General features: G+C 70.7%; 680 protein-coding genes, 7 tRNA genes, 1 other RNA gene and 7 pseudogenes (2 of these 695 only partly in view). 332 read left to right on the top strand and 363 right to left on the bottom strand.

The features are described 5' to 3' along the window. A protein-coding gene (locus tag I3V78_RS16075) for a hypothetical protein (RefSeq protein WP_204488890.1) crosses the window boundary here: on the top strand, window positions 1-539 show its 3' portion. It extends 55 nt beyond the left edge of the window; the window shows 539 of its 594 coding nt (coding positions 56-594); the start codon falls outside the window, past its left edge; it ends in the stop codon at window positions 537-539. On the opposite strand, the gene I3V78_RS16070 is transcribed toward I3V78_RS16075, so the two are convergent. Both I3V78_RS16070 and I3V78_RS16065 read right to left on the bottom strand, forming a co-directional pair. Then, the gene (locus I3V78_RS16070; RefSeq protein ID WP_204488888.1) at window positions 524-1,015 is read right to left on the bottom strand and encodes a VOC family protein; all 492 of its coding nucleotides are present in this window, start codon (window positions 1,013-1,015) and stop codon (window positions 524-526) included. The genes I3V78_RS16075 and I3V78_RS16070 overlap by 16 nt on opposite strands. Before the next feature lie 56 nt (window positions 1,016-1,071). Then, window positions 1,072-1,692: a hypothetical protein gene (locus tag I3V78_RS16065; protein ID WP_239576452.1), complete on the bottom strand. Its 621-nt coding sequence runs from the start codon at window positions 1,690-1,692 to the stop codon at window positions 1,072-1,074. A gap of 84 nt (window positions 1,693-1,776) precedes the next feature. Between I3V78_RS16065 and I3V78_RS16060 the strand changes: the two genes are divergently transcribed. After that, window positions 1,777-2,127, top strand: a complete 351-nt coding sequence (locus I3V78_RS16060; RefSeq protein WP_204488886.1) for a DUF2845 domain-containing protein — start codon at window positions 1,777-1,779, stop codon at window positions 2,125-2,127. A 26-nt stretch (window positions 2,128-2,153) separates the two neighbouring features. On the opposite strand, the gene I3V78_RS16055 is transcribed toward I3V78_RS16060, so the two are convergent. Further along, on the bottom strand, window positions 2,154-3,470 hold the full coding sequence (locus tag I3V78_RS16055; RefSeq protein WP_338023610.1) for a pectin acetylesterase-family hydrolase: 1,317 nt from the start codon (window positions 3,468-3,470) through the stop codon (window positions 2,154-2,156). Between the two features lie 103 nt (window positions 3,471-3,573). Between I3V78_RS16055 and I3V78_RS16050 the strand changes: the two genes are divergently transcribed. The 4 genes from I3V78_RS16050 to I3V78_RS16035 all read left to right on the top strand — a co-directional run bounded on the left by I3V78_RS16050 (window position 3,574) and on the right by I3V78_RS16035 (window position 6,879). After that, window positions 3,574-4,278, top strand: a complete 705-nt coding sequence (locus I3V78_RS16050; RefSeq protein ID WP_204488884.1) for a hypothetical protein — start codon at window positions 3,574-3,576, stop codon at window positions 4,276-4,278. Between the two features lie 84 nt (window positions 4,279-4,362). Beyond that, a complete protein-coding gene (locus tag I3V78_RS16045; RefSeq protein WP_204488882.1) occupies window positions 4,363-4,680 on the top strand; it encodes a hypothetical protein in 318 nt (105 codons plus the stop codon). Window positions 4,681-4,858: 178 nt separating this feature from the next. Further along, a complete protein-coding gene (locus I3V78_RS16040; protein ID WP_275583488.1) occupies window positions 4,859-6,238 on the top strand; it encodes an L-serine ammonia-lyase in 1,380 nt (459 codons plus the stop codon). 50 nt (window positions 6,239-6,288) lie between these two features. After that, window positions 6,289-6,879 carry an SRPBCC family protein gene (locus tag I3V78_RS16035; RefSeq protein ID WP_204488880.1) on the top strand — a complete coding sequence of 197 codons (591 nt, stop codon included), beginning with the start codon at window positions 6,289-6,291 and terminating at the stop codon, window positions 6,877-6,879. Between the two features lie 3 nt (window positions 6,880-6,882). Here the strand turns inward: I3V78_RS16035 and I3V78_RS16030 are convergent, their stop codons facing one another. After that, entirely contained in the window at window positions 6,883-7,365 is a 483-nt protein-coding gene (locus I3V78_RS16030) for a tetratricopeptide repeat protein (RefSeq protein ID WP_204488878.1), read from the bottom strand. A gap of 63 nt (window positions 7,366-7,428) precedes the next feature. Continuing rightward, a complete protein-coding gene (locus I3V78_RS16025; protein WP_204488876.1) occupies window positions 7,429-8,979 on the bottom strand; it encodes a hypothetical protein in 1,551 nt (516 codons plus the stop codon). A 363-nt stretch (window positions 8,980-9,342) separates the two neighbouring features. On the opposite strand from I3V78_RS16025, the gene cglD reads away from it, so the two are divergent. The 6 genes from cglD to I3V78_RS15995 all read left to right on the top strand — a co-directional run bounded on the left by cglD (window position 9,343) and on the right by I3V78_RS15995 (window position 20,116). Continuing rightward, the gene (gene cglD, locus I3V78_RS16020; protein ID WP_204488874.1) at window positions 9,343-12,189 is read left to right on the top strand and encodes an adventurous gliding motility lipoprotein CglD; all 2,847 of its coding nucleotides are present in this window, start codon (window positions 9,343-9,345) and stop codon (window positions 12,187-12,189) included. Window positions 12,190-12,394: 205 nt separating this feature from the next. Further along, complete coding sequence (locus I3V78_RS16015; RefSeq protein ID WP_239576451.1) at window positions 12,395-14,584, top strand: glycoside hydrolase family 44 protein; 2,190 nt, start codon at window positions 12,395-12,397, stop codon at window positions 14,582-14,584. Between the two features lie 121 nt (window positions 14,585-14,705). Then, window positions 14,706-17,828, top strand: coding sequence for a TonB-dependent receptor (locus tag I3V78_RS16010; protein WP_204488871.1), 3,123 nt, complete (start codon window positions 14,706-14,708; stop codon window positions 17,826-17,828). Between the two features lie 29 nt (window positions 17,829-17,857). Then, window positions 17,858-18,526 carry a hypothetical protein gene (locus I3V78_RS16005; protein WP_204488869.1) on the top strand — a complete coding sequence of 223 codons (669 nt, stop codon included), beginning with the start codon at window positions 17,858-17,860 and terminating at the stop codon, window positions 18,524-18,526. Between the two features lie 56 nt (window positions 18,527-18,582). Then, window positions 18,583-19,500 carry a MaoC family dehydratase gene (locus I3V78_RS16000; RefSeq protein WP_204488866.1) on the top strand — a complete coding sequence of 306 codons (918 nt, stop codon included), beginning with the start codon at window positions 18,583-18,585 and terminating at the stop codon, window positions 19,498-19,500. Window positions 19,501-19,555: 55 nt separating this feature from the next. Next, on the top strand, window positions 19,556-20,116 hold the full coding sequence (locus I3V78_RS15995; RefSeq protein ID WP_204488864.1) for an NADPH-dependent FMN reductase: 561 nt from the start codon (window positions 19,556-19,558) through the stop codon (window positions 20,114-20,116). 10 nt (window positions 20,117-20,126) lie between these two features. On the opposite strand, the gene I3V78_RS15990 is transcribed toward I3V78_RS15995, so the two are convergent. Then, window positions 20,127-21,461, bottom strand: coding sequence for a cytochrome P450 family protein (locus I3V78_RS15990; RefSeq protein WP_204488862.1), 1,335 nt, complete (start codon window positions 21,459-21,461; stop codon window positions 20,127-20,129). Between the two features lie 188 nt (window positions 21,462-21,649). Here I3V78_RS15990 and I3V78_RS15985 point away from each other — a divergent pair, with 188 nt between their 5' ends. After that, the gene (locus I3V78_RS15985; RefSeq protein WP_239576450.1) at window positions 21,650-22,924 is read left to right on the top strand and encodes an SGNH/GDSL hydrolase family protein; all 1,275 of its coding nucleotides are present in this window, start codon (window positions 21,650-21,652) and stop codon (window positions 22,922-22,924) included. 15 nt (window positions 22,925-22,939) lie between these two features. Here the strand turns inward: I3V78_RS15985 and I3V78_RS15980 are convergent, their stop codons facing one another. The 4 genes from I3V78_RS15980 to I3V78_RS15965 all read right to left on the bottom strand — a co-directional run bounded on the left by I3V78_RS15980 (window position 22,940) and on the right by I3V78_RS15965 (window position 25,751). Further along, window positions 22,940-23,920 carry an MBOAT family protein gene (locus I3V78_RS15980; RefSeq protein ID WP_204488860.1) on the bottom strand — a complete coding sequence of 327 codons (981 nt, stop codon included), beginning with the start codon at window positions 23,918-23,920 and terminating at the stop codon, window positions 22,940-22,942. A gap of 8 nt (window positions 23,921-23,928) precedes the next feature. Then, entirely contained in the window at window positions 23,929-24,138 is a 210-nt protein-coding gene (locus I3V78_RS15975) for a hypothetical protein (protein ID WP_204488857.1), read from the bottom strand. Between the two features lie 117 nt (window positions 24,139-24,255). Beyond that, on the bottom strand, window positions 24,256-24,987 hold the full coding sequence (locus I3V78_RS15970; RefSeq protein ID WP_204488855.1) for a protein kinase: 732 nt from the start codon (window positions 24,985-24,987) through the stop codon (window positions 24,256-24,258). Between the two features lie 131 nt (window positions 24,988-25,118). Then, window positions 25,119-25,751, bottom strand: coding sequence for an NAD(P)-dependent oxidoreductase (locus tag I3V78_RS15965; protein WP_204488853.1), 633 nt, complete (start codon window positions 25,749-25,751; stop codon window positions 25,119-25,121). 121 nt (window positions 25,752-25,872) lie between these two features. Here I3V78_RS15965 and I3V78_RS15960 point away from each other — a divergent pair, with 121 nt between their 5' ends. Beyond that, window positions 25,873-26,784, top strand: a complete 912-nt coding sequence (locus I3V78_RS15960; protein ID WP_204488851.1) for an NmrA/HSCARG family protein — start codon at window positions 25,873-25,875, stop codon at window positions 26,782-26,784. Between the two features lie 21 nt (window positions 26,785-26,805). Here the strand turns inward: I3V78_RS15960 and I3V78_RS15955 are convergent, their stop codons facing one another. Continuing rightward, window positions 26,806-27,468 carry a hypothetical protein gene (locus I3V78_RS15955; RefSeq protein ID WP_204488849.1) on the bottom strand — a complete coding sequence of 221 codons (663 nt, stop codon included), beginning with the start codon at window positions 27,466-27,468 and terminating at the stop codon, window positions 26,806-26,808. A gap of 277 nt (window positions 27,469-27,745) precedes the next feature. Between I3V78_RS15955 and I3V78_RS15950 the strand changes: the two are divergent. Beyond that, window positions 27,746-28,231: pseudogene (locus tag I3V78_RS15950) on the top strand (Ppx/GppA phosphatase family protein); the annotation flags it as partial. 45 nt (window positions 28,232-28,276) lie between these two features. Here I3V78_RS15950 and I3V78_RS15945 read toward each other — a convergent pair. Then, on the bottom strand, window positions 28,277-29,056 hold the full coding sequence (locus I3V78_RS15945) for a crotonase/enoyl-CoA hydratase family protein (RefSeq protein ID WP_204488846.1): 780 nt from the start codon (window positions 29,054-29,056) through the stop codon (window positions 28,277-28,279). A gap of 90 nt (window positions 29,057-29,146) precedes the next feature. Here I3V78_RS15945 and I3V78_RS15940 point away from each other — a divergent pair, with 90 nt between their 5' ends. Together I3V78_RS15940 and I3V78_RS15935 are read left to right on the top strand one after the other, a co-directional pair. After that, on the top strand, window positions 29,147-30,025 hold the full coding sequence (locus I3V78_RS15940) for an alpha/beta fold hydrolase (RefSeq protein ID WP_204488844.1): 879 nt from the start codon (window positions 29,147-29,149) through the stop codon (window positions 30,023-30,025). Window positions 30,026-30,248: 223 nt separating this feature from the next. After that, entirely contained in the window at window positions 30,249-31,514 is a 1,266-nt protein-coding gene (locus tag I3V78_RS15935; protein WP_204488842.1) for a PQQ-dependent sugar dehydrogenase, read from the top strand. Between the two features lie 34 nt (window positions 31,515-31,548). Here the strand turns inward: I3V78_RS15935 and I3V78_RS15930 are convergent, their stop codons facing one another. After that, window positions 31,549-32,253 carry a Coq4 family protein gene (locus I3V78_RS15930; RefSeq protein ID WP_204488840.1) on the bottom strand — a complete coding sequence of 235 codons (705 nt, stop codon included), beginning with the start codon at window positions 32,251-32,253 and terminating at the stop codon, window positions 31,549-31,551. A gap of 135 nt (window positions 32,254-32,388) precedes the next feature. On the opposite strand from I3V78_RS15930, the gene I3V78_RS15925 reads away from it, so the two are divergent. The 8 genes from I3V78_RS15925 (at window position 32,389) to I3V78_RS15890 (ending at window position 45,813) form a co-directional block, all read left to right on the top strand. Continuing rightward, window positions 32,389-33,006 (top strand): O-methyltransferase, encoded by a 618-nt coding sequence (locus I3V78_RS15925; RefSeq protein WP_204488838.1) that lies wholly within the window; start codon window positions 32,389-32,391, stop codon window positions 33,004-33,006. A 47-nt stretch (window positions 33,007-33,053) separates the two neighbouring features. Further along, complete coding sequence (locus tag I3V78_RS15920; RefSeq protein ID WP_338023608.1) at window positions 33,054-35,465, top strand: protein kinase domain-containing protein; 2,412 nt, start codon at window positions 33,054-33,056, stop codon at window positions 35,463-35,465. A gap of 135 nt (window positions 35,466-35,600) precedes the next feature. Next, window positions 35,601-37,505: a hypothetical protein gene (locus tag I3V78_RS15915; protein WP_204488835.1), complete on the top strand. Its 1,905-nt coding sequence runs from the start codon at window positions 35,601-35,603 to the stop codon at window positions 37,503-37,505. A 349-nt stretch (window positions 37,506-37,854) separates the two neighbouring features. Next, entirely contained in the window at window positions 37,855-41,166 is a 3,312-nt protein-coding gene (locus I3V78_RS15910) for a CARDB domain-containing protein (RefSeq protein ID WP_239576449.1), read from the top strand. 68 nt (window positions 41,167-41,234) lie between these two features. After that, the gene (locus tag I3V78_RS15905) at window positions 41,235-41,810 is read left to right on the top strand and encodes a tRNA-uridine aminocarboxypropyltransferase (RefSeq protein WP_204488830.1); all 576 of its coding nucleotides are present in this window, start codon (window positions 41,235-41,237) and stop codon (window positions 41,808-41,810) included. A 252-nt stretch (window positions 41,811-42,062) separates the two neighbouring features. After that, window positions 42,063-43,679, top strand: a complete 1,617-nt coding sequence (locus I3V78_RS15900) for a family 43 glycosylhydrolase (protein ID WP_338023606.1) — start codon at window positions 42,063-42,065, stop codon at window positions 43,677-43,679. 61 nt (window positions 43,680-43,740) lie between these two features. Further along, window positions 43,741-44,541, top strand: a complete 801-nt coding sequence (locus I3V78_RS15895; protein ID WP_204488825.1) for a hypothetical protein — start codon at window positions 43,741-43,743, stop codon at window positions 44,539-44,541. A gap of 6 nt (window positions 44,542-44,547) precedes the next feature. Continuing rightward, on the top strand, window positions 44,548-45,813 hold the full coding sequence (locus I3V78_RS15890) for a PKD domain-containing protein (RefSeq protein ID WP_338023605.1): 1,266 nt from the start codon (window positions 44,548-44,550) through the stop codon (window positions 45,811-45,813). On the opposite strand, the gene I3V78_RS15885 is transcribed toward I3V78_RS15890, so the two are convergent. From I3V78_RS15885 to I3V78_RS15850, 8 genes are all read right to left on the bottom strand, one after another. Beyond that, window positions 45,803-46,297, bottom strand: coding sequence for a hypothetical protein (locus I3V78_RS15885; protein WP_204488822.1), 495 nt, complete (start codon window positions 46,295-46,297; stop codon window positions 45,803-45,805). The two genes, I3V78_RS15890 and I3V78_RS15885, sit on opposite strands and share 11 nt — an antisense overlap. Before the next feature lie 3 nt (window positions 46,298-46,300). Next, window positions 46,301-46,906: a hypothetical protein gene (locus I3V78_RS15880; RefSeq protein WP_204488820.1), complete on the bottom strand. Its 606-nt coding sequence runs from the start codon at window positions 46,904-46,906 to the stop codon at window positions 46,301-46,303. A 112-nt stretch (window positions 46,907-47,018) separates the two neighbouring features. Further along, on the bottom strand, window positions 47,019-48,512 hold the full coding sequence (hflX, locus tag I3V78_RS15875; RefSeq protein WP_204488818.1) for a GTPase HflX: 1,494 nt from the start codon (window positions 48,510-48,512) through the stop codon (window positions 47,019-47,021). An 18-nt stretch (window positions 48,513-48,530) separates the two neighbouring features. After that, complete coding sequence (locus I3V78_RS15870; protein ID WP_204488816.1) at window positions 48,531-48,731, bottom strand: hypothetical protein; 201 nt, start codon at window positions 48,729-48,731, stop codon at window positions 48,531-48,533. A gap of 57 nt (window positions 48,732-48,788) precedes the next feature. Then, on the bottom strand, window positions 48,789-49,742 hold the full coding sequence (gene uvsE, locus I3V78_RS15865; RefSeq protein WP_204488813.1) for a UV DNA damage repair endonuclease UvsE: 954 nt from the start codon (window positions 49,740-49,742) through the stop codon (window positions 48,789-48,791). Between the two features lie 99 nt (window positions 49,743-49,841). Beyond that, window positions 49,842-50,531 (bottom strand): CHAP domain-containing protein, encoded by a 690-nt coding sequence (locus I3V78_RS15860; protein WP_204488811.1) that lies wholly within the window; start codon window positions 50,529-50,531, stop codon window positions 49,842-49,844. 32 nt (window positions 50,532-50,563) lie between these two features. Continuing rightward, window positions 50,564-51,235 carry an HAD-IA family hydrolase gene (locus I3V78_RS15855; RefSeq protein WP_204488809.1) on the bottom strand — a complete coding sequence of 224 codons (672 nt, stop codon included), beginning with the start codon at window positions 51,233-51,235 and terminating at the stop codon, window positions 50,564-50,566. 2 nt (window positions 51,236-51,237) lie between these two features. Further along, window positions 51,238-52,962, bottom strand: a complete 1,725-nt coding sequence (locus tag I3V78_RS15850; RefSeq protein WP_204488806.1) for a metallopeptidase TldD-related protein — start codon at window positions 52,960-52,962, stop codon at window positions 51,238-51,240. Between the two features lie 106 nt (window positions 52,963-53,068). Here I3V78_RS15850 and I3V78_RS15845 point away from each other — a divergent pair, with 106 nt between their 5' ends. Then, window positions 53,069-53,827 carry an SDR family oxidoreductase gene (locus tag I3V78_RS15845; protein WP_204488804.1) on the top strand — a complete coding sequence of 253 codons (759 nt, stop codon included), beginning with the start codon at window positions 53,069-53,071 and terminating at the stop codon, window positions 53,825-53,827. Between the two features lie 36 nt (window positions 53,828-53,863). Here the strand turns inward: I3V78_RS15845 and rpsD are convergent, their stop codons facing one another. The 4 genes from rpsD to I3V78_RS15825 all read right to left on the bottom strand — a co-directional run bounded on the left by rpsD (window position 53,864) and on the right by I3V78_RS15825 (window position 59,724). Further along, the gene (gene rpsD, locus I3V78_RS15840) at window positions 53,864-54,496 is read right to left on the bottom strand and encodes a 30S ribosomal protein S4 (RefSeq protein ID WP_204488802.1); all 633 of its coding nucleotides are present in this window, start codon (window positions 54,494-54,496) and stop codon (window positions 53,864-53,866) included. Window positions 54,497-54,604: 108 nt separating this feature from the next. Then, window positions 54,605-56,062: a flavin-containing monooxygenase gene (locus tag I3V78_RS15835; RefSeq protein WP_204488793.1), complete on the bottom strand. Its 1,458-nt coding sequence runs from the start codon at window positions 56,060-56,062 to the stop codon at window positions 54,605-54,607. 201 nt (window positions 56,063-56,263) lie between these two features. Then, window positions 56,264-57,589, bottom strand: coding sequence for a nucleotide sugar dehydrogenase (locus tag I3V78_RS15830; protein WP_204488790.1), 1,326 nt, complete (start codon window positions 57,587-57,589; stop codon window positions 56,264-56,266). A 59-nt stretch (window positions 57,590-57,648) separates the two neighbouring features. Continuing rightward, a complete protein-coding gene (locus tag I3V78_RS15825) occupies window positions 57,649-59,724 on the bottom strand; it encodes an alginate lyase family protein (RefSeq protein ID WP_204488788.1) in 2,076 nt (691 codons plus the stop codon). A 200-nt stretch (window positions 59,725-59,924) separates the two neighbouring features. Here I3V78_RS15825 and I3V78_RS15820 point away from each other — a divergent pair, with 200 nt between their 5' ends. Beyond that, window positions 59,925-60,941, top strand: a complete 1,017-nt coding sequence (locus I3V78_RS15820; RefSeq protein WP_204488786.1) for a histidine kinase dimerization/phospho-acceptor domain-containing protein — start codon at window positions 59,925-59,927, stop codon at window positions 60,939-60,941. 3 nt (window positions 60,942-60,944) lie between these two features. On the opposite strand, the gene I3V78_RS15815 is transcribed toward I3V78_RS15820, so the two are convergent. The 7 genes from I3V78_RS15815 to I3V78_RS15785 all read right to left on the bottom strand — a co-directional run bounded on the left by I3V78_RS15815 (window position 60,945) and on the right by I3V78_RS15785 (window position 68,791). Then, window positions 60,945-61,577, bottom strand: a complete 633-nt coding sequence (locus I3V78_RS15815; protein ID WP_204488784.1) for a VTT domain-containing protein — start codon at window positions 61,575-61,577, stop codon at window positions 60,945-60,947. Between the two features lie 86 nt (window positions 61,578-61,663). Beyond that, window positions 61,664-64,189, bottom strand: a complete 2,526-nt coding sequence (locus tag I3V78_RS15810; RefSeq protein ID WP_204488782.1) for a hybrid sensor histidine kinase/response regulator — start codon at window positions 64,187-64,189, stop codon at window positions 61,664-61,666. Window positions 64,190-64,203: 14 nt separating this feature from the next. Then, entirely contained in the window at window positions 64,204-64,782 is a 579-nt protein-coding gene (locus I3V78_RS15805) for a chemotaxis protein CheW (protein WP_204488779.1), read from the bottom strand. Between the two features lie 12 nt (window positions 64,783-64,794). Then, window positions 64,795-65,172, bottom strand: a complete 378-nt coding sequence (locus tag I3V78_RS15800) for a response regulator (protein ID WP_095975951.1) — start codon at window positions 65,170-65,172, stop codon at window positions 64,795-64,797. A 31-nt stretch (window positions 65,173-65,203) separates the two neighbouring features. Next, on the bottom strand, window positions 65,204-66,820 hold the full coding sequence (locus I3V78_RS15795; RefSeq protein WP_420840420.1) for a methyl-accepting chemotaxis protein: 1,617 nt from the start codon (window positions 66,818-66,820) through the stop codon (window positions 65,204-65,206). Between the two features lie 28 nt (window positions 66,821-66,848). After that, complete coding sequence (locus tag I3V78_RS15790) at window positions 66,849-68,231, bottom strand: CheR family methyltransferase (RefSeq protein ID WP_338023603.1); 1,383 nt, start codon at window positions 68,229-68,231, stop codon at window positions 66,849-66,851. After that, window positions 68,228-68,791 (bottom strand): chemotaxis protein CheW, encoded by a 564-nt coding sequence (locus I3V78_RS15785; protein ID WP_204488777.1) that lies wholly within the window; start codon window positions 68,789-68,791, stop codon window positions 68,228-68,230. Before I3V78_RS15785 ends, I3V78_RS15790 begins: the two co-directional genes overlap by 4 nt. Before the next feature lie 234 nt (window positions 68,792-69,025). Between I3V78_RS15785 and I3V78_RS15780 the strand changes: the two genes are divergently transcribed. Further along, window positions 69,026-70,999, top strand: coding sequence for a TonB family protein (locus I3V78_RS15780; protein ID WP_204488774.1), 1,974 nt, complete (start codon window positions 69,026-69,028; stop codon window positions 70,997-70,999). On the opposite strand, the gene I3V78_RS15775 is transcribed toward I3V78_RS15780, so the two are convergent. Genes I3V78_RS15775 through I3V78_RS15760 form a run of 4 tightly spaced genes read right to left on the bottom strand, consistent with a single transcriptional unit; the run spans window position 70,965 to window position 74,092 of the window. Beyond that, entirely contained in the window at window positions 70,965-71,663 is a 699-nt protein-coding gene (locus I3V78_RS15775) for an HAD family hydrolase (protein WP_204488772.1), read from the bottom strand. The two genes, I3V78_RS15780 and I3V78_RS15775, sit on opposite strands and share 35 nt — an antisense overlap. Window positions 71,664-71,679: 16 nt before the next feature. Further along, a complete protein-coding gene (locus I3V78_RS15770; protein ID WP_338023602.1) occupies window positions 71,680-72,612 on the bottom strand; it encodes a myxosortase-dependent metalloprotease, MXAN_2677/MXAN_2678 family in 933 nt (310 codons plus the stop codon). Beyond that, a complete protein-coding gene (locus I3V78_RS15765) occupies window positions 72,609-73,514 on the bottom strand; it encodes a myxosortase-dependent metalloprotease, MXAN_2677/MXAN_2678 family (RefSeq protein ID WP_204496650.1) in 906 nt (301 codons plus the stop codon). The genes I3V78_RS15770 and I3V78_RS15765 overlap by 4 nt, the downstream gene beginning before the upstream one ends. After that, entirely contained in the window at window positions 73,514-74,092 is a 579-nt protein-coding gene (locus I3V78_RS15760) for a hypothetical protein (protein ID WP_204488770.1), read from the bottom strand. Before I3V78_RS15760 ends, I3V78_RS15765 begins: the two co-directional genes overlap by 1 nt. A 114-nt stretch (window positions 74,093-74,206) precedes the next feature. On the opposite strand from I3V78_RS15760, the gene gltX reads away from it, so the two are divergent. From gltX to I3V78_RS15735, 5 genes are all read left to right on the top strand, one after another. Continuing rightward, window positions 74,207-75,646, top strand: coding sequence for a glutamate--tRNA ligase (gltX, locus tag I3V78_RS15755; RefSeq protein ID WP_204488768.1), 1,440 nt, complete (start codon window positions 74,207-74,209; stop codon window positions 75,644-75,646). Window positions 75,647-75,705: 59 nt separating this feature from the next. Next, window positions 75,706-76,125, top strand: a complete 420-nt coding sequence (locus tag I3V78_RS15750; RefSeq protein ID WP_204488766.1) for a hypothetical protein — start codon at window positions 75,706-75,708, stop codon at window positions 76,123-76,125. 70 nt (window positions 76,126-76,195) lie between these two features. Beyond that, window positions 76,196-76,266, top strand: a tRNA-Gln gene (locus I3V78_RS15745). Between the two features lie 24 nt (window positions 76,267-76,290). Then, window positions 76,291-76,362: transfer RNA gene (locus I3V78_RS15740), tRNA-Glu, on the top strand. Window positions 76,363-76,393: 31 nt separating this feature from the next. Continuing rightward, window positions 76,394-76,465: transfer RNA gene (locus I3V78_RS15735), tRNA-Glu, on the top strand. A 99-nt stretch (window positions 76,466-76,564) separates the two neighbouring features. Here the strand turns inward: I3V78_RS15735 and I3V78_RS15730 are convergent. Beyond that, window positions 76,565-77,539 (bottom strand): response regulator, encoded by a 975-nt coding sequence (locus tag I3V78_RS15730; protein WP_204488764.1) that lies wholly within the window; start codon window positions 77,537-77,539, stop codon window positions 76,565-76,567. Between the two features lie 66 nt (window positions 77,540-77,605). On the opposite strand from I3V78_RS15730, the gene I3V78_RS15725 reads away from it, so the two are divergent. Then, window positions 77,606-78,196, top strand: a complete 591-nt coding sequence (locus tag I3V78_RS15725; RefSeq protein ID WP_204488762.1) for a hypothetical protein — start codon at window positions 77,606-77,608, stop codon at window positions 78,194-78,196. Here I3V78_RS15725 and I3V78_RS15720 read toward each other — a convergent pair. Both I3V78_RS15720 and I3V78_RS15715 read right to left on the bottom strand, forming a co-directional pair. Then, complete coding sequence (locus I3V78_RS15720; protein ID WP_204488760.1) at window positions 78,168-79,325, bottom strand: sensor histidine kinase; 1,158 nt, start codon at window positions 79,323-79,325, stop codon at window positions 78,168-78,170. The two genes, I3V78_RS15725 and I3V78_RS15720, sit on opposite strands and share 29 nt — an antisense overlap. Window positions 79,326-79,503: 178 nt before the next feature. After that, window positions 79,504-79,791: a DUF2795 domain-containing protein gene (locus I3V78_RS15715; protein WP_338023601.1), complete on the bottom strand. Its 288-nt coding sequence runs from the start codon at window positions 79,789-79,791 to the stop codon at window positions 79,504-79,506. Window positions 79,792-79,953: 162 nt separating this feature from the next. Between I3V78_RS15715 and I3V78_RS15710 the strand changes: the two genes are divergently transcribed. Next, window positions 79,954-80,160: a hypothetical protein gene (locus I3V78_RS15710; RefSeq protein ID WP_204488758.1), complete on the top strand. Its 207-nt coding sequence runs from the start codon at window positions 79,954-79,956 to the stop codon at window positions 80,158-80,160. 51 nt (window positions 80,161-80,211) lie between these two features. On the opposite strand, the gene I3V78_RS15705 is transcribed toward I3V78_RS15710, so the two are convergent. From I3V78_RS15705 to I3V78_RS15675, 7 genes are all read right to left on the bottom strand, one after another. Next, window positions 80,212-81,819 (bottom strand): pyruvate dehydrogenase complex dihydrolipoamide acetyltransferase, encoded by a 1,608-nt coding sequence (locus tag I3V78_RS15705; RefSeq protein ID WP_204488756.1) that lies wholly within the window; start codon window positions 81,817-81,819, stop codon window positions 80,212-80,214. 7 nt (window positions 81,820-81,826) lie between these two features. Further along, on the bottom strand, window positions 81,827-82,813 hold the full coding sequence (locus I3V78_RS15700) for a pyruvate dehydrogenase complex E1 component subunit beta (RefSeq protein ID WP_204488754.1): 987 nt from the start codon (window positions 82,811-82,813) through the stop codon (window positions 81,827-81,829). 47 nt (window positions 82,814-82,860) lie between these two features. Further along, window positions 82,861-83,985: a pyruvate dehydrogenase (acetyl-transferring) E1 component subunit alpha gene (pdhA, locus tag I3V78_RS15695; protein WP_204488752.1), complete on the bottom strand. Its 1,125-nt coding sequence runs from the start codon at window positions 83,983-83,985 to the stop codon at window positions 82,861-82,863. A gap of 146 nt (window positions 83,986-84,131) precedes the next feature. Then, window positions 84,132-84,875, bottom strand: coding sequence for an HAD family hydrolase (locus I3V78_RS15690; protein ID WP_204488750.1), 744 nt, complete (start codon window positions 84,873-84,875; stop codon window positions 84,132-84,134). Window positions 84,876-84,924: 49 nt separating this feature from the next. Then, window positions 84,925-86,478: a hypothetical protein gene (locus I3V78_RS15685; protein WP_204488748.1), complete on the bottom strand. Its 1,554-nt coding sequence runs from the start codon at window positions 86,476-86,478 to the stop codon at window positions 84,925-84,927. Window positions 86,479-86,594: 116 nt separating this feature from the next. Beyond that, the gene (locus I3V78_RS15680) at window positions 86,595-87,989 is read right to left on the bottom strand and encodes an MFS transporter (RefSeq protein ID WP_204488746.1); all 1,395 of its coding nucleotides are present in this window, start codon (window positions 87,987-87,989) and stop codon (window positions 86,595-86,597) included. Window positions 87,990-88,045: 56 nt separating this feature from the next. Next, on the bottom strand, window positions 88,046-88,720 hold the full coding sequence (locus I3V78_RS15675; RefSeq protein ID WP_204488745.1) for an NUDIX hydrolase: 675 nt from the start codon (window positions 88,718-88,720) through the stop codon (window positions 88,046-88,048). A 120-nt stretch (window positions 88,721-88,840) separates the two neighbouring features. Between I3V78_RS15675 and I3V78_RS15670 the strand changes: the two genes are divergently transcribed. The 7 genes from I3V78_RS15670 (at window position 88,841) to I3V78_RS15640 (ending at window position 107,287) form a co-directional block, all read left to right on the top strand. Continuing rightward, on the top strand, window positions 88,841-91,213 hold the full coding sequence (locus I3V78_RS15670; protein ID WP_204488744.1) for a bifunctional metallophosphatase/5'-nucleotidase: 2,373 nt from the start codon (window positions 88,841-88,843) through the stop codon (window positions 91,211-91,213). Then, window positions 91,213-93,222 (top strand): hypothetical protein, encoded by a 2,010-nt coding sequence (locus tag I3V78_RS15665; protein WP_204488743.1) that lies wholly within the window; start codon window positions 91,213-91,215, stop codon window positions 93,220-93,222. The genes I3V78_RS15670 and I3V78_RS15665 overlap by 1 nt, the downstream gene beginning before the upstream one ends. An 89-nt stretch (window positions 93,223-93,311) precedes the next feature. Further along, entirely contained in the window at window positions 93,312-94,847 is a 1,536-nt protein-coding gene (locus tag I3V78_RS15660; protein WP_204488742.1) for a hypothetical protein, read from the top strand. Between the two features lie 156 nt (window positions 94,848-95,003). Continuing rightward, window positions 95,004-98,960 carry a serine/threonine-protein kinase gene (locus I3V78_RS15655; RefSeq protein ID WP_204488741.1) on the top strand — a complete coding sequence of 1,319 codons (3,957 nt, stop codon included), beginning with the start codon at window positions 95,004-95,006 and terminating at the stop codon, window positions 98,958-98,960. Window positions 98,961-98,986: 26 nt separating this feature from the next. After that, window positions 98,987-102,943: a serine/threonine-protein kinase gene (locus tag I3V78_RS15650; protein ID WP_204488739.1), complete on the top strand. Its 3,957-nt coding sequence runs from the start codon at window positions 98,987-98,989 to the stop codon at window positions 102,941-102,943. Window positions 102,944-102,947: 4 nt separating this feature from the next. Next, entirely contained in the window at window positions 102,948-106,901 is a 3,954-nt protein-coding gene (locus tag I3V78_RS15645; RefSeq protein ID WP_204488736.1) for a serine/threonine-protein kinase, read from the top strand. 14 nt (window positions 106,902-106,915) lie between these two features. Next, window positions 106,916-107,287: a VOC family protein gene (locus I3V78_RS15640; protein WP_204488734.1), complete on the top strand. Its 372-nt coding sequence runs from the start codon at window positions 106,916-106,918 to the stop codon at window positions 107,285-107,287. Window positions 107,288-107,303: 16 nt separating this feature from the next. On the opposite strand, the gene I3V78_RS15635 is transcribed toward I3V78_RS15640, so the two are convergent. From I3V78_RS15635 to I3V78_RS15595, 9 genes are all read right to left on the bottom strand, one after another. Then, complete coding sequence (locus I3V78_RS15635) at window positions 107,304-108,647, bottom strand: TldD/PmbA family protein (protein WP_204488733.1); 1,344 nt, start codon at window positions 108,645-108,647, stop codon at window positions 107,304-107,306. Between the two features lie 12 nt (window positions 108,648-108,659). After that, window positions 108,660-110,147: a TldD/PmbA family protein gene (locus I3V78_RS15630; RefSeq protein WP_239576448.1), complete on the bottom strand. Its 1,488-nt coding sequence runs from the start codon at window positions 110,145-110,147 to the stop codon at window positions 108,660-108,662. An 87-nt stretch (window positions 110,148-110,234) separates the two neighbouring features. Beyond that, a complete protein-coding gene (locus I3V78_RS15625; protein ID WP_239576447.1) occupies window positions 110,235-112,082 on the bottom strand; it encodes a GspE/PulE family protein in 1,848 nt (615 codons plus the stop codon). Beyond that, window positions 112,067-113,059, bottom strand: a complete 993-nt coding sequence (locus tag I3V78_RS15620) for an MYXO-CTERM sorting domain-containing protein (protein ID WP_204488731.1) — start codon at window positions 113,057-113,059, stop codon at window positions 112,067-112,069. Before I3V78_RS15620 ends, I3V78_RS15625 begins: the two co-directional genes overlap by 16 nt. Window positions 113,060-113,102: 43 nt before the next feature. Continuing rightward, window positions 113,103-113,864, bottom strand: coding sequence for a uroporphyrinogen-III synthase (locus I3V78_RS15615; RefSeq protein ID WP_204488729.1), 762 nt, complete (start codon window positions 113,862-113,864; stop codon window positions 113,103-113,105). Between the two features lie 10 nt (window positions 113,865-113,874). Next, complete coding sequence (hemC, locus tag I3V78_RS15610) at window positions 113,875-114,813, bottom strand: hydroxymethylbilane synthase (RefSeq protein ID WP_204488727.1); 939 nt, start codon at window positions 114,811-114,813, stop codon at window positions 113,875-113,877. After that, window positions 114,810-116,117 carry a glutamyl-tRNA reductase gene (gene hemA / locus I3V78_RS15605; RefSeq protein ID WP_204488725.1) on the bottom strand — a complete coding sequence of 436 codons (1,308 nt, stop codon included), beginning with the start codon at window positions 116,115-116,117 and terminating at the stop codon, window positions 114,810-114,812. The genes hemC and hemA overlap by 4 nt, the downstream gene beginning before the upstream one ends. Before the next feature lies 1 nt (window position 116,118). Next, window positions 116,119-116,928 carry a cytochrome C assembly family protein gene (locus tag I3V78_RS15600; RefSeq protein WP_204488723.1) on the bottom strand — a complete coding sequence of 270 codons (810 nt, stop codon included), beginning with the start codon at window positions 116,926-116,928 and terminating at the stop codon, window positions 116,119-116,121. 29 nt (window positions 116,929-116,957) lie between these two features. Next, a complete protein-coding gene (locus I3V78_RS15595) occupies window positions 116,958-117,329 on the bottom strand; it encodes a hypothetical protein (RefSeq protein WP_204488714.1) in 372 nt (123 codons plus the stop codon). A 196-nt stretch (window positions 117,330-117,525) separates the two neighbouring features. On the opposite strand from I3V78_RS15595, the gene trxA reads away from it, so the two are divergent. After that, window positions 117,526-117,861 (top strand): thioredoxin, encoded by a 336-nt coding sequence (gene trxA, locus I3V78_RS15590; RefSeq protein WP_204488711.1) that lies wholly within the window; start codon window positions 117,526-117,528, stop codon window positions 117,859-117,861. A 7-nt stretch (window positions 117,862-117,868) separates the two neighbouring features. Here trxA and I3V78_RS15585 read toward each other — a convergent pair whose 3' ends face one another. Next, window positions 117,869-118,456 carry a PilZ domain-containing protein gene (locus I3V78_RS15585; RefSeq protein WP_338023599.1) on the bottom strand — a complete coding sequence of 196 codons (588 nt, stop codon included), beginning with the start codon at window positions 118,454-118,456 and terminating at the stop codon, window positions 117,869-117,871. Window positions 118,457-118,710: 254 nt separating this feature from the next. On the opposite strand from I3V78_RS15585, the gene mgtE reads away from it, so the two are divergent. After that, on the top strand, window positions 118,711-120,090 hold the full coding sequence (gene mgtE, locus I3V78_RS15580; protein WP_204488707.1) for a magnesium transporter: 1,380 nt from the start codon (window positions 118,711-118,713) through the stop codon (window positions 120,088-120,090). Here mgtE and I3V78_RS15575 read toward each other — a convergent pair. From I3V78_RS15575 to mreC, 6 genes are all read right to left on the bottom strand, one after another. Next, on the bottom strand, window positions 120,065-121,600 hold the full coding sequence (locus I3V78_RS15575; protein ID WP_204488705.1) for a glycosyltransferase family 39 protein: 1,536 nt from the start codon (window positions 121,598-121,600) through the stop codon (window positions 120,065-120,067). The genes mgtE and I3V78_RS15575 overlap by 26 nt on opposite strands. 109 nt (window positions 121,601-121,709) lie before the next feature. After that, window positions 121,710-124,922, bottom strand: coding sequence for a lantibiotic dehydratase (locus tag I3V78_RS15570; protein ID WP_204488703.1), 3,213 nt, complete (start codon window positions 124,920-124,922; stop codon window positions 121,710-121,712). Window positions 124,923-125,013: 91 nt separating this feature from the next. Further along, window positions 125,014-126,165, bottom strand: a complete 1,152-nt coding sequence (gene rodA, locus I3V78_RS15565) for a rod shape-determining protein RodA (protein ID WP_204488701.1) — start codon at window positions 126,163-126,165, stop codon at window positions 125,014-125,016. Continuing rightward, window positions 126,149-128,161, bottom strand: coding sequence for a penicillin-binding protein 2 (gene mrdA / locus I3V78_RS15560; protein ID WP_239576445.1), 2,013 nt, complete (start codon window positions 128,159-128,161; stop codon window positions 126,149-126,151). The genes rodA and mrdA overlap by 17 nt, the downstream gene beginning before the upstream one ends. Then, window positions 128,158-128,664, bottom strand: a complete 507-nt coding sequence (locus I3V78_RS15555; RefSeq protein WP_204488699.1) for a hypothetical protein — start codon at window positions 128,662-128,664, stop codon at window positions 128,158-128,160. Before I3V78_RS15555 ends, mrdA begins: the two co-directional genes overlap by 4 nt. Further along, the gene (gene mreC, locus I3V78_RS15550; RefSeq protein WP_204488697.1) at window positions 128,661-129,518 is read right to left on the bottom strand and encodes a rod shape-determining protein MreC; all 858 of its coding nucleotides are present in this window, start codon (window positions 129,516-129,518) and stop codon (window positions 128,661-128,663) included. Before mreC ends, I3V78_RS15555 begins: the two co-directional genes overlap by 4 nt. 231 nt (window positions 129,519-129,749) lie before the next feature. On the opposite strand from mreC, the gene I3V78_RS15545 reads away from it, so the two are divergent. Next, entirely contained in the window at window positions 129,750-131,315 is a 1,566-nt protein-coding gene (locus I3V78_RS15545; RefSeq protein ID WP_204488695.1) for a peptidylprolyl isomerase, read from the top strand. A gap of 69 nt (window positions 131,316-131,384) precedes the next feature. Here I3V78_RS15545 and I3V78_RS15540 read toward each other — a convergent pair whose 3' ends face one another. Beyond that, window positions 131,385-132,476, bottom strand: coding sequence for a GGDEF domain-containing protein (locus I3V78_RS15540; protein WP_204488693.1), 1,092 nt, complete (start codon window positions 132,474-132,476; stop codon window positions 131,385-131,387). A 45-nt stretch (window positions 132,477-132,521) separates the two neighbouring features. Here I3V78_RS15540 and I3V78_RS15535 point away from each other — a divergent pair, with 45 nt between their 5' ends. Next, a complete protein-coding gene (locus tag I3V78_RS15535; protein WP_204488690.1) occupies window positions 132,522-133,118 on the top strand; it encodes a Maf family protein in 597 nt (198 codons plus the stop codon). Further along, window positions 133,115-133,780: a YggS family pyridoxal phosphate-dependent enzyme gene (locus I3V78_RS15530; RefSeq protein WP_204488688.1), complete on the top strand. Its 666-nt coding sequence runs from the start codon at window positions 133,115-133,117 to the stop codon at window positions 133,778-133,780. Before I3V78_RS15535 ends, I3V78_RS15530 begins: the two co-directional genes overlap by 4 nt. Before the next feature lie 10 nt (window positions 133,781-133,790). On the opposite strand, the gene I3V78_RS15525 is transcribed toward I3V78_RS15530, so the two are convergent. After that, on the bottom strand, window positions 133,791-133,997 hold the full coding sequence (locus tag I3V78_RS15525) for a hypothetical protein (protein ID WP_204488686.1): 207 nt from the start codon (window positions 133,995-133,997) through the stop codon (window positions 133,791-133,793). Window positions 133,998-134,307: 310 nt separating this feature from the next. Between I3V78_RS15525 and I3V78_RS15520 the strand changes: the two genes are divergently transcribed. The 3 genes from I3V78_RS15520 to I3V78_RS15510 are packed head-to-tail and all read left to right on the top strand — an operon-like array spanning window position 134,308 to window position 137,754. After that, the gene (locus I3V78_RS15520; protein WP_204488683.1) at window positions 134,308-135,120 is read left to right on the top strand and encodes a DUF3108 domain-containing protein; all 813 of its coding nucleotides are present in this window, start codon (window positions 134,308-134,310) and stop codon (window positions 135,118-135,120) included. A 36-nt stretch (window positions 135,121-135,156) separates the two neighbouring features. Then, window positions 135,157-136,836, top strand: a complete 1,680-nt coding sequence (locus tag I3V78_RS15515) for a DUF4091 domain-containing protein (RefSeq protein WP_204488681.1) — start codon at window positions 135,157-135,159, stop codon at window positions 136,834-136,836. Window positions 136,837-136,872: 36 nt separating this feature from the next. Further along, window positions 136,873-137,754: a DUF3108 domain-containing protein gene (locus tag I3V78_RS15510; protein ID WP_338023597.1), complete on the top strand. Its 882-nt coding sequence runs from the start codon at window positions 136,873-136,875 to the stop codon at window positions 137,752-137,754. On the opposite strand, the gene I3V78_RS15505 is transcribed toward I3V78_RS15510, so the two are convergent. From I3V78_RS15505 to I3V78_RS15480, 6 genes are all read right to left on the bottom strand, one after another. Beyond that, window positions 137,744-138,076 (bottom strand): hypothetical protein, encoded by a 333-nt coding sequence (locus tag I3V78_RS15505; RefSeq protein ID WP_338023596.1) that lies wholly within the window; start codon window positions 138,074-138,076, stop codon window positions 137,744-137,746. The two genes, I3V78_RS15510 and I3V78_RS15505, sit on opposite strands and share 11 nt — an antisense overlap. 106 nt (window positions 138,077-138,182) lie before the next feature. Then, window positions 138,183-139,670, bottom strand: coding sequence for a hypothetical protein (locus I3V78_RS15500; protein ID WP_204488674.1), 1,488 nt, complete (start codon window positions 139,668-139,670; stop codon window positions 138,183-138,185). 95 nt (window positions 139,671-139,765) lie between these two features. Continuing rightward, window positions 139,766-140,284: a DUF507 family protein gene (locus I3V78_RS15495; protein ID WP_204488672.1), complete on the bottom strand. Its 519-nt coding sequence runs from the start codon at window positions 140,282-140,284 to the stop codon at window positions 139,766-139,768. Window positions 140,285-140,421: 137 nt separating this feature from the next. Beyond that, window positions 140,422-142,359: an excinuclease ABC subunit UvrC gene (gene uvrC, locus I3V78_RS15490; RefSeq protein WP_204488670.1), complete on the bottom strand. Its 1,938-nt coding sequence runs from the start codon at window positions 142,357-142,359 to the stop codon at window positions 140,422-140,424. 6 nt (window positions 142,360-142,365) lie between these two features. Further along, window positions 142,366-144,531: an excinuclease ABC subunit UvrB gene (uvrB, locus tag I3V78_RS15485; protein ID WP_204488668.1), complete on the bottom strand. Its 2,166-nt coding sequence runs from the start codon at window positions 144,529-144,531 to the stop codon at window positions 142,366-142,368. 59 nt (window positions 144,532-144,590) lie between these two features. Next, window positions 144,591-146,273, bottom strand: coding sequence for a M28 family metallopeptidase (locus I3V78_RS15480; protein WP_204488666.1), 1,683 nt, complete (start codon window positions 146,271-146,273; stop codon window positions 144,591-144,593). Window positions 146,274-146,600: 327 nt separating this feature from the next. On the opposite strand from I3V78_RS15480, the gene I3V78_RS15475 reads away from it, so the two are divergent. Beyond that, window positions 146,601-148,433 (top strand): M4 family metallopeptidase, encoded by a 1,833-nt coding sequence (locus tag I3V78_RS15475; protein ID WP_239576443.1) that lies wholly within the window; start codon window positions 146,601-146,603, stop codon window positions 148,431-148,433. Here the strand turns inward: I3V78_RS15475 and pheA (I3V78_RS15470) are convergent, their stop codons facing one another. The 6 genes from pheA (I3V78_RS15470) to I3V78_RS15445 form a co-directional block, all read right to left on the bottom strand. Beyond that, window positions 148,434-149,576: a prephenate dehydratase gene (gene pheA / locus I3V78_RS15470; RefSeq protein WP_204488664.1), complete on the bottom strand. Its 1,143-nt coding sequence runs from the start codon at window positions 149,574-149,576 to the stop codon at window positions 148,434-148,436. Between the two features lie 6 nt (window positions 149,577-149,582). Continuing rightward, complete coding sequence (gene pheA / locus I3V78_RS15465; protein WP_204488661.1) at window positions 149,583-150,419, bottom strand: prephenate dehydratase; 837 nt, start codon at window positions 150,417-150,419, stop codon at window positions 149,583-149,585. Further along, window positions 150,416-151,981: a sensor histidine kinase gene (locus tag I3V78_RS15460; RefSeq protein ID WP_204488659.1), complete on the bottom strand. Its 1,566-nt coding sequence runs from the start codon at window positions 151,979-151,981 to the stop codon at window positions 150,416-150,418. Before I3V78_RS15460 ends, pheA (I3V78_RS15465) begins: the two co-directional genes overlap by 4 nt. Next, window positions 151,978-152,439: a response regulator gene (locus I3V78_RS15455; protein WP_204488657.1), complete on the bottom strand. Its 462-nt coding sequence runs from the start codon at window positions 152,437-152,439 to the stop codon at window positions 151,978-151,980. The genes I3V78_RS15460 and I3V78_RS15455 overlap by 4 nt, the downstream gene beginning before the upstream one ends. Before the next feature lie 15 nt (window positions 152,440-152,454). Continuing rightward, window positions 152,455-155,460: a PAS domain-containing protein gene (locus I3V78_RS15450; protein ID WP_204488654.1), complete on the bottom strand. Its 3,006-nt coding sequence runs from the start codon at window positions 155,458-155,460 to the stop codon at window positions 152,455-152,457. 82 nt (window positions 155,461-155,542) lie between these two features. Next, window positions 155,543-156,508, bottom strand: coding sequence for a lysophospholipid acyltransferase family protein (locus tag I3V78_RS15445; RefSeq protein ID WP_338023595.1), 966 nt, complete (start codon window positions 156,506-156,508; stop codon window positions 155,543-155,545). Window positions 156,509-156,604: 96 nt separating this feature from the next. On the opposite strand from I3V78_RS15445, the gene I3V78_RS15440 reads away from it, so the two are divergent. From I3V78_RS15440 to I3V78_RS15410, 7 genes are all read left to right on the top strand, one after another. Further along, on the top strand, window positions 156,605-157,180 hold the full coding sequence (locus I3V78_RS15440; RefSeq protein WP_204488646.1) for a hypothetical protein: 576 nt from the start codon (window positions 156,605-156,607) through the stop codon (window positions 157,178-157,180). A 63-nt stretch (window positions 157,181-157,243) separates the two neighbouring features. Further along, complete coding sequence (gene gntA / locus I3V78_RS15435; protein ID WP_338023594.1) at window positions 157,244-158,062, top strand: guanitoxin biosynthesis heme-dependent pre-guanitoxin N-hydroxylase GntA; 819 nt, start codon at window positions 157,244-157,246, stop codon at window positions 158,060-158,062. Then, entirely contained in the window at window positions 158,059-158,643 is a 585-nt protein-coding gene (locus tag I3V78_RS15430; protein WP_204488641.1) for a DUF1989 domain-containing protein, read from the top strand. Before gntA ends, I3V78_RS15430 begins: the two co-directional genes overlap by 4 nt. 32 nt (window positions 158,644-158,675) lie before the next feature. Then, window positions 158,676-160,607, top strand: coding sequence for an FG-GAP-like repeat-containing protein (locus I3V78_RS15425; RefSeq protein ID WP_204488639.1), 1,932 nt, complete (start codon window positions 158,676-158,678; stop codon window positions 160,605-160,607). Between the two features lie 74 nt (window positions 160,608-160,681). Further along, complete coding sequence (locus I3V78_RS15420; RefSeq protein WP_204488637.1) at window positions 160,682-163,231, top strand: hypothetical protein; 2,550 nt, start codon at window positions 160,682-160,684, stop codon at window positions 163,229-163,231. Between the two features lie 42 nt (window positions 163,232-163,273). Further along, window positions 163,274-164,611: a DUF418 domain-containing protein gene (locus I3V78_RS15415; RefSeq protein ID WP_204488635.1), complete on the top strand. Its 1,338-nt coding sequence runs from the start codon at window positions 163,274-163,276 to the stop codon at window positions 164,609-164,611. Window positions 164,612-164,686: 75 nt separating this feature from the next. Further along, a complete protein-coding gene (locus I3V78_RS15410; protein ID WP_338023593.1) occupies window positions 164,687-166,888 on the top strand; it encodes a M4 family metallopeptidase in 2,202 nt (733 codons plus the stop codon). 63 nt (window positions 166,889-166,951) lie between these two features. Here I3V78_RS15410 and I3V78_RS15405 read toward each other — a convergent pair whose 3' ends face one another. Together I3V78_RS15405 and cysS are read right to left on the bottom strand one after the other, a co-directional pair. Continuing rightward, window positions 166,952-167,536 carry a hypothetical protein gene (locus I3V78_RS15405; protein WP_204488632.1) on the bottom strand — a complete coding sequence of 195 codons (585 nt, stop codon included), beginning with the start codon at window positions 167,534-167,536 and terminating at the stop codon, window positions 166,952-166,954. A 226-nt stretch (window positions 167,537-167,762) separates the two neighbouring features. Continuing rightward, window positions 167,763-169,220: a cysteine--tRNA ligase gene (cysS, locus tag I3V78_RS15400; protein ID WP_204488630.1), complete on the bottom strand. Its 1,458-nt coding sequence runs from the start codon at window positions 169,218-169,220 to the stop codon at window positions 167,763-167,765. A gap of 141 nt (window positions 169,221-169,361) precedes the next feature. Between cysS and I3V78_RS39235 the strand changes: the two genes are divergently transcribed. Next, on the top strand, window positions 169,362-170,543 hold the full coding sequence (locus tag I3V78_RS39235) for an FHA domain-containing protein (RefSeq protein WP_239576440.1): 1,182 nt from the start codon (window positions 169,362-169,364) through the stop codon (window positions 170,541-170,543). Window positions 170,544-170,641: 98 nt separating this feature from the next. On the opposite strand, the gene I3V78_RS15390 is transcribed toward I3V78_RS39235, so the two are convergent. Next, window positions 170,642-171,136, bottom strand: coding sequence for a CarD family transcriptional regulator (locus I3V78_RS15390; protein ID WP_204488628.1), 495 nt, complete (start codon window positions 171,134-171,136; stop codon window positions 170,642-170,644). Window positions 171,137-171,367: 231 nt separating this feature from the next. On the opposite strand from I3V78_RS15390, the gene I3V78_RS15385 reads away from it, so the two are divergent. Further along, complete coding sequence (locus tag I3V78_RS15385; RefSeq protein WP_204496642.1) at window positions 171,368-173,773, top strand: DNA internalization-related competence protein ComEC/Rec2; 2,406 nt, start codon at window positions 171,368-171,370, stop codon at window positions 173,771-173,773. Between the two features lie 5 nt (window positions 173,774-173,778). Beyond that, window positions 173,779-174,033: a hypothetical protein gene (locus tag I3V78_RS15380; RefSeq protein ID WP_204488626.1), complete on the top strand. Its 255-nt coding sequence runs from the start codon at window positions 173,779-173,781 to the stop codon at window positions 174,031-174,033. Between the two features lie 14 nt (window positions 174,034-174,047). Here I3V78_RS15380 and I3V78_RS15375 read toward each other — a convergent pair whose 3' ends face one another. From I3V78_RS15375 to I3V78_RS15355, 5 genes are all read right to left on the bottom strand, one after another. Then, on the bottom strand, window positions 174,048-174,938 hold the full coding sequence (locus I3V78_RS15375; protein ID WP_204496641.1) for a glycine betaine ABC transporter substrate-binding protein: 891 nt from the start codon (window positions 174,936-174,938) through the stop codon (window positions 174,048-174,050). 26 nt (window positions 174,939-174,964) lie between these two features. Next, window positions 174,965-175,795: an ABC transporter permease gene (locus I3V78_RS15370; protein WP_239576439.1), complete on the bottom strand. Its 831-nt coding sequence runs from the start codon at window positions 175,793-175,795 to the stop codon at window positions 174,965-174,967. After that, on the bottom strand, window positions 175,795-177,057 hold the full coding sequence (locus tag I3V78_RS15365; protein ID WP_204488622.1) for a quaternary amine ABC transporter ATP-binding protein: 1,263 nt from the start codon (window positions 177,055-177,057) through the stop codon (window positions 175,795-175,797). The genes I3V78_RS15370 and I3V78_RS15365 overlap by 1 nt, the downstream gene beginning before the upstream one ends. After that, a complete protein-coding gene (locus I3V78_RS15360) occupies window positions 177,038-178,258 on the bottom strand; it encodes a hypothetical protein (protein ID WP_338023591.1) in 1,221 nt (406 codons plus the stop codon). Before I3V78_RS15360 ends, I3V78_RS15365 begins: the two co-directional genes overlap by 20 nt. A 225-nt stretch (window positions 178,259-178,483) precedes the next feature. Next, window positions 178,484-179,689, bottom strand: coding sequence for a carbohydrate-binding family 9-like protein (locus I3V78_RS15355; protein WP_204488620.1), 1,206 nt, complete (start codon window positions 179,687-179,689; stop codon window positions 178,484-178,486). A gap of 141 nt (window positions 179,690-179,830) precedes the next feature. Between I3V78_RS15355 and I3V78_RS15350 the strand changes: the two genes are divergently transcribed. Further along, complete coding sequence (locus tag I3V78_RS15350; RefSeq protein WP_204488618.1) at window positions 179,831-180,643, top strand: FHA domain-containing protein; 813 nt, start codon at window positions 179,831-179,833, stop codon at window positions 180,641-180,643. Window positions 180,644-180,646: 3 nt separating this feature from the next. Here I3V78_RS15350 and I3V78_RS15345 read toward each other — a convergent pair whose 3' ends face one another. The 4 genes from I3V78_RS15345 to I3V78_RS15330 all read right to left on the bottom strand — a co-directional run bounded on the left by I3V78_RS15345 (window position 180,647) and on the right by I3V78_RS15330 (window position 189,486). Next, a complete protein-coding gene (locus I3V78_RS15345; RefSeq protein WP_204496639.1) occupies window positions 180,647-181,009 on the bottom strand; it encodes a PH domain-containing protein in 363 nt (120 codons plus the stop codon). 197 nt (window positions 181,010-181,206) lie between these two features. Further along, the gene (locus tag I3V78_RS15340; protein ID WP_204488616.1) at window positions 181,207-182,514 is read right to left on the bottom strand and encodes an adenylosuccinate synthase; all 1,308 of its coding nucleotides are present in this window, start codon (window positions 182,512-182,514) and stop codon (window positions 181,207-181,209) included. 47 nt (window positions 182,515-182,561) lie between these two features. Further along, the gene (locus I3V78_RS15335) at window positions 182,562-186,221 is read right to left on the bottom strand and encodes a UvrD-helicase domain-containing protein (RefSeq protein ID WP_204488613.1); all 3,660 of its coding nucleotides are present in this window, start codon (window positions 186,219-186,221) and stop codon (window positions 182,562-182,564) included. Beyond that, a complete protein-coding gene (locus I3V78_RS15330) occupies window positions 186,214-189,486 on the bottom strand; it encodes a PD-(D/E)XK nuclease family protein (protein WP_204488611.1) in 3,273 nt (1,090 codons plus the stop codon). The genes I3V78_RS15335 and I3V78_RS15330 overlap by 8 nt, the downstream gene beginning before the upstream one ends. 169 nt (window positions 189,487-189,655) lie before the next feature. On the opposite strand from I3V78_RS15330, the gene I3V78_RS15325 reads away from it, so the two are divergent. The 3 genes from I3V78_RS15325 (at window position 189,656) to I3V78_RS15315 (ending at window position 191,906) form a co-directional block, all read left to right on the top strand. Then, window positions 189,656-190,441 carry a phosphatase PAP2 family protein gene (locus I3V78_RS15325; protein WP_239576438.1) on the top strand — a complete coding sequence of 262 codons (786 nt, stop codon included), beginning with the start codon at window positions 189,656-189,658 and terminating at the stop codon, window positions 190,439-190,441. Window positions 190,442-190,459: 18 nt separating this feature from the next. Further along, complete coding sequence (locus I3V78_RS15320; RefSeq protein ID WP_204488607.1) at window positions 190,460-191,134, top strand: TFIIB-type zinc ribbon-containing protein; 675 nt, start codon at window positions 190,460-190,462, stop codon at window positions 191,132-191,134. Between the two features lie 133 nt (window positions 191,135-191,267). Continuing rightward, window positions 191,268-191,906, top strand: a complete 639-nt coding sequence (locus I3V78_RS15315; protein WP_239576437.1) for an imm11 family protein — start codon at window positions 191,268-191,270, stop codon at window positions 191,904-191,906. Here I3V78_RS15315 and I3V78_RS15310 read toward each other — a convergent pair. The 11 genes from I3V78_RS15310 to I3V78_RS15260 form a co-directional block, all read right to left on the bottom strand. Beyond that, window positions 191,844-192,881 carry a hypothetical protein gene (locus I3V78_RS15310; protein WP_204488604.1) on the bottom strand — a complete coding sequence of 346 codons (1,038 nt, stop codon included), beginning with the start codon at window positions 192,879-192,881 and terminating at the stop codon, window positions 191,844-191,846. The genes I3V78_RS15315 and I3V78_RS15310 overlap by 63 nt on opposite strands. Before the next feature lie 267 nt (window positions 192,882-193,148). Next, window positions 193,149-193,550: a DUF4180 domain-containing protein gene (locus tag I3V78_RS15305; RefSeq protein WP_239576436.1), complete on the bottom strand. Its 402-nt coding sequence runs from the start codon at window positions 193,548-193,550 to the stop codon at window positions 193,149-193,151. After that, complete coding sequence (locus tag I3V78_RS15300; protein ID WP_204488602.1) at window positions 193,547-193,972, bottom strand: helix-turn-helix domain-containing protein; 426 nt, start codon at window positions 193,970-193,972, stop codon at window positions 193,547-193,549. The genes I3V78_RS15305 and I3V78_RS15300 overlap by 4 nt, the downstream gene beginning before the upstream one ends. Window positions 193,973-194,088: 116 nt before the next feature. Further along, window positions 194,089-197,028 carry a discoidin domain-containing protein gene (locus I3V78_RS15295; protein ID WP_204488599.1) on the bottom strand — a complete coding sequence of 980 codons (2,940 nt, stop codon included), beginning with the start codon at window positions 197,026-197,028 and terminating at the stop codon, window positions 194,089-194,091. Between the two features lie 133 nt (window positions 197,029-197,161). Then, entirely contained in the window at window positions 197,162-198,460 is a 1,299-nt protein-coding gene (locus tag I3V78_RS15290; RefSeq protein ID WP_204488597.1) for a protein kinase domain-containing protein, read from the bottom strand. Further along, window positions 198,451-199,263, bottom strand: coding sequence for a PP2C family serine/threonine-protein phosphatase (locus I3V78_RS15285; protein ID WP_204488595.1), 813 nt, complete (start codon window positions 199,261-199,263; stop codon window positions 198,451-198,453). The genes I3V78_RS15290 and I3V78_RS15285 overlap by 10 nt, the downstream gene beginning before the upstream one ends. After that, window positions 199,250-199,948, bottom strand: a complete 699-nt coding sequence (locus I3V78_RS15280) for a vWA domain-containing protein (protein WP_204488593.1) — start codon at window positions 199,946-199,948, stop codon at window positions 199,250-199,252. Before I3V78_RS15280 ends, I3V78_RS15285 begins: the two co-directional genes overlap by 14 nt. Before the next feature lie 25 nt (window positions 199,949-199,973). Next, window positions 199,974-202,238 carry a hypothetical protein gene (locus tag I3V78_RS15275; RefSeq protein WP_204488591.1) on the bottom strand — a complete coding sequence of 755 codons (2,265 nt, stop codon included), beginning with the start codon at window positions 202,236-202,238 and terminating at the stop codon, window positions 199,974-199,976. Then, the gene (locus I3V78_RS15270) at window positions 202,238-203,344 is read right to left on the bottom strand and encodes a hypothetical protein (RefSeq protein WP_204488589.1); all 1,107 of its coding nucleotides are present in this window, start codon (window positions 203,342-203,344) and stop codon (window positions 202,238-202,240) included. The genes I3V78_RS15275 and I3V78_RS15270 overlap by 1 nt, the downstream gene beginning before the upstream one ends. Beyond that, on the bottom strand, window positions 203,341-206,562 hold the full coding sequence (locus I3V78_RS15265; RefSeq protein WP_204488586.1) for an AAA domain-containing protein: 3,222 nt from the start codon (window positions 206,560-206,562) through the stop codon (window positions 203,341-203,343). Before I3V78_RS15265 ends, I3V78_RS15270 begins: the two co-directional genes overlap by 4 nt. Next, window positions 206,559-207,416: a nucleotidyltransferase domain-containing protein gene (locus I3V78_RS15260; RefSeq protein WP_204488584.1), complete on the bottom strand. Its 858-nt coding sequence runs from the start codon at window positions 207,414-207,416 to the stop codon at window positions 206,559-206,561. The genes I3V78_RS15265 and I3V78_RS15260 overlap by 4 nt, the downstream gene beginning before the upstream one ends. A 265-nt stretch (window positions 207,417-207,681) precedes the next feature. Here I3V78_RS15260 and I3V78_RS15255 point away from each other — a divergent pair, with 265 nt between their 5' ends. After that, complete coding sequence (locus I3V78_RS15255; protein ID WP_204488581.1) at window positions 207,682-209,082, top strand: ferritin-like domain-containing protein; 1,401 nt, start codon at window positions 207,682-207,684, stop codon at window positions 209,080-209,082. A 12-nt stretch (window positions 209,083-209,094) separates the two neighbouring features. Here I3V78_RS15255 and I3V78_RS15250 read toward each other — a convergent pair whose 3' ends face one another. Further along, window positions 209,095-210,747, bottom strand: coding sequence for a glycoside hydrolase family 43 protein (locus I3V78_RS15250; RefSeq protein WP_204488579.1), 1,653 nt, complete (start codon window positions 210,745-210,747; stop codon window positions 209,095-209,097). A 132-nt stretch (window positions 210,748-210,879) separates the two neighbouring features. Between I3V78_RS15250 and I3V78_RS15245 the strand changes: the two genes are divergently transcribed. From I3V78_RS15245 to I3V78_RS15235, 3 genes are all read left to right on the top strand, one after another. Then, window positions 210,880-211,797, top strand: coding sequence for a methionyl-tRNA formyltransferase (locus I3V78_RS15245; protein ID WP_204488577.1), 918 nt, complete (start codon window positions 210,880-210,882; stop codon window positions 211,795-211,797). A 61-nt stretch (window positions 211,798-211,858) separates the two neighbouring features. Then, window positions 211,859-213,187, top strand: coding sequence for a ferritin-like domain-containing protein (locus I3V78_RS15240; protein ID WP_204488574.1), 1,329 nt, complete (start codon window positions 211,859-211,861; stop codon window positions 213,185-213,187). A gap of 48 nt (window positions 213,188-213,235) precedes the next feature. After that, window positions 213,236-214,771, top strand: a complete 1,536-nt coding sequence (locus tag I3V78_RS15235) for a family 10 glycosylhydrolase (RefSeq protein ID WP_204488572.1) — start codon at window positions 213,236-213,238, stop codon at window positions 214,769-214,771. Window positions 214,772-214,780: 9 nt separating this feature from the next. Here the strand turns inward: I3V78_RS15235 and I3V78_RS15230 are convergent, their stop codons facing one another. After that, on the bottom strand, window positions 214,781-216,316 hold the full coding sequence (locus I3V78_RS15230; RefSeq protein ID WP_204488570.1) for an AMP-binding protein: 1,536 nt from the start codon (window positions 216,314-216,316) through the stop codon (window positions 214,781-214,783). A gap of 64 nt (window positions 216,317-216,380) precedes the next feature. On the opposite strand from I3V78_RS15230, the gene I3V78_RS15225 reads away from it, so the two are divergent. Continuing rightward, window positions 216,381-217,757, top strand: coding sequence for a pyridoxal-phosphate dependent enzyme (locus I3V78_RS15225; protein ID WP_204488568.1), 1,377 nt, complete (start codon window positions 216,381-216,383; stop codon window positions 217,755-217,757). A gap of 7 nt (window positions 217,758-217,764) precedes the next feature. Here I3V78_RS15225 and I3V78_RS15220 read toward each other — a convergent pair whose 3' ends face one another. From I3V78_RS15220 to I3V78_RS15200, 5 genes are all read right to left on the bottom strand, one after another. After that, window positions 217,765-219,027, bottom strand: coding sequence for a hypothetical protein (locus I3V78_RS15220; RefSeq protein ID WP_204488566.1), 1,263 nt, complete (start codon window positions 219,025-219,027; stop codon window positions 217,765-217,767). Between the two features lie 33 nt (window positions 219,028-219,060). Beyond that, complete coding sequence (locus I3V78_RS15215; protein ID WP_204488564.1) at window positions 219,061-220,002, bottom strand: methyltransferase domain-containing protein; 942 nt, start codon at window positions 220,000-220,002, stop codon at window positions 219,061-219,063. A gap of 161 nt (window positions 220,003-220,163) precedes the next feature. Continuing rightward, on the bottom strand, window positions 220,164-221,225 hold the full coding sequence (locus I3V78_RS15210) for an SDR family oxidoreductase (RefSeq protein ID WP_204488561.1): 1,062 nt from the start codon (window positions 221,223-221,225) through the stop codon (window positions 220,164-220,166). Window positions 221,226-221,319: 94 nt separating this feature from the next. Then, complete coding sequence (locus I3V78_RS15205; RefSeq protein WP_204488559.1) at window positions 221,320-222,042, bottom strand: TetR/AcrR family transcriptional regulator; 723 nt, start codon at window positions 222,040-222,042, stop codon at window positions 221,320-221,322. A 64-nt stretch (window positions 222,043-222,106) separates the two neighbouring features. Continuing rightward, window positions 222,107-223,111: a hypothetical protein gene (locus I3V78_RS15200; protein ID WP_204488557.1), complete on the bottom strand. Its 1,005-nt coding sequence runs from the start codon at window positions 223,109-223,111 to the stop codon at window positions 222,107-222,109. 641 nt (window positions 223,112-223,752) lie between these two features. Between I3V78_RS15200 and I3V78_RS15195 the strand changes: the two genes are divergently transcribed. Both I3V78_RS15195 and I3V78_RS15190 read left to right on the top strand, forming a co-directional pair. After that, window positions 223,753-224,586: an oxidoreductase gene (locus I3V78_RS15195; RefSeq protein ID WP_204488555.1), complete on the top strand. Its 834-nt coding sequence runs from the start codon at window positions 223,753-223,755 to the stop codon at window positions 224,584-224,586. 52 nt (window positions 224,587-224,638) lie between these two features. Then, window positions 224,639-225,862, top strand: a complete 1,224-nt coding sequence (locus I3V78_RS15190) for a TCR/Tet family MFS transporter (RefSeq protein ID WP_204488553.1) — start codon at window positions 224,639-224,641, stop codon at window positions 225,860-225,862. Window positions 225,863-225,868: 6 nt separating this feature from the next. Here I3V78_RS15190 and I3V78_RS15185 read toward each other — a convergent pair whose 3' ends face one another. Next, the gene (locus tag I3V78_RS15185) at window positions 225,869-226,213 is read right to left on the bottom strand and encodes a histidine triad nucleotide-binding protein (protein ID WP_204488551.1); all 345 of its coding nucleotides are present in this window, start codon (window positions 226,211-226,213) and stop codon (window positions 225,869-225,871) included. A 61-nt stretch (window positions 226,214-226,274) separates the two neighbouring features. Continuing rightward, window positions 226,275-227,984 (bottom strand): hypothetical protein, encoded by a 1,710-nt coding sequence (locus I3V78_RS15180; protein ID WP_204488549.1) that lies wholly within the window; start codon window positions 227,982-227,984, stop codon window positions 226,275-226,277. Between the two features lie 161 nt (window positions 227,985-228,145). Here I3V78_RS15180 and I3V78_RS15175 point away from each other — a divergent pair, with 161 nt between their 5' ends. Further along, window positions 228,146-228,961 (top strand): GNAT family N-acetyltransferase, encoded by an 816-nt coding sequence (locus tag I3V78_RS15175; RefSeq protein ID WP_204488547.1) that lies wholly within the window; start codon window positions 228,146-228,148, stop codon window positions 228,959-228,961. A 12-nt stretch (window positions 228,962-228,973) separates the two neighbouring features. Here I3V78_RS15175 and I3V78_RS15170 read toward each other — a convergent pair whose 3' ends face one another. After that, a complete protein-coding gene (locus I3V78_RS15170) occupies window positions 228,974-229,891 on the bottom strand; it encodes a metallophosphoesterase family protein (RefSeq protein WP_204488545.1) in 918 nt (305 codons plus the stop codon). A 227-nt stretch (window positions 229,892-230,118) separates the two neighbouring features. On the opposite strand from I3V78_RS15170, the gene uvrA reads away from it, so the two are divergent. Both uvrA and I3V78_RS15160 read left to right on the top strand, forming a co-directional pair. Then, window positions 230,119-233,004 carry an excinuclease ABC subunit UvrA gene (uvrA, locus tag I3V78_RS15165; protein WP_204488543.1) on the top strand — a complete coding sequence of 962 codons (2,886 nt, stop codon included), beginning with the start codon at window positions 230,119-230,121 and terminating at the stop codon, window positions 233,002-233,004. Window positions 233,005-233,058: 54 nt separating this feature from the next. Next, window positions 233,059-233,529: a hypothetical protein gene (locus I3V78_RS15160; protein ID WP_204488541.1), complete on the top strand. Its 471-nt coding sequence runs from the start codon at window positions 233,059-233,061 to the stop codon at window positions 233,527-233,529. 2 nt (window positions 233,530-233,531) lie between these two features. On the opposite strand, the gene I3V78_RS15155 is transcribed toward I3V78_RS15160, so the two are convergent. Next, window positions 233,532-235,586, bottom strand: a complete 2,055-nt coding sequence (locus I3V78_RS15155; RefSeq protein ID WP_204488539.1) for a DUF8189 domain-containing protein — start codon at window positions 235,584-235,586, stop codon at window positions 233,532-233,534. 38 nt (window positions 235,587-235,624) lie between these two features. Next, window positions 235,625-236,230, bottom strand: coding sequence for a hypothetical protein (locus tag I3V78_RS15150; protein WP_204488531.1), 606 nt, complete (start codon window positions 236,228-236,230; stop codon window positions 235,625-235,627). 243 nt (window positions 236,231-236,473) lie between these two features. Here I3V78_RS15150 and I3V78_RS15145 point away from each other — a divergent pair, with 243 nt between their 5' ends. Beyond that, window positions 236,474-236,839 (top strand): Spx/MgsR family RNA polymerase-binding regulatory protein, encoded by a 366-nt coding sequence (locus I3V78_RS15145; protein WP_204488529.1) that lies wholly within the window; start codon window positions 236,474-236,476, stop codon window positions 236,837-236,839. A 239-nt stretch (window positions 236,840-237,078) separates the two neighbouring features. Further along, entirely contained in the window at window positions 237,079-238,551 is a 1,473-nt protein-coding gene (locus I3V78_RS15140; RefSeq protein WP_338023587.1) for a Do family serine endopeptidase, read from the top strand. Between the two features lie 24 nt (window positions 238,552-238,575). Here the strand turns inward: I3V78_RS15140 and I3V78_RS15135 are convergent, their stop codons facing one another. Next, on the bottom strand, window positions 238,576-240,027 hold the full coding sequence (locus tag I3V78_RS15135) for a glycoside hydrolase family 5 protein (protein ID WP_204488521.1): 1,452 nt from the start codon (window positions 240,025-240,027) through the stop codon (window positions 238,576-238,578). 206 nt (window positions 240,028-240,233) lie between these two features. After that, window positions 240,234-241,496, bottom strand: a complete 1,263-nt coding sequence (locus I3V78_RS15130) for a patatin-like phospholipase family protein (RefSeq protein WP_204488519.1) — start codon at window positions 241,494-241,496, stop codon at window positions 240,234-240,236. A gap of 146 nt (window positions 241,497-241,642) precedes the next feature. Here I3V78_RS15130 and I3V78_RS15125 point away from each other — a divergent pair, with 146 nt between their 5' ends. Next, window positions 241,643-242,539, top strand: a complete 897-nt coding sequence (locus I3V78_RS15125) for a hypothetical protein (protein WP_204488517.1) — start codon at window positions 241,643-241,645, stop codon at window positions 242,537-242,539. Between the two features lie 46 nt (window positions 242,540-242,585). After that, on the top strand, window positions 242,586-244,046 hold the full coding sequence (locus tag I3V78_RS15120; protein ID WP_204488515.1) for a POT family MFS transporter: 1,461 nt from the start codon (window positions 242,586-242,588) through the stop codon (window positions 244,044-244,046). Window positions 244,047-244,130: 84 nt separating this feature from the next. Here the strand turns inward: I3V78_RS15120 and I3V78_RS15115 are convergent, their stop codons facing one another. The 4 genes from I3V78_RS15115 to I3V78_RS15100 all read right to left on the bottom strand — a co-directional run bounded on the left by I3V78_RS15115 (window position 244,131) and on the right by I3V78_RS15100 (window position 251,794). Continuing rightward, a complete protein-coding gene (locus tag I3V78_RS15115; RefSeq protein ID WP_204488514.1) occupies window positions 244,131-245,528 on the bottom strand; it encodes a peptide MFS transporter in 1,398 nt (465 codons plus the stop codon). Window positions 245,529-245,655: 127 nt separating this feature from the next. Beyond that, window positions 245,656-248,580 carry an ATP-binding response regulator gene (locus I3V78_RS15110; protein WP_239576434.1) on the bottom strand — a complete coding sequence of 975 codons (2,925 nt, stop codon included), beginning with the start codon at window positions 248,578-248,580 and terminating at the stop codon, window positions 245,656-245,658. Beyond that, the gene (locus I3V78_RS15105) at window positions 248,577-249,368 is read right to left on the bottom strand and encodes a methyltransferase domain-containing protein (protein WP_204488511.1); all 792 of its coding nucleotides are present in this window, start codon (window positions 249,366-249,368) and stop codon (window positions 248,577-248,579) included. The genes I3V78_RS15110 and I3V78_RS15105 overlap by 4 nt, the downstream gene beginning before the upstream one ends. Then, on the bottom strand, window positions 249,365-251,794 hold the full coding sequence (locus I3V78_RS15100) for a PilZ domain-containing protein (protein WP_204488509.1): 2,430 nt from the start codon (window positions 251,792-251,794) through the stop codon (window positions 249,365-249,367). The genes I3V78_RS15105 and I3V78_RS15100 overlap by 4 nt, the downstream gene beginning before the upstream one ends. Before the next feature lie 333 nt (window positions 251,795-252,127). Between I3V78_RS15100 and nadA the strand changes: the two genes are divergently transcribed. After that, window positions 252,128-253,060: a quinolinate synthase NadA gene (gene nadA, locus I3V78_RS15095; protein ID WP_204488507.1), complete on the top strand. Its 933-nt coding sequence runs from the start codon at window positions 252,128-252,130 to the stop codon at window positions 253,058-253,060. Window positions 253,061-253,164: 104 nt separating this feature from the next. Next, window positions 253,165-253,752 (top strand): hypothetical protein, encoded by a 588-nt coding sequence (locus tag I3V78_RS15090; protein ID WP_204488505.1) that lies wholly within the window; start codon window positions 253,165-253,167, stop codon window positions 253,750-253,752. Between the two features lie 10 nt (window positions 253,753-253,762). Here I3V78_RS15090 and I3V78_RS15085 read toward each other — a convergent pair whose 3' ends face one another. After that, window positions 253,763-254,095: a metallothionein gene (locus tag I3V78_RS15085; protein WP_204488503.1), complete on the bottom strand. Its 333-nt coding sequence runs from the start codon at window positions 254,093-254,095 to the stop codon at window positions 253,763-253,765. 129 nt (window positions 254,096-254,224) lie between these two features. Here I3V78_RS15085 and I3V78_RS15080 point away from each other — a divergent pair, with 129 nt between their 5' ends. After that, window positions 254,225-255,787, top strand: coding sequence for a hypothetical protein (locus I3V78_RS15080; RefSeq protein ID WP_204488501.1), 1,563 nt, complete (start codon window positions 254,225-254,227; stop codon window positions 255,785-255,787). Window positions 255,788-255,885: 98 nt separating this feature from the next. Then, window positions 255,886-257,136 (top strand): hypothetical protein, encoded by a 1,251-nt coding sequence (locus I3V78_RS15075; RefSeq protein WP_204488498.1) that lies wholly within the window; start codon window positions 255,886-255,888, stop codon window positions 257,134-257,136. Here the strand turns inward: I3V78_RS15075 and I3V78_RS15070 are convergent. After that, entirely contained in the window at window positions 257,133-257,933 is an 801-nt protein-coding gene (locus tag I3V78_RS15070) for a hypothetical protein (protein ID WP_239576433.1), read from the bottom strand. The genes I3V78_RS15075 and I3V78_RS15070 overlap by 4 nt on opposite strands. A 158-nt stretch (window positions 257,934-258,091) precedes the next feature. Next, window positions 258,092-260,203 carry a serine/threonine protein kinase gene (locus I3V78_RS15065; RefSeq protein WP_204488496.1) on the bottom strand — a complete coding sequence of 704 codons (2,112 nt, stop codon included), beginning with the start codon at window positions 260,201-260,203 and terminating at the stop codon, window positions 258,092-258,094. Window positions 260,204-260,506: 303 nt separating this feature from the next. Here I3V78_RS15065 and I3V78_RS15060 point away from each other — a divergent pair, with 303 nt between their 5' ends. The 3 genes from I3V78_RS15060 to I3V78_RS15050 are packed head-to-tail and all read left to right on the top strand — an operon-like array spanning window position 260,507 to window position 262,663. Further along, window positions 260,507-261,328 (top strand): glycerophosphodiester phosphodiesterase family protein, encoded by an 822-nt coding sequence (locus tag I3V78_RS15060; protein ID WP_204488494.1) that lies wholly within the window; start codon window positions 260,507-260,509, stop codon window positions 261,326-261,328. Window positions 261,329-261,341: 13 nt separating this feature from the next. Continuing rightward, window positions 261,342-262,115 carry a deoxynucleoside kinase gene (locus I3V78_RS15055; RefSeq protein WP_204488492.1) on the top strand — a complete coding sequence of 258 codons (774 nt, stop codon included), beginning with the start codon at window positions 261,342-261,344 and terminating at the stop codon, window positions 262,113-262,115. A 29-nt stretch (window positions 262,116-262,144) separates the two neighbouring features. Then, on the top strand, window positions 262,145-262,663 hold the full coding sequence (locus I3V78_RS15050) for an acyl-CoA thioesterase (RefSeq protein WP_204488489.1): 519 nt from the start codon (window positions 262,145-262,147) through the stop codon (window positions 262,661-262,663). Window positions 262,664-262,693: 30 nt separating this feature from the next. Here the strand turns inward: I3V78_RS15050 and I3V78_RS15045 are convergent, their stop codons facing one another. Beyond that, window positions 262,694-263,080 carry a HesB/IscA family protein gene (locus I3V78_RS15045; RefSeq protein ID WP_204488487.1) on the bottom strand — a complete coding sequence of 129 codons (387 nt, stop codon included), beginning with the start codon at window positions 263,078-263,080 and terminating at the stop codon, window positions 262,694-262,696. A 120-nt stretch (window positions 263,081-263,200) separates the two neighbouring features. Between I3V78_RS15045 and moeB the strand changes: the two genes are divergently transcribed. Together moeB and I3V78_RS15035 are read left to right on the top strand one after the other, a co-directional pair. Then, window positions 263,201-264,361 carry a molybdopterin-synthase adenylyltransferase MoeB gene (moeB, locus tag I3V78_RS15040; RefSeq protein ID WP_204488479.1) on the top strand — a complete coding sequence of 387 codons (1,161 nt, stop codon included), beginning with the start codon at window positions 263,201-263,203 and terminating at the stop codon, window positions 264,359-264,361. 11 nt (window positions 264,362-264,372) lie between these two features. After that, complete coding sequence (locus tag I3V78_RS15035; protein ID WP_204488476.1) at window positions 264,373-264,705, top strand: rhodanese-like domain-containing protein; 333 nt, start codon at window positions 264,373-264,375, stop codon at window positions 264,703-264,705. Here I3V78_RS15035 and I3V78_RS15030 read toward each other — a convergent pair. After that, the gene (locus I3V78_RS15030) at window positions 264,699-267,044 is read right to left on the bottom strand and encodes a serine/threonine protein kinase (protein ID WP_204488474.1); all 2,346 of its coding nucleotides are present in this window, start codon (window positions 267,042-267,044) and stop codon (window positions 264,699-264,701) included. The genes I3V78_RS15035 and I3V78_RS15030 overlap by 7 nt on opposite strands. Window positions 267,045-267,149: 105 nt before the next feature. Between I3V78_RS15030 and I3V78_RS15025 the strand changes: the two genes are divergently transcribed. The 9 genes and pseudogenes from I3V78_RS15025 to I3V78_RS14985 all read left to right on the top strand — a co-directional run bounded on the left by I3V78_RS15025 (window position 267,150) and on the right by I3V78_RS14985 (window position 279,859). After that, window positions 267,150-267,887 carry a hypothetical protein gene (locus tag I3V78_RS15025; RefSeq protein ID WP_204488472.1) on the top strand — a complete coding sequence of 246 codons (738 nt, stop codon included), beginning with the start codon at window positions 267,150-267,152 and terminating at the stop codon, window positions 267,885-267,887. Between the two features lie 199 nt (window positions 267,888-268,086). Continuing rightward, on the top strand, window positions 268,087-269,187 hold the full coding sequence (locus tag I3V78_RS15020) for a porin family protein (RefSeq protein ID WP_204488469.1): 1,101 nt from the start codon (window positions 268,087-268,089) through the stop codon (window positions 269,185-269,187). A 20-nt stretch (window positions 269,188-269,207) separates the two neighbouring features. Beyond that, window positions 269,208-269,921 (top strand): VTC domain-containing protein, encoded by a 714-nt coding sequence (locus I3V78_RS15015; protein WP_204488467.1) that lies wholly within the window; start codon window positions 269,208-269,210, stop codon window positions 269,919-269,921. 5 nt (window positions 269,922-269,926) lie between these two features. Next, window positions 269,927-271,627 carry a dTMP kinase gene (tmk, locus tag I3V78_RS15010; RefSeq protein WP_204488465.1) on the top strand — a complete coding sequence of 567 codons (1,701 nt, stop codon included), beginning with the start codon at window positions 269,927-269,929 and terminating at the stop codon, window positions 271,625-271,627. 20 nt (window positions 271,628-271,647) lie between these two features. Then, window positions 271,648-272,367 (top strand): DUF4956 domain-containing protein, encoded by a 720-nt coding sequence (locus I3V78_RS15005; protein WP_204488462.1) that lies wholly within the window; start codon window positions 271,648-271,650, stop codon window positions 272,365-272,367. Next, window positions 272,364-273,125 carry a hypothetical protein gene (locus tag I3V78_RS15000; protein WP_204488460.1) on the top strand — a complete coding sequence of 254 codons (762 nt, stop codon included), beginning with the start codon at window positions 272,364-272,366 and terminating at the stop codon, window positions 273,123-273,125. Before I3V78_RS15005 ends, I3V78_RS15000 begins: the two co-directional genes overlap by 4 nt. A 269-nt stretch (window positions 273,126-273,394) precedes the next feature. Further along, a complete protein-coding gene (locus I3V78_RS14995; protein ID WP_338023584.1) occupies window positions 273,395-278,194 on the top strand; it encodes a myxosortase-dependent M36 family metallopeptidase in 4,800 nt (1,599 codons plus the stop codon). An 81-nt stretch (window positions 278,195-278,275) separates the two neighbouring features. Further along, window positions 278,276-279,058 carry an ATP-binding cassette domain-containing protein gene (locus I3V78_RS14990; protein WP_204488449.1) on the top strand — a complete coding sequence of 261 codons (783 nt, stop codon included), beginning with the start codon at window positions 278,276-278,278 and terminating at the stop codon, window positions 279,056-279,058. Beyond that, window positions 279,055-279,859 (top strand): annotated as a pseudogene (locus I3V78_RS14985) (ABC transporter permease). Before I3V78_RS14990 ends, I3V78_RS14985 begins: the two are co-directional and overlap by 4 nt. A 28-nt stretch (window positions 279,860-279,887) precedes the next feature. On the opposite strand, the gene I3V78_RS14980 reads toward I3V78_RS14985, so the two are convergent. Then, window positions 279,888-280,532: a translation initiation factor IF-2 gene (locus I3V78_RS14980; RefSeq protein ID WP_204488447.1), complete on the bottom strand. Its 645-nt coding sequence runs from the start codon at window positions 280,530-280,532 to the stop codon at window positions 279,888-279,890. Between the two features lie 437 nt (window positions 280,533-280,969). Here I3V78_RS14980 and I3V78_RS14975 point away from each other — a divergent pair, with 437 nt between their 5' ends. Together I3V78_RS14975 and I3V78_RS14970 are read left to right on the top strand one after the other, a co-directional pair. After that, window positions 280,970-282,004 carry a hypothetical protein gene (locus I3V78_RS14975; RefSeq protein ID WP_204488445.1) on the top strand — a complete coding sequence of 345 codons (1,035 nt, stop codon included), beginning with the start codon at window positions 280,970-280,972 and terminating at the stop codon, window positions 282,002-282,004. Window positions 282,005-282,124: 120 nt separating this feature from the next. After that, window positions 282,125-284,824: a M16 family metallopeptidase gene (locus I3V78_RS14970; RefSeq protein WP_204488443.1), complete on the top strand. Its 2,700-nt coding sequence runs from the start codon at window positions 282,125-282,127 to the stop codon at window positions 284,822-284,824. 11 nt (window positions 284,825-284,835) lie between these two features. Here the strand turns inward: I3V78_RS14970 and I3V78_RS14965 are convergent, their stop codons facing one another. Continuing rightward, window positions 284,836-286,662, bottom strand: coding sequence for an N-acetylmuramoyl-L-alanine amidase (locus I3V78_RS14965; RefSeq protein ID WP_204488441.1), 1,827 nt, complete (start codon window positions 286,660-286,662; stop codon window positions 284,836-284,838). Between the two features lie 122 nt (window positions 286,663-286,784). Continuing rightward, complete coding sequence (locus tag I3V78_RS14960; RefSeq protein WP_338023583.1) at window positions 286,785-287,435, bottom strand: HAD family hydrolase; 651 nt, start codon at window positions 287,433-287,435, stop codon at window positions 286,785-286,787. A gap of 91 nt (window positions 287,436-287,526) precedes the next feature. Between I3V78_RS14960 and I3V78_RS14955 the strand changes: the two genes are divergently transcribed. Next, window positions 287,527-289,242 (top strand): DUF6311 domain-containing protein, encoded by a 1,716-nt coding sequence (locus tag I3V78_RS14955; RefSeq protein ID WP_204488437.1) that lies wholly within the window; start codon window positions 287,527-287,529, stop codon window positions 289,240-289,242. On the opposite strand, the gene I3V78_RS14950 is transcribed toward I3V78_RS14955, so the two are convergent. The 6 genes from I3V78_RS14950 to I3V78_RS40155 all read right to left on the bottom strand — a co-directional run bounded on the left by I3V78_RS14950 (window position 289,239) and on the right by I3V78_RS40155 (window position 299,769). After that, window positions 289,239-290,639: an NHL repeat-containing protein gene (locus I3V78_RS14950; protein ID WP_338023582.1), complete on the bottom strand. Its 1,401-nt coding sequence runs from the start codon at window positions 290,637-290,639 to the stop codon at window positions 289,239-289,241. The two genes, I3V78_RS14955 and I3V78_RS14950, sit on opposite strands and share 4 nt — an antisense overlap. 121 nt (window positions 290,640-290,760) lie before the next feature. Further along, window positions 290,761-291,960 (bottom strand): cytochrome P450, encoded by a 1,200-nt coding sequence (locus I3V78_RS14945; protein WP_204488433.1) that lies wholly within the window; start codon window positions 291,958-291,960, stop codon window positions 290,761-290,763. After that, on the bottom strand, window positions 291,953-293,467 hold the full coding sequence (locus I3V78_RS14940) for a condensation domain-containing protein (RefSeq protein WP_204488431.1): 1,515 nt from the start codon (window positions 293,465-293,467) through the stop codon (window positions 291,953-291,955). The genes I3V78_RS14945 and I3V78_RS14940 overlap by 8 nt, the downstream gene beginning before the upstream one ends. Further along, window positions 293,464-298,608 (bottom strand): non-ribosomal peptide synthetase, encoded by a 5,145-nt coding sequence (locus tag I3V78_RS14935; RefSeq protein ID WP_204488429.1) that lies wholly within the window; start codon window positions 298,606-298,608, stop codon window positions 293,464-293,466. Before I3V78_RS14935 ends, I3V78_RS14940 begins: the two co-directional genes overlap by 4 nt. Window positions 298,609-298,694: 86 nt before the next feature. Then, window positions 298,695-299,453 carry a DUF5953 family protein gene (locus I3V78_RS14930; protein WP_204488427.1) on the bottom strand — a complete coding sequence of 253 codons (759 nt, stop codon included), beginning with the start codon at window positions 299,451-299,453 and terminating at the stop codon, window positions 298,695-298,697. Between the two features lies 1 nt (window position 299,454). Next, window positions 299,455-299,769 (bottom strand): DUF6310 domain-containing protein, encoded by a 315-nt coding sequence (locus I3V78_RS40155; protein WP_338023580.1) that lies wholly within the window; start codon window positions 299,767-299,769, stop codon window positions 299,455-299,457. An 827-nt stretch (window positions 299,770-300,596) separates the two neighbouring features. Here I3V78_RS40155 and I3V78_RS14920 point away from each other — a divergent pair. The 3 genes from I3V78_RS14920 to I3V78_RS14910 are packed head-to-tail and all read left to right on the top strand — an operon-like array spanning window position 300,597 to window position 303,273. Further along, complete coding sequence (locus tag I3V78_RS14920) at window positions 300,597-300,992, top strand: hypothetical protein (protein WP_239576432.1); 396 nt, start codon at window positions 300,597-300,599, stop codon at window positions 300,990-300,992. Window positions 300,993-301,024: 32 nt separating this feature from the next. After that, window positions 301,025-301,981, top strand: a complete 957-nt coding sequence (locus I3V78_RS14915; RefSeq protein WP_204488425.1) for a bifunctional helix-turn-helix transcriptional regulator/GNAT family N-acetyltransferase — start codon at window positions 301,025-301,027, stop codon at window positions 301,979-301,981. A 32-nt stretch (window positions 301,982-302,013) separates the two neighbouring features. Next, a complete protein-coding gene (locus tag I3V78_RS14910; RefSeq protein WP_204488423.1) occupies window positions 302,014-303,273 on the top strand; it encodes a DUF4303 domain-containing protein in 1,260 nt (419 codons plus the stop codon). Window positions 303,274-303,276: 3 nt separating this feature from the next. Here the strand turns inward: I3V78_RS14910 and I3V78_RS14905 are convergent, their stop codons facing one another. Next, complete coding sequence (locus I3V78_RS14905; RefSeq protein WP_204488421.1) at window positions 303,277-303,681, bottom strand: winged helix-turn-helix transcriptional regulator; 405 nt, start codon at window positions 303,679-303,681, stop codon at window positions 303,277-303,279. Between the two features lie 102 nt (window positions 303,682-303,783). On the opposite strand from I3V78_RS14905, the gene I3V78_RS14900 reads away from it, so the two are divergent. Both I3V78_RS14900 and I3V78_RS14895 read left to right on the top strand, forming a co-directional pair. After that, window positions 303,784-304,758, top strand: a complete 975-nt coding sequence (locus I3V78_RS14900) for an alpha/beta hydrolase family protein (RefSeq protein WP_239576431.1) — start codon at window positions 303,784-303,786, stop codon at window positions 304,756-304,758. A 138-nt stretch (window positions 304,759-304,896) separates the two neighbouring features. Next, window positions 304,897-306,195: a hypothetical protein gene (locus tag I3V78_RS14895; protein WP_204488420.1), complete on the top strand. Its 1,299-nt coding sequence runs from the start codon at window positions 304,897-304,899 to the stop codon at window positions 306,193-306,195. A gap of 4 nt (window positions 306,196-306,199) precedes the next feature. On the opposite strand, the gene I3V78_RS14890 is transcribed toward I3V78_RS14895, so the two are convergent. Then, a complete protein-coding gene (locus tag I3V78_RS14890; RefSeq protein ID WP_204488419.1) occupies window positions 306,200-306,640 on the bottom strand; it encodes a ribosomal maturation YjgA family protein in 441 nt (146 codons plus the stop codon). A gap of 124 nt (window positions 306,641-306,764) precedes the next feature. On the opposite strand from I3V78_RS14890, the gene I3V78_RS14885 reads away from it, so the two are divergent. The 10 genes and pseudogenes from I3V78_RS14885 to I3V78_RS14840 form a co-directional block, all read left to right on the top strand. Beyond that, on the top strand, window positions 306,765-307,277 hold the full coding sequence (locus tag I3V78_RS14885; RefSeq protein WP_204488418.1) for a putative signal transducing protein: 513 nt from the start codon (window positions 306,765-306,767) through the stop codon (window positions 307,275-307,277). A gap of 121 nt (window positions 307,278-307,398) precedes the next feature. Continuing rightward, on the top strand, window positions 307,399-308,811 hold the full coding sequence (locus I3V78_RS14880; protein ID WP_204488417.1) for a purple acid phosphatase family protein: 1,413 nt from the start codon (window positions 307,399-307,401) through the stop codon (window positions 308,809-308,811). 126 nt (window positions 308,812-308,937) lie between these two features. After that, entirely contained in the window at window positions 308,938-310,383 is a 1,446-nt protein-coding gene (locus tag I3V78_RS14875) for an RsmB/NOP family class I SAM-dependent RNA methyltransferase (RefSeq protein ID WP_204488416.1), read from the top strand. Between the two features lie 34 nt (window positions 310,384-310,417). After that, a complete protein-coding gene (locus I3V78_RS14870; protein ID WP_204488415.1) occupies window positions 310,418-312,184 on the top strand; it encodes a M61 family metallopeptidase in 1,767 nt (588 codons plus the stop codon). Window positions 312,185-312,205: 21 nt separating this feature from the next. After that, the gene (locus I3V78_RS14865; protein WP_204488413.1) at window positions 312,206-313,651 is read left to right on the top strand and encodes a hypothetical protein; all 1,446 of its coding nucleotides are present in this window, start codon (window positions 312,206-312,208) and stop codon (window positions 313,649-313,651) included. A gap of 26 nt (window positions 313,652-313,677) precedes the next feature. Beyond that, window positions 313,678-314,082 carry a carboxypeptidase regulatory-like domain-containing protein gene (locus I3V78_RS14860; RefSeq protein ID WP_204488411.1) on the top strand — a complete coding sequence of 135 codons (405 nt, stop codon included), beginning with the start codon at window positions 313,678-313,680 and terminating at the stop codon, window positions 314,080-314,082. A 67-nt stretch (window positions 314,083-314,149) separates the two neighbouring features. Further along, window positions 314,150-315,016, top strand: a complete 867-nt coding sequence (locus I3V78_RS14855) for a ribonuclease HII (protein ID WP_204488409.1) — start codon at window positions 314,150-314,152, stop codon at window positions 315,014-315,016. After that, entirely contained in the window at window positions 315,013-315,642 is a 630-nt protein-coding gene (locus tag I3V78_RS14850; protein WP_204488408.1) for a hypothetical protein, read from the top strand. The genes I3V78_RS14855 and I3V78_RS14850 overlap by 4 nt, the downstream gene beginning before the upstream one ends. A gap of 616 nt (window positions 315,643-316,258) precedes the next feature. Beyond that, window positions 316,259-316,606: pseudogene (locus I3V78_RS40335) on the top strand (helix-turn-helix domain-containing protein); the annotation flags it as partial. A 16-nt stretch (window positions 316,607-316,622) separates the two neighbouring features. Continuing rightward, window positions 316,623-317,219 (top strand): annotated as a pseudogene (locus I3V78_RS14840) (IS630 family transposase); the annotation flags it as partial. A gap of 183 nt (window positions 317,220-317,402) precedes the next feature. On the opposite strand, the gene I3V78_RS14835 reads toward I3V78_RS14840, so the two are convergent. Next, complete coding sequence (locus I3V78_RS14835; protein ID WP_204488404.1) at window positions 317,403-318,158, bottom strand: hypothetical protein; 756 nt, start codon at window positions 318,156-318,158, stop codon at window positions 317,403-317,405. Window positions 318,159-318,588: 430 nt separating this feature from the next. Between I3V78_RS14835 and I3V78_RS14830 the strand changes: the two genes are divergently transcribed. The 4 genes from I3V78_RS14830 to I3V78_RS14815 all read left to right on the top strand — a co-directional run bounded on the left by I3V78_RS14830 (window position 318,589) and on the right by I3V78_RS14815 (window position 324,589). Beyond that, window positions 318,589-318,912, top strand: coding sequence for a hypothetical protein (locus I3V78_RS14830; protein ID WP_204488403.1), 324 nt, complete (start codon window positions 318,589-318,591; stop codon window positions 318,910-318,912). A gap of 125 nt (window positions 318,913-319,037) precedes the next feature. Beyond that, window positions 319,038-320,261, top strand: a complete 1,224-nt coding sequence (locus I3V78_RS14825; RefSeq protein ID WP_338023579.1) for a TolC family protein — start codon at window positions 319,038-319,040, stop codon at window positions 320,259-320,261. After that, the gene (locus I3V78_RS14820) at window positions 320,258-321,481 is read left to right on the top strand and encodes an efflux RND transporter periplasmic adaptor subunit (protein ID WP_204488402.1); all 1,224 of its coding nucleotides are present in this window, start codon (window positions 320,258-320,260) and stop codon (window positions 321,479-321,481) included. The genes I3V78_RS14825 and I3V78_RS14820 overlap by 4 nt, the downstream gene beginning before the upstream one ends. A 15-nt stretch (window positions 321,482-321,496) precedes the next feature. After that, window positions 321,497-324,589, top strand: a complete 3,093-nt coding sequence (locus I3V78_RS14815) for an efflux RND transporter permease subunit (protein WP_204488401.1) — start codon at window positions 321,497-321,499, stop codon at window positions 324,587-324,589. On the opposite strand, the gene I3V78_RS14810 is transcribed toward I3V78_RS14815, so the two are convergent. From I3V78_RS14810 to I3V78_RS14800, 3 genes are all read right to left on the bottom strand, one after another. Then, window positions 324,582-325,244, bottom strand: a complete 663-nt coding sequence (locus I3V78_RS14810; RefSeq protein ID WP_204488400.1) for a hypothetical protein — start codon at window positions 325,242-325,244, stop codon at window positions 324,582-324,584. The two genes, I3V78_RS14815 and I3V78_RS14810, sit on opposite strands and share 8 nt — an antisense overlap. Window positions 325,245-325,405: 161 nt before the next feature. Further along, entirely contained in the window at window positions 325,406-326,362 is a 957-nt protein-coding gene (locus I3V78_RS14805) for a sigma-70 family RNA polymerase sigma factor (protein WP_204488399.1), read from the bottom strand. Next, window positions 326,359-327,642: a phytoene desaturase family protein gene (locus tag I3V78_RS14800; protein ID WP_204488398.1), complete on the bottom strand. Its 1,284-nt coding sequence runs from the start codon at window positions 327,640-327,642 to the stop codon at window positions 326,359-326,361. Before I3V78_RS14800 ends, I3V78_RS14805 begins: the two co-directional genes overlap by 4 nt. 136 nt (window positions 327,643-327,778) lie before the next feature. Here I3V78_RS14800 and I3V78_RS14795 point away from each other — a divergent pair, with 136 nt between their 5' ends. The 4 genes from I3V78_RS14795 (at window position 327,779) to I3V78_RS14780 (ending at window position 332,270) form a co-directional block, all read left to right on the top strand. After that, window positions 327,779-328,756, top strand: a complete 978-nt coding sequence (locus I3V78_RS14795; protein WP_204488397.1) for a YndJ family transporter — start codon at window positions 327,779-327,781, stop codon at window positions 328,754-328,756. Beyond that, window positions 328,753-329,343, top strand: a complete 591-nt coding sequence (locus I3V78_RS14790; RefSeq protein WP_204488395.1) for a hypothetical protein — start codon at window positions 328,753-328,755, stop codon at window positions 329,341-329,343. Before I3V78_RS14795 ends, I3V78_RS14790 begins: the two co-directional genes overlap by 4 nt. Before the next feature lie 104 nt (window positions 329,344-329,447). Beyond that, window positions 329,448-330,458 (top strand): hypothetical protein, encoded by a 1,011-nt coding sequence (locus tag I3V78_RS14785; protein ID WP_204488394.1) that lies wholly within the window; start codon window positions 329,448-329,450, stop codon window positions 330,456-330,458. Between the two features lie 57 nt (window positions 330,459-330,515). Then, a complete protein-coding gene (locus I3V78_RS14780; RefSeq protein WP_204488393.1) occupies window positions 330,516-332,270 on the top strand; it encodes a GIY-YIG nuclease family protein in 1,755 nt (584 codons plus the stop codon). A gap of 184 nt (window positions 332,271-332,454) precedes the next feature. Here I3V78_RS14780 and I3V78_RS14775 read toward each other — a convergent pair whose 3' ends face one another. From I3V78_RS14775 to I3V78_RS14760, 4 genes and pseudogenes are all read right to left on the bottom strand, one after another. Continuing rightward, complete coding sequence (locus I3V78_RS14775) at window positions 332,455-332,802, bottom strand: DUF3969 family protein (RefSeq protein ID WP_239576430.1); 348 nt, start codon at window positions 332,800-332,802, stop codon at window positions 332,455-332,457. 313 nt (window positions 332,803-333,115) lie between these two features. Then, window positions 333,116-334,118 (bottom strand): annotated as a pseudogene (gene sitA5 / locus I3V78_RS14770) (SitA5 family polymorphic toxin); the annotation flags it as partial. Window positions 334,119-334,568: 450 nt separating this feature from the next. Further along, entirely contained in the window at window positions 334,569-336,104 is a 1,536-nt protein-coding gene (locus I3V78_RS14765; protein ID WP_204488390.1) for a Ca2+-dependent phosphoinositide-specific phospholipase C, read from the bottom strand. A gap of 54 nt (window positions 336,105-336,158) precedes the next feature. Next, window positions 336,159-337,454, bottom strand: coding sequence for a M20/M25/M40 family metallo-hydrolase (locus I3V78_RS14760; RefSeq protein WP_204488389.1), 1,296 nt, complete (start codon window positions 337,452-337,454; stop codon window positions 336,159-336,161). A gap of 86 nt (window positions 337,455-337,540) precedes the next feature. Here I3V78_RS14760 and I3V78_RS14755 point away from each other — a divergent pair, with 86 nt between their 5' ends. Continuing rightward, window positions 337,541-338,575 carry a hypothetical protein gene (locus I3V78_RS14755; RefSeq protein ID WP_204488387.1) on the top strand — a complete coding sequence of 345 codons (1,035 nt, stop codon included), beginning with the start codon at window positions 337,541-337,543 and terminating at the stop codon, window positions 338,573-338,575. A gap of 27 nt (window positions 338,576-338,602) precedes the next feature. Here the strand turns inward: I3V78_RS14755 and I3V78_RS14750 are convergent, their stop codons facing one another. The 5 genes from I3V78_RS14750 to I3V78_RS14730 all read right to left on the bottom strand — a co-directional run bounded on the left by I3V78_RS14750 (window position 338,603) and on the right by I3V78_RS14730 (window position 344,723). Further along, window positions 338,603-339,301 (bottom strand): hypothetical protein, encoded by a 699-nt coding sequence (locus I3V78_RS14750; protein WP_204488386.1) that lies wholly within the window; start codon window positions 339,299-339,301, stop codon window positions 338,603-338,605. After that, window positions 339,298-340,326 carry a hypothetical protein gene (locus tag I3V78_RS14745; protein WP_204488384.1) on the bottom strand — a complete coding sequence of 343 codons (1,029 nt, stop codon included), beginning with the start codon at window positions 340,324-340,326 and terminating at the stop codon, window positions 339,298-339,300. The genes I3V78_RS14750 and I3V78_RS14745 overlap by 4 nt, the downstream gene beginning before the upstream one ends. Before the next feature lie 98 nt (window positions 340,327-340,424). After that, a complete protein-coding gene (locus I3V78_RS14740) occupies window positions 340,425-340,916 on the bottom strand; it encodes an SH3 domain-containing protein (protein WP_204488382.1) in 492 nt (163 codons plus the stop codon). Window positions 340,917-341,085: 169 nt separating this feature from the next. Further along, window positions 341,086-343,110 carry an adventurous gliding motility protein AgmC gene (agmC, locus tag I3V78_RS14735; RefSeq protein WP_204488380.1) on the bottom strand — a complete coding sequence of 675 codons (2,025 nt, stop codon included), beginning with the start codon at window positions 343,108-343,110 and terminating at the stop codon, window positions 341,086-341,088. Next, window positions 343,107-344,723 carry an OmpA family protein gene (locus tag I3V78_RS14730; protein ID WP_204488379.1) on the bottom strand — a complete coding sequence of 539 codons (1,617 nt, stop codon included), beginning with the start codon at window positions 344,721-344,723 and terminating at the stop codon, window positions 343,107-343,109. Before I3V78_RS14730 ends, agmC begins: the two co-directional genes overlap by 4 nt. Window positions 344,724-345,023: 300 nt before the next feature. Here I3V78_RS14730 and I3V78_RS14725 point away from each other — a divergent pair, with 300 nt between their 5' ends. Then, window positions 345,024-346,739 (top strand): serine/threonine protein kinase, encoded by a 1,716-nt coding sequence (locus I3V78_RS14725; RefSeq protein WP_204488377.1) that lies wholly within the window; start codon window positions 345,024-345,026, stop codon window positions 346,737-346,739. Here I3V78_RS14725 and I3V78_RS14720 read toward each other — a convergent pair whose 3' ends face one another. Further along, window positions 346,740-348,107 (bottom strand): class II 3-deoxy-7-phosphoheptulonate synthase, encoded by a 1,368-nt coding sequence (locus I3V78_RS14720; RefSeq protein WP_204488376.1) that lies wholly within the window; start codon window positions 348,105-348,107, stop codon window positions 346,740-346,742. 48 nt (window positions 348,108-348,155) lie between these two features. After that, window positions 348,156-348,710, bottom strand: a complete 555-nt coding sequence (locus I3V78_RS14715; RefSeq protein WP_204488374.1) for a hypothetical protein — start codon at window positions 348,708-348,710, stop codon at window positions 348,156-348,158. Between the two features lie 162 nt (window positions 348,711-348,872). Between I3V78_RS14715 and I3V78_RS14710 the strand changes: the two genes are divergently transcribed. Both I3V78_RS14710 and I3V78_RS14705 read left to right on the top strand, forming a co-directional pair. Next, window positions 348,873-349,334: an SRPBCC family protein gene (locus I3V78_RS14710; RefSeq protein WP_204488372.1), complete on the top strand. Its 462-nt coding sequence runs from the start codon at window positions 348,873-348,875 to the stop codon at window positions 349,332-349,334. Between the two features lie 58 nt (window positions 349,335-349,392). Continuing rightward, on the top strand, window positions 349,393-350,610 hold the full coding sequence (locus tag I3V78_RS14705) for a glycosyltransferase (RefSeq protein ID WP_204488370.1): 1,218 nt from the start codon (window positions 349,393-349,395) through the stop codon (window positions 350,608-350,610). A gap of 51 nt (window positions 350,611-350,661) precedes the next feature. Here I3V78_RS14705 and I3V78_RS14700 read toward each other — a convergent pair whose 3' ends face one another. From I3V78_RS14700 to I3V78_RS14690, 3 genes are all read right to left on the bottom strand, one after another. Beyond that, complete coding sequence (locus I3V78_RS14700; RefSeq protein ID WP_204488368.1) at window positions 350,662-351,417, bottom strand: DUF5953 family protein; 756 nt, start codon at window positions 351,415-351,417, stop codon at window positions 350,662-350,664. Beyond that, complete coding sequence (locus I3V78_RS14695; protein ID WP_204488366.1) at window positions 351,414-352,340, bottom strand: DUF6310 domain-containing protein; 927 nt, start codon at window positions 352,338-352,340, stop codon at window positions 351,414-351,416. The genes I3V78_RS14700 and I3V78_RS14695 overlap by 4 nt, the downstream gene beginning before the upstream one ends. A gap of 733 nt (window positions 352,341-353,073) precedes the next feature. After that, window positions 353,074-354,474 (bottom strand): protein kinase domain-containing protein, encoded by a 1,401-nt coding sequence (locus I3V78_RS14690; RefSeq protein ID WP_204488364.1) that lies wholly within the window; start codon window positions 354,472-354,474, stop codon window positions 353,074-353,076. Window positions 354,475-354,598: 124 nt separating this feature from the next. On the opposite strand from I3V78_RS14690, the gene I3V78_RS14685 reads away from it, so the two are divergent. Further along, window positions 354,599-355,129, top strand: a complete 531-nt coding sequence (locus I3V78_RS14685; RefSeq protein WP_239577746.1) for an Imm21 family immunity protein — start codon at window positions 354,599-354,601, stop codon at window positions 355,127-355,129. Between the two features lie 19 nt (window positions 355,130-355,148). On the opposite strand, the gene I3V78_RS14680 is transcribed toward I3V78_RS14685, so the two are convergent. Then, entirely contained in the window at window positions 355,149-356,042 is an 894-nt protein-coding gene (locus tag I3V78_RS14680; protein WP_204488360.1) for an aldo/keto reductase, read from the bottom strand. 188 nt (window positions 356,043-356,230) lie between these two features. Between I3V78_RS14680 and I3V78_RS14675 the strand changes: the two genes are divergently transcribed. After that, window positions 356,231-358,693, top strand: a complete 2,463-nt coding sequence (locus I3V78_RS14675; RefSeq protein ID WP_204488358.1) for a CBM96 family carbohydrate-binding protein — start codon at window positions 356,231-356,233, stop codon at window positions 358,691-358,693. A 296-nt stretch (window positions 358,694-358,989) separates the two neighbouring features. After that, window positions 358,990-361,407, top strand: a complete 2,418-nt coding sequence (locus I3V78_RS14670) for a penicillin acylase family protein (protein WP_239576428.1) — start codon at window positions 358,990-358,992, stop codon at window positions 361,405-361,407. 15 nt (window positions 361,408-361,422) lie between these two features. Here I3V78_RS14670 and I3V78_RS40150 read toward each other — a convergent pair whose 3' ends face one another. The 5 genes from I3V78_RS40150 to I3V78_RS14645 form a co-directional block, all read right to left on the bottom strand. Beyond that, a complete protein-coding gene (locus tag I3V78_RS40150) occupies window positions 361,423-363,144 on the bottom strand; it encodes an immunoglobulin-like domain-containing protein (RefSeq protein WP_204488348.1) in 1,722 nt (573 codons plus the stop codon). Window positions 363,145-363,235: 91 nt separating this feature from the next. After that, the gene (locus I3V78_RS14660) at window positions 363,236-364,969 is read right to left on the bottom strand and encodes an immunoglobulin-like domain-containing protein (RefSeq protein ID WP_204488346.1); all 1,734 of its coding nucleotides are present in this window, start codon (window positions 364,967-364,969) and stop codon (window positions 363,236-363,238) included. Window positions 364,970-365,040: 71 nt separating this feature from the next. Beyond that, window positions 365,041-365,856, bottom strand: a complete 816-nt coding sequence (locus I3V78_RS14655) for a shikimate 5-dehydrogenase (protein ID WP_204488344.1) — start codon at window positions 365,854-365,856, stop codon at window positions 365,041-365,043. Window positions 365,857-365,936: 80 nt separating this feature from the next. Continuing rightward, window positions 365,937-367,901 carry an acetate--CoA ligase gene (acs, locus tag I3V78_RS14650; RefSeq protein ID WP_204488329.1) on the bottom strand — a complete coding sequence of 655 codons (1,965 nt, stop codon included), beginning with the start codon at window positions 367,899-367,901 and terminating at the stop codon, window positions 365,937-365,939. A gap of 58 nt (window positions 367,902-367,959) precedes the next feature. Then, complete coding sequence (locus I3V78_RS14645) at window positions 367,960-368,463, bottom strand: hypothetical protein (RefSeq protein ID WP_204488327.1); 504 nt, start codon at window positions 368,461-368,463, stop codon at window positions 367,960-367,962. Window positions 368,464-368,556: 93 nt separating this feature from the next. On the opposite strand from I3V78_RS14645, the gene I3V78_RS14640 reads away from it, so the two are divergent. Continuing rightward, entirely contained in the window at window positions 368,557-369,681 is a 1,125-nt protein-coding gene (locus I3V78_RS14640) for a M50 family metallopeptidase (protein ID WP_204488325.1), read from the top strand. A gap of 82 nt (window positions 369,682-369,763) precedes the next feature. Then, window positions 369,764-370,426 carry a hypothetical protein gene (locus I3V78_RS14635; protein ID WP_204488323.1) on the top strand — a complete coding sequence of 221 codons (663 nt, stop codon included), beginning with the start codon at window positions 369,764-369,766 and terminating at the stop codon, window positions 370,424-370,426. A gap of 28 nt (window positions 370,427-370,454) precedes the next feature. On the opposite strand, the gene moaD is transcribed toward I3V78_RS14635, so the two are convergent. From moaD to I3V78_RS14610, 5 genes are all read right to left on the bottom strand, one after another. Continuing rightward, on the bottom strand, window positions 370,455-371,123 hold the full coding sequence (gene moaD / locus I3V78_RS39905; protein WP_204488321.1) for a molybdopterin converting factor subunit 1: 669 nt from the start codon (window positions 371,121-371,123) through the stop codon (window positions 370,455-370,457). 10 nt (window positions 371,124-371,133) lie between these two features. Further along, window positions 371,134-372,957 carry a PKD domain-containing protein gene (locus tag I3V78_RS14625; RefSeq protein WP_204488319.1) on the bottom strand — a complete coding sequence of 608 codons (1,824 nt, stop codon included), beginning with the start codon at window positions 372,955-372,957 and terminating at the stop codon, window positions 371,134-371,136. Window positions 372,958-372,963: 6 nt separating this feature from the next. After that, on the bottom strand, window positions 372,964-373,677 hold the full coding sequence (locus I3V78_RS14620) for an MXAN_2562 family outer membrane beta-barrel protein (protein ID WP_204488317.1): 714 nt from the start codon (window positions 373,675-373,677) through the stop codon (window positions 372,964-372,966). Continuing rightward, on the bottom strand, window positions 373,662-374,552 hold the full coding sequence (locus I3V78_RS14615) for an MXAN_2561 family MXYO-CTERM-anchored protein (RefSeq protein WP_204488315.1): 891 nt from the start codon (window positions 374,550-374,552) through the stop codon (window positions 373,662-373,664). The genes I3V78_RS14620 and I3V78_RS14615 overlap by 16 nt, the downstream gene beginning before the upstream one ends. Before the next feature lie 126 nt (window positions 374,553-374,678). Then, on the bottom strand, window positions 374,679-375,707 hold the full coding sequence (locus tag I3V78_RS14610; protein WP_204488313.1) for an aspartate-semialdehyde dehydrogenase: 1,029 nt from the start codon (window positions 375,705-375,707) through the stop codon (window positions 374,679-374,681). 169 nt (window positions 375,708-375,876) lie between these two features. Between I3V78_RS14610 and I3V78_RS14605 the strand changes: the two genes are divergently transcribed. Together I3V78_RS14605 and I3V78_RS14600 are read left to right on the top strand one after the other, a co-directional pair. Beyond that, on the top strand, window positions 375,877-376,293 hold the full coding sequence (locus tag I3V78_RS14605) for a hypothetical protein (RefSeq protein WP_204488305.1): 417 nt from the start codon (window positions 375,877-375,879) through the stop codon (window positions 376,291-376,293). Further along, window positions 376,290-377,747: a DUF3943 domain-containing protein gene (locus I3V78_RS14600; RefSeq protein ID WP_204488303.1), complete on the top strand. Its 1,458-nt coding sequence runs from the start codon at window positions 376,290-376,292 to the stop codon at window positions 377,745-377,747. The genes I3V78_RS14605 and I3V78_RS14600 overlap by 4 nt, the downstream gene beginning before the upstream one ends. Window position 377,748: 1 nt before the next feature. On the opposite strand, the gene tsaB is transcribed toward I3V78_RS14600, so the two are convergent. From tsaB to I3V78_RS14575, 5 genes are all read right to left on the bottom strand, one after another. After that, window positions 377,749-378,483, bottom strand: coding sequence for a tRNA (adenosine(37)-N6)-threonylcarbamoyltransferase complex dimerization subunit type 1 TsaB (gene tsaB, locus I3V78_RS14595; protein WP_204488301.1), 735 nt, complete (start codon window positions 378,481-378,483; stop codon window positions 377,749-377,751). Between the two features lie 12 nt (window positions 378,484-378,495). After that, a complete protein-coding gene (locus I3V78_RS14590; RefSeq protein ID WP_204488298.1) occupies window positions 378,496-378,960 on the bottom strand; it encodes a septal ring lytic transglycosylase RlpA family protein in 465 nt (154 codons plus the stop codon). Window positions 378,961-378,978: 18 nt separating this feature from the next. Next, window positions 378,979-380,613: an RIP metalloprotease RseP gene (gene rseP / locus I3V78_RS14585; RefSeq protein WP_204488296.1), complete on the bottom strand. Its 1,635-nt coding sequence runs from the start codon at window positions 380,611-380,613 to the stop codon at window positions 378,979-378,981. A 79-nt stretch (window positions 380,614-380,692) separates the two neighbouring features. After that, window positions 380,693-381,520 carry a phosphatidate cytidylyltransferase gene (locus tag I3V78_RS14580; protein ID WP_204488293.1) on the bottom strand — a complete coding sequence of 276 codons (828 nt, stop codon included), beginning with the start codon at window positions 381,518-381,520 and terminating at the stop codon, window positions 380,693-380,695. Further along, window positions 381,517-382,314: an isoprenyl transferase gene (locus tag I3V78_RS14575; RefSeq protein WP_204496631.1), complete on the bottom strand. Its 798-nt coding sequence runs from the start codon at window positions 382,312-382,314 to the stop codon at window positions 381,517-381,519. Before I3V78_RS14575 ends, I3V78_RS14580 begins: the two co-directional genes overlap by 4 nt. Window positions 382,315-382,513: 199 nt before the next feature. Between I3V78_RS14575 and I3V78_RS14570 the strand changes: the two genes are divergently transcribed. From I3V78_RS14570 to I3V78_RS14560, 3 genes are read left to right on the top strand one after another with little or no spacing between them, the layout of a single operon-like run. Beyond that, the gene (locus tag I3V78_RS14570; RefSeq protein ID WP_204488291.1) at window positions 382,514-383,680 is read left to right on the top strand and encodes a serine/threonine-protein kinase; all 1,167 of its coding nucleotides are present in this window, start codon (window positions 382,514-382,516) and stop codon (window positions 383,678-383,680) included. Then, window positions 383,677-384,615 (top strand): RluA family pseudouridine synthase, encoded by a 939-nt coding sequence (locus tag I3V78_RS14565; protein WP_204488289.1) that lies wholly within the window; start codon window positions 383,677-383,679, stop codon window positions 384,613-384,615. The genes I3V78_RS14570 and I3V78_RS14565 overlap by 4 nt, the downstream gene beginning before the upstream one ends. Before the next feature lie 45 nt (window positions 384,616-384,660). Beyond that, on the top strand, window positions 384,661-385,866 hold the full coding sequence (locus tag I3V78_RS14560; protein WP_204488287.1) for a DNA polymerase IV: 1,206 nt from the start codon (window positions 384,661-384,663) through the stop codon (window positions 385,864-385,866). Window positions 385,867-385,885: 19 nt separating this feature from the next. On the opposite strand, the gene pcnB is transcribed toward I3V78_RS14560, so the two are convergent. Continuing rightward, window positions 385,886-387,577, bottom strand: a complete 1,692-nt coding sequence (pcnB, locus tag I3V78_RS14555) for a polynucleotide adenylyltransferase PcnB (protein WP_204488285.1) — start codon at window positions 387,575-387,577, stop codon at window positions 385,886-385,888. Between the two features lie 228 nt (window positions 387,578-387,805). On the opposite strand from pcnB, the gene yjjX reads away from it, so the two are divergent. Further along, window positions 387,806-388,363, top strand: a complete 558-nt coding sequence (gene yjjX, locus I3V78_RS14550) for an inosine/xanthosine triphosphatase (protein ID WP_204488282.1) — start codon at window positions 387,806-387,808, stop codon at window positions 388,361-388,363. Window positions 388,364-388,369: 6 nt separating this feature from the next. Here the strand turns inward: yjjX and I3V78_RS14545 are convergent, their stop codons facing one another. The 7 genes from I3V78_RS14545 to I3V78_RS14515 all read right to left on the bottom strand — a co-directional run bounded on the left by I3V78_RS14545 (window position 388,370) and on the right by I3V78_RS14515 (window position 395,653). Continuing rightward, complete coding sequence (locus tag I3V78_RS14545; RefSeq protein WP_204488280.1) at window positions 388,370-388,966, bottom strand: hypothetical protein; 597 nt, start codon at window positions 388,964-388,966, stop codon at window positions 388,370-388,372. Window positions 388,967-389,112: 146 nt separating this feature from the next. After that, the gene (locus I3V78_RS14540; RefSeq protein ID WP_204488278.1) at window positions 389,113-389,895 is read right to left on the bottom strand and encodes an NAD-dependent epimerase/dehydratase family protein; all 783 of its coding nucleotides are present in this window, start codon (window positions 389,893-389,895) and stop codon (window positions 389,113-389,115) included. Further along, window positions 389,892-390,938, bottom strand: coding sequence for a phosphatase domain-containing protein (locus tag I3V78_RS14535; protein WP_204488276.1), 1,047 nt, complete (start codon window positions 390,936-390,938; stop codon window positions 389,892-389,894). Before I3V78_RS14535 ends, I3V78_RS14540 begins: the two co-directional genes overlap by 4 nt. Then, a complete protein-coding gene (gene plsX, locus I3V78_RS14530; RefSeq protein WP_204488274.1) occupies window positions 390,935-391,963 on the bottom strand; it encodes a phosphate acyltransferase PlsX in 1,029 nt (342 codons plus the stop codon). Before plsX ends, I3V78_RS14535 begins: the two co-directional genes overlap by 4 nt. Window positions 391,964-392,043: 80 nt before the next feature. Beyond that, window positions 392,044-393,954 (bottom strand): adventurous gliding motility protein GltC, encoded by a 1,911-nt coding sequence (gene gltC, locus I3V78_RS14525; protein WP_204488272.1) that lies wholly within the window; start codon window positions 393,952-393,954, stop codon window positions 392,044-392,046. Then, complete coding sequence (locus I3V78_RS14520) at window positions 393,951-394,817, bottom strand: outer membrane beta-barrel domain-containing protein (protein ID WP_204488270.1); 867 nt, start codon at window positions 394,815-394,817, stop codon at window positions 393,951-393,953. The genes gltC and I3V78_RS14520 overlap by 4 nt, the downstream gene beginning before the upstream one ends. Continuing rightward, window positions 394,814-395,653, bottom strand: coding sequence for an outer membrane beta-barrel domain-containing protein (locus I3V78_RS14515; protein ID WP_204488268.1), 840 nt, complete (start codon window positions 395,651-395,653; stop codon window positions 394,814-394,816). Before I3V78_RS14515 ends, I3V78_RS14520 begins: the two co-directional genes overlap by 4 nt. Window positions 395,654-395,968: 315 nt before the next feature. On the opposite strand from I3V78_RS14515, the gene cglC reads away from it, so the two are divergent. The 5 genes from cglC to ybaK all read left to right on the top strand — a co-directional run bounded on the left by cglC (window position 395,969) and on the right by ybaK (window position 400,145). Continuing rightward, window positions 395,969-396,460: an adventurous gliding motility lipoprotein CglC gene (gene cglC, locus I3V78_RS14510; protein ID WP_338023577.1), complete on the top strand. Its 492-nt coding sequence runs from the start codon at window positions 395,969-395,971 to the stop codon at window positions 396,458-396,460. A gap of 76 nt (window positions 396,461-396,536) precedes the next feature. Beyond that, window positions 396,537-397,922, top strand: coding sequence for a vWA domain-containing protein (locus I3V78_RS14505; protein ID WP_204488264.1), 1,386 nt, complete (start codon window positions 396,537-396,539; stop codon window positions 397,920-397,922). Between the two features lie 141 nt (window positions 397,923-398,063). Further along, window positions 398,064-398,525, top strand: coding sequence for a 5-(carboxyamino)imidazole ribonucleotide mutase (gene purE, locus I3V78_RS14500; protein ID WP_204496630.1), 462 nt, complete (start codon window positions 398,064-398,066; stop codon window positions 398,523-398,525). Beyond that, window positions 398,522-399,664, top strand: a complete 1,143-nt coding sequence (purK, locus tag I3V78_RS14495; RefSeq protein WP_204488262.1) for a 5-(carboxyamino)imidazole ribonucleotide synthase — start codon at window positions 398,522-398,524, stop codon at window positions 399,662-399,664. Before purE ends, purK begins: the two co-directional genes overlap by 4 nt. A gap of 4 nt (window positions 399,665-399,668) precedes the next feature. After that, entirely contained in the window at window positions 399,669-400,145 is a 477-nt protein-coding gene (ybaK, locus tag I3V78_RS14490) for a Cys-tRNA(Pro) deacylase (RefSeq protein WP_204488259.1), read from the top strand. Between the two features lie 6 nt (window positions 400,146-400,151). Here ybaK and I3V78_RS14485 read toward each other — a convergent pair whose 3' ends face one another. After that, on the bottom strand, window positions 400,152-400,670 hold the full coding sequence (locus I3V78_RS14485; protein WP_338023576.1) for a DUF192 domain-containing protein: 519 nt from the start codon (window positions 400,668-400,670) through the stop codon (window positions 400,152-400,154). Further along, the gene (locus I3V78_RS14480) at window positions 400,667-401,062 is read right to left on the bottom strand and encodes a TIGR02266 family protein (protein ID WP_204496628.1); all 396 of its coding nucleotides are present in this window, start codon (window positions 401,060-401,062) and stop codon (window positions 400,667-400,669) included. Before I3V78_RS14480 ends, I3V78_RS14485 begins: the two co-directional genes overlap by 4 nt. Before the next feature lie 25 nt (window positions 401,063-401,087). On the opposite strand from I3V78_RS14480, the gene I3V78_RS14475 reads away from it, so the two are divergent. After that, the gene (locus I3V78_RS14475) at window positions 401,088-403,442 is read left to right on the top strand and encodes a tetratricopeptide repeat protein (protein WP_204488250.1); all 2,355 of its coding nucleotides are present in this window, start codon (window positions 401,088-401,090) and stop codon (window positions 403,440-403,442) included. Between the two features lie 75 nt (window positions 403,443-403,517). Beyond that, window positions 403,518-403,985, top strand: a complete 468-nt coding sequence (locus I3V78_RS14470) for a DUF4440 domain-containing protein (protein WP_204488248.1) — start codon at window positions 403,518-403,520, stop codon at window positions 403,983-403,985. Window positions 403,986-404,007: 22 nt separating this feature from the next. Here I3V78_RS14470 and I3V78_RS14465 read toward each other — a convergent pair whose 3' ends face one another. Further along, complete coding sequence (locus I3V78_RS14465; protein WP_204488246.1) at window positions 404,008-404,979, bottom strand: homoserine kinase; 972 nt, start codon at window positions 404,977-404,979, stop codon at window positions 404,008-404,010. Between the two features lie 141 nt (window positions 404,980-405,120). Here I3V78_RS14465 and I3V78_RS14460 point away from each other — a divergent pair, with 141 nt between their 5' ends. Beyond that, window positions 405,121-406,716: a tetratricopeptide repeat protein gene (locus I3V78_RS14460; protein ID WP_204488244.1), complete on the top strand. Its 1,596-nt coding sequence runs from the start codon at window positions 405,121-405,123 to the stop codon at window positions 406,714-406,716. Here I3V78_RS14460 and I3V78_RS14455 read toward each other — a convergent pair. From I3V78_RS14455 to I3V78_RS14445, 3 genes are read right to left on the bottom strand one after another with little or no spacing between them, the layout of a single operon-like run. After that, a complete protein-coding gene (locus I3V78_RS14455) occupies window positions 406,713-407,204 on the bottom strand; it encodes a hypothetical protein (RefSeq protein ID WP_204488242.1) in 492 nt (163 codons plus the stop codon). The two genes, I3V78_RS14460 and I3V78_RS14455, sit on opposite strands and share 4 nt — an antisense overlap. Continuing rightward, the gene (locus I3V78_RS14450) at window positions 407,201-408,538 is read right to left on the bottom strand and encodes a cyclic nucleotide-binding domain-containing protein (RefSeq protein WP_204488240.1); all 1,338 of its coding nucleotides are present in this window, start codon (window positions 408,536-408,538) and stop codon (window positions 407,201-407,203) included. The genes I3V78_RS14455 and I3V78_RS14450 overlap by 4 nt, the downstream gene beginning before the upstream one ends. Before the next feature lie 43 nt (window positions 408,539-408,581). Further along, on the bottom strand, window positions 408,582-410,591 hold the full coding sequence (locus I3V78_RS14445; RefSeq protein WP_204488238.1) for an FHA domain-containing protein: 2,010 nt from the start codon (window positions 410,589-410,591) through the stop codon (window positions 408,582-408,584). Between the two features lie 225 nt (window positions 410,592-410,816). Here I3V78_RS14445 and I3V78_RS14440 point away from each other — a divergent pair, with 225 nt between their 5' ends. From I3V78_RS14440 to I3V78_RS14350, 19 genes are all read left to right on the top strand, one after another. Continuing rightward, window positions 410,817-412,406 (top strand): sensor histidine kinase, encoded by a 1,590-nt coding sequence (locus I3V78_RS14440; protein ID WP_204488236.1) that lies wholly within the window; start codon window positions 410,817-410,819, stop codon window positions 412,404-412,406. A gap of 7 nt (window positions 412,407-412,413) precedes the next feature. Further along, the gene (locus tag I3V78_RS14435) at window positions 412,414-413,427 is read left to right on the top strand and encodes a ParB/RepB/Spo0J family partition protein (RefSeq protein WP_204488234.1); all 1,014 of its coding nucleotides are present in this window, start codon (window positions 412,414-412,416) and stop codon (window positions 413,425-413,427) included. Window positions 413,428-413,451: 24 nt separating this feature from the next. Further along, window positions 413,452-414,870: a sigma-54-dependent transcriptional regulator gene (locus I3V78_RS14430; RefSeq protein ID WP_204488232.1), complete on the top strand. Its 1,419-nt coding sequence runs from the start codon at window positions 413,452-413,454 to the stop codon at window positions 414,868-414,870. A gap of 192 nt (window positions 414,871-415,062) precedes the next feature. Further along, window positions 415,063-415,974 (top strand): type II secretion system protein GspC, encoded by a 912-nt coding sequence (gspC, locus tag I3V78_RS14425; RefSeq protein ID WP_204488230.1) that lies wholly within the window; start codon window positions 415,063-415,065, stop codon window positions 415,972-415,974. A 22-nt stretch (window positions 415,975-415,996) separates the two neighbouring features. Beyond that, on the top strand, window positions 415,997-418,561 hold the full coding sequence (gene gspD / locus I3V78_RS14420; protein WP_204488228.1) for a type II secretion system secretin GspD: 2,565 nt from the start codon (window positions 415,997-415,999) through the stop codon (window positions 418,559-418,561). 3 nt (window positions 418,562-418,564) lie between these two features. Then, entirely contained in the window at window positions 418,565-420,358 is a 1,794-nt protein-coding gene (gspE, locus tag I3V78_RS14415) for a type II secretion system ATPase GspE (protein WP_204488226.1), read from the top strand. Window positions 420,359-420,396: 38 nt separating this feature from the next. After that, a complete protein-coding gene (gspF, locus tag I3V78_RS14410) occupies window positions 420,397-421,650 on the top strand; it encodes a type II secretion system inner membrane protein GspF (RefSeq protein WP_204488224.1) in 1,254 nt (417 codons plus the stop codon). A gap of 20 nt (window positions 421,651-421,670) precedes the next feature. After that, complete coding sequence (locus I3V78_RS14405; protein WP_204488222.1) at window positions 421,671-421,817, top strand: hypothetical protein; 147 nt, start codon at window positions 421,671-421,673, stop codon at window positions 421,815-421,817. A gap of 33 nt (window positions 421,818-421,850) precedes the next feature. Beyond that, window positions 421,851-422,270, top strand: a complete 420-nt coding sequence (gene gspG / locus I3V78_RS14400) for a type II secretion system major pseudopilin GspG (protein ID WP_204488220.1) — start codon at window positions 421,851-421,853, stop codon at window positions 422,268-422,270. A 31-nt stretch (window positions 422,271-422,301) separates the two neighbouring features. Continuing rightward, entirely contained in the window at window positions 422,302-422,778 is a 477-nt protein-coding gene (locus I3V78_RS14395) for a type II secretion system protein GspG (RefSeq protein WP_204488218.1), read from the top strand. Beyond that, the gene (locus I3V78_RS14390) at window positions 422,775-423,470 is read left to right on the top strand and encodes a pilus assembly FimT family protein (protein WP_204488210.1); all 696 of its coding nucleotides are present in this window, start codon (window positions 422,775-422,777) and stop codon (window positions 423,468-423,470) included. The genes I3V78_RS14395 and I3V78_RS14390 overlap by 4 nt, the downstream gene beginning before the upstream one ends. Further along, window positions 423,467-424,261 carry a prepilin-type N-terminal cleavage/methylation domain-containing protein gene (locus tag I3V78_RS14385; protein ID WP_204488208.1) on the top strand — a complete coding sequence of 265 codons (795 nt, stop codon included), beginning with the start codon at window positions 423,467-423,469 and terminating at the stop codon, window positions 424,259-424,261. The genes I3V78_RS14390 and I3V78_RS14385 overlap by 4 nt, the downstream gene beginning before the upstream one ends. Continuing rightward, entirely contained in the window at window positions 424,261-424,938 is a 678-nt protein-coding gene (locus I3V78_RS14380) for a prepilin-type N-terminal cleavage/methylation domain-containing protein (RefSeq protein ID WP_420840419.1), read from the top strand. The genes I3V78_RS14385 and I3V78_RS14380 overlap by 1 nt, the downstream gene beginning before the upstream one ends. 2 nt (window positions 424,939-424,940) lie before the next feature. After that, window positions 424,941-426,296, top strand: coding sequence for a type II secretion system minor pseudopilin (locus tag I3V78_RS14375; RefSeq protein ID WP_204488207.1), 1,356 nt, complete (start codon window positions 424,941-424,943; stop codon window positions 426,294-426,296). 2 nt (window positions 426,297-426,298) lie between these two features. Then, a complete protein-coding gene (pilM, locus tag I3V78_RS14370) occupies window positions 426,299-427,882 on the top strand; it encodes a pilus assembly protein PilM (RefSeq protein WP_204488201.1) in 1,584 nt (527 codons plus the stop codon). 3 nt (window positions 427,883-427,885) lie between these two features. Then, window positions 427,886-428,446, top strand: a complete 561-nt coding sequence (gene gspM / locus I3V78_RS14365) for a type II secretion system protein GspM (RefSeq protein WP_204488199.1) — start codon at window positions 427,886-427,888, stop codon at window positions 428,444-428,446. 2 nt (window positions 428,447-428,448) lie between these two features. Beyond that, on the top strand, window positions 428,449-429,429 hold the full coding sequence (gspN, locus tag I3V78_RS14360; protein WP_204488191.1) for a type II secretion system protein GspN: 981 nt from the start codon (window positions 428,449-428,451) through the stop codon (window positions 429,427-429,429). A gap of 139 nt (window positions 429,430-429,568) precedes the next feature. Continuing rightward, window positions 429,569-431,209, top strand: coding sequence for a sigma 54-interacting transcriptional regulator (locus tag I3V78_RS14355; RefSeq protein WP_204488189.1), 1,641 nt, complete (start codon window positions 429,569-429,571; stop codon window positions 431,207-431,209). Between the two features lie 125 nt (window positions 431,210-431,334). After that, window positions 431,335-431,844, top strand: coding sequence for an RNA polymerase sigma factor (locus I3V78_RS14350; RefSeq protein ID WP_204488187.1), 510 nt, complete (start codon window positions 431,335-431,337; stop codon window positions 431,842-431,844). Between the two features lie 4 nt (window positions 431,845-431,848). Here I3V78_RS14350 and I3V78_RS14345 read toward each other — a convergent pair whose 3' ends face one another. The 4 genes from I3V78_RS14345 to I3V78_RS14330 form a co-directional block, all read right to left on the bottom strand. Beyond that, the gene (locus I3V78_RS14345) at window positions 431,849-432,514 is read right to left on the bottom strand and encodes a hypothetical protein (protein WP_204488185.1); all 666 of its coding nucleotides are present in this window, start codon (window positions 432,512-432,514) and stop codon (window positions 431,849-431,851) included. A 1-nt stretch (window position 432,515) separates the two neighbouring features. After that, on the bottom strand, window positions 432,516-434,687 hold the full coding sequence (locus I3V78_RS14340) for a S46 family peptidase (RefSeq protein ID WP_204488183.1): 2,172 nt from the start codon (window positions 434,685-434,687) through the stop codon (window positions 432,516-432,518). A 61-nt stretch (window positions 434,688-434,748) separates the two neighbouring features. Next, the gene (locus I3V78_RS14335) at window positions 434,749-435,984 is read right to left on the bottom strand and encodes a serine hydrolase domain-containing protein (protein ID WP_204488180.1); all 1,236 of its coding nucleotides are present in this window, start codon (window positions 435,982-435,984) and stop codon (window positions 434,749-434,751) included. A gap of 86 nt (window positions 435,985-436,070) precedes the next feature. Beyond that, window positions 436,071-436,730, bottom strand: a complete 660-nt coding sequence (locus I3V78_RS14330) for an MBL fold metallo-hydrolase (RefSeq protein WP_204488178.1) — start codon at window positions 436,728-436,730, stop codon at window positions 436,071-436,073. Window positions 436,731-436,869: 139 nt separating this feature from the next. Between I3V78_RS14330 and I3V78_RS14325 the strand changes: the two genes are divergently transcribed. The 11 genes from I3V78_RS14325 (at window position 436,870) to I3V78_RS14275 (ending at window position 453,035) form a co-directional block, all read left to right on the top strand. After that, on the top strand, window positions 436,870-437,502 hold the full coding sequence (locus I3V78_RS14325) for a hypothetical protein (protein ID WP_239576426.1): 633 nt from the start codon (window positions 436,870-436,872) through the stop codon (window positions 437,500-437,502). A gap of 381 nt (window positions 437,503-437,883) precedes the next feature. Beyond that, entirely contained in the window at window positions 437,884-440,268 is a 2,385-nt protein-coding gene (locus tag I3V78_RS14320; protein ID WP_204488176.1) for a DNA gyrase/topoisomerase IV subunit A, read from the top strand. 15 nt (window positions 440,269-440,283) lie between these two features. Next, a complete protein-coding gene (locus tag I3V78_RS14315; RefSeq protein ID WP_204488173.1) occupies window positions 440,284-442,221 on the top strand; it encodes a DNA gyrase/topoisomerase IV subunit B in 1,938 nt (645 codons plus the stop codon). Between the two features lie 71 nt (window positions 442,222-442,292). Then, window positions 442,293-443,660: a PEGA domain-containing protein gene (locus I3V78_RS14310; RefSeq protein ID WP_204488171.1), complete on the top strand. Its 1,368-nt coding sequence runs from the start codon at window positions 442,293-442,295 to the stop codon at window positions 443,658-443,660. Window positions 443,661-443,686: 26 nt separating this feature from the next. After that, window positions 443,687-444,919, top strand: a complete 1,233-nt coding sequence (locus I3V78_RS14305) for a PEGA domain-containing protein (RefSeq protein WP_204488169.1) — start codon at window positions 443,687-443,689, stop codon at window positions 444,917-444,919. A gap of 47 nt (window positions 444,920-444,966) precedes the next feature. Beyond that, window positions 444,967-447,429: a signal peptide peptidase SppA gene (gene sppA, locus I3V78_RS14300; protein ID WP_204488166.1), complete on the top strand. Its 2,463-nt coding sequence runs from the start codon at window positions 444,967-444,969 to the stop codon at window positions 447,427-447,429. A 265-nt stretch (window positions 447,430-447,694) separates the two neighbouring features. Further along, window positions 447,695-449,254: a transcription termination factor Rho gene (rho, locus tag I3V78_RS14295; protein ID WP_204488164.1), complete on the top strand. Its 1,560-nt coding sequence runs from the start codon at window positions 447,695-447,697 to the stop codon at window positions 449,252-449,254. Between the two features lie 96 nt (window positions 449,255-449,350). After that, window positions 449,351-451,075, top strand: a complete 1,725-nt coding sequence (locus I3V78_RS14290; protein WP_204488162.1) for a serine/threonine protein kinase — start codon at window positions 449,351-449,353, stop codon at window positions 451,073-451,075. A 27-nt stretch (window positions 451,076-451,102) separates the two neighbouring features. Beyond that, window positions 451,103-451,987 carry a DUF2381 family protein gene (locus I3V78_RS14285; RefSeq protein ID WP_204488160.1) on the top strand — a complete coding sequence of 295 codons (885 nt, stop codon included), beginning with the start codon at window positions 451,103-451,105 and terminating at the stop codon, window positions 451,985-451,987. A 29-nt stretch (window positions 451,988-452,016) separates the two neighbouring features. After that, window positions 452,017-452,391, top strand: coding sequence for a glutaredoxin domain-containing protein (locus tag I3V78_RS14280; protein ID WP_204488158.1), 375 nt, complete (start codon window positions 452,017-452,019; stop codon window positions 452,389-452,391). Window positions 452,392-452,420: 29 nt separating this feature from the next. Continuing rightward, on the top strand, window positions 452,421-453,035 hold the full coding sequence (locus I3V78_RS14275) for a hypothetical protein (protein WP_204488156.1): 615 nt from the start codon (window positions 452,421-452,423) through the stop codon (window positions 453,033-453,035). A gap of 63 nt (window positions 453,036-453,098) precedes the next feature. On the opposite strand, the gene I3V78_RS14270 is transcribed toward I3V78_RS14275, so the two are convergent. Both I3V78_RS14270 and I3V78_RS14265 read right to left on the bottom strand, forming a co-directional pair. Further along, window positions 453,099-453,172, bottom strand: a tRNA-Arg gene (locus I3V78_RS14270). A gap of 19 nt (window positions 453,173-453,191) precedes the next feature. Further along, window positions 453,192-453,265 (bottom strand) — tRNA-His (locus I3V78_RS14265). Between the two features lie 222 nt (window positions 453,266-453,487). On the opposite strand from I3V78_RS14265, the gene I3V78_RS14260 reads away from it, so the two are divergent. After that, complete coding sequence (locus tag I3V78_RS14260) at window positions 453,488-454,528, top strand: NAD(P)-dependent alcohol dehydrogenase (RefSeq protein ID WP_204488153.1); 1,041 nt, start codon at window positions 453,488-453,490, stop codon at window positions 454,526-454,528. Between the two features lie 6 nt (window positions 454,529-454,534). Here the strand turns inward: I3V78_RS14260 and I3V78_RS14255 are convergent, their stop codons facing one another. Continuing rightward, on the bottom strand, window positions 454,535-455,353 hold the full coding sequence (locus tag I3V78_RS14255; protein ID WP_204488151.1) for a methyltransferase domain-containing protein: 819 nt from the start codon (window positions 455,351-455,353) through the stop codon (window positions 454,535-454,537). A gap of 209 nt (window positions 455,354-455,562) precedes the next feature. Here I3V78_RS14255 and I3V78_RS14250 point away from each other — a divergent pair, with 209 nt between their 5' ends. Genes I3V78_RS14250 through I3V78_RS14240 form a run of 3 tightly spaced genes read left to right on the top strand, consistent with a single transcriptional unit; the run spans window position 455,563 to window position 474,277 of the window. Continuing rightward, window positions 455,563-471,843, top strand: coding sequence for an SDR family NAD(P)-dependent oxidoreductase (locus tag I3V78_RS14250; RefSeq protein WP_204488149.1), 16,281 nt, complete (start codon window positions 455,563-455,565; stop codon window positions 471,841-471,843). A gap of 14 nt (window positions 471,844-471,857) precedes the next feature. Beyond that, complete coding sequence (locus I3V78_RS14245; protein WP_204488140.1) at window positions 471,858-472,664, top strand: hypothetical protein; 807 nt, start codon at window positions 471,858-471,860, stop codon at window positions 472,662-472,664. Beyond that, window positions 472,661-474,277, top strand: a complete 1,617-nt coding sequence (locus I3V78_RS14240; protein WP_204488138.1) for an FAD-dependent monooxygenase — start codon at window positions 472,661-472,663, stop codon at window positions 474,275-474,277. Before I3V78_RS14245 ends, I3V78_RS14240 begins: the two co-directional genes overlap by 4 nt. A 1-nt stretch (window position 474,278) precedes the next feature. On the opposite strand, the gene fabD is transcribed toward I3V78_RS14240, so the two are convergent. Then, window positions 474,279-476,516 carry an ACP S-malonyltransferase gene (gene fabD, locus I3V78_RS39210; RefSeq protein ID WP_239576425.1) on the bottom strand — a complete coding sequence of 746 codons (2,238 nt, stop codon included), beginning with the start codon at window positions 476,514-476,516 and terminating at the stop codon, window positions 474,279-474,281. A 147-nt stretch (window positions 476,517-476,663) separates the two neighbouring features. Here fabD and I3V78_RS14225 point away from each other — a divergent pair, with 147 nt between their 5' ends. Further along, entirely contained in the window at window positions 476,664-477,881 is a 1,218-nt protein-coding gene (locus I3V78_RS14225) for a cytochrome P450 (protein WP_204488136.1), read from the top strand. Window position 477,882: 1 nt separating this feature from the next. On the opposite strand, the gene I3V78_RS40145 is transcribed toward I3V78_RS14225, so the two are convergent. Continuing rightward, window positions 477,883-483,189, bottom strand: coding sequence for a beta-ketoacyl synthase N-terminal-like domain-containing protein (locus I3V78_RS40145; protein ID WP_338023574.1), 5,307 nt, complete (start codon window positions 483,187-483,189; stop codon window positions 477,883-477,885). A gap of 331 nt (window positions 483,190-483,520) precedes the next feature. Between I3V78_RS40145 and I3V78_RS14215 the strand changes: the two genes are divergently transcribed. Further along, window positions 483,521-484,795: a chymotrypsin family serine protease gene (locus I3V78_RS14215; protein WP_204488132.1), complete on the top strand. Its 1,275-nt coding sequence runs from the start codon at window positions 483,521-483,523 to the stop codon at window positions 484,793-484,795. A 72-nt stretch (window positions 484,796-484,867) separates the two neighbouring features. After that, window positions 484,868-485,290, top strand: a complete 423-nt coding sequence (locus I3V78_RS14210) for a VOC family protein (protein WP_204488130.1) — start codon at window positions 484,868-484,870, stop codon at window positions 485,288-485,290. 25 nt (window positions 485,291-485,315) lie between these two features. On the opposite strand, the gene I3V78_RS14205 is transcribed toward I3V78_RS14210, so the two are convergent. From I3V78_RS14205 to I3V78_RS14175, 7 genes are all read right to left on the bottom strand, one after another. Next, window positions 485,316-487,154: a HAMP domain-containing sensor histidine kinase gene (locus I3V78_RS14205; RefSeq protein WP_204488128.1), complete on the bottom strand. Its 1,839-nt coding sequence runs from the start codon at window positions 487,152-487,154 to the stop codon at window positions 485,316-485,318. Further along, entirely contained in the window at window positions 487,151-488,311 is a 1,161-nt protein-coding gene (locus I3V78_RS14200) for a sensor protein KdpD (protein ID WP_204488126.1), read from the bottom strand. The genes I3V78_RS14205 and I3V78_RS14200 overlap by 4 nt, the downstream gene beginning before the upstream one ends. Window positions 488,312-488,339: 28 nt before the next feature. Continuing rightward, window positions 488,340-488,933, bottom strand: a complete 594-nt coding sequence (gene kdpC, locus I3V78_RS14195) for a potassium-transporting ATPase subunit KdpC (protein ID WP_204488124.1) — start codon at window positions 488,931-488,933, stop codon at window positions 488,340-488,342. A gap of 13 nt (window positions 488,934-488,946) precedes the next feature. Continuing rightward, window positions 488,947-491,007 carry a potassium-transporting ATPase subunit KdpB gene (kdpB, locus tag I3V78_RS14190; RefSeq protein ID WP_204488122.1) on the bottom strand — a complete coding sequence of 687 codons (2,061 nt, stop codon included), beginning with the start codon at window positions 491,005-491,007 and terminating at the stop codon, window positions 488,947-488,949. A gap of 3 nt (window positions 491,008-491,010) precedes the next feature. Next, entirely contained in the window at window positions 491,011-492,729 is a 1,719-nt protein-coding gene (kdpA, locus tag I3V78_RS14185) for a potassium-transporting ATPase subunit KdpA (RefSeq protein WP_204488120.1), read from the bottom strand. 7 nt (window positions 492,730-492,736) lie between these two features. Further along, complete coding sequence (gene kdpF, locus I3V78_RS39890; RefSeq protein ID WP_204488117.1) at window positions 492,737-492,826, bottom strand: K(+)-transporting ATPase subunit F; 90 nt, start codon at window positions 492,824-492,826, stop codon at window positions 492,737-492,739. A gap of 104 nt (window positions 492,827-492,930) precedes the next feature. Next, window positions 492,931-494,022, bottom strand: coding sequence for an outer membrane beta-barrel protein (locus tag I3V78_RS14175; RefSeq protein WP_204488115.1), 1,092 nt, complete (start codon window positions 494,020-494,022; stop codon window positions 492,931-492,933). A gap of 340 nt (window positions 494,023-494,362) precedes the next feature. Between I3V78_RS14175 and I3V78_RS14170 the strand changes: the two genes are divergently transcribed. The 4 genes from I3V78_RS14170 to I3V78_RS14155 all read left to right on the top strand — a co-directional run bounded on the left by I3V78_RS14170 (window position 494,363) and on the right by I3V78_RS14155 (window position 547,730). Further along, entirely contained in the window at window positions 494,363-495,742 is a 1,380-nt protein-coding gene (locus I3V78_RS14170; protein WP_204488113.1) for a cytochrome P450, read from the top strand. Between the two features lie 145 nt (window positions 495,743-495,887). Next, a complete protein-coding gene (locus tag I3V78_RS14165; RefSeq protein ID WP_204488111.1) occupies window positions 495,888-515,228 on the top strand; it encodes a non-ribosomal peptide synthase/polyketide synthase in 19,341 nt (6,446 codons plus the stop codon). Further along, window positions 515,221-546,087: a non-ribosomal peptide synthetase gene (locus tag I3V78_RS14160; RefSeq protein ID WP_204488109.1), complete on the top strand. Its 30,867-nt coding sequence runs from the start codon at window positions 515,221-515,223 to the stop codon at window positions 546,085-546,087. The genes I3V78_RS14165 and I3V78_RS14160 overlap by 8 nt, the downstream gene beginning before the upstream one ends. Then, window positions 546,084-547,730 (top strand): cyclic peptide export ABC transporter, encoded by a 1,647-nt coding sequence (locus tag I3V78_RS14155; protein WP_204488099.1) that lies wholly within the window; start codon window positions 546,084-546,086, stop codon window positions 547,728-547,730. The genes I3V78_RS14160 and I3V78_RS14155 overlap by 4 nt, the downstream gene beginning before the upstream one ends. Window positions 547,731-547,778: 48 nt before the next feature. On the opposite strand, the gene I3V78_RS14150 is transcribed toward I3V78_RS14155, so the two are convergent. After that, window positions 547,779-549,368: an MBL fold metallo-hydrolase gene (locus I3V78_RS14150; RefSeq protein ID WP_204488097.1), complete on the bottom strand. Its 1,590-nt coding sequence runs from the start codon at window positions 549,366-549,368 to the stop codon at window positions 547,779-547,781. A 95-nt stretch (window positions 549,369-549,463) separates the two neighbouring features. Here I3V78_RS14150 and I3V78_RS14145 point away from each other — a divergent pair, with 95 nt between their 5' ends. From I3V78_RS14145 to I3V78_RS14130, 4 genes are all read left to right on the top strand, one after another. After that, window positions 549,464-550,030 (top strand): hypothetical protein, encoded by a 567-nt coding sequence (locus I3V78_RS14145; protein ID WP_204488095.1) that lies wholly within the window; start codon window positions 549,464-549,466, stop codon window positions 550,028-550,030. Window positions 550,031-550,059: 29 nt separating this feature from the next. Then, window positions 550,060-551,052, top strand: a complete 993-nt coding sequence (locus I3V78_RS14140; RefSeq protein WP_204488092.1) for a M28 family peptidase — start codon at window positions 550,060-550,062, stop codon at window positions 551,050-551,052. After that, on the top strand, window positions 551,049-551,582 hold the full coding sequence (locus tag I3V78_RS14135; protein WP_204488089.1) for a hypothetical protein: 534 nt from the start codon (window positions 551,049-551,051) through the stop codon (window positions 551,580-551,582). Before I3V78_RS14140 ends, I3V78_RS14135 begins: the two co-directional genes overlap by 4 nt. Window positions 551,583-551,659: 77 nt before the next feature. Then, complete coding sequence (locus I3V78_RS14130; RefSeq protein WP_204488087.1) at window positions 551,660-553,249, top strand: MBL fold metallo-hydrolase; 1,590 nt, start codon at window positions 551,660-551,662, stop codon at window positions 553,247-553,249. A gap of 76 nt (window positions 553,250-553,325) precedes the next feature. Here I3V78_RS14130 and I3V78_RS14125 read toward each other — a convergent pair. The 10 genes from I3V78_RS14125 to I3V78_RS14080 form a co-directional block, all read right to left on the bottom strand. Then, window positions 553,326-553,399: transfer RNA gene (locus I3V78_RS14125), tRNA-Arg, on the bottom strand. Window positions 553,400-553,419: 20 nt separating this feature from the next. Beyond that, window positions 553,420-553,493 (bottom strand) — tRNA-Pro (locus tag I3V78_RS14120). 63 nt (window positions 553,494-553,556) lie between these two features. Beyond that, window positions 553,557-554,165: an RdgB/HAM1 family non-canonical purine NTP pyrophosphatase gene (gene rdgB, locus I3V78_RS14115; protein ID WP_204488085.1), complete on the bottom strand. Its 609-nt coding sequence runs from the start codon at window positions 554,163-554,165 to the stop codon at window positions 553,557-553,559. A gap of 3 nt (window positions 554,166-554,168) precedes the next feature. Next, window positions 554,169-554,885, bottom strand: coding sequence for a ribonuclease PH (gene rph / locus I3V78_RS14110; RefSeq protein ID WP_204488083.1), 717 nt, complete (start codon window positions 554,883-554,885; stop codon window positions 554,169-554,171). Between the two features lie 96 nt (window positions 554,886-554,981). Next, window positions 554,982-555,791 (bottom strand): N-acetylmuramoyl-L-alanine amidase family protein, encoded by an 810-nt coding sequence (locus tag I3V78_RS14105; protein WP_204488080.1) that lies wholly within the window; start codon window positions 555,789-555,791, stop codon window positions 554,982-554,984. A gap of 73 nt (window positions 555,792-555,864) precedes the next feature. Then, window positions 555,865-556,917 (bottom strand): selenide, water dikinase SelD, encoded by a 1,053-nt coding sequence (selD, locus tag I3V78_RS14100; protein WP_204488077.1) that lies wholly within the window; start codon window positions 556,915-556,917, stop codon window positions 555,865-555,867. Between the two features lie 12 nt (window positions 556,918-556,929). Continuing rightward, on the bottom strand, window positions 556,930-557,874 hold the full coding sequence (locus I3V78_RS14095) for a DUF4388 domain-containing protein (protein WP_204488075.1): 945 nt from the start codon (window positions 557,872-557,874) through the stop codon (window positions 556,930-556,932). A gap of 99 nt (window positions 557,875-557,973) precedes the next feature. Then, window positions 557,974-558,693 carry a hypothetical protein gene (locus tag I3V78_RS14090; RefSeq protein WP_204488073.1) on the bottom strand — a complete coding sequence of 240 codons (720 nt, stop codon included), beginning with the start codon at window positions 558,691-558,693 and terminating at the stop codon, window positions 557,974-557,976. Beyond that, window positions 558,690-559,469: an outer membrane protein assembly factor BamD gene (locus I3V78_RS14085; RefSeq protein ID WP_204488071.1), complete on the bottom strand. Its 780-nt coding sequence runs from the start codon at window positions 559,467-559,469 to the stop codon at window positions 558,690-558,692. Before I3V78_RS14085 ends, I3V78_RS14090 begins: the two co-directional genes overlap by 4 nt. A gap of 13 nt (window positions 559,470-559,482) precedes the next feature. Further along, entirely contained in the window at window positions 559,483-559,989 is a 507-nt protein-coding gene (locus tag I3V78_RS14080) for a regulatory protein RecX (RefSeq protein WP_204488068.1), read from the bottom strand. 34 nt (window positions 559,990-560,023) lie between these two features. Between I3V78_RS14080 and I3V78_RS14075 the strand changes: the two genes are divergently transcribed. Then, the gene (locus I3V78_RS14075) at window positions 560,024-560,764 is read left to right on the top strand and encodes a hypothetical protein (protein WP_204488066.1); all 741 of its coding nucleotides are present in this window, start codon (window positions 560,024-560,026) and stop codon (window positions 560,762-560,764) included. Between the two features lie 21 nt (window positions 560,765-560,785). Here I3V78_RS14075 and I3V78_RS14070 read toward each other — a convergent pair whose 3' ends face one another. The 4 genes from I3V78_RS14070 to I3V78_RS14055 form a co-directional block, all read right to left on the bottom strand. Beyond that, window positions 560,786-562,219 carry a type IV pilus twitching motility protein PilT gene (locus tag I3V78_RS14070; RefSeq protein WP_204488063.1) on the bottom strand — a complete coding sequence of 478 codons (1,434 nt, stop codon included), beginning with the start codon at window positions 562,217-562,219 and terminating at the stop codon, window positions 560,786-560,788. Window positions 562,220-562,376: 157 nt separating this feature from the next. Beyond that, window positions 562,377-562,778: a 30S ribosomal protein S9 gene (gene rpsI, locus I3V78_RS14065; protein WP_204488061.1), complete on the bottom strand. Its 402-nt coding sequence runs from the start codon at window positions 562,776-562,778 to the stop codon at window positions 562,377-562,379. A 43-nt stretch (window positions 562,779-562,821) separates the two neighbouring features. Then, complete coding sequence (gene rplM / locus I3V78_RS14060) at window positions 562,822-563,268, bottom strand: 50S ribosomal protein L13 (RefSeq protein ID WP_204488058.1); 447 nt, start codon at window positions 563,266-563,268, stop codon at window positions 562,822-562,824. Between the two features lie 144 nt (window positions 563,269-563,412). Continuing rightward, a complete protein-coding gene (locus I3V78_RS14055; protein WP_204488056.1) occupies window positions 563,413-565,497 on the bottom strand; it encodes an ATP-dependent helicase in 2,085 nt (694 codons plus the stop codon). A gap of 34 nt (window positions 565,498-565,531) precedes the next feature. On the opposite strand from I3V78_RS14055, the gene I3V78_RS14050 reads away from it, so the two are divergent. Together I3V78_RS14050 and I3V78_RS14045 are read left to right on the top strand one after the other, a co-directional pair. Continuing rightward, window positions 565,532-566,125 (top strand): hypothetical protein, encoded by a 594-nt coding sequence (locus I3V78_RS14050; protein WP_338023572.1) that lies wholly within the window; start codon window positions 565,532-565,534, stop codon window positions 566,123-566,125. Next, window positions 566,122-566,628 (top strand): caib/baif family protein, encoded by a 507-nt coding sequence (locus tag I3V78_RS14045; RefSeq protein WP_204488054.1) that lies wholly within the window; start codon window positions 566,122-566,124, stop codon window positions 566,626-566,628. The genes I3V78_RS14050 and I3V78_RS14045 overlap by 4 nt, the downstream gene beginning before the upstream one ends. Window positions 566,629-566,669: 41 nt before the next feature. Here I3V78_RS14045 and I3V78_RS14040 read toward each other — a convergent pair whose 3' ends face one another. From I3V78_RS14040 to I3V78_RS14005, 8 genes are all read right to left on the bottom strand, one after another. Beyond that, the gene (locus I3V78_RS14040; protein WP_204488052.1) at window positions 566,670-567,872 is read right to left on the bottom strand and encodes an RsmD family RNA methyltransferase; all 1,203 of its coding nucleotides are present in this window, start codon (window positions 567,870-567,872) and stop codon (window positions 566,670-566,672) included. Continuing rightward, on the bottom strand, window positions 567,869-568,984 hold the full coding sequence (locus tag I3V78_RS14035) for a metallopeptidase family protein (protein WP_338023570.1): 1,116 nt from the start codon (window positions 568,982-568,984) through the stop codon (window positions 567,869-567,871). The genes I3V78_RS14040 and I3V78_RS14035 overlap by 4 nt, the downstream gene beginning before the upstream one ends. Before the next feature lie 199 nt (window positions 568,985-569,183). Then, window positions 569,184-573,725, bottom strand: a complete 4,542-nt coding sequence (locus I3V78_RS14030) for a PilC/PilY family type IV pilus protein (RefSeq protein ID WP_204488047.1) — start codon at window positions 573,723-573,725, stop codon at window positions 569,184-569,186. Window positions 573,726-573,735: 10 nt separating this feature from the next. After that, entirely contained in the window at window positions 573,736-574,287 is a 552-nt protein-coding gene (locus tag I3V78_RS14025) for a hypothetical protein (RefSeq protein ID WP_204488045.1), read from the bottom strand. A gap of 5 nt (window positions 574,288-574,292) precedes the next feature. Continuing rightward, window positions 574,293-575,486 (bottom strand): prepilin-type N-terminal cleavage/methylation domain-containing protein, encoded by a 1,194-nt coding sequence (locus I3V78_RS14020; RefSeq protein WP_204488043.1) that lies wholly within the window; start codon window positions 575,484-575,486, stop codon window positions 574,293-574,295. Window positions 575,487-575,494: 8 nt separating this feature from the next. Then, a complete protein-coding gene (locus tag I3V78_RS14015; protein WP_204488041.1) occupies window positions 575,495-576,112 on the bottom strand; it encodes a prepilin cleavage protein in 618 nt (205 codons plus the stop codon). Window positions 576,113-576,132: 20 nt separating this feature from the next. Continuing rightward, on the bottom strand, window positions 576,133-576,801 hold the full coding sequence (locus I3V78_RS14010; protein WP_204488038.1) for a pilus assembly FimT family protein: 669 nt from the start codon (window positions 576,799-576,801) through the stop codon (window positions 576,133-576,135). 365 nt (window positions 576,802-577,166) lie between these two features. Continuing rightward, on the bottom strand, window positions 577,167-578,126 hold the full coding sequence (locus I3V78_RS14005) for a DHH family phosphoesterase (protein WP_204488036.1): 960 nt from the start codon (window positions 578,124-578,126) through the stop codon (window positions 577,167-577,169). Between the two features lie 235 nt (window positions 578,127-578,361). Here I3V78_RS14005 and I3V78_RS14000 point away from each other — a divergent pair, with 235 nt between their 5' ends. After that, window positions 578,362-578,601, top strand: a complete 240-nt coding sequence (locus I3V78_RS14000) for a hypothetical protein (RefSeq protein WP_204488033.1) — start codon at window positions 578,362-578,364, stop codon at window positions 578,599-578,601. A gap of 3 nt (window positions 578,602-578,604) precedes the next feature. Here the strand turns inward: I3V78_RS14000 and I3V78_RS13995 are convergent, their stop codons facing one another. Further along, a complete protein-coding gene (locus I3V78_RS13995) occupies window positions 578,605-578,871 on the bottom strand; it encodes a hypothetical protein (RefSeq protein ID WP_204496967.1) in 267 nt (88 codons plus the stop codon). 173 nt (window positions 578,872-579,044) lie between these two features. Further along, window positions 579,045-580,523 carry a TolB-like translocation protein gene (locus I3V78_RS13990; RefSeq protein ID WP_204488030.1) on the bottom strand — a complete coding sequence of 493 codons (1,479 nt, stop codon included), beginning with the start codon at window positions 580,521-580,523 and terminating at the stop codon, window positions 579,045-579,047. 134 nt (window positions 580,524-580,657) lie between these two features. Between I3V78_RS13990 and I3V78_RS13985 the strand changes: the two genes are divergently transcribed. The 3 genes from I3V78_RS13985 (at window position 580,658) to I3V78_RS13975 (ending at window position 583,755) form a co-directional block, all read left to right on the top strand. Then, a complete protein-coding gene (locus tag I3V78_RS13985; RefSeq protein WP_204488027.1) occupies window positions 580,658-581,455 on the top strand; it encodes a TatD family hydrolase in 798 nt (265 codons plus the stop codon). Window positions 581,456-581,482: 27 nt separating this feature from the next. Next, window positions 581,483-582,343, top strand: coding sequence for a tRNA threonylcarbamoyladenosine dehydratase (locus I3V78_RS13980; protein ID WP_204488025.1), 861 nt, complete (start codon window positions 581,483-581,485; stop codon window positions 582,341-582,343). A 116-nt stretch (window positions 582,344-582,459) separates the two neighbouring features. Beyond that, window positions 582,460-583,755: a hemolysin family protein gene (locus tag I3V78_RS13975; protein WP_204496623.1), complete on the top strand. Its 1,296-nt coding sequence runs from the start codon at window positions 582,460-582,462 to the stop codon at window positions 583,753-583,755. Between the two features lie 12 nt (window positions 583,756-583,767). Here I3V78_RS13975 and I3V78_RS13970 read toward each other — a convergent pair whose 3' ends face one another. Then, complete coding sequence (locus I3V78_RS13970) at window positions 583,768-584,715, bottom strand: PD-(D/E)XK nuclease family protein (RefSeq protein ID WP_204488022.1); 948 nt, start codon at window positions 584,713-584,715, stop codon at window positions 583,768-583,770. 116 nt (window positions 584,716-584,831) lie between these two features. Here I3V78_RS13970 and I3V78_RS13965 point away from each other — a divergent pair, with 116 nt between their 5' ends. The 3 genes from I3V78_RS13965 (at window position 584,832) to I3V78_RS13955 (ending at window position 586,922) form a co-directional block, all read left to right on the top strand. Continuing rightward, window positions 584,832-585,350 (top strand): SDR family NAD(P)-dependent oxidoreductase, encoded by a 519-nt coding sequence (locus tag I3V78_RS13965; RefSeq protein WP_239576423.1) that lies wholly within the window; start codon window positions 584,832-584,834, stop codon window positions 585,348-585,350. Next, complete coding sequence (gene mutY / locus I3V78_RS13960; protein ID WP_204488017.1) at window positions 585,347-586,492, top strand: A/G-specific adenine glycosylase; 1,146 nt, start codon at window positions 585,347-585,349, stop codon at window positions 586,490-586,492. Before I3V78_RS13965 ends, mutY begins: the two co-directional genes overlap by 4 nt. 121 nt (window positions 586,493-586,613) lie before the next feature. Next, window positions 586,614-586,922 carry a DUF2934 domain-containing protein gene (locus I3V78_RS13955; RefSeq protein ID WP_204488014.1) on the top strand — a complete coding sequence of 103 codons (309 nt, stop codon included), beginning with the start codon at window positions 586,614-586,616 and terminating at the stop codon, window positions 586,920-586,922. Here the strand turns inward: I3V78_RS13955 and I3V78_RS13950 are convergent. Next, window positions 586,919-587,977 carry a uroporphyrinogen decarboxylase/cobalamine-independent methonine synthase family protein gene (locus I3V78_RS13950; protein WP_204488012.1) on the bottom strand — a complete coding sequence of 353 codons (1,059 nt, stop codon included), beginning with the start codon at window positions 587,975-587,977 and terminating at the stop codon, window positions 586,919-586,921. The two genes, I3V78_RS13955 and I3V78_RS13950, sit on opposite strands and share 4 nt — an antisense overlap. A gap of 64 nt (window positions 587,978-588,041) precedes the next feature. Here I3V78_RS13950 and I3V78_RS13945 point away from each other — a divergent pair, with 64 nt between their 5' ends. Further along, window positions 588,042-589,130, top strand: a complete 1,089-nt coding sequence (locus I3V78_RS13945) for a hypothetical protein (protein WP_204488010.1) — start codon at window positions 588,042-588,044, stop codon at window positions 589,128-589,130. Here the strand turns inward: I3V78_RS13945 and I3V78_RS13940 are convergent. Beyond that, window positions 589,127-590,572 carry a prenyltransferase/squalene oxidase repeat-containing protein gene (locus I3V78_RS13940; RefSeq protein ID WP_204488007.1) on the bottom strand — a complete coding sequence of 482 codons (1,446 nt, stop codon included), beginning with the start codon at window positions 590,570-590,572 and terminating at the stop codon, window positions 589,127-589,129. The two genes, I3V78_RS13945 and I3V78_RS13940, sit on opposite strands and share 4 nt — an antisense overlap. Before the next feature lie 542 nt (window positions 590,573-591,114). On the opposite strand from I3V78_RS13940, the gene I3V78_RS13935 reads away from it, so the two are divergent. Further along, window positions 591,115-591,990 (top strand): patatin-like phospholipase family protein, encoded by an 876-nt coding sequence (locus I3V78_RS13935; protein WP_204488005.1) that lies wholly within the window; start codon window positions 591,115-591,117, stop codon window positions 591,988-591,990. Window positions 591,991-591,997: 7 nt separating this feature from the next. On the opposite strand, the gene I3V78_RS13930 is transcribed toward I3V78_RS13935, so the two are convergent. Both I3V78_RS13930 and I3V78_RS13925 read right to left on the bottom strand, forming a co-directional pair. Continuing rightward, window positions 591,998-592,438 (bottom strand): CoA-binding protein, encoded by a 441-nt coding sequence (locus I3V78_RS13930; RefSeq protein WP_204488003.1) that lies wholly within the window; start codon window positions 592,436-592,438, stop codon window positions 591,998-592,000. Continuing rightward, window positions 592,428-593,300, bottom strand: coding sequence for a hypothetical protein (locus I3V78_RS13925; protein ID WP_204488000.1), 873 nt, complete (start codon window positions 593,298-593,300; stop codon window positions 592,428-592,430). The genes I3V78_RS13930 and I3V78_RS13925 overlap by 11 nt, the downstream gene beginning before the upstream one ends. 128 nt (window positions 593,301-593,428) lie before the next feature. On the opposite strand from I3V78_RS13925, the gene I3V78_RS13920 reads away from it, so the two are divergent. Beyond that, complete coding sequence (locus tag I3V78_RS13920; protein WP_204487998.1) at window positions 593,429-593,689, top strand: acyl-CoA-binding protein; 261 nt, start codon at window positions 593,429-593,431, stop codon at window positions 593,687-593,689. Between the two features lie 45 nt (window positions 593,690-593,734). On the opposite strand, the gene I3V78_RS13915 is transcribed toward I3V78_RS13920, so the two are convergent. After that, window positions 593,735-594,964 (bottom strand): glycosyl hydrolase, encoded by a 1,230-nt coding sequence (locus tag I3V78_RS13915; RefSeq protein ID WP_239576422.1) that lies wholly within the window; start codon window positions 594,962-594,964, stop codon window positions 593,735-593,737. A gap of 120 nt (window positions 594,965-595,084) precedes the next feature. Beyond that, window positions 595,085-595,405, bottom strand: coding sequence for a DUF2795 domain-containing protein (locus tag I3V78_RS13910; protein WP_204487993.1), 321 nt, complete (start codon window positions 595,403-595,405; stop codon window positions 595,085-595,087). Between the two features lie 178 nt (window positions 595,406-595,583). On the opposite strand from I3V78_RS13910, the gene I3V78_RS13905 reads away from it, so the two are divergent. The 4 genes from I3V78_RS13905 to I3V78_RS13890 are packed head-to-tail and all read left to right on the top strand — an operon-like array spanning window position 595,584 to window position 598,934. Further along, a complete protein-coding gene (locus I3V78_RS13905) occupies window positions 595,584-597,167 on the top strand; it encodes a YiiX/YebB-like N1pC/P60 family cysteine hydrolase (RefSeq protein WP_204487990.1) in 1,584 nt (527 codons plus the stop codon). Between the two features lie 20 nt (window positions 597,168-597,187). Continuing rightward, window positions 597,188-597,466, top strand: coding sequence for a hypothetical protein (locus tag I3V78_RS13900; RefSeq protein ID WP_204487988.1), 279 nt, complete (start codon window positions 597,188-597,190; stop codon window positions 597,464-597,466). 51 nt (window positions 597,467-597,517) lie between these two features. Then, a complete protein-coding gene (locus I3V78_RS13895) occupies window positions 597,518-598,375 on the top strand; it encodes a transglutaminase family protein (protein ID WP_204487986.1) in 858 nt (285 codons plus the stop codon). Between the two features lie 4 nt (window positions 598,376-598,379). Beyond that, window positions 598,380-598,934, top strand: a complete 555-nt coding sequence (locus I3V78_RS13890; RefSeq protein ID WP_204487984.1) for an NUDIX hydrolase — start codon at window positions 598,380-598,382, stop codon at window positions 598,932-598,934. A gap of 13 nt (window positions 598,935-598,947) precedes the next feature. Here I3V78_RS13890 and I3V78_RS13885 read toward each other — a convergent pair whose 3' ends face one another. After that, a complete protein-coding gene (locus I3V78_RS13885; RefSeq protein WP_204487982.1) occupies window positions 598,948-599,940 on the bottom strand; it encodes an alpha/beta hydrolase in 993 nt (330 codons plus the stop codon). A 227-nt stretch (window positions 599,941-600,167) separates the two neighbouring features. Between I3V78_RS13885 and I3V78_RS13880 the strand changes: the two genes are divergently transcribed. The 4 genes from I3V78_RS13880 to I3V78_RS13865 all read left to right on the top strand — a co-directional run bounded on the left by I3V78_RS13880 (window position 600,168) and on the right by I3V78_RS13865 (window position 605,748). Continuing rightward, the gene (locus I3V78_RS13880; protein ID WP_338023569.1) at window positions 600,168-600,974 is read left to right on the top strand and encodes a 1-acyl-sn-glycerol-3-phosphate acyltransferase; all 807 of its coding nucleotides are present in this window, start codon (window positions 600,168-600,170) and stop codon (window positions 600,972-600,974) included. Further along, a complete protein-coding gene (locus tag I3V78_RS13875) occupies window positions 600,971-601,951 on the top strand; it encodes an SDR family oxidoreductase (protein WP_204487979.1) in 981 nt (326 codons plus the stop codon). The genes I3V78_RS13880 and I3V78_RS13875 overlap by 4 nt, the downstream gene beginning before the upstream one ends. Window positions 601,952-602,017: 66 nt before the next feature. Next, complete coding sequence (locus I3V78_RS13870; protein WP_204487977.1) at window positions 602,018-604,198, top strand: DUF4139 domain-containing protein; 2,181 nt, start codon at window positions 602,018-602,020, stop codon at window positions 604,196-604,198. Beyond that, window positions 604,198-605,748, top strand: a complete 1,551-nt coding sequence (locus I3V78_RS13865; RefSeq protein ID WP_204487975.1) for a DUF4139 domain-containing protein — start codon at window positions 604,198-604,200, stop codon at window positions 605,746-605,748. Before I3V78_RS13870 ends, I3V78_RS13865 begins: the two co-directional genes overlap by 1 nt. Here I3V78_RS13865 and I3V78_RS40330 read toward each other — a convergent pair. The 6 genes from I3V78_RS40330 to I3V78_RS13835 are packed head-to-tail and all read right to left on the bottom strand — an operon-like array spanning window position 605,745 to window position 611,039. After that, window positions 605,745-606,434 (bottom strand): thrombospondin type 3 repeat-containing protein, encoded by a 690-nt coding sequence (locus I3V78_RS40330; RefSeq protein ID WP_204487973.1) that lies wholly within the window; start codon window positions 606,432-606,434, stop codon window positions 605,745-605,747. The genes I3V78_RS13865 and I3V78_RS40330 overlap by 4 nt on opposite strands. A 45-nt stretch (window positions 606,435-606,479) precedes the next feature. After that, a complete protein-coding gene (locus I3V78_RS13855) occupies window positions 606,480-607,733 on the bottom strand; it encodes a hydroxymethylglutaryl-CoA synthase family protein (RefSeq protein ID WP_204487971.1) in 1,254 nt (417 codons plus the stop codon). A 45-nt stretch (window positions 607,734-607,778) separates the two neighbouring features. Further along, window positions 607,779-608,819: an alcohol dehydrogenase catalytic domain-containing protein gene (locus tag I3V78_RS13850; protein WP_204487969.1), complete on the bottom strand. Its 1,041-nt coding sequence runs from the start codon at window positions 608,817-608,819 to the stop codon at window positions 607,779-607,781. 35 nt (window positions 608,820-608,854) lie between these two features. Further along, a complete protein-coding gene (locus I3V78_RS13845) occupies window positions 608,855-609,589 on the bottom strand; it encodes a CoA-transferase subunit beta (protein WP_204487968.1) in 735 nt (244 codons plus the stop codon). Further along, window positions 609,586-610,386 (bottom strand): CoA transferase subunit A, encoded by an 801-nt coding sequence (locus I3V78_RS13840; RefSeq protein ID WP_204487966.1) that lies wholly within the window; start codon window positions 610,384-610,386, stop codon window positions 609,586-609,588. Before I3V78_RS13840 ends, I3V78_RS13845 begins: the two co-directional genes overlap by 4 nt. After that, entirely contained in the window at window positions 610,383-611,039 is a 657-nt protein-coding gene (locus I3V78_RS13835) for a TetR/AcrR family transcriptional regulator (RefSeq protein ID WP_204487964.1), read from the bottom strand. The genes I3V78_RS13840 and I3V78_RS13835 overlap by 4 nt, the downstream gene beginning before the upstream one ends. 341 nt (window positions 611,040-611,380) lie before the next feature. Between I3V78_RS13835 and I3V78_RS13830 the strand changes: the two genes are divergently transcribed. The 4 genes from I3V78_RS13830 (at window position 611,381) to I3V78_RS13815 (ending at window position 626,463) form a co-directional block, all read left to right on the top strand. Then, the gene (locus I3V78_RS13830) at window positions 611,381-612,478 is read left to right on the top strand and encodes a DUF3800 domain-containing protein (protein ID WP_204487962.1); all 1,098 of its coding nucleotides are present in this window, start codon (window positions 611,381-611,383) and stop codon (window positions 612,476-612,478) included. A 628-nt stretch (window positions 612,479-613,106) separates the two neighbouring features. Beyond that, the gene (locus I3V78_RS13825) at window positions 613,107-623,960 is read left to right on the top strand and encodes a non-ribosomal peptide synthetase (protein ID WP_204487960.1); all 10,854 of its coding nucleotides are present in this window, start codon (window positions 613,107-613,109) and stop codon (window positions 623,958-623,960) included. Further along, a complete protein-coding gene (locus tag I3V78_RS13820) occupies window positions 623,957-625,735 on the top strand; it encodes a class I adenylate-forming enzyme family protein (protein ID WP_204487958.1) in 1,779 nt (592 codons plus the stop codon). The genes I3V78_RS13825 and I3V78_RS13820 overlap by 4 nt, the downstream gene beginning before the upstream one ends. Further along, window positions 625,732-626,463 carry a hypothetical protein gene (locus I3V78_RS13815; RefSeq protein ID WP_239576421.1) on the top strand — a complete coding sequence of 244 codons (732 nt, stop codon included), beginning with the start codon at window positions 625,732-625,734 and terminating at the stop codon, window positions 626,461-626,463. Before I3V78_RS13820 ends, I3V78_RS13815 begins: the two co-directional genes overlap by 4 nt. A gap of 437 nt (window positions 626,464-626,900) precedes the next feature. On the opposite strand, the gene I3V78_RS13810 is transcribed toward I3V78_RS13815, so the two are convergent. The 5 genes from I3V78_RS13810 to I3V78_RS13790 all read right to left on the bottom strand — a co-directional run bounded on the left by I3V78_RS13810 (window position 626,901) and on the right by I3V78_RS13790 (window position 631,838). Continuing rightward, the gene (locus I3V78_RS13810) at window positions 626,901-627,380 is read right to left on the bottom strand and encodes a response regulator (RefSeq protein ID WP_204487956.1); all 480 of its coding nucleotides are present in this window, start codon (window positions 627,378-627,380) and stop codon (window positions 626,901-626,903) included. Then, window positions 627,377-629,509 (bottom strand): ATP-binding protein, encoded by a 2,133-nt coding sequence (locus I3V78_RS13805; protein ID WP_204487954.1) that lies wholly within the window; start codon window positions 629,507-629,509, stop codon window positions 627,377-627,379. The genes I3V78_RS13810 and I3V78_RS13805 overlap by 4 nt, the downstream gene beginning before the upstream one ends. A 213-nt stretch (window positions 629,510-629,722) precedes the next feature. Next, window positions 629,723-630,094 (bottom strand): nuclear transport factor 2 family protein, encoded by a 372-nt coding sequence (locus tag I3V78_RS13800; protein ID WP_204487952.1) that lies wholly within the window; start codon window positions 630,092-630,094, stop codon window positions 629,723-629,725. Between the two features lie 10 nt (window positions 630,095-630,104). Further along, window positions 630,105-630,956, bottom strand: coding sequence for an enoyl-CoA hydratase/isomerase family protein (locus I3V78_RS13795; RefSeq protein ID WP_204487950.1), 852 nt, complete (start codon window positions 630,954-630,956; stop codon window positions 630,105-630,107). Window positions 630,957-630,983: 27 nt separating this feature from the next. Continuing rightward, window positions 630,984-631,838: an alpha/beta fold hydrolase gene (locus I3V78_RS13790; RefSeq protein WP_204487947.1), complete on the bottom strand. Its 855-nt coding sequence runs from the start codon at window positions 631,836-631,838 to the stop codon at window positions 630,984-630,986. 113 nt (window positions 631,839-631,951) lie between these two features. Between I3V78_RS13790 and I3V78_RS13785 the strand changes: the two genes are divergently transcribed. After that, the gene (locus I3V78_RS13785) at window positions 631,952-632,938 is read left to right on the top strand and encodes a GlxA family transcriptional regulator (protein ID WP_204487945.1); all 987 of its coding nucleotides are present in this window, start codon (window positions 631,952-631,954) and stop codon (window positions 632,936-632,938) included. On the opposite strand, the gene I3V78_RS13780 is transcribed toward I3V78_RS13785, so the two are convergent. The 4 genes from I3V78_RS13780 to trxB form a co-directional block, all read right to left on the bottom strand. Continuing rightward, window positions 632,935-633,846, bottom strand: a complete 912-nt coding sequence (locus tag I3V78_RS13780) for an NAD(P)/FAD-dependent oxidoreductase (protein WP_204487943.1) — start codon at window positions 633,844-633,846, stop codon at window positions 632,935-632,937. The two genes, I3V78_RS13785 and I3V78_RS13780, sit on opposite strands and share 4 nt — an antisense overlap. Window positions 633,847-633,997: 151 nt before the next feature. Beyond that, window positions 633,998-634,441 (bottom strand): cyclic pyranopterin monophosphate synthase MoaC, encoded by a 444-nt coding sequence (gene moaC / locus I3V78_RS13775; protein ID WP_338023566.1) that lies wholly within the window; start codon window positions 634,439-634,441, stop codon window positions 633,998-634,000. Beyond that, window positions 634,438-635,625 carry a PLP-dependent transferase gene (locus tag I3V78_RS13770; protein WP_204487941.1) on the bottom strand — a complete coding sequence of 396 codons (1,188 nt, stop codon included), beginning with the start codon at window positions 635,623-635,625 and terminating at the stop codon, window positions 634,438-634,440. Before I3V78_RS13770 ends, moaC begins: the two co-directional genes overlap by 4 nt. Further along, on the bottom strand, window positions 635,622-636,581 hold the full coding sequence (gene trxB, locus I3V78_RS13765) for a thioredoxin-disulfide reductase (protein WP_204487939.1): 960 nt from the start codon (window positions 636,579-636,581) through the stop codon (window positions 635,622-635,624). The genes I3V78_RS13770 and trxB overlap by 4 nt, the downstream gene beginning before the upstream one ends. A gap of 82 nt (window positions 636,582-636,663) precedes the next feature. Between trxB and I3V78_RS13760 the strand changes: the two genes are divergently transcribed. The 16 genes from I3V78_RS13760 (at window position 636,664) to cysK (ending at window position 657,158) form a co-directional block, all read left to right on the top strand. Then, complete coding sequence (locus I3V78_RS13760) at window positions 636,664-637,122, top strand: cyclic nucleotide-binding domain-containing protein (RefSeq protein WP_204487937.1); 459 nt, start codon at window positions 636,664-636,666, stop codon at window positions 637,120-637,122. Window positions 637,123-637,577: 455 nt separating this feature from the next. Continuing rightward, on the top strand, window positions 637,578-638,777 hold the full coding sequence (locus I3V78_RS13755; protein WP_204487935.1) for a heparin lyase I family protein: 1,200 nt from the start codon (window positions 637,578-637,580) through the stop codon (window positions 638,775-638,777). A gap of 7 nt (window positions 638,778-638,784) precedes the next feature. After that, window positions 638,785-639,114 carry a peroxiredoxin family protein gene (locus I3V78_RS40130; protein WP_338023565.1) on the top strand — a complete coding sequence of 110 codons (330 nt, stop codon included), beginning with the start codon at window positions 638,785-638,787 and terminating at the stop codon, window positions 639,112-639,114. Continuing rightward, window positions 639,108-639,332: a TlpA disulfide reductase family protein gene (locus tag I3V78_RS40125; RefSeq protein WP_338023564.1), complete on the top strand. Its 225-nt coding sequence runs from the start codon at window positions 639,108-639,110 to the stop codon at window positions 639,330-639,332. Before I3V78_RS40130 ends, I3V78_RS40125 begins: the two co-directional genes overlap by 7 nt. A 144-nt stretch (window positions 639,333-639,476) precedes the next feature. After that, on the top strand, window positions 639,477-640,040 hold the full coding sequence (locus I3V78_RS13745) for a ferritin-like domain-containing protein (protein WP_204487930.1): 564 nt from the start codon (window positions 639,477-639,479) through the stop codon (window positions 640,038-640,040). A gap of 254 nt (window positions 640,041-640,294) precedes the next feature. Further along, on the top strand, window positions 640,295-641,068 hold the full coding sequence (locus I3V78_RS13740; RefSeq protein ID WP_204487929.1) for a 2,3-dihydro-2,3-dihydroxybenzoate dehydrogenase: 774 nt from the start codon (window positions 640,295-640,297) through the stop codon (window positions 641,066-641,068). An 86-nt stretch (window positions 641,069-641,154) separates the two neighbouring features. After that, a complete protein-coding gene (gene dhbC / locus I3V78_RS13735; protein ID WP_204487928.1) occupies window positions 641,155-642,357 on the top strand; it encodes an isochorismate synthase DhbC in 1,203 nt (400 codons plus the stop codon). Beyond that, entirely contained in the window at window positions 642,354-643,976 is a 1,623-nt protein-coding gene (locus tag I3V78_RS13730) for a (2,3-dihydroxybenzoyl)adenylate synthase (RefSeq protein ID WP_204487926.1), read from the top strand. Before dhbC ends, I3V78_RS13730 begins: the two co-directional genes overlap by 4 nt. 38 nt (window positions 643,977-644,014) lie before the next feature. Next, entirely contained in the window at window positions 644,015-644,923 is a 909-nt protein-coding gene (locus tag I3V78_RS13725) for an isochorismatase family protein (protein ID WP_204487925.1), read from the top strand. Between the two features lie 29 nt (window positions 644,924-644,952). Then, window positions 644,953-649,272, top strand: a complete 4,320-nt coding sequence (mxcG, locus tag I3V78_RS13720; protein WP_204487924.1) for a myxochelin non-ribosomal peptide synthetase MxcG — start codon at window positions 644,953-644,955, stop codon at window positions 649,270-649,272. A 35-nt stretch (window positions 649,273-649,307) separates the two neighbouring features. Next, window positions 649,308-650,654, top strand: a complete 1,347-nt coding sequence (locus tag I3V78_RS13715) for a 3-deoxy-7-phosphoheptulonate synthase (protein WP_338023563.1) — start codon at window positions 649,308-649,310, stop codon at window positions 650,652-650,654. Between the two features lie 124 nt (window positions 650,655-650,778). Beyond that, on the top strand, window positions 650,779-653,202 hold the full coding sequence (mxcH, locus tag I3V78_RS13710; RefSeq protein WP_338023562.1) for a TonB-dependent siderophore myxochelin receptor MxcH: 2,424 nt from the start codon (window positions 650,779-650,781) through the stop codon (window positions 653,200-653,202). Between the two features lie 41 nt (window positions 653,203-653,243). Then, complete coding sequence (locus I3V78_RS13705; protein WP_204487918.1) at window positions 653,244-654,479, top strand: hypothetical protein; 1,236 nt, start codon at window positions 653,244-653,246, stop codon at window positions 654,477-654,479. Between the two features lie 129 nt (window positions 654,480-654,608). Further along, window positions 654,609-655,325 carry a hypothetical protein gene (locus tag I3V78_RS13700; RefSeq protein WP_204487916.1) on the top strand — a complete coding sequence of 239 codons (717 nt, stop codon included), beginning with the start codon at window positions 654,609-654,611 and terminating at the stop codon, window positions 655,323-655,325. Between the two features lie 19 nt (window positions 655,326-655,344). Next, window positions 655,345-656,190, top strand: a complete 846-nt coding sequence (gene epsC / locus I3V78_RS13695; RefSeq protein WP_204487913.1) for a serine O-acetyltransferase EpsC — start codon at window positions 655,345-655,347, stop codon at window positions 656,188-656,190. Window positions 656,191-656,237: 47 nt separating this feature from the next. Beyond that, entirely contained in the window at window positions 656,238-657,158 is a 921-nt protein-coding gene (gene cysK / locus I3V78_RS13690; protein WP_204487911.1) for a cysteine synthase A, read from the top strand. A 3-nt stretch (window positions 657,159-657,161) separates the two neighbouring features. Here cysK and I3V78_RS13685 read toward each other — a convergent pair whose 3' ends face one another. The 5 genes from I3V78_RS13685 to I3V78_RS13665 form a co-directional block, all read right to left on the bottom strand. Then, window positions 657,162-658,313, bottom strand: coding sequence for an aminotransferase class V-fold PLP-dependent enzyme (locus I3V78_RS13685; RefSeq protein WP_204487908.1), 1,152 nt, complete (start codon window positions 658,311-658,313; stop codon window positions 657,162-657,164). Between the two features lie 20 nt (window positions 658,314-658,333). Continuing rightward, window positions 658,334-659,563 (bottom strand): efflux RND transporter periplasmic adaptor subunit, encoded by a 1,230-nt coding sequence (locus tag I3V78_RS13680; RefSeq protein WP_204487906.1) that lies wholly within the window; start codon window positions 659,561-659,563, stop codon window positions 658,334-658,336. Between the two features lie 8 nt (window positions 659,564-659,571). Continuing rightward, the gene (locus I3V78_RS13675; RefSeq protein WP_239576418.1) at window positions 659,572-662,862 is read right to left on the bottom strand and encodes an efflux RND transporter permease subunit; all 3,291 of its coding nucleotides are present in this window, start codon (window positions 662,860-662,862) and stop codon (window positions 659,572-659,574) included. Between the two features lie 138 nt (window positions 662,863-663,000). Further along, a complete protein-coding gene (locus I3V78_RS13670; protein WP_204487901.1) occupies window positions 663,001-665,055 on the bottom strand; it encodes a dipeptidyl-peptidase 5 in 2,055 nt (684 codons plus the stop codon). A gap of 124 nt (window positions 665,056-665,179) precedes the next feature. Continuing rightward, entirely contained in the window at window positions 665,180-665,854 is a 675-nt protein-coding gene (locus I3V78_RS13665; protein ID WP_204487899.1) for an SET domain-containing protein, read from the bottom strand. An 80-nt stretch (window positions 665,855-665,934) separates the two neighbouring features. Here I3V78_RS13665 and I3V78_RS13660 point away from each other — a divergent pair, with 80 nt between their 5' ends. The 9 genes from I3V78_RS13660 to I3V78_RS13620 all read left to right on the top strand — a co-directional run bounded on the left by I3V78_RS13660 (window position 665,935) and on the right by I3V78_RS13620 (window position 679,883). Beyond that, entirely contained in the window at window positions 665,935-666,306 is a 372-nt protein-coding gene (locus I3V78_RS13660; RefSeq protein WP_204487890.1) for a DUF423 domain-containing protein, read from the top strand. 74 nt (window positions 666,307-666,380) lie between these two features. Beyond that, window positions 666,381-666,845, top strand: a complete 465-nt coding sequence (locus I3V78_RS13655) for a DUF2267 domain-containing protein (protein ID WP_204487888.1) — start codon at window positions 666,381-666,383, stop codon at window positions 666,843-666,845. A 125-nt stretch (window positions 666,846-666,970) separates the two neighbouring features. Further along, window positions 666,971-667,360: a helix-turn-helix domain-containing protein gene (locus I3V78_RS13650; RefSeq protein ID WP_204487885.1), complete on the top strand. Its 390-nt coding sequence runs from the start codon at window positions 666,971-666,973 to the stop codon at window positions 667,358-667,360. 223 nt (window positions 667,361-667,583) lie between these two features. Next, window positions 667,584-669,782 carry a response regulator gene (locus I3V78_RS13645; RefSeq protein ID WP_204487883.1) on the top strand — a complete coding sequence of 733 codons (2,199 nt, stop codon included), beginning with the start codon at window positions 667,584-667,586 and terminating at the stop codon, window positions 669,780-669,782. Window positions 669,783-669,822: 40 nt separating this feature from the next. Beyond that, entirely contained in the window at window positions 669,823-675,702 is a 5,880-nt protein-coding gene (locus I3V78_RS13640) for a HAMP domain-containing protein (protein ID WP_204487880.1), read from the top strand. Window positions 675,703-675,715: 13 nt separating this feature from the next. Further along, a complete protein-coding gene (locus I3V78_RS13635; RefSeq protein WP_204487878.1) occupies window positions 675,716-676,570 on the top strand; it encodes a CheR family methyltransferase in 855 nt (284 codons plus the stop codon). A 78-nt stretch (window positions 676,571-676,648) separates the two neighbouring features. After that, window positions 676,649-678,067, top strand: a complete 1,419-nt coding sequence (locus I3V78_RS39200) for a hypothetical protein (RefSeq protein ID WP_239576416.1) — start codon at window positions 676,649-676,651, stop codon at window positions 678,065-678,067. A gap of 470 nt (window positions 678,068-678,537) precedes the next feature. Next, the gene (locus I3V78_RS13625) at window positions 678,538-679,107 is read left to right on the top strand and encodes a TetR/AcrR family transcriptional regulator (protein WP_239576415.1); all 570 of its coding nucleotides are present in this window, start codon (window positions 678,538-678,540) and stop codon (window positions 679,105-679,107) included. Window positions 679,108-679,142: 35 nt separating this feature from the next. Further along, window positions 679,143-679,883, top strand: coding sequence for a CerR family C-terminal domain-containing protein (locus tag I3V78_RS13620; protein ID WP_204487873.1), 741 nt, complete (start codon window positions 679,143-679,145; stop codon window positions 679,881-679,883). Between the two features lie 15 nt (window positions 679,884-679,898). Here I3V78_RS13620 and I3V78_RS13615 read toward each other — a convergent pair whose 3' ends face one another. The 4 genes from I3V78_RS13615 to I3V78_RS13600 all read right to left on the bottom strand — a co-directional run bounded on the left by I3V78_RS13615 (window position 679,899) and on the right by I3V78_RS13600 (window position 686,369). After that, window positions 679,899-681,725 (bottom strand): M4 family metallopeptidase, encoded by a 1,827-nt coding sequence (locus I3V78_RS13615; RefSeq protein WP_204487871.1) that lies wholly within the window; start codon window positions 681,723-681,725, stop codon window positions 679,899-679,901. Between the two features lie 296 nt (window positions 681,726-682,021). Beyond that, the gene (locus tag I3V78_RS13610; RefSeq protein WP_420840418.1) at window positions 682,022-683,692 is read right to left on the bottom strand and encodes a sodium:solute symporter family protein; all 1,671 of its coding nucleotides are present in this window, start codon (window positions 683,690-683,692) and stop codon (window positions 682,022-682,024) included. A 23-nt stretch (window positions 683,693-683,715) separates the two neighbouring features. Next, window positions 683,716-683,886 (bottom strand): hypothetical protein, encoded by a 171-nt coding sequence (locus I3V78_RS13605; RefSeq protein WP_204487866.1) that lies wholly within the window; start codon window positions 683,884-683,886, stop codon window positions 683,716-683,718. Next, window positions 683,883-686,369, bottom strand: coding sequence for a PIG-L family deacetylase (locus I3V78_RS13600; RefSeq protein WP_204487864.1), 2,487 nt, complete (start codon window positions 686,367-686,369; stop codon window positions 683,883-683,885). Before I3V78_RS13600 ends, I3V78_RS13605 begins: the two co-directional genes overlap by 4 nt. 84 nt (window positions 686,370-686,453) lie before the next feature. Here I3V78_RS13600 and bshC point away from each other — a divergent pair, with 84 nt between their 5' ends. Genes bshC through bshA form a run of 3 tightly spaced genes read left to right on the top strand, consistent with a single transcriptional unit; the run spans window position 686,454 to window position 690,075 of the window. Beyond that, window positions 686,454-688,082, top strand: coding sequence for a bacillithiol biosynthesis cysteine-adding enzyme BshC (gene bshC / locus I3V78_RS13595; RefSeq protein WP_204487862.1), 1,629 nt, complete (start codon window positions 686,454-686,456; stop codon window positions 688,080-688,082). Further along, window positions 688,079-688,885, top strand: a complete 807-nt coding sequence (bshB1, locus tag I3V78_RS13590; protein ID WP_204487860.1) for a bacillithiol biosynthesis deacetylase BshB1 — start codon at window positions 688,079-688,081, stop codon at window positions 688,883-688,885. The genes bshC and bshB1 overlap by 4 nt, the downstream gene beginning before the upstream one ends. Next, window positions 688,882-690,075: an N-acetyl-alpha-D-glucosaminyl L-malate synthase BshA gene (gene bshA / locus I3V78_RS13585; RefSeq protein ID WP_204487858.1), complete on the top strand. Its 1,194-nt coding sequence runs from the start codon at window positions 688,882-688,884 to the stop codon at window positions 690,073-690,075. The genes bshB1 and bshA overlap by 4 nt, the downstream gene beginning before the upstream one ends. Here bshA and I3V78_RS13580 read toward each other — a convergent pair. Further along, window positions 690,026-690,877, bottom strand: a complete 852-nt coding sequence (locus I3V78_RS13580) for a DUF2911 domain-containing protein (RefSeq protein ID WP_239576413.1) — start codon at window positions 690,875-690,877, stop codon at window positions 690,026-690,028. The genes bshA and I3V78_RS13580 overlap by 50 nt on opposite strands. Window positions 690,878-690,948: 71 nt before the next feature. On the opposite strand from I3V78_RS13580, the gene I3V78_RS13575 reads away from it, so the two are divergent. Continuing rightward, window positions 690,949-692,055 (top strand): alpha/beta hydrolase, encoded by a 1,107-nt coding sequence (locus I3V78_RS13575; RefSeq protein WP_204487853.1) that lies wholly within the window; start codon window positions 690,949-690,951, stop codon window positions 692,053-692,055. Between the two features lie 31 nt (window positions 692,056-692,086). On the opposite strand, the gene I3V78_RS13570 is transcribed toward I3V78_RS13575, so the two are convergent. Further along, window positions 692,087-693,271, bottom strand: a complete 1,185-nt coding sequence (locus I3V78_RS13570) for a lactonase family protein (RefSeq protein ID WP_204487850.1) — start codon at window positions 693,269-693,271, stop codon at window positions 692,087-692,089. 105 nt (window positions 693,272-693,376) lie between these two features. On the opposite strand from I3V78_RS13570, the gene I3V78_RS13565 reads away from it, so the two are divergent. Both I3V78_RS13565 and I3V78_RS13560 read left to right on the top strand, forming a co-directional pair. Next, the gene (locus I3V78_RS13565) at window positions 693,377-694,543 is read left to right on the top strand and encodes a DUF3089 domain-containing protein (RefSeq protein ID WP_204487848.1); all 1,167 of its coding nucleotides are present in this window, start codon (window positions 693,377-693,379) and stop codon (window positions 694,541-694,543) included. A 43-nt stretch (window positions 694,544-694,586) separates the two neighbouring features. After that, window positions 694,587-695,144: a tetratricopeptide repeat protein gene (locus I3V78_RS13560; protein ID WP_204487846.1), complete on the top strand. Its 558-nt coding sequence runs from the start codon at window positions 694,587-694,589 to the stop codon at window positions 695,142-695,144. A gap of 22 nt (window positions 695,145-695,166) precedes the next feature. Here I3V78_RS13560 and I3V78_RS13555 read toward each other — a convergent pair whose 3' ends face one another. The 6 genes from I3V78_RS13555 to I3V78_RS13530 all read right to left on the bottom strand — a co-directional run bounded on the left by I3V78_RS13555 (window position 695,167) and on the right by I3V78_RS13530 (window position 700,014). After that, on the bottom strand, window positions 695,167-696,258 hold the full coding sequence (locus I3V78_RS13555; RefSeq protein WP_204487843.1) for a Circumsporozoite protein: 1,092 nt from the start codon (window positions 696,256-696,258) through the stop codon (window positions 695,167-695,169). A gap of 208 nt (window positions 696,259-696,466) precedes the next feature. Beyond that, complete coding sequence (locus I3V78_RS13550; RefSeq protein ID WP_204487841.1) at window positions 696,467-696,652, bottom strand: hypothetical protein; 186 nt, start codon at window positions 696,650-696,652, stop codon at window positions 696,467-696,469. A 104-nt stretch (window positions 696,653-696,756) separates the two neighbouring features. Further along, entirely contained in the window at window positions 696,757-697,065 is a 309-nt protein-coding gene (locus I3V78_RS13545) for a hypothetical protein (protein ID WP_204487838.1), read from the bottom strand. 18 nt (window positions 697,066-697,083) lie between these two features. Further along, window positions 697,084-697,521, bottom strand: a complete 438-nt coding sequence (locus I3V78_RS13540; protein WP_204487836.1) for a hypothetical protein — start codon at window positions 697,519-697,521, stop codon at window positions 697,084-697,086. A gap of 65 nt (window positions 697,522-697,586) precedes the next feature. Next, window positions 697,587-699,509, bottom strand: coding sequence for a YgiQ family radical SAM protein (locus I3V78_RS13535; RefSeq protein WP_204487834.1), 1,923 nt, complete (start codon window positions 699,507-699,509; stop codon window positions 697,587-697,589). Between the two features lie 73 nt (window positions 699,510-699,582). Continuing rightward, window positions 699,583-700,014 carry a hypothetical protein gene (locus I3V78_RS13530; RefSeq protein ID WP_204487833.1) on the bottom strand — a complete coding sequence of 144 codons (432 nt, stop codon included), beginning with the start codon at window positions 700,012-700,014 and terminating at the stop codon, window positions 699,583-699,585. A 138-nt stretch (window positions 700,015-700,152) separates the two neighbouring features. Between I3V78_RS13530 and I3V78_RS13525 the strand changes: the two genes are divergently transcribed. The 3 genes from I3V78_RS13525 to I3V78_RS13515 all read left to right on the top strand — a co-directional run bounded on the left by I3V78_RS13525 (window position 700,153) and on the right by I3V78_RS13515 (window position 703,082). Continuing rightward, window positions 700,153-700,794 (top strand): HAD family hydrolase, encoded by a 642-nt coding sequence (locus I3V78_RS13525; protein WP_204487831.1) that lies wholly within the window; start codon window positions 700,153-700,155, stop codon window positions 700,792-700,794. A gap of 250 nt (window positions 700,795-701,044) precedes the next feature. Continuing rightward, window positions 701,045-702,433 (top strand): styrene monooxygenase/indole monooxygenase family protein, encoded by a 1,389-nt coding sequence (locus I3V78_RS13520; protein ID WP_204487828.1) that lies wholly within the window; start codon window positions 701,045-701,047, stop codon window positions 702,431-702,433. A 145-nt stretch (window positions 702,434-702,578) separates the two neighbouring features. Continuing rightward, entirely contained in the window at window positions 702,579-703,082 is a 504-nt protein-coding gene (locus I3V78_RS13515; RefSeq protein ID WP_204487826.1) for a hypothetical protein, read from the top strand. Between the two features lie 54 nt (window positions 703,083-703,136). Here the strand turns inward: I3V78_RS13515 and I3V78_RS13510 are convergent, their stop codons facing one another. Further along, on the bottom strand, window positions 703,137-703,529 hold the full coding sequence (locus I3V78_RS13510) for a LysM peptidoglycan-binding domain-containing protein (RefSeq protein ID WP_204487823.1): 393 nt from the start codon (window positions 703,527-703,529) through the stop codon (window positions 703,137-703,139). A gap of 287 nt (window positions 703,530-703,816) precedes the next feature. On the opposite strand from I3V78_RS13510, the gene I3V78_RS13505 reads away from it, so the two are divergent. The 4 genes from I3V78_RS13505 to I3V78_RS13490 all read left to right on the top strand — a co-directional run bounded on the left by I3V78_RS13505 (window position 703,817) and on the right by I3V78_RS13490 (window position 707,591). Continuing rightward, entirely contained in the window at window positions 703,817-705,136 is a 1,320-nt protein-coding gene (locus tag I3V78_RS13505; RefSeq protein ID WP_338023560.1) for a hypothetical protein, read from the top strand. A 166-nt stretch (window positions 705,137-705,302) separates the two neighbouring features. Continuing rightward, complete coding sequence (locus I3V78_RS13500) at window positions 705,303-706,214, top strand: DNA/RNA non-specific endonuclease (protein ID WP_204487819.1); 912 nt, start codon at window positions 705,303-705,305, stop codon at window positions 706,212-706,214. Window positions 706,215-706,280: 66 nt separating this feature from the next. Further along, complete coding sequence (locus I3V78_RS13495) at window positions 706,281-707,090, top strand: phytanoyl-CoA dioxygenase family protein (protein WP_204487817.1); 810 nt, start codon at window positions 706,281-706,283, stop codon at window positions 707,088-707,090. Window positions 707,091-707,183: 93 nt separating this feature from the next. Next, complete coding sequence (locus I3V78_RS13490; protein WP_204487815.1) at window positions 707,184-707,591, top strand: hypothetical protein; 408 nt, start codon at window positions 707,184-707,186, stop codon at window positions 707,589-707,591. 42 nt (window positions 707,592-707,633) lie between these two features. Here I3V78_RS13490 and I3V78_RS13485 read toward each other — a convergent pair whose 3' ends face one another. Both I3V78_RS13485 and I3V78_RS13480 read right to left on the bottom strand, forming a co-directional pair. After that, a complete protein-coding gene (locus I3V78_RS13485; RefSeq protein WP_204487812.1) occupies window positions 707,634-708,083 on the bottom strand; it encodes a hypothetical protein in 450 nt (149 codons plus the stop codon). Window positions 708,084-708,219: 136 nt separating this feature from the next. After that, window positions 708,220-709,035, bottom strand: a complete 816-nt coding sequence (locus I3V78_RS13480) for a sterol desaturase family protein (RefSeq protein ID WP_204487810.1) — start codon at window positions 709,033-709,035, stop codon at window positions 708,220-708,222. Window positions 709,036-709,148: 113 nt separating this feature from the next. On the opposite strand from I3V78_RS13480, the gene I3V78_RS13475 reads away from it, so the two are divergent. From I3V78_RS13475 to I3V78_RS13460, 4 genes are all read left to right on the top strand, one after another. Beyond that, the gene (locus I3V78_RS13475) at window positions 709,149-709,943 is read left to right on the top strand and encodes an SDR family NAD(P)-dependent oxidoreductase (protein ID WP_204487807.1); all 795 of its coding nucleotides are present in this window, start codon (window positions 709,149-709,151) and stop codon (window positions 709,941-709,943) included. A 36-nt stretch (window positions 709,944-709,979) separates the two neighbouring features. Next, window positions 709,980-710,489 carry a DUF4442 domain-containing protein gene (locus I3V78_RS13470; RefSeq protein WP_204487805.1) on the top strand — a complete coding sequence of 170 codons (510 nt, stop codon included), beginning with the start codon at window positions 709,980-709,982 and terminating at the stop codon, window positions 710,487-710,489. A gap of 96 nt (window positions 710,490-710,585) precedes the next feature. Then, on the top strand, window positions 710,586-711,023 hold the full coding sequence (locus tag I3V78_RS13465) for a DUF2383 domain-containing protein (RefSeq protein WP_204487803.1): 438 nt from the start codon (window positions 710,586-710,588) through the stop codon (window positions 711,021-711,023). Window positions 711,024-711,055: 32 nt separating this feature from the next. Continuing rightward, a complete protein-coding gene (locus I3V78_RS13460; RefSeq protein WP_204487801.1) occupies window positions 711,056-712,024 on the top strand; it encodes a hypothetical protein in 969 nt (322 codons plus the stop codon). Between the two features lie 3 nt (window positions 712,025-712,027). Here I3V78_RS13460 and I3V78_RS13455 read toward each other — a convergent pair whose 3' ends face one another. From I3V78_RS13455 to I3V78_RS13430, 6 genes are read right to left on the bottom strand one after another with little or no spacing between them, the layout of a single operon-like run. Next, complete coding sequence (locus I3V78_RS13455) at window positions 712,028-713,281, bottom strand: response regulator (RefSeq protein WP_204487799.1); 1,254 nt, start codon at window positions 713,279-713,281, stop codon at window positions 712,028-712,030. Beyond that, entirely contained in the window at window positions 713,278-714,360 is a 1,083-nt protein-coding gene (gene cheB / locus I3V78_RS13450; protein WP_204487797.1) for a chemotaxis-specific protein-glutamate methyltransferase CheB, read from the bottom strand. The genes I3V78_RS13455 and cheB overlap by 4 nt, the downstream gene beginning before the upstream one ends. Next, window positions 714,357-716,462, bottom strand: a complete 2,106-nt coding sequence (locus tag I3V78_RS13445) for a hybrid sensor histidine kinase/response regulator (RefSeq protein WP_204487795.1) — start codon at window positions 716,460-716,462, stop codon at window positions 714,357-714,359. Before I3V78_RS13445 ends, cheB begins: the two co-directional genes overlap by 4 nt. Beyond that, the gene (locus I3V78_RS13440) at window positions 716,459-716,959 is read right to left on the bottom strand and encodes a chemotaxis protein CheW (protein WP_239576412.1); all 501 of its coding nucleotides are present in this window, start codon (window positions 716,957-716,959) and stop codon (window positions 716,459-716,461) included. Before I3V78_RS13440 ends, I3V78_RS13445 begins: the two co-directional genes overlap by 4 nt. A gap of 14 nt (window positions 716,960-716,973) precedes the next feature. Beyond that, window positions 716,974-718,374, bottom strand: a complete 1,401-nt coding sequence (locus I3V78_RS13435) for a CheR family methyltransferase (RefSeq protein ID WP_338023559.1) — start codon at window positions 718,372-718,374, stop codon at window positions 716,974-716,976. Beyond that, complete coding sequence (locus tag I3V78_RS13430; RefSeq protein ID WP_204487790.1) at window positions 718,371-718,850, bottom strand: chemotaxis protein CheW; 480 nt, start codon at window positions 718,848-718,850, stop codon at window positions 718,371-718,373. Before I3V78_RS13430 ends, I3V78_RS13435 begins: the two co-directional genes overlap by 4 nt. A 113-nt stretch (window positions 718,851-718,963) precedes the next feature. On the opposite strand from I3V78_RS13430, the gene I3V78_RS13425 reads away from it, so the two are divergent. Continuing rightward, window positions 718,964-720,850: a biosynthetic peptidoglycan transglycosylase gene (locus I3V78_RS13425; RefSeq protein WP_204487788.1), complete on the top strand. Its 1,887-nt coding sequence runs from the start codon at window positions 718,964-718,966 to the stop codon at window positions 720,848-720,850. Between the two features lie 12 nt (window positions 720,851-720,862). Here I3V78_RS13425 and I3V78_RS13420 read toward each other — a convergent pair whose 3' ends face one another. From I3V78_RS13420 to I3V78_RS13400, 5 genes are all read right to left on the bottom strand, one after another. Next, window positions 720,863-721,345, bottom strand: coding sequence for a hypothetical protein (locus I3V78_RS13420; protein WP_204487786.1), 483 nt, complete (start codon window positions 721,343-721,345; stop codon window positions 720,863-720,865). A 46-nt stretch (window positions 721,346-721,391) separates the two neighbouring features. Continuing rightward, window positions 721,392-722,312, bottom strand: coding sequence for an AAA family ATPase (locus tag I3V78_RS13415; RefSeq protein WP_204487784.1), 921 nt, complete (start codon window positions 722,310-722,312; stop codon window positions 721,392-721,394). 31 nt (window positions 722,313-722,343) lie between these two features. Beyond that, the gene (locus tag I3V78_RS13410; protein WP_338023558.1) at window positions 722,344-722,559 is read right to left on the bottom strand and encodes an AAA family ATPase; all 216 of its coding nucleotides are present in this window, start codon (window positions 722,557-722,559) and stop codon (window positions 722,344-722,346) included. Between the two features lie 76 nt (window positions 722,560-722,635). Next, the gene (locus I3V78_RS13405; protein ID WP_204487780.1) at window positions 722,636-724,150 is read right to left on the bottom strand and encodes an FAD-dependent oxidoreductase; all 1,515 of its coding nucleotides are present in this window, start codon (window positions 724,148-724,150) and stop codon (window positions 722,636-722,638) included. A gap of 77 nt (window positions 724,151-724,227) precedes the next feature. Further along, window positions 724,228-725,421, bottom strand: a complete 1,194-nt coding sequence (locus I3V78_RS13400; protein WP_204487778.1) for a metallophosphoesterase — start codon at window positions 725,419-725,421, stop codon at window positions 724,228-724,230. Window positions 725,422-725,522: 101 nt separating this feature from the next. On the opposite strand from I3V78_RS13400, the gene I3V78_RS13395 reads away from it, so the two are divergent. The 3 genes from I3V78_RS13395 to I3V78_RS13385 are packed head-to-tail and all read left to right on the top strand — an operon-like array spanning window position 725,523 to window position 727,873. Further along, window positions 725,523-725,840: a putative quinol monooxygenase gene (locus I3V78_RS13395; protein ID WP_204487775.1), complete on the top strand. Its 318-nt coding sequence runs from the start codon at window positions 725,523-725,525 to the stop codon at window positions 725,838-725,840. A 1-nt stretch (window position 725,841) separates the two neighbouring features. Further along, window positions 725,842-727,008 carry an iron-containing alcohol dehydrogenase gene (locus I3V78_RS13390; RefSeq protein ID WP_204487773.1) on the top strand — a complete coding sequence of 389 codons (1,167 nt, stop codon included), beginning with the start codon at window positions 725,842-725,844 and terminating at the stop codon, window positions 727,006-727,008. A 16-nt stretch (window positions 727,009-727,024) separates the two neighbouring features. Then, window positions 727,025-727,873 carry a polysaccharide deacetylase family protein gene (locus I3V78_RS13385; RefSeq protein ID WP_204487771.1) on the top strand — a complete coding sequence of 283 codons (849 nt, stop codon included), beginning with the start codon at window positions 727,025-727,027 and terminating at the stop codon, window positions 727,871-727,873. Here the strand turns inward: I3V78_RS13385 and I3V78_RS13380 are convergent. Together I3V78_RS13380 and I3V78_RS13375 are read right to left on the bottom strand one after the other, a co-directional pair. After that, window positions 727,870-728,346 (bottom strand): GNAT family N-acetyltransferase, encoded by a 477-nt coding sequence (locus I3V78_RS13380; protein ID WP_204487769.1) that lies wholly within the window; start codon window positions 728,344-728,346, stop codon window positions 727,870-727,872. The genes I3V78_RS13385 and I3V78_RS13380 overlap by 4 nt on opposite strands. A gap of 36 nt (window positions 728,347-728,382) precedes the next feature. Then, window positions 728,383-729,246 carry an NAD-dependent protein deacetylase gene (locus tag I3V78_RS13375; protein WP_204487767.1) on the bottom strand — a complete coding sequence of 288 codons (864 nt, stop codon included), beginning with the start codon at window positions 729,244-729,246 and terminating at the stop codon, window positions 728,383-728,385. Window positions 729,247-729,493: 247 nt separating this feature from the next. Between I3V78_RS13375 and I3V78_RS13370 the strand changes: the two genes are divergently transcribed. Continuing rightward, a complete protein-coding gene (locus tag I3V78_RS13370; protein WP_204487765.1) occupies window positions 729,494-730,585 on the top strand; it encodes an SGNH/GDSL hydrolase family protein in 1,092 nt (363 codons plus the stop codon). Window positions 730,586-730,651: 66 nt separating this feature from the next. Beyond that, window positions 730,652-731,455: an SDR family NAD(P)-dependent oxidoreductase gene (locus I3V78_RS13365; RefSeq protein ID WP_204487763.1), complete on the top strand. Its 804-nt coding sequence runs from the start codon at window positions 730,652-730,654 to the stop codon at window positions 731,453-731,455. Between the two features lie 69 nt (window positions 731,456-731,524). Here I3V78_RS13365 and I3V78_RS13360 read toward each other — a convergent pair whose 3' ends face one another. From I3V78_RS13360 to I3V78_RS13335, 7 genes and pseudogenes are all read right to left on the bottom strand, one after another. Further along, complete coding sequence (locus I3V78_RS13360; RefSeq protein WP_239577689.1) at window positions 731,525-732,010, bottom strand: hypothetical protein; 486 nt, start codon at window positions 732,008-732,010, stop codon at window positions 731,525-731,527. 53 nt (window positions 732,011-732,063) lie between these two features. Further along, window positions 732,064-732,166: pseudogene (locus tag I3V78_RS40325) on the bottom strand (type IV pilin protein); the annotation flags it as partial. 126 nt (window positions 732,167-732,292) lie between these two features. Continuing rightward, window positions 732,293-733,696 carry a hypothetical protein gene (locus I3V78_RS13355; protein ID WP_204487759.1) on the bottom strand — a complete coding sequence of 468 codons (1,404 nt, stop codon included), beginning with the start codon at window positions 733,694-733,696 and terminating at the stop codon, window positions 732,293-732,295. A gap of 4 nt (window positions 733,697-733,700) precedes the next feature. Beyond that, a complete protein-coding gene (locus I3V78_RS13350; protein ID WP_204487757.1) occupies window positions 733,701-734,987 on the bottom strand; it encodes an SPFH domain-containing protein in 1,287 nt (428 codons plus the stop codon). Between the two features lie 124 nt (window positions 734,988-735,111). Beyond that, window positions 735,112-736,167: a patatin-like phospholipase family protein gene (locus I3V78_RS13345; RefSeq protein ID WP_204487754.1), complete on the bottom strand. Its 1,056-nt coding sequence runs from the start codon at window positions 736,165-736,167 to the stop codon at window positions 735,112-735,114. Between the two features lie 21 nt (window positions 736,168-736,188). Further along, window positions 736,189-736,860: an HAD family hydrolase gene (locus I3V78_RS13340; RefSeq protein WP_204487753.1), complete on the bottom strand. Its 672-nt coding sequence runs from the start codon at window positions 736,858-736,860 to the stop codon at window positions 736,189-736,191. 81 nt (window positions 736,861-736,941) lie between these two features. After that, window positions 736,942-738,708, bottom strand: coding sequence for an ATP-binding protein (locus I3V78_RS13335; protein WP_239576409.1), 1,767 nt, complete (start codon window positions 738,706-738,708; stop codon window positions 736,942-736,944). Between the two features lie 213 nt (window positions 738,709-738,921). Here I3V78_RS13335 and I3V78_RS13330 point away from each other — a divergent pair, with 213 nt between their 5' ends. From I3V78_RS13330 to I3V78_RS13315, 4 genes are all read left to right on the top strand, one after another. Further along, window positions 738,922-739,350 (top strand): hypothetical protein, encoded by a 429-nt coding sequence (locus tag I3V78_RS13330; RefSeq protein ID WP_204487750.1) that lies wholly within the window; start codon window positions 738,922-738,924, stop codon window positions 739,348-739,350. Window positions 739,351-739,439: 89 nt separating this feature from the next. Next, a complete protein-coding gene (locus tag I3V78_RS13325) occupies window positions 739,440-740,216 on the top strand; it encodes a thioesterase II family protein (RefSeq protein WP_204487748.1) in 777 nt (258 codons plus the stop codon). A gap of 36 nt (window positions 740,217-740,252) precedes the next feature. Further along, complete coding sequence (locus I3V78_RS13320) at window positions 740,253-741,242, top strand: hypothetical protein (RefSeq protein WP_239576408.1); 990 nt, start codon at window positions 740,253-740,255, stop codon at window positions 741,240-741,242. After that, entirely contained in the window at window positions 741,239-742,519 is a 1,281-nt protein-coding gene (locus tag I3V78_RS13315; protein ID WP_204487746.1) for an ATP-binding protein, read from the top strand. Before I3V78_RS13320 ends, I3V78_RS13315 begins: the two co-directional genes overlap by 4 nt. Before the next feature lie 19 nt (window positions 742,520-742,538). Here the strand turns inward: I3V78_RS13315 and I3V78_RS13310 are convergent, their stop codons facing one another. Further along, complete coding sequence (locus I3V78_RS13310) at window positions 742,539-743,411, bottom strand: alpha-ketoglutarate-dependent dioxygenase AlkB (protein ID WP_204487744.1); 873 nt, start codon at window positions 743,409-743,411, stop codon at window positions 742,539-742,541. A 156-nt stretch (window positions 743,412-743,567) separates the two neighbouring features. On the opposite strand from I3V78_RS13310, the gene I3V78_RS13305 reads away from it, so the two are divergent. After that, complete coding sequence (locus I3V78_RS13305) at window positions 743,568-744,389, top strand: methyltransferase domain-containing protein (RefSeq protein WP_204487741.1); 822 nt, start codon at window positions 743,568-743,570, stop codon at window positions 744,387-744,389. 69 nt (window positions 744,390-744,458) lie between these two features. Then, window positions 744,459-745,304 (top strand): alpha/beta hydrolase, encoded by an 846-nt coding sequence (locus tag I3V78_RS13300; protein WP_204487739.1) that lies wholly within the window; start codon window positions 744,459-744,461, stop codon window positions 745,302-745,304. Between the two features lie 8 nt (window positions 745,305-745,312). Here the strand turns inward: I3V78_RS13300 and I3V78_RS13295 are convergent, their stop codons facing one another. Next, window positions 745,313-745,960: a hypothetical protein gene (locus I3V78_RS13295; RefSeq protein WP_204487737.1), complete on the bottom strand. Its 648-nt coding sequence runs from the start codon at window positions 745,958-745,960 to the stop codon at window positions 745,313-745,315. After that, complete coding sequence (locus I3V78_RS13290) at window positions 745,957-746,565, bottom strand: RNA polymerase sigma factor (RefSeq protein ID WP_204487735.1); 609 nt, start codon at window positions 746,563-746,565, stop codon at window positions 745,957-745,959. The genes I3V78_RS13295 and I3V78_RS13290 overlap by 4 nt, the downstream gene beginning before the upstream one ends. A 299-nt stretch (window positions 746,566-746,864) precedes the next feature. Here I3V78_RS13290 and I3V78_RS13285 point away from each other — a divergent pair, with 299 nt between their 5' ends. Genes I3V78_RS13285 through I3V78_RS13270 form a run of 4 tightly spaced genes read left to right on the top strand, consistent with a single transcriptional unit; the run spans window position 746,865 to window position 754,832 of the window. Continuing rightward, a complete protein-coding gene (locus tag I3V78_RS13285) occupies window positions 746,865-748,508 on the top strand; it encodes a SulP family inorganic anion transporter (RefSeq protein WP_204487732.1) in 1,644 nt (547 codons plus the stop codon). A gap of 45 nt (window positions 748,509-748,553) precedes the next feature. Beyond that, complete coding sequence (locus tag I3V78_RS13280; protein WP_204487730.1) at window positions 748,554-751,925, top strand: YbcC family protein; 3,372 nt, start codon at window positions 748,554-748,556, stop codon at window positions 751,923-751,925. Further along, window positions 751,912-753,339, top strand: a complete 1,428-nt coding sequence (locus I3V78_RS13275) for an NADH-quinone oxidoreductase subunit 5 family protein (protein WP_204487728.1) — start codon at window positions 751,912-751,914, stop codon at window positions 753,337-753,339. Before I3V78_RS13280 ends, I3V78_RS13275 begins: the two co-directional genes overlap by 14 nt. Next, a complete protein-coding gene (locus I3V78_RS13270; protein WP_204487725.1) occupies window positions 753,339-754,832 on the top strand; it encodes a complex I subunit 4 family protein in 1,494 nt (497 codons plus the stop codon). The genes I3V78_RS13275 and I3V78_RS13270 overlap by 1 nt, the downstream gene beginning before the upstream one ends. Window positions 754,833-754,856: 24 nt before the next feature. On the opposite strand, the gene I3V78_RS13265 is transcribed toward I3V78_RS13270, so the two are convergent. From I3V78_RS13265 to I3V78_RS13250, 4 genes are all read right to left on the bottom strand, one after another. After that, a complete protein-coding gene (locus I3V78_RS13265; protein WP_204487723.1) occupies window positions 754,857-755,384 on the bottom strand; it encodes a hypothetical protein in 528 nt (175 codons plus the stop codon). A gap of 2 nt (window positions 755,385-755,386) precedes the next feature. Continuing rightward, window positions 755,387-756,412: an LLM class flavin-dependent oxidoreductase gene (locus tag I3V78_RS13260; protein ID WP_204487721.1), complete on the bottom strand. Its 1,026-nt coding sequence runs from the start codon at window positions 756,410-756,412 to the stop codon at window positions 755,387-755,389. Beyond that, window positions 756,409-757,344, bottom strand: a complete 936-nt coding sequence (locus tag I3V78_RS13255) for an ATP-grasp domain-containing protein (protein WP_204487720.1) — start codon at window positions 757,342-757,344, stop codon at window positions 756,409-756,411. The genes I3V78_RS13260 and I3V78_RS13255 overlap by 4 nt, the downstream gene beginning before the upstream one ends. A 100-nt stretch (window positions 757,345-757,444) precedes the next feature. Beyond that, window positions 757,445-758,569, bottom strand: a complete 1,125-nt coding sequence (locus I3V78_RS13250; protein ID WP_204487719.1) for a fatty acid desaturase family protein — start codon at window positions 758,567-758,569, stop codon at window positions 757,445-757,447. Between the two features lie 216 nt (window positions 758,570-758,785). Here I3V78_RS13250 and I3V78_RS13245 point away from each other — a divergent pair, with 216 nt between their 5' ends. The 8 genes and pseudogenes from I3V78_RS13245 to I3V78_RS39190 all read left to right on the top strand — a co-directional run. Beyond that, window positions 758,786-759,640 carry a hypothetical protein gene (locus I3V78_RS13245; RefSeq protein ID WP_204487718.1) on the top strand — a complete coding sequence of 285 codons (855 nt, stop codon included), beginning with the start codon at window positions 758,786-758,788 and terminating at the stop codon, window positions 759,638-759,640. Window positions 759,641-759,671: 31 nt separating this feature from the next. Further along, window positions 759,672-760,724, top strand: coding sequence for a hypothetical protein (locus I3V78_RS13240; protein ID WP_239576407.1), 1,053 nt, complete (start codon window positions 759,672-759,674; stop codon window positions 760,722-760,724). A gap of 107 nt (window positions 760,725-760,831) precedes the next feature. Beyond that, window positions 760,832-761,317, top strand: a complete 486-nt coding sequence (locus tag I3V78_RS13235; protein WP_204487717.1) for a hypothetical protein — start codon at window positions 760,832-760,834, stop codon at window positions 761,315-761,317. Between the two features lie 93 nt (window positions 761,318-761,410). Beyond that, on the top strand, window positions 761,411-762,523 hold the full coding sequence (locus tag I3V78_RS13230; RefSeq protein WP_204487715.1) for an isopenicillin N synthase family dioxygenase: 1,113 nt from the start codon (window positions 761,411-761,413) through the stop codon (window positions 762,521-762,523). A gap of 18 nt (window positions 762,524-762,541) precedes the next feature. Then, on the top strand, window positions 762,542-763,678 hold the full coding sequence (locus tag I3V78_RS13225; RefSeq protein WP_204487714.1) for a BMP family lipoprotein: 1,137 nt from the start codon (window positions 762,542-762,544) through the stop codon (window positions 763,676-763,678). 5 nt (window positions 763,679-763,683) lie between these two features. Then, entirely contained in the window at window positions 763,684-764,637 is a 954-nt protein-coding gene (locus I3V78_RS13220) for an ABC transporter ATP-binding protein (protein ID WP_204487713.1), read from the top strand. Beyond that, window positions 764,634-765,389, top strand: coding sequence for a hypothetical protein (locus I3V78_RS13215; RefSeq protein ID WP_204487712.1), 756 nt, complete (start codon window positions 764,634-764,636; stop codon window positions 765,387-765,389). Before I3V78_RS13220 ends, I3V78_RS13215 begins: the two co-directional genes overlap by 4 nt. After that, a pseudogene (locus tag I3V78_RS39190) lies at window positions 765,376-765,771 on the top strand (thioredoxin family protein); the annotation flags it as partial. The gene I3V78_RS13215 and the pseudogene I3V78_RS39190, both read left to right, overlap by 14 nt. Window positions 765,772-765,796: 25 nt before the next feature. Here the strand turns inward: I3V78_RS39190 and I3V78_RS13210 are convergent. Further along, complete coding sequence (locus I3V78_RS13210) at window positions 765,797-766,840, bottom strand: fatty acid desaturase family protein (protein WP_204487711.1); 1,044 nt, start codon at window positions 766,838-766,840, stop codon at window positions 765,797-765,799. Further along, entirely contained in the window at window positions 766,837-767,481 is a 645-nt protein-coding gene (locus I3V78_RS13205; RefSeq protein WP_204487710.1) for a phosphatase PAP2 family protein, read from the bottom strand. Before I3V78_RS13205 ends, I3V78_RS13210 begins: the two co-directional genes overlap by 4 nt. Before the next feature lie 151 nt (window positions 767,482-767,632). Between I3V78_RS13205 and I3V78_RS13200 the strand changes: the two genes are divergently transcribed. Then, window positions 767,633-767,980: a CBS domain-containing protein gene (locus I3V78_RS13200; RefSeq protein ID WP_204487709.1), complete on the top strand. Its 348-nt coding sequence runs from the start codon at window positions 767,633-767,635 to the stop codon at window positions 767,978-767,980. 95 nt (window positions 767,981-768,075) lie between these two features. Here I3V78_RS13200 and I3V78_RS13195 read toward each other — a convergent pair whose 3' ends face one another. Next, window positions 768,076-768,963: an RNA polymerase factor sigma-32 gene (locus I3V78_RS13195; RefSeq protein ID WP_204487706.1), complete on the bottom strand. Its 888-nt coding sequence runs from the start codon at window positions 768,961-768,963 to the stop codon at window positions 768,076-768,078. Window positions 768,964-769,235: 272 nt separating this feature from the next. Here I3V78_RS13195 and I3V78_RS13190 point away from each other — a divergent pair, with 272 nt between their 5' ends. Beyond that, entirely contained in the window at window positions 769,236-769,952 is a 717-nt protein-coding gene (locus tag I3V78_RS13190; protein WP_338023554.1) for a pentapeptide repeat-containing protein, read from the top strand. Between the two features lie 10 nt (window positions 769,953-769,962). Here I3V78_RS13190 and I3V78_RS13185 read toward each other — a convergent pair whose 3' ends face one another. The 7 genes from I3V78_RS13185 to I3V78_RS13155 form a co-directional block, all read right to left on the bottom strand. Continuing rightward, entirely contained in the window at window positions 769,963-771,555 is a 1,593-nt protein-coding gene (locus tag I3V78_RS13185; RefSeq protein WP_204487705.1) for a sensor histidine kinase, read from the bottom strand. Window positions 771,556-771,664: 109 nt separating this feature from the next. Beyond that, on the bottom strand, window positions 771,665-772,450 hold the full coding sequence (locus tag I3V78_RS13180) for a hypothetical protein (RefSeq protein WP_204487704.1): 786 nt from the start codon (window positions 772,448-772,450) through the stop codon (window positions 771,665-771,667). Window positions 772,451-772,501: 51 nt separating this feature from the next. Then, window positions 772,502-773,863 carry a sensor histidine kinase gene (locus tag I3V78_RS13175; RefSeq protein ID WP_204487703.1) on the bottom strand — a complete coding sequence of 454 codons (1,362 nt, stop codon included), beginning with the start codon at window positions 773,861-773,863 and terminating at the stop codon, window positions 772,502-772,504. Window positions 773,864-773,999: 136 nt separating this feature from the next. After that, window positions 774,000-774,203 (bottom strand): YbdD/YjiX family protein, encoded by a 204-nt coding sequence (locus I3V78_RS13170; protein ID WP_204487702.1) that lies wholly within the window; start codon window positions 774,201-774,203, stop codon window positions 774,000-774,002. A gap of 1 nt (window position 774,204) precedes the next feature. Then, complete coding sequence (locus I3V78_RS13165) at window positions 774,205-776,268, bottom strand: carbon starvation CstA family protein (RefSeq protein ID WP_204487701.1); 2,064 nt, start codon at window positions 776,266-776,268, stop codon at window positions 774,205-774,207. Window positions 776,269-776,370: 102 nt separating this feature from the next. Continuing rightward, entirely contained in the window at window positions 776,371-777,861 is a 1,491-nt protein-coding gene (locus I3V78_RS13160; RefSeq protein WP_204487699.1) for a right-handed parallel beta-helix repeat-containing protein, read from the bottom strand. Window positions 777,862-778,007: 146 nt separating this feature from the next. Continuing rightward, complete coding sequence (locus tag I3V78_RS13155; protein WP_204487698.1) at window positions 778,008-778,589, bottom strand: DUF1360 domain-containing protein; 582 nt, start codon at window positions 778,587-778,589, stop codon at window positions 778,008-778,010. A 272-nt stretch (window positions 778,590-778,861) separates the two neighbouring features. Here I3V78_RS13155 and I3V78_RS13150 point away from each other — a divergent pair, with 272 nt between their 5' ends. From I3V78_RS13150 to I3V78_RS13140, 3 genes are read left to right on the top strand one after another with little or no spacing between them, the layout of a single operon-like run. Beyond that, the gene (locus I3V78_RS13150; protein WP_204487697.1) at window positions 778,862-779,155 is read left to right on the top strand and encodes a hypothetical protein; all 294 of its coding nucleotides are present in this window, start codon (window positions 778,862-778,864) and stop codon (window positions 779,153-779,155) included. Beyond that, window positions 779,152-779,439 carry a hypothetical protein gene (locus I3V78_RS13145; RefSeq protein WP_204487695.1) on the top strand — a complete coding sequence of 96 codons (288 nt, stop codon included), beginning with the start codon at window positions 779,152-779,154 and terminating at the stop codon, window positions 779,437-779,439. Before I3V78_RS13150 ends, I3V78_RS13145 begins: the two co-directional genes overlap by 4 nt. Continuing rightward, complete coding sequence (locus I3V78_RS13140; RefSeq protein WP_204487694.1) at window positions 779,436-780,953, top strand: PepSY-associated TM helix domain-containing protein; 1,518 nt, start codon at window positions 779,436-779,438, stop codon at window positions 780,951-780,953. The genes I3V78_RS13145 and I3V78_RS13140 overlap by 4 nt, the downstream gene beginning before the upstream one ends. A gap of 42 nt (window positions 780,954-780,995) precedes the next feature. Here I3V78_RS13140 and I3V78_RS13135 read toward each other — a convergent pair whose 3' ends face one another. From I3V78_RS13135 to I3V78_RS13115, 5 genes are all read right to left on the bottom strand, one after another. Further along, complete coding sequence (locus I3V78_RS13135) at window positions 780,996-783,137, bottom strand: TonB-dependent siderophore receptor (RefSeq protein ID WP_204487693.1); 2,142 nt, start codon at window positions 783,135-783,137, stop codon at window positions 780,996-780,998. A 129-nt stretch (window positions 783,138-783,266) separates the two neighbouring features. Then, on the bottom strand, window positions 783,267-784,601 hold the full coding sequence (locus I3V78_RS13130; protein ID WP_204487691.1) for an amidohydrolase: 1,335 nt from the start codon (window positions 784,599-784,601) through the stop codon (window positions 783,267-783,269). Further along, window positions 784,598-785,092, bottom strand: coding sequence for an SRPBCC family protein (locus I3V78_RS13125; protein ID WP_204487690.1), 495 nt, complete (start codon window positions 785,090-785,092; stop codon window positions 784,598-784,600). Before I3V78_RS13125 ends, I3V78_RS13130 begins: the two co-directional genes overlap by 4 nt. 18 nt (window positions 785,093-785,110) lie before the next feature. Continuing rightward, window positions 785,111-786,082 (bottom strand): aldo/keto reductase, encoded by a 972-nt coding sequence (locus I3V78_RS13120; RefSeq protein WP_204487688.1) that lies wholly within the window; start codon window positions 786,080-786,082, stop codon window positions 785,111-785,113. Between the two features lie 67 nt (window positions 786,083-786,149). Continuing rightward, window positions 786,150-786,413 (bottom strand): DUF504 domain-containing protein, encoded by a 264-nt coding sequence (locus I3V78_RS13115; protein WP_204487686.1) that lies wholly within the window; start codon window positions 786,411-786,413, stop codon window positions 786,150-786,152. A 142-nt stretch (window positions 786,414-786,555) separates the two neighbouring features. On the opposite strand from I3V78_RS13115, the gene I3V78_RS13110 reads away from it, so the two are divergent. Both I3V78_RS13110 and I3V78_RS13105 read left to right on the top strand, forming a co-directional pair. Then, window positions 786,556-787,146 (top strand): SRPBCC family protein, encoded by a 591-nt coding sequence (locus I3V78_RS13110; RefSeq protein ID WP_204487683.1) that lies wholly within the window; start codon window positions 786,556-786,558, stop codon window positions 787,144-787,146. Further along, complete coding sequence (locus tag I3V78_RS13105; protein ID WP_204487681.1) at window positions 787,143-787,895, top strand: 2OG-Fe dioxygenase family protein; 753 nt, start codon at window positions 787,143-787,145, stop codon at window positions 787,893-787,895. The genes I3V78_RS13110 and I3V78_RS13105 overlap by 4 nt, the downstream gene beginning before the upstream one ends. 12 nt (window positions 787,896-787,907) lie before the next feature. Here I3V78_RS13105 and I3V78_RS13100 read toward each other — a convergent pair whose 3' ends face one another. After that, window positions 787,908-789,179, bottom strand: coding sequence for an RNA polymerase sigma factor (locus I3V78_RS13100; protein WP_338023553.1), 1,272 nt, complete (start codon window positions 789,177-789,179; stop codon window positions 787,908-787,910). Window positions 789,180-789,333: 154 nt separating this feature from the next. On the opposite strand from I3V78_RS13100, the gene I3V78_RS13095 reads away from it, so the two are divergent. Together I3V78_RS13095 and I3V78_RS13090 are read left to right on the top strand one after the other, a co-directional pair. Then, entirely contained in the window at window positions 789,334-790,656 is a 1,323-nt protein-coding gene (locus I3V78_RS13095) for a ThuA domain-containing protein (RefSeq protein ID WP_239576406.1), read from the top strand. Between the two features lie 91 nt (window positions 790,657-790,747). Beyond that, complete coding sequence (locus tag I3V78_RS13090; RefSeq protein ID WP_204487677.1) at window positions 790,748-791,101, top strand: YciI family protein; 354 nt, start codon at window positions 790,748-790,750, stop codon at window positions 791,099-791,101. A 46-nt stretch (window positions 791,102-791,147) separates the two neighbouring features. Here the strand turns inward: I3V78_RS13090 and I3V78_RS13085 are convergent, their stop codons facing one another. Further along, the gene (locus I3V78_RS13085; protein WP_204487675.1) at window positions 791,148-792,623 is read right to left on the bottom strand and encodes a catalase; all 1,476 of its coding nucleotides are present in this window, start codon (window positions 792,621-792,623) and stop codon (window positions 791,148-791,150) included. 355 nt (window positions 792,624-792,978) lie between these two features. On the opposite strand from I3V78_RS13085, the gene I3V78_RS13080 reads away from it, so the two are divergent. Genes I3V78_RS13080 through I3V78_RS13070 form a run of 3 tightly spaced genes read left to right on the top strand, consistent with a single transcriptional unit; the run spans window position 792,979 to window position 796,497 of the window. Then, window positions 792,979-794,331: a class I adenylate-forming enzyme family protein gene (locus I3V78_RS13080; RefSeq protein WP_239576405.1), complete on the top strand. Its 1,353-nt coding sequence runs from the start codon at window positions 792,979-792,981 to the stop codon at window positions 794,329-794,331. After that, a complete protein-coding gene (locus I3V78_RS13075) occupies window positions 794,324-795,058 on the top strand; it encodes an SDR family NAD(P)-dependent oxidoreductase (protein WP_204487673.1) in 735 nt (244 codons plus the stop codon). The genes I3V78_RS13080 and I3V78_RS13075 overlap by 8 nt, the downstream gene beginning before the upstream one ends. Beyond that, window positions 795,052-796,497 carry an SDR family oxidoreductase gene (locus tag I3V78_RS13070; protein WP_204487671.1) on the top strand — a complete coding sequence of 482 codons (1,446 nt, stop codon included), beginning with the start codon at window positions 795,052-795,054 and terminating at the stop codon, window positions 796,495-796,497. Before I3V78_RS13075 ends, I3V78_RS13070 begins: the two co-directional genes overlap by 7 nt. On the opposite strand, the gene I3V78_RS13065 is transcribed toward I3V78_RS13070, so the two are convergent. The 4 genes from I3V78_RS13065 to I3V78_RS13050 form a co-directional block, all read right to left on the bottom strand. Next, window positions 796,458-797,714 carry a macrolide family glycosyltransferase gene (locus tag I3V78_RS13065; protein WP_204487664.1) on the bottom strand — a complete coding sequence of 419 codons (1,257 nt, stop codon included), beginning with the start codon at window positions 797,712-797,714 and terminating at the stop codon, window positions 796,458-796,460. The genes I3V78_RS13070 and I3V78_RS13065 overlap by 40 nt on opposite strands. Window positions 797,715-797,724: 10 nt before the next feature. Next, on the bottom strand, window positions 797,725-798,489 hold the full coding sequence (locus tag I3V78_RS13060) for an esterase family protein (protein WP_204487661.1): 765 nt from the start codon (window positions 798,487-798,489) through the stop codon (window positions 797,725-797,727). A 68-nt stretch (window positions 798,490-798,557) separates the two neighbouring features. Further along, window positions 798,558-799,697, bottom strand: coding sequence for a hypothetical protein (locus tag I3V78_RS13055; RefSeq protein WP_204487659.1), 1,140 nt, complete (start codon window positions 799,695-799,697; stop codon window positions 798,558-798,560). An 8-nt stretch (window positions 799,698-799,705) separates the two neighbouring features. Next, window positions 799,706-800,104: a hypothetical protein gene (locus tag I3V78_RS13050; protein ID WP_204487657.1), complete on the bottom strand. Its 399-nt coding sequence runs from the start codon at window positions 800,102-800,104 to the stop codon at window positions 799,706-799,708. A gap of 468 nt (window positions 800,105-800,572) precedes the next feature. On the opposite strand from I3V78_RS13050, the gene I3V78_RS13045 reads away from it, so the two are divergent. Beyond that, window positions 800,573-804,268 (top strand): CARDB domain-containing protein, encoded by a 3,696-nt coding sequence (locus I3V78_RS13045; RefSeq protein WP_204487655.1) that lies wholly within the window; start codon window positions 800,573-800,575, stop codon window positions 804,266-804,268. Between the two features lie 49 nt (window positions 804,269-804,317). Continuing rightward, window positions 804,318-805,640, top strand: coding sequence for an aminotransferase-like domain-containing protein (locus I3V78_RS13040; protein WP_204487653.1), 1,323 nt, complete (start codon window positions 804,318-804,320; stop codon window positions 805,638-805,640). A 24-nt stretch (window positions 805,641-805,664) separates the two neighbouring features. On the opposite strand, the gene hppD is transcribed toward I3V78_RS13040, so the two are convergent. From hppD to I3V78_RS12990, 10 genes are all read right to left on the bottom strand, one after another. Next, a complete protein-coding gene (gene hppD / locus I3V78_RS13035; protein ID WP_204487650.1) occupies window positions 805,665-806,756 on the bottom strand; it encodes a 4-hydroxyphenylpyruvate dioxygenase in 1,092 nt (363 codons plus the stop codon). A gap of 27 nt (window positions 806,757-806,783) precedes the next feature. Continuing rightward, entirely contained in the window at window positions 806,784-807,902 is a 1,119-nt protein-coding gene (locus I3V78_RS13030; protein ID WP_204487648.1) for an alpha-hydroxy acid oxidase, read from the bottom strand. Window positions 807,903-807,996: 94 nt separating this feature from the next. Next, window positions 807,997-810,276: a M28 family peptidase gene (locus I3V78_RS13025; RefSeq protein WP_204487645.1), complete on the bottom strand. Its 2,280-nt coding sequence runs from the start codon at window positions 810,274-810,276 to the stop codon at window positions 807,997-807,999. Then, window positions 810,273-812,804 (bottom strand): carbohydrate binding family 9 domain-containing protein, encoded by a 2,532-nt coding sequence (locus I3V78_RS13020; RefSeq protein WP_204487643.1) that lies wholly within the window; start codon window positions 812,802-812,804, stop codon window positions 810,273-810,275. The genes I3V78_RS13025 and I3V78_RS13020 overlap by 4 nt, the downstream gene beginning before the upstream one ends. Before the next feature lie 29 nt (window positions 812,805-812,833). Next, the gene (locus tag I3V78_RS13015) at window positions 812,834-814,246 is read right to left on the bottom strand and encodes an aspartyl/asparaginyl beta-hydroxylase domain-containing protein (protein WP_204487641.1); all 1,413 of its coding nucleotides are present in this window, start codon (window positions 814,244-814,246) and stop codon (window positions 812,834-812,836) included. Next, window positions 814,243-824,472, bottom strand: a complete 10,230-nt coding sequence (locus I3V78_RS13010; protein WP_204487639.1) for an amino acid adenylation domain-containing protein — start codon at window positions 824,470-824,472, stop codon at window positions 814,243-814,245. Before I3V78_RS13010 ends, I3V78_RS13015 begins: the two co-directional genes overlap by 4 nt. Then, on the bottom strand, window positions 824,469-834,005 hold the full coding sequence (locus tag I3V78_RS13005; RefSeq protein ID WP_204487637.1) for a non-ribosomal peptide synthetase: 9,537 nt from the start codon (window positions 834,003-834,005) through the stop codon (window positions 824,469-824,471). Before I3V78_RS13005 ends, I3V78_RS13010 begins: the two co-directional genes overlap by 4 nt. A 67-nt stretch (window positions 834,006-834,072) precedes the next feature. Continuing rightward, window positions 834,073-834,345, bottom strand: coding sequence for a Rieske 2Fe-2S domain-containing protein (locus I3V78_RS13000; RefSeq protein ID WP_204487635.1), 273 nt, complete (start codon window positions 834,343-834,345; stop codon window positions 834,073-834,075). Next, window positions 834,342-835,718 (bottom strand): iron-containing redox enzyme family protein, encoded by a 1,377-nt coding sequence (locus I3V78_RS12995; protein WP_204487628.1) that lies wholly within the window; start codon window positions 835,716-835,718, stop codon window positions 834,342-834,344. Before I3V78_RS12995 ends, I3V78_RS13000 begins: the two co-directional genes overlap by 4 nt. A 16-nt stretch (window positions 835,719-835,734) precedes the next feature. Continuing rightward, window positions 835,735-836,754: a fatty acid desaturase family protein gene (locus I3V78_RS12990; RefSeq protein WP_204487626.1), complete on the bottom strand. Its 1,020-nt coding sequence runs from the start codon at window positions 836,752-836,754 to the stop codon at window positions 835,735-835,737. A 182-nt stretch (window positions 836,755-836,936) separates the two neighbouring features. Between I3V78_RS12990 and I3V78_RS12985 the strand changes: the two genes are divergently transcribed. Then, window positions 836,937-837,629: a B3/B4 domain-containing protein gene (locus I3V78_RS12985; protein WP_204487624.1), complete on the top strand. Its 693-nt coding sequence runs from the start codon at window positions 836,937-836,939 to the stop codon at window positions 837,627-837,629. Here the strand turns inward: I3V78_RS12985 and I3V78_RS12980 are convergent. After that, the gene (locus I3V78_RS12980; protein ID WP_204487622.1) at window positions 837,624-838,499 is read right to left on the bottom strand and encodes an arginase family protein; all 876 of its coding nucleotides are present in this window, start codon (window positions 838,497-838,499) and stop codon (window positions 837,624-837,626) included. The genes I3V78_RS12985 and I3V78_RS12980 overlap by 6 nt on opposite strands. A gap of 10 nt (window positions 838,500-838,509) precedes the next feature. Beyond that, window positions 838,510-839,853, bottom strand: coding sequence for an MFS transporter (locus tag I3V78_RS12975; protein ID WP_204487619.1), 1,344 nt, complete (start codon window positions 839,851-839,853; stop codon window positions 838,510-838,512). A gap of 131 nt (window positions 839,854-839,984) precedes the next feature. Here I3V78_RS12975 and I3V78_RS12970 point away from each other — a divergent pair, with 131 nt between their 5' ends. Together I3V78_RS12970 and I3V78_RS12965 are read left to right on the top strand one after the other, a co-directional pair. After that, window positions 839,985-842,054, top strand: coding sequence for a fused MFS/spermidine synthase (locus I3V78_RS12970; RefSeq protein ID WP_204487617.1), 2,070 nt, complete (start codon window positions 839,985-839,987; stop codon window positions 842,052-842,054). Window positions 842,055-842,171: 117 nt separating this feature from the next. Further along, window positions 842,172-843,191 carry a helix-hairpin-helix domain-containing protein gene (locus I3V78_RS12965; protein WP_204487615.1) on the top strand — a complete coding sequence of 340 codons (1,020 nt, stop codon included), beginning with the start codon at window positions 842,172-842,174 and terminating at the stop codon, window positions 843,189-843,191. A 27-nt stretch (window positions 843,192-843,218) separates the two neighbouring features. On the opposite strand, the gene I3V78_RS12960 is transcribed toward I3V78_RS12965, so the two are convergent. Together I3V78_RS12960 and I3V78_RS12955 are read right to left on the bottom strand one after the other, a co-directional pair. Beyond that, complete coding sequence (locus I3V78_RS12960) at window positions 843,219-845,606, bottom strand: helicase-related protein (RefSeq protein ID WP_204487612.1); 2,388 nt, start codon at window positions 845,604-845,606, stop codon at window positions 843,219-843,221. 81 nt (window positions 845,607-845,687) lie between these two features. Continuing rightward, complete coding sequence (locus tag I3V78_RS12955; RefSeq protein ID WP_204487610.1) at window positions 845,688-847,406, bottom strand: B12-binding domain-containing radical SAM protein; 1,719 nt, start codon at window positions 847,404-847,406, stop codon at window positions 845,688-845,690. Window positions 847,407-847,549: 143 nt separating this feature from the next. Here I3V78_RS12955 and I3V78_RS12950 point away from each other — a divergent pair, with 143 nt between their 5' ends. From I3V78_RS12950 to I3V78_RS12940, 3 genes are read left to right on the top strand one after another with little or no spacing between them, the layout of a single operon-like run. Further along, entirely contained in the window at window positions 847,550-848,539 is a 990-nt protein-coding gene (locus I3V78_RS12950; protein ID WP_204487608.1) for a cysteine synthase A, read from the top strand. Between the two features lie 29 nt (window positions 848,540-848,568). Continuing rightward, window positions 848,569-849,114 (top strand): GNAT family N-acetyltransferase, encoded by a 546-nt coding sequence (locus I3V78_RS12945; protein ID WP_204487606.1) that lies wholly within the window; start codon window positions 848,569-848,571, stop codon window positions 849,112-849,114. Then, window positions 849,111-850,088, top strand: a complete 978-nt coding sequence (locus tag I3V78_RS12940; RefSeq protein ID WP_476756488.1) for an alpha/beta hydrolase — start codon at window positions 849,111-849,113, stop codon at window positions 850,086-850,088. Before I3V78_RS12945 ends, I3V78_RS12940 begins: the two co-directional genes overlap by 4 nt. Window positions 850,089-850,125: 37 nt before the next feature. Here the strand turns inward: I3V78_RS12940 and I3V78_RS12935 are convergent, their stop codons facing one another. After that, a complete protein-coding gene (locus I3V78_RS12935) occupies window positions 850,126-851,211 on the bottom strand; it encodes an aldo/keto reductase (protein ID WP_204487604.1) in 1,086 nt (361 codons plus the stop codon). A gap of 93 nt (window positions 851,212-851,304) precedes the next feature. On the opposite strand from I3V78_RS12935, the gene I3V78_RS12930 reads away from it, so the two are divergent. From I3V78_RS12930 to I3V78_RS12920, 3 genes are all read left to right on the top strand, one after another. Next, window positions 851,305-851,712 (top strand): MarR family winged helix-turn-helix transcriptional regulator, encoded by a 408-nt coding sequence (locus tag I3V78_RS12930; protein WP_204487602.1) that lies wholly within the window; start codon window positions 851,305-851,307, stop codon window positions 851,710-851,712. Window positions 851,713-851,956: 244 nt separating this feature from the next. Next, window positions 851,957-853,957 carry a protein kinase domain-containing protein gene (locus I3V78_RS12925; RefSeq protein ID WP_204487600.1) on the top strand — a complete coding sequence of 667 codons (2,001 nt, stop codon included), beginning with the start codon at window positions 851,957-851,959 and terminating at the stop codon, window positions 853,955-853,957. Window positions 853,958-853,971: 14 nt separating this feature from the next. Then, window positions 853,972-855,561, top strand: a complete 1,590-nt coding sequence (locus I3V78_RS12920) for an adenylate/guanylate cyclase domain-containing protein (RefSeq protein WP_204487598.1) — start codon at window positions 853,972-853,974, stop codon at window positions 855,559-855,561. Between the two features lie 8 nt (window positions 855,562-855,569). Here the strand turns inward: I3V78_RS12920 and I3V78_RS12915 are convergent, their stop codons facing one another. Next, complete coding sequence (locus I3V78_RS12915; RefSeq protein ID WP_204487590.1) at window positions 855,570-856,250, bottom strand: Crp/Fnr family transcriptional regulator; 681 nt, start codon at window positions 856,248-856,250, stop codon at window positions 855,570-855,572. Between the two features lie 119 nt (window positions 856,251-856,369). Further along, window positions 856,370-857,317 carry an aldo/keto reductase gene (locus tag I3V78_RS12910; protein ID WP_204487588.1) on the bottom strand — a complete coding sequence of 316 codons (948 nt, stop codon included), beginning with the start codon at window positions 857,315-857,317 and terminating at the stop codon, window positions 856,370-856,372. Between the two features lie 106 nt (window positions 857,318-857,423). Here I3V78_RS12910 and I3V78_RS12905 point away from each other — a divergent pair, with 106 nt between their 5' ends. The 3 genes from I3V78_RS12905 (at window position 857,424) to I3V78_RS12895 (ending at window position 860,064) form a co-directional block, all read left to right on the top strand. Further along, complete coding sequence (locus I3V78_RS12905) at window positions 857,424-858,314, top strand: AraC family transcriptional regulator (protein ID WP_204487585.1); 891 nt, start codon at window positions 857,424-857,426, stop codon at window positions 858,312-858,314. Further along, a complete protein-coding gene (locus I3V78_RS12900) occupies window positions 858,299-859,240 on the top strand; it encodes an alpha/beta hydrolase (protein ID WP_204487583.1) in 942 nt (313 codons plus the stop codon). Before I3V78_RS12905 ends, I3V78_RS12900 begins: the two co-directional genes overlap by 16 nt. An 89-nt stretch (window positions 859,241-859,329) precedes the next feature. Next, window positions 859,330-860,064 carry a glutathione S-transferase gene (locus tag I3V78_RS12895; protein WP_204487581.1) on the top strand — a complete coding sequence of 245 codons (735 nt, stop codon included), beginning with the start codon at window positions 859,330-859,332 and terminating at the stop codon, window positions 860,062-860,064. Between the two features lie 70 nt (window positions 860,065-860,134). On the opposite strand, the gene I3V78_RS12890 is transcribed toward I3V78_RS12895, so the two are convergent. After that, on the bottom strand, window positions 860,135-861,046 hold the full coding sequence (locus I3V78_RS12890; RefSeq protein ID WP_204487578.1) for a LysR substrate-binding domain-containing protein: 912 nt from the start codon (window positions 861,044-861,046) through the stop codon (window positions 860,135-860,137). 127 nt (window positions 861,047-861,173) lie between these two features. Here I3V78_RS12890 and I3V78_RS12885 point away from each other — a divergent pair, with 127 nt between their 5' ends. Then, window positions 861,174-861,935, top strand: a complete 762-nt coding sequence (locus I3V78_RS12885; protein ID WP_204487576.1) for an SDR family NAD(P)-dependent oxidoreductase — start codon at window positions 861,174-861,176, stop codon at window positions 861,933-861,935. Window positions 861,936-861,968: 33 nt separating this feature from the next. Here I3V78_RS12885 and I3V78_RS12880 read toward each other — a convergent pair whose 3' ends face one another. Beyond that, complete coding sequence (locus tag I3V78_RS12880; RefSeq protein ID WP_204487573.1) at window positions 861,969-864,047, bottom strand: molybdopterin-containing oxidoreductase family protein; 2,079 nt, start codon at window positions 864,045-864,047, stop codon at window positions 861,969-861,971. 63 nt (window positions 864,048-864,110) lie between these two features. Here I3V78_RS12880 and I3V78_RS12875 point away from each other — a divergent pair, with 63 nt between their 5' ends. Next, entirely contained in the window at window positions 864,111-864,644 is a 534-nt protein-coding gene (locus I3V78_RS12875; RefSeq protein WP_239576403.1) for a PH domain-containing protein, read from the top strand. Next, the gene (locus I3V78_RS12870; RefSeq protein WP_204487570.1) at window positions 864,641-865,393 is read left to right on the top strand and encodes a PH domain-containing protein; all 753 of its coding nucleotides are present in this window, start codon (window positions 864,641-864,643) and stop codon (window positions 865,391-865,393) included. Before I3V78_RS12875 ends, I3V78_RS12870 begins: the two co-directional genes overlap by 4 nt. Window positions 865,394-865,437: 44 nt before the next feature. On the opposite strand, the gene I3V78_RS12865 is transcribed toward I3V78_RS12870, so the two are convergent. Then, window positions 865,438-866,256 carry an endonuclease/exonuclease/phosphatase family protein gene (locus tag I3V78_RS12865; RefSeq protein WP_204487568.1) on the bottom strand — a complete coding sequence of 273 codons (819 nt, stop codon included), beginning with the start codon at window positions 866,254-866,256 and terminating at the stop codon, window positions 865,438-865,440. Between the two features lie 169 nt (window positions 866,257-866,425). Here I3V78_RS12865 and I3V78_RS12860 point away from each other — a divergent pair, with 169 nt between their 5' ends. The 4 genes from I3V78_RS12860 (at window position 866,426) to I3V78_RS12845 (ending at window position 870,592) form a co-directional block, all read left to right on the top strand. Next, complete coding sequence (locus tag I3V78_RS12860; protein WP_338023551.1) at window positions 866,426-868,141, top strand: cytochrome P450; 1,716 nt, start codon at window positions 866,426-866,428, stop codon at window positions 868,139-868,141. A 37-nt stretch (window positions 868,142-868,178) separates the two neighbouring features. Then, entirely contained in the window at window positions 868,179-869,186 is a 1,008-nt protein-coding gene (locus I3V78_RS12855; protein ID WP_204487559.1) for a terpene synthase family protein, read from the top strand. 76 nt (window positions 869,187-869,262) lie between these two features. Then, on the top strand, window positions 869,263-869,724 hold the full coding sequence (locus tag I3V78_RS12850) for a carboxymuconolactone decarboxylase family protein (protein ID WP_204487556.1): 462 nt from the start codon (window positions 869,263-869,265) through the stop codon (window positions 869,722-869,724). After that, window positions 869,714-870,592: a sigma-70 family RNA polymerase sigma factor gene (locus I3V78_RS12845; protein WP_204487554.1), complete on the top strand. Its 879-nt coding sequence runs from the start codon at window positions 869,714-869,716 to the stop codon at window positions 870,590-870,592. The genes I3V78_RS12850 and I3V78_RS12845 overlap by 11 nt, the downstream gene beginning before the upstream one ends. Window positions 870,593-870,597: 5 nt before the next feature. Here the strand turns inward: I3V78_RS12845 and I3V78_RS12840 are convergent, their stop codons facing one another. Beyond that, window positions 870,598-871,059, bottom strand: a complete 462-nt coding sequence (locus I3V78_RS12840) for an SRPBCC family protein (protein ID WP_204487552.1) — start codon at window positions 871,057-871,059, stop codon at window positions 870,598-870,600. A gap of 83 nt (window positions 871,060-871,142) precedes the next feature. Between I3V78_RS12840 and I3V78_RS12835 the strand changes: the two genes are divergently transcribed. Continuing rightward, on the top strand, window positions 871,143-872,084 hold the full coding sequence (locus tag I3V78_RS12835) for an alpha/beta hydrolase family protein (RefSeq protein ID WP_204487550.1): 942 nt from the start codon (window positions 871,143-871,145) through the stop codon (window positions 872,082-872,084). A gap of 225 nt (window positions 872,085-872,309) precedes the next feature. Beyond that, window positions 872,310-873,497 (top strand): hypothetical protein, encoded by a 1,188-nt coding sequence (locus tag I3V78_RS12830; protein WP_204487548.1) that lies wholly within the window; start codon window positions 872,310-872,312, stop codon window positions 873,495-873,497. Between the two features lie 90 nt (window positions 873,498-873,587). Here the strand turns inward: I3V78_RS12830 and I3V78_RS12825 are convergent, their stop codons facing one another. The 4 genes from I3V78_RS12825 to I3V78_RS12810 all read right to left on the bottom strand — a co-directional run bounded on the left by I3V78_RS12825 (window position 873,588) and on the right by I3V78_RS12810 (window position 878,786). After that, entirely contained in the window at window positions 873,588-873,782 is a 195-nt protein-coding gene (locus I3V78_RS12825; protein ID WP_204487545.1) for a hypothetical protein, read from the bottom strand. A 179-nt stretch (window positions 873,783-873,961) separates the two neighbouring features. Beyond that, the gene (locus I3V78_RS12820) at window positions 873,962-877,051 is read right to left on the bottom strand and encodes a tetratricopeptide repeat protein (protein ID WP_204487543.1); all 3,090 of its coding nucleotides are present in this window, start codon (window positions 877,049-877,051) and stop codon (window positions 873,962-873,964) included. Between the two features lie 139 nt (window positions 877,052-877,190). Next, window positions 877,191-877,553 (bottom strand): hypothetical protein, encoded by a 363-nt coding sequence (locus tag I3V78_RS12815; RefSeq protein ID WP_204487541.1) that lies wholly within the window; start codon window positions 877,551-877,553, stop codon window positions 877,191-877,193. A gap of 534 nt (window positions 877,554-878,087) precedes the next feature. After that, window positions 878,088-878,786 (bottom strand): DNA-binding protein, encoded by a 699-nt coding sequence (locus I3V78_RS12810; protein WP_239576402.1) that lies wholly within the window; start codon window positions 878,784-878,786, stop codon window positions 878,088-878,090. Between the two features lie 262 nt (window positions 878,787-879,048). On the opposite strand from I3V78_RS12810, the gene I3V78_RS12805 reads away from it, so the two are divergent. Next, complete coding sequence (locus I3V78_RS12805) at window positions 879,049-879,927, top strand: hypothetical protein (protein ID WP_204487539.1); 879 nt, start codon at window positions 879,049-879,051, stop codon at window positions 879,925-879,927. Between the two features lie 138 nt (window positions 879,928-880,065). Here the strand turns inward: I3V78_RS12805 and I3V78_RS12800 are convergent, their stop codons facing one another. Together I3V78_RS12800 and I3V78_RS12795 are read right to left on the bottom strand one after the other, a co-directional pair. Next, on the bottom strand, window positions 880,066-881,115 hold the full coding sequence (locus I3V78_RS12800) for an IS630 family transposase (RefSeq protein ID WP_338023550.1): 1,050 nt from the start codon (window positions 881,113-881,115) through the stop codon (window positions 880,066-880,068). 551 nt (window positions 881,116-881,666) lie between these two features. Next, a protein-coding gene (locus tag I3V78_RS12795; RefSeq protein ID WP_204487537.1) for an IS5 family transposase occupies window positions 881,667-882,460 on the bottom strand; the annotation gives its coding sequence in 2 pieces (ribosomal slippage) (window positions 881,667-882,124 and window positions 882,124-882,460; 795 coding nt in all). Between the two features lie 290 nt (window positions 882,461-882,750). Between I3V78_RS12795 and I3V78_RS12790 the strand changes: the two genes are divergently transcribed. Continuing rightward, the gene (locus I3V78_RS12790; RefSeq protein ID WP_204487535.1) at window positions 882,751-886,950 is read left to right on the top strand and encodes an immunoglobulin-like domain-containing protein; all 4,200 of its coding nucleotides are present in this window, start codon (window positions 882,751-882,753) and stop codon (window positions 886,948-886,950) included. A 308-nt stretch (window positions 886,951-887,258) separates the two neighbouring features. On the opposite strand, the gene I3V78_RS12785 is transcribed toward I3V78_RS12790, so the two are convergent. From I3V78_RS12785 to ssrA, 3 genes are all read right to left on the bottom strand, one after another. Next, the gene (locus I3V78_RS12785) at window positions 887,259-887,741 is read right to left on the bottom strand and encodes a transposase (protein WP_275583484.1); all 483 of its coding nucleotides are present in this window, start codon (window positions 887,739-887,741) and stop codon (window positions 887,259-887,261) included. Next, a protein-coding gene (locus I3V78_RS12780) for an IS3 family transposase (RefSeq protein ID WP_204487530.1) occupies window positions 887,686-888,857 on the bottom strand; the annotation gives its coding sequence in 2 pieces (ribosomal slippage) (window positions 887,686-888,602 and window positions 888,602-888,857; 1,173 coding nt in all). The genes I3V78_RS12785 and I3V78_RS12780 overlap by 56 nt, the downstream gene beginning before the upstream one ends. Before the next feature lie 147 nt (window positions 888,858-889,004). Next, window positions 889,005-889,369: a transfer-messenger RNA gene (gene ssrA / locus I3V78_RS12775) on the bottom strand. 215 nt (window positions 889,370-889,584) lie between these two features. On the opposite strand from ssrA, the gene I3V78_RS12770 reads away from it, so the two are divergent. The 3 genes from I3V78_RS12770 to I3V78_RS12760 all read left to right on the top strand — a co-directional run bounded on the left by I3V78_RS12770 (window position 889,585) and on the right by I3V78_RS12760 (window position 894,413). After that, on the top strand, window positions 889,585-890,943 hold the full coding sequence (locus I3V78_RS12770; protein WP_204487528.1) for a M16 family metallopeptidase: 1,359 nt from the start codon (window positions 889,585-889,587) through the stop codon (window positions 890,941-890,943). Then, window positions 890,943-892,553 (top strand): M16 family metallopeptidase, encoded by a 1,611-nt coding sequence (locus tag I3V78_RS12765; protein WP_204487526.1) that lies wholly within the window; start codon window positions 890,943-890,945, stop codon window positions 892,551-892,553. The genes I3V78_RS12770 and I3V78_RS12765 overlap by 1 nt, the downstream gene beginning before the upstream one ends. Window positions 892,554-892,634: 81 nt before the next feature. After that, window positions 892,635-894,413, top strand: coding sequence for an OmpA family protein (locus tag I3V78_RS12760; RefSeq protein ID WP_204487523.1), 1,779 nt, complete (start codon window positions 892,635-892,637; stop codon window positions 894,411-894,413). 15 nt (window positions 894,414-894,428) lie between these two features. Here the strand turns inward: I3V78_RS12760 and I3V78_RS12755 are convergent, their stop codons facing one another. The 3 genes from I3V78_RS12755 to I3V78_RS12745 all read right to left on the bottom strand — a co-directional run bounded on the left by I3V78_RS12755 (window position 894,429) and on the right by I3V78_RS12745 (window position 897,197). After that, a complete protein-coding gene (locus tag I3V78_RS12755) occupies window positions 894,429-894,893 on the bottom strand; it encodes a hypothetical protein (RefSeq protein WP_204487521.1) in 465 nt (154 codons plus the stop codon). A 658-nt stretch (window positions 894,894-895,551) separates the two neighbouring features. Further along, window positions 895,552-896,130: a TlpA family protein disulfide reductase gene (locus I3V78_RS12750; protein ID WP_204487519.1), complete on the bottom strand. Its 579-nt coding sequence runs from the start codon at window positions 896,128-896,130 to the stop codon at window positions 895,552-895,554. Then, window positions 896,127-897,197: a CFI-box-CTERM domain-containing protein gene (locus I3V78_RS12745; RefSeq protein WP_239576401.1), complete on the bottom strand. Its 1,071-nt coding sequence runs from the start codon at window positions 897,195-897,197 to the stop codon at window positions 896,127-896,129. Before I3V78_RS12745 ends, I3V78_RS12750 begins: the two co-directional genes overlap by 4 nt. Before the next feature lie 114 nt (window positions 897,198-897,311). Here I3V78_RS12745 and I3V78_RS12740 point away from each other — a divergent pair, with 114 nt between their 5' ends. The 3 genes from I3V78_RS12740 to I3V78_RS12730 all read left to right on the top strand — a co-directional run bounded on the left by I3V78_RS12740 (window position 897,312) and on the right by I3V78_RS12730 (window position 899,294). Continuing rightward, on the top strand, window positions 897,312-897,629 hold the full coding sequence (locus tag I3V78_RS12740) for a hypothetical protein (protein ID WP_204487515.1): 318 nt from the start codon (window positions 897,312-897,314) through the stop codon (window positions 897,627-897,629). 77 nt (window positions 897,630-897,706) lie between these two features. Then, window positions 897,707-898,912 carry a S1C family serine protease gene (locus tag I3V78_RS12735; RefSeq protein WP_204487513.1) on the top strand — a complete coding sequence of 402 codons (1,206 nt, stop codon included), beginning with the start codon at window positions 897,707-897,709 and terminating at the stop codon, window positions 898,910-898,912. 118 nt (window positions 898,913-899,030) lie between these two features. Next, the gene (locus tag I3V78_RS12730) at window positions 899,031-899,294 is read left to right on the top strand and encodes a vegetative protein (RefSeq protein ID WP_204487511.1); all 264 of its coding nucleotides are present in this window, start codon (window positions 899,031-899,033) and stop codon (window positions 899,292-899,294) included. Here the strand turns inward: I3V78_RS12730 and I3V78_RS12725 are convergent. After that, complete coding sequence (locus I3V78_RS12725) at window positions 899,291-900,076, bottom strand: RNA methyltransferase (protein ID WP_204487508.1); 786 nt, start codon at window positions 900,074-900,076, stop codon at window positions 899,291-899,293. The two genes, I3V78_RS12730 and I3V78_RS12725, sit on opposite strands and share 4 nt — an antisense overlap. A 72-nt stretch (window positions 900,077-900,148) precedes the next feature. Between I3V78_RS12725 and I3V78_RS12720 the strand changes: the two genes are divergently transcribed. Together I3V78_RS12720 and I3V78_RS12715 are read left to right on the top strand one after the other, a co-directional pair. After that, on the top strand, window positions 900,149-900,715 hold the full coding sequence (locus tag I3V78_RS12720) for a hypothetical protein (protein WP_239576400.1): 567 nt from the start codon (window positions 900,149-900,151) through the stop codon (window positions 900,713-900,715). A 50-nt stretch (window positions 900,716-900,765) separates the two neighbouring features. Further along, window positions 900,766-901,725: a phosphoribosylaminoimidazolesuccinocarboxamide synthase gene (locus tag I3V78_RS12715; RefSeq protein ID WP_204487504.1), complete on the top strand. Its 960-nt coding sequence runs from the start codon at window positions 900,766-900,768 to the stop codon at window positions 901,723-901,725. Between the two features lie 40 nt (window positions 901,726-901,765). Here the strand turns inward: I3V78_RS12715 and purB are convergent, their stop codons facing one another. The 16 genes from purB to I3V78_RS12635 form a co-directional block, all read right to left on the bottom strand. Next, window positions 901,766-903,079 (bottom strand): adenylosuccinate lyase, encoded by a 1,314-nt coding sequence (purB, locus tag I3V78_RS12710; RefSeq protein ID WP_204487502.1) that lies wholly within the window; start codon window positions 903,077-903,079, stop codon window positions 901,766-901,768. Further along, window positions 903,076-904,020 (bottom strand): ABC transporter substrate-binding protein, encoded by a 945-nt coding sequence (locus tag I3V78_RS12705; protein ID WP_204487500.1) that lies wholly within the window; start codon window positions 904,018-904,020, stop codon window positions 903,076-903,078. Before I3V78_RS12705 ends, purB begins: the two co-directional genes overlap by 4 nt. Beyond that, the gene (locus I3V78_RS12700) at window positions 904,017-906,209 is read right to left on the bottom strand and encodes a bifunctional serine/threonine-protein kinase/formylglycine-generating enzyme family protein (protein ID WP_204487498.1); all 2,193 of its coding nucleotides are present in this window, start codon (window positions 906,207-906,209) and stop codon (window positions 904,017-904,019) included. Before I3V78_RS12700 ends, I3V78_RS12705 begins: the two co-directional genes overlap by 4 nt. A 118-nt stretch (window positions 906,210-906,327) precedes the next feature. Further along, the gene (gene dut, locus I3V78_RS12695; RefSeq protein WP_204487492.1) at window positions 906,328-906,783 is read right to left on the bottom strand and encodes a dUTP diphosphatase; all 456 of its coding nucleotides are present in this window, start codon (window positions 906,781-906,783) and stop codon (window positions 906,328-906,330) included. Between the two features lie 48 nt (window positions 906,784-906,831). Further along, on the bottom strand, window positions 906,832-907,866 hold the full coding sequence (locus I3V78_RS12690) for a M23 family metallopeptidase (protein WP_204487491.1): 1,035 nt from the start codon (window positions 907,864-907,866) through the stop codon (window positions 906,832-906,834). 9 nt (window positions 907,867-907,875) lie between these two features. Beyond that, the gene (locus tag I3V78_RS12685; protein WP_204487490.1) at window positions 907,876-908,607 is read right to left on the bottom strand and encodes a hypothetical protein; all 732 of its coding nucleotides are present in this window, start codon (window positions 908,605-908,607) and stop codon (window positions 907,876-907,878) included. 112 nt (window positions 908,608-908,719) lie between these two features. Continuing rightward, entirely contained in the window at window positions 908,720-910,906 is a 2,187-nt protein-coding gene (gene pnp, locus I3V78_RS12680) for a polyribonucleotide nucleotidyltransferase (protein WP_204487488.1), read from the bottom strand. A 372-nt stretch (window positions 910,907-911,278) separates the two neighbouring features. Further along, window positions 911,279-911,551 carry a 30S ribosomal protein S15 gene (gene rpsO, locus I3V78_RS12675; protein WP_204487486.1) on the bottom strand — a complete coding sequence of 91 codons (273 nt, stop codon included), beginning with the start codon at window positions 911,549-911,551 and terminating at the stop codon, window positions 911,279-911,281. Between the two features lie 123 nt (window positions 911,552-911,674). Next, the gene (locus tag I3V78_RS12670) at window positions 911,675-911,974 is read right to left on the bottom strand and encodes a hypothetical protein (protein ID WP_338023549.1); all 300 of its coding nucleotides are present in this window, start codon (window positions 911,972-911,974) and stop codon (window positions 911,675-911,677) included. 34 nt (window positions 911,975-912,008) lie between these two features. Next, window positions 912,009-912,875 carry a tRNA pseudouridine(55) synthase TruB gene (gene truB / locus I3V78_RS12665; RefSeq protein WP_204487480.1) on the bottom strand — a complete coding sequence of 289 codons (867 nt, stop codon included), beginning with the start codon at window positions 912,873-912,875 and terminating at the stop codon, window positions 912,009-912,011. 5 nt (window positions 912,876-912,880) lie between these two features. After that, window positions 912,881-913,240, bottom strand: coding sequence for a 30S ribosome-binding factor RbfA (gene rbfA / locus I3V78_RS12660; RefSeq protein ID WP_204487478.1), 360 nt, complete (start codon window positions 913,238-913,240; stop codon window positions 912,881-912,883). Then, the gene (locus tag I3V78_RS12655; protein ID WP_204487477.1) at window positions 913,237-913,833 is read right to left on the bottom strand and encodes a DUF503 domain-containing protein; all 597 of its coding nucleotides are present in this window, start codon (window positions 913,831-913,833) and stop codon (window positions 913,237-913,239) included. The genes rbfA and I3V78_RS12655 overlap by 4 nt, the downstream gene beginning before the upstream one ends. A gap of 87 nt (window positions 913,834-913,920) precedes the next feature. Beyond that, window positions 913,921-917,115 (bottom strand): translation initiation factor IF-2, encoded by a 3,195-nt coding sequence (gene infB / locus I3V78_RS12650; RefSeq protein WP_204487475.1) that lies wholly within the window; start codon window positions 917,113-917,115, stop codon window positions 913,921-913,923. Between the two features lie 71 nt (window positions 917,116-917,186). Continuing rightward, window positions 917,187-917,525: a YlxR family protein gene (locus I3V78_RS12645; protein ID WP_204487474.1), complete on the bottom strand. Its 339-nt coding sequence runs from the start codon at window positions 917,523-917,525 to the stop codon at window positions 917,187-917,189. A gap of 39 nt (window positions 917,526-917,564) precedes the next feature. Next, a complete protein-coding gene (gene nusA, locus I3V78_RS12640) occupies window positions 917,565-919,250 on the bottom strand; it encodes a transcription termination factor NusA (protein WP_204487473.1) in 1,686 nt (561 codons plus the stop codon). A 61-nt stretch (window positions 919,251-919,311) separates the two neighbouring features. After that, window positions 919,312-919,794 (bottom strand): ribosome maturation factor RimP, encoded by a 483-nt coding sequence (locus tag I3V78_RS12635; protein ID WP_204487471.1) that lies wholly within the window; start codon window positions 919,792-919,794, stop codon window positions 919,312-919,314. 227 nt (window positions 919,795-920,021) lie between these two features. Between I3V78_RS12635 and I3V78_RS12630 the strand changes: the two genes are divergently transcribed. From I3V78_RS12630 to I3V78_RS12615, 4 genes are all read left to right on the top strand, one after another. Continuing rightward, window positions 920,022-920,825, top strand: coding sequence for a carbon-nitrogen hydrolase family protein (locus tag I3V78_RS12630; protein WP_204487470.1), 804 nt, complete (start codon window positions 920,022-920,024; stop codon window positions 920,823-920,825). 95 nt (window positions 920,826-920,920) lie between these two features. Then, entirely contained in the window at window positions 920,921-921,385 is a 465-nt protein-coding gene (locus I3V78_RS12625; RefSeq protein ID WP_204487468.1) for a FecR domain-containing protein, read from the top strand. Beyond that, a complete protein-coding gene (locus I3V78_RS12620; protein WP_204487467.1) occupies window positions 921,382-922,158 on the top strand; it encodes a LysM peptidoglycan-binding domain-containing protein in 777 nt (258 codons plus the stop codon). Before I3V78_RS12625 ends, I3V78_RS12620 begins: the two co-directional genes overlap by 4 nt. A gap of 22 nt (window positions 922,159-922,180) precedes the next feature. Then, on the top strand, window positions 922,181-922,746 hold the 5' portion of the coding sequence (locus tag I3V78_RS12615) for an HD domain-containing phosphohydrolase (RefSeq protein ID WP_204487466.1). It continues 1,135 nt past the right edge of the window; the window shows 566 of its 1,701 coding nt (coding positions 1-566); its start codon is at window positions 922,181-922,183; its stop codon lies beyond the right edge, outside the window.

Genomic DNA, 922,746 nt, shown 5'->3' with positions numbered 1-922,746 from the left:
CGACTCCCGCCGCCAGCACCGTCGCGCCCCGCGCGGCCACCGCGCCCCAGGCGAGCGCGCGTCCGGTGGACACCTTCGCGCCGGCGCTCCAGCGCACGGCGAACGTGGCGCTGGCGCCCAAGGTCAATGACGCCCAGCGGATGAACGAGTACCTCACGGGTGCGCGTCCTCCTCCGGCCGATTTCGAGAAGGTGATGGGCTACAAGCCCTACCAGCTGCAGACGCCCAACGGCCCCCGGATGCAGGATCCGCTGGGCTTCGCGTCGTCTCCCGGTGGCATCGGCCCCGTGGAGGACTTCGACGTGATGGCCAAGACGCACGACTACGGCTACGACCTGCTGCGCTACCACGCCAAGGTGGGCCAGCCCCTGGGCCCCGACGCGCGCAAGGCGGCCGACGCGATGTTCCGCGAGGACCTCTTCGCGCACGCCAACGCCAAGTCCGGCACCCTGGACCGCTTCAAGAGCCGCGCCTGGGCGCAGATCTACGCCACGGCGGTGGAGCTCAACTCCAAGGTGCAGAACTACCGGGCGCCCTGAGCCCGCGCGAGCGTCTCGAAGGCGGAGATGACCTCGGGGGGCGCCTGCACCAGCTCGATGAGCACGCCCTCGCCGCCCAGCGGGAAGGGCTCGTTGCCCTTGGGGTGGATGAACGTCACGTCGAAGCCGGCCGCGCCCTTGCGGATGCCGCCCGGCGCGAAGCGCACGCCCTGCCCCTCCAGCCAGCGCACCGCCGCGCCCAGGTCGTCCACCCACAGGCCCAGGTGGTTGAGCGCGGGCTCGTGCACCCGGGGCTTGCCCTGGGGATCCACCGGCTGCATCAGGTCCACCTCGACGCGGAAGGGGCCCACCCCCGCCACGACGATGTCCTCATCCACGTTCTCGCGCTCACTGCGGTAGGTGCCCACGGGCTCCAGGCCCAGCACGTCCACCCAGAGCTTGCGCAGGGGTGCCTTGTCGGGCCCCCCGATGGCCACCTGCTGCAGACCCAGGATCCGAAACGGTCGAGTGCTCATGGCGGCGCACGCTCGCAGAGCCTCCCCGCCCAGACAAGCGCCGCGGCCCGCGGGGCTCAGTAGCCCGCGGGAATCCGCCCCCCCAGACAGGTGATGGTGCGCGGCTCGCGAGGGCCCGACCACAGGGCCCGGGGCCGCGCGGGATCCGACCCCGGCACGACGCCCTCCTCCACCGACCAGGAGGGCTCCTCGCCCGCGCGCAGCGAGTGCAGCCCGCTCTGCCAGGGCCCGATGATGTAGGTGTGTCCCGCCGCGCGGCAGCCGAAGAACCGCGTCCAGGCCCGGGCGAAGTCATGGCCCCGGGCCGTGCCGAACGTCTCGCACGTGCGAAACCACCAGAGCGCCTCGCCCCCGGGCGTCATGCGCTCGCGCAGCGCCGCCAGGCGCGCGTGCCACGGATGTCCCGGGCGCAGGGCCGTCGCGTCCAGGGACGTGCGATCGACGAGTACGCGGCCCCAATGCCCATGTCCCCAGTACTGCACCTCGTCGATCGGCTCCGCCTCGGAGCGCGCGAGCAGCCAGTCCAGGGCCTCGGGCCAGCCCGTCACGCCGTGCCGGTCATCGAGCCGGCCCAGTCCCCGGTACAGCACCCCGCCGACCCGCCAGGAGGCGGTGAGCCCGGGCAGGCCCCAGCGCCCCGCGCAGGTCCGGTCGTACACCATCAACCTCAAGCCCATGGACCGCCTCCTCGCGTTGAATATCCTCCCACGCGCGGGCGTCCGGCGCATCCGCGACCCCCCTCCGCCCAAGGACGGCCTTCCATGCGTGCCCTGCTGCTCTCCACCCTGCTGCTCTCCACCCTGCTGCTGCCCGCTCGCGGGGACGCGGCCACCCTGCGCTGCGGCAACCAGCTCGCCTCGGACGGCGCCTCCAAGAGCGACGTCCTCATGCGGTGCGGCGAGCCCCTCGCCAAGGACACCCGCACCGAGTCCGTGGGCGCGAGCACGCGCACCCAGGACAGCGACTCGGGCACCACCACCTCGCAGCGGCACGTCGTGCACAAGACGATCGAGGAGTGGACGTACAACTTCGGCCCCTCGCGCCTCATGCAGATCGCCGTGTTCGAGAACGGCGTGCTCGTCGACGTGCGCAGTGGCGGCTACGGCCGCTGAGCCCCTGACGGAGGGGCTCGGGCGCCTCACCCGCTCAGCGCTTGATTGATGAGCGGCGCGAGCAGCCGCATGCCGGGATCCTCGGCGTTGAAGCCATTGGCGGGCTCCACCACGCGCACGCGCTCGCCGTCCTTCACGAAGCGCTCGAGGAAGTCCGCCATGGACCACGACTCGCCATAGCACTTGTAGCTCTGCCAGGGCTCGGCGGCGTACTCCCAGAGCGAGCGCTTCTTCTCCATGCGCGCACAGGCCTGCGCCCCCACGAAGGTGATGAGGGTGCTGCAATGGCTGGCGTTGATGTCGCGCTGGTGGGGGATGAAGTAGCTGTAGTTGGTGTAGAGCTTCAGCTCGGCCACCAGCTTGTCCTGGTCCTCCTTCCAGTAGCGCAGGAGCGACGCCTCGTCATGCGGGGACAGGAAGCGCTCGTAGGAGAAGCGCGAGTAGCGCACGTCCCGGGTGTAGCCCGTGTAGGCGAGCTGATCCTGGGGGAACTCCGTGGCGAGCATCCGGTTGATGCTCCCCAGGTCCTCGCGCTGGAACGAGGCCGGCAGCCGCGCGAACACCGAGTCGAGCGCCCACGCCTGGCGGATCCGCTCATGCAGGCCGCGCGAGCGGTCCTGGAGCTGGCGTGACAGGTGGATGGGCCCCGAGTCGTTGAGGAGGTAGCCCCGGGCGGGGTTGATGGCGCGGCGCACGAAGTAGTACGCGGCGGAGCTGCCCGTGCCGCCCGCGCTGAAGCCGGTGACGAGCAGCTTCTGCACCCGCGGGAAGCGCGTCTGGGCGTACTGGGCCGCGGCGAGCACGTTCGCATGGCCCGCGTGATGCCAGCGCAGGGGCGGCTCCTGACCCGTGGGGTCCGCGTAGAGCGCCACGCTGTTGCCCGTATGAACGTCCCCCGTACAGTAGGGCAGGTAGACGATGTTCCAGTCCCGGGTCACCAATTCGGTGCGCTCCTTGAAGGGCAGTCCGGGATCCGCGCCATTGACCAGGGGCGAGACGTACTTCGCGGTGAAGCGCTCCATGTAGTCGTCCGCGAGGCCATTGGGATTGGCCGCGCCGAGCATCCCCACGCGGCCCGAGCAGGTGTCGTAATCCCAGCACGCCCCTCCTCCCTCGAGGAAGAAGAGCAGGTCGCGCGAGCCCGTCGTGCTGCGGTGGACGAAGAACTTGTATTGCGAGCCATCACCGCACCGGGTTCCCGGTAATTCCAGCCGTTCCCAGCTGTAATTGTTGCCCCCGTCCACGAGCACGTCGACGAGCGTGGACACCAGGACCTGGGCGCGCGCCCGCCCCGGCATGACCATCGCGAACAGAAGACCCACCACCAGCAGCGACTTTCTCACTCTTGCGTCCTCGGCTTTCGTTCCCGCGAAAGACAGCCAACACCCGTCTGCTTCCGAAGTGCTTGCACCCCACAGACGGTGCGCGGCATCCCCCGGGCGCTGGTTGCGAAGCACGTGCCGCGCGGCCTATTTCATGGGCATGGGCGAGGATCTCCGTTCAAAGTCACTGCTCTGGCTCGCCGTGCTGACCATCCTCGCGTTGATTGCCGCACCGTGGATCCTGCGCTTGCGGCAGGAGCGTTCGCTGCAAGGCATGGAGACGCCCGCGCCCCGGCTCTCGACCTTGATTCCCGCCGCGGGCCCCGCGGACGAGACCGCCACGGGCGGCGGCGGCGGAGCGGGGACCTCGGACGTGACGCCCCCGTCCGACGCCGCGTCCACGCCCCGCCCCCACCCCGTGGACCTCTCCCACCTGCGTGAGCGGCTGCCCGACAACCTCTACTGGCGCATGGGCGCGCCCACGACGGACCCCGAGGAGCTGCGCCAGCGCGAGGAGGAGGAGCGCTCCTGGAACACGCTCTACGGCAAGGTGCTGTCCAACACGGCCTCCGAGGCGGAGATCCACGCGTACTACGCGCACCGCCGCCAGGTGTCCGAGGACTTCATGGCCTTCGCCGCCCTGGTCCTCGAGGAGTACGGCCCCCGGCTCCCCGAGACCGAACGGGGGCTGTACGAGCTGAGCATTCGCATGCACCACAGCCGCCTCGAGGAGCTTCCCCAACGCATCGACGAGGCGCTCGCGCGCAAGCACGTCCAGGAGCGCCGCCGCGAGTCCTGGAGGCGCTCGGCGCCCTCGGGCCTGGAGTAGCAGGCAGGCCACCGAGCCCCCGCTCCTCGATGCCAGACGGGAAGGCCCTTCCCTCCTCCGGGCCGCCATCCCACCTTGTGGGCCATGAACCTCTCCCAGACGATGAACCGGGCGGGCCACCGCCGCTGGCTGAAGACCGCGGGTCTGCTCTCCCTTCCTCTCTACGCCGCGCCGGTGGGCCTCTGGGGCGTTCGGGGCCTGCGGCCTCGGATGGTCCAGAACGCCGTGTCGGGCGCCATCGCCCTGGGCATGGTCTCGCTGGCCACGTGGGCGCTGGCCCGCTGGAGCCGCTCACTCAACCCCGACAGCGCGCGCGCCCGGGCCAAGAAGCGCTGGCAGCTGCCCATCCACGGGCCCTTGCTGCCCGAGGAGGCCATCGCCTCGGCCGCGTCGGGACACTGAGGCCCTCGTCCCACCGTTCCTTGGGGCTCCAGGTTTGGGGCCTCTTTTCGCCGGGGGTGCGTTGACGCGAGCGGTCAGTCGAGGACTGGCCGCCAGCGGTGGGGGACCGGGCACGCGCGCCTGCGCGGCGCGTGGGCTTGGGGTATAGGTTCGCCAGCCTTCGGGCGGGAGGCGGTCCTTGTCCCTCAGCGTCCTCGACATGTTCAGCATTGGCATCGGTCCCTCGAGTTCCCACACCGTGGGACCCATGCGCGCCGCACGGCAGTTCGTGGAGGCCCTCGCGCAAGAGCCGGGAGGGCTGGCCGCGGTGGTGTCCGTGAAGGCGGAGCTCTTCGGCTCGCTCGGTCACACGGGCAAGGGGCACGGCAGTGACGTGGCCGTCATCCTCGGACTCGAGGGCGAGCGCCCCGAGAGCGTGGATTGCGACGCGGTGCCCGGCCGCATCTCGACGGTGGCGGAGTGCGCGCGGCTCACGCTGCTCGGCGAGCAGGGGGTGAAGTTCAAGCCCTCCGAGGACATCGTCTTCCACAAGCGCCAGTCCCTGCCCCGCCATCCCAACGGCATGCGCTTCACGGTCCAGCGCGCCGCGCCCGCGGCCCCCTTCTCGCGCACGTACTACTCGGTGGGCGGGGGCTTCGTGGTGAACGATGACGGGAGCGTGAGCCCGGCGGCCCAGAGCGCCGAGACGCGGCTGCCCTACCCCTTCAAGACGGGCGAGGAGCTGCTGTCGCTCTGCCAGCGCCACGGCCTGAGCATCAGCACGCTGATGATGGAGAACGAGAAGGCGCTGCGGCCGGAGGCGGAGGTGCGCGCGCGCCTCGTGCGCATCTGGGAGGTCATGCAGGCGTGCGTGAAGCGCGGGTGCGAGCGCGAGGGGATTCTCCCGGGCGGTCTCAAGGTGCGGCGGCGCGCCGCGGCCATCCACCGCAAGCTCAAGGGTGACATGCGCGGCGGAGCGGATCCGCTGATGGCCATGGACTGGGTGAACCTCTACGCCCTCGCGGTGAACGAGGAGAACGCGGCGGGCGGTCGCGTGGTGACGGCACCCACCAACGGCGCGGCGGGCATCGTGCCGGCGGTGCTCCACTACTACCGGCGCTTCGTGCCCAACGCGGACGACGAGGGCGCCGTGCGCTTCCTGCTCGCGGCGGGCGCCATCGGCATGCTCTACAAACTCAACGCCTCCATCTCCGGCGCCGAGGTGGGCTGCCAGGGCGAGGTGGGCGTGGCCTGCTCCATGGCGGCCGCGGGCCTCGCGGAGGTCATGGGCGGCACGCCGGAGCAGGTGGAGAACGCGGCGGAGATTGGCATGGAGCACAACCTGGGCCTCACCTGCGATCCCATCGGCGGGCTCGTGCAGGTGCCCTGCATCGAGCGCAACGCCATGGGCTCCATCAAGGCCATCAACGCCGCGCGGCTCGCGCTCCAGGGGGATGGCAAGCACAAGGTGTCGCTCGACAAGGTCATCGCCACCATGCGTCAGACGGGCGCCGACATGATGACGAAGTACAAGGAGACCGCGCGAGGCGGCCTCGCCGTGAACATCATCGAGTGCTGAGCGTCGCTGGATTTGCCGAGCCTCCGCGAGAGGCATACGGTTCCAGCGGCATGCTCAAGAAGGCCCTGCTCGTGTTGCTCGTGCTCGGGATGGGCGGAGGCGCCCTGGTGGCGTCCCGGCCCACCACCACCCGGGTGGAGCGCTCCGTCACCATCGCCGCGCCCGCCGCCATCCCCTTCGGCCTGGTCAACGACTTCCACCGGTGGAAGTACTGGGCCCCCTGGGAAGTCCTGGACCCGGACGTGCGGCGCAAGTTCGACGGCCCCTATGCCGGTCCGGAGGCCCTCTATCTCTGGGAGGGCAAGGCCCAGGCGGGCAAGGGCCGGATGACCCTCTTGGAAGCCGTTCCCTACGAGCGCATCCACATCCGCCTCGAGCGCGAGGTGCCCTACCGGGCCACGAGCCTCTACACCTTCACCTACGACGCCGACCCGGAGAACGTCACGCTGACCTGGGCCGAGGAGCAGCACCACTCCTTCCTGGACAAGGCCCGCCTGCTGCTGTCGGACGTGGACGAGGGCGCGGGCGACGAGTTGGAGCAGGGGCTCAAGGCGCTGCGCACGCTGTCCGAGGACGAGGTGCGCAACCGCCTGGAGCGCGATGCGTTGATCAAGTCCCGGCAGGCGGTCCCCGGCCCCTGAGGCTCAGAGGCCGCCCAGGTTGGCGCAGGCCCGCTTGTCGCCGCCCTCGCACGCGCGCTTGAGCAGCTTCGTGGCCTCGCCCTCGCTCTTGGTGGCACAGGAGCCGGTGCGGTGGCAGATGCCCGCGCTGAAGCAGCCCGCCGCGTCGCCGCCCTCGCACGCGCGCATGTAGAGCGTGTACGCGCGCGCGGGATCCGCGGCCACGCCCCGCCCCTGCCACACGAGCACGCCCAACTGATTGCATGCCCGGGCCACGCCCGCGTCACACGTCCGGGAGAACAACTCCACCGCGCGGGGCTCCTCGCCCCGACGCTCGGCCTCGAAGGCCGCGTCGAAGCACCCCTTCACCGTGCCCTCGGGACAGGTGGCGTCCTGGGACGCCAGGGCCAGGGTGGACTTGTCCGGGGCCGGGGCCTTCTTCGCCGGCTGCTCCGAACACCCCAGGCCCACGGCCGCGATCAACATCCCCGTCCAGACGCCCTTCATCCGTCACTCCTCGAACGATGATCTCGCGCGCGACAAGCGCACATCCCGCGCGAAAACACAACCCTACTCTCCCGAGGCGTCCGCCAGGAGGTGGCGCCCCTGCCACCGGCGCGACACGGTGAGCCAGAGCGCGCCCGTGGACGCATCGAAGGACGCGAAGTAGTCCACCCCCGCCTGGAGCGGCTCGCCATCCAGCGTCACCCCGCGCGGCGGTCCCCGCGCGCCCTGGATGAGGAACACGGGGTGGAGCAGCGCGCCCCCGGCCGCATCCAGCTCCACGGCGAAGCCACCCGCCGCGTCCGCCCGCAGCTCATGGACGCCATAGACGCTGTTGTACCCGGACACCGCGTAGCGCACGGAGTCCGCGCGGGCCACGCCCCCGGGCCCCTCGCTCACCTCCGCCCCCCGCACCACCCGCAGGCGGGCCTGGAGCGCATGCTCCACCTCCACCCCCTGCGCCCGCACGGGCTCGAGACTCCAGGCGCCCAGGACCACGAACAACGAATAGCTTTGATAGGGATGGCCCGTCAGCACCCGATCCAGGCCATAGCCTGAATAGGCTGTCTTTCCCACGGCGCCATACATCAAGCCCCAGGCCAGACGCTTGCTCCGGGTGGGATGGAGTGAATCCATCTCGTATTGACAGACTTGATAGGGCCAGTTCCAGTCCGGCGGCATCCGCCAGTCCCGAAAGAGATCTCCATGCGCCCGGGTCGCGGCGGTCCGCCCCCAGTTGTCATGGAACCAGGAGCCCCCCGTGTTGTGTTGAACCCAGTCGAGGGTTTGCACCATGCCCATCTCCGCGTCGGCGGCGCGGGAGTAGACCGAGACGAAGGGCACCGTGTTGGGCTGGCTGTAATCCCAATCACTCGCGGCGGTCAGCGGCTCGGTCCGCGAGGCGAACCGGTACCGGTCCCCCCAGCGCACGCCATCCACCCAGGCCTGGGTGCCGTCCCCATCCCAGGCGATGTCCCCATAGGGCGTACGGGAATCCGCGTTGATCCGCAGCCCGCTGGAGCCCGCGGCGCTGGAGTCGAAGGTGACGGCGAACACGGGGTGGTCCCGGCCCGTGGCGAAGAACCAATGGGCGGTGACCCGCACGGGCACCCCCGCGAGCGGCAACGTCCAGGAGAACTCGTGCACCGCGTGGTTCGCCCCCAGGAAGACGTGCCGCCAGGCGCCGGGCAGCCCCGCGGAGTGGCTCACCGCCGCGCCATCGTCGGCGTGGCTCACCACGTACCCCCACCCGTTCCACAACCCATGGGCCCCGGTGCCCGTGGCCACCCGCTCCCCCGCGCCCACGGGAAAGCGGTAGCGCCGCAACATGCCGCCATGGCTGCCCCCCGGATCCCGCATGTCGTTGCGGGTCAACACCGCCACGCGCGGCCGACCGGCCGAGTCCAACCACCGGTACACATCCGAGTCGTATCCGTCCGGGGTCTCGTGCGTCCACGCCAGCGCGCCCTGGACCTCTGGCGCGGGCGGCGGCGCCTCGGGCCGTGGCGCCTCGGGGACGGGGGCGACCGCCTCGGCCTCCGGCGGTGTTTCTCGCGCACATGCCGACCCGATCAACACACCGAGTGACAGACAGACGACCCCAGGACTCCGGCGCATCGTGCTCCTCCCCCCTCAGACTCCATGGTGCGCTTTTGTCGGCCAACTCAGCACCTCGCGGCAATGCGACCCCCGCGCGGCGCTCCGCGAGCATCCACCAGTGGATGTCCTTTCCTGTGGGAACCGGACAATTCCAACCAGACTGCTCGCTTCCGAGCGAACGGTCCGCTCGCCGAGGACTCGCTCCATGGCCCGGCTGAATGCTTGCCCATCCGAATGGACGCGTCGGGGAGCATGGGGGCGATAAAATCCCATCCCGAACGAAACACGCCCGGCTGCCTGCTTCCGGCGCGTATGATTGCCTCACCGACGGGGGGGCGGTTCGTACCGGTACGCCCAACAGACCCTGGAGAACGCAACCCCATGAGTCCGAGACAACTGATCAGCGCCGCCCTGTTGGCGGTATGTATGGTGGTCACCACCGCCTGCCCGGACAGCTCGGGCACGGCGCCCGGAACCAGGCCTGGCGACAACACCAACCCCGGGGGTCCCGGCGGCCCGGGTGGCCCGGGCGGCGGCCCCGGCGGCGGCGTCTACCCGGATCCCTCGGGCCTGCCCACGGATCCCAACGACCCGAACAACGCCCGCAAGGACACCGACTGCGACGGTTTGAGCGACAAGTACGAGTTCGAGACCGTCTACGAGAACGGCCTGCGCACGGATCCCGGCGTGGCGGACTCGGACCATGACGGCCTGCCGGACGGGCTCGAGCTGGGCATCGACAAGCCCGTGGCGGGCACGTCCTGCGTGCTGCCCCAGGACGCGGACCTCCAGACGAACACCAGCCCCGTCATGGCGGACACGGACGGTGACGGCCTGCCCGACGGCGTCGAGGACGCCAACCACAACGGCCGCGTGGACGAGGGCGAGACCCACCCGCTGCTGCGCGACAGCGACTGTGACGGCCTGCTCGACGGCCCCAGCCAGGGCAGCGTGAAGGGCGAGGACCTCAACGGCAATGGCCGCGTGGACAAGGACGAGACGGATCCCCGCCACTTCGACACGGACGGCGACGGCATCTCCGATGGCGTGGAGCTGAGCGTCACCGTCAACCTGGACGAGGCCAACTGCAAGGACGTGTTCCGGCCGGACATGGATCCCAGCTCCTCCACGGATCCCACCAATGAGGACACGGACGGGGACGGCATCAGCGATGGCGCCGAGGACACCAACCAGAATGGCCGCGTGGACGAGGGCGAGCTCAACCCCAACGATCCCACGGACGCCAAGGGCCCCGTGGCCGAGGCCTGCAAGGCCGAGAACCTGCGCCCGGTGACCTTCCAGGACCACAAGGGCCCGGACATCAAGCTCGCCCTGCCCCCCACCTTCACCGAGGTGACGCCCATCACGGTGGGCGGAGAGACCCGGGGCCTGGTGGGCTATGACAGCACCCAGCAGGTCGCCTTCCTCGCCTACCGCACCACGCCCAAGGCGGGTGACACGGATCCCCTCGGCGACGAGGAGACGCTGCGGCCGGAGATCGAGAAGCGGGGCGCGCTGAGCAACCGCACCGCGCAGCTCTTCACCACGTGGGATGGCTTCAAGGCCCTGCAGGCCATCTACCAGCAGAGCGGCGGCACCACGGACCTCAAGCGCCGCACGGATCAGCTCGTGGACACGCTGCTGCCCGGCAGCTCGGGGCGGTTGAGCAGCGCGGCCGCGAACGTGGTGGGCGACTTCCGCGTCCAGGCGCTCTACGTGCACCGCTCGGACAAGAGCCTCGTGGTGCTCATCGCCGTGACGAAGCTGACCATGGTGACCAACGCCAACGCGGGCTCGCCCACGGCGTTCTCCGCCAAGGACCTGGCCAACGGCTCGGCGCTCGCGCAGTTCAACGAGTCCACGGCCGTGCAGTGCGAGCGCTTCCAACTGCCCAGCGCCCGCGTGGACTTCATCTTCGTCGTGGACGACAGCGGCTCCATGGCCACGTCCCAGCAGGCGCTGGCCAAGACGGCCTCCACCGCGGTGGACGCGCTCAACGCCTCGTCGCTCGACTGGCGCATGTCGCTCGTGACGTCCAGCTACCACATCTCCGCCAGTGGCGGCGGTCCCAACCGGGGCGCCATCCGCCGCTTCACCCGCAACGTGAACAAGGTGAAGGCGTGGCTCACGCAGAACAGCACGTGCGGCAGCAACAAGATCTGCTCGATCGTGCCCACCACTCCCGAGTCCGCGACCTGCCCCGGCGACACCTCGCAGGGTGACAAGGGCGGCTGCTGGGTGGCGCTGGCGGGCAATGGCTCCGAGGGTCTGCTCGGCGCGGCCAAGAAGGTCGTCACGGACATGGCCCCTGGCACCGAGCCCGAGCAGCCCGAGAAGGACAACGAGCTGCGCAAGGGCGCCGCCGTGGTCGTCGTGCTGCTGGGCGACGCGGATGACCAGACCTCGGGCGACGCGACCACCGTCGCCAACTGCGGCTCGGGTGGCAGCAAGGACAAGGCGGGCAGCCAGTGCGTGCCGGTCCCCACCTACGTGCGCTTCTTCGGCGATGGCTCGGAGCTGCCGCCCACCAACCCCACGGGCCGCAAGGTCGCCGTCCACGGCATCGTGTGCCCCTCGGGCAAGGCCTGTGGCTGCGACGCCGGCAAGACCTGCACCATCACGGAGGCCACCCGCGAGTTCAACCCCCTGCCGGTGAACAACGTGGCCCAGCAGCGCCACGCGTCGGTGGTCAACGCCTCGGGCGGCATCCTCGGCTCCATCCTGGATGACAACTCCATCCAGGCCTCCATGGACGCCATCATCGACTACACCATCGGCCGCTCGGGCTATAAGACGCTCAAGCCGCCCATCGGCGCGTCCATCAAGGTCGCCGTGGCGCAGGTGCGTGAGCCGGGCGTGTGCACGGCCCGCGCGGACGTGCCGCGCAGCACCAGCAACGGCTACGACTTCGACGGCAGCGCCGGCTCGCTGTCCTTCTTCGGCGCCTGCCGTCCCCAGGTGGGCCCCACCGAGGTCGCCGTGTCCTACCGCTACTGGATCGACACGGTGAAGAACCCCAACGGCGGCGTGCCGTGCGAGCTGGATCCCAACTACACCCCGAGCGAGCCGGACCACTGCGCGGGCGCCAAGCTGGGCTGCAACGAGGAGACGAACACCTGCGTCTGCAAGCCCAACTGCGGTGACGTCTGCGGCACGGGCTCGCGCTGCGACATGAACACCTGCGCCTGCCGGGTCATCATCACCTCGACCCCCGGGATGTCTCAGTAGTCCCCCCTCGCGCGCTCCGGGCCCCCACCGCGGGGTCCGGAGCCGCGATGGCCGCATCAAACATTTACACAGACACTGGGCGACAAGTGATTGACGCCCAACTCAGCAGGCGGGCCCGTCCGTAAATCCTATCAACGGGAAGACACCGCCCCCTCCCCCCTGTACATTGCACTCTCGCCCCTCGCGGGGCCTATCAGGAGCGCACATGTACGCCCATGTCTGGAAATTGCTCGCGGGAGGACTGGCCATTGTCTCGCTGCCAGCGCTGGCGCAGACGTCCCCCGTGACCATCCAGATCGATGCGAGCGCGGGCACGCATGCCATCAGCCCGCATGTCTATGGCGTGGCGCATGCGACCCCGGCGCAACTCAGCGAGCTCAACACGCCGCTCAATCGCAGCGGTGGCAATGCCACCACCCGATACAACTGGCAATTGAATGCCACCAACCGCGGACGGGATTGGTATTTCCAAAGCCTGCCCTACACCAGCACCCAGGCCGGCGCGGAGGTGGACGACTTCATCACCAACGCCCGCGGCGCGGGAGCCCAACCCCTCATCACCCTGCCCATGGTGGGGTGGGTGGCGAAGCTCGGGCTCAACCGCTCGCGCCTGTCGAGCTACTCCATCCTGAAGTACGGCCTGCAGTTGGACCGCGACTACCAGTGGTTCGCGGACGCGGGCAATGGCGTGCTGTCCAACGGCCAGTTCGTCAAGAACGATCCCAACGACGCCAACGTCCCCGCGGGGGTGGGCTTCCTGCAGGGCTGGGTGCAGCACCTGCTCGGCCGGTGGGGCGCGTCGGCGCAAGGCGGGGTGCGCTTCTACACCCTGGATAACGAGCCCAGCATCTGGCACCTCAACCACCGGGACGTGCACCCGGTGGGCGCCACCATGGAGGAGGTGCGGGACAAGCACCTGGACACCGCCGCCATGCTCAAGAACCTGGACCCCGCCGCGCTCACCTTCGGGCCCGAGGAGTGGGGCTGGGATGGCTACTTCTACAGCGGGTATGATCAACAGGTGCTCGGGCTCCGGGGCGCGGGCAACACGCCGGACCGGGACAGCCATGGCGGCGCGGACTACCTGCCCTGGCTGCTCGGCCAGTTCCGGCAGCGCGAGCAGGAGACCGGACGCCGCCTGCTGGATGTCTTCACCGTGCACTACTACCCGCAGGGCGGGGAGTTCAGCCAGGACACCTCCGCGTCCATGCAGGCGCTGCGCAACCGCTCCACGCGCGCGCTCTGGGACGCCACCTACCTGGACGAGTCGTGGATCAAATCCCGGGTCTCGCTCATCCCCCGCCTGAAGGGCTGGGTGCAGGCGAACTACCCCGGCACGAAGATTGGCATCACCGAGTACAACTGGGGCGCGGAGGGCCACATCAACGGGGCGCTCGCGCAGGCCGACATCCTGGGCATCTTCGGCCGCGAGGGGCTGGACTACGGCGTGCGCTGGCAGACGCCCGCGGCGACCACGCCCACCTTCAAGGCCATGAAGCTCTACCGCAACTACGACGGGCAGAAGTCGGCCTTCGGAGACACGAGCGTGTCGTGTGGCGTGCCCAACCCGGACCTCCTGTCCGCGTTCGCGGCGACCCGCTCCACCGACGGGGCCCTCACCGTCATGGTCATCAACAAGGCCGGGACGAGTACCTCCGTCGCGCTGAGCCTCGCGGGGTTCAAGCCCGCGGGCACCGCCCAGCCCTGGCAGCTCACCGCGTCCAACACCATCACCCGGCTGGCGGATGTCTCCGTGACGTCCACCGGGCTGAACACCACCGTGCCCGCCCAGAGCCTCACCCTGTTCGTGCTGCCCAGGGGCACCGCCAGCAACCAGCCGCCCATCGCCCGCATCATCGCCACGCCCATCTCGGGGGTCGTCCCCCTGCCGGTGGTGCTCGATGGCACGACGTCCAGCGATGCGGATGGCGCCGTGGCCTCCCATGCCTGGAACTTCGGGGATGGCACCCAGGGCACCGGCTCGCGGGTGAGCCATACCTATACCCAGGCGGGCAGCTACGCGGTGACGCTCACGGTGACGGACACGAGCGGCGCCTCCTCCTCCGCCTCCACGACCCTCACGGCCACCGCCAGCACGACGCCCAATCCCCCCAATGCCTCACTTGGAGCTCCCAGTAACTTCTATACCCAGAGTTCCGGAACGAGCGTCACGCTGCGCTGGACGGATAATTCCAGCACGGAAGACGGATTCATCCTCGAGCGCTCGCCGGGCACCTGGCCGCAGCAGTTCGTGGAGGTGGGCCGGGTGGGTGTCAATGTCACGAGCTTCGTGGACAAGAACCTGGCCCCGGGGACCTATGCCTATCGGGTGCGGGCCTATCAGGGGGGCGACGTCTCCGAGGCCTCCAATCAGGACAGCTCCCAGGTGCGTTGACGGGGGCGCGGGCCCGGGGATTTCGCGCATGGGAATTTGACATCCCAGGGGATGGGGCCTTTCTACCCACCCCGAGGAGTGCCCATGGATTTCCCTTCCTCCCCGGGCACCAAACACCCCCATGACAAGAAGAAGCATCCCGCGGCATCTTGGCCTGCTCGGGCTGGCCCTGTGCCTGGTGAGCCCTGTCGCGCTGGCGCAGGGCACCTCCGTGCTGCTGGGCACGGTCACCGATGCCGCCAACCGTCGGCCCGTCGCGGACGTGGTGGTGACGGCCACCGCGCCCACCCTGCAAGGCGAGCAGACGGTCGTCACCAACGCGGCCGGCGAGTACCGCATTCCACAATTGCCGCCGGGCACGTACACGCTGCGCTTCGACAGCGAGGGCTACAAGCCCCTGGCCCGTGAGCGCATCAGCGTGCGCCTGGACTACTCGGTCCGCGTCAACGTGGAGCTGCTCCCGGACGCGCTGAGCGAGGAGATCGCCGTGGTGGCCCAGACGCCCACCGTGGACATCGGCTCGGCCTCCACCGGCGTCAACGTCAGCACGGACTTCCTGCGCAACATCGCCGTCGTCTCGCCCAGCGGCAAGGGCGCCGCGTCGCGCTCCTTCGAGTCCCTGGCCGAGCTGGCGCCCGGCGCCAACGTCGACACCTACGGCGTCTCGGTGGCCGGCTCCACCTCCCCGGAGAACCAGTACATCGTCGATGGCGTGTCGGTGAACGACCCGGGCTTCGGCATCAACGGCACGCCCTTGAGCGTGGAGTTCATCGGGGAGGTGAACGTCATCAGCGGCGGCTACCTGCCCGAGTACGGCCGGTCCACGGGCGGCGTGGTCAACGCGGTGACGAAGTCCGGCTCCAACGAGTTCCACGGCTCGGTCTTCGGCAACATCACCCCGGGCGTGCTGGCCACGCGGGGCACGGAGATCCGCCAGGAGGCGGGCACGGTGTCCGGCCGCAGCGCCCTGTGGAACCTGGGGGACGTCGGCTTCGAGCTGGGCGGTCCCATCCTCAAGGACAAGCTGTGGTTCTTCGCGGGCGTGGCGCCGTCCTTCACCCGCTACCAGCTCGAGCGCAACCTCAACGCCCTGGTGCTGGACGCGAGCGGCAACACCGTGCAGGACGCCACGGGCTTCACCCAGACGGAGACCATTCCGGGCACCCGGCGCACCTACTTCGCCGATCAGCGCAACTTCCAGTTCATCGGCAAGCTCACCTACCTGTTCAACCAGGACCACAACGTCGCCGTGTCCGTGACGGGCACGCCGTCCACGTCGGGTGGGCTCGGCCGCTTCTCCATCAGCGAGCGCACGGGCGCGCCCGAGGTGGAGCGCATCCAGGGTGAGCAGGGCGCGCTGGCCACCCAGCGGCTCGCCAGCTCGCTGGACGCCAGCCTCAAGTGGTCTTCGTCCTTCCTGGACAAGCGCCTGCTCTTCAACGCCACCCTGGGCTGGCACCACCAGGATCTCGGCATCCGGGCCTCGGACGGCACCATCGCTGGCTCCAACCAGGGGCTCGCGGGCGTGCAGAACGTCCGGTGGCAGCGCACCGAGGGGGGACAGCACTCCATCACCGAGTTCGAGTCCATCGCCAACGCGTCCCTCTGTCTCGCCCCCACGGCGGAGAACGCCAACCGCTGTCCGGTGCTCGGCTACGTCACGGGCGGCCCGGGCCGTCTGGACGAGAGCAAGTTGGACCGCTACCAGGGCAAGCTCGTCGGCACGCTGCTGCTGCAGGGCGGGGGGCAGCACGTCATCAAGGCGGGCGTGGACCTGGAGCAGATGCGCTACGACCACATCCGCGCGGTGACGGGCCGCAGCATGCTCATCGAGGACGACAGTGGCCGGTTCTTCTATGACTACCGCCAGTTCGGCTTCCTCGTGGGCCCGGACCAGGTCGTCATCCAGGACACGCAGCACCCGGTGTCCACGTCCAACGCGGTGGGCGGCTTCGTGCAGGACAGCTGGACGCTGTTCAACAACATCGCCACCCTCAACGTGGGCGTGCGCTACGACGCGCAGTACCTCTACGGCGGGGACAACCTCGCCATGGTGCTGGCCAACCAGTGGTCGCCGCGCCTGGGTGTCATCGTCGACCCGACGCGCTCGGGCCGCGCCAAGCTCTTCGCCAACTACGCGCGCTACTACGAGAGCGTGCCCCTGGATCTCGTGGACCGCTCCTTCCCCGGCGAGCCCGGCGTGCGCTCGCACAAGAGCGCCGACGTGTGTGACCCGCGCGACCCCGCGCAGCAGCAGGGCATCTGCAACAGCGACGAGGCGCGCCTGACGGACCGCCCGGGGCTCGATGCCAACCGCCTCTGGGACACCGTGGGCGCGGGCGCCACCATCGTGGACCCCTCCATCCTGCCCCAGTCCACCGACGAGTTCGTGGTGGGCGGCGAGTACGAGCTGTTCGCCAACGCGCGCGGCGGCGTGACCTATACCCACCGCGTCCTCAACGTGGCCATCGAGGACATGAGCCGCGATGACGGCTCCACCTACTTCATCGGTAACCCGGGCCGCGGCTTCGCCACGGACTTCGTGAAGCCCCAGCGCAACTACGACGCCTTCACGATCTTCTTCCAGAAGAACTTCGCCAACCAGTGGCTCGCCCAGGCCAACTACACGGCGTCCTTCCTGCGCGGCAACTACGAGGGCCTGTTCCGCTCGGACACCGGCCAGCTGGATCCGAACATCAACTCCGACTTCGACCTGGTGTCCCTGTTGCCCAACCGCTCGGGCCCCCTGCCCGCGGACCGCACGCACCAGTTCAAGGTGTTCGGCGCCCGGGAGTTCACCCTGTCGCGCGACATCAGCCTCAACCTGGGCCTGTCCTACCGGAGCACGTCCGGCACGCCCTACAGCTACCTCGGCGCGCACCAGGACTACGGCGCGGGCCAGGCCTTCATCCTGCCGCGAGGCGACGCGGGCCGCCTGCCCTGGTCCCACCGCATCGACAGCCGCCTGGCGCTCAACTACCGGCTGAGCCAGTCGCTCACCGCCTCGTTCAGCGTGGACGTGTTCAACCTGTTCAACTTCCAGGCCCCCGTGGCCTATGACCAGAACTACACCTACGCCGCGGTGCTCCCCATCGAGAACGGGACCGTGGCGGACCTGGGCACGAAGCTCGTCGCGCCGGATGGCACGCCCATCTCGTCCGACTCGCTCAACAAGAACTTCGGCCGGCCCACCGCCTACCAGTCTCCGCGCTCCATCCGCTTCGGCGCCCGGGTGGCCTTCTGATGACCCCGGCCCGACAAGGACAGACACACATGACTCGACACATTCTTGGATGGGGACTGGCCCTGGTGCTCGGCGCGTCCTGTGACTCGGAGCAGCCGCCCATCGGCTGTCCGGTGCAGAGCCTGGAGTGGTCCGCCGTCTACAAGCCCAAGCCCGGCAACACGTGTCCCGTGAAGGCCGCGGAGATGCTCGGCGTGCAGAAGTTCACCACGCCCGCGTACGACGAGCAGCTGTCCATCAAGCCCCAGACGCTCGAGGACCTGGACGGGCGGGATCCCTCGCGGGCGCCCTACTCGCTCGGCAAGCTGCCCAAGGCGTCCAACGCCGAGGGCTTCTGCGCCGCCACGGAGATGGCCGTCGCGGAGAAGCACGCGCCGGCGGTCATCGCGGGGGATGACATTCCCTTCCAGCCCGCCAAGGACATCGTCTACCGCTGGAGCAACGTCCAGGTGCTCGCCATTCCCCGGGCGCCCGGCACCCAACTGGTCGCGGACCTCGAGTACACCGAGGACGGCTGCACCGCCCAGTACGAGGTGTGGGCCATGTGGCCCGGGGACGTGGAGTGCGGAAACGAGGACGGCGCGCCGGACGACAGCCTGTGCGCGAGCGCCGGGAGCATCAACCCCGACTTCGCCACCGTCTGCGCGCCCACGCTCCTGCGCTGCGTCCCCGCGAAGCGCCCGCCGTCCTTGAAGTAGTCTGGGTCCCACGAGCGGGGGAGGCACTCCAGAGGCCTCCCCCTCCCGAGGATCCCATGACGACCTCCGTTCCCTCCGTCCTCCAACTCGCCACCGCCCCCTCCCTGGCCACGGAGCTGCTTCGCGCCGCCGTGGACCGCCGTCCCGCGCGTCCCGGCGAGGTGCCCTCCCTGGCCGTCTACGTCCCGCGCCTGAGCGCCCGGCCAGACGCCCTGGCCCGCTACCGGGAGGAGTGTGGCTTCCAGGCGGACGGCTTCCTTCCCCTGCCCTATCCCCAGGTGCTCGCCGCGCCCTTGCACCTGGCGCTGCTCAACCGGCCCGAGTTCCCCTACCGGCTGCTCGGGATGATCCACGTGCGCAACCACATCCAGCAGGAGCGCCGCCTGGAGGAGCACGAGCCCTTGAGCATCCGCGTGTGGCTGGAGGGCCAGCGGGAGGTGCGCCAGGGCCGCGAGCTGGACCTGCACACGGAGGTGGAGGCGGACGGGCGGCGGGTCTGGAAGGGCCTCACCACCATGCTGCGGCGGCTGCCGGGAGCGGCCGAGCGCACCCGGGAGGAGCGCCCCCGGGAGGCCACGGACGAGGAGGACCCGTCCTTTCGCGACAGCTTCCCGACGACCTGGAGCGTGGCCGAGGACACCGGCCGACGCTACGCGCGGGCCTCCGGGGACTACAATCCCATCCACCTGCATGCACTCTCGGCCAAGGCCTTCGGGTTTTCCCGTGCCATCGCCCACGGCATGTGGACGGTGAGCCGGTGCGTGGCGGAGCTGGGCGACCGGGCGCGGGCCCCCGCCCTCACCCTGACGTCGGAGTTCAAGCGGCCCCTGCCGCTCCCCTCCCGGGTGGTGTTCCAGAAAGCCCCGCGCTCGGAGGCCGCGGTGGCCTACCGGGTGCGGGGCGAGGACGGCACCCCCCACGTGAGGGGCGAGCTCGTGACGGGCACGCCCAACCCGCGTGCCCGGAAATCATGAAGGTGCCCTGCCTGTTGAGGGCGTGAGAGAGCGCATCCCCCTTCAAGGAGCGGTCATGCTCAGAGTCGCCATCATCGTGGGAAGCACGCGTCCGGGCCGGAACGCGGAGGCGGTTGCCCGCTGGGTCCACGAGTGCTCCAGGAAGCGGACGGACGCCGAGTTCGAGCTGGTGGACCTGCTGGACTTCTCGCTCCCCCTGCTCGACGAGCCGATTCCCCCCTCCCAAGGCCAGTACACCCACGCGCACACGAAGGCCTGGTCCGCGAAGATCCAGTCCTTCGACGCCTATGTCTTCGTGACCCCCGAGTACAACCACAGCACGTCGGGCGCGCTCAAGAACGCGCTCGACTACCTGTATAAGGAGTGGAACAACAAGGTGGCCGGGTTCGTGGGCTACGGCAGCGCGGGGGGCACGCGCGCGGTGGAGCAACTGCGGCTCATCATGGCCGAGCTCCAGGTCGCCACCGTGCGCGCCCAGGTCGCGCTCTCGCTGCGCACCGATTTCGAGAACTACAAGACCTTCACGCCCGCCGCGCACCACGAGAAGACCCTCGACTCCCTGCTGGACCAGGTCATCGCCTGGGGCGGGGCCTTGAAGACCCTGCGCCCGGGCTGAAGCACCGCGACTAGAACAGGACGGGCAGCTTCGCGAAGCCGCGCAGGAAGGAGTTGCTCCAGCGCACCTCGTCGGAGGGAACGGCGAGCCGCAACGCCGGCAGGCGCCGGAACAGCGTCTCGAAGGCGATCTGTCCCTCCATGCGCGCCAGGGGGGCGCCGATGCAGATGTGGATGCCCTTGCCGAACGCGACGTGCTTGTCGGCGTCCGGGCGGGTGATGTCGAATTCATCCGGATGGGAGAAGCGCTGGGGATCCCGGTTGGCCGACGCCAGACCGAACATCATCGGCTCTCCCTTGGAGAAGTGCGTCCCGGCCAGCTCCATGTCTTCCTTGGCGATCCGCCGCGAGATGAAGTCGACCGGGCCCCAGTAGCGCAGGGTCTCCTCGACCATGCCCTTGACCAGACCGGGGTCCGCCTTGAACTTCGCGAGCTGGTCCGGGTGGTGGAGCAGCGCGAAGACACCGTTGCCGATCAGGTTCACCGTCGTCACGTGCCCGGCGAGGTAGAGGATGAAGACCGTGGACAGCGTCTCCTCCTCGTTCAGCGTGTCGCCGTCCTCCTCGATGCGCAGCAACTGGCTGATCATGTCGTCCGCGGGCTGCTTGCGGCGGACCGCGAACAGCCTGCGCAGGTAGTCGGTGAACTCCCGGATCTTCGCCCGGTTCTCCGGATCCATCATCCCCCGGCCGTTGTTGTTCCGGACGAGGTTCTCCGTCCATGCCTTCACCAGGTCCCGGTCCTCGGGCGGAATGCCGAGCATGTCCGAGATGACCTTGACCGGCAGCGGATAGGCGAACTCCGCGATGAGATCCATGTGCCGCTCGGGCCCGGTCTCGCCGCGCTCGGCCGCCGCGCGCTCGGCGGCGTCCACGAGGTCCTCCGCGATCCGCTGGATGCGCGACCGCAGCGCCTCCATCGCGCGCGGCGTGAAGCTCGGCTGGATGAGCTTGCGCAGCCGCGTGTGATCCGGCGGATCCAGGCTGAGCAGGCTCCGGGCGATGGGCCGCATCTCCTCGGGAACCTGGGGCAGCTTCTTCTGCTGCTCCGGCGTCATCGCGGTGCGGGGATCGGAGGAGATGCGGGAGTCGAGCAGGGCGGCGACCACGTCGTCGTAGCGCGAGACGAAGAGGTGCTCCTGCTTCAGGAAGTCGCGGATGTCCGACTCCGGCGCCACGCCCGTCTTGTCCCCGAGCACGAAGGACACCCGGGCGACGCGGCCCTGCTCGCGCATCCTCGCGTAGTCCTCGGGGGAGACGTGCGGGTCCATGGGAATGGAGACCGGGCCTGGGGGCGAGGCCTCGGTGGATGCCGACTCTCTGGAATGGATGTCACTCGCTGACATGTCGTCCTCCTTCGCTCATCGGGGGGTGCGTCGGGAAGTGTGCCTCGGGGAGACTTTACGTCGTAAATGATATCCACCACGAAGCACCCATCAAGCCTCGGCCCCCGCGGGAGGTCCGAGAGGCGACAGCCGTGCGTAGTACCCTGATCCAGGCCACTCACGCGGTCCGCTCCCGAGGAGAATCCTTCATGCGAAACACCCCCCCGACAAACGTCTCGCCTCGACGCTTCTTCAGCGTCGTGGCCGTCGCGTGCCTCGCCGCCTGCCTGGGCGCCTGCGACGACGCCGACGACGCCGACGACGCGCGGAAATCGCAGGCCACCTGGACGGCCGCGCCGCAGGACTACAACGAACGCGTTCCGATTGAAGGGTTTCCGCCGCCGACTCCGCGCTCCTTCCAGGATCAATCCATCCGCCATGTGATGCGGGTCTCGGCCGGCGGGGACAAGGTCCGGGTGCGGGTGTCGAACCTCTTCGGCGCCACGCCCCTCACCCTCGGCGGTGTGCACATCGCCCGGAGCACCGGCGGCGCGTCCATCGAGGCCTCCACGGATACCGCCCTGCGCTTCAACGGGCAGGCGTCCGTGACCGTCTCCGCCGGGCAGGAGTCCTGGAGCGACGAGGCGCCCTTCTCCCTCCCCGCCCAGACGGACGTGGCGGTCACGGTGTACGTGCCTCAAGCGACCCCCGCGGCGACCGAGCACTCGCAGGGTCAGCAGACCAACGCGATCGTGTCCGGAAACGCCCTGGGCGCCGCGACCTTCACCCCCACGGAGACGCAGCCGTCCTACTCCTGGGTGACCGGCATCGACGTGAGCTCCGCCGAGGCGCGCGGCGTCATCGTCGCCTTCGGGGACTCCATCACGGATGGCGCGGCGTCGACCGTGGACGCGGCCCACCGCTACCCGGACTTCCTCTCGCGTCGCGTCGCGGCCGACCCGGCGCTCGAGGGGTTCAGCGTGGTCAATCAGGGCATTGGGGGCAACCGGGTGCTCAACGCCACCATCGGGCCCAAGGGCGTGGATCGCTTCGAGCGGGATGTGCTGGGCACGACGGGGGTCACCCACGCCCTCATCCTGATCGGCATCAACGACATCGGCTTCGGCGGCTTCGTGCCGGCGCAGGCGGTGACGGCCAACGACATCACCGCCGGCCTCCAGACGATGGTGGACCAGGCGAAGGCGCGCGGCGTCAAGGTGTTCCTGGGCACCCTGCTCCCGTTCAAGGGAACGGCCGCCCCGTATTTCAGCGAGGAGACCGAGGCCAAACGGCAGGCGGTGAATGCCTGGATTCGCGCCAACACGGCCCGGGCCCAGGGCATCATCGACTTCGAGGCGGCCACGCGCGACCCGGCCGACCCGCTCCGACTGCGCGCGGAGTACGACAGCGGTGACCACCTCCATCCCAACGACGTGGGCTACGAGGCCATGGCCCAGGCCATCGACCTGAGCGCGTTCCGGTAGGCGAACCCGTCCGCCTCACGGGCCCGGGGCCATCCCAATCAGGGGCCAGACCACCCCCGCCAGGAACGGGGGGTGGAACAAGAGCGGGAGGGGCGCGGCCAGCCAGAACCAGGCCCACGCCCGTCCCGTCCAACCCTTCAGGACGTGGCCCCGGGTCGCGAGTCCTCGCTCGAGCAGCACGAGCCCTCCGTGGAGGAGGAAGTAGAGAAAGGGAAGGCCGAGGCCCGCGCGCACGGGCACGCTGAGCGCCATCTCGTGCAGCAGCCCGGACAAGGCGAACCCCCCCAGGAGCGCGGGGCCGCGCCCCAGACGCGCGACGAGGGGGCGGTACACCGCGATCACCGTCATCTCGGAGAACGCCAGGTTCCAGCGGCGTGACCAGAAATCGCCCAGGTTCTGGCACAGCAGGGGGGCCCGGAACAGGGGGTCACAGGCGACGCCCCGCAGCCGCCACGCCCCCGAGAGGACGTTGCACAGGCCGAAATGGATGAGCAGGCTGAGCCCGGGAAGGAGCCACAGGGAGGCGAGCCACCGCGACCCGGTCTCCCCCCACGTCACCCGCGCGAGGCCCACCAGGACCGCGCCCAGGAGCGCGTACAGGGCGCCCTGGCGAATGAGCGCGCCCGCTCCGCGCAAGGGCCCGGCCTCCGCGGACACGAACAGGCGAGGTCTCATTCCCAGCCAGGCCCCGGCGAACCCCAGCCAGGCCCGGAAGGTCAGGGGCACCATGCCGCGCGCCCGCTCCTCCACCACGACGATGACCTTCATGACGAGCAGCGCGAACAGGATGAGCGCGAGCATGCGGACCCCGGGAGGTTCCCGGGCGGTCAGCCGTTCCACGCTCCACGTCCCCAGCACGAGGATCGTCCACGCCCCCCCGCGCACGAGGCGGAGGGGCCCGCTCCACGCGAGCGCATGCCCCGCGACGAGGACGCAGAGCAGGAGGGCTCCGAGGACCCAGAGGACCCACGCTTCGGACGGGATGTACGCGGACATCGTGTGCCTCAGGCCATCGCCGCGCAGCCGTAGATGGCGGTCAGGGAGATGAAGAGGCCGACGAGTGCCACCTCGGCCAGCGTGGAGAAGGCGCCCGGCGGAGCCGCCGAACGGTCGAAATGGAAGAACTGCACGAGCACGCGCGACGCCCAGTAGGCCGTGATGTACCCCGTCACCGCCCGCGCGAGCGGCGAGGGGTCGAGGAGCTGGTCGGGCATGAGCACCGAGAGGACGCCAAAACAAACGTTGGTGACCCAGATGTAGGCCGCAATTGAATCGGGCTTCCATATGGGGACAGCCTAACCCTCTCCCAAACATCCCCACGGAGTGTTGTCTCAAGGGTGGATGACATTGGGCTTGGGGGTCTTCCGCTTGGACGGCATGTAGCAATGCCCCTCGTACTCAGCGGAGCTGGGTGGGCACGGTGCGTCGTGCTTCATCTGCACCCAGCATCCGCCCCGGAGCTCCGTTTCAGTGACCGGAATGCAGGGAGGCCGTTTCTGCTCGTCGAAGGGCTTCTCCGGCATGGCGTAGCCAATGGCGGAAAACAGAGTGTCTTCCACGTCGGAATAGTTCACGGCTTCACGCGCCAGTGACGCTTCCGGCGTCTCGGCTCGGTGAGACCAGAACGACGACAGACACACGACGAGGGTGGCCGCCATCGCGCCCATGCGCAGATGCCGCTGCGTCCTGGTCTTCGTCTTGACGGGAACGGACCGGCGGATGAGGTGCTGTCGGACGTCGGGACGGTCCTCGAGGAGGGACAGTCCGCCGCTCATTCGGTACACCATCAGCGTCAATTCCTGGAGCGCCAGGTCGTCGAAGGAGGGGGCGCCCTCGACCTCCAAGGCGATGAACGGGTACGCCTCGCGGCTGACGATGCGCACGGTCCAGTCCAGGCGTTGATTCCAATCATCGAGCTTGTCGGGAACCATCAGGAGCGCTGGGGCACCCGTCTCGGTGTTGTGGCCCTCATAGAGGCGGTCTCGCGAGGGGAGATGACGGTAGCGTCGGCCCACGTGATAGGGCCCCAGCTTGCCGCCATTCCAACGCACAGTGTCACGCATGTCCTCACCCCTCCCATTCATGGGTCAACACAAGATGACCCAAGGAGCCCTGCTCTCGCAGACTACCTTGGATGTCATGTGCGGGGCAATGACGCCGCTCCACCTCTGCCTGTGTGGGCGGCGGCGAAACTTCAGGTCCAGACGAAGGGCGCGCCGCGGATCCACTGGCCCTTCTCCGCCTCGTCGATCATGAAGGTGGCGAGGTCCGCGCGGCTGATCTTCGCGAAGCCGCCTCCGCCCTGGCTCGGCTTGGTCTGGTAGCGCCCCACTCGCGGCTCGTCCGTGAGGCGGGGAGGCCGCACCAACGTCCAGTCGAGCCCGGTGGCCGAGATGATCGCCTCGGCGCGGTCCTTGTCCTCGAAGATCGTCTGGTACACCGGTCGGGCGAGCAGCCGGATGAGGGGGAACACCCACTTCATCATGCCCGCGCTGTCCCCCGCCCCCGCCGTGGACAGCAACAGCAGGCGCTTCACCCCGTGCTTCGTCATCGCCTCGACCAGTGGGCGGGCGGACGTGGAGACCAGGAACTCGGCGGTCTTCAACTGCGAGGCGCCAATGCAGGTGATGACCGCGTCCTGTCCCTGCACGGCCTTCTCCACATCCGCGAGGTTGCGCCCGTCTCCCTGGACGACACGGAGCTTCGGCGAAGCCTGGAGCTTCGCGGGATCCCTGACGAGCACCGTCACCTCGTGCCCGCGCTCGAGCGCCTGATCGACGACATGCTTGCCCGTGCCTCGGGTCGCCCCAATCACCAACAGCTTCATTCGGGTTCTCCTCCTCGGCCGGAGTCTAGCGGCGGAACGGATGTCTGGCCCCTGCGCGAAAATCTTCCAGTTGAAATAAATCTTCCAGTTGGAAGATATTGGGCGAATCCAGGGAGGACCCATGACGAATCAGATCGAGTCGACGCCGGTGTTGGTGGTGGGAGCGACGGGCAAGCAAGGGGGGGCCGTGGCGCGGGCGTTGCTCGCGCGCGGCCAGGCGGTGCGCGCGTTGGTGCGAGACCCCCACTCCCCGGGCGCCCAGGCCCTGAAGGCCCTGGGCGCGGAGCTCGTCCGAGGCGATCTCCAGGACACGGCCTCCCTGCGCGAGGCCTGCGCTGGCGTCCGGGCGGTGTTCTCCATGCCCCCGCTCACGCTCGAGACCGTGGGGACGGATGCCGAGCGGGTGATGGGCGCGAATCTGGTGCGGGCGGCGAAGGAGGCCGGGGTGCCGCAGTTCGTCCACACGTCCGTCTCGGGCGCGGGGGACTTCCAGCGCAATGCCCCGGGTTGGAAGGAGGGCCGGTGGGACGTCCACTACTGGGAGAGCAAGGCCTCCATCGAGGCGCTCGTGCGCGACGCCGGCTTCCGGTCCTGGACCGTGCTCAAGCCCGCCTTCTTCATGGAGAACTTCGTGCGGCCCTCGGCCCTGTTCGCCCACGGGACGGGGGACCGCCTGATGACGGTGCTCAAACCCCAGACGGTGATCGCCTTGATCGCGGTGAAGGACATCGGCGAGGCGGGGGCCGCGGCGCTCCTCGCGCCGGAGAAGTTCCACCGGGTGGAGCTCGAGCTCGCGGGGGAGCGGCTGACGATGACGGACATCGCCCGGATCCTCGGTGAGGCCTGGAACGTCTCGCCCGAGGCGCCAGACATCACGCCCGAGGAGGCCCTCGCCCAGGGCATGCCGCCCGCGTTCGTGAAGAACTACCAACAGCTCAACGAGGTGGGCAGCCCCGCGACGCCAGAGCAGGCGCGGAGCCTGGGACTGCCCTTGACCGACTTCAAGACCTGGGCCCACTCCGTGGCGGGTTGAGCCCACGCCCGTGACAGGACGTCAGTAGATGACGATGCTCGGGGGCTGCTGGGGCTGGCCGAAGAAGTCGAGGTAGCCCGCGATGAACTGGGAGCCCGAGCCCGTCCGCGTCGTGCCGCCCCCCCAGATCAGGGTGCCTTCCACCCCGCCCCGCACCTCGAGGGACGTCGAGTGGATGGTCACCTCGGACAGCGAGAGCCGGCCGGGAGCGTAGTCCGAGGCATCCGGGTTCTGGCCATAGCGGGCGTAGAGGTCGGTGGCCTTCAGCGTGGACAGGTCGACCGGATCGAACTGCTTGATCTCGATGACCCGGAGGTAGCCCGTCCACGGGTGGTAGGCGCCCCGGGAGTAGGCCACCGCGAGCCCCGCGTCATTGACCGTGATCGCGAGGTCCGGAACCTCGAACGCCTTGCTCAGCTCGACGGTCCGCGGCTGAATCCGGCACAGCGAGCGCATGCCAGACACGATCTGGAGGGTGATCTGGTACTTGCCGCTCGTCTGCCAGGGGGGCCCGATCGGATACGTGGACTGCGAGCCCGCGGCGGAGTCATCCAGCACCTTGAGCTTGTAGGCACAGCCGCGCCAGGAGGCCTCGGCTTCCTTGACGACGGGCAACTCACTGGCACTCGCCACGCTACCCAACAACGCCAACAGTCCGGCCGCGACGGATTGAATGTGTTGCATGTGTGTGTGTGTTCTCCGGGGGGGATGGGGGCTGCGGTGAACTCAAACAGAATAAAAGCAATTCCATTGGAATAGCCAGTGGAAAAGCAGCCAGACACACGGCATTCGACAATTCCTGTCGGGCATGTCTGGCTGAACGAATGAAACCATGGAGAACACCTATGACTTGAATTACCCGAGCTGATGGATGTGATCGCCTGTGCGGGCCCCTCCCACGTCATGTTGGTTCGTGAGACAAATACAGACATCGCGCGGCGCGGATTGCTAGGCTTCGCCCATGCCTCGCTACGCCGCCATCGACATCGGCACCAACGCGGTCCTCCTGCTCGCCGCGGAGCGGCAACGGGAGGGCCGCTTCCAGGCCGTTCTCGAGCGCGCGGAGATCACCCGCCTGGGCCGGGGCGTGGATCGGACCCGTCGCCTGTCACCCGAGGGCATGAAGGACACCCTCGAGGTGCTCTCCACCTTCGTCGCCGAGGCCCGGAGCCTGGGTGTGGAGGCGCTCGCCGTGTCCGCCACCAGAGCGGTGCGCGACGCGGACAATGGCGCGGACTTCCTCGCCACCGCCCGACAGCGCGCCGGCGTCCCCGTGGACCTGCGCTCCGGAGACCTGGAGGCGCGGCTGTGTTTCGCCTCGGCCCAGGCGGATTTCGGAGGAAACGCCTCGGGGCCCCTCGTGGTGATGGACACCGGCGGTGGCTCCACCGAGTTCATCTACGGCGATGCGCGGGGCCACGTGTCCTTCTGCCACAGCTTCGATGTCGGGGCTGCTCGCGCACCGCTTTGGCGGCCTCCCCGACCCTGGAACCTAGCGCCCGTGGAAGGTGGCGGGCCTGCGCTCCAGGAAGGCCTGAAGGGCCTCGCGGGCGTCCTCCGTCATGGCCAGCCGCGTGATGGCGGGCAGCAGCTTCTCCGCCGCGGCCCGCTCGCCCTCCAGCACGGCGGTCCGCGCGCTCTCGAGCGTGGCCTTGATGGCGAGGGGCGGCTTCGCTGCGATGCGTCTGGCGAGACCCATCGCGGTCTCCAGGAGCGCGTCCCGGGCCACGACCCGCTGCACGAGGCCCAACCGATGCGCCTCGCGGGCGTCGAGCGCCTCGCCGGTGAGGAGGTACTGCATCGCGTTGCCCCACCCCATCGTCTGGACCCAGCGCGCGGTGCCTCCACCGAAGGGGAAGATGCCGCGATCGATCTCGATCTGCTCGAAGGTGGCGTCCTCGGAGGCGACGGTGATGTCCCCCGCGAGCATCAGCTCGATGCCGAGCGTGAGGCACTTGCCGTGCACCGCGACGATCAACGGCTTGGTGCGCGCGGGCCCATGCGTCCCCCAGGGGTCCACCCCCGAGGAACGAAAGAGGGTGTCGGCATCCCCGAGACGGGGCAACACATCCATGAGGTCCAGGCCCGCGGTGAACATGGGGCCGTGCGCGAAGAGCACCGTGGCCCGAATGGCCGCGTCCTCCTCCACCCGGGCGAAGGCCGCCGAGAGCTGCTCGATGAACGCGATGTTCATCGCGTTGCGCTTCTCGGGGCGGTTCAGGCCCAGTTTGCGGACAGGGCCCTCGGTCTCTTCGGTGACAAGCACGGTCATGGTGACGCTCCACTCCAGACAGCGAGGCGATGCGGCAGCATGACATGACGAGCGCCGGGCGGACGGCCACTCCAGGAGGTGGAGGGTCCGATGTCCTACGATGGCGTCATGAATGATCCCGCGGCCGACCTTGGTGAGAGCATCCGCATCCCCCAGCCGGAGGGAAGCTTGCGTGTCATCCGGCGGGGGGACCACGGCACCCCGGTGCTGCTGCTGAGCGGCGCGGGCAATGACAATGCCTCCCTGAGCTGGCGGCGCGCGATTCCCGTGCTCGCCGAGCGGCACCGGGTCTTCGCGCTGGACTGGCCGAAGCAGGGCGGCAGCGTTCCGTGGACAGGCATCGTCGACCATCCCCGGATGCTCGAGGTCATCACCACCGTGCTCGATCATTTCGGCCTCGACCGGACGAGTCTCGTCGGGCTCTCACAGGGAGGCGCGCTCGGCCTCGCCTATGCGATCGAGCGGCCCGAGCGGGTAGCGCGGCTCGTGGTGCTGGCGCCCGCGGGCATCCTCTCGTTTCCACCCGTCGTGCATCAGGCCCTGTGGCTCATGGCGCGGAGCCGACTGCTCGGCACCACCCTGCCCTCCCTGCTGTTTCGCAGTCGCGCCGCGTGCGCCTGGCTCGCCCGCACCGCGCTCTTCGCCGGGCCCGTCGACGACTTCGACGCCATCGTCGACGAGTACCACGCCGACGTGCTGCGCAAGGGCGCCGGCGCGTCTGACTGGCAGAACCACTCCATCGGCTGGGGCCGGATGAACGTGGACCTCCGTCCCCGCCTCGCAGACATCCGCTGTCCGACCCTCTTCATCCAGGGCAGCGAGGACGTGGGCGTGCGGCCCGAGCAGTCCCGGGCGGCGGCCCAACGGATTCCGGGGGCCCGGTACGAGCTCATCGAGGGCGCGGGGCATTGGTCGAACCGGCAGTGCCCGGAACGGGTCAATTCGCTCATCTCGGAATTCCTTGCTTGATTCCCGAGAAAGCAGTCGTCCGCCCGACAAGCCTCACGGGACATCTTCATTCCCAGCGGACTTCTCCCCGCGGGACATCCGACAGATGGAGGGCCAGCGGTGCACTCGCCGCTTGGTTATTGGTTCAGCAAGGAGCAACCTCCGCCGCTCCCGCCGGGGCGCCGGATCGTCACCGTTCCACCGCTCCGGGCAGGACCTTCACCCCCCCTCTGGAGAGCGTTCCATGCGCACTTTGTCGATGACCCTCGTTCTCGCCGCGCTCGTGTCGGGCTGCAGCGGCAAGACGCCCAACCCGCCGGAGAGCACGCCGCCGGAGAGCACGCCGCCGGCGCCCGAGCAGCCCTTGCCCAGCGGGCCTCCGGTCCAGACGGGCCCGCCCAACGTGCCCGAGTTCCAGCCGGCCTTCCCCCAGCAGACGCGGGCCCCGGAGATCCACACCCAGACGGCCCTGCAGGTCACCGAGATCGCCTCGGGCTTCAGGAACCCCTGGGCCATCGCCTTCCTGCCGGACCAGCGCATGCTGGTGACCGAGAAGCCCACCGGCAAGCTCTACATCGTCACGCCCCAGGGCGCGAAGTCCCCCGCCATCGAGGGCCTGCCCGTCGTGGACGGCCGCAACCAGGGCGGTCTGCTCGACGTGGAAGTGGGCCCCGACTACGCCCAGAGCGGCCTCATCTACTGGACCTACTACGAGCCCCGCGAGGGCGGTAACGGCCTGGCCGTGGCGCGCGCGAAGCTCGTGGACGGGGCCCAGCCGCGCGTGGAGAACCTGCAGGTCATCTTCCGCATGATGCCCACGCTCGAGTCCACGCTGCACGCGGGCGGCCGGCTCGTGTTCACCCCCGACGGCAAGCTCTTCGTCACGCTCGGCGAGCGCTCCATCCTGGAGGGCCGCGTGCAGGCGCGCGACGTGAAGAGCCACTTCGGCAAGGTGGTCCGCATCAACCCGGATGGCTCGGTGCCCCAGGACAACCCCTACCTGAACACCCCGGACGCCAAGCCGGAGATCTGGTCGGTGGGCCACCGCAACATCCTGTCGGCGGCGCTCGACGGCCAGAACCGGCTGTGGACGGTGGAGATGGGCCCCAAGGGCGGTGACGAGCTCAACCGTCCCGAGGCGGGCAAGGACTACGGCTGGCCCACCATCGGCTACGGCGAGGAGTACTCGGGCGCGCCCATCCACGACACCACCCAGGGCGCGGGCATGGAGCAGCCCGTGTACTACTGGGATCCGGTCATCTCCCCCTCGGGCATGACCATCTACAGCGGGACGCTCTTCCCCGAGTGGCGCAACGACGTCTTCATCGGCGGCCTGTCCAGCAAGGCGCTGGTGCGGCTCATGGTGCGCAATGACCTGGTGGTGGGCGAGGAGCGGCTGCTCACGGAGCGCAACGCCCGCATCCGCGAGGTGGTCCAGGGCCCCGAGGGCGCGCTCTACCTGCTCACCGACGACACCAACGGCAAGCTGCTCAAGGTCACGCCGCGCTGAGGCGACGCGGCCCTGGGCGAGCGGATGAACGCCGTCAGTTCATCCGCTCCGCGGGCGCGAGCCACCGCTCGCGCAGCGCCGTCACGGGCTGCTCCCAGAAGTGCTCGAACCAGACGTCCAGGAACAGGCGGGACGCGCGGCCCCGTCGATAGGCGTCGCGCACCCGTCGCAGGTACTCGGACCGCGTGACGCCCGTCTGCGGCGTCTTGAGTTGACCGAGCGTGCCCAACGCCAGGATGAGCCGCGCGGTGTGGATGCCCAGGTTGCCCAGGGCATAGGCCTGCAGCTCCATCTCCCCCACCACGTCCGTGCCGTAGCCCGTCAGCAGGTGCAGCACGTCGTGCGTCTCGCGGTAGCGCTTGCCGATGTAGTCCAGGTCGCTCTTGAGCTCGAGCGTCGTCTGGAAGGGGGAGATCTCGTTGTCGCGGTAGTAGCGCACCAACTCGTGGCCGAGCGTGCCCTCGGGCAGCCGCGCGAGCGCGTCCAGGTCCACATCACCCGCCTCCAGCGAGGGGCGCTCGGACAGCAGGCGGCGCCCGTCCTCGCTGCCCCGCAGGCGCTCGACGAGCGTGGCGTAGACGCCCTGGTCCAGGCAGAGGTTGATCGTCTGGCCGTAGACGGGGTTGCCCTCGTTGCCCTTGATCACCCGCAGGATGCGCGTGGCCAGATGCAGGCGGGTGAGCAGGGAAGCGTTCTCGGGCAGCTTCAGGGTCGCGGGATCGAGCGCGGCGGTGGTCATGGGGCGCCTCCAGGCCTACGAGCGGAACGAACGCCCTACAATTAAGTCGACCGACTGATGAAGTCAACCGACTTAAAAGCCCGCGAGGCCGTGGGCACGCGGTTAACTCCCCAGCCCACGACAGGAGGAGCGACCATGGACGAGAAGATCACGGCGGTGCTCGACGCCTACCACGAGCGCATGCGCGAGGAGGACCGGCGCTGGCACGCGGCCCCCCCGGACGGCTCGCGCGGCTGGCTGGATCAGGTGTTGCTCGCCGTCGGGCCGGAGACGGGCCAATTGATCAACATCCTCGCGCGCAGCCTCCAGGCCCCGCGGATCCTGGAGATCGGCACGTCCTACGGCTACTCGGGCATCTGGCTGGCGGAGGCCGCGCGGGCCAGCGGTGGCCGGCTGACCACGCTGGAGCTCCAGGACTACAAGTCGGCCCATGCGCGCGAGATGGCCACGAAGGCGGGGCTGGCCGAGCACATCGACTTCCAGGTCGGCGACGCGCTCCAGCTCATCGCCGCCCTGCCCTTCACGCTCGACTTCGTGCTGCTCGATCTCTGGAAGGACCTGTACGTGCCGTGCCTCGAGGCCTTCCTTCCGAAGCTCAACCCGGGGGCGATCATCGTCGCCGACAACATGCTCCGGCCCGGTGGCGAGGAAGTGAAGCGCTATGGACGGGCCGTGCGCGCCACGCCCGGGATGACGAGCGTCCTGTTGCCCGTGGGCAGCGGGGTGGAGATCAGCCGGTACGAGCCCACCTGACGCGCACCGTGCGCACCTGGGGCGGGCGCGCTACACTGGCGCCCGCCGTGCCCGACCCCGCTCCGCCCGCCCCCCCCGGCCCCGACATGGATGACCGCACCGTCGTCCGTCCCCTGGCCACTCCCGCCCCCTCCCCCTCCTCCTCGCCCGCGACCCTCTTCGCCGGGCGCTATGCCCTCACGCGCCTGATTGGCCGGGGCGGCATGGGCAGCGTGTACCAGGCCCTGGACACGCTCGTCGGCGACACGGTGGCGCTCAAACAACTGGAGCTCGGCCGCGAGGCCAGCGCGGACGCCCTGGAGCGCTTCCGCCGCGAGGTGCGCCTGGCCCGCCGCATCACCCACCCCCATGTCGCGCGCATGCACGACCTGGGCACCCACGAGGGCCAGGCCTTCCTCACCATGGAGTACGTGGAGGGCGGGGACCTGCGCGAGCTCATCGCCCACCGGGGCGCGATCGCCGCGCCGGATGCCGCGCGCATCGCCCTGGCCGTCAGCGAGGGACTGGCGGCGGCCCACGCCGCGGGGGTCGTGCACCGGGACCTCAAGCCCGCCAACATCCTGCTGGAGGCCGGCGGGCGCGTCGTCCTGACGGACTTCGGCATCGCCCGGGCCCTGGTGGAGGAGCGCGCCGCCCGGACCCAGGGCGCCATCGGCACCCCGCTCTACATGGCGCCCGAGCAGGTGGCGGGCGAGCCGGTGGACGCCCGCGCGGACCTCTACGCCGTGGGCCTGCTCCTGTACGAATTGCTCACCGGCCGGCAGCCCTTCTCCGCGGAGACACCCTGGGCCATCGCCCTGGCCCGCCTGAACCAGGCCCCTCCGGACCTCCGACAGGACACCACCGTGCCCGCGCCCCTCGCGCGGCTCTTGAGCCAATGCCTGGAGCGCCACCCCGCCGCGCGGCCCCAGAGCGCCGACGAGCTGGCGCGCGTCCTGCGCGAGTGGCTCCGAGGCGAGGGGCAGACGACCGCCCCCCAGGCGCTGCCGCCCGCGTCGCGACCCGAGGGCTTCGCCCCCCTGACGCCGCGGCCCACGCTCGGGACCGTGCCCGCCGCGTCCTCGTCCATGGCGGTGCCCCGGGGCATCGCCTTCCTGCCCCTGCGCCACCAGGGTCCCCCGGACACCGCCTGGCTGGCGGACACGCTGACCGAGGCGCTCATCGATCAGCTCTCCCGCACCCGGGGCTTCCGGGTGCTCGGCAGCGGGGTCATGGCGCGCTTTCGCGACACGCGGGACCCCCGCGCCGTGGGGGGTGAGCTGGGCGTGGACTGGGTGGTGGATGGCACCCTGCAGAGCGCGGGCCCCTCGGCGCGCGTCTCGGTCCGGCTGCTGGAGTCCCGCACGGGCGCGCAGCTCTGGAGCGGCCGGTTCGACGGCGCGTCCGAGGGCTTCGCGCTCCAGGATCGCCTGGGGCCCCGCATCGCCGAGGAGCTGCGCTTCGAAGCCGTCCTCGCCGCCTGGCGCGATCGGGTTCCCCCCGATGTGCTGGTGCTCTACCGGCAGGCCAACCAGCACCTGCACCGCGAGCGGCGCTCGGCGAGCGACGGGGCGAGTCCCCTGCTCGTGCGCTGCCTGGAGCTGGCCCCCGCCTTCCTGCCCGCCGTGGCCCTGTACGCCCTGTCCACCGTCCGGGCCTGCTTCTCGAGCCGCGAGGACACCGGCCCGCAGCTGCGCCAGCTCGCGCGCGAGAGCGTCGAGCGGGCGCTGCGGCAGGCGCCCGAGTTCGCCGAGACGCACCTGGCCCGGTCGATGCTCATGGCCCAGGACGGCGACTGGCGCTCGGCGGTCACCCATGTCCGGATGAGCCTGGACATCGCCCCCTTCCATGCCTTGTCCCTGCAGTACCTCGGCAGCATCCAGTGCGAGGCGGGCCACTCGGCCGAGGGCCTCGAGCGCCTGCGCCTCGCCCATGCCCTGGCGCCCGACATGGGCGGCGCGCTCATCGATCTGGCCCGCACGAGCGCCCTGCTCGGCCGCATGGAGGACTACCGGTGGGCGCTCGGGCAGCTCGCCCCGTCCCAATCCCACCGCCCCGTGGTCGACTTCCTGCGCGTGCGGGTCGCCGGGTGGACGGGGGACCTGGCCGAGGCGCGCCGCGCCCGCGAGGAGTTCCGCCTGGGCGATGAGTTCCTGACGCGGCTCGCCCACCTCTACGCCGAGGTGGTGCTCGGAGAACTGGACGCGTCACGGTTCACGGCCGCGGCGCGGGCCGTCCTCTCGACCCACGACAACCCCCGCTTCGTCTCCATGGCCTGCCAGTTCGTCGCGGAGATGGCGTGTCTGGCGGGCGATGCCCCCGCGGCCCTCGGCTACTTCCAGCGGGCCGCGAACACGGCGCTCATCGACCTGGACTGGGTCGAGTTCTGCCCGGTGCTCGGACCCATGCGGGCCCTGCCCGGCTTCATCGAGGGTCGCGCCCTCGTGCGCCGCCGCGTGGAGGCCATTTGGAACAGCTGAGCCCAGGGAAAAAGCCCCCGTGTTGATTCCTGGATACAAGCTTGTCATGATTATCCAGGGGAATCGGAGTTATTAGCCCTTCCAAGGGCTTCACGAATTCGTACGCCGGTCCCCTCCCCGTGAAGGAGCCGTCGTATGACGCAGAAGAAGAATCCCCTGGTGTGGAGCCTGCCTTCGGGACTCGCCCTGTCCCTGGTGGCGGGCATGATGGCCTGTGGTGAAGGCACGGAGCGCCTGCCCCACGAGCCCGAAGCGCCGCGGATGCCCGAAGCGGACCTGCCCACCCTCGTCCAGAGCGCCTATGACGACCTGGCGCGCACCTTCCCCCAGGGCAGCCTCCAGGTCCACGCGCGGGTGCGCACGGAACTGCTCGATCCGCGAGACGCCTGGGACGCGACGGCGAAGTACATCCAGGAGCCCGCCGAGGACGTCTACTTCCGCCCCGAGCGCGATTCGTCGACGGGGGCGCTGTCCGTGGCGCGCATCCCCATGCGGCGCGTCTACTTCGAGTACGCGCGCGGCTCGGCGATGACGGGCTTCGCGCTCGTGGGCATCGAGCTCACGGTGGGCGCCGAGCACTTCACCTACGACGCGATGCTCGTCCGTCAGGACTCGCCGGAGCGCGGCTGCGAGCTCTCGCTGATGGATCCCCTGCTTCCCATGCCGAAGCTGCCCGCGTCGCTGTTCAAGCTGTTCCCCGGGTGCGCGCCGCTCGGCCAGACCTTGAGCCCCGTCCTGAGCGTCCAGGCCCAGGGCACGGACGGGCACGTCCATGACCTCGCCTCCAGCGGGGACGCCCCCACGCAACAGCCCGCCCTGGCGGGGGGCAACTGCCCCTCGTTCCCCGCGGTCGTCTCCTCGTTCGCCTCGGAGTCGGACATCCTGTGCGGCTCGCCAGGCTGCGGCGTGTACTGGACGCACACGGGAAGCGGCTCGGCCCAGGTCGTCTGCGGCGAGAGCAACCGCTCCCGTGAGACGTCACCCGGCTCGGGACTGTTCCGGCGCAAGAAGGACTGCGCGGCGAGCACCCAGTACAGCAACCAGCTCCGCATCTCGGGGCCCACGCAGATGCCCCTGGGGTGCAGCCTGCCCCGGGACTGCAATGCGCGGGATTACGGACAGGACGTGCCCGCCAACATCGCGGCGGTCACGCTCACCGAGGAGGATGCCTTCTGGGGATCCTGGCCCCGGGGTGGACACATCTCGGTGGACATCCGCGCGAGCGCCTTCAAGTACGTCTCGAAGAACAAGCGCGTGGGCTGGTCCTTCAAGGGAAGCTGCGGCGGAAAGTATGACAAACCCAATCACTCCGCCGAGGCGACCGCCAGTCTCGACTGGACCTGGGAGCGCAAGGAGGAGTTCGACCAGCGCGAGATCGCCAACGCGATCTACAGCCAGGCCAGCATCCTGTCCTGCATGCCCCAGGACAGCCAGGAGTGCGTGGACACGTGCAAGCCGGGTGAGTCGCAGTGCGTGGGAGACACCAAGCAGACCTGCCAGCAAACCAACGGCCTTTGCTACACCTTCCAGGACGAGACGAACTGTGCCCTCAATGGCAAGGCCTGCCAGAGCGGAGGCTGCGTCGACAAGCCCGATGCCGGGACCGATGGCGGGACGGGCAATGACGGCGGCCCGGGCACGGATGGTGGCCCCGGCACCGACGGCGGCCCTGGTACGGACGGCGGCCCAGGCACCGACGGGGGTCCGGGCACCGATGGCGGCCCCGGCACCGATGGCGGTCCTGGCACCGACGGCGGTCCTGGCACCGACGGCGGCCTCGACGGAGGGCCGCGCCCGGACGCGGGTCCGATCGACGGAGGCTTCGATGGTGGACTCGACGCGGGCCCGGGCATCGACGGAGGCTGCGGGGGTGATGGCGGCTCCGATGGTGGATGCGGCGACGGCGGCTCGGATGGCGGTCTCGACGGCGGCTCGGATGGCGGACCCGATGCAGGTCCCGACGGAGGCTCGGATGGTGGGCCCGTCGTGAGGGATGCCGGCCTGGAAGTCCAGGACGCATCGGTCATCATCCGGAATTGACATCCAGTTCGCGCGGTCAGGGCCCCGGATCTTCCCGATCCGGGGCCTTTGTCTTTTCCAGGGCAAGGCAAGACAGGCCTCGATGGCTTGACCTGGAGAAACATTCAGCCCTTGTTCAATTCCGCACGACCGTGCGCCCTTATTCTTCATCAGGAACGGAATAACGGGTTTTCCCTTATTGACGGGAAAGGGGATGGGGTGCCAAACCATGGCCGACACGATGTCTCTCATCCAGGCGGGACTCATGATCCATCACGAACAACCCAGGCGCCTCCTTCGTGGCGCCTGCGCGATGCTGCTCTTCACGAGCGCGTGTACCCCAGCGGTCGATACCGCGCCCCCAGGCGCCATGCACACCGAGCGGCGCGCGCTCGCATCCGTGCTCTCCACGGGCAAGTCAGCGTCCGCGAGCAGCAGCAATGCGCCCTACACGCCGAACAACCTCACCGACGGCAACGCCAGTTCCTATTGGGAGTCGGCCAACGGAGCCTTTCCGCAGTGGGCCCAGGTCGATCTGGGCACGGCCGCGCTCGTCGAGGACATCGTCCTGCGACTGCCCTCTGGCTGGGGCACGCGGCAACAGACGCTGACGGTCCAGTCCTCCACCGACGGCGCGGCCTTCACCACGCTCAAGGCGAGCGCGGTCTACACGTTCGATCCGTCCACTGGCAACGCCGTGACGATCGACGTGCCGGACACGTCCGCGCGCTACGTGCGTGTCACCCTCACCGCCAACACCGGCTGGGGGGCGGGCCAGTTGTCCGAGTTCGAGGTGCGCGGCACCGCCAGCCCCCCGCCCACCGAGCCGCCGACGACTCCGCCCTCGGGGACGAACCTCGCCCAGGGCAAGCCCATCGTGGGCTCGTCGACGGAATGGCAGTACGTGGCCGCCAACGCCAATGACGGCCGCACGGACACCTACTGGGAGGGCGCGGGCGGTCAGTACCCGAGCCACCTGACGGTCTCGCTCGGCGCGAGCGTGGACCTCTCGGGCGTGGTCGTGAAGGTGTCGCCCGCCTCCGATTGGGCGACCCGGACCCAGACCTTCGAGGTCCAGGGCCGCGGGGCGTCCGGGAGCTCCTGGGCCACGCTCAAGGCCTCCGCCGCGTACACCTTCAACCCGGCGACCGGTAACACCGTCACCGTGCCGCTGAGCGCCACCGCCGCCGAGGTCCGCCTCGTCTTCACGGCCAACACCGGCTCGAGCAACGGGCAGGTCGCCGAGTTCCAGGTCTACGGCGCCCCCACGGCCAACCCCGACCTCACCGTCACCGCCGTTACCTCGACCCCGAGCGCGCCGGTCGAGACCGATGCCATCACCCTGTCCGCCACGGTGAAGAACATCGGCACCCGGTCCTCGGCGACCACCTCGGTGGACCTCACCCTGGACGGCGTCGCGGTCGCCTCGGCCTCCGTGTCCGGGCTCGCGGCGGGTGCGACCACGACCGTGTCGGCGTCGATCGGCAAGCGGGGCGCGGGCGCCTACACGCTGGGCGCCGTCGTCGATCCCCAGAACACCGTGGTGGAGCAGAGCGAGGGCAACAACGCGTACAGCAACCCCACCCGCCTCACCGTGTCCGAGGCGCCCGGGCCCGACCTCCAGGTGCTGAGCATCAGCCCGACGCCCGCGAACCCCGCCGTGGGCGCCGCGGTCAAGTTCAGCGTGGCGGTGAAGAACCGCGGCAGCACGGCGGTCACCGCGGCCACGGTCACGCGCGTCGTGGTGGGCGGGAGCACGCTCGACACCTCCACGGCCGCCATCGCCGCCGGAGCCACCCTCACCGTGACCACCAGCGGGAGCTGGACCGCCACGAGTGGCGGCGCCACCGTCACCGCCACCGCGGACGCGACCAACGTCGTCGCCGAGACCAACGAGACCAACAACACGTTCTCGCAGGCGATCGTCGTCGGCCGTGGCGCGGCCGTGCCCTGGGTCTCCTACGAGGCCGAGGCCGGCCGCTACCAGGGCACCCTCTTGGAGACGGATGCCCTGCGCACCTTCGGGCACACCAACTTCGCCACCGAGTCCTCGGGCCGCAAGGCGGTGCGGCTCAACAGCACGGGCCAGTACGTCGAGTTCACCGCGCTCCAGCCGGCCAACGCCATCGTCGTGCGCAACGCCATCCCCGACGCGCCGGGCGGCGGCGGGCAGGAGGCCACGATCAGCCTGTATGCCAATGGCACCTTCGTGCGGAAGCTCACGCTCTCCTCGCGCCACAGCTGGCTGTACGGCAACACCGACGGCCCGGAGGCGCTGACCAACACGCCCCAGACCGATGCCCGGCGGCTGTTCGACGAGGCCCAGGCGCTGCTCACGCAGACCTACCCGGCGGGCACCGTCTTCCGGCTGCAGCGCGATGCGAACGACACGGCCGCCTTCTACATCATCGACCTCATCGACCTCGAGCAGGTGGCACCCCCCACGAGCAAGCCCGCCGAGTGCACCTCGATCACGAACTACGGCGCGGTGCCCAATGACGGCCTGGATGACACGGACGCCCTCCAGCGCGCGGTGATGGACGACCAGAACGGCGTGATCGCCTGTGTGTGGATTCCGGCGGGCCAGTGGCGGCAGGAGAAGAAGATCCTCACCCCGGATCCGCTCCACCGCGGCATGTTCAACCAGGTGGGCATCCGCGATGTCTCCATCCGGGGCGCGGGCATGTGGCACTCCCAGCTCTACTCCACCCTCCAGCCGCACCTGCAGACGGCCAGCATCAACCACCCGCACGAGGGCAACTTCGGCTTCGACATCGACGACAACGTGCAGATCTCCGACATCGCCATCTTCGGCTCCGGCCGGATCCGGGGCGGTGACGGCAATGCCGAGGGCGGCGTGGCGCTCAATGGCCGGTTCGGCAAGAACTCGAAGATCACCAACGTGTGGATCGAGCACGCCAACGTGGCCGTCTGGGTGGGCCGTGACTACGACAACATCCCCGAGCTGTGGAACCCGGCGGATGGCCTGCAATTCAGTGGCATGCGCATCCGCGACACCTACGCGGACGGCATCAACTTCAGCAATGGCACGCGCAACTCGCGGGTGTTCAACTCGTCCTTCCGCACCACCGGCGACGATGCCCTGGCCGTCTGGGCCAATCCGTACGTGAAGGACCGGACCGTGGACATCGCCCACGACAACCACTTCATCAACAACACCGTTCAGCTGCCCTGGCGCGCCAACGGCATCGCCATCTACGGCGGCTATGGCAACACGATCCAGAACAACCTCGTCTACGACACGATGAACTACCCCGGCATCATGCTGGCCACGGATCATGATCCGCTGCCCTTCTCGGGCACGACGCTCATCGCCAACAACGGGCTCTACCGGACCGGAGGCGCCTTCTGGAACGAGGACCAGGAGTTCGGGGCCATCACGCTGTTCCCGTCGACCCGGGACATCGTCGGCGTCACCATCCGCGACACCGACATCGATGACTCGACCTACGACGGCATCCAGTTCAAGAACGGGGGCGGCAACATGCCCAACGTGGTGATCAGCAACGTGCGCATCAGCAACTCGCGCAACGGCGCCGGCATCCTGGCCATGAGCGGGGCCCGCGGCAACGCGACCCTGACGAACGTCACCCTCACCAACTCCGCCGACGGGCACATCACCAAGGAGCCGGGCTCGACGTTCGTCATCACCGGCAACTAGCCCCACCCGCTTGGCGGTCATGCCTTGGGACTTCTCTTCCCAGGGCCACCGGACGAGGATGCGGGAAGATGTCTTCCCGCGTCACGCCCCCGCCCCGTTGTCCCCGCTGCAACCTGCCCCAGCAGCTCTGCCTGTGCGCCGAGCTGCCCCGGGTGGAGACACGGACCCGGATCCTCCTGGTGCAGCACCTCATGGAGATCGGGAAGAAGAGCAACACCGGGCGCCTGGCCGTGCAGGCCCTGGTGAACGCCCGGCTGCTCACCCATGGCTCGCCCCATGAGCCGCTGGACAGCGCCGTGCTGCGCGAGCCCGGCACCTGGTTGCTCTACCCGGATGGCACCCCGCCGCCCCCCGACACGCCGCCGCCCCGGCAGTTGGTCGTCCTGGATGGCAGCTGGTCCCAGGCCCGGAAGATGACCCAGCGCATCCCCGAGCTGCGCGCGCTGCCCCGGCTGACCTTGCCGCCGCTCGCCCCTGGAACGCTCCGGCTGAGAGATCCCTCGCACCCCACCGGCATGTCCACCCTGGACGCCATCGCCCAAGCGGTGGCGCTGCTCGAGGGGCCCGAGGTGGCCGCGCCCCTGGAACGGCTGGCCGCGCTGCGCGTGCGGCGGATCGCCGAGTGCGGCACGCTGATGGGCTGAGTGGCGTTACCTCCAGGACGAAGCATCAATCCAGGAATAAACCGCATTTCACTTGAAGGGTTCTGGGGGGCGGCGCAGGATGGGCGCATGAACCCCCCATTCCATCTGGGAAGACTGGCATTGGCCCCCCTGCTGTTGAGCGCCACGGTTCACTGTGGTGAGGGAACGGCCGCCCCCGCGAGCACGGCCGAGGGCATGGCGGTCGCGCCCTTGGCGTCCGCATGTACGCCCGGCTCCGCCGGAAATCCCTTCGTGAGCGGTTGGTACGCGGACCCGGACATCAAGATCTACAATGGCGTGTATTGGGTCTACCCGACCTACTCCGCCCCGTACAACTCGCAGACCTACCTGGATGCCTTCTCGTCCACGGATCTCGTCCGTTGGACGAAGCACTCACGGGTGCTCGACAAGGCGAACATCTCCTGGGCCACCCGGGCCATCTGGGCCCCCTCGCCCATCTTCCGCAACAACACCTACTACCTCTACTTCGGCGCCAACGACATCCAGAATGACAGCCAGATGGGGGGCATCGGCGTCTCCAAATCCAACCACCCGGCCGGCCCCTACGTCGATGCGATCGGCCGCCCGCTGATCGCCAAGTTCATCAATGGCGCACAGCCCATCGATCAGAACATCTTCATCGACGATGACGGTCAGGCCTATCTGTATTACGGCGGCTGGGGTCACTGTAACGTCGTCAAGGTCAACAGTGACATGATCAGCCTGGACACCTCGTCCTTCAAGGAGATCACCCCCTCCGGCTACGTCGAGGGCGCGCTGATGTTCAAGCGCAAGGGCAAATACTATCTGATGTGGTCCGAGGGCGGCTGGACCGGCCCGGACTACCGCGTGTCCTACTCCATCGCCAACTCGCCCCTGGGACCCTTCCCCAAGCTGGGCACCATCCTCAGCCAGAACGCCACCCTCGCCACCGGCTCGGGCCACAACTCGGTGGTCAACGTGCCGGGCACGGATGACTGGTACATCGTCTACCACCGGCGACCGCTCGGGGCCACGGATGGCAACCACCGCGAGCTGTCCCTCGATCGCATGTCTTTCAATGCCGATGGGACCATCAAACCCGTGGAGATGACCACCCAGGACAACTTCTGTGATGGCAATGCCCTGGGCTGGAGCACCTACGGCGGCGCGTGGAGCGTGACCAGCGAGAGGTACGCCACCACCCAGCAGCCCGACGCCAAGGCCCTGCTGAACACGAACTTCTCCGCGCTGGCCTTCGAGGCCGACGTCACTCCCGGCGCGTCCGGTGACGCGGGCCTGATGTTCCGCGTGAGCAGCCCGGGCTCGGGTTTGGACGCCTACAAGGGGTACTACGCCGGCCTCGCCGCCGGCAGCGACCGGGTGGTGCTCGGCCGCGCCAACGGCGGCACCTGGACCGAGCTCGCCAGCGCGCCCGTGGCGATCGACGCGAACGTCACCTACAACCTCAAGGTCGTGGCCAGCGGCTCGCGCCTCTCGGTGTACCTCAACCGCTCGGCCACCCCCCTCGTCACGGCCACCGACGCCACCTATGCCTCGGGCGCCCTCGGCCTGCGCGCCCACGACAGCGCCGCCGCGTTCGACAACGTGAACGTCACCCAGCCGCCCGGCGCCACCTTCTACGCGGACGGCAACTACGGCGGGCTCGGTATCTCCCTGCAGCCAGGCGGCTATACGCTCGCCCAGCTCAACGCCGCGGGCATCCCCAACGACTGGATGAGCTCGCTGCGCGTCCCCACGGGCTGGACGGTCCAGGTCTTCGACGACAACGACTTCGCCGGGACGATGTGGACCTTCACCTCGGACACGCCCCTGGTCCCCTCCGCGGCCAACGACAAGATGTCGTCGGTGCGGATCCTCGCCCCGTAGGCCGCTGGGGCCCGGCGCGGCTCCCGGTTAGCATGGGCGCTCCCGACCCCGGAGCTTCCCCATGCACCGCAGCCTGGCCCCCGCCCTCGTCGCGCTGGGACTCATCCTCCTGCCGACGACCCCCGCCCTCGCCGATGGGCTCGGACACCTGCCCTACGGCGACAACTGCTGGGCGAGTGGCAAGGACGCCGACCGCGATGGGCTCGAGGACGACTGCGAGCACCAGCTCGCCTACGCGTTCATGCCCCTGTTCTGGTTCGACAGCGGCGAGAGCGGCCACGGCCGACGGCCCTACTACGCCGTGAAGAGCGTCAGCTTCGCCACGCGCACGCTGCGCATCTTCTACCTGGACACCTTCTTCGACGACACCGGCGTCACCACCGGCCACGACGGCGACCCCGAGTTCCAGATCTTCGAGGTCCACTACTCCGCGGGCCGCTGGTACCTCGACTGGGTCTACATGTCCGCGCATCGGCTGAGCAGCTGTGACTCGTCGGCCTGGTACTCCTACGATCAGCTCGAGTACGACACCGTGACGAGCGCGCTCAATGCCTACCGGGGCTGGCCCACGCTCTACGTCGCCGAGGACAAGCACGCCACCTACAACACCCTGAGCACCTGCGACCGGGGCTGCTTCCTCCAGGACTACTGCAGCCGCCATGCGTCGCAGTACCTCGACCCCACGGACCGGCTCGTCTCGCGCAACGTGGGCTCGACCACCGTGCAGCTCATCAACGCCGTCACCCTCCAGGGCAAGACCGAGCGTCTGCTCGATGACGCCGAGTTCAAGGGCTGGGATGACCAGTGGTACCGGCCCAACTCCAAGGGCTATGGCCGCCATCTGAAGGAGTTCGGCTTCTAGCGCCCCGTGCGTCCCTCGCCCGTGTCCGCTCGCCCGTCCGGACGTCGCCGCGCCCTGCTCGCCCTGGGGGTCGCGGGAGCACTGCTCGTGCTCGCCCTCCTCGTGTGGCCCCGCCCCGAGGCCCCGCCGCCCGCGCCGCGTCCCGTCGAGGTGCCCCCGCCCGCCTCGCCGCCCCTGCCCGCGCCTGATGCTCCCGCCGCCCCTTCCACGACATCCCTGTCAGGGTCCCCGCCCCTCGTGTCCGGGGAAACCCTCGCCGCGGCGCTGGGCGAGGAACGGGTGGTCGTGCCCTCCCGCGTCCGCATCGAGGGCGTGGAGCAGGACCGGGCCTGGGTGTGCACGGGCGAGGTGATGGGGTTGTCCGCCCGCGTGGGAGGCCCTCCCGAGCCCGGAAGTGTGTCGCGCTGGGTCTGGCCCGTCGACTCGGGCGCCGAGTTGCAACCCGGCCCGACCCTGCGCTGGCGGGCCCCACCGGTGGCGGGTCGGTATCCCGTGCGCTTCCAGGTGTGCTCCGACCTGGGGGGCCGACGTGTCGGGGTGCTCGCCGAGCGCGAGTTCCTCATCGACGTGCGGGCCTGTGGCTCGGACGGAGGGCCGCGGCGGGAGCCCCTGCGCATCGGGGTCGAGCAGCGCGGTCCGGGCCGGTTCGCCTTCCAGGCGGTGCACGCGGACGACGCGCGGGTTCGCGCCTACCGGTGGTCCTTTGGCGATGGCGCCCAGGCCGACACGGCCGAGCCCCGGGCCGAGCACACCTACGCGCTGACGGACCTGGCGCCCCACGAGCCCCGGAGCTTCACCGTGCGGCTCCAGGCCCGTCTGGCCCAGGGGGACGTCCTGGAGGCCACCGCCTTCGCGCTCACGCGGGGGCCGCCGCCCAGCATCCCGCCCCCGGTCCACCTCGAGGTCTCCCGGTGGCGCCCGAAGGAGGACGGTGAGGGCTGGTGGAGCGACGTGGTGGTGCACGTCCCCGAGGGCACGCAGGTCACCTGGGAGCGTCTGGAGCGTGTGACTTTGCGCTGGGACGGCGAGGCGGACAGCGACACGCGGCCCTGGAGCGAGCGCATCCAGGTGGACGCGGACCTGGGCCGGGGCGGCTTCCGGGGTCACGTCACGGTGAGCGCCGCCGAGGCCCCGCCCGAGGTCAAACAGCTCCTCGACTTCCTCCATGGCCGCGACGCGGAGGGCACGGAGGTGGTGGTGTCCTGGTCTCCGTTCAAGCGCGAGGCGCCCCCGCCCCGGCCCGACGCGCCGCCTCCTCCCGTCAAGGAGTAGCCTTCCCGCGCCGCCAGCCCAGCCCCAGGGACACGAGCACGGCGGGCAGCGTGAGCAGGTCGGTGACGTCCATCGTGTGCCGCACGGGGCTCACCTCCGGAAGCGAGCGCCCCGAGAGCAGCGCGAGCAATCCCCGGAAGGGCCACTGCAGCGCCCCGAGTCCCCACCGCCAGCCCATCGCCGCGAGCGGGAAGAGCTTGATGGCCGCGAAGCACAGCGCCGTCAGCACCACGCACACCACCAGCACCCGGCGAGACGGGTGGAAGGCGGCGTCCCGGCGTGTCGCCACCTGCTCCCAGAGCGCCTGGAGCAGTAGCGGGAACATGGCGAGCCCCGCCACGTCCGACAGCTTTCCCGTCCACCACGAGGGCCAGGCCGCCTTGAACCAGTGATCGTTGAGGAGGAGCAGCCCCACCGCGCCGAGCACGAGGGGGTGCAGCATGCCACTGCCGGGGAAGGCCCGGGGCATGGGGGCCGCGTCCATGGCTCACTCCTCGGTGATGCGCAGCTCGATGCCCTCGAGCGGCTCGTCCTTGCCCTCGTTCGTGATCTCGGTGGCCCGGGAGGTCAGCTTCCACGCCACCTCGGCGACGCCCGGGGCGCCGTTGGGGATGAGCTCGACCTCGAGGGTGCCGCGCCACTCGCAGGTCGAGGAGGACTCGCACACCGAGGGATGGGTGTACAGGGACAGCGTCGTGGGCCGAGCGGCCTCGCCCGGCCGGGTGGCGAGAAGCGGCATCGACTCGCTCCAGGGCGAGCCGTATCCGTCATCCCCGGCGACGTACACCCGCGCGCGAACGAGCGTGGAGGCGGACTGCACGGACGGATCGTCCTGGCGCCAGTGCACCTCGAGCTGACCGTCGAGGCCCACCTCCATCCGGTGCGGCGTGTCCTCCTGGAGCAGTTCGAGCCGGAACGTGCGCGTGGCCTTGGGCGCCTCCGAGCGGATCAGGAAGGGCTTGCCGTCGAAGGTGGTCTGCGCCGAGATCGGAGGGGGCGCCATGGAGGTCGCGATCGAGCCGAGGCCCGCCACGAGCACGGCGAGACGAACAGCCCAGAGACGCTTCGGGGGGATGGCGGAGGAGGTTTCCATGGGCGACCCCGATAGCAAGGCACATGCCGACGCCTCCTCCGGGTGAATCCAGGGCCCCACGTGCCGTGAACCCTGACGCGTGTGTCAGAGGCACGGGGGGGCCCGGACGGCTCTACGGGGTCTTGAAGGCGTGGGTCAGCCGCGCGACCGCCGCCGGCAGCGCGCGGATCCGCAGCCGCCGCCCGTGCTCGTCGTATTCCTCGGCGATGACCCGGGCGTGCTCGTACACCTCGCCGATGCGCCCCTGGCGGGCATAGGGAATCACCAGCTCCGCCTCGACCATGGAGCGCTCGAAGTAATCCAGCACGTGCTGGCGCAGCGCCGCGACGTCCTCGGGCGCGTGCGCCGAGAGCAGGAGCGCCTCGGGGTAGCGCTCGCGCAGGGCCTCGCGCTGCTCGGGCGAGAACCGGTCCGCCTTGTTGAACACCAGCCGACTCGGCACCTCGTGGGCGCCGATCTCCCGGAGCACCTCCCGGGTGACCTCGAGCTGGGCCTCCCAGGTGGGATCCGAGCCGTCCACCACGTAGAGCAGCAGCGAGGCCTCCAGCGCCTCGTCCAGCGTGGAGCGGAAGGAGGCCACCAGGTCGTGCGGCAGCTTCTGGATGAAGCCCACCGTGTCCGAGACGAGCACCCGGGGCCTCGTCTCCGGGTGGAGCGCGCGCACCGTGGTGTCCAGGGTGGCGAAGAGCTGATCGGCCACCAGCACCTGACTGCCCGTCAGGGCGCGCATCAGCGAGGACTTGCCCGCGTTGGTGTAGCCCACGAGCGCCACGCGCAGCTGATCCCTCCGCGCGTAGCGCCGCTGCGCCTGGTCCTGCTGGATGGACGCGAGCCCCTCGCGCAGCTCGGCGAGCCGGTCGCGGATCTTCCGGCGATCCAGCTCCACCGCCGAGTCACCCGAGCCCCGGCCCTGTTGCCGCTCGCTGCGGCCCGTGGACTCGCGCAGGCGCGGCGCCAGGTAGTTGAGCCGGGCGATCTCCACCTGCATCCGGGCCTCGCGGCTGCGCGCGTGCCGGTGGAAGATGTCCACGATGACGCCGGTGCGGTCGAGCACCGTCACGCCCGTGGCCCGCTCCAGGTTGCTCAACTGGCTGGGCGACAGCTCCTGGTCCACCACCACCACCGAGGGCCGCTCGCCGGCGGGCAGCCCCTGCTGGACGTCCTCCTCACCATCGTCCTCGGGCGCGTCGTCCCGCGCCTCCTCGGAGAGGTCTTCGTCGGAGAGGTCGTCATCGTCGGCCTCGGGAGACACGGCCTCGGGTGCCTCCTCGTCGGACGGCGCCTCGCCAGGCGTCTCCTCGCCAGAGGACTCGGCCGCGGCCTCCCAGCGCACGCGGGCCTTGGACTTGTGGAGGTTGGCGCCCGTGGGCACGGTGCCCCGGCCACCGGTGAGCTCGGCCAGCTCCTTGAGCTTTCCGCTGCCGAGCACCGTGCCCGACGCGACCCGGTCGCGCCGTTGGGACACGGTCGCCACGACGTCATAGCCGAGGGTGTGCACCAGCCGCCCGAGCTCGGCGAGATCCGCGGCATGTTCGGTGTCGGAGATGCCCGGGAGCTGGACGCTCACCAACACGGCCCGAGGGCGCTGCGAGGGGGATTGAGACATGTCCCCCTCGTAGCACGGCTACTCGGTCGCGAACGCGCCGCAATAGCCCGGCGCGGGCTGGGTGTGCCAGGCGCACACCTTCGGGCAGTACTGCTGGGTCTTGTAGCTCCGGCACCAGGAGTCCGACGCCCCCTGCTGCTGCACGGACGCCTCCTCCGCCACCTCGGGACCACAGCCGCCGAGCATTCCCAGGGTTCCCACCAGCACGAGCCAACGCATGCAAACCTCCCTCGCGAAATTGCAAGCCCCTCATTACCAGAGAACCCCGGGGCGGGCCTATTCGCGCGTCGGGGCCTGCACGTCTCGCGGCGCCCGCGAGCGCTTCCGGGGCGGAATGTTCTGCTCGCGCAGGGCGAACAGCGCCAGGTCCTTGTCCTTGGCCTCCAGCATCAGGTCCGCGGGGCCGTCCAGGGCGGCCACCACGGCCCGGAAGTCCTCGGGATCGATCCGGTCCGCGTGGGCGCCGGGTCGGCCGCCGGGCGCCTGGCTCGCCAGGTGGAACTTGGGGCGGAGGTCCAGCACGCGCCAGGACGCCGCCGAGGCGCGCAGCAGCTCGTCCAGCGGCATCACCGGGTCCGAGGGCTCCAGGGCGTTGTGCAGGTTGTCCGCGAGCATGGGCAGGCCATGGGCCCGCGCCAGGGCGAGCGTCTCGCGCGCGCTCCACACCTTGTCGTCGTGTTCGAGCACGATCCGATCGCGCAGCTCCGCGGGCATGCCGTCCAGGAAGCGGTGCGCGGTGTCGAGCGCCTCGGGGCGGCTCGGCGCCGCGCCCCCGAGGTGGAGGACCACCCGCGCCTCGGGCCCCTGCCCCAACAGGTCCAACACGCGGGCCGAGTAGCGCAGCTCGGCGAGCGCGGCGTCCCGCACCCGCTGGTGCACCGACGTCAGGGACGCCGCCGCGGGGGACGGGTGCAGGGACAGCCGTTGGCGCGAGCGCCGGGCGATGTGGCCCAGGCGATCGAAGTCCCGCGCGTGGGTGCTCCACCACGGCAAGGTGTTGACGGGATGGGAGCCGAACGGAATGAGCGAGGAGCCGATGCGGAACAGCTCGATGCCGTGCGCCTCGTTGAAGAGGAGGAGCTGCTCCAGCTCGGCCAGGTTCTGCGCGATGAGCGCCGTCAGCCGCTCGGGCGTGGCGCTGGCGAGCCGGCACGTGTGGCTCGCTCCCACGCCGAGGGTGAGACTCTGGGCGACGTAGCCAAGGCGGTAGGCGGAGGGTTCGTCTCGCATCCACCCAATCTGGGAGTGGACTTCTGGACGAGCCCGCGCGCTTGGACGCCCTTCCCGCTCGCCCGCCTGGTCAGGGAACGGCCACGCGGGGGAAAGGCGTCAGCGGGCCGACGTCAGCCGCTGGGCCGAGCCGTAGCCCACGAAGAGTTCGCCCGTGAGCCGCGCGCGCTCGCCCTGCTCGGCCCGGCGCAGGTAGTCGTTGAGGAGGTGGCCCTTGGCGCTCTTGTGTTGGGACTGGCGCAGGTTCATCCGCGCGCGCGCCACGCTCTGGCCGCCCCGGTGCACGAAGACCACCGTGCCGTCCTTGGCCACCGACTCGATGACCCCCACGTGCGTCACGCCGTCGTTGCGCAGGCCATCGCGGTTGCGGTCGTACGTCTCGTGGAAGAAGACGATGTCGCCGGGCCGGGGCGTCTTGCGGTGCAGCGCGCCCGTGCGCTGGGCCCGCCGGTACATGGCGCTCGCCGCGTTCTCGCCCGGGCGGAGGCTGCCCTGGGTCAACAGCTCGACGCCCACGGCCTGGTACGCCAGCCGCACGAGCCCCGAGCAGTCATCCGTGACGGCCTGGTTCGCCAGCGAGCGGCCCACGAGCCCCGACGCCCGGGCCGCCACGCGCTTGCCCCGGGAGGGAGGCTTGGCCTTCGTGGCCCGGACCGGGGTCCGCTTCGCCTTGGACGGGGCCTTGGCCTGGGCCACCGCGGGCTTCGCGGCGACCCGCGGCGCCCCCAGCACGGGGGGCGCGAGGAAGACGCCCAGCAGGCAGGCCAGCAGGAGCGGTCGTCTCGTCATGGCGTACTCAACGGCCGCGACCCGCCGGGCATTCAATGACCCACGCGCAGCACGAGTTGGCCCCGCGCGTCCCGTCCTTCATAGGACAGTGTGGAGAAGTCCGGAATCCAGTCCACGTCGTCGAGGTGCTCGGCGCGCTCGGCGCCCGCGATGGCGAGCACCCGCGCCCCGGCGGCGCGTCCGGCGAGGATGCCCACGCGCGCGTCCTCGAACACCAGCGTGTCCGAGGCCGCGCAGCCCAGGGCCTCGATGCCCAGGGCATAGCCCTGCGGATCCGGCTTGCCGCGCTGGATTTCATCCCCCGGCAGCAGCCGGCGCGGACGCGGCAGTCCGGTCAGCGCGAAGCGGTGCAGGGCCAGGGCCCGCGTGGCCGACGTCACCACCATCCAGCACTCGGGCGGCAGGGACTCCAGGAAGGCCCGCGCCCCGGCGATGGGCACGATGCCGTCATCGGTGGTGAGCTCCGCCTGCTCCACCCAGGCGCATTCCTGGGCCACGTCCACGCCCGGGGGCGCGAAGCGCTGGATGGTGTCCACCATGCGGCGGCCATGCAGGTTCGCCAGCAGGTGGGGCCAGTCGATGCCCACGCGCGCGGCCCAGCGCTCCCAGGCCTTCTCCACGCCGAGGTGCGAGTCGATGAGCGTGCCGTCCACGTCGAACAGCAGGCCCCGGGCGGTGAGCCGGCTGCCCTCGGGCAGTCGCATGGCTAGCGCGCCTCCTTGCTGGCGGCGCCCGCGTCCGTGGGCCGCGGCAGCAGGGGCGGCCGATCCTTGCCCTCCTGGGTGCGCTGCAGCTCGATCTCCTGCAACAGCAGCGCGGGCGCCACCGTGGACACGGGCACGTGGCCGCTCTCCGCGCCACAGAAGCCGTTGAAGATGCCCGACTTGCGCCCGGTGACCTGGATGCGGTTGATGGCCGACAGGGGCGTGCCCACGATCTCCACGCCCCGCACCAGCGACTCCTCGCCCGTCTTCACGTCCACGCGGAACACCATGCGCGGCACGCCCTTGAACGCCTGGTAGCCATAGCTGGAGGTGTTGGTGTTGCCCCCGGTGATGTCGCGGATGATGAGCCCGTAGGGGCGGCCCTGGCGCTTGGCCTCCGCGATGAGCTGCCGCTTCAGCTCGGCGTCATCCACCTGCTTGGTGGACTCGACGATGAGGTTGGCCATGCGCGCCACGGGCTTGGCCGAGCCCTGGCTGCGGCCGTGGCCGTTGGACTGGAGGAAGCCCTCCACGGGCCGACGCGACAGCAGGTAGCTCTTGAGCACGCCCTTGTCCACGAGCACCGTGCGCTGCCCCTTCACGCCCTCCTCGTCGTACTCGTAGAAGCCGTTGAGCGGCTCGCCCTGGAGCGTGCGCATCGTGGGGTCGTCCACGATGCTCAGGAACGCGGGCAGCACCGCCTTGCCCACCTGGCCCCGGAACGTCTTGCCCTCGCCCTCCCCGTCCTGCCGGTCCCCTTCCAGCCGGTGGCCCACCGCCTCGTGGAAGAGCACCCCCGCGGCCTCCGGCGCCAGGATGGCCGGGCCCGTGTAGGGATCGATGGCGGGCGCCTGGCGCAGCGCGCGCAGCTCCTCGATGACGCGGGTGGCCGCCACGTCCAGCGCCTTCTCGTCCGGCAGGCCCGCCTCGGTGGGCGCGTAGTAGTTGCGCGCGCTGTTGAGCAGCTGGCCGTCCTCCGCGCGCGTCACCGCCGTCACGTGCAGGCCGTACATCACCTCCTCGGACACGATGCGGCTGCCCTCGGTGGACACGAAGAGCCGCGTCACCTTGTCCGCGGTGATGCGCACCTCCGAGTCGAACAGCTCCGGGTACGGGGCGAAGCGCGCGGACAGCTCGCGCGCCACCCGGGACCAGCGGGCGCGATCGAAGGGGAAGGCCAGCGGCGGCTGCACCGCGCGCACCGGCTTCTCCCGGGAGAAGGACGGCGGGCGGTTGGGATCCTCCACCATGTAGACGTGCTCGCCCTTCTTCTTGAGCAGCTGGCTGAGCGAGGCCTTGTACTTCTCGTCCGTGGCGAGCCAGAGCGCGGTGCGCAGCGCCAGGGGCGAGTCGTCCAGGGGGCCGTCCTTGTTGACGACGTAGCTGGTGCCCGGGCTGCCATAGAAGGCGTACTCCTCCGGGCCCGAGTTGTCGAAGTCGTACGCGCCCACGCGCGTGTCCACGTACAGCCGGCGGTGGCGCGAGGTGTCGTCGAGGAAGATGGAGCCGTAGCGCGCGATGAGGACGGCCTGGTCCGTGTCCTTGAGCTGGTAGCTGATGAAGTACGGGGCCTCGTGGTTGCGCAGCTTGAGCTGTTGCTGGTTGCGCTGGAGCTCCTCGGCCATGGCATCCACCAGGGTCACCCGCGCATCGGGAGGAGGGGCGGCCGCGGTGAGCAGGACGGAGGTGGCGAGCAGCGTCAGGACGGAGCGGTTTCGGATTCGCACGTCCAGAACTCTACCCCCGCCCCCCCTGGCACGTCCCGCGCCACTCGCCCGGCTGGCCGGGTCTCGCCCAAGGCGATAGAGAGACCCCCAGACAAGGGGTTTTCACATGAACGACAAGGTCGTGGTCATCACCGGGGCCAGCGGGGGCATTGGCGCCGCCCTGGCGCGTCAGGTGGCGGGACAGGCAGGCCGCGTGGTGCTCGCCGCGCGGCGCGAGCCGGAGCTGCGGCAGGTGGCCGCCCAGTGCGGGCCGGACGCCCTGGTCGTCCCCGCCGACGTCACCCGGCGCGAGGACCTCCAGCGCGTGCTGGACGCGGCGCTCGGCCGCTTCGGCCACGTGGACGTCTGGGTGAACAACGCGGGCCGGGGCATCAGCAAGCTCGTCTCCGAGCTCACCGACGAGGACTTCGACGAGATGATGCGCGTGAACGTCAAGTCGGCGCTCTACGGCATGCAGGCGGTGCTTCCCCACTTCCAGGCGCGCGGCCGGGGCCACCTCATCAACGTGTCGTCCATGCTCGGCCGCGTGCCCTACGTGCCCTTCCGCTCGGCCTACAACGCCGCCAAGCACGCGCTCAACGCCCTCACCGCCAACCTGCGCATGGAGGTGCGCGAGCGCTTCCCCCACATCCACGTGTCCACCGTGCTGCCGGGACCCGTGGCCACCGACTTCGGCGTGAACGCGCTGGGCGGCGGACCCGACTCGCGCCGCCTGCCCAACGCGCAGACCCCCGAGGAGGTCGCCGCCGTCATCCAGGAGCTCATCGCGCGGCCCCGGGGTGACGTGTACACCCGGCCCGAGTACCACGACCAGGTTCTCGCCTGGTACGCCACCGCGGACCAGGGCGCCCCGGACAAGGCCTGAGCGGACGCCCTCGCCGTCCCGCCGCGCGCGGCGGGCTCACACCCGCTGCGCGTAGAACTCCACGATGAAGGGCGCGTTGACGTTGACGGGGATCTCCTCCCGCTCCGCCTCGCGCACGAAGCGCACGCCCTTGCCTCCGTCCACCACCTGCAGGTAGGCCGGCACCTGGCGATCCTTCATCCGCTCGTGGCTCGCCACCACGATGGGCAGCGCCGCGTGCGTGGGCGCGAAGCGGACCTCGCCGCCGTTCTTCACCCGGAAGCTCGGGATGTTCACCCGCCCGCCGTCCACCTGCAGGTAGCCGTGGCGCACGAACTGCCGTGCCTGACGGATGCTCGTGGCCAGGCCCGCGCGCAGCACCACCACGTCCAGCCGCCGCTCCAGCAGTTGCAAGAGCACCGTGCCCGTGTTGCCCGGCGAGCGCCGCGCCTCCATGAACGCCCGGCGGCACTGCTTCTCCAAAAGCCCGTAGAACAGCTTGAGCTTCTGCTTCTCGCGCAGCCGCTGCGCGTAGTCACTCACCGAGGGCCGCGCCGTGGCGCCGTGCTGACCGGGGGGATAGGGCCGGCGCAACACCGGATCCTTGTCCGGATCCTTCGCGGTGATGTTCGACAGCGCAATCCCCAGCCGACGGCACACCCTGCCGCGAGGTCCCGTATTCCGCGCCACGTCCCGCTCCTTGCTTCCCGGCTCCTGTCGCCGAGTTGAAATTGATAATCAGTATCAATATCAATTACCGGAAACCCCTCGTGCCGTCAAGGGACGCGCGGCGCGACTTCAGGCGGTGAGGTACTCGGCGGGATTGAAGCGCTGGACGCGGCGCCGGTAGGTGAAGGTGAAGCCGGGCCAGAGCGCGGAGTTGCGGCCCGTGGCATCCAGGTACCAGCTCGTGCAGCCGCCCGTGGTCCACACGCCCTCGCGCGTGGCGGCCTCCACGGCGGCGACGAAGGCCGCCTGGGCCTCGGGGCGCGGCTCCACGCGGGTGAGCCCCCGCGCGCGCAGGAAGTCCAGGGCGCCGAGCAGGTGCGCCACCTGGGACTCGATCATCAGCACCACGGAGTTGTGGGCCAAGAGGGAGTTGGGCCCCATGAGCAGGAAGAGGTTGGGAAAGCCCGCCACCGTCACGCCCAGGTGCGCCTGGGGGCTGTGGGCGAAGGTCTCGGCGAGCGAGCGCCCGTCGCGGCCGCGAATGCGCTGGTAGGCGGGGTGCTCGGACACGCGAAAGCCCGTGCCGAGGATGAGCGTGTCGGCCGGGTACTCGGTGCCCGCGCGCGTGACGAGGCCGTGGGGGCGCACCTCCACCAGGGGATCCGTGACGAGCTCCACGTTGGGCCGGGTGAGCGCCGGCAGGTAGTCGTCCGAGACGAGCACGCGCTTGCAGCCCATGGCGTAGTCGGGCGTCAGCCGCGCCCGGAGCATGGGGTCCGGCACGCCGCGCGCCAGGTGGCGCAGCGCCATCCACCGCACCCCGCGCATGACGGCGGCATGGCGGAAGGCGAGCAGCAGGGACTCCTGCCGCACGAACAGGCCCGCGCGCAGGAGCAGCCGCGCCAGGGGCAGCCGCTCGAGGAGGCGGCGCGTGCGCGGGGCGAAGGGCCGGTTGCCGCGGGGGAGGATCCACGGCGGCGTGCGCTGGAAGAGCGTCAGGCGCGCCACCTCGGGTTGGATGCGCGGCACGAACTGGATCGCCGAGGCCCCGGTGCCCACCACCGCGACCCGGCGGCCCGCGAGCGCGTGGGCATGGTCCCACCGCGCCGAGTGCATGACCTTGCCCTGGAACGTCTCCAGCCCGGGCAGCTCGGGCGCCGCGGGCTCGCTCAGGGCCCCCATGGCGGACACGAGCACGTCCGCGGTGAAGTCCCCCCGCGACGTGCGCACCCGCCAGCGCCGCGCGTCCTCGTGCCACGTGGCCTCGAGCACCTCGTGGCCCAGGCGCAGGTGGGGCCCGAGGCCGAAGCGCGCGACGCACCCGTCCAGGTACGCCTGGATCTCCTCCTGGGGCGAGTAGTCCTGCGTCCAGCGCGGGTTGGGCGCGAAGGAGAAGGAGAAGAGGTGCGACTGCACGTCGCACGCGCAGCCTGGATAGGCGTTGTCGCGCCAGACGCCGCCCACGGCCCCGGCGCGCTCCAGCACGAGGAAGTCCTCGCGCCCCCGCTGCTTGAGCCGGATGGCGGCGCACAGTCCGCCGAAGCCGGCGCCAACGATGAGGATCTGGACGTGACGCGGGTCCGACATGGACGGCTCCGAGGCTCGGGCGACGCGGCCCACCCGCGTGGCCCCCCCGGGTCTACAGGCCACGCCGCACGCCAGCAAGCGCCCGCAACGAGAAGAGGCCCCGCCCTGACGCCTCGGAGCGAGGCATCACGACGGGGCCACGAGCGCTTCCGGACGGGGACCCGCCCCGGCCGGAGTCACGCGGAGTTCAGGAGTGGACGGCTAGGCCTTGGTGACCTTCTCGCGGCCCGGGCCCACGTTCTTGCAGGCGTTGCGCGTGTCGACCACGACGCTGGAGTGCTTGACCACCTCGACGTAGTCGATGTTGGAGTGGTCGGTGAGGATGACCACCGCGTCGTACTTCTCGAGCGTCTCGGGCGAGAGCGGCACGGACGTCATGTTGAAGTGGAAGCCGTGGCCCTCCTCCAGCTTGGGCACGTACGGGTCGTGGTAGTCCACCTCGGCGCCCGTGCCCTTGAGCAGGGTGATGACGCGCAGGCTGGGGCTCTCGCGCATGTCGTCGATGTCCTTCTTGTACGCCGCGCCGAGGCAGAGCACCTTGGAGCCGTTGAGCGTCTTGCGCTGCTTGTTGAGCGCCTCCATGGTGCGCTGCACCACGTAGTAGGGCATCTGCTGGTTCACCTCACCGGCCAGCTCGATGAACTTGGTGTGGAACTCGAACTCGCGCGCCTTCCACGTGAGGTAGAAGGGATCGATGGGGATGCAGTGGCCGCCCAGGCCCGGGCCCGGCGTGAAGGGCATGAAGCCGAAGGGCTTGGTGGACGCGGCCTGGATGACCTCCCACACGTCGATGTTCATGCGGTCGCAGAGCATCTTCATCTCGTTGACCATGGCGATGTTCACGCAGCGGAAGATGTTCTCCAGGAGCTTGGAGAGCTCGGCCACGCGGGTGCTCGACACGGGCACGGTGTCCTTGAGGGCGCTGGAGTAGAGCGCCTGGGCCACCTCGAGGCACGCGGGCGTGTGGCCGCCCACGATCTTCGGGATCGTCTTGGTGTTGAAGTTCTTGTTGCCCGGGTCCTCGCGCTCGGGGCTGAAGGCCAGGTGGAAGTCCACGCCCGCCTTGAGGCCGCCCTTCTCCAGCAGGGGCTTGAGGACCTCGTCCGTGGTGCCCGGGTAGGTGGTGGACTCGAGGATGAAGAGCTGGCCGCGGCGCACGTGCGGCGCGAGCGCCTCGCCCGTCTTGATGATGTAGCTCATGTCCGGCTCACGCGACGCGGTGAGCGGCGTGGGCACGCAGATGATGATGCAGTCGAGCTCCTTCGCCTTGGCGAAGTCGTTGGTCGCCTTGAGCTTGCCCGAGTCCGTCAGCACCTTGAGCGGCTCGCTCTTGATGTGCTTGATGTAGCTCTCGCCCTTGCCGATGCTGTCCACCTTGCGCGTGTCCACGTCGAGCCCCGTCACCGGGAAGCCCGCCTCCGCGAACGCCATGCCCAGCGGAAGACCCACGTAGCCCATCCCCACCACACCGACCTTCGCCTCACGCTGACGGATCTGATTCAGCAACGGGCTCACCATAACGCGCATCTTCTCACCCTCCACCTGAGGGCATGCGGGCCTCCCCGTCATGCCCATCCACAAGACCTTCACCCGAAAACAACAACCCACCGCAAACACGCCGGAGGCGACAGCGTCGCTCCGAACACCACCACCCGCGATTCCACCAGGAGGCCGTAGCCCGGCGAGTACCGGGACGTCTCCAACCGCGGACAGACACCTTCTTGAAAGAGCACCATCGCCACGGGGCTGTCCTCCGGCCCCAGCTCCACCGCGATGGCTTCGAAAGAACGCGGGGCTTCCGGCACTCGACTCGCCCGCGCCAGCTGCCCGGCGGTGGGCTTGCTCAATCTCGCCTCGCGGTCCGGAAGGTGGAGTCTCCCAGTCACTTCGTGAAGCCCCACCCCCACCAAAGTTTCGACGATTCCCAGCGCGCGCTCTCGTTTGTCGAGCAAGAACGTGCGCTCCACGGCCACGGGCGCGGAGAGCACGCGGTAGCCGTCGTGCCGCGCGTGCAGCCGCTCCAATTCGCCGCCCGTCTGGAACACCTGCACCCGCGCGCGCGCCGACTCGGGCAGCGCGAAGAGCCGGTGCGGCTCGAGCGGCGCCTGCTCCGTGCCGTCCACCTGCAGCGTGTTGTGCGACGCCGTGGAGCGCAGGGCGTTGCGCACCGCGGGCTCCCGCGTGTACGTGCCCGTGCCCGGATCCACGATGACGGGGCGCCCGTCCAGGTGCAGCTCGAAGGAGAGCTTGTCGTTGTGGCTGTGGCCGCCCACCCCACCCTGTCCCTGGGCGCCGGCGCTCACCGTCACCACCGCCCCGGCCCCGCGCAGCACGTGGAAGCCGCCCTCGGGAAAGCTCGTCGACACCGGCGCGGGCGCGGGCCGCGACGCGCGGAAGCGCTCGAGGCCGGGCCGGCCCAGGAGCCACGCCGCCTCGTCCGGGAAGTCCCCGCCCCCGAGGCCCACGTCCCCGAAGAGCGCCGCCCCCAGGGGCGCCAGGTAGCCCTGCTCGCGGCCCTCCCGCTCCCGGAAGGGGAAGACGCGGCCGGAGTCGTTGTCGCCCACCTGCGGCGCCAGGCCGTGCTCGGACGTCCAGCAGCGCGAGGCCTTGAACATGCCGAGCAGCCGCTGCTCGTAGACGCTCCCCAGGTCCACGCCCCGGGTGCGCGCCACCACGAGCGCCAGCGTGAAGAGCTCCACCGACAGGCGGTGGTAGGGAATGGAGCCCTCGAAGGAGCTGCCATCCGCGTGCACCTGCGCCGCCACCTGGGTGCGCAGCCCCGCCACCGCCAGCGCCGTCTGGCGCTCCGCGTCCGGCAGCTCGGGGAACAGGAGGCCCATGACCAGCAGGCCCACGAAGTTGGAGACGAGGTGGTTGTTGGGCACCGCGCCGCCATCCTCGAGGTGCGTCTCCACCCAGGCCGCGTGCTCCGCGATCGCTTGCAAGACGGGCACGAGGAACTCAGGCCGCCGGGCCTCGGGGGCATCCGCGAACAGGCGCAGCGCCTGGGCCAGGTTGGCGCCCCGCAGCGCCACGTCCATGGGGCACGTCCACTGCACGCCCTCGCCCACGGGGTTGGCCTGGAGGAAGTCGAGCGCGCGCAGCACGAAGGCGCGCGCGAACGCCCGCCGCCGCGCCTCGTCCCGGGCCACCCAGTAGCCCTGGCCGAGCGCCACGAGGCAGTCCAGCCGGCCCAGCTCCCAGGGGAACTTGGGATCCACGCCCGGCTGGGCCAGCTTCAGCCGCTCCACCGGCACCACCGGGTAGCGGTAGCCGCTGCCCACATCCAGGGACCAGTCCACCGGCTGGCCCTCACCGAAACACACGGGGACACCAAAGACGTGGTACTCGCCGCGCAGGGCCGCCTCGGCCCGCTCCAGCGCGCGCTCCACCCCGCCCTCCACGGCCTCGAGCGCCGTGCGCGCGGAGTCCCGCTGCCCGACCTCGCACCAGGCCCCGCCCGGACGCACCGCCAGCGCGCGCTCGGCCAGCGCCTCGGCGCTCGTCACCCCGAAGGCCGCCAGCACGCCCCGCTCGTCGAGCCGCTCGCGCTGCTTGTAGAGCGCCTGGCGCGCCTTGCCGTGGACCCGCCGCACCATGCCGCGTGCGAGTCCCACCGGAGCCAGTCGTGCGATCGTCGAGTAGTAGCCCAGCGTGCCCATTCGCTCTCCGTCCCCTTCCGGAAGCTTCCTTAAGCAAAGGCTCTGCCAACCTTTTTCCCAGGGAAGGACAGCGTCCGGGCCCGGAGAACGCCTGGAGATCGGTAAAAAGGTGGGCGGGGCTTTACCCCCGGAGTGGAAAGGTTTTCATTCCCGCGCACCGCGCATGCCCACCCAGAGGTGCGTTGCACCCTCTCGTCCCCATGCGCATTCCTCTGGATGTGCTGGACGGTGCTTGGAGTGGGCAAGAAGTGGGCATGGGCGTGGGCGCCTCCGGGGTGGAGCGGCTGCTGGCGGTGATCGCCGAGCAGTCCCTGCACCACGGCGCGAGGGTGGGCTTGAATGCCCTCGTGGAGGCAGTTGTGCGTCTTTCGGGGACGAGCGGCGCCGCCTTGTATACAGATGACCGCCGGGTGGTCCTGTCGGGCCGGGCGCCTCCTGGCGCGGCGCGGGAGCACCCCTGGCAGTGCTTCCAGGTGGGGTCCACCACCCTGGTGGTGGGCGAGCCCTGCCGGGACGCCGAGGAGCGGCAGGCGCTGCTGCGGCTCACGTCCTTCGGGGGCGCGCTGCTGGCCAGCCTGGCCCGGGAGGAAGCCGCCCGGAGCGAGCGCGATCAACTGCGGTTGGATCGCCAGCGGATCAAGGAACTGCTCGCCCACCGGGAGCGGACCTGGGCCCGCGCGGCGCACGACCTGCGCACGCCCCTGCTCGTGTTGCAGGGCTATATCGAGATGATGAACAAGGGCATCGCCGGGGCGCTCACCCCGCCGATGCAGCGCTACCTGGATCGCATGCGCCAGTCCGCCGCGGATCTCAACACGCGGCTGCAGAACCGGCAGCGGGGCGAGGCGGTGACGACCGCGGACCTGCGGCCCCTGCTGCACGCGGCCTTCGGGCCGGGCCGGCCGGGTGCCGCGCGCCTGGAGGTGCCCGAGGAGCCCCTGCGCGCGCGTGTGCCCCGGCCGACGCTGGTGCTGCTCATGCGGGCCCTGGAGCGGGTGCTCGTGGGCGCGGGCGCGTCGGGCCTGGAGATGCGGGTGGACGTGCCGGACGACTGCCAGGTGTGGCGGCTGAGCATCCTCGGCCAGGGGGAGCGGCCCGTGCCCGAGCGCGCGCTGGCGGGCCTGGAGCGGCTCGTGCGCCGGAGCGAGGCCCGGCTCGAGGTGAAGAGCGAGGGGGGCCTGGCGCTCACCCTGCTGCTGCCGCGCGTGGCCGCCTGAGGCTCAGACCTCGGGGGGCCGCGGCTCCACCACGCGGGCCGCGGCGCGCACCAGTCGGCGCTGCTTGAGCCAGCGCTTGACGAGCCAGCCCACGCCCACGCCGAGCGCCGCGAGCAGCACCCAGCGCAGGCCGCCCTGGATATGGGCGAGCGCCGTGGGGCCGAAGCGGAAGCCCAGCCACGTGACGCCGAGGGCGGGAATCCACGCCGCGGCCCCGTCCGCGAGGACGAACTGCCGGTAGGGCAACTGGGTGGCGCCCGCGAGCAGGTAGGCCGGGGCGCGCAGGCCGGGCAGGAAGCGCGAGAAGAACACCGCCAGGGCCCCGCGCCGCATGTACATCTGCTGCAAGAGCTCGAGCCGCTGGGGCGGCAGCATCTTCGAGAGCCGGGGATGGGAGAAGACGCGGGGCCCGAGCGCGTAGCCGATGCGGTACAGGGCGCTGTCCCCGGCGAGGATGCCCAGGTAGGCGGCCAGGGCCATGAGGGGAAAGCTCGCGCCGCTGCGGGACACGAGGATGCCGCCGGTGAGGATGACCAGCTCCTCGCTCAGGGGCGCGCCCACACCACACAGGAGCAGCAGGAAGAAGACGGCGGGGTACGAAAAACCACTGATCCACAGTGCGATCTGCTCGTCCACCCGACCTCCTGCCGTTCCCGCTCAGGGTGCGCACCCCGAGCGGTGGGGAAAAGGGCGGAGCGCGGCGGCCCCGGTCCCCTGCCTGCTCAGGAATGAGTGGGCAGGAGCTGACGTACCAGATCCAACAACTTGCCGCGCTCCACCTCGCGCTTGACGAGGTAGCCATCGGCGCCCGCCTCCAGGCCGGCGGCGCGCTCCTGCGGGGTGTCCAGCGAGGTACAGAGGATGACCGGGATGTGGGACAGGCGCGGGTGGGCGCGGATGCGGCGGGTGAGGCCGATGCCGTCGAGCCGGGGCATCTGCCAATCACTCACGACGAGCTGGCACGCGGTGCGCTCGAGGATGCCCAGGGCCTCCTGACCGTCGGCGGCCGTCACCACCGAGTAGCCGGCGATTTCCAAGAGGGACTTGATGGCGAAGCGCGTGGTGAGCGCGTCGTCGCACACGAGGATGTGGGGGCGGCGCGTCTCGGGAGCGGCGCGCAGCACCACGGGCGTGGCGGCGGCGCGCAAGAGCTCGGGCGCGTTGAGCACGGGCACCACGCTGCCGTCGTCCAGCACGGCGGCGCCCGCCAGGTGCGTCACGTGGCGCAGGTGACGGCCCAGCGAGCGCACCACGATCTCCTGCTGGCCCACCACGGCGTCGATGGCGAACACGGCGCGCACGCCACCGAGCGCCAGCACCATGGCCGTCTGGGGCTTGCCGGACTCGAGCGCGAGCGGCAGCCGCGGCATGTGCAGGGACACGGAGAGCGGATGGAAGGGCAGCTGCTCGTCCTCCACGCGCGCCACCACGTGGCCGGCCACGGTGCCCACGTCGTCCGGGGCCAGGCGCAGCACGCGCTCCACGGCGTCCGAGGGAATGGCGACCACCGCGGTGCCGGCGCGCACGAGCAGCCCGAGGGCGCCGGCGAGGATGAGGGGCAGATCGATGGTGAAGCGCGTGCCCTGGCCCCGGGTGAAGGCGATGTCCACGGCGCCCTGCAGCCGCGTGGCGGTGCTCTGCACCACGTCCAGGCCCACGCCCCGCCCGGACGTCTCCGTCACCTGCTCGCGGGTGGAGAACCCGGGCTCGAAGACGAGCCGCGCGGCCTGCATGTCGGTGAGCTTGGCGGCCTCCAGGTCGCTGAGCATCCCCCGGCGCACGGCCGTGGCGCGCACGTTCTCCGGGGACAGGCCCGAGCCGTCGTCCTCCACCACCACCGCCAGGCGCGTGCCCCGGGGCTCCACCCGCACGGACAGCTGCCCGCGCGGCGACTTGCCCGCCGCCACGCGCTCGGAGGTGGACTCCAGCCCGTGGTCCAGGGCGTTGCGCACCAGGTGCTGCAGGGGATCCTTCAGCACGTCCACGATGCGCCGGTCGATGCGGACATCGCCTCCGGCGAGCACCAGCTCCACGTCCTTGCCCAGCCGCGCGGCCACCTCGCGCACCGTGCGCTTGAGCGGCTCGAGCATCTGCGAGGCGGGCACCATGCGCAGATCCCGCAGGTCATCGCGCACCACCTGGGCCACCAGCGCGAGCTGCTCGCCCTCGCGGTGCACGTCCTTGGACAGCTGCAACAGCTGCTTCTGCACGCCGCGCACCTGCCCCACGCCGGCGCGCAGGGACTCCAGGGCGCCGCCGCCCCCGCCGGACAGCGCGAGCTGCTGGGCCGCGCGCTCCAGTTGCAACAGGGCGTTGTTCGTCTGCTCCATCAGCTCGCGGTGCGCCTCCGCGCGGCGCAACTGCTGGGCGCGTCCCGCCGCGAGCTGCTCCACCTGCAGGGCCAGCGAGTCGAGCGTGCGCACCGACACGCGCACCGCCCGGTCCATGTCCTGCTGCTGCCGCCGGCCGGAAGCCGAGCGCGCCGTCACCTCGGGCTCGGCGGGGGCCACCGCGGGCTCGGGCGCCATCTCCTCCAGCGCCTCCAGCGAGCCGCGCAGCTGCACGAGCGCGCCCGCGATGTCCGAGGCCGCCACGCTGGCGCCAACGCCCGCCTCCTCCATGCGCGCGAAGCCGGCCCGGATGGAGCTGGCCAGCGACTCCACCGCCGTCACGCCCGCCACGTTGGCCGCGGCCTTGAGCAGCTCGGCGAGGCCCACCGCTTCCCACACCGCCCCGGGCCGATCCTCCAGCCCCGGCGAGCACAGCCGGCCCAGCGCCGCCTCCAGCTTCTCGAGCGTCTGCAGGCCCTCGCGCCGGAACTGCGCCGGAACGCGGGGCTTGGTGTCACTCGCCTGCGCCAGCCCGCCCCGGCCGAGTCCCGCCAGCAAACCGGACAACCCCTCGATGGCGGGCGGCTCCCCGGCGTCCCCCCGGTTGAGCGCCGCCTCGATGGCCGACAGGCTGCGCAGCGTGGAGTCCACGAGCCCGGGCGGCGGCACATGGCCCGGAGAGCAGCGCGCGAGCCCGTCCTCGATGGCATGCACCAGCTGCTCGATGTCCGTCAGGCCGAGACTGGCCGCGGAGCCCTTGAGGCTGTGCACCTCGCGCTTGAGGGCCGTGAGCTGCTCGGCGGCCTGCTCGGCCGTGCCCTGCTCCAGCCCCAGCACCGCGGTGCCAATGGTCTGCAACTGTTCGCGCGTCTCCGCGGCGAAGATGGGCCAGAGGCTGCGCAACACCCGAGGATCCATCGCGTCTTCCGCCCCTATCCCCGTCCCGCCACGGCGGGATCACTCAACTGCACGAGATCGAGCACCATGACCCGGTTGCGGGTGAGGAAGGTGAAGGGCCCCGGCGGCGGCTGGGAGAGGTCCGCGCGCGGCAACTCCTGCCGGCCGTCCACCTCCTCCACCGCCAGTCCGAAGAACTCCTCGGAGACCTCCACCACCACGACCCGACTCAAATCCGACATGCCCCCGCCCTCCAACCCCAGCACCTGACGCAGGTCCAGCACCGGCACCACGCGCGAGCGCGACACCAGGGCCCCCAACACATAGCGCGGCGCGCCCGGCAACGGGCACAGGCCGCGCGACTCCAGCACGTGGTCCACCGCGTCGATGGGCACCGCGTAGCGCTCGCCGCCCACGCGGAAGGACAGCACCGACATCGTCTCGCGACGCTCTTCCTGACGTGACTCGGCGAGCACCCGCGCGCGTTCGGCCAGCACCTCGCGGCGGCGCTCGGCGCTGAGCACCTGCGCGCCCTCGAGCACCGCCTGCGCCTCGTCCAGCTTGCGGCGCAAGAGCGTGTAGTCGATCTTCTCCCGCGACTCGTCGCCGGCCATGACCCTCCCCCTCTAGAATTTGCTGGCGGGCAGCTTGAGGATGCTGCGCACCTTCTCGCGCAGGTCATCCACCACCACGGGCTTGTTGAGGAACGCGCTCGCGCCCACCAACCGGCCCCGCTGACGGCTCGCGTCGTCCTTGAGCGACGTGAGCATCACGAACGGTGTGGAGAACAGGATGGGATCGGCCCGCACGGCGGCGCACAGGGCGAAACCATCCATCTCCGGCATCTGCACGTCCGAGATGATGAGATCCGGCTTGACCTCCCGGGCGCGGGCGAGCCCCTGGACTCCATTGCCCGCCTCGAAGAACTCCAGTCCCCAGCCCATCAGGTAGACCTGGATGAGGTGGGTGATGGTCTTCGTGTCCTCGACGATGAGTACCTTCATACTTCCTTTCCCTCCACGAACAGCCCCCCGGTCATAGTTGGTACTTCCCGACGAGATCGGAGAAGCGCCTGGACAGGTTGGAGAGGTTTCCCGCCACCTGCTCGATGCGTTTCGTCCCCTCCACGTTGTCCTGCATCGCCACCGTGAGCTCGTTCATCGCCGCGGCGATCTGCTCCACGCCAATGGTCTGCTGGCGCGTGTTGCCGGCGATCTGCCGGGCCGCCAGGGACGAGTCCCGGATGAGGTCGGACAGGCCCTTGATGGCCGAGCCGGCGCTCTGCGCGAGCTCCATGGCGGCCAGGGCGCGGCGGCTGCCCTCCTCGGTGGCGGACACGGCGGCGCGCGTGCCCTTCTGCACCTCGCCGAGCAGGGCGCGCACCTGGTTGGCGGCCATCTTCGACTGCTCGGCGAGCGTGCGCATCTCCATGGCCACCACGGCGAAGCCGCGGCCCTGGTCACCCGCCTTGGCCGCCTCGATGGAGGCGTTGAGCGCGAGCAGGTTGGACTGCTCGGCCACGTCCTTCACGGTGCTGATGATGTCGCCGATCTGCAGCGTCTGCTCGTTGAGGTCGGTGATGGCCAGGGCGATGGCCTTCACCTGCTCGCTGAGCTTCTCCATGGCGGCCACGCTCTCGTCGACGACCTTCTGGCCCTCGGCGCTCAGCGAGTCCGAGCGGCTCGCGCCGCTGATGACGGTGTCGGCGAAGGCGGTGGCCTGGCGGGACGTCTGGGCGATCTCCGCCACGGTGGCGCTCGTCTCGTGGATGGCGCTGGCCTGCTCGTTGGCCATGGCGGACTGCTGGGCGGAGGTGGCCAGCACGTTGGTGGCCTCGCGCTCCATGTCCGCCGAGGCGCTGCGCAGGTCCTTGAGCAGGTTGGTGAGCATCTCCGCCATGGTGGCGAAGCTGCGCGCCAGGTCCCCCACCTCGTCGATGCCGCTGGCGGCGATCTGCTGGCGCAGGTCCCCCGCGGCGAGCCCCGCGGCCGCGCGCGCCAGGCGCTCGAGCGGGATGATGAGCATGCGGCACAGCAGGGCGACGACCACCAGGCAGCCCACGAGCGCCACGATGCCCACGCCCACGCCGCGCCAGGCCATGCGCGACACGGACCGCTCGAGCACGCGCAGCTCCAGCCCCACCTGCACCGAGCCCACGCGCACGCCGTCCGCGCCCGGCGCGGCCCCGGGCGCCGGGGCATTCACCCCGGCGGACGTCTCCAGCACGGGCTGGCCGCCGACGTACAGCTCGTGCACGCCGCCCTGGGGGGACATGGCGGGCAGCTGGGCGGTGCTCACCAGCCGGGGCGCCTTGTCGTGGCCGAGCAGTTCCCCCCGCGGCCCGCGCACCACCACATAGGCGATGTCGGGCTGGTGGCGCAGGGTGGCGACGGTGGCCTGGCGCAGGGACTCGGTGTCCCCGGAGGACAGCGCGGCGGCCAGGTGGTGCGACAGCTCCTGGCTGGTGGCGGTGGCGCGCTTGGTGAACTCCTCCTTGAGCGCCTCGCGCATCTGCAGGGAGAAGGCGGCCACGAGCAGGGTCATCACCAGCGCGCCCGCCGCGCCCGTGATGAGCAGGATGCGGGTGCGCAGGCTGAAGCGGCGCATGTCCAGCCGCTGGATGGTGAGCGGTCTCAGACCCTGGCCGTCCACGGGGCCTCCTCATTCAAACGCGTGTCCCTCATCGCGCACCCGGTCTTCCCTGCTTCACCGCGGGCTCGAGCGCGCGCCGCAATCCACCCACTGTCATCGCCTCCACGCCTCGGAGCATGGTTTCGTCATCCAGCCCCTCCAGGGCGCGCAGCGCGTTGCGCCGTGCGCGCTCCGCCTCCTCGGGCTGGCCCAGCTTGCCGTAGAGCGCCACGAGCATGGCATGCCCGATGGCCAACTGGGGCTCCAGATAGAGCGCCTTGCGCACGGCGCCCACCGCGCCCGCCACGTCGCCGCGCGACTCGGCCATCATGGCCAGGAGCAGGTAGGCGTCGGGGGACAGCTCCCGCGCGGCCCGGCGCGCGAGCGCCTCGGCCTGCTCCACCTGCCCGAGGCTCGCCGCGATCCGGGCCCGCTGCAGCACGTCCAACACCGAGAGCGTATTGGCCTCCACGGGCGGCGAAGGGGCGGGATTCGACGGGGGCGCCCCCTCCGGCCGGGCGGCGGGCACGCCCCGGGCGGGAGACGGCGCGCGACGCAGGGGGCTCTGGGGCCGGGACACGAAGCGGATGGGGCCGGGGACCGGGGCGCGCACCGGCGGGAGCTCGGCCCGGGGCTTGCGCAGCACGGGGTGCCCGTCCACCGACGACTCCTCCAGACCCAGGCCCCGGACGAAGGGCAGCTCCGCCGGCGCCACGAAGAGCCACCCCCCGGGGGCCAGCGCTTCCACGAGCCGCGCCACCACGCCGGGGATGACCTCGGGGGGGAAGTAGATGAGCACGTTGCGGCAGAAGATGGCGTGGGCCCCGGACAGCGGGGGCGGATCCGTCACCAGGTTGTGCCGCCGGAACTCCACCCGGGCCCGCACCTCGGGCGGTACGGTGACACGCTCGGACTCCACGCACAGGAAGCGCTTCTCGAGCCCCATCTCCATGCGCCGCACCGACCAGGGCGAGTACACCCCCCGCCGCGCCTTCTCCAGGGCCCGGCCGGACACGTCCGTGGCCACCACGCGGATGAGCTCGGGCGTCAGCCCCGCCATCAACAGGGACATGACGATGCTGTAGGGCTCCTCCCCGCTGGCGCACCCCGCGCTCCAGACGAGGAAGGGGCCGGTGTGCACCGCGGCCGCGCGCGCCAGCTCGCGCAGCTGCTCCGGGTGGCGGAAGAAGTACGTCTCGCCGATGACGGCGTAGCCGAGGAAGGCTTCCACGGCGGCGGTGTCGCGCGCGAGCAGGCGCTGGAGGAAGTCGGCGGTGGGCAGGCCCTGGGACTCGGCGGCGCGGGTGAGGGCGGTGCTCAGCGAGCGGCGCACACTGGGCGCGAGCACCATCCCGCACGCCGAGCGCAGCACGGACTCCAGGCCGCTGAGCGCCGCCTCGTCCAGCCGCTCCACCCGCCCGGGCTCCTTCACGTGCCCTCCGGCACCGACAGCAGGGCCGAGGTGCGCAAGAGCGGCCGGACGCCCTCGGCGGTGCGACACAGGCCCGCCAGCAGGCCCGTGCGGTCCCACTCCAGGGCGGACTCGCCCGAGCCCGAGCCCTCCACCAGGACCGGGGACTCGATCAGATCCCGCACCCGGTCCACGAGCACCGCCACCAGCCGCGCGCCCCCACAGATGACCAGGTGGGCGTCCAACTCCGGCTCGCGCCGCACGCCCAGCAGCGCCGCCAGATCCACCACCACCGCGGGGCTGCCCCGGTAGAGCATGGTTCCGCGCACATGCGGCGCCGTGGTGGGCAGGGGCTCGATGGCCACCAGCCGGACCACCTCGAGCACCGCCTCCACGGGCAGCAGGGCCGTGGAGCCCGCCACCTCCACCGTGAGGTAGAGGCCTGGCAGGCGCTGATCCACCCCCAGGGTGCTCAACTCCCTTCGCAGCCGGACGATTTCCTCTTCCAGCGCCGACAAGCGCTTCTGGACCGACGCACGTCTCGCCTGGGCTTCAGCCGTCATCGGAGGGGAACCGAGCATGGACGTACGAGCGCGCCCCTGGGGGCGCACGGGAGGGAGGAAAGGGTATGCCGGCCGCGTGGACCCGTCAATGCGGGCGATAGGTCCGCCAGGACCCCGGGCGCACGACAAGAGGTGTGCGCAGGGAACGGGCAGGCGACTCGCACTGAGGTCGCGTGTTTCCGGGAGATGTGGTTTCATGGCGAGTCAGATGGAAGGTTTCCACCCAGGCGCAGTCCGGCGGAGCACGACGAAATGGTGACCGGCGACTCACAGGGTCCAGGTGATACGGGGGCGGACCCACTCATTGGCCGGACGCTCAATGGCCGCTTCAGCATCCTCGAGCCCATTGGCGTGGGCGGCATGGGCCGCGTGTACCGCGCCCAGCAGACGCCCTTGGATCGCGTGGTGGCGCTCAAGGTGCTCAACCCGCACTTCCCCACCAGTCGGGACCCTGGCTTCCAGAAGCGCTTCCTGCGCGAGGCCTCGCTGTCCTCCAAGCTCCGCCACCCCAACACGGTGACGGTGATCGACTACGGGCAGACGGACGACGGCATCTACTACATCGCCATGGAGTACCTGGAGGGTCGCACGCTCGGCCAGGCCGTGGCGGAGTCGGGCCCCCTGCCCTGGGCGCGCGCCCTGAGCATCGCCCAGCAGATCTGCCGCTCGCTGCGCGAGGCGCACAACCAGGGAATCGTCCACCGCGATCTCAAGCCCGCCAACATCATGCTGCTCAACGAGGCGGATCAGGACCTCGTGAAGGTGCTGGACTTCGGGCTGGTGAAGTCCATCGCCGCCGCCGACGACACGCCCAACCCGGAGATCACCCAGAGCGGCACCTTCCTGGGCTCGCCGGCGTACATGGCCCCCGAGCAGGCGCGCAACGAAGCGGACGTGCGCAGCGACGTGTACTCGCTGGGCGTGGTGCTCTACCAGATGCTGGTGGGCCGGCCGCCCTTCGTGTCCAAGGATCACATCGAGCTCATCTTCGCCCACCATAAGGAGCTGCCCCCCGCGTTCAGCTCCGTGCGGCCGGACATCACCGTGCCCGCGGGCATCGAGGAGGTGGTGCGCCGCTGCCTGGAGAAGCAGCCCGCGCGGCGCTACCAGACGATGGACGAGGTGCTCGACGCCATGCGCGCGGCGAGCATGGCGGCCGGCGGCCACAGCGGCATCTTCAAGCACCCCAACGGCCAGCACACCACCGGCCCGCACAAGACGCCCATCTTCGCGGGCATCACCGGGGACTCGTCCTCGGGCGGGGACACGCTCGCGGTGGACATCAGCGTGGAGGTGCCGCCCGACATCAAGAACGCCCGGCGGCGCACGCTCTTGATGGGCGGCCTGCTGGGCGGTGGCATCGCCGTGGCGATCACCGGCGGCCTGCTCTGGTACACGGGCGCCTTCAAGCACCGCGCCCCGGAGAGCCCGACGGCCCCCGTGGCCGCCGTGGCCGAGCCCACCAGCGAGCCCGCCGCCACGCCCGTGGAGGCCGAGCAGGTGGTGCGCTTCCGGCTGATGAGCCAGCCGACGGGCGCGCACGTCTATTACAAGGGCGAGGAGCGGGGCACGACGCCCCTGCTGCTGGAGATTCCCAAGCCCAAGGGCCAGGACACGCTCACCGCCGAGTTCGAGTTCATCCTGGACGGCTACCAGCCGGACACGGTCATCACCGGCGGCTCGGGGGAAGTGGTCTTCACCCAGCGCATGCAGCGCATGCGCGCGTCGGCCACCCGGGGCGGCTCCAACCGCATGGAGCGGGATCGGGGCTCGAACGCGGGGGATTCTCGCTCGGGGGTTCCCATCAGCGCGCCGGTGATGATGGAGTCCGACCCCGCGCCCAGCGCCCGGGCCGACGCCAAGGCGCCCGCGGGGGAACTGCCCGTGCCGATGATGGGTCTCACGCGCGGCGCGGAGACCCGGCGCAGCGGGCCCATGCCCTTCCAGGAGGGCATGCCCCGGCCGGTGGAGGTCCAGGGCAAGGACATCGTCTACACGCGCGAGGCGCTCGCCGCGCGGGTCGAGGGGACGATGCTGCTCAAGTGCATCATCACGACCCAGGGCGGCGTGGAAGGCTGCCGCGTCATCAAGGGCCTGCCGCACATGAACGAGGCGGTGGTGGATGCGCTGCAGTCGCGCACCTACAAGCCCATCCTCGTGCAGGGCCAGGCGGTGGCGGTGGACTACCCCTTCACCATCCGGATCGTGGCGCCCCGGCGTCGCTGAGCCGTCCAGGCACGCCCCAGTCCACCACGCGCCAGCCGCGGCGGGAGGCCTCCCGCCGCAGGCGACGGTCCGGGTGGACGGCCACGGGGCGACCCACCACCTCCATCACGGGCAGATCCGAATACGAGTCCGTGTAGAAGGCGCAGTCGGAGAGCGCCACGCCCAGCCGCGAGGCGCAGGCCTCCGCGTGCACGCGCTTGCCGTCACCGAAGCACAGCTCCCCGCGCAGCCGGCCGGTGTACACGCCCCGCGCATCCACCTCGAAGCGATTGCAGAGCACCTCGGCCAGCCCGAGCTCGCGCGCCACCAGCTCGGACATGTACTCCGAGGACGAGGTGAGCAGCACGAGCCGATCTCCCGCCGCGCGATGCGCGTCCAGGGTCCGCAGGGCCCCGGGGCGGAACTGCGAGCGCACCTGGGTCTCGTAGAACTGGGCGGTGCGCTCGCGCAGCCGCGCCTCGCTCGTGCCCTGGAGGGTGGCCAGGGCCCGCGCGAGCGCGTTCTTCATGGGGGCGAAGCCCAGGTGGTAGCGGGCGAGCCAGACACTGGCGAGCAGGGCCTGGGAGCGGGAGATGTGCCCCTGGGCGAACTCGTCACGCACCCAGAGGGAGGCCGAGTTCACCGCGAGCAGCGTCTTGTCCAGATCGAAGAAGGCGATGCCCATGGGTCCCCGCCCCTCCTCACCCACGCGGCGCGCCGGAGCCCTGGCGCCGTCGACGCCAGGCCACCACCGTCAGCCCCGAGGCCAGGGGCAGCAGGACGCCGGGCCCCGCGCCGCATCCGTTGGCCACCCCCTTGGTCACCGCCTGGAAGCCGCGGCCCAGTTGCGGATTCTCGCCGCATTGGACGGGGGGCAGGCCCCGGGGGTACGCATCACAGAACCCCGCGGCGCTGCCCACGTCGATGATGCGTTTGCTCGTCTCGCCCGGGTGCGCGGTGGGCTCCATGGTGGAGCCGGGAACCTCGGGCACGTGGTCGAGGCCCACCACATGGCCGAGCTCGTGCGTCACCGTGTTCTGCAGGTCCATGCCCACGCACGCGGTGGTGCGCACGCTGTCGCACAGCGGCGAGTCGGCGGTGGTGAACTCGTAGCCCCTGCCCGTCCCGGACGCGTTGAGCTCGATGTCGGCGTCGAGGATGTAGCCCGTGCGGAAGCTGAACGTGGTGGTGGTGAGCCCGATGGTGGCGTTGCCGTGCTCCCAGCAGCCGTAGTCGTTGGCGCAGGTGTCGGCCTCGAGGCAGGGGTCTCCAGGAGGCACGGCATCGTTGCAGTCCCGCTCGCGGAAGGTGATGACGTTGTCGTTGGGCCCGCCGTCCTTGTCGTAGCCCACCTGGGGATTCGGCAGGTCCGGGCCGCGGGTGAAGACGTAGTCGCTGCAGGTGTTGGACACCGCGCGCCAGGAGGCCACGGCGGCATCGATGGCGGCGAACTCGGAGTCCCCCGGGGTGCGCGCGCTGCCGGCGGGATCCAATCGGTAGAGGAACTCCCGGCCGGGCCAGACGACACAGAAGGGTCGGCCAGGCACCAGGGTGCGCCGGTAGTCCTGGGCCTCCGCCCCGGACGAGGCCAGGGCGAGCACCGCGAGCGGAGCCCATGCGAGGCGCCGCGTCACGAGCGAAGGCCTCCCCGCCGACGACGTCCCAGGAGCAGCCCCCCGGCGCCCAGCGCGAGCCACCCGGGGGCGGCGCCGGTGCTGGCGCATCCCGAGGAGACCGGGCCGAGCACGACGGCGCTGGGCGTGCTGACCGGGGTCGTGAAGCAGCTCTGGCTGGCGCCGCCCTTGGGGTAGGCGCCGCACACGAAGTCGCGCGAGCCCGCGTCGATGGTGCGCTTGGAGATCTCCCCCGAGGGGGCGCGGGGGTACATGACGGAGCCGCTGGCCAGGGTGTGATCCAACCCGAGCAGGTGGCCGAGCTCGTGCGTCATGGTGTTCTGCACGTCGGTGGCCACGCAGTTGCGCTGGGTGGCGCCCGGCTGGACGCACACCGGCGCATCCACGGTGGTGAAGGTGAAGCCGCTGGCGTTCAGCTGGATGTCCGAGTCGTAGATGATGCCGGACTTCTCGTCATAGGTGGTGAGCGTGAGGGCGATGGTGCGCTCGTCGCTGTCCCAGCAGTCGTAGGCATTGCCGCACGTCTCGTCGCGCCAGCACGCATCGGTCGAGGGCGCCACGTCGGCGCACCGCCGCGACCGGAAGAGGAAGAGGTTGCGGTTGTCCCCCTTGAGCACGTAGCCCACCTTGCGATCGTCCACGAGCGGCCCCTCGGCGAAGCCCAGGTTGCCGCAACCGTCGAACACGTCCTGCCAGCTCTTCACGGACGCGCGGATGGCCTGGAACTCCGCCTGCCGCTGGGCGTCGGTGCTCTGGGGGTTGCCCACGCTGCTCAGCTGCCAGGGGATGGTGGGCACCGTCCAGAAGAGGCACTGGGATTGCGAGTCACTCGCCGTCACGCGGCTGCGGACGTACGGGTCGCTCTGACCGAGCGCGAGCGCGAGCACCAGGGCGGAGATCATCACGGCCTCTTCTCCTGGGTCGCCGGAGACACGAGCGCCGCGCGGATGGCCGCCTTGAGCTCCGCGAGCGGCAGGCTCCGGGCCGGGGCCTCCACGGGCTCCTGGGTGGCCGGGTCGAGGACGAGCGTGTCCCCCAGGGACTCCGGCACGGCCTGGGCCTTGCGTCCCCCCTCGGGGGGCTGGACCTTGTACTTGCCCTGCGCCATCCCGGACACCCGGAAGGCATCGGCGCCCTGCCGCGCGAGGAAGACGACCACCTCCTCGCCTGGCGTGAACGTGGCGAGCCCACTGACCCGCTGGCCAATGTCCCCCACCCGCCCCCCGGGCTGCGTGACGAGCACCGTCGCGCCCGGCTGACCCTTGAGCGACTCGGTCACCTGGATCTCCACGTCGGTGACGATGCGGCGCCCGTCCCCGCTCCAACGGCTCTCCACCCGGCGCACCGTGCCGTGCACGATGGCGTCGGAGGACTGGGCGAGCTCGGGCAGTTCGGCACGCAACAGGGTGGTGGCGCCCGCTGGCCCACAGGGCAGGAGGACAGCCAGGAGCAACACGCGAAGCGACGTGGACAGTGTCATGCGAAGGCCCTCGAGGTGCGTCAGTTTAATGCATTGGCCCGGGAAGCGGGACGGAGAACCCGGCCGTTCGTTGACCACACAAGCCCGCTCCTGCTATCCGCGCCCTTCCGACCTATGGCCTCCGCTCCTCGTGTCCGATTCGCCCCGTCCCCGACCGGCTACCTGCACATCGGGGGCGCTCGCACCGCCCTGTTCAACTACCTCTACGCGAAGCGCCACGGTGGCGTGTTCATCCTGCGCGTCGAGGACACGGACCAGGAGCGCTCCACGCCCGAGTCCGTCAAGGCCATCCTCGACGGGCTCATGTGGCTGGGCATCGACTGGGACGAGGGCCCGGGCAAGGAGGGGCCCGCCGCGCCCTACTTCCAGACCCAGCGCCTGGACCTCTACAAGAAGTACGCCGATCAGCTCATCGCCGAGGGCAAGGCCTACCGCTGCTACTGCACGCGCGAGGAGATCGACGCGCGCCGCGCCGCCGTGGAGAAGGCCACGGGCAAGCCCGGGACCTACAAGTACGAGGGCACCTGCCGCGAGCTCAAGGAGCCGCCGCCGGGCCGCACCTCCGTCATCCGCTTCAAGATGCCCTCCCAGGAGGGCGAGGTGACGTTCGACGACAAGGCGCTGGGTCCCATCACCAAGGCCTACTCGGACCTGGATGACTGGGTGATGCTGCGCGCGGACGGCATCCCGCTCTACAACTACGGCTGCGTCATCGACGACCACACCATGGACATCACCCTGGTGGGCCGGGGCCAGGAGCACGTCAACTCCACCTTCCCCCAGCTGATGCTCTACCAGGCCCTGGGCTGGAAGCCGCCCGAGTTCGCCCACTTCCCGCTCATCCTCGGCCCGGACCGCGAGAAGCTGTCCAAGCGCAAGCACCCCGAGGCGGACGTGATGCTGCACAAGCGCCACGGCATCCTGCCCGAGGCCCTGCTCAACTTCGTGGTGCGCCTGGGCTGGAGCCACGGCAACGACGAGGTCATCTCGCGCGAGCAGATGATCGAGTGGTTCGACTTCGACCACGTGGGCACGACGTCCGGTGTGTGGAACCCGGAGAAGCTGCAGTGGCTCAACCAGCAATGGCTCAAGCTGCTGGCCCCCGCGGTGGTGGCCTCCACCCTGGCCGACTTCCTCGTGGCCAAGGGGGTGCAGATCAAGCCGGGCGATCCGCGGCTCGAGCGCGTGGTGCTCGCCTTCCGCGAGCGCGCCAAGACGCAGCAGGAGATGGCCGACATGGCGCTCAAGTACTTCCAGCACGGCGTGACGCTGGAGGAGAAGGCCGCGGCCAAGCACCTAACGGCCGAGTCCAAGCCCCTGCTCACCCAGGTGCGCGAGCAGGCCGCCGCGCTGCCCGAGTGGACCGCCACGGCGCTGGACGAGGTGGTGAAGAAGGTCAGCGAGCAGGCCGCGGTGGGCATGGGCAAGGTGGCCCAGCCGGTGCGCGTGGCCGTCACCGGCGGCACGGTGAGCCCCGGCATCGGCGAGACGCTGGAGCTGCTCGGCCGCGAGGAGTCGCTCCACCGCCTGGACGCCGCGCTCTCCCGGCCGTGACGGGCGGGGCCCAGGTTGGAGTGGACACCACTCCGCCCGGGCCCTATTGTTCCGGGCCGATGACACGAGTGCTTGACAGCCTGAAGGGCCTTTTCTATAAGGCGCGCCCGTTCGGGGCGGTTGCGGCGGCCCTGTGGACGGTAGTGGCGGCGGCGGAGGTGGTCAGCGGAGCGCAACTGCCCGATGGCTCGCAGAAGGTCGGCGAGAACAGGTATCGGGCACCGGGCGACTTCGAGAAGACGCTGGAGTATTACAAGACGGTCTACCCGGCGGGTTCGTATCCTCGGCGGGCGATCATCAACCAGCCGGGCGTGAAGGCGGTCCATATCAGCAACCCCTCGGGGAAGAATTTCGAGGGGCTGAACATCTACGAGGCGAATGATGAGGTTCGCGTCTATGTTGTTCCCCTGCAGTCGGTGCCCGGTGGTAGTAAGCCGGTGAAGAAGCCGGAAGCGAAGCCCGGGAAGAAGTCGCGGTAGACGGGCGGTAGGAAAAAAGGTAGTTGAAGTGGGCAGGTGGTTGCGGTAGGGAGAGGCAGCACAGCGGTCTTGGGGAATCGTCTAACGGCAGGACAGCAGACTCTGACTCTGCTTATCTAGGTTCGAATCCTAGTTCCCCAGCTCGTCGTACCCCGGTGTCAGACCGGCCCTGTCGTCTAGCGGTTAGGACGGAGCCCTCTCACGGCTCAAACTCGGGTTCGAATCCCGGCAGGGTCACTGTAGTACCAGTACCGCAGCGCCGCAGTCAGGCCCTGTCGTCTAGCGGTTAGGACGGAGCCCTCTCACGGCTCAAACTCGGGTTCGAATCCCGGCAGGGTCACACCGGAACGCCCGCTTCTCTCTTGAGAAGCGGGCGTTTCGCTTTTGCGGGCTCCGCCCGAGGGAGGCAGCGGGCGGACCCGCTCCTCCCCTCCCCACGTCAGCGGCCGCTGTTGCCGAGGCTCTCGCGGAAGGCCGTCAGCGCCGAGGCGAGGTTGGTCTGGGCCCGCTGGAGGTTGCGGCGCATCAACAGCGTGCGCACCCGCTCCGGCAGCGCCCGCGGCGACGAGGAGCCAAAGCCCACCAGCTCCAGGCGCAGCGTGATGGCGTCCAACAGGTCCGCCAGGTCCGCGTTCGGGCCCGCCAGCAACACTAAGTCCGACGACGCCGACTGCAGGCGCTCGGCGATCTCCCACCAGCCCGGGGAGCCCGTCTCCAGCACCACCACGGCCGCGCCCAACAGCGCGGGGGAGTCGGGCGGCAGCGGCACGGCCTCCAGCCCCTCGTCCAGCAGGGTGCGCAAGGCCGAGTTGCTGCCCACCACCGCCACCTGCCCTCCTGGGGCCACGCGGCTGGCGAGCTCGTAGGCCCGGAGCTGGGCCTCCATTTGCTGGCGGGCCGTGGGCGAGGCCTGTCCGCCGGCTTGCAGCAGCTCCGCCGCCTCACGCGCCACGCGGCGCGCCTGCTCACGGCCCTGGATGCGGCCCGCGCGGCGCTCCAGCGCGGCGCGCACCTTGGCCCGCACCAGCCGCAAGTCCTCGAAGGGCTTGAGGATGTAATCGCTCGCGCCCGCGGCGAAGGCGGCGATCACCGACTCCGAGCTGGAGTAGCCGGTGATCATCACCGCCTCCAGCGAGGGCTGGAGCGCACGCGCCTCGGCGATCAGCTCCACGCCACCCATGCCCGGCAGGTTCTTGTCGGTGATGAGCACGTCGAAGCGCTGCCCGCGCAGCATCTCCATCGCCTGCTCGGCGTCCTCGGCCAGGCTCACCACCAAGTCCGCCTCACGCGCCAACAGGCGCGCGCACACGTCCCGCACCACGGGCTCGTCATCCACGACCAGCACGGTCGAGGCGAGGGTTCCGCCACGCCCCTCACTCGTGCTGCCCTCGTCCGTCTCGAAGGGGAGGTCCATGCGCAGGAGAATCGCACAGCTCGCAACGGACTTCGAGCAGCGCCGAGAGGGACTTATGTTGGAGACGTGGCGAGCTTCACGGAAGCCCTGGAAGAGAACCCCGCTCCGCGTCGGCTGGGAGACGTCTGGCTGAACTACGAGCCTGGCCGCCTGCTCGGAGTCTCCCGGACGCCCTCCGCCTGGCAGCGGCAAGGCCCCCCCCTGCTCATGGCCCTGGCCGCCGTGCTCGCGGTGGGGGCCCTGGCGGCATTGATGGGAGGAGGTAGGGATTCCGCGGCGTCGCTCGTCCCCCTCGTGTTGGGGCTGGGCGCGGGCGCGCTGGTGGGCGTGGCCCTGCGCCTGGAGGCCCACCTGGGCCGTCGGCGCTTCGTGCTGCACTTCCGCTCCGAGCGGCTCCGCCTGGAGCGGCTGCGGTGGGCCCCGGGGGCCACGCGCCGCGAGTGGGTGCCCTTCGACAGTGTCACCGCCGTGGAGGTGGTGGAGCGGGCCTCGGGGCACCGCGCGCTGGTGGTGGTGTGGCGCGAGGGCGAGTCACACACCCGGCGCGAGGTGGTGGTGGATCACATCGGCCCCCGGGAAGACGAGGCGTTGGTGCGCGTGTGGCGCCTGCTGCACAACGCCTTCGGGCTCAGGGGGGCGGGGCTCGCCGGAGAGTGAGCTCCACCTCGGTCCCCGTGCCCTGCGTCGACGACAGGCGCATGACGCCCCCGGACTGCACCACCAGCTCCTTGCAGATGGACAGGCCCAGGCCCGTGCCAATGCCCACCGGCTTGGTGGTGAAGAGCGGCTGGAAGACCTTCTCCTGGAGCTCCGTCGCGATGCCGCAGCCGTTGTCCGTCACCGTGAGCAACACGTCCTGCTCACGCGACGACCAGCGCACCTCGATGCGCCCCGGCCGGCCCGTGCCTTCCATGGCCTGCGCCGCGTTGACGATGAGGTTGAGCAGCACCTGGCACAACTTCACCGGACCGAAGGCCACCTTCACCGGCTCGCCCATGGTGGTGATGCGGGCGCGGTCGCGCACCTCGGCGCGCGCCAGCTTCACCGCGAACGACACCACCTCGGCCACGTCCGCCGAGTTCTCCATGTCCTCGCCCCGCGCCTGGGCGCGCAGGCCCAGCGCCACGCCCCGCAGGTGGTCCGCGCCCGACGCCAGGTCCGTCAGCAGCGAGGGCAGGTCCTCCAGCACGCTCGCTACCTCGGGCGAGGGGTCCGTCGCCAGGTGCTTGGAGGCGTACTGCACCACGCACTCGAGATCCCGGCGCAGCGAGGCCACGTTCTGGGACAGGTAGCCCACCGGGCCCATCAGCTCGTGCGCGATGCCGGTCGTCACCTGGCCCAGCGTGGCCAGACGCTCGGCCTTCATCATCCGCCCTTCCACCTCGCGGATGCGCAGCTCCAGCCGCGCGATGCGCAGCCCGTCCTCGAGCGCGGCGAGCACCTCGGCCCGGTCCCACGGCTTGACGAAGTAGCGGCTGACCTGACCCCGGTTCACCGCGTCGATCACCGCCTGCATGTCGGAGTAGGCCGTGACGAGCATGCGCTTGGCGTCCGGCGCCAGCGTGCGCGCGCGCTCCAGCAGCTCCACACCCGTCATGCCCGGCATGCGCTGGTCCGACAGGATGACGCCAATCTCACTGCGCTTCTGCTCCAGCAGCGTCAGGGCTTCGGCGGGGGTCGAGCAGCGGAAGATGCGGAACTTCTGGCCGAAGTTCGCCTCGAACACCCTCAAGTTGAGCGCGTCGTCGTCGACATAGAGGACGGCGGGGAGGTCAGACGGATTCATGGAGTTCCTCTCTGGGCCAGGCCGACCGGCACACACCCACCCTTCCAACCCACTGCGCCCACGCCCCAAGAGATACCACGTCGCGCGCCAAACCCCATGGGCCGTGTTTCACGGTCCAACGGTGCACGGGCCTCGGGGGGCAGCACCCTGTCCGGTGTCCAGCCTACCTGGGAAAAGCTCAGCGAGGGGAAGAGGAGGAAGGCCGTGAATCCACGGTGCGCTCCGCCGTCCCGCGTCCCTGGGGTTCCAGGGCTCCGCGCACCGCGGCCACCGAGCCGAACGAGCCCTGGCCCAACGCGCTCAACCGCGACAACAGGGGCGCCGGCGCGTCGTTCTCCCGGGCCAGCCAGACGAGTTGACGACAGGACAGAGGGAACACGGCCCCCTGCAGGGCCTGGGTCAGCGCCGCGTCGTTCTCCGACCCCTGCGCCTCTGGAGAGAAGGGTTTCATATCGTCGTCGCTCACGGTCTGAAGTTAATCCATTCACCTGCGCGAGGCGCGTTCTTCTCCGGCCCTTTTGACCAGGCGGGCGGCCGGTCGCTCGATGCTCTCGCCCGCCCCCACTGGTGCCAGGCCTCGTCGGCCCCATTCTATGCGGGCACTCCCACACCGCACGCGGAGGAAGACATGGCGAAGAAGAGCCCGGGCTATTCGGAGAACATCGAGCACGTGGAGGCCACCCGCCCCGAGCCGTGGCCCGGCATCAAGGGCCGCTCGGAGGACAAGGAGGAGGAGCTCCCCACCGGCACCCGGCGCGCGGAACAGGCCGACGTCACCGAGGCCCAGCGCAAGCTGGAGCACGACGTCGAGGACGCGCAGAAGACGCGTGAGTAGGCCCCCGTGCCCCTGGCGGGCCGCCCATGAAGGCGGCCCGCCCGGACAACGCTAGAACAGCAACCGCATCGGGTGCTCGAGCAGCGCCCGGAGCTCCCGCAGGTACTCGGCGCCGATGGCCCCGTCGATGACGCGGTGGTCGCCCGAGAGCGTCACCGTCATCACCTTGCGGATGACCATCTGCCCGTCGCGCACCACGACCTTGTCGGCCACGGAGCCCACCGCGAGGATCGCGGCCTGGGGCGGGTTGATGACGGCGATGAACGAGTCGATGCCGTACATGCCCAGGTTGGACACCGTCAGCGAGCCGCCCGTGTACTCCGCCGGCTTGAGGGCCCGCTTGCGCGCCCGCTCGGCCAGGTCCCGTGCCTCGGCGGAGATGGCCGACAGGCCCTTCTTGTCCGCGTCGCGGATGATGGGCGTGATGAGCCCGTCCTCGATCGCCACCGCGATGCCGACGTCCACCGACTCGAAGTGCAGGATGGCGTCGCCATTGAGCGCCACGTTCATCTTCGGGTAGCGGCGCAGCGCCATCGCCGACGCCTTCACGATGATGTCGTTGACCGAGACCTTGGACTCGACGGCCTTGGCCTCCTCGCGGATCTTCAGCGCGGCGTCCATCTCCACGTCCACCGACAGGTAGAAGTGGGGCACTCCGGGCTTCACCTCGGCCATGCGCTGGCTGATGACCTTGCGCATGGTGGAGACGGGCACGGACTTCGGCTCGGGACGCGTGCCCGGAGCCGCGGCGGCGGCGGTCGGCTTGGACGCGGCGGCGGCCTTGGGGGCCTCCGCGCGGGCCGACTCGACGTCCCGCTTGACGATGCGACCCAGCGGACCCGAGCCCTGGATGCGCGACAGGTCGAGCCCCTTCTCCTGGGCGATCCTGCGTGCCAGCGGACTGACGCGCAGACGGCCACCGGGCGTGGACACCGGCTCCTTGGCCTTGGGGGCCTCGGTGGCGGCGGCGGCCGGCTTGGGCGCGGCGGACTTGGACTCGGCGGGCGCCTTGGACTCGGCGGCCGGGGCCGGCTTCGCCCCACCCTTGCCCGCCAGGTACGCGATGGGCGCGCCCACCTTGGCCGTCTCGCCTTCCTTCACCACGATGCGCGCGAGCACACCGTCGTCGTAGGCCTCGACCTCGAGGTTGGACTTGTCCGTCTCCACCTCGGCGATCGCCTCGCCGGAGGAGATCTTGTCCCCCTCCTTCTTGAGCCACTTGACGATCTTGCCCTCGGTCATCGTGGGCGACATCGACGGCATGGCGATGGCGATGCCCTCGCCCCCTCCGGACGCGGCGGGAGCCGACTCGGGCTTCTTCTCGTCCTTCTTGGGCTCGGCCTTGGGGGCCTCGGCCTTCTTGGGCTCGGCCTTGGGCGTCTCGGCCTTCTTCTCGGCCTTGGGGGCCTCGGCCTTCTCACCCTTCTCGCCGAGCATGGCGATGGGCGCACCCACGGTGGCCATCTCGCCCTCGGCGACGAGGATCTTCAGCAGGATGCCGTCATCGTAGGCCTCGATCTCGAGGTTCGACTTGTCGGTCTCGCACTCGGCGATCGCTTCGCCGGAGGAGACCTTGTCGCCCTCCTTCTTGAGCCACTTGACGATCTTGCCCTCCTTCATCGTCGGAGACAGGGAGGGCATCTGGATGGGCGTAGCCATACGGGTCTCAGGCTCCCTCGCGGTAGAGGACCTTCTTCACGGCGGCGATGATCTTGGGCGCGTCCGGCTGGATCGCGTTCTCCAAGTTGGCCGCGTAGGACATGTTCACGTCGAGGCCGGTCACGCGCACCACGGGCGCGTCGAGGTCATCGAAGGCCTTGGACTGGATGATGTCCACCACCTGGGCTCCCACGCCCGCCAGCGGCCAGCCCTCCTCCACGATGACGGCGCGGTTGGTCTTGCGCACCGAGGCGAGGATGGCCTCCTCGTCCAGGGGCCGCAGCGTGCGCAGGTCGAGGATCTCCACGGAGATGCCCTCGGACTCCAGCTGCTTGGCGGCCTCCTCGCAGAAGTAGTACATGCGCGACCAGGTGATGAGGGTGACGTCCTTGCCCTCGCGCTTCACGTCCGCCTTGCCCAGCGGAATGACGTGCTCGCCCTCGGGCACCTCGCCCTTGATGGCGTAGAGGCGCTCGCCCTCGAACATGACGACGGGGTTGTCGTCGCGGATGGCGGCCTTGAGCAGGCCCTTGGCGTCCGCCGGGGTGGCGGGGGCGATCACCTTGAGGCCCGGGAAGTGGGCGTAGGTGGACTCCAGCGCCTGGCTGTGCTGGCTGGACAGACGGCCACCGGCGCCGCCCGGGCCGCGGAACACGATGGGGCAGCGCAGCTGGCCGCCCGACATGTGCCGCAGCTTGGCCGCGTTGTTGACGATCTGGTCCATCGCCAGGATGGCGAAGTTCCACGTCATCATCTCCACCACCGGACGCAGGCCGACCATGGCCGCGCCCACGCCCAGGCCCGTGAAGCCCAGCTCGGAGATGGGCGCGTCGATGATGCGCGCGCTGCCGAACTTGTCCAACAGCCCCTGGGACACCTTGAAGGCGCCCTGATAGCGACCCACTTCCTCACCAATGAGGAAGACGTTGGCGTCGCGCTCCATCTCCTCGGCGAGCGCTTGATTGAGCGCCTCGCGGTACATCAACTCGGCCATGGTGTTGGCTCCGAAATGCGAAAGGGTTCAGTCAAACAGCGGGACGACTAGCTCTTGAGACCGGCGGCCTTGTCGGCCTTCTCCGCCTGCTCGCGCGGCTCCAGGTCCCACGTCACCTTGAGGTCCTTGCCCGAGGGGTACGAGGGCCAGTTGTCCACCTTCTCGCCCAGCACGCGCGCGCGGGGGCGAACGTCCTCCTCGCCCTCCTCCACGATGGTGTCGCGCCACAGCTCGTCGAGGCTCGGCTCGGGCGACTCGTCGGCGAACTTCACCGCCTCGTCCACCTGCTCCTTGATCTCGTTCTCGATGGCCTCGAAGTCCGACTCCTTGGCCAGGCCCTCCTTGAGGGCGTAGTGCATGAGCCGGGGGATCGGGTCGTTCTTGCGCTCGTCCTCCACCTCCTGCTTGGAGCGGTAGGTGGCGGGGTCCACCACCGAGTGGCCGCGGAAGCGGTAGGTGTTGGCCTCCATGAGCACCGGGCCGTTGCCGGCGCGGATGTAGGCGGCCGCGTCCTTCACCGCCTCGTACACCTTGAGCGCGTCCATGCCGTCCACGGCCTCGTGGCGCATGTTGTAGCCGGCGCCACGCTTGTGGATCTCCGGCACCGCGGACACGCGCGCGATGGCCGTGCCCATGCCGTAGCGGTTGTTCTCGCAGATGTAGAGCACGGGCAGCTTCCACTTCACCGCCATGTTGAGCGTCTCGTGGAAGGCGCCCTGGTTGGCCGCGGCGTCACCGAAGTAGCACACGGTGATGCGGTCCTCGTTGCGGTAGCGGCTGGCGAACGCCATGCCCGCGGCGAGCGGAATCTGCCCGCCCACGATGCCGTAGCCGCCGTAGAAGTGATGCTCGATGTCGAAGATGTGCATCGAGCCGCCCTTGCCCTTGCTGTAGCCGCCCGTGCGGCCGAAGAGCTCCGCCATGATCATGCCGGCGTGCGAGCCGCGCGCGAGCGGCTGGGCGTGATCGCGGTAGCCCGAGAGCATGTAGTCGTCGGGGCGAACCGCCTCGTTGACGCCGACCGCCACCGCCTCCTGCCCGATGTAGAGGTGGCAGAATCCGGCGATCTTCCCCAAGCCGTACTGCTGCTGGGTGCGCTCCTCGAAGCGGCGCATGAGGTACATCTTCCGGTACATCGTCAACAGCAGGTCTTTCGAGTAAGCGCTGGCCACCGCCACTCCTCCGTACAGTTGAGACCGCCCCCATCCGGGACGGAAAACGCCAAGCGCCTCACATAGCGCGCGGCAAGGGGACTGCAAGGGCTTTTGTCTGCCCGTAGAACAAACTACGCGGACAATCCGGGTTCAGCCGCACCGCGTCAAGCGTCGGGGTCGAAATGCGGGACCGAAACGATGGTCTCCAGCAGCGGCACGGGCCGACCCGAATGGTCCGTGGCGAGGTGGATGACCCGCGCGTCGGGGAAGCGCCGCGCGTAGTCGTTGACGTGCGTGGGCTCGTTGTCGAAGGCGGCGATGAGCGTGCCCCACGAGCCCAGGCGCGCATGGGCCTCGCGCTTGAAGGCATCGTCGTCATCCTCCGGGCGGGGCTTCATGAGCAGGTGGACACGCGCGTCGTCGGGCACGGCCAGCCCATGGCGGCGCATGCAGGACTCGGTGCCCGCGCGCATGCCCTCGTGGCGGCCCGTCACGTAGACGAGGTGCGCGCCCGCCTCCACCACCGCGCGGGTGAAGGCCGCGGCGCCGGGAACGACCGTGTCGTCCACGCAGTAGTCGCTCGTGAAGAAGCGCTCGAGCCAGAAGGTCCGGGCCGCCGCGAAGTGCGCCTCCACCTCCGGCTCGGACAGGCCGCAGTTGCGCATGGCCCCCCGCATGTCGAAGCCGCTGTCCCAGTGGCGCGGCTCGCACAGGCCCAGGGCCTGTTGCGACACGGAGACGCCGAACTCGCGCAGGATGCGCGCCTGCCGGGGCCGGTTGTCGAAGAGCGTGGAGTCCAGATCGAAGGCGAGCACCGCCCGCGGGCCGAGCGCGCGTGCCCGCTCCAGCACCTCGCGCAACGCGAGGCGCCAGCCCTCGCCCACCCTGCTCTTGAAGTCGGAGACCATGGGCCCTCTATAGGGCACATGGCCTGGCGGCGTTCGGGAATTCGCTCCCTCAGGCGGCCGATCGGAGGGGCTGGGGCCGAGGAGGCTGCTCCTCGGGGTACAAGCGCACCATGCGCTTGATGCCATTGCGGTCCAGCACCAGCCGCGCGAGGTGCAACGACACCCGCTCCTCGCCCGCCTCCTGGACGGTGAACCGGAAGGCCAGGTCCACCTGGTAGCTCTTGGTGCCCCGCACCCGGCCCACGGAGAAGTCCTCCAGGTCCACGTACTCCAGCGCGTACTCCGGCTCGTCCATGTCGCGCAGGAAGCGGCCCACGTTGATGCGGATGATGTCGGTGATGCCGCTCACGCCCCGCTCGGTGCGCGGCAGCAGCTTCACGTCCAGCACCACCTGCTTCTGGTAGCGCAGCACCGTCTCGGACAGTTCGCCCTGGGACGCGGTGATGAGATCGTCCCGGAAGCGCAGCGCCACGAGTTCCTCGGGCACCCGCACCGCGCGCCCGTAGTCCACCTTCTCCTCGCAGACCCCCAGGCACTTGCCCGACACCGGCTCCACGATGCGCGCCATGCGATCATAGAGGTGCCGCGCCGCCACCTGGCTGAACATGCGCCGCATGCCTTCCTTGATGCGGTCCTTCATCATGTAGCCGCCGATCATGATGAGGAAGAAGTTGAGGCTCGCCTCGGTGAAGCGCACCTGCGCCCAGAAGGCCACCACCGAGGCGAACGTCATGGCCACGCCCGCGGCGAGCGCGAAGAGCACCTCTTCCCAGCCCTGGCGCTTCTGGGCCCGGCGCGCCGACAGGAAGAGGATGTTCATGCAGAACTTCTTGAGGAAGCCGAAGCGGTGCAGGTACTCCTCGTTGTCCCCCGTGGGGCTGATGACCGAGCGCAGCGCGTGGGCACGCCGGTACTGCTCCTCGCGCAGCACCTCGTCCATCAACTCCTTGCGCAGCTCGAAGGACAGTCCCGCGCGTGGCAGCGCGGCCATGTCCGCCACGGCCTTGCGCAGGAACTGCTCCACCGTGAGGCTGAGGTACTCGTCCACCAGCCGGATGGAGGCGCACGTCTTGTCCTGCAGCCGCCGCCGTTGCACCTCGCGCGCCCAGACCCGGAAGCGGTCCAGGATCCGCCGCACGCCCTCGCGCGTCGCCACCGCCTCACGCTCCATGGCCGCGCAGTTCGAGGACACGTGACCGTCCTCGCACCGTGACTCCACGTCCCGGGCGAAGCGCCGCAGCACGCCGCGGAAGACACACGACAGCAGCTTCGCCTGGTGGATGAGCGCGGCCTCGCTCTCGGTCCCCGCGCGCAGCGCCTTCTCCAGCCGCACCAGCGGCGAGCCGTCGGAGAACTGCAGCTCCTCCAGGCTCATCACCGGTGTCTTGAAGCGCACGTAGTTGTGGATGTCCGCGTAGAAGTTCGCGCGCGGGTACGTCTCCGCGTCGATGTTCAGACTCGCCGGCAGGAAGACGTACGTCTCCACGAGATAGCGCGTCTCGGCGTCGCTACCCGAGGGCTGGTACTCGAGCTTGAGCTCGAACTGCTTCCGGTCGTGCACTTCCAACCGGTTCTGCAGCAAGGGAGAAGATGCCGGGGACACGCGGAGGAGTCTACGTCACGACTCCGTCACACCCTAGTGGCCCTCGGTCCGCGACGCCCTGCAGCGGACGTTGTCCGGGGCCCGGGCGCTCGTTTGGTGGCGCAACCTTTTCGCGCCTAGCCGCCGGTGCCCGTGCGGGACGAGGGCGGCGAGGAGGTACCGCCCGGGGTCAGGGACTCCACGGGCGCCGCCGGGGCCCCGTGCGCCTTGGGGCGGGCGTTCCACAGGAAGAGCATCAGCACGCCGCCCACCGCGGAGAAGCCGATCATGCTCGGGCCCCAGGCGCCCCAGCCGAAGTTCTCCAGCAGCCAGCCCATGCCCACGCCCACCACCGAGCCGCCCACGTACTGCATGCCGTCGAACATGCCCGCGGCGGTGGCCGCGGCCTTCTTGCCGCCGAAGTCCATGGACGAGGTGCCCGAGAGCATGGAGTGCACGATGCTGATGGAGAACGAGTTCACCACGAAGGCGGCGATCACCAGCTCCAGGCTCGGCGCCTTCCAGATGATGGCCATGCACACCACCTGCAGCACGTAGCCGATGAAGGCCACGGGCGGCCGACGCGCCTTGAAGAGCAGGTCGGACAGGAAGCCCGCGGAGAACGCGCCCGCGATGCCCGCGACCACCACGCCAAAGGCGCCCTTCTGGAACACGGGGCTGTCCAGCGGCAGCTTCTGCGCCTCCTGCATGTAGCGCGGGAACCACTGCTCGAAGCCGTGGCGCACGAAGCCCGTGCAGAACTCGGCCGCCGCGATGGTGAGGGTCACGGGGTTGGTGAACACCACGCGCGCCACGTAGGACAGGTCCACCTTGCCCGTGTACCCGCTGGAGGCATCCGCCGTGTCCAGCGCGGGCAGGCCCGCCTCGTCCGGCGCGTCGCGCACCCACAGGAAGGTGAGCACGCCCAGGGTCGTCATCACCAGCGCGGGCACGAAGAAGACGAACTGCCAGGGCAGCGTGGCCACCAGGAAGGGCGCGATGAGGAAGATGAGCGCCCGGCCGCCCTGGATCATCGAGCCGAAGATGGCGGAGAACACGCCGCGCTCGCTGATGTGGAACCAGCCCGAGTTCACCTTGATGAGCGCCAGGGCCGAGTACGACTGGAAGTACATGTTCAGCGACCAGACCGTGGCCAGGTAGCCGAGCAGCACCGTGCCCGTGCCGAGGAAGCCCAGGTACGCCCCCAACCCGAAGGCCAGGTTGAACACCACCGCGCCCACGGCGCCCAGCAGCATGGCGCGGCGCCCCCCGATGCGGTCGGCGAAGGGGCCGTTGAAGATGGCCGAGATGCCGTAGATGAGCGTGGCGGCGCTGATGATGGCGCCCACCTGCGTCTTGCTCCACCCGTACTTCCCCGACAGCGTCGCGTTGGCGAAGGAGAAGTTGTAGCGGCCCATGTACATGGCCGCGTACATGGTGCCCAGGGTGAGCCAGTTCTGGGCGCGGCGCAGGCGGAAGGCCCGCGAGTACTCCGGCCGCGGGGGCAAGGACGAAGGAGCAGCGAGGTGCATGTCGTGAGGCACCCTATCCGTCTTGGCGCCCCGCCGCCAATCACCCGCCCCCCGATTCACGCCTGCTCGGCCAGGAGCCGCAGCAGACACAGCTCCGTCTTCGCATCGGGCACCTGGCCCGCGCGGCACAGCGCGAGCAACTCGCCGAACGGCCGCCACCGCACGTCCCCGCCCTCCTCCAGCGGCGAGCCATCCCCCGAGGGCGGCTCGGGCACGAGGCCCGTCACGTCCACCGCCGCGGGAAACACCTTCTCCGACAGGATGCCCGGCGCCACGAAGAAGCCCGCGCCGAGCAGCCGGACGTCCTCGGGCCGCACGACGTAGCCCGCCTCCTCGCGCACCTCCTCGGCCGCGCGGTGGCGCAGGCCCGCCTCGCCGCGATCCTCGGGCTCGAGCAGCCCCGCGACGATCTCCTCCACCCGCAGGTAGGACGCACCGTCCGGGAGCACCATCGGCTTGTCACGCCGGAAGTACGCGGCGGGCCGCAGGTTCATCCGCGTGAGCACCTCCAGGCCCGACGCACCGCGCCGAAACACCACCACCGCCACCGCGTCCAGGCGCGGGCGATCCACCACGTCCACCCGGTACACCTCCGACGTCGAGCCGTCCGCGCGCCGGTTGCGGCAGCGCAAGCGCTTGAGGCGCAGGAAGCCCTCGTCGCACCGCGCCGTCGAGGAGAAATCCTCGATGATCTCGATATCCGTGACCGCGCTCCCCGTGTCCGTACGCATGCCTGCTCCTTGAGCGATGAATCGACGTCGGGGCGTTGCTTGCCCACCCCCAGAGGATCCCGTACCTTGCGCCGTCTTGTAGCAGTCAAATTCCTCACTGCCCCTGGATCGCCCCCTCGAATGCGACGCCTCCTGCCCGGACTTCTCTCCGTCCTGCTCTGTGCTTCGTGCATGCCCGTCATGGAGGGCAATGACATCGACCTGTCGGGGCAGGAAGTCCGCCTCACGCTGCTGCACACCTCGGACATCCACTCGCGCCTCATCCCCTACGACTTCTCGCCGTTGAAGACGGACACGGACCTGGGGATCGTGCCGGAGGCGGGCCCGTTCGGCGGCGCCACGCGCATGGGCGCCATCCTCAAGCGCGAGCGCAAGCGCTCCGAGCGCGTGATGCACCTGGACTCGGGTGACTGCTTCCAGGGCGCGCCCATCTTCAACCTCTTCAGTGGCGAGGCCGAGTTCAAGTTCCTGTCGCGCATGTACCTGGACGCGGCGGTGATCGGCAACCACGAGTTCGACGCGGGCCTGGGCAACTTCGTGCAGAAGGCGCGCGACTTCGCGAGCTTCCCGCTCATGGCGGCCAACTACGCCTGGGACAGCCCGAAGGATCCCGGCAACAAGCAGGCGCTGCTCAACAGCGTGCCCTACGTCATCCGCAACATGCAGGGCCTGCGCGTGGGCATCATCGGCATGGCCAACATCTCCTCGCTCAACTCCCTCGTGGAGGGCGGCAACTCGCTGCAGGCCACGCCCCTGGAGCAGAACGAGGTGGCGCGCGCCTACGTGCAGATGCTGCGCCCGGTGGTGGACCTGATCGTCGTCGTCAGCCACCTGGGCCTGCACGAGGACCAGGATCTCATCCGCGGCTACGAGGCCTTCTACGAGTACGAGCGCGCCAAGCCCTTCATCGAGCGCGCCCAGGAGCCCTGGCAGATCCTGGAGTGGGCGGATCCCGCGCTCGCGGGCCAGCCCAAGGCGGTGGTCAAGGTGCTCATCCCCGGCGTGTCCGGCCTGGACGTCATCCTCGGCGGTCACCTGCACGTGGTGCTCAACCCGCCGCAGCAGCTGAGCGACCCGAGCGGCCGCAAGGTGGTGCTGGCGCACTCGGGCGCGTTCGCCAAGTACGTGGGCCGCCTGGACCTCATCGTGAAGGTGCCCACCGCCGAGGAGCGCGGACCGGATGGCGCCGAGGTCGTCAGCCAGACCTTCAAGGCCTTCCCGGTGGACGGCCTGTGGTGCGACGACGCCATGCGCGCCTACTACAAGGACAACTACTGGAACCCCGGCCAGTTCATCAACGCGCCCGGCGTGCGCGAGGCCCTGGCCAAGTGCCAGGCCCAGGAGGACCGCGAGACCACGGATCTCATGCAGTCCTACCTGCTGGGCATGGACTTCAAGCTGCAGCTGACGTCCATCTTCTCCTACGCGCCGCGCAACCTCGAGCGGCGCAACAACTCCTCGGGCGGTGACTCGCCGCTGGGCAACATCACCGCGGACTCCATGCGCAAGCGCCGCGCGGTGGAGGCGGAGATGGCGCTCACCAACTCGCTGGGCATCCGCGACAACCTCTACGCGGGCGCGGTCACCCAGGAGTCCATGTTCAACGTGTTCCCCTTCGAGAACACCATCAACATCATGAACCTGTCGGGCTCGGAGATTCAGGAGATGCTCGACTTCGTGACCGAGCGCTCGGCCGAGCGCGGCTGCGTGAGTCAGGCGCAGATCTCCGGCGCGCGCTTCACCATGGATTGCGCCCAGGTGCAGATCAACGACCTGCGCATCGCGTGCGAGCAGAGCCAGGGCGCCAAGGACTGCCCCCAGACGGGTCGCGAGGGCCATGCGCCCTGGCAGTGCCTGTCGGACGTGGACGGCAGCCGGTGCTATGCCCACCCCGCCATCGACATCTCCATCAACGGCAACCCGCTCAACCCCAACGGCATGTACCGCGTGGCGGTGAACGACTACATCGCCAAGGGGGGCTCGGGCTTCAACGTGCTCAAGCGCAACACCACGCGCCAGGAGACGGGCATCTCGCTGCGCGACTCGCTCATCGGCTACATGCAGGGCTTCTGCACCTGTGACGACATCAACGCGGGCCGCACCACGTCCGCCACCGGCGAGCACTGCGGCGCGCTGCGCGACGGCAAGTGGACGGTGGACGAGCAGCTGCGCAACGTGTGCCGTCAGGCCCAGGAGTTCCAGGACGCCCTGGCCAAGAAGGTGGGCGAGTGCACCTGCCTGCAACTGCTCCAGTCTCCGGCCAACGCCTCCGAGCGCTGCCAGGTGCAGGGGCTCACGCCGGAGATCATCCAGGCCACGTGCGGCGTGCCCCCGGGGCCGTACGCCGGCCGCTGCAACTGCCGCGAGGTGATCGCCGGAGCGCAGGAGTGCGGCTCGGTGACGGGCCAGCTCAAGCGCTTCTGCGAGAACCCGGTCAAGATGCCCCTGGCCAACGCCTCCGAGGACGGCCGCATCGGCCGCAAGGTGAAGTGATGAAGACGACCCAGCTCCTCCTGGCCGCCACGGCGGCGGCCGCCGTCTCCGGGTGTTACGCGGTGGAATCCCCCCCGCTGTCCGGCGTGGGCGCGTTCCGGGTGGACGTGCAGCGGCTGTCCACGGTGGCCGACGACGGCACCCTGCAGCCGCTGAGCGTGGTGCCCACCTGCCTCAAGCGCTACAACGACACGCTCGAGCAGGTGCCCGCGGACCAGCGCGGCAAGTCGGACTGCCGCTACGTCATTCCCACCGGACAGGTGGAGATGCAGGTGAGCGTCACCGCCCTGGGCAAGAGCGGCGAGCCCATGGACTTCAATGGCCCGGTGAGCTTCAAGATGGACCCGGGTGAACTCGCCGGGGACTACGGCTACGCCTGGGTGCAGATCACCAAGGGCGTGGGCGTGGGCACGCTGCGCGCCCAGCACCTCTTCGGTGAAGTGCGTGTGCTGGTGGCCGACGAGCCCGTCAAGCTGCACTACATCAACGGCGCCGTCGCGGGGGACCCCACCAAGCTGCCCCAGGAGCCCACGACGCGCAGCTATGCGTCCAGCGCCTCGCTGCCCATGTACTTCCAGGAGCCCTCGCTCGCGGCGATCCAGACGCCGCAGGGCTTCGACAACCGCACCTCGCCCTTCGTCAACCAGTTCGTCACCATCGGCCGCATGCCGGAGGCCGGTGGCGCCCTCAAGCGCGACTGTCCGGGCATCGACGACAACCAGGACGTCACGCTGCTCGTCACGGGCACGGACCCCTCGGGCTTCTTCGTCACCGACATCACCGCGTGCCCCGTGCCGGAGAACACCTCCTCGGCCTCGGGCGTGCGCGTGGCCGAGCCCAACGGCTACCTGCCCGGCACGTACGGCTCCATGTTCGTCTACAACTACAGCTTCCCCGAGGGCCTCTACCCCGGGGATCTGCTGTGGACGCTCGCGGGCTCCATCCAGGAGTTCACCTCCACCACGCAGCTCACCTTCCCGTCGTGGACGGTGCGCGAGCACGTGCGCCTGCGGCCCCAGGACGAGTGGGAGATCCACCTGGCCAAGAACCCGCCGGTGGAGCTCAACCTGCGCCACTGCTTCCTGGACAACGTGCTCTCGCCGTTCATCACCGACATTCTGTGCGGCTACAACAACAAGAACCTGAAGATGGAGAGCCTGGAGTCGGGGCTCGTGAAGATGCGCCGCGTGCGCTTCCCCCAGGTCTTCAAGACGTGTGACCTCAACGGCGACGCCACCGTGCCCTCCTTCTGTCAGACGAAGGACGCGATGGGGAACTGGATTTGGGGCAACTGCGACACGTCCAACCCCGGCGTGGATCCCAACGCCGCCGAGCGCCAGTGCAACGCGGACTGCACCACCGGCACCGGGACGTACGCCAACACGGTGTGCGCCGAGCGCACCCAGTACACGGGCTTCGGCCAGTTCGTGGTGGAGATGGCGGGCCCGGGCCCCCGCGAGGCGGGCCTGGATGACACCCTGCCCGCGCGCACCCAGGTGGTGGCGCTGTCGGGCGGCGCGTCGCGCAAGACGCCCATCGGCTACGACACCGGCACCCAGGTGAGCGTGTGGTGCGAGGAGGCCGCCCACGTGCGCTTCGGGGACACCACCGTCACCGCGAGCACCCAGGACGAGCTGCTGCCCGCGCGCCAGCGCAAGGACGTCATCACGAGCGCCAATGGGGGCTTCGTGGCCTTCCTGGCCCAGACGACCCCCGAGGGTCAGGCGCCGCGCTGCCACGTGGCCGCCAACACCCACACCCGCATGCTGCTCATCACGCGCGACGCAGTGCCGGATCTGCGCGTGGACTGCGACGAGAGCGACACCGACGCCGAGCGCGCCCGCCAGTGCCGCTTCCTGCACGGCGCCACCTATGACGTGGTGGGTCATCTGCGCCAGGTGCAGGCCGCCCGGCCCCGGTGGATGGTGATGCCGCGCGACGCCGACGACCTGTGCTGCCACCCCGGCGTGGGCTTGGAGTGCCCAAAGCCCGTCCAGCCGTGTAAGTAGCCAAAGAGAAGACGTGAATCGGATGTGAGCGCCCCACTCATTGGGGCGCCGGAAGGAGCGGCGTCCCCCCCGCCGCGCCTGGAGGGAATTTGAGAACGCTGCGTACCCTGGCCCTCACCGGGCTGATGACCCTATCCGCACCCGCCTGGGCCGGAGATTTCGTCGACACCCGCCTCTCCTTCGCGTTCGCGGATGACAACGTCTTCGCCAACTCGGGAGAGACCACGCCCAACAGCCCCACGGCGCGCTTTGGCGGCGGTCTGCAGAACACCCAGTTCTACGACAACTTCAACACGCGCTTCTCCGGCTTCGAGACGCTGTCCAACATCGTCCTCTACAAGCGGATGCCGGCGTTCTTCGAGGGGCTCACCACCGAGGCGGCCTTCACCGTGCTCGTGCTGGAGAACCCCTCGGGCGACATCTCGCTCCGGGACAACTCCAGCTACATCCGCCTGCAGTACCGGCCCCAGGGCTGGGGCGAGAACGAGGGGCTGTCGCTCACGGGCTTCCCCGTGTCCGCGGACCGCTTCCGGCTCGGCTACGCCTACCGCATCTCCTGGGGTGGCAGCGGCGTGTTCACCACGCGCGCCGCCCAGGCGGGCGTGCCGGGCGCCAAGCTGCAGCTCACGCGCGACCGTTGGTACGCCTACGCGGGCGCCAAGACGGCGCTCGTGTTCAACGATCTCATCAAGGAGCAGGAGTCGCTCTACGGCTTCATGGCCGGCGCCGGTTGGGACGTGCTGGAGACGCTGCGCCTGGAGGCCGGCGGCGGCTACTTCCAGAAGGGCATCGTGCCGGGCCTGGCCGCCCAGAGCGTGCGCGCGCCGGTGAACTCCGCGGGCGTGTCCGCGCAGGGCGTCTACCACGTGGGCGTGCCCGTCGGCACGAGCATCGACTTCCGGCTCTACAAGAACGATCCGGACGTCTACCAGCGCTTCTTCGCCCCGGAGCAGTACCCGGGCGGCCTGTCCTACTCGGTGTCGCTCGAGGGCAGCTACCTCGTGCAGACGCTGTCGGATCCGGACGTGTTCGGCCGCACCGTGCCCCAGGGCGCCACGGCGCTGGCGCTCCAGGCGCGCGCCAAGTGGAACTACTGGCGCTTCCACCTGCTGGGCCTCTACCGCAGCCTGTCCTTCATCCAGTTCGAGGTGCCCGGCCTGCCGCCCTTCAGCGAGTTCCCCAAGGGCACCGAGGTCAGCCCGGAGATGTTCCTCGCCGCGGGCGCGGACTACAACATCCCCGCCTGGCACCTGACGCCGGGCTTCATCATCGGCGTGCAGCAGCCCTCCTCGTTCCGCAGCCCGGATCCCCTGCTCGGCGGCAACATCCCGCCCCAGGGCTTCACCGGCACGCGCACCGTGGTGGTGCGCGACGTGAGCACGTTGAGCATCCTGCCGACCACGTGCGGCCCGACCAACGCCATCTGCCTCGCCGAGCCCATCCTCTCCGCCAAGGGCACGTTCCGCTGGGATCTGTCCGAGACCGTCGCCACCGTGGGCGAGCTCTATTACACCTACGATCCGAACCGGACGACGTTCCGGGATGACGCCGTGGGCATCGCGCAGCCGAGCTTCCAGATGCCCCACGCGCTCGGCTTCAACCTGCTGCTGCAGGCGCGCTTCTAACGCTCCGCGGTCCCCGCACGAGGCCGGACGTCCCGGGCAGTCCGCCGGGGCCTCCGGCCTTTCGTGCGTCCGGGGTCGGCTTTGAGGCGGCTCCAAACGGCATGGTAGGTTGAGGGTCCGCGATGTAGTTCGAGGGGGCGGACGCCAGCGCACACCATGGACCACGACAAGACAGCGCCTTCTTCACTGCCTGCCGGAGTCCTCGCCCCGGACACCCTCATCCAAGGCCGCTTCACCCTGGGCGAGCTCGCCGGCCGTGGTGGCATGGGCCATGTCTACCGGGCCCGCGATGGCGTGTCCGGTCGGCCCGTGGCCCTCAAGGTGCTGCACTCGCCCATCTCCCCGGAGGTGGTCTACCGCTTCAACCGCGAGGCCGTGCTGCTCGAGTCCCTGCACCACCCGGGCATCGTCGCCCACGTGGCCCACGGTACCACCGAGCGCGGCCAGCCCTTCCTGTGCATGGAGTGGGTGGAGGGCGAGGAGTTGTCACGCCGCCTCGCGCGCCAGCCCCTGTCGCTGCCCGAGACGCTCGCCCTGCTGCGCCGCGCCGCCGAGGCCCTGGCCCACGCGCACCAGCGCGGCATCGTCCACCGGGACATCAAACCCTCCAACCTGCTGCTGCGCGGGGGCCGGCCCGAGGACGTGGTGGTGCTCGACTTCGGCCTGGCCCGTCACACCGAGCCCACCCTGGTGGGCGTCACCGGCACCCACACCGTGGTGGGCACCCCGGGCTACATGTCCCCGGAGCAGGCCTCCAGTCAGTCGGAGATTCCTCCCGCCGCCGACATCTTCTCGCTGGGCTGTGTGCTCTACGAGTGCCTCACCGGCAAGCCTCCCTTCTCCGCGCCCCACTTCGCCGCCGCCCTGGCCAAAATCCTCTTCGCCGACCCGGAGCCCCTGCACTCCGTGCGGCCGGGACTACCCGTCGGGCTGCAAGTCCTCATCGACCGGATGCTCGCCAAGGACCCCCGCCGCCGCATGCCCGACGCGGACCGGCTCCTGGAGGCCCTGAATGCCCTGGAGGCCGTGCCCGAGTTGCTGCTGCCCCGCGCCGAGCCCCAGGCGGCGCCCATCCGCTTGCCGGACGCCGAGCAGCGGCTCGTCAGCGTGCTGCTCATCTCCCTGCGCGGCCTGGAGGCCGAGGACAAGACGGCCCTGCGCGGTGAAGGGGCCGCGGTGCTCGACTCCCTGCGCACCACGCTCTGGCCCCAAGGCACGCGCGTGGAGTTGCTCGCCGACGGCTCGCTGGTGGCCACGCTCGCCCCCGACCGCGGCACCGCCACCGACCAGGCGGCCCTGGCCGCGCGCTGCGCCCTGACGTTCAAGGAGCGCTGGCCCGAGGCCTCGGTGGTGTTGGTGACGGGCCTGGGCGTGCTCAACGAGCGGCTGCCCGTGGGTGCCGCCATGGACCGCGTGGGCTTGCTGTTGAGCAAGGTGCAGCGCATGCCCGGCCCGGCCCAGGTGGTGCTCGACGAGGTGACGGCGGGACTGCTCGGCCCGGGCTTCCAGCTCTCCCGCATCGACGCCAGCATGTACCTGCTGCACGCCGAGCGACTGGGGACCGATGAGTCCCGGCCGCTGATGGGCAAGCCCACCCCATGCGTGGGCCGCGAACAGGAACTGGCCCTGCTGGACTTCACCCTGTCCGCCAGCATCGATGACCCACAAGCACGGGTGGTGCTGGTGATGGCGCCGCCGGGCGTGGGCAAGTCACGGTTGCGCCACGAGTTCCTGCGCCGACTGGAGCGGCGAGCCGAGCCCGTCCAGGTGATGCTGGGCCTGGGCGACCCCCTGAGCGCGGGCGCCTCCGTCAGCCTGCTCGGCCAGGCCCTGCTCCGCTGGTGTGGCCTACCCGAGGGCGCCAACCTGGAGGCACGTCGCACGCGGCTCTACCAGCGGGTGACCGCGCACCTTCCCGAGGCCGAGGCCCAGGACACGGTGGAGTTCCTCGGGGAGCTGTGCGCCATCCCCTTCCCCGACGAGTACAGCCCCCGCTTGCGCGCCGCCCGGAGCGACCCCCGGCTCATGAGCGCCCAGCTCGGTCCCGCCCTGGTCGCGTTCCTCAAGGCCGAGTGCGCCCATCAACCGGTGCTGCTCGTACTGGAAGACCTCCACTGGAGCGATGCCGTCACGGTGAAGCTCGTGGACGAATTGCTGCGAGAGCTGGCGGACCAGCCCTTCATGGTGCTGGCGCTGGCGCGGCCCGAGGTGAAGGAGGTGTTCCCCGGGCTGTGGTCGCGGCACGTGCAGGAGGTGGTGCTCAAGGGCTTGAGCCGCAAGGCGTGCACGGGCCTGGTGCGCGAGGTGCTCGGCCCCCAGATGCCCGCCGCCCTCGTGCAGCGCGCCGTGGAGCAGTCCGACGGCAACGCGCTGCTGCTGGAGGAACTCATCCGCGCCATGGCCGAGGGTCACGGCGTGGCCGTGCCCGGCACGGTGCTGGCCGTGCTCCAGACGCGTCTGCTGCGCATGCACCCCGAGGTGCGCCACGTGCTGCTGGCCGCCAGCGTCTTCGGCCACACCTTCTGGTTCCACGGCTTGAAGGAGCTGCTGGGGACGCCGCCCGACGCGCTGACGCTCCAGGTGCGGCGACTCGTGGAGGAAGAGGTCATCGTCCTGCAGTCCACCAGCCGCTTCGCCTCCACGGACGAGTACCACTTCCGCCATGCCCTGGTGCGCGACGCGGCCTATGCACTCGTCGCCGACAGCCACCGGGTGTCCGCCCACCGGCTCGCCGCCCTGTGGCTGGAGCAGATGGGCGAAACGGATGCCCTGGTGCTCGCCGCTCACCACCAGAGTGGCAAGCAGCCCGAGCGCGCCGCCCACTTCCACCTGCTCGCGGCCGAGCAACTCTTCGAGCGCCATGACCTGGTGGGCACCCTGCGCTGCGTGGATGCCGGTCTGGGGGATGGCGCGAGCAGGAGCGTGCGCGTGCGACTGCGCGCGCTCAAGGCCGTGGTGCTCGCCGCGATGCACCAACTCGCCCGAGCGATGGATGTCGGCGGCCCAGCGCTGGACGAGCTCGAGCCGGGCAGTCCCCTGTGGTGCCGACTGGCGGCGGCACTCGTCACGGGCCACCTCTTCCTCCGCAATCAGACGCAACTGCACCGGGTGAGTCAGGAGCTGATGTGGGCCGCGCCCCATTCCGAGGCCATGTCCACCTATGTCGAGGCCTGCACCTATCTGGGCGGCACGGCCCTCTGGTCCGGGGAACGTGAGTGGATCGAGCTGCCGCTGGCACGCATCCAATGCGTGGCCGAATCGGAAATCGAGAGGGATCCGGTGGTGCGCGGCTGGGCCCTGAACTTCAAGGGTCAATACCTCCACTACTTCGAGCCCTGTCCCTGGCAGGGCTACCAGCTGACGGAACAGGCGAAGACGAGCTTCCTGACCGTGGGCATGGGTCACCAGGCCATGGTGGTGCTCGCCCAGCAGGGCGTGTGCTTGAACGCGCTGGGCGACATCTCCGGTGCGCTCGAGCTGCTGCGCCAGGCGGAGGCGCTGTCCCAGCACATCGAGAACCGGCTGTTCACCACCTTCGTGCACTACTTGCGGCTGCGGACGCTGACCCTCAGCGTCGATCCCCAGGACTGGAAGGAGGCCCAGGACCGGGCGAGTGAGCAACTGGGAGGTGAGGACGCCGATCCCTTCCGCCAGGGCCTCGAGCACCTGGTGCTCGCGCGGGTGGCCCTCGTTCAGCAGCTGTACACCGAGGCCGCGGAGCACGCGCGCCTGGCCTGCGATGCCTTGAGCCTGATCCTCACCTTCCGGCTCGATGCCCGCGCCACCCTCAGTCAGGCCCTGCTCGCGCGCGGCGCGGTCGCGGACGCGCTCCAGGTCGCGACCGAGGGCGTACGGGAACTGGAAGAGCGGCGCATCCGGGGCACCTACGCGGTGGCCATGCACCTGGCGCTCGCCGAGGCCCGCTTCGCCGCGGGAGACACCCCGTCTGGGGAGCTGGCCCTGCGCGAGGCCCTGGACCTCGTGCATGTCCGCGCCGCCGACATCCCCGAGCCCCAGGCCCGCGAGCGCTTCCTGCGCCACGTGCCCGAGAACGCTCGCACGCTAAAGTTGGCGCGTGAGCGATGGGGAGAAGCCATGCCCGCCTTGGGGTGAGCAAGGTGGTACGCTGGTTCCGTCACATGGACCACGACAAGACAGCGCCCTCCTCACTGCCTGCCGGAGTCCTCGCCCCGGACACCCTCATCCAAGGCCGCTTCACCCTGGGCGAGCTCGCCGGCCGTGGTGGCATGGGCCATGTCTACCGGGCCCGCGACGGCGTGTCCGGGCTGCCTGTCGCCCTCAAGGTGTTGCACTCGCCCATCTCCCCGGAGGTGGTCTACCGCTTCAACCGCGAGGCCGTGCTGCTCGAGTCCCTGCACCACCCGGGCATCGTCGCCCACGTGGCCCACGGCACCACCGAGCGCGGCCAGCCCTTCCTGTGCATGGAGTGGGTGGAGGGCGAGGAGTTGTCGCGCCGCCTCGCGCGCCAGCCCCTGTCGCTGCCCGAGACGCTCGCCCTGCTGCGCCGCGCCGCCGAGGCCCTGGCCCACGCGCACCAGCGCGGCATCGTCCACCGGGACATCAAACCCTCCAACCTGCTGCTGCGCGGCGGCCGGCCCGAGGACGTGGTGGTGCTCGACTTCGGCCTGGCCCGTCACACCGAGCCCACCCTGGTGGGCGTCACCGGCACCCACACCGTGGTGGGCACCCCGGGCTACATGTCCCCGGAGCAGGCCTCCAGTCAGTCGGAGATTCCTCCCGCCGCCGACATCTTCTCGCTGGGCTGCGTGCTCTACGAGTGCCTCACCGGCAAGCCTCCCTTCTCCGCGCCCCACTTCGCCGCCGCCCTGGCCAAAATCCTCTTCGCCGACCCGGAGCCCCTGCACTCCGTGCGGCCGGGACTGCCCGTCGGGCTGCAAGTCCTCATCGACCGGATGCTCGCCAAGGACCCCCGCCGCCGCATGCCCGACGCGGACCGGCTCCTGGAGGCCCTGAATGCCCTGGAGGCCGTGCCCGAGTTGCTGCTGCCCCGCGCCGAGCCCCAGGCGGCCCCCATCCGTCTGCCGGACGCCGAGCAGCGGCTCGTCAGCGTGCTGCTCATCTCCCTGCGCGGCCTGGAGGCCGAGGACAAGACGGCCCTGCGGGGCGAGGGCGCCGCGGTGCTCGACTCCCTGCGCACCACGCTCTGGCCCCAAGGCACGCGCGTGGAGTTGCTCGCCGACGGCTCGCTGGTGGCCACGCTCGCCCCCGACCGTGGCACCGCCACCGACCAGGCGGCCCTGGCCGCGCGCTGCGCCCTGACGTTCAAGGAGCGCTGGCCCGAGGCCTCGGTGGTGTTGGTGACGGGCCTGGGCGTGCTCAACGAGCGGCTGCCCGTGGGCGCCGCCATGGACCGCGTGGGCTTGCTGTTGAGCAAGGTGCAGCGCATGCCCGGCCCGGCCCAGGTGGTGCTCGACGAGGTGACGGCGGGACTGCTCGGCCCGGGCTTCCAGCTCTCCCGCATCGACGCCAGCATGTACCTGCTGCATGCCGAGCGGTTGAGTACGGACGAGTCTCGTCCCCTCATGGGAAAGCCCACGCCGTGCGTGGGCCGCGAGCAGGAACTGGCCCTGCTGGACTTCACGCTCTCGGCCAGCATCGAGGATCAGCAAGCGCGGGTGGTGTTGGTGATGGCACCGCCGGGCGTGGGCAAGTCACGGTTGCGCCACGAGTTCCTGCGCCGGCTGGAGCGGCGAGCCGAGCCCGTGCAGGTGATGCTCGGCTTGGGTGACCCCCTGAGCGCGGGCGCCTCCGTCAGCCTGCTCGGCCAGGCCCTGCGGCGTTGGTGTGGTTTGCCCGAGGGCGCCAACCTGGAGGCACGTCGCACGCGGCTCTATCAGCGGGTGAGCGCGCATCTGCCGGAAGCGTTGGCCCAGGACACGGTGGAGTTCCTCGGGGAGCTGTGCGCCATCCCCTTCCCCGACGAGTACAGCCCGCGCCTGCGCGCCGCCCGGAGCGATCCCCGGCTCATGAGCGCCCAGCTCGGTCCCGCCCTGGTCGCGTTCCTCAAGGCCGAGTGCACCCACCAACCGGTGCTGCTCGTGCTGGAAGACCTCCACTGGAGTGACGCCCTCACGGTGCGACTGATCGAGGAGTCCGTTCGAGAGCTAGCGGACCAGCCCTTCATGGTACTGGCGCTGGCGCGGCCCGAGGTGAAGGAGGTGTTCCCCGGGCTGTGGTCGCGGCACGTGCAGGAGGTGGTGCTCAAGGGCCTGAGCCGCAAGGCGTGCACGGGCCTGGTGCGCGAGGTGCTCGGACCCCAGGTGTCCGCCGCCCTCGTGCAGCGCGCCGTGGAGCAGTCCGACGGCAACGCGCTGCTGCTGGAGGAGCTCATCCGCACCATGGCCGAGGGTCACGGGGTGGCCGTGCCCGGTACGGTGCTGGCGGTGCTCCAGACGCGTCTGTTGCGCATGCACCCCGAGGTGCGCCACGTGCTGCTGGCCGCCAGCGTCTTCGGCCACACCTTCTGGTTCCACGGCTTGAAGGAGCTGCTGGGGACGCCGCCCGACGCGCTGACGCTCCAGGTGCGTCAACTCGTGGAGGAAGAGGTCATCGTCCAACAGTCCACCAGCCGCTTCGCCTCCACGGACGAGTACCACTTCCGCCATGCCCTGGTGCGCGACGCGGCCTATGCACTCGTCGCCGACAGCCACCGGGTGTCCGCCCACCGGCTCGCCGCCCTGTGGCTGGAGCAGATGGGCGAAACGGATGCCTTGGTGCTCGCCGCTCACCACCAGAGTGGCAAGCAGCCCGAGCGCGCCGCCCACTTCCACCTGCTCGCGGCCGAGCAACTCTTCGAGCGCCATGACCTGGTGGGCGCCCTTCGCTGCGTGGAGGCCGGCCTGGAGCACGGTGTGGGCGGACACCTCGGGGTGCGGCTGCGGGCCCTGCACTCCGTGGTGCTCACCTCGATGGATCAGCTTCCCCGGGCGATGGAGATCGGAGGCCCGGTGCTGGACGAGCTCGAACCGGGCAGTCCCCTGTGGTGCCGACTGGCGGCGGGCCTTGTCACGGGCCACCTCTTCCTAGGCCATCAGGCGCAACTGAACCGGGTGAGCCAGGAGTTGCTCTGGGCCACCCCCCACCCCGAGGCCATGGCCACCTATGTCGAGGCCTGCGCCTATCTGGGCGGCACGGCGCTCTGGACGGGGATGCGGCAGTGGATCGAGCTGCCCCTGGCGCGCATCCAGAGCGTGGCCGCGGCGGTGATGGAGAAGGACCCGGTGGTGCGCGGTTGGGCCCTGAACTTCCGCAGCCAGTACCTCCACTACTTCGAGCCCAGTCCCTGGCAGGGATACCAACTCTCCGAGGGGGCCCAGCGGAGCTTCCTGAGCGTGGGCATGCAGAATCAGGCCAGCGTGGGGCTCGCGCAGATGGGCGTGAGTCTGGCCGCGCTGGGGGATGTCCCGGGCGCCCTCGAGTTGCTGCGCGAGGCGGAGGGGATGGCCCGGAGCATGGAGAACCGGCTGCTCACCACCTTCGTGCACTACGCGCTGCTGAGGACCCTCACCTTGCGCGCCGATCCTCAGGACTGCGAGGAGATCCGGGCGCGGGTGGGCGAATGGCTGGGCGGCGCGGACGCCGATCCCTTCCGACGGGGACTGGAGCACCTGGTGCTCTCGCGGGTGGCGCTCATCCAGGGGCTGTACGCCGAGGCCGAGGACCACGCGCGGCAGTCCTGCGACGCCTTGCGCATGGTCCTCACCTTCCGGCTCGATGCCCGCGCGTCCCTCTGTCAGGCCTTGCTCTCGCGAGGCGCGAGCGCGGAAGCGCTCCAGGTCGCGACCGAGGGCGTGCGGGAGTTGAAGGAGACCAAGCTTCAGGGCGCCTACGCGGTGGCCATGCACCTGGCGCTCGTGGAGGCCCACTTCGCCCTGGAAGACACCGCGTCGGGGGAGCGAGCCCTGCGCGAGACCCTGGACCTCGTCCACTTGCGCGCCGCCGACATCCCCGAGCCCCGGGCCCGCGAGCGCTTCTTGCGCCAGGTGCCCGAGAATGCACGTACCCTGCAACTGGCCCACGCCCGTTGGGGAAGTCCCCCCTCCGCCGTGGGGTGACGGCATGGATTACGACAAGACCGCCCCGGCCACTTCGGCCTCCAGCTACCTGCTCGCCGGCACCCGGTTCCACGGCCGCTTCACCGTGGTGGAGCCCGCGGGGCACGGGGGCATGGGCAACGTCTATCGCGCGCGCGACGAGGTGACGGGCCACCCCGTGGCCCTCAAGGTGCTGCACGCGCCCGTCTCTCCGGAGGTGGCCTACCGCTTCAACCGCGAGGCCATGATGCTCGAGGCCTTGCACCACCCGGGCATCGTCGCCCACGTGGCCCACGGTCTCACCGAGCAGGGCCAGTCCTTCCTCATCATGCAGTGGGAGGAGGGCGAGGAGTTGTCGCGCCGCCTCGTGCGCCAGCCCCTGACGCTGCCCGAGACGCTCGCCCTGTTGCGCCGCGCCGCCGAGGCCCTGGCCCACGCGCACCAGCGCGGCATCATCCACCGCGACATCAAGCCCTCCAACCTGCTGCTGCGCGGGGGCCGGCCCGAGGACGTGGTGGTGCTCGACTTCGGCCTGGCCCGGCACACCGAGCCCTCGCTGATGGGCGTGACGAAGAGCCACACCGTGGTGGGCACCCCGGGCTACATGGCGCCGGAGCAGGCCTCCAGCCAGTCGGAGATTCCCCCCGCCGCCGACATCTTCTCGCTGGGCTGCGTGCTCTACGAGTGCCTCACCGGCAAGCCGCCCTTCGCCGCGCCCCACTTCGCCGCCGCCCTGGCCAAGATCCTCCTCACCCACCCCGAGCCCCTGCACACCGTGCGTCCGGGATTGCCCGCGGGGCTCCAGGTCCTCGTCGACCGGATGCTCGCCAAGGACCTCGGTCGGCGGATTCCGGATGCGCCCCGGCTGCTGGAGGCTTTGTCCGCCCTGGAGGCCGTGCCCGAGTTGCTGCTGCCCCAGGGCGAGACGTCTCCGGCGCCCATCCGGCTGGCGGACGGGGAGCAGAAGCTCGTCAGCGTGCTGCTCGTGACGCTGCGTCCCCCGGGGACGGCGGACGAGACGGCCCGGCGCAAGGCGGGCGTGGAGGTCCGCGACGCGCTGCGCACGGCGCTCTGGCCCCATGGCATCCACCTGGAACTGCTGGCGGATGGCTCGCTCATGGCCACGCTGGCCCCCGAGCATGGCACCGCCACCGACCAGGCGGCCCTGGCGGCGCGCGGCGCGCTCACCATCCGCGAGCGCCACCCCGAGGCCTCGGTGGTGTTGGTGACGGGCCTGGGGGTGCTCAACGAGCGGCTGCCCGTGGGCGTGGCCATGGACCGCGTGGGCCTGCTGCTGCGGCGCACCCAGCGGCTCCAGGGTCCGGCGCGGGTGGTGCTGGACGAGGTGACCGCGGGACTGCTCGGCCCGAGCTTCCAGCTCTCGCGGGTCGAGCCGGACATGTACCTGCTGCACACCGAGCGGCTGGGCGCGGACGAGTCCCGGCCGCTCATGGGCAAGCCCACCCCGTGCGTGGGCCGCGAGCATGACCTGACCCTGCTGGACTTCACCCTCTCGGCCTGCATCGAGGAGCAGCTCGCCCGGGTGGTGTTGGTGGTGGCCCCGCCGGGCGTGGGCAAGTCCCGCCTGCGCCACGAGTTCCTGCGCCGACTGGAGCGTCGGCCCCAGCCCATCCAGGTGATGCTGGGCCAGGGAGATCCCCTGAGCGCGGGCGCCTCGGTGAGCCTGCTCGGTCAGGCCCTGCGGCGGCTGTGTCACGGGGACGAGGGCGATTCACTGGAGGCGCGCCGGGCCCGACTGACCCGGCGCGTGACGGCGCACCTGCCCGAGGCCGAGGCCCAGGAGACGGTGGAGTTCCTCGGGGAGCTGTGCGCCATCCCCTTCCCCGACGAGCACAACCCCCGCCTGCGCGCCGCCCGGGGGGATCCCCGGCTCATGAGCGCCCAGACGAGCCGGGCCCTGGTGACGTTCCTCAAGGCCGAGTGCGCCCACCAGCCGGTGCTGCTCGTGCTGGAGGACCTGCACTGGAGCGACGCCCTCACGGTGCGGCTGATCGACGAGGCCCTGCGGGAGCTGACCCATCAGCCCTTCATGGTGCTCGCCCTGGCGCGGCCCGAGGTCAAGCAGCTCTTCCCGGGCCTGTGGTCGCGGCACGTGCAGGAGGTGCCGCTCAAGGGCCTGAGCCGCAAGGCGTGCACGGGTCTGGTGCGCGAGGTGCTGGGCGCCGAGGTGCCCGAGCCCCTCGTGCAGCAGGCCGTGGAGCAGTCCGACGGCAACGCGCTGCTCCTGGAGGAGCTCATCCGCGGCATCGCCGAGGGCCGGGGCGTGGCCATTCCCGGCACGGTGCTGGCGGTGCTCCAGACGCGCCTGCTGCGCATGAGCCCCGAGGTGCGCCACGTGCTGCTGGCCGCCAGCGTCTTCGGCCACACCTTCTGGGCGCAGGGCGTCCGGGAGCTGATGGGGCCCCAGCACGCCCTGCTGGAGACCCACTTGCGGCGGCTCGTGGAGGAGGAGGTCATCGCCCAGCAGCCCAGCAGCCGTTTTCCCGCCACGGACGCGTATCACTTCCGCCACTCGTTGGTGCGCGACGCCGCGTACGCCCTGGTGCCCGAGGCCCAGCGCACCACGGCCCACCAACACGCGGCCGCGTGGCTCGAGCGCATGGGCGAGACGGACGCGCTGGTGCTCGCCGCCCATCACCAGCGCGGCCAGCAGTCCGAGCGCGCCGCGCACTTCCACCTGCTCGCGGCCGAGCAGCTCTTCGAGCGCCATGATCTGGTGGGCACCCTGCGCTGCGTGGAGACCGCGCTGCAAGGCGGCGTGCGCGGTGAACCGGCGCTCCGATTGAGCGCGCTGCAGGCCGTGGCCCTCGTCTGGAGGGATCAGATGCCCCGGGCGCTGGAGATCGGCGGCCCGGTGCTGGGCGCGCTCGAGCCGGGCAGCGCGCTGTGGTGCCGCCTGGCGGGAGGACTCGCCACGGGCTACCTCTTCAGTGGAGACGTGGCGCGGATGAGCAAGGTGAGCGAGCTGCTGCTGCACGCCCAGCCGCGCGCCGAGGCGGTCGCCGCCTATGTCGAGACGTGCGCCCTGCTCGGGGGCACCGCCCTCTGGACGGGCGTGCGCGAGTGGACGGAGGGTTACGTGAAGCGCGCCAGCCAGGTGGGCACGGACGTCATCGCGCACGACGCGGTGGTGTGCGGCTGGCTGATGAACCTCAAGTGCCAGTACCTGCACTACTTCGAGCCGCGCCCCTGGCAGGTGTTCCTGGACGCCGAGCTGGGACGCAAGAGCTTCAGCGCGGCGGGCATGGAGCACCACGCCACCGTCGGCCGGGCCCAGGCGGGGCTCGCCCTCGCCGCGCTCGGAGACCTGAGCGGCGCGCTCGAGCGGCTGCGCGGCGCGGTCGCCCACATTCCCAGCGCGGAGAACCAGCTCTTCGCCGCCCTGGTGCGCTACTACCTGCTGCGCACCCTGGCCAGCAGCCCCGAGCCCACCCACTGGCGGGAAGCGCGGACGCAGGTGGACGCGTGGCTGGGCGGCGACGACGCGGACCCCTACCGGCGGGGCCTGACCCAGCTCGTGCTCGCCCAGGTGACGTTCGCCCAGGGACAGGCCGCCGAGGCCGAGCGCCACGCGCGCCAGGCCTGCGAGCTGCTGGCCCCCCTGCGCACCTTCCTCATCGACGCGCGCACCGTGCTCGCCAACGCCCTGCGCCTCCAGGGCCAGGCCGCCGAGGCCCAGCAGGTGGCCCTGCGGGGCGTGCGCGAGGTGGAGGAGATGAAGACCGAGGGCGTGTACGCGGTGGCCATGCACCTGGCGCTCGCGGAGGCCAGCTTCGCCGGGGGCGACGTCCCCACGGGAGAGAGCGCCCTGCGCGAGGCCATGCGGTGCGTGCGGGCCCGTGCCTCCGACCTGCCCTCCCCCGAGTTCCACGCGCGCTTCCTGCGCCGGGTGCCCGAGAACGCCCGCGTCCGGGAGCTGGCCCGGGAGCGCTGGGGGACGGCCGACACCCCGGAGTGATACAGACGCCCGCCATGGAGACTGACAAGCTGCTGTCGTCGTTCGTGAAGGTGCTCGTGTCCGACGCCGAGCGCTCGTTGAAGTTCTACGAGGCCCTCGGCTTCAAGCGCCTGAACGCGGATCCCCCCTTCACCCACCTGCGCTGGGAGCAGCAGGCCGAGGTGTACCTCGTCGCCGTTCCCGCCGCGGCCACGCTCAAGGAGCGCCGGGGCGTGGGCGTGCTCATCGGCATCCGCGTGGGCGCGGTGGGCCTCGAGGAGATCGCCACCCGCGCCCGGGAGCTCGGCACCTCCGTGGAGGGCCCGACCCGGCAGCCCTGGCACACGCGGGAGCTCACCGTCGAGGATCCCGACGGCTACCGGCTCAACTTCATCGAGCCGGCCTGAGCCCCGCGGGCGTCCGTCAGCGGCCGGCGAACTGCACGCCCTCGAAGACGAGCGAGGGCGTGCGCGCGGAGCTGAACGGATAGGGATCCGCGCCCACCGCCACCAGCCGCTTCCACAGGTCGAGCTGGTTGCCGGAGATGTTCATCTCGCTCACGGGCTCGGCGAGCTGTCCGCCGCGCACGCGGAAGCCCTGCACGCCCAGGGAGAAGTCGCCCGTGACGGCGCTCGAGTTGCCCCCGAGGAAGCCCGTCACCAGGATGCCGTCGCGCAGGTCCTCCAGGAGGCCCGCCCGCGCCTTGGTGCCGAGCGTCCAGGCGAGGTTGGAGGGCGAGCTCGTCGTCGGACGGCGCTGCAGCTTGCGGCCGTAGTAGCTGTCGATGAAGTACGAGCGCAGCACGCCCTGCTCGAAGAGCGTCAGCTCGCGCGCGGCGATGCCCTCGCCGTCGAACAGGCGCGAGCCGAGGCCCCGCTTCACGTGCGGCTCGTCCTTGAGCGTGAGCAGGTCGCTGCCCACCTTCTCGCCCTCGCGGCCCTCCAGGAACGAGCGCTTCTGCTGGATGGAGGCGCCCGACATGGAGCCGAGCAGCATGGACACGAGCCGCCCGGACACCTTGTGGTCCACCGCCATGGGCAGCACCGCCGACTCGCCCTTCGTCGCGCCGATGCGGCCCAGGGCCCGCTCACCCGCGCGGCGGCCCAGCACGTTCGCGGCCGGCAGATCCTCGAAGAAGCGCGCGAAGCCCGAGTCCGACTCCTCGGGGCGACGGCCGTCCGGATCCTGCACGCTCACCTCCGCCGAGGCGACGAACTGCGTGCCCCGCGCCCCGCCCTCGAAGCCGTTGGAGGTGACGCGGTAGGACTCGCGGAACAGGTCCCCGAAGCCCGTGGTGACGGACAGGATGGCGCCCGTCGTGTCGGCCGAGCGCGCGCCCTCCTCCAGCTCCCGGGCGAAGCGCTGGCGCTCCTCGGCGCTCAGCTGCCCCTGACGGGGATCCTCGATGGACAGGTCCAGGGCGGCGCGCCCCGCGTAGAGCTCGGCATCCGGCAGCCGCCGGTGCTCGTCGCGCGCCAGGGCCCGCGTCATGGCCAGGCCGTCCGCGATGAAGCGGTCGAGCGCCTCGGGCCGCAAGTCACTCGTGGACACCGAGCTGTAGCGTCCGTCCAGGTAGAGCTGCAGCGACAGGCCGCGCGTCGTCGCCTCGGACACCTTCTCCAGCCGGCCGTCGCGCCACTGCACCTCCACCTCGCGCATGCGGCCCGCGGTGGCCGAGGCCTCGGTGGCCCCGTGCGTGCGCGCCAGCTCCACCGCCCGGCGCGCCGTGTCCTTCAAGTCCTGATCGATCTCGATGGTCGTGCTCATGGAAGGCCCCTCTCAGGCGTTGCGTCCGCCCACGGTGATGGATGCGACGCGCACGGTGGGGATGCCCTGGGACACCGGCACGCCCTGCCCGTCCTTGCCGCACGTCCAGCCGCCCTCGTCGATGACCAGGTCGTCGGCCACCATGTCCACCTGCTCCAGCACCTTGGGCCCGTTGCCGATGATGTTCACGTCCTTGATGGGCCGGGTGAGCTTGCCGTCCTCGATGAGGTAGCCGTTCTTCACGTAGAAGGTGAAGTCCCCGGCGCCGATGTTCACCTGGCCGTTGGTGAAGTTGGAGCAGTAGATGCCCTTCTTCACCGAGGCGATGATCTCCTCGGACTTGTGGGGCCCGGGCAGCATGTAGGTGGAGCGCATGCGCGGCAGCGGCGCGTGCCGGTAGCTCTCGCGGCGGCCGTTGCCCGTGGGCTTCACCTTGTAGTGCCGCGCGGAGATGGAGTCGTGAAGGAACGTGGTGAGCACGCCGTTCTCCACGAGCATCGTCTTGTCCGGCACGTTGCCCTCGTCATCCACGTTGATGGCGCCGCGCGCGTACTCGTTGGTGCCATCGTCGACGATGTTCACGAAGGGGTGGGCGATGGGCTTGTTGATCTTGTCCGCGTAGATGGACGTGCCCTTGCGGTTGAAGTCCGCCTCCATGCCGTGGCCGATGGCCTCGTGCAGCAGGATGCCCGAGGAGCCCGCGGCGAGCACCACCGGCATCTCCCCGGCGGGCGGCTGCGAGGACTCGAAGAGGATGGTGGTGCGGCCCACCGCCTCGCGCACGATGCGATCCAACCGCTCCTCGCCATAGAACTCCATGCCGGAGCGGCCCGCGACGCCGTAGGCGTTCTGCTCGCGCTTGCCGTTCTGCTCGGCCACGCACGACAGGTAGAGGCTCGTCATGGGCTGCACGTCCTCCACGAGCCGCCCGGTGCTGTCGGCCACGAGGATGGCGCCGTGCTCGTCGGAGAACGACACGGTCACCTTGGAGACGCGGCCGTCGGCCTTGAACGCCGCCGCGTTGAGCCGCTCCAAGAGGGGCAGCTTGCGCTCGGGCCGCACGGCGTCCCAGTTCGTCTGGAGCACGTAGCGCTTGGGCACGTCCTTGAAGACATGGAAGTGCTGGGGCGCGGTGCGCGAGGGCCCGTCCGCGATGGCCGCCGCCGTGCGCGCCGCGCTGCGCATGGCGTCGCGCGTGAGGTCCTCGGTGTAGGCGTAGCCCGTCTGGTCGCCCTTGATGACCCGCACGCCCACGCCGAGCTCCACCTGGCTGGAGGCCCGGCTCACCACGCCGTCCTCCAGGCCCATGGCGGTGGAGACGCGGTGCTGGAAGAACAGGTCGCAGTAGTCCCCGCCCCGCGACAGGGCGGCGGCCAGGGTCTCGCGGATGAGGCCCTCGGTGATGCCGAACCGGGAGAAGTAGCCGATGGAGGCCACCGGACCTCCCGCGCCCGCCGTTGAATCCGCCAGCGCCTCACCCATCAAATCGCTCCGCGTCATCGCGCACCTGCCTCCTGTCGTCCGGCTCTCGAGTGATGTGCTCCACCCACACGCCCTCCTGCTCTAACGGGCGGCGGTCCTCCGCGCTCACGCCACCGACGTCATCCGCACCACCTCGTCGAAGGACGTCAGCCCCATGGCGAGCTTGCGCACCGCCGCCTCACGCAGCGTGCGGGTGCCCGCCCGGCGCGCCGCGTCCAGCATCTGCGCGTGGTTGGCGCCGCGCGAGATGAATTCGCGCAATTCGTTGGTGAGGTTGACGATTTCGAACGCACCGGTCCGGCCCCAGTACCCCGTGCCCCGGCAGCGCACGCAGCCCGCGCCCTTGACGATCTTCACCCCGCCCGGCAGCAGGGGCAGCGGCGTGCCGAGCATGGCCAGCTCGTCCTGGGAGAGCTGGGCGGGCTGGGCGCAGTGCGGGCACACCCGCCGCAGCAGGCGCTGGGCCATCACGCCGATGAGGCTCTGCGCGAGCAGGAAGGGGGGCACGCCCATGTCCTTGAGGCGGGCCACCGCGCCGATGGCGTCGTTGGTGTGCAGCGTGGAGAGCACCAGGTGGCCCGTGAGCGCGGCCTGCACCGCGTTCTCCGCCGTCTCCTCGTCGCGGATCTCGCCCACCATGATGACGTCCGGGTCCTGGCGCAGGATGCTGCGCAGGGCGTTGGCGAAGTCGAGCCCCAGCTTGGGCTGCACCTGCACCTGGTTGAAGCCGTCCCACACCATTTCGATGGGATCTTCAATGGTGGTGACGTTCACGTCCTGGCCCGCCACCGCCTTGAGCGCCGAGTACAGGGTCGTCGTCTTGCCGCTGCCCGTGGGGCCCGTGACCAGGATGATGCCGTGGGGCTGGTCGATCCACGACTCGAAGACGGACTTCTCCTGCGGGTCGAAGCCGAGCTGGGCGATGTCCTGCACGAGCGTCTCCGGATCGAACACACGGATGACGATCTTCTCGCCGAAGGCGGTGGGCAGCGAGGACACGCGCAACTCCACCTCGCGCCCGTCCTTCTCCGTCTTGATGCGGCCGTCCTGGGGCTTGCGCTTCTCGGAGATGTCCATGCGCGAGAGCGTCTTCACGCGCGACACGATGGGCGGGTGCACGCCGGAGGGCAGCGTGTACACGGGGTGCAGCACGCCGTCGATGCGCAGGCGCACGAGCGAGCTGTTGCGCTTGGGCTCGATGTGGATGTCCGAGGCGCGGTTGTCGAAGGCGTAGCGCAAGAGGTAGTCCACCGCCTGCACCACGGGCTGGTCCGCCGCGTCCAGCTCCTGGCGGTTGCTCAGCGAGACGAGCTGCTCGAAGTTGTTGACCTGCCCCACGTTGCCGGGATTGGCGTTGAAGTCATCCGCCGCCTTGGCCAGCGTGCGCTTGAAGCCGTAGATGTCCGCGATGGCCCGGAGGATGTCCGTCTTCGACGCGAGCACCGGATCGATCGCCATGCCGGTGAGCACGTGCATGCTCTCGAAGAGCTCCTTGTCGAAGGGGTTGGCCACCGCCACCACCAGGCGGCCGTCCTGGGCCTTCTCCAGGGGCAGCAGCACGTGCTTCTGCGCGAAGGGCCGGGACACGGTGCGCGTGGCCAGGGACATGTCGAGCTTGAGCGGATCCACCTTCTTGTAGGGGACGCCGGCGGCGCGCGCGGCGATCTCCGTCACCCGGTCCTCGTCCAGCGAGCCGCGGCCATCCGCCAGGGGCACCTGGAAGGCGGCGACGATCTCCACCGGGGACACCTCGTAGCGCGCGGCGTCCTTGCCCACCACGCCCTGGTTCTTGAGGACCCGGGCGCGCGCGGCCGACTCGCGGGTGAGGATGTTCTGGCCCTGATCGGCGGTGAGCACCCGCTGGGAAACGAGCGCCTCGAGCACGAAGGGCAGGGAGAAATCGGTCTTGCTCCGGTTGCTACCGGAAGCGGGCGGGGTCACGGGCGCTGGCAACGGCGTCTCCTTGCGGCCACGAACAACACGGCGAGGGCACCGAGGAATCCCGGCGCGTTCACGGCGGAGCCCTGACAACCACAGCCCGGGCCCATGACGGTGCCCGGGCCTGTCCCCCCGCCGGGCGACGGGGACGGGGGCGTGCCCGCGTCGCGGGGCCCCTCGCACGACGGGCAGCCCGCGTCCACCGGCTCGGGGCCCACGCATTGGCCGGAGGCGGAGCAGGTGGAGCCCGCGGGACAGTCTTCTTGTGCCCGGCAGGGAGGCAGGCAGCCACGGGCTCCCTCCGGGAAGGCGGCGCACTGGAGCGCGGGATGGCAGGTGCCCTGCTCGCAGGCGCGCACGCACAGGAGCGCCTCGTCACCGCCCACCTTCTGGCAGCTCGAGCCGTTCGGACAGGCCGAGGCGCACGTGCCGGCCTCGGTGCCACAGCGCTGGGAGCAGACCCCCTGGGGGTTGCCATTCACGAACAGGCAGAACTCGCCCGTGCCGCACCCGGCATCGGTGTCACACGTCTGGCCGATCCGCACCCCCGGGTTCTGCGTGGGCACGCATTGCTTGTCGCACGCGCGGCAGACGAAGCCCGCCGCGCAGTCGCGCTCCGCGCTGCACGCGGGCACACAGGCGTCGCCCCCGGTGGACACGCCGCCACAGACGTACTGGGCGCGGCACTGCCCGGCCGCCTCGGGCGCGCAGGCCTTGAGGCAGTAGGCGGCCGCGCGTCCGGCCACGGTGGCGGAGACACACAGCGCGCCCGAGGGACAATCCCGGGCCGCGGCGCACGGGCGCGAACAGTAGCCCCCCACCCAGGCCACGCTCCCCGAGGGACGTTGCTCGGGATCGATGCAGACGGCGGGCGCGGGACCACACTCGGAATTCAGGGAGCAGGGCTCGCCCAGGGGCGTCGCCGCGAGCGCGGTTGCCCCCAGGAGCCACACGCCCCAGATCAGCACCCCCAGCCAACCACGACCCCGCATCGACCCTCCCTCTCGTGAACGGCGCGAACGAAAGGGGCGCAGTCTACCCGCGAATCGCCCGGATGGTGGCCTCCACCAGCGCCTCGGGCGTGGGCCGCTCGGCCACGGCGGCCACCGCGAGGCCCAGGTGCGTCAGGGCCGTGGCGGTGGTGGGCCCGATGGCCACCAGCCGCGCCGCGCCCAGGCCCGCCCGGCCCGCCTCCTCCAGGAAGGCCTCCGCCGTGCGGGGCGAGGCGAACAGGGCCACGTCCGGCGGCGAGGCCTCCAGCTCCCGCCGCGTCTCGTCCGCCAGCGCCGTGCCGCGCGAGCGGTACGCCGTCACCCGCGTCACCCGGGCGCCCTGCTCCCGCAAGGCCTCCTCCAGCTCGCGCCGCCCCTCCTCCGCCGCCGGCAGCAGCACCTCGTCCCCGGGCCGCAGCGCGGGCCGCAGCACCTCGGCGAGCGACTCCGCCGTGCCCGCGGGCGCCTCGGCGGCCACCGTCAGGCCGTGGCCCTCCACGGCGCGCGCCGTGCGCGGTCCCACCACCGCCAGGCGCACCGCCGAGAGCATGGCCGTCGTGCCCGCCTCGCGCAGCGCGTCCATCAGCGCATCCACCGCCGAGGGGCTGGCGAACGCCACCCACGCGTAGCGTTGGATGGACTCGGCGGCCGCGAGCAACGGGCGCACGTCCTCCGGAGGCACCAGCTCCAACAGGGGAACATGCATGACGTGCGCGCCCTCGTCCTCGAGCAGGAAGCACAGCTCCTCCGCTCGCTCACGCGGGCGCGTCACGAGGACGCGGATACCTTCGAGTCGCTTTTCCACGCCCCGGACTCTAGGGCTCCGGCGCGGATGCGCGACCAAAATCACGCAGGATGTCCGCCGCGCCCCGCGCGAGCAGCTCCTCGGCGAGTGCGTCGCCCACCGTGAGCGCCGCTTCCACCGGACCGCTGCGCTCGCCCTCCACCACCTTCGTGCCGTCCGGACGGCCCACGAGTCCACGCATGTGGACGGTCTGGCCCACCACCGTGGCATGTCCCGCGAGCGGGACGGTGCAGCCGCCTTCCAGCCGCGCCATGAAGGCGCGCTCGGCCGTCACCGCCACGCGCGTGGTGGCGTCCTCCAGCGGCGCGAGCAGCGCGCGCACCGCGACGTCCTCGGTGCGGCACTGGATGGCGAGCACGCCCTGCCCCACCGCCGGCAGGCTCAGGGACGTGGGCAGCACCTCGGCGACCTCGGACTCGAGCCCCAGGCGCTTGAGGCCCGCGAGCGCGAGCACCGCGCCGTGCAGCTCCAGCTCGCGCATGCGCGTCAGCCGCGTCTGCACGTTGCCGCGCAGGCTGACGATCTCCAGGTCCGGCCGGCGCGCGCGCAGGATGCAACTGCGGCGCAGTGACGACGTGCCCACGCGGGCGCCGCGCGGCAGCCGCTCGATGGACAGGCCGGCGGGGCCACAGAGCGCGTCGCGCGGATCCTCGCGCACGGGCAGCGCCGCGAGCAGCAGTCCCGCGGGCAGGATCGACGTCATGTCCTTGAGGCTGTGCACGGCCAGGTCCGCGCGGCCATCGAGCAGGCACTGCTCGATCTCCTTCACGAACAGGCCCTTGCCCCCCACGGTGGACAGGGGCCCCGCGAGGAAGCGATCCCCCGCGGTGGTCATCTCCACGAAGGAGACCTCGAGCTCCGGGTCGAGCCGGGTGAGCAGCGCGCCCACGTGACGGGCCTGCCAGAGCGCCAGTGGACTCTGCCGGGTGGCGATACGAACGGCCTTCATCCCTTGCCTCCCTGGATCAGCACGTTGGGGCCTTGCTTGTTCGGCGGCGTGGACTCGTCGAGCCCGAAGAGCTCGGCGGCGGCCCCCGCCAGCCGGTTGCCCTCGTGCTCGGGGCCCACCGCGCGCAGGCGCGCCGTGGGCTCGTGCAGCAGCTTGTTGACGATGGCGCGCGCCATGGCCTCGATGCTCTTGCGCTGCTTGTCATCCAGGCTGTCGCCCAGCGCGGAGAGCGTGCGCTCCACCTCGGCGCGGGCGATGGCCTCGCCGCGCTGGCGCAACTGCGCGAGCACCGGCACGCCCTGGCGCACGGCGCGCTCGCGCACGAAGCGGGCCACTTCCTGCGCCACCAGCACGCCCGCCTTCTGCGCCTCCTCGACGCGCGCGGCGGCGTTGTCCGCCACGAACTTCTGGATGTCGTCCAGGTCGTACGCGTGCACCCAGTCCAGCTGGCCCACGTCCAGCGCGATGTCGCGCGGCACCGCCAGGTCCACCATGAAGAGCGGGCGGAAGCGGCGCGCCTTGCCCACCGCGCCCACGTTCTCCTGGGTGAAAATGGGCAGGGGCGAGGCCGTGCCGCACACCACCACGTCCGCCTGGGTGAGCAGCGAGAAGAGCTCCTCGAAGGGCCGCGCGGTGGCGCCCACCTCGGCCGCGAGCGCCTCGGCGCGCGCGAGCGTGCGGTTGGTCACGAACATGCGCGAGGCCCCGGCCTGCTTGAGGTGCCGCGCGGCCAGCTCCGACATCTCGCCCGCGCCCACCAGCAGCACCGTCTTGTCCCCGAGCCCGTCGAACACCTTGCTCGCCAGCGCCACGGCGGCGCTCGCCATGCTCGTGGCCGAGCGGCCGATGGCCGTCTCCGTGCGCACGCGCTTGGCGCAGCCGAACGCCGCGGCGCACACGCGCGTGAGCTCCCCGCGCACCGCGCCCGAGCCCTGGCCCCGCTCGAAGGCGTCCTTCACCTGCCCGAGGATCTGCGCCTCGCCCAGCACCATGGAGTCCAGGCTGGCGGCCACCCGGAACAGGTGCACGAGCGCGTCCTCGCCCCGGTGCTCATAGAGGTGCTCGAGCGTCTCGGGGCCGCCCCAGCGCGCCAGTTCCTCCAGGGCGCCCGCCCGGGCCCGGGCCACGTCCGGCGAGGCCAGGTACAGCTCCACGCGGTTGCAGGTGGACACGAGCAACGCCTCGTGGGGCGCCTGGGCCAGGCGCCGCAGCAATTCCACCTGCTGGGTCTCCGCGAGCGCGAGCCGCTCGCGAACGGAGAGCGGCGCGGTGCGGTGTGACAGCCCCATGCACAGGAACTCCATGCTAGCGCCACCCTCCGGCCAGATGCGTGAAGTCATACGACGAGAGGAAGCAGAGCAGCAGCAAGCCGAACCCCGTCATGGTCAACAGCGCGACGCGCCGCCCCCGCCACCCGCCAAAGGCACGGGCGCCCACGAGCGCGGCGAACACCACCCAGGCCACCAGGGTGGCGATCTGCTTGGACTGCCAGGCCCAGATGAACCCCGGCGCCGCGCTGGAGAAGAAGGCCCCGGTCACCAGCGTCACCGACAGGGCGATGAAGCCCACCACCACGAGCCGCTGGTTGAGCGTGTCCAGGAACTCCAGCGAGGGCAGCCGCGCGAAGAGCAGCCCGAAGCGCTTGCCCTTCACCTGCCGCTCCATGAGCAGGTACATCACCGCCACGCCCGCGGCCACCGCCGAGGCGGCCACGCCCAACAGCGCGATGGTGATGTGCACGGGCAAGAGCGGCCGCTTCATGTCCGGGGGCAGCGGTCCGCCCGCGTCCAGGAGCAGGCCGGGCAGGAGCACCGCCACCGCCAGCGGGGTGATGAAGGCGCCAATCACCGGCCGCCGGTAGCGCACGTCCACCACCAGGAAGATGGCCAGCAGCAGGAAGGCGAAGGTGGAGAAGCCCTGGGCCACCCCCACCGGCCGGCCGCCCTGGGCGCCGAAGAGCCCGAAGAGCGCCACGCCGTGCAGGGCCAGCCCCGTGCCCACGAGCACGCGGCCCGCCGTGGCGAGCGCGTCCCATTGGCGGACGAGGTAGACGAGGTAGATCAACGCCGCGACGACATAGGCGTGGCAGGCGAGAGAGACCAGCGCGTGATTCATGGCGGCTACAACCCACGGGGCCCGGTGCGTCAGCCCATCTTGTTCAAAAGGAAGGCGGCGAGGAGATCGGTCTCGGAATCGGGCCTGGCCGCCTCTGGCTCGTCCGAGGGGGCTTCGGGCACCTCGGCGACATAACCGGGGACGACTTCGTATGCCGTATCTCCGAGCAACACCGAGTCGGCCATCTGCTCGGCGCCCAGGGACTTGAGCTGCTCCTCGGTCTTCACCTTGGTGACCAGGCCATGGGTGTCCTCGCCTGTCACCAACTGGAGCACATGGACCGCGGGCGTCACGGGGTACACGCCCTCCTCGCCCGTCACTTGGAGCACCCCGTCGCGCACGTCCGCTTTGTCCTCCAGGGCCCACTCCTCGAGCTGGGTCTGGGGAAGAAAGAGCCTCATCACGGCGGGCAGTCTACACCGCCCCGCCCGGGTCCGAAGCGCCAACTGAGCCCTCCGCCGCCCGGGGCGCAACGCCCGTGCTCCGTCCGCATCTCACCAAGCGAATAACCACGAGGGGACGCCTGCTTGCAGGCCCTGGGGGCCCGTATTACAGCAGGCCCCGTCCCGGATGGTTCATGGACCGGAGGAGAACAACATGGCTGGCGCCGACGTGGTGAACGTTAAAGACGGGGATTTCAAGAAGGAAGTGCTGGATTCCGCCGAGCCCGTGCTCGTGGACTTCTGGGCCACCTGGTGCGGGCCCTGCCGCGCCATCGCGCCGTCCGTCGATGCCCTGGCCACCCAGTACAAGGGGCAGGTCAAGGTGACCAAGATGAACATCGACGAGAACCAGGGCACGCCGCAGAACTACGGCATCCGCTCCATCCCCACCCTGCTCATCTTCAAGGGCGGCCGGGTCGTGGAGACGATCATCGGCTCCGTGCCCAAGTCGAAGATCGAGGACGCGATGAAGAAGGCCCTCAACGCCTGAGGTGGCCCTACTCGCCCCGCCACGAATCCGTGGCGGTGTGCGCCTTGAGCAGCTCCCACGCCGCGAGCGCGTCCACCACGCGCTCCAGCTCGTTGGACAGGCCCCGGGCGCGGGGTGAGCGCAGGAACTCCTCGGCGAACGCGCGCAGGCGCGTGTCCAGGAAGAGCCGCGCCAGCGCCACCTCCGTCTGGCCGTAGAACTCCTCGAAATGCACGCCGAACCCCGAGGGCTCCCCCTCGCGGCGGGGCCGCTGCTCGCGCACCACCCGGGCCCGGGCCTCCACCGGCGCCGCGCCCGGCTCCAGCGAGAAGCGCACGCGCACCTCGGTGTCCAGGGGCAGGAAGAAGGTGCTCTCCAGGAAGGCGCCCCCCACGCTCACGTTGGTCGAGCGCAGCGTGGCGGTGAAGCGCCGCTCGCCGTCCCGCTCCACCCACACCTCCACGCTCGTGGCGAGGCTGGCCCGGGGAAAGCTCCGGTGCTCGGTCTCCTCGGCGCTCCCCTGGGCGATGACGGGCGAGAAGAAGGGGCGCGGCGCGGCCGGGGCGGGCGCCGGGGCGAAGCGCGAGGCGAAGGGCGCGGGCCGAGGCGCGGACACCGGGGCCGCCGGGGTCGGCGAAACGGTCGCCGCGGACCGTGGGGGGAGCAAGGGTTCCGGGCGGGGGGCGGGCGCCGGGGCCGCCGGGCGGGACGGAGGGGCCTCGGCCCCCGGGTTTTTCAGCGGGGCGGATGTCTTCCTGCGCGAGCCCTTGCCGTCCATCGTCTTCCTCCGCGGGCGCGGGAGCGATTTGCGTACCCCCGGCGACGGGTTTCATACACCATGCGCCCCTTCGTCCGCGCCTGGAGATCGCGATGTTGGGAAACCTCCTCAAGCCCGAGTTCGACGAACTCATCGCCGCCAAGAATTGGAGCGCGCTGCGCGACGCCTTCTCGGAAGTGGACCCGGCGGACATCGCCGAGGTGATCGAGGATCTGCCCGCCGACGAGAGCGGCATCATCTTCCGGCTGCTGCCCCGGGACGCGGCGGCGCAGGTGTTCGAGTACTTGCCGCCCTCCCAGCAGACGGAGATCGTCGACACGCTGGGCCGCGAGCAGCTCAAGAACCTGCTGGACGAGATGGCGCCGGACGATCGCACGCGCCTGTTGGAGGAGCTGCCGGCGGAGGTGACCAAGCGGCTGCTCACGTCGCTGTCGCCCGAGCAGCTCAAGCTGGCGCGCAGCCTCTTGGGCTACCCGGAGAAGAGCGCCGGCCGGTACATGACGCCGGAGTACCTCACCCTGCCGGGCAACCTCACGGCGGGCGCCGCGCTGGACTACGTGCGCACCCACGGCCAGGGCCGCGAAACCCTCCACGTGCTCTACATCGTGGACGAGAAGGGCCGGCTCCTGGACGACGTGCGGCTCGCGGCGCTCGTGATGGCCGTGCCCAGCACCCCCGTCACCGACATCCATGACCGGCAACTGGTGAGCATCCCCGCGACGGCCGAGCGCGAGGAGTTCATCAGCATGTTCGAGAAGTACGACCGGGTGGCGCTGCCGGTGACGGACTCGCGGGGCGTGCTGGTGGGCATCATCACCGTGGACGACGTGCTGGACGCGGCCGAGGAGGAGGCCACCGAGGACATCCAGCGCATCGGCGGCATGGAGGCGCTCGAGGCGCCCTACATGGACATCGGCATCGTGGGCATGCTGCGCAAGCGCGTGGGCTGGCTCACCGTGCTCTTCGTGGGGCAGATGTTCACCGCCACCGCCATGGCGCACTACCAGGACGCCGTCGCCCAGGCGGTGTTCCTGGGCACCTTCGTGCCCCTCATCATCTCCTCCGGCGGCAACTCGGGCTCCCAGGCCACCTCGCTCATCATCCGCGCGCTCGCCGTGCGCGACGTGTCGCTGCACGACTGGTGGAAGGTGGCGCTCCGGGAGATGATCAGCGGCCTGACGCTCGGCGTGTTCCTCGGACTGCTCGGCTTCTTTCGCATCCTGCTGTGGCCCGAGCGGGAGATCCTCTACGGGCCGCACTTCGCCTGGGTGGGCGTGGCGGTGGGCCTGAGCGTGGTGGGCGTGGTGACCTTCGGCACGCTGTGCGGCTCGATGCTGCCCTTCCTCTTGCGGCGGCTCGGGTTGGATCCCGCCACCGCCTCGGCGCCCTTCGTGGCCACGCTGGTGGACGTCACCGGCGTGGTCATCTACTTCACCGTCATCACCCTCATCCTGACTGGCCGGGCGCTGTAGCCGCCCGCGCCTCGCGCCGCCAGTCCAGGCAGTGCCAGAGCCGGTAGGTCGTCACCGGCCGCTCCCCCCGGCGCACCGTCACGGGGGGCAGCGCGCGCACCTCGCCGCAGTGGGCCGCCAGGCGCGTGGCCTCGTCGCGCATCGGCTGCCGGTCATCCACCACCACGAGCGCATCCGCGTGGGGCCCCACCCGGTCCCACCAGAAGTCATAGGCGAGCCCCGTGCCGCCCAGGGCCGGATCCGACTGGGTCTCGGGTCGGTCCGGCAGGTAGAAGGCCAGCTCGCTCGCCGTCTTGTAGCCCCACCCCACCACCAACGGCGGCGAGCCCGGCCGGGCCACGCGCTGGCGCCAGTCCTGGACGTGCTCGGCCAGTTGGCGCCAGCCGCTCACCAGGTTGTCCTTCTCCTTGAAGGGAATGGCCGGCCACAGGGGCATCAGGTACATGCCCAGCACCAGGAGCGCCCCCGTGCCCAGCGCGAGGCCCGGGTAGAGCCCCTGGCCCCGCGTGTGCCACCGCGCGTGCCACCGGGCCGCCGTCGCCACGAACACGCCGATGTACGCGGGCGCCACCCAGTTCATCTTCACCCAGTGCAGGGGGCTCACGGCGGAGAAGACGAGCAGCCCCGGCAGGCTCGCGAGGCCCAGCAGCCGGGCGCGGGGATCGCCCCGGAGCGCGGGTCCCACCAACAGGCCCGCCGACAGCAGCAGGGACAGGTAGAGCAGCGGCCCCACCGCCACGGCCTGCAGGCCCAGGTAGCGCCCGAGCAGGTGGGGCTGGAAGCCGTGCACGGTGCGCGCCCGCCCCCGCGTCTGGAAGGCGAACGAGGCCCAGTCATGTTGGGCGTTCCAGATGAAGACGGGCGCGAAGACGGCGAGCGCCACGAGCAGGGCCAGGTACGGATGGGGCGAGCGCAACGAGGCCCGGCCCCGGGGCGACAGCAGCGCGGTGAGGAGGATCTGCGGAGGCAGCAGCGCGGCGGTGTACTTGGACAACATCGCCAGGCCGCAGAGCGCGCCCAGGACGTACCAGCGCCAGCCGCCCCGCCCCGCCCCCTCCCCGTCCGGCAGCACCAGCTCGCACAACACGCGCAGCGCCGCCGTCCAGAAGAGCACCAGGGGCACGTCCGGCGTCATCACCACCGCGCCCAGGCCGAGCAGCACCGTGGCGTTGGCCGCGAGCGCCGCGAGCGCGCCCACCGCCGGCGAGTACAGCCTCCGGCCGAGCGAGTAGAGCAGCCACGTCAGCAGGGTCGCCGACACCACCGCGGGCACGCGCACGCCCAGTTCGCTCGGGCCCAGCAGCTTCACCGACAGGCCGATCCACCACGCGCACATGGGGGGGTGGTCGAAGTACGACCAATCCAGGTGACGCGCGTACTGCCAGTAGTAGGCCTCTTGCGGCGCGAGCTCCACCCGGGCCGCGTAGACGAGCCGGAGCAGGGCCAACACCCCACTGAGCCCCACGACCCGCCGTGTCCAGACTCCGGAGGACTCCTCCGACCACGTCATCACGTACTCCTCATCCGCTCCAGGTGCCGGGCCTTGCTCCCGGCGGCGGGCGAGGGGGGCGAACCATGCCCCAGGCGCGTGCCTGAAACCAGCACCCGCCGGACGGGGCTCACGTCCCCTTGAGGAGCCGGGCCCGCCGGGAGCGGTACAGCCGGGTCAGGAAGTCCTGGAGGATGAGCTCCTGGATCCGCTGCTCACTCGGGAGCATGCGGTTGACATGCAGGTGCAGGCAGCGCTCGGCCAGGTCCTCCAGGCTCCGCGTGAGCCGCCCCTCCCCCTCCGCCTCGCGCCACCGCGCCACCGCCTCGCGGCCTCGCGCCCTCCGCCGCTCGAAGGCGCGCATGCCCGGAGGCGCCTCGGCACCGCTCGGGGGCCAGAGCAGCCGCTCCAGGACACGGCTCTCGCGCCGGTAGCGCTCGCCCAATTGCGCCTCGAAGGCCTTGTCCACGTGGAGCCCGGCGCCGAGTCGGGCGCGGGCCCGGCCCACCACGGCGAGCTTCTCCTCCAGGCAGAAGCCCAGGTCCTCCAAGAGCGCGTCCATGCCCAGCAGGGTCCACCGCCAGCGCGCCTCCGGCCGCGCCGTGCCCTCCCCGCGCAGCAGGGTCAGTACCGCCTCGCTGTCCGCGTGGAACAGCGCCTCGGCCAGCACCACCCCCTCGGCGCCCCCGAGGTGCTCCACCTCGCGCTCATAGGTATCCAGTTGCAGGCGCCACCCGTTTCCCTCGGCCATCGCCGCGGCGCAGACCGCGCGCACCCGGGGCCAGACCTCCCCGTCCAATCGACCGGGCTCGCCCTGGAACCGCAGGCGCAGGTGGCCGTCCGGCTCCGGGGCGCGCACGAAGAACCAGCGCTCCACCGCGCCCGAGGCCTGGAGCCGCTCGAGGAGCGCTCCCACCGGACCCGCGAGCAACCGGTCCAGGGTCGCCGGACCCGCGTGGAACTTCACGTCGAGCCACTCGGTGCCCGGAGGGAAGGTGCGGCGTACTCCGGGCGGCGGCAGCGGGGCCACGCGCGTCGGCGGCGAGGGCTCGACTCCCGAGCGCGTCCGCACGAAGGGCACCACCAGCTCGTGCTGATAGCCCCCCTCCTCGCCCCGGGCGCACAGCGCCTCCGGTCCGGGAAACAGCTCCTCCAGGACCGCGTTCGCGCGCTCCTTGACGGCGTGCACGAGCGTCTCCACGCACAGCACGTTGTCCAGATCGATGGGGAGCTGGTTGTCCGCGTCCCGCAGGCAGATCCACCGGGGCAGCCGCGCCTCGTGGCGGAAGGCTTGGACGGCCTCGAAGCGCCCGGCGCCCTGGAGCGCGCCCCAGGCCCTCAGCTGGCGGGCCTCCACATTCCAGCGCGCGAGCGACAGCACCGCGCGTCCCCACACCACCCGCGGCAGGAAGGCCGCCGTCGCCAGGGGTCCCCAGCTGAACTGGAGCCCCGAGACCTGCCCGTGCTGGAGCAGACCCAGGAACCGGTAGAGGCCCAGGCCGTAGGCCGAGTAGTTGTGGGCATTGCTCAGCCGGGGGACGACCTCCCGGTCCAGGCGCCGCGAGCGCAGGACGATGCGCTCCCCCTCCACGCCCACCCACAGGTCCTCGAGGGCAATGCGGTGCGCGTCATCCGCGCCCGACGCGCCCAGGAAGACGAGGTCGTACGGGCGCAGTTGGGGACGGCAGGTGACGTTGCCCATGCGATCCTGCGGCAGGTGGACGACCTCGGCGAAGAGGACGTCGGGGCGCAGGGCCTCCTCGGCCCGCAGGTGCGCCTGGACCTGCGCCTCCAGCGCGGGCGAGCCATGGCAGAAGCGGCCCAGGTAGGAGCCGGCCGAGGGCGCGTGGAGGTTCTCCACCAGCACCTGGAAGTCCCCTCGGGCCACCGCCTCCGCGGAGGCGCCCACCAGGGTGGCCAGCACCCCGAAGGCGTCCGGCAACGGAGGCGGCTCGCGGCCCGCCGACAGCGTCTGGAGATCCTCCGGCGTGAGCCGCAGCTCCTGGAGGCCCGCGCCCCGCAGGGCCTCGAGCCGTCGCGACAGGTGGGCCCACTTCTCGCTCCAGCGCCCCCGCTCCTCTTGAGGCTCCCGGGGAAGGACGAAGCCCTCCAGCAGGGGGCCCGTTCCCCGTCCCGGCCCCTGGGAGAGGACGGCGCCGATGCCGTTCTCCTCGTCCAGCGCCTCCGCGAGCGGCACGGCGCGGCCCTGGTAGCGCTCCAGGAAACGCTGGCGGAAGCGCTCCAGCGGGTGGGGGCGTGGGGTCATCAACCGGCGCAGGGCCTCCACGCCGCGCAGCAGCTCGTCGAGCACGGGCGCGGACACCGTGGCCTCGGGCGTGGCGCGGAACATGTCCACCTGGAAGAGCCGGGACAGCTCCACCGGCACGGGCAGCGACTCCAGGGCATGCGCCACCTCGCGGTAGGCGTCCGGGGACAGGCCCAGGGGCTGCGCGTCCATGAGCGCCAGGGACGTCTGGACCGAGGCCAGCCGCTCGCCCACGGCGTGGAGCTCGGGCACGTGCCGGGCCTCCGCGAGCAGGTGCGGCACGGGCTCGGGCCCCGTGAGCGTGGGCGCCCAGGTGGGCAGCAGGAGCTGCTCGGCCGCCAACGTGTCCACGTACGCGAGCGCATCGTCGAGACCGACGCCCGTCTCCTCCGCCAGCGCCCGGGCCAGGGCGGGCAGCGTCAGGCCTGGACGCGCGCGCTCGAGCGTGGCGTCCAGGTGGGGCGCGGTGTCGACGGCGACCAGGTGATAGGCGCGCGAGCGGCCCCGCGACGACATCTCCAGGTAGCGCAGCCGTCCGGCGAGCCGGTAGAGGCTGGAGTTGGGCACGTACCGCAACGCGCGCCGCACCTCGGGCTGTTGGCGCACCTGCTCCACGAGCGCGCAGACGTAGTCCATGTCCAGGCGCGTGTGCCGGCCGAGCGCCCCGCGCCCGGGGATGTCCAGGCGCGTGTGCTCCGCCACCCGCCCGAGGGACAGGCCCGCGAAGAGTCCGAAGGGCGTGGCGCGGCCCGCCATGCGCGCCAGGTAGCGCACCAGGGTGCGCTCCACCTTCTGTCCCCGCTCCGACTCCGGCGCGGACTCCCACACCGGCAGGCTCTCCACGAGCAGGGGCGAGGCCACGAACAGCGCCTCGCGCACGACGGGCAGCGCCACCCAGCGGCGCAGTCGCTCCCGGAGCACGGCGCGGTCCCGGACGAGCGCGGCCTCGCGCGCCCCGGCCTCCGCCCGCGAGGCCTCGAGCCCATCGCCCCACTCCACCAGGACGTCGAAGGACAACAAGGGCGTGCGCAAGGCGAAGAAACCGGACGGAACGGCGCCTGACTCGTGCTCGTGCATGGACTCCCCCCGAGGGAGGACCCTAGCAGGCGCCCCGAGACGGCTCCGTCACGCCCCCCGGCCTCTGTCGGGCCGAGGACGGCGCCGGGGCTCAGAACATGTGGCGGCGCATGCTGATGTTCACGAGCAGGCCGATGCAGAGCATCACGCTCACCAGCGACGAGCCGCCATAGCTCAACAGCGGCAGGGTGATGCCCGTCACCGGCAGCAGGCCAATCACCATCCCGATGTTCTCGAACACCTGCCAGAAGATCATCGCCACCACGCCCACGGCAGCGAAGGCGCCGAAGCGGTCGCGCGCGGTGAAGCCCACGCCCAGGCCCAGCACGAAGACGAGCCCGTAGAGCACCAAGAGCAGCACGCACTTGAGGAAGCCGTGCTCCTCGGCCCACACGGAGAAGATGAAGTCCGTGTGCTGCTCGGGCAGGAAGGACAGACCCGTCTGGGTGCCCTCCTTCCATCCCTTGCCATGCAGGCCGCCGGAGCCCACGGCGATCTTCGACTGGGCGGCGTGGTAGCCGCTGCCGCGCAGGTCCGACTCCGGATCCAACCACCCGGAGATGCGCTTGCTCTGGTGCGGCTTGAGCAAGTGGCGCACGACGGTGGTGCGCGGCTCGGGCATCTCGCGCACGTAGTCGTTCCAGATGATGCCCGCGCCGGAGAGGAAGCCCACGACGATCACCGCCACCAGGTACCAGCGCACCTTGCCGAACAGGATGACCGTGGCCGAGGACAACAGCATCATCAACGCCGTGCCCAGGTCCGGCTGCACCAGCACGAGCGTGGTGGGCACCATCACCACGAGCACCGGCTTGATGAGGCGCTTGATGCCGTAGGAGCCCTCCCCCGGCTTGAAGTCGTCGTGGTAGACCTTGGCGAGCATGAGCAGCACGCCGATCTTCATGAACTCGGCGGGCTGGATACGGATGGGGCCGACGACGAACCAGCTCTCCGCGCCCTTGGCCTTGTGCCCGAACAGCCGCAGCGCCAGGAGCGCCACGATGTTGAGCACGTAGATGGGCAGCGCCATGTTCTTGATGACGCGGTAGTCCACCAGACACACCACGAGCGCGGCCAGGATGCTGACGCCCACGTAGGCCGCCTGGCTCGTCCACACCGGCGAGGCCTGCGAGCGCGAGGCCGAGGCCAGGTTGAAGATGCCCAGCCCCATCACCGCCAGCACGCTGAGAATCAGGCCCCACGGGACGTGGGGCAGCATGCGGCGCTCAATGCGCAACTGCATCCGAGCCTCCCGTTCCGGCCGCCGGGGGCTGCGTGCCCCGGGACAGCGTGCCCTGGTTCTGGATGGGCGCGGTCTCCAGCGCCGGGGCGGACGTGTCCGCCTTGGCCCTCGCGGCGTCCTCCTTCTTCAGCTCGAAGTACTTCTGCAGGACGATCATGCCGCCGGGCGCGGCGTCGGCGCCACCGTGGCCGCCGTGCTCGTTGAGCACCACGATGGCGATCTCCGGATCATCTGCCGGGGCGATGCCCGCGAACCACGCGTGGTCGCGCTGGAAGAAGTCCATCTGGTGCTCCTTGAGACGCACCGCGCCGATGGCCGCCACCTGCGCGCTGCCCGTCTTGCCCGCGATCACCACTTCCTTGAGGTGCTCGCGCACGCCCGCGGCGGCGCGATAGGCCGTGCCGCCCGGCTCGTTCACCGTGGCCACGAGCGCATCCATCACCGCCTTGCGGTGCGCCTCGGGGATCGTCACCTTGCGCACCACCTGCGGGTCGAACTTCTCCACCACGCTGCCATCCAGGCCCTCCACACGCTCGACGAGCTGGGGCTTGAACAGCGTGCCGCCGTTGGCGATGGCCGCGTAGAGCATCACCACCTGCAGGGGCGTGGCGTTCACGTCGCCCTGGCCCATGACGCTGTTGAGCGCCATGCCCTTGGTGTAGCCGCCGGGGGACACCTTGTCGTGGTACTCGGTGGACGGCATGATGCCGGGCACCTCGGCGAGCACGCCAATGCCCGTGGGCGAGCCCATGCCCAGCGACTTGGCCATGTCCGCGATGGGATCCAACCCGATGGTGTCCGCCACCTTGTAGAACCACGAGTCGCACGAGTACTGCAGCGCCGTCTTGCCGTTGACGGGGCCGTGGCCGCTGTCCTTGTGGCAGCGCCAGGCCCGCGCGCCGAGCCGGTAGCTGCCCGTGCAGGTGACGGTGCTCTCCGGCCGGAACAGGCCCGACTTGTAGGCGGCCAGCGTGGAGATGACTTTAAAGGTGGAGCCGGGGCTGAAGTGGTTGGCCGAGACGCGGTTGACCATGGGCTGGAGTGGATCGCGCGCCAGGGCGTACATCTGCGAGGGCGTGATGCGGCCGGTGAGCAGGTTGGAGTCGAAGCCGGGGCGCGACACCAGCGCGCGGATGAAGCCCGTCTTCACGTCCACCACCACCATGGCGCCCGCGGAGCCCGGGAATGCCTGCTCGGCGGCCTCCTGCAGGCGCATGTCCAGCGACAGCACCAGGTTGTTGCCCGGCCGCGAGGGCAGCATCGTGTCCTGGCCCAGCTTGTTGTTGAACTCCTCGAGCACCCGGCCGCGCGCGTTGACGACCTCCTTGCGCACCCCGTCCGTGCCGCACAGCGCGTACTCGAACGAGCGCTCCAGGCCGCGTCGGCCGACGTAGTCGCCCAGCGCGTAGTGGCCGCCCTCGGCGTTGAGCCGCTCGAGCTCCTCCGGATTGATCTCGTTCATGTAGCCGAGCACGTGCGACAGCACGCTCCCGGTGCGGTAGTTGCGGTGGGGCACCGGCACCACTTCCACGCCGTCGAGCATGTCGCGCCGGGCATTGATGCGGTCGTACTCGTCCCGGGTGAGGTCCACGCGCACCGGCAGCGGGATGAAGGGCGCGGCGCGGCGGGCGATGCGGATCTGATCCTCCATGCGCTTGCGCGTGGGCTCGTCCCAGCCGAGCAGCTCACCCAGGCGCGGCAGCACCTCGTCGGCGCAGTTGGTGCAGAAGGCCGGGGTGATGAAGGCGTCGAAGGAGGGGCGGCTGTCCACGAGGATGGCGCCGCGGCGGTCCTTGATGAGGCCGCGATCGGCGCGCAGGCGCACCTCCTTCACGAAGTTGGCCACGCTCTTGGCCGCGTACTCCTCGCCCTGGGTGATCTGCAGCCGGTAGAGCTGCACGGAGAGCACCACCATGCCCAGCACCATGGCCAGGCCCAGCCAGACGAAGCGGCGCTTGAGGTCGCGCCCGGGGGTGGTCTCGGAGAGGGTCGTCAACGCAAGAGTCCCGCGGAGGAGGAACGATCCTGCGACACCTCGAAGCGCCGCAGCAGGGGATAGAGCAGGGCCGCCGCCACGCCCGTGAGCGCCACCTGCAGGGGCAGGCCCGGGAGGATCGCCGAGGCCGAGCCATCCTTGGTGGTGAGCCAGGTGAAGAAGCCCGTGAGCGCGCCGTGGGTCACGTCACCCCCCATGGCGAAGAGCACGAAGGACGCCCGGCCCCGCACGTCCGTGAGCCGCGCCACCAGCCGGCCGATGAGGAAGATGAAGACGGCCAGGAAGGTGAACAGCCCCGTGGGCTGGCCGCTCATCAGGTCCAGCAGGTAGCCCACGGCGAACGAGGAGATGGCGCCCTCGATGGTGCTGGCGCGCAGGGCCAGGAAGGCCACGAGCACCACCGTCACGTCGATGCGGCTGATGGCCAGGCCCAGCTGCTGCACCAGCACCGACTCCAGCGTCAGCAGCACGAGCGCCAGGGCCACGGTGACCAGGAACTTCATCGCGTGCCCCCCTCCTGCTGGGACTGGGCCATGGAGCCAAAGGCGTTGCCGCGCACGAGCACCTCCTCCAGCCGCGTGGTGTCCACCGCGGGAACGATGTCTCCGCCCAGGAACATGCCGTGCTCGGTCTTCTCCAGGTGCGTCACCGTGCCTACCACCAGGCCCGGCGGATACACCCCGTCCGTGCCCGAGGTGATGATGAGGTCGCCCTCCTGGATGTCCTCGGTGCGCAGCATGTTCTCCAGTTGCAGGGGGCCCTTGCCCGCGCCGGCCGCGGTACCCCGCGAGCGCGAGCGCTGCACCCGCACGCCCACCCGGCTCTGCGCGTCCGTCACCAGCACCACGTCCGCCCAGCCGCCCGTCGTGCGCACCACCTGGCCCACGATGCCGTCGGGCGTCACCACGGACATGCCGCGGAACACCCCGTCCGACTCGCCCCGGTTGATGCGCACCGACAGGAGCTTGCTCACCGGGTTGACCCCGATGACCCGCGCGGCGATGTCCGGCCCCGGCGAGGACTCCGAGTAGCCGAGCAGGCCCCGCAGCCGATCATTCTCCACCCGGGCCTCGCCCAGTGCCTGGACGCTCGCCCTCAGCTGGAGGTTCTCCGCGCGCAGCTGCTCGTTCTCCTGGCGGACCTCCCGCAGGTCCAGGTAGCCGAACACCATGGCCTTCACCCCATCGATGAGGCCCACCAGCCCGCGCTGCAAGGGAGCGGTCAGGCCGATGACGGCACGGTCCAAGACATTGGGCTCCCGGCCGCGTCGCCCCGTCGTCAGGAAGGACCCGAACGGGTAGAGCAGCAAGGCTCCCACGATGAGTAGCGTCCGGTAGCGCTTGAGAAGCGACAACACTTCGTGGAGGTCCGTGTGGGAGAGGGGGAGCGGGAGGCGGCGGGGGGAGGCGCTAACTACTCTGAATCGCTTGCTTTATCCGGGGTGTTGCTCTAGGCAGTCAAGGCCTTCACGGAGGGGGACGTCACAACTTCCCACTTCCGACCGGGCACCCAACACACGCGCTTCGGGAAACCTTCCAATCCGGGGGCGTTCCCGTCGCATTCAAGTCACGGAAACGGTCACGGCATCATGGGCTCTCTGGATCCGCGCAAGGTCTTCTCGCTCCTCTTCATCATCGCGATCGCGGTGGTGTTCACCGTCCAGTTCGGCCCGGGCAACAACGGGTTCGCCAACACGGGAGGGGGCGCGGCGCCCTCGGCCGCCGCGGTGGTCAACGGCAAGGAAATTCCCGCCAACGAGTTCCTGCGGGAGTACGCGGGTCAGCTCCAGTACCTGCGGCAGCAGGGCCAGCCCATCACCGAGGCGGTCGCCCGGCAGTTCGGCCTGCCCAAGACGGTGCTGGACCGGCTGGTGAACACCGAGCTGCTCTCCCAGGCCGCCGCCCAGCACGGGGTGCGCGCCTCGGACGAGGAGATCCTCAAGATCCTCCAGCGCAGCCCCGAGTTCCAGAAGGACGGCCAGTTCGACTACCCCACCTACACCCAGGTCCTGCGCGACTACTTCCGCCAGACCCCGGCGGACTACGAGGAGTCGCTGCGCAAGCGCCTGACCGCCCAGAAGATGCTGGGCGTGGTGCAGAACGGCGTGGTCGTCTCCGACGACGAGGTGCGCACCCGCTTCGAGAAGGAGGGCAACCAGGCCCGCGTGGTGTTCGCCCGCTTCCTGCCGAGCATGTACGCGGACAAGGTCGCCGCGCCCACCGCCGCCGAGCTCGCCGCCTTCAAGCAGGGCCACGAGAAGGAGATCAAGGAGTACTACGAGACCAACCGCTTCCTCTACCAGCAGCCCGAGCGCATCCGCGCCCGGCAGATCCTGGTGAAGCTCGCGCCCGAGGCCACGCCCGAGCAGAAGTCCCAGGCGCTCGCGCGCGCCCAGGCCCTGCGTCAGGAGCTCGAGGGCGGCAAGGACTTCGCCACCGTGGCGAGCGCCAGCAGCGAGGACCCGGGCACCAAGGCCAGCGGCGGCGACCTGGGCTGGGTGGAGCGCGGCAACTGGGATCCGGCCCTGGCCAACGCCGCCTTCGCGCTGGAGGCCGGCAAGGTGACCGAGCCGGTGGAGACGCGCTTTGGCGTGCACCTGGTGAAGGTGGAGGAGAAGAAGCCGGCCCAGGACCGCACGCTCGAGCAGGTGCAGGACGAGATTGCCACCTCGCTCTACAAGAAGGACAAGGCCCAGGGCACGGCGCGCGCCGAGGCGGACAAGGCCCTGGCCGCGGCCAAGGGCGGCAAGACGCTCGCCACGCTGTTCCCGCCGGAGAAGGAGGGCCAGCCGGCGCTCCTGCGCTTCGAGACCGAGACGCGCCCGGAGGCCGTGCAGACGGACACCTTCACCGCCGCCGCCTCCAACATCCCCCACCTGGGCCCGGCGCCGGACCTCGTCACCGCCGTGTTCGCCACCAAGGGCCCCGCCCTGCTCGAGCAGGCCTACCCCGTGGGCGAGGGCTTCGTGATCGCCCAGGTGACCGAGCGCCAGCTGCCGGATGACACGAAGTTCGCCGAGAAGAAGACCGAGCTGCGCCAGCAGGCCGAGCAGGCCAAGCAGTACGAGGTGGCCGACTCCTTCCTCAAGGCGCTGCGCCAGAGCGGCAAGGTGGAGACCAACCCCACCGTGCTCGACCAGGCCGTGGGCGGCTAGTCACCCGGGGCCCGTCCCCTCCGAGGGCCCCACCGGGCGCCGTCTCCCCCACGGGAGCGGCGCCCGTCGTCATTTCCGGCCGATGCGCGACGCCACGCCCGCGGGCCGGTCCATGTGGGGCACGGCCACCCGGATGTCGTCCCGGCCCCGGGCCTTGGCCTCGTACATGGCGAAGTCCGCCGCCCGCACCAGGTCCACCGCGGACAGGGCGTGCTCGGGGTAGGTGGCCACGCCCAGGCTCGCCGTCACCATCAGGTCCAGCTCCGCCGCCTGCTGGAAGCGCTGGTTGCGGAAGGCATCGCGGATGCGCGTGGCCGTGATCACCGCGCCGTCCGTGCCCGTCTCCACCAGCAGCAGGGCGAACTCGTCCCCGCCGTAGCGAAAGACGTAGTCGAGCTGGCGGCAGCACGACATGAGCAGATCGCCCACCTCGCGCAGCACGGCGCTGCCCACCAGGTGCCCGTGCGCGTCGTTGATGGACTTGAAGTGATCCAGGTCCAGGAAGACGAGCGACACCGGGTGGTGGAAGCGCTGGGAGCGGCGCACCTCGTGCTCGAGCTGGGCGCGCAGGTGGCGGGCGTTGTAGACGCCCGTGTGCTCGTCCTTGATGGTGAGCTCCTGCACCCGCCGGAAGTTGCGCGCGTTCTCGATGGCGATGGCCGCGAAGTCCGCGATCGCCGTGAGCGCCATCAAATCTTCCTGGTTGAAGGGCCGATCCGACAGCCCGTTGACCAGCTCGATGACACCCAGCACCTGGCCGCGCGCGATGAGCGGCACGGCCACGATGGAGCGGGTGCGGAAGGTGGAGGCGGCATCGAAGCGGGCGGCGAAGGCCGGATCATGCGATACGTCCGCCACCAGCCGCGCCGCGCCCGTGGAGAACACCGTGCCAGCGATGCCCTCGCCTGGAGCGAGCTGCAGGCCCTTGAGGACCTCGGCCCCCTCCCCCACGGCGATCTCGAAGTACAGCTTTCCCGTCCGCTCGTCCTGCAGCAGCAGGGACCAGTTCCGAGGCCGCAGCAGGCTGCGCACCTTCTCCATCATCAAACTGAGGACCTCGCGCAGTTCGAGCGTGGAGGTCAACGCCTTGGCGATGTCGTTGTAGGCGGCGAGCTGCTCCACCGTGCGCGTCATGGCCGCGAGCAGGTCCGCGGGATTCATCCAGATCCACTCCAGGGCGCAGTTCTGCTAGAGCCGAGCCGTAACATGCACACACCAGTGGGTCAAACCCAGCTCGTTCTCGCCTCGGCCTCGCCGCGGCGGCGGGAGTTGCTCGGCCAGCTTGGCCTCGTCTTCGAGGTGTCGGCCGCGGACATCGACGAAACCCCCACGGCGGGCGAGGAGGCGGGAGCCTACGTGCTGCGGCTGGCGCGGGAGAAGGCCCGGGCCGTGGCCGCCCGGCGACCCGGCGCCTGGGTGCTGGCCGCCGACACCACCGTGGCGCTCGACGGCATGCTCCTCGGCAAACCCCAGGACGAGGCCGAGGCCCGGGGGATGCTCACGCGATTGTCGGGCAGGACACATGAGGTGCACACCGGCGTGGCGCTCGTCGGAGCGCGCATGACGTCCGTGCTGGTACGCACCCGCGTCACGTTCCGTTCCCTGGGTTCCGAGGAAATCGCCTGGTACGCGGCGACGGGGGAGCCCCTGGACAAGGCGGGCAGCTACGCCATCCAGGGCAAGGGGGGATTCCTGGTGGCCTCGGTGGAGGGCAGCCCCACCAACGTCATTGGCCTGCCGCTGGGGGAGACGCTGGCGCTGCTCGGCCAGGCCGGGGTGCCCCTGCCCTGGAGCCCGCGATGAGCCCCCTGGCCGAGCGACTCGCCGCGGTGCGGGCCCGGATGGAGGCGGCGTGTGCCCGGGCGGGCCGGGCGCCTGACTCCGTCACGCTGGTGGCCGTGTCCAAGCTCAAGCCCGGGGCGCTCATCCGCGAGGCGTATGCCGCGGGGCAGCGCGACTTCGGGGAGAACTACGCCCAGGAGCTGCGCGACAAGGCCGTGGAGCTGGCGGACCTGGAGGGGGTGCGCTGGCACGCCATCGGGCCCCTGCAGACGAACAAGGTGAAGTACGTGGCGAAGGTGGCGCACGCCTACCACGCGCTGGAGCGGCTCGAGGTGGCCCAGGAGCTGTCGCGCCGCCGGCTGGAGGCGCCCCTGCCCTGTCAGGTGGAGGTGAACGTGGGCGGCGAGGCGAGCAAGAGTGGCCTCGCCCCGGAGGCCCTCGGCCCGTTCCTCGACGCCGTCCGGGCGCTGCCGGGCCTGCGGGTGGAGGGGCTCATGACGCTGCCGCCGCCCACGGAGCACGAGGACGAGGCCCGGGGTTACTTCCGCGCCCTGCGGGAGCTGGCCCGGACGCATGGCCTCGCGGGCCTGTCCATGGGCACCACGCACGACTTCGAGCTCGCCATCGAGGAGGGGGCCACCCTGGTGCGCGTGGGCACCGCCCTCTTCGGCGAGCGCGCGTGAGCGGCGCGGCTCAAATCTCCCGGAACTTGAAGCGCCCGTTGTCCCCCACCTTCACCAGGAACTCGCAGCCGCAATAGTTGCAGTGCAGTTCCTGGCCGTCCGTGAGCGCGTCATCCAGGGGGTTGTTGGCGTTGCACTCCGGACAGTCGAAGTCCCGCCGCGCGGTCTTGTTGCCGGAATCCGCCTCGTCGTCGTCGTCGTAATGGTCCAGCGGCATGTGGTCCCTCCGGCCCCGGACGTCGGCGTGCCGGGGGGGCCCGAGGCTAGCAGCCCCCCGGACCGAATGCCGCACCGCTTGCGACATTCCGGGCGCCTGCCCGCCTGGTCGCCGCACGAACGGCGGAAGGTGCCTCGGCGTCGGATGGACCACGGGGGGGCGATCAGGGATTGAATGGGCCTCGGGACGATTCGTCCACGAGCATGCAGCCGCGACATGGGACGCTGGCGGGGCAGTTGGCACGCCAGGACGCGGCACCTACGTTGCGCGCCGGCCAACCCGCCGGCCGCGCGCCCGAGCCAGGAGTCATATGCACACGCAGCGCAAGGCGATGTTGACCGGAATGATGTTGGGCCTCCTGGGGTCGGGGGTGGCTCTGGCACAAGGCAACTCGCCCTCCGCGTTTGGTCCCGGGGAGCAGGCCAGCTACCGCGTGCAGTACCTGGGGCTCACCGCGGGCACGGCCCAGGTGACCGTGGGCGCGCCCATGCGCCAGTGGGGCAAGGACGTGTGGCCCATCGTCTCCCTGGCGCGCTCGGAGGCCGTGGCGGGCGTGTGGCCCGTGAAGGACAAGTACGTGTCGTACTGGGACTACAACACGTCGCGGGTGCTCGGCTCGGACATGATGGAGGACCAGAACCACAAGCGCCGCCGCGTGCGCGTGAAGCTCAACGACGACGGCAAGAGCGCGATGGTGGTGCGGCAGAAGGAAGGCGAGGCGCCCGCGGAGAAGCAGATGGACGTGCTGGAGGGCGCGCTCGACGTGGCGGGCGCCACCTTCGCGCTGCGCAACCGCGACCTGGAGGTGGGCCGGGAGTACGCCTACCCCGTCTTCACCGGCTCCAAGAGCTTCCACATGAAGGCGCGGGTGGAGGCCAAGGAGGTGCTCTCCACGAGCAAGGGCAAGCAGGAGGTGTACCGGCTGCGCGTGTACACCGAGTTCTCCGGCAACCTGGCCTCCAAGCGCGACCTGGTGGCGTGGCTGACGACGGATGCGCGGCACCTGCCCGTGCGGCTGGAGGCGGAGCTCGCCCTGGGCTCGCTCGTGGCGGAGTTGACGGAGTACCAGCAGGGCAAGGTCGTCACGCCAGCGCCGGCGGTGACGGCCCAGAACGAATACTAGCCCGCGGCGGGCCGGCGGCCGCGAACAGGGGACGGCATGGTGGTGGGCACGGTGGGGTGGCTGCTGGTGGGCGTCTTGGCGGGGGCTCCCGAGCCCCGGGTGGTCTCCGCGCTGGAGAAGGTCCGACCCGGAGCGCTGCCTCCGGGCGAGAAGCAGGCCCGGCTGAGCCTGGCGCGCGGCGAGTGCGAGGGCGTGCAGGTGGTCCTGCCGCCGGGCACCACGCGCGTGAAGGCCGCGCCGCTCGTGCTCAAGGGCGCGGGGGCGACGCTGGAGGCCCAGGTGTGGCGCGAGGCCTTCCTGGATGTGCGCATCCCCTCCAACTCGCAGGGCGCCCCGGGGCCCTGGCCGGATCCGCTCGTGCCGGTGGAGACGCCCTCGACGGACAAGAAGGCGCCCACCGTGCTCTACGTGGAGCTGTGCGCGCCGGAGGCCCAGCGCCCCGGGACGTACCAGGGCGCGCTCGAGCTCCAGGCGGACGGCGTGGCGGTGAAGGCCGTGCCCTTCACGGCGGAGGTGCAGCCCTTCGCGCTGCCCGCCACCTCGTCGCTGCCCAACAGCTTCGGCATCTCGCTCTACAGCATCGCCAAGGGCCACGGCCTCAAGCCCGAGTCCCCCGAGGCCCAGGCGCTCCTGCGCGACTACGTGGCGGCGCTGCTCACCCACCGCGTGAGCGCCCACGGCATGAGCATGAATCCGCCCCCGGTGCGCTTCGACGAGAGCGGCGGCGCTCAGGTGGACTTCCGCGCGTACGACGCCGAGGTGGGCCCCTTCCTGGACGGCACCGCCCTGTCCTCCGGCGCGCGCTTCACCACGCTGGACGTGCGCGACTCGAAGGCCGCGCGCACCGACGCCGAGAAGTCCGCGTACTACCGGGCCCTCGCCGCGCACGCCAAGGAGAAGGGCTGGCGCGCCCAGCTCTTCTTCTACGCCAAGGACGAGCCCAAGCCCGAGGACGTGGCGCTCGTGCGCACCCAGGCCCTGCGCGTGCGGGCCTCGGGCAAGGACGTGCCGGTGCTCGTCACCTCGCCCCTGGACGAGGCCCTGCGTGGCTCGGCCGACATCCTCGCGCCCACGCTCAACTGCTTCTTCACCCGCCCCGGGCCCCAGACGTGCCGCAACGTGGTGCCCCTGGCCACGCTGCGCGGCAAGCTCGGCCCCCAGGTGAAGGTGTGGTGGTACCAGAGCTGCAACTCGCACGGCTGCACCGGCGGCGCCACGTCCGATGCCGCCGTGGAGAAGGCCTACTCGGACTGGGCCTCGTACATGGTGGACCACCCCGCCCCGCTCAACCGCGCCATGGGCCCCCTGGCCTTCCTGTCCGGCGTGGACGGCGAGCTCTATTTCGACACCGTCTTCGCCTACAACACGAAGGATCCCTGGGCGGATCTCTTCGAGTTCGGCGGCAACGGGGACGGCACCTTCTTCTACCCCGGCACGCCCTCGCGCCCGGGCTTCGAGCGCCACGCCCCCGTGCTCTCCCTGCGCCTCAAGCACGTGCGCGACGGCCTGGAGGACTACGAGTACCTGCGGTTGCTGGAGTCGCTCGGAGAGCGCGCGTTCGCCCAGGAGGCCGTCCGGCGGCTCGTGCGCTCGGGCTATGATGTCCAGCGAGATCCCCGCCAGTGGGAGCAGGTGCGCCGCGACATGACGGCCCGGCTGCGCCAACGATGGGAAGCGGTTGAAGAAGCGAAGCGTTCCGGCGTCCGGTCGAAGTGACGTGGTGTCCCCCCACCCGAACCGAGGATGAACCCCATGCGCAGCGCTCTCGCCCCCCTGCTCTTCTGCCTGTCATCCGCGGCCTGGGCCCAGATTCCGGACACCGAGCCCACCGCGGAGCACGCGGCCGCGCCCGCCGCGCCCGCGGAGCAGGCGGCGAGTGTGCCGCAGTGCGTGCAGACCCTGCCGCCCCTGCGCGCGCCCCTGGCGTTCACCACCGGCGAGCTGCTCGAGTTCGACCTGGACGCCCTGGGCGCCACGGCGGGGAAGATGAGCATGCAGGTGCAGAAGAAGCAGAACGGCTCGCTGCCCGTGCAGGTCAAGGTGCAGACCAACTCCTTCTTCTCCAAGGTGCGCCGCGTGGATGCCACGGCCATGAGCTACCTGCATCCCAAGACGCTGCGCAGCTTCCGCTATACCGAGGACGCCACCGAGAACGAGGTGCACCGCACGGTGGACGCGGCCTTCAACCCCAGCAAGCGCAGCGTCCGCGTGGACTGGATGCAGCGCGGCAAGCCCGGCCGCAACGACGTCTCCTACCAGCACGAGGGCCTGGACGTGGCCGGCGCCATCTACATGATGCGCCAGCTGCCCATGAAGGAAGGTCTGCCCGTCTGCTTCGACGTCTACGGCGTGCGCCGCATGTGGCGCATGGCGGGCACGGTGCTCAAGCGCGAGCACGTGTCCCTGCCCATCGGCGAGTTCGAGGCGTGGCACCTGTCGGGCACCGCGGTGCGCCTGGACAGGCCCTCCATGAGGCGCGAGGTGCACGTGTGGATCACCGACGACGAGCGCCGGCTGCCGCTCGCGGCCCTGGGCGCCATCGACCTGGGCACGGTGCGCGCGACGCTCACCTCGTACTCGCGCCCGGGCGAGAAGAGCCAGCAGGCCGAGGGCAAGGAGTCCCTCAAGTGGTAGGCGGCTGACGCATCAACCCCGCCGCCTGGGACATCCGGCGGCGCAGGCGCAGCACCACGTCCTCCAGCAGCACCAGGCGCTTGAGCACCAGCGCCTCGTCACTCGCGTCCACCAGAGTCCGGGGACTCAGGGCGCCAGGCCGCAGCGCCGCGAGCAGCTCCGTGAAGTGCGACTCCACGTCGCCCAGCGCGTCGAGCCCCTCGCGCAGGTCATCCTCCAGGAAGTCCAGCAGCACGGTGGCGTCCGCCCGCCGGGGCAGACGCTCGCCCAGGTGCTCGATCGACTGGCGGAGGGGATCCACGCTCACGCGACGCAACGTCACGGGAGCGGCACGTCGTGCGAGCGCGAGTGTCGTCATGCACGGCACGCTACAGGCCCGTAGCGGGGGGTCAATTTTTCGCCCCCCCCCGCTCCGGGCCCGTGCGCCGTCACTGGATGGGGGCGAAGGGATTGGGCCCCGCGGGATTCGTCACCACCGTGGGCGCGCCTGGCAAGGCGCCCGACAGGGGCGCCGCGTTGAGCGGCTGCGGCGTGGAGATGAGCGGCACCGCGCCCGTGGCGGTGACGGACGGCGGCGTGGCGACGAAGGGCACCGGCTGCAGACCGTTGAGCGGCTGCGGCGTGGAGATGAGCGGCACCGCGGTCGTCTGCGCGTTGAGCGGCAGGGGCGTGCTCACCAACCCCGCCGACAGGCGCGCCCCGCCGAAGGCGAACTCCGGTCCCGACACGCCCGGCGCCAGGGGCACGATGGTGTACGAGCCTCCAGCGCCCACCGCGGCGGACGTCGGGTTGAGCGGCACGAAGCCGGTCGTCGGCGTCTGGGTGGACTGCGTGGCGATCTGCACGCGCTCGGGGCTCTGGAAGGCCTCCGGAATGCTCGGCGTCCCCGTCGCCGGGAGTGACACCGGATCCGGCTGGCGGCCGAGCTGGGTGGACAACGACACGCGCTCGGGCGACTCGAAGGACTCCGGCAACGTGCGGATGCGCGCCGCGACACTGGGCAGCGTGGTGTCGGCGGTGGGCGCCACCTGCTGCGTCAGCGTGGGATCCGCCAGACCATCCTGGGACGACGGCGTCGTCGTCGTGAAGCCCGAGCCCCCCGTGCCCTGCGCGGCGCCCAGGGACGATTCGGGCACGAAGCCCAGCGAGGCGCCGAACGCCACGGGCGCGGTGGGCGCCGGCACCCCGGTGAACGAGCCCACGGTGGGAATGGAGGCCACCGCGGTCACGGGAATGCCGTTCACCTCGATGCTCACGTCGTCGAAGTCGAACTGGACGAAGCCCCGCGGCTCGAGCTCGCGCGGGATGTTCCACACCAGCACGCTCAGCTCGGTGTCCCCCTGCCGCGCCACTGGCAACACGCGGAAGGTGTCATCGTCCGCGTGCGCCCCGCTCTCCAGGGCCGCGGCGTGGATGATGGCCGTGTCCGTGAGCAGCTGGCCGTTGCGCCACAGCCGACCCACGCCCCACACCGCCGCCGTGGCCTTCACGCGCGTCATGTTGGCGAAGCCCACGGGGGCGCCCCCATGAAGCTCCTGGTTCACGACCACGCCTCCGGCGATGGGCTGCGCGGGAGGAGGCGGTCTCGCCGCCGTGGCCTGGGAGCCGCCGGACGCGGGCGGGAAGCCCGCCTGGTCCAACTCCACCCGGTACGTCGTGGCGCCCAGGGTGAAGGTGGCCTCCAGGCGACCCACGTCACCGTAGGTGGCCCGGGGATCCGCGATGCGCTCCTGCACGGACAGGTCCGCCGAGCCACGGCCGCGCTCGAAGAGGTCCGCGTAGGGCAGCGCCCCATGCGTGAAGAAGCCGACGCTCCCCACCGTGCGAGCGGTGACCTTGGGTCCATCGAAGGTGAAGCCTGCGGGGCTGGCGGTGAGCAGCCCGGCGAACACGACACTGGAGATGATTCCGACCATCGACGCTGCCTCCTCTCCTTGGAGGGTAAGCAGCGGAGGCGCGGGGGACACGGGCGGAGCGAGCAGCCCACTAGGGCCTCGCTTCGCCCGCTCGCTTAGATGAGGCCCCGGGCGCGGCGGATCTGCTCCACCGTCTTGTTGTACTCGATGTCGAAGGCGCTGGTGCCCTCCTGCAGGTGGCGCAGCCGCGAGCGCGCCTCGCGGTCGATCTCGTCGTCCACGTCCAGGTGGCGCTTCATGCCCGCGAACATCTTCTGCCGCAGCACGTTGTCCGGAGAGTAGACCTCCTCCACGTTGCGGCTGATGAGCAGGAACTCGATCATCTGGTTGATGACATACTCGATGCCTTCGTCGCCCATCTTGAAGCCGCGGACGTCGGCCATCTCACGCTTGACCTGGTTGAACTTGGAGTAGTCGTACCCGCGACGCTCCAAGGCCTCGCGCGTCGCCTGGTTCACGCGCTCTTCGTTCGCCAGGTACTCGCGCATGATGGCCGACAAATCCATCTCGGCATCGGCCACGCGGGTCGGTTCGACTTCAATGTCTCCGTCCTGCATCAGCTGCTGGACGCACTCCCGGGAGATGATTGGGATCACCTTCGGATAGAGCCTCATATCGGTCCCTCGCCCTTGAAGACGGCTCGACTGGCCCCGTTCGCTATAAATCAGCGCTGAGTCCCGTCGCAATGGAAAACCCCAAGAACATCGCGGATTCAGCGGCCTCATCGGCCCCGCGTTAAAGCGGAAATTAATCACGGCGAGCCGGGTGGCGAGCCTTCTTCTGACTTTTCGTCGCTCAAATCGCCCGCGTCCTCCAGGGAGGCTTCCCGGATGGGATCCACTTCGTCCTCCTCGGGATGGCCGTGCAGCGCGGCATGGACGCGCTCGGACACGGTGGGCCCGAGCACCTCGACCAGCTCCTCGATGCTTGCCTCGCGCACGCGCTTGAGCGAGCCGAAGTGCTTCAGGAGCGCCTTCTTGCGCACCGCGCCCACGCCGGGAATATCGTCCAGGACCGAGGTGAAGTTGTTCCGCCGCATGCTCTTCTGTTGGAAGGTAATCGCGAAGCGGTGGGCCTCGTCGCGCAGCCGCGCGAGCAGGTACAATTCCGCCGAGTTCTGCCGCAGCACGATGGGATCCTTGCGGCCCGGAATGAACACGCGCTCGGGGCTCTGGGCACGCTCGGCGTCCCGGTCGTGCACCTCCTCGTCGCGGCTCTTGGCCAGCGAGATGATGTCCACCGTGTCCACGCCCACGTCCTTGGCGGCCGCGAGCGCGCTGGCGAGCTGGCCCTTGCCTCCGTCGATGACGAGCAGGTCCGGCAGGTCCCCCTCGTCCTGGCCGCGCTTGAGCCGGCGGCTGATGACCTCGTGCATGCTGGCGAAGTCGTCCTGCTTCTCCAGGGTCTTGATGCGGTAGCGCCGGTAGCGCGACTTGTCGATCTCCCCTTCCGTGGCGGCCACCTGCGAGGCCACGATGGACGCGCCCTGGAAGTGCGAGATGTCGAAGCACTCCATGCGCCGGGGCAGGCGCTTGAGGGACAGCCGCTCCTGGAGCCGGCGCAGCACCGCCTCGGTCTCGTCCTTGGTGCGGCGCCGCTCGATGGCCGCCTGCTCGGCGTTGCGCTGGGCCATGTCCACCAGGTCGCGCTTCTCGCCGCGCTTGGGCACCATCACCCGCGCCTTGTCGCCCTTGCGCTCGCTCAGCAGCGCCTCCAGGCCCTCGCGCTCCTCGATGTCCAGGGGCATGAGGATCTCCTCCGGCACGAAGTTGCCCTGGTCGTAGTAGAGGTTCACGAACGAGGGCAGCAGCTCCTCGTCCGGGAACTCCTGGCTGCCGAGCGGGAACGCCTGGCCCCCGTTGAGCCGGCCCTGGCGCACGTAGAGCACGTACACGAGCAGCCGGTCCCCCTCGCGGTGGAACGCGAAGACGTCCTGGTCCTTGAAGTCGCTCGTGGCCACCTTCTGCCGCTCCAGGCTGCGCTCGATGGCGCGCAGCTGGTCGCGGATGCGCGCGGCCTCCTCGAAGCGCATCTCGCTCGAGGACTGCTTCATGCGCGCGCGCAGGCCCTCCACCAGCTCGCTCGCCTTGCCCTCCAGGAAGAGCACCACCTCGTCCACGCTCTTCTTGTAGTCCTCGGGCACCACCGGGTAGACGCACGGCGCCGGGCAGCGGCCGATCTGGTGCAACAGGCAGGGCCGCTTGCGGTTGGCCAGCACGTGGTCCGTGCAGGTGCGCAGGTGGAAGTAGCGGTTGATGATGCGCAGCGTCTCGCGGATGGCGCTCGCGCTGGAGTACGGGCCGAAGTAGCGCGCCCCGTCCTTCTCGTAGCGCCGCACCACCTCCAGCCGCGGGTAGGTCTGCGTCTTGTCCAGCCGCAAGGAGATGTACTGCTTGTCGTCCTTGAGCAGGACGTTGAAGCGCGGCTTGTGCTTCTTGATGAGCTCGTTCTCGAGGAGGAGCGCTTCCTTCTCGTTGTGGACGATCACCGTCTCGATGTCGGCGAGGAACTTGTCCAAGAGCGACACGAAGGCGCGCGTGTCCCCGGTGCGCGTGAAGTACGAGCGCACGCGGTTGCGCAGGTTGATCGCCTTGCCCACGTAGATGATCTCGTCCCGGCGGTCCTTCATCAGGTATACGCCGGGCTCGGTGGGCAGCGACTCCAGCTTCGCTTCGAGCTTCGCGTCCATGGGGGGCTAGCGGCTCCTGCGGGGTCCGATGCCCGTCTTGCCGTGGGGCGGTCCGCCTCCCCCACCCTTGCCCTTGCCCCCACCCCGGCGGCCCTTGGCGCCGCGCGAGCCCGGGGTGCCCGCCTTGGGCTCGTCGTCCGTCTTGGCCGGCGCCCGGAGCAGCGCGCGGCTCGGGGGCTTGATGCCCAGGTCCATGTCCTTGAGCAACAGGAGCCGGTCGCGCATCTGCGCCGCCTTCTCGAACTGCATCTCGTCGGCGAAGTGCTGCATCTCCTTGGTGGTCTCGGCGATGAGGGCCCTGATCTCCTTGGGCTCCAGCGCGTCGTTGGCCGAGTCGGCCGCCAGGGGCAGCGCGTTGGGGTTCTCCGCGTCGTAGAGCTGCTCGGACAGGTCGAGGATGTGGCTCTTGACCGCCTGGGGCGTGATGCCGTGCTCGGCGTTGTGGGCCTTCTGCACCGCGCGGCGGCGGTTGGTCTCCTCGATGGCCAGGTTCATCGAGTCCGTCATGTTGTCCGCGTACATGATGACGTGGCCGTTCATGTTGCGCGCGGCGCGGCCAATGGTCTGGATGAGCGACACGTGGCTGCGCAGGAAGCCCTCCTTGTCCGCGTCGAAGATGGCCACCAGCGACACCTCGGGGATGTCCAGGCCCTCGCGCAACAGGTTGATACCCACGAGCACGTCGAACTCGCCCTTGCGCAGGTCGCGGATGATGGCGGTGCGCTCGATGGCGCCGATGTCCGAGTGCAGGTAGCGCACCTTGACGCCCACCTCAGTGAGGTACTCCGTCAGGTCCTCCGCCATGCGCTTGGTGAGCGTGGTGACGAGCACCCGCTCGTTCTTCGCCACGCGCAGGCGCACCTCCTCCAGCACGTCGTCCACCTGGTTGCGCGCCGGGCGCACCTCGACTTCCGGATCCGTCAGGCCCGTGGGGCGGATGATCTGCTCCACCACGACGCCGTTGGACTTCTGGAACTCGTACTCGGCCGGCGTCGCCGACACGAAGACGGCCTGCTGCACCATCTCCTCGAACTCGGTGAACTTGAGCGGCCGGTTGTCCAGCGCGCTCGGCAGCCGGAAGCCGTGGTCCACCAGCGTCTCCTTGCGCGCCCGGTCTCCGCGGTACATGGCGCCGATCTGCGACACCGTCTGGTGGCTCTCGTCGATGAGCACCAGCATGTTGCGCGGGAAGTAGTCGATGAGGCACGGCGGCGGCTCGCCCACCGCACGCCCCGAGAAGTGCCGCGAGTAGTTCTCGATGCCGTTGCAGTAGCCGATCTGCTCGATCATCTCGAGGTCGTACATCGTGCGCTGCTCGAGCCGCTGGGCCTCCAAGAGCTTGCCCTCGCGCTGGAACTGCTGGAGCCGCTCGGTCAGCTCGTCGCGGATGGTCTGGATGGCGCCCTTGCGGGTGTCCGCCTGGGTGACGTAGTGGCTCGCGGGGAAGATGACGACCTTGTCCAGCGCGCCGAGCGTCACGCCGCGCAGCGGATCGAACTCGGAGATCTTCTCCACCTCGTCGCCGAAGAAGCTCACGCGCACCGCGCGCTCCTCCTCGTAGGCGGGGAACACCTCCACGGTGTCTCCCCGGGCGCGGAACGTGCCGCGGTGGAAGTCCAGGTCGTTGCGCTCGTACTGGCTCTCCACCAGCCGGCGGATGAAGCCGTCGCGGCCCAGCTCCGCGCCCACGTTCACCGTCACCGCCAGGTCCACGTAGGAGCGCGCCGTGCCGAGGCCGTAGATGCAGGACACGCTGGCCACGATGAGCACGTCGTCGCGCGTGCGCAGCGAGTGCGTGGCCGAGTGGCGCATGCGCTCGATCTCGTCGTTCACCGAGGAGTCCTTCTCGATGAACGTGTCCGAGGTGGGGATGTACGCCTCGGGCTGGTAGTAGTCGAAGTAGGAGACGAAGTACTCGACGGCGTTGTGCGGGAAGAGCGCCTTGTATTCCCCGTAGAGCTGCGCGGCGAGCAGCTTGTTGTGCGCGATGAGCAGGGTGGGCCGCTGCACGTTGGCGATGAGGTTGGCCATCGTGAACGTCTTGCCGGACCCGGTGACGCCGAGCAGCGTCTGGTAGCGGTCCCCGCGCAGCACCCCCTCGGTGAGCTCCGCGATGGCGCGCGGTTGGTCTCCCTGGGGCTTGTAGTCGCTGACGATCTGGAACTCAGGCATGGCTGCTTCGTTTAACACCCGCCGTGCGAGAGCGCCGTCGAAGAATCAGGGAGCGTCGGCTATTGCGCTCCCCCGGATTTCAGGAGTTCGAGCGAGCGCAGCCGGGGCGCCTCGAACTCGTCCCCCGGGTTCCAGCGGGGCGGCTCCCGGGTGCGCGCCACCTGGGCGCCCAGCAGGAAGAAGAGCTGGACGTCCTCCACCGCGCCCTCCAGGTTGGTCTCCGGCCCCAGCTCGTCCGAGGGCTGGTGGTAGTGCTCGCGCTCCCAGAGTTCCCGGCGGGCCTTCCCCCAACCCGCCGGGCGGCCGATGAAGTCCACGCCACTGCTGAAATAAACCGTGGGGATGCCCTTCTTGGCGAAGCTGAACTGGTCCGAGCGGTAGAAGAAGCCCCGGTCCGGCAGCTGGTCCGGCTTGACCCCCCGCCCCTGGGCCCGCACCAGGGCGGTGAGCGGCTTGTCCAGCGAGCTCTTGCCCAGTCCGATGACCGTCACGTCCCGGGTGCGGCCGTGGATGTTGAGCCCGTCCATGTTGATGTTGGCCGCCACCCGGCCCGCGGGCATGGGCAGGTGCTCGGCGAGGTAGCCCGAGCCCAGCAGGCCCTGCTCCTCGGCCGCCACGGCGGCGAAGAGGATGGAGCGCGCGGGCGCCTGGGGCAGCAGCGTGAAGGCGCGCGCCACCTCGAGCAGCGCCGCCACGCCGGACGCGTTGTCCACCGCGCCGTTGTAGATGGCGTCCTCGCCCGGCTTCGCGTCCGCCTTGAGCCCCAGGTGATCGTGGTGCGCGGTGTAGAGCACCACCTCGCGCGCGAGCGCGGGGTCACTGCCCGGCAACAGGCCCAGCACGTTCGCCGTGGCGCGGCGGCGCACCTGGTTGTCGAAACCCGTGGAGACCGTGATGCCCAGGGCCACCGGCTGGAAGTCGCGCCGGTTGGCCGCCAGGCGCAGCGCGTCCAGGTCATGCCCGGCGAGCTGGAACACCCGGCGCGTGGCCTCCTCCGTCGTCCAGCCCCGCACCTGCAGGCGCTCGCCCTCGCCGCCCGCCGGGGCCGGCAGCTCGAACTGCTCGCCCGTCCACGACGTGCGCACCACCTGCCACGGATAGCCCGCGCTCGGCGTGGTGTGCAGGAGGATGGCGCCCGCCGCGCCCTGCTTGCGCGCCTGCTCGTATTTGTAGTCCCACCGGCCGTACCACAGCCGCGTCTTGCCCCCGAAGAGCGCGGGGTCGTCCTCGGGATCGTTGTTGAGGATGAGGAGCGTCTTGCCCCTCAGGTCCATGCCCTTGAAGTCGTCCCACTGATACTCGGGCGCCTGGATGCCGTAGCCCACGAAGACCAGGGGCGAGGCCTTCAGCTCACTGCGCTCGGACGAGTGGCCGGAGCTGGCGATGAAGTCCGCCCCGAAGGCCAGGGCGGCCGTGTCCGTGCCCGCGCGGAAGGTCATCGTGTCCGGATGACCCGTCACCCCCACCAGCTCGAAGGGCTGGAGGTAGCCCCCCTCCGGCGCGCCCGGCCGGAGGCCCAGCTCCTGGAAGCGCGTGGACAGGTAGAGCTGCGTCAGGGCATCGCCGCGGGTGCCCGGCCCCCGCCCCTCCAACAGGTCCGAGGCCAGGAAGTCGATGTGGGCCCGGAGCTTGTCCGCCGCCAGCGTCTTCGCCGCCGACACCTCCGAGGCCCGGGGCGACTGGGCCCGGGCGCCGCCCACGAGGAGCACCCAGGACACGAGGACCACCAACGAGCGCGTCATGCACGAGCCCTACCATGGGGCACGAAGCCAGCACACGCCGCCGCGCGCGCTTCGTGACGGGACGTAACAACCGCAGTCACCGCCCGGTGACACCTGTCACCAGGCCCCTTCTCCGAGGCACGGACGCGTGGCGACAACGTAGGTGTGATGACCACAGTCACCACCTGAATCCCTCCGTGTGCGGGCGTCCGAGAACAAAATCAAGTATTTGGCGCGGGAGTCGGTGGGATGCGGTGCATGGCACACATCATGCTCTACATGGCGCACATCAACCACACAGGGTGACTCCCTCCCACCCTGGGTCGACCATCGAAAGAAGGCGCCGTCATGATCGTCTCCAACAAGCAGACCCCGGTCTCCGCTCCCGCCGTTGCCGCCACGCCCGCCGCGCCCGCCGCCCCCCAGGCGCCGGCCGCCGCCCCCGCCGCCGCGGCGCCCAAGGCCGCCCAGGGCTTCGCCCAGGTCTCCACCTTCACCACCGCCGCCGCCACGCCCGCGGTGAAGCGCTCGGCCGCGAATGTCGCCTCGGCCGCCCAGAGCACCGGCCCCCTGTCCCTGGACAGCCAGCAGGCCCAGTCCGCCATCCAGAAGTCGGTGGACTTCCTCCAGGCCACCCGCCTCAACCAGCGCGGCATCGTCCCCGGCGCCCCGGTGGCCGCCTCGGTCAAGCCCAACCAGGTCTTCACGGATGACCTCGGCATGACGCACGTGCGCCTGGACCGCCAGAGCGAGGGCGTGAAGGTGTTCGGCGAGCAGGTCATCAGCCACCTGGACAAGGACGGTCAGGTGGCGGGCGTCACCGGCGCCCTGTCCAACATCCCCGCCGGCCTGGGCTCCTCCTCCACGAAGCTGTCCGCCCAGGACGCGCTCGCCGTGGCCCAGAAGGCCTTCGGTCAGGAGTCCACCCGCGCGCCCTCCTCCGAGCGCGTCATCGTCAAGGGCAACGACGGCCAGTACCACGCCGCCTTCCACGTCAAGCTCGACAAGCTCTCGGACTTCAAGGCCGGCGAGGAGCCGCGCCGCATGAACTACTTCGTGGACGCCAACAGCGGCGAGCTCGTGCGCAGCTTCGACCAGATGGGCGGCTTCGCCCACGAGGTGGAGGCCGCCAAGGCCCGCGCCTCCACCCCCGGCGCCGCCACGCCCTCCTCGCCCTCCTCGCCCTCGCTGCCCACGACGGGCAAGGCGGACGACACCACGCTCTACAGCGGCAAGGTGGACCTCTCCACCACGAAGCAGGCCAACGGCACCTACACGCTCGAGGACAGCTCGCGCGGCAACGGCGTGGTGACCTACGACGGCAACAACAAGGCCAACGCGAGCGGCAAGACGCAGTTCACCGACAAGAACGACGTGTGGGGCGAGTCCGGTGACAACGCGCGCACCAAGGCGGCGGTGGACGCGCACTACGGCGCGGAGATGACGTACGACTTCCTCAAGGACGTGCTCGGCCGCAACTCCCTGGACGGCAAGGGCGAGAAGCTCGTGTCCTACGTCCACGTGGACAAGAACCTCGTCAACGCCTTCTGGGATGGCGAGAAGATGAGCTACGGCGATGGCGACGGCAAGGACGCGGGGCCGCTCACCACGCTGGACATCGCGGGCCATGAAATCGCCCACGGCCTGACCGAGCGCACCGCGGGCCTCGTCTACGAGGGCGAGTCCGGCGGCCTCAACGAGTCCTTCAGCGACATCATGGGCGCGGGCGTGGAGTGGTACGCCTCGCAGAAGAACCCGAGCGTCAAGTTCGACTGGAAGGTGGGCGAGGACGCGTGGACGCCGGGCAACGGCACCGACGACGCCCTGCGCTACATGGACGACCCGACCCAGGACGGCTACTCGGTCGACAACTACAAGAACTACCCGAAGCAGACCGAGGTCCACGGCTCGAGCGGCATCGCCAACAACGCCTTCTACCTGCTCACCGAGGGCGGCAAGAACCGCACCTCCGGCCTGTCGGTGAAGGACGGCATCGGCATGGACAAGAGCCTGAAGATCTTCGGCCGCGCCCTCACCACGTACATGACGCCGGAGACCACCTTCGCCCAGGCGCGGGAGGCCACCATCAAGGCGGCCACGGACCTGCACGGCGCCAACTCGGTGGAAGTGCAGAAGGTGAAGGACGCCTGGAGCGCGGTGGGCGTCGAGTCCAAGAAGTAATCAGCCCGGCAAGAGGTCCACGCGCGGGTAGGTGCCCAACAGGCGCATGGACTGGGTGTAGGGTTGCAGGTCGCGCAGCACCGCCTCGATGGGCGCCGAGGCGGCATGCCCCTCCAGGTCCAGGAAGAAGCGGTAGGCCCAGGGGGAGCCCGGCAGCGGCCGGGACTCGAGCCGGGCGAGGTTCACCCCTCGCTCGGCCAGGGCGAGCAGCGCCTTGCCCAGGGTGCCCGGCTTGTTCTCCAGCACCATGACGAGGGACGTCTTGCAGGGCACGTCCGCGGGCAGGGGCGTGGGGGCGCGCGCCACCTCCACGAAGCGCGTGAAGTCCCCCTTGCGGTCCTGGAGCTCACGCGCCAGGACGTCCAGGCCGAAGCGCTGCGCCGCGGAGTCGCTCGCGATGGCGGCGATCCCCGGATCGTTCGCCTCACGCACCCGCTGCGCCGCGCCGCCCGTGTCCACGTCCGGCAGCAGGCGCACGTGCGGCAGGTGCTCGCGGAAGAAGGCCTCGCACTGGATGAGGGCCTGGGGGTGGGAGCGCACGGTGTGCAGCGTCTTCAGGGTGGCGCCCGGCAGGCCCAGCAGCCGGTGCTGCACCTGGTCCACCAGCTCCGCGATGAGGGTGACGCCCTCCTCCGCGAGCGCGTCGTAGGTCTCGTACATCGCGCCCGCGGTGGTGTTCTCGATGGGCAGGAGCGCCAGGTCCACCTCGCCCTGGCGCAGCGCATCCACCGCCTGGCGGGGCGTGTCGAAGCCGGACAGGAACACCCCGCCCTGCCGGCCCGCGTAGCGCTTGTGGGCCATCAGGTGGCTGTAGGAGCCCTCCATGCCGGGGTAGGCCACGCGCAGGGGCGTGCTCTCCAGCCCCGTCACCCACGCGTGCTGCCGCGCCACGGACATCTCCATGATGAAGCGGTAGAGCCGCTCCACTTCGTGCGGATCCAGCTTGCGCGCCATGGCGGCGGTCCGGATGCGGCGCAGCAGCAGATCCTCGCGCCGCTGGTCGCGGATGGGCGAGGCGGTGGAGAGCTTGGAGCGGGCGATGTCCTCGGCCAGGTCCATGCGACGGCGCAGGGCATCGAGGAGATCCTCGTCCACCTGCTCGATGGCGACACGCAACTGCTGCAGATCCACAACATCCGACATGGCGGCCTAGACTCCGTGGCTGAGGTAGGACCCCAGCACCCGCACCGAACAGCCGAGGGACTCGATCTCGGACAGGGCCTCGGGCATGGGGGGCGCGGACAGGGGCGAATCGACGTCGATGAAGAAGAAGTAGTTGCCCAGGCGCTTGCGCGTGGGCCGCGACTCGATGCGCACCAGGTTGATGCGCTGGCGCGCGAACACGGACAGCACCTGGTGCAGCGCGCCCGGGAAGTCCGCGGGCAGCGTCACCAGGAGGCTCGTCTTGGCGCGGCCCGGACGCGCGAGCGCCAGGGGCTCGGGGCCCACCAGCAGGAAGCGCGTGGCGTTGTCCGGATGGTCCTCGATGTGCTCGGCCAGGGTGTCCAGGCCATGGAGCGCCGCGGACGCGGCACTGCCGATGGCGGCCAGCCCGGGCTCGGACGCGCGCTGTTTCACCAGCCGCGCCCCCTCGGCCGTGGAGCTCACCGGAATGGCCTCCGCCTGGGGCAGGCGCGCGCGCAGGAACTCGCGGCACTGGCCGAGCGCCACCGGGTGGGACAGCACCTCGCGGATGGCCTCCAGGGGGCCCGCGCGACCCATCAGGTTCATGGTGATGGGGTACACCCACTCGGCCTGGATGGGCAGCGCCACGTCATGCACCAGCCAGTCCAGGTGCTGGCTGACCGAGCCCTCCAGCGTGTTCTCGATGGGGATGACGCCCAGGTCCGCGTGGCCCGCGACGACCGCCTGGAACACCTCGGCGATGAGCTTGCAGGGCTGGAGCACGTACGGCACCGCCCCGAGGAAATGGCGCGCGGACTCCTCGGAGAACGTCCCCGGCCCCAACAGCGCGATGCGCTTCATGACCCCTCGGGGGATAGCACGGAGGCCTGGGCGGCGGAGGCGGGAGGCACGCGCGGCAGGCGCACGGTGAACGTGGTGCCCTCGGCCGCGGAGGAGCGCACCTCCACCGTGCCCCGGTGGGCCAGGACGATCTGCCGGACGATGAACAGGCCCAGGCCGATGCTGCGGTCGGAGGGGGAGAGCCGGGTGCCGCCGCGCGTGAGCGGCTCGAAGAGCCGGGGCAGCAGCTCCGGGGGAATGGGCGTGCCCTGGTTGTGGACCCGCAGCAGTACGTGTTCGCCCTGGCCCTCGCTCTCGATGCGCACGGGCGAGCCCTCACGGCCGTAGCGCAGGGCATTGCCGAGGATGTTGGAGAGCACCTGGGCGATGCGGTCCGAGTCCCAGACCCCCGCGCCGTCCCCCTGGTGGACGAAGGACAGCTCGCGCTCGGGATGGGCCGTGCGCGCCTCCTCCACCACCTGGTGCGCCAGCTCGTGCAGGTTGAGCGTCGCGGGCTGCAGGGGGATGCCCGAGCCCATGCGCGCCTGGGTGAAGTCGAGCAGGTCGCGGATCATCCGCTGGGCCCGCTCCGCCGAGGACACGATGCGCGAGACCGTCTTGGTGAGCCACGGCGAGGCGTCCTCGCGCCGCAGCACCAGCGCGGCCGCCATGAGGATGGCGCTCAGGGGGTTGCGCAAATCGTGGCTCACGATGCCCATGAGCTGCTGTTCGAACTCGGCCCGGCCCCGGGCCTCCTGCAACAGGCGCTGTCGCTCGCGCTCGGCGCGCTTGCGCTCGGAGATGTCCTGCATGGCGCCCACCATGCGCAGCGCCTGGCCGCTCGCGTCCCGGACGATGTAGCCGCGGTCCGCCACGTCCCGCCAGGCACCGTCCTTGTGCAGGATGCGGTACTCCTCGGCCCAGCGCTCCTCGCGCGAGGCCACGGCGTCCCGGAGGCCGCCGAGCACCCGCTCCCGCTCCTCGGGGTGGAGCAGCCGCGCCCAGTCCTCCACGGAGGGTCCGAGCTCCTCGGGCCGGTAGCCCACCACCTGCTCGAGCGTGTCGTCCCAGTGCAGGGTGTCGTCCCGGGGATTCCAGTCCCAGATGGCGTCGAAGGTGGCGCGGCTGGCCAGCACGTAGCGCTCCTCCGAGGCGCGCAGGGCCTCCTCGGCGCGCTTGCGCCACCGCTCGCCCTCCGCCTCGCGCAGGGCCCGGGTCACACACGGCACCAGTCGCTCCAGACGCTCCTTGAGCACGTAGTCCGTGGCGCCCTGCTTGAGCAGCTCGATGGCGCGCTCCTCGCCCAGCGCCCCCGATACGAACAGGAAGGGCGTGTCCGGACACCGCTCGCGCGCGGCGGCCAGGGCGCTCGCGCCATCGAAGCCCGGCACGTTGTAGTCCGACAGGATGAGCTCGAAGCCGCCGTGCTCGAGCGCCTGGAGGAAGCCGGTCCGGTCCTCCACGCGCCGCGCCTGGAGCGACCAGCCCACCTCCTCGAAACGCGCGAGGATGAGCTCCGCGTCCAGGGCACTGTCCTCCAGCAGGAGCAGGGACAGGGCGGGGCCGCTGGAGGACTCGCTCATCGTCCCGCGCTCGGAGGCAGGGAGCCCGGAGGCGGTTGATTGAGCACGCCCCAGAACAGTCCCAGGTCCTTGAGCGCGCGCACGAAGTCGGCGAAGACCACCGGCTTGACCACGTAGGCGTTGACGCCCAGCCCGTAGCTGCTCGCCAGGTCCCGCTCCTCGCGCGAGGAGGTGAGCATCACGATGGGGATTGTGCGCAGCTCGGGATCGCCCTTGATCTGGGCGAGCACCTGGGTGCCATCCAGCCGGGGCAGCTTCAGGTCGAGCAGCACCACGGCGGGATGGGCCACGGGGCGGGTGGCCCAGGCGCCCCGGCGCTGGAGGTAGTCGAGCGCTTCCTGGCCGTCGCGCACCACCACCACCTCGTTGGCCAGGCGCGTCTCCGCCAGGGCCGCCAGGGTGAGGTCCACGTCGTTGGCGTTGTCTTCCACCAGGAGGATTCGTTTGAGTTCGCTCACGAAGCCACCTCTCTATCAGGTCGAGACCCGAGGCAGGGTGAAGTGAAAAGTCGCGCCCCCCTCCAGGGCTCCTTCCGCCCAGGTCCGCCCCCCGTGACGCGAGATGATGCGCCGGACATTGGCCAGCCCGATGCCCGTCCCCTCGAATTGTTCGGAGGTGTGCAATCGCTGGAAGACGCCGAAGAGCTTGTCCACGTACTTCATCTCGAACCCCACCCCGTTGTCGCGCACCCAGACCTCGGTCTCGGTCTCGGTCTGGAGGGTGCCCACCTCGATGCGCGCGGGATCGCGGGTCCGGGTGTACTTCACGGCGTTGGCCAGGAGGTTGTGCAGCACCTGGCGCAGCAGGGAGGGATCGGCGTGCAGGCGGGGCAGCGGGGCCACGTTCCACTCGATCCGGCGGCCCTTGAACTCGGGCTCCAGGTCGCGGCGCACCTCCTTCACGAGCGCGGTCAGGTCCACCTGGGTGAAGCGCGGCTCGGCGCGGCCCATGCGCGAGAAGGCGAGGAGATCATCCACCAGGGTGCCGCCCTGGCTCGCGGCCCGGGCAATCTTGCGCAGGTAGTCCCGGCCCTGGTCGTCCAGGGAGGGGCCCGCGCGCCGCTCCAGCAGTTGGGCGAACCCGAGGATGTGGCGCAGGGGCGCGCGCAGGTCGTGGGACACCGAGTAGCTGAAGGACTCCAGCTCCTGATTGGCTTCCTGCAACTGGGTGGTGCGCTCGCGCACGCGGGCCTCCAGCCCCGCGTTGAGCCGGCGGATCTCCTCCTCGGCCTGGCGCAGGGTCTCGAGCATGCGCCGCTCGTCGTCGATGTCCGTGTTGGTGCCGAACCACTGGACGATGCGCCCCTCGGCGTCGCGCACGGGCATCGCCCGGGTGAGGAACCAGCGCGGCGTGCCGTCCACCGAGCGCAGCCGGAACTGCTCCTCCCAGACCTCGCCGCTGGAGACCGCCTGGCGCCAGGACTCCGCCACCCACGGCAATTCCTCCTCCATGTAGATGCGCCGCCAGTCCGTGGTGAGCATCTGCTCGGCGGTGAAGCCCGTGTACGCGGTCCACCGGTCGTTGTACCAGGGCACCTGGCCGTCCGGCTCGGCGATCCAGACGAGCTGCGGAATGGAGTTGGCCAGGGCCCTCAGGCCCTTCTCGCTGCGGCTCAGCCGCTCGGCCAGGGCCTCCACCTCGGTGCGGGCCCGCACCTGCGCGGTGACGTCGAAGGCCACGGAGATGATGCCCTCCACCCTCCCCTCCGAGTCGCGCAGGGGCTGGTAGGAGAGGTTGAAGACGCCTTCCTGGAGCGTGTCCTCCGAGGCGTTGCGCCAGCGCAGCACCACCTCCTTGAGATGGATGGACACCCCCTCGCGCCAGGCGCGCTCGATGGGCTCGAAGAAGGACTGCGACTCCAGCTCCGGCAGGGCCTGGCGCGCGGGCAGCCCCACCAGCACCCGGTCGCCCAGGGCCTGCTGGAAGCGGGTGTTGACCATCTCGTAGACGAAGTCCGGCCCGCGCATGACGGCCAGGGGCTCGGGCACGCCCATGAGCGCGGCGAACATGTTCTCGCGCTGGATGCGCAGCCGCTCGACCAGCCGACGATCCTCCACGGCCACGCTGGCGATCTGCGCGAGCTGCACGACGATCGCCTCGTCCTCCGCGGAGAACTCCCCCCACACCTTGTCGGACAACTGGAGCAGCCCGAGGTTGCCGCCCGCCCGGCTCAAGAGCGGCACGGCGAGCCAGCCCCGCATGGGGGGATGGTGGGCGGCATGGGCGCCGAAGCCCCGCCACGCGGGGTGGGCCTCCAGCTGGGCCTGGGTCATGCGCAGGGGTCGGTTGGCGCGGCAGACCTCGGCGTAGATGCCCGAGCCATCCGACGGGCTGGTGTAGTCCCGCCAGGCCGCGTACTTGTCCGACAGCGACACGGCGGAGACGACCTGCGTCCAGCTGGGCCCCTGGGTCAGGCTGACCACGCACTGGTGCGCGCCCACGATGTCGCGCGCCCGCTCGGCCAGCAGCGACAGGATGGCGGGCAGGGCCTCCGTGGTGTGCAAGGACACGGACGCCTCGGCCAGTCCGCGGAGCTGCTCGGCCCGCCGCCGCGCCTCGGCCAGCAGCCGGCTGCGCTCCTGCTCGGCGTTGCGGGTCGCGGAGATGTCGCGCAGGGTGCCCAGGAAGCGCACCGCGCGCCCCTCCTCGAAGATGGCCCGTCCCGTGGCGCGCAGCCACCGGGGCGGCTGTCCCGGCTCGGTCACCGCGCGGTACTCCACGTCGTAGAGCCCCTGACTGTCCGGCTCGAGCGCGCGCGTCACCGCGGCGTGCGTGGCCGCGCGGTCCTCGGGATGCAGACGCGCGTCGAAGAGCGCGTAGGTGACGTTGGCATCGGGCGAGACCCCGAACAGCTCCTTGCAGCGCGCATCCCACCCCAGCCGCTGGGTGAGGGGATCGAAGTCCCAGATGCCGAGCGCCGTGGCCTCCACGGCCAGCCGCAGCCGCTCGTCACTGGAGTTGAGCGCCTCCGTGCGCGAGTGCAGCTCCGCCTCCAGCCGCTGCTCGCGGCGCCGGACGCTGCTGTGCTCCGCGTCCCACTGGCGCCGCTCGTGGGCGCGCTGGTGCTCCTCCTGGAGCCGCAGCCGCTCCTGGGCACGCCGCAGCTCCACGAAGGTGCCCACCTTGGCGCGCAACACCTGGGGGATGAAGGGCTTGGTCAGGTAGTCCACCGCGCCGTGTGCATAGCCGCGCAGCAGCTCCTCGTGGTCCACGTCCGCGGCGGTCATGAGCAGCACGGGGGTGCGCCGGTTGCGCTCGCGCTCGCGCAACAGCGCCATCACCTCCAGGCCGCTCATGTCCCCCAGGCGGACATCCAGGAGGATGACGGCGAAGTCCTCCTCGAGCACGCGCCGCAGCGCCTGTTGTCCGGAGTCCGCCCAGACCAGGCGTTGGCCGAGCGGCTCCAGCACGGCCTCCAGGGTCGCCAGATTGGCGGGGTCATCGTCCACGAGAAGGACACAGGTCTGGAGTGTCTCCACTTCCCAAGAAATACAACATCCAGACGCGCCGCGCGCTCCTTCCGGTGCCCCGCCCCGGCGCTCAACGGCCCGGGCCGTTGGCTCAGGTGGGCGGCTGGACCTTCCAGCGCCGGTGCAACCACAGCCACTGGTCCGGGTAGCGCCGCACGTACTGCTCCAGCACCGCCGTCACCGCCGCCGTGTGCGCGACAAGGGCCTCCTGCTCCGTCGCGGCCTCGGGCGGCGCGATGGGCCCCTGGATCTCCAGCCGCAACCGCTGGCCGCTCTCGTCGCGCACGCCCATCACCACGAACACCGGCGCCCCGGTCCGCCGCGCCACCACCGCCATGGCGGGCGTCGTGGACGCTGGCTGGCCGAAGAAGGGCACGAACACCGCCGATTTCGCCGGCAGCGATTGATCCAACAGCATCAACACGGTCTCCCCGTGGCGCATGGCCTCCTGGGCCTGGGCGATGGCGCCCTTGGGGTAGATGAGGCCCACGCCCGCGGCGACGCGGCCATCCACGATGCGCATGTTCAGCGCGCCCTTGAGGGGGCGGACCAGGGCGTTGAGGGGAATGCCGCGCCGGATCACCATCTTTCCCGCGCGCTCCCAGTTGCCGAAGTGCGCCGTCACCAGCAGCGCGCCCTGTCCCCGGGCGATCGTCGCCTGGAGCGCCGCCCACGCCTCGCCCCGCACCTCCGGCTCCTCCCACGCCGGGTCCACGTGGTCCGCCTGGTCGATGGACTCGAGCACCACCCGCGCCATGGAGATGTAGGCCCCTCGGGCGATGCGGTGCCGCTCGGCGTCACTCATGTCCGGGTAGGCCCGGGCCAGATTCTCCAGCGCCACCCGACGACGGATGCCCAGGGTGTACGCCAGCCCCCCCACGAACCGGGCGAGCCCGTCCCGCGTGGACGCGGGCAGCGCGCACACCGCGTCCATCAGCCGGTTGGCGAACCAGCCCACCACCGGTGAGGGACGCACCCCCTGGACCTCGGCGAGCCGGGGGGGCGGAAGCGGGACGGGCAGCCGCGTGGACTCGGGAGCGGAAGGAGGGGCGGACACGGCGGCGCACTCCACCCGGAAGCGGGACCCCAGGCAAGGGGGCTCGCGAGACAATGCGCTAATGTCCCGGGCCTTTCCCTGGAGCCTTTCCCACCCATGTCACGCCCGTCCGCGTCCGCTCCCTCCCGCCTTTCTCCTCCCCTCCGCGCGACCCTGCTCGCCCTGCTCGGCACCGTCACCATGGGCAGCGGCTTTGGCGCCTCGGGCGGTTGTGGCTTGTTCGAGGGCAAGTTGCCCACCTGTGACAAGGCGTGTGACGCCGTCGCGGGGACCTACACCCTGGCCTACCCGGAGCAGCCGCCTGTCTCCGCGGAGTGTGAACAGTTCCAGTGGAAGTTTCCCCAGCGGGCCGAGTTCTTCCGGGACGGAGACGCGCTCGGGGTCCGGCTCGACGGCCAGACCGAGGGCCTGGAGTACCGGGGGCACTACGACCAGGGGGGATTCAACCTGTACACGTCGTACGACCGCGAGTCGGATGCGTTCCTCCTCGCCGATGGGCGCGCGCACCCGGTCGTGATCGGCTTCTCCGGAAGCTTCGAGACGCGGCCCGCGAATGCCCAGGCGCCCGCGACCGCCTCGGGCTCGTACACGGTGACCATCAAGCCCGTGGAGGGCGCGTCCAGCACCACTCCGGCCTGCTACATGAGCCGCAAGTTCACCGCGACGCGCTGAACGCCGACCCGGCAACGCGAAACCCCAGGCGGACCTGTCGAGTTCCCACCACTCGCTCCGGACATGCCCCCACGAGCGCGGACATGGACGGAGGCCACCTGCTATCGGTTTAGGATGATGCGATTTCAAGCCTCGGCGCATCTGCATCAGCCGAGCGCGGATGGATTGAAGCCCTTGGGTGACGCATCGCGTGAAGTCACCACGCCCTCCCGTCAGGACGTGCAGACCGCGATGCGTGATTGGTTGGACCCCAAATCATATCCTTGCATCCCCGCGGTCCAATCCATGACGAAGCACGAGTATCTGGTGGGCCTCTATGGCGCACTGGGTCAAGGACGGCACAACCGGGCGCTGGCGCAGGATCTGCTCTTCTTCCGCGAGCAGCAGCGGCAATCCCAGTCGCTCTACCTGAGCTTCTGGGCGGTGTTCGCGCCGGAGCCCTCGCTGAGCGAGGAGGAGTTCGAGGCGCGCATGTGGCGCGAGCTGTCGTTCCTCACCTCGCACACGGATCTCCAGGAGCCGTGGGATCCCCTCTTCAGCTCGGATCCGGCGGATCCCCGCTTCTGCTTCAGCCTGGGCGGGGACGCGTTCTTCATCGTGGGGGCGCATCCGCGGAGCTCCCGGCTGGCGCGCCGCTTCCCCTACCCGGCGGTGATCTTCAACCTCTACGATCAGTTCGAGGAGTTGGACCGCCGGGGCCAGTACACGGCCATCGTGCGCAAGAACCGCGAGCGGGACGTGAAGTTCCAGGGCTCGGTCAACCCCATGGTCGAGCAGTACGGCGACAAGTGGGAGTCCATCCAGTTCTCGGGACGGCAGAACACCTCGGAATGGAAGTGCCCCTTCCAGCACGGGTTGAAGCCGCCGGAGAGCACGTCGTGATCGAGATTCCCCCCCAGACCGGCGTGGCCTTCCGGCTGGAGCGCGGCCAGCGCCTGCGGGTGCAGGATCCGCGGGGTCAGCAGGTGTCGGACCTCTTCTGCTTCAGTGCCGCGGACGCGGGCGAGTGGCTGTCCTCGGGGCGCTCGGTCGATTACGCGGACACCCTGCTGCTGACGACCGGGCACGCGCTCTACTCCAATCGCAGCCGGGTGATGCTGCGCATCGTGGAGGACGAGGTGGGGCGCCATGACTTCCTCATGACGCCGTGCAGCCTCGCCATGTTCCAGATCGTGGCGCGCGACGAGGCGTGGCACCCGAGCTGTCACGAGAACCTGGCCAAGAACCTGGCGCCCTTCGGCATCTCGCCGGATCAGATCTCCACCACCTTCAACATCTTCATGAACGTGGTCTTCGAGCCCTCGGGGCGCATCCACATCGAGCCGCCCCTGTCCCGCGCCGGCCAGTCCATCCTCTTCGAGGCCGAGATGGATCTGCTCGTGGGGCTCACCGCCTGCTCCCACGAGGAGACGAACAACGGGCACTGCAAGCCCATCACCTACACGATTCAAGACACGCGCTGAGAATCCTGGTTTTCCGGCTATGTTCCGGAGCCATGAAAATCTCACGGCTGTCGTCGGTGCTCGTGGCGGGGGTGTGTGCCTGCGGTCCTCATGAGGGAGTCCCCGCGGAGGTCCGGGAGTCGGGCGTGGGGGAGGCCCACGCCGCGGCGTCGACGGGGCACCGGGCCTTCCGGGTGATGACGTACAACGTGCGGGGGCCGCTCGACACGGGCGTGCGCGCCTGGCCCAACCGCAAGGCGGCGGTCATCGAGCGCATCCTCGCGAACACCGCGGACATCGTCGGCGTGCAGGAGGCCCAAGCCCCCGCGGGCGGCCCCAGCGTCCCGGCGGATCTCATCGCGGGGCTCACGGGGAGCGACAAGCCCTATGCCGTCTACAACCCGGGCGGCGGCAGCCCCAAGCTCATCTTCTACAAGAAGAGCCGCTTCGCGCTCGCGCCCGAGGTGGGCCAGGGCAACGAGGCGCTCGTCAACCCCTACGCCAGCAGCGCCGAGTGTTACAGCCACGCCGAGGGCAAGAAGATCTCCTGGGTGGGGCTGCGTGATCTGACATCCGGCAAGGCGTACTTCGTGGCGAACACGCACTTCGCCTATTCGGCCATCTGTTCCCTGGGCCGGCTGAAGGAAGCCGAGCAGATGGCCACGTTCCTCGCCACGCGGCCCGCGGGCGTACCCGTGGTGGCCATGGGCGACTTCAACGTCGATGCACAGAGCAAGTCGACGCCCGGGGAGACGACCATCGAGGACCTGGAGAGCGGCGCGCGGCTGTTCCGCACGGCCCGGTTCGACGGCACGACGGGCGTGGACGACGCCACCTTCAACAACGCCTGGAACGGCTCGACGTCCACGAACTACGCGCGGCTGGACTACATCCTCCACACCGGCGGAGAGCTCACCTCCTCGGCACCCGCCATCGACCGGACCCAGAGCGGTGGCAACACCCCCTCGGACCACTACCCGGTGCTCGCCACGATCCGGCCCGCCTTCTTCTCCGCCGGCTCCACCCTGTCCCCGACGCCCAGTGGCACCTCCGCGGACACGCAACTGTTCTTCGCGGACGTCACGGGGGATGGGTGCGCGGACCGCATCTCGTGGAACGCCGCCGCGGGTGAGGGCGAGACGTGGGTGGCCATCTCGCGGTGCGACGGGGGCTTCGCCCCGGCGGTGAAGAACGAGGGCGCGGTCAGCGTGGTGTCCACCACGCGCTTCTATTTCGCGGACGTCACCGGGGATGGCTGCGCCGACAAGGTGCTCTGGCGGCCCACCCTGGGCGATGGCGAGGTGCGCATCTACCCGTCCCGGTGTGATGGCACCTTCGGAGAGCGTGTGTCCGTCACCCAGGCCGCGAGCAAGAGCGAGTCCACGCGCTACTTCTTCGCGGACGTGACGGGGGATGGGTGCGCGGATCTGATCCGCTGGAATCCCACGGAGCGGGGGGGCGCGTTCGTCACCTACGTGGCCCGGCGTGGCACGACCCCGTCCTTCGGCGCGGCGGTGCAGAGCAGTGACGGCCCGAACACCAGCGAGGGCACGCGCGTGTACTTCGCGGACGTGGACGGCGACACGAAGGAGGACCGCATCGTGTGGAATCCCGACCAGGACGGAGGCCGCACGCGCGTCTACCGCTCCACCGGCGCCGGGGCCTTCCCCTTCGCCTTCGCGCACGACGCGGGAACCAGCGGGGTGGACACCTCGCGCTTCTACTTCGCGGACCTGGATGGAGACGGCAAGGCGGACAAGATCTTCTGGCGCCCCACCTTCCGGCAGGGGCGGATGCAGATCTACCCGAGCGCGGGCACCCACTTCGCGGGCAGCCCCGTCATGGACAACACGGGCTTCAGTGGCTCGGAGAATACCCGCTTCTTCTTCGCGCCCATCGACGGGACGCCCGGGGCGGACAAGGTGTACTGGAACCCCGGCGCCTACGAGGGCGACACCAAGGTGTTCCGCGCCCAGGAGCCGTGAAGCCCACCGGGACACGGGCGTTGCGGCGCCGGAGGGGCTGACCTATGACGCGAGGCTTCGCCCAGGAGCCTCGCGTGGCCGGAGCCGCTGACACCCCCACCCCGTCCCCCGCTGGCCCTCCGGGTCGGTGGGGAACGCTCGCGAGGGAGGGCGCGGTCCTGCTGCTGTTCGCGGGGCTCACGGTGGCCATGACGTGGCCCTTCGCGGCGCACCTGTCCACGCACACGGTGGACGTGGGGGTGGATGATCCACTGCTGTGCGCGCGCATGCTGAACCACCAGCTCGCGTGGCTCGCGGGACAGCGCCGGCTGTTCGACCTCGATCTCTTCTTTCCCCATCCCAACGCGTTCACCACGACGGATGTGTCGCTGGGCTTTCTCTACGGCGCCCTGCCCTTCCTGCCCTTCACCCAGGACCGGTTGACGCTCGTCAACCTGGGCACGCTGCTGAGCTTCACCCTCACGGGGCACGGGACGTTCCTCCTCGTGCGTCGGCTCGCCCGGCACCCCGCCGGAGGGCTGGTGGCGGGCGCCGCCGCGGCCTTCTGCCTCTGGCGCATCCACCAGTTCGATCACTGGCACGTGCTGCAGACCCAGTGGTGGGTGTACCTGGCCGTCGCGCTCCTGGCGCTCCGGGACAGGCCCACGCCCGGCAGGGCCCTGCTCGTCTCGGTGCTGACCTTCGCCGCCTTCAGCGCCAGCGTGAGCGTGGGCATCTACTCCGTGACGCTGTCCCTGATGTTTGGGCTGTACCTGCTCACGACCCTGCCCCGGGAGTCCTGGCGGCGCGGCCTGCTGTTCCTGGTGGGCGCGGTGGCCCTGGGCGGGTTGCTGCTCGTGCCCGTCTACACACCCTACCTGTTGCAGGCGAAGGTGTACGACGTGCAGCGGAAGGTGGTCGATATCCAGGGCTACTCCGGCAACGTCGAACAGCTCAAGGCCGCGCCCGCCTTCCATCCGCTGTACGGCGCGGCGAATCCGATCCGCCCGGGCGGCGAGAGCCTGACGTTTCTCGGCGGGAGCGTGCTCCTCCTCGCGCTCGGGGGGCTCTTCTTCCCGGAGCGGGAGCGAAAGATCCTTCGCGTTGGGACGTGGCTGCCGCCTCTCCTGCTCGGAGGCGGCGCCTTATTGCTCGTGCGGCTGGGAATCGAGCGGCGGGAGTTCGCGGTGGTGGCGGTGCTGGTGCTGCTCGCCGCCGCGCTCGGAGGCCGCCGACTCGGCATGGGCGAGACCCGGCGCGTGGCCTGGCTGTTCGCGAGCGTGGCGGTGTTCTACTTCTTCGCGTCGCTCGGGCCGGAGGTGTACTGGCGGGATCATCAACGGGCGGGGCCCGGGCTCTGGGCGTGGCTGATGAAGCTGCCAGGCTATGGCACGGTGCGCACGCCCGCGCGCTTCCACTTCTTCACGTCCCTGGCGGTCGCGATCCTCGCGGGCCTGGGCGTCTCGGCGGTGCTGGACCGGGTGACGTCTCGCGGGGTCCGAGGCGTGCTCGGCGCGCTCGCGCTCGTGGGCGTCCTCCTCGAGCTGAACTGCGCGCCCCTGCCGCTGCGCCGGATGATGACGCTCGCGCAGGCGCCCGCCTACTACACCTGGCTCGCGCGACAGCCGGGCAAGGGCGCGGTGGTGGAGCTTCCCGTCATCGAGTCGCGCGAGCGCTACCGCATGTTCTTCGCCATGATCCACGGCCGCCCCTCCGTGGATGCCGAGAGCGGCTTCACGCTCCCCGCCTGTGAGTGGGTCCGGCCCGCGAACATGATGAAGGACGAGGCGATGGCGCGGATGGAGGCCCTGAGCTGGGCGGGGCTCGAGTACGCGGTGCTGCACTCCGACGAGTTGGATCCCGTGGCGGGGGTGCGCTACCGCCAGGTGCTGAAAGGCGCGGGGGCACGCCTCGTCCAACGGTGGCCGGGCGTGGAGCTCTGGCGCTTCGCCTCGCCCGGAGTGTCCCTGCCCTTCCAGCCGGAGAACGTGCGCGCGACCGTGTCCACCGGCCCCGCGTGGAACGCCCTCCAGCCCCTGCCCGTGCGTGTCGAGCTGGCGCCCCGAGGCGATGCCGCGGTGTTCGAGCAGGAGGTGCGCCGGCTCACCGTCATCGTGGAACACGAGGGCCGGACCTCCCGAGCCCCCCTGTACCTCTCGCCGCCGTTGCTGATTCCCTCGCAGGTGGACGCGCACCGGGTCGACGTGCCGGTGGCCCTGAAGCCGGGTAGCACGCGGCTGTCGCTCCGGGTGGAGGACGAGCGAGGCCAGGTGCTCGCGAGCGCGGAGGGTGGGCTGCTCGTCACCACGCATGCCCAATGGAACCAGAAGGAGCGGACCCTGCGCATGGCGGCCTGTGAGCTCCAGGTGCTCTCGCGCACCCGGACGCCCAGCGGGGAGACCCGCCTGCTCGTGCGCGCGGGCAACCGGGCCCCAGAGGCCTGGGCGGGCGCGTCGCTGCCCCGCTTGCGCTGGACGGTGGTGGGCCGCGACGCAACGGGCAGCCTGTCGTCCCCCGCGCTCGCCGCGGGTGAGGACGTGTTGCTCACCGTGAAGGTCCCCGCGGGCACGGAGGACGCCATCCGCGTGCGCCTGGACGATCCGAACGGCACGGAGCACTGCGCCACGGTCAGCGAGGCGCCCTGAGCGTGCATTGACGGCGGGGCCCGAGGACCGTCTGCTAGGCGGATGTCCGACCCCTCTCTTCCCGTGCCCGCCGCCGAGCGGGTGACGCTCCTGGACGCCGTGCGCGGCTTCGCCCTGTGTGGCGTCTTCGTCTCCAACAGCGTCATGTGGTTCAGCGGTCGGGTCCTCCTGCCCCGCGAGCGGTTCAAGGATCTGACGGCGCCTCCGATCGAGAGCAGCGTCATGGCGCTCTACGACTTCTTCGTGAACCAGAAGTTCGTCACCCTCTTCGCCTTCCTCTTCGGACTGGGCTTCTCCATCCAGCTCACGCGCGCCCAGGCACGAGGCGTCTCCCTGGTTCCGCTGTATTCGCGGCGGCTGCTGGTGTTGCTGGGAATGGGCCTGACGCACCTGTTCGCGATCTGGGTGGGCGACATCCTCGCCACCTACGCGGTGGTGGGCTTCGCGCTGCTGTTCTTCCGGCACCGGTCGGATCGCACGGTGCTTCTGTGGGTGCTCGCGCTGATGGTGGGGGTGCCCCTGCTCGTCTCCGCGCTCCAATACTTCGGCCCCCGGTGGCTCTGGGGCGTCCAGGCGGCGCTCGAGGCGGCGCAGGCGCGGACCGCGCTCGACAACGCGGCGAAGGCCCGGTTCCTCGAGGGGCTCCTGGCGGACAGTCCGTGGACGACCCAGGTGGCGAACGCACGCCATGGCGTCTACATGCTCCCGCAGGTCAAACGGCTCATGTGGATGAGTCTCATCCTGGGCCGATTCCTGCTGGGACTGCTCGCGGGCCGCTACCTGCTGCTCCAGGAGGTGGAGCGGCACCGGGCCTGGCATCGTCGGCTGCTCGTCTGGGGGTTGGTGCTCGGCGTGCCAGGCAACATCGTGGGCCTGGTGATCCAGCGGCTGCGCATCATGGGCGTGGTGGATCCCGCGAAGAGCGATTGGATGTTCCTCGTGCCCACCCTCCAGGAGGTGGGCCACCTGGGTCTGGCGGCCGCGTACCTGGCGGCCTTCGCCCTGCTCTTCCAGCGCGAGCGCTGGCGCGCGGGGATGCGACTGCTGGCGCCCGTCGGACGCATGGCGCTCTCGCTCTACCTGATGCAGAGCCTGGTGAGCCTGTGGCTCTATGACGGATGGGGGCTGGGCCTCGTGGGCCAGACGCCGCCCTCGCGCAGCGTGGCGATGGCCCTGGGCATCTTCGCGCTCCAGATTCCCTTGAGCCATGTCTGGCTGTCGCGCTTCCGCTTCGGTCCGGCCGAGTGGGTCTGGCGCTCGCTCACCTATGGTCGCGCGCAGCCGATGCGCCTCACGCTCGCCCGTCCGCTCGACCCGGGCCTCTTACAGAACCAGAAAGAAGGTGGCGCCCAGGAACCATCCCCGCGTCTCCGGCGGTGATTAAGCTGAAGGGTGCAAGGGCATTCTTCACGGGGGTGGGCGTTGGCGAAGCGGTGGTGGCAGGCGATTGGGGGCGTGTGGCTGGGCGTTGGCATCGCGGCGTGCGGCTCGCCGGTGGAGATGAACGGGGAAGCGGTCCGCGAGGGCCAGAAGGACGTGGACATCCAGACAGCGCTGTCGCGCTTCGACGATGCGCGGGCCGTCCTGGGTGACTCGGGGGTGCCCTACTTCGTGAAGGGCCGATTGGGACGACTCCCCACGTCCGTGGGGGGCGCGCTCGCGAACGGGAAGGAAGCCGAGCCCGCGCTGGAGGGCATCGCGCCCATCTTCCGGCTCGAGGCGGAGAACCTGCGGTTCCAGCGGGCCGCCGTGGATGCCCAGGGTCATCAACACCTGCGCTACCAGCAGACCCTGCACGGTCGGCGCGTGGTGGGCGGAGAGCTCGTCCTGCACGTGGATGCCCACCAGGACATCTACGCGGCCAATGGCTCGGCCCGGCTGGGCGCCGAGCCCGTGGCCCTGGAGGCCCGGATCGACGCGGGCGCGGCCCGGCAACAGGCCGCGCGCGAGTCCAAGGCGCTCCAGGCCCGCGCGGCGGAGGGCGGCGAGCTCGTGTACGTGCTGCTCGCGGACGCGGCCTCGCCCCGGCTGGCCTACGAGGTGCGCGTGACGGGCGAGCGGGACGGCGCCCCGTCCGAGGATCTCGTCTACGTGGACGCCGAGCGGGGCGAGGTGCTGCTCGTCAATCCCCGCGTCCACTCGGCGCTCCAGCGCAAGGTGCACACCGCGAACAACACCACCACCACGCCCGGAACGCTCCGGCGCTCCGAGGGCCAGGCGCCCGTGGGCGACAACCACCTCGACACGAACTACGACCGGTTGGGGGAGACGTACGCCTGCTACAAGACGCTGTTCAACCGGGACTCGCTCGACAACGCGGGCGCCCCGCTCTTGAGCACCGTCCACTACGCGCGCAACTACGTCAACGCCTACTGGGACGGCACCCAGATGGTGTACGGCGACGGCGACAACGTGAACTCCATCGCGCTCGGGCTGGACGCGGACGTGACGACGCACGAACTCACCCACGCCGTCACCCAGTTCGAGTCCAACCTCGTGTACTCGGGCGAGTCCGGCGGGCTCAACGAGTCCATGTCCGACATCTTCGCCGGCGTGTGCGAGAGCTGGTCGCGCAACTGGTCCACGGACGACGATGTCTTCAAGGTGGGCGAGGACATCTGGACGCCCGGCACGCCCGGGGACGCGCTGCGCTACATGGACGATCCGGCGAAGGATGGCATCTCGCTGGACAGCTACGCGGACTACTACACGGGCGTGGACGTGCACTACAGCTCGGGCATCAGCAACCTGGTGTTCGCGCTGCTGTCCAAGGGCGGCGCGCACCCGCGGGCCCGGACGAGCAACGCGGTGCCCGCGATCGGTCCGGAGAAGGCGGGCCGGATCTTCTACAAGGCCAACACGGACTTCTTCACGTCCACGACCACCTTCGATCAGGCGCGCACGTACATGCTGCAGGCCGCCGCCTCGCTGTATGGCGAGGGCTCGCCCGAAGTCACGGCCGTCAACGAAGCCTGGAAGGCGGTGGGCCTGCCGCTGGCGCCTCCGCAGACCACGCCCCTGAGCAACGCGGTGCCCGTCTCCGGCCTGTCGGGCAGCGCCGGCAACAAGAAGTACTACACGCTCGAGGTGCCCGCGGGGCACTCGCGGCTGAACATCGCCATGAGCGGGGGCACCGGAGACGCGGACCTGTTCGTCAAGCTGGGCGCCGCGCCGAACACCAGCGCCTATGACTGCCGTCCCTACAAGAGCGGCAACTCCGAGACGTGCGCGTTCACCAATCCGCAGGCGGGCACCTGGTACGTGATGATCAACGCGTACTCGGCCTATACGGGCGTCACCCTCAAGGCCACCTACAGCGGCGGCGCGTTGGATGAGCCCGGGGGCACGCCCGTGTCCCAGACCCTCACCGGCACCGTGCTGCGCAACGTGAGCGCCCACCACGGGCCCTTCAACGTGCTGCCCGGCAGCCCCTTCGAGGTGGTGATGTCGGGCACGTCGGATCCGGACCTCTACGTCCGCTTCGGCGAGCAGCCCACCACCACGGCCTACCACTGCCGACCCTTCCTGTCCGGCGCCACCGAGCGGTGCGCGCTGCCGGTGCCGCCGGGACAGGACAAGGCGTTCATCATGGTGCGCGGTGACACCATCCCCGCCACCTACTCGCTCAAGCTGCAATACACCCAGCCGGTGCCCTGAGCGCCGGGGGGCCTCGTCCGGGGCGCCGTCTTTTTGACGGCGCCCCGGTGGCGTTTCACGGGCTCAGGGAACCTCGGCGAACACGAGCAGGGAGAAGGCGTTGGTCTCCGGCAGGCCGGTGTCGCTCGCGCAGCGCGTGGTGAAGTCCGCGTTCAGGTAGGTGAGCGAGCGCACCACGGACAGGCCCTGGTAGCGGCCCGACACCACACGGCCCTCGTAGGAGACGGTGGTGGTGGTCGCCTCCTCGTCCACCTCGGAGGGCTGCAGTGACAGCACGGACTGCTCGCCATTGCTCCAGGTGACCGTCACGGTGTCCGAGGCCACGCCCAGCGCGTCCGAACAGGTGAAGTTCTGGTAGGCGCTCGTGGTGGTGACCACGTTCGCCCAGGACGCCCCCTGCCCGCCCATGGACAGACACCCGCCATAGCGCGAGGACAAGGTCATGCTGCCGGACTGGGACGTGGGCGACAGCGCGGGCGAGAACACCGTGCGCGCCGAGCCCACGCAGGTCAGGCGCACTTTCGGGGGAGGCTCATTGCCCGCGGGCGAGGCCCACCCCTGCCCCCCCACGAGTCCCACGCCCAGCAGCGCGAGGCCCCCCATGTTCCGGGTGACCGCGCGCGCACTCCACAGGTGACGTCTGCTCATCCATCCGCTCCTTGGCCCGGTGCAGCCGCGCCAGGTGCATTCCGGGAGGGAAGGGACGTGGGGGGCGCGCTCACCGGGAGTGGCTCGATCCCTCCCGAGCGCGAGGGTGGGCACCCCGGAAAGAGCGGACAAGACAGGACAGCCCGGAGGGCGGTTCAAGCGTCGGGTGCGGCGGGCCGCTCCATCCGCCAGCGGCCAGGAACCGGTCCCCAGGGGAGGCGCGTCTTCACGCCACCTTCCAGACGGTGCCTCCGGCGGTGTCCATGATCTCCACGCCCAGGGCCTTGAGTTCACCGCGCAACCTGTCCGCCTCGGCGAAGTCCTTGGCCTTGCGCGCCTCCACGCGGGCGGCCATCAGCCCTTCCACGCGCGCCACGTCCAGGCCGCGCTCCTTGACGGCCCGGTCGCGGCGGCGCAAGAGCCAGCCCGCGGGCTCGTCCTCGAAGAGCCCCAGCACCCCGGACACGTTGCGCACGTCCGCGCGCAGGGCCTGGAGCGTGCGGCCCGCCAGGGCCTTGTCCTTGACGGGCGGCTTGTCCGTCCACTCGTTCATGGCGGCGAACAGGCCCGAGAGCGCGCCCAGCGCCCCGGCGGAGTTGAAGTCGTCGTCCATCTGCGCCTCGAACTCGCGCAGGAAGCGGCCGGGCTCGCCGTGCAGGGGGCCGGGGGCGAACTCCTTGCCGCCCACGCGCTCGTCCACCTTGCGCAGCGTCTCGTAGAAGTACTCCATGCGCAGCTCCGCGTCCGCCAGGCCCTTGTCGGAGAAGGTCAGCGGGTGGCGGTAGTGCGTGGACAGGAAGAAGAAGCGCAGGGCCTCGGCGTCCACCTTCTCCAGCGCTTCGCGCAGGCGCACCACGTTGCCCAGGGACTTGGACATCTTCGCCCCCTCGAGGTCGAGGAAGCCGCAGTGCATCCAGTAGCGCGCGAACGTCTTGCCGCTGGCCGCCTCGCTCTGGGCGAGCTCGTTCTCGTGGTGGGGGAAGATGAGATCCAACCCGCCGCCGTGGATGTCGAAGGTCTCCCCCAGGTAGCGCTCGCTCATGGCCGAGCACTCGATGTGCCAGCCCGGACGGCCCTTGCCCCAGGGGCTGTCCCAGGACGGCTCCCCGGGCTTGGCCGCCTTCCACAAGGCGAAGTCGGCCGGCTCGCGCTTCTGCTCGCCGGGATGCACGCGCTCGCCCATGCACAGGTCTTCCAGGTTTCGCTTGGAAAGCTTGGCGTAGTCCGGGTAGGCGCTCACGGAGAAGTACACGTCGCCCTGGGACGCGTAGGCGACGCCCTTGTCCACCAGGGTGCCGATGATGCGCAGGATTTCCGGGATGTGGTCGCTCACCTTGGGCGACACGTCCGGCTCCAGCAGGTGCAGCGCGCGGGCATCCTCGCGGAAGGCCTCGACGAAGCGGGCGGCCAGGGCCACCGGCTGCTCGCCCGTCTCGTGGGCGGCCTTGATGATCTTGTCGTCCACGTCGGTGTAGTTGCGCACGTAGCGCACCTCGAAGCCGCGGGAGCGCAGGTAGCGCACCACCACGTCGAAGGAGGTGAACGTCCGGGCGTTGCCGATGTGCACGTAGCTGTAGACGGTGGGACCACAGACGTAGACCCCCAGCTTGCCCGGGACCTCGGGCACCAGGGTCTCCTTCTGCATCGTCATCGTGTTGAAGAGGCGGATGGATGCCGCGGCCACGTGCACGAACCTCCTGGGTTTCCGGATCGAAGGAGCGACTTTCGCCAGGACGGGCCGAGGCAGTCAACACAGACCGCCCGGGCACCCTGCGCAGGAGGCCGAAAAAAGACTATCCTCGGGACCCCGGAGCGAATGTCCCCCATGAGTCCTCCCAATCCCAAGCGCCCGCCCCGCTCCCCTCTTCCGACCCCGGGGGACACGACGGCGCGCTCGGACGACGTGGAACTGCCCTTCGACGACGACGAGGTGGCGCCGCTCCAGGCGGATGATCCCCGCCCCCAGCGCGTTCCCCAGTTCCCCGTGGGCTCGCGCCGCCGGGGCCCCCGGGGAGGCGCGGGCGCGTCCCGGGAGAGCAAGGACCGCGAGATGCCGCCAGCCCGCTTCACCTCGGGCGAGTACGAGGACGCGGGCCATGCGCGCGCGTTCCTCTACGTCGAGCGGGGACCGGGCAGCGGCCAGCTCGTGCCCATCCATCAAGGCGTCCTGCGGCTGGGTCGCTCCTCGGCGTCGGACCTGCGGCTGCAGCACCCGTCCATCAGCCGGCGCCACGCCCAGCTCACGCGGCACGGGGACCGGCTGCTGCTCAAGGACCTGGGCAGCCAGAACGGCACCTACGTCAACCGCGTGCGGCTGCACACCGAGCGCGAGCTGTTCTCCGGCGATGAGATCGCCATGGGCAACGCCCTGCTCCGCTTGCGCGGTCCCGGGCCCGTGCCCGAGCGCCCCGCCCGTGCCTACAGCCGCAAGCCCTCGTCGCTCCGGGTGCGCATGAGCAACCAGCGCATGCTGCTGCTGGCCTCCGCCACGGGCGCCCTGGTGGCCGTCTTCCTCATGCTGCCCCTCATGCGGGTGATGCGCTCCATGTCGGCCGCGTCCCAGGCGTCGGCCGCGCACGCCGAACACCCCGGCTTCTCGGAAATCACCGAGTCCATCGAGGAGGTGCCGCCCACGCCGGTCCGGGTGGCCCCGCCCCCGCAGCCGACGACCCGGCCCCCCGTGCCCACCGCGGACAAGGGCGACACCGGACGCGAGGCGCGCAGGCGGACCGAGGCCGAGGTCCTCACGCACTACATGCAGGGGCGGCTCGACGAGGCCCTGGCCCTCGCCCGCGCGGGGCAGCTCGACACGCAGGCCGCCCTGCTCACCCGCTTCCAGGCGGAGTGGACCGCGGGCCGCACCGCCCTGGAGGACGGTGACTCCCGGGCCGCCGTCACCCACCTCACCTCGGCGCTCGCGCTCGACCAGGAGATCGCCCGGGGCAAGGGCGTCCTGGCGCGCCAGGTGCGCACGCGCCTGAACGAGGCCCAGCGCGCGAGCCCATGAGCGCTCCGGCGCGGGGCGCCGCGCCTGGAACTCCCAAACAAAAACCCCGGTCCCTCACGCGGAGGGTCCCGGGGTTCTCGACTCCAGCCTGAGGCGGCTCAGGCCAGGTTGAAGATCTTCTTCAGGTCCGACTCGATCTCGTCCTCGGAGCAGTCCTTGGCCAGCGACAATTCCTTGATGAGCAGCGAGCGCGCGGTGTCCAGCATCTTGCGCTCACCGAAGGACAGGTCCTTGTCGCCCTTGAGGAGGTAGAGGTCGCGCAGCACCTCGGCGATCTCGAACACGGAACCGGTCTTGATCTTCTCCATGTACTCCCGGTAGCGACGGTTCCACGTCGTGGAGTCGACCGAGATGTCCTTCTCCCTCAGGATGGAGTAGACCTGCTTGACGTCCTCCTCGCTGATGATCTCGCGGAGGCCAACCGAGCCCACCTTGTTGATCGGGATCATGATGCGCATGCCGTTCTCCAGGATGCGCAACACATAGAAGGACTGACGCTGCCCAGCGACCTCGGTGTGCTCGATACCCATCACCTCGCCGACGCCCTGGCCAGGGTACACAGCCTTATCACCGGTCTTGAAGCTCGTCTGCACTCGTCACCGCCTCCTCTAGGATGGCTTGGTCTCGACAACCGGCCTCGGAAAGCCGCTCACTGGTACCACAATCCAACCCATCCGGCAACATTGGCGTCTTGACCCGCCCGGTTTGTCCTGATTAGCCTGCGCGGCTTTGGCCGGGTGGATGGGTGTTGGGGGGGTGTGGTGAGCCGTTTTTCCTGGCGTGATCTGACCGTGCGCCCGCTGTTCTTTCCCGCCGTGAGCCTCATGCTCGGAGCGGGTCTGGGGATTCAACAGACAGCGCGGAGCGGGTTATTCCAACTTCTGTTGGCTTCAACCCTCGGAGTGGGCCTCGTGGGGCTCGCCCGCCTGCCTGGTGCCCATCTGGGCGTGCTGGGGATGCTGGCGCTCACCGGGGGCTGCCTGGCGTCGCTGGAAGCCCAGGTGGACGTGCCCGAGGCCCTGCGCGAGGGCGGCACGGCCCTGATGGAGGGCGAGGTGGAGCGCGTGGAGCGCTTTGGGGACACCACCCGCCTGTTGCTGGATGTGGCACGCGTGGGCCCCGGCGAGGGCGTCGCGGCCCGCTTCCTGGCGAACCTCTCCGCGCGCGGCGAGCCCCCGCCCCTGCTGCCCGGCCAGCGGGTGCGGCTGGAGGCGCGGATCCAACCGCTCGCGCCCGCGTCGAACCCAGGAGAAAAGGATTTGTCGGAGAAGCGCTTCCGGCAGGGCATGGCCTTCACGGGCGGGTTCCAGGCGGAGCGGCTGGTGGTGTTGTCGCGGCCCGCGCGCTGGCGTCAGGAGTTGGCGCGGCTGCAGGCGGAGTTGAGCCAGGCGGTGAACGCCGTGGCCCCGAGCCCCGAGGCCGCGGCGCTCTTCCTCACCCTGGCCGCGGGGCAGCGCGCCTCGCTGGACGCGGGGCTTGAGGAGGACTTCTCGCGCAGCGGGCTCGCGCACGTGCTGAGCGTGAGCGGGCTGCACGTGGCGGCGCTCGCGCTCATGACGCTGGCGCTCTTGCGCGGGGGGCTCGTGCGCCTGGGCGCGGTGGTGCGTCCGCTGCGGCGGCTGGAGGCGCGCCGGCTCGCCGCGCCCGTGAGCGTGCCCTTCGTCTGGGCCTACGTCGTCTTCACCGGGACGCAGCCCCCGGCGGTGCGCTCGGCGGTCATGGCCTCGTGTGTGTTGCTGGGGCTCGCGCTCTGGCGGCGGGCCGATGGGCTCAACAGCCTGGCCGCCGCCGCGGCCGTGCTCGTCGTGTGGGGGCCCTCCAGCGTGGCGGATCTCTCCCTCCAACTGTCCTTCCTCGCCGTCTTCAGCCTGCTCCTGCTCACGCCCGCCCTGCGCGAGGCCCTGCCCGTGCCGCCGCCGGATCCCCGCGAGTCGCGCTGGCTCGCGCGGCACGGGGGAAAGCTGCGCGAGACGGTGCTGGAGACGTTGTGCGCGAGCGGCGCGGTGACGCTGGCCAGTCTTCCCCTGGTGGCCGCGACGTTCGGGCGGGTGAGCCTGGCGGGCTTCGTGTCCAACATCGTGTGTCTGCCCTTGTGCGGCGTGCTCACGGGCTTCGCCGCCGGCGGCGCCGCGCTCCAGGTCGTGTCGCCCTGGCTGGCCACGCCGCTGCTCTGGGGCGGCGCGTGGGCCTCGTGGGTGCTGCTCGGGCTCACGCGCTTCTTCGCCCACGTGCCGCTGGCCACCGTGGACGTACCCGCGTTCGGCCTCGCGGCGTCGCTGCTGTACGCGGCGGGGCTCGGGTTCTGGGCGCTGGGCGAGCGGCGCTGGCGGTGGGGCGGGCTGCTGGTGCCTGGCGCGCTGGCCCTGGCGCTCGTGTGGCCCCACGTGCGCCCCGAGCCCGGACTGCGTCTCACCTTCCTGTCCGTGGGCCAGGGCGACGCGCTGGTGCTCAGCTCCCGCGGCCACCATGCCCTGCTGGATGGCGGCGGCGTGCCCGGCGGCGCCGATCCCGGCCTCCGGGTGGTGGTCCCCTTCCTCCAGGCCGCGCGCATCCCGCGGCTCGACCTGGCCGTGCTCTCCCATCCCCATCCGGATCACGCCCTGGGGCTCATCTCCGCGCTGGAGAAGGTGCCCACCGAGCGGCTGTGGCTGCCCGCGGGCAGCACCCACGGGCCCCTGTCCCGGCGGCTCATCGCCGTGGCCTCGGGGGCGGCCATCGAGGAGGTCCAGCGCGGCCGGGCCGTGTACGCGCTCGGCGAGGCCACCGTGGAGGTGCTGGGGCCCCCCGAGGAGCGCGAGTGGCTGGAGGGCGTGAACGACCAGAGCGTGGTGCTGCTCGTGCGCCATGGCGACGTCACGGTGCTGCTGCCCGGAGACATCGAGGAGGCGGGCGAGGCCGCCCTGCTGGAGGGTGCCCGGCTGGGGCCGGTGACGGTGCTCAAGGCGCCCCACCACGGCTCGCGCACCTCCTCCACGCCGGAGTTGCTCGCGGCGGTGCGGCCCCGCTACGTCGTGTTCTGCGTGGGCCGCCGCAACCGCTTCGGCTTCCCCCATCCGGAGGTGGCGGCGCGCTACCGGGACCTGGGCACCGAGTGCCTGCGCACGGACCTCCAGGGCGCCATCACCCTGGAGAGCGACGGGCACGACGTCCGCTTGAGTGCCTTCCTGCCCTCCCCCTCGCCCGGCGAGCGGGATGTCGTTGCCGGTCCCCTGTCTCATCACCAGCCTTAGCGGTGATGATCTCCGACGACCTCGACCTGCAGCAGTTGACCGCCGAACTCAAGCGCCTGCTGCCCCACGGAGAGCCCGTGGGTTACTTGCGCGGCAAGTCCCTCATGCGCGACATGGTGCTGCGCCTGGGCCGCTTCTCGGAGCTGGAAGCCGAGGAGCTCATCGACACCCTGGAGGCGCGCGGCTTCCTGCGCTTCCTCGGCGACCCGTCCGAGCGCTCCGTGGCGGACTCCCATTGGGAGATCTCCCCGCACTCGTAGCGCCCGGCGCCCGCTCAGGAGCGCGGCACCCAGCCGTCCACGAGCGCCGCGTGGCGCTTCATCCACTCGCGCACGGCCTCGGACGGATCGCCCTTGGCCTCGCTCACGGCGCCCATCAGGTCGCCCAGCTGCGCGTCATCCAGCTTGAAGGCCCGGAGGAACCGGGCCACCTCTGGCTTGTCCTTCTCCAGGCCCGGCCGGGTCAGGGTGTGGATGTTCTCCGCGCTGCCGTAGACGCCCTGGGGGTCGTCGAGAAACTTGAGGTCCCACCGGGCGAACTTCCAGTGGGGCTTCCAGCCCGTCACCACCACGGGGCGCTCGCGCTTGATGGCGTCCTGGAGGCTCGCGGCCATGGCGGGGCCACTGGACGACATGAGCCGCAGGTCCAGCGTGTAGGCCTTCAGCGCCTTCTCGGTGGTGTTCATGATGCCCGCGCCCGAGTCGATGCCGACGATCTGCCCGTCCAGCGCCTTCTTCATGCCCGCGAGGTCCGCGATGCTCTGGGCCTGTACGTACGCGGGCACGACGAGGCCGATGCGCGCCCCCTCGTAGTTCGTCCCCAGGTCCTCCACCTTCCCCTGGAAGCGCTCCATGTAGTCCTTGTGGGTGAGCGGCAGCCAGGCGTCGAGGAAGGCATCGCTGTCGCCTTCCGCGAGCGAGGTGAAGACGGGGGCCACGTCCGCCATGGTGAGCTGGACCTGGTAGCCCATGCGGTCCTCGAGCACGGCCTTCGCCAGGTGCGTCATCGCCACGCCCTCGGCCCAGTTCACGTAGACGAGCTTGAGGGTCTTGGCCGGAGCCTGGGCCTGGGCGGCGGCCTCGGGGGCCGGGTCCTTCTTGCAGCCGGTGCCCAGCAGCAGGCTGCCAGCGAGCGCCAGGCACAGGGCGGGCGCGTGTCGGTTCATCGCGTTCACGGGGGGACTCCGGGGGTTCACGTGGGACGCGACCGGGGCTGGCCCAGCGCGTTCGTCAGGCGGTCGAGCACGATGGCCAGGATGACCACCGCGATGCCGCTCTCGAAGCCCAGCCCGATCCGCAGCTGGGTGATGCCCTTCAACACCTGCTCGCCCAGCCCGCCGGCGCCGATCATCGCGGAGATGACCACCATGGAGAGCGACAGCATGAGGGTCTGGTTCACCCCGGCCAGGAGCGTGGGCAGGGCGATGGGCAGCTGCACGTTCCAGAGCAGCTGGCGCGGCGTGGAGCCAAAGGCGAGGGCCGCCTCCACCACGTCACGCGGCACCTGCTGGATGCCGAGCTGGGTGAGCCGCACCGCCGGCGGCATGGCGAAGATGACGGTGGCCACCACGCCCGGCACCTTGCCCAGGCGGAAGAAGAGCACCGCGGGGATGAGGTAGACGAAGGCGGGCATCGTCTGCATGGAGTCCAAGAGGGGCCGCAGTCCCCGCGCCAGCCAGCGGTTGTACGAGGCCACGATGCCCAGCGGGATGCCCAGGAGCAGCGACACGCACGCCGAGCTGAGCACCAGCGCGAGCGTCTCCATCGTCGCCTGCCACAGGCCCATGCCGACGATGAGCTCCAGGCCCAGGGCACACAGCACCGCGGAGCCCAGGCCACTGAGCCGCCACGAGGCCAGCGCCACCAGGCCGATGAGCACGTGGCTCGGCGCGAGCAGCAGGAGCCCCTCCAGCGCCCGGATGGCGGCGGTGAGCCCGTCGGCCACCGCGTGGAAGAAGGGATCGAAGCGATCCTTGAGCCCGTCGATCAGCCGCTCGAAGACGTCTCCAATGCGCAGGTCCATCACGCCACCTCCCCGGCGATGCACGACAGCAGCGAGGCCCGGTCCACGAGGCCCTGGAACGTGCCGTCCTCCGCCACCACGGCGATGGGGATGCGCGTGCTGGCCGCCACCGCCACCAGCTTCGCCAGGGGCGTGTCCGGCGTGGTGGTGGGCACGTCCGTGCGCAGGATGCGTCCCAGGTCATGCACGTTCTCGCCCACCAGCCGCAGCGCGTCCTCGATGTGCACCAGCCCCAGGAAGCGGCGCTGGGGGTCCGTCACGAAGAGCGTGGAGGAGCCCAGCTCGCGCATGCGCTTGACCGCCAGCGCGGGGCCGTCCTTGGGGTGGATGACCACCTCCGAGCGCTTCTTGATGGCCCCCGCGGTGATGATGCGCGTGCGGTCCACGTCCTGGATGAAGGCGCGCACGTAGTCGTTGGCCGGCCGGGAGAGGATCTCCTCCGGCGTGCCCACCTGGACGATGGCGCCATCGCGCATGATGGCGATGCGACCGCCAATCTTGAGCGCCTCGTCCAGGTCGTGCGTGATGAAGACGATCGTCTTGTTCATGCGCGCCTGGAGGTCGAGCAGCTCGTCCTGCATCTGCTTGCGGATGAGCGGATCGAGCGCGCTGAAGGCCTCGTCCATGAGCAGGATGTCCGGGTCCGTGGCCAGCGCGCGCGCGAGCCCCACGCGCTGCTGCATGCCGCCGCTCAGCTCGCGCGGCAACTTGTCCGCGTAGCCCTGGAGCCCCACCAGCCCGAGCGCGTGCAGGGCCTTGGCCCGCCGCGTGGCCTTGTCCACGCCCTTCATCTCCAGCCCGTACTCCACGTTGTGCACGAGGGTGCGGTGCGGCAGCAGGCCGAAGTTCTGGAAGACCATGGCGATCTTCCCGCGGCGCACCTCGAGCAGCCGCCGCTTGTCCGCGCGCGTGACGTCGATGCCGTCCACCACCACGCTGCCGGAGCTCGGCTCGATGAGGCGGTTGAGGCAGCGCAGCACCGTGGACTTGCCGCTGCCCGACAGGCCCATGACGACGAAGATCTCCCCACGGCGCACGTCGAAGCTCACGTCCTGGATGGCCACCGTGCAGCCCGTGCGCGCGAGGATCTCCTCCTTGGAGACCCCCTGGGCGAGCAGCGCCTGGGCCTTGTGCGCGTCACCGCCGTAGAGCTTGCGCAGGCTCCGCACGGCGATGGCCGTGTCCGGAGCAACCCCGCGGGTGATGGCCTCCTCGCGGACGGAGGTGGCGGTCGCGAACGTGTCAGAAGTAGTAGCCGACATTGACGTTGAACCTCATTTCCCAGGGAGCGGTGGAGGAGCCCTCGGCCAGCGCGTCGCCGTAATTCGCGCCGATCCAGGGTTGGTTCTTGCCGGTGACCACGTCCACGTACGTGTAGACGGGCCCCGCGGTGATGAGCGAGCCGAGCGCGTTCTGGTAGGAGTCCGCGTACCCGGCGCGCGTCTTCTTGAGCAGGCTGAAGTCCTCGTGAAAGGAGATGCGGGTGATGGGACCCCAGGACGTCAGGGGAATCCCATACGAGACGCCCGCGGCGACGACCGTGCCCTGGCCCGCGACCTTGTAGGGCGCGTCATAGGCGCCCATCGTCACGAAGCCGTTGTCCGAGCCCTCGGGGTTGGCGGGCCTAAAGGCGTAGTGCAGCGCCTGCAGCTTCACGTTCCACCGCCCGTAGTCGCCCTCCAGGTGCACGGCGGCCGCGCCCCTCAAGCCCGAGCGGCCCGTGACGGCGTTGTACAACTGGCCCGCCTGCAGCGACGCGCCCAGCTGCGTGGTGAAGCCCACCGCGTGCGTGAACGTGTAGGCGGCGCGCGCGTTGAGCTGGTTGGTCTCCGAGTTGGCCTGGTCCACGCCGAGGTAGGCCTCGACGGGGTTGGTGGAGCTCACCGGCACGACGTCATAGGAGTAGCGCGCGCTGGCGGTGCTGCGGCCCGTGAAGCTGCCCTCGTCGTTCTTGTAGAAGGCGACCTGGAGGTTCCACGGGCCCCGCTCGTGCACCAGCATGAGCCCCAGGTCGTGGTCATCCTCGAAGCCCAGGTAGTACGGCAGCCCGAAGAACCAGTTGTGCGAGGCATAGGGCTGCAACCCGAAGGGCGCCCGGTGCACGCCGAACTGCAGCTGGGTGGACTCGGAGAAGGCGTAGCCCACGTAGCCGTGGTGCAGCATCGAGTAGCCCGCGTAGAAGCGGTACTCGGCCGACAGCAGCATCTGGGACAGCCGACCGTCGGCGTTGACCCGGAAGGTGTCGAAGGCCACGTCGCCCCAGCGCTGACGGTTGCTCTCCTGCCCTTCCCAGCTCTTGACGAAGTAGTTGAAGCGCAGCGCGCCGCCCACCCGGAAGTGGTCCGGAGTCGGGGACTCCTCGGCGGAGGCCCCGAGCGGCAGGAGCACCCCCCCCAGGGAGCACACGGCGGCGAGCGCGATGACACGAGACGAATGGGACGACAGGGCGAGGCTCCAGCCCACGCGACGGACACGACAGCGCGTGCCCCCGACGGGGAGTGACAGGTGCGGAGCACCCGGGTGGTGAGGTCGCGAGACGCCCTGGCCGGCGGCCACTCCCTCAACACGTCCCAGCGGGGATCATGAAGGTGCGGCGAGTCCGTCCGACGTCCTTCGGACTCTTTCTACTTAGCACCCCAACTATCTGCCCGTCCAGCCCTATCGTTTGCCTTCAAACGAAAATGCGGCTCAGTCGAACACCAGCCAGCCAAAGCGCGGCAGGGCGTGGAAGTCCCCCACGAAGAGCGGGGCGAAGGACTGGCCCTCCTCTCCTCGCCTGCCCGGGTGCTCCAGCCGGTAGAGGTTGAAGCGCCAGCGCTCGCCCTTCTGGGGCGGGACGTGGGGCACCTCGGCGAGGCGGGCGAAGGGAATCTGGAGCTCCACCCGCCAGCCCTCGTCCCGGTCGGAGGGGTCGTCCAGCGTGCCGCGCACCTTCACCGCGCTGCGCATGCCCGAGTCCCAGCCCAGGTCCATGCCCTGCCGACGCGCCGGGAAGTAGGCGTCGAAGTGCACGTTGTGCGGGGACACCTGCAGCTCGTTGTACGTGCGGCCGTCCGCGTTGGCGTCGAGGAAGACCTCCACCACCTCCTGCGTGTAGAGCGGCTGGTCCTTCTCGCGCAAGGTGCCCCAGACGTCGGGGTCCTCCACGTCGAAGGCCACGTAGAGGTGCTGATCGTCGTAGGTGAGCCGGGCCTCGGTGCGCAGCGCCACGGGCCGGCCATCGAAGCTGCCGCGCAGCACCACGGGCGTGGCCGCCTTCCAGGCCGCGTCATCGAGCGCGCCGTCGATCACCGGCGGCCGGGCGGCGCGGTGGACGATGTACTCGGGGGGCGGCGGGAGACTCCCTCCCAGCTCCGGGCCCCACATCCGGTTGTCCCCCGCGTGCACCTTGGGATCGTCCACGCCCAGCCGCTCGTCGCCCTTCCAGAAGCCGAGCACCACCCGGCCCGGCGTGGCCGGCAGGGTGAGGGTGTGCACGTCCTCCACCACCTTGCCCACGGGCCAGGAGCCCAGGGGCGCCAGGCCCCCCGCGAAGCCATGGTCCGCGTTGACCAGCATCTGCCCGGTGGAGGGGTCCACCACGTGCACGAAGAACTCCCAGCCCTGGGGCGGAGGCTGGAGGGCCTCGAAGTAGTGGGAGAGCTGCACGGGCTGGCCCGGGGCGGCGCCGCGCGGGGAGACGCGGGTGCCGAGGTAGCGCACCGTGCCGTGGGCGAAGGTGGTGCCCGCGCGCCAGGTGAGGTCCGCGGGCGCCGCGTCCAGGAAGCGCACCTGGGTGGGGGGCGGCAGGGCCGGCGTGCGGGGACGGGGGCCCGCCTGTTCATCCCGGCAGGCCGAGGCCAGGAGCACGAGCGCGGAGAGGAGCAGCGGCGAGGGGCGGAGGACGGAGCGCATCGCGGGGGAGAATCCCAGAAGGCCGGGCCCGGCGCATCCCTCCGGGTGGACCCTGGCGCCCCGGACGGGATGGGGGCGGCGCGCCAACCCCGCGCGAGCCCCCGTGTCCCGTCCGGCATCGGGTTTGCCACGAACGGCCCCATGCACTTCGAATTCGAGCACCTGGGCACACCGACCTCCTTCGAGCTCGCCGAGGGGGAGCACCTGTTGGGCGGAGGCGCGGACGACCAGGTCCGCCTGGAGGGCCTGCCCCCCGGCTGGCTCACCCTGCGCATTCAAGACGGGCGGCTGATGGTGGAGGCCCGGCGGTCCTTCACGGTGGAGGGGGTGCCCGTCCCCCCGGGTGTCCCGCGCCTGGTGTCGCCCGGTGAGGTGGTGGGGCTGGGCGAGGGCATGCACCTGCGCCTCCCCTCCGCGGGGAGGGAGCAGGCGCGGCAGGTGGGCACCGTGGCCGTGCTCAAGCACCTGCTGGTGGACCTGGACGCGCCCCTGAGTTCCCGGGCGGCGACCCTCCAGTGCCTCACGGGCGCGGAGGTGGGGCGGACCTTCGCCCTCGCCGAGGCCGTGACGGTGGTGGGCCGGGGCTGGGAGGCGGCGGTGCGGCTGAGGGATCGGGCCGTCTCGCGCCGCCACGCGTGCATCCGCGCCGAGGCGGACGGCTTCGTGGTGGAGGACGAGGACAGCCCCAATGGGGTCTTCGTCAACGGCCAGCGCGTGGACGCGCCCCGGGTGCTCCGGCAGGGCGACGTGCTCGAGGTGGGCCGGACCCTGCTGCGCTTCCAGGCCGCCGTGGAAGACCAGGCGCCGCTCCCCGAGGCATCGCCTCCGGAGGAGCCCGCCCCCGTCCCCCTGCCCCCTCCCGCCAAGTCGAGGGCGTGGGAGCCCTGGGTGCTGGGGCTCGGAATCGCCTTGTCCCTGATGGGCGGGGCGGCGACGTGGGCCCTGACGCGGTGAGGCTCAGGCGCGCTGGGGAGTCAGCCCCGCGCGCTCCACGAGCAGGCGCGCCAGACGCTGGTGGTGCGTGAACAGGCTGGTGAAGTGCATGAGGCCCCGGCTGCCGCGCACCGCGTAGACCGTCAGCGGGCCGGGCAGCACGTCCACCTTGCGGATGTCGTCGAAGGTGAAGCGGCGGGTGCGCACCATGCCCCGGTACGTGAGGCCATTGGCGTCCACCACGATGCGCGTGCGGCCGTAGTAGGTGACCGACACCGCGAAGAAGAGGACGAAGAAGAGCGCCGACAGGAACGTCTGGACGGGCACGCCGTCGTAGCGCAAGAGGAAGAGCAACACCCCCAGCCAGAGCAACGTCGCGGCGCCCATGATGGCCGCGAGCACGGCGTGGGGGCGGAATACCTGCTTTCCTGCCTTCGATTCGCCCGGGTTCATGCCCATGCCTTGAAAGCTAAGGCACGTCCCTGACAGGTGCTACCGGCCCCCCTGCCCTCCCGTCGGGGAAGTCCAGGTCTGGACTTCCCGGTCTCCCCGACTGTTCGGGGTCCGCCAGGACGGGCGGTGGCTCAGCCCCGGAAGGGGTTTTGCAGGAGCACCGTCTCGCCGCGGTCCGCGCCCACGGAGATGCAGGTGACGGGCACGCCGCTGATCTCCTCCACGCGGCGCACGTAGCGCTTGGCGTTCTCGGGCAGCTCGTCGAAGGTGCGCACCCCGGCGAGCTTGTCGTCCCAGCCCGGGAGGGTCTCGTAGAGCGGCTTGACGCGCGCCAGGTCCTCGTAGTCCCCGGGCAGCTCGGTGATGCGGCGGCCGTCCAGCTCGTAGGCGTTGCAGATCTGCAGCGTCTTGAGGCCGGAGAGCACGTCCAGCTTGGTGAGCGCCAGGCCGTACAGGCCGTTGACGCGCACCGCGTAGCGCAGCACCACGCCATCCAGCCAGCCGCAGCGGCGCGGACGGCCCGTGGTGGCGCCGAATTCGTCGCCCACCTTGCGCAGCCGCTCGCCCACGTCGTCCGTGAGCTCCGTGGGGAAGGGACCGCCGCCCACGCGCGTGGTGTAGGCCTTGCTGATGCCCATCACCCGGTCGATCGCCGTGGGGCCCAGGCCCGAGCCCACCGCGGCGTTGCCCGCCACGCAGTTGGAGCTGGTGACGAACGGATAGGTGCCGTGGTCCACGTCCAGCAGCGTGCCCTGCGCGCCCTCGAAGAGGATGCGCGCGCCGCGCTGCACCTGGCCGGCGAGGTAGAGCGACACGTCGCTCACGTAGGGTTTGAGCCGCTCGCCCAGCGCCGCGAAGTCCTGGTGCACCCGCGCCGCGTCCAGCTCCGGCGGCGTCTCGCCGTTGGCGCACAGCTCGCGCAGCTCGTCGCGCACGCCCGGCAGCCGCTCGTCGATGCGCTTGCGCAGCCGGTCCGCGTTGAGCAGGTCCCGCACGCGGATGCCCCGGCGCGCCACCTTGTCCTCGTAGGCCGGACCGATGCCGCGGCCCGTCGTGCCGATGGCGCCCTCGCCCCGGGCCTTCTCCCGGTAGGAGTCCAGGCGCTTGTGCCAGGGGAAGATGACGTGGGCGTTGTCGGAGATGAGCAGCTGGCTGTCCTCCTTGAGGAAGCCGCGCTCCTTGAGGGCGTCGATCTCCTTGACCAGCACGGCGGGGTCCAACACCACGCCGTTGCCAATGACGCACGTCTTGCCCTGATGGAGGATGCCGGAGGGAATCAGGTGGAGCACCGTCTTCTGGCCCCCCACCACCAGCGTATGGCCGGCGTTGTTGCCTCCCTGGAAGCGCACCACGACCTGGGCGTGCTCCGTGAGCAGGTCCACGACCTTGCCCTTCCCCTCATCTCCCCACTGCGCTCCGATGACGACGACATTGGGCATAGGGCGCCCCGCTTAGCACGCTTCCCCACGGCCCGTCATCGGGAGGTTCAACCCGGGTGACATTGCCGCGCATAACCGCACGCCAGGCGGGCACAGACACTCGCGTCCCGCCCCGCCCAGCGGCCTCCCGCCTCGGTGGCCACCAGGGCCCGCGCCGCCTCGCGCCACCGCTCGGCCTGGCGCGCGGAATCCTCACCCGTCGAGAAGAACTCCGGCTCCAGCACGTCCTCGACCAGGAAGACGAGCCCCACACGGACAGGCGTGTCCTCGCGCACCAGTTCGCGTGACGCCCGCTGGACCACGGCCAGCCATTCCGCGTGGGCCTCGACGCCCCGGGGCGAGCGCCGGCCCGGCTGGAAGAGCACCACCTCGGCCTCGCCCTCGGGCGTCTCCCAGAGCAGGTCCACCACGCCCTCGAGCGCCGCGGGCGCTGGGCCCGGCAGGGGCAGCACGAAGGGCAGCGCGCGGTGCACCTGGGCCGCGCGCGCTCCGGCCAGCCGCCGGGCGAAGTCCGTGTCCAGCAAGCGCACGAGCGTGGCGAGCGCCTCCTCCACGCCGTCCTCCGCCGCGTCCCAGCCCACCTCGCGCACGAGCGCCTCCAGGCGCGAGCGCCGCTCGGCCCCGGGCGTCTGCGCGAGCCGGAAGTCCACCCGCCGCAGCAGCGCCAGCACCCGGTCCGGGACGTCCGGCGCCGACTCGCCCCAGGCCTCGCGCTCGACGTAGGCCGCGGACTGACGCGGTGGGGACTCCCACGCCACCCCGCGGGCGCGCAGGCCCAGCCGGTGGATATAATGATAGCGGCGCGGACAGGCGATGAAGTCCTGCACCGCGCGCGCCTCCACGCTGACGACCTCGGGCAGGGCGGGCGCGCCCGGCTCGTGCACCCGCTCCCACGCGGCCTCCACCCGGGCCTCCTGCACCGCTGGCTCCGCGTCCTCGCGCGTGTCCAACTCCGGCGGCTCGGGCAGGGCGAGGACATCCACGTCCTCCACCAGGCCCCGCAGCCGCGGGTCCGCGAGCAGCCGTTCGTCGAGCAGACACCACCAGGAGTCCTTGGCCTGGGACTCCTCGGCGCCGGAGAGCAGCAGTCGGTCCCTCGCGCGGGTGAGCGCGACGTACAGCAGGCGGCGGTACTCCGCGGTCTCGCGCCGTCGCAGTTCGTCCTTCACGGCGTCGAAGCGGGGCGCGCGGTACTTGCTGTCCACGCTGCCGCTGATTTGCGTGGGCAGCCAGGGGCGCAGGCTCAGCCCGTGCGAGCGCTCGAAGAGCACCCGTCCCGTCGTGGCGCGCCGCTTTCCCCCGAGCGCGGGCACCACCACCACGGGCCACTCCAGGCCCTTGGCGCGGTGGATGGTGAGCAGTTGCACCGCGCGCGGGTCACCCGCCTCCAGCAGGTCCGCCTGGGCCTCGGTGGGCTCCTCGTGCGCCAGCCGTTGCAGCTCGCGCGCGAACGTCACACAGCCGCCGGTGCCCCGCTCGTCGCGGCGGCCCGCCAGCGCCAGCAGCTTCTCCACGTTGGCGCTCGCCTGCTCCGCGTAGGGCGTGCCCGCCAGGGCCTCGCGGTAGCCCGTGAGCTCCAGCGTGGCCAGCAGCAGCGCGCGCACCCCGAGCCGGTCACGCTCCTCGCGCAGCCGGGGCAGCGCCGCGAGGAAGCGCTCGAGCCGGGCGCGCTCGCCCTCGGGCAGGGACTCCAGGAGCGCGGCGCCCGCCTTCACCACGGCGGGGAGCGACAGGCCCTCGGGACCGGCGAGCCGGAAGAGCGAGGCGTCCGACAGGCCCACCAGCGGCGAGCGCAGCACCGCGGCGAAGGCGAGCGCGTCCTCGGCATCCGCCAGCAGGGACAGGAGCGAGGCCAGGTCCAGCACCTCCTGGGCGCCATAGAAGCCCCGCCCGCGCAGCACCCGGTGGGGAATGGCGTGGCGGATGAGCGCCTGGCGGTACACCTCCAGATGGCTGAAGGTGCGAAAGAGCATCGCCACGTCACCGCCACGCACGGGGCGCTGCTCCTCGCCTTCGGTGCGCACCGCCACGAGCGGCTCGGCGCCCGGCGCCAGCATCACCTTGAGCCGCCGCGCCACCGACTCCGCGTCCGCCAGCCGCAGCTCGCCCGTGGTCAGGCCCTCGTCCTCCAGCACCAGGCGCTCCACCACCGGGGCGGGCCGCGGCGCCGGACGCACCGGCTGGAGGTCATCCTCCGCGGGCACGTACACCACCTCGTAGGGCCGCGCCCCGCCCTCCCCCGGCACCAGCACGCCCGCGAAGGCCTGGTTGAAGAAGCCGAGCAGGGGCGGCACCGAGCGCCGGTTGTGCTGGAGGAAGCCGCGCGCCCCACCCTCCTCCTCGATCTTCCGCGCCAGCACCTCGAAGACGGACACGTCCGCGCCACGGAACTCGTAGATGGACTGCTTGCGGTCTCCCACCGCGCACAGGAAGGCGGGCTCCAGGGGAATCGACGCCACCACGTCCGCGTCCGGCGCCAGGGGCCGGGGGCCGCCCTCGCGCCGCTCGGCCAGGAGCAGCACCAGCTCCAGCTGCAGGCGGTTGGTGTCCTGGAACTCGTCCACCATGAGCGCGCCCAGGCGCTCCTGCATCTGCCGCCGGAAGTCCGGCAGGTCACGCAAGAGGTCGCGCGTGCGCACCAGCAACGAGGTGAAGTCCAGGGCGTTGCGCCGCGACAGCTCCTCGGCGTGGCGCGTCTCCACCTGGGCGAGCAAGGCACGGAACGACACCTCGAACGGAGCGGTGCGCCAGCCGGCGTACAGGTCCGTCAGCGTCATCACCGTGTTGTCGCTCTTGCCGAAGACCGACCAGTACACCGCGCGCATCGGCAGCCCCGCCCCGCTGCGCTGGGACGACAGCTTGCGGCCATCGGCCAGGAAGGCCGCCTCCAGCGCGGGCACGCCCTCGGGCGAGAAGCAGTTGTCCACCGTGAGGCCCCGGAGCACCGTCTCCAGCTGCCCGCGCAGCGCGCCCCACGCGCCCTTGGCATCCAACCCGGCCGCCTCGTCGCACAGCTCCAGGCAGTGGGCGACGAGGGCGTCGAAGGCCTCCCGCGCCTGCTCCGGCGTGGACAGCGGCACCTGGGCGGCCCGCAGACCTTCCTCGCGCAGCTTGCCGTAGATGCCCGCGAGCGAGGCCACCAGGCCCTCGGTGAAGTCCGAGCCGGAGAAGGTCAGCTCCTCGCACAGCTCGCGCACGTTCGCGCTGGTGTCCTCCAGGGCGTCGAGCACCACGCGCTCGCACACGTCCAGCACGAGCGAGCGCGCCTCCATCTCGTCGAGCACCTCGAAGGACGTGTCCAGGCCCGAGCCCGGCGGGGCCCGGCGCAGCATCTGGCCGCACATCGAGTGGAAGGTGCCCACGGTGGCGCCCCCCAGCTCCTCGCGCAGCGCGCGCCAGGTGTCCCGGGTGGGAAACGGCAGCCCCAGCCGCTCGAGCGACGCGCGCAGCTCCGGCTCCAGCAGGGCCTTGGGCTCGGCGTGCACGAGCGCGTCCAGACGGGCCCGCACCCGGGCGCGCAGCTCGGCGGCGGCCTTGTCGGTGAACGTCACCATGCCCAGACGCGAGGGCCGCAGGGGCTTGAAGCCCTCGCGCGCCCCGGAGAGCAGGTGCAGCGTCATGGTCACCAGGCTGTACGTCTTGCCCGCGCCCGCGCCCGCCATCAGCGCGAGGTTCTTCTCCAGGGCCAGCAGGAAGGGCTCACTCATGGCCGCCCTCCTCGCCTACCAGCCGCCGCTCGGTGATGCGGCACACGGCCTGATAGCCGCAGCGCGAGCAGTCCTTGGGCCGCATGGCGAACTGGCCCTCGCGCACCGTGCGCACCAGCCGCTCCACCGCGTTGGCCAGGTTGGGCTTCTGCTCGGCCGCCATGCGCTCGCGCACGGCGGGCTCCGTGGACAACAGCTCGTCCAGGTCGAGCGTCAGCTCCGGCTGCCGCTTGTCGGCCAGCACGTCCGCGAGGAGGATGGCCTTGCCCGTGCGCAGGGAGAACCAGGCCGCGTGCCGCGTGTCGCGGTGGCCACTGACGCGCGCGGCGTACAGGTAGAGCGGGAGCTGGAAGTCCGAGGCGTCCATCAGCTTGCCGCGCAGCACCGAGCGCGACAGCTCCCCGGACTTGTAGTCGATGACGCCCACCTCGCCCCCGGCCATGTCCAGCCGGTCGATGGTGCCCTCGAAGTGGATGAGCTCCTCGCCCACCTCGAGCGTCACGGCCTCCCAGCCCTCGGCGGGATTCTTCGGCCCGAAGCGCAGCTCGAAGCCCGAGGGCTCCAGCCGCTCGAAGGGCAGGCCCCGCCGCTCGTCCAGGAGCACGCGGCGCACCATGTTCTTCGCCCGCTCGCGCGCGAGCCGCCACAGGGCGGGATGGCCCACGTAGTGCCGCTGCTCGAAGTGCGCCCGCACCTCGTCGAGCACCGTGTCCAGCAAGGCCTCGGGCAGCTCGTGGAAGCCCCGGCCGAGCAGCTGCCGCTCCTTGAGCCGCTTGAAGAACTCCTCCAGCACGCGGTGCCAGAAGACGCCCTGCCCCCGGCTGTCGAACTCCTCGCCGGGCCGCTCCGGCTCGGGCACCTTGAGGCCGTAGGAGAGGAAGCCCTGGAAGCCGCAGTTGCTGAAGCGGGCGATGGACGAGGCCGACAAGGGGCGCTCCGCGTCGAAGCGGAATGCCTCGCGGATGGCCTCGCCCAGGTCCGGCGCTCCGACGAAGCCCGTGTAGCGGCCCGCGTCCGAGCGCGTGCCCCCGAAGAAGTGCAGCCGCTCGATCTCCACCGCCTTCATCTCCGCGGCGGCCTGGAGCCAGGGGCTGTCCTGGAAGCGGTCGTGCAGCACATGTCGGGCGGGATCCGGCTCGGACACGCGCAGCCGCTCGAGCGCGAGCGTCTCGAGCACCACGCGCTGGCGCAGCTCCGCCGGGGTCAGCACCTCGTCGAGCGGCACGATGGCCGGCAGCGCGCGCGCCTCCCACTCCAGGCCCGTGAGCCGACGCACCTCCTCGAGGAACGCCGAGGGCGCCTGCTCCTGCCCGCCCACGCCCGCCACGGAGAACGACAGGCTCACCGACTCCTCGGCCGTGGCCAGCGCGCTGGCGAACAAGAGCCTGTCCTCGGTGAGCCGCCACGGCGCCCGGTCCTCGAACTCGCCGCCCGTGAGGCGGAAGACGTCCCGGCCCAGGTGCTTGTTGAGCGCCTGGCGCTCGGAGTCCCCCAGGAGCGCGTTGGGCACCTCGCGGCCCGGGAAGCGGCCCTCGGCGACGCCGCCCACGAACACGCGCGCGAAGGTGCGGCCCTCCAGCTCGCGCACGTCCAGCACCTCCACGGCGCCCGAGAGGGGCCCGCGCGCGGGCAGGTGCACGTCGCGCACCGCGTCCTGGAGCCAGCGGCCGAAGGTGCGTCGGCCCAGACGGGCGCCGCCTCCCACCTTCACGAGCGCCCGCTCCAGCTCCCGCACCCGCGTCGCCAGCGCCTCGCGCGCCGCCTCGTCCCGGGCCCGGGCTTCCAGCACGAGCGCGCCCAGGCCCTCGTCCGCGGGGGCCTCCGGCGCGCCCTCCGAGTCGAGCAGCCCGAGCCGCCGCACCACCTGCCACCACGCGGCGAGCAGCTCCGAGGCCTTGCCCTGCTCGGGGATGCGGCGGCAGGACTCGATCAGGAGCAGACAGCGCTCGCGCAACAGCCGGGCCTCGTGGGCGCGCCGCTCCTCGCGAGGACGCACCTGCCCGGGCAAGGGCTGCGAGCGCCGCGCGAGGGCCTCCAGCCGCACGTCATACGCGCCCTTGCCGCGCGAGGCGCCCAGCCGGTCATCCCGCACGGCCGCGAGCGACAGCAGGGTGGCGGGCGCATCGGGCGCGCCCCGCGAGAGCGCGGGCACGTAGCGGCTGGCGAGCAGCTCCGCCACGCGCTCGGCGGGAAAGCCATCCTCCGCCAGGAGGGGCAGATCCAGCGCCAGACGCACGGGCCCCGCCAGCGCGAGCGGCTCGCCGAAGGGCAGGCGCACCGGCACGCCCAGCTCGCCCAGGGCCTCGGCGACCCACGCGGCCTCGGGGCCCAGGTCGCGCCAGGCCACGGCGATGCGCTCGGGCGGCGTGCCCTCGGTCACCGCGCGGCGCACGTCCCGGGCGATGAGCCGCGCCTCGTCACGCGCGGAGCCCGCGCTCCACACCCGCAGGCCCTCCACCTCGCCCGCGAGCAGCGCCTTGGGCGCGTGGGGCGAGAACACGCGGCGGCCCAGCTCCCCGAGGGGCCGCGCCTCGAAGGTCACGTCCGCCTTGAAGAGGTCCACGTGGGTGAGCACGTCGCCCCGGTTCTCGAAGGCGCGGAAGAGCCCCGCCAGGGCCGCGTCCGCCACGGGCGAGCCGCCCACGGGGGTCTGCACGCGCAGGCCCACCTTGCGCGCGTCACACGCGGCCGCCAGGGCCAGCAGCAGCTCCAGCGTCGAGGGCCGCACGTCGTAGATGCCGTGCAGCACGAGCGCGCCCACGTCCGCCCAGGCCTCGGGCCACTCGCCGCGCTCCAGCGCCTCGCGCGCGCCCCGGACGCCGTCCTCGCGGTCGGCCAGGCCCAGCTCGGCCATCTTCTGCTCGTAGCCGTGGTGCAAGAGGGCGAGGAGCCGCACGCGCTCGCGGCGCTCGGGGGGCAGCACCTCCAGCGCGTCCTGCAGGTCGCGCGGGGACAGCCGCCCGGCCTTCATGTCCAGCACCACCTCCAGCGCGGCGCGCGCGAAGGCGGGCTCGTGGACGAAGTCCCCCAGCGGCGTGGGCCCCAGGCCCTGCGCGAGCGCCCCCAGGAGCGTGCGCGCCACGAGCGGCGTGCCCTTGCGCCGGCCCAACTCCCGCGCGCCCCCGAGCGCGTCGAGGAAGCCCTCCCAGGTGAGGAAGAAGTCACCTCGCACGACACCCTCGACGCTCCGCGTCGCGCGCAGCGCGGCCTGACGGCGTCCGGCATCGGGGAAGACCTGGAGGGTACGGCGAAACTCGGGGGGCATACGGGGCGGTGGAGTCTAGAACGACGCGGGGGGCGCATTTATGCTCGACGCCATGCCATCCGCCCTGACTTTTCTAGCAATCGCCTCCCTGGTTGCTTCCTCTCCCGTCCCCGACGCCGCCCTCCCCCCTCGGGCCCAACAGGCGACGGACGCGCCCCGGCTCCAGTCCTTGGACTTCAACTGGACGCGCGAGGGCCTCATCACGGGCGTGGGCGGGGCGTTGTGGATCACCACCGAGGCGGTGTTCAAGTCCCAGCTCGCCCCGAGCGCCTGCCGCTGGTGCGACCGCTCGCCCGACGGCACGGACACGCTCAACGCCGTGGACCGGTGGGGCCGGGGCGTGGCGGCGCGCACCGAGCAGGGCCGGCACACGTGGAACACCTGGAGCAACGTGGTGGACTTCGGCGTGCTGCCGGTGGGCGTGCTCGGCGCCCAGTACCTGCTGGGGTCGAGCAACGGCGCGTCCATGCGCCATGCCGCGGAGGACGCCACCATCATCGTCGAGTCGGCGGTGGTGGCGGCGGTGGTCAACCAGGCCGTGAAGTTCGCCGTGGGCCGCGAGCGCCCCTTCGTCCACGTGCTGGACGAGGCGCAGAAGGCGCGCACGGAGAAGCCCTCGGACAACAACCTGTCCTTCTACAGCGGGCACACGAGCCTGGCCTTCTCGCTGGTGACGGCGGCGGGCACGGTGTCCGAGCTGCGCGGCTACGACAAGAGCTGGCTCATCTGGGCGGTGGGCCTGCCCGCGGCGGCGTCGGTGGGCGTGATGCGCATGGGCGCGGACAAACACTACTTCTCGGACGTGGTGGTGGGCGCGGCGGCGGGCTCGCTCTTCGGCGTGGCGGTGCCCCTGCTGCTGCACGGCCGGAGGAGCGCGACCCCGGACATGGGCCCGGGCGTGTCGATGCGGATGTCTGGCAATCTGGGCGGCATGTCGCTGTCTGGCACGTTCTGAGAGAAAAGAACCCCACCCATGAGCACCTGCGCCTTCTGTCCGGGTCCCCTGCTGCCCACCTTCTCCGATAGCCTGCCGCGCGAGCGCTGTGGCCGCTGCGCCTCCGTGTGGATCGAGGGCGATGCCCTCACCAAGGTCATGGGCGGCTCGGCCGCGGAGGCGCTCGTGCGGCGGGCGCGCGGCAAACATGGCCTGTGCAAGGACTGCCAGGCGCCGCTCTCCCAGGTGCCCCAGTGCGAGCAGTGCCACCGGCCCGCGCCCACGTGTCCCCGCTGCAACATCGCGCCGCTGGCCGTGACGAAGGTGCACGACGTGGAGGTGGACGTCTGCACGACCTGCCAGGGCGTGGCGCTCGACGCCGGGGAGTTGGAGCAACTCCAAAAGCTCGCGCGCGCGGATCGGGACCGGGAGTTCGACCTGAAGCCGCGGCTCGAGCCGGAGACCCTCTCCAAGTCCCAGTGCGCCACGTGCAAGCGGACCGTGAAGCTCAAGCACGCCTTCACCGTGAATGATCAGCTCTACTGCGGCAGCTGCGCGCCCGCGGGGTCAGCGCCCTACGATCCCACGCTCACCCGCGCCAGCCCCAGCATGGAGGAGTCCACGAGCGTGGCCGTCATGAAGAACGTGCGCTGGAGCCCCGTGGATCCCATCTCCTCCGCGCTCGACTGGCTGTTCTCACGCCTGGGAAACTGAAGCTCCCTGTATCGGGGTCCGCTCCCGCCCCTGGGCATTTCAACTTCCTCGGGGTTCAAGGGCTTCGCGGCGGGTCAACACCCAGACAACCCAGTGGCGGAAGCTGGTCACGAAGAATCCCGAGGCATGACCCATGGAGCGCCGCTTTTTTCGGCTAGGCATTGATGTGGATGTGGCGGGGCGCTGGTACCTGGCAGAACCAACTCTCCTGACCGGGCAGGAGTTGGAAGACGTTTGGGAGTTCAGCTATGGCCGACCCGTCGACATCCGCGAGAGACTCCGCGTCCCGATTGATCGCCCCGGGACCCCACTGGACTTTGATACAGCCGGAGTTGGACAAGTCCCCATCGTCAATGCACGTGTTGCCTCTGTCTTCCGCGAGATGGCCTCCAGCGATGTTCAGCTCATCCCGGTCGAGGTCCAAGGACAGGCCGAGCCCTACTATCTTGTGAACGTGGCGCGGACGGTCCGGTGCATTGACGAGAAAGCATGCGCGGAAGTTCTGCTCTACAGTGCGGAGGATGGGCGGCCAGAGCGAGTCGGGGAGTACCGCTCGGTGATTGGTCTGCGTATTGATGAATCCAAGGTAGGCAATGCTCGCGTGTTCCGGATCTGGGGGTGGCCCCCACCGGTCATCGTTGCTCAGGAGATCAAAACAGCCTTGGAACGAACCGGCGCGGTGGGGGGGCGATTCGACGAAGTGTCTGGCTCAATAGGCCCAGACCTCGACGGCATAGGCATGGGTGACCGCGTGGTTGAGCCCCACGAGTAGCACCGCCACCGTCCAGCGCAGCCAGACAGGCCGCTCGGCGAGCCCGTCCCCCACCAGGAACAGCAGGGGGAAGAGCACCGTGTTGTAGCGGAACGCGTTCCCCAGGTCGCCCTGGGGCAACATGATCAACAGCGACAGCAGGACATAGAGCCCCAGGGCCCGGTGGCGCCGCCCCAGCGCCAGCGCGGCCACCAGCCACAGCGCGGCATACCCGTGCCGGAGCTTCATCCACAGGGGCACGCCCGTCGCGTGCCAGGGATTGCCAAACCAGATCCCCCGAATGGCGCCCCACACGGAGTCGACGTAGCGCCACTCGGTCTGCGCGTGCATGAACGCGAGCGGATCTCCCGCCATCCTCCACTCGAAGAACAGCAGCCCGCCAAAGGACAGCAGGGCCCCCACGCCCACGGTACCAAAGCGCAGGAGGCGCTCACGCCACGTGGACGCATTGCCGGCGAGCAGGAGCGCGGCGGTGATGGCCACGAGGCAGCCCTGGTTGCGCGTCCAAACACACAGCATGCACAGGAGCACCGTGGGCCCGAGCGCCCCCCGCGAGGCGCAGGCCAGCGCGCCGAAGGATAGCAGGAGGAAGAGGGCCTCGGTGTGGTGGGAGTGCAGCGAGAAGCTCGCGGGGCCGTAGAGCAGGAGAAACCAGCCCCAAGGTGTCCGGGGAGACAGGGGCGGAGGCAGTACGCCCTGGCGGCTCCAGCGCGTGTTCCAGGCCACGAACCCGAGTAGGAACAGGGTGGACACGCCACAGCCGACGACCTGGGGAGGCAGTCCCCCGCCCAGCGCCGCGCGAACGAGCCACACGAGGCCCGGATAGAGCGGGAAGTAGACCCAGAGGGGCCACTGGTACCCCTCGGCCACGATGATGCTGTAGAGCATCGAATCCCAGCGATCGAGCAGGGCGAGCGGGGAAATGTCCTCGCGCCAGGACGTCACGGCCCACACGCCGACGTGATGGACCAGCATCAGCGTCAGGAGTCCCCAGGGGACCCAGGACGCGGCGGGAGACGAGGGACGCGCGTGAGGAGATTCCACCGGGAGCGGGGCTGTACTCGGGGTCCTTCACCCAGGCAAGCCCCCTCCCCGAGCCTTCGCTCCGAAGTCACGGCGCCAAGGCGCTCGTTGGAGCACCTCGCTCCGAGGTGTGGCGGCCGTCGCGTGCCGCCCTGCCGCACACCTCCTGGCCCTCGCCCCCCGTGGCTGGGATTGAGCCAGAGGGGCCGCGCTGGACGTTCAGGACAGCCGCGCCACGAGTGCCTCACGGTCCGCCACGAACCAGAGCGAGGCCCCGCGGTTCGACTCGTAGACGAAGCCGTGCAGCGCCTTGCTGTGGGCCACATGGGCCGAGATGTCGCCCAGGATCGCCAGACGCATGCGGTAGTTGACGAACTTCTGGGCCAGTTCCCCAGCCACGCCCGTGGCGAGCTTGAAGAAGTCCTCGCCCAGCCGCACAGCGGGAATGGCGACCAGCGTCGCCTCATGCTCCCACGCCAGGCTGAGCAACTCGGAAGCATCCCGGATCCGCGGCCCCTCCGGTGACAGTTCGAGGACACGCACTCCGTTCACCTCCAGGGTCTGTCCTGTCAGCGGGCGGCCCTCCGTCGGTGATGCCTCGGACACGTTGACTCCGGTCATGACTCACTCTCCAGGTAGAGGGCAACGAGTTGCAGCAAACGGGTGTTGGCCCCGAGCGGTCCGGTCACGATGAGCTTCAAGCGCTCGCGCTTCGGATCGTAGAGCGTGTCGACGCGCAGGGGACTCTCGCCTTCGTCCGAGCTGTTGGAGGCCGCCACCAGACCGTTCGCGATCCGCATGGCCGCATCGCGCTCGATGTCCTCGATCTCGACGATGCTGGAGACCTCCACGTGGCTCCGGCGGCGCTCGGGCGGAGACATCGACCGGCCGGTGAGCGCCTCGATGGCCTCGCGGGTGATCCGGTACTGCTTGCCGATACGCGTGGCCTTCAGCCGCCCTTCGCGGACGTAGACCCGGACCGTGCGGACATGCAGGTCCAGGAGGCTGGCGACCTGTTCGACCGTGTAGAGGTCCTGGGACATGGACGCATCCTACCCCAAAACTACCTTTCAAACCAACTTTTCTTCCCGGATAGGGAAGGATAGGGAAGTTCCTACCCTCCCCCCCTGAGTGCGCCCCCCATCGCGCGGCGTCCGCTCTAGTCCACGCCGAGCACCGTGTACCCGTACGCCGGCAGCGTCACCGAGTAGCTCGCGGAGGAGATGGCCGGAGCCGTGCTCCCGGTCAGCAGGTCCACGGGCGTCTGGGGAATCTGGAGCCCGGTGTGGGTCAGGTTGACGGTGACGGTCTGGCTGGAGGCCTGGTAGTTCAGGATAACCAGCGCCTTGACGGAGCCGTCCTTGTTCGTGCGCGTGAAGGCGTAGAACTTGCGGTTGTCCTGCGTGGGCAGCTTCACGCGCGCCCCCGTGGGCGCCAGGGCCTTGTACGAGGCCTGGGCACGCATCAGGCTCCAGAGCTTCGCCTGGTCCGCCTGGGACCAGTTGGGGATGACGGACTCGTGGGGCAGGAGCGTGTGCTGGCCGTTGTGCAGGTAGAACAGCGTGCCCACCGTGGTCAGCGTGGCGATCTCCAGGAGCCGCTTGTTCGCGGGCACCCCGGCGACCTCCCAGCTCGGCGGCGTCTGGGTGATGCCGCCCGCGGCGTTGATGGCATCCCGGTTGTTCTTCAGGATGTTCTCCAGCCCGTCCGGGTTCTGGTTGTCGATGGCGGGGATGATGGTGCTGAAGCCCGCGCCGCCCCAGTTCGTCAGCTCGTAGTCCTGGATGCTGTTGTAGTGCCACTCCGTCACGTAGCCCGGCCCCGGGGCGCCCTCGGAGTTGGCCCACGTGTCGTAGGCGCGCAGCACGTCCGTGATGTGCGCGTTGTTGATGGCCGGGGTGATGCCGTCATAGACGGCGGGCGCGTCCAGGGCGAAGCCATCCAGGCCCTTGTCCATCCAGAAGCGGATGTACTTGCGCGTCTCGTCCCGCCACTCCTGGGTGTTGAAGTTGTAGGACGGGATGTTCTGACCCCAGAACGCGTAGTAGTAGGCCCCCGCGCGGCTGCTCCAGTACCAGCGCTCTCCGCCCGTGGCGCGGAAGTGGAACCACATGCGCTCCTTGCTATACGTGTTGGTGCGGTTGTCGTCCTGCGCCTTCACGAAGAACGAGGCCGTGTCCCGCGCGTAGCCGACGTTGCCGAACATCAACACGCGCATGCCGCGCGCGCGGGCCTGGGTGAGCAGGTTCTGGAAGTCCGACATGCTGCCGATGGACGGATCGATGCTGTAGTTGTCCGTGGCACCCAGGCCCGCCCACACGTCCGCCGGGCCGGTATAGGGCGCCATGAGCTCGATGGCCCCGTAGCCCCGCGCGCGCAGGTCATCCAGCTCGCTCGCGATCGTGTTGAGGGTCTTGTTGTAGTACTTGGGGTAGTAGCGCATGACGCCCGCGCCCTCCTCCCACCACCGGGCCCGGAGCGGCGAGCCCACGCCGATCACCTTCAGCGTCTGGCTGCTGGCCCAGTGGCCCGCCGCCGAGCCCAGCACGGTGAGCCGGATGTAGCGCCAGGTGCCGTTCACCTCCTGCGCGAAGTCCTTGCCCGCGGCCCCCGAGGACCGGTCCAGCAGCGTCGTCCAGGTGCTGTTGTCCGTGGAGCCCTCGAGCTTGAAGCGGTGGGTGTCGCTGTTCACGAAGGACTGCTCCACGCGCCGCACGAGGCTCGGCGTGCCCAGGTCCACCTTGAGCCACTCGGGCACGCTGGGGCTGCTCGCGCACCAGTAGGACGTCCCATTGCCATCCACCGCCTTGCCCGGCTCGTACCCGGGCGCGAGCGACGAGGCGGACGCCGAGGCCCCCAGGGCCAGGTCGCGCTCGAGCGGCGTGCCGAACACCCGGAACTCCTGGCTGCTGGCCCAGTGGCCCGCGGCGGAGTGGCTCACGGACAGCCGCAGGTAGCGCCAGGTGCCGCGCACGTCCTGCCCGAACGTCTGGCCCGAGGCTCCGGTGGACTTGTCGAGCAGCGTCGTCCAGGTGCTGTTGTCCGTGGAGCCCTCGATCTTGAACCGGTAGGTGTCCACGTCGACGAAGTTCTGCTCCACCCGCCGCACGTCGGCCAGCACGCCCAGGTCGATGGTCATCCACTGCGGCATGCTCGCGCTGGTGGCGCACCAGTAGGTGGCCGCGTTGGAGTCCGTGGCCCGGGTGATTTCATAGCCCGGGGACACGGTCGACGCCGCGCCCGAGCGGCCCAGCGCCAGGTTGGCGAAGCCATACACCTTGAACTCGGTGCTGCTCGCCCAGTAGCCCGCCGCCGAGCCCCGCACCGTCAGGCGCACATAGCGCCAGGTACCGCTCACGCGCCGGGAGAAGGCCTGCCCCGAGAGGCCCGCGCTCCCATCCAGCAGCACCGTCCACGTCTTGTCGTCCAGCGAGCCCTCGATCTGGAAGCGGTGGGTGTCCACGTCCTTGAAGTTCTGCTCCACCCCGGTGACGAGGCTCGGGGAGCCCAGGTCCACCTTCAGCCACTGCGGCAGGCTCGCGCTGCCCGCGACCCAGTAGGTCGCCGTATGGATGTCCGTGGCCTTGCCGGGCTCGTAGCCCGCGAGGCTCGACGAGGCCGTCACGGACCGGCCGGGCGCGAGGTTGTCGCCCTCGTCGGTGCCGAAGACACGCAGCTCCCGGCTGGAGGCCACGAAGCCCTCACGCGAGCCCGTCACCGTCAGGCGCACGTAGCGGAAGGTGCCCTGGACGCCCTCGCCGAAGATCTGCCCCGCCGCGCCCGTCGTGCGGTCCACCAGCGTGGCCCAGCGCGACCCATCCAGCGACGCCTCGAGCTTGAAGCGCCAGGTGCCGGACTGGGTGAAGGACTGCTCCACGCGGCTCAGGGAGTGCAACCCGCCCAGGTCGTACTGGAGCCACTGCGCGCTCGCCGTCGTGCTGGCGGTCCACGCCGTCGCCAGACTGCCGTCACGGGCATTCCCCGCGACCCCGGACGACGCCGTGGCCGTCGCCGTGAGCGCCAGATTCCCGCTCGCGGCCCGGGCCTCCCCGGGCCCCAGTGCCAACCACCCCGCGCCCAGCAGCGCGAGGGGCCACACCCACCCCCTTGATGTCGTCGTGCCTTGCCGTGTCATGTCCCTGTCCCCGTTGAACGAACCGGAAACACGGATAACATGAATTTCCAACAAAATGGGAAAGACGGCGTCCGCCCTGGAGCGCGCCCCTCGCGTCTCACTCCCGGATCTCTCCCCGCGCCATGCCGAAGTGCACGACGTTGCCCGTCTTGAGCGGCACGCTCGCACCGGGGGGAACGTCCGCGATGCTTCCGTCCGGACGGGTGAACGTCCACTTGTCGGTCGTCAGGTTGCGCAGGCCCCAGCGGCCCGGGTCCCCCGGCTTCTGGCTGACCTCGGCCACCACCTCCTCGAAGTCCTGATCCTCGTGGAGGTGATCCCGGTAGAGCCGGGTGTCGTGGTTGAGCAGGATGAGGCGCTGGCCCACCCGGAGGCGGGGCGGCAGTCGGACAGGGGCTCCGCAGGACCAGCACCGCAGCGCGCCCCCTGGCGACTCCCCATCATGGAAGCACTGCCTGGCGCACTGGGCGCAGTAGACGAGGGCATCCCGTGCCCGCGGCAGCTCCCGGCACCACACGCTCTCCATCACCCGGCGATGGGGCGAGCGCAGTCCCTCGGAGAAGGACTGGAGGAACAGCCGACGCAGCGCCTCGGGATAGAGGGGATGGAAGGCCAGCGGGTTGTCGTGGATGCCCGGCACGGGGCGGTTCGAGTCATCCGCCGGATCGTGGATGTAGAGAGGCTCGGTGCCATACAGCTTGTTCATGGCGGGCAGATCCAGACAGCGGATGCCCGCCTCGCGGGCGCCCTCCAAGGGGTGCCCCCCTTCCAGCAGGTAGAAGAGCAGCACGGCCAGGGAGTAGCGATCCGTCTCGGACGAGGGCACCGCCTCGCCGCGAACCACCTCGGGGGCCATGAACCGAGGCGTGCCGAGCACGCCGCCCTGGCCGCTGCCCGTGATGTCGACGTTGTCGTTGTCGCAGATGCGCACATCGCCCGTGCGCGGATCGAAGAAGACATTGCCAAAGGAGATGTCGCGGTAGCACAGCCCGCTGGCGTGGAGCTTCAGGAACGCGGACGCCAGCTCGTAGCCCGCGGTGATGAGCGCACGGAAGCCCGGCACCACACGCCGCGCCATGAAGTCCTCGGAGGAATGGAAGCGCGGCTCGCGCAGCGCCATCACGTAGCCGAAGCGGGGACCCGAGGGCGCCACCACCAGTTGCAAGGGCCAGAGGAAGTGCGGGGTCGGCGGCCCCTTGAGCACCAGCCGCTCGATGTCCCGCCGCTGGGAGGCCGTGGCCATGTGCGCGTGGTAGAGCTTGAGCGCGCGGGTCTGACCGCCCACGCGGACCCGGTAGACCTCGCCCTGTCCGCCGGCGCCGAGCCGCTGCTCCACGTCCACCCGTTCGCCCGAGACCGTGGTCAGTCCCCGGGGCAGCTCGTCCGTCACTCGCATGGGTCTTCTCCGTGTCCGGCGCGCGGGAGGTGGATCATCCCGAGCGTGATGTCGTCTCCACTGCCGCGCTCCGAGGTCAGCGAGAGGAGGGCTTCCAGCTCCGCGGCCACCTGGGAAAGGCCCCGCTCGCGCACCCGGGCGAGGTAGTCCGGGCCAATCCGCTCGAAGTCCGCCCGGTTCTCGAAGGAGTTGGAGTAGCCGTCCGTGCCCAGCAAGAGGAGCACCTCGCCTTGCGGACGTGGCCAGACCGCCACCCGCAGGGCCAGCCACGCCTGGGGGCCGCACAGCGAGTCCGTCTCGTCCGCGAAGTGGCGCTCATCCGGCTCCACCCCCCGCATGACCTGGCCCGAGTCCTGGACGACGAGGATGTCGCCGTCACCCAGCTGGGCGAAGAGCACGAACTCGGGCGCCACCAGCACCGCGAGCAGCGTGGTTCCGTGCGCCCGCAGGACGTCGCCCTCCGGGGGCGACTCACCCACGGACTCCCGCACGCGCCGGCTCCACTCCCCCACCAGCTTGCGGGCGAAGGGCTCCCGGGCCCACTCCCGCACCGTGGCGGGACGGGTCCGCTGTTCGGGGGTGAGCCGCGCGTGGAAGTCGAGCAGCCACTCCACCGCCACCTCCACGGCGAGCTGGGCGCCCTCTCCGCCCCGGGGACTGGAGCCATGGCCATCCGCGACGGCCAGCACCCAGGTGTCCGCGCGCCGCGCCCAGGCGATCGCGTCCTGACAGGGTCGACCCTCGCGCTGGTGCCGCGCGCCCGTCACGCGGCGGCCCTCGATGCGGGGCTCACCAGACGTCATTGGCGTCCGGGGGGGTCGGCGAGGGCGCGGGCGGAGCGGGCAGCGGCACGTTGACGTTCGGGTTCAGGCGCGCCTGGCTCGCGGGAGCGGAGGCGGACTGGAGCACCGCCGTGGAGGCCCAGCGGATGAACTTCACGAGATCCCTCGCGGTTTGGGCCACGAGCGGCCGCAGCTCCGGGTGACCCATGAAGCGCTGGAGCACGTCCAGGTTGGCGTCCTCGCCGATCGCGATGGCGATGCGGACCGCCTTCTTGCCCCAGCCCTGCGCCATCAGATCCTTGAGACCGCTGTTGAAGTCGTCCGTGGGCGAGCCATCACTCAGCAGCACCAGCACGGGCGGCAGGGCCCGCTCGCTCATGGGCGGCGTCTTGAGCGCCTCGGTCACCAGCTTCAGCGCCAGGCCCATGTCCGTGGAGCCATCGGCGGACAGGTCCGTCCACGAGAACTCCTCCACGGGCGTGGGTTGGGAGACGTGCCACTGGGCACCCGAGGCGAAGCGCACCACGCGCACGAGCACCCGGGCGTTCGGGTTGCCCTTCGCCACGTCTTGCATGTGCGGCAGGGCCTCGCGCACGGCCTGGTTGAGCGATTGGATCTTCCCGCCCGCCATGGAGCCCGAGCAGTCCGCGATGAAGATGAAATGCAGGGGCCGCGTCGCGATGGGCCCACCGGGTAGTTCCGTCATGTCCGTGTCTCCTCGTGAAATCGAATCACCGTGTCGGGGCCACCAGCCGCGCGCCCAGTCGCTGGGCGTCCGCCTTCGCGCGCGCGGCCTCCTCCCAGGTGCGCACCGCGAGATAGCGACGCTCGCCGTGCTCCAGCAGCTCGCCCACCTCGGGGAGCGGCTCCCGGGGAATCACCACGGGCTTGTGCGCGGCGGCCTTGTGCCCGGGCCTCGCGGAAAGCGTCGGCGGCTGGAAATGGAAGGCCGCATCGGCCGCTCGGGCCAGGGCGTCCAGGGCCGCCTGTCGTCGCGCCGCCTCGCGCTCGAGCGCCGTCACGTCCCGACGCGAGGCCTCGAGCTGTTCTTCCAGCCGGGCCAGCGCCTCGTCTGGACCCGGACGCTCCGCCCCGGGTTGGAAGGGGGCCTCGGCCGCGCGGCGATGGGTCTCCTTCTCGCTCGACAGGCGCTTCAGGTCCTTGTCCAGCGCGTAGAGCTCCTTCTTGCGCCGCTCGATCTCCTTCTTCTCCTTCTTGGGCAGTGCATCCAGGGCCGCCTGGAGTTCCCCTCGGCGCCCCGTGTGCTCCTCCAGCCGTGCCTGGCACGCGTCCAGCTGTTCCCGGGCCCGCGCCGTCCGGGCCGCGTGCGCGGCGCGAAGCACCTCCTCGGACCGGGCGCGCCAGCGCTCCTCCAGCGCGGGCAGCGCGTCGCGTGCCTCCTGGAGACGTGTCTGGTGCGCCTCCAGCTCCGGAGCCAGTCGCGCGTGCTCGAGCCGCGCCCGCTCCACCTCCCGTGCATGCGCGGCGCGCTGGGCCTCCTCGGCCAGCCGCAGCTCCTCCTGCGCCTCCTGCTCCGCGCAGAAGCGATCCAACGCCAGAAGCTCCTTCTCCTGATCCTCCAGCAGCGTCACCAGCCGCGCCGCGTCGTCGGGCCGCCGCGAGAGCGGCTGCTCGCGCACCTCGTCGAGCGCGTGGCGCAGGCGCTTGCGGCGGCTGTTCACGTCCTTCCAGCGGGACACCAGGCCCGTGAGCCGCGCGAGCAGTCCGCGCTTCCCCTCCTCCTGTTCCTGCTTCTCCAGGACGCCCACCGCGCTGTTCGCGCGGGCCTCGATGTGCGCGTCCAGCTGTTCCCACTCGGTCAGCAGCTTCGCGGCACGGGCCCCGGGAGGCGCCTGAGGAGGCACCACCCGCCAGCGGTAGTGCACGCACCGGGTCAAGGCGGGGGGCTCCCGCCAGCTCGTCGGTCGCGCGTCGTCCAGCGCCAGCAGCTCCGCGGCCCCCACGTCGCCCAGGTCCACGGGCAGCGTGTCGTGCACGCGCTGCTCGGCGGCCGAGCCCTCCAGCCGCACGGGCCCGCGCACCGCCCCCAGCGCTCGCGCCGCGTGGAAGCGCCAGGCCCCCGCGCTCGCCCCCAGCTCCAGCAGGTGCTTGATCCGGATGGCCTCCTCCGCCTCGAACTCCAGCCGCAGCCGGCTCGGGCCCTCCCCCAGCTCCATCACCATCCGCCGCCGCGTGAGCGCCAGCCTCGGCAGGCCCCTGTCGAACCAGGCCAGCGCCGTGCCCTGCCCGACCCGCTCGCGCAGGCGCGTGAAGTCGTCGCTCGTGGGCGGGGTCAACAGCAGCCGCGGCGTGCCCTCCACGGGAAGCCGCCGGGGTTCCACGGCGAGCTCCGCATCCGGCAACAGCGGCACGGGGGGCTCCGCGCGCGACAGGAGCTGACCGCGCGTCAGCGCCGGCCCGGCCTCTCCGGGGGCCGGGAAGGGAGACGGCGGGCATTCCCGGAAGCGCCCCTCCGGCCCGGATTCGCGCCGGGCCTGGTGCCAGAAGAGGTGCACGAACAGCTCGTGCAGGTCATGCGCCAGCGCGGGACCGAGCGGCAGCAGCCAGCGCCGGGGCTGACCGGGCGCGCCCAGGACGAGCCAGCCCCGCTCACCGTCCGCGACGAGGAAGTCCGCCGGGGGCTCGGCGCCCAGCCGCGTCAACAGGCGCGCGCCACCCGCCTTCACCAGGGATTGGAGCTCCGGAGCGGACACCCAGGGCTCGGGTCCGAACAGATAGGTGCGGCACTGGGCCGTCTGGCTGCTCCAGCCAAGCGCCTCGCGCATCCACGCGGGATGCAGGGTCGTGCACGCCGCCACCACCGAGCGCGCGCCCTGGAGCACGGTTCGCCAGTCGTCGGGGCGCAGCGTGTCCTGCCGCGGCCAGGGCGGCGTGGCGTCACCTGGCGCCGGGTCCTTCTCCCAGAGCGGGAGCTCGCGCGTGGAGCGGTCGTCCTGTCGCTCCCGGGACTCCGCCAGGATGGGTCCTTGTCGCATCACCCGCCTCCTCTCGGCCGCAGATCGAACGGCGCGGCCAGCATCCAGAACAACCGCTCGTCGCTCGCCACGGACCGCAGCTGGGCCTCCGGTTCGGCGGGGGCCACGGGGAACAGAGCCAGGGGGGTGTCGCGCACGCGGGCGGCGAAGAGCGCTCGCCGACGCGAGTCCGGCACGTAGCCGGCCTCCTTCTTCAACGCCGCGAGCAGCAGGGCGTCCGCCCACCGCTGGGCCTGGGCGGCGGAGCTCGGGCCCACGGGCACCTCCAGCAGCTCCACCTTCTCGTAGGTCCCCCGGCCGGGGACGGTGACGGAGGGATGGCGCAGGGAGCGCAGGAAGGGCGCCGCGTCGTCCACGTGCCCATCGAAGTCCATGGCCACGAAGCCGCGCGCGTCGTCCCAGCGCGGCTCCCACGCGGAGAGGAGCGCCCGGGCCTCCAGGTCGGGGACGGTGGCGTCGGGCGTGGTGAAGGGGGCGCGGCGCGGCTGGCCGTTCTCGCTCCACGCCACCTGCCCCGAGAGCCGCCAACGGTTGTCGCCGGAGGGAAACGTCACCTCCCACGCCACCTGACACGGCGGCGCGGAGGCCCACCGGCAGCGCACGGGCTGACCCGCGGGGCCCAGCAGCGCGCGCAGGCAGAAGCGCAGGCCCGGTTCCACCACGGAGGCCCAGACGTGGTGCCGGTCCGCGCGCAGCCACTCGGGGACGGGCTCCAGGCTCTGGAAGTCCGAGTCCCGAGGCTCCACCTGCTCGCGGCGCACGTGCAGCAGGCGCACGCCGCACAGCGGGTGCCGGGCCACCCAGAAGGTGTAGACGCCCTGCTCGGGCACCGGCACCTCGGAGTCCTCCGCGCACCGCCGTCCCAGCGCCGTCAGCCGGCCCGCTTCGTCACACAGCCCGAGGTACTCGCAGTGCCGCCGCAGGTTGGCGCACGCCGTCTCCGACAGCCCGGGCAGCACCTCGGCCAGCGTCCGGACGTCCAGGGCGTCCCGCGCCAGCGCGGCCCGACACACCCGTCCCAGCTCCGGGCGGGACTCCAGCAGGGCCAGCTCGGCCAGCACGGTGAGGGTGAAGAGCTCCACCGGAGCACGCAGGGTCGTTCTCATGAGGGCCTCCCGTCCTGTCGCTCGGACACGAGGAGCGGGGTGTCCTGGGCGAGCGTCTTCAGCTCCTCCACGTCGCTCTTGAGGAAGAAGCCGCGCGTGCCCACCACCACCAGGAGGTGTCGGGCGCGCGTGAGCGCGACGTTGAGCCGGTTGGGACTGTCCAGGAAGCCCTCGCGGTGGGTGTTGCGCAGGGACAGCAGCACCACGTCCGCCTCCCGGCCCTGGAAGCGGTCCACGGTCCCCGAGGTCAGCTCCACGCCCGGCAGCTCGAAGCGCGTCTCCCGGGACTGGCCCGTCACCTCGCGCAGCATGTCCCGGAGGGCCAGCTCCTGCCGGACGTAGAAGGCGAGGCACGCCACCTCCCAGCGGCCCTCCCGGCGGGGGTTCTTCCGGGCCCAGGCGAGGAAGGCCTCGAGCTGCTGGCGCAGCATGCGCACCTCCTCGCGGTTCACCCCCCGCGTCTCCCGGCCCTCCACGTGGCACCACATCCGCCGCGCGGCCAGTGCCTTCCCGTAGCTCCACCCCACCCGCTCCTCCCGTCCCTCCAGCGTGTTGGCGTCCTTCAGGGCCTGCTCCGCGTAGAAGCTCTTGCGTGGGAAGGAGGACAGGCTCGGGTGCATGCGGTGCTGGTGGTCGAGCCGCACGGCCCGGGACGCCCAGACCGGGAGCGGCAGTCCGGCGGCCAGGGTGCTCGGCCGACGCACCCGACCCGTGCCGGAGCCTCGCTGCAGCACCTCGAGGGCGCTGCGCAGACCGATGTCCAGCACCGCCGCGACGGCGTCTGGCACCCAGCCCGCCTCGGGCGCCGCCCGGGGCAGCAGCGCTTCCAACTCCCGCTGGGGCTTGCGGGAGCGCGCCGGGCTCAGCTCGTGGACCCGCACCAGGCGCCAGCCCACCTCGACCGCCCAGTCCTTCTCCTTCAAGAAGGCGGCCTCGTTCGCCTCCACCGCCTCCAGGGTGGACAGCTCCTGGCCCCGCTCCCGCACGGGGAGCGGCAGCGCGTTGCGTGCCCGCCGCCAGTGCGCGCCCCGGTATGGCGCGAGCACCTGCCTCGACCTGAGCTCCTCCCGCGTCCAGCACGGGTCCGGGGGCAGCCACCGCTCGACCTGGCCCAGGAGCGCGGGCTCGACGAGCACCCAGCGCGCCCCCAGCACCCGCAGGGCCTCGGGAGCGCCCCGGCGCAGCTGCTCCACGGAGACCTCGGTGTACAGGACGGAGGGCGGCGCGGGCACCCGCGAGACGATGCGCACCACCTCCAGGCCCGAAAGCGCCGGGTCTCCCGCGCGGGAGGCGAGCTCGCGCGCCAGGAACTCGAGGACCTCGGACTCCTCCGGCAGGAGCCAGCGCACGGCCTTGCCTTGGAGCGAGGGCCGCGTCAGCCGATGCAGCAGCAGGCACGCGCGCTGGTGGGCGGGCATGAACCGGTCCGCGCGGCGCTCCCCCGGGGCGACGTCCCGGAGCGCCGCCTCCAGGTCCTCCCGGTCGGTGAAGGGCGGCAGCTGGCGCACGTCCCCCACGACGATCCAGCGCTCGGCGGAGAGCGCCGGGACGAGCATCTCCTGGAAGGTCGTCTTGCTCGTCTCGTCGAGGATGAGCACGTCGAAGCGCGGGGGCTTGGAGCGCGACTGCGCCTCGTCACGCAGCGCGGGGTGCGCGAGGATGCCCAGGGTGGTGCCGCAGGTGAGGTTGGCCGAGTCCAGCACCACGCCCTGGGCCATGCGCTCGAGCGCCTCGTCCCCGAGTCCCTCGAAGCCGGGCTGATCGCGCCAGCGCGCCACCAGCTCGGCGATGCGCGCGTCGATCTGCCGTCCGCGCACCCGGGGGTCCACCCGCTCCGCCTTGCCAATCCGCAGCGCCTCGACCTGGGGGAAGTGACCCACGAGCCGCTCCAGCACGTTGTCCACCGCCACGTGCGTGGTGGAGCACAGGAGCACCCGCCGCCCGCGCGCCACGAACTGGAGGATGAGCTCGCAGATGGCGTGCGTCTTGCCCGAGCCCGGAGGCCCCTCGAGGAAGGCGAAGTCCGGCGTGGCGAGCGCCTTGGCCACGAACTCGCGCTGCTGGAGGGTGCCGCTGGCGTGTTCCTTCTGGAGGACGAACCAGTTCGAGACGGGCGCGGGCGTGACGGTGTCCCAGCGCGACAGCCGGGGATCCTCCAGCAGGCGCACCAGCCCGCGGTGGTGCGGCAGGGGCGCCTGGCGCAGGGACTGGAGCGCGTCCATCTGCCGACGCAGGTTCTTCAAGTCCACGGGCAGTTGCAGCACGCTGCCCTCGGGCGGCAGCCGCTCGAGCAGCAGCTGGTAGCTGTCGCGCTGGAAGCCGCGCACCCGGAACGACGCGCGCGCGTCCCGTACGCCCTCGACCCGCACCTCGGAGACCCCCTCCTCGCAGAAGGCCGCGCGCGGATCCACCGAGGCATCACGCTCCACGTCCTCCGAGGCGAGCAGCTGGATCCACGTGCCCGGCCGCTTGCGCTCCCGGCCCCGGACGGGCGCCCACGCGAAGCGCACGCCCTGGTCTCCGAGCAGGGGGCCCTCGGCGGGCAGCCGGGCCAGCTCCAGCTCGGCATCACCGGACCAGGGCACCGGCAGGCCCGCGGCATCCTCCAGCCGGGTCAGCTCCGTGAAGGCCTCGCGCGGATGCGCGGCCACGGGCTGGCCCCGCGCATCGAACAGCGCGTCCACGCGCCCTTCCAGCACGAGCCACCGCCGCTCCCCCCGCGTGAACTGGCGCCGGAGCGTGAGGGGTCGGCGCTCCGCGTCGAACAACCGCTCGGGGAGCGTGGACGCGCGCGTGGCCACCAGCCGGCACGGCGTGTCGTCCCAGAACACCCGGTCCTCGGGCAGCACGGGCTCCTCCAACGTGACGAGCGGGCCCTCGGGCGAGGCCACCACCGACAGCACCGTCACGAGCCGCGCGCGATTGACCACGACGAGGGGCCTGGTGGCGTCGGGCGGGGCCTCCTCGGGCCACTCCTCCACCCGGTAGAGCAGCGGGACGGACTCGAGCTCCAGCAGACTGTCCAGGGCCCGCAGCCGGATGTGCTCGGGCTCTGGAACGACCCGCCAGGACACCCGGTGGCGCACCTGTCGGGCGCGGGCGGCGTCGATGGCCGCCCCGACATAGGAGACGAAGGGCCGCAGGGCCTCGTACGCCTGGGCCTGGACCGCGGGCGCGGCCCGCTCCGGCACGAGCGCGGCGAAGTGGAGCGCCTTCATCCGCGATCCCGGTAGAAGTCGCCGAAGAGCTCCTTGAGCCGCGCATGGGCCTGGGCGGGCTCGGACACACTCGCCTCCCGGGCGAGCCGCACCTGCCGGGCGGCGCTCGACAGCACCTGCCGCGCCGATTCCTTCTGCGACAGCTTCATCCGCGCGTCCACGGGCGGCCCCAGTCCCGCGGGATCCGGGCAGGGGCCCATCACCCCCTGGGCCAGGTGCGCGAAGAGCTTCTCCAAGCCCTCCAGGTAGTCCTTCGGGGCGGAGGTGAACGCCCCATAGCTCAGCACCTCCAGATGGAACGAGCGCACGGGCAGCTCCGGGCGCCGCCTCCTCCAGTGCTTGACGACCTTGAGCAGGGGCTTGAGCTTCTTGCCCGAGCGCTCGTTGGCCGCGGTGCTCAGCCGCTGGTGGAGGGTGGGGTTGGACAACACCCACTGGCCCGTCTCCCGCTCGGGCACCTGGTAGGCCTCGCGGCCGGGCACCTTGAAGGCGGGCACGACATCGAACTCGAGCCCGCTCTTGGAGAAGCCCACGTGCACCGAGTGCTGCTGGAGGATGCCCAGGGTCTTGTTGGGCCACTCGGCGTGCAGCGCCTGCCGCAACCGCTTGAGCGCCGCATCCGCCGTGAGCGCGCCGGGACTCGACTCCCCCAGCACGACGAACACGTCGATGTCGTGCAGCGGCCGGATGGCGGTGTTGCGGCTGTAGGAGCCGGACAGGAAGTCCGTGGTTCCCAGGCGCTGGCGCAGGCACTCGCGCAGCCGGGTATGTTGACCATTGACCTCTTCCCGCTGCCCCGGTGTCAGCTCCAGGGATTGGATGAACTTCTCCAGCCCCTCACGCACGCTCCACATGTCCGCTCCTGGGTTTCACTCGCCCAGCAAGAGAGACGGCAAAAGACGGGGCAATCCATCGCGGCCCCGGTGCTTTTTTTCCCGCGGGCGCGCGGCCCCAAGGATTCCGGCACCTTGGAAAAACCCCACGTCCCCCTCAGTTTTCCGAGCCGGAGCGACTCGACTGCCCAGTCCTCGTCAGCGTCGCGCCTCGCGCGCGCGAAGGCATGGCCCTGGCATCGGCATTGCTCTGACATGCGCGTCCCCAGCGATTCCAGGAGCGCCCATGAATCCGTCCCGGCTGCGCCAGTTGTTCGCCCGAACCCTCCGCGTCACCCTCGCCGCGCCACTGGTCCTCACGGGGTGCGGCATCGTCGATCCGGTCCTCACCCCGCCGCCCACCCAGCAGCCCCCCGTCGAGCCCGTGCCCGAGGAAGGCCCGGGCGAGGATCTGACGGGCTACAGCACGTTCGAGTGCGACAAGGGTCGGCCGGCGGTGCGGGGCTTGATGCCGCCCACGCGTCCGGACGTCGTGGAGCTGCGCGGGGAGACCTCCGCGCCCGGCGCGCCGCCTCCGTCGGAGACGCGCCCCGTGGTGTCCTCCGAGGGGACCGCCTGCGAGACGGCCACGGATTCCCAGACGTGTCAGTCGGCGTTCGCGGCCCTCAAGGGCCAGCCGGGCTTCCATCGCAGGTGCGAGGCGCTGTGCGGCTCCTACTTCCTCGCCACGACGCTGGGCGACACCGTGACGGCCTACACGAGCCTGGAGGGCCTCAAGAGCTTCCTCGGGCGCATCGACACGCCCCAGGAGGCGGTGCTGGTCGCCTTCGGCCAGGGCCTGGAGCCGTGGTGTGACGGGACGCTGAGCCACGGCGCGGTGCGGCCCAACCCGGATGGCACCTACAACGTCGTCGGCACCGCGGGCAGCACCTGCGGGCCGGGCACCCAGCTGGATCAGATCGTGGTGGCCGTCACGCCCACGGGCGAGGTCTCCGAGCTCAAGCGCACCCTGCTGCAGAAGGGCGATCCCAACTGCGCCGTGGGCCGGCGGCCCGAGGGCCTGCATGCCGCGGCGGACGTGGTGTGTGACAGCGCCCTGGGGCGCTACTTCGCCCAGGCCGCGCACCTGGAGGCCGCCTCCATCCAGGCCTTCCTGCGGCTGCACGAGGAGCTGGCCCGGCACGGCGCGGACGAGGACTTGCGCGACGCGGCCCTGGCGAGCGCCATGGACGAGGTGATGCACACCGATGTGAGCACCCGGCTCGCGCGCCGCTTCGGCGCCACGCCGCCCCCGCCGCGCGTGGAGACGCCGGTCGCGCGCGGCCTGTTCGAGCTGGCACTGGAGAACGTGGTGGAGGGCTGCACGCGCGAGACCTACGGCGCGCTGGTGGCGCACTACCAGGCGCTGCACGCCCGGGACGAGGAGGTGCGCGGCGTGATGACGCGCATCGCCGAGGACGAGACCCGGCACGCCGAGCTGTCCTGGGCCATCGACCGCTGGGCCCACGAGCGGCTGACGGACGCGGAGCGCGCCCTGCTGCGCGACGCGCGGCGTCAGGCCGTGGAGACCCTGCGCGAGGAGCTCGCCGCGCCGCTGGACGAGGCGCTGCTCACCCAGGCCGGCATGCCCCCGCCCGAGGTGGCCGCGTCCCTGTTGGACACGCTCGAGCGGGAGCTGTGGGCCTGAGGTCCGCCCCGCTCAGGGGATGACGACGGGCACGTGCATGGCCTGGCCGTTGTAGGCCGCGCCGCCGCAGGTGGCGCGGCTCCAGTCCCCGTTCACCGCCGAGCAGATGCGGAAGGAGGAGATGTTGGACGGGGCCACGTCGATGCCCGGCGTGGTGCAGCGGCCGCCGTAGGTCCACGCCAGGGCGCGGTCCACCGAGCCCACGCCGATGCAGGGGCCAATCCAGGCGCCCGTGTCCTTGCGCTGCACGTCGATGGAGTACTGGGCGCCCGTCTGCTTCTCGTTCCAGGTCAGGTCCACGAAGGGCGTCACGCCGCCGGGCAGCGCCACGAAGACGTCGTCGGAGAAGCCGTCATAGGCCGTCTCCACCGAGGGGCCCCAGGTGTTGTTGTTCGAGTAGTAGATGCGCAGGGCGGCGATGTCTCCCTTGTTCACCAGGCGGCTGCTCGCGCTCGCGCACACGCCGTCGAAGGTGACCTTGTTGGACGTGCCCAGGCGGTTCACGTCCAGGCAGGGGCCCACCACCGAGCCGTCGCGCAGCACCAGGTCCAGCGAGTAGCTGTAGCCCGCCTTCTGGTTCCAGCGGATGTTGATCTGGTTGAGCGAGTGCATCGTGCCGTCCGGCTTGAAGGCCACGCGCTGCTTGTAGGTGTTGCGCGAGGTGAAGGTGCCGGCGGGCTGGAACACGCCCTGGTGGAAGAAGTTGAAGTACTCGCCCCGGCGCTCGACGATCGCGTTGTGGCCGTGGGTCTGCACGAGCTGGCCGGCGGCGTTGCGCATGGGCTGGGACAGGCGGCGCACGGCGCGCGCCCGGGTGAGCTGCGGCAGCGAGTCCGCCATGATGTAGCTCATGGCGTACTGGCTGTTGAACCAGCCGTGGCTGAAGAGCAGGTAGTAGATGCCGTTGCGCTGGAAGATCTCCGGCGCCTCGTTGATGGTCTCCTCGTGCGCGGGGATGGACTGGAGCGCCGGGCCGGCGACGTTGTAGACGGTGGCGGGCGCTGCGGTGTTGATGGCGGAGATGTTGTTGCCCCGGTCGAACCACACGTAATAGAGCCACGAGCCGGACGGATCATTGTACGTGGCGGCGTCGATGCGGATGGTCCGGTTGCACCCCTCCTTCACGCACCCGGTGGTGATCAAGCTGCGCGGCAGGGTGGTGTTGGGGTTGATGAGCTGGGGCACGCCAAAGCGCAGGTTGAGGTCGGGCGCCGTGGCGCGGAAGGTCGTCACCTCCTGGCCGGACGCGGGGCAGGCCGCGCCGTTGGGCACGCGCTGGGCCGAGAACGTCAGCGCGTACACGCCGTTGAGCTTGTTGAGGTCCGGCGCCCACAGCAGGCAGTAGTCGTAGGTGGGATCGACCGTCGAGGGGTTGTAGTCCAGCTTGAAGCGGAACGTCGTCAGGTCGTTCGTCTCGTAGATGGGCAGCATCCGCGAGTTGCCCGTGCCCGTGAGGAAGAAGAGATCGTCGTTCTCCTTGTAGACCTCGGGGTCGGCCATGCCCGACACGACCAGGGCCCGCTCGTACCCACTGGCGGCCAGGGGCGCCTGGACGGACGCGGGCACCGGCTCCGCGCCAGGGCTCATGTCCTCCGCGCCCGCGCAGCCGAGCAGCGGCAGGACGGAGACGAGGGAGAGGGACTTCCAAGAGGGTCTCGAACGCATGTGCATCTCCAAGCGCCCTGACGCGAGGGGGTTCCGGGCGGCACCCTGTAAATCATGAATTCACCTGAAATGCGGGTGGAATGGGAGAACACGCCGAAAAACCCCGGGAGCCGTCGGATAGAGTGCGCGCGAATGACTTCCGTCTCGGCGCAGGGTTGGCGCATCGCGTTGCTCACGGTGTCCACGGACGTGGTGCGCGGCTTCCATCAGGTCTTGAGCGAGCGGGGCCATGAGCTCGTGGCGCTCGTGCTGCCCCCGGGAGCGGACGGCGCGCGGCCCCGGCACCCCTCGGTCTGGAACCTGATGATGAGCGCGCTCCAGGCCGTGCCCCCGGGCACCGACGTGCTGATCGCCAGCCGACGCGACCGGCTCGCGCCCCTGCTGGCCGCGACGAAGCCGGATTTGATCCTCAGCTTCTTCTTCCCGTGGCGCATCCCCCCGGAGGCGCTCGCCGTGGCGCCCCTGGGCGCCGTCAACGTCCACCCCTCCCTGCTGCCCCGTCACCGGGGGCCCAACCCCCTGGGCTGGACGCTGCGCAACCGCGAGCCGGAGCTGGGCATGACGCTGCACCGCATGGACGCGAACTTCGACACCGGCCCGGTGCTCGTCCAGGGGTCGCGGCCCGTGCGGGACGAGGACAGCGCGGAGGACGTGGTGCGCGGCGCCCTGGAGCTGGCCGCGGAGCTGCTGCCAGACGCGCTCTCGCGCGTGCAGTGGGGAGACGTGGGCGAGACCCAGCCCGGCCCCGGCGCCAGCTACGCGGGCATGTTCGAAGATGCCTGGCGGGAGGTGGACTGGAACGCCCCCGCGCGCGAGGTGCACCTGCGGGTGCGCGCCTGCGCCGTGGCCGCCTGGAAGGGCAGGCCCCACGTCGCGTTCGCCACCCTCGAGGGCCAACGGGTGCGGGTCCAACGCACCCGCCTCGCCCAGGAGTCCTCGGACGCGTCCGCCGCGCCGGGCACGGTGCTGGAGCGGCAGGGAGACCTGCGACTCGTGCGGTGCGCGGACGCGCCGCTCTGGGTGACGCTCCTGCCCCTGGACGAGGACTGACACCTCCTGGCATCCGGGTTGCTTCTGGAACGGGCTCACCCGCATCCCCTCGGAGCCTTGGATGACCGCCTCCCGTCTGCGTCCCCTCTTCACCCGTACCCTGCGCGCCACGCTCGCCTCGCCCCTGCTGCTCGCGGGCTGCGATGGCGAGGGCACGGAGAATCTCACCGGCTACGCCGCCCCCGCCTGCGAGGACCACCAACTCGCGGTGACGGGCCTGTCCCCCGCTCGGGCCGTGGACTTCGTGCAACTGCGGAGCGTCCTCGAGTACGGCGCGCCGGACGTGGGCCCGCAGCAGAAGGTGTCCTCCACGGGAACGGCCTGCGCGAGCGCCAGCGACCCCGCGGCCTGCGCCTCCGCGCTCGAGGCGCTCACCGCCCGCTCGGGCTTCGGCAGGTCCTGCTCGGACATCTGCATGTCCTACTACCTGGCGACGACCCAGGGCGATGAGGTCCAGGCCCATGATTCCCTGGCGGCGCTCAAGACCTTCCTCGGCCCCATCGACACGCCGCAGGAGGCCGTGCTGCTCGCCCTGGCGAACGAGTACCGGGTGTCCTGCGGCGCGCGGGAGTACGGCGCGGTGAAGCAGGTGGACGCGGGCACCTTCCACGTCATCGGCACCCAGGGCTTCGCCTGCGGGGCGGGCACCCAGGTCACCCAGTTCGTGCTCGAGGTGTCCACGACGGGCGAGGTGAAGCCGGTGCGCAGCGCGGTGCTCGCCCGGGGCTCGCCGGGGTGCGCCGTGGGCCGACGGCCCGAGGGTCTGCGCGAGAGCACCCCGGGGTCTCGCGCGGGGGCGCTGGGGCTGCACTTCGCCCAGAGCGCGCACCTGGAAGCGGCCTCCATCCTGGCCTTCCTGCGCCTGCGCGAGGAGCTCGTCCATCACGGCGCGGACGCGGCCCTGTGCGACGCGGCGCTGGCGAGCGCCATGGACGAGGTGCTGCACACCGACGTGAGCACCCGGCTGGCGCGCCGCTTCGGTGCCGAGCCGCCCCGCCCCGAGGTGGCCGGGCGGGCGCCGCGTCCGTTCATGGCGATGGTGCTGGACAACGCCGTGGAGGGCTGCACGCGCGAGACGTTCGGCGCGCTCGTGGCCCACCACCAGGCGGCGCACGCGCAGGACGACGAGGTGCGGGGCGCCCTGGCGCGCATCGCCGAGGACGAGACGCGGCACGCCGAGCTGTCCTGGGAGATCGAGCGCTGGGCCTGGAGCCGGCTGTCGGACACGGAGCGCGCCCAGGTCCATGCCGCACGGCGTCAGGCCATCGCGGAGCTGCGGGAGGAGCTGGCGCGACCGGTGGCCCCCGAGCTCGTCACGCACGCGGGAATGCCCACGCCGCCAGTGGCCCAGGCCCTGCTCGCCTCGCTCGAGCGCGAACTCTGGGCGTGACGCCTTCCGGATCGACGGAGCGTGAAACGGCCCGCTACATTGCCGCGCGTGAACAAGCCCCTTTTGAGCACCGCGCTGCTGTGGCTCGCCACCGCCTGTGGCACGCCGTCCCTTCCCTCCGTGGAGCCCCAGCCCCCGTCCGAGGCCGACGCGGGGGTGCCTGGCCCGGGTGAGCCCGACAGCGGCACGCCCGGCCAGGAGGCGCCCGAGAAGGTCACGGTCACCCATGCCCGCGAGATGCGCGGCGTCTGGGTGGCCACCATCTCCCGGCTGGATTGGCCTCCCTCCACGACCCTGACACCCGAGCAGGGTCGGGCCTCGCTCGACGCCCTGGTGGAGGGTCTGGCCGGGATGGGCTTCAACGCGCTCTTCTTCCAGGTACGGCCCGAGTCGGATGCGCTCTATGCCTCCACGCTGGAGCCCTGGAGCCGGTTCCTCACCGGGACGCAGGGCACCGGGCCGGGGTGGGATCCCCTGGAGTACCTGCTGCACACGGCCCACGCGCGGGGTCTGGAGGTGCACGCCTGGGTCAACCCCTACCGAGCCCTGGCCTCCCCGTCGGTGGTGGCCGCGCCGGGCCACGTGACGAAGCGGCTGCCGGAGCACGCGGTGACGTACAACAACGCGGTGGTGATGAACCCGGGCGAGCCCGCGGTGCGGCGGCACGTGCTGGCGGTGGTGAAGGACGTCCTCGACCACTACGACGTGGATGGCCTGCACTTCGACGACTACTTCTACCCCTACCCGGACGCCTCCAGCACGCCCTTCCCAGACGACGCCACGTACGCGCGCTACCAGGAGGGCGGCGGCACGCTCGACAAGGGCGACTGGCGCCGGGACAACGTCAACACCCTGGTGCGCGAGGTGATGGCGCTCATCCGCGCCGAGCACCCGTCCGTGCGCTTCGGTCTGTCCCCCTTCGGCATCTGGAAGAGCGGCGAGCCGGTGCCGGGGCTGGATGCCTACAGCGCCATCTCCTGCGACGCGGTGACGTGGATGAAGGAGGGGTGGATCGACTACCTCGCGCCGCAGCTCTACTGGCGCGAGTCCTCCCGGCAGTCCTACTCGGTGCTGGCCCGCTGGTGGGCGGAGCGGCCCAAGGGCGGCGTGCACCTGTTCCCCGGCCACGCGGTGCACAACCTGTCCGCGCAGAACTGGCCCCTGTCGGAGCTGGCGGATCAGGTGGCCTTCACCCGCTCGCTGCGCGACCGCGACGCCCTGGGCGACTTGCACTTCCGCGCGCGCTTCCTCCTGGATGACGTCCAGGGCGTGAAGGGCCTCTTGCGCGACGAGCTGTATGCCCGGCCCGCGCTCCCGCCCGTGCTGCCCCGGGAGGGCGCGGCGGTGGCGCCCCCCGTGCCCTTCGTCGTGCGCGAGGGCCACCAGGTGCACGTCACCAACCCCCAGCCCCTGCTCGCGCGCTTCCACCTGCTCTACCGCGAGCGCGCCCCCGGGGAGTGGGAGCTCGCGCGCGTGGTGGGCGGGGCCCGGGCCACGTTCGAGCTGACGCCGGGCACCTGGGCCGTGAGCGACGTGGGCCGGGGCGGCGCGGAGAGCCAGGGCGTGCGCGTCTCCGTGCCGTGAGGCGCGGGCTCAGCCCTGGAGCCGCTCGCGCAGCACGTGCTTCTGCACCTTGCCGAGCGCGTTGCGCGGCAGGGCCTCCACGACGACGACGCGGCGCGGCTTCTTGAAGCTCGCGAGCCGGTCCTTGCAGAAGTCCACCAGCGCCTGGGCCTCGGGGGGGGCCTCCGGCCGGGGGACGATGACGGCCACCACCTGCTCGCCGAAGTCCGGGTCCGGCAGGCCGAGCACCGCCACCTCCGCCACGCTCGGGTGGAGGGCGAGCACCTCCTCCACCTCGCGCGGGTAGACGTTGAAGCCCCCGCTGATGATGAGCTCGCGCGCCCGGCCGGTGATGCGGAAGTAGCCGTCCGCGTCGCGCTCGCCCAGGTCCCCCGTGCGAAACCACCCCTCGGCATCGAAGGCCTCGGCCGTGGCGTCCGGGCGGCGCCAGTACCCGGCGAAGACGTGGGGGCCACGCACCTCGATCTCCCCCGTCTCGCCCGCCCCGAGGGGCGCCCGGGTGCGCACGTCCACCACGCGCGCCTCCTGGCCGGGGTATGGCAGGCCCACCGTGCCGGGACGTCGCTCGCCCTCATAGGGGTTGGTGGTGTTCATGATGGTCTCCGTCATCCCGTAGCGCTCGAGGATGCGCTGGCCGAACGTCTCCGCCACGTCCTCGAAGAGCTGGGGGCTGAGCGGCGCCGAGCCGGACACGAGCAGGCGCAGGGGCCGCACGCGCGCGCCCGTGCGGCGCGCCTCCTCGACGAGGCGCCCGTACATGGTGGGCACGCCGAAGAACATCGTGAGCGAGGCGTCCTCGCTCAGCGCGGCGAGCGCCTCGGAGGCGACGAAGCGGCGGCGCAGGTCCACGCTCCCGCCCGAGTAGAGCGTGCCGTGCAGGCCCACCATGAGCCCGTGCGTGTGGAAGAGCGGGAGCGCGAGCAGGAGCCGGTCCGCGTTCGTCCACCGCCACGCCTCGGTGACGGCGCGCACGTTGGCCAGCACGTTGCGGTGCAGCAGCATCGCGCCCTTGGAGCGGCCCGTGGTGCCCGACGTGTAGCCGAGCACCGCGAGCGCGTCGCCCTCGGGCAGGCGCAAGGCGGCGGACGCGGGAGCGCTGGCGAGCAGCGCGTCGAAGTCGTGCGTGGGCCAGGGCATGGGGCCCGGGGGCGGCTCCACGGTGACGAGCCACTCCAGCGCGGGCAGACGCGCCTGGAGCGGCGCGAGCTCGGCGGCGCCCTCCGCGCCGGTGACGCACACGCGCGCCTCGGCGTCGGAGAGGATGTGGCCCAGCTCCACCTGCCGGTACTGGGTGTTGACGAGCACCACCACGCCCCCGGCGGACCAGGTCCCCAGGTACGCGATGACGAACGCGGGGCTGTTCTCCAGGAACAACGCCACGCGCTCGCCGGGCTTGAGCCCGTGGTGCACGAGCGCCCGCGCGAAGGCGGACACCCGCTGCGCGAGTTCGCCCGCGGTGAATCGTTTCCGCTCGAAGTCCAGGACTGGCCAGTCCGGTTGTTGGCGGGCACGCGTGAGAAAGGTCTCGAGGAGCGAGGTCTCCATATCTGGAGGACAGACTACGCAAGAAGACCGGCAAGCGTCAGCGCATCGGGTACTGTGTCGCCCCATGCCATCCTTACCCCCTCCCATTGATCTTCTTGGCCTCATCGGCAACACGCCCATGGTGAAGGTCACCCAGCTGGACACCGGCCCGTGCGAGCTCTTCCTCAAGATGGAGAGCCAGAATCCGGGCGGCTCCATCAAGGACCGCATCGGCCTGTCCATGATCTCCGCCGCCGAGCAGGACGGCCGGCTCGGGCCCCACCAGAAGCACATCGTCGAGGCGACGGCCGGCAACACGGGCCTGGGCCTCGCCCTGGTGGCCGCGCAGAAGGGCTACCGGCTCACGCTCGTCATCCCGGACAAGATGAGCCAGGAGAAGATCCTCCACCTCAAGGCGCTCGGGGCGGAGATCATCATGACGCGCTCGGACGTGGACAAGGGCCACCCCGAGTACTACCAGGACATGGCGGAGCGGATCGCCCGGGAGCTGGGCGGCTACTACGTCAACCAGTTCGCCAACCCCGCCAACCCGCTCGCGCACGAGACCACCACCGGTCCGGAGATCGCCGCGCAGATGGATCACCGGCTGGACGCCATGGTGTGCGGCGTGGGCTCGGGCGGCACCATGGCGGGCCTGGCGCGCTACTTCGCCCGGGCGCTGCCCGAATGCGAGATGGTGCTCGCCGACCCCCAGGGCTCCATCCTCACCGAGTACGTGAGGACGGGCATGCTGGGCAAGGCGGGCTCCTGGGTGGTCGAGGGCATTGGCGAGGACTTCATCCCGTCCATCGCCGACCTGTCGCGCGTGAAGAAGGCCTACTCCATCCCCGACGCGGAGAGCCTGGACACGGCGCGCCAGCTGCTCAAGAAGGTGGGCATCCTCGCGGGCTCCTCCTCGGGCACGCTCATCGCCGCGGCGCTGCGCTACTGCCGCGAGCAGACCACGCCCAAGCGCGTGTGCACGTTCGTCTGTGACAGCGGCAACAAGTACCTGTCGAAGATGTTCAACGACTTCTGGATGGCGGATCAGGGCTTCCTGCCGCGCGCGGCCCATGGCGACCTGCGCGACGTCATCACCCGCCGCTACTCCAACCGGGACGTGGTCACCCTGGCCCCCTCGGACACGCTGCTCGTCGCCTACGCGCGCATGAAGCTCTACGACGTGTCCCAGCTGCCCGTGTTGGAGAACAACAAGGTCGTGGGCATGATCGACGAGTCGGACCTGCTCCTGGCCGCCATCCACGACGAGACGCGCCTGCGCCTGTCCGTGCGCGACTTCATGTCCACGCGCCTGCAGACGGTGGACGTGAAGACGCCGGTGCCCGAGCTGCTCACGCTGCTCGACAAGGGCTATGTGCCCATCGTCGTGTCGGGGGACGAGTTCATCGGCCTCATCACCCGCATCGACCTGCTCAACCACCTGCGCCGCAAGCTGCGCTAGAGCCGCCTCACACGCGGGGCATCACCCGGGGCGTGAGCTCCGCCGGATAGGTGATGCCCAGCTGGGGCAGCAGCGCCTGCCAGGGCGTGTAGTCCTTGCCGGAAGGCACTTTGATCCTCGGGGCGCCGACGTCGAGCCCCGGGGACAGGGCGCACATCCGATGGTGCTCGTTGATCCACCAGGAGGGATCCGACACGAACGCGGTCCGCGCCTCGCGCACGTGGCGCTCCTTGCTGCGGCCCCCCACGAGTCCGAACGACGAGGCCGCCGCCTTCTGGATGGCGTCCCGGCGCTCTCGCAGGCTGTCGTAGGCATCGAGGATCTCCTGCACGCTCATGTGCGCCCCGGGGGGCGTCCGGTCGAACGCCGTGCCGTGGTGGCTCAGGAACTTGTGCGCCAGGTGCAGGCACATCTGGCCGCTCAAGGGCGCGTTGCCCCGGCGCGTGGACACCACGTCCGAGTGGTTGCCCGGCAGCGGCAGGAAGTGGACGTTGGGCGGATAGTCCGAGCCGGAGGGCGGGCCCATCACCTTCAACGTCCGCGAGTCGATGGGCTGGAAGTTGGAGCGGGTGTCGTCCAGGGCGAGCACCACCAGCAGGTTCTTCACGTTGGGCGGCACGCGCTTGATGTCCTCGGTGACCGAGGTCAGCCCGCCGGGCACGGGATCGATCGCGAAGATGTTGACGCGCAGGTCCAGGCCGAAGACCTCGTGGAGCTTGTTCGCCTGTTTGATGCAGGTGACCGCGCCCCGGCTCCAGCCGACCAGGTTGACGGTCTGGATGTCCTGCCGGTGCTCGAAGTTGAGGTGGGTGAGCAACCACGCCAGCCGGTAGACGTTGTCGTCCCAGCCCGAGCCGAGGGCGCGTCCGGTGGTCTGCCAGGGCTGGTCGGTCTGGCCCGCGAACTCCCGGGCGAAGGCCTTCTCGTTCTTCTTGAGGCTCTTGTATTTGTCCTGGTGGATGAAGGGGTTGCTCTTGAGGTCCTTGGCCGTGTTGAGCAGGGGGTTGTGCAGGCCCGGATGGGCATGCGCCACCCCGTCCTGGGCGGCCTCCGCGGACACGGCATCCGAGCCCGGCCCCTCGCAGATGAGGAAGGAGGGCCCCCGGTCCGCCAGCGCGAAACCCGAGGGGTTGTCCTTCGTCGGGGGCCCCGACGTGATGCGCGCCTCGGTGCCCCGCACCGCCTTGTGCAGCAGCGTCACCACCTCCTGATCATCCCGGTCTCGATGGAAGTCGGTGCCGTGGTTGAAGACGGTGAAGACCTGGGGCATGCGCTCGCTCCGGAGGGAGGGGGGAGCCGCAGTCTACCCCGGGGGGCCCCACGTCTGCCGGGGCTTGCGCCAGAGGCCCACCAGGCCCACCGTGAGCAGCTCGTCCTCGGTGTAGGCCGCCAGCTCACCACTGTCGCGCAGCGCGTTGGCGGCCTCGCGCAGCGCGTCCTGCCGCTCGTGCAGGAAGCGCGCGCCGGGCATCGCCCGGTGGAACAAGCGCTTCCACTCCTCGAGCCGCACCTCGTTCACGTAGCAGCTGGAACGCTCCGCGTCCCGGTAGCCCTCGCGCAGGTGGGGCCAGTACGGCGGCTCCGCCCCGTTGCGGGTCAGGGAGCGCGGATCGTGATTGCCGCTGTGGCTCGTATAGAGGTGGACCGCGAGGTAGGCCATGCCGCCCGGCTTGAGGACGCGGGCGACCTCGGCCAGGGCCTCCGCGGGCCGCTCGATGTGCTCGAAGGCGGACCACGAGCACACGAGATCGAAGGAGGCGTCGGGGAACGTCATGCGCGTGGCGTCCATGCGGAACACGGGCAGACGCGGAAAGCTCGGCACCGACAGGCCCCGCGCGAGCGAGCGCTCGAAGCGCTCGTCCCACCCGAGCACCTTGCGGGTGACGGTCTTCATGGTGCGCAGCACCGTGTTGTGGCGGAGCATCTCCACGTAGTCGCGCAGGTGGAAGCCCTGGGGAACGATGTCCATGTCGATGCCCACCACCCGGTTCTTCACCGAGAGCACCTTCATGTGCCGCAGCTGCTGGCCGGGACCGATGTCGAGCACGTCCAGGCCCTCGAGCGCGACGCCGAAGAACTCGGACAGCCGGGCCTCGCACTGGCGAACGGCGTCGAGCGTGACGCTCACCCGATCGTCCAGGCCCTCCTGCCACATGCGGTAGAGCTGATGCGCCTCACGTACCCGGCCCGTCAGGCCCAGGGACATCGAGGAATAGGAGTAACGGCCCTGTCTGGATGGATTCACCTGCTCCATGGTCTGCCCCCCCTGGAAAGCCAGACCATGGTGCGGTCGACCGCCCGCTCGTACAACCGGACGTGCCCAGGCACGCGCGCCAAGTGCCGCCTTTGCGAACGCAAGCGCCCCGCGAGGGCGAGGCGGATGTCGGGTGGAGGGCGCTCGCGGGCTCAGGGAATCAGCCGCGCCGTCCGGAGTCGGGCGAACAGGTCATGGAAGGCGTCATCCGTGGGCTGATAGCCGGTGAACCCCAGCCGTCGACTCTTGCTCATGTCGGTCACCACCTCGATGGGACGCCCGAGGTCGGCATCGGTGTGCCAGGGCGAGGCGAGCCGCGACAGGTCGGGCTCCACCAGGCCCTCGCGTCGGGCGATGCGCGTCCAGGTGGGCGCGTCCTCCGCCATCTGCGCCTCGAGCGGACGCACCGTTCCGTCGAAGGGCGCGGGCTCCAGGCCGAACCACGAGGCCAGGCGGCCCCACATCCACTTCCATCGGAAGACGTCGCCATTGACGACATTGAAGGCCTGGTCGCGCGCGGCGGGGGTCGTCGTGGCCCACAACAGGTGCCGCGCGAGCAGCCGCGCGTCGGTCATGTCGGTGAGCCCGTTCCACTGGACGGCCGAGCCCGGGAAATAGAAAGGCCGCCCCAGCTCACGGCAGAGCGTGGCGTAGACGGCCAGGGTGGAGCCCATGTTCATGGCGTTGCCCACCGCCTCGCCAATCACCGTGTGCGGACGGTGCACGCTCCACGCGAAGCCATCCCGCGCGGCGGCGGCGAAGACCTCGTCCTCCTGGGCGTAATAGAAGTTCTCGATGTCGAGCCGCCCCTGCTCCTCGCGGAAGGGCGTCTGCGGAAGCGTGCCCTTGCCGTACGCCTCGAAGGGCCCGAGGTAGTGCTTGAGCCCGGTCACCAGCGCCACGTGGCGCACGCTCCTGGCGGGGCGCAGGGCGTCCAGGAGGTGGCGGACCATGGCGGCGTTGACCCGGATGTTCTCCGCCTCGGTGGCCTGCCGCGACCAGGTCGTGAGGAACACCGCGTGGGGCGCGAGTCCGGACAGCGCCTGGGCCAGGCTCCGCGCGTCCTGGAGATCCGCCGTGACGGGCCGCACGCCGGGCTGCTCCGTCGGGCGGCGAGCGAGGCCGTGGACTGTCCAGCCCTCCGCGTGCAGGAGCGCCGCGATCGCGCTGCCCACGATTCCACTCGCTCCCACCACCAAGGCCGTTTCCGCCATGCGCGCACCTCCCCTTCCCTCCTCATACTGAGCACCCCATCCGGGGCTCACGAGGGAGGCACGAGAGGACGCGTGCTCGGCGGCGGAGCGCGGCCTACCGCGTCACGCCCGCCAGGCGGTCGAGCCACTCGCCCAGCAGTTGCCGTTCCGCTTGCGAGAGCCCCTCGGGCGCCTCGGGGAGCACGGCGCGCAGGGCCACGGCGCGGGCCGCCACCCGGTCCGTGCCAGACGTCTCGGCGGAAGCACGGGTGGACCGCGAGTCCGTGAGAATGGCGGCGAGCACCGCCTCGCGCGTGGTTTCCGAGAGCCGGGAATCCCGCGCCTCGGGGGGCGTGCGGATGAGGGACAGGGTCACCCCGAGCCCGGCGGAGGCGATCAGGCGCACGGCATGCGCGACGTCCACCCGGAGCCGCCCCGCCTCGGCGACACGGGCCACGAGCCGGTGCAGGTGCGCCTCGCCCTCGCGTCCCGCCGAGGTGGTGGCCTCGGTGGCGGGGTCCGCGTAGATGAGGGCGAACACGACGGGGTTGGCGAGCCCGAAGGACACATGCAGATCCCATCCCCGCCGCAGATCCTCGATGGGATCCGCGGCGTGCTCGCGCGTGGCCTTCTGGCGCACGTAGTCCGCCAGGGTCTCGAGGGCGAGCGCATCGAGCAGTCCCCGCATGTCACCGAACTGCCGGTAGAGCGTGGGCGCCTGCACGCCGGCGGCGGCGCTCACCGCCCGCGTGGACACCGCCTCCCGCCCGCCCTCGGCCAGCAGCTCGGCCGCCGCCCGCAGGATGCGCGCGCGCACCTCCGTGGTCCTCTCCGTCATGGCCGCGACGATAACACCCCGGCGTTTGCATCGCCGCATCGCCGCGGGCCACCGCAACGCCATGCTACTGGATGCTCACGGGAACCATGGACTGCCGGACGCCCTGCGTGTCATACACGCTCAGGGTGGCGTTGGAGTAATAACCAATCTCCATGTCCTCGGTCATTTCCTTGATGGTGGGCTGACCCGAGGTGGCCAGCATGTTCGTGGCGTCGTAGCAGTAGAAGTGATGGCCGTTGAGCTTCGGGTAGTAATTGGTCGCGGCGCAGCCCGACAACCGGGCCCGGTACTTGACCCGAATCCGCATGGTGCCCTTGGTGGCCGACAGCGTCGCACGGCGCATCTGGTAGGCGGGCACCGTCACGCTGATGGTGTCCGTCGTTCCCACCGTGGTCGACGTCGACTTGCTGCCACCCTCTCCCCAGTTCCGCGCGTAGCTGAAGGTCGTCGTGCCCTCGACCCCCGTCCCGAAGATGGTGAAGCCATACTTGAGGCTCTGCCCCACGGTGACGGTGTTCGTGCTGTTCCAGGTGCTCGTCGAGGTGGTGTTGACCTGCGTGGTCAGCTGGGTGGAGTAGGTCGCGGGGATGCTGTTGTTCCGGTTGTCGAAGTCCCGGTTGACCAGGGCCACGGGCTGGGTGGTGGTTCCCAGGACCTGGACGGAATAAGCGCCCACGATCGTCTGGACCTCGGGCCACCCATAGACGGCATACAGGTTGTTCCAGGGCGTGGGACCCCGGAGGAACGCATCCTCGGGCACGCGTCCGGAGTAGTTCCCGATCCACGTCCTGATCGCCCAGAGGTTGAACGTCCCGATCTCGAGATCGTTGATGACGTGCGTCTCGGACCCCGTGGCCGACGGCGTCAGCTTCCCATTCGAATCGATGACGAAGTTCAGGTTGATGCTGCCAGCGAGCGGCGAGTAGACGGCGTCGCTCGCCGCCTGCACGTCCTGGCTGGGTTTGGCCTGCTCCAATACCATCTCCGGGGACTGGCTCTCGGTGACCGTCGGCGCGCTCTCCGTGGGCATCTGCTCCGAACCACAACCCGTCGCGAGCGCGGCACTCAAAAGGAGCGCGCTCCTCGCGTAAGACGACCTGCGGGCGGAAGTGAGAGCGGGACGAGAGTCATTGACGCTGAGCATGCGTGATCCTTTTTGAATGGGGCGTTCTCAAGGGCTGCTGCGTTTCGCTGCGCTGGCAGATCTGTATAAACACTAAAAACGATTTACCGGTCTAGTGGTTTTTTTGGGCTAAAACCACTTTCCCGAAAGATGAGAGGAATGCTCCTGCCAAAGGCAGTTTGTCAGACAGCAAACGCCCGGCGCTTCCTGATCCGAGTCGGCTGAGACTCATTGTTCGAGAAGCAGCATTCAGGCTTGTGCTATCACACGCGGGATTGACAGCGGGAGCGCCTGGAGGAAGGCCGCCAGTACCGGCGGCGTCTGACGTCGGCCCCGACCGACGCGCGCGTCCGGGCCCACGCGCACCGCCCACTCGCTCTCCAAAGCGGATGCCCGCGTCGAACCGGTGGGACACGATGTCGACGAAGGGGGGCGAACGCCGCCAGGTCATCCAGCGCTCCGCGCTTCATTGATGCGCCCCATGCATGAGCCCATGTCGTTTCCGGTCCCTAATTCCGGGCCAGGGGGAGCGCTACCTTGCGTCTCGTCAGGCCCCGCCGAGGGGTCCTTCACGAGGGAGCACAGCCATGTCGAAAGTCTGGTTCATCACCGGCGCCACCCGCGGCCTGGGCGCCGAGATCGCGCGGACGGCGCTCGCCGCGGGGCACACCGTGGTCGCCACGGGCCGCGAGCCCGAGGCCGTCGTGCGGGCCCTGGGCGAGTCCGAGCGGCTCTTGGCGGTCCGGCTCGACGTCACGGTGCCCGGACAGCCCGAGGCGGCCGTGAAGGCGGCGGTCGAGCGGTTTGGCCGCATCGACGTGCTCGTCAACAACGCGGGCTATAGCCTGATCGGCGCCCTGGAGGAGCTCAGCACCGAGGAACTCTCCCGGCTGTTCGCCACGAACGTGCTGGGCCTGGCGGCGGTCACGCGCGCGGTGCTGCCCACGATGCGGGCCCAGCGCTCGGGCCACATCCTCAACATGTCCTCGTCGGCGGGCATCGCGGGGTTCATGGGGGCCTCGGCCTATTGCGCGTCGAAGTTCGCGGTCGAGGGCCTGAGCGAGAGCCTGGCGCAGGAGGTCGCGCCCCTGGGCATCCAGGTGACGGTGCTCGAGCCGGGCACCTTCCGCACGGGGTTCCTCTCCGAGGACTCGACGATGTTCGCGCGCCAGGTCATCGCCGATTACGACCCCACCGCGGGCGCGGTCCGCCGGGGTCTGCGCGCCATGGATGGCCGCCAGGCGGGCGACCCCCGCAAGCTCGCCCAGGCCGTGCTGACGCTGGTGGCCGCCGAGCATCCCCCGTTGCGCTTCAACGCCGGCGCGGACTCGGTGGCGATGATGGAGCAGACGCTCACCGCCCGGCGGGAGGAGCTGGGACGGTGGCGCGGCCTGTCCGAGTCGCTCGCCCACACGCCCTGAGCGGGGGCGTTTCGCCCGCCGCCGTTTCCTGCTTTGGTCCGGCGCGGCCCCCATGCACCGCCCCTCCCGCCCCGCCATCGCCTTCATCCTCGTCGCCGCCGTGCTCGACGTGATGGCGATGGGCATCATCATCCCGGTCCTCCCTCCGCTCATCGAGCAGTTCGCGGGCTCGACCCGCGCCGCGGGCATCTGGAACGGCGTGCTCGTCGCGCTGTGGGCGACCATGCAGCTGCTCTGCTCGCCCATCATCGGCGCGCTGTCGGACCAGTATGGCCGCCGCCCGACGCTCCTCCTGTCGACCGCGGGGCTCACGGTCGACTGGGTGCTGATGGCGCTCGCCCCCAATCTCTGGTGGCTGGTGGTGGGCCGCATGCTCGGCGGCATCACCTCCGCGAGCTTCACGGCCATCTACGCCTACATGGCGGACGTCACCCCGCCCGAGGATCGGGCGCGCGCCTACGGGTGGGTGGGCTCGGCCTTCTCGCTCGGCTTCGTCGCGGGGCCCGTCGTGGGCGGGGTGCTGGGTGAGTGGGGGCCACGGGCACCGTTCTGGGCGGCGGCGGTGCTCTCGGGCGTCGCCTTCCTCTATGGCTGGCTGGTCCTGCCCGAGTCGCTCCCGGCCGAGCGCCGCATGCCCTTCGCCTGGAGCCGCGCCAACTCGTTCGGCGCGCTGCGGCTGCTGCGCTCGCACGCCGAGCTGTCCGGGCTGGCGATGACCAACTTCCTCCTCCACTTCGCGCACCACGTCTTCTCGACGGTGTTCGTCCTCTACGCGGCGCACCGCTATGGCTGGGGGCCGTTCCAGGTCGGCATGCTCCTGGCGCTCGTCGGCGTCCTGGAGATGTGCGTGCAGGGCCTGCTGGTGGGCCCGCTGGTGCGCCGCTTCGGAGATCGCGCCGTGATGGTCGCCGGGCTCGCGACCGGCGCGGTCGGCATCGCGGCCATGGGCGCCGCGCCCAACGGCGTGTGGTTCACCGCCGCGATGTTCCCCAATGCCCTCTGGGCGCTCGCCATGCCCACCCTCCAGGCGCAGATGACGCGCCAGGTGTCCGAGCGCGAGCAGGGCCAGCTCCAGGGCGCGAACATGAGCGTCGCGAGCCTCGCGGGCATCGCCTCCCCGCTCTTCTTCGGCTGGATCTACGGCCTGTCGGCGGTGTCCCTGCCGGGCCTGAGCTTCTTCATCGCGAGTTCGATCCTGCTCTGCGCGACCGCGATTGGCGCCCTCACCGCGCGCCGCGCCCGCGCGGCCGATACCGCCCGAGGCGAGCGGGGCTGAGCGGGTCTACCCCGGAGGCCAGCCCAGGGGCCGTCCGCCGAGCACGTGCAGGTGGATGTGGAACACGGTCTGCCCCGCGTCGGCGTGCGTGTTCATCGCCACCCGGTAGCCCGTGTCGGCGAAGCCCCGCTCGCGCGCGATCTTCGCGGCGGCGATGAACAGGTGGCCCACCATGGAGGTGTCCTCCGGGGTGATGTCGTTCACCGTGGGGATGTGCTTGTTCGGAATGACGAGCACGTGGGTGGGGGCCTGGGGGTTGATGTCCTGGAAGGCCAGGCAGTGCTCGTCCCGGTGGACGATCTTGGCGGGGATGAGCCCATCGCGAATCTTGCAGAAGAGGCAGTCGGACATGCGCGCCAACCTAGCATGACGCGCCGGGGGACGGGGGTCTCCGCCCCGCCCTCCGCCCGGGCTACTTCTTCTGGCTGGACTGTGCCAACAGGAGCAATTCGAAGGAGGCCTTCTTCTTGTAGTACGGCGTCGTCTCCAGGAGCGCTTGCCGGAGTCGAGACTCGAACTGGCAGGACTTCAGGTACTTCGTCGCCTCGAAGTCCAACAGGAATTGATCCTCGTTCATGTCCGGGTCCGCGAGCGTGCGATGCAGGGACTCACAGACGCGGCGGATGGCCGACTCCCGGTTGGCGGTGTACAGCTGGTCGAAGGACCCGTCCTCCAACAGCGCGTCGACGAGGACATGCGGGGGGAGCCTGCCCGACAAGGGCAGCCCCGCGATGAGCTGACAGAGCACCGCGAGCCTGTACCCGCGTTGACCGGAGACCGGGGGCATGGCGTGAGACCAGGAGGACTCCACGTGGGAGACGATGTGCTCCACGAGGACGGGCTTGAACCCCTTGTGCGCCACGGACTGGCGGCCCTTGTCCATCAAGCGCCAGAACATCTCCCGGTATTGGCTGGGAATCTCCGTCACCGACTTCCGGGCGACGAAGGAACACGTCACGTGGCTCATCCGGGCGAAGAGCACATTGGGCTTGCCATGGCTCAACAAGACCTTGTCAATCCAGACATCTTGTGAGCCCGCGATCCACGGCGTGGACGACCAGGGGAGGACGAATTCCTTTCCCGGGTAATAATAGACGCCGCCCATGTTCGAGACCGGGTCCGCCCCGTTGGCGCAAAAGTAGAAGTGGTCGTAGTTCGCCGTCCACTCGGACGGAGGGAGCTTGCTCGGACTCGGGGGCGAGAAGAAGTAGCCGTACAGCTTGTCGATCTCCACCCACTTCTTCTCCAGCGCGGTCCGGCAGACGATCTGCGCGCCCCCCGCGCCCAGGCTGTGACCCGTGACGACCACCTGGCGGCCTTCCTTGGCGGCGTGCAGAAAGGCCTTCTCAAGCCACCTGGCGGAGTCGGCATCCTCGACGAAGCCAATACCAATCTCCTTGTCCGCGTCCGAGAACGCGCCACTGGGGCGCAGCGACAACTTGCGATCCTTGCTCTTGCCGGCCGAGGACGTCCCCGTCATCATCAAGAGCGTTCGGATGGGTTTGGGATTCTTGAGCAGGTAGACCTTCCAAGAAGCTCCGCCAGGGGTCGGCGCGACACCCGAGGTCGACTCCGCGAGCACTTGCTGGACCAGGTCCGGACAATGGACGGTCTCGACCTCGAAGGTCACCGGGTAGAGGGCTCCGCCGGCCTTCATCTCGACGGAGAACTTCCACCCCACCTCCAGCTTGAGATAGGCCGCGAAGACCGCGATCATCTCATGGACGAGCACGTCATCCACGAGGATGCCCGACCGATGGAGCTCCGCGAAGAACTCAGGCAAGGCCTGCTCGATGAACGCCTTGTTGGCGGACATGTCCTCGCTGTTCTTGGCATCGGCGAACGCCTGCTTCAATCGCGTGTAGGCCGTCAGGGCCCTCCGATTGAGCTTTCCCGGGAGGTTCTCGTCCTCGTCCTCGTCGTCATCGTCCCTCGAGACGAAAGGAATGGGCTGGATGCTCTTGGGCAGCTTGTACTGGTTGAAGACTTCCTTGTTGAACTTCTCCTTTTTCCAGGACTCCTCCTTGTCCTTCGAGTTGAACCCCTCCTTCTCCCCCCCCTCGCCGCGTCCGCCCCCCCCTCCCGCTTGCGTGGAGAAGAGCTGCGCCTTGTGCGAAACCACGCCAGACAGAGTGAAAGAGCTTTCCAGGAGATGGCTGCTCTTCAAGGAGCTGCTCACAAGGGAGAAGAGTTTGTCGGGGCGCCTGAGCATGAATGAATTCTAGGAATCCCAAGAGAAATCACAATGACTCCACGAGTTGGAGTAAGAGGCTGAACCCACCCATGACAGACATCCAGTTCGAGGAACTCTCACCCCAGGCCGCGCGGGGGTTCGTGTCGGCCCGGGGATTGGTGGCGTGTGAGTGGTTTCAAGCCGAGCGCTTCGTGGGCTGTCGCGAGCGCGGTGAGCCGCGCGCGGTGCTGGGCCTGGGCCCCGTGCTCGCGCTCCGGTACGACTCGATCCCGAGCGCCGAGGCACTGCTCGCGCTCGTCCCCGAGGCCGCGCCCCACTGGCGGGAGCTGCGCTGCGCGGGAGACGAGCCGCCCCGGTTCCTGGAGCACTGGAGCCCGCCCTCGGCCTCGTTCTCCCGCGTCCACCGCCTCATCGCCTCCCGGCTGGCGCCTCCCGCGCGGGTGCTCGAGGCGACGGTCTCACGGCGCGCGCGGCGGGAGGATCTTCCGCGGCTGCTGGAGCTGAACCTGAGCGCCGCGGTCGAGCGCCTGGGGACGGAGGCGACCCGACTCCCGGCGGCCGCGTTCCAAGCGGACGTGCTCGCGTCCATCGAGCGGGGCGAGGAGCACGTGATGGAACACGCGGGGCGGCTGGTATTCATCGCCACCGCGCTGGAGGCGGCCCCGGACCTGGGGCTGGTGGAGAACGTCTTCACGGATCCCGCCGCGCGGGGCCAGGGCCTGGGGGCCTGGGGGCTTCATCGGCTCTGCGAGGCCCTGCTCCAGCGCTGGCCCCGGCTGCTCGTGGAGGTGGAGGACGAGAACTCCCGCGCCGCGCGGCTCTACCAACACCTGGGCTTCACACACGCCGAGACGCTCTGGTGCGTCCACCGTCCGCCCGAGGCGTCCGGGGACACCGGCGCGTGAGGCGCCGCGGGTTCAGGAGCCCGTGGTCTCCAGGGACGGCGCCTCGGAGGGCGCGGGCAGACAGCCCAGGCCCCACGGCTGTCCCGCGCGCCAGGCCACCTGTCCGGACGTGCCCCACCCGGCGCTGACCACCTCGCGCCCGCGGACCTCCATCCAGAACACCGCCTCCTCGGGCTTCGCCGCCTGGTCCAGGCACGCCACGCGCGAGGGCTGCCGGCCCCCATTGCCCAGCGTCACCGCGAAGGCGCGGTGCGAGTGCCCGCACAGCACCCACTTGGGATGGACCGTCTCCACCAGTCGGCGGGTGATGGGGTTGCCAATCCAGTACGACGGCAGCGTCCGGCCGGGCGGGGGCACCTCGCGCTCCTGGGCCCGCTGGGGCAGGCCCCGGGGCCACTCGTGCACGAGCAGCACATCCACGTCCCGCAGGGCCTGGACCTTGTCCACCTCGCTCGCGCGGAAGTAGCCCGCCTGCTTCGCCGTATCCAACGAGCGGGGCCGTTTGAGGGGCTGCTCGTAGAAGCGCGGCGCGTGGATACCCGAAAGGTAGGCCACCCGCAGACCGCCCAGCTCCTTGAGCCCCGCACGTCCCAGGTAATGCACATTGGGGGCGAGCGAGAAACCGTCGGGGGCGTCGTGCAGGGCCTCGAAGTCCTCGTTGTTGCCCCCGATGAAGTACAGGGGCCGCTTCATGCTGCGCACGCCGTCGGCGTAGCCGGCGAACTCCGCGGGCATTCCCCGCTTGGCCGCCTTGCGCCGGTGGTCGTCCGCCAGGAGGAAGGCCTCCACGTCGCCCACGGCGAGGGCCAAGTCCACCGGACGGTCCAGCGCCTGCTCCAGGGCATCCAGCCAGGCTTCCACACGGTGGAAGCGGCCATGGATGTCCCCCACGCCGGCGATCAATCTTGAGTCCGGAGCGAGCGGAACCATCGTGCGCTCCACCCTGCCCCGCTCCACGCGCCCTGTCGAGTGGGAACCTCACGCGTTGTGTCAAATAGGCGAAGCCCTATCGCCCGCCGGGCGGCCCACCAGCCAGGTGACCCCCGGAAGCGTGCGTGAAACCCCCGGCGCACGGGGCCATCCAACCTCCTGGAATCCCCCCGGCGCGCCCACAAACCACCCACTGCGCGCCCTTTCAGTGTTACATCCGCGCGCCTATGTCCGAGCCCGATACCCTCTCCATCCGTGGAGCCAAGGAGCACAACCTCAAGAACATCTCCCTGGATATCCCCAAGAAGAAGCTGGTGGTGTTCACCGGCGTCTCGGGATCCGGGAAGAGTTCGCTCGCGTTCGATACCCTCTATGCCGAGGGTCAGCGCCGCTACGTGGAGAGCCTGTCCGCGTATGCCCGGCAGTTCCTCGGCCAGATGGAGAAGCCCCGCTACGACACCATCCGGGGCCTGTCCCCCACCATCTCCATCGAGCAGAAGGCGGCCAGCAACAACCCCCGCTCCACCGTGGGCACCGTCACCGAGGTGCACGACTACCTGCGCGTGCTCTTCGCCTCGGTGGGCGTCCAGCACTGCCCCCAGTGCGGCAAGCCCGTGGGCAAGCAGAGCGCCCAGCAGATCGTCGACACGCTGATGGCCCGGCCCGCGGGCAGCAAGGCCATGGTGCTCGCGCCCGTGGTGAGCAACCGCAAGGGCGAGCACAAGGACATCCTCACCGAGGCGCTCAAGCGCGGCTTCTCGCGCGCGCGCATCGACGGCAAGGTCAAGAGCCTGGAGGAGAAGATCGAGCTGGACAAGAAGTCCAAGCACGACATCGCGCTCGTCATCGACCGGGTGAGCATCAAGCCCGAGGGCAAGCAGCGGCTGACGGACTCGGTGGAGACGGCGCTGCGCGAGGGCAAGGGCATGCTCATCGTCACCGACGAGGCGGGCAGCCCCGCGAGTGATCAGATCATGAGCGAGCTCAACGCGTGCCACGCCTGTGGTCTGTCCTTCGGCGAGCTCGCCCCCTCCTCGTTCTCCTTCAACAACCCGCTGGGCATGTGCCCGGACTGCAACGGCCTGGGCACCAAGGCGGAGATGGATCCGGAGCGGATCGTCCCGGACGGCTCGCGCAGCATCCGCGACGGCGCGGTGGAGCCCTGGGCCAGCGGCATGAACCGGGGCGAGGGCTGGACGGCGGACTTCGTGGACAGCCTGGCGCAGGCCTTCGAGTTCGATCTGGACACGCCCTACGCGAAGCTGCCCGCCAAGGTGAAGAAGCTCCTCATGTACGGGGTGGACGGCAAGTCGTTCACCGTGAAGTGGGGCGACGGCGGCACCTACGAGATGGAGTGGGAGGGCCTGGTCAACAAGCTGATGCGCAGCTTCAAGACGACCACGTCCGAGGCCGCGCGCGCCTACTACCAGAAGTTCTTCAGCGACAAGCCCTGCCCCACCTGCGGCGGCGCGCGGCTCAAGCCGGAGAGCCGCGCCGTCAAGGTGCGCGAGTGCTCCATCGTGGACCTGAGCCGCAAGACGATCGGCGACGCGCTCGGCTGGCTCAAGGACATCAAACTCTCCGAGACGGAGCGGAAGATCGCCACCGAGCTGCTCAAGGAGATCCGCAGCCGCCTGGGCTTCCTGGTGGACGTGGGGCTCAACTACCTCACCCTGGACCGCACCGCGTCCACGTTGTCCGGCGGCGAGAGCCAGCGCATCCGGCTCGCCTCGCAGATGGGCAGCGAGCTCACGGGCGTCATCTACATCCTCGACGAGCCGTCCATCGGCCTGCACCAGCGTGACAACGGCAAGCTGCTCGGCACGCTCAAGCGCCTGCGGGACCTGGGCAACTCCGTGGTCGTGGTGGAGCACGACGAGGAGACGATGGAGGAGGCGGACTACCTCGTGGACTTCGGTCCCGGCGCCGGGGAGCTGGGCGGGCAGATCGTGTCCCACGGCACCCCCGCCGAGGTGATGGACGACGAGAAGAGCGTCACGGGCGCCTACCTCTCGGGCCGCAGGGAGATCGAGGTGCCCGAGCGGCGCCGCGCCCCGGGCAAGGCCAAGGTGTCCATCCAGGGCGCCAAGGAGAACAACCTCAAGGACGTGTCGGTGGACATCCCGTTGGGGATCTTCGTGGCCGTCACCGGCGTGTCCGGCGCGGGCAAGTCCACGCTCATCAACGACATCCTCTACCCCGCCGCGGCGCGCGCCCTGTACGAGAGCCGCGAGGTGCCCGGCCGGCACAAGGCCATCACGGGGCTGGAGCACCTGGACAAGGTCATCGACATCGACCAGCGGCCCATCGGGCGCACGCCCCGCAGCAACCCGGCGACCTACACCAAGCTCTTCGACTCCATCCGCGAGGTGTTCGCGCTCACGACCGAGGCGCGGACCTTCGGCTACACGGCCGGCCGCTTCTCCTTCAACATCAAGGGCGGACGCTGCGAGGCGTGCGAGGGCGATGGCGTGAAGCTCGTGGAGATGCACTTCCTCGCGGACGTGTACGTGCCGTGCGAGGTGTGCGGGGGCAAGCGCTTCAACGAGGCCACCCTGCGCGTGCGCTACAAGGGCAAGAACATCGCCGAGGTGCTCGACATGAGCGTGCGCGAGGCGGCGCAGGTGTTCGCCGCGCACAAGGACATCATGCGCGTGCTCCAGACGCTGGAGGACGTGGGGCTCGGCTACATCCGCCTGGGCCAGAGCTCGCCCACCCTCTCCGGTGGCGAGGCCCAGCGCATCAAGCTGGCGCGCGAGCTGGCGCGCGTGGCCACCGGCCGCACGCTCTACATCCTCGACGAGCCCACCACGGGCCTGCACTTCGAGGACATCCGCAAGCTGCTCCAGGTGCTCAACCGGCTGGTGGAGGCGGGCAACACCGTGCTCGTCATCGAGCACAACCTGGACGTCATCAAGAGCGCGGACTGGGTCATCGACATGGGGCCCGAGGGCGGCGCGGGCGGTGGCCAGCTGCTCGCCGTGGGCACGCCGGAGCAGGTGGCGAAGGTGAAGGAGAGCCACACCGGGCGCTACCTCCATCAGGTGCTCACCAAGAAGCGCCGGCACCGCGTGGGCGTGCGCCTGGAGGAGTCCCCCTCTCCGGCGGCCTAGCCGGAAGCCAACAGCGCCGGAAACGATTCCTGTCCCGGCGCGGACTTTCTGGCCATGCTCGCGGTGGCCCCCATGACCCTGGATCCCCACCGCGAGTACTGTCGGCGTCAGCACCGCCTCCTGGCCCACCACCTGAGCATCGAGGCGTGGTGCGCGGGCGATGACTGCATCCTCCTGGAGCGCGGCCACCTGCAGGAGTTCCTGAAGCTCGAGCGCTTCAAGAGCTCCCGGGTCCAGTGGCTCCTGGAGGACATCCGGCCCTGGTTCAAGCACACGGAGCCGGTCTACGCCGGCCCCGAGGGCGACCTGGCCTCGCTCGAGGCGCTGTACCTGTCGCGCGTGCCCATCGCCCGGAAGTTCCTCATCCGGCCGGATCCGCTCAACGCCGAGGAGCTGATCACCTGGCTGCGCGGCAACGGACTGCGCATCAGCCTCCTGCACGACATCAGCGCCGTCATTCCGCCCTCCGAGGAGCAGATCGTCACCCGGCTCGCGCTGCTGGCCTCGGGCCTCGCGGAGCCCTAGTCCTAGGTCGGCGAGCCGCACGGCACCGCGGCGATCCGGCGGGTGCCGAAGGCCTGCCAGTTGCCGAAGCCCCCGCTGGGCGCCACCTGCACGCGCTCGCGGAGGCTCCCGTCCGGGGCGACGAGGAACACGTGCAGCAGGCCCCCGGCGTCCAGGATGGCGCTGGGCGCGGACGCGATGGGCCCGTCGGCGAAGACCTCGGGCGCGTGCCAGACGCCATCCGTGGTGTTGTTCTGCCACCGGTGCGCGAGCTGGGTGCCGCCCGGCAGGACGTGGAAGGACTCGAGCCGTCCGTCCTTGCTCGCCACCACCGTGGGCGGGCTGTCCGCCCAGGACGCGAACTGGGACCAGCTCCCCCACCCGCCCGAGGGCTTCGTCTGCGGCAGCATGTGCACCCCCACGCCCACCGGCGCCAGGGAGAACAGCTCGAGGATGCCCCGGGGATCCCTCGCGAGCGTGGGCGTGGTGCCCAGGGGCCCGCCCAGGGTGGTGTCCCAGGCGCTCCAGGAGCCGTTGGGCGTGTTCTGCCAGCGGTGGGCGAGACAGGCATTGGCGGGACCCGGCACGAAGACCTCCAGCCGGCCATCCGCGTGGGTGCCCACGACGGGCAGCGCGCCCGCGGCGCCTCCGAACTGCTCCCAGGCGCTCCAATCGCTGGCGGCCGCGTTGGCGCGGTTCTGCCACCGATGTGTGATGTAGGCGCCTCCGGGCCCGAGCACGAAAACCTCCAGCCGGCCGTCCAGGTTGCGGCCCACCACGGGGGCCGCGCCCGCCGCTCCTCCGAAGGAGGCCCAGGCGTCCCAGGTGCCATCCGCGCGCTGGATGCGGCGCGAGAGCGTCGTGTCCGCGTTGATCGCGAAGACCTCCAACCGGCCATCCAGGTTGCGGGCCACGGAGGGCACCGCCGCCGCGGGCTCACCGAAGACCTCCCACTCCCCCCAGGCATTGGTGGCGGGATGGGTCTGGGCGCGCCGCAGGATGCGGCGGTCCGAGGGATCGAGCGCGAAGAGCTGCAACCGGCCCGTCACGTCGAGCGCCACCTCGGGATTGCGCGGGCCATGCCAGACGGGCGGCGAGCCCTGCCAGCGCAGGGGCGCCAGGTAGACGCCCCGGGAGAAGGAGCCCGCCGAGGAGATCCACCACGCGCCCGCGTCCTGGATGACCTCGGCCGCGTGCGCCGGCACATGACCGGCGTAGTTGCCGAGCGGGAAGGACATCGGATCCAGGCTCGCGTAGACATCCGTGCCCGTGTAGCCATTGCGCGGCCCGATGAAGAGGTACCACCAGTCGCCCCGCTGCACGACGAAGGGAGACTCGGTCACCGAGGGAGAGTTGCTCTCCTTGCTGGGATCCGTGAACACCGTCCGCGCCGCGCTCCAGTTCACCAGGTTGGTGCTCGTCCGGCACGAGACGATGTGCGCGCCGCCCACGGCCGCGACCTCGCAGTAATACATGACCCACTGGGTGCCGATCCGGACGACAGCGGTGTCACGCGCCCGGATGCCCCGGAACAGCGGCCCCGCGGCGTGGCGCTTCCACGTGTAGAGGTCCGTGGAGGTCGCCAGGTTGATGGCGCAGCCGCTGGTGCCGCCCGCCGAGTAGAACATGTAGTAGGTGCCGCCGCTCTCCACGACGTGCGGCGCCCACAAGTGCTCCTCGCTGAAGTACTGGGGGTCCAGCACGAGCGCGTCCGTCGTGGAGGTCCACGGTCCGCTCAGGCTCGGCGCGGTGGCATGGGCGAAGCGGATCTCCTTGTTCCCGTCCGGGAACTGGCCCGGCACCGCCGAGTCCCCGGTAATGCCATACAGGTGCCAGCGGCCATCCTTGCCCCGGATGAAGCAATGGTCGTTGATGTAGCGGCCCCGCGTGACCCCCGGCGTGGGATCGTAGAGGTGCTGGAAGGCCCCGGCCCCCACCCACTCCCGCGCCGTCGCGGCCCGCGCCGTGGGCAGCAGCCAGTCCGGCGCGGCGGTGGCCGTGACCGCCGCGGCCCCCGCGATCAGCACTCGCCGACGGTCCAACCCTCCCGTGATGCCCTTGTCCTCGTGCTCGCCCATGACACGCTCCGTGAGGGGTTTTCCCCGTTAAAACGGTCTCACGAGTCTACATCCCAGCCCAGACGGACCCCCACGAAGAAGGTGGCGGAGACGCCATAGCGCAGCCATTGGCGCTCCGCGTCAGTGAATGCGTGGGTGCCCCGGGTGAGGGTCAACTCCGGCGTGCCCCAGGAAGCGCGCACCCGGGCCTCGGTCCCCAGGAAGAAGCGCGGGGAGAGAAAGTATTTGCCGCCCAGCCCCAGGCCCAGGACCGGGCCTCGGCCCACGCCCTGGAAGCGATACTCGGGCGAGGTGACCGTGGTGTGGGGCTCCGTCACCCCTCCGAGGACGAAGGCGGACAGATCGGCCCGGTCGAACCCGCGTCCGCCCACCGTGAAGTGATAGCCCAGACGCCCCACCAGGGAGCGCTCCCAGCGCGAGGTGTCCCGCTCGGAGAGGGCATTGGGCACCCAGCACGCCAAGGCACACAGCTCGCCACTGAACGCCGCGCCCAGGGACAACGTGCCGGAGAAGAGTGGCAGCACCCCCACCTCCACGCCAACGCCCCCCTCGAGCGCGAGCAGCAACGCGACCGCGCCGTCGAGCCGGAGCTCCACCTGGCCCGGATGCAACCGAGGGGACGCGGGCTCCTGGGCCCAGGCCACGCCACTCCCCCCCAGACATCCCGCGAGCAGGAGGGATTCAAGGGCAAACGTCCTAGCGCTCATCTCGAGTCCTTCCGCGTGACACGAAGACCGCGAAGGGAGCGCAGAAGACCGTACCCACCGCCCAGAAGCAATCCACCCCGGTGACGGAACGGCACCCGATAAGGGGCCTTCGGGAGGGGGACGGACACACGCCCTCCCGGGTTCTGGGCAGGACCGGCGCCTCTGCTAGAAGCGCGGCCCATGAAGACCGAGGTCCTGATGTTGTCCTACGCCGGCTGTGACACCTGCAAGAAGGCCCTGCGGTGGCTCGAGCAGCAGGGCGTCACCGCCCGCGTGCGTCCCATCGTCGACGAGCCCCCGACCCCCGCCGAGCTCGCGCGGTGGGTGCCCCAGAGCGGCCTGCCCGTGCGCAAGTGGCTCAACTCCAGCGGGCAGAGCTTCCGGGCCCTGGGCAAGGAGAAGGTGGACGCCGCGACGGACGCCACGCTCCTCGAATGGCTCGCCGCCGACGGCAAGCTCGTCAAGCGGCCGGTGCTCGTGCACGGCGCGCGCGTGCTCGTCGGCTTCAAGCCCGAGGCCTACGCCGCGCTCTTCTCCGGCACGTGAGCGCCCGGACACGGGAGGAATGCCCCAGCGCCCCGGGCACAGGGCATTTCGCCCCGACATGTTCCGAAACACAGACGCGGGAATGAAGCCCCCGCTCGCGGCGCCCGAGGGAAGACAGTGCCTGGCCGCTGGGTGACGAGGCACTGGCGCCGACAGGCCCTCGACATGGCGCGCTCCATGCACACGGATTACCCAGAACGATGCACTGGGTATGGAGCCCGGTCCGAAAGGAGCCCCCCGTGTCCTCTCCCCTCACCTCCCGCCGTGCCGCGCGCGGCGTGTTGTTTCCGCTGATGATGGTCGCCGCCGCCTGCGGTCAGGCCGTGGGTTCCCCCGCGTCCACGTCCGCGCCGCCCGCCATGCGCAACGCGCCCGTGGCCGCGCCCGTCATCCCCTCCGTCACCGTGCCCACGCCCGGCTCGCTCGCCCCGCTGGTCGAGTCGGTCAAGGGCGCCGTCGTCAACGTCGAGGTGCAGGCCCGCGAGCCCGTGGCCGCCCAGAGCCGCCTCCGCCTGCCGCCCGGCTGGGCCGAGCAGTTCGGCCTCCCCGACAGGCCCCAGGGGGGCGAGCAGGGCCCCGTCCAGCAGGGCCTCGGCTCGGGCTTCCTCGTCGACGCCAAGGGCCTCGTGCTCACCAACAACCACGTGGTGGAGAACGCCGAGCGCGTGCGCGTGAAGCTCGATGATGGGCGCGCCTTCGAGGCCCAGGTGCTCGGCCGGGATCCGCTCACCGACGTGGCGGTCCTCCAGCTCGAGCACGCGCCGGACAACCTGCCCCACGTGGCGCTGGGCGACTCGGATGCGATGCGCGTGGGGGACTTCGTGCTCGCCATCGGCAACCCCTTCGGCCTCACGTCCAGCGTGAGCTCGGGCATCGTCTCGGCGCGCGCCCGGGACATCCACGCGGGGCCCTATGACGAGTTCCTCCAGACGGATGCCGCCATCAACCCGGGCAACTCGGGCGGCCCGCTGTTCAACCTCCAGGGCGAGGTCATCGGCATGAACACGGCCATCGTCCGGCAAGCCACGGGCATTGGCTTCGCGGTGCCCAGCAACCTCATCCACTCGCTGCTGCCCCGCCTGGAGAAGGACGGCGCCGTGCGCCGCGGCTGGCTGGGTCTGGCCGCGCAGGATCTCACGCCGGACCTGGCGCGCGCGCTGGGGCTGAACGTGGACAAGGGCGCCATCGTCGCCGACCTCAACGCCAACGGGCCGGGCGCTCGCGCGGGCCTGAAGGACGACGACGTCATCACCCAGGTGGAGGGCACGGCCATCGAGTCGGCCGGCGGGCTCACCCGCGCGGTGGGCCTGCTGCGGCCCGACAGCAAGGTCGCCGTCCACGTGCTGCGCGAGGGCAAGCCCATGGAGCTGGCGGTGACGCTCGGGACGCGGCCCGCGCAGAAGGGCGAGTCCGAGGTGCCCTCGCGCGACGAGGAGGGCACGCCCGCCAAGGGCCGGCTGGGCATGCGCCTGGCGGACGATCCCCAGGGCCAGGGCGTGCGCGTGGTGCAGGTGGAGCCGGGCAGCCCGGCGGACCGGGCGGAGCTGCCCCCGGGCACCCTGCTGCGCCAGGTGGGCGACCAGAAGGTGGCCACCTCCCAGGAGGCCGCCGCGGCCCTGCGCGCGGCGAAGCCCGGCAGCATGCTGCTGCTGCGCATCCAGCCGCCGGGCTCGGACGTCACCCTGCTGCGCGCCCTGCCCGTGCCGTCCTAGTTCCCCGCCCCCGCCTCGCGCCGCTCAGGGAATGGGCGGCGCGAGCGCGGGGGCGAGCAGTGCCTGCTTCGCGGCGTGGAGGGTGGTCCAGTCGTCCTGGAGCAGGCCGCCGGTGTCCCCGGAGTTGGGGTTGAGGGACCAGAAGGCGAAGCCCACGCGCTGCTCGGCCAGGTAGCGCGTGAGGGTCTGGAGCCAGAGCCGGTCCGACTCCGTCTGGAGCCTGGTGCCCAGCTCCCCCACCCAGACGGGCGCGCGGTTCTCCCGCACCAGGTAGCCCCAGGCGGCGTCCCAGACCGCGGGCAGGTTCGCCGGGTAGCCCGTGCGGCCCTTGTCCTGGAACCAGGCCTCCGCGGACACGCTCTCCGGGTAGTCGTGCGCCGAGTACACGAGGCGGCCTGGCACGCTCAGGCGCACCGGGAAGTCGCGTGCGCCGCGCAGGTTGCCGCCCCACCAGTAGTACTGGCCCGCGTACAGGCCAATGCCCTCCACGATGATGAGCAGCTCCGGGTTCTCCGCGAGGATGGCGTTACCGGCGCGCTCGGCCGCCAGGCGCCAGTCCGTGTCCAGGTTGCCGTCCCCCCAGGTGGCGCGGCCATGGGGCTCGTTGTGCAGGTCCACGCCCACCACCGTGGGCTCGCCCTTGTAGCGGCGCACCAGCCGCTTCCAGTCCTCGATCCAGGCCGCCTCCTCCGCGACGCGGTTCGTGCGGTACCAGAGTTCCGACTGGCTGGAGATGTCCGGGCGGTGTCGGTCGAGCACGATGCGCAGACCGCGCGCCTTGGCCGCCGCGACGATGCGATCCAACACCTGCAAGGACGTGAGCCCCCGCAGCTCCGGGTTGAGCGTGGCGCTCACGTTCGAGGTGTCGGGGTAGACGCCCTCGCGCAGCACGTCATTGCTGTAGGGCAGCCGCAGCATGTTGAAGCCCTGCGCCTTCACCTGATCCAACAGACTGCCCAGGGCCCGCCGGTCCAACCCATAGGGCACGCGCGAGGGCCCCTCGAACCCGAACCAGTTGAGCCCCGTGAGCCGCACCTCGCGGCCGTCCCGGGTGTGGAGCCGCGCGCCCTCGGTGTGCAGATAGCCGCTGGGGACCTCGGGCGCGGGGGGCGTCGGCGCCGTCGCGTACACCCCGTCCGCCGAGCACGTGGGCAGTACCACCCCGGGCACATAATCCACCGCGCACGTGACGAGCGTCCCCGTGGCGTGCACCAGGCGCAGCCGCACGCCCGTGCCCTTGAGGGACTGGAAGTGGGTCCAGACCCGCGTGTTCCACGAGGTGCGCTGCATCGCCTTCCACTCGCCACCGTTCACCGAGACGTCCACGCGCTCGGGCGCGGGTTGAGCCGTCACCCAGGCCTGCATCCACCAGTCGGTGCTGAGCGCATCGAGCGAGAGCGAGAGCGGCTCCTTCGAGGCGCGGGGCGCGGGGGCCTCCTCTCCGGACCCGCCGCACGCGGCCCCCCAAAGCAGCAATCCCAGACACATCCCGACAACCCGCATGCGCAAACCCCCGTGGGTGGGGCGCTCCGAGCGCCGGCGGTTCAATAGCCATGCACCGCGCGCCGCACACGTGGTCGGGCGTCCAACGCCGCCCATCAACGGCCAGGGCCGACCGCGAGGCAGTCCACCGTGAAGCAGCGGGCGGTTGTCTCGGAGGAAAAGGAGGGCGGAGCGGCCTGTCAGGCGGCGGTCGCCTCGGGTGGCCACGTGGCCCGCTCCGCGCCGTTCTGGGGCGCATCGGACCAGAAGCGCAGCCACTCGGCGCGCAGCGCCCGGGCATCCCGCCGTCCCAGGTCGATGAGCCGCTCGGCGAAGCCCCCATCGAAGAGCAGGTAGGAGGCGAGGTCCGCCGAGCGTGTGCCTTCCTGATCCACCATGCGCAGGATGGTCTTGTGGGCCAGGCCCTGGCCCTTGCTCCGAAAGCCCGGCGTGCGGACGTATTCCGCCGCCAGGACGCCCAGGTCCTCGGAGGGCCGCACCAGGAGTTCCCGCACGTAGCGCAGCGGATGGCCCCGGTGCCCGTCCAGCGCCGCGCCCAGGGTGCGCGCGAAGTCCACGCCGTACGCCGCCGTGCCCGCCTCGACCAGGGCGTTGATCCGCCGCAGCCGACCCAGGTCCTGATCCGTGCGGTCCATCATCAACGTGGCGAGCATCTTGCCCGCGAGCATGGGCGCGTTGGCGAAGGCCTGGGGCGGCACCTCCACGGGAGGCAGGAGCCGGGGATCATGCCGCAGGGACACGACGATCACCCGCTGGGCGCCCAGCCGCAGCGCGGGGCTGAGCGGCACGTTCATGCGCAGGCCTCCGTCCACGTGCAGATCCCCGCGCAGGCGCACCGCCGGGAAGACGACGGGAATGGCGGCCGACGCCAGCGCGTGCGTGGGGCCGATGCGCGTCGCCTCGGCCTGACAGGTGGCGTCCCCGCTCCACACGGGCACGCCGCCGCCGCGCCGCTGGATGAACACCGTGGCCCGGCCACTGCCCACGTGCGTGGTGCTCACCGCGAGCGCCTCGACCTGGCCCGCGCGCACGTTGCGGCCGATGTTCGGCCAGGGAATGCCCCGGCCCACGATGGCGCGCAGGCCGCGGGGATCCACCAGGCCGCCGTACTGGATGTCCCGGGGATGGGGCGCGGGCTTGCCGAGGGCCTCGCGCACGACCCGCACGAAGTCCCCCATGCCCACGCGCAGCACCTCCTCCACCTTCATGCCCGTCCAGTGCGCCCGGATGCCCTCGCCCTGCAGGTGGGGCCGCTCGCTCGTCGCCGCGAGGTAGCACGCGTGCAGCGCGCCCACCGACGTGCCCACGAGGATGTCCAACGGCAGCGGCCGGCCCAGCTCGGGCTCCAGTTCCTCGCGCAGGTAGGCCACCACTCCGGCCTCGTACGCTCCGCGCGCCCCGCCTCCACCCAACACCAGCGCCGTCTTCAGCCCGGTTCGCATGCACCTGTCCTCCAGGCCCGAGTCTACCGTTCCGGACAAAGGGTCGCCCGCCCTCCGTCCAAGGGAAGCATCGAGGGGGTGGACTGGTTAGGTTCAAAAGATGCGCTGGGCGCTCCTCATCCCGCCCGCCGCCATGGAGTGGAACCATGTGGAAACAGACAGGACTGGTTCTGGCGATCACCCTGGTGGGGCTCGGTCCGGGCTCCGCCGAGGCCCGTTTCGGCAAGCGCTCCAGTCCGCCCCCCTCATCGAATCCGGGCTCGTCGCCGGGAGGCCGCCCCTCGCCCTCTCCGGGCCATGGCGCGGGCACGCCCCGGCCGCGTCCCGCGCCCTCCGGGGGGTACTACGCCCCCGGGTACTTCTCCCCGTACGGGTATTACGGAAATCCCTGGCACCGGTACTCCTACTTCGACCCGGCGTGGGCCTGGCCGTTCATGGGCCCGTACGTGCCGAGTTATGGCCGTTACTACCGGTACAGCCAGCCCCCGCCGCGCCCCGTGCTGGGCGTGGAGGATGCCGCCGCCCAGCCCTTCACCACGTCCTTCCAGGCGGACGGCGCGGCCGTCACGGAGGGCTACGCGGTGGGCCTCGGCATGCAGACGGATGGCGAGCGCTTCGGCTTCGGCATCGACCTGAACCTGTTCAACCTCGCCACGGATGACGGGACGGGGGGCCGCGACTCCATCTCGCTCCTGTCGGTGGCGCCGAGCTACCTCGTGGTGAAGCAGCCGCGGGTGACGTGGCGGGTGTCGGCGGGCCTGGATGCCGCCTTCGCGCCGAGCGTCACCATGGCGGGCCCGGGGTTCGGCACCAATGCCCGGTTGGGGCTGCTCGGGCCGCTCAAGCTGGAGGCCAACGCCCACCTGACGCCCCTGCCCTACATCCAGGTGCGCGGGGACGCGGGCCTCGCCCTGGACCTGGGACACGTGCGGCTGCGCGCGGGCTACCGCGCCACCTACCTGGATGATCAAGGCGTGGTGGACGGCGTGCGCAACGTGGACCTCTTCCGGGGCCCCTTCGCCGGGTTCTCGTTGGTGCTCTGAGGAGAGTCGGTTGTCTCGGGGGCCACCGCTGGGGTAGGCACGGCGGATGGCCCCACCCCCCAGCGCCGCCGCCGCCCCCGGTCGCTTCCCACCGCAGATCCCCTACATCATCGGCAACGAGGCGTGTGAGCGCTTCAGCTTCTACGGGATGCGGAACATCCTCACGGTGTTCCTCATCGACTACCTGCTGCGCAACGCCGTGCCGGACGAGGGCGCGCGCACGGCCCAGGCCAAGAGCCTGATGCACCTGTTCATGGCGGGCGTGTACTTCTTCCCGCTGCTGGGCGGCTATCTCGCGGACCGCTGGCTGGGCAAGTACCGGGTCATCCTGTGGCTGAGCCTCGTGTACTGCCTGGGCCATGCGTTCCTGGCCCTCTTCGAGAACAACGCCACGGGTTTCTACGCGGGCCTCGTGCTCATCTCCGTGGGCAGCGGTGGCATCAAGCCGTGCGTGAGCGCCATGGTGGGCGACCAGTTCACCGCGGAGAACAAGCACCTGGTCAAGCGCGTCTTCGCCATCTTCTACTGGACCATCAACTTCGGCTCGTTCTTCGCCTCGCTGCTCATCCCCCTCACGCTCAAGCACCTGGGCCCGGCGGTGGCATTCGGCATTCCCGGCGTGCTCATGTTCGTGGCCACGATCATCTTCTGGGCCGGCCGCAAGCACTACGTGGTGGTGCCGCCCACGGGCCCCAATCCGCACTCGTTCCTCAAGGTCCTCGGCTCCGCGCTGCGCGGGCCGAAGCAGGGCGAGCACTGGCTGGATGGCGCCCGGCGCGAGCACCCCACCGAGGCCGTGGAGGGCGCCAAGGCCGTGCTGCGCGTGAGCACGCTGCTGCTGCCCACCATCCCCTTCTTCTGGATGCTGTTCGATCAGAAGGCCAGCACGTGGGTCATCCAGGCGCGCGCCATGGATCCCCAGGTGGGCCCCTTCACCTTCCAGCCGAGCCAGATGCAGTTCATCAACCCGGCGCTGGTGATGATCCTCATCCCGCTGCTGGTGGGCCTGGTGTACCCGGCCTTCCAGCGCCTGGGCTGGGAGCTCACCCCGTTGCGCCGCATGCCGCTGGGGCTCGCCGTGGGCGCCTTCTCCTACGCCATCGCGGGCTACTTCCAGGTGGTGCTCGAGCGCGGCACGGTGCTCAACATCGCCTGGCAGCTCCTGCCCTACGTGGTGCTCACCCTGGCGGAGATCCTCGTGTCCACCACGGGGCTCGAGTTCGCCTACACCCAGGCGCCGCGCGAGATGAAGGGCATCGTCCAGAGCCTCTGGCTGCTCACCTCCACGCTGGCCAACGTGGCGGTGGCCATCGCCACCACGCTCAACGTCTTCACCGGCGCGGGGCAGTTCTTCTTCTACGGCGGCCTGGCGCTCGTGGCCGCGGTGGGCATGGGCCTCATGGCGCGGCGCTACCAGGTGCGGGACTACTACCAGGTGGACGCGGCGAGCGTGGTGCCCGACCGCGCCCAGCCGCCCCTGGACGGGCCCGAGCCGCGCGCCCGCTAGCCGGACGCCGGACACGACAACGCCGGAGCACGGGGAGTGCTCCGGCGTTCAGGACCCCGAGCGGGGGAAGACGGCGGGACGGCCTCAGGCCGCCTGGATGTTGGACACGGACCCGCCCGCGGGGGCCGCGGGATCCACGGGCTTCACCTCGTCCGCGCCGTGCATCATCCGCTTGAGCACGGGCGCGACGGCCAGCAGCACCGCGCCGGCCACGGCCGTGGCGATGGTGATGGCGAGGAAGAGGTCGAACTCGCCCATCTTCTCCGCGTAGCCGCCGATGAGGCCCGCCAGGTAGTTGGCCACCGCGTTGGCGATGAACCACACGCCCATGAGCGCCGAGGCGAAGCGCGCGGGCGCCAGCTTCGTCACCATGGAGAGGCCCACCGGGGACAGGCACAGCTCGCCCGCGGTGTGGAAGAAGTAGGCCGCCACCACCCACATCATCGCCGCCTTGCCCTCGGCCGCGCTCTGCTGGGACGCGCCCAGCATGAACACGAAGCCGAAGGAGACGAGCAGCAGGCCGAAGGCCATCTTCGCGGGGATGGAGGGGTCGCGGCCCTTGCGGCCCAGGTTGGTCCACATCTCGGCGAACAGGGGGCCCAGGCCGATGATGAAGATGGGGTTGATGGCCTGGAACCAGGTCGTGGGCACCTGCATGCCGAGCAGGTTCCGGTCCACCTTGGCGTCCGTGTAGAGGTTCATCAGGCCGCCGGCCTGCTCGAAGGCGGTCCAGAAGAAGACGACGAAGAGCGCGAGCACGAGGATGACGATGATGCGGTCCACCTCGGCGCGGGTGAGGGCCGCCGCGGGCGCCGCGGGGGTGTTGTCCGCCTTGCGCACCGCCTTGGAGGGGCTCTTGCCCACGTCGCCCAGGTAGCGGTTGCCGAGCAGCAGGAAGACGAGCACGCCCAGGCCCATGCCCACGCCCGCCGAGCCGAAGCCCCAGGACCAGCCGTACTTCTCGCCCAGGGTGCCGCACACGGCCGAGGCGAGGAACGCGCCCACGTTGATGCCGATGTAGAAGATGGTGAAGGCGCCGTCGCGGCGCGAGTCACCGGCGCCGTACAGGCCCCCCACCATGGTGGAGATGTTGGGCTTGAAGAAGCCGTTGCCCACCACCAGGAGGCCCAGGCCGCCGAAGAAGAGCGCCTCGGTGTTGCCGGGCATGGCCAGGAGGAACTGGCCGAGCATCATCAGGACGCCGCCGAGCATCACCGACAGCCGCTGGCCCAGGAAGCGATCCGCCAGGTAGCCGCCGAGCACCGGCGTGGCGTACACGAGGCCCGTGTAGAGGCCGAAGATCTGCAGCGCCTTGGACTGGCTCCAGCCGAAGCCGCCGTCCTTGGTGGCGCCCACCATGTAGAGCACCAGCAGGGCGCGCATGCCGTAATAGCTCATGCGCTCCCACATCTCGGTGGTGAACAGCAGGAAGAGGCCCTTGGGGTGACCTCCGAGGGTGGAGGTGGCCGGACTCTGTGCCATGCGCGGGTGTCCTCGCGGGTGGGGTGAAGGGGGGAAAAAGGCCCCTGCTTCTATCAGAAGCGGCCCGACCTGTCAGACAGGCAACCCTCGGCGAGCCGCCCCCCACTCGAGCGGGGGGCGAGCGGGCTCAGGTGTTCCAGTGATGCTGACGCACCCGGCCATCGGAGAGCAGCGGCGGCAGGAGGCGATCCGGATCCGCTTCCAGGGGCAGGCGGACCTCCACGCGCGTGCCCTTGCCGTACTCGCTGAAGATGCGGATGCGGCCGCCCTGCTGCAGCACGATGCGCTGGCAGAGCGCGAGGCCCAGGCCCGTTCCCTCGCCCGCGTCCCGGGTGGAGAAGAAGGGCTGGAAGAGCCGATCCATGTGCTCGGGCTTGATGCCGCCGCCGTTGTCGATGATGGACACGACGGCGTCGGTGCCGTCGCGGAACGTGCGCACCTTGACCTGACCGTCCTTGCCCACGGCCCGCACGGCGTTGTCCAGCAGGTTGACCCACACCTGGTTGAGCGAGCCCGGGTCGCTCCAGACGGGCTCGGCGCACTGGTAGTCGCGCTCCACCTTCATGTCCGGCGGCAGGCGCCAGGACAGCGCCTGGACGCTCGCGTCGAGCGAGGCGCCCAGGTCCACCGCCATGGCCTTGGTGCCGGTGCGCACGAAGGCCAGCAGGCCCTCGGCGAGCTGGCGGATGCGGTGGCCACACTCCTCGATGAGCTCCAGCATGGCGATGGACATGCCGGGGTCGGGCGTGGTGCTGGTGATGCTCTCGCGCAGGGGCAAGAGCGCGTTCATCAGGCCGTTGAGGGGGTTGCGCACCTCGTGGGCGAAGCCCGAGGTGAGCAGGCCCGTGGCCGCCAGCCGCTCGTTCTCCGCGGCGCGCACCGCCGCGTCGCGCAGGCGCAGTTGGGCCTCGATGCGCGCGAGCATCTCGCGGGGGCTGAAGGGCTTGGCCAGGTAGTCGTTGGCGCCCATGGTCAGGCCCTCCACCTTGGCGTCCACCTCCTGGCGCGCGGTGAGCAGGATGATGGGCAGGTCCACCGTCTCCGGCGAGGCGCGCAGCGCGGTGAGCATCTGCAGGCCCGACATCACCGGCATCATCACGTCCGAGACGACCAGGTCCGGCCGCTCCTTGCGCGCCATGTTCAGGCCCTCCTCGCCGTTGCTCGCCTCGAGCAGACGGTAGTAGGGCTTGAGCACCTCGCGCAGGAAGCCGCGGATCTCCGGCTCGTCCTCCACGAGCAGCACGCGCTTGGCGTCCGGGCCGGCCTCGATGTTCTGCGGCGCCACGGGCAGGGCCTCCAGGGCCGCCACGCTGACCACGGGCGTCTCCGACTCCAGCAGCGCCGCCGCGTCCAGCGAGCGGCCCAGGGGACGGCTCACCACGGGCTCGACGCGGACCTCGGGCGTCTCCTCGCGCGTGGGCGAGGGCCCCTTGCGCAGCCGCACGTGGAAGTTGGAGCCCTTGCCCAGCTCGCTCGACACCTCGATGCCGCCCTTGTGCAGCTCGAGCGTCTCCTTCACCAGCGCCAGCCCGATGCCCGTGCCGCCAAAGCGCCGCGTGCCCGAGGAGTCCGCCTGGGCGAAGCGGTCGAAGATGACCGACAGGTCCTGCGCGGCGATGCCCACGCCCGAGTCGATCACCTCCACGTGCACCCAGGTGTCGTCCTCGTGCAGGCGCACCGTCACCCGGCCCTCGGAGGTGAACTTGAGGGCGTTGGAGATGAGGTTCTGGAAGACGCTCTCGATGCGCGACACGTCCGCGAACACCGGCGTGGGGGCGCCGCCCTCCAGCTCCAGCGCCACGCCCTTCTTGTCCGCGAGCACCTCGAAGGGCACCAGCAGCGAGGACAGGAAGGCCTCGATCTCCAGCGGCTCGTAGCGCAGCTTCGTCTTGCCCGCCTCCAGCTTGGTCAGGTCGAGCAGGTTGTTGATGAGCCGCAAGAGGCGCGAGGCGCTGCGGTTCATGGTCTCCAGGTGCTGGCGCACCGGGAGGGTGAACTCCTGGTGGCCGCGCTGCAGCAGCGAGTCGAGCGTGAGCAGGATGAGCGTGAGGGGCGTGCGCAGCTCGTGGCTCACGTTGTCGAAGAACTCGCTCTTGAGCCGGTCCAGCTCCTTCTGCTTGGCGAGCGCCGCCTCCAGCCGCACGTTGGTCTCGGTGATCTCGCGCGTGCGCGCGGCCACGCGGTCCTCCAGCGCGACGTTGATGCGGAACATCTCGTCGTAGCGCTGCTGGAGCTCCTCGAGCGAGCCCATCATGCCCTCGGCCTGCTCGCTCAGGGCCTCGTCCTTGCGGCCCATCTCCCGGCTCAGGTCCCACCAGCTGCCGAGCGACACGCCGGCGATGGACATCACGGAGATGGTGAAGGCGGTGTGGCCCAGGCCGAACAGGCTCGCGCCCACGCCGCTCATGGCGCCCAGCAAGAGGCCCATGTAGCGGCCCCACATGGGCAGCGGATCGATCCAGCGCAGGTGGTAGCGGCACGCGTCCGCGCCCAGCACCTGGCACTGGCTCTCGCTCACCTCCGCGGGCGGCAGGCCCCAGATGGTGGGAAAGGAGGCGAACTGGCCCATGCGCAGCTCGCAGATGTGGCGGTGCCGCTCGCGCGCGGTGCTGCGGTAGGTGAGCACCAGCCGCTCGCGCTCCAGCTGCTCGATCTCGAAGTGGCCCACGCGGTTGAAGCTCGCCGTGAGCTCCACCGTCTTGCGAAAGCAGATCTCCAGCGAGCCGAACGCGCGGATCATGTAGTAGGCGAAGCCCAGCGCGTCCGGAGACGCCATGGACAAGCCCGCCTTGCGCATGAACTGCGGATCCTTCGACTCGGCGACCAGCACGTCCGCCAGCCGCTCCAGGAAGGGCAGCGAGATGAAGTTGGTGGTCGTGCGCAGGTAGTCCAGCGACAGGCTGAACGCGTGGCGGCGGAAGACGTCGGCGAGCTGGGCCGCGCCGTAGCGCCGCTCGAAGTAGAGCAACAACGTGGACGTGACACGCACGCCGATCTCCGGCGCGTTGTCCGGATGGTGCGTGCGCTCGCTCTCCGCTTCCAGCTCGTTCAAGGCCGCGTTCCTTCTGTGACCAGGAGGATCGAGTACTTCAACGCGTCGGAATCCGCCAGTAACTCCAGGTACTTCCGGCTCATCAACCGGTAATCCTCCACTCCTCCGAGCACCGGGGCCAACGCGGATTCCAGTGCGGAAAAGCGCGTTTCCCAGTCCAGATACATGGCGGAATCCGCCGCGCCGGCGATGACGTACTGCGGCAGCAGGTGGACACGCACATCGCGCAGGCCCAGGCGCCGCATGGCGTGGAAGACCTTGCGGCCCACATGAATATCCAGGCCCACGGTGCGCTCGATGGCCTGGGTGAAGCGCAGGCACCAATCGCGCAGGGGCTCGGGAGCGGGCCAGAAGTCCATGCCGAAGCCATCGAACTCGGAGATGACGACCTTGCCCCCGGGGCGCGTGACACGCGCGAGCTCCGCGAGGGCGTCCCAGCGGTCCGGCAGGTACTGCAGGACGAACTGGCTCCAGGTGAAGTCGAACGCGGCGTCGGGCAGGCCCGTGCGGCGGATGTCCGCCGAGTGGAACTGGACGTGGGCGTGATGCTGGTTGAGTTGCCGCGCGTTCGCCAGCCGCTCGGGGCTCAGGTCCATGCCCGTCACCTGCCCCGAGGGCCCCACCCACTCGGCCAGGAAGGCCGTGATGCCTCCCGGACCGCAGCCGGCGTCCAGCACCCGGGCCCCGGTGCTCAGCCCCGTCAGCCGCAGCGCCTCGCGCGAGAAGTCCGCCTGCTCCTGCACGAGCAGTCGGCGCGTTTCATCGCCGGACTCCATCACATACTTCACTCATCGACCTCCTCGCCGGACCAGTCGGGAGCGGACGCGCCGCCCAGTCGCTCGAAGACCGAGCGCCACAGCTCACAGACCCGGCGGACCATGGAGCGGTGGAAGATCCACTCGGAGAAGCGGCCCAGGTTCTGGAACCCCGCCTCCTCCAGCAACTCGATGTGCTCCTCCTCCACCAGGCCGATGGCGGAGGGACGACCGCGCTCGCGGGCATGCGCCACGCACCGCTGCACGAGGGCCTGCAGGGCCGCGCGTGTCTGGGGATGGTCGCGGCGCGGGACGATGAGCCAGAAGGCGTTGGTCTGCTCCAGCAGGTTGAGCCCCGGGGAGCTGTCCTCGCACAGCGCCACGGCCAGCGGCCCGAACTCCCCGTCGACGACGAAGACCTTGCGCCGGCGCCGCAGCCCATGCGCCTGGTAGCGCGCGTCCAGCCCGCTCAGGTCCACTTCGTCGGCGAGCAGGTCCTCGCTGAGCACGCGCACGAGCTCGCCCCGGTCGCGCAGGTGCAGCTCGATCCACACGTAGTCGGTGCGCACGCCGTCCCGCACCCGGGGCAGCGCCGGGCCCGGCACCTGGGTGGGCGCCTCCGCCGACAAGGGCAGCCGCATGTAGGCGAAGTGGCGCAGGAAGCTCAGGCCCGGCGTCTCCAGGGCGCGCGCGAGCCAGCCGATGCGGCGGCTCGGCCAGCGGTTGTCCTTGCGCCAGGCGTAGCGCACGAACTCCACGTCGTGCTGCAGCTCGCCCAGCTCCACGGCGAGGTTGCTCAGCTCGTAGGAGACGTGCTCGTTGCGGCGCACGCCGGGGCGCACGGCCAGGTGCTGGACGATCCACGTGCGCGAGTGGATGCGCAGCGCGGCGATCTGCCCCTGCAGGCCCTTGTCGTTGCCGTAGACGAGGCAGCGGCCCAGGTCGCCCGTGGAGTACACGCGGCGATGGGTGTCCACGACCTGGTCCACGGGCGTGGGATCCGTGGTGAAGGGGTAGTCCGGGTGGAAGCGGTAGCGCGCCTCCTGCATGAGCTGCCAGATCTTCTCGAAGGGCAGCGCGTAGCCCTCGGAGATGGACTGGCAGCGCGAGGCCATGAAGGAGCGCACGATGGTGTCGCGGCACTCGGTGGACAGCCCCGTGAGCCGCACCCCGGCGCGAAAGGGCCGCACCTCGCCGCCCGTGCTCTCCTCGGGCGGAATGGCCTGGATGGAGCGCACCTCCAGCCGGCACGTGGTCGTCTGACCGTCCGGCATGAGCAGCGTGGCGTCCAGGCGGGAGCCGGCCGGGAGGATCTCCCGCGAGGCGTCGAAGGAGAAGGACAGGCCCCCCACGCTCAGGTCCATCACGGGACGGGTGGTGGGCAGGCCGGTGAGCGGGGCGAGGAAGGACACCAGGTAGCGCTCGCCCGGCGCGGGCTTGAAGCGCGGCAGGCTGCGCCAGTTGCGGATGACGAGCGAGCGCGGCAGGCCCACCACGAGCCGGCCATCCATCTCGTTGACGAGCAGCAGGCTCACGCCCGAGTAGCTCTGGCCGCCCATCTCGAAGAACAGGTCCACCTCCTCGCCGATGCCCGCCTCCAACAGGCCCGAGGACTGGCCCCGGAGCACGGGCATCTCCCCCGAGCCCTCGAGGACGGGGTCCTCCACGCGCAGCTGCACCGCGGGATCGTTCGCGCGCTGCACCCACATGACGGACTCGCGCCGCAGGGCCTTGCGCAGCGTGGCCTGCACCTCGGCGGCGTCCTCCATGGTCACGCCGGGAACGGGCGGCGGCGGATGCATGACCGCGGCCCAGGCGACGTCTATCTGGAGGTGGGCTCCGAATTGATCATGAACCTGCTGGGCCCGCTGCACGTGCGCCCAGGGCGCCTGGAAGAGGACCTGTCCCGCGCGGTCGATGCTCAGGCCCTCGAGCGCCGCGCCCGGAGGGAACGTGGCGGGCGGATGGGCACCGGGCAACAGCAGGCTGGCGCCGAAGTTGCCCACCTGGAGGCAGCGCGCCATGAAGGGCTGCTCGTCCATCTGGAACTGGGCCACGTAGGAGGCCGAGGCCACCGCGAGGCTCGCCGAGCCGAAGTTCTGCAGCAGGTGCGTGAGCGTGCGGCCCAACTCCGGCCCCGACAACGCCTCGTCCAGCACGCTGAAGACATGGCCCTCGGCGGCGCTGCGCATCAGCTCCGCGAGGCCCACTGGATCCGACTGCGAGCAGAGGAAGACGCGCAGCGCGTTGGGCGCCGCGTGCGCCACCTGTCTGAGGAACAGCCGCGCGTCATCCGGCGGCGCGATGATGAGCACGGGCACCGCGTCGGCCATCTTGAAGGCCGCTTCCGTCTTGGATTCCACCGCCACCACGCGATGCGCGGGGAGCGCCGAGGCGAGCGCCGCGCGCCGACCGGCGTTGGGGTGGACCACCAATACGTCTCGAACCGGGACATTCATGGACCCCTCCTCGGCACGCGCACCACTCAGCCGATCCTGGCGCGGGCGGACCGCTCATCCAGGCCCGGCCCCTGGGCCCTCGCCTGATCTGCCCCGGTTGCTCGTGACACGAGAAAGGCTCTTCCACCATCCGACATACGAGGACACCAGGAGTTCGGGCTTGACCTCAGCCTAATGCGGTCTCGGGAATATCTTAGCGGTTCCTGACAGCCTTGGCGTCAAGTGTCCTGCGTGGATCATCCCCGACCCTCCGGGATGCCCGTTTTCACCCGGAGTATCGCACCTTGGCCGCTCTCGCTCACCTCGTTAAAAGAGGCCCATGAAGGAGATGCGATGAGCGCCCACGTGGATCTCGAGCGGGAAATCCAGGATCTGAAGAAACGGCTCAACGCCGTCATCCTGGCGCACTACTACCAAGAAAGTGAAATCCAGGACGTCGCCGACTTCGTCGGGGACAGTCTGGCGCTCGCGCAGGCCGCGGCGAAGACGACCGCGGACGTCATCGTCTTCTGTGGCGTGCACTTCATGGCCGAGACGGCGAAGATCCTCAATCCCTCGCGCACCGTGCTCCTGCCAGACCTCAAGGCGGGCTGTTCCCTCTCGGATCGCTGCCCCCCGGCGGCGTTCCGCGCTTTCAAGGAAAAACACCCCGATCACTTCGTGGTGAGCTACGTGAACAGCTCCGCCGCGGTGAAGGCCCTGAGCGACGTCATCTGCACGTCCTCCAACGCGGTGAAGATCGTCCAGCGTGTGCCGCCAGAGCGGAACATTCTTTTCGCACCGGATCAGCACCTGGGCCGGTATGTGATGAAACAGACAGGGCGGGACATGGTGCTGTGGCCGGGCAGCTGCATCGTGCATGAGATTTTCAGTGAGAAGAAGCTCGTGCAGCTCAAGGTCCAGCACCCGGACGCCGAGGTGGTGGCGCACCCGGAGTGCGAGTCGGCGGTGCTCCGACACGCCGACTTCATTGGTTCCACCAAGGCGCTGTTGGATCACGTGCTGGCCAGTCCCAAACGCACGTTCATCGTGGTGACCGAGGCGGGCATCCTCCACCAGATGAAGCGCGGAGCTCCGGACAAACACTTCATCCCCGCACCTCCAGACAATGACTGCGCATGCAATGAATGTCCTTACATGCGGCTCAACACCCTGGAGAAGCTCTACCAGTGCATGAGGGACGGCACGCCGCAGCTCACCCTGCCCCCGGAGTTGCAGAGCGCGGCGCTCGCACCGCTGCGGCGCATGCTGGAGTGGTCACTGTGAAGCATTGACGCGGCGCGCCGTCCACGTCGGCGCGCGCAAATCCGTCGCGGTGCCGTAATCGTGCCTTGCACCGCGCCCGGTTAGGGTGCGACTTGGAGCCATCTATGGGTTTTCGATTCGTCGCACTCCCTGGCCACCGCCTGGTGGCTCATCCCCAAACGCTGCCCGCCGACGAGCGGCTCGAGCCGGAACTGCCGCCCTTGCAGGAGGCGGTGGAGCGGGCCCTGGCGAGCGCGCAGTTCCGTGACGTGAAGGCGCGCGACAAGCTGCGCGCGCTGCTCACGAGCGATCGCCAGCCCACGCTGGGCAGCCCCGCGCCGGGACAGGGTCCCTCGGCGGTGTTCGCCCAGCCGCCCCAGGACTTGCCCGCGCTGCTGCGCCTGGCGGACGAGTTGGAGGCGCTGGCCAAGCGCGAGGCGGGCGAGCGGGCGCTCGTCTGGAACTGTGGGGGGTGTGGGGCGCGCTACGCGGTGCCCCTGGCGCTGGCGCGCACGGTGTCCATCCGCTGCGAGCGCTGCGGCGGTTCGGTGGAGCTCAACCCCGGGCGCAGCGTGGGCGAGGAGTCGCTCGTCGACCCGTTCCTGGGCACGGTGAACAACGCCCGCTACGCGCTGGCCGGCTTCTTCCGCGAGGCCATGGCCCGGGGCTGGCCGGTGCTGGTGTCCACCGAAGAGGGCGGCGACGCCAGCTGACGGCGGGCGCTCACGCCTCGAGTCCGTCCCGCGGGGCCTCGTGCATCGCGGGCGGCTCGGCCTCCAGGGGCGCGGGCTCCTCTCGGCCGGGCTTCTTGCACCGGGGGCACTCGCACGTGCCCTTCTTGCAGGTGCAGTCCGCGGCGCTGCCGCACTGGCACCGGGCGGCGTGCGGCACGTCCAGGGCGTCCTCGGGCGGCGCCTTCGACACGTCCTTCGCGGGCGCGGGCGCCGTCTGGGCCTTGTCCGCGGCCCGGTGGTGCTCACACGCGCGCGCCTCCCCCGCGACGAGCAGGGTCCCGCCCAGGGCCACCAGCGCCATCAGCATGTCCTTGTGCCTCATGTCCGTGAACCTCCCGAGGTGAACACGGGCACCTCGCGACCACCCTTGGCTATAGCGCAGGCCTCCCACGCTGTCCAAGCGGCCCGAGGCTCGCGAGTGCCCCCGGCGCCACGTACAGTCCGCGCCCTCGTGTCCGCGCGACCCTCCCGCCCGCTCTTCGCCGCCGCCCTGCTGCTGGGCGCCCTGCCCCTGTGGCTGTCCTCGCACCTGCCCCAGGTGGACCTGCCCCAGCACCTGCACCTCATCTCCGTGCTGCACCGGCTGGAGGACCCCACCACGCTCTACCCCGGCGTGTTCGCCGCGCGGCACGAGCTGACGCCCTACCTGGGCTACTACCACGCCGTCAGCCTGCTGCATTGGCTGCTGCCCCTGGACCTGGCCAACCGGCTCTTCCTGTCCGCGTACGTGGTGGGCCTGCCCCTGTCGCTCGCCTTCCTGCTGCGCGCGCTGGGTCGGCCCACCTGGCCCGCCGTGCTCGCGCTGCCCCTGGCCTACGGCGACAACTTCGGCTGGGGCTTCATCAACTACCTGGCCGCCCTGCCCCTGGCGCTCGTGTGCTGTGGCTGCTTCCTGCGCGCCCTCACGGACACGCCGCGCCGGCGCGCCTGGGCCGCGGGGCTCGCCCTCGCCCTGGTCGCCGTGCTGCTCTTCCACGTGCAGGTGTTCGCCTTCCTCGCGCTGGCCCTGCCCTGGTTGCTCTTCACCACGCCGGTGGACGAGGACGGGGCGATCCCCGGCCTCTGGGCGCGCGTGGGGCCCCGACTGCCGGCGCTCGCGGGCGTGGTGCCCGGCGTGGCGCTCTTCCTCGCGTGGGTGGTGCTGCGGCTGGGGCAGCCCTCGCGGGTGGAGGTCGGCGCGCCCTGGATGGCGTGGGGCCCCATGCTCTCGCCCGAGAACCTCGCCTGGAAGAGCTTCGCGCAGAACCGGGCCGAGTTCCTCGACGTGCTCGCCAACCTGCTGCGCGACGGATCGGACCGCCTGCCCCTGTACGCGGTGGCCGCGGTGGCCGCGGGGGCCACGGTGCTCGGCGTGCTCCGGCCCGCCCCCAGTCCCGAGCGCCCGCTCGCGCGGCTGCGTCTGCCCGGCCTCGCCCTGCTCGCGCTCGGCCTCTACTTCCTGCTGCCCTTCGACATCCGCGGCTACACCTACTACCTCAACACCCGCTACGCGCAGCTCGCCGCCCTGCTCGTGCTCGCGAGCGTGCCGGTGACACGGCCCCCCTTCGAGCGGGCGCTGCTCGGAGCCGGGGCCGCGTGCGCCCTGCCGCTCGCGCTCGTGCTGGGCCAGGGCTTCCGCGCCTTCGCCCGCGAGGCCGCCGAGTGGGACACGCTCGTGGCCGCCACCGCCGCCCGGCCCCGGGTGATGGGGCTCGTCTTCGACGCCCGCTCGCGGGTGATGCACCACCCCGTCTTCCTGCACGGCGCCGCCGAGCTCGCCCGCGCCCGGGGCGGCCTCACCAACTTCAGCTTCGCCCTCACCCCCCACTCGCCCCTGCGCTACCGCGGCACGCCGCCGCCCACCTTCCCCTCCGAGTGGCGGCCCCAGGAGTTCCAGTACGCCACCCAGGGCCTCGCCTACGACCACTTCCTCGTGCGGGGCGTGGACCCCTCGCGCATCTTCGGCGCCCGGCTCCAGCAGGAGCTGGCGGTGGCCGCCCAGGCCGGAGACAGTTGGCTGGTGCGCCGCCGCTGAGCGCGGGGCGGCTGCAACTGTGGGCCAGTGGTCGCCCCCGCCCGCGGGACGGCGCCGGGGTCTTTCCTGGCGCGGCGAGCGCGCTACATGTCGTGGCCATGTTCAACGCCCGCCCCTCGCCGACCGATCCCCGCGCGTTGCTGGATGCCCTGCGCACGGACCATGAGCTGCCCGGCCTGCCGCCCGAGGCCGTCGCGCGTGCCCGCCCCTGGGCCAGCGCGCCCGCCGCCGCGCCCCCCGCCGACGTCGCGGCCCTGCCCGAGCCCCTCGCGCTCGCCCTGCTCGAGGGCGCCGTCCAGGCCGGAGCCGCCGCGCTCGCCGAGGCGCTCGCGGGCGCGGAGAACAAGGTCCTGGCCAAGGCGGCCCGCAAGGCGCTCTACCAGCTGCGCTCGCGTGGCATCGCGGTCGCCCCGCCCGCGCGCCCGTCCGCCCCCGAGGCCCCGGCGCCGGACGCCCCGCCCGCCGAGGCCCTGCCCGCCCTGCTCACCAGCATCGACGGCACCGGCGAGCGGGTGCTGGAGATTCCCCGGCTCTTGCGTGGCGGCGGCGTGGAGGCCATCCAGGTGCTCACCTCGGACGAGACGGGGGTGACGCGCCTGCAGGTGGCGGAGATGAACCGGGGCGACTACCGCCGGGCGGCCCGCCAGGCCACGAGCCCCGGCCCCGACGCCGCCGTGGAGCTTCCCCTCGCCGAGGCCCTGGAGCGACTGGCCCAGGCCGCGGGCCTCAACCTGCGCACGGGCACCGCCTTCCCGCCGGGCCTCGACGCCGTGCTGCGACACCTCGACGTGCGGCCACGCGAGGACGCCCCGCCCGCGCTCCCCGCGCCCGAGCCCGAGGACGAGCGGCTCGCCCAGGAAGCCCACGCGCTCCATGACGAGGAGGAGATGCGCGGCTGGCTGCCGCCCCTGAGCGCGCTGGAGCACCTGGCGCGCGCCGTGGCCGAGCTGCGCCAGAGCCCGCTCACGCTCACCCCCGCCCAGCGCAACGCGGAGCTGCTCGGGCTCGCCCAGGCCCGCGCGCGCGACTTCCTCGCCGCCGAGCCCATGCGCCAGCTCCAGGCCCACCGCGTCTGGGAGATGGCGCTGCACTTCGAGCGGCTGGGCAAGGAGCGGCCCGCCCGCCTGGCACGCGCCGAGGCCCGACTGCTCGCGCACGGCCCCGCGGACCGCGTCTCGCGCTTCGCCGAGCGTCTGTTCGAGAAGGCCCTGCTCGTCACCCTCGCCGGGAGCGCCGCGTCCACCGCGCGCTCCACCGCCGAGGCCCCGCGCCCCCAGGGCCCCGCGCCCACCCCTCCCGGAGCCCGGGAGGGCGAGCGGCGCAGCCCTGGCGGCATCATCCTGCCCTAGGCCGTCACCCGCGCGTGCAGCAGCAGGTCCAGGTTCTCCAGCTCCCACGCCCGCGCCCGCGCGTGGTCGTGGAAGCGCCGCTCGTGCTGCATGAACTCGGGCGGGTGGATGCAGCGCCGACCGTCCTCGCCCCGGCGCGTGCGGTACACATGGTGCAACATCTCGTGGAACACGATGGACTCCACGAAGTAGCGCGGCACCACGGGCTGATCCAACGCCGGGTGGATGCGGATGACGCGCGAGTCGGCCGAGTAGGAGCCCATCTTGATGCTCTTGCGCGGCCGGGTGACCTTGGGCGCGGGCCCGTAGGTGATGGCGGCGTCCACGCGGCCCTGGAAGTAGCGCTCGTTGAGCCGCTCGAAGATGCGGCCCAGGTCGTGGTGCTGCCCGGAGGGCTCCAGCCGCAGCCGCTTGCGCATCTGCGCGGGGGACACCCGGCGGATGTACGCCTTGTTGCGCTCGATGAAGCGGTCGAGCGTCGCGCTCGCGTCCGCGTCCCCGTGGCGCATGTAATCCGCGAGCGCCTGGATGATGTCATCCGCCGCCACGAGGAACATGTGATGCAGCCGCACCCGCCACAGCGCCCGCTGCCGCTGGAAGGTGAGCATGGTGTGTGTGTTGTCGTGAACCTCGACCGCCACCGCGCCCTTGAGCCGGGTGCGCAGACGGCGCTCGAGCACGCGCCGCCACACCTTGAGCAACCGGTTGGGTTCGGGTGACAGCGACTGCTCTCGGGCGATCCGCCCCGCCGGCGAGGTCCGCTTCTTCGCCAGATTCTTCTTCTTCGCGCGAGCCATGGAGGGGGAAGAGTTTAAAGGCCCCCCTGACATGTGTAAACGCGATCAGCGGAACGAAACCCCTGCAAATCCAATGGCTTATGGCCACTCCCTCGTACCCCCGCCCACTTGTCCGCAGGAGGGGCAGGGCGGCGCATATGCCCCCCTGTCCGCCCCGCCTACCGCCAGGTTCCCGAGGGACAACGCAGCGTGAAGGTGAACTTGTCCGGTGAGGTCTCGGGCACGGTCAGTTCGTGATTTGTGTTGGAACTCCGGGCACCTGGACACCGGGCCCGCACCTTCACCGGTCCAGGCATCAGGGTCCGGGTGCCGTTGGGCTTCACCTTCGCCCCCTCCACCCTCACCAGGCTGCCGGCCGGGGCCTTGAATTGCACCTGCACCTTCCGGGGTGCGCGGGTGTCAGGAGGTGTGTTCCGAGCGTCCACCGTGGCACCGGAGGCCGTACCCGCGAGCCCCGCGGCGGAGGGGGCCCCGGCGGTGGGCGCGGCCGGGGCGGGGGGGGTCGTCGGCGGTGCCGCGTCCGCCTGAGCGCTGGAGGGGGTCCCGGTCGTCTCGGAGGGCGGGGGCACCACGACCCGCTCCGCGCGCGGCTTCATCCGAGGCGCGGGCGGCGGCGGTTGGGTGAAGTAGAGCCACGCCATGCCCAGGCCCAGCACCACGACGAGCGCGGTGAAGGCGACCATCACCAGGCGCAGCCGGCTGGGCGGCCGGGGCACGGGGCCCACCTTGCTCACGCCCGTCTGGGTGGTGTGGTGCACGGCGTAGTTCGAGGTGGACTCGTCGTCGTCGTCGTCGTTGAGGGGCGGCTCGGTGCGCGACACGCCCGACAGCGAGACGCCACGCGACGCGGTGCGCTCGGCGAAGGACTCGACCGGAATCCGCGAGCCGGAACCGCGGCCCGGGCCGCGATCATTCACCGTGGAGACCGAGTGCGCGGTGGTGGACGAGGGCTCGTCCTCCTCGTCGGGCACGGGCGGCGTGGAGCGGCGGCGATCCATCGCGAGGGGCGCCTCGGAGGGCTTGCGCGGGGGCGTCGGCGCGGGCCGGCGTCCCCCGGGCGTGCGGCCAAAACGCTCGTGGGCGGTGGCCTCGTCCTCGTCCTCGTCGTCCGGCACCGGAGGCGGCGCCCGGGTGGGCGTGCGCGCCAGGGGACGCGCGGGCGTCGCCCTTCCGGGCAGGGTCCCCACGGCGGTGGGCTCGTCGCCCTCTTCCTCGCCCAGGGACTCGGCGGCGAGCAGATCCCGGGGTCGGGACATCTCGGTGGCCATGTCGGCGTCGTCCGAGTCGCCCATGAGCGGCAGCTCCGGCGCGCTCGGGGCGCGCCGCTTGGGGCGCGAGGCGAGGCCCGCGGGCGGCACCAGGGAGGCCAGGTCCTTGCGCCCGCCGGAGATGGGCACGTGCAGCTGGGTGCGCTCCTCCTCCGCGCCGAGCAGGCGCGCCACGTAGGCCGCCACGTCGTTGCTCTGGCGCAGCGCGCCCGAGTCCAGGAGCGTCTCCAGGTCCGCCTGCACCTGCGAGGCGTGCTGGTAGCGCTGGGTGCGGTCCTTGATGAGGCACTTCATCACGATGCGCGACAGTTCCTGGGGGTAGTCGTCGCGGATGAGGTGCGGCGGAGACGGGTTCTCCGAGCGGATGGCGAAGAGGATGTTCTCGGTCGAGGCCCGGGCGAAGGGGGCGCGGCCGGTGGTGATCTCATAGAGCATCACCCCGAGCGCGAAGATGTCCGAGCGGTGATCCAACCGCTCCTGGGACACCTGCTCGGGCGACAGGTAGAGGAACTTGCCCTTGATGACGCCGGGCTTGCTGCGCTCGGCGAGGGCCTCGGCCTTGGCGATGCCGAAGTCCACCAGCTTCACCGCGCCGTTGTAGCCCACCATCACGTTTTGGGGGCTCACGTCGCGGTGGATGAGCCCCAGGGGCCGGCCGTCCACGCCGCGCGAGTTGTGGGCGTGGTCCAACCCGGCGGCCACCGCCGAGCAGATGCGCGCGGCCACCGCGTAGGGCACGGCGGCGGAGAACTTCGCCTCCTCCATGAGGACGCGCCGCAGGTCCACGCCCTCCACGTACTCCATCGCGATGAAGATGCTCTCGTTGATGCGCCCCAGCTCGAACACCTGCACCACGTTGGGGTGGTGCAGCTGCGCGGCGATGCGCGCCTCGTCCAGGAACATCTGGACGAACTCGGGCTCCTCCGTGAGGTAGGGAAGGATGCGCTTGATGACCAGGAGCTCCGGATTCGGAGGTTCCTGGGCGAGGAAGAGCTCCGCCATCCCACCCGTCGCGAGACGTTTGACGAGCAGGTACTTCCCGAAGGGGGTGGCGATCTGAGGAGATTTCTCGGGAATGGCAGCACCCCAGGAATCGGACCGGAAGGAGAAGCGCGGACGCACGGCGAGCTTACCCCGGAACCCGCTCCGGGGCGGCGCCACGCACCTCCCCCGGGCTTACCAGACCCGACACCCATCCGGCTACTTCCCCCGTCCGCCGTGCCCCGCCACCGGACAGCGGAGCACGCAGGGGCCCCCTTCGCGATGACGCACACGGCCATGCGGGATGGATCTAACATCCCGCCCATGCCACCCACCCCTCACGCCTACTTCCGGGGCCTGACACCCACCCTGCACATCTCCCACCGGGGGGGCTCCTTGCTCGCGCCGGAGAACACCCTGGTCGCCTTCCGGGCGGCGGTGGAGCGCCACGGCACGCAGATGTTGGAGACGGACGTGCACCTGAGCCGCGATGGCGAGGTGGTGGTGGCGCACGACGCCACGCTGGAGCGGTGCACGGACGGGGCGGGCCCGCTCGCGGCGCTCACCCTGGCGGAGTTGCAGCGGCTGGACGCGGGCCATGGCTTCACCCGGGACGGCGGCCAGAGCCACCCCTTCCGGGGCCAGGGCGCGCGGATGCCCTCCCTGCGTGAGGTGCTGCGGGCCTTTCCGGACCTGCGGCTCAACATCGAGGTGAAGCCGGACACGCCGGGCATCGAGGACGCCTTCCTCCAGGTGCTGCGCGAGGAGCGGGCGCTCGAGCGCGTGTGCGTGGGCAGCGAGCAGGACGCGGTGGCCGAGCGGCTCGTGCGGGTGATGCCGGACGCCTGCCACTTCTATCCCCGCGACGCGCTCACCGCCTTCGTGCTCTCGGTGCGCGCCGGCGAGGCGCCCCCGGAGGACGCGCGCTACAGCGTGCTGGACATGCCGCTGTACTTCGGAGACGTGCGCCTGGTGGACGAGGCGCTGCTGCGCGAGACGCGGGCCCGGGGCAAGTGGATCAACGTCTGGACGGTGGACGAGCCCGAGGAGATGCGCCAGTTGGTGGCCGAGGGCGTGGGGGGCATCATGACGGATCGGCCGGATCTCCTGCGCCAGGTCTTGGACGCGTCCCACAACCCGCGTTAAGCCCATGGCCCGTATGCCCCGCCCTCCCGCCCGCAAGCGCGCTCCGAAGACGTCCGAGTCCTCGCCTCCTTCCGCGCCCCTGGAGGTGCTCGTGCCCCCCGCCGAGCCGCCTCCGCCCGCCCCGGCCGCGTCGCGCAACACGGTGAAGCGGGTGCGGGTGCCCCGCGCGCGGCGCTTCGTGGCCCTGGCCGGCAACATCGGCGCGGGCAAGACGACCGCCGCCAAGCTCATCAGCCAGGCCTTCGGCTTCGAGCTGTTCGACGAGCCCGTCATCGACAACCGCTTCCTCAAGGACTACTACGCCAACATGGGGCGGTGGTCCTTCACCCTCCAGCTGGAGTTCCTCATCCGGCGCGTGGAGCACCACGAACTCATCCACTCGGTGAAGAAGAGCTGCGTGCAGGACCGCACGCTCTACGAGGATCCGGAGATCTTCGCCAAGTACCTGCATGGCCTGGGGCACCTGACCAACGCGGAGCTGGACCTGTACTTCGAGTACTTCCAGCGCCTCACGCGCGGCATCGTGCAGCCGGACAAGGTCATCTGCTTCGACGTGTCCCAGGTGGACGTGCTGCTCGGGCGCATCCTCGAGCGCGGCCGCGAGGAGGAGAAGGGCATGCAGAAGGGCTTTCTCCGGGGCCTCAATGGCTACTACGCCAGCTTCCCCCAGGTGCTGCAGAACAAGTACGGCGTGGACTGCCTGGTGCTGGATGTCTCCACCCAGGACATCCGCTCCGGCCGGGGCCGCGAGGAGTTCCTCGACCGCGTCTCCACCTTCCTCGCCTGAACGCGCGCCCGCGCGATAGGAACCCCGCCATGCCCGAGCTTGTGCCCAAGAGCCCCCGCGAGTCCGAAGTCGTGATGACGCAGATGGTCCTCCCCTCGGACGCCAACTCGGTGAACACCGCGTTCGGCGGCAAGGTGATGGAGTGGATCGACATCTGCGGCGCCGTGGCCGCCCAGCGGCACTGCCGTCAGGTGGTGGTCACCGCGTCCATGGACGATCTGCACTTCCACGCCCCCATCAAGGTGGGCTGGACGTTGACCTTGCACTCGCGCGTCATCGCCGCGTTCCGCACCTCCATGGAGGTGGGCGTCACGGCGGTGGCGGAGAACCCGCTCACGGGCGAGAAGAACCTGACCACGAGCGCGCTGCTCACCTTCGTGGCGCTCACGGCCGAGGGCCAGCGCGTGCCCGTGCCGCCCCTCAAGCTCGACACCGAGGAGGAGCGCGCCGCGTTCCGCGAGGCCGAGCAGCGGCGCCAGGAGCGTCTGGCGCGCAAGCCCACGAGCTTCGCCTGGCAGAAGGTCATCAAGCCCGGCGCGGCGGGGTAGCGCCCCACACCGCCCCGGGCGAGACCGGGCTCAGGTCGTGAAGGACGTGCCGCAGCCGCAGGAGGACTTGGCGTTGGGGTTGTTGAACTTGAACCCCGCGCCGGTGACGGAGGTCACGAAGTCGATCTCCGTGCCCGACAGGTACTGGCTGCTCAGCGCGTCCGTGGTGAGCTTCACGCCGTCCTGCTCCCAGAGGATGTCCTGGGGCTTGGCCTCGCGCACCATGTTCAGGTCGTAGCCCAGGCCGCTGCAGCCCGCCGGCACCACGCGGATGGAGAACAGGTAGCCCTGGAACCCCTGGTCCTGGATGACCTTCTTCACCTGGGCCAGGGCGGCCGCGGTGAGCAGCACCGCCGGGGCGGGCGTGGCCGGAGCGGCGGAGGGAGTCGGGGCGGCGTTCGTCGTGGGGGTGTCCATGTGGGTCGGTCTCCTTACCAGCGCCTTATAACGCCGCTCGCCGGGATTTCCATCCCACCTGGGGCCCCAAGCGCCATCCGGAAGCGAAAACCCGGGGCTCGCGGGTTATACGTGCGCCCCATGGCCGCCACCTTCCGTGAATTGTTGTCCGCCACCCAGAAGGCGATCCGCGAAGTGTCCCAGGAGGAGGTCCGGCGCCTGCTCGAGGCGCGTGCCCCGGTGAAGCTCATCGACGTGCGCGAGGCGGACGAGTACGCGGGCGGACGGCTGCCGGGCGCCCTGCACATCCCCCGGGGCTTCCTGGAGCTGCGGATCGAGGACAAGGCCGCCCGGGACGAGGAGATCATCCTCTACTGCGCGGGGGGCACGCGCTCGGCGCTGGCCGCCGCCACGCTCGGGCACATGGGCTACACGCGCGTGGCCTCGCTCGCCGGGGGCTTCAGCCGCTGGAGCGACGCGCACCTGCCCGTGGAGAAGCCCCGCGTGCTGAGCGCCGCCCAGAAGGAGCGCTACCGCCGCCACCTCACCCTGCCCGAGGTGGGGGAAGAGGGACAGGCGAAGCTGCTCGACGCCCGGGTGCTGCTGTTGGGCGCGGGCGGCCTGGGCTCGCCCGCGGCGCTCTACCTCGCCGCGGCGGGCGTGGGCACGCTGGGGCTGGTGGACGCGGACGTGGTGGACGTGAGCAACCTGCAGCGCCAGGTGCTCCACACCCACGCGCGCGCGGGCCAGCCCAAGGTGGAGAGCGCCCGGCTGACGCTCGAGGCCCTCAACCCCGACGTGAAGGTGGTGCCCGTGCGCGAGCGGCTCACCTCCGCCAACGCCCTGGACATCCTCCGGGGCTACGACGTGGTGATCGACGGCGGCGACAACTTCCCCACGCGCTACCTGCTCAACGACGCGTGCGTCCTGCTCGGGCTGCCCAACGTGCACGGCTCCATCTTCCGCTTCGAGGGCCAGGTGACCACGTTCGTCCCCGGTCAAGGGCCCTGCTACCGCTGCCTCTACCCCACGCCGCCGCCCCCCGAGCTCGCGCCCTCCTGCGCCGAGGCGGGTGTGCTGGGCGTGCTGCCCGGCATCATCGGACTGATGCAGGCCAACGAGGCGCTCAAGCGGCTGCTCGGCGTGGGCGAGCCGCTCGTGGGCCGGCTGCTCACCTTCGACGCCCTCGGCACCCGCTTCCAGGAGCTGAAGCTGCGGCGCGACCCCCGTTGCCCCGTCTGCGCGCCCGGCGCCACGGTGGAGCTCATCGACTACGAGCGCTTCTGCGCCGCGTCCGCCTGACAGGAACCGCCATGCCCATTCCCGAGATCGATCCCCCTACCCTCGCCGCCCAGCTCTCCAGCCCCCCGGAGTCGCGGCCGGTGCTGCTCGACGTGCGCTTTCCCGAGGAGAACGCGTTCGTGGCGCTGCCGGACTCGGTGCTCATCCCCCTGCCGGAGCTGGACGAGCGCGCCGACGAGCTGGAGGCCTTCCGCCACCGGCCCATCGTCGTGTACTGCCACCACGGCGTGCGCAGCCTGGATGGCACCGCCTACCTGCGCGCGCGGGGCCTGGACGCCATGTCCCTGCGCGGCGGCATCGACCTCTACTCGCGCGTGGTGGACCCGAGGCTGCCCCGCTACTGAGCGCCGCCCTGGATGAGCTTGGAGACGTTGACTTCCTTGTCCTCGATGCCGTGCGCCTTCACGTCCACGTCCACGAGGACCTCCTCCTTGAGCATGGGGCTGCGCAGCACCAGGTGGTGGCTGCCCTCCATGAGCTGGAACGACAGGCCCGGCTGGTAGAGGCCGAGCTTCTGGCCATCCCGGAAGATCTCCACGCCGGAGACGCTGCGCGGCACGAGCTTCAGGCGCACCTGACCCGTCTTGAACTCCTCCGGCGGCAGGATCTTGTGCTCGTTGGGCTCGCCGAAGGGCACCTCGATCTCCTTGTGGATGCCGAGCTGCTTGTTCTCCAGCACGAGCGTGTCCTGCAGGTGCGCGCCGGACATATTGCGCAGCGGCGTCTTGCCCAGGGCCGTGAGGGGCGCCTCGGAGCGACAGCGCGCGCTGTGCTTCACGGACACCTCCACGGGCGGGTTGGTCTCCAGGGTGATGAAGATGCCCTGCCCGTCCATGGCGGTGCTGCTGAGCATGTCCATCAACTGCTTGCGGAAGAGCAGCCCGCCGCCCAGCACGAGCGCGACACCCACCAGGCCGAACACCGTCTTGAGCGGCAGCGCGCGGCGCGAGCGGCGGCCCGACGCGGCGGCCTTGCCTCTCGGCGAGCTGTCCTCCTCCTCGGGCCGTGACACCCGGGGCTGGGCGGACGTGCGGCGCCGCACGGGCGGCGGCGCGTCGGCCGTCTCCGGGCGGGACACCACGCCCGTGCGCCGACGCACGCCGGAGTCCGACACGGACGCCGCCGGGGCCATGCCCGTGCGCCGACGCACCGGCTCGGGCTCGGGCGGCGGCAGCATGGTGCGCTCGGGATCGTCCTCGTCCTCCTCGGGACGCGGCCGCAGGGCCATGGACGAGCGCGAGGCGCGCGGCGGCTCCTCCGACTCGGCCTCACTGGGTCGGACGCCCGTGCGGCGGGGCATGGCGTCGGCCGAGCCCGCGCGGCGCATGCCCGTGGACTCGGGGGAGGCGCTGCGGTTGACGTCCACGCGGCTGGGCTGACGCGCCTGCGCACCCGTCAGGGAGCGGCGCGGAGGCGGGGGCTCCTGCGCCGGGCGGCGGCGCGGCTCGAGGCCCACCTCGGTGGACTGGGGCGCCTGCCACTCCTCGTCCTCCAGGTCCGTCATCGGCAGGGTGCGCGACTCGGTGCGCTTGAGCGCCGGACGCGCCGAGGTGCGGCGCACGTTGGTGTGCTGCATCTCGCCCGGCGGTGCCTCCCACGCCATGTCCTTGCCGGACGGGGACGCCGACGCGCGCTGCTCGCGGCCGGTGTTGCGCGAGGACGGCCGCTCCTCGCCCGAGGGGAACTCCGGCGCCGCGGGGGCCGCCGTCACCGACTCGCCCTCGCTGCGCGGCTCGGGGTTGCCGCTGCGCCGCTCCTCGTCCAGCCGGTCGGCGAACAGCGCCTCCATCAGCTCGGAGATCTGCACCGAGCCGGCCACCCAGCGCTGGCTGACGAGGAACTCCTCGAGCGCCGTCTGCAGCTGGCGCGCGTCGCGGTAGCGATCATCGGCCGCCTTGGCCAGGGCGCGCATCACCACCGCGTCCAGTTCCCGGGGCACGTCCGCCACCTGCGAGGGCGGCGGGATGTTGCACTCGAGCGCCGCCTGGAGCGTGGCCAGCTCCATGTCGCGCTTGAGGGGCCGCTCGCTGGTGAGCATCTCGTAGAGCACCAGACCGATGGCGAAGATGTCCGCGCGGTGATCCAACGCCTTGCCCGCGGCCTGCTCCGGCGCCATGTAGGCGAACTTGCCCTTGATGGCGCCCGACTTCGTCATGGACGCCTGGTCCGCCGCCTTGGCGATGCCGAAGTCCACCAGCTTCACCGAGCCGTCGAAGCTCACCAGGATGTTCTGCGGCGAGATGTCGCGGTGCACGACCTTGAGGGGCCGGCCCGAGTCATCCGTGCGCGTGTGCGCGTAGTAGAGGCCCTCGCACGCCGCGGCCACGATGCGGATGGCCAGCGGCTGGGCGATCCACCCGCCCGCGTTGAACGCCTTGCGCAAGACCCGGCCCAGGTCCTCGCCGTGGATGTACTCCATGGCGATGTAGTAGGTGCCGTTGGCCTCGCCGAACTCGTACACCTGCGCGATGCTCGGGTGGTTGAACTTGGCGGCGATGAGCGCTTCGTTGCGGAACATCTCCACGAATTCGCGATCCTCCGCCAGGTGCGGGAGGATGCGCTTGACCACCACGTTCTTGGCGAAGCCCTCGATGCCCCGCTGGCGCGCGAGCCACACCTCGGCCATGCCACCCGTGGCAAGCTTCTTGATGAGCTGATATTTGCCTAAGATTTGTGGAGTCATCCCGGGTAGCTCGCCGGGGGGAGCAAGCGCGAAGTGAAAGAGGTCAGGGCGGCACATCTTAGGCGACCCACCGGGTCGAGGCAAAGACGACCGGCGCGAAAACGCATGCTCCCTCTCATGGCGGCCCTGGGCCTGGCCACCGCCATGGCCGTGAGCGCCCAGCCGGGACCAGGCGGGCGGACGGACATCATCCAGATGACGCCCCAGGACGACGTCATCACCCTGCGCTGGTCGGACACCGAGGAGCGCCTGGTGGGCACCTTGCGCCCGGCGCCCCCGCGCAAGGGCGAGCCGTTCAAGCTCGCCCTGGACGTGGGCAGCTTCGAGGGCGCGCCCTTCGAGGGGCCCCTCATCCTCACGCTGCGGCCCGGGGGCACCTCCGGCGGGGAGACCCGCACCGTCAAGCGCCAGGGCCGTCACTGGGAGGCCACCTTCACCCCCGAGCAGGAGGGGCCCTACCAGCTCGACGTGTTCTTCCAGACCACGCGCAACAAGTCCCTGCACGGCGCGTTCGACGTGGCCTCCGCCCGGATTCCCCGCCAGTGGGCCTGGGGGTTGTTGATCGTCGGGGCGCTCGCCCTGGTCGGCTACACCGTGTTCACCCTCCTCAAGGGAAACCGGGCCGACGCGGCCCCCCCTCCCCCACCGACCGGCCCTGTCCCCGAGTCCATGTCCGGACCCACCGCCGAGCCGCCCGCCGAGCCGCCCGCCGAGCCCGTCGGGGCCCCCGTCGTGCCTCCGACGGCTCCCGTGGCACCGGCGCCTCCCGCGGCCGCCGAGCCCGCCGCGACCCCGGCCGAGCCCGCGGCCCCGCCGACGCCCGACCCCCCCCGCGACCCGTAATCTTCGCCCACGCCGCCCGTAATTTTCACAGCCGCGCCGCCCCCGTGACGCGGGAGGCGATGGCGCCCGGGGCCCTCCGAGGGCCTTGCGCCGACCACTGCCCAACAGAAAACCCCCTTCTCTGTCGCCCCGCGGACGGTGGGTGGCGGTAGGCACTCTCGTTGCACGGCACACCTCCCACGGCGGGTGGGAGGCGGACATGAGCGCGGGGCATTGGAGTTCGATCGGGAGGGGGGGCCTCGTCGCCTCACTGCTGTGGGGGAGTCTCCCGGCAGGGGCGGATGAGCTGCCCCCGCCCCTGGAAGCCCCCCGGCAGGAGAAGCCCCTCACCGGCAGTGGTCTGGAGCCGCCCCAGGCGGGAGGCCCCGCCCGTCAGCCCGTGTCCGAGGGCGGTGAGGGTGTGCTGCCGGACAAGAAGGGCTTCCAGGTGCGCCCCTTCGGCCGCGTCTACGCGCGCATGCGGGCCGACGAGCGCGACGACTTCGCGCGCTCGCTCTCCATCCCCTCCGCGCGCGTGGGCCTCGCCGCGTCGCTGTCGCACGTGGACGCCGAGGTGACGGCGGACCTGTCCAGCAAGTCGATGCTCAAGGACGCCTTCCTGCGCATCGCCTCCGACTCCAAGCAGCTGCGGCTCTATGGCGGCCAGTTCAAGGCGCCCTTCCTCCAGCGCGAGCTGGACTCCTCCTGGGCCCTGCCCGTGGTGCGGCGCGGCCTGCTGGCCGACTACCTGGAGGACACGCACAAGCTGGGCGGCCGGCGCCTGGGGCTCATGGGCGAGGTGAACGTCAAGCAGGCCTGGCGGCTGCGCGTGTCGGGCGGCGTCTTCGAGGGCGCCAAGGACGCGAGCGGCACGCGCCTGGGCGAGGACGCGTCGCTGCGCGTGACGGTGCGCCCCTTCAAGCGCCTCACCCTGGGCGCGAGCAGCTACCTCACCGAGGTCTTCTCCGGCACGCGCCACCACGCGCTGGCCGCCAACGCGGCGTGGCGCCTGGGCGGCCTGGAGCTGTCGGGCGAGCTCGTCAACGGCCGCATCGCGCCCGGCCCCTTCCGGGGGGGCATGGCACTGGCCAGTTATGTGCTGCCGGTGGGCCTGGAGGGCTGGGCGCTGCAGCCGCTGGCGGGCGCCGAGCTGCTTCAGCTCACCGGGCCCCTGCGGGCCCGGGGCTATGCACTGGTGGGGGGCGTCAACATCCTCTACTCGCAGCACTTCAAGGCCCAGTTCCAGGCCGAGCACGCGCTGAGGCCCGGAGATGAGCTCGCGGGACTCGAATTCTCAATGCAGCTGGCCACCCGCTTCTAGCGGACAAGGAGGAAAGACACATGATCCAGTTCGCGGAAGGGGACGTCACCAAGTTGCGCCGGGAGTTCAAGCTCATCCTCGGCCAGGACGCGGCGCTCGCGCTGTGCACGCGGCTGTCGGGCTCCATCGACACCCCGCCTCCCGCGCCCACGCGCATCACCTCGGTGTACTTCGACAAGCCGGGCTATCCGCTCACGCTGCGCTCGCTGCGCACGCCCATGGACTGCCTCAAGGTGCGCACCAAGGAGTACGCGCCGGACGTGGGGGCCTCGGGCCAGGAGCGCGTGGTGCTGGAGGTCAAGCGCGAGCGCAACGGCGTCACCCAGAAGCGCCGGGTGTGGGTGCCGCGCGCGGAGCTGGGCCAGGTGCTGCGCGGCGGCGCGCGCCTGCTGCCGCTCATCGCCGGGGGCAGCCTCATGCCGGTGCTGGCGGTGACCTATCAGCGGCACGTGTACCAGTGCTCCCAGTCCTGGCGCGTGACGGTGGACCGCGAGGTCGGCTTCCACCGGGTGACGAGCGCGCTGGCGCTCGGGCAGACGACCTTGAGCGCGGAGCGGTTGGGCGCGCCGCTCGTGCGGGACGAGCGGGTGGTGGTGGAAGTGAAGCACCTGGGGGAGGAGCTGCCCGAGTGGCTCGCGGCACTCAACCCGGGGCGCAAACCGGCGTACAGCAAGTTCGCCGAGGGGATGGCGAGGATTCACGACTTCGTCGCGGATCGGCTCGCGGAGGGATAGGCACCGTGTTCATCGACTTCGAAGGCATTGACGGCAGCGGAAAGACGACCTTGTCCAACCTCCTCGCGGCGCGGCTCGGCCGGCTGGGCTACAAGGTCGCCCATGCGCGCGAGGGCGGCGAGCTGGCCTCGCCCATCGCCCGGCGCATCCGCGATCTCACGCGCGACTCCACCCTCTTGGAGATGGGCGCGCGCACCGAGTTCTTCCTCAACCTGGCGCGCGACGCGCAGCAGCTCGAGGAGATCATCGCCCCGTCGCTCGCGCGCGGCGAGGTGTGCATCAGCGACCGCTACCTCTACTCCCAGCTCGCCCTGACCGGGGGCGGGCGCGGCCTGCCACCCGACGCCCTCGAGGCGCCGTGTGAGCTGGCCTCCCAGGGCGTGTGGCCGGACCTGGTCATCCTCGTGGACGTGGAGCCGGAGCTCGCCCGGCTGCGCAAGCGCCTGGGCAAGAGCCAGTCCGGACGCGCCGCGGACTCCGACAGCCGCAAGGGCCTGGCGGGCGCGGGGCTCGCCGTGCGCATGCGCGAGACCTTCCGCGCCATGGCCCAGCGCGACCCCTCGCGCTGGATCATCCTGGAGAACAACGACGTGCCCCTGCACGTGCTGGAGCAGCGGCTGGTGGACGCGGTGGTGGCCCGGCTCCAGGGCCGCGAGGCCGTGCCCCTCCTCCAGGCGCCCCGCCGCGCGACGAACGTGCCGGAGAGCCTGGACGCCGTGGAGGAGCACTTCCTCCGGGCGCTGGACGAGGTGGAGACGCGCGAGCCCCAGCTCGCCACGTGGCTGCTCGGCGGCGTGCCCGGTCTCTCCGCGCACCAGCGGCGGCTGGCCTGTGTGGAGCGCTTCCCGGGCCTCACGGTGCGCGGCCTCGTTGGCCTGGAGGACGAGCCGGCCTGGGCCCTGCGCGAGATGCTCACGGAGGTGGTGCCCCGGGACGTGGCCCAGAGCCTGGGCGCCTCGCCCGCGCCCCAGGCCATGGCCCTGCGCGATCGGCTGAGCACCGAGGCGCCCGCGGAGGTGCTCGCGGGCCTCAAGCGCAACGACTCGGCCCAGGCCTGGTCCCTGCGCGAGTGGGGCCTGCGCGAGGGGCACCTGACCCACGTGCTGTGTGGCCTCGCGGGCCTGGAGGACGAGACGGCCTGGGGCGTGCGGGAGCTCGGCCTCAAGCGGGGCCTGTTCTCGGACGTGGCGCGCAGCCTCGCGGGCCTGGGCTCGGAGCGCGCGGACGCGCTGCGCCAGGAGCTCTTGGGCCGGGCGCGGCTGGCGGTGCTGCGCAGCACGGATGGCCTGGACACCCCGTTCGCCCGCGAGCTGCGCTTCGCGCTGGAGAACAAGGCGCGCAAGGTGGTGCTGCGCTCCATCACCGGGCTGGACACGGAGGAGGCCTGGGTGCTGCGCGAGCGTGGCGCCCCGCTCACCAAGGAGGCCCTGGACTCGGTGGACGGCATGGACGACGCGCGCGCCTGGCGGCTGCGCGAGAGCTTCGTGGACCGCTGGCCGTCCACGGTGGTGTCGTCGCTGCGCGGGCTGCCCCTCACCGAGCGTGTGGAAACGCTCGTCCTGGGTGCCCTGGAGCGGACAGGCAGCCGTCTGCCGGTGCTCCACAAGGCCTATCACCTCGTCGCCGCGGCGCACACTGCTACACTGCCGCGTGAACGCCCGGCGCCGAGAGCCCTCGACGGCGACGTCGCCCGGCCCCCGCTCTGACACATACGAGGTCGTCCACAATGGAGTCTTTCTTCACGGATATCGGTCAGGACATGGCCTCCGGCGTCTCGCTGCGAGACGCCGGCATGATGGTGCCGCGGCTGGTGGCCGCGGTGCTGCTGGGCACGGTGCTGTCGCTGCGTCCGTGGAGACTGCTCTCCGGACGCCCCCTGCCCAAGGCGGACATGGTGCAGGCGCAGATCCTCCTGTGCACCGCGGCGGCCGTCATCACCGCGGTCATCGGCAACAGCATGGCCAAGGCCTTTGGCCTCGTGGGCCTGGGCGGCTTCGTGCGCTTCCGCTCGGGACTCAAGGATCCGCGCGACGCCGCCATCCTCTTCCTCGTCATCGGCCTGGGCATGGCGTGCGGCCACGGCAGCCTGGGCCTGGCGGGCGTGGGCACCCTCTTCGTCGGCCTGCTGCTGTGGGTGCTCGAGCTGTTCGAGAAGAAGGACAAGGAGGCCTCGGCGAGCGAGCCGCGGCCGCGCATGCTCGTGTCGGCGCAGGCCGATGACCTGGTGGGCGCCGAGGAGTGGCTGCGCAAGACGCTGGGCGAGCGCAACGTGATGGTGCGCGCGTGCGCCATGGACTTCGACGGGCGGCGCGTGGAGCTGGAAGTGGAGGAGAAGGAGCCGGGTGTGCTCGCGTCGGCGCTGGCTGGCGCCTCGGGCGGACCCGTGCGCGGCTTGCGGTGGATGGAGATGCCCGCCCGCAAGGGCGGCAAGGAGGAACGCGGATGAAACGCTGGAGCTGGACCGCGCTGGTGGCGGCGGGGTGTCTGGTGGGGTGCGGTATCGGCGGCAGTCTTCCTGGCGCGGGGGGGGAAACCTCCGTCACCAATCCGGACGGGAGCGTCACCCTGCCGGACATTCCCTCGGAGGGGGACTCGGGCAAGCCCTCCACCCCCGAGGCCTTCACCACGCTGTGGCCCCTCACGAAGGGCTCCACGTGGACCTACCGCATCACCGACCCCTCCAAGGGCGTCTTCGAGAAGCGGGTGGAGATCCTCGGCGAGCAGGGCATCCCGGACACGACCATGACGGGCACCGCCGTGCTCAGCACCCAGCCCAACAAGGAGGAGATGTCCTGGCAGGTGGAGCGCAACGGCACCGTGCTGCGCCTGCGCGAGGAGGATCGCAAGCAGGGCAAGCTCGAGCAGGTGAAGACCTGGAACCCGGCGACCATCAAGTCCCTCGCCCGCGAGCAGACCCAGGGCTGGAGCTACACCTCCAACATCCGCGAGCTCACGTACACCACCGTGGACAAGACGAGCGAGGACAAGGAGAAGAGCTACGTGTGGAGCGTGACGGCGGTGAACCAGACCATCACCACGCCCGCCGGCACCTTCACCAACGCCGTGCGCGTGGAGCGCAAGCGCGGCGACAAGCTCAAGCCCGACGACGACCGCGTCTACTGGCTGGTGCCCGGCATCGGCAAGGTGCGCGAGGAAGGCGAGCGGCTCGAGGAGCTCGTCGCCCATGACGTGAAGAAGCCGTAGGGCGCCGGCGCCTTTCCGACGCCACTCCGGAGCCCCTTCGGCGCGGGCGGCGCGTCCGCTAGAACGGATGCGCCGCTCACGACCCGAATCCCGGACAACCAGTGAGTCGGGAAATACATCTCAAGAATTCCGGGTGAGGACCGAAAAGGCCGTCAAGAATTCAGCCGAAAAGGACCGGGGGCATCTGTCGGCTGACCGGCATTTGGGTTCTAGAATTCACTCTGGCGAAACTTTGCCGTCGCGAAGCCACCAGAGAGAGAGCCCCCTACGTGAGAAGGTTGTTCACACAATTGTCGAGTCTGGCGTTGGTGCTGACCGGCACTGGCGCCGCTGCCCGTCCCCTGCCGAACTACGAGGCGATCCAGGACGTCAAGCCCATGTTCCGCACGGGCGCGGGCTTCCAGCCGGCGGCGGGGATGAACCCGCGCGTCGCGCACATGGACGAGCGCCGCGGTCAGCCCAGCTTCGTTTGGGTCCACAAGGGTGACGCCACGCCCCAGCGCGCGCAGTTCACGCGCATGGCGCCCGAGAAGGCCGCGCTCGCGCAGCTCGAGGAGCACGCGCCGCTCTACGGCCTGCGGTCCTTCCAGAACACGGGCGCGAAGGTCACGTCCGTGAGCCGCAACACCCAGGGCGTCACGGTGGTCACCCTGGCGCAGGACGTGGACGGCGTGGAGGTGTTCCGCCAGTCCCTCAAGTTGCTGCTCAACGCGCACAACGAGCTGGTGGCCATCTCCGGCGCGCTGTCCCCCCACGTGTCGAGCACCACCTCCGCCGCGCGCACCCGCTTCTCGCTGGACGCGGCCTCGGCCATCGCCCGGGCCTACGAGGATCTGACGGGCCAGGCGCTGGACGCGAGCCTGCTCACCGCCATGGGCCGCGCCCAGGCGGACGACGGTCTCTACACCCACTACCAGCTCGCCTCCTACGCGCGGCCGCTGGCCGAGGGGCTGATCGTCCCGGCGCGCGCCCGGCGCGTGCTCTACCCGATGCCCGACGCGCTGGTGCCGGCCTACTACCTGGAGCTGAACACCGGCAGCATGAAGTCCACGGAGTCGGACTACTACGCCTACGTGGTGTCCGCGGTGGACGGCCAGCTGCTCTCGCGCATCAACCTCACGGCGCACGCGGACTTCTCCTACCGCGCCTGGGCGGACACCACGCCGCCCTACACGCCCAAGGACGGTCCCTCGGGCAACAGCTCCACGCCCCACCCCACGGGCGTTCCGGGCACCTACACCGCGCCCGGCTTCGAGCCGCGCTCGCTCATCACCCTGCAGAACATCCCCTTCAGCCGCAATGATCCCTGGCTGCCGGCCGGCGCCGTGGAGACCACGGGCAACAACGTGGACGCCTACGCGGACCTGAGCGAGCCGGACGGCTTCAACGCGGGCGACCTGCGCCCCGGTGTCACCGCGCCGGGCGTGTTCGACTTCTCGTTCGACGCCACGATCCAGCCCTCGGCCAACGCGACGCAGATCGCCGCGGCCACCACGCAGCTGTTCTTCGTCAACAACTGGCTGCACGACTGGTTCTACGACTCGGGCTTCGACGAGGCGTCGGGCAACGCGCAGAGCAGCAACTTCGGCCGGGGCGGTCGGGAGAAGGATCCCATCGCCGCCCAGGCGCAGGACTACAGCGGCCGCAACAACGCCAACATGTCCACGCCGGCCGACGGTGCGTCGCCGCGCATGCAGATGTACCTCTTCGACGGGCGCCAGAACGCCAAGCTCACGGCGCACGCGCCGGCGAGCGTCGCGGGGGACTACACCGTGGGCGTGGCGGGCGCGTTCGGCCCCCAGGTGTTCGACACCACGGGTGACGTGGTCGTCGCCCAGGACGACACGGCGCCGGCCTCGGACGGCTGCACGCCGCTCGTCAATGGCGCGGAGGTGACGGGGAAGATCGCCCTCATCGACCGTGGCAGCTGCGACTTCACGATCAAGGTGACGAACGCGCAGAACGCGGGCGCCATCGGCGTCATCATCGCGGACAACGTGGCGGGCCCCGCGGTGGGCCTGGGTGGCGCGTCCACCACCATCACCATCCCCACGCTGCGCATCACGCTGGCGGACGGCAACAAGCTGCGCGCCACCATCCCCGGCCTGTCGGTGAGCCTCAAGCGCGCCGCGGTGCTCGACCTGGATGGCACGGTGGACAACGCCATCGTGGCGCACGAGTGGGGCCACTACATCAGCAACCGGCTCGTGCAGAACTCCGCCGGTCTGACGAACAACCAGGGCCGCTCCATGGGCGAGGGCTGGGGTGACTTCCACTCCCTGCTGATGGTCGTGCGCGCGGAGGACATCAACGTCGCGACCAACGCCAACTGGAGCGGTGTCTACGGCATGGCCGAGTACGCCACGCGCGGCTCGTCCCAGGACAGCACCTACTTCGGCATCCGCCGCGTCGGCTACTCGACGGACATGACGAAGAACGCGCTCACCTTCCGGCACATCGCCAACGGCCAGGCGCTGCCCACCACGGCGCCCATCGTCGTCAACAGCAACGCCAACTCCCAGTTCCACAACTCGGGTGAGATCTGGGCCACCATGCTGTGGGAGTGCTACGCGTCGCTCTTGCGTGCCCATCCGTTCGCGGACGCCCAGGCGCGCATGAAGAGCTACCTGGTCAACGGCTACAAGATGACGCCCGCGGCCCCCACCTACCTGGAGGCGCGTGACGCGGTCATCGCCTCCGCCTACGCGAACGATCCCGCGGACGGCGAGCGGCTGTGGCGCGCGTTCGCCAAGCGCGGCGCCGGCGTGGGCGCCGTGGCCCCGGACCGCCTCTCCACGACCCACGTGGGCGTGGTGGAGAGCTACGCGGTGGGCGCGGACCTGGCCATCGTCTCGATCTCGCTCGCGGACGACGTGGACGCCACCTCGTGCGACCACGACGGCATCCTCGACAACGGCGAGACGGGCCGCCTGCGCATCGTCGTGCGCAACTCCGGCTCCCAGCCCGCCACGCGCGCCTCGGCCACGGTGTTCTCCGGCAGCAAGGGCGTGACCGTGGGCAACGGCGGCACGGTGGCCATCCCCACCATCCCGGTGGGCGGCACGGCCGAGGCCTTCATCCCGGTGTCGCTCAACGGCGCCTCGACCGCCCAGCGCCTGGACTTCTCCGTCGCCGCGCGTGACGAGCAGCAGGCCATCCCGGGCGACCGCACGGCCAGCCTGGCCACCCGCGGCAACTACAACGAGTCGCCCGCGAGCAGCGCCAAGGAGACGGTGGACGCCCAGACGCCGCCGTGGACCTTCGAGAACGATCCCACGCTGAGCGCCTCGAACTTCCGCGTGGTGCGTCCGGCCGCGGACCTCAACGGCTACTTCTTCGGGCCGAACGAGGGCGCGCCGACCGACCTGCGCCTCATCACCCCCGCGCTCAACGTGGGCACCGCCGCCTTCACCGTCACCTTCCGTCACGCCTACGACTTCGAGCAGGACACCACGGTCACCCCGGCGGACTACTACGACGGCGCCGTCATCGAGCTGACCCAGGACGACGGCCAGACGTGGGTGGACATCGGCACCTCGCTGTACAAAGGCGCGCTGTACAACGACGACGCTTCCTACCCGAGCAACCGCAACCCCCTCAAGGGGCGCCAGGCCATCGTGGGCCAGAGCGCGGGCTTCCCCGCCCTCACCACCGCCACGCTCAACCTGGGCACCACCTACGCGGGCAAGACGGTGCGCATCCGCTTCCGCATCGGCACGGACAACGGCGCCGCGGCCAACGGCTGGCTGCTGGATGACCTCGACTTCGGTGGCCTCACCAACAAGCCCTTCACCACCCTGGTGGCCCAGCCCGCCTCGTGCGTGACCAGCCGTCCCCCGGTGGTGTCGGCCGGCGCCAACAAGACCGTGGACGAGCGCACCGCCGTGACGCTCACGGGCAGCGCCTACTCGCCCACCAACAAGCCCCTCACCTACGCCTGGACGCAGAAGTCCGGTCCCTCGGTGACGCTCTCGGGCGCCAACACCCTCACCGCGTCCTTCACCGCGCCCGACGTGGCGGCGGACACGGACCTGGTGTTCGAGCTCTCCGCGAGCGACGGCACCGCCTCGGCCACCAGCAGCGTCACCGTGCGCGTGCTGAACCTCAACCGCGCGCCCTCCGTCAACGCGGGCCTCGACGCCCTCGTCGATGAGCGCGCGGCCGTCACCCTCATGGGCTCGGCGAGCGACGAGGACGGCGACCCCCTCACCTACCGCTGGTTCCAGACGGCGGGCACGCCCGTGGCCCTGCGCGGCGCCACGTCGCTGAGCGCCTCGTTCACCGCCCCCGAGGTCTCCAGCTCCGAGACGCTCACCTTCACCCTGTGGGTGAGCGACGGCAAGACGAGCGCCACGGACTCCGTCAACGTGGTGGTCCAGAACGTCAACCGCGCGCCCGAGCTGCTGGTGCTCGACGTGACGGCGGACGAGCGCACCACGATCCACCTGGACGCCATCGGCTACGACACCGACGGCGACACGCTCTCCTACGCCTGGACGCAGAAGTCCGGTCCCACGGTGACGCTCGCCGGTCAGAACACCGCCCACGCCTCCTTCGAGGCCGGTGAGGTGTCCGCCGACACCGAGTTCACCTTCGAGGTGAGCGTGAACGACGGCACGGCGTCCGCCACCACCACGGTGAAGGTGCTCGTGCGCAACGTGAACCGCGCGCCCACGGCCGTCGCGGGTGACGGGGCCACGGTCAACTCCGGCGCCACGTTCCAGCTCAATGGCGGCGCCAGCTCGGATCCCGACGGCGATGCCCTGAGCTACGAGTGGACGCAGGTGGGTGGCCCCTGGGCCACGATCGAGGGGGCGAACACCGCCACCCCGAGCATCACCGCGCCCACGCTGACCGCGGACGCCGAGCTGCGCTTCAGCCTGGTGGTGAAGGACGGCTCGCTGTCGAGCGCCGCCTCCATCGTCTCCGTCACCGTCAAGGGCACTCCCCCGACGGGTGGCGGCTCCGGTGGTGACAAGGGTGGCTGCTCGGCCACTGGCGCGGGTGCCCCGATGAGCCTGCTCGGCCTCGGGTTGCTCGGCCTGCTGCGCCGCCGTCGCATGAACTGATGAACGCTCCGCCCCTCCCCACCGGACACTCCGGTGGGGAGGGGTGGAAGTCGCGGGGGGCCTCACGTAGAGCACGGCTCCGTGAAGACGCCCGCACCTGGTGACGCCCCCTCCCCTGTCCTGTCGGTCCAGTCGCTGCACAAGCGCTACGGGGACCGCTCCGCCGTGGATGGCCTGTCCTTCGAGGTGGGTCGGCGGGAGATCGTCGGGCTGCTCGGCGGCAACGGCGCGGGCAAGACGACCACCATCAACATGGTGCTCGGCATCCTCGAGCCCAGCGCGGGCACCATCCTCATCGAGGGCCTGGACCTGATGCGCCGGCGCACCCAGGCGCTCGCGCACACCAACTTCGCCGCCATCTACGCGCCCCTGCCCGGCAACCTCACCGTGCGGCAGAACCTGCGCGTCTTCGGGATGCTCTACGGCGTGAAGGGGCTCTCCGCGCGCATCGAGGAGCTGCTCGTGCGCTTCGACCTCGTGCGCTTCGGCGACACGAAGAGCGGCGTGCTGTCCTCGGGCGAGCAGACGCGGCTGACGCTGGCCAAGGCCATGCTCAACGAGCCCCGACTGCTGCTGCTCGACGAGCCCACCGCCTCGTTGGACCCGGCCACGGCGCGGGACATCCGCGCGCGCATCCGCGACTTCGCCTCCCAGGGCGAGGGCGGCGTGCTGTGGACGTCCCACAACATGTACGAGGTCGAGGAGGTGTGTGACCGGGTGCTCATCGTCTCGCGCGGCAAGCTGGTGCTGCAGGGAGACCCGCGGGCCCTGCCCGCCCAGTACGGCAAGGCGACCCTGGAGGAGCTGTTCATCGCCGTGGCGCGCGAGCCGGACGTGCTGGAGCAGGCGGAGGCGCGGTCATGAACCCCTCGCGCATCGCCTCCATCCTGCTGCGCCAGTTCTACCTGCTGCGCGGCAGCCCCGCGCGCATCCTGCCCCTGTTCATCTGGGTGGCCATCGACGTGACGCTCTGGGGCTTCATCACCCGCTACCTCGACAGCGTCGCCGCCTCGGGCATCCACTTCGCCACGTCGCTCCTGGGCGCGGTGCTGCTCTGGAACTTCCTCACCCGCGCCATGCAGGGGGTGACCATGGCGTTCTTCGAGGACGTCTGGTCACGCAACTTCCTCAACCTCTTCGCCACCCCGCTGCGCACCTCCGAGTACATCGCCGGACTGGTGCTCTCCAGCCTGGTGACGAGCAGCGTGGGGCTCACGGTGATGATCGGGGTGGCGGGGGCGGTGTTCGGCCTGTCGATCTTCACCTATGGCGTGTTGCTGTTGCCCTTCGTGCTGACGCTCTTCCTGTTCGGCATCGCGCTGGGTGTATTCGGCAGCGCGGTGGTGCTGCGGCTGGGGCCGGCGGCGGAGTGGCTCATCTGGCCCGTGCCCGCCATGGTGGCCCCCTTCGCGTGTGTCTTCTACCCGCGCACGGTGCTGCCCGAGTGGATGCAGTGGGTGTCGCGCCTGATGCCTCCCTCGTATGTCTTCGAGAGCATGCGGACGATCGTCTCCGGGGGGCCCTTGTCCGCGAGCGGGCTCGCCTGGGGCGTGGGGCTGGCCGTGGCGGCGCTGGTGCTCGCGTGCGTGTTCTTCACCCGCGTCTACCAGGAAGCCCGTGCGCTCGGGCCGCATCGCCCGCTACAGCGCCGAGAGCGTGAGCTGACCGGGGTTGTTCAGGGGCGCGAAGCGGCTTACAGCGGCCGCGTGCCCTCATCGATGCGGAAGCATTCGATCACGTCGTCCTCTTTGATGTCGTGATAGTTCTCGAGGGCGATGCCGCATTCCAGCCCCGTGGATACCTCGTGGACGGCGTCCTTGTATCGCCGGAGCGCCGACAGCTTGCCTGTCCATGTGACGACGCTGTCCCGGATGAGGCGGACATCCGCGGAGCGTTGGATGACCCCGGAGACAACAATGCAACCCGTCATGGTGCCGATCTTCGGGATTTGGAAGACCTGCTTGACCTCCGCCCTGCCCAGGATCGTCTCCCATTTCGGAGGAGGCCGCAGATCCGACAGGGCCTCCTTCATCCCTTCCACGAGATCGCCGAAGAGATGGTAGAGGCGGAGGTCGACGCCTTCGCGTTCCGCGGCCGCTTGCACGTCCCCGCTCGCGGAGACATTCAAGCCCAGCACCATGGCCCTGGACGCTACCGCCAGGGAGATGTCGGACTCGGAGATGTTCCCGACGCCGGTCTGAACGATGCGAATGCCCACTTCGTCCGTGTTGAGTTCGCCGAGGGCGCTGGCGAGCAACTCCTCCGATTCCCGCGCGTCCACCCGGATGACGAGCGGCAATTGCAGGCGGTCCGCGGCAGCTTTCAAGTCGTGTGTCATGTCGGCGAGCGTACTCCCTCCAGGCAGGTGCGGGGGAGGACCGTCGCCCCGCGCGCGACTTCATGCGGACGGTGTCGGTGGCCGCGCTACGCTCTGGCCCCCTTCACCGGAAGGCACCCGTGGCGTACGTGTCGAATACGATGCGAAGGCACTGTGGATGGGTGATGCTCCTATTGCTGGCGGTCCTCTCGGGTTGCTCGGCGAAGGCCACGGGAAGACCCCGTGCGCGGACGGATGAGGCTCGCGTCACTCCTCCGAGCGGTGGACTGGTCTACTTTCGGAAGCTGCCGCACGGGCCGACCGACCTCTGGATCCAGTCGCTCGACGGCAAGACACATCACCCGCTGACGTCCAGTGGAAGGGTGGTCCTGCTCCCACGCAATGGCTTCATGCCGGGCCCCTGGGGGGGCGCGGCCATTTCGCCAGAGGGGCGGCGGGTGGCTTATGCCGAGTTCGAGGTGGAGGACGCGTCCTCTCCCTCCACGTCACGCGGCCCGGTGGGGGGATGGACGGCCCTGTTCGTCGTCAACGCCGACGGGACGGCTCGCCGCAAGGTGGTGGACCTGCGGCAGCAGCCCCTGCCCGAGGGCAAGGTCCGGGCAGGCAGCTTCATCTGGTCCGATGACGGACGTAACCTTGTCTATGTCCTCAAGGCGCCCTCCACGAAGGACGACGGGTGGAGTTGCCCCCACGTGACCCTCCAGTCCGTTGACGTGGAGTCTGGCCGCGTGACGCCTCTGTCCGAGGCGCAACCCCTGAGTCATGTCACGTTGCTGGGCTGGGCCGTGGCACGTGGAGAGGTCTCGCTCTATGGGGCGTGCACCCCACTGCCCGAGGTGGATAGCGGTATCACCTACCCCATTCCGGAGGGCCGCTTCATCGTGTTCCGACCAGGTGATGGGACGTCGTGGCAGCAGCGCGCCCTGGCGCCCTCGCTCTCTCCTCGTGGGACGCTCGTCTTCATCCCCTCGAGGCCGCGCTCCCAAGCGCCTCCCTCGCTCCAGCGGTTGGAATCCCCCGAGCCCACCCGGGAGATTCCCCTGGAACTGCCCGCCAGGTATGAGGCGCGCCTGGCCTGGCTGCACCACTCCCCCACCGCGCTCGTCAGTGCCAGCCCCGGCGCGTGGCCTCCTGGCGAGTGCGACGGCGCCCATCCTCGGCAGCGGATTTTGTTCCGGCTAGACGCCGAAACGGGCCTGCTCCATCGAGTGCGGGACGAGGCCAGCGGGTTGAACGTCGTGGCCGTCAGTCCCGATGACAGGTACGTCCTCGTCGGCCTCCTCACGGGCGAGTCTTCCGTGATCTTCATTTGTGGGCAAGTACCGCTCGAGGCGCTCTACCTCGTGTCCCGCGAAGACCTCGAGAGTGAGCTGTCCCTCGACGCGCTTCGGCGCCGTGCAGTCCCGCTCACCCCGCCTCGTCAATGGAGCTCCTCGGGGGCTTTTCCCGAGTACGTGGGCTGGGTGCGGTGACTCGGCTCGGCATTCGCCGAGCCCACGATGAGCCTGAGGAAACACACTGTGGCACGGGACATGGGTCCGTCAGGCTTTCACCCGTGGTATGAGGCCAGCCAAACCCCGAGGGCCTCTCGCATGCGTCTCGCCGTACCGTTGTGTCTGTTGTTGACCGCCTGTGCCTCGCTGCCGCCCCGGGGGCAGCTCGCCATGCGGGACGTGCAATTCCCCGTGAGGGATCTGCGCTACGCGTCGGGCCTGCGCATCCTCGTGGAGCAGGACAGCCGCAGGCCCGTGGTCGCGATCGTGACCCTGGTGGGCAGCGGCGGCGCGGGGGATCCCAAGGGCAAGGAGGGCCTGGCGCACCTGGTGGAGCACCTCACCTTCCGCGCCCATGCCGAGCAGCGGCCCAGTCGCTGGGGCCAGTTGGAGGCCGCCGGCGCGGGACGGCTCAATGCCTATACGTCGTTCGACACCACGGTCTACCACGAGGTGGCTCCCCGCGAGTCGCTCGGAGATCTGCTGCGCCTGGAGGGGGAGCGCTTGAGCCAGCCGCTCCAGGGCGTCAGCCCGGAGACCTTCGCGGTGGAGCGCGAGGTGGTGCGCAACGAATTGCGCGAGCGCAACGAGACCCGCTTCATCGGGCAGGTTTTCTCGGCCATCCAGCACGCGTCCTTCCCCGGAGAGCACCCCTACTCCCGGCCCATCGTGGGCACCCACGCGAGCCTCACGGCGCTCACCCTCGCGGATGCCCAGGCCTTCACGCGCGCCCACTACCGGCCCGAGAACACGACGATGGTGATCGTGGGGGACGTGGACCCCACCACCATCGACCAGCTCATCGCCCAGCACGTCCCCGCGCGGCTGCTCGGCGAGGGCCTCCTGGACATCACCCCCGACAAGCGGCTGCCGGACGAGCCGCCCGCCGTGCCCCTCAATCCGAGCACGGAGATCGTGGAGCTCGAGGCCGCCGTGCCCTCGCCCGAGCTGTACCTGGGCTGGACGCTGCCCCGGGGCTACGACGACGCGAGCTACATGCACGACTTCCTCGAGGGCGTCGCGCCCTCCGTGCTCTCGCGGGCGATCCGGGAGGATGGCGACATCGCGGGACTGGCCTCCTATGTCATTCCCGGACGGCACGCCTCGCTCTTCGTGGTGCGGGTGATCCTCAACAGCGGCGAGCATCCGGAGAAGTCCACGGAGCGCGTCCTCAACCAGTTGCAGAACCTGTGGGACGGGCAGATCGCGTCCCGCAACGGGCTCGACTACCGGATGTTCGTGCTCACGGGTCTGGCGCTCCAGGCCGAGGACGTCATGTCACGCGCCGTGAGCCGCGCGGAGCGGACGCACTTCTCGCTGGATGCGCGGGCCTTCTCCCGCTCGCTGGCCGCCACGGCCAAGGTGGACTCCACCCGCATCTCCCGCTTCGCCTACGACTACCTGCGGCGCGAGCGCGCCCGCGTGGTCCGGGTGCGGCCCCTCAAGGGCGCCGCCGCGACCGCGAACGCGACCGGACCCGTGGCCCCGCTGTCCGTCGACGAGGACGTGCGCGGACAGGCGCCGCTCACGCCCATGCCCTCCGTGTCCGCCTTCCGGACCGCGCGGTTGGACAATGGGTTGGAGGTGGTGATCGGGTCCACGCCCGGCCTGCCCCTGGCCACCGTGCACGTGCGGATGCATGGAGGCACCGCGACGAGCGAGCCCCTCGGTGTGGGCCTGCTGGGTGATGCCCTCGTCTCCCCCGACTCCTTCCTCCAGGGCCACGCGTCCGACTTCGGCCTGCACTCGCGCTCCACGGTGGACACCGATCACACCACCTTCGGCTTCTCGGGGGCCGCGGGCAATCTGCCCAACATGCTCGCCATGACGGCCGAGCAGCTCTCGTGGATGGAGACCGAGAATGACTATGTCGTGAGCTTCCAGGATCTCTTCCTGCCCTACCTCGAGAAGTTCGAGGCGAGCGCCGAGTCCCGGGCCACGCGTGCCTTCCGGGCCGCGCTGCATCCCCAGCACCCGTATGGCCGGACCGCGCTCGCGGCCGACCTGCGCAAGCTGGACAAGGGGGACATCGACGACTGGATCGCGCGCACCTACCGGCCCGCCAACGCGGTGGTGGTCATCGTGGGGGAGCTGGACCTGGACGCGACGGAGAAGCAGGTGCGCACGTGGCTGTCGGACTGGAAGGGCAAGGCGGGGGCGCCCCTCCAGGTGCCCCCGTCCGAGGCGGGCCCGGCGCGGCGCGTCCAGTTCGTGCGGACCCACAGCCCGGGCGCGACCCAGGCGTCCATCTTCTGGGGCTGTCCGCTGCCGTCCGCGGACCCCGCGGCCGAGGCCCGCTACGACGTGATGGCGGACCTGGTGGGCAAGCGTCTCTACCAGCGGGTGCGCGCCGCGCTGGGCGCCAGCTACGGCATGCACGGGCGCGGCCTCATCCACGAGGGCGGCGCCGCCCATCTGGAGGTCCAGGGCTCCGTGGAGAACGCCCAGGTGGTGCCCGCCCTGCTGGCCGTGCGCCAGACGTTGGGTGAGCTGTCGCGGGGCGAGTGGAAGCCCGTGGAGCTCGAGGCCGCGCGCCGCCGGGTGAACCAGGAGTACGCCCTCGCCATGGGCACCTCCTCCGCCCTGGCCTCGGCGGTGGCCCGCCTGCGGGGGCACGGCTGGGCCCTGGGCGAGCTGGAGAACTACGCCCAGCACCTGGCCGCCATCACCCCCGAGACGCTCCAGCGTGACTTCCAGTCCTGCGCCGAGCACCTCGTGGTGTCGCTGCTGGGCGAGGAGAAGGTCCTCCAGGAGGCCCACGCGGCGTGGATCCTCGCGGAGTCCACGCCAGCGCCCTGAGCCACCGCGCGCTACTTCATGCGCACGGTGACGGTGTCGGTGGCCGCGGTGTACGTGAGGAAGCCCTTCTGGAACTCACTCTCGCGGCCCCCGGTGACGGCGTACTCGTCGGACACCGGGTAGCCCAGGGTGCTCTTCTCCCAGCCCAGCGCGGCCCACTTCTCGCGGATGCGGCCGTGCACCTCCCAGGCTCCCGTGGTGGGCGTCCAGTAGATGCTGCCCTCGATGGCGCCCTTCTTGAAGTGGTTGTAGCGGCCCACTCCGTCCGGCGTCTTCTGCTCGCCGGTGATGGGGTAGCCCAGCGCGCTCGTCTCCCAGCCCAGCGCCTCCCACTTGGCGCGGATGAGGCCGTGCACCTCCCAGGCGCCCGTGGCCTGGGTCCAGTAGATGCTGCCCTTCTGGAAGTGGTTGAAGCGGCCCACCCCGTCCGGCGTCGGCTTCTCGCCGCTGATGGGGTAGCCGAGCACGCCCTTCTCCCAGTCCAGCGCCTCCCAGCGGTTGCGGATGTTGCCGTACACCTCCCAGGCGCCCGTGTCCGGCGTCCAGTAGATGCTGCCGTTCTGGAAGTGGTTGAAGCGGCCCACCCCGTCCGGCGTCGTCAGCTCGCTCGTCATGCAGCCACCGAGCACGCCCCCGGCGCCGCCGAGTTGGTTGTAGCGCGTGAGGATGGCGCCGCCCACGGAGCAGCCCGCGCCGCAGTGCGCGTTGGCCCGGTTGAGGTAGTCCGTCCAGGGCCAGTTGGCGCCCGGGTCCGTGCGGTTGTAGGGCTGCAGCTGGCCATGGCCCACGATGTGGTAGCGATCGCGGGGAATCTTGTGGTCGCGCGTGATGTCGCACAGCAGCCGGGCCGAGGCGTCGATCTGCCCCACCGGCCAGTTCTTCGTCGAGGCGTAGCCGCCGTGCTCGATGCCGATGGTGAAGTCGTTCGCGCTCCGGCCGTTGAGGCCACACTCCTGATTGCCATTGTTGGAGCACTGGTAGGTGGCGCCGATGTGCCAGCCCCGGCTGCTCTCGCGCACCAGCTGGCTGATCTCCCCACCGTCCTCGCGGACGACGTAGTGCGCGCTCACCTCGGAGCTGGGGTTGGTGAGCCAGCTCCAGCACCCCGCGTAGCTGCTCTCACAGGTGTGGATGATGACCATGCGCACGCCGATGGGCCGGGCGTTGTAGTTGGGCGACGCGCGCCACACGGAGGCCGGGTAGTCCGGACCGGCGGCGAACGTCCGCACCCGGCCGCCCGTGTCCGGCTCCGCGGCCAGGCTCTGTCCGGTCGCGTCCCACTCCCGGGAGAGCGTGCCCAGGCCCAGGCGCAGCGAGCGGAAGAGCTCGTCCTGCACGAAGGCGCGCCGGCCCGCCGCGTCCGCGATGCCCGACACGGCTTCCAGCGCGGGGGCCCACTGGCTCGCGTGCGAGCGGTCCACCCGGAGCGCGTCCGCGTGGTGCGACAGCAGCGCCGCCGCCGCGCGGATGTTGGCGCGCGCGTCGCCCTGGGCCTCGGCCACGGAGACGTCGGCCAGCCGCGCGCCCTCCTCGAGCAGCGGTCCTCCGAGCGCCATCACGCCAAAGAGCGCCGGACGGCCCTCGAACTCCTGGGCGCCTTGCACCATCTCGTAGCGCGTCTGGACGAAGGCGAGGCCCTTGAGCAGCGCGGGCGGCACGTTGAACTCGCTTCCCGCCTCCCGGAAGAGCACATCGAGCGACGCGTCCTCCCGCGCAGCCTCCTCCGAGCGAGGCCCCTGCACCGCCTCGGTGGAGACCTCGGGCCCTGGCTGCTCGTTCGCGCCGCACGCCAGCGCCAGTGAAGCGCCGAGTACCACCCACCCCGACTTGATCCGCATCGCGTCCTCCCCTCGTGTCCATGGTGGGAATGTCGAGACATCCCCGTATGCATGGAACTACCGGTAAAGCGCGCGAGGGGGCAAGTCGGGCAAGTGGCCCGGGCCGCATGACGCGATGGGTCTCAACCCCGGAGGAGCGCGGCGGGATCCACGTCGGCCAGGCGGGACACGACCACGGCGGCCCCGGCCTCCTTCAAGGTGTCCGTGTGGCCGGGCCACGAGTGCCCGCCCCCGGTGAAGCCGATGACCCGCATGCCGGCGGCGACCGCGCCCGCCACGCCGTGCTCGGAGTCCTCGATGACGACGGTGTCCTGGGGGGAAACGCCGAAGACGCGCGCGGCGTGCAGGTACACGTCCGGCGCGGGCTTGGAGCGGCCCACCTCGGGCGCGGAGAAGATGTGCGGCGCGAAGCGCTCCCAGAGGCCCGTGGCCCCCATGCTGATCTTCAGCCGACGGATGCTCGAGTTCGAGCAGACACAGCGCGGGCCAGTGAGCCGAGCGAGCAGCGGGTATACCCCGTCGATGGGCTTGACCGTCTCCAGGCGGCGGTCGATCTCCACGAGTGAGCGCTGCTTGTAGTCCGCGGGAAGAGGATGCCCGAGCTGCTCGGCCACCCGGCGCATGAGCTCCTCGTCGGTGAGCCCGGTGTAGCGCGAGATGACCTCGTGCCGGGTGATGGGCAGGCCCAAGCCGCTGAGCAGCTCGGCGTGCACGTCCGCCGCCAGGACCTCCGAGTCGATCAACACGCCGTCACAGTCGAAGATGATGAGCACCGCGGGATGCTCCCAGGACGGATGGGGCCCGTCCAGCGAAGGAAGACGGACCTGTCCGCCACGCGGACGGCGGGGGATACTCCCGGGCCGCATGTCGAACGCCCCCCTCTCCGCATCTCCTCCCGTGTCGGGCCTGGCCCAGCGGCTGGCGCCCTGGCTCGCCGCGCTCGGCGGCTTCGGGTGGTTCCTGTGGCTCGGCGGCGGGGCGGTGCTGCCCCCCACGCACCTGGACTGGATGATGCGCGAGGACTGGGCCGGCAACGTCTCCGGCTGGCTCTTCTTCCGCAACGCGCCCTGGGGACTGCCCCTGGGGGCCACGCCCAACCAGTTCTACCCGTATGGGACGTCGGTGGCGCTCACGGATGGCAACCCGTGGGCGGCCGTGCTGCTCAAGCCGTTCTCCTCCTGGCTCCCCGTGGACTTCCAGTACACCGGCGTGTGGTTCGCGCTGTGCTTCCTGGGGATGGGCTACTTCGGGGCGCGGGTGGTGGCGATCGTGTCCTCGCGGGCCGTGCTCCAGGTGCTCGGCGGCGTGCTGCTGGCGCTCTCGCCCGTCATCGTCGTGCGCTTCGTGCACCCGACCCTGTGCGCCCACTGGTTGCTCGTGGCGATGCTGTGGCTGCACCTGCGGGCGTATCCGGACCCCCGGGCCGCCTGGCGTGCCCTGGCGCTCGCCGCCTTGCTCAACGTCCTGAGTGCGGGCACCCACCCGTATTGGGTGGCGATGCTGTTGCCCCTCACCCTCGCCCTGGCGGTGCGGCTGGGCCTGGCGCACGCCCTCGGCTGGGGTCGCCTGGCCGCGGCGATGGGCGTCGTGCTCGGGTTGGATCTGCTCTGCTTCGCCCTCTTCGGCTACTTCGTGGGCACGGGGCTCGGGGCCGAGGGCTATGGTCAGTTCTCCTCGGACCTCACGACGCTGGTCAACCCCATGGGCTGGTCCCAGTGGCTCCAGGAGCAGCCAGTGCGGCCCCGGCAGTGGGAGGGCTTCGGGTACCTCGGCGCGGGAGGCCTGTGGCTGCTGTCCGTGGCGGGGTTGAGCCTCGTCGCGCACGGGGACACGGCGCGGCGGCTGCCGTGGCGCAGGGGTGGGCCCGCCCTGGGCGTCGTCGGGGTCATGGCCGTGTACGCGCTGTCCGACCACATCACCTGGCGGGGACGGCTCCTGGTGGACTTGAGCGCGCTCTCCGCGCCGGTCCAGCAGTACACGGCGGCCTTCCGCTCCTCCGGGCGCTTCATCTGGCCGCTGTACTACCTGCTGCTCGCTGGCGCGGTGGTGCTCGTCGTCCGGCTCTGGCGCGAGCGCCCCGCCGTGGCCGGGGTGGCCCTGGGCCTCGCGGTGGTGCTGCAGGCCGGGGAGTTGCGCGTCGAGCGCAGTGCCCTGCGCCAGCCCACGCACTTCCAACGGCTGAGCGCTCCCGAGTGGGCGGCCCTGCGGGGCACCTACCAGCACCTCTCGCTCTTTCCCACGCAGGCCCAGTGGGTGTGCCACTACGACGAGCCGCTGGTGAGCGCGCTGGTGTACCTGGCGTACCGCGAGGGGCTCACCTTCAACTCCGGCTATGCCTCGCGCACGCCCCCGGTGATCGCCGAGGACTGCCGCGCCTCCATGCGTCCTGGCGGCGTGGAGGCGCGCACGGTGTACGTGGTGATGCCGGATCGGCTCGAGGGCTTCCTCCGGGCCGGCGCGCGCTGTGGGGTGCTGGAGAACCTGTCGGTCTGCGTGGCGGGCGAGCGCACGGACGCGTTCGCCCAGGCCCTGGACCGGCAGCGCATCACCCTGTCCCCACCGCCCGCGGGCATCCCCTAGAGGTCCGTGCTCTCCAGGAACACGCGGCGCGTGCCATCGGGGATGATGGCATCCGTATAGGCATTGGTCTCGATGACGAAGATCCGATTGCCCCCGACGGCGAGCTTGGGACCCGTGGTGGGCCGGATGAACAGGGGCAACACGAGCCGGGTCTTCGGCCAGCGCATGAGTCCTCCGGTGCCGAACGACGTGTCCAGCGCGCCGTTGGCCAGGAAGCGCAGGAGGACGGGCTCGGCGCGCACGTCCGCGTAGACGAGGAAGCGGCCATCCGGCAGCACATGCAGGCCGCTCACGTCGATGACATCGAGCGCGTCCGCGGGCGCGGTGAGCTCCACCACCCCCGAGGTACCAAAACCGTTGTCCGGCTTTCCGTCCGCCGTGTAGGCGACGAGCCTGAGCACGCCGTGCTCCTTCCCACCCACCTTCACGTCCTGGCGCTCGCCGGCCAGGAGCAGGCCGCCCCCGGGACGCACGGCCACGGCATGGGCCCGGCCCCCGACATTGCGCGCCCGTCCGGACGAGCCGAAGGACAGGTCCTGGGCCCCGCTCGCCAGGATGCGCACCGCCGAGAAGTCGTCGCCTCCCGCCAGCACCACGCTCGTGCCCTGGAGCACCATGCCCTGCACGGACTCCATGTCGGTGTAGGCCCCGCCCACCCAGCTGCCCTTGGGGCTGCCACTCGAGGTGAAGGACGTGTCGAGCGTGCCATCCTCCTTGTAGCGCAGCAGCACGAAGTCATCGTCCGGGATGCTGCCGGACTTCGACAGGAAGCCGCCCACGTAGAAGCGCCCGTCCGCGAGCGGCAGCAGGCTGTGCGCCGTGCCTCGGAAGTCCGTGGAGTCCGTCTCGCCGAAGTGCACGCGCAGCCGGCCCGAGTTGTTGAAGCTGGTGTCCAGCTGGCCGTTGGGCAGCAGGCGCACGAGCGAGATGTCGCGCGCATCCCCGCCATCCCCCGCCCGCGCGAAGCCGGCCACGAGGATGCGGTCATCCGAGAGGATCGTCACGGTGTCCGCCTGATCGTTCTGCTCGCGCTCGCCGGACAGGGGTCCCTTCGCCGGCCCGCCGAAGTCGAGGACCACCGAGCCCGCCTCGCCGAACGTGTTGTCCACCGCGCCCGCGGGCGTGTAGCGGCGCACGAGCACGTCCACTCCCGACGTCGCGAGGTTCACATCGGTGGAGCCCACCACCACGAGTCCGAACTTGGAGAACGCGATCGCCCGGCCCTCCTCCCGCACGGGCGTCACGGGGGCCGGCGGGGTCGGCTTCTCGGGCGGCCCGTTGTCGACGGGCGGGTCCTCGCTACAACCCGGCACGCTCGCGCCGAGGAGCACCGCCGCCAGGACCGCGGCCAGCCGGTCTCCCCGCCAACGCGCGCGCTCCGGTGCTACCGACCCCACTTCACCGCGGGACTTCGATGTCGACAATCGCATGGGGACGCATGCTGTCCGCCCACCGCCCCAGGTGTCCATCGGACGAGGTACGCATGCGCCGCGGCCTCGTGCGCTGTAGCCGCGCGGGCTACCAGGTGACCGGCACCTCGTGCGCGCCCAGGAGATTCTCGTCGTGCTTGAAGGGAATCTCCTCGAGCGGCACCGCCAGACGCAGCGCGGGCAGCCGCCGCCACAGCGACTCGAAGGCCACGTCCAGCTCGATGAGCGCCAGCGCGCGGCCCATGCACAGGTGGATGCCGTGCCCCATCGCGAGGTTGTGGACCGGCGCGCGCTCGACGTCCAACCGGTCCGGCGCGGGGAAGACGGCGGGGTCGCGGTTGGCGGCGTCGAGTTGCACCAGCACCCCTTCCCCCTCCCGGATGAGCTGGCCCCCCACGGTGAGGTCCGCCGTGGCCACCCGCTGGCGGGCGTTGTGGGAGACGGTGACGTAGCGCAGCAACTCCTGCACGGCCGCGGAGCGCCGCGCCGGCTCGCGCGCCGCGAGGAAGCGCTCGCGCTGCGCGGGCTCCAGCAGGAGCGCCACCGTGCCCAGGCCGATCATGTAGGCCGAGGGCCCGTGCCCGGCGAAGAACAGCATCTGGAACATGGCCGCGGCGTCCTCGTCACTCAGGGCGCCGCCCAGGACGTCCTGGGCCACGACACGGCCCACGAGCGTGTCTCCGGGCGCGGCCTTGTGGGTCGCCACCAGCCGGTGGAAGTAGCCATCCATCTCGTCCATGGCCCGGCCGACCACGTCCTTGGGCGCGGTGCGTGAGGCGATGGTGCGGCTGAGGGCATGCAGGGGCTCGTAGTCCTCATGAGGCACGCCCAGCAGCTCGCAGATGACCCGCGTGGCCACGGGCAGCGCGTAGGTCGCCATCAGGTCCACCGGCCTCGGCCCGGCCTCCATCGCGTCGAGCGCGTCGTCCACGGCGCGCTGGACCGCGGGCCGCAGGGCCTCCATGCGCCGGGGCGAGAACTCCCGCAGGAGCATGGCCCGCTGACGCCGGTAGTCCGCCTCGGGACGGAACGGAAACGGCAACAGCCGGGCACTGCGCAGCGCCGACGCGGGCGAGATGTGCGGAAAGCCCGGCAGCGTGAAGTCCATGCTCAGCCGGGGATCCGCCAGCGCCGCGCAGGCGTCCTCGTACCGGGTGATGAGCCAGGGGGTGCTGCCATCCCAGATGCGGATGCGGGACACGGGCGCTTCGCGCCGCAGGCGCTCGAAGTCCGGAGGCGGCGCCAGCGGTCGCCGCTCGTCCCGGGGCAGCGGATAGGACTCAGTCATCTCGGGTCTCCTGCTCGAGGCGGGCGGCCACACCGGCCACCGTGGGGAGTGCATACAGCGCGTGCAGCGGGAGATCACGCCCGAACCCGGCCCGAATCCCGGCCGCGAGCTCCACCAGCAGCAGGGAGTGGCCTCCCCGCCGGAAGAAGTCCTCATGGAGGCCCACCGCGTCGACGCCCAGCACCTGCGCGAACAGGCGGGCCACGGCACGCTGCGTCTCCGTCCGCGGGAGCATCCACTCCGCCACCGGCCGCTCGGACGCGGCGGCCTCCAGCACCTCCTCGTAGGTGGTCAGCAGCGTCTCCACGACGCCCGGCGGCAACAGGCCCTCGTCGAACTCGGCTCCGACGCGCGCGCCCCCGTCGGCCGTCTCCTCCACCTTCAGGGTGAGCTCGAACTTCACCGGGACGAAGTCCAGCACGCGCTCCGTCACCGCGCAGCCCGCCAGTGCCAGCACGCCCAGCGACCCCAGCGGATGGTGCGCGAAGTTGACCTGGACCAGGGGGGAGCGGTCGGGGTCCCGGGGCGGATCGAGTGCCGCGACGAGCTGCTCGAAGGGCAACGCCTGGTGCGCGAGCGCGGCGGCGGTGGACTCGGCCACCCGGACGAGCAGCTCCCGGAAGGAGGGCCCGCCGCCCAGGTCGATCCGCAGCGCCACGGTGTTGACGAAGAAGCCCAGGACGCGCTCGACCTCGGGCGGGTCCCGATTGGCCACGGCCAGGCCCAGCACCAGGCGCTCCCGGTCCGCGAGCCGCCCGACGACGAGGCCGCAGGCGGCCGCCAGGACCGTGAACAGCGTCTGCCCCTCGCTGCGCGCCTGGGCCCGGAGCCGCGAGAGCAGCACCTCGGACAACGGGCGCTGAATCCGCTGCCCCCGGCCCCGCGCGCGCCGGTAGGGCACCAGGTCCAGCGTGGGGGGAACGCCCGCGAGCCACTCCCGCCACCAGCGCACCAGGACCTCGCGCCGGGGTTCGGTGAGCTGTTCCCGCTGCCACGCCGCCCAATCCACGTATTGAATGGGCAGCTCGGGCCAGTCGAGGGCCCCCCCGGTGAACCGCGCCCGGTAAGCGAGCGACAGCTCCTCGAAGAAGACCTGCGCGGACCAGCCATCGGCCACGAGCAGGTGCAGGCAGAAGACGAGCAGGTGCGACGTCTCGGCCCACCGGAGCACGGTGAGCCGGGCGAGCGGGCCGTGCTCGACGTCGAAGGGCTCGGACACGAGCGCGTCGAGCCGCCGCGCCGCCTCGGCCTCGTCCGCCACGTCGAGCACGCGCGGGAAGGCCTGACCCGTGGGCGACACCCGCTGGAGCGAGCCGAGGGGAAAGACGGTCCGCAGCGGCTCGTGCCTCGCGACCAGCAGGTCCAGGGCCCCGCGCAAGGCGGAGAGGTCCAACGGGCCCGTCACCTGGAAGCACCGCGCCGAGCCATGGGCGAAACCCGAGGGGTCGAGCCCATGCAGGAAGCACAGCCGCCGCTGGGCGAAGGACATGGGGAACAGGTCCGTCATGCGCGGGGCAACCTCGTGATGGTGGGACGCGAGGTCGGCAGCGAGGGCAGCACGAGCGCCAGGGCCGCGACGGTTGGATGGGAGAAGAGGAGCGCGGGAGAAACCTCGTGCCCGGTCATCGCGCTCAACCGCGAGGCCAGCCGCATGGCCTGCAAAGAGTGCATCCCCAGCGCGAACAGGCTGTCGTGGACCCCCACCCGCTCCAGCGCCAGCAGGCCGGTGACCAGGGCGGCGATCCGGGTCTCCTGCTCGGTCCTCGGGGCGGTGAAGACCGCGTCCGCCTGAAGGCTCGGCGCGGGGAGCCGGGAGCGGTCCAGCTTGCCGCTCGGGGTGAGCGGCCAGGCCTCCAGCACCATGACGACGCCGGGCACGAACGCACCGGGCACCCGGCGGGCCAGCTCCTCGCGCACGGACGGACCCGACAACATGGCCCCGGGCGCGGCCAGCACGTACCCCACCAGCCGGGCCTCGCCCCCGGAGCGCTCCACGGTCACCACCGCGTCCGTCACCCCGGGATGCGCGGCCAGCGCGGCCCGCACCTCCGCGAGCTCCACCCGGACGCCCCGGATCTTCACCTGCTCGTCCCGGCGGCCCACGAACTCCAGGAGGCCGCCGGGCAACCACCGGCCCAGGTCTCCACTGCGGTACAGCCGCTCGCCAGGCTCCGCCGCGAGGGGATGCGGCACGAAGCGCTCGGCGGTGAGGCCCGGCTGGCCGAGGTAGCCCCGGGCGACCCCCGGCCCTCCGATGCAGATCTCCCCCACCACGCCCGCGGGCACCGCCCGCCCGTGCGCATCGAGCACGGCGAGCTGACAGTGGGCCGGGGGTCGCCCAATGGGCACCCGGGCGCCCTCCACCCCGGACCAGTCCTCCAGGTCCAGGGTGCTGGCGAAGATGGTGGTCTCGGTCGGGCCGTAGACGTTGGTCACGCGCGAGACGCCCCGGCGCCGCAGCGCGTGCACCGCCTCGGGCGAGACGACATCCCCCGCCACGGAGATCCGCTCGACCCGCTCGAAGCTCTCCGGGGCTTCGGCCACCAGGGCGTGGAACACCGCGGGCGTGAGGCTCACGTGGGTCACCGCGCCCCGCGCCATGCACCGCGCCACCTCCCGGGTCGTCCAGCCCGGCTCGAGGAAGTGGACCGCCGCGCCCTTGAGCCACGCGCCCCACACCTCCATCACCGACACGTCGAAGCCCGGCGAGGACAGGGCCAGCATCGTCTTGCCAGGACCCAGGCCGAGCACCTCCGAGCCGTGCAGGCGGGCCACCACCGAGCGGTGCTCGACCAGGACCCCCTTGGGCTGGCCCGTCGAGCCGGACGTATAGATGACGTAGGCGAGGGCGGAGGGCTCGCCCGGGGGCAGCGGCCTGTCGGCGGAGTCGATGGGCGCGTCCCACAGGACGAGCGGAACATCGCCGACCCGCTCCGCCAGGGCCCGGGTGGTGAGGACGAGGCGGGGCCGCGCGTCCTGGAGCAGGCGCGTCAGGTGCGCGGGCGGATGGTGGGGCGCCAGGGGCAGGAAGGCGGCCCCAGTGAACAGCACCGCGAGCTGGGCGACGGCCATCCGGTCCGACAAGGGCAGGCACACCGCCACCACGTCCCCCGGGCCCACGCCCTGGCTTCGGAGGTGGGACGCCCGGTAGCGCGCCTCGCGCACCAGGTCCCGGTAGGACACGACGCCCGCGCCCGAGACCAGGGCCGGCGCCTCCGGCGTGCGCTCCGCCTGGAGCTCGACGAGTCGGGGGAGCCAGGACTCCGGAAGGGGCGGCTGGGGCCCTGTCACGACGAGCGCCCGGGCCTGGGCCGCGTCCATCAGCGGCAGCGCGGAGACCCGGGTGTCGGGCGCGTCGACGAGGGCGTGCAGCAGCGTCTGGTACGCGGCGAGCATGCCCGTGATGAACGCCGCGTCGAAGAGCTCGGTGTCGAACTCCCAGGCGAGCGTGATGCCACACAGGGCCGAGCGGGGACTGGGCGGCACGGGCCCGTCCGAGCGGGGAATGTGCACGACATCGCCCTCCTCCCGGCTGATGTGTCCTGCCTGGGCGTAGCGCGGCACCGCGACGACGGACACCTCGAACTTCGCCGAGCCGTTGCTCAACCCCTCCACGACGGTGACGTCCAGCGGAGACGCCCCCACCGTGCCGTGCGGCGCGTCGTGGAAGCTGAACAGGGTCTGGATCAGCGGGTGGGCGCCCTCGTCCTGCCGCGCGGGGGACTCCGCGAAGATCATCCCGTAGGGCAGTTCCTGGTGGTCGTAGACCGCCAGCGACGTGCGCCGCACCCGCTCCAGGAACTCCGAGAAGGTCGGATCGCCGTGCAACCGGCCGCGCAGCACGACCGTGTTGACGAACATGCCCAGCAGCTCTTCCGTGTCCCGCCAGTGGCGGTTGGCCACGCCCGAGCCCACGAGGACATCGGACGCGCCCGTGTAGCGGTGCAGCAGCACGAAGAACGCCGCGAGCAGCGTGTTGAACAGCGACGTCGAGCCTCGCTCGGACAGCGCGAGCAGGCGGTGCGCGAGCCCCTCGTCGATCTCCATCCGGGGGGCCACGCCGCGAAACCGCCGCGCCGCGGGCACGGGATTCCGAGGCAGCGCGAGCACGGTCTCGGCGCCCTCCAGCTCCTGTCGCCAGAAGCGACGCTGCGCCGCGGCGGCCTCCGTGGCACACCACTCCCGCTGCCAGCGCGCATAGTCCGAGTAGCGCACGGGCGGATCCTCGCGCCGCCCCCGGCCATGGCGCACGTGGTCGGCGTACCCGTCGACGAGCTCCCGCACGAACAGGTTGAACGACCAGCCGTCATGCACGATGTGGTGCTCCACGTGCACGAAGACATGCTCGCGCGCCCCGAGCCGCAGCAGCAGCCAGCGGAACGGCCGGCCCTCGGCGAGGGAGAACGGCGCCGCGAGCAGCTCACGCACGGCCTCGCCCACGGCCTCCGCGTGCCGCGCCTCGTCGAGCGCCTGGAGATCCCGCACGGCGACCTCCACGTCCCAGGGCGCCTCCAGCTCGCACCGCAGCTCGCCATCCACCTCGGGGAAGCGGGTGCGCAGCACGTCCTGCCGCCGGACGATGTCGGTGAGGCTCGCGTTGAGCGCGGCGAGCACCAGCTCCCCCTCCAAACGGAGCACCGCCTGCGTGTGGTAGGCGCGCGCCTCGGGGTGCAGCTTGTGCATCATCCACACCCGCTGCTGGGCATACGACGGCACCACGGGTGTCCCGGGCTCGGCCCTCCGGGGCCCCGGATCCACGGACCGAGGCACGTCCCGCAGGTGCTCGGCGAGCTCGGCGATGACAGGCGAGGCCAGTACGGCGCTCAACTCGAGGTGGACACCCAGCTCCGCGCGCACCCGGGCCACGAGCTGGGTGGCGAACAGGGAGTGGCCCCCCAGCGCGAACAGGTTGTCCCGCACCCCGACCCGCTCCAGCCCGAGCAGCTCCGCCGCGATCCCCGCCAGGGCCCGCTCCAGGGACGTGCGCGGCAGGCCCTCCGCCGAGTCCCCCGCGCCTCGGGGCCGGGGCAGCCGGGACCGATCCACCTTGCCACTCGGGGTCAACGGCCACGCCTCCACGGCGACGAGCACGTCGGGCACCAGGTAGCCGGGCAACCGGTGGCGGAGCGTGGCGCGCAGCGCGGCGACATCGCACGCCGGACCCTCGGTCGGGAGCACGTACCCCAACAGCCGCTCCCCGGCGCCGTCGATGACGGCCACCGCGTCCCGCACTCCGGGCAGGTCGCACAGCGCGGCCTCCACCTGGCCCAGCTCGATGCGCGCGCCCCGGACCTTCACCTGGTCATCGCGTCGGCCCAGGAAGTCGAGCGAGCCGTCCGCGAGGAACTGGCCCAGGTCCCCACTGCGGTACAGCCGGGCGCCGGGCGTGGGGCTGAATGGGTCCGGGATGAAGCGCTCGGCCGTGAGCGCGGGCTGCCCCAGGTAGCCCCGCCCCACCCCGCTCCCGCCGATGCAGATCTCCCCGGGAGTGCCCTCCGGCACGGGCCGCAGGTGCTCGTCGAGGAGGACGATGTGCGTCCCCGCCAGGGGCCGGCCGATGGGCACACGTCCGGCGTCCTGGGTCCCCACCGTGTGCAGCGTGCATCCCACGGTGATCTCCGTGGGCCCATAGCCGTTGACGAAGCGGTGGTTCAAGGACCAGCGCCGGGCCGTCTCCGGGAGGCACACGTCGCCGGTGCTCATCACCACCTCGAGGTCGGGGAAGCCCTCCGGACTCAGGGTGCGCAGGACCGACACGGGAAGGACCGCGTGGGTGATGCGGCGCGAGCGCAGCACCTCGGCGAGGGGCTCACCGGAGATGAGCGTGTCGTCGATGAGCTCCAGCCGACCGCCATTGCCGAGCGCCATCAGGATGTCGAACAAGGCCGCGTCGAAGGACGGGTGGAAGAACTGCAACACCCGCACCTGGGGTCCCACGCCGTCCAGGAAACGGCGCTGGGCGAGGAGGAGGTTGGCCACGCCCCGCTGCTCGATCATCACCAGCTTGGGCTCACCGGTGGAGCCCGAGGTACAGATGATGTACGCCAAGGACTCCGGCGTGAGCGTCGGCGCCTCCAGGGCCTCGGACTCCGACGGGGGGACGTCCGCCGACTCCGGCACGAGGTGAGGCACGCCCGGCACGGCGCTCTCGGCCGAGGGCCCGACCACGAGCACCGCCCCCGCCCGTCGGACGACGTCCGCGCGCCAGGCCGCGGGGTGCGCCGGGGCCAAGGGGAGGTACGCCGCCCCGAGCCGCCAGACGGCGAGCGCGGTCTCGATGAACGCGAGGCTCCGGTCCATCACCACCGCGACCACGTCTCCGGCGCGGACGCCCTGGGCGCGCAACCGTGTCGCCAGGGCCCGGGTGCGCGCGGACAGTCGCGCGTAGGTCACCTCGGTGGAGGCGTCCGCGAGCGCCACCCGGTCCGCGTGCTGTCGGCACTGGTCGTCGATCAGCGCCAGCGCCGAGCGCCACGGGCCCTGCGCGACCCCATCGCCATGCACCGGCACGGCCCGCCGTGGGGGCACCTGCTCCGCGCGAACGCTCGAGGAGGAACCCAGGGCCCAGGGCTGCTTGCGCCGGAGGCTCGGCAACAACCGTTCGTATTCCGTTCCGGTGACGAGGACGGGAGAGGGAGGAGGACTCAAGGCGGGCTCCGAATGGGACGGGATCCAGACCTTGAATTAGCAGCCGGAGGGCCCTTCCCGCTCGGAGAAGGCAAATGACGCCGCTCTCAGCGGGACAGGCGACCACCCATCTCCGGAAAGCGCTCATAGACCCGGAAGAGCGCATCCAGGTGCGCGGGATTGTTCAGGTCGAGCGGCGAATCGGTGAGTCGGACGATCCACCCACCCCGCTCCATTCGTCGTGAGCGCGAAAGCAACTCCGCGTCGCGAGTGGCGTCCGGAAAGCCGATGGCTCGAGCGGCGGAAGCGGACCAATAATTCAGCCAGCCGAGGCGATGCGGAATCTCAGGCAAGCGCAGGGCACCCGGGGACCTGAGGATTGGCAGCCCTCGAGGAGGTGTCTCCAAGTCGTCTGGCCGATTCTTCGTCTGGCGCGCGATGTCCAACCCCGCGCTGGACGGCGTCACGTGCCCCCAGAACGCCCGTGCGCTTTCCGCCACGGCCGCCAGGACATCCCCGGCCGCCAAGCTCCACCTCGCCTCCAGTGGCAGGTGGGCATGGACCTCGAATTGTGGCTGTCCCCCCGGCGCACTGTCCGCTGGAAGCTCCCATCCAAAAACCGTCACGGGACGGCTTTCGTCGCCGTTGCACAGCAGTGGGAAGCCCTGCCCATCCACCCGCCCGTGAGACACCCAGGCGTCTCGCTGCGACACCGGAGTGCATACGCCTTCGTCCGAGACGGTCCATTCCAATCGCAATCCGGGGACTGCTCGCTCCATTCCGTGGACCACGGAGACAGGGCGGCCGTCGTCGCGCACGAGCGCGGGCGCGTAGACGATGAGATTGAAACGACGATGGCTTGTCATCTCAGCACCAATCCATCACGACGATGAAACCGACCAGATCCGGGGCATCTTCTTCCAACGCTTGCCTGTGCGCTTCGCTGCGCACGCCGACTCGGAAGTTGAACCCGCAGGCCAACGCGAGAGCGCGATCACTCCGCAATTTCGGCACTTGCCTTTCGATTTCGCGCGCTCGAACGAAAGGGTTGTACGTTTCTACCGCGGTAGTCTTGATCTCCCAGAGAGTGCGCGAGGCCATTTGCAGCGCGTCGAAGTTGCTCCCGTTCACGAGCACATCTCCACATGGGAAGCTGTTGTCCGGCGACTTGTCGGAGGTCACGGCTCCGTAGCCTGCGGCATGCGCGTGGACTTCACGCTGGGCAGGTAACACCTGCCCTGGTGCTCGGCGACGCCCTTGCCGCACGGCGGCTTCTGCGCAATTGGGATCCAGCACCCTCCGTCGATCTCCTTCGCGACCATCTTCGGGCCGCACAGAGGCATCTCCTCGAGAACTGGCCTGTCGGGCCAGGGATGAGGCGACGGATGCCCTATACCGCTCACGCGCGGGAACAAGGGCACCCACGAGGTCCCCCTCAAACCGTTCGGGTGAAACCACGCACCCAGCACGAGCAGGAGAGCCAGGGTGCAGGCACCCAGACCCACGCACCCACTCACATGGAATCGGCGGGGCCGGACCGCGAGGGCGCCCTTTCCCGATGTCAGGTGGGCACGCGCCTCGGCGTTGTGCTCCACGCGCGTGTCCGAGGCGGAGGCTCGCACGAGCACGTCCGCGAGCTCCGCCGGAGACAACCGCATGGGGTTTGGCCCCAGCGTGAGTGTGAGCGAGGGCGGCGAGCTCTCGGAGAAGAACCGTGCCTCGAAGCGCTCCATGGGCCGCCATTCCTCGGGATTGCCGGGAAAGAAGCGCGGGACGCGTCCGCCCGTCTTCGCGTGCCACGCGACATGCAAGCTCCCGAGGCCCGGTCCCACGTCCTCGTACCGCTCCCCGTCCTTCCCATTCCGCGCGTCCGCCACGTGCACACCCTCCAGGTTCGCACACAGAGAACCGGAGATGACCTTTCAAGTCAAGCCTTCCGACGTGTCCGCACAGGTCACCTGAATCCAGAGCGCTTTGCGGCGCCAGTGGGCGCGGCCTACGGTGACGCCATGTCCCGGGCACCCCCCATCGTGTTGCCCATCACCCCGCCCCTGCTCGGGCACGCCAACCCCTGGGCGCTGCTCCTGCGGCGGGAGAAGGACTGCTCGGTGGCCACCGCCGCGCTGCTCTCCGAGCGCTACGCCCTGAAGAACGACGAGAAGCCCTTCGTGCGCGAGTTGCTGCGCCGCAAGCCCAACCTCTGGGTGTTCCGCTGTGACCAGCGCCGCTTCGCGGGGGACTTCGTGGTGGTGGACATGTCCGAGCCGCGCCGCGAGCACCGATGGGCCGTGGTGCTGGACCTCAAGCAGGGCGCGCTGCTCGTGCGCGGCGGAGGGGGCGCCGACTCCCTTCCCGTGGGTGAGGTCTGGACGCCCCCTCTTGCGTTCCCCTTCGTTTATAGCTAGCTATATAGCGCGCTATCAAACGGAGGTACGGCATGGAAGTCGATCTTCTGGCGGGTTTCGGCGTGGGGTTCCTGGGCAGTCGGCTCAAGCGACTGGCCGAGCGGATGCAGGCCGACGCGGCCGAGGTGGCGCGCTCGCTGGAGCTGCCGGTCCAGCCCGCCCAGGTGTCGCTGCTGATGACGATCCACCTGCACGGCCCGCTCACGGTGGGCGAGCTGGCCGAGCGCCTGCAACTGGCCCAACCCACGGTGACACGCGCCCTCGGAACGCTGGAGGACTTCGTCGAGGCGCGGCGCTCGCCGGACGACCAGCGCTCGAAGCAATTGGCGCTGACGGAGCGGGGCGAGGCCCTGATGGTCCGCATCCAGACGCAGCTGATGCCGCGCATCGAGCCCGCAGCGGCCTCGTTGGTCGAGGGCCTGTCGGGCGATTTCATGCAGGGGCTGGCCACGCTGGAGGCGCGTCTGGCCGAGGCCTCGTTGCTCGACCGGGTCAAGGCCGCTGGTCCACCCAGGATGTGGGCGCGGGACTTCTCCGATGACCTGACCGCCGCCTTCTATCGGATCAACGCCGAGTGGATCGAGGACATGTTCGCCCTCGAGGAGAACGACATCGCCCTGCTGTCCAAGCCGCGCGAGTTGATCCTCGACAAGGGCGGCGTGGTGCTGTTCGCCGAGACGCCGGAGCTGGGCGTGGTGGGGACGTGCGCCCTGATGGTCTCCAAGGACGGCTGGGTGGAGCTGACCAAGATGGGCGTCTTGAAGAGCGCCCGGGGCCTGAAGGTCGGCGAGTTCCTGCTCGCCAAGACCCTGGAGCGGGCCTCCAGCCTGGGCTTCGGCAAGGTCTATCTGTTGACCAACAAGAAGTGCGCGGCGGCCATCCATCTCTACGAGAAGCTCGGCTTCGTGCACGACGCCGAGATCATGCGCCAGTTCGGCGCGCGCTACGAGCGGTGCGACGTGGCGATGTCCTATCGTCCGCGGGGTTAGACTGTCGCGACCCAACCCCGCGAGGACTCACGATGGACTGGAAGGCATTGGAGACACGGCTCGTCGACACCGCCCGCGCGACGCTCGACGACTGGCTCGCGCGAGGCGCCAGCCCCTTGTACGCCGTCGCCTTCCACGCGAGCTACCGCGAGGAGGAGCACACGCTGGGGCTGCCCTCGCTGGCCGCCAACAGCCTCGCGGCGCTCACCGCCGACCACCCCGGGTGGAAGGAGGAGGGCTTCGTCGGCGTCAAATGGAACCCGGCCGACTGGCGCTGGGACCAGGAACCCGACGACGCCGGGCTGACCGCCCTCGATGCCGCCTTGCAGGCCGAGGCCCATGGCAAGGGGCCCGCGCACTGGCACAAGACCGAGGCGCGCTTCATCGCCACCGTGACGCGCGCCGCGAAGACGCTGGCCAAACAGTTCGCCAAGGATCCCCGCGTGGAGCGCGACTTCGTCGTGTTCTTCCATGACGAGGACGGCGGCGCCGAGCTGGCCCGCGCCAGCATTCCCAAGGCGCGCTTCCTGCGCCTGTTCCCCGAGCAGGACGCCACCGAACAACTGCGCCGGGAAGTGGCCACTCGGCCCGTGCCGGAACAGGTGGACTACTACCTGAGCCGTCTGGACAGCTACGACGGCATCAACTGCGAGGAGGCCCAGGCCTGGCTGATCGCCCACGGAGAAGCCGCCGCCCCGGCCCTGACCGAACGCCTGCGGGCCCAACCCGACGACTGGCAGGCGGCGCGGCTGCTCGGTGCCACCGGCGTGAGCAGCCCGGAGAGCCTCGCGGCGCTGCGCCACGCGCTGCTGCACGGCACCGACGAGAGCGCGAGGACCTGGAGCGCGAACGCCCTGGGGTACATGGGGGACTTCGAGTGGCTGCTGGACAAGGCGGCCGAGCCCGGGCTGGGTCGGCTCGCGGCGGAGGGCTGCTGTGCCAACCTGCGTCCTTTCCGCGACGACAACGCGCGCCCCTTGCCGCTGGACTACGCGCCGCTGGAGACGCTGCTCGCGCGCCACCCGAAGCTGAAGACCGTCGTGGAAAAAGACATCCTCCGGCTCGGCGGAGGCTCGTGTGAGATTGGCGCGGACGAGGTGGCCGAGGTCTGTCGCGGCCTGCGCTCGCCCCACGCGAGCGTGCGCCGCCACGCGGCCTTCGCGCTCGACAACCGGCGGCTCGGCAAACCCCAACGGGCCCAGGCGATGGATGCGCTGCGCGCCGCGCGGGCCGACGCCGACCCCACGGTGGCCCGTCTCGCGGGCGAGGCGCTGGCGTCGCTCAGCCGCTGAGGCTCATCGCGTCCGCTCGTCGAAGCGCGCTCTCGCTGTCTTGATCGCGCCCCAGTTGCCGCCGATCCAATCGACCAACGCCTGCATCGGCTTCATCAAACCGAGACCCAGTGGGGTCAATTCGTATTCCACCCGCGGCGGCACCTCGGGAAAGACTTCACGCGACACGAAGCCATCCCGCTCCAGGTCGCGCAGGGTGGTGGTGAGCATGCGCTGGGAAATCCCACGCACCATCCGCTGGAGCTCGGAGAAGCGCGCGCGGTTGCGGGGGGTCTTCGCGAGCATGACCACCACCAGGATGCTCCACTTGTCGCCCACCTTCGTCAGGAATTCCCGGACGGCCGTGGACTCCTCGGTCTCGCACATGCGCACGAGCGGCTCGGCGGTGCTTCGACGGCCCTTCTCCATGGTTACCTCCAGGTGCGTTCCTGCGGCGAAAGTGCCGTCTTCTCATCCAGGGGCGCCCCTCTCACGATGGAGACACCTCGACGCGTCACCCAGGAGATGACCATGTCCTCGGAGCACTCCAAACACCATCCGCTGGCCGAGCCGCTCGCCCTGCCTCGGGACGAGGCCTTGAACGCGCCCGTCCCCGTCATCTCCGCGAGTCCGGTCGTGTTGCCGGCGCCGGGACGGGGCGAGGATCTCCTGGTGCGCGTTTCCGCGCCCGCGGTGGGCAGCGCGCTGCCGATCATCGTCTTCTCCCACGGCTTCGGATCGTCCATGGACGGCTATGCCCCCCTCGCGAACTACTGGGCGGCACGTGGCTTCGTCGTGATTCAGCCCACCTTCCTCGATTCCAGGCGGTTGGGTCTCCCTCCGGAGGATGCCCGGAGGCCGTTCATCTGGCGGACCCGCGTCGCCGACCTCCAACGCATTCTCGATCAACTGGATGTCCTCGAACGGGCCGTCCCGGGCCTCGCGGGCCGCCTCGACCCCAGCCGCATCGCCGCGGTCGGGCACTCGTTCGGCGCACAGACCACCGGCCTGTTGCTGGGCACGAGGACGCTGGGGTTCGACGGGAGCGTGGGCGAGGACCTGTCCGACCCTCGCATCAAGGTGGGTGTGCTCCTCTGCGCGGGGGGCCGAGGGGGCGACGCGCTCAGCCCCCTCGCGGTCGAACGCTTCCCCTACCTGAATCAGAGCTACGCCGGGATGAAGACGCCCACCCTCGTGGTCTGGGGGGATCAGGACCACTCACCGCTGACGGTCGTCGGGCCCGGGTGGTTCAAGGACGCCTACACCTTGAGCCCGGGCGCCAATGCGCTGCTCACGCTGTTCGGCGGAGGGCACATGCTTGGCGGCATCTCCGGCTACCAGGTGACGGAGACCACGGACGAGAACCCCGAGCGGGTCGCCGTGGTGCAGCGGATGACCTGGGCGTACCTGCGCAGTGTGTTGTACCCGGGCGATCCCGCTTGGAGCTCGGCCCGTGCCGACTTGAGGGAGCGCCCCCAGCCGCCCGGCCAGATCGACGTCAAATGACAGCGCGGCGTGCCACTCGGAGCGACGACGCGGTCCGCCAAGACGCGGGCGCGCAACTTCTCTTCGCGAATTTCGAGAATGTAATGGTGAGCCCCACATCTGGGGCCACCGATTCCGTCTTCCGCGAGGCCCGAGCCCATGACCATCAGTCGCCTGACGCCGCGTCCTCCGCCCCCGCCCCCGCCTCCTCCCGCGCCCAAGGCGGCCCCGAGCGCCCAGGCGCCCGCGACCCAGGCCCAGCCGCCGGTCATCCCCAGCAAGGACACCTTCCAGCCGACGTCCGCCGCGAGCCGCTTCGCGGGCGTCCAGGCCCAGGGCACGGCCCAGGCCCAGCCGGCGGGCTTCCTCGGAGGTCTGGGTCAGGGCATCCAGAACCTGGGCCAGGGCATCCAGGACCTCGCCCACGGCGCGGCCGAGGGAGTCCAGGACCTCGCGCAGGACACGGTCCAGGGCGCGCAGGACCTCGCCCACGGCGCGGCTCAGGGCGCGCAGGACCTCTTCAATGGCGCGGTCCAGGGCGCGAAGGATCTCGCTCAGGGCACGGCCGATGTGACGCAGCGGGGGCTCGATGTCCTCGGCACGGCCCTGCATGGCACGGGCAACTACGCGCCCGATCCGGCCCCGGGCTTTGGCACCACGGCGCCGGGCACGACCCTGCCTCCGGGTGCGCGGCCCGTCCAGGAGCCCCAGGCCACGGGCGTGCCGGGCGTGTCGGTGGATCCCGATGACGGCTGGATCGTCGGCGCCGGCCCCACGGGTCCCACGGCCTATCCGCCCAACACGCCGGCCGACCAGGTCCACCCCTTCACGCCGGAAGGACAGGATCCGAACGCGCCCCGGCCCACCATCCTCTTCACCAACGGCATCCTGACCAACAGCCCGGATCAGGCGAAGGCCGCGCAGCAGCTGGCCAACGAGACCGGGGCCAACGTCATCTGCGTCCACAACGGCACCAACGGGTTCGTCCCCGACGTGGCCCAGGCGGGCGGCGACCGGATCAGCCTGCCCGGCAACGCGGCGACCAACACCCTCACCCGCCTGATGACCCAGGCCGCCCAGTCCGGCGGGCCGGTGCAGGTGGCGGCGCACAGCCAGGGCGGCATCATCACCAGCGATGCCCTGCAGCAGACGAAGGACAACCTGCGCGCCCAGGGCATGAGCGCGGCCCAGGTCGAGCAGACCATGAGCAACTTCAACGTGCAGACCTTCGGGGGCGCCGCCGCGTCCTACCCCTCGGGGCCGAACTACACGCACGTGATCCACCCCGGGGACCCCGTCTCCGGCCCCCTGGGCATGGGCCTGCCGTCCAACGCGGCCAAGGCCATCGCGAACGGGCAGCGCGTCGTCGTCGCGCCCAACCCCGGGCCCATCTACGGCGATCCGTTCCAGAACCACGGCTTCTCCGGCTACGTGCCCCAGGCCGGCCTGCCGTCCTGAGTCGCTAGGGTGAGCCCCTTGGGTTCACCCGCCAGGCGGCTCGGGAGAAGAACCCCACGTCAAGCCCCACGCCGAGCGCCACGCCCACCGCGTAGCAGAAGAGATCCGACACGAGGAACCCTCGGCCCAGCACCAGGGCGACGAGGGTGTGCGACCGGAGTTCATCCAGCCAGGGGGGGTGGAAGAGCTGGCTGCATTCGATGAGCACCGCGAAGCCCAGACTCCCCGCCGCCGCGCGCCCCACGGACAGCCGGGGCCAGAGCACGAACAGCCCCAGGTAGACGAGCGTGGCCCACAGCGTGTCCCCCGCGTAGGCGGTGAGGAAGCGCGGCAGCGCGTGTCGGGCCATCCCGGAGCGCGAGCCCAGTCCCAGCACGACGACGAGCAGCACGGCTGGCACCAGGAGCATCCGGGGGCGGGACGGAGGGACCGCATCGGTCTGCATGCGTCGCAGTGTACGGCCCCAGGGAGAGCAGAGGAGAAACCAGGCGCCCGTTGGACGTCTTCGCGCATGCCCGCTGTTGCAAGGGAAGCAGCGGACACGCTCCTTCTTCGCCCTGGGGGTTCCCATGCACACGTCGGAATCGGATCTCTGCCTGCTCACCACCTGCGCCGACCCGGCCGAGGCCTCGACGCTGCGCGCCCTGCTCGACTCGGATGACATCGACTGTGTCGTCCAGGGCGAGCATCACAGTGGGATGCTCGGTCCCGCGCTGGGCGGTGCCATCATCGACGTGCGCGTGCTGGTGGCCCGGAAGAACCTCGAGCGGGCCCTGGCACTCCTCGACGCCCACGTGGAGACGCCGGAGCAGCGGGCCGCCGCGCTTGCCGCGGGCGTGGAGGAAGAGGCGCCCCCTCCCTGCCCGGTGCACGGAGAGGTCTCCACGGGGGTCTGCTCGGGGTGTGACACCTTCCTGTGCGCGCACTGTGACGCGCCGGGCGAGCCCCCTCTGTGCGAGGACTGCCAGGAGCACAAGAACGACGCCCCGGGCCCGCGATGGGACTTCCGCCGCAAGCGCGTCGGATGGGTCACGCTCGGCCTCATGTTCGGCCCCGGTCTCCTCGCGGGCGTGTTGGGGTGAGTCCGGAGCAGGCGCCCCCCTGGCCGCCTGCTCCCCGGGCACGGGCTCCGCTGAATCGTGGATGGATGTCCGGCGGCGAACGGTTGCACTCCGAGTCCGAATGATTCGGACCGGAGGATTCATGCACCGACTGCACTCCCTGGCGCTCGGCGCCGTGACCGCGCTTTCCCTGGTGACAGCCGCCCCTGCGCGGGCCGCGGGTCTGGCGCGCGAGCCCTACCTCCAGAAGGTGGGCACCGACAGCGCCCTCGTCGCCTTCCGGGTGGCCGCCTCCTGCGCCCCCACCGTCTATTACGGCACCCACGGCAGCACGGATCAGCAGGCCAAGGCCCCCAACCAGGGGACCCGGCACGCGATCGAGCTCACGGGCCTCGAGCCGGGCACCGCCTACACCTACGTGGTGGACGCGTGCGGCGTGCGCACCAACCCCGTCACCTTCTCCACCGCCTCCAAGCCCGGCGTGCGCCGTGTGCACTTCACCGCCGTGGGCGACTTCGGTTCCAACAGCCGGGATCAGGTCGAGGTGGCGCGCGCCATGCTCGGCCGCACGCCGGAGCTTTTCCTCGCCCTGGGGGACAACGCCTACGAGGCGGGCACCGAGGCCGAGTTCCAGCGCAACCTCTTCGAGCCCATGGCGCCCCTGCTCGCGCAGGTGCCCTTCTTCGCCGTGCCCGGCAACCACGAGTACGAGACGAACAAGGGCCAGCCCTACTTCGACAACCTCTACCTGCCCACCAGCTCCACCGGCGGCGAGTCCTACTACTCGTTCGACTGGGGCTTCGTGCACTTCGTGGGCATCGACTCGAGCTGCGCGCTGGGCCTGGCCCCCACGAGCCGCTGCACCCCGGAGAACCAGCGCAAGTGGGTGGAGGAGGATCTGGCCGCGAGCAACGCGCCCTGGAAGATCGCCTACATGCACTACCCGCCGTGGAGCAGCGGCGAGCACGGCTCCCAGCTGAACATCCGCAAGCAGTTCGCCCCCCTGTTCGAGAAGTACGGCGTGGACCTGGTGCTCACCGGGCATGACCACGACTACGAGCGCAGCCAGCCCATGGTGGGCGACGCGCCGGCGCGCTCGGGCACCCGGGCGCCGGTGTACCTGGTGGTGGGCAGCGGCGGCGCGAGCCTGCGGGACATGGGCCTGAGCAGCAAGCCCTCCTGGTCCGTGCTGCGCAACAACGGCGACCACGGCTACCTCGACGTGAAGGTCGAGGGCGGCACCCTCACCGCCCAGATGCTCACGCCCTCGGGCAAGGCGATGGACACCTTCTCCCTCACCAAGACCCTGCCCCCGGAGGCGGCCGAGCCCGCGCCGGGCACGCCCGCGGAGACCCCCGCTCCGGGCGACTCGACGACGCCGCCCTCCATCCCCGGCTCCTCGGGCAGCACCCCCACCCTGCCCTCGGACAAGGACCTGGATGACCCCGAGGGCCTGAACTCCGTGGCCGGCGGGTGCTCGGCGGGACCCGCCATGGCGCTGCTGCCCGGGGCCCTGCTGGTGCTCGGAAGTGCCCTGCGCCGCCGCCGGCGCTAGAGGCCCGCCCCGGGCGCCCAAGGGGCGCGCCGGGGCCCGGAAGCGGCCCGGCGGCCCCTTCCGCCCTTGTCATCGCGCGTCCGGGATGCGATGCGCCTGCCTGAAGATTTCCGGAGCCTCGTGTCCATGAAGAAGAATCCCCGCCCGCCCCCCCGGGCCTCCCAGCCCCGCCGTGACTCCTCCCGCCGGGATGCCCCCCGCCGGGAGTCCCCCCGCCGGGAGTCCCCCGACTCCCAGGCGCCGCGCGGCGAGCGCCCCGTGCGCGAGGACCTGGTCCTCCAGGCGTGCCTCGAGGCCTATGGCTTCATCCGCCACGAGGGCCGGCTGTCCGACCGGGCCCTGGACTTCACCCTGCGGCACAAGAAGAACCTCTACTCCAACGAGCGCCGGGCCGTGGCCGAGCGGGTGTACGCCCTCTTGCGCCGCCAGCGCACGGTGGACTTCCTCCTGGAGCACGCGCACCGGGGCTTCACCAAGCTGGATCGGACGCACCAGGACGTGCTGCGCCTGGCCGCCTCGCGCGTGCTGCACGGCGAGAGCGTGGCCGACGTGGAGCGCAGCTCCCAGCTCGCGGTGATGGGCGACGCGGGCCTGTCGGGCTTGTCGCACGCGGCGCGCACGCTGGAGGGCCTCCCGCCGGACAAGCGCTTCCCCATCGCCGCGTCGCTGCCGGACTTCCTGGCGGTGCGCTTCCGGGAGACGTTCGGCGCGGATGCCGAGCGGGCCGCCGAGGCGATGAACGAGCGCGCCCCGCTCAACGCGCGCGTCAACGGGCTCAAGGGAGACCGGGAGTGGCTGCGGGCGCGGCTCGCCCAGGAAGGCGTGAGCACCACGCCCACGCCCCTGTCGCCCCTGGGGCTCACGCTGGACACGCGCATCAACGCCTTCTCGCTGGAGTCCTTCCGCGACGGCGCCTTCGAGCTGCAGGACGAGGGCAGCCAGCTGCTCGGCATGCTCGTGGACGCGCCGCCCACCAAGGTGGTGGACGCGTGCGCGGGCGCGGGCGGCAAGACGCTGCAGCTCGCCGTACAGATGAAGAACCGGGGCGACCTGTACGCGCTGGACATCGAGGAGGGGCGCATGGAGGACCTGCGCAAGCGCACCCGCCGGGCTGGCGTGCACAACGTGCGCACCCAGCTCATCCCCTCGGATGGCCCCGAGGTGGACACGGCGCTCGCGGCGCTCCAGGGCAAGGCGGACCGGGTGCTGGTGGACGCGCCGTGCAGCGGCACGGGCACCCTGCGGCGCAAGCCGGACGCGCGCTACCGCCTCACGGCGGAGATGCTCGCCGAGCACGTGGTGCGGCAGAAGCGGCTGCTCGAGCGCTTCTCCCACCTGGTGAAGCCCGGCGGGCGGCTCATCTACGGCACGTGCAGCGTGCTGCGCGAGGAGAACGAGGCGGTGGTGGAGGACTTCCTCTCCCGGCACCCGGAGTTCTCGGTGCGGCCGGTGGCCGAGGAGCTGGGCGCGGAGCTGGGCGCCCGGGTGAGCGCGGGGCCCTACCTGCGGCTCGCCCCGCACTTGCACGGCACGGATGGATTCTTCGGCGCCATCCTGGTGCGCGCGAAGTAACCTGCCGGGCAGTGCCCGGACAAGGGGAGCTGGCATGTCGCAAGGGGTCCACTACCGCGTCTCGATGCCACGGCCGCACACGCACCTCTTCGAGGTGCGGGCCACCTTCCCCCCGGGTCCCGACCTGCTCGACGCCGTGCTGCCGGTGTGGACGCCCGGCAGCTACATGGTGCGGGAGTTCTCGCGCCACGTGCAGGACGTGAGCGCCCAGGGCCCGGACGGCCAGCCGCTCGCGGTGCGCCGCGCGGACAAGCGCACCTGGCGGGTGGAGGCCCGGGGCGTGGCCGTCACCCTCGCCTACCGCGTGTACGCCCACGAGCTGTCCGTGCGCACGAGCCACCTGGACGGCAGCCACGCCTACTTCAACGGCGCCACGCTCTTTCTCTACACCGAGGCCACGCGCGGGCTCGCCCACCACGTCACCGTGGAGGCCCCGCCGGGCTGGCGTGCCTTCACCGCGCTGGACGCGCACGACGGCGTCTTCGTGGCGGACAGCTACGACGCGCTGGTGGACAGCCCCTTCGAGGTCGGGCCCCACACACCCCTTACCTTCAGTGCCGCGGGGGTGCCCCACGAGGTGGTGGTGTGGGGCGACACCGTGCCGGATCCGGCGCGGCTGTGCGTGGAGCTGCAGCGCCTGTGCGAGACCCAGGCCCGGCTCTTCGGCGGCCTGCCCATGAAGCGCTACCTGTTCCTCGTCTACCTCACGGACAAGGGCCGGGGGGGGCTGGAGCACCAGGCGTCCACGGCGCTGCTGTTTCCGCGCGTGGGGCTGCACAGCCCGCGCGGCTGGGAGGACTTCCTCACCCTGGCCGCCCACGAGTACTTCCACCTGTGGAACGTCAAGCGCATCAAACCCCGCGCCTTCGTGCCCGTGGACTACGCGCAGGAGAACTACACCACGCTCTTGTGGGCCTTCGAGGGCGTCACCTCCTACTACGACAACCGCATGGTGCTGCGCGCGGGGCTGATGAGCGCCAGCCGCTACCTCGTCCGCCTGGGCGAGACGTTGTCGGCGCTCCAGGGCACCCCGGGGCGCAAGGCGCAGACGCTCGCCGAGTCCTCCTTCGTGTGCTGGGTGAAGCACTACCGGCCGGACGAGCACAGCCCCAACAGCGCCATCTCCTACTACCTCAAGGGCGAGGTGGTGGCGGTGCTGCTGGACCTGGAGCTGCGGCGCGCCACGGCGGACGCGCGGGGCCTGGACGACCTGATGCGCGTGCTGTGGGAGCGCCACGGCGATGGCGCCGGCGTGCCCGAGGAGGGCGTGGAGGCGCTGGCCTCGGAGGTGGCGGGGAAGGACTTGAGGGCCTTCTTCGACCGGGCGGTGCGCGGCACGGAGGAGCTGGACTACGCCGTGTTCGCCCACGTGGGCCTGGAGGTGCGGGCGCGTCCCCGTGAGTCCACGAGCGATCGCGGCGGCACGCCCGCGCCCCGCGCCCGGAGCGAGGCCCGCCCCCGGGGCTGGCTCGGCATCACCCCCCGGAGCGGCGGCGCCTTCGCCTCCATCGTGGAGGGCTCGCCCGCGCAAGAGGCCGGGGTGTACGCGGACGACGAGATCGTGGCGCTCGACGGCTGGCGGGTGGACAGCGCCGGCCTGCTGTCGCGCTGCGAGGACAAGCTCCCCGGCGACACCGTGCACCTCACGCTGTTTCGCCGGGACCGGCTGGTGGAGGTGCCCGTGGTGCTCGGCCAGAAGCCCTCGGACGCGCTCTGGATCGCCCGCGTGGACAAGCCCACCGAGGCCCAGAAGACCGCCTTCCAGGCCTGGCTCGGCACCCCGTGGGAGGAGCTGGGGTAGCATCCGCGCCGGGGTGAGTTCATGAGCGTTCCATCACGACCTGGCTGCAAGCGCCACCCGGCCGCCCTCGCGGGCTGGCGCTGCGTGAAGTGCGGCGCCCTGCTGTGCCCCGAGTGCGTGGAGGCCCGGCGCATGCACACGGTGGATCTCCTCGCGTGCCGCGCCTGTGGGGACCGCGCCGAGCCCCTGCTCGTGCACCGCTCCCAGCGGGTGCCCCTGGAGGAGCGACTGCGCACGGCGTGGACGTATGCGCGCTCCTCGCGCTTCCTCGCGCTGGTGTTGGGCGCGGGCACGGTGCTCACCGGGCTCACCTTCTTCACCCAGGTGACGCTCATCGTGGTGCGGATGATCCCCGCCGCCCTGCTGCTCGGCGTCTACGCGATCTGCTTCTTCGGCATCCTCATGGGCACCGCGCGGGGCGAGCGCGACGTGCCGCCCCTGGAGTACAGCGACCTCTTCTCCGACTGGCTCCTGCCCGCCTTCCGAGGCGCGGTGGGCACCAGCGTGGCCTGGCTGCCGCCCCTGCTCTACCTGGCGTACTTCGGGGGCTGGGACGTGGCCGCCTACCGCGAGCGCCTGCTGAACGACCCCATGTTCTACATGACGGGGGCCTTCCACGCCCTGCCGTGGGAACTCGTGCGGGGGGACCCCGTGGCCTGGCTGCTGGGGCTCGTCTGCTTCGCCTCCCTGCCCATGAGCCTGCTGCTGAGCGCGAGCAGCGCGCACCCGCTGGACATGATCAACCCCATCCGGGGCCTGCATGCCATCCAGCGGATGGGCCGGGACTACGCGCTCACCGTGGGCGCGCTGGCCGTGCTGGCCCTGACCCTGGGGGCCTCGCACCTGCTCGCCGCGGGCCTCCGGGCGATCGACCTGGGCATCCTCACCCGGTGGATCGCCCAGCTCGTGGAGCTGCCCGTGTTCTTCCTGGGCGCGCACGTGCTCGGGCTGCTGCTGTACACCCGGGGCGATGCCCTCGGGTACGGGGCCGACAGCGACTACCTCCAGCCCTTGCTGCTGGATTCGACACCGAGCACCACCCTGCGCGTGGACGGCCTCGGCCTGCCGGACGCCGTCTCCGAGGCCGAGGTCCACGCCGTGGAGACCCGGCTCGCGGAGCTCACCGAGGCGACGCAGGCGCGCGACGTCCCCCGGGCCCTGGCGCTCTACGCGGCGGCGGATGTCCTGCCGCGCACGCGCATCACCCCCGCGGTGCACCTCTTCGTCGGCCAGGCGGCGGCGACCCAGGGGGACCATGCCCTGGCCGTCCGGGCGCTGGAGACCGCGGCGGACGTGGCGCCGGACGATGTCCTCGCCCCCCGGGCCCTGGTGCTCCTGGCGCGCGTGCTCGGCGAGCGCATGAACGAGCCGGGGCGGGCCCAGCAGGTGTACCGCTACATCGTCGAGCGCTATCCGGACACGGACGCCTCGCGCTTCGCCCAGGCCCGACTTCCGCCCACCAATTGACAGCGGGCTTGCGCGCGGCGAGGGGCGTGCGCACTCCCTTGGCCATGTTCCGCTTTCGCGCCGCGTGGTTGCCACCGTTGGGTCTGCTGCTGCTCGCCGCCTGCGATGGGGGCATCCGCGTCGAGCCCCCGACGGACGTCTGCACCGAGGTCCTGGTCACACTCCAAGTCCAGGTGCTCAGCGCTCAGGGCATGCCCGTGGACGACGCCACGGTGTCCGCCACCCACCTGGAGACGGGCAACACCATCACCAGTGTCACCGCGGGTGACGGAATCACCCGCGCGGTGAACGAGGAGCTGGGCCAGGGCCGCGTGCGGCTGACGGCCCGCGCGGGCTCCAAGACGAGCGACAGCACCGAGGTGCTGTGGACGTGCGACGAGTGCCACTGCTACCCGGACCCCAGCTCGGTCCAACTCCGGTTGAACCCATAAGGCCTCGGGCGCTCGGCCGCCCCACTCCACCTTTGTCCTTCGCGACGTGACCCGCTAGGTTGGTGTCATGACGCACGTGGACGAATTGCTCCGGGAGTGTTCGCTGTCCGAGTTGACCGAGCGGTTCCTCACGCGCTGTCAGGCCGTGCCCACGGGCTTCCTGGAGGCCCTGGACGCGGACTCGCGGCGAGGCGCCCAGACGCTCGCCCGGAAGCTGCGCGCCCGGCAGGGGAAGAACCGCGCCGAGGGCCAGCGCCTGCGCCACCTGCTGCGCTACGAGACCGAATTGTGGGCCCAGGGCCACGTGCATGTCGCTGGCGTGGACGAGGCGGGCCGCGGTCCGCTCGCGGGCCCGGTGGTGGCCGCCGCCGCCATCCTCCCCCAGGGCTGGAAGCTCGAGGGCCTGGACGACTCGAAGAAGATCGGGGACGAGGCGCGCCGCGAGGAGCTGGCCGAGGCCATCAAGCAGGGCGCCGTGGCGTGGGCCGTGGGCATCGCCGAGGCGGAGGAGATCGATCAGCTCAACATCCGCCGCGCCAGCCTGCTCGCGATGCACCGCGCGCTGCAGGCCCTGGGCATCCAGCCCACCTACGTGCTGCTGGACGCCTTCACCATCCCCGAGTGTCCCCTGCCCCAGAAGGGCATCATCAAGGGCGACGCCCTGTCGCTGAGCATCGCGGCGGCGTCCGTGCTGGCCAAGACGACGCGGGACCGGACCATGCGCGAGCTGGACGTGCGCTTCCCTGGCTACGGGCTGGCGGACCACAAGGGCTACCCCACGGCCTCGCACGTCCAGGCGATTCGCGAGCGCGGCGTGCTGCCCATCCATCGCCGCAGCTTCGCGCCCGTGCGCGAGGCGCTCGGGCCCAACACGCCGCCTCCGCCCTCCGCCCAGGGTGACCTGTTCGCCTCACCGGGAGGCGCCTCCACATGAGCGCGGACAAGGACATCGACGCCTGGTTCGCCGAGCGCGGCATCACCGTGCAGGACTCGCGACGCCTGGCCCGCGCGGCATTGGAGGAAGCGGGGCTCACCCGGCCGGGCAAGACGCGCCTCAGCGAGCCCAAGCTGCCCAAGGCCGAGGAGCTCCTCGCCGAGCGCTTCTACCGGGTGTGCACCGCGACCGAGTGCCAGCAGGTGGCCCGCGCCAGTGGCCGCGAGCCGCTGCTGGTGGACCCGCGCAGCCACTGCGAGCACTGCGGTGGCTCGAACAACCGCCGCGCGGAGGTGGCCTTCCTGGAGACGTGCAAGCGCCGGGGCGTCAACAAGGTGGTGGTGGTGGGGGGCTCGCCCGCGGTGCGCGAGGAGTTGGAGGCCAAGCTCGGCGCCCGGCTCCACCTGCGCATGGTGGACGGGACGGAGCGGCGCACGGGCAACCAGGCCCAAGGCGATCTCGAGTGGGGAGACCTGGTGCTCGTGTGGGGCGCCACGGAGCTGCACCACAAGGTGAGCAGCCATTACACCCAGCCGGGCTCGCCCCATCGCCACAAGGTGGTGCACGTGGTGCGGCGGGGCGTGGCCGCGCTGCTCGAGGCGGGCATCACCCATCTGGAGCGATAAGCATACACCAAGGGGAATGTCTCATTCCCCTGGTACGTCCTCAGGCAGGAGGCGACAACACCAGACATCTCCTGAACAAGAATGGACGCGACGCTCTTCCCCCAGACAGGAGACTTCCGGAGGGCAAAAGCTTCCGTCCAGGGGCGGGAGTTCTTCTGAATCAATCACCCGATCAGGAGCGCCGCGAGAAAAAGAACTCCGCATATCTATCGCGCAGGCGCCAATGAGACGGCATGTCGCATCGTCGATGGATGGAGGAAAGGGTCCATCGATGAAATCCTCGGGCACGTAACGGTCCACGGGCAACTTTTCGGTCGAGAGCAGCATGTCTGGGTTGAGTGCACCCGGCATCGAGCACCGTTGGATGTCTCCCCACGGCTTGAAGTCAAAGATCTCGAACTCACGGAAGGTGGCGCACGCAGGGATGGTTCTGCTCTTCCCAGTGAAATGACCCTTCAACATGAAGCGGCCGAGTTCCCACACGTTCCGGCGTAGCCGCTCGTTGGGCTGGTTCCGGCCCACGGGAATAACGTGCTCGAAGGCCGCTCCCTCCGAACGCGCCAGGCTCACAGCGGGAATCGAATGAGCTGAGGCGCCCAGGGGTTGATCGGGAGCGATGGGAACGACAGCACTCTCGATGGACTTGAGGCAACGGGTGGTTGAGGCCTTCCAGCAAGGAGAGGGGACGTCCAAGCAATTGGCACGTCGCTTCGGAGTGGGTAGGGCCACGGTCCAACGCTGGATGCGTCTCACTCGTGAGACGGGAAGCCCTGCTCCGCGGCCGCACGGGGGTGGGCAAACCCACCGAATAGGCGATGGGGAGCTGAGCGCTTTTCGTCGCCTGGTCGATGAACAACCCGACCGGACCCGAGCCGAGATGGCGCGAGCGTGGACGGAGCGCACAGGCGTGCGAGTGAGCGTGGCAACCATCGGCCGGACGCTGACGCGATTGGGCTACACGCTCAAAAAAAGTCCGCTACCCGACCGAACGCGAACGACCCGACGTCCAAGCCCAACGAGAGGCCTTTCACCAACGACAACCCGAGCTTCCGACTCCCAAGGTGTTGAGCATCGACGAGGCGGGCTGCACCATCGACATGACGCGCGAACGAGCCTGGGCCCCGACGGGACAACGCGTGGCGCAAGCTGTCCCTCGCAATCGAGGCACCGTGCTGAGCATGATTGGCGCGCTCAGTCTCGATGGGCTGGAAACCGTCATGATGAATGAGGGAGCCACGACTGGGGATGTCTTCCTCCATTTCGTCAGCCATTATCTCCTGACGATGCTGCGGCCTGGAGACATCGTCTTGTTGGACAGAGCGGGGGCGCACTTTCGAAAGGAAGCCATCGCCCTCATTGAGCAGCATGGAGGCCAGGTGCTCTACCTGCCTCCGTATTCACCCGACCTCAACCCCATTGAATTCGCATGGTCCAAGCTCAAGGGATTGCTCCGGACGGCAGAAGCGCGCACCGTCACAGCACTTCGTCAGGCGGTCGAGGACGCCATGCTGCTCATTTCTGCCTCGGATGCGGCCCAATGGTTCAAAGCCTGTGGCTTTCAGCCTCAAGCCACGTGATCTCCGCTGTCAGTAACTCCATGCCACATTCCGAACTCCGCTCGGCGAAGTACTTCCAATCGTTTTCCATGGGATGGGCGGAGTACGGATCATTCCGTCGCTCAACGCGAGGACGAGAGTAGATCACAAGGAGCAACCCCAATCCCATGAGCGCAGCTCCAAAAGCAACCAGTCGTGAAAGCCTCACCCCACTGGCACTCCAGCTTTGATTCCCAGCGGAAAGGGGAAGCCAGCGTTCGAGTACTGAAACCACTTCGCACCAGCACTGAGAACAACCATCCCTCCGTTGTGATGGATTCTAGCGAAGTCGACTTTCCCCTCTGCGCCCTCCGCGTAAAAATTAAACAACTTCGCCCAGCTCGCGGCGAAAAGCTTCGTATTACATCCAAAAAACTTATGGGGCGCCTTTGCCGTATTGTGTGGAACAAACGACGATGCCTTGAGCGTTCCAATGCGGGAGAGACTCAACACATCCTTGGAATCCGGCTCAATCGCCTCATGGTCGCGTGAGTCATGGCGCAGCGAGAGCCACAAATCATCACGCGCATGGCCGTAAAACCACACTCTACTGATTCGACTGGCCTTGAGCCCCTTCAGATGAGCAAGGACATCTTCTGCGGAAGAGATTCCCTGGTATTTCCAGGAGCGCTCCGCCACACGTCTTTTCACTAGGTCCAGATAGCTCGAAAATCTTTTCTTCACATTGATGGCGTGCTGGTATTGAGTTGGTGCTGTCTTCTGGCCGCCAATATCACTACCCCACAGCGAGACATAGGCTGGCTCATGAACGAGCCAATGAACCTCTTCTGTCTTCGCATCGTGGAGTGGGGCCTTCAACGAACGAAGTAATGGCGGTGTGACAAAATCATCCCAGCTCTGATCGTGACGACTCGGATCCTTGGGCTCGTAGATGCTCGGCCCCCCCAGACAGAATGACAAATGTATTTTTCATACCCCCCCTCACCGCCTATAGAAACACACCAAGCCGCTTACGCACTGAACCCAGCCACACCACCTGACGCAGTCTACCTTTACGGCCTCATCCCCTTGAGGCTACAGCAAGGAAAACCGCGCCACAAGGCGGAATTGGAAAGCGAGGCAGATGTCCGAAGAGTTTAAACTGCCCAACGACACCGCGCAGCGACTCAGCAAAGCAGGCGTTGAAAGCCCCTTCGGGTTCTGGTTGCCCATGGCGGCGCGCGGAGCAAGGAGCCCAGAGCACGGTACATACAGATTCGCGACTTGGGTCGATGCAACATGCTCGAACCGTCTGGTACATGGTGGAGCAGTCTGATGGACGAAACATTTCAGTCGCGAGGCAGCAAGACCAAATTGCGCTCCCCCGACCCGCTGCGTTAGATTCGGGTCCGTGCTGCGTCTGCTGCTGCTCCTGCTGCTGGTGAACGGACTGGTGCCCGCCCTCGGCGAGGCGCTGGAGCTGGCCGTGCACTACGCCGTGGCGGGCCATGTGGCGCACGGCCCGGGGGAGACGGATCTCGCCGGGAGCCAGGAGCACGGCTGCGGCCCCACCGCGCACCACTGCCGGTGCTGCGTGAGCCAGTCCGTCGTGCCGACGGTGCTGCCTGGCCTCGTCCTGCTGGAGCCCCGGGAGCGACCCCACACGCCCTTCCTGCCCGAGGCCGTGACCGACGCCACCCGGGGACGCCTGCTCAGGCCCCCCATCCGCGCCTGAGTCCCGGGCGCGCTCCCTCACCGTTTCGAAGGAACAGCCCGGTCCGTGACGACCCGCCCGGGGCACGTGTGTGCCCGGGGTCCTCGCCCTTGGCGTCCTCTCCTGCCCTTCGCTGGTGAGCTTCCGTGCTCGTTCCCTTCCGCCTGTCCACCTGGCTCTTGCTGCATGCCGTGTCGTCTCCGCCGTCCCACCCCCTCACCCAGGAAGAGGCCGTCACCCTCGCCCTGGCGCGCAGTCCCCAACTGCTCTCCGCCCAGGCCGAGGCCCGCACCGCCCAGGCCCGACTGGAGGGCGCCTCCCTGCTCGTGCAGGACAACCCCGAGCTGCAAGGCGCGGTGGGCCCCCGGCTCCGCCCCAACGCGAACAGCCTGGACCTCACCGTCGGCGTGAGCCAGCGGCTCGAACTCTTCGGCCAGCGCGGAGCCCGCCGCGACGCCGCCTCCGCCGCGCTCACCGCGAGCGAGGCCCGGCTCCAGTCCCTCCAGGTGTCGCTCGCCGCCGAGGTGCGCGGCGCCTTCGCCCGGCTCCTCGCCTCCGAGCAGGAATGGACGCTGGCCGAGGAGGGCCAGGTCCTCGCGGATCAGGCGCTCCAGGCCGCCGAGGAGCGGCAGACGGCGGGGGCCGCCTCGCGCATCGAGGTGAACACGGCCCGGGTGGAGCTCGGCCGCGCCGCCCATGCCCGGGTGCTCGCGGATCGGCGGCGGACCCTCGCGCGGGGCGAATTGCGGCTGCTGCTCGGCCTGGATACCTCCGAGCCCCTGGCCATCCGGGATGACGAGAAGCCCGGCCACGCGGAGCCGCCCGCGCTCGACGTATTGATGGAGCGGGCGCTCGCGCAGCGCCCCGACGTGAAGGCCGCGCGCGCCGACTGGGACACGGCCCGCGCCGAGGGCACCCTCGCCTCGCGTCAGGCGCTGCCCGGTACCCGGCTGGGCGTCAGCTACGGTGAGGAGGAAGGCGCGCGCATCGTCCAGGGCACGCTCGGCCTGGAGCTGCCCATCTTCAATCGCAACCAGGCCGCCCGGGGGGCCGCCGCGGCGCGGCTCACGCAGATGCAGGGACTGTTCGAGGCCACCGAGCGGCGCGTCCGCACGGAGGTGGCGCTCGCCCTGGAGCGCGAGCGGACAGCCCGCGCCGCCGTGGCCGTCTACAGCGGGGACGTGCTGGCGGCGCTCCAGCAGAACCTCGCGCTCGTCAACGAGGCCTACCGCGCCGGCAAGGTGGACTTCTTCCAATTGCTGCTCATCCGCCGCGACGCGCTCGACGCCCGACGCGGCTACATCGCGGCGCTCGAGGAGCTCATGGTCGCCGAGGCCCAGCTGTCCCGGGCGATCGGGAGCCTCCAATGAGCGCGCGCATCTGGACGCTCGTGGCCCTCGTCCTGGTGGGACTCGGACTCGGGAGCGGCTGCACGAAGGAGAAGGCCGGGGAGGCCCATGCCGAGGAAGCGCACGGTGAGGAGAAGCACGGCGAGGAGGCCCATGCCGACGAGGGCCTGGTGCGCCTCGCGCCCGAGGCGGTGCGCTCGGCGGCCCTGAAGACGGAGGAGGCGCGTCAGAAGCCGCTCGAGGTGGGCCTGCGGGTGCCCGCGCGGGTGTCCTTCGCCCAGCGCGGCGTGGCCCAGGTGGCCGCGCGTGTCCCCGGACGGCTCGCCAGCATCGAGGTGAACCTGGGGCAGCGGGTGAAGAAGGGACAGGTGCTCGGCTACCTGGAGAGTCCGGAGCTGGGGCGGGCCCGGGCGGACTACCTCTCCGCGGCGACCAAGGCCCGCGTGGCCGAGGACAACCACCGCCGGGAGAAGGAGCTGTTCGCCAAGGGCATCACCAGCGAGCGCGAGATGCGCGAGGCGGAGAGCACCTTCGTCACCGCGCAGGCCGAGCGCAACGCGGCGGACGGGCGCCTGCACGCGCTGGGGCTGTCCGACGCGGAGATCGCCGCCCTGCGCGGCAACGAGCACTACAGCTCGCGCCTGTCGGCCATCAGCCCGCTGGAGGGCACCGTGGTGGACATCTCCGGCACGGTGGGCCAGGCGGTGGAGGCCACGACCCCCCTGTTCACCGTGGGCGATCTCACGGAGCTGTGGGTGCTCCTGGACGTGGCCGAGGATCGGGTGGCGGCGGTGCGGAACGGTCAGGGCGTGGACATCACCCTCACGGCGCTGCCCGGGCGGCGCTTCCACGGCGTCGTGGCGTACATCGGGGACATCGTCAACGAGCGCACGCGCACCGTGCACGTGCGCGTGGCCGTGTCCAACCAGGACGGCGCGCTCAAGCCCGGCATGTTCGCCCAGGCGGAGATCGCCACGGCCACCGGCGCCGAGGAGCCCGCCGCCTCGCGGCTCGTGGTGCCCCGGGAGGCCGTGCAACAGGTGGATGGCCGGCAGGTCGTCTTCGTGCCCGAGGGGCCGGGCGCGTACCGGGCCGTGGAGGTGCGCACGGGCGCCACGTCCGCGCGTGAGGTGGAGCTCGTCTCCGGCATCGCGCCGGGCACCTCCGTCATCACCCAGGGGGCGTTCATCCTCAAATCCGAGCTCTCGCGCGAGAGCCTGGGCGGGGGGCATTCCCACTAGGGGAGGCGCGCGCCCATGTTCGACACCCTCATTGCCTTCTCCATCCGCCACCGCGTGCTCGTGCTCGCGCTGACGGCGCTGCTCATCGGCCTCGGGCTCAACGCCTTGCGCGCGCTGCCCATCGACGCCGTGCCGGACGTCACCAACGTCCAGGTGCAGATCCTCACCTCCTCGCCGGGGCTCGGCCCCGTGGAGGTGGAGCGCTTCATCACCATCCCCGTCGAGTCGGCCCTGGGCGGCCTGCCCGACACCACCGAGGTGCGCTCGCTCTCGCGCTTCGGCCTGTCCGTGGTCACCGTCGTCTTCAAGGACGGCGTGGACATCTATTTCGCGCGCCAGCAGGTGCAGGAGCGCATGGCCGCCGCGCGCGAGCGCATCCCCGAGGGCTACGGCACTCCGGAACTCGGGCCCCTGTCCTCGGGCCTGGGGGAGATCTACCAGTTCGAGGTGAAGGGCGAGGGCGCGAGCGCCATGCGGCTGCGCGACGTGCTCGAGTGGACCATCTCCCCTCGGCTCCGCTCGGTGCCGGGCGTGGTGGAGGTGAACGCCTTCGGCGGCGAGCTGAAGACGTACGAGGTGCAGCTGGAGCCCGGGAAGCTCGCCGCCTACGGCCTGTCGCTCCAGCGCGTCTTCGAGGCCCTGGAGGAGAACAACGCGAACGCCGGCGGCGCGTCCATCGCCCGGGGGCCCGAGCAGGTGCTCATTCGCGGCGAGGGCCTGGTGGAGTCCCTGGAGGACGTGGGGGACATCGTGCTCACCACGTCGCCGCAGGGCGTGCCGGTGCTCGTGCGGGACGTGGCGCGGGTGCGCTTCGCCCCCCAGGTGCGCCAGGGCGCCGTCACCCGGGACGGACGCGGCGAGGTCGTCACCGGCATCGTGATGATGCGCCTGGGCGCCAACTCGCGCGAGGTGGTGGAGCGCGTGAAGCAGGCCGTGGAGGCCATCCGCCCCACCCTGCCCCCGGGCATCACGATCGACACCTATTATGACCGCACGGATCTGGTGAAGAAGACGCTGCGCACCGTGGCGGGCAACCTCATCGAGGGCGGCCTGCTGGTCATCGTGGTGCTCTTCCTCATGCTGCGCGACCTGCGCGCGGGCCTCATCACGGCGAGCGCCATTCCCCTGTGCATGCTGTGCGCGTTCATCGGCATGCGCGCGCTGGGCATCTCCGGCAACCTGATGAGCCTGGGGGCCATCGACTTCGGCCTCATCGTGGACGGGGCGCTCATCATCGTGGAGAACGCGGTGCGCCACATCGCCCACCAGGCCCAGACGCTCGGCCGACCGCTCACGCGCGAGGAGCGGGACGCGGCGGTGCTGCGCGCGGCGGTGGAGATCCGCGGCGCGGCGGCCTTCGGCGAGCTCATCATCGCCGTGGTGTACCTGCCGCTGCTCACCCTGAGCGGCGTGGAGGGCAAGATGTTCCAGCCCATGGCCATCACCGTGCTGTGCGCGCTGGCGGGCGCCTTCGTGCTGTCGCTCACGCTGGTGCCCGCGCTCGCCTCGCTCTTCCTGTCCCGCGCGGCGGCCGAGCGCGAGAGCCCCCTGGTGCGCCACGCCCGACGGCTCTACACGCCCGCGCTCGCCTGGTGTCAGGCCCGGCCCCGGGCCGTGGTGGGCGCCGCGGGCGGACTGCTGGTGCTGAGCCTCGCGCTCCTGCCGCTGCTTGGCACCGAGTTCATCCCCCGGCTGGACGAGGGCGCGCTCGCGCTCCAGGCCATGCGCGTGCCCTCGGTGTCGCTGGAGGAGTCCGTGCGGCAGACGGGCCTCATCGAGACGGTGCTCAAGCGCTTTCCCGAGGTGCGCACCGTCGTCTCGCGCACGGGGCGCGCGGAGATCGCCACGGACCCCATGGGCGTGGAGGTGAGCGACATCTACGTGATGCTCGAGCCGCCCGAGCGCTGGACGACGGCCGGGGATCGCGAGGGGCTCATCGCCGCGATGCAGCGCGCCCTGGAGCGCGAGGTGCCCGGCAATGCCTTCTCCTACTCCCAGCCCATCGAGCTGCGGGTGAGCGAGCTTTTGTCCGGGGCCCGCTCGGACGTGGCGCTCAAGCTGTATGGGGAGGATCTGGAGGAGCTCAAGCGCACGGGGGACCGGCTCGCCGTGGCGCTGGCGCGGGTGCCGGGCGCCGCCGACGTGAAGGCCGAGCAGGTGGCGGGCCTGCCCGTGGCGCGGATTCAAATCGACCGGCGGGCCATCGCCCGCTACGGCATCAACGTGCGCCAGGTGCTGGACGCCATCGAGACGCTGGGCGGCAAGCAGGTGGGCACGGTGCTGGAGGGCCAGAAGCGCTTCGCCCTCCAGGTGCGCTTCGCCGCCGAGGCGCGCGAGCACGTGGAGCAGTTGGAGAGCCTGTCCATCAGCAGCCCCGCGGGGCAGCTCATCCCCCTGTCCCAGCTCGCCCGGGTGGTGGTGGAGGAGGGCCCCGCGCAGGTGAGCCGGGAGAACCTCCACCGCCGGCTCACCATCGAGGCCAACGTGCGGGGGCGCGACCTGGGTGGCTTCGTGAACGAGGCCCGGGAGGTGGTGGCGCGCGAGGTCCAGTTGCCGCCGGGCTATTGGGTCGACTGGGGCGGCCAGTTCCAGAACCTGGAGTCGGCCTCGCGGCGGCTGGCGCTGGTGGTGCCGCTCACGCTCTTCCTCATCCTGCTGCTGCTCTACGGCACGTTCAACGCGGTGCGCCCGGCGCTGCTCATCTCGCTCAACGTGCCCTTCGCGGTGACGGGCGGGCTGGTGGCGCTGGCGGTGCGCGGCATGCCCCTGTCCATCTCGGCGGCGGTGGGCTTCATCGCCCTGTTCGGCGTGGCGATGCTCAACGGGCTCGTGCTGGTGTCGGCCATCCGCAAGGCCCGCGAGGCGGGGCACCCGCTCGCCGAGGCCCTGCGCGAGGCGACCCAGGCGCGGCTGCGGCCCGTGCTCACCACCGCGCTCGTGGCCTCGCTGGGCTTCCTCCCCATGGCCTTCGCCACGGGGGCGGGGGCCGAGGTGCAGAAGCCCCTGGCCACCGTCGTCATCGGCGGCCTCCTCTCCTCCACCCTGCTCACCCTGCTCGTGCTGCCCACGGTCTACCCGTGGTTCGAGCGGGCGCGGGCGCCTACTTGAAGAGGTTCTGGAAGGCGTCGGACACCTCGGGGTGCATGAGCATGTCCGGCTTGGTGCGCTCGATGCGGCCCGTGCCGGGGATGCTCGTCTCGTTGACGCGCTTGAGCGAGTCCCAGTTGAGGCCGTACTGGTGGTCGCCCTTGTTCACGTCCACCGCGATGGGCAGGTGCTCCTTGCCGTACTGCTTCGCGGCGCTCTCGGGGATGGCCGTGTCGCGGATGCGCGCGAAGGTGTCGTGCGGCACCTCGAAGGCCTTCATCACCGTCTGGGGGTGACCCTGGTCGTGCCGGGTGGCGAGGAACTCCTCGGCGCGCGCCCGGTCCCCGAAGTTGAGGAAGGCGCGGTCCTGGTAGCTCATCGGCTTGTCGTAGCGGTTGGGCGCGCTCTGGTTCGTGTGGCTGTTGAAGGACTTGGTGACGTGCGCCTTGCCATCGCCGTTGATGGAGAGGCGCTGGTTGTCCGGCCCCTCCACCCGGTAGACCGTGACGGGCCGCTTGTCCTGGGCCGCTCCGGGGACGCCCGCGGGGTTCCCCCTCGGGGTGCTCTGCGGAGCCGTGGGGGACTTGGGCGCCAGCGACGGGCCCTTGTCCTGCGCGCGGGGGGGAGGCGTGAAGGAAGGAGTCCGGAAGCCACCACCGCGAATGCCCTTGCCCATGGTCGAGATCCTCAGGAAGACGAGATGACCTCCTCCAAAGCAGGCGGCGTGCCAGGAGTCCGAGGCCCTCCCCCGTCCCGCAAGTCCTCGATTTTCCTGGGGAGACGGGAACGGGCCATGGGGTGGCCCCTGGTGACCGCGGTCATCACCGGTGACCGCCGTCACCCCGGCCGCGCCTCCGGGAACAGCCCCGTGACCTTGCGGCTCGCCTGGATGGCATGCAGCCACCGCACCCGCCCGTCCTCGCCGAGCTCCAGGCGGAGCACCACCCCCGTGGGCTGCCCCGGACGCGTCACGTGCCAGCGGACCACCAGGGCCGGCAGCCCGTTGAACATCCGGAACGCCAGCGCCTCCAGGCCGCCGCTCAGCGCGTACAGACGCCGGTAGAAGAGCGCCACGCGCTGGGGGCCCACCACCGGCAGCCGCGCCGCGAACGACTCGCCCGCGCCGTCCGACAGCGCGCGCACGGGCTCGGCCAGCAGCGCCTCGGCCGCCGCCACGTCGCCGCCCGCGAGCGCCCCCAGGAAGTCCTCCAGCGCGCGCCGGGTCTTCTCCTGGAGCGCGCGCGTGGGCAGGCAGCGCTCCCGGTCATACGCCGCCATCGCCGCGCGGGCCCGGTGGTGCACCACCTTCACGTTCGTCTCGCTCCAGCGCAGGCTCTCGGCCACCTCGCGCACCGAGTAGTCGAACACGTCGCGCAAGAGCAGCACCGCGCGCTGCCGGGGCGTGAGCGCCTCGAGCGCCAGCAGGAAGGCGAACGTCACGCTCTCCAGCAGTTCGTAGCGGCCCTCGGTGCTCGTGCCCCCGGGCAGCCGCGCCTCCACCGAGGCCACGGCCTCCTCGCCCGTGTCCACCGGCGAGGGCAGCCAGGGCCCCACATAGCCCTCGCGCTTGCGCCGCCGGAGCCGGTCGCGCGCCAGGTTCACCGCCACGCGGGTGAGCCAGGGGCGCGGATCCCCGACGCGCGCCGGAGGGGCCTCGAGCGCCCGCGCGAACGTCTCCTGCACGAGCTCGTCCGCGTCGGCCGCCACGCCCGTCATCCGGTAGCACAGCCCCCAGAGGAACCGCTCGTGCTCCCGCGCCGCGCGCGCGAGCGCCTCATGCGCCGGAGACGTCATGCCGCGCGAGTCCGTCCCGCGCCCCGCCACGCACGGGCCACCGCCTCGGCGCTCGCGAGCGAGGCATCCACCAGCATCCCCTCGGGGCCCACCCAGTCGCCCACCACGGCCAGACCGCGCACGTGCGCCACCAGCGGCGGCGGCCGGGCCCCGAGCCCCTCCAGCGTGGGCAGGGCATGCATCACCCGCAGGTCGGGCATGAAGCGCCGCGCCACCACGTGCTGGCGCCAGCCCGGCTGCAGCGACTCCAGGAAGTCCTCCAGCTCGGCCTCCTCCGTGCGCCGGTCCTCCGGCCCGAGGTACTTCGCCACGTGCACCATCGCGCCCCCCTCGGGCGCCAGCCGCGCCCACGCCGAGTGCACCGACGCATACCACGGCCGATCCACCCCGAAGGCCAGCAGGGCGTCGGGCCTCGGCAGCCGCGACAGGCCCACGTCCAGCGACGCCATCTTCACCGGCAGGGCCCGCGCCGCCCACCCCGCCGCCACCGCGTCTCCCGGCAGCAGGGCCGCCACGTCCCCGGGTCCGCCCGTGAGCACCACCGCCTCGGCCTCCCACTCCGTCCCGTCCGCCAGCCGCACGCCCCGCACCCGCGAGACGCCGCCCGCCTCCTCGCGCAGCACCTGCTCCACCCGGGCCGACACGTGCCGCTCCACCCCCGCGGCCTCGGCCACCCCGTCCAGTCCCCGCACCAGCGAGTCCCAGCCCCCGTCGAGGTAGCGCACGCCCCGCTCCAGGTACACCTGCTGGTGCGCCAGCGCCGCGTCCGCGCCCAGCAGCTCCATGTCCACGCCGTACGTCGCCGCCCGGAAGAGCATCGTCACCACATCGCGCACGTCGTCCCGCGACACGTTCTGGCGCAGCCACTGCGCCAGGGACAGGCCCACCGCCGCCGCGGCGTCCACGCGCGGGAGGGCCGCCATCACCCGGGCGAACTCCACCTTGCCCGCCGCGCCCAGCAGGTCCGTGGTCATCAACGACACGGCCCCCGAGGGCAGCGTGTGGAACCGCCCCCCGCGCAGCGCGAAGCCGCCCTTGGGCTCGCGGCCCGCCAGCTCCAGGCCCAGCCCCCCCAGCACCCGAGCCGCCGCTCCCGCCAGGAAGAGCGCGTGCGGTCCCAGGTTGAAGTGGTAGTCCGCCTCCTGGGTGGTCTGTGCCCGGCCGCCCAGGTGTCTGGACTTCTCGCACAACACCACCCGCCGACCCTCCCGTGCCAACAGCGCCGCCACCGCCAGTCCACCCAGTCCTCCGCCCACCACCAGCACGTCCGTCGTCTTCATGTCGTGTGTCCTTCCCTGTCCCCGCGTCGGGGGTTTCGGGGGGACCACGACGGACGGCTTCAAAAGGTTACAGCCCCCGGTGCGTCCGCCCGAAAAGGCGAGACCCCCGTGGGGCGCCTGCACATATGGTGGCGCCATGAAGCGGACGCGGGAGGGCGGGCAGGCGTGGCGGGGAGGGCTCGAGGGGCCCTGGGCTCCGGCGCTGGGGTTCGGGGTGTGGCTCGTCCTGCTGGCGAGCCGGTGGCACGCGGGCGTCCTGGACGAGTTCCTCCTCGCCGAGACGCTTTTCCTGCTGGCCCCGCTCGTCATCGTGCCCCTGGGCCTGCCCCTGACGCTCGGCCCGGTCCGCCCCGGGGGCTGGTCCCGGTTGCGCACCCTGCTCGGCCTCTTGCAGCCCGTGGGGGCGCTGGCGCTGCTCGCCGCCTTCACCCTGGAGCCGCCCGGCCAGGCCCGGCTCGCCTTGGGCCTGCCCTACCTGCTGCTCGCGCTCTGCACCGCGCTGCACGCGGGGGGGCGACTGCTCGAGCGGGGCGTGGGGCCCGTGGAGGAGCTGGCGCACGACGCGGCCTTGCTGTGTCCCCTGGGAGGCGCGGTCTGGCTGCTCACGTGGATGGGGGATTTCGCCCTGCTCGGCTTCCAGGGCCTGTGGGTGCTGCTCACCGCCATCCACTTCCACTTCGCCGGCTTCGGGTGCCTGCTGATCGCGGGAGGCGTCGGCCGGCTGCTGCGCGCCGGGCGGCTCAAGGCGGTGGTGGCCCTGGGCCTGATGGCGGCCTTTCCCCTGCTCGCCGCGGGCATCGCGGGCCAGCGCGCGCTGGAGGTGCTCGGGGTGCTCTTCTACGTGCTGCTGTTGCCCCTGCTGGCGGGGCTGCTGCTGCGCACGGCCGCGCACCTGGGCCCGGGGAGGCGCGTGCGCTGGCTGTTCGTGGGCGCGGCGTTCGCGGTGCTGGTGTCCACCACGCTCGCGGGCCTCTGGGGCCTGCCCCGCCCGAGCCCCGTGGAGCTGCCCACCATGATCCGCCTCCACGGCACCTTGAATGCGCTGGGCTTCGTGGGGCTCGGCCTGCTGGGGTTGCGCCTCTTGCCGTCCTCTCTCCCGGAGACTTCCCGATGAATCGCCGCATGCCGTCCTGGTCGCACCTGGGTGTCTGGCTGTGTCTGTCCCTTCCCGTGGCCGCCTGGGCCAAGGCTCCGCCGCCCGTGAAGGCCGTGAAGCTCACCCCGAAGGAGGTCACGGCCCTGGAGGCGCCGAAGGACGGGTGCGGGCTCGAGGACATCGCCGAGGGTCAGAGCTTCCGGCTCGTGCAGAAGGGCTCGGCGCTGGATGGACGGATGCTCGTGGGCATGGTCTGCGGCAGCGGCGGCACGAGCGTCACCTTCCTGCTCTACCACCAGGACAAGGTGCAGCAGGTCCTGCCCCGGCATCGCGCCAATGACTGGGACGTCTACCAGGTGGAGGCCGTGGCGTTCTCCGACGTCGATGGCGATGGCCGCTCGGACATCGTCACCATCGTGTCCTCCATGGCGGGCGCGGGCCCCACGGCGGCGGTGCCCTTCAACGTCGCGGGGGTGTGGTACCAGACCGAGGACGGCCAGTTCGTGTCCGACCCCAAGGCGGAAGCCATCCTGGAAGAGGTGCGCGACCCCACGGTGAAGAAGGCCGTCGCGGCGCTGAAGAAGGCGCGCGTGCGGATGAAGTAGCCCGCGGGCCCGATTCCCCCCCCTTCGTACCCGCCCGCTCCCTCGCGCGCCGGTCCTGGGCCATTTTCCCGGACCGCACACTGCGGGTAGCCTGGAGGCCAAGGGTGCCGCAGCCGATTGGCATCCGAAGGGGGAAATTGATGGGCCGCAACTCCTACGCGTCAACGTTAAAGAAGGCAGCAAAGGAACAAGAGCAAAAGAATCAGCGGCGCCTTGCGCACCAGTCCGCAGAGGAGAGCAAGGCTCGAATCGAGGAACTGAAGTCGGCGCACAAGGCATGCAGTACGCCTATCGATTGGCGAGCGCTCGCGGCCAGTCTGCCTCCTGTGCCAGTACAACGCACACATTGGGCGGAACGCTCAGCCGACCGCCGAAACCGTTTACTCTCTCTTTTCGACGTACCCTCGGCACAATCGCCAAGCATGCTATTCGCGGTGACGGAGGATTCAAACCGGTTCCACTCCGAACAAAAATCCTTTCATGCAGAGGCACTGGAGCATGCCGACTCTGTCGCACTGGCAAAAGGCATTCTTCGGGGAGACTCCGAAAGCTACCTGCGCGTTCTACAGGAAGCCCACACTGATTCCATCGCGCGCCTTGGCGAGATTGAATCGAACTTCCAAGTTCGTTCGCCCCATCTCGTCGAGGTAAATATTACGGCTCAGGGTTCGGCCATTCTACCGACCGAGGTTCAAACACTGACCTCGACCGGAAAGCTATCGACGAAGGTCATACCCCGCATCCAATTCATTGAACTCTATCAGGACTACGTTTGCTCATGGGTCTTGAGATTAGCACGTGAGGTTCATGCGCTCCTGCCTGTGAAGGCAGTTCTTCTCACGGCATATTCGGCTGACGGGTTCCCGGCGCCGACCCCCGTTCTCTCTACGATCATTCATCGAAAACAGCTAGAGGGTCTACCGTTTGAGACTCTCGATCCGTCAGACGCGTTGGATGGTCTGCAAACTCGAACGAACTTCAAGGCATCTCGTCGTACCGGTGCGTTCCAACCTATCGTCGCCTTTTCTTCGTCGGACGTTTATTTCACCGAACCCGTCAGCTCGCTCCAGTCGACAATCGAAATCGCGAAACAGGTCCTCGAGGACCTTGAGTAGGCACTGTGGGGGACAGTCATAATGGACTTTCTATTTGGGTCGATATTCGTCGCAGTCATGATTTGGGCGCTCGCGTTACGAGCACGGTGGGAAAAGGCGCAGCAATCATTAGCGGAAGTCGAACAGAAGTTCACAAGCTACCGGGCGGATGCGCTTACCGAACAGCTGCGTCTCAAGCAGGAGGTCAGCAAAAAAGTCGAGGCCGTGGAGGCGGAGTCAGCGCGCGAGCGTAAAGCCGTACAAGCTGAATCCCTTGCCGAGCGGGAGCGGCTCAAACGGGAGGTCAGCAAAAGGCTCAGTCAAGTGGATGCGGAGCTGCTGCTTGAGCGGAAAAAGGCGAAAGCCGAAGCAGAACAGGCTCGAGCCTATTTCGAGGAAGAATTCAGAAAGGCCCTGGCGACCTATGAACCTCTGTTGAGGTTCCAAGGGCTCGCGAACGCGGAACAAGAAACCAAGCAAGCTCTCGACGAGGCGCTCAAGCTCGCAAGTCTCCTCAAACAGCAGGCTGACACCTTTTCCACGGCATCCAAAGCCCGAAGCGCAATCGAGCTTCAAGAGGCAAGCCACAAGCTCAAGGAACTGCGAGCAGAAGCGGACTCCATCCTCGGCAAGGCAACCCACGATGCGCGAAGGATCTTGGACGAAGCCCATAAGAGCGCTGAACGGGTTGCGGGAAATGCGTACATCGCCCTGCGGGAGAAGGATTCGTTGGAGCAGGCTGTCCGCGCGATCCGCAACGTCATTGAAGGCTATGGAGACAGGTACGTCGTTCCAACGCGAAGCCTTCTCGATGAACTGTCTTCGGACTTTGGCCATCTGGAGGCAGGCGTCAAGTTGAAGTCGGCCCGGGATCAGTCCCGACGCATGGTCGAGGAAGGACACGCCGCGGAATGTGACTATGCGGAAGCCAAGCGGAAAGAAACCGCGATCCGATTCGTCATCGACGCATTCAATGGTCGCGTAGACGGAATTCTCTCAAGGACCCGGAGCGACAATCACGGAACGCTTGAGCAGGAGATTCGGGACGCCTTCGCTTTGGTCAACCTCAACGGAGAGGCCTTCCGCAATGCACGAATCCTGGAGGCGTACCTTTCGGCGAGGCTCGAAGAGCTGAAGTGGGCAGTGACGGCGCAGGAACTCCGCCTGCGTGAGCGGGAGGAGCAGCGCCGGATCCAGGAACAGATTCGAGAGGAAGAGAAGGCGCGACGCGAAGCGGAGCGCGTCATGAAGGAGGCGCAAAAAGAGGAAGAGGTCTTGGCCAAAGCACTGGAGAAGGCGCGTGCCGAAGTCGAGTCCGCGTCGGCCGAAGAGCGTGCCCGCATTCAGCAGAAGGTCGACGAGTTGAACCGACGATTGGCGGAAGCAGAAGCCAAGAATGTCAGAGCGAAGTCGATGGCCGAGCAAACACGCTCCGGCAACGTGTACATCATCTCGAATGTGGGGTCCTTCGGAGATGGCATTTTGAAAATTGGGATGACCCGCCGTCTCGATCCGATGGATCGCGTCTACGAACTGGGCGATGCCTCCGTTCCGTTCGAGTTCGATGTGCACGCGATGATCACGGCCGACGATGCCCCCAGCCTGGAGCGCGAGCTTCATAAGCACTTCGAGGATCGAAGGCTCAATCGCGTCAACCTCAGGAAGGAGTTCTTCCGGGTCTCTGTCCTCGAACTGCGAGACCTCGTGGCGGCCAAAGGACTCCAGGCCTCATTCACGATGGCGGCAGAGGCGCGCGAGTACCGGGAATCGTTGGCGATGGCTCAACGCGGCGCGGTGGGTGCTGTTGGCGGACCTACCGCCGAGATGCGTTGAGCAGAGGGGCGCCAGTCGATCCAACCAGAACTCAAAACCCTCTAAAATGAATCGGGGAGGAGCCGACACCGCGACTCCCCCCCGATCCATTGCCTGTGGGCTTGAGCCGGGCTGCCCTGAACGGAGGTCCGGCTCATGCGGCGCGGCATCCTCAAGAGACGAGTTTCAGGTTGATGCGTGCTGCTCATGTCTCGGCACGCACCAACCATTTTTCTCCAGCGGGCCATTCCGCGGAGAGCCGTGCCAGCGCTTTCATCAACTCGCCCTCGATGTCTGCGAGCGCATTGGCCAATTTGTCCGGAACGAGGTTCGCGACATCTTCGAGCTCGGTGGCCATGTGGATGGCGAGCCGAAGCTCATCACACGCGTTCATTTGGTTGAGGCGCGTCAGCAAGGCCGGCCCGAAAAGCCGCTGACAAGCGTACTCCGAATTCAGAGTTCCGGAGGTCAGCGCTCGACACATCCCAAGAGCGGCGATGGTGATGAGCATCTGCGCATCATCGGCCCCTCTTGCGCGGAGAGACAGTTCCATTTGGGAATCCGAGTGCCCAGGCGAATTTCCACTCATTGATTGCTCCATTCGAACTTGATCTTGAAGTCGAAGATTTTTCCCGAAGGACTTTCGAAATAGTGAAGGGACACTTCTTGACTTCCAATCCAACCGTCCTTGTAGACTTTATGCCAGTTGCCCGGCTCGATCTTCCTCAGTTCCTCCAACAGCTCTTTTCTGGAGATGGAGTTCTTGGTCGTTCCGTTCTGAGCGCTTTTGAAATGAACTGGATACCCAGGAGTATTTCTCAGTCCGTTGTAGACGTTTTTCAGCTCTGCGTTTTCGCGCGGTCCTTCTCCGCCCCCGCCGAGTGCCGTCATCGCCACCGCGCCCGGCGCCAGGGCAAAGGTGACCGTCTCGGCACTCACGGCGACCATTTCCACCTCGCTCACCGCCGCGAGCCGAAGCCCCAATTGCGTCTCGGCGTGTACGGCCGCCTGCTTTGACCCGGGCAGGTTCGGCACCCTCGCAGCCAGCCCTGATGCAGTGTTGCCGAGGGCAGCCATCGCCAGCAGGGCGAAGGCTCGTGCCGTGTTGTGGCCCAGGAGTTGGCCGTAGCGCTCGCCCGCGGCGCGCAGCGCGCTGAACGTCATGGCCCGGTCCGCATCGTCCATCAGCCGCTTGAAGCCGACGATGAGGCCCCAGAACGTGTCCACCCCCACGTAGGAGATGAGGGTGGCGGTCATCACCGCCGCGATCCCCTTGGAGATGGTCACGTCGGGAATAGAGACGAGAATCATGTACGTGGTCCAGGTCCAAAGCACCGCCGCCACCAGGGCGTGGGGGTCCGTCATGTCCTTGAATGCCTCCAGCATCTCGTCCAGCACCGCGCCTTTGGCCAGTGCCAGGGCCAGGGCGAACCGGCCATCCTCGTTGAGGGTGGGGCGCTCCGTCAGCAGACGCAGACAGTCCCCGGGCCTGCCCGTGTGCTCGCACCAGCGGAGGTAATCGCGTGTCAGCCTCATCTCCGGTGTCGAAGAGGGTTTCTCCAGGTGCTCGCCGGTCGGGAGCGGCGTGAGGTGGCGGCTGCGTGGTTCGTACGTGTACGAGCCGCTGCGCGCCGCCACTTCGAAAAGCCGCTGGGCGGCGTCCTGGGGCCGCGTGGGGGGCCGCACCTCCCGGGCGAGCATCGATACGGCCTGCTCGAACTCACCGCGGTCTAGCGCCACGGGCTTGGCCTCGAAACGAGGCATGAGGACCAGCGCGTCGGTCGTACCTGTCTCCAGGCGAACGACTCGGGAGGACGCGCCACACGCGATGAGCAGAACGAGCACCACCACCGCACAGCACTGCTTCATGGGAATCGCCCCGAGCGCGCCCCTGATGGGTCGTCAGCCTGGCTGAGCACCCATCGGGTCTTACACCCGAACCTTCGCTCCACCGAGGTGTCGTGAGCTGGCCTCGAACGACACCTCCGCTGACTTGGACCAACCCCGCAAATGAATCGGGGAGGAGCCGCCCCCGCGACTCCCCCCCGATCCATTGCCTGCTCCACTTCCCCCGAAGTGTCGCGTCCCCCTACAACCCCCCTACAACCCATCCCCCCGTCGACTCCCCAACCCCGTCCCGCCCTGCCCCATCCCCGTCCTGCCCCGCCCTGCCCCGACTTCGTGAGCACCATCCATAGCAGTCCGCGTGCCAGGGACTCGGAGGCGCGAAACCCGCGTGATTCCGAGGGGTTGAGCCGCAACACCCGCGAGGATGCCGCCCGGAACCTGTAGGACTTACCGGGCGGCCCCAACGGGGATTCAGAAGATGCCGTCGAAGACGCGGCCCCCGTTCACCCCGCTGCCCACCGCCCCCTTGGACGGGAAGGAGCCCTGCCGGTAGGGCGTGGCGCCCTTCTTCAGGCCGGAGAAGAGGAACTTCACCGTTCCGCCGCCGTGGGAGCTTGCCGCCACGCCCTGCTGGCCCAGCAGTCCGGAGAAGCAGCGCGAGCCGATGAGCTTCCACGTGGCGCCGTTCTGCGAGCCGTACCCCGACGCGCACGTCTGCGCCCCGTCGTACTGCACCGTGAGGCGCAGGAACGTCACGCTCTCCGGGTCCACCGTGTCCGCGGGCACGAGGTCCACGTCCGCCGCGGAGGAGGAGCCCCCCGCGCTCGCGCGGTACTGGATGCGCGGCTTGTTGCGGTCCGCCGCGCGGCACACCGCGAAGTAGCGCGCGTTGGCGGCCGTGCTCTCGCGCGCCATCAGACAGCCCTTGGCCCACTCCTCCACGTGGCTGTTGGGGGTGTTCACCGCCGCCGTCCAGGTGGTCGTCGTCACCGCGCCGTTGGACTCGGAGGCGAACAGGAAGCTGTCCGCGCCGCTCCAGATGTCCTGGGAGTTCACCTCGACACCGAGGACGTCGCCCGGCTCCTGGTAGCCCGCGCAGGGCCAGGACTCGATGCACCCGAAGGGCCACCCGCGCGCGTTGTGCGTCACCGTCCAGGGGTCCTGGTGGAGGTTCACCTTGTCCGTGCCGATGTGGTTGGCCTTCGCCGTCACCGCCCGGCTGAACGACGTCGCGTCATTCACGCCCCACACCCGGCTGATGAAGCCCGCCTGGTACACGGTGGACGCCAGGGTGGCGTCCTCGTTCTTCAAATTGAAGACGACCCCGTAGTTCTTCGCGCCCACCGCCGAGGCCTGGGTGAGATCCGGGGCGATGAAGGCCACGCGGCTGGTGGCCGTGGCGCCATTGGCCACGTAGGTGTTGAGCTTGGTGGTGGACGAGGACACGTCCCCACCGGTGAGGGCGATGAGAAACCGGCCCTGGAGCGCCTGGGTGGAGGGCCAATGGCAGGCGCCCGTCACCGCCGCCTGGAGGCTCGTGGCGCCCGGGCAGGCGGCCAGCAGGTCCGACGGCTTGAACAGCCACGCCGAGGGCAGGTGCGCGGTGATACGGGCATCCAGGTCCTGCGGCTGACGGCCGGACTCGAAAGTGTCCTTGAGGTCCACCCAGACCGTCACCACCTCGTGCTGGGGGTTGGCGAGGTGGAAGGCGCGCAGCTCGTCCAGACAGTCCGAGAACCGGTGGCACGTGGTCTCATGGTCGACGACATCCGCGTGGTAGACGTACCAGTTGCCCGACGTCTTGGACCAGCTCGTCTTGCCATTGTGGATGTCGAACTCGATCGACCGCACGCGGTGATAGACGAGCTGATCGAGCAGCGCCTCGTCGCGTTGATAGGAGTTGTGCGCCGACTTCTGGCGCACCTCGTTGTAGAGCGGTTGGGCCTCGGCGCCCGGGCCGAGCAGGAACAGCAGGGACGAGAGGACGACGGGCAGGTGGGTCTTCATCGGGGTCTCCGGCGGTGGAGCCCCCGAGCATGCCAGGACGGTGACGACAGCGGTTCACAGTCGCGTGAGCAGCTCGCGGAGGATGGAGAAGCCCTGGCGGAAGTCCTCCAGCCGGGCCTGCTCGTTGGGCGCGTGGTAGTACGCCATCTCCCCGAAGCCGGTGATCTGCACGTCACAGCCCTGGCGTTGCAGATCCTTCACCAGCGGCAGCGAGCCGGTGAGCGAGAACGGCGTGGGCTCCACGCCCCGCACCGCGCGCATCGCATCCTGGAGCGCGTGCAGGCCCGGGGAGTCCAACCTGCAGGCGATGCCCTCCATGCCCTCGCCCAGGAAGCGGAACTCGAGCGCGCCGCGCTGGCCCGCCGCCGTCCGGATGCGGGGGAAGCCCTCGGGCGCCTCGCCGCGCTCGAGGCGCGCATCCAGCTCCCGCATGAAGCGCACCACCTCCGCGCGCACCTCCTGCAGGTCGTGGAAGGGCGTGAGGCGCAGGTCGCCGCGCAGGAGCACCTCGGCGGGGATCTTCGACTCCTTGGTATTGGCGCCCTCCACCACGGTGGCCTTGAGGCTGGAGGAGGAGAGGAAGCCCCAGGTCTTCTCGTCAGCGGTGGCGGGAAAACGCGCGTGGAACCAGCGGGCCAGCTCCAGCGACGCGGCCATGCCCAGCTCCAGCGCGTTGACGCAGTTCTGGGGCATGCCCGAGTGCCCACCCACGCCCTTCACCTTGAGCTCCCACAGCGAGATGCCGCCCGTGCCCACGGTGGGGCCAAAGTTGGCGCTGTCCAGCCAGTACACGGGCTGGCCCACCAGGTCCCGGAGCCGACCCTGCTCGGCCACGTAGCCCAGGCCCAGCCCCGGCAGCTCCGAGGCCTCCTCGTTGGAGATGAGCACCACCTTGAGCGTGCGGCGCGGGCGCACCCCGTGCTCGGCGAGCTGCGCCAGCAGGTCCGTCAGCACCGCCACGTGGCCCAGGCAGTCGGTGACGCCGCGCCCGTAGAGGAGGCCGCCGGGGCCCTCCCACAAGGTGAAGGGATCGCGCTCCCACCCCTCGGCCTTCGCGTCCGCGGGGACCACGTCGAAGTGCGCGCCCACGAAACCCACCGAGCCCTCGCCAGTGCCCTTCACGGTGAGGACCAGACTGGGACGTGCCTCGCACCCCGGCGCCGCGAGGGACTCGGCCTGGAGGAAGCCGCTCTGGATGTGGGGCGCCAGGGCGTCCAGCACCACCCGGGCCGCGAGCCGCTCCTCGGGCACCAGGCTGGCGGCCGGGTTGTTCTGCAACCTCGGCGTCAGGGCGATGAGGCGCCGGAGCACCTCCAGGAAACGGTCTTCACGAAGCGAGAGCGCGTGCATGGCGCATGATTGCACCCCAGCGCTTCGGAGAAGTCATCCGGGGGTGGATTCCCCGCCGGAGCGTCCACCGTAGTACGACGAGCCCCATGCCCGACGCGGCCCCTCCTCGGAAGAAGTCCATGCTCTACGTGCAGTTGATCGCCCTCGTCCTGTTGGCCTTCGGCATCGCGGTGCTGCCCACGCTGTTCTCCTCCGCGCCCGCGTACGCGAGGCCCTGGCCCCAGGTGCTGCTGACGACCGCGGTCATCGCGCTCGTGATCTTCGGCCTGGGCCGGCTCGCGCCCGGGCTGAACAAGGTGCTCACCGTGCTGCTCGTCCTCGGGGCGCTGCTCGTGCCGGGCATCATCATCGGGCTGAGGGTGGTGACCTGGGGTGAGCAGGCCTCGGCACGGGGAGAGGTCCGCGACGCCCTGGACGCGGCGATGACGCCGGGCCACGTGGAGAAGCTCGCCGCCTATGTCCTGGAGCCCTCGGGGCCCACGCACGGTCTGGCGCCCACCCCCGAGGACATCGCCCGGCTGCACGCCTACGCCGTCGGCCTGCCGCCCGAGGAACTGAAGCGGCATCGGGTGGCGCAACGCCTGCTCAAGGGTCTGGAGATCCGCCCCACGGACTCGCGGTCCTCGCAGATTCCGGACGAGTCCCTGGAGGCGCTGAGCCGGCTCTACGTGGCGCTCCAGGGGCGCACGGGCCTGGATCCCGAGACGCTGCCACTGGACTCGCGGCACCGGGCGCGCATCGCCACGCGGGTCGCCGAGGTGGGGCTCGTGGGCTGGCGGGGGGAGATCAAGGCGGAGCACCCCGCCTACGAGGTGCTGGGCACCTTCTTCTACAAGGAAAGCGTCAAGGAGCTGTTCCCCCAGCCCCTCGGGCCCGGCGAGCAGGTGGTGTCCCGCACGCTCGGCTCGCTGCCCCTGTACATGCTGCTCAGGAATGGTGCGCTGGTGCAGCCCGAGGCGGGACAGGCGCCCGTGGAAGATCCCTATGGCTTCGGGGTCTCGCGGATGCAGGAGACGAAGGAGCTCCTCGCCGTGATGAAGGCCCTCCACATCGACTTCACCGAGGAGGAACTGCGCGACGAGGACCTGCGGGCCTATCTCCAGCGCCTGCAAGCCCTGTGAGTCGCGCGCCCCGTGGCCACGACGAGGTCAATCGACCGCCGCATCGAATTGACTCAGCAGTGCGCGTATTTGCTCCAAAGTAAAGTGATGCGCCCCGGGTGCCTCGCCCAGTCGATCTCCGAGCGCAAAGGAAAAGCCCCGGGCATGACTCAACCCCCTTCGTACTTCTCTGATTTTGTCGAGGGACAGAGGAAGGGAGAACAGAATCGGGGTCTCCGCCGCGATTGCGTCGAGATCTCGGGCATCGAGCGCGTCCTCGTTCGACTCGCGGACAATGCGCCAACCATCCTCGAGCGACGGACAGATCTCCATTTGAGCCCATGCCGGCGGTGGCGCGCCCAACTCCTCCAGGCGGCCTCTCACCCACGCGGGGTCATCGTCTTCATCGGCCGCCACACGCACCAGCGCCCATTCGAGCCCTTCCTGGGCGAGTGACTCACGCCAGGCCCGCGACACTTCCGTCCCCCAGGGGACATGAACCACCTGGGCGCCCATCCGTTTGGCGGCCTTGGCATCCAGCGCGGGCGTTCCATTGACGGATTCCACGCACAAGCGCGCCTGCTTGAGTCGCGACGCAATCGCGCTGGCTTCGTCGCCACCCATGACCCGGCCCGCCTTGCGCCCCCCCACCACGACTCCCACCAGGTCGACTCCAAGCCATTCGAGTTGCTCCGCCTCCTCGGGCGATGCGACCCCATGCACGTGAACGACAAGCCCGTTTTTCATCGCACTCCGCCACCTTCTATAGCGGCATCAATCTCCTGGAAGCCGTTCTGCTCCGCGGCATTCGCCGCGACGGCTCGCAGCATCCAACCTTCAAGACCGCTGTCCACGTAGATGATGATCGCCTTCTCACCCAATGTCGGTACATAGGTCGCGCGGTCGACCACTTTGAGGACCCGCCTGGAAGAGCTAGAGATTTTATAATAGGACCCCCCGTGCCGACCACCGCCTGGGTGAACTTGTATGTTCTGAATATCGAACTTCTTGATTCGTATTTGTTTGGAGAGCTTCGAGCCCTTGGTCGACGGCTCGATGGCGACTTCATACCCTGCTTTGCGAAAGACGTCGGCGATCTGCTCGGGCCCCTTGCCCCAGATGGATTTCGGCTTGACGAGGAGCTGATTGATCCACTTCTTGGCATCCGCCGCGGTCTCCGCGATTGCCGCGCCCTTGCCCAGCATCGCGGGAACCTTCTGGAAGGCATTGCTTGCCTTGACCGCTTCGGCGAGTTTCCGCACCCGCGGCATGCCCATGAGAATCTTCGTGAGCTTGGATGTTTTTCCCAACCATTTAATGCCCTGGATGACGCCACCCGAGAAGAACAGCATCAGGGCTTCCATGATGGCATAGCCAATCACCCAGCCACGGAAGCGCCATCGACCGATGAGCGCATCGGCACTCCACTTCCCGGTGAAATCCTCGATCCAACCCTGGGTGAGTGTCTTCCAATCGAGTGTACTCAAGTCACGCCACAGCGTGAGGGCGTCCGTGAGCAAATGCCCCGTGAGCACACTCGCGAGGATATCCCAGATCATCACCGCAAGATCCTTGAGCCCCACCAACACATCCCAGAGAGACTCAAGAACGCCGTGGACGATGCCGGCCACGAAGACCGATGCTCCGAGCATGGAATCAACAGTCGCTTGAGCCGCCGTACTCGCCGCCTCCCATGCTTCGTGAGTGATGGATTCTGACGAGACATTGCCGCGCAAGGTCTTCAGGAATGCGACCTCGGGAATCCAGATCATCGCGCCTTCGATGACCTGAGTCGTACCCCAATCTGCGCGAGTTTCCTTTTTGAAGATTCCACGTCGCCCTTCCCCCTGGTTCGCATGGCAAAGGCCATTCACGTAGAAGCGGTGATCGTTTCCCCATTGGGCTTTGCCTCCGTAGTACCGGTGGAGAGCAGGAGCGCCGAATCGCCATGTTGAACCCAGTGAACTTTCGCTTGGGGCTCGGGCATGTTCGTGCGGATGTGCGTGTCCACGCAGTAGCCGAATCGCCCATCATCAGTCGTGACGAAGTACCAGCCGTTACTGGTTGAGTCGACGAAGACGCGGGTGTTGAAAGTCAGGTGCTTCAGCACTCGCGCGCCAGGCGATGGCTTTTCTCGTAGATTGACGCCCTCTGGCTTGTACACGATGCCAAAGCCCTGAACCTGCCCACTGACCGAGAAGTTGTCTCGGACTGGAACGTCGCCCTTCACCTTCACATGGAGTTTTGTATTCCATTGAGGGCTTTGCTTGGAGACAGGCGGGAATGCGGAACTCAATTTCTTTTGGGGCTCGTCAAAAAGAAAGGACCAAAGCTCCTTGGATGACTTTCCTGAGTCTGACATCAGGCCCTCGCGGAAGAACTCATCGAGCGAGTGGTTCGTGGCGAATCACGTCCAAAGACGAATTCAAAACAGGGCCCAGCGGAAATGGAGAACGAATGCGAAGATGAGCCGAAGTTCTCCACATGCCGCATGAGCCCAAGGTCCAGATGGAGCCGACCTACGGAACCGCTCAGCCGTTCCGCATGTGCTCACGCCGCCGACGACGCAGGGCCAGGGTGAGCGCGCTCAGGCCGAACCCGAAGAGCGCGCCGCCACCGCCCGTGGCCGAGCAGCCAAGGCCATCCCCGAGCAGCGCGCGGTCCGCCACCGCCACGATGAAGTTCAGGGTGGCGCCGCGCGGATCCTCATTGCCCGCGCGATCCCGGGCCCGGACCTGGACCGAGTGCGGCCCATCCGGCAGGTCCGCGAAGACGCCATCGGCGGGACAGGGGACGAACTCCCCGCCGTCCAGGCTGCACGTGTAGGTCACCCCCTCCTCGTTCGCGCCGTACTCCACGCGCGGGTTGCGGTCCTGGATGGCGCCCCGAGGCCCGGACACCTGGGTCTCCGGCGGGGTGATGTCCACGATGAAGGGAGTGGCGTTGCTCTCCAAGCTCTGCACGGCATCCACCGCCGTGACGGCCCGCACCGTGTGCGCGCCCTCGGCCAGGTCCTGGGGCAGGTCGAAGCTGAACGAGCCATCCGCGGCCGTCGTCACGCGGCCCACCTCCTCGCCGTCGATGAGGAGGATGACCTCGGTGAGCGCGGGAGCGCGCTGCGGATAGACGGGGGCGGAGCCCGTGATGCGGGGCCGCGGGTTGTTCGTGTAGAGGCCGCTCGCCGGAGCGGTGACCACGGGAGCCTCGGGGATGATGAAGCCGTAGGTGTACTGGGTGGGCGTGCTGGAGGAACCCGCCTGGGCGCCGTAGGAGCCGTCCGCGGGGACTTGTTGTCCCCCCGAGGAGGCGCCCGTGGAGAGCAGGTCACAGGTGGCTCCAGCTTCCGATTGGAAGAGCACCCGGCCGCCGCCTCCGCCTCCGCCCGGACCCACGCGCGGCGAGGACGAGGTGCTGCCAATGCCACCGCTCGCGTTGGAGATGCCACACCCGGCCGTGCGGACGATGCGCACGTAGAGCGCGCCCCCCGCCCCTCCGCCACTGCCACCATCCTGCACCGTGCCGCCCGAGCCACCCGAGGCGCTCAGCGAGCCCGGGCCCGTGAGCTGGGTGGCGCGCAGGAAGACGGCTCCGCCTCCGACGCCCCCGCCCACTCCCGAGGCGGACGTGCCGTGGCCCGCGCCGCCGCCACCGCCCAACAGCAGCTGGGTCAACGGGTCCGCGACGAGCGCCGCGCCGCCCAGACCGCCCACGTCGCGGGAACCATCCGTGGCGTCCGTGCGGCCGCCCTGCCCGCCCTCGCCCCCGTTGCCGCCACCCCCACCGCCCGAGCGGAAGCACACCGCGCCGCCCGCGCCGTTGGCCACGTTGCCCCGCCCCGTCTGGGTGGAGCCGTAGCGATCCGGTCCCGCGAGGCCCTCGCCCTTCTGGGCGCCTCCGGCCGCGCCCTCATCCAGCCCCGAGCAGCCGCGCGCGGACAGATCCTTGGCCACGTACTGGCCGCCCCGGAAGCCGGCGATGTCCGCGGAGATGGTGCCCTGGTTCTCCACGGTGCCCGTGGCGAGCAACGCCACCACGCCGCCCAGGCCACCGTTCCAGGGCGAGGCGGTGATACTCGCGCCCGCGGCGACGGTGACGGTGGTGTACTCCGGCACCCGGATGACCTGGGTGCCCGCGACCGGGTAGTCCCGCACGAGCGGCACGGAGAGCCCCAGGGACGTGGGCGTCACCGCGGTGACCCGGGCGAACTCCCAGCGCCCCACGGCGGAGGCGCTCAGCTCGAGCGCCGCGCGGTCTCCCGACACGGGCGGGGGCGTGAGGCCCGTGGTCTGGAAGACGAGCACCAGGTCACCCTCGGCGAAACAGGCGCCGCTCACGTTGCCCACGCAGGGGCCCACCGGCAGGGCGAGCGCCTTGCGCGCCACGGGCGCCGTCAGCGGCGCGTAGGCGTTGACGAGGGTGCCGTTGGCGGACACGGTGAGCGCGCCATTGCGCCCCGAGCCCACGCCCACGGTGTCCGGCCCCGCGCTCGCGCCGGTCGAGCCCAGCACGAGCAGGCCCACCAGGGGCAGCCCCTTCCGCGTGAATGGAGTCCTCATGAGCCCGGCTTCCTTTCCGGCGCGCCCTGGGGCGCCGTGATGATGGTGAACTCCACGCGGCGGTTGGCCGCGCGACCCTCGGGGGTGTCATTGGTGGCGATGGGCCGGTCGGGGCCGTAGCCCTTGGCCTCCAGGCGCGAGCCCTCCACGCCCTTGCCCTCCAGGTACGTCTTCACCGAGCGCGCCCGCGCGAGCGACAGCTTGCGGTTGGCCTCGGCGTTGCCCTGCGTGTCCGAGTGGCCCTCCACGACGATCGCCTTGATCTCCGGGTGCCGCTGGATGACCCGCGCGAGCTGGTCCAGCATCGTGAAGGAGCGCTCCTGGATGATAGCCTCGTTGGTGGCGAAGAAGACCGACTCCTTGATCTCGATCTTGTCCTTGGTGATGACCACGAACTGGGGCTCCTGCGCCGGGCAGCCCTGATTGCTCGGAAGGCCCTTCTCGGTGGGGCAGTTGTCCAGGTCGTCCGCCACCTCGTCCCCGTCCTGATCCTTCAGCGGGCAGCCGCCGCGCTCCGCCGGGCCGGCCTGCGTCGGGCAGGCGTCCTGTGCGTCCTCCACGCCATCGCCATCCTGATCCTTCAGCGGGCAGCCCTGACGCGACGCCGGACCCGCCTCGTACGGGCAGGCGTCCTCGCCGTTGCGGATGCCGTCGCCGTCGTCGTCCAGGCGCGCCAGGTCCGACGCCAGATCCGTGCGTCCGAAGGCCACGCCCAGCAGCACCCGGAACAGGGGCGTGCCCGGCGTCGAGCCGAAGCCCGGACCGCCCAGGGCGTAGACCTCGGTGGTCTCGTTGACGGGCAGGCGCAGACCGGCGAGCACCTCCACGGAGCCCCCCTGCCGGGACAGCGGCACCGCGCCCCGGACGTTGAGCTCACCGCGCAGCCGAGGCCCCGTGGAGGCCACGCCCACGCCCAGGCGCAACTCCGAGCCCGGCTCGTCCTGGATGTTGCCATCCTCGTTGAGCAGCACGGAGGAGCGCAGCAGGACGCCCGCCTCCGCGCCCGCGCGCCACCGGCCGAAGCGGCGGCCCGCCATCACCTTGGGCGACAGCCGCAGGGGCGTGTCGCGCGACAGCGTGTCCGCGCTGCCCAACGGCAGGCCCGCACCCAATTCCAGGGCCAGGTCCAGGGGCGCGTCCCGCACCTGCGAGAGCAGCCCCACCCGCGCGGCCACCACCGGCGTGCCCAGGCCCGTCGTGGCGGGGCGGCCCAGGCGCTGGGCCGTCAGGTCGTCTCCGCGCTGCCAGGCCACCAGGGGCAACTGGGCATTCACTTCGAGCCAGCGCAGGGGCGCCCAGGCCAGCAGCAGGTGCGCCGTGACACGGTCGGACACCAGCGCGCCCACGCGCGAGCCGTCCAGGTAGAACACCAGCGGATTGCGCTGGTAGTGCCCGGCCAGCGAGACACGGTAGCCACCCTGGGGCAGCAGGTCGCCCGTGCCCAGCACCAGCGAGCCCTTCCCGTTGGGGTTGAGCTCCAGGCGCTCCAACTCGAAGGAGGGCAGGCCCGAGGGTTGGGCGAACGAGGCCGGGGCGAACAGCAGGGCCACCACGGTGGCCAGACGCAGGTGTCCTGTCAGATGCCTCGCGGAGCAAGGCTTCGCGTGACTCATGGATGTCTCCGGGGGAGAGGAGGCATTGGGGCCCACCGAGCCCCCGCCTCGGCTGGCACCAACGCGGCTCAAGCGCCGCGAAGGTGGCACGAAGCCAGGACGAGCACAGCGGAATTCCACCCCAGCCCCTCTCATTCGCCTCGCAGCCAACCATTTCCCCCACGGGCAAGAGGGCGCTGGGTGGAGGATTTCAGTGCACTCGAAGCCAGAAGGGGCCCGGCCCGAGGCGCGGAGAGGCCCGGCCGACCCGCGGGGGTGGGTTGGGAAGGTCACCCACGTTGCGGGTAGGATGCGCCCGACATGGAGCAATCGACGCGGGAACGATTCGGCCGGTACGAGATGGTGTCCAAGCTCGGCCGGGGCGGCATGGCCGAGACCTGGCGGGCCCGGCTGCTGGGGGCCGCCGGCGTCACCAAGCCCGTGCTCATCAAGAAGGTGTTGACCGAGTACGCCAACGACGACTCCTTCATCGCCATGTTCATCAGCGAGGCGCGCATCTCCGCCACGCTCTCGCACGGCAACATCGCCCAGGTCTTCGACTTCGGCCGGGCGGACGGCGAGTTCTTCCTCGCCATGGAGTTCGTGGACGGCCAGCCCCTGCACCGGGTGATGAAGCGCGCCCTCAAGACGGGGCTGCAGGGCATCCCCACGGCCCTCGCGGTCTTCATCGCGCTGGAGATGTGCCGGGGCCTGCACTACGCGCACACGCGCCGGGACGACAAGGGCGTGCCCCTGGGCATCGTCCACCGGGACATCTCCCCGGACAACGTGCTGCTGAGCTACGAGGGCCAGGTCAAGATCGTGGACTTCGGCATCGCCAAGGCCCGCGCCCTGCGCAACTTCCAGACGGAGCCCGGCGTGGTGAAGGGCAAGTACCTCTTCTTCTCGCCGGAGCAGGCCCGGGGTGAGGAGGTGGACGCGCGCACGGACGTGTGGGCCACGGGCGTCGTGCTCTACGAGTTGCTGTGCGGCAAGCTGCCCGTCTCCGGCCCCGCGTACACGGCGATGCCGAAGATCGTGGATGGGGCCTTCCCCTCGCCCCGGGAGCTCAACCCGGAGGTGCCCGAGGAGCTGGACGACATCGTCATGCGCGCGCTCGCGGTGGATGCCGACGAGCGCTTCGAGTCCTGCCACGCCTTTGGCGACGCGCTCGCGGGCTTCCTCTACACCTCCGCGCCGCGCTTCTCCTCCATGTCGGTGTCGTACCTGCTGCAGGAGCTCTTCCGCGAGGACCTGGAGGCCGAGGGCCGGGAGGTCCACGTCCCCAAATCCTTCCTCGAGGAGCTGTCACTGTGGCGCCAGGGCCGGACCGAGCCGCGAGGGCTCAAGGCCACCCCCGCGCCTCGCGCTGCCTCACCGGCTCCAGACGAAGCGCATGTGACCACCGCCGAGCAACCCGCCACCGAGTGGCCTCGCGGGCTCGTTCCCGCCTTGGGGGTGGGCGCCGCGTTGGTGGGTGCCCTGCTCCTGTTCCTGCACCGCGAGACACCTCCCCCGGCCTCTCTCGGCGCGCTCCAACCCCTGCCCCGCACGGCCCCCGCCGCCCCGCCCCCCGAGACCGCCGCGCGTCCCGAGCCGCCGAAGGTGGCCCCGCCCGTCCAGGCCCCCCCGCGCGAAGACCCTCTCTCGCCCACCGAGACCCTCGCCGCCGCGCCGCCCCCTCGGACCGCGGCCCCCAAGCAAGAGCCCGGGACCCATGTCCCCAAGCCCCCCGTGGCGCGCAAGCGCGACACCCCCTCCAACACCGACACCGCGTCCCTCCACGCGCGAGGGCTGCGGCTGATCCAAACGCGCGACTACAGGGAGGCCGAGAAGACCCTCTGGCAATGCATCCAAGCCGATCCCTATTTCGCGCCCTGCTACATGCTCCTGGGGTCCGCGGTCGCCCGCTTGGGCCGTTCCGCGGAGGGGGCGAGTTATTACCGGACCTTCCTCCGCCTGGCGCCCAACAGCGACAAGGCGCCCCAGGTCAGGATGCTGGTGGAGCAATACGACAAGGACCAGGCCTCGCGCTGATCAGGGCCGGGTCGGGCGCGGCAGCCGGCTCATGCGCCGGGCGAGGTGGAAGCTCATCTCCAAGGCCTGCCGGTAGTTGAGCCGGGGGTCGCACAGGGACGAGTAGTTGCGCCCCAGGTCGTGCTCGGTGAGGCCCACCGCGCCGCCCACGCACTCGGTGACGTCCTCGCCCGTGAGCTCGAAGTGCACCCCGCCCAGCACCGAGCCGAGCTGCTCGTGCACGTCGAAGCTGCGCTCCACCTCGCGCAGCACGTCGTCGAAGCTGCGCGTCTTGATGCCGGACGCGGTGGACACGGTGTTGCCGTGCATCGGGTCGCACACCCACAGCACGAGCCGGCCCGCGCGCCGCATCGCCTCCACCACCGGCGGCAGGGCGTCCACCACCCGCTGCGCGCCCATGCGGGTGATGAGCACCAGCTTGCCCGGCTCGTTGTCCGGGTTGAGCTGCTCGGCCAGCCGCACCGCGTCCGCGGGCGACACGCTGGGGCCCAGCTTCACGCCCACCGGGTTGCGGATGCCCCGGAAGAACTCCACGTGCGCGCCATCCAGCGCGCGCGTGCGCTCGCCAATCCACGGCAGGTGCGTCGTCAGGTCGTACCACCCCTGCCGCCACGGCACCTTGCGCGTCTGGGCCGACTCGTAGTGCAGGTTGAGCCCCTCGTGGCTCGTGTAGAAGTCCACGCGCGAGAGCTCCGACACGTTGCGCTCGCCCAGCGCCTCCATGAAGCGCAGGGCCTCGCTGAGCTTGCGCGTCGTCTGCTCGTACTCCTCGCGCAGCTCGCCCGGCACGGCCGCCTGCCGGAAGAAGCTCAGGTCCCAGTACTCCGGGTGGTGCACGTCCGCGAAGCCGCCGTCGCTCAGCGAGCGCACGAAGTTGAGCGTCATCGCCGCGTGGTGGTAGCAGGCCAGCATCAGCCGGGGATCCGCCCGCCGCGCCTCCGGCGTGAACTCCGGCCGGTTCACCAGGTCTCCGAAGTAGCTCGGCAGTTCCACGCCGCCGCGCACCTCGGTGGGCTTGGAGCGCGGCTTGGCGTACTGGCCGGCGATGCGGCCCACCCGGATGACGGGCCGATGGCCGCCATGGATGAGCACCAACGACATCTGCAGGAGGATCTTCTGCCGGTTGGTGATGATCTCCGGACGGCACTCGGACAGCGACTCGGCGCAGTCACCGCCCTGCAACAGGAAGCGGCGCCCCTGCTGCGCCTCGGCCAGCAGGTTCCGCAGCCGCTCCACCTCCCACGAGGTGACCAGCGGCGGCAGGCGTCCGAGCGTGGTGACCACCTCGTCGAGGTCCTTCGGATCCTCGTAGGCGACGTCTTGGGCGATGGGCTTCGTCTTCCAGGAGGCGGGGGACCAGGTGCTCATGCACGGCCAGGAGTATCACACCGGGCCCCCCGAGGACTCCTCCCCCCGTCAGCGGCGCGGGCCGCGGTCCTCGACCGGAGGCAGTCCCAGCTGGCGCTCGGCGTTCTTGATCATGCGCCGCCGGGCTTTCTCCGACAGGGGCGCCTCCCCCGGGGACACGTGCGCGCCCACGTCCTCGGCGAGCCCGCTGCCGCGCCAGCTCTCGCGGGGGCCGCCGGTGTCCAAGGGAAGCTCGGAGGAGACTGGACGCGCGAGGACGGGCCGCGAAGCGGCGTAGAGGTCCACGAGCGTCGCGCCCACCACGGTGGCGGTGAGGGCGCCCCGCCAGCGCGCATCCGCCCGAGGACGGCGGAAGGTAGAGGCCAGCGCGGCCAGGTCGAGCGCATCGCCCGCGACGCGCGCCCAGACCCACTCCGGCCGGTGCGGCTGGCGCAGGAGCCCCGCGCCCGCGGCGAGCTCCCGGACCCCGTAGGCGCGAATCCATCGCGTGCGGCGGCGCGGCAGGCCCAGGACCCGGGCGAGCCCCTCCGCGAAGACCAGCTCCGTCAGACCGATTCCCACGCTCGCCCATCCCAGGGCCCACGGCAGACGCGTATCGCTCATCGGCACACCCTCCATGGAGCGGAAGGTGGTGCTGGCGAGCACTCCACCACAAGCTTCCCGGAGCCCCGGGGGGTGTTCAGCCGCTCACCCGCCCCGCGAGCAGGCGGCACCCGGCCCTCGGAATAAGGTTAGAACCCGGCCTCCCTCCCGAGGAGCCCCGGAATGAGCGTGACCCGCCTGCGCCACCATGTGAAGGCCCCCCGCGCGCGTGTCTACCGCGCCCTGCTCGACGCGCACGCCATCGCCACGTGGCGGGTGCCGCCCGGCATGAGCAGCCAGGTGCACGTGTTCGAGGCCCGCGAGGGCGGCGCCATCCGCGTCTCGCTCACCTACGACGCGCCCGGCCCGGCCGGAAAGACCACGGCGCACACCGACACGTACCAGGGCCGCTTCGTGAAGCTCGTGCCGGACGAGCAGGTCGTCGAGTCGATCGCGTTCGAGACGGACGACCCCGCGATGCGCGGCGAAATGACCCTCACCCTCACCCTGCGCGACGCCCCCACGGGAGGCACCGAGCTGCTCGCCGTGCACGAGGGCCTGCCGAGCGGCGTGCGGCCCGAGGACAACGCGGAGGGCTGGCGGCTGTCGCTCGATCGGCTCGCGGCGCTCGTCGAGGCGGGCTGACGACGCCCCGGATGCCTGGAGTCGCAACGAACGTCCCATCGCCCTACCCTCCCGAGTCATGAGGATCCTCATCGCGGCCAATGGTTCGCGGGGCGACGTGCAACCGATGCTGGCGTTGGCGTGGGCCCTGCGCGAGCGCGGTCACGAGGCGGTGCTGGCCTCCAATCCCCGCTTCGCCTCGGAGGCGCACGCTTTCGGCCTGCCCTTCGTGTCCGTGGGGCAGGACCTGCAGCGGATCATGGAGGACCACCGGGACGCCTTCAGTGGCCAGCACTCGATGGGCAGCGTGCGGCGGATGCAGCACGCCATGACCGAGGAGGTGCGGCAGCAGTTCCAGCACCTGGTGCCCCTGGCCCGGGACTTCGATCGGGTGGTGGGCGGCGGCTTCGTCCTCGCCGCGAGGACGGCGGCCGAGGCGGCGGGTCGGCCCTTCTCGTTCGTCGTCTACACGCCCCAGGTGTTCCCCTCGGCGCACCACCCGCCCACCCTGCTGCACCTGACCCGCGCGCCGCGCTGGTTCGCCCGGATGGCGTGGTGGGGCATGGGCCAGGCCTACAACCTGAGCCTCCGGCGCGTGCTCAACGAGCAGCGCCAGCTCCTGGGCCTCGCCCCGGTGAAGGACGTGCTCCGCTACTTTTTCTCGCTGGAGCACACGTGGGTGGCGGCCGAGCCCGAGCTCTACCCCATGCCGCCCGACGTGGCCGTGCCCCAGGTTGGCGCCTTCTGCCTGCCGGACGCGCGCCCCTTTCCCGAGGAGCTGGAGCGCTTCCTCGCGGCGGGGCCGCCGCCGGTGTACGTCGGTTTTGGCAGCATGCCGGACGCGGCGCCGGAGCGGACCACCCGCATCATCGCCGAGGCGGCGCGGCGCGCGGGCTGCCGGGTGGTGCTGTCCTCGGGCGGCGCGGGCCTGGGCGGGAAGGGACTGGGGCCGGACCTGCTGCCCGTGGGCGCGCTCTCGCACTGGAAGCTCTTTCCGCGCATGGCGGGAATCGTCCACCACGCGGGCGCGGGAACGACCGCCGCGGCGGCGCGCGCGGGGGTGCCGCAGGTCGCGGTCCCCCATGTCTTCGATCAGTTCATGCTGGCGCACCGCGTGGTGCGCGCGAACCTGGGCGTCTCCCTGACGCGGCGCCAGCTCACGGTGGCACGCCTGGCGGCGGCCCTCGCGCGCATCCGCCAGGACGGCGCCATCCGCGCGAGCGCGGCGCGCACCGGCGAGCGCCTGCGTCAACACAACGCCCTGGAGACCTTCATCCAGCACCTGACGAAGACCTGAGCCCCTCCTTCGTCAGCCTTTGAGCACGGTTGGCGCGAGCTGTGCCGAGTCTCAGGGGGCTGCGCGCCCGCCAATCTCCGGGAAGCGCTCGTAGGCCCGTTTGAGCGCGTCCAGGTGGGCCGGGTCGTCCAGGTCGAGTGGTGAATCGGTGAGCTGCACGACCCACCCCCCTGATGCCGTGCGCCGTGAGCGTGAGAGCAGATCCGCGTCACGCGTGGGGTCCGGAAAACCGATGGCCCGTGCGGCGGCAGCCGACCAGTAATTCAGCCATCCGAGGTAGGCAGGAATCTCTGGCGCGCGGATGTGCTCGAAGAGTTTCAGGGAGGGCAGCCCCCGGCGTGGGGATGGCGGCCCTTCCAGCGTGGGTGCTGTTTGATACGCGATGTCCAGCGCAGCATCACCCGGCGTCGCATGCCCCCAGAACGCACAGGCCCCCTCCGCTATACGCTCCAGCATCTCCGCCGCTACCGAGATAACGACTGCGTCTAGTGGCAGCTTTGCATAAACTTGAAGTTGGGGTTGACCGCCGGGGCTTACATACGCGGATCGGTTGTGCCCGGCAATCATCACATGGTAACGCTCATCTTCGTTACATACCATCGGGAACTTGCCGCGCGTGGCCGCTTCAGCCAACCAAGCATCGCGGTTTGGCAACGCGGCAAGCCGTCGCCGCTCGTCAACCCGCCATTCCAAGCGTAAGTCGATTAACGCTCGTTCCAATCCATGGACGGCAGCAACCGTGCGGTTGTCATCACCCACGAGTGAGGGTGCGTAGACGGTCAGGGAGAGGCGGCTTTGCGTGTTCATCGCTTGCATCCAGTGACAACGACAATGAGAGAGGGATCGACGGCGAGCAGCGCGTCCTTGTGTGCTTGGGTGCTCACGCCAACAACGAAGCGATATCTACAGGCCAGTGCCGCGTCGCGCTCCTTGTGCAATTGTTCGAGTTCCTTCTCAATCTCCCGATTTTGGATATAGTCAGGGTATGTGTCGAATCGATGGGTCTTGATTTCCCAGAGCACAGGCACGCCGACTTGCAACGCATCGAAACTCACACCGTCCACGAGCACATCCATCCCGGGGTAACGGTTGGGCGGAAACTGGTCTGCGCACCTGTCATGCGCGGCGTCCTTGCCCTCATGCGGCACGGGTATGGGCTCGCACCTACGGCGGCGCTCTCGCTCCGCGACCTCCGTTGGCCCCACGGGAGGAAAATCTGGCCCCTTAGGGTCTGGCTTGGACTTCTGCCCTGGCGACGGCTTCGGCGGGGCGGTCTTTGTAACAGGCACCGGGCGCGGCACTGTCACGGGGCGCGTTTCAGGGCGACCCCTCCGCAATTCGTAGGTGTGCAGGGCCTCTTTGAGTAGGTAGCCCGCCACCACCACGCCCGTTACCACCACCGCCCCCACGGCAATCTCCGGCGCCATGAAGACGCACAGGCCGAACCCCACGGTCGCAGCCGCAGCGGAGGCCACCGAGCATCTTCCCGTGAGGTCGTGAAACTCGACGCGGTCATGGTCCAGGGCGTGATAGCACCGCTCCGCGAGGACGGGCCACGGCCGCGATGCCTCCTGGACCACGCACCCTCCTCCATCCGTCCAGGGCAGGGCCGCCGCTCGCTGGAGGTTGGCGTACCCCGGCTCCCAGTCCACGGAATCTTCCGGGCCCGGCGCTGACGTCGCGCAGGCGGAGACATAGAGCAGAAGTGCGATGCACGCTTGGAGACGCATGGCTGGGTCCTCCACAGGAGCTAGGACCTGGAGAGTCCTGGCGGGGCCGGTCGGAGTATGGAGACACACCCCGACAGCCACGAACGCGCGTGCGAGGAAAGCTCCGCTGTGTCGCGCATATGTCGCATGACGCTGCGGAATGAGCCTGCCTCCTGCCTTGCGGCTGCGACACAGGGCGCCTGTGCCCGCGCAGCGCTCCCGCTTGCCTGCGGCTGTCCAACCCCCCTTGCCCGGGTAAGCGCTCACTCGTCTGCCGCTCGACGCTGGCGCCGCCTCGCTGCACGCCCTCTTGCCTGGTTTCGTGGTTTGTTCTTCCTTACCCTCCGGGCGGCACCGCGCTGGGACGTTGCGCTGCGCAACGCTCGAGCGTCAGCCCTGCCCTGCACATCCCGTGTTGCGCAGGAGGAGTCCGACCGGCTTTTGTGCGGGACTGCCGTGTTGCACGTATGTCGCAGGAGCCTGCGGAATGGCCTGGAATGGGGCGGGACAGGAGGGGACGCGGCAGGATGACGACTCCCACGCATTCCGGGCGGTTACGAGGTAAGTGCGCGATTCTGCTGGGAGTTTCGCACCGCCCGGCGCGGGTTCGATTCCCGCCGCCTCCACTGGAAGGAAACCGCCACCGCTCGCTCCCGTTCAACAGCCACTCAAGCAAACAGAGCGCACCGGGTCAAGGAGGGCAGTCGCTCGAATCTATTGGCATGACGCCCCCACACCGTGAAGGCCTGAGCCGCTACTTCTTTCCCGCGTCCACGCTCACCGGAACGGAAGGGGACTTGGCGACAGGCAGCAGACAGCGCCCGTCATACGCCACGGTTTGCGCTGGGCAGTTGGGCGGCCGGTGCTCGGTCGCCAACCAGCAACCCCCACTGACTTCACGCTCCAGGCCCGCCGTGCAGGGTGCTCGCTTTTGATCCGGAACCAGACGGGGTGGCGCGCCGGAGCGAGCCACGGTCATGTTCTCGGCGCTTTGTGTCAGCCAAGCCTTCAATGACGCGGGTCCAGGCGGTGTCTGTCCTTGAAGCCAGAAACACACGGCGGCCACCGCCCCCACGCCCAAGGCCATCACCACCGGGAGGAGATGGCGCGCGGACCAGCGCTTCGCGGGGACCGTGCGACGGCGATAGCCCCGCCGCGGCTTCTTGTTCTTCCACTTCGCGATCCACGCCTCGACGTCCACCGGCCCACCCTCCGCGACGAGGTCCTCCGTGGTGGGCTCCTCCTCATTCCAGCCATGGCACAGGGACCGCGCCCACTCCGGCGCTTCGCGGGAGGCGTCCAACAGCGCCCCCAGCTCCCCTCCCAGGGCGCTCATGTCCCGAATCCGGAGCAACGGGTCCCGCGCCAGCATTCGCAGACACAGTCGGGACAGTGACTCGGGGACCCGGGCATTGCGCGCATGGGGCGGCGTGGGCGCGCCCTCCAGGATGGTCTCCACCAGCGCCGAGTCCGGACCCGTGAAGGGATACACGTCCGTGAGGAGCACGTAGAGCACGACCCCCAGGGCGTACACCTCGTCCGTCCCGGCATAGGCGTAACGCGCGCCGGGGACACGGCCCTCGCGTCGGCTGAAGGCGAGGGACTCGGGGCTGCGGTAGTACACGCTGGCGGGAGCCAGGGCGCCCTGTGTCACTCGGGGCGCCAGGGGACTCGAGCCCGCGCCGAAGTCCACCAGCACGGGCGCGCCATCCGGCTCGCGCACGAGCACGTTGTCTCCCTTGAGGTCCCGGTGGAACACCCCCCGGGCATGCAGGGCCGCCAGGGCCCGGACGAGGGGCAGGAGCTTCTCCACCACGTCCCGGGCGGAGGGGTTGTGCTCCCGCGCCCAGCCATACAGCGTGGGGCCCGGCACGTATTCCATGACCAGCACCAGGTACTCGGGTTGCTCCTCGGGCCATTGCAGGTGGCTGCGCAGCTTCACGACCTGGGCGGACTGGCGGGGCAGCAGGACGAACAGCTCGCGCCAGCCCCAGTCCCCCACGCTCTCCAGGTGGATGAACTTGAGGGCACTCGGCCGCCCGTCACGCCAGGCCAGGAACACGCCCCCGAAGCCCCCCTGCCCCAACTTCCTGTCGATGCGGTAGCCGCCCACGTCCAGGCCCGGCGTCACCCGCGCTTCGAGTCCGAAATCCACGGTATCCCTCCTGAAGCGACACGCCGATCCCCATGACTTCCGGGGTCCTGCGCGGGGGCGTCATCTCCCAAGTAGGACCCTAACACACGCCCATGACGTTCCAAGGAGGTTACGCTCGGTGCCCATGACGACCCAGAAGCCGCAGTGGATCGCCTCCGAGGGAGGACCCCTGGTGATGATGCCCCGCTCGAAGGCCTCGTCCTGGAACGGCGTCGAAGGGGACCACTACGATGACGCCTGCCAGATCGATGACTTCGCGGGAGTCCTCAAACGAAGCTGGGGGGACATCCTCGTGCTGGGGGACGAGCCCGCCCAGACGACCCTCATCGTCCGGCAGGATGGGCTGGCGCTCCTGCGGTGGCTCCACGCCCCCTCGGAGCAAGACCTGCTCGAGCTCGCGCTGCGCTGGGCTCCGGAAGATCCGCCCTCACCCGTCGAGCGGCTGAGCATCCGACTCCTCGATGAGCCCTACATCCTCTTCGACAGTGTGCAGCACGGTCAGTCCATCGAGCCCATGGACCTCCAACCGCCCCCATCGGCCAGGACGCTGACGACCTTCGTGGTGAAGGACGAAGACAAGCAGGTGGGCTTCATCCTCCACCGGTTCGATCACACCCTCTCCAAGGGGCACCTGACGCTCGTCCCCCGGGAATGACCCCCCGTGGCCCGTGCGCCTACTTGCGCTGGCCCTGCTGCTTCCAGGCCTCGCGCCCCTGGGTGTCGAGCGCGCGGAAGTCCTCGTCGGAGAGCGTGAGGTGGGCCGCGGCGGTGTTCTCCTCCAGGTGCTTGACCTTGCCCGTGCCGGGAATCGGGAGCATCACCGGGCTGCGCTTGAGCACCCACGCGAGCGCCACCTGGGACGGCGTGGCCGAGAGCTTCTTGGCCACGGTGTCGAGCAAGGCGCCCGGGGCCGCGAGGTTGCCCGCCGCCAGCGGGTACCAGGGAATGAACCCGATGCCGTTCGCGGCGCAGTGGTCCAGCACGTCCTCGCTCTTGCGGTTGGCCAGGTTGTAGAGGTTCTGCACCGTCGTCACCTGGAAGAAGCGGCTGGCCGCCTGGATCTCCTCGACGCTCACCTCGCTCAGGCCCAGGTGGCGGATGAGGCCCTCCTTCTGCATCTCGGCCAGGACGCCGAACTGCTCGTCGCGCGGCACCTTCGGATCGATGCGGTGCAGCTGCCACAGGTCGATGCGCTCCTGCTTCAGCCGACGCAGGCTCATCAGCACGCACTGCCGCAGGTACTCGGGACGTCCCAGCACGGGCCACACGTTGGGCCCGTGGCGGGTCAGGCCGCCCTTGGTGGCGATGACCACGCCCTTGGGATGGGGCGCCAGCACCTCCGCCAGGATGTCCTCGCTCACGTAGGGGCCGTAGCTGTCCGCCGTGTCGATGAAGTTGATGCCCAGCTCCACCACGCGCCGGACGGTCCTCCGGGCCTCCGCGGGATCCTCCGGCGGGCCCCAGATGCCCTGTCCGGTGATGCGCATCGCGCCGAACCCCAGCCGATTCACCTCCAGGTCACCACCGATCTTGAAAGTGCCGCTCGCCTTCGCGTTCGTCTCGGCCATGTCTGTCCTCGCTTCGTGCGGGTGTGTAGGGGGCCCCCTGGATAATCCGGCCCTGGCCTCCGCGCGTGAGGGAAAAGGTCACGAGGTCCACAAACCGTCACATCCCGTCGGGGCTGGACTTGTTTCCCGCCTGGCGCATCCCATGTTGAGCCTCGCCGCGGGGGGGACGGCCCGAAAGGAGCCGTAACATGGAGTGGTTGAAGAAGGGCCTGCGAGGGGTGGGAGCCGGAGTGGCCGTGGCGGTGTTGTCGCACGGGGACGCCGCCGCATCGGCCGAGGTGCCAGCGCGCGAGGGGGCCGTCCAACGGACGTGGACCGTCCCGACCGAGGGCGATGCTCATGTGGATCAAGGCCAACCCGCCCAGAACTTCGGGGACTCGGCCACGCTGTTCGTGTCGTCGTCCCCTCGGCGCGACGCCTATCTGCGCTTCACGATCGAGGGACTCCGGGGAGAAGTGACGAGCGCGAAGTTGCGGCTCTACGCCACCTCGCCCACGGACAACGGGCCCCGTCTGACCTCGCTGCTCGCGTACTGGAATGAGCGGGGCGTGACGTGGAACGCCGCCCCGGGCCTTCACGGCGAGGTGCTGGCGGATCTGGGCGCCGTGGCCCAGGACACGTGGGTGGAGTACGACGTGACGCCGTCCATCCTCGGCAGCGGAACCTACATGTTCGGTCTGCTGGGGGATTCGATCCACGTCGCGGCCTTCGCGTCGAAGGAGGATCCCCGCGCCGAGCGTCGGCCCCAGCTCGTCATCACCACCGCGCCGCTCTCCGACTGCATGCCGCGCACGAGCACCCGGAGCGTCTCGACGGGGTATATGACCCGGACCGCGTATGCGTCCGAGAACCGGCCGGGCGCGTGGGCCGGTGCGTACGGGCCCTTTCGGGTGAAGGGGGCGCCGGATCGCATGGAGAGCTACTTCAAGCTCGCCTATCCGGGAACCCTGCGGTGGACACCTCGGAGCATCACGCTGCGACTGTTCGCCACCTCGGGCACCCTGGACGGGCCCGCGCTCCATCCCGTCAGCACCGCCTGGTCGCGCAACGCGTATGGCGTGGAGGACGTCAACTGGTACTCCCGGCCCGCCTTGCTGGGCCCCGCCGTGGACAACCTCGGCGCCATCGCCTCTGGCAGCTGGGTGGAGTACGACCTGACCCGCGCGGGGCTCCGTGCCTATCAGGAGTACGCGTTTGGCCTGTTGCCCGAGTCCTCCGACGAGGTGCGCTTCGTCACCAACGCCTCCGGTGTTCCCGCGCCCGAGCTGCACCTCACGCTGGAGTCAGACGAGTACTGCACCTACCGCGGCACGGGCGGAGGGCGGCTCGGGTGGGCGAAGCAGCACGGCGGCCGTCAGGACGAGCGGCTGTACCTGATGGCCACGGACGTGCGCGGCGGCTTCGTGGCGACGGGGCACTTCGGAGACTCGCCCCTGGTCCGCCCGGGCGACGTGGTCCTGGCGCGCTTCGACGCCGAGGGCGGCCTGGCGTGGACCCGCCGCCTGGCCACGGACTCGGTCCAGGCCCGCGCGCTCACCGTGGCGCCCGATGGCGGCATCTTCCTGGTGGGCAACTACCAGGGCACGCTGGATCTGGGCGCGGGCCCCCTGCCCCGCTCCCCCGCGCTCAACCAGGGCTTCTTCGTCGCCCGGTTCTTCCCGGATGGCCGGACGGAGTGGAGCCAGGGCTTCGTCCTCACGCCGACGGATCCGCGCGACTATCCCTACCTGACCGTGAGGCCCATCGAGGCCGCCAGCGAGCCCTCGGGCGGACTCGTCGTCGTGGGCGCCCTCAGTGGACCCCTGGACCTGAGCGGACCGGCGGGCTCGACGGCGACCCATGATGTCCGCAATGGGGGCTTCGTGGTCCGCCTCGACGCCCAGGGTCAGCCCGTCTGGTCCCGCTCGCTCTCGGGCGATTCCGACACGTCCGCGTGGGTGCAGAGCGTGAGCACGGATTCGGAGGGCGGCGTCGTCCTCACGGGAGAGATGGGCAGCGCCTCCGATCTGGGAGATGGACAGACGACGGGCCAGGAGCGCGCCTCCTTCATCGCCCGGTACTCCCCCGAGGGGGACCTGCTGTGGAAGCGGGTGTTCCTCTTCGATCGCGGGAGCATCCGGAGCGCCCGGTTCGTGGGTGACCAGGGGCAGGTCGGCTTCGTGGCGAGCATCGGAGGACCCTTCTCCTTCGCGGGCGAGTCCCATGTCGGTGGGATGCCGGGCGGCACCGAGCCGGCGAACGTCTGGAGCTTCCTGGGAACGCTCGACGCGAAGGGGCGGGACGGATGGATTCGCGAGCAAGGCTACTTCGCGGGCGAGTTGCTGGCGGGCCGTGACGGGACCCTCACGGTCACCGATCTCAGTCAGACCTGGAACCTGGGAGGAGGACTCCTGGATCCGGTGACGGGAGGGCCCCGGCTCGCCCGGTACTCCTCGACGGGCAGGCACCTGTGGTCACGGGCGCTCGACGTGAGCCTCTATGACCCCTACGGCACCCAACTGCCTCCGGACTGGACGCCCCCCCGGCTCGCGTTGCTGCCGGGCGGCGGACTGCTCGTCGGAGGCGTCTTCGCCCGACCCCTCCAACTCGACGGGCGGAGCTTCTCGTCTCGCGGCGCCGCAGATCTGCTGTTCTTCCAGCTCGACCCCTGATCAGACCCCCACGGGGCAGCACGCCGGACTGTCCGGCGCTCGAATGAACGTCGCCCCTCGGGGAGGGCGTCACGAATGCGCGATGTGTCCACATCAACGGACCCATCCCCATCGAGGCGCGCACCGAGGGGTCCGCGTGTTCAATCGGCTACGCGTGCGGGAGGACCCGGACACTTCCGGTCCTATCTGTCCGAGAATCCCAGCATTCTGATTTTGTCCGGCTTCCTGGAGCGCTGACGGCCCCCACCGGGAGCGCTCCCGAGAGGATGACCATGCGTTCCTGGGTGCAGCGTTCGATGAGGCTCGTGGGAGTGACCTTCCTGTGCATGTGCGCATGCCTGGGAGAGGACGAGACCTCCGCGTCCATCCGCGCCACCCTCCGGCGCACCGCCCATGGCATTCCGCACATCACCGCGGCGGACTACCGGGGGATCGGCGCGGGGCTCGGCTATGCCCAGGCCCAGGACGCGGTGTGCATCCTCGCCGATCAGCTCCTCAAGGTGCGGGGCGAGCGCGCCCGCTCCCTCGGTCCAGGGACGAACGACGCGAACATCGACAGCGATCTCACCTACCTGGGCCTCGGGCTGCTGACACGGGCCCAGGCCGCGTATGACCAGCAGACCCCCGCCGTGCGGGAGCTCGTGGAGGGGTTCGCCGCGGGCTACAACCACTACCTCCAGGAGACCCCCGCGTCGCGGCTGCCCGCTCCGTGCACGGGCGCCGCGTGGGTGAAGCCCATCCGGGGCGTCGACCTGCTCGCCTATCACCTGGACCTGTCGATGTTCGACAGCACCGCGCCCCTGCTCGGCTACCTCGCCCATGCCCAACCGCCCGGGGTGCGCCCATCGGCGGCGGCGTCCCCCTTCCCCACCGCCCTCACGTCCCCGTCCCGCGCGACCGACCTGGGCAGCAATGGCTGGGCGATTGGCCGGGACCGGTCGGCGGGAGGGGGCGGCATGCTGCTCGCCAATCCGCACTTCCCCTGGGAAGGCGCGCTGCGCTTCTACGAGAGCCACCTGACGCTCCCGGGCACGCTCGACGTGTATGGCGCCTCGCTGCTGGGCGTGCCGGTCATCAACATCGGGTTCAACCGCCACGTGGCCTGGACCCACACCGTGGCGACCTCGAGCCACTTCGTCCTCTACCGGCTCACGCTCGCCGACGACGCGCCCACCACCTACCTCTACGACGGCCAGCGCCGCGCGATGACCCGGGACGCGCGGACCATCGACGTGCTCCAGGAGGATGGGAGCCTGCGGCAGGTGACGCGCTCGTTCTGGCGCAGCCACCACGGCCCCCTGCTCCACGGCCCCGGGTTGGAGTGGAGCACCCGGACGGCCTATGTCATCCGGGACGCGAACGAGGGCAACCACCGCTTCGCGGAGCAGTGGCTGCGCATGAACACCGCCCGGAGTCTGGCGGACCTCGCCGCGGCGGACCGGGAGGCGCGGGGCATCCCCTGGGTGAACACCATCGCGGCGAGCGCCACGGGCGAGACCCGCTTCGTGGACGCCTCCCGGGTGCCGAACTTGAGCGCCGAGACCGTGGCCGCCTACCGCGAGTCGCTCCAGCACGACGCGGACACCCAGGCGCTCGCCGCCCAGCGCATCCTCTTGCTGGATGGCGGCACGTCCCGCGACGAGTGGGTCCGCCAGGGAGGAGACCCCTCCGGACTGGTGCCGCTCGCGGACGTGCCCCAGTTGCTCCGGCCGGACTTCGTGATGAACGCGAATGACTCGGCCACCTACACGAACCCCGCCGCGCCGCTGTGGGCGCTGCCCTTCGGCTACGAGACCCATGCGCCGACCCAGGGCCGCATCAGCCCCCGCACGCACATGAACCTGGCGCTGCTCACCGAGCGGGGCGCGGCGTCCGCCTCCGGCAGCGATGGGCGCTTCACCCGGGAGGAGCTCGCGCGGGCGCTCCTGGACAACCGCTCCTGGATGGCCGACCAGCTGCGCGAGGCGGTCGTGCGGCGCTGCCAGGCCGTGGACTCGGTGGACGTGGAGGGCGTCCCCGTGGACCTCACGCGGGCCTGCCACCTGCTCGCCACGTGGGACGGCCGCTTCACGGCCAACCGCACCGGGGCGCTCGTGTGGCGGGAGTTCCTCGGCGGCTTCAGCGCGGCGGACCTCGTCGATCAAGGCGCCCTCTTCGCGCGGCCCTTCGATCCCGCGCGGCCCCTGTCCACGCCTTCCGGCCTCGCGCCCGCCCCCGATGCCGGTCCGGATCCCCTGCTCGAGAAGCTGGGCGAGGCCGTCTCCCGCCTCACCGCCGCGGGGCTCCGGGTGGACGCACGCCTGGGCGAGGTGCAGTACACGCGCAAGGGCCGGCAGCTCCTGCCCCTGAGTGGAGGACTCGGCCAGGAGGGCGTGCTCAACGTGGTGGGCTACACGCCCGCCAACTCCACCCTCTTGCCCCGCACCGAGCGGGGGCCCGTGCTCTCCGAGCGCACGGGCCTCACCGCCCAGGGCTACCCCATCAACAACGGCACGAGCTTCGTGCTGCTCACCGAGTTCACCCGGAGCGGCCCCCGGGCGTCCGCGCTGCTCACCTACTCCGAGTCGACGGACCCCGCCTCGCCGCTGTTCGCGGACCAGACCCACCTCTTCTCCCAGACACGGCTGCGCCCCGTGCTGTTCGACGAGGCGGACATCCAGGGGGATTCCGCGCTCCGGATCACCCGGCTCGACCTGCGGCCCACCGAGCGGTGACGCGGGCCGCCGGTCCTACGGCTCGAGGACCCGCACGATGCGGACCGCGAAGCCGATATTCCCGGACCGGTCGGTGAGGACGTACTGCCGCTCGTAGAACCCCGGCTGGGACGTGTTGACCGTGCCATACACCTGGACCTGGGAGGTGATCCACGGGCCGTATCCGTCACAGCCGTCCTCGGCCGAGTAGCCCGGCTCCTGGTAGGGCGTGCCGTAGGGCACATCCAGGTACGTGGGGCCATGCAGGGTGACCGTGGGCTCCTCCGTGTCCACGATGTTCCACTGGGTGGCGCACGACGCCGAGTTGCCCGACAGGTCCGTGACGGAGACATGGTTCGTCTGGATCCCGGGCTGGCCGATGTAGTTGGGGCTCGTGCCCGTGTAGGCGATGCCGCAGTTGTCTCCGTACTCGAAGTCCGTCATCACGCGCTGGCCGCTGTAGACACACTGGTACGTCTTGGTGGCCGGACAGGTGATGATGGGGGGCGTCACGTCCGGCGCGCACGAGAAGGGCTGGACGAGCCGGTAGGAGACATTGGCGGGGGGATTGTAGGCGGCCATGAACCGACCCGGCCCGGCGGCGGCGATCCCCAGGCCTTCGGACTCCGCGGGATAGGCCTCCGCGAGGCGCTGCTCCGACCCCGCGTCCACCGAGCCGTTCGGTGACAGGCGCGCGGTGAGCAGACGGCGCGCCCCCTCGCGCACGCCCGACCAGAGCACCCGGTAGTGCTCGCCATCGAAGGTCGCGTCGAACGAGAGGCCCCACTGGGCGCTGAGTGTCGAGTCCAGCAGCACCGCCGCGCCGAGCAGCGCGCCGTCCGAGGCCCGCACGCGCCGGGCCCACAGGCCGTTGTCCGACCAGAGCACCAGGAACTCACCGCCCCGGGACGCCACGCGGACGTTCACCGAGCTCGCCGCGGACAACACGATGGGCGAGGCATCGAGCACCTGCCCCGCCGAGTCCACCCGCACCGCTTGAATGCCGCCAGACTCGCCCCACACCGCCAGGCTGGTGCCCCCGGTGCTGGAGACGTGCGACCGGGACGCCTCACCGACGACGAACGGCTGGGCGTCCAGGACGTTGCCGTCCGAGGGCCGAACCCGCCGGCCCAGGGTCTTGAAGTAATACTCTTGCGGCGCCGGGAAGTGCGTGCCCATCCAGGTCAGCAGGTAGTTCGTCCCGTCGAACGACACGGCGGCATAGCGGCCCACGATGCTGGAGTTGGGCCCCTCGCTGTAGAGCCGGGGCGCGGCGTCGAGCAGCGCGCCGTCCGAGGCCCGCACCCGCCGACCGAAAACGGTGGGCAGTCCCTCGGACCAGACGACGAAGAAGTTCTCGCCATCGAAGGCCACGGACGGCCGTTCGATGAAATGTCCACTCCCCGGAGCCAGCACGATGGGCTGCGCGTCCAACGCCACACCATCCGAGGCCCGGACCCGGCGGCCGTAAAGCATGGGCGGAGTGCTTTCCGTGTACTCCATCCAGGCCAGGAAATAGATGCCATTGCCCAGCGCCACCGAGGGCTCGGCGGACGTGGCGCCCGCCTGCGGGCCGGTCACCGACGTCGGCGCCGAGGCCTGCAAGGGAAAGATCAATTGCGCCTGGGCGGTGGTCTTCAGGGCCCGCGGGGGCTCGGACTCGGAGACATCCGTCGGGCCACACGCGGCGAGCGCACTGAGCAACACGGTGTGGCGCGCGAGCGCGCGCCACGCGAAGGAGAAGTCGGGGGTCTTCACGGAAGGGCACCTTTCGTTGGGGCCCCCGTGTCTATCACGAAATACAGCTTTGACGTGATTTTACCGACCCCGTATGACAATCCTGCCCGTCCTACGGCGAGAGGACGGTCACGAAGCGGTAGATCTCGAAGGTGTTCCCGGCGCGATCCGTGAGTTGGTAGTGCCTCGCCTGGAGCCCCGGGCTGTAGGGATTGATGGTGCCCGTGACCTGGATCTGGGAATCGACTCCCGGGCCAAAGCCATCACACGTGTCATCGCCCGAGTAGCCCGGCTCCTGGTAGGGCGTGCCATAGGGCAGCGTCATGGGCGAGGGGCCATACAAGGTGATCTTGGGCTTCTTCGTGTCCACGACGTGCCATTGCGTGTGGCAGTACGTCGTGTTCCCAGACGTGTCCGTGGCGGAGACGGAGTACGTGCGCGTATGGGCTTCCCCGATGTAGTGGGGAGACGAGCTCGTGTAGTCGATGTCGCAGTTGTCTCCGAACGCGTAGTCCTCCATGACGCGCTGGCCGCTGTAGACACACTCGAACGTCTGGGTGGCCGGACAGGTGATGATGGGGGGCGTCACGTCCGGCGCGCACGAGAAGGGCTGAACGGACTGGGAAAAGACATTCGGGGCGCCCGAGGGGACGCGCGTGCCGACGACCGCGAACCGACCCGGACCCGAGGCGGCGACCCCGACCCCGCTGTCGTAGTCCACGGACTGGACGTCCGCAAGGCGCTGCTCCGTGCCCGCGTCCACCGCACCGCCGGGCGACATGCGCGCGGTGAGCAGGCGCGGCGCGCCGTCCCGCGAGCCGAACCACACCAGGCGGTAGTGCGCGCCATCGAAGGACACGTCGAAGGGCGTCTGCCCCGTGTTGATGAGCGCCGCGTCCACCAGGACGGCCGAGCCGAGCAGCGCGCCGTCCGAGGCCCGCACGCGCCGGGCCCTCAGCCCGTTGTCCGACCAGAGCACCAGGAACTCGCCGCCCTGGGCCGCCACGCGGACTTTCTGCGAGGACGCCGGGGAGAGCGCGAGCGGCGACGCGTCGAGCACCTGGCCCGCCGCGTTCAACCGCACCGCCTTGACGCCATTCGCCCCCCAGGCCACCAGGCTGGTGCCTCCGGTGCTGGCGGCGTGCGACCGGGAGCGGTCCGAGCCGACGACGAAGGGCAGCTCCAGGGGCTCGCCATCCGAGGGACGCACCCGCCGGCCCATCACCCTGCGCACGAAGTCCTCGGAGGGATCGTGGAACCCCACCCAGGTGAGCAGGTAGTTCGTCCCGTCGAACGTCACGGCCGGGCTCCCGTTCGCCAGGTAGGAATTGGGGAAGGAGCCGTAGTTGCGGGGGGCGGCGTCGAGCAGCGCGCCATCCGAGGCCCGCACCCGCCGGCCGAAGACGAAAGGCAGACCCTCTTCCCAGACGACCAGGAAGTTCGCGCCATCGGAGGCCACGGCCGGATAGAGGCTGACCGCCCCGTTGCCCGTGGAGATGAGCAGGGGCGCCGTGTCCAGGGCCACGCCATCCGAGGTCCGCACCCGCTGGCCATAGATGGCCGGAGGCGCGCTGTCGCTGAACTCCATCCAGACCCGGAAGGACACGCCAGTGCCCACGGCCACCGCGGGCATGAGGGACATGGCCCCCGCCTGCGAGGCGGGCACCGACACCGGCGCCGAGACCTGCGAGGGATAGGGCAGCAGGGACTGGGCGGTGGTCGTCAAGGCGCTCGTCGGGGAGGGCTCGGTGACCTCCTCCGTCGGGCCGCACGCGGCGAGCGCACCGAGCAACACGGTGTGGCGCGCGAACGTGCACCAGGAGAGGGAGGAACGGGGGAGCACCATGGCGTGACACCTTTCAGGGGAAGGAAGAGGACGGCCTGGGGCCCCCAATTCCTATCATGAAAGCGCGTCGCTCATCCCCGGGCGAAGGCCGCCGCGGCGTCGACCTGGGCGCGCGTCGGGGTGACGCCCGTGTAGAGGATGAACTGCTCGAGCGCCTGGAGCACGGCCACCTCGCCCCCGGAGATGAGCCGCTTGCCGAGCACACGGGCGCGCGCGAGGAAGGGCGTCTCGACGGGCAGCGCGACGACATCGAAGGCGACGCCGCACGCGGCGATGAGGGGCTCGGGAAAGGCGAGCACGTCCTGGTCCGGGCCCGCCATGCCCAGGGGTGTGACATTCACCAGGAGCGGCGCGGGGGTGTCGGGAAGCTCGGCACGCCAGGAATAGCCATAGGTGTGCGCGAGCGCGCGGCCCGCGGCCTCGTTGCGCGCGACGACGGTTCCGGCGCGCAGGCCCGCGTCCCGGAACGCGGCGACCACCGCCTTGGCCATGCCGCCACTGCCGCGCAGGAGGAAGGGCATGTCGGGCGCGAGCCGGGCTTCCTCCACCAGCCGCCGCACCGCGACATAGTCCGTGTTGTACCCGGTGAGCCGGCCCCCCTCGTTCACGATGGTGTTGACCGAGTCGATGGCCCGGGCCGAGGGCTCCAGTCCATCCAGCAGGGCCATCACCGCCTCCTTGAAGGGCATGGAGATGGCGCAGCCGCGAATGCCCAGGGCCCGGACGCCGCCAATCGCCGCGGGCAGATCCCGGGTGGTGAACGCCTTATAGACGTAGTCGAGGCCCAGGGCCTCGTAGAGGTGATTGTGGAAGCGGGACCCGAAGGTGCCGGGCCGGGCCGCCAACGACATACACAGCGTGGTGTCTCGTCCAATCGGCGGCTTCATGGTGGGTGGCTCCCGTCAGGCGACGGCGTGCCCCCCTCGACCAGCGAGGGGCACGCCCGAAGGCCGCGCGCGGCCGTGCGTCAGTCCTCGTCGTTGCGCAGCGCCGCGAGCACGTTGAGGTCCTCGAGCGTGGTGGTGTCGCCCGTGGTCTGCTTGCCGCTGGCCACGTCGCGCAAGAGCCGGCGCATGATCTTCCCCGAGCGCGTCTTGGGCAGGCCCTCGGCGAAGCGGATCTCGTCCGGCCGCGCGATGGCGCCGATCTCCTTGCCCACGTGCGCGGCGAGCTCCTTCTTGAGCTCGGGCGAGTGGCCCACGCCCTTCTTGAGCGTCACGAAGGCCACCAGGCCCGTGCCCTTGAGGTCGTCCGGACGGCCCACCACGGCCGCCTCGGCCACGGACTTGTGCGACACGAGCGCGCTCTCCACCTCGGCGGTGCCCAGGCGGTGGCCCGCCACGTTCACCACGTCGTCCACGCGGCCCATCAGCCAGAAGTAGCCGTCGTCGTCGCGCCGCGCGCCGTCCCCGGTGAAGTACTTGCCGGGCAGCTCGCTGAAGTACGTGTTCACGTAGCGCTGCGGATCGCCGTACACCGTGCGCAGCATCGCGGGCCACGGCCGGGTGACGAAGAGCTGGCCGCCCTGGTTGGCGCCCACCGGATTGCCCTGCTTGTCGAGCACCTCGGTGTGGATGCCCGGCAGGGGCAGCGTGGCGCTGCCCGGCTTGGTGGGCGTGGCGCCCGGCAGGGGCGAGAGCATGATGCCGCCCGTCTCCGTCTGCCACCACGTGTCCACCACGGGGCAGCGCTCGCCGCCAATCACGTTGCGGTACCACATCCACGCTTCCGGGTTGATGGGCTCGCCCACCGAGCCGAGCAGCCGCAGGGACGACATGTCGTGCTTGCGCGGCAGGTCGTCTCCCAGGCGCATGAAGGCGCGGATGGCCGTGGGCGCCGTGTAGAGGATGGAGATCTTCTCGCGCGCGATGAGCTCCCAGCACCGGTCGGCGTTGGGGTGCGTGAGCGCGCCTTCGAAGAGGACCGTGGTGACGCCGTTCATCAGCGGCCCGTAGACGAGGTAGCTGTGCCCGGTGACCCAGCCCACGTCGGCGGTGCACCAGTAGACGTCGTCCTCCTTGAGGTCGAACACCCAGCGCGTGGTGAGCGAGGCGTAGACGGAGTAGCCGCCCGTGGTGTGCAGCACGCCCTTGGGCTTGCCGGTGCTGCCCGAGGTGTAGAGGATGAACAGCGGGTGCTCGCTCTCCACCCACTCGGGCTCGCAGGTGTCGGCCTGGGCGTCACACAGCTCGGCCCAGGAGCGCTCCTTGCCCTCCAGCGCGAGCGTGCCCTGGGTGGTGCGCTGGAGCACCACCACGTGCTCCACGCCCTTCATGTTGGGCACCGCCTTGCGCACGTTGGCGATGAGCGGCACCACGGCGCCCTTGCGCCAGCCGCCGTCCGCGGTGAGCAGCACCTTGGCGCCCGCGTCGTTCATGCGCTCCTGGAGCGCCTCGGCCGAGAAGCCGCCGAACACCACCGAGTGCACCGCGCCGATGCGCGCGCACGCGAGCATGGCCACCGCGGCCTCGGGCACCATGGGCAGGTAGATGCCCACGCGGTCCCCCTTCTTCACGCCCAGCGCGCGCAGGCCGTTGGCCAGCCGGTTCACCAACCGCGACAGCTCGCCGTACGTCACCTTGCGCCGGTCGCCCGGCTCGCCCTCGAAGATGATGGCCGTCTTGTCCTGGCGCGCGGGCAGGTGCCGGTCCAGACAGTTGTAGGCGAGGTTGGTGCGGCCCTCGACGAACCACCGCGCGTGCGGGGGCTTCCAGTCGAGCACCGTCTGGAAGGGCTCCTTCCAGTACAGCTCCTCGCGGGCGCGCGCCCCCCAGTAGGCCTCGGGGTTGGCCGCCGCCTCGTCCCACAGGCGGCGATAGTCCTCCATGCTGCCGATGTGCGCCCGGCGCGAGAAGTCCGCGGGCGGTGGGAAGACGCGGGTCTCGACGAGGACGGAATTCAGCGCTTCGGACGAGCGAGGTGCATCAGCCATGGGGTTCCTCCAGTGCGGCGCGTCGGAACCCTGGTTCTAGGAGCCCCGCCCCGCTGCCTCAAGGAAAGGATGCGGCCGTCGTGGGGATCTGCGTGGCGGAGTACGTCACCCACAACTGACACGAGCACCAGGGCTGCTGCACCCGGGGCTCCACGCGGATGCTGATCACCCCGGAGAAGACCGTGGCGCGCTGCGTCGTGCCTTCCAGGCGCATGGCGATCTGATCCGCGATGCACTCGCCGGTCGCCAGGGTGATGGCGGCATTGGACTCGGTGCCATCCAGCGCGAAGGTGTCCCCCGAGGCGCCGCTGTCCTGGAGGAAGGCGCCGATGAGCCGCAAGCGGCGCCAGTCGTAGTCCAGGCGGACCACGTCCCCGGAGATGGCGAGCTCGCCGTCCCACAAGGCGTCCTGGGTGGGAAGCAGGCCGCAGTCATCGCGGAGGATCTCCTCGGCGGTGAAGACGTAGCGCCCCTCGCGCTGCAGGTAGGCGCGCGTGCAGGCGCTCGGCGCGAGGAGGATGGACAGGGACAGGAAGAGCGGAATTCGAGAGGAGGAGGCCACGGCGGGCACGCTAACGCAGCACGCGGGCCGGGTCAGCGGCTAGACTGGGCCCATGTTCCCTGGCTCGCGGCGAGGGCCCTGAGCGGCCGCGCCATGCACTACCTGCCCCTCCTCCTCGCGCTCGGCCTGCTCGTGGCGCTGCACGAACTGGGACACCTGGTCATGGCCCGGCTGCTGGGCGTGCGCGTGGACCGGTACAAGCTCGGCTTCGGCCCGGCGGTGTTCTCGCTGCGCGTGGGGCGCACGGACTGGGTGCTCGGCGCGGTGCCATTCGGGGGCTCCACGCGCATCCACGGGATGAATCCCCATGCGCCCGGGCTCGATCCGGCGGACCGCACGAGCCTTGTCGCCCAGCGGCCGTGGAAGCGGCTGCTGGTGCACTTCGGCGGGCCCCTGGCCAACGGGCTGTTCGCGCTCGGCGTGCTGTTCACGCTCTACACCACGGGCACGCACGTGGTGGTGCCGCTCACGGTGGGCACCGTCACCCCGGGCTCCGAGGCGGCGCGCGCGCAGCTCCTGCCCGGCGACCGGCTGGTGAGCGTGGACGGCGAGCCGCTGGAGAACTGGGGCGGCTTCCTGGAGCGCATCGGCCAGGCCCCGGGCCGGGAGTTGCGCCTGGGCGTCGAGCGCGAGGGTGTGGCCCGCGAGGCGACGGTGCGCCCCCGGGCCGACGAGCGCGGCACGGGCCGCATCGGCGTGAGCCAGCAGTACGTGTACCGCACCTATGACACCGGCCAGGCCCTGCTCCAGGCCTTCGCGCACACGGCGAACCTGGTAGCCGAGGCCACGCGGATGTTCGAGCGGCTGATGATGGGCACGTCCGGCATCGTGCTCGCCAATCCCCTGGGCGTGGTGAAGCAGTCCTCGGGCGCGGCGGGCAGTGGCCTGGGCGCCTTCCTGCGGGTGCTGGTGAGCGTGTCGCTCGCGCTCGCCCTCTTCCACATGCTCCCCCTGCCCTCGCTGGATGGCGGGCGGATGCTCTTCGTCCTCGTCGAGGCGGTGAGCCGCCGCAAGGTGCCCGCCCGCGTGGAGACGCTGCTGCACGCGGTGGGCTTCCTCGCGCTGCTCGCCGTGGTGCTCACCGTGACGCTCGCGGACCTGCGCCAGCACCTGCGCCGCGCCGCCCTGGACGCCAACCTCAGCGACGGGGACAGCCCGCTGTTCTTCTGGGAGCGCACCCAGCGCGAGACCAAGGGCCGCGCCTCCGCCGTCCCCTAGCCTCGCCCCGAGGGCGGCCAGGCACACCCGCCGAGGACGGGCGGGAGGCACTCGGGCCGCGCCCCCGCGCGCCGGAACGCCTATGCTCCCGGGCGACATGGGCACCAAGGCGAAGCACGACGGGCTGTTCTGCGAGCTGTACTGGGGCAGCACCCGCACGGAGGCGTGGAACTTCCCCCCGGAGCAGACGCGCGTGCTCGCGGCGCCCGACGAGACGGCCCCCCTGCCCTTGTATGGCTTCCCCCTGCCCGAGGAGCCCTTCCTGCTGGCCGAGCGGACCGCCCAGGGCTACCGCGTCTTCGTCCCGCCCGGCGCGCGCGTCGAGCACGGCCGCCGCGGGGACGCCCTGCGCGAGGTGCCACCGGACGCGTTGCACCGCGCGGAGGCCCGCGCGTGGCTCGACGTCACCCCGGAGGAGCGGCTGCGCCTGACCCAGGGCGAGCTGTCCCTGCTGCTCTCCCCGTCCGTCGCGGGCCCGCGCACCCGGGGCCTCCAGGCGAAGGATTGGGGCCTGCTGCTGATGCTCGCGGCGCTGCTGCTGAGCGTGCCGGTGGGGTTGATGCTCGCGGGCCATTCCCCCGAGCACATGGCGGAGTCCAACGCCCGGGCGCTCGCCGCCGCGCGGGAGCTCGAGGACGCCGAGCGCAAGCGGCTCGGGGTGGACAGCCCCGCCCAGCCCCGCGCCCCGGACGCCCAACCGGATGCCGGCGTGCGCACCACGCTGCCGGGCGTCCGGATCCGCTGAGCCGCCGTCTTCCAGCGGTCCGCGGGGCTCAGGGCCCCAGGCCCACCCAGACCTCCCCATCCTCGAAGAACTCCTTCTTCCAGATGGGCACGTCCTGCTTGAGCCGCTCGATGGCGTGCTCGCACCCGCGAAAGGCCTCCTTGCGGTGCGGTGCCGCGGCGGCGATCACCACCGCCAGCTCCCCGGGTTGAAGCGTGCCCACCCGGTGCATGATGGCCAGGCGGGTACCGGGCCACTGGGCGGCCACCTCGTCGCCAATCTCCGCCAGCTTCTTCTCGGCCATGGGCGGATAGGCCTCGTACTCCAGCCGCAGCACGCGCCGCCCCTTCGTCAGATTCCGCACGGCGCCCGAGAAGGTGACGAGCCCGCCCCGCGCCGCGTCCGACACCGCCTCCACGACCTCCTCGAGCCGCAGGGGCCGATCCACCACGCGGAACAGGCCCTCGGCGCCTCCGGCCACGGGCGGGATGAGGGCCACCTCGGCCCCCGGGGGCAGCGCGGCGTCCGGCGCGGAGAACTCCTGGTTCACGGCCACGCGCAGGTGGGGCAACAGGGGCGCGAGCCCGGGGTGGCGCGAGGCCAGCAGGCCCAACAGCTCCGAGACGCGGGTGCCCGCGGGCACCTCCAGCGACTCGCGCGAGGTGCCCGCGCGCTCCCGCGCGGCGGCGAAATAGAGAACGGTGAGGGAATGGGCCACGCGGACAGTCTCAGCGCGAGCGCAGCGCCGCGCGCAACCGGAATCGTCCGCCCCCCGGCTCGGCGGCGAAGTCGAGGAACAGGCTGTCCACGGGCGGCAGCTGCTCCAGCAGCGTGGCGGCCATGGTCTGCACCATGGACAGCTGCTGCGGCGGCACCCCGGGCACGTCCTTGGGCGCCTGCAACTCCGACAGCACCCGGCCCATGTCCACCATCGCCGTGAGGTGGCCGGACTCGAAGCCCGCCGCGCCGAAGCGCTCGCGCAGCGCCGCGCCCACGGCACCCTGGGGCCGCAGCCCCAGCGGCTCGCCGCCCAGCACCGTCAGGCGATCCTCGGTCAGGGAGAACTCCACGGGCTGGTTCATCAGCCGCGTGGTCAGCCGCGTGCCCGCCTTGTCCTTGACCACCTGGAAGGGCTGGCGCCGCGACTCGAGCACCCCGGTGAGCCATTTGAGCACCGGCTCGGAGCGCACGAGCCCCGCCTGCACCAACAGGCTGCCGCGCGGCTCGGGCTTCTGCGAGCCCGTGAGGAAGTTGCGGTAGAAGGCCGCCGCGTCCAGGTACGCCAGCAGGGACACGTCCCCCCGGAGCGCCCCGAGCAGTCCGTCCACGCTCGCCGCGTCGAGCCCCTGCGCCCCCAGACCCCGCGTCATGCGCGCGCGCTGCTCGGAGCCCGGCGCCCCGAAGACGAGCTTGGTGAGCGTCTCGGGCGGCAGGGAGAGCGTCAGCGCGGCGATGGGATCCAGGGGCGCCTGCTCCAGCAGGCGCGGAGCCGGGGCCTCCGCGCCCCCGAGCGACTGCGTCGACTCCACCCACCCCTCCAGCTCCGCCTGGCCCTCCTGGAAGCGCAGGGCCGCCCACGCACCCTGGAAGCCCTCGGCGGCATCGTCTCCCACGGGCCGCGCGTAGACGAGCACGTTGCCCGCCGCCACCCGCTGCCGCATCGTCACGAGCAGCGGCTGCTCGGACAGGCCCGCGTCCTGGAAGCCCTGGATGCGCAGGCGCACGGGCTCCAGCGGCATGTCCACCGGCGGCCCCGCGAGCGTCTTCTGGATCCGCCCCTCCTCGGCGCCCTCGCCAGAGCCCTCCACGGTGGGCACGTCCGGCACCACCAGGTACAGGTAGCCGCGATCCGCGAACAAGAGCAGGAGCGCGCCGTTGTCCCGGCGCAGCAGCACCGAGCCCTCGGGCTCCTGGCGCACCACCGAGGCGCCGCGCGCGCTCAATTCCTTCACCACGGCGTCGCGCGCGCCCTGGACGTCCTGCACGCCCAGCAGCACCACCGAACCCTCGAAGTCCGGCAGCGAGAAGAAGCCCAGACCCTCCTCCGGGTCCACCAGCCGGGCCTCGCCCGTCGCCTCGCGCAGCACGAGCGACAAGAGCGGCACCGCGTCCAGTCCGCGCATCACCTGGGGCTCGCCGAGCAGCCGCGACACGAAGCCCATCACCGGGTCCACGTTGTCGCGCAGTTGGGGCACGAAGACGGCCACCTCGGCCTCCGCGGGGATGGCGCGCAGCACGGGCCGGGGCACCACCGTCAGCCGGGCGCTCGCCTGGGACGCGTCCCCTTCCAGCGCCTGGACCGTGTAGTCCCCCCGCCGCGGGAAGGCGTGCGTCACGCGTGTGCCCTGGACCCGGGGCGAACCATCCCCGAAGTCCCACGTCACCGTGGGCGCATCCGCGGCGGCGGAGCCGAACGTCACCGGCACCCCCGCCTCCACCGTGCGATCCTCGCCCGCCTCGGGTCTCACGCCCTTGCGGCAACCGCTTCCCCACAGGGCCGCGGTCACCAGCAGGGTCGCCGTCACGACACGCGCACGGGCAGAAGATGTCATGTCCGGCTAGTAATCCAGCGCCAGACCGAACATCCAGTAGGTGTCGGAGAAGTTGAAACCCTTGCCTCCGAAGTTGTTCACTTTCGAGTAGGTGTACTCGGCGAAGATGTAGCTGTGGTTGATGCCCAGGTCCGAGTCGAAGTCACGCGCCAGGCGCGGCTCGAGCACGTCCAGGAGGAAGGACAGGCCCAGGGACACGTCCCAGCCGAACTTGCCGCCCTGACCCTTGGCCGTGCCGGTCTTCTCCGTCTCGCCGCCCTTGGTCACCCACCACGGGATGTAGACGAGGCCCGGCTTCACGTAGGGCACCAGCGGCACGCCCCACTGGAACGCCGGGTAGTCGAAGCGGTAGACGCCGCGCACGTGCAGGGGCAGCACGTGGAAGCCCGAGCGCTCCACGCTCTGAGCGCCGTCCGCCAGCAGGGCGTAGCCGTACTTCTCCGCGTAGCCCGCCGCCACGCTCACGCCGGCCGAGCCGATGCCCTGGTAGAAGAAGCGCTGGAACTCCGCCTCGAACAACAGGAAGTTGCCGTTGCCGAACACGTCGCTGAAGGGCGAGCCGGACAGGCCCTCCTCCGAGTCGAGCTGCGGGCGCCAGCCTCCGAAGCGGAACTCCACCGAGCCGCGCCGGGGCGATTGGGACACATCCGACTGCACCTGGGCCTGGCCAGGGAGCGCGGCGAGGAACGCCGCCACCCCGAGGGCTACTGCTCGCGCCATGAACGATCTCTCCTTGAGGACAACCAGAAACCCAGGACGGCCAGCACCGCGCCGCCCGCCACGCCTCCACCCACCGCGCCACAGCCCCCCGTCTCCTGCCCGCCCGCCTCCTGGTACTTCTCGATGAAGCCGAAGGTCTTGGTGGGGGTGAACGTCACCAGCTCGCTCGGCGCGCTCTCGTTGCCCGCCTCGTCGAAGGCGTAGGCCTGGAGCTGGTAGGCGACATCGTTCTCCAGCTCGCCCACCTGGATGGGCGCCGAGCCCACCGCCTGGGGCGGCACCCGGCGCACCTCCGCGCCGTCGCGCAGCACCACCAGCGACACCTGGGTGGCGTCCGACGGCGCGCTGATCGTGACGCGCACGCCCCGGTCCAACGGCGCCACCGTGGCGAAACCGGGGGCATTGGGCGGCTTGCCGTCGTAGATGAGCTTGGCGGAGGAGGATTTGACGGGCGTGCTGCTGCACGAGGTTCCGAAGCTGTCGAACTGCCCGGTGGCCCCGCACACCAGGAACGTCTTCTCGTCCGCGAGCGCGCCACACCCCGCGCCCCCATCCCCCGTGGGGAAGGGCAGGTTCGCCAGGCCCACGGTGAAGGTGCCTGTCTGAGAAGTCTGGAGCGTCGTCAGCGGGATATCGGGCAGGGTCACCTCTCCCGAGCGCGGCGCGGTGTCACACGAGGTGTCCGCGGAGAGCCAGAGCGACAGGGCGCGGCAGACGTTGGCGGTCCTCGTCCAGGTCATGGACACGTTGCCGCCCGAGCAGCCGCTCTTGCCAAAGCGCAGGGTGTCCAGCTTGGTCGTCGTGAAGGTCAGCGTCATCTGCGCGGACGCCGCGGACGACAGCAACAGAGCGACGGTGAAGAGGAAGTTACGCATGGATGGGCTCAAGGGTAGCAAGCCAGGGGCCAGTGCCAATCCGGGCGCCGCCCCTCCGGTTCCCCGGGGAGCGGGCCCCCTGCCCCGCCAAATGGGCACGGGCCGCCCCCAGGTCTTGCCAAATTGTCAGCCGGGCCGGGCCGCGAGCCGCAGTCCGGCCTCCACCAGGTTGAGCGCGGCGCCCCGGCCGACGTTGTCCACGGTGGCGAAGAGGGTGAGCCACTCGGGGGCCTGGGGGAAGGCGCGCAGGCGGCCCACGTGGATGGTGGGGTCCGCCGTGACGAGGCTCGGCATGGGGTAGACCTTCTCCCCGGGGGCATCCAGCACCTTGACGGCCGGCGAGCCCTTGAGCGCGGCGCGGGCCTGCTCCACCGGGGCGGGCTTCTTGAGCCGCACCTGGAGGCTCAAGCCGTGGCCGTGGAAGGTGGGCACCTGCACCGCCGTGCCGGCCACCACGGGCACCTCGCCCCGGGGCGCGAACAGCCGCGCGCACTCGAGCGTCCAGCCCGCCTCCTCCTCCGTCCAGGGCGACTGGGCCATGAAGGGGCCCACCTGGGGCACCAGGTTGAAGCCCACGCGCTGGGGCAGGAGGCCCGCCTCGGGCTCGCGGCCGGACAGGAGCGCCGCGGTCTGCTGCTCCAGCTCGCGCACCCCCGCGTTGCCCCCGGCGGACACGCCCATGAGCGCCGTCACCTGCACCTGGGCCACGCCGAACGCGCGGCGCAGCGGCTCGATCACGCACGCGAGCGCCGTGGTCACCGCCGAGGGCAGCGCCACCAGCCGGCCCTTGAGCGGCCCGTCCAGCACCTCCGAGTTGAAGCCCGGCAGCACGAGCGGCACGCTCCCGTCCGCGCGGAAGGCGGCGCTCACGTCCACCACCCAGGCCCCGGTCTTCTGGAGGGCGGGCACGAGCGTGCGCGACACCTCGGCCGGCGTGGCCAGCAGCACCAGGTCGTGGCCCTCGAGCGCCGTGGGGGTGGCCTCCTCCACCACCAGCGTCTCCTCGCCGTAGTCCAGCGTCTCGCCCCGCGAGCGCTCCGAGGCCAGCACCGTGAGCTGCTCGGCCTCCACCTCCCGGTCGAAGAGCGCCGAGACGACTTCCCGGCCCACCACGCCCGTGGCGCCCACCACGGCGATTCGCAGGTTCTCGTTCATGGCGGACCCTTTACCCCAAGGGCCCTGGCGAAGTGGGCGCGAAGTGGAGTGGCAGGCGCTCCCACCCCCCCAGGGGAAAACGTCGACTCATGAATGCGAGGAGCGCGGAAGCCGACGGCCCCGGGCCTTGGACGAGCGGGTCCTGGCCCGGAGTGCTAGGGAGGGCCGCGTGTTCACCCACCTGCTGGTCGCGACCCTGCTCGGGAACGCCCCCGTCGTCCGCCCCACCCCACCGCCCGTGGTGGACCCCACGCCCCGCGCGCCCGTGGCCTCGCGCGCGCCGATCGTCGCCGGCGTGGGCGCGAGCCTGGCGTTCGCGGGCACCGTCATCTGGCTGGTGGGCAACGTGCGCGAGGGCGTGGTGGCCGCCGAGCCGCGGAGCCCGGCGGAAATCCAGGTGCGCCGCTGGAGCCTGCAACAGACGCAGCTCGGGGGCGCGGGCCTGGCGCTCTTCGGGGTGTGCGCGGTGGGCGTGGCCGCGGTGATGTGGAGCTGGGACGCGCCCCCCAAGCCGGGCACGGTGTCCGCCTCGGCGATGCTCGTGCCAGGGGGCGGCATGCTCTCGGTGGGGGGGACGTTCCGGTGAGCCGGGGTCCGTGGTGGCTCGTCCTCGCGCTCGCCCTGTGGGCGGCCCCCGCCCTGTCGCAAGAGCCCGAGGCCACGGCCTCCGAGATCCCGCCTCAAGAAGAGCCCCCGCGCGCCCCGCCCGCGGACGCGCCCCTGCGCCGCGACTACCTCGTGCCGGCGCTCGAGGGCGTGGCGGTGAACCTGGGCATCTTCACCTTCCACAACCTGCTCACCCTGGAGCCCTTCGCGCTCATCTCGTGGGACACGGTGAAGAGCCACTTCGACGGCCGCGCGGGCTGGACGTTCGACGTGGACAACTTCGTGGTGAACCAGTTCGCGCACCCCTACCACGGCTCGGTCGCCTTCGCGGCGGCGCGCTCCTCGGGGGTGCCCTTCTGGCAGTCGGGCGTCTACACCTTCGTGTCCAGCCTCATGTGGGAGTACTTCGCGGAGAACGAGGCGCCCGCCATCAACGATCAGATCACCACGACGCTCGGCGGCATCTTCCTGGGCGAGGTGCTGCACCGCACCTACCGCGTGGTCATCCCCGAGGGCGGCGGCCGGGTGAGCCCCCTGCGCCGGCTCACGGGCGTGCTCCTCAGCCCGGCGTCCGCCCTGAACGACTGGATCTTCGGGGGTGAGGTCTCCCCCGGGGACATCGACGCGGCGCCGCCCCTGTACTTCACGCTCACGCCGGGCCTGAGCCTGACGACGCGCCTGCGCGAGCGGACCGAGAACGGCCCCCGACTGCTGGTGGACCAGGGCGCGCAGGTGACGATCGGGGGCGAGCTCACCTACGGCGCGGTGGGCGATCCGCTCTGGCGCTACCACCGCCCCTTCTCCTACTTCGACGCGAGCGCGAGCGTCACCTTCCCCGGCACCATCATGGGGGACATCTACATCCGGGGGCTGGTGGTGGGCTCGCAGTACGGCGGCGCGACGAGCCGCCTGCGGGGCCTGTGGGGCCTGTTCGGCCTCTACGACTTCGGGGCCAACAACATCGTCCAGGTGTCCTCGGTGGGCGTGGGGCTGGGCACCACCCTGCAGTGGAACCTGGGTCGGCGCGTGTACCTGCAGGGCACGGCCATCGTGGCGGGCCTGGGCTTCGCCGCGGCGGGCAGCCTCGGGCTCGAGTCCAAGCTCGTGCGCGACTACCACATCGGTCCCGGCGTGGCGGGCGTGCTGGAGGCCCGGCTCGTGCGGCCGGGTCTGGGCATGCTCCGGCTCCGGGCGCGCGAGTGGCAGGTGAACGGTGGCGTGTACACCGAGCCGAGGGGCTTCGAGGCCATCACCTATGTCACCTGGGATGCCCGGGTGAGCGTGGGCCGCCACCTCGCGGTGGGCCTGGAGGTGCCCATCACCCTGCGCGTGTCGGACTTCGGCCCGGAGGACACGCGGGTCATCGGCGGCGGCGGCGCGCGGCTCACGCTCAGCTTCATGCCCGACGACAACTTCGGCGTGACGGGGCGCTGACTCAGTCCTCCTTGAGGCGCGCGGTGGGCGCGGGCCCGGGCAGCGGCGGGAACTTGGGGTTGCGCTCGGGCTCCGAGGCCCGGACGTAGTGGGGCTCCAGGGCGAAGAGCTGCTCGAGCGACTGCGCCTCGGGCCACTGGATGAGCTGGGCGAGCGCCACCGCCGACGGGAAGGCGGGCGCGTCCAGCAGGCGCGCGGGGGCCACGCCCAGGCGCTCCAGGGCGGCGCGGTACTCGGGCAGCGCGGGGCCCAGCACGAGCGCCTCGGGCACGGCGGCGAGCCGCTCGGCCACGGCCTCCGGGCTCATGGCCTCCTCGGGGCCCAGGGCCTCCACGCGCGTGCCCACGCGCCGGTAGGGGCCCAGGTAGAGGTCGTCCTTGCGCGCCACGGCGAGGGTGTAGAGCGGCGGCCCCTCGGGGCCCTCCAGGGCCACGGCCGCGAGCGACGAGGCCCCGGCGACCTTGAGGCCCGCGGCGTACGCGAGCCCCTTCACGCACGACAGGCCGATGCGCAGGCCGGTGAAGGAGCCCGGACCCAGGCCGATGCCCAGCCCCTCCAGGGACGCGAGCACCACCCCATGCCGCGCGAGCAGCTCCCCCACCACGCCGGGCAGGGCCTCGCTCTGCTTGCGGGGCGGGGAGACGACGACGTGCTCGAGCACGCGCAGCGCCTCGCCCTGGCGCTCCACCAGGGCCAGGGACAGGGTCAGGGTGGAGGTGTCGAGCGTGAGGAACATGGGGGGAGGCTTCTACCCCGCCCGCGACTCGAAGGGGACCTCGGAGAACGGTTCCTGGAGGGAAGAGGTGCGCGTCTCGCAGCGGTACAGGCGCACCCGCGCGAGCCCCTTCTGGAGGAGCTCCAACCGCTCGGCGCCCGCCTGGGACACGTCCACCACGCGCCCCTCCTTGAAGGGTCCGCGGTCATTGACGCGCACCTCCACTGAGCGGCCGTTCTCCATGTTCACCACGCGCAGGCAGGTGCCGAAGGGCAGCGTGCGGTGCGCGGCGGTGAGCTTCCTCGGATCGAGCTTCTCGCCGCTGGCGGTGGCCCGGCCGTTGTACTTGGCGTTGTAGTACGAGGCGAGGCCCTCCTCGAGGTAGCCCTTGCCCCCGGCGGTGAGGTGCGTGTCCGACGGGCGCGTCCCGCGCGAGCACCCCGTCCCCGCCCCCAGCGCCAGCCCCACCACCGTCCCCCACACGAGCCCCCGACGCATCCGCACCTCCCAGGTGAACTAGCGAGTGATGTCGTTGAAGAACGCCATGCCCATGAGCGCCATCAGCAGGATGATGCCCACCACGTTGGCCAGCTCCCGCACGCGCACCGGGATGGGGCGACGGCGGATGCCCTCCCAGAAGGCCGACAGGAGCTGGAAGCCATCCAGGATGGGGATGGGCAGGAGGTTCATCACCCCCAGATTGATGGAGATGATGGCCATGAGGTGCAGGAAGCTGTCGCGGCCCTGCTCGGCGCTCTTGGAGGCGAGCTGGTACATCATCACCGGGCCGCCGAGCGTCTTGGGCGACACGTTGCCGGTGACCAGGCCGCCGATGACCTTCACCATCTGCCCGACGATGCGGGGCACCACGATGACGGCCTCGCGCATCGCCTCGCCCACGCCCACGTGCACCGTCACCGTGTCCTCGGGCGACAGCTCCGCGCCGGACGGCACCCACGGCCGCAGGCCCAGCTCCAGCCGCGACAGCTCCGTGCCCATCTCGTCCTTGCTCGTGTGCACCGACTGGGCGACCTTCTGGGTGTGCTCCTGGCCGTCCTCGAGCGAGCGCCAGGTCAGCTCGAAGGGCTGCTCCTGGAGGGTGCTCAACTCCCCGGCCAGGACGTTGAAGGAGCGCAGGGGCTCGCCGTTGAAGGCCACCAGCCTGTCCCCGGCCTTGATGCCCGCCTTCTGCGCGGCGCTGTCCGGGTAGACGGCCGCCACGTACATGTCCGACGTCTCCGCGCCCAGGGCCGCGAAGCCATCCGCGCCGGGCTGCTTGGGCACGGTCACCTCGACGACGGCGGGCGCATGGCCCGTCACCGCGCCCACCTCCAGCGGCTGCGCGCGCTGCACGGTGAGCTTGAGGGGGCCCTCCTGCCGGGCCACCTCGGCGTGCAGCGCCGCCTCGTCCTGGATGCTCACGCCGTTGACGGCCAGCACCCGGTCGAAGCTGCGCAGGCCCGCCGCCGCCGCCGCCGAGCCCGGGGGCACACCCACCACCGCCGGCCGACGGATGGGCTGCACGCCGATGAGGCCGCGCTCCACCGAATCCATGGGCGTGGACTCGACCATCTTGCGCGGCGTCACCTGCACCGTCTGCGACTGGCCCGCGCGGTCCAGGGTGATGGCCACGGGCCGGTCGAAGCGGCCGATGAAGGCCTTGCGCATGTCCTCGAAGGTGCGCACCGGCGCGCCGTCCACGGCGGTGATGCGGTCTCCCGCGCGGATGCCCGCGGCGGCCGCCGGCATGGCGGGATCCACGAAGCCCACCTTGGTGGACACCGCCTCGCGCGCGCCCACGAAGACGAAGAAGTAGATGAGCACGGGGAAGAGCAGGCTCGCGCCCGGGCCCGCCGCCACGATGAGGGCGCGCTTCCACGGGGGCGCGTTGAGGAAGCCGCGCTCGGCCTCGCCGGGCTCCAGCTCCTCATGCGGGGCGTCCCCCGCCATCTTCACGTAGCCGCCCAGGGGGAGCAGCGCCAGCTGGTACTCCGTCTCGCCCTTGGTGAAGCCCAGGAGCTTGGGGCCGAACCCCACGGAGAACCGCAACACCTTCACCCCGCAGGCCTTGGCCACGAGGAAGTGGCCCAGTTCGTGGACCGTGACCAGCACGCCAAGCAGGATGATGAAGAGGCCAAAACCTTGAAACATGGGCCCAACAGTAACCGTGGGGCCCCGGGCCGACAATGCGCTTTGACTCCCGGTGTCCGAGCGACCGGACACTCGGCGGTCACGACGGCAGCAGGCCCCGGATGAAGTTCAGGTAGACGAAGACCAGGGGCGCGTTGAAGAGCAGCGCGTCGATGCGGTCCAGCACGCCGCCGTGGCCCGGGATGGCCCGACCGGAATCCTTCACCCCATGTGCACGCTTGAGCATCGACTCGCACAGGTCCCCGATGGGCCCGAGGATGCCGCCGAAAATGCCCAGGAAGAGACAGTCCATGGGGGTGAAGACGGGAAAGAGCAGCCGGGAGACGAACATGCCGCCCACCGAGCCCACGAGCCCACCGAAGAAGCCCTCCCACGTCTTGTTGGGGCTGACGGCCGGGTAGAGCTTGTGCCGGCCGAGAAAGCGCCCGGCGAAGTAGGCGGCGGTGTCGTTGGCCCAGGTGATGACGAGCGCGGCGAAGACCCAGGCCATGCCGTCGGGCATCAGGCGCACGGCGCACAGGGCGGTGAGGCCCACCGAGCCGTAGAGGAAGCCCAGCACCAGGTGGGCCACGCGCGTGGGCGCGTCCTGCAGGGGCCCCCGGATGAGGTGGTAGGTGAAGGCGAAGAGCAGGAAGAAGGCGGTGACCCAGAAGGCGCCCTCCCCGGTGCGCTCGGGCGCCCGCACGGCCATGAAGGGCAGGAGCCCCGCGAGCCCCATGCCCACCCAGGCCGCCGGCGACAGCGTCTTCTGGGTGATGAGGTAGTACTCACTGGCGCAGATGGCCGAGGCCAGGCCCAGCAGCGCCGCGGTGTACAGCCCGCCCTTGAAAAGGAAGAAGAGGACGATCGGCAGCAGCAACAGCCCCGATACGATCCGGATGACGAGGTTCTTGTTCTTCTCGTTCACGCCTTGGCCCGTTGGGAATCTTCCCGCTTGAGCTGCGCGGAGGTGAGACCGAAGCGACGCTCCCGTTGCTGGTACTGCGCCAGGCAGCGCAAGAAGGCCTCGGTGCGGAAATCCGGCCAGAGCACGTCGCTGAAGCACAGCTCCGCGTACGCCATCTGCCAGAGGAGGAAGTTGGACATGCGCTGCTCGCCGCTGGTGCGCACCACGAGGTCCACCGGCGGCAGGTCATGCGTCCAGAGATAGGACTCGAACCCCTGGGCGTCCAGGTCCGTGGGCTCCAGTTCGCCCCGCGTGGCGGCCTCGGCCACCCGGCGCACCGCCTGGAGCAGTTCCTCGCGCCCGCCGTAGGACAGCGCCAGCGTGAGCACCATGCCCGTGTGGTGCGCCGTCTCCGCGCGCAGCCGGTCCAGGGGCTCCTTGACGAAGCGCGGCAGCTTGTCCACCTCGCCAATCGCGTTGAGCCGGATGTTGTTCTGCAGGATCTCCTCGCGCTCGCTCTCCAGGTACTCGCGCAAGAGGTCCATCAGCGCGGCCACCTCCTCGGCGGGGCGCGACCAGTTCTGCGAGGAGAAGGCGTAGAGCGTGAGGGCCCCGAGGCCCAGCCGGCGCGCGCAGCGGGTGACCTCGCGCACGCTGGTGGAGCCCTCGCGGTGGCCCTCCATCCGGGGCAGGCCCCGGTTCTCCGCCCACCTCCCGTTGCCATCCATGATGATGCCCACGTGACGCGGCAACGGGCGTTCGCGTACGAGGCGCTCAAGCGCGGTCAGAGAAGGAGGTGCGGCGAGGCGGTCCATGAGGGTGCGCAAGATAGAGATCCCTCCGGGCCGCGTCCACGGGTGCGTGCAGGAGCGGTCGCGCGAAGACACCGAGCGGTCGGCTCTCCAACGGGAACGGCCCCTCCCCCGCCCCCCGGGGGTGCCCCGCCCAGGACTCCGCAAGTCATCCGGGGAGGTTTGACCTGGACGGGACCGACTCTCTAGGATCCTCCCCCGGATGCTCCCCCTGGTCATCGGCCCCTATCGTGTCCTGGAGACGCTCGGCAGCGGCGGGATTGGGACCGTCTACCGGGCCCTGGACGGGCGCAGCAACGATCTGGTCGCCCTCAAGCTCCTGTCGGGCGGACCCGCCCTGGATTCCCGGGCGGCGCGGCGGCTCGTGCGCGAGTTCGAGACCCTGGAGGACCTGTCCCACCCCAACGTGGTGAAGGTCTACGACACGGGCGTCTTCAAGAACTCCCCCTACCTCGTCATGGAGCTCATCGAGGGGCTCACCCTGCGCGACTACCTCAACCTCCGGGGCGAGGACCTGGCGTCCCCCTCCACCTGGCCCTCCACGGGCTCCTGGGAGCTGTCGGCGAGCGGGGACGAGGACGGGGCCGGGCCGGAGGACGGCGAGGACCCGGAGGAGCTGCCCTTCAACCTGTCGGCCTTCGCCGAGGAGGCCCCCAGCGAGGAGCTGTCCGCCCCCCGCCGTGGCCCGTCGGGCGCCGCGGCCCGGCGCGGCGCCGTGCCCCAGACCGCCCCCGAGGAGCCGAGCCTCTACTCGCACGACGTGGACCCCCTGGACTTCGAGCCCCCGGACGACTCCGGGGACGCGGGGGAGGCCGGGGACGACGTGGGCCAGCACGAGCGCGCCCAGCGGCTCGAGGCGCTCAACCGCCCCGAGCGCGTGGGCCGGCTCAAGGACTCCCTGCTCCAGGTGTGCGAGGCGCTCGCCTACATCCACGCCCATGGGCTGGTGCACCGCGACCTCAAGCCCTCCAACATCATGGTGGACGAGGACCGGCAGGTGCGGCTGATGGACTTCGGCCTGGCCAAGTTCCTCGCGGACGACGCGGGCATGACGCTGGATGGCCGCATGGTGGGCACCTTCCGCTACATGTCGCCGGAGCAGATCCTCGGCGAGCCCCTGGATGGGCGGGCGGACCTCTACAGCCTGGGCGTCGTGCTGTACGAGTTGTTGACGGGTCGGGCTCCTTTTGACGCCAAGACGCCGGGGAACTTGTGGCACAAGGTGCTCGAAACCGAGCCCCTGCCCCTGCTGGCCCTCAATCAGCGAGGGGATCCCCAGCTGGCGCGGGTGGCCCATCGACTCCTGCGCAAGGAACCCGACGACCGGTTCCAGACGGCGGAGGAAGTCTACGAGGCACTCTCCGAGTGAACGCGAGCGCGACGACGCACACGCTGGTGGTGGAAGCGGGCAAGGCGGGGCAGCGGGTGGACCTCTTCATCGGAGAGGCCCTGGGGCTGTCGCGCGCACGGCTCAAGAAGCTCTTCGACACGGGCGCGGTGAAGGTGGATGGCCGGGCGGCCAAGAAGGGCGTGCAGGTGGCCGTGGGCCAGCGCGTGTCCGTGGTGGTGCCCGAGGAGCGGCGCGAGGTGGTGCCCGAGCCCGACGCGCCCCTGGCCGTGCTGCGCGAGGACGACACGCTCGTGTTCCTGGACAAGCCCGCGGGCACGCCCTCGCACCCGCTGCAGCCGGGGGAGACGGGCACCCTGGCCAACGCCCTGGTGGCGCGCCACCCCGAGTGCGCCGAGGCCTCGGAGGACGAGCGCGAGGTCGGCTTGTGTCACCGGCTGGACATCGAGACGTCCGGGGTGATCGTGGCCGCGCGCACGCGCGAGGCGTGGACGGCGGTGCGCGAGGCCTTCGGAGGCCGCGCGGTGGACAAGCACTACTGGGCCCTGGTGACGGGGCCGCTCGCGGACGAGGGAGAGATCGAGCTGCCCCTGCGCCACCACCCCCGGCACCCGGATCGGGTGGAGCCCGCGGTGGAGGGCGGCGAGGGCGCCCGGGAAGCGCACTCGGAGTTCCGCGTGCTGGCGCGCGAGGGCGAGTACAGCCTGGTGGAGGTGCGCATCTCCACGGGCGTGCTGCACCAGGTGCGCGCGCACCTGGCGGCGGTGGGCGCCCCCATCGTGGGGGACGCGCTGTACGAGGGCCGCGAGGAGCCGGGCCTGGGCCGCTTCTTCCTGCATGCCCGCGCCCTGGGGCTCACCCACCCGGTGACGCACGAGCGGGTGCGTGTGGAGAGCCCCCTGCCCCCGGAATTGCGCGCCGTGCTGGAGCGGCACGCCCTCCAGGCGCCGGCCTAGCGCCAGGCGGGGTGTGTCGGAAGGAGCGGTAGAATGGGCGCACCCATGCGAGCCATCATCCACGTGGACATGGACGCCTTCTACGCGTCCGTGGAGCAGCGCGACCGGCCGGAGCTGCGTGGCAAGCCCGTCATCGTCGGCGGGGACGCGCGGCGGGGCATCGTGGTGGCGGCCTCGTACGAGGTGCGCAAGTACGGGGTGCGCAGTGCCCTGCCCATGGCGCGCGCGATGAAGATGGCGCCCCAGGCCATCGTGGTGAAGCCCCGCTTCGGCGCCTACAGCGAGGCGAGCGAGCAGGTCTTCTCCATCTTCGAGCGCTACACGCCCCTCGTGGAGCCGCTGTCCCTGGACGAGGCCTTCCTCGACGTGACGGCGTCGGTGGGGCTGTTCGGCTCGCCGGCGGACATGGCGCGGCGCATCCGCAAGGAGATCGCCGCGGAGACGGGCCTGCCCTCCTCCGCGGGCATCGCCTCGGTGAAGTTCGTGGCGAAGATCGCCTCGGATCTGGCCAAGCCCAACGGCCAGCGCGAGGTGCGCGCGGACGAGACGGTGGCGTTCCTCGCGGGCCTGCCCGTGGGCCGGCTCTGGGGCGTGGGGCCCAAGACGGAGGAGTCCCTCAAGCGCGCGGGCCTGGAGACGATCGGCGACATCGCGCGCCAGGACGTGGCGTGGCTGGAAGCCAAATGGGGCTCGGGCGGCCGGCACCTCTGGGAGCTCGCGCAGGGCATCGACCTCCGGGACGTGGTGCCGGACCGGGAGGCCAAGAGCGTGGGCGCCGAGGACACCTTCGACGAGGACGTCACGGGCCCGGAGGCGCTGAGCCCCTACGTGCACGCCCAGGCCCTGCGGGTGGGCCGGCGCATGCGGCGCGCGGGCGTGAAGGGCCGCGTGGTGCAGCTCAAGGTGAAGTTCTCGGACTTCACCGTCATCACCCGGCGCACCACCCTGCCCGCCCCGTCCGATGACGGCCAGCTGTTCTACCGGGTGGCGCGGGAACTCCTGGAGAAGGCCCATGACGACCGCCCCATCCGGCTCACGGGCGTGTCCCTGCAGGACCTGGGGGACGAGGAGGCGCCGCGACAGCTCGGCCTGTTCTCCGAGCCGGAGCCACCCCCGCGCAGCGACAAGCTGAACGCCGCGCTGGACAAGATCGCCGAGCGTTTTGGCGCCAAGGCGGTGACGACCGCCGACGTGGCGGGCAGCGGACGGGGAGACCCCTCGCGGCCACGCGGGCCCAAGCGCTCGTCTTGAGCCCTCGGGCCTCTAGCCTCTAGCCCTCGTGTCCGTCCGAGCCCGCCTCGGACATGCCCTCGGGCGACTCGTCCGGCTCGTCGGCGTCGGACTCGTCGTCCCCGTCGTCGGACGTGTCCTCCAGGGAGGACGAGGCCTCTCCCGCCGGGGCCGCGGCCGTGCCCTCGGAGCTTCCGGGCTTGGTGCGGCTGCTGCCTCCCCGGCGGCGACGACGGCGGCGCTTGCGCGGCGCGTCGGGCTCGGCGGCGGCCGGGCTCTCGCCCCCGGCGCGCTGGGGCGGCACGTCGCCGCGCTTCCAGGCCTCGAGCGCATCGCGGTGGCGGCCGGTGGCCTCCACGGAGATCTCGAAGACGGTGAGCGCGTCGGCGAAGAGCGGGTGACGGCGGAAGGCGCCCGTCTTGCGGCGGCGCTCGCCCGAGAGCGTGCGCTGGGCAATGAGCAGCAGCCGGCAGCGCTCGGCGATCCGGCGGGGCAGGCGCGCCGTCTGGACGAACTCGGCGAGCAGATCCTCGATGGCCTGGGCCACCGAGGGCCGACCCGCGGGATCCAGGCTCTCCACCACGGGCGCCGCCTGGGCGATGGGCACCAGCAGCGCGGCGAGCAGGATGGCGTCATCCAGCGTCTCGCCGGAGGCCACGCGCCGGTCGAGCGCCTCGGCGTAGGCGTAGAAGGTGCGCTCGCCGCGGCGGCCATGCTCGCGGAAGTGGGCGGCCACGGGGGACAGGAGGATCTTCAGCGCGTCCAGCGCGGCGAGCAGCCGGAGGCTGGGCGCGGCCACCCCGCCCCGGATGAGGCGGAAGGTCTCCTCGAGCAGGCGCGCGGGGGCGCAGCGCGTGAGATCCTCCACGGCGCCTTCCATGGCGGCGTAGGTGCGCGACTCGATGTCCAGGCCCAGCTTGGAGGCGAAGCGCACGGCGCGCAGGATGCGCACCGGATCCTCGCGCATGCGGACCTCGGGGTCGCCGATGGTGCGGATGTAGCGCTCGTCCAGGTCGCGCCGACCCCGCACGTAGTCGATCACCCGGCCTTCGCTCACGTCGTAGAAGAGGCCGTTGATGGTGAAGTCGCGGCGGCGCGCGTCCTGCTCGGCGGTGCCGAAGACGTTGTCGTGGGTGATGAGCAGATCCGGGTTCTGCTCCTCCCCCTCGCCGCCCTCCTCCTCACCCGTGTCGGGCGCGTTCGCCTCCAGCTCGGTGGGGTTGGCGCGGAAGGTGGAGACCTCGATGATCTTCCCACCCTTGAAGTAGATGTGGGCGAGCCGGAAGCGCCGGCCGATGAGCCGGCAGTTGCGGAAGATGGCGCGCACCTCGCCCGGGTGGGCGCTGGTGGCGATATCGAAGTCCTTGGGCGTGCGGCCCAGCAGCAGGTCCCGCACGCACCCGCCCACCAGGTAGACCTGGTGGCCGTGGGAGTGCAGACGGTGGATGACCTTGAGGGCGTCGGGATCGAGCTTGTCGGGGTCGATCTCCGCGGACTCCGGCGACATCTCGGGCTCCGGCAGGAAGTCCGTGTCCGGGACGGTGTCCTCCGGCGGCGGCGCCACGTAGGCGGGGATGGGGTGCAAAATGGCTTCCTCGAGCTCGGGAACCGGCAGCACCTCGAGCGGGTCCATGGACTCGGACTCGAAGGCATCGGCCTCGCGCGCGTTGTCGGGCGCAGGCTCGGGCGTCGGTTCACCGGCGGGCGGTGTCTCTGTGAAGTCTCGCGTCATCTCGCGGTTGGGACCCCAAGGGGGGGTCTCTCCAAGGGGGACGACCTATACCATCCCCCCGGGGGGGTGTAGCGCAGGAAGACAGGGGACACGTGGGGTAAAATCCAGTCCGGACGGCGGACGGAGGCACGCCAGGCGAGCCAGCGGCCCTTTCCCGGCGCCTTCCCGGGCCTGTCCCCGGCATATCTTCCGGGCTCCCGGCCCCGGCCCCGTGAGATGGTGCCCGCCATGTCCTTGCTCATCCTGGTCGGCTCGACCAACCCCGCCAAGACCGACGCCGTGAAGCACGTCTGTGAACAGGCCTTTCCGGGCTGCGGCGTGAGGGGCATCGACGTGCCCAGCGGCGTGCGGGCCCAGCCCATTGGAGAGCCGGAGACGGCCCTGGGGGCGCGCAACCGGGCCCGGGCGGCCCTGGCCTCGGACCCGGAGGCGCGCATGGCCCTGGGGCTCGAGGGGGGCCTGTCCGAGGCCGGCGAGCTCATCAACTGCGTCGTCCTGGTGGCCCGCGACGGCCGGGAGAACGTCACCTGGGGGGTGCGCTTCCCCCTGCCCCCGGCCATCGCCGCCCGCTCGCTGGGCGGCGAGGAGCTGGGCACGGTGATGGACGAGGTGTCCGGCCTCACCGGCAGCAAACGCAAGCTCGGCGCGGTGGGCATCCTCACCCAGGGGCTCTACACCCGCGCGGAGATGTGGAAGGGGCCCGTGGCCTGCGTCCTCATGCCCTGGCTCCACCCGGAGCTCTATGGCGTGCCCGCGGCGCCCGGAGACGGCTCCCGGACGGCGTGAGGCGGCTCAGGGCGTGGGCTCGTCGTACGCCACGACCTCGGGGGGCGTGGCGCTGGTGAAGAAGTCCGGCCAGGTGGCGACATACTGCCCGCCCCCGCCCGTCTCCCCGGGAATGACGCCGTGCTTGGAGCCCCTCACTTCCAGGGTGGTGCCATCCGGCAGCAGCTCGAGCACCCCGCTGTAGACGTAGCCCGCATAGGACGGGTTGAGGGCGCCGAGGCTCGCGGCCCGCAGGACGGAGAGGCTCAGGGGGTCCACGTGCCGCAACTGCACGAAGACCGCGGCGGAGCCGCTCGGGGTCGCCCGGGAGGTGAAGCCCACCGCCACCCCCTCCTCGGTGACGAGCAGCGACAGCGCGGAGCCCTGGTACGAGGTGCCGAGCACGACACTCGCGCCCCCGGCGGCGCACCCCGGCGCGTCCTCGCGGGTGAGGACGATCTCCGTGAGCGGGGGGAAGCCCCCGGGTCGCGTGCGCGGGGAGAGCTGGAAGGTACAGCCCCCGGCGGTGGCGCGCAGGGGCGAGAGCGCCTCGGCCGAGGCCTCCTGTCCGGCGAGCAGCGCGAGGGGAACCAACACCGGGGCGGCGAGTGTCACGAGTCGCATGCGGCCTCTCCAGGGAATGGGAGGCCCGTGCGTGCGCTGGAATTCCGCGTGCCCGACATTCCACGGCATGAGACGTCCCCCCATGAAACAAGGTAGGGGCGCCGGGGTCCGAGTCCAATCGTCCCCCGGCGCCTCTGCTCACCGGTTCACGGGAGGGTCGGCAGGCGCGCGCGCAGCGAGGGCAGGACCACCCGGTCATCGACCATGCGCTGGTCGAAGACGAAGTGTTCGCTGGGCTCCACCCGCCAGGGGCTTGCCCGCGTGTCATTCAGCGCGCGGACGATGTCGTGGAAGCTCCAGCGCTCGTTGGCATCCAGCAGGTAGAGCCCCGGCTCCGTCCACACGAGCGCCAGCAGCGCGCGCACCGTGTCGTCCAGGAAGGCACAGGCGGGAAACCACCGGGTGCTCGCCTCCACGAAGCCGCGCTCGCGCGCCTGCGCCTCCAGCGAGGCCAGCATGGTGTTGCCCTCGGGCCGGGGATCGATCTGCCAGCCCAGCCGCGCCACGCGCGCCTCGGGGTTCTGCTGGAAGACCCGCTCCTCGGCCCGCCGCTTCTCGTAGCCGTAGCCCTCGGCGGCGTCCGGCACCGAGTCCACCGTGAAGGGGCCTCCGGCGCGCGGGGTGAACACCATGGTCGTGCTGGTGAACACGAAGCGCACGCCCACCTGGCGGCAGATCCACGCCAGCTCGCTCGTCCACTCGTAGTTGACGAGCCAGGACTCGTTCGGGCGCCCCGTGGGCCGCGACGCCGTGGCCAGGTGGAAGAGCACGTCCGGCGCCACCTCGCGCACGAAGCGCTCCATGGCCCAGTAGTCGTCCACCGGCACGCGCTCGCGGGGCCAGCGCACCACCTCCACGCCCTGGCGCGTCAGGTCCTCGCACAGCCGCGCGCCGATGGTGCCATGGGCACCCGTGACCAGGGCCTTCATGTGGGCGGGGCGACCTTGCGGCCCTTGTGCGTGCGGGGCAGCGCGTGGTGGAGCAGGCCCAGGTAGTCCACCGCGCGCACCGTGGGCGGCGGGGGCTGGGTGCCCAGCGCGGCGAGCCGCTTGGTGAAGGCCGAGAGGATGTCCGGCATGGGCCGCAGCGCCTGGAGCAGCGCGTTGGGCCCCTCGAGCGCCTGCACGAGCGCCGCCGCCGCCTGTTGCAGGGGCAGCCCCCGGCGCAGCAGGTCCTGGAAGGAGTTGGACAGGGTGATGATGTTGTGGCCGGCCGTCTGCACCATCTCCACGGCGATCTTGATGACCTGGGGGGCCGTCAGGTGGCCATCCGCCAGGAGCACCAGGGCGGCCTGGAAGTAGTTGAAGATGGGCACCACACGCGGCCCGTAGTCGGCGAAGTGCGCCGGGGGCGTGAGCCGGTCCAGGTGGATGAAGATGCGCCGGACGGGGTCGGACACGGGGATCTTCTTCCAGGCGGTGAGCACCCGCTGGGCCTCGTCCGGGTACACCGCCGCCTGCTCGAGGATCTGCCCGAGCACCCGCTCGTCCACGCGGCCGGCGATCATGTCCGCGTAGAGCGAGTAGATGAAGGCATCCGCCTCGGCGTCGTCCCCGAAGAGCACCTCCTCGGCCTCGACGGGCGCCAGGGCGCGGCTCTCCAGGATGGCGGGCAGCTTGTAGCCCACCTGCCCGCGCAGCGCCCGGAAGCGGCCGCGCATGAGGTTGCCCACGTTGTCCTTGAGGACGAACTCGTCCCACACCACCCCGTCCAGCTTGAGCTTCTCCTCCAGCACCGAGCGCAACTGCCGCGGGCTGCCGGACACGATGCACAGGCGCGAGTCACCGGCGCTCGCCAGCTCGCGGATGAGCGCCGAGGCCCCCGGCACCGCCTGCTTCTCGTGGGCCTTCTGGAAGGCCGTGCGCAAGAGGTCGCGGAACGAGTCGAACTCGGTCTGCAGGTACGTCTTGTCCAGGTCCCAGCGGTAGATGCGCCGCGGGGGTGGTGGGTCGATGCGATCCGGAAGGCTCACCGGGCGAGACCCTGCTGGATGGTCTTGCCGAGCTCGTTGGCCGCCGCCTTGGCCGCCACCTTGCCCGCGTTGGCGATGGCGCGCGCCTGCGAGCGGCCATGCGCCTTGATGAAGATGCGATCGAAGCCCAGCACCGGCGCCCCGCCGTACTGCTCCCAGTCGGTGATGTCCTTGATGCGCTGGATGCCGCCGGAGAGCATGGCGAGCCCCGCGCGCCAGCGCAGGCTCTCCTTGTGGGCGTACTGGGCGAGCTCCACCACGGTCTCGTGCACGCCCTCGAGCATCTTGAGGCACACGTTGCCCACGTAGCCGTCCGTCACCACCACGTCGGCGGTGCCCTTGGGGATGTCCACGCCCTCCACGTTGCCGATGAAGCGCATGCCGGGCAGGCCCCCGAGCCGCGCATGGGCCTCCACCACGTGGCGCGGCCCCTTGGTGGGCTCGGTGCCGTTGGACAGGAGCGCCACCTTGGGCTGCTCGTTGCGCGAGATGATGCGCGCGTAGGCCGCCCCCATCACCGCGAACGTCACCAGGTCGTCCGCGGTGGCCTCCACCGTGGCCCCCACGTCGAGGATGAGCGAGAACGGATCCTCCTTCTCGCCGCGGCGGATGCGCGTGGGGTACACGGCCGCGAGCGCCGCGCGCCGCACGCCGGGCAAGAGCTGGAAGTGCCGGGCACACGCGAGCACGCACGCGCCGGTGTGGCCCGCGGACACGAGCGCGTCCGCCTCGCCCTCGGCCACGAGCCGCGCCGCCACGGACACCGAGGCATCGGGCTTCTTGGCCAGCGCCTCGCCGGGCTTCTCGTCCATGGCGATGAACGTGGAGGCGTGCTGCACGGAGATGCGCTCGCCACTGTGGCGCGCCTGCGCGAGCGCGTCGTCGATGACGGCCCGGTCGCCCACCAGGAGCGCGTGGATGTGGGGGGACTCCAGCGAGAGCTGCGCGGCGCCCCGGACGATTTCCGCGGGGCCGTGATCGCTCCCCATCACGTCGAAGGCGATGGTGACGGGTTTGTGGGCCATGGGGGCGCTACCTTAGCGCAGGAGGAAGAAACGAGAAGGGCCGGATCCCCCGAGAGGATCCGGCCCCGGGGAGGCGCGGGTCAGTTCGCCTCGCTCGTCTGCAGGGTGCGGTTGGCCGTATCGCGCTGGATGCAGCCCTTGGTCAGCGTGTACTGGTAGGTGCCCAGCTCGTCACGCCAGTACTCGCCCTCGTAGGGCCAGTAGAGCTGATCGTCCGCCACGGCCACCGAGTACCGGTACTTCTTGACGATGGAGACCTGGCCGCCCGCCTTGAGCTGCTCCTCCAGGAACTCCTTCTCCTTGGTCACCGTCTCGAACTTGATGCGCAGGCCGTTGGCGAGCAGCTGCTTGAGCGCGCCGAGCTCCGTCTCCAGCTTGCCCTTGGCCATGATGCCGGCCTTCTCGATGAGCGAGGAGCGCTGCACCTTGAGCTCCTCGAGCAGCTGCTTGGACAGCTCGGAGTAGGCGAACGTGTCGCCCTTCTCGCGAAACGCGTCCATCTCCCCTTCCAGCTCGAGGATGGACTCGTTGGTCTTCTTGAGGTCCTGATCCGTGAGGGCCAGGCGGAGAATCCGCTCGAGGATGATGTCCGTGTCGCTCTTGTTGCCGCCCTCCTTGTTCTTCTTCTGCACGTCGGCGAGCACGCCGTAGTACTCGCCCGAGTCCATCTGCTTCTTGGTGATGAGCTCGAGCTGATCGTGCACGGGCAGGTAGGTGCGCTCGAAGTCCTGGAGGATGACGCTCGACTCGCGGTAGCGGCAGTTCTCGTAGTAGATGACCGCCTTGAGGATCATCGCCTCCGGGAAGTACTCCTCGCGGAAGAAGGGCGAGGAGAGCGTGATGAGGTTGCCGAGCGCCTGCTCGTACTGGCCCACGCGGTAGTTGGCCCAGCTGGACTCGAACATCGCCTCCAGCCACTGCGACGTGCCGCGCTCCACCTTGTTGAAGTAGAAGAGCGCGTAGCGGTTCTGCTGCATGCCGTAGTGCGTGCGGCCCAGCTGCATGAACGCCAGCTCGCGCAGCTTCTGGTTCACCGCGATCTGCTCGGCGTCCAGGCCGGTCGTCGAGCGGGTGACGCGGATGACCTCCTTCATGGAGTCGATGGCGCCCAGGGTGTTGAGGTCCGTGCGGCGCGCGGCGGCGCTGCCCGCGCGGTTGCCGAAGCGGAAGAAGGCCAGGCCCTCGAGGAACTTGGCGCGCGGGTAGAAGACGTCCGTCTTGGGGATGAGCAGCACGAGGCGCTTGACCTCGTTGAAGCTCTTGTCCGCGTCCTGGTGGCGCTCCACGTCATCCAGCGCCTTGCCGCGCACGAAGTGGTAGCGCGCCAGCAGGTAGTGGAACTCGCTGCGGAAGCGCTCGGGGAACTCCACGTTCGCGTAGCGCGCCAGCTCGTCCAGGATGACCGTCTCGTTCTTCGTCTTGCGGCTGATGAAGAAGAGCCACTCCAGGCTCGTGCGGAAGAACTTGGTGTCCGGTCCCACCGCGAGGATCTTCGAGAACTGGCTGAGCGACGAGTGGTACAGGCCCATGCGGTAGAGGGCCTTGGCGAGCACGTAGCGCGCCTCCATGTGCAGACCGACGAGCTTCGTGTCCTCGATCATCTCGTAGGCGCTCATGGCCGCCCGGTCGTACTCCTCGTTCTTGAAGAGCGAGATGGCCACCTCCAGCCGCTGGCGGTCTCCGCTCTTGCCGGACACGTCCACCGCGTCGAAGGACATGGTGGGCGCGGCCTGGGTGGGCGCGGGCGCGTCCGAGGTGAGGTCCAGGCCCATGCCGCCGGAGGGCGCGTTGGAGGCGGGCGCCTGAGGAGCGGCGTCCTGGGTGTTCTCCTCGGTGTCCGTGGCCTTCTTGCCCCGCGAGGGCTTCTTCGCGGGCTTCTTCTTGGGTTGGGACAGGTCCAGGCCCTCGAAGCTCTGGGCCAGGGAGGGAGCGGCCCACGTCAGCGTGAGCCCGAGGGACGCGAGGCAGAGGGGCTTGAGCAGGCGTTTCATGGCTGAGTGGGGGCGTTGGGGAAGAAGAAGGACATGCCCAGCTCGAAGAGCAGCTGGTTGCGCAGCGTGGTGGTCGGGTTGACCGCCTGCTCCACGTAGATGAGGTCGCGGAACTCCGTGCGCACCGTCATCCAACGGTTGACGAAGAAGCGCATTCCGACGCCCACGTTTCCACCCACGGTGAACGTGTTGGCGGCCGGGGCCCGGTACTGCACCGCGCTCACGCCGGCGATGCCGTACAGGTCGAAGTGCAGGAACTTCTCGGCCAGCAGCGACATCTTTCCGTAGATGGGCGCCCACTGCACGTCCACGCCGCCCAGCAGGTTGATCTGCCCGGGCGCCTGGCCGTTGAGTTCGTCGAAGGTGGGCCGACGGCAGCCGCGGGTGGTGGTGCCTCCCTCGTCACTGAAGGTGCAGATCTGCGCGGCGCCCGCCACCGTGGGCAGCGCGTAGCCCGCGCGCAGGCTCAGGCCCAGCGTCTCCGTGGCGTGGTAGGTGAGGGCCGCGCCGAAGATGTACTTGGTGAAGAAGGCGTCCTTGATGGAGAAGGTCGCCGAGGGGCTGATCTCCAGGCGGCCGTTCTTGAGGAACAGGTGGCCGGACACGGGCTGCACGCGCTCGCGCAGCGGGCCCATGCGGTCCTTGTCCACTTCCGACACGTCACCGGCTTCCTGCTCGGCCGAGCCGCCCAGGGCGGCGTTGGTGACCGCGGAGGTGGCGGGCCGGGGCGCGGCCGTGGCCGGAGGCTTGGGCGCGGTGGCCGCGGGCGCGGGCGCCGCGGCGGGCGCGGGCGTCGGGGTCTGGGCCAGGGCGGACACGGGCCCCAGGGCGAGTGCCAGCGCCAGATGCAGGGCGGTCCTCATTCGGCCTCCCGTCCGGTCGACTTGAGCGGGAAGAAGATGGAGATGCCGGCGTTGAGCGTCATGAGGTTCTGGGTGGCGCCCTTGGTGGTGCCCGCGGGCTGGTCCACGTAGGACGTATTGATGAGGGCCACGTTGACGGCGAAGAAGTCGCGCACGACGAAGCGCATGCCCAGGCCCAGGTCGGCCGCGGGGCTCGGGCCCCGGCCCTCCAGGCTGGACACTTCCGTGTGCACCACGCCCAGGCCCGCGAGCAGGTAGGCGTCGAAGTGGAGGATGGAGTTGAGGAAGGCCACCTTGCCGTAGAGCGGGCTCCACTCGGCGTCCCCCATGGCGGACCACTGGGGCACCGAATAGAAGATGCGGCTCTGGAAGGCGCGCTTGGCGATGCGCACGTCGTCCTCGGGAATCACCTGCATGACCGACACCCGGGCGGCGATGGCCAGCGTGTCCGCCAGGTAGTAGGCGCCTCGCACCGCGGTGCCGACCTTGGTGTAGTACGGGTCGTTCACCGACAGGGTGATGAAGGGCGCCAGCTCGAAGCGGTGCTTCTTGAGGTACACCTTGCGCTGCACGCTCTTGACGCGGTCGTCGAGCGTCACGTCGCGCTCGGCGGGCGTGAGCGTCTCGGCGGGTGGGGCCTCCGTGAGGGACGAGGGCAGCGGGGGCGGCTCCTCGAACGTCTCTTCCGCGGGCGGCTCCGCGGTCGTGGTTTCTTCCTGGGGCTTCTTGTCACCGCTCAGATCGAGTCCGAGCCCCGTGTCATTCTGGTTCTGGGCAAGTGCCGGTGCTGCTGGCGCGAGGCACAACGCGAGCAGGATGGCCTGGAGGCGAGTCACTTCCGGAAGCTCCGTGTCATTTAGGGGCGTCGGCCCACCGACTGGATTCGGAATCGGAGGCGGTTACAAGCGCGCATCCTATCCGCCACGCTCGCGGCCCATCAACCGAACAAAGTACCTCTCGCCTCCTGTCTATCCGTTGGTGGGCGCTCGGCATGCCCGCAGTCTGTCCCCTCGGTATTGTTGCAAAGGGGGTGTCCGCGCGTGCCCGGCAGTGGACAGCCCCCCCCGCTCGGGGCGGTTGGCGGTCCGGAGCGCTGTGCTACGGTGGCCGCTCACGCAGTCGCTTCCCGGTGACGGATACGGGTGAGGTGCATGTCGATGTTTGCGCGTCTGGCTCTTCTGATGGGTGCCGCCCTGCTGTGCGGCGGGTGCGAGGTGCCTTCCGAGGTGGGCAAGCCCTGCCTGCTGGTCAAGAAGTCCTCCTCGCCCGACCGGAAGTTCGACCCCGTGGTCCCGGCCGACGTGCAGCTCGACCAGGACTTCGTCTCCTTTGGATCCCAGGACTGCGAGGACCTCATCTGCGTGCGCAGCGCCGGCCCCACCCTGGAGACGACCCCCGAGGGCGACATCGTCCGCGTGCTGGGCTACTGCAGCAAGGCGTGTGCCGGTGAGGGCGCCGCGAGCACCTGCGCCGTCAACCACCCGGACGCCAAGCCCGAGGTGAAGGCGAACATGGCCTGCCAGTCCCTGCTGCTCGACCAGCAGGCGCTCAACGACTTCCGCACGAGCGACCCGGTCGGCTACCGCGCCACCTTCGGGGAGAACGTCTCGCCGTACTTCTGCGCCGCCTCGACCAACGGCTAGGACGAACGGCCAGAACTTTTCCGCGCGCCGTGCGTGCACAGCGGGGCTGCTCGTCCTGAAGTAGGAGCCCCCTGTCATGAACAAGACGGTCGCCCTCGTCTCGCTGGCCGCCACGCTCGCCGTGGCCGCCGTGCTCTGGGGTCTGCCCCGGGGCCCCGAGCCCCTCCCCCTCCCCCCGCCCCCGGTGAGCACCGGCTCGGGGGCCCTGACGATGACGGCGCGGCTGTCCCACCCCGCCATCCTCCCCGGCCAGAACGAGGTGTTCGTCACGGTGGACGTCACCGGCGTGGAGGTGCCCGGCGCCACGCGCTCCCCGGTCAACCTGGCGCTCGTCATCGACCGCTCGTCCTCCATGAGCGGCTACAAGCTGCAACAGGCCCGGCAGGCGGCGCGCCACCTCGTGGGACAGCTCGGTCCGGACGACCGGCTCGCCCTGGTGCACTACGGCTCGGACGTGCAGAGCCTGCCGAGCCTCGCGACCACGCCCGCCAACCGCGAGCGGATGCTCCAGTACATCGACGGCATCTGGGATGACGGGGGCACCAACATCGGCGCGGGCCTGCAGACGGGCCGCGCGCGCGTGGCCGAGGCCCGGACCCCGAACTCCATCAACCGCCTCATCCTCTTGAGCGACGGCCAGCCCACCGAGGGCATCGTCGAGACGGCGGACCTCACCCGGCTCGTGCGCGACATCCGCGCCGAGGGCATCACCGTGAGCGCCATCGGCGTGGGCACGGACTTCAACGAGGACCTGATGCAGGGCTTCGCCGAGTACGGGGCGGGCGCCTACGGCTTCCTGGAGGACGCGGGCCAGCTCGCCTCGCTCTTCCAGCGCGACCTGCGCCAGGCGAGCACCAGCGTGGCGCGCGACGTGCGCCTCTCCTTCACCCTGCCGGAGGCCGTGCGGCTCGAGGAGGTGCTCGGCTACCGCGTCCAGCAGGAGGGCCGCCAGGTGACGGTGTCGCTGCCGGACTTCTCCTCGGGCCAGACGGAGCGCGTGGTGGCGCGCGTCACCGTGTCGGCCGGGTCGGAGGGCGCCCTGGACGTGTCCGGCGTGGCGCTCGCGTACCAGGACCTGCGCGCGGGCGCGCCCGCGCGCCACGACACCCGGCTCCAGGCCCACGTCACGTCCCGGCCGCAGGAGGTGACGGCGCGCCAGGACAAGGACGCCACGGTGTACGCGACGCGCGCCCTGAGCGCCCAGAACCTCGAGCGGGCGGCGGAGGCCATGAGCGCGGGCCGCCGGGAGGAGGCCAAGGGCTACGTGATGCAGAACCAGGCGCTCTTCCGGCGGGCGGGCAGCGTGGCGAGCCCCGCGGCGGTGGCCGCGGACCTCGCCGAGCAGGAGGAGGTGCTGCGCGACTACGAGGGGGCCGACGACGCCGAGACGGTGGGCGCCGCCGTCAAGCGCACGAAGACCAAGAGCCTCAAGGGCTTCGGGCGCCTGGGCTCCACGTACTGAGTCCCTCACTCGCGGTACTTCCGGGTTGACCGGCGGGGCCCCCCACCCTATCTCCGCCTGTTTCCCGTCCCCCCCGGACTCCTCCGGAGGCGAACAGGAGGCACGGCGTTGAGCACGGAATCACCCTGGGTGGGCGTCATCATGGGCGGCAAGAGCGACTTGGAGCACCTGCGCCCCGGCATCGACGTGCTCAAGGACCTGGGCATCCCGCATGAGGTGCGGGTGGTGTCCGCCCACCGCACCCCGGACTGGATGATCGAGTACGCCCAGACGGCCGAGTCCCGGGGCCTGTCCGTCATCATCGCGGCGGCGGGCGGCGCGGCCCACCTGCCCGGCATGGTGGCCAGCAAGACGCTGCTGCCCGTGCTGGGCGTGCCCATTCCGGCCACGGTGCTCAACGGCTTCGATGCCCTGCTGTCCATCGTGCAGATGCCCAAGGGCGTGCCCGTGGGCACCATGGCCATCGGCAAGCCCGGCGCCATCAACGCCGCCCTGTACGCGGCCGCCATCCTGTCGCTCAAGCACCCGGAACTGCGCGCCCGGCTCGGGGCCTGGCGTCAGGCCCGGACGAACGAGGTCCTCGCGGACCGGGAACTCTCATGAACACGCGCACGGTGCTGCCCGGCGGCACGATTGGCATCCTCGGGGGCGGCCAGCTCGGGCGGATGATGGCCCTGTCCGCGCGCACGCTCGGCTATCAGGTCCAGGCGTTGGATCCGGATCCCGCCTGCTCGTCCCGCTTCGTGGTGGACCAGTGCTACACGGCCGACTTCACACAGGTGGACGAGGCCCGGCGGCTCGCGCGCGCCAGCGACGTGGTGACGCTGGAGATCGAGAAGATTCCCCTGACCACGCTCCGGGCCGTGGCCGAGCACGCCCCGCTGCGGCCGGGCGCGTCCGTGCTCGAGGTGGTGCAGCACCGCGGGCGTCAGCGCGCCTGGCTCGCCCGGCACGCCTTTCCCCAGGGCCCCTGGCGCCAGGTGGACACCGAGGCGGAGCTGGCCGGCGCGATCGACGCCCTGGGGGGCCGCTGCTTCGTGAAGGCGTGCGAGGGCGGCTATGACGGCCGCGGCCAGTTCCCGGTGAAGTCCAGCGCCGAGGCCGCCGAGGCCTGGCGCGAGTTGGGCCAGCGCCCCGTGGTGGTGGAGGCCGCCCTGGACCTGCAGGCCGAGCTGTCCGTGCTGGTGGCGCGCTCGCCCCGGGGCGAGGTGGCCGTCTACCCGCCCGCCTACAACCACCACGAGGAGCGCATCCTCGACTGGTCCCTCTTGCCCGGGCAGGTGCCGCCCGCGGTGAGCGCCCAGGCGATGGAGCTCGCGCGCGCCATGGCCACCGCGCTCGAGGTGGAGGGCCTGCTGGTGGTGGAGCTGTTCCTGCTCGGAGACGGGCGCGTGCTCGTCAACGAACTCGCTCCCCGCCCCCACAACAGCTTCCACGCCACCGAGGTCGCCTGCCTCACCAGCCAGTTCGAGCAGGCGGTGCGCGCGGTGTGCAACCTGCCCCTGGGCTCGGTGGAGGTGGTGCGGCCCGCGGCGATCGTCAACCTGCTCGGAGACCTGTGGCTGCGCGAGGGCGGGCCCCGGTTCGAGGCCGTGCTCGCCATGCCCGGCGTGCGGCTGCACCTGTACGGCAAGCGCGAGGCGCGCAAGGGCCGCAAGATGGGGCACCTGTCCGCCGTGGGCACCACCCCCGAGGAGGCCCTCGCCCGCATCAAGGCCGCCCGCGAGGCCATGGGAGCCTGACGCCATGAAGACCAACGCGGCGCGCATCCTCGACTCGCTCGGCGTGGCGTACACGCTGCGCGACTATGACGTGGACCTGGAGGACCTGTCCGCCGAGACCGTCGCCGCCAAGGTGGGCATGCCCCCCGAGCAGGTCTTCAAGACGCTCGTGGCGCGGGGGGACCGCACCGGGGTGCTCATGGCCGTGGTGCCGGGCAACGGGGAGCTGGATCTCAAGGCGCTCGCGCGGCTGAGCGGCGACCGCAAGGTGGACACCGTGCCCCTCAAGGAGTTGCAGCCCCTCACCGGCTACATCCGCGGAGGCTGCACGGCCATCGGGGGCAAGAAGGACTACCCGGTGTTCGTGGACGAGACCGTGGAGCTGTTCGACGCCATCGCCGTGTCCGCCGGCGTGCGCGGCACGCAGATCGTCCTCGCTCCCGCCGACTACCTGCGCGTCACCCGGGCCCGGGTGGGCCCCATCTCGCGCGACAAGGCGTGAGGCCGCTCAGGGCGTCACGCGGATGCGCTCCAGGCCCACGAAGCGCGCGCTGGCGCCGCGCTTGATGCCGTGCTGCTGGCACCACCCGCCGGGCACCTCGAGCACGTAGCGGCTCGGCACGCCCACCTGGCGCCGCACGAGCGAGTGGGGCACGGCGTTCTCCACCACGCCCACGACACGCCCGGCCGCGTTGATGAAGACGAGATCCAACGGGATGAGCGTGTTGCGCATCCAGAAGGCCAGCACCTCTTCCGGGCCGGGGAAGATGAAGAGCATGCCCTGCCCCAGGGGCAGGCTCTCGCGCCACATGAGGCCGCGCGTGCGCGCGTCGGACGTGGCGGCCACCTCCGCGTCCACCTCGTGCACGCCGCCCTTTCCGTCCTCGACCAACACCCTCGCCCGGGGCAACTTGGGCACCACCGCGTCCTCCGCCGTTACGTCGTCCGAATCCGTCCACGCGGGCGCCACCGTGGGCCCGAGCGCGAGCACGGCCACGAGCACCCGCGCCCAACCGCCCCCGCTCACTCCACCAGGAGCTGCTTGTTGAGCAGCTTCTCGGTGAGCTGCGTGCCCAGGCTGTCCGCCATGAGCCGCTCCACCACGCCCTCGAACTCGCCGCGCTGGCGCTCGTCGTTGTAGATGAAGCGGATGCCCATGCCGGGCTCCTCCGCGTCACCCTGGCTCCAGACCACCTCGCCGAGCAGCTCGAAGGGACGATCCCGCTGGGGCACGGTCAGCTTGAACAGGAAGCGCGTGCCGATGGGCAGCGGCTTCTTCGTCTTGATGAACGTTCCCCCCTTGGAGATGTTCTTCGTGTAGTCGGCGAAGAACGAGTTGAGCTTCTTGTAGTCCACCTTCAACTCGATGGGCGCGCGCGTGAATTGGCGGCTGTCCGCCCCTGTCTTCTGTTCGGCCATGCGCGGAGGAGTATAGGAGAAGGTCATGCGGCAAGTCCTCATTCGTGCCAGGAACCTCCTGCGGCGCCCCGCGCCCGGGCTCTCCGCCGGGCTGCTCGCCCTGGGGGGCTCCGCCCTCGTCTTCCTGCCCCTCTTCGGCGTGCCCGGCCTGGAACTGGGCCTCGCCCTGAGCATCGGCGTGGGGCTGTTGGGCGGGGGGCTGGGCGTGGCCTCGGTCCACCAGGAGCGCCGCCTGCTCACCAGCCAGGAGGCCGGGCCTCCCCCACCGCCCCGGGAGGGGGCTTCGCTGCGGCTCGCCTGGAGCGCCCTGGCGCCCGCCCTGCTGGTGAACCTGGCGGTGCTCGTGCCGCCCTTCCTCGCCGCCACCCTCTATGCGTGGCTCGGCACGCAGTGCGACCCCTTCGCCCTGGTGGCCTTCTACCCGCTGCTCGCCGTGCCCTCGGCGGGGCTCGCCTCGGCGGTGGGGGTCTTCTCTGGCTTCGCCACCCAGCGGGCCGGGCGCGGGGTGGCGCTCTACCTGGGCCTCGTGGCCGTGTCGCTGTGCGTCACGGTGGCCCCCATCGTCTTCGGGCCCCAGGTCTTCGCCTTCAACCCGTTCCTCGGCTACCTGCCGGGCCCCATTTATGACGAGGTGCTCAGCGTCTCGCCGGCGCTCCTGTGGTTTCGCGTGGAGACGCTCCTGCTGCTGGTGGGGGTGCACGCGCTCACCGTGGAGTGCCTGGACACGACCCGGGCGCGGCTCGGTCGGCCCCGGCCGCGCGGGGGGGCCCTGGTGCTCCTCGGGCTCGTGTTCGGGGCGGTGCTGCTCCTGGAGGTGAACGCCCCGGCCCTGGGCCTGCGGATGACGGACGCCACGCTGCGCGAGCGGCTCGGGGGCGAGCGCCAGACGGAGCACTTCGACTTCATCTACCCACGCGGCATGCCCCGCGAGGACGTGGAGCGGTGGGCGCGGGACCTGGAGTTCCGCCACGCCCAGCTCGCGGGCTTCCTCGGGGGCGCGCCCGAGGGCCGCATCCGCGTGTGGCTCTACCGCACGGACGAGGAGAAGCAGCGGCTGGTGGGCGCGGGCCGCACCCAGTACGCCAAGCCCTGGCGCCTGGAGCTGCACATCAACGGGCGGGACTACCCCCACCCCACGCTCAAGCACGAGCTGGCGCACGTGATGGCGGCGCCCTGGGGCTCGGGGCCCTTCCGCGTCACCACGCGCTTCGGGCTCTGGCCGCTCATGGGCGTCATCGAGGGCATGGCGGTGGCGGCGGACAACCCCGTGCAGGGCGAGCTCACCCTGGACGAGTGGGCCGCGGGCATGCGCCGGCAGCAACTGGCGCCGGACGTGCGCAAGCTCGTGGGCCCCGAGGGCTTCTACCAGTCGGCGCCCGCGCGCGCGTACACGCTCGTGGGCTCCTTCCTGCGCTACCTCGCGGACACCCACGGCGCGGAGAAGCTGCGCGCGCTCTACGCCCACGCGGACTTCCAGGCCGCGTATGGCCGCTCCCTGGACGCGCTCGCCACCGAGTGGGAGCGGCACCTGGACGCGCTGCCCCTGGACGAGGCCACCGTCAGCCGCGCCTTCCAGCGCTTTCGCACCGGCAGCCTCTTCGCGCGCGCGTGCGCCCGCGAGGTGGCGCGGCTGCAGGACGAGGCCCGGCAGTTGCTCGCCAGCGAGCCCGAGCGCGCCCTCACCGTGTACGAGCGCGCCGCCCGGCTCCAGCCCCAGGAGCCCTCGTTCCTGCTCGGCCAGGCCCAGGCCCTGGAGCGCCTGGAGCGGCCCGACGAGGCCGCCGCGGTGCTCGAGCGGCTGGCCGGCACGGTGAAGGAGCAGCCGGCGATGCGGGCCGAGGTGGCGCTCGCCCAGGCGGACGTGGCGGCCCGAAGCGGACGGACCGGCCCGGCGCGCGCCTTCCTCGACGAGGTGCTCTCGCTCACGCCCAGCCCCGAGGTGACGCGCACCGCCCAGGTGAAGCTCGCCGCGCTGGACTCGCCCGTGCGCGACGCGCTCCAGGGCTACTTCCAGGAGGAGGCCGAGGAATTGCGCCTGCTGCGGCTGTCCACCGCGCTCCAGACGGCGCCCCAGGACGTCTACCTCCACTACCTGCTCGGCCGCCGGCTCGTGCAGGTGGGCGCGCCCCGGCTCGCGCTCGGACACCTCACGCGCGCGATCGAGGGCCAGCCCCCCGACGCCATCCGCCGCGAGGCCCGGCGGCTGCAAATCCAGGCGGCCTACCTCGGCGGGGACTGCGGCGGCGTGCGGCACCTGGCCGGCAGCGCCCCCGGGGACACCACCGCCCAGCGCGCCCTGAGCGCCGAGTGGCTCGAGCGCTGTGAGTTCGACACGCGGCGCTTCGGCGGGCCCCTGGTGCCCCGCGACGCTTTCCGCTAGACGCGGCGGACAGAGCGGCACGGGGAATGCATTTCCCCGCGCGCGGTTGCCCCCTTCCACGGAGACCCCATCCTCATGATCGTCCGTTCATTGCTTGTCTGTGCCCTGCTGGTGCTGTCGGCCTGTGGGCCCCACTTCATCCCGGGCACGCAGATCGCCGACACCCGGGACTCCCGCGCCATCCTGGATGTGATGGAGCGCTACCGCTCGGCCGTGGAGGCGCGCGATGCCAAGGCCATCCAGGCGCTGGTGTCCAAGTCCTTCCGCGACAACGCCGGCACCGAGGATCCCGCGGACGATCTCACCGCGGAGAACCTCGGCCGGGTGCTGCCGCAGATGTTCGCCCGGATGGACGCGCCCCAGGTGAACCTGGAGATCCGCCGGGTGGACATCAAGCCGGACGGCATGGCGCAGGTCATCTACTACTGGAGCACGAACTGGCGCGCGCCGAGCCTGCTGGACAAGACCCAGCGCGACTCGGAGCTGGAGCAGATGGTGCTGCAGAAGGAAGACGGCGACTGGCGCATCGTCACCGGCATCTGAGCGGCCCGGCCCCGCGCGCGCTCTACAGACCCACGAGCGCGCGCAGGCCCTCGGGCCCCATCTGATTCAACAGGCGCGCCCGGGCCAGGTAGGTGCGGAAGTCCTTGGGTGCCAATTTGTCAGGCGGCAGGTCGGACAGGTGGAAGTCGCGGATGCGGCTGGCCGTGTAGCGCACCGCCCCGAAGAGCGCGTGGCCAAAGAGGTGCGTGCGCTCCAGCGGCACGAGCGCGCGCTCCACCTGGTAGCCACGCAGCAGCGCCCGGCACAGCTCCGGCCGGTAGGCGCCCGCCTCGAAGCACCACGCGTTGAGGGTGATGGCCACGTCCAGCCCCAGGGCGTCCTGGCACGCCATCTCGAAGTCGAAGACGGCGCTCACCCGCTCGCCCAGCCACTTCACGTTGTCCAGGAAGATGTCCGCGTGGATGACGCCGCGGGGCTCCAGGCCGCCGCGCGAGGCGTCCGCGCGCGCGAGGTACCCTTGCAGCTCACGCGCGATGGCGCCCAGCTCCGTGTCGGGGTGACGCGCGAGCCCCTCCAGCCAGCCGGCGACCACGGTGCTGCCATAGGGGTTGGCGCGCGCGCCCACGTAGGCGTCGCCCAGGCGGTGCAGCTTGCCCAGCTCCAGGCCCAGGGACTCCAGGTGCTCGGCGGTGAGCGTCTCGCGCGTGAGCTCCTCGCCCACGAGCCACGCGAAGACACACACCCGGCCGCCCTCCAGCTCCAGGAAGGGCTGGCCCTCGCGCGTGTGGACGAGCCGGGGCGAGGGGTAGTGGGCGGCGTTGAGCAGCGCGAGCAGCCCGGCCTCGAAGCCCAGGTCCTCCGCCGAGCGCACCGTGGTGTGGCGCACGAAGAAGCGGCCCGCGCTCGTCACCAGCCGGAAGTTGGAGTTGATGGAGCCCTGGGGAATGCCCGCGAACTCGCGCACGGAGCCCAGCCCGTAGGCCTCCGCCAGCCGCTGGAAGGCCGACGCGTCGAGCGAGGTGTAGAGGGCCATCGGATGTCGTCTCCCCGGCACATGGGCCGTCCTGGAGGCCCTCCCACCTTGCCGGAGCAAGCGGGCGTGCCTACCTACGAGCCGCCCATCGTGTCACCCCCAACCCGCTGAAACCATTCATATTCTCAGGGAGGCCCCTCCATGGCCGCGTCGAATGCGAACTCCGGCGGACCGCGGGATTGGCGCAAACGGGAGAGTCCCCTGAGCGCGCTCGCGCAGGTGGGGCTCGTGGCCCTGGTGCTCGCGGGCGTGGTGGCGTGGGTGGTGCACCGCGGCGGCGTGCGGCGCGAGGTGGACACGCGCCTCAAGGCGGCGCGCGCGCTCGCCCAACAGGACAACCCGGCGGATCTCCAACGCGCCCTGGGCGAGCTGGACGCCCTGCTCCAACTGGACGCGAACGCCAAGGAGGCGCTGGCGCTGGCGGCGGACGTGAATGCCCGGCTGTGGCTGGAGCACCAGCGGGCCGAGGCCCAGGCCCCGGCGCGGGCGAACCTGGCGCGGGCCCAGGCCCTGGATGCGCGCTCGGGCGAGCGCTACGCCACCCACGCGTGGGTGCTGCTGGCCGACGGCAAGGCCCCGGCCGCCGCCACCTTCCTCGCGGAGCTCCAGCGCCAGGGCGCCAAGAGCCCCAAGCTGTCGCTCGTCGAGGCGCGGCTGCTGCAGGCCACCGGGCGGCTGACCGAGGCGCGGCAGGCCTTCGCGCGGGCGCACGAGGTGGCCTGGCGCGAGCCGCGCTACGCGGTGGCCCGGGGCGAGGCCCTGCTCGACGAGGGGCTGTACGTCCAGGCCCTCGAGGTGCTCAAGAAGGCCGCGTCCGCCCACCCCGAGCACCTGCGCGCGCGCCTGTCGCTGGCGCTCGCCCGGCTCTACCTGGATCAGGGACGCGACGAGGCCGCCCGGACGGTGGAGGCCGCGCTCGGCCAGCCCGAGGCCCTCACGCCGGCGCTCACGGCGCGCCTGCACACCGTGCGGGCCGCGCTCGCGCTCGCCGAGGGCCAGACCGACGCGGCGCGCGCCGCCGCCGATCAGGCCCTGGCGGCGTCCCCCGAGGAGCTCCATGCCCTGCTCCTGCGCGCCCAGGCCCTGGCGCGGGGCAAGGACACCGAGACCCGCGCCGCCTTCGAGGCCGCGGTGGCCCGGCGGCGCACCGCGCCCCTGCCCTACCTGGAGGGCGCGCGGAGGCTCCAGGAGTTGGGTGACGGGGAAGGCGCGCTGGCGCTGCTGGACGCCTACGAGGCCACCTTCCGCGACGTGCGGGTGACGTCGGCGGCGGGCAAGACGTCGGGCGCGCTGGAGCGGGACGACCGCTACTGGCTCGCGCGGGGACACGTGCTGGAGGCGCTCACCCACCCCGAGGAGGCCCTGGTGGCGTATGACCGGGCCCTGGCCGTCCAGGGGCTGCACCAGGCCCGCGCGCAGTACGCCAAGGCGACCCTGCTGCTCGCCCGCGGAGACGCCCCGGGGGCCCAACCGCTGCTCTCGGAGCTGGCGCCGGAGAACGGCCAGGGCACGATGCCCGAGGCCTACGAGGCCCTGGGCCGGCTGTTCTTCCTCCAGGGGGACTTCTCCCAGGGCTGTCAGCGGCACTACCTCGGCCTGAGCCGGGCCCGGCAGCAGGGCGTGCCCCTGGAGGCGCTGCGGCGCCAGGCCCAGGACGTGGAGCGGCGGCTGACGGAGGCGCGGCAGGCCGCCATGGCCCGCACGTGGCACACCGAGGCGGAGACGCTGCTGCGCTAGAACAGCTCGCCCGGGCTCATGTTGCGGTGCCGGGCCTCCACGGCGCGCCACTCCCCATCCGCTTCCTTCTGGAAGGCGCCCTCGATGAGGTAGGCGCTGAGCACGCTGTCGCGCGCGAGCGTCTCCAGCGTGTCCGACTGCGAGCGGCCGAAGATGATCTTCACCCGCACGTCCCCGCGCGAGGGCGACACCTCGGTGACCTGCAGGTCCTTGACGAACACGCGCACCCAGGTGCCGCGCAGCACCTGGCCGAGCAGCACGCTCTTGAGCTGCTGCTTGTTCCACCCCTCGCCCGAGGCGAAGGACTCGGACACGCCGTCCATCAGCTCGGCCATGTCCTTGCGCTCGGCCGCGTCGGTCATCTGGACGATGCGCTGGGTGATGGCCTCCTTCACCCCCGGCTCCTCGCGGGGCCAGAGCGCCAACACCAGGCCCGCGGCCACGAGCGCCACCACCACGCCCAACACCTGACCTCGCGTGAGCATCATGAGGCGGCCTGTCCGTCCGTCTCCAGCAGCTCGTCCGCGTCGAGGATCTCCGCGGGGCGCAGGGCCTCGCCGATCTGCTTGAGCCGGCGGTCGGACAGCTGCTCCAGGTACTTCTGGATGTGCGGGTAGGCCTTCACCAGCTCATGGAAGGACGCGCGCGCGAGGAACGCCGTGGCCGTCTTGCGCGAGGACACCACCGTGGCCGTGGCGCGCAGGCCCGTGAGCAGGGAGATCTCCCCGGCCACCTCCCCCTCGCGCAGCACGCCCAGGCGCACGGTGCCGCCCTCCGGGTCCTCCTTCTGCACCACCAGCTCCCCGGCGAGCACGAGGAACAGGCCCGGGGAGTGCTCGCCCTCCACCAGCACCTGCTCGCCGGGCTGCAGGGCCCGGAAGGCGAAGCGCTGGAAGAGCGCGGCGCGCTCGGACTCGGGCATGGGCTGGAACAGGGGCGAGGTGGCGGTGAGGTTGCGCTCCATGCGCTTGTGCGCGAACTGGGCGAGCACCTGCGGCAGCGAGGGGTGGTTCTTGGCCACGGCGTTGAAGTGCTCGCGGCGCAGCTCGAACACCTCCATGTCCACCACGGCCGTCACCGTGGCGGTGGGGGGCGTGCCGGTGAGCAGCGACAGCTCGCCGAAGATGGAGCCGCCGCCGAGGAAGCCCAGCGTGCGGTCCTCGCCGGCCACCTTGCGCGTCACCTCGGCCTTGCCCGCGACGATGACGTCCAGGCAGTCCGCGGAGCCGCCCTCGGCCGTCACCACCTCCTCGGCCTTGATGGCGCGGTAGCCCATGCGCGTGACCAGGTCGATGAAGACGTCCAGCTCCAGGTCGGCGAACAGCGGCAGGGGCGGCCGATCGTTCGGGTTGGCCGAGCCTCCCGGGTCCGGCGCGGCGAGCACCTCGATGGCGCGGTCGCTCAGCTCCTCGCCCGACATGCCCATGAGATCCGTCTCCACCTTGCCGTCGAAGAGCGTCTCGGGGGGCAGGGGCGGCGGCACCGAGGCGCGGCCCGCGGCGCTGCGCGAGGCGCGGGCATGCAGCCGCACGAGCGTGTCGCGCAGGCGCCGCTCCTGGGGGGCCAGCTCCAGCCCCAGCTTGCAGGCGGCCATGGCGGACAGCAGGTAGTCGCGCCGCAGCAGGCCCTCGGCGCAGGCGTGATAGACGGTGACGGCGCGCTCGCGCTCGCCCAGCTCCGCCAGACAGCGGGCCGCCAGCATGCGCGCGCGGTGGTCCGCGGGAACCCGGCGCACCGCCTCGGCGAACACCGCCAGGGCGCGCTCGAATTGACGGTCCTCCAGCAGATCCAGCCCCAGCTCCCGCAGCGATGACTCGTTCATCCCACTCCTCCCGGATTGCGAGCCACCACCCTACCGCACCCGGCTAGGGCACCACCTCTTGAAGTTGCGCGTCCGCCCGGCTCTTCACGTCCGAGCCCTCCGGGGCCAGCCGGGAAATCATCCGGAACGTCTCCAGCGAGCGCTCCGGGTCCCGATCGCGCTGCATGTAGGCCTGCCGGAACGCCGTCTCCAGCCGGTCCTGCACCCCGTCCAGGCCCGCCTGGGCGGCGGAGTCCCCCGGGTTGAGGCGCAGCGCTTCCTTGAAGAAGCCCGCCGCGCCCTCCAGCTCGTTGCGTCCCAGGGCGGCCTTGCCCGCCACCACGGAGGTGCGCGCGAGCTGGGTGTTCATGGTCTCCGCCAGCGATCCCACGAAGCCGATGCGCCGGTACAGGTCGGACGCCGTGCGCAGGGGACGCGCCGCGGCCTCCAGCGAGTTGGCCGCCAGCTTGCGCTGGGCGTCCTGGTAGTAGCGCGAGAACTCGGGGATGAGCTTCTTGAGCTCGCGGGCCCGGTCGCGGATCTCCTTGTCGGCCGCGTTGTTCTCGATGACCCGGTCACACTCGAGCGCCGCGCGCGAGTAGTCGCCGGACTCGAAGCGCTGCTGCACGGTGCCGAAGGCGGCGACGATGAACGCCGCGCGCTGCTCCTGGGCCCGGCGCGCCGCGGCGGCCCGCTGGTTGCGGTCCCGGGTGGCCGAGTCCGTGGCCTCCTGGGCGAGTTGGTCCTCCAGCTCCGCCACCCGGCCCAGGTACGTCACCTGCTGGTCCACGGGCAGCTGGGCGATGAGCGCCCGCGCCGTCTTGGGGTCGCGTGCCTCCAGGGCCGCCTCCACCTGGCGGATCGCATGGGTGAGCCGTGCCTCGGCGATCTCGGTCTCCAGCTTCGCGCGCGTCTCCTCGGTGCTCTGCGCGGTGCCGTGGGGCGTGGCGTCCAGGAGGCGCGCCGCGTCGTCGAACTGGCCCTGGTTGAGCAGGGTGCGGATCCGCGCGAACGCCTCCACCACGGCCAGCTCCGCGCGCGCCGCCTGCAGGAAGCCATCCGTGCTCACGCCCGGAAAGAGCGTGTCCGCCTGGGTGGCCAGGTCCACCGCCTCCGCGTAGTCCCCCGCGCGGAAGGCCGCGCGCGCCTCCTGCAACAGGTTCTGCGCCCGGAGCTTCTTGGCGCTCTGGGGAGGAGGCGGGGGCGGGCCGCGCTTGATGAAGAGCGTGCCCAGGCCGATGAGCGCGAGCACCACCACCAGCACGCCCGCCACCATCAGGCGCATGGGATCGTTCTTGCCCGCCGCGCGCCGGGGAATGTCCCGCAGCGCCCGCACCTGGGTCTGCCCGTCCGTGCCCGGCACCGGGGTGCCCATCTTCACCGTGGAGGGGTCCTGCGCGCCGGCGGCCTCCGCGGCGGCGGCCTCGGCCGCGGCCTTGGCGACGGCCTCTTCCTCCGCCTTGCGCGCGGCCTCGGCGGCCTCCTGCGCGTCGCGCTCCGCCTGCGCGTCCTCCTCCTTCTGCTTGCGCTCGGCCTCCTCCACCGCCTGGCGCTTGAGCTTGATGCGCTCCAGCTCGTCGATGAAGCGCAGCTTCGTGCGGCCAATGTGGATGACGTCCCCGTGCTTGAGCAGCACGTCCTCCACGCGCTCGTCGTTCACCCGGGTGCCGTTGCCGCTCACCAGGTCACGCAGCATCACCCCGCTCGCGCCCCCGTAGACCAGCTCCACGTGCCGGCGCGACACCGACTGGTCCTCGAGCATGAAGTCGCAGTCCTGCCCCCGGCCAATCACCATGCGCACGCCCTGGAAGCGCTTGCGCCGGCCCTGGTTGGGCCCCTCGATGATCTCCATCGTCAGCGGAGGGCCGGCCCGCGTGGACTCCGAGTTGTCGTCCTGCAGCTCCGACTCGTCGAAGTCCTCGTCACCGCCCTCCCCCGCCTCCGGATACCGCGGCTCCTCCTCCTCGGCCGTCGGCGCGCGCAGCGCCGAGCGGATGCGGGTGTTGTCCTGCGACTCGTGTCCCTGGGCGTCGGATGAGGGTCTACGGGAGGGCGGGCGGCTGGGGGGAGGCATGCGGCCTCGCATCTTACGTTGGCGAACCTCCCTTGGGTGCAACCCCGCCATGACGCGACGCATCATCCCCGGCGGCACGCGTCCGGACGGTCGGGTTGGCCACCAGTCCACACCCGGGGGGGATGGGGCTCGACACGGCGCAACAAGGGGATGACTCCCATCGTGCGATGCGGAAGCATGAGGTGTCTGGCACCGGCAGTTCCTCCCTCGCACGAGCCCGAATCCATGAGCGCACCGTCGTCCCCGTCGACCCTGGACTTCCAGGCCCTCTTCGAGGCGGGATCCGCGGCCTGCCTCGTCCTCACCCCCCGCTTCGACATCGTCGCCACGAGCAACGCCTACCTGCGCGCCGTGCGCATGCGCCGCGAGCAGCTCGTGGGCCGCAACGTCTTCGAGGTGTTCTGGGGCGAGTCGGCCGAGCAGGACACCGCCTCGGTGGCCGTGCATCTGCGCGCCTCGCTCGAGCGCGTGCTGCGCACCCGGGAGCCGGACGTCATGGACGTGCAGCGCTACAACATTCCCCGGCCCGAGGCCGAGGGCGGCGGCGTCGAGGAGCGCTACTGGAGCCCGCGCAACACCCCCATCCTCGACGCCGCGGGCCAGCTGCTCTACGTGGTGCACCAGGTGGAGGACGTGACGCGCTTCACCCGGCGGGATCTCCCCGCCGGATCGACGGACCCCACCGAGCCCCCCCGGCGCCTCGGGCGGCTGCTGCTCGTGGACGACGACGCGGACATGCGCGGCTATGTGCACCGGGTGCTGGCCCAGGAGTTCGAGGTGGAGGACGTGGAGGACGGCCAGGCGGCGCTGGAGTCGGCCCTGGCCCGTCCGCCGGACCTGGTGCTCACCGACGTGATGATGCCGCGCCTGGACGGGGTGGGCCTGCTGCGGGCCCTGCGCAGCGCCAGCCCCACCCAGCACCTGCCCATCCTCCTGCTGTCCGCGCGCGCCGGCGAGCAGTCCATGCTCGAGGCCCTGGACGCCGGAGCGGACGACTACCTCGTCAAGCCCTTCTCCGCCCAGGAGCTGCTGGCCCGGGTGCGCTCCAACCTGGAGCTGGTGCGCATGCGCCGCGAGGTGACGCGCGAGCGCGCCCACCGGGAGAACCTGGCCGAGGCCATCCAGGCCCGGGACGACTTCCTGTCCGTGGCCTCGCACGAGCTGCGCACGCCCCTGGCCACCTTCCAGCTGCACCTGGACATCGCCGAGCGGGGCCTGCGCGAGAGCGCGCAGCACCAAGCCGTGGAGCGGCTCGTGCGGGCCCGGCGCTTCGTGCGTCGGCTCGCCTCGCTCGTGGACCTGATGCTCGACGTGTCGCAGATCACCAGCGGGCAGCTCTCGCTCGCGCGCACGCCCGTGGACCTGGCCGAGCTGCTCGGAGAGACCCTCCCCCTGGCCGAGGAGGAGGCGCGGCGCGCGGGCACGGAGTTCTCGGTGCGCATGGAGGGCCCCGCCCGGGGGGACTTCGACGCGCCCCGGCTCTCGCAGGTCTTCCACCACCTGATGTCCAACGCGCTCAAGTTCGGCGCGGGGCGCACCGTGGAGGTGCGGCTGCGCGGCGGCGACGGCCAGGCCCGCCTGGACTTCGTGGACCACGGCCTGGGCATCCGCCCCGAGGACAAGGCCCGCATCTTCGAGCGCTTCGAGCGCGCCGTGTCCGCCCGCAACTATGGCGGCCTGGGCCTGGGGCTCTGGGTGGCGCGCGAGGTGGTGGAGGCGCACGCGGGCCGCATCGAGGTCTCCGACACCCCGGGGGGCGGCACCACCTTCCACATCATCCTTCCCCTGGCACCCGCCCCTTCCGCCGAGAGGTAGCCCGACCATGGCCGCGAAGACGCCGCGCAAGAAGACCGCCAGCAAGACCGCCAGCAAGACCGCCAGCACCGCGCCGCGCAAGCCCCGGCGCAAGAAGGCCGAGCCGTCCTCGCGGGGCCTCACCCCCGCCGAGGTGGCCAGCGAGGCCCACGCGCCCGCGCCCGAGCTCGTCCAGGGGCTGCTGGAAGACGGGGCCCAGGTGCTCGGCCAGTACCGGGATCCGCTCGGCGGGCACACGGTGGTGTTCGCCGCCCTGCCCATCGACAAGGTGGAGCCCACGCCCTACCAGCGCGACGTGTCCGAGCCCCACGTCAAGCGGCTCGCCTCCGCCATGGAGCGGCTGGACCGCTTCCTCGACCCCATCATCGCCATCCGCAAGGAGGGCCGGTACTGGACGCCCAACGGCAACCACCGGCTCCAGGCCTCCAAGCTGCTCGGGGCGCGCACCATCATGGCCCTGGTCCTGCCCGAGGAGGACGTGGCCTATCAGATCCTCGCGCTCAACACGGAGAAGGCGCACAACCTCAAGGAGCGCTCGCTGGAGGTCATCCGCATGCTGCGCGGCCTGACGGGGGCGCGCACCGGCCGCGAGGTGGACTTCGGCCACCTGTTCGAGGAGCCCGCCTTCCTCACGCTCGGGGCCGCCTACGAGAAGCGGCCCCGCTTCTCCGGCGGCGCCTACCAGCCCTTCGTCAAGCGCGCCGAGTCCTTCCTCCCCCTGCCCCTCACCGAGGCCCTGGCGGAGCGCGAGGCGCGCGCGGACCGGCTCCTGGAGCTGGACGACGCCGTGGGCCACGTGGTGGAGGGGCTCAAGGCGCGCGGGCTGCAGAGCCCCTACCTCAAGAACTTCGTCGTGGCGCGCATCAACTTCCTGCGCTTCAAGAAGGAGGGCCCCGTCGAGTTCGACCCCACGGTGACGAAGCTGCTCGCCGCCGCGCGCCGCTTCAACCTGGACAAGGTCGACCGGGAGGACATCGGCCGGATGAGCGGCCCGCTCCTGGGCGGCGAGGAAACGGAATAGGGATTGCATGGCCTGGGCCCCGCCATGACGACACCCACTCCCACCGTCCTCGTTGTCGATGACGATCAAGCCAACCTGGACTCCGTCGCGCGCATCTTCCAGCGCGAGGGGCTGGAGACCCTCACCGCCCACAACGGCACGGAGGCCCTGGAGCGACTGCGCCGGCCCGAGGTGAGCGTCATGGTGACGGACCTGATGATGCCCGGCATAGACGGGCAGGAGCTGCTCAAGGCCTCGCGCACCATCCGCCCGGACGTGGAGGTGGTGCTGATGACGGCCTACGGCACGGTGGAGACGGCCGTGGCGGCCATGAAGGACGGCGCCTACGACTTCATCACCAAGCCGCTCAAGCGCCACGCCCTGGTCAAGGCCGTGCAGAAGGCGCTGGAGAAGCACGACCTGGCGGCGGAAAACCGCGTGCTCAAGGCGAAGCTCGCGGAGATGAGCGGCCCGGGCGGGCGCGCCATGGTGGGCCAGTCCCCCGCCTTCCGGGCGATGATGGACACCCTGCGCCAGGCCGCGCCCTCCACCGCCACCGTGCTGCTCCTGGGCGAGTCCGGCACCGGCAAGGAGCTGGCGGCGCGCGCCCTGCACGAGCAGTCCTCGCGGGCCAAGGGGGCCTTCGTCGCCATCAACTGCGGCGCCCTGCCCGAGAGCATCCTGGAGGCGGAGCTGTTCGGCGTGGAGCGTGGGGCCTTCACCGGCGCGGTGTCCCGCCGCGAGGGCCGCTTCGAGCGGGCCCACGGCGGCACCCTCTTCCTCGACGAGGTGGGCGAGATGCCCCTGAGCGCCCAGGTGAAGCTGCTGCGTGTGCTCCAGGAGGGCGAGCTGGAGCGCCTGGGCGGCACGCAGACCGTGAAGGTGGACGTGCGCATCGTGGCCGCCACCAACAAGGATCTGGTGCGCGAGGTGGCCGAGGGGCGCTTTCGCGAGGACCTCTACTACCGCCTGCACGTGGTGGAGGTGCGCGTGCCCGCGCTCGCCTCGCGCCGCGAGGACATCCCCCTGCTGGCGGACGCCTTCCTGCGCCGCTTCGCCGCCAAGAACGCCAAGGCCCTGCGCGGCTTCTCCCCGGACGCCCTCTCGGCCATGGAAAACTACGCCTGGCCGGGCAACGTGCGCGAGCTGGAGCACGCCGTGGAGCGCGCCGTGGTGCTCGCCCGCGGGGACATCCTCGAGGTGAACGACCTGCCGGAGACCGTGCGCAAGGGCCCCCTCGGCTCGGCCGGACAACTCGTCATCCCCATCGGCACCCCCATGGAGGAAGTCGAGCGCCGGGTGATCCACGAGACCCTGCGCCACACCAAGGGCGACAAGACCCTGGCGGCCCGCCTGCTGGGCATCGCCGCGCGCACCATCTACCGCAAGCTCGAGCGCGAGGCCTCCGAGACGCCGGGCTCCGACGGCGCTCCGCCCGCCTCCTCGTCCTCCTCGGGCGAGTGACAGCGCGTCAGTCACGCGACCCGTGCGTTGACATTTTGTCCCACGCCGCGCCGCACGGGACGGACACGCGCACGGCGCCCGCTTATTCCGGAATGATTTCAAGGGCTTGGCTGTAAGGGTCGGGTTGCCTGCTTCCCTTCGGGGATGGCACCTCACTTGCTCAATCCCGGGCAGGCCCTTCCTGGACGTGTGATGGAACTCTTCTTCCGCAAATACTTCTGGACCGTGAACCTGGTGTTCATCGTGCTGGTGGCGCTGCTGGTGGCGCGCACGGTGAACCTGTTCGTCGAGGCGGCGCTGACGCCCCTGCCGTCCGGCGAAGTGGCGGCCCGGCAGAAGGCCCAGCCCACCGAGACGCTGGCCTCGCTGGATCTCAAGCGCATGTCGGACGTCACCGGCATCAAGGTGCCCGAGCCGGATCCCGTGGTGGCCGAGCCCACCTCGCCCCAGCTGGATCCCAACGCGGATCCGGTGAAGAGCAGCCTGCGCGTGAAGCTGCTCGGCACGCTGGTGGCCAGCGACAAGTTCTGGAGCGTGGCCTCCATCCAGGACATGAACAACCAGCGCTCCACCACGTACATGGTGGGCGACCGGATCCAGGGCGCCGAGGTGCTCGACATCGAGCGGCTGCGCGTCGTCATCCTCAACAACGGCCGCAAGGAGTTCATCGACGGCCAGCCGGGAGACGGCGCCGCGGTGGCCGTCTACACCCCGCCCCCGCTGCCCAACGGTCCGCCCGTGCAGGCCCCCAACGTCAACGGCAGCGGCATCCGCGCCGTGGGCGAGAACGACTACGAGGTGCCGCGCGCGGAGATCGACCGCACGCTCGCCAACCTCAGCGACGTGGCCATGCAGGCGCGCATCGTGCCGGCCTTCAAGGACGGCCAGGCGCAGGGCTTCAAGCTCTTCTCCATCCGCCCCGACTCCATCTACTCGAAGATCGGCGTGCAGAACGGCGACGTCATCAAGCGCATCAACGGCTTTGACCTCAACAGCCCGGAGAAGGCGCTCGAGGTCTACACCAAGCTCAAGGAAGCCTCGCGCATCGAGATCGATCTGGAGCGCAACGGCTCGCCCGTCCACAAGAATTACACCATTCGTTAACCCCGCCGGACCCCCCTCCTCCATGAAGACGCTTTCGTCCAGCCTGCTCCTGCTGTGCCTCCTGGCCATGGCGCCGCCCGCGCTCGCCCAGCGCCGCAACCTCAGTGGCCAGCCCGAGGCCGCGCCCACCGACCGGCAGATCACCCCGAGGGGCGGGGCCGTCGGCGCCGAGCCCTCGAGCAATGGCGTGCGGCCCACGCCCACGTGCGACGAAGTGCGTCGGCGCGCCCGCTACAACATCTACTTCGACAAGGTGGACATCGAGAAGCTGGTGCAGACGGTGGCGGACGCCACGTGCCGCACCTTCATCCTGCCCGAGAACATCCGGGGGAAGATCTCCATCCTCGGGCCGGAGAACGGGCGCCTGGAGGTGAACTCGGACGAGTTCTACGGCCTGTTCCTCACCGCGCTGGACATCAACGGCCTGGCCACCAACACCGTCGGCAACTACGTCAAGATCGTCGACAAGCGCGCGGCCAAGCAGTTCCCCGGCAAGATCGTGGGCGAGAGCGACACCGCCTACACGCTGCGCGAGGAGATGATCACCAAGATCTTCCGCATCAAGAACGTGGAAGTGGAGCCGCTGCGCGGCGTGCTCCAGCAGCTCGTGTCCAAGGACGGCGACACCATCCCGTACCCGCCGGACATCATCATCGTCAACGACATCGGCGCCAACGTGCACCGCCTCGAGCGCCTCATCAACCAGCTGGACACGCGCTCGGCCAGTGACGAGGTGCGCATCATCCAGGTGCAGTACGCCACGGCCGCGGACATCGCCACCACGGTGCAGAAGCTGTTCGAGCAGAAGGGCGCCTCGCAGGGTGGCGGCCAGGTGGGCCGGGGCCCCCGGGGCACCCCCGCGGTGATGACGCCGCCGGGCGGCTCCATGGGCGAGACCCTGCCGCAGATGGGCTCGCCGGGCCAGGAGGGCGCGAGCGGTCCGGTGACCTTCTCCCAGATGATCCCCGATGAGCGCACCAACAAGCTCATCGTGGTGGCCAGCCCCGCCGCCTTCGAGCGCATCCAGAGCCTGGTGCGCGAGCTGGACGTGCCCACCGCGGGCACGGAGAAGATCAACGTCTACCCGCTGGAGAACGCCAACTCCGAGGAGATCGCCAGCACCCTGCAGACGCTCTCGCAGGGCACGACCAGCGGCGGCGGCGGTGGCCGCCGGGCGCCGGTGCCCGTGCCGGGCGCGCCGGGAATCCCCCGGCCCGCGGGCAGCTCGGGCGCCGAGCTCTTCTCCGGCGAGGTGAAGATCTCCGCGGACAAGGGCACCAACTCGCTCGTCATCATCGCGAGCCAGAGCGACTACCGCAGCCTCGTGAAGGTCATCCGCCAGCTGGACAAGCCGCGGCGGCAGGTGTTCGTCGAGGCGGTCATCATGGAGGTCAACCTGGACCGCAACAACGAGTTCGCCATGAACCTGCACAGTGGCTACTCGCTGGCCACGCCGCTGGGCACGGGCTCGGGCCTGCTGGGCACCAAGTACACCTCCTCCGGTCTGCCCCCGTCCTTCTCGCTCGCCAACCTGGCCAGCTTCGGCGGCTTCCTCGCGGGTCTGCAGGGCCCGGTCATCCCGGAGCTCAAGGCGCTGGGCATCGACATCCCCTCCTTCGGCCTCGTGCTGCACGCCTTCCAGCAGAGCTCGGACGTGAACGTGCTGTCCACGCCCCACCTGCTCACCAGCGACAACGAGGAGGCGGAGATCACCGTGGGCCAGAACGTGCCCTTCCAGTCCGGCTTCAGCCCCACGTCGCTGGGCACGGGCTCGGGCCTGGGCGGCGCCTTGGGCGGCACGGCGGGCGTGGGCTCGCTGCTCGGCTCGCTCGGCGGTCTGGGCAGCCTCTATGCCCCCATCACCCGCCAGAACGTGGAGCTCAAGCTCACCATCAAGCCGCAGATCAACGAGAGCGACTTCATCCGCATGGCCATCACCGAGCAGACCGAGGAGATCGCCTCCACGGATCCGGTGCTCGGCCCCACCACCTCCAAGCGCAGCGCCAAGACGACCGTGGTCGCCAAGGATCAGGAGACGGTGGTCATCGGCGGCATCATGCAGGAGCGCACCATCGAGTCGGTGGCCAAGGTGCCGGTGCTCGGCGACATCCCGGTGCTCGGCCACCTGTTCCGCTCCACCAACCAGCGCAAGGCCAAGACGAACCTGCTCCTGTTCCTCACGCCCTACATCATCCGGGACCAGTCGGACTTCCGGCGCATCTTCCAGCGCAAGATGGCCGAGCGGCAGCAGTTCGTGGAGCAGTTCTACGGCCAGGTGGCCGGCTACGACGTGCCGGTGGACTTCGCGCGCAAGAGCGGTCCGCTGGGCCGCATGCGGCGGGTCATCTCCAACGAGGAGCTGAAGCTGGAGAACGGCGGCCCGGGCCAGGCCGGTGAGCGCATCCTGGGACCGTCCATGGGCTCGCCCGCCTCCCCGCCGTCGTCGCGCACCGGGGAAGTCCCGGCCTCCTCCGCGGGTTCCATCGCTCCAGGACCCACGGGCGAGCCCGCCGTGGTCGCGCCCCCCTCCCCCCCGGAGAACCCCGAGGAGCTCCGCCTCCAGCCGGACACCGGAGACCAGAGATAGCCCATGAGCCTGCTCGCTGATGCCCCCCTCTCCGCGCCCCGCGCGGACGCCACCCAGGTCGTCTCCCATGGCCCCGCCTACCTCTGCGGCCGACCGCTGGGGGAGATCCTCCGCCACACGAGCGGACTGTCCGAGGACAAGCTCCAGGAGGCGCTCGCGCACCAGGCCGACAAGGGGGGCCGGCTCGGGGAGATCCTCGTGGCCCAGAAGGTCCTGACCGAGGAGGACGTGGCCAAGGCGCTCGGCCTGCAGTTGGACCTGCCCTACCTGGCGCGCATCTTCGTGGAGGAGGTCAACGCGGACGTCATCAAGCGCGTGCCCATCAACTTCGCCAAGAGCGCGCGCATCCTCCCCCTGTTCGAGGAGGACGGGGCGGTGGTGCTCGCGGTGGCGGATCCGCTGGACACGACGGTGCTCGACCACGTGCGCATGCTCCTGGGCCAGGACGTGCACCCGCGCATCGCGCTGGGCTCCACCATCACGGACGCCATCAACAGCGTCTACGACCGCGCCACCAACGAGGCCGAGCAGCTCGTGGACGAGCTGCACGCGCAGAACCTGGACTCCATCGCCCAGGAGATCGACGAGGCCAAGGACATCCTCGATGACGAGGGCGACGAGGCCCCCATCATCCGGCTCGTCAACTCGGTCCTCTTCCGGGCGGCCAAGGAGCGCGCGAGCGACATCCACATCGAGCCCATGGAGCGCGAGCTGATGGTGCGCTTCCGGGTGGACGGCGTGCTGCAGGAGATCATCAAGCCGCCCAAGCGCTACCAGAGCGCCATCGTGAGCCGCGTGAAGGTCATGGGGCAGCTGAACATCGCGGAGAAGCGCCTGCCGCAGGACGGCCGCATCCGCATCAAGCTGGCCGGCCGCGACATCGACATCCGTCTGTCCACCATCCCCACGACGTATGGCGAGCGCATCGTCATGCGTCTGCTCGACAAGAACACGACGCTCCTGGACCTGACCGAGCTGGGCATGGCGGCGCAGATGCTCGAGCAGATGGAGCACGTCATCCGCCGGCCGCACGGCATCGTGCTGGTGACGGGCCCCACCGGTAGCGGCAAGACGACCACGCTCTACGGCGCGCTCTCGCGCATCAACACCCCGGACCTCAACATCCTCACCGTCGAGGACCCGGTGGAGTACCAGCTCAAGGGCATTGGCCAGATGGCCATCAGCCCGAAGATCGGCCTCACCTTCGCCCAGGGCCTGCGCTCCTTCCTGCGTCAGGACCCGGACGTCATCATGGTGGGCGAGATCCGCGACAAGGAGACGGCGGAAATCGCCATCCAGGCGTCGCTCACGGGCCACCTGGTGTTCTCCACGGTCCACACCAACGACGCGGCGAGCGCCATCACGCGTCTGGTGGACATGGGCGTGGAGCCCTTCCTCGTGGCCTCGTCGCTCACGGGCATCCTCGCCCAGCGCCTCGTGCGCCGGGTGTGCCCGGACTGCCGCGTGCAGTACTCGCCCACGGACGAGGAGCTCAAGGAGATCGGCCTCAACCGGGCGACGCTGCGCGAGCGCCACGGGGTGGAGCGCATCTACAAGGCCGCCGGCTGTCCGTCGTGCAGCCAGAACGGCTACCGCGGCCGCACGGGCATCTACGAGCTGCTGCTCGTGGATGACACCGTGCGCCAGCTGGCGCTCAAGAACGTGGACTCCTCCACCATCAAGAAGGCCGCCGTGGGCCACGGCATGCGCACGCTGCTGGATGACGGCGCGCGGAAGATCGCCCTGGGCGAGACGACCATCGCCGAGGTGCTCAGCATCACCCAGGAAGACCTCTGAGCCCCGTCCCCCCGAGGACCCCCTAAGGATCCCCCGCCATGCCCGTCTTCGAATACAAGGCCCTGGATGCGGCCGGAAAAACCGTCCGCGGGATGTTGGAGGCCGACTCCCCCAAGACCCTGCGCAGCCAGCTGCGCAAGGACAACAAGTTCCTCACCGAGGTCATCGGCCAGGCGGAGGGTGGGCGCAACGTCATGAAGGGCGCCCAGGCCGCGTCCGCCAACCGGGACGTGAACCTCGGCAAGATGGCGCGCGGCCGCATCACCACGGACGACATCGCCATCACCACGCGCCAGCTCGCCACGCTGCTGGGCGCGGGCGTGACGCTGGTGGAGGCGCTCACCGCGCTCGTGGACCAGGTGGAGAAGGAGCGGCTGAAGATCATCCTCTCGGACGTGAAGAGCCGCGTGAACGAGGGCTCCTCGCTCGCCGACGCGCTCGGCATCCACCAGAAGGTCTTCGGCTCGCTCTACGTGAACATGATCCGCGCGGGCGAGCACTCGGGCGCGCTCGACACGGTGCTCCTGCGCCTGGCGGACTTCACCGAGAGCCAGTCCAAGCTGCAGCAGAAGATCATCGGCACCATGACCTACCCGGCCATCATGGTGCTCGTGGGCGTGGGCATCCTCACCCTGCTCATGGTGGTGGTGATTCCCAAGGTGACCAAGATCTTCACCACCATGAAGGCCACCCTGCCCTGGACCACGCAGCTGCTCATCTTCGTGAGCACCTTCCTGCAGGACTGGTGGTTCATCATCTTCCCGGTGCTCGGGGCCACCCTCTTCGGCGTGACGTCCTACTTCCGCAGCCCCAAGGGCAAGCCGGTGTGGGACCGCTTCGCGCTCAAGGCCCCCATCTTCGGCGGCCTCCTGCGCATGCTGGCCATCTCGCGCTTCGCCCGGACGCTCGCCACCCTGCTCAAGAGCGGCGTGCCCCTGCTCACCGCCATGGACATCACCAAGGCGGTGGTGACCAACTCCATCCTCTCGGACGTGGTGGAGAAGGCCCGGGACGCCATCCGCGAGGGCGAGAGCATCGCCACCCCCATCAAGCGCTCGGGCGAGTTCCCGCCGCTCGTCTACCACATGATCTCGATTGGCGAGCGCTCCGGCCAGCTCGAGGACATGCTCATGTCCGTGGCCGACAGCTACGAGAACCAGGTCAACGTGCGCATCGGCGCGCTGACCTCCATGCTCGAGCCGCTGCTCACGGTGGTGATGGGCGTGATGATTGCATTCGTGGCCTTCTCGGTCCTGATGCCGATCTTGCAGGTCAACTCGGCCATCCGGTAACACCCGAAGGAGTCCATGCGATGAATGACACGCTCGACCGGTGGATCCAGCGCGTCACCCTCGCGGCGCTGCTGGTGCTGACGGCGACGCTGCTCACGGTGGGGGCGGTGCTGTATGCCCCCCGCCCGCCGTCGTCACAGGACATTTTGACAGGAAGCCACCGCTAACGGCCCGCTGGCGTGCCGAAAAGTCACGAGAGGATGCACATGAGCGACAAGAAGACGAAGCAGCTGCGCCGCCGCCGCGGCATGACCCTCATCGAGATCATGGTGGTCATCACCATCCTCGGCCTGATCATGGCCGCGGTGGGCGTGTCCGTGATTCCCAAGCTGGAAGAGGCCAAGCAGGACACGGCCCGCATGGACATCAAGACCATCCAGAACGCGATGAAGCTCTACTACACCAAGAAGGGCAAGTACCCGGACACGGGCACGGGCCTCAAGGCGCTGGTGGACACGAACAACCTGGAGAAGATCCCGGTCGATCCGTGGGGCAACGAGTACATCTACATGAACGAGGGCGGCAAGCCGGTCATCACGTCCTACGGCGCGGACGGCACCGTGGGCGGCGAGGGTCCCGACGGGGACATCTCGTCGCGCGACACCGCGGCCCAGAAGTAGCAAGCAGTCCCCATCGCGAGGAAGACACCCCATGACGCCCGAACACGCCGCCCCCCACCCTCCGCGCACCGAGCCCGTGGCCCGTCCCTCGCGCAAGGGGCGTTTCATCGTGGCGGGCGTCATCCTCGCGGCCACGGCGGGCGCCTTCGGCATCGCCCGGCTCACGTTCGACACCTCGCTCAGCCCGCTGCAGCGCCAGGCGCGCGCGGAGATCCGCAGCCTGGAGGGCTACTTCAAGTCCTTCCACCGCATCACCGGGCGCTTTCCCTCGCAGGCGGAGAACTTCTATCCGCTCCTGCAGGTGGGGCTCATCCAGGAGATCCCGACGGATCCCTGGGGGCGGACGTACCAGTACCGCATGAGCGACCGGGGCAACGGCTACATCATGACGTACGGCTCGGACGGCGTGCGCGGGGGCGAGGGCGAGGCGGCGGACCTGGTGAGCGGCGGCGTCCTGCGCAACACCGAGCAGGGCTCCGAGGCCCGGGTCCAGGACGGCACGCCATGAAGCGGCGCGGCATGACGCTCATCGAGATGAGCATCGCGCTGGGCATCGCCGCGGTGCTCTTCGCCGCCGTGACGGTGTCCGTGGGCTCCATCACCGGCGCCAAGGCGAAGGCCTCCGCGGCCGAGCTCGCGGGCACCATCCGCTCGCTCTACGACACCGCCGCGCTCAGCGGCAAGACGTGCCGGCTCGTGTTCGAGCTGCCGGACCCCCGCGCGGAGGACGGCGTCACGAGCTACCGCGCCGAGTGCGCCGCCGGCAACGTCACCACCGCGCGAGACCGCGACGCGATGCTGCGCGAGGACGACCGTGCCCTGGAGGATGTGCGCAAGGGCAACGCGCCCCGGGACACGCGCCGCAACTTCACGCGCGGCAGCAATGGCGAGCCTGGCCTGGACGAGCTGATGGCGCAGGAGGAGGGCCGGGTGGACAACGCCGCGCGCTTCGCCGCCTTCACCTCCGAGGAGATCAAGCCCCAGAAGCTGCCGGCCGGGGTGGGCGTGTCCGTGTGGACGCGCCAGCAGAAGGAGGCCGCCGATCAGGGCGTGGCCTACCTCTACTTCTTCCCCCAGGGCTTCACGGAGAAGGCCCAGGTCTACGTGCGCCAGGGCGACAACGTCTGGACGCTCGTGCTCTCGCCGCTCACCGGCAAGGTGAACATCGTCGGCGAGGCGCTGGAGGTTCCCCGCTCATGAATCGCTCGCGCGGCTTCACCCTGCTGGAGACGGTCGTGGCGCTCGCCATCCTGGCGCTCGCGCTCATGGCCATCTTCGACATCAACTCCGGCGCGGTGGCCAACCACGCCTACTCCAAGAAGCTCACCGTGGCCACGCTGCTGGCGCGCTCGAAGATGACGGACCTCGAGCAGAAGCTCTACGACGAGGGCTTCTCCAACGACGACCAGGAGGAGTCGGGTGACTTCTCCGAGGAGGGTTGGGACAACTTCAAGTGGCGCGCGAAGATCGTCGCCCCGCGCACCGACGGCGTGTCGCCCGAGCAGCTCATCGGCGCCATCTTCAACCTGCCCATCGGCACGGGCGGGGACCTGAGCGGCATCGCGTCCATGTTCGGCGGTGGCGGCGCTGGCAAGGATGGCAAGAGCGGCCCCTCGCAGACCACCGCCAACCCCATGGCGGGCGCGGCCATGGGCATGGCGCAGCCCATGTTCACGCAGATGGTGCAGCAGATCACCCAGACGGTGCGCGAGCTGCACCTCACGGTGTACTGGCGCGAGGGCACGCAGGTGGAGAGCATCGACCTGGTGACGCACATGGTGTCCCTGGGCCCGGGCTCGGACCGCAACGGCGGCTTCACGCCCCAGAACGGCAGCCAGCCCGACTCGTACAACAACGCGTTCGTGAACCCGGCCACGGGCCAGGTGGTCTCCAACCCCACCATCGGCCCGGATGGCCGCAGGGTGGACCCGGCGACCGGCCAGCCCCTGGTTCCGCGGCCGGAGTACGACAGACAGCGGGGGTCGCGCTGATGAACCGCTTCGCGATGCGCCGGGGTTTCACGCTGCTGGAAGTCATGATCGCCGTGGCCATCACCGCGCTGATGGGCGCGATGGTGAGCATGGCCTTCCAGACGGGCTTTCGCGCCAAGGAGGTGGTGGAGGAGGAAGCGGACCACTACCGCATGCTGCGCGCCGCCATGAACCGCATGGCGCGGGAGATCGGCTCCGCGTACGTGAGCGACCGGTATGACCTGTCGCGCTTCCGCGACCAGAACGACCGGCCGAGCAACTTCATCGGCGAGTCGGACAAGCTGACCTTCACCACCTTCGCGCACCAGCGCCTGTACGCGGACGTGAAGGAGTCCGACCAGGCCGTGGTGGAGTACTCCATCCAGACGTCCACGGAGACGGGCGCGCGAGGACGCACGGACCTCATCCGCCGGGCGGACCCCAACGTGGGCGACCGGATGGACCGCGGCGGCACCACGGACGTGCTCTTCGAGGGCGCCAAGAAGATCGAGTTCGCCTACTGGGACAGCCAGCGCAAGGAGTGGGAGGACGAGTGGGACACGCGCCGCACGGAGAAGAAGTCCATCCTGCCCACGCGGGTGCGCATCACCCTCACCACCCTGGACGAGAACGGCAAGGAAGTGCGCTACACCACCCAGACCCGTGTGATGCTCAACACGGAACTGCCCAGGTTCTGACGATGACGAACGCCCCTCCCCAGCGCCCGCCCCGGTCCCAGCGCCGCCAGCGTGGCGTGGCGCTCATCATCGCGGTGGTGGCCATCACCCTGCTCACCGTGGTGGCCACGGAGTTCGCCTACAACACGCGCGTGGACCTGCAGCTGGCCACCAACCAGCGTGACGAGGTGCAGGCGCTCTACATGGCCCGCTCGGGCGTGGCGCTCTCCCGGCTGCTGCTGCGCTTCCAGAAGCAGGTCGACCAGATGCCCATCCCCAACATCGGCGGCATGCTCAGCCAGCTGATGGGGGGCGCGGGCGCCGGGGGTGCGACGCCGGGCGCGGCGGGCCAGCAGCAGCCGGCCTCCTCGCTCAACATCCAGCTGTGGAAGCTGGCGCGCGTGGACTGCCACATGCTCCGGGGTCTGGTGCCGGGCGGCGGCGAGGACGGTGAGGGCGGAGACGACGCACCGGGCACGGCGGGCCCCGCGGGCTCCGCGCTCCATGAGGACGAGGACGTGGCGGCGGCGCTCGCCGATGCCTCCCCCAAGCGCTCCTTCGGCTCGTTCAGCGGCTGCTTCCTGTCCACCATCTCCGACGAGGAGGAGAAGCTCAACCTCCTGCGGCTCAACGCGGGCCAGGGCGACGCGCTGCCCACCGCCATGCGGCTCATGGACATGATGAGCGACAAGCGCTTCGAGTTCCTGTTCTCGCGCGACGACGCCAACAAGGTCCGCGTGACGCCGCAGGACGTGCTCATCGCCATCAAGGACTGGATCGACGAGAACAAGACGGCCTCCGCGCTGGACCTGGTGTCCGCGGCGGGCCCGTTCGTGGATGGCTTCTCCGACGAGGGCTCGGCCTACAGCCGGTATGACCCGCGCTACGAGCCGAAGAACGCGCGCTTCGACAGCCTGGACGAGCTGTACCGGGTGCACGGGGTGAACGACCGCTTCATGGCGGCGTTCCGCGACCGGCTCACCGTCTACCCGGACCAGAACTCCAAGCCCAACGTGAACACGGATGACCCGCTGATGATGTACATGGCCATCCTGTCCGCGGCGGACCCCGCGCGTCCGGATCCCCGCCTGCGGGACCCGGTCTTCGTGCAGGAGCTCATCAGCCGCATCCGCGCGGCGCGCGCCTTCAGCTTCTTCGGCATGGGCGTGGCGGACTTCGTGACTGCCATCGAGTCCGCCGGCATCGCCGTCAACCCGGCCATCCGGGCGAACGTGGCGGGCAACCGCTTCCTCGGCGACAAGAGTACGACATTCACCATCAAGTCCGTGGGAGAGGCGGGGTCGGTCCAGAAGACCCTCACCGCCGTCATCCGCCTGGACGACGGGCTGGGAAAGCTCGTGTACTGGAGAGAGGAATAACGATGGCCCGGATTCTCGGTCTGGACCTGGGCAGCCACTCGGTGAAGGGGCTGCTGATCGACACGAATGCCCGCGCCTCGGCCGTGAAGGCCTGGGGCGAGGTGCGCCGCGCGGAGGGCGAGCGGCAGGAGACGCTGCGCAACGCCCTGCGCGAGCTGCTGGCACGCCCCGAGCTGGCCAACCCCGACCACGTGGTGGTGGCGCTGCCCGGCCCGTCCCTGGTGACGCACCAGCTCGCCCTGCCCTTCTCGGACCCCAAGCGCATCGACGCCACCATCGCCTTCGAGGTGGGCAGCCAGCTGCCGTTCGACCTGGAAGAGGCCGTCTTCGACTACCAGGTCGCCTCGCAGGTGAAGGACAAGGGCAGCGAGCTGCTGGTGGGCGTGGTGCGCCGCCAGGAGCTCGCCACGCTCATGGCGCTGCTCAACGAGCTGGGCGTGGACCCGCGCGTGGTGACCCACCCGGGCATCACCTACCAGAACCTGCTCTTGCAGCAGCCGGAGTCCGACGAGTCGGTGGCCATCGTGGACATCGGCCACGAGCGCACGACGCTGGCCATTGGCCGGCCCGGCATGGGCGTGGAGTTCGCGCGCACCTTCTCCGGCGGCGGCGCGAACCTCAGCCGCGCGCTGGCCACCGAGTTCCAGACGCCCCTGCCCGAGGCCCACCACTGGAAGGAGTCGCACGGCGCGCTGGCGAGCGCCGCCCAGGCGCAGGGCCCCGAGGGGGAGCGCGCCGCGACGGCGTTCGTGCGCGGCCTGCAGCCGGTGCTGCGCGAGCTGCGGCCGTCCTTCAAGGCCTTCACCGCGCGCTCGCGCCGGCCGGTGACGAGCGTATTGCTGTGTGGCGGAACGGCCCGCATGCCGGGCCTCGCCGAGCAGCTGAGCCGGGACCTGGGCCTGCCCACGCGCGTGCTGTCGCTGCCGCTCGGGGCCTCGGTGAACCTGCCCGAGGCGGAGCATCCGGTGGCCCAGCAGGCCTACTCGCTGGCGCTGCGAGGCCAGGCGTCGGGCGCCAAGGCGCCGCGCTTCAACCTGCGCCGGGGCGAGTTCGCCTTCAAGGGCGACTACGACTACCTCAAGGACAAGGTGGGGCTCCTCGCCTCGTTCGCCGCCACGCTGCTGCTCCTGCTCATCGCCAGCGGCGTGGTGCGCAACTCCGTGCTCGCGCGCCGTGAGGCCCAGGTGGACCGCGTGCTGTGCGACGTGACCCAGCGCATCCTCGGCAGCTGCGAGAAGAACTACGACCTGGCGCTCAACCGGCTCAAGGGCGTGGAGAGCCCCACCGCGGCGCTGCCGAAGCTGTCCGCCGTCAACCTGCTGGCGGAGCTGACGCAGCGGGTGCCCGCGGACGTGCCGGTGACGTTCGACCGCATCGACATCGACCTGGAGCGCATCAGCGTGCGCGGCGTGACGGACAGCTCCAAGCAGATCGACACCATCGCCTCGGCCATCCGGGGCCACCGCTGCTTCAAGGAAGTGAAGGAGGGCAAGGTGGAGAAGACCCGCGAGGGCAACAAGGTGTCCTTCCGCCTGGACATCCAGGTGCAGTGCGAGGGGCAGACCCAGCTGGCGAGGGAGGGCTAGGCGATGGACAAGCTGCGGGAAATGCTCAACGACGCGAAGGCCTGGTTCGACCGGCTCACCAGCCGCGAGCGCAGCATGGTGCTGGCCACGTCCGGCGCGGTGGCGGCCTTCGTGCTCTTCGTCATCCTCATGTCCTTCTCCACCACGGCCAGCGGCTACCGCAAGCGCACGGACCAGAAGCTGGACAAGCTGCGCCAGGTGCAGGTGCTCGCGGCGAGCTACCGCGAGGCCGCCCAGGAGCGCCAGGGCGTGGAGCAGCAGCTGACGGGCAGCAACGTGCGCCTCATCAGCTACGTGGAGGAGAAGGCCACGCTCGCCGGGCTGAGCGTGCCCAACATGACGCCCAAGAACGACGTGAACCTGGGCGACGGGCAGATCGTGGAGAGCTCGGTGGAGCTGACCTTCACCGACGTGGACCTGCGCAAGCTGCATGACTTCCTGGCGTCGGTGGAGCGAGGGCCGGGCGTGGTGAAGGTGAAGAGCCTGCGCCTGGAGCCCCACGCCTCCACGGACACCCTGACGGCCTGGACGACCGTCGCCACCTACAAGATGAAGCCGCAATGACCATGGCTACCGAGAACCGGATCGCTCGCTGGAAGCTTGTCCTGGGCTATGGGGTGTTCTCGCTCCTGGCCTTCGTGCTGTGCCTCTTCCTCACCTTCCCGTACGACACGCTGCGCGTGCGCGCCGTGGACGCCGCGGCGGACGCGGGCTACGCGCTGCGCGTCGGCTCGCTGCGGCCGGGGCTCCGGGGGCTCACCGCCACCCAGGTGCGCCTGAGCAAGGTGCCCAACGGGATGACGCCCGAGTTGCACAGCCTGCTGGCGAGCAACGCGAAGATGATGCCCGGCCCCGAGGAGCTGGGAGAGCCCCTGACGATCGACTCGGTGGCGGTGCGGCCCGCGCTGCTGCCCCCGGGCGTGGCCTTCCACGCGAGGCTCATGGGCGGCAGCATCAGCGGCCACGTGGGCGGCCTGGGCGACGTGAAGGTCGCGGTGGCGCTGTCCAACCTGGATGCCTCGGGTGGCAACCTCAAGGGCTTCAGCGGCATGGACCTGGTGGGCAAGCTCAACGGCTCGCTCGATCTCGTCCTGCCCAAGACGCGCGGCCAGCCCGACCTGAGCCTGGCCAATGGTCAGCTCTCGCTGGACACCCGGGGCCTCATCATCCAGGGCGGCAACGTCACCGTGCCCATGTACGGCCAGCCCACCCCCATGGACCTGCCGAAGATCGCCCTGGGCGACCTGGACACGCGCATCAAGATCGACAAGGGCCTGGGCACCATCGAGACGATGCAGAGCAAGAGCGAGGACCTGGAGATCCAGGGCTCGGGCACGGTGAAGCTGGGTCAGCGCCTGGACGTGAGCCAGCCGGACATGAGCTTCAAGCTCAACGCCGAGCCGGACTTCACCAAGCGGCTGGGTCTGCTCGGCGCGGGCCTGACCATGCTGCCCACGGACAAGGCGGATCCGAAGTTCCGCGTGGCGCACCTGTCGGGCTTCTTCAACCGGCCCACGTTCGGGCCGCCCCGCGGCCAGATGCGCTGAGCCGCGCGGGCCGCCGCGCCCCGGGGCTGACGTGAGAGGTCAGCCTTCCCGGCCCTACCCCGAAAATCACCTATGGTTGTTGCGAGACGGCTTCTCCACGGGTTAGGAGGGGCCCGCGACTTCACATGGGGAGGGCTCGGTGCCAGAGCTGGTGTTCTTTCGTCGGGGCGAGGAGGTTCTCAGGGTTGGAATGGGGCGCGAGCGCATGGTGCTCGGCCGGGGCGACAAGAGCGATGTCGTCATTCCCGATCCCGAGGTGAGCCGGAGACAGGTGGCGCTCGCCTTCGACGGCGCGCAGTGCACGCTGGAGGATCTGTCCGGCAAGGGCACGTTCGTGGCGGGCAGTCCCATGACGCGCGGGGTGCTCGCGGACGGCGCGGACCTGGCGCTCGGGCAGTGGAGCGCCGTGTTCCGGCTGCAGGGCGGCGGTCAGGGCGAGGGCCCCACGGAGGTCGGCTCGCGCACCGAGGCCCAGCCCCGGGACACGGCCACGCGCTGGCAGCCAGCCCAGGTCCGCGTGCGCCAGGGTGCCCAGGAGGCCGTGCACAAGCTGCAGTCCGACAGCTTCACCGTGGGCAAGGATCCCACGTGTGACCTGGTGGTGCAGGACCCCTTCATCTCCGGCCGCCACCTGAAGGTGGTCCGGCGCGAGGGCACCTTCCAGGTGGTGGACACCCACTCCACCAACGGCACGTGGCTCGGCCCGGTGCGCGTCTTCGAGGTGCAGGTGGGGCTGCCCACGACGCTGCGCGTGGGCGAGACGGACCTCATCCTCGAGCCGGTGTCGGCCACGCGCCGCGAGCAGTCCTTCCACGGGCTCATCGGCTCGGACGCGTCCATGCGCCAGCTCGTGGACCTCATCCAGCGCGTGGCGCCCTCCACCGCCGCGGTGGCCATCCTCGGCGAGTCGGGCACCGGCAAGGAGCTGGTGGCCCGCGCGCTGCACGAGTGCTCGCAGCGCGTCGACAAGCCCTTCATCCCCGTCAACTGCGCCGCCATCTCCAAGGAGCTCATCGAGAGCGAGCTGTTCGGCCACGAGAAGGGCTCGTTCACCGGCGCCACCAACGCGCGCAAGGGCGCCTTCGAGGAGGCGGACGGCGGGACGTTGTTCCTCGACGAGATCGGCGAGCTGCCGGTGGACCTGCAGGCCAAGCTGCTGCGGGCCCTGGAGAGCGGGGAGATCAAGCGCGTGGGCGCCAGCCGCCCCGTGCACGTGGATGTGCGGGTGGTGGCCGCCACGAACCGGGATCTGCTCTCGGCCTCGCGCGAGGGGCGCTTCCGTGAGGACCTGTACTACCGGCTGTGCGTGGTGCCCCTGCACCTGCCGCCGCTGCGCAGCCGCAAGGGTGACATCCTCGCGCTGGCCGAGAACTTCCTGCGCCTGTACACGCCGCGGGGCCAGACGGTGCGCCTGAGCCCGACCGCCGTGGAGCGGCTGCAGCAGCACGTGTGGCCGGGCAACATCCGCGAGCTGCGCAACGTGGTGCACCGCGCGCTGCTCCTGCGCAAGGGCCCGAGCATCGAGCCCGCCGACATCACCTTCGACCAGGAGGTGAACCGCGAGACGGGCGTGGCCGTGCCCGAGCTGCCTCCGGGCATGACGCTCGAGCAGATGCTGCTCAAACTGGAGCGGCAGATCGTCGAGGCGGCGCTGCGCCGCTACAACAACAACCGCGAGCGCGTGGCCCGCGAGCTGGGCGTGGCCCGCTCCACCCTCTTCAAGCGCCTCAAGGAGTGGGGGCTCACGCGCCAGGAGCAGGAAGAGGAGCCGGAAGCGTAGCTTCACCGACATCCCGGGGCAGGCGATCAACCCCGCCTGTCCCGGAAAAGGCGATTAGATCCTTCCCGCGGCCGATGCGTTTCCTCTTTCAGGCACCCCGATAAGGGGGCCGAGGAGGCAACACCATGGATGTCGCGGTCCTCCCTTTCCCCGCATTCACCGAGCTGTACCGTCAGTATCGTACCCGTGCCCTGCGAATCGCCCGCCGCATCGTGGGGGACGCGGATGACGCCGAGGACGTGGTGCAGGACGTGTTCACCCGCCTGGCGCTGCGCCCCCAGGGCCTGGATGGCCGGGCGTCCTCGGGCACCTGGCTGCACCGGGTCATGGTCAACAGCAGCATCAACTGGCTGCGCGCCCGGCGGCGGCGCGAGCGGCTGCACCACGAGCCCGAGGAGTCCGCCTCGCCCGAGGGTCAGGCGGTGGGCGCCGAGATGCAGCGGCAGTTCGAACAGGCGCTGGGCCAGGTGAGCGAGCAGCAGCGCCAGGTGCTGTGGCTGCGGGAGATGCGCGGCTACAGCTACCCGGAGATCGCCACCCTGCTGCGCATCCCCGAGGGCACGGTGAAGAGCGCCCTGCACCGGGGCCGCCAGCGCGCCCAGGAGGAGCTGGAGGCGCGCGGCTGGAGGCGCTGAGCCCTCAGTCGTCGGACTTCGCGCCGATGAACTGATCGTCCTTGTCGCGGAAGAGCAGGTTGAAGCTCGTGAGCGAGCCGTAGATGCGGGTGATCTGCGCCTGCATCTCCACCTTCTCGGCGTCCGACAGCTTCGGGTGGGCATTGAGCTTCTGCTCCATCACCCGGAGCCGGTCGCGCACCATGACGATCTTGTGGAAGAAGGTGTCCAGGGGGATGTCGCGGCTCTGCACCTCCGCCTTGCCGGGCACGAGCCGGAGCGTGCCACCCTCCCACTTCTGGGCGAGCGGGGCATCTCCACCCTCGCCCACCGCCTCCCGGATGAGTTCCATCAGTTCCGCGCGCGTCATGTTCAGCTCCAGGCCTTCCAGGTCCACCAACTCGTCCGGCGAGTGCTCCCGCCGGCGTACCACCGGCGCCACGGTGCGCACCGCCCGCTCGCGCCGGACGGGAACTCCGACGGTGGCGGTGGCCACGCCCCGGGGCGTGAACTTGTTGCACAGGGGCGCCGAGGGCGGGAACAGGCCGCGCTCGGCCTGCAGCCGGCAGACGCCCACCCAGCCCCGGTGATCCACCGAGTGCGCCGCCCACAGCTTGCAGTTGCCGCAGACCTTCTCCCCGGGCTGGAAGACGGGCCGGGGGGGCAGCGCGCTGTCGGGACCGTCCGTCATGTCAGCGCCGCTCCTGGGCCGCGGGCCCCTTGCGCACGCCCAGCTCGCGCAGGAGGGCATCCGCGTCCTCGACCTGATCCAACAGCCACAGCACGTAGCGCACGTCCACGCTCACGTTGCGCGCCACGTCCGGGTTGTAGCCGAAGTCGTTGGCCACGTTCTCCCAGACGCGGTCGAAGTTGACGCCCACGAGCTGGCCCTTGCCGTTGACCGTGGGGCTGCCCGAGTTGCCGCCCGTGGTGTCCGCGTCGGACAGGAAGTCCACCGGCACGTCCCCGAGCCGCGCGTCCTTCCAGGGGCCGTGGCGCCGGGCCTCGGCCGCGCGGAGCACCTTCTCCGGCACGTCGAAGGGCACCTTGCCCGTGTTCTTCTCCACCAGGCCCGCGAGCGTCGTCTGCGGCGTGTAGAGGACGCCGTCGCGCGGGGCGTAGCCCTTCACCTTGGCGAAGGACACCCGCAGCGAGCCGTTGGCGTCCGGCGCCACGGGCTTGCCCGCGTGCGCGAGGAAGGCCCGGCGCCACTCGGGCCGCAGCCGCGAGCCCGCGCCCTGCTGCCGCTCGCGCTCCGTGCGCAGCGCCGTGAGCTCCACGGACAGGTCGAAGCCCAGGTCCAGCAGGGGATCCTTCCGGGCGCGCAGCTGCGCCTCCGTCTCGCCAACCATCTTCATGCGCTCGGTCAGGTCGAACACCTTCGAGCCCGCGTACAGGGCCTCCACCTTGGCGGCCGTCTCCTTCTCCGAGAACGTGGGGCCGAAGGCGCGGTCGATCGCCGCGATGCGCGAGTCGGGCCCGAGCGCCTGGGCCCGCCGCACGAGCATGAGCAGCACGCGCTTGTCCGCCGGGGCGAAGAAGTTCTTCTGCTCGCGCTCCAGCCAGTCGCGCTGCCGGGGCAGCTCGCGCTCCATGAACTCCGGCTGACGCTCGAGGTCCGGCTTGGCCCGCTCCACCGCCGAGCGCGTCAGGCGCGTGGACACGGCCGTGCCCTTGGAGACCAGGCCCATCGCGTCGAGCAGCTGCTCGCGCTCGAACGTCCGGGCGCGCTGCTCGCCCTGGGACAGCAATTCCTCGCGGGCCTTAAGCGCCCCGGCGAAGGCGGGCCGCGTGCGGGCCCAGGCCACCACGGCCTCCTCGGTGGCGCGCTGCTTGTCCACGAGGTGGCCGCGGGTGATGCCGGCGATCTGCCCGCCCGCGTTCTTGTAGCGGTTGTGCAGGCTCTTGAGGTTGGAGGCCAGGAGGATCTTCCCGGCGGGATCCTGGGCGCCCTCCTCCTCCAGGATGCGGATGACCTCGCCGTACAGGTCGATGAGGCGCGGGTAGACGCGCGTGAGCCGCTCGGCCATCTCGTCGGCGAGCAGGGCCCGGTAGGTGATGCCGGGGTAGCCGAGCACCATCACGAAGTCGTCCGGCTTGACGCCCTCGGTGGCCAGGGGGAAGAAGAACTCGGCCTTGTAGGGCACGTTCTGGGGGTTGAACGCGGCGGCCGAGCCGTCCGGCGCCGTGTAGGCGCGCAGGATGGCGAAGTCCCCGGTGTGGCGGGGCCACGTCCAGTTGTCCGTCTCCCCGCCGTACTCGCCCACGCCGCGCGGGGGCGCGTACACGAGCCGCGAGTCGGTCAGCTCCACCGAGTCGATGAGCGTGTAGCGCAGGCCGCCCTCGAAGCGCGCCAGGATGCAGCGCGTGGCGGGACGCTTCTCGCACTCGGCGATGAGCGTCTTCTCCTCGCGCTCGAGCGCCTGGAAGCGCGCGAGATCATCCGCCCCGGAGGGCACGGCGGCCAGCATCCGCGCCGTCACGTCCGTGAAGGCCCGGGGCACCTGGATGCGCGCGCCCTTGCCCGGCAGCTCCTCGGCGCGGCTCGTCGCCAGGAAGCCCTGGGTGATGAGGTCGCGCTCGGGGGTGCTGTGCTCCTGGATGATGGGGAAGGCGCAGTGGTGGTTGGTGATGACCAGGCCCGTGCCAGAGATGAAGGCGCCCGAGCACCCGCCCACGTTCACCGTGCCCGCGAGCAGGCCCGTGCCCCGCTTGGGATCCCACAGCCGCTGGGGCGGCACCTGCAGCCCCTGTTTCTTGAGCTCCGTGGGGTTGAGCTCGAGGACCTGCTGGGGGGTCCACTTCCCTTCCCCGGCCAGGACCGGGGCACTCGCGAGGGACAGCAACAGGAGGGCCTTCTTCATGGCCCTTCTCCCTATCGCTTCCGCCGCCCGCAGGCGACCGTTTCCAGGCCGCCCGGGCGCGTCAATCGACCAGGGCCTGGTAGACGAGCTGGCGCAGCTGGGAGCGCAGCGGGTAGGCGCTCGAGGGCATGAGCTGCGTCATGAAGACCACCGAGAGCTGCTCGACGGGGTCCACCCAGAAGGCGGTGCTCGCCATGCCGCCCCACTGGTACTCGCCCACGCTCGACAGGGTGCGGTAGGCCACGGGATCCAACACCACGGCGAAGCCCAGGCCGAAGCCCACGCCATCGAAGCGCGTCTCGGCGAACAGGGGCCGACCGAACGTCGCGAGGTCCGCGCCGCCCGGCAGGTGGTTGACCGTCATGTAGTCGAGCGTCCGGGGAGACAAGAGCCGCACGCCGTCCAGCTCGCCGCCGTTGAGCAGCATCCAGGTGAAGCGCGTGTAGTCGCGCGTCGACGACACGAGCCCGCCCCCGCCCGACAGCCACGTGGGAGGCCGCTTGAAGGCCTCGCCCACGGCGTCCATGCGCACGGGCCGCCGCGCGCTCGGGGCCGCCGCGTACAGGGCCGCCAGCCGCCCGTGCTTGTCCTCGGGGCACCAGAAGGCGGTGTCCGTCATGCCCAGCGGCTTGAAGATGCGCTCGGCGAAGAACGTGTCGAGCGACTGGCCGGAGACGACCTCCACGAGGCGGCCGAGCACGTCCGTGGCCACCGAGTAGTTCCACTCGGCGCCGGGCTGGAAGGACAGGGGGATCTCCGCCCACGCGCGCACGCACCCGGCGAGGTCCAGGCCCGGGGGCACGCCCACCTCGAACCCCTTGAGGCGGTGCAGCTCGTCGGTGACGTGCACCTTGTGGAAGCCGTAGGTGAGCCCCGCGGTGTGCGTGAGCAGGTGCCACACCCGGATGGGCTCCGTGGCGGGCACGGTGACGGGCTTGGCCGCCGGACCGCCGACGTAGACGCGCGGCGCGGCGAACTCGGGCAGCCACTTGCTCACGGGATCCGTGAGCTCGAAGGCGCCCTCCTCCCAGAGCATCATGGCGGCCACGGAGGTGACGGGCTTGGTCATCGAATAGATGCGCCAGAGCGTGTCCGTCTCCACGGGGCGGCCCGTCTCCAGGTCCGCGAGCCCCAGCGAGGACAGGTGCGCGACCTTGCCGTGGCGCGACACCATCACCTGGCAGCCCGCGAGCTTGCCCTCGTCGAGGTAGCGGCGCAGGTGCGCGTCGATGCGCGACAGGCGCCGCGCGTCCAGGCCGACCGCTGCCGGGTCGACGTCGGGGGTGAACTCCGCCATGGGGGACTCCGGGAAAGCAGGGGGGGCCCCTCGCTTCTACCCTCCCGGACGGAGCCTGTCAGCGGGGGAAACCCCCGGGGGCCGTCCTACCCGCGCGGCCGCATGCGGTAGGCCACGAAGGAGGCCACGTCCCCGAAGCCGAAGTAGGGGTTGTTGCGCCGCACCTCCCCCAGGGCCTCCACGGGCACGTCCGCGTAGTCGTGGCCCGGCAGGAGCCGGGTCTGGTCCGGCACCCGGGCGAGCACCTGGGACAGGGAGCGGTACATGGCCTCGGGATCGCCCCCCTTCATGTCGCACCGGCCGCAGCCGTTGACGAAGACGGTGTCCCCGGACACGAGCGCGTCCTGGGCCAACAGGCAGTGCGAGCCCGGGGTGTGTCCCGGGGTGTGCAGGGCCTGGAAGACACGGCCGCCCACGGTGAGCTCGGCGCCCGGATCCAGGGGCCGCAAGGCGCCGGGCGCCAGGCCGCGCAGGTCCGCGGAGAAGTCCAGCTCCGCGCGCTGGGCGTAGACGGGCACGTCGTGGCGCGACAGGAGCTCGGGCAGGCCATTGGTGTGGTCGCCGTGGCAGTGCGACACGAAGGCCCCCACCAGGCGCTTGCCGTCCTCGACGAGGGCCCGCTCGATGGCCGGCACGTCCCACGCCGCGTCCACCACCAGCACCTCCGAGGAGTCGCGCGGGCCCACCAGGTACACGAAGTTCTTCATCGCCCCGAGCTTCAACTGACGCACGTACAGCGTTTCCATCGCTCTCCTCCGGGTGAAGTCCGCGCACTGTACGCCCAACCCCGGGCCACAGGCCGCTCTTGAGACGGAACGCGGCTTCGCAGTTGAATGAGTCCCCACCAACCAACCCCCTGCCCCCTTCATCGAGGAGGTCTATCCCTTGAGACGACTGCTGTTTGCCCTGGCTCTCCTCCTGTGCGTCCCGGGCGCCGAAGCGGCCAAGGACCGCTCCACCTTCCGCTTCACCCCCACCCAGGGAGAGGAGCGGCCCGTGGTGGTGGAGGCCATGGTGGGCCCCCAGGGCAGCGACATCGCGCTGAAGCTGCGCTTCAACAAGGCCCCCTTCGGGCCGGAGTGCGGCATGCGGTGCGCCAACGCCACCCTGCTGTTCGACTCGGACTCCAACACCCAGTCGGGGGTGAAGCTCGCCGGCCAGCAACCCGAGAATGGCGCGGACCTGGCCATCATCGTCCAGGGCACCCGCGACCTGGCGGGCGCCGCGTCCGCCAGCTACCTGCGCGTGAAGGTGCGGCGGCTCAGTGGCGAGTCACAGAACCTGGATGACGGCGACCTGCTGGCCGAACTGGACCACCGCGTGGACACCGAGCGCGTCCATGTCGAGGGCAACACCGTCTTCCTGCTCATCGACGCGGGCGGCAACCTGCCCTCGGGCCGCAAGGCGCGCGTCATCTACCACCCGGTGGGCGCCAAGGCGATCCAGGCCCAGATTCCCGGCCTGCTCAGCGGCAGCGCGAGCAACAGCAAGGTGAAGATCTTCCGCAAGGGGAGCTAGCAGCCGTACGAGGTCCCCGTGGCCGGGCGGACCCGGCGGGTCATGTCAGCCCGTCATGCGATAGAGCCCCATGGTCGTCGGATTGATGTGTCCCGGGGCGGCGCCCGCCGCCGCCCCCCTTCCGCGCGTCCCGTCCCCGTCCGGCCAGGCGAGCACCTCGCCTCCACCCCCCCGCTCTCTAAGGGGTTGGATTTCATGGCCTCGGGCACTGAACGCGCGTATAGAAACGGAGGCCGCGCGCCGTCGCGACTCCTTCACTTCGTTTCTTTGCAGGGTGTGCCGTGGTAGTTCCGCCGGCTCATTCTCTTTCGTCCCGCGACCCGGAGTGCGCGCGCCGCGCCCCGCGTTTCACAGGGATACCACTCATCCTGGCCTGAACACATGAGCACGCTCGCACAAGCGGAGAACAAGACGCGCAAGAAGCAGGGAGCCTCCGGGGGCGGAGGAGACGGGGGCGCCGCGGGCGCCGGAGGAGGCGGAGGCGGCGACCAGCCGGCCGCGCTCGCCGAGGAAGCACGCCGCCGCTACCTCAACTACGCCCTGTCGGTCATCACGTCCCGCGCCCTGCCGGATGTGCGCGACGGCCTCAAGCCGGTGCAGCGCCGCATCCTGTTCGGCATGTGGAACGACCTGAACCTCTCGCACGACGCCAAGTACAAGAAGTGCGCGCAGGTCGTGGGTGCCATCATGGGCCCCTACCACCCCCACGGCGACGCCTCCATCTACGAGGCGCTCGTGCGCATGGCCCAGGACTTCTCCCTGCGCTACCCGCTGGTGGACGGCCACGGCAACTTCGGCTCGCTGGACGGCGACTCGGCGGCGGCGTACCGCTACACCGAGTGCCGCCTGGAGCGCCTGGCCGGCGAGCTGCTCGATGAACTCAGCCAGAAGACGGTGGACTTCCGGCCCAACTACGACGGCACCCGCACCGAGCCCATCGTGCTGCCGGCGCGCCTGCCCCACCTGTTGATGAACGGCACCACGGGCATCGCCGTGGGCATGGCCACCAACATCCCGCCCCACCACCTGGGCGAGCTGTGCGACGCGCTCGTGGCGCTCGTGGAGGACCCCAACCTCACCACCAAGCAGCTGCTCAAGTGGGTCAAGGGTCCGGACTTCCCCACCGGCGGGGAGATCCTCAACGATCAGAAGGAGCTGCAGGAGATCTACGAGACGGGCCAGGGCAGCGTGCGGCTGCGCGGCGAGTACGAGCTGGAGGATCTCAAGCGCGGCGGCCAGCAGATCATCGTCACGTCCATCCCGTACGCGGTGAACAAGTCCACCCTGGTGGCGAAGATCGGGGAGATCGTCCGCGAGCGCAAGCTGCCGCTCGTGGTGGACGTGCGCGACGAGTCCACCAAGGAAGTGCGCATCGTCCTGGAGCTCAAGAAGGAGGCCAGCCCCGAGCTGGTGATGGCCTACCTCTACAAGAACACCCCGCTGCAGACGAACTTCAACGTGAACCTCACGTGCCTGGTGCCCAACCCGGACAACCCGGACGTGGGCATGCCGCGGCGGCTGGGGCTCAAGGACGTCCTCCAGTACTTCCTGCAGTTCCGCATGGAGGTGACGCGGCGGCGGCTGCAGTTCCAGCTCGAGGAGCTCAAGAAGCGCGTGCACCTGCTCGAGGGCTTCGAGAAGGTCTACGACGCCCTGGACGAGATGATCCGCATCATCCGCCAGTCCGAGGGCAAGCAGGACGCGGCCAAGAAGCTCATCGCGCGCTTCAAGCTCGACGAGGCCCAGACGGACGCCATCCTGGAGATGAAGCTCTACAAGCTCGCCCGCCTGGAGATCCTCGTCGTGCAGAACGAGCTCAAGGAGAAGCGCGCGCAGATCAAGGGCCTGGAGGCGCTGCTCAAGAGCGACGCGCGCCTGTGGGGGACGATCAAGACGGAGCTGGGCGAGCTCAAGGCCCAGTACGCCACGGGCAAGCGCCGCACCAAGGTGAGCCGCAGCGGCGCCGAGGAGATGGTGTTCGACGCCGAGGCGCTCATCGCGGACGAGGACGCGCACGTGGTCATCACCCGCGACGGGTGGATCAAGCGCCTGCGCGAGGTGAAGGACCCGTCCTCCACGCGCCTGCGCGAGGGCGACGCGGTGATGGCGGTGGTGGCCGGCAGCCTCAAGGCCAACCTGGTGCTCTTCAGCAACTTCGGCACCGCCTACGTCACGCGCTTCAACGACGTGCCGGCCTCCACGGGCTACGGAGACCCGGTGCAGAAGCTGTTCAAGTTCGACGACGGCGAGCGCGTGGTGTCCGCGTTCTCGCTCGACACGCGCCTGTGGCGGCCGGAGAAGCTGCTGGCCGTCACCCGCCAGGGCCAGGGCATGCGCGTGCTGATGGCCCTGCACCTGGAGGTGTCCACGCGCGCCGGCCGCCGCTACGCCAAGACGGGCGAGGGCGACGAGATCGTCGGCGTGCAGGCGGTGGAGGACAAGGACGTGGTGGGCGTGCTCACCGAGCGCACGAGCGTGCTCGTGTGCAAGGTGGGGGAGGTCAACGAGCTGGCGGGCCCCGGCAAGGGCGTGAGTGTCATCAAGCTGGAGGCCGGGGATCGGGTGATGGACTTCCTCGTGTCGCCTCCGGGCAACAGGGAGGCGGGCCTCGCGTTCGAGACGGGCAAGGGCCGCAGCCTCGTCTTGCACCCGGGCAAGCACGAGGTGACGGGCCGTGGCGGCAAGGGCCACGAGATGTCGCGCAAGGACACGGTCAAGGAAGTGCAGCGCGCGCCGCTGTTCATCCCCCTGCCCGAGCCGAAGTAAGGACTGAGACGAGCCATGGCGACGACCAAGAAGACGACCTATACGGGCGCGGACATCCAGGTCCTCGAGGGCCTGGAGCCGGTGCGCAAGCGCCCGGCGATGTACATCGGCGGCACCGACGGCACGGGCTACCACCACCTGCTCTGGGAGATCCTCGACAACTCGGTGGACGAGGTCATCAACGGCTATGCGTCCACCGTGGAGGTGACGCTGCACAAGGATGGTCGGACCATCACCGTGGTGGACGACGGGCGCGGCATTCCCGTGGACATCATGCCCAAGCACAAGAAGCCCGCGGTGGAGGTCATCCTCACCACGCTGCACGCGGGCGGCAAGTTCGAGCAGGGCAACTACATCCACTCGGGCGGTCTGCACGGCGTGGGCAGCTCCGTGGTGAACGCGCTCGCGCGCAAGCTCGTGGTGGAGATCAAGCGCGAGGGCAAGCGCCACGTCCAGACGTACAGCAAGGGCAAGCCCACGAGCCCCCTCAAGGTGGAGGGCCCCGCGCGCGGCAGCGGCACCTCCACCACCTTCGAGCCGGATCCGGAGATCTTCGGCGAGAAGCTCAAGTTCGACGCGGCGCTCATCCGCGAGCGGCTCGAGGCCAAGAGCTACCTGCACAAGGGCATGACGGTCGTCTGGAAGGACGAGACGGCCAGCCCTCACGTGAAGGAGGAGTTCAAGCACGACGGCGGCATCGCCGAGTACCTCACCAAGGTGGTGGCCGAGCGGGGCAAGCCCGTGGTGCCCGCGGGCAGCACGTCCCAGTTCTACCACACGCGGGGAGACGGGGTCCGCCTGGAGGCGGCGCTGGTGTGGACGGAGGCCACGGACGAGCACATCCGCTCGTACGTCAACGGCATCCCCACGCCCCTGGGCGGCACGCACGAGGCGGGTCTGCGCGGCGCGGTGGTCAAGGCGGTGCGCAACTACATCGAGACGCACGGCCTCACCTTCAAGGGCGTCACGCTCACGGCCGAGGACATCCGCGAGGGCATGACGGTCATCCTCTCCACCTACGTGGTGGAGCCGCAGTTCCAGGGCCAGACGAAGGGGCGGCTCAACAACCCCGAGGTGTCCGCCCAGGTGGATGGCGTCATCCGGCCCGCGCTGGAGAAGTGGCTCAACGACAACAAGACCATCGCCGAGGCGGTGGTGGCGCGCATCGTGCTCGCCGCGCGGGCGCGCGAGGCCAGCCGCGCCGCGTCACAGGCCATCAGCCGCAAGACGGCCGTGAGCCACCGGCTCAACCTGCCGGGCAAGCTGGCGGATTGCTCCGCCACCGAGCCGGGCAGCAGCGAGCTGTTCCTGGTGGAGGGTGACTCCGCAGGTGGGAGCGCCAAGCAGGGGCGGGACCGCAAGACGCAGGCCGTCCTGCCGCTGCGCGGCAAGGTGCTCAACAGCGAGCAGGCGTCCACGGACAAGGTCGTGGGCAACAAGGAGCTCACGGACATCGTGAGCGCGCTGGGCTGCGGCATCGGCAACGACTTCGACATCACCAAGCTGCGCTACGGCCGCGTCTTCCTGCTCATGGACGCCGACAGCGACGGGCACCACATCGCCACGCTCCTGCTCACCTTCTTCTACCGGCACCTGCGCCCGCTCATCGAGCAGGGGCACATCTACCTGGCCCAGCCCCCCCTGTTCCGGGTGGACATCGGCAAGGAGACGTACTGGGCGCTGGACGAGGCCCACCGCGACCGCATCATCCGCGAGAAGGTCAAGGGCAACGCCAAGCCCAGCGTCATGCGCTTCAAGGGGCTGGGGGAGATGACGCCGGACGAGCTCAAGGAGACCACGCTCGATCCCAAGCAGCGCCAGAGCCTCCGGGTGACGATCGACAACCCCCTCCTGACCGATCAGGTCATCAACGACTTGATGGGCAAGGACGTGAGCGCGCGCTTCAAGTTCATCATGGAGAGCGCCACCGAGGTGGAGGAACTGGACGTGTAGGCGGGCTGCACGCCCGGTACCGCCGCGCGAGGCATGGTGCCGGGCCCCCCGGCTCGGCTAGCATCGGCGCCGTGCGCTTGAAGACTTCCATCACCCTTTCGCTCGCGCTGTGGATGGGCGCGGTGTGCCTCGATGCCGAGGCCGCCACCCCCCGCCGCGCCCCGACCGCCGCCCGCAAGCCCAAGAAGGAGGAGCCGCCGCCTCCTCCCCCCGAGCCGACCCCCGAGCCGGTGGTGGCCCCACCGCCTCCGCCCCCCGTCGTCACCGCGCCGCCCGCGCCGGTGTACCCCTGGTCGGGCAAGCTGGTGGTGCTGACCGCGGCCGCCACCCCGGGCGCCCAGGCGCGGGCCCAGACGCTGGAGACCCAGTTGCGCGAGGCGCTCGGGGCCCAGGGCGAGCTGCAGCTCGTGACGCCCGAGTGGCTCTTCCCCTCGCCCCCGGCCGAGTCCATGAAGCCCGGCGACGGGCTGTTCACCGAGGGCAAGGACCTCTACGACAACCTGGATCCGGAGGCGGCGGTGAAGAAGTTCGCCTCCGCAGCGGCCTTCTACGAGCAGCACCCGGTGGACATGCAGCCCGAGCGGCTCGCGCGCGTGTACATCTTCCTGGGCGCCTCGCACCTGCTCAACGGCGACCTGGACAGCGCCCGCGCGGCCTTCACCCGCGCCGTGCTCGCGGCCCCCAGCGTGAAGCCCGAGTCGGACCTCTTCGGGCCGGACGTGCACGAGGCCTTCGCCGCCGCGCGCAAGGACCTGGAGGCGCGCCCCAAGGGCACGCTCCTCGTCGACTCCGCGCCCTCGGGCGCCCAGGTGACGCTGCGGGGCGAGCCGCTGGGCACCACGCCCCTCAAGAACCTCGAGCTGCCGCCGGGGCCCCACCCGCTCGCCTTCACCCTGCCCGGCCACGTGCCCTACGGCGTCTTCCAGACGGTGACGTCCGGCAAGAGCGAGCCGGTGCGCCCCACGCTCGAGCCGCTGCCGGGCCTGGCCGAGGTCCACACCCTGGCCGCCCAGGCCGGCGCCGCGCGCACGCTGGACGAGTCGCGGGCCGAGCCGCCCCCCGAGGTGGCCCGGCTCGGCGAGAAGCTCGGCGCGCGCTACGTGGTGCTCGCCGTGGTGGGCCGTGACGCGCGCGCGCCCACGGCCACCACGCTGTACGCGTGGGATTTGACGGGCAAGAACCGCCTGCGCGGCGTGAAGCTGGACGCCACCCAGGCCCCGGAGCGCCAGCGCGCCGTGCTCCAGGTGCGCGACTTCGCCACGGGAAAGATCGTGCCCGACAGCCGCCTGCCCGCGGCGCTGGTGGCCACGGTGAAGAAGCCCTGGTTCTGGGCCGCCGTGGGGGGCGTGGCGGTGGCCACCACCGCGGGCATCCTCCTGGCCAACCAGGGGCCGCGGCCCCTCGGGCCCCGGCTGGGCAACTTCGGCGCGGGTTGGTAGCGCCTCCATTCTCGAGGTCCATTCACATGAAAGCCCTTGCGCTGCTGCTCCTGCCCTCCCTCGCGCTGGCCGCCCCGCCGCCCCCCAAGGCCACCCCCCTGCGCGTCAGTTCGCTCCTCGTGCCCATGGATCCCACGGCCGAGGCGAGCGGGCCCAAGATGGAGGGCTACATGAACGAGGCCCTGACCCAGTTCCAGGGCTACACGGTGCGCAAGCCCGAGGATCTGCTCGGCCTGCCCCGGGACACGGAGGCCGAGGCCTCGCTCAAGCGAGGCCAGAAGGGCTACCTGGAGAGCCTCGAGGCGTTCCTCAAGAAGGACTACGAGGACGCGGAGCGCAAGCTGCGCGCCACGCTCAAGGAGCTGCGGCTGGCCCCCGCGGCGATGACGGCCTCGTGCAACCCCCTGTGTGACGCCACGGCGCTCTTCGCCGCGGTGATGCAGCAGCGCGGGGACGTGGAGGAGGCGAAGCTGGCGCTGCTGGACCTGATGGCGCTCAACCCCACCTACGAGCTGGACACCAAGCGCTACTCGCGCGAGCTGCTCTCCCTGCGCGTGCAGGTGGCCACGGGGCTCAACGCGGCGCTGCGCGGTGGCGCCCAGGTGAAGTCGCGGCCCGCCGGGGCGCGCGTCTTCATCGACAACGAGTTCAAGGGCTTCACCCCCATGACGGTCCCCACGCTCGCGGTGGGCAAGCACCTCTTGCGCCTGGAGCGGCCCGGCTTCCAGGTGACGGGGCAGCTCCTGGAGGTGAGCCCCGACGACGTGGAGACCACGCTCGTGCTGCAGCCCACGGACAACTACAAGGCCTACGACGCCCGGCTGGACGCGGTGAGCAGCGAGGTCATGCGCGCGGACAAGAACACCAACAACCAGGCGGTGGCCGCGCTGGGCAAGGCGCTGGGGTTGGATCGGGGCCTCGTGGGCACGGTGCGGGACTTGCCCGACAGCGGCACCACGGAGCTGGTGATGGGGCTGTACGAGATGAACACCGGCAAACGCCTGGGCGTGCGGCGCGTGATGCTCCAGGGCGACGAGTTCGGCCAGCTCAAGTCCGAGCTGCAGCGGCTCGTCAACAACCTCATCAACGCCTCGGAGGGCGGAGCGGAGAAGAAGGTGAAGTCCTCGGATCCGCTGGACAACAGCCACGGCATGGACGAGTGGAACGCCGAGGATCAGGGCGGCAAGCGGCGCCAGCAGGAGCAGAAGCGCAAGGGTGGCGATCCGTTGGAGGGAGTGAACGGTACCGAAGACTGGTGAGCCGCGAGGCTTGTGTGGCCCCGCCCGGTGCCTAGAGTCCGGGGGCCATGCGCGCTCTCCCCCTGCTGCTGCTGTGTCCTGGCCTCGTGCTCGCCCAGACGGGGCGCATCCCCCAGTCCGCCGTACCGCCCCGGGGGGTGACGCTGCCGCCCACGTCCGCCGCGCTGGTGGACGAGGCCACGGCGCTCTCCCTCAACCCGGCGAGCCTGCGCTTCATGGGCGCCGGGCAGCTCTTCTACCTGCACGAGCGCAACCTCGTGCGCGACCAGGTGGGCGACGCGCTCTTCCTGGGCACGTCGTTCGGCGGCGGCGTGGGCGTGGGCGCGGGGGTGGAGTGGCTGCGCGGCCGGGGCCTGCCCGACTACCGCAAGACGTCCGTGGGCCTGGCGCTCGGCGCGGGCGCGCTGTCGCTCGGCGCGAGCTACCACGCCCTGGCCTCCGAGGTGCGCGCGGTGGATCGGCTCTCGGGCGTGGACCTGGGCCTCACGCTGCGCCCCGCGCGCTTCCTGTCCCTGGGCGCGGTCATCCAGGACGTGACGGCGCCCACGAGCGGGGCGTACACCCTGCCGCGCGTCTACCAGCTGGCGCTGGGCCTGCGGCCCCTGGGCGAGCGGCTGACGCTGGGCGCGGACCTGGCCGTGGCGCACGGGGACCGGCGGACGGCCCAGCTCACCTACACGCTGCGCGCCACGGTGCTGCCGGGCGTGGGGCTGGGGGCGGGCCTGTCCCATGGGCTCGTCGCGGGGGGGCCGCCGCTGGCGCTGCAGCTCGCCGCCACCCTGGACAGCTCGCGCCTGGGCCTCACCTACGCCGCGGGCGGCGCCCGGGGCGGAGGCATGGACCACGTGCTCGCGGTGCGCCTGTCGCGCGAGAACTACGCGGCGCCGCGCCTGGGCCGGGGCGTGCTCGCGCTGGTGGACCTGGATGACCGGCTGACGCCGCGCGGCGGCCTGGGCGTCAACCTGCTCGGCGTGTCGCGGGGGACGGACCCCTACCTGCGGCTGGTGCAGTGGCTGGACGACGCGGCGCACGACGAGCGGCTCAAGGGCGTGGTGCTCAAGCTGTCGGAGCTGCCCGGGGTGGACTGGGCCAAGGCGGACGAGCTGCACCGGGCGGTGCTGCGGCTGCGCGCGGCGGGCAAGAAGGTGATGGCGGTGCTGCACCAGGTGGATGACCGGACGTACCTGGTGGCCTCGGCGGCGGACGAGGTGTACGCGCTCAACGCCTCGTCGCTGCTCGTCAACGGGCTGTCGGCCCAGGTGCTGTACCTGGGGGGCACCATGGAGAAGCTGGGCGTCACGTGGGACGTGGCGCGGGTGGGCGACTACAAGACGGCCCCCGAGCAGCTCACCCGGCGCGACCTGAGCCCCGCCGAGCGCGAGACGCTCGAGGGCTTCCTGGACACGCAGACGGCCTATGACGTGGAGACGGTGACGAAGGCGCGGCGGATCACGCCCGAGCGGCTGCGCGAGGCGTGGGGCGCGGGCATCCTCACCGCCCGACGGGCCCAGGAGTTCGGGCTCGTGGACGGGGTGCTGATGCCCGAGGACTTCGACGCGAAGCTGGAGGCGCTGGTGCCCGGGGCGCGCTACGACAGCCGCTACTCGCCCCGCGACGAGCGCGACACGCGCTGGAGCCCGCGGCGGCGCATCGCGGTGGTGCCCGTGCTCGGCAGCATCGTGGGCGGCAAGAGCCGCGGCTCGCCCCTGGGCGGCGAGCTGGCCTCGGGGGCCGAGACGTTCATCCTCGCCCTGGAGCGCGCCCAGCGGGATCCCTCGGTGGTGGCCATCGTGCTGCGGGTGGACTCGCCCGGCGGCGAGGTGCTGGCCTCGGACCTGATGTACCGCGCGGTGCTCGAGGCCAGGAAGCACAAGCCCGTCATCGCCTCCATGGGCGACGTGGCGGCGTCGGGGGGCTACTACGCCGCCATGGGCGCGGACGAGATCTGGGCCCTGCCCACCACGCTCACCGGCAGCATCGGCGTCTTCTACCTCAAGCCCGCGCTCCAGGGCCTGCTCGGGGACAAGCTGGGGGTGAGCCAGGAGACGATCGGCCGCGCGCCCATGCCGGACCTGGTGAACCTGTGGCGGCCCTGGACGGACGCCGAGCGCGAGGCCATGCAGGGGTGGGTGAACGCGGCCTACGACGACTTCATCACCCAGGTGGCCACGTCCCGGAAGCTGGACAAGGAGAAGGTGGACACGCTCGCCCGGGGCCGGGTGTGGACGGGCTCGGCGGCCCACGCGCGGGGACTGGTGGACCAGATGGGCGGCTTGGTAGAGGCGGTGGCCTCGGCCCGCGCGCGCGCCCGGGTGCCCCAGTGGGAGGAGCTGGACGTGGAGGTGGTCGCCGAGCCGAGTGGCTTCCTGTCCTCGTGGGGGGGTGAACCCGGGGTGAACGTGCTGCCCCCCGCCCTCCAGCAGCTCGTGCGGGAGGCGGGGCTGGAGTCTCCCTGGCTGCTGGAGCCCGGCCTCAAGGCGGCGCGGCCCTTCTCACTCCAGGTTCGGTGAAGTCGAGCGGAAAACACCGGGGGACGAAATTCTCCCGGCTTCCGGTGTGTCCTTTGATAGGGTAGTCCCCGCGCTTTCCGAATCGGCCCCCCGGGCCATCGGGACGCTCCAGGGGCCGGCGGTTCGGTCCTCGCGAGGCTCGTGGCATCCGCGCGACCTCCTCGCGAGCAACCCCGCGGCAGACCCCTGTCCCACAGCCCGCAGAACCTCGCGCGCCCCGCCGGGGACTCCTCCTCGGAGGGGTGCGCCACAGCCCCTGTAGACCATGAGCGAAACCGACAACCGCGATCCCCGAGAGCTTCCCTCCCCCGCGGCCGCCCGTCCCGAGGCGCCCGACCTGGACGACGGCGATGACGAGGGCGACGACGGCCCCGACGAGGGCGAGGGCTCGGCCGGACCGGGACAGGCCGCGGGCGCGCCCGCGGGCCCGGGAGGCCGCCGCCGCCGCCGCCGCCGCCGCCGCCGGGGCGCCCAGGTGCACTTCACCCCGGAAGGTCAGGCCTACCGGATGGTCGCCGGACCGGACGGGCAGCAGCAACAGGTGTTCCTCACGCCCCAGGAATTGCAGCAGTACCAGCAGCGTCTGGCGCAGCAGCAACAGCAACAGCCGCAGCCGCAGCCGCAGCCCGCCCCCGGTGGCCCGCCCGCGCCGGCCGCCCCGCCGCACGCCCACGCGCCGCACCATGGCGGGGGCACCCCGCGCGCCCAGCACGTGGCCCCGCAGCCGTCGCTCACCCCCGTGGAGGGCGTGCTCGACACCGAGGCCAAGGGCCCCAATGCCTACCTGCGGCAGATCAAACGCAACCTGCTGCCCTCGCCGGATGACGCGGAGATTCCGAAGAACCTGGTGCAGAAGCTGCGCCTGCGCTCGGGCCAGTACCTCCATGCGTTCGCGCAGATGAAGGGCCAGAAGGGCCTCATCCAGCGCGTGGAGCAGGTGGACGGTCGCCCGTTGGATCAGGTCGGCCGCCTGCCCCACTTCGCGGACCTCACGTCCGTGGATCCCGTGGACCGCATCAAGCTGGAGAACGGCCACCGGGAGCTGGTGACGCGGGTGTTCGATCTCATCTCGCCCATTGGCAAGGGCCAGCGCGCGCTCATCGTGGCCCCGCCCAAGACGGGCAAGACCATCATGCTCCAGCGCATCGCCCAGGCGGTGGTGACCAACCACCCGGAGATCCACCTCATGGTGCTGCTCATCGACGAGCGCCCCGAGGAGGTCACCGACATGCGCCGCAGCATCAAGGCCGAGGTGCTCGCGTCCAGCTCGGACCGGCCCACGGGCGACCACCTGAAGATCGCCGAGCTGGCGCTGGAGCGGGCGCGGCGGCTGGTGGAGAGCGGCAAGGACGTGATGATCCTCCTGGACTCCATCACCCGTCTGGCGCGCGCCTATAACAAGGAGCAGGACAACTCGGGCCGCACGCTGTCGGGCGGCGTGGACAGCCGCGCGCTCGAGCGCCCCAAGCGCATCTTCGGCGCCGCGCGCGCCACCGAGGAGGCCGGCAGCCTCACCATCATCGGCACGGCGCTCATCGACACCGGCAGCCGCATGGACGAGGTCATCTTCGAGGAGTTCAAGGGCACGGGTAACTCCGAGGTCACCCTGGACCGCTTCCTCTCGGAGAAGCGCATCTTCCCGGCCATCAACATCGGCCAGTCCGGCACGCGCAAGGAAGAGAAGCTCTTCACCCACCGGGAGTACGAGAAGGTGAAGAAGATGCGGCAGATGCTCTTCTCCGTGAAGCCGGTGGAGGCCATGGAGGCGCTCATCAAGCGGCTGAGCCGCTACACGTACAACGACGAGTTCCTCGAGGAGCTGTGAGGCCCGTCGTGTCGGGCGTGTCGGACCCCACCTGACAAGTCCACGGCACGCGGTCATCCCGCTGGTAGTCTCCCGCCCGAGCGGGAGGCAGGTGGGATGCACGACGGACGCGCGGGTCAGCGGGGGGCGGCGCCAGCAGCGGGCGTCGGCCTCACCCCTGGCAGTCAGGTGGCGGGCTTCACCCTGATCGAGCCCCTGTCCCGGGGCAGCTCGGGCCAGGTGTTCCTCGCCGAGCGCGGGGGCCAGCGCTTCGCGCTCAAGGTCGTGCCCCTGGGCTCCTGGGGCGAGCGCGAGGTGGATGCGCTGCGCCGCGTGCGGGACGCCTCCGTGGTGCGGCTGCTCGGCTACGCCCAGTGGCCCGAGGCCGAGCCGCGCTTCCTCGTGCTGGAGATGGAGTGGGTGCGGGGCCCGCCGCTGGATGTCTGGGCGCGCGAGGCACCGCCCACGGCCGCCCAGTGGGTGGAGCGGGTGCTCCTGCCCCTGACGCGGGCGCTGGGTCAGGTGCACGCGGCCGGGGTGGTGCACCGGGACGTGAAGGAAGCCAACATCGTCGTGCGCCAGGAGGACGGGCGGCCGGTGCTGGTGGACTTCGGCTCGGCGGCCTACGAGGGCTCGCCCCGGCTCACGCAGCGGCTGCCCCCCGGCACCCCCGAGTACCGCAGTCCCGAGATGCTGCGCTTCGCCCGGGAGTGGGAGGGCGAGCCCTATGTCTCCCGGCCCTCGGATGACTGGTGGGCCCTGGGCGTCACGCTCTACACGCTGCTCACGCGCGTGCTGCCCTTCGGCGACCGGCATGGGCCGCTGGTGCGCGACATCCTCCAGCGCGCACCCGAGCCCCCGCACGCGCGCAATCCCCGGGTCCCCCCGGCGCTCGGCCAGGTGTGTCTGCGCATGCTGGAGAAGGAGCCCCCGGCCCGCTACGCCGATGCCGCCGCCCTCACCCAGGCCCTGGAGCGGGCCCTGCGCGAGGCGGACGCCTCCTGGCACGTGCCGCTCTTCGAGGCGGAGCGCCCCCCCGAGGCCCCGACCGGGGCCGCGCCCAGGGCCCCCCGGCGTGGGCGTCGCCGGGGGGCGCTGGCCGCGGGCCTGGCCGTGGCCGTGGCCGTGGCCGGGCTGTGGGTGGGCGCGCGAGGGGGCACCTCTCCGAGCGGGTCAGGGCCCTCGACCCCACGTGCCACGTCACCCCACCCCCTCCCCGCCCAGCAGGATGGGTTTTGGCGGGAAGTGGCGCCCGCCACGAAGACGGCGGAAGTTGGGCCGGGCGCGAAACCCCTGGAGTCGCCCTCCCCCGCGCCCGTCGCCCCTGCGACGCCTCGCGAGAACCCTCCCATGCGCAAGCCTCCCCCTGGCCGTTCCTCCCTTCCCGCCACCCTGGTCGCCGCCGCCGCCTGCGTGGGCGCCGCCTGCGCGAGCACGCCACGGCCCCCGCCCGCGGAGGAGTGCCCCGCGGGAAGCGAGGCGACGCGCAGGCGCTTCCGGCTGGGGCTCGAGCAGGGCTACTACGTGGGCTCCCTGAAATCCCTGGGCGAGTTCTACAAGTTCGAGAGCGAATTCACGACCGTGCGGAATGGACAGGACTCCACGCTGCTCGTGCTCGCGACGTGGGGGGACATCCCCAATCACGCCACGCTGAGCGGCCGCGTCTACTTCGAGCAGGGTCTGGTCCAGGCCCGCTACACGCGGCTCATCCTGCCCTCGGGGGAGGCCTTCCCCATCTGCGCCATGTTCCGCGAGCCCGAGGCCCCCCAGGCCGACGCCACCCCCGACAAGGCCAGCATTTACACCACCGTCGAAATATGGTTCGTGCCTCGGTTCCGCTGAGCCGCAACGAGGAGCGACGCGACCCCCATGCACCCTGTCTCCGCCGTCCTGCTGCTGCTGACGCTGAGGCAAGTCCCCTCGCCCCCGGTCTCCCCTCCGCCGCCCGCCTGCGAGGAGCATCAGACGCTCGAGCTCGCCCGGGCCGGGACGCGGGACATCTGCATCGCGCGCGGGACACTGACGGGACTGCTCTTCGACGCGCCCGTCACGGTGGAGCTCGAGGACGAGGCGCGCTTCGCCGAGGTCTTGCGCGGCCGGAGTGGCCTGGGCCTGGTGCCCCCCGCTGACCTGCGCCCCGGGGAGCGCTTCCGGTTGACGGTGCGCTTCGAGCAGGAGTCGCCCTCGCGGCCCACGACCCTGGTGCTGGTGTCCCAGTCCGCTCGGGCCACCCGGCAGGTGGATGTGTTCCGGGATCAGCGCTCGCGCGAGGCGCTGGCGCGGCAGTTGGAGGAGGAACGCGCGCGAAACCAGCGGCTCCAGGAAGAGAACCGCGCGCTGCGGGAACAGCTCGCCCCCACGCCCCCGAGCCCGCGGCCTCGCGAGGAGACAGAACCCGGTCCTCGCGGCCTCATCACCCGGGCCCTGCGCGGTCGCCCCGCGCGCCCGGGAGAAGCGCTCCGGGCCGTGCACGGGCACAGCTACCGGGCCTCGGGGCGCGTGGGGGTGCGGCTGCTCCTGGTCAACGAGGGCGACACGCCGTGGCCCCTGGCGGGCGCGGAGTTGTCGGGCCCCCGGGGCGAGCCCTTGCGCGACGTGACCGTCGTGCCCACCGGCCCCTTGAAGCCAGGAGAAGAGCGGGTCGTCCGCGTCGAGGCCCCGCTCCCGGAGGACGTCCCCCTGGAGGCCCTGCGCCTGACACTTCAAGCAGAGGACACGCGCGCCTTCACCCTGCCGGAGATTCCCCTGCCATGACACGGGGACTCGGTTAGGGTGTGCGTCCCATGTCGACCCCCCGCCCGCTGCACGCCGAAGACAAACGCTCCCCCGCCGCCGCCGAGGCCATGGCCCGCTTCCACCCGGAGGTCGTCCGCGCGGTGAGCACCGCCGTGGAACGCGATGCCGTGGTCGTGGTGGGCATGGCCCAGAATCCCTTCGTCAAGAAGGTCCGCGCCCTGCTCACCGAGGCGAACATCCCCTTCACCTACCTGGAGTACGGCAGCTACTTCGGCCAGTGGAAGGAGCGGCTCGCCGTGAAGATGTGGAGCGGCTGGCCCACCTTCCCCCAGGTCTTCGTGAAGGGCGCCCTCATCGGCGGCCATGACGACACGCGCAAGGCGCTGGAGGATGGATCCCTGCGCGCCCGTCTGGGTCAATAGCCACCGACGGATTCACCAGGAGGGCCTCCATGTCGCACCCATCCAGCTCGCCCCCTCCCCCACTCGCCGGCTACAGCCCGTCGATCGAGCTGCTGCGCGCCGCCGAGGAGCAACTCGCCGGCGCCACGACGGAGGAACTCGCGGCGGCGGCGCGGGCCTACCTGGTGCACAGCGGGCCCGCCGGAGGACGCTCGCCCACGGGCGGCGAGCTGCCCGGCTTCTACATGTGCCCCACCGTGGTGCGCGCCGGGTGGCTGGCCGTCGTGCGGGACATGCGCACGCGCACGCCGCCCCCCGTGGTCGTGACGGAACCCTCGGGCCCGGCCCTGTCCCGGACCCTGCCGGCCCTGCCCCTCGAGAAGGCTCCGCCGGCCGAGAAGGCTCCACTGGCCGAGAAGGCTCCACTGGCCGAGAAGGCCCCGCCGACCGAGACCGCCCCGTCCCCGCGGCCGGTCGCGACGCCGCGCGTGACCCTGCCGGAGCTGTGCCGGAGCGCGCGAGATCTGGCCGAGGCCGCGGGATTGCTGGGAAGCGCCGACACGGCCGCCTCGCGAGACGTGGCGCGCCTGGTGAAGAGCCTGTCGCGACGGCTGCGCGAGCAGATGCGCCAGCTCACGTCGGAAGCCGCTGCGTCTGGGAAGTGACCGGGGAGCGCCACCGGAGAGCCTCGAGGGGGGCTCCTCCACGGATCTGGCGGCGAGGCACTGCGCGCTCAGAGGGACTTGAACCCCCAACCCTTGGCTTCGAAGGCCAATGCTCTATCCAGTTGAGCTATGAGCGCTTAAGGGGGGGAAAAGGTGGGCGATTGACCGGGATCGAACCGGCAACCTCCGGAGTCACAGTCCGGCGCTCTAACCAGTTGAGCTACAATCGCCATCGCGGGCGACGACCACCTTGAGACGGGTCGCTAAGTACCGTGAAACCCGAGGCACGGCAAGCCCTTTGTCATGGGCCGGCCGCCCCCTCCCCGGTGCCCTCCACCCAGGTCCGCTTTTCCAGGAAGCCGCCGTTCCCTTGCGCTCTCGTCCCGGGCGGAGATGCTCGGAGTGCGTGTCCCAACACCACGCATTGTCCTCCCTCGGACTGGAGAACGCCCATGCCCCTGGCCCAAGCCTATGCAGCACAGAGCGCCACGTCGCCCCTCTCTCCCTTCACGGTGGAACGCCGCGAGCCGGGACCGCATGACGTGCTCATCGACATCCACTACTGCGGCGTCTGCCATTCGGACGTCCACCAGAGCCGCGCCGAGTGGGGCCCCCTGGGTGGGGCCGTGTTCCCCATGGTCCCCGGCCATGAGATCACCGGGCTCGTGGCGCGGGTGGGAGAGAAGGTCTCGCGCTTCAAGCGCGGCGACCGGGTCGGCGTGGGCAGCTTCGTGGACTCCTGCCGCCAGTGCGCGCCCTGCCGCCAGGGGGAGGAGCAGTACTGCGACCGCGGCATGGTCGTCACGGGCATCACCCCCACCTACGGCGGCTACTCCACGAGCATCACCGTGGACGAGAACTACGTGTTGCGCATCCCCGACGCGCTCCCGCTGGAGCGCGCCGCGCCGTTGATGTGCGCGGGCATCGCCGCCTACTCCCCGCTGCGCCACTATGACGTCAAGCCCGGCAGCACGCTGGCCGTCGTCGGCCTGGGGGGCCTCGGCCACATGGTGGTGAAGTTCGCCTCGGCCATGGGGGTGGAGGTCACCGTGCTCAGCAACTCCCCCGCCAAGCGCGACCATGCGCACACCCTGGGCGCCCGGCACTTCGCCCTGACGTCCGAGGCGGACACCTTCCAGAAGCTCGCCGGACGCTTCGACTTCGTCTTCGACACCGTCACCGCCCCCCACGACCACAACCTCTATCTGCACCTGCTGAAGCTGGATGGCACCCTGGTCCTGCTGGGCGCCCCCACGCCGTCCACGCCCCTGATGGCGTTTCCGCTCATCATGCGCAGACGGAAGATCGGGGGCTCGCTGGATGGCGGCATCCGCGAGACGCAGGAGATGCTCGACTTCTGCGCCAGCCAGGGCGTCATGGCCGACACCGAGCTCATCCCCATCCAGAAGATCAACGAGGCCTTCGAGCGACTGCTCAAGGGCGACGTCTACTACCGCTTCGTGGCCGACCTGCGCGCGCTGCGCGAGGCGTGAGCCGGCTCACCCGCGCCGGGCGATGATGAGCACGTAGCCCAGGCTGCGCCGGTAGAGTTCCGCCGCCTGGACCCAGGCCTCGCGCAGCTGGCTCATCGCGGCCTCGCCCATCGCCGCGCGCAGCGTCTCATTGTGGTGCTCGAAGCTCTTCATGAGGTGGGGCAGCGTCGGCAGGGTGTTGGTGCTGATGTCCAACACCTCCTCCACCTCCAGGCCACTCTCGGCGAGCAGCGTGCGGTAGTCGGGCAGCGAGATGGCCGACTGCATCAGGAAGGCCCCCCGGATGAAGGACGCCTCGTCGCTCGTCAGAGGCGTCCGGTAGATCATGTCCGAGATGCCAATCCGGCCCCCCGGCACCACCACCCGCCGCATCTCCCGAAGCACCTGCGCGCGCGCGGGCATGTGCAACAAGGACTCGAGCGCCCAGGCCGCTTGGAACGCGCCGTCCTCGAAGGGCAGCGACATGGCGTCCGCGTACTGGAAGCGCACCCGCTCCCCCAACCCCGCCGCGGCGGCGCGTTGATTGCCCTGATCGACCTGGACCTGGCTGACGGTCACGCCCGTCACCCGACAGCCGGTCTCCCGGGAGATCCGCATGGCGGGATGGCCCAGCCCACACCCCACGTCGAGCAGATGCGCCGTGGCGGGCAGCCGCATCCGCTGGATCATCATCTCCGTGAGCAGCTCCTGCGCGGCGACGAGCGACAGCTCCTGTTTGTCTTCTGGCCAATAGCCATAGTGGATGTTCGCGCTCGACATGAGTTCGAACAGCTGGCTGGTCTGATCGTAGTAACGGCCCACGAACTCGGGGGTCAGGGAATCCATGCGGCTCCTCGGGGGGTGATTGTCATTGAGAGGCAAAAGACTCGCTCAGTTCGACAAATCATTGTGGGAAGGTCAAGCCTTCCCACCCTCGGTGTCTCGGCGCACCCACGCGTGGACTCCCAGGCCACAAAAGCCTCATCTCCTCTCATGTATTCGACCTTGAACACTTCACGGTCCCCTCTAAGCTCTCACGTTCGAGGATGATTTCCGTGCCCGATCCGCTTCAGAAGTTCGAGTGCAGCACGACCATCAGTCATGAGGATCCGCTCGTCCGGGATCACCGCGTTCACGGTGTGCGCATCATGCCCGGGGTGGTCTTCCTGGACATGGTGCTCCGCGCGCTCGCGCCCCACGGCATCGACGTCGCGGACGTGGAACTGCGCCACGTGCTGTTCAGCGAGCCCATCGCCACCACGGAGCGCTTCGACAGACGGGTGCGCCTGCGCTTCACGCCCCTCGGCCCGGAGCCCCGCGGCTGGCAGGTGATCGCGGAGAGTCATCCCCTGGGCGGCGGCGGGGAGCCCGCGCCCACGCCCACCGAGAACTTCCGCTGCGAGGTGCACGTCACGCGGCAGCCGCTCGAGGGCACGCTGGACGTGGCGGCCTTGATGGCGCGGGCGTCGCGGACCGCGGACGTGGACGACGCCTACGTCTACGCGCGCGGCGCGGCCATCGAGCACCTGGAGTTCATGAAGGGCCAGGGCCGGCTCTACTTCCACGAGGGCAGCGTGCTCGCGGCGTTGCACCTGAGCGCGCCGGCCCGGGAGCACCTGGAGGACTTCCTCCTCCACCCCGTCTTCCTGGACAGCTCCACGCTCGTCCCCTTCCTCTACATGCAGCAGCGTCCAGAGCTGGCGCTACAGCCCTTCATCCCCATCCACATCGAGTCGTTCCGAGCGGCGGGCCCCCTGGGCGAGCGCGTCCTCGTGCACGTGCGCCAGTCCAGCACGGGGCTGGTGGCCAACGATCTCTTCTCCAGCGACATCGACTTCTACTCGCCCGAGGGCCGGCGGCTCGCGTCCATGCGCAAGCTGTCCACCAAGCGCATCCGCTCCGAGTCCCTCATCTCGCGGCTGCGACACCCCGGGGAGCCGGAGCCCGTGTCCGCCCCGCCCCCCGCGCCGAAGGAGGCCCCGACCGCCTCCGTCCTCGACTACCTGCGCCGCCTGCTCGCCTCCGAGCTGAAGGTGGCCCCCGACACCCTCGACGACGCGGAGAACTTCTACGCCCAGGGGTTCGACTCCAGCCACCTGCTGCACATCGTGCGGCGACTGGAGCAGGACCTCGAGCGCAAGCTCTACCCCACGCTCCTGTTCGAGCACAGCACCCCGCGCGAGCTCGCGGACTACATCGAGCAGCACCACCCCGAGGCCCTCTCGCGGCTCGTCGCCCCGCCGGAGCCCGCCGCCCCGCGCGCGCGCCCGTCCGCGCCGTCGGCCCGTGACGTGTCCCCCGCGCCCGTCCTCACGCGGCAGGACGAGCCCATCGCCATCATCGGACTGGCGGGCCGCTACCCCCAGGCCGAGGACCTCGACACCTTCTGGGACAACCTCCAGGCGGGACGGGACTGCATTAGCGAGGTCCCCCCGGAGCGCTGGAACCACGCCCCGTGGTTCGATCCCACCGCCACCCGGCCGGGCAGCACGCATGGCAAGTGGGGCGGCTTCCTGCGGGACATCGACCAGTTCGACACCCGGCTGTTCCACCTGTCGCCCCGGGAGACCGAGCTCATGGATCCCCAGGAGCGCTTGTTCCTGGAGACGGCCTGGCAGGTGCTGGAGGACGCGGGCTACGCGGGCCGCGCGCTGCGGGGCCGCCGGGTGGGCGTGTTCGTGGGCGTGATGTGGAGCCAATACACGCTGCTCGGCGTGGAGGAGACCCTCAAGGGCCACCCCGTGACGCCCTCGGCCTTCCCCTCGTCCGTCGCCAACCGCGTCTCCTATTTCTTCAACTTCCGCGGCCCCAGCATGGCCCTGGACACCATGTGCTCGTCGTCGCTGACGGCCCTGCACCTGGCCTGCGAGAGCCTGCGCCGGGGGGAGTGCGAGCAGGCGCTCGTGGGCGGCGTCAACCTCATGCTCCACCCGAGCAAGTACGTCTTCCTCACCGAGCACCGGATGCTCGCCAGTGACGGGCGGTGCCGGGCGTTCGGCGAGGGCGGCAGCGGATACGTGCCCGGCGAGGGCGTGGGCGCCGTCCTGCTCAAGCCCCTGTCCCGCGCCGAGGCGGATGGGGACTACATCCATGGCGTCATCCGCGCGACGCTCATCAACCACGGCGGCCGCGCCAACGGCTACACCGTGCCGGATCCCGACGTCCACGCCACGCTCATCTCCGAGGCCCTGGAGCGCTCGGGCGTGGAGCCGGGGACGCTCAGCTACATCGAGGCGCACGGCACCGGCACCAGCCTGGGTGACCCCATCGAGATCTCCGGGCTGGGCAAGGCCTTCTCGGGCAAGACGACCCCCGGGTGGAGCTGTGCCATTGGCTCGGTGAAGTCCAACATCGGGCACCTGGAGGCCGCCGCGGGGATCGCGGGGCTGACCAAGGTGCTGCTCCAGATGCGCCACCGCAAGCTGGTGCCCTCGCTCCACGCGCGGCCGCTCAACCCCTTCATCGACTTCGCGGCCACGCCCTTCCGGGTCCAGCGGGAGCTGGCCGAGTGGCCCGAGACGCAGGGCACGCCCGGACGCGCCACGCCCCGTCGCGCGGGCTTGAGCTCGTTCGGCGCGGGCGGCGCCAATGCCCACGTCATCCTCGAGGAGTACGTGGACACCCGCCCCGAGCCCTCCCCGAGGGATCGGCCCCAGGTCATCGTGCTGTCCGCGCTCAAGGAGGATCGGCTCCGTCCCTACGCGGAGCGGCTCCTGGGCTTCCTGGATCGGCAGGCCGCGCCGGAATACACGGGACCGCGCGCCAGCCTCGTGCAGATCGCCCATGCGCTCCAGACCCGCAACGAGGCCATGGCGGCGCGGCTCGCGTGGATCTCCTCCAGCCAGGAGACGCTGCGGGTGCAGGTGCGGCGCTACCTCGAGGACCAGCCCGACCCGGAGGGCCGCTTCCAGGGACTGGTTCGCGCCGAGAAGTCGGCCGGAGTTCGCGCGCCGCGGGGCGAGGAGCTCTCCGCCTTGAGGGACCTGGCGGCGCGCTGGGTCGACGGAGAAGACATCGACTGGGCGGCGCTCCACGCCCACGGCAGGCCCCGGCGCCAGCCCCTGCCCCCCTACCCCTTCGCCCGGCGCTCGTACTGGCTGCCCAGGACGGAGCGGGCCCTTCCCGTCGCCCAGGGCCCCCAGCGGCTCCATCCCCTGCTGGAGCGCAACACCTCCACGCTCACGGCGGTGCGCTTCACCACGGCCTTCTCGCGAGCGGAGCCCCTGCTGGCGGACCATCGCGTGGGCGGACGTCCAATGCTGCCGGGCGTGGTGTGTCTGGAGATGGCGCTCGCCGCGGCCCGGCTCGCGGGGGCCGCCTCCGAGCTGTTCCCGAGGGACGTCACCTGGGCGAGTCCCGCCGAGCCGTCCGACCAGAACACCCTCGAGGTCTCCCTGGAGCTGGAGAAGCAGGGAGAGCACCTGGGCTTCCGCCTCGTCGGCGCCGAGGGGCTCCTCCACGCGCAGGGCCGGTTGAGTCGCGGCGAGGCGCCGCCCGAGGCCCGTTCCGCCCAGGGCCCCGAGGCCCTCCGCGCCCGCTGCCCGAAGGTCTTGTCCGCGGAGGACTGCTACGGCCTGCTCGCCACGCGGGGCCTGGACTATGGCGAGACGCTGCGCACCCTGCACACGCTCCACGTGGGCACGGACGAGGCGCTCGCCGAGCTGCGGCTGCCCGGCGACCCGGCCGTCCCCGGCGACGTCACGCTCACGCCCGCCTTGTTGGACGGCGCGCTGCAGGCCGTCATCGGACTCGTGGCGGCCTCGTCGGGCGAGCGTTGGCTCCCGTCCTCCCTCGGGGCGGTGCACGCCTGGCGGCCCCTGCCCTCCACGTGCTTCGTCCATGTCACGCGCAAGGGGCGGCGCCAGGACGTGGAATTCTTCGATCTGCTGTTGCTCGACGCGGCGGGGACGGCGCTCGCGCGGCTGGAGGACTTCGCCATCCGGCGGGTGCCCGGTCCCTCGCGCTCGACCACCCGGGCCCTGGGTGAGGCCTGGGTGCCCGCGCCCGCGCCCCGCGCGACCTTCGAGGCGACGGGCCCCCTGCTCGTCTTCGCCCGGGACACCGCCCTGCGCGACGAACTGCGCGGTCGGCTCTCCGTCCCCGTGCTGCTCGTCCGGCCGGGAGCCGACTTCCACTCGCTCGGCGATGGGGTCTACGAACTCGCGCCCGGACAGCCCGAGCAGGCCGAGCAGTTGCTGCGGACCCTGCGTGAGGTCGGACAGCTGCCCACGGCGGTCCTCCATGCGTGGGCCGGGCGGCGCGCCCCCACGGGGGATGAGTCGAGCGTGAACGAGGACCTGAGCCAGGGCCTGTACACCCTGATGGGGTTCACCCGGGCGTGGGTGCGGGCCCGGCCCGTGCCCCGGCTCCAGTTGCTGTGCGTGACCTCCGGGGACGCGGCGTCCGCGCCCCCGCACGCCGCGCTCTCGGGCTTCTGCAAGACCATCAACCTCGAGCAGCGCGCCCTGCGCTACCGCGCGGTGGAGCTGCCGGATGCGTCCCCCCGAGCCACGGCGGACCTCTTGCTCCAGGAGCTGTCGTGCACCGAGGACGGGGATGACACCATCCGCCACGGAGCCCACGGCCGCGAACGCTCGCGGCGCGTCCGGCTGTCCCTGTCCGGAGGGGACACCCCGGTGCTGCGGGACCAGGGCGTCTATCTGCTCACCGGAGGGCGCGGCGGACTCGGCCTGCTCTTCGCTCGCTTCCTGGCCCAGCAGCACCGGGCGCGCATCGTCCTGGCGGGACGCGCGCCGGAGGATGCCGCCCTGAGCGAGCAGCTCCAGGCGCTGCGCGCGCGAGGGGCCGAGGTCGTGTACCTGCGCGCGGACGTCTCGCGCGAGGCCGACGTGCGGGCCCTGGTCAACGAAGTGGTGGAGCGCTTCGGGACCCTCCACGGTGTCATCCACTCCGCCGGCGTCCTGCGCGACGCGATGATCACCAGCAAGCGCCTCGAGGATGCCCACGAGGTGATCCGGCCCAAGGTCCTCGGCGCCCTCCACCTGGACCAGGCCACACGCCACCTGCCCCTCGACTTCTTCGTCCTGTTCTCCTCGCTGGCGGGGACCCTCGGCAACGTGGGACAGAGCGACTACGCCTTCGCCAATCGGTTCCTGGATCACTTCGCGCGGACGCGGGCGGCCCAGGTGCGCGAGGGCCAGCGGCGCGGACGCTCGCTGTCGATCGCCTGGCCCCTGTGGCGCGAGGGCGGCATGCACGTGGACGCCCAGACCGAGCAGCATCTGCTGCGCACGCTGGGCATGAAGCCCCTGAGCACGGAGGCCGGACTCGACTTCTTCGTTCAGGCCCTGCGGGCCCCCGCGCCCGTGATGGCCGTCGTGGAGGGAGACCTCGCGACCATCGATCGCGCCTTCGACGTGGGCGATGCGCCGCCCGCTCCCGTGTCCGTGCCCGCGCCTGTGCCCGCCCTGGATCCGGACATCCTGTCCACCCTCGCCGAGGTGCTCTCCGTGGACCGCACGGAGATCGATCCCGAGGCGAGCCTGGAGGACCACGGCTTCGATCCCGCCTCCCTGATGATGCTGGGCGCGCGGCTGAGTGAGCGCCTCGGGAGAACCCTGAGCCCGCGTCAGCTCGTCGAGCACCCCACCGTGCGCGCCCTGTGTCAGGCCCTCGGGGCGACGCCCGCCCCGTCCGCGCGCCCGCCCCCACCGCCCGAGCCGCCCCCGACGCCCGGGGTGCGCGACACGCGCCCCGTCTCCCCGCCCGCCGCGGCGGACGCCCTGCGCCAGCGGGTCCGGACGCAGGTCCTCCAGACCGCGGCCGCCATCCTCAAGATGGAGGTCGCGGATGTGGACCCGGACACGGACCTGCGGGACTTCGGCTTCGACTCCATCTCCATGACCCAGCTCGCCACACGACTGCGCGAGCAGCTCGGCGTGGACCTCACGGCCGCGATGCTCTTCGAGCACGATCGGCTCGGCTCGCTCGCCGAGCATCTGCTCGCCGCCCATGGCGAGGCCCTGAGCGCCCGGTTCACGGGGGGGGCCCAAGCGCCCACGCCCCTGGCGCGTCCCGAGCCGATACCCGAACCCAGGCCCGAGCCGAGGCCCACGCCCATGCCCGAGCCGCGCCCCATCCCGCGAACCGGGCCCGACGTGTCCGAGCCCATCGCGATCATCGGCATGGGCGGCATGTTCCCGCGCTCACCGGACCTCGAGAGCTTCTGGCGGAACCTGGAGCAGGGACGAGACCTGATCGAGGAGATTCCCGCCTCGCGCTGGGACTGGCGGGCCCTCGAGGGCGACCCCTTGAGCGAGCCGAACCGGACCCACAGCCGGTGGGGCGGTTTCATCGACGACGTCGAGTCCTTCGACGCCGCCTTCTTCCGCATCACGCCCCGCGAGGCGGCGCTGATGGACCCCCAGCACCGGCTGTTCCTGCAGCTCGCCTGGAACACCCTGGAGGACGCCGGCTACCGGCCCTCGTCGCTCGCGGGGAGCAAGACGGGCGTGTTCGTGGGGATTGGCACCACCGACTACCACGACCTGTTGAGGGACTTCGGCATCCCCGCGGACGCGCACACCGCCACGGGCAAGGCGCACTCGGTGCTGCCCAACCGGATCTCCTTCCTGCTCGACCTGCACGGCCCCAGCCTGCCCGTGGAGACCGCGTGCTCCAGCTCCCTGGTGGCCCTCCACCACGCGGTGCAGGCCCTGCGCTCGGGCCAGTGCGAGCTGGCGCTCGTGGGCGGCGTCAACCTGCTGCTCAGCCCCCAGCTCTACTTCTCGTTCAGCCGCGCGGGCATGCTCTCCGCGGACGGCCGGTGCAAGACGTTCGACGCGAGCGCCAACGGCTACGTGCGCGGGGAAGGACTCGGGGCCCTGCTGCTCAAGCCCCTGTCGCGCGCCGAGGCGGACGGGGACTTCATCCAGGCCGTCATCCGGGGCAGCGCCATCAACCACGGCGGCCGGGCCCAGGCGCTGACGGCCCCCAACCCCACCGCCCAGGCGGAACTCCTGGTGGCCGCCTACGAGGATGCGCGGGTGGACCCCGCCACCGTGGGTTACATCGAGGCGCACGGGACGGGCACGCGGCTGGGGGACCCCATCGAGGTCATCGGCCTGCGCCATGCCTTCGAGCGGTTCGCCCAACGCGGGGGCCGGTCCACGCCCGGACAGGCGCACTGCGCCCTCGGCTCGGTCAAGACGAACATCGGCCACCTGGAGACGGCCGCGGGCATCGCGGGGCTGCTCAAGGTGGTGCTCGCCCTGCGCCACCGCACCCTGCCCGCCAGCCTCCACTTCCAGACGCCCAACCCCGAGCTGCGCCTGGAGGGCAGTCCGTTCTACGTCAACGCCCGCACGCAGCCCTGGGCCGCGCCGCGTGACGGCGAGGGACGGGAGACGCCCCGACGGGCGGGCGTGAGTTCCTTCGGCTTCGGCGGCACCAACGCCCACGTCGTGCTGGAGGAGTACCGTCCCCGCGCGCCCCGGTCCGAGGGAAGCCGCTCGCCCCAACTGGTGGTGCTGTCGGCCCGCGAGCCCGCCACGCTGCGGGCCTCCGCCGAGCGGCTGCGCGCGGTGCTGCGCCAGCCCGGACGGCCGTCCCTGGAGGAGCTCGCCTACACCCTCGCGGTGGGCCGGGAGGCCATGCCCGAGCGGCTGGCGCTCGTGGCGGGGACGCTCGACGAGCTCGTGTCGCGGCTGGACGCCTGGCTCGAGCGCGGAACCGCCGAGCAGGTGCATGTCGGCGCCGCGGAGTCGTCGCGGCTGCATGAGGCGCTGCTGGGAGGCGCCGCCGGTGCCGTCTTCCTCGACGCGTTGGTGTCCGGCGGCGAGCTCGATCGGCTGGCGCGGCTGTGGGTGAGTGGCGCGAGCTTCGATCTCGCGCGGCTCCATCCCGGCGGGGGACGGCGGGTGCCGCTCCCGGGCTCTCCGTTCGCGCGCACCCGGCACTGGTTGCTGCCCGCGCCCGCGGACCGGGTGTTCACCGGCCGCCCGGAGCCCCGGCCCGAGGCCGCGCCCGAAGTCGCGCCCGTGGCCCTCGCGCCGCCGAGCGCCTCCGCGTCCAGCGCGCTCCAGGTCCTCACCCAGACCCTCGCGACCATCGCCCGGCTCGATCCCGCCGCCCTCCAGCCGACGGCGGACTTCGAGAGCTACGGGATGAACTCCATCCTCATCGCCGAGTTCCACCAGAAGCTCGAGGCGATGGTCGGCAAGCTGCCCATCACGCTGTTCTTCAAATACAAGAACCTCGCGGACCTGGCGGCGTACCTCGAGGTGGAGCACGCGGAGGGCCTCCGCGCACCTCCGCCGGAGCCCCGGGCCCTGCCCGCGCCCGCCCCCGCGCCCCGCCCCCCGTCCGAGCCCCGGCCCGAGCGCATGGACATCGCCGTCATCGGGATGAGTGGCCGCTATCCCCAGGCGGAGGACCTGGAGCACTACTGGCGCAACCTGGAGACGGGCCGGGACTGCATCGAGGAGATTCCCACGGCGCGCTGGGACTACCGGCCCCTGTTCGATGCCACGCGCCGCCAGCCGAACTCCATCTACGCGCGCTGGGGTGGCTTCCTGGAGGGCGTGGACCGCTTCGACGCGGCCTTCTTCCAGATCTCCCCGCTGGTCGCGCGCTACATGGACCCGCAGGAGCGCCTGTTCCTGGAGACCGCCTGGGCCTGCCTGGAGGACGCGGGCCACACCCGGGCGAGCCTGGCCCGCGCGGACGCGGGCGATCAGCGCGCCCCGGTGGGCGTGTTCGTGGGCGTCACCTACAACGAGTACGCCCTGCTGGGCGCCCAGGAATGGGCCCGGGGCAACCGCATCCCCATCAACACCCAGGCCTTCTCCATCGCCAACCGGGTGTCCTACGCCCTCAACCTGAGCGGACCGAGCCTCACCCTGGACACGGCCTGCTCGTCGTCGCTCAACGCGGTGCACCTGGCGTGTGAGAGCCTGCGCTCCGGGGCGTGCGAGCTGGCGATCGCGGGCGGCGTGAACCTGTCCCTGCACCCGAGCAAGTACGTGATGCTGTGCGCCAACCGCTTCGCCTCGAGCGACGGCCGCTGCCGCAGCTTCGCCGAGGGCGGCGACGGATACGTGCCGGGCGAGGGCGTGGGCGCCGTCCTGCTCAAGCCCCTGGCCCAGGCCCTGCGCGATGGGGACGTCATCCACGCGGTCATCAAGGGCAGCGCGCACAACCACGACGGCAAGACCCATGGCTACACGGTGCCCAACCCCGTGGCGCAGACCGAGGTCATCCTCACGGCGCTGCGGCGCGCGGGCGTCGATCCCCGGACGCTCGGCTACGTGGAGGCGCATGGCACCGGCACCAGCCTGGGAGACCCCATCGAGGTCACGGGCCTGACGGACGCCTTCCGCCGCCACACGGAGGACCGGGGCTTCTGCGCCATCGGCTCGGTCAAGGCCAGCATCGGCCACCTGGAGTCCGCGGCGGGCATCGCCCAGTTGCACAAGGTCCTGTTGCAGATGAGGCACCGGCGGCTCGCCCCCACCCTCATCCACGGCGGACGACTCAACCCCCACATCGACTTCGCCCGGACGCCCTTCGTCGTCCAACGCGAGGCCGCGCCGTGGCGCGCGCCCGCTGGCGAGCCCCTGCGCGCGGGCATCAGCAGTTTCGGCGCGGGAGGCGTCAACGTGCACGTGGTCCTCGAGTCCTGGGAGGACCCGAGGCCCCCCTCCCCCTCCCGCGCGGCACGTCCCGAGGTCATCGTCCTGTCCGCCCGCTCGCCCGAGCGGCTGCGGATGCAGGCCCGGCGGCTGCTCGACTTCCTGGAGGCGCGGCCCGGCTGGGGCGCGGACGCCTGGGCCTCGCTCGCCTTCACGCTGCGCATGGGCCGCGAGGCGATGGCCGCCCGGCTCGCTTTCGTGGCGGAGGACGTGACCCAGTGCCGCGACCAGCTTCGCGCCTACCTGGCGCACGCCCAGGACCCCGCGGCGCTCCAGGCCCGGGGACTCTTCACGGCGACCCTCACGGAGCCGCGCTCACCGCCTGGAGAGACCACGGCCTCCGCGCTGCGGGCACTCGTCGACCGCGGTGATCACGCCGCCATCGCCCGCGCCTGGGTCGAGGGTGCCGCCTGGCCCTGGGCGGACCTGCATCCCGAGGGGACGCCCCGCCGCATCTCGCTGCCCACCTATCCCTTCGCCGGAGAGCGCTACTGGATCGAGAACACCGAGCCGCCCACGCCCCCGCCCGGGCCCTCGGCACCGGCTCGGGAGACGGGCGAGGCCCCGTCCATGCGGCGGCGGCTGTTGGACGCGCCCCAGGCGGAGCGACAGGCCTTGTCGATCCGTCTGCTCGGGGAGCTCGTGGCACGCATCCTCGCCTATGCCCCCGGCACCTCCCCTGCCCCCGAGGAGGGCTTCTTCGACCTGGGCATGGAGTCGGTGCAGGCCATGCTGCTCGTGGAGCGCCTGGAGACCGAGCTCGGTCTCGACCTGTACCCGACCCTCGCCTTCGATCACCCGAACCTGCGCGCCCTCGCGGACTTCCTGCTCGAGCGGCTGGGAACCGGTGAAGCACGTGCCGAGGAGGTCCGGACGGAGCCGCGCCCTGGAGAGGTGGTGCTCGCCCGGCAGGAATGGCGCGATGCGCCTTCCGCGCCGCCGCCCGGAGGAACCCTCGGAGGGATCCTGCTGGTGGGCGCGCGGCCCGAGCACGTGGACGCCTTCCGCGAGGCCCTGCGCGAGCGGCGGCTCGCAGCGCCCGTGGTGGGCGCGCACCTCGGCGCCCGGTTCATCGGCACCGAGGCGGCGCTCGCGTTCGACCCCGCCCAGCCGGACCAGGTGCACCAGTTGCTCACCTGGCTGGAGGAACGGGGCCTGCGTCCGAGCCATGTCTTCCACCTCGGCGCGCTCGATGGCACGCGGGAGCGGGAACCCACGCGGGAGCTTTCGCACCTGATGGGACTCGCGCGGGGAGTGCTCACGCACGGGACCGAGGGCTCGGTGCACCTCGGCTACGTCTGTGCCCTGGAGGAGGGGGCCTGGTCCCCGGCCCAGGCCGCCCTGGGAGGCTTCGCGCGCGCGCTCGGCCTGGAGACGCCCCGGTTGACGTGTCGGCTCCTGGCCGTGGACGCGGACGTGGGCACCCCCGCGGACGTCGCGCGGCTGGCGTTGGACAACCGCGGAGACGACGCGGTCGAGGTCCAGTACGTGAAGGGCCGCCGGCAGGTCCGCGAGCTGATCGAGCTGCCTCCGGGCGCCGAGCACGCTCCGCCGGTGCGACGGGGCGGGGCGTACCTCATCACGGGAGGCTCGGGCGGACTGGGCTTGATGCTGGCGGAGCATCTCGTACGGACCTTCCAGGCACGTGTCGCGCTCACCGCCCGAGGCGAGCTCGATCCGGCCCGGAGACAGCGGCTGGACGCCCTGCGCGCGGGCGGAGCCGAGGTCGTGTACGTGCGCGGAGACGTGAGCGAGCGGGACTCGGCCCATCAGGTGGTCCAGGAGGCCTGCGCCCGGCTGGGCACGCTGCACGGCATCATCCACGCGGCGGGAGCGACCCGGGACGGCCTGGTCGTGGCCAAGGTGTGGGAGCAGATGGCCGCGGTGCTGGGCCCCAAGGTGCACGGCACGCTGCACCTCGACGAGGCCAGCCAGCACCTGCCCCTGGACTTCTTCGCCCTGTTCTCCTCGACGGCCGCCATCACCGGCAACGTGGGCCAGAGCGATTACGCCTTCGCCAACGCGTTCCTCGATGCCTTCGCCACCGAGCGGGAGGCGAAGCGGGCGCGCGGCGAGCGTGCCGGACGCACGGTGTCGTTCAACTGGCCGCTGTGGGCCGAGGGCGGCATGCGCGTGGACGAGCAGACGCTGCGCTTCATGGAGCGCCGGGGCGGGCTCACCCCGCTGCCCACCGCGCTCGGGCTGTCGGTCTTCGAGCAGGGCCTGTCCCAGGAAGGCGCGCAGCGCGTGGTGTTCCACGGCGATCGGAACACCATCGTCCAGCGCTTCGGCATCCGGCCCCCGCGCCTCGAAGCGAAGGCGGCGCCAGCCGTCGCCCCCGCGCCCGTGGCCGCGCCTGCGGGCCGTGAGCCCATCGCCATCGTCGGCATGGCGTGCCGGTTCCCCGGAGGCTGCGACAGTCCCGAGGCCTTCTGGCGCTTCCTGCTCGCGGGAGGTGATGCCATCGTCGACGTCCCCGGAGAGCGCTGGGACAACGCGGCCCTCTTCGACGCGGACCCGGACGCTCCCGGCAAGGTGTACGTGCGCCAGGGTGGCTTCCTGCGCGAGTCCCCCGCGCTCTTCGACGCGCGGCTGTTCGGCATCTCCCCGCGCGAGGCCGCGGACATGGACCCTCAGCAGCGCCTGCTGCTCGAGATGTCCTGGGAAGCGCTCGAGCGGGCCGGACTCGCGCCCGACAGCCTCGCGGGCAGCCCCGTGGGCGTGTTCGTGGGCATGGGCGGCGCCGAGTACGCGCTGCTGCCCCGGAACGCCCAGCAGTTCAACTCCTACACGGCCACGGGACTGGCGACCAACATCGCCTCGGGGCGGATCGCCCACCGGCTGGGCCTGCAAGGCCCCGCGCTCACGGTGGACACGGCGTGCTCCTCGTCGCTGATGGCCGTGCACCTCGCGTGCGACAGCCTGCTTCGGGGGGAGTCCGAGGTGGCCCTGGCCGGCGGCATCAACCTGATGCTGTCGCCGTACACGACCGTCTCGCTGTGCCGGCTGCGGGCCCTCGCCCCCGACGGCCGCTGCAAGACCTTCGACGCCTCGGCGGATGGCTACGGCCGCGCGGAGGGCGGCGGCATGATCGTGCTCAAGCGCCTGGCGGATGCCCGGAGGGATGGAGATCCGGTGCTCGCCGTGCTGCGCGGCTCGGCGGCCAACCACGACGGCGCGAGCAGCGGGCTGACGGTGCCCAACGGGCTCGCGCAACAAGCGCTGCTGCGCAAGGCGCTGGAGTCGGCGGGACTGCGGCCCCAGCGTGTCTCCTACGTCGAGGCCCACGGAACGGGCACGCCGCTCGGGGACCCCATCGAGATGCACAGCCTGGGCGCGGTGTACGGACAACGCCCGGACGCGGAGCGGGCCTTCACGGTCGGCGCGGTGAAGGCCAACCTGGGCCACCTGGAGGCCGCCGCGGGCATCGCCGGCCTCATCAAGACCGTGCTCTGCCTCCAGCACCGGACGATTCCGAGGCAGCCCCACCTGCGCCAGCTCAACCCCCGCATCCGCCTGGAGGCCATGCGGGCCCGGCTGGCCTGGGACACGCTGACGTGGGATGAACCGGACCGGCTCGCGGGCGTGAGCGCGTTCGGCTTCTCCGGCACCAATGTCCACGTCCTCGTGGGGGAGGCGCCCACCGCCCCGCCGTCCGCGTCCGCGCGGTCCCGGCCCGTGCACTGGCTGCCGCTCTCGGCGCGGGACGAAGCCGCGCTGCGCGCCCTCGCCCTGCAGTGGCGGGAGCGGTTGGCGGGAGAACCGGAGCAGCGGCTCCCCGGACTGTGCGCCGCCGCGACACGCTCGCGTGGGCACCTCGAACACCGCGCCAGCGTGGTGGCCACGGACGGCACGGGGCTGTCCACCGCGCTCCTGGCCCTGAGCGAGGGCCGGGACGCCGAGGGCTTGCGGCGGGGGGTCATTCCGCAAGGCACGCTCCCGCGCCTCGCGATCGCCCTTCCCCATGAGGGCGAGTTCTCCGCCACCGTGGCCGCGCTGCATCCGGTGGAGCCCGTGTTCGCGGCGGCCTACGACGCGTGCGGTGCCATCGCCACGGAGCTGCTGGGCGGGAACACGCGTGCGCTGGACGCACGGGCGCTCACCACGTTCCGAGCCCAGTACGCGCTGCTGGCCCTGCTGGACCATTGGGGTCTGGCCCCAGACACGCTGCTGGCCGATGGCCAGGGGCTCTACGTCGCGGCCTGCCACGCCGGTGCGCTGACGCTCCGGGACGCCCTGGGCTGTCTGCTGCGCGACCTGGGACTGCGCGGCGCCTTCACCCCCGAGCCCCAGCGGCTCGGCGTTCCCCGGTTGCGCCTGCTGCGCACGCGGGCCGAGGCGCTCATCGATGCGCGCCTGGCGGCACGCGCCGACACCTGGGCGGGCGCGCAGTCCGCGACCGGTGATTGGGCACGGGCCCTGACGGGCTTGGAGGGCTCGGAGCAACGGGTGCTGCTGAGCCTGGGGGACACGGGCCGCGACTGGCCCCGCGTCACCACGGAGCACGCCCCCTGGAAGACGCTGCTCGACTGCGTGGCCCTCCTGCACACGCAGGGGCTCGCCCCACGGCGCCGCCCCTTCACCGAGGGCACACGCTTGGCGGAGGGTCCGCTGCCCACCTACCCCTTCCAGCGCAAGCCGCACTGGCTCCGCCCCCCGGCGGAGGACGAGGGTCCCTCCATGTCCGTTTTCGAGGGATCTCCCCAAATCACGCCACGCCGTGAACGGGAGTTCGCCTACCGGCTCAGCCACGCGCGCCTGCCGGACCTGGCCGACAACCATGGCATCGCCCACATCGGCCACTGGCAGGAGCTCATCACCCGGGCCGTGCGTCAGCACCTCGGCCTGCGCTCCTTCGTGCTGCGCGAGGTGCGCTACCTCGTCGCCTTGCAGGTGAAGCCCCAGGAGGAGCGCGACGTGCGGCTCGTGGTCGAGCCCCTCGACGGTGGACGCGCGCGGCTGCTGCTCCACGGCTTCGAGCGGGAACGGGCCCAGTGGACGCTCCATGCCCAGGCCCTGCTCGAGCCCGCGCTCCCCGAGGAGCAGCGGCCGCCCTCGGAGTGGGAGGGCGGCACGCGGTGGGACGGTGACACCTTCTACCGGCGCCTCGCCGAGCTGTCGTTCGAGCTGGGCGAGAGCGTGAAGTGGGTGGACGAGGTCCACTTCCGCGAGGGCGAGGCCGTGGCGCGCTTCCGCCGGGTGCCCGCCACGGAGCGGGAGCCCCAGGGCCTGGGCTTCCATCCGGGCGTACTCGACGCCTGCGCCCAGCTCCTGGCGGTGGCGGGCGCCGCCCATCTCCAGGGCCGCATGCGCTTCATGGTGGTGGGCTGGGAGTCCTTCCAGCTCCACCACGCCCCGAGCGGGGACACGCTGCGCTGCCACATCGCCTTCCCCGAGCCGCCCGACGCGAACGGCCGCATCACCGGCCACTTCCGCCTGTTCGATGGCACCGGCCGGCTCGTCGCCGAGGCCCGGGGTCACCAGTTGCAGTTGTTGAGCGCCGAGCGCGTGGAGGCCCTGGAGCGGGCCCTGGGCGAGGCGCCCGTTCCCGCGCGTCCGGTGGCCGTCGAGTCCGGCCCCCTCGCTGGGATGGACACGGAGGCCCGCCGCGCCTGGCTCACCGACTTCCTGAGCACCCGCGCCGCGCATCACCTCGACATGGAGCGGGACACCCTGCCGACCGGCATTCCCCTGCGTGACCTGGGCTTCGACTCCATCACGGGGCTGTCGCTGCGGCGGGACATCGAGGAGCGGCTGTCGCTGCGCGTCCCGGCCGAGCTCATGCTCGAGGGGCCGAGCATCGACACCCTCACCGGTCTGCTCCTGCGCGAGCTCGCCCCCGAGCGTGCTCCCGCCTCCGCCCCCGTGGCCTCCGCCTCGCCGGACGCCTGGTTCGCCCACGTGGTGCGCCGGGCCCGGCCCACCGTGCGGCTGTTCTGCTTCCCCTACGGGGGCGGTGGGGCCTCGCTGTACCTGGACTGGGCGCGGCTGCCCGAGCACATCGAGGTCTGGCCTCTCCAGCTCCCAGGGCGCGAGACGCGCATCCAGGAGCCGCCCATCGCGCGGCTCGACCTCCTGCTGTCCCAGCTCGAGTCCGCGCTGCGGCCCCACCTCGACCTGCCGTTCGCCTTCTACGGCCACAGCCTCGGCGCGCTGCTCGCGTACCTCGTCGCCAGTCGGCTGCGCGCCCGGGGCCTGCCCAGCCCCCAGCACCTGCTGGTGGGAGGCTTCGGCGCGCCCTTCCTCACCCCTAGTCCCTACCTGGAAGGCCTGCGGCAGCGCTTCCGCGCGGCTGGCTTCGAGGGCATTCCCGCCCCCGACACCCGCGAGGCGCCGGGCCCCCTGCTCGACATCGCGATGGGCACGGCCGAGGGACGGATGATGGCGGGAGGCGACTCCGACTTCGCCCGCGCGCTGCTGCCCATGATGCTCGCGGACCTGCACCTGATGGAGGGCTACCGCTACCAACCCGAGCCGCCCTTCGACTTCCCCATCACCGTGATGCACGGGGCCTCCGACGACCGCATCACCGACGAGGCCTCGGCCGCGTGGCGTGCCCTCACGAGCGCGGCCTTCCACAAGCACGTGACGCCCGGTGACCACTTCTTCCTGCGCGCGGACCAGGCCCAGTCCTGGCTGCTGCGCCTGATCGCTTCCGCCCTCACCCCCTCCTCCTCCGACTGACCAGGACTTCCCCCATGCGACGCGCCCACCTCTTCGAATTCAACGACATGCCGTGGCTGCCTTCCCCCCTGCGCAAGACGATCATGGAGTTCCTGCACCACATGTCCGTGCAGCTGCGGATGTATGACGGGAGCTTCGACGTGCTCGCCGAGCTGATGAAGCAGCGGGGCCTCACGTCCATCCAGGCGTTGTGCGCGGGGGATGGCGGGCTGATGCTGGAGCTGTCCAGGCACCTGGACCGCGAGGACGTGCGCATCCAGCTCTCGGACAAGCACCCGTCGCGGGAGCGGTTCGAGGAGCTCGCGCGGGAGAGCGGTGGCCGGCTGAGCCATGTCGAGCAGTCCGTCGACGTGCTGGACGTTCCCGCGCACCTGTCGGGACTGCGCCTCATCGTCAACGCCGTGCACCACTTCGAGCCCGCCCAGGTGCGTGGCATCCTGGCCGACGCGGTGAACAAGGGGCAGCCCATCGTGTTCCTGGAGCCCGTGCAGCGCGACCTCGTGTCGCTGCTGCGCTTCTCCGCCGCGACGCCGCTGATCAGCGCCTGGTTGAGCCTGGGCGGCATCCGTCCGCTCAATCCCCGCCGCACCCTGCTGGGCCTGGTGGCCCCCGTGGGCGCCTTCTGCTTCTTCTTCGACGGCGTGGTGTCCCACCTGCGGGCCTATCACCTGGAGGAGTGGCGGGAGCTCATCCAGCAGGTCGAGGGCTCCGAGGGCTATGACTGGGACCTGCGGCAGCTGTCGGGCTTCATGGGCTCGCGCATCTCCTTCCTCTCGGGTCTGCCGAAGCCGCGGCGGGGCGCCGGGGAGCAGGCGGTATGACGCCTCGGGCGGAGGTGTTGATCGTGGGCGCGGGCCCGGTGGGGTTGACCCTCGCGTTGGCGCTCGCCCAGCAGGACATCCCGGTCCGCATCATCGACAAGGAAGCCTCGTTCTCGGGTGAGTCCAAGGCCGTCACCCTCCAGCCCCGCGCCCTGGAGCTCTACAAGCTCCTGGGCGTCACGGACCGGCTGCTGCGCGCCGGGGTCGCCAACCGCACCATGAACATGCACGTCGGAACGCGGCGGGTGACCGTGCTGCGCTACGACCGGCTGGCGAGCGACTACCCCTTCTACCTCCACCTGCACCAGGGGCAGACGGAGCGCGAGTTGGTGCGGGTGCTCGAGGAGCGGGGCATCCGCGTGGAGCGCGCCACGGCCCTGGAGGGCTTCCGTCAGGACAAGGACGGGGTCACGGCCCGACTGGTGCGCGCGGGCGGCCCGGGCGAGGACGTGCGGGTGGCGTACCTGGTGGGCTGCGACGGCGGACACAGCCGGGTGCGCGCGGGCTTGAACCTGGCCTTCACCGGCTCGCGTCATGACGACCATTGGATCATGACGGACGTGCGCATCCCCAACATGTCGCTGGCCCGCGACGAGCGCCATGGCTTCATCCTCGAGCGCTTTCCCTTCGTGGTCCTGAACCTGGGCCAGGGCTACTACCGGCTCATCTCCGCGCGCATGCCCGACTCGCCCCACAAGGGTCAGGTGCCCACGCTGGAGGAGTTCCGGGAGATCATGACGCCCCTGGGCCTGGGCCACTGGCGGCTCGAGGACCCGCTGTGGCTCACCCACTACCGGCCCAGTCAACGCCTGGTGTCCCACTTCCGGGTGGGGCGCGTCTTCGTGGCGGGCGACGCGGCCCACGTGAACACGCCCATCGCCGCCCAGGGGCTCAACACGGGCGCGGTGGATGCCCTGAACCTCGCCTGGAAGCTGGGCCTCGCCGTGCGGGGCAAGGCCCGGGAGGCCCTGCTCGACAGCTACCACGCGGAGCGCCACGCGGCGGCCGTGTCCATGTTCGCGGAGAACGATCGGCTCACCACCCTCGTCTTCGGCACCAATCCCGTGCTGCGCTATCTGGCGCGCAAACAGCTCCACCTGCTGAACCTGCCCGCGCTGAACCTGAAGAACGTCCTGGCCACCTCCCAGCTGGGCGTGCATTACCGCCGCAGCCCCGTGGTGCAGAAGGCGCCCGCGCGGAGCGTCTTCCAGCACGACACGGCACGGCCAGGCGACCGGGCCCCCCACTTCGTGATGGACGCCGAGCGCCGGACGCCGCTCTACGACATCCTTCGGGCGGACCGGCACACCCTGTTGGTGCTTGGCGGCGAGCGGCCCGACCTCCCGGCGATGCGCACCCTGGGAGCCCATGCCCGGAAGCGCTACGGCGAGGAGCTCCGCGTCCACTTCGTGTTCGGCGGGCGAGCGGATCCGACGCTGGAGGACGAGGGGCTCGGCAAGGTCTGGAGCGATCCCCACCAGGGCGCGCACCAGGCCCTGGGCGCCCGAGGCGCGGGGGGCGTGCTGATCCGCCCCGACGCGCACATCGCCGCGCGATTCCCCCTGCGTGCGCCGGACGGCCTGGACACCTACTTCAGCGCCATCCTGAACTGAGTCAGCCCCCCTGACGCATGGCCTGGAAGCGCCGCTCCAACCCGTCCGCCGTGGCTTCCATGAGCTTCACGGCGATCTCGTCCACGTGCCGGTTGCGCCACGACTCCAGGGGCGTGCCGCGCACCCACTGGTTGAACGCCCCGAGCGCCGGGCCGCAGTGGATTTGGTAGTCGGTGCGCTGCTCGCGGCTGCCGCTCAGCGCCAGGCGGGAGGTGTGGACGAAGTACCAGCGGAACACCAGGGCCAGCTTCTTCTTGGGGTTGCGCTCGGCGCGCTCCACCACACCGGGGTCGGTCTTGAGGTAGTGCTGGCGGGTCTCCGCCCAGACCTCCTCGAAACCGCGGCGGAAGAACTTCTCCTGGATCTGCTGGCGCGTGGCCGCGTCCAGGGACTCCCAAGCGTCGTGCTGCTGGTAGAGCGCGTACAGGCGGTTGGCGCGCGCGGGGAAGAAGAGGCCCTTGCGCACGACCTGGATCCTCGCGCCCAGCTCGAACATGTCGCCCGCGGGCGCGCACGTCACGTCCTGCACGTCGAGCGTCTGCAGCAACTCCTTCACGGGCTCGCTGGTGGCGGCCTCCACGGTGCACTGGTTGATGGAGCCGGTGACGATGAAGTCCGCGCCCATCACGAACGCGGCCGCCGCGGCCTCCGGCGTGCCGATTCCACCCGCGGCGCCCACGCGGAGCCGGGTCGCATAGCCATGCTCGGCCATCATCCGGTCGCGCAGGAGCATCATCGCGGGCAGCAGGGCGCTGGCGACGCCTTGGTCCGTATGGCCTCCGGAGTCCGACTCCACGCAGATGTCATCGGCCATGGGCAGCGAGCGCGCGAGCCGGGCCTCCTCGGCGGACACGCGGCCGGCGCGCTCCAGGGCGGAGAGCATCTCCGCGGGAGGTGGACTCATGAAGACCCGGGCCACCTCCGGCCGGGACACCTTCGCGATGAGCCGATGCGGGACCTGCAGCCGCCCGTCGTCGAGCCGCCGCAGCCCCGACACCCGGTAGCGCACCAGGGCGGGCGTGAGCTGCACGAAGGCCGAGGCCTCGACGTTGGACACGGAGCGGCGCAGGAAGAGGTCCACCAGCTGCTCCTCGCGCTCGGGGCGATCGAGGCTGTGCAGCAGGTTCATCCCGTAGGCCTCGCCCGGACGGAGCGCGGCCTGGATGGCCTTCAACTCCTCCTCGATGCGCGCGAGCGGCACCCCGCCCGTGCCGAAGAAGCCCAGCAGGCCCGCGCGCCCCATGCGCACCACCAGCTCCCGCGAGGCGATGCCCTTGTACATGGAGCCCGCCACATAGGCGAAGCGCACCCCATAGGCATCCCGGAAGGCCCGACTGCCCAGGGACTCGGCGCGCAGTCGGGCCTCCTCCCGCGCGGCCACGGGGGGCGGCGGCGGGAGCGCGGGCGTCTCCTGTCGGATCTTCTTGATAAGCCCCGTCAGGACCTGGCCATGGCCCACCTCGACGAACTCCTGCCCCCCCAGCGCGAGCACATGGCGCACGCTCTCCGTCCACCGCACGGGCGAGTCGATCTGCCGGGCCAGCAGCTCCGGCAGCCGGGCCTCCTCATAAGGACGGGCCTCGACGTTGGAGATCACCGGGAAGCGCAGGGGCGCGAACGTGAACTCCCGCAGGAACGCCGCGAAGGCCTCCCGCGCGGGGCGCATGTAGCGCGAGTGGAAGGCCGCGCTCACCTTGAGCTGGACCACGTTGGCGCCCGCGGCGCGCAGGGCGGGCGCCACGCGCTCCAGGTCCTCCTTCGGACCGGAGAGCACCTGCTGGCTGGGGGTGTTGTCATTGGCCAGGTCCAGGGAGTCCACGGCCTCGTGGGCCAGCACCTCGCGGATGCGCGCCACGGACAAGCCCACCACCGCGGCCATCCCCCCGCCGCTCGCCTGGGCCATCAGCTCCCCGCGCCTGCGCACCAGGAGCACACCCGTCGCGAAATCAAAAGCACCCGCGGCGAACAGGGCGTTGTACTCGCCCAGGCTGTGGCCCATGGCCCGCGCGGGATCGCGACCATCGCGCTCGCGCCGCTCCAGCCAGGCCAGTGCATTCAGCACGAACAAAACGGGCTGGGTGTACTGGGTTTGGTCCAGGCGCTCGTCCTGACAGACCTCCGCCAGCGAATAACCCAGCAACGCGTTCGCCTGCGCCACGCGCTCGTGTTGCCTGGCGAGCAACTCCAAGCCCATGCCTCGCTTCTGCGAGCCCTGTCCGGGGAAAACGAACGTCGTCATGCCTTGCACCCGCCTTCGTCACGAGCCGCGGAGATTAATCCGCATTCACATCGGAGGATACGACTGGATTGGGTTATCATGACTGGGTCCGCGAGCCCTTTCACGGACAGTCTCATCCCCCCACGACAACTCTATCGAGGAGCCTGCATGCGCCAGGAGCAGAAGCTGCACGTCAACATCCTGAGCCCTGAATTCCACATCAATCCCTATCCTTTCTACAAGCAACTGCGCGAGCAGGAGCCTGTGTATTGGAGCGAGGAGACGCGGCATTGGCTGCTCACCCGCTACGAGGATGTGCAGGCCGGCTTGAAGGACACGACCCGCTTCTCCAGCCAGAGCAGCGAGACCTTCGTCGTGCGTGAGGAGTTCATGCAGCACCTGCGTCCCATCATCACCCACTTCTCCATGTGGGCGGTGATGAAGGACAACCCCGAGCACAAGCGCCTGCGCGGCCTCATCAACCAGGCCTTCCGTCCCGACAACATCAAGGACATCCATCAGCGGGCGCAGCAGACCGCGGACTGGCTGATCGACCAGGTGTACGACCGGGGCGAGATGGATTTCGTCAACGATTATGCCTATGCCCTGCCCGCCTTGCTCTTCGCCGTGGAGATCCTGGGCATGGATCGCTCGGACCTCGCCACGTTCAAGCAGTGGAGCGTGGACCTGGCGCACGCCACGGGCCGCATCGACAACCTGGACATCATGAAGAAGGGCCAGGACGCGCTCCTGGCGATGACCGACTACATCACCCGCGCCATCAACGAGCGCATCGAGCGGCCGCGCGAGGACTTCATCTCCTACCTCGTCAAGGCGTGGCGCGAGGACAACAAGCTCACCCTGGAGGAGGTCGTGGCCCAGATGGTGTTGCTGCTCGCCGGTGGCCATACCACCACGCAGAACGTCATCAGTACGGGCCTGCTCGCCCTGTTCAAGCACCCCGAGCAGCTCGAGCGCGCGCGCAAGAACCCCCAGTTCAACCGGGCCGCGAGCGAGGAGCTCTACCGCTTCACCTCTCCCGCCCAGGCGCCCACGCGCATCGCCGCGTGTGACTTCGAGCTCGGGGGCAAGCAGATCAAGAAGGGCCAGGGCATCATGCCCATCGTGGCCGCGGCCAACCGCGATGGCGCCATCTTCGAGCGGCCGGACGAGCTGGATCTCGCGCGCGAGAAGAACCCGCACCTGGGCTTCGGTGCCGGCATCCACGTCTGCCCGGGCGCCTTCCTCGCCCGCGCGGAGATCCCCATCGCCTTCGAGACGCTCCTGCGGCGCATCCCCCACATCCGCCCCAAGAGCCCGAACGAGGACTGGAACATGAACCTCAGCTTCCGCGGCCTGTCCACGTTCCCGGTCTGCTGGAGCTGAGTCACCCCACCGCGTCGAGCTCCAAGGCGACGAGGGGACGCCGCGGCCGCGCCGTCCCCCCCGAGGCGGACACCGGAGCGGAGCGGCCCGCCGGGGCCTCCAGCCAGTAGCGCTGGCGGGAGAAGACCACCGGCGGCAGGGGGGCGCGCATCGGCCGCTGGTGCTCCGGGGCCTCGCTCACGAGCGCGTGGGCGTTGGTCCCGCCAAAGCCAAACGCGCTGAGGCCCGCCCGGCGCACGCCCTCCAGCGGCGCCCACTCCCGGAGCGTGGTGTTGGGAAACAGCGGCGAGGTCTCGAAGCGGAAGCGCGGGTTGGGCGTCGTGCAGTGCAGCGTGGGCGGCAGCTCCCGGTGCATCAACGACAGCACCACCTTGATGAAGCCCGCGACGCCCGCCGCGCTCAGCAGGTGCCCGAAGTTGCTCTTGACGCTGCCCACCGCGCAGGTGCCCGGACGCGCGCCCGCGGGGGCCAGCACCTCGGTGAGCGCCTTGAGCTCGATGGGGTCTCCGAGCATGGTCCCCGTGCCGTGCGCCTCCACGTAGCTGACGGTCCGGGCATCCACGCCGCCCTTGCGCAGGGCCTCCTGGATGACGGCGCGCTGGCCCGCGGGATTGGGCGTGGTGGCCCCCATGGTGTGCCCGTCGTTGTTGACGGCCGTCGCGTCGATGATGCCGTAGACGCGGTCACCCTCCGCCAGGGCCTTGCTCAAGGGCTTGAGCAGCACCGCGCCCGCGCCCTCCCCCGGCACGAAGCCGTCCGCCTTCTCGTCGAAGGTCTTGCACCGGCCATCGCGCGACAGGGCCCGGCTCTCGCTGAGCGTCAGGTAGACGCCCTCGTCGAGCAGGATGTCCACCCCCCCGGCCAGCGCCAGTTCCGACTCTCCGGACAGCAGGCTCTGGCAGGCCAGGTGGATGCCCACGAGCGAGGACGAGCACGCGGTGTCCACCACCAGGCCCGGACCCCTCAAGTCGAGGAAGTGCGACACGTGCGCGGCGATGAAGTTCTGGCCCGAGCCGAGGACGCCATTGCGCGTGGGCGCGGGCATGCGCGAGGCGTAGCCGCTCATCCGCGAGCCCACGAAGACGCCCACCCGCCGTCCCGCCACCTCCCGAGGGGCATAGCCCGCGTGGTGGAGGCACTGCACGCTGACCTCCAGGAACTGGCGCATCAGGGGATCGATGCAGGGGGCGTCCTCCCGGGCGATGTGGAAGTAGTCCGGATCGAACTGCTCGATGCCCTCGATGAAGCCGCCCCAGCGGCCGATGCTGCGCCCGGGCTGGTGCGTGCTCGAGTACACGTCGGCGGTCCGCCAGCGCGAGGCGGGCACCTCCGTGATGAGATCGCGCCCCTCGCGCAGCACCCGCCAGTAGGACTCCAGGTCGGGGGAGCCGGGGAAGTGACACGCCATGCCGATCACGGCGATGGGCTCCGGCCCCGACGGAGCGGCCACGGGCGCGGACGCAACGGGAGGGGCGGCCCAGGACTCGGCGCGGGGCGGCGCGTCCGGAACCGTGACGGCGGGTGGAGGCGCGGCTTCGAGGACGGCGCCTGGCGCGAAGGTGCCCAGCACCGCCTCGGGGTGGGCCTCCACCAGGTGATCGCGCAGCTGGGCGAGGGTGCGGTGCACCAGGGGCAGCGTCGGATCGAGCTTCACGCCCAACCACTCATCCATCTTGGTGACCAGCTCGATCACATGGATGGAGTCCACGCCCAGGGCCTCGAAGTCCGTCTCGGACCCGATCCGGGCCTCCTCGAGCTTGAGCTCCCGCGCCAGCAACTGACGGAGCCATTGCTCGGTATGGGCGCGCATCTCCGCGTGCACCGAAGCGCGAGGCGTGGGCGCCGACACCGAAGGCGTCTCGGAGGCAACCCCGGCGGACGTCACCTCCCGAGGAGCGGCACGCGGCGCCCTCGGCCGGGCCTTCGAGCGCAGCAGGGCCTCGGACGAGAAACGGCTCGGCTCCACGATGGCGGGCAGGAGGACGGGCCGCTGGGACGACAGCGCCGCATCGAGCAGGGCCAGCCCGTCGGCGGTGGAGTGCGCGGTGAAGCCCAGGGCCCGGTAGGCGGCACTGCCCACCTCGCCCATGCCCACGTCCCTCCAGTTCGGCCAGACGATGGACTGGTAGGGCGTCCGGCCGAGGGCGCGGCGCTGCTCGGCCAGCAGGTTCATGAACGTGTTGGCGGCCGAGTAGTCCACGATGCCCACGGCCAACGACGGCACCCGCGCCGAGACCGAGGAGAAGAGGACGAAGAACTCGAGGGCGTCTGGCGCGAGCGCGCGTTCGAGCACCCGCAGCCCGTCCACCTTGGGCTCCAACACCCCGCGCAGGTGGCTCAGCGGCTTGCCGATGAACGCGGGCGGATCGAAGAAGACCGCGCCCGCGGAGTGGACGCACCCACCGATGGGCCCGAGCGAGGACCGGACCCCCGCCAGCACGGTGGCGAGCGCGGAGGCATCCGTCAGCGGACCCGTGTGGACCCGCAGGCGCACGCCCTGGGCCTCCAGGGCCCGCAGCGGGGCGATGCGCTCGCGCAGCGACGTGGCCGTCCCCGGGTGGGCGAGGAGCGCGGTCCACTCCTCCTGGGGCGGCAGGGGCTGCACGCCCATGAGCAGCAACCGACGGGCGCCCCGCGTCACGAGGTGCCGCGCCACTTCCAGCCCGATGCCACGCACGCCCCCGGTGATGACATACACCTTGTCGGCGGACAGACGCCGCGCGGGCGCCGGGGTGCTCAGCAGCGGGCGCAGTTCGGGCTCGTACCGGCCGCCCTCCCGGAGCAGGACCTCGCCCCCCGAGTCCCGATCGAGGAGTTCCTGTTTGATCATCGTGGCCAGCGCGGCGGCGTCGGCGGGGAGCCGCTCCAGGTCCACGGTGCGCGCGTGAAGGCCCGCGTACTCCGTGCCCAGCTTGCTCACCAGGGCCGCCATCACGCCGCCCGTCAGATCGAACGGGCCCCGAGACATGAAGGTGCGCAGGCCGCGCGTGAAGTGCAGGAGCGACAGGGATGCTCCCCGCACGCGCTTGAGGAGCGTCTGCAACAGACCGATGCGGCCGAGCGCGTCCATGCGCGCGACCTCGCCCTCGTCTCCGGGCGTGGCGCGGAGATCCGAGAGGTCGAGGATGCCCGCGAGGGGCTCGGCCTTGGCGTTGAGCTCCTCGCCGAGCCGGACACCCGCCTCGTGGTTGTCGAAGTCCAGGAGCGCGTAGACCCCCGCGCCGGGCATTCCGCAGTCCGCGATGAATCGCGGGCGCACGCCCTCGAAGGAGGCCAGGGCGGTCCTCGCCAGGGGCAGGGTCTCCGCGTTGACCAGGACCACCAGCAGGCCCTGGAGGTCCAGCCCCTCACCACGAACGGGCGCTTCCACGGCGCGCCAGCCTTCCTCCAACAGGAGCGCGTTCTCGGGAAGCAGGATGGGCACGGCCGGGAGGTCTTCACGCACCACCGGGGCGAGCACGGCGGGCGACGGGAGCGCCTCGGGAGCGGAGACCCCCGGAGCGGTGTCGGTCCCCATCCCGCAGGACTCCCGGACGAAGGGCTCCGAGGGAAGCGGAACGCAGCGGTACACCCCGTGAGGGAACAGCACGGAGCGATCCAGGTCCATGCCGAGTCCGTGGAACTCGGCCACCGCCTCGAGCGTGTCCCGCCAGAGGGCCCGCGGCGCCTCTGGACTCAAGTCCTGGAGCAGTCGTCCCGACAGCCCGGACAGCACCCGGGAGGACGCACCGGAGAGCGCCGCCCTCGCGGAGCCCACCGCCTCGTGCGTCCCGGAGGCGTCCCGGAACCCGAGCAGCCGTGCCTTCAGCTCCTGGAGATCCGAGGCCACGAAGGCCGCGCGCTTCTCCCCCGCTCCGGCTCTGCGTGCCAGGGCGTAGGCGACGTCTCCCGGATGGGGCGCCGTGTCGCCGGACAGCCAGTCCGTCAGCCGCGCCGTGAGCGCCGAGGCGAGCTGGCGGAGCGCCGCGTCGGTGCGCGCCGACAAGACGAACAGGTACGCGGGCCGATCCGGCGTGCCCGCACGGGGAGCGCGCGCGGGCGGCTCCTCCAACACGAGGTGGCAGTCCGTACCGTTGTCGCCGAACGCGCTGAGGGCGGCCCGGCGCGGTGCGCCCTCCGCGCCTTCCCAGGGCCGTGGCTGGGAGTCCACCCGGAACGGCGTCTGCTCGAAGCGGCGGAGCTCCGTCGGCGTGAGCGTGGGGAACGAGGCGGGCAGTTGTCGGTGCTCGAAGGCGAGCAGGATCTTCAGCAACCCCGCCATGCCCGAGGCCGACACCGCATGCCCCAGGACGCCCGTGACCGAGCCCAGGGCGCAGAAGCCCGTGCGGGACGTGCGCGCCTGGAACACCCGGCGAAGGGCCTCGAGTTCCACCTCGTCCTCGCTCCGCGGACCGGCGCCATGCGCCTCCACGTAGGAGAGGGTCTCGGTGTCGATGCCCGCCCGCTGGTGGACCGCGCGCAGCAAGTCCTCCTGCGCACGCGCATCGGAGCCACCCGGCTCACCCGGAAGCCGGGTGCCCTGCACGCACCCACTGCCCCGGATGACCCCGTAGAGGTGATCCCCATCGGAGAGCGCCCGCGCGAGCGGCTTGAGCATCACCATCGCCACACCCTCGGAGGGCACGAGCCCGTCCGCGTCCGCCGCGAAGGGCTTGGACCGACCCTCGCGGGACAGCAGCCCGGAGCGGGCCGCCATGTGCGGGAAGTCCGGCGTGGCCATGACGAAGACGCCTCCCGCCAGCGCCCAGTCCAATCCGCCACTCCACAGCTGCTCGCAGGCGAGATGGAGGGCGACCAGCGCGGAGGCGCAGGCCGCGTCCACCACGAGCCCCTGACCCCGGAGACCCAGCGTCCGGGCGATCCGCGCCAACACCCGCGACGGGTCGTGATCCGGGGCGCCCGAGGGGCGCAGGCCCACGAACACTCCCGCCCGGTCTCCCGCGTCTCCCGCTTGCACGGGCGCGCGCTGACCGGCGTCCTCCAGCACCATCGCGCAGTGCTCGAGCACCAGGCGCTGTGAGGGATCCATCCGGGCCGCCTGCTCGCGCGAGAGGCCGAAGAACGCCGGATCAAAACAGTCCACGTCCTCGAGAAAGCCCCCGCGCGGTCCCGACAGGCCCTCGCTCGTGGCGGCCCCGGGCCAGCGCCCTCGCGGCGGTGGCGTCACCGCGCCGCTCCCCTGCATCAACCGCGTCCAGAGCGAGGACAGGTCCCTCGCGCCAGGGAATCGCCCCGAGACGCCCACAATGGCAATCGGCTCTCGGGTGGACTTCGCCGTTTCAGTCGCGGCGGTTCGTGGCTCGCTCACGGGACGACCTCAGCGCACGTGGAAAACTCCACATGGATGGTATTCCCAGAGGTCTGACACGGGTCAATGTTTTACGTGTCTGGAAGCCAAATCCTGCTCACCGCTCCATCAGTGTAGCCGCCCCGTCCACTGCGCATGTATTGCTTTCCGGTCTTCATCCGCGTGTGTGGCTTTCCAGTCCACAACGCGCCCCGCGCTCCCGGCCTGTTCCAGGCGGCCTGAAGAAAACCCTTTCCACCACAACTAATATCCGACTAGACTCGTTTTACCTGTTTGCGCCTGGGTATCACCAGGACAGGGCCACGGTCTCGAGCCAAGGAAGGCGGAATCCATGAACGCATGGCTGAATCGGACGTCTCGCGGGGTGTTGCTCCTGGCCGCGCTGAGCGCGGTGGGGTGTGGGGGCACGGTGGACTCGGGCCCGCGCGGCGGGGCGCGGACGCTCACGATCGACGAGGAGTTCTCCCAACTGGCGCGCGAGGTCCCGGGCTTCGGCGGGTACTACTACGACGGCGCGGGGGCGCTGAACGTGGTGCTGACCCAGCCCACGCGCCAGCTCGACACGATGAAGGCCCTGCTCTCCGCGCGGGGGGTCCGGGGCAGTGACACGCTGGTCGCCCGGCAGGGCCGCTACGACTTCGGGGACCTGAACCAGTGGCGGAGCCGGCTGGAGGCCGAGTCCATCTCCGGCCTCGTCTTCACCGACGTGGACGAGGTGAACAACCGCATCACCCTCGGCCTGACCCGGCCGGATCGCGAGGCGGTGGCGCCGCTCCTCGCCCGGCTGCTGATTCCCGCCGACGCGGTGGACCTGGAGCAGGCCGAGGCGAACGAGGAGCACCAGACGGCCTACACCTATGTGCATCAGCACAACCGTCCGCTCGCGGGCGGTCAGCAGATCAAGCGCGCCTCCAACGGCTACCTCTACTTCTGCACGCTCGGCTTCAACGTGCGGCGCGAGGGCAAGTCGGGCTTCTTCACCAACACCCACTGCACCAACGAGGGCTACGTGCACTCCCAGGGCTCCTCCCGCGTCGGCGTGACGGTGGAGGATCCGGCCTTCTGGAGCAACGACAGCCAGGTCTACGACGGCGTGACCTACACGTGCTCGGACAGCAGTGTGTGCCGGTTCAGTGACGCGGCGTACGTGGAGTACGACGCCAACGTGCAGTCCTCGGTGAAGCACGGCTACATCTACCGGACCGAGGTGGAGAACGCGTACACCGGCGGCGCGCCCTCGGGCATCGCCCCGCTCAAGATCGACGAGGCCCAGCCGTTCTTCCGCATCGTGGGCAAGGCGTACCACGTCGCCGTCGGCGAGAAGATCAACAAGGTGGGCCAGCGGACCGGGTGGACGTCCGGGCTCGTCACCAAGAGCTGCGTGACCACCATCAACGGCAGCACCCGGCTGTTCTGCCAGATGAAGGGCGGCGGCGCCGGGTATGACGGCGACAGTGGCTCGCCCGTCTTCCGTCGGGTGGCGGACTCCGAGCAGGACGTGGAACTGGTGGGTCTCTACTGGGGCTCGGCCATGAGCCCCATCGGCAGCATCGAGCAGGACTTCGGTCCGCTGGATGTCGTCGCGGATCCCGACTCCACGCCCTGAGCGGCACGGTAGGCTGCGCCCTCCCATATCGGCCCGCGCTCCCAGGGGCGCGGGCCTCGAGAGGAGCCCGACATGCAGCAGCAGATCTCCGTCATCACGCTGGGCGTCACCGAACTCAGCCGCTCGCGGCGCTTCTACGTCGAGGGGTTTGGCTGGACGCCCGTGTTCGAGAACCCCGAGGTCCACTTCTACCAGATGAACGGCCTGGTGCTCGGCACCTTCCAGAAGGACGCGCTGGAGGCGGACATGAACCGGACCGGCCTCCTGCGACCGGGCGCCTTCGCCCTGGCCCACAACGTCCCGCGCCAGGAGGACGTCACGCCCCTGCTGGAGCGGTTGGTCCGCGCCGGAGGCACGCTGCTGCGCCCGGCGGATGCCCCCGCGCATGGCGGGTTCCGGGGCTATGTCGCCGATCCGGACGAGCACGCGTGGGAGATCGCCTGGAATCCCGCCTGGACCATCGACGCGCAGGGCCACGTGACGTTCCGCCTGTGAGCGCGGAGCCCGCCCGCCCCGGCCCTCAGCCTGGCCGGGCGGCGGCCTGGGGGAGCGTGAACCAGAAGGTGCTCCCCTGGCCGGGCTGACTCGTCAGCCCCATCTCCCCACCGTGCGCCTGGACGATCTCCTGGGCGATCGACAACCCCAGCCCCGCGCCGCCCGTGTTCTCCCCGGGCACCCGGTAGAACTTCTCGAAGATGCGCGACTGGTGCTCCGGCGCGATGCCCACGCCCGTGTCCGCGACCTCGAAGCGCACCCGCTCGCCCTCGGCCCTGGCGCGCACCACCACGTCGCCTCCCGGCCCCGTGTGCCGCACGGCGTTGGCCACCAGGTTGGACAACACGAGCTGCAAACGCTCCGGGTCCGCCGCCACCTCCACCCCGTCGGGCGCGGGCTCCGCCATCAGCCGCACGTTGCCCGTGTCCGCCGCCGCCCGGTGCGGGGCGAGCGCGTCCTCCAGGACGCTCTCCGTGGACACCCGCCGCACTTCCAGGACGATCCTCCCCGCTTGCAGCTTGGACAGGTCCAGCAGGTCGTCCACGATGCCCTGCAAGCGCTCGCAATCCTCGCGCGCCGCGAAGAGCAGGTCCGCCTGCTTCTCGGAGATGGGGCCCGCCACTTCCTCGGCGCACAGGTGGATGGCCATGCGCAACGAGGTGAGCGGCGTGCGGAACTCGTGCGCCACCGTGGCCACCAGGTCGTTCTTCAGCTCGTCGAAGCGCCGCAGCCGTGTCACGTCCTGCAAGAGCACCGTCGCCCCCGCGACCCCGCCCGCCTCGCCGTACACCGGACTGCCGCGCGGCAGGAGCCACCGGTCTCCGTCCGGGCCTTCCACCCGCACCGCCTCCTCGTAACCGCGCGGCAGGTAGGGCCCCTTGCCGCCCAGCACGTGCGCGCGGACCCGCTCCAGCACCGAGCGCCCCTCCGGCGTCACCTGCCCCAGCGACCCTCCGGCGCCCTCCAGGGACAGCCGCAGGACCTCCTCCGCGGAGCGGTTGACGTTGAGCACACCGCCATCCACGCCGAACACCACCACGGGGTCGGGCAGGCTGTCGATGGCGGCCTGGGAGGCGGCCTGGGCCTGGAGCAGCTCGCCCAGGGAGCTGCGCCGGTACTGCCGCAGCGCCTCCGCCATGGAGTTGAAGTCCCGGGCGAGCCCGGCGATCTCGTCCCGTCCCTCCACCACCGCGCGGGTGTCCAGGTCGCCCCGTCCCAGCCGCTGCACCGCCTGCGAGAGCACGGCCACCGGACGCAGGGCCCGGTGGGTGAGGGAGGCCGAGGCGAGCAGGCCCCCCACCAGGGCCACCACCACGGCCGTCACCATGAGCGTGTTCACCCGCCGGCTCTGCCGCTGCAGGGCGTCGCTCTTGCGCACCATGGCGTCCTGGTTGAGGGCGAGGATGGCCTGGGTGGCCGCCTTGGCGGTCCGGAACGCGGGGGACAGGGTCTCGAAGTACGCCCCGCGCCGCGCGTCCGCCGCGCCGAGCCCGACGAAGGCGTCGTAGTCGGCGCGGTAGCGGATCCACGCCCGCCGCAGTTCCTGGGTGGCCTCGGTCTCGCCGGGCTCGGTGATGTTGCCCTCCTGGAGCCGCAGCTCCAGTTCCAGTGGCTGGAAGTGCGCGTCGGCTTGCTCCACGCCCCGCCGCTGCTCGCCCGAGACGATGAAGAGCGCGGCGCTGTCCAGGCGCTCCAGGTGCTCGATGATGCGCTGCATGGCCAGCACGCTGCGGTAGTTGTCCGCGAGGATGTCCTGCCCCGCGCGCCCCACCCGGTCGAGCGTGTTGACCGCCAGCAGGCCCACCACCAGGAGCGCGAGCGCCAGGGGCACCTGGGCCAGCAGCAGTTTGTCGCGCAGGTTCATGGTCGGCGCTCCTCGGGCGGCGCCTCGAAGGACACCACGTGGATGTCGAAGCCCTCGCCCTCGCGCAAGAGCCGCACGTCCGAGGCGCGTCCCACCAGCCGCTTCCACCAGGGCTGCCGCGAGCGGCCCACCATGACATGGCCCACCCCGTGCGAGCGCGCGAAGTTCAGCAGTGCCTCCACGGGATCCGTCCCCTTGAGCCGGACCACCTCCGCGCCCAGCTCCCGGGCCAGCTCGATGTTGGCCAGCAGGTGGCGCTGCGCCTCCGAGTCGATGAGGTGCGGGGCCTCCCCCGGGGTCTCCACGTAGACGACGAACCAATCGGTGTTGAGTCGGCCCGCCATGCGCGAGCCCCGGCGCAAGAGCGTGGCCGCGTGCGGGGGGTTGCTGGAGAGCGCCACCATCACCCGGCCCCAACCGCCCCCCTTCGGCTGCGGCTCCTCGCCCGGGCGCGCCCGGGTGCCCGTGGAGCGGTCCAGGCTCTCGGCCACCTCGCGCAGCGCCAGCTCGCGCAACGAGGACAGGTTCTCCTGCGTGAAGAAGCCCTCCAGGGCTCGCGGCACCTTGTCCGGCGCGTAGATCTTCCCCGCCTTGAGCCGCTCGTGCAGGTCCTCCACCGTCAGGTCCAGGTTGACCACCTGGTCCGCGTTCTTGAGGAAGCTGTCGGGCAGCGTCTCGCGCACGCGGATGCCGGTGGCGCGCTCGATGATGTCGTTGAGGCTCTCCAGGTGCTGCACGTTGAAGGCGCCAATGACGTTGATGCCCGCGGCGAGCAGCGCCTCCACGTCCTGGTAGCGCTTGCGGTGGCGGCACAGGGGCACGTTGGTGTGGGCCAGCTCGTCCACCACGGCCACCTGGGGCTTGCGCGCCAGCACCGCGTCCAGGCCCATCTCCTCCACGGCCACGTCCCGGTAGGTGAAGACCTCGCGCGGCACCTCCTCCAGCCCCGCGACGAGCGCGGCCGTCTCGGCGCGGCCGTGGGTCTCGATGAAGCCGAGTACCACGTCCACCCCACGCGTGCGCAGGGCATGCGCCTCTTCCAGCATGCGGTACGTCTTGCCCACGCCGGCGGCGAAGCCGATGTACAGCTTCAGCCGACCCCGTCGGCCCCGCTCCACCAGCTCGAGGAAGTCCTCCGCCCGGCGCCGTGCGTTCATCGCCTCAACCTACCCCGCGGGCCGTGGCTCATGGCAGCGGATGAAGACGGCCGAAGCGCCGGTCCAAGGCCAGGTTCAGCTGGAGCACGTTCACCCGGGGCTCGCCGAGCACGCCGAGGGTGCGGCCTTCGATGCTGGCGTCCACCAGGGCGAGCACGCGCTCCGGCGTCACGCCCCGGGCCCGGGCGATCCGGGCCACCTGCCAGTGCGCGGAGGCCGGCGACAGGTGCGGATCCAACCCCGAGCCGGAGGTGGTGACGAGCTCGGCGGGCACGGGACCGGGTGCCTCGGGGTTCTCCCGGCGCAGGCGCTCGGCGTCCGCCTCGGCCCGGTCCTTCAGCGCGCGGGAGGTGGGGCCCAGGTTGCTGCCTCCAGAGGCGGTGGCGTCATGGCCCGCGTCGGCGGCGGACGGACGCGGCTGGAAGTAGCCCGCCTGGACGAAGCCCTGGCTCAACAAGGCGCTGCCCACGACCTGGCCCCGTTCGTCGGTGACGAGCGAGCCGTCGGCCTCATGGGGGAAGACGAGCCGCGCGGCGCCGGTCACGGCCAGGGGGTAGACGAGGCCGGTGAGCGCCAGGGTGACGAGCGCGACGCGCAGGGCGATGAGGAGGGGGGAGAACATGAGGAGATTCCTTTCAGGCCAGGCCCAGGGAGGTGAGCACCACGTCGATGGCCTTGATGCCGAGGAAGGGAACGAGGACGCCGCCCCCGCCGTAGAGCAGCAGGCTGCGCCGCAGGAGCGCCGCCGCGCCCAGGGGCCGGTAGCGCACGCCGCGCAGGGCCAGCGGGATGAGGGCGATGATGATGAGCGCGTTGAAGATGACGGCGGCGAGGATGGCGCTGTAGGGCGAGGACAGGCCCATGACGTTCAACGGCGCGATCCGCGGAAACACGCCCATGAAGAGCGCGGGGAGGATGGCGAAGTACTTGGCCACGTCGTTGGCGATGGAGAAGGTGGTGAGGGTGCCGCGCGTCATGAGCAGCTGCTTGCCCACCTCCACCACCTCCAGGAGCTTGGTGGGGTTGGAGTCCAGGTCCACCATGTTGCCGGCCTCCTTGGCCGCCTGGGTGCCGGTGTTCATCGCCACGCCCACGTCCGCCTGGGCGAGCGCCGGCGCGTCATTGGTGCCATCCCCCGTCATCGCCACCAGCTTGCCCTTGGCCTGCTCGGCGCGGATGAGCGCGAGCTTGGCCTCCGGCGTGGCCTCGGCGAGGAAGTCATCCACGCCCGCCTCCCGGGCGATGGCGCCCGCGGTGCGCGGGTTGTCCCCGGTGATCATCACCGTGCGGATGCCCATGGCCCGAAAGCGCGCGAAGCGCTCCTGGATGCCGCCCTTCACCACGTCCTTGAGGTGGATGAGGCCCAGCGCGCGCGCCCCCTCCGCCACCGCCAGCGGCGTGCTCCCCTGGTCGCTGATGCGCGCCGCCACTTCCCGCAGCTCGGAAGGGACCTCGCCCCCCTGGGCCTTCACGTGCTGGATGACGGCATCCACCGCGCCCTTGCGGATGCTCCGGGGCCCGGGGTCCACGAGATCGCACCCGCTCATGCGCGTCTGCGCGGTGAAGGGCACGAAGGTGGCCTGGTGCGCCTGGAGTTCGCGCGGGCGCAGGCGGTAGGTGTCCTTCACCAGCACGACGATGGAGCGGCCCTCGGGCGTCTCGTCCGAGAGGCTCGCGAGCTGCGCGGCCTCGGCCAGCTCCTCCATGCGCACGCCCGGCAGGGGCACCAGCTCCGTGGCCATGCGGTTGCCCAGGGTGATGGTGCCCGTCTTGTCGAGCAGCAGCGTGTCCACGTCTCCCGCCGCCTCCACCGCGCGGCCGCTCATGGCGAGCACGTTCTTGCGCAGCAGCCGGTCCATGCCGGCGATGCCGATGGCCGACAGCAGGCCCCCGATCGTGGTCGGGATGAGGCACACCAGCAGCGCCACCACCGCCGTGCCCGACAGCCGCACGCCCGAGTAGAGCGCCAGGGGCACCAGCGTCACGCACGCCAGCAGGAAGACGAGGGTGAGGCCCACCAGGAGGATGTGCAGGGCCACCTCGTTGGGCGTCTTCTGGCGCGCCGCGCCCTCCACCAGGCCGATCATCCGGTCCAGGAAGGACTCGCCGGGGTCCGCGGTGATGCGCACGACGATGCGGTCGGAGAGCACCTTGGTGCCCCCGGTGACGGAGGAGCGGTCCCCGCCGGACTCGCGGATGACGGGAGCGGACTCGCCGGTGATGGCGGACTCGTCCACGCTGGCGATGCCCTCCACCACCTCGCCATCTCCGGGGATGAGGTCGCCGGCCTCGCACACCACGCGGTCATCCTTGCGCAGGTGGGGGGCCGCGACCCGCTCCTCCACGCCGTCCACCAGACGCCGGGCCAGGGTGTCCTTGCGCATCTTGCGCAGGGCGCCCGCCTGGGCCTTGCCACGGCCCTCAGCCACCGCCTCGGCGAAGTTGGCGAAGAGCACGGTGAACCACAGCCACAGCGTCACCGCCACGGTGAACCACAACGGCGTCGCCGTCGGCCCGGGCGAGACCAGGTCCTTCACCACCAGCACCGAGGTGAGCAGACTGCCGGCCCACACCACGAACATCACGGGATTGCGCGCCACGTCCCGGGGGCGCAGCTTGCGCAGGCTGTCCAGCGCGGCCTGCTTGAGCAGCGTCGGCTCCAACAGCGAGGCGGGCTTCGACGAGGAGGGGGCCATGACTCAGAACACCTTTCCGGCCTGGCCGAGGTAGTGCTCGACGAGGGGACCGAGGGAGAGGGCGGGAAAGAAGGTGAGCGCGCCGACGATGAGCACCACGCTCACCAGCAGCCCGGCGAAGAGCGCGCCCTCCGTGGGGAAGGTGCCGGGGCCCGGGGCCACCGTCTTCTTGCCCACCATGGCGCCGGCGAGGGCCAGCACGGGGACGATCATCAGGAAGCGCCCGGCGAGCATGGCCAGGCCCAGGGTGATGTTCCAGAAAGGGGTGTTGGCGTTGAGCCCCGCGAAGGCACTGCCGTTGTTGCCCGTGCCGCTCGTGTACGCGTAGAGGATCTCCGACAGGCCGTGCGGCCCCGCGTTGTGGAGCGAGGACACGCCCGCGGGCAGCACCGCCGCCACGGCGGCCAGCCCGAGGATGAGCAGCGGGAAGATGAGCACGTACAGCATGGCGAGCTTCATCTCCTTCGCCTCGATCTTCTTGCCGAGGTACTCGGGCGTACGGCCCACCATGAGGCCGGCGATGAACACGGCGAGCACGCCCATGACGAGGATGCCGTAGAGCCCCGCGCCCACACCGCCGAAGATGACCTCCCCCAACTGGATGTTCAGCAGGGGCACGAGTCCCCCAAGCGCGGTGAAGCTGTCGTGCATGGCGTTGACCGCGCCGCAGGACGCCGCCGTGGTGACGGTGGCGAACAAGGCCGAGGCGGCGACGCCGAAGCGGACCTCCTTGCCCTCCAGGTTGCCCTCGGACACCACCCGCGCGGCGGCCAGGGCCGGGTTGGCCTGGGACTCGGCGGCGTAGGCGGCGGTCACGCCCGCGAAGAAGAGCACGCTCATGGCCGCGAAGAGGACCCAGCCCTGCTTCGTGTCCCGCGCCATCTTCCCGTAGGTGGACGTGAGCGCCGCGGGGAGGGCGAAGATGGAGAGCATCTGCACCAGGTTGGTGAGCGGCGTGGGGTTCTCGAAGGGGTGGGCGCTGTTGGCGTTGAAGAATCCCCCGCCATTGGTGCCCAGCATCTTGATGGCCTCCTGCGAGGCCACCGGCCCCAGGGCCACCGTCTGCTTCATCCCCTCCCGCGTGGTCAGCTCGAGCGAGGGCGCGAGGGTCTGCGGCACGCCCTGGGACACCAGGAAGAGCGCATAGACGACGCACAGGGGCAGCAGCACGTAGAGCAGGCCGCGCACGAGGTCGACCCAGAAGTCACCGAGGGTCTTCTGCCCCTCGGGCCCGGGACGCCGCGTGAGGCCGCGCGCGAGCGCCAACGCCACACCCATGCCCACCGCGGCGGAGACGAAGTTCTGCCACGTCAGCCCCACCATCTGCGTGAGGTGGCTCAAGGTGGACTCGCCCGCGTAGGACTGCCAGTTGGTGTTGGTGGTGAAGCTGACGGCCGTGTTGAAGGCGAGCGCCGGCTCCACCGCGGGCAGGTGTTGGGGGTTGAGCGGCAGGACGTGCTGCAGCCGCTGCACCCCGTAGAGCAGCAGCACGCTCACGAGGCTGAAGGCCAGCAGGGACAGGGCGTATCGCACCCACGTCTGCTCCCGCCGGGCGTCCACGCCACAGAGCTTCAAGAGCAGGCGCTCCACGGGCCCGAGCACCCGGGGCAGGGGCCGCACGGGCCCCTCGAAGACCTGGAAGAGGTAGGCGCCCAACGGCTTCGTCACCGCGAGCACGAGCCCGAAGAAGAGGAGGATCTGCAACCAACCGACGAGGGTCATGGCGGGCCTAGAAGCGCTCGGGCCGGAGGAGCGCGTAGACGAGGTAGAGGGCGAGCAGCACCGCGAGCACGGCGCCGGCGACGTATTCGAAGGTCACGAGGGGGCTGCCTTTCAGAGGCGCTCACAGCCGTGGGTGTAGGCCCACGCGAGCGCGAAGAAACCGACGGTCACGAGCACGAGGAGGAGATCCATGGACGGCTCCTAGAAGGAGGCGGTGGCACCGGCCACCACCAGGGTCTGCGTGGGAACGGGGAGCGGCGTGCCCTCCGCGCTCGTCCGGAAGCTCCCGAAGACGTTCGCGGTGGAGCGGTCATGCCGCGCCTCCAGCTTCAGGACGAGGGGCTCGGCGGGCGTCAGCTCCAGGGTGGCGGTGCCCTCCACCAGCCGCTGGGCCGTGCCACTGATGACGCCGTCCCGGTCGTCGAAGAGCTCGGCGCGCGCGGCCACCGCCACCGCCCGCGCCAGTTGCACGCGGGCATTGAGGCCGGCCGCGGACCAGAAGGCCGTGGGCCGCGCCCGACGCCGCTGGGTGGCCACGTCGGCGGTGGCCGCGAGCGAGAAGGCCTCCGTCACCCTCCAGGTGGCCACCCCGTCCGCGAACAGGCGCCAGCCCGCGTCGTCCCCCGTGCCCTCCTCGCCCACGAAGGTGTTGAAGGAGGCCGAGAGCCGCTCACCCGCGTAGGCCACCTGCGTGCCCACCGCCTTGCCGCGGTTGTTCTCCCCAATCGTCTGCCAGCCATTGAGCAGGTGGAGCTGCGCGCTCCAGGTGTCGGAGAACGTCCAGGTGCCCTTGAGACCTGTCTGGTAGTAGGGCGACAGCTCCCCCATCCACGAGCGCGTGTACGACCAGTTGCGCTGTGACTGGAAGGACTCGAGCCCGATGTGGCTCGGATACACGCCCGCCTCGAGGGACAGGGGCCCCCGCATATAGAAGAGCGAGGCCTGCTGGAGCAGGCGCCACACCTCGGGCCCGAGCGCCGTGCCCACCGGCTCCGCGGCGTGCACCACCTCCATCGCGGTGCCAATACCCAGGAAGACCCGAAAGCCCACGGGGGCGGGGTCCAGGCTCATGCCCAGACTGGCGAGGTTGAGCGAGAACGCACGGTCCCGCACGGCGGTGGTGCCCGCGCCAGGAGTGAAGTGGGCGCCATCTCTCGGCCGGTTGGCGTTGGCCGCGTAATAGACGTCGACGCCGCCCTCGACGCGCACGCGGGACACGAGTGATTCCGGCCCGGACTGGCCAAGCACCACGGACGGCAGGAGGGCGAGCAGAGAAGAAGGACTCGGGGACATGTCCCCTGTCAGAGCACCCGACGTACCAGGGTCTCTCGCGTCGGTGCCCAGGGATTCCAAGGGCTTGCGGAGGCCCTCCCCGCGTCCTGATTGCAGCTTGCACGATTCGGCTCGGGCGGGCCGTGCAGGCTGAAAGGCCCACACGCGTCGGGCTCCGATTCATGGCTGGGACCGGCAGTGGATGAAGCGCCTTTCCTCCAGAAATTCCCCGCCGGTGCGTGGACCTGGCCGTCCCCTGCCCGCGCTGGCATCCCCCGGCAACGTCCACTGCTGAACTAGCCTGCCTGGGTCGATACGTTATGCTGCGGACTTTCATCCTTCAGGAACATTCCGCTCGTTCATGAGTTCTCCGACCCCCGCATCCCTCCCCCCTGGACCCAAGGGCATCTGGTTCCTCGGTAGCGCTCTGGAGCAGCTTCGGGATCCCCTCGGGATCTTCGTGCGGGGCCGCGAGCGGTACGGCGACATCGTCCGTTACGACATGGGTCCGGGGGGCACGATGACCCTGCTCAACCACCCGGATCACGTGAAGCACGTGCTGGCGACCAATCCCCAGAACTACGTGAAGCCGCCCCAGGGCGGAGGCTTGCTGGGCAATGGCCTCTTCAGCAGCCGGGGCGAGTTCTGGAAGCGCCAGCGGCGGATGATGCAGCCGGCCTTCCACCGCGATCGCCTCGCCCCCATGGTGGAGCGGGCCGTGGCGGGCACCCGCTCCATGCTCACCCGGCTGGAGGCCCAGGCCCGCGCGGGCAAGCCCTTCGACGTCGAGCAGGAGATGACGTGGGTGCTGCGCTCCGTGGTGAGCCAGAGCGTGTTCTCGCTCGACGTCACCGAGCTGTCCCCCACCGTGCGTGACGCCTTCGAGTTCGTGATGGCGTTCGGACGGCGGAAGATCTCCCTCTGGTCCGTGCTCCCGCTGCCCCGTCTGGGCAAGCGCCGCAACACGGAGAGCATCCGCATCCTGGATGAGGCGGTGTACGAGATCGTCCGGGAGCGGATGCGCGAGCCCGGGGCCTTCCAGGATCAGCTCGCCGCGATGATCGCCGCGCGCGACAGCCAGGGCGAGCCGATGACGGACAAGCAGCTGCGGGACGAGGCGATGACGTTGCTCGTCGCCGGCCACGAGGCCACCGTGAGCGCCATGACGTGGGTGTGGTACCTGCTGGACCGGCATCCCGAGGTGCAGCAGAAGGTGCGCGAGGAGATGGCCACGGTGCTCGGCGACGCCCCGCCCACCGCCCAGACGCTTCCCCAATTGCAGTACACCAGCCAGGTCTTCGAAGAGGCGCTGCGCCTGTACCCGCCCGCGTGGGTGATGGGCCGCATCGCGAAGGAAGAAGACCAGATCGGCGGCTACACCATTCCAGCCAAGAGCACGGTGGTCCTCTCCCAGTACGTCATGCACCGCAACCCCGCCTACTGGCCGGAGCCCGAGCGGTTCGACCCGGAGCGCTTCGCCCCGGAGCGCAAGGGCAGCCAGCCGCGCTACGCCTACTTCCCCTTCGGCGGCGGGCAGCGGTTGTGTATCGGTGACAGCCTGGCGGAGATCCACGCGCTGGTCGTCATGGCCGCGGTGCTCCAGCGCTACCGGCTCGAGTTGGTGCCGGGATTCCGCGTCGAGCCCGAGGCGGGTGTCACCCTCCGGCCCGCCCAGGGTCTGCGGATGACCGCCCACCCGGTGTCCCTCCCCGCCACGGCGCGGCGAGCCGCCGGCGCCTGAACCCCGCGACAGCCCGCGCCCCGCCCCCGGCCCCCCCGAGGACGTCAGGCCACTGTCCGCGGATTCTCGACTTCCACGACTTCAAGAAATTCCAACCGAGAGCGCCGCTCCCCCGAGCCTCTCGACCCTTCTGGATGAGGCACCCATGAACTCCCCGAGCCGCGCGCCCCACCGCTCCACGCTTCTGGATCTGCTCACCCAGCGCGCCTCCGAGACGCCGGATCAGCGCCTCTACACCTTCCTGGATGACGCGGGCGCCGAAGAGGCCACGCTCACCTTCGCCGGACTGGAGCAGCGCGCCCGCCGCATCGCCGTCGCGCTCCAGCAAGTGGCCGCCCCGGGCGAGCGCGTGATGCTGCTCTACCCTCCGGGGTTGGACTACGTCACCGGTTTCTTCGGCTGCCTCTACGCCGGCCTCATCGCGGTCCCGGCCTATCCGCCGGACCCGTCGCGCCTCGGCCGCACCCTGCCCCGCCTGCAGGCCATCATCGACGACGCCCAGGCCAAGGTGGTGCTCACCACCTCCTTCATCGCCTCCATGGGCGAGTTCCTCTTCGAGCAGGCCCCCGAGCTGCGCGCCCTGCACTGGCTCGCCACGGATGAGCTCGCCGCCGGCACCGAGGACGCCTGGCGCCGTCCGGTCCTGGAGTCCGGCACGCTGGCCTTCCTCCAGTACACCTCCGGCTCCACGGGCACGCCCAAGGGCGTGATGCTCTCGCACGCCAACCTGCTCAACAACCTGGAGCTCATCTCCCACGCCTTCCAGGCGCGCGCCGACAGCGTGGGTGTCATCTGGCTGCCGCCCTACCACGACATGGGGCTCATCGGCGGCATCCTCGAGCCGCTCTACAAGGGCATGCACACCGCCCTGTTGTCCCCGCTGAGCTTCCTCAAGACGCCCCTGCGGTGGCTGGAGGCCATCTCGCGCTACGGCGGCACCATCAGCGGCGGCCCCAACTTCGCCTTCGATCTGTGCGTGCGCCGGATCTCCCCCGAGGAGCGCGCCACGCTGGACCTGCGCAGCTGGGAGGTCGCCTTCTGCGGCGCCGAGCCCATCCGCGTGGACACGCTCGACCGCTTCGTCGACGCGTTCGGTCCGTGCGGCTTCCGGCGCGAGGCCATCTACCCCTGCTACGGCCTCGCCGAGGGAACGCTCATCGCCTCCGGTGGACCCCAGGGTCGCGCGCCGCTGCAGCGCTCGCTGGATGCCGCGGCGCTCGAGCGCAACCAGGTGGCCCCGGCGCAGGAAGGCAAGCCCGCGCACCAGATGGTGAGCTGCGGCCAGTCCCTGCCCGGCCACGAGCTGCTGATCGTGGAGCCCACCTCGCGTACCCGGCACGCCGAGGGCAGCGTGGGCGAGGTCTGGCTCTCCGGCCCCAGCGTGGCCCAGGGCTACTGGCGGCGTCCCGAGGAGAGCACCCTCACCTTCCTCGCGCACACCGCGGACGGCCAGGGGCCCTTCCTGCGCACGGGCGACCTCGGCGTCTTCCAGGACGGCGAGCTGTTCATCACCGGCCGCCTCAAGGATCTCATCATCATCCGTGGCCGGAACCACTACCCCCAGGACATCGAGCTGACGGTGGAGAAGAGCCACCCGGCCCTGCGTCCCGGGTGCGTGGCCGCCTTCGCCGTGGAGCAGGCGGGTGAGGAGCGGCTGGTCGTCGTGCACGAGGTGGATCAGCGCAAGCTGCGCGAGCCCATCGAGTCGCTCGTGGCCACCGTGCGCCAGCGCGTGGCCGAGCTGCACGAGGTGCAGTTGCATGCCCTGGTGCTCATCGAGCCGGGCAGCATCTTCAAGACGTCCAGCGGCAAGATCCAGCGCCGCGCCTGCCGCACGGGCTTCGTCGAGGGCTCGCTCCAGGTGGTGCACGCCTGGAGCCTCGCGGAAGGCGCGAGCACCGCCGGACAGCCCGAGGCGCCCGTCGCCCCGGAGGATCTGACCACGCGCCAGGGCATCGAGTCCTGGATGCAGGGCTGGATCTCCGCGCGCCTGCGCGTGGCGCGCCAGGAGCTCGGCGTCACCGAGCCGCTCACCCGCTTCGGCCTGGACTCGCTGGCCTCCGTGGAGCTGTCCCACGAGGTCGAGCGGACCCTGGGCATGAAGCTGCCGCTGCAGCTGCTGTTGCAGGGGCCGACCATCGCCGAGCTGGCCAGCCACCTGTTCTCGAACCGGACCCGGGACGTCAACGCGAAGCCCTCGCGGCGCGCGCACACGGGTGAGTCGCCGCTGTCCTTCGCCCAGCAGCGCCTGTGGTTCCTCGACCAGCTCGAGCCCGGCAGCCCGCTCTACAACATTCCCGCCGCGGTGCGGCTGGAGGGCACGCTCGACGTGTCCGCCCTGGAGCGCGCCTTCGCCGAGCTCGTCCACCGGCACGAGTCCCTGCGCACCACCTTCGTGGAAGCCGGGGGCACGCCGGTCCAGAAGATCGCCCCGTCCCTGGACATCACGGTCTCCGTCGAGCGCCTCGCGCAATACCCGGCGGCCGAGCACGAAGCGCGGGTGGAACACCTCGCGCGCGAGGAGGCGCGGCGTCCCTTCGACCTCGCCCGGGGTCCGCTGCTGCGCGTGAAGCTGCTTCAGCTCGGGGAGACCCAGCACGTCCTCGTGCTGACGATGCACCACATCATCTCCGACGGCTGGTCCATGGGCGTGCTCATCCGCGAGGTGGCCGCGCTCTACCGGGCCTTCGCCTCGGGCCAGCCCGCGCCGCTGGCCGAGCTGCCCCTGCAGTACGCCGACTACGCCGCCTGGCAGCGTGAGTGGCTGTGGGGCGAGACGCTGGAATCCCAGCTCACATATTGGCGCCAGCAGCTCGCCGAGGCCCCCCAGGCGCTGGAGCTGCCCACCGACAAGGCTCGGCCCGCCGTGCAGTCGTATCGCGGCGCCAGCCAGCCCGTGCGGCTGCCCGCGGACCTGTCGCGTGCCATCAACACCCTGGCCCAGCGCGAGGGCGCCACGCCCTTCATGGTGCTGCTCGCGGCCTTCAACGCCGTGCTCTCGCGCTACTCCGGCCAGCAGGACCTCACCGTCGGCACGCCCATCGCCGGCCGCGCCCATGCCGGCACCGAGGGCCTCATCGGCTTCTTCGCCAACACGCTGGTGCTGCGCACGCGTCTGGAAGGCAATCCGTCCTTCCGCGAGCTGCTCGGCCGCGCGCGCCAGACGGCCCTCGACGCCTACGCCCACCAGGACGTCCCCTTCGAGAAGCTCGTCGAGGAGCTCAAGCCTCAGCGCGATCTCAGCCGCTCGCCGTTCTTCCAGGTGATGCTCGCCCTGCGGCAGGATCCCCTGCCCGACCTGGAACTCCCGGGCATCACCTCCACGCGTGAACTCGCGGTGGAGACCCTCACCTCGAAGTTCGACCTCACCCTCTCCCTCGTCGACTCCGAGCAGGGCTTCACGGGCTCCCTGGAGTACAACACCGACCTGTTCGAGCAGGCCACGGCCGCGCGCCTGGTGGGCCACCTCCAGGTGCTGTTGGAGGCCGCCACCGCCTCGCCCGAGTTGTCCCTGTCCGCCCTGCCCCTGCTCTCCGCTCCCGAGCGCCAGCAGGTGCTCGTCGACTGGAACGCCACCCAGGCCGACTACGCCCAGGACGCCTGCCTCCACCACCTCGTCGAGGCCCAGGTGGCGCGCACCCCCGACGCCACCGCCCTCGTCGCCGGCGACGTGCGCCTCACCTACCGCGAGCTCAACGCCCGCGCCAACCGCCTCGCCCACTACCTGCGCCGCCTCGGCGTCGGTCCCGAGGTGCGCGTCGGCGTCTGCCTCGAGCGCTCCGAGCTGCTGCCCACCGCCCTGCTCGCCATTCTCAAGGCCGGTGGCACCTACGTCCCCCTCGACCCCGCCTACCCCCGCGAGCGCCTGGCCTTCATGCTCCAGGACGCCTCCGGTGGCCTGCTCCTCACCCAGTCCCACCTGGCTGACGCCCTCGGCCTCTCCGCGTCCTCCCTGCTGCGCCTGGACACCGACGCCCACCTCTTCGCGGCCGAGCCCGACTCCAACCCTGTCTCCCCCGTCGGCGCCGACAACCTCGCCTACCTCATCTACACCTCGGGCAGCACGGGCCGTCCCAAGGGCGTGGCGCTGCAGCACCGGGGCGCCGTTGTCTTCCTGCACTGGGCCCTGGGCGTCTTCTCGCGCGAGGAGTTGGCCGGCACCCTGGCCGCTACCTCCATCTGCTTCGACCTGTCCGTCTTCGAGCTCTTCGCCCCCCTGAGCTGCGGCGGCGCCGTCGTGCTCGCCCGTGACGCCCTGCACCTGGCCGAGCTGCCCGCCGCCTCCGAGGTGACGCTCGTCAACACCGTCCCCTCCGCCATGGCTCACCTCGTGCGCCTCGGCGCGGTGCCCGCCTCTGTCCTCACCGTCAACCTCGCCGGTGAAGCGCTCTCCGGCGCCCTCGTGCGGCAGGTGTACCAGTCCACCGGCGTGCAGCGGCTCTACAACCTCTACGGGCCCTCCGAGGACACCACCTACTCCACCTTCGCCCTCATGCGCCGCGAGGAGGCCTCGCCTCCCATCGGCCGGCCCCTGGCCAACACCCAGGCCTACGTCCTGGACGCGCAGTGGCAGCCCGTGCCCGTGGGTGTCCCCGGCGAGCTGTACCTCTCCGGCCTGGGCCTGGCCCGTGGTTACCTCGGCCGTCCGGAGCTCACCGCCGAGCGCTTCCTGCCCAACCCCTTCGCCACCGGCGCCCGCATGTACCGCACCGGTGACAAGGTGCGCCTGCTGGCCGACGGCACCCTGGAGTACCTCGGTCGCCTCGACCACCAGGTGAAGGTGCGCGGCTTCCGGATTGAGTTGGGGGAGCTGGACGCCGTGCTCGCCCAGCACCCCGCCGTCCAGGACGTGCTCACCCTCGCGCGTGAGGACGTGCCCGGCGACAAGCGCCTCGTCGCCTACCTCGTGGCTCGCCCCGGCCAATCCGTGGACGTCGCCGAACTGCGCGCCTTCCTGGCGCGTCAGGTGCCCGAGTACATGGTGCCCTCGGCCTTCGTGGCCCTCTCCGCCCTGCCCCTCTCGCCCAACGGCAAGGTGGACCGCAAGGCCTTGCCCGCCCCCGAGGCCAGCCGCTCCGAGACGCGCGCCTTCGTCGCCCCGCGCAACCCCACCGAGCAGCTCCTCGCCTCTCTGTGGAGCCAGGTGCTCGGCGTGGAGCGCGTGGGCAGTGGTGATCATTTCTTCGAGCTGGGGGGCCACTCGCTGCTGGCCACGCAGGTCGTCTCCCGCGTCCGCGCCGCCTTCCGCGTGGAGTTGCCCCTGCGCGTCCTCTTCGAGGCCCCCACCCTCGAGGCGCTCGCGCTCAAGATCGACACGTCCCTGCGCTCGGGTCAGGGTGGGCAGTTGCCCGCGCTGCGCCCCGTGGCGCGTACGGACGCACTGCCCCTGTCGTTCGCGCAACAGCGCTTGTGGTTCCTCGAGCAGCTCGAGCCCGGCCTGGCCACCTACAACATGGCGGCCTCCGTCCAGCTCGAGGGCACGCTCGACGTGTCCGCCCTGGAGCGCGGCTTCCAGGCACTGGTGCAGCGCCACGAGTCCCTGCGCACCACCTTCCGCGCCACGGAGAAGGAGCCCGTCCAGGTCATCCACGCCGAGGTCGCGCTGCCCCTGCCCGTCATCGATCTGGCTGGGCTGCCCCAGGCCGAGCGTGAGGCAGAGGAGCGACGCCTGGCGCGCGAGGAGGCCCAGAGGCCCTTCGACCTCATCCGGGGTCCGCTGCTGCGGCTGAAGCTGCTCAAGCTCGAGGACACCCGGCACGTGTTGCTGCTGACGATGCACCACATCGTCGCCGACGGCTGGTCCATGGGCGTGCTCGTGCGCGAGGTGGGCGCCCTCTACGACGCCTTCTCCTCGGGCCGGTCCTCGCCCCTGCCCGCCCTGTCCGTGCAGTACGCCGACTACGCCGCCTGGCAGCGGGACTGGCTCCAGGGTGAGGCGCTCGAGACGCAGCTGGCCTACTGGCGCCAGCAGCTCGCCCACGCACCCAAGGTGCTGGAGCTGCCCACCGACAAGCCTCGGCCTCCGGTGCAGTCGTTCCGCGGCGCCACCCTCACCCGGCTGATGCCCCGGACGGTGTCGGACGCGCTCACCGCGCTCTGCCAGCGCGAGGGCACCACGCCCTTCATGGCGCTGCTCGCGGGCTTCCAGACGCTGCTCTCGCGCTACTCGGGCCAGACGGACATCGTGGTGGGCACGGACATCGCCGGCCGCACCCACGCGGACACCGAGGGCCTCATCGGCTTCTTCATCAACCAGCTCGTGATGCGGGGTGACCTCTCCGGAGACCCCACCTTCCGCGAGCTGCTCGGCCGCGCGCGCCACACCGCGCTCGGCGCCTACGCCCACCAGGACGTTCCCTTCGAGGAGCTGGTGCGCGAGCTCAACCCCGAGCGCAGCCTCGCCCACGCGCCGCTCTTCCAGGTGAAGCTCGTCCTCCAGAACGCGCCCACGTCCGAGGTCCGGCTGCCGGGTCTCACCGTGCGCAGCGCGGAGAGCGGCACTGGCGCGGCGAAGTTCGATCTCACGCTCGCCATCCACGAGACCGCCGAGGGCCTGTCCTGCCTGTGCGAGTACAGCACGGACCTGTACGAGGCGGACACCATCGCCCGGATGTTCGACCACCTCCAGGTCCTCCTGGAGGCCGCGGCTTCACACCCTGAGCAGCGGCTGTCCGCGCTGCCCCTGCTCTCCGAGTCCGAGCGCCAGCAGGTGCTCGTGGGGTGGAACGACGTGCGGGCGGAGTACCCGCGCGACGCCCTCGCCCACCAGCTCTTCGAGGCGCAGGCCCAGCGCACCCCCGACGCCGTCGCCGTGCAGATGGGCGAGGACAGCCTCACCTACCGTCAGCTCGACGCCCGCGCCAATCAGCTCGCCCATCACCTGCTGTCCCTGGGCGTCGGGCCCGACGTGCGCGTCGGCCTGTGTGTCGAGCGCTCCCTCCACATGGTCGTCGGCCTCCTCGGCATCCTCAAGGCCGGTGGCGCCTACGTCCCCCTCGACCCTTCCTACCCCGCCGAGCGCCTGGCCTTCATGCTGCGCGACTCGCTCACTCCCATCCTCCTCACCCAGGAACACCTCGCCGACGAGCTGCCCGTTCAAAGCGAGCTGCTCGTCCTCCTGGATGCCGAGTGGGACACCTTCATCGCCGCCCAGCCCGAGAGTTCGCCCCAGGCCCCCGTCCTGCCCGAGCACCTCGCCTACGTCATCTACACCTCGGGCTCCACGGGCACCCCCAAGGGCACCCTGCTGCACCACCGCGGCCTGTGCAACACGGGCCTGGCCACCGCCTCCGCCCACGGCTTCCACCCGGGCAGCCGCGTCCTACAGTTCGCCGCCTCCAGCTTCGACGCCTCCGTCTGCGAGGTGTTCTCCACCCTGCTGGCCGGCGCCTGCCTCGTCCTCGCCTCCCGCGAGGACATCCTCCCCGGTGCGCCCCTCCTCTCGCTGCTCACCTCCCAGCGCGTGAGCGCCGTCACCCTCACCCCCTCCGTCCTCTCCCAGCTCGAGCCCCAGCAGCTGCCCGGACTCGAAACCCTCATCTCCGCCGGTGAGACCTGCTCTCCCGAGCTGCTCGCCCGCTGGGCCCCGGGCCGCTCCTTCCTCAACGCCTACGGCCCCACCGAAGTCACCATCTGCGCCTCCATCACCGGCGCCCTCCAGCCCGGCCAGCCCCTCTCCATCGGCCGGCCCCTGCCCAACGTTCAGCTCTTCGTCCTCGACGCCCACCTGCACCCGGTGCCCGTGGGCGTCCCCGGTGAGCTTTTCGTCGCCGGCCCCGGCCTCGCTCGTGGCTACCTCGGCCGCCCGGAGCTCACGGCCGAGCGCTTCGTGCCCAACCCCTTCGCCTCCCACGGCGAGCGGCTCTACCGCACGGGCGACAAGGTGCGCCGACTGGCTGACGGCCAGCTGGAGTTCCTCGGCCGCCTGGACTCCCAGGTGAAGCTGCGCGGCTTCCGCATTGAGTTGGGCGAAGTGGAGAACGCCCTGCGCGCGCATGCCTCGGTGCACCAGGCCGCCGTCGTGCTGCGCGAGGACTCCGGCCACAAGCGGCTGGTGGCCTACCTCGTGCCCGCCTCCGGGCAGTCCCTGGACAGCAGCGCCCTGCACCAGCACCTCAAGGCCCGGCTGCCCGAGTACATGGTGCCCTCGGCCTTCGTGCCCCTCTCCGCCCTGCCCCTCACCTCCTCGGGCAAGTTGGACGTGGCCGCGCTGCCGGCCCTGGATGGTGAGCGTCCCTCCCTGGGCAAGCCCTACGCGGAGCCTCGCAATGACGTCGAGCGCCGGCTGGCCGCCGTCTGGTCCGAGCTGCTCGGCATCGAGCGCGTGGGCATCCACGACGACTTCTTCGAGCTGGGCGGCGACTCCATCATCGCTATCCAGGTGATCGCCCGCGCCCGCCAGAAGGGCCTGGAGCTCAACCCCAAGCAGCTCTTCCAGAACCAGACGATCGCCGCCCTCGCCGCGGTAGTGGGCTCGGCCCAGAGCGCGGGAGAGCAGGGTCCCGTCCAGGGCCTCGTCCCGCTCACGCCCATCCAGCGCGCCTTCTTCGAGTGGAACCTCCCGGCGCCGCACCACTACAACCAGCCGGTGCTGCTCGAGCTGCGCGAGCCCGTGGAGGCCTCGCGGCTGGAGCAGGCCCTGTCGCGGCTGGTGGAGCACCACGACGCGCTCCGCATGCGCTTCGTCCAGAAGGACGGCGGCTGGGAGCAGACCAACGCGGGCGTGGAGCGCACCGTCTCCGTGCGGTGCGTGGATCTCTCCGGCGTCCCGGAGACCGAGCGGGCCGAGGCCCTCGAGTCCGCGGCGGCCGAGGTGCAACGCGGCCTGGACCTCTCCGAGGGTCTGCTGCTGCGCGCGGCGCTGATGGACTTGGGCCCGGGACGCACGGGCCGGTTGCTCCTGGCCGCCCACCACTTGGTGGTGGACGCCGTGTCCTGGCGCATCCTGCTCGAGGACCTGGGCACGGCCTACGCGCAGCTGTCTCGCGGCGAGTCCGTCCTCCTGCCGCCCAAGAGCACCTCCTTCCAGGCCTGGGCCCAGCGCCTGAACGACTACGCCCGCTCCCCCGTGGTGGAGCAGGAGTTGGACACCTGGCTGCGGAGCGCCCCGTCCACCGCGCGGCTGCCCATGGACGAGCCCTCGGGGGCCAACACCGTGGCCTCGGCGCGTGAGCTGACGGTCTCCCTGGACGCCACGGAGACGCGCGCGCTGTTGCAGGAGCTGCCGACCGCCTACCGCACGCAGATCAACGACGTGCTGCTCACCGCGCTCGCGCAGAGCCTGCGCCAGTGGAGTGGCGGCAACCGCCTGACGGTGGACCTCGAGGGCCACGGCCGCGAGGATCTCTTCGAGGGCGTGGACCTGTCGCGCACGGTGGGCTGGTTCACCTCGCTCTACCCCGTCCAACTGGAGCTGCCGGAGACGGCGGGCCCGGTGGAGCAGCTGCGGGCGGTGCGCCACCAGCTGCGGCAGGTGCCCGGACGCGGCATCGGCTACGGGCTGCTGCGCTACCTGCGCCAGGACACGGCCGAGCGCCTGCGCGCGCTGTCGGCGGCGGAGGTGAGCTTCAACTACCTGGGCCAGCTCGACAACGCGGCCCCGGAGGCCTCCGCCTTCGCGCTCGCCCCCGAGCGGGGGGGCCCGGCCCGCGACGAGCGCGGCCTGCGCTCGCACCTGATCGAGGTGAACAGCCGCGTGCAGGACGGCTGCCTGCGGCTGACCTGGACGTACAGCGCCAACCTCCACCGCCCGGCCACCCTCCAGGCCGTGGCCGAGGGCTTCCTCACGGCGCTGCGCACGCTCATCGCCCAGCGCCACTCGCCGGAGGCGCAGCGCTACACCCCGTACGACTTCCCCCTGGCCCGGGTGGAGCAGCGCACGCTCGACCGGATCCTCCCGGCGGGTGCGCGGGTGGAGGACCTCTACCCGCTCTCCCCGATGCAGCAGGGTCAGCTCTTCCAGTCGCTCCTGGATCCGAACCGGAGCGTGTACTTCGTGCAGACGTTCTGGCGCTTCCACTCGGCGCTGGACGTACCCGCGTTCCGCAAGGCGTGGGAGACGGTGGTGGAGCGCCACGCCATCCTGCGCACGGCCTTCCTCTGGGAGGGGCTGGAGGAGCCGCTGCAGCTGGTGCACGCGAAGGTGGAGCTGCCCTGGCGGGAGCACGACTGGCGCGCGCACACCGAGGCGGAGCGTCCCGCGCTGCTCGAGGCCTTCCTCGCGGAGGATCGCGCGCGGGGCTTCCAGCTGAGCCGCGCGCCGCTGATGCGGATGGCCGTCCTCCGCATGGAGGACAACGTCTACCAGGTGGTGTGCAGCAACCATCACCTGCTGCTGGATGGGTGGAGCCTCGGCGTGCTCTTCAAGGAGCTGCTGCCGCTCTACGATGCCTTCACCCAGGGCCAGACGCTCGGGCTCGAGCGGCCCACGCCCTTCCGGGACTACATCGCCTGGCAGCGGCGGCAGGAGCTGTCGCGGGCCGAGTCCTTCTGGCGGCGCACGCTCGAGGGTTTCACCGCGCCGACGCCGCTGCCGGCGGACGCCGCGCCCGGTCTGCCGGAGAGCGAGTGGAAGGAGCTGGGGGACCGCGAGCTGCGCCTGGCGCCCGCGGCCACGACGGCGCTGCAGTCCTTCGCGCGCCAGCACCAGCTCACCCTGAACACGCTGGTGCAGGCGGCGTGGGCGGTGGTGCTCGCCCAGTACAGCGGTGAGCAGGACGTCCTCTTCGGCGTGACGGTGTCCGGCCGTCCGGCGGAGCTGTCCGGCGTCGAGTCGATGCTGGGCCTGTTCATCAACTCGCTGCCGCTGCGCGTGCGCGTGTCCCCCGCCGAGCCGATGTTGGCCTGGCTGCAGGGGCTCCAGACACAGCAGGTGGAGCTGCGTCAGTACGAGCACAGCCCGCTGGTGCAGGTGCAGGGCTGGAGCGAGGTGCCCCGCGGCACGCAGCTCTTCGACAGCCTGATGGTGTTCGAGAACTACCCCATCGACGCCTCGGTGCGGCAGCAGGCCCAGCACATGGACGTGCGGGACTTCCAGGCGGTGGAGCGGTTCACCTTCCCGCTCGGCCTGACGGTGGTGCCCGGCCAGGAGCTGCTGCTCAAGCTGTCCGCCAAGGCCCCCCGCTTCGACGCCGCCAGCGTCGACCGGCTGCTGGTGCAGCTGCGCACCGTGCTGGAGCAGATGGCCGCGAGGCCCGAGCAGCACGTGGGGGAGCTCACGCTGCTGGGCCCGGCCGAGCGTCAGCAGGTGCTCGTGGCGTGGAACGAGACGGGGACGGACTACCCCCGGGACACGTGTGTCCACACCCTGGTGGAGGCCCAGGCCCGTCGCGCGCCCGAGGCGCTGGCGATCGGCTCCGCGTCCGGCACGCTCTCCTTCGACGCGCTCGACCGCCGCGCCAACCAGCTCGCCCACCACCTGCGCATGCTGGGCGTGGATCGCGGGGCGCTCGCGGGCGTCTGCCTGCCGCGCTCCCCGGACATGGTCGTCGCCCTGCTCGCCATCCTCAAGGCGGGCGGCGCCTACGTCCCGCTCGATCCCTCGTACCCCATGGAGCGGCTGTCCTTCATGGTGCGCGACGCGGGCATCTCCGTCCTCGTCACCCTCACGGACATCGCCGACGAGCTGCCCTCCCAGGGCGAGCAGCTTTTCTGCATGGACACCGACTGGGACATGGTCTCCGCCAACCCCGAGGAGGCGCCCGAGCGCACCACCGGCGCGGAGGACCTCGCCTACGTCATCTACACCTCCGGCTCCACGGGCCAGCCCAAGGGCGTGGAGATCCGTCACAGCGGCTTGATGAACCTGGTGACGTGGCACCAGCGCGCCTACGCCGTGACGCCCGAGGACCGGGCCACCCAGCTGGCCGGCGTGGCCTTCGACGCGTCCGTCTGGGAGCTGTGGCCCTACCTCACCGCGGGCGCCAGCATCCACATGCCCTCCGAGGACGTGCGCGCCATGCCCTCGCGGCTGGTGGAGTGGCTGGCCTCGGAGAAGATCACCCTCAGCTTCCTGCCCACCCCGCTGGCCGAGGCCGTCCTGCAGGAGACCTGGCCCGAGGACATGGCCCTGCGCGTGCTGCTCACGGGCGGAGACCGGCTCAGCCGCCGTCCGTCGCGGGCGCTGCGCACGCGCCTGGTCAACCACTACGGCCCCACCGAGAGCACCGTGGTGGCGAGCTGCGCTCCCGTGGCGCCCGAGGGCGAGGAGCGGGGACTGCCGCCCATCGGCACGCCCATCTCCAACACCCGCGTCTACCTGCTGGACCGCGACCTGCGGCCAGTGGGCATCGGGGTCCCGGGCGAGCTGTTCATCGGCGGCGAGAGCCTCGCGGTGGGCTACCTGCGCCGGCCGGAGCTCACCGCCGAGCGCTTCATCCCCAACCCCTTCAGCACCCAACCCGGCGCCCGGCTCTACCGCACCGGTGACAAGGCCCGCTACCTGGCCGACGGCCGCATCGAGTACCTCGAGCGCATCGACTTCCAGGTGAAGGTGCGCGGCTTCCGCATCGAGCTGGGAGAGATCGAAGAGGCGCTCGTCCGCCACAACTCCGTCAAGCAGGCGGTGGTGCTGGTGCGCGAGGACGTCCCGGGCGACAAGCGCCTGGTGGCCTACGTCGTGCCGCGCCCCGGTCTCGACCTGGACGCGCTGGAGCTGCGCAAGCACCTGCAGGGCAAACTGCCCGAGTACATGGTGCCCGCCGCCTTCGTCAACATGGAGGCCCTGCCGCTCACCGCCAACGGCAAGGTGGACCGCAAGGCCCTGCCCCCGCCGGATGGCGCGTCCGAGGTGCGCGAGCACGTCTTCGTCGCGCCCCGCACGCCCAGCGAGGAGCTGCTCGCCAACGTCTGGAAGCAGGTGCTCAACGTGGAGCGCGTGGGCATCCACGACGACTTCTTCGAGCTGGGCGGCCACTCGCTCTTCGCCACCCAGGTCATCTCCCGCATCCGCACCGTCTTCGGGGTGGAGCTGCCCCTGAACAACCTCTTCGAGGCGCGCACCGTCGCCGAGCTCACCCTCCTGGTGGAGCAGGCCGTGCGTGGCAGCAAGGGCCTCGAGGCGCCGCCCCTCGTGCCCGTCTCCCGTGACGGCGCCCTGCGGCTGTCCTTCGCCCAGCAGCGCCTGTGGTTCCTCGACCAGATGGACCCGGGCAATGCCTCCTTCAACATCTCGGCCGCGGTGCGCCTGAAGGGCACGCTGGACGAGGCCGCGCTGGAGCAGGCCTTCCACGCGCTGGTCCAGCGCCAGGAGGTGCTGCGCACCACGTTCCAGTCCGGAGAGGACGGGCCCGTCCAGATCGTCCACCCGGCCGAACCGCTGCCCCTGCACTCCGTGGATCTGCGCACGCTCAACGCCCACGTGCGGGAAGAGACGGCCCGGCGGCTGGCGGGCGAAGAGGCCCTCAAGCCCTTCGACCTGGCGCGGGGTCCGCTCTTCCGCGTCTCCCTGATGCGGCTGTCCGAGCAGGAACACCTGCTGCTGCTGACGATGCACCACATCGTCTCCGATGGCTGGTCCACCGGCCCGCTCATCCGGGAGGTGGCGGCGCTGTACCAGGCCTTCGCCTCGGGTGAGCCCTCGCCCCTGCCCGAGCTGCCCGTGCAGTACGCCGACTTCGCGGCGTGGCAGCGCGGCTGGCTGCGCGACGAGGCCCTGGAGACCCAGCTCGCCTACTGGCGCCAGCAGCTCGCGGGCGCCCCCCAGGTCATCGAGCTCCCCGCGGATCACGCGCGTCCGGCGGTGCAGTCCTCGCGCGGCGCCCACCTGCGGGCGGTGATGCCTCGCCGGGTCGCCGAGGCCCTCGAGGCGCTCGGCCGCGAGGAGGGCTCGTCCCTCTTCATGGCGCTGCTCGCGGGCTTCCAGACGCTGCTGCACCGCTACTCCGGCGAGACGGACGTGGTGGTGGGCACGGACATCGCCAACCGCACTCGGGCCGAGACCGAGGGCCTCATTGGCTTCTTCGTCAACCAGCTCGTGATGCGGGGGGACCTCTCCGGAGACCCCACCTTCCGCGAGCTGCTCGGCCGCGTGCGCCACACCGCGCTCGAGGCCTACGCCCGCCAGGACGTTCCCTTCGAGGAGCTGGTGCGCGAGCTCAACCCCGAGCGCAGCCTCGCCCATGCGCCGCTCTTCCAGGTGAAGCTCATCCTGCAGAACGCGCCCGAGACCACGCTCGAGCTGCCGGGGCTCACCCTCAGCCACGTGGAGGGCGAGGACTCCGGCACGTCCAAGCTGGACATGACGCTGTCCTTCACCCGCACGGCGCAGGGACTCGCCTGCTCGTGGGAGTACAGCACGGACCTGTACGAGGCGGACACCATCGCCCGGATGTTCGACCACCTCCAGGTCCTCCTGGAGGCCGCCGCCGCCCATCCCGACCAGCGTCTGTCCGCGCTGCCCCTGCTCTCCGAGTCCGAGCGCCGCCGCATCCTCGTCGACTGGAACGACACGCGCCTGGAGCTGCCTCAGGACGTCCTCGCCCACCAGCTCTTCGAGGCCCAGGCGGCACGCACCCCGGACGCCATCGCCGTGCAGATGGGTGAGGAGTCGCTCACCTACCGTCAGCTCGACGCCCGCGCCAATCAGCTCGCCCACCACCTGCTGTCCCTCGGCGTCGGGCCTGACGTGCGTGTCGGCCTGTGCGTCGAGCGCTCGCTCCACATGGTCGTCGGCCTCCTCGGCATCCTCAAGGCCGGTGGCGCCTACGTCCCCCTCGACCCCTCCTACCCCGCCGAGCGCCTGGCCTTCATGCTGCGCGACTCGCTCACCCCCATCCTCCTCACCCAGGAACACCTCGCCGACGAGCTGCCCGTCCAGAGCGAGCTGCTCGTCCTCCTGGACGCCGAGTGGGACTCCTTCATCGCCTCCCAGCCCGAGAGCGCGCCCCACGCGCCCGTGCTCCCCGAGCACCTCGCCTACGTCATCTACACCTCGGGCTCCACCGGCACCCCCAAGGGCACCCTGCTGCACCACCGTGGCCTGTGCAACACCGCCCTGGCCTCCATCCACACCCACCAGCTCTCCCCCGCTGACCGCGTCCTGCAGTTCGCCGCCTTCAGCTTCGACACCTCCGTCTCCGACTTCTTCCGCACCCTGCTCAGCGGCGCCCGCCTCGTGCTCGCCACGCGCGAGCAGATTCTCCCCGGCCCCGTCCTGCATGAGCTGATGGAGGCCCAGGGCGTCACCGCCGCCATCCTCACCCCCTCCGTCCTCGCCCAGCTCGAGCCGGACCAGCTGCCCTCCTTGCGCACCCTCATCTCCGCCGGTGAGGCCTGCACCCCCCAGCTCGTCGAGCGCTGGCAGCCCGGCCGCCGCTTCCTCAACGAGTACGGCCCCACCGAAATCACCGTCTGCGCCACGATTGACACCGAGGTGTCCGCCCAGCGCCTCACCATCGGCCGCGCCATTCCCAACGCCCAGCTCTTCGTGCTCGACGCACGCTTGCAGCCGGTGCCCGTGGGTGTGCCCGGGGAGCTGTTCATCGGTGGCCCGGGCCTGGCCCGCGGCTACCACGGCCGCCCGGAGCTCACGGCCGAGAAGTTCGTCCCCCACCCCTTCTCCGCCAGTGGCGAGCGCCTCTACCGCACCGGCGACAAGGTGCGCTGGTTGCCCGACGGTCGCCTCGACTTCCTCGGCCGCCTGGACTCCCAGGTGAAGCTGCGCGGCTTCCGCATTGAATTGGGCGAAGTGGAGAACGCCCTGCGCGCGCACCCCGCCGTGCAGCAGGCCGTCGCCCTGGTGCGCGAGGACGCCCCCGGCGACAAGCGCCTGGTGGGCTACCTCGTGCCCCACCCCGGCCAGTCCCTGGACATCGCCGAGGCCCGCGCCCTCGCCAAGGAGAAGCTGCCCGAGCACATGGTGCCCTCCGCCTTCGTCCTGCTGGAGGCCCTGCCCCTCACCCCCAGCCGCAAGGTGGACCTCAAGGCCCTGCCTCCCCCGGGCGCTCAGCTCCTGGACGCGGGTGACGGCTACCTCGCTCCGCGCACGCCCACCGAGGAGCTGCTGGCCGCCCAGTGGAGCCAGCTGCTCGGCGTGGCCCGCGTGGGCCTGCAGGACAACTTCTTCGAGCTGGGCGGCCACTCCCTCCTGGCCACCCAGGTCATCTCCCGCATCCGCGCCACCTTCGGCGTGGACCTGCCCATCAACGAGCTGTTCGAGTCGCCCACCGTCGCCGGCATCGCCCTGGCCCTTCAGGCCCGTCTGAGCGGCGCCGGCCATCAGGCCCCGCCGCTGCTCCCCGTGCCTCGCACGGGCGAGTTGCCCCTGTCCTTCGCCCAGCAGCGCCTCTGGTTCCTCGAGCAGCTCGAGCCCGGCCAGGCCACCTACAATCTCCCGCTCGCGATGGAGCTGGAGGGGGAGTTGGACGTGGCCGCCCTGGAGCGCGGCTTCCAGGAGCTGGTGCGCCGCCACGAGGCCCTGCGCACCACCTTCCGCGCCACCGACGCGGAAGCCGTCCAGGTCATCCACTCCGAGGTCTCGCTGTCCCTGCCCGTCATCGATCTGAGCACCGTCTCCGAGACGGAGCGTCAGGACGAGGCGCGGCGCCTGGCGCACGAGGAGTCCGGTCGCCCGTTCGATCTCATCCGCGGCCCGCTGTTCCGGGTGAAGCTGCTGAAGCTCGAGGAGACGCGGCACGTGCTGCTGCTGACGATGCACCACATCGTCTCCGACGGCTGGTCCATGGGCATCCTCGTCAAGGAGGTCGCGGCCCTGTACCAGGCGTTCACCACGGGCCAGCCCTCGCCCCTGCCCGAGCTGCCCGTGCAGTACGCCGACTTCGCGGCGTGGCAGCGCGGCTGGCTGCGCGACGAGGCCCTGGAGGCCCAGCTCGCCTACTGGCGTGAGCACCTCACCGGCGCGCCCCAGGTGTTGGAGCTGCCCACCGACAGGCCCCGGCCCGCGGTGCAGACGTACCGGGGTGCCAGCCACTCCGTCGCGCTGCCCGAGGCGCTCTCGCGCGCCATCACCACCCTGGGCCAGCAGGAGGGCACCACGCCCTTCATGGTGCTGCTCGCGGCCTTCAACGCCGTGCTCTCGCGCTACTCCGGCCAGCAGGACATCAGCGTCGGCTCGCCCATCGCCGGCCGTACGCACGCGGACACCGAGGGCCTCATCGGCTTCTTCGTGAATACGCTCGTGCTGCGCACCCGCATGGAGGGCAACCCCTCCTTCCGCGAGCTGCTCGGCCGCGTGCGCCAGGCCACGCTCGGGGCCTACGCCCACCAGGACATCCCCTTCGAGAAGCTCGTCGAGGAACTCAAGCCCCAGCGCAGCCAGAGCTACTCGCCGCTCTTCCAGGTGATGTTCGCCTTCCAGAACGCACCCGCCACCACCGGGTCGTCCGCGAGCGCGCTCACCCTGCGCCCGCTCGAGTCGGCCAACCAGACGGCCCGCTTCGACCTCATCCTCTCGCTCGCCGATGCGCCCGAGGGCTTCCGCGGCACCATCGACTACAACGTCGATCTCTTCGACACGTCGACGGTGGGCCGCCTGTTCGACCACATGCGCGTGCTGCTCGAGGCCGCCACGGCGCATCCCGATCAGCGCCTGTCCGCGCTGCCGATGCTCACCGAGGCCGAGCGCCAGCAGGTGCTCGTGGGGTGGAACGACGTGCGGGCGGAGTACCCGCGCGACGCCCTCGCCCATCAGCTCTTCGAGGCTCAGGCGGCACGTACCCCGGACGCCCTCGCCGTGCAGATGGGCGAGGAGACGCTCACCTACCGCCAGCTCGACGCCCGCGCCAATCAGCTCGCCCACCACTTGCGTTCCCTGGGCGTCGGCCCCGAGGTCCGCGTCGGTCTGTGCATCGAGCGCTCGTTCCACATGGTCGTCGGCCTCCTCGGCATCCTCAAGGCCGGTGGCGCCTACGTGCCGCTGGATCCGGCGTACCCCCGCGAGCGTCTGGCCTTCATGGTGAAGGACTCCGCCGTGCCGCTGCTGCTCACCCAGCAGGCACTCCGCGACGTGCTGCCCCTCGACGGCCAGCGGGTGCTGTGCCTGGACACGGACGGGAGCGCCATCTCCGCCCAGCCCGAGAGCGCGCCTGACGCGCCCGTGCTCCCCGAGCACCTCGCCTACGTCATCTACACCTCGGGCTCCACCGGCACGCCCAAGGGCACCCTGCTGCACCACCGCGGCCTGTGCAACACGGGCCTGGCCACCGCCTCCGCCCACGGCTTCCACCCGGGCAGCCGCGTCCTGCAGTTCGCCGCCTCCAGCTTCGACGCCTCCGTCTGCGAGGTGTTCTCCACCCTGCTGGCCGGCGCCTGCCTCGTCCTCGCCTCCCGCGAGGACATCCTCCCCGGTGCGCCCCTCCTCTCGCTGCTCACCTCTCAGCGCGTGAGCGCCGTCACCCTCACCCCCTCCGTCCTCTCCCAGCTCGAGCCCCAGCAGTTGCCCGGACTCGAAACCCTCATCTCCGCCGGTGAGGCCTGCTCCCCCGAGCTGCTCGCCCGCTGGGCCCCGGGCCGCTCCTTCCTCAACGCCTACGGCCCCACCGAAGTCACCATCTGCGCCTCCATCACCGGCGCCCTCCAGCCCGGCCAGCCCCTCTCCATCGGTCGGCCCCTGCCCAACGTTCAGCTCTTCGTCCTCGACGCCCATCTGCACCCGGTGCCCGTGGGCGTCCCCGGTGAGCTCTTCGTCGCCGGCCCCGGCCTCGCCCGCGGCTACCTTGGCCGCCCGGAGCTCACGGCCGAGCGGTTCGTCCCCAACCCCTTCGCCTCCACCGGCGAGCGGCTCTACCGCACGGGCGACAAGGTGCGCCGACTGGCTGACGGCCAGCTGGAGTTCCTCGGCCGCCTGGACTCCCAGGTGAAGCTGCGCGGCTTCCGCATTGAGCTGGGCGAAGTGGAGAACGCCCTGCGCGCGCACGCCTCGGTGCACCAGGCCGCCGTCGTGCTGCGCGAGGACGCGGGCCACAAGCGCCTGGTGGCCTACCTCGTGCCCACCTCCGGCCAGTCCCTGGACAGCAGCGCCCTGCACCAGCACCTCAAGGCCCGCCTGCCCGAGTACATGGTGCCCTCGGCCTTCGTGCCCCTCTCCGCCCTGCCCCTCACCTCCTCGGGCAAGCTGGACGTGGCCGCGCTGCCGGCCCTGGATGGTGAGCGGCCCACCCTGGGCAAGCCCTACGTGGAGCCTCGCAACGACGTCGAGCAGCAGCTGGCCGCGCTCTGGGCGGAGCTGCTCGGCATCACGCGCGTGGGCATCCACGACGACTTCTTCGAGCTGGGCGGCCACTCGCTGCTGGCCACCCAGATCGTCTCTCGTATCCGCCGGGATTTCGGCGTGGAGCTGCCTTTGCGCCAGCTCTTCGACGAGCCCACGGTGGCCAATCTCGCGGAACAGATCGTGACGGCGCAGGCCTCCGGCATCGACGCGGATGAGCTGGAAAGGCTCATGGCGGAGATGGAAGCAGAGGACGCGTCGTCGGAAACCCCATCGGACTCGCAGGACAAGCGCCTCAAGGAGGCCGCCAACAATGAGTGACATCTACAAGCGCCTCGCCAACCTCCCCAAGGAGAAGCAGGAGCAGCTGCTACGCAAGCTGCGCGAGCGCGGTGGACAAGCTCCCCGGCAGGAGATTCCGCGCCAGCCGCGCACGGCGTCCTCCTTCCCGCTGTCGTTCGCCCAGCAGCGCCTGTGGTTCCTGGATCAGCTCGAGCCGGGCAGCCCGCTCTACAACATGCCGGCGGCCGTGCGGCTGCGGGGCGCGCTCGACCTGGGCGCGCTGGAGCGCAGTTTCGGCGAGCTGGTGCGCCGCCACGAGGCCCTGCGCACGACGTTCCGCAACGACGAAGGCACGCCGGTGCAGGTCATCGCCCCGCCTTTCACCCCGCGCCTGGAGTTGAAGGATCTGCGCGCCGTCCCGGCCCCGACGCGCGAGCAGGACGCGCTGCGGCTGATGCACGAGGAGGCTCAGCGCTCCTTCGATCTCGCGCAGGGTCCGCTGCTGCGGGTGGTGCTGTTCCAACTGGGCGAGCAGGATCACCTGCTGCTGCTGGCGATGCACCACATCGTCTCCGACGGCTGGTCCATGGGCATCCTCATCCGGGAGATGGCGGCGCTCTACCGCGGCTTCTCCAGCGGCAAGGCCCTGCCCCTGCCCGATCCGTCCCACCAGTACGCGGACTACGCCACGTGGCAGCGCGACTGGCTCAAGGGCGAGGTGCTCGAGGCGCAGCTGGCGTACTGGCGCACGCAGCTGGCGGGCTCGGAGCAGCCGCTGGAGCTGCCCACGGATCGCCTCCGCCCGGCGGTGCAGACGCACCGGGGCGCGCTCGAGCCGGTGCGCCTGTCCTCCCAGGTGTCCACGGCGCTCAAGGAGCTGGCCAAGAAGGAGGGCGTCACGCCCTTCATGCTGCTCTTGGCGGCCTTCCAGACGCTGCTGCACCGCTACACCGGCCAGGACGCCATCAGCGTCGGCTCGCCCATCGCCGGTCGCGGCCGCAGCGAGCTGGAAGGCATCATCGGCTTCTTCGTCAACACGCTCGTGCTGCGCACGCGCCTGGAGGGCAACCCCACCTTCCGTGAGCTGCTGGCCCGCGTGCGCGAGGTGACCCAGGGCGCCTACGATCACCAGGACGTCCCCTTCGAGAAGCTGGTGGACGAGCTGCAGCCAGAGCGCAACCTGAGCCGCTCGCCGCTCTTCCAGGTGATGCTCTCCTTCCAGAACGCGCAGACGCCCGCGATGGACATGCCGGGGCTGAGCCTGAGCCAGCTGGAAGTGGACAGCCAGGCGGCCAAGTTCGACCTCAGCCTGGTGATGGGCGAGAGCCCCGAGGGCTTCAGCGGCGGGCTCGAGTACAACGTCGATCTCTTCGAGGCGAGCACCGCGGCGCGCTTCGCCGGGCACCTCGTGTGCCTGCTGGAGGGCATCGCGGCGGCCCCCGACACCCGCCTGTCGGCGCTCCCCCTGCTCACCGCGGCCGAGCGTCACCAGGTGCTCGTCGAGTGGAACGCCACCCGCACGGAGTTCCCCCGTGACACCACGCTGCACGCGCTCTTCGAGGCCGAGGTGGCCCGGCGCCCGGACGCGGTGGCCGTGGAGGACGCGCACGAGCGACTGACGTACCGGGAGCTGGATGCCCGGGCCAACCAGCTCGCCTGGTACCTGCGCCGTCAGGGCGTGGGTCCGGACGTGCGGGTGTGCCTGTGCGTGGACCGCTCGCCCGAGCTCATCGTCTCCCTGCTGGGCATCCTCAAGGCCGGTGGCGCCTATGTGCCCCTGGACTCCACGTACCCGCGTGAGCGCCTCGTCGCCATGGTGGAGGACGCGCGTCCGCAGGTGCTGGTGACGACGCGGCGCTCCCTGGAGGCCCTGCCCACCCAGGGCGCGCGGGCCGTGCTGCTCGACGAGGTCCGCGAGGACATCGCCCGGGAGCCCACCCATGCGCCCCAGAGCGGCGCCTCGGCGCGCAACCTGGCCTATATCGACTTCACCTCGGGCTCCACCGGCCGTCCCAAGGGCGTGTGCATCGAGCACCGCTCCGTGGCGCGGCTGGTGCGCGGGGTGGACTACGCGGACCTGGGGGAGGGGCACACCTTCCTGCTCATCGCGCCCATCTCCTTCGACGCCTCCACGCTGGAGGTGTGGGGCTGCCTGCTCAACGGCGGTCGGCTGGTGCTCTTCCCCGCCCACGCTCCGGGCGACGTGAAGGAGCTGGAGGAGCTGCTCGCGCGCCATCAGGTGACGACGCTGCACCTCACCGCGGGCCTCTTCACGCAGATGGTGGACGCGAACCTGGAGGGGCTGCGTCCCGTGAAGCAGCTGCTCACCGGTGGCGACGTGGTGTCCGCGCCCCACGTGCGGCGCACGCTGGAGGAGCTGCGCATCCCGGTGACGGCCTGCTACGGCCCCACCGAGAGCACCACCTTCGCGAGCTGCTTCCGCATGACGCGCGCCGAGCAGGTGGGCAGCGCCGTGCCCATTGGCCGGCCCATCGGCAACACGCAGATCTACATCCTGGATCGCCACCAGAACCCGCTGCCGGCGGGCATGCCGGGCGAGCTGTACATCGGCGGTGACGGCCTGGCGCGGGGCTACCTGGAGCTGCCGGAGCTGACGGCGGAGAAGTTCCTGCCCAACCCCTTCGCCACCGAGTTCGGCGCGCGGATGTACCGCACCGGGGACCTGGCGCGCTTCCGGCCAGACGGGGTGCTGGAGTTCCTGGGCCGCATCGACAGCCAGGTGAAGATCCGCGGCTTCCGCGTGGAGCTGTCGGAGGTGGAGACGGCGCTGCTCGGGCACCCGGAGGTGCGCGAGGCGGTGGTGGTGGCCCGGCAGGACATCGGGAGCCACAAGCGGCTGGTGGCGTACGTGGCGGCCCCCAAGACGCTCGGGGCGGCCGAGCTGCGCGGCTTCCTCAAGGAGAAGCTGCCCGAGTACATGGTGCCCTCGGCCTTCGTGTGCCTGGAGGCCCTGCCCCTCACGGCCAACGGCAAGGTGGACCGCAAGGCGCTGCCCGCGCCGGAGGCGGTGCGCAACGCGGAGGACAGGCCCTACGTGGCACCGCGTGACGCCACCGAGCAGACCCTGGCCGACGTCTGGGCCAAGGTGCTCGGTGTGGCGCGCGTGGGCATCCACGACAACTTCTTCGAGCTGGGCGGCGACTCCATCGTCAGCCTCCAGGTGATCGCCCGCGCCCGTCAGGCGGGGCTGGAGCTGGCCCCCAAGCAGCTCTTCCAGCGGCAGACGATCGCCGAGCTGGCGCCCGTGGTGGGCCAGGCGCGCGCGCCCGCCGGAGAGCAGGGCGTGGTGCAAGGCACCGTGCCGCTTACCCCCATCCAGCGGGCCTTCTTCGAGTCGGGCCAGCCGGATCCCCACCACTACAACCAGGCCGTGATGCTCGAGGTGCGCGAGCGCCTGGACGCCGTGCTCCTGGAGCGGGCACTGCGGCGGCTGGTGGAGCACCATGACGCGCTCCGCATGCGCTTCACCCGCGAGGGCGACGCGTGGGCGCAGCACAACACGGGCGTGGAGCGTCCGCTGGTGCTGCGGCGGGTGGACCTGTCGGGCGTGCCGGACGCGGAGCTGCCGGCGGCCATCGAGCGGGCGGCGGCGGTGGAGCAGCGCGGCCTGGAGCTGGCCGAGGGGCTGCTCTTGCGCGCGGTGCTGATGGACCTGGGCCCGGCGCGGCCCGCCCGGCTGTTGCTGATCATCCACCACCTGGTGGTGGACACGGTGTCGTGGCGCACGCTGCTGGAGGACTTGAGCACGGCGTGCATGCAGCTGCGCCGGGGCGAGGCGGTGACGCTGCCGCCCAAGAGCACGTCCTTCAAGGCCTGGGCCGAGCAGCTGCGGGCGTACGCGCGCTCGGAGAAGGCCGGGGGCGAGCTGGCGCGCTGGCTGGAGGCGTGCGCGCCCACGGGTCGCGCGCTGCCGGTGGATGGGCCGGGAGGCGCCAACACGCTGGCCTCCGCGCGCGGACTGACGGTGGAGCTGGAGGTGGAGGAGACGCGCGCGCTGTTGCAGGAGGTGCCGGCCGCCTGGCGTGCCCGCACCGACGAGGTGCTGCTGGCCGCGCTCGCGCTGGGCTTCCAGCGCTGGACGGGCGGCGACGAGCTGCGCGTGGAGCTGGAGGGTCACGGCCGCGAGGATCTCTTCGAGGGCGTGGACCTGTCGCGCACGGTGGGCTGGTTCACCTCGGTGTACCCGGTGCGGCTGAAGGCCGCGGCGCGGGCCAGCGTGGGCGACGTGCTGCGGACCGTGCGGGACTCGATGCGGCAGGTGCCGGACCGTGGCCTCGGCTACGGGCTGCTGCGCTACCTGGGTGAGGGCGAGGCCGTGGATCGGCTGCGCGCCCTGCCCCGCGCCGAGGTGGCCTTCAACTACCTGGGCCAGTTCGACGGGACGGCGGCCAACGCCTCCACGCTGTTCTCCCTGGCGCGCGAGCCGAGCGGCGCCGCGGCCAGCGAGCACGGCACGCGCCCCCACCTGCTCGAGGTGAACGGACTCGTCCTGGAGGGACGTCTGCGGTTGACGTTCACCTACAGTGAGAACCTCCACACCCGCGCCACGGTGGAGACGCTCGCCCAGGGCTACCTGGGCGCGCTCCGGGAGCTCATCACTCAGCGCACGTCCGCGGATGCGCTGCGCTACACCCCGGCCGACTTCCCGCTCGCGCCGCTCGATCGCGAGGCGCTCGCGCGCGTGCTGCCGCCAGGCGAGCCGGTGGAGGACGTCTATCCGCTGTCCCCCATGCAGCAGGGCCTGCTCTTCCAGGCGCGGCTGGCGCCGGGCACGGGCGTGTACCTGGTGCAGTCCGCGTGGCGCTTCCACTCGGCCCTGGACGTGCGGGTGTTCCAGCGGGCCTGGGAGGCCCTGGTGGGGCGTCACGCCATCCTGCGGACCTCCTTCCGCTGGGAGGGGATGGACGCGCCGGTGCAGGTGGTCCATGCCCGGCCTCAACTGCCGTGGCAGGAGCTGGACTGGCGCGAGCTGTCCGAGCCCGAGCAGCGGATGCGGCTGGAGGCCTTCCTCGCGGAGGACCGGACGCGGGGGTTCGATCTGACGCGGGCGCCCCTGATGCGGGTGGCCGTGATGCGGCTGGCCGACGGGGTCCACCACATCGTCTGGTCGCACCACCACCTGCTGTTGGACGGGTGGAGCCTGGGCCTGCTCTTCAAGGACCTGTTCGCCTTCTACGAGCTGTTCGCGCGGGGCGAGCGGCCCGGCCTGGAGCCGGCGCCGCGCTACCGGGAGTACATCGCCTGGGTGCTCAAGCAGGACTTCGCCCAGACGGAGGCCGCGTGGCGGCAGGCCCTGGCCGGCTTCCCCGTGCCCACCCCGCTGCCGGGAGACGGGACGCCGGACGCGAAGAAGGGCGAGTTGGATCACCAGGAGCGGCGGGTTCGCTTCACCGCCTCCGCCACCACGGCGCTGCAGGCGTTCGCGCGCCAGCACCAGGTGACGTTGAACACCATGGTGCAGGCGGCGTGGGGCCTGGTGCTGGCCCGCTACAGCGGTGAGCGGGACGTCGTCTTCGGTGCCACGGTGTCCGGCCGTCCGGCGGACCTCGAGGGCGCCGGGGAGACGATGGGCCTGTTCATCAACACGCTCCCCGTGCGCGTGCGGATGCAGTCCGGGGACACGGTGGTGACGTGGCTGCAGCGGCTCCAGGCGCAGCAGTTGGAGATGCGCCAGTACGAGCACAGCCCGCTCGTGCGGGTGCAGACGTGGAGTGAGGTCCCGCGCGGGATGCCGCTGTTCGACAGCATCCTGGTCTTCGAGAACCTCCCGCTCGACGCCTCCGTCAAGGAGCGCTCCAGCACGCTGGACGTGCGGGACTTCGATGCCATCGAGCGCTTCACCTTCCCGCTCAACCTGACGGCGATTCCCGGTCGGGAGCTGTTGATCAAGATCGCGGCCAAGACCGAGCGGTTCACGGCGGACCTCGCCGGACAGCTGCTGGGTCACATGCAGGTGCTGCTGGAGGGCTTCCTCGCCCATCCCGCCCAGGATCCGCTCACGCTGCCGATGCTCACCGCGGCCGAGCGGCACCAGATCCTCGTGACGTGGAACGACACGCGTCTGGAGCTGCCCCAGGACGCCCTCGCCCACCAGCTCTTCGAGGCCCAGGCGCAGCGCACCCCGGACGCCATCGCCGTGCAGATGGGTGAGGAGTCGCTCACCTACCGCCAGCTCGACGCCCGCGCCAACCAGCTCGCCCACCACCTGCTGTCCCTCGGCGTCGGCCCCGACGTGCGTGTCGGCCTGTGCGTCGAGCGCTCCCTCCACATGGTCGTCGGCCTGCTCGGCATCCTCAAGGCCGGTGGCGCCTACGTCCCCCTCGACCCCTCCTACCCCGCCGAGCGCCTGGCCTTCATGCTGCGCGACTCGCTCACCCCCATCCTCCTCACCCAGGAGCACCTCGCCGACGAGTTGCCCGTCCAGAGCGAGCTGCTCGTCCTCCTGGACGCCGAGTGGGACTCCTTCATCGCCTTCCAGCCCGAGAGCGCGCCTGACGCGCCCGTGCTCCCCGAGCACCTCGCCTACGTCATCTACACCTCGGGCTCCACCGGCACCCCCAAGGGCACCCTGCTGCACCACCGTGGCCTGTGCAACACCGCCCTGGCCTCCATCCACACCCACCAGCTCACTCCGGCCGACCGCGTCCTGCAGTTCGCCGCCTTCAGCTTCGACACCTCCGTCTCCGACTTCTTCCGCACCCTGCTCAGCGGCGCCCGCCTCGTGCTCGCCACGCGCGAGCAGATTCTCCCGGGCCCCGTCCTGCATGAGTTGATGGAGGCCCAGGGCGTCACCGCCGCCATCCTCACCCCCTCCGTCCTCGCCCAGCTCGAGCCGGACAAGCTGCCCTCCTTGCGCACCCTCATCTCCGCTGGTGAGGCCTGCACCCCCCAGCTCGTCGAGCGCTGGCAGCCCGGCCGCCGCTTCCTCAACGAGTACGGCCCCACCGAAATCACCGTCTGCGCCACCATCGACACCGAGGTGTCCGCTCAGCGCCTCACCATCGGCCGCGCCATCCCCAACGCCCAGCTCTTCGTGCTCGACGCGCGGCTGCAGCCGGTGCCCGTGGGCGTGCCCGGGGAGCTCTTCATTGGCGGCCCGGGCCTGGCGCGCGGCTACCACGGCCGCCCGGAGCTCACGGCCGAGAAGTTCGTCCCCCACCCCTTCTCCGCCAGCGGCGAGCGCCTCTACCGCACCGGCGACAAGGTGCGCTGGCTGCCCGACGGTCGCCTGGACTTCCTCGGCCGCCTGGACTCCCAGGTGAAGCTGCGCGGCTTCCGCATTGAATTGGGCGAAGTGGAGAACGCCCTGCGCTTGCACCCCGCCGTGCAGCAGGCCGTCGCCCTGGTGCGCGAGGACGCCCCCGGCGACAAGCGCCTGGTGGGCTACCTCGTGCCCCACCCCGGCCAGTCCCTGGACATCGCCGAGGCCCGCGCGCTCGCCAAGGAGAAGCTGCCCGAGCACATGGTGCCCTCCGCCTTCGTCCTGCTGGAGGCCCTGCCCCTCACCCCCAGCCGCAAGGTGGACCTCAAGGCCCTGCCGCCCCCTGGCGCTCAGCTCCTGGACGCGGGTGACGGCTACCTCGCTCCGCGCACCCCCACTGAGGAGTTGCTGGCCGCGCAGTGGAGCCAGCTGCTCGGCGTGGCGCGCGTGGGCCTGCAGGACAACTTCTTCGAGCTGGGCGGCCACTCCCTCCTGGCCACCCAGGTCATCTCCCGCATCCGCGCCACCTTCGGCGTGGACCTGCCCATCAACGAGCTGTTCGAGTCGCCCACCGTCGCCGGCATCGCCCTGGCGCTCCAGGCGCGCCTGAGCGGCTCCGGCCACCAGGCGCCCCCACTGCTGCCCGCGCCTCGCACGGGCGAGTTGCCCCTGTCCTTCGCCCAGCAGCGCCTGTGGTTCCTCGAGCAGTTCGAGCCGGGGAACACCACCTACAACCTGTTCACGGCCGTTCGCATGGAGGGCGCGATCGACGTGTTCTCCCTGGAGCAGGGCTTCCAGGAGCTGGTGCGCCGTCACGAGTCGCTGCGCACCACCTTCCAGTCCACGGAGCAGGGTCCCCTCCAGGTCGTCCACCCCGAGGCCTCGCTGCCGCTGCCCGTCGTCGACCTGGGCTCTGTCCCGGAGAGCGAGCAGGAGGCGGAGATCCTCCGTCTCGCGCGCGAGGAGTCCGGCCGCTCCTTCGATCTCATCCAGGGCCCGCTGTTCCGGGTGAAGCTGCTGAAGCTGGATGAAGAGCGGCACGTGCTGTTGATGACGATGCACCACATCGTCTCCGACGGCTGGTCCATGAGCATCCTCATCCGCGAGGTCGCGGCCCTGTACCAGGCCTTCGCCGCGGGTGAGCCCTCGTCCCTGCCCGAGCTGCCCGTGCAGTACGCCGACTTCGCGGCGTGGCAGCGTGGCTGGCTGCGCGACGACGCCCTGGAGGCCCAGCTCGCCTACTGGCGTGAGCAGCTCACGGGCGCCCCCCAGGCACTCACGCTGCCCACGGACAAGCCTCGTCCCGCGGTCCAGACGTACCGTGGCGCCCTCCACACGGTGATGTTGCCGGTGGAGCTCTCGCGCGCCGTCACCACCCTGGGCCAGCAGGAGGGCGCCACGCCCTTCATGGTGTTCCTGGCCGCCTTCCAGGCCCTGCTCGCGCGCCACTCCGGCCAGCAGGACATCAGCGTGGGCTCGCCCATCGCCGGCCGTACGCATGCCGACACCGAGGGCCTCATTGGCTTCTTCGTGAACACGCTCGTGCTGCGCACCCGCCTGGACGGGGACCCCACCTTCCGCGAGCTGCTCGGCCGCGTGCGCCAGACTGCCCTGGGCGCCTATGCCCACCAGGACATCCCCTTCGAGAAGCTCGTCGAGGAGCTCGCGCCCCAGCGCAGCCTGAGCCACTCGCCGCTCTTCCAGGTGATGCTCGCCTTCCAGAACACCCCCGCCACCCGGTTCGAGCAGCCCGGGCTCGCGCTGACCACCCTGGCCCCCGAGAGCCAGACGTCGCTGTTCGATCTCACCCTCTCGTTGCAGGACACGCCCGAGGGGCTCGGGGCGACGCTCGAGTACAACACCGATCTGTTCGAGGCCGGCACGGCCGTGCGCATGCTCGAGCAGCTGCGCGTGCTGCTGGAGGCCGCGACCACCCAGCCCGAGCTGCGCCTGTCCACGCTGCCCCTGCTCACCGAGGCCGCGCGGCACCAGCTGCTGGTGGAGTGGAATGACACGCGGGCGGACTTCCCGGCCGAGGCCTGCCTCCACCACCTCGTCGAGGCCCAGGTGGCGCGCACCCCGGACGCCCTCGCCCTCCAGATGGGCGCGGAGTCCCTCACCTACCGCCAGCTGGACACGCGGGCCAATCAGCTCGCCTGGCACCTGCGCTCGCTGGGCGTGGGTCCCGAGGTGCGCGCGGGCGTGTGCTTCGAGCGCTCGCCCGAGCTGATCCTCTCCATCCTCGGCATCCTCAAGGCCGGCGGCGCCTATGTGCCGCTGGATCCCACGCTGCCCCAGGAGCGCCTGGCCTACATGGTCGAGGACTCCGCCGCGCACGTCCTGCTCACCCAGGAAGCGCTGCGCGGCGTGCTGCCCGGCAATGGGCCGCGGGTGGTGTGCCTGGACACGGACCGGGACGCCATCGCCGCCTGGTCCGAGCACGCGCCCCACGTGCCCGTGCTCGCGGGCAACCTCGCCTACATCATCTACACCTCCGGCTCCACGGGCCGCCCCAAGGGCACGCTCCTGCAGCACCGGGGCGTGAGCAACCTGGTGACGTGCACGGCCAAGGCCTACGCGGTGGGCGCGGGCAGCCGGATGCTCCAGTTCGCCAACATCAGCTTCGACGTGTCGGTGGAGGAGACGTTCACCGCGTTGACCTCGGGCGCGACGCTCTGCCTCGCGCGGAGCGAGGAGCTGATGCCGGGCGAGTCCCTGGCGCGCGTGCTGCGTGACGCGGCCATCACGGCCGTGTGTCTGCCGCCCGCGGCCCTGGCGGCCACGCCCTCCGAGGGACTGCCCTCGCTGCGCACCGTGGTCACCGGCGGCGACACCTGCTCCGCCGAGCTCGTCACCCGCTGGAGCCCCGGCCGGGTGTTCATCAACAACTACGGCCCCACCGAGGCCACGGTCGGCGCCTGCTTCGGCGAGTGCGTGGCCGACGGCAAGCCGCCCCCCATTGGTCGGCCCCTGGCCAACATGAGCGCCTACGTGGTCGATGCCGGACTGCGTCCGGTGCCCGTTGGCGTTCCCGGTGAGCTGCTCCTGGGAGGCGTGGGCCTGGCGCGGGGCTACCTCGGCCGCCCGGAGCTCACGGCCGAGAAGTTCGTTCCCCATCCCTTCAGCACCGAGCCTGGCGCGCGGCTCTACCGCACCGGGGACCTCGTCCGGTACCTGCCCGACGGGCGGCTGGAGTTCATGGGCCGCATCGACTCCCAGGTGAAGGTGCGCGGCTTCCGCATCGAGCTGGGGGAGATCGAGTCCGTGCTGGCCGACCACCCCTCGGTGCGCGAGACGGTGGCGATGGCCCGCGAGGACGTCGCCGGGGACAAGCGGCTGGTGGCCTACGTCGTCACGGCGGAGGGCCAGGCGTTCGACGCTGGTGAGCTGCGGCGCTTCGCCCGCGTCCGCCTGCCCGAGTACATGGTGCCCTCGGCCTTCGTGCCGCTGGAGGCCCTGCCCCTCACGCCCAGCGGCAAGGTGGATCGCAAGGCCCTGCCCGCGCTGGACGTGGCCCGCGCGACCCGCGACGGCCATCACACGCCCGCGCGGACTCCCACCGAGCAGCTCCTGGGCTCCCTCTGGGCTCAGGTGCTGAACACCCCCGAGGTGGGCGCGAGCGACAACTTCTTCGAGCTGGGCGGCCACTCGCTGCTGGCCACCCAGGTCGTCTCCCGCATCCGCGCCACCTTTGGCGTGGAGCTGCCCCTGCGCGCCCTCTTCGAGGAGCCCACGCTCGCCGCCCTGGCCACCCGCATCGAGACCCTCTCGCGCGAGAGCCAGGGCGTGAAGCTGCCGCCCTTCGTGCGCGTGCCTCGCACGGGAGAGCTGCCGCTGTCCTTCGCGCAGCAGCGCCTGTGGTTCCTCGAGCAGCTCGAGCCGGGCAGCGCCACGTACAACCTCTTCACGGCCGTCCGCATGGAGGGCACGCTCGACGTGTCCGCCCTGGAGCGCGCCTTCCAGGAGCTCGTGCGCCGTCACGAGTCCCTGCGCACCACCTTCGCCTCCACCCCGCAGCGGCCCGTCCAGGTCATCCACCCGGAGCTCGCCCTTCCGCTGTCCCTCGTGGACCTGGGCGCCGAGCCCCCGTCGGAGCGCGAGGCCCGGATCCAGCCGCTGGCGCGTGAGGAGGCCCTGAAGCCCTTCGATCTCACGCGGGGCCCGCTGCTGCGCGTGACGCTGCTCAAGCTGGCCGACACCCAGCACGTGCTGTTGATGACGATGCACCACATCGTCTCCGACGGCTGGTCCATGGAGATCCTCGTGCGCGAGGTGGCGGCCCTGTACCAGGCCTTCGCCTCGGGCCAGCCCTCGCCCCTGCCCGAGCTGTCGCTCCAGTACGCCGACTACGCGGCCTGGCAGCGCAACTGGCTCCAGGGCGACGCGCTGGAGACGCAACTGGCCTACTGGCGCCAGCAGCTCGCCCACGCGGCCCCGGTGTTGGAGCTGTCCACGGACAAGCCGCGTCCCGCGGTCCAGACGTTCCGGGGCGCCCACCACTCCGTCATGCTGCCCACGGCGCTCTCCCGCGCCGTTCACGAGCTGGGCCAGCGTGAGGGCGCCACGCCCTTCATGGTGCTGCTCGCGGCCTTCCAGGCCGTGCTCTCGCGCTACTCGGGGCAGCAGGACATCAGCGTGGGTACGCCCATCGCGGGCCGCACCCACGCGGACACCGAGGGCCTCATTGGCTTCTTCGTCAACACGCTCGTGCTGCGCACCCGCCTGGAGGGCGACCCCTCCTTCCGCGAGCTGCTCGGCCGCGTGCGCCAGACGGCCCTGGGCGCGTATGCCCACCAGGACGTGCCGTTCGAGAAGCTCGTCGAGGAACTCAAGCCCCCGCGCAGCCTGAGCCACTCGCCCCTCTTCCAGGTGATGCTCACCTTCCAGAAGGCATCCGCCTCGCAGCCCGAGCAGTCCGGGCTGGCGCTGAGCACCCTGGCGCCCGAGAGCCACACCGCCAAGTTCGACCTCACCCTGGCCCTCGAGGACAGTGAGCAGGGGCTGGCCGCCACGCTCGAATACAACACCGACCTGTTCGAGGCGGAGACCGCCGCGCGCCTGGTGGGTCACCTCCAGGTGCTGTTGGAGGCCGCCACCGCCTCGCCCGAGTTGTCCCTGTCCGCCCTGCCCCTGCTCTCCGCTCCCGAGCGTCAGCAGGTACTCGTCGACTGGAATGACACCCAGGCCGACTACGCCCAGGATGCCTGCCTCCACCACCTCGTCGAGGCCCAGGTGGCTCGCACCCCCGACGCCACCGCCCTCGTCGCCGGGGACGTCCGCCTCACCTACCGCGAGCTCAACGCCCGCGCCAACCGCCTCGCCCACTACCTGCGCCGCCTCGGCGTCGGTCCCGAGGTGCGCGTCGGCGTCTGCCTCGAGCGCTCCGAGCTACTGCCCACCGCCCTGCTCGCCATCCTCAAGGCCGGTGGCACCTACGTCCCCCTCGACCCCGCCTACCCCCGCGAGCGCCTGGCCTTCATGCTCCAGGACGCCTCCGGTGGCCTGCTCCTCACCCAGTCCCACCTGGCTGACGCCCTCGGCCTCTCCGCGTCCTCGCTCCTGCGCCTGGACACCGACGCCCACCTCTTCGCGTCCGAGCCCGACTCCAACCCCGTCTCCACCGTCGGCGCCGACAACCTCGCCTACCTCATCTACACCTCCGGCAGTACGGGCCGCCCCAAGGGCGTGGCCCTGCAGCACCGCGGCGCCGTTGTCTTCCTGCACTGGGCGCTCCAGGTGTTCTCGCGTGAGGAATTGGCGGGCACCCTGGCCGCCACCTCCGTCTGCTTCGACCTGTCCGTCTTCGAGCTCTTCGCGCCCCTGAGCTGCGGTGGTGCCGTCGTGCTCGCACGCGACGCCCTGCACCTGGCCGAGCTGCCCGCCGCCTCCGAGGTGACGCTCGTCAACACCGTCCCCTCCGCCATGGCTCACCTCGTGCGCCTCGGCGCGGTGCCGCCGTCCGTGCGCACCGTCAACTTGGCCGGTGAAGCGCTCTCCGGTGCCCTCGTGCGGCAGGTGTACCAGTCCACTGGCGTGCAGCGGCTCTACAACCTCTACGGGCCCTCCGAGGACACCACCTACTCCACCTTCGCCCTCATGCGCCGCGACGAGGCCTCGCCTCCTATCGGCAAGCCCCTCGCCAACACCCAGGCCTACGTCCTGGACGCGCAGTGGCAGCCCGTGCCCGTCGGCGTGCCCGGCGAGCTGTACCTCTCCGGCCTGGGCCTCGCCCGCGGCTACCTTGGCCGCCCCGAGCTCACCGCCGAGCGCTTCCTGCCCAACCCCTTCGCCTCCGGGGCCCGCATGTACCGCACCGGCGACAAGGTGCGCCTGCTGGCCGATGGCACCCTGGAGTACCTCGGTCGCCTGGACCACCAGGTGAAGGTGCGTGGCTTCCGCATTGAGTTGGGAGAGCTGGACGCCGTGCTCGCCCAGCACCCCACCATCCAGGACGTACTCACCCTGGCCCGCGAGGACGTGCCCGGCGACAAGCGGCTCGTGGCCTACCTCGTGGCCCGTCCTGGCCAGTCCGTGGACGTCGCCGAGCTGCGTGCCTTCCTGGCGCGTCAGGTGCCCGAGTACATGGTGCCCTCGGCCTTCGTCGCCTTGGACGCCCTGCCCCTCTCGCCCAACGGCAAGGTGGACCGCAAGGCCCTGCCCGCCCCCGAGGCCAGCCGCTCCGAGACGCGCGCCTTCGTCGCTCCGCGCACGCCCACCGAGCAGCTCCTCGCCTCGCTCTGGGCCGAGGTGCTGAACACCAACACGGTGGGCCTGCACGACAACTTCTTCGAGTTGGGCGGCCACTCGCTGTTGGCCACGCAGGTCGTCTCCCGCGTCCGCGCCGCCTTCCGCGTGGAGCTGCCCTTGCGCGCCCTCTTCGAGGCGCCCACCGTGGAAGCCCTCGCCCTCAAAGTGGAGCAAGCGGGACAGGGCGATCAGCGGCCCGCGCTGCGCCCCGTGGCACGCACGGACGCACTGCCGTTGTCCTTCGCGCAGCAGCGCCTGTGGTTCCTCGAGCAGCTCGAGCCCGGCCTGCCCACCTACCACATCCCCCTCGCCCTGCGTCTGGAGGGCACGCTGGATGTCTTCGCCCTGGCGCGCGGCGTCCAGGAACTCGTGCACCGTCACGAGTCCCTGCGCACGACGTTCCAGATCCTCGAGGGAGAACCCGTCCAGGTCATTGCTCCGGCACTGGAGCTGACGCTGGACGTGGTGGATCTCCAGACGACGCCCTCCGAGCGTCTCGAGGAGGAGACCCGCCGCATCGCCACCGAGGAGGCGGCGCGTCCCTTCGATCTCGTCCAGGGCCCGCTGTTCCGCGTGAAGCTGCTCCAGCTCGGAGAGACGCGGCACGTGTTGCTGATGACGATGCACCACATCGTCTCCGACGGTTGGTCCATGGACATCCTCGTGCGCGAGGTGGCGGCGCTGTACGAAGCCGCCAGCGCGGGCCGCCCGAGCCCTCTGCCCCAGCTGCCCGTGCAGTACGCGGACTACGCGGCCTGGCAGCGCGGTTGGCTCCAGGGTGGCGTGATGGCGAAGCAGGTGGAGTACTGGAGGGAGCAGCTCTCCGGCGCGCCCGCCCTGCTGGAGCTGCCCACGGACAAGCCGCGTCCCGCGGTCCAGACGTATCGAGGGGCCCAGGAGCCGCTGCGCCTGTCCGGAGCGCTGTCGAAGGCCTTCCTGGCGCTGTGCCAGCAGGAGGGCGTGACGCCCTTCATGGGACTCCTGGCGGCCTTCCAGGCCGTGCTCTCGCGCTACTCGGGCCAGCAGGACATCAGCGTGGGCACGCCCATCGCGGGCCGCACCCACGCGGACACCGAGGGCCTCATTGGCTTCTTCGTCAACACGCTCGTGCTGCGCACGCGCCTGGAGGGCAACCCCTCCTTCCGCGAGCTGCTCGGTCGCGCGCGCCAGACGGCCCTCGACGCCTACGCCCACCAGGACGTGCCGTTCGAGAAGCTCGTCGAGGAGCTCAAGCCTCCGCGCAGCCTGAGCCACTCGCCCCTCTTCCAGGTGATGCTCACCTTCCAGAAGGCGTCCACGTCCCGGCTCGATCTGCCCGGACTCGCACTGAGCACCTTCGAGGCCGAGAGCCACACCGCCAAGTTCGATCTGACGCTCTCGCTGTCCGAGACGCCCGAGGGCCTCACCGGCTCGCTGGAGTACAACGCCGACCTGTTCGAGCAGGCCACGGCCGCGCGTCTGGTGGGCCACCTCCAGGTGTTGCTGGAGGCCGCCACGGCCTCGCCCGAGTTGTCCCTGTCCGCCCTTCCCCTGCTCTCCGCTCCCGAGCGTCAGCAGGTGCTCGTCGACTGGAATGACACCCAGGCCGACTACGCCCAGGACGCCTGCCTCCACCACCTCGTCGAGGCCCAGGTGGCTCGCACCCCCGACGCCACCGCCCTCGTCGCCGGGGACGTCCGCCTCACCTACCGCGAGCTCAACGCCCGCGCCAACCGCCTCGCCCACTACCTGCGCCGCCTCGGCGTCGGTCCCGAGGTGCGCGTCGGTGTCTGCCTCGAGCGCTCCGAGCTGCTGCCCACCGCCCTGCTCGCCATCCTCAAGGCCGGTGGCACCTACGTCCCCCTCGACCCCGCCTACCCTCGCGAGCGCCTGGCCTTCATGCTCCAGGACGCCTCCGGTGGCCTGCTCCTCACCCAGTCCCACCTGGCTGACGCCCTCGGCCTCTCCGCGTCCTCCCTGCTGCGCCTGGACACCGACGCCCACCTCTTCGCGGCCGAGCCCGACTCCAACCCTGTCTCCCCCGTCGGCGCCGACAACCTCGCCTACCTCATCTACACCTCGGGCAGCACCGGGCGGCCCAAGGGCGTGGCCCTGCAGCACCGGGGCGCCGTCGTCTTCCTGCACTGGGCGCTCCAGGTGTTCTCGCGGGAGGAGCTGGCCGGCACCCTGGCCGCCACCTCCATCTGCTTCGACCTGTCCGTCTTCGAGCTCTTCGCCCCCCTGAGCTGCGGTGGTGCCGTCGTGCTCGCACGCGACGCCCTGCACCTGGCCGAGTTGCCCGCCGCTTCCGAGGTGACGCTCGTCAACACCGTCCCCTCCGCCATGGCTCACCTCGTGCGCCTGGGCGCGGTGCCCGCCTCTGTCCTCACCGTCAACCTGGCCGGTGAGGCGCTCTCTGGCGCCCTCGTGCGGCAGGTGTACCAGTCCACTGGCGTGCAGCGGCTCTACAACCTCTACGGGCCCTCCGAGGACACCACCTACTCCACCTTCGCCCTCATGCGCCGCGACGAGGCCTCGCCTCCTATCGGCAAGCCCCTGGCCAACACCCAGGCCTACGTCCTGGACGCCTCGCTCCAGCCCGTGCCCGTCGGAGTCCCCGGCGAGCTGTACCTCTCCGGCCTGGGCCTCGCCCGCGGTTACCTCGGCCGCCCGGAGCTCACCGCCGAGCGCTTCCTGCCCAACCCCTTCGCCTCTGGTGCCCGCATGTACCGCACCGGTGACAAGGTGCGCCTGCTGGCCGACGGCACCCTGGAGTACCTCGGTCGCCTGGACCACCAGGTGAAGGTGCGTGGCTTCCGCATTGAGTTGGGGGAGCTGGACGCCGTGCTCGCCCAGCACCCCGCCGTGCAGGACGTGCTCACCCTCGCCCGCGAGGACGTGCCCGGCGACAAGCGGCTCGTGGCCTACCTCGTCGCCCGTCCTGGCCAGACCGTGGACGTCGCCGAGCTGCGCGCCTTCCTCGCGCGTCAGGTGCCCGAGTACATGGTGCCCTCGGCCTTCGTGGCCCTCTCCGCCCTGCCGCTCTCGCCCAACGGCAAGGTGGACCGCAAGGCCCTGCCCGCCCCCGAGGCCAGCCGCTCCGAGGCGCGCGCCTTCGTCGCCCCGCGCACCCCCACCGAGCAGCTGCTCGCCTCGCTCTGGGCCGAGGTGCTGCACACCGACGCGGTGAGCCTGCACGACAACTTCTTCGAGTTGGGCGGCCACTCGCTGTTGGCCACGCAGGTCGTCTCCCGCGTCCGCGCCGCCTTCGGCGTGGAGCTGCCCCTGCGCGCCCTCTTCGAGGCGCCCTCCGTGGAATCCCTCGCCCTCAAGGTGGACGCCGCCGTGCAAGCGGGTCAGGGCGTGCAGCGGCCCGCGCTGCGCCCCGTGGCACGCACGGAAGCGCTGCCCCTGTCGTTCGCGCAGCAGCGCCTGTGGTTCCTCGAGCAGCTCGAGCCGGGCCTGCCCACCTACCACATCCCCCTCGCCATGCGTCTGGAGGGGGCCCTGGACAGTGCCGCCCTGGCGCGTGCCTTCCAGGAACTCGTGCACCGTCACGAGTCCCTGCGCACGACGTTCCGTTCCACCCGCACGGAGGCGGTCCAGGTCATCCACGCCGAGGCCTCACTGCCTCTGTCCCTGGTCGACGTGAGCACCCTGCCGCGGGCCCAGCATGAGGCCGAAGTGCGGCGTCTGGCGGAAGAAGAGGCCCAGCGGCCCTTCGATCTCGTCCAGGGCCCGCTGGCGCGCGTGACGCTGCTCAAGCTCGCCGACACCCAGCACGTGCTGTTGATGACGATGCACCACATCGTCTCGGACGGCTGGTCCATGGGGGTGCTCATCCGCGAGGTGGCGGCCCTGTACCAGGCCTTCACTTCCGGCCAGCCCTCGCCCCTGTCCGCCCTGCCCGTGCAGTACGCGGACTACGCCGCCTGGCAGCGCGGCTGGCTCCAGGGCGAGGCCCTCGAGACGCAGCTGACCTACTGGCGCCAGCACCTCACCGGCGCTCCCCAGGTGCTGGAGCTGCCCACCGACAGGCCTCGTCCCGCCGTGCAGTCGCACCGCGGCGCCAACCTGCCCGTGCGCCTGTCCACGAACCTGTCGCGTGCCGTCAATGCGCTGGCCCAGCGGGAGGGCGCCACGCCCTTCATGGTGCTGCTCACGGCCTTCAATGCCGTGCTCGCGCGCTACTCCGGCCAGCAGGACATCACCGTGGGCTCGCCCATCGCGGGCCGCACGCATGCGGACACGGAGGGCCTCATCGGCTTCTTCGTGAACACGCTCGTGCTGCGCACCCGCCTGGAGGGCGACCCCTCCTTCCGCGAGCTGCTCGGTCGCGTGCGTCAGGTGACGCTCAGCGCGTACGCCCACCAGGACATCCCCTTCGAGAAGCTCGTCGAGGAGCTCAAGCCCCAGCGCAGTCTGAGCTACTCGCCCCTCTTCCAGGTCATGCTCGTCCTGCAGAACGCGCCCGTGGGGGCCATCTCCGGATCCGCGGGCTCCCGCCCCGCGTTGGAGATGCACCCGCTCGAGGTCGAGGGACAGACGGCGAAGTTCGACCTGACGCTCTCACTGTCCGAGACGCCCGAGGGCTTCGCCGGCTCGCTGCAGTACAACACCGACCTCTTCGAGTCGGACACCGCCGCGCGCCTGCTGGGGCACCTCCAGGTGCTGCTGGAGGCCGCCACGGCCTCGCCCGAGTTGGCCCTCTCCGCCCTGCCCCTGCTCTCCGCTCCCGAGCGCCAGCAGCTGCTCGTGGACTGGAACGCCACGCACGCCGAGGTGTCTCGCGACGCCTGCCTGCATGAGCTCTTCTCGGCCCAGGCCGCCCGCACGCCCCACGCCGTGGCCGTCGTCTTCGAGGACGCCCAGCTCACCTTCGCCCAGCTCGACGCCCGCTCCAACCAGCTCGCCCACGCCCTGCGCTCACGCGGCGTTGGCCCCGAGACGCGTGTCGCCCTCTGCCTGGAGCGCTCGCTCGACCTGCTCGTGGCGGTGTGGGGCATCCTCAAGGCTGGCGCCGCCTACGTCCCCCTGGACCCGGCCTACCCCGCCCAGCGCCTGGCCTTCATGCTCCAGGACTCCCGCGCCCGTCTCGTCCTCACCCACTCGCACCTGACGCCACGCCTAGCCGCCCACGGCCTGGAGGCCCTCGCCCTCGACTCCGACGTCCTCTCCGGCCTGAGCACCTCTCCGCCCGCGCCCCTGAGCCACCCCGGCCACCTCGCCTACGTCATCTACACCTCGGGCTCCACTGGCACCCCCAAGGGCGTCATGATTCAGCACGCCTCGGTGCTCAACCTCCTGGCCGCCCTGCGCGACACCGTCTACGCCGGCGCTCAGGAAGGCCTGCGGGTGAGTGTCAACGCGCCCCTGGCCTTCGACGGCTCCGTCAAGCAGCTCATCCAGCTGGCTCACGGCCACACCCTGTGCCTCATCCCCGAGCCCGCCCGTGTCGACCCCCAGCTGCTGCTCGGCTACCTGACGCGCCACCGCGTCCAGGTGCTCGACTGCACCCCCTCCCTGCTGCGCCTCTTGCTGGCCGAGGGCCTGGGCGCCACTGACTCGGGCTTCCCCACGCGCGTGCTCGTCGGCGGCGAGGCCGTGGACGACGCCACCTGGGCCACCCTCGCCCAGCACCCGCACCTCGCCTGCTTCAACGTCTACGGCCCCACCGAGTGCACCGTCGACGCCACCGTGCGTCCCGTGCGTGGCGCCTCCGCTCGCCCCACCATCGGCCGCCCCCTGCGCAACGTGCGCACCTACGTGCTCGACGCGCACCTGCACCCCACCCCCGTGGGCGTCCCCGGTGAGCTCTACATCGGCGGCGCGGGCCTGGCCCGTGGCTACCTCGGCCGCCCCGAGCTCACGGCCGACACGTTCGTCCCCCATCCCTTCAGCTCCGAGCCGGGAGCCCGCCTCTACCGCACCGGTGACAAGGCCCGCTTCCTGGCCTCCGGCGAGCTGGAGTACCTCGGCCGCATCGACCACCAGGTGAAGCTGCGCGGCTTCCGCATCGAGCTGGGAGAGGTCGAGTCCGCCCTCGCCCTGCACCCCCAGGTGAAGCAGGCCGCGGTGCTCGTGCGGCGGGACGCCCATGGCCCCGAGCGCCTCGTCGCCTACGTCGCCCACCACGGCCAGGCCCCCGAGGCCTCCGCCCTGCGCGCCTTCCTCGCCGAGCACCTGCCCGAGTACATGCTGCCCTCGGTCTTCCTCGTCCTGGACGCCCTGCCCCTCACCACCCACGGCAAGGTCGACCGCTCCGCACTCCCCGCTCCGGAGGCGAGCCGTACCGAGGCGAACACCTACGTCGCGCCGCGCACGCCCACCGAGCAACTCCTGGCCTCGCTCTGGGCCGAGGTGCTGCGCACCGACACCGTGGGCCTGCACGACAACTTCTTCGAGCTGGGCGGCCACTCGCTGTTGGCCACGCAGATCATCTCCCGCACCCGCGCCGCCTTCGGCGTGGAGCTGCCCCTGCGCGCCCTCTTCGAGGCCCCCACGCTCGAGGCGCTCGCGTCTCGCATCGACGCCGCCTCGCGCGAGGGACAGGGACTGAAACTCCCGCCGCTGCTCCCCGTGGCACGCACGGGCGAGCTGCCACTGTCGTTCGCGCAGCAGCGCCTGTGGTTCCTCGAGCAGCTCGAGCCGGGTCTGCCCACCTACCACATCCCTCTCGCCATGCGTCTGGAGGGAGCACTGGATGTCTCCGCCCTGGCGCGGGGCTTCCAGGAACTGGTGCACCGTCACGAGTCCCTGCGCACCACCTTCCGCGCCACGGGCACGGAAGCCGTCCAGGTCGTCCACGCCGAGGCCTCACTGGCCCTGCCCCTGATCGACCTGAGCGCTCTCCCCGAGGCCCAGCAAGAGGCCGAGGTGCGGCGTCTGGCGGAAGAAGAGGCCCAGCGTCCCTTCGATCTCACGCGCGGCCCGCTGGTGCGCGTGACGCTGCTCAAGCTGGCCAGCACTCAGCACGTGCTGCTGCTGACGATGCACCACATCGTCTCCGACGGCTGGTCCATGAGCATCCTCATCCAGGAAGTGGCGGCCCTGTACCAGGCCTTCACCTCCGGCCAGCCCTCGTCCCTGCCGGCCCTGCCCGTGCAGTACGCCGACTACGCCGCCTGGCAGCGCGGTTGGCTCCAGGGTGCGGCGCTGGAGACACAGCTGACCTACTGGCGTGAGCACCTCACCGGCGCGCCCCAGGTGTTGGAGCTGCCCACCGACAGGCCCCGCCCCGCCGTGCAGTCGCACCGCGGCGCCAGCCAGCCCGTGCGCCTGCCCGTGGCGCTCTCGCGCGCCGTCAATGCGCTCGCCCAGCGCGAGGGCGCCACGCCCTTCATGGTGCTGCTCGCGGCCTTCAACGCCGTGCTCTCGCGCTACTCGGGCCAGCAGGACATCACCGTCGGCACGCCCATCGCGGGCCGCACCCACGCGGACACCGAAGGCCTCATCGGCTTCTTCATCAACACGCTCGTGCTGCGCACCCGCCTGGAGGGCAATCCCTCCTTCCGCGAGCTGCTCGGTCGCGTGCGCCAGACGGCCCTGGGCGCGTATGCCCACCAGGACGTCCCCTTCGAGAAGCTCGTCGAGGAACTCAAGCCCCAGCGCAGCTTGAGCTACTCGCCCCTCTTCCAGGTGATGCTCGTCCTGCAGAACACGCCTGTCTCCACGCTCTCCACCGCCGAGGGCACGCAGGCCTCTCTGCGCATGCAGTCGCTCGGGGTCGAGGGACAGACGGCGAAGTTCGACCTGACGCTCTCGCTGTCCGAGACGCCCGAGGGCCTCACCGGCTCGCTGGAGTACAACGCCGACTTGTTCGAGCAGGCCACGGCCGCGCGCCTGGTGGGCCACCTCCAGGTGTTGTTGGAGGCCGCCACCGCCTCGCCCGAGTTGTCCCTGTCCGCCCTGCCCCTGCTCTCCGCTCCCGAGCGTCAGCAGGTACTCGTCGACTGGAATGACACCCAGGCCGACTACGCCCAGGATGCCTGCCTCCACCACCTCGTCGAGGCCCAGGTGGCTCGCACCCCCGACGCCACCGCCCTCGTCGCCGGGGACGTCCGCCTCACCTACCGCGAGCTCAACGCCCGCGCCAACCGCCTCGCCCACTACCTGCGCCGCCTCGGCGTCGGTCCCGAGGTGCGCGTCGGCGTCTGCCTCGAGCGCTCCGAGCTACTGCCCACCGCCCTGCTCGCCATCCTCAAGGCCGGTGGCACCTACGTCCCCCTCGACCCCGCCTACCCCCGCGAGCGCCTGGCCTTCATGCTCCAGGACGCCTCCGGTGGCCTGCTCCTCACCCAGTCCCACCTGGCTGACGCCCTCGGCCTCTCCGCGTCCTCGCTCCTGCGCCTGGACACCGACGCCCACCTCTTCGCGTCCGAGCCCGACTCCAACCCCGTCTCCACCGTCGGCGCCGACAACCTCGCCTACCTCATCTACACCTCCGGCAGTACGGGCCGCCCCAAGGGCGTGGCCCTGCAGCACCGCGGCGCCGTTGTCTTCCTGCACTGGGCGCTCCAGGTGTTCTCGCGTGAGGAATTGGCGGGCACCCTGGCCGCCACCTCCGTCTGCTTCGACCTGTCCGTCTTCGAGCTCTTCGCCCCCCTGAGCTGCGGTGGTGCCGTCGTGCTCGCACGCGACGCCCTGCACCTGGCCGAGCTGCCCGCCGCTTCCGAGGTGACGCTCGTCAACACCGTCCCCTCCGCCATGGCTCACCTCGTGCGCCTGGGGGCGGTGCCCGCCTCTGTCCTCACCGTCAACCTGGCGGGCGAGGCCCTCTCCGGTGCCCTCGTGCGGCAGGTGTACCAGTCCACTGGCGTCCAGCGGCTCTACAACCTCTACGGGCCCTCCGAGGACACCACCTACTCCACCTTCGCCCTCATGCGCCGCGACGAGGCCTCGCCTCCTATCGGCAAGCCCCTGGCCAACACCCAGGCCTACGTCCTGGACGCCTCGCTCCAGCCCGTGCCCGTCGGTGTCCCCGGCGAGCTGTACCTCTCCGGCCTCGGCCTCGCGCGCGGTTACCTCGGCCGCCCGGAGCTCACCGCCGAGCGCTTCCTGCCCAACCCCTTCGCCTCCGGCGCGCGCATGTACCGCACCGGCGACAAGGTGCGCCTGCTGGCCGATGGCACCCTGGAGTACCTCGGTCGCCTGGACCACCAGGTGAAGGTGCGTGGCTTCCGGATTGAATTGGGAGAGCTGGACGCCGTGCTCGCCCAGCACCCCGCCGTCCAGGACGTGCTCACCCTCGCGCGTGAGGACGTGCCCGGCGACAAGCGTCTCGTCGCCTACCTCGTGGCCCGCCCCGGCCAGTCCGTGGACGTCGCCGAGCTGCGTGCCTTCCTGGCGCGTCAGGTGCCCGAGTACATGGTGCCCTCGGCCTTCGTCGCCTTGGACGCCCTGCCCCTCTCGCCCAACGGCAAGGTGGACCGCAAGGCCCTGCCCGCCCCCGAGGCTGGCCGCTCCGAGGCGCACACCTTCGTCGCTCCGCGCACTCCCACCGAGCAGCTCCTCGCCTCGCTCTGGGCAGAGGTGCTCGGCATGAAGCGCGTGGGCAGTGGTGATCACTTCTTCGAGTTGGGGGGACACTCGCTGCTGGCCACGCAGGTCGTCTCCCGCGTCCGCGCCGCCTTCGGCGTGGAGTTGCCCCTGCGCGCCCTCTTCGAGGCCCCCACCCTCGAGGCACTCGCCGCTCGCGTCGACGCCGCCTCGCGTGAGGAACAGGGACTGGAGATGCCGCCGCTGCGCTCCGTCGATCGCACGCGGGCGCTGCCCCTGTCGTTCGCGCAGCAGCGCCTGTGGTTCCTCGAGCAGCTCGAGCCGGGCCTGCCCACCTACCATATCCCCCTCGCCATGCGTCTGGAGGGGGCCTTGGACAGCGCCGCCCTGGCGCGTGCCTTCCAGGAACTCGTGCACCGTCACGAGTCCCTGCGCACCACCTTCCAGGTGCGCGAGGGCGAGCCCGTCCAGATCATCGTCCCGTCCCTGGAACTGCCGCTGCCCGTGGTGGACCTCCACGAGTGGCCCGCCGAGCGCCGCAAGGCGGAGGCGTACCGGCTCGCGAGCGAGGAGACGCAGCGGCCCTTCGATCTCGTCAGCGGCCCGCCGCTCCGGGTGACGCTGCTGAAGCTGGCGGACACGCGGCACGTGCTCCTGCTGACGATGCACCACATCGTCTCCGACGGCTGGTCCATGGGCGTGCTCGTCCGCGAGCTGACGGCCCTCTACCAGGCCTTCAGCGAGGGACAGCCGAGCCCCCTGGCCGCCGTGCGCATCCAGTACGCGGACTACGCGGCCTGGCAGCGCGGCTGGCTCCAGGGCGAGGCGCTCGAGCGGCAGGTGCGGTACTGGAGGGAGCAGCTCTCCGGCGCGCCCGCCTTGTTGGAGTTGCCCACGGACAAGCCGCGTCCCGCGGTCCAGACGTTCCGGGGCGCGGAGCAGTCGCTGCGGCTCCCCGAGGAGCTGTCGGCTTCCTTCCTGGCGCTGTGCCAGCGTGAGGGTGTGACCCCCTTCATGGGTCTGATGGCCGTCTTCCAGGCCGTGCTCTCGCGCTACTCCGGTCAGCGGGACATCAGCGTGGGTACGCCCATCGCGGGCCGCACCCACGCGGACACCGAGGGCCTCATTGGCTTCTTCGTCAACACGCTCGTGCTGCGCACCCGCCTGGAGGGCAACCCCTCCTTCCGCGAGCTGCTCGGTCGCGTGCGCCAGGCCGCCCTGGGCGCCTACGCCCACCAGGACGTGCCGTTCGAGAAGCTCGTCGAGGAGCTCAAGCCTCAGCGCAGCCTGAGCCACCCGCCCCTGTTCCAGGTGATGTTCGCCTTCCAGAACACGCCGGCCCCGGCGCGCTCCGAGGCCAAGGGCTCGCGTCCCTCGCTGACGCTGCGTCCGCTCGAGGTGGAGGGTCAGACGGCGAAGTTCGACCTGACGCTCTCGATGTCCGAGACGCCCAAGGGCCTCACCGGCTCGCTGCAGTACAACACCGACCTCTTCGAGTCGGGCACGGCGGCGCGCATGCTGGAGCACTTCCAGGTACTGGTGGGGGCGGTCACCGCGCACCCGGAGCGGCCCCTGGCCAGCCTGTCCCTGCTCACCGGGGCCGAGCGCCAGCGCCTGCTGGTGGAGTGGAACGACACGCGGGTGGACGTCCCGAGCAAGGGCCGCGCGCATCAACTCGTCGAGCGCCAGGCGCGGCGCACGCCGGACGCGATCGCGGTGCGCATGGGCGAGGAGAGCCTCACCTACCGGCAGTTGGACGCTCGCGCCAACCAGCTCGCGCACCACCTGCGCGGCCTGGGCGTGGGCCCAGAAGTCCGCGTGGGCGTGTGCTTCGAGCGCTCGCCGGACATGGTGGTGGCCCTGCTCGCCACGCTCAAGGCGGGCGGCGCGTACGTGCCGCTCGATCCGGCCTATCCGCGGGAGCGGCGGCGGTACATGCTCGAGGACGCGGCGGTGAAGGTCCTCCTCACGCAGGCGCGCCTGGCGGAGCACGTGTCCGGGATGGCGCTCGACGTGGTGAGCCTGGACACGGGCTGGAAGGACATCGCCCGTCACCTGGACGAGGCCCCCTCCCTGGAAGTCGAGGCCGGCAACCTGGCCTACGTCATCTACACCTCGGGAAGCACGGGCCGTCCCAAGGGCGTGGCGATCAGCCACGGCAGCCTGAGCAACCTCATCTCCTGGTACCAGCGCACCTACGCGGTGACGCCCGCGGACCGGACGACGCAGGTGGCGGGCACGGCGTTCGATGCCTCGGTGTTCGAGCTGTGGCCCGCCCTCACGGCGGGCGCGAGCCTCCACCTGCCCGAGGAGCGGGTGCGTGCGGAGCCCGAGGCGATGTTGCGGTGGCTCGCGGCGGAGGCCATCACGCTCAGCTTCCTGCCGACGCCCATGGCCGAGGCGGTCCTGGAGCTGCCGTGGCCTCGGGACATGGGCCTCCGAGCCCTGATGACGGGTGGAGATCGTCTGCGCCGCAGACCTCGTCCGGAGCTGCGCACGCGCCTGGTGAACCACTACGGTCCGACGGAGAGCACCGTGGTGACCACCTGGGGCGACGTGGCGGCCGAGGCCGCCTCGGGACAGTTGCCGACCATTGGCCGTCCCCTGGACAACACCGAGGTGTACCTGCTGGACGCGACGCTCCAGCCGGTGCCGACGGGTGTTCCGGGCGAGCTGTACATCGGCGGCGTGGGCCTGGCGCGGGGATACCTGGGACAGCCGGCGCTGACGGCGGAGCGCTTCCTGCCGCATCCGTTCAGCGCGGAGCCTGGAGCGCGCCTGTACCGCAGTGGAGATCTGGCGCGCTACCTGCCGGACGGACAGCTCGAGTTCCTGGGCCGCGCCGACGAGCAGGTGAAGGTGCGGGGCTTCCGCATCGAGCTGGGTGAAGTGGAGACGGTGCTGGCCCAGCACCCGGCGGTGCGCGAGACCGTGGCCATGGTGCGTGACGATGTCCGGGGGAACAGGACCCTGGTCGCGTACGTGGTGATGGCCTCGGAGCAAGAGGCGCTCGCCCCGAGCGCGCTGCGCACCTTCCTGGCGGAGAAGCTGCCGGAGCACATGGTGCCCTCGGCCTTCGTGCGGATGGAGGCGCTGCCGCTCACGCCCAATGGCAAGGTGGACCGCAAGGCCCTGCCCGCCCCGGAGGCGGTCCGTGCCGAGTCGCACGCGCATGTCGCGCCGCGCACGCCCACCGAGCAGCTGCTCGCCTCGATCTGGAGCCAGGTGCTGCACACCGACACGGTGGGCTCGCACGACAACTTCTTCGAGCTGGGCGGCCACTCGCTGCTGGCCACGCAGGTCATCTCCCGCGTCCGCGCCGCCTTCGGCGTGGAGCTGCCCCTGCGCGCCCTCTTCGAGGCGCCTTCCGTGGAGTCCCTCGCCCTCAAGGTGGACGCCGCCGTCCGCACTGGCCAGGGCCTGCGGCGTCCCGAGCTGGTGGCGCGGTCGCGCACGGAAGCGCTGCCGCTGTCCTTCGCCCAGCAGCGCCTGTGGTTCCTCGAGCAGCTCGAGCCGGGTCTGCCCACCTACCACATCCCCCTCGCCATGCGTCTGGAGGGGGCCCTGGATGTCTCCTCCCTGGAGCGCGGCTTCCAGGAGCTCGTGCGCCGTCACGAGTCCCTGCGCACCACCTTCCGCGCCACGGGCACGGAGGCCGTCCAGGTCATCCACACGGACGTCATCCTGCCGCTGGCCGTGATCGACCTGAGCGCGCTGCCCCTGGCCGATCAGGAGAACGAGGTGCGGCGCTTGATGGGCGAAGAGGCCCAGCGGCCGTTCGATCTCACGCGCGGCCCGCTGGTGCGCGTGACGCTGCTCAAGCTGGCCGGCACCCAGCACGTGTTGCAGCTGACGATGCACCACATCGTCTCCGACGGCTGGTCCATGGGGGTGCTCATCCGCGAGGTGGCGGCCCTGTACCAGGCCTTCACCTCCGGCCAGCCCTTGTCCCTGCCGGCCCTGCCCGTGCAGTACGCAGACTACGCCGCCTGGCAGCGCGGTTGGCTCCAGGGCGAGGCCCTCGAGACGCAGCTGGCCTACTGGCGCCAGCACCTCACCGGCGCGCCCCAGGTGTTGGAGCTGCCCACCGACAGGCCTCGTCCCGCCGTGCAGTCGCACCGCGGCGCCAACCTGCCCGTGAGCCTGTCCACGAACCTGTCGCGTGCCGTCAATGCGCTGGCCCAGCGCGAGGGCGCCACGCCCTTCATGGTGCTGCTCGCGGCCTTCAACGCCGTGCTCTCGCGCTACTCCGGCCAGCAGGACATCACCGTCGGCTCGCCCATCGCGGGCCGCACGCACGCGGACACCGAAGGCCTCATCGGCTTCTTCATCAACACGCTCGTGCTGCGCACCCGTCTGGAGGGCGACCCCTCCTTCCGCGAGCTGCTCGGTCGCGTGCGCCAGACGGCCCTGGGCGCGTATGCCCACCAGGACATCCCCTTCGAGAAGCTCGTCGAGGAGCTCAAGCCCCAGCGCAGCCTGAGCTACTCGCCGCTCTTCCAGGTCATGCTCGTCCTGCAGAACACGCCTGTCTCCACGCTCTCCACCGCCGAGGGCACGCAGGCGTCGCTGCGCATGCAGTCACTCGGGGTGGAGGGACAGACGGCGAAGTTCGACCTGACGCTCTCCTTGTCCGAGACGCCCGAGGGCTTCGCTGGCTCGCTGCAATACAACACCGACCTCTTCGAGTCGGACACGGCCGCGCGCTTGGTGGGGCACCTCCAGGTGCTGCTGGAGGTCGCCACCGCTACGCCCGAGCTGGCCCTCTCCGCCCTGCCCCTGCTCTCCGCTCCCGAGCGTCAGCAGCTGCTCGTGGACTGGAACGCCACGCACGCCGAGGTGTCTCGCGAGGCCTGCCTGCACGAGCTCTTCGCCGCCCAGGCCGAGCGTACACCCCACGCCGTGGCCGTCGTCTTCGAGGACGCCCAGCTCACCTTCGCCCAGCTCGACGCCCGCTCCAACCAGCTCGCCCACGCCCTGCGCTCGCGCGGCGTCGGCCCCGAGACGCGTGTCGCCCTCTGCCTGGAGCGCTCGCTCGACCTGCTCGTCTCCGTCCTCGGCATCCTCAAGGCCGGCGCCGCCTACGTCCCCCTGGACCCGGCCTACCCCGCCCAGCGCCTGGCCTTCATGCTCCAGGACTCCCGCGCCCGCCTCGTCCTCACCCATTCGCACCTGACGCCGCGTCTGGCCGCTCACGGCCTGGAGGCCCTCGCCCTCGACTCCGACGTCCTCTCCGGCCTGAGCACCTCTCCGCCCGCGCCCCTGAGCCACCCCGGCCACCTCGCCTACGTCATCTACACCTCGGGCTCCACCGGCACCCCCAAGGGCGTCATGATTCAGCACGCCTCGGTGCTCAACCTCCTGGCCGCCCTGCGCGACACCGTCTACGCCGGCGCTCAGGAAGGCCTGTGCGTGAGCGTCAACGCCCCCCTGGCCTTCGACGGCTCCGTCAAGCAGCTCATCCAGCTGGCTCACGGCCACACCCTGTGCCTCATCCCCGAGCCCGCCCGGGTCGACCCCCATCTGCTGCTCGGCTACCTCACGCGCCACCGCGTCCAGGTGCTCGACTGCACCCCCTCCCTGCTGCGTCTGCTCCTCGCCGAGGGCCTGGGCGCCACCGACTCGGGCTTCCCCACGCGCGTGCTCGTCGGCGGTGAGGCCGTGGACGACGCCACCTGGGCCACCCTCTCCCAGCACCCGCGCCTGGCCTGCTTCAACGTCTACGGCCCCACCGAGTGCACCGTCGACGCCACCCTGCGTCCCGTGCGCGGCGCCTCCGCTCGCCCCACCATCGGCCGCCCCCTGCGCAACGTGCGCACCTACGTGCTCGACGCGCACCTGCACCCCACCCCCGTGGGTGTCCCGGGCGAGCTCTACATCGGCGGCGCGGGCCTGGCCCGCGGCTACCTCGGCCGCCCCGAGCTCACGGCCGACACGTTCGTCCCCCACCCCTTCAGCTCCGAGCCGGGCGCTCGCCTCTACCGCACCGGCGACAAGGCCCGCTTCCTGGCCTCCGGTGAGCTGGAGTACCTCGGCCGCATCGACCACCAGGTGAAGCTGCGCGGCTTCCGCATTGAGCTGGGAGAAGTCGAGTCCGCCCTCGCCCTGCACCCCCAGGTGAAGCAAGCCGCGGTGCTCGTGCGGCGGGACGCCCACGGCCCCGAGCGCCTCGTCGCCTACGTCGCCCACCACGGCCAGGCCCCCGAGGCCTCCGTCCTGCGCGCCTTCCTCGCCGAGCACCTGCCCGAGTACATGCTGCCCTCGGTCTTCCTCGTCCTGGACGCCCTGCCCCTCACCACCCACGGCAAGGTCGACCGCTCCGCACTCCCCGCTCCGGAGGCCGGTGGCGTGATCGGCTCGGACTTCGTCCCGCCGCGTGACGCCCTGGAGGCGATGTTGGTGAACCTTTGGGAGGAGCTGCTCGGCGTCCAGCCGGTGGGCGTGCGGAGCAACTTCTTCGAGCTGGGAGGCCACTCGCTGATGGCGGTGGGCCTCATGGCGAGGATCCGCGAACTCACCGGAAGGAGCCTCCCGCTGACGGCGCTGTTCCAGGAGGCGACGGTCCAGCACCTCGCGCGGCTGCTACGGCAGGAGGAGGAGGCCGGACCCTGGTCGCCTCTGGTGCCGCTGCGCACGGGGAGCGCACGGCCCTTCTTCCTCGTCCACCCGGTGGGCGGCAACGTCCTCTGCTACGCCGAGCTGGCGCGGCAGCTGGGTCCCGATCAGCCGCTCTACGCACTACAGGCGCCGGGCCTCAAGGGGGAGCAGTCGCCCCTGGACACCGTCGAGGCGCTGGCCACGTGCTACGTCGAGGCGCTCCGCACCGTGCAGCCCACGGGTCCCTACCTGCTCGGCGGCTGGTCGCTGGGCGGCGTGGTGGCCTACGAGATGGCGCAGCAGTTCCAGCGCGCGGGTGAGCAGGTGGAGCTGCTGGCGCTCATCGACTCCAGGGCGCGCGAGGCGGGCGCCACGGACGAGGCGGAGGCGTCCCGGACCGCGCTGCACTTCGCCTGGGATCTGTTCCGCTCGGCCGGAAAGGAGCTCCAGCCCCCGGAGAACCTCTCGGAGCTGGCACCCGAGGCGCTGTTGGAGACGCTGCTGGAGCAGGGCCGCGCGGCGGGCCTCATCGCTCCGGGCGCGGAGGCCCAGGAGTTCCGGGCGCTCTTCCGCGTCTTCGAGAGCAACCTCCGGGCGTCCATGCGGTACCGCCCGAAGCCCTACGCGGGCACGGTCACCCTGCTGCGGGCGGGCGATCGGCCCCTGGCGGAGGGCGAGGATGCGAACCACGGCTGGGGTATCCTGGCCACCCGGGTGGAGCGGCATGAGCTGTCCGGGGATCACTACACGCTGCTGCAACGGCCCCACGTCCAGAAGCTGGCCGAGCACTTGAAGGAGTGCCTCGCGCGAGCCCATCAGGCGCCAGGCTTCGTCAAGGACGGGAAGAGCGCATGAATCTGATCACATTCTTCTTACGCGGTTCGAAGTGGGGCTTCGCGTTCGCGGTGCTCTGCGGAATGCTCTCCGGTGCGGGGAGCGCGGGGCTCATCTCGCTCATCAACGCCGTGCTGGCGGGCCATCCGCCGGCCGGTGCCGCCTGGCGCTTCGTCGGCTTCGGGGTGTTGGCGCTGGGCACCCGGGTGGCCTCGCAGACCATCCTGAACAACCTCCAGCAGGGCGTGCTCCAGGAGATGCGCGAGGATCTCGTCCGGCGGATCCTCGCGGCCCCGCTGCGTCGGCTGGAGGAGTCCGGGGGCCATCGCCTGCTGGCGGTGCTGACGGAGGACGTCCTCGTCATCAGCAACAGCCTGCTGAGCATCCCCCACATCTTCATCAACGCCGCCATCATCGTCGGCTGTCTGTCCTACCTGGCGTGGCTCTCGCCGCGCATCTTCCTGGCGCTGCTCGCCTTCGGCGTGGTGGGCTTCCTGTCGTACCGGTTGCCCGTCGCGCGGGCGATGGGCTCGCTCCGGGCGGCCCGCGACACCCAGGACACGCTCTACAAGCACCTGAGCTCCGTCATCCACGGCGTCAAGGAGCTCAAGCTGCACCCCGGTCGGCGCGGGGCCTTCCTGAAGGACTCGCTCGGCGAGACCACCTCGGCGATGCGGCGGCTGAACACCTACTGCTTCAACATCTTCGCGGCCACCAGCAGCTGGGGCATGTTCCTGTTCTTCGGCTTCATCGGCCTGCTGCTCTTCGTGCTGCCCGTGGACGGAGCGGACAGCGGAGGCACGCTGGTGGGCTACACGCTCACCGTGCTGTACCTGCAGCAGCCGCTGGACGGGCTCATGAGCAACGTGCCCTACCTCGGCCGGGGTGGTGTGTCGCTGCGCAAGATCGAGAAGCTCTCGAAGCTGAGCGAGGACCCCAAGACGGACCTCGTTCACCTGCTCCCCGCGAGCACGTCCTTCAACCGGCTGGAGCTGGTCGACGTCACCCACTCCTACCACCGCGAGCGCGAGGACAGCCGCTTCACCCTGGGGCCCATCTCCCTGACGCTCAACAAGGGCGAGCTGGTCTTCCTGGTGGGAGGCAACGGCAGCGGCAAGACGACGCTCGCCAAGCTGCTCACCGGGCTGTACTCGCCGGAGTCCGGAGAGGTGCGGCTCGATGGGGTCCCCATCACCGAGCAGGAGCAGGAGCGCTACCGTCAGTGCTTCTCGACGGTGTTCTCCGACTTCTACCTCTTCGAGTCCCTGCTGGGACTGGCGCCCACCGACCTGGTGCCCCGGGCCCGCCAGTACCTGGAGCGGCTCCACCTCAACCACAAGGTGAAGATCCACGACGACGGCACGCTCTCCACCACGGATCTCTCCCAGGGGCAGCGCAAGCGGCTCGCGCTGCTCACCGCGTGGCTCGAGGATCGCCCCATCTTCGTCTTCGACGAGTGGGGGGCGGATCAGGATCCCATCTTCAAGGAGGTCTTCTACACGGAGCTGCTGCCGGAGCTGAAGCAGGCGGGCAAGACGGTGCTGGCCATCAGCCACGACGACCGCTACTTCCACGTGGCGGACCGGGTGCTCCACCTGGAGTCCGGCAAGCTGCTGCCCGAGGAAAACGCCGCGCCTTCCAGCGTCCAGCAACGGGCCTCGTGAGGAAATGCGAGGCCCGCGAGCGGAGGACGCTCGGGGGCCTCGCGGCGCCTACAGGAAGAGCTCGGCCTGGGCGTAGGGCCGGTCCGCCGCCAGGCCATTGGCGCGGCAGTACTCGAGGAGCTTGCGCGCCTCGACGAGCTGGGGCGAGTTCTCGTGGTAGCCCATGGACATCACGTGGCCCAGCCAGGGCTCGCAGCCCATGGCGTAGACGTAGACGTGCTGGGGGCCGAGCCGCTTGACGATCTCGATGGCGCGCTCGGCGTTGGAGCCGTTGAGCCGCCGCGATTGATCCAACTTGCGCGGCAGCGGGGTGACGAGCAGCGGCCCGTACATCCAGCTCATCGGCCCGCCCTCGGACTCCATGCCGAGGAACAGCGCGTCGATCTTCCCCAGGGCCGAATGGACGTGGTCGTACATGCGCGGCTCGATGGCGTTGGAGTCCGCGGCCATCAGCATGGACTTGCCCTGGAGCTGGACCAGGTGGGCCAGCTTGGCGCGGATGTTGAGATCGCAGTGCTCGCCGAAGAAGGGCACGCCCACAATCCGTCCGCCGGGGATCTCCAGCTCGTCCAGCTCCCCGAGCTCCACCACGCGCTTGAAGCCGAGCTTCTGCAAGAGCAGCCGCAGGGAGGGGTCGGCCAGGGAGCCGCCGTTGCTGGCGGGGACGACGATGGTGCCGATGCGCTGGCGCAACTGCAGCAGCGTCTCGAACATCAGGTGGTCGGCGTGGCCGTGGGTGATGAGGACGTAGTCGATGCGCGGGGGCAGGTCCGCGTGCGTGAAGCGATTGAGGTCGGACTGGAAGTCGTAGCTGACCACGGGGTCGGTCATGATGCTGACCTCGCGGGACTCGAGCAGCACGCAGGCGTGGCCGAAGTAGCGCACCCGGACGCCCTCGCCCTCGTAGCGCTGGGGCGGGCGCGGGGCCTGCTCGGTGAAGAAGGTGGAGAACTTCTCCGCGTCCGCGCCCCGCAGGCCCAGGGCCTCGCTCACGGGCTCCACGGGGCCGGGCTCCAGCCGCATGGCGAAGAGCCGGTCGATGGCCTCGTGGCGGAAGGGCACGTGCACGTGGAGGCTGTCGTCATCGTCCAGCCGGGGCGTGCTGAAGACGTAGGGGCGCGAGTCCTTGTCCACCCGCCGGAACGACAGGCTCTGCGAGGACTCCTTGTAGTGAGGGCTGCGGTAGAGCAGCGGCTCGATGAAGCGCGGTGAGGCCCGGTTGTTCAGGTCGTACGTCAGCTCCACGTAGCCCTGGAGGATGTCCGGCACCTGCCGGTACACCTCGTCCAGGGAGAAGCCGGTGGAGGCGGTTTGCAGGATCTTGTCCAGGTCCACGATCGCCTGCGCGAACTGGAGGGACGAGGCCTGCTCCTTGAGCGTGCGCTCCAGCAGTTGCTTGACGTCCGCGGCCCGGTTCGCGCCGTAGTTGATGTAGGGGCCGCCCATCAACGCCGGGTTTTTCAGGGCGTTCACGTGGAGCGCGGGGTTGGTGACGAAGGACTGCATGATCTTCACATGCAGGTTCGCCACGAACATCGGCGAGGTCGCGGGGGCGATGAGGTACCACCACGCGTACCACTGGTTGTACAGCGGCTCCACGGCGACGTTCTGCTTGAGATACAGATTGGGAGTGGCCATCCGGGTGTCTCACGGGTTCGAGGCGCTCTCGGAAGCCTACGCCGGTACGTGGGTCAGCGGGAAGCCGTGCTAGGTTGGCCGCCAGCCCCCACTTCATGAACACCACTCTCTTCAGAAGTCTCGTGGCGAGCCTGGCCCTGCTCGCCCCTCCCGCGCTGGCGCAGGCGGGACACGAGCTCTCCCTGGGCGCGGGAAACTTCTCCTACACCTCGTTCCAACGGCCCTCGGCGCCCATCACCACCGTCGAGCTGGCGTATCACCGGCGCTTCGCGGGCGAGGGACTCTGGCGCGGCCTGCGCCTCGGGGGTGGCTTGAGGACGGGCTGGCCGGCGACCAGCACGAACTTCCCCCTGGAGGTCTTCGTCCAGGCGCAGTTGTCGGCGCGGCTGGGCCCGTGGGAGCCCGCGTTGGGCCCCGAACTGGGAGTGAGTGGCTTCGCGATGCTCTTCCGGTCGAGGATCCTCGTCCCCGGCGAGCTGGGGGACCTGGAGGACGCGCGGCTGAGCCCGGCGTACGTGGCGTTCGTCGCGGCCCCGCTGCGCTTCCACTTCGGTCCGGTCACCGTGAGCGCGCTGGAGCTGAACCTGGGCACCAGCGTGCCCTCCTTCGGTCAAGCGATCCGCACGCAGCTCGGGCTGGTGCGACTGGGATGGGTACTATGAGCACGTCACGTCACGTCATGAAGGTAGGCTTGGCGGGAGCCACGCTCCTCGGGGTGTTGTCCTGTTCCCGGCCGGTGCTGGAGGGGGCGCAGTTGGAGCAGCTGGCGGAGGTCGCCGGACAGGTGGACGGGGATCGGTTGATGGACACGGTCTCCGAGGTGGTGAAGGCGCACCAGGAGGACACCCCGGTGCCCTGCTCGTGGCTCACCGAGGATCAGCGCTCGCGCCACGAGCAGGTCTGTCATCTCACGCGGGAGAAGGCCGGAGCGCTCATGCAGCGGCGCTTCGAGGCGCTTGGCCTGAGCGTGCGGCGCGAGGAGGCCACCAACGCGCCCCACCCCACCTCCAACCTCATCGCGGAGATGCGGGGCACCACGCGGCCCGAGGAAGTCGTGCTGCTCGGCGCGCACTACGACGCCTTCTACGCCGGGGCGGACGACAACAGCACGGGCGTGGCGGCGGTGCTGGAGCTCGCCCGCGTCCTGTCTGGCTACAAGTTCGACCGGACGGTGCGCTTCGTCGGCTTCGACATGGAGGAGTTCGGCCTCGTCGGCAGCACCCGGTACATCACCGGGCAGAACGGCCCCGAGCGCATCGTGGCCTCGATGGTGTTCGACTGCATCGGCTACTACGACACCCGCGAGGGCAGCCAGCAGTCGCTGCCAGGCCTGCCCGCGCCCACCACGGGGGACTTCCTGGCCGTGTTCGGCAACGACGTCTCCAGCCAGCGCGTCTCGGAGATCTTCGCGCTCAACGAGGCCCTGAAGCTCGCGAAGGTCACGCCCGTCATCTCGCCCCGCGACGGCACCACGCCCCTCACGGGAGATCTGATGCGCAGCGATCACGCGCCCTTCTGGCTCACCGGCCACGAGGCGATCTTCCTCACGGACACCGCCAACTTCCGCAACCGCCACTACCACCAGCCCACGGACACGATGGACACGCTGAATCCCGCCTACTTCCGGCGCACGGTGCAGCTGTCCGCCGCCACCATCGCCTACTGGGCGGGAGGCCCGCGATGAGGCACGCGCGGTCCTTCCTCCTGGCCGGGGTGCTGGTGTTGTCGGCCGCTGGCGGCGCGCGGGCCCAGGAGGCCGTGGAGCACCACGTCACGCTCTACAGCCGCGCGGGCGGGCAGGTGTACCTCTCCGAGGCGAGGACCACGGGCGGCCTGGGCGGCGGCGTGGGGGTGCGTGACACCCTGGGCGAGCGCCTCATCCTCCAGGCGGACCTGAGCTACCTGATGATGCTGGGCAACGTGGGGGTGCTCCGGTTGGGCGCTGGCCTGCAGCGTCCCGGGACCTACACCCCGGCCGTGCTGCTCACGCTCAGCACCTTCTTCGGGGATCGTCTCGCTTTCCTGTCGCCCGCGCACCCCACCCCCGTGGGGAACGCCGCGCTGGCACTCGGGGTGAGCCTCGCGCCCGTGCGCTTCACCCATCAGGGCTTCCAGGTGTCCGTGCTGGAGCTGGGCGTGGGCGTGGGGAGCGACCTGCCAGGGCTGGGCTTGTCCTACCAGCTGGGCCTCCTGGAGATCGGCACCACCTTCTAGCCCGCCCGCCCGGTCTCGCGCCGAGGCCCTCGTGATACTTTCGCGCGTCTGGAGCCCCCCAGGCCCGAGGAACCCGCATGTCCCAGCCGTCGCTGTACCTGAAGCAGAACGTCGCCGTGGAGCCGCTCTATAACCAGTGGTACGCGTGGTACTACCTCATCACGCCCGCGACCGCGCCGCTCTACGTGGCCAACCACCACGTGAAGATCATGCAGTCCTTCGTGGCCAACCCGGCCATCCACGTGGCCGCGTTGAAGAATCCGGCCCTGGCGGGCGGCCCCTACCTCAACTACGGCGTGGACCGGGTGGGCGAGGTCAAGGAGCTGCTGGAGCGCACGCTCAAGGAGCAGGAGTCCACCATCCGCTTCGCCCAGGCGGTGGCGGAGCTGGACAAGCTGTTGGCGCCCTCGGCGGGCCACTCGCTCGAGGAGCTGTACCGCAAGGTGCCGGACATCCTCCAGGGCTACGTGGAGCTGACGTACGACCTGAACAACCGGGCCACCCCGCGCTTCTTCGAGGCGCTGCTCTACGGAGGCCCGCACTACAAGGAGAACGCGCAGAGCCTCTCCTTCCGGCTCTTGCAGGGCGACGCCCGGCCGTACGTGTTCAGCACGCCGCGGCTCGACTCGGACGCGAACACCCTGCACGTGCGCATGCCGTTCCGCCACGAGGCCATCGACCGGCTCTTCGCCATGCGGCACACGCCTGGCCCGGTGGAGGCCATTCGTGAGGAGCTCGGCCTGTCCAGCAAGGACGCCGAGGTGTTCTCCACGTTCTTCACCGAGCAGGCCCCGCGCCCGGCGCCGAAGTACGACGGGGACGGCGTGCGCATGCGCTACTTCGGCCATGCCTGCGTGCTCATCGAGACGCGCGACGTGACGATCCTCACGGATCCCGTCGTCAGCTACGACTTCCCCAGCGACTTCCACCGCTACACCCACGCGGACCTGCCCGAGCGGATCGACTACGCGCTCATCACCCACGGCCACGCCGACCACCTGATGTTCGAGTCGCTGCTGCAGCTGCGCCATCGCATCGGCACCGTGGTGGTGCCCGCCGCGGCGGGCGGTGGACTCGCGGACCCCTCGCTCAAGCTGATGCTGCAGCGGCTCGGCTTCAAGAACGTGGTGGCCCTCAGCGAGATGGACTCCATCCCGGTGCCCGGCGGCGCCATCACCGGCCTGCCCTTCATCGGCGAGCACGCGGACCTCAACATCCAGTCGAAGATCGCCCACCTGGTGAAGCTCCAGGGCAAGTCCATGCTGATGGCGGCGGACTCCAACGTGATCGAGCCTCGGCTGTACGACCACGTCCACGCGATGGTGGGTGACATCGACGTGCTCTTCCTGGGCATGGAGTCCGAGGGCGGTCCGCTCAGCTGGCTGTACGGGCCGCTGATGCCCACGCCGCTGCCGCGCAAGATGGATCAGTCGCGTCGGCTCAACGGCTCCAACGCCGAGCGCGGCCAGGAGATCGTCCGGCGGCTCAAGCCCAAGCAGGTCCACATCTACGCCATGGGCCGCGAGCCGTGGCTGGGCCACATCATGGTGCTGGGCTACCACGAGAACGCGCCCCAGCTCGTCGAGGCGCGCAAGCTCATGGCCTACTGCAACGAGCACGGCATCGGCACCAGCCTGCCCTACGGCCACGCGGAGCTGTTCCTCTAGGGCGCGCCGGGCGGGCAAAAAAAAGGGGCTGGAATCACCGGGAGACCGCCCCGACGATTCCAGCCCTTCACCAGTTCGCGCCAGGCGGGACTCGAACCCACGACCCTCGGCTTAGAAGGCCGATGCTCTATCCAGCTGAGCTACTAGCGCCCAACTCGACTACCGCGTTATCGGGGCGAGAGGATTCGAACCTCCGACCCCCTGCGCCCAAGGCAGGTGCGCTACCAGGCTGCGCTACGCCCCGATAAAGGTGGCCATTCTTGCTACATCCCAAACGGACGTGCAAGGACAACGTTCCTGACGGTGCTCAGCGGCGGACATCCCCGCCGCCCACGCGCGCGAGCAGGTGGGGGCGCATCTTCTGGAAGGCCACCCCGCGGTGGGACAGGGACGCCTTCTGCTCGGACGTCAGCTCCGCCAGGGCCCGGCCATCCGGCAGGACGAAGACGGGATCGTACCCGAAGCCATGCGTGCCCCGGGGCGCGTGACCGATGCGGCCCTCGCACCGGCCCATCTCGATGGTCGGCGAGGCGTCTCCGGGCAGCACCAGGCACAGCGCGCACACGAAGGCTGCGGTGCGTGCCTCGTCGGGCACGGACGCCAGTTCCGTGAGCAGCTTCTCGTAGCGGGCGCGATCATCGCCCTCGGCGTAGCGCGCGGAGAGCACGCCGGGGCGCCCGTCGAGCGCGTCCACGCACAGCCCCGAGTCATCGGCGAGCGCGGGCAGGCCCGTGGCCTCGGCGTAGGCCCGGGCCTTGAGCAGGGCGTTGTCCTCGAAGGTGGCGCCATCCTCCACGGGCTCGGGGATGGGCGGCAGGTCACGCAGGGACACCACCTCCACGGCGTCCCCCATGAGTCCACGCAGTTCGCGCAGCTTGCCCACGTTGGTGGTGGCGAAGAGCAGACGGGGCGCCATGGGTCAGCCCTCCAGGATCTTCGCCTGGGCCTCGGTGAGCTGGCGGATGGCGGCCAGGCCCGAGTCCAACATGGCATCCAGCGTCTTGCGGTCGAACATCTTGTGCTCGGCCGTGCCCTGCACCTCGACGATGCGGCCGTCGGCGGTGGCCACCAAGTTCAGGTCCACGTCCGCCGAGGAGTCCTCCTCGTAGTCGAGGTCCACGAGCACCTCGCCCTTGACCACGCCCACGGACACCGCCGCGATCGGCTGCAGCACGGGCATGCGCGAGATGACCTTGTCCTTGTGCAGCTTCTTCAAGGCGAGCGCCAGGGCCACGTAGGCCCCGGTGATGGAGGCGGTGCGCGTGCCGCCGTCGGCCTGGAGCACGTCACAGTCCAGGGTGAAGGTGCGCACGCCCAGGGTCGTCAGGTCCACGCTGGCGCGCAGGGCCCGGCCGATGAGGCGCTGGATCTCCAGCGTGCGGCCGGTCTGCTTGCCCTTGGCGGCCTCGCGGTGGGTGCGCGAGTGCGTGGAGCGCGGCAGCATGCCGTACTCGGCCGTCACCCAACCGGAGCCCTTGCCCATGAGGTGCGGGGGCACCCGGTCCTCCACCGAGCACGTGACGAGCACGCGGGTGTGACCGAACTCCACCTGGGTGGAGCCCTCGGCGTGCCGGGTGATTCCAGGGGTAAGGGTGACGGGGCGCAGATCCAGCGCCCCCCGGTTGAAGGACCGCACGGGGAGACTCCTCGGCAAGGGAAACCAACGGAGTCGGCTCTCTAGCAGAGGCCCGGGGCCCCTGCCCGACAAAGGCGTCGCCGTGTCGTCGATCGCTCAGGGCGTGGCGGGCGAGGCCACCGGGGGGCCGCGGGGCGTGTCCCGCTTGCGCACGTCGGAGAGGAAGGCGCGCACCCCGTCGACGATGGCCGTGGCGAGCGTCTCCTGGTAGTCGGCGTTGCCCAGGCGCCGGCCCTCCTCGGGATGGGACAGGTAGCCCACCTCGATGAGCACGGCGGGCGCCTCCACGCCGTTGAGCACGTAGAAGGGCGCCTGCAGCACGCCGCGATCCGAGCCGCCCGTGGCGGACACGAGCTTGGGGTGGATGGCGTAGGCCAGGCGCGAGGAGTCCTGGTGCGTCTCGGTGCGCTCCAGGTCCTGCAGGATGAGGGCGAGCGTGGAGTCGCGGCGCGCCTGGCGGGTGGCGGGCGCCTCGGCGTTCTCGCGGTCCGCCGCGGCGCGCGCGGTGGCGTTGGAGGCGTTGGCGGAGAGGAAGTAGGTCTCCAGGCCCTGCACGCGCGCGCGGGTGCGCTTGGTGGGCATGGCGTTGCAGTGGATGGAGAGGAAGACGTCCGGCCGCTGCTTGTTGGAGAAGTCCACGCGCGCGGGCAGGTCCAGATCCAGGTCCTCGTCGCGCGTCATCAACACCTGCGCACCCAGGTCCTTCTCCAGGTGGGCCCGCACGCGACGGGCGATCTGCAGGGCGATGTCCTTCTCCCGCACGCCCTTGGGGCTGGTGGCGCCCTCCTTGATGCCGCCATGGCCGGGATCCACGACGACGCGGGCGGGCCGCTCGGCCGCGCGCGAGGACACGGGGGCCAGGAGCGACGCGAGGGACAGGGCGAGCACGAGGGGGCGGACCGTCATGGCGCGCCGATCGTAGCGGAGCGCCCGCGTCCCGGCGAATCCGCCCACGCTCCCCTGCTCCCTCGGAGCGCGCCTACCCCACCACCTCGACGCCGACACGGCCCGGGCCCACCTCGCCGATGATGGCCACGTCCACCTGGGCCCGCTCCAGCGCCCGGTAGGCCTTGGCCGCGTCCCGCGCGGGCACCGACGCCAGCAGGCCGCCGTTGGTCTGGGCATCCGCGAGCACCCACTGGATGTCCTCGGGCAGGCCCTTGGGGAAGCGCACCTTCTTGGAGACGTGCTCCAGGTTGGACTTCGTGCCGCCCGGCACCACGCCCTGCTGCGCCAGCGCGGGCACCTCCGCGAGGATGGGGATGCGCTCCAGGTCCAGGAAGCCCCGGGTCTTGGCGGCCGTCATCATCTCCAGCAGGTGGCCGAGCAGACCGAAGCCCGTCACGTCCGTGAGGGCGTTCACCTTGAACTTGCCCGAGGCGAACACCTCGCCGGGCCGCCGGTTGAGCGTGGCCATCTGCGCCACCACGCGCTCGGTGAGTTCCTGGGAGGCGAGCCCGCGCTTGATGGCCGTGGTGGCGATGCCCGTGCCCAGGGGCTTGGTGAGCAGCAGCACGTCCCCGGGCTTCGCGCCCGCGTTGGTGAGCACCTTCTTCGGGTGCACGCTGCCCGTCACCGCGAGGCCGTACTTGGGCTCCTCGTCCTGGATGGAGTGACCGCCGAGGATGGGGATGCCCGCCTCGTCCGCCTTGGACTGCCCGCCCGCGAGGATGCGCGACAGCTCCTCGAGCGGCCGATCCTTGGGGAAGGACACCAGGTTGAGCGCGAAGAGGGGCCTGGCCCCCATGGCGTAGATGTCCGACAGCGCGTTGGCCGCCGCGATGGCGCCGAACTGGAACGGGTCGTCCACGAGCGGTGGGAAGAAGTCCACCGTGCTCACCATGGCCAGGCCCGGCGCCACCTTGTACACGGCGGCGTCGTCGTGGGTGTTGAAGCCCACGAGCGCCTTGGCGCTCTTCGAGGGCTTCAACTGGCGCAACACCTGGGAGAGGTCCGCGGCGCGCAGCTTGGCCGCGCACCCCGCGCAATTGGCCAGCTCCGTCAGCCGACGCTGGCTCTTTGACTCCGACACCCGGAACTCCGATCAGCCGGCGCGCACGTAGTCGCGCTTGATGAGCTGCAACACCGCCTCGGCCGCCACCACGTCGTCCTGCTCGGAGTGGTTGAGCACCTCGGCCAGCGAGCCATGGTTGTGCACGACCTGCAGCATGTCGAGCAGCTCCGGCGACAGCTCGCGCAGGGGCGCCGTCATGGGCGCGGCCAGCGACAGCCGGGCGCTCATGGAGGGCAGATCCTTCTGGATGCGCTTGTACTCGTCCAGCTGGCGCAGCGCGTCCATGAGGAGCGCCTCGGTGGACGAGTCCATCTCCACCATGAACTCCTGGGGATCGGCCGGCCGCAGTTCGAAGTCGCCCTGCTCCCAGGTGATGATGCGGTTGAAGCTCTTCTGGGGGCCGAGGTTGTGGTTCTCGTCGATGACCGCGTAGTACACGCGGCCCTGGCGCAGGTAGATCTTGCCTTCCTGCTCGTTGGTCACCACCAGCACGCCGTTCTTCTTGGACGTGTGGAAGAGCTGGAGCAGGTCCGGCAGGGGAATCTCCTCGATCTTGCCCGTCATGGACGAGGCCTTCGTCGAGGTGCGCGCCGCCTGGACCGCGGCCTCCTCCAGCCGCTGCTTGGCGACGACCTCGTCGACCTCACCCGCGCCCGCCCCCTGGAGGATGAGCTTGAGGATGGACGTGCCGATGAGGATGCGGTCGCCCTCCTTCAGGGTCGACTGCTTGACCTTCTCGCCGTTGACGAAGGTGCCGTTGGTGGAGCCCAGGTCCTCGATGGAGATCTGACCAGTGCCATTCACCATGATGCGCGCGTGCTTGCGCGACACCATGTCCTCCACGAGCACCATGTCGAGCTCGCTGGAGCGGCCAATGACGATCTGCTTCTCGGCCTTCAGCGGGAACTCACCGCCCTGGTACTTGCCGGAGATGAACTTGAGCGCGAATGCCTTCGCCGGACTCGGAGTGCTCACGGTGCTGCGACCTCGATGGTGGGGAATGCCATGGCCCTCGTCCCGCTCCCGTCCACTGACCCAATCACCCGCCGAGGCCGTTGAAACACACTGCCTAGCCTACATGAGACCGGGCGAAAAAAAGAATTCCTCCTCGCGCCGAATCAACGACAGCGGACGCTCCCCCCGGTCATCCACCGGTCGGGAGGGCAAAACCCCCTCCAGGCGCCACACCTCGGTGGCCCGCGCATCATCCCGCTCCAGGCGCAGGTACCAGGCCTCCACCGTGAGGTGGCGCCGCTGCACGGCGAGCACCTTCTCCACCTCGTCCGCCCCCTCGCCCAGGCCCGCCTCGCCAGGCGTCCCGCCCGCGAGCAGGGCCTTCAGCCGCTCCCGATCGCCCGCCTCCAGGGCCTGACGCCGCCCGTCCAGGGCCCGGAGCGCCGCGCCCAGACGCGGAGCGGCGAGGCCCTCGGGCACCCAGTCCCGGCCCCGGCGCACGAAGGGCACCCGTTCCACACCCAACGAACTGACGCGGGTGCGGCCCAGCATGCCCTTGAGGTCCAGGGTGGCCCAGGCCACGGCGTGCGCGCCGTCCGGCGCCACGTCCACCGTGATGCGCGCGAAGAAGTGCTCCTGGACACGCAGGGGGTCGGCCATCCCCGGAAGGCGCAGGACGAGCCCGTCGCGCTCGGTCGTCTTGAGCCAGGTGATGACCTCCACCTCGGGGCCCGTCGCCACCCCCAACATCCGGGGCGCCAGCACCAGCAGGGCGAGGCCCCCGGCCAACAGCGCGATGAGGATGCCGCCCGTGCGGCCCCAGTCCTCGCTCCGGCTCACGAGCCCATCATCTTCTGGGCCCGCTCGGCGGCGGGGGTCCCCGGCAGACGCTCGAGGACGCGCTCCAGCGTCTTGCGCGCCTGGGCGGTGTCCTGGAGGCGCACATAGGCCTCATGGAGCTGGAACAGGGCCTTCTCCTCCAGGGCCGTGCCCGGGTAGTCCTTGAGCAGGCCCTCCAGGCGCTGCACCACGGCCTTCCAGCGCTCGCGCCTGGCGTAGAAGGACGCCACGTACAGCTCGTGCTCGGCCAGCCGCAGGCGCGTCTTCTCCAGGTTCTCCTTCGCCTCGGGCAGGTACTGCGAGCGCGGGTACTGGCGCACGAAGTCGCCGAGCGCCACGAGCGCCGCGAGCACCTCGGTCTGATCCTTCTCCGTGGCGGGGGGCAGCAGGAAGAAGTCGGAGGGGACGTCGGCGAAGTGCGTGAGGGCCGCGCGGTAGGCGGCGTAGTCCACCTTGGGGTGGGTGGGGTGCAGCTTGATGAAGGTCTGGAACTTCTCGCGCGCCTCGGGGTAGCGCTCCTGGGCGAAGTTGAGGTCTCCCAGCTTGAGCTCCGCCTCGTTGGCGGCCTCCAGGTAGGGGAACTTGGTGCGCACGTGCTCGTAGTACTTCTCCGCCTGGAGGAAGTCCTTGCGCTCCAGGGCCTCATCGCCCAGGCGGATGTTCTGATCCGCCGCGGCGGCGTAGTCGGGTTCCCCCGCCTGACTGGAGTTGAGGGCGGCGCAGCCAGGGACGGTGCTCAGGACGGCGGACAGGCAGACGGCTCGAAGAAGACGCATGGCGCCGGACACGCTAGTCGTCTGGACCCGAAGGTTCCAGCGTCGCGTCGCCCAGCAGGCGGTGGATGAGCTCCTCGGAGAAGCCCCGGCTGAACAGGAGCCGTGCGGCCCGGGCGCGCTCCTTCGGAGGGAGCACCCGCTCGGCGAAGCCCCTTTGCGCCAGCACCTGACGCGCCGCCCGCTCGGGGTCGAAGCCCAGCTCGCCGCTCACCGAGGCCACCGCGTCGCTCACCGCCTCCGGGCTCAGGCCATGGGCGAGCAACCGCTCCTCGACGGCCCGGGGGCCATGCCGGCCCCGGCCCAACAGGAGTTCCGCCTGGTTCCGGGCGAAGCGCGTGTCGTCCAGGTAGCCCAGCTCCGCCACCCGGGCCAGGGCCCGCTCACACACCGGCTCGGTGAAGCCCTTGCGCTCGAGCGCCGCGTGCAGCTCGTGCCGGCTGCGCCCCCGCTGGGCGAGCCATTTGACACACAGGTTCGTCGCTCGCTCGACGTCCTCGGCGGTGGGGTCCTCGGAGTCCATCGCCGGGTATCTAGCATGTGCTAACAGGCGCGGCATGCACCCCCTCATCGCCCGCTACCTCAGCCCCGAAGCCGCCCGTGACACGCTCCAGAAGGAGAAGGATGGCGCGCCCCTCGAGGCCGACGAGCGGCTGTTCGCCGAGACCGCCGCCGCCCATCCCGACAAGCGCGGCATCCTCCTGGGCGGCGCCACCAAGCGCCACCTGTCCTCGGACGCCGAGGCCGCCGTCATCTTCCTGGCCGCGTACGCCGCCACCCGCGCGCTCTCCGGGGACGCCACCCTCGGCCCGGCCACGGCCAAGGCCCGCGAGGCCCTCGGGGCCGAGGGCGCCAGCGCGGACGAAACGGATGCCTTCATCGCCTCCATCCTCATGGAGGAGGCCTTCGGCTACGAGCAGGAGGTGGAGAACTTCGACAGCACCTACGTCCAGGAGACGCTGGGCGAGGTACCCGCCCTGGCGGCGCTCAGCCGCGAGCAGGTGGACGCCCTCATCCTGGGCCTGGAGCGCACGGCGAAGGACGCGGCGGAGCGCGACGTGCGGGCGCGCCTGTCCCGGGCCCTGGTGAACATCGCCTGGGAGGAAGGCCCCACCCCCATCAACCCCGAGCACATCGAGGCGCTCTACGAGGCGGAGATCGAGGGCAAGCCCGAGGCCGACATGGAGGCGGGTCTGCGCGCCGCCGTGGACTTCCTGCAGCTGCTGGCCCGCGAGGGGCTCATCGGCCCCCAGCGGCTCTCGCGGCTGAGGGCCCAGCTCGGGGACGAGGAGGCCTGAGCCTCCCCGCCCCACCGGCGCCTAGAAGCGCTCGATCTGGAAGTCGTCGTCCGCGGCCGGAGCGGGCGCGGGCGCGGGGGCCGGCGCGGGCATGGGGCGCGAGGGGGTGCCCTGGACGGTGGGAATGGCCGTCCGGGAGCCCGCCGCCTGGGGCGCGCCCTGCACCGCGGGGATGGCCGGACGCGAGCCCGCGACGGGGATGGCCGGGCGCGACGCGGGGCTGCCCTGCACCGCGGGCACGGCCGTGCGCGAGCCGGTGAGGGGCCGGGGAGGCGCCACGGGGGCCGGCGCCGGCGCGGGCTGGTTCTGCTGGCCGAAGGACGCCGAGCCCGGAATGGGGCGATCGCCCCCGCCCTCGAAGTTGTCCCACTTCGAGTCCGAGGTGGCGCTGATGCCGGAGAAGCGCAGCGCGAAGTCGTCCGGGTTGCTCGACTGGCGGTGGGCCTCCTCGTAGGTGACGAGCCCCTGCTTCACCAGCGACATCAACGACTGGTCGAAGGTCTGCATCCCGTAGCTGTCCGAGCCCTGGGAGATGGCGTCGGAGATCTCCTTGGTGCGGTCCTTGTCCTCGATGAGCTCCTTGACGCGCGAGGTGCAGCGCAGCACCTCCACGGCGGCCACGCGGCCCTTGCCGTCCGCGCGCGGCACCAGACGCTGGCTCACCACCGCCTTGAGCACGCTCGCCAGCTGGATGCGCACCTGCTTCTGCTGGAAGGGCGGGAAGGCGGACACGATGCGGTTGATGGTCTCCGTGGCGTCCAGCGTGTGCAGCGTGGACATCACCAGGTGGCCCGTCTCCGCCGCCGAGAGCGCCGTCTCGATCGTCTCGTGGTCACGCATTTCGCCCACGAGGATGACGTCGGGATCCTGGCGCAGCGCGCTCTTGAGCGCCTGGGCGAAGGACATGGTGTCCACGCCCACCTCGCGCTGGTTGACGATCGAGCGCTTGTCCCGGATGAGGAACTCGATGGGGTCCTCGATCGTCATGATGTGGCTGGTCTCGGTCGCGTTGATGTGATCGATCATCCCCGCGAGCGTGGTGCTCTTGCCCGAGCCCGTGGTGCCCGTCACGAGGACGAGCCCGCGCTCCTCCAGGCAGATCTTCTCCAGCACGGGAGGCAGCAGCAGATCCTTGATGGTCATCACCTTGAAGGGGATGACACGCAGGACCGCGCCCACGGTGCCGCGCTGCTGGAAGACGTTGACGCGGAAGCGGCCCAGGCCGGGAACTCCGTACGCCAGGTCCACCTCGTTGCTCTGCTTGAACTTCTCCTTCTGGAACTCGTTCATGATCCCGAAGGCCATGCGCGCCACCTCCTCGGGAGGCAGACGCTTGCCGTCCTTGAGGGGCATCAGCGAGCCATCGACACGGAACATGGGCGGCAGGCCCGCCTTGAGATGGATGTCGGAGGCACCACCGCGCAGAGCGATCTGAAGGATTTCGTTGAGTTCCATGGATAGGGCCGGATGGTACACGCTCCACCCAACGCTTGAGGAGCCCCCGTGAGCGGGCTCGACTGCTCTCCGTGCGAGGCGCGCGGGCCCGCAAAGCACAACGGCGGAGGCCCCCGAGAGGACCTCCGCCGCAGATGTTCCAGCGCAGCCGGAAGGCTTAGCGCTTGGAGAACTGGAACCGGCGACGCGCGCCCGGCTGACCGTACTTCTTGCGCTCGACGGCGCGGGCATCCCGGGTGAGGAAGCCGGCCTTCTTGAGCGACGGACGGAAGTCCGGGTTGTAGTTGCACAGCGCGCGGGCGAGGCCGTGGCGGATGGCGCCGGCCTGACCACTCAGACCTCCGCCGCGCACGTTGACCTCGATGTCGATCTTGCCCTTCTGCTCGAGCACTTCCAGGGGCTGGTTGAGCACCATCTTGGAGGTCTCGCGGCCGAAGTACACGTTGATGTCACGGCCGTTGATGATCACAACGCCGGTGCCCGGGCGGATCCACACGCGCGCGGTGGCCTCCTTGCGGCGGCCCGTGCCATAAAAGCCCTTCTCGGTGGCGGTAGCCATGTCGTCTCTCTAAAGTTCGAAAAGTGTGGGAAGGGAGGAGCTTTTACGCTTCGACTTCGCGGGCCACCGGCTGCTGCGCGGTGTGCGGGTGCGTGTCGCCGGCGTAGACCTTGAGCTTGGTCATCATCTGACGGCCCAGCGCGTTGCGCGGCAGCATGCGGCGCACGGCGTTGGTGATGACGTCCTCGGGGTGACGCGCCCGCAGCTTGGCCAGGTTGGTGCTCTTGAGGGCACCCGGGAAACCGGCACGCGGGTGCCGGTAGTACATCTTGTCCTGCTCCTTCGTACCCGTGACGCGCACCTTGTCGGCGTTGATCACGATGACGTGGTCGCCCGTGTCGATCGACGGGGTGTACATCGGCTTGTGCTTGCCCTTGAGGAGGGTGGCGATCTGGCTGGCGGCGCGACCGAGCACCTTGTCCTTCAGATCGATCACGTGCCACTGGCGCTGGATATCCGCCGGCTTCGCACTGTAGGTCCGCTGCGACATTGTTTGAACTCCAAAACTTGGGTGGGCGCCCATGGGCGCCTGAGCCAAAGCAACCGCGGGCCGCCCGTGTGAACTTCCACGTGGGCCCGGAAAGGCCGACCGTCTTAGAGGGGGGCGGGAGGCAAGTCAAGGTCGCACTTCGCCCTAGCGCACCGCCCGAGTGGGTCCCGGGGCCGAGGGGCCGGCCCCCGTGGCGCCCCCGCCCGCCTGGGGGGCCTTGAAGCGTGCTTTCAGGTTGGCGAAGAAGTTCTGCTCCTGCTCGGTGGGCGGCCCCTTGCGCGGTGCGTCAAGGTCCACCACCTCGACCAGCTCCGGGGGGATGTCCTCCAGGAAGCGGGACGGGGTGCGCGGCACCTCCTTGCCCCGCTTGACGCGCATGGCGGAGCGCGTGAGGTAGAGCCGCTCCTTGGCGCGGGTGATGCCCACGTAGCAGAGCCGGCGCTCCTCCTCGAGGTTCTGCGCCTCGCCCTGCATGCCCTTGTGGGGCATGAGCTCCTCTTCCATGCCGATGAAGAAGACCACCCGGTACTCCAGGCCCTTGGAGGCGTGGATCGTCATCAGGGTGATGGCCTTGTTGGCGCCGGGGACCTCCTCCTCCTGGCGGGTGTCGAGGCTCAGGCGGTTGAGGTAGGTGAGCAGGCTCGCCTTGGGCCCCTCGCGCTTCTCGAAGTTCTCCAGCGAGTTGATGACGAAGTCGATGGAGGCCAGCTTGCGCTCGGCGCTCGCCTGCGAGCTCGTCAGGGACTTGGCGTCGTCCTTGTAGCCAATCTCCTCGAGGAGCTGGCGCGTCACCTGGGCCAGGTTGCCGTGCTCGTAGGTCTCCCGGTAGCGCTCGACGAGCCGCTGGAACTCGCGCACCTTGAGGGCCGCCCCGGCCGGCAGGTCGGCGTAGCCCTCCGAGCGCTCCATGGCGCCCCAGAGCGACACGCTGTCGCGCCGCGCGTGCGCCACCAGCCGCTCCATGGTGACGTCACCGATGCCCCGCGCCGGCACGTTGATGATGCGCAGGAGCGACGTCTCGTCCCGCGGGTTGGCGATGAGCTTGAAGTAGGCGACGACGTCCTTGACCTCGCGCCGGTCGAAGAACTCGCTGCCCGAGAGCACCTCGTAGCGCAGGTTCTTCTCGCGCAGCGCCTCCTCCACCGGGTGCGCCTGGCCGTTGACGCGGTAGAGCACCGCGATCTCGTCCATGGGCACGCCCTCGGCCACCAGCCGGGAGATCTCCTGCGCCACGTAGCGCGCCTCGTCCTCCTCGGTGGGCGCCGACACCACCCGCAGGCGCTCGCCCCCCTTGCGCTCGCTCCACATCTGCTTGGCCTTGCGCTCGGGGTTCTTGCCGATGACGGCGTTGGCCGCGTCCAGCACCGTCTGGGTGGAGCGGTAGTTCTGCTCGAGCCGCACTTCCTTGCCGCCCGGGAAGTAGCTGTCGTAGCTCAGGATGTTGCGCACCTCGGCGCCTCGCCAGCTGTAGATGCACTGGTCGTCGTCGCCCACGGCGCACACGTTGCGCGTCTCGCCACTGGCCAGGAGCTTGAGCAGGTTGAGCTGCGCCTGGTTGGTGTCCTGGAACTCGTCCACCAGCAGGTAGCGGAAGCGCGCGGTGTACTTCTGCCGCAGGTCCTCGTGCTCGCGCAGAAGGCGCGTCGGCAGGATGAGCAGGTCGTCGAAGTCCACCGAGCCCTGCGCCTTGAGCGACAGCTGGTAGGCCTCGTAGACCATGTGGGCGATGAGATCGTAGTCGTCCCCCAGCCCCTCGCCGAGCGGCTCGGGCGTCTTGCCCGCGTTCTTCGCCTTGGAGATGAGCCCGAGCACCTTGCGCGGATCGAACTCCCGGTCGTCGATGCGCCGCTCGCGCATGGCGCGCTTGATGATGGCCGCCTGATCGCCCTGGTCCGCGATGGAGAACTTCTTGGGCCAGCCCAGCCGGTAGATGTCCTCGCGCAGCATCTCCGCGCCAAAGGCGTGGAAGGTGCACACCAGCACGTTCTGCGCCCGGGGCCCCGCCATGTGGACCAGGCGCTCCTTCATCTCCTCGGCGGCCTTGTTCGTGAACGTCACCGCCAGGATGTTGCGGGCCAGCAGGCCGTTGGGCCGCTTGTCCAGCAGGTGCACGATGCGGTGGGTGATGACGCGGGTCTTGCCACTGCCCGCTCCGGCCAGCACCAGGAGCGGACCCTCGGTGGTGACCACGGCTTCACGCTGCGGGGGATTGAGCTTCGAGAGGTCCATTGCGCGCGGAACGGGGATACCCTTTGATTCCCCCGTGCGCGACTATTTCCCCCTCCGCCCCCTGGTTCTCCTCACCTGGCTCGTGGGCACGGCCTGCACCAACGGTGGAAAGGCAACACCCGCGGTCGCGGAGGACGCGGCCCCGGCCGCCTTCCCCTGCGCCCACTTCGAGCAGTTGCGCGCCTTCCTGCCGCGGGGCATCGAGGGCCTGCCCCGCACCCGGGACGCGGGCTCCACCGGACGCTATGGCGACGTGTCCGTGAGCGAGGCCGAGCGCAGCTTCACGCTCGGCGAGGAGCGCGAGGTGAAGGTGCGCATCGTGGACACCTCGCTGGCCACCAAGCTGGGCCAGGCCATCCTCGCCGCGGCGAACGGGGCCCGGAACCGGGCCCTGAATGATCCCACCGCCCCCATTTTCTGGAAGGACAAGGAGGCCGTGGGCTTCGTACGCTACGACGAGTCGAACGGACTGGCCGAGGCCAGTCTGCTGGTGGGCAACCGGTACGTGGTGGCGGTGAGCAGCCGAGGTTTTCCGGGCACCGTGGAGGTGCGCCGGGTGGCACGCGGGTTGGACCTGGCGGCGCTGGCGCGATTGGACCAGCCCCTCCCCTCCCCCGGCGTGCAATGAAAGGAGCATCCGTGGCGAAGGACAAAGCGGTGCGCACGAGCGTGCCGGACGCGCGCGAGGAGGCGCAGGCGCGCGAGGAAGTGGCCGCCATGAGCAAACGCGAGTTCATGGAGCAGTACCAGCAGCTCGCCCGCTCCTACACGGCGGATCCCGGCAACCCGGGCTCCTACGCGTGCGAGGGCTGCGAGCGGTGCGCCAACTGCATGTTCTGCCGCGACTGCGACAGCTGCTACCAGTGCACCCACTGCACCCGCTGCGAGCTGTGCAACAACTGCTCGCACTGCGTGGACTGCAAGCAGTGCCACCACTGCGCCTACTGCGTGCAGAGCGAGAACTGCACCGGCAGCGCCTACGTGGTGCTCTGCCGCAACCTGTCCGACTGCAACTACTGCTTCGGGTGCGTGGGCCTGTCCAAGAAGGACTTCCACATCCTCAACGTGCCCTTCCCCCGCACGGAGTACTTCAAGCAGGTCAAGCGGCTGCGCGCGGAGATGGGCATCTAGCCCCCCTCCCCGCGCGCCGCCCGTTCCGCCCGGACCGGGGCCTACAGGACGCGGATGAAGAACGCCTTGAGGTACTCGGTCTCCGGCAGGCCGCCGAGCACCGGGTGATCCAACCCCGCGCCCCGGCGCTCCAGGATCTGCACCGGCCGCTTGGCATCCGCGGCGGCCGACAGCACCATCTCCTCGAACTCCTCGCGGCCGAGCTTGCCCGAGCACGAGCAGGTGACGAGCAGCCCCTCGGGACGCAGGCACTTGATGGCCCGGAGGTTGAGCTCGTGGTAGGCGCGCAGCGCGGTGGCCAGGCCCTCGCGCCGCTTGGCGAGCCCTGGCGGATCCACCACCACCGTGTCGAAGCGCTGGCTGGACTCCGAGTAGCGGCGCAGCACGTCGAAGGCGTTGGCGTTCTCCACCGTCACGTTGGTGCGCCCGTTGCGCGCGGCGTTCTCCCGGGCCCGGGTGGCGGCCGTGGCGTCCTGCTCCACCGCCACCACCGAGTCACACGCGCGGCTGAGCGCGAGCGCGAACCCGCCGTGGTAGCTGAACAGGTCCAGCGCCGCGCCCCGCGCGAGCTCGCCCGCGCGCAGGTGGTTGTCCACCTGATCCAGGAACGCGCCCGTCTTCATGTCGCCCAGGAGGTTCACCTCGAAGAGGTTCTCCCCCTCGTGGTAGCCGAAGCGCGCCTCCCCCTCCCCGTGCAGCAGCCGCGCCTCGCGCGGCAGGCCCTCGAAGTCCCGGCCCGACGCGTCGTCCCGGCACACCACGTGCGTGGCGCCGGTGAGCTGCGCCAGCGTGCGCGCCACCCACTCCTTGCGCGCGTCCATGCCCTCGGAGAGCGTCTGCACCGACAGGCCCGACCCATACCGGTCCACGAAGAGGCCCGGCAGGAGGTCCGCCTCGCCGTGCACCAGCCGCAGGCCGTCGCGCGGGCGCAGGGGCGCGCGCCGCGCGAGCGCCCACTCCAGGCGCTGGCGCAGGAAGGCCTCGTCCACCTTCTCCTCGGCGTGCCCCTTGCGCGTGAGCAGCCGCAGCGCGAGCGGCGAGTGCTGCGCGTAGAAGGCCTGGCCCACGGGGTTTCCCTGGGGGTCCACCACCGACACCACGGCGCCCCGCTCCTGCGTGTCGGGCAGCTCCAGCAGCTCGGTGCGGTACACCCAGGGGTTGCCCCGACGCAGGGACTTGGCGCCCTTGAGGCTCACCCGGACGAGGGGCAGCCCGGACGACGACGACGAGCGGGGCGGGCTCACTCCAGGCCCCGGGCGGCCAGCTCCTGGTCGTCCTCGCCCCGGAGGTGTCCCACCTCGTGAAGCAGCGTCACCTTGATTTGTTCCCGTAATTCCTCCCGAGTGCGCACCGCGCGGGCGAGGTTGAGCCGATAGAGCGCCACCGAACGACAGGGCGTCTCCCTACCATCACATGCCTCGCGCAACGAGGGGCCGCGAAAAAGGCCCAGGATGGTGGGAGAGAGCGGCGGCTCGCCCGACAGCAGGTCGTCCTGGGCGGGCAGCTCCTCGGCCCGCACCGGCACCCCCGTCAGGTCCCGACGCATGTCCTCGGGCAGCGCGGCCACCGCCCGGGCCACCTCCTCGCGGAACTCCGCCTCGGAGGGCGTGGGCGGGGCCGGGAACTCCTCGGGGGAGAGCGCCCGCGCCTTGTCGAAGTGCACCCGCGCCTGCGCCCACTTCCCCTCGCGCTCGAGCAGCAGCCCGAGGTGATGGTGCGCCAGGCCCCCCCGCACCTCGTCCCCCGTCAGCCGGGAGAAGGCCACGCGCGCCTTGGCGAACTCGCACAGCTCGAACAGGGCCAGGGCCTCCTCGTAGGACGCCTCCGCGTCGGTCGGCTGGTGCTGGAGCACCAGGCGGGCCCGCTGGAGCGCCTCGCCCGAGCGCCCCAGGTCATTGAAGGCGATGGAGGCCAGCAGCGCGAAGCGCTCGCGCCACCCCGGCTCCAGGCCCGCCAGGGCCAGCCCCCGCTCGGCGTAGAGCGAGCCCAACTCGTCGTGCTCGCGGCTGGAGGGCAGCTGCACGGCATAGAGGTGCGCCGCGCCCAGCAGGGCCTCCGGCGCGTCGGGATCGAGCGCCAGGGCCCGCGCATAGGCCACCTGCGCCTCCGCCGTGCGCTCGAGCGCGGCCAGGGCCTCCCCGCGCATCGCATGGGCGGCCGCCTCGCTCGGCGCCAGGGCGGAGGCCTGGGCGGCACACGCGAGCCCGTCCTGGGCCCGGCCCTCGTCCAGGTAGCGCGAGGCCGCGTCGAGCGGCGTCTGGCCCCGCGGCTCGCAGAGCGACAAGGCGGGAGGCACGGGCGGTGCGGGGAGCGCGGCGGCCGCGACGGGCGGGGCCTCGGCCACGGGCGGCGCCACCGCAGGGGGCGTCCGCTGACACGCACTCAACCACACGAGACACAAGGCGAACGAACCGCGCCAGAACATGGGGACACACAGGCTACGGCATTCCACGGGACGTCGGAAGGACACAGGGGGGCCCGTCCGTCCGCCGGCCGAGCGCCCGGCCCCGAGCCCTCGGGGAGGACCCGGGGCCGAGGACGGGCGCTGGGGGGGACTACATCTCCGAGGGCATGCAGGTGGAGCGGCCGCCGTTCACCGACACGTGGCGGCAGTTGTGGAGCCCGCGCGGCACGGGCAGCTCGTAGATGTACTGCAGGATGTCCTTGCGGCCCGAGACCTCCATCTGGCTCGCCTGATCGCGGTTGGGCCCGGGCTCGAAGAACACGGTGCTGTAGCGCACGCCGCCCGCCTTGGACACCTGGATGGACATGGCGGGATCCGGCGGCGGGGCCACCACCGAGCGCTCCTGGTAGCGGGAGAACGTGTTGGTGGCCGGGTTGGCGAAGCCCACCGCGCAGTTGGGCGCGCCGGAGATGAAGTCACCCTGGTACAGCCGGGCCTTGCTCGTGAACGAGCCGGAGCAGGCCGCGGACTGGCGCGGGTTGGTGGACACCGCCGGCGCCGAGTACATGGAGTTCCACACCGTGCAGCTGGCGAACACCGACGAGCCGCTGGCCGTCTTGTGCGCCAGACCCTCGTACTCGTAGAACCAGCCCGCGTCCTCCGGCGCCGCGATGGGCTTGGCGGGATTGCACGTGGTGCTCGACGTCGCGCACGTGCAGGCCCCCGCCGTGGTGCAGGACACGTCCGTCACGTTGACCAGGTCACCCGAGCCCCTCACGCCGCCGCGATCCGTCAGGCGCATGGCGTCGAACTCCCGGGCCTGCTTGGGCGAGGCGCTGCCGGGGTTCTCGTCGAACACGCGGTTGCCGCCGTAGGCCCACAGGCCGAAGAAGCGGTTCTTGCCGAGCGCGGCCGTGGACGCCGGCGTCTTCACGTCCACGTCCCCCATGTACAGGGTGGTGCCCGGCTCCTTCACGCGGCAGTCGAACACGCCCGTGCCGGACTGCTGACCGCATTCCACGGAGGTGTTGGCGAACTCGTAGTTCGCGGAACCCGAGGTCGGCTTGGGGCAAGAGTACGTGTCGCGCTCCTCGAACGACGCCTTGATGAAGCTCGAGTTGGTCGCCGAGCCGCAGTAGTCGTAGCTGGCGGGGGTGTTGAACGTCCGGGTCGTGCCGCCCTTGTAGAGGCGGTTGTCCCAGTTGCTCGTCACCTGGTGGACGTCGGCGCTGTTGCGCGTGACCTTGTAGTCCACCTGGGTCTTGGTGCAGCCGAGCTTCGAGCAGGCCTGCGGGTTGTCGAAGCGGCAGACGCCCACGCCGTCATCCAGCACCGAGTAGCGGTTGCCCGTGCCCACGAAGGCGCGCAGCGCCTTGTTGTCCAGCTGCAGGGCCAGCTCCGTCGAGTAGAAGAAGGGCGCGCGCTTGCTGATGTCCTCCGAGCCGCCCGGCGCCGTGTCCTGGCGATCCATGGAGAAGGAGCGGGCACCACTCCAGTTCTCCACCAGGCCCGCGCTGCCGATGATGCCCGGCGTGAAGAAGCGCAGCGTCCACAACTGGCCGCCCAGGTCACCCACCACGGCGGTGTCCGCGAACCCGTCGAAGGACGGCTTCTGGTTGTCGCCGTAGTCCGTCATCTGCACCGGCGACACGAAGCCGTAGCGCATGTGCTCGCGCGGCTTGTTGCCGGCGTTGGAGGTCGAGGGCGAGTACTCCCACTTCCACAGCAGGTTGTCCTTCCGGGTGCCCAGCTTGCCGTTCCACACGTCCACCATGTAGACGCCGCGGCCCTTGTCGCCGCCCGGAGACCAGCCGCCCGACAACATCGTCACCCAGCGCTCGGCGCTCTTGGTGCCGCCATTGCGCTCGATGCCCGTCACCGAGTCCAGCAGCACGGGACCGATGGGGGGCGGCTTACCGCTCAAGCTGAAGAGCGTCTTGCCGAACACCATCGCCTCGTCGGTGCAGGGCTGCGGGAACATCCAGCGGAACCGGGGCGCCGCGACCGCGCCCTGCGTGCCCGGGTCCCAGCGCAGATCCAGGGCGAAGTAGTGCGTTCCGCCGCGGCCCTCGGCCACCACCGCCACGGTGTGGAACTCGTTGGAGGACTTCTTGTTGTCGTTGTTCTCGTCCACCCAGATGTCGCGGACCATGATGTCGCCGTCCACGTAGTAGGCGTGGCCCTGGATCATCTCCTGCAGCCGCGGGAGCAGGTCCGAGGGGATGAAGGCCCACGCCTCCTTGCCCGCGTTCAGGCTGTTGGCCGGGTACGCGATGCTGCAGTCCGTGCTCTCCACGCCCGTGGCGTCCCGGATGGCGTGCAGCATGCCGTCGTTGGCGCCCACGAGCACCAGGCGCTGCCGCAGCCGCTGCTTGTACTGGTAGGCGCTGTAGGCATCCATGGTCTTCTGCTCGGTGGCGCCGGCCTGGCAGCCATCGAGCGTGACGCGCTCGTCCATGAGCGGCGTGTCACCCCGGTTCACGTTGTTGGCGTAGAGCGTCCGCACGCACTGGGTGCTCACACCCAGCTCGCACATGAACTTCTCCACCGGCGGATTCACCACCGCGGGCGTGGAGTGGAAGATGTCGCCCAGCGCGGACGCGCGCATCTCGGAGCGCAGCCCATCGCCGTCCTCGTCGAACAGGTCCTGGCCCCGCACGTACTGGATGATGAGGGCCGCGCACAGCCGGTCGTAGTTCGCCTGGGTCGACAACTCCGGAACCACCAGGGACGGCTTGACGCGGTTGATGAGCACGGCGGCCTCGAGGAACGTCACCTTCATCTTCTCCAGCAGGAGGCCGGGCTTGTAGGTGGTCCCCAGGCCGGTGGGGCAGATGGGCGCCCCGGTCACCGACAGGTACTGGCGCAGCTCATCGAAGTTGTTCAGGTTGAACTCGACGAGCCCGTCGTCCTGGTTGATCAACCCATCCTTCGAGCCGCCGCGCACGCGCCCGTTGTCCGTCACCGTGTAGATCTTCCGGTCGGCCACCTCCATGGCGGCGATCGACTCACCCGCCTCCCAGAAGGGCTCGGCCTTCTCGGCGAGCACCGCCGGCGTGGTGGGCGTGCTGAAGGACGCGACGCGGCGGAACTCGCCCTCGTCGTTCTCCGCCACCGGCCTGCCCTGCTTGTCCACCAGGAAGATGTCGTTGCGGTCGCCGTCGTTGTTCTTGTCCACGTCCTCGACGAACTCGCTGAACTGCTCGAACCGGTAGAGCTTGCCCGCCCAACCCCGGCTGCGCGAGGGCACCATGCGCGGGAGGATGGCGAGCTGCGAGGAGCCCTGCGACTGCAGGTTGTTCACCGCCGCGGAGGAGAACGCGTTGCTGCGGCTGTTGATGTTGTCGAGGATCTGCACCAGGGCCTGCTTGAGCTCGCTCGTGCTGCGGGCCGAGTGGAAGGACCCACCGCCCAGCCGTGCCGTCTCCTGCAAGAGCTTGCTGGAGGCCACGTCCTCGGAGAAGCCGATGGTGTAGGTCGCCACGCTCTGCTGGCCGTCCTTGTCGGCGCGCAGATCCTTCTCCCACAGGAACTTGGCCACCTTGTGCAGCGCGCTGGACGTGCCACAGCCCGTGCAGGGCGTGGTGTCGTTGCGGATGGCCGCGGGCAGCGTGAGGATCTTCCCTTCGTCGTAGGGCTCGCCGTCCGTCAGGAGGATGACGGCGTTGAAGCCGCACTCGAAGCACACCCCGTCCGTCTTGGTGTAGTCGTTGCCGCCGTTGACGGGCTGCGCGTGCGTGGAGCCGAACATCGTGGTGAAGGGCGTGGGGCTCGACTTGGACTGGAAGTAGTAGCCCGCCGCGTAGAGCGCGTCCGACAACGGCGTGTTGCAGCTGTCCCACCCCAGGCCGTTGAGGGGACCGTTCTGGTTGGTGAGGTTGCGCAGGAAGGCGCTGCGGTTGCTCTCCGAGGACGTGTTGTCCAGCGGGTAGGACTTGTCACACGTGGGGCCCGTGTTCTGGGCGATGCACAGACACTGCGCCGTGGGCCGGTTGGACTTGGGGCCCCAGCAGTTGCTGTAGGTGGCCGTCTCGTAGGCCATCACGCCGAAGCGCACCCCGTTCAGGTCGCGCACCACGTCGGCCAGCACCTTCACGGCGCCCGAGTCACGCGGCGCGTAGAAGTTGAGGAAGTTGCCCTTGACGCGGCGTTTGCTGGCCGTGCCGTCCTGGATGTAATAGCCCTTCGTATCCAGGCACTGGCGGCAGTCCGCGCGCTCCTGGGCGTTGGAGGACACCGCCGTGCCGCAGGCATCGTTCACGTTCGCCCACGACGTGCTCACCGGGGCCGTCTGGAAGGCGACGCCATAGCCCGCCGTGGGCGCGGTGTAGTACTTGCTGGTGGCGAACCAGTCGTTGGACTGGGTGTTCAGGTCCGTCCACAGGCGCGGGTAGACCTCGTCCGGCTTGTAGCCAAGCTCGTTGAAGAACGCGTGGTTGCACCCGCGGGTGGTGGGCCAGGTGGTGGGCCACGCGTGCATCGAGCCCGAGGTGTCGATGATGAAGAGGATGTTGGGCGGGCCGCTCGTCTTGGAGAAGAACTTCTCGTCTCCGCCCTGCACCGGGTTCATCAGCGAATCGAGCCGGGAGGTGGTGGGCAGACAGCAGGCCGCCTGATCGACGGCCGCCGCGGTGTCCGCCCGGAGCAGCGCCGCCATGGCGACGACAAGGCACAACGTCAGCTTGCGGAACATGGGCATTCCCTCAGAAGCCGTAGCGGAAGAGGAACTCGATTTCGAACTCACGGCCCCGGATGCTCGGGTTGGCCGAGGGCTCCTGGCACCGCACCACCGCGCGGTAGTACCGCCCGCCCACCGAGCCACTCCCGGGTCCGAACACGTTGCCCACCGAGGCCACCTGGGACTTGGACTCGCCCAGGGTCTCCATGCTCACTTCCTTGACCGTGAGGTTGGCCTTGGAGTTGAGAGGATCCTCGGGGTCCACGTACGCGCCGTAGTGCGCCATCTGCATGCTCGTGCGCGCGGTGTTGTCCGGGTTGTCGAGCAGTTGCACGTCGAACGCCTCGAACGACTCGGTGGGCGAGCCGTGCAGCGTCAGACGCGAGAACAGATGGCGGCGCGCCGCGTCCGCGCACAGGCTGATGCGATCGCCGCGGATCTTCTCCGTGGCCGCCTCGCGGTTGCGGTTGGTGAACTGGATGGCGCCGCCCACCAACAGCATCAGCACGGAGAGCGCCACCAGCGTGATCATCAGGGCGTTGCCTCGCGCGGCCCGGGGTCTGGAGTACAGGGTCATGGAGATCAGCCTCCCCACACGAGCCGATTGGACTGCTCGGGCTCATCGGAGCGTGACAAGTCGGGGATGAACGCGGAACGGGACATCATGTTCGGCGCACGGACGGTGGTGGTCAGGGTGGTGCGGTAGTAGCCGTCCTCGGTCGCGTGCTCGGGGGAGTCCTCCAGGTCGACGCGGAGGAAGCCACGACGGCCCCGGAGTTCGGGATTGGTCGAGCGCACGGTGACACTCACGCGCACGGCGCGGATGTTGGCCGGGTGGGCGTTGTAGCGCGAGGCATCGTCGTAGGACGTGCCGAAGCGCGGCACGGGCACGGCGCCCGGGTTGGGCATGCGCTCGGTTTCCGCGCTGCCCACGTCCCCCAACACCCAGTTGGCGGGATTGGACGAGGCATCCACCGCCGGGGCCATCCGGAAGGCGCTGTCCGGCTGCGGGCGGTTCATCAGGTAGGCCACCTGGAAGGACTCCACGTCCGCGGCCAGGGGAACGGCCTTGGCGGGGTCCAGGTTCTCCAGGGTGGAGAACGCCATCAGGAACGGCCGCCCGTTGAGGTCCACGATGCGCACGCGCACCTCGTGCAGCAGCAGCACCATGGGCATGGTGCTGTCGCGCTTGGACAGGCACGCCTCGCTGCGCCGCGAGGTGGACAGCGTCTCGTCCACGGTGAAGTTGCTCGTCTCCGAGGACCCCTTGGAGAGGCCTCCCGCGCCGAGCCGCAGCACCACCGAGTTGCCGCTGCCCTTGCAGGCGAGGATGAAGCGCTGGCCCTCGGGGAAGGCCGTGTCGAAGACGTCGCCGTCCTCCAGCAGCAGCCGCGTGCCGTCCAGGGAGCCCCGGCGCAGCCACGCCGGATCCCGGTAGCGCAGCGCCAGGTCGTCGGTCACCGACACGGGCACGTCATCGCCCAGCGCGATCACCTCGTTGCTCTTGACGTGGCTGTCCAGCGCATCGGTGCCGAAGTCGAACGCGAAGCGCGGATCCACGCCGTAGCTGGCCAGCCGCAGCCGCTGCTCGAGGAAGGAGATGGCCGTGCGCGAGCCCTCCACCGCCACCTGGATGCGCGACTCGGTCTGGTAGGAGCCCTGGACCGCCAGCACCGTCAGCGCCACGGCGGCCAGGATGATGGTGGTGGTGACCGTGCCCACCATGAGCTCGATCAACGTGAAGCCGCGAGGCGTTCGAGGGGAGCGCGAGGTCATGGCCCTCATCAGATCTGCACACCGGTCTTGTTGCCGAACTCACCCGAGTCGTAGAGGCTCAGGTGCTGGATGACGAAGCGGCGGCCCCCCAGCTCGTTCCACGACACCACGACCGAGATCTGCTCCACCGTCACCTCGGACTTGGGGTCCACGCGCGACACCCAGACCAACACCCGGCGGAAGCGCTCCGCGTCCTGGGCGGGGTAGCCCGGCAGCAGGCGCGCGGCCGGAGCGGCGGTGCGCTCGGCCTGGTCCAGGTCGAGGATGCACCGCACCGTCCATCGGTCCGCGCCCGGCGTCAGGTTCTGCAGGCCCCCGGCCAGCGCCCGGACGTTGTCGTCGGAGGTGCAGCGCGAGGTCTCGATGAAGCCCCCCGTGCCCCCGGGGCGCGGGCCCAGCAGCCGGAGCGCGCCCATCACGTCCAGCGACACGCGCACCTGGGAGGCGATCCCCGAGGCATGCGTGGTCAGGTTGGCCAGCGTGTTCTGCCGGCTCGCCACGAGGATGCCCTGGAACACCCCCACCAGGCCGATGAGCAACACCACCGAGGCCACCATGCCCTCGATGAGGGTGATGCCTCGCCGCGCGGCCATGCGACGGCGCGGAGGACGCAAGGAGGAAACCATGACGGGGGCTCCGGTTCGCATCAGGGGGAGAAGGAGGCCAGGTAGCCGCTGGGGCCAGCGATGGCGAAGAGGTACTGCATGCGTTGGTCCAGGTTGCTGAGCGTCAGCGACTGCTTGAGCGGATTGGTCACGTAGAGGCCGTCACCACCCACGAAGTGCGCGCTGCCATCCGGGTAGAAGCCCACGGCGCCCCGCGGCGTGCCCCCCGAGCAGAAGCTGCACGTCTGCACCGTCATCCCGGCGAAGGGCTCGCGGTAGGCGCCCACCAGCCCGGGCGTCAGCGCCGAGAAGCGCACGTGCTTGCTGTAGTCCTCCAGGTAGTAGAGCGCCGTGACGGTGCGGCGGACCTCCATGGGCAGAGTGAAGAGCCCCTCGGGCAGCGCCACGTGGGCGCCCGCGGCGTCCTCCACCTGCATGAAGGCGCCCTGCCCGTCCGTCATCCCGGCACGCCCCGCCGTGGGGTAGAGGATGACCCAGACCGGGAAGCCCCGGGACATGGCCTTGGCCCGCGCCGCGGAGAGCACCCCCTGCATGTCGAAGGCGGCGCTCTGCAGCGCTCCCCGCCGGCCCACCGCGTCGTAGGCCGCCATGGACAGGGCCGTCACCACGCTGACGATGCCCAGCACGATCACCATCTCCAGCAGCGTGAAGCCCGCGCTCCGCCCCGTTGGATTCACCTGGGTTTTCAATCCGACAGTCCTGTTCGTGAAATCAGGGATGACACCCGGCTCCGCCCTCCACCGGGGAGCGCCCGCGCGCTCCGTCCCCGCCACCGCTTTACGCTCCCCGTAAAAATCCCAGAAAAACCCACACCCGTCCATTATCTGACGGGCTTGCCGGGGGATGTCCGCTCCCCCGCTGTCCAAGGAATCCCGCTCTGGAGTCCTTTCAGGGTGGAATTTTGGGGGGCGGGTGGTCACGAATCCTGCCCAAGCAATTGCCAGGCCGCCTGCCAACCCCCCGGAAGCAGGAATGTCGGGAAGAGATCACCGCAGGTGTTGCGATGTAGAACCTCGCAATTTTTGCGAGGTCCGCAAAATGTAGTGAGGCGGGATCAGTCAGACAGCTCGGCGAGGATTTCGGAGAAGGCGGCCCGGGCGCGCGGCAGCTCCGCCGGTTTGAAGCTGATGGCGGACACGACGGGGTGGCCTCCGCCCCCGTAGCGCGAGGCGATGGCGGCCAGGTCATGCCGCCGCTCCTGGGGCCGCCAGGGGTTGGAGCCCAGGGACACCTTGGCGCGCGAGGGCCCCTGCCCCACCCACAGGGTGTAGCGGGCCTCGGGGTAGAGGGCGTAGGCGATGAACTTGTTGAGGCTGTCCACGCCCTGCTCCGCGAGATCGAAGGAGACGACGCCGCGCGCGTAGCGGGCGTGGGCCCGCACCAGCTCGATGTGGCGCTGGTGGCGCGCGAGCAGGGGCGCCAGGGGCTCGGCGATGAGCGGCGAGGCGGCGATGTCCCCCAACGACTCGTGCTGCATCCGCTCGATGACCTGGGGGATGAGCGTGGGCGCCTTGGTGGCCTCCAGCACCGTCATGATGCGCAGAGCGGGCTCCTGCAGCGCCACGGCCATCTCCGGGGAGGGAAAAAGCGCGCCGTCGATGAGTTCCGCCCAGTGCAGCAGCTCCGCGAGCGGCGAGGCGTCCCACCCGAAGCGCTCGCGCGCCACGTCCGCCAGGTACACGGTGCAGCTCTTGCGGTGCGCGTCATGGAACTTGCGCCCGCTCGTGTCCGCGTGGAAATGCGCCTCGTCCCCCGGCTGCTGGAAGGCGGAGACGTGGTGGTCGAACCACCAGGTGAGCCGGGCATCCTGGCTGTAGCGGAAGTCGACGATGGCGTTCTCCTCCGCCCCGGCGAACACGGCCGCGTCGATGGGGGCCCCGCCGGCGGTGTGCGACAGGCCCCGGTAGCTGAAGCGCGCATCCGCCCGGATCCGCTCCCGGTAGAACCGGGAGAACACCGCCGCGCTCGCGGCCCCATCGAAACAGTTGTCGTGGAAGAGCACCTGAACGTTCATGGGTCGCCCTTACCCCACGGCCCCCGGGGGTGTGTACGAAAAGACTCGACGAAACGAGCCATCCAGGCCTCGAAAATTGAACGAAGTTTGGAATCCTGCCCTCCAGGGCGGGCCACTGCTCACCCCAAGTCCTTGGAATCCCGTAGGGGGCAGCCAGACGAGCCCCTGGCACACCGCATGCAGAAACGTTCCTCCGCGATCCGCGTCGAACACACGGTGACGGTGGGAGGACAACATGGCCAGGACGACGACGACGACCCAGAAGAGCGGCGGCAAGATTCAGCGGCAGGGACGGCGCGTCATGCCGGCCATGCGGCGCACCACGCGGCGCGCGGCCCCGGCGAACCTGACCCTGGGCGACCTCATCGCGGCGGCCTACGACACGGCGGCCGGCGAGTCCCTGGAAGTGCTCAAGCTCGTCACCTCGCCCCAGATGGAGCGGGTGCTGGGTCGGCGCATCGTGCTGGTGCCCTGAGCGTCAGGGCACGTCGCTGATGGAGTAGTACTGCTGCTGGGTGGGCTCGCCCGCCAGCAGCCGCTTGAAGTCCTGGGCGTTGTTGGGATGCACGAGGAAGGTCCCCGCGGGCGACTCCAGTCGCACCGGCTCGGAGAGCACCGCCTCGCTCGTCCCCACGTCCCCCGCCCGCGCCGACGCCCGCAGGGACGCTCCCGGCCCTCCCGCCGACGACGTCACGCTCGCGCACGCGGACAAGACCAGCACACAGCACAGGGCGTGGAGCTTCATGGGTGACCTCCGGCGAGCCCTGGCCAGGAAGAGGCCCGCGCGCGGGCGACTGCGTACGTCGCTTCGCGCGGGGAGGCAAGTCCTTGCGCACCCCGCCCCGAACGACGACACCCGCGCCCCGGAACTCCGGAGCGCGGGTGTCGGACATCCACCGCCACTTCTTCGTGGAAGGGCTAGCGCGGCTGCCAGCGCGGCCGGTGGTCATCACCCCGGTTGGTCTGGAGCGTGCCCCAGGTGTGGCTCAGCGGAGCGCCATCCTTGAGGGTGGCGGCGTCGGTGCCCGCCGGGTTGAGCTTCTGCACCTGCAGGCGGCTGCCGGAGACGTAGGCGAGGAAGTACCCGTCCGGCGAGAAGGACGGCAGGGTCGCCTCGTTGGCGAATTCGATCTCCGCGCCCGCGGTGCCCGTGTCGTCGATGGTGTGGACGAAGACGACGTTGCCCTGGCGGCCCCCGCAGTTGCTGCCGTTGCAGAGCACCACCGAGCCCACGGTGGGCTTGTAGTAGTACACGCGCACGTAGGCCAGGTGCGTGCCGGTGGGCGAGAAGGTGTGGTTGGCGATGAAGGACTTCACCTCGCCCGCGGCCTCGGTGCTCTCGGTGCGCGCCCCGACGAGCTTCTTCTCGGTCCCGCCCGGAGCGAAGCTGTAGAGGCCCGTCAGGTACGTCGTGCCGCCGATGTTCTCCGTCTCGCCCTTGGCATCCAGGTAGATGAGCACGTCGTTCTTCTGGTTGTGCATGGGCTGCTCGGCCGTGGCGCTCGGGCCGGTGATGACGCCGTCGGCGCCGGTGGTGAAGGAGCGGTTCTTCAGGCCCTGGCCGTTGGCGCTGTAGGCGAAGCTGTTGCCGTCACCCGCCCAGGACGGGAAGACGCCGTTGGCGGTGGCCGCCTGCACCGTGCCGCCCGTGCCCTCGATGTACGAGATGCCCGTGGTGGACCCGCCGGCCGTCTTGGCCCAGGCGATGTTCTTGGAGGGCGCCCACTCCATGTAGCGGAACTCGGAGGTGCCCGCGGCCGCGGCCGTGGTGAGCTGCGTCTGGGAGGCGGTGCCGAACGGAACGGGCCGGCTCCAGAGCGCCACGGTGCTGTCGGCGCCCGTGTTCTCGAAGGCCACCGCGGTGCCCTCGCGGTTCCAGCGCGGGAAGCGGCTGGTGCCCGAGGTGTCCTGGCTCAGGGTCGTCGCCGCGGAGGGAGGCGTGGCCGTGCCGGCGCCCGGGGTCTTGTAGTAGACGACCACGGCTCTGTCCGTGGTGGACCCGCCGCTGCCCACGCGCTCGGTCACCACCAGGTGCAGGGGCTTGCACTTCTGGGCCTCGCAGTAGAGCCCCGCCATGCAGCTCGCCGTGGTGGAGCAGTCGCCGTCCTCGGCGATCGTCATGTCGCCCGCGGGAGGCGGCGTTCCCGCGTCCCCGCTCCCGGCGTCCGGGGTGCCCGTGCCCGCGTCGGGCGTACCCGTGCCCGCGTCGGGCGTCTCGGTGGGGGGCGTCGTGACATCCGAGGCCACGCATGCGTTGGCGCTGCACGTCCACTGCTTGCCCGCACCGGCGCTGCCCTTGTCGCTACAGTCGGCGGCGGTTTCGCACTCCTTGGAACACCCGGTCGCCACCATCGCCAGCGCTCCCATGAGCGCGATCACGACATTCCGCTTGGTCATATGCACCCTCTCCGAAGCCAGCCGGGGGCTAGTTAGGCCACTTCGCGGGCTTGGGCCGGAGCAATACGCGCCTACATTCCACCCGATGTCGCGGGATGAACGACCCACCCACGTGCCGCCCGGGGACCTTTCCGATGATTGACACCCACTGCCACCTCGACGCGTCACGGTTCGACGCGGATCGCGAGGACGTCCTCGCGCGCGCCTGGGCCGCCGGCCTGCACGGCATCCTCGTGCCCGGTGTGGGACCGGACAACTGGGAGCCCCTGGGTGCCATGTCCCGCGCGGAGCCCCGGCTCCAGGTGGGGCTCGGCATCCATCCGCAGATGTTGCCCCACCTGCCTCCCGAGGAAGACGGAGCGCACCTGGAGCGCCTGGACGCGCTGCTCGCGCGCGGCGGCGCCATCGCGGTGGGCGAGTGTGGCCTGGATGGCCCCTCGGCCGCGGGCGCGCCCATGGAGCGGCAGGTGGCGGTGCTCCGGGGCCACCTGGCGCTGGCGCGCAAGCACGACCTGCCGGTGCTCATGCACTGCTTTCGCGCGCACCCGGCGCTCATCGACCTGCTCAAGCACGAGCCCCTGCCCGAGGCGGGCATCCTGATGCACAGCTATGGAGGGGGCGTGGACCTGGCGCGCTTCTACATCCAGAAGGGCTGCCACTTCTCCTTCGCGGGCCCGGTCACCTGGGCCGAGGCGCGCAAGCCCCTGGACGCCCTGCGCGTGATTCCCCCCGAGCGGCTCATGGTGGAGACGGACGCGCCGGACCAGGCCCCCACGCCCCACCGGGGCCAGCGCTCGGAGCCGGGCTACCTGCCCCGGGTGCTCGAGGGCATGGCCCGGGTGCTGGGCGAACCGGTGGAGGTGCTCGCCCAGCGGACGACCGAGAACGCCCGCCGCTTCTTCCGGGAAGCCTTCCCCACCCCTTCGCGGTAGGGAGGCGGTCGCGTTATAGAGGTCCCCATGGAACCGCAGCCCCCCGCTCCCGAGACCCTTGTCCCTCCCGTGACGCCGTCCGTGGAGCCCAAGCCCTTCAAGTTGCACCGGCGCTTCGACCGGACCGGTCGCCTGCTCGGAGACCCGGCCATGGAGCGCCTGTCCGCGGCGCGGGTGGTGGTGTTCGGCCTGGGCGGCGTGGGCAGCTACGCCGCCGAGGGCATGGTGCGCAGCGGCGTGGGCCAGCTCACCCTGGTGGACTTCGACACCGTGTGCGTCACCAACTCCAACCGCCAGCTGCACGCCACCGTGAAGACGGTGGGCAAGCCCAAGGCGGAGCTGATGGCCCAGCGCTGCAAGGACATCAACCCGGACGTCCAGGTGCAGTCCGTGCGCGAGTTCTACCGCGACGAGCTGGCGGATCAGCTCCTGTCGCCGGGCAGCTACGACTACGTGGTGGACGCCATCGACAACGTGAAGGCGAAGCTGCACCTCTTGCACCGCTGCGTGAGCCTGGGCATCCCGGTGGTCAGCTCCATGGGCGCCGCGGGTCGCCTGGATCCCACCGCCATCCGCGTGGAGGACCTGTGCGAGACGCACATGGATCCCTTCGCCAAGGACATCCGCAAGCTGCTCAAGCGCAAGTACAACGTGAACACCGACCGGCCCACGGGCATCACCGCCGTATACTCCATCGAGACGCGGCGCCAGCCCTTGTCCCTGCGCTACGACGCGGACGACGGCTTCACGTGCGTGTGCCCCAACGACAACGACTTCCACACCTGCGAGAAGCGCACGCAGATCGACGGCAGCGTGGCCTTCGTCACCTCCGTGTTCGGCATGAACGCCGCGGGCGTGGTGGTGCGTCGGTTGTCGGTGGCACGTTAGCCCACCGAGGCGGTGGACATCCTCGCCCGCCGTAGTAGACCCCTCCTCGCGCGTCCGGCCCCACCGGGGTCCAGCCCAGGAGGGGCATCATCCTCACCGAATTCGCCATCATCCTGCTGCTCGTCTTCGCCAATGGCGTCTTCGCGGGCGCGGAGCTCGCGCTCATCTCCATCCGCAAGACGCGGCTCCAGGAGCTGATCGACCAGGGCAGCACCGCGGCGCGCTCGGTGCAGGCGCTCCGGGACAACCCCGAGCGCTTCCTCGCCACGGTGCAGATCGGCATCACCGTGGTGGGCTCCACGGCGGCGGCGTTCGGTGGCGCGTCCATCGCCCAGCGGCTCAGCCCGCCCTTGCAGGAACTCGGACTGCCGCCGGAGCGCGCCGAGACCATCGCCTTCGCGCTGGTGGTGGGCCTCGTCTCCTACCTGTCGCTCGTGCTCGGGGAGCTGGTGCCCAAGTCGCTCGCCCTGCGCTACTCGGAGAGCTACGCCCTGCTCATCGGGCCGCCGCTCCGGGGCCTGTCGCGGCTGATGAAGCCCGTGGTGTGGCTGCTCACGTTCAGCTCCAACCTGGTGCTGCGCTTCTTCGGGGACAAGACGTCCTTCACCGAGTCGCGCCTGTCCCCCGAGGAGCTGCAGCAGCTCGTGGAGGAAGCGGCCCGCAGCGGCGGCCTGCATCCGCGCAGCGGGGAGATCGCCTCGCGGGCGTTCGACCTGGCGGACCTGGTGGTGACGGACATGATGGTGCCGCGCACCCGCGTGGTGGCGATCCGGCGGCACTCCACTCCCGAGGACGTGCGGCGGGTGCTCCTGGAAGAGGGGCACAGCCGCATGCCCGTGTTCGAGGACAGCGTCGACCACATCATCGGCTACGTGGTGGCCAAGGATCTGCTGTCCTTCGCGCTCGAGCAGCAGCTCATCCTCCTGGAGGATGTACTGCGTCCGGCCTACTTCGTGCCCGAGACCATGCGGGCCCTGGACGCGCTCCAGCAGATGCAGGCGCGGCGCATCCAGCTCGCCATCGTCGTGGACGAGCAGGGAGGGCTCGCCGGCCTCGTCACCATGAAGGACCTGGTGGAGGAACTGGTGGGCACCATCGCGAGCGAGCACGAGACGCCCCACGACTCCATCCACCACGAGTCCAACGACACCGTGGTGGTGGACGCCCTGCTGCCCATCCGCGAGCTCAACCGGGCCCTGGACACGGTGGAGCTGCCCGAGGGGGACACCTGGACCACCGTGGGCGGCCTGTGCACCTCCATGGCGGGCTCCATCCCCACCAGCGGCGCGCGCTTCACCCTGACCGACGGCACCGTGCTCGAGGTGACGGAGGCCTCGGCCCGTCGGGTGAAGCAGGTCCGCATCCACCTGCCGCCCCGGGCGAGCACCCCGCCGCCGCCCTCGCGCGACTGAGCCGACGCGCGCTCAGGCGGCCCGCACGGCGGCCTCGCGGCCACAGGGCCGGCGGAAGACGCAGCGCGCGCACACGGCGGCGTTGTCGGATTGAGGAAAGGCGGACTCGTCCTTGGGCGTGTTGGTGGCGGGATCCGCGAGCAGGCCGCGCATGCGCGCCACGCTCTGGGCGAAGCGCTCCTTGAAGCCCGCCACGGCGTTCTCGTCCACCTGGACCTGATGCTCCACCCCGTCGTTGAGGTACACGAGCGAGGCGCGCACCTTCTCGAGGGGCAGCCGGTAGCGCATCGACACGTAGAGCGCGTAGCCGAGCACCTGCTCGTCATAGCCCTCGCGCATCTTGCCCGTCTTCCAGTCCACCACCACGGGCGCGCCGTCCGCGTCCACGTAGGCGAAGTCGGGGATGGCGAAGACCTTCACCCCGTCCAGCGAGAACGAGGAGAACTCCGCGCCCGCGTCCACCTCCAGCCACTGGGTGGGCTTGAGGCCCCGCGCGAGCGCTGGCCAGCGCGACTGGAAGAACCAGTCGAGCGCCGTGCGCACCGTCTCCGCGTTCTGCTTCCAGGCCTCGTCCGGCAGGGGCTCGTTGTACTCGTGCTCCACGAGCCCGCTGAACGCCTTGCGGCCCTTCTGCGTCCGGTAGGACTTGCCCCGCGAGAAGCGGAAGTCGTCGCGCATGGTGGACAGGGCCCTGTCCACCACCTTCTCGGGCACCACCTCGCGCCCCGCGCGCCAGTCGAGCAGCGCGTCGCGCAAGGAGTCGTGCACCATGCTGCCCGCCCAGGTGAAGCGGTTGCCCAGCTTCTTGAGCAGGTACAGCTCGCGCACGTCGCTCGGCGCGCCCGCGCCCCACCCTCCCCACGAGCGGTAGTAGTACAGGTAGTAGGCCCGGGAGCACTCCTGGAGCTTTTCGTGACGGCTCTTGGACCAGGAGAAGTCGTTGGTGAACGCGCGCGGCATGGAAGGACACGCATCCTAGATCAGGGGCTTGGTCACGCCGCAAGAGGGACAGGCGGGCAGACACACCCCGCCAGGTCCTTCACCCCTCGGAACGAGCCGCTATGGTGCGCGCCTTCATGGCATCCGCACACTTCCAGGGACGGGTCGCGCTCATCACCGGCGCCTCCAGTGGCATTGGCCGGGCGACGGCGCTCGCGTACGCGGCCCGGGGTGCCCAGGTGCTGCTCGCCGCCCGCCGGGAGTCCGCGCTGCGGGACGTGGCGCGGGAGGTGGAGGCCCGGGGCGGGCGCGCACTCGCCGTGCGCTGTGACGTCACCCGCGAGGACGACGTGGCGCGGCTCCTCCACGAGACGCGGGCGGCCTTCGGGGGGCTGGATGTCCTCGTGAACAACGCGGGGCTCGGGCTCTACGGTCCCGTCGAGGGCTTCAGCGAGGCGCAGCTGCGGCAGGTGTTCGAGGTCAACTTCTTCGCCCTCGTGCGGGTCACCCAGGCGGCGCTGCCCTTGCTGCGCGCGCGGGCGCCGGGCGCGCAGCTCACCCTGCCCGGCCGACTCATGGTGCTCGCCAACCGGCTCGCGCCCGGGCTCTTCGATGCCGTGGCCCGCCGCATCGCCAATCCCGCGAGGGCGCCATGAGCCCCCGCAAGCGCGCATCCCTCTCCGCCGAGCCCCTCGTGCCCCCCGAGCACCGCGCGTCCGTGCGCGCCGGACTGCTGGCCTGGTACGACCAGCAGAAGCGGGACCTGCCCTGGCGCCGCACGCGTGACCCGTACGCCATCTGGCTCAGCGAGGTGATGCTGCAGCAGACCCAGGTGGCCACCGTCATTCCCTACTGGGAGCGCTTCCTCCAGCGCTTTCCCACCGTGGAGGCCCTGGCGGACGCGCCGCTCGCGGACGTGCTCGCCGGGTGGCGGGGCCTCGGCTACTACTCGCGCGCGCGCAACCTGCACCGGGCCGCCCAGGAGATCGTCGCCCGCTTCGGCGGCCGCCTGCCCCCGACCGCCGCCGAGCTGCTCACCCTGCCCGGCTTCGGCCGCTACACGGCGGGGGCCGTGGCCTCCATCGCCTTCGGGGAGGACGCGCCCCTGGTGGATGGCAACGTGGCCCGGGTGCTCTCGCGGCTCTTCGAGGTGGAAGGCGTGCCCGGCGACCGGGTCCGCGAGGCACGCCTGTGGGCGCTCGCCACGGAGCTGGTGCCCGGGGAGCGGCCCGGGGACTTCAATCAGGCGCTCATGGAGCACGGCGCCACCGTGTGCCGTCCGGACAACCCCCTGTGCCTGCTGTGCCCGGTGCGCGAGGCGTGTCTGGCCTTCCGCCACGGCCGCGTGGGCGAGCTGCCCCCGGCCAAGGTCCGCGCGGCCCCCAAACAGATGACGCTCGCGGTGGCCGTCTGGGCGCACGAGGGGCGACTGCTCCTCGTCCGGCGCGCCGACAAGGGGCTGTTCGGAGGACTCTGGGAGCTGCCCGCCGCCGAGGTGGACGCCGACACCCCCGCGCCCGAGTGCGCCGCCCGGCTGACCCAGGCGCTCGGCAGCCCGGTGCGCGTGGGCCCCGCCCTCGGGGTCGTGCGCCGCCAGCTCACCCACCGCACCCTGACCCTCCGGCTGCTGCGCGTGACGGGCGCCACCCGCCCCACCCAGGCCCCGGCCTTCCAGGACACCCGCTGGTGCACCCCCGAGGAGGCCGCCGCGCTCGGCATGAGCACCGCCATGCACAAGGCCCTGCTGGCCGCGCTCGACGCGGGCGCCCTCGTGCTCCCCCCATCGAGTGTTGGTTGACGGACACCCCTTGGCCAGGGGTGTCGCCTCGACAACGAAGGTACCCGCGACACAATTCTCGCCCCGCGGGGAGCCGTCCAATCTCCCCCCTCCACGTCTTCCCGCAACCAGGAGCCCCCCCATGGCACGTCCGCACGCCAAGACGAACACCTCCCACAAGAACTCCCAGCGGCAGCCGGCTCCTCCCGCCCCGGTGGCGGCCGCTCCCGCGCAGAACACGCCCAAGGCCCCCGCGCCCACGCCCGTCGCGGCCACTCCCTCCGCGCCCGTGAAGGCCGAGGCGGAAGCCACGTCGGCCGCGCGCCCGAGCCCCACCCCCGAGCAGATCGCCGCGCGCGCCTACGAGCTCTTCCTCGCGCGGGGCAGTGATCACGGCCACCACGAGCAGGACTGGCTCCAGGCGGAGCGCGATCTGCGCCTCGGCCGTTAAAGACGCGCGCGGCTCGTCAGCATCCGCTCGAGCCGCGCCCGGGCCTCCTGGAGCCGCGCCAGGAGGTGCTCCGCGTCCGCCACCGCCTGCAAGGCCAGCCCGCAGGCGGGGGTGAGCAGCACGGGCAGACTTCCATCCGCGAGCGCATGACCCGGCGGCAGCGCCGCCTCGAGCGACACCTCCACCGCGTCCACCCGCTCGTCCACGTCGTACGCGGACGCGGTGGTGGGCAGCAGGCCCAGGCTCAACCGGCCGCCCGCGGCGAGGAAGCGCGCCAGGGGCCCCGACTCCTCCAGCACCGCGTCCAGGGACAGCCCGACATCGAGCGCGAGCACGTCCAGGCCCGCGTCCAACAAGAAGGCCCAGTCCGTCTGGGCGCAACAGTGGACGCCCACCCACGCGCCCTCGTGCCGCAAGGCCTCCACCAGCAGGCGCGCTTCCTGGAGCGCCAACGCGTGCCGGGGATCGCCCCGCGTGAAGGCATACAGGCCCGGCTCGTCCAGGAAGAACAGCGGCGTCGTGCCCGTGCGGCGCAAGGCGCGCACCATGCCCAGACACCGCGCGAGCAGCAGCCGGTGGATGCCCGCGTCCAAGCCTGGCACGTCCAGACAGGGCACGCCCTCGCGCGTGCGCACCAGGGTCCGCGCCGTGAAGGAGCCGGCCAGCTGGGCCTTGGCGAAGGGCAGCGCATGCCGCGCCACCTGCCCCAGGAAGGGCCGCCAGGCCTGGCACGCCTCCGGTGAGGGCTCGAAGGCCTCGCAGTCGCCCGAGTCGAGCGCCGCCTCCAGCCGCGCCTCGAAGTCCGCGCGTCCCGCCGACCAGACCTCCAGGTCCACCTCGCACCGGCCCGTGCCGTCCCAGGACAGACCGGGAAGGCCCTCGAGCGCCTGGGGCAGCATGAGCTCCGAGGGCCGACCCACCGGCAGTTGGGGCAAGAAGGGAATGTCCAGCGACAGCGCGGCGCGCAGGCCCGCCTCGAGCTCCGTATGGGGCAGGCTCCCGATGCCCGTGGTGGCGAGCGACGGCGGGGCACGGCGGAGGCTGGGCTCGGACATGGAGCGGACTCTACACGCGCCGGATTGCCCCCGCCCCCCCTGGACCGGTATGGCCAGGGTCCCCATGTCGTCCCCACGAGAGCTTTCGTCCCTTGCCCTGCGCGTGCTGCACAGCGCCCGCCACCACGTGCGCACCCAGTCGCGCAGCCCCGAGTACTTCCAGGCGGCGGATCGCTTCTCCGAGCTGTTCCTCGGCAAGGCCTTCCACCTGGAGGCCGACTACTTCAAGACCGTGGGGACGGACTACTCGGCCATCGACTGTCTCTACGAGGAATGGAGCCCCCACACGGGCCGCGAGGACGAAGCCTCGCCGGAGGCCGTGACCGAGCGGCTCCAGGAGATGACCCGGCTCGTGCCGGCCGTCGCCGCGCTGGAGGAGCTCGAGGCCACGCTCCAGACCGACACCTGTGCCCGGCTCGACGTGTGCCGGGCGCTGCTGGGTACCATCACCGTGCTGGGTCATCTGGCGCTCGCGGGCCTGGAGTCCGACGGCCTGGAGGAGGCGTGGAGCCTGGCGTGGCAGGAGCGTGTCTGGAGGCAGAACAGCCAGCAGGCCCGCCTGCAGCGGCTCATCCACGTGATGCGCGCGCCCGCGGAGGACAAGGCGGCGCGGATGGAGGCGCTCGGCCCGGCGCGCGAGGAATTGCGCGTGCACGGCACCACCTTCGTCCAGGGCGTGCACGAGTACCTGGAGCGCTACGCGGAGACGGGGGCCTCCTCGGTCGCCTTCGTGGGCGGGCTGCCCTTCGCGCGCACGCTGTCCGCGGAGGGGCTCGGGGAGGTGCTGACACTCATCCACGAGGACACCGACGACTTCCTCGGACGGATGGCGCGGCTGATGCGCTTCGCCCAGGACGTCCGCTTCGATCCGTCCGAGACCCTCAACTCGGGGGTGATGGGCTACGCGGCCGAGACGGGCCAGGCGCTGTCGGACGTGGATGCCACGCGCCTGCCCCAGGCCCAGCTCGACGCGTGGCTGCGTCAGGAGTGGGAGCGCACCCTCGCCGAGACCCGCCAGCGCTTCGCGCCCCGGGTCTCGGGCTTGAGTGACGCGTCCGCGCGCAGCTCGCTCGAGGGCTTCCTCACCGGGGTGTACGCCATCGCCACGCGACTGGCGGACGCCGGGCACACCCCGCCTTCGGAGGCGCGTTAGCCGCGCCGACGCAGCATCAGCAGGGCGCTCAGCTCGAAGGCCGAGTCGATGCGCTCCATGCGGTAGAGCTCCTTGGAGATCCAGCACTTCACCTTGCCCTCGCGGCCGGTGAAGGGGCTGTACTGCCGCATCATCCACTGGGAGGCGCGATCCAGCGCCCGGGTGATGCCGGCGTGGTGCACGCCATGGCGCTCCAGGTAGCCGAGCATCAGCACCGCGTAGGACGTCTCCGTCATGTTCGGCTCGCCCACGGAGCTCCAGCCGCCCTCCTCCGACTGCGCGGAGAGCACCGCCTCCAGGGCCTTGAGGACCGGGGCCGTGTGCTCCGAGCCGATCAGCCCGATGACCGAGTGGAACGTGGCGTACAGCCACGAGCGGTTCCACTTGTCGGTGGACCAGCGGCCCGAGGGCTCCTGGCGGGCGATGAGGTACTGGTGGAAGGGCTCCAGGCCGTCCGTCTCGCCCAGCATCCGCAGCGCGTGGACGCAGCGGGCCGTCAGCGTGGGCGAGGAGTTCATCTCACCCGGGTAGGCGATGAAGTGGTCGTCCTTCTGGAAGCGGCGCAGCAGCGCCGCGTCCGCGGGCAGGCCGAGCGCGTGCATGACGGCCACCACCGCGCTCGTGTCATCGCCGTCCTGGAGGAAGTAGTCGCTCATGCCGATGCCATGAGGCCCCAGCGCGCGCGTCAGGTCGCCCAGCACCGCGCGCACCGGCTCCGCCAGCGCCGGCTCGTCCAGCAGGCCCGCCATGAGCAGGCCGTAGAGCACGAAGGACTGCTCGAAGTAGGTGTGCGGCGCGCCCACGGGCACCAGCCCGGACTGCTCCATGCCGGTGGAGCGCATGGACTGACGCAGGTAGTCCTGGCCCCGCTGCACGAACGACTCCAGCTCCGGCCGACCCTCGGCGGCCTTGATCCACGCGGCCGTGGCGGACGCGCTGTGGCCGATGCTGCCCGCCCCATCCATCAGGCTCGCGAGCGGCTCGGCGCCCCAGGTCTCCCAGACGTGGATCCACGGCACGCCGGCGCGCATCGGCAGCTTGGCGATGATCTTCTGCTTGCGCTCGCCCAGGGCCATCAGCTTGGCGTAGGGCTCGCGGGGCAGGTCGCCCTCCTCCCCCAGCTCCTTCAACAAGCTGGGCAGGAGGATCTCCGCGGCCACCGGCAATTCGTCCACCACCAGGTCGGCCCACAAGGGCGCCTGGGTCCGCAGGAACGCGAGCCCCGCCTGGATGGCGTCGGCCACGGGCGCCTGCTCGCGAAACCCTCTCAACGCCAGGATCGCGGACAGCGTGGGGATGTCCCGGTGCAGCGGAAAGGCGGCGTCGCCCCAGCCCCCGTCCTCCGCCTGCTGCTCCAACAACCACTCCACCACGGACGTGTCATTGTCCCGCGGCCCCAGAATCCGCAGCACCTGCGCCGTGTCATAGACAGACGGGCTCATCAGCCCGCCGCCCTGACCCGTCTTGGAGACAAGGGATTGCAATTCCGCCAGCAGGAGGTCCTGAAGCCTGTCACCGGAAAAACGGGCAGCCGGAGACGAGCGGAACGGCACCGCGACATCTTGGATTCTTCTCATAGAAGACAGGAAGCTGGATGGGGGTTGGGGGGAACAATGGACAAAAGCCCGTCCCGGCCATTTCGGAGCGAGCCGCTCACGGCATGAGCGAGATCAGGGTCCCATGGAACGACTCGGTGTCCAGGAAACATCACAGGGCAATCATAGGGTGGCGGGTTGGGCAAGCAGGAAGGTGCGCGCTCCCCGTTATTCCTGGCAATGGACCGGATTTTCCCGACGTCCATTGCCTGACTTCACCAACAGTCGGGGATCGATCCACTGTCTGGGAAAACATGGATGCACGCGCGCCCGTGAGGCCCACGGCCAGGTCCACGGGCGCCGGGTCGTCCGGAAGTCCTAGCCCTCTCGGACACCTGCCGAGCGACCATGCGTTGCCAGGAGCGAACGGGCGGCATAGAGACAGCGCCATGGCCGCTCCATCCGTGCAGCAACTTCTCCAGGGCAAACGTTTCGGACTCGTTCTCTCCGCCGGCTACTTCGGTTTCTTCGGGCACGCGGGGTTTCTCAAGGGCCTGGCGGCCGCGGGCCTGACGCCCTCGGCCTACGCGGGGACGAGCGCGGGCGGACTGGTGGCCGCCTACGCGGCGGCCGGCGCCAGCGTCCAGGCGATCGAGGAGCTCGTTCTCAAACAGACGCGCGAGTCCTTCTGGGATCCGGACCCCATTGGCGCGGTCCTCAATGCCTTTCCGCGCGAGAGCCATGGTGCGACAGGCCTGCTCAAGGGTGAGCGCTTCCGCAAGCTGCTCGAGCGCACGCTCCCGGTGAGCAGCTTCGAGCAGCTGCCCCACCCGCTGCTGCTCACGAGCGCCAACCTGACCCAGGGCACGCACGAGATCTTCACCTCGGGCGAGCTGGCGCCCCGCGTGCACGCCACGTGCGCCTATCCCGGCCTGTTCCGCGCGGTGCGGGTGGGACGCGACCTGTATTGGGATGGTGGACTGGTGGACAAGGCCCCGGCCCTGTCCCTGCGCGAGAGCGCTTTTGGACAGGACCTGGACGCCATCCTCGTGCACTACCTGCCCAGCCGCACCCGCAAGATGCTGGGCGGGCCCATGGCCTACGCGCAGGGCATCGCCGCGGGCTCGGCGGCGCTGCGGCACGACCACTTCCGGCTGCAATTGGCCCTGCTCAAGGAGCGGGGCTTTCCCGTGTACGTGGTGGTGTCCAACCTGCCGCCCGTGTCTCCCACGCAGATGGAGCGCGGCTTCGATGCGCTCCACCAGGCGCGGCTGAGCTCCGAGCGCGCCCTGCTGCGGCCGCCCGTGCCCTTCCAGGAGGCATGATCCGGGCTCAGCCGCCGTAGCGGCGGTGGTCCACCATCAGGCAGCGGTCCTGCACCACCTGGATGCCCGCCTCGGCCAGCCGGCGGGCCACCACGTCGTTGCGGATGCCGGACTGGAACCACACCGCCCGGGGCTTCTTGGCGAGCAGGTCCTCCAGGTGCTGCTCGATGTCCTGGGGCCGCCGGAAGACGTCCACCAGGTCGATCTCCCCGGGAATGTCCACGAGCCGCCGGAACACCGGCCGCTGCAGGATGTGGGTGACCTCCGGGTAATAGACAGGCACCGGCACCACGTCCACCCCGGCCCGGGAGAGGTACTCCGGGACGTAGTAGGCCGGCTGGCCCGCGTGCTGCTCCGTCTTGATGCCCAGCACGGCCACCCGCTTGCTGCGGCGTACGACCGCGCGGATGCCGTCCTCGTCCTCGATCAGGTTGTGCTCATGGCTCATGGTTGGGCTCCAGGAACGCGTCCATCCACCAACTCCAGGTCTCGGCGCCCCGTTGGCCCCGTAGGGTGAAGGTCCGACGGACCGGGAGGAAGCGCCCCTTGCCCAACCACTGTTCACCGTCGCACTCCACGCCGGGCGTCAGCGGCGGCTCGCCCGCCGAGCGCCACACGTCCCACACCTCCGGCGGCGAGGTGTCACCCGGAGGCCCCAGGCAGCGCAGGGCGAACACCAGCACCTCACCCTGCTCGGTGAGCCGGGTGCCCGTCAGCGTGCGCTCCAAGAGGTACGTCACCTCGCCGTCCGCCAGGCTCAGCCCGCCCACGGCATGGCCGCGCTGCCCCGGCACCCACGTGCGCCCGTAGACGCCCCCATAGGTCACCTCCCACTCGCGCCGGGTGCGCGCCTCCAGGGCGTCCGGGGCGAGCACGCGCTCCAGGGCGGACACATCCCAGCCCGCGGTGGACAGCTCCCGCAGGGCGGCCCGCGCGGCGTCGGGCGCCTCCAGCCGCACGAAGGTGCCATCCGCCGCGAGCCGCAACCGCAGGGGCGCGCGCTGGAGCGCCTCGTCCACCCACGAGCGCACCTCCACGCCCGCCCGGGTGTAGCGCGAGCGCGTCACACGCTGGGTGAGCAGCCACCCCGGCGCCTCGGGTGTGAAGAGGGAGACCGTGGTCAACTCCACCTCTTGAGCGCCGGACGCGCCCCGCACCGTCTCCACGAGCGGCCCGTCCTCGGGAGGAAGGAAGGTGGGCCGCAGGGGGGGCTCTACGACGAACCGGGGGTCCAGGGAGGGGATGTCGTGGTGGCACGCGCCGACCAGGGCCGCGAACACGAGGAGGCAGGAGACGGGAGGGGTCCGCATGACGCCCGGGAAGCTGTCAGAAAGCGTCGCCGCCCGCGAGCGCATCCGACCCCCGGGCCTCCCGAGTCCGTGGACGCGCGGTGGGGTGGGCGCTAGCGTCACCGCCCGACCCCCCCGCGAGGACCCCCATGTCTGACTTGAATGCGCAGTTCACGAAGGCGCAGACCGATGTGAAGACGCTGTCGGCCAGCCCCGGCAATGACACGCTGCTGGAGCTGTACGCGCTCTACAAGCAGGGCAGCCAGGGCGATGTGACGGGCGAGCGCCCGGGCGTGTTCAGCGTCAAGGACCGCGCCAAGTTCGACGCCTGGACGAAGAAGAAGGGCCTGGGCAAGACCGAGGCCATGCAGAAGTACGTGGACCTGGTGAACCGGCTGCTCAAGAAGTGAGTCCGGACGGGGACGGACCCGTGGGTCCGTCCCCGCTCGCGCGGCTCAGTGCACGGACATCCAGTTGAAGTTGGCGTTGCCGTTGGGCGCCTGCGCCCCACCCGTCAACACCTTGCCATGGGCGTACGTGTCCTTGATGGCCTTGTAGCTGTTCTCGGTGTTCCAGTAGTTGGGCGCGCCGGAGCCGCTGACATCCTTGACGAGCAGGTCGCCCCAGATGGTGTAGAGCACCCACGGCCGGGCGTCGATCTCGGAGATGTTCTTGTCCCAGCGCACGGGCAGCTTGTCATTCTCGGCCAGGATGCGCGGCTTGTTGTAGCGCTTGAGATCGTCGTAGTAGCGGGCCGGGAAGTAGGGATTGCCGCTGTAGATGTCGACCCCGACGACGTCGACGCCCTCGGTGGGGTAGTAGTCCCAGGGGCTCTTGCCGTACTGGCCATCCCAGTTGTACGGCGTCCACACCCAGAGGAGGTTCTTGAAGCCCCGGGTGTTGGTCATGTAATTGAAGATGATGCTCCACAATTGCTTGTAGAGGTAGGGATCGCGGTTGGCCCACCAGAAGCGACCCGAGAGCTTGTTCATCTCGTGGTAGGGCCGGAAGAGCACCGGCACGTTCGCATCCGCGAGCGGCTGCAGGCGATCCGCGGCCCACTTCAAGTCGCGCAGCAGCGTCTGGTATTCGGCGGTGTTGTTCTGCCAGTCCACCAGGCGCCGGAACCACGCATCGTCCAGGTTCACCCGCTGGCCCGACGCGTTGGTGGCCGTCTCCACCAGGGTGTTCTCGAAGTTCTTCGACGGGCTGCCCGGATAGGGATGGTGGAAGCTCACCCCGACGAGCCCGTCCCCGTACGTCCACCGGTCCCGGAGGAAGCCGATGCCATTGAAGGTGGCGCGCCACTCCACGGTGTTGTCATTGAAGGAGGACTGGTACCACCCCGGGCCCAGGTCCATCTCCACGAACGCGGGCTTCTTGCCCGACAGCCGCACGACCTCGTTGTAGTACTTGCCCGCGTAGCTGCCTTCCTGGTGGATCTCCTTCTGCGCCTCGCAGTGCTGCCCGATGATCGTCCGGGCCGTGCCGTTGTTGGCGCGGGCACCGTTCTCCAGATCCACCAGCAGGTTGAACACCTTCTGCGCGGGCGCCGTGGGGCCCGGCGTCACCAGCGTCTTGGAGAGCTGCGCCCGGGCGGACTGCGGCAGCAAGGCACACGCCGCCATCAGCGCCATGCCCATGAACCGGCGTCGGCCCGGCGCACCCGCATCCCACGTCTTCATGAGTTGAATTCCCATGAAGGCGTTATAAACGCGTTTTACGGGGTGTAGAAGGGAGAAACCCGGGCACCCGCGCGCCGGGGGTCGGACCCGGCCCAGGGGTGCCCAGAGGGCGGCCCTGCGTTACGGGTGGCCCCGATTCTCGCCGAGCTCGCTCTCCACGACGTGCTTGCCGATGTCCCGGCGGTCGCGCTCCACGCCGTCGTCGTCATCGCGCAGGCCGCCGCTGGCGAAGCGCCGCGCCGCCTCGGCCAGGTCCCGCATCACGTCCCGCCGCGACGCGTAGTCCTCCTGCGGCAGCGACTTGAACACGTTGATGATGTCCACCGGCGCTCCGCTGTCCTCCGCGGCCTCGACGAGGAGTTCGCGCGTGGTCGGATACTCCACGGACTCCAGGTGGGGCGTGATCGAGAGCGCTGGATCCTCCGCCTGTCCGAATGCCATCGTGTCCTCTGCCTTTCCGCCCGGGCTGCTTTGCCTTCCGGGGCTTGGACACAACGTGGGGATGAAGTGTCCTCCAGGCTACCTGGGGGGCTCGCCTTCCCGTGGAGGCCCCCGGGCAGCCAAACAGCCAGGGCCCGGGTAGACTGCCGCTTCACGGCCCCCGCGCCCGACCTTCCCGATGCCCTCCACGCCCCTGTTCCTCCTGTCCTCCTGGCTCGTCCTCGCGACGCCCGCCTCCGCCCCGTCCCCCGCGCCCGTCACGAGCGTCTACGCCCTGGAGGAGTCGGCCTTCGTCGCCCAGGCCCAGCGCGACCTGGAGATCCTCCAGCGGGACGCCCAGGGGCTGCTCGCCCTGCGCGCGCACCTGGACCAGACGCGCGCGCTCTACCTGCGCGCCCAGGACGTCCCCTACTCCCCCGACGAGAAGCGCGCCCTGCTCACCACCTGGGCCGCCTTCTCGGACCACTTCATGTCGCTCGAGCGCATCCGTCAGCGCTACTGGGACTTCGTGAAGCAGTCGGCGCTCACCCGCCGCCCCCAGCACACCTGGGGCTTCCTCCTCACGCACGGCGCCCTCTCCGCGGAGCTCGCCCACGGGCTCGCCTTCGCGGAGCTCACCACGGGCCGCGCCCAGCTCGAGGTGCTGCTGGACGAGCCCTCCGAGGAGTACGGCCTGCCCGCGCGCACCTTCGCCCGCTTCAAGGAGAAGGCGCTCCACGTCTCCACCACCACCCAGCTGCTCACCGGGGACACCTACGCGGAGCGCTCCCGGCTGCTGTTCAAGAAGTCCGGGCTGCTCGACGTGCCCGGCGTGGAGCAGGTGATGCAGGAGTCGCGGCGCAACGTGCAGGCCGCCCGGAGTCAGCTGTCGAGCCGGGGCGTCACGCTCTTCGCCAAGGCGGGCGTGGACGTGCTCAAGGACGCCACCGCCCAGGCCATTTTCCCCACCCAGCGCACCGTGGCCGAGTGGATGGGCGACACCAAGGTGAAGCGGATCGGCCGGCCCCTCATCCGCCGCGAGCAGGTGCTCGCCCTGTTGCCCCGGATGCAGCCAGGCGACATCCTCGTGGCCCGGCAGAACTGGTACCTGTCCAACATCGGGCTGCCGGGCTTCTGGCCCCATGCCGAGCTCTATGTGGGCACGCCTCAGGACTGGGCCACGCATCTGGACGGGGACGCCGGGGTGCGCGCCTGGCTCCAGGGCCTGCCCGGCGCCCCCCCCAGCCTCGCCGCGTACCTCGCCCGGGAGTACCCCGCCAAGTGGAGCACCTTCACCGCGCCGGACTCGCACGGGGATGCCGTCCGCATCATCGAGTCCATCAGCGAGGGGGTGTCCTTCACCGGCCCCGAGCACGGCATGCACGTGGACTACCTGGGCGTGCTGCGCCCGCGCCTGTCGCCCCTGGACAAGGCCCGGGCCATCGCGCGTGCCTTCCAGTTGCAGGGGCTGCCCTACGACTTCAACTTCGACTTCTTCTCCGACGCCTCGCTCGTGTGCACGGAGCTCGTCTACAAGGCCTACGCGCCCGCCCAGGCCCAGACGGGGGTGCGCATCGGGCTGGTGGACGTGGCCGGCCGGCGCACCCTGCCCGCCAACGAGTTCGTCCGGCTGTTCGACGCCGAGTACGACCGGAGCGACCGGCAGTTGGATTTCGTTGCGTTCCTGGAAGGACGGGAGCAGGAGCAGGATGCGGTGGAGGGCGATGCGGCCGCCTTCCGGCGCTCGTGGCGCCGGGTGAAGTGGGACATCGCCCAGCAGTGAGCCGAGGGAGACAGGACGCGATGACGGAAGAGAGTGGACTCGAGATGCTGGCCATCGCCGGCAAGCTCTTCGAGCGGATGATTTCCCAGCAGCAGGCCAAGGTGCTGCGGCTGGCCCGGGAAGTGGTGCCCAACATCACTCCCGAGGAATTGCGCAACCCCCACGACTTCCCGAAACTCAAGGAACACGCGACCTTCGAGTTCGAGGATGGGCTGCTGTCGGGGCTCATCTCCGCCCACGTGGCCTTCAACGCCGAAATCAAGGGGCGGCTGTTGCCCCCCGAACCTCCGGGCAGCTGAGCGTCCACCCTCCTTTGCCGTTGAACCCGCCGTGGGTTAGTCCTTCTCTCCGTGAGCCTCACCTCGACCTTGAGCCCACCGCTCGCTCGCGAACGCCTCGTGTCCGCGCTCGCCGCGGATCCACCGCGGTTGGACTTAGCCGCCCTGGCCATCGCCACCCTCAACCAGCCCCACCTGGACGCCGCGGCATGTCTGCACACGCTCGACGCCCTGGCGGCGCGGGTCCAGGTGGAGATGGAGCGCCACGAAGGGCATGGGGAGGTGCTGGCCGGCCTCACCGCCCTGCGCCACGTGCTGGCGGACATCGAGGGGTTTCGCGGCAACGAAGACGACTACCACTCGCCGGACAACAGCTTCCTGGACTTGGTGCTGGAGCGGAAGGTGGGCCTGCCCATCTCCCTGTCCGTGCTCTACCTGGAGGTGGCGCGGCGCGCGGGCATCCCCCTGTACGGCGTGTCCTTCCCCGGCCACTTCCTCGTGGCGTGCAGCGCGGGGGACCACAAGCTCGTGGTGGACCCCTTCAACGAGGGGGAGATCCTCACCGAGGAGGGCTGCAAGGAGCTCTTGGAGCGCGTGGCGCCCCAGCTGCGCTTCAACCCGGAGACGATGCTGTCGCCGGCGCCCGTGGAACTCATCGCCTACCGGATGCTGTCCAACCTGCGGCGCGTGTACCTGGAGCGCGGGGACTACGAGCGGGGGCTGGCCGTGGTGGACCTCCTGCTCATGCTCGCGCCCAACCACCCGGGGGAGCTGCGCACGCGCGCGGCGCTCCTGGCCAACCTGGGCGCCTACCGGGCGGCGCTCAAGGACGTGGAGCGCTGTCTGGAGCTGTCGCCGGACGCGCCGGACCGGGACCGGCTGGAAATGACGGTCCGGGAGTTGCGCGAGCGCGCCGAGCTGCTGAACTGAGCGGATGCGCGAACTTCGACCGTGGCCCCGCCTGCGCCGGGGCCTGGAGCACGACTACCAGATCCTCAAGGTCCGCGAGGACATGGTGGCCGACCCCCGCACCGGGCAGGAGCACCCCCGGGTGCTCATCGACTGCCCGGACTGGGTGAACGTCATCGGGGTGACGCGGGACGAGCAGCTCATCCTCATCCGCCAGTACCGCTTCGGGGTGTCCCGAGTGACGCTGGAGATTCCCGGCGGCGTGGTGGACCCGGGCGAGGCGCCCGAGCACGCCGCGGCGCGCGAGCTGGAGGAGGAGACGGGCTACGTCGCCGAGCGGCTGGTGGCGCTCGGCGCGGTGGAGGCCAACCCCGCGCTCCAGCCCAACCGCTGCCACAGCTTCCTGGCGCTCGGGTGCGAGAAGCGGCACGAGGGGCACCAGGACGTGGGCGAGGACATCACCGTGGAGCTGCACCCGCGCGCGAGCCTGCCCCAGCTCATCCTGGACGGGACCATCACCCACTCGCTGGTGGTGGTGGCCTTCTACCTGGAGCAGTTGCGCGCGGGCGCCGGGCGCTGAGCGGACGCCCCGCTCAGGGCACCGCCAAGCGCAGCCAGAAGGAGATCATGGACCAGCTGCGCAGCCGGTTCGTGTGGCCATTGAAGGCATGGCCGATGTCTGCGATCGGGTCCACGAACACGAAGGGCGAGCGGGGATAGGCCTGGGCCTCCTGCGCGGCGAAGGCCGCCGGCGCCACCGCGTCGTTCTCGCCGAGCTGCACCAGCACCGGCACGGTGAGCTTCTGCGTGGGAATGGGCGTCGGGTCGGCCAGCAGGGTGAACAGATCCATGAGCTGGCCCCGGGGCGTGGTGTCCGCCACAGAGGCATTGTCATAGGCGATGACGGCCGGGTTCGCGTGGGCCACGTCGTAGAACAGACCCGTGCGCAGCGCCGCGGGCACGGTCACGTAGGGCCCCTGCTGCAAGAGCGGTGAAATCACCTCCTCGCCCACGGGCAGCTCATGAAAGGTATTGAGCCAGCCGGTGAGCACCACCGCCTGGGCGTCGCGATACAGCGCCTGGGCATAGGTGCTGATGAGCGCGCCATTGGAGTGGCCCACGTAGACGAGCGTCTCGAAGGTGTTGCGCTCCGCCTTGGCGCGCACTTGCACCATCACCTGGTGCAGGGCGCTGACCGACTCCGCCAGGTTCAGGAAGTCTCCGTTGGGACGACTGCTCTCGCCATACCCAGGCAGGTCCAACGCCAGCACCGCGTAGTGCTGCCGCGCCATGAAGCGCGCATAGGAATACGTCTCGCCCTGGATGTCGGGCAGATCCCAATACGCATGGTCATAGGTAATGCCATGCACGAGCACCTGCACGGGCCGGTTCTTCAACGAACCCTGATAATAGAGAAAGCCCACCACCTGGTACGTCTTGCCGTCCGACAGCTTCACCGGATAGGTGCGCCGCTCCACCTTGATGCCCTGACTGTCTTCCTTCGCCTCCGCCACGCCCGGGGCCACCCCGACCCCGCCCAGCAGGAGCGCCAGCCACAACCCCACCAGTCCAAGCATCTTCTTCATCGCTCGCCTCCTCTCCGCCTTATCTGTAAACATCAATCTATACCATAAGCGAGGAAAAACTGAACTCCTTGAACAACCGCTGGAGGTCCAAACACCCCGGGGTCCAGGGGTCCACGCTTCGCTCGCGCTCGAGGGAGGCTGCCGCGTGCATGCGGCGCGGGAAGACGGACCCGGGCACGCACGGAATCTGACACGATGGCCGCCGAGGCCTGGGAGGGGCAGACGGCGTGAGTCGATCAGAGGTGAAGACGCGGCTGGAGCGGCTGGAGCTCCCTTTCAATGCGTATGGCGTGGACCCCTACGGCGTGTCCCGGTGGCACCTGGGCGTCGTCTACGAGGCCCTGAACTTCTTCTACCGGCACTACTTCCGGGTGCGCTGCCACGGCATCGAGCACGTGCCGGCGCGGGGCCGGGGCATGCTGGTGGGCAACCACTCGGGGGGCGTGGCGGTGGATGGGATGATGGTGATCGCCTCGTGCTTCCTGGAGGCCCAGACGCCCCGGCTGGCCCAGGGCATGGCGGAGAAGTTCGTGAACGCCACCCCCCTGGCCTCCATCTGGAGCAGCCGCTGCGGCCAGTTTCCCGGCCTGCCGGAGAACGCCACGCGCTTGTTGGAGGAGGACCGGCTGCTGCTCGTCTTCCCCGAGGGCGCGCGCGGCACCGCCAAGCTCTACCCCCAGCGCTATGATCTGGTGGACTTCGGCACGGGCTTCATGCGGCTGGCGCTCAAGACGCGCACGCCCATCATCCCCTTTGGCTTCCTCGGAGGCGGCGCGGCCATCCCCACGGTGGCCAACCTCTATGGCCTGGGGCGGGTGCTCGGCATGCCCTACGTGCCCGTCACCCCCTATCTGCTGCCCCTGCCCCTGCCCGTCCCGCTGGAGCTGCACTACTCCGAGCCCATGGTCTTCGAGGGCACGGGCAACGAGGAGGACAGCGTCATCCAAGGCTATGTGGAGCAGGTCAAGGCGCGCATCGCGGACATCATCGACCGGCGCCGCAACGAGCGCTGGCAGGCGGCGGTGACGCCATGAAGGTCCTCATCCTCGGATTGGGAGGCGCGGTGGCGCGGCGCGTGGCGCTGGGGCTGCGCGACCAGGGCCACACGGTGGTGGGCATCGACACCCGACCCTGGGCGGACGCGCCCGAGGGCATCGAGGTGCACACGGTGGACCTGCGCAAGCGCGGCGCGGAGGACGTCTTCCGCACCCGGCGGCCGGATGCCGTGGTGCACATGGCCACGGTGACGTCCCTGCGCGTGCAGGGCGAGGAGCGCCACCGCATCAACCTGGGCGGCACCCGGGTCGTCTTCGAGCACTGCCGCGCCTACGGCGTGAAGCACGCCCTCTTCGTGGGCCGGCACACCTTCTATGGGGCCGCGCCGGACTCGGCGCTCTACCACACGGAGGACGAGCCCCCGAAGGAGCTGGCCTCGTTCCCCGAGCTGGCGGACCTGGTGGCCGCGGACCTCTACGCGTCCACGGCCCTGTGGCGCACCCCCGAGCTGACCACGTCGGTGCTGCGCGTGTGCTACACGCTGGGCCCGTCCGCCCAGGGCACCCTGGCCACGTTCCTGCGCGGGCGGCGGGTGCCGCTGGTGGCGGGGTACGATCCGCTCTTCCAGTTCATGCACGAGGACGACGTGGCCTCGGCCATCCTGCTCGCGCTGGACAAGCGCCCCCGGGGCGTCTTCAACGTGGCGGGACCCCAGCCCCTGCCCCTGTCCGTCATCGTGCGCCAGGCGGAGCGGGTGCCGGTGCCCCTGCCCATGGCGGTGCTGCGCCAGCTCGTCGGCCGCTTCGGCCTGCCCCGACTGCCGCGCGGCGCGCTCTACCACCTGCAGTACCCCATCGTGGTGGACGGGCACGCCTTCCGGGCCGCCACGGGCTTCACCCACCGCTACGACGAGGTCCAGACCATCCAGTCCTTCCTCGAGGCCCACCCCGCCCCGCCCTCGCACCGCGCGCAGCTGCGTCAAGGCCTGGAGACGCTCGGCGTCATGAAGCCGTAGCGCCCGGACTGTCATGGGCGCGTGCTAGCGTCCGGAGCCCTCGGACTCGCATCCAGGAGCGCGCCCATGATCGTCGTACCCTCCACGCTGGAGGCGGTCACCGTCCACGCCGAAGGAGCCCTGTGCACGCGGCTCGCCTGGGTGCCCGCGGACCAGGGCCGGCTGCCCGTGCACGTGCGCATCGACGGGCTGCCCCTGGGCCTGCGCGAGGACTCGCTCCGGGCGGCGGTGCTCTCCGGCCCCGCGGACCTGCGGGTGCGCGACGTGCGGCCCACCTTCGACGTCCAGGTGCCATCCGAGGCCGAGCTGCCCCGCGCCCAGCACGCCCTGGAGGAGGCCCAGGACACGCTCGCCACGCTCGTGGCCGAGCTGGAGCGCACCCGGCGGGACATCGCCTCGCTGCAGGGCCTCAAGCCCGCGTTCCCCCCGCGCTCGCGCAACGAGCCCCAGCCCCCCCGCGAGTCGGCGCTCGGCGCCATCCTCTCCCTGGGCGCCTTCGTGGACACGGAGCTCTCCACCCAGCAGGCCCGCCTGCTCGAGCTGGAGCGCCAGTACCGCGAGGCCGAGGAGCGGGTGGAGCTGTGCCGCAAGCGGCTGCAGGAGGGCTCCTCCGCCGCCCGGGGCCAGCGCACCCGGCTGCACCGCGCCGCCCTGCTCACGCTCTCGGAGGTGGGCGCCCATGCCGAGCGCGTCCAGGTGGCGCTCGAGTACGCGGTGCCCGGGGCCCGGTGGGTGCCGGGCTACGAGCTGCGCATGCCCCGGACGCTCGATGGCGGCACGCTGCGGATGCGCGCCGCCCTGCTGCAGCGCACGGGTGAGGACTGGAGTCAGGTGCGCCTGAGCGTGTCCACCGCGCACCTGGAGCGCCGCGCCGAGGTGCCCGAGCTCAAGGCCCTGCGTATCGGCCGACGGCAGCCGCCGCCCGCGCGCTCGGGTTGGCGCGAGCCGCCCCCCGGCCTCGACACCCTGTTCTCCGGCTACGACGCCGTCCCGCCCCCCGCGCCGCCCCCGCCCTCCGTGGAGCGCCCCCGGGCGCGCGAGTTGGCGCCGCCGCCCGCGCCTCCGCCGCCCCCGGCCCCCCAGCGCATCACCCAGTCCATGCCCGCGGTGGGCGGCAGGCCCCCGCCCCCGGGAGCCGCGCCCGCCGCCTCGGCGCCCGCGCCCAAGCCCATGGCCCCGCGGAGGAACTCGGAGCTCATGAAGCGCCGCAGCGTCATGGTCGAGGAGGACGAGGACGAGGGCGCGCCCAGCATGAGCGCCCCCTCGCTCGACATGCTGGAGGAGGAGGTGGAGGAGCCCGCCTTCGGTGGAAGCGCCCCGCGCGGAGGTGCCGGGGCGGAGAAGGCCCGTGCCCTGGAGCCCGAGGCGAACCTGCTCGACTACGGCCAGTTGGTGATGGGCGCCGCCGAGGAGCCGGAGCGCCGCGGTCGGCTGTACGCCCGGCCCGGGACGGCCGTCCAGGAGCGGCTCGTGGCCCTGGGGCTCCACCTGCACCTGGATGTCTTCGCGCTCGTGGCCCAGTCCGAGCAGCTCGCGGAGACGGTGCGGCACGTGGCGCCTCCGCCCGGCTGTGTTCCGCCGCGGGAGTCCTCGCCGAACTTCGCCCACCGCTTCGACGTGGAGGGCCGCGTGGACGTGCCGTCCGATGGGGGCTGGCACAGCGTGCCGGTCCTCGCCGCGCAGGTGGGCCTCACCCCCGAGTACGTGAGCGTGCCCTCGGTGGAGCCGATCGTGTTCCGCACCGTCCAGGTGGAGAACCGCACGCCGCATGCCCTGCTCGCGGGTCCGGTGGAGGTCACCCTCGGGGACGAGTTCCTCATGACGTCCACCCTGCCCACGCTCGCCCCCGGCGCCCATCAGCGGCTGGGCCTGGGCGTCGAGGAGTCCATCAAGGTGTCGCGCCGCACGCGCTTCGAGGAGCTGTCCGGCGGCATGTTCAACAACGCGAACGTGCTGCAGCACCAGGTGACCGTGGAGCTGGCCAACCGCACCCCGCGCGCCGTCACCGTGGAGGTGCTCGAGCGCGTGCCCGCGGTGCCCCTGGCGGAGAAGGACATCAAGGTGGAGGAGGCCGAGGTGAAGCCCACCTGGAGCCGGCGCGAGGCCCCGCCCGGCGAGGCCCCCGTCGAGGGCGAGCGGCGCTGGAGGGTGACGCTCGGCCCCGGCGAGACGCACAAGCTGCTCGCCACGTGGTCCATTCGCATTCCCGCCCACAAGATGCTCGTGGGCGGCAACCGGAGGACGTGATGCCCACGCCCGTCAACCTGCCCATCGTCAAGGTCACGGTCCTCGAGGATCGCGCGCTGGTGGAGCGCCGCGCCGACCTCACCCTGTCCGCCGGCACGCAGTCCGTGAGCGTGGAGGGGCTGTCCCCCCTCGCCGTGGATCGCTCGCTCCAGGCCCAGCTCACCGGCGGCGCCATCCTCCAGGCCCGGCTGAGCCGCGTGGCCCGCGAGAAGCCGCGCGGCGAGGCCGTGGACAAGGGCCCCTTGCGCGCACGCGTGGAGACGCTCGAGCGCGAGTACAAGCTCGCCCAGGCCGAGGTGGAGCGCCTGCACACGCGCCTGGCCACGGTGGAGACGGCGCGCGAGGACGTGCTGCGCGCCATCGCCGAGTTCGTGGGCCAGGGGCAGGAGCAGTCCCAGGTCTGGCATGGCCAGCTGGACAGGGTGCGCCAGGCGGCGACGGCCGCCGACCAGGCGCTCCGGGACGCCACCCGCCGCGCCGCGCGCACGCGCCAGCAGTGGGCGGAGGCCCAGTCCGTGCTCGCCCAGGCGGAGCCCACGGAGAAGACGCTCGACACCTCGGCGCGGCTGGAGCTCACCCACCCCACGGGCGGCACCGTGGCCCTGCGGGTGACGTACCTGGTGCCGTGCGCGGCGTGGCGGCCCGCCTACCGCGCCACGCTCCTGCCCGGCGAGGGCGGAGAGTCGGTGACGCTCGAGTGCGAGGCGGTGGTGTGGCAGCGCACCGGGGAGGACTGGACGGACGTGGAGCTGGCGCTGTCCACGGCCCGCCCCACCCTGGGCGCGAGCCCGCCCCGGCTGGTGGAGGACTGGCTGCGGCTGCGCGACAAGAGCGAGCAGGAGAAGCAGGTCGTGGAGGTGGCCGTGCGCGAGGAGGTGCTCCAGCACACAGGCGAGGGCGCCGCCACGCGGGTCCGGGAGATGCCCGGCCTGGACGATGGCGGCGAGGCCCTGTCGCTCCGGGCCCCCCACCGCGTCACCCTGCCGGGCGACGGCGCGCCCCACCGTGTCCCCTTGTTCCAGTTCACCGCGCCCGCGACCTCGGAGCTCGTGGGCATGCCGGAGCACTCGCCCCTGGTGCACCGCGTGGCGCGCTTCGACAACCGGGGCACGCACGTCCTGCTCGCGGGCCCGGTGGAGCTCGTGCGCACGAGCGGGTACGTGGGCCGGGCCTCGCTCGCCTTCACCGGCGTGGGCGAGCGGCTCAAGCTGGGCTTTGGCAGCGAGGACGCCCTGCGCATCCTGCGCAAGGTGGACACGAAGCAGGACACCCAGCGCCTCACCGGCCGGCGCGTCCACACCCACCGGGTGACGCTCTACCTGTCCAACACCGGCACGCGCCCGGAGAAGGTGGTGCTCGAGGAGCGCATCCCCGTCTCGGAAGTGGAGGCGGTGGAGGTGAAGCTCCTGCCCGAGCAGACGAAGCCCGCCCCCACCCGGGTGAGCGAGGACGGCATCGTCCGCTTCGAGCTGAATGCTCCGACGGGCGCCCAGCAGGAGCTCGCCCTCGCCTACACCGTGAGCGGCTCGGCGAAGGTGGCCGGGCTCTAGAACGGCAACGTCACGTGCAGCGTGTTGTTCTCGGGCGTGTCGTCAATCGCTTGCGACGCGGCGATGACCGAGAACTCCACGGGCGCCCGTTGAAGCGTCTCCACCTTCAGCCGCACCGTTGTCCTGGCGCCTGGCTTGAGATCACCGATGGAGCAGTGGACGCGGCGGGCCTCCGGGTCTTCCTCGCACTTCCAGGCACGGTCTGGGAGGATCTTCCGCAGCCGCGCCTCCTCGGGAAGGACGACTTCCAGGGTCACGGGTCCGGTGGCCGCGAAGCCCACATTGCGGACCTCGATCCGCGCCGTGAGGACCTGCCCGACACGCGTCGGAGGCGACACGGAGAGCGACGGAACGAGGTCCGCCGACGAGACGGGTCCTTCACAGGCGTCTCCGTACCCGTCTCCATCGGAGTCCCGTTGATCGGGATTGGCGACCCCGATGCAGTTGTCCAGGCCACTCACGATGCCGTCCCCGTCGGGGTCCACGAGCATCATGAGGGCCTCGCCCGCCTGCACCGAGAGGCAGGGCCCGATGCCCCCCGACGCCTCGATAGAGGGAGGCCGCGAGGCCGCGACTTCCCACGCGTCGTCGGCGCCCCGGGCCTGCCCGAGCGGGAGCGGGCCTCCCACCGCGAGCCAGCACCCGAGGACCCTCCAGCGCCACGCGCTCCGCCGTGCCCGCTTCATGCACCTGCCTCTCGCACTGGCCAGGACGGGCACGGCCGGCCCTTCTCAGCCGCCCACGTAGGCGCGGCGGTGGTCGCGGATCTCCTTGAGGCGGAACTCGCCCGGGGCCGGCGTGAGCTGCTCCGGCGCGTCCGAGGACAGGTTCATGATGCGCTCGTACTCCGCCACGGAGACGCGCTCGCGGCGCGCGAGCACGCCCTCCACGTTGGCCTTGGCGATGCGCTGGGCGGCGTTGGCGCCCACCACGCCGGAGTAGAACTCCGAGCAGCAGCCGCTGCCGTAGGACAGCAGGCCGATGCGCTTGCCGGCGAGCTGCGCGGCCTCGGCGCTCATCAGGCCCGTGAGCGCCAGGTACAGCGAGGCGGTGTACACGTTGCCGATGCGGGCGTTGACGCCGAGCGACGAGGCCACCTGGGCGTCGTAGCTGGCGGTGGACTTGGCGGCCTCCTCGCGCTCGGCGGCCGTGGCGTTCTGGGTGGCCGGCGCGGCCTCCAGGTCACACAGGCGCAGCTGGGTGTGGGCCTTGCGCGCCATCTTGCAGAAGGGCACGTGGTAGAGGATGCGCGCGAGCTGCTCGCTGGGCAGCGAGTCACCCCAGCGCACCACCTCGTGCGCCAGCGCCCGCTCGCGCCAGCCGCGGTACGCGCCCGAGAGCGCGTCCAGGTAGCAGCTGATGGAGTAGTGCCCGTCCACCAGCGCCTCGCGCCGGCCCGAGGGACGCCAGAAGTCGTACACGTCGATGGTGCACGCGCCGTTGAGCCCCACGTCCAGCGCGAGCAGGTCCGGCTGCTCGGAGACGAGCAGGGCCACCGCGCCGCCACCCTGGGTGGGCTCGCCCGGGGTGTTCAGGCCGTAGCGGGCGATGTCCGAGCAGACCACGATGGCCGAGCGGCCGGCGGCGGCGCCCGAGGCGATCCACTCGCTGGCGGCCATGAGGCCCGCGGTGCCGCCGTAGCACGCGTGCTGGGCGTCGAAGGTGCGCATGGAGCGCGGCAGCTTGAGCAGGCCCTGGACGTGCGAGGCCACCGGCTTGGCGTGGTCCACGCCCGTCTCGGTGCCCACCACGAGCATGCCGATGCGCGAGGGATCCACGCCCTGCTCCTGGATGAGCCGGGAGGCGGCCGTGGCGGCCAGCGCCACCGAGTCCTCACCCGGATCCGGCACCGCCATCTCCTTGGCGCCGAGGCCCGCGGTGTACTTGGCGGGATCCACCCCGCGCGCCTGGGCCAGCTCCGCGATGTCCACGTACCGGCGCGGCACCGCGATGGCCAGCGCCTCGATTCCAACTTGCTTCTTCATGACGAATACCTCGCTCGGGGGCGGGAAAAACGGGGGTTGGGAAGATTACTGGAGTTCCTGGGGCAGAAGCACGACGCGGCCGGCGATTTCCCGGTTCTCCAGGCGGAAGTGCGCCTTGCCGGCCTCGGACAGGGCCACGGCGTCGGAGACGAACGGGCGGATCTTCTTGTCGGCCACGAGCTTGAGGGACTCGTCCAGCTCCTCGCGCGTGGTGGCGAAGGCGCCGATGATCTCCAGCTCCTTGACGATGACGAGGCCGGGGTTCAAGTCCACCTTGCCCGTCTCCAGGTTGCCCACCACCACCACGCGGCCACCCGGAGCCATGGCCTTGAGCGACTGGGCGAAGGTGGCGCTGCCGACAATCTCGATGGCCACGTTCACGCCCTCGCCGCCGGTGAGCCGGCGCGCCTCGTTGGCGAAGTCCAGGCCCCGCGAGATGATGACCTCGTCGGCGCCCGCCTCGCGCAGCGCCTGCACCTTGGCCTCGCCGCTCGTCACCGCGATGACGCGCGCGCCGTCCACCTTGGCCAGCTGCACCGCCGCCAGGCCCACGCCGCCGCTCGCGCCGGTGATGAGCACCGTCTCGCCCGCGCGGATCTTCCCGCGCGTGCGCAGCGTGTGCACCGCCGTGCCCAGGGTGCAGCACACCGTGGCCGCCACCGGCCAGGGGAGCCCCTCCGGCACCCGGCCCAGGCCCATGACGGGCGCCGTCATGTACTCCGCGTAGCCGCCGGAGATCTCCTCGCCGAAGAAGCGGTTGTCCTTCTTGCACAGGCTGTTGCGGCCGCTCTTGCACAGCGCGCACTCGCCACACGACAGCCGCTGCAGCGTGGCCACCCGGTCGCCCACCTTCCACCCGGGCGTGTCCGGACCCACCTCGACAACCTCTCCGGCCGCCTCGTGGCCGAGGATGGCGGGCACGTGGGTGCGCGGCAGGTTGCCCCGGCGGTTGATGACGTCGTGGTAGCAGACACCACAGGCGTGCACCTTGATGAGCACCTCGCCCCGGCCCGGACGGGGATCCGGAACAGTCTCCAACCGCAGGTTGCTCGCCGCGCCAAACTCACGAAGAACGACAGCCCTCATTGCAAACTCCCGAAGAGATGGGTGGTGGGTGCGGATCAGGCCCCGACGAGCTGGTCGCGGTAGCCTCGAGAATCGATGGACCGGATGGCCGCGAGCGTGCGGGCGTCCGGCAGCGGCGTGACGGGCAGGTGCGCCTCCGCCTGGAAGGAAAAGCCCGTGCGCTCGGAGATCTGCTCCACGCTGGCCCACGGGTGCCGGGCGAGCAGCTTCGCGCCGCCCACGCCCAGCTCGAACACGCCCAGGTCGGACACGAGCCGCACCGGACGGCGATCGTCCCGGGTCGTCACCACCTGCACCTGGGCCACGAGGTTGCGCCGGGACTGCCGGGGCACGAGCAGCACGGGCCGGCGCACCCACTGGCGCAGGGTGGCCGCGCCCGCGACGCCGGGGAACTTGGTGCGCGGGCTGCCCAGGCTGCCCGAGGCCGTCATGTTGGTGCGGCCCAGGGCATCCACCTCGGCGGCGCCGAAGAACACCGTGTCCACCCGGCCGCGGCGCGCATGGTCGAAGAGGTCCGGGATGGACACTTCCGCCGAGCGGCCCTCCAGGAAGCGCAGGTCCTCGGACGAGGGGTGGAGCGTGGGCAGGTCCGGGTTGAGCGAGCCCACACACGCCAGGTACGTGAGCCGGGGGGCATGGGTGGCCCGCGCCACCGCGATGGCGAGGATGGCCAGGGGCGAGGCGACGCCGGTGGCCACCACCGCGCCGTCCTCGATGTCCCGCGCGAGCAGGGACACCACCACTTCGGCGGGAGTCGCGTCCGCGCTCATGCCACGCTCCGCTTGCTCAAGAGGCGCTCCAGGAACACGCCCTCGCGGCCGGCCTCGGCCAGGGAGAGGTAGTCCGCCAACATCGCGTCATCGTGCGGGTACAGGCCCGCGCAGCCGGTGGGCGCCGCGCCTCCCCGCGCGAGCGCCACGCGCTCCACCTGGAAGCTGGGAATCGTGACACGAGGCAGCTTCGCCACGCGCTCCTCGGCCGTGGCGAGCACCCGCCGCGCCGCGCCCGCCACCAGCAGGTCCGTGGTGGGGTCCTCGATGTAGAGGTTGCCCTGCTCGTCCGCCGCGCGGGCGTGGATGAGGGCCACGTCCGGGTAGAAGGCCTGCTCCACGGGCACGGACTGCCCGGTGTAGGGGTCCACCACGGTGAGCAGCGGCTCGGCCTCGGCCAGCTCGGACACGTCCGCGTCCGGCGCGGGGATGAAGGGCAGGCCCATGGACGCCGCGCGCAGGCGCTGCACCACGCGGTAGCCGTCATGCTCGCGCCAGGCGATGGTGCCCTGCTCGATGGCCCGCTTGAGGCACGGCAGGGGCCGCACCCGGCCCTCCAGGTGCAGCGCGCCGAAGGGCAGCTCCACCCGGGACAGACACCCGCCGGCCACGAGGAACTCGACGGGCAGCGGGTTGGGCAGGGAGATGACCTGGAGGTTCTTGCGCCCCTGGGCGATGAGCTCCAGCACCAGGGCCATGGGGGCGCGCCCCAGCATGAATCCACCGGGGGCGAGCCACGCCCCGTCCGGAATGCTGGCCACGATCTCGGCCAGCGAGCTCCAACGACCTGACTTCATGAGAGGCCCTCCGCGGGCTTGGGGGGCACGAGCGACAGCGTGGGAGAGGCCCCCACGGCCGGATGGACGAGCCCCGTGAAGAGCAGGTCCACCATCTCGTCCGCCACCTGGGTGGCCGACAGCCGACCATCCGGTTGGAACCACTTGTAGATCCACAGGATCATGCCGAGGAACGAGAACGCGGCGACGGTGGGCTGCACCGGGCGGATGCGGCCCGTGCGCACGGCCTCGGCGAACGCGTCCTCGAGGAAGCGCACGTAGCGCTTCTTGCGCTGATCGATGAAGGAGCGGGCCTCGCCGGTGAGCGTGGCGTGCTCGTGGAGGATGATGATGACCTCCTTGGAGCAGCCGCCCGTGACCAGGTGGATGTTCAGGCGCATGCACTCGCGCAGACGCTCCACGGGATCCGGCAGGGAGGCCACCTTGTCGAGCACGTCCTGCTCGAAGGCGCTCATGCCGTAGCTCATGATGTCGAAGAGCAGCTGCTCCTTGTTCTGCACGTGGTGGTAGAGCCCGGCCTTGGTCATCCGGCACGCGGCGGCGATCTCCTGCATGGAGGTGCCTTCGTAGCCGCGCTCGCAGATGAGACGCGCCGCCGTCTCCATGATGGCCCGGTAGCGCTCGCCGTCGTCCTGCTTCCGTCCCGATTGCATCGCGTGTCCTTTCCGGGTCGGGTCCAGGGCCTCGATGACCACCTACCGACCGGTCGGTAAATTCTCCTTTCGGACAAAAACCGTCAAGGGCAAAGGGCCATTTCCAATAAATTCAGGGGGTTGGAAATCTCGCAGGAGGGAGGACCGAGGGATTTGGGCCCAAGTCGACAAGCAGCCGTACCCTTCGTGGTCTGCCCCCCTCATCACCTGCATCCAGGATTGCCCTGCCGATCATCAGAGCGCGGCGGACTGGGGACTCAGCGGAGGGACTTGTTCCACTTCACCAAGAATCCAGCCCCACTGCGACACAACACACGCATCTTCTGTGTGAGGCAAAGACAGTGATCACAAACTTCTACATCGACGAGAGTGGCAGCTCGGGAGGCTTGGCACGGCCAGGCGCGCACTTCGCCTTTGGCGGACAGCAGATTTTTGTACTGGCCTGCTTGGGCGTCGATGACGAAAGCGCCTTGGCGGCGGAACTGGTGCGCCTCAAGAAACACTACCGAATACAGTCGCCAGAGATGAAGTCTTCATCGGTTGAAGGAAAGGAGCGACTGATGACGGAACTCGCCGCGTTCATCCGCACGCATCAACTGCCGATGATGATCGAACTCGTCGACAAGCGCTTCATGATCGCCACGAACATCCTCATGACGCTCGTTCTACCGCCTATAGACGACATCAACTTCATGCCCGAGAATCAATGGATGATCAATCTCATGGCGGAATACATCCATGAGAATGCGCCACTGACTGCGTTCGAGGCATACGCTGCGGCATGCGATGCGCCCTCGCCCAAGAGCGTGACCTCCGCGTTTCAGAGCATGCTGGAGTGGCTTGAGCCGCGCTCTCGGAGCGAAGACATCGCGGAAGCGCTCCATCGCGGTACGGCGAAGAGCTTCGGCGAGTTCCTTCAGGCTGGGCCGGAGAACGAGGCCGCACAGCGACGCGTCTTGCCGATGCCCGATGTCGGCAAGCGTGGCCAGTCCATTTCGATGCTGCCCAATCTCAGCTCGCTCACCAACATCTATGCGCGCATCAACCAGCTTCGTGCCGGGCGCATCGCGGACGTGACGCTCATTCACGACGAGCAAGCGCACTTCGATGCGATTCTTCTAGAGGCCAAGGCCATGACCGAGGAGTTGGTTGGAAATGGCCTTACTGTCCCCTTTCCTCATGCCGATTATCGCTTCAAAGAGAAGGCTTCCTTGAGGTTCGTGAAGTCGCAGGGGCATCCTGGCATCCAAGCCGCAGACCTGCTCGCCGGGTTCATGATGCGCAGCACGAAGGCCGTCCTCTACAATGGGGAGACGCTGCAACCCGAGACTGTAGAGGCATTCCAGGCGATCACCGCGGTATGTGAGCCGACACTCGGTATCGGCGTCAACTTCGTGCTTTCGACAGCGGACCTCGAGCGCCTGCCAAGCTCCGCATAAAGCGCTCGTAACTGTTCACCAACGCATCACTGCTCATCGGAGCCGACCGGCGTGGCCCATGACCAATGCGAGCCCACGACGTCCGCCCGCGTCATTTCGCGGGTCGCCGTTTGTTGGAGCCGCTGAGCCGTTTCCCGGGAGAGCGATTCTGGCCAGAGCGGCTTGGCTGAAAGCCGAACGAATCATGGCGATCGCCCGCGTCTTGAAGGGAGGGCGGACATCGCGCTGCGTCATCTCGATGGTTGCGTGTTCCACCCACTCCCGGATCGCGCGCTGTGTCATTTCAATGGTTGCATGACCCATTCAATTCCTGACTCGCACAGAGCGATACGCCACGCATGACGAGGAGGCTCCCGCAGGAGCGCCACAGGTCGTGCCCGCCTGTCGAGCGATGGCCTCAGGCTGTCGGGTCCCTTTCGAGCTCCGCTTCGAATAACCCCTCTGCGTTCGTGTCGAGCATGCGGTTGAGGGCAAAGGCATCCAGGGGCATGCATTAGGACAACTGGCTGGCATGACATTTAACTTGAATACTGCGCCAAAGCCGGAAATCTAACTTTACTTTTTGCCAAAACTTTTCGTATGAGAAGCGCGCCCCGCTGACCCACACATCCTGGTGAGGACGCCCCCCGTGGTCAAACCGAGCGCCAGACTTGAACTGTCCGATGCCCAGACCGGTGTGTGGCTCGCCGAGCGCGCGGGGTATAGCCGTCCCGGCTCCTACCAGTGGGCCGAGTATCTGGACCTGTGCGGGACCGTCCGGACCGACCTGCTGACCGCCGCGCTCACGCGGGCCGCCACGGAGTGCGAGGCGGTCCGAGTGGTCTTCGAGGAGACGGCCGATTCCCTTCTCCGGCAACGGGTCCCGGACTCCGCCGACCCCCGGGTGCTCACCGTGGACTTCCGGGAGGCCGCCGATCCCGTCGCCTCGGCGCGGGCGTGGATGGCCGAGCGTCTCGCGGCGGCGGGCGAGGAATTGTTCCTGGGGGCCGTGCTGCGGCTGACCGAGGAGCGGCAGTGGGTGTTCCTGCGGGTGCACCACATCGCCCTCGACGGCGCGGGCATGGCGCTGCTCGTGCGGCGCGTGGCCGAGCTTTACGAGTGCCTTCGGGAAGAGCGCGCCGTGCCCGGAACCGGGTGGGCCTCCCTCGCCGAGGTCTCCGCCGCCGAGCAGGCGTATCGCGATTCGTCGGCGCTCGCCGAGGACCGCGCGTGGTGGCTCGCACGGCTCGCCGACCGGCCAGAGCCGGTGGTGGTCGGGTCGCGCGCCGCGCCCGCCGCCGAGGCCTCGGTGCGGTGGACCCGCGTGCTGGAGGAAGCGGAGTTCGCCCGACTGCGGCAGGGCTCCGAGCGGTTGGGGACGCGGTGGTCCCGCGTGCTCACCGCAGCCACGGCCGTGCACGTGCAGGCCGTCACCGGGCAGTCGGATCTGCTGCTCAGCCTACCCGTCTCCGGCCGCGCGGCGGAGCTGACCGTGCCCGCCATGACGGCCAACGTGGTGCCCCTGCGCCTGCGCGTCGACCTGGCGGGCACCGTGGGTGGGCTGCTCCAGGAGGTGTCGGAGCAATTGAGCGCCCTCCGGTCGCGGCAGCGCTACCGGGGTGAACGTCTGCGGCGCGAGCTGGGGCTGCCGGAGGACGGGCGGAAGTTCTTCGGACCGGTGCTCAACATCCAGCGGTTCGACCACGTGCTGCGCTTCGGCTCGGCGACGGTGACCGTGCACAACCTCCAGGCCCCGCCGTCGGAGGACTTGTCCGTGGTGGCCTACGACCGGGGTGACGGCCGGCTGCGCCTGGACTTCGACGCCAACCCCACCACGTGCTCTCCCCAGCGGCTGCGGGAGCTGGGCGAGCGGTTCGAGCACGTGCTGTGGCAGCTGGTCGAGGCCACCCCGGACACGCCCCTGGTCGACGTCCAGCCCACCACGGCCGCCGAGCGCGCGCACCTGCTCGACCTGGGCACCGGGGCCGCCCTGGCGGCGCGCGCCAGCACGGTGCCCTCGGCCTTCGCCGCGCGGGTCCGCCAACGGCCAGAGTCCCCTGCCGTGCACTGCCCGTCGACTGGGCAGCGGCTCACCTACCGCGAGCTGGACGCGCGGGCCACCGCCCTGGCCGCCCGGCTCGCCGGGGCGGGTGCCGGGCCCGGGAGCAACGTCGCGCTGCTGCTGCCGCGCTCGGTGGACTTCGTGGTCGCCGTGCTCGCCGTGCTCAAGTCCGGCGCGGCCTATGTGCCCCTGAACGCCGAGGACCCGCCGCCCCGGCGCGCGGTCGTGATCGCCGACTCCGGCGCCCGGCTGCTGCTCACCGACGAGGTCAACGCGACGGCCCCCGGTCTGCACGTGCTGACCGTCCATGGCACCGGCCCGGGCGCCGCGTGCCCGGAGGTCCGTGGGGACGACCTGGCCTGCGTCATGTTCACCTCGGGCTCCACCGGCACGCCCAAGGGCGTCGGCGTCACGCACGCCAACCTGGTCGACCTCGCCGCCGACCGCTGGTGGACCGAGGGCGGGGCCGAGCGGGTGCTGCTGCACTCCGCGCAGGCCTTCGACGCCATCAACATGGAGCTGTGGGTCCCGCTGCTCACCGGCGGCGAGATCGTGCTCGCCCCGCCCGGCAGGCTCGACCCCGGCGAGCTGGCCCGCACCCTCGCCACCGCCGGGGTCACCGGCATGTGGCTCACCGCCGGGCTGTTCAACGCGATCGCCACCCAGGACCCGCGCTGCCTCACCGGGCTGCGCCAGGTATGGACTGGCGGGGACGTGGTCTCCCCCGCAGCCGTGCGCGCCGTGCGGGAAGCGCTGCCCGGGCTCACCGTCGTCAACGGCTACGGCCCCACCGAGACCACCGTCTTCGCCACCCGCTACCCCGCGGGCCCCATCACCGATGGGGTCCCCATCGGCCGTCCCCTCAACGGCATGCGGGTGCTCCTGCTCGACGCGGCCCTGCGCCCCGTGCCGCTCGGCACCACCGGCGAGGTGTACATCGGTGGCGCGGGCGTGGCCCTGGGCTACCTGAACCGGCCGGGGGCCACCGCCGAGCGCTTCCTGCCCGACCCGTCCGGTCCGCCCGGCTCCCGCGTCTACCGCACCGGCGACCTGGCCCGCTGGAACCCCGAGGGGCAGTTGGAGTTCGTCGGGCGCGCCGACGGCCAGGTGAAGCTGCGCGGCTTCCGAGTGGAGCTGGGAGAGGTGGACGCCGCGCTGCTGGAGCAGCCAGGGGTGCGACAGGCCGCGACCGTGCTGCGCGAGGGCCGCCTGGTCTCCTACGTCGTCGGCGAGGTCCCGGACCGGGTGCTGGAGCGGCTCGGGGAGCGGCTGCCGCCGTTCCTGGTGCCCTCGGCCGTGGTCGCGCTGGCCGCGCTGCCGTTGACCCGCAACGGGAAGCTCGACCGCGCCGCCCTGCCCGACCCCTCGGCCCCCGCGCCCGAGCCGGTGCGCGCCACGGGCTCGGCCATCGAGCGGACCCTCGCGACGCTGTTCGCGCAGGTGCTCGGCCGGGCCGAGGTGCCCGTGGACGGGGACTTCTTCAAGCTCGGCGGCGACAGCATCCGGGCCATTCAGCTCGCCGCCGCCGCGCAGCGCGCCGGGCTGGCGGTCAGCACCTCCGACGTCTTCCGCGCCCCGACCGTCACCGCCCTGGCCAAGGGCCTCGCGCTGCCCGCCGCGCGCGGCCGGAGCCTGGCCCTCGGCGACCCCGACGACCCGATCGTGCCGCTCACCCCGGTCATGCACTGGCTGCGCGGCCGAGGCGCGCCGGACCACCGGTTCGTCCAGTCGATGACCGTGCGCACCCCGGCCGGGTGCACGGCCGAGCAGGTGCGCGCCGTGGTCCAGGCGCTGGTCGACCACCACGGCATGCTGCGCCTCGCCCTGTCCGAAGTGGCGGGGGTGTGGGCGCTCCGGGTGCGGGAGCAGGTCACCGTCAGGCTGGACCGGCCCATCGACCTGGCGCTCGGCCACGTCCTGCACGCCACCTGGCGCGAGGATCGGCTCACGCTGACCGCGCATCACCTGTGCGTGGACGGCGTGTCCTGGCGCATCCTGCTCGACGACCTGCACACGGCCTGGGCGGCGGTCCGCGACGGCCGCGCCCCGAAGCTGCCCGCCAACGGCACGTCGTTCCCACAGTGGGCGCGGGCCCTGCTCCAGCACGCCCACCACCCCGACGTGCTGGCGGATCTGCCCCGCTGGCTCGCCCCGGTCGAGGACGCGCCGGTGGGCGGCCGTGCGCTGGACCCCGCGCGGGACACCGAGGACACCCGGCAGTGGCACTCGATCAGCCTGGCCGCGGACTTCCTCACCCCGGCCGCGGACGCCTTCGACTGCTCGGTGTACGAATTGCTGCTGACCGCGTTCACGCTGGCCGCAGGCCCGGTGCGGGTGGAGCTGGAGGGCCACGGGCGCGAGGAGTTCGCCGACGGCCTCGACCTCTCGCGGACGGTGGGCTGGTTCACCACGCTCTACCCCGTCCAACTGTCCGCGGGCTGTTCCTGGCCCACCGACCCCGTCGACCTGGACGGCGCGGTCGCCCGGGTGCGCGAGACCCTGAATGGCCTGGCGCGCACCGGTTTCGGCCACGGCCTGCTGCGCCACCTCAACCCGCAGACCGCACCGCTCCTGGCCAAGATTCCGGCCCCTCGGTACGCGTTCAACTACCTGGGCCACTTCGACGTCGCCGGAGCCGGGGACTGGGCGGTGCTGCCCGAGGACACCGTGGTCGGTGCGACCACCGGCGGATCGCTCGCGCTGGCCCACGCGGTGGAGCTGGACGCGGTGCTCGCCAACCACCCCGAGGGTCCCCGACTGGTGGCGAACTGGTCCTGGCCGGGAGGGCTGCTGCCCCGCGAGGAGATCAGCGCGCTGGCCGAGCGCTGGTTCGAGGTGCTGACCGCGCTCGGCACGCGGGCCCGGGCCCGGGCCACCGGCGCGCTGCCGCTGCCGCCACTGGCCCAGGGGCTGTTGTTCCACTCCCTCTACGACCACGACGGCGCCGACCCCTACCTGGTGCAGTTCGTCTTCGAGCTGGAGGGCGCGCTGGACGCGGCCGGGCTGCGTGCCGCCCTGCACCGGCTGCTGCTGCGCCACCCGCAGCTGTCCGCCGGAGTGCGGCAGAGCCCGGCGGGCAGGCCGGTGCAGGTGATCGACCCGGAGTTCTCCGTGCCCTGGCACGACTTGCCCGCGCATGAGGACCTGGAGGCCTTCCTGGCGCAGGACCGGCAACGGCGCTTCGACCTGGCCCGCCCGCCGCTGTTCCGCGCCGCCCTGCAACGGCGTGCGGATGAGCGGCACGTGTTCGTGCTGACCACCCATCACCTGCTGCTGGACGGCTGGTCCATGCCGATCCTGGTGAAGGAGCTGTTCGGCCTGTACGCCGGGAAGGCGCTGCCCCCGGCGCCCGCCTACCGTGACTTCCTGGACTGGCTCGCCACCCGCGATCCACATGCCGCCGAGGCGGCCTGGCGCGACATCCTCTCCACCGTGGACGGACCGACGCTGGTCGGCGGGCCGGGCCGGCGGGGCTCGGCCTCGGCCCGGCTGCGGTGCGAGGCGGACCTGCCCGCGGGGCTCGCCGAGGTCGCCCGTCGGCGGGGCGTCACGCCGAACGTCGTGGTGCAGCTGGCCTGGGCCGTGCTGGTGGGCGCGCTGACCGGTCGACAGGACGTCGTCTTCGGCGCGACGGTGTCCGGCAGGCCGCCGGAGCTGCCCGGCGCGGAGGGCATCGTCGGCCTGTTGATCAACACCATCCCGGTTCGGGTCGGACTGGCCCCGGCCCGCACGGTCGCGGACGCCCTGGCCGCGCTGCGCGCGCAGCAACTGTCCGTGCTGGAGCACCAGCATGTGGACCTGACGCGGCTCCAGGCCCTGGCCGGGCAGACGGAGCTGTTCGACACGGTGGTGGTGTTCGAGAACTACCCCCTGGAAGAGGAGGCGCTGCCCGGTCTGGTGCTGCGCAGCGCACGGGGCCTGGATGGCACGCACTACCCGCTGACCCTCGTCGTGATGCCCGGGGAGCAGGGGCGATTGCGCCTGGACCACGGCACCGACGTCCTCGACGCCGAGGGCGCGCGTCGGCTGCTCGCCCGGCTCGCCTCGCTCCTCACGCAGTTCGCCGCCCGGCCGGACGTGACCCTGGGGGCCCTCGACCTGCTGCTGCCCGACGAGCACGAGCCGTCTCCCGCCCCGGAGACGGCGCGGCGGAGCACCCTGCCCGAGCTGTTCGAGGCCCAGGTGCGGGCCCGCCCGGAGGCCGTGGCCGTCACCTACGAGGGCGAACACCTGACCTACCGCGAGCTCAACGCCCGCGCGAACCGTCTGGCCCACCACCTGGTGGCACGGGGGGCGGGTCTGGAGCGCCTGGTGGCCCTGGTGCTGCCGCGCTCGCTGGACCTGGTGGTCGCGGTGCTGGCGGTGCTCAAGTCCGGCGCGGGGTACGTGCCCATGGACCCCGACCAGCCCGAGGAACGCCTGCGGCAGGTGCTCGCCGCGGTGAAGCCGGTGTGGGTGCTCGACCGGGTGGACCCGTCGGAGGAGTACCCCGAGCACGACCTCGGGCCGTGCGCGGATCCGGACGGCGTCGCCTACGTCATCCACACCTCCGGCTCGACCGGTGTGCCCAAGGGCGTGGTGGTGTCGCACCAGAACGTCGTGCGGCTGCTGGACACCACCGACCCCTGGTTCAAGTTCGGCCCCGACGACGTCCACACGCTGTTCCACTCCTACGCCTTCGACGTATCGGTGTTCGAGCTGTGGACCATGCTGACCAAGGGCGGGCGGCTCGTGGTGGTGCCCAAGCACGTCACCCGGTCCCCGCAGGAGTTCCTCGCCCTGCTGGCGCGCGAGCGCGTGACGGTGCTGAGCCAGACCCCGTCGGCCTTCTACCAACTGCCCCCGGCCGACCTGGCGCTGCGCGTGGTGGTCTTCGCCGGCGAGGCCCTGGAGCTGACCCGCATCCGTGCCTGGCGGCGTCCTGGCGGGCCGAAGCTGGTCAACATGTACGGGATCACCGAGACCACGGTGCACTCCAGCTACATCGAGCTCGATGACCCGGACGAGACCGCCAGCGTGATCGGGGTCGCGCTGCCGGATCTGCGGCTGCGCCTGCTCGACCACGCCTTGCGGCCGGTGCCTCCTGGCTGTCCCGGCGAGATCTACGTGGCCGGGCCCGGCGTGACGCGCGGCTACCTGAACCGGCCCGAGCTCACCGCGGCCCGGTTCGTCCCCGACCCGTTCGGTGCCCCTGGCGAGCGCATGTACCGCTCCGGGGACCTCGCCCGGCGGCTGCCGGATGGCGGCCTGGTGTACCTGGGCCGTGCCGACCAGCAGGTGAAGATCCGGGGCTTCCGCATCGAGCCCGGCGAGGTCGAGCGTGTCCTGGAGCGGCATCCCTCGGTGGTCCAGGCGGTGGTGCTGCCCGATTCGGACCGGCTGATCTGCTACGCCGTGCTGACCGGCGACCTGGACGCGGCCGGACTGCGCGAGCACGCGCGGACCGTGCTGCCCGAGTACATGGTGCCCGCGTTCGTGGTGCCGGTGCCGGCGATCCCGCTGACCGTCAATGGCAAGCTGGACCGCAGGGCCCTGCCCAAACCGCAGTCCACGTTGCCGGTGAGCCGGCCGCCCCGCACGCCGATGGAGAAGCTGCTGTGCGCGCTGTACGCCGAGGTGCTCGACGTGCCCGCGGTCGGCGCGGAGGACAGCTTCTTCGACCTGGGTGGGCACTCGCTGCTGGCCACCCGGCTGATCAACCGGGTGCGCGCGGAGACCGGCGCGGTGCTGGGCATCCGCACCCTCTTCGACGCCCCCGTGGTGGCCGACCTGGCCCGCCGTCTGCCGGAGGCGCCCGCCGCGCCGGACACCGCGTTCACCCCCGGGGCCCGGCCCGCGCACATCCCGCTGTCCGCCGCCCAGCGCAGGCTGTGGTTCTTCAGCCAGTTCGCCGGGCCCAACTCCGTGTACAACATGGCCTTCGCCACGCGGCTGCGCGGGGACCTGAACGAGGACGCCCTGCGGGCGGCCCTGCACGACGTGCTCGAGCGGCACGAGAGCCTGCGCACCCAGGTGGTCGAGGGTGGCGGCGAGCCCGGCCAGCGGATCTGCTCGGCCGACGGGCTGCCCGTGCAGACGCTCGCGGTGCCCGAGTCGGCGCTGGCCGACCGGCTCGCCGAGGCCGCCGGGCACGTCTTCGACCTCACCGCCGAGCTGCCCGTGCGCGCCCTGCTCTGCCGCACCGGGCCGCGAGACCACGTGCTGCTGCTCGTCCTGCACCACATCGCCGCCGACGGCTGGTCCCTGTCCCCGCTGGCCCGCGACCTGTCCACCGCCTACCGCGCCCGACTCGACGGGAAGCGTCCCCAGTGGGCGAGTGTGCCGGTGCAGTACGCCGACTACGCGCTCCAGCAGCGCACCCCCGACCCCGCCCACTGGGTCGAGGTGCTGCGGGGCCTCCCGGACGTGCTGCCGCTGCCCACCGACCACTCCCGGCCGCCGGTGTCCGCGCACCGCGGGGAGAGCGTCAGCTTCCGACTGGACGCCGCCCTGCACGGCCGGATCACCGAGCTGGCCCGCGCGCACCGGGCGAGCGTGTTCATGGTGTTGCACGCCGCGATCGCCGGCCTGCTGTACCGCCTGGGGGCGGGCGTGGACATCCCCATCGGCACCCCGGTCGCCGGGCGGCACGACGCCGCGCTGCACGACACCATCGGCTGCTTCATCAACACCGTGGTGCTGCGCACCGACCTGTCCGGCACGCCCACCTTCGCCGAGCTGCTGGCGCGGGTGCGCACGGTGGACCTGGACGCGTTCGCCCACCAGGACGTGCCGTTCGAGCAGGTGGTGGAAGCGCTCAACCCGCCGCGCTCGCTGTCCCGGCACCCGCTGTTCCAGGTGATGCTGGCCATCCAGGACACCCCGGCCGCCGAGTTCACCCTGCCCGGGGTGCGCGCCGAGCCCGTGGCCGTGCACGGCGGGGCCTCGCGACTGGACCTGCTGTGGAGCCTGCGCCAGGAGCCCGACGGGATCGACGGGCTGCTTGAGTACAACACCGAGCTCTTCACCCCCGCCACGGCGCGACTGATGCTGGCCCGCCTGGACCTGTTGCTGCGCGCCGCCGTCGCCGACCCGGACCGCCCGATCACCGACCTGCCGGTGCTCGTCCCCGGTGAGCGGGAACGGCTGCTCACCCGCTGGAACGACACGGCGCGGACCGTGCCGGACACCTCGGTGCACGCCCTGTTCGCCGAGCGGGCACGCACCACGCCCGAGGCGCTGGCGGTGGACGACCTCACCTACCGGCAACTGGCGGAGCGGGTCGAGCAGCTCGCCGAGCGGTTCCGCGAACTCGGGGCCGGTCCGGGCAGCCTGATCGCCCTGGTGCTTCACCGCACCACCGACCTGCCCGCCGCGATGCTGGCCGCCGACCTCGTCGGAGCGGCCCACCTGCCCCTGGAACCCGGGCTGCCGCCGGAGCGCCTCACCGCGCTGCTCGCCGACGCGCGACCGGCACTGGTGGTGGACGACGAGAACGGCCCGCGCGTCACGGCCCGCCCGGGGACACCGGTGCCCGAGGACACCGCCTACGTCCGGTACACCTCCGGGTCCACCGGGCGCCCCAAGGGCGTGGTGGTATCCAGGTCCGCGCGGCTCAACCTGCTGCATGCCATGCGCGAGCGCTTGGACCTCACCCCGGCGGACCGGGTATTGGCCTCCGCACCGGTCGGATTCGACATCTCCGAGCTGGAGCTGTTGCTGCCCTTGATGACCGGAGCCGCGCAGGTGCTCGCGGACCGCGACACCGTGCGCGAGCCGGACGAGCTGCTGGCCCTGCTGGAGCGCCGCCAGGTCACCGTGGTGCAGGCGACGCCCTCGCTGTGGCTCGCCCTGGCCGCCCGTCGCCCGGAGTGCCTGCGCCGGGTGCGTGCGCTGATCGGCGGAGAGGCCGTGCCCAGCGGACTGGCCGAGGAACTGCGCGGCCAGGTGACCTCCCTGCTGGCCTGCTACGGGCCGACCGAGACCACCGTGTGGTCCACCACGTTCCCGGTCACCGGCGCCACCGGAGCCACCGTCCCCATTGGACGACCCTTGTGGAACACCCGCTGCCACGTGCTGGACGAGCGGTTGAACCTGGTGCCTCCCGGTGTGCTCGGCGAGCTCTACCTGGCCGGGGACGGGGTGGCCACGGGCTACCTGCGCCAGCCGGGCCTCACCGCCTCGCGCTTCCTGCCCGACCCGTACGGGCCGCCCGGCGGCCGCATGTACCGCACCGGGGATCTCGCCTCCCGGAGCGCGGATGGAGTGCTCAGCTTCCACGGGCGCACCGACGACCAGGTCAAGGTGCGCGGCCACCGCGTGGAGTTGGGCGAGGTGGAGGCGGTGCTCGCCCAGCACGCCGACGTGCACGCGGCCGCGGTGACCGTGCACCGCAAGGGCGTGCTGGTCGGCTACCTGGTGCCCGCCGTGGCCGAGCCGGACCTGTCCGCGATCGGCGCGCACATGGCGCGGCACCTGCCCGACCACATGGTGCCCGCCCGGCTGGTCGCGGTGCGCGAGTTCCCCTTGAGCGCCAACGGGAAGGTGCGGCGCGACCAACTGCCCGAGCCGGACTGGTCCGTGGCCGCCGAAATCACGGCCACCCCGGGGGAGCAACTGGTGTGCGGGCTGTTCGCCGACGTGCTCGAGCTGCCCTCGGTCCGCCCCGGCGAGAACTTCTTCGAGCTGGGCGGGCATTCGCTGGTGGCGGCGAGGCTGATCGCTCGGGTGCGCGCGGTGTTCGGCGTGGCCCTGGGCGTGCGAGACGTGTTCACCGCCCCCACCCCGGCGGCGCTCGCCGCGCGCCTCGCCGGAGCGGCCGAGGCCGGTCCGCTGGTGCCCCTGCGCACCGGGGGATCCGCCGCACCGCTGTGCTGCGTGCCGGCGTTGAGCGGCCTGAGCGGCGTGTACGCGGGACTGCTGCCCCACCTGGATGGAGAGCACCCGGTGTACGGCCTGCACACGGACGCCCTGCCGGACTCGATCGAGGAGCTGGCCGAGCACCACGTCACGGCCCTGCGCGCCGCCCACCCCGAGGGGCCCTACCACCTGCTCGGCTGGTCCTTCGGTGGATTGGTGGCGCATGCGATGGCCGTGCGGCTGCGGGAGCTCGGCGCCTCCGTCGGCCTGCTGGTCGTGGTCGACTCGGTCGCGGGCGCGGTGGCCGAGGCGGGGCCGGTCGAGGAGCGGATCAACCGACTGCTGGGCCGTGACAGCGCGCCGCTGGTCGCGGTGGCGCGCAACAACGAACGGCTGCTGCGGGCCTACCAACCGCCGGTCTACCCGGGGGACGTCGTGTACTTCAACGCGGCGGGCGGCGCGAACCACGAGCGGTGGCGGTCGCACGTCGGCGGGCGGCTCACCGTTCACCAATTGGCCGCGGCGCACCACGAAGTATTCCAGCCCGAGCACGTGGCCGAGGCCGGCGCGCTGCTCCAGGACGAACTGAGGAGGACGCGATGATCGACCACCTGCCCGCCGGGGCTCGTGTGGTGGTGCGGCTGCCCAACGGACCGGGCCTGGCCCAGGCGCTGCTCGACTGCTTCGACCGCGAGCTCGTCGCGGTGCCCATGCACCCGCGCAGCACGGACGCCGCGGTGCGCGGCATCGTCGACCGGGTCGCCGCCTGCGCCGTGCTGGACGAGCACGGGCTGCACGACACCGGCCACCCCGCCGCGCACCCGGAGGCCGAGGGCCTGGCGTTCCTGATGTTCACCTCGGGCTCCACCGGCCCGCAGAAGGGCGTCATGCTCAGCCGGATGGCGGTGCTGGGCAACGCGGCCAAGACCGCCGCGCTCCATGGGCTCACCCCCGACCGGCCGCACGGCACCTGCCTGCCGCTGTACCACTGCAACGCGCTGGTCATGTCCCTGTTGGGCACGCACCTCACCGGCACGCCGCTGGTGCTGCACAACGGCACGGACCCGGCCGGGTACTTCGCCGCGCTGCGGGCCGCCGGGGCCCGGACCGCCTCCATCGTGCCCGCGCTGCTGGCCGACCTGCTGGACGTCGCGCCGGAGTGGCCGGAGGGCCTGGAGTACCTCATCACCGCGGCCGCGCCGCTGACGCCGGAGCTGGCCCGCCGCTTCCACGCCCGCTACGGCCCGAGGCTGCGCCAGGGCTACGGCCTGACCGAGGCGGTGAACTTCAGCTTCACCACGCCCCTGCTCGACGGGCCCGCGTTCACCCGCCAGTACCTGGACCAGCACCCGCCGGTCGGCGTGGCGCTGCCGGAGACGGAGCTGCGGCTGGTCGACGGCGAGGTGTGGGTGCGCACCCCGGACATGATGCGCGGCTACTGGCGGGACCCGGCGGCCACGGCGGCGGCGCTGACCGAGGACGGCTGGCTGCGCACCGGAGACCTCGGGGAGTTGCGCGAGGGCCTGCTGGTGCTGCGGGGCCGGGCCGGCGAGCGCATCAACCGGGGCGGCGAGAAGCACTACCCCCTGGAAGTCGAGCGGCTCTGGCGCGAGGCCGGACTCGACGGGCGGTTCGCGGCGGTGGCCGTCGCCGAACCCACGCTCGGCCAGGAGATCGGGCTCGTCGCCACCGACCAGTCGGTGGAGGCCGTGCGCGCGGTATGCGAGCGCAGCCCGCTGCGGCCCGCCGCGATGCAATGGGGCGGATTCCAGGCCACCTCGACCGGCAAACCCCAGCGCAAGGCCATGGGCCGCTCGCTGGTCGCGCTGCGGTACGCGCCCGCCCGGTACGAGCGGCTGCTGCGGTACGCCTCGGCCACCGCGCACGACCTGCTCCGCTCCGGCGCGGACGATGCCGGGCTGCGCGCCCTGGCCGAGCACGTCACCGAGCCCGCGCGCGAGGGCGAGGAGCCGGTGTTCGAGGCGCTGGAGTTCATGCGCACCCACTGGCACCGGCGGGCCGATCCCGAGCTGGTGGAGGCGAAGGCCCGCTGGCGCGAGCGGTTGAGCACCGAGTGGCCCCTGGCCGGGTACACCGAGCTCGCCGACCGCCTGCGCGAGGCCCACCCGGGCGCGGAGGTGTCCAGCCACCTGCCCACGATCACGACCGCCGAGGGCTGCCCGTGGGCGCTCGGCCCCCTGCTGTCCTTCATGGAATTCCCCACCCAAGAGCCAGGCAGCCGGTGGCACGGGCTCGCCCGACTGCGCGAGGCGGGCTTCGCCGTCGTCGGCTGCGCGGTGCTGCGCGCGGGCCGCCACGACCTCGGCGGCGTGCTGTGGGCCCACACCCCGACCAGCGAGAACAGAGGCAACGCATGAGCAGGATGAAGCAGGTCCCCGACCACGAGGACGAGGTGTTGGACCTGGAGCGACACCAGGACCCCAGCCGCAATTGCATCACCCCGGTGGTGCAACTGCCCCCGGAGGTCGCCCTGACCGTCGTGAACGCGCTCGCCGGGCTGGTCCGCCATGCCCACCAGCGGGAACACCAGTCCCCCACCCCACCCCGCGCGCTCAAGGAGGCGCAGGCGTTCGAGGAGGGTGACGTGTTCATGCTGGCTCCCCCGTTCGAGGGCTACTTCGCCGACCGCTACCTGATGGACTTCTATGACACGCAGGAGCGCGGCATCTGCTCCCGCATGCACCTGCACACGGGCCTGCGCTTCGTGCGGATGATGACCGGCCCGGACACCACCATCCGCGTCTCCAGCCTGTCCCCGCTGATCGTCCGCTCCCGCCCGGACTGGACGGCCCCCCTGCACACCTTCGTCGACGCCCTGCCGGACACCCCGGAAGGCGTGCACCGGGAACGGTACAACGTCGTCGTGCCCTCGAACTGCTGGGTGGACATGCAGATCCCCCGGGGCGTCTCGCACCAGTTCAACGCGGTCGGTCCCCATGCCGTGATTGACTCGGTGCACCCGGAGGAGTCCATCGAGACCCTGCGCGAAGGCATGTCCGGGTACCGGATGATGGCGCAGACCATCTTCCTGGCGGAGCACCGCAGCTCCTCCTCCACCTGCGCCGACACCGGCGACGAGGGCTGAAACCTGGACTTCTCGGGCGCGGACCTCGCCGCGCCTGGCGTCCCACTCCCGACTGGCAGGATTGTCCGGAGGGCGGGAACCCGGTCCCGGTAAGTCTTACCGCCGCGGGACGGGGCCCCCACGCATCCTCCCTTGTAACTCCTCGGAATCCCTGGGCATCTCCGGCCCTGGTGCCTTGGCATCCGGACTGCAATGACCTCCGGACACGAAGTCGGGAACGGGCAGCACGGGGCAGTCAGGGCGGGTCGGGGTTCGGGGTTGGACGGGGCGGGTCGGGGAAGGAACCGTTTCAGGAAGCGTGGGGGCAACACGGGGCAGTGGGGACGGCGACACTTCGGGGGAAGTGGAGCACTCAAGGAGAATCGGGGGGGAGCCGCGGGGGTGGCTCCTCCCCGATTTTCTTTGGGGCCTTCGCCCGTCCCTCGGGCGGTACGGCGCTAGTCACCCAGGGCCAGCGCGAGCACCTGCTGCCGGTTGAAGGGCTTGCGCAGTTGGCGCAGGAGCCGGGACGCGCCGAACTCCGCCTGCAGCTCCGTCCAGGAGTAGTCCGAGTAGGCCGAGCAGAGCACCACCGGCAAGGTGGGCGCCACCCGTCGCAGGTGCCGCAGCGTCTCGGCGCCGTTCCAGCCCGGGGGCATCCGGTAGTCGAGGAAGACCAGGGCATGGGGCCGGCCCTCGGCCAGCGCCTCGCGCACCCGGGCCACGCCCTCCTCGCCCTGGTAGGCGGACTCCACCTCCACCACCGTCTTGCCCACGTGGGAGTCCGCGGCCTCGGGACCGAAGAGCGCGTCGGCCATCAGGTCCAGCTCGCCCCGGCTCTTGAGCGGCTCGTCGGTGAGGATGCGGCGGAAGTCGGTGTGGATGGCCTCCGAGTCGTCGATGACGAGGAGACGCCTGGGGCTCGGGTGGGTGCTCATGTCTCCGCCTGGGCAGGGGGTGAGGGAATCACCAGCGTGAAGGTCGCGCCCTGACCGGGGCCCTCACTCTCCGCCTTGAGGACGCCGCCCAGTTCCTGGGCCGCCAGGGCGCTCGAGTGCAGGCCAAAGCCATGCCCCTCCTGACGCGTGGTGAAACCATACTGGAAGATGCGCGTGAGCAGCTCGGGCGCGATGCCCATGCCGTTGTCGCGCAGGGCGATGTGGATGGAGCCCTCGGCGGAGCGCCGCAGCAGCACGACGAGGCGCCGCGAGTCCTCGGGCACGGGATCCAGGGCGTACTTGGCGTTGCTCACCAGGTTGACGAGGATCATCAACATCTTGTGCTTGTCCGTGAAGATGGGCGGCACGGGCTCCAGGCGCCGCTCCACCGTCACGTGGTGGCGCGTGAGGCCCGCGGCGTTGATGCGCAGCGCGTCCTCCACCAACTCCGAGAGCACCACCGGCTCGTACAGACGCGGCGTGCGGGCGTAATCCTGCTGCACTTTGACAATCTCCCCGATGTGCTCGGTGTAGCGGCTGACGTCCTCCAGCAGGGAGATGACCTCCTGGCGCTCGTCGAGCAGGTTTTGTCCGAGCTTGTCGAGAAAGGGCGTGAGCAGCTTGCCCCGCTCGTCCTCGGTGAGGAAGACGGCGAGATCCGCCTGCCGCGATTGGAGCAGCTGGGCCACCCGGCTCACATGGTCCAGGCGCATGCCCAGCACGCGCTCCTTGGCGACCTGGGAGGACGTGTAGACGCTCGTCAGCACATTGCCCACGTTGTGCAGCACGTTGGTGGCGATCTCCGCCATGCCCGTGCGCCGCGCCGTCTGCACCAGCTGCTGGTGGACCGACTTGAGCTCGCGTGTGCGGTCCTCCACGCGCTGCTCGAGCCCCTCGTTGGCCGTGCGCAGGTCCGCTTCCCGGTGGCGCAGCCGGTTGGCCATGGCCTCGAAGGCCTTGGCCAGCTGGCCCAACTCGTCCTCGCGCGCGGTGGCCAGGTTCACCTGGAAGTCGCCCGAGGAGATGCGCGCGGTGGCTTGGGTGAAGTCCAGCAGGGGCCGGCTGATCTGCGTGCGCAGCACCCAGGACATGATGCCCAGCTCCAGGAGCAGCGACAGCACGCCGAGCAGCAGCACGATGCGCGCCCCCTGGAGGGCGGGCCGGGACACCACGTGCTCGGGCAGCACGGTGACGAAGTTCCAGTCCGTGCCGTGCAGTCGCGCCACGGCGAGCCACACCCCTTGAGAGGGCAGCTCCACCACGGGCTCGCCCGGGCGGCTTCTCACGCGCTCCACGAGCTCGTGCAGGAGCGCCTGATCCTGCTCGCGCAGGAGCTGCCCGTCGGACGCCTTCATCCGCGGATGGGCGATGAGCTCGCCGTCGTCGCGGAAGAGGACGTTGTACGACTGGGGCAGGTGGTCATTGAGGGTGCGGCGGATCAGCTCCTCGAGCATGACGTCATGGCTGATGGCCGCCACGTAACGGCCGTCCACGTCCAGGGGCGTGGTGACCGTGACCATCCACTTCGCGGAGGCCTCCTCCTTGGTGACCCGGGTCCAGACCGGCCGCCGCGTGGGGTTGTTCGCGGGCAGGCTCGTCTGGAAGTACTCCAGGGAGAGCGGATCGAAGGAGGACTCGATCTCCAGGCTGATGTCGGGGCGCTCGGGCCAGTAGGTGAGCATCGGCCCCTCGGGCAGGGTGATGAAGGTGTCGACGAAGCGGACGCGGAAGGCCGGGCCGTACTGGGCGAGCACGTCATACGCGACCAGGATCCGGTGGCGCAGCCCGCCATCCAGCGCGACGCCCGGGGGGATGAAGGCGCCCACCCCCGCCGTATTCTCGGAGCCGGTGGGCCGGGTGCGCACGGTGCCGTCGGGCAGCCGCGTGAACAGGCGGTGGAAGCGCGCGTCCTCGTCGGGAGCCGGGGCGGCGCGCACCCGGGCCGCCAGGTCTCGAGCGAGCAACGACTGGGTGTCCTCGGCCAGCAGGAAGATGGACTCCTCCTGGGTGCCGCGCTGATCCACGTACTGGGACAGCTGGGCCAGGGCCTCGGCCCGCAGCGTGTGCCGCATGTGCAGGAAGCTGAAGAGCGTCGAGAGCGCGATGACGACCGCGATGCGCACCCCCATCTTGGTGAGCGTCGAGCGGGCCAGGGGCGAATGCGAAGGAGGCGGGTGTGACATGGTGAAAAGGCGCGCGAACGCCATGCCCCCAAGAGGCGGAAGCCCTCGTGGGCCCGGGTCCTCGTAGGGCATGCCCGGGGCCCGCGCCAGTTTCACGCCGCGCTTGAACGTCTGACGCGCCCGCCACGGCGGGCACGACCGTCACGGGCGCCCGTCCCGCTACCTGATGGGGAACATGGAATTCCCGGTGGCCGTCTTGTCGGCGGGGACTTCCTCCTGGATCACGTCCCAGTGCTCCACGAAGCGCCCGTTCACGACCTTGAAGATGTCGACCCCGATCATGGTCTTGTCCCCCCAACCGACGTAGCGGCCGTGGATCATCACGAACTCGCCGTTCTCGAGGACGAGACCGGGCTCGTAGCGGAAGTCGGCCTTGAGGCTCGGGATCAGCTTGCGGAAGAAGTCCGTCCCGTTCGGCATGCGCGGGTTGTGCTGGATGTAGCCAGGGTCCCAATACTTATCGAGGACCGTCAGGTCCCGGTCGATGAACAGCCCGGTCATTGCCGCGGTCACGAGATCTTTGTTGTTCATGGATTGCCTTTCAACGTGTTGTGAGTGGAGGAGGCGCGTCAACGGTGCCGAGGTACTCGCCGAGCCGAAGCTCCACCTCGAGTCCCCTGCGAGCGAAGTGCTGGCCGAGGCGGGCGAGACCGGCCTGGAAAGCGGGTGCGGAGAGCGAACGCGTATACTCGGCGTAGGCCGCCGAGAGGTCCGCGTCCGGGGGAAGCGACGCGCGGTTGATTTGCGCTTTCGCGGCGGCGACGACGGTCTTGTCGAACGAGGCGATCCGGGTGGAAATCCCGTCCACGAACGCGTCGAGTTCGTCGTCCGGCAGGCTTCGCGTGATCCAGCCGTAGCGCTCCGCGAGTCCGGCGTCGTAGTCCTGGCTCGTGAGGATCGCCTCGAGGCCGCGATCCCGGCCGATGAGGCGAGGCAGACGCTCGCTCCCGCCCCCTCCTGGCAGGATGCCGGTGCCGACTTCCGGCTGCCCGAACAGGGCCTGCTCTCGGCTCGCGTAACGCAGGTCGCACGCCAGCGCGAACTCGTTGCCCCCTCCACGCGTTCGCCCGCGGATCTTCGCGATGCTCACGAACGGCGCCTTCGAGAGGCGGAGCACCAGGTCGACCCACGTCGGGACCTCGGACCCATCCGGCCCCACGGTGGACGGAAACCGGGCGGCCTGCCGGAGATCGAAATGATTGAAAAAGAAGCCTTCGGTGCCACTCGCGAAGACGACGACCTGGACACGCTCGTCGGTCGACAGTTCGACGACGACGTCGTGAAGGCGTGCCACCGTCTCCGGAACAATCACGTTCGTCGGCGGATCGGCGAAGGTGACGGTGGCTGTCCTCGGATTCGGCCTGTCCACGTGGACGATACCCTGCTTGCTCATTCTCGCTCCTGCGCTGTCTCGCTCTGGCTATTGGCCGAGGAAACGATTCACGTCCGCCGCGAACTCCTCCGGGTATTGGAACAAGAAGGCGTGTCCCGCGTCCGGATAGAGTCGCAGCTGCGCGTTGGGAATGTGCCTGGCCAGCAAAGAGGAATTGGCCGTCGGCACCATGATGTCGTTGTCGCCGTTGGCGACCAGCGTCGGTTGCCGGATCGCGTGGAGGCGTGAGAGCTTCGACGCGTTGGGAATGCCCCAGGTCGAGATCGCGGTCAGGTGCGCGTTGACCGTATCGCGAGACACCGGGACATCCCTGTCGGCCTGTCGCGAGCGCAGGCGCCCGAGGAACTCCCTTCCCCTGGCGCGGCTCGACTCGGACTTCTCGAAGAAGAGGGTCAGCATCCCCTCGGCGTCGATCTGCTCGCGCAGCGCGACCTCGAGCACCTCCGGCACGTAGCGGTGCATGCCCTCGCCGCCCTGCGGACCCGTCCCCGCGAGCACGAGGCGGCGGACCTGATGAGGTCTCATCAACGCGAACTCTTGCGCCACGAAGCCCCCGAGCGAGAAGCCCAGGAGGTCGACGCGGGCCAACTTGAGCGCATCGGTGAAAGCGATGGCGCCATGAGCCATCTCGGCCACGGTATCGGGCGTCTTGCCGCTCGAGCCTCCGACGCCGACGTTGTCGACGAGGATGACCTCGCGCTGCTCGGCGAGCGCATCCACGAGCGCCGGATCCCAGTTGTCGAGATTGGCCCGGTAGTGCACGAAGCAGACGAGCGGCTTCGTCGAGCCATCGCTCTTTCCGAACCGCCGATAGGCATACGTCACCCCGTTCGACGCCTTGATTGCCAGATTTGGAGCGTTCGCCTGTCCGACCTTCGCCATGCCTTGTTCCTCGTGAGCGGCTCGTGGAAGCGCCGAGCGCGGAATGAACAATCTCAATGACGGGCCTTCTCCACCAGTGGCGGGACTGACAATGTTCGGTCTATTCTCGCCAGATGTTCTTCCACCTGATTCTCGAGGGCGTCGCGGACAGTTCGCTGGGCGTGGCGCTCGACGTCGTCGCCACCGCGGCCCATCTCACCGACTCCGGGCGCGGGCCAACACCTCGCGGTGGCAAGGCGCTGCTCCAGCGCGTGGTGTCCATCGACGGCGAGCCGGTGCGTTCGTCGGCCGGGCGGTCAATCGCCGTGGATGGCGCATTCAACCCTCGCGCTCTGGGCCCAGGCGATGTCGTCCTGTTGCCGGGCTTCTTCTCGGCGAGTGCCCGCACCGTCGAGAAGCTCCTGGCGCGGGAGGACACTCGCCGCGCGGCCGAACTGCTCGCGAAGCTCGCCTCCAAGGACGTGCTCCTCGCCGCGTCGTGCTCCGCCACGTTCGTGCTCGCCGCGTCGGGCGTGCTCGACGGGCGGTCCGCGACGACGTCGTGGTGGCTCGCGCCCGATTTCGCACGGCGGTTTCCGAAGGTCTCCCTGTCCGCCGAGCGCATGGTGGTCGACGAGGGGAAAGTCATCACGGCGGGCGCCGCGCTGGCCCACGCCGACCTCGCGCTCACGATCGTCGCGCGAAGGGTGGGTCCTTCCCTCCCCCACCTCGTGGCGCGCTACCTCGTGCTCGACGAGCGCTCGTCCCAGGCCCGCTACATGGTGCACGAGCACCTTCGAGCGAACGATCCCACGGTCCTCGCGATCGAGCGCTTCGTCACCCAGAACGTGGAGCGTCAGGTGTCGCTCGAGGAGCTCGCGCGCGCGGCGCATGTGTCGTCGCGGACGCTCGCCCGCCGCGTCCGGACGAGTCTGGGCATGACACCGCAGGAGTTCGTCCATCGCCTGCGCGTGCGCCGCGCCATCCACCTCCTCGAGACCACCCACGACGCGGTTGACGACATCGCCGCGCGGGTGGGCTACGCCGACGCGGCCGCCTTCCGGCGCGTCTTCCGCCGCTACACAGGAGAGTCGCCGCGGCAGTTCCGCGATCCGGGCTAATCCGCCACGGGTTCGAGCGCCCGTTCCACCGTCAGTTCGTGGTTGAGCATGGCGGCGGCGTGCACGGCGGAGGCCGCCGCGAAGATGGCGCCTTGCATGCCCGTCTGGAGGTCGCCCCCCGCGTAGATGCCGGGGATGGACGTCTCACGGGTCATCGGGTCGACCCGCACGAAACCGTTCTCGTCGAGGCGCACGTCCAGGGCGCGCACCACGTCGACGTGCCGTTGCGGAGGATGCGCGAACAACACCTCACACACGAGGGGTTCACCCTCCGAGAACTCGATGCGCTCCAGACGCGTCCCGTTCGGGACCAGGCGCGTGACGGGCCGCGTCTCGATTCGGATGCCCATCGCATCGAACTGGGCACGTAGGGGGGCTGGAACATCGAAGGCGCCGCCCGTCAGGACAATCACCTCCCGCGCCCATCCCGGAAGCTGCAAGGGGAAATGGAGGAATTGCGCCCCTCGCGCGAGGTAGGCCCACCGGCGGTCTCGGACTTCCCATCCATGACAGTAGGGGCATTGGAAGATGGCGTGGCCCCACAGCTCGCGGAACCCCTCGATCTCAAGCACTTCGTCGATCATCCCCGTGCACAGGAGGATCCGCCTCGCCTGGACCTTGCCTGTCGGCAGCGAGACCTCGAACGCGCCACGGGCGCCCGTGATGGCTTCGATCCGCGCGTCGCGCACCTCGACGTTCGGATAGGCCGCGAGCTGTTCGCGTCCCATCGCCCGGAATTCGCCGGGAGGCGTTCCGTCCCGCGTGACGAAGTTGTGGAGGTGTTCGGCCGCGGCGTTCCTGCGCGGCCCCGCATCGCAAAGCAAGACACGCTTGCAGGCACGGCCAAGGGCAAGCGCGGCGGACAAGCCGGCGGGGCCGCCACCCACGATGACGACGTCGTAAGACATAGGGGTCTCCCGGGTCGAGTGAGGAAGGGACTTCCGGTCTCACTCGCCATGCCCCTGTCGTAACGCCCTCCCCTCGCGCCCAGGAGGGCGTGGCTTTCGGTGGGATCGGCGGGTTCTTGGCCACGCAGGACCCGCGTCTCCAGTCCGAACGCTAGCGGCCGGACTCGCGGTCCCAGGTGCCGGAGCGGCCGCCCGCCTTGTGGTCCAGTTGCACGCGCTCGAGCACCATGCCCCGGTCCATGCTCTTGCACATGTCGTAGACCGTGAGCGCCGCCGCGCAGGCCGCCGTCAGGGCCTCCATCTCCACGCCCGTGCGGTCCACCGTGCGCACCGTGACGCGGATCTCCAGGCCCTCGGGCCCAGGCGTGGGAATCACCTCCACGCCGGACAGGGCGATGGGATGGCACAGGGGGATGACGTCCGGCGTGCGCTTGGCCGCCATGACGCCCGCCAGCCGCGCCGCCGCCAGCACATCCCCCTTCTCCACCTTGCCCTGGAGGATGCGCTCCAGGGTCTCGGGCAGCATGCGCAGGTGCGCCGTGGCCACCGCCACCCGTTCCGTCTTCTCCTTGCCACCCACATCGACCATTTTCACCGCGTCACCGCCTCCGCCACCGCGGCGATCAGGTCGTCCGCGATGTCATCTGGATCTTCCAGGCCCACCGACACGCGGATGAGGCTCTCGCCAATGCCCGCCGCCTGCCGCTCCTCGGGCGTCATCCGCCGCGCGCTCGCGCTCGCCGCGTGCATCACCAGGGTTCCCACGTCCCCGAGCGACGGTCCCGGCCGGGCCACCTTCACCGCCTCCAGGAAACGGAAGCACTCCGGCCGACCCGCCCCCTGGATGTCGAAGGCCACCATGCCCCCGAAGCCACCCTCCAGCAGCTCGCGCGCCACCTCGTGGTCTGGATGCGTCGCCAGCCCCGGGTAGTGCACCCGCGCCACGTGCGGCGACTCGGACAGCCGGCGCGCCACGTGCGCCGCGTGCTCGCAGTGGGCCTTCATGCGCACCGGCAGCGTGCGGATGCCCCGCAGCGTCAGCCACGCCTCGAAAGGCCCCAGCACGTCGCCGTGGAACAGGCGCGCGGCCCGGAGCGGCTCCACCTTCTCGCGCCGCCCGCTCACCGTGCCGCCCAGGGCATCGCTGTGCCCGTTGAGCCACTTCGTCGTGGATTGGAGGGCGTAGTCCGCCCCCAGCTCGCACGCCCGCTGCCCATACGGCGACGGGAAGGTGGCGTCCACGGCCAGCGCCGCCCCCACCTCCTGGCACACCCGCGACAGGGCGCGGATGTCCGGCACGCGCAGGAGCGGGTTGGTGACACTCTCGGCGAGCACCAGCCGGGGACGGAGCGTGCGCAGACGCTCGGGCGTCGTGGGGTCCGTCAGCAGGAGCGCCTCCAGGCGCACCCCGGCCCGCGCCGCCAGGCTCTTGTAGAGCGAGCGGGTGACGCCATAGCCATCCGCGGCCATGACCACCGTGTCGCCCGCGCGCAGGCCCTGGGCCTCGAAGACGGCCCGGAGCGCGGCCATGCCGCTGGCGTAGGCGACGCAGGCCTCCGCGCCCTCCAGCGCCGCCACCGCCTCCTCCAGCAGGGCGGCGTTGGGCGCGGAGATGCGCGAGTAGACGTAGTCCTTGCCGTCCAGGGCCCCGTCCAGCGTGTCGCTGTCCTCGAAGTAGCTGACGGCGGACACGTGGATGGGCGGCACCACGGGAAGGGACTGGCTGCCCGTGAGGCGCGAGCCCGCGTGCACCGCCACCGTCTGGCGTTTGGTGCTCACGACCCCTCTTCGATGAGCCAACGCTCGGCGTCGATCGCCGCCATGCAGCCCGTGCCCGCGGCGGTGATGGCCTGACGGTAGTAGCTGTCCTGCACGTCACCACAGGCGAACACGCCCGGCACCGCGGTGCGGGTGCTGCCCGGCACCGTCTTGAGGTAGCCCGTCTCGTGCGTCTCCAGGGCGCCCTTGAACAGGCCCGTGGTGGGCGTATGGCCGATGGCCACGAACAGGCCGGTGGCGGTCACCTGGCGGGTGTCCCCCGACTTGAGGTTCTTCACCACCGCGCCCGTCATGCCCTTGGCGTCACCGAGCACCTCCTCCACGGCGCTGTCCCAGAGGATGGAGATCTTCGGGTTGTTGAACACCCGGTCCTGCATCACCTTGGAGGCGCGCAGGGAGTCGCGGCGGTGGATGAGGGTCACGCTCTTGACGATCTTCGCCAGGTAGGTGGCCTCCTCCATGGCGGTGTCGCCGCCGCCCACCACGAGCACGTCCTGGTTCTTGTAGAAGGCGCCGTCACAGGTGGCGCACGCGGACACGCCGCGGTTCTTGTACTGGTCCTCGCCCTTGATGTGCAGCCACTTGGCGCTCGCCCCGGTGGCGATGATGACGGTCTCCGAGTAACAGCTCTCCGTCTCGCCCTGGATGAAGAAGGGGCGCTTGCTCAGGTCCACCTTCACCACGTTCTCCATGTGGATGACGGTGCCAAAGCGCTCGGCCTGCTTCTGGAAGTGGTCCATCAGCTCCGGGCCGGTGATGCCGGTGGGAAAGCCCGGGTAGTTCTCCACCTCGGTGGTGATCATCAGCTGGCCGCCGGGCACGCGCTGGGCGTCCTCGAGCGTGGGGCCACCGGCGAACATGACCGGCTGCAGGTTGGCACGCGCGGCGTAGATGGCCGCGGTGTAGCCCGCCGGCCCCGAGCCGATGATGGTCACCTTATTGATCTTCTCCGCCACGGGTCACCGCTCCTGTTTCTCACGAGGGAAAGGGGCAGCAACGTACCAGAGCCTTCCAGGTCGTGGTACGAAGCTGCACCCCATGGATGCTTCACTCCTCAAGAAGGTTGCGCTCTTCGAGGGACTGACCCACAGCCAGCTCCACCGCGTGGCGACGATCGCCCGGCCCCGGGGCTATGAGGTGGGGGCGTGCCTGTTCCGCGAGGGCGACGTCGGCCGGGAGATGTTCATCATCCTGGAGGGCAAGGTCCGCATCTCCCAGCAGGTGCCCGGCATGGGCGAGGAAGCGCTCGCCATCCTCGAGAAGGGTCAGTATTTCGGGGAAATGTCGGTGATCGAGGATATCCCGCGCTCCGCCGATGCCTTCGCCCACACCTCGTGCACGCTGTGGGTCATCGAGCGCGAGCAGCTCGACCAGTTGATGTTCACCGACAAGGACCTGGCGTACGTGCTCCTGTGGAGCTTCGTGCGCACGCTGTCGGTGCGCCTGCGCGAGACGAACGAGAAGATGAAGACGTTCCTCGCGCTCTCCCGCTTCTGACGCCCGCGCGGGCCCTGGGAGAGCCCCGAGAAGGGCCCCCTCGCCCGCCCCCTGGCGGGTTCACGCACCGCTCAATCCCATACAGCCCCGCGTGACACAGCAATCCCGGTGAAAAGCCTGTCACTCCCTGACATGGACGCCAAGCCCTGTCATTGAAACTCTTTCACCAGGATGCAACCAGGCGTCAGGGTTTACCTGAATCCAAACAAACACACCGACCGGTGTTGCTTACGGAATATATTTGTTGGATGCTCAACATCGTTCGGGCGGGCCGGTTCGCGCCTGCCCGGACAGGAGCCAATCCCACACGACACCACCCCTGTTCCGGGCGCCCGGGGCGATGAGCCCTGTCTGGCGTCCCGGGAAAGCCATACCCGCCGCACGCCTTCCACCCTCCCCCAGGTGAGAGGCCTTTCACTGTCTGTCTTCAACTCCCCCGCCCCCCAGGACCCCTCGTGAACAAAACCTCCCTGCTCGCTCGCTTCTCGCTCGCCCTCGCCCTCACCGCCTGTGGGGGTTCCGACCTCTCCGGCACGACGGACAGCCAACCCACGAGCACGGAATCGGAGGTCGCGGGACTCACGGTGCAGAACTGCACCGCGCTCACGCCCCTGGCGGTGAAGGCCTCGGGAGACGATGGCGCGGGCAGCGTGGCCGCCAACAGCCTGGATGACCGCCTGGACACCCGCTGGAGCGCGCTCGGCAAGGGGGCGTGGATCGACTACGACCTGGGCACCAGCACCTCGCTCAAGGGCGCCGCCATCGCCTGGCACCAGGGCCACCTGCGCGCCAACACCTTCACCCTGTCCACCTCCACGGATGGCAGCACGTACACCCCCGTCTATTCCGGCCAGAGCACCGGCAAGACGGTGGAGGCGGAGACATACACCTTCACGGCGCGCACGGCGCGCTACCTGCGCATCACCGTGCAAGGCAATACGCTCAACGACTGGGCGAGCATCGCCGAGGCGCGGGGCTGCCGGGGCAGCACGGCCTCCACGGTGGTGTGGCGCGCGGACTACGAGACCGGGGACCGCAGCCAGTGGGACCGCGAGCAGATGGTCAGCTCGGACCGGCTCCAGGTGACGACGAGCGCGGGCACGCTCGCCCCGCGCCAGGGCCGCTACGCCCTCAAGGCCACGGTGCGCCAGGGCGACAACCCCATCAACTCCAGCGGCAACCGCAACGAGCTGGTGAAGATGACGAACGAGCCCTCGGGCTCGGAGTACTACTACCGCTGGAGCACGATGTTCGACCCCACGTTCCCGAGCGTGCGGACGTGGCAGCTCTTCACGCAGTGGCACCACAGCGGCAACAGCGGCTCGCCGCCCGTGGAGTTCTACGTGTACGGCGAGGAGGTGCGGCTCAACATCGGGGGGGATCCGGGCGTCATCGTGTGGAAGACGCCGCTGGTGCGCGGCAAGTGGCACGACTTCGTCTTCCACGTGAAGTGGAGCGCCAAGGCGAGCGAGGGCTTCGTGGAGCTGTACTACAACGGCGCGCTCGTGCTGCCCAAGCGCTACATCGCCACCCAGTTCTCCGGCCAGGTCAACTACCTCAAGCTCGGGCTGTACCGCAGTGACACGGTGACGCAGACGGGCATCGTCTACCACGACGACTGGGTGATGGCCCGCACGCTGGAGGACGTGCTCTAGTCCCCGGATGGGACTTCCGGCTCGGGTGGGCGCGCGCCTGCGATACCTCTGGATCCAGGCGCGTCGCCGGTGGTGGGGACGGCTGGGCATGGACCTGCTCCTGCTCGCGCTCGTCCTCACCGCCGTCAACGCCTGGCAGACGCGCCGCCTGCCCGTGGGTGCCCCCGCGCCGGACTTCACCCTGCGAGGCCTCGACGGACAGCCCGTGCGGCTGTCCGCGCTGCGCGGCCAGCGCGTGGTGCTCGCCTTCTGGGCCCCCTGGTGCGGGGTGTGCAAGGCCGAGTCCTCCACCCTGTCCTGGCTCCAGCGGCTGATGGGGGGTCGGCCCGGGTGCTGAGCGTGGCGGTGGCCTACGAGAACGAGGCCGACGTGCGCCGCTTCGTGCGCGAGCACGCGGTGGACTACCCCGTGCTGCTCGACGGCGACGGGCGGACCCGCGCGTACGCCGTGAACCAGTTCCCCACCACCTTCTTCGTGTCGGCCGAGGGCCGCATCGAGCACGCCGTCACCGGCTACACCCCCCTGCCCGGCATGCTCTGGCGCCTGGGGTGGTGACGCCCGGAAGCCAGCCCCTCGCCCGCTCGCCTGCTCCACGAGCGGCGCACCCGGAACCGCTCGCCGAATAGGCCGCCGGGGATGTGGGTTCGCGGTCCCCATGGCCACCTTCCCTCCAGGTCGCTTTCAACGAACGAGGGATACATGAGCAGCCACGATCAGCCGTTCCTGACCGACATCAACGAGATCCGCCGCCGGGCCCGCGAGCACCTGGAAGAGGGCGCGCTGACGCCGGACTACGAGGGGGACGTCAAGGTCACCATCCAGCTGCTCAACGACGCGCTGGCCACGGAGATCGTCTGCGTGCTGCGCTACAGCTCGCACTACGTCTCCGCGCAAGGCATCCAGAGCGAGTCGGTGAAGGCGGAGTTCGGTGAGCATGCGCGCGAGGAGCAGCAGCACGCGATGCAGCTCGCCGAGCGCATCAACCAGCTCGGTGGTGTGGCCAACTTCAACCCCGAGGGGCTGATGTCGCGCAGCGCCAGCCAGTTCTCCGAGGGCAAGAACCTGGTGGACATGATCCGCGAGGATCTCATCGCCGAGCGCATCGCCGTGCAGACCTACCAGGAGATGATCCGCTACTTCGCCAACCACGACCCGACCACGCGCCGGCTGCTCGAGGAGATCCTCGCCAAGGAGGAGGAGCACGCCAACGACATGCACGACCTGCTCGTCGCGCACCAGGGTCAGCCGATGCTCAACAGCTAGCGGCCCGCCCACCCACGCCGCGGACCTCCGAGGACCTCCACGTCCCCTCCCCGCCGCTCTCACGGCGGAGTGAGGAGCGACGTGAGAGGTCCTCCTTCTTTGGGGCAACCCGCGAGGCCGCCTCTTGACACCGCACGTCGGCTTATGGGAGTAAGCCGATATCGATAATGATAACCATTATCAATATCGGCGACCGCCATCCTGGGAGTGGGGGCTTGGGTTGGGCCGCGGCTGCGGGGCAGGAGACGAGACGGATGGGAGCGAGCACGAGGGTGGCCCTGGTGACGGGAGCCGCGCAGGGGATTGGGGCGGCGGTGGCGCGCGCCCTGTCGGGTGACGCCGTGGTCGTCGCCCTGGACCGGAAGGCGGAGGGCGTGGCGGCGGTGGTCGAGCAGCTGCGCGCCCAGGGCGCCCGGGCCGAGGCCCTGGTGGCCGATGTGAGCGACGCCGCCGAGGTGGACGCGGCGGTCGATCGCATCGAGCGCGAGGTGGGGCCCATCTGCGTGCTGGCCAACGTGGCCGGGGTGCTGCGCATGGGGGCGGTCGCCTCGTACAGCGACGCGGACTGGCAGGCCACCTTCGCGGTCAACACCCACGGGGTGTTCCACGTGAGCCGCGCCGTGGCCCAGCGCATGGTGCCGCGCAAGCAGGGCGTCATCGTCACCGTGGGCTCCAATGCCGCCGGTGTGCCCCGCATGGGCATGGCCGCCTACGCCGCGTCCAAGGCCGCCTCCACCCTGTTCACCAAGTGCCTGGGGCTGGAGCTGGCCGAGCACGGCATCCGGTGCAACGTCGTGTCCCCGGGCTCCACGGACACCGAGATGCAGCGCGCGCTGTGGACGGACGAGCAGGGCGCGCGCGCGGTGATCGCCGGCTCGCCCGAGGCCTTCAAGCTGGGCATTCCGCTGCGCCGCATCGCCACGCCCGAGGACATCGCCGAGGCCGTGTCCTTCCTGGTGTCCGACCGGGCCCGCCACATCACCCTGCACAACCTGTGTGTCGACGGAGGCGCCACGCTCGGCGCCTGAGTCCTCGACCTCCCCCACCTCTTCCCCGTTTCCCCCTGGGTCGGACCGGAGCACGCACTCCGCTTCCCGACACGAAGGTCACCCCTATGTCCGAACGTCCCCTGGCGCAGACGCTGGCCACGCAGTTGCTCGACAGCTACGAGGCGGGCTCCTCCTTCTTCTTCGCGTCCCCCAAGCGCACCCTGCTGGCGCGCGGCACCTTCGCCACCGTGCCTCCCCTGGACGGCCCGGAGGCGCTGCGACGGCTGCCGGAGCAGGTGCGGGCGGCGCTCGACGAGGCGCGCGACGCGGGCCATGACATCCCGGTGGTGGTGGGCGCGGTGCCCTTCGACGGCGCCCACCCGGCGCACCTCGTGGTGCCCATGACGCTGCAGCGCGCGGGCTCGCTCGCCTTCGACGCGGCGGCGCCGCGCGTGGCCGCCCAGAACCCGTTCACCCTGCGGCCCGTGCCCGAGCCCTCCGCCTACCTGCACGGCGTGGCCCAGGCCCTGGAGCTCATGCGCAGCGGCCCCTTGCGCAAGGTGGTGCTGTCGCGCTCGCTGCACCTGGACACGCCCACGCCCATCGACCTGCCCCAGCTCCTGCGCAACCTCGCCCAGCGCAACGCCGCCGGCTACACCTTCGCGGCGGACCTGCCCGCCCACGCGGGCGCGGCCCGCCGCACCCTCATCGGCGCCAGCCCCGAGCTGCTCGTGTCGCGCTCCGGCCTGCAGGTGCTCGCCAATCCGCTCGCGGGCTCGGCCGCGCGCAGCCCGGACCCGGTGGAGGATCAGGCCCGCGCCGCCGCGTTGAGCGTCTCGCCCAAGGACTTGCACGAGCACGCCGTGGTCATCGAGGCCATCGCCGAGGCACTGCGCCCGTACTGCAAGACGCTGGACGTGCCCAAGGGCCCCTCGCTCATCCACACCCCCACCCTGTGGCACCTGTCCAGCCGCATCAGCGGCGAGCTGTTGGACCCCTCCATCTCCTCGCTGACGCTGGCGGCGGCCATGCACCCCACCCCCGCGGTGTGCGGCTACCCGACGCGGCTCGCGCACGAGGCCATCGGCACCATCGAGCCCTTCGACCGCGGCTTCTACACGGGCACGGTGGGCTGGTGCGACGCCACGGGCGACGGACAGTGGGCCGTCACCATCCGCTGCGCCGAGGCGGACGAGCGCACGCTGCGTCTGTTCGCGGGCGCGGGCATCGTGGTCGGCTCCACGCCCGAGTCCGAGCTGGCGGAGACCGAGGCGAAGTTCCGCACCATGTTGCACGCCATGGGCCTGGGCCAGGAGGCGCGGCCGTGAGCGAGTCCTTTCCGGGGTGCCCCACCTGGCCCGAGGAATTCGCCACGCGCTACCGCCAGGCGGGCTACTGGCGCGGGGAGACGTTCGGGCAGCTCCTGCGGGAGCGGGCCGAGCGCCACGGGGCGCGCACCGCGCTCGTCGGCGGCACCCAGCGCCTGAGCTACCGCGAGCTGGACCTGCGCGCGGATCAGCTCGCCGCGGGCTTCCACGCCTTGGGCATCCAGGCGGGAGACCGGGTGGTGGTGCAGCTGCCCAACCTCCCCGAGTTCCTCGAGGTGTGCTTCGCCCTGTTCCGGCTGGGCGCGCTGCCCGTGTTCGCCCTGCCCGCGCACCGCGCCTCGGAGATCGGCTACTTCTGCGAGTTCGCCCAGGCGGCGGCCTACATCATCCCGGACAAGCATGGCGGCTTCGACTACCGCACGCTGGCCGAGCAGGTGCGCGCCCAGGTGCCGACCCTGCGCCACGTGATCGTCGTGGGCGACGCGGGCCCCTTCCGCGCGCTCAAGGACCTCTACGCCGAGCCCCGCGCGCTCACCGGGCCCTCCCCGAGCGACGTGGCCTTCTTCCAGCTCTCGGGCGGGAGCACGGGCGTACCCAAGCTCATCCCGCGCACGCACGACGACTACATCTACAGCCTGCGGGGCAGCGTGGAGATCTGCCAGCTGGACGAGCGGAGCGTCTACCTGTGCGCCCTGCCCGCCTCGCACAACTTCCCCCTCAGCTCGCCGGGCACACTCGGCACGCTGTACGCGGGGGGCACGGTGGTGATGGCCTCCAATCCGAGCCCGGACGAGTGCTTCGCGCTGATCGCCCGCGAGCGGGTGACGATCACCGCGCTGGTGCCGCCTCTCGCCATGATCTGGCTGGAGTCCGCCCAGAGCCGGCGGCATGACCTGTCCAGCCTGCGGGTGCTCCAGGTCGGCGGGGCCCGGCTCAGCGACGAGGCCGCGCGGCGCGTACGCCCCACGCTGGGCTGCACGCTCCAGCAGGTGTTCGGCATGGCCGAGGGCCTGGTCAACTACACCCGCCTGGATGACGCCGAGGAGCGCATCGTCACCACCCAGGGCCGCCCCATCTGCCCGGACGACGAGGTGCGCGTGGTGGACGAGGACGGCCACGACGTGGCGCCGGGGCAGACGGGCCAGTTGCTGACGCGCGGGCCCTACACCATCCGGGGCTACTACCGCGCCGAGGCCCACAACGCCCGGGCCTTCACGCCCGACGGCTTCTACTGCACGGGGGACCTCGTGCGCCTCACGCCCGAGGGCGACCTCGTGGTGGAGGGCCGCGCGAAGGATCAGATCAACCGGGGCGGCGACAAGGTCGCGGCCGAGGAGGTGGAGAACCACCTGCTCGCCCACCCCGCCGTGCACAACGCGGCCGTGGTGGCCGTACCGGATGCGTTCCTCGGGGAGCGCTCCTGCGCGTTCATCATCGCGCGGGACACCCGGCCCACCGCCGCGGCGCTCACCGCCTTCCTGCGCACGCGCGGCCTGGCGGCCTTCAAGATTCCCGACCGCATCGAGTTCGTCGACACCTTCCCCCAGACGGCCGTCGGCAAGGTCAGCAAGAAGGACCTGCGCGCCTCGCTCGCGCGTCCGACGCCGTCCCGGGCCTGAACCCCTCTCCCCTCTTCCTCTCGCACAGGAGTCACTCCATGGGCCTTCCCGCCATCGCCCCCTATTCCATGCCCGGCACGTCCGACCTTCCCAAGAACAAGGTGTCGTGGACGCCCGACGCGAAGCGCGCCGTCCTGCTCATCCACGACATGCAGAACTACTTCGTGGGCGCGTTCACCGCCGGCCAGTCCCCGGTGAACGAGCTGGTGGCCAACATCCAGCGCCTGCGCAAGCACTGCACCTCCCTGGGCATCCCCGTGGTGTTCTCCGCGCAGCCCGGCGGCCAGACGCCCGCGCAGCGCGGCCTGCAGCTGGACATGTGGGGCGCGGGCATCAACGGCGGCCCGGAGCAGAAGCGCATCATCGACGCGCTCGAGCCCGCTCCCGGCGACATCCACCTCACCAAGTGGCGCTACAGCGCGTTCCACAACACCGCGCTCATGGACGTGCTGCGCGAGCAGGGCCGGGACCAGCTCCTCATCACCGGCATCTACGCGCACATCGGCTGCCTGCAGACGGCCACGCACGCCTTCATGAGCGACGTGCAGGCCTTCATGGTGGCCGATGCCCTCGGGGACTTCTCCCGGGAGCAGCACGAGTTCGCGCTCCACTACGCGGCGAAGCTGTGCGGTGTCACCGCCACCACGGATGGCGTCATCGAGCTCCTGGGCCCGGCGCCCCTGACGGCCGCCGCGTCGCTCAGCCCCGAGCGGGTGCGCGAGGACGTGGCCGAGTTGCTCGAGCAGACGGCCGCCGACCTCCGCGAGGACGAGAACCTGCTCGAGCGCGGCATGGACTCCATCCGCATCATGAGCCTGGTGGAGCGCTGGCGCCGCACGGGCGCCGAGGTCTCCTTCGTGGAGCTGGCCGAGAAGCCCACGCTGGCCGACTGGTGCGCCCTGCTCACCCCGAACGCCCGCGCCGCCACCACCGTGGCGATGCGCTGAAGTCCCCTTTTCCCCTGGAGCAACGAGTCATGAGTGAGTCGAGGGATGCGGCCTGGCCGCTGTCGGCGGCCCAGCACGGAATCTGGACGGGTCAGCAGTTCGACCTCCAGAGCCCCGTCTACAACGCGGGTGAATGCATCGAGATCCTCGGCTCGCTCGACGTGACGCGCTTCGAGGCCGCCGTGCGGCGGGCCGTCGGCGAGGCGGAGGCCCTGCACGCCCGCTTCCCGCCCAATGGCCCGGAGCCGGTCCAGGTCATCGATCCGCGGGCCGACTGGCCGCTGCCCGTGGTGGATCTCACCGCGACGCCAGACCCGTGGGCCGCGGCCCGCGACTGGATGCGCGCCGACCTGGCCCGGACCGTGGACCTCACCCAGGGGCCGCTCTTCGCGCAGGTGCTGTTCCAGGCCTCGTCCGAGCGCTTCTTCTGGTACCAGCGCATCCACCACATCGCGATGGACGGCTTTGGCTTCTCGCTGCTCGCGCGACGGGTGGCGGAGCTGTACACGGCGCTCGTGTCCCAGCAGGTCATCACCGGCGGCTTCGGCCGGCTGCGCGCGGTGCTGGACGAGGACGCCGCCTACCGCTCCGGGCCCCGCTACGAGGCGGACCGGGCCTTCTGGAAGGAGCACCTCGCCAGCGCGCCCCCACCCGTGACGCTGGCCCCTCCCGCCCCCATGTCCTCGAGCTTCGTGCGCCAGACGCACCACCTGGGCACCGCCGAGGCCGAGCGGCTCCAGGTCGTCGCGAAGCAGGCGGGCGTGAGCTGGCCGGACCTGATGCTCGCGGCGACGGCGGCCTGGCTGCACCGCGAGACGGAGGCCCCCGAGGTGGTGCTCGGTCTGCCGGTGATGTCCCGTCTGGGCACCGCCGCGCTGCGTGTGCCCTGCATGGCCATGAACATCGTGCCCCTGCGCGTGCCCGTGCGCGCGGAGCAGGGGCTGGTCGAGGTGGCGCGGACCGTGGCCACGGAGCTGGCCATCATCCGGCCCCACCTGCGCTACCGCTACGAGCAGCTGCGGCGGGACCTGAAGATGGTGGGCGGACAGCGCCGCCTGTTCGGCCCCGTGGTCAACATCATGCCGTTCGACTACGGCCTGCGCTTCGCGGGCCTGAAGACGATCGCGCACAACATCTCCGCCGGCCCCGTGGAGGACCTGTCCCTCGGCGTCTACGCCCGGAGTGATGGCCAGGGCCCCCGCGTCGACTTCGACGCCAACCCCGCCTGCTACCGCGCCGAGGAGCTGCGCGCCCACCAGGACGCGTTCCTCCAGTTGCTGGAGCGCTGGGTGGCCGCGCCCACGGAGGCCATCGCCCCCCCCGCGCACGGAACGGCGGGCGTGTCCGGCGCGCTCCTCGAGGGCGGTCCACTGCCGGGCCCCGCCCATCCGGTGCTGGAGGCGCTGTGCGCCCGGGCCCGGGAGCAGCCCGAGGCCGTGGCGGTGGAGCACGGTCCCTGGCGCCTGAGCTACCGGGAGCTGGTCGAGTCCGCGCGTGCCCTGTCGTCGCGGCTCCTCGCGGAGGGCGTGCGTCCGGACTCGCCCGTGGCGGTGCAGGTGCCCCGGAGCATCGATGCCATCGTGGCGAGCCTCGGCGTGCTGTTCGCCGGCGCGGGCTACCTGCCGCTCGATCCGTTCGGCCCCGAGTCCCGGACGGCCGCCATTCTCGCGGACGCCGCGCCCGCGGTGCTCGTCACCCCCACGCAGCCGCCCGAGGCCAAGGCGGCGCCGACCGCCCCCGGCGCGCTGTCCGTGCGCCGTCTGGAGCACCCGGCGGTGGAGGCATCCCCCCCCCCGGCCGAGCCCCGCCCGGAAGCGGAGCGCCTGGCCTACGTCATCTACACCTCGGGCTCGACGGGTCAGCCCAACGGCGTGCAGATCTCCCACGGCGCGCTGGCCCACTTCGTGGCGGGCGCGACCTGGCGCTACGGCGTGACACGCGAGGACCGGGTGTTGCAGTTCGCCCCCCTGCACTTCGACGCCAGCGTGGAGGAGCTCTTCGTCACCCTGTGCGCGGGCGCGCGCCTGGTGCTGCGCACGGACGAGATGCTCCAGTCCGTCCCCCGGCTCATCGAGGCCTGCGCCAGCCTGGGCATCACCGTGTTGGATCTGCCCACGGCCTTCTGGCACGAGCTGGCGTACAGCGTCTCCACGGGCGCGCTCGCGCTTCCCGCCTGCCTGCGCACGGTCATCATCGGCGGCGAGGCCGCGCTGCCCGAGCGCGTGGCCCGCTGGCGCGCCGCCGTGGGCTCTCGGGTGCACCTGCTCAACACGTATGGCCCCACCGAGGCCACCGTGGTGGCCACCGTCGCCTCGCTCGGTGACGCGCTGGAGGGCGCGGGCGAGGAGGTGCCCATTGGCCGTCCCCTGCCAGGCGTGAGCGCGGCGCTGCTCGACAAGCACGGCCGGCCCGTGGCGTCGGGCACGGAGGGCGAGCTGTACCTCCTGGGCGGCGGCCTCGCCCGAGGCTACCTGGGCCGCCCGGAGCTGGACGCGAAGCGCTTCGTCACGCTGTCGCACTGGCCGGGCGCGCCCCGGGCCTACCGCACTGGCGACACCGCCCGGCTGCGCGAGGATGGACAGCTCGTGTTCGTGGGCCGCGTGGATGACGAGTTCAAGATCAGCGGGCACCGCATCGATCCCTCCGAGGTGGAGACCGTGCTGCTGCGCCAGGCCGGCGTGAAGGACGCCGCGGTGGTGGGCCAGGTGCTGGAGGGAGGCACGCGGCGGCTGTGCGCGCACCTCGTCGTCACCGAGCCCAGGCCCACGGCGGCCCAGCTGCGCCGGGCGCTCCTCGCGGCGCTGCCCGCGCCCATGGTGCCGGGCGCCTTCGTGTTCCGCGAGCAACTGCCGAGGACCAGCACGGGCAAGGTGGACCGGGGCGAGCTGCGCCGGTGGACGGACACGGAGTCGACGACGTCCGCGCTCGAGGCCGCCACGGAGCTGGAGCGCGAGGTGCTGCGCATCTGGGAGCAGGTGCTCGGCGTGAGTGGCATCTCCGCGCAGGACGACTTCTTCGAGCTGGGCGGGCAGTCCCTGCAGAGCATCCAGGTCGCCAATCGGCTCGGCGTCATCCTCGGCCGGGACGTCCCGGTCGCCACGGTGTTCCGTCACCCGACCGCCGCGGGACTGGCCCAGGCCCTGGAGCGCGGAGAGGACACGGTGGCCAGCGCCGGGGGACCGCCGCCCGCGATGCTCGCCGACGCCGTCCTGTCCGAGGACATCGTCCCGCGAGGCCTGCGCGTAGCCCCGGCCTCGACGCCCGCGCGGCAGGTGCTGCTCACGGGCGCCACGGGCTTCGTCGGCACGCACCTGCTGGACCAACTGCTGCGGCAGACGAGCGCCCGCGTGGTGTGCCCGATCCGGGCCCGGGATGAAGCCCATGCGATGGAGCGGCTGCGCACCGCCCTGGAGGGACAGGGCCTGTCCACCCAGGGGCTCTCGGAGCGGGTGCTCGCGCTGCCGGCGGACCTGACCCAGCCGATGCTCGGGCTGGAGCCCGCGCGCTTCCACGGCCTCGCCGCCGAGTGCGATGCCGTCTACCACAACGCCGCCGTGGTCAGCGTCGTGCGCGAGTACGGCAGCCTCCGGGCCGTCAACGTGCGCGGCACCCAGGAGCTGTTGCGGCTGGCGGCGGCCGTCCGGCCCAAGCCCCTGCACTACGTGTCCACCCTGGCGGTGGCGCCCCAGGCCAACCTGCGCCCCGAGGTCTCCGAGGACTTCGTGCCCGCGCACGACGGCCTGCGCGATGGCTACCAGCAGAGCAAGTGGGTCGCGGAACGGCTGGTGGAGCAGGCCGGCGAGCGCGGCCTTCCCGTGGCCGTCTACCGGCTGGGCCGCGTGGTGGGCGCCATCGACACCGCCATCGTCAATCCACAGGACCTCGTCTGGCGCATCCTCCTGGCGGGCATCTCCGTCGGCGCGCTGCCCCACATGGAGGTCAGTGAGTCCTGGACGCCCGTGGACTACGTGGCGCGGGCGCTCGTCCGGCTGTCGCTGTCGGCCCGGTCCGGTCCGGTCTTCAACCTCGCGCCCACGCCCGAGGTGCGGCTGCCGGAGCTGTTCGGCTGGGTGCGCGACTACGGCTACCCGGTAGAACACCTTCCCCTGCCCGAGTGGCGCGAGCGCGTGGCGCGCGACAAGGCCACCGCGGACGAGCGCGCCACCCTGGCCTTCTTCGACCTGCGCACGGGCTCGGCCGATGCCGTCTTCGGCCTGGGTCCCATTCGCTGCGAGCGGGTGCTCCAGACGCTGGAAGGCAGTGGCATCCACTGCCCTCCCGCGGACCGCGCGCTGCTCCATCGCTACCTCGACTTCTGCGTGAAGCACGGACTGCTGCCTCGACCATGATCTCCCCCAGCCCGACCCTTGGACACAACGCCTCCGTGACGAATCGAAACTGGACCCCGGGTTCCTGGCGGACCCTGCCCGTCAAGCACATCCCCTCGGACTACCCGGACGCGCAGGCGCTCGCCCGGGTCGAGCGCGAGCTCGCCCAGCGGCCCCTGCTCGTGACGCCCGAGGAGACGCGGCAATTGCGCGCCGCGCTCGCCCAGGTCGCCGAGGGCAAGGCGTTCCTGCTGCACGGCGGCGACTGCGCCGAGAGCTTCAAGGAGTTCGCTCCGGGCACTGTCCGCGCCACGCTCCGGCTGCTGCTCCAGATGTCCGTGGTGCTGACGTTCGCGCGGGGGCTGCCCGTGGTGAAGATCGGCCGCATCGCCGGCCAGTTCGCCAAGCCCCGCTCCAGCCCCGTGGAGACCCAGGACGGCATCACGCTGCCGGCCTACCGCGGCGACAACATCAACGGCATGGGGTTCACGCTCCAGGAGCGCACGCCCGACCCCGAGCGTCTGCTCCAGGCCCACCGACAGTCCGCGGCCACCCTCGAGCTCGTGCGCGAGTTCGCCCGCGAGGGCTTCGCGGGCCTGCGCGACCCCCGGCACTGGACGCTCGAGCACGCCCTGTCCGGCCGGGTCCAGGACTTCCTCGGCTTCATGCACACGCAGAGCACCCGGCCCGAGGAGCAGCACACGGGGCTGGGCCGGATCGACCTCTACAGCAGCCACGAGGCGCTGCTGCTCAACGTGGAGGAGGCCCTCACGCGGCACGACGCGGCGACGGGCGGATGGTACGCCGGCTCGGCGCACCTGCTGTGGATTGGCGAGCGCACGCGTCAGCTCGACGGCGGCCACGTGGAGTTCATGCGCGGCATCCAGAACCCCATCGGGCTCAAGTGCGGCCCCGGCATGGAGCCGGACGACCTGCTGCGCATGCTGGACGCGCTCAACCCCGAGGGCCTGCCCGGCAAGCTCAACCTCATTGGCCGCTTCGGCGCGGACACGGCCGCCGAGCGGCTGCCACGCTTGATGGCCGCGACCCGGCGCGATGGCCGCCCCGTCGTGTGGTCCATCGATCCGATGCACGGCAACACGCACACCGCGACCAACGGGTACAAGACGCGGCCCTTCGAGCGCGTCCTCTCGGAGGTCCGCACCTTCATCCAGGTGGCCACCGCCGAGGGCGTGCACCCGGGCGGCCTGCACCTGGAGATGACGGGCCAGGACGTCACCGAGTGCCTGGGCGGCACCCACGCCGTGACCGAGGCGGACTTGTCGCGCCGTTACCTCACCCACTGCGACCCCCGCCTCAACGCCACGCAGGCGCTGGAGCTCGCCTTCCTCGTGGCCGAACAGCTCCAGACCTTGCCCCGCACGTCCGCCCAGGCCGCTTGAACGCCAACGGCTTGACAGCCCCCCGGATCCCGCCTAATTCCGCGTCCCGAAAATGAGAATGATTACCATTTTCAGAAACCGGGGATTCCTCGGTGAGGGCACGCGTGGGGTCCGGGGACTCGTCGTGGCGGCGGGGCTGGGGCTGGTGGGCGGTGTCCAGGCGCAGGAGGAGGGCCCCTCGCGCGAGTCGCCCCGGCTGGTGCGCTTCGTGGAGGCGCGCTACCCGCCGGCGGCGAAGCAGGAGGGTCGGGAGGCCCGGGTCCCGCTGCGCATCCGGTTGGACGCCGAGGGACAGGTCACCGAGGCCGAGGTGGCCGAGCCCCAAGGCCATGGTTTCGACGAGGCGGCGCGCGAGGCGGTGCTCGCCATGCGCTTCTCGCCCGCGATGCGGGACGGAAAGGCCCGGCCCGCGCGCCTCGTCTACACCTATGTCTTCCGGCTGCCGGTGAAGACCGTGGCCGCCGTGGCCGCACCGCCGCCCCCGGTGCCGGTGCCCGAGCCGGACGAGGCCATCGAGGTGCTGGTGCAGGGCCCCTCCTACGCCCAGCAGCGGCGCCAGTCCGCCGAGGCCGTGCAGGTGGTGGAGACGGAGCAGCTCCAGCGCGAGGCGGCGGACCTCGGCGAGGCGCTGGCGCGCGTCGAGGGCGCGGGCGTGCGCCGCTCCGGTGGTCTGGGCACCCGCTCGCGCTTCTCGCTCGCGGGGCTCTCCGACGAGCAGATCCGCATCTTCGTGGACGGCGTGCCCCTGGACCTGGCGGGCTTCGGGCCCGAGCTGTCCAACGTGCCCGTCAACCTCGTGCAGCGCATGGAGATCTACCAGGGCGTGGTGCCCATCCGCTTCGGCACGGACGCGCTCGGGGGCGCCGTGAACCTCGTGACGGATCAGCGGGTGACGCCGGGACCGGGCGCCACGGCCTCCTACGAGCTGGGCTCCTTCGACACGCACCGCCTCACCGCCACCGCGCGGCATCTGCACGAGCCGAGTGGCCTGCACGTGCGCGCCAACGCCTTCCTCGATCGCACGCGCAACGACTACCCCATCAACGTCGAGGTCGCCAACGAGCAGGGCAAGCTCGTTCCCGCGCGCATCTACCGCTTCCACGACGCCTACCGGGCCTGGGGCGCGGGCGTGGAGGCGGGGGTCGTGGACAGGCCCTGGGCCCAGCGCCTGCAACTGCGCGTCTTCGCCAACGGCTCCGACAAGGACATCCAGAACAACGTCTTCATGACCCAGCCCTACGGCGAGGTCACGAGCGGCGAGCTGTCGGCCGGCTCCACGCTGCGCTACGAGCACTATTTCGCCAGGGGCCTCACCGCCGACGCCCTCGCGGGCTACAACTTCCGGCGCACGCGCCTGGAGGACCGCGGCACCTGCGCCTACGACTGGTATGGCCGCTGCGTCAGCCCGTTGCCTCAGCCGGGGGAGATCGAGGAGCGCGCCGTCGATCGCCAGGTGAAGCAGCACACCGGCTTCGCGCGGCTCAACGTGGGGTGGACGCTGGCCCCCCAGCACCGGCTGCGCCTGTCCGTTTCGCCCACGCACGTCGACCGCACGGGCGAGGACCGCGAGCTGCGCGCGCGCGGAGAGCTGGATCCCCTGTCCGCCGAGCGGCGGCTCACCTCGCTCGTCACCGGCGTCGAGTACACGCTCACCGCCCTGCGGGAGCGCCTGGAGAACGTCCTCTTCTTCAAGGACTACGTCCAGCACGCCCAGGCCCAGAAGCTGCTGCCCAGCCGGGTCTTCGCCCCCATCGACCGGTCGCTGCACGGCGTGGGCGTGGGTGATGGGCTGCGCCTGCGACTGCTGTCGGACCTGTTCGCCAAGGCGTCCTACGAGTACGCCACGCGCCTGCCGCGTCCGGACGAGATCTTCGGCGACGGCATCCTCATTGGCGACAACCTGGACCTGGTCCCCGAGCGCAGCCACAACCTCAACCTGGAGTTCACCTACCAGGGCCAGGAGACCCGGGCGGGCGCCTTCCGGGCCAACGTGCTGGGCTTCGGCCGCCTCGCGGATCAGCTCATCCTGCTGCTCGGCCAGGACAGCTTCTTCACCTTCCAGAACGTCTACGCGGCGCGCTCGCTGGGCGTGGCGGGCGCGGCGGGGTGGACCTCTCCGGGGCAGTACCTGTCGCTCGACGGCAACGTCACCTGGCAGGACTTCCGCAACACCTCGGACTCGGGGGGCTTCGCCTCCTTCGTGGGCCAGCGCATCCCCAACCGCCCCTACCTGCAGGCCAACGGCACCGCGCGCCTGCAGTGGCGGGGCCTGATGAGCGCTCGCGACGAGCTGTCCCTCACCTGGCACGCGCGCTACATCCACGCGTTCTTCCGCGCCTGGGAGAAGGCCGGGCGGGTGGACTCCAAGCAGGTCATCCCCGCGCAGCTCCTCCACTCGCTCTCGCTCAACTACCTCACCCGGCGCGAGGGGTTGACCCTGGGCTGGACGGTCGACATGCAGAACCTGACCGACACGCCCGCCTACGACTTCTTCGGGGTGCAACGCCCCGGACGCAGTGTGTTCGCCAAGCTCCTCGTGGAGCTCTGAATTCCCCCGCAGTCCCGCCCCTCTGAAGAAAGGTCGCCCCCATGAAGCGCTCGTCCCTGCTCAACCCCTCGCGCGCCGTCCTCACGACGCTCGCCCTGGCCCTCGCCGCCGGTTGCGGAGATCCGGAGCCCGTGACGCCCCCCACGGACAACCCCTCGGACACGGGCCCGCTCTACGCCATCACCACCCAGCTCATCACCGCGGACACGCCCCAGAGCTACGTCATCCTGACGAACACGCTCGAGGGCAACGGCCGGTTGGCGCTGGACAAGGCCATCGAGGTCCCCGGCCGTTCGCTCGGCATGGGCATCCCCAAGTCCGGCGCGCTCTTCGTCGCCGGCAGCGAGGCGGCCACCGTCACCCGCTATGACCTGAAGAACGGCGCCCTGGAGAAGGGTGAGACCGTGAGCTTCGCGGGCAAGGGCGTGACGTCCATCGGCGAGTACCAGACCCAGTTCCACTTCGCCTCGGCCACCAAGGCGTACTACTTCGACGGCCGCACCGCCCAGGTCATCGTCTGGAACCCCACCGAGATGACGGTCACCCGCGCCATCGCCCTGCCGGGGCTCGCGGTCGAGGGCGCCGTCACGACCTTCGCCTCCTCGCCGCTCGTGGTGAAGGGCGACCACGTCTTCATGCCGGTGGGCTGGCGTCCGTCCGCCAGCGTGGGCATCACCAAGAAGGCGGGCGTCATCGCCGTCGACACCCGCACCGACACGGCCGTGCTCGCCACGGATGACCGCTGCGGCTACGTGCGCGACGGCGTCACCGGTCCGGACGGGCAGATCTACTTCGCAACCGAGACCTACGGCGCGGCCGTCTACCGCGTGGCCGGCGGGGACACGCCCGAGCCCTGCCTGCTCAAGTTCGACCCCGTGGCGCTCAAGTTCGACCCGGACTTCTACAAGCCGCTGAGCGACTTCGCCGACGGCGGCACCGTGGGCACCGTGCTCCCGGGCCCCCAGGGCACCGCCTACGTGCGCGTGCTGGACGAGCAGGTCTACCCCATCAACGCGGGCGTCCACCCCCGCCTGGTGGCGAGCGCGGCCGCGTGGCGCTGGACCCAGATCAAGCTGGACACCTTCGCCGCCACCCCCGTCACCACGCTCCCGGCCAGCACCGGCAGCAGCTTCCTCTACGAGGCCGAGGGCCAGACCCTCTTCACCCAGTTCGCCGCCGGCTCCTCGGCCACGACGCTGCACCAGCTGACGGGCCAGACCGGCACCCCTCAGGTGACCGCGGAGGGCCTCATCTTCTCCTTCGTCCAGCTGCGTTAAACCCCCGTGCTCACGGGACGGCCGGTGCGCCCGGCCGTCCCGGGGAGCGGTGGGCCGCAACTTTTCCACCCGATGTGTGGATAATAGGGCCGGACCCAGGCTCCCCCCGAGCCGACGCCGGAGAACCCCATGGACCCGATCGGTCGCCGCCCCGCCCCCCTCACTCCCGCCACGCCGGCCACGCCCGCCGCCGCGCCCCAGACGGCCGCGCGGCCCGCCAGCGCGCAGGCCACCAGCGCCGCCCAGGCCCTGGGCCACACGCTCAAGAGCGGCTTCGAGGCCACCGGCACCGTCAAGGCCGCCCAGGCCCCCCAGGGCACGTGGCGTGGTTCGGCGGACTCCGAGGTGGGCCGCACCATCAACACGATGCTCGAGCGGCTCAAGACGTGTGACATCAAGATCAAGGGGGACACGCCCGAGAGCCTCTTCCGCCGCGCCATCCTCGACAACAAGCACGTGACGAACGAGCAGATCATGGCCATGTCCAAGGTCACGCTCGAGCAGCTCGACTCCGGTCCGGACACGCGCGCCAAGGTGCTCAAGAAGATTCCCAACGCGCGCGAGCTGCCCGTGCACAAGTTCACCGTGGCCATGATGTCGGCCGCGACGGGCATCGATCCCCAGAAGCTGTCCGAGGCCTGCCCGGACCTGGGCATGACGGGCGCGCCGAACACCCCCCTGCTCTACGCGGCCAAGACCGAGCGCATGCAGCGCTCCACCGCCCTGCACGACTTCACCGACTACATGCGCGGCGCGGGTGTCAAGGGAATGAACAAGGCCGTCTGGGGCGTGGAGGACCGGGTGCTCTCGGCCGCCGTCAGCGCTCTGGGCGGAGGCCGCTACTAGCGGTTAGTCTCGCCGGCCCATGGACGAACCCAACGGTCGGCTCATCCACACCCTCATCCAGGCGCGCCAGCAGCACTGCTTCTCTCCGAACGTGCGCGCCATGGCGCCCGACTTCGCCGAGAAGGTCCTGGCGCTGCTCTTCCCCCACTTCTCCCAGCGCCTGGACTGCAGCGCCGTGGGGGTGCGCTCCGAGGTCGCGGTGCTGGAGGCCACGCTCACGCGCGTCCTCCAGACGCTCGCGCCCCGCTACCCCGCCCCCACGGACGACGTGCCCCAGCGCTTCATGCAGGAGCTGGCGGACATCTACGACTGGCTGCGCCAGGACGCGGACGCCATCTTCCAGGCGGACCCCGCCGCGCGCAGCGTGGACGAGGTCATCCTCACCTACCCGGGCTTCTACGCCATCGCCATCTACCGCGTGGCGCATGCCCTGCAGCGGCTCGGCTTCCCCCTGCTGCCCCGACTGCTCACGGAACTGGCCCACGAGCGCACGGGCGTGGACATCCACCCGGGGGCCACCATCGGCCGGCGCTTCGTCATCGATCACGGCACCGGCGTCGTCATCGGCGAGACGACCCACATCGGCGAGGGCGTGAACATCTACCAGGGTGTGACCCTGGGCGCACTCCAGGTGGAGAAGAGCCTCGCGGACAAGAAGCGCCACCCCACCATCGAGGACAACGTCGTCATCTACGCCAACGCCACCATCCTCGGAGGCGCCACCGTGGTGGGCCGCGGCAGCGTCATCGCCGGCAACGCCTTCATCACCCACAGCATCCCGCCCGAGTCATTGGTGACCCGCCGCAGTGAGGTCCGTCCCCGACAAGGGGGTGCGGAATTCGACGAGTTGGAGTATCACATCTGATAAAGCAGATGTCTCTCTGCCATGGCAGACAACTCCCGAGAGGACCGATGAAGGCCAACAGCATCCTCGACACGATCGGCAACACCCCCCACGTGCGCATCAACCGGCTCTACCCCTCGCGGGTGCAGGTGTACCTCAAGCTGGAGCGCAGCAACCCGGGCGGCAGCATCAAGGACCGCATCGCGCTGGCGATGATCGAGGACGCGGAGAAGCGGGGTCAGCTCAAGCCGGACAGCGTCATCGTGGAGCCCACGTCGGGCAACACGGGCATTGGCCTGGCCATGGTGGCGGCGGTCAAGGGCTACAAGCTCATCCTGGTGATGCCCGACTCCATGAGCATCGAGCGCCGGCGGTTGATGGCGGCCTACGGGGCCACGTTCGAGCTGACGCCGCGCGCGCAGGGCATGAAGGGCGCCATCGCCAAGGCGCAGGAGCTGGTGGCGCAGAACCCCAACGCCTGGATGCCGCAGCAGTTCGAGAACGAGGCGAACATCGAGGTGCACAAGCGCACCACCGCCCAGGAAATCCTCCGCGACTTCCCCGAGGGGCTGGACTACCTCATCACCGGCGTGGGCACGGGCGGTCACATTACCGCGTGCGCCGAGGTGCTCAAGGAGAAGTGGCCCCAGCTCAAGGTGTTCGCGGTGGAGCCCTCCAAGTCGCCCGTCATCAGCGGCGGCCAGCCCTCGCCCCACCCCATCCAGGGCATCGGCGCGGGCTTCATCCCCAAGAACCTCCACAAGGAGGCGCTCGACGGCACCATCCAGGTGGACGAGAAGGACGCCTTCGAGTTCACCCGGCGCTCGGCCAAGGAGGAGGGCATCTTCGTGGGCATCTCCTCGGGCGCGGCGCTGGCGGCGGTGAGCCAGAAGATCGCGGAGATTCCGGACGGCAGCCGCGTGCTCGCCTTCTGCTACGACACGGGCGAGCGCTACCTCTCCATCGAGAACCTCTTCGCGGCCCAGTAGGCCTCAGCGGCCGGAGAAGCCGCGCACCAACGCCACCAGCCGGTCCAGTTCGGCCGGCTGGTTGTAGAAGTGGGGCGACACGCGGATGCGCCCCCGGCGGACCGAGAAGTTCACCTGATTGTCCTTCAGGTGCGTCGCGAGCGCCTTGATGTCCGCGTCGCCGCCGGGCGGCAGGAAGGTGAGGCTGCCGGCGCGGTGCTCCGGCGAGGGGCCCGTGTCGCAGCCCAGGTCGCGCAGCCGCGTGTCCGCGTGCTCCAGCAGCGCGCGGATGCGCTCCGAGACGCGGTCCATGCCCACCTCCAGCAGCAGCTCCAGCGCGGCGCCGAGCGCGTAGATGCCGGTGAAGGCGTGGCTGCCCTCCTCGAACTTCGTGGCGTCCGGCTTGAGCTCGAAACGCGGCGTGTTGAAGTTCCACAGGTCCGTGGTGGAGCGCCACCCCACGAGCACCGGCCGCACGCGCGGCAGCACGTCCTGGGCCACGTAGAGAAAGCCGATGCCGGACACGCCGAGCATCCACTTGTGGCTGTCCGCGCTCAGGAAGTGGACCCGGCTCTTCTTCACGTCCACGGGGATGCAGCCCACGCTCTGGATGCCGTCCACGCAGAAGAGCACCCCCGCGCGCTCACACAGGGCGCCGAGGGCGTCCAGGTCCGTGCGATGCCCGGACGCGAACTGCACGGAGCTCACCGAGACGAGCCGGGTGCGCGGCGTGAGGGCCGCCGCCACCGCCTCGGGGGTGACACCGCCCTCGCGCGGGACGATCTCCCGCACGCTCACGCCCCGGTCGCGCAGGTGCTGCCAGGGGTAGACGTTGGAGGGGTACTCGATGGACGCGGCGACGGCGACCTCGTCCCCGGGCCGCCAGTCGAGTCCCTCGGCCACCACCCCGAGCCCATGGCCCGTGTTGCGCACGAAGGTGATCTCCCCGGCCTCGGCGCCAATGAGCCGGGCGGCCGCCGCCCGCACGCGCTCGGCCCGGGCCTCCCAGTGCCGCTCGTTGCGCACCCCGTGCCGCAGCAGATCCTCCGACCACTCCTGGATCGCGGCGACGGCGCGCCGACTCGTGGGCGCCACCCCCGCGTGGTTGAAGTAGAGCTGCTCCTCCACCACGGGGAACTCGGAACGGTAGGCATCGAGGTCGGTGAACGGGGCCATGCCGCGCACCCTACCCCGACTCACTTCTTCCGCGTGTCGGCTTCGCCCCCCTTCTCGCTCTCGGCGCGCTGGGCCTGCTGACGCCCGAGTTGCTTGTCGGGCGGCTCGCCCTTGCCCGCGTCCCCACTCCCGCCCTGGGCCTGGGCGGTGTCGTCCCGCTTCTGTCGCCGCTCGGGTTGGATGCGCGCCCCATCCCCCAGCTCGACGGGCAGGTCGAGCGCCACGAGCGCCCCCTCGTCCAGGGGCGTCTTGAGCCGCACGGTCTTGCCATCGTTGAGCCCGGGCACCACCGGGGTGAGCTTCACCTGCTTGTCCTGCACGAGCGCCACCATCGTCTTGGCGCCCCGGACGAGGATGGCCTCGATGGGTACGGAGGCCTGCGCGGGCGCCTTCACGTGAAGCGTCACGTGCACGAAGACGCCGGGCACGAGCGTGCGCTCGCGGTTGTCGAGCTGGATCTCCGCCAGCATGGTGCGCGTGCGCGGATCGAACGCATCCGACAGGCGTGTCACCTGCGTGCGGATGACCCGATCGGGGTGCTCGTCCTGGACGATCTCCGCCTCGGTGCCCGGCGTCAGGAAGGAGGCCACGTCCTGGCCCGCGTAGACGATGACGCGCAGCGTGTCCGGGTCCGCGACCTCCACCAGCGGCGTGCCCGTGGAGGAGTCGGGGATGAGCGCGCCGGGATCCAGGTTGCGCGCCGTCACCACGCCGTCGAAGGGCGCGCGCAGCACCTGGTACTCCTGGAGCGAGCGCAGCCGCTTGAGGTTGGCGCCCGCCTGCTCGAGGTCCGCCTCGGCCAGGTCCACGTCCTGCTGGGACACGATGCCCGACTCGGCCAGCGCCCGGGTGCGCACGGCGGTGCGGCGCTTGACGGCGAGGTCGCTCCGGGCCACGGCGACCTGTTGATCCGTCTCGGGGGACTCGATGATGGCGAGCACCTGTCCCGCCTTCACCCGGTCGCCCTTGTCCACCTTCACCTCGCGCACGTAGCCTTGCGTCTTGGCGTAGATGGCGGCTTGGTTGTAGGCGCGCACGTCGCCGGGCAGCGTCACGGTCCGGGCGCCGTCGGCCTTCTCCACCTGGGCCACGTACACCCGGGGCCCGAGTTGGGCGGCCTGCTCCAGCCGGTCGCGCTGGTCCTTCTCCGTGCGGTGACGGGTGAAGATGAGCAGCGCCAGTCCCACGGCGGCCACGCCCACCAGGGCGCCCAGGATCCACAGCAGCTTCTTCTTGGGTGTCGAACGCATGGATGGACTCAGGAATGCAGCGGGTGGTCCGCGGAAGGCGGCGAGCGGTAGGGCCCCGGACCGTGCGGGGCATCGTCTTCGTCCGCGTGAGCCTCGCGCTCCAGCTCCTCGTCCAGCGAGAGGGTGGTGGGCGCCTTCTTGCGCAGGAGCGAGTACACGACGGGCACCACGAAGAGCGTCACGCAGGTGGCCACCAGCAGGCCGCCAATCACCGCGCGGCCCAGGGGGGCGTTCTGCTCGCCACCCTCCCCCAGCCCCAGGGCCATGGGCAGCATGCCGAGGATCATCGCCAGGGCGGTCATCAACACCGGCCGCAGCCGCGTGTGCGCCGCGTGCTGGACGGCCTCCCGCGCGGACAGGTCCCGACCCTCGTCTTCCTGGCGCGTCTGGTTGGCGAAGCTCACGAGCAGGATGCTGTTACTCACGGCGATGCCCACCGCCATGATGGTGCCCATGAAGGACTCCACGTTGAGCGAGGTGCCGGTGATGGAGAGCATCCACAGGATGCCGATGAGCGCGCCGGGCACCGCCGTGAGGATGACGAGCGGGTCCACCCACGACTGGAAGAGGATGACGAGCAGGAAGTAGACCAGGAGGATGGCCAGCACCAGCCCGAGGCCGAGACTGCCGAACGAGGTGAACATGCTCTCGCTCTGCCCGCGGATCTCGATCTCCATGCGCTCGGGCAACTCGATGCCGTCCACGGCGCGCTGGATGTCCCGCGCCACGGAGCCCAGGTCGCGGTCCTGCACGGCGCACTGCACGTTCACCACGGGCTGGGCCGTCTCGTGGCGGATGGAGGCCCGCTGCGTCGTGGTGCGCAACTGGGCGAGCGCCCCGAGATACGGCGCCGTGTCCGCGCCGGGTGTGGTGCCCGTGGCCGGGGAGAGTCCGGCCGCGGGACTCACCGGCGTGGCCAGGAGCGCGTCCACGCTCGACACCTGCTCCAGGGGCGTCTGGACGACGACGCTGTAGTTCACGCTCGTCTCGGGGTTGACCCAGTTGCTCGGCGCGGTGAGCAGGCTGGAGGAGAGCGAGGTGAGCAGGCTGTTGGCCACGTCGCGCTCGGTGACGTCGAGCGCCAGGGCCCGCTGCCGGTCCACCTCCAGGAAGAGCGTGGGCCGGTCGTACGCCTGATTGATGCGCACATCGACCGCGCCTGGGATGCGTTTGACGCGCTCGGCCACCTGCTGCGCGATCTCCAGGGCCTTGTCCGAGTCGCGGCCCTTCACCTGGATGTCGATGGGCGAGGACAGGCCGAAGTTAAGCACCTGGCTCACGATGTCCGCGTCCAGGAAGTAGAACTGGAGGTCCGGAAAGCGCCGGGGCAGCTCCTCGCGCAGCCGCCGCAGGTAGTGCGACACGTGGGTGTGGCCGGGCGCGAGCTCGACCCGCACCTCGGCGTCGTTGCTGGCCACGTTGTCGCTCTGGACGTAGGCGAGGTTGTACGAGGTGGGCACGCCGATGGTGTCGGTGATGAGGGCCAATTCCTCCGCGGGGATGATGTCCCGCAGGGCCAGCTCCACCTCGGCCACGCGGCGCTCGGTCTCCTCCAGGCGGGTGCCCACGGGCGCCCGCACGTGCAACCGCATCTGGCCGCTGTCCACCGAGGGGAAGAAGTCCATGCCCACCACGAACACCATCAGGGCCGCGGCGATGACGGAGAGCGCGCCGAACGTGCCCAGCACCCAGCCCCGGTGCGCGAGCGCCGTGGACAGGGCCGCCGCGTAGCCCTTCTGGAAGCGCTCGAAGCGCGTGTCGCGCCAGTGGTTGAAGCGCCGGGCCCCATTCTCCAGCCGGCCGCGCCACCCCCGCCGGGGACGGGCGGAAGCGCCGTGTTCCTCCCCGCGCATGAGCTTGCGCGCGAGCGCCGGGACGAGCGTGCGCGACAGCAGGTAGGAGGCCGCGAGCGGAAACACCACCGCGAGCGCCAGGGGCACGAAGAGGAAGCGGGCGGGGCCCGTGAGCAGCACCACCGGGAAGAAGACGATGCAGAGCGTGGCCGTGGCCGCGAGCGCGGGGAGCGCCACCTGCCGCGCGCCGTCCAGGATGGCCTGGGTGAGCCCTTTGCCCTCGCCCCGGTTGCGGTGGATGTTCTCCACCTCCACGGTGGCGTCGTCCACGAGCATGCCGATGGCGAGCGCGAGCCCGCCCAGCGTCATGACGTTGAGGGTCTGCCCGGTGAGGAACAGGCCGATGATGCCCACGAGGATGGCGACCGGGATGGACGTCGCCACGACCAGGGTGCTGCGCCAGCTGCCCAGGAAGAACAGGATCATCAACGACACGAGCCCGGCGGCGATGAGCGCCTCGGTGAGCACGCTGTGGATGGCGGCGCGCACGAAGACGGATTGATCGAAGTCCAGCCGCAGCTCCGTGCCCTCGGGCGCGAGGCCCTTGAGCGTGGGCAACAGCTCACGCGCGGACTCCACCACCGCGAGCGTGGAGGCATCGCTCTTCTTGAGGATGGCCAGATAGGTGGCGCGCTGCCCGTCCACGCGCACGATGTTGGTCTGGTTCGCGTAGCCGTCATGCACGTGTGCCACGCTGCCCAGCAGCACCGTGCGCCCCCCTTCCACCTTCAAGGGAATGTCGTTGAAGTCCTCGATGCGGGCGGGGCTGCCGTTGAGGGCCACGCCGAACTCGGTCGTCCCGATGCGCGCGGTGCCCGCGGGGAGGATGACGTTGGACTCCTGGATGGCCGTGACGACGTCCTGGGGGGACAGCTTCGCGGCCGCGAGCTTGCGCGGATCGATGTCCACCATCACCTGGCGCTGTCGGCCACCGAAGGGCGCGGGCGTCTGCAGGCCGGGCACGGTGAACAGCCGCACGCGCAGGAAGTTCTGCCCCGCGTCGTAGAGGGCCTGCTCGGACGCGCCCGACAGCGTGAGCTGCGCCACCGGCACGTTCGAGGCATTGAAGCGCAGCAGCGTGGGCGGCGTGATGCCGGGCGGCAGGCCCCGGGTGATGGAGTTGCACGAGGCGTTGATCTGCGCGATGGCCGCGCCGATGTCATAGCCCGGCTGGAAGTACACCTTGACGATGCCGATGCCCGCGATGGACTGGGACTCGATGCGCTCGACGCCCTCCACGCTCGTGGACAGGGAGCGCTCGGTGATGAAGACGACCCGGCGCTCCATGTCCTCCGCGGACAGGCCCGGGTAGTTCCACACCACCGACACCACCGGCAGATCGATGGTGGGCAGCACGTCCGTGCGCATCCGCGTCACACAGAGCGTGCCCAGCAGGAAGATGACGAGACAGAGCGTCGCGACCGTGTAGGGGCGCCGCAGGGCCAATCGGACAATCCACACGCGGGGCCGCTCCTGTCTCCGAAGACAGGAGCAAAGGTGGTGACCAATGTCCTACATCGCAATGCCGCTCGGACAGCGGTGAGGGAGTGCTCCCTCGCCTGCCCTGGGAGCGGCGAAGCGGGACTAGGGCGTGCCCGTCGAGGCGGACGCGCCGTTCTTCGTCCACTGGTCCAGCCAATCCAGCACCGTGTCATGCCACTGGATGCTGTTGGCCGGCTTCACCACCCAGTGGTTCTCGTCCGGGAAGTAGAGCAGCTTGGAGGGGATGCCCCGGCGCTGCAGCACCGTGAAGGTGCCCAGGCCCTGCGTGTCCACCACGCGGAAGTCCTGCCCGCCGTGGATGACCAGCATGGGCGTCTTCCACTTGGCCACGTGGTCGATGGGGTTGTGCTTCGTGTAGCCCTCGGGCTTCTCCCACGGCGTGCCGCCGTGCTCCCACTCGGGGAACCACAGCTCCTCGGTGTTGAAGTACGCCATCTTCTCGTCGAGGTTGCCGTCGTGGTTCACCAGGCACCGGAAGCGCTCCGGCAACTGCCCGGCGATCCAGTTGATCATGAACCCGCCGTAGCTCGCGCCCAACGCGCACACGCGCCCGCCGTCCATGAAAGCGTAGCGCTGGAGCGCCGCCTCCAGTCCCTTCTGGAGATCCTCGAACGGCTTGCCGCCCCAGTCCTCCCGGATGGAGTCCGTGAAGGCCTGGCCGTAGCCCGTGGAGCCGTGGAAGTCGACCATCACCGCCACGTAGCCCCGGCCCGCGTACGTCTGCGGGTTCCACCGGTAGTGGAAGTGGTTGCCGAAGCTGCCCTGGGGGCCGCCGTGGATGAGGAACGCCACCGGGTACTTCTTCTTCGCGTCGAAATCGACCGGCTTCACCATGAAGCCGCGCACCGTCTCGCCGTTCCAGCCCGGGAACGAGAACTGCTCGAAGTCACCGAACCGGATGCCGGCCAGGGCCTCCGCGTTGACGTTCGTGAGCCGGCGCACGTCACCGCCATCCGCGCGCACCGAGTACAGGTCCGCGGGGGACTGGAGATCATCGCGCAGGAAGACGACACGGCCGTCCGGCAGGGCCCGGGGCTCGGCGGCGCTGCCCGCGCCACTGAGGGCCCGCGCCTGCCCGGTGGCCACGGACAGGGAGAAGACGGGGTGCTGGCCCAGCTCGTCCGCCGTCACCAGCACGGACTTGCCATCCGCGCTCCACGCGAGCGAACCGGCGGAGCGGTCCCAGGACTCGGCCAGCGTGCGCTCCTTGCCGTCCGGCCACGAGCGCAGCACCACCCGCAGCCGATCCGACTCGTACCCGGGCCGCGCCATGGCCAGGTAGGCCAGCGTCTTGCCGTCCGGGCTGAACACCGGCGAGGTGTCCGTGGCGCGGTTCTTCTCGGTGAGCTTGCGGGGCTTGCCCGAGCCGTCCACGGGCGCGAGGAACAGGTCCAGGTCCGTGCTCCACGCCTCCGAGGCGCCCACGTCGCGCGCGGTGAAGACGAGCCCCTTGCCGTCCGGGGTGAAGGTGAACTCCTCGGGGCCGCCGAAGGGCTTGCTTGGCCCGTCCGCGTCCATGCCCGCCATCACGTCCCGCGGCGCGGCGGAGCCGTCCACTGGCAGCACGAACAGGTGCGAGCGGCGGCCATCCCGCCAGGTGTCCCAGTGCCGCGCGAAGAGCGTGTCGTGGACCTGGCCCGTGCTCTTCTTCTTGGCGCGCTCCTCGCCGCGCTTCACGGAGCATTCGAGCGAGGCACCGCAGTCCGGGTAGACCTCGAGCGCGACGGCGAGCCATTTGCCATCCCGGGACAGGCGGAAGGCGCCCACGTCCAGGGGCAGCTTCGTGACGGGCTGGGCCTCGCCGCCCTGGAGCGACAGCCGGAAGACCTGGCTGGAGCCTCCCCGGGACGACAGGAAGAAGAGGCTCTGGCCATCGGGGCTCCAGGTCGGTTGGCCCTCGCTCTCCGGGGAGAAGGTGAGCGGGCGCGCGTCACGCCCATCGGCGCCCACGAGCCACAGGTCCGTGCGGCCGCGATTGGCCTCCAGGTCCGTGGAGCGCAGCACGAAGGCGATGCGCTTGCCGTCCGGGGAGACGCTCGGGTCGCCGATGCGACGCAGCGTCACCTGGTCCTGGATCGAATAGGGATGGGAGGGGGCCGCGGCCAGGGCGAGCGCCGCGAAGAGGGAAAGGGTCAAGGCGGATCCTCCTACGAGTCCGCCGGACGGTGCCCTTTTCACTCCCCAGTGTCCACCGCGCGAGGCCGGAAGCATCCCGGCCCCATACCCGGCGTCAAGCCAGCCCCGCCGCCCGTGCTCCCGCTCAGCCGCGCGCGCCGCGCTTCGGGCTCGTCTTCGAGGCCTGCTTCGAAGCCTTCTTCGACGCCTGCTTCACGCCCGTCTTCGAGGCCTTCTTCGCGCCCGTCTTCGACTTCGTGGCGGATGAGGACTTCTTCTTCGTGGAGGAGCGCTTCTTCTTCTGGGTGGCCTTGCGGGCGGACGCGTCCTTCTTCACCGGCGCCAGGATGGTGCCCCGGCACTCCGGCGCGCCGCAGCGGCACACGTAGAGCGCTTCTTCGTCGGGCCCCATGCCCTCGGTGCGCTCGTAGCCGTAGTCGTAGACGAGCTCCTCGCCGGGCGCCAGGTCGCGCAGGGCGTAGATGAAGATGCGGTCCTCCTCGAGGAAGGCCTGGCAGTTGGGAGCACACGAGTGGTTGATGAAGCGCGCATCGTTGCCGTTGCGGGCCGCGTCGATCACCGTGTCCTCGTCCACGCTGAAGAGGAAGGTGTGGTGGCGGGACATGGCGCCATCGTCGTAGCGCTCGTCGGCCTGGTCCTGGGTGATGCGCTCACCGAGGTACTCGATGATGCGCTCGCCCTCCTTGATCGGCCGGAGGGCGAAGGCGCCCTGCCCCTGGATGGACGAGGGGCGCAGCTCGAAGGGCTGGGAGGTGGAAGGGGAGGACTTGCGGGAGGGAGTCTTGGAAGAAGCGGGCATCGGAGGGAAGGAAGTAGAGACGCGCTGGAAAAGGCGCGGTAGGGTGCCTCAGTCGGACTTCTAAAGAAAGGCGCTCGACGATGCGGCTGTGGCTCATTCTCGGCGCGGCAAGCGCATTCCTGTCCGTGGCGGCGGGAGCATTCGGTGCACATGCGCTGCGCGCGAGACTTACTCCGGACTTGCTGACCATCTTCGAGACCGCCGCGCGCTACCACATGTACCACTCGCTGGGGATGATCGCGATCGGTCTGCTCGGGCAGTGGCGTCCCAGTCCCCTGCTGACGGGGGCGGGATGGGCGCTGGTGGTGGGCATCCTCCTGTTCTCGGGCAGCCTGTACGCGATGGCGCTCTCGGGCGTGCGCGCGCTGGGCGCCATCACCCCGCTGGGGGGCCTGGGCTTCCTGCTGGGGTGGCTGTTGTTCGCCGTCGCCGCCTGGCGGCACGCGAACTGAGCCAGCGGCACGCGCGCCCACCCCCGGTGCATCCGCGCCGGGGCATCCCCACCTTGGGAGGCAGGAGGCCGACCATGGCGGACATGCCCGAGAAGGTGGACGAGGAGCTCCAACTCTTGCGCGAGCGACGGCGGATGTCGCGCTGCAACCAGTCCTATTCCCGCTTCCTGGAAGGACTGGAGACGGCCACGGGCCTGCCGAGGGAGCAGGCACGGCGCGTGTTCGTCTCGGTGGTGTGTGTGCTCGAGCCGCCCCTCAAGCGGGAGACCTCGGAGGAATGGCGGGCCCGGTTGCCCGTGCGGCTGCAGGAGGCGCTCTGGGCCTGTGCCGAGCGCCGGGGCATGGCCGCCGCGCCCCCCTCCCTGGACGCGCTGCTCGAGCGCGTGGCGGCGGACATCGGGGGAGATCGGGACCACGCCGAGAGTGTCACCCGGGCCGTGTTCGCCACGCTGCGCGCCCACCTGTCCGAGGGCGAAGCGGATCAGGTCGCCGAGGCCCTGCCCCTGGAGTTCCAGTCGTTCTGGGGCCGGGCCTGTTGAGGGACGTCCGTTGGAGGGACCCGGGTGGATGCTGGAATGCGTCAGGTTTTCTCCCGGTGACTCCTCCCATCAGGTAGGGTCGGGCCACTTGGCGAGGGAGGTCGCCATGTCGCGCGAGCAACCCTATGGATGACACGCCGCAACCCAATCTGGGCGTCCAACTCCGAGCGGCCCGGCTCCGGCTGGAGCTCACCCAGGAGCAGGTGGCCCGCGCGGTGGGCTTCGTGCCCACCGTCTATGGACGCATCGAGCGGGGCGACATGTTGCCCAGCGTCCCCAAGCTGCGCGAGTTGTGCGTGGTGCTGGGGGTCTCGGCCGACACGCTCCTGTCCCTGGCCCTCACGGCGGGCGCACCGGACACCCCTCGCGCCGAGGAGGCCGCGGAGATGCCGCCCGCGCTCCGGCGGCTCACCACGCTCGTGAGGGATCTGCCGCCCTCGCGCCTGCGCTTGTTCCGCGTGGCGCTGCAGACCCTGCTCGAACCCCCCGAGCAGCCAGACTCGGACGAGACGTGAAGCCAGGCCCTCGGCTGGACCGTTGGAGTGTCCCCCGGTCAACACAGCATGCCCGTCGGGCAGCCAAGGTGACAGGGACCTGAGCCCCTGGGGTGATTGGCTCTGGGTTGCCCTCTCAAGAAGCGATAAAAGCGGCGGTGTGTCCGACTCGACGGCTCACACGCCCCGCGCACCCCTGATGCCCCCTGCTTCCAACACGCCCACGCGAGTGGAGGTGTTGGCCGTGGATGATACGCCCGCCAACCTCCGCGCCCTGGAAGGGCTGATCTCCGACCTGGGAGCGGACGTCGTGTGCGCGTCCTCCGGCGACGAGGCCTTGCGCCTGCTGCTCGAGCGCGACTTCGCGCTCATCCTGCTCGACGTGCAGATGCCGGGCATGGACGGGTACGAGACCGCGGCCCTCATCCGCATGCGCGAGCGCACGCGGCACGTGCCCATCATCTACATCACCGCCTCCAACCGCAGCGAGGTGAACGTCACGCGCGGCTACGCGCTGGGCGCGGTGGACTACCTGTTCAAGCCCATCGTTCCGGAGATCCTCCGCACGAAGGTGGGCGTGTTCCTGGAGCTGCACCGGCGGCGCGAGGAAGTGCGCCGACAGGAGGAGCTGCTGCGCCAGGCCGAGAGCCGCGCCTACGCCCAGCAGCTCACCGAGGCCCGCGCGCACTACGCGCATTCGCTCCTCCAGCAGGAGATGGAGCGCGAGCGCAAGGTGTCCGAGGCCCGGGAGCAGCGGGCCCAGGAGCTCGCGAAGCTGGTGAGCGAGAAGGAACAGGCCCAGGCGGCGCTGCACGAGAGCAACGCGCGCTTGTGGCTGCTCGCGGACACCGCCAGCCGCCTGCTGAAGGATCCGGACGGCCGAGGCCACCTCGACAGCGTCCATCAGCAGATCGCCCGCCACCTGGGCCTGGAGATCTGCCTGGGCTACCTCTTCCATGAGGACTCCCAGCACATGGAGCTGGCGGCCCACGCGGGCCTCTCCGACGAGCAGCTGACCACGCTGCGCCACCTCTCGCCGGGCGAGGGCATCGCGAGCCGGGTGGCCGCCGAGAGCCAGCGCTGGGTGTTCGATGACAGCCGGCCCCTGGACTCGGCGTTCGACGCGGACGTGGCCCCCGAGCTCGGACTCTCGGCGCTCGTGTGCTACCCGCTCCGGGGCCAGGATCGCGTGCTGGGCACCCTCGCCTTCGGCACCCGCTCGCCCCGGACCTTCTCCGAGGGCGAGCTGTCGCTCATGCAGGGCGTGTGCGATCAGGTGGCCGTGGCGCTCGAGCGCGAGCGGCTCATCCACGCGCTGCGGGAGGCCGACCGGCGCAAGGACGAGTTCCTCGCCATGCTCGCCCACGAGCTGCGCAATCCCCTGGCGCCCGTGCGCACCGCCCTCGAGGTCTTCGAGCTGCGCGCCCAGCAGGACGACAAGCTCCAGCGCGCCCTGGCGAGCGCCAACCGCCAGGTGACCCACATGACGCGCCTGGTGGATGACCTGCTCGACGTGAGCCGCATCACCCGGGGCAAGGTGGAGATCAAGCCCGTCCCCGTCACCCTCGCGGACGTGATGGAGGGGGCCATCCAGGCGTGCGAGCCGCTCATCGCCCAGCGCCACCACGCCCTGAGCGTCACGCTGCCTCCCGAGCCCGTGCTGCTCAACGTGGACCCCACGCGCATGACGCAGGTGGTGGCCAACCTGCTGCACAACGCGGCCAAGTACACCCCCCCGGGCGGGCAGATCGCCCTGAGCGCCCGCCGCGACGAGCGCGAGCTCACCATCAGCGTGCGCGACACCGGCGTGGGCCTGCGGCCGGACATGCTCCGCCGCGTCTTCGATCTCTTCGTCCAGGTGGACCCCGGCAGTGATCGGGCCCAGGGCGGCCTCGGCCTGGGGCTCACCCTGGTGCGCAGCCTCGTGGAGATGCACGGCGGCCAGGTGACGGCCCACAGCGACGGCCTGTCCCAGGGCAGTGAGTTCGTCGTGCGCCTGCCGCTGCCCACCGGGCTCGCCGCCCCGCTGCCCACCCTGCTGCAGTCGGCCGCCTCCGCGCCGACCCGGCTGGCGCCGCTGCACATCCTGCTCGTCGAGGACAACCCGGACATCCGCGAGACGCTGCGCGACCTGCTGGAATTGCATGGCCACCGCGTGGAGGAAGCCGGCGACGGCCGCGCCGCGGTGGAGCTGGTGCTGTCCCTGCGGCCCCAGGTGGCCCTCGTGGACATCGGCCTGCCCGAGATGGACGGCTACACGGTCGCCGAGCGGGTTCGCGCCTCGGCCGGTGGCGCCGGAACGCGGCTCGTGGCCCTCACGGGTTATGGCCACCCGGAGGACCGCAAGCGAGCGCTCGCGGCCGGTTTCGATGCCCACCTCGTCAAGCCCGTATCCTCGGACGACTTGTCCCAGGTTTTGAAGAAGCTCTGCCCGGCCGCCTGAGGCCGTCGCGCCCCCCGCTCCCCCCAGGAGAAGTCCCCCCATGGCCACGCAGCCCGACAAGGCCCCTTCCGACAACGCGCTCGATTCCAAGTTGCTGCTCAAGACCCTGCAGGCCGTCCGCAAGGGCGACTTCAGCGTCCGCATGCCCGAGGATCGCACCGGCACGTCGGGGAAGATCTACGACACCCTCAACGAGGTCATCACCCTCAACGAGGCGCTGTCCCAGGAAGTCGCCCGCATCAGCCAGGTGGTGGGCCGCGAGGGCCGCATCTCCCAGCGCGCCGCCCTGCCCAACGCCGCCGGTGACTGGCGCGCGTGCGTGGAGGCGCTCAACACCCTCATCACCGACCTGGTCCAACCCACCACCGAGGCCGCCCGCGTCATCGGCGCCGTGGCCAAGGGTGATCTCACCCAGACCATGGCCCTGGATGTCGAGGACCGCCCCCTCAAGGGCGAGTTCCTGCGCACCGCCCAGGTCATCAACGGCACCGTGGCCCAGCTCTCCTCGTTCGCCAGCGAGGTGACGCGCGTGGCGCGTGAGGTGGGCACCGAGGGCAAGCTGGGCGGCCAGGCCGTGCTGCGCGGCGTGTCCGGCACCTGGAAGGAGCTCACCGAGAACGTGAACCTGATGGCGAGCAACCTCACCGCCCAGGTGCGCAACATCGCCGAGGTGACGACCGCCGTCGCCAACGGCAACCTCTCCAAGAAGATCACCGTGGATGTGCGCGGCGAGCTCGCCGAGCTCAAGCAGACCATCAACACCATGGTGGACAACCTCAACACCTTCTCCGGCGAGGTGACGCGCGTGGCGCGTGAGGTGGGCACCGAGGGCAAGCTCGGCGGCCAGGCCCAGGTGAAGGGCGTGAGCGGCACCTGGAAGGACCTCACGGACAACGTGAACTCCATGGCCAGCGGCCTCACCGCCCAGGTGCGCGACATCGCCAAGGTCGCCACCGCCGTCGCCAACGGCGACCTCGGCCAGAAGATCACCGTGGACGTGAAGGGGGAGATCCTCGAGCTCAAGAACACCCTCAACAGCATGGTGGACAACCTCAACACCTTCTCCGGCGAGGTGACGCGCGTGGCGCGTGAGGTGGGCACCGAGGGCAAGCTGGGCGGTCAGGCCGTGGTGCGCGGCGTGTCCGGTACCTGGAAGGACCTCACGGACAACGTGAACCAGATGGCGGGCAACCTCACCGCCCAGGTGCGCAACATCGCCGAGGTGACGACCGCCGTCGCCCAGGGCGACCTGTCCAAGAAGATCACCGTGGACGTGAAGGGCGAGATCCTCGCCCTGAAGAACACCATCAACACGATGGTGGATCAGCTCTCCTCGTTCGCCAGCGAGGTGACGCGCGTCGCCAAGGAAGTGGGCACCGAGGGCAAGCTCGGCGGCCAGGCGCAGGTGGAGGGCGTGGCCGGCACGTGGAAGGACCTCACGGACAACGTGAACTCCATGGCCAGCGGCCTCACCGCCCAGGTGCGCGACATCGCCAAGGTGACGACCGCCGTCGCCAACGGCGACATGTCCAAGAAGATCACCGTGGACGTGAAGGGCGAGATCCTCGAGCTCAAGAACACCATCAACACCATGGTGGACAACCTCAACACCTTCGCCTCCGAGGTGACGCGTGTGGCGCGCGAGGTGGGCACCGAGGGCAAGCTGGGCGGTCAGGCCGTGGTGCGCGGCGTGGCCGGAACGTGGAAGGACCTCACGGACAACGTGAACTCCATGGCCAGCGGCCTCACCGCCCAGGTGCGCAACATCGCCGAGGTGACGACCGCCGTCGCCCAGGGCGACATGTCCAAGAAGATCTCCGTGGACGTGAAGGGGGAGATCCTCGAGCTCAAGAACACCATCAACACCATGGTGGACAACCTCAACACCTTCGCCTCCGAGGTGACGCGCGTCGCCAAGGAAGTGGGCACCGAGGGCAAGCTCGGTGGTCAGGCGCAGGTGAAGGGCGTGAGCGGCACGTGGAAGGATCTCACGGACAACGTGAACTCCATGGCCAGCAACCTCACCGCCCAGGTGCGCAACATCGCCGAGGTGACGACCGCCGTCGCCCGCGGTGACATGTCCAAGAAGATCACCGTGGACGTGAAGGGCGAAATCCTCGAGCTCAAGAACACCATCAACACGATGGTGGATCAGCTCTCCTCGTTCGCCAGCGAGGTGACGCGCGTGGCGCGTGAGGTGGGCACCGAGGGCAAGCTCGGAGGCCAGGCGCAGGTGAAGGGCGTGAGCGGCACGTGGAAGGACCTCACGGACAACGTGAACTCCATGGCCGGCAACCTCACCGCCCAGGTGCGCGACATCGCCAAGGTGACGACCGCCGTCGCCATGGGCGACCTGTCCAAGAAGATCACCGTGGACGTGAAGGGCGAAATCCTCGAGCTCAAGCAGACCATCAACACGATGGTGGACCAGCTCTCCTCGTTCGCCAGCGAGGTGACGCGCGTGGCGCGTGAGGTGGGCACCGAGGGCAAGCTGGGCGGTCAGGCCCTCGTTCAGGGCGTGGCGGGCATCTGGAAGGACCTCACGGACAACGTGAACTCCATGGCCAGCAACCTCACCGCCCAGGTGCGCGGCATCGCCACGGTGGTGACGGCGGTGGCCGCGGGCGATCTCAAGCGCAAGCTGGCCCTCGTGGCCAAGGGCGAGATCGCCGCCCTGGCGGAGACCATCAACGGGATGATCGACACGCTGGCCACCTTCGCCGATCAGGTGACCACGGTGGCCCGCGAGGTGGGTATCGAAGGAAAGCTGGGCGGCCAGGCCAAGGTGCCCGGCGCGGCCGGCACGTGGCGCGACCTCACGGACAACGTGAACTCCATGGCCGGCTCGCTCACCACCCAGGTGCGCTCGCTCGCCGAGGTGGCCACCGCGGTGGCCAAGGGAGACCTCACGCGCAGCATCTCCGTGGAGGCCCAGGGCGAGATGGCCGCCCTCAAGGACAACATCAACCAGATGATCGCCAATCTGCGTGACACCACGCAGAAGAACACCGAGCAGGACTGGCTCAAGACGAACCTGGCGCGCTTCACCCGCATGCTCCAGGGCCAGCGCGAGCTGGAGACCGTCTCGCGGCTCATCCTCCGGGAGCTCGCGCCGCTCGTGCAGGCGCAGCACGGCGTCTTCTTCCTCATGGACGGCGCGGACAAGAGCCAGACGCTCCGCCTGCTGTCGAGCTACGCCTACCGCGAGCGCAAGAGCCTGGCCAACCACTTCCGCCTGGGCGAGGGCCTGGTCGGCCAGTGCGCCCTGGAAAAGGAGCGCATCCTCCTCACGGACGTGCCCGAGGACTACATCCGCATCAACAGCGGCCTGGGCGATCACCCGCCGCTCAACATCGTGGTGCTGCCGGTCATCTTCGAGGGCGCGGTGAAGGCGGTGCTGGAGCTGGCCTCCTTCCACCGCTTCAGCGAGACGCACCTGTCCTTCCTGGACCAGCTCACCGAGTCCATCGGCATCGTGCTCAACACCATCGCCGCGGGCATGCGCACCGAGGAGCTGCTCGCCCAGTCGCAGAGCCTCGCCAGCGAGCTGCGCAGCCAGCAGCAGGAGCTCACCGAGACCAACCGCCGCCTGGAGCAGCAGGCGCGCAGCCTCCAGGCCTCCGAGGAGCGGCTCAAGCAGCAGCAGGAAGAGCTGCAGCAGACCAACGAGGAGCTCGAGGAGCGCAGCCGCCTGCTCCAGGTGCAGAACATGGAGGTGGAGCGCAAGAACCGCGAGATCGAGCAGGCCAAGGTCTCGCTGGAGGATCGCGCCCAGCAGCTCGCGCTCTCCTCGCGCTACAAGAACGAGTTCCTGGCCAACATGAGCCACGAGCTGCGCACGCCCCTCAACAGCCTGCTCATCCTCTCCAAGCTCCTGTCGGAGAACGCCGAGGGCAACCTGTCCGGCCGCCAGGTGGAGTTCGCCCAGACGATCCACGGCGCGGGCAGCGACCTGCTCTCGCTCATCAACGACATCCTGGACCTGTCGAAGATCGAGTCCGGGACCATGAGCGTGGACGTGGACGAGGTGTCGCTCGGCAGCCTCAAGGACTTCGTCGAGCGCACCTTCCGCCAGATGGCCGTGGACAAGAAGCTCGGCTTCAACCTGGAGTTCGCCTCCGCCCTGCCCGCCCACCTCTTCACCGACGGGCGCCGGCTGCAGCAGGTCATCAAGAACCTGCTGGCCAACGCCTTCAAGTTCACCGAGGAGGGCCACGTCACCCTGGACGTGCGTCCGGCCCGCGGCGGCTGGAGCGCGGAGCACCCCACGCTCGGCCAGGGCGGCTCCATCCTCGCCTTCTCCGTCATCGACACGGGCATTGGCATCGCGGAGAACAAGCAGAAGATCATCTTCGAGGCCTTCCAGCAGGCCGACGGCACCACGAGCCGCAAGTACGGTGGCACGGGCCTGGGGCTGTCCATCAGCCGCGAGATCGCCAAGCTGCTGGGCGGAGAGATCAAGGTCATCAGCGCGCCCGGCAAGGGCAGCACCTTCACCCTCTACGTGCCGCAGACGTACGTGGCGAACGCCGCCCAGTCGCGCGTGATGCAGCAGGTGGCCTCCCTGCCCCCGGCGAGCACGCCGCCGCACCTCCCGGCCCAGAGCCGCACCAGCATCGATGACCGCGTCCACGCGCTGCGCGCGGAGGCGGAGACGGCCGCCCAGGACGCGGAGCTGGCGCGCGAGGAGGAGGTCGAGGACGACCGGCGCAACATCCAGCCCGGCGACCGCACCCTGCTCATCATCGAGGACGACATCGTCTTCGCGCGCATCCTGCTGAGCCTCGTGCGCGAGAAGGGCTTCAAGGGCCTGGTGGCCCTGCGCGGCGACACGGGCCTGGCCATGGCGCGTCAGTACAAGCCGGACGCCATCACCCTGGACATCGGGCTGCCCGTCATCGACGGGTGGAACCTGCTCGACCGGCTCAAGCACGACGGCCGCACGCGCCACATCCCCGTACACATCATCTCCGCGAGCGAGGAGCAGCGCAGCCGCGGCCTCAAGCTCGGCGCGCTGGCGGTGCTCCAGAAGCCCGTCACCCGCGACGCGCTCGGCGAGGCGCTCGGCCGCGTCAAGGGCTTCATCGAGCGGCCCGTGAAGAACCTGCTGGTGGTGGAGGACGATGCCCGGCAGCGCGAGAGCATCGTGCACCTCATTGGCAACGGGGACGTGAAGACCACCGCGGTGGGCAGCGGCCAGGAGGCCCTGAGCGCCCTGGGCGAGAAGTACTTCGATTGCGTGGTGCTGGACCTGGGCCTGCCGGACATGACGGGCCTGCAGCTCATCGACGCCATGAAGTCCCAGGGTCACACCCCGCCCATCATCGTCTACACCGGCCAGGCGCTCACCGAGGAGCAGGAGACCATCCTCAAGCGCGTCACCGACGCCATCATCATCAAGAGCGTCAAGTCCCCCGAGCAGTTGCTGGACGAAACGGCGCTCTTCCTGCACCGCGTGGAGGCCAACCTCCCCGAGAACAAGCGGGCGATGATCAAGCAGGTGCACCAGAGCGATCCGGTGCTCGCCGGCAAGAAGGTGCTGGTGGTGGACGACGACGTGCGCAACATCTTCGCCCTCACCAGCGTGCTGGAGCGGCACAAGATGCAGGTGCTCTACGCGGAGAACGGCCGCAAGGGCATCGAGATCATCCGCAACACGCCGGACCTGCACGTGGTGCTCATGGACGTGATGATGCCGGAGATGGATGGCTACGAGACCATGCGCGCCATCCGTCAGGTCAACACGCTCAAGGGCCTGCCCATCATCGCGCTCACCGCCAAGGCCATGAAGGGCGACCGCGAGAAGTGCATCGACGCGGGCGCCAGCGACTACATCACCAAGCCGGTGGAGACGGATCAGCTCATCAGCCTCTTGCGCGTGTGGCTGTTCCGCACCGCCGAGCGTCCCCAGAACAGCTAGCCTCGCGCACACGATGACGGAAGGACGGGCACTGGAGCGCGCGAAGGCCGAGGAGTCCCTCGAGGAGATCGAGCTGGATCTGCTGCTCGAGGGAATCCTGCGGCGCTATGGCCTGGACTTCCGGGGCTATGCCCGCACGTCCCTGCGACGCCGGGTGTGGAACATGGTGCATGCCCTGAAGCTGGAGACCCTCTCCGCGCTCCAGGGCAAGGTGCTGCACGACTCCCAGATGATGGACGTGCTCCTGCAGCACCTGTCGGTGAACACCACCACCATGTTCCGCGACCCGAGCTTCTTCCAGGCGTTCCGCGATCAGGTGGTGCCCCACCTCTTCTCCGCGCCCTTCGTGCGCATCTGGCACGCGGGCTGCTCCACCGGCGAGGAGGTGTACTCGCTCGCCATCCTCCTGCAGGAGGCGGGGCTGTACGAGCGCAGCCGCATCTACGCCACGGACATGAACGTGGCCGTGGTGGAGCGCGCCAAGTCGGGCATCTTCCCGCTCGAGCACATGCGCGAGTACACGTCCAACTACCAGCGCGCCGGCGGCACCTGCTCCTTCAGCGACTACTACACGGCCAACTACGATCACGCGATCTTCAAGAACTCGCTGCGCAAGAACATCGTCTTCGCCCAGCACAACCTGGTGAGCGACGGCACGTTCAACGAGTTCAACGTCATCCTCTGCCGCAACGTGCTCATCTACTTCGGCAACCCGCTGCAGGAGCACGTCCACCGGCTGCTGCACCAGTCCCTGCGCCGCTTCGGCGTGCTCGCCCTGGGGCGGGGCGAGACGATCCGCCACACCGTGCTGGAGCGCGACTACGACGAGGTGGATGCCCAGGAGCGCATCTACCGCCGACGCGCCTGAACAACCCGGCCGTCCAGCGCGGGCGCACGATTCTCGTGGGAACGCGGTGACGCCCCGGGACGGGGAGGCGCCCCTAAGATGGCGGGCACCATGCCCTCTCTTCGCGCTCTCGCGCTCTCCTGCCTCGTCGTGTCTGGCGTGCTCGCTGCTTGCGGCGACAGCTCCCCTGCCCCCGTCGATCCTCCCGACATCCCCGAGCCGGTGACGTGCGACACCGTGGGCGTCACGCTCTGCGAAAACGCCTGCGTGAACACCGCGAACAATCCGGCGCACTGCGGAGGCTGTGGCAAGGCCTGCGTGGCGAGCGAGACGTGTGCGAGTGGCGCCTGCATCGCGACGTGCCAGATCGACGGCCAGCGGATCCTCGAGGGGACGCTGAACGCGGCGAATGCCTGTGAGCAGTGCGCGCCGACGACGTCCGCGACCGCGTGGACTCCCCTCGCGGACGGGACGTCGTGCGCCTCGGGACGAATCTGCGTGTCCGGTGCGTGCGGCGCCCAGTGCCTCATCGACGGCGTGGCCCATGCCGAGGGGACGCTGGACGCGGCGAATGCCTGTGAGCGGTGCGCGTCGGCGACGTCGACGACGGCGTGGACCCCCCTTGCGGACGGGACGTCGTGCGCCTCGGGACAGATCTGCGTGTCCGGTGCGTGCGGCGCCCAGTGCCTCATCGACGGCGTGGCCCATGCCGAGGGGGCGGTGAATCCGGCGAATGCCTGTGAGCGGTGCGCGTCGGCGACGTCGACGACGGCGTGGACCCCCCTTGCGGAAGGGACGTCGTGCGCCTCGGGACAGATCTGCGTGTCCGGTGCGTGCAGCGCCCAGTGCCTCATCGACGGCGTGACCCATGCCGAGGGGGCGGTGAATCCGGCGAATGCCTGCGAGGTGTGCACGCCCGCGACGTCGACGACGGCGTGGACGGCGCGAGAGAGCGTTCCCCTGCTCGTGGGAGGCCGCGACATCACGGCGCAAGGCTGGACGACGGTTTCGGGCGCGCCGTATACGCTCACTTATGGTGAGGACTACGTCCGTCTCTCGACGTCGACGGACAGCGGCGGGCGCACCAGCGGACAGCTGCTCATCTGGCGGGCCAACGCGTTCGACCCCATGACGCCGTCCAAGCTCCGCGTGGTGATGCAGGTCGAGTCGGTGAACAGGCACAATACGCTCGACAGCGGCGCGGCCATCCTGGGGAGCTTCACGCCCCCGTACGGCAACAGCACGGACCGCTCACAGATGATCTACCTCGACAGCGCGGCGATCGGCTGGGCGGATGACACGCAGTCCACGGCGTTCCCAGTCACCGACGGCGCGTACCATGTCTACGAGTTCGCGCTGGACGTGGAGAAGAAGGCGACGGTGAGCGTCGATGGCGTCGCGAAGCTCACGCGAAGCAACTTCATGACGACCGGGACGCTCGCCCTCGGCGACCAGACCAACGATCCGAACGTCGACGGAACGATGCGGATCAAATCCGTCGAGCGGATGTGCCCCTGAGGCGTCCGCGAGTGCGCGTCCGCATCAGTGTCGCTCAATCCACAGCGGTCCCCCGGACCAATTCTCGTGCGCGCCCGCTCAACGCATCGTGACGCGGGCTTGAATGGAACACACCATCGCAAGTGAACGCGGGATTGTGTGATGAAACGACACGTCTTGCTGTTGAGCGGATGCGCGGTGCTCGGCCTTCTGGGCGGGTGGAAGGCCGGACCCCGAGAACCCCTCGGGGTCATGCTCCTGGGCGTCTCGACCTACCTGGGGGGCTGCGCGCGCACGGCCCCCAGGACAGGACAAGGCCCCACGCCCCACCGCACCGGCGCACGACCCCGGCGAGGCGTGCGCCGGACCGGGTGCTTCCGGCGCCGCGGACATGAGGATATCCTCACCGAATGAGGAATCACTCACCACGCTCGCCCGGGGGGGCGAAGCCCTTGCGCGGCCGGATGCGCGAGGAGACGGAACAGGCCCTCATGGAAGCCGCCGAGGAGATGTTCGCCGAGCAGGGGGTGCTGGGCACGCGCATCGAGGACATCTCGAAGCGGGCGGGCGTGGCCGTGGGCACGCTCTACAACTACTTCGAGGACCGCGAGCAACTCGTCGCCGCGCTCATGAGCCGCCGCCGCGCCCGGCTGGTGAAGGCGCTGGACGAGGTGAGCGAGAGCGCGCGGGGCAGGACCTGGCACGAGGAGTTCGAGGACTTCCTGCGCGCGACGCTCACCCACCTGGAGCGGCACCGGCGCTTCTTCTCCATCCTGGTGCAGGGCGAGCTGCTGCCGCCCCGGCGCGCGGGCGACGAGACCCATGGCTCGGGGCTCGACGATGTCTACGCGCGCATGGAGCGGCTGGTGCGGCGGGGCGTGGCGGAGGGCGTCCTCAAGAGCACGTTCGCGCCCCTCTACCCTTCCTTGCTGCTCGGAATGCTCCGCTCGGCCCTCGTCCATGACCGGTACACGGACATGCCCGGGCCCTTCCTCGCGCTGCTGGAGCCCTACCGCGACTTCTTCCTCACAGGCGCGGGAGCGCCGCGCGGCAACCCTTGAGGCATGATGGGAAGCCAGGGAGAACGCACCTGGCGATGAAGCGTGGACATGCAGTGGGCGAGACGGCGCCACGACGGCGGCCGAGCGAGGGCGGCTACGCCAAGGGCGCGGAGACGCGCGAGAAGATCATCGAGGCGGCCTTCGGGGTGTTCGCCGAGGAGACCTACCTGGGGGCCTCGACCCGCCGCATCGCGGCCCAGGCCGGCGTCAATCCGCCCGCCTTGCAGTACTACTTCGACAGCAAGGAGGGGCTCCACCGGGCCTGCGGGCAAGCGCTCGTCGAGCGATTGATGGGCGACTTCGCGTCCGTGTTGCAGGAGGCCCGCGCAGCGCTCGAGAGCGGACAGCGGGCGACGATGATCGAGGCCGTGTGCGAGCTGATGGATCGTCTGGCGGACCTGATGATGCCCCGGGCCCAGGACGAGAACTGGCGCCGCTTCCTCGGCCGATGCCAGACCCACCACCAGGGCCCCGCTTACGACCTGATCGAGCGGGAGTTCTCCGCGCCCCTCCGGGAGCTCGTCACGGCGCTCGTCGCGGGCGCGCTGGGCACGAAGGCCGAGGACACGCAGACCCGGCTGCACGCCGTCCTCGTCCTCGGCCAGCTGTCGAGCCTGCAAGTGGGCGCGGACCTGACGCTGAACACCCTGGGCTGGCCCGACTTCGCGGGCGACCGCGCCGCGCTGATCAAGAAGACCTTTCGCGACCACGTCGTCAGGCTGCTGACCGCCCCCCTTGCGGACCCCGCCACCGCCCCACCGCGCACGAGGCGGTAGGGCGCGCGGTCGGGCCTACTTCTTGGACTCGACCCCCACCGCGGTCCAGGCGTCCTTCACCTTCTGCACTTCCACCGAGTTGGCGCCGTGCAGGTCCGTGGCCGCCTTGATGGTGGCGTCACGCGCCTGGGAGAAGGTGGTGTTGGGCGTCATGTACGTGGTGAGCGCCCGGCCGAAGATCTTCAGGCTCTTCTCCATGCCGAGGCCGTCCTTCACTTCCAGGCCCGACGTGCGGTTCTTGCCGCCCTCGGTGAGCAGGTAGAAGGCGTTGTTGGCGATGCCGCTGGAGCCGTGGACCTCCTGCTGCTTCGGGTAGTTCTTGTAGTTGTCGATGGAGTAGTTGTCCTGGGTCGGGTCGTTCATGTAGCGCAGCGCCTCGCCCGTCTTGTTTCCGGGCTTCCAGGCGTCCTCGCCCATGCTCCAGTCGAACTTCACGTTCGGGTTCTTCTGCGACGCGTACCACTCCACGCCCGTGCCCATGATGTCGCTGAAGGCCTCGTTCAGGCCGCCCGACTCACCCCGGTACACGAGGCCCGCGGTGCGCTCGGTGAGGCCGTGGGCGATTTCATGGCCCGCGATGTCCAGCGTGGTGAGCGGACCGGCCGTCTTGCCGTCGCCATCGCCGTAGCTCATCTTCTCGCCGTCCCAGAAGGCGTTGACGAGGTTCTTGTCCACGTGGACGTAGGACACGAGCTTCTCGCCCTTGTCGTCCAGGGAGTTGCGGCCGAGCACGTCCTTGAGGAAGTCGTACGTCATCTCGGCGCCGTAGTGCGCGTCCACCGCCGCCTTGGTGCGCGCGTCGTCCGTCACCTCGCCCCACGCGTCGTTCTTGTCGGTGAACTGCACCTGGCCGCTGGCGCGCGCCTTGTTCTGGCCGTCGTAGGTCACCACGCCACCGCCGCGGGAGGTGTCCTCGAGGGTGTAGGTGCCGTCGGCCTTCTTCGTGGTGGAGAGGTCCACCTTGCCGCTGTACATCGTCTGGTCGTCACCCTGGGCCGTGGGCGGCAGGGGCTTGGACGGGACGTCGGTGCCGGGCGCCTCGACCCCACCCTCGGCCGCGTGCTCCTGGGCGTGCTTCACCTCGTGCTCGAAGCCGCCGATCTGGTCGAAGCTCTCCAGGAGCTCGCCGCTGTTGGCGTCCACGAAGTAGTTCATGCGGCTCGGGCCCTCACCGGCCTTGAAGTCCGAGAGCTTGTCGAGCTGCACGTGGTAGGCGGCGTGGTACTGGCCGTCCTGACCCTGCACCACCACCCGCTCGGAGGAAGGAGCGCGCGAGGCCTCCTTGCCAAAGGCCTTCTGGGCCACGTCCAGCGCGTCCTTCGCGCTGAGCTTCACCGGCGAGGCGCCCAGGCCCGTGGGAATGGTGGACAGCGCGCCCGTCACGTCCGCCACGTTGCCTTCCTTGTCCAGGTGGCTGATGACCTGCTCGCCGAACACCTTCACGCCCTCGTGCTGGCGGTCCAGGCGCACGTGCGTCATGCCCAGCGCATCGGAGAAGACCTGGCTGGGCTTGACCGAGGCGGCCACCGGCGCGCTGGGGACCACGCCGCGCTGGCTGAGGCTGGTGGCCTGGAGGAAGTCCACCGACTTCTGGATGGCGGACTGGGCGCGCTGGCTGTCCAGGGCCAGCGGGCCGGAGGTGCGGGCGGCCGAGGCGACGCTGGCGGCCGAGAGCTTCACCGCGGGCGTGGCGGCGGCGGTGGCGAAGGTGGAGGCCTGGGAGAAGCCCTGGGCGGGCTTGGAGGCGGCGGCGGTGGGCGCGGCGGTCGGCGCCTGGGGGGCGGCGGGCGTGGCGGCAACGGCGGGAGCGGAGACCGGGGTCTGCTTGTTGGAGATGATCATGACGGCGCCTTCTTTCGATGGTCGACCCAGGGTGGGAGGGAGTCGCCCTGTGTGGTTGATGTGCGCCATGTAGAGCATGATGTGTGCCACGCACCGCGTCAGACCTTCAGCGCGACAACCCCTGGATTTCATTGAGGGGGAGCGCGCCGGGCGCCGGATGACCGATAACGGATGTCACCACGACGGGCGGTGAAGCCCCTCGGTGGAGGGGGCCCGGGAGGGGTGGTGACAACACTTCGGGCCTGATGACGGGCGTCACCGCGAGTCAGGCGGCACCCGGGCCCCGGGCCTCGGGACTACGCCCGGGCGACGCGGGACACGACGGGCTGGAAGAGCAGACCCAGCACGATGACCAGGGCACAGCCGATGACGTTGAACCAGAGGTAGCCAATGCCCGAGAACACGAACAAGGCAAGAACCAGTCCCTGCGAGACGACGGCGGCCAGGAAGACGGCATGGCCCTGGACGTGCTTGAGGAAGAAGGCCACGAGGAACAGCCCCAGCACGGTCCCATAGAAGAGCGAGCCGAGGATGTTGACCGCCTGGATGAGGTTGTCGAGCAGCGAGGCGAAGCTGGCGAAGCCGATGGCCACCAGGCCCCAGAACACGGTGCACAGCTTGGAGGCCACCAGCACCTGCCGGTCGGTCGCGTCGCGCCGCAGCACCCGCCGGTAGAAGTCGACGGTGGTCGTCGTGCCCAGGGCAGTGAGCTCGCTCGCGATGGAGCTCATGGCCGCCGCCAGGATGACGGTGATGAGCAGGCCGACGAGGCCGCTGGGCATCCAGTCCTTCACGAACGAGATGAAGATGTAGTCCGAGTCCTTCGCCTCCGCGCCGGGCAAGGCCTGGGAGACCACGGTCTTGGCGCTCTGGCGGACCGAATCGGCGGCCCGGGCGGCGGCCTGGAGCGCCTCGCGCGCCCGCGCCTCCTCGGCCACGTCGCCCGCGTCCCGCGCCGCCACGTAGCGCTCGGCCGCGACGCGCTTGTCCGCCTGGGTGAGGGCCCACACCTCCTCGAGCCGGGTGAACTCCACCGCCCGCTCCGACGCCTGGACGCGCGCGCGCAGCGGCTGGTTGAAGAGCAGTGGGGGCGCGGTGAACTGGTAGAAGACGAAGACCAGCAGGCCCACGAAGAGGATGAGGAACTGCATGGGAATCTTCAGGACGCCGTTGAACAACAGGCCCAGTCGGCTCTCCGTGACCGAGCGGCCCGACAGGTAGCGGCCCACCTGGGACTGGTCCGTGCCGAAGTACGACAGGGCCAGGAAGAACCCGCCCGTGAGCCCGGACCAGAAGTTGTAGCGGTCCTGGAGATCCAGGTCGAAGCTGACCACGTTCATCCGGCCCAGCGCGCCCGCCACGTCCACCGCCCGCGCGAAGGACACCGTCTCCGGCAGCCGCCACACGATGACGAACGCCGCCACCACCATGCCGCCCAGCATCACCACCATCTGCTGCTTCTGCGTCTGGCTGACGGCCTTGGCGCCGCCCGTCACCGTGTAGAGGATGACCAGTACGCCCATGCCCAGGATGGTGGGCTCCAACGGCCAGCCGAGAATGGCCGAGAGAATGATCGCGGGCGCGTAGAGGGTGATGCCCGAGGCGAGCCCCCGCTGGATGAGGAAGAGCAGCGCGCCGAGCAGCCGCGTCTTCAGGTCGAAGCGCGACTCCAAATACTCGTACGCCGTGAGGACGTTGAGCCGGTAGTAGATGGGCACGAAGACCGCGCTGATGAGGATCATCGCGATCGGCATGCCGAAGTAGAACTGCACGAAGCGCATCCCGTCCTCGTAGGCCTGGCCCGGGACGGAGAGGAACGTGATGGCGCTCGCCTGCGTGGCCATGACGGACAGGCCGATGGTGGGCCAGCCCAGCTCGCGCCCGCCGCGCAGGAACGCCTCGGACGTCTGGGCCTCGCCGCGCGTGCGCCAGAGGCCCCAGCCCACGATGAATGCCGTCGTCCCCACAACAACCAACCAGTCGAGCGGTGTCACGCGTAGGCCCGGGTGAGCGCCCAGAACAGGGCGATGAGCAGGGCGAGGGTGCCCAGCACGAAGAGGTAGATGTTGCGCCAGGAGCCGAGCAGCGGCGGCGCGTCGTGGAGCTCGGGCCGGGGCTCTGGCGCGCGAGCGGGTTCAGGAGGAGGTGCGGAGGCGGTCATCGGGCGAGCAGATTCGCGAGCAGGCGGTAGGCCCCGGGCACGCCCGCGGGCAATTGACGGAAGAAGGCGAGGCCCGTGTAGATGAACGTCCCCTTGCCATGGCGGGCCACCAGCAGGCCGCCCTGGAGTGGCGCCTCGCCCGGATCATTCAGGGAGAACACGGGCCGGTAGTGCGTGTCCCAGTTCGTGGCGAAGTAGAGCCCCCGCTCCTGGACCCAGCCCTCGTAGTCCGCGGGCACGAGCCGGTTGGGCGCGAGCAGCAGCGGATCCTTGGACGCCACGGGGGTCATCACCGCCGTCTCGTCCGTCACGCGCTCGCGCCCGATCTCCAGGGGGTACGGGCCCACGAACGTCGTGAGCGGGCCCACGCGGCTGTTGGTGTTGTACTGGACCACCAGCCGCCCTCCCCCCTCCACGTAGCGCAGCAGCTTCTCGCGGTGCAGGCCCAGGCGCGGGTTGGCGTTGAAGGCGCGCACGCCGACCAGGACGGCGTCGAACCGCTCGAGCTTCTCCGCGGCCAGGACCTCCTCGGGCAGCACCGTCACCTCGTAGCCCACGGCCGCGAGGCTCTCGGCCACGCGGTCTCCCGGCCCGGGGATGTAGCCCAGCCGCCGCCCCTTCATGGCGAGCGCCACGGGCACCAGGGTCGCCTCCGCGGGCTGGCGCACCGCGAGCGGGGGAATGTGCTCGTGCGTCACGGTGCGCACGCGCCACGACTCGGAGCGGCCTCCACTGTCGACGACGATCCGCAGCCGCGCCCGCTCGACCGCGCCCGGGGGCGGCGTGAGCTGGACGTGCACCGTGCGCTCGTCCCCGCGCGCGGCGAGCTGAAAGGGCAGTGAGGCGGGCTCGGCGCGCCAGCCCGCGGGCACCTCGAAGCGGACCGTGCCCGACACCTCCGCGCGTCCCGCCGCCAGCACCACGGGGACGGCGCGCGGCTTGCCGTTGGGGAACATGAGGACCGCCTGCTCCGGCGTCGCCGTCACGGCCGGCACCACCTCGAAGGCGCGGGACAGCTCGCCGCGCACGGGATCCGTCCAGACATGCACCACCGGGCGCACCACGGAGAAGCGCTTGCCCCCGAGCTCGTAGACGAAGGTCACCGCCAGGGCCGGCTCGCCCTCGGGCTGGCCGGTGAGCGCGCGGTCCCGCTCCGCCAGCGCGTAGAGGCCGCCCGCCACGGGCTCGCGCAACCAGTACGGCGTGGAGATGCGTGCCTCCGTGGGAAGCGCCACCGGCTGCGAGCGCATGGAGGGCTTGCCCTCGGCCAGCGCCGCCCCCACGTCCACGGTCTCTCCACCGGGAAGCACCACCCCCACCCACTTCAACGCGGCGGGCGAGCGGTTCAACGCCGTCAGCTCCAGCTTCACCCGTCCCCCCGGCACGGCCGTGGGCTCCGCCGCGCGGGCCTCCAGGAACAGGCCCGCGCACGCGGCCATGAGCGTCTCGGTCTCGCGCAACTTGAGGGCCTTCCACGTGTTGCCGTCCGGCAGCGCCGAGAGCGCCTCGTGCACGCGCAGCAGCGCCGGGAGGCTCTGGTGGGGGGCGCGCACATCGAAGCCGCGCACCGCCGCGTCGATGGCCTGGCTCACCGGCTCCGTGCCGCCCCACCGCCGCCACGTGAGCTCCAGCCCCTCGAAAAGGTCGGACTTCGGGCGGGTCCCGTCGAGCGGCGCGAAGTACTCCATCAGGGGCCCGCGCTCGGCCGCCACGCCGAAGCCCTGGCTCTTGTGCTGGCTGCGGCTCTCCGCCGCGACCTCGCCCCACGAGCGCCCGAGGAGCGGATCGTACCCGCCCACATCCGCCTGGAGGTAGGCGGACATGTCCGCGTCCGGCTTGAGGTTCCAGGTGGAGACGTTGTTGAGCAGCCGGTCCGCCTTCCACGGCTGGAGCGTCCCGAGCTGCTCGGGAAAGCGGGAGGGGTCCGCCGCGGCGGTGAAGGCCTCGGCGGCCAGCAGCGCCGACGCGGTGTGGTGGCCGTGGTTGGGCGGCTTCGTCGTGAAGCGCGTCACGATCACATCCGGCCGGAAGCGACGGATGGCGAGCACGACGTCGGCGAGCACCGCGTCATGACCCCACACGCGCAGTGTCTCCTCCGCGCTCTTGGAATAGCCAAAGTCCCGCGCCCGGGTGAAGAACTGCTCTGCGCCATCGACGCGGCGCGCCGCGAGCAGCTCGTGGGTGCGGATGAGCCCGAGCAGCTCGTCCTGCTCGGTGCCGATGAGGTTCTGTCCTCCGTCGCCCCGCGTCATCGACAGGTAGCCCGCGCGCAGTCCGCGTCCACCCGCGAGCCACGCCAGCAGCCGCGTGTTCTCGTCGTCGGGGTGGGCCGCGACATAGAGCACGCTGCCCGTCACCCCGAGCCGCCGCAGGCCCGCGGCGATCTCTCCCGCGTGCGGCTGCCGGGGCGTCTGTCCGAGTGCCGCCGACGCTCCTCCAAGACTCACGGCCAGTGCCATTCCGAAAATCACCCAGGTGCGCATCGGCGCGGACCCTAACAGGAAGCCTCCGCCCCGGGGACGCGGACTGGAGTCGCCCTCACCCACCAGACTTGTTATCACCCGCACGTGGCCTCTTCGTTCTCATCAGCCTGGCTGCGCGGTGATCCGCGCGCGCTCGAATTCCTGCCCGAGTGGTATCGGCACCGCTCCGCCCGCGTCGACACCGCGAACACGGCGAGCACCCGCGCGGTTTCTCCCGCGCTCCACGCGGCGCTCGTGGCCCAGAACGCTCGACTCGCACCGAGCGCCGCCCGCGAGCGTCACCTGGAGCTGCTCGCCCGCCCCGGGACCACGGTCGTCGTGACGGGGCAGCAGGTGGGGCTGTTCCTCGGTCCGCTCTACACCGTGTACAAGGCCGCCTCCGCGATCGTCACGGCCCGCGCGCTCGCCGAGGAGACGGGACGCCCCTGTGTCCCCCTCTTCTGGTTGCAGACCGAGGACCACGATCTGCCGGAGATCGACCACACCTTCGTGCCCGGCGCCACGGGAAGGCTCGTGCGGGTGGCCCTCGAGGTGCCCGACGCGGCGCGCTCGCGAATCCCGGTCGCCCACCGCACGCTCGGCGCGAGCGTCACCAGCGCCCTCGCCACGCTGCGCGCCGAGCTGGGGGACCTCGCGCATGCGGACGAATTCCTGGGCCTGCTCGAGCGCGCCTACCGCCCCGAGGCGACGCTGGCGGACGCCTTCGCCGAGGTCCTCTCCACCCTCTTCGCGGACGAAGGGCTCGTGTTCCTCGATCCGAGGGATCCGCGCCTCGCGCCCCTCGGCGCGCCCGTGCACCGCAAGGCCCTCGAGGACGCCGCGCCCCTCTCCCAGAAGCTCGCCGCGTGGGTCGACGCGCTGACCCACCAGGGCTTCGCCGAGCAGGTCCACATCCGTCCGGGTTCGCCCCTGGGCTTCGTCTCGCCCGAGGCACCCGAGGGCGCGCGCTACCGATTGGACCCCACCGAGACGCCGGACACCTGGAGCCTGGTGGGCCACCCGGAGGGTGCGCGCGTGACCACGGCCCAGCTCCGTGCCTGGCTCGAGCGCGAGCCCACGCGCTTCACGACCTCCGCCCTGCTGCGTCCCATCCTCCAGGACACCCTGCTGCCCACGGCGGCCTACGTGGGCGGGCCCGGGGAGATCGCCTACTTCGCGCAGATGGCGCCCCTGTACGCGCACTTCGGCCTGCCCCCGCCGCTCGTCATCCCCCGCGCCCGCTTCCGCGTCCTCGATGACAGCGTGCTGCGCCTGCTCGGCAAGCTCCAGCTCTCGGCCGATGAGGTGAGCGTCCCGGCGGACACCCTGCTCGCCCGCCTCGTCGCCCGCGACTCCGGCGAGGCCCTCTCGCCCCCCGAGGCCGTCGAGGCCCAGTTGTTGGGCACCTTCGCCGCCGAGCTCGCGCGCCTGGGCGAGCGCACCGCCTCCTTCGAGCCGGGTTTCGCCCGGGCCCTCACCCGCACCGACCAGACGGTCCGCCGGGGCATCTCCCGCCTCGTGGCCCGCTACGGCCGCGTCCTCGCCCAGCGCGACGAGGTGACACGCGAGCGCATCGCCCGCGTCCAGGCCCTGCTCTTTCCCAACGGCGCCCCTCAGGAGCGCGTGCACGGGCCGCCGTCCTACGCGAGCCGTCTGGGCGGCCGGGCCTTCACCCGCCGGGTGCTCGAGGCCTGCGAGCCCTTCTGCGGCGATCAGAAGGATCTGCGCACATGAGCCCGATCGCCACGGTCCACGGCCTGGAAGTTCTCGCCTTCGGCCCCCACCCGGACGATGTCGAGCTGTTCTGCGGCGGACTGCTCGCGAGCCTGGCGAGCCAGGGCCACCGCACCGGCATCGTGGACCTGACGCGCGGCGAGAAGAGCTCGCGGGGCAGGCCCGAGACCCGGCTCGCCGAGACCGAGGCGGCCTCGCGCGTGTTGGGGCTCACCGTGCGCGAGAACCTGGAGCTGCCCGACGGGTGGATCCACCCCTGGGGAGGCTTCGAGGCGCCCGAGCCCGAGCGCGCGCGCACCGCCCCGGTGGCGCGTGTGGTCGAGGTGCTGCGCCGCCTGCGGCCCGAGCTCGTGCTCGTGCCGTGGTGGCACGAGCGGCACCCGGACCACGAGGCCACCAGCGCGCTGGTGACGCGGGCGCTGTTCTTCGCCGCGGTGCGCAAATTCGAGACCGAGCCGCCCGGGGAGCCGTTCACGCCGAGGCAGGTCCTCTACTACCCCATGCGCCACCAGGCCGAGCCGTCCTTCGTGGTCGACGTGACGGCGGTCCACACGCGCAAGATGCAGGCCGTGCGCTGCTACGCGAGCCAGGTGGAGGCACGCATCGAGGGGCCGCAGACGCTGGTGGGCTCGCCCCTGTCACTCACCTCGCTGGAGGCGCGGGATCGTTTCTACGGCGCGCGCATCGGCGTGGCCCATGGCGAGCCCTACGTGCTGCGCGAGACCCTGGGCCTGAAGGATCCGGTGGAGCATTTTCGTCGGAATGCCTTCGCCCGGCCCCTGTTCTTCCCCGATCCGACATGAGCGATCGCTGTCTCAACCTGGCCATCACCTGCTTTCCCACCTTCGGAGGCAGCGGCATGGTCGCGACCGAGATCGGCCTGGCCCTGGCCGACCGCGGCCACCGCGTCCACTTCATCGCGAGGGACCTGCCCGTGCGCCTCCATGGCATGACGCGCAAGGTCATCTTCCACGAGGTCACGGAAAGCGACTACCCGGCGCTGGCCCACTCGGGCACGTACCCGCTCGCGCTGGCCTCCAAGATGATCGAGGTCGCCAACTACGAGTCCCTGGACATCCTCCATGTCCACTACGCCGTGCCGCACGCCACCGCGGCCTGGATGGCGCGAGAGGTGCTGGGGGAGCGGGCGCCGCGCATCGTGACGACCCTGCACGGCACCGACACCACGCTCGTGGGCATCGATCCCACCTACCTGCCCATCACGCGCTTCTCCGTGCTGCGCAGCGACGCGGTGACCACGCCCTCGGAGTCCCTCCAGCGGGCCACCTGGGAGGGCTTCGGCCTGAGCCCGGAGGCGCTGCCCATCGAGGTCATCCCCAACTTCGTCGACACGCAGCGCTACGCGCCCCTGCGCGACCGGACCCACCTGCGCCCGCTCTTCCCCCACGCGCTGGAAGACACGCCCGTGCTGGTGCACGTCTCCAACTTCCGGCCGGTCAAACGCATCGACGATGTCGTGTCCATCTTCGCCCGGGTCCATCAGCAGCGGCCCTGTCGGCTGATCATGATTGGCGACGGACCGGAGCGCTCTCCCGCCGAACGCCGGGTGCGCGAGCTCGGACTGGAAGCGCACGTGGCCTTCCTGGGCAAACAGGAGAGCTTCGTGGAGCTGCTCGCCGCGTCCGACGTCTTCCTGCTGCCCAGTGAGCAGGAGAGCTTCGGCCTCGCCGCGCTCGAGGCGATGAGCTGTGGCGTCCCCGTGGTGGCCAGCGACATCGGCGGCATCCCCGAGCAGGTGAAGCACGGGGCGTGGGGCTACCTGGCACCGGTGGGGGACGTGGAGGCCATGGCCCGCCACGTCCTGTCCCTGGTGGAGGAGCCCGAGCGCTGGGGGCGATTCTCACGAGCCGCCCGCCAGCAGGTCCTCGAGCGCTTCCAGCTCGGTCCGGCCATCGACCGCTACGAGGCCATCTACCGCCGCCTTACTTCTTCCCCTTCCAGTCCACGAGCGCCTTGGCCACCGCGTCCTTGAAGAAGAAGCCCGCCTCGTCCTTCTGACCCAGGTCCCACGCCGTCTGGGCGAACTTGCGCGCCTCGGCGTACTTGCCCGAGCGCGCCAGGATGTCGGCCTTGATCCAGTTGTTGAGCCAGTGCGACTGGATGGCCAGCGAGTCGTCCAGGTACTCGAGCGCCTTGGGGTAGTCCTTGGACGTGTCGGCCACGTAGCGGCCGGCGTTGGCCAGCGAGCGCCACGCGTCGTTGACCGCGGTCTTGATGTTCTCCGTGGCCTGGGCCGAGGTGTTCGCCTGGATGGGCACCGAGACGCGCGTCTTCTCCCACTCCAGGTCCAGCGACGTCTGGTCCGCCGTGGTGTTGGAGAAGAGGAACGTCAGGCGCTCGCGGTTGGGGATCTCCGTCACCGTGGCGGGCACACGCACGACGTCCTCCTTGGTGTCATAGGCCTTGCCGCCGCCGAACAGGCGCAGGTCCTTGTTCAGCACCATCGTCCAGCCCTGCTCCGTGGGCACGGAGACGAGCGCGTAGGTGCCCGCCGGGACGGGCTTGCCCCCGAAGGTCACGTCACGGGCGAAGGTGATCTTCGTGGCCATGTTGGCGCCCGTGCGCCACACCTGGTTCCAGGGCACGAGGGCGCCCCAGATCTTCCGCCCGTTGACCGCGGGGCTCGAGTAGTCGAGCGAGATCTCGGTCAGTCCGACCACCTGCGACACCTTGGCGGCCGGGCTCGGCGCGGGCAGCGCGAGCTGGGCCCGAGCGGGCGGCGAACAGAGCGTCACGACCACGGCGGCGGCACACCCGACAAACTTCTTCATCATCCTCACGTCGTCCTTTCCCTCCGTCTGGAGGAGAGCGGACAGCAGTCTATGCCTCATGGAAGAGTAGGGCCATGTTCTCCACTCCCTCGCGCAGTGCGTCGGGCCCGCTCGCGGCCCTCGTCCTCTTCCTGATGAGCACCCTGGCCCACGCCACCACCGTGCGCGTCCACTACGACGTCGGCTACGGCAACCGCATCACCCTCCGGGGCTCCAAGGCCCCTTTGTCCTGGAACACCGGCACCCCGGCCACGTGGACCGCCGGTAACGTCTGGACGCTGTCCTGGTCCAACACCGTGGGCGACGTGGAGCTCAAGCCACTGGTGAACGACAGCGCCTGGTCCACCGGCGCCAACTACCGCATCCCGGCGGGCGCCACCGTGGACCTCTACCCCTTCTTCGGCGCGGCCTCGGGGCGGATGCAGTACGTCTCCAACGTCTACTCGCCGCAGCTCGGCAACTCGCGCACGCTCGCCGTGTACCTGCCGCCCAGCTACGGGGAGAACCCCCTCAAGCGCTACCCCGTGCTCTACGCCCATGACGGGCAGAACCTGTTCAATGCCTCCAGCGCCTTCGGGGGCGTGGAGTGGCGCATGGACGAGACGGCCAACGCGCTCATCGGCAATGGCACCCTGGACGAGGTCATCATCGTGGGCGTCTACAACGCCGCCGCCAACCGCCTCTACGAGTACACCCCCTGCTGCGATGCTCAGTACGGCGGCGGCGGCGCGGACACGTACGAGCGCTTCCTCATCGACACGGTGCGGCCGTACGTCGACCAGAACTTCCGCACGCTCACGGGCCCGCGGAACACCGCCCTCATCGGCTCGTCGCTCGGGGGGCTCGTGTCCTTCTACATCGGCCGGCGCAACCCCGCCGTCTTCGGCAAGCTCGCGGCGCTGTCGAGCTCCTTCTGGTGGAACAACCAGGCGCTCACCCAGCAGGTGGAGGCCGCCCCCACGAAGGTGGCGGTGAAGGTCTACCTGGACGCCGGCACCAACGCGGACGGCCTGCCCGAGACGACCCGCATGCGCGATGCGCTCGCGGCGGATGGCCATGTCCAGGGCCAGGATCTCTATTACTACGTGGCCCAGGGCGCGGGTCACAACGAGGCCTCGTGGGCCGCGCGCCTCCACCTGCCGCTGACGTATCTCTTTCCCTGGCAGGGCACGGTCTACTGAGCCGCTCGGGGCGGGCCGCTGAAGGCGCGCGTCAGACCGGCGGGGGCGCCACCAGCAGCGAGGTCGGGGCCGTCACGGCCAGCGTCCCGAGCGCCGTCAGCTTGCCCGTCGTCGCATCCCGCTTGAAGGACACGATGGTGTTGCTCTGCTGGTTGGCCACCAGCAGGTAGGTGCCCGTCGGATCCAGGATGAAGTCCCGGGGCCACTTGCCCTGGGTGGACACGTGCTGCACGAGCGTCAGCTTGCCGAGCGAGTCCACGGCGAAGACGACGATGCTGTTGTGGCCCCGGTTGGAGCCGTAGACGAACTTGCCGTCCGGGCTCACCCGCACCTCGGCGCAGTAGCTGGTGCCGGTGGAGCCAGCGGGCAACGTGGAGACGCCCTGCACCTGCGTCAGCGTGCCCCGCGTGGCATCGAAGGCGAGCGAGAGCAGCGTGGAGTTGAGCTCGTTGATGACGAAGACGAACTTGCCGCTCGGGTGGAAGGCGAAGTGGCGCGGGCCCGCGCCGGCCGGAGTGGAGAACGACACCGGCGAGGCGGCGGTGAGCTTTCCCTGCGTCCCATCGAAGCGGTAGACCATGATCCGGTCCGTGCCCAGGTCCGCGGCGAGCGCGTACTGGTTGGTCGCGTCCGTCATGAGCTGATGGGCATGCGGCGCGTTCTGGTTGGGATGGGGACCCGAGCCCTGGAACTGCTTGAAGTCCGTGGACGCGCCCAGGCCGCCATTGCCCTGGACGGGAAAGACGGAGACGTTGCCGCCGCCGTAGTTGGCGACCATCACGTACGCGTCGTTCGCGTCCACGCTCACGAAGCAAGGCGAGCTTCCCCGGGAGGCCTGCTGGTTGATGAGGGTCAGGGCGCGGGTCGTGGGATTGACGGCGAAGGCGCTCACGGCCCCACTGGAGGTGCCCTGGTACGAGCCCACCTCGTTGACGGCGTAGAGGTAGCGGCCCCTGCGATCCATCGCCAGGAAGGACGGCTCGGACACGTTGCGCGTCACCGCCACCTTGCTCAGCAGGCCCGTCTGCATGGACAGACGGCACAGGGTGATGCCCTCGCCGCCCGCGGACGTGTAGCCGCCCACGAAGAGGTCGTACGTCGAGGGCGCCGCGAGCGGATACGGCTCGAGGCCCAGCCGATCCGGCAAGGTCACGGCCATCATCCCCACGCCGGACATCTTCAGGAATCCACGTCGAGTCAGCTTGGTCTCTCTCATGGAATTCCTCTTAAACACGGAATACTGTTTTACACCACGGTTTTCGACCCGGCGGACGTGGCGCGGCTATCGTGGGCATGGACCCTCGTGGCGGATGGAGACCCCATGACGAGTCGTTCGCGGAAGGCCCTCGGGGGCGTCGGACTGCTCGTGGCGCTGGTGACCGTGCCCATGGTGGTGCTCTGGCCGGAGTTCTCGGCGCTCCTCCAGTTCCTCCAGGCCGGCACGCCCCCGGCGACGCCCTTCGCCGAGACCCGCCCGCCGCCGGCGCCCGACTACGGCTCGCCCGAGAGCTGGGCCGCCCTGCCCGACCGCCCGGACGACGCCGACGTGGCACCCGGCCAGGAACGCGATGGGCAGGCCTCCGCCCCCGTGGACGTCTTCTTCGTCCACCCCACCACGTCCTTCAGCAACAAGGTCTGGAACGCGCCACTGGATGACGCGCGGGCGAAGGACATCACCGACCACGACGTCCTCCGCAACCAGGCCAGCGCCTTCAACGCCTGTTGTCGCGTCTACGCGCCCCGCTACCGTCAGGCCTCGCTCGGTTCGCAGGAGGCGACCCCGGAAGAAGCGGACAAGGCGTTGGCGCTGGCCTACCGCGACGTGCGCGCCGCCTTCGAGCACTACCTGCGCCACCAGAACCACGGCCGTCCCTTCCTCCTCGCCGCCCACAGCCAGGGAACACTGCACGCCCTGCGGCTCCTGGAGGAGCTCATCACGGGCAAGCCCCTGCGGCGGAAGCTGGTCGCGGCCTATCTCGTCGGCATGCCCATCCCGACGGATGTCTTCACCCGGACGCTGCCCGACCTCCCGCTCTGCGCCTCACCCGAGCAGACCGGATGCGTCATCAGTTGGAACGCCATCGGCCCCACGGCGGACACGCGCCTCTTCCACGTGCACCTGCACCGCTATCCAGACGGGAAGAAGGAGTCCATCGTCGGCAAGGCCCTCGTCTGCACCAATCCCATCACCTGGCGGGCGGACGAGACGCCCGGAGCGCGCGAGGAGCACCTGGGAGGCGTGCGCTTCGCGATGGCGGCGGGCGCGCCCCCTCGGCTCGATCGGGCGCTGGTGGAGGCGCGGTGCCGCGAGGACGGATGGCTCGTCATCACCCGCCCGGGACCCCAGGCGTACCGGGAGCTGTTGCTCGGCCCGGACCTGTACCATGTGTATGACTACAGCCTGTTCTACATGGATGTCCGGGAGAACGCGCGGGCCCGGGTGACGGCGTTCCGCCAGGACGAGGCGCCCCACCAGCCCCTCCCGTGAACCCGCCGTTCAACTAGACTCGGCCCACATGAAAAGCCCCTCGATGTTCCTGCTGAGTCTCGCGCTCCCGCTGCTCGCCGCCACGGAGACACTCGCCGCCACGCCCGAGGTCCAAGCCTTGTACGAGCAAGGCGTGGCCCTGCTGCAGAAGAAGGATGACCGGGGCGCCGAGGCCCTGTTCCAGAAGTGCATCACCCGGGACCCGACCTTCGCGCACTGCCACATGATGCTGGGCGCCGCGAAGGTCAGCCAGGGCCAGACCGCCGAGGGCATCAAGGCCTATCAAGAGTTTCTCCGGCTCGCCCCGAACGATCCCATGGCGCGCCAGGTGATGCAGTTGGCGGAGGGCAAGGCGCCCGCGCCGAGCGTGGCGCCCGCTCCGACGCCCGCGCCGGCGCCCGCCCCCGTGCGCAAGGACACCGCCCCGGCCGCCGAGACCGCCCAGTCCTTGCACGAGCGCAGCAAGCTCCTGGTGATGCACCAGCGGTGGAACGAGGCGGCGGCCGCGTTCCAGAAGTGTCTCGACCTGAATCCGGGCTTCGGCTCCTGCCAGCGGGAGTTGGAGAACGTGCGCGCCCGTCAGGGTGGAGCGAGCAAGTAAGGCCGACGCCACCCGGGGTGGCTCAGAACAGGCCCTTGAAGAAGTCCCCGACCTTGTCGACGACCTTGCCGGCGCCGTCCTTCACCTCCTCGACGACCTTGCCGGCGCCTTCCTTCACCTCCTCGACGACCTTGCCGGCGCCTTCCTTCACGTCCTCCACGACCTTCTCGGCGTTGACCTTGAGCACGTCGCCCACGGCCTTGGCCGTGGCGCCCACGTCCACCTGACCGGTCACGTCCAGCCCGAAGCCCACGCCCGTGGTGGCCTCGGCGCCCACGTCGAACTTCACCTTGCCGCCTTCCAGCGACAGGTCCGCGTGCGCATCGCCGCCCACGCCCGCGGTGGCGCTCGCCGTGATCTTCCCCTGGGCGAGCATGTCGTCGTTGTGCTTGAGCGTCACGCCGCCGCTCAGCGACGCCCTGGCGCCCGCGAAGCCCTCGGCCCGAGCGGAGATGGACGCGCCCGTCAGGCCCAGCTTCACGTCCAGGTTGATGTGGCCCTCGGCGCCAATCTTGCCCATCGCCGCCAGGTCCAGCTCCGCGGAGAACTTCTCGCCCGCCACCTCGAAGTCGATCGTCTTCTTGCCGCTCGCGCCCGCCTCGGCGAGCGTGGCGTCCACGTCCAGGCCCAGGCTGATGTTCAACCCGGTGGCGCCCACCGAGGCGTCGGCGTGCCCATCCAGGCTGATGCTCGGACCCTCGGCGTACGCCTCGCCCTGGATGCCACCGGGCAGCTCACCCTGGACGCTCACCCCGCCCACGCCCGCGCCCATGTGGCCATCCAGGCGCCCGCCGCCGCCCGTGGCGCCCCACTGGGCCCGGCCACTCCCGCCCATCTCCGCGCTCGGCCCGCGGAAGGGGCCCTGCTCGAAGGTGCTCACGCCGGAGTAGCCGCCAAAGGACACGTTGGGGTTGGGCGCGGTGACGGTGGTGAGGCCGCCGCTGAAGCCCCCGGTGGCGGACGGCGGCCGCAGGGGATCCTGCAGGGGGATGGCCGGCGTCCCCAGGCCCCGCGCCATCGGGTTCCGCACCATCGGCATGTTCACCTGGCTCGGGAGGGACTCGGCGAGGGCGGTGGGCAGCAGGGGACGGCGGGCGGCGATGGGCAGGGACATGGGCGGCCTCGGTGGCGGCGAGAGGAGGAAGGCGACGACGTGCCCCTACCCAAGAGCACGAGGTGTGCCACGGTCCCCATCCGTCCGAAGCGCTCGGAATATCAAGGAGTTGGCCCCGTCACGGGGGGCCAAGCAGAGGCGCCGCCCTCACCCGCGCTGGTGACAACCGTTGTGACTGGTGACGGAACTCACCACCTGGCGGAGCCGCTCAGTGGTGGGGCACGGGCTCGGCCTCGGGGTCCTCGGACACCGTGTCCGCGTCGCCCGTCTCGTCCGCCGCCGGGTCGAACACCACCAGGTCCGACTTCATCGGCTCGGGCTGACCCAGGACCTTCTTGCGCTCCGTGTCCTCGATGCGGAGCGTCGTGCTCCGGGCTGAAACCTCCGATGACATGCCCCACCCCTTCCTGGTCGCGAGATGACCGCTTCCCGCAAGGTTGGGCATGCCCCGCCCCGGAAGCCAGGGACCCCCCCCCGCACCGACGCCCGTCCGCCGGGCTACCGGAGCGGCGGCGGCAGGCGGTACAGCTCGTCGATGTCGTCGTGGCGGTACAGGCCCATCGCCTCTCGCTGGACGATGAGGTACCAGCGCTGCTTCTCCGCCTCGGCGCGCAGCGCCTGATGCCGGGCCACGTGACGTGCCCGCTCGGCGCCCTGGGTGCCCAGGGAGGCGACCTCGACCTTGCTCAACTCCGCCAGGAGGGACTCCACGCGATGCGCCACCCGGCGCATGGCGGAGGCCTTCTCCGCGCGGATCTCCACTTCGACGGCGAGCGGACTGCCCAGGTTCTTGGAGGTCGAGCCCATGCCGGGGGCATAACGCCGTCAGTGCGGGGACTCCACCCGTTCGGCTGGGGACACCTGCCGTTCGGCTTGCTGACGCAATAAGCGGCGCGTGGCGGTCTCTTCCTCTTCCGTGCGCTGCCGACGCCGGACCAGCCCCTGGGTCTCATCCACGAACCAGAAGAGCACCCGGAAGAAGGCGGCGATGACGGTGAGCAGGATGGAGGAGAAGAACCAGCTCAGCACACCGCCCACCCAGCCGCCCACCACGACCTTGATGGGATAGGTCCCCGTGAGCGGCACCAACACGAAGGCCACGTAGTGGGACGTGCAGTAGGCGCAGGACACCAGGTAGCCGCGCCAGTGCTCCTTGCTGCCCATGAACTCCCGGAAGGGCGCGAACAGTCGCTCGCGGGTGATGGTCTGGGAGATCCCCATCACCACGGCGGACACGGCGAAGAGCTGGAACAGGTCCGTCATGCCACCAAGGTGCGGCGTCCAACGGTCCGCCGCGAGACGTGCCTCGCGGTCGCCCCCCCGCTCTCCTAGCGGGCGCGGCGCTCGCGGCCCTCGGCGGCCTTGCGGCGCGACGCTTCCCCGCCCGTCTCCGGCGGCACCAGCGCGTGCGGCCCCCGGCCGATCAGGTCCTCGCGTCCCGCTTGGATCAGCGCCTCGCGCGCGAGCGGCCACTGCTCGGGGTTCCAGTAGAGCAGCAGGGCCTTCTGCAGCTTCTTCTCGCGCAGGCCCCGCGCCGTGTAGACGGGCTCCATCTTCAGCGGATCGTAGCCCGAGTAGTACATGGCCGTGGCCACGGACATGGGCGTGGGGATGAAGTCCTGCACCTGGCGCGGGCGCTTGCCGTTCTGCTTGAGCCACAGCGCCAGGTCCACCATGTCCGACAGCTCCGAGCCCGGGTGCCCGCTGATGAAGTACGGGATGTCGTACTGCTCCTTGCCGGCCTCCTCGCTCGCGCAGGCGAACATCGTCTGGAAGCGCTCGAAGCTCTCGATGCCCGGCTTCTTCATCTTCTCGAGCACCCGGGGCGACACGTGCTCGGGGGCCACCGACAGCTGTCCGCCCACGTGGTGCGCCGCCAGTTCCTTCACGTACTCGGGGGAGCGCTCGGCCAGGTCGTAGCGCACGCCGCTGGCGATGAAGACGTGCTTGATGCCGTCCTCCTTGCGCACCTGCTTCATCAGGTCGATGAGCGGCCCGTGGTCGGTGTCCAGGTTCTCGCACACGCCGGGGTGCACGCAGGACAGCTTGCGGCAGCGCTTCTCGATGTCCTCGCTCTTGCACTTGAGCTTGTACATGTTGGCGGTGGGCCCGCCCAGGTCCGTCAGGGTGCCGCGGAAGTCGCCCATGCGCCGCAGGGCCCGCACCTCGCGCAGCACGCTCTCCGCGCTGCGGCTCTGGATGACGCGCCCCTCGTGCTCGGTGATGGAGCAGAAGGTGCAGCCGCCGAAGCAGCCGCGCATGAGCACCACCGAGTGCTTCACCGTCTCGTAGGCGGGGATCTTCTCCGCGTACATCGGGTGGGGCACCCGGTTGAACTTCAAGTCGTAGAGCTCGTCCATGGACACCGACGTGCTCTCGCCCTTGCCGGCGCCATCCTCCAGGGGCCGGGCGGGCGGGTTGAAGTACACCGCGCGGTTGCCGTGGCGCTGCGCCAGGGGCCGCCCGTTGCCGGGGTTGGTCTCCAGCTGGAAGTCGCGCGACATGCGCGCGAAGGCCTCCTTGTCCGCCACCACCTGCTCGTACGAGGGCAGCACCACCGTCTTCTGATCCGCGGCGCGCCGGGCCGGGTCCGCCTCGTGCACCTTCATCGCCTCGTCGTTGATGAGGTAGGCCGTGCCCCGCACGTCCTTGAGGTCCTCGACGCGCTCGCCCTGGTGGAGCCGGTCCGCGATCTCCCAGATGGGCCGCTCGCCCATGCCGAAGACGAGCAGATCCGCCTTGGCGTCGAAGAGGATGGCGCGCCGGACCTTGTCGCTCCAGTAGTCGTAGTGGGCGATGCGGCGCAGCGACGCCTCGATGCCCCCGAGCACGATGGGCACGTCCGGGAAGGCCTCGCGGCAGCGCTGCGCGTAGACGATGGAGGCGCGGTCCGGCCGGCAGCTGGTGCGCCCGCCCGGGCTGTACTGATCCTCCGAGCGGTTCTTCTTCTGCGCGGTGAGCCGGTTGAGCATCGAGTCGAGGTTGCCCGCGGCCACCCCGAAGAACAGGCGCGGCTTGCCCAGGGCCTTGAAGGGCTCGGCCGAGTGCCAGTCCGGCTGGGAGATGACCCCGACCTTGAAGCCCCGGCCCTCGAGGAAGCGCGCGATGAGGATGGGACCGAACGCGGGATGGTCGACGTACGCATCGCCGGTGACGATGATGATGTCGAGTTGCTCCCAACCCCGGGCCTTCATGTCGGCGCGGGTGACGGGCAGGAACGGATGGGCGTAGCGAGGGGTCTGGAGGGCCATGAGGTGCGTCCTTCCCCACCCCTAACCGCTCAGGCGGGCGGGAAGCAAACGCCCCGTGCCCGAAAAGGCTTCCTCAGCCGCTCCCCCGCCTGCCCACGGGAACTTCCGGGGGCGGCGGCAGGCCCACGGCCCGGAAGCGGCCGTCCACCCAGGTGCGCGCCATCTTGATGTCCCCCACCACCGTGTGGGGCGTGGGCAGGGGCTGCAGCTGGTACATGATGTTCATGGCCAGCCGGATGAAGGGCGAGGTGATGACGAACGCGTTGCCGAGCGACCACTGCCGCAGGGCGGGCGTGTTCGCCTGGATCCAGTCCACCTGACGCTGACGCTGCTCGAGCGTGGGCGTGGCGGCCAGGTCCCTCGAGTCGAGGATGACGGCGTGCCTCACCCCGCGCCGCAGGTACTCCGTCATCCGCGCCAGATAGGCGTTGAACTCCTGGGGGGAGTTCTTCCCCGTGAACGACACCGTCAGCACCGGCCACGAGGTGTCATCGATGGTGATCAACGGACGCTGCCCATCCTTTCGCGCATCCGAACCATCATACAGAAAATGAACAGTGCGGTCGCAATGTCCGGCTCGCTCCCAGAGCAGACAGGCGAGCGGCGGTGGGCGCCCCCGCGCGGCTCTGGTAGCAGGGCGCGCATGACGCCTCCCGCCCCGACCCTCGTCTTCGACCTCGACGGCACCCTGGTGGACTCGCTGCCGGACATCATCACCAGTTTCCAGTACGGCTTTGGCCAGTTGGGACTGCCCGTGCCCTCTGTCGCCGAGGTGCGCCCGCTCATCGGCCACCCGCTGGAGGCCATGTACGCCCAGTACGCACCCGACCACGTGACGGCGCTGTGCGCGCTCTACCGCGAGCACTACCCGCGCCACTTCACCACCCGCTCGCGCCCCTTCCCGGGCGTCGTCGAGGTGCTCGCGGAGTTGCGCGCGCGGGGCTACACGCTGGCGGTGGCCACCACCAAGCGCACCGACATGGCCCGGCGCTTCGTGGACGCCGTGGGTCTGGCCCCGGCGCTGGATCACGTCCAGGGCACGGATGGCTTCCCGCACAAGCCGGCCCCGGACGTCATCCACCGGGCGCTCGCCGCGCTGGGCACCCAGGGCCTGTGGATGGTGGGCGATACCACCCACGACATCCTCGCCGGCAAGGCGGCCGGCCTGCGCACCTGCGCCGTTCTGTGGGGCACCCACGACGAGGCCCAGCTCGCCGCCGTCTCGCCCGACCTGCTCTGCCCCACACTCACCGGCTTGCTCGAGCACCTTCCCGCCCGGGAATGAACGCGGCCCGTCTGGGTCATTCCGCTCCCACCCAATGAGTGAACGCGGGGCGTCATTTCCGACGCCACCGACACAAAGCAGGCAAGAGAGCGAGCACGAGTCAGGGATACCCCAGGCATCAAGATTGAAGTATGGGAAGACAGCCCCTCTTCCCAGGGAGAAGCCGAAGAACCCGGATTATTCCCGACCGGGCACGGCCGTTGCAGTGCGCGGGGGCCAACATCTCGCCCCTGGGGCGGAAGGAACGTCCATGCGCAACATCGCGATCATCGGTTCGGGGCAGGCGGGTCTGCTGGCGGCGCACGCGCTCGTGAAGGCCGGCTACCGCGTCACGCTCTACTCGGACCGCACGCCCGAGCAATGGCTCCGCGAGAGCCGGCCCACGGGGACCGCGACGCGCTTCGACCTGGCGCTCCAGTTCGAGTACGAGCTCGACCTCAACTCCTGGGTGGATGACGCGCCGTGGGGAGACGGCTTCCACATCACCTTCTGCCCGATGCTCGGCAACCGGATGCTCACCGTCACCGGGCGCCTGCGCCGGCCGTTCGTCGCCATCGACCTGCGCCTGCAGAGCCACCAGTGGATGAAGGAGCTGGAGGCGCGCGGCGGCCAGGTGCGCATCGAGTCCGTGTCGCCCCGGCGGCTGGACGAGATCTCCGCCGAGCACGATCTCACCATCGTGGCGGCGGGCCGCGCGGACCTGTGCAACCTCTTCGAGCGCGACGCGACGCGCAGCGTCTACCACACGGCCCAGCGACAGCTCGCCATGGTGTGCGTGAAGGGGCCGCAGATGGGCTTCGATGGCATCCCGCTGTTGCCGGTGAAGCTCAACCTGATGGCGCCCGCGGGCGAGGCCTTCTGGGTGCCCTACTTCCACAAGGACGCGGGCCCGAGCTGGAACCTGCTCTTCGAGGCCCGGCCCGGCGGCCCCATGGATCGCTTCCGCGAGGCCAAGAGCGCCGCCCAGGTGCTCGAGGTGGGCAAGCAGGTGGTGCGCGACCTGATGCCCTGGGACGAGGCGTGGATGCGCGGCGCCCAGGTGTCCGACCCCAACGGGTGGCTGGTGGGCAGCTTCGCCCCCACCGTGCGCAAGCCCGTGGCGCGGCTGCCCTCGGGCCGGTACGTGATGCCGCTGGGGGACACCGCCATGTCGTTGGATCCCATCGGCGGCCAGGGCGCCAACAACGGCAACAAGATGGCGCGCAACCTCGTCGAGTGCATCCTCGCCCACGGCGACGGCGCCTTCGACTCGCAGTGGATGACGGACACCTTCGAGCGCTACTGGCGCGAGCACGGCGAGGCCACGTCCACCTTCAACAACCTGCTCATCGAGCCCATGCCCACCGCCGGGCGCGACCTGCTCATCGCCCAGTACGGCAGCGACGGGCGCTTCGACAACACCAGCGGCGAGCAGCGCCTAGCCAATGCCTTCGTGGAGAACTTCAACGATCCCACGCGGCTCACGCCCCTGCTCCAGGATCCGCACCGCATGCGGCAGTTCATCTCCCAGGAGACGGGCCGCTCGTGGATGCGCGCCATGGCCGGCGGCGGCCTGGGCATCGCCCGCGAGGAGTGGCGCCAGCTGCGCGGCCACGAGCCCCGCCACCCGCTCGTGCACGGCTACAAGAAGGCGGCGTGAGGCGGCCCTCCCCTCCCGGGCCGCTGGCGTGTTCGCGCAACACGTTGGCGCCTGGAGAGAAGCACTCCCGGTGAAATAATCCTACAAGGCTTAACCAGAAAGACGGGGAACACATCGTTTCCCCGCGTTCCTGGCGAGGCCTTCCATGAAGCGAGTGATTGCGTCCCTGTTCGTCGCGGTGCCCCTGCTGGTGTCTGGCTGCAACACGGGTCCCCTGGAGGGCGAGGAGCTGGCGCCCGAGGCCCTGGAGGTGGCCGAGGTGGCGCAGGGGGTGATCGTGTTGCAGGGCCAGGGGGTGCTCTTCGACAACAGCCACGGGCGCGTGTCCTACACGGTCGAGGACCTGCCCAACGGCGACAAGACCAAGGCGCGCTTCGTGCTGCAGGCGGCCAGCCACCTCACTTGGTGGAAGTCGCTCGACATCTTCACGACCACGGGCAGCTCGACCGTGCAGGTCGCCCGGATCGAGACCAAGGACAGCCGCCGCGAGGTGTATGTGGACTACGCCTCGGGCCAGATGCAGGACTCCTACCGGGTGGAACTCTGGAAGGCGGGCGCCTTCAACGTCGGCGTCAAGGCGTTCACGATGGAGCTGGGCCGCGCCACCACCGAGGGCAAGAAGCTCACCTTCCGGTGGGAGCGCGACTGAGCGCGTCCGCCCCGGCGAGCCCTCCGTGAGGAGGGCCCGGGAGCGGCGTGACGCTCAGGAGGTGGCGATCGACTTGGGGGGCAGCTTGAGCACCTGGCCCACCTTGATCTGATCCGGGTTCTTGAGCTGGTCCTTGTTGATCTCGAAGATGCGCGGGTAGAGCTTCGCATCGCCGTAGATCTCCTTGGCGAGCTTGCTCAGCGTGTCCCCGGACTTGACGGTGTAGACGCCATAGGGCTCCGCGTGGGTCACGGTCAGCATCACCATGATCTCGTTCTGCCAGTTGGCGTGCTTGGCCTTGATCTGATCCCAGATGCGATCGCGATCCCAGGCATGGTCCACCGTGCCCTGGACGACGAGCTTGCCATTCTCTTCCCGGGACTCGACCTTGGCGCCCACCGTCTTCGCGACGTCGAGCACATCCTTGTAGTCCGCCTGCAGTGCCATGAGGCTCCTCTCGTTGGAGCGGCCGACTCTAATCATCGCCCCCCCACCCCTCCGCCCGGGGGCGAGCCCGGGCGGTGTCCCTTGGCGCGAAACTGAACACCCGCGGGCCCGGGCCCGGGACTTGCGAAGGGCTCCCCCGTCAACCGGAGGAGCACATGGGCATTCGCACGGGCGGAGTGGGCGTGGGGGTCGTGGTCCTGGCTTTGATCTCGGCGGGTTGTAGTGAGGGGTCCCGGACAGACGAGCCGACCGGAGGTCCGACGACGCCCCCGCCGGTGGGAAACGAAGTGCCCTCCGAGACGCCCGCGGTGCCCCCCGAGGAGAACACGAACCCTCGACCTCCCACGGAGGAGCCCCCGGCCACGGCGCCCGAGACCGGGGAGCCGCCCCAGGCGGGACCGTGGCCCCTGGAGGCCGTGCTCGACTACAGCCAGACGTTCGGCGTGGGCACGCCCCAGAGCGTGGGCCTGGATGAGGGGATGAACCTGTGGCTGCTGGATGGCGCCCGCATCGGCGTGCTGCGGCCGGGCGACAAGGCCCCCACGTGGACCTCGGGCATCGGCCAGGCGAGCCAACCCTTCGGCCGGGACTCGCTCGCCGTCGGCTCCACCGTCATCTGCGGCGGCGAGGCGGGGCGCGCGTACGTGGGCTACCGCGCCGCCGAGATGCGGCGGGCCGAGGGCATCTCCCAGCGCACCTACATCCCCGGCCCCGGCGAGCCCTATTACACCCCCGAGCGCTACGCCGAGTACCAGAAGGGAGACCTCGACGCGGTCCGGCTCCAGGCCGATGGCTCGGTCGCGCTCGAGGAGCACCTCTGGCGCACCACCGGCGCGTCGAACAAGGGCCGGCAGCTCGGCATCCACAACACCAATGACTTCCACTACGAGGAGGATCGCAGTGTCTTCAATTGCGCCCGCGTGACGCGCGGGGCACACCGCGGCGACCTGTACATCACCACCAACCACGGGGTGACGCGCATCCAGGGGCTCACCTACAACAGCCACCGGCACCCGGGCTGGTACCTCGTCACCACCCGCCCGGACGGCACCAAGGACGAGTCGCTCCAGTGCCCGCCGATGCACGGCCTGGGCATCGCGCCCAACGGCGACGTGCTCGTGGCCAACGAACAGATGCTCGGCGCGCTCATCCCGAGCGACAAGCTCGAGGAGTGGGACCGCGAGTACACCTGGGAGGGCCCCACGCCCTGGCGCTTCAAGGGCTTCAACGACGCCCTCAACGATCAGGCGACCGATGACTTCTGGCGCGCCATCGAGCAGACGACGGGCCAGCGCTACTACCTGGGCAGCGCCGAGTATGGTGTCTGGGCGATGACGCCCCGCTCCCGCTCCGCGGGCAACTGGTCGAAGCTCGGAGGCCTGCCCTCGGAGAAGATCCTCGCGCTCAAGGCGACGGACGACGGCGCGCTCTACATCGGCACGGATGGCGCCGGCCTCTGGCGTCTGGAGGCGGATGGCACCACGCTCGCCCAGGTGCGCGAGGTGTCCGGACAGCGCGTCCTCCAGCTCGTCTACGAGCCCACGGTGACGCCCCGCATGCTGCTCGTGCTGACCGACCGCGGGCTGAGCGTGCTCCGCGGCCCCTGAGGCCCCCGAGGCCCGAATCGTCCGGAGTGTCCTCCGGACGATTCGGGCCGGAGCGCCCCCGGCTTTTCACGCGCCCGATTCTGGAGCGCCCATTTTTCTCATGTTACGAGAACGCCCTTCCCCACGGACGGGCGGGTATGGGCGGCGTTTTTCTCCCAGGATGAGAATGTTCCTCCAGCGTTTCGTGCGTGGTGCCGCGGTTGCGTTCCTGTCCGTACTGGTCGCGTGTGGTCCCCTGGAGGAGGGCGAGCTGCTCGAGTCCCTTCCCCCGGAAGGAGAGAACGCCAGCATCGCGCCGGAGGACCTGGGCGAGGCCTCGCTCGCCGCGGGCGCGAGCATCAGCGTGCACGTGAAGCTGGGGCTGCCGGACAGCTCCACCCCCAGCACCAGCAGTCCCGATCGCTATCTGTCGGTGAAGTCCCCGTACGTCATCTCCTACAACGGCTCGCGCAAGACGCCGAACTGGGCGGCGTGGCAGCTCAACACCTCGTGGCTGGGCAGCACCTCGCGCCAGGACACCTTTCGCAGCGACAACACCCTGCCCGCGAGCATCCCCCAGGCCGCGCTCTCCGACTACTCGGGCTCGGGCTATGACCGGGGCCACCTGTGTCCGTCCGGGGACCGCACGCTCACGACCCCGGACAACTCCACCACCTTCTATCTGACCAACATGATCCCCCAGTCGCCCAACAACAATCAGGGCCCTTGGGAGCGGCTCGAGTCCTACTCGCGCTCGCTCGTGGCGTCGGGCAAGGAGCTGTACATCATGGCCGGTCCCCTCTATTCGGGCACCGTGTCCACCATCGGCAACGGCAGGGTGGCCGTGCCCACGTCCACGTGGAAGGTCATCACCGTGATGAACAGCCCGGGACAGGGCCCGACGAACGTCACCACCAGCACGCGCGTCATCGCCGTGGTGATGCCCAACAGCGACAGCAAGATCTCCCGCAGCGCCAACTGGCAGGACTACCGCGTCACCGCGCGCGCCATCGAGCAGCAGACCGGCCTGAACTTCATGGCCGACGTCTCGCAGGGCGTGCAGGACGTCATCGAGACGCGCGTCGACACCGCGCCCTAGGGCTTGCCTCCGGGAAGAGGCTTTCGGTAGGACGGCGTCTGTCTTGTCCACAACCGGGGGCCTCGCATGGACGACATCCGCCGTCGACTCACCGACGCACAGGTCGAGCACTTCATCCACGAGGGCTTCGTGCGGCTCGACGACGCCTTTCCCCGCGCCTGGGCGGACGAGGGCCGGGCCCTGCTCTGGCGGGACACGCGATGCGATCCACAGGCGCCCGCGACCTGGACGAAGCCCGTCATCCGGCTCGGGCACTACGGGCAGGAGCCGTTCGCCCGGGCCGCCAGTACCCCGCTGCTGCACGCGGCCTTCGATCAGCTCGTGGGTCCGGGCCGCTGGTTGCCGTGCAAGGCCCTGGGCACCTTCCCCGTGCGCTTTCCCTCCCCCGAGGACCCCGGCGATGCCGGCTGGCACATCGACGTCAGCTTCGGCACCGAGCATCCCGACTTCCTGCAATGGCGCGCCAACATCCACTCCCGGGGCCGGGCGCTGCTGATGCTGTTCCTGTTCTCGGACGTGGGGCCCGACGACGCGCCGACCCGCATCCGCGCGGGCTCGCATCTGGACATCGCGCGGACGCTGGCGCCCGCGGGCGAGGCGGGGCTGACGCTGGGAGAGCTGGCCGCCCAGGGGTTCGCGGACTCGGCGGGACGCCCCGAAGTGCTGGCCACGGGTGAGGCGGGGACGGTGTACCTGTGCCACCCCTTCCTCGTGCACTCGGCCCAGTCGCATCGCGGCACGCGGCCCCGCTTCATGGCCCAGCCGCCCCTGCTGCCCGCCACGCCCCTCGTGTCGCGGCGTGAGGACCCGGCCTGCTCCCCGGTGGAGCAGGCCATCCGGCTCGCCCTGGAAACCAGGCAGCCGAGGGAGCGGTGACGATTCCGCGCTTCCCTACCGGATTATTCCCATCAATCCCATTTCTCTCGCGGGCGGCCAGGGTCGCCCAGACAGGCATCGAGGGGGAACACCATGAGCGTGCGAGGGATGATCTGGAGTGTCCTGGGCGTGGGCGGTCTGGTGTTGTTGGGCGCCTGCGGGCCCACCGACGAGCGCGAGGTCCAGCAGCGCGCGGGGGTCCAGGCGGCGGAGGAGGACGCGGGTCAGTTCTGCGGCGGCATCGGCGGCATCCCCTGTCCTCGCTTCTATGTCTGTGAGGACGATCCGTCGGACAGCTGCGATCCCCAGCAGGGCGGACGCGATTGCAGCGGCGTCTGCGTCCCCGAGGTGCAGGAGCCCCTCACCGCGTGCGGCAACGAGCCCGGCTACCACTACGTGCTGAGGGATCCCGTGGCCTGCCGGGGTGTGCTGTTCAAGTGCCCCGGAGGCGCCGAGGCCTTCTTCAACGACTGCGGCTGCGGGTGCAGGCCCGCCCCGTGAGGACGGGGCGCGCCCTCCTGAACGACCAGCGGGGGCAAGGGCCTACCCCGCCGCGTTCGCCTCCGCGTCGTGCGCATGGGCCTGCTGCTCCCGGTACTCCGAGATGTGCGCGTAGACATGCTCGGGGAACTCGAGGTCCTTGTAGACGTTGCCCGCGTCGGGATCCTCCGGGTTGGGGCAGATGGGGAAGTCCTGGCGCGCCTGGAACTCGAGCACCTTCTCGCGCCGGGGCGGGCTGTAGTCCCGCGCCGCCACCTGCTCGATGAGCGCGAGCGCCTGGGCGTCATCGAACGCGGGGTCCTGCACGAGCAGCTCCTGGAGCTCCGCCTCGTCCACGAAGTGCCGCGCCACCATCGTGAACACGAGCCGACCGAAGTGGCCGATGTCCTCACCGGCCTCCAGCGCATCCAACAGGTGCGCCATCATGCCGTTGCGGCGCAGATGCTCCTGCCCCGCGCTGATTTCCGTCTCCGCCTGTCGTGTGGTCGCCATGGCCGACATCCTTTCCGAGGGTGGAAGCCGGACAGGTCCACTCCGGCTCTGAAAAGATGTTCAGCATGGGGCGCCCCACACGCACCCCGTCCCCTCTCGCGGACGCACGCCGGTGGAGCAGGAAGGGGACCGAGCCTCAGCGTGTCTCGACCGTCCAGGCCACCGCCTCGGGCTCCTCGGCGGCGGGGGCCGTGGTGACCGCCTCGAAGGTGTCCTCGTAGCGGGGGTGGTTGGTGCCCAGCAGCCGGTCCCAGAGGTTGAAGTAGAGCCCGAAGTTCCAGTTCGTCTTCTGGTGGTGCTGGTGGTGGTGGGTCGTCGTGTTGAGGAACCGGCCGAGCGACGAGCGCATGAAACCGCGCGGGAACAACTCGAAGCCGAGGTGGCCCAGCACGTTCATGGCCAGTTGGATGGTCAGGAAGATGAGGAACGCGTGCCGGTGCACGGGCAGCGTCAGCATGATGAGCGGCCCGATGCCCGCTTCGATGACCGCCTCCAGGGGATGGAAGGCATAGGCCGCGAGCGGGGAGGGATCGTGCGACAGGTGGTGCACCCGGTGCACGTGCTTGAAGACCGGCTTCCAGTGCATGAAGCGGTGGGTCCAATAGAAGTACGTGTCGTGAAGCAGCAGCATCACCGGGATGGATAGGAGGAACCACCCCAGCCCGTAGCGGTCGTCCACGTAGAAGCGCGACAGCCCCGCCTGGGCGAGCCCGTACATGAGCACGCCCACCAGGCCGAAGATGGTCAGCGACACCAGCGAGTAGGCGACCTCGCGCCGGGCCTGCCGGGGCGACACCGGCCCCGGGCCCAGCCGACGCGACAGCCACCGCCGGGGCGCTCGGCGGTGGAACAGCACGAACGCCGGCACGGCGAAGATCGCGTAGCGCACGAGGTTGAGGACGATGACGCCGAGCGCGACATCGACCGGCGAGCGGTGAGGCAACAAGGGCATACTCACTCCGGGGGACAGGCGACAGCCTATCGCCTTGCCTCCGAACAAAGGATTCGGGGCGGCGCATTCGCCCCGGGTTTCACACTTGACCTGTCTTCCGGGGAAATACATCCATGAATCTTGAACTGCGCAACCGTCGGGCCCTCGTGACGGGCTCCACCCAGGGCATCGGCTTCGCCATCGCGCGGGGGCTCGCGGCCGAGGGGGCCCACGTCGTCGTGAATGGCCGCAAGGCGGAGTCGGTGGAGAAGACGCTCGCGCGCCTGCGTGCGGAGGTACCGGGCGCCCAGGTGGAGGGCGTGGCGGCGGACGCCTCCACCGCGGAGGGCGCGCAGACGCTGTTCTCGCGCGTGCCGTCGGTGGACATCCTCGTGAACAACCTGGGCATCTTCGAGCCCAAGTCCTTCTTCGAGATCACCGACGCGGACTGGATGCGCTTCTTCGAGGCCAACGTGCTCAGCGGCGTGCGCTTCTCGCGGCACTACGCGCCCGGCATGCGCGAGCGCGCCTGGGGCCGCATCCTCTTCATCTCCAGCGAGTCGGGGCTGCAGATTCCCCAGGAGATGATCCACTACGGCATGACGAAGACGGCGCAGTTGAGCGTGTCGCGGGGCCTGGCCATCGAGCTGGCCCAGACGGGCGTCACGGTGAACGCGGTGCTGCCGGGCCCCACGCGCACCGAGGGCGTGCAGGACTTCCTCGCGAGCCTGGCGCGCGCCCAGGGCGTGACGGTGGAGCAGGCGGAGGCGGACTTCTTCAAGAGCGCGCGGCCCACCTCGCTGCTGCGGCGCTTCGCCACGCCCGAGGAGGTGGCGAACCTCGCCGTCTACCTGTGCGGCGCGGGGGCCTCGGCCACCACCGGCGCGGCGCTCCGGGTGGATGGCGGGGTCGTCAACAGCATCAGCTGAAAGCGGGGCCTCCGGGGTGATATGTCCTCGGGGGCCATGTTCTCGCTCTCCGATCTGACCCGTTCCCTGTCTCAGCTCGCCTCGTCCGAGACCCTGCGCCGCGCGTGGAGCGTGCTGCGCCATGCGCCCGGCGGTGGCGTGTTGATGGGGCAGCTCATCGGCCGCATCGCGCCCTACTCCGGCACCATCCGTCCCGAGGTGCTCGTGCTGGAGACGGGCTACGTGCGGGTGCTCATGCGCGACCGGCGCGCGGTGCGCAACCACCTGCGCTCGGTGCACGCCATCGCGCTGATGAACCTGGGCGAGGTGGCCACGGGCATGGCCGTGCTGTCCTCCCTGGGCGAGGACATGCGCGGCATCATCACCCACCTGGAGATGGACTACCTGAAGAAGGCCCGGGGCCCCATCACCGCCGAGTGCACCGCGCCGCTCACCGTGGAGGGCGAGCGGCGCGAGTACGACGTGCAGGCGGACCTGACCGACACGTCCGGCGAGGTGGTGGCGCGCGCCCGGGCCCGGTGGCTCATCGGCCCCGCCATGCACTGAGGCCGGGCGGCCGGGCCAGCGAGCGCTCCTTGTCCATCCGGGCGTGGGCCCCACCTTTGGGGAAGCAGCACCCCACCCCAACCCGGAGCAGACGCAATGGCGAACGTGAACTCCGACATCGAGACGCTCAACTCCTTCCTGCGCGGTGAGCTGTCCGCCGTGGAGACGTACCGGCAGGCCATCGGGCACGTGGAGACCGACAACGTCCGGGACCAGTTGCAGGGCTGCCTCCAGGACCACGAGCAGCGCGTGTCCTCCCTGCGCGATCGCATCGAGAAGCTCGGCGGCACGCCCTCCGACAGCTCGGGACCCTGGGGCGTCTTCGCGCAGCTCGTGCAAGCGGGCGCGGACGTGCTGGGGGAGAAGGCCGCCGTCCAGGCGCTCGAGCAAGGCGAGGACCATGGGCTCTCCGACTACCAGCGGGACATCGACAAGCTGCACGGCGAGGCCCGCCGGTTCGGCCGCATGGTGCTCCTGCCGGCCCAGAAGCAGACCCACGAGCGCGTGCGGCTGCTCAAGAAGACGCTGCACTGAGGCGAGGGCCCGGGGGCGTGTAGACTCTCCGCATGGAGAGTTCTCCGCTCAAGGCCTGTCCCCGCTGCGGTGAGCCCCGCATCCTGGCGCCCGAGTGCCCGCGGTGCGGCGTGCTCTACGCGAAGGCCCAGCCCCGGCCCGTCCCCGCCCCGCCTCCGGCGGCGGTGGGGGCCCCGGCCGCCGCCGCGCTGCCCGTGTATGACCCGGGGCAGTCTCTCTCCAAGAACCTCTCGCGGTCCCTGGAGCACGAGGCGGCCGTGGCCGAGTGGCGGCTGCGGCTGTTCGCCCTGCCCGGCCTGCTCGTGGGCCTGTGGGTGCTCCACGCCGCCCTGGGGAACTCCTTCGTCTTCGCCTTGTTCGGCATGCTGCTCCACGAGCTGGGCCATGCCGTCTGCGCCTGGTTCAGTGGCCACCCCGCCACACCGAGCCTCTGGGTCACCTACACGGGCGGACGCTCGACCTTCTTCATCGGCCTGATGACGTTCGCGCTCACGGGGCTCGTGCTCCGGGGCGTGCTCACCCGGCGGGACTGGATGCGCAACCTGGGCCTGGCCGGACTCGCGCTCCAGTTCTGCTGCTCCGTGCTGCAGCGCACCGGCAGCCCGTGGCCCCTGCGCACCTTCGGAGGAGATGGCGGCAGCATGGTCTTCGGCGCCCTGCTGATGCTGAGCCTCTACGCCCCTCGCGAGTCCGCGCTGCGCCGGGGACAGCTGCACTGGGGGCTGGCCGTCATCGGCGGCGCGTCGCTCGTGGAGACGTTCCGCGACTGGTGGGCCTGCCGCACGAACCTCGACCGCATCCCCTTCGGACTGATCGAAGGCGTGGGCACGAGCGACCCGACCCGGCTGGTGAACGACTTCGGCTGGAGCGAGCTGGAGCTCGTGCACCGCTACAACGCCCTGGGGCTCGTGTGCTTCGCGCTGCTGGCGCTCGCCTACGGGCTGGGCCTGTGGCGGGCCCGGGCCTGGCGCCCCCTGCCGGGCGGCGTCCAGGCCCCCTGAGACTCAGGGCGTCCGGGCCCGGCGGGGGGACTCGGCGCTCCCCCCGGCCGACTCGCCGTGGGTCAGCAACTGGATGGAGTGCACCCGGCGCTCCAGCTCCTGGGCGTCCAGGAAGATGGAGAGCATGTCGCGGATGGTGGGCAGGGCCCGCGCCAGCGACACGGGCGTGAGCATCTGCGGCTCCACGCCGGCCTTGCGGCACGCGCGCGTCATGGTGGACGGGGCGATGACGGGCGACAAGCCACAGCGCGCCACCACCGCGTCGAAGAGCGAGCCCGGAAGGGCGGCGGGGGCGGCGGGCGCCGCCGGGGCCACATGCGGGGCCGGAGTGGCCGGCGCGTGGTGGCCCGTCAGCGGCGCGTGGTGGCCCGTCAGCGGCGCGTGGTGGCCATGCAGCGGCGCGTGGTGGCCGTGCAGCGGCGCGTGGTGGCCGTGCGAGGCGGCATGTCCCGAGGCACCCGCCTGGGACTGCTCGGACTCCGCCCGGCGCCGCAGCTCGGTGCGCACCTGGGCGCGCAGCACCTCGATGTCCTCCGTCTTCGAGCAGAAGGCGTCCACCTTCACCGCGAGCGCCTCGGAGATGAGCTTGGCGTCGAAGCCCGCCGTCAGGCCCACCACGGCCACCTGCGCCGTGCCGTCCAGCGAGCGCACCGCGCGCACCCACTCCGGCCCGTCCAGGCCCGGCATCTCCAGGTCCAGCAGGATGCAGTCCACCGGCTGGGCTTCCAGGAGGCGCATGGCGTCCGTGCCGGACTCGGCGATGATGACGTCGTGGCCGTCCTTGCGCAGCGCGTCCGAGGCGCGGTGCCGGAAGTCCAGCCGTCCGTCCACCACCATCACCCGGCGGCGCCGACCGGCCGACACCAGCCGTGGCGTGCCATCCGCCTCGGGCACCTGGGTGAGCTCGTGGGCGCGCCGCACCACGTAGGCCGCGTCGTAGGGCTTGCCCACGTAGTCGTTGGCGCCGTGGGCCAGGCCCTTGAGCCGCTGCACCACCGCGGCCTCGGTGGACAGCATCAGCACCGGCAGGTGCGCGGTGCGCGTGTTGCGCCGCAGTTCCTCCAGCAGTTCCACGCCGTCGCCATCCGGCAACAGCATGTCCAGGATGAGCAGGTCGAAGTCATGCTCGCTCAGGGCCTTACGGGCCGAGGCGAGGCTCTCGCTCAAGGTCGTGCCGAACCCGGCGGCGCTCAACACGCCGCGCATGTCCGCCCGCACCGTCGCGCTGTCGTCCACGATGAGCACACGTGCCTTCATGCCGTACCTTCCCTGGCGCCCGCTCGAGCGAGCGCCGTCAACAGGAGCGGAAGCCCCGTCAACCCCACCACATGTTGTGCCGCGCCCAGGCGGATCGCCTCGCGGGGCATGCCGAATACCACGCAGGTGGACTCGTCCTCCACCACCGTGGGGGCTCCCGCGCGTCTGAGCGCGCTCAGGCCCTCCGCTCCATCGCGTCCCATGCCCGTGAGCAGGCAACCGATGGCCGTCGCCCCCATTTCCCGAGCCACCGACTCGAACAGCGAGTCCACCGAGGGCCGGCAGGAGTGGCGCTCGGGTCCGTCCTCCAACCACAACCGGCCCGAACGGACCACCATGTGCCGATTTCCCGGTGCCATGCGCACACACAGCCGACCGGGCAGGGGCAGGGGCTCGCCGTCCACCGCCTTGCGCACGGACAGGCCGCTCTGGGCCTCCAGCCACTCGGCCATGGCGGTGTCGAAGTTCTCCGTGGTGTGCAGCACCAGCAGCATGGGCAGGGGGAAGTCCGGGGGGAGCGCCCCGAGCAGGTAGCGCATGGCGGCGGGGCCTCCCGTGGAGGCGCCCACCACGAGCAGCCGGGGGGCGTGGGAGGACGGGGCCACGGCGGGCAGGGGCATGGGCAGGGCCGACGGGGGCCGGGGCCGCTCGGTCTTGAGCCGGGCGCGCACGTGGGTGATGACCCGCACGCGCGAGGCCACCCGCACGCGGGACAGCAGGGTCTCCATCCAGCGCGCGTCCAGCAGCCCCGAGGGCTTGTCCACCGCGTCCACGGCGCCCGCGGCCAGGGCGTCCAGGGTGCGCAGGCCCTCGACGCGGTTCTCCGTGGCGGAGAGCACGACGATGGGCGTGGGGCAGTGGCCCATGATGAGCTCCGTGGCGCGCAGGCCGTCCACCCGGGGCATCATCAGGTCCATCGTCACCACGTCCGGCCGCAGCCGCTGGCACTGCTCGAAGGCCATCTGACCGTCGGAGGCCTCGCCCACCACCTCGCACGAGCCCTCCGCGGTGAAGGCGTCCGCCAGCCGACGGCGCACCGTCAGCGAGTCGTCGACGATGAGCACGCGCAGCCGCTTCACGCGGACCTCCGGCCCTGGGCGGCCAGCCGGGCCACCGTGTCGAGGAAGCCGTGCTGGTGGAACTCGCCCTTGACGATGTAGGCGGACACACCCGCCTCGCGGCCCCGGCGCTTGTCCTCGTCCGTGGCGAGCGAGGACACCATGAGGATGGGCAGCCCCTTGAGCGCGGGGTTGGCGCGGATGTGGCGCGTGACGTCCAGGCCCGTCATGCCCGGCATCTCCACGTCGACGATGAGCAGCGAGTGGCCGCCGCGCTGGATCTTCTCCAGGCCCTCCTCGCCCGAGGCGGCCAGCTCCACCTGGTAGCCCGCGGCCTCGAGGATGCTCTTCTCCAGCATGCGCGTGGTGACCGAGTCGTCCACCACGAGGATGAGGTGGCGCTGGGTGGGCTTGGGCCGCGCGAGGCTCGCCGCGGAGCCCGCCTGGATGCGCCGCACCAGGCCCGCCGCGTCCAGGAGCAACAGGGGCACGCCCTGCTCGTCGAAGCTGGCCCCCGTCACCAGGGGCAGCGCGGGCACCGAGGACGGCAGGGGCCGGCTCACCCGGCGGCTGATGCCCAGGAGCTTGTCCACGCCCACCGCGGCGCGGCCCATCGTGCCCCCGTCCACCACCAGCACCGACCAGACGCGCGGCCGGTGGGCGCCGCCGCTCGCGTCCAGCACCTCCGCGAGCGGCAGGAAGGCGAGCAGCTCGCCCGCGTGGGAGATGCTGCCCCGGCCCGCCGTCCACGTCACCGCGTCCGCGGGCAGGTGCAGCGCGGCGCCCAGGGACTCCAGGGGCAGGAGCAGCCGCTGCGTGCCCACCTCCACGCCCAGCACCTCGAGCGAGGCCAGGGTGAGCGGCACCTCCAGGGTGATGCAGGTGCCCAGGCCCGGGCGGGAGGTGATGAACACCTCGCCCTTGAGCCGGCGCACCGTGTCGCGCACCACGTCCAGGCCCACGCCCCGGCCCGACACGTCCGTGACGGCGCGCGCGGTGCTGAAGCCCGGGCGGAAGAGCAGCTCCAGGCAGCCCTCCTCGTCCAGCGTCTCCACCTCCTCCAGCGTGGCCACGCCCCGCTCCAGGGCCACCTGCCGCACCCGGCCCAGGTCCACGCCCCGCCCGTCGTCCTCGCACAGGAAGGACACCCGGCCCCCGCGCCGCCGCACCTTCACGGAGAAGATGCCCGTGGGCGACTTGCCCAGGGCCCGCCGCTCGTCGGGGCTCTCCAGGCCGTGGTCCACGGCGTTGCGCACCACGTGCAAGAGCGCCTGGCGCACTGCGGACAGCACGTGCCCGTCGATCTGGATGTCACCGCCCTCGGCGCGCACCTCCACCTGGCGGCCCAGCGAGGCGGCCACGTCGCGCGCCGCCAGTTCCAGGGGCCCGAAGAGCGTCTGGGTGGGCACGAGCCTGAGCGTGTGCGCGCCGTCGCGCAGGCGCCCCAGCTCCGACTCCACCTGCCCCAGTCCGCCGCCGAGCTGCCGGCCCGCCTTCACCAGCGAGGAGCGCACGCCCTCGGCCACGCCCAGCACCCGGCCGAGCCACCGCGCGCGCTCCGCGGCCGAGCCGCTGGAAGCCATGGGCGAGGTGAGCTGCTCGACGAGCCCGTCGGCGCCGTGCTGCGCCTGGGACAGGGCCTCCACCACCCCGCGCAGGCCGCCCAGCTGCACCACCGCCTCGGACAGGCCATCCAAGAGCGTGTCCAGCCGCTCCAGCTCCACGCGCACCACCTCGGAGGTGGGCGCCTCGGCCAGGGGAATGGCGGGCAGCGTGTCGGCGGCGTCCTCGGAGGAAGGCGGCGGCGCCTCCAGGGCGTCCAGCACGTTGGCCATCTGCCCCACCAGCCGCAGGAACTCGTGCACGCTGTCCGCGGGCAGGTGGCCGCCGCTGTCCCGGTAGGGCGAGAGCGCGTCCTCCACCGCGTGCGCCATCTCCGCCATGCGCGCCTGCCCCACCACACGCGCCGCTCCCTTGAGGGTGTGGGCGTAGCGGAACAGCTCGGGCACCCGGTTCGCGTTGCCCTCGTCATCCTCCAGCGACAACAGGCCCTGCATGAGCTGCTCCAGCAGCTCACGGGCCTCGATGCGGAAGTACAGCAGGGGATCGCTGTCCAGACTCATGTGGAGCGCGAGGCCTCCTCCAGCAGGGTTCTCACCAGGGACTCCACGTCCAGGAGGGGCAGGAGCGCCCCGTCCGGCAGCCGGACCCGGGTGGCGAGCAGGGGATGCGGCGCGGACGCTCCATCCGTACTCAATTGATCTGACGTGGCGCGCAATTGGCCCTCGAAGCCGGCGGCCGCCAGCCCCACGCGCCGCAAGCCCCCCGCGAGCAGCAGCCAGCCCGGCGCCTCCTCCGAGCGCAGCCCCAGCGCCGCCGCCAGGTCATGCACCGCGAACAGCTGGCCCCTCAGGCCCGTGAGTCCGAGCAGCGACGCGGGCGCTCCGGGCAGCCGCACCACGCGGGGCATCAGGTGCAGGCCGGACAGGTCGCCCAGCCGCACCGCCAGCGGCGCGCCGCCCACCCGCAGGCGCAACAGGGCCTCGCCCGGCTCCTTCTGCAGGGGCGGTGGCCGGGAAAACGACGAGTCGAAGCTGTCGCGCAGCTCATCCAAACGCATGGGCACCCGGGGGCTCATCGGACCTCCATACACGCCTGCAGCTCACGCAGGCCCAGCTGCATCAGGCCGTGCCGGCCGAAGCCGCCGCCAAAGAGCGTCAACATCAGGGGCTTCTCGTGCGGCAGGAGCGACACCGCCATGCGCAGCGCCACGCGCGCCTCGGCCACGTCCCCCGCCCGGCGCGCCAGGGTGCCCTGACGCAGGTGGCCCAGGGCGAAGGTGGGGTCCACGCGTGCCGCCGCCGCGTACCGGCTCCGGGCCCCGGCATCGTCTCCGGACTGCTCCAGGCACACGCCCAGCAGGAAGTGCGCCGAGGCCTCCGTGGAGCCCACCGACAAGAGCTGCCGGCCCGCGCGCTCGGCCTCCGCGAAGCGCCCCGCGTTCAGGTGCAGCACCGCGCGCAGCAGCTCCCCCTGGGGCCGCGAGCCCTCGGGCAGCGCGTTGAGCCGCGTCCACGCCTCCTCGTAGCGCTCGGCCTCCAGCGCCATCAGCACCTCCTCCAGGCCGTCCACCGGGACGGGGGGCGGGGGCGGCGCCGACAGGCTCGGCAGCGTCACCTGCGAGGGCGTCACCGGCATGCCGATGGGAGCGGGCACCGCGGCCGCGCCCGGCGTCTTGAGCCGGTAGTAGAACGCGTCCCCCGAGCGCAGGAGCTCGAACTCGTCGGACAGGCCCCGCATCGTCTCGCTGGGCCCCAGGAAGAGGTAGCCCCCGGGCACGAGCGCCCGCGCCATGCGGGCGATGATCTTCCGCGACACCTCGGGCGGGAAGTAGATGATGACGTTGCGGCAGAGGATGGCGTGGAAGGAGCCCGGCGCCCAGAAGGAGGGAGCGTCCTGCAGGAGGTTGCGCTCCTCGAACGTCACCTGCTCGCGCAGGTGCTCCTTGAGGGTGAAGCCCTCCTTGGAGCGCTGGAACCACCGCTCGCGCGAGGGCTCCGGCACCGAGCGCAGCGACCACGGCGAGTAGCAGGCGCGCCGGGCATGCAACAGCACGCGCGGGTTGACGTCGATGCCGAGCACCCGCAGGCGCGCGGGGTCCACCAGCCCCCGCTCGCGCGACATCAGGGCCACGGAGTAGGGCTCCTCGCCCGTGGAGCACCCCGCGCACAAGACGCGCAGGTGCGGCGTCTGGCGCGAGAAGGAGGGCAGCACCTGCGACACCAGCGCCTCCAGCTGGGCCGGGTGGCGCAGGAAGTACGTCTCGTTCACCGTGAGGCGCTCGGCGAGCGTCTTCCACTCGGCCTGGGCCCCGGGGGTGTCCAGCAGGGCCAGGTAGCCCTCCACCCCGCTGCGCGCGGAGCGCTCGGTGAGCAGCGGCTCCAGCTCCCGCCACTGCCCCTTCTCGAAGTGCAGCCCCAGCCGCTGCTCCACCAGGGCGGAGAAGCGGGCCAGGGGGGTCATCGGCGGGGTCACGCGCTCGCCTTCCCGGAGGGCTGCTCCAGCCGCGCCCACACGTCCGGGGGCACCAGGTGGGCCGCGTCCAGCACCGCCATCAACTGGCCGTCCAGCGCGCCCAGGTAGTCCAGGTGGCCATGGGCCGAGGCGCGCAGCAAGGGCGGCACGTCCCCGAGCGTGGCCTCGTCCAGCCAGCGCAGGCCCAGCACGGCGTCCACCTCGAGCGCCACCCGCCCCCCGGTCGCCTTGAGCGAGACGAAGCGCGCGGTGTCCCCGGAGCCGACCGCCCCCTCGCCATCCAGCAGCGCCGCGAGGCTCACCACGGGCGCCGACTGGCCGCGCACCACGCTCACCCCGCGCACGAAGACCGGCGCCGACGCCACCGGCCTCACCGGCAACGGCCGCATCGTCTCCTCGACTTCCTCGAGCGGCAGCGCGCACATCCAAGCCCGCGCCCTCACCATGAGGAAGCAGCGAGCGCCCTGAGTGGGCATGACACTCCCCTTTTGGGTTCGAACTTCACGCAAAGCATGCACTGTTCAGGCCTGTCAAGGCGAGGACCGGCCACGTCCACGTGATGCTCGGCGGCATGCTAGGGAGGGCCGCCATGCCCTCGCGCCGTCCGCCGCCCAAGGCCCTCCTCGTGGGGCTGTGCCTCTTGCTGGCCCTCGCCGCCGGGGTGCTGGCCACCCATGCCTGGCTCCAGGGGGACGGGGCTCGCGCTCGGGTGGTCGCCCGGGTTCAACCCGCCCTGGAGGCCCGCCTGGGCCCAGTGCGCCTGGGGTCCACCTTCGCGGTGGGCTGGCGGGGGACGGTGACGCTGGGCCCCGTGGAGCTGCCCGGCGAGGCCCCCGACGCCCCCCCGGTGGTGCGGATCGACCGGGTCACCGTCCAGCCCCGCCTGCGCGCCCTCCTGTCGGGACGGGTCGAGGTCCACCGGGTGGTGCTCTCGGGCGTCCAGGTAGAGGCGGGCCCCTCGGGCCAGGAGCTGCGGGCGCTCGTCGAGCGGCTGCGCGCCCCCCGCGAGGGCTCGGGCGCGGCGCCAACCTCCGCGTCCCGGACGCCCCGGGTGTGGCCCGAGGTGCGCCTGGAGGACGTGCGCCTGGCCTTCGAGCGCGAGGGCCGCGTGGAGTGGGGCCCCCTGTCGGCACGGGTCGAGGTGGAGGAGGCGGAGGGCGGGCGCCAGCTCACGGCGACGGCCACCCCGCCCGGCGGAGGGACGGCCACGCTGCGCCTCACGTCCTCGGACACCGGCGTGACGGGAACCCTGGACGGCCAGGGACTGGCGGCGGGAGCGCTGCTGGCGCTCGGGGAGCCGCCCGTGGGCCTGGACGGGGGCACCCTGGAGGGCTCGCTGCACGTGGAGGACACGGGGGCCACCTTCTCCGTGGCGGTGAAGGACCTGAACGTGAACCACGAGCGGCTCGCGCCCGGGCCCGTGGGCCCCTGGGCCTTCTCCGCCGAGGGCCGCCTGCGGTGGCAGTGGGCACGCCGGCACGTGGCGCTCGAGGCCCTGAAGGTGACCGTGGGCGCGCACCGCGACGTCCAGGTGGAGGCCTCGGGCGAGGCGACCTGGAGCGCCGAGCCCCGGTTCGAGCTGCGGGCGAGCCTCTTGCCCGTCACCTTCGCCCAGGTGGTGGCGGCGCTGCCCACGGCGCTCGTGCCCGAGGAGGTGGACCTCACCCAGCAGGAGGGGGCGCTCCAGGCGTCGCTCGCGGTGTCCGGCCCCGTGCGCGAGCGGTCGGACTGGCAGGTGAAGGCGAAGCTGGAGCTGCCACGCAAGCAGGGCTTCCAGCAACAGGGGCCCCTGGCGTGGCTGCGCGGGCCCTTCGACTACCAGCCGCTGACGGCCGAGGGCCGGGGGCGGACGATGCGCATCGGCGCGAGCAGCACCACCTTCGTGCCCTTCGAGCTGCTGCCCGAGCCCCTGGTCCGCGCCGTGCTGCGCAGCGAGGACGGCGGCTTCTGGACGCACGAGGGCTTCGACTTCGACTCGCTGCGCACGCTCGTGCTGGCGCCGCGCGACGGCAAGGTGCGCGGCGGCTCCACCCTCACCCAGCAGCTCGCCAAGAACCTCTTCCTGTCGCGGGAGAAGACGTACGCGCGCAAGGTGAAGGAGGCGCTGCTCACCCTGGCGCTGGAGTCCGCCCTGCCCAAGCCGCGGCTCCTGGAGCTGTACTTCAACATCATCGAGTGGGGCCCGAGCCTGTACGGGATTGGCGCGGCGGCCGAGCACTACTTCGACACGCGCGCGTCCTCGCTGAGCGTGCGGCAGGCGGCCTTCCTCGCCACCATCATCCCCAACCCCGTGCGCTACCACGGCTACTGCACCCAGGGCGCCCTGTCCGAGCAGTGGGCACGCAACGTGGACACGCTCCTGCTCAAGCTCCTCGTGGACGGGGCGCTCGACCAGGACCAGTACCAGCAGGCCCTCGCCGAGCGGCTCGTCTTCGCCTGTCCCCGACGCTCGGAGGCCGTGACCTCGGAGGAGTGAGCCCTCGGTGCGTCAGCGGCACAGGCGGGCGATGGACCGCACGAGCTTGTCGAAGGACGGCGAGCGCGTGCGCAACGTGGCGATGTCCCGGATGCGCTGCGTCTCCTGGAGCTGATGGAGGGTGGGCGAGTAGTCCGGCACCAGCTTGCGCAAGGCATTCTTGGCGCCCCGGCCCACGACGGGCACGGGCACCCCGGCGGCGCGCAGTTCCTCATCCGGGCGGTTGAGCAGCAACCACGTCTCGTACTCATGGACGGCCATGATGGCCGCGCCCACGCCTCGCTTCCCCATCACCCGCGAGGCATCGGGTCCCCAGGTGGCGGCGCAGTCCTCGTCCTCATCGCAGAGCAGCACCACGGCATCGGCCGCGTGCGGCTTGCGCAACGCCAGATGCATGAGCTTGAGCACCTCGTCCTCCCGACAGGGCCTCCGGGGACGGGGAAGACGCGCGTCCACGAGCGCCGAGCGCTTGCAGCGGATGGGCTCCTTGCCCACCACCCAGTTTCCCCCTGCCCCTCGACGATGCAGACCAGACGCCGCTTCATGCGTCGAAGTCGCTCGGGTCCAACGAGGCCGGCTCCTCGCCCTCGATGCGCAAGGGCTCGCTGCGCGCGAGCTCCGACAAGCTGAAGAGCCCTTCGCGGACGACCTCGCGCTGCGCCGTCGATAGGGGCCCCACCCGCGTGGTTCCTTCGCGGTAGCCGCACACCAGGATCTCCTCGTCCTGGGCGGCGTCGAGGAGTTCGGGACTGTGCGTGGTCACCAGCACCATGCCCCGCTGGGAGGCGTGCTTGAGCACCTCGAAGAGCAGGGCCGCCGCGCCCGGATGGATGGCGACCTCGGGCTCCTCGACGATCAGCAGCTCGGGCGAAGAGGTGGCCGGGGACGATGAAGGTGGCGCGAGCGTCTGCGCCGCGAGGATGATGCCCAGGGCCCGAAGGGTCCCGTCCGACATGTTGAGCGCTGAGAACCGTGCGCTCCGGGCGCCCTGCCGCTGGCTGAAGCGCAGGACCAAAAATCCCCCCAGTTCTTCGACGAAGAGGTCTTCCAGCCCTGGCACCAGACGCTTCATGGCGGCCAAAACGAAGGCAAAGCCTCGCTCGTCCTGACTCTTCAGCCGCCCGAGCACGCTCGCGATATTGCCGCCATCCTCCCGAAGGGCTTCGGTGTCTCCGGACGGCTGGGGAACACGCATCTTCGTCAGTTCGAAACCCAAGCGGCGCACCCGCAGGACTTCCCAGGGCATGATCTGCCGGGCGTGGAGCATGGTGCTCGTGGTGGCGGGAATAGCGACCTCTGGCTGCCACACGCGTTCCGATGGAACGCCGATCAGACCCGAGCGTGTGAACTCAACACCGCTGTTCTCGTCAACAGCGACATGAAAGCTGTCGTCACGGAACCGCCAGCGCGTGCCCTCCTGCTCCAGGGAAAACAACTGCTCACTGTAAACAGAGTCGAGCAACAGCCTGCTCCGACTGCGTCGGACGCGCACCTCAAGCGCTTCCTCGTCCGAGATTCCCCAACGACGGAGGGCCTGGAGACCCCCCCCGGCGCTGGATGGCGGACGCGGCGTCGAAGCCCAGCTCGCTCGCGAGCACGAGCGCATCCACGAAGTTGCTCTTGCCGCTGCTGTTGGGTCCCACCAGGACCGAGAACGGCGCGAGCTCCACCTCCGCGCTTTCAATGCTCCGGTAGTTCCGCAGTGCCACGCGCAGCCACATGCGGTGACCATAACAGGTGAGGCAACGGCGAGCAGCTTTGCTGAGGCAACGGCTTCCCGTTGCCTCACCCCAAGGACTGGAGCAGGTGCAGCGCCTCGTCGACGGGCACGGGCGAGCGCATGCGCTCGAGCAGCCCCGCCGTGGCGCGCTCCCGGTCACAGGCGATCGCCGCGGCGACGTGGCCCTCCTTCACGAGCAGCACCACGAACGTCAGCCCCTCCAGGTCGCCCACCACGCGCACCGCGTCCCACTGGGTGGCGTGGCCGAGGTACTCGAAGCGCTTGGAATAATGGTACGTCCAGAAGAAGGGCACGCCCGCGTAGCGCTCCTGCCCCCCGAGCATGTTGCGCGCCGCCAGCCGCGCGTGCTCCTGGGCCACCCGCCAGTGCTCGATGCGTACCGGGTCGCCCCGTAGCGGAAAGGCCGCCACGTCCCCCGCCGCGTACAGACCCTCCGCGGCGCGCAGGTGCGCGTCCACCGGCAGGCCCCCGTCCTCGCGCAAGGCCAGGCCCTCGATGAACCCCGTCGCCGGTCGCACGCCCGTGCCCACCAGGACGACGTCCGCCGCGAGCCGCTCGCCCGACTCCAACACCACCGCCTCCACCCGGCCCCGCCCCTCCAGGCGCGCCGCCTTCGTGCCCGAGCGGAAGACCACGCCATTGCGCTCGTGCAGCGTCTTGAACAGGCGCCCCACCTCCTCGCCGAACTGCTTCGCGAAGGGGATGGCGTTCGGCGCCACCACCGTCACGTCCACCTTGCGGCCCCGCAGCGCCGAGGCCGCCTCCATCCCGATGAAGCTGTTGCCGAGGATGACGGCCCGCGCCCCCGGCGGCGCCTGGGCGAGCAGTCGCTCGGCGTCCTCCAGCGTGCGCAGCACGGACACGCCCTCCAGCTCCTCGCCGGGCACCTTCAACCGCTTCGGCTCGCCCCCGGGCGCCACCAGCGCGGCGTCGTACGTGAGGCGTCGGCCATCCTCCAGCTCGACACTCCGGGCCTTCACGTCCAACCGCTTCACCCGGGCCTTCAGGCGCTCGATGCCGTGCGCGGTGTAGAAGCCCGGTGGCCGGAGGGGTGGCACCTCCTCGGGCGGCATCTCCCCGGACAGGACGAACTTGCTCAGGGACGTGCGGTCATAGGGCGCGCGGGGCTCGTGGCCCACCAGCACGACCCGGCCCCCGAAGCCGAACTCCCGCAGGGCCGAGGCCGCCGCCGCGCCCGCCGCGCCCGCGCCGACGATCACGAAGGTGCGTGCGTCCGCCGCCTTCCGGGACACGGGCGTGGGCTGCTTCTCCGGCGAGACATACACCTCGCCGTCCTCCACACGCACGGGGTAGCGCGCCAGGGAGTCCAGCGCGGGCGGCTCGCACAGCGCGCCATCGCTCACCCGGAAGTTGCCCTTGTGCCAGGGACAGAGGATGCGACCGCCCAGGATGGCCCCCGCTTCCAGGGGCCCGCCCGCGTGCGGACACGTGGCCTGGTAGGCGTGCACCGTGTCGCCCACGCGCACCAGGAGGATCTTCTCCTCGCCCACGTCCACCCGCGTGCCCCGCGTCTCCTCTAACTCGGCGAGCCTCGCCACTCTCCGCATCACGCTCCCCCTGCCGGGCCCGGACATCCCGAGCGCCGGCACGGTAGCAACGCGCGCGCGCCCTCGGCTCACGCCTCCGCGCGAAGTGTGAAGATGGAGACCTCGGCGGGCACGCCCACGCGGAAGGGCAGCCAGTGCCCCGTTCCGCCCGACACATAGAGCTGCCCGTTGCCCTTGCGGTAGCGGCCGAGCATGTAGTCGAAGGCGAAGCGGAACAGGGGCAGTCCGAAGAAGGCCACCTGGCCGCCGTGCGTGTGCCCCGCGAGCGTGAGCCGGGCGCCCCGCTCCAGCGCGAAGGGGAAGAAGTCCGGGTGGTGGGTCAGGCAGAGCACCACCTCGTCCGGCGCCACGCCTTGGAAGGACACCTCGGCCGACTGGCGCATGAGCTCCGGCCGGGCCCGCATGGAGCGCCCGCTCATGGGGTAGTCCACGCCCACCACCCGCAGCCGCTGGCCCGCGTGCTCGAGCACCCGCGACTCATCCACCAGCAGCCGCACGGGGCTGCCCTGGCGCTCGCTCCGGGCATAGGCCTCGCGGATGGGCTTGAGGCCACGCCAGTGCTCGTGGTTGCCGAGGATGGAGAGCATCCCGTGCCGGGCCTCGCACGTCTCCAGCGCGGCCATCGTCTCGTCGAGTTGACCCAGGTCGTCGATGAGATCTCCCGTCATCACCTGCAGGTCCACCCGCGCCGCGTTCATCGCCGCCACCGCCGCGCGCACATAGGCGGTGTCGATGAACGTGCCCACGTGCACGTCCGTGATCTGCCCGATGCGAAAGCCGTCGAGCGCCGCGGGCAGGCCCTTGAGCCGGACCTCGATCTCCCGCACCTCGAAGCCCGACGAGCCCGCCACGAGCCCGCCCGCGGACGTGCCCGCCGCCAGGAGCGGCAGTGAGCGCCCCACCCCGGTGAGCAGGCCCCGCCGCTCGAGGTCCACCGGCGCTGGCGCCTCGGGCCCCGCTCCCGCCGGAGCCGGACGGGGCCGCGGACGCACGAGAGGCAGCAGCAAACCGCCCACCACGAGCAGCACGAAGGCGGTCAAGAGCCACCAGGCGCCGAAGAGCTTGAGGGGCAACCCCACGCCCGCCACCTGACCGTGCTCGCCCCGCCCGAGCAGCCACGACAGGGCGAAGCCCCCGGCCGCCAGGAGCGCCGCGGCGATCAGGGCCCGGTGCCGCCAGCCCGTGCGGACCTCCGGCCACAGCCGGCGCAGGACGAGGTAGGCCCCCGCATTGATGAGAAGGAGGAAGAAGAGTCGACCCATGACGCCCGTGCATAACAAAGCGGGCGTTGCCTTGCCGACCGAAGAACCCGGACCGGAAGGATCGCGGCGCGAGGCCCGGGCGCGCGGGCTAGTCTCGCGCCATGCCCAACAGCCTGCTGGTCGTCCACGTGCATGTCCACGTCAAGCCCGAGTCGGTGGAGGCCTTCCGGGAGGCCACCCTGGCCAACGCGAGCCAGAGCGTGAAGGAGCCCGGCATCGCCCGCTTCGACGTCGTGCAGGACACGGAGGACCCCACCCGCTTCGTGCTCGTCGAGGCCTACCGGACGGCCGAGGCGCCCGCGGCCCACAAGGAGACGGCGCACTACCTGGCGTGGCGGGACACGGTGGCGCCGATGATGGCCGGGCCGCGCACGTCGCGGAAGTACACCAACTGCTTTCCCGCCGACGGGGACTGGTGACATGGGCGTGACGGGCTTCGAGTTCGCCACCGCCACCCGCATCGTCTACGGCGCGGGCCGGCTCGCCGAGGCCCCCGAGGCCGTGAAGGCCCTGGGCGCCCACCGGGTGCTGCTCGTCACCGGCCGCGACGCCCGCCGCGCGGCGCCCCTGCGCGAGGGGCTCGGGCGGCTCGGGCTGGAGACCCGCGCCTTCGCGGTGGCGGGCGAGCCCACCGTGGCGCTCGTGCGCGAGGGGTGTGCCCTCGCTCGCGCCGAGCGCTGTGACGCCGTGGTGGCGCTCGGCGGCGGCAGTGCCCTGGACGCGGGCAAGGCCATCGCGGCGCTGGTGCCCCACGGCGGCGAGCCCCTCGACTTCCTGGAGGTGGTGGGCCGAGGCCAGGCCCTCACGCACCCCGCCCTGCCCTTCGTGGCCATTCCCACCACCGCGGGCACGGGCTCCGAGGTGACACGCAACGCGGTGCTCGGCGTGCCCGAGTCCCAGGTGAAGGCGAGCCTGCGCGGGCCGCAGTTGCTGCCCCGGCTGGCGATCGTGGACCCCGCGCTGCTCGAGGGCGCGCCCCCGGCGGTGCTCGCCTCGAGCGGCCTGGACGCGCTCTCCCAGCTCATCGAGCCCTGGCTGTCCGCGCGCGCCAACCCGCTCACGGACGCGCTCGCGCGCGAGGGCATCCGCCGCTCGGTGCGCTCGCTGCGCCGCGCGGTGCTGGAGACGCCGGACGCGGCGGCGCGCGAGGACCTGGCGCTCGCGAGCCTCCTCGGGGGCCTGTGCCTGGCCAACGCGGGGCTGGGCGCGGTGCACGGCTTCGCGGCGCCCCTGGGCGGCATGTTCGAGGCGCCCCATGGGGCGGTGTGCGCGGCGCTCCTGCCCGCGTGCCTGGAGGTGAACCTGCGGGCCTTGAGAAGCAGGGCACCCGACCACCCCTCGCTCGCCCGCTTCGGGGAGCTGGCGGGCCTGCTCACGGGCCGCGCCGAGGCCTCCGCGGAGGACGGCATCACCTGGGTGCGCGAGCTGTGCGCGGCCCTGCGCGTACCCGGACTGAAACATTACGGTCTCACCGAGACGGACGTGCCCCGACTGGTGCTCAAGGCCCGCGCCGCGAGCAGCATGAAGGCCAATCCGCTGCCCCTCACGGACGAGGAACTGACGGAGATCGTCCGGCGCTCGTGCTGAGCTAGGCTGTCGCGCCATGGCGCGTCGCTTCGTGCTGAGTTCAGTGCTGTCGTTGGGGGTGTTCGTCCTGGGGGGCTGCGCATGGACGCCCCCGGAGGAGCCCGCGTCGCCGCCCGCGCGCGAGGAGGCGCCCCCCGCCGAGCCGCCGCCCGTGCTCGCCAGCCGCACGGCGCCCATCGTGAACCACGGCAGTCGGGGGCGCATGCGCATCGCGCTCACCTTCGACGCCTGCACCACGCACAAGAACGAGTACGACGAGCGCGTCATCCGCACGCTACTGGACACCGCGACGCCCGCCACGCTCTTCATCGGCGGCGGCTGGGCCGAGGCCAACGCCGAGCGCCTGCGCGAGCTGGCGCGCCACCCGGAGTTCGAGTTCGGCAACCACACCTTCACGCACGTGCACATGCCGCGGGTGAAGGACGACGCGCGCATGCTGGAGGAGCTGCGGCGCACCCAGCGCGCCGTGTACGACCTGACGGGCCACATCCCCCGCTACTTCCGTCCGCCCTTTGGCGAGGTGGACAACCGCGTGGCGTGGATCGCCTCCCAGGCGGACCTGGTCACGCTCAACTTCGACCTGCCCTCGGGAGATCCCGACGCCACCACCACGCCCAAACGCGTGGTGGACTGGGTGCTCAAGAAGGCGGCGCCCGGGGGCATCGTGGTGATGCACATGAACCACAAGAACTTCCCCACCGCCCAGGCGCTGCCGGAGATCATCCAGGGCCTGCGCAAGCGGGGCTTCGAGTTCGTCACGGTGGCCACGCTGCTCGGGGACACGACCCCGCCCCTGTGCACGGTGCCCTCGCGCGCCGCCCCGCCGGCCGACGCGCCCCTGCTCGTGGCGGAGGCCCTTCCCTAGACGGCGGCGCGGGGCTTCCAGAAGACGAGCTCGGCGACCCCCGGCGTGGCGAAGTCCGGCAGCGCGCCCACCTGCCGGTAGCCGTGGCGCTGGTAGAAGCGCTGCGCGGCCGTGTTGAAGTCCGAGGTGAGCAGGAAGTAGCCCCCGGGCGGCGCGCCACACCCGGCCTCGTAGGCGGCGAGCAGCCGCGTGCCCAGCCCCGAGCCCTGGTGCCCCTCGCCGAGCGCGAGCGTGCGCAGGTAGGCCCCGGTGCCGAACGTGCCGCGGGTGAGGAACCAGCAGACCCCCAGGGGCCCCCCGGCGTCCTCGCCGACGGCGACCAGCAGGCCCTCGCCCCGCTCGAGCGCGCCCCGGAAGCGCGCCTCCAGGGCGCTCGCGTCCAGCCCATAGGCCCGAAAGAGCGGCAGCGGGGCCAGGACGGTGGCCAGCGAGGGGAGATCCGCGAGGGTGGCGGGACGGATGACGACGGACATGGGGATGGGGTCTCCCGGACGCGGGGCCCGGGCAGCCTACCCGGCGCCGAGCGCCGCCGCGACCCGCGGCAACACCTCTCCCGCGCGCGCGTCCACCCGCACCTCCACCAGCTCCTCGCCCCGGCACTCGCCCAGGTTGAGCAGGCCGCGGGGCACGCCGCGCGCCACCGCGCGCTGCAGGAAGCGGAACCCCGAGTGGATGGCCAGGGACGAGCCCACCACGAGGAAGGCGTCGGCCTCCTCCACGAGCGCGAACGCCGCCTCCACCGTGGGCCCGGGCACGTTGTCGCCGAAGAACACCACGTCCGGCTTGAGCGTGCCCTCGCACCGCAGGCACGCGGCCACCTGGAAGGCGCGCACGGCCTCGTCGGACACCTCCGCGTCGCCGTCGGGCCGCGCCTCGGCGGCCCGGACCGAGAAGTCCGGATTGAGCGCCCGCAGCCGCTCCTGCAAGGCCTCGCGGGGCTCGAGTTCGCCACAGCCCAGACACCGCACCCGGGCCAGCGCCCCGTGCAGTTCGATCACCCGCTGACTGCCCGCCGCGTGGTGCAGCCGATCCACGTTCTGGGTGATGAGCCCCAGCACATGGCCCGAGCCCTCCAGGGCCGCGAGCGCCTGGTGCGCGGCGTTGGGCCGCGCGGCGCGAAAGCGCGGCCAGCCCAGGAGGCTCCGGGCCCAGTAGCGCGCGCGGACCTCGGGGCGGTGGAGGAACTCGCGGTGCTGGATGGGATTACGGGCGCGGGCGCGCGTGCCCGGGCCCCGGTAGTCCGGAATGCCCGACTCGGTGCTGCACCCGGCGCCCGTGAGCACCGCGACCCGGCGCCCCCGGAACAGGCCCACCAGCGCCTCCACGTCCCTGGCGTCGGCACACACGGACAGCGTTTCCACGGGAAGAGTCATGCGGGGCTCGTCTAACGCCCCCACGGCCCGCTCGCCGCGTGTCCGTCGGGAGCGCGCGTCACGAGCGGACCCTCGCCCGCCTGGATGGCGCGGTGCACAAACGACAACCCCGCGACATGTCTCGCCGCGTCAATTCCTGTCAACCTCCAATCTTATCAGATTCCGGGATTTTGTGTTATAGCGGAGCAGCCGACGAAGCTGTCGAGCCCCGCCTTACCCCCCATCCCCTCAACCCCAGGAGTCCCTCATGTCCCTCCGTCCCCATGGGCAGAAGGTCCGCGCCGCCCTCGTGCTCACCACCGCCCTCTGCTCGGGCGCCGCGCTGGCGAGCACCATCAACCAGAACACCTCGTGGACCATCAACCGCGGCGCCAGCACGACGTACCGGGTCGTGGCGTACGGCGACTCCATCTTCGCGGGCTACAAGGGCTCGCTGAGCAGCGTGGCCAAGCGCGCGGGTCCCCAGGTGGAGGGCGAGTACCTGGCCCGCAAGTTCAACGCCAACATGGAGGTCATGCGGCGCACCAAGTCCGGCGCCAAGGCGGACGACATCTACAACAACAAGATCGTCGGTGAGCGCTCGTACATGCAGACGAGCAACACCCGCGTGGTGATGTTCGAGATGTGCGGCAACGACTATCTCCAGGCGCGCTCGGCGTTCTCGGAGCAGACGGGCACCTGCAGCTACAGCGGCCTGGACTCGGCGCTGGCCGCCTGCACCTCGTACACGGAGAAGGCCATGCAGGCCATCAACCAGTACGCGACCACGGCCAAGACGAAGGTCGTCATGACCATCTACTACCCCGGCTACAACGCGGACAACGTCCAGACGGCGTGCCGCGACTCGGCCACGGGCGCCTCGGTGAACAAGCGGCAGAAGTTCCTGCCCTACCTGGCCAAGAGCAACTGGCGCACCTGCAGCCTGGCGGCCAAGTATGGCTTCAAGTGCGCGGACGCCTTCGCCGAGTACATGGGCGCCGACTACGACAGCAACGGCGACGGTCAGGTCGACAGCGCGGCGCTGCGCTACCGCGACGGCGAGACCGAGGCCGCCTACGTGGCCCGCATCACCGGCACGCTGAGCGCCACCCTGCGCGACTCCAACACGCACTTCGTCAACGGCAGCACCAGCTACGACTACCTCCAGTCGGACGACACCCACCCCACCTTCACCGGCGCCAGCGTGTCGGTGGGCACGTTCGGTGGCACGGGCTCGGGCACGAGCGCCCCGGACTTCACCGACGCCTCGCACACCAACGGCCAGAACGCCCAGTGGAACCAGTGGGGCCACGAGCGCATGGGCTGGATCCTCTCCACGCTGGACCCCGCCACGCCCTGAGGCACCCCGCGCCCTGGCCGCGCATCGTCCTCCCCCCGGGGGACGGGAGCGGCTAGGGTGCGGCGCATGACAACGCTCGAGTTGCGCGGCCGCTGGACGCTCGTCACCGGGGCGTCCTCCGGCCTGGGCCTGGAGATGGCCCGCGCCATCGCCCGGGATCACGGAGGCCACGTGCTGGTCGTGGCGCGGCGGCGCGACCGGCTCGAGGCGCTGTGCGAGGAGCTGCGCACGCGCCACGGCGTCCAGGCGGAGTGCGTGGTGGCCGACCTGTCGAGGCCCGAGGACGTGGAGCGCGTCTTCACCGAGGCCACACGGGAGCGGCAGTTGCACGGCGCCGTGCTCAACGCGGGCGTCACCTACTGGGGTGACGCCGTGAAGCTCGCCCCCGGCGCCTTCCAGACCCTGCTGGACACCAATGTCACGAGCGTGGTGCGCCTGTCGGCCCTGCTCGCCCCGCATCTGGCGGCCCACGGCACGCGCGGCGGGCTGATGCTCGTGTCCAGCGTGGCCGGCCTCATCCCCGTGCCCTACCAGGCGGCCTACAGCGGGACCAAGGCCTTCGTGCTCAGCTACGGACAGGCCCTGGCGCAGGAGCTGCGGCCCACCGGGGTGTCCGTCACCGTCTTCGCCCCGGGCGGCATCGCCACCGAGCTGCTGGAGCACTCGGGCCTGTCCCAGCGCTTCAAGGCGGGAGACCTGGGCATGATGACGGCGCCCGAGTGCGCCACCCACGCGCTGCGCGCCTTCACCCGGCGCCGGACCTTGTCCGTGCCCGGCTGGCTCAACCAGGCGCTGGCGCTGGCAGCGAGGCTGCTGCCGCGCGGCGTGCTCGCCCAGCACACGGCCACGCTCTACCGTCCCGGACCGTGAGCGGCCCGCCCCGGGAGCGCACCGCACCGGGAGCGCACCTCCATCAAAGGGGAGCGCGTCCGGGCGGACTCAGTCGCAGTCGACGTCGTTGAAGGTGTTGAAGGGCGAGCCCGCCACCAGGGCGACCTCGTCGTTGCCACAGGACGGAGTGCTCAGCCGACCGTCCTTCGTGGCGATGGTCCAGCTGTCGATGCCCGCCGACTCGTTGTCGATGTTCGCCGCCGCGTAGCCATTGATGTTGCAGCTGGGGCAGGAGCCGGAAATCCCCGGGTTCGTCGGATCGTCCCCCTCCCGCGAGTTCCACACGAACTCGGCGACCCGCGCGGTGGGCGTGGCGGTGGGCACCTTGAACTTGCCCTCGTCCACCGTCACGCAGTTGGGGCTGTCCGGAGCGGTGACGCTGCCGTCCGCCGAGCGCTGCTCACAGTCCTGGGTCTTCGACGAGAAGTAGTAGGCGTAGCGGTTGCCGCGCTCCGGCCGGATGCCCACCGACGACAGGTTCTCCGAGTAGATGCCCTTCTCGTTCAACAAGGCGCGCTGCGCGGTGAACCACATGCGCAGGTTGGACTTGGCCTCGGCCTGTTTGGTGCGCGCCTGGAACTTGACGAAGTTCGGAATGGCGATCGCCGCCAGGACACCAATGATCGCCACGACGATCATGAGCTCGATGAGCGTGAAACCACGGCTTCGCTGGGCAACCAGAGGACGCATGGATGGGAGGACCCCGAAAAGAGCGGTGGCGGGCGCCACCTGCCGGGACAAACGCCCCGTGCGGATAAGTATGGCCTGAATGGACCGCGCCGCAAAGATGGGGGCCGTGGAACCCCCCGCCCCACCCTAGCGCAGGCTCACCGTCCGCCCCCGCCAATCGGCGGAACTCCACCGGTGGAAGGTCCCACTGTCCTCGGGACGCTCCGCGCTGCGCTCCACGGTCAGGGTGTCGCGCTTGAGCACCTGGAAGGAGGACTTGACCCGTCCGTCAATCAGGACCTCACGCGCCACGAGCAGCCGGGAGCCATCGGGGGAAAACCCCGCCAGCTCCACGTAGCCCAGCGAGGGCTCCACCGTGGCGGGGGCCAGCGTGTCCAGTCGCCACGCGTCGCCCTCGCGCTGGAAGACCCACAGCTCGGTCCACCCCTCCAACATCTGCACCGCCACCGTCACCACCGCGCCCTGCGCCGAGCGGCGCTCGGAGGCGAGCCAGGGCAGGCCATAGGTGCAGCGCTCCACCCCCCGCGGGGCCCCCTCCCCGGCCTCGTCCAGGCGCAGGCACGTCTCGCCGGGCGCGCCGGGCACCGCGGACAGCCGCGCCCCCGCGGTGGGCGCCGGTCCCACCGCCTCTGACGCGGCGCGTGAGGCCCCCACCCGCACCGCCGCGAGCGCGTAGGCGACGCGGTCCTCCTCGGCCAGTTCCACGCGGGACACCCGGGCCAGCGCCTCCACGGAGCGGGTGCTGGCCTCGGCGCCCAGGGCCGGCTCGCCCCGGCGGACGAACTGGTAGGCCAGGGTGGCCTCCACCTCGGCCCGGCGCAGGTGGAGGCGGTTGGCCAGGAAGGGCGGCAGCGCGCCGGCGTCCACCTGGGCCAGCACCGAGCGCCGCCACAGATGCAGGGCGTGCAGTTCCACGGGGCCCAGGGCCGGATCGATGCACTCGGCGCGGGTGAGCGCGAGCGCCGCCTGGAGCCGGGCCTGGGGCGAGCCCCCGAGCGCCAGCACGCGGCGGAAGGCCTCGCCGTCGTAGCAGACCCGGGTGCGGCCCTCGCGCTCGAAGCTCACGAGCTTCACCCCATAGAGGGCCGCCACGTCCAGGTGCGCGGCCAGCGCGGTGTCCTGGCTCCGGTTGGACGTGGCGCGCCGGGCAAGCCGCTCGGCCATGGTCCCCAGGGCGTCGAAGAAGTCGGGGCCCACCTGCGAGGCCTTGGCCGCGCGCAGGAGCGCCGCCGCGTGACCGATGCCCAGCGCCTCCGCGCCCGGCGTCTCCTTCACGAACTCCATCACCGCCTGGAGCCGGGGCACGCTCGCCTCGTCCAGGGCGTAGACGCGCACGTGGCTGGCGCGCACGTACCCGGGACGCTCGCGGCGGTGGTCATACACCTGGAGGAAGCCCTGCTTCTCGCCGCGCACCTCCAGCCACTCCCCCTGCCAGAGCGTGGCCTGGCGGGTGGAGGAGTCCTGGGGCGCGGCGCGCAGGGGCGTGGGGTCCTGCACCACGAGGGCGATGGCGACGAGCGTGGCGAGCATGGGGCTACTCCTCCTCGGACGACGGCGCGGACGACGGCGCGGGCGGCGGCGTGGGGCCCAGGAGGTTGCCCGCGATGAAGCCCCCAGACTGGGGCGGCGCGATGATGACCTGGATCTTGTCCGACAGCTTGTCCGCGAGCGTCTTCTGGATGAGCAGGGGGTTGCGGCTGATGAGCGCCGCGTCCCGGGCGAGCTGCTCGGAGGACGCCTTGCCGGTGACCTCCAGCCGGTACGCTTCCGACTCGGCGATCTTCCGCCGGGCATCGGCCTCGCCCGCGGCCTGGATGCGGTGCGCGTCGGCGTCGGCGGTGGCGAGCGTCAGGCGCGACACCTTGGTGGCCTCCGCCTCCAGCCGCCGCTGCTCGATCTCCTTCTCCTTGAAGGGCAGGATGTGGCGCATGGCCTCGGCCTTGGCCTTGGCGGCGATGATCTCCTCGCTGCCGGCGGCCTCGGCGGCCGTCTCGCGCCGGACCTTGTCCGCCTGGGCCTCCAGCGCGCTCTGCTTGACCTGCTTGTCCTTGAGCTCGAGCGTGTAGCGCATGCGCTCGGTGTTGAGCTCCTCGGCCAGCAAGGACTCCATGCCCGCGCGGTACTGGGCCGGCAGGTCCACGTTGCCGAGCGTCACCGAGCGCAGGCGCACCCCGTCCTCGGCGAGCAGGGGCGCGAGCTCCGCGGCCAGGTCCTTCTGGATCTGCACGCGGTGGGTGGAGAAGATCTCCCGCACCGAGTGCTGGGCGAAGTGGCGGCGCAGCACCCCGTCGATGGCGGGCTCCACGATGTCGCGGCCCACGTCCTCGGGGAGCCGGGCGGACAGGGCGCGGATCTTCCCGGCGTCCAGCACGTAGCGGATGTTGACCTCGATGCCGATGGACAGCCCCTCCATGGACTGGAAGGGCGCGGGGCCGGTGGCGCGGGTGCTGCGCTCGGGCCGGTACGTCTGATCCCGCAGGCTGTAGCGGCTCAGCCGGTGCACGTGGGGCACCAGCAGCGACCAGCCCTCGGGCAGCTCCGAGACCGAGCCGGTGAGCCGGTTGACCCGCACGCCCACCTCGCCCGGCTCGATGGCGCAGAAGGGACGGGCCGCCACCCCGCCGGCCATCAGGCCCACCACCACCCCCCCCGCCAGCAACCGCCGACCCCGGGGCGCGTAGACGAGCCAGCGCACCCGGCTCACCACCCCCCGCGCCGCGCTCCCCATCGCCCCCCACACCCGCCGCGCCGCCGCGCCGCGCCCCGGCGCCCCCGCGTCGTCGCGTCCCTGCTCCTGCTCGCTTCGCTTCTCGTCGGCCATGGTCGTGCTCCCTCGCGGCGGGAGGGCATTGCAGGACCGATGCCCAGCCAACCGAGCACGCGGGCCCTCGCGAGAGCCCCGTCGCGCGTGGTCACCCGGACGCACCTCGCGTGGCCGCGCGGCCTCAGAGTGGCTGGATGCGCTCCACGAGCCGACCCGTGGCCAGCCCCTCGCGGAACTCGTCGCCCAGCCGCGCGCTCTCGTCCACCACCTGGCGCCAGGCGCGCAGGCGCTCCGCGTCCGTCAACCGCACGAAGTCCTCGCGGTCCGGAATCTTCCCGAAGGGCAGCCGCGCCACGAACTCGGCGGAGGGGGACACCAGGAGCACCCGCCGGAAGTTGGCGGGCCCCGCCCGGCGCCAGCGCAGGGCCTTGTCGAACCAGCCCGGCACCACGTGCGGATAGAAGTGCGGGTAGAGCACCCACCCCTCGCCCGCGCCGTAATCGAGGTCCAGGTGGTAGTCGAGCAGGCCGCCATCCCGGTACATGCCGGCCCGCTCGGGGATGCGCACCCCGCTGAGCACCAGGGGGATGGAGCCCGAGGCCAGGAGCGCCGGGCGCAGGTTCGTCCGGGTGAGCGGCACGTGGACGGAGGGCAAATCCACGAGCCCCCGGAAGGGGCTGGTGTCCCCGGCGGCGTGGAAGATGACCCGCTCCAGGTGGAGCCCCAGGGTGCGGCGGCTCACGAGGTTGCCCAGCGCGCCCAGGGCGAGCCCCAGCGTCTGGACGTGGCGCTGCTCGCTGGCGGTGGGGCCCCGGCAGCGGTTGGTCATCACGTGCAGCCGGGCCCAGGGGTGGCCGAGGATCTGCGCCTCCCCGTCCTCGCCGAGCAGGGCGTCCAGGATGCCCTGGCTGCTCTGGCTCACGAGCGCCGGGGACGGCTTGGGCGGAAAGCGCTGCGCGAGGTAGGCCTCGACGAAGCGGTCCACGGCGGCGACCGGCGCGTCCAGGGCGAGGCACGCCAGGCGCCAGCTGCCAATGGACGAGCCGATGAGGTGCAGGGGCCGGTCACGTGCCTGGAAGAACTCCCCGAAGAGCATCCGGTCCAGGCCCGCCAGCACCAGCCACTTGGGGCCGCCAGAGGCCCCGGGAACGATGTCGACATCCCGCGCGCGCAAGCCCCGCTCGCGGATGAGGCGCAGTGCGTCCGGGCCCGCCCGGAGCGTGAGGTGAGGGCTCATGGGTCCCAGGTCTTGCCACGCTCAGGGCTCCGAGGCGAGCGGCGACTCCGCGTACCGGGTGAGCAGATCCTGCGGCGTGCCGAAGACGTCGATGGCCCCCGCGCCGCGCAGGTCCTCCTCCGAGTAGCCCCCGCACACCAGCCCCATGCCGCGCAGGCCCAGCCGCGAGGCGCCCTCCAGATCGTAGGGCAGCGCGGCGATCATCAGCGCCTCGTCGGTGCCATCCAGCCCGAGCAGCCGCAGGGCCTCGGCGGGAATCTCCTCGTTGAGCCGCGCCCCGTCCACGTCCGCGTCCGTGGTGCGCGCGTCGATGAGATCACCCACCCCGAGCAGATCGATGTAGTGCTCCAGCTCGTCGGGCTCCGCGGTGGAGGCCAGCGCCACGCGCCACCCCTCGTCGCGCAGCCGCTGCAAGAGCTCGGTGACGCCCAGGAAGGGCCGCGCGCGCGCGCGGTACTCCTCGTGGAAGAGCGCCCGGTGGAAGCTCGTGAGCTCGTCCGCGTGGCGCAGGAAGTCGTCCTCGGACAGCAGGGCCGAGAGGAACCCGTCCCCCAGCCGCGCCAGGTGCGCCATCACCCGCGGCAGGCGGACCTGGAAGCCATGGCGCGCGAGCGCTTCCTGCCAGGCCCGCGCCCGCAGCACGTTGGTGTCCACCAGCGTTCCATTCACCTCGAAGACAATGGCCTTGGGCACGCACACCCTCCCTGGACCCAAGGGTGGGCATGGAATCCGCGTCCCGGGAGCGGGCCCATCCCCCGCCTGGACGGCCGCTCCTCAGGGAAGCGGCAGCTCCACCGTGAAGGTCGCCCCCTGGCCCGGCGTGCTGTCCACGCGCACCCAGCCCCCTTCCGCCTCCACGATGGTCCGGGTGATGTACAGCCCCAGGCCCAGGCCGCCGTAGTGGCGCTCGGAGACGGCGCGCACGTAGCGGTCGAAGATGCGACCCAGCAGCTCCGGCGCGATGCCGATGCCCTGGTCCCGCACGGTGAGGCGCACGAGGCCCGCTTCCACCTGGAGGCCCACGTACACGGGCGCCCCCGCGCCGTACTTCAGGGCGTTGTCCACCAGGTTGGTCACCACCTGCTCCAGCCGGGAGCGATCCCAATGGCCCACCGCCGCCCCCTCGGCGTCGATGAGCAGGGGGGTCTGGGTGCGCACGGCCTCGGACCCGAGCCGCCCGGCCACCTCGCGCACCACCGCCACCAGGTCCACGCGCTCGCGCCGCAGGTGGAAGGTGCCCCCGACGATGCTCGACACGTCCAGCAGGTCGCGCATCAGCTCGGTGAGGTGGCGCACCTGGCGCAGGCCCACGTCCACGTGGGAGCGCACCTGCGCGGCCAGGGGCGCCTCCGGCTGGGCCTCCGCGGCGCGCCCCAGGGCCTGGAGCTTGAGGCTCAGGGGCGTCAGGGGCGTGCGCAACTCGTGGCTGGCGATGGAGAGGAACTCGTCGCGCAGGCGGATGGCCTCCTGGGCCTCGCGGTACAGCCGCGCGTTCTCCACCGACAGCGCCGCGCGCGAGGCCAACTCCTGGGCGAAGCGCAAGTCCTCCTCGTCATAGCCGCGCCCCGGCCGGGTCACCAGGAAGGTGAGCGCGCCGAGGATGCGGCCATGGGTGATCATGGGCACGGTGATGAGCGAGCGGATGCCCACCCGGCGCAGGGCGGAGAGGTGCTCGGGGCTGCTCGCCACCTGCAGCATCACCGCCTCGGACACGACGGGCACCAGCGAGGCGCGCCCCTCCACGAGCGCCACCGCGGGGGGGTAGACGGGCTGGGGGCTCGGCACGGGCGACAGGGCCCGCACCTCGGCGACGAGCGCCTCCGGCACGGACGGCTCGGCCACCACCTGGGCCCGCGAGAAGCGGCCCTCCGCGTCCAGCACGTCCACGATGCACCAGTCCCCGTGCATGGGCACCGCCAGCCGGGCGAGCGCGGCGAGCGTGACGTCGTAGTCCAGGCTGCTGGAGAGCACCTCGCCCGCGCGCATGAGGAAGCGCGCGCGCTCCTCGGCCTGGCGCCAGGCGTGGATGTCCGTGCTGGACGCCACCCATTCCCGGATGGAGCCGTCCGCGTCGAGCAGGGGCACCCCCCGGCCGAGCATCCAGAAGTAGCGCCCGTCCTCGCGGCGCAGGCGGTACTGGCACTCGAAGGGCACCCGCTCGGCGTGGGCCTTCTCCAGCACGCGCCGCAGGTGGGCGTGGTCCTCGGGATGGACGGCGTCCATCCAGTCCTGGGGCAACGTGTCGTCCGGCGACTGGCCCGTGAAGTCCGTCCAATGGCTCAGGTGCCGCCACGCCGGGTCCCGTCCCGCGCTCGACCAGAGCAGTGGGTGGGAATAACCCAACAACGCCAGCAGGCGCTCGTGGCTCTGACGCAGCGCGGCCCATTCCCGGGGCGAGGGAGGGGGTTCCTCGTCCTGGGACGAGGACGGCGGCGGCGGGGCGTCACCGGGGCGCTTGGGCGGGGGCGGCATCATGCGGGCGTGGGGGCGGAAGGCCTTCCCTCCAAGGTACACCGTGCGCCCTCGAACAGGCAGCCCCATCCCATCTCTCCCCACCCCGGCGTCCGGAATCGCCCCGGAGGGCAGGTCGCACGTGGGTCACCCGGCATTCGCGCCGCGCGGCCTCCGCCACTGGACACCTCGGCCCGCGTCGGGGCGGTCCCGGGAATGCGCGGCCGAGCCATTCGCGCCCCGCGTGTGAATCCTCCGGCGCGGACCCCACGGTCCCCCGCCTCCCCCACGAAGGATTCCCACATGGCTCCGCGCTCCCCCGCCGCTCCCGTCCGCTGTCTGTCCGGCCTCCTCCTCGCCCTGGCGGCGTGTGGCGGGGGCCCGGAGGCGCTCCCCACGGCCCGGCTCCAGGTCCAGGGGCGCCCCGAGCTCATCGAGGTGCAACCCGGGGCCGGACTGGCGTGCGGGGGCCTCCTGGCCGTCTCGTGCCCGGAAGGGCTCGCCTGCGAGGATGATCCCAGCGACGTGTGCGAGCCGGGAGGCGGGGCCGACTGCGCGGGGGTCTGCGTGCTCCAGCCCCTGCGCGAGCCCGTGCCCGTCGACTGCAACGCCCTGGAGTCGCGGCGCAGCTACGTCGAGCGCAACCCCCTCGTCTGCACCGCCCTGCTCTACCTCTGCCCGCAGGACCAGCGGCACTTCTTCGACGAGTGCGGCTGCGGCTGCGCGCCCTGAAGAGGGGCTGAAGAGGAGTCCCGGACGCACCGGGAGGGGGTGGGGATTGACGGCCCCCCCGCCTCCTTCGCAGCATGGGCCCCACCGCCATGTCCGTGCCCCCCGTCTACCGCCGCTGGGTCACCTGCCCCGAGCCGCGACCCCAGGCGCGCCTGCGCCTGTTCTGCTTCCATTTCGCGGGAGGCGATGCGTCCATCTTCCGGCTGTGGACCACCCAACTGCCGCCCTCCATCGAGGTGTGCCCCATCGAGTTGCCGGGCCGCGCCACCCGCCGGGCCGAGCCGGCCCTCACGCACTTCCCCGTGCTGCTGGACACGCTGGCGCGCCGGGTCCAGCCCTTCCTCACCGAGCGGCCCTTCGCCTTCTTCGGCCACAGCTTCGGCGGCAACCTCGCCTTCGAGCTGACGCGCTGGCTGCGCCGCGAGCGCGCCCCCCTGCCCGTGCGCCTCTTCCTGTCGGCCACGCCGGCGCTCCAGTCCCGCACCCAGCTGCACGCGCGCATCAACCACCTGCCCGACGAGCCCTTCCTGGAGCAGATCTCCACCCGCTTCGGCATTCCCCTGGAGGTGCTGGCCCACGGGGACCTGCGGGACACGGTGCTGCCCGCGCTCCGGGCGGACGTGGGCGTGTCGGAGAGCTACCAGTTCGTGCCCGAGCCGCCCCTGCCCGTGCCCGTGTCGGCCTTCGGTGGGACGGAGGACCCCGAGGTCGGCCCGCGCGAGGTGGAGGTGTGGCGCCAGCAGACCACGGCGGACTTCCGCGCGCGCTTCCTGCCGGGCAACCACTTCTTCCTCTCGGCCCAACGCGCGCGCCTGCACCAGGCCATCCTGGAGGACCTGGCCGGGGACCTCCCGCAATTTCCGTGACGCCGCCGGTGTTTCCGGCCATCTACCGGAGACCCCGTGCTCATCCGTTATTCCGATTGGAAGAAGCCCACCGACGCGGCCTATGCCTTCCGGCTCAGGCCCGTGCCCTCGCCGGCCGTGCCCCCGCCCGGCGAGCCTCGGGACATCCGCGTGCTCGCTCCCGAGGTGCTCGAGGCGGACGACGCCGAGCGCTTCGAGCAGCGGGTGCGGCGCTGGGGCGGCCCCGAGGACGAGACGGCCCCGGGCGAGCGCCCCTACGCCGGCACCCAGGTCCTGTTCGAGGAGGCGCCGTGGACGGACCGGCTCGACGCCGCGGCGCTCGAGGCCGTGCTGCGGGGCACCGTGCGGGTGATGCGCGCGCCGGACGGCCCGACGGACTACGTGCTGCGCGACCACCACATGCTCGACGTGGTGCTCTACCACTACCGCACGACGGGTGGCCTGCCCCGGCGGCTCTTCCACGCGGATCGCCACTCGGACTGGTGCAAGGACAGCTTCCTGGAGGCGCGGGTGCCCCAGCAGGCCGCCACCTGGTGGAAGCTGCTCGAGGGGCTCAAGCGGCCCGGGGACGGCGCGCCGGTGCTCACCGAGGAGGACGTCCTCTTCACCACGGGCAAGGCCGCGCCCACCGCCCGCATGACGGGCCGGGACGTGGGCTTCTCCACGCTCGTGCCCTGGTTCGTGGACACCACCCAGGTGCACTGGCGCCAGGTGCTGGCCCGGCCCGAGGCGGCCGACGCGGACTGGCTCTCCCTGGACCTCGACTGCTTCCAGCCCGCCCCCCAGCTGCGCGTGTGCGGCGGGCTGCTGCGCGACCCGCGCTTCCACCGGATGATGGCGGGCGCGCGCGTGCGGGTGTTCGTGCTCTCGCCCCAGTTCACCCGGGGCGGGGACAAGATCGACCCCTGGGTCATCCAGGGCAGCCGCGCCTCGTCGCTGCGTGTGTTGAATCTGCTGCGGCGGCTGCCCCGGGGCGTGCGGATTGTGGCCGCCGGGGACGAGGACGTGGCAAGACGAGGGACATGAAGCTCACGCACCTGCGCATCCACCGCTACCGCGACGTCGCGCCGGGCTCCACGCTCGTCTTCAGCCCCACGCTCAACCTGGTGCTCGGCGAGAACGGCACGGGCCGCACGACCCTGCTGGAGCTGCTGGCGCGCGTGCTCGCCTCGGACTTCTCCGGCCTCATCCACGAGGCGTTCTCCCTGGAGTACACCCTCGCCTTTCCGGGCATGGATCTGCACGCGCGCGTGCGCAACGAGCCCGCCCCGGTGGCGCCCGCCCCATCCGGAGCCCAGGCGCTCGTGCGCAGCGCCGAGCCCGCGCCCGACGTGCCGCTCGAGCCCTTCATGGAGCTCACCCTCCAGTTGCACGCGCCCGCCGCCCGGTGGGTGATGCGCGCCAACACCGAGGGCATGCGCTGGGAGCTGGACGGCCAGCCCCTGGCGCCCCAGACCATGTACTGGTCGCTCCTGGATCGCACGCTCTGGGTGGTGCTCTTCCTGGCGTCCCAGCGGCTCGCGCCCGAGCAGAAGGAGCGGCTCAAGGCGCTCCTGCGCGACACCTTCCTCCTGGCGCCCGCGCGCTTCGACGAGGCCCTGGGCTGCTTCGAGCGCATTGGCCAGACGCACTACGCCATGGAGACGCGGGGCGGGGAGGTGTTCCCCCTGGGCCTCATGTCCCTGCCCACGTGGCTGCCGGGCCTCTTGCGCGAGCGCGCGGACCAGGCCACCACCACGGGCCACATCGACGTGCGCCACGACGAGGTGGACAACGGCTTCCTCGCGCGCTTCGTGGCGCTGGCGGGCCTGGCGGCGGGCCGCTTCCGGGTGGAGCTGCTGGACCGGCAGCGCTACGAGGGCGGCGGTCGGCTGGAGTTCGGCCGGTTCGGCTTCGCGTTCACCCGGCGCGACGGCTCGCTGCTGTCGGGCGAGCACCTGGGCCACGGCCAGAAGCGGCTCCTGTCCCTGCTCTACTACCTGGACGTGAACGAGGACTTCGTCATCGCCGACGAGTTCGCCCACGGCCTGCACCCGCGCTGGGTGGAGGCCTGCATGCGCGAGCTGGGCGGGCGCCAGTGCTTCCTCACCGATCAGAACCCGCTGCTCTTCGACTACGTGTCCTTCGGCGCCGCCGAGGAGCTGCACGGGGCGCTCATCCACTGCGGCCGCGTGGTGCACGAGGGCCACGAGCGCAAGGCCTGGAGCAACCCCCCCACGGACGTGACCGCGCGGCTCTTCGCCGACTACGCGCGGGGCGGCACGCCCCTGGGCACGCTCTTGCGCATGCACGGCCTGTGGTGAGCGCTGGCGTGAGCCGCGCTCAGTCGCGCCGCTCGCGCGCGAGCTCCGCGCGGAAGAAGGCGCTGTGGCCCGCGAGCGTCTCCATGTAGCCGCGCACGTCCTCGCGGGCCTCGAGGGACAGCTGCGCGAAGGGCGTCACGTGCGCGTCGGGCACGTAGCGGAAGGTGAGGTTGATGCGCCGGGTCCTGAAGTCCGGCATCTCCGGCGGCAGGAGCAGCCCCGCGCGCGTGTCCACGCGCTGCACCCGGTGGAACGTCTGCTCCTTCCAGCGCGCGCCGCCAAAGAGCTGCAGCGCCCCGTCGTCCAGCCACTGCTCGAGCACCACCTCGTCCCGCTCCCCGGGCCGGCTGGAGGTGACGAACTGCAGGAGCGCGCGCTCGCCGAGCGACAGCGAGGCCACCGGCCCCGGCTCGAAGTCCTTGTGCTCGCCCACCCGCGCCGTGTCCACCCAGTGATCGTCTTCCAGTCGACTCCCGTAGAAGTTCACCAGGCACGTGTTGAGGTGCCAGCCCGGAGGCATGTCCGGCCCCCGGAACATGCGCCGCGCGAGCGCCTCCACCTTGTCCACCTGCCGCTGGAGCACCGCGGGAAACGGCTCGGCCTTCACACACCGGTCCTTCACCCCCTTGGGCGGCCGGTAGTAGTCGAGACACGCGAATTGCCAGTTTCCGAGCCAGTACACGGGCCGCAGGAGACGCCGCTGGGATTGGCCCGGGGGCGGAGGGAAATGCTGGGAATACCGTTGTTCCCAGAGCGGATGGAGGGTCCCCAGCCACGCGAGGATGGCGGCGCGCTCCGCGGTGGGCAGGAAGCTGGCGTTGTAGTGATGGCCCGGCGTGCGCTGGCGGGCCTTGAGCGCCAGCGAGCGGCCATGACGAGGGGGAGGAGCCATGGCGCCCCACTACCACAGCCGATGAGAGAAAATCCGATCCGCCCCGGGGCGCGCACGGACGGGGACCCCGCCCTGCCTGTAACATGAGCGGCGCGCCGGGACGTCGGGGGGGAGACGAGGCCTTCCGGAGCACCCCCAAGCCAAGGAGACACGCCCATGGGAGACACGTCCAACGTCGTCCAAGACTTCCACAACCTCGATGGCTCCGCGACATCCTCCCATGCCTTCCGCTTCCTGGACACGTTGAACGCCAGCCAGCAGGTGCAGCAGATGCAGGCCCTGGCCCACCGCATGTTGGAGCTCAAGCCCGGGGCACGGGTGCTCGACGCGGGCTGTGGCGTGGGCGACGTGGCGCGCGAGCTCGCCGCGCTGGTGGGGCCCACCGGCCACGTGACGGGCGTGGACCTGAGCGAGGCCATGGTGCACGAGGCGGCCCACCGCACGCGCGGCCTCGGGCTGCCCGTGGACTTCCAGCAGGGAGACGTCCACGCCCTGGGCCTGCCCACCCACGGCTTCGATGCCTGCCGGGCCTCGCGCGTCTTCATCTACCTGGAGGATCCCCGCCAGGCGCTCTCGGAGCTCCTGCGGCTCACCCGCCCCGGCGGCCCCGTGGTCCTCTTCGAGCCCGAGCTGGACAGCTGGGTGCTGGATGGACCGGACCGGGGCGTGGTGCGCGCGCTCGTGCACTTCTGGGCGGACCAGCTGCGCAACCCGTGGATCGCCCGGCAGCTCCCCGCGCTCTTCATGTCCCTGGGCGTCAAACAGGTGTCGGCCGTGCCGGTGGTGGGCACCTGGGTGCTGGGCATGCTGGAGACGTTCGGCTTCCACGCCGTGCTGGACAAGGCCATCGCCCAAGGCGTGGTGAGCCAGGCCCAGGCGGACGCCTGGGTGCGCTTCCTCAAGGACGCCCAGCGCGAGGGCAGCTTCTATGGCTCGATGAGCGGCATGGTGGTGCGCGGCATCAAACCCGGACCCTGAGCACGGGCGGGGTGGACCCGCCGTCCGCGTGACGCCAGACGCCGTACGACCTCGCCTAGGATGACCCGGATGCGGATGGAGCATGCGGAAGAGACGTGGGAGGCCCCGGACGGCGCGCGGCTGTACTTCCAGCACTGGTGGCCGGAGTCGGGCCCCCAGGCCGTCGTGGTCCTCATCCACGGCATTGGCGAGCACAGCGGACGCTTCCGCCGCCTGGTGCAGGCCCTCGTGTCACGAGGCCACGCGGTGTACGCGCTCGACCTGAGGGGCCACGGCCGCTCGCCGGGCCAACGCGGCCACCTGATGGCGTGGACGGAGTACCGCGAGGACGTGAGGGCCTTCGTCTCGGCCGTGGCCGCGCGCGAGCCCGGGCGGCCCCTCTTCACCTACGGCCACAGCATGGGCGGGCTCATCGTGCTCGACTACGTGCTGCACCACCCCGAGGGCCTGCGCGGCACCGTCATCAGCGCGGCCCCCTTCGAGTCGGTGGGCGTGGCCACCCCGCTCTTGGTCACCCTGGCGCGCATCCTCTCGCGCCTCTGGCCCCGGTTCTCGCTCCAGGTGCCCCTGGAAGCCGCGGCGCTCAGCCGCGAGCCCGCCCACGTCGCCGACTACCTGGCCGATCCGCTCGTGCACCGCGAGTGCTCGGCGCGCTGGGCCGTGGAGTCCCTGGAGGCCAACGTCTGGGTGAAGGCCCACGCGGCCGACTTGCGCCTGCCGCTCCTGCTCGTGCACGGGGAGGAGGACCGCATCAACACCGCGGCCGGCGCGCGCCGCTTCTTCGCGGACGTGCCCCGGCCGGACAAGCGGATGCACCTGGTGCCGGGCGGCTACCACGAGCCCCACAACGACCCCGGCAACGAGCACGTCTTCCAGGAAGTGGACGACTTCCTGCGCGCGCGCTCCGGGCCCTGACGCCCGGCTCAGTGGTCCACGTGCACGACGAAGCGCTCCTGCACCTGGCGCGAGTCCGACGCGTGCGAGAGGCTGAACTCGTAGCGCCCGGGCTTGTCGATGCGCACCCGCAGGGGCGTGGCGGTGTCGCCCGTGACGGCGGTGAACTGGTGGATGCACCGCCCCGCGTCACAGCTCAGCAGTTGCAGCGACGGCAGGCTCTCCGCGTGCCGGTGGAAGTCGAGCTCCGCGGGCGCGTCCAGGCGCACCGTGGCCGGCTCCCCGGAATGGACGCCGTGGGTCCAGGGCAGCTCCAGCCAGCCCGCGCCCTCGCCCGGCAGCCGCAAGGACACGTGGCGCAGGGGCATGGTCTCGCTCTGGACCGCCAGGTCCTCCTCCCACCCGTCCACGTGCACCACCAGCAGCACCAGCATGCTGACGAGCGCCACGCTCAGCAGGCCCCGGTGGGCCGGGTGCCGCGCCACGCCGCGCACCCGCTCCCGGGGGGACGGGTCGGGACGCCGCTCCGGCGGCGCGCCCGGGAGCTCCGCCTCCTGCAGCGCCTTGTGCAGCCGGTACTCCAGGTGGGCACTGGGACGCTCGTTGCGCAAGGCGGCCAGGGCGGCGGACGCCTCCGGTGACAGGGGGGGAAGACCCGCATCCTTGTTCGTGCTCATGAACGGCCTCCCGCGCTCACGGCTGGCGCTGGCTGGGACTGGAACTGCTTGAAGGCCGCGCCGAGCTGGGCGCGCCCCCGGAAGTGGCGGCTCTTCACCGTGCCCACGGGAATCCCGAGCGAGGCCGACACCTCCTCGTACCCAAGCTCCTCGACGTCACACAACAGCACCACCAGGCGGAACTTCTCGGGCAGCGCATGCAGGCAGCGCATCATCAACTCCGCCTCCTGGGACACGCACACCTGGGCCTCGGGATCCTTCACGTCCGTGCCCCCGGTGAACAGCGAGCCCAGGACGGACGAGGCCCCTTCCAGGACGGAGTCGAACAACGACCGGCGGCGGGCCACCGAGCGTCGCGTCTCGATGAACTGATTGCGAACGATGCCACACAGCCACCCAAAGAAAGACCCTCGCTGCGCGAAGCTGTCCTGATGGAGGAAGGCGCGCACCAGCGCGTCCTGCAACAGGTCCTCCGCCTCCTGTTTGTCCCGGCACAACGTCAGACACAGCCGATGCAGTCGCGGCAGCAGCGGCTGCACCCGCTCCTCGAAATGAGCACGCGCCTGACGTCGGCGCTCCTGCTCCGCGTCCCGGGGCTCGCTCATCTCCGCCCCATCCTGCTGTTGGCCATCACGACGCTGTCCATGGGATGGAATGATCTACACGTGGGTTCCCGAAAGACGTCAATCCACTGTCGCTTTATTTCTTCTCCTCCAACGGGAACGGGCGACCGGGCGAGCAGCGCCTCCGTTCCCCTTGATTGGACGCGCAACGACAGCGCGTCCGGGACACGCCGGGGAAATGAGTGCGCCGCGGAACCAGAACCTGACTCGTGCCATCCCTGTCCTTCGTCAGCGCGCGCCGCGTCGGCGTCATCGCGGGCCTCACAGAAGGATGGAACCCCATGCAGTCTCACCCCCTGCCCTCCACGCCGGACACCGCCCCCGGTCCGTCGACGTGGAAGAGCGACATCGTCTCCGGTTTCCTCGTCTTCCTGATCGCCCTGCCGCTGTGCCTGGGCATCGCCATGGCGAGCGGGTTTCCGCCCGTGGCCGGCATCCTCACCGCGGTGGTGGGCGGCGTCGTCTCCTCCTGGCTGGGCAGCGCCCGCTTGACCATCAAGGGGCCGGCCGCGGGGCTCATCGTCATCGCGCTCGGCGCGGTGACGGAGTTGGGCAACGGGGATGCGCAGACGGGCTACCGCCGCGCCCTGGCCACCATCGTGGTGGGCGCCGTCGTGCAGATCGTCTTCGCGCTGCTGCGCACCGGCACGCTCGGTGATTTCTTCCCGTCCTCGGTGGTGCACGGCATGCTCGCCGCCATCGGCATCATCATCTGCTCCAAGCAGATCCACGTGCTGCTGGGCGTGGTGCCCGCGGCCAAGGAGCCGCTGCACCTCATCGCGGAAATCCCCCACAGCCTGATGAAGCTCAACCCGGAGATCGCCTTCATCGGCGTGATGAGCCTCGTGCTGCTCTTTGGCCACCAGGCGCTCGCGCAGCGGGTGACCGTGCTCAAGCGCGTGCCCGGCCCCCTGCTCGCCCTGCTGTTCGCCGTGCCCATGGGGCTCTACTTCGACCTGGATCACGAGCACACCTTCACCTTCTCCCACGAGCAGTTCTCGGTGGGCCCCAAGTTCCTGGTGAACCTGCCGAGCAACCTCCTGTCGGCCATCACCTTCCCGGACTTCTCGGCCGTCTTCACCGCCGCCTCCCTCAAGTACATCGTCATGTTCGCCCTGGTGGGCAGCATCGAGTCGCTGCTGACGGCCAAGGCCATGGACATGATGGATCCGCTCAAGCGCCGCTCGGACCTGGACAAGGACCTGTTCGCCACGGGCGTGGGCAACCTCATCGCGGGCCTGCTCGGTGGCCTGCCGATGATCTCCGAGGTGGTGCGCAGCTCGGCCAACATCAACTACGGGGCCAAGAGCCGCCTCTCCAACTTCTTCCACGGCACCTTCCTGCTGCTGTTCGTGGCGTTCGTGCCGATGCTCATCCACCGCATCCCGCTCGCCGCCCTGGCCGCCATGCTCATCTTCGCGGGCGTGCGGCTCGCCTCGCCCAAGGAGTTCGTCAAGACGTTCCGCATCGGCGCCGAGCAGTTCGCCATCTTCAGCTTCACGGTGGGCGTGACGCTCGCCACGGACCTCTTGATGGGCGTGGCCGCGGGCATCGTGCTCAAGGCGCTCGTGCACCTCTTCAACGGCGCCACGCTCACGGGCCTGTTCCAGCCGAACATCGAGGAGAGCAAGCAGGGGGGCCACGTGGTGCTGCGCGTGCGCCACGCCGCCGTGTTCACCAACTTCCTCAAGATCAAGAAGCAGCTGGCGCGCCACGCCGACGCCCAGCACGTCGAGGTGGACCTGACGGACACCCGGCTCGTGGACCACACGGTGATGGAGCGGCTGCACGAGCTGGAGGGCGAGTTCTCCCGCCAGGGCCGTCAGCTGCACGTGCGCGGGCTCGAGCAACACAAGGGCCTGTCCGCGCATCCCCTCTCCGCGCGCAAGAAGTCGCCCAAGGGCTCGGTCGGGCTGACGTCCTGAGCCGTGACCGTTTTTGGGTACATCCCTCCTTTTCGGACATCCCCCATGACCTCCTCCCCCCCCTCCTCCTCCACGGACCGCGGCCAGCGGCTGGATGACGTGCTGGCGCATGTGGGCCACCTGCTGCCCGCCCAGGGCCCCATCGGCGTGTTCGTGCACCACAACACGCTGCACGCCTTCCAGCACCTGCCCTTCCACGAGGCGCTGGCGGCGGCGAGCGGCACGTTCGAGACCGAGACGTACCTGCCCGAGTCGCGCTACCGCGAGCTGTACCGGCGCGGGCGCATCACCGACACGGACCTCGCGGCGGCCCTGGCCGAGCGGGACGCGGTCGCGAACGCCGCCGAGGACTTCACGCCCCCCACGCTCTCGCGCCTGGAGTTGGAGCGCCTGGCGCTCCTGCACCCGGTTCCGGAGGAGACGGCCGCCTCGCTGCGCTGGCGCATGAGCGAGCTCGCCGCCTCCCAGAGCCTGCGGCCGGACGTGTCGGACGCGGCGCGCCAGCGCCTGCTGCGCCGCTCCACCGAGGGCGTACGGGCCTGGCTCACCCGGGTGGGTCGGGACTGGACGGTGACGGACCTGGCCGCCGCGCTGGTGGAACCCGACCTGCTGCACACCGTGCGCGCGGCCGCCGCGGAGCCCCGTCGGGCCCAGCCGCGCGCCGCCGCGCTGCGCGCGCTGGGCATCCCGGACGCGCTGGCCGAGGCCTACGTGGCCCAGGTCCAGTCCCGGCTGGAGCAGGCGCCCACGCGCCTCACCCTGGAGGGGTGGCTGGGCGCCGAGGTGTCCCTCGCGCGCGCGGCCCTGGCCGCCGCGTTCGGAGGGGACGGCGGCCTGCGCTCGCTGACGGAGCGGCTGGAGCGCGCCCCCGAGCGCTTCGCGGTGAGCGCCCTGTGGGCCGCGTGCCGCACGCCGGCGCTCACGGCCACCCGCGCCCGTCCCGCCCCCGTGGCGGCGGTGCGCAGCCACCGCGAGGCCTTGCGCGCCGCGACGGGGGAGGACATCAACGAGTGGGTCAACCCCCCGCTCATCCGCATCTGCTCGGCGTTCCTCGACGAGGGCGTCTCCCACTGGAACCTGCCCGAGCGTGACCAGGGCCTGTACGCCGCGTGGCGGGCGCTGACGCTCGGCGGCGGCCTGCTGCCCGACTGGCTCGACGGGCTCGACACGGAGCTGGCCCGGTCGGCCGCGGAGCACCTGTCCTCGCGGGACGTGGTGCTCGCCGCGCTCGAGGAGCTCGGGGTGCCCGAGACGCACTGGGAGCCCTATCTCACGCGGGTGCTGCTCGCGCTGCCCGGGTGGGCGGGCATGGTGTACCGCCTGGAGCACAACCCCGCGGACCGCCCCGCCGGCGCGCCGCCCGCGCGGCTCATGGACTTCCTCGCCGTGCGGCTCACCCTGGAGCGCCATGCCCTGGCCAGCGTCGCCCGGCGGCGGCTCGACTACCGGGGCCCGCTCGGGGGGCTGCTCGCGCACGCGGACCACGCGGCCACCCACCGCCCCCGCGCCCTGGAGCGCCCGGCGGACGAGGGCAGCTGGCGCCTGTTCCAGTTGCTGCAGCTCGCGGGGCTCTCCGCCCAGGACGTGGCGGTCTTCCCGGTGGCCCGGCGCGAGGCGCTGCTCGCCTGGCTGGAGGCGTTCGACGGGCAGGCACGCCGCCGCGTGTGGCAGGAGGCCTACGAGCACCACTACCGCATGGACGTGCTCCAGGGGCTCGCGCAGAACCGGCTCCGTCCGGAGTCGGCGCGCACGGTGGCGGCGCCGCGCTTCCAGGTCATCTTCTGCATGGACGATCGCGAGGAGGCCATCCGCCGGCACTTCGAGGAGCTCGATCCCCGGCACGACACCTTCGGCATCGCGGGCTTCTTCGGCGTGGCCATGGACTACCTGGGGCTGGATGATCCGGGGCATGCCGCCCTGTGCCCGGTGGTGGTGACGCCGGGACACGTGGTGGAGGAGCGGCCCCACCCGGAGCACGGCCATCTGGCCGAGGCCCGCGCGCGCCTGCGCGCCCTGGGGGCCCGGGTCGAGCACTGGCTGCAGGGGGGCTCCCACGCGCTGGAGCTGAGCTGGTTGCTCACGCCGTTGCTCGGCCTCGTGTCCGTGCTGCTCCTGCCCTTGCAAGTGCTCGCGCCCCGCACGGCGGGCCAGTGGCGCAAGGCGATCTCCCGCCGACTCCTGCCCACGCCCCGCACCCAGTTGGTGAGCCTGCGCGCGCAGGCCGAGGCGCTCCAGGCGAACGCGCCCGTCGGCGCCGTGAGTCCCCTGGGCAAGCCCCTGGGCTTCACCGTGGCCGAGAAGGCCGCGCGCGTGGCCAACTCGTTGGAGAACATGGGCCTGGTGAAGGACTTCGCGCCGCTGGTGGTGGTGCTGGGCCACGGCGCCATCAGCATGAACAACCCCCACCAGTCCGCCTATGACTGCGGCGCCTGCGGCGGCCGGCATGGCGGCCCCAACGCGCGGCTGTTCGCGGAGATGGCCAACCGCCCCGAGGTGCGCGCGGTGCTGCGCGAGCGGGGCATCCCCATCCCCGACACCACGTGGTTCCTGGGCGGCGAGCACAACACCACCACGGACGAGATCGACCTCTACGAGACCGACGCCCTCCCCGCGGGCCTGCGCGAGGAGTACGCCGCGCTGCGCGAGGCGCTGGACGCCGCGCGCACCCTGTCCGCGCACGAGCGCTGCCGGCGCTTCGAGTCGGCGCCCCTGGGCCTGACCCCGGCCGCGGCGCTGCGGCACGTGGAGGAGCGCTCGGCGGACCTGAGCCAGGCGCGGCCGGAGCTGGGCCACGTCACCAACGCCACCTGCATCGTGGGCCGGCGCGCGCTCAGCCGGGGCCTGTTCCTGGATCGGCGCGCCTTCCTCATCTCGTACGACCCCACGATCGACGCCTCGGGCGCCATCGCCGAGCGGATCCTCGCCGCCGCGGGCCCCGTGGGCGCGGGCATCAACCTGGAGTACTACTTCTCCTGCATCGACAATGACCGCTACGGCTGCGGCACCAAGCTGCCCCACAACCTCACCGGCATGCTCGGGGTGATGGACGGCGTGGAGAGCGACCTGCGCACGGGCCTGCCCCGGCAGATGATCGAGATCCACGAGCCCATCCGCCTGCTCATCATCGTGGAGGCCTCCACCCAGGTGCTCGGCGGCATCTACGAGCGCCAGCCGCTGCTGCGCGAGCTCATCGGCAACCAGTGGGTGCAGCTGGTGAGCGTGGATCCCACGACGGGGGCGCAGCAGCGCTTCACGCCCCGGGGCTTCGAGCCCGTCATCCCCCCCGCGGGCCCGCTGCCCGTGGTGGCCTCCTCGCCCGAGTGGTACCGCGGGCAGCGCGACTTCCTGCCGCCGGCGCTGATCGACAGTCCCCAGCGCCCCGCCTCCTCCGGAGAGACCGTTCATGCACGTCAGTAACATGCAGATGGGTTGGGTCGCGGCCCTGGCGCCGCTCTGGCCGCTGCTGGCCTTCGTGGGCCTGGGTGGGGTGATGCTCATGCACCGCGCCCCGGGCGAGCGCGCCGTGGTGCGCTGGGTGCTGGGCGCGCTGTGGCTGTCGCTGGGCTGCTCGGTGCTGACGGCGGCGAGCATGCTGTGGATGCACCAGGACGTGGTGGAGCTGGACGTGGGCCAGTGGTTCAGCACGGGCCACTACGCCTTCGACCTGACGCTCCGGGCGGACCTGCTCTCGGTGACGATGATGGTGCTCTCCAGCGCCATCACCCTGCTCATCGGCCGCTTCTCGGTGAACTACCTGCACCGCGAGCCGGGCTTCGCGCGCTTCTTCCTGCTCTTGTGCGTCTTCGCCACGGGCATGCTGGTGCTGGTGGAGAGCGGCAGCATCGACCTGCTCTTCGTGGGCTGGGAGCTGGTGGGCCTCACGTCCGCCCTGCTCATCGGCTTCTTCCACGAGCGCTCGACGCCGGTGCGCTCGGGCCTGCGCGCCTTCACCATCTACCGGCTGTGCGACACGGGCCTCCTGGTGGGCGCGGTGCTCTTGCACCACTTCGCGGGCACGGCCGAGTGGTCCGAGGCCCTGGGCTCCTGGCCCTGGCCGGGGCCGGCCGCGGCGCTGGGCGTGGTGCCCGCCACGGTGATGGCGCTGTGCCTGATGCTCGCGGCCATGGGCAAGTCGGCGCAGCTGCCCTTCAGCAGCTGGCTGCCGCGCGCCATGGAGGGCCCCACGCCCTCCAGCGCCCTCTTCTACGGCGCGCTGTCGGTGCACGCGGGCGTCTACCTGCTCCTGCGCGTGGCGCCCCTGCTGGAGCGCGCGCCCCTGGTGAGCGGGCTGCTCGTGGGGGTGGGACTGCTCACCGCGGTGCACGCCACGCTGGTGTGGCGCGTGCAGACGGACGTGAAGAGCGCGCTGGCCTATGGCGTGCTCACCCAGGTGGGCCTCATGTTCGCCGAGGTGGGCCTGGGGCTGTACCGGCTGGCGCTCGCGCACCTGGTGGCGCACGCGTGCCTGCGCTGCCTGCAGTTGCTCCGGGCGCCCTCGGCCCTGCGCGAGGTGCTGGGCCAGCGCGCGGCGCTGCGCCTGGCGCCGCCGCCCGCGGTCGCCGTGGCCCACCGGGTGCTCCCCGAGGGGCTGCTGCGGCGGCTCTACCGCTTGGCCCTCGAGCGCTTCTCGCTGGAGGTGATGCACGAGCGCTGGGCACTCGCGCCGCTGTTCCGGGCGGGCCAGTGGCTGGATGGGATGGAGCAGCGGTGGATGAGCGCGCTGAGCGGCTGGACGTCCCCGGCCGACGCGCGGACGAAGTCCCCCGAGCGGTCCGACTTAGTGACGACGCCCGAGAGCACCCCGGGCGGTCCCTCGACAGGAGCGGTGTGATGCGGTCCTTTCCCCTTCTCTCCCTGGTGGTGGTGGTCCCGGCCCTGGGCGCGCTCCTCTTGCGCCAGGCGCGGCGGCCCGAGCGCATGCGCCAGATGACCGTGGGCGTGGCGGCGCTCACCCTGGCCCTGACGGCCGGGGTGCTGGGCCTCTTCCACCTCACGACGGTGGGCCCCCAGCTCGAGGAGTCCTGGTTCCGGGTGCCCGGCCTCGGCCTGGAGTACCGCCTGGGCGTGGATGGCATGAGCGTGCTCGCCCTGCCGCTCATCGCCCTGCTCACCCTGGGGCTCGTGGCGGCCGGCCCGCGCCAGGCCCTGGACCGGGACACGCTCGGCGCGCTGCTGCTCACCGAGAGCATGACGCTGGGCTTCTTCTGCGCCGAGGATCTGGCGCTCATGGTGCTCTTCTTCGTGGCCATCCTGATGCCGGTGGGTCGGCTCATCTGGCGCAGCGCCCGGGCGCGCGCCGAGGCGCGCACGCTGCGCACCTTCCGCGCCTACATGGTGGCGGGCACGCTGCCCCTGCTGCTGGCCACGATCCTGGTGGGCGTGGCGGGCCGGGACGCGGGCACCGCCGGGCCCTTCGGCCTCCAGGCGCTCACGGCGCGCGGGCTGCCGGAGGCCTGGCGCCTGCCGCTCTTCACCCTGCTGATGCTGGCGGTCTGCGTGCGCATGGCGGTGGTGCCCTTCCACTCGTGGCTGCCGGTGCTCGTGTCGCGCGGCCCCTTCGGCGCGAGCGTGCTGCTGATCAACGCCCACGCGGGGTTGTACCTGCTCGTGCGGGTGGTCATCCCGCTGTTTCCCGAGCAGTGGGCGCGCGTGGGCCCGGCCATGGGCGCCCTGGGGCTGTGCTGCGCGCTCTATGGCTCGGTGCTGGCGCTGTCGCAGACGGACCTGCGCCGCGTGGTGGGCTTCCTCATGGTGAGCCAGTCGGGCCTGCTGCTCACGGGCCTGGCGCTCGGCAACACCCAGGGCATCGCGGGCGCGCTGGTGCAGAGCGTGGCGGCGGGCATCGCGCTCACGGGGCTCATCCTCGTGGTGCGGGCCATCGAGTCGCGCACGGGCACCACGGACATGAACCGGCTGGGCGGGCTCGTGCGCCGCGCGCCGCGGCTGGCGGCCTTCTTCTTCCTCATGGGCTTCGCGACCCTGGGCTTCCCCGGGACGCTGAGCTTCGTGGGCGAGGATCTGCTCCTGCACGGCATCCTGGACGCCCACCCGCTGGTGGCGCTCCCGCTGCTGCTCACCACCGCCATCAACGGCGTCACCCTGCTGCGCTCCTTCCAGCGCACGTTCCTGGGCACGCCCGCCCACGGGCACGCGCCCGTGGTGGAGACGGTGGAGGACATGATGCCGCGCGAGCGCTGGGCGGTGTTCTCCCTGCTGGCCCTGGTGCTGCTCGGCGGGCTGATGCCGGGCCCGCTCCTGCGCCTGCGCGCCACGCACGTGGAGACGCTCGTCGGGCACGTGGCCGAGGCGCCCCGGGCCGACTGAACGGGCGCGCGAGCCGCGCGCCTCCTATTTTTGCCCGATGGGGCGGGGAATCTTGAGCGTCATGTTCAGGCCCCACTCGAAGCCGCGGCCTGGCAGGGGCGAGGCCGCGGCGTGGAGGGGAATGCCGAAGCGCAGGCCCAACCCCACCGCTCCCACGGTGAGGAACGGCGCCAGGTGGAGGCTCGTGGTCCCGGCGAAGCGCGCGTCGCGGGTATCGTAGGTTCCCCCCAGCTCCAACCCCATGCTCTGGAACTCGGGCGCGGTGAACTGCACGCCCCCACAGAAGCGCCCGGACCCGCGGCTCATCCACTGCGCCTGGACGAAGCCGCCCACGCCCAGGCGATTGGGCAGGAAGTGGTGCACGCTCAGCTCCGCCCCGAACGCGCCGACCGTCTGCCCGTCCCGCCTCGCGAAGCCCAACAGGACGCCGGGGTTGAAGTAGGTCTCATCGCGCAGGACCCCATCCGACAGAAGCCCGGCCTCGGCCGGGGGCGCGCAGAGCAGACCCAGCAGACACCCCACGCCCACGGCTCCGGTGTGAACACGACGCATGATCAGGACCTCGGGGAGATGACGTGCGCGGCGAAGCGCTCCATCTCCTCCAGTTGGGGGCTCATCTGCAGCAGCAACAGGTCCACGCCCGCGGCCTCGAACTCGGCGACGCGCTCGCGCACGCGCGCGGGCGTGCCGACGAGGCCCGGCCGCAGCCCCCGGTTGGACACCGAGTACTCCTTGATTTTCAGCTCGCGCTCCAGCTGGGTGCCGGACAGCCACTGCTCGAAGTTCGCGAAGCCCGGCGCCGCGGGGTCCAGCGTGGTGATGCGCTCCACCTCGGCCTCGGCCTCGGCCTGGCTGTCGCGCACGATGGCGTAGGCGGCCATGCCGAAGCGCATGGGCGGCAGGCCCTCGCGCTCCCGGCGCGCGCGCATGTCCTGGACCTTGGCGGCGATGACGTCCGGCGCATCCCCGTGCATCACGTAGGCGTCACACTGCCGCGCGATCATCTGCTTGGCCGTCTCGGACTCCCCGCCCGCGTAGACCGTGGGCCGGGGCGAGGCCAGGGGCTTGGGCTCGCAGATGGCGTCCTGGAGCCGGTAGCGCTGGCCCTCGAAGCTGAAAGGCGTCTGGGACCACAGCCCGTCCACCACGCGCAGCCACTCGGTGGTGCGGCCATAGCGGTCATCGTGCTCGTCGAAGGGCAGGCCGTACTGCCGGGCCTCGTCCGCCCACCAGGAGGACACCACGTTGAGCGACAGCCGGCCCCCCGCGATGCGGTCGATGTTGGCCGCCTGCTTGGCGAACAGCGCGGGGTGGTGGAAGTTGGGCCGCACCGCCACCATGAGCTCGAGCGTGCGCGTCACGGCCGCGAGCGCCGCGGCGGTGGACCAGGCGTCCAGGGCCGGCTCGCGCACGCCCTTGATGTCGTTGAGGTTGAGCTCGGCGATGAGCGTCAGGTCGTAGCCGATCTCCTCCGCGCGCCGGCACAGCCGGCTCATGTACTCCCACGTGGCGGACATGTTCTCGTCGCGCACGTTGCGCAGCCAGCCGCCGAAGACGGGGGCCCAGAAGCCGTACCTCATGCCGCCTCCCCGTGCCGCGCCGTGGCGAGGACCTTCTCCAGGTAGTCCACCAGCTGCTCGTGCGGATCCCACCCGAGCACCTCGAGGGGTCTGGCCACGAAGTTGGACAGGCCGTTGATGTCGTAGAAGCGGCGGGAGCCGTCGCGCTCGTCGATCATGAACTCGATGCCGCACAGCTCCATGTGGGCCGCGCGCGAGATGGCCTCCACCGCCCGGACGGTGTCCGCGTCCAGGTCGGTCCGGGTGATGGTGATGGCGGGTTTGCCGACCCTGCACGCATCCGCGGGGCACAGATCGAACGAGCCCCCGTCCGTCGTCAGCGAGATGGCGTAGAGGAAGCGGCCGTCCAGGGTCTCCGCACGCACGACGCGCCGGTCGCGCGTGGGGATGAACTCCTGCACGAGCAGCACGCTGTCGATGCTCTCCGGGGTGGTGCCCTCGGCGACGGCCTGGGTGAGCTGCTCCAGGCTGTCGTAGCGGACGACGCCCGCGCCCGAGCCGCCGATGTTGACCTTCACCACGAGCGGAAAGCGCAGCCCCTGGGCGGCGCGCGGCAGGTCCTCCCGGCGGTGCACCACGCGCGTGGCGGGCGTGGCGTAGCCCAGGGCGTTGATGAGCGACATCTGCCGCGCCTTGGAGGTGTCCACCGCCAGGGCCGGATTGCCATTGATGATGCGCGCGCCCGCCTGCGCCCAGTGGGCATAGAGCGACTGGGCGTAGAAGATGGCGTGCTGGCCCTGGCGCAGGAAGGAGCTCATCGCCACGCGGCTGAAGATGACGGGCGCCGGGGGCTCGCGCTCACTCAGGTCGAAGTGGTGCTCGTCGATGCGCAGCGGCAGGTAGGGGATGCCGCGCCGCTCGAGGACGGCGAACAGCGGATTGAACCACTCGGGATGTTCGTAGACGACGGCGAGTCGGGGCTCGGGACGCATGGAATCCTGGCGACACCAACGGCGGGAAGACGGCGCGCCGGATGGTAGCCAGTTTGGCTCCCGCGCACGAGGGGCGCGCACGGGAGCCGCCCGCGGGGGCTCAGGACAGCGCGCGCTCGATCACGGGCACGACGGGCGCGGCGACAGGCGCCCGCCCGAGCCGCTTGAGCATCGTGAAGTGCGAGCCCATCGCCGAGAGCAGCGTGGGCTGGGAGTGGTAGGGGATGCCATGGGCCTCGGCCGCGGCGCGCACGAGGCGCGAGAGCGCCGGGTAGTGGACGCTGCACACCTGGGGGAACAGGTGGTGCTCGATCTGGTAGTTCAACCCCCCGATGTACCAAGACAGCAGCGTGTTGCCGGGGGCGAAGTTGGACGTGGTGTACAGCTCGTGCACGAGCCAGGCGTGCTCCATCTGGCCGCTCGCGTCCGGCTCCGGGTAGGCGATGCCCTCCACCACGTGGGCGAGCTGGAAGATGACCCCGAGGATGATGCCCGCCGTGAGGTGCATGGCGAGGAAGCCCAGCGCGAATTGCCACCAGGTGATGGGCAGCAGCACGAGCGGCAGGACGATCATCCAGACATAGGCGAACAGCTTGGCGACCACCAGCACCGCCCACTCGCGCGCGCTGTGACGCTTGTCCTTGTACGGCCCGATGTCTCGCTTCAGGAATTGCTGGTAGTCCTTGACGAAGACCCAGTTGAGCGTGGACAGGCTATAGGCGAACCAACAATAGACATGCTGCCAGCGGTGCAGGGCCGTCCGCTCCGCGCCCGGGCTCAGCCGCAAGAGGGGCGAGACCGTCAAATCCTCATCGACGCCGGGGATGTTCGTATACGTGTGGTGGATCACGTTGTGGGTGATCCGCCACATGTAGCCATTGGCGCCCACCAGATCGAACGTGTAGCCGAGCCACCGGTTGACGCGGGCATCGCCGGAATACGCCCCGTGCAGGGCATCGTGCGCCACGGAGAAGCCGATGCCCGCCATGCCCACGCCCAGCAGCACCGCGAGCGCCAACATCCCCCAGGGGCCGAACGCGCCACTGAGGATGGCCGCGTACGCCCCCACCGATCCCCCCAACAGAATCACCGTCTTGAGCTTCATCTGACCGTTGGCGCTGCGGGAGCGGCCCTCCTGCTCGAAGTAGGCCGCCACACGCGCCTTGACGTCATCGACGAACAACGCGGCGTTCTTGTTGGCGAAACGAATGGTGGGATTCGTCATGAGGCGCGGGGCCGATCTTGGTCGGAGATGTATGGATTCAAACCGACGGGAAGCTTTGCAATTCCCTGGCCAACTGTCAATGCATGAACTATCCGGGGGCTCGTCCGCTGCGCGAGTGAGGAGCCCCGTGGGGAGCATGGGTGACCGGCGCACCCAAAATTTGACGCCCGCGGGTTTCTCTCCTCAAGAAGGCGGGGTCATTCCGAGGAAAACGCCATGACCCGTCGTCCGCTGTACGCCTTCGCGGTGCTCGCTGCCCTGCTGACCTCTTCCAGTGCCTTCGCGGGCGTCTGGTTCGAACTCCTGAGGGCGCCCTGCCTCACGGGAGACAAGGCGAAGATCAACAACACGGGCCGCTACGTGGGCGCCGTGGATTGCTTCAACCAGGACTTCAATGGCGCCGGGGCCCGCACCACGCTGACCATCAAGGCCTTCCAGCAGTGGGAGTACGGATCGGTCTTCCTCTATTACGACATCACCGGTCCCTTCAACGCGGCCAACGCCCCCACGGCCAGCCCCAACGAGAAGGGCGGCTTCTTCGGTGGCATCACCGTCGCGGTGTCGCCCAAGACGATCGCCGAGGCGGCACTCAACCGGAAGTTCGACTGGGGGCCGCTGCTCAACGTGTCGCTCAAGTACGAGGCGGAGCACGTGAGCAAGTTCGGCATGCTCCACTACTACGGCCTGCAGTGGGACCTGCGCGTGCCGACCATGGACTTCGTGACGGTGACCACGGTCATCCGCGATGACTGGGGCTACCGGGGCGTGGACCTGCAGGTGGGCGCCGCCTGGCAGAAGTCCTTCTCCATCGCCGAGCAGGACTTCCTCTTCCTCGGCTTCTTCCAGACGGGCCTGTTCGGCGAGGGCGAGGGCATCGGCTCGCTCGAGGGGTTCCGCGGCAACCGCTTCTTCCTCGCCCAGCCGGAGCTGCTGTGGGACTTCGGCAAGCTCATCCGCTTCACGCCCGGGAAGATCTACCTGGGAGCCGAGTACCAGTTCGCCTTCAACCGCTACCTCATCCCCGGGAAGATCGAGAACGTGCTCCAGGGCATGGTGCGCTGGAACATCTGACGCCCCATTCATGGGACACTGTCGCCGTCCCATGAAGCCCACGAAGCCCACGCGGCTCCTTCTCCTGTCGTGCCTTCCACTCGCCGTGCTGGCCGCGGAGCCGGGTCCTCCCCGCGCTCCGGCGGCCCCGGCGAGCGGCCCCGTGTTGTCCCTGCTGGAGCCCTCGGCGGACGGCTGTGAGTGGGTCCGCTTCCAGCCCGTCCGGCAGACGCGCGAGGTGCTCGCCCGGCTCGCGGCGGGCTGTCAGGGCGGCACCACCGCCGTGAGCCGCGATGGCCGGTGGGGCGCCATCCGCTTCTGGCGCGGCGGCGTCAGCGCTCCCGTCCAGGGCCGCCCCACCTTCCCCGAGCCCTTCCCCTCCGCCGCGTTCCGGGATCGCCTGTTCCTCGTGGAGGTGGACACGGCCACGGCGCGAGAGCTGCCCCTGCCCGGCTCGGGCGAGCTCATCGAGTTCGGCTTCGACGCCTCGGGCCAGTTGCTCGGCCTGACGCTCCAGCGCCTCACCCCCGAGCAGGAGCGGGCGGGCGGCGTGGAGATCGATGGCACCCGCCTGTCCTTCCACCTGGAGGGGCGCGGCCGTCCGCTGCTCGCCCATGCCTTCGCCTGGCGGGATGGCGCCTGGGTGCGCCGCGAGGTGAAGCTCACCACCGACGCCGTGGGCACCGCGGAGCTGGGCCCGCGCGCCTCGCTCGGAGAGCGCTCGAACGTCACGCTGGATCCCCGCTTCACCCCCGAGGAGATCGAGAGCGACGCGCTGCTCGATCAGCTCCATCCGCTCACGCCGGAGCAGCCCGACGGGGAGTGGGCGCTGCTGCGCGAGGGTATCGCCACCCTGGCCGTATGGGGCGTCCCCTATGGGGAGCGGGCGCTCGCCACGGGCCTGCTGCGCAAGGTGGAACGGGGCCGGGCCCTGGCCCTGCCGGGCTTCGATTACGGAGCGAACGACCTGACCCGGGCGCGGACCCAGGGCGCGTTCCTGCTCCTGTCCCTCGCGGACTCCGGAGGCCATCCCCGGCTGTACCGGGGCACCCGGCCCGTCTGGCGCTCGGAGACGGCCCGGGCCGTCACGTTCTGGCCCCCGTAGGGAGAGCCACCAGGCAGCCACCCGCCAGGTTCCAGCGACCCCCTGGGAAGCTTCTCCGCTCGCCCGCCCGTGGCTATCTCTTTGTCATCCCAAGGAAAGGCAATCCCATGCGCACGAGCATCCTGGCAATCGCGATCGTGGCGGCCTCCGCGAGCGTGGCGGGCGCCCAGCAGTCCGTGACGGACGGCACCCAGCTCCAGCCCGGTCTGGGCACCATCCCCCTGCAGCAGCCCATGACGGGGAGCACCCAACTCCAGCAGCCCATGACCGGAAGCACCCAGCTCCAGCAACCCATGACGGGGAGCTATCAGCTCAGCCAGCCCATGACGGGGAGCACCCAGCTCAACCAGCCCATGACGGGCAGTTATGGTCTCCAGCAGCCCCTGAGCAACAACTACGGCCTCCAGACGCCCCTGGGCTCGGGGCTCAACAGCACCACCACGACCTCGCCTCTCACGCCGCCCGGGTCCTCCGCCTTCGACTCGACCTCCAACCCGTCCCTCGGCGTGCCGGGAACCCAGTCGCAGCTGCCGGGCAACAACACCTCGACCACGCCCATGGGCGTCCAGCCCATCTCGCCGGGGACCCGGTAGGCCCGGGAGGGGGGGCGCCGCCCGCCGAGGCGGAGCCCTCCACTGCGAGCGTATTCCGCTCAGGGGGTGAGGCGAGGTACACCTGGGGTCTCCATGGCCGAGACCTCGATGAACATCCCCACTGTCGATCTCCATGATCTCTCGTCGGACGACCCCGCGCGCGTCGAGCGGGGCGCGGCGGCGATCCGCGAGGCGTTCGGCGTCTTCGGGCTCGTCTACGTGAAGAACCACGGCGTGGATGCCGCGGCGCTCGAGCGCTACTACGACGCCTTCGGGGCGTTCATCGGCTGGTCCACCGAGGCCAAGAAGCCCTACGGGCGCGCCGACCTCTGGTACCAGCGCGGCTGGACGCCGCCCAACACCGAGGTGGCGGTCGCGGGCAACGGACAGCCCGACTTCAAGGAGTGCTACTTCGCCGCGCCCTACCCGCCCGACGAGAGTTCGGCGCTGGAGTTCCCGCGCCTCTACCCGGACAACCTCTGGCCGCCCGATGCGCCCGCGTACTTCCAGGACGGGCTGCTGACGCTGGGTCGGGCGTTGCACGAGGCGGGGCTCGCGCTGCTGCGGGGCGCGGCCCAGGCCTTGGGCCTGCCGACCACCGCCTTCACGGATCCCTGCGCGCGCGGCCCCCACGTCACGCGGGCCCTGCAGTACCTGCCGCTCAAGCCCGACCAGGTGAACACGGGCATCCTCTGGGGCGAGGAGCACACCGACTTCAACCTGCTCACGCTGCTGCCCGGGGGCCGCTTCCTGGACCCCCAGGCCCGACCGGCCGGCAAGCCGGACGAGCAGAGCGGCCTGTACCTGCGCACCCGCGCCACCCCCGAGGAGCCCAAGGGGCGGCTCGTGCGGGGCACGGCTCCCGCCGGGTGCATCGTGGCGCAGGTGGGCCAGCAGTTGGAGATCCTCACCGGCGGCACGTTCCTCGCCACGCCGCACGTCATCACCGCGCCGGGCGTGCCGGGCTGGCAGCGGCAGTCCGCCGCGCACTTCATGCACGTGCACACGAGCACCGTGCTCTTCCCGCTGCCGAAGTTCCGCACCCCCGAGGTCGTCGAGGCCTATGCCCCGCCGGTGCTCGCGGGCACCTACGACATCAAGACCCTGGTGGACATCGGCCTGGCGCCGGCGGGCGCGCTGGATCAACTCGGCTACCGCCACTACGACCGGCTCAACCGCATGCGCACCGACGGAACGGGCGCCTAGACGTGCTAGGACGGGCCCATGCGCGTGTCCGTCCTGGGTCTCGTTCTCGCCCTGTCCGCCGTGTCCGCCTGCAAGAGCCGCAAGGAGGAGCCCGCACCGCCCGCCCCGAAGGTGTCCCGGGTGGGGCTGGTGCTGAGCCTCGGCGGACGGGGCGATCAGTCCTTCAATGACTCCGCCCTGCGGGGACTGGAGCAGTGGTCCGCGGGCGTGAAGTCCGCGGGAGAGGGCTACCAGCCGCTGAGCGCCGAGGAGCGCCGGGCCTCGCTCGAGGGCCTGGACACGCCCCTGCCCGCGCTCGGGGTCACGCCCCTGGTGGTGCAGAGCCGCGTGGCCGAGGACTACGAGCCCAACCTGCAGTTGCTCGCGGACCAGGGCGTGCCCCTGTCGATCGCGGTGGGCTTCCCGATGGAGAACGCCGTGGAGACGGCCGCGCGGCGCAACCCCTCCATGCACTACCTGCTGGTGGACAGCCCGCTGTTGTCCGCCCAGGGCGAGCCCTTCACCCTGCCCAACGTGCGCACCGTCGTCTTCCGCGAGGAGGAGGGATGCTTCCTGGTGGGCGCGCTCGCGGGGCTCGTGACGAAGACGGGCACGGTGGGCTTCGTGGGCGGCATGGAGATTCCCCTCGTCAAGCGCTTCGAGGCGGGCTTTCGCGCGGGCGTGGCCGCCACCCGACCCCAGGCCCGGGTGCTCGTCAACTACACCGGTGGCTTCACGAATTTCGCCCTGGGCAAGCAGGTGGGACAGGACCTGCTCGTCAAGGACGCGGACGTGATCTTCGCGGCCGCGGGCGTGGACGGACTGGGTGCCATCCAGGCGGTGAAGGAGGCCCGCGACGCGGGCAAGCCCGTCTATGTCATCGGCGTGGACTCGGATCCCTCGCACCTGGCGCCCCAGGCGGTGCTGTCCGCGGTGGTCAAGCGCGTGGACCGCGTGGTGTACGAGGCCGTGAAGGACGAGCGCGCCGGCACGTTCCAGGGGGGCACCCAGAACCTGGGCCTCAAGGAGGGCGGCATCACCCTCGCCCCCGTGCGGCTAGACTTCCCCGGCAAGGCCGAGGCGCTCGGCGCCCTCGCGGACTTCCAGGCGAAGATCATCGCCGGGGACATCCGCGTGCCCACCCACCCGGATCAACTCCCCCCGAGCAGCCCCTGAGCCCCATGTCCGCCTCCGCGCTCCCCGTCCCCGACGTCCAAGTCGAGGGCGTCAGCAAGTCCTACCGTCGAGGCCTCCGGGTCCTCTCGGATGTGAACCTCCATGTCCACGCGGGAGAGACCTTCGGCATCATCGGCCCCAACGGCGCCGGGAAGACGACCCTGTTCGGGTGCATGCTCGGGCTGATGTGGCCGGACACGGGCCGCATCCTCGTGGCGGGACGGGCGCCGGACGACCTGGAGGTTCGCCGCGTCACGGGCTACCTCCCCGAGCGCATCGCCTTCGAGCCGGAGTTGACCGCGCGGGGGGTGCTCACCCTGCACCATGACCTCGCCGGGCGACCCCGGACGGAGCGCGCGGGCGCCGTGGAGGCGCTGCTCACGCGCGTGGGACTGGACCGGGCCGTCTGGGACAAGACGCCCCGCAGCTTCTCGCGCGGCATGCTCCAGCGGCTGGGGCTGGCCCAGGCGCTCATCGGCCAGCCGCGCATGCTCTTCCTCGACGAGCCCACGCTCGGCATCGATCCCGAGGGACTGCTGCACCTGCGCGCGCTGCTGGGCGAGTTCAAGGCCCAGGGCGTCACGGTGCTCATCAACTCGCATGACCTGGCGCAGCTCGAGCGCGTGTGCGACCGGGTGGCGTTCTTCCGCGCGGGCCGGGTGGAGGCCATCGAGGACCTCCGGGCCTCGGCCACCCAGCGCGGCCGGCATGCCCTGCGGGTGCGCTGGGCGGGCACCAACCCCCTCTCCCCCGAGCGGCTCGCGCGGCTGCTCCAGGAGCAAGGCGCCACCCCCATGGACACCGCCGAGGACTCGTTGTGCTTCTCCGTGGAGGATGACTGGGCCGCCTCGCGGCTGCTGCGGGCGCTGTTGGACGCGGGCCTGCCCGTGGCCAGCGCCACGCGGGAAGAGGGCCGCCTGGAGCGCTTCTTCCAGGGCTCGGGAGGCCGCGCGCCATGAACTGGGTCCTCTACCGCTCGCGGGTCTGGCGCTCCTTCCACTGGCTGCCCACGCTTGCCCTGCCGCTCGTGCTCCTGCTGATCTTCTCCGCGCAGGACATCGCCTTGCTGCTGTCGACGAACTTCGACGTCAGCCCCCGGCTGGAGTCCCCCAGCGAGATGCTCTTCCTGCCGCTCGTCCTGGCGCTGGGGAGCATCGGCCGGGATGCCTCCACGGGCCTCTTGCCCGTGCTGCTCACCCGGGCCGTGCCCCGCTCGAGCTACGTGCTCACGTCCTGGGCGGCGCTGGGCACCGTGGCCTCCTTCTGGGCGCTGCTCCACCTGCTGGCGCAAGGCGGCCTCATCCTGATGGCCTCGGCGCTCCCCCACGAGTCCATCTTCTACACGAGCGGCTGGGACTTCCTCATCAACGGCCTGGAGCGCGTCACCCTGTGCTTCGGCATGGCCGCGCCCCTGGTCGCCTTCTCCACGCGGCTGCCCGCCTTCGGCAACATCGTCATGTGGGGCGCCCTGTTCTACCTGGTGGAGCTGGTGCTGCCCGGCTACGGACGGGACGACCCCTTCAAGATCGTGTTCACGCTGCGCCAGTTCCTCTCGGGGCTGCTGATGCCCATGCTCGAGTTGCGCCCCACCTTCGACGCCACGCCCATCTCCTGGGCCCGGCTCTTCACCTACCTGTCCAACATCGCCCTGTGGCTGTGGTTGGGCATCCACGTCTTCAACCGCCGCGAGGTGTCCTATGCCTCCCGCTAGTCCCCGGACCACGCGCTCGCAGCCCCGCTGGCTGCTCGTGGCCCTGCCCGTGCTGCTCGGCGCCCGCGTGGCCAGCACCGTCTACGAGAAGCACCACCCGTCCCAGCCCCACAGCCAGGTGCGGTGGCTGTCCCTGGACGAGGCCCGCGAGCTGTCGCGCGAGCGCAACCTGCCCATCCTCTACGACTTCACCGCGGACTGGTGCGAGCCGTGCCACCTGCTCGAGCGCCAGGTGTTCAACGACCTGGACGCGGCCCAGAAGATCAACGCCGCCTACCTGCCGGTGCGCGTGACGGATCGCATGAACGAGGAGGGCGAGAACCCGCCCGAGGTGAAGGCGCTCCAGAAGCGGTTCGAGGTCCTCAACTTCCCCACGCTCGTCTACGTCGCGCCCGACGGCGGCAAGGTCAGCAAGCTCTCCGGCTACCGGGGCTATTCGGAGACGCTGGAGTTCCTGTTGCTGCCCAGTCCTCGCGGCTTCGTTCCCCAGAAGAAGCGTCCCCCGCCGACGCCTCCTCTAGAGTCCCCGCCAGTCCCGGCGCCTGGGCCAGCGGCTCCGTGAGCCGCGGTCCCCGCCAGAAGCGCAGGAAGGACGTCAGGTAGCCGGGCCGCGTGCGCGAGGCATCGTCGTAGCGCGGCAGGTACAGCCACGGCACCCGCGGGTGCTGGTGGTGCGCCAGGTGCCAGTTGAAGTGCAGGAGCAACACCTCGTACCCGCGCCAGGCGCGCAGGTTGTGCGCTCCGTCCAGCACGTGGCGGGGGCTCGCCGCGTGGGTGATGTACTGCTGGGCCGACCAGTTCACGCCGTAGAGCGCGTAGAGCAGCAGGTAGCGCCCCGGCGACAAGCCCAGGCCCCCGATGAGCGCCGCGTGCAGCAGCACCACGCCCGCGCACTCCAGGCGGATGCGGCGGAAGAAGCCCTCGGGGATGCCGTGGAGCATGGCCACCGTGGAGGGATCCTTGATCACCTGGCCGCGCAGGAAGCCCGGCCACACCAGCATCGACCCCACGGCCAGGGGCACCGCCAGCCAGAAGCCCCCCGTGTAGAGGAAGTAGAAGTACACCCGCTTCCAGGTGCGGTTGTCCGAGGGGTAGTACAGGTCGAACATCTCCGCGTCGCTGCGGTTGCGCCGGTGGTGGCCCAGGTGGCACGCGCGCAGGAAGGTGAAGGGCCCGGGGAAGAAGGCGGCCAGCAGCAGGCCAAAGCCCTCGTTCACGCGGGGATTCACGTGGAAGACGCGGTGCTCGGCCTCGTGCAGCAGCGAGTACAGCGGCAGGAAGAGGAAGGAGAAGGCCACGCCGAGCCCGAGCAGCGTCGCCGTGCCCTCCGCCCGGGAGGCGAGCCATTGCAGGCCCACGCCCCCCGCCACGATCCCCAGCGCGAGGCACACGTTGAGGGTCCCCGGGGGCCGGGGCGGTACGCCCGCGCCACTCACGGACGGGCCGCTCATGACCGGGCCTCCACGGGGGCCGCGAGCGCGGGCACCGGGCGGCGGAACAGCAGGGCATGAACGCCCCAGGCCACCCCGATGCCCCCGAGCACGTCCACGACGTAGTGCTGCTTCACCGTCAACGTGGACAGGCAGATGAGCACCGCCCACAGCACCCACAGCGCTCCGCCCCGCTGGTGGCGCAGCCGCAGCGCGCCGAGCAGCGTGGTGGCCACGTGGATGCTCGGAAAGGTGTTGCCCGCGTTGTCCGAGGCGCGCATCTGCCGGAACTGCTCGCGCCAGAAGCCCGGGGGAATGCTGTCCAGGGGAGGCCGCGGGTAGTGCGCCGTGAAGAGGAAGAAGCCCAGGTAGCACACGGCGTTGGCCAGCAGCACCGCGCCGAGCATCCGCAGGTACTCGTGCCCATCCAGCAGCCACGCCGCGCCCAGCAGCAGCGCGAAGAAGCTGGAGTAGAGGGCGTAGGTCCACGGCAGGAAGGGAATGGCCGTGTCCAGGGGCGTGAGGAAGTCGAAGCGCGGCGGCAGGTGATCGTTGAGCCAGAAGTAGGGCTGGAAGGTCCCCGCGATGGCCACGCCCGTGGTCAGCAACCGCCCTCCGAAATGTGCGTTGAGCCGCAACAAACTCGCCATCACCCGCGCCACGGCACCTCCTGGTGCTCCGCCTCCTGAGAGGAAGCCCTCGCATGCTAGCCCAGACCCGAGGCGGTCTCGCATTCCCCGCCAGGCCCGGACTTCGCTGGCAAGCGCCTTGCTAGTACCTCAGGACAGGCAGGGCGACGGGGAGGACACGACGATGGATGCGCAGGAGCAGGGGCCGGAAGACGTGGCGCAGGCGGTGATGCTGTTCGCCAAGGACACCATCATGGCGGCGCTTCGGGTCATGCAGGAGCACGGCGTGCGGCGGCTGCCCGTGGTGGACGAGGAGCGGGGCGAGTGGCTGGGCGAGGTCACCGAGGAGCAGCTGCGCCGCCTGTGGAAGGTCGCGCCCCTGAGCAGCATGGCGGAAATCCTTACAGGCACCCCCTCGGGCATGGCGGAAAACCTTCACGCCTCGCGGCCCCCGGTCGCGCCCGCCGAGGTGCGGGAGTTCGCCTCGCTCGTGGACTTCTACCGGGTGGCGCCGGACTCCTGGTGGCACTGAAAAGAGGGCACTGAAAACGTGGCACTGAAAACGCGAAGGGGGACCGCGGTGAGCGGTCCCCCGGGGTGCTGGCACCGCGCCTCGCGGCGAGACGACTAGCCGCCGAAGCCCGCCTCGTGCTGCTCGCGCTCGGCCATGAGCGACAGCAGCTCGGCCTTGAGCTTGTCCTTGGCGCGGATCTCCAGCTGGCGCGCGCGCTCGCGCGAGAAGCCGAAGTGCTCGCCCAGCTCGCTGAGCGTCATCTCCGAGTCACCCATCACCCGGTGCTCGATGATGAAGCGCTCGCGGGGATCGAGCCGCGTGAGCGCCTGCTGGATGCGGGTGCGCGTGAGGTTGGCCTCCTGGCGGTCGGCCACCTCGTCCACCTGCGAGGCCGACTCGCTCTCCACGAAGTCCATGTGCGTCGCGTCGCCCTCCTCGCCCACCGGCGCGTCCAGCGACAGGTCCCGCCCGCCCATGCGCTGCTCCATCTCGCGCACCTCGGTGGCCTTCACGTTGAGCTTGCGGGCGATCTCCTCGGCGTCCACGGCCACGCCCTCACCCGAGCCCAGCTTCTCCAGCTCCCGGCGCGTGCGGGCCAGCGCGAAGAACAGCCGGCGCTGGGCCTGGGTGGTGCCCAGCTTCACCAGGCTCCAGTTCTTGAGCACGTAGTTCTGGATGTAGGCGCGGATCCACCACACCGCGTAGGAGATGAGGCGGATGCCCTTGTCCGCGTCGAACTTCTGCACCGCCTTCATCAGGCCGATGTTCGCCTCCTGGATGAGGTCGGACATCTTCAGGCCGTAGGAGCGGTACTCGTAGGACACCTTCACCGCGAAGCGCAGGTTGCTCGTCACCAGGCGGTGGCCCGCGGCCAGGTCGCCCTCCCGGAAACGACGCGCCAGGGCCTGCTCCTCCTGCACCGTCAGCAGCGGGTAGTGGCTGATCTCCGACAGGTAGGTGGAGAGGGAGTCAGCGGAGGAGAAGGCGGAAGCCTGGGTCATGGTGGTCTCTCGGGGAAGGCGCGTGGGGTAGGACCGCGAAGACTGCGTGCCCTTGCTTTTAGCAAGCGGAGTGCCAAGGTCCGCCCTGCACGGTTCCGAGTGAATACAAGGGCTTGCACCCCTGGGCCCGCATGCTTATGCCTGAAGTCCGGAAGTTTTTACGGGGGCCCCGGGGGAGGTTTCTCCCGAGATTTCAGTGGTCGGGGGTCCTACTTCCGCCGGACAGGGGGTTGGCGCTTCCCGGCGCCGGAGCCCCGTGCGAAGCAGGCCGGGTGAGCACTTCCCCCAAGGATGCGTCCCCCCAGGACATTGAGCAGGCGGCCGGGCAGGCGGCCGGGCAGGCGGCCGGGCAGGCACGGCGGCTGGAGCGCGAGGACACCTTCGAGCACGAGACCTTCAGTGATCTGGAGCTGTCCGGGCGCGCGCTGCACCACAAGGAGTTCTACCGGTGCACGTTCCAGCGCGGCCAGCTCCAGGAGAGCCAGTGGCGCGGGTGCAAGTTCGAGGACTGCGTCTTCACCGGGTGCGATCTCACCCGGGCCCGCTTCGAGCAGGCGGCCCTCAGGGGCGTGCGCTTCGAGGGCTCGAAGCTCATGGGCATCGACTGGTCGGGCGTGTCGGCCAACCCCGAGGTGTCCTACACGGACTGCCAGCTGCGCTACGCCTCGTTCGTGGGGCTGAGCCTGCGCAAGACGGCCTTCCTGCGCTGCACGGCCCAGGAGGCCAACTTCTTCGACCTGGATCTGACGGACGCGGACTTCGCGGGCACGGAGCTCACGGGCAGCAACTTCCGCGGCTGCGTGCTCACGCGCACGGACTTCTCGCGGGCGGTGGGGCTGGCGTTGGATCCGGCGCGCAACCGGCTCAAGGACACCCAGGTGCCGCTCGCCACGGCGGTGGGCGTGGCCGAGTCGCTGGGCATGCGCGTGGCGGCCCTGGGCACCGAGCCGCCCCCCGCCGCCGCGCCCCGCTCGCGCCGCAAGCGCTGAGCGCCCGGGCTCACGCCTCGCGCGCCCGCGGGGGCAGGCAGAAGACGAACGCCGCCCCCAGGGGCCTGCCCTCCTCCACCCAGATGCGGCCGCCGTGGGCGTCGATGATGCCCCGGGCGATGTAGAGCCCCAGGCCGCTGCCCTGGCTCGCCGTCTCCCGCGCCTGCCAGTGCCGCTCGAAGAGCCGGTCGCGCAGCAGCTCGGGAATGCCGGGGCCGGTGTCGTGCACGCGCACGCGCACGTCGTCGCCCTCGCGCCAGGCCTCCACGGTGATGCGGCCGCCCAGGGGGGTGAACTTCACCGCGTTGCCCAGGAGATTGGCCAGCACCTGGAGGATGCGGTCGCGGTCGAACGCGGCCTCCAGGCCCGGCTCCAGCCGCCGCTCCAGGGCCAGCGCCTTCTGCGAGGCCTGGGGCTCCACGAGCGCCAGGGCCTCCTCCACCACGGGCGCGAGGGGCTGCGACCGGGGCTCCACGGCGAGCGCCTGGCCCGCGTCGAGCCGCGCCGCGTCCAGGAGCTGGTGGATGAGGGTGAGCATGTGCGCCGCCGCGCGATCGATGGCCGCCACCTGCCGACCCAGCCCCGCCTCCACAGGCGTGCCCGCGAGCCGCGTGGCCAGCAGGGTGGTGCTCAAGCGGATGACGGACAGGGGGTTCTTGAGATCGTGCGACACCACGGCCAGTACCTGCTCCCGGTCACGCGCGGCCTTCTCGGCGGAGGCCAGGAGCCGGGCGTTGTCGGCCGCCAGCACGCGCTGGCGCTCGGCCTCGGACAGGGCGCGCTGCTCGGCCTTCACCTGCTCGGCGTGGCCGCGGTTGAGCCGGAGCGCGTTGAGCCAGGTGAGGACCGCGAAGGCCAGCATCATCAGCACGCCGAAGAGGGCCTGGGCGAGGATTGGATCGAGCAGTCCCGCGCGGCTCGCCCGGGTCAGCAGTCCACCCAGCAGCAGGGGCAACAGCGCGGCGGGAAGCATCCGGCGCGCCAGCACGCCCCCCGCGGCCCGGGTGGTGAGGGCGCCCATGAAGCCCCAGGTCGCGTCGAGCGCGAGCGTGCCGGCGCTCAACAGCAGCAGGCCCGTGGCGGTGTGCACGGCCATGCCCCCGTGGGGGCCCGGCGCATAGAGGCGATGGTCCTGGAAGACGTAGCCCGCCAGGGCGACGAGCGGAGGCAACATCGCGGCCAGGGTCAGCCAGGGCGCGGGCCGCCCCAAGCGGTGCCCGCGTCCGCTCGCGCTGCCCATCGCCCCGGCGAGCAGCACGAAGGACACCGTCGTCGGCGTGGACATGGAGCAGGCGGCGGGGACCCGCAGGGGCGACCCCCACGCGATCCAGGCGTAGAGGGCGAGCAGCAGGAGGCTCCAGCCAGACACACTCCCGGCGGCCAGACGCGCGGCCCACATCCAGCGGCCCCCCGACCACAGGCCCGCCAGCCCACCGGCCAGTACCACCAGGGACACCGCCGAGAGCGGCACCATGGACGGCAGGGAGGGATGCACCCGCGTCAGAGGCGTGAGGCCGAACGACCAGCCCATCAGCACCAGGCTTCCCAAGACCGACACCAGGGCGGCACTCAGCGGAGCGCCCCACCTGAACAGCCACGACATGCCGCCTCCCCGCGCGTCGCTCACCCTCATACACACTAGGAATGAGCGCGGGGAAGCACCGCCCTGGCGGCGGGTGCCTCTCCAGCGGACGCCCGTCTGGCTGTCCGCCCTATCCGAAGAAGGAGGCCCCCTGCCCCGCGCGCGACACGCCCGGGCCCGCCAGGGGTTTGTAGGGGAAGTAGAGCAGGCGCACGAAGCGCGTGAAGACGTGCTCTTCGTTCCAGCGCTGGCGCGCCATGCCGTACACCCCCGGGGCCCGGAGATCGTGCGCGGTGACGCTGGGGACGAACTCGCGCTCGCTGTAGAGGGCGAACACCTCGTCCATGCGCGAGCGCACCCGGTACGTGCGCTGGAGCGTGCGGTAGATGAGCGCGTTCTCCTCCTCGGTGAAGGCCAGGCCCTGGATGGCGTGCGCCAGCTCGTGGAACACCAGATGGGGCTCGCGCTCGAGCAGGTCCTGCCGCAGGGCGATGCGCGCCCGCGCCCACTCCGGCTGCACCCAGAACAGGCCCGCGGCGCGCGGCGACACGGAGCGCGGATAGCCGTAGCGCGCCAGGGGCTGCCCCGGGGGAATCAGGTCCACCTCGAGGGGCCGCGCCGCCTCCATGCGGCCGATGAGCGGGAGGTTGCCGGCGAGCTGCCGCACCATGTCCCCCTCCACGCGCTGGAGCAGCGCGGCGGGCGCCCCGTGCGCCTTGAGCTCCACCTTGGCCTGGAACCAGGCCCGGGCCCGGCGCGGGCCGTCCGCGGGCGGCTGCCCCCGACCGGACTCGAACACGTCCCCGCCCGCCAGCACCGTGAAGGCGGAGAGGGGCAGCCGACGCCCGTCCTCCGCGGTCAGCGGGGTGATGTCCGGCGTGGAGCCATCCCCCATCTCCGATTCGAGCTCCGCCATGCGCGCCTCCTCGTGCCGGGGAGTCTGCCCCAAGACGCGCCCGAGGGCTCGTCAGACCGCGAGCGGCAGCTCGACCCAGAACGCGCACCCGGCGCCGGGCGTGGAGTGCACCCCCACCTGCCCGCCATGGGCCTCGACGATCCGCTTGACGGTGGCCAGGCCCAGGCCGATGCCCGGCTGGGAGCCGCGCGTGGCCCGCACGTAGGGCTCGAAGATGGAGCGCTCCATGCCCGGCGGCAGTCCGGGGCCGGAGTCGCGCACCACCAGGTGCACCGTGCGCGCCGCCACCGTGGCGCGCGCCTCCACCTGCTTGAGGGGCCCCTCGCCGATGTACTTCACCGCGTTGCGGATGAGGTTCTGCAGCACGACCACGAGCGCGGCCTCCGAGCACGCCACCTTCACCTCGGGCAGGGGATCGATTTTCAACCCCACCCCCGCCAGCTCCGCCGGAGGGCCCAGGTCCTCGCGCAGCCCGTCCACCACCCCGGGCAGGAAGACGCTCTGGCCCGGCTCGGGCTGGGCCCCCGCGCGGGCGAAGCGCAGCAGCCCCTCCACGATGAGCCGCACCCGCGCCAGCCCCCGCTGGCTCCGGGCCAAGAGCCCCATCACCTCGGCATCCCCCGCCCGCTTGCGCCCCAGCAGCTCCAGCCCCAGGGACACGGGCTGCAGGGGCCCGAGGATGTCGTGGGCCACCCGGCCGGAGAACTGCTCGAGCTCCCGCGCCCGCTCCGCCTGGAGCCGGGTGTACAGCTCGCTCAGGCGCAGGTGCTTGCGGACGACATACGCGGCGAGCAGGCCCCCGACGAGCGCCGTGAGCCCGCAGACCCCATACAGGGTGCGCCCGAGCCGCAGGGCCTGCGTGTTCGCGGCCTCCAAGGCGGCGAGCGACAGGTTCGAGTCGCGCGCCCCCACGGCCATCTCCTTCATCAACAGCCGGGTGACGGACTCGGAGGCATCGATGAGCCGCTGGTGCTCCAGGGACGGCGGCTCGGGAGCCCCCGCCTCGGCCTCGTTCGCCTCGTGCTCCATCACCTGCGCGCACGTGGCGTCGAGCCGATCGACCGCCACGGACAGCTCCCCGCCAAAGGGCGCCCCCTGGAGCCCGCGGGCCATGGTCAGGTAGCGCTGGTAGGACACGTTGAACTCGCGCAGGGCCTCGCGCACGATCTCCATGCGCTGCGCGCGCGAGTGCAGGCCCGGCTCGCTGCGGCCCAGGCTCACGATGCGGTGGACCTGCAAGCGCATGTCGGTGAGCGGCGAGAGCAGCGGCCCCGTCACCCGCCCGTACGACAGCGCCGTCTCCGCCAATTCCCTGCGCACATGCTCCACGTACGCCACGGAGGCGCCGAAGCAGCCCACCACCAGCACCAGCACGATGAACGGCGCGAGAAGGAACCGACGGTGCTGCTCCATGCGCACATCTCCAGGCGAAACCCGGAGTGAAACCCCGCTCGATGGAATTCTTTTCCCCCAGCGGAGCGCACGGGCCCTCGGTGGGACCGGGCCCCCGGACGACCGGGAGCCCGCTCACCCGCCCAGGGCCGGCCCTTCAACAGCAGCGTCCGCCGCCGGCGCGGTAGCGGGCCTGCATGCGCTCGTCGAAGAAGCGCGCGTAGCTCATCACCTCGCGCTCGGGGTGGTGCCGGCGCATGTGGGCCACGTAGGTGTCGTAGTCCGGCACGCCGATGCTCAGGCGGGCCATCTGCACCGCCCGGCGCCAGGCGGCGCGCAGCAGCTCTCGGAGGGCGGGCATGTCAGGAGCCCACGGAGGAGAGCGGGACACGCGGGGACTCGTGGGCGGTGGGCTCGGCGGAGGCCCGGGCCTTGAGCGCCGAGCGGATGCCGAAGCCCAGGGTGGCCACCACCACCAGCATGAAGAGCACGGTGAGCCCGGCGTCCAGGTAGTCGTTGAAGATGACCTGGTTCATGTCCGCCACGCTCTTGGCCGGGGCGAGCACCTTGCCCTCGGCGGCGGCGGCGGCGAACTTGCGCGCGTGGGCCACGAAGCTCACCCGGGGGTCCGCGCCGAACACCTTCTGCGAGCCCGCGGTGAGCGTGCAGGCCACGAGCCACACGGTGGGCAGGGCGGGGATCCACAGGTAGCGCTCGCGCTTCATCTTCACCAGCACCACACACGACAGGGTGAGGGCGATGGCCGCGAGCATCTGGTTGGCGATGCCGAACAGGGGCCAGAGCGTGTTGATGCCGCCCAGCGGGTCCACCACGCCCTGGTAGAGGAAGTAGCCCCAGCCCGCCACGCACACCGCCGTGGCCGCCAGGTTGGCGCCCCAGGACTCGGTGCGCCGCAGGGGCGCGTACACGAGCCCCGCCAGCTCTTGAATCATGAAGCGGCCCACGCGCGTGCCGGCGTCCACGGTGGTGAGGATGAAGAGCGCCTCGAACAGGATGGCGTAGTGGTACCAGAAGGCCATCAGGCCCTCGCCGCCCATGAGCGAGTGGAGGATCTGCGCCATGCCCACCGCGAGCGTGGGCGCGCCGCCCGTGCGCGACAGGATGGAGGACTCGCCGATGTCGCGCGCCGTCTGGCTGAGCACCTCGGGGGTGATGACGAAGCCCCACTCGCTCACCGTGCGCGCCGCCTGCTCCACGGTGGTGCCGATGACGGCCGGCGGCGCGTTCATGGCGAAGTACACGCCCGGGTCCAGCACCGACGCGGCGATGAGCGCCATGATGGCCACGAAGGACTCCATCAACATGGCGCCGTAGCCCACCAAGAGCGCCTCGCGCTCGTTGGCCAGCATCTTGGGCGTGGTGCCCGAGGCGATGAGCGAGTGCCAGCCGGACACCGCGCCGCACGCGATGGTGATGAAGAGGAAGGGAAAGAGGTTGCCGGAGAACACCGGCCCCGAGCCATCCACGAAGCGCGTGACGGCGGGCATCTTCAGGTCGGGCGCCGCCAGGACGATGCCCAGCGCCAGCACGAGGATGGTGCCAATCTTGAGGAACGTGGACAGGTAGTCGCGCGGCGCGAGCAACAGCCACACCGGCAGCACCGCGGCGCAGAAGCCGTACGCGATGAGCATCCACGCGAGCGCGCGCGCGTCGAAGGTGAACAGGGGCGCCAGCGTGGGGGACTCGGACACCTGGCCGCCCAGGAAGATGGACAGCATCAGCAGCACGAAGCCGAGGACGGAGACCTCCAGCACCCGGCCCGGCCGGAACACGCGCAGGTAGAGCCCCATCACCAGCGCGATGGGAATGGTCATCGCCACGGTGAAGGTGCCCCAGGGGCTCTCCGCCAGCGCCTTGACCACCACCAGCGCGAGCACCGCGAGGATGATCATCATGATCATCAGCACGCCCACCATGGCCACCACCCCGGAGGCCTGCCCCATCTCCAGACGCACGATGTCGCCGAGCGACTTGCCGTCACGGCGGCTGGACAGGAACAGGACGATGAAGTCCTGCACCGCGCCGGCCAGCACCACGCCGAAGAGGATCCACATGGTGCCGGGCAGGTAGCCCATCTGCGAGGCGAGCACCGGGCCCACCAGGGGACCCGCGCCCGCGATGGCGGCGAAGTGGTGGCCGAACACCACCCACTTGTCCGTGGGCACGTAGTCCAGGCCGTCGTTGCGCACCTGGGCCGGCGTGGCCCGCGTCTCGTCCAACCGCAGCGCCCGCTCGGCGATGAACCGCCCGTAGAACCGGTAGCCCAGGAGGTAGACGCACACCGAGGCCACCACCAGCCACGTGGCGTTGAGCGTCTCGCCCCGCCGCAGTGCCACCACACCCAGACAGGCCGCTCCCACCACGGCGAGCAGGGCCCAACCCAGCTTGCTCAACACACCACGCATGCACGCTCCGCGAGGACTCGGATTCGCCGCCAACCCTCCCCCCGGGTCCCCTCGCGGTCAACCCTTCCGCGCGCTCGGACGCGCCGCGTCATCCCCCGGCGGTCATTCCAGGAGCGTCGTCCCGGAGTCCAGGCCGAGCACCTGACGCCACACCTGGAGCTTCGCGTCCGAGGAGAGGGTGAGCCGGTCGCCGGGGAAATCCGGCAGGAAACGCGCGTTGGCGCCGGTGAGCGCGTCCGTCACGTGGTCCGCCTTGAGGATGCCCTGGCGCGCGTAGTGGTTGTCGCGCAGCACCATGCCGGGCCGGTAGCGCGCCTCGCCCAGCCGCACCAGCAGGCTCGCGGACGTGCCCGGGAGCGTGTTGTCGCGCACCTCCAGGCCCGGGACTTCCACGCCATCGGCGGCCAGCATCATCGCCCAGCTCGCGGTGCGCTCGAAGGTGTTGCCCACCACCGTCACGTTCCGGGCGCCCGCCACGCGCACCCCCTGCCCGTTGCCCTCGGGCACGTCGCGGATCTCCTGGAAGAGGTTGTTCTCCACGCGGATGTCCTCGGGCGGCGCGGCATCCGCGAGGATGGAGACGCCCCGGCCCGCGCGCGAGAGGATGTTGTCCTGGACGAGCACGCGCTGGGCGGACTCGTGGATGACCACGGCCTCGCCCGCGGAGGAGCCCAGCGCGCGGATGGCCGTGTTGGGAAAGCCCCGCATGACGTTGCCGCGCACGGTGACGTCGAGGCAGCGCTTGATGTCCACGCCGTTCTCGCCCTCGTCGTGCAGGGTGTTGTCCTCGATGAGCAGCACCTGCGCGGGCGCGCTGCCCGCCTGGCACTGGATGGAGTCCCCCGAGTTGTGGTGGATGTCGTTGCCGCGCACGGTGACGCCGCGCGAGGGCCCCACCACCAGCACGCCGTGCGAGTCGCGATCCTCGCGGATGAAGTGGTGGATGTGGTTGTCGCGCAAGAGCACGTCCTGGGCGCCCTCCACGAGCACCCCCGCCCCCGCGGCGCCGCTGCGCAGCTCGCTGCCGGCGAGCACGGCGCCGCGCGAGCTCTTCTCGAAGAGCACGGCGAGCATCGGCGCGCCCCCCACGTCCACGCGCAGGCTCTCCAGGCGCCAGCGGCCCTGGACGCGGACGACCGTCGTGGAGCCGCCCCCCGGCACCAGCGTGGGCAGGGGCGAGCCCTCCCCGCGCACGGTGATGGCGGCCGCGGTCGCGCCCCGGTCATCGAAGACGAAGTCCTCGGCGTACACGCCCGAGCGCACCCGGATGAGGTCTCCCGGCTGGGCGAGCGCCACGGCCCGGCGGACGGTCCGCAGCGGCGCCGCGCTCGTCCCGGGGGCGGTGTCCTTGCCCTGGGTGCTCACGAACCAGGTGGCGCCAGTGGGCTCCGGCGAGGGCAGGCCCCCCTCGGGCGCCGGAGCGGGCGCGGGGGTCCCCTCGGGCGTGGTCACGGGCGGCTGGAGCCCCGGAGGCTCGAGGTCGACGAGCTGGGCCTCCTCCACGCCGGGCTCTGGCGCGCACGCGGCCAGCAGCAGACAAGTGAACAGACCCCACGCGCTCTTGAAGCCCCACCCGTCCTGGAGTTCCGGCATCGTCCCGTGTCCTCGTGTCCACAGCGCCAGCTTCACGGGGGCGCAAGCTCCGCACGCACGAGGACAACCACAAGCCGCGCCGCGGGCCAACGTACGCTGGCACACGGGTTACAGCGGCCGTCTGGGACGCACATCCCGGCCCGGTGTCAGTGGGCCTGGGCGCTGTCGCGCTCCTGCGAAGTGCCCTCGGACAGCTCCACGGCCTTGGCGCGCTCGCGGGTCCGCTTGAGCCCCTGCCCCACCCACTCGTAGGAGCGGTGGAGGAAGTCCGACAAGGTGGTGAGCGCGAAGATGGACGCCACGAGCCGCGTCTCCCGGGGTCGGAGGGCGTGCACCGCGGCGAGCGCCCCGGCGACCCACGGGCCGAGGCAGAACGTGCAGGAGATCAAATCCCCCACCGCGCGCTGCAGCCCCTCGCCCCGGGAGGACTCGCTCACCTCGCTCGCGCGCTCCTTCTGCTCGAAGCGCACGAAGGGCGCGCGCACCGGCGCGGTGACGAAGTCCTTGGCGATGATGCGGGTGATCTTGTGGGTGGCCAGCCCGAACAGCAGCACGTCGCCCAGGTCCATCCGGGGAAAGGCCCGTCGGCCTCCCCCACCCCGCCAGGCGAAGTAGCCCGTCAGCGCGCCGCCATACACGCCCATCAGCACGGCGTAGGAGCCCAGGGGCATGTCGTCCTTGTTGTCGTATCCCGCGAAGAGCGTGCGCTCCGACAGTGCCTTCACCATGGGTAGCTCCCCTCATGGGCCGCGCGCGAGGCACCGGCCTTCCGCGATGACACTGGGCACGCCTCGGACCCGGGGACAGGGAAGCCCCGCGCACCCGCCGAGTCCCCGCCTGCTCGCCCGGTAGGAGCGTCCCCGGAAGTCCCACCTCCTGGCTTGACAGGCGAGCGGGCCCAGATGAAAACGCGAATCATTCGCAGGATTCACGCGAGCCCCGAGATGCCCCACGCCCCTTCTTCCTTCCCTCCGCGCGGTGTCCCGACAAAGGCCTGGCGATGCTGAGCCTCGCGGCGCTCGCCTTCGCCCTGTCCGCCGTGGCGTGGCTCAGCCAGGGAGCCCAGAAGCGGACGCGCTGGGTGGCCCTGGGCGCGGCCCTCGCCTCGGCCGGGTGTGGCGTGGCGGCGCACGGCGCGGTGCAGGGCCTGCTGGTGACGGCGGTGCTCGCCATGACGGCGGCCTCGGTGCTGGTGCTGGTGCTGGCGCCGCATCCGGAGCGCGCGCGGCCGGTGGCGCTCGTGAGCGGCGTGCTGGGCCTCCTGCCCGTGCTGCTCGCGGGGGTGCCCCCGTGAGCGGCTCCGTGCTGGACAAGGCGGTGAACCACAGCGCGGCGCGCACCCTGGCCGCCGTGGTGGGCGCGCCGCTGGTCGCCTTCGCGGTGGGCGCGGGCCTGATGGCCTGGCTGCCCGAGGCCGGGGGCGTGTCCTTCGCCGTGGGCTTCCACGTGATCATCCCCCTGTGGGTGGCGCTCGCGTGCCTCCTCCCGCTCTTGCGCGATGGCCGGGTGGCCTGGGGGGTGTGCCTCGCCGTGCTGGTACCGGTGGCGGCCGCGCTCTGGTGGAGGAGCACGGGTTGAAGTTCACCCCTCGGACGTTCCGCATCCAGTGGGACCTGCACGCCTGGGCCGGGGTCCTCGCGAGCCTGTTCCTCTTCGTCGTCTTCTTCTGTGGCGTCTTCTCGCTCTTCCGCGAGGAGCTCGAGCTCTGGCAGGAGCCCGCCTTCCACACGGCCCCGCCGGCCCCGGCGCCGCCCTCCTTCGATGCGCTGCTGCGCCAGGTGTCCGCCCTGGGCCCCTTCCCGCGCGGCGCGCACGTGGGCCTGCTCAGCCACGAGGAGACGCGGCTCGTCACGGCCTATCTCTTCGAGCCCACGGGCCTGCGGGAGCTGTGGCTGGATCCCGCCACGGGCAGCGCGAGCCCCGCGCGCAGCCGGCTCGCGAGCGAGCTGTACTGGATGCACTTCTTCTACCGGGTGCCCTGGGGCATGGAGCTGTCGGGCCTGCTGGCGGTGGCGCTGCTCGCCACGCTGGTGAGCGGGCTCGTCATCCACCTCAAGGACCTGCGCCGGCAGTGGTGGTCCTTCCGGCCCGCGCTCAAGGCGCGCTTCTCCTCGTCGGACGCCCACAAGGTGCTGGGCGTGTTCGGCCTGCCCTTCACCGCGATGATGGGCTGGACGGGCGCCATCCTGTGCCTCTCCGGCCTGCTGGCCCAGGGCGTCACGGCCACGGTGTACCGGGGTGACGCGGACCGGGTGGCCGCGCTGCGGGGCTATGCGCAGTTCGTGCGCGCGGAGACGAAGCGCGACGCCGTCATGTTGCCGCTGGACACCCTCATCGCGCGCGCCCGCGAGGCCGTGCCGGGCGCGGAGGGCACGCCCCGCTACGTGGACGTGCAGCTCTGGGGCGATGCGAACGCCTGGGTGGGCGTCTACTTCCAGCTCGCGCCGCTGGGCGCGGACCACTACGCCATGATGGACGCCGTGGAGGGTCGGCCCCTGTCCACGAGCCAGGGGGACCGCCGGCCGCTCTTCACCCTCGAGCGCGTGCTGTTCGACCTGCACTACGCCCACTTCGGGGGCCTGCTGCTCAAGGGGCTCTACGCGCTGCTGGCCCTGGCCATGTGCGTCGTCATCCTCACGGGCAACCTCATCTGGCTGGAGCGCCGGGACGCGGCGCGCGCCCACTGGGGCAACCGGTGCCTGGAGCGGCTGACGGTGGGCACCTCGGCGGGCCTGGTGCTCGGCAGCGCCGTCTACTTCGTGGCCAACCGCGCGCTGCCCGGCGGCCTGGAGCGGCGCGCGGACTGGGAGTTCGGCCTGTTTCTCGGGGCCTGGGCGCTGGGGGCGGCCGTGACGCTCGTGCCTCGCTTCGCGTCCCGGCGGATGGGCGCGGGCCTGTGCGCGGGCGCCGCGCTGCTCTTCACGGGCGTCGTGGCCGCGGACGTCGTGTTCCAGGACGTGAACCTCTTCACGGCCCTGGCGCGGGGACAGGAGCCGGTGTTCATCGCCCAGGTGCTGCTGTGCGCGCTGGCGGCGGGCGCGGGGGCCGTGGCCTGGGGGCTCGGGCGCCCGCGTCCGCCGGCGAAGGGCTGAGCCCCTCCCCGGCGGACGCGAGGCCCTTCACTCAGGCGACGCTCAGAACGAGTAGCCCACGTTGAGCATGGCGCGGCGGCGATCGCCGTAGAAGCACGCCGAGGTGGAGCTGCAGCTGGACACGTAGGTGCTGTCCAGCACGTTGGAGGCGTTGACGGCCGCGCGCCAGTTCGCGCGCTCGTAGTGGACGCCGGCGTCCACGAGCGTGAAGCCGGGCACTTCCTTCTCGTTGAGGCGGTCGGCGAACGAGGCGCCCACGTGGCGCACGCCCGCGCCGACGCCGAGGCCCTTGAGCGAGCCGTCCGGCAGCGTGTAGTCGAGCCACAGCGAGGCCATGAGCGAGGGCGTGGCCACGGGCACCTTGCCCTGCTCGAATTCGGCGCCGTTGGTGATGGACAGCCGGTAGAAGGACGCGGAGCCCACCAGGCTCAGCCCGCGCGCGAGGCTCGCGTTCGCCTCCAGCTCGAGGCCGCGCGAGCGCACCTCGCCGAGCTGCAGGGTGTTGAAGAGGCCGTCGGTGGTCAGGAAGTTCTGCCGCCGCAGCTCGAAGGCGGACAGGCCGAGCGTCAGCCGGGTGCCCACGGGCTGGTACTTCACGCCCGCCTCGAACTGCTCGCCGCGCTCGGGCTCGAAGAGGTTGCCCGCCGGGGTGGTGCCCGCCACGGGGTTGAAGGAGCGCGAGTAGCTCACGTACGGCGAGAGGCCGAAGTCGAACGCGTAGAGCAGGCCCGCGCGGCCGCTGAACGCCGACTGGACCCCGTCGTAGTTCGCCGTGGGCAGCAGCGTGTTGTCCAGGTGCAGGCCCACCCAGTCATGACGGCCGCTGAGCACCAGGTGCAGCCGCTCGGCGAACTGGAGCTGATCCTGGAGGTAGACGCCGAGCTGGTTCTGGCGCGACGTGGCCAGCGTGTAGCGCGAGGCGGTGGGCGTGAAGCTGCCCCGCACGGGGTTGACGAGGCTCACCGACTCGGCGGCCTCGTAGCCCTGCTCGTCCGCGAGGCGGTAGTGCTTGGTGTCGATGCCGACCAGGGCCGTGTGCCGCACCGGGCCCGTGGTGAAGCGCGCCTCGCCCTGGGTGTCCACGGTGAAGAGGTTGGCCGTGGGCGTCGTCACGAAGTTGCCGCGCGCGAGCCGGGCGTTCTCTGGCGGGCCGTCGTAGCCCACGCCGTAGAGCGTCTGGAAGTCGATGCCCAGCCGGCCAAAGCGCAGGTTCTGCCGCACGGTCCAGGTGTCGGCGAAGCGGTGCTCGAACTCGTAGCCCACCAGCGCCTGATCGCGCTTGAAGCGATCCAGGCTGGTGTCGCTCGTGTACAGGTCCGTGGCGATGCGGCCGTAGGGGGCCTGGGTGACGGTGCCCTCGTAGGGCAGGAAGTTCTGGCCCCGCGTGCGGTCGAGCAGGTAGCTGCCGTGCAGGGTGAGCGAGGTGCGCTGGGTGGGCGCCCACGTCACGCTCGGCGCGATGAAGAGCCGGTTGTTGTCGATCTCCTTCACCTGGGTACCGCCGCCCCGGGCCAGCGCCGAGATGCGGTAGAACCAGTGGCCGTCCTTGTCCACGGGCCCGCCGAAGTCGACGGCGCCATAGCCGTTGGCGAATTCGTTGACGCCCACTTCCACGTGCCGCACCGCCTCCGCGGACGGCTTCTTGCTCACCAGGTTGAGCAGACCGCCCGGGTTGGTGCCGCCGAAGAGCACGGACGAGGGCCCGCGCACCGCCTCCACCCGCTCCATGCCGAAGGGCTCGATGCGCCACGTGGCGAAGGCGCTCGAGTACAGCTGCAGCCCGTCCAGGTAGTAGCCCGCGTCCTGCGAGGTGAAGCCTCGCACCAGGAACCAGTCATTGCGCGAGTCCGCGCCGAACGTCTCCGAGCGCACGCCGGGCGTGTAGCGCGTGGCCTCGACGAGGGTCTGCGCCTGCTGGGCGTCCATCTGCGCGCGGCCCACCACGGAGACCGCCTGCGGGGTCTCCAGGAGCGAGGCGTCCGTCTTCGTCCCGCTCGCGCTGCGGCGCGCGGTGTACCCCTCCACGGGCCCCTGGGCGCTGTCGCGCTCGGCCTCCACCTGGACGGTGTCCAACGTGACGATGCTCGTGCCCTGCTCCTGGGCGGCGGCCACGGTGGCCAGCGCGAGGAACGTTCCACCCGCGGCCAGCTTCGGCGCGCGCTTGCTTCGACGGTAAGGGGACATGCTTTTCCTGGGCGACTTGAGAATGATTCTCAATCGCGATTAGAAGCCGCCTGGCGGCGTAGCATGGCCCCTTCGAGGCAAGCAAGGGGCGACACGGCACGCACGCCGCGCGTCCGGTTTCACGGGGACTCAGGGCGCGTAGCGCTGGATGCGGGCCCCGGGCTCGCGCCGGGCCAGACGCTCCATGCGGCGCGACACCTCCTCGAGCACCCGCTCCTTGTCGATCGTGAGCGGCGCCCGGTCACGCAGGAGGACCCGCCCGCCGACCAGCACGGTGTGCACGTCACTGGCGCGCGCGCCGTACACCAGTCCCGCCAGCAGGTTGTGCGGGGGGTGCCAGTGGGTTCCCCGGAGATCCAACAAGACGATGTCCGCCTGGTAGCCGGGCGCGAGGGTGCCCACCTCGGTGCCGAGCCCCAGCGCGGCCGCGCCCCCCCGCGTGGCCACGTCGAGCGCCTCGGTCATGGGCAGCACCTCGGGGTCCAGCGCGTCGTGCTTCTGCGAGAGCGCGAGCAGCCGCAGGCCCTCCAGCAGATCGAAGGAGTAGTTGCTGGCGGCGCTGGCGGTGCCCAGGCCCACGGGAATGCGCGCCTTGCGCAGGGCCCGCACGGGCGCGAGCCCCAGGCCCAGCTTGAGCGACGTCTTGGGCGCATGGGCGATGCCCACGTGCGCGCGGTGACGGGCGAGCAGATCGAGGTCCTGCGGCATCAGCCCGCCGGCATGCGCGATGAGCGTGGGCACGCCGAGCACCCCCGTGTCCTGGAGGACCTGCACGGGCGTGCGGCCCCGCCGGTTCGCGCTGGCGAGCGTCTGGTTCATCTCCTCGGCGGCGTGGATGTGGATGCCCACCCCCACCCGCGTGGCGTGCTCGACCACGGCGCGCAGCGTCCCGTCATCGCACGTGTAGGGCGAATAGGGCGCCAGCCGCGTGGAGACGCGTCCCCCCGCCCCGTCCTTCCACCGCTGCGCGAAGGCGGCCGTCTCCGCGAGCGCCGCGGGGCCCCGGCTGGAGAAGGACGTCCAGCCGAGCTGGGCCCGGGTGCCCGCTTCCTCCACGGCGCGCGCCACCCCGTCCATGAAGAAGGAGTGGTCCGCCACGGTGGTGACCCCGGACTCGATCATCTCGAGCAGGCCCAGCTGCGCGCCCCAGTAGACATCCTCCTCGGTGAGGTTGCCCTCCAGCGCCCAGACGAAGTCGTTGAACCACCGCTCGAGCGACACGTCCTCCGCCAGTCCGCGGAAGAGCACCGACGCCACGTGCGCATGCGCGTTGACCAGCCCCGGAATCGCCAGCATCCGCTGCCCGTCGAGGACCGTGTCCTGGGGCTCGGGGGGCGTCCCGGTGGGCTGGAGGGAGACGATCCGGGAGTCACGCACCCGGATGTCCTGGTCCCGGGCGATCCCGAGCGCGCCGGAGCCCTCCGGCACGAGCGCATGGCAGCCGCGGATGAGCAGGTCCGTCATGACGTGGCGTCCAACCGCCGCAGCGCGTCGGCGAAGCGCGAGAAGAACGCGGCGCGGAAGCGGTCCAACACGGCGAGGGCGGCCTCGGAGGCGCGGTACTCGCCCTGCCAGCGCAGCACGGTCCGGCCTTCCTCCGACGCCACGGTGATGGTGGCCCCGCCCGCCAGCGCGTGGCCCTGGAGCGCGGCGTACTGCACCAGGCGCGGGGGCTCGAAGCGCACCAGGCGGTAGTGCAGCGCGGTGCCGGTGGCCTGGACGGTCTCCACGAGCACCGAGTCCTGCCCGACGGGCTCCTGGAGCACACGCACCTGGGAGATGTCGTGGGCCCAGAGCACCGCGCCACGCGAGTCCTTCAGGGCCCGCGTGAACTCCGCCCAGAGCGCCTCCGGGGCGAGCGCGGTCGTGAACGTCTCGGTGAACTGCCGCACGCTGGCGCCGGGCTCGGCGGTCCGCAGGGGCAGCGAGGAGGGATCGAGGGAGGTGTCCGTCATGAGGGACACCACCATAACTCAGGGCATCCGCGCGCCACGCGAGCTGACGTACAGGGCGTACCATTCCTCGCGCGTCAGCGAGAGGCGCGAGGCATCCGCGCACGCGGCGAGGCGGCCCGCGTTGGAGGTGCCGATGACGGGCTGGATGCCGGCGGGGTGCTTGAGCAGCCAGGCGAGGACGATGGCCTCGCGGGTCGTCTGCTTCGCCTCGGCGAGCCGACCCACGAGCGCCGCGGTCTCCCGCACCGACTCGGGCTGCCCCTCCAGGGAGCGGCCACTGTAGAGCCCCTGGGCGAGCGGTCCCCAGGCTTGAAGCTGGATGCGCTCCAGCCGGCAGTATTCGAGCGTGCCCTCGGGAAAGCCCACGTGGGCGCCGGGCGGCTGGTTCACGAGCACGCCGCTCTCCACCCACCCCAGCTTCTCCAGGCTCATCTCGAGTTGGTTGGCCACCAGCGGCTCGTCCCACGCCGCGCGCAGCAGCTTGATCTGCCCCGCGCTCATGTTGGAGACGCCGAAGTGCCGCACCTTGCCGGACGCCTTCAGTCCGCGGAACGCCTCGGCGACCTCGTCCGGCTCCATCAAGGGGTCCGGCCGGTGCAGCAGCAGGATGTCCAGGGACTCCACCCCCAGCCGCGAGAGGATGCCTTCCACGCTGGACACGATGTGCTCGCGCGAGAAGTCGTACCGGCCGGGCGCCGACTCGTCCGGAAAGCGGATGCCACACTTGGACTGCAACAGGATGCGCTCGCGCAGCCCCGGACGCGCCTTGAGCACCTGGCCGAACACCTGCTCGGACTTGCCCAGGGTGTAGATGTCCGCGTGGTCGAACAGGTTGATGCCCTGGGCGAGCGCCGCATCCACCACCTCGTGCGCGCGCTGGACGTGCTCCGCCGTGGGCGCGGAGCGGTCCCACGTTCCCCCCAGGTGCATGCAGCCCAGGACGAGCCGGCTGGCGGTGAGACCATGGTGCTGCAGGGGCAGGGCGTTCACATCGGACTCCTCGGTGAGGGGACGAAGCGCCCAGCATCGCCCCCCGCGAGCGGGCAGGCGAGCAAATCTAGAGCACTCCGTCGGAGGCCCCCAGGCTCGCCGTGCGATCCACCCGCTCGCGCCGGTCCCAGATGCGCTCGTGCCCCCGCCGGAAGTACCAGACCCGGTGCCAGGGGATGTCTCCCTCGGGGACGAAGGACGTGAAGCCCACCTCCTCCAACTGCTCGCCGTGCGTGTCGTACCCGATGACGAAGTCATGGGCGTCGATCCGGGGATCCCACCGGATGCGGTGGTAGACCTCCCGACTCGTCTGGAATCTGTCCTGGGACATGAAGCGCCCCCTTTCGTGCGAGGTGGACGCCGCCCGCCTCCTTGGACTGACAACCGTCTCCGGCCCACCCGCCGCCCCCTTGCGAACGCGAGGCCCCATCCCCTATGACGCGCGCACGTTCCCGTTCTCGCGAAGGCCGTCCATGCTCAAGAAGATCCTCCTGGGAGTCGCGCTCGCCCTCGTGGCGCTGTGTGGTTTCATCGCCAGTCGTCCCTCCACGTTCTCGGTGGAGCGCGCCACGACGATCCAGGCCCCGCCAGACGTCGCGTTCGCGCTGGTGAATGACTTCCACCGCTGGGGCGAGTGGTCCCCCTGGGACAAGGTCGATCCGAACCAGAAGACCACCTTCGAGGGGCCCGCGAGCGGCACGGGCGCGCGTTATGGCTGGTCGGGCAACGACGCGGCGGGCGAGGGCCGGATGACGATCGTGGAGAGCACGGCCCCCACGCGCGTGCGCGTCTCGCTGGAGTTCATCCGCCCCTTCGCGGCCACCAACGACGTCACCTTCACCTTCACCCCGGCCGCCCAGGGCGTGGAGGTGCGCTGGCGGATGGAGGGGCCCCAGAACTTCATCAGCAAGGCCATGTGCCTCGTCATGGACATGGACGCCCTGCTCGGCAAGGACTTCGACAACGGGCTCGCGGCCCTGCGCCAGGCGGCGGAGGACGACGCCCAGAAGCGCGCGCTCCCCGCCCCTCCGCCCGCCGAGGTGGTCGCGGAGCCCACGCCATGACGGAAGCCGCCCCACGCTTCTCGCCGCCCCTCACGCCCCCGGACCGGGTGGTCCAGGTCCTCCGGGAGCAGGGCTATGCCGTGCTCGGCCGGGAGGGCCTGTGCCAGTGGGCCGCCCTGCCCGCCGCCGAGCTCGACGCCCTCGCGCCCACCTGGGACGATCTGCGCCCCGACGCCTACCTGCGCGATGGAGGCCGCTACCGCTCGCGCCGCCACTCCTGCTTCATCGTCGACGGCGACAACGTCACGCCCGTGCCCCACCGCGCGCACTGGCAGCCCGTCGAGTACAACGCGCTGCATGGCGGCATGGAGCGCTGGTTCGAGCCCCTCTCCGCCGACGTCCTCTCGCGGCCCGTCTGGCCGAGGCTCTTGAGCGCGCTCGCCACGGCCTGCTCGGCCATGAAGGGGCCGGGGACGTGGTACGTCGAGGCCCACCAGTTCCGCATCGACACCACGGACGGCATCGGCCGGCCCACGCCCGAGGGCGCGCACCGCGATGGCGTGGACTTCGTCGCCGTGCTGCTCGTCGGACGCCACGGCATCAAGGGCGGCGAGACGCGCGTCTTCGAGGCCGACGGGCCCCAGGGCATCCGCTTCACGCTGACCGAGCCCTGGTCCGCGCTGCTGCTCGACGACGCCCGGGTCATCCACGAGAGCACCCCCATCCAGCCCCTGGAGGCCCACGGCCACCGGGACACGCTGGTGCTGACGTTCCGCGCCCGGGGCTTCCAGGGCCCCGCCGCCCCCTGACGGACGCCCGGCTCAGGCCGGGTCTGGCCGGGCACACGCCGCGGCGCGCTCGAGCAGCAGGTCGCGCTCGCGGGCGTTGCGCGTGAGCGAGGCGGCGAGCGCGAACGCCTCGCGGGCCTCCACGAAGCGGCCCAGCTTGAAGAGCAGGTCGCCGCGCACGCTCGGCAGCAGGTGGTAGCCCTCGAGCGCGCCGTCCGCCATCAGCTCGTCGACGAGCACCAGCCCCGCCGCGGGACCCGAGGCCATGGAGACGGCGACCGCCCGGTTGAGCTCCACCACGGGCGAGGGCGCCACCTCGGCGAGCACCGCGTAGAGCGCCGCCATGCGCGTCCAGTCCGTCTGCTCGGCCGAGCCCGCGCGCGCATGACAGGCGGCGATCGCGGCCTGCAGCGCATAGGGCCCCCGCGCGCCGCCCAGGGCCTCGGCCCGCTCGAGCGCCTGCAGTCCCCGGCGGATGAGGAGGCGATCCCAGAGCGCGCGGTTCTGCTCGAGCAGCAGGACGGGTTGTCCGGAGGGCCCCCGGCGCGCCCGCGCGCGCGACGCCTGGATCTCCATGAGGCCCACGAGCCCATGGACCTCGGGCTCGTCCGGCACGAGTCCGGCCACGATCCGGCCCAGGCGCAGCGCGTCCTCGCACAGCGCGGGCCGCATCCAGTCATCCCCGGCGGTGGCCGAGTAGCCCTCGTTGAAGATGAGGTAGATGACCTCGAGCACCGACGCGAGCCGGGCCGTGAGCGCCTCGCCGCGAGGCACCTCGAAGGGCACGCCCGCCTCGGACAGGGTCCGCTTGGCCCGGACGATGCGCTGGGCGATCGTCGGCTCCGGCACGAGGAACGCCCGCGCGATCTCCCCCGTCGTCAGGCCGCCGAGCAGCCGCAGCGTGAGCGCGACGCGCGCCTCGGACGAGAGCACCGGATGGCACGCGATGAACACCAGGCGCAGCAGGTCATCGCCCAGGTCCTCGTCCAGCGCCGTCTCCAGGTCGCGCGCGCCCCGCCCTTGCACCTCGAGCATGTGCCCGAGCTCCTGGTGCTTGCCCTCCAGCAGCTTGTCGCGGCGCATCCGGTCGATGGCGCGATGCTTCGCGGCGGCCATGAGCCAGGCGCCCGGATTCTCGGGGACGCCGGCGCCGGGCCAGCGCTCGAGCGCGGCGACGAGCGCGTCCTGGGCCAGCTCCTCCGCGAGCCCCACGTCCCGCACGAAGCGCGTCAGGCCCGCGATGAGCCGCGCTGACTCGATTCTCCAGACCGCGGCGATCGTGCGATGCGTCGAGGATTCCGTCACGGCGCCGATATGCCCATGTCCGGCGCCCCACGCAATGTGCCTCGGACGCTCACGGGACATCCCCCTTGCCACGAGAACGGAATCCAAAGTAATCCCCGCAAAACCGGTTCGTTCGAGGACCGGTGGGCAATTCCCAGGAAAGGGACGGTTCCACATGAGCGCAGGCCACAGGACACACCGCTGGGCGCCGCTGTTCGCGATGGGCGGTGCGTGCTTCTTCCTCGCCGCGAGTCCGGCGGCGGCCCGGGTCGACACCCGGAGCGAGGACGCGGCCACGGGCCCGAGCCTCGCGACGCCGAGCTTCAAGGTCCTGGCCTTCTACCGAGGCACCTGGGACGCGGCCCACATCGACTTCATCAAGGAAGCCAACCAGTGGTTTCCGCAGGCCGCCGAGCAGCATGGCTTCAGCTACACGGCCACCACCAACTGGGACCTGCTCAACCCCACCACGCTCGCCCAGTACCAGGTGGTGATGTTCCTGGATGATCAGCCCCAGAGCGCGGCGCAGCGCTCGGCCTTCCAGCAGTACATGCAGAATGGCGGCGGGTGGATGGGCTTCCACGTCTCCGCGTTCACCACGTCCCCGGACAGTTGGAGCTGGTACCACCACCAGTTCCTCGGCTCGGGCGCGTTCCGCACCAACACCTGGGGCCCCACCACCGCGGTGCTCAAGGTGGAGAACCGCACCCACCCCGCCACCACGGCCCTGCCGGCGACGTTCACCTCCGCGGTGAGCGAGTGGTACGGCTGGAGCAACAACCTGCGGAGCAACGCCGACATCCAGGTGCTCGCGTCGGTGGATTCGGTGAGCTTCCCCCTGGGCACGGACCCGAACCAGTCCTGGTACAGCGGGGACTACCCCATCCTGTGGACGAACAAGAAGTTCAAGATGCTGTACGCGAACTTCGGCCACAACGCGATGAACTACTCCAACAACACCCGGCTGTCCTCGACGTTCGCCAGCGACACCCAGAACCGCTTCCTCATCGACGGGCTCAAGTGGCTGGGCGGGGCCGGGACCACGCCCCCGCCGTCCACGTCCCCCATCTCGCCGACGGCCTGGTACACCCTGATCAGCAAGAGCTCCGGCAAGTGCGTGGACGCGCGCGCGGCGTCCTCGGCCGACGGCACCGTCATCCAGCAGTACGCCTGCAACGGCACCCAGGCCCAGCACTACCAGTTCCAGACCACGAGCGGCGTCTACATGCGCGTCAACAGCCGCCTGGACAGCGTGCGCTCCCTGGACGTGAAGGACGTGTCCACGACCGACGGCGCGAACATCCAGCTGTGGTCCTACAGCAACGGCAACAACCAGCAGTGGCAGCCCGTGTCCGAGTCCGGGGGCACCTGGCGCCTCGTCAACCGCCACAGCGGCAAGTGCCTGACCACGGAGGGGACGGCCGACAGCGCCCCGATGACGCAGCGCACCTGCAACGGGGGACTCGCCCAGTCCTTCACCCTCACCGCGCAGCCGTAGGCCGGATGCGTCCCGCCCGCGGGGGCCAACCCCGCGGGCCCTTCCGCTGGAGCGTCAGACCTGGGATAGGGGGGCGGGGAGGAAGCACGTCATGACGTACATGCTGTTGATCATGGAGAACGCCCAGGAGCGTCGCGAGCGGCCCTCGGACGAGGGCCGCGAGAAGATGGATCGCATGATCCGCTTCGGCGAGGACCTCAAGGCCCGCGGGTTGTTCCGGGCCAGCGAGTCGCTGCGCACCGACGCCGTCCGGCTCACCCACCGCGGGGGCCGGCGCGTCATCAGCGATGGGCCTTTCTCGGAGGCCAAGGAGCTCATCGGGGGCTTCTTCCTGGTGGAGTGCGAGACGCGCGAGCAGGCGCTGGCGCTCGCCCAGGAGTGCCCCGCCGCCGACTGGGCCACCATCGAGGTGCGGGAGCTCGGCCCCTGCTACAACGAGGGCTGAGCACGGCGAGGCGCCGCCCTGAAGAGGGCGGCCCCCCGGGGTGGTGCTACTTCGTCACCGGCACCTGCTTGGGGTCTCCGGCCACGGCCTGGGCGAGCCCCTTCTCCACGCGCGCGCCGTAGTCCTTGTCCGCCTTCTTGAAGTGCTCCACCTGGCGCTTCTGGATGAACTCCGGCACGGACCGCATGGCGCCCACGATGTTGTTCACCAGCAGGGCCTTCTGCGGCTCGTTCATCAGCCGGTACAGGTCGCCCGCCTGCGTGTAGTAGTCCTCGTCGCCGCGGTGGTTGTGGCGGCCCATGTTGCCGGTGAGCGCGTAGGGCGGCAGGTGCCCGTCGTTGAGCTCCTGGACATCGTCGAAGCTGTTGGGGTGGTAGTTGTGCCCGAACCCTCCGTTGCCATCCGTGCGCCCGGCACCGTCCCGGTGGTAGTGGTGCACCGCGCTGGTGGGCTTGTTGACCGGGATCTGGTGGTAGTTCACACCCAGCCGGTAGCGGTGCGCGTCCGCGTAGGAGAACAAGCGGCCCTGGAGCATGCGGTCCGGCGAGAAGCCCAGGCCCGGCACCACCGCGGAGGGCGCGAAGGCCGCCTGCTCCACGTCGGCGAAGTAGTTGTCCGGGTTGCGGTTAAGCACCACCTCGCCCACCACGATGCGCGGGTAGTCCTTCTGGCTCCACACCTTCGTCACGTCGAAGGGGTTGTGCTTGTAGGTGAGCGCGTCCGCCTCGGGCATGATCTGGATCTCCAGGCTCCAGCGCGGGAAGTCGCCCCGGGCGATGGCCTCGAAGAGGTCGCGCTGGGCGTAGTCCGGATCCGTGCCCGCCAGCTCGAGCGCCTTCTCGGGGGCGAGGTTGCGGATGCCCTGCTTCGTCTTGAAGTGGTACTTCACGAAGAAGCGCTCGCCCCGCGCGTTCACCATGCTGAAGGTGTGGCTGCCAAAACCATCCATGTACCGGTAGCCGTCCGGGATGCCCCGATCACTGAAGAGGATGGTCACCTGGTGGAGCGACTCGGGATGCAGGGACCAGAAGTCCCACTGCATCGTCGCGTCCTTGAGGTGCGTGCGCGGATGGCGCTTCTGCGTGTGGATGAAGTCCGGGAACTTCGAGGGATCCCGCAGGAAGAAGACGGGCGTGTTGTTGCCCACCAGATCCCACACGCCCTGCTCCGTGTAGAACTTGATGGACCAGCCGCGCGGATCCCGCTCGGTGTCCGCGCTGCCCGCCTCGCCGCCCACCGTGCTGAAGCGGATGAACACGGGCGTCTTCTTGCCCACCTGCGAGAAGAGCGCCGCCTTCGTATACCGGGAGATGTCCTGGGTGACCGTCAGCTCGCCGAAGGCCCCCGAGCCCTTGGCGTGCACGACCCGCTCGGGGATGCGCTCGCGGTTGAAGTGCGCGAGCTTCTCGAAGAGGTGGAAGTCCTCGAAGACGATGGGGCCGCGCTCGCCAGCGGTCAGGGAGTTCTGGTTGTCGTAGACCGGGACACCATTGGCGGTGGTCAGGAACTTTTTCGTGGACATGACGCGGGGCTCCTTTGCGTGTCCGAGGGACACGGGGGTTCACGGCGATGGACACAAGATGCGCCCCGGCGCCCCGCGCGACCAATACATCCTCCCGCTCTGTCTGATAGGCCGTACCTATCGAAGTCGGCTGCCTGACAGGTGGATTCACGAGCGGAGCCCGGGGAATTCACGCGAGGTGAAGGCCCGCGCGGCCCGGGTGCCGCGGACCGTCCAGAACCTGTCATTCGAGGGGGGCGGGCGCGCGGGAACACGGGTCCTGGCGAGCGCTCCGCCCGAGCGGTCGAGAGCCCCGTGGGTATGCTGCCACGCGCGGACGTCCGCGCCCGCGCGCCCTCCTCCCAGAATCCGGACCATGACCCTTTTGAAGTCACGACTCGAACAATTCGGGTCCGCGCCCGCGTTGATCCACCGGGAAGCGATGGTGAGCTACGCCGAATTGGTCGATCGCATGAACACGTTCATGACCGCGCTCGTGGCGGAAGGCATCGCGCCGGGGGCCCGGGTCGCGTTGCGCGGCGATTTTTCGCCCAACACGGTGGCCCTGCTGCTCGCGCTCATCGAGCACGGGAACATCGCCGTGCCCCTGGGCACCTCGGCGCGCGCCCAGCACGCCCAGGCGTTCGAGATCGCCCAGGTCTCCCACGTGTTCGACTTCGACGCGGACGACACCTGGCGCGCCCACCCGGTGTCCATGACGGGGGAGCCCCACCCCATGCTGGCCGGCCTGCGGGCCGAGGGCCGCGCGGGCATCGTCTTCTTCTCGTCCGGGTCGAGCGGCACGCCCAAGGCGATGCTGCACGCCGTGGATCGCATGCTCGAGAAGTTCACCCGGCCCCGGCCCCCCCGGCGCACGCTGAGCTTCCTGCTGCTGGATCACGCCGGGGGCATCAACACCCTGTTGGGCATCCTCACCGCGGGCGGGACCCTGGTCACGCCGGACGGCCGCACGCCGGAGGCCATCTGCGCCCTCATCGCGAGGCACCGGGTGGAGTTGCTACCCGCCACGCCCACGTTCCTCAACGTCCTGCTGCTGTCCGGGGCCCACGAGCGCCATGACCTGTCCTCGCTCCAGCTCATCACCTACGGCACCGAGCCCATGCCCGCCTCGACGCTCAAGGCGGTGCACCGGGCGCTGCCCTCCGTGCGCATCAAGCAGACCTATGGCCTGAGCGAGCTGGGCGTCGTCGCCACGCGCTCGGAGGCCGAGGACTCCCTGTGGATCCAGCTCGGCGGCGAGGGCTTCGAGACGAAGATCGAGGCGGGCACCCTGCGCGTGCGCGCGCGCACGGCGATGCTCGGCTACCTCAACGCGCCCTCCCCCTTCGACGCCGAGGGGTGGATGGACACGGGGGACGCGGTCGAGGTCCGGGGGGACTACGTGCGCATCCTCGGCAGGCAGTCCGAGCTCATCAACGTGGGCGGCCAGAAGGTGTTTCCCCAGGAGGTGGAGAACGTCATCCTCGGCCTGCCCAACATCCGCGACGTGTTGGTGGAGGGCCGGGCGAGCCCCGTCGTCGGTCAGGTCGTCGTGGCCACGGTCCAGCTCGCCCAACCCGAGAGCGTCGAGGAGGTGCGCAAGCGCGTGCGCGAGCACTGCCGGAGCACCCTGGATGCCTTCAAGGTCCCCGCCTTCGTGACGGTCACGGACCGGGACCTCTCCACCGAGCGCATGAAGAAGGCGCGCGTGAGGACGAATCATGGCTGAGAAGACACTGGTCATCGTGAGTGGCGGCAGCAGGGGCCTGGGGGAGAACCTGGTGCGCGCCCTGCTCGCGGACGGGCACGCGGTCGCGACGTTCAGCCGGGCACGGACGCCCTTCCTGGACGCGTGCGCGGCCGAGCATCCGGACGCCTTTTATTGGGAGGAGTGCGACATCACCGACGCGCCCCGGCTCGCGAAGTTCGTCTCCACGAGCACGCGCCGCTTCGGGCCCACCACGGCGCTCATCAACAACGCGGCGTTCGCCACCGACGGGCTCTTCCTCTTCGCCAAATCCCAGGACATCCACCGGGCGCTCGCCGTGAACGTGGAAGCCCTGATGAACCTGACCCAGCTGTGCCTGGCGGGCATGGTGCGCGTGCGCAAGGGCGTCATTATCAATGTCACGTCCGTCTCCGGGCTGCGCGGCATCAAGGGCGCCGCGGCCTATGGCGCGACGAAGGCCGCCGTGGATGGTTTCTCGCGGGGGCTCGCGCGGGAGATGGGCTCGCAAGGCATCCGCGTCAACTCGGTCGCGCTCGGCTACTTCGAGTCCGAGCTGAGCAAGGAGCTGCTCGAGTCCGAGCAGGTCCAGAAGATCGTCGAGCGCACCCCGCTCAAGCGCGTCGGCCAGGTGGGCGAGATGGCCGACGTCATCCGATTCCTGTTATCCCCGGCGGCGGGTTTCATGACGGGACAAACCCTGGTGGTCGATGGAGGCCTGACGTGCTGAACATCAAGGACACAGTCTGCAAGGCGCTCAACGAAGTCCTCGCGGAAGAAGGACGGCGGCTCGAGTCCACCGACGAGGGGACCCGACTGTCCTCCTTGGGGCTGGATTCACTGACGATGGCGCGGGTGATCGTCACCCTGGACTACGAGTGTGACGTCTCGCCCTTCACCCAGGGGGGCGTCGACGTGACGAGCGTGCGGACGCTCGGAGACCTGGTCCAGGCGTACGCGGGCTCGAGCGCGGCGGACACCGTGCCGCCCCCGCCCCTGGAGGCGGACGCCACGCTCGCGGCGGACATCGTGCCCGCTCCGACGCCAGCCGAGGGGACGGAGATCCTCCTCACGGGCGCCACGGGCTTCCTGGGCAATCACCTGCTGCACGAGTTGCTCGAGCAGACGGACAGCACCATCACCTGCCTGGTGCGCGCCCACGACGACGCCGCGGCCCTCGGCCGCGTGGCCAAGAGCATGGAGCGCCGGGGCCTCGCCCTGGGCAGCCGGGCCGCTCGGGTCCGCGCCCTCGCCGGAGACGTGTCGCTGCCGCGCTTCGGGCTCACCGAGGCGGCCTATGCGCAGTTGGCCTCGCGCATCGGCGCCGTCCACCACTGCGCCGCGTGGATCAACTTCCTCTTCCCCTACGCCACCCTCAAGCCCTCGAACATCGTGGGCACCGAGGAAGCGCTCCGCTTCGCCTGCGCGGTGCGCGCCAAGCCCTTCCACTACATCTCGACCCTCGGGGTGTTCTGTGGCCCGCAGCACGCGGCCCTCACGGTGAACGAGTCCACGCCGCCCGGGGAGTGCGGCCCGCTGGCGCTTGGCTACGAGCAGACGAAGTGGGTCGCCGAGCGGCTCGTGCTCGAGGCGCGCGCCCGGGGCCTGCCCGTCACCGTCTACCGCACCCCGTTCCTGACGGGCCACGCCCAGACGGGGGCCTGGGACGCGACGGACCTGTACCGGCTGATGCTGCGGGGGTGCCTGGAGCTCGGCGCGGCGCCGGACTGGAACCACGAGCTGGCCGCCGTCCCCGTCGACAGCGTGAGCCACGGCATCATCCGGCTGTCCCGGTTGGAGCAGGCCCGCGGGGAGATCTTCCACATGAGCCACCCCGCCCCCATCACGTGGCGGGAGTTCGTCACGCACATGGGCGCGAAGGGTCAGCCCCTGCCCCTGGTGCCCGTGTCGGAGTGGATCGAGCGGCTCCACGGCGCCCTCGAGCGGCGCGAGCCCAATGCCCTCGCCGCGGTCCGCCCGCTCTTCGAGCCCGATGCGACCGACGGGAAGACCATCCTCGAGCGGCTGGCGGTCGACCGCATGTCGATCCTCGGCTGTGCGCGGACCCAGGCCCTGCTCGCCGCGCTCGGGGTGCGCTATCCCGCCTTCACGCCCGAGTTGCTGAGCCGCTACACCGAGCGCGCCTCGACCGATCTGCTGGCCGCCTGACGGCGGGACGCGAGGAAGGCCAGGAGCGCCTCCGCCGCGCGGGGGGCGCCTCCCCCCTCGCGCAGGGTGGGCTGATAGGCCGCGATGCGCTCGCGGTAGCCCGGCTCCGTGTCCAGCCGCTCCACGGCCTCGCGCAGGGCCCGGGGCTCCGTCGAGGTGAGCGTGAGCCCCAGGCCGTGCCGGGTCACGAGCCGCGCGTTCAGGGGCTGGTCGATCCATCCGCCCCCCACGGTGGGGTGGACGGCCATGGGCACGCCGAACCAGAGGCTCTCCAGCACGGAGTTGGTGCCCCCGTGGGTGATGAAGACCCGGGCACGCGGCAACACCTCCAGTTGGGGAACGTACCGGCGCACGAGGAAGTTGGAGGGCGCGGCCAGCGCGCTGGGGTCCACCCCCGCGCCGCACGCCATCACCACGCGCCAGGGCGAGTCCCGGAAGGCCTCGACACAGGCCGCGAAGAAGCCCGGCTGCTGGTTCATGGACGACGTCCCCAGGGAGATGAGCAACACCGGGTGGCCCTCGAGCCACTCCAGGGGGAAGTCCCCCCGGTCTCCCCGGGGCGCGACCGAGGGCCCCACGAAGACGAAGCGCTCGTCGAAGCGCTCGGCATCCGGCTGGTGGCCGCGCGGAATGGACAACAGGTTGAGGTCCGCGAAGGCCTCGAAGCCTCCCGGGACGTTCATGGCGGGCACGGCCCGCTCGCGCTGGAGCTTCCAGGCCTCCCATTTGAATCGCACCAGCGCGCCCAACGCCGCCAGGGGGGGCGGCCCGCCCATGTCCGCCTTCATCTCCCGCGTGAGCGACGGCGCCCCTCGCGCGAAGGCCATCTCGAACTGGACCGCGGGCACGCCCAGCGCCCGGGCCACCGAGACGCCCCACTGCGCGATGGGATCGTAGACGACCGCCTCGGCGCCCAGCGCCCGGGCCGCGTCCACCATGTGGGGCAGCTCGTGCAGGGCCTGACGCATCTGCTCGAACAAGGGCGCCATCAAGTCCTTCACCCGGGGCAGGCCGCCGTGCGCCACCTGGAAGGGCGACGGCAGCGCCAGGCCATTGCCCAGCCGGTGCGTCGTGGCGCCCGTCGCCCGCGCCACCTGCTCGAACGCCTCGTTCACGAAGAACACCACGTCGTGCCCCCGCGACACGAGCTCCCGCGCGAGGGGCAACATGGGATTGACGTGGCCAGGGCTCAGCAGCGGAAAGAAGAGGACCTTCATGCGCCGCGCCTCAGTAGCCGAGCCGCTCGGCCACGTAGTGCTCGAGCTGCCGGTGCCAGGTGGACCAGTCGTGGGGCATGTCGTGGCCCCAGATGTCCAGGTTGTGGGGAATGCCCCGCTGGTGCAGCAGGTGGCTGAAGTGCTCGGAGAACTCCGGGTACTCCCACGCGCCCCGGCTGCTCACCAGGTGGATCCGGCTGTGGTGGCGCAGCAGGTCCATCCCGTGGCCCTCGGCCAGGTTCGGCACGTAGGAGACAGGGTTGTTGAAGTAGACGTCGTCACTCCAGTAGCCGTGGAGGAACTCCGACTGGAGATCGTAGAGGCCGCCCAGCCCGAGCAGCAGCTCGAACTGATCCGGACGCCGGAAGAAGGCGTTGGCGGCATGGAAGGCACCGAAGCTGGCCCCCGCCGCGCCGATGCGCGCGTGCTCGTTGCCCAGACAGTGGCGCACGTGCGGGACCACCTCGTTCTCGATGTACTCGGAGAAACGCGCCTGGTTGTGGGCCTTCTCGTGCATGGGCATGCCGGGATTCATCCACGCCCAGGGGTTGATGCTGTTGATGCTGAAGAGCTGGAAGCGGCCGGCGCTCAGGTGATGCGCGACGGCCTGGATGAGCCCCATGCGCTCGGCCTCGAGGAAGTCGCCTCCCGCGGTGGGAAACAGCAGCAGGGCCGGGCCCCAGTGGCCGTAGCGGACGATGGGCATGTCCATGCCCAACCGGTGGCTGTACCAGCCGTGGAGTTCCCGGCGGAGATTCGGATCGACGGATGACATGAGGGCGAGTTCCTCGTGGAGGGTCCACCCCCATCTAGCCCAACCCCCTCCCGGTCCGTCATGGGAATCTAGGGCGCGTCTGTCTCGGAGAGCCGCTCGCGCGTGACACGGGGCGCGGGCCCCTCGGCGCGGGAGACGAACCCATGGGCATCCAGCTCCACGTTCAGCGACCCGGTCCCCACCTTCAGCGTGGCGGCCCGGGGTCCCTTGCCCGCGCGCCGGCGCGCCACCACCTTCGTCGGCGCGGTGGGATGGGCGGAGGGCTCCCACATCACCACCTCCACGGGCTTGCCGCGCTGGAGCAGGGTGTCCCGCAGCCGTTGCGCGAGGCCCACGTCCCCCACCACCGTGCCCTTCATGCGTGCCTGGACGTCCTTGCCCGCCCACTGTCCCTGGACCTGGGAGCCTCCGTCCTGCTCGCGGGTGAGGACCAGGCGCCCCACCACGGTGTCTCCGCGCCGCTCCTCGTAGCTCTCGCGCACGAGCAGGCCCGAGGTGTCCGCGTGCGCCTGGACGTTGATGTCCTCGAACTGGAGCTCGGAGGGGGGCCCCGGACGCACCCGGGTGGTGGTGCGCTCGAGGACCGTGCCTCCCGAGCGGGCCCCGAACACGGCGGTGGACTGGAACCCGAGCACCTGCTCGCCCTCGCGCAGCACCTGCACCTCACTGAAGACGGAGGCCACGGGCTTCTCGGCCGCGGTGGAGGTGAGCCCCGTGGCCAGCGACGCGGTGACGTCGAGGAACGTCCGCGGGAGGCCCTGCTCCTCGTGGTAGCAGGCCTTGGGCAGCGCGGGATCCGCATGGACCATCATCAGGATGCGGCCCACCTTTCCGCCCTGGGAGACCTCTCCTTCCAGGTAGAGGGCCGGGCTCCTCGCGAGCGTCTTCACGTCCGTGGCCCGCACGCGCTCGAACTTGATGCGCGCCTGGAACGTGTTGATCAGCGAGCGCGCCGTGGCCCCGGCATCGATGGGGTTGGGATAGAACAGACAGGAAATGGGCCGGCTCGTGCCCAGGGGGATGCTGACGGTGACGACGCCGTTGGGTCGCTTCTGGACCGTCGGCGCGCCCGCCGCGAGCACCGCTCCCCGAAAAGGAGCCTCGGGGGACTCCACCTGGACGCGGGACAAGGGCGTCTTCAACTCGTCCCCGGACACGGGTCCGGCGGACAGCAGCGCGAGCAGCGCGAACGAACGGAACAAGGGCATGCCGCACCTTAAGGGACTTCGTCCCGCCCGGAGAACTCCGCCAGGGGGAGGAGCCGCTGGTCCTCCTCGAGGACGAACTCCAGGGTCGGGCCCCGGCGCGACGCCTCCCACCCGCGCGTGCGCGCCGCCGCGATGACCTGGGCCACCAGGCCCGGCTTGATGCCACGGAACACGAGCCCAGGTGAGGCCGGAGACGCGCGCACCCGGAGCCGCGTCAAGTCCGAGAAATGAACCCAGACGTCATCGTGCCGTACCCACACGTGCAGGGCCTGGCCCGTCGCCTCGTCCGCGACGATCGACAGGAGCCGATAGGCACCGCCCTCGCCGAGCGTTCGTGAGCCCCGCACGCTCCAGCGATAGGTGACACCCTCGACATTGATGCGGCGTCCTCGTCCATGGCTCGCCATGCCCGCGTCTCTAACACAGTCGCAACCCCGTATAGCCCGTCCAGCCAGAAATTCCTTCGGAGTCCGTTTTATTTGGCGGCGAAAGAATATGCTGGCGCCGCGCACGTCGGGGGGGCGCGGTCCTCCCTGGCGAAAGGCCGCGCGGTCTTCCCTCTCAAAAAGAGCCAACCCCCTATGCATGAACGCTGGATGAAACGAGGCCTGGGAACCCTGTCCTTGATGGCAGTCCTGGGATGTCAATCACCGGAGGCCCCTTCGACGGGAGCGACGGAGGTCGCGACGCCCCTGAGCAGTGGACTCGACTTCGAGGTAGCGGAGGTCAGCACGCCCCCCAGCGCCGCACCCGGAAGCCCTGTCGGCGTTTCGGTCACGCTGTGCAATCGCGGCGGCCCATCCGGGTATGCCTCCGCGGAGCTCGTCCTGTCGGCGGACACCACCTGGTCCGCGGAGACGGATTTCCCCGCGGGGGTGACGTCCTCCGCCCTGCTCATGCCGGGTCAGTGCACCCAACGCCAGACGCAGCTCTCCCTCCCCCCGCTCACCGAGGGCTCCTGGTACGTCGGGGCCCGGCTCACCCAGGGCGACGAGAATCCCGGCAACGATTTGCGCTTCAGCGCTCCGATGAGCGTGGGCATCCGGGAGGACTTCGTCGTCACCGCGGTGAAGGGTCCCGACAGCGTGCGGCCGGGAAGCCCCCTCACCGCCGACATCACCGTGTGCAATCAGGGCACCCAGACCGCGAGCACCCAGGTGGCCCTGGTCCTCTCCGAGGACACCACCCCGCGCGTCCCCGGTGACGCCTCGCCGCCCGAGGACACGCTGGTGGGACTCGCCCAGGTGCCCTCCCTTGCCCACGGCCAATGCAGGACGGTGACCGCGTTCGGCGATGCCACCCCTCCGCCTGGCGCGGCTCCCGGAACGCGCGCCTTCCACCTGGGCGCCGTGGTGGATCCGTTCAACACCCAGGTGGAGTTCCGCGAGGACAACAACACCTACGCGGGCGGGCTGCTGGGTGTGGGCCAAGGGCCGGATTTCGTCATCACCTCGGTCACGGGCCCCACCAGCGTGAACCCTGACCAGCGGCTCATCAGCCAGGTCACCGTCTGCAACCGGGGAACCGAGAGCGACAGCGCCCGGCTCTTCCTGGTGCTCTCCGAGGACGAGAACATCCGCGCTCCCGGCGCCGCCTCGCCGCCCGAGGACTCGCTCCTCGGGGAGTTCCCGGTGCACCCGCTCCAACCCGGCCAGTGCACGCCGGTGTCCATCGACGCGAGCGCCATGCGTCCGCCCTCCGTGTCCCCCGAGACGCGCGCCTTCCACCTGGGCGCCGTGGTGGAAGCCTCCTCTCCGAACCGGGAACTCATCGCGAGCAACAACACCCACCCGGGCTACCTGTTGGGCGTGGGCCAAGGGCCGGACTTCGTCATCCGCTCGCTCACGGGCCCGGCCAGCGTGGAGCACGGCCAGTCCTTCACCGCCCAGGTCACCGTCTGCAACCAGGGCACCCGCTCGGGAAGCACCCAGCTCGTCCTGCTCGCCTCCGAGGACGCTCAGTTCGACTCCGCCTCCACGTTCGGCCAGGGCCCGGACGCCTTCGTGGGTGACATGCATGTGCCCACGCTCCAGCCGGGCCAGTGCACCCCGGTCTCCATTCCCGGCTACATCCCCTCGTACGCCTTCTCCTCCGAGACGCGCGCGCTCCACCTGGGCGCCATCGTGAACCCGCGCCCTCCGGGTTATCCGGGCGAGGAGCTCATCACGAGCAACAACACGCACACGGGCTACCTGCTGGGCGTGGGCCAAGGGCCGGACTTCGTCATCCGCTCGCTCACGGGTCCGGCCAGCGTGGAGCACGGCCAGTCCTTCACCGCCCAGGTCACCGTCTGCAACCAGGGCACCCGCTCGGGAAGCACCCAGCTCGTCCTGCTCGCCTCCGAGGACGCGCGGTTCGACTCCGCCTCCACGTTCGGCCAGGGCCCGGACGCCTTCGCGGGTGAGACGCATGTGTCCTCGCTGCAGCCGGGCCAGTGCACCCCGGTCTCCATTCCCGGCTACATCCCCTCGTACACCTTCTCCTATGAGACGCGCGCGCTCCACCTGGGCGCCATCGTGAACCCGCGCCCCCCGGGTTATCCGGGCGAGGAGCTCATCACGAGCAACAACACCCACGCGGGCTACCTGCTGGGCGTGGGCCAAGGGCCGGACTTCGTCATCCGCTCGCTCACGGGTCCGGCCAGCGTGGAGCACGGCCAGCCCTTCACCACCCAGGTCACCGTCTGCAACCAGGGCACCCGCTCGGGAAGCACCCAGCTCGTCCTGCTCGCCTCCGAGGACACGCGGTTCGACTCCGCCTCCACGTTCGGCCAGGGCCCGGACGCCCGGGTGGGTGAAACGCCCGTGCCCTCGCTCCAGCCGGGCCAGTGCCTCCCGCTCTCCATTCCCGGCTACATCCCCTCATCTCCCTTCTCCTACGAGTCGCGAGCCGTCCACCTGGGCGCCATCGTGAACCCGCGCCCCCCGGGTTATCCGGGCGAGGAGCTCATCACGAGCAACAACACCCACGCGGGCTACCTGCTGGGCGTGGGCCAAGGGCCGGACTTCGTCATCCGCTCGCTCACGGGTCCGGCCAGCGTGGAGCACGGCCAGTCCTTCACCGCCCAGGTCACCGTCTGCAACCAGGGCACCCGCTCGGGAAGCACCCAGCTCGTCCTGCTCGCCTCCGAGGACGCGCGGTTCGACTCCGCCTCCACGTTCGGCCAGGGCCCGGACGCCTTCGTGGGTGACATGCATGTGCCCACGCTCCAGCCGGGCCAGTGCACCCCGGTCTCCATTCCCGGCTACATCCCCTCGTACGCCTTCTCCTCCGAGACGCGCGCGCTCCACCTGGGCGCCATCGTGAACCCGCGCCCTCCGGGTTATCCGGGCGAGGAGCTCATCACGAGCAACAACACGCACACGGGCTACCTGTTGGGCGTGGGCCAGGGGCCAGACTTCGTCATCCGCTCGGTCACGGGTCCGGCGAACGTGGAGCACGGTCAGTCCTTCACCGCCCAGGTCACCGTCTGCAACCAGGGCACCCGCGAGGGGAGCGCCCCGGTGAGCCTGCTGCTCTCCACGGATGAGCAGATGGAGTTCCCCCAATCTCCGGCCATGTCGGGGGACATCCTGGTGGGCAGCACCTTCGTCAACGCGCTCCGCCCAGGCCAATGCGCCGCGCTCCCCATCTCGGGCCAGGTCCAGCCCCCGTTCACGCCGGCCCCCCGGAGCGCCTTCCACCTGGGCGCCGTCGTGGATCCGCGCCCCCCGGGTTATCCGGGCGAGGAGCTCATCACGAGCAACAACACCCACGCGGGCTACCTGCTGGGCGTGGGCCAAGGGCCGGACTTCGTCATCCGCTCGGTCACGGGCCCGGCCAGCGTGGAGCAGGGCCAGTCCACCACCGCCCAGGTCACCGTCTGCAACCAGGGCACCGGCCCGGGGGGCACGGACGTGGCGCTGGTGCTGTCCGAGGACGCGCACCTCCAGTTGGATTGGCCCCACAGACGCTCGCCGGACGTCGTGGTGGGCCATGCGCCGATCAGCACGCTCGCGCCGGGCCAGTGCGGCACGGTGTCCATCCACGGCACGGTCCATCCGCCCACCACGGGTCCGTCCGAGCCGCGCGCCTTCCACCTGGGCTCCGTCGTGAATCCGCATGAAGTGGAGTTCCCGGGCCAGGAACTCATCACGAGCAACAACACCCACGCGGGCTACCTGCTGGGCGTGGGCGAGGCGCCGGACTTCATCCTCACCGCGGTGGAACATCCCGTATTCACCCAGGGGGGCCAGCCGCTCACGACGCGGGTCACCGTCTGCAACCAGGGCACGCGCGAGGACTCCACGCGGGTGAGCGTGCTCCTGTCCACGGACACCACCCTGCGCGCGCCCGGCCCGGACGCCCCCTTCGCGGACGTGCTCGTGGGCGAGGCCTTCACGGGCAACCTGCGGCCCGGCTGGTGCGAGACGGTGGCCATCACCGCGCCGGTCTGGCCGTTCCCGCCGAGCGGTCCGGGAGCCCCGGGGCCGGTGTACGTGGGGGCCGTGGTCAACCCGGCGCCCTCGACCATGGAGCTGCGCACGGACAACAACAGCCTGCTCGGTGGGTGGATGTACATCGCCCCCTGACGCTTTGACAGGCTCGGAGCGGAAGTGGGATCCTCCCGCTTCCGCTCCCATGCTGCTCCAAGACTCCCTGCACGCCTCCCTGTCGGATCCCACCCTCGAGGTGATGAACTTCTTGAACGAGATCGCGCTCCGCTACCCGGACGCCATCTCCTTCGCGCCCGGTCGGCCGCACGAGAAGTTCTACGATCCCCAGCAGCTCACCACCTACCTGGACGCGTACACACGCCACCTGCGCGAGGCGCGGGGCTTCTCCGAGGAGCGCATCCGCACCAACCTCTTCCAGTACGGCCGGACCAACGGCCACATCCACGATCTGATCGCCCGGATGCTGGAGAAGGACGAGGGCATCCGCGCCGCGCCCGAGTCCATCGTCGTCACGGTGGGCTGCCAGGAAGGCATGTTCCTCGCCCTGCGCGCGCTGTTCTCCCAGCCCACGGACGTGCTGCTGGTGGGCATGCCCTGCTACATCGGCATCACCGGCGCCGCGAAGCTCCTGGACATCGCGGTCGCCCCGGTGACCGAGGGCGAACAGGGCTTGGATCTGCACGCGCTCGAGGCGACGCTGGAGGCCCTGCGGGCCGAGGGCAAGCGGCCCCGGGCGCTCTACCTCGTCGCGGACTTCGCCAACCCGTCCGGGCGCAGCCTCCCGGCCCCCGAGCGCGCGCGCCTGCTGGAGATCGCCGCGCGCGAGGACTTCCTCATCCTCGAGGACAACCCCTACGGCTTCTTCTCGCGCGAGGGGTCGCGCAAGCCCACGCTCAAGTCCATGGATACGCGCGGCCAGGTCATCTACCTGGGCTCGTTCTCCAAGTCCGCCTTCCCCGGGCTGCGCGTGGGCTACGCCGTGGCGGATCAGCGCGTCACCGGCCCCTCGGGCGCGCCGCACCTGCTGGCCGAGGAGTTCTCGAAGATCAAGAGCATGCTCACCGTGAACACCTCGCCCATCTGCCAGGCGCTGATCGGCGGCATGCTGGTGATGAACGACTGCAGCCTGCTCGACGCCAACCAGGAGGCGATCCGCTTCTACAAGGAGAACATGGACGCGACGCTCCAGTCCCTGGCGCGCCACTTCCCCCGGAGCGAGGCGTGGGCCCGCGACGTGAGCTGGAACGTGCCGGACGGGGGCTTCTTCCTGGTGATGAAGTTGCCCATCGCGGCGGACGAGGCGCTGCTCGAGCAGTCCGCGCGGCAGCACCAGGTCATCTGGACGCCCATGCGCTACTTCTACCTGGGCACGGGCGGCGAGCACGAGCTGCGGCTGTCGGTCAGCTACCTCACGCCCGAGCGGATCGAGGAGGGCGTGGCGCGCCTGGCGCGGGTGCTGCGCGGCGCGCTGGAGCAGCGGCGGGAAGGCGTGGCCCGCGCGGGCTGAGCCTTCCCCCAGCGGCCCGGGCGGCTAGCCGCACTCGGCGGCGGGCCGCTCCTGGCGCATCATCTCCTGCTCCACGGACTGGTAGAGCGCGCGGATGTTGGCCGTGCCGAAGCCGTGGGCCTGCTTGCGCTGGATGAGCTCGAAGAAGAGCGTGCCCCGGTCATGGACCGAGCGGGTGAAGACCTGGAGCAGGTAGCCCGTCTCGCCCTCGCGATCCACCAGCACGTGGCCCGCGCGCAACGCCGACAGATCCTCGGCCAGCGTGCCCACGCGCGCCGGAAGCGCATCGTGGTAGCCGCGCGGACTGTCCAGCAGGGGCACCCGCCGCGCCCGCAGCAGGTCGACGGCCGCGAGGATGTCCTCGCTGAGGAAGGCCAGGTGCTGCACGCCCGCGCCCCGGTGGTTGGCGAGGAAGTGATCGATCTGCCCCGGACGCTTGCCGGGCATCGGCGCCATCATCGCGAAGCACACCCGGCCCGAGGCGTCCTGCACCACCTTGGAGGTCATGCCGCCGTAGCGCGTCTCCACGTTCTCCTCGTGGCTCTCGTGGAAGCCCAGCAGCCGCGCGTAGGCATCCACCGTCTCCTGGAGCGAGCCCGGCAGCAGGCACAGGGCCAGGTGGTCCACCGCCACCAGGGGCGTGGACGCGGTGGGCACCTCCCTCAACGGGAAGCGGCCCGGCCAGAAGTCCGCCACGGGCGTCTCGCGCTGGATGAAGGAGTGGACGAGGTCGCCCACCGGGGAGGCCACCGTCGCCCGCACGAGCCGGCCATGCGGCCCCTCGTACACCCGGGGCTCGTGCACTACGCTCGCGCCCCGCCGCACCGCTTCCTCGAAGGCCGCGACCGCGTCCGGCGTGCGGAACGCCACGTCCTTGATGCCGTCGCCGTGCACCGCGAGGAAATCGGCCACCTCGTCCGTGTCCGACCCGGGCCGGGTGAGCACGAGCAGGATGCGGCCCTGCTCGAGCAGCAGGCTCTCCCGACCGTGAGGTTGTCCCGACTCCGGCACGGAGCGGCACGTCACCCGGAAACCAAAACCGGCGCAGAACAGCTCCGCCGCGGCATCCAGGTCGCCGACGTACAGCTCCAGGTGATCAATCCCATCGAAGTTCAAGTGCAACCCTCTTCCTTCAGACCACCCTCACGGGCGGTAGACGAGCGACGCGTCGATGTCTTTCACGGTGGGACGTCCCGCCAACACCATGGCCAGCTCCAGCTCCTCGCGCAGCAGCGACAGGAGGTGGTGGACTCCGGGCTCTCCCGCGGCGGCCAGACCCCAGAGCACGGGACGGCCCACCAGCACGGCCCGCGCGCCCAGGGCGAGCGCCTTGAGCACGTCCGTGCCCCGGCGGATGCCGCCGTCCATCAGCACGGCGCAGCGGCCCTCCACGGCCCGCACCACCTCGGGCAGGGCGTCCAGCGCGGCCAGGGTGCCATCCAACTGCCGGCCTCCGTGGTTGGAGACGATGACGCCCTCCACCCCCACGGCGGCGGCCCGCGCGGCGTCCTCGCCGGTGAGCACGCCCTTGAGGAACAGGGGCAGGCGCGACACCGAGCGCACCCACTCCACGACCTCCCAGCTCATCGTCGTGTCGAAGGCTTCCTGGGCATGCAGGGCGATGCCCGAGTGGCCCTGCGCGCGCGTGGACAGGGTGGCCGTCAGCTCCTGGGTGAAGTTGACGGCCTGGACGTGCGGCGGCAGACCGAAACCATTGCGCATGTCGCGCTCGCGCCGGCCGATGCGGGGCGCGTCCACGGTGAGCACCAGGGCCTGGTAGCCCGCGGCCTCGGCGCGGCGGATGAGCGCCGCGGTGGCCTCGCGGCGGCGGAAGCAATACACCTGCAACCAGAGCGGCCCCGTCGCCGCGGCGGCCACCTCCTCCACCGTGCGGCTCGCGAAGGTGCTCACCACCAGCGGAATGCCCAGGGCTCCGGCCGCGCGCGCGGTGGCCACCTCCCCCTCGGGATCCACCAGACGGTGATAGGCCATGGGCGCCACCAGCAGAGGCTGGTTCAGCGACAGGCCCGCCACCTGGGTGGACAGCTCGCAGCGCGACACGTCCACCAGGACCCGGGGACGCAGGTGCAGCCGGGCGAACGCCTCGCGGTTGGCCCGCAGCGTCACCTCGTCATCGCTGCCGCCCTGAAGGTAGTCCCACTGGGAGGGCTCCATGCGCGCGCGCGCCAGCGCCTCGTAGTCCTGCACGCACAGGGGCCTCGGCTGCGTCTTGTCCCGAGACTCGACGCCAGGGGCTCCCATCACGGCACTCCTCACTCAAATGAATCTACAGCTTAGCGGTTCTTCCCAGGCTCGCGCGAGGGGGGCCCCCCTCTACACTTCCCGTGCGAGTGGATCACAGCTCCACCGTGATGCGGTGGGACGCGGCGAACGAGCCCGTCACCTCGGGCGCCAGCGCGGCCCGCAGCGCCTGGAGCCCCGGCGTCACCGCGCCCTCGCGCCGCGCTGTTGCCCGCACGGCCACAGGCGCGCTCCCACGCAGGCGCAAGGTGAGCGTCCACCCCTCCTCCGGAGGCGCCACGACGTGGAGCACATAGGCGTCCCGGTCCCCGGCGAGCACGGGCAGCGCCGCCCCCAGGGACCAGCCCACGAGCGCGTCCCGTGGCACCTCCAGCCGCAGCTCCGCGCGCGGGGGCACGTCCCAGCGGACCGTCACCTCCCGCGCGCCCTCCTGTCGCGCCTCGTGCAGCACCTCCGCACGAGGCGGAGGGAACACGGGCGTCTGGAGCGGCAGGAAGACCTCCGGTCGCGTCCGCTCCGTGTCGGGCACGCCGGGCAGCATCGCGCCCAGGGGCAAGCCGTCCAGGCTCTGCACCACGCGGGTAGCCCCCTCGGGCGTCACCCGCTCGACGGCCCGGAGCCGACGCGGACGCTGCGCGCTGGAGGTCGGCACGAGCGCGAGCGCGCCCCACCCCACCACCGCGCACAGGCCCACGAGGCCCAGCACCCGTCGGCCCCCGGCCTCCCAGGGCCACACGAGCGGCACGAGCCAGGCCGCCGCCGCCAGGGGAAGCGCCACCAGCAGCGCGATGGCGCCGTCCAACGCGAAGGGCACCAATAGATGGCCCGTGAGCGGTACGGCCAGCGCCAGCACCCACCCCACGAGCTCCCCGGTCACCACCGCGCCGGGCAGGAAGGCCAGCACCCACCCCACGCCCCACCAGCGAGGCGCGAGCACGGCGACCCCCAGGCCCGTCGCGCCGCCCAACACCCAGAGCAGCGGCACGTACGCGGACCCGAGCCCCGCCGCCGACATCACCAGAAGGAAGACACCGCCCCAGAGCAAGGCCCCACTCCAGCGCTCGAGCCCGCGCACCGCCAGGTCCCCACCCCGGCGCGCGGCGCTCCGGGACCACGCGGCCTCCGCCGCGCACACGCCCACGAGTCCGAGCGCGCCGAAGGTCACCCCACCGAGCCACGGCCACGCGAACCAGCCGTGGGGACGGCCCAGCACGCCGCCCAACAGCAGCGCGCCCAGCAGGGGGACCGCCAGGCCCAGCACGCCCCCCAGGCCCGTCCAGGCGGCCCCGCGCAGCACGCCCCGGACGGACAGGCCTCGCCGACGGCTCGCCGCCCCCCAGGCCCCCAGGGTCAACGCCCAGGCCAGGGCCACGCCCAGCCATGCGACGCGCGGCGAGTAGACCACCATCACCCGATCCCACACGGAGAAGAAGGCCCCGACGGGGGCCTCGGGCACAGGCGTCCGCGCCGGGAGCACGAGCGCGCGAAGCAACGCGAGCGTGTTGTCCCCCAGGTGTTGGAGCGTTCCCGGTGCCAGGCGCCCGGGGCGATCGCCCTCCGTGTGGTACGCGTAGCCATCCTCCAGGGTCGCCAGGTCCACCCCGGGCAGCCGCGCGGCTGTGTACTCCTCGAAGTCGGTGAACAACGGCACGGCCCCGCTCCCCAGCAGATCCTGTCCGAGCACCGAGCCCACCGGCTGGGGCACCGCGGCCGCGTAGGCCTCGAGCAGCCACGCTTGTCCGGGCCCGGCGCGAAACAGGAGCGCCTTGCCCGCGGCGCCCGTGGCATCCAGGTTGACGAAGGCGCGCACGTCCCGGGCCCAGGGATGCGCCAGGAAGCCCGCGGCGCCCAGCCGACCCGACTCCTCTCCCCCGTTGAGGTTGAGCACGACCGTCTGGCGCGGACGAGGCCCCGCCGCGAGGGCCCGCATCACCTCCACCCCCGTGGCCACGCCCAGCCCGTTGTCCGCCGCTCCGGGGCTCTCCGCCGGCGAGTCGTAGTGCGCCGACAGGAGCACCGCCTCGGGCCGCTCGCCCTCGTACCGGGCCAGCACGTTCACCACCCGGTAGACGACGAGCACCCCCTCCTCGAACCGTGTGCCGGACACCTCCTGGCGCTCCACCTCCACCCCCGGCAGAGCCCTCAACCGCCGCTCCAGCGACCGCGCCGCCTGATCGGCCTCGGACGAGCCCAGGGGCCTCGGGCCGATGCCGTCCGCCAGTTCCTCCACCAGCGGCCAGGCCCGCGCCTCGGAGAAGCGTCCGGCGTCCGCCGTGACGGGCAGCGGCGTCACGGGCTGGCGGGCCCAACCCCAGGCGCCCCCCCACAGGAGCACGCCCACGAGCGCGCCCCAGACGCCCGAGCGCGGGCTCACCACGCGATGTTCGCCTTGAGCAGCAGCGTGTCCGTGCCCGGTCCGCTCAGCAGGGCGCGCGGCAACAGGGAGCGGCTCGCCACGGCCCCCTCCAGCTCGGAGGGCTCCTCCTGCGCGCGCGAGTAGACGAGGAAGAGCGTCGAGCCGAGCCGGTACTCCCACCGCGCCACGAGGTTCAGGTTCAGCGCGGAGGAGTGGAAGCTCGGGTCCGTCTGGGTGTCCGTGGGCACCAGGTCACTCAACCGCAAGAAGCCCCGAGGCGGCGCCACGCCCAGGAAGAAGGGCCCGTAGTGCCCATAGCCCGAGAGCAGCTGCGCATAGGCCTGCAGCGTGAGCCGGGGAGTGATGACCACGAGCTGGCGCAGCGTGAAGGAGAGGAAGCGCGGCGTGAGCTGCGCGAAGAGGTGCCTGTCCGGACCGAGCGCCTCCACCCACCGGGGCCCGTCCTGGGTCGCCTCGTGGCCGGCCTGGAACTGCGTCTGGAAGCGAGGCAGCGGTCGCCACGTGACGCCCAGCTCCAGGGAGCTGCCCACCTGCCCGAGCGTGGCGCCCTGATTGAAGGTGCGGTCCACGTACCCCACGGCCGAGAAGGACAACGGCCGCGCCCGGTTCGTCACCGCGCCACAGATGACGTAGAGGAAGGTCGGCCGCTCGAAGGCGACGCCATACCCGTCGATCTCCCGGAGGTCCTGCCGTCGACCATCCGCGCCGCTCTCGCACCAGAAGTTCGAGGAGTCGGGGAACGTGGCGTCGATCGTGAGCATGGCGGACTTGTAGAGCCCCAGTCCCCGCCCATCCGCGGACCACCGGCTGTGTCCCTTGATCCCCAGCCACAGCTCGGCGAACGGGCCCCACCCATCGCTGTAGCCGTATTGGATGTGGGCGCTCGCGTCCTGCTCGTTCTGCACGGGTTGGAAGCCCGCGGGCGAGAGGTCCAGACGCGGCGTGGCCAACTGGTAGGTGAGCGTCGTGCGCCAGGGCTGACCGCCCAGCTTGCCGCCCTTGAGGTAGGTGCCGAAGCCCACGTCCCCCGAGCGCAGCAGCGTCCCGTCGCGCAGCCGCACGCCCTCGGGCACGAGCCCCGTCACCCGCGAGCCATCCACCTGGCCCAGGAGGACATACGCGCCATCCGGGTTGCGCAGCGAGAAGTCCACCGCCGCGCCCTGCCCGCCCTTGGTCTCGCAACAGTCCTGGGTGAGCGGGTTGACGGAGGTGATCATCGCCCCGGTGCGCACGCCCGGAGCCAGCTCGGCCCGCATCACCCCGGCCAGGTAGTTCGTCGGGGACTGGACCGCGGTGGGCAGCGAGCTGTTGGGCGCGAAGTGGAACGGACGCCGGGGATGGAACTGGTAGCGGCCATCCGGCGGCTCACGGTCCGGATGGGGATTCACCGCCCCCATCACCACCGCGTCCAACAGGCTCACCTGGAGCCCCTCGCGCACCGTCCCCGTGAGCTTCGCCGCGCCCAGCACCGGCGTCTCCAACCCGATGCGCCGCGAGTAGAAGAGCGTCTGCGCCGCGCGCCCGTTCTCCGCGCCCACCGGCAGGAACAGCTCCACCCCCTCCAGGAAGAAGGGGCGCTTTTCCGGGAAGAACACCTCGGCGGTGCCCAGATTCACCAACAGCCGGTCCGCCTCCACCTGACCGAAGTCCGGGTTCACCGTCGCCGTCAGCGTCAGGTCGCTCGTGAGGTTCGCCTGGAGATCCAACCCCACGTCGACCGAGGGCACGAGGCGCCGCGCCCCACCGCCCGGCGCGAACGATTGCGCGGTGAGCCGGCTGGCCACGTAGGGCAGCAGCGTGAGCTGGGAGCGGTGCTGGATGTCGCGCAGGCCCCGCAGGTCCCCGAAGCGCGACACCAGTGCGTTGGCCTCGCGTGGAATGACCACCGAGTCGAGCTGCTCCTGGGTCCGGGCGATCTCCCGGCGCACGTGGAAGCCCCAGCGCTGCTCGGAGGCCGTCGGAAAGCGCAACATCCGCAGCGGCAGGCGCATCTCCGCCGTCCACCCGACGTTCGTGACGACCGCGCTCCCCTCCCACATCCCATCCCAGTCCGTGGAGAGCGTGAGGTCATCGGTGAGGCGCCCGTCCTCCAGCGTGCCTCCCGCGTTGATGGAGAAGACGTAACCCGTGGTGCGATCGCGCAGGCTGTCGATCATCACCCGCACGACGTCCGATGCGGGAATGGCGTCGCGCCGACCCAGCCCCTGGTGGATGGCCTCCGGCTGGCTGTCGAAGGCGGTGATGCCCACGTAGAGGTTGGCGTCGTCGTAGAGCAGCCGCACCTCGGTCTTCTCGCTGGGCGCGGCGCCCGGCACGGGAAAACTCTGGGTGAACGCGGACAGCACCGGGGCCTCGGCCCAGGCCGGCTCGTCCAACCGGCCATCCGTCACCAGCTCTCCCCGGGCGCGCACCGCCAGGAAGAGCGCCCTCGGCTCCAGGGGCTCCTCGGCCGCCAGGACAGGCGAGGCGAGCACCAGTGCGAGCCCCACCCCCAGCGCTCCCACGATCTTCGATGCGGTGTCCATGGGCTCCCGATGGCCGAGGCGGCCTCGGGTCACCGGACGTAGACGCTCTTCTCGATGTCCACGTTCAGGATGACCCGGTTGCGCTGCGAGCGATTCCATACCTCGTGGTACTGCGTGTCGTCGAAGACAAAGCAGCGGCCCTCGCGCCAGGAGATGGCCTCCTTGCGCACCCGGGGATCCTTGGCGAGCCAACGGGGATAGACGGCCTCGATGAGGAAGACGGTGTTGAGGTACTCCAGTTCCTCCACGCCCTGCTCCGTCGCCGTGGCGTCCGGTGCCACCTGCCCCTCGGCGGTGAGCAGGCCCCGCTCCCGCAGGCGCGACACCGTCTCGTCGAGCACGGGCGTGGCCCCCGCGCGCCGCACCTGTCCCTGCACGGAGGAGTAGAAGCCCACCTGCCGCACCCGCTGGTTGAGGGCCTCGGCCACGGCCCACTGGAGCTTCCAGGCCTCGTCGGGATCCTCCGGGTGCTCCAGCGACGAGAGCGCCTGGAGCCGCGCGAGCACGTCGGCGGGCAGCACCTCGCGCAGCAGCCGCGCCGGCACGCCGGTGTTCGAGGGCCGCGCCAGCTCGAGCAGCGCGTCGGCGTGCCGGAAGTCGTTGGGCGAGAAGAGCTGCGAGCCCACGTGCATGACGCAGCCCTCGGGGACGATGAGGCCCAGGTGGCAGCGCAGCATGGTGGCGTCATTGCCGGTGTGCGACACGATGTGCGCGCCCGGCGCCAGGCACGAGAACCACACGCTGCGCAGGCCTGGAATGGCCTTCACGATGCTCGTGGTCACCGGACAGGCGGACGTCACGTCCTTGAACTCGGTCATGCCGCCCTTCTTCAGGAAGCTCGGGTAGAGGCGCTCCTCGAGCAGCGTGACGTGGAACCAGCGCAGGGCATCCCGCCCCTCGTCCCCGCCCACGTCCCCGAGCACGAAGCGCTCCTCGCGCTTCACCAGGCGGCCACTGGCCAGCAGCCGCTCGAAGCGCTCGCGCGAGCGCGGGAAGCGCCCGTCGGGCACGAGCCTGTCCTGGTGCGTGACGAAGAACTCGGGGTCGAAGACGAGCGCGTTCATGCCCCCCACCAGCCGGTCGATCATCGACGGCGTGCAGTCATGGGGCGAGCGGTACGAGGCCAGCTCCCGCATGGTCTCCTCGCCCAGCCGGGACTGGAGCAGCCGCGACTCGAACGAGTCCGGCGCGCCCAGCAGCACCATGAAGAGCGCCATCGGGTCCGTGCAGTCGGAGACCGTGAAGCGCGGCAGGTTCCGCACGTTCAGCCGGTTGTCGTAATAGAGCAGATCCAGCGTGGTCCACCCCGCCGTGTACACGTCCGAGTAGGCGTAGGGCTTGAAGCGCGTCTCGATCTGGTTCTCGATTTCCTTGCGGATCTCCGGGAAGCGCGACTCCAACTGCTGAACGAATGGGAACAGCTTCGTGTCGTGGAAGTTCATGGTGTTCCGCTCTGGAGAAGACGCCGCACGAGGGCACGGACGTCTCGGACATTCGGCTCGGTCAGGAGGGTGTAGTGATCGCCCGCCATCAGGGTGACATGAACCCCGCCGCGCGCCCAGGACGACCAACCCCAATCCCGGGTGGACGCCTGGCGGTGGCCCCCGTCCGCGGCGGCGATGAGGTGCAGGGCGCCGGCATAGGGGCCCGCGGGCCGGTAGCGGTGGAGCGCCGCCAGGTGGGTGCGGAAGACACCGTAGAGCCGCTCCAGCAGGGCGAGCGGCGCATCCGCCGGCAACACGCCCCGCGCCCGCACCACCTGGAGCACCTCGGACAGCGAGCCCCCCGGCGGCACGTCCTCCGCCGCGAGGCCCAGGTCCACCGCGAACGCCCCGCGCAGCAGCGCCTCGTCCTCGTCCGTCAGTGGCCGCTCGAAGCCCTCCAGGGTCGAGTCCAGCAGCAACAGCGTGCCCACGTCCTCGCCCGCCTCGCGCAACTGGCGCGCCAGCTCGAAGGCGATCACCCCGCCCATGGACCAGCCCGCGAGGTGGTAGGGCCCCGAGGGCTGCACCCGGCGGAGCTCCCCGAGATAGCGCGCGGCCATCGCCTCCACCGTCGTGTCCGCCTCGCCTCCGACCATGGCCTGGGATTGAAACGCGTACACCCGCCGGTCCTCCGTGAGCTCCCGCACGAGCGCGCGATAGCTCAGCACGTTGCCGCCCACCGGATGGAAGAGGAAGAGCGGCGGGGCCTCGCCCTGGCCGCCCAGCGGCACCAGGACGCCGCGCGTGCCCCCCGCCGCGGAGAGGGCCACCGCCAGCCCCTCCACGGTGCTCGTCTGGAAGAGCGTGGCGAGCGGCAGTTGCACCCCGAAGGTGGCCTCGATCCGGGCGATCAACCGCAGCGCCAGCATCGAGTGGCCCCCGAGCAGGAAGAAGTCGCTCGTGGCGCCGACGCCGCCCACGCCCAGCACCGCCTCGAAGATCTCCACCAGCGCCCGCTCGCGCTCGTCACGCGGGGGCACGACCGGCGCGGACATGCCCGGACCCGACTCGGTGAGCGCGGGCAGGGCCCGGCGATCCACCTTGCCACTGGAGGTCAACGGCAGACGCTCCAGCACGGCGAAGCGCGAGGGCACCATGTACTCGGGCAACACGCGCGCGAGCGAGGCTCGCAGCACGCCCTCCCACGCCGCGTCCGCCTGGCCCCCGCGCGGCGCCACATAGGCGACCAGCCGCGCGTCACCGCCCGGCGCCGAGCGCACCACCACGGCCGCCTCGGCCACGTCCGGCTCGGCCAGGAGCGTCGCCTCGATCTCGCCCAGCTCGATGCGGAAGCCGCGCAGCTTCACCTGGCTGTCCACGCGGCCCACGTACTCGACCGTGCCGTCCTCCAACCAGCGCGCCAGGTCCCCCGTGCGGTACATGCGCTCGCCGGGCGTGCGCGCGAGGGGGTCTGGAAGGAAGCGCTCCGCCGTCAGCTCCGGCCGTCCCAGGTAACAACGGCCGAGCTGGATGCCCGCGAGGTACAGCTCGCCGAGCGCCCCCGCGGGCAGCGGGTTGAGCGCGGCGTCCAGGACGTACAGCCGCGTGTTGAAGACGGGCGCGCCGATGGGCACGGTGTCGCGCGGGTCGTCCGCCCGGCACGTCCAGTGCGAAACGTCGACCGCGGCCTCCGTCGGCCCATAGAGGTTGTAGAGCCCCGCGGTGGGCAGCCGCTCGAAGAAGCGGCGCTGGAGGGCCGCGGGCAGCGCCTCGCCACTGCAGTAGACCCGGCGCAGCGCGTGCAGGTGCTCCACGCCCCGCTCGGCCAGGAAGAACTGGAGCATCGAGGGCACGAAGTGCGCCGTGGTGATGCCCTGCTCGGCCATCGTCCGCACGAGGTACACCGGATCCTGGTGCCCGCCGGGACGCGCCATGACCAGCCGCGCGCCCACGGCCAGGGGCCAGAAGAACTCCCACACCGAGACGTCGAAGCTGAACGGCGTCTTCTGGAGGACCCGATCCTCGGGGCCCAGGCCGTAGGCGGACTGCATCCAGAGGATGCGGTTGTGGATGGCCCGATGCGAGATGAGCGCGCCCTTGGGACGGCCCGTCGAGCCCGAGGTGTAGATGCAGTAGGCCGGGCTCTCCAGGGAGACCGCCACGGCGGGCGGAGCACTCGCGGCGTCGGCCGGAAGCCCCTCGCACCAGGCCGCCTCGTCGAGCACCCAGACCCGGCCCGCCCCCGGCGGAACACGCGCGGCCAGGGCGCGCGTGGTGAGCGTCACCCGGGGACGCGCGTCCTCCACCATGAAGGCCAGGCGCTCCGGCGGATAGCCCGGATCCAACGGCAGATAGGCACCACCCGCCTCGAGCGCGCCGTAAAGCGCCACCGTCATCTCCAGCGAGCGCTCCATGAACACGCCCACCCGCGACTCGGGGCCCACGCCCTCCAGGCGCAGCCGGTGGGCGAGCAGGTGGATGCGCGCCGCGAGGGCCGCGTACGTCAGCGTCTGGCCCTCGAACTCCAGGGCGATGGCCTCGGGCGTCCGCGCCGCCTGCGCCTCGAACAGCTCGTGCAACGGGCACGGATGCGCCCAGACGTGCTCCGTGCCATTCCACCCGAGCAGCAGGGTGTCGCGCTCCTCGGGGGTCAGCAAGGAGACCTGGCCCACGGGCGCGTCCGGCCGGGCGACCAGGGACACCAGCACCGTGCGCACATGCCCGAGCAACCGGTCCACGGCCTCCGCCCCGAAGCGCGCGGCGTCATAAGTGAGGCGCAATTCCAGCCGCTCGCCCGGGTACGCCGCCAGGTGCAAGGGGAAGCCCGTGCGCGGCAGGCCCCACTCCTCGACGGAGCCGAAGAGCCCTCCCGAGGGGCCCCGGACGGGCCAGGGGTCGACGACCAGGACACTCTCGAAGAGCAGGCGCCCCGGCGCCACTTCGCTCCAGCGCTGCACGCGCTCCAGGGGGGAGCCCTCGTGCTCGCGCACCTCGGTCTGGGCCTGTTGCAGGGCCCGCAGCCACTCGAGCACGGGACGCGCGGCGTCCACCGTCACGCGCGTGGGCAGCGTGTTGATGAGCAGGCCCACCATCTCGGTGACGCCCTCGAGTGGGGCCGAGCGTCCCGATACGAGCGAACCGAAGACGGCCTCGGACTCACCGGCATGCCGCGCCAGCACGAGTCCCCAGGCGCCCTGAAGCAGCGTCCCCAGCGTCACCCCGTGGCGCGCGCAGAAGGCCTGGAGCGCCGCGGCGTCAGGCGCCTCCAGCCGTGTGCCACGCCGCGCGTAGACGGGCTCCGTCCGGGCCGCCCGCACGTGCTCGCTGTGCGGCAGGGCCGTGGGCGAGGAGAAACCTCGCAGCGACTCCTTCCAGAAGCGCTCCAGCGCGCCCAGGTCCTGGGCCTCGCCGTGGTGCACGAAGCGCCAGAAGTCGGGAGGCGCGGCCAGCGGCGACGTGCGCCCCACCCGCTCGGCCTCGTAGAGCGCCGTGACCTCCGCCAGGAGCACACCCAGGCTCCAGCCATCGAGCAGGGCGTGGTGGAACGACAGCAGGAAGCGCCATGCGCCCGAGGCCGTGTGCCACAAGGTGATGCGCCAGAGCGGGCCCTGCTCGAAGGCGAAGCCCTCGGCCAGGTCCGCGTCCAGGCCGCGTCGCAGTTCCGCCTCGAAGGACTCTGGCGAGAGCGCCCGCGCGTCATGCACCCGCCAGTCGAGCCGAGGCTCGGCCAGCAGCCGCTGCACGGGGTGCGCGGGGTCCTCCAGGGAGAAGACGGTGCGCAATACGCCATGGCGCGCCATCGCGGTCCGCCAGGCGGCGCGCAGGGCGTCCACGTCCAGGCCCGCCTCCAGCACCGCGCCCACCTGCTCGAAGTAGTCCCGGGACGAAGGCGAGAACAGCGAGCGGAACAGCATGCCGCGCTGCATGGACGACAGCGGCGCCACCTCGCCGAGCGCCGAACCCGCCTCGGCCGCGCTCCGCGCCCCCACGACGAGCCGGGCGGACAGCGCACCGACGGAGGGGTGCGCGAACAACTCGCTCGCGGAGGTGGAGAAGCCCTCGCGCCGCAGCCGGGCGATGATGCGCATGGCGACAACGGAGTCCCCGCCCAAGGCGAAGAAGCTCTCGTCGAGCCCCACCGCGCTCCGACCGAGCGCCTCCGCGAAGATGGCGGCGACCCGGGCCTCGCGGGCATCCCGTGGCGCGCGCCCCTCGGACACGGGCGCCTCGGGCGGTGGCGGCAGGGCCTTGCGATCCACCTTGTTGTTGAGGGTCATCGGCAGGGCCGACAGCACCACGAACACCGACGGCACCATGTAGCCGGGCAGCCGCTCCTCCAGCGCGCGCCGCAGCGCCTCGGACGAAGGCGCCCCGTCCGAGCGCCCCACCACGTAGCCCACCAGCCGCGCGTTTCCGGGCGAGGTCTCCCGCGCCACCACCGCCGCGTCCCGCACGCCCGGCAGCGCGCGGAGCGCGGACTCCACCTCGCCCACCTCGATGCGGTGGCCGCGGATCTTCACCTGCGAGTCCTCACGGCCCAGCAGCTCCAGCCGTCCGTCCGCGCCCAGGCGCCCCACGTCGCCCGTGGCGTACAGCCGCGCGCCGGGCCGATCGCTGAACGGATCCGGCACGAAGCGCTCCGCCGTCAGGTCCGGTCGGCCCACGTACCCGCGCGCCACGCCCTCGCCGCCGATATAGACCTCGCCCGGCACGCCCTCGGGAACGGGCTCCAGGCGGCGGTCCAACACATGGAGGGACGTGTTGAGGATGGCCCGGCCCACCGTCAGCCGTCCGCCGCCCGGCGCCACCCGCTCCACGCTGGACCAGACCGTCGTCTCCGTGGGGCCATAGAGGTTCCACAACGCGCCCCCCGTGGCCGTCAGCCGCCGCGCGAGGTCTCCGGGCATCGGCTCGCCGCCACAGAGTTGGGTGAGCCGCCGGGGGTTGCTCCACCCCGCGTCGAGCAGCATGCGCCACGTCGTTGGCGTGGCCTGCATCACCGTGGCGCCCATCGACTCCAGCCGCTCCGCGAGCCGCCAGGCGTCCTGGGCCTCCTCCCGCGTGGCGAGCACCACCCGCGCCCCCACGCACCAGGGCAGGTACAGCTCCAGCGCCGCGATGTCGAAGGACAGCGTGGTGATGGCCACCAGCACGTCATCGGCCGTGAGGCCCGGCGCCTCGGCCATCGAGCGCAGGAAGTTGTTCAAGGCCCCGTGGTGGACGCTCACCCCCTTGGGACGGCCCGTGGAGCCCGAGGTATAGAGGACATAGGCCTCGTCCAGGCCGTGAGGCCCCGCGCCGGACACGTCCCCGCCCACCGCCCCGGGCACGTCCAGGAAGGCCTCCTCCGTGAGGGTCAGCCGCAGTCCCGCGTCCCCGGCCATCAGCTCGAGCCGCTCGCGAGGGAAGCGCGGATCCAACGGCACGTAGCTCGCGCCGGTGGCGAGCACGCCGAGCAGGGCCACGGGCAGCCGGTGCGTGCGCTCCAGGCACACGCCCACCCGGTCACCCCGCCCCACGCCCTGGGCCCGCAGCCGGGCCGCGAGGGCCCGCGACTCCGCGCGCAGCTCGGCATAGGTGAGCGTCCGGTCCACCGCCACCAGCGCCACCCGCTCGGGCGTGCGCGCGGCCTGGGCCTCGAAGCGCGACACCACCGTCTCGTCCTCGGGGAGCGCCACCCAGGCGGGTTGACTCCGCGCGAGCAGCCGCAGGCGCGCCTCTTGTGAAAGCAGTCCGAGGCCCTCCACCCGGGCCCCCGGACGGGCGAGCGCGTCGGCGAGCAGGGACTGAAAGGCGTCGAACACCCGTACCATCGAGGGCGCCTCGAAGAGGTCCGTCGAATACTCGAGCGCCACGCCGAGCCGCTCCTCCGCCTGGAGCACCGTGAAGGTGAGATCGAACGTGGACGTCCCCGCCTCCAGGGGCTCCTCGGCGAGGGCGAGGTCCGCGAAGAGGCCCCGGCCCAGCGGCTGCTCGTTGAGGACGAACATCGTCTGGAAGAGCGGCGTGTGCGCGGTGCTGCGCGGCGGATCCAACCGCTCCACCAACTGCTCGAAGGGCACGTCCGGATGGCCGAAGGCGTCGAGGCACGTGGCCTTCACCCGCGCGAGCAGGGCCTCGAAACTGTCGGCGCCCGAGACCTCCGTGCGCAGCACGAGCGTGTTGATGAAGCAGCCCACCAGGTCGTCGGTTCCCGGCAGGCCGCGGCCCGCGATGGGCGTGCCCACGAGGATGTCGCCCTGGCGCGTGAGGCGGGAGAGCACGGCCTTGAAGCCCGTGAGCAGCAGCGTGAAGAGGGTGACGTCCCACGCCCGCGCCCGCGTCTTGAGCGCCGAGGAGAGCGCGGCGGACAGCTCGAAGTGCAGCGTCCGGCCCCGGTCCGTGCGCCGCGACGGGCGGGGATGATCCGAGGGCAGCTCCAACAGGGGCAAGGGCCCCGCGAGCGCGCGCTCCCAGTAGGCGAGCTGGGGGGCGAGCGCGTCCGCCTCCAGTTGGCGCCGCTGCCAGACGGCGAAGTCCGCGTACTGGAAGGGCAGGACCGGCAGCGAGGCCGGGCGTCCCTCCCGGCGGGCCGAGTAGAAGGCCGCCGCGTCGCGGAGCATGCGCTGCATGGACCAGCCATCCGAGGCGATGTGGTGCACCGCCAGGACCAGCAGGTGCGCGTGCGCGTCCAGGGTGATGAGCAGCGCGCGGAAGGGAGTCTCCCGGGACAGCTCGAAGGGCCTGCGCGCGAAGGCCCCCGCCAGCGCGAGCGCGCGCTCCCGACGCGTGTCCTCCGGCGACCCGGACACGTCCGCGCGCTCCAGGGAGAAGGCCGCGGGCAGGATGCGCTGTCCGGGCCCGTCCTGCTCCAGGGTGAAGACCGTGCGCAGGCTCTCGTGCCGCTCGACGAGCGAGGCCAGCGCCCCGGAGAGGGCCGCCACGTCGAGCGGGCCGGTGAAGCGCACGCCACTGGCGATGGTGTAGAACGGGCTGCCCGGCTCCAGGCGGTCCAGGAAGTAGAGCCGCTGCTGGGCGGAGGACAGCGGCAGGAAGCCCGTGCGCGGCACCCGCTCCACGACGGCGCGGCCGGCCGCCGAGCCCCGCTCCGCGTCGAGGCGCGCGGCCAGGGCCTCCAGCGAGGGCAGCTCGAAGAAAGTTTTCAGGGACAGGCGGACCGCGAAGAGCGACTCCAGCCGGGACACGAGCCGCATGGCCAGCAGCGAGTGGCCGCCCAGTTCGAAGAAGCCCTGGCGCACGTCCTCCACGGGGGTCTCGAGCAGCTCGGACCACAGCGCGCACAGCGTCGCCTCGGTCTCCGTCCGGGGGGCGAGTCCTCCGACCAGGGCCTCGGGGCGCTCGGGCGCGGGCAGCGCGGCGCGGTCCACCTTGCGGTTGGGCGTGAGCGGCAGCTTCTCCAGCACCACCCAGAGCGCGGGCACCATGTACTCGGGAAGCTGTTGGAGCAGCGCGCTCCGCAGCGCCACCACCGAGAGCGTCTGGCCCGCCTTGGGCACCACGTAGCCCACCAGCCGCTTGTCGCCGGGCACGTCCTCCCGCGCGACCACCACCGTGTCGGCCACGTCCGGGAGCGCGCGCAGCCGGGCCTCGATCTCCCCCAGCTCGATGCGGAAGCCCCGCACCTTCACCTGGTGATCCAGGCGGCCCAGGTAGTCCAGCCGCCCATCGGGCAGGTAGCGCACCAGGTCGCCCGTCTTGTACATGCGCCCACCCGGCGCGCGGCTGTACGGATCCGGCAGGAAGCGCTCCGCCGTCAGCTCGGGCCGCAGCAGGTAGCCGCGCGCGAGGCCATCCCCCGCGAGGTACAGCTCGCCGGGGACGCCCACGGGCGCGAGCCGCAGGTGGCGATCCAGCACATAGGCCTGGGTGTTCTCCAGCGGCCGACCGATGGTGGGCGAGCGCCCTTCCCCGCGCGGCACCTCCTCGAACGTGGAGTACGTCGTGTCCTCCGAGGGCCCGTAGAGGTTGAGGACCCGCTCCACGTGACCGAGCGCGTGCAGGGCCTCCACGGTGCGCCGGGGCAGCGCCTCTCCGGCCAGGTTGACGACACGGACCGAGGAGGGCAGTCCTCCCGAGCGCACCAGCTCCGCCATGGCGGAGGGCACGGTGTTGACCAGCGTCACCTCCTGGCGGCGCGAGAAGGTCGGCAGGTGCAGCGCGTTGGGGACGAGCAGCACCCGGCCGCCGCACGACAGCGGAACGAACAGCTCGAAGATGGAGAGGTCGAAGCACACCGAGGTGGCGGCGAGCACGCCGCGCAGTTCCTCGGGCGAGAACACCCCGAGCGCCCAGGCGATGAAGATCGCGACGCTCCGGTGCGGGATGGCCACGCCCTTGGGCCGCCCCGTGGAGCCCGAGGTATAGATGAGATACGCGAGGTTCTCCGCGTCACAGCCGCTGACGGGCGGGCCTTCGGGCAGCGCCGCCAGGGCCTCGGTCAGGTCCTCCAGCACCAGCGGGGGCGGACCGCCCGGGGGAAGCGCGGGCAGCACGGCGCGCTCGCTGATGACGAACGCGGCGCACGAGTCCTCCAGCAGGTAGCCGAGCCGCTCCGGCGGATAGTCCGGATCCAGGGGTGCGTAGGTGCCGCCCGCCTTGAGCACGGCGAGCAGCGCCACGGGCAGCTCCACCGTGCGCCGCAGACACACGCCCACGCGCACCTCGGGGCCCACACCCAAAGCCCGCAGGTGGTGGGCCAACTGGTTGGAGCGCCGCATCAGCTCCGCGTAGGTGAGCGCGCGGGTGTCATCGGCCACGGCCACCGCGTCTGGCGTCCGCTCGGCCTGCCGCTCCAGCCGCGTGTGCAGCAGCGCGCCCTCACGCGGCAGCGCCCCGGCGGGGTTCCACGTCTCGCGCAGCAGGTGCGCCTCGGTCGTGCCCAACAGCGGCAGCTCGGACACCCGCGTGTGCGGCCGGGCCGTGCACTCCAGCAGCGTCTCGAGGTGCGACAACCAGCGGTCGAGGGTGGCCGGCTCGAAGAGGTCGCGGTTGTACTCCACCGTGCCCCGGAGTCCCTCGGGCGTCTCGCGCAGGGAGAGGGACAGGTCGAACTTCGCCGTGTGGGTCTCCAGCTCCAGCGGACGGAGGGTCAGCCCCGGCAACGTCAGCTCGCCGAGCGGCATGTTCTCCAGCACGAGCATCACCTGGAAGAGCGGATTGCGCCCCAGGTCCCTCGGCAGCCGCAGCGCCTCCACCAACCGGTCGAAGGGCAGCTCCTGGTGGGCGAACGCCTCCAAGGTGACGGCCTTCACGCGGCGCACCAGCTCGCGCAGGTCGGGATCTCCCTCCACCGAAACGCGCAGCGCGAGGGTGTTGGCGAAGAAGCCCACCACCCCTTCCAGCTCGCGGCGGTTGCGGCCCGCGATGGCCGTGCCCACGACGATGTCGGTCTCGCCGGTGTAGCGGTACAGCAGCGCGTCGAGCGCCGCCAGCAGTGTCATGAAGAGGGTGGCGCCCTCCTGCTGCCCGAAGCGCCGCACCTGCTCGGTGAGTGCCCGGGACAGGGCGAACTCGCGTGTGGCGCCCCGGTACGAGGCATGCGGGGGCCGAGGCCGGTCCGAGGGCAGCTCCACCTGACGCGGCGGACCCGCGAGCCGCTGGAGCCACACCTCGAGCTGCGCCTGGGCAGCGCCCCCGTCGAGCCACTCGGCCTGCCACTCACTGAAGTCGACGAACTGAAGCTCCGGCTCCTCCAGCGAGGGCTCCGCGCCCGAGGCCAGCGCTGGGTAGAGCACGGCCAGCTCGCGCGTCAGCACGCCCACGGACCAGCCGTCCGCGATGAGGTGGTGCAACACGAGCAGCAGCACGTGCTCCGTGGGGCCCAGCACGAACAGCGTCGCCCGGAGCAGCCCGGGCTGAGACAGCACGAAGGGCGCGCTCACCTCGGCGGTGCACAGCGCGCGCAGCTCCTGCTCGCGCTCCGCCGGTGACAGGCCACTCAGGTCCACGCGCCGTGGGGACAGCGGCCGGGCGGGATGCACGACCTGAGACACCTCGCCGCCGGACTCCTCCTCGAAGGAGGTGCGCAGCGCCTCGTGGCGCTCGATGAGCGTGTCGAGGCTCGTGCCCAGGGCGGAGACGTCCAACGTGCCCGCCAGGTGGAGCGCGAAGGGCATGTGGTACGTCGCCAGGCCCGGCTCCAGCCGCTCCAGGAACCACAAGCGCCGCTGCGAGGAGGAGGCCGGGAAGACGAAGACCTCGTCGTTCTCCAACGAGGCCTGGGGGCTCGTGTCGTGAACGCTCACCGCTTGACCTTTCGACCTTGACGCGAGGCACGTCCGATTCGCTCCTCCCCGCTCGGAGCGCCCTGCTGGCGCAGCGCCTCCACCGCCCGCGCGAGCGCCTCGACCGAGGGGTGCTCGAAGATCGTCTTGAGCGGTACCTCGACGGAGAGCGCGTCCCGCAACCGGGCGACGAGCTGGGTCGCCAGCAGCGAGTGGCCGCCGAGCGAGAAGAAGTCATCCGTCGCCCCCACCTGGGGCACGGACAGAACGGCCGCGTACAGGGCGGCCACGGCGCTTTGCAGTTCGCCCTGGGGCGCCACGAAGGCCTGGCCCTGCTCCCGCTCCGGTGCGGGAAGCCGCGAGCGGTCCACCTTGCCGCCAGGCGCGATGGGCAGGGCCTCCAGGCAGACGTAGGCATGGGGCACCAGGTAGTCGGGCATCCGGCCCTTGAGGAAGCCGCGCAGCTCGGCGCCCGCGGCCGGGCGGTCACCCCGCGCCGTCACGTAGGCCACGAGCCGCTTGCCCGCCGGGGGCTCCTCCCGCACGACCACCACCACGTCCCGCACCTGGGGGTGCTGGCTGAGCGCCGTCTCGATCTCCCCGAGTTCGATCCGGAAGCCGCGGATCTTCACCTGGTGATCGCCCCGGCCCAGGTACTCCACCATGCCGTTGTCGAGCAGCCGGGCCACGTCTCCGGTGCGGTACATGCGGGCGCCGGCCGTGGGAGCGAAGGGATCCGGCACGAAGCGCTCGGCCGTCAGCTCCGGGCGGCGGTGATAGCCCCGGCCCACGCCCGCGCCGCCGATGTAGATCTCCCCAGCCACGCCCCGGGCCACGGGCCGCAGGTCGGGGTCGAGCACGTGCACACGCACGTTGGCGATCGCCCGGCCCAGGGGCACCTCGTGCGTTTCGAGAACCTCCTGCTCCAGCGCGGTGAGGTCGCACGTCGTGCCGATCACGGTGACCTCGGTGGGACCGTACGAGTTCATCATCCGCACGGACGGGCCCACCGCGCGGCGCCAGGTGAGCACCCGCGAGGGGAGGATCTTCTCGCCCCCCGAGTTCACCACGCGCACCGACGGCGGCAGTTGGAGCCGTCCCTGCTCCAGGGCGGCGGTGAGCTCGGCCCACAGCGCGGCGGGCATGCTGAGGAAGCCGATCTCCCACTCCCGCACGCGCTCGACGAAGCGCTCCACCGAGTCGAGGGTGTCCTCCTCGCGGATGACGAGCGTGCCGCCCACGTGGAGACACGGGAGGATCTGCTCCAGGCTCATGTCGAAGCTGATGGGCGAGAGCAGCAGGGCCCGATCCGTGGCGCGCAGACCGTACGCGTGGGCGGCCGCGGCGCTGTAGTTCACCATCGCCCCGTTGGAGATCATCACCGCCTTGGGCAGGCCCGTGGAGCCCGAGGTGTAGATGAGGTAGGCGAGCGACTCGGGCTCGGCCGCCACGGGCGGAGGCGTCGCGGGATGCGAGGCCAGCCGCTCCGCTTCCCGCTCCCAGACGAACGCCTCCACGCCCTCGGGCACGGGCAACTGGCCGAGCAGGTGCTCCCGGGTGATGAGCCACCGCGCGCCCGAGTCCTTCAACATGAAGGCGAGCCGGTCCGCCGGGTAGCTGGGATCCAACGGCACGTAGGCGGCGCCAGCCTTGAGGATGCCGAAGAACGTCACCAGCACGTCGATGGAGGGCTCCAGGCTGAGCGCCACGACACTCTCGGGGCCCACACCGCGCGCGCGCAGCGCCCAGGCGAGCTGGTTGGCCCGCCGCTCCCACTCGGCGAACGTCACGCGCTCGCCCCGGTGCTGGAGCGCGAGCGCATCCGGACGCAGCCGGGCCTGCGCCTCCAGCAAGTCCCGCGCGAGCCGGTGCTCCACGGGCCGCTCCGTCCGCGCGAGGCCCTCCAGGAAGCGCTGCTCCTCGGGAGGCACCACCGGCAGCGCGCGCACGCGGGTGTCCGGCGCCTGGACCACGCCCTCCAGGAGCACCTCGAAGGCCCGCGCCAGCCGCCGCATCGTCTCCGGCTGGAAGAGGTCCGTGTTGTACTCGAAGGTGTAGGCGAGCCCGTCCGGCTCTTCGCTGAGCGCGACCGAGAGCTCGAAGCGGGCGGTGCCGGTGGGCACCTCCAGGGGCGACATCCGCAGGCCCGGCAGCTCCACCGGCCCCCCCGGCGTGTTCTGCAGCGCGAAGAGGACCTGCACGAGCGGCGACTGGCTCAGGTCCCGCTCCACCCCGAGCTGCTCCACCAGCACGTCGAAGGGCAGCGCCTGGTGGGTGAAGGCGGAGAGCACCGCGCGGCCCACGTCGTCGGCGAAGTCCGCGAAGGAGCGCGCCGGGTCCACGTCCGCGCGCAGGGCGAGCGTGTTGACGAAGCAGCCGATGAGGCCCTCCGTCTCCGCGCGGGTGCGCTGGGCGATGGGCGTACCGACGATGACGGTGCGCTGGCCCGTATAGCGGTGCAGCAGGGCCTGGAAGGCCGCCAGCAGCGTCATGAACAGCGTGCGTCCGCTCCGGCGGCTCGTCTCCTGGAGTCCCTGGAGCAGCGCTGGGGACCAACGGCCCGACAGGAGCGCGCCCGCGTGGGTCAGGACGGAGGGACGGGGCCGATCGGTGGGCAGGCGCAACGGTGGCGGGCGGGAGCCCAGGTGCGCCGTCCAGAAGGCGAGGTCCTCCGCGAGCGCGTCACGCCCCTGCCCCGCCCGCTGCCAGTGGGCGTAGTCCGCGTATTGAATGGGCAGCGGCGCGAGGGCCACGGGCGCGCCCGCGAGCTGGCCCGCGTACAGGGCCGCGAACTCGCGGAGCAGCACGTTGATGGACCAGCCATCCGAGATGATGTGGTGCATCACCACCAGGACCACTCCGCGCTCGGCCTCCAGGCGCACCAGCCGCACGCGCAGCAGCGGACCGTGCGCGAGCGAGAACGGTTGCTGGGCCACCCGCGCGAGTCGCTGGGTCAAGGCCGCGTCGGAGCGGGCCTCGGGCTGCGCGCGCAGGTCCTCGACCTCCAGGGAGAAGGACCCCTCCGGGTGGATGACCTGCACGCCGGTGCCATCGCGCGTCGCGAACGTGGTGCGCAGCGACTCGTGGCGGGCCACCAGCGCACGGAAGGCCTTGGTGAGCGCCGCCTCGTCCAGGGCGCCCTCCAGTTGGACCGCGCCCGCGATGTTGTAGAGCGGGCTGCCGGGCTCGAGCTGATCCAGGAACCACAGGCGCTGCTGCGCGGAGGACAGCGGCAGCACCTCGGTGCGCGGCACCACCGGAATGGGCACCACGGGCGTGGCGGACGCCTGGGGCCTCAGTTCCTCCAGGGCGCGCGCGTAGTCCTCCAGCACGGGGTGCTCGAAGAGCAGACGCAGGGGCGCATCCACCCCCAGCAACTGGGACACCCGCGAGCGCACCTGGGTGGCGAGCAGCGAGTGGCCGCCGTGGTCGAAGAAGTCATCGGACGGCTGGGACACCGGCGCGCCGAGCACCTCGGACCAGAGCGCGGCGAGGCGCTGCTCGAAGGGCGTGAGCGGACGCGTCTGGGCGCCCGTCACCGTCCCCACCGAGGTGGCCAGGCCCGCGAGGGCCTTGCGGTCCAGCTTGCCGCTCATCGTCACGGGCAGGGCGGCCAGGGGCACCAGCACCGAGGGCACCATGTACGCGGGCAACCGGGCCTTGAGCGCCTCGCGCACCCGGCTCGGCTCCAGGGTCTCTCCCGCGCGGGCCACGAGGAACGCGGCCAGGCGCTTGTCGCCATCCGGATCCTCCAACGCCTCGACGACACAATCGGCCACGCCGGGCAGGCGGCTGATGACGGCCTCGATCTCCGCCGTCTCCACGCGGAAGCCGCGGATCTTCACCTGATGATCCACGCGGCCCAGGAACTCGAGCTTCCCATCCGGCAGCCACCGGGCGAGGTCTCCCGTGCGGTACATGCGCTCGCCGGAGGCGAAGGGATTGGGGACGAAGCGCTCGGCGGTGAGGTCCGGCCGACCGAGGTAGCCCCGCGCGAGCCCCACACCGCCCACACACAGCTCGCCCACGGAGCCCGGCGGCACGAGGTTGAGCGACGCGTCGACGAGGTAGACGCGGTAGTTGTCCACCGGCGGACCGATGGGCACCTGGGTGTACTGGCGCCAGTCCTGGGTGAAGAGCGCGGTGGTGTTGAGACAGGCCTCGGTGGGGCCGTAGTAGTTGATGAGGGTGGAGATCTCCGCGTGCCGCTCGACGAGCTCCACCACGCTGGCGCTCAGCACGTCGCCGCCGAAGCCCAGGTAGGGCACGCGGAGCTTCGCGCGGCCCGTGCCGTGCTCCAGCAGGCCCTTGAGCAGCGCGGGCACCGAGTCCACGACGTCGATGCGGTGCTCGACCACGTAGGCGTACAGACCCTCGGGGGACACGAGCGTGTCGTAGGTGGGCAGGAAGAGCGCATCGCCGCGCATGAGCGGCAGGAAGAGCTGGTGGACGGAGACATCCACCGCGGGCGACACGAGCAGCATGTGCCGCATCTGTCCCGCCGGAGCGAACATCCGCCGCAGCCAGTACACCTGGTTGCACAGGGCGCGGTGCTCCACCATCACGCCCTTGGGGCGGCCCGTCGTGCCGGAGGTATAGATGATGTAGAGCCGGTCCTCGGGCGCGTTCACCCGCGCGAGCGGCGCGGCGTCCGCGTCGAAGCTCGACGGCGCGGAGAGCGTCAACCGGGGCGCCTCCGTCCGCACCTCGGGGTGAGGCACGTCCTCCAGCACCCACCGCGCCCCGGCGTCCTGGAGCAGCAGCTCGAGACGCTCGGCCGGATGGGCGGGATCCAACGGCAGATAGGTACCGCCCGCCTTCACCACGGCGAGGATGCCCACCACCATCTCCAGCGAGGGGCGGGCCAGCACGGCCAGCACCGTCTCGCGCTCCACCCCGAGCGCGCGCAGCCGCCGCGCGAGCTGGTTCGTGCGGGCGTCCAGCTCGCGGTAGGTGAGCCCCTGGCCTTCGTGCCACGCGGCGAGGGCCTCGGGGTGCAGGGCGGCCTGCTCCTCGAACAGCTCGCCCAGGGTGCGATGCAGGGGGTAGTCGTGGCGCTGGCCGAAGCCCTCGACGAGCCGCGTGCGCTCGGCCGCGCTGAACATGGGCAGATCGCGCAGCGCCGCGCCGGGCTGCGTCACCAGGGCATCGAGCAGGCGGACATAGCGCCGGGCCAGGCCCGCGATGCGCTCGGCGGAGAACAGCGCGGTGCGGTAGCTCCACTCCAACCGCAGGGCCCCCGCCTCACGCACCTGGGCGGTGAGTGTCAGCTCCACCTTGGAGGACGGCAGGGGGTTGTCCAGCCGCTCCAGGCGAACGCCGGACGCGCACGTGAACGCCGTCCGTCCCTCCTCCTCGAGGCTGAAGAGCACGTCGAAGAGCGAGCCGCGCGCCAGCCCGCCCCGCGCATGCAGCGTCTCGACGAGGTGGGCGAAGGGGAACTCCTGGTGCGCGAGCGCCTGCGCCGTGGTGCGCGAGACCTGGGCGAGGAAGTCCTCGACGGACAGCGCTTCGTGCACCTCGTTGCGCAGGGCGAGGGTGTCCACGTGGAAGCCCACCGCCTCGTGCAGTTGGGGATGCGTCCGGCCGAGCACCGGCGTGCCCACCACGACGTCGCGCGTGGCGCCATGCCGCGACAGGAGCAGGGAGAAGGCGGCCAGCAGCCCGTTGAAGAGCGTCGTGGAGTGCTGGCGGCACCACGCGCGCAGCCGCTCGGCGGACTCGGCGGGGAGCGTCACCGTGTGCACGGCCGCGTCGAGCGAGGCCTGGGCGGTCCGCACCCCGTCCGCGGGGAGATCCAACGGCGGAGGAGGCTCGGCGAACACCCGCATCCAGTACGCGCCGTCGGCCTCGCCCTCGGACGTCCCCAGCCGGGCCTGTCGCCACGCGGAGACATCCACGGGACGAGGGCCCGGGGCCGGAAGAACCTGGCCGTCGTACAGGGCCACCAGCTCGGCGAGGACGAGCGCCACGGAGGCGGCGTCGGAGATGATGTGGTGCAGATCCACGAGCAGCAGCGCGGGCTGACCCTCACGCGCCACCAGACCCGCGCGGAACAAGGGCGCCACGCTCAGATCGAACGGACGCACGAAACGGCGGGCCCACGTGGGAACGTCCCCCTGCCCTTCGAGCCGCTCCAGCGCGAACGGCACGGAGGGCGCCACGCGCTGGACCACGTCGTCGTCCACGAGGGCGAACGACGTGCGGAAGGCCTCGTGCCGCTGGACCAGCGCGCGCAGGGCGGACTCCAGACGGGCCACGTCCAGGGGTCCCGAGACGGCGAGCGCGCCCGTCATGTGGTAGCGCGTGTCCGCCCCGCCGCCCTGCGCCTGGAGGATGAAGAGCTGGCGCTGCGCGGGGGAGGCCCGGAAGTGAGGGGCGTCGGCCACCCGGGGCAAGGGGGCCAGCGGGCTCGCGGCCGACTCCAGACGGGCGGCGAGGGCCCGCACGGTGGGCGCGTGGAAGACGTCCGCCAGGGACAGCGTCCGCCCGAACACCTCGGCCACTTGGTGCACCAGCCGCACCGCGAGCAGGGAGTGTCCTCCCCGCTCGAAGAAGCCATCCGTCACGCCCAGGCGCTCCACGCCCAGCACCTGGGAGAACAGGGCGAGCAGTCGCCGCTCGGTCTCGGTCTCGGCGGGGACGCACTCGCGCTCGAAACCCTCCGGTCCGGAGACGAGCACCAGCGCGTGACGATCCACCTTGCCGCTGGGCAGCGTGGGCAGGGCGGAGAGCGTCACGAAGTGCGAGGGCACCATGTAGTCGGGCAGCACGCGCGACAGGACGTTCCGCGGCGAGCGCGTGTCCTGGGTGGGAACGTAGAAGGCGGCCAGCACGGCGCCCACGCCGGGCGCCTGGCGCACCACCACCACCGCCGCCGAGGCGAGTCCCGAGGCGAGCAGCTGCGCCTCGATCTCCCCCAGCTCGATGCGGTGGCCACGCAGCTTCACCTGGAAGTCGATGCGCCCGTGATGCTCCAGCTCTCCGCCAGGCAGCCAGCGGGCACGGTCACCGGTGCGGTACATGCGCCCGCCGTCCGCCAGGGGCGAGGCGACGAAGCGCTCGGCGGTGAGCTCCGGACGGCCGAGGTAGCCCCGCGCGAGGCCCTCGCCCGCGATGCACAGCTCACCCACCACCCCGGGCGGCAGCGGCTCCCCGTCGGGGCCGAGCACCAGGACCTGGGTGTTGAGCACGGGGCGGCCCACGTCGACGCGCTCCTTGTGCGTCAGCTCGCTCACCGTGGACCAGACGGTGGTCTCGGTGGGGCCGTACATATTGAAGATCCGCGCGCGGGTCGTGGCCCGCAGCCGCGCGAGGAGCGGAGCCGGCAGCGCCTCGCCGCCCACGAGCACCAGCCGCGCCGCCGCGAGCGCCGCGCGCCCCGCCGGCACCTCCAGGAGCAACTGCAAGCGCGAGGGCGTGAGCTGGACCAGGTCACACGCGTGCGCCTGGATGAGCGCGCCGAGCGCGTCCGGAGCGCGCTGCGCCGCCTCGTCCGCCATCACCACCTCGTGCCCGAGCCACAGGGGCAGCAAGGTCTCCAGCACGAAGATGTCGAAGGTGCTGGTGGTGGTGCACAGGAAGCGCAGGCCCTCGCCGTCGAGCGGGAGCGCCCGGGCCATGGCCGCCAGGAAGTTGACCACCGCGCGGTGGGGCACCTGCACGCCCTTGGGCTTGCCCGTGGAGCCGGAGGTGTAGAGGACATAGGCCACGTCCTCGGGCCCCGCGCGCGAGGGCACGGGCGTCGTCACTGGCGCCAGGGGCTCCACCTGGAGGACGTCCCGCCCGAGCGCCTCGGCCTGGGCCGCGTGGAGGCCATCCACCACCACGCACTGAACGCCGGCGTCCGCCACCAGGGCCGCGAGTCGCTCGGGCGGCAGGTGCGCGTCCAGCGGCAGGTAGGCGGCGCCGGACTGGAGGATGCCGAGCTGGCCCACGAGCAGCAGCTCCGAGCGGGAGACCATGAGCCCCACCACCGCGCCCGGTCCCGCGCCCCGTGCGTGCAGCGCCGCCGCCACCGCGCGGGCCTTCGCCTGGAGCGCGCCCTGGGTGAGGGTTCGCCCTCCCGCGCGCACCGCCACCCGCTCCGGTGACCGCTCCGCCCGCCAGGCCAACAGCTCCGCCACGGTGGACTCCCGGGAGAACGCCTCCGGCGCCGGATTCCATGCCGCCAGCCGCGCCGCCTGGGGGGGACTCACCACGGACAGTCCGGACACCGGGCGGCTGCGCGCCTCGCGCCCCTCGATGAGCACCTCGTCCAGCAGGTGCCGCAGGCTCTCGGTCAGCACGGCGGGCTGCTCTTCCGGAAAGGCGCTCGCGCGGAAGTCCAGGTCGAGCAAGAGCTGGCCCCGCGCGGTGCGGTCGTTCACGTGCACGGCCAGGGCATGCGTCTCGTGGCCATTGGACAGCCAGTGGATGTCCACCGGGTGCCCGTCCCACCGGGCCTCGAAGCGTCCCGTCTGGAAGGAGACGAGTACGTCGAAGAGCGTGACACCCTCGCCCCGGCCCGCGCGCAGTTGCTGCGCCAGCAGATCGAACGGGTAGCGCGACCGCTTGAGCGCCTGGTGCTGGGCGGTGCCCACGTCGCGCAGCAGTTGGGTGAAGGGCGCGCGGCCCTCCACCTGGAAGCGCAGCGGCACCGTGCCCACCATCATGCCGCAGGTGACCAAGTCCTCCCGCTCGGCGCGGCCATGGACGAACGAGCCCAGGCACACGTCCCGGCGGCCCGTCAGTCGGGAGACGAAGAGCCCGGTGAGCGCGGCGAAGAAGCGCGGCAACGAGCTGCCCGCGCGCTGGACGTACTGGGACACCTCGCGGGTGGTGACCTCGTCCAGCACCAGCGTGTGGCGCACGGTGCGGGTGTCATCCAGCGCGGAGCCCACCGCGCGCAGCAGGGCGGGCTCGTCCAGTCCGGACAGCCGAGTCAGCCACGCCTGACGCTCGCGCTCGGCCTCGGGCGAAGCGAGCCAGGCCCGCTCCCGCTCCACGTACCGCGCATAGGAGCCCCCCGTCGGCTCGGGCGCACGGCCCGCCGCGAGGGCCTCGTAGAGGCGCTGGACGTTCCGGGCCAGCAGACCGAGCGAGAAGCCATCGCCGATGAGGTGGTGCAGACAGGCGAAGTACCCCCCCCGCTCCGGCCCGAGCTTCACCACCGCGAGCCGGAAGAGGGGCCCATCGAAGAGCGAGAACGGCGTGCGCGCCTGCGCCTGGGCCCAGGCTTCCGCGGCGGCCTGGGGCTCCGGCGCGGAGGAGAAATCCACCACCTCCGGCGGGGGCACGGCGCGCGCCGACCGCCGCTGGACGAGCTGCCCCCCCCGCACGAGGAACTCGAGCTGGAGTGCCTCGGTGCCCTGGGCGAAGAGCGCCAGCGCCCGCGCCAGCAGGGGCAGTTGGACGGGCCCCCGGATGGTGAGCAGACCCGCCAGGTTGGCGATGGGCGTTCCCGGGTGGAGCTGTTCCGTGAGCCAGATGCGCTGCTGGGCGTGGCTGAGCGGGTAGACGCCAGAGGCAACGGAACCGCGCGGCTCACCGGCGAGCGAAGGGCTGTCGGACATGAGGGCTTTCTACGTGAAGACGCACGGAGACTGGAGGCGGGACCGGAACGTCCAGTCCCTCGCCTGCTCAGGGCTCCGGCACGACGAGGTGGAACACCGAGCCCACGCGGACCGCGGGCACCTGGAGCCGCGCGAGATCCCGGGGCGTGTTGACGATCTCATGCCAGGGGCACGTCACACACTCGGAGGCCTCATCCCACGTCCCCAGGCTGAGGGGTCCGCCGCGGTGCTTGCAGCGGTCCTGGATGACGATCAACTCCCCGCCCTGACGCAGGCACAGGTAGCGCTCGTCGCCGACACGCACCTGGCTCCAATGACGGGCCTCCAACTGGACGATCATCCCCGCACCGCCGGGGGCGCCGCCCCCAGGAACAAGCGCGCCCCCTCCCCCACCACCCGGGCCCCCACCATGCGCCCGGCGGGCACCTGGAGGGCCTCGCCCGCCTTGAGCACGCGCGGCCGCAGATAGCCGCCGTCCACCTCCACCTCGCCCTGGGCCACGGCCAGCACCGTGTCGCGGTCACACACCTGCGGCTCGAGGAAATAGCCGCGCGGGCGCTCCTCGGCGCGCGACAGGTCCCCGGGACTCGCGGGCGTGGCCTGCCCCGAGTGCAGGGCATCGCAGAAGTCCATCTGGGCCAGGAAGTCGCGCTCGGCCACGTCGCCCAGGAGCCGGCTCGCCTCGATGCCCCGCACCATGGCGGGGATGACGGACTCGCCATAGAGCTGGACCATGGGCCGGATGAGCTTGTCGAACGCCATGCGCCGGTGGTGGATGTCGATCCCCACGTGCTCGTCGAAGTACAGCGTGTCCACGCCGTCCCGACCGAACACCGCCTTGAGCAGCTTGCTGTACTGGCGGTTGAAGTGCGGCACCACCGCCTCGATCCAGTAGAGCGCGCCCACGTACTCGAACCAGCGCGGCTTGTGGCTGGTGATCCAGTGGAAGTAGCTCGTCATCACGAGCGAGCTGGGCAGGTACCAGTAGTAGTACGTGTGGACGCGGCTGCTCAGACCCACCGACTCGAGCGTCTTCTCGAAGAGCGTCGAGTGCTTCTTGGGGTGCACCCCGTAGCCGAACTCGTCGATGAAGATCTTCATCAACTCCGAGTGCACCGGGCCGAAGTTGCCGGGCAGCGCGCGCGCCATCTGCGAGGCCTCGGAGATGAAGTCGGGCGCCACCTGCAGGAGGAACAGGCGCGCCGCCTCCTTCGGGCAGGCGGACGCTTGGACCCGGCGGCACGTCTCGCTCGGGCTGGCCTCGTAGGCCCGCAGCCGCTCGGTGCAATACGCCTCCAGCGTCTCCACCGTCCACGGCCCCTGCACGGAGAGCTCCCGCGACAGGAAGTCGAAGCAGGTGCTTTCCAGCGCGGGCCGCATCACGGCGTTGGCCGCCACGAAGCCCGGCTCGTAGAAGCCGTGGAAGGCGCGCGTGTCCTCCTCGGAGAAGCGCTCCGTCGGCAGGTAGAGGTTGTTCTGCTCGTAGACGTTGAAGAGCAGCCGGTTGAGCAGGAGCGAGCGCTGGGTGAAGAGCGTCTCGAGCCGCACGGGCTCGGCCAGGGCCTCGATGGACAGCCCCGACAGGTCCGTGGGCCGGTGATAGGGACTGGAGATCAGCCAGTCCGCCGCGGGCCGGTACGGCGCGGAGGACTGCAGACCCTTCCAGAAAGGAGCGAGCGTCTCCGCTGCGACCAGCTGGCGCGTGTCGAACATCACGGGATGGCTTCTCTCAGGGAGACACGGCGCGGATGCGAACCGGCTCCGGCTTGGGGTGGATCCAACTGCGCACCACCGAGTCCTCCCCCAGGAAGTAGCTGTCGCAGTGCGAGGCCTGGGTATAGAGGTCCACCGCCATCAGCATCCGGTGCACCTGGGGCAGATGCGCCAGGGGAATGCGCGGAAACAGGTGATGGGTGAGGTGGTAGTTGTCGTGATGCGGATGCATGAAGAAGGACAGCCAATTGCTCGGCAGGTTGCGAGTATAGCCAACGGTCGTTCCCGGCACGAGGCCCACATGGTCCGAGATCTCCGCGAAGACCTTGACCGCGTGGTACACGCTCGCCCGGGCGCCGAGCCACAGCAGCGCGAAGACCGCCGCGCCGTGGGGCCCCGCCGCCAGGGACAGCAGCCCCAGGAAGCCCAGCCACCAGCCAAGCACTTGCAGCCGCCGGGCGACGCCCACCTGCGGCAGCGTGGCCAGCATCGAGGCGCGCCACATGCGCGCGTCGAAGAAGAACCGGGTGAACACCGCCCAGGCGCCCGGTGCGGGTTGGCCAGGGGTCGGGGGCGGCAGCTCCAGGTAGTCGGGATCCTGTCCCGGCTGCCCCAGGGACGCGTGGTGCCGCAGGTGCTGGAGCCGGTAGCGCTCGTAGTCCTCGAACATCGGCAACGCGCACAACGCCATGCACACCCGCGCGTTCAGCGCGCGACCCTCGAGCATGTTGCCGTGTGACGCATCGTGCAGGAGATTGCCCAGGGCCCGTTGCCGCGAGCCCATGAGCAGCAGCGCCACCGGCGTCCAATACAGCGAGCCGTGGAAACACAGCGCCCACGCCCCGAGGATGAGCGCCCAGGTCTCCAGCAGATTCAATCCCACACGCCGCGCATCCGGCCGATGCAATGCCTGGAATCGCGCGCCGCGCCCTCCGCTCGTCATGAAGGCCCGCAGGGCCCGCACGTCATCGACCCGCAGCCCGGGGGGCTTGGAGGCTTGGCCCGGGAGCGGAATCTCCTGTGCCTGTGTCTTCAACCCGAATCCCCCGATTCTAGAGAGAGCCGCTAGAGCGGAATAAGAGGCGAGAGTCTTCTCATGCTTCGAGACGGGAAACAAGCCACGGCGAGACAGCTGACACACACACCTGTGCGCGAATGGTGGTACGAGCGGGGATTCGAGCGCGAGGGACCTTGATGCATTTGCGAGTTTCCGAAGAGATGACGCAACGCTTCCCGGAGCTGCGGATCAGCTTCGTGACGATCCAGGGCATGGACAACACGGGCGAGAGCGAGGCTTTGGCCGCGGAGCTGCGCGCGGCCGAGGCGGACTTCCGCACCCGGGTGCCGGACGAGGACAAACTGGGAGAGGACAGCCGCATCCGCGCGTGGCGCGAGGCCTACCAGGCATTCAAGGTCAACCCGAAGAAGTTCAAGCCCAGCGCCGAGGCGCTGCTGCGCCGCGTCGTGAAGGGCTCGCAGGTGCCGTGGATCAGCAAGGCCGTCAATGCCTACCTCCTGGCGGAGCTGTCCTACCTGCTGCCGGTGGGAGGCTATGACCTCCGGGGCGTCCAGGGGGACGTGGTGCTGCGGCTGTCGCCGGGCAACGAGCCGTTCAAGGCCATTGGCGCGGGCGAGGAGGAGCGCACCGACGCGGGTGAGGTGGTGTACGCGGACGACGCCAAGGTGCTCACGCGCCGGTGGAACTTCCGCGACTGCGACGCGGCCAAGGTGGAAGCGGCCTCGCGTGACATCGCCCTGTTCGTGGAGGCGCCCTCGGCCCTGGTGCGCACCGAGGACCTGGTGGGCCTCACCGAGCTCATCGGCCAGAAGATCCAGCAGTACTGCGGCGGCACCATCCGCACCGGGCTGCTCGATCCCAAGCAGGCCACGAGCATCGCCCTGCCCCTATAGGGCGGAGAACTCCTTCACCAGCCGGGCGGTGGTGAGGGCGGTGAGCTTCGCCGGATCGAAGGCGGGCAGGAACTCGGTGATGTCCATGCCCACCAGTTCGTAGCGTCCGGCGAGCGCGTGCATCAGCGCGAGCAGCTCCCGCAGGGACGGGCCACCCGGATAGGGCGCCTCCACGGCGGGCACCTCGTGGGGCGAGAGCCCATCCAGGTCGATGGACAGGAAGAGCCGGCGCGCGCCCCCGAGCTGCGCCTGGAGCGCATCGAGCACGCCCGGTAGGCCGCGCACGCAGAAGTCCAGGGCGGGGATGATGCCGGGCTTCCAGTGGGCGAGGCCCTCGCGCTCGGCCGCGTTGACCTGGCGCAGGGCCAACAGGCTCGTGCGCTCCGGGCGGATGTGCGGCAGGCGCCAGGCGTGGTGGAGGATGGAGCCGTAGAAGAGACGCTCGTCCAGGGCGCAGTCCGGATGGGCGTCGAAGTACACCACGCCGCAGTCCTCGAACGCGGCGCTCACCGCCGAGAGGGCCGCGTACTTGATGAGGTGATCGCCCCCCACGCAGATGGGCCGCTGTCCCTGGCGGAACGCGCCGAGGAAGCGCTCCCGGGTACGCTCCACCTGGACCGACGCCGGAAGACCCTCGAGCGGCAGGTTCCCCGCGTCGAAGAGCGTGCGCCCATCGGCGAGCGCCTCCGTGAGCGAGGGGGATTCGTTGTCGGCGGCCCGGACGAAGTCCGCGGTGAACACCGCGCGCGGCGTGTCCGACTGACCCCGGGCGCTCTCGGAGAAGCCCGCGCCCTGGGTGTTGGCCCCGAAGAGGACGGAGCGGGCCTGGCGCTCCTCGGCGCAGGTGGCGAATCGCAAGAGGGAGGACATACCGGGAACCTCAGAACGGATGGATGGCGGGATCGGGCGGCGCGGCGGACGGTGGCGCGGCCGTGTCGGGTCGCAGGTCGGGCCGTGACAGCAGGAGCGCGAGCGACACGCCCATGGGCATCAGTCCCAGCACCAGGAGCAGCAGCGCGATGCCGCGCCCGGGGCCCACGCCCAGCACGGCGCCCACGCTGGAGGCCAGCGCGCCCCCCGGCATCATGAGCGGCTCGAAGAGCCCGTCGGCCAGGGGACCCCCGAGCACGTAGGCCAGGGGCATGGAGGCCCAGCACACGGCCATGCGCACGGCGAAGACCCGGCCCTGGAGATCCGCGGGCACCGTGGACTGCCACAGCGCCTGACTGCACGCCGCCATGGGCGGATTGAAGAACATCATCCCGAAGCCCGCGACGGTCACGAGCAGCAGCGAGGGGTGCAGACCCGCCAGCATCAGGCACACGCCATAGAGCACGCCCGAGCCGATGATCCCGAGCAGCCGCTGACGGGGCCCGCCCCACACGCTCATCACCGCGCTGCCGCCAATCATGCCCAGGCCACAGAACCCGAGCACCCAGCCCAACCGGTCCGGGGCCTCCATGCGCAGCACCAGGGGCGTGACGAGCACCTCGGCCAGGCCGAGGGTGAAGTTGACCACCGAGAAGAAGCCCAAGAGGGACAGCAACAAGGGCCGGGCGAGGATGTAGCGCCAGCCGAAGGTGAGATTGGCCCGCCAGCCCAGGGCCCGGGCCCGCTCCCCCTCCTCGCTGCGGGGCGGCGCGGGAATCCGCACCGCGATCTCCGTGCCGAGCGCGAAGAGGAAGCTCACCAGGTCCAGCACCATCGCCGTCTCGAGCCCATACGACACGAACAGGGCACCCGCCACGGGCGGCGCGAGGGTACGCCCCGCGGCCTGGGCCAGTTGCACCATGCCGCTCGCCCGCCCGAGGTGGCGCTCCTCCACCAGCAGCGTCGTCGCCGCCGAGAACGCGGACTCCTGGAAGGCACTGGTGACGGCCGACAGGCACACCAGGAGGTAGACGTGCCAGACCTCGAGCCGACCACTCGTGTACAGCAGCAGCAGCCCCAGCGTGCAGAGCGCCGCCACCGAGTCGCTCACGATCATCACCCAGCGCCGGTCCCAGCGATCCACCAGCACGCCCGCCAGGGGCGCGAGCACCACCACCGGCGCCACCGCGCACAAGGTGATGAGCCCAAACTCGGTCACCGAGCCGGTGCGCTGATAGGTCCAGACGCCCAGGGAGAAGGCCGTCAGCCCCGAGCCCAGCAAGGTCACGAGCTGACCCAGCCACAACAACCCGAAGGCAGACATCTTGGGACGGTCGGGCGGCGGAGTCGTCATGAGGGCAGTCGGCGAGGCGGGCACTCTAGACCGCGAGAAGTGCATCCTCCAAACGCACGCGCCGGGTATGGGAGGTCTATCACGGACAGCGGGTTTTACCCGGTTGGGCCCTTGTGAGGGATGAGAATCTCATGGTAGCGACGAAGGGCATGTCCACTTCCGCCGAAGCCTCCGGGGCGCCTCGACTGTTCCCTCTCTATCTCCATGGGCTCGCGTTCCTAGGCGGCTTCAACGTGATGTTGTTGGAGATGTGTGCCTTTCGCGTGCTCGAGACGACGTTCGGCTCGTCCATCTACGTGACGGGTGTGCTGCTCGCGTTGGTGATGATCGCGCTGACGGTGGGCTACTACCTGGGTGGGCGGTTCTCCAAACGCTTCGGCACCCCTGAATTCCTGCTCGGCGTGCTGCTCGCCTCGGTGGCCTACGTGGTGCTCATGGGCGTGGTGCTCAACGAGCCGATGATGGACCTGTGCTTCGGCATGCGCGGGCTCTTCACCTCCTCGCTGATGATCCACGCCGTACCGCCGGCGGTGGCCACGGTGGTGCTGTACGCCCCCCCGATGATCGCCCTGAGCCACGTGTCGCCCTTCCTCATGCGGATGCTGTCCACGCGCGCACAGGAGCCCGGCGCGGTGGGGGCCACGGCGGGCAACCTCATGGCCGTGTCCAACGTCGGCAGCATCGCCGGCACCCTGCTCCCCTCCTTCGTGTTCATCCCCCTGTGGGGCGCGCACCGCACGCTCGGGGTCTTCATCGGCTCCATGCTGTTCATCATCACCGTGGGCCTGGTGCTGCTGCGCCGTCGCACCGCGGTGGTGGCCGTCGCGAGCCTGACCCTCGTGGGCGGCGTGGGCGTGCCGGTGCTGATGAACGAGCGGGCACCAGCCCCCTCCGCCGCCGGGCAGGAGGTGCTGTTCGAGGCCGAGTCCCAGTACGGCAACGTGAAGATCCTGCGGTCGACCGACACGGATGGCGACGAGCGGCTCGACTACATGCCCTCGCGGGACTACGTGCACTCCACGGTGTACCCGAACCGGCCCCTCAAGGATCAATTCACCACGGCGTATGTGAACGTGGGCCTGGCGCGAGGCGCCAAACGCTACCTCATCCTCGGCGCGGCGCTGGGGGGTGCGATGGGCGCGCTGCTGGCGGCCAACCCCGACGCCCAGATCACCGCGGTGGAGATCGATCCCCTGGTCGTGGAGCTGGCCCAGCGCTACGTGCCGAGCCTGCGCTCGCCCAACGTGAAGTTCGTGGTGGAGGACGCCCGGCTGTTCCTGCGCGAGGACACGAGCCAGTACGACTACATCGTCGTGGATGTCTTCTCCGGCGAGCAGCTCCCCGCCCACTGCGTCACCCAGGAGTTCTTCGCCCTGGCGCGCGCCCGGCTCGCCCCGGACGGCGTGATGCAGATGAACACCAACCTGTGGGACTTCCAGGTCACCACGGGCACGGAGGACCCGGCGCTCTTCGTTTCGGTGCGGCACCTGCACTCGGCGCTGCTCCACGTGGGCTTCGCCTCGCTCTTCCAGAACGACTTCTTCGAGCATGGCCACCTCTACGCCTTCAACCAGAAGACCGACGTGGCGCAGGTGCGCCAGAGCCTCACCCGCATGGCGCTGGACCCCCGGGTGGAGCCGCACCTGCGGGCCTCGGTGGGCCTCACCGCGCTCGTGCTCTTCCCCATCGACGACGCCCGGCGCGAGCTCGCGCCCTTCACCGACGAGTGGGTGCCCGAGCACAGGCTCCAGCTCAAGGGCAACTTCGAGAACTACCTGGCGGCGCTCAACCAGGCCAGCCATCGGCCCGAGTGGCGGCGGCTCATGGACGCGCAGACGAACCCGCCGCTGCGTCTCATCAGCGCGCGCCACTACGCCCAGGTGGGCGACAAGGAGTCCGCCACGCTCAAGGGCTATCGCGCCTACATGAAGGGCGAGGGTGGCGCGGCCTATTGCCAGGACGTGCTCGCCTGGGCCGCGCGCGCGCCCGCGCCGGAGCTCTTCCCGGAGATGGCCCGCTACCTCCACACCCGCGTCATCCACGATTGCTCGGAGCGGCTCACCGGCCCGGACGCTTCTCCCGGCGTGGAGAGCAACACGGGCCGCCTGCGCGAGTACACCCTGGCCGCGGCGCTCGTGGACGACAACAACGGCGCGAAGGCCGTCCCCCATCTCACCGGGCTGCTCGAGGGCTCCATCTGACGCGCGTCACGCATTCGTGACAAAAGGGGCGACATTCGCTCCAGCAATGAGACTCCTGACTTCCGTGGATCTGGTGTATCCAACCCATCCCCCACGCTGTCATCCGAGGAGTTTCCCATGCGTCGTCTTGGCCATGCCCTTGTCTCCCTGAGCCTGCTCGCGGGCTGTGGTGGCCCCGAGCTCGAGTCGTCCGCCGAGCCGCTCGCCCAGCAGCAGGCCGCGCTCACGACCCGGGACGTGGATGTCGCGCCCGAGTGTCAGGGCATCCTGGGCTTCGCGAACACGGCGTCGTTCCAGACGCTCAACCAGTACGTCCCGAGCAACGTCGCCAACAACCTCATCGCCCGGCGCGCGACGTCGCCGTTCGTCTCCCTGACGGACCTCTCCTCGGTCAGCCTGGTCGGCCCCGCCCGTCTCGAGCAGCTCGCCACGGGCGCCCGCGCCAAGGGCCTCATCGGCGCGAGCTGCGTGGGCATCCTGGATGGCCTCGCGCTCTCCACCGATGACGCCGCCGCGATCGTGTCGCTGGTGAACGGCATCAGTGACTCCGAGCTGCACGACGTGCTGCCCAACGCCTGGAATGGCGCCTCCAACCTGCTCAACCTGCGCCCGTTCACGTCCGTCCAGGCCATCGCCAACGTCTCGGGCATCAGCGACGTGAGCCTGCGCAACCTGCGCAACTCGGCCACGCTGAGCCGTCCGCTCGAGGCGCTCATCTCGGCGGTGAACACGGCGGGTGATCGCGGCCACGGTGGCACGCGGATGGAGCGCCACTTCGACTGGTGGCAAACCGTGGTCGGCGACGGCCGCGCCTACCGCGTCGGCCGCTTCGAGTGCTTCGGCCTCGAGGCGAGCAGCGTTCCCCATGGCGCCACGGTCCGGCCGTACCTCGCCACTGCCGCCGAGGTCCGCGCCGAGGTCGACAGCACGGTGAAGTCCGCCAACGGCAACAATCAAATCCCCGCGAGTGTGGTCTCCGTCGGCATGGCGAACCTCGACGAGCGCATCACGGGCCGCACCTTCAAGGGCTGCTACTACAGCTACGCGAAGGATCCCTGGAGCGGCAACAGCGTCGCCTTCTTCGTGGACACGCAGAATGGCTTCAGCGTGCTGACCGACACCTACTGGGTCGAGTGAGCCGCTGGCCGTCCCGCGAGGCCCGGGCTACTCGCCCGGGCCCAGGGACGGCTGGTGCGGGGGGCTCGGCGCCGCGGGCCGGGGCTTCCCGCCCCGCCGCCGGCGCCGCCGTTTCACCGCGTCCCCCCCGGCCTGTCCCCCCAGCTCTCGCAGCACGCGGGCCCGGACCCCGCCCTCCAGGTGCAGCTCCCGCAGGAGCAGGTGCGCCTGGGACGCGCCCTGCCGTTGCTGCAAGGCCTCACCGAGCCGCTCGAGGATGTCGATCCGCAGGGCCACCGGGCCAATCACCTCGTACCCGTAGGCACGCACCCCCTGGCCCCCCAGCTCCGCCACCGAGAGGACGGGCTCCTGGGAAACGCCCTTGGGTGCGAGGGTCTGCTGGAACAGGGCCGTCAACATGCGGCGCCGCTCCAACGCGCGGGGAGAGAGGGCCTCGGCGACGTAGAAGTAGCGCCGCCCCTCGCGCACCCCCAACGTCTTCAAGTGCTCACGCGCCTGCGCGTCCAGCAGCCGCCACTGCTCACGGGCCTCCCATTGGGGAATGACCCCCAGGCCCTCGGCCAGACGGTAGGCGAGCCCGCGTGTCGCCGCGGAGCGGCCCTCGCCCGTCAGGGACTCGGCGGGAAAACCGCCCATGGCCTCCGTGACGAGGTCCCGCGCCAACGCCAGCAACCGGCGCTCGAGTCGCCGCCGCGCGCCGGCCGTCCACACCTCGGGCTCCGCGAGCGCGAGCTGCGGGGAGCGTCGGTCCGTTCCCCGCACCAGGCGCGCCAGGGGCTGACTCTCGAACGAGATGTTCCCCAGCGCGTCCACCTCGAAGGCGTCGTGGGTCGCGTCGACCGCCCGCTGGACGAATTGCTCCTCGGTCATCGTGCCGTCCGGGCCCGGCATCTCGCCCAGCAGCGCGCCCAGACGGGCGAAGGGACTGTCCGAGGTCGTCTGGGGCCGGGCCGAGGCCCGCACGAAGCGGCGAGCACTCCGGCGCGCGGCCCGTTGGACGAAGCGCTCCACGAGCCGCTCATGCAGGGCATCCCCCAGGGCGTCCTCGATGCGGCGGGTGCGCTCCTGCCAGTGCTCGGCGTCGTGCATCCAGCTCGAGCGATGGCTGATGTACGTCCAGATGCGGATGGCGGCGAGCCGGTCCATCAGCGTGTGGATGTCTCCGGACACATCATCCAGCGGAGACACCTGCCGGTGGAGCCAGGTGGGATCCAGCCGCCCATCGCCCTCGGAGAGCTGCAGGAAGGTCTCGCGCAGGAGCGTGAGGTGCTGCCCGAAGAGCCCCTTGCGGAAGTCGGGGATCTGGCAGACCTGCCACAACAGCTCGACCCCGGCCCGATCGGTCGTGGCGTCGCGCACCGCGGGCACACGCGCGAGCTCCCGGAGGGCATCGAAGTCGTCCGCGCGCTCCACCCGGATGAACGCCTGGTGTTGGGGCGCCCGGGACAAGGAATCCAGCAGGGCCTCCGGGCTCGAGAAGTCGAGCGACGCGTTGCGCCAGATGAGGCTGCGCACGGCCGGAAACCGGTGGGTCTCGATGGCGGAGATCACCCGGGGCGGCAGCTCGGGCACGGAGTTCAGGGTGCCGAACGTCCCATCGTTCAGGTGCCGTCCCGCGCGACCCGCGATCTGCGCCAGCTCGTCCGGGAAGAGATCTCGCTGCTCGGCGCCGTCGTACTTGGAGAGCGCCGCGAAGGCCACGTGGTTGAGGTCGAGGTTCAACCCCATGCCGATGGCATCGGTCGCCACGAGGTACTGCACCTCGCCGGCCTGGTACATCGCCACCTGGGCGTTGCGGGTCCGGGGAGAAAGCGCCCCCAACACCACGGCCACCCCGCCCCGGAGCCGACGCAGCGACTCGGCGTACTCGTACACCCGGTCCGCGGAGAAGGCGACCACGGCCGAGCGCGGCGGCAGGCTCTTCAAGGAGCGGCTGCCCGTGTAGCTCAGCTGGGACAGCCGGGTGGCGCGCTTCATCGAGGCGTGCGGGATGAGCGTCTGCACCATGGGCCGCATCGTGTCCGCGCCGAGGAACCACGTCTCCCGGAGACCCCGCGCGTGCAGCAGGCGGTCGGTGAAGACATGGCCGCGCTCACGGTGGGCGGCGAGCTGGATCTCGTCCACCGCGAGGAAGTCGACGGCCTTGTCGGTCGGCATCGCCTCGACGGTGCAGATCCAATAGTCCGGACGGGGCGGCAGGCGCTTCTCCTCGCCCGTCATCAGGGCCACCCGCCCCTCGCCCACCCGGGCGGTCACCCGGTCGTAGACCTCACGGGCGAGCAGGCGCAGGGGCAGCCCCATCATGCCCGTGTCGTGCTCGAGCATGCGCTCGATGGCCCGGTGCGTCTTCCCCGTATTCGTGGGCCCCAGCTCCGCCACGACGATCGACGACCGGCTGGATGCGCTGGCGTTCATGAGGCGGAGTCTAACCCCTGGAATCGTCCTCCGCCCGGAGAGCGACCCCCCGGCGTCGGGACATGACGCCTGGGAAACGCCTCACACCGGCTGCAGGAAGCGACCGTCCACGAGGTGGTCGATGACGTCTCGCGCCGAGTGCGGGTCGAGCCTCAGCTTCGCGCTCAGTTGCGACACGGCCTGGGAGACGGTGGTGGGCTGCGCGAAGACGCCCAGCGTGGTCAACAGGATGCGGCCATCGTCGCCCTGATCCAACGTGGGATCGGTGAAACGTCGGGGATTGAGCGATGGCGCGCAGGCCAGGCCCGTTCCGTCCACCGAGCGGACATAGGTCACGGGCTCCTGCGCCACCCGGGCGGGAACCCGGTGGGGCCCCAGCCACTCCCCGAGCTTGAACTGGAGCGTCGCGGGCGCGGTGTTCTTGAGCCGCGTGCGCCCGTTGACCACGACCCGCCGCTTGGCCTCGCTGTGCTTGGACTCGAGGGCCTCCACGTGCGCCGTCGTGCGCTGCACCGCCGCCTCGAGCGCCGGATCGCGAAAGCGCAGCATCGGCACGGACACGTCACCGGGCTCGCGCCGCTCGAAGTACTCGAGGAACTCCGAGAACGTCCGCGCCTCGGTCACCATGTCGAAGCGCGCGGGATGCTCCGTGGCGAGCGCTCCGGGCTGCGCCTCGAGCCGCTGGTAGCCCACCCCACAGTCCAGGCTCATCACGCGCTCCACCAGGCGCACTTCCTCCTTGAGCGTGGCGGCGCTGGCGAAGGGCAGGCCCGCGATTCCGGACACCTCGACGTCCAGGTTCGGGTGGCGCTGGCACGCGTCGATGATGTCGAGGAGCTGCTGATCGGAGGCGCACGGCTTGAGGAGCCCCCGGCCCATCTGCTCGAGCCGCTGCTTCTCGGAGAAGCAGCCGATGTCCAGCACCATGTGGACATGGTCGAAGGTGCTGGCCAGCGCGTCGATGAGCTCCATGCGGGCCACGCCCCACAGGAAGTACATGCAGGAGTGGCGCGAGAGATCGACCCCCGCCCACGTGCCCTGGAGAAACGCCGCCGAGCTGCCCGAGAAGTCGTAGCGCATCTGCCACGTCCGGTGGGCGATCTCCTGGTGGTCGCGGCGCACGCTCTCCTCGGAGCGCAGGAACGGCTTCGCGCGTCCGAAGGCCGCCTTCTGGTTGCCGCGCGCCCCGCCACAGTAGAGGCAGTTCTCGCCGCAGCCCTTGCCGGGCGCGACCCAGCCGGAGAAGGCGTGGCGGTCCTGCTGGCTCAGGAAGATGTCATCGAAGTGCGAGTAATAGATGTCCTCGCTGTTCGTGGCGCCTTGCACGTACGCCAGGGGCAGGCGCCGGGGCGTGCCGTCCGGCTTGCGGGTGACGCAGTTGGGCGGAGCGGGATGCCCCTGGCAGAGCGCCAGCAGCGGCACCTCCCCATCCCCCAGGACGATGTGATCGATGCAATCGAACGCGTCCAGCTCCCGCCACCAGTACGACGCCGTGTTGCCGCCCAGGACGATCTGGATCTCGGGGTCGATCCGCCGCAGCGTCCGCGCCAGGAGCAAGGCGCGGTGGACATGATGGAACCACTTGAGGCTGATGCCCACGAGCCGGGGCCGCACCCGGGCCACGAGGACCTCGAGGGAGTGGGCCACCTCCTCCTCCGTCTGGTCCCCGTCGTACAACCGCACGAAGGCCTCGACCCCGTTCCGCCGCAGGTAGCCCGCGAGGTAGAGGATGCCGCACGTGGCCTCGCCGGTTCCGGCACCGACGAGGAGGACAGGAGACAGGGCACGACGGCCATTCATGGGGCGGGAGTATCACACGGGCGGGGTCTGGTGGGCGTTCGACCGTACGTCCAAGGGTGCGCCTGGACCCGCACACCCTCCAGGCGAGGAACCATCGCGTTGAGGTAGAACCGAGGCCCTCTCGCTCCTCGTCAGGAAGACACATGGCGCCCCCCATCGGCTCGCTCTGGGACTCGGTTGGCAATACGCCCTTGCTGCGCATCGGCTCGCTCTCGCGCCTCACGGGCTGCGACATCCTGGGCAAGGCCGAGTTCATGAACCCCGGGGGCAGCATCAAGGACCGCGCCGCCAAGGGGATGATCCGTCAGGCCGAGGCGGAGGGACGGCTCGTGCCGGGCGCCACGCTCGTCGAGGGCACCGCCGGCAACACGGGCATCGGCCTGGGCCTGCTGGGGCGCGAGCGGGGCTACCGCGTCGTCGTCACCATGCCCGACAACCAGGTGCGCGAGAAGTACGAGTACCTGGAGGCCATGGGCGTCGAGGTCATCAAGGTCCCCGCGGTCCCCTTCTCCAACCCCGGACACTTCTATCACCGGGCCCGCGTGCTCGCCGAGGAGCGGGGGTGGTTCTGGACCAACCAGTTCGAGAACACCGCCAACGGGGACTTCCACTACGAGACCACGGGGCCCGAGTTGTGGGAGCAGTGCGAGGGGCGGCTCGACGTGCTCGTCTGCTCCGTGGGCAGTGGCGGGACGATCTCCGGCGTGAGCCGCTACCTCCAGGAGAAGAACCCCGCGCTGCGCGTGGTGATGGTGGACCCGCCCGGCTCGGGGCTCTACTGCTGGGTACGCGAGGGGCGCATGGAGACCGTGGGCAGCTCCATCACGGAAGGCATCGGCATCATGCGCCTCACGGAGAACTTCCGCCGCGCGCGGGTGGACGAGGCCCTGCGCATGTCCGACCAGGACATGCTGGAGATGCTCTACCACCTGGCGCGCGAGGACGCGTTGGTGGTGGGCACCTCCGCGGCCCTCAACGTGCGCGCCGCCTACGAGGTGGCCCGGCGTCACCGGGGCCAGGGACTGCGCATCGCCACGCTGCTGTGTGATCACGGCAGCCGCTACAGCTCCAAGGTGTTCAACCCGGACTTCCTCGCCTCCAAGCAGCTCGAGGTACGGCCGCTGCCCGTCTGACCCTTCCACCCGTCGTTGAACGAGGACCCATGTCCGGCCCCGACCGTTCCGCCCTTGACACCGAGCGACTCACGCTGCGCCGCCCCCGCCGCGAGGACTTCGAGGAGGCGCTCGCGATGTGGGGTGACCCCGCGGTCGTCCGGTACATCAGTGGCAAGCCCTCCACCCGCGAGGAGATGTGGGCGCGCCTGCTGCGCTACGTGGGCCACTGGGAGCTCATGGGGTTTGGGTTCTGGGTGGTGCGCGAGAAGAGCACGGGCCGGTTCGTCGGCGAGGTGGGCCTCGCGAACTTCCAGCGGGACATCGAGCCGCCCCTCGGAGACGCCAAGGAGGCCGGTTGGGTGCTCTCTCCGTGGGCCCACGGGAAGGGCTTCGCCACGGAGGCCGTGCGCGCCGCGCTGCGCTGGGTGGAGGACGGGTTCGGACCCGAGCGCGTGGTGTGCCTCATCCACCCGGAGAACGCGGCCTCCCTCCACGTGGCGCACAAGTGCGGGTTCCAGCAGTTCGCACGCGGCACCTACAAAGGCGATCCGACCCGGATGCTCGAGCGGATCCCCGAACCCCGAGGTTCATGAGCATGCCTCCCCCCAAGCAAGCGCCCCCACCGCCTCCGTTCGAGCCCGAGCTGGCCCGGATTCTTCCGACGTTCACCGCGTTCGCCCCCGTCCACATGACGGCCGAGCAGATCGAGCGGTACCGCGCCCTGCCCATCCCCTCTATCGCCGAGCAGATCGGGGATCGGCCGGTCCAGTGCGTCGACTTCACCCTGCCCGGCGACCAAGGGGTGGACATCACCGTGTCGGTGATCTCCCGGAAGGACCATGTCCGGCCGGGGCCGGGCATCTATCACATCCACGGCGGGGGCATGGTCATGGCCAACCGCTTCGCGGGCGCCACCGACCTCGTGGCCTGGGCCCTGAAGTTCGACGCGGTCTGTGTGACGGTCGAATACCGACGGGCGCCCGAGAACCCCGATCCCATCCCGGTGGAGGATTGTTACGCGGGACTCGCATGGATGGCCGCGCACGCCCGGGAGCTGCGGATCCAACCCGAGCGGCTCGTCGTCTTTGGCGGAAGCGCCGGAGGAGGCCTCGCCGCGGGCACCACCCTGCTGGCGCGCGACCGCGGCGGCCCCCCGGTATTCGGTCAGCTCCTCCAGTGCCCGATGATCGACGATCGCAATGAGACCGTGTCGTCGCACCAGATGCAGGGCCTTGGCATCTGGGACCGCGTCAGCAACCTCACGGGATGGACCGCCCTGCTCGGAGACCGACGGGGAACGGCCGAGGTGTCGAGCTACGCGGCCCCCGCCCGGGCCACCGACCTGAGCGGCCTGCCGCCCACGTTCATCGACGTGGGGTCGGCGGAGGTCTTCCGCGATGAGGCCGTCGCGTATGCCAGCGCGATCTGGGCCGCCGGTGGTGACGCGGAGCTTCACGTCTGGGGCGGCGCGTTCCACGGCTTCAGCCAGATGGCGCCGGATGCCGCCATCTCGCGAGCCGCGAACGCGGCACGCGAGGCGTGGCTCGAACGGCTGCTGGCCAGATAGAACGCCGCCCTCCGCGTCGCGCCCCGGCCCTCCGCCGTCAGTGGGGCGCGTCGCCCTTCTGGAAGCCCAAGGAGAACGCGGGCGCGGAGATGCCATTCACCGTCGTGCCACCATTGTGGAGGGCGGGGAACAGGGGCTGCATGCTCTGGGGGAAGCCCAGCGTGGGCTTCGTGAGCGCATCGAGGCGTCCCCGCTCCTCGGCCGTGAGCGGCACATCCAACCCCTTCACGTTGTCCTCCAACTGCGCGAGCCGCCGCGCCCCGATGATGGTGGACGTCACGCCCGGCTGTGACTGCACCCACGCCAGCGCCACACGCGCCACGGTGCTCTCGTGCGCCCGGGCGATGACCTCCAGCGCGTCCACGATGGCGTAGGTCCGCTCGTTCAGGAACGAGTCCAGCAAAAAGCCCCGGTCGCCCTTGAGCTGTCCCGCGTTCGCGCGCGTGTACTTGCCGCTGAGCGCGCCGCTCTTGAGCGGCGACCAGGGCGTGATGCCCAGACCGAACTCGCGCGCCATCGGCACCAGCTCCTGCTCCACGGTGCGCTCCAGCAGCGAGTACTCGATCTGCAGGCCGATGAACGCCGACCAGCCACGGAAGCGCGCCAGCATGTTGGCTTCCACGATCTTCCACGCGGGCGTATCGGAGACCCCGAGGTAGCGCACCTTGCCCGCGCGCACGAGATCCTCCAGCGCGGCCATCGTCTCCTCGATGGGCGTGTGCATGTCCCAGTTGTGCAGCCAATACAGGTCGATGTAGTCCGTCTGCAGACGACGCAGCGAGTTCTCGCACGCCGCGATGATGGACTTGCGGCCGGAGCCGCCGCCGTTCGGATCCCCGGGGTAGAGGTTGCCGCTGAACTTGGTCGCGAGGACCAGGCGATCCCTCCGGGCGGGGTGGCGTCCGAGGTGGTCGCCGATGATCTTCTCGGAATGGCTCTTCGTGTAGAGGTTCGCCGTGTCGATGAAGTTGCCGCCCAGTTCGATGTACCGGTCCATGATCCGCTGGGACTCCTCGACGCTCGTCCCCCAGCCGAGGTCTTCACCGAACGTCATCGCTCCGAGGCACAGCGGGCTGACGCGAAGGCCCGAACGGCCGAGCGTCACATAATGATCGAGAGGCATGGGAACTCCTGAGGTCGTGCTACCGTGGGAGGGGCCAAAATGATTCAGCCTTGAATCAATTTAATCTTGAACCATTTCCCGCGCAACGGAACCATGTCGAAAATCGATCCGGCGAAGATCTGGTCGCTGAAGTACCGACTGCTGATGTCGGTCATCTCCCACGTCACCCCGGACATCGTCGCGCTGGGGGTGGAGACCAAGGAATTGTTCGTGCTCGCGGCGCTGGAGGAGCACCCCTACCCCGCGGAGCTGGCGGCGACCTTGAGCATGCCCAAGCCCACCGTGACGGTGTACGTGAAGCGACTGGAGGCCGCGGGCTTCGTGAGCCGGGAGATCGACACCGAGGACATGCGGCGCCACCGGCTGCGGCTCACCCCCGCCGGGCGCAAGGTGATGAATCAAGGCCTGACACTGCTGTCGGGCGCATTCGGTGAGCGGCTGGGCCGCCTGAGCGCCGCGCAGCAGGAAGAGTTGCGGATGTTGTTGGAGAAGATGAGCTGAACGCGCTCCCGCGCCGGGTGCCACGCGCCCGTGGCGTCAAGACCCCCTGGCCCCCGGAGGCTCGCGCCCCTCGCCTGATCGCTTGGTGAACCAGGGCAGCCTACCCAGGAGGCCCCCTCTCACCGCCCTGCCAGCACTTGTGCCATCATGCGCCCGTTCGAGAAGGCCCGAGGGGGAGCTGGATTCAACCACTCTCACTGTCTCGGAGCCGGAGGCCGGGTCGTCGGATCTGGATGGATGGCGCATGTCCTTTCGCCGTATCGGGAGCAGGTACCAGTTGGAGCGCAAGATCGCGGGCGGTGGGATGGGCGCCATCTGGGTCGCGCTCGATTCCCAGTTGAAGCGACGGGTCGCGCTCAAGCTGATGGCACCCGAGCGCATCGACTCCTACTCCGCGCGTCATCAGTTCGAGCGGGAGGCGATGGCGATCGCGCAGTTGCGCAATCCGCATGTGGTGCAGGTCCACGACTATGGCGTGGATGGTGACACGCCCTACATCGTGATGGAGTTGCTCGAGGGGGAAGACCTCGAGGCACGACTCGAGCGGCAGGGGCGTCTGGAGCCCGCCGTGGTCGCCTCGTTGCTCAACCAGATCGCCCGCGCGCTCGCCTCGGCGCATGCGTCCGGCGTCATCCACCGGGATCTCAAGCCCGCCAACCTCTTCCTCGCCCGGGGCGATGGCGAGGAAGTGGTGAAGGTGCTCGACTTCGGACTGGCCCGGTGGGAGGGCGGCGCATCCTCATCCTCGTCCGAGCAGCCGGGCCAGGTGATGGGCACGCTGCGGTACATGAGCCCCGAGCAGATGCGGGGCGACGCCCGGGTCGATCACCGCACGGACCTGTGGTCGTTCGCGGTGGTGGCCTACCGGGCCTTGACCGGTCGCTTTCCCTTCTCCGCGGATGCCCTCGGCGAGATGAGCCGAGGCCGCGCCGTGGCGGAGCCCCCCTCGCAATGGGTGCCCGAGCTGGGCCAGGGCGTGGATGCCTTCTTCGCGCGCGCCCTGCATGTCGAGCCCTCGCGGCGGTTCCAGTCCGCGCGGGAGCTGGCCTCGGCCTTCGCCGAGTTGTTGGAGAAGAGCCGTCCGGCCCGGGCCGCGAAGATCATGGTCATCGACGACGAGCCCGACGTGGAGCTGCTGATGCGTCAGCGCTTCCGCAAGCAATTGCGTGATGCCGTCTACGAGTTCGTCTTCGCCAGTGACGGCGAGGACGCCCTGGCGAAGCTGCGCCAGCACCCCGACACCCAGGTGATCCTCTCCGACATCAACATGCCGCGCATGGACGGGCTCACGTTCCTCGCGCGGGTGGGCGAGGTGAACCCGCTCGCCAAGGTCATCATGGTCTCGGCCTACAGCAACATGGGCAACATCCGGGTGGCGATGAACCACGGGGCCTTCGACTTCCTCGTCAAGCCCATCGACTTCCAGGATCTGGAGGCCACGCTCACCAAGGCACTCAAGCAAGTGACCGAGCTGCGGCAGATGGTGCGCTCCGCCGAGGAGAACCACCTGCTGCGGATGTTCGTGAATGGGGGCATCCTCGATCGGATGGCGCCGTTGATGCTCGGCCCCGATCTGGTGGACGGCGAGCGCATGGAGGCCACGGTGGCCTTCCTGGACCTGAAGGACTTCACGCCCATCACGGGCAAGGCCCAGCCCGAGGCCGTCATCCGCCGGCTGAATGCCAACTTCGAGGTCATCGTCGCCGAGCTGCTCGCGCGCGGGGGCCTCGTGGACAAGTTCGTGGGCGACGCGGTGATGGCCGTGTTCCAGGGCCCGGGGCATCTGCGCCGGGGTCTGGAAGCCTGTCTCGCGGCCCGGCTGCAGCTGCGCGCCATGGCCTTCCGGTATGGCGAGGACTCCCCCTATGTCCATGGGGTGAACATGGGCCTGGACTCCGGGGAGCTCATCTGCGGCAGCATCGGCGCCAAGGGGCTGGGCCAGCTGGACTACACGGTGCTCGGCACGACGGTGAACACCGCGGCCCGGCTGGCGGTGCTCGCCGACAAGGACCAGCTCCTCATCGCCGAGCACCTCCAAGCGCGCGTGGAGGAGGAATTCGAGTGCAGGGCGCTCGGGTCGAGGCTCATCCCCGGCTCCGCCCTGCCCCTGGGCGTGCAGGAGGTCGTGGCCCGTCGGGAACAACGCGTCTCCAGCGCGGATCGGACGGCCTCCATCGAGGAGAACGTGCCGCACGTGCACGTGCCCGCCAGGCTCGTGGCCAAGAAGGAAGACAACACCCGCTAAGGAAGCCCCGCCCCATGCAGCTCATCATGAATCCAGGGCTGACGGACGAGCAGGTGTTCGATCTCCCCGAAGGCCCCGTGACGATCGGACGCACCGAGGAGAGCACCTTGTGCATCCTGCACAAGAGCCTCTCGCGGCGGCATGCGCAGCTCGAACGCCAGGACGAGCGGGTCGTGCTGGTCGACCTGAACAGCAAGAATGGGACATTCGTCGACGAGCAGCGAATCAGCCGCCATGAGTTGAAGGACGGCGGGGCGTTCCGGTGTGGCGAGGTGCGGTTCAAGCTCGTCCCCACCGCGCACGAACTGCCCCTGGACCTGTCATCGACCCAGCTGCGGTCCCTTCGCACCCAGCTGCTCCCAGGCCCGATGGACGACCTGCTGGATCGGCGCGCGGAGCGTCTGGACCAGTCCGCCATCCGGGTGCGGCCCACGGAGCAAGCAGAGCGGGCCCAGAGCAAGCTCCAGGTGCTGCTCAAGGTGAGCCAGTTGCTCTCCTCGCCAGGCTCCCTCGATGCCTTGCTGGAGCGCATCCTGGAGCTGCTCTTCCAGATCATGGACGTGAGCCGCGCCGCCCTCCTGATGGCGGACCCCGCCACGGGGAGGCTCACGCCGCGCGTGTCGCGCCTGTCCACGGGAGAAAAACCCTCGGGCGCCTTCTACAGCCAGCGCATCGTCGACTACACGCGGACGCAGAGCGTGGCGGCGCTCTTCGCCGATGCCCGGCGGGATCTCCGCCTGGACGCGGCCTCGTCGGTGATGCGGCAGTCCATCCAGTCCTCCATGTGTGCCCCGCTCAAGCCTCGCGACGAGGTGCTGGGCGTGCTGTACGTGGACAACCTCACCCGCCCCAACGGCTTCACCGACGAGGATCTGGAGTTCCTCACCGCCTTCGCCAATCAGGCGGCCATCGCCATCGACAACGCGCTGCTGGTGCGGCGGCTCGAGGAAGAGGCCGTGCTGATGCGCTTCTTCCCGCCCACCACGCTCAAGAAGCTGCGGATGGCCCGGGGCGGCTCGCTGGAGACCCAGGAGACGGAGGTGACCGTGCTCTTCTCCGACATCAGTGGCTTCACCGCGCTCTCCTCCACGCTGGAGCCCCGGCAGGTGGTGGAGTTGCTCAATGACTACTTCCCGGTGATGGCGGAGATCGTCTTCAAGTACGAGGGCACGCTGGAGAAGTACATCGGCGACGCGCTGATGGCGGTATGGGGCGCGCCCTTCTCCCATGGGGATGACGTGGACCGGGCCGTGCGCGCCGCGGTGGAGATGCAGCAAGCCCTGGCCCAACTCAACACCCGTTGGCGGGCCCAGGGTCGGCCCGAGTTGAACATCCACGTGGGCCTGAACACGGGGCGCGTGGCGGCCGGCAACATCGGCTCCGAGAAATACCTGCAGTACGCCACCATCGGGGATGCGACCAACGTCGCCAGCCGGGTGTGCTCCGCCGCGGGGGACGGGGAGATCTGCATGAACGCCACCACTTTCGAGCGGTGGAAGGATCGCGCCTGGCCCGCCCACCCCTTGCCCGCCACCTGGGTGAAGGGCAAGCAGGAAGCCCTGAGCCTGCACCGGTTGGAGTGGCGGGAATCGTCTGGAACGTGAGTCGGCCGTCAGTCCGCGTTGGCGCGCAACTCCGTGACCTTCAGCACCGTGATGCGGCCGTCCTCGTAGGACAGGATGCCGTCACGCGCCATGGCACGCAGGCACTTGTTGGTGCTCTCGCGCGTCAGTCCGCACAGGTGCGCGAGGTCTGATTGGGTCAACTGGGAGGCCAGCACCGCTTCCTGAGCGGCCGCCCCGCCCTGCTCCTCGACCATGTCCAGCAGCACCCGCGCCAGGCGCGAGCGCGCATCCAGGAAGCTCGCGTCATACACGCGCCGGGTGATCCGGCGGATGACCCGGCTCATCTCGGCCAGCATGCGCATGGCCACCCAGGGGCGCGTTTCCACGAAGCGCTGGAAGTCCTCGCGCTGCAGCCGCAGCACCGACGTCTCCTCCCGGGCCACCGCGTCCGTCGAGCGCGGCTCGCCGTCCAGCAGCGCCATCTCACCGAAGGAGTCCCCCCGCTTGAGCAGCGTCAGCAGCCGCTCCTTGCCCTCCGAGGTGCTCAGCCGGATGGACACCTCGCCCTTGCGCACGATGTAGAGTGCCGTCGCCACGTCGCCCTGATGGAAGATGACCTCCCCCTTGCTGTAGCGCCAGGGCTGCAGGACCGCGGAGAGCTGCTCCAGGTCCTCGGGGCCGAGCGAGGAGAACATGGGGACATGGACGAGGAGCGCCGCGTAGGACATGAGAGGTCTTTTCAGGAGTGGGCACTGCCCACGGGCCGGGGGGAGGTCGAGAGCATACAAGGCCCCCTTCCCCGAGGTGTGATGTCGCTCACTCCGGCCCTGTGAAGCCGCGTACCGCCCTAGCGACGCTCACTGTCGAGGTGGGCCATGTGCGCGGCCGGGTAGCGTGTGCCCGCGATGGCACCGCGTGGGACAAGCTTCTCGACCTGCGTGATCTGGTCCGCGGTCAACGGCTTCGCGGCGAGTGCCTCGTCGAGCTGCTCCAGGGTGCGCATGCCCAGTGTCGGCGTGAAGCGCGGCGCCTTGCCGAGCACGTACCCGATCGCCAGTTGCCCGGGCGACAGGCCCCACTTCTCCGCGAGGTCCCGCAGCGCCGCGACCAGCCTGGCGTTCGCCGCGGCGTTGTCCCCACTGAAGCGCGGCATGTGGGCCCGCGCGTCTCCCGGCTGGAGCGGGCTCGCCGGGAGCAAGCCCCGAGACAGGACACCGTAGAGGGTGGCGCCCATGCCCAGCTCATGGAGGATCGGGAAGATGGCGTCCTCGGGATCGCGGCTGACGAGGGAGTACTCGATCTGCAGGTCGGCGATCGGATGCACCTTCGCCGCGCGGCGGAGGGTCTCCGGGCCGACCTCGGACAGACCGATCTTCCGGACGTAGCCGGCCTTCACCAGATCCGCGATGGCGCCAACGGTGTCCTCGATGGGCACCGTGGGATCCAGACGCGCCGGGCGGTAGACGTCGACGTGATCGGTCCCAAGCCGCATCAGCGAGTAGGTCAGGAAGTTCTTCACCGCGGCGGGCCGTGTGTCGACCCCCACGGGGGCACCGTCGGGCCCCCGCATCATGCCGAACTTCACGGAGAGCTGGACCTTGTCCCGGCGGCCAGCGATGGCCTTGCCAATGAGCAGCTCGTTGTGTCCGGAGGCATAGAAGTCACCGGTGTCCAGGAGGGTGATGCCGTGCGCGATGGCGGCGTGGATGACGGCGATGCTCTTCGTGTCGTCCGTCTTGCCGTACACCCCAGACATCCCCATGCAACCCAAGGCGATCCGCTGTTTTTCGCTCATGGCCCTTCTCTACGGATGCGCGGCGCCCCGGACTTGGCGTTTCTTGGCACGAACGCCGCGCCAAGAAACGCCAAGCCCCGGGCGGGGGTCGCGCTACACTGCGCCGATGGAGAGCTTCACCGAGCTTCCCGCCGCGCTTCCCGGCCTGCGCGTGATGCGCGGCATGACGACATCGCTGCATACCGGCATCAAGGAACACTGGGGTATCGGGCGCATCGACGAGGGCGACACCGAGTGGTGGGGCGGCGGGTGTATCCGGCGCTCGGTGTCCGGATGCATCCTCCTGAAGCGGCCCGGCGACGTGGTGCGCCACCTGCGGCATCGCGGACCCACGGTCTTCAGCGTCGTCCTCTTGCCGACGGACGACGTGGCCCGGGTCGTTCGCGAGACAGACGCCGTGGTGACGCCCCAGTTCGAGCCCGGTGACCCTCGCGCCGCGCCCTTCCATCGGCTGCTCGACGCGGCCTGTTCCGGCGAGGACCGCTTCACGCTGGAGGTGGCGCTCGCGGAGGCCCTCCAGGCGCTGGGGGCGACCCGCGACACACGGTCGGACCCCTCGCGTCCCGTGCGACGCGCGCTGGCGTTCATCCACGAGCACCTCGAGGAATCGATCTCCCTGGAGGAACTCGCGACGCACGCGAAGCTCGACAAGTTCCATCTGTGCCGTGCCTTCCGCGCACAGGTCGGGATGCCTCCGCACGCGTACCTCACGCATCTGCGCGTCGCCCGTGCGAAGGAACTGCTCCACCGCGGGGTGAGGCCCTCCGAACTCGCCCCCTTGGTGGGCTTCTACGACCAGGCGCAGCTGACACGTCACTTCCGGCGACTCGTGGGGACGACGCCCGCGCGCTATGCGAAGACGCCGAATGACCCACGGTTCCGTGGCGTGCTTCGGCCTCCTGCCCAGTCGGAAGCCTCCACGCCGCCGCATTCATCACCGAACGACAGGCGGGAGCCTGTCGCACCAGGAGAAGCAACGGGATGGCGCACGTGCTGAAAAGCATTTCGTTCAGGAACGGAAACCTCACCCTCGCGGGTGTCCTTCGCCTCCCCGAGGGCTTCGACGAGGCCGGTACCCATGCGGCCATCGTCCTCGCCACGCCTGGGAGCAGCGTGAAGGAGCAGATCGGCGCGATCTACGCGGACAGGCTGACGGCCCGTGGGTTCGTGACGCTCACCTTCGATCCTTCCTACCAGGGTGAAAGCGATGGCCACCCCCGCGATCTGGAAGATCCGTCAGCGCGCGTGGAGGACATTCGCTGCGCCGTCGATTTCCTCATGACGCTGCCCTACGTCGGCGAGAACCGTGTCGGCCTGCTCGGTATCTGCGCGGGGGGCGGCTATGCGGTGAACGCCGCTTTGACCGAACATCGGTTCAAGGCGGTGGGCACGGTGGTGGCCAGCAATATCGGTCGGGCGTTCCGGCGCATGCAGCCGATGGCGGACGTCCTGAAAATCCTCGATGCGGTCGGACAGCAGCGGACGCTCGAGGCGCGGGGCGGAGCGCAGCGCCGCGACCCCTGGATTCCCGATACCCTGGAAGAAGCACAAGCCGCCGGAGTCACCGATCCCGACGTGCTCGACGCCATCAGGTTCTACCGGACGCCGCCCTGGCGCCACACGAACTCCACCAACCGCGTCTACTTCCGCAGCTTCGGGGCCTTGTTGGGATTCGACGCCTTCCACCTCGTGCCCGAGCTGCTGACGCAGCCGCTCCAGGTCATCGTCGGCGGTCGCATCGGCATCACGGGCTCCTACGAAGACGGCCAGACGCTTTTCGACCTCGCGCGCACCCAGAAGGAGTTCTTCGTCGTCGAGGGCGCGGGCCATTACGACCTGTACAGCAAGGCCGAGTACGTGGATCAGGCCATCGCCCGGCTGGCGCCGTTCTACGCGGCAGATCTCGGTGGGAGTCGGGGCTGATTCGCTTTCACGGCGCTCCCGCGGTTGATGGAGTGCCGGGTGAGCCCACCAGGCGTGGCGGCCAGCACGCCCACGCGAGGAGAGTCCAGATGAGCGACGTGAAGTTCGAGTTGTACTATTGGCCCGGCATCCCCGGCCGGGGCGAGTTCGTGCGACTGGTGCTCGAAGAGGCCGGCGCGGATTGGGTGGATGTGGGCATGTCCTCCCAGGAGGGGGGCAAGGCCGTCATGGACCGGGTGGGCCGGGGCCCCGTGCCCGCCTACGCGCCGCCTCTGTTGAAGGTGGGTGACCTCGTGCTCTCCCAGACCGCCAACATCTGCTCCTATCTGGGCGAACGTTTCGGTCTCGTCCCCTCCGACGAGACCTCGTGTCTGCATGCGCGCCAATTGCAGCTCACGATCGCGGACGCGGTCGCGGAGGCACACGACACCCACCATCCTGTCGCCGTGATGAAGTACTACGAAGAGCAGAAGGAGGTCGCGAGGGCTCGCGCCGAGGACTTCCGCGCCCACCGCCTTCCGAAGTACCTGGGCTACTTCGAGCGCGTCCTCCAGGAGAATCCCCAGGGAGGGGGCAAGTACCTGCTCGGCCAGGACTTCAGCTACCCGGAGCTGGCGCTGTTCCAGCTCGTGCAAGGCCTGACGTATGCCTTTCCCAACGCCATGCGCCGCGTCGCGCCCCGGTTCCCGGGCGTCATGGCCTTGCGTCAGCGGGTCGCGGAGCGCCCCCGCATCGCCGCGTACAAGAACTCCCCCCGCGCCCAGCCGTTCAACGAGCAGGGCATCTTCCGCCGCTACCCCGAACTGGATGACCCGGCGTCCTGAGCCCACCGGCGAGAAGACCTGGCCCTGACGGGATACGGGTGGCCTCCCAGCGGGCGGCCCAGCCCCGAGCTCAGGGCTCCGTCCTCGCGCACGTCAACCCCCGGACATGCTCCGTCAGGTGCGCGATCAACGCGGACACCGGGGGGGGAAGGCCCCGGCGGCTGGTGTAGACGAGGTGGACCAGGCCCTGCTGGGTGTGCCAGTCGGGGAACACCCGGACGAGCTGGCCCGAGCGCACGGCGGCGCCGCAGAGGGGTTCGGGCAACAGGGCGACCCCGAGCCCGTCGATCGCCGCCGAGCGGAGGGTCGGGCCATCTCCACAGGACAGGCGGGGCTTGTGCTGCAGGGTGAACGTCCGCTGCTCGGGCCCCAGGAACGCCCAGGTGTCCTGCCCTTCGTGTTCGGAAAGGCTCAAGGTGGGCACCGACGCCAGCTCCTCCACGCCTCGCCCCGCGAGGCGCTGGGCCCACGTCGGCGATGCGACGAGGATGCAGTTGCTCTCCAGGAGCTTGCGCACGGTGAAGGCCGCGTCGGTATCCATCAGGGGGCTCACGCGCAGCGCGAGGTCGATGCGCTCGGCGATGAGATCGACCCGCCGATTGGTGGCCACCACCTGCAGGTTCACCCGGGGGTAGCGATTCATGAAGCTGACGAGCAGGCACCCCAGCGAATCGACGAGGCCCAGGGGGCAGTTGAACCGGACGGTCCCATGCGGCTCGCCCTGGGTGGCGGCCACCACGGCCTCGGCCCGGTTCACCTCCGCCAGCACGTTCTGGCAGTGGTCGTAGAAGGCCTGGCCCACGTCGGTGACGCGAAAGCTGCGCGAGGAGCGTTCGATCAGCCGCACCCCGAGGCTCTGCTCGAGCCGCGCCACCCGGCGGCTGAGCTTCGACTTGGGCTGCCGCAGCACCCGGCCCGCCGGCGCGAAGCCTCCGTTCGAGACCACCTCGGTGAAGAAGTACATGTCGTTCAAGTCCCGCATCCGGCCCTCGGCGTTCCAATTCAGGAACGCAGGTTCCCATAAACGCCACCCGTGGGGCCAATCGTTCCCCGTTAAGTACCTCCCACAGGCGACGGACTGCCCTCGCCCAGGACCGGGAGACACGACGATGAGCAACAAACTGCAGGGCAAGGTGGCCGTGGTGACGGGTGGCAATGGGGGAATCGGGCTCGCCACGGCGAAGCGTTTCGCCGCCGAGGGGGCGCGGGTCTTCATCACGGGCCGCCGTCAGGCGGAGCTGGACGCCGCGGTGAAGGCGATCGGTCCCCAGGCCACGGGCGTCCAGGGCGACATGTCCAAGCTGGCCGACATCGACCGGCTCTACGAGGTGGTGAAGCAGAAGGCGGACGCCCTGGACATCGTCTTCGCCAACGCGGGCACGGGGGAGTTCGCCGCCCTGGGCACCATCACGGAGAAGCACTTCGACGACACCTTCAACACCAACGTCAAGGGCGTGCTGTTCACGGTCCAGAAGGCACTGCCGCTGCTGCGGGAGGGGGCCTCCATCATCATCAACGGCTCGACGACGAGCGTCATGGCCACGCCGGCGTTCAGCGTCTACAGCGCGACCAAGGCGGCCGTGCGCAGCTTCGCCCGCAACTGGATCCTCGACCTGAAGGGCCGCCCCATCCGCGTCAACGTCCTCAGCCCGGGCGCCACCCGGACGCCGGGAATGCATACCCTGCACACGCTCGCCGGGGGCGAGGCGCACGCGAAGGAGGTCTACGAGCAGTTCGCCAACATGATCCCCATGGGCCGGATGGCGGACCCCGACGAGATGGCCAAGGTCGCCGTGTTCCTCGCCTCGGACGACAGCAGCTACGTCAACGGCGTCGAGCTGTTCGTCGATGGCGGCGTCGCCCAGATCTGAGCCAGCGCGAGGGCCGCCCCACGGCGTTCCCGCTCAGCCCACGGCCTCGACCTCCACGAGGTTGTCGTAGAACGTCGCCCCGCCGCCCATGTCGGTCACCGCCTGCGAAGTCGTGTGATTCACGTTCCGCCCATCAGGGGTGAGCGCGCTTGACCAGAGCGACGGAGCGACAACCACCCCCGGCCGCGCCCTCTCCGTCACGGAGGCCTCGGCCAGGAACGCGCCGCGATCATTCCGGATACGGACCCTCTGGCCGTTGAGGATCGCGCGCGCCGCCGCGTCGGTGGGATGGATCTCCAGCCGCGGGCCCTTCTCGAAGCGCGTCAGCACATTGCTGAACGTGCTGTTCAAGAAGTAATGACCGGGCGGTGAGATGAGCGCCAGCGGATAGCGTGCGAAGAGCTCGGGGCTCGAAGCGCTGCTCTCCCGTGGGGGAGTCCATGTCGGCAGCGGGTCATGGCCGTCGCGGGCCATCCTCGCGGAGAAGAACTCGCACTTGCCGGAGGGCGTCGAGAAGCCTCCTTCGGCGTACGGGGCGAACGGCGTCGGCACATTCAGGCGCACCGAGCCCTCGGCTTGAACGCGCTCGAGTGAGATGCCCGAAAGCCATGGGTGCTCACCGTGCAGCGCCTGCCGGGCCATGGATTCGTCACTGTCCTGGAAGCACGGCTCGCTGAAGCCCATGTGCGCCGCGAGCTTTCTGAAGAGTTCCGTATTCGGGACGGCCTCGCCGAGTGGCGCGATCGCCGCCGCGTTCCACATGACATACAGGTGACCGTACCCGGCGTGCATGTCCACGTGCTCGAGCTGAGTGGTCGCCGGGAGGAGGAGATCCGCGAAGTGGGCCGTGTCCGTGTGGAACTGCTCGTGAACGACCGTGAAGAGATCCTCGCGCTGGAGCCCAGCCTTGACGCGCTCCAGGTCGGGAGCCACGCTGGCGGGATTCGAATTATAGACAAACAGGGCCTTGACGGGTGGGTCGGAGACCTCCGTGAGGATCCGCCCGAGTTCGACCATGTTGAGCGTGCGGGTGCCGGGCGGGATCAGATCGAAACGCTGCAACGCGGCGTGATTGAGCGGAAAGGTTTCGAAGGTCCATAGCTGGACCCCCCCCGAGGCGGAGCGCCAGGCGCCGGTCACCGCGGGCAAGCACGTGATGGCGCGCGCCGCCATCCCTCCGCCCGTGTGGCGCTGCATCCCGAAATTCAGGCGGATGGCCGCGGGCTTGCTCGTCGCGTATTCAACCGCGAGGGCCTCGACCGATGCCGCTGGAATCCCGCAGATGGCCGCCACCCGCTCGGGCGGGTACTCGGCGGCGCGCGCCGCCAGCTCGTTCCGACCCACGCAGTAGCGGGCCATGTAGTCCTCATCGCCCAGCCCGTCGCGGAAGATGACGTGCATCATCCCGAGCGCCAGCGCGGCGTCAGTGCCCGGCAGCAGCGCGATATGCTCGTCGCACTGCTCCGCGGTCCGCGTCTTGCGTGGATCGATCGCAATCACCCGCGCCCCTCTCTTGCGCGCCGCGGTGACGAACGGCCAGAGGTGGGGATTCGAGGTCAACGTGTTGGTGCCCCACAGGAGGATCGTGCGCGCGCCTTCGAAGCTCTCGGTATCCATGCCCATGGAGCTCCCCATGCTGTAGGCCATGCCGACCACGCCGGCGGAGCCGCAGATGGTGCGATCGAGGAGCGAGGCGCCGAGCTTGTGGAAGAACCGTCGATCCATCGAGCTGTTGTGCAGCAGCCCGAGCGTGCCGCTGAACGAGTACGGCAGGATGGCCTGCGGCCCCCACTGCGCGATGATGCCCTTGAACCGGTGCGCGATCTCGTCGAGCGCCTCCTTCCAGGAGATCCGCTCGAAGCGTCCCTCACCTTTCGCGCCCACACGGCGCATCGGGTGGAGCACGCGGCCGGCATGATAGGTCCGCTCCAGGTACCGAGAGACCTTCGCGCAGAGGAAGCCCCGAGTCGTCGGATGGTCGGGATTCCCTCGGACTTCGACAGCTCGGCCAGCCTTGACCGTGGTCAGCATGGAACATGTGTCCGGACAGTTATGCGGGCACACGTTCCGCACGACTGTCGCCCCGGGGTCTTCCGTGACGGTAGCGCTCATCCCAAACAATATACCCCACCGTCGTGCGACAGGAGGTCCGGGCCGGGTAGAGTGGCTGGACCCATGGCGCCTCCTCCCGCGTTCGATCCGCGCGGCCTCACCCGGCCTGCGCCCGTGCTGCTCGGTTATTACACCCTCGTGTCCCTGGCCACGTTGGCCGCCTTCCCCGTCGTCTGGTTGGTGAGCTTCTTTCGCTACCAGACGCTCCAGTACGCCTTCACCGACGACGGGTTCTCGATGAGCTGGGGCATCCTGTTCCGGCGCGAGGTGCACCTCACCTACCGGCGCATCCAGGACATCCACGTCACCCGCAACCTGCTCCAGCGCTGGATGGGCCTGGCCACCATCAGCATCCAGACCGCCAGCGGCAGCGCCACCCCGGAGATGCAGATCGAGGGACTGCTCGAGTTCGAGCCGCTGCGCGATTTCCTCTACATGAAGATGCGCGGCGCCAAGGGGCTCGACAAGCCCGAGGCTCCCGCGCTCCCGGAGTCCGCGCCCTCCGCGGACGAGGCCCTGGCGCTGCTGCGGCGCATCGCCTCGGACCTGGAGGTCGTCGTCTCGTCACTGCCCGCCCGGAAGGACTCCACGCCATGACCCCGCCCCGCACGAGGCAGGCCTCCGCCTGGATCTACCAGGGCCTCTGGGCCGTGTTGACGGACCTCTTCCACGTGCCCGACCAGCCCCCGGTGCTGCCCACCGCCTCCGGTACCCAGGTCGTCTCCCTGCGGCCGTGCACGGGCTGGCTGCGCTACCGCAAGGTGTCCTTCTGGCTCGGCATGCTCAGCACGCTGCTCACGATCGGCGTCGTGGGCGCGCCGCTCCTGCTGACCTCGTCCATCCGGCCCTGGATGCTCGTTCCCGTGCTCGGCCTCGTCGTCCTGTTCGGGCTCGTCGGGTACGTGTCCATCCACCTGGGCTTCGACACCACCTGGTACGTGCTCTCCGACCGCGCCCTGCGCATCCGGCGGGGCGTGTGGACGCTGCACGAGACCACCATCACCTTCGACAACGTGCAGAACGTGAAGATTTCCCAGGGACCCCTCCAGCGGGTCTTCGACTTCTCGGACCTGGTGATCGAAACAGCGGGCGGCGGCGGCGGCGGGCCCCAGCAGAACCTGGAGCAGGCCAGCCACGTCGGTCTGCTCGCGGGCATCGAGAACCCGGCGGCCCTGCGCGAGCAGATCATGAACCGGGTGCGCGCCTCGCGCTCGGCCGGGCTCGGAGACGATCACGACGTGCCGACCCCGCCCTCGGGGGCCTCGCCCACCTGGTCTCCCGCCCACCTGGATGCGCTCCGGCAGATCGCCTCTCACGTGGCGCGGCTGCGCGCCCGCTCGGACTGATCACCCGGAGGGCCACGTCAGCAACACAAGCACAGCGCGGGGCACTACTTCTTCTTGCCAGCCGGGATGTGCACGTTGCTGTAGATCAGCGGATGGTCGCTCGCGCGCCGGACCTTGTTGCTGGTGTCGCGGTCATAGCCGTCGAAGTGCACGGAGGGCGACCCGAAGATCCAGTCGATCCCCACCTGATGCGAGCGCGGGTTCTTCCCATTCATCGCCGCCTCCATGTCGGTGCCCTTCGTGATGTGCTGCCGGGCCTCCGCCTTCTCGTTCATGTCACCCGTCAGGATCACCGGATGGCCGGTCGTCTTCTCCAGGTGCTTGATGAACGCGATCTCCTTCGCGGTCGCGATGTCGCGGTTCTTCTCGTTGTGCGGGTGGCTCTTGGTGTCAGCCGGGTTGTGGACGTTCATCACCCACACCTTCTGCCCGGTCTCCTTGCTCTTCAGCAGCACCACCGGCATCTGCTTCTTGTTGCCCTCGAAGTACGGGACGGTCACGTGCGTCCCCTTCACGAACTCGAACGTGTCCTTGCGCCACGCGACCGAGTTCACCGGGTCCGCGCCCCCGTACTTCCCCGGGTACATGTCGAACTGGTTCCGGGTGTCGTGCATGAACGCCTTGCGCTGGCTCGGCTCGAACTCCTGGAAGCCGATGACGTCCAGCTTGTGCTGCTGAATCGCCTGCGCGGCGAGCTTCATCCGCTCCACGCCGGAGGGGCGGGACGCCTTGTTCCCACCGGGCGCGGTGTGGCTGGCGCCGAGGACGTTGAACGAGCCGATCTTGAAGTCCGTCGGGCCCTTCGACTTGGGGGCGTTGGGGTGGACGGGAGCAGCGTGATGGGCGGGAGCGAGAATCCTCATGCACGGATTCTCGGCGGATGAGAGCCCAAGTTGCTCCCCGCTGTGCACAAGGTGTTGCCCGCGGGTGAATCCGTTTGGACCGCAAGGGTCCGTTCAGCCGTGAAATAATAATCCGTTGGGGACGCTCCAAACGTCTTTCGGAACCGCTCGACGGCAGGGACGCCTCGACATGTGCGCCTGCCCGGCGAGCGCCTGGACGGTCCAGCCATGCGCGGGCCGTGCGTGCCTGCTCGCGAGGGCCCGGGCGAGTTACGAGTCGCCCAGGGCAAAGCGCCAGCCGACTCCGACCGGCAACGGCTGGTGCCTCTCTTCGCCTACGGAGACGGGTCGGAGCGGACATGCCCACGGCAAGCGCATGCGGCTCGGAATGCCAGACACCGCTCGTCAACCCCAGGGGAAGCGGAACCGCGGAGGGAGCCGCATGGACATCCATCCATCGAATCTTTTGATGGGAAACATGAAACCCAGACTCCGCGATCGGTGTCCCCCGCTTCTTTCTTGCAACCGACCACGGTCTGGGATTGGTTGTGCAGGCATGACACAAGCGTCTCTCTTGCAAGTTCCGACGGCCCCCGCTCGGCTACCTTTACTCGGGCATTCGTTGCCACTGCTCAACCGCTCGCGTGAGTTTCTCTGCTCGCTGGCCGAGGTCGGAGGACTGGTCCGTGTCTATATCGGGCAGATGCCCCTGGTCGTGGTCACCGATGCCGAACTCACACGACAGATGTTGAATGACAGCACGACCTTCGACAAAGGAGGCGGGCTGTACGAAAAGCTGAGCGAGTTGACGGGCGCGGGACTGCTCACGAGCCAATCGGAGCTGCACAAGAGGCAGCGTCGTTTGATCCAGCCCTCCTTCAACAGGAACGCCCTCAAGGCCTATTCGGTGGGCATGGCCGGCGTCGTCGAGGAGGCGCTCCGTGGCTGGGAGGATGGCAGGCGGATCGACATCAAGGCCGCCGCCTACCACATCGTCTCTCGGATCTCCGCCCGCTCGATGTTCTCGGCGGAGATGGACGACGCCTCCATTGCCCGGGTGTCCGAGGCCTTGTCCGTCTATCTCAACGGTCTCTTCGTCCGGACGGTGGGGCCGGGGCTGATCTTCGATCTGCTGCCCATTCCAGGCAACCTCCGTTACAAGCAGTCGATCGCGATCCTCCATGAGGAGATACGCAAGATCATCGACGCGTATGTGAATACGGGTGTGGAACGTGAGGACGTCTTGTCCATGCTCCTCAAAGAAAAGGATGAAGAGGAGAAGGCAGGACTATCCCCTCGGGAGGTCCACAATCAAGTCACGACCCTGCTGTTGGCTGGAATCGAAACGTCGGCCGCGACCTTGTGCTGGGCGCTCTACCTGCTGAGCCTTCATCCAGACATCACCCGGAGACTTCACGCCGAACTGGACAGCGTCCTCCAAGGACGAAACGCGCAGTGGGATGACATTCCCCATTTGAAGGAAACACGCAGGATCGTCATGGAGACGCTGCGCCTCTATCCACCGGGTTGGATTTTCACGCGGGTCACGATGCGTGAAACCGTCCTGGGTGGGTATCTGCTTCCACAGGGAACCGGCATCGCCTACAGCCCGTACCTGCTGCACCGCAACCCCAGCGCCTTCCCACAGCCGGACCTCTTCGATCCGGACCGGTGGCTCCCGGAGCGCTCCAAGGATCTGGCGATGAGCAATTTCGTCCCCTTCGGCGGAGGGGCTCGCCGCTGCATTGGTGAAATGCTTGGTTTGACCGAGGTCATGCTGACGTTGGCGACGATCGCCTCGAAATGGGAGGTGCGCGACGTGGAGAACGGGCCGGTCGAACCCGCCCCCGCTCATGTCTCGTTGACACCGAAGCACTTGAGGATGCGGGTCACGCGTCGGAGCTAGCGAGATTCCCTCACCCCCTATTGTCTTGGGAGTTCGAATGAACCCGCAGTTGATTTACCAGGCCCTGGAGACCGTCCCCTGGGGAGATGCTCCCCCCATCAACACGCATTACCCAGGGATCTGCCATGAAACGGATGGCTGGCTGGACAGGGTCGGGCAGACGGACAAGCCGGGCCGCCGTGAGCGCCATCAACGGATCGCGGTCCCCTTGTTCGCGGCCATGGCCTACCCCACGGCGGCTCGCGACCACCTGCTCCTGGCCCATGATTGGATGGCCTGGCTGTTCGAGTATGATGATCAATTCGATGATGGCGCCGACGGTCACAGCACACACAAGGCCAGACGCTCCAGGGAGAGCCTGTTGGCGATCCTGAGCGACCCCCTCGGGACAACGCGCGAGGTCCCGGGGCGAACCCTTCAATCCGGATTGCAGGACATCTGGTCCAGACTGCGGGCCGTCACCCGTCCGCGCATGCAGGCGCGCTTCGCGGGGCACGTGAGCGACTACCTCGAGTCCTACGAGTGGGAGACACACAACCGCCGCATCGGGTATTGTCCTGACGTCGAGGAGTACCTGGAGAAAAGACAGCACACGGGAGCGGCCCATCCGTGCTTCGATTTGATCGTCCCCGCGGCGGGGGTCCGCTGCGATCATCTGGACTTGACGGACTCCAGGCTCCGACGCCTCGAGTATCTCTCGTCGGAGATCATCACCCTGTCCAACGACCTCGTCTCGTTCCCAAAGGAGATGGAGCAGGGAGACGTCCACAACATCGTGATCATCCTCATGAACCGACGCGGCCACTCGGAGCAGGAGGCGATTCGCCAAACGGTCGACTGGATCAAATCCCGCTTGGAGGAATTCGAGAGGAGCGCACGCGAGCTGGGGCGAGACCCCCGCGCCTCGAACGAGGACACCCGGCTTTACCTGCACGGGCTGAAGGTCTGGTACCTGGCCAACTATTTCTGGTCGCTGAGGTGCAGCCGCTTCGTCGTCGACGGTGGGGGGTCACGCGAGACTCCTGAGCGGGCAGCAGGCGGATAAATTCGGCGGAAAAGCCATGTCACAGCGGCGTCGGGTGTCTCGTCCTGGGGGCGAACCCACGGAGAAGGAGCCCCCCATGGACGCCCGACTGAATGCCTGGACCGCCGAGCCGGAGTTGATGAAGGTCATGCTCACCCTGAGCGAGAAGATCGCCCACTGCGGGCTGGAGCACAGCCTGCTGGAACTGGTGAAGATCCGCGCCTCGCAGATCAACGGATGCGCCTTCTGCCTCCATATGCACACCCGGGATGCCCGCGCGCAAGGCGAGACGGAGGAGCGCATCTACCTGCTGAGCGCCTGGCGCGAATCGCCCCTTTACACCGAGCGTGAGCGGGCCGCCATGACCTGGACCGAGGCCCTCACGCTCGTGTCCCAGACGCACGCGCCGGACGCGGACTACGCCGCGGTCCGGGCGCATTTCTCCGAGCAGGAGACCGTGAAGTTGAGCCTGGCGATCTCCCTCATCAACGCCTGGAACCGGATTGCCGTCGGCTTCCGGCACATCCATCCGGTCGCCTCGCGCAGTGATGCCGCCTGACGACCTCTCCCCGGGCGCTTTCGACCCGCTCCGCCCGCGCCTGCTCCGCATCGCCTACCGGATGCTGGGCAGTGCCGCGGAGGCGGAAGACGTGGTGCAGGAAGCCTATCTGCGCTGGCACCAGACGGACCGCACCGCCATCCGGGACCCGAGCGCCGTGCTCGTGCGCACGGTGACGCGCCTGTGCCTGGACGTCCTGAAGTCCGCCCGAGTCCGGCATGAGCAGTACATGGGCACCTGGCTGCCCGAGCCCATCGTCGAGCCCCTGGAAGGTGACGACTTGACGCTGACCCTGATGATGGCCCTGGAGCGCCTGTCACCGCTGGAACGGGCCGCCTTCCTGCTCCACGACGTGTTTGGCATGGACTTCGACGAGGTGGCGCGTGCCATTGGCCGAGACCCCGCCGCCTGTCGGCAGCTCGCCAGCCGGGCGCGCGGCCACGTGCGCGACGCCCGGCCCCGCTTCCCCGTCACCGAGAACCAGGGCCGCGAGCTGGCCTCCGCGTTCTTCACCGCGACCCGCAGCGGGGACGTGGGCGCGCTCCAGGCGCTGCTCACCCAGGACGTGGTCCTCTACGCCGACGGCGGAGGCAAAACGAAGGCGGCCCTCCACCCCATCTACGGGCTGGAGAAGAACCTGCGCTTCGCCGCGGGAATCTTCCAGCGCATGGGACCCGACGCCTCACGCCTCGTGTACGAGGGGAAGATCGACGGGCTGCCCGGCTTCATCACCGCCGAGCCCGATGGGTCATGGCAGAGCACGGCCCTCGCCATCGACGCGGGCCGGATCGTCGCCATCTACATCACGCGCAACCCCGACAAGCTGCGCGCGCTCCTCCGGACCCTGGGCCTGGAAACCCCGTCCTGAGCACCTCATCGCGCACCGCTCCGCTCGACGAGCGCCTGCTTCACGTTCGCCAACAGGCTCGCGTGCGCCGCCCGAGCGGTCTTCACGGTGAAGCCCAGCAGCGGACGCGGCGCTTCGATGGTCGTGGTCTCGCGCAGCAGGGTTCCCCCCTCCTGGGCGTGCCAGCGGTAGCGGTTGAGCACGTGGATGAAGGGAAAACTCCACGCGTGTCCATCGAGCCCGCCGGCGACCGGAACCACCTGGGCCCGGTACCGGGCCCGAAACGTGAGGCCTCCGATCGTGTGTCGGTCGGTGATGCGGAGCATCCCCGGGGCACGCGGCTCCTCGTCGATGGCGATGACGAGGGGCTGGAGGCGGATCCACTCCTGGGGCCGGGAGAGCAGCGCGAGGACGGCCTCGGGGGCCACGGGAATGAAGATGTCGTGGTCGAAACCGCCTTGGGCGAGCACGAGTGACTGGAGGCGCATGGGACTGTCTACCACCCCGCCGCGCGTCCAACGCCTTATGCTCTGGAGCCCGCCCGTGGCGTTCGCGGCGGAGAGGACGCTCCATGAAACAGCTGACCGTGACCCTGGCCTCGTTCGCGCTGCTTTCCTGCACTCCGCTGGCTTCCGGGACGAAGCCGGCGGGCGCACCCGGGGACAGGGCCGTGGTCGACCCGCCGCGCGACACCGCGCACCCGGCCCGCAACCAGCAACTGCTCATCGAGAGCCACGGCTCGCGGATGAACGCCCTCTTCTTCCTGGCCAGCGGCGCGGGGCCGCACCCCACGATGCTCCTGCTGCATGGCCTGCCGGGTAACGAGCGCAACCTCGACCTGGCCCAGGCGGTACGCCGGGCCGGGTGGAACGTCCTGACCTTCACCTATCGAGGGGCCTGGGGCAGCGAGGGCGACTTCTCGATCGCCCACGGCCTGGAGGACACCGCCGCCGCCATGGCGTTCCTCCGCTCGCCCGAGGCGATCCGCGCCCATGGCATCGACGTGAATCGACTGGTCATCGCCGGCCACTCGATGGGTGGCTACGCGGCGGCGCACGAGGCGGCGGCCGAACACGACAGCCAGCCGCCGTTGGCGGGGCTGGTCCTGCTGGACGCCTGGAACATCGCCCGCAGCGCCGCCAGGGCGAGCACGGCGGGACCCAACGGCCGCGCCCACATGGTCGCCAACCTGAACGACTTCGGACGCGCCCTGCACGGCGCCACTCCCGAGAGCACCGCCGACGAGCTCCTCTCCCAGGGGCCCGGATGGAGCCTCCCGGCACTGGCGCCGAGGCTGACGCGTGTCCCCATCCTGTCGATCTACGCCACCCATGGCAGCGCGACCGAGAACAAGCGCGTGGCCGAGGCCCTGCGCGAGGCCGGCGCGCGAGTCGACACGGCCGAGCTCGACAGCGACCATGCCTTCGCCGATCACCGGATTGAACTGGCGCGCGAGCTGGTGCGCTGGTTGGAGCGGCCGCGCGAGCCCTCGGCCCCTCCCGAGGGGACCTGAGGAAAACGCTGGCAAAAAGTGGGCTTGAGCCGCTGATGGGTCAGCCGGGGAATTGACACGTCGGCGCGGAGGGCTGACACGCCGGTTTCCCAGGCGAAGCCTGCTTCATGGTCGGAGTCGAGGAGAGGAACTCCCTCGGCCGGCGGTGCTGGCTCGTCTTCTGCACTGTCGCCCCATCGCGCACCCCATGGCGCGAAGCGGCTCCAAACCTTTGCGGAAGGCTCCATGTCATCCACCATCCAGCCCCTCAATCTCTGTCAGAAGGCCTATCTCCTTACCTACGAGTCCGGTGGCTTGGGCGCCACGCAGGGCGACGAAAGCACGCTGGCCCAGAAGCAGAAAACCAAGCTCACCCACTTCCTGGCCCAGCCGGACATCCAGGCCGCCATGGAGGGTCAGTGGTCGCTCGTCTGGGGCCCTGCTGTCTTCGAGCATCAGCCCGGCGAGACGAGCTACGCGGACAACGTCATGTACGTCGCTGCGAGCCCCGACCAGTCCGTCTACGTCGTCGCCATCGCGGGGACCAACATGTCTTCGGAGTATGATCAGAAAACCGAGGACCTCAGCGTCAACACCACGAAGCTCTGGACAGAGGCGTTCCCGTCGCTGAAGCCCTACGGAGTGCCCTCGGGCATCAAACCCTGGCCCGTTGTCTCGAAGGGGACCGCGTTGGGCGTCAACTCCCTGCTGGGGATGAAGGACCCGGCGACCCACAAGGGCTTGGTGGAGTTTCTGCACTCGCTGAGCGCGACGGAGTCAAAGACGCTCATCTTCGGCGGCCACAGTCTGGGTGGCGCGCTGGCGCCGACGCTCGCCCTGGCCCTGTTCAATCCGTCGGGCGGGCAGTTCAGCACCGGGAAATGGGGCCACGTCTACGTGCTCCCGGTGGCCGGTCCCACTCCTGGCAACCAGGGCCTCTCCCAGTTCTTCTCCCAGGTATTTCCGCCGGTCAGCCTGAACCTGCCCCAGCCCCACTATGCCTGGAACCAGAACATCTGGAACAACCTCGACGCCATTCCGCATGCATGGGTCACCGACATGCTCCGGCGGATTCCCTCCCTCTATCCCGCGACCTGGGATGAGGGACAGGTCCCCTCGAAGCTCGCGAATGACATCAACGGCGCCGTCCTGCTTTCGCTGGCCGGCGGCGCCCTTCCCGGTCCCTACACGCAACTGCCCAACATCGAGGTGCCAGGCACCTTCGAGCCCTCGATCGGGCGTGTTCATGACTACGAGTCCTTCTTCACCCAGGTCGGGTTCCAACACGTGACGGCCTACGAGGTCCTCTTCGAGATCCAGACGCTGGCCTCCAGGGACACCCGCTCCGCATTCCAAGAGATGTTCAAGCAACGGTTGGTCCCCTTCATGGGAATGGCCGCCAAGAGCGAGCTCGCCGCCGCGACCGCACGCTGACCCGACGTGGCCCCGCTTCACGCGAAGCCCCGAGCCCGCGGCGTCCCTCGCCGGGGGCGCCTGCTAGCGGCGCGCCCACGGCGCGGCACGTCAGGGCATTCGCTCGGCGGCGGACATCAGGTACTGGTTCAGGTCGGCATCCGAGAACGCGGGGAACCAGGCCGCCGCGTTGCGCAGCCCACCGAGCGCCACCGCCAGGTACACCTGTTCCTCGGGCGTCATCGGCGCCTCTCCGAAGAGCAGCCGGATGCGCTCGGCGAAGCGCTCCATCTTCTCGTGGACCACCTGCCCCGGCTCCCTTTCAGTACCCAGGATGGGGGTGGGCTGGAAGGCGGCTAGATCCACCTGTTCCCTTGTCGAGTCCAAGAGGACAGCCCCTGCTGTCATCCAGGGTTCCTTGAGCGTGGCCCGCGAGAGCGTGGCGGCCCCGGGCCGTTCGCGGCTCACGTGCGGCCCGTGGGGCCTCATGACGCCAGGGCGCGTGCCTGCTTCTGGAGGCGCTCGAGGGTAGCCCCGCGCTCCTGGAGCTCGGCGGGCAGTGGCCGCTCGAGGGCGGAGTAGAGAATCCGCAGGGCGGAGAGCAGGAGGGCCATGACCGCCGCGTACTTGGAGTGGTGCTCCAGGTGGGGCCAGAGGATGTCGATGGCCTCGTGAGCGGGGGCGAGTGCTTCCTCGCACCGCTCCATCCCCCCCAGCGTCGAGCTCAGGGAGCTGAGGCTCACGGCGAGGTCGGACGGGATGCGCTCGGGGTTCTGTCGCGCCAGGGCCCGGTGCAGTTCCACGGCCTCCACCGCCGCTGGCAGCGCCTCTTCGCACCTCTTCTGCTCGAGCAAGGTACTCCACTGGAGCTCGAGGCTGTCCGCCAGGAGGGGCCAGTATTGCCCGGGGTCGTAGCGCGCCAGCTCGCGGCGCAGGTTCACCGCCTCCTGTGCGGCTGCCAGCGCCTCCTCGTGCCGCTCCAGGCGGCTCAGCGTCGCGCCCAGCGAGTGGAGGCTCGCGGCGAGGTCCGGCTGGTACTCACCCGGCACGTGCGCCACCAGTTGCTGGTACAGGTTCACCGCTTCCTCGAGGACTGGCCGCGCCTCCTCGTGCCTCTCCAGTTCCTTCAGCGTGTCACCCTGACGCTGGAGGAGCGACGCGAGGGCGGGCCGGAAGGCGTCCGGCGCTCTTCCGGCCAGGGCGCGGTACAGCGCCGCGGCCTCGCTCGTCGCCGTCAGCGCCTCCTCGTGCCGCCGTGTCCCGTGCAGCCTGTGGCCCAGCACGTCGAGGCTCGAGGCGAGGCCGGGCGGGAAGGCCTCGGGGTCTCGCCGTGCCAGCTCGCGCCGGAGCTCCACCGCTGCTCGCGCGAGCGGCAGCGACTCCTCACGCTGCCCTCTCGCGAACAGGGAGGCGTTCAGCAAGCCGAAGCTGTCGGCCAGTCCGTGGTTGAAGGCCTCGGGATGGTGCTGGCTCAGGGCACGCCAGTGCTCCACCGCCTCCCGTACGGCGGGCCCCTCCGGGTGCCTCCCCAGCGTGTTCGAGAGCGAGCCCAGGCGGCCAAGGCCGCCCGCCGGGCCCGGAGGGAGCGCGGCGAGGAAGAGGCGCACCGCCATCCACGCGGCCGAGGCCACGCGGTCGACGACCGACACCGTGTTCAAGTCCTTCGCCAGGCGGGGGAGCGCCGCCGCCTTGTACAACCCCTCGGCCAGATCGTTGAGCTGGCCCGCCAGGGTGGACAGCAACCCCGCGGAGCCGTGCGGCGCGAGGGCCCACGAAAGCTCCACCGCCTGGGGCGCGGCCGTGAGCGCCTCGGCGCGTCCGCCCAGGTCCATCAACAGGGCCTCCAGCGTCTCGAGGCTCCTGCCCACGACGGGAAGGCTCGCCTTGATGTCCTGGTCGTGGACGCTGTTGTTCGGCTCGATGGGTGGCGTCAGTGCCCGGCAGCGCTCGACGGCCTCGGCCGCGGTCTTCAGTGCCTCCTCGTGCCGCCCCAGGACGCGCAACCTGTGGACCAGGTCGTTGAGACTCGAGGCGAGGGCGAGCCCGGGCCCGTGCGGATGGAGCTGGGTCCGGGTGCGGCACAGGTCCACCGCCTCCTGCGTGGCCTTCAGCGCCGCCTCGTGCCTGCCCTGCCGGCTCGCCCTGTCGCCCAGGACGCGGAGGCTCGAGGCGAGGTCGGACAGGAAGACGTTCGGGTCGCGGTGGGCCCGGAAGACCCGGCGCAGCTCCACGGCCTCGCCCGTCGCCTGCAGTTCCTCCTCGTATCGCGCCGTCTCGTACGAGCGGTGGCCCAGGACGAGGAGGCTGTCCGCCAGGTGGTGCACGAACGCATCGGGGTCGCGCCGCGCCAGGGCGCGGTACAGGTCCACCGCCTCCCGGGTGGCCGTCAGTGCCTGCTCGCGCGACTCCGGGTGCTTCGAGTCCTCCCACCTGTCGCCCAGGCCGCGGAGGCTCAGGGCGAAGCCGGGCTGGAAGGTGTCTGGGTCGCGTTGCGCCAGGGCGCGGTACAGGTCCACCGCCTCCCGGGCGGCCGTCAGCGCCTCGTCGTGCCGCTGCGTCCCGTGCAGCCTGTGGCCCAGCGTGACGAGGCTCGAGGCGAGGCCGGGCAGGAAGGCCTCGGGGTCTCGCCGTGCCAGCTCGCGCCGGAGCTCCACCGCGCCTTGCGCGGACGCCAGCGCCTCCTCGTGTCTCTCCAGGTCGTCCAGGACCCTGCTCAGGTGGGTGAAGCTGTCGGCGAGTCCGGGGTGGAAGGCCTCGGGGTTGCGCCGCGCCAGGGCCCGCCACAGCTCCACCGCCTCCCCGGCGAGGGACTCCACCAGGTGCCGCGCCCCGAAGGTGTTCCAGAGCGAGCCCAGTTGGCCGAGGGGCTCGGCCGGGCCGGGTTGGAGCGCCGCGAGGAAGAGGAGGATCGCGAACCATGCGGCCGACCCCTCCTCATTGGAGACCGCGCTCTCGCCGTACCAGAAGAGGTGCATCTCCTTCCACGCGGCGGGCGCCACCTCGAGCTCGCCCCCCAGGGTGGACCAACTGGCCAGCTGGTTGAGTTGGCCCGCCAGGCCGAGAAGGAGCGCCGCGGAATCTCGCCCCGCCAGCGGCCCGGCGTGTCCGCCCAGGTGCTTCAACACGGTGTGCGGAAGCTGGATGCCGAGGCGCGCGAGGTTCACGAACAGATCCATGGTCATGTCGTCGTCCACCCGGCCGTGCCGGAGGGACTGTGCCATCGCCCACCAGAGCTCGACGGCCCCGGCCGCCCACTTCAGCGCCTCCTCGTACTGGCCCCGCGCGAGCAGCGCGTCGACCAGGTGGGAAAAAGTGAGCCAGACGATCCCGGACTGGAGCCCCGTCGGATTGAGCGGCACCAGCGAACGGAGCACGTCCACCGCCTCCTGGAAGACGGGCAACGCCTCCTCGCGCCTGTCCAAGGCGTACAACGTCCTGCCCAGGTTCGCGAGGCTCGTGGCGAGACGGCGCAGGCCATCGGCGTCCGGGTTGCCGCGCACCAGCGCCCGGTGCCGCTCGACGTCCTCGATCGCCTCCTCCAGCGTGTCGTCCATCCGGAGAGCATAGGACAGCACCAGCGGCTCACCTGCAGGGTGAGGCTTGACCCGCCTCTGAGCGGATTCCAGCCCAATCAGTCGTTCCCAGGCTCCCTGCCGGAAGATGGGGTCGCCGTGTATACCGGCGAGGCGGTGAGCGCGTCGGCGCGCACCGGGCTCACGGCGTCGCGGGCGCGCGCACCGCGTTCCAGTTGAAGAGGAAATCGCGGTGCTCGGCCCAGGTCTGGCCCTGCACGGTGTCGCCGACCAGGCAGGCGGCGGTGTGATACGGGCCAGCGCCGTCGGTGGTGCGGAAGCTGACGCAGGTGCGCCCGCGCGCCGTCTTCCACCGGCCCGCGAGGATCTTGCTGTCGTAGAAGCTGCCCGACACCGTGCCGTCCGCCGCGAGCTTCAGCGTCATCGGGCGGGTATAGGGCTCGTCCTTCTTGACCGAGAGGTCGACGGTCCAGTGGCCCTCGAGCGATGGGGCCTCGGCCGCTGCCAGCAGCAGGGGCAGGGTGAAGAGCAGGTAGGCGTGCATCGGGGTCCTCCAGGTTGTTTGCGCGATTTGCACCCGGACCGTTGGCACGGTCAATCCCACGGCCCTGCCAGCGGCGCTGACCTCGCCCGGACACGCGGGGCGCGGGCCGCACCCCACGATGCTCCTGCTGCATGGCCTGCCGGGCAACGAGCGCAACCTCGACCTGGCGCAGGCGGTACATCGCCCGCAGCGCCGCCAGGGCGAGCACGGCGGGACCCAACGGCCGCGCCCACATGGTCGCCAACCTGAGCGACTTCGGACGCGCCCTGTACGGCGCCACCCCCGAGAGCACCGCCGACGAGCTCCTCTCCCAGGGGCCCGGATGGAGCCTCCCGGCACTCGCGCCGAGGCTGACGCGTGTCCCCATCCTGTCGATCTACGGCCCACCCCGAGGGCACTTGAAGACAACGCGGGCAAGAAAAGCCACCTCGAAGCCCTTGAGCGCTCTCTGTGTTCAACGGGGGGGGCCTCGGCGTGCTGGGCTGTCTGGTATGGGTGGCCTGATAGCCGCGCCCGCCCCCGTGGCGGCCCGCGCTACTGCACCACCAGATCCGAGGGCTGTCGCGGAGCCAGCTCGTAGGTGGTCTTGTATTGGGTGGAGAAGCCTGTCACCTGGAGGTGCTGCCCCGCGGTGATGGCGCGCAACCGGTCGGGCTCGAATCCCGCCGAGACGTGGACGAAGATCTGCACCTCGCCCGAGCCGTCGTTGAAGTACAGCTTGTAGCCGTAGGGCGAGTCATCCTCGAAGATCCGCGTCACGTTGCCGGAGGCGCGCACCAGCAGGCCCTCGGTGGACTCGTTGATGCCGCCGGTGGTCACGTCCCGGCTCTCGATCTTCTGGGTGCCGGACAGCTTCTCCACCGAGGCGGGCTCGCTCTCCAGGATGCGCAGCTGGGCCTCGTCCTTCAGGGTGCCCGTCACGCGCACCCGGGTCCCCACGCCGAAGTCGAGCTTCTGGGCCAGCTTCACGTAGATGCCACCGGTGGCGTCCTGGATGGCGAAGCCCTCGTTGTTCATGGCGGACACGAACGTGCCGGGCGCCACCGTGACGTACCCTTCCACGGTTACCTGGGTGCCCTTGGCGAGGGCGCGCGCCTCGGCAATGGGCAGGCCGGTGCTCGTGGGCGAGTCGCCGCTCGTGGGCGAGTCACCGCTCGTGGGCGAGTCGCCGCACCCGGTGGACAGGGCGCAGGTCAGGAGGAGGAAGCGGAGTGAAGGGAAGTTCAGGATCATCCGGACATCCTAGCTCTTCCGCCGCGCGACTCCCGCCCTTCGTTCTGTCACGACATTCGGTGGACAGCGGCGTGGGCACGAAGATTTTCCTCAAGGGCTCGCGCAGCCATCTCCACCGACCGGCTCACGGCTCGACCGGCCCCCGTCAGGCCCTCCTCGGCCTCTCCGCACCAGCCCTCTCCCCTCAACACGGCCTTTGTCCTGCCTATACGCCGCCGAGTAGACCAGGATGGCGCCCACCCCACTCAGCCGGAGGTCGTCCATGCCACGAAGAACGAGCGCTCATTCACTCCTGGGAGGCCTGCTGCTTCTCACGGCGCGCCTGGCCTGGGCCAGTTCCCCTCCGCCTCCCGAGCCCGAGACGAATGAATCGCCCCAGGTGCAAGGCGAGCTGTTCGTCTGGTCGGGCGGGGCCACCCGGGCCGAGGCCGAGGCCCAAAAGAAGCACTTCGCGGCCTATCAACGGGTGCTCGAGTCCGTGCTCACGCTCGAACCCCAGGTGCTGGAAAGTGCGCGCATCGAGGGCCTCAAGCCGGGCTTCTTCGTCGTCGCGCTCGGCGTCTGTCCCAAGGCGGAGACGACGTTGTTGAAGGTCTTCCAGGCCCTCGCCCCGGAGGTCTACACGCGGACCGTGAAGTATGCGCCGACGCATGACCTCCCCGCGCTGGATTGTCCCCAGATGGCGGAGGCCACCAGCAATGATGACGGCGAGCCCGTTCGCTGGAAAATCGAGCGCACCGAGCGAGTCGTCCAGGGCAAGAGCACACTCATCGCGCTGACCTTCAGTTACTACTGGTCACAGCAGGGAGACTTCGGGAGTTCCTATTTCAACGTGAAGGCGCTCTACTTCGGGGTGGACAAGAAGCGACGGCTCCTGGATTCCAAGACGTATTCCGGTCCCACGGATGCCTCGGAGCTCGAGTCCCTCAAGATTGAAGAAGAACAGCTCGTGGCCGAGGTGAAGTATGGAGATCCCCGGTGCGAGCCCTCCAGCGATTATTTCAAAGGCTGGAGGCGGAGGGTCCGGGCGGCTCTCGACAAGGGGAAGATCAAGCTCACGGAGGGAGAACCGCATTTGCGCGAGGAAGGCCCGTGCGGCTATGCGGACGAGGCACGGCTCCTGCGTGGCGAGAGCCCCTGACCTATCGGTTCGGGGCAAAGAAAAAGCCCAGCAACCCGGTGAGGTTGCTGGGCTTCTCCGTGTGGAGGCGGCGGGAATCGAACCCGCTGGCGGCAGAACCGCGCGCCCTAAACGACCGCTCATGATTCCCGAACGACCCTATGCGGCAAGGGGGGCATACCCGCTGCGCAGGGTTGGATGAGAGGTGGCGTGGACGTTGCGGCCTGCGAGGTAGGCGTCCACATCGCCCAGAAGGGAGTCCAGGTTCGCGCGACGGTGATTCCGAGTGACGTGGGCGTGGACGTCCCACCACACCCGCTCAATCTTGTTGGCCGAGGGGCAATAGGGCGGCAGGAAGTGCAGCACGACCCGCCCTCCCAGCGCCGCGAGTGCACGTCTTGTCTTCTGGCCGTGGTGCATCGAGGCATTGTCCAGGATGACGTGCAGTCGCGTGGCCCGCGGATGCTCCTGGACAAGCGCGTGCAGCAGCTCGATGAACAGGTCACTCGTCTTGTTCGCGCCTTTCACCCAGGTGAGGCGTCCCGTCCTGGACTCCAGCGCCCCCCCGACATACCCCTTGCGATTATTCCCGGGCGTGACCAGCAGTCGCCTGTGGCCGGGCAGCATCCAGTCCCAGCCTGGCTTGGGGTTGAGGTGCACATCCATCTCATCTTCATAAAAGACAGGCTCGTTCGCCGTGGCATGGGCCGCCAGGCACTTGAGCTGCCATACGCGGCGAGCGCGGCGGGGCGCGGGCCATGGACACAGCACGACGGGTCGAGGCCGCTTGAGGCTCGCGCCGACTCGCTCCAGGGCTCGGCCCACGCTCGTCACCGATACCCGAGGCAGACCTCTCCGCTCCAACTCGCACGCCAGCAATTCGCGCGTCCACGTCGTGCGCAACCACCCCATGTCTTGGGGCGTGCCCTCCAGCACTTGCTTCAGCTGAGCCTCATAGGGCTCGCCCACCTTGCGTCGGCCATTGCCCGCTCTTCTGTCCAGCAGTCCGTGGCGGCCTGTCTGCTTGTAGCGCCGCACGGCATCCGCCACCGTGGACACCGAGCACAACAACTCGCGAGCCACCGCCCGGTACGACAGCCCCTGGCCCACCTTCGCCACCGCCATGCAACGTCGCAAGGTCAGCGGGCAGCCCTTCTTCTCCGCCCACCGCAGCAGCTTTCTCCTCTGGCCCGCCCTCAGCCTCAGCACCACCTTGCCTTGAGGGAGGGCTCTTCTCGTCTTCTGGTTCTTGCGCACACAAAGCCGAACGAGTCGGGTCTCTCCCTCTTCCTTCCCTCTGCGGCCTACCCCTGGCCTGCCTACCCTCCAGGCCGTTCGAGAATCACGGCCCGTCGTTTAGGGACCAGAGGCACATCCCCATTTTTCCTATGATAACGGAGCGCTCATCTGTCCGGGCGAGTTCAGGCGCGTCCGCTCGGTTTGGTCCCCTTGGACAAAGCGGTTGCAGCTGGCTTTCTGCAACCACCTGCTGGATGTCTCCCGCGCCTGTCCCGCCGAAGCCTACCCCGAGGTTCTGCTCGTCATCGACAACGCGCCTGGCACCGCAGACGACCCGTGGACTGGGTCTTGAAGCGCTGTCCTCACATGAAGCTTTATCGATTGCCGCCCTACAACCCCCAACTACAGCCCATTGAGCGACTGTGGCGCTTGCTGCGCCGCCGTGCCACGCACAACCAGTTCCTCCCTGAACTGGCGCGGCTTCAGCTCGTGACCCCAGGCCGTACTCCAACTAAGAGAGCCTAACTCAACCTCCGGATGAGGATGAGGCAGCAGGCGAGCTGGAGGAAGGCGAAGTGGATGTCGTCGCGCACTTCGTAGCGGATGACGAGGCGGCGAAAGAACTTCAACCAAGCAAAGGTCCGTTCCACCACCCACCGGTGGCGGCCCAGGCGAGTGGAGGACTCCACGCCCCGGCGAGCAATCCTCGGTTGGATGTGCCGCTGACGCAGTCCCTGGCGCACACGCGGATAATCGTAGCCCTTGTCCGCATGCAATTTGCCGGGCCGCCTGCGCGACGCGCCCCGCGGCGACTTCACGCGAGGAATCTCGTCCACGAGCGGCAGCGCCTCACGACTGTCATGCGTGTTGGCCGGAGTGAGGGACTCGGCCAGCGGCAGGCCCGCGCCGTCGGTCACCAGGTGGTGCTTGCTGCCCGGACGCCCTCGGTCCGTCGGGTTGGGGCCGGTGAGTAGACCCCCCTTTTTGCCGGCACCGACGTGGAGTCGATGGCGGCTCGTTTCCAGTCAATCAGGTCCTGGCCTCCCAACTCCGCCTCCAGCAGTCGCTGGAGGCGTTCCCACACTCCCGCTTCGGCCCAGTCGCGTAGGCGTCGCCAGCACGTCATGCCGCACACGCCGAACACCTCGGCGGGCAGCAACTCCCAGGGGATGTTGGCCTTGAGCACGAAGATGATGCCGCGCAGCGCGAGCCGGTCCTCTTTCCAGGGCCGCCCGCCCTTGGGTTGAGGAGGATGGACGGGCAGCAGGTCCTTCACGCGCACCCACAGGACGTCCGGCAGCAGTTCTCTGGCCATACCTCCAAGGTGGTTACGCCCAGGCTACTCCGCAAGTTAAGTTAGGCTCTCTAATTGGCGCTTCTTGGTCCCCCGACTGATCCACCCGAGCCGTGAATGAGCGCCACCTTCACGACAGCTTCATCACCGCGCGGATTGCCATAGCCCGGGTGATTGCCACTTGGTTGCCGCGCTGCCCCTGCTGTCACCGCTCCAACACCCAGCGCCCATTACATCACCCGGCAAGTTGCATCGCGCACCTGCTGGGTCCCTGACGCAGCAATGCTAAGCATGCAAAATATTGGAGGTCCATGAAAAAGAACAAGCCTGGAAGTTTGCGGCCTTCACCGTTGGTGAATAATTATTCTTGGTGTATTTTACCGTTCAAGCATGAGCCCACCTCGGCCGTTTTTTCTTCCAATCACACGGCCGGAGGCGCTCAGACATGCATGTTCGAATTGGTAAATCAGAGGGCCGTCATCATGCGCAGAGCAAGTCCCCTGTTGTACATTTGCCTTATTCTATTGACGAATCTTGTTTTCTTGGCGCGAGCGCAAGCGCAAGCGCCAAATCCAGTCGACATCATCGCACAAAAACCAACCGCCTACTGGCGTTTTGGTGAGCCCCGTGGTGCATCGACGATGTCCGACTCATCGATCAATGGCTTCCACGGAGTCTATCTTGGCTCGACCACACAGGGAGTGCCAGGCATTGCTGGCGATGGCAACACGGCAATGGCCGTGGACGGCCGCAATGGTCATGCCCAGGCGCTCAACATACCTGTCAAGCGTAGCTTTACCGCCTTGGTGTGGGCCCGCTCCAACACAACGCAGTGGAACGACTATGGATGGATTTGGAGTTCACGCTCTCCAAACGGCTTCATAATCCATCCAGATCAGGGTAAGAAAACCGTTGGACTCTACATAATTGGCAAGCAGGGCCCTACCGACTATGAACGTGTTGGCACGCTAAATGTCGCTGACATAACCCACTGGCATCAGTACGGGATTATATACGATGAATTTGCTCAGACCGCTTCTTTGGTGCTCGACGGAGAGATTGTTTCGACCAGTTCATATCCAGCCAGCAGAAGGTCTTTCTCCGGGCTCATTGATGTGTGGTTTGGTAGCGACAGTTGCTGCGACCTTCGCAATGGCTCAGGAGCCATTGACGAAGCAGCGATGTTCGATCGGGCCATCACAAAAGAGGACCTCGCCTCGGTCTTTGGTCGTGGCACTGCGTCCACGGGTCAAATCACCGCATGTGTCAGTGGCAGGACGGCTGAATTAACTAACAAGCTCATCAAAAAAAAGGCATGGATAGAGGTGGGACCTGGCCTGGGTGGGGATACAGATGCATCTGGATGCCGGGTGTTTTCAAACCTGCCATTGGGCACTTATACTGTGCGGGCAACGCTTGATGGATGGGCTTTTGGCTCCGCCCAATACCAAAACGATAACTATACGAAATCCCTAACACAAACTGAGCCGCGCACGAGAGTGGGGGTCACGGGTTGGGATCGCGACCCAATCGTTTTTGTGCATGGATGGACCTCGGGACCAAGTGACTTTGCAAGACTACCTAATGAATTTAGTGGAGGAGGGTACTATACCGTTTCCGTTAACCTGCAAACCAGTCCGCTATGGACCCCTCCTTTCAGTGTTAATGCCAAACGAGTCAAAGAAGGGATCACTGCCGCCAAAAAACTAACAGGCCGCGAGAAAGTCATTCTCTATGGGCAAAGTATGGGTGGTCTGGTGGCGCGCTCCTATTTAGAGGGAGGCATGTACGAGGGAGATGTCTCACAAATTTTCACCTATGGAAGTCCTCATCTTGGCACTCCATCGCTTCTTGCGCTTGGTTGTTACGTGCTGCCACGTCCTGATGCCGTCTGCCAGATGACGAAGCCGGGAATGGCACTCTTTAATTTGACACATTACAAGCGGGATGGTGTCGACTACCACTTGATCGCGGGCGACGCCCCTATGTGGACGCACAAAAAAGTGTGTTTCAAAATCTTTGGCAAGAAAATATGCCTCCTCAAGATTCCCTGGCCTGACTTGAGCTTCCGAAATGCCGGAGGTTGGGCGACGGGCGTTTTGATCCTCGGGCCGGATGATGGTTTCATTCAAACTTGTAGCGCATCCGGGATGCTTGGAAGCAATATTGATCGTTACCTCACACGTGAGGTGCATTCGGCCCCTATGCTTGGGGGACGCGATTATCACTCGTGGGACGGCGGGGTTTCGCAGGAAGGGTTTGCACAATGCTCCAAGAAACTGTTACTCGACCGCAGTGCACTCACGTGCGGTGCTCGCAGTTGGGGTCCACCTCTCTCTTGTCTAGGCTTGAGTCTTGCGAGCCTGAAAAGTGCGGCGGCGAATGATGAAGAGCTTTTACCTGCTCCCAATCTCGATCAGCTTTCGCGTGTTGCGCAGACCATCCTCCGGCCTGGTGAACATAGGGTTCGTTCCGTTTATATCGAAGGGGGGGCAACAGCCTTCTCTTCTTCCTGGACTGAGGGCCATGTCAACTTTACGCTCATCGACCCAACAGGAAAGGTTATCGATCCTGCATACGCCGCTTCGATCCAAGCAGAGACCGATGAGTCTGATGCTGTAGTGGTAACGGAGCCGACTCCAGATACAGTTGTATACTCTGGGGATTCGATGCAGGCGGTATACTATTTTCCCGCAACCCGTCCGGGCACGTGGCAGATCGTCCTGGATGGGCTTGATGACCTCCCTGCTGAAGGGGCATCCGTTACAACAGCGGCTGGATTCGACAGTCCTCTTTCGGCCGGATTCTCAAGCGATCGAATTTCATATGAAATTGGCACCATAGCCACACTGCGCGTGAGTCTTTCAGAGCCGGTGCTGGATGCCAATGTTCAGGTGAAGGTACAATACCCCGGCGGCAATTCGGAAGTGATAAGCCTGACCCGCCTCAGCGCCAACGAATTCGAGGCCAAGTATGTGGTTTCGGGGCCATCGGGTTACGTGGCTTTCGACTGGTCCATGACAGGTCAGCGATCCGATGGCGTTGCCTTCGAACGCGGTGGACGCGAGTTCGTCCAAGTTCAATCGACAGCAGTTCGCCTGGGACACGGGCATACGGATCGCGCTCTTCCTCGCGCCGACGTCGTGGAACTAAATAGTGCACTGGTTGTCTCCTTGAGGGTGATTTCTGACTACGAAGGCGGGGAACTTGGAGCTTTCGCCGAGCTGACGGGTTCGGATGGTAGTGTCGTAGCAAGGTCGAGCGTCTCCGTACCAGCCCGGCGCGGCACGAATGATGTGGAACTGCGCTTCCGTGCCGAGGATATCTATCGGTCGAAGATGGATGGTCCCTATACTGTCCGGAACGTGAGGCTTCTCGATTCGCGAGCGGCTCCTTTGTTGAGCCAGGAGATTCGCCTCGCCCACTCGACCCAGAGTTATACATATCGAAGCTTTGCGCCTATGCGCGGAACTCCGCTCGTTCTGATCGAAGGACCATTCCGCGTCCGTGCCGGTGGTTCCGTTGCGTTGACAGCGATTGGTATTGATCCAGAAGGGGAGGTCCTCGACTATTCATGGGATCTCGACGCTGATGGGATTTTCGAAGTGTCGGGACAGTCGGTCACTTTCACGCCCTACATCCATGCTCCGGTGGGGCTTCAGACAGTTCGTGTAAAAGTAGCCGATCCCGAAGGTAATTCCGTCATTGCAGAAGCCTCTGTGGAAATACTCCTTGCGAAGGAGAACCGGTCACCCATAGCGCGCTGCCGCGATGTGACAATGCCGGCGGCATGTGGGTTGAAGGATTCAGTGAATAATGGTTCCTACGATCCAGATCCGGAAGACACGCTTTCATGTATTCAGACACCAGTTGGGCCCTATCCAGTGGGCTCTCATTTGGTAACGCTGACCTGCACGGATTCATCAGGGTTGTCGTCTTCTTGCGAAGCTATGATCATGGTGATCGATCCAAGCGAATCAACGCTCGTGCTCAATGGTGATAGTCACATCTCTTTGGAGTGTGGCAGGGACACTTGGGTAGACCCCGGCGCACAAGCGTGGGATTCATGTGGACCATTGCAGGTACACCGATACAATTCTGGAGACGATGATGGAGACGGCATCCCGGGTACACAAGACCCCGATGACTACGGACCAGGTCCGAATACTTGGGCAGAGGGCTCATACCCAGTAGAATATATCGCGTGGAACACCGCCGGCTTCACGGCAAGTGCTGTCCGTTGGGTGCATGTGGATGATCAAACACCTCCGACTCTGAAGCTTAGGGGACCTGCTCATATGACGCATCAGTGCGGAAGTTGGTGGGAGGATCCTGGGGTTGAGGCATTTGACGCATGCTACGGCAACGTGGAGCCAACCGTGGCGACGACAGGGTACGTGAATGGTTGGTCCCAAGGCACATATACTGTGCTTTACGAGGTACGGGACAGTGGTGGAAACAGTTCTCTGCCAGTAACTCGTACGGTTGAGGTCGTTGACTGCCCTTGGTAGATGTTAAGTAATGCCCAGTTTCTTGGCCTAGGGCGCACACGAGCGACGGAATTGATAGGGGAGACAGGTGTGGGGCCTGTCTCCCCTATTAATACTGAGTTAGAGTTTCGCACTTTCTGACTGGTATCAAGCCGCCGTCTGCAAGGAGCCAAGGAGTTCACCCAAGCAGGTACGGAAGAGACGAACGAGGCGCCCCAAGCAGCGGCCAGGAAAGAGCTACTGATTCACGGCTCGGAAGAAACCGTCGGGGCTCATGGGTTGAAAGAGCATGAGCTTGCTGGAACTGAGAGGGTGTTGAAGTGGGGCAGTCAGGCGAGGCGCCGGAGCATGAGGTCGATCATGCCGAGTTGAATGAACGCTTCGGAGGAAGACTCTTGGCGCTCGTAGTCCTTTGAAAGGCGCCGCTGCCGGTTCAGCCATCCAAAGGTCCTCTCTCCAATCCATCGTTTGGGAAGGAGAACGAATCCCTTCGCCTGGTCCGAGCGCTTCACCACCTCGACGTCAATGCCGCTCTCCTGGGCCACTGCTTGAACTTTCGGCCCAGTGTAGCCGCCATCCACCCAGACTTTTTTGAGCGTAGGATATTGTTGCGCCGCCAGAGGCAACACCGCAGGGGTCGCGTCCCTGTCCTGCACGTCCCCTGTCGTCATCCACGCGACGAGTAGCAGCCCCAGGGTGTCCACCAACAAGTGGCGCTTCCTGCCTGAGCTTGGCCCGCTGACGTGGACAGTGGGGTTATGCTGCCAACTTCTGCGGTAAGGCCGCAAGCTCAAAAGCCACAGGACTGACATAGCCCAGGGTCGAGTGGCGACGCTGCCGGTTGTAGAAGGCCTCGATGTACTCGAAGAGGGCCAGCCGGGCCTGCGCGCGCGTGGTGAAGTCCGTGGTGTAGACGAGCTCTTGCTTCAGGGTGCTGAAGAAACTCTCCACCACGGCGTTGTCCCAGCAATTGCCCTTGCGCGACATGCTGCACTCAATGCCCCGTGTCGCCAGGGCACGTCTGTAGTCCTCGCTGGCGTACTGACTGCCCCGGTCCGAGTGGTGCACCAGCCCGCGTGGGGGCTGACGGCCCTCGAGCGCCATATCCAGGGCGGCCAGCACCAGGTGCCGATCGATGGCATTGCTCATGGACCAGCCCACCACCCTGCGCGAAAACAGGTCGAGCACCACCGCCAGGTACAGCCATCCCCCGCGCGTGCCGACGTACGTGATGTCTGTCGCCCAGGTGGTGTTGGGTTGCGCCGGAGAGAAGTCCCGCGCGAGCACATTGGGCGCCACGGGCTGGTGGTGGCGCGAGTCCGTGGTGACCACGTAGCGCCGCCGCCTGCGTGCGGCCAGGCCCTGCTCGCGCATGAGCCGCACCACGCGCTTGCGGCTCACCCGCTGGCCGCGGGCTCGCAGCTCCGCATGCACTCGCGGGCTGCCGTACGTGCGGCGACTGGCGTGGTGCACCCGGGTGACTTCCTCGGACAGTGCACGGTCCGACGCCCGCCGCGCGGACTCCGGGCGCCCTCGCCACGCATAGTAGCCCGAGCGCGACACCCCCAACTGCTGGCTCATGAACTTCACGGGGAAGTGGGCCTTCTGCGCGTCCATCAGCTCGAACTGCACGTCGAGCCCTCCTTCGCGAAGAAGGCCGCCGCTTTTTTTAGGAAGTCACGCTCCATCGTCAGCTGGCGCACCTCCTTGCGCAGCCGTGCGAATTCCTCCCGCTCGGCCGTGGTGAGCGCGCCCGCCGGGCCCTTGCCCTCGTCCACCTCCGCCTGCCTCACCCAGTTGCGCAGGGCCGAATCCGTCAGGTCCAAGTCCCTGGCCACTTGAGGCACGCTCTTGCCGCCCTCGCGCACCAGTCGGACCGCCTCGGCCTTGAACTCCTCGTTGAAGCTGCGCCTCTTCCTTCGTTCCATGGACACTACCTCCCGTGTAGCCGACTTACGAGGTATGTCCACAAAAGCGGGCCAGTCCCAAAAGCGGATCAGACCCACACCGCGGGCACATGCGAAAACGAGGGCAAAAAAAAGCCCAGCGACCCGGTGAGGTTGCTGGGCTTCTACGTGTGGAGGCGGCGGGAATCGAACCCGCGTCCGAAAGCCTTCCGTTCTTCGACCCTACGTGCGTAGTCCGCGCTTTATTACGTCCCCCAGGCTTCCACGGACGGAATCCTGTGAGCCGGTCCTGGAAGATCTCACCGTCGAGCGCCCAGGCTCACTCGACGGCCAGCCCGCATTATGACGGTCCTACCCCACCCCACGGGCCGAGAGCAGGAGGACCGCGCACCAAGAACCGCCTAGTTAGGCAGCCAGCGCGAGCTCAACGTTGTCGTTGGCTTTTGTGTCTGTGTTGGGCGTTTTTACGAGCGACCAACATGCTCGGCACGCGTCTCGAACTTCCATGCCCCCGTCGAAACCAGGTCGCCCCCGGTCGTGACTTCGTACGGCCACTGCTCTACCTCTTCGCTGCTCCACCTACCTTAACCGCTGACGGCGGCACGTCAATCCTCCTGACACCCCCGAGTGGCGGCTTCGTGACGTCCTGGACCCCCCGCCCGCTCGTCCGTTCGTGGGAATAGCAACCAGGCTGTAGGGTTCCGGGGCGCCCCCCTCCGGTGGGGGCTTCAGCGACATGAGGACCCGCATGCGACATCGCTTCATCCCGCTCCTGCTCCTGCTGATGGGGGTGGCCCTCCCCGTGGCCGCCGCCGAGCCGGCCGCCGCCTCCTTCTTCCCCTACCCCATGCAGGTCGACCGCCTGCCCAACGGGCTCACGGTCATCCGCGTGCCCTTCAACTCGCCGGGCCTCATCGCCTACCAGACCGTGGTCCGCGTGGGCTCGCGCAACGAGGTGGAGCCGGGCCGCACGGGCTTCGCCCACTTCTTCGAGCACATGATGTTCAAGGGCACGAAGAACCACCCCGAGGGCGAGCGCGAGAAGGTCATCGCCACCTACGGCTTCGACGACAACGCCTTCACCACCGACGACATCACCGTCTACTACTCGTACGGGCCCACCGCGGGCCTCGGCAAGCTCGTGGAGATCGAGGCCGACCGCTTCCGCCACCTCGAGTACTCCGAGCCGTCCTTCCAGACCGAGGCGCTCGCCGTGCTCGGCGAGTACCACAAGAACGCGGCCTCCCCTGGCCTCAAGGTGGCCGAGGAGGTGGCCCGCACCGCCTTCACCAAGCACCCCTACGGGCACACCACGCTCGGCTACTACGACGACATCAAGGCCATGCCCAAGGCCTACGACTACAGCCGGACCTTCTTCGAGCGCTGGTACACGCCCGACAACGTCCTGCTCGTCATCGTCGGGGACTTCGATGACGCCGCGCTGATGGCCAGCGTGCGCGAGCACTACGGCCCGTGGGACCGCCAGAGCGGCTCCGTCACCGTGCCCACCGAGCCCTCGCAGACCCAGGAGCGCTCCGTGCACGTCGACTGGCCCCAGAGCACCCAGCCCCGGCTCGTGTACGCCTGGCACACCCCGGCCGCGAAGCTCGACACCGCGAACGCCGCCATCCAGGAGGTGCTCGGCAGCTACCTCGTGGGCCCCACCAGCCCCCTCTACAAGTCCCTGGTGCTCGACAAGCAGCAGGCCCAGGAGCTCACCCCGGACGCCTCGCTCCACCGAGACCCCAGCCTCTTCAGCGTCGAGGCGCTCCTGAGCGACGAGGCCAGCCTGGCCCCCGTGCGCGCCGCCTTCAACGCCGCCGTGAAGGAGCTCGTCACCGGCAAGGTGGACGCCGCCCGCGTGGAGAGCATCAAGAGCAACACCCGCTACGGCCTGCTCATGGGCATGGAGACCGCCAAGGACGTCGCGCTCCAGGTCTCCTGGTACGCGGGCATCTACGGCGCCCCCGACGCGCTCGGCCGCCACCTGCAGAAGGTATCCGAGGTGAAGCCCTCGGACCTCGTCACCTTCGCCCGCCGCCACCTCACCGCCGCCAACCGCACCGTGCTCACCCTCACGCCCGCCCCGGCCGGAGGCCAGAAGTGATGCGCTCCCCCCGTGTTCCCTCCCTCGTCCTCCTCGCCGCGCTGAGCCTCGGCGGCTGCGCCACCACGCCCCGCGCGGAGGCGCCGCCCGCGCCGCCGCCTCCGCCGCCCGCGCCCACCCAGGCCGCCGCCGAGACGCCCGCCGTCCCCGCCACCGTGCCCGCCCGGCCGCTGCGGACGCCCGAGCCCGCCCGGCTCGTGGTCCAGGCCAACCCCGCCAGCCCCCTGGTGAGCTTCCGGCTCGTCTTCCACACGGGCTCGGTGGACGACCCCCGGGGCAAGGAGGGCCTCACCGCGCTCGCCGCCACCGTGCTCGCCGAGGGCGGCACGCAGAAGCTCACCTCCGCCCAGGTGCTCGAGACGCTCTTCCCCATGGCGGCCGAGTTCAACGCCTCCACGGACAAGGAGTTCACCGTCTTCGCGGGCCGTGTCCACAAGGACTTCCTGCCGCCCTTCCTGGAGCTGTTCACCGACGTGCTGCTCCACCCGCGCTGGTCGCCCCAGGAGTTCGAGCGGCTGCGCACCCGCGCCCTGAGTGATTTGCGCAACGGGCTGCGCGCCGAGGACGACGAGACGCTCGGCAAGGTGGCGCTCGACGCGCTCCTGTTCGAGGGCCACCCCTATGCCCACTTCGTGGGCGGCACCGAGAAGGGCCTGGAGTCGCTGACGCTCGAGGACGTGAAGGCGCACGCCGCGCGCGTCTTCACCCAGGATCGGCTCGTCATCGGGCTGGCCGGCGGCGTGGACGAGGCGCTGCAGAAGGACGTCGTCGCCCGCCTGTCCGCGCTGCCCGCCACGGGCGCCCCCCGGGTGGAGCTGCCCCCCGTGTCCACCCAGGGCGGCCGGGCCGTGGTCGTGCAGAAGCCCACGCTGTCCACGGGCGTGTCGCTCGGCTACGTCACGCCCCTGCGCCGGGGCGATCCGGACTTCTTCCCCGTCTCCTTCGCCCTGTCGTACCTCGGCGAGCACCGGCAGCTCGGCGGCGTGCTCTTCAACGAGCTGCGCGAGAAGCGGGGCCTCAACTACGGCGATTACGCCTACGCCGAGCACTTCATCCAGGACTCCGGCACCACCTACAACCGCACCAACGTGGCGCGCACCCAGCAGGACATCTCCGTGTGGATCCGCCCGGTGGTGCCCGTCAACGGGATGTTCGCCACGCGCGGGGCCGTCTACTTCCTCGATCGGATGGTGCGGCAGGGCATTCCCGCCGAGCAGTTCCGGCTGAGCCGCGACTTCCTCCTGGGCTACACGCGCCTGTGGGAGCAGACGGATCAGCGGCGGCTGGGCTACGCCATCGACTCGCTGTTCTACGGCACGCCGGACTACCTGGAGCAGTACCGCGCCGCGCTCGCGAAGATGACGCCCGAGTCCGTGCATGCCGCGGTGAAGCGCCAGCTCCGGCCCGAGGCCCTCAACTTCGCCTTCGTCACCGAGGACGCCGAGGGGCTCGCGAAGCAGCTGCGCGAGCCGTCGCCCTCCACCATCACCTACGCCTCGCCCAAGGCCCCCGCGCTCCTGGAAGAGGACAAGGCCGTGGGCGCGCTGCCACTGCCCGTGCGGCCCGACGCCGTCCGGATCGTGCCCGCGCGCGCATTCATGGAGAAGTAGCGTCCCGTTGTAGCCAGGACGCTTTCCCCGGGGGTTTTCTTCCTCCCCCCGGGGAGGCAGTGGTAGAGCCTGTCGGGTTCAATGCCCGGATTTCCGGGCCCCTTTGCCCGGGAGCGGTCCTTGCGACGCACGGTCATTCGACTCGCGGTGGTGTTCCTCGTGCTGGTGGGCGTCTCCGCGCGGGCGCAGCAAGATCCCTTCGTGCGCGGCTTCGACGCCGTTCCGCTCAAGGCCACGCCCGCGCACAAGAGCGGTATCGCCCTGGAAGGCGCCTCGCCCGAGTACGCCGACAGCCTCCGGGGCGCGCTGCTGTTCGACTACAACCACGGCGTGCTCGCGCTGCGGCTGGGCGACGAGAAGCTGGGCAACCTGCTGCCCTACCGGCTCGATGCCCACGCGCTCTTCGCCTGGCAGCTGCACCGCCGGCTGGAAGTCGCCGCGGATCTGCCCTTCACGCTCGTGCAGGGGGACAACTTCCAGCTGCTGCGCGACACGCTCAACGCCCCGGACTTCCCGGGCGCGGCGGGCGTGCGCCGCTGGGGCCTGGGCGACGTGCGGGTGCTCCCGCGCTTCTTCCTCTTGCTGCCCGAGGACTTCCCCGTGGGCCTCGCCCTCACCACCGAGGTGCGGCTGCCCACCGGTGACGGCCAGAGCTTCCTCGGCGAGCGCGGCGTGCTCGTGGCGCCCCGGCTCGCCGTGGAGCGCGCCTTCGGGCCCGTGCGGCTCATTGGCAACGTGGGCATGCGCCTGCGGCCCCGGCCCGGCCAGTACCTCAACCTCTACGTGGGCCATGAGGTGACGTTCGGCGCGGGCGCCGTCGTGGACCTGCCCGACGTGGGCCCCCTCACCGACGTGCAGGCGATGCTCGAGACGCACCTGGCCACGCCCGCCTCCGCCCCCTTCAACTTCCGCCAGGCCGACTCGCTCAAGACGCCCTGGGAGGTGCTCGGCGGCGCGCGGGCCCGGGTGTACGGCCCCTGGGGCGTGGAGCTGGCCGTGGGCCGGGGCGTCACGATTGGCAGCGGCTACGGGCGCGAGGACGTGCGCGTCCTCTTCTCCGTGCGCTACGAGGCCCCCTTCCTCGACTCGGATGGCGACGGCGTGCCCGACTCGCGCGACCGGTGCCCGAACGAGCCCGAGGACAAGGACGGCTTCCAGGACGAGGACGGCTGCCCGGATCCCGACAACGACGGCGATGGCATCAGCGACGGCGAGGATCTGTGCCCCAACACCGCCGGCGTCGCGGCCCACCAGGGCTGCCTGGACACGGACGGCGATGGCGTGCCCGACGGCATCGATCAGTGCCCCACCAAGCCCGGTCCCAAGGGCTACGACGGCTGCCCCGACACGGACGGCGACGAGGTCCCCGACAACGTGGACAAGTGCCCCGACGAGTCCGGTCCGCCCGAGAACGACGGCTGCCCCATCGACAACCCGCCCCTGGTGGTCATCGAGTCGGATCGCATCCGCATCAAGGGCAACATCCTCTTCGAGACGGGCTCGGCCACCATCCAGAAGCAGTCGCTCAAGCTGCTCGACGAGGTGGCCACGGTGCTCGACCGCAACCCGGAGCTCGGCCCCGTGCTCATCGAGGGCCACACGGATGACATCGGCTCGGACTCGCTCAACCTGAGCCTCTCGCAGCGGCGCGCCCAGTCCGTCATGGACTACCTCGTGTCCAAGGGGATCGACGCCTCGCGCCTGCGCGCCAAGGGCTTCGGCGAGATGCGGCCCATCGCCACCAACACCACGCCGCTCGGACGCGCGAAGAACCGCCGCGTCGAGTTCCGCCTCATCAAGTCCGAGGTGCAGACCGCGCCGCGCATCGTCCCCCAGGAGAAGAAGCCCGAGGCGAAGTGAGCCCCGGGCGGGGGCTCAGCGGGTGAAGGCGAGCGTGGACAGCGAGCGCTCGACCCGGGCCAGTCCCCGCCCGTAGTCCTGCTCGGACGCGGCGTAGATGACGAACACGCAGCGGTCCTCGCGGGGCACCATGTAGAGCAGCATCCGCGACGGGCCCCGCCGGAACTCATGGCGGGCCACGGGCCCCGCGGACAGCGTGCCCTGGGTGGCGGTGAGGGATTGGTAGCCGTCCTCCTGGAGGCCGGCCGCCTGGAGGACCTCGGCGGGAGGTGCGTCGAGGCGCAACGGCGCGCCCGGCACCGAGCGCACCCGCAGTCCGCCCTCGAAGCGGGCTTCCGCGGGCACGCCGGCGTCCTCCGAGAGCAGGCGCATGCCCGAGGGCGGCTCGTACCGGAGCGCCAACGCGGAGGACTCCACCTGGCGGGAACACGCCACGGCGCACGACACGAACAGCCACAGGGTGAGAGCGGAACGGTTCATGGCGCAGAGCCTGCCACATTGGCCAATCCCCCCAAGAGTGCAGGCCCCCGTCCATCCCACAGCACTTTTTTCTGGAGGGGGGACGTCCCGGAGGCCCACCCCAGGGGCTCCTGTTCCGCCATCCCCTTGAAATCACGAGGACGGGGGCGCGCCAGGCCTCCGGCACGGCGAATGCTATAGCCATCCTCGCGGTCGACAGGGGTCGACGCGAAGTTCGGAGTGGGTCGGTCGGGGCGGTACGGGCGGGCGGTACGGGGCAGTACGGGCGGGTCGGTCGGGTTGGGCGGGCGGTACGGGCGGGTCGGTCGGGCGGTCGGGCGGTACGGGGCGGTACGGGCGGGTCGGTCGGGCAGTACGGGGCAGTACGGGCGGGTCGGTTGGGCAGTACGGGCGGGTCGGTCGGGCGGTACGGGCGGGTCGGTCGGGCAGTACGGGCGGGTTGGTTGGGCGGTACGGGCGGGTCGGTCGGGCAGTACGGGGCAGTATGGGCGGGTCGGTTGGGCAGTACGGGGCGGTACGCGGGGCGCAGCAATGAGGACGACCATCGCGCGGGGCGAGAGCCCTTCGACGATACGGCTCAAGGGGAGTTGGGGGACGGGGTTGGGGAGCCGGTCTTCGCAGGTGAGTTCAGCCGCGAAGACCGGTGTGCCTACCCTGCTCAGTGCTGGAGAGCGCGCTCGATGCGCTGGCGCAGCTCTGATTCGGACAACATGCCGCGCTGGGCGTCCACGACCTGTCCGCGGCGGTCGAGGAAGTAGAGCGTCGGCAGGGCCGTGACCTGGAAGGTGGCGGCGATCTCGTCCGGGGCGAACACCACGTAGGGCGCCAGGTCCGGCATGCGGCTCAGGATGAACTCCTGCACGAACAGGGGCGCGTCCGGCATGTCGTCCCGGCTGGCCGCCACGAACACGAGGCCCTTGCTCTCGTACTCCTTGGCCAGCTTGACCAGGGAGGGCATCTCGGCCTGGCACGGGGCGCACCAGGTCGCCCAGAAGTCCAGCATCACCACCTTGCCCTCGAGGTCCGCGAGCGACAGGGTGCCCTTCTCATAGCGCTGCATCTTCACCGCGGGGGCCACGGTCCCGTTGGAGGCCAGCCGGGCCCGGAGCGCCTGCTGGACGCCCAGGTAGGACAGCCCCGCCAGGCCCAGCAGCGCCGTCACCACCAGCACCACCTTGCTCCACCCATGCCGCGCCGGTGGGGGTGACCCGGCGTCCGAATTCAGCGGCTCCGTCATGTGTGTGTACTCCTCGTCGTGCGCAACACGCCATGCACCCGCCCGAGCGCCCGCCGCACCTGGCGGCGCACCCACGGCCGGGCCACGACCCAACGCGCCAGTCCAGGTCCATGCCGGTAGTAGACGCGGATGAAGCCCCGTCCCCAGGCATGCCGGCGCAACACCTCGTCCCGGAACGCCCGGAACGCCACCAGCTCCGGCGCGCCCTCGCCGAACGCCGCCGTCACCACGAAGCACGAGCCGGCGGGGGAGATCCACATCAGCCGCTGGTTCGTCTGGTTCACCACCGCCTTGAGTTCGCGCGCCTCGGTGTAGAGGAACACGAGCAGATCGCCGCGGGCCGCCGGGAACTCATCGCCGCTCGCCTCCTCGAACTCGACGCGCGACACGCCCGAGCCGCGGATCTCCGCCACCGTGAACAGGAAGCGCCGCGAGCTGCTCTTGTGCTCGATCTCCAGCCCGCGCAGCTCACCGAAGTACGCCAGGAAGGGCGTGCGGCAGGCGGGGCACACGTAGGGGCGCGTCCCCGGGCCCGGCACGTAGCCATACTCGTTGACGCGCTTGCAGCCCGTGTTGGGGCACACGAGCTTGAGCCGCGCCACGGGCTCCTCGCGCGGGTCGAACCGGGAAGCGCCCGTCGTCCGATCGAACACCGGCTCCACGCCGCGCGGGCTCGCGCCGAACGCGCGCAGGGGATGCGCCAGCCGCTCCAGATCCATGGCGTGCCGCCACGCCTCCTCGGCCTGCGCGAGCCGCCCATCCCCCGTGAGGCACAGCGCCTCGCCATGCCGCTCGAGCGCGGCGATGAGCTTGTCCCCCGCCTCCCAGGCCCCCGAGTCGCGCCGCACCGCCAGCCCCAGCGCCAGCACCTTCTCCACCTCTGGCAAGAGCGCCTCGGCCTGCTGACGCGCCGGGTCACCCGCGCGGTGGTACACCGGCGGCTCGGGAATCCGGGAGAACAGGCCCAGGGCCAGGGCACGCAACTGCTCGCGCGCCTCCTGGGCCCGCGGGGGCGAAAGGGTCTCGGCCCGCGCACGGGCCGCCTGGAGGAAGTCTTCGGGCTGCAAGGCGGCGCACATTACGGGCAGCCCCCCTCCCCTGTCAGCGTCCTTCCCCCGCTTCCGCCGGAAACTGGCCCCTTCGGTCCACCAAATGTATGACGGGGTAGGAGGGTGTGAACAATGGGTTTCCTGAAGTTCCTGATCTGGACGGCCTGCGCGGTGGGACTCGGGGTGGGTCTGGCGACGGTGGAGATCGACGGCCGCACGCCGGTGGAACTCGCCCAGCGCACGTGGAAGCGCAACGTGCAGCCCCCGACACGGGTGGAGCGGGTGAAGAACGGGCTGACGGACGCGTTGGATCAGGCGGAGAGCGCCGTCAAGCGCACGACGAAGCAGGTGGTTCCGGCGGTGGCTCCGGCCCCTCCCCCGGCGCCGCGCGAGCGCATCACCCACGAGGATCGGGCGGCGATTGATCGCCTCATCGCCCAGAAGAAGTAACTGTCCCCCGAGCCCGCTTCCCCTCCGGGGGCCGCCTCCCTAGGTTGTGACGAGGCGGGTGGTCCGGAGGCGGGACGATGGTCGGTGGACGGTGGTGGAAGGGTGTCGCGCTGGCAACGCTGCTCGGCGCGCCAGCCTGGGGAAGAGCCGCCGAGCGGGCGGACAAGCTGTGGGAGGATTCCCGGCAGCGGTCGGTCCGACAGGAGCGCTCCGCGCTGAGTCAGGTGGCCACGGCCGCGCTGCCCGCGGTGGTGTCCATCACCACCCGACAGCCCAACCCCACGCCCGGCTCGGAGGGCGAGACGCAGAAGGGCATCGGCTCGGGCTTCATCATCCACCCGGACGGCTACATCCTCACGAGCGCCCATGTCATCGAGGGCGCCGAGGACATCAGCATCTCGGTGTACTCGGGACACGGCCAGGCCGAGGAGTACGAGGCGGAGCTCGTGGGCGAGGACACCCGCACGGACTTCGCGCTCTTGCGCATCCATGCCCCGCACAAGCTGCCGGTGCTCAAGCTGTCCTCCGCCACGCGCGTGGACGTGGGCGAGTGGGTGGTGGTCATCGGCAACCCGTTCGGCCTGACGCACTCGGTGACCGCGGGCGTGGTGAGCGCCAAGGGCCGCACGGACGTGACGCCCAGCGGGCGCGACGGCGACTTCGACTACATGCAGGTGGACGCGTCCATCAACCCGGGCAACTCGGGGGGGCCGGTGCTGGACCTGCACGGCGAGGTGGTGGCGGTCGCCAACGCCGTCAACGTCGCGGGCCAGGGCATCGGCTTCGCCATCCCCGTGGACATCGCCAAGGCGGTGCTGCCGCACCTGCGCAAGTACGGCCGCGTGCGCCGGGGCTGGATGGGCGTCTCCGTGCAGGACTGCACGCCGGACGTGGTGGAGGCCTACGGGCTGGTGCGCCCCCGGGGCGTGGTGGTGTCAGAGGTGCTGGACGGAGGCCCCGCCTCGCGCGCCGGGCTCCAGGTGGGCGACGTCATCGAGGGCATGGACACCTCCCAGATTCAACGCGCCCACAACCTGCGCTGGCAGGTGGCGGTGCGGGGCGTGGGCGGCAACGTGACGCTGCGGGTGCGGCGCGGCGAGCACCCCCTGCGCATGCGGGTGCGGCTGGAGGACCAGCCCGGCGAGACCCCGGCCCTCTCCGCCAAGACCACCACCCCCTCGCGCCACGTACAGCCCGAGACCCCAGCAGACGAGCAGGCGGGCACGGGAGGCAGTGGGCCCCTGGGGCCGCCCGTGCCGCCGGCCAAGGCCGTCTCGCCCTGAGGCGGACGGCGGCGGGCAGGGCCTGGCTCCCCGCCTGCCTCCTTGCGTTCCGTTAGAGCCAGCGCTACACGACGCTCCTTGCGCATCACCTCCGCAGCGATGCAACAGGAGCAATTCCATGGCTGAAGCACAGAAGACGACCCTGAAGAGCTGGCCGCGCACGGCCAAGGGCAACGGCAAGAAGGCCTGCAGCGTCGAGGGCTGCAAGCGCCCCTACCGCGCCAAGAGCTACTGCTTCTTCCACTTCAAGAAGTGGCGCCAGGGCGACCTGCCCCACTCGCGCTACCGCACCTGCTCCAAGCCGGAGTGCCGCACCAAGACGGACAAGGGCGGCCTGTGCACCAAGCACTACGACGAGACCTACAAGAAGGCCGCGGCCTAGACTCCCCGTCCGGGGTGTCCAGGGGGCGCTTCCTCTCGGGGAGCGCCCCCTTCGCGTTTCATCACCCGCGACACGTGCTTGAAGGCGGTGAGCCACAGCTCCGCCTCGCGCTGCGTCAACTCCGCGCGCAAGAGGCTGCGCTCCAGCTCGCGCAGCACGTGCTCGGGCGCCTGGGGGTTGAGGAACTGCGCCTCCAGGAAGACCTGGCGCATGCGCTCGCCCAGCGCCCCCACCGTGCCCATGCGCGCGCCCGGCTCCTCCCGCAGCCGCGGCGCCGGGCCGCTGGGCGCCTGACCCGCCCGCGCGCACAGGTAGAGCAGCACCGCCGCCGCCTGGGCCAGGTTCATGGAGGGCTGCACCTGCCCCGTGGGGATGACGAGCAGATCCGAACAGAACGCCAGCTCCTCGTTGGACAGCCCCCGCTGCTCGCCGCCCAACACCAGCGCCACCCGCCCCCGCTGGCTCTGCTCGGCCAGCCGCGCCACCGCCTCCTCCGGCGTGAGCGACGGCGCGCGGCCCTCGATCTGGGTGCGAGAAGTGGTGCCCACCGCGTACACGCAGTCCTGGAGCGCCTCGGGCAGGCTCTGGACCACGGTCACCCCCGCGAGCACCGCCTGACCCTTGACCGCCATGCGCTCGGCGCCCTGGAAGACATGGGCCGTGGGCTCGGAGAGCACGAGCCGGGAAAAATCAAAATTGGCCATCAACCGGGCCACGGCGCCCAGGTTGTCGGGAGATCTCGTCTGATGAAGGACAACGGTGAGGTTCGCCGCCGCGAGCATGGGCCTGAGTTTAGCTTCCCGAGCCCGGGGTGCATCGGTATATTCCCCCGGATGCGGCGCTGGATCCCTGGCTTGATCCTTTCTCTCGTGGTCCTGACGGGTTGTGGCGTCGGGGGCGTGCCCGTGCGCGCGGCTCCTGGTGCGCGCCAGGCCCTCACCAATCCCCCCGAACTGCTGGAGTTCGAGAACCCCGCCACGCGCCTGGACCTCTACCGCGAGGTGGCACGCATCTCCGAGTCGGAGGCGGGCCAGGCGGCGCAGGCGCCCATGCTCTTTCCCATCAGCGTGGGCGGCGAGCTGGTGGCGGCCCCGGGCTTCGAGGCCCGAACGGACCTGCTCCAGGCGCCGGACGCGGGCGCGCCGCTGCAGCTGAGCTTCGATGGGCGCGCGGGCGAGCGCTGGCAGGAGGATCGCCGCGAGAGCCTGCAGGGGCTGTCCGAGCGCGAGGTGGCGGAGCTCGTGGCGCGCACGCTGCTGGCGCACTGGCACATCCAGCCCCAGGGCATGGTGCAGGTGGATCGCGCCTCCAGCGCGCCGTACGCGGCGGCCTACGTGGACGGCAACCTGCGCATCAACCCCGCGTTCCTCTACATGGCGGCGGCCTACGGTCCCGCTTCCCTGCCGGGCGCGGTCCAGTAGAGTCCGGAGCGCCTTTGCCGCCCCATGCCGGGGCCGAGGCGCCCTCCGCCGTGACCACCTCCGCACTCCACGCCCAGCTGTCCCAGACGCTCGGGCGTCCGCAGCTCCCGTCCTCCCTCGGCCAGCACTACCAGGGCAAGGTGCGCGACACCTACCGCCAGGGGGACAGGCTCGTCCTCGTCACCTCGGACCGGCTGTCCGCGTTCGACCACGTGCTGACCACCATCCCCTTCAAGGGCGAGGTGCTCAACCGGCTGACGAACTTCTGGTTCGAGCGCACGCGCCACATCGTGCCCAACCACGTGCTGGACGTGCCGGATCCGAACGTGACGGTGGCGCGCGCCTGCCAGCCCTTCGCGCTGGAGGTGGTCGTGCGCGGCTACCTCACCGGCAGCCTGTGGCGCGACTACCAGAAGGGCACGCACACGGCCTACGGCCTGCCCCTGCCCGACGGGATGCGCAAGGACGAGGCCTTCCCCGCCCCGCTCTTCACCCCGTCCACCAAGGCGCCCAAGGGCCAGCACGACGAGCCCATCTCCGAGAAGGAGCTGCTCGCCCGCGGCCTCGCCAGCGCACGCGACTGGGCGCGCATCACCGAGGCGGCCCGGGCCCTGTTCCTCGAGGGCCAGAAGTGGGCACGCACCCGGGGCCTCCTCCTCGTGGATACCAAGTACGAGTTCGGCAAGGTGGGCGACGAGCTGTTCGTGATCGACGAGATCCACACGCCCGACTCCAGCCGCTACTGGATGGCGGACGAGTACGAGGCGCGCTTGTCCCGGGGCGAGGATCAGCGGATGCTCGACAAGGAGAACCTGCGCCAGTGGCTCATCCGCGAGCGCGGCTTCCAGGGCCACGGCCCCCTGCCGGAGATCCCCGAGGAGGTGCGCGTGTCCACCGCGCGCACGTACCTGGCGGCCTACGAGCAGATCACCGGCACGCCCCTGGTGCTCACGCCCGGCGACGTGCAGGCGCGCCTGGAGAAGAACCTCCAGGCCCGCGGCTACCTCTAGTGCCAGCAGCGGGCCCCGGACCGGACCGGGGCCCCACCCCTCAGGCGCGCCGGCCGAACACCCGCTGGAAGATGTCCTCCACGTGCTTGAGGTGGTAGTCGGCCGAGAAGCAGGCCTCGATCTCCGCGGGCGTCATCACCGCGAGCAAGTCCCCGTCCTGGGCGAGCGCCTCGCGGAACGTGCCACCGTGCTCGAACATGCGCATGGCGTTGCGCTGGACGATGACGTACGCGGCCTGCCGGTCCATGCCCTTGCGCGCGAGCTCCAGCAAGATCCGCTGCGAGTTGACCACCCCGCCGAGCAGCTCCAGGTTCTTCTTCATCTGCTCGGGGTAGACGCGCAGGTTCTCCATCAGCCCGGAGAAGCGGTGCAGCATGAAGTCCGCCACGATGGTGGCGTCCGGCCCGATGACGCGCTCCACGGACGAGTGCGAGATGTCGCGCTCGTGCCACAGCGCCACGTCCTCCAGGGCGCTCACCGCGTAGCCGCGCAACAGCCGCGCCAGGCCGGAGAGGTTCTCCGTGAGGATGGGGTTGCGCTTGTGGGGCATGGCGGAGGAGCCCTTCTGGCCCGCGGTGAAGGGCTCCTCCACCTCGCGCACCTCGGTGCGCTGCAGGTGGCGGATCTCCACGGCGAACTTCTCCAGGCTCGCGCCCAGGAGCGCCAGGGCGGAGAAGTACTCGGCGTGCCGGTCGCGCTGGATGATCTGACTGGAGGCCGGCGCGGGGGACAGGCCGAGCTTCCGGCAGGTGAACTCCTCCACCGAGGGCGGCAGGTGCGCGAACGTGCCCACCGCGCCGGAGATCATCCCCACGGAGATGGTGTCCCGGGCGTGCTCGAGCCGCACCCGGGCGCGGCGCAGCTCGTCGTACCAGATGGCCAGCTTGTGGCCGAAGGTGATGGGCTCGGCGTGGATGCCGTGGCTGCGGCCCATCATCACCGTGCGCTGGTGCTCGAAGGCGCGCTTCTCCACCGCGGCCATCGCCCGGGTGACGCCCTGGAGGATGAGCTCCGCCGCCTCGCGCAGCGCCATGCCCAGGGACGTGTCCAGCACGTCCGAGGACGTCATGCCCAGGTGCAGCCAGCGCGCGCTCGGGCCGATGCGCTCCTCCATGAAGGTGAGGAACGCGATGACGTCGTGCTTGGTGGTGCGCTCGATCTCCTCGATGCGCGCGGCGTCCGCCTCGGAGAAGTCCCCGGCGCGCGCAAGGCAGTCGGCGAGCGCCTCGCGCGGCGCGATGCCCGCCTCCACCATGCCCTCCAGGGCGGCCAGCTCCACGTCGCGCCAGCGGCGCAGGCGGGCCACGTCGGTCCAGAGAGACGACATCTCCTTGCGGCTGTAGCGCGGAATCACTCGAAGACCCTCACGGGGAAGTCCCGCTTGGCGGCGAAGCGCAGCAGCTCCAGCACCGCGTCCTTGGAGCCTCCGAGCTTGCTCGCGGCGGAGAGGTTGACGGCCATGTCCAGACCCTCGGGCTGCGACACGGCGAGCGCGCCCGGGTCGATCCGTTCATGGATGATGCGGTTGGCCAGCCGTCCCGCCTGCTGACCGATGGTGACGGGACTCGGCGCGAGGGCCAGGGTGGCGCCCTCCTTCACCTGGCTGGGGGTGAGGCCCACGAGCGGCAGCCGCTGGGCGGCGCAGAAGGTGATGAGGCCCTGCACCACGGCGGCGTTGCCCACCGTCTTGTCGGCCACCATCAGCATCGCGTCCACCTTGTCCTTGGCGTTGGCGAGCACCTTGTCGAGCTTGCCCTGGCCATCCGTCTCCAGGGACACGATGGACATGCCCAGGGCGGAGGCCGCCGACTGCGCCGACTCCACCAGCCCCGCGGAGAAGCGCGGATCGTGGAGGATGCCCACGCGCTTGATGGAGCCGGACAGGGCCTTGAGCGAGGAGAGCTCGGGCCGGAAGTCGCTGGTGAGCGCGATGCCCGTGAGGTTGGGCCCCTCCAGGCCGTACTTCTCGTAGTAGGGCACCATGGCGAACAGGACGGGCACGTCCTTCTCCAGGGCGCGGCGGGCGGAGTTGGCCGCCAGGGGGCCGATGGCGAGCACCAGCGCGGGCTTCTGGGCCGCGATGCGCTGCAGGGCGCGCGAGGCCGCCTGCGCGCTGTCCTCCAGCACCACCTCCGACACCTCGGCGCGCACCTCGGCGCTGAAGCCCGCCACCACCGAGGCGTACGACGCGAGCCCGGAGGACTTGACCACCACCACCTTCGGGCGCGCCGCCTGCGCGGACGCCTCCCACGGCAGCACCACCAGCCACACCAGCAGCAGGCCCCAACGCGTCATCGCTTCACCCCCATGCAGCAGCGGAACCCCACCTCACCCGACGTCACTTCCGGCTCTCCACTCGCCCGGGAGGCACACCGCGCGGAGATCTCCTGCCGGCTGAAGGAGCCTCCCTTCTGGACCCGGCCCCGGGCATCCCCGAACTCGGACTCGGTCCACTCCGCCACGTTGCCCGACAGGTCCATGACGCCGTAGCCCGAGCGGCACGTGGTGAAGGCACCCGAGCGCGCCCGGTCCCCGGCATTGCCCTCGGTGTTGCACCGGCGCGCCTCGAAGGCGGTGCCGTAGGGGAAGCGCAGGTTGCCCGGGCCCTTGCAGGCCTTCTCCCACTCCTCCTCGGAGCACAGGCGCCGGCCCATCTTCGCGCACTCGTTGCGCGCGTCCTGCCAGGACACGCCCACCCGGGGCGCGACGCCCGCCTGGTTGGGGAACTCGAACTCGTCGATGCAGAAGGCGCCCACCTGCCGGGAGATCAACGCCGACTCGTTGCGCGGGCCCTCGTCCGCGGACTCCTTGCCCATCTTGAACGCGCCGCCGCTCACGTACCGCATGCCCTGGGGGCACGAGCCGAGCGCTCCCGCGACGCCCCCCTCGCCCGCGCCCGGCGGGGTGAGGGCGGTGGCCGCGGGCGCGCCCGCCGACGACTCGACGGCGGGGGGCGTGCCTCCGCGCAGCTTCAACAGGCTGTAGCCCGCCACGGCGCCCACGGCGAGCCCTCCGATGGCCAGCGCCACCATCCAGGCCTTGGAGGCCGGGGCCGGCGCGGCCGCCTTGGCCTTGCCCGCGGCGGCCTTGGCTGCGGGACGCGGCTCGGCGCGCGGCGCGGCCGGAGCGGGACGGCCCTTGGGCGCGCCCGCCTGCCGGGGCGGCGTGGCCATGATGGCCGCGAGGGCCTCCGAGTCGAGCTTCTGGGTGGCGTCGGGCGGAGGCGGGGCCTCGCGGGCCGTGGAGATGCCCCGCTGGGCGAGGCTCTCGGCGGTCAACACCTCGGTGGGCGCCGCCGCGTGGGGCATCTCCAGCGTGGGCGCGACCGCCACGGGCGTCTCGACGGTGCTCCGGGGCGCCTCCTGCGTGGGCGCCGCGCCGGGCTGCACCGTGGGCACCTGGATGGTGGGCGTGCCCAGCGTGGGCAGCTCCGTGGTGGGCACCGGCGGCGGCAGCGCGTTGGAGCTCGGCGGGGCCGCGGTGGCCAGCTCCGCGGTGAGGCTGAAGGGCACGGCCTTGCCGCGGCCCTTGAGGGACAACGGGGCCGGTTTGGCCGCCGGACGGGGCCGCGAGGACAGCGCCGCGGAGAACTCGGACAGGAACTCGCTCGCGGACTTGGGGCGCGCGAGCGGGTTGGTGTTGGTGGCGCGCCGGTAGAGCGCCTCCACGCCCTGGGGCAGGTCCGCCTCGTAGGCCAGCAGCTCGGACACCTCCCCTTCCTCGGGCATCTGGCCGGTGAGCAGCTCGCCCAGGATGACGCCCAGGGCGTAGATGTCCATGCGCGTGTCGAGCTCTCCCCCCTCGGAGTACTCGGGCGCCAGGTAGCAGCCCACCTTCCAGGACTTCTGCGCCTGGATGAAGGGCAGTCGCGGAATGCCGAGCGCCAGGCCGTAATCCGTCACCTTGAGCAGATCCGGCAGCAGCAGGATGTTCTCCGGCTTGAGGTTGGAGTGCGGCCCGTACTTGTGGGCGTGCTCCAGCGCCTCGGCGAGCTGCGCGAGCAGCGGCTCGGCTTCCTTGACGGTGAAGCGCTGGCCCTGGGAGGCGCGCTGTTCGAGCATCCGCCGCAGCGTCATGCCCTCGAGCAGCTGGGTGGTGAAGAAGGGCCGGTTGCGGTCCTCGCCCTCCTCGTAGACGCGCACGTGGTGCGGGTGGGTGAGCTTCTTGCCCGCGCGCAGCGCCAGGGAGAACTGGGTGCGCTCCTCCTGCATCTGCACGAGCCGGGGGTTGATGACTTTGAGGGCCACCTCGACGTCCATCTCCTGGTCGAGCGCGCGGAAGACGTGCCCCACGGGGCCCGGGCCGATGACCTCGCGGATGGCGTAGCGCTTGGCGAAGACGTCGCCGGCCTTGTAGGGCGCCTCCACCCCGCCCGCGCGGCGGCGCGGGGTGCTCCCCGTCGCTCCGCCCGAGAGCTTCAGGCCACAGGTGGCGCAGGAGGCGCTGTTGTCCGGGACGAGGCTTCCGCAGCGTTGGCAAAGCAAGGGGGTCGGGCTCCGGGCGGGTGGCGGGAAGGAGGAGGGGGGCTTCCACTTTTCCCGGGAGATCTCTTACCGCGCGCCGCCGACACGGGGCAAGGAACGCGCGGGCCTCGGCGTCCCGTCAGCGGCCCGTCGAGCCGAAGCCGCCCTCGCCCCGCTCGGTGGACTCCAGGATTTGCAGCTCCACGAGGGACGCGCGGCTCACGGGCGCCACCACGAGCTGGGCGATGCGGTCCCCCCGCCGCAGGGTGAAGGGCTCCGAGGAGAGGTTGACCAGGAGCACCTGCACCTCGCCCCGGAAGTCCGCGTCCACGGTGCCCGGGGCGTTGAGCAGGGTGAGGCCATGGCGCAGCGCCAGGCCAGAGCGGGGCCGCACCTGGGCCTCGTACCCGGGGGGCAGCCCGAGGGCCAGGCCCGTGGGCACGAGGAGCCGCTCGAGCGGCGCGAGCGTGCGCTCGTCCTCGATGTCCGCGCGCAGGTCCATGCCCGCGGCGAGCGCCGTCTCATAGCGGGGCAGTGGCAACGGCTCGGCATGGGCCCGCACCCGCCGGACCCCCACGGACACGGGAGGCGTCATCCGCCGGAGCTGTACCACGCACGCGCGCCGGGGCGAGTTCCCCGCCACTCATTCGCTGAACGCGTTGTCCACCACGGCGAGGCCCCGGGGGCGGAAGCGTAAGGGGTCCACCGGGCGGGAGAACAGGGTGAGCTGGTAGTGCAGGTGCGGCCCCGTGGAGCGCCCCGTGCTGCCCGACAGCGCGATGACCTGTCCGCGCTTCACCCGGTCCCCCGGGCGCACCCGGAGCGCCGAGTTGTGGCAGTAGGCCGTCGTCACCCCGCGCTCGTGCCGCAGCAGCACCACCCGCCCGTTCACGGCGTCCTCGCTCGCGCGGCTCACGGTGCCATCGGCCACCGCGCGCACCTCGGTGCCCGTGCGCACGGCCAGGTCGACGCCGGTGTGCAGCTTCTTCACCCCCAACACGGGGTTGGTGCGCATGCCGAAGGGGCTGGAGATGCGGCTGTGCTCCGGCACCGGCCACGCGAGCGAGAAGGCCGTCGCCAACGCCAGGGCCTGCACGGCCGCGCCGCTGGCCGCCTCGTACCCCGGCGGCCACTGCTGGGCGAGCCGCTTGAGGCTCGGGGCGTGGCCCTCGGCCGCCAGCCGCTCCAGCGCGTAGTGCGTGGGCAGCCGGCCGACGAACAGCGCGGCCAGGCGGCTCTCCTCGTCGGGGAAGTCCACCGCCAGCGCCGCGTGCAGCCGCCCGAGCGCGACCGGACCCTGACGCGAATCACTCAACAGCTCGGGGGACAGGCCCCGCTCCCGCGCGAGCGCCAGCACGGGGGCGCGTGCCTCGACGGAGAGCGCCTGGAACGCCAGGTAGGAGCCGTGGGCGAGCGCCTCGGGCGCCGCGAGCGGCACGGGGGGAGGCGCGGTGGGCAGGGGCACGAGCGCGTCGAGCGCGTCCCCCGTCGCCGAAGCCGGAGGGGGTACGTCCAGGGCGTAGTAGTCGAGCAGGGCGCGGGCCGTGCTCCGATGCCCGAGCGCCCAGGCCGTGCCGCGCCGGACGAGGGCACCCGCGGGCGTATGGTGCCAGGCGGTCCAGACGCACAGGAGCACGAGCGAGAAGTCGAGCAGGCCTCGGGCGGGTCGCGCGAACATGACGGCTCCTCAGCGCACGAAGGACAAGAGGGGCGAGGCATCCAGCGCGGCGGCGATCGCCAGGGGCAGCACCAGCACCGAGCCCGCGAGGCCATGGCCCACGGCCTTCACGAAGCCCCTGCCCTGCGCCTGGGATTCCGCATCCGCGGCCTGGAGGTTGAGCAGGACGGCGCGCGCGCCCAGTCGCCCCAGCAGTCCGGCCAGGGCCCCGAGCGCGATGCCCTGGGAGAGGGCCGCCGCCACGCGCTCGCCGAACAACGCGGTCCAGGACAGGAACACCGTGCCCTGGACGAGTCGTGCCACCGCACAGGCGCCCGCCACGACCACGAACGCCGTCGCCAGCGGGCGGATCCACCGCAGCGTGGTGGGCGCGCGCAGGCACCTCAGTCCCAGGGCGCGCCAGGCGCCGGGGGGCGCGCTGTCCTCTTCCTGGTAGCCCAGCGCGGGCAGCGCGAGCACGAGGTCCGCCGCCAACTCCCAGACGAGCGCCAGCAGTCGCGCGAGCGTGGCGCGCCGCTCCAGGGAGAGCAGGTCCACGAGGGGCTCGGTGAGCGGGGAGCGGCCGACGAAGGCATCGAACCGGGCATCCGCCGCGTCCACCAGGAGCAGCAGCCGGTCATCGAGCGTGTCCGTGGCGGCATGCACGCCCACGGCGATGAGCGCCAGCAGGCCCAGCGGCATGAAGGCCCAGCGGAAGTGGCCGAGGAAGTGGGAGAACGCGGCGAGGGAGGCCTGGGGCACGGGCCCATCAACGCACGAAGGACAGGTCGCGGTCTGCCCCCTCCCCGGAAACGACAACGCCCTCCCCCGCCGGAGCGGAAGGGAGGGCGCGGTCACGGCCGAGGCCGGGAACTCAGGCCTTGGCGCCCGGCTGGGTGGCCTCGGGCGAGGCGGCGGGGGTGGCCTCGGGGGCGGCGGCGGCGGGCGCCGAGCCCTGCTGAGCGGCGGCGCGCTCGGCCATGGCCTCCTTGCGCGACAGGCGGATCTTGCCCGTCTTGTCGATGCTGACCACCTTCACCAGCACCTCATCGCCCTCCTTGAGCACGTCCGACACGTTCTTCACGCGCTTGTCGCTCAGCTCGGAGATGTGGATGAGGCCGTCGGTGCCCGGGAACAGCTCCACGAAGGCGCCGAACTCGGCGATCTTGCGCACGGTGCCCGTGTAGATCTTCCCGATCTCCGCCTCGCGCGTGAGCGCCTGGATCATCGCGATGGCGGACTTCACCGAGTCCACGTTGGAGCTGGCGATGTCCACGCGGCCCGAGTCGTCGATGTTGATGACGGTTCCCGTGCGGGCGATGATGTCCTTGATGACCTTGCCGCCCGGCCCGATGACGTTCTTGATGAACTCGGGGCGGATCTGCAGGGTGGTGATGCGCGGGGCGAAGGAGCTGATCTCCTTGCGCGGCTCGGCCATCGTCTTGAGCATCTCGCCCAGGATGTGCAGACGGCCCTGACGCGCCTGCTCCAGCGCGCGGCTCATGATCTCCGTGGTGAGGCCGGTGATCTTGATGTCCATCTGGATGGAGGTGATGCCCTTGGCGGTGCCGCACACCTTGAAGTCCATGTCGCCCAGGTGATCCTCGTCACCGAGGATGTCCGAGAGGATGGCGACCTGCTCGCCCTCCTTCACCAGACCCATGGCGATGCCGGCCACGGGGGCCTTGATGGGCACGCCCGCGTCCATGAGGGACAGGGTGCCACCGCACACCGAGGCCATGGAGGACGAGCCGTTGGACTCGAGGATCTCCGACACGAGGCGGATGGTGTACGGGAAGCGGTCCGCCGGCGGCATCATGTTGCGCAGGGCGCGCTCGGCCAGGGCGCCGTGACCCACCTCGCGACGGCCGGGGCCGCGCAGGGGCTTGGTCTCGTTCACGCTGAACGGGGGGAAGTTGTAGTGCAGCATGAACTTCTTGAAGGACTGGCCGTTGAGCAGCTCCAGGCGCTGCTCGTCCTCGGTGGTGCCCAGCGTGGTGACGACCAGCGCCTGGGTCTCGCCGCGGGTGAACACCGCGCTGCCGTGGGTGCGCGGGAGCACGCCCACCTGGTTGGTGATGGAGCGGACCTCGGCGTGACCACGGGCGCCGATGCGGCCGCCGTTCACGGTGAGCGTGCGCATGTGCTCGTACTTGAGGTCTTCCACCACCTGCTTGGCGTGCTTCTCCACCTGGGAGGTGTAGGTCTCGCCCATCTGCTCCTTGAGCTTGGCCACCGTCTCCTTCTTGGCCTTGGAGAGCGCGTCGTAGCGGGCGTGCTTCTCCTTGATGGTGTAGCCGTGGACGATGCCGTCCCAGGCCAGGGCGCGCACCTTGGCCTTGAGGTCCTCGGCGACGGCCGGGGCGCGATCGAAGGAGCGCTCGGTCTTGTTGAGGGTGCGGCGCAGCTCGTCCTGCAAGTCCAGCGCGCCCTGGGCGGACTGCTTGCCGAACTCGAGCGCGGCCACCATGTCGGCCTCGCTGACCTCCTCGGCGCCACCCTCCACCATCACGATGGCCTCGCGGCTGACGGCCAGGACGATGTCCATGTCCGACTGCTCGCGCTGCTTGGCGGTGGGGTTGGCGACGAGCTTGCCGTCCACGCGGCCCACGCGGATGCCGGCCAGGGGGCCGTTGAAGGGGATGTCCGACACCCAGAGCGCCGCGGAGGCGCCGGTGATGCCGTGCACGTCCCCCTCGTGCTCGGGATCCGCGGAGATGACGCTCGAGATGACCTGGGTCTCGTAGGCGTAGCCCTCGGGGAACAGCGGGCGCAGGGAGCGGTCCACGATGCGGCTGGCCAGCGTCTCCTTCTCCGTGAGGCGGCCCTCGCGCTTGAAGTAGCTGCCGGGGATGCGGCCCGCCGCGTACAGCTTCTCCTGGTACTCCACCGTGAGGGGGAGGAAGTCCACGTCCTTCTTCTCGCGGGCGCTCACCGCGGTGACCAGCAGCATGGTGTCGCCGTAGCGAACGACCACGGAGCCGTCGGCCTGCTTGGCCAGGTGGCCGGTCTCGATGGTCAGCTCGGTCTCGCCAATCTTGACGCTCTTCTTCAGGTGCATATCCGTCTTGCCTTGTGACTGTGGGGCCTCCAAGCGCGCGCCCCGCCCTCACCAGAGGACTTGGGTCCACGCGCCTCGTAGCGAGGCCTGTGGGTGGATGCGGTCGCCAGGCCTGGAACAGGCACGGACAAGCAACCGCGACTGAACTGCGGGGGGGCGCCTCGGAAGCGCCGGGAGGGATGCGTCGGAGTCTTGATCCCTGCTCGCGCGGGCCCACCCCTGCTGTCGGGTCGGCCCGTCCGAACGGAAACCAAAACCTCCGTCCTCATCTCCACCGGTCCTCTCTGGATTACCCCACTCCTCGTGAAAGGGACTGCCTATGAACGACTCGGGGCGCCAGCGCATGCCGGCGCCCCGTTTTTTCCCGACGGCTTACTTGCGGATGCCGAGACCGTCGATGAGCTTCTTGTAGCGGTTGGTGTCCTTGCTCTTCAGGTAGTCGAGCAGGCGGCGGCGCTGACCCACCAGCTTGAGCAGACCACGGCGGGAGTGGTGGTCCTTCTTGTGCGTCTTGAAGTGCTCGGTGAGCATGGTGATGCGCTCGGACAGCAGCGCCACCTGCACCTCGGGCGAGCCCGTGTCGCTCTCGTGGGTGCGGTACTTCGCGACGACTTCCGCCTTACGGTCCTGATGCAGTGCCGACATGTGCTTCCTGTTTTCTTCCCGCTCCGGGGTGGGGTGCTGCGCTGCCCGCGGTCCGCGGAGGGGTACAGACCGGGTATTCTGCTGTAACGGGACGACGGCTTATCAGCACCGGGTGGGGGGCGGTCAACCGGAAGCGCCCGCCTGGCGCCCCGGGGCCGGACGGGACAGGACGAAGAGCAACAGGCGTCCTCCCGAGGACAGGCCCGTGCCCCCCGCGGCCAGTTCCTCCAGGGCGTGGGCCGTCAGGGCCAGGTGCACGTAGAAGCCCCCCGTCGGGCGCCGATCTCCGGCGAGGTGCTGGCCCAGCCGGGGGTAGAGCGACAGCAGGACCTCCACGACGTCCCCCACCCCGGAGGTGGAGGGAACGCCCAGGGTGATCTCCCGTCGGCCCTCGAAGAGGGGGCGCAGGGGCGGAGGAACCACGACGGTGACGTCGAGTGCCCGGGCCAAGAGGAGGTCAGACGAGGACGCGGAGGTAGCGCAGGCGACCGCGCACCACCTCGGCCACCGCGAGCAGGGCATCGGCGGGGCCCAGGACCCGGACGCGGCCGGGCAGGGAGGGCGCCTCCACGGGCACGCCATGGGACACGCGCTGCGCGTCCGCCTCGTTCACCCGGACGGCGGGCAGGTCCACCAGGGCCGCGGAGATGGGCACCAGCCGCCGGGCCAGGGTGCCGTCCTGGATGAGGCCCGGCACGTCGGCCAGGGGCAGGGCCTGGGCCAGGGAGAACGGGCCGCTCATGGTGCGGCGCAGCCCTTCCAGGTGGGCCCCACAGCCGAGCGCCCGGCCGATGTCGTAGGCGAGCGTGCGGACGAAGAACCCCTTGGAACACCGCACGGACAGCCGGAGCTGGTTGGCGTTGAAGTCGCGCAGGACCAGGTCGTACACGGTCACCTGGCGGCTGGCGCGCTCGATCTCCTCGCCCGCCCGGGCGAGCTCGTAGAGCCGTTTGCCGCCCACCTTCACCGCCGAGTACATGGGCGGCACCTGATCGAACGTGCCGCGGAAGCGGCCGAGCACGTCCTCGAGCAGCGCGGTGGTGAGGGGCGGCACGGGGGCCTCGGCCGTGACCTGGCCCTCGGCGTCCTGGGTATCGGTCTCCGCGCCCAGACGGACCACGGCGTCGTAGGCCTTGTCCCCCTCGGTGATGAAGCCGGCCACCTTGGTCGCCTCTCCCAGACACAGGGGCAGCACCCCGGTGGCCATGGGATCCAGCGTGCCGGTGTGACCCACCTTCTTGATCCGGAGCAGACTCCGGACCTGCCGCACCACGTCGAACGACGTGGGCCCCTTGGGTTTGTCGATGACCAGCACGCCGTCCATGCCGACTACCAGCCTTCCTTGTCCTTCACCTCGCGCAGCAACCGCTCGATCCGGTCACCCCGCTCCAGCGACTCGTCGAAGGTGAAGAATACCTCGGGGGACACGCGCATGTTCACCGCCTCGGTGATCTCCTTGCGGATGAACCCCTTGGCGGCCTCGAGCCCCTTCTGGGTGTCCTTGCGAGCCTGCTCGGTGCCCATCATGGAATAGTAGATGCGCGCCGTCTTGAGGTCCGGCGAGACCTCCACGCCGGTGATGGTGATGTAGCCAATGCGGGGATCCTTCAACTCCCCTCGGGTGAGCATCCGCCCGAGGGCCGCCTGGATCTCCTGGCCCACGCGAGCGGGCCGGTTGCTGGTACTCATTTCTTCTCCCAATCTCGGGGATTGCGCAGGGCGCGGGCACGCGCCCGGGCCTCATCCAGAGGTGACACCTCACGGCCTTCCGGACTGACACCGGACCGTTCACCTTCCCGCCGCGCGTGCCGACGCTCCCACTCCTCCAGGCCCTCGGCCTCGGCCATGGACCTGTCACTCCGCCCCATTCCGGCGATGAGATCCTCCAGGTCCGCTTCCGGACCCGCCTCGTCGCCCGTCCCCTCCCCCTCGTCCCCCGCCTCCGGCTCGCGCCGGGAAGCACGTGGAGCGGCCGTGGGCGTGTAGAGCGAGTTGCCCAGGGCCATGATCTCCGTCTGCCGGGACAGGAGGGGGGCCACGTACATCTCCTCCACCGCGTGGATGATCTTCTCCATCTGCTCGTCGACGTGGCGGCGGTCGTTGCCCACCACCGCGAGTCCCAGGGTGGCCTTCTGCCAGAGATCCTGGTCATCCACCTCGGCGACGGCCACGTTGAAACGGGCCTTCACCCGCTCCGAGACCCGGCGGAGCACCTGGCGCTTGGCCTTGAGGGAGCCGCTCTCCGGAATCTGGAGGGTCAGACGTGCGACACAAACGAACATGACACATGCCCCTGGCCCCGGCGGCCGCGCTCACAAAGCGGGCCACCGGGAGCGTCCTGGTGGTGGAGGACGACGGCCAGAGCGGGACTAGCTCAGGCTGGGCCGCGTCTCCTCGATCTCGTAGGCCTCGATGATGTCGCCCGGCTTGAGATCGCTGTAGTTCTCGATGCCGATACCGCACTCGAAGCCCTGGCCGACTTCCTTCACGTCGTCCTTGAACCGGCGCAGCGAGGCCATCTTCCCCGAGAACAGCTGCTTGCTGTCGCGCAGCAGGCGAACGAAGGCGCCGCGCTTCATGACGCCATCGAGCACCGCCGCGCCGGCGATGGTGCCCAGCTTGGGCACGTTGAAGGTGTTGCGCACCTCCGCCCGGCCCAGCTTGCGCTCGGTGCGGATGGGCTCCAGGAGGTTCTCCATGGACTGCCGCACACCATCGATGAGCTCGTAGATGATGCTGTAGGTCTCCAGGGTGACTTCCTGGGCCTTGGCCGCGGCCTCGGTGCCGGACTCGGGCTTCACGTTGAAGCCGAGCACGATGCCCTTGGACGCCGCGGCGCGCATCACGTCGCCCTCGGTCATGGCGCCCACACCCGAGTGGATGATCTCCACGCGGACCTTGTGGGTGGACAGCTTCTGGACGGCTTCCTTGACGGCCTCGGCCGAGCCCTGCACGTCCGCCTTGATGACGAGCCGCAGTTCCTTGGGACCACCGCCGGCCTTCGTCTTGGCGAAGAGCTGCTCGAGGGTCTCGCGGTTGTTGGCCTTGCCGAGCTCCGCCTCACGGCCCTTCATGGCGCGGTGGGTGGCGATCTCCTTGGCGGCCTTCTCGTCCTCCACGGCGTTGAGCGTCTCGCCCGCGGTGGGCACACCGGACAGGCCGATGACCTCGGCGGAGTAGCCCGGGAGCACTTCCTTCACGGCCTCGCCCCGGCTGTTGTTCATGGCGCGCACGCGGCCGAAGTGGGTGCCGGTGACGACGGCGTCGCCCACCTTGAGCGTGCCCTCCTGCACCAGCACGGTGGCCACGGGACCGCGGCCCTTCTCCAGCTTGGCCTCGATGATGGCGCCCACGGCGGGACGCGCCGGGTTGCTCGTGAGCTCGAGCACCTCGGCCTGCAGCGCGAGGTTCTCCAGCAGCAGGTCGATGCCCATCTTCTGCTTGGCCGACACGGGGACCATGATGGTCTCGCCGCCCCACTCTTCCGGGGTCAGCTCGTAGTTGGCCAGGTCCTTCTTGACGCGGTCCGGGTTGGCGCCCGGCACGTCCATCTTGTTGATGGCGACCACGATGGGCACGTCCGCGGCCTTGGCCTGCTTGATGGACTCGATGGTCTGGGGCATCACGCCGTCATCGGCGGCCACCACCAGCACCACGATGTCCGTCACGTTGGCGCCGCGGGCGCGCATGGCGGTGAACGCCTCGTGGCCCGGGGTGTCGAGGAAGGTGATGTCGCCGCGCGACGTCTTCACCGAGTAGGCACCGATGTGCTGGGTGATGCCACCGGCCTCGCCGGACGCCACGTTGGCGGCGCGGATGGCATCGAGCAGGCTCGTCTTGCCGTGGTCGACGTGGCCCATGACCGTGACGACCGGCGGACGCGGACGCTCGTCCTCGGGACGCACCTCCACCTCGGGCAGGAAGTCCTCGACCTCGAAGCCGGCCTTCTCCACGCGCCAGCCGTAGTCGGTGGCGATGAGCTCGGTGGTCTCCGAGTCGATGATCTGGTTGGCCGTGGCCATCTTGCCCAGGCCCATGAGCTTCTTGATGAGCTCGTTGGTGCGCACACCCATGCGCTGGCCCAGGTCGGACACGCTGATGCCGTCCTGGATCTTGATGACCTTCTTCTCCTCGGCCATCTGGGTGATCTGCGTCTTGGCGCCCTTCTTCGTGGGCTTCTTCTTCTTGCCACGCACGGGGATGGTGACCCGGCCCCAGGCCAGGTCCGTCATCTCCTGCTTGGTCGGCCCCTCGGTGGCGGAGCCCCGCTTGTTGCCGCGGCCAGCCCGCTCCTTCTCCTTGTTCTTGGAGACGTCGACGAGTTCACGGCCTCGGCCGAGGTGATCCGGAACGACCTTGTACTCGCGCTTCTCGCCGATGGCGCTCTTGCCCGGCGCCATGGGGTACTGCCGACCCGTGCCCGTGGTGGGCGTGACGCGGCGCACCTGGATGAGCGGGCGCGAGATGACGACGGCCTGGGTGGCCGTGGGGCGCAGCGCGCGGGCATCCTGCGCGACATGCTGGTGGGGCACACCGCCCACCATGTGCGTCGCCTGGGGCGTGGCACCGGGGGTGGCGCTGGCCTGGGCGCCCGTGGGCGAGGAGGACGGACGCACCGGAGCCGACGTGGGCGGGCCGCTGCGCTGGTACTGGCTCGGCGCGCCACGCTGGTACTGGCTCGGACCGCCGGGGCGGCCTCCCTGTCCGGGACCGCCGGGGCGGCCTCCCTGTCCAGGACCGCCGGGGCGGCCTCCCTGTCCGGGACCGCCGGGGCGGCTCGAGCCGGACATGCCCGGCCCACCGGAGGAAGGCGAGCGGGGACCACTGGACGAGGGATGCTGCGAGGGGGTCCGAACAGAGGGGGGGACCGCCGAAGGCGGGCGATTGGACAAGCTAGGCGACTCCTTGTTGTACGAGGGCGGCGGACGGACGACGACCGCCTGGGTAGCGGTGGGGCGCGGAGGCTCCACGGGCCGAGGGGTCTCGGCGACAGGGGTGGGGGCCGGGGGCGCGGGCGGCGCCGTCACGGCGGCGGGGGCCGGGGCCTCGGCGCGCGGCGCCTCGACGGCGGGCGCGGGCGTCGGCGCGGTCACCACGGGCTCGGGCGCGGACACCGGGGCCGGGGCCTCGGCGCGCGGCGCCTCGACGGCGGGCGCGGGCGTCGGCGCGGTCACCACGGGCTCGGGCGCGGACACCGGGGCCGAGGCCTCGGCGCGCGGCGCCTCGACGGTGGGCTCGGGCGCGGCCTCCACGTAGTCACGGGCCGACTCGTTCCCCGAGGCGGGCGCGTAGTCCTCGCTCGGCTGGTCGGCCGAGGGCGCCGTCGGTGCCCGGCGGCGGACGACGAAGCCCTTGGCGGCCACGGGGGGCGCGGCCTGCTTGGGCTTCTTCTTGTCCAGGATCCGCTGAACCGCAGCGGTGGCCTGGTCGTCCTCAAGCGAGGACGAATGGCTCTTGACGTCGTAGCCGAGCGCGACGAGCTCGGTCACGACCTCTTTGTTGTCGAGCTCGACCCCGTGGTCCTTGAGCTCCTTGGCAATCTCGTGAACGCGCTTCTTCGACATACTTTGATTGGCCTTTTGCTCCGCCGGCTACCGGGCGCAGCACCCTAATCCAAAATTGAGTGTGAGTGGTGCTAACACCCACGTCCCCCGGCTGCTCCCCGCGAGCCCGGGCCCGACTCCAACGCCTGTCCCAGGAGCAACGGGTCGACCGACCCCGTCTTTCCCCGGAAGGCCCTGCCAAAGGCCTTCCGCTTCACCGCCGCCGCCAGGCAACCGACTCCACAGAGGTAGGCTCCCCGACCGGGCAGCCGCCTCCGCCAGTCCACCACCACGCCCTCTGGACCCACCCCCAAACGGGTGAGCTCCGCCTGGATGCGCTTGGCGCCGCATCCGATGCAGCTGCGCACCGGTCCGGCCCCCTCCGGGCCCGCATCCCGTCTATTAGTATTGGAGCGGGCGTTCAGGCGCATCCCCTCGACAGTCCAAGCCAGCTTACGACACTCCGTAGACTAAGCGCCCGCAGGCTCGGCAGGCGAGGGGGAAGAAGAACTCCGTTCAGCATTGAGTTCCGCCCGGAGCCGGGCTTCCTCCACCAGATAGTTCTCGGCAGCGCTCTTGAGCTGGCGCGCCTTCTTGATGCCCACCCCGGGCACATCCCCCAGCCGGGTGAGGTCCTTCTCGTTGGCGATTTCCTCGACCGTCTTGTAGCCCGAGACCACGAGCTGCTCGATGACCTTCTCGCCCATGCCCCTGACGCGGGCCATGCGCTCGGTCTGACTGAGTTCGTCGGGGTGCCGACGGGCCTCGGCCTGACGGGCCTGCTCGCGCTCGCGCTCCATGCGCGAGAGTTCCGTGGCGTCCAGGCCCATCTGCTTGCGGGCCTCTTCCTGCATGGCCGGCACGCGCGAGGGGTCCACGCCCGGAATCTGCGAGAGCATCTCCGGATTGGCCTCGGCGATGTCCTTGGCCTGGCGGAAGCCGTGGGCGTAGAGCGTCTCCACCAGCATCTCGTTGACGCCCGGCAGCGCGCCCAGCGAGCGGTTGGCGAACTCGCGCATCTCGCGCACCCGGCTCTCGCTGTTGATGTCCAGCTTCCAGCCCGTCAGCTGGGCGGCCAGGCGCACGTTCTGGCCCCGGCGGCCGATGGCCAGCGACAGCTGGTCATCCGGCACGATGAGCTCCATGGCGTGGTTGGCCTCGTCGATGATGACGCGGCTGACCTCGGCCGGGGCGAGCGCCGAGCACACGAAGCGCGCGGGATCCTCGTCGAAGGGGACGATGTCGATCTTCTCCCCGCGCAGCTCCTGCACCACGGCCTGCACGCGGCTGCCCTTCATGCCCACGCACGCGCCCACCGGATCCACGTCCGAGTCGCGGCTGGACACGGCGATCTTCGCGCGCCCGCCGGGCTCGCGCGCCGCGGCCTCGATGACCACGATGCCCTCGGCGATCTCGGGCACCTCCATCTCGAAGAGCTTGGTGAGCAGGTTGACCGAGGCGCGGCTCAGGACGATCTGCGGGCCCTTGGACTCGCGCAGCACGTCCAGCACGTAGGCCTGCACGCGGTCGCCGGCGCGGTACGTCTCGCGCGGCACCTGCTCGCGCACGGGCAGCACCGCCTCGGCGCGGCCCAGGTCCACGATGATGTTGCCCCGCTCGAAGCGCCGGGCGATGCCCGTGACGATCTCGTTCTTGCGGTCCTTGTACTCGTTGAAGACGTTCTCGCGCTCGGCGTCCCGGGTGCGCTGCAGGATGACCTGCTTGGCCGTCTGGGCCGCGATGCGGCCGAAGCCGCGCCGGAACGTCTTGAGCCGCAGGATGTCGCCGTACTGGTTGTCCTGGGCCTTGGCCTCCTCGGCGTCCTCGTCCCGGTAGAAGATCTGGAAGACGAGCTCGTCGCCGGGCTCCACTTCCATGCCCTTCTTGTGGGCCTCGTCGAGGGGGATCTGGTTCACCGCCTGGACGGGATCGGTGATCTCCTCCACGACGGTGATGGCCTGGAAGAGCTCCACGACGCCCTTGTCGGCGTCGTACTTGGCCTCGAGGCTGCGCTCCTGGCCAAAGTGCTTCTTGGCCGCGGTCGTCATCGCGTCCTCGAGCGTGGAGATCAGCACGCTCCGGTCAATGCCCTTGTCCTTGGCCACCTGATCCAGGACGAGGTTGAGGTTGATGTTGGGATTGGCTGGCGTGGGCATCGTCTTCTCCAAAAGGTTCCACGGGCGCGCCCGCGCGAGGGCGCCCCCTGTATGTGGACTGCTAGAACTCGAACTCCAGGTTCGCCTTGGCGATGTCCTTGAAGGGGATGCGGAACACACCCGCTCCTTCCACGTCCACGGCGATGGCGTCGGCCGCCACCTCGGTGAGCGTTCCGGTGAAGTTCTTGCGCGGCGGCTCCCCGATGGGGCCGAAGGTCTTCACCTTGACCCGCTGGCCCTTGACCCGCTCGTAGTGCACGGGCTTCTTCAGGGGGCGGTTCACGCCGGGGCTGGAGACCTCCAGGTTGTACTCGTGGGGGATGAGATCCTCCACGTCCAACACGGTGTCCACCGCCCGCGACACTTGCGAGCACTCGTCCAGGCCCACCCGTCCACCGGGCTTGTCGATGAACAGGCGCAGGACCCAACCCTCGTGCTCGCGGACGAACTCCGCCTCGAGGAGTTCCAACCCCTCGCCCGCAACGATGGGCTCGAGCACCGTCTGTACCCGGGCCTCCACCGTCTGCTTGATGTTCTCCGCCATAGGCCGCTTCGAAAACTCCGGACTCCAAAAACACGAAAAGCGGGCACGACGGCCCACTTTTCGAGGGAACTGCGTCGAAAAATGTCGGCGGCGTCCGTAGCACACGCCCCCTCGGGGTGTAAAGAAGCACGAGCCCCCCGTCACTCCCCTGGCCAACAGTCCACCCGGACCCAGGGATTCCCGGAGGTTCGGGGACACGCCCCCCGCGCTCCCCTTATAACGGGCCCATGCACCTGATCGCCGCCGCACAAATGGTGTCCACCCCGGACAAGGCCCAGAACCTCGATGCCGCCGTGAGGCTCGTCCGCCGGGCGGCCGACCTGGGCGCGCGGCTCGTGGGCCTGCCGGAGAACTTCTCCTGGATGGGCCCCGAGGCCGAGCGCGCCGCCGCCGCCGAGACCCTGGAGGGCCCCACGCTCTCGCGCATGGCCGAGGTGGCGCGCGAGCGGGGCGTGACGCTGCTGGCGGGCTCCATTCTCGAGGAGGGCGCGCCGGGCGGACGGCTCTACAACACCACGGTCATCCTCGGACCGGATGGGTCGCGGCGGGCGGTGTACCGGAAGATCCACCTGTTCGACGTGGACGTGGGCGACGGCACGCCCTACCGCGAGTCCGCGGCGGTGGCCCCGGGCGAGGAGGTGGTGGTGACCGACACCGAGGTGGGACGCCTGGGGCTGTCCATCTGCTACGACCTGCGCTTTCCCGAGCTCTACCGACGCCTGGCGCGCGACGGCGCCACGCTCCTGGCGGTGCCCGCGGCCTTCACCCTGATGACGGGCAAGGATCACTGGGAGGTGCTCCTGCGCGCGCGCGCCATCGAGAACCAGTGCTACCTCTTCGCCCCCGCCCAGGGCGGACGGCACTCGGCCCAGCGCGTCACGTGGGGCCATGCCATGGTGGTGGACCCCTGGGGTCTGGTGACGGCCCGGGCCTCGGAGGGCGAGGGACTGGCCGTGGCGGCGGTGGATCCGGAGCTGCTCGCGCGCATCCGCCGCGACCTGCCGTGCCTGCAGCACCGTCGGCTGGAGTGAAGCAGGCAGGCGGTTGACCCCGGCCCCCCTGGGTCTCGCGCGCATTCCCCGCTACACTGCGCGCCGGACCCCCCGTGAACAACCGCTGGCCCCCCATGATGGTCGCCCTCGCCCTATCGACTCTTGGCGGGGGCTGCCCCGCCGCAGAACCCCCCGTGCCCCCGTCGGCGCCCAGCGCGCCGGCCGTCCCGGCCGCGCCGGTCGCCGTGCGCCGCGCCCAACTGCAGGGATTGCAGGGAGACGTGAAGGTCAAACGCGCGGCGGGGGATGAATGGCTCCCCGCCCAGGAGGGCATGGCGCTCTTCGAGAACGACAAGGTACGGACCGTGGCCGGAGCCGGAGCGCAGATCGTCTTCACCCAGGGCAGCGTGGTGAGCCTGGGCGAGGACGCGTTGATCAGCATCGCGGAGACACGCCCCCGGGCCGGGCAGCAGCGCACCGACCTGACCGTCTTGAAGGGACGGGTGGACGCCGAGCTGGCCGATCCCACCCACCAGTCCCTGTCGGTCACCACGCCCGCGGCCACCGTGCGCGCCGGACGGGAGATCGTGTTCCAATGAAGACCCCTTTCCTGGTGGCCTTGATGCTGATGGCCCCCGCCTCGGCCCAGACCCGAGGGGGCGCGCGCGGGCCCGCGCCCTCGCGCGAGATCGCCCAGACGGCCCTGGTGTCCGCGCGCGAGTCGGTGGCCCGCTCCGATGCGAAGGCGCCCCGCCACGCCGAGGCCGAGGCCAAGCTCAAGGAGGCCGAGGCGCACTTCCAGAACGCGCGCTACGACGAGGCCGCCCAGGCCGCCGATGCCGCCTGGAAGCTGATTGGCGAGCGCTCCGGCCAGTCCACCAAGCTCAGCGTCACGGTGGATGAGCAGGGCGGCACCACCGTGAAATCCGAGTCCGGCCAGGTGTCCGTGGAGGGCGGCGGCGTCACCGAGGTGCTCGCGGACAACGACAGCGTGCGGGTGGACAAGGGTCAGGCGCCCCGCCGGGAGCTGGCCAGTCCCGCGCCCCTGCTTCCCCCCGACAAGCAGCGGATGAGCGTGAAGACCGCCAAGGGGGGCCTGACGCCGGTGCTCATCACGTGGCAGCCCGTGAAGGGCGCCGCCGGCTACGAGGTGGAACTCTGGCCCGCCCAGGGCGAGCCCAGCGCGCGTCGCGTGATGGCCGCGACCAGCCCCGAGCTCAAGGTGCCGCTCACCGTGGGCGCCTACCGCTGGGTGGTGCGGGCCCTGGCGCGCGATGCGCGCTCGCCCAACTCGGCCGAGCGGGATTTCGAGGTGCGGGAAACGCCGGCCAAGGGCATACGTCTCAACGTGAAGTCGTCCCCCTGGAAGTAGCCGAGAGAGGAGCGTCCCCCCGTTGCGCCTCTTCAAGACGCTGTTGCTGCTGATGCTGGTGGCCAGCCTGGTGCCCACGGTCATGGTGGGCCTGTTGTCCGTGTCCGACACGCGCGAGTTGCTGGTGCGCGATGCCCAGGAGATGGCCCAGGAGCGCGTCAAGCAGCTCAAGCTCAAGGCGGAGGGCTTCCTCGCCGAGCCCATCGGCGCGGTGATGAGCATGGCGCGCGTGCCCCACTTCTTCGCCCTGCCCCTGGAGCAGCAGCAGACGTACCTGCGCGCGCTGCTCAACCAGTGCCGTGAGGTGCAGGCCATCACGCTGCTCGGCCCCGATGGCCACCGGCTGCCGGGCCTGCGCGCCTTCGCCGTCAACGACGTGCCGCCCAGCGCGCTCGCCGAGCACGAGGCGCGTGTCTCCGCGCTCGTCCAGGGACTGCAGGGCCTGCGCTTCGCCGAGGGCACCTGGCGCCCCGGCGGCGAGGCCGTGGTCACGTTCGCCTTCTCCGTGGGCGAGCCCGTGGAGGGCTACATCGCCGCGGACGTGTCGCTCTCGGAGTTGCAGACCATGCTCGCCCAGGAGCGCGTGGG

The sequence above is a fragment of the Archangium primigenium genome, from assembly GCF_016904885.1.
GTDB classification, from domain to species: domain Bacteria; phylum Myxococcota; class Myxococcia; order Myxococcales; family Myxococcaceae; genus Cystobacter; species Cystobacter primigenius.
Note: the sequence above shows the minus strand (reverse complement) of the source record. Positions and strands in the feature narration are given on the sequence as shown.

What these genes read in the sequence shown, in the direction of transcription:
- I3V78_RS16070 (WP_204488888.1), bottom strand. Translation starts at nt 1,015, where the DNA reads ATGAGCACTCGACCGTTTCGGATCCTGGGTCTGCAGCAGGTGGCCATC.
- I3V78_RS16065 (WP_239576452.1), bottom strand. Translation starts at nt 1,692, where the DNA reads ATGGGCTTGAGGTTGATGGTGTACGACCGGACCTGCGCGGGGCGCTGG.
- I3V78_RS16060 (WP_204488886.1), top strand. Translation starts at nt 1,777, where the DNA reads ATGCGTGCCCTGCTGCTCTCCACCCTGCTGCTCTCCACCCTGCTGCTG.
- I3V78_RS16045 (WP_204488882.1), top strand. Translation starts at nt 4,363, where the DNA reads ATGAACCTCTCCCAGACGATGAACCGGGCGGGCCACCGCCGCTGGCTG.
- I3V78_RS16035 (WP_204488880.1), top strand. Translation starts at nt 6,289, where the DNA reads ATGCTCAAGAAGGCCCTGCTCGTGTTGCTCGTGCTCGGGATGGGCGGA.
- I3V78_RS16030 (WP_204488878.1), bottom strand. Translation starts at nt 7,365, where the DNA reads ATGAAGGGCGTCTGGACGGGGATGTTGATCGCGGCCGTGGGCCTGGGG.
- I3V78_RS16025 (WP_204488876.1), bottom strand. Translation starts at nt 8,979, where the DNA reads ATGCGCCGGAGTCCTGGGGTCGTCTGTCTGTCACTCGGTGTGTTGATC.
- cglD (WP_204488874.1), top strand. Translation starts at nt 9,343, where the DNA reads ATGAGTCCGAGACAACTGATCAGCGCCGCCCTGTTGGCGGTATGTATG.
- I3V78_RS16015 (WP_239576451.1), top strand. Translation starts at nt 12,395, where the DNA reads ATGTACGCCCATGTCTGGAAATTGCTCGCGGGAGGACTGGCCATTGTC.
- I3V78_RS16010 (WP_204488871.1), top strand. Translation starts at nt 14,706, where the DNA reads ATGACAAGAAGAAGCATCCCGCGGCATCTTGGCCTGCTCGGGCTGGCC.
- I3V78_RS16005 (WP_204488869.1), top strand. Translation starts at nt 17,858, where the DNA reads ATGACTCGACACATTCTTGGATGGGGACTGGCCCTGGTGCTCGGCGCG.
- I3V78_RS16000 (WP_204488866.1), top strand. Translation starts at nt 18,583, where the DNA reads ATGACGACCTCCGTTCCCTCCGTCCTCCAACTCGCCACCGCCCCCTCC.
- I3V78_RS15995 (WP_204488864.1), top strand. Translation starts at nt 19,556, where the DNA reads ATGCTCAGAGTCGCCATCATCGTGGGAAGCACGCGTCCGGGCCGGAAC.
- I3V78_RS15990 (WP_204488862.1), bottom strand. Translation starts at nt 21,461, where the DNA reads ATGTCAGCGAGTGACATCCATTCCAGAGAGTCGGCATCCACCGAGGCC.
- I3V78_RS15985 (WP_239576450.1), top strand. Translation starts at nt 21,650, where the DNA reads ATGCGAAACACCCCCCCGACAAACGTCTCGCCTCGACGCTTCTTCAGC.
- I3V78_RS15980 (WP_204488860.1), bottom strand. Translation starts at nt 23,920, where the DNA reads ATGTCCGCGTACATCCCGTCCGAAGCGTGGGTCCTCTGGGTCCTCGGA.
- I3V78_RS15975 (WP_204488857.1), bottom strand. Translation starts at nt 24,138, where the DNA reads ATGCCCGACCAGCTCCTCGACCCCTCGCCGCTCGCGCGGGCGGTGACG.
- I3V78_RS15970 (WP_204488855.1), bottom strand. Translation starts at nt 24,987, where the DNA reads ATGCGTGACACTGTGCGTTGGAATGGCGGCAAGCTGGGGCCCTATCAC.
- I3V78_RS15965 (WP_204488853.1), bottom strand. Translation starts at nt 25,751, where the DNA reads ATGAAGCTGTTGGTGATTGGGGCGACCCGAGGCACGGGCAAGCATGTC.
- I3V78_RS15960 (WP_204488851.1), top strand. Translation starts at nt 25,873, where the DNA reads ATGACGAATCAGATCGAGTCGACGCCGGTGTTGGTGGTGGGAGCGACG.
- I3V78_RS15955 (WP_204488849.1), bottom strand. Translation starts at nt 27,468, where the DNA reads ATGCAACACATTCAATCCGTCGCGGCCGGACTGTTGGCGTTGTTGGGT.
- I3V78_RS15945 (WP_204488846.1), bottom strand. Translation starts at nt 29,056, where the DNA reads ATGACCGTGCTTGTCACCGAAGAGACCGAGGGCCCTGTCCGCAAACTG.
- I3V78_RS15940 (WP_204488844.1), top strand. Translation starts at nt 29,147, where the DNA reads ATGTCCTACGATGGCGTCATGAATGATCCCGCGGCCGACCTTGGTGAG.
- I3V78_RS15935 (WP_204488842.1), top strand. Translation starts at nt 30,249, where the DNA reads ATGCGCACTTTGTCGATGACCCTCGTTCTCGCCGCGCTCGTGTCGGGC.
- I3V78_RS15930 (WP_204488840.1), bottom strand. Translation starts at nt 32,253, where the DNA reads ATGACCACCGCCGCGCTCGATCCCGCGACCCTGAAGCTGCCCGAGAAC.
- I3V78_RS15925 (WP_204488838.1), top strand. Translation starts at nt 32,389, where the DNA reads ATGGACGAGAAGATCACGGCGGTGCTCGACGCCTACCACGAGCGCATG.
- I3V78_RS15915 (WP_204488835.1), top strand. Translation starts at nt 35,601, where the DNA reads ATGACGCAGAAGAAGAATCCCCTGGTGTGGAGCCTGCCTTCGGGACTC.
- I3V78_RS15910 (WP_239576449.1), top strand. Translation starts at nt 37,855, where the DNA reads ATGCACACCGAGCGGCGCGCGCTCGCATCCGTGCTCTCCACGGGCAAG.
- I3V78_RS15905 (WP_204488830.1), top strand. Translation starts at nt 41,235, where the DNA reads ATGTCTTCCCGCGTCACGCCCCCGCCCCGTTGTCCCCGCTGCAACCTG.
- I3V78_RS15895 (WP_204488825.1), top strand. Translation starts at nt 43,741, where the DNA reads ATGCACCGCAGCCTGGCCCCCGCCCTCGTCGCGCTGGGACTCATCCTC.
- I3V78_RS15885 (WP_204488822.1), bottom strand. Translation starts at nt 46,297, where the DNA reads ATGGACGCGGCCCCCATGCCCCGGGCCTTCCCCGGCAGTGGCATGCTG.
- I3V78_RS15880 (WP_204488820.1), bottom strand. Translation starts at nt 46,906, where the DNA reads ATGGAAACCTCCTCCGCCATCCCCCCGAAGCGTCTCTGGGCTGTTCGT.
- hflX (WP_204488818.1), bottom strand. Translation starts at nt 48,512, where the DNA reads ATGTCTCAATCCCCCTCGCAGCGCCCTCGGGCCGTGTTGGTGAGCGTC.
- I3V78_RS15870 (WP_204488816.1), bottom strand. Translation starts at nt 48,731, where the DNA reads ATGCGTTGGCTCGTGCTGGTGGGAACCCTGGGAATGCTCGGCGGCTGT.
- uvsE (WP_204488813.1), bottom strand. Translation starts at nt 49,742, where the DNA reads ATGCGAGACGAACCCTCCGCCTACCGCCTTGGCTACGTCGCCCAGAGT.
- I3V78_RS15860 (WP_204488811.1), bottom strand. Translation starts at nt 50,531, where the DNA reads ATGACGAGACGACCGCTCCTGCTGGCCTGCCTGCTGGGCGTCTTCCTC.
- I3V78_RS15855 (WP_204488809.1), bottom strand. Translation starts at nt 51,235, where the DNA reads ATGCGACTGCCCGAGGGCAGCCGGCTCACCGCCCGGGGCCTGCTGTTC.
- I3V78_RS15845 (WP_204488804.1), top strand. Translation starts at nt 53,069, where the DNA reads ATGAACGACAAGGTCGTGGTCATCACCGGGGCCAGCGGGGGCATTGGC.
- I3V78_RS15835 (WP_204488793.1), bottom strand. Translation starts at nt 56,062, where the DNA reads ATGTCGGACCCGCGTCACGTCCAGATCCTCATCGTTGGCGCCGGCTTC.
- I3V78_RS15830 (WP_204488790.1), bottom strand. Translation starts at nt 57,589, where the DNA reads ATGCGCGTTATGGTGAGCCCGTTGCTGAATCAGATCCGTCAGCGTGAG.
- I3V78_RS15825 (WP_204488788.1), bottom strand. Translation starts at nt 59,724, where the DNA reads ATGGGCACGCTGGGCTACTACTCGACGATCGCACGACTGGCTCCGGTG.
- I3V78_RS15820 (WP_204488786.1), top strand. Translation starts at nt 59,925, where the DNA reads ATGCGCATTCCTCTGGATGTGCTGGACGGTGCTTGGAGTGGGCAAGAA.
- I3V78_RS15810 (WP_204488782.1), bottom strand. Translation starts at nt 64,189, where the DNA reads ATGGATCCTCGGGTGTTGCGCAGCCTCTGGCCCATCTTCGCCGCGGAG.
- I3V78_RS15805 (WP_204488779.1), bottom strand. Translation starts at nt 64,782, where the DNA reads ATGGCCGGCGACGAGTCGCGGGAGAAGATCGACTACACGCTCTTGCGC.
- I3V78_RS15800 (WP_095975951.1), bottom strand. Translation starts at nt 65,172, where the DNA reads ATGAAGGTACTCATCGTCGAGGACACGAAGACCATCACCCACCTCATC.
- I3V78_RS15785 (WP_204488777.1), bottom strand. Translation starts at nt 68,791, where the DNA reads ATGCTCGGTTCCCCTCCGATGACGGCTGAAGCCCAGGCGAGACGTGCG.
- I3V78_RS15780 (WP_204488774.1), top strand. Translation starts at nt 69,026, where the DNA reads ATGGTGACCGGCGACTCACAGGGTCCAGGTGATACGGGGGCGGACCCA.
- I3V78_RS15775 (WP_204488772.1), bottom strand. Translation starts at nt 71,663, where the DNA reads ATGGGCATCGCCTTCTTCGATCTGGACAAGACGCTGCTCGCGGTGAAC.
- I3V78_RS15765 (WP_204496650.1), bottom strand. Translation starts at nt 73,514, where the DNA reads ATGATCTCCGCCCTGGTGCTCGCGCTCGCGCTCGGTCAGAGCGACCCG.
- I3V78_RS15760 (WP_204488770.1), bottom strand. Translation starts at nt 74,092, where the DNA reads ATGACACTGTCCACGTCGCTTCGCGTGTTGCTCCTGGCTGTCCTCCTG.
- gltX (WP_204488768.1), top strand. Translation starts at nt 74,207, where the DNA reads ATGGCCTCCGCTCCTCGTGTCCGATTCGCCCCGTCCCCGACCGGCTAC.
- I3V78_RS15750 (WP_204488766.1), top strand. Translation starts at nt 75,706, where the DNA reads ATGACACGAGTGCTTGACAGCCTGAAGGGCCTTTTCTATAAGGCGCGC.
- I3V78_RS15730 (WP_204488764.1), bottom strand. Translation starts at nt 77,539, where the DNA reads ATGGACCTCCCCTTCGAGACGGACGAGGGCAGCACGAGTGAGGGGCGT.
- I3V78_RS15720 (WP_204488760.1), bottom strand. Translation starts at nt 79,325, where the DNA reads ATGAATCCGTCTGACCTCCCCGCCGTCCTCTATGTCGACGACGACGCG.
- I3V78_RS15710 (WP_204488758.1), top strand. Translation starts at nt 79,954, where the DNA reads ATGGCGAAGAAGAGCCCGGGCTATTCGGAGAACATCGAGCACGTGGAG.
- I3V78_RS15705 (WP_204488756.1), bottom strand. Translation starts at nt 81,819, where the DNA reads ATGGCTACGCCCATCCAGATGCCCTCCCTGTCTCCGACGATGAAGGAG.
- I3V78_RS15700 (WP_204488754.1), bottom strand. Translation starts at nt 82,813, where the DNA reads ATGGCCGAGTTGATGTACCGCGAGGCGCTCAATCAAGCGCTCGCCGAG.
- I3V78_RS15690 (WP_204488750.1), bottom strand. Translation starts at nt 84,875, where the DNA reads ATGGTCTCCGACTTCAAGAGCAGGGTGGGCGAGGGCTGGCGCCTCGCG.
- I3V78_RS15680 (WP_204488746.1), bottom strand. Translation starts at nt 87,989, where the DNA reads ATGCACCTCGCTGCTCCTTCGTCCTTGCCCCCGCGGCCGGAGTACTCG.
- I3V78_RS15675 (WP_204488745.1), bottom strand. Translation starts at nt 88,720, where the DNA reads ATGCGTACGGACACGGGGAGCGCGGTCACGGATATCGAGATCATCGAG.
- I3V78_RS15670 (WP_204488744.1), top strand. Translation starts at nt 88,841, where the DNA reads ATGCGACGCCTCCTGCCCGGACTTCTCTCCGTCCTGCTCTGTGCTTCG.
- I3V78_RS15665 (WP_204488743.1), top strand. Translation starts at nt 91,213, where the DNA reads ATGAAGACGACCCAGCTCCTCCTGGCCGCCACGGCGGCGGCCGCCGTC.
- I3V78_RS15655 (WP_204488741.1), top strand. Translation starts at nt 95,004, where the DNA reads ATGGACCACGACAAGACAGCGCCTTCTTCACTGCCTGCCGGAGTCCTC.
- I3V78_RS15650 (WP_204488739.1), top strand. Translation starts at nt 98,987, where the DNA reads ATGGACCACGACAAGACAGCGCCCTCCTCACTGCCTGCCGGAGTCCTC.
- I3V78_RS15645 (WP_204488736.1), top strand. Translation starts at nt 102,948, where the DNA reads ATGGATTACGACAAGACCGCCCCGGCCACTTCGGCCTCCAGCTACCTG.
- I3V78_RS15640 (WP_204488734.1), top strand. Translation starts at nt 106,916, where the DNA reads ATGGAGACTGACAAGCTGCTGTCGTCGTTCGTGAAGGTGCTCGTGTCC.
- I3V78_RS15635 (WP_204488733.1), bottom strand. Translation starts at nt 108,647, where the DNA reads ATGAGCACGACCATCGAGATCGATCAGGACTTGAAGGACACGGCGCGC.
- I3V78_RS15630 (WP_239576448.1), bottom strand. Translation starts at nt 110,147, where the DNA reads ATGACGCGGAGCGATTTGATGGGTGAGGCGCTGGCGGATTCAACGGCG.
- I3V78_RS15620 (WP_204488731.1), bottom strand. Translation starts at nt 113,059, where the DNA reads ATGCGGGGTCGTGGTTGGCTGGGGGTGCTGATCTGGGGCGTGTGGCTC.
- hemC (WP_204488727.1), bottom strand. Translation starts at nt 114,813, where the DNA reads ATGAAGGCCGTTCGTATCGCCACCCGGCAGAGTCCACTGGCGCTCTGG.
- hemA (WP_204488725.1), bottom strand. Translation starts at nt 116,117, where the DNA reads ATGGAGTTCCTGTGCATGGGGCTGTCACACCGCACCGCGCCGCTCTCC.
- I3V78_RS15600 (WP_204488723.1), bottom strand. Translation starts at nt 116,928, where the DNA reads ATGAATCACGCGCTGGTCTCTCTCGCCTGCCACGCCTATGTCGTCGCG.
- I3V78_RS15595 (WP_204488714.1), bottom strand. Translation starts at nt 117,329, where the DNA reads ATGAGGCTCTTTCTTCCCCAGACCCAGCTCGAGGAGTGGGCCCTGGAG.
- trxA (WP_204488711.1), top strand. Translation starts at nt 117,526, where the DNA reads ATGGCTGGCGCCGACGTGGTGAACGTTAAAGACGGGGATTTCAAGAAG.
- mgtE (WP_204488707.1), top strand. Translation starts at nt 118,711, where the DNA reads ATGTTGGGAAACCTCCTCAAGCCCGAGTTCGACGAACTCATCGCCGCC.
- I3V78_RS15575 (WP_204488705.1), bottom strand. Translation starts at nt 121,600, where the DNA reads ATGACGTGGTCGGAGGAGTCCTCCGGAGTCTGGACACGGCGGGTCGTG.
- I3V78_RS15570 (WP_204488703.1), bottom strand. Translation starts at nt 124,922, where the DNA reads ATGCACGAGCACGAGTCAGGCGCCGTTCCGTCCGGTTTCTTCGCCTTG.
- rodA (WP_204488701.1), bottom strand. Translation starts at nt 126,165, where the DNA reads ATGCAGTTGCGCATTGAGCGCCGCATGCTGCCCCACGTCCCGTGGGGC.
- I3V78_RS15555 (WP_204488699.1), bottom strand. Translation starts at nt 128,664, where the DNA reads ATGAAGTTCCTGGTCACCGTGGCCCTGGCGCTCGTGCTGCTGACGCTG.
- I3V78_RS15545 (WP_204488695.1), top strand. Translation starts at nt 129,750, where the DNA reads ATGGGCTCTCTGGATCCGCGCAAGGTCTTCTCGCTCCTCTTCATCATC.
- I3V78_RS15540 (WP_204488693.1), bottom strand. Translation starts at nt 132,476, where the DNA reads ATGAATCCCGCGGACCTGCTCGCGGCCATGACGCGCACGGTGGAGCAG.
- I3V78_RS15535 (WP_204488690.1), top strand. Translation starts at nt 132,522, where the DNA reads ATGCACACACCAGTGGGTCAAACCCAGCTCGTTCTCGCCTCGGCCTCG.
- I3V78_RS15530 (WP_204488688.1), top strand. Translation starts at nt 133,115, where the DNA reads ATGAGCCCCCTGGCCGAGCGACTCGCCGCGGTGCGGGCCCGGATGGAG.
- I3V78_RS15525 (WP_204488686.1), bottom strand. Translation starts at nt 133,997, where the DNA reads ATGCCGCTGGACCATTACGACGACGACGACGAGGCGGATTCCGGCAAC.
- I3V78_RS15520 (WP_204488683.1), top strand. Translation starts at nt 134,308, where the DNA reads ATGCACACGCAGCGCAAGGCGATGTTGACCGGAATGATGTTGGGCCTC.
- I3V78_RS15515 (WP_204488681.1), top strand. Translation starts at nt 135,157, where the DNA reads ATGGTGGTGGGCACGGTGGGGTGGCTGCTGGTGGGCGTCTTGGCGGGG.
- I3V78_RS15510 (WP_338023597.1), top strand. Translation starts at nt 136,873, where the DNA reads ATGCGCAGCGCTCTCGCCCCCCTGCTCTTCTGCCTGTCATCCGCGGCC.
- I3V78_RS15500 (WP_204488674.1), bottom strand. Translation starts at nt 139,670, where the DNA reads ATGGTCGGAATCATCTCCAGTGTCGTGTTCGCCGGGCTGCTCACCGCC.
- I3V78_RS15495 (WP_204488672.1), bottom strand. Translation starts at nt 140,284, where the DNA reads ATGAGGCTCTATCCGAAGGTGATCCCAATCATCTCCCGGGAGTGCGTC.
- uvrC (WP_204488670.1), bottom strand. Translation starts at nt 142,359, where the DNA reads ATGGACGCGAAGCTCGAAGCGAAGCTGGAGTCGCTGCCCACCGAGCCC.
- uvrB (WP_204488668.1), bottom strand. Translation starts at nt 144,531, where the DNA reads ATGCCTGAGTTCCAGATCGTCAGCGACTACAAGCCCCAGGGAGACCAA.
- I3V78_RS15480 (WP_204488666.1), bottom strand. Translation starts at nt 146,273, where the DNA reads ATGACGCGCTCGTTGGTGGTCCTCGTGTCCTGGGTGCTCCTCGTGGGC.
- I3V78_RS15475 (WP_239576443.1), top strand. Translation starts at nt 146,601, where the DNA reads ATGATCGTCTCCAACAAGCAGACCCCGGTCTCCGCTCCCGCCGTTGCC.
- pheA (WP_204488664.1), bottom strand. Translation starts at nt 149,576, where the DNA reads ATGTCGGATGTTGTGGATCTGCAGCAGTTGCGTGTCGCCATCGAGCAG.
- pheA (WP_204488661.1), bottom strand. Translation starts at nt 150,419, where the DNA reads ATGAAGCGCATCGCGCTGTTGGGGCCGGGGACGTTCTCCGAGGAGTCC.
- I3V78_RS15460 (WP_204488659.1), bottom strand. Translation starts at nt 151,981, where the DNA reads ATGAGCGAGTCCTCCAGCGGCCCCGCCCTGTCCCTGCTCCTGCTGGAG.
- I3V78_RS15440 (WP_204488646.1), top strand. Translation starts at nt 156,605, where the DNA reads ATGTCACGCCCGTCCGCGTCCGCTCCCTCCCGCCTTTCTCCTCCCCTC.
- gntA (WP_338023594.1), top strand. Translation starts at nt 157,244, where the DNA reads ATGCCCCCACGAGCGCGGACATGGACGGAGGCCACCTGCTATCGGTTT.
- I3V78_RS15425 (WP_204488639.1), top strand. Translation starts at nt 158,676, where the DNA reads ATGAAAATCTCACGGCTGTCGTCGGTGCTCGTGGCGGGGGTGTGTGCC.
- I3V78_RS15415 (WP_204488635.1), top strand. Translation starts at nt 163,274, where the DNA reads ATGTCCGACCCCTCTCTTCCCGTGCCCGCCGCCGAGCGGGTGACGCTC.
- I3V78_RS15405 (WP_204488632.1), bottom strand. Translation starts at nt 167,536, where the DNA reads ATGAGCAGACGTCACCTGTGGAGTGCGCGCGCGGTCACCCGGAACATG.
- I3V78_RS39235 (WP_239576440.1), top strand. Translation starts at nt 169,362, where the DNA reads ATGAGTCCTCCCAATCCCAAGCGCCCGCCCCGCTCCCCTCTTCCGACC.
- I3V78_RS15385 (WP_204496642.1), top strand. Translation starts at nt 171,368, where the DNA reads ATGCTCGGAGCGGGTCTGGGGATTCAACAGACAGCGCGGAGCGGGTTA.
- I3V78_RS15380 (WP_204488626.1), top strand. Translation starts at nt 173,779, where the DNA reads ATGATCTCCGACGACCTCGACCTGCAGCAGTTGACCGCCGAACTCAAG.
- I3V78_RS15375 (WP_204496641.1), bottom strand. Translation starts at nt 174,938, where the DNA reads ATGAACCGACACGCGCCCGCCCTGTGCCTGGCGCTCGCTGGCAGCCTG.
- I3V78_RS15370 (WP_239576439.1), bottom strand. Translation starts at nt 175,795, where the DNA reads ATGGACCTGCGCATTGGAGACGTCTTCGAGCGGCTGATCGACGGGCTC.
- I3V78_RS15365 (WP_204488622.1), bottom strand. Translation starts at nt 177,057, where the DNA reads ATGTCGGCTACTACTTCTGACACGTTCGCGACCGCCACCTCCGTCCGC.
- I3V78_RS15355 (WP_204488620.1), bottom strand. Translation starts at nt 179,689, where the DNA reads ATGCGCTCCGTCCTCCGCCCCTCGCCGCTGCTCCTCTCCGCGCTCGTG.
- I3V78_RS15350 (WP_204488618.1), top strand. Translation starts at nt 179,831, where the DNA reads ATGCACTTCGAATTCGAGCACCTGGGCACACCGACCTCCTTCGAGCTC.
- I3V78_RS15345 (WP_204496639.1), bottom strand. Translation starts at nt 181,009, where the DNA reads ATGGGCGCCGCGACGTTGCTCTGGCTGGGGGTGTTGCTCTTCCTCTTG.
- I3V78_RS15340 (WP_204488616.1), bottom strand. Translation starts at nt 182,514, where the DNA reads ATGCCCAATGTCGTCGTCATCGGAGCGCAGTGGGGAGATGAGGGGAAG.
- I3V78_RS15335 (WP_204488613.1), bottom strand. Translation starts at nt 186,221, where the DNA reads ATGAGTGAGCCCTTCCTGCTGGCCCTGGAGAAGAACCTCGCGCTGATG.
- I3V78_RS15330 (WP_204488611.1), bottom strand. Translation starts at nt 189,486, where the DNA reads ATGCCCCCCGAGTTTCGCCGTACCCTCCAGGTCTTCCCCGATGCCGGA.
- I3V78_RS15320 (WP_204488607.1), top strand. Translation starts at nt 190,460, where the DNA reads ATGAGCACCTGCGCCTTCTGTCCGGGTCCCCTGCTGCCCACCTTCTCC.
- I3V78_RS15315 (WP_239576437.1), top strand. Translation starts at nt 191,268, where the DNA reads ATGGAGCGCCGCTTTTTTCGGCTAGGCATTGATGTGGATGTGGCGGGG.
- I3V78_RS15310 (WP_204488604.1), bottom strand. Translation starts at nt 192,881, where the DNA reads ATGCTGGTCCATCACGTCGGCGTGTGGGCCGTGACGTCCTGGCGCGAG.
- I3V78_RS15305 (WP_239576436.1), bottom strand. Translation starts at nt 193,550, where the DNA reads ATGACCGGAGTCAACGTGTCCGAGGCATCACCGACGGAGGGCCGCCCG.
- I3V78_RS15300 (WP_204488602.1), bottom strand. Translation starts at nt 193,972, where the DNA reads ATGTCCCAGGACCTCTACACGGTCGAACAGGTCGCCAGCCTCCTGGAC.
- I3V78_RS15290 (WP_204488597.1), bottom strand. Translation starts at nt 198,460, where the DNA reads ATGCGAGTGACGGACGAGCTGCCCCGGGGACTGACCACGGTCTCGGGC.
- I3V78_RS15285 (WP_204488595.1), bottom strand. Translation starts at nt 199,263, where the DNA reads ATGACGTCTGGTGAGCCCCGCATCGAGGGCCGCCGCGTGACGGGCGCG.
- I3V78_RS15280 (WP_204488593.1), bottom strand. Translation starts at nt 199,948, where the DNA reads ATGACGGAACTACCCGGTGGGCCCATCGCGACGCGGCCCCTGCATTTC.
- I3V78_RS15275 (WP_204488591.1), bottom strand. Translation starts at nt 202,238, where the DNA reads ATGCGACAAGGACCCATCCTGGCGGAGTCCCGGGAGCGACAGGACGAC.
- I3V78_RS15270 (WP_204488589.1), bottom strand. Translation starts at nt 203,344, where the DNA reads ATGAGAACGACCCTGCGTGCTCCGGTGGAGCTCTTCACCCTCACCGTG.
- I3V78_RS15265 (WP_204488586.1), bottom strand. Translation starts at nt 206,562, where the DNA reads ATGAAGGCGCTCCACTTCGCCGCGCTCGTGCCGGAGCGGGCCGCGCCC.
- I3V78_RS15260 (WP_204488584.1), bottom strand. Translation starts at nt 207,416, where the DNA reads ATGTGGAGCGTGCGTGAGGGGCTGGAGAAGTTCATCCAATCCCTGGAG.
- I3V78_RS15255 (WP_204488581.1), top strand. Translation starts at nt 207,682, where the DNA reads ATGAATCCGTCCCGGCTGCGCCAGTTGTTCGCCCGAACCCTCCGCGTC.
- I3V78_RS15250 (WP_204488579.1), bottom strand. Translation starts at nt 210,747, where the DNA reads ATGCGTTCGAGACCCTCTTGGAAGTCCCTCTCCCTCGTCTCCGTCCTG.
- I3V78_RS15245 (WP_204488577.1), top strand. Translation starts at nt 210,880, where the DNA reads ATGACTTCCGTCTCGGCGCAGGGTTGGCGCATCGCGTTGCTCACGGTG.
- I3V78_RS15240 (WP_204488574.1), top strand. Translation starts at nt 211,859, where the DNA reads ATGACCGCCTCCCGTCTGCGTCCCCTCTTCACCCGTACCCTGCGCGCC.
- I3V78_RS15230 (WP_204488570.1), bottom strand. Translation starts at nt 216,316, where the DNA reads ATGGAGACCTCGCTCCTCGAGACCTTTCTCACGCGTGCCCGCCAACAA.
- I3V78_RS15225 (WP_204488568.1), top strand. Translation starts at nt 216,381, where the DNA reads ATGCCATCCTTACCCCCTCCCATTGATCTTCTTGGCCTCATCGGCAAC.
- I3V78_RS15220 (WP_204488566.1), bottom strand. Translation starts at nt 219,027, where the DNA reads ATGCCCCAGGTCTTCACCGTCTTCAACCACGGCACCGACTTCCATCGA.
- I3V78_RS15210 (WP_204488561.1), bottom strand. Translation starts at nt 221,225, where the DNA reads ATGGCGGAAACGGCCTTGGTGGTGGGAGCGAGTGGAATCGTGGGCAGC.
- I3V78_RS15205 (WP_204488559.1), bottom strand. Translation starts at nt 222,042, where the DNA reads ATGACGGAGAGGACCACGGAGGTGCGCGCGCGCATCCTGCGGGCGGCG.
- I3V78_RS15195 (WP_204488555.1), top strand. Translation starts at nt 223,753, where the DNA reads ATGTCGAAAGTCTGGTTCATCACCGGCGCCACCCGCGGCCTGGGCGCC.
- I3V78_RS15190 (WP_204488553.1), top strand. Translation starts at nt 224,639, where the DNA reads ATGCACCGCCCCTCCCGCCCCGCCATCGCCTTCATCCTCGTCGCCGCC.
- I3V78_RS15185 (WP_204488551.1), bottom strand. Translation starts at nt 226,213, where the DNA reads ATGTCCGACTGCCTCTTCTGCAAGATTCGCGATGGGCTCATCCCCGCC.
- I3V78_RS15175 (WP_204488547.1), top strand. Translation starts at nt 228,146, where the DNA reads ATGACAGACATCCAGTTCGAGGAACTCTCACCCCAGGCCGCGCGGGGG.
- I3V78_RS15170 (WP_204488545.1), bottom strand. Translation starts at nt 229,891, where the DNA reads ATGGTTCCGCTCGCTCCGGACTCAAGATTGATCGCCGGCGTGGGGGAC.
- uvrA (WP_204488543.1), top strand. Translation starts at nt 230,119, where the DNA reads ATGTCCGAGCCCGATACCCTCTCCATCCGTGGAGCCAAGGAGCACAAC.
- I3V78_RS15160 (WP_204488541.1), top strand. Translation starts at nt 233,059, where the DNA reads ATGCTCGCGGTGGCCCCCATGACCCTGGATCCCCACCGCGAGTACTGT.
- I3V78_RS15155 (WP_204488539.1), bottom strand. Translation starts at nt 235,586, where the DNA reads ATGGGCGAGCACGAGGACAAGGGCATCACGGGAGGGTTGGACCGTCGG.
- I3V78_RS15145 (WP_204488529.1), top strand. Translation starts at nt 236,474, where the DNA reads ATGAAGACCGAGGTCCTGATGTTGTCCTACGCCGGCTGTGACACCTGC.
- I3V78_RS15130 (WP_204488519.1), bottom strand. Translation starts at nt 241,496, where the DNA reads ATGCGAACCGGGCTGAAGACGGCGCTGGTGTTGGGTGGAGGCGGGGCG.
- I3V78_RS15125 (WP_204488517.1), top strand. Translation starts at nt 241,643, where the DNA reads ATGTGGAAACAGACAGGACTGGTTCTGGCGATCACCCTGGTGGGGCTC.
- I3V78_RS15120 (WP_204488515.1), top strand. Translation starts at nt 242,586, where the DNA reads ATGGCCCCACCCCCCAGCGCCGCCGCCGCCCCCGGTCGCTTCCCACCG.
- I3V78_RS15115 (WP_204488514.1), bottom strand. Translation starts at nt 245,528, where the DNA reads ATGGCACAGAGTCCGGCCACCTCCACCCTCGGAGGTCACCCCAAGGGC.
- I3V78_RS15100 (WP_204488509.1), bottom strand. Translation starts at nt 251,794, where the DNA reads ATGAATGTCCCGGTTCGAGACGTATTGGTGGTCCACCCCAACGCCGGT.
- nadA (WP_204488507.1), top strand. Translation starts at nt 252,128, where the DNA reads ATGAGCGCCCACGTGGATCTCGAGCGGGAAATCCAGGATCTGAAGAAA.
- I3V78_RS15090 (WP_204488505.1), top strand. Translation starts at nt 253,165, where the DNA reads ATGGGTTTTCGATTCGTCGCACTCCCTGGCCACCGCCTGGTGGCTCAT.
- I3V78_RS15085 (WP_204488503.1), bottom strand. Translation starts at nt 254,095, where the DNA reads ATGAGGCACAAGGACATGCTGATGGCGCTGGTGGCCCTGGGCGGGACC.
- I3V78_RS15075 (WP_204488498.1), top strand. Translation starts at nt 255,886, where the DNA reads ATGTTCAACGCCCGCCCCTCGCCGACCGATCCCCGCGCGTTGCTGGAT.
- I3V78_RS15070 (WP_239576433.1), bottom strand. Translation starts at nt 257,933, where the DNA reads ATGGCTCGCGCGAAGAAGAAGAATCTGGCGAAGAAGCGGACCTCGCCG.
- I3V78_RS15065 (WP_204488496.1), bottom strand. Translation starts at nt 260,203, where the DNA reads ATGGCGGAGCTCTTCCTCGCCCAGGAACCTCCGAATCCGGAGCTCCTG.
- I3V78_RS15060 (WP_204488494.1), top strand. Translation starts at nt 260,507, where the DNA reads ATGCCACCCACCCCTCACGCCTACTTCCGGGGCCTGACACCCACCCTG.
- I3V78_RS15055 (WP_204488492.1), top strand. Translation starts at nt 261,342, where the DNA reads ATGCCCCGCCCTCCCGCCCGCAAGCGCGCTCCGAAGACGTCCGAGTCC.
- I3V78_RS15050 (WP_204488489.1), top strand. Translation starts at nt 262,145, where the DNA reads ATGCCCGAGCTTGTGCCCAAGAGCCCCCGCGAGTCCGAAGTCGTGATG.
- I3V78_RS15045 (WP_204488487.1), bottom strand. Translation starts at nt 263,080, where the DNA reads ATGGACACCCCCACGACGAACGCCGCCCCGACTCCCTCCGCCGCTCCG.
- moeB (WP_204488479.1), top strand. Translation starts at nt 263,201, where the DNA reads ATGGCCGCCACCTTCCGTGAATTGTTGTCCGCCACCCAGAAGGCGATC.
- I3V78_RS15035 (WP_204488476.1), top strand. Translation starts at nt 264,373, where the DNA reads ATGCCCATTCCCGAGATCGATCCCCCTACCCTCGCCGCCCAGCTCTCC.
- I3V78_RS15030 (WP_204488474.1), bottom strand. Translation starts at nt 267,044, where the DNA reads ATGACTCCACAAATCTTAGGCAAATATCAGCTCATCAAGAAGCTTGCC.
- I3V78_RS15025 (WP_204488472.1), top strand. Translation starts at nt 267,150, where the DNA reads ATGCTCCCTCTCATGGCGGCCCTGGGCCTGGCCACCGCCATGGCCGTG.
- I3V78_RS15020 (WP_204488469.1), top strand. Translation starts at nt 268,087, where the DNA reads ATGAGCGCGGGGCATTGGAGTTCGATCGGGAGGGGGGGCCTCGTCGCC.
- I3V78_RS15015 (WP_204488467.1), top strand. Translation starts at nt 269,208, where the DNA reads ATGATCCAGTTCGCGGAAGGGGACGTCACCAAGTTGCGCCGGGAGTTC.
- I3V78_RS15005 (WP_204488462.1), top strand. Translation starts at nt 271,648, where the DNA reads ATGGAGTCTTTCTTCACGGATATCGGTCAGGACATGGCCTCCGGCGTC.
- I3V78_RS15000 (WP_204488460.1), top strand. Translation starts at nt 272,364, where the DNA reads ATGAAACGCTGGAGCTGGACCGCGCTGGTGGCGGCGGGGTGTCTGGTG.
- I3V78_RS14980 (WP_204488447.1), bottom strand. Translation starts at nt 280,532, where the DNA reads ATGACACACGACTTGAAAGCTGCCGCGGACCGCCTGCAATTGCCGCTC.
- I3V78_RS14970 (WP_204488443.1), top strand. Translation starts at nt 282,125, where the DNA reads ATGCGTCTCGCCGTACCGTTGTGTCTGTTGTTGACCGCCTGTGCCTCG.
- I3V78_RS14965 (WP_204488441.1), bottom strand. Translation starts at nt 286,662, where the DNA reads ATGCGGATCAAGTCGGGGTGGGTGGTACTCGGCGCTTCACTGGCGCTG.
- I3V78_RS14955 (WP_204488437.1), top strand. Translation starts at nt 287,527, where the DNA reads ATGTCGAACGCCCCCCTCTCCGCATCTCCTCCCGTGTCGGGCCTGGCC.
- I3V78_RS14945 (WP_204488433.1), bottom strand. Translation starts at nt 291,960, where the DNA reads ATGACTGAGTCCTATCCGCTGCCCCGGGACGAGCGGCGACCGCTGGCG.
- I3V78_RS14940 (WP_204488431.1), bottom strand. Translation starts at nt 293,467, where the DNA reads ATGACGGACCTGTTCCCCATGTCCTTCGCCCAGCGGCGGCTGTGCTTC.
- I3V78_RS14930 (WP_204488427.1), bottom strand. Translation starts at nt 299,453, where the DNA reads ATGACAAGCCATCGTCGTTTCAATCTCATCGTCTACGCGCCCGCGCTC.
- I3V78_RS14920 (WP_239576432.1), top strand. Translation starts at nt 300,597, where the DNA reads ATGTCCCGGGCACCCCCCATCGTGTTGCCCATCACCCCGCCCCTGCTC.
- I3V78_RS14915 (WP_204488425.1), top strand. Translation starts at nt 301,025, where the DNA reads ATGGAAGTCGATCTTCTGGCGGGTTTCGGCGTGGGGTTCCTGGGCAGT.
- I3V78_RS14910 (WP_204488423.1), top strand. Translation starts at nt 302,014, where the DNA reads ATGGACTGGAAGGCATTGGAGACACGGCTCGTCGACACCGCCCGCGCG.
- I3V78_RS14905 (WP_204488421.1), bottom strand. Translation starts at nt 303,681, where the DNA reads ATGGAGAAGGGCCGTCGAAGCACCGCCGAGCCGCTCGTGCGCATGTGC.
- I3V78_RS14900 (WP_239576431.1), top strand. Translation starts at nt 303,784, where the DNA reads ATGTCCTCGGAGCACTCCAAACACCATCCGCTGGCCGAGCCGCTCGCC.
- I3V78_RS14895 (WP_204488420.1), top strand. Translation starts at nt 304,897, where the DNA reads ATGACCATCAGTCGCCTGACGCCGCGTCCTCCGCCCCCGCCCCCGCCT.
- I3V78_RS14890 (WP_204488419.1), bottom strand. Translation starts at nt 306,640, where the DNA reads ATGCAGACCGATGCGGTCCCTCCGTCCCGCCCCCGGATGCTCCTGGTG.
- I3V78_RS14885 (WP_204488418.1), top strand. Translation starts at nt 306,765, where the DNA reads ATGCACACGTCGGAATCGGATCTCTGCCTGCTCACCACCTGCGCCGAC.
- I3V78_RS14880 (WP_204488417.1), top strand. Translation starts at nt 307,399, where the DNA reads ATGCACCGACTGCACTCCCTGGCGCTCGGCGCCGTGACCGCGCTTTCC.
- I3V78_RS14875 (WP_204488416.1), top strand. Translation starts at nt 308,938, where the DNA reads ATGAAGAAGAATCCCCGCCCGCCCCCCCGGGCCTCCCAGCCCCGCCGT.
- I3V78_RS14870 (WP_204488415.1), top strand. Translation starts at nt 310,418, where the DNA reads ATGTCGCAAGGGGTCCACTACCGCGTCTCGATGCCACGGCCGCACACG.
- I3V78_RS14865 (WP_204488413.1), top strand. Translation starts at nt 312,206, where the DNA reads ATGAGCGTTCCATCACGACCTGGCTGCAAGCGCCACCCGGCCGCCCTC.
- I3V78_RS14855 (WP_204488409.1), top strand. Translation starts at nt 314,150, where the DNA reads ATGACGCACGTGGACGAATTGCTCCGGGAGTGTTCGCTGTCCGAGTTG.
- I3V78_RS14850 (WP_204488408.1), top strand. Translation starts at nt 315,013, where the DNA reads ATGAGCGCGGACAAGGACATCGACGCCTGGTTCGCCGAGCGCGGCATC.
- I3V78_RS14820 (WP_204488402.1), top strand. Translation starts at nt 320,258, where the DNA reads ATGAGCGCGCGCATCTGGACGCTCGTGGCCCTCGTCCTGGTGGGACTC.
- I3V78_RS14815 (WP_204488401.1), top strand. Translation starts at nt 321,497, where the DNA reads ATGTTCGACACCCTCATTGCCTTCTCCATCCGCCACCGCGTGCTCGTG.
- I3V78_RS14810 (WP_204488400.1), bottom strand. Translation starts at nt 325,244, where the DNA reads ATGGGCAAGGGCATTCGCGGTGGTGGCTTCCGGACTCCTTCCTTCACG.
- I3V78_RS14805 (WP_204488399.1), bottom strand. Translation starts at nt 326,362, where the DNA reads ATGACGTCTCCGGCGCATGAGGCGCTCGCGCGCGCGGCGCGGGAGCAC.
- I3V78_RS14800 (WP_204488398.1), bottom strand. Translation starts at nt 327,642, where the DNA reads ATGAAGACGACGGACGTGCTGGTGGTGGGCGGAGGACTGGGTGGACTG.
- I3V78_RS14795 (WP_204488397.1), top strand. Translation starts at nt 327,779, where the DNA reads ATGAAGCGGACGCGGGAGGGCGGGCAGGCGTGGCGGGGAGGGCTCGAG.
- I3V78_RS14790 (WP_204488395.1), top strand. Translation starts at nt 328,753, where the DNA reads ATGAATCGCCGCATGCCGTCCTGGTCGCACCTGGGTGTCTGGCTGTGT.
- I3V78_RS14780 (WP_204488393.1), top strand. Translation starts at nt 330,516, where the DNA reads ATGATTTGGGCGCTCGCGTTACGAGCACGGTGGGAAAAGGCGCAGCAA.
- I3V78_RS14775 (WP_239576430.1), bottom strand. Translation starts at nt 332,802, where the DNA reads ATGGAACTGTCTCTCCGCGCAAGAGGGGCCGATGATGCGCAGATGCTC.
- I3V78_RS14765 (WP_204488390.1), bottom strand. Translation starts at nt 336,104, where the DNA reads ATGAAGACCCACCTGCCCGTCGTCCTCTCGTCCCTGCTGTTCCTGCTC.
- I3V78_RS14760 (WP_204488389.1), bottom strand. Translation starts at nt 337,454, where the DNA reads ATGCACGCGCTCTCGCTTCGTGAAGACCGTTTCCTGGAGGTGCTCCGG.
- I3V78_RS14755 (WP_204488387.1), top strand. Translation starts at nt 337,541, where the DNA reads ATGCCCGACGCGGCCCCTCCTCGGAAGAAGTCCATGCTCTACGTGCAG.
- I3V78_RS14750 (WP_204488386.1), bottom strand. Translation starts at nt 339,301, where the DNA reads ATGAAAAACGGGCTTGTCGTTCACGTGCATGGGGTCGCATCGCCCGAG.
- I3V78_RS14745 (WP_204488384.1), bottom strand. Translation starts at nt 340,326, where the DNA reads ATGATCTGGATTCCCGAGGTCGCATTCCTGAAGACCTTGCGCGGCAAT.
- I3V78_RS14740 (WP_204488382.1), bottom strand. Translation starts at nt 340,916, where the DNA reads ATGTCAGACTCAGGAAAGTCATCCAAGGAGCTTTGGTCCTTTCTTTTT.
- agmC (WP_204488380.1), bottom strand. Translation starts at nt 343,110, where the DNA reads ATGAGGACTCCATTCACGCGGAAGGGGCTGCCCCTGGTGGGCCTGCTC.
- I3V78_RS14730 (WP_204488379.1), bottom strand. Translation starts at nt 344,723, where the DNA reads ATGAGTCACGCGAAGCCTTGCTCCGCGAGGCATCTGACAGGACACCTG.
- I3V78_RS14725 (WP_204488377.1), top strand. Translation starts at nt 345,024, where the DNA reads ATGGAGCAATCGACGCGGGAACGATTCGGCCGGTACGAGATGGTGTCC.
- I3V78_RS14720 (WP_204488376.1), bottom strand. Translation starts at nt 348,107, where the DNA reads ATGAGCACCTGGTCCCCCGCCTCCTGGAAGACGAAGCCCATCGCCCAA.
- I3V78_RS14715 (WP_204488374.1), bottom strand. Translation starts at nt 348,710, where the DNA reads ATGAGCGATACGCGTCTGCCGTGGGCCCTGGGATGGGCGAGCGTGGGA.
- I3V78_RS14710 (WP_204488372.1), top strand. Translation starts at nt 348,873, where the DNA reads ATGAGCGTGACCCGCCTGCGCCACCATGTGAAGGCCCCCCGCGCGCGT.
- I3V78_RS14705 (WP_204488370.1), top strand. Translation starts at nt 349,393, where the DNA reads ATGAGGATCCTCATCGCGGCCAATGGTTCGCGGGGCGACGTGCAACCG.
- I3V78_RS14700 (WP_204488368.1), bottom strand. Translation starts at nt 351,417, where the DNA reads ATGAACACGCAAAGCCGCCTCTCCCTGACCGTCTACGCACCCTCACTC.
- I3V78_RS14695 (WP_204488366.1), bottom strand. Translation starts at nt 352,340, where the DNA reads ATGCGTCTCCAAGCGTGCATCGCACTTCTGCTCTATGTCTCCGCCTGC.
- I3V78_RS14685 (WP_239577746.1), top strand. Translation starts at nt 354,599, where the DNA reads ATGACGACCCAGAAGCCGCAGTGGATCGCCTCCGAGGGAGGACCCCTG.
- I3V78_RS14680 (WP_204488360.1), bottom strand. Translation starts at nt 356,042, where the DNA reads ATGGCCGAGACGAACGCGAAGGCGAGCGGCACTTTCAAGATCGGTGGT.
- I3V78_RS14675 (WP_204488358.1), top strand. Translation starts at nt 356,231, where the DNA reads ATGGAGTGGTTGAAGAAGGGCCTGCGAGGGGTGGGAGCCGGAGTGGCC.
- I3V78_RS14670 (WP_239576428.1), top strand. Translation starts at nt 358,990, where the DNA reads ATGAGGCTCGTGGGAGTGACCTTCCTGTGCATGTGCGCATGCCTGGGA.
- I3V78_RS14660 (WP_204488346.1), bottom strand. Translation starts at nt 364,969, where the DNA reads ATGGTGCTCCCCCGTTCCTCCCTCTCCTGGTGCACGTTCGCGCGCCAC.
- I3V78_RS14655 (WP_204488344.1), bottom strand. Translation starts at nt 365,856, where the DNA reads ATGAAGCCGCCGATTGGACGAGACACCACGCTGTGTATGTCGTTGGCG.
- acs (WP_204488329.1), bottom strand. Translation starts at nt 367,901, where the DNA reads ATGGCTGATGCACCTCGCTCGTCCGAAGCGCTGAATTCCGTCCTCGTC.
- I3V78_RS14640 (WP_204488325.1), top strand. Translation starts at nt 368,557, where the DNA reads ATGCACTACCTGCCCCTCCTCCTCGCGCTCGGCCTGCTCGTGGCGCTG.
- I3V78_RS14635 (WP_204488323.1), top strand. Translation starts at nt 369,764, where the DNA reads ATGCTCCCGGGCGACATGGGCACCAAGGCGAAGCACGACGGGCTGTTC.
- I3V78_RS14625 (WP_204488319.1), bottom strand. Translation starts at nt 372,957, where the DNA reads ATGACATCTTCTGCCCGTGCGCGTGTCGTGACGGCGACCCTGCTGGTG.
- I3V78_RS14620 (WP_204488317.1), bottom strand. Translation starts at nt 373,677, where the DNA reads ATGGCGCGAGCAGTAGCCCTCGGGGTGGCGGCGTTCCTCGCCGCGCTC.
- I3V78_RS14615 (WP_204488315.1), bottom strand. Translation starts at nt 374,552, where the DNA reads ATGCGTAACTTCCTCTTCACCGTCGCTCTGTTGCTGTCGTCCGCGGCG.
- I3V78_RS14610 (WP_204488313.1), bottom strand. Translation starts at nt 375,707, where the DNA reads ATGAACGAGAACCTGCGAATCGCCGTGGTGGGCGCCACGGGCGTGGTG.
- tsaB (WP_204488301.1), bottom strand. Translation starts at nt 378,483, where the DNA reads ATGTTCCTCACGCTCGACACCTCCACCCTGACCCTGTCCCTGGCCCTG.
- I3V78_RS14590 (WP_204488298.1), bottom strand. Translation starts at nt 378,960, where the DNA reads ATGCGTCGGGGGCTCGTGTGGGGGACGGTGGTGGGGCTGGCGCTGGGG.
- rseP (WP_204488296.1), bottom strand. Translation starts at nt 380,613, where the DNA reads ATGTTTCAAGGTTTTGGCCTCTTCATCATCCTGCTTGGCGTGCTGGTC.
- I3V78_RS14575 (WP_204496631.1), bottom strand. Translation starts at nt 382,314, where the DNA reads ATGGACCGCCTCGCCGCACCTCCTTCTCTGACCGCGCTTGAGCGCCTC.
- I3V78_RS14570 (WP_204488291.1), top strand. Translation starts at nt 382,514, where the DNA reads ATGCTCCCCCTGGTCATCGGCCCCTATCGTGTCCTGGAGACGCTCGGC.
- I3V78_RS14560 (WP_204488287.1), top strand. Translation starts at nt 384,661, where the DNA reads ATGCGAGCCATCATCCACGTGGACATGGACGCCTTCTACGCGTCCGTG.
- pcnB (WP_204488285.1), bottom strand. Translation starts at nt 387,577, where the DNA reads ATGACGCGAGACTTCACAGAGACACCGCCCGCCGGTGAACCGACGCCC.
- yjjX (WP_204488282.1), top strand. Translation starts at nt 387,806, where the DNA reads ATGTCCTTGCTCATCCTGGTCGGCTCGACCAACCCCGCCAAGACCGAC.
- I3V78_RS14545 (WP_204488280.1), bottom strand. Translation starts at nt 388,966, where the DNA reads ATGCGACTCGTGACACTCGCCGCCCCGGTGTTGGTTCCCCTCGCGCTG.
- I3V78_RS14540 (WP_204488278.1), bottom strand. Translation starts at nt 389,895, where the DNA reads ATGAAGGCCCTGGTCACGGGTGCCCATGGCACCATCGGCGCGCGGCTG.
- plsX (WP_204488274.1), bottom strand. Translation starts at nt 391,963, where the DNA reads ATGGCCCACAAACCCGTCACCATCGCCTTCGACGTGATGGGGAGCGAT.
- gltC (WP_204488272.1), bottom strand. Translation starts at nt 393,954, where the DNA reads ATGAAACGCCTGCTCAAGCCCCTCTGCCTCGCGTCCCTCGGGCTCACG.
- I3V78_RS14520 (WP_204488270.1), bottom strand. Translation starts at nt 394,817, where the DNA reads ATGAGGACCGCCCTGCATCTGGCGCTGGCACTCGCCCTGGGGCCCGTG.
- cglC (WP_338023577.1), top strand. Translation starts at nt 395,969, where the DNA reads ATGTCGATGTTTGCGCGTCTGGCTCTTCTGATGGGTGCCGCCCTGCTG.
- I3V78_RS14505 (WP_204488264.1), top strand. Translation starts at nt 396,537, where the DNA reads ATGAACAAGACGGTCGCCCTCGTCTCGCTGGCCGCCACGCTCGCCGTG.
- purE (WP_204496630.1), top strand. Translation starts at nt 398,064, where the DNA reads ATGGGCGGCAAGAGCGACTTGGAGCACCTGCGCCCCGGCATCGACGTG.
- purK (WP_204488262.1), top strand. Translation starts at nt 398,522, where the DNA reads ATGAACACGCGCACGGTGCTGCCCGGCGGCACGATTGGCATCCTCGGG.
- ybaK (WP_204488259.1), top strand. Translation starts at nt 399,669, where the DNA reads ATGAAGACCAACGCGGCGCGCATCCTCGACTCGCTCGGCGTGGCGTAC.
- I3V78_RS14480 (WP_204496628.1), bottom strand. Translation starts at nt 401,062, where the DNA reads ATGGCCGAACAGAAGACAGGGGCGGACAGCCGCCAATTCACGCGCGCG.
- I3V78_RS14475 (WP_204488250.1), top strand. Translation starts at nt 401,088, where the DNA reads ATGCGGCAAGTCCTCATTCGTGCCAGGAACCTCCTGCGGCGCCCCGCG.
- I3V78_RS14470 (WP_204488248.1), top strand. Translation starts at nt 403,518, where the DNA reads ATGATCGTCCGTTCATTGCTTGTCTGTGCCCTGCTGGTGCTGTCGGCC.
- I3V78_RS14465 (WP_204488246.1), bottom strand. Translation starts at nt 404,979, where the DNA reads ATGGCCCTCTACACCTCGCTCGACGCGTCGGCCTTCCAGCGGCTGGCG.
- I3V78_RS14460 (WP_204488244.1), top strand. Translation starts at nt 405,121, where the DNA reads ATGGCCGCGTCGAATGCGAACTCCGGCGGACCGCGGGATTGGCGCAAA.
- I3V78_RS14455 (WP_204488242.1), bottom strand. Translation starts at nt 407,204, where the DNA reads ATGATGCTCACGCGAGGTCAGGTGTTGGGCGTGGTGGTGGCGCTCGTG.
- I3V78_RS14450 (WP_204488240.1), bottom strand. Translation starts at nt 408,538, where the DNA reads ATGAACGAGTCATCGCTGCGGGAGCTGGGGCTGGATCTGCTGGAGGAC.
- I3V78_RS14445 (WP_204488238.1), bottom strand. Translation starts at nt 410,591, where the DNA reads ATGCCTCCCCCCAGCCGCCCGCCCTCCCGTAGACCCTCATCCGACGCC.
- I3V78_RS14440 (WP_204488236.1), top strand. Translation starts at nt 410,817, where the DNA reads ATGAGCGCACCGTCGTCCCCGTCGACCCTGGACTTCCAGGCCCTCTTC.
- I3V78_RS14435 (WP_204488234.1), top strand. Translation starts at nt 412,414, where the DNA reads ATGGCCGCGAAGACGCCGCGCAAGAAGACCGCCAGCAAGACCGCCAGC.
- I3V78_RS14430 (WP_204488232.1), top strand. Translation starts at nt 413,452, where the DNA reads ATGACGACACCCACTCCCACCGTCCTCGTTGTCGATGACGATCAAGCC.
- gspC (WP_204488230.1), top strand. Translation starts at nt 415,063, where the DNA reads ATGGAACTCTTCTTCCGCAAATACTTCTGGACCGTGAACCTGGTGTTC.
- gspD (WP_204488228.1), top strand. Translation starts at nt 415,997, where the DNA reads ATGAAGACGCTTTCGTCCAGCCTGCTCCTGCTGTGCCTCCTGGCCATG.
- gspE (WP_204488226.1), top strand. Translation starts at nt 418,565, where the DNA reads ATGAGCCTGCTCGCTGATGCCCCCCTCTCCGCGCCCCGCGCGGACGCC.
- gspF (WP_204488224.1), top strand. Translation starts at nt 420,397, where the DNA reads ATGCCCGTCTTCGAATACAAGGCCCTGGATGCGGCCGGAAAAACCGTC.
- I3V78_RS14405 (WP_204488222.1), top strand. Translation starts at nt 421,671, where the DNA reads ATGAATGACACGCTCGACCGGTGGATCCAGCGCGTCACCCTCGCGGCG.
- gspG (WP_204488220.1), top strand. Translation starts at nt 421,851, where the DNA reads ATGCACATGAGCGACAAGAAGACGAAGCAGCTGCGCCGCCGCCGCGGC.
- I3V78_RS14395 (WP_204488218.1), top strand. Translation starts at nt 422,302, where the DNA reads ATGACGCCCGAACACGCCGCCCCCCACCCTCCGCGCACCGAGCCCGTG.
- I3V78_RS14390 (WP_204488210.1), top strand. Translation starts at nt 422,775, where the DNA reads ATGAAGCGGCGCGGCATGACGCTCATCGAGATGAGCATCGCGCTGGGC.
- I3V78_RS14385 (WP_204488208.1), top strand. Translation starts at nt 423,467, where the DNA reads ATGAATCGCTCGCGCGGCTTCACCCTGCTGGAGACGGTCGTGGCGCTC.
- I3V78_RS14380 (WP_420840419.1), top strand. Translation starts at nt 424,261, where the DNA reads ATGAACCGCTTCGCGATGCGCCGGGGTTTCACGCTGCTGGAAGTCATG.
- I3V78_RS14375 (WP_204488207.1), top strand. Translation starts at nt 424,941, where the DNA reads ATGACGAACGCCCCTCCCCAGCGCCCGCCCCGGTCCCAGCGCCGCCAG.
- pilM (WP_204488201.1), top strand. Translation starts at nt 426,299, where the DNA reads ATGGCCCGGATTCTCGGTCTGGACCTGGGCAGCCACTCGGTGAAGGGG.
- gspM (WP_204488199.1), top strand. Translation starts at nt 427,886, where the DNA reads ATGGACAAGCTGCGGGAAATGCTCAACGACGCGAAGGCCTGGTTCGAC.
- gspN (WP_204488191.1), top strand. Translation starts at nt 428,449, where the DNA reads ATGGCTACCGAGAACCGGATCGCTCGCTGGAAGCTTGTCCTGGGCTAT.
- I3V78_RS14350 (WP_204488187.1), top strand. Translation starts at nt 431,335, where the DNA reads ATGGATGTCGCGGTCCTCCCTTTCCCCGCATTCACCGAGCTGTACCGT.
- I3V78_RS14345 (WP_204488185.1), bottom strand. Translation starts at nt 432,514, where the DNA reads ATGACGGACGGTCCCGACAGCGCGCTGCCCCCCCGGCCCGTCTTCCAG.
- I3V78_RS14340 (WP_204488183.1), bottom strand. Translation starts at nt 434,687, where the DNA reads ATGAAGAAGGCCCTCCTGTTGCTGTCCCTCGCGAGTGCCCCGGTCCTG.
- I3V78_RS14335 (WP_204488180.1), bottom strand. Translation starts at nt 435,984, where the DNA reads ATGGCGGAGTTCACCCCCGACGTCGACCCGGCAGCGGTCGGCCTGGAC.
- I3V78_RS14330 (WP_204488178.1), bottom strand. Translation starts at nt 436,730, where the DNA reads ATGGAAACGCTGTACGTGCGTCAGTTGAAGCTCGGGGCGATGAAGAAC.
- I3V78_RS14320 (WP_204488176.1), top strand. Translation starts at nt 437,884, where the DNA reads ATGAGCACGCTCGCACAAGCGGAGAACAAGACGCGCAAGAAGCAGGGA.
- I3V78_RS14315 (WP_204488173.1), top strand. Translation starts at nt 440,284, where the DNA reads ATGGCGACGACCAAGAAGACGACCTATACGGGCGCGGACATCCAGGTC.
- I3V78_RS14305 (WP_204488169.1), top strand. Translation starts at nt 443,687, where the DNA reads ATGAAAGCCCTTGCGCTGCTGCTCCTGCCCTCCCTCGCGCTGGCCGCC.
- sppA (WP_204488166.1), top strand. Translation starts at nt 444,967, where the DNA reads ATGCGCGCTCTCCCCCTGCTGCTGCTGTGTCCTGGCCTCGTGCTCGCC.
- rho (WP_204488164.1), top strand. Translation starts at nt 447,695, where the DNA reads ATGAGCGAAACCGACAACCGCGATCCCCGAGAGCTTCCCTCCCCCGCG.
- I3V78_RS14290 (WP_204488162.1), top strand. Translation starts at nt 449,351, where the DNA reads ATGCACGACGGACGCGCGGGTCAGCGGGGGGCGGCGCCAGCAGCGGGC.
- I3V78_RS14285 (WP_204488160.1), top strand. Translation starts at nt 451,103, where the DNA reads ATGCACCCTGTCTCCGCCGTCCTGCTGCTGCTGACGCTGAGGCAAGTC.
- I3V78_RS14280 (WP_204488158.1), top strand. Translation starts at nt 452,017, where the DNA reads ATGTCGACCCCCCGCCCGCTGCACGCCGAAGACAAACGCTCCCCCGCC.
- I3V78_RS14275 (WP_204488156.1), top strand. Translation starts at nt 452,421, where the DNA reads ATGTCGCACCCATCCAGCTCGCCCCCTCCCCCACTCGCCGGCTACAGC.
- I3V78_RS14260 (WP_204488153.1), top strand. Translation starts at nt 453,488, where the DNA reads ATGCCCCTGGCCCAAGCCTATGCAGCACAGAGCGCCACGTCGCCCCTC.
- I3V78_RS14255 (WP_204488151.1), bottom strand. Translation starts at nt 455,353, where the DNA reads ATGGATTCCCTGACCCCCGAGTTCGTGGGCCGTTACTACGATCAGACC.
- I3V78_RS14245 (WP_204488140.1), top strand. Translation starts at nt 471,858, where the DNA reads ATGCGACGCGCCCACCTCTTCGAATTCAACGACATGCCGTGGCTGCCT.
- I3V78_RS14240 (WP_204488138.1), top strand. Translation starts at nt 472,661, where the DNA reads ATGACGCCTCGGGCGGAGGTGTTGATCGTGGGCGCGGGCCCGGTGGGG.
- fabD (WP_239576425.1), bottom strand. Translation starts at nt 476,516, where the DNA reads ATGACGACGTTCGTTTTCCCCGGACAGGGCTCGCAGAAGCGAGGCATG.
- I3V78_RS14225 (WP_204488136.1), top strand. Translation starts at nt 476,664, where the DNA reads ATGCGCCAGGAGCAGAAGCTGCACGTCAACATCCTGAGCCCTGAATTC.
- I3V78_RS14215 (WP_204488132.1), top strand. Translation starts at nt 483,521, where the DNA reads ATGAACGCATGGCTGAATCGGACGTCTCGCGGGGTGTTGCTCCTGGCC.
- I3V78_RS14210 (WP_204488130.1), top strand. Translation starts at nt 484,868, where the DNA reads ATGCAGCAGCAGATCTCCGTCATCACGCTGGGCGTCACCGAACTCAGC.
- I3V78_RS14205 (WP_204488128.1), bottom strand. Translation starts at nt 487,154, where the DNA reads ATGAACCTGCGCGACAAACTGCTGCTGGCCCAGGTGCCCCTGGCGCTC.
- I3V78_RS14200 (WP_204488126.1), bottom strand. Translation starts at nt 488,311, where the DNA reads ATGAACGCACGGCGCCGGGCGGAGGACTTCCTCGAGCTGGTGGAGCGG.
- kdpC (WP_204488124.1), bottom strand. Translation starts at nt 488,933, where the DNA reads ATGTTCTCCCCCCTCCTCATCGCCCTGCGCGTCGCGCTCGTCACCCTG.
- kdpB (WP_204488122.1), bottom strand. Translation starts at nt 491,007, where the DNA reads ATGGCCCCCTCCTCGTCGAAGCCCGCCTCGCTGTTGGAGCCGACGCTG.
- kdpA (WP_204488120.1), bottom strand. Translation starts at nt 492,729, where the DNA reads ATGACCCTCGTCGGTTGGTTGCAGATCCTCCTCTTCTTCGGGCTCGTG.
- I3V78_RS14175 (WP_204488115.1), bottom strand. Translation starts at nt 494,022, where the DNA reads ATGTCCCCGAGTCCTTCTTCTCTGCTCGCCCTCCTGCCGTCCGTGGTG.
- I3V78_RS14170 (WP_204488113.1), top strand. Translation starts at nt 494,363, where the DNA reads ATGAGTTCTCCGACCCCCGCATCCCTCCCCCCTGGACCCAAGGGCATC.
- I3V78_RS14165 (WP_204488111.1), top strand. Translation starts at nt 495,888, where the DNA reads ATGAACTCCCCGAGCCGCGCGCCCCACCGCTCCACGCTTCTGGATCTG.
- I3V78_RS14160 (WP_204488109.1), top strand. Translation starts at nt 515,221, where the DNA reads ATGAGTGACATCTACAAGCGCCTCGCCAACCTCCCCAAGGAGAAGCAG.
- I3V78_RS14155 (WP_204488099.1), top strand. Translation starts at nt 546,084, where the DNA reads ATGAATCTGATCACATTCTTCTTACGCGGTTCGAAGTGGGGCTTCGCG.
- I3V78_RS14150 (WP_204488097.1), bottom strand. Translation starts at nt 549,368, where the DNA reads ATGGCCACTCCCAATCTGTATCTCAAGCAGAACGTCGCCGTGGAGCCG.
- I3V78_RS14145 (WP_204488095.1), top strand. Translation starts at nt 549,464, where the DNA reads ATGAACACCACTCTCTTCAGAAGTCTCGTGGCGAGCCTGGCCCTGCTC.
- I3V78_RS14135 (WP_204488089.1), top strand. Translation starts at nt 551,049, where the DNA reads ATGAGGCACGCGCGGTCCTTCCTCCTGGCCGGGGTGCTGGTGTTGTCG.
- I3V78_RS14130 (WP_204488087.1), top strand. Translation starts at nt 551,660, where the DNA reads ATGTCCCAGCCGTCGCTGTACCTGAAGCAGAACGTCGCCGTGGAGCCG.
- rdgB (WP_204488085.1), bottom strand. Translation starts at nt 554,165, where the DNA reads ATGGCGCCCCGTCTGCTCTTCGCCACCACCAACGTGGGCAAGCTGCGC.
- I3V78_RS14105 (WP_204488080.1), bottom strand. Translation starts at nt 555,791, where the DNA reads ATGACGGTCCGCCCCCTCGTGCTCGCCCTGTCCCTCGCGTCGCTCCTG.
- I3V78_RS14085 (WP_204488071.1), bottom strand. Translation starts at nt 559,469, where the DNA reads ATGCGTCTTCTTCGAGCCGTCTGCCTGTCCGCCGTCCTGAGCACCGTC.
- I3V78_RS14080 (WP_204488068.1), bottom strand. Translation starts at nt 559,989, where the DNA reads ATGGACTCCGAGGACCCCACCGCCGAGGACGTCGAGCGAGCGACGAAC.
- I3V78_RS14075 (WP_204488066.1), top strand. Translation starts at nt 560,024, where the DNA reads ATGCACCCCCTCATCGCCCGCTACCTCAGCCCCGAAGCCGCCCGTGAC.
- I3V78_RS14070 (WP_204488063.1), bottom strand. Translation starts at nt 562,219, where the DNA reads ATGGAACTCAACGAAATCCTTCAGATCGCTCTGCGCGGTGGTGCCTCC.
- rpsI (WP_204488061.1), bottom strand. Translation starts at nt 562,778, where the DNA reads ATGGCTACCGCCACCGAGAAGGGCTTTTATGGCACGGGCCGCCGCAAG.
- rplM (WP_204488058.1), bottom strand. Translation starts at nt 563,268, where the DNA reads ATGTCGCAGCGGACCTACAGTGCGAAGCCGGCGGATATCCAGCGCCAG.
- I3V78_RS14055 (WP_204488056.1), bottom strand. Translation starts at nt 565,497, where the DNA reads ATGGACCTCTCGAAGCTCAATCCCCCGCAGCGTGAAGCCGTGGTCACC.
- I3V78_RS14045 (WP_204488054.1), top strand. Translation starts at nt 566,122, where the DNA reads ATGAAAGGAGCATCCGTGGCGAAGGACAAAGCGGTGCGCACGAGCGTG.
- I3V78_RS14030 (WP_204488047.1), bottom strand. Translation starts at nt 573,725, where the DNA reads ATGTTCCGCAAGCTGACGTTGTGCCTTGTCGTCGCCATGGCGGCGCTG.
- I3V78_RS14025 (WP_204488045.1), bottom strand. Translation starts at nt 574,287, where the DNA reads ATGACCCTGTACTCCAGACCCCGGGCCGCGCGAGGCAACGCCCTGATG.
- I3V78_RS14020 (WP_204488043.1), bottom strand. Translation starts at nt 575,486, where the DNA reads ATGACCTCGCGCTCCCCTCGAACGCCTCGCGGCTTCACGTTGATCGAG.
- I3V78_RS14015 (WP_204488041.1), bottom strand. Translation starts at nt 576,112, where the DNA reads ATGGTTTCCTCCTTGCGTCCTCCGCGCCGTCGCATGGCCGCGCGGCGA.
- I3V78_RS14005 (WP_204488036.1), bottom strand. Translation starts at nt 578,126, where the DNA reads ATGAACGTTCAGGTGCTCTTCCACGACAACTGTTTCGATGGGGCCGCG.
- I3V78_RS14000 (WP_204488033.1), top strand. Translation starts at nt 578,362, where the DNA reads ATGGCCAGGACGACGACGACGACCCAGAAGAGCGGCGGCAAGATTCAG.
- I3V78_RS13995 (WP_204496967.1), bottom strand. Translation starts at nt 578,871, where the DNA reads ATGAAGCTCCACGCCCTGTGCTGTGTGCTGGTCTTGTCCGCGTGCGCG.
- I3V78_RS13990 (WP_204488030.1), bottom strand. Translation starts at nt 580,523, where the DNA reads ATGACCAAGCGGAATGTCGTGATCGCGCTCATGGGAGCGCTGGCGATG.
- I3V78_RS13985 (WP_204488027.1), top strand. Translation starts at nt 580,658, where the DNA reads ATGATTGACACCCACTGCCACCTCGACGCGTCACGGTTCGACGCGGAT.
- I3V78_RS13980 (WP_204488025.1), top strand. Translation starts at nt 581,483, where the DNA reads ATGGAACCGCAGCCCCCCGCTCCCGAGACCCTTGTCCCTCCCGTGACG.
- I3V78_RS13970 (WP_204488022.1), bottom strand. Translation starts at nt 584,715, where the DNA reads ATGCCGCGCGCGTTCACCAACGACTTCTCCTGGTCCAAGAGCCGTCAC.
- I3V78_RS13965 (WP_239576423.1), top strand. Translation starts at nt 584,832, where the DNA reads ATGGCATCCGCACACTTCCAGGGACGGGTCGCGCTCATCACCGGCGCC.
- mutY (WP_204488017.1), top strand. Translation starts at nt 585,347, where the DNA reads ATGAGCCCCCGCAAGCGCGCATCCCTCTCCGCCGAGCCCCTCGTGCCC.
- I3V78_RS13955 (WP_204488014.1), top strand. Translation starts at nt 586,614, where the DNA reads ATGGCACGTCCGCACGCCAAGACGAACACCTCCCACAAGAACTCCCAG.
- I3V78_RS13950 (WP_204488012.1), bottom strand. Translation starts at nt 587,977, where the DNA reads ATGTCCGAGCCCAGCCTCCGCCGTGCCCCGCCGTCGCTCGCCACCACG.
- I3V78_RS13945 (WP_204488010.1), top strand. Translation starts at nt 588,042, where the DNA reads ATGTCGTCCCCACGAGAGCTTTCGTCCCTTGCCCTGCGCGTGCTGCAC.
- I3V78_RS13940 (WP_204488007.1), bottom strand. Translation starts at nt 590,572, where the DNA reads ATGAGCCCGTCTGTCTATGACACGGCGCAGGTGCTGCGGATTCTGGGG.
- I3V78_RS13935 (WP_204488005.1), top strand. Translation starts at nt 591,115, where the DNA reads ATGGCCGCTCCATCCGTGCAGCAACTTCTCCAGGGCAAACGTTTCGGA.
- I3V78_RS13930 (WP_204488003.1), bottom strand. Translation starts at nt 592,438, where the DNA reads ATGAGCCATGAGCACAACCTGATCGAGGACGAGGACGGCATCCGCGCG.
- I3V78_RS13925 (WP_204488000.1), bottom strand. Translation starts at nt 593,300, where the DNA reads ATGCGGACCCCTCCCGTCTCCTGCCTCCTCGTGTTCGCGGCCCTGGTC.
- I3V78_RS13920 (WP_204487998.1), top strand. Translation starts at nt 593,429, where the DNA reads ATGTCTGACTTGAATGCGCAGTTCACGAAGGCGCAGACCGATGTGAAG.
- I3V78_RS13915 (WP_239576422.1), bottom strand. Translation starts at nt 594,964, where the DNA reads ATGAAGACGTGGGATGCGGGTGCGCCGGGCCGACGCCGGTTCATGGGC.
- I3V78_RS13910 (WP_204487993.1), bottom strand. Translation starts at nt 595,405, where the DNA reads ATGGCATTCGGACAGGCGGAGGATCCAGCGCTCTCGATCACGCCCCAC.
- I3V78_RS13905 (WP_204487990.1), top strand. Translation starts at nt 595,584, where the DNA reads ATGCCCTCCACGCCCCTGTTCCTCCTGTCCTCCTGGCTCGTCCTCGCG.
- I3V78_RS13900 (WP_204487988.1), top strand. Translation starts at nt 597,188, where the DNA reads ATGACGGAAGAGAGTGGACTCGAGATGCTGGCCATCGCCGGCAAGCTC.
- I3V78_RS13890 (WP_204487984.1), top strand. Translation starts at nt 598,380, where the DNA reads ATGCGCGAACTTCGACCGTGGCCCCGCCTGCGCCGGGGCCTGGAGCAC.
- I3V78_RS13885 (WP_204487982.1), bottom strand. Translation starts at nt 599,940, where the DNA reads ATGAAGAAGATGCTTGGACTGGTGGGGTTGTGGCTGGCGCTCCTGCTG.
- I3V78_RS13875 (WP_204487979.1), top strand. Translation starts at nt 600,971, where the DNA reads ATGAAGGTCCTCATCCTCGGATTGGGAGGCGCGGTGGCGCGGCGCGTG.
- I3V78_RS13870 (WP_204487977.1), top strand. Translation starts at nt 602,018, where the DNA reads ATGATCGTCGTACCCTCCACGCTGGAGGCGGTCACCGTCCACGCCGAA.
- I3V78_RS13865 (WP_204487975.1), top strand. Translation starts at nt 604,198, where the DNA reads ATGCCCACGCCCGTCAACCTGCCCATCGTCAAGGTCACGGTCCTCGAG.
- I3V78_RS40330 (WP_204487973.1), bottom strand. Translation starts at nt 606,434, where the DNA reads ATGAAGCGGGCACGGCGGAGCGCGTGGCGCTGGAGGGTCCTCGGGTGC.
- I3V78_RS13855 (WP_204487971.1), bottom strand. Translation starts at nt 607,733, where the DNA reads ATGAAGAAGCAAGTTGGAATCGAGGCGCTGGCCATCGCGGTGCCGCGC.
- I3V78_RS13850 (WP_204487969.1), bottom strand. Translation starts at nt 608,819, where the DNA reads ATGAGGGCTGTCGTTCTTCGTGAGTTTGGCGCGGCGAGCAACCTGCGG.
- I3V78_RS13845 (WP_204487968.1), bottom strand. Translation starts at nt 609,589, where the DNA reads ATGAGCGCGGACGCGACTCCCGCCGAAGTGGTGGTGTCCCTGCTCGCG.
- I3V78_RS13840 (WP_204487966.1), bottom strand. Translation starts at nt 610,386, where the DNA reads ATGAAGTCAGGTCGTTGGAGCTCGCTGGCCGAGATCGTGGCCAGCATT.
- I3V78_RS13835 (WP_204487964.1), bottom strand. Translation starts at nt 611,039, where the DNA reads ATGCAATCGGGACGGAAGCAGGACGACGGCGAGCGCTACCGGGCCATC.
- I3V78_RS13820 (WP_204487958.1), top strand. Translation starts at nt 623,957, where the DNA reads ATGATCGACCACCTGCCCGCCGGGGCTCGTGTGGTGGTGCGGCTGCCC.
- I3V78_RS13815 (WP_239576421.1), top strand. Translation starts at nt 625,732, where the DNA reads ATGAGCAGGATGAAGCAGGTCCCCGACCACGAGGACGAGGTGTTGGAC.
- I3V78_RS13810 (WP_204487956.1), bottom strand. Translation starts at nt 627,380, where the DNA reads ATGAGCACCCACCCGAGCCCCAGGCGTCTCCTCGTCATCGACGACTCG.
- I3V78_RS13805 (WP_204487954.1), bottom strand. Translation starts at nt 629,509, where the DNA reads ATGGGGGTGCGCATCGCGGTCGTCATCGCGCTCTCGACGCTCTTCAGC.
- I3V78_RS13800 (WP_204487952.1), bottom strand. Translation starts at nt 630,094, where the DNA reads ATGAACAACAAAGATCTCGTGACCGCGGCAATGACCGGGCTGTTCATC.
- I3V78_RS13795 (WP_204487950.1), bottom strand. Translation starts at nt 630,956, where the DNA reads ATGAGCAAGCAGGGTATCGTCCACGTGGACAGGCCGAATCCGAGGACA.
- I3V78_RS13790 (WP_204487947.1), bottom strand. Translation starts at nt 631,838, where the DNA reads ATGGCGAAGGTCGGACAGGCGAACGCTCCAAATCTGGCAATCAAGGCG.
- I3V78_RS13785 (WP_204487945.1), top strand. Translation starts at nt 631,952, where the DNA reads ATGTTCTTCCACCTGATTCTCGAGGGCGTCGCGGACAGTTCGCTGGGC.
- I3V78_RS13780 (WP_204487943.1), bottom strand. Translation starts at nt 633,846, where the DNA reads ATGTCTTACGACGTCGTCATCGTGGGTGGCGGCCCCGCCGGCTTGTCC.
- I3V78_RS13760 (WP_204487937.1), top strand. Translation starts at nt 636,664, where the DNA reads ATGGATGCTTCACTCCTCAAGAAGGTTGCGCTCTTCGAGGGACTGACC.
- I3V78_RS40130 (WP_338023565.1), top strand. Translation starts at nt 638,785, where the DNA reads ATGGGACTTCCGGCTCGGGTGGGCGCGCGCCTGCGATACCTCTGGATC.
- I3V78_RS13745 (WP_204487930.1), top strand. Translation starts at nt 639,477, where the DNA reads ATGAGCAGCCACGATCAGCCGTTCCTGACCGACATCAACGAGATCCGC.
- I3V78_RS13740 (WP_204487929.1), top strand. Translation starts at nt 640,295, where the DNA reads ATGGGAGCGAGCACGAGGGTGGCCCTGGTGACGGGAGCCGCGCAGGGG.
- dhbC (WP_204487928.1), top strand. Translation starts at nt 641,155, where the DNA reads ATGTCCGAACGTCCCCTGGCGCAGACGCTGGCCACGCAGTTGCTCGAC.
- I3V78_RS13725 (WP_204487925.1), top strand. Translation starts at nt 644,015, where the DNA reads ATGGGCCTTCCCGCCATCGCCCCCTATTCCATGCCCGGCACGTCCGAC.
- mxcG (WP_204487924.1), top strand. Translation starts at nt 644,953, where the DNA reads ATGAGTGAGTCGAGGGATGCGGCCTGGCCGCTGTCGGCGGCCCAGCAC.
- I3V78_RS13705 (WP_204487918.1), top strand. Translation starts at nt 653,244, where the DNA reads ATGAAGCGCTCGTCCCTGCTCAACCCCTCGCGCGCCGTCCTCACGACG.
- I3V78_RS13700 (WP_204487916.1), top strand. Translation starts at nt 654,609, where the DNA reads ATGGACCCGATCGGTCGCCGCCCCGCCCCCCTCACTCCCGCCACGCCG.
- epsC (WP_204487913.1), top strand. Translation starts at nt 655,345, where the DNA reads ATGGACGAACCCAACGGTCGGCTCATCCACACCCTCATCCAGGCGCGC.
- cysK (WP_204487911.1), top strand. Translation starts at nt 656,238, where the DNA reads ATGAAGGCCAACAGCATCCTCGACACGATCGGCAACACCCCCCACGTG.
- I3V78_RS13685 (WP_204487908.1), bottom strand. Translation starts at nt 658,313, where the DNA reads ATGGCCCCGTTCACCGACCTCGATGCCTACCGTTCCGAGTTCCCCGTG.
- I3V78_RS13680 (WP_204487906.1), bottom strand. Translation starts at nt 659,563, where the DNA reads ATGCGTTCGACACCCAAGAAGAAGCTGCTGTGGATCCTGGGCGCCCTG.
- I3V78_RS13665 (WP_204487899.1), bottom strand. Translation starts at nt 665,854, where the DNA reads ATGCCCGCTTCTTCCAAGACTCCCTCCCGCAAGTCCTCCCCTTCCACC.
- I3V78_RS13660 (WP_204487890.1), top strand. Translation starts at nt 665,935, where the DNA reads ATGCGGCTGTGGCTCATTCTCGGCGCGGCAAGCGCATTCCTGTCCGTG.
- I3V78_RS13655 (WP_204487888.1), top strand. Translation starts at nt 666,381, where the DNA reads ATGGCGGACATGCCCGAGAAGGTGGACGAGGAGCTCCAACTCTTGCGC.
- I3V78_RS13650 (WP_204487885.1), top strand. Translation starts at nt 666,971, where the DNA reads ATGGATGACACGCCGCAACCCAATCTGGGCGTCCAACTCCGAGCGGCC.
- I3V78_RS13640 (WP_204487880.1), top strand. Translation starts at nt 669,823, where the DNA reads ATGGCCACGCAGCCCGACAAGGCCCCTTCCGACAACGCGCTCGATTCC.
- I3V78_RS13635 (WP_204487878.1), top strand. Translation starts at nt 675,716, where the DNA reads ATGACGGAAGGACGGGCACTGGAGCGCGCGAAGGCCGAGGAGTCCCTC.
- I3V78_RS39200 (WP_239576416.1), top strand. Translation starts at nt 676,649, where the DNA reads ATGGCGGGCACCATGCCCTCTCTTCGCGCTCTCGCGCTCTCCTGCCTC.
- I3V78_RS13625 (WP_239576415.1), top strand. Translation starts at nt 678,538, where the DNA reads ATGGAAGCCGCCGAGGAGATGTTCGCCGAGCAGGGGGTGCTGGGCACG.
- I3V78_RS13620 (WP_204487873.1), top strand. Translation starts at nt 679,143, where the DNA reads ATGAAGCGTGGACATGCAGTGGGCGAGACGGCGCCACGACGGCGGCCG.
- I3V78_RS13615 (WP_204487871.1), bottom strand. Translation starts at nt 681,725, where the DNA reads ATGATCATCTCCAACAAGCAGACCCCGGTCTCCGCTCCCGCCGTTGCC.
- I3V78_RS13605 (WP_204487866.1), bottom strand. Translation starts at nt 683,886, where the DNA reads ATGACCGCCTCCGCACCTCCTCCTGAACCCGCTCGCGCGCCAGAGCCC.
- I3V78_RS13600 (WP_204487864.1), bottom strand. Translation starts at nt 686,369, where the DNA reads ATGCGCACCTGGGTGATTTTCGGAATGGCACTGGCCGTGAGTCTTGGA.
- bshB1 (WP_204487860.1), top strand. Translation starts at nt 688,079, where the DNA reads ATGAGCCCGATCGCCACGGTCCACGGCCTGGAAGTTCTCGCCTTCGGC.
- bshA (WP_204487858.1), top strand. Translation starts at nt 688,882, where the DNA reads ATGAGCGATCGCTGTCTCAACCTGGCCATCACCTGCTTTCCCACCTTC.
- I3V78_RS13580 (WP_239576413.1), bottom strand. Translation starts at nt 690,877, where the DNA reads ATGATGAAGAAGTTTGTCGGGTGTGCCGCCGCCGTGGTCGTGACGCTC.
- I3V78_RS13575 (WP_204487853.1), top strand. Translation starts at nt 690,949, where the DNA reads ATGTTCTCCACTCCCTCGCGCAGTGCGTCGGGCCCGCTCGCGGCCCTC.
- I3V78_RS13570 (WP_204487850.1), bottom strand. Translation starts at nt 693,271, where the DNA reads ATGAGAGAGACCAAGCTGACTCGACGTGGATTCCTGAAGATGTCCGGC.
- I3V78_RS13565 (WP_204487848.1), top strand. Translation starts at nt 693,377, where the DNA reads ATGACGAGTCGTTCGCGGAAGGCCCTCGGGGGCGTCGGACTGCTCGTG.
- I3V78_RS13560 (WP_204487846.1), top strand. Translation starts at nt 694,587, where the DNA reads ATGTTCCTGCTGAGTCTCGCGCTCCCGCTGCTCGCCGCCACGGAGACA.
- I3V78_RS13555 (WP_204487843.1), bottom strand. Translation starts at nt 696,258, where the DNA reads ATGTCCCTGCCCATCGCCGCCCGCCGTCCCCTGCTGCCCACCGCCCTC.
- I3V78_RS13550 (WP_204487841.1), bottom strand. Translation starts at nt 696,652, where the DNA reads ATGTCATCGGAGGTTTCAGCCCGGAGCACGACGCTCCGCATCGAGGAC.
- I3V78_RS13545 (WP_204487838.1), bottom strand. Translation starts at nt 697,065, where the DNA reads ATGGGCTCGACCTCCAAGAACCTGGGCAGTCCGCTCGCCGTCGAAGTG.
- I3V78_RS13540 (WP_204487836.1), bottom strand. Translation starts at nt 697,521, where the DNA reads ATGACGGACCTGTTCCAGCTCTTCGCCGTGTCCGCCGTGGTGATGGGG.
- I3V78_RS13535 (WP_204487834.1), bottom strand. Translation starts at nt 699,509, where the DNA reads ATGGCCCTCCAGACCCCTCGCTACGCCCATCCGTTCCTGCCCGTCACC.
- I3V78_RS13525 (WP_204487831.1), top strand. Translation starts at nt 700,153, where the DNA reads ATGACGCCTCCCGCCCCGACCCTCGTCTTCGACCTCGACGGCACCCTG.
- I3V78_RS13520 (WP_204487828.1), top strand. Translation starts at nt 701,045, where the DNA reads ATGCGCAACATCGCGATCATCGGTTCGGGGCAGGCGGGTCTGCTGGCG.
- I3V78_RS13515 (WP_204487826.1), top strand. Translation starts at nt 702,579, where the DNA reads ATGAAGCGAGTGATTGCGTCCCTGTTCGTCGCGGTGCCCCTGCTGGTG.
- I3V78_RS13510 (WP_204487823.1), bottom strand. Translation starts at nt 703,529, where the DNA reads ATGGCACTGCAGGCGGACTACAAGGATGTGCTCGACGTCGCGAAGACG.
- I3V78_RS13500 (WP_204487819.1), top strand. Translation starts at nt 705,303, where the DNA reads ATGTTCCTCCAGCGTTTCGTGCGTGGTGCCGCGGTTGCGTTCCTGTCC.
- I3V78_RS13495 (WP_204487817.1), top strand. Translation starts at nt 706,281, where the DNA reads ATGGACGACATCCGCCGTCGACTCACCGACGCACAGGTCGAGCACTTC.
- I3V78_RS13490 (WP_204487815.1), top strand. Translation starts at nt 707,184, where the DNA reads ATGAGCGTGCGAGGGATGATCTGGAGTGTCCTGGGCGTGGGCGGTCTG.
- I3V78_RS13485 (WP_204487812.1), bottom strand. Translation starts at nt 708,083, where the DNA reads ATGGCGACCACACGACAGGCGGAGACGGAAATCAGCGCGGGGCAGGAG.
- I3V78_RS13480 (WP_204487810.1), bottom strand. Translation starts at nt 709,035, where the DNA reads ATGCCCTTGTTGCCTCACCGCTCGCCGGTCGATGTCGCGCTCGGCGTC.
- I3V78_RS13475 (WP_204487807.1), top strand. Translation starts at nt 709,149, where the DNA reads ATGAATCTTGAACTGCGCAACCGTCGGGCCCTCGTGACGGGCTCCACC.
- I3V78_RS13470 (WP_204487805.1), top strand. Translation starts at nt 709,980, where the DNA reads ATGTTCTCGCTCTCCGATCTGACCCGTTCCCTGTCTCAGCTCGCCTCG.
- I3V78_RS13465 (WP_204487803.1), top strand. Translation starts at nt 710,586, where the DNA reads ATGGCGAACGTGAACTCCGACATCGAGACGCTCAACTCCTTCCTGCGC.
- I3V78_RS13460 (WP_204487801.1), top strand. Translation starts at nt 711,056, where the DNA reads ATGGAGAGTTCTCCGCTCAAGGCCTGTCCCCGCTGCGGTGAGCCCCGC.
- I3V78_RS13455 (WP_204487799.1), bottom strand. Translation starts at nt 713,281, where the DNA reads ATGAAGGCACGTGTGCTCATCGTGGACGACAGCGCGACGGTGCGGGCG.
- I3V78_RS13445 (WP_204487795.1), bottom strand. Translation starts at nt 716,462, where the DNA reads ATGAGTCTGGACAGCGATCCCCTGCTGTACTTCCGCATCGAGGCCCGT.
- I3V78_RS13440 (WP_239576412.1), bottom strand. Translation starts at nt 716,959, where the DNA reads ATGCGTTTGGATGAGCTGCGCGACAGCTTCGACTCGTCGTTTTCCCGG.
- I3V78_RS13430 (WP_204487790.1), bottom strand. Translation starts at nt 718,850, where the DNA reads ATGCCCACTCAGGGCGCTCGCTGCTTCCTCATGGTGAGGGCGCGGGCT.
- I3V78_RS13425 (WP_204487788.1), top strand. Translation starts at nt 718,964, where the DNA reads ATGCCCTCGCGCCGTCCGCCGCCCAAGGCCCTCCTCGTGGGGCTGTGC.
- I3V78_RS13400 (WP_204487778.1), bottom strand. Translation starts at nt 725,421, where the DNA reads ATGGGTCGACTCTTCTTCCTCCTTCTCATCAATGCGGGGGCCTACCTC.
- I3V78_RS13395 (WP_204487775.1), top strand. Translation starts at nt 725,523, where the DNA reads ATGCCCAACAGCCTGCTGGTCGTCCACGTGCATGTCCACGTCAAGCCC.
- I3V78_RS13390 (WP_204487773.1), top strand. Translation starts at nt 725,842, where the DNA reads ATGGGCGTGACGGGCTTCGAGTTCGCCACCGCCACCCGCATCGTCTAC.
- I3V78_RS13385 (WP_204487771.1), top strand. Translation starts at nt 727,025, where the DNA reads ATGGCGCGTCGCTTCGTGCTGAGTTCAGTGCTGTCGTTGGGGGTGTTC.
- I3V78_RS13380 (WP_204487769.1), bottom strand. Translation starts at nt 728,346, where the DNA reads ATGTCCGTCGTCATCCGTCCCGCCACCCTCGCGGATCTCCCCTCGCTG.
- I3V78_RS13375 (WP_204487767.1), bottom strand. Translation starts at nt 729,246, where the DNA reads ATGACTCTTCCCGTGGAAACGCTGTCCGTGTGTGCCGACGCCAGGGAC.
- I3V78_RS13370 (WP_204487765.1), top strand. Translation starts at nt 729,494, where the DNA reads ATGTCCCTCCGTCCCCATGGGCAGAAGGTCCGCGCCGCCCTCGTGCTC.
- I3V78_RS13365 (WP_204487763.1), top strand. Translation starts at nt 730,652, where the DNA reads ATGACAACGCTCGAGTTGCGCGGCCGCTGGACGCTCGTCACCGGGGCG.
- I3V78_RS13360 (WP_239577689.1), bottom strand. Translation starts at nt 732,010, where the DNA reads ATGTGGTTCACCGCGCAGCGCGCCTTGTTGAACGAGAAGGGCATCTAC.
- I3V78_RS13355 (WP_204487759.1), bottom strand. Translation starts at nt 733,696, where the DNA reads ATGCTCGCCACGCTCGTCGCCATCGCCCTCGTGGTGCAGGACCCCACG.
- I3V78_RS13350 (WP_204487757.1), bottom strand. Translation starts at nt 734,987, where the DNA reads ATGGCCGACGAGAAGCGAAGCGAGCAGGAGCAGGGACGCGACGACGCG.
- I3V78_RS13345 (WP_204487754.1), bottom strand. Translation starts at nt 736,167, where the DNA reads ATGAGCCCTCACCTCACGCTCCGGGCGGGCCCGGACGCACTGCGCCTC.
- I3V78_RS13335 (WP_239576409.1), bottom strand. Translation starts at nt 738,708, where the DNA reads ATGGGGCTGCCTGTTCGAGGGCGCACGGTGTACCTTGGAGGGAAGGCC.
- I3V78_RS13330 (WP_204487750.1), top strand. Translation starts at nt 738,922, where the DNA reads ATGGCTCCGCGCTCCCCCGCCGCTCCCGTCCGCTGTCTGTCCGGCCTC.
- I3V78_RS13325 (WP_204487748.1), top strand. Translation starts at nt 739,440, where the DNA reads ATGTCCGTGCCCCCCGTCTACCGCCGCTGGGTCACCTGCCCCGAGCCG.
- I3V78_RS13315 (WP_204487746.1), top strand. Translation starts at nt 741,239, where the DNA reads ATGAAGCTCACGCACCTGCGCATCCACCGCTACCGCGACGTCGCGCCG.
- I3V78_RS13310 (WP_204487744.1), bottom strand. Translation starts at nt 743,411, where the DNA reads ATGGCTCCTCCCCCTCGTCATGGCCGCTCGCTGGCGCTCAAGGCCCGC.
- I3V78_RS13305 (WP_204487741.1), top strand. Translation starts at nt 743,568, where the DNA reads ATGGGAGACACGTCCAACGTCGTCCAAGACTTCCACAACCTCGATGGC.
- I3V78_RS13300 (WP_204487739.1), top strand. Translation starts at nt 744,459, where the DNA reads ATGCGGATGGAGCATGCGGAAGAGACGTGGGAGGCCCCGGACGGCGCG.
- I3V78_RS13295 (WP_204487737.1), bottom strand. Translation starts at nt 745,960, where the DNA reads ATGAGCACGAACAAGGATGCGGGTCTTCCCCCCCTGTCACCGGAGGCG.
- I3V78_RS13290 (WP_204487735.1), bottom strand. Translation starts at nt 746,565, where the DNA reads ATGAGCGAGCCCCGGGACGCGGAGCAGGAGCGCCGACGTCAGGCGCGT.
- I3V78_RS13285 (WP_204487732.1), top strand. Translation starts at nt 746,865, where the DNA reads ATGCAGTCTCACCCCCTGCCCTCCACGCCGGACACCGCCCCCGGTCCG.
- I3V78_RS13280 (WP_204487730.1), top strand. Translation starts at nt 748,554, where the DNA reads ATGACCTCCTCCCCCCCCTCCTCCTCCACGGACCGCGGCCAGCGGCTG.
- I3V78_RS13275 (WP_204487728.1), top strand. Translation starts at nt 751,912, where the DNA reads ATGCACGTCAGTAACATGCAGATGGGTTGGGTCGCGGCCCTGGCGCCG.
- I3V78_RS13270 (WP_204487725.1), top strand. Translation starts at nt 753,339, where the DNA reads ATGCGGTCCTTTCCCCTTCTCTCCCTGGTGGTGGTGGTCCCGGCCCTG.
- I3V78_RS13265 (WP_204487723.1), bottom strand. Translation starts at nt 755,384, where the DNA reads ATGCGTCGTGTTCACACCGGAGCCGTGGGCGTGGGGTGTCTGCTGGGT.
- I3V78_RS13260 (WP_204487721.1), bottom strand. Translation starts at nt 756,412, where the DNA reads ATGAGGTACGGCTTCTGGGCCCCCGTCTTCGGCGGCTGGCTGCGCAAC.
- I3V78_RS13255 (WP_204487720.1), bottom strand. Translation starts at nt 757,344, where the DNA reads ATGCGTCCCGAGCCCCGACTCGCCGTCGTCTACGAACATCCCGAGTGG.
- I3V78_RS13250 (WP_204487719.1), bottom strand. Translation starts at nt 758,569, where the DNA reads ATGACGAATCCCACCATTCGTTTCGCCAACAAGAACGCCGCGTTGTTC.
- I3V78_RS13245 (WP_204487718.1), top strand. Translation starts at nt 758,786, where the DNA reads ATGACCCGTCGTCCGCTGTACGCCTTCGCGGTGCTCGCTGCCCTGCTG.
- I3V78_RS13240 (WP_239576407.1), top strand. Translation starts at nt 759,672, where the DNA reads ATGAAGCCCACGAAGCCCACGCGGCTCCTTCTCCTGTCGTGCCTTCCA.
- I3V78_RS13235 (WP_204487717.1), top strand. Translation starts at nt 760,832, where the DNA reads ATGCGCACGAGCATCCTGGCAATCGCGATCGTGGCGGCCTCCGCGAGC.
- I3V78_RS13230 (WP_204487715.1), top strand. Translation starts at nt 761,411, where the DNA reads ATGGCCGAGACCTCGATGAACATCCCCACTGTCGATCTCCATGATCTC.
- I3V78_RS13225 (WP_204487714.1), top strand. Translation starts at nt 762,542, where the DNA reads ATGCGCGTGTCCGTCCTGGGTCTCGTTCTCGCCCTGTCCGCCGTGTCC.
- I3V78_RS13220 (WP_204487713.1), top strand. Translation starts at nt 763,684, where the DNA reads ATGTCCGCCTCCGCGCTCCCCGTCCCCGACGTCCAAGTCGAGGGCGTC.
- I3V78_RS13215 (WP_204487712.1), top strand. Translation starts at nt 764,634, where the DNA reads ATGAACTGGGTCCTCTACCGCTCGCGGGTCTGGCGCTCCTTCCACTGG.
- I3V78_RS13210 (WP_204487711.1), bottom strand. Translation starts at nt 766,840, where the DNA reads ATGAGCGGCCCGTCCGTGAGTGGCGCGGGCGTACCGCCCCGGCCCCCG.
- I3V78_RS13200 (WP_204487709.1), top strand. Translation starts at nt 767,633, where the DNA reads ATGGATGCGCAGGAGCAGGGGCCGGAAGACGTGGCGCAGGCGGTGATG.
- I3V78_RS13195 (WP_204487706.1), bottom strand. Translation starts at nt 768,963, where the DNA reads ATGACCCAGGCTTCCGCCTTCTCCTCCGCTGACTCCCTCTCCACCTAC.
- I3V78_RS13185 (WP_204487705.1), bottom strand. Translation starts at nt 771,555, where the DNA reads ATGTCGTGGCTGTTCAGGTGGGGCGCTCCGCTGAGTGCCGCCCTGGTG.
- I3V78_RS13180 (WP_204487704.1), bottom strand. Translation starts at nt 772,450, where the DNA reads ATGGCGGAGCTCGAATCGGAGATGGGGGATGGCTCCACGCCGGACATC.
- I3V78_RS13175 (WP_204487703.1), bottom strand. Translation starts at nt 773,863, where the DNA reads ATGGAGCAGCACCGTCGGTTCCTTCTCGCGCCGTTCATCGTGCTGGTG.
- I3V78_RS13170 (WP_204487702.1), bottom strand. Translation starts at nt 774,203, where the DNA reads ATGCCCGCCCTCCGAGAGCTGCTGCGCGCCGCCTGGCGCCGGGCGGTG.
- I3V78_RS13165 (WP_204487701.1), bottom strand. Translation starts at nt 776,268, where the DNA reads ATGCGTGGTGTGTTGAGCAAGCTGGGTTGGGCCCTGCTCGCCGTGGTG.
- I3V78_RS13160 (WP_204487699.1), bottom strand. Translation starts at nt 777,861, where the DNA reads ATGCCGGAACTCCAGGACGGGTGGGGCTTCAAGAGCGCGTGGGGTCTG.
- I3V78_RS13155 (WP_204487698.1), bottom strand. Translation starts at nt 778,589, where the DNA reads ATGGTGAAGGCACTGTCGGAGCGCACGCTCTTCGCGGGATACGACAAC.
- I3V78_RS13150 (WP_204487697.1), top strand. Translation starts at nt 778,862, where the DNA reads ATGCTGAGCCTCGCGGCGCTCGCCTTCGCCCTGTCCGCCGTGGCGTGG.
- I3V78_RS13135 (WP_204487693.1), bottom strand. Translation starts at nt 783,137, where the DNA reads ATGTCCCCTTACCGTCGAAGCAAGCGCGCGCCGAAGCTGGCCGCGGGT.
- I3V78_RS13130 (WP_204487691.1), bottom strand. Translation starts at nt 784,601, where the DNA reads ATGACGGACCTGCTCATCCGCGGCTGCCATGCGCTCGTGCCGGAGGGC.
- I3V78_RS13125 (WP_204487690.1), bottom strand. Translation starts at nt 785,092, where the DNA reads ATGACGGACACCTCCCTCGATCCCTCCTCGCTGCCCCTGCGGACCGCC.
- I3V78_RS13115 (WP_204487686.1), bottom strand. Translation starts at nt 786,413, where the DNA reads ATGTCCCAGGACAGATTCCAGACGAGTCGGGAGGTCTACCACCGCATC.
- I3V78_RS13110 (WP_204487683.1), top strand. Translation starts at nt 786,556, where the DNA reads ATGCTCAAGAAGATCCTCCTGGGAGTCGCGCTCGCCCTCGTGGCGCTG.
- I3V78_RS13105 (WP_204487681.1), top strand. Translation starts at nt 787,143, where the DNA reads ATGACGGAAGCCGCCCCACGCTTCTCGCCGCCCCTCACGCCCCCGGAC.
- I3V78_RS13095 (WP_239576406.1), top strand. Translation starts at nt 789,334, where the DNA reads ATGAGCGCAGGCCACAGGACACACCGCTGGGCGCCGCTGTTCGCGATG.
- I3V78_RS13090 (WP_204487677.1), top strand. Translation starts at nt 790,748, where the DNA reads ATGACGTACATGCTGTTGATCATGGAGAACGCCCAGGAGCGTCGCGAG.
- I3V78_RS13085 (WP_204487675.1), bottom strand. Translation starts at nt 792,623, where the DNA reads ATGTCCACGAAAAAGTTCCTGACCACCGCCAATGGTGTCCCGGTCTAC.
- I3V78_RS13080 (WP_239576405.1), top strand. Translation starts at nt 792,979, where the DNA reads ATGACCCTTTTGAAGTCACGACTCGAACAATTCGGGTCCGCGCCCGCG.
- I3V78_RS13075 (WP_204487673.1), top strand. Translation starts at nt 794,324, where the DNA reads ATGGCTGAGAAGACACTGGTCATCGTGAGTGGCGGCAGCAGGGGCCTG.
- I3V78_RS13065 (WP_204487664.1), bottom strand. Translation starts at nt 797,714, where the DNA reads ATGAAGGTCCTCTTCTTTCCGCTGCTGAGCCCTGGCCACGTCAATCCC.
- I3V78_RS13060 (WP_204487661.1), bottom strand. Translation starts at nt 798,489, where the DNA reads ATGTCATCCGTCGATCCGAATCTCCGCCGGGAACTCCACGGCTGGTAC.
- I3V78_RS13055 (WP_204487659.1), bottom strand. Translation starts at nt 799,697, where the DNA reads ATGCCCTTGTTCCGTTCGTTCGCGCTGCTCGCGCTGCTGTCCGCCGGA.
- I3V78_RS13050 (WP_204487657.1), bottom strand. Translation starts at nt 800,104, where the DNA reads ATGGCGAGCCATGGACGAGGACGCCGCATCAATGTCGAGGGTGTCACC.
- I3V78_RS13040 (WP_204487653.1), top strand. Translation starts at nt 804,318, where the DNA reads ATGCTGCTCCAAGACTCCCTGCACGCCTCCCTGTCGGATCCCACCCTC.
- I3V78_RS13030 (WP_204487648.1), bottom strand. Translation starts at nt 807,902, where the DNA reads ATGGGAGCCCCTGGCGTCGAGTCTCGGGACAAGACGCAGCCGAGGCCC.
- I3V78_RS13020 (WP_204487643.1), bottom strand. Translation starts at nt 812,804, where the DNA reads ATGGACACCGCATCGAAGATCGTGGGAGCGCTGGGGGTGGGGCTCGCA.
- I3V78_RS13015 (WP_204487641.1), bottom strand. Translation starts at nt 814,246, where the DNA reads ATGAACTTCCACGACACGAAGCTGTTCCCATTCGTTCAGCAGTTGGAG.
- I3V78_RS13005 (WP_204487637.1), bottom strand. Translation starts at nt 834,005, where the DNA reads ATGTCCGACAGCCCTTCGCTCGCCGGTGAGCCGCGCGGTTCCGTTGCC.
- I3V78_RS13000 (WP_204487635.1), bottom strand. Translation starts at nt 834,345, where the DNA reads ATGATCGTCCAGTTGGAGGCCCGTCATTGGAGCCAGGTGCGTGTCGGC.
- I3V78_RS12995 (WP_204487628.1), bottom strand. Translation starts at nt 835,718, where the DNA reads ATGTTCGACACGCGCCAGCTGGTCGCAGCGGAGACGCTCGCTCCTTTC.
- I3V78_RS12985 (WP_204487624.1), top strand. Translation starts at nt 836,937, where the DNA reads ATGACGCAACGCTTCCCGGAGCTGCGGATCAGCTTCGTGACGATCCAG.
- I3V78_RS12980 (WP_204487622.1), bottom strand. Translation starts at nt 838,499, where the DNA reads ATGTCCTCCCTCTTGCGATTCGCCACCTGCGCCGAGGAGCGCCAGGCC.
- I3V78_RS12975 (WP_204487619.1), bottom strand. Translation starts at nt 839,853, where the DNA reads ATGACGACTCCGCCGCCCGACCGTCCCAAGATGTCTGCCTTCGGGTTG.
- I3V78_RS12970 (WP_204487617.1), top strand. Translation starts at nt 839,985, where the DNA reads ATGGTAGCGACGAAGGGCATGTCCACTTCCGCCGAAGCCTCCGGGGCG.
- I3V78_RS12965 (WP_204487615.1), top strand. Translation starts at nt 842,172, where the DNA reads ATGCGTCGTCTTGGCCATGCCCTTGTCTCCCTGAGCCTGCTCGCGGGC.
- I3V78_RS12960 (WP_204487612.1), bottom strand. Translation starts at nt 845,606, where the DNA reads ATGAACGCCAGCGCATCCAGCCGGTCGTCGATCGTCGTGGCGGAGCTG.
- I3V78_RS12955 (WP_204487610.1), bottom strand. Translation starts at nt 847,406, where the DNA reads ATGAATGGCCGTCGTGCCCTGTCTCCTGTCCTCCTCGTCGGTGCCGGA.
- I3V78_RS12950 (WP_204487608.1), top strand. Translation starts at nt 847,550, where the DNA reads ATGGCGCCCCCCATCGGCTCGCTCTGGGACTCGGTTGGCAATACGCCC.
- I3V78_RS12945 (WP_204487606.1), top strand. Translation starts at nt 848,569, where the DNA reads ATGTCCGGCCCCGACCGTTCCGCCCTTGACACCGAGCGACTCACGCTG.
- I3V78_RS12940 (WP_476756488.1), top strand. Translation starts at nt 849,111, where the DNA reads ATGAGCATGCCTCCCCCCAAGCAAGCGCCCCCACCGCCTCCGTTCGAG.
- I3V78_RS12935 (WP_204487604.1), bottom strand. Translation starts at nt 851,211, where the DNA reads ATGCCTCTCGATCATTATGTGACGCTCGGCCGTTCGGGCCTTCGCGTC.
- I3V78_RS12930 (WP_204487602.1), top strand. Translation starts at nt 851,305, where the DNA reads ATGTCGAAAATCGATCCGGCGAAGATCTGGTCGCTGAAGTACCGACTG.
- I3V78_RS12925 (WP_204487600.1), top strand. Translation starts at nt 851,957, where the DNA reads ATGTCCTTTCGCCGTATCGGGAGCAGGTACCAGTTGGAGCGCAAGATC.
- I3V78_RS12920 (WP_204487598.1), top strand. Translation starts at nt 853,972, where the DNA reads ATGCAGCTCATCATGAATCCAGGGCTGACGGACGAGCAGGTGTTCGAT.
- I3V78_RS12915 (WP_204487590.1), bottom strand. Translation starts at nt 856,250, where the DNA reads ATGTCCTACGCGGCGCTCCTCGTCCATGTCCCCATGTTCTCCTCGCTC.
- I3V78_RS12910 (WP_204487588.1), bottom strand. Translation starts at nt 857,317, where the DNA reads ATGAGCGAAAAACAGCGGATCGCCTTGGGTTGCATGGGGATGTCTGGG.
- I3V78_RS12905 (WP_204487585.1), top strand. Translation starts at nt 857,424, where the DNA reads ATGGAGAGCTTCACCGAGCTTCCCGCCGCGCTTCCCGGCCTGCGCGTG.
- I3V78_RS12900 (WP_204487583.1), top strand. Translation starts at nt 858,299, where the DNA reads ATGGCGCACGTGCTGAAAAGCATTTCGTTCAGGAACGGAAACCTCACC.
- I3V78_RS12895 (WP_204487581.1), top strand. Translation starts at nt 859,330, where the DNA reads ATGAGCGACGTGAAGTTCGAGTTGTACTATTGGCCCGGCATCCCCGGC.
- I3V78_RS12890 (WP_204487578.1), bottom strand. Translation starts at nt 861,046, where the DNA reads ATGCGGGACTTGAACGACATGTACTTCTTCACCGAGGTGGTCTCGAAC.
- I3V78_RS12885 (WP_204487576.1), top strand. Translation starts at nt 861,174, where the DNA reads ATGAGCAACAAACTGCAGGGCAAGGTGGCCGTGGTGACGGGTGGCAAT.
- I3V78_RS12880 (WP_204487573.1), bottom strand. Translation starts at nt 864,047, where the DNA reads ATGAGCGCTACCGTCACGGAAGACCCCGGGGCGACAGTCGTGCGGAAC.
- I3V78_RS12875 (WP_239576403.1), top strand. Translation starts at nt 864,111, where the DNA reads ATGGCGCCTCCTCCCGCGTTCGATCCGCGCGGCCTCACCCGGCCTGCG.
- I3V78_RS12870 (WP_204487570.1), top strand. Translation starts at nt 864,641, where the DNA reads ATGACCCCGCCCCGCACGAGGCAGGCCTCCGCCTGGATCTACCAGGGC.
- I3V78_RS12865 (WP_204487568.1), bottom strand. Translation starts at nt 866,256, where the DNA reads ATGAGGATTCTCGCTCCCGCCCATCACGCTGCTCCCGTCCACCCCAAC.
- I3V78_RS12860 (WP_338023551.1), top strand. Translation starts at nt 866,426, where the DNA reads ATGTGCGCCTGCCCGGCGAGCGCCTGGACGGTCCAGCCATGCGCGGGC.
- I3V78_RS12855 (WP_204487559.1), top strand. Translation starts at nt 868,179, where the DNA reads ATGAACCCGCAGTTGATTTACCAGGCCCTGGAGACCGTCCCCTGGGGA.
- I3V78_RS12850 (WP_204487556.1), top strand. Translation starts at nt 869,263, where the DNA reads ATGGACGCCCGACTGAATGCCTGGACCGCCGAGCCGGAGTTGATGAAG.
- I3V78_RS12845 (WP_204487554.1), top strand. Translation starts at nt 869,714, where the DNA reads ATGCCGCCTGACGACCTCTCCCCGGGCGCTTTCGACCCGCTCCGCCCG.
- I3V78_RS12840 (WP_204487552.1), bottom strand. Translation starts at nt 871,059, where the DNA reads ATGCGCCTCCAGTCACTCGTGCTCGCCCAAGGCGGTTTCGACCACGAC.
- I3V78_RS12835 (WP_204487550.1), top strand. Translation starts at nt 871,143, where the DNA reads ATGAAACAGCTGACCGTGACCCTGGCCTCGTTCGCGCTGCTTTCCTGC.
- I3V78_RS12830 (WP_204487548.1), top strand. Translation starts at nt 872,310, where the DNA reads ATGTCATCCACCATCCAGCCCCTCAATCTCTGTCAGAAGGCCTATCTC.
- I3V78_RS12815 (WP_204487541.1), bottom strand. Translation starts at nt 877,553, where the DNA reads ATGCACGCCTACCTGCTCTTCACCCTGCCCCTGCTGCTGGCAGCGGCC.
- I3V78_RS12810 (WP_239576402.1), bottom strand. Translation starts at nt 878,786, where the DNA reads ATGATCCTGAACTTCCCTTCACTCCGCTTCCTCCTCCTGACCTGCGCC.
- I3V78_RS12805 (WP_204487539.1), top strand. Translation starts at nt 879,049, where the DNA reads ATGCCACGAAGAACGAGCGCTCATTCACTCCTGGGAGGCCTGCTGCTT.
- I3V78_RS12790 (WP_204487535.1), top strand. Translation starts at nt 882,751, where the DNA reads ATGAAAAAGAACAAGCCTGGAAGTTTGCGGCCTTCACCGTTGGTGAAT.
- I3V78_RS12785 (WP_275583484.1), bottom strand. Translation starts at nt 887,741, where the DNA reads ATGTCAGTCCTGTGGCTTTTGAGCTTGCGGCCTTACCGCAGAAGTTGG.
- I3V78_RS12770 (WP_204487528.1), top strand. Translation starts at nt 889,585, where the DNA reads ATGCGACATCGCTTCATCCCGCTCCTGCTCCTGCTGATGGGGGTGGCC.
- I3V78_RS12765 (WP_204487526.1), top strand. Translation starts at nt 890,943, where the DNA reads ATGCGCTCCCCCCGTGTTCCCTCCCTCGTCCTCCTCGCCGCGCTGAGC.
- I3V78_RS12760 (WP_204487523.1), top strand. Translation starts at nt 892,635, where the DNA reads ATGCCCGGATTTCCGGGCCCCTTTGCCCGGGAGCGGTCCTTGCGACGC.
- I3V78_RS12755 (WP_204487521.1), bottom strand. Translation starts at nt 894,893, where the DNA reads ATGAACCGTTCCGCTCTCACCCTGTGGCTGTTCGTGTCGTGCGCCGTG.
- I3V78_RS12750 (WP_204487519.1), bottom strand. Translation starts at nt 896,130, where the DNA reads ATGACGGAGCCGCTGAATTCGGACGCCGGGTCACCCCCACCGGCGCGG.
- I3V78_RS12740 (WP_204487515.1), top strand. Translation starts at nt 897,312, where the DNA reads ATGGGTTTCCTGAAGTTCCTGATCTGGACGGCCTGCGCGGTGGGACTC.
- I3V78_RS12735 (WP_204487513.1), top strand. Translation starts at nt 897,707, where the DNA reads ATGGTCGGTGGACGGTGGTGGAAGGGTGTCGCGCTGGCAACGCTGCTC.
- I3V78_RS12730 (WP_204487511.1), top strand. Translation starts at nt 899,031, where the DNA reads ATGGCTGAAGCACAGAAGACGACCCTGAAGAGCTGGCCGCGCACGGCC.
- I3V78_RS12725 (WP_204487508.1), bottom strand. Translation starts at nt 900,076, where the DNA reads ATGCTCGCGGCGGCGAACCTCACCGTTGTCCTTCATCAGACGAGATCT.
- I3V78_RS12705 (WP_204487500.1), bottom strand. Translation starts at nt 904,020, where the DNA reads ATGACGCGTTGGGGCCTGCTGCTGGTGTGGCTGGTGGTGCTGCCGTGG.
- dut (WP_204487492.1), bottom strand. Translation starts at nt 906,783, where the DNA reads ATGACGCCTCCCGTGTCCGTGGGGGTCCGGCGGGTGCGGGCCCATGCC.
- I3V78_RS12690 (WP_204487491.1), bottom strand. Translation starts at nt 907,866, where the DNA reads ATGTTCGCGCGACCCGCCCGAGGCCTGCTCGACTTCTCGCTCGTGCTC.
- pnp (WP_204487488.1), bottom strand. Translation starts at nt 910,906, where the DNA reads ATGCACCTGAAGAAGAGCGTCAAGATTGGCGAGACCGAGCTGACCATC.
- rpsO (WP_204487486.1), bottom strand. Translation starts at nt 911,551, where the DNA reads ATGTCGGCACTGCATCAGGACCGTAAGGCGGAAGTCGTCGCGAAGTAC.
- truB (WP_204487480.1), bottom strand. Translation starts at nt 912,875, where the DNA reads ATGGACGGCGTGCTGGTCATCGACAAACCCAAGGGGCCCACGTCGTTC.
- rbfA (WP_204487478.1), bottom strand. Translation starts at nt 913,240, where the DNA reads ATGAGTACCAGCAACCGGCCCGCTCGCGTGGGCCAGGAGATCCAGGCG.
- I3V78_RS12655 (WP_204487477.1), bottom strand. Translation starts at nt 913,833, where the DNA reads ATGTTCGTTTGTGTCGCACGTCTGACCCTCCAGATTCCGGAGAGCGGC.
- infB (WP_204487475.1), bottom strand. Translation starts at nt 917,115, where the DNA reads ATGTCGAAGAAGCGCGTTCACGAGATTGCCAAGGAGCTCAAGGACCAC.
- I3V78_RS12645 (WP_204487474.1), bottom strand. Translation starts at nt 917,525, where the DNA reads ATGCGCCTGAACGCCCGCTCCAATACTAATAGACGGGATGCGGGCCCG.
- nusA (WP_204487473.1), bottom strand. Translation starts at nt 919,250, where the DNA reads ATGCCCACGCCAGCCAATCCCAACATCAACCTCAACCTCGTCCTGGAT.
- I3V78_RS12635 (WP_204487471.1), bottom strand. Translation starts at nt 919,794, where the DNA reads ATGGCGGAGAACATCAAGCAGACGGTGGAGGCCCGGGTACAGACGGTG.
- I3V78_RS12630 (WP_204487470.1), top strand. Translation starts at nt 920,022, where the DNA reads ATGCACCTGATCGCCGCCGCACAAATGGTGTCCACCCCGGACAAGGCC.
- I3V78_RS12625 (WP_204487468.1), top strand. Translation starts at nt 920,921, where the DNA reads ATGATGGTCGCCCTCGCCCTATCGACTCTTGGCGGGGGCTGCCCCGCC.
- I3V78_RS12620 (WP_204487467.1), top strand. Translation starts at nt 921,382, where the DNA reads ATGAAGACCCCTTTCCTGGTGGCCTTGATGCTGATGGCCCCCGCCTCG.